The sequence below is a fragment of the Streptomyces sp. NBC_00829 genome (assembly GCF_045161795.1).
Lineage (GTDB): Bacteria > Actinomycetota > Actinomycetes > Streptomycetales > Streptomycetaceae > Streptomyces.
In genome coordinates, this window is record NZ_CP108867.1 from 5,038,407 (window position 1) to 5,961,152 (window position 922,746).

Below are 922,746 nucleotides of genomic sequence, written 5' to 3' on the forward strand. Positions count from 1 at the left end.
CGAACATGAAGCACAGTTCGTCGGCCGCCTGCTCGAAGGAGTTCGCGGTGTGGAGCGCGGCCGGGTCCCCACGGTGGAGATACGCCCAGCGGGCCCGGGACATGCCGCCCGTATTGGGGGTGGTGGCGGTCGCGGCGTACGCGGCGAAGAGCGTCCAGTCCGGGGCACCGAGGCGTACGCACAGCAGCAGCGCGAGCGAGCCGAGCGCCGCGAGCGCGGTGGCGGGCACCGCGACCCGGGCCTGTCCGTGCCGGTCCACGAGCCGCGCGGTCCACGGCGCGACCAGAGCGGTGGCGGCGAGGCCGGTCGCGGTGACGGCTCCGGCGAGGGCGTAGGAACCACGGGCCCCGGCGATCATGATGACGGCGCTCACGCTGAACATGCCCATGGGGAGGCGCGCGAGGAGGTTGCCCGCGGTGAAGGCGCGCGCGCCGGGGGTCGCGAAGAGCCGCCGGTACGGGGAGAGGCTCAGGCCCTTCCTCCGCCCCGGCCCCGGGTCCTCGAACGCGGGACAGGCCGGGTGCGCCTGTGAAGCGGTCGTCGGACAGGAGTCGGGGGAGTGCGGCATGGGTCAAGCCTCCGGGCGGCGGCCGGGCAGCGTCCAACACCTGATCAGGGGAGATTGACGCACCAGCGTTGTAGATTCGGCGGGTGCCCCGAGATCTGGACCCCCGGCTGCTCCGCGCCTTCGTTGCCGTCGCCGACGAGCTGCACTTCACCCGCGCCGCCACCCGCCTGTTCGTCGCGCAGCAGGCCCTGAGCCGTGACGTCCGGCGGCTGGAGCGGGAGTTGGGCGCCGAGCTGTTCGTACGGACCACCCGGCAGGTGACGCTCACCGGCGACGGCGAACGTCTGCTGCCCTACGCGCGGCGCGTGCTGCAGGCGCAGGACGAACTTCTCTCGGCCGCCTCGGGATCCTCGCGGCCACTGCTCGTCGATCTCAACAGCGAGGGCATGGCATCGGGTCGGGTGCTGGCGCGGGCGCGCGAAATTGCCCCGGAATGTGAGCTGATGGCCCGGTTCGAGAGCGGGCTGACCGGTGCCGCCGCCGAGATCGTCGCCGGGCGGCTCGACGTCTCCTTCGGGCGCTTCGCCGGCCTCGACCCCGCCGTGCGGGCCCTGCTGTCCCACCAGCTCGTGCGGTACGAGCAGATGGCCGTCCTGCTGCCGCACGACCATCCGCTCGCGGAACGCGCGAACATCCCGTTGAACATGCTCGCCGGTGAGCACGTATATGCCGGTGCGGGCAATCCGCGGACGTTGGAGTGGACGGATCTGGCGCGGCGGCTCTTCGCGGGGCGAGGGATCGCCGTCGCGCCTCCCGCGCCCGTCGCAATCGGCTTCGAGGAGTTCCGGCGCGTCATGGCCAAGACGCGCAACCCGGTCCTGGCGGTAGTGGACTTTCCGGCCATGCCCGACACGGTTCTGCGCCCCATCGTCGACCCGGTGCCACTGTCGCCTCTCTCGCTGGTGTGGCGCAAAGGGACCCGTCACCTGGGAGTGGACGCCCTGAGGTCGGCGGCGGCCGAATTGGCCGCGCAAGAGGGGTGGCTGGAACGTGACCCCAATGCATGGTTGCCGGAAGGTGATATGCCGCTGATGCGTGACAACAACTGACACAAGGGCACGAGAGGTCACCGGCGTGCGCTACATTCTTGGTCAGGGTGAGTGTGGTAGAGGGCGCGCAGGTTTGGGTGGGGACCCACTCCGGCAACTGCCGGGGAGACGTGCGCGCACCAAATCCAGCCAGTGGGGGAAGTGCGTACAACCGTGGACAATTGGCAAGAAGATGCTCTTATCGGGCATACGCACGAGCCGAACGAGATCACTGTTCAGCTCGACGGCCTTGGCCGAAAACTATGGGATCTGCCTGCCGCTCCGGCCGTCCAAGAGGTCTCCGACGGGCCGGTTTTCGTCGATGAGAGCGGTCGGCGGAGCAAGAAGTTCCGTCGCCTCGGCTGGGTGGTGGTCATCGCCTGCGCCTGCTACGCCGTCACGCTCGCCGTCGCCCTCATCGGCGGCAACTCCACGGCGCCGCTGCTGCCCGGCTTCGGCCAGAGCGAGAAGGAGCAGACCGACAAGGTCGAGATACAGCCTGCTCCCAGCAGCAGCGCGTCCGCGACGACCTCCCCGGGCGCCATACCCGGCTCGCCGAACCCCACTGACTCCACAGGCGCCGTGGTGCAGCCGTCCGGCGGCCCGTCGAGCGCCACCACCGGCACCGGCGGCCCCACCGCCCCCGGCGTCTCCAGCTCCTTCGCGCCCAGGCCTTCCGGTGGCATCGTGCCCGCACCGGGCGGCGGCCCCTCGGTCACCTCCTCGCCCGGTGGCGGCGGAAGCGATCCCGGCCCCGGTCCGGACCCCAGCCCCTCGGGGCCGGCGCCGTCCGATCCCGGCCCCTCCGCCCCCACCGATCCACCTGTGCAAGAAGGCGCGCTCTAGATGACACTCTCCGACAGCAGGGCCCAGCGGAAGCGGCACCGGGCCCGGCCCGTCGCGCGCCGCAAGATGCCCATGCGCTACGCGCTGCCCGCCTTCATCCTGGTCGCCCTGTTCGCCATGCTGATGCTGCGCGGCTATGTGCACAGCGAGATCCTCGCGGACCATCGCATCCGGCCGCCGGCCCCCACCGGCCAGGTCCCGGACAAGATCCTCGAGGGCGGACCGGTCATCGACGCCCGTGACAAGGCCGATCCCAAGGCGCTCACCGTTCCGGACCACCGGCTGGTGCTGACCTTCGACGACGGCCCGGACCCCGTCTGGACGCCGAAGGTCCTGGACGAACTCAAGAAGTACAACGCGCACGCCGTCTTCTTCGTCACCGGCACCATGACGTCGCGCCACCCGGAGCTGGTGGAGCGGATGGTCCGCGAGGGCCACGAGGTCGGACTGCACACCTTCAACCACCCCGACCTCTCCTTCCAGTCCACCGGGCGCATCGACTGGGAGCTCTCGCAGAACCAGCTGGCGCTCGCGGGCGCGGCCGGCATCCGCACCTCGCTGTTCCGCCCGCCGTACTCCTCCTTCTCCGACGCCCTGGACGACAAGTCCTGGCCGGTCACCCAGTACATCGGCAGCCGCGGCTACATCACGGCCTTCAACAACACCGACTCCGAGGACTGGAAGCGCCCCGGCGTCGACGCGATCATCAAGCAGGCGACCCCCAAGGGCACCCGCGGTTCGATCGTGCTGATGCACGATTCCGGCGGTGACCGCTCGCAGACCGTCGCGGCCCTCGGCCGGTTCCTGCCGGATATGAAGAACCGGGGCTACCGCTTCACCAACCTCACCGAGGCGCTCGGCGCGCCCAGCGCGCACACCGAGGTCACCGGCCCCGAGCTGTGGAAGGGGAGGGCCTTCGTCTCCGCCGTGGCCTTCTCCGAGGCCACCACCGAGGTTCTCGTCGTCGGCCTCGCTGTGATCGGCGTGCTGGTCTTCGCCCGCTTCGGCCTGATGCTGATCCTCTCCTTCGCGCACGCCCGCAAGGTGCGCCGCAAGGGCTTCAGCTGGGGCCGTCCGGTCACCGAACGGGTCTCCGTGCTGGTCCCGGCGTACAACGAACGCGAGTGCATAGCCAATACGGTCCGCTCCCTGATGTCGAGCGACCACTCGATCGAGGTCATCGTCATCGACGACGGCTCCTCCGACGGCACGGCCGACATCGTCGAGGCGCTGGGCCTGGCCAGTGTCCGTGTCGTGCGCCAGCAGAACGCCGGCAAGCCCGCCGCGCTCAACAACGGCATCAGGCACGCCCGCTACGACATCGTCGTGATGATGGACGGCGACACCGTCTTCGAGCCCTCCACCGTGGGCGAGCTGGTCCAGCCCTTCGGCGACCCGCGCGTCGGCGCGGTCGCCGGAAACGCCAAGGTCGGCAACCGCGACAGCCTGATCGGCGCCTGGCAGCACATCGAGTACGTGATGGGCTTCAACCTCGACCGCCGGATGTACGACCTGCTGGGCTGCATGCCCACCATCCCCGGCGCGGTCGGCGCGTTCCGCCGCGAGGCGCTGGAGCGGGTCGGCGGAATGAGCGAGGACACCCTCGCCGAGGACACCGACATCACCATGGCCATGCACCGCGACGGCTGGCGCGTCGTCTACGCCGAGAAGGCCCGCGCCTGGACCGAGGCCCCCGAGAGCGTGCAGCAGCTGTGGTCGCAGCGCTACCGCTGGTCGTACGGCACCATGCAGGCCATCTGGAAGCACCGCGGCGCGCTGGTCGAGCGAGGGCCCTCGGGCCGCTTCGGCCGGGTCGGCCTGCCGCTGGTATCGCTCTTCATGGTGCTTGCTCCGCTGCTGGCCCCGCTGATCGACGTGTTCCTGCTCTACGGACTGGTCTTCGGCCCCACCGAGAAGACGATCGCCGCCTGGCTGGGCGTGCTTGCGATCCAGCTGGTCTGCGCCGCGTACGCGTTCCGGCTGGACCGTGAGCGCCTGACCCATCTGGTCTCGCTGCCGCTCCAGCAACTCCTCTACCGGCAGTTGATGTACGTCGTGCTGCTCCAGTCCTGGATCACCGCCCTCACCGGTGGCCGGCTGCGCTGGCAGAAGCTGCGGCGTACCGGAGCGGTGGAGGCGCCGGGCGTCATCCCGAGCCCGCGCCGTGGCGCCGACGACCGGAGGCCCGTCGCATGAGCCACGCAGCCACCGCCGCCTCCGCCCCCGGCACGGCGCCCGCGGCCCCGGCCGCGCGCCGCCCCGGCCGCGACCGCTATCTCGACCTGCTGCGTTTCATCGCCCTGATCCGCGTGGTCGTCTACCACATCTTCGGCTGGGCCTGGCTGACGATCCTCTTCCCGTCCATGGGCGTGATGTTCGCGCTGGCCGGCTCGCTGATGGCGCGCTCGCTCTCGCGGCCCGCGGTCGGCGTGATCCGGGGCCGGATCCGCAGGCTGCTGCCCCCGCTGTGGGCGTTCTCGGCGTTCCTCGTGCCGCTGATGTTCATCGGCGGCTGGAAGCCCGCCAAGGGGGACGGCGCCCTGTGGTGGTGGGCCGACCTCCTCAACTACCTCTTCCCCGTCGGCGCCCCGCCGTTCCCCTGGCACCTCGGCTCCGATGCGGGCCTCGTGGAGGACACCTGGGCGGTGCAGGCGGGTGAGCCGCTCTGGTATCTGCGCACCTACCTCTGGTTCGTGATCGCCTCACCGCTGCTGCTGTGGGCCTTCCGCAGGGTGCCGTGGGCGACGCTGGCCGCGCCGCTGGCCCTGTGCGCCGTCGTCGGCACCAACCTGGTGACGATCCCCGGCGAGACGGGCTACGCGATCGTCGACTTCGCCACGTACGGCGCCTGCTGGGTGCTGGGCTTCGCCCACCACGAGGGCGTGCTCAAGAAGATCCCGCGTCATCTCGCGATCTCCGGCTCCATCCTGGTGATGGCCTTCGGCCTGTGGTGGGCCTCGGGCCACCAGACCCAGGACGGCTGGGACCTGAACGACATCCCGCTGGGCCAGGCCACCTGGTCCTTCGGCTTCGTGGTGATCCTGTTGCTGTCCTCACCGTCCTGGCAGGAACTTCCCGGGAAGCTGGCCCGCTTCGACAAGTGGGTCACGCTGTTCAACAACCGGGCCGTGACGATCTACCTCTGGCACAACGCCTTGATCATGATGACGGTCCCGCTGCTCGATCTGCTGTGGGAGATCCCTTGGGTGGATGTGCATCTGGACAGCTTCCTGGAGACGTTCTTCGACGTCCTGATGTTCGCGCTGGTCTGGCCGCTGATCGGGCTGATGATCGTGGCCGTGGGCTGGATCGAGGACCTGGCGGCGAAGCGGAGCCCGAGGCTGTGGCCGAACGGCGCCAAAAAGGCGGCGCGGAAACGGAGGGCGGAGCCCGAACCGCGGTAAAGGTCTCACACCGGCACCCGCCGCCGGGTGAGAGCAAGGTTTCTCACCGGTCACCTCACGCCACCGGGGCTGAAACGCCCTCTCCATAGCGTCCCTACCACGACCCGAGGACCGTGGAGGCGCGTGATGGCTGGCCGGTGGATTGAGCAGTGGGACCCCGAGGACGAGACCTTCTGGCAGGACAAGGGGGAGAGGATCGCCCGGCGCAACCTGGCGTTCTCGATCCTCTCCGAACACATTGGCTTCTCGATCTGGACCCTGTGGTCCGTCCTGGTCCTGTTCATGGGACCGGAGTACGGCATCGACCCGGCCGGGAAGTTCTTCCTGGTGGCCATGGCCACACTGGTGGGCGCCTTCATCCGGGTTCCGTACACCTTCGCCGTCGCCCGCTTCGGCGGACGCAACTGGACGATCGTCGCCGCGTCCATGCTGCTCCTGCCCACGATCGCGGCCTTCGTGGTGATGGAGCCCGGGACCTCGTACACCACGTTCATGCTGGTCGCGATGCTCACCGGCGTGGGCGGCGGAAACTTCGCCTCCTCCATGACCAACATCAACTCCTTCTTCCCCCTGCGGAAGAAGGGCTGGGCGCTCGGACTGAACGCGGGCGGCGGCAACATCGGGGTGCCTGTCGTGCAGCTGGCAGGGCTCGCGGTCATCGGGGCGTCCGGCGGTCCGCGGATGCTGCTCGGGATCTATCTGCCGCTCATCGCCGTCTCCGCTATCTGCGCCGCGCTCTACATGGACAACCTTGCCCCGGTCAAGAACGACACCGGGGCGGCGAAGGAGACCGCGCGTGATCCGCACACCTGGATCATGGCCTTCCTCTACATCGGCACCTTCGGGTCCTTCATCGGCTACAGCTTCGCCTTCGGTCTGGTCCTCCAGACCCAGTTCGGGCGCACTCCGCTCCAGGCCGCGTCCATCACCTTCATCGGCCCGCTGCTGGGCTCGCTGATCCGGCCGGTGGGCGGCCGGCTCGCCGACCGCTTCGGCGGCGCGCGCATCACCCTGTGGAACTTCCTCGGGATGGGAGCGGCCACGGCGGTCGTCGTGCTCGCCTCCGTACGGGAGTCGCTGGCGCTGTTCACCACCGCGTTCATCGTGCTCTTCGTGCTCACCGGCATCGGCAACGGCTCGACGTACAAGATGATCCCCGGCATCTTCCACGCGAAGGCGCTCTCGAAGGGCATGTCCGGCGAGGCGGCGGCCACGTACGGGCGGCGGCTGTCCGGAGCCTCCATGGGGCTGATCGGCGCGGTGGGCGCGCTCGGCGGGCTCGGCATCAACCTCGCCTTCCGCCAGTCCTTCCTCACCGAGGGCACCGGAACCTCCGCCTTCGTCGCCTTCCTGGTCTTCTACGCGGCCTGTTTCACCGTGACCTGGGCGGTATACCTTCGCCGGCCCGCGGTCGCCGCGCAGCCGGTCGCGGAGGCGAAGCCGCAGCTCAGCTACGCCGAGGTGTAACACCGGGGAAATCCTGGCGAACCGAGCCTGTCACGCTCCATTGGCAGGCTCGGTCTGCCACATCCGTACAGGGTGGGACAGAGTGGGGACGATCACATGCACGACCAACAGCACGGGCCACTGGCCGGATTCACCGTCGGTGTGACCGCGGCCCGGCGCGCCGACGAGCTCGGTGCACTGCTCCGCCGCCGAGGTGCCACCGTCCTGCACGCCCCCGCCCTGCGCATCGTCCCGCTCGCCGACGACGCCGAACTCCTTGCCGCCACCAAGGAACTCATCGACCACGCGCCCGACGTCGTCGTCGCCACCACCGCGATCGGATTCCGCGGCTGGGTGGAGGCCGCCGACGGCTGGGGGTACGGCGAGGAGCTGTTGGACCGGCTTCGGGGGGTGGAGCTGCTGGCCCGCGGGCCGAAGGTGAAGGGTTCCATCCGCGCCGCCGGGCTGACCGAGGAGTGGTCCCCGGCCTCCGAGTCCATGGCCGAGGTGCTCGACCGTCTGCTCGCCGAGGGTGTCGCGGGCCGCCGGGTGGCGCTCCAGCTGCACGGCGAGCCGCTGCCCGGCTTCGTGGAGTCGCTGCGGGCCGGCGGAGCCGAGGTCGTCGTCGTCCCCGTCTACCGCTGGATGGCGCCGGAGGATCTCGCCCCCCTCGACCGGCTTCTGGACGCGACCGTCACGCGCGCCCTCGACGCGCTGAGCTTCACGAGCGCCCCGGCCGCCGCATCGCTGCTGACCCGCGCCGAGGCCCGCGGCCTGCTCCCCGAGCTGCTGCACGCCCTCGACCACGACGTGCTGGTCGCCTGCGTGGGCCCGGTCACCGCGCTGCCGCTGCAGGCCCGGGGCGTCACCACCGTGCAGCCGGAACGCTTCCGGCTCGGGCCGCTGGTGCAGCTGCTCGGCCAGGAGCTGCCCGCACGGGCCCGTACGCTTCCGGTCGCCGGACGGCGTATGGAGATCCGCGGCCATGCCGTCCTCGTCGACGAAGAGCTGCGGCCCGTGCCGCCCGCCGGGATGGCACTGCTGCGGGCCCTGTCCCGGCACCCGGGCTGGGTGGTCTCGCGCTCCGAGCTGCTGGGTACGCTGCCAGGCGCCGGCCGGGACGAGCATGCCGTCGAGACGGCCATGGCCCGGCTGCGTACGGCGCTCGGCGCGCCCAAGCTCATCCAGACCGTGGTGAAGCGGGGTTACCGGCTGGCGCTGGACCCGGCCGCCGACACGAAGTACGCGGACGCCTGACGCACGACGGACGTGGCCCGCCACAGGCACACCAGGGAGGCCGTGCCCAGTACCAGGCGCACCGCGTTCCAGGTGACCCACGGGTCCTCGAACCTCTCGCGCACGGCGGCGGGATCGGCGATGCGCGCGGGATTCCCTGCGGCGGCCAGCTGGTCGTTGAGGGGGACGTTCACCGCCGAGGTGACCAGGAGGACGGCGGCGTACAGCACCAGCCCCGCCCGTGCCCACCAGCGGGCCGGGGATCTGCGCTGCTGCCGGCAGGCGACGGCGCTTACCACCAGCGCGCCGAAGAAGCCCGCGAAGAATACGGGGTTCTGGATCACGTCGTTGATGTTCTGCATGACCTCGATGAAGGTCCGGTCGTCGCTGCGTGCCAGCGCCGGCATCACCGAGGTCGTGTACGCGTACCAGACGCCGGCCACGAGACCGTTCGTCACCACCGCCGCCCCGAGGACGATCCGCGCGCTCCGGCTCTCCGCCTGGGTCTCTGCCCTGTTCTGTGTCATGTGACCAGTCAAGTGGCGGCCGTTGGCGGCGACCATGGCCGAGCGTCGCAGGAGCATGTGCGGGCGTCTACGGTACGCGGGATGAGCCATGCCCCCTCCCTCCGCGTTGCTGCACGGCACGGCCTCCCAACGGGTTTTCGCCCTCTGCGGTTTTGAGCCGATCGGTGTGGCCCCGCGCCATCCGCGCATCGAAGGCGAGTGGCGTGATCACGGGCTCTACCAGCGCATTCTCCATGACGACCCGCCGACGCCCCGACACTCAGGGGCAGTTGCCGGCCGTGGCGTGCAACCTGACGGGGCGTCCAGCGCGTATAGACGTTGCCGACGCCCGCATCCGCGGCGGCGGCTCGTTTCTGAATGGGGAGAAGAACCAGATGGTCTCAGGCATGGTGGGCAGGGGCACGGCGCTGGGCGCGGTCCTGCTGTCGCTTCTGGCGGTCCCCGCGCAGGCCGCATCCGCGGTCACGGCGGACGGCAGCCCCAGGACTGACTCGGCGGCGACCGGCAAGCGGATGCCGGCGCCCGATCTGGAGGGGCTCCAGGCGGTGCTGCGCGAGGCGCTGACCAAGGGCGCGCCCGGCGCGATGGCGAGAATCGACGACCACGGCACGGTCCACCGGGCGACGGAGGGCGTCGCCGACAAGGCCACCGGCCGGGCGATCAGCACACAGGACCGTTTCCGCATCGGCAGCGTCAGCAAGAGCTTCTCCTCGGTGGTCCTGCTCCAACTCGTCGACGAGGGCAGGCTCGACCTCGACACCTCGGTCAACACCTATCTGCCGGGGCTGCTGCCCGACGACCGGATCACCGTGCGGCACCTGATGAGCCACCGCAGCGGGCTCTACGACTACACCAACGACATGTTCGAGAAGACCGTTCCGGGCTTCGAGACCGTACGGAACAAGGTCTTCACGTACCAGGAGTTGGTGAACCTGTCGCTGGCGAAGCCGCTCACGGGGCAGCCGGGGGCCGCGTACCAGTACTCCAACACCAACTTCGTCGTCGTCGGCATGCTCATCGAGAAGCTCACCGGTCGCCCGGTCCACACGGAGTACCGCAAGCGGATCTTCGAGCCGCTGAAGCTGCGCGACACCTTCTACGTCCACCCCGACACCGCCCTGCCGGGCCGGCACACCAAGGGCTACCTCACGCCCGACGAGGCCGGCGCGCCGCTCGTCGACTCCACCAACCAGACCGTCTCCTGGGCCCAGAGCGCGGGCGCGGTGATCTCCAGCGCCAAGGACCTCGACACGTTCTTCTCGTCGCTGGTGCGCGGCAAGCTGCTCTCCGCCGAGCGGCTGGCGCAGATGGAACAGTGGACGCCGGTCAACAGCACCCAGGGGTACGGCCTCGGGCTGCGCCGCCGTGATCTGTCCTGCGGAGTCTCCGTGTACGGGCATACGGGCACCGTCCAGGGCTACTACACGTACTCCTTCACCTCGAAGGACGGGAAGCGCAGCATCACCGCCCTCGCCAACACCTCCAACAACGGCACCGTGCTCGGCGTGATGGCCAAGACCCTGGACTCCGCCTTCTGCGGCAAGCCGGCCACACCCGCCGCCGCCCGCAGCGCCGCGCCCGTGAAGCGGAGCGCCGCGCCCGCGAAGCAGTACGAGGACATCGCGCCGGGCGTCGCCCGCGACTGATCCGGACAGTGCGGCCGGACCTCATGGTGGAGGGGTTCCGGCCGCACGCCCGGACGGGCACTCTGGAGGGGAGACCCGGCGGTGACCCCGAGGCGGTGACAGGCGCATGACGGCAGGCGCGACGGGTGCAGCCTCCTGGGAGTGGAGGTTCGACTCCGGGCGGATCTGCCTGGACCTGGTGGCGACCGCGGAGGGGATCTCCGGCGAACGTGAGCCGCTGGGCGGACCCGGGCGGCTCGGCCGCTGGCTGGTGGGAGCGGGACTGGTACCCGCCGGGACGCCGCTCGCCGCCGTCGACGGCCCGTGGGTGGCGCGCTTCGCCGAATTGCGGGACTGTGTGGGTCAGTTGGTACGGGCCCAGATCGACGGCCGGCCCGACGAGTGCGCGCTGGAGCGGGTGAACGCACTCGCCGAAGGCCCGCCGCCCGGCATCAGGGCCGTACGCGACGCGGAGGGCTCGCTGGTGCGCGCGCTGAGCGCGGCGCCCGAGTGCGGGGCGCTGATCGCCGCCGTGGCACGCGACGCCGTGGACCTTCTGACCGACCCCGCGGCCAGGGCCCGGCTGCGGCAGTGCGAGGGCGACTCCTGCCACCGCGTGTACCTGGACACATCCCGCGGACGGCGGCGCCGCTGGTGCTCCAGCGAGGTGTGCGGAAACCGGGAGAGGGTCGCCAGGCACCGGCGCAGAGCGGCCGTGGCAAGGGCCTGAGACCCGCCCCGGACACCGGGCGGCGGCCCCCGTAAAAGATCTTGAAAGTTTTTCGGCACGGCATTGAGTGATGCGGCTGCGCTCCCCGTAGTGAAGGGGGACAAGCAGCCAGCCGAAAAACAGGGTCTCGACCGGGAGGTTCAGGTGCGCAAGGATGCCGCCGTGGCCGATGACCGTCCGCAGAGGGCACGCCATCGCAGCGAGAAGGCACGCAACGACTCCTCAGCACCTGATGAGGAGCTGATGCGTGCGCTGTATCGCGAACACGCGGGACCTCTGCTCGCCTATGTACTCCGTCTCGTCGCCGGCGATCGCCAGCGCGCCGAGGACGTGGTGCAGGAGACGCTCATCCGTGCCTGGAAGAACGCCGGCCAGCTCAACCGAGCGACCGGCTCTGTCCGACCCTGGCTGGTGACGGTTGCACGCCGCATCGTCATCGACGGTCACCGCAGCCGGCAGGCCCGGCCGCAGGAGGTCGATCCGTCGCCGCTGGAGGTCATGCCCGCGGAGGACGAGATCGACAAGGCGTTGTGGCTGATGACGCTCTCAGATGCACTCGATGATTTGACGCCCGCCCACAGGGAAGTTCTTGTCGAGACGTATTTCAAGGGACGCACGGTCAATGAGGCGGCCGAGACACTCGGCATACCCAGTGGAACGGTGCGATCCCGGGTGTTCTACGCACTCCGTTCCATGAAGCTCGCTCTGGAGGAGAGGGGGGTCACGGCATGACCATGTACGAACAGGAATCCGTACACGACGCGGTCGGCGCGTATGTGCTCGGCATTCTCGACGACGCGGACGCCTCCGCCTTCGAGATGCACCTGGCGGGCTGCGACATCTGCGCCGCCCACCTCGAGGAGTTCTCCGGGATGGAGCCGATGCTGGCGATGCTGGCCGAGGCCCCGGCGCCGCCGCGGCAGCAGTCGAACGTCTTTCCCATGCCCGGCGCGAGGTCCGAGCCCAGCTGGCTGGACTACCCGCCGCAGCAGGCGAGGCCCGTATCCGTACCCGTGGTGCCCACCGCCCCCAGCCCGCAACTGCTCGGCGGACTGCTCGACGAGGTCGCGGCCAAGCGCGCGGCCAAGCGCAGACGCGGGATGTATCTGGTCGCCGCCGCCGCAGCCCTGATCATCGGCGGCCCGGCCGCCGCGGTCGTGGCCACGTCGAACGACGGCGGGACCACCAACCAGGCGACGAGCGATCCGCACCCCACCAGTCCCGCCGAGGACGCCTTCTTCAACCACATGCAGGAGAAGGTGCAGGCCACGGACGTGGCGACGAAGGTCAGCGCGACCGTCGGCCTGGAGAAGAAGGCCTGGGGCACCCACACCGTTCTGGAACTGAAGAACGTCAAAGGCCCTCTCAAGTGCAGCCTGATCGCCGTATCCAAGAAGGGCGAGGAGGAGGTCGTGACCTCCTGGGCCGTCCCGAAGTGGGGCTACGGCATCCCCGACAGCACGGTCGAGGCCGGCAAGAAGCCGCTCTATGTCCACGGCGGGGCCGCGATGGACCGCAACGACATCGACCACTTCGAGGTCCGTACCTTCGAGGGCAAGAGGTTGGTGGAAGTCGGCGCCTGACAGAATCGCCCCCTTCGCGTACGGTTGACGGCTGCCCAGTGCACGTCAGAAGGGGGCCTCGGTGGCCGCGCAGGATGCCGCTGTTGATTCCATGGTCGGATCCGCCGTCGATACGGCGCGAGACCGCGAAATCGGCGTCGAACAGGACCATCTGGACCAGGTGTACCTCCGCCTCGGAGAGAAGATCCACGAGGCGGAGTTCCTGATGCACGACGCCGCCAAGCGCGGCCAGGTCGGTACGCCGGGCGCGCTCGCCGAGCGCGACGCGCAGGTGTTCCGCGCCGGAATCCACCTCAACCGGCTGAACAACGAATTCGAGGACTTCCTCTTCGGCCGTATCGACCTGCTCCGCGGCAAGGACGGCAAGAAGGGCCCGGACGGCGCGTACACCTCCGTCGAGCCCGCCGACGACGCCGTACGGGCGGACAACACGGCCGAGATCGGGGAGACCCTCCACATCGGCCGGATCGGCGTCCTGGACTCCGAATACGCGCCGCTGGTCATCGACTGGCGCGCCCCGGCCGCCGCCCCGTTCTACAGGTCCACCCCGGTCGATCCCGGCCGGGTGGTACGCCGCCGGGTCATCCGCTCCAAGGGCCGCAGGGTCCTCGGGGTCGAGGACGACCTGATGCGCCCGGAGCTGACCGCGACGCTGGACGGAGCCGAGCTCCCGGTCATCGGGGACGGCGCGCTGATGGCGGCGCTGGGGCAGGCCCGCAGCCACACCATGCGGGACATCGTCGCCTCCATCCAGGCCGAGCAGGACCTGGTGATCCGGGCGCCCGCCGCCTCCGTCACGTACGTCGAGGGCGGGCCCGGCACCGGCAAGACGGCCGTCGCGCTGCACCGGGCCGCGTATCTGCTCTACCAGGACCGCAGACGGTACGCGGGCGGCATCCTCATCGTCTCGCCGACGCCGCTGCTGGTGGCGTACACCGAGGGCGTGCTGCCCTCGCTCGGCGAGGAGGGGCAGGTCGCGATCCGCGCGGTCGGCAGCCTGGTCGACGGCGCGGAGGCCACGGCGTACGACGACCCCGCGGTGGCCCGCGTCAAGGGCTCCTCGCGGATGCTGAAGGTGCTGAGGCAGGCCGCGCGCGGCGCCCTGGAGACACCGTCCCCCGCGTCCGCCGGCCGATCCGCCTCCAGGGGACGGCCCGCGTCCACCGGCCAGCTCGCCTTCGGGGACGATCCGGCCGAGTCCCCGCAGGCACCCGCGGGGACGCCCACACGGCTGCGTGTCGTCGCCTTCGGGCGCCGGCTGGAGCTGGAGGCCGAGGACCTCACGCGCATCCGTCACAACGTCCTGGGCGGCACCGCGCCCGTGAACCTGATGCGCCCGCGCGCCCGCAGGCTGCTGCTCGACGCCCTGTACGCGAAGTCCGGCGCCGGGACCCGGCACACCGACCCGGAGCTCGCCGCCGAGCTGCGCTCCTCCTTCGACGAGGATGTCGCCTCCGAGGACGCCTTCGTCGCCTTCCTGGACGCCTGGTGGCCGGAGCTCACCCCGCGCGGGGTACTCGCGGCGATGGCCGACGAGAGGCGTCTGGGCCGCTGGGCGCGCCGGACCCTCAACCCGGGGGAGGTGCGCCGCCTCGCCCGCTCCCTGCGCCGTGACGCGCTGTCGGTGCACGACGTGGCGCTGCTGGACGAGCTCCAGAGCCTGCTCGGCACGCCGGCACGCCCCAGGCGCAGACGCGAGCTCGACCCGCTGGACCACCTCACCGGTCTGGAGGAGCTGATGCCCCAGCGCGAGGAGACGCAGCGCGAGCGGGCCGAGCGGCTGGCGCAGGAGCGCACGGAGTACGCGCACGTCATCATCGACGAGGCCCAGGACCTGACCCCGATGCAGTGGCGCATGGTCGGCCGCCGCGGCAGGCACGCCACCTGGACGGTCGTCGGAGACCCCGCGCAGTCCTCCTGGTCGTCCCCGGACGAGGCCGCCGAGGCCCGTGACGAGGCGCTCGGCAGCCGCCCGCGCCGCCGCTTCGAGCTCACGGTCAACTACCGCAACCCGGCGGAGATCGCCGAGCTCGCGGCGAAGGTGCTGGCGCTCGCGATGCCCGGCATGAAGTCCCCGTCCGCGGTCCGTTCCACCGGCGTACGTCCGCGTTTCGCGGTCGCGGGGGACAGGGACCTGGCCGCTTCCGTACGGGCGGAGGCGCAACGCCTGCTGGAGCGGGTCGACGGCACGGTCGGCGTCGTGGTCGCGATGAACCGGCGCGAGCAGGCGGCGCGTTGGCTGGCCGGGCTCGGCGACCGGGTGGTGGCGCTCGGCTCCCTGGAGGCGAAGGGCCTGGAGTACGACGCGACGGTCGTCGTCTCCCCGGCGGAGATCGCGGACGAGTCGCCGGCCGGGCTGCGGGTGCTCTATGTGGCCCTGACCCGGGCGACCCAGCAGCTGACCGTGGTCTCGGACCGGCGTGACGACCCGGACGGAGACGGTGTCCCGGACCTGCTGAGGGACTGACGGAGGGTCAACCCGCGATGCTGGAATCACTTCCCTGAGCGGTTTGTTAGCCTGGGTACGGCACCGGCTCGATCCAAGCCCCCGGGCCCAACCTTCGTCGCTACGAGCGACCACTTGCCGCGAGGCGAGCATGGCGGGTCGGTGCCATCTGATCGAAGACGAGGCCCGCGTCACCGTCCGGTGGCGCGGGCCTCGTCTGTTTCCTCTGCTGTTTCCCCTGCATCTCTCGTGTGATGGAAAGGATTTTCCGAAAACTAAATGACCAGTATTACCTGCTACTCGCAGGTAGGTGCGACCATCGTCAAGCGTCGCCGGGCAACAGTCACGGCCGCATGGCAATGCAGCTAGGGAAAGCAGAGGAACCCGGTCATGGCAACGGCGCCCAGCGTCTCGTACTCGATGACGGTCCGGCTGGAGGTCCCCGCGAGCGGTACCGCGGTCTCCCAGCTCACCACGGCCGTCGAGTCCTCCGGGGGCTCCGTCACCGGCTTGGACGTGACCGCCTCCGGCCACGAGAAGCTGCAGATCGACGTCACGATCGCGGCCACCTCGACCGCGCACGCCGACGAGATCGTCGAGGAACTGCGCGGGATCGAGGGCGTCGTCCTCGGCAAGGTCTCCGACCGGACGTTCCTGATGCACCTCGGCGGCAAGATCGAGATGCAGTCCAAGCATCCCATCCGCAACCGTGACGATCTCTCGATGATCTACACGCCGGGTGTGGCGCGCGTCTGCATGGCCATCGCCGAGAACCCCGAGGACGCCCGCCGCCTCACCATCAAGCGAAACTCCGTCGCCGTGGTCACCGACGGCTCCGCCGTCCTCGGCCTCGGCAACATCGGCCCCAAGGCCGCGCTCCCGGTGATGGAGGGCAAGGCGGCCCTCTTCAAGCGCTTCGCCGGCATCGACGCCTGGCCGCTGTGTCTGGACACCCAGGACACCGACGAAATCGTCGCGATCGTCAAGGCGATCGCCCCCGGCTTCGCGGGCATCAACCTCGAGGACATCTCCGCGCCTCGCTGCTTCGAGATCGAGGCGCGGCTGCGCGAGGCTCTGGACATCCCCGTCTTCCACGACGACCAGCACGGCACGGCGATCGTCGTCCTCGCCGCTCTGACCAACGCCCTGCGCGTGGTCGGCAAGGCCGTCGGGGACGTACGGGTCGTCATGTCCGGTGCGGGCGCAGCCGGTACGGCCATCCTGAAACTGCTGCTCGCGGCGGGAGTCAAGCACGCCGTCGTCGCCGACATCCACGGCGTGGTGCATGCGGGACGCGAGGACCTGGTGGACGCGGCCCCCGAGTCGGCGCTGCGCTGGATCGCCGACAACACCAACCCCGAAGGCGTCACCGGCACGCTCAGGCAGGCGGTCGTCGGCGCGGACGTCTTCATCGGTGTCTCCGCCCCCAACGTCCTCGGCGCGGCGGACGTCGGCGCGATGGCCGACGGCGGAATCGTGTTCGCGCTCGCGAACCCGGACCCCGAGGTCGACCCCGCAATCGCCCGCCAGACCGCGGCAGTTGTCGCGACCGGCCGCTCCGACTTCCCGAACCAGATCAACAACGTGCTGGTCTTCCCGGGCGTCTTCCGCGGCCTGCTGGACGCCCAGTCCCGCACCGTCAACACGGAAATGATGCTCGCGGCGGCCGCGGCGCTCGCGGACGTCGTCACCGAGGACGAACTCAACCCGAACTACATCATCCCGTCCGTCTTCAACGACAAGGTCGCCGGAGCGGTCGCGGGAGCCGTCCGCAACGCCGCCAAGGCGGCGAGCGCGGCTGTGACGGGCCCCACGTCCGCCTGACACACGGCGCGTCGCGAGTCGCGGGGCCGCGAAAGCCGCCTTAGGGTGGCGGACCATGAGCCCCGAGGCTCCGCGGAGTCTCCACACGGAGTCTCCACCGAGTGGACGGAACGTCACCACGACGAGGCAGTGGCGCTTTTCGTGTGACTCCGGAGGGTGCCGGATTGGCTTTCCCGCCGCTGGTGGGGGCAGGATGCGTAATCGGGCGCGAGGGTCTGACAGCAGACCCGGGTCCGGGGACTGTCCGAGGGCCCTGGCAGCATCGGCTTCGATCTCACGCCTCACAGGCAAGAAGAACACGGGAGTAACAACATGAACCGCAGTGAGCTGGTGGCCGCGCTGGCCGACCGCGCCGAGGTGACCCGCAAGGACGCCGACGCCGTGCTGGCCGCTCTCGCCGAGACCGTCGGCGAAGTTGTCGCCAAGGGCGACGAGAAGGTCACCATCCCCGGCTTCCTGACCTTCGAGCGCACCCACCGTGCCGCTCGCACCGCTCGTAACCCGCAGACCGGCGACCCGATCCAGATCCCGGCCGGCTACAGCGTGAAGGTCTCCGCGGGCTCCAAGCTCAAGGAAGCCGCCAAGGGCAAGTAAGCCGTCGGCAGCACGAAGGGCGGCCACCCTGCCGGGTGGCCGCCCTTTTGCGTGCCTACGGGCCGTACAGGCCGTTCTGGGGCCGTGCCTGGAGGCTGCGGGACATCCCGGACCCCGTACGCCCCCACAAGGGGAGGAGCGGGGTCCGGAGCCGAGCAGCGGTCAGACGAGCTTTCCGCCCGGGAGTTCGACCTTCGCCCCGAGCTTCTCGAGCTTCTCCATGAAGTTCTCGTAGCCCCGGTTGATCAGGTCGATGCCGTGCACACGGGACGTCCCCTGCGCGGCCAGCGCCGCGATCAGGTACGAGAAACCGCCGCGCAGGTCCGGGATGACCAGGTCCGCGCCCTGGAGCTTCGTCGGGCCCGACACGACCGCCGAGTGCAGGAAGTTGCGCTGGCCGAAGCGGCAGTCGGAGCCGCCCAGGCACTCGCGGTAGAGCTGAATGTGCGCACCCATCTGGTTGAGCGCGGAGGTGAAGCCGAGCCGCGACTCGTACACGGTCTCGTGGACGATGGACAGCCCCGCCGCCTGGGTCAGGGCCACGACCAGCGGCTGCTGCCAGTCGGTCTGGAAACCGGGGTGCACGTCGGTCTCCAGGGCGATCGCGTTGAGCGAGCCGCCCGGGTGCCAGAAGCGGATGCCCTCGTCGTCGATCTCGAACGCGCCACCCACCTTCCGGTAGGTGTTGAGGAACGTCATCATCGAGCGCTGCTGCGCGCCGCGCACATAGATGTTGCCCTCGGTGGCCAGCGCCGCCGACGCCCAGGAGGCCGCCTCCAGGCGGTCCGGGAGCGCGCGGTGGGTGTAGCCGCCGAGCTTGTCGACACCGGTGATCCGGATCGTCCGGTCCGTGTCCATGGAGATGATCGCGCCCATCTTCTGCAGTACGCAGATGAGGTCCTCGATCTCCGGCTCCACGGCCGCGTTGGACAGTTCGGTGACGCCCTCGGCCAGCACGGCCGTCAGCAGCACCTGCTCGGTCGAGCCGACCGACGGATACGGCAGCCGGATCTTGCAGCCGCGCAGCCGCTGCGGGGCCTCCAGATACTGGCCGTCCGCCCGCTTCTCGATCGTCGCGCCGAACTGGCGCAGCACCTCGAAGTGGAAGTCGATGGGCCGGCCGCCGATGTCGCAGCCGCCCAGGCCCGGGATGAAGGCGTGGCCGAGCCGGTGCAGCAGCGGACCGCAGAAGAGGATCGGGATGCGCGACGAGCCCGCGTGGGCATCGATGTCGGCGACGTTCGCGCTCTCGACGTGCGACGGGTCGAGCACCAGCTCTCCCGGCTCGTCACCCGGGCGGACCGTCACACCGTGCAGCTGGAGCAGCCCGCGCACGACACGCACGTCACGGATGTCGGGCACATTGCGCAGCCGGCTGGGCTCGCTGCCCAGAAGGGCCGCGACCATCGCCTTGGGCACGAGGTTCTTCGCGCCGCGGACGCGGATCTCGCCCTCCAGCGGGGTGCCGCCGTGGACAAGCAGTACATCGTCGGTGCCGGTCATGAATCTCGCGTTCCGATGGGGGTCCCCCCAGCGGAGCGAGGGGAGGCCGGACAGGGGACAAGTGAAAAGGGTAAGGGGCGTACACCCCTGTCCCGTAAGGCCGAGGGTGCTCCGGAAGCGTAATGAATTCGGAACAACACGTTCAGTGCCGGAACTATCGCGGAGCGTCACCGCGCGGCGCTCGGGCGTCGGGAGCCCGGGCCGGGGTCTGAACTGGGGTCACTCACACTCCGCCGCCCGCCACCCGCGGAGGGCGAAGATGCGGGATCATGTCTCGCATGACCGAGGTGTCCTCGCTCACAGGGCGGCTGCTCGTCGCCACTCCCGCCCTGGCCGATCCGAACTTCGACCGGGCGGTCGTTCTGCTGCTCGACCATGACGACGAGGGCTCGTTGGGGGTGGTTCTCAACCGGCCGACCCCCGTTGTCGTCGGGGACATCCTGGAGTCCTGGGCCGCTCTCGCGGGTGAGCCGGGCGTGGTCTTCCAGGGCGGTCCGGTCTCGCTCGACTCGGCGCTCGGGGTGGCCGTGATCCCCGGTGACGAGGGTCCGCTCGGCTGGCGGCGGGTGTACGGCGCGATCGGACTGGTCGACCTGGAGGCGCCGCCCGAGCTGCTCGGCGGGGCCCTCGGATCCCTGCGGATCTTCGCGGGTTACGCCGGATGGGGCCCGGGTCAGCTGGAGGGCGAACTGAACGACGGGGCCTGGTACGTGGTCGAGTCGGAGCCCGGAGACGTGTCCTCGCCCAGGCCGGAGAGCCTGTGGCGGGCGGTGCTGCGCAGGCAGCGCAGCGAGCTCGCGATGTTCGCCACCTATCCGGACGACCCGTCGCTGAACTGAGCGGCCCGGCGTTCAGTACTCTTGGCAGTTATGAGCACTCTTGAGCCCGAGCGCGGGACAGGCACGGGGACCCTCGTAGAGCCGACACCCCAGGTGTCGCACGGCGACGGCGACCACGAGCGCTTCGCCCATTACGTCCAGAAGGACAAGATCATGGCGAGTGCCGTCGACGGCACTCCCGTGGTGGCACTGTGCGGAAAGGTCTGGGTTCCGGGGCGCGACCCCAAGAAGTACCCGGTCTGCCCGATGTGCAAGGAGATCTACGAGTCCATGGGCCCCGGTGGCGACAAGGACAAGGGCGGCAAGGACAAGAAGTAACGCAGGTCCTTCCTGCCGGGGACGGTCCCCGGGGTGCGCCGATGGCGCGTCCCGGGGACCGTTCTGCTTTTCGTCCGTGTGGTGCGCCGTGCACCTCGCCGAGCGACCCGCCGCGTTGCACGGGATGCGTCCGCCGGTCACAGAGTGGTTGAGACCTCTTGTCCAGCTGTTGGCGCGCCCTTAGCCTCCTGCGTGTTGTGCAGTACGAAACGTGCGTTGCACATGCTGCAACGCCTACGCGTAGGGGTTCACGGATGAAGCTCATCGCCCGAATTGCCGCCCCGGCCGCGGCACTTGCGCTGGCGGGTCTCACCGCCACCGCCTGCGCCCCCCAGACCTCCGACAACAGTGCCTCGAAGGACGACAAGAGCGGCACCCTGCGGGTCTGGCTCTTCCAGGAGGTCAACAACAAGCCCAAGGAGCAGGTCGTCGACGGGGCCGTCGCCGCGTTCCGCGCCCGCCGCAAGGATGCGAAGGTCGAGGTCGAGTACATCCCCGTCGAGACGCGCGCCCAGCGCATCAAGGCCGCGTTCAACGACCCGAAGAGCGCGCCGGATCTGATCGAGTACGGCAACACCGACACGGCCGGATATGTGAAGGACGGCGGACTCGCCGACATCAGCGCGGAGTTCGCCGCGTGGGACGAGGCGAAGGACACCGACCCGACCGCACGGACCTCGGTCACGGTCGGCGGCAAGATCTACGGGGCGCCGTTCTTCGTCGGCGTGCGCGCCCTGTACTACCGCACCGACGTCTTCAGGGAACTGGGGATCGCCGCCCCCAAGACGCAGGACGAGCTGATCGCCACCGCGAAGAAGATCCACAAGGCGAAGCCGGACCTGTACGGGCTCGCCGTCGGCGGCGCGTACACCTACGGCGCGATGCCCTTCATCTGGGCGCGGGGCGGCGAACTGGCCGAGGAGAAGGGCGGTTCGTACAAGGCGGCGATCAACAGCGCGGCTGCGCGGAAGGGCATCGCGGCCTACACCTCCCTCTTCGGCGACGACAACTGCCCGGCCGCCAAGTGCGCCTCGATGGGCGGCAACGCGACCGTGACCGCCTTCGCCTCGGGGAAGGCGGCCATGGCGATCGGCGGCGACTTCAGCCACCAGGCGGTGGAGGCGGGCTCGGTCAAGGGCAAGTACGCGGTGGTGCCGCTGCCGGGCGTGAAGGCGGGCGAGACGGCTCCGGCCTTCGCGGGCGGCAACAACATCGGTGTGCTGAGAAGCAGTTCGCACCGCACGCTGGCGGTCGACCTGATGAAGCAGTTCGCGGGCAAGGAGACGCAGCGCAAGCTGTTCGGTGCGATGGGCTTCCTGCCGACCTACACGGATGTGCGGTCGGAGGCGGCGAAGAAGGAGCCGTTCGTCGGCCCGTTCGTCACGACCCTGGGTTCGGGGACGAAGTTCGTGCCCGCGTCGCCGGGCTGGGGCCGGATCGACGCCTCGCTGGTGCTGCCGACGATGTTCCAGGAGATCGTGAGCGGCAAGAAGGACGTGGCGGCGGCCTCGGACGACGCGGCGGAGAAGATGGACGCGGCGTTCGCGGCCGCGGGCTGACGCCGATGACCAACGGTTCGAAGGGTATGAGCGGTTCGAGAGGTGCGGGCGGCACGAGCGGTTCGCAGGGTGCGGGCGGTTCGAGAGGTGCGGGCGGTTCGCAGAGTGCGGGCGGTTCGAGAGGTGCGGGCTGTTCGCAGGGTACGGACCCGGGGCTGCCGCAAGCCTCCGACGCCCTGACCAGCGCGTCGGCGGTTCCGCCTCCGAGGGCGGGCAAGTCCGCCGGGCCGGCCGGGGCCGCTGCGAGGGGCGCCGGTGCGGGTGGCTCCCTCGGTCCGGCCGCCCGCGCCGGAAGCACGGCCGCTGTCATGGCCACGAACACGGACATCGCGGACGGCTCCGGCGCGGCCGTCCCCCCGCGCGGGCCCACCCGGCCGCCGCACGGCAGGCGCGGGAGCGCTGCCCGCAAGCGGAGTGGAGGTTCGGGCGGCAGTCGCGTAGGGCCGGCCCGGCGCGGCGGCTGGACCCCCTGGTTCTATCTCGCGCCCGCGCTCGTCGTACTCGGCGCCCTCCTCGTCTACCCCATCTACCAGCTCGGCCTGATCTCCTTCCTGGAGTACACCCAGGCCCAGGTCAGCGGTGGCGAGCCGACCACCTTCCAAGGGCTCGGCAACTACCGCGCCCTCTTCGCCGACAGCCAGTTCCGGCAGGTCCTTCTCGCCACACTCGTCTTCGCCGCCTCCTGCGTCCTCGCCACGCTCGCCGTGGGCTGCTCGCTGGCGGTCCTGCTCACGCGCGTGCGGGCCCTGCCCCGCCTCGCGCTGATGCTGGCCGCGCTCGGCGCCTGGGCGACCCCCGCCGTCACCGGCTCCACCGTCTGGGTCTTTCTCTTCGACCCCGACTACGGGCCGGTCGACCGGCTCCTCGGCCTCGGTGACTTCTCCTGGACGTACGGCCGCTACAGCGCCTTCGCGCTCGTGCTCCTCGAAGTCGTCTGGTGCTCGTTCCCGTTCGTGATGGTGACGGTCTACGCGGGCATCAGGGCGATCCCCTCCGAAGTCCTGGAGGCCGCCTCTCTCGACGGCGCCTCGCAGTGGCGGATCTGGCGCTCCGTCACGGCCCCGATGCTGCGGCCCATTCTCGTCGTCGTCACCATCCAGTCGATCATCTGGGACTTCAAGGTCTTCACGCAGATATATGTGATGACCAACGGCGGAGGCATCGCCGGACAGAATCTCGTGCTCAATGTGTACGCCTATCAGAAAGCCTTCGCCTCGTCCCAGTACAGCCTGGGCGCGGCCATCGGCGTCGTCATGCTGCTGATTCTGCTCGCGGTCACGCTCGTCTATCTGCGACTGCTGCGACGCCAGGGAGAAGAGCTGTGAGCCTGCCCCGTATCCACCGCCCGTGGCGTCTCGCCGCCGAGGCGTCCGCGCTCGTCATCGCGGTCGTCGTGGCCTTCCCGCTGTACTGGATGGCCCTCTCGGCGTTCAAACCGGCCGGCGAGGTCCAGTCGGCCGAGGCCCGCCCCTGGACGCTTTCCCCGTCCCTCGACTCCTTCCGCCGCGTCTTCGAACAGCAGGAATTCGGCCGGTATTTCCTCAACAGTCTCTTCGTGGCGGGCACGGTCGTCCTCGCCTCCGCGCTGATCGCCTTCTTGGCGGCAACCGCGGTCACGCGATTCCGTTTCCGGTTCCGCACGACTCTGCTGATCATGTTCCTGGTCGCGCAGATGGTGCCGGTCGAGGCGTTGACGATCCCGCTCTTCTTCCTGATGCGGGACTTCGGCCAGCTGAACACCCTCGGCTCACTGGTCCTGCCGCACATCGCCTTTTCGTTGCCGTTCGCGATCTGGATGCTGCGGGGGTTCGTCAAGGCCGTCCCCGAGGCGCTGGAGGAGGCGGCGTACATCGACGGTGCGAGCAGGACCCGGTTCCTGTGGCAGATCCTGTTCCCGCTGGTCTTCCCGGGGCTCGTGGCCACGAGCGTGTTCTCGTTCATCTCGACGTGGAACGACTTCCTGTTCGCCAAGTCCTTCATCATCAGCGACACCTCGCAGTCGACCCTCCCGATGGCGCTCCTGGTGTTCTTCAAGCCCGACGAGAACGACTGGGGCGGAATCATGGCGGCGTCTACCGTGATGACCGTGCCCGTGCTCGTCTTCTTCGTACTCGTGCAGCGACGCCTGGTCTCCGGCCTGGGCGGCGCGGTCAAGGACTGAACCGATGGATCTGATCCCGGCCCCCTCGGCCGTCGAGGGCTCGCACAGCGGCTGCTTCGTCATGGACGGGCGGACGTCGATGGCCGCCGCCCCCGGCACGGAGCGCACGGAACGCTGGCTGCGCACCGTGCTCGGCGCGGCTTTCGGGCTGACCCTGCCACCCGCGCGCGAGGGCGCACGGAACACGCTCACGCTGCGCGTCGACAACGCCCTGCGCCCCGAGGCGTACCGCCTCACGGTCGCCTCGGACCGGGGCGTGGAGATCGTCGGCGGCGACTCGGCCGGCGTCTTCTGGGGCGCCCAGACGCTGCGTCAGCTGCTCGGCCCCCGGGCCTTCCGCAGCGCACCCGTCGGTACCGGGGCCGCCGCCCTGCCGGACCAGGTCGTCGAGGACGCCCCCCGCTTCGGCTGGCGCGGCCTCATGCTCGACGTGTCACGGCACTTTCTGCCCAAGGACGACGTCCTGCGCCACCTCGATCTCCTCGCCGCCCACAAGCTGAACGTCTTCCACTTCCACCTCACCGACGACCAGGGCTGGCGCATCGAGATCAAGCGCCACCCCCGGCTCACCGAGGTCGGCGCCTGGCGATCCCGCACCAAATACGGCCATCGCGCCTCCGAACTCTGGGACGAGAAGCCGCACGGCGGTTACTACACGCAGGACGACATCCGCGAAATCGTGGCATACGCCGCCGAGCGGCATATCGGCGTCGTCCCCGAGATCGACATCCCGGGCCACTCGCAGGCCGCCATCGCCGCGTACCCGGAACTGGGCAACACCGACGTCATCGACACCACCACCCTCTCCGTCTGGGACACCTGGGGCGTCAGTCCGAACGTACTCGCCCCCACTGACACCACCCTTCGCTTCTACGAGGGCGTCTTCGAGGAGATCCTCGAACTCTTTCCGGCGGCCGTCTCCCCGTTCGTCCACATCGGCGGTGACGAGTGCCTCAAGGACCAGTGGAAGGCGTCCCCGGCCGCCCAGGCCCGGATCAAGGAGCTCGGTCTCGCCGACGAGGACGGACTCCAGTCCTGGTTCGTCCGGCACTTCGACAGCTGGCTCGCCGGGCGCGGCCGTCGTCTCATCGGCTGGGACGAGATCCTGGAGGGCGGCCTCGCGCCCGGCGCCGCCGTCTCCTCCTGGCGTGGATACGCCGGAGGCATCGCCGCCGCCGAGGCCGGCCACGATGTCGTCATGTGCCCGGAGCAGCACGTGTACTTGGACCACCGCCAGCACGGCGGCCCCGACGAGCCGATGCCCATCGGATACGTACGCACCCTTGAGGACGTCTACCGCTTCGAGCCGGTACCGCCGGCCCTCGCGCCCGAGGCGGCCGAGCACATCCTCGGCACCCAGGCCAACGTCTGGACCGAGGTGATGGACGACCGCTCCCGCGTCGACTACCAGGTCTTCCCGCGGCTCTCGGCCTTCGCCGAGGTGGCCTGGTCCGCGCTCCCCGCCCCGCCCGAACGCGACTTCGCGGACTTCGAACGGCGAATGGAAGTCCACTACCAGCGCCTTGACGCCCTCGGCGTCCACTACCGTCCGCCCGGCGGCCCCTTGCCGTGGCAGAAGCGACCCGGTGTACTCGGACGCCCGATCGAGGGTGCGCCCCCAAACGTGTGAGCCCGGCTGGAAGTCGCATCCTCCGTGCCCGGGTCCCTGGGACCGTGAACGGCCGTAAGGCATAAGTCGTACATCGCTCGCCGAAGAGTGGCAATCCGCGTGTGGCGCCGACGGTGTTCCAAATCGGACCATCGTTACAAGCGGATGCATCCGGTACGGATGTGTCCTTCGCGGACCCTCTCGTCGGTCGGCTCGGAAGATGTGCCAGAGTTGCCACGTCCGGGCTGTGAGCACGTACGGTACGGCAACACAGGCGGGACAGCCGGGACACCGGGAAGGGGCAGCTGGGTGACCACGCACGCACCGCAGACGGCGCAGTCGGTGACGCTGCCGGCTTCGCTCGACGAGGCCGTGGCGGCGCTCACAGCCATGCCCGCCGCCGTGCCCGTCGCAGGCGGCACGGACCTGATGGCCGCCGTCAACAAGGGACAGCTCCGCCCGGCCGGACTGGTCGGCCTCGGCCGCATCAGCGAGATCCGCGGCTGGCGCTACCAGGACGGACACGCGCTGCTCGGCGCCGGACTCACCCACGCCCGGATGGGACGCCCCGACTTCGCGGCTCTCATTCCCGCGCTGGCCGCCTCCGCGCGCGCGGCGGGACCGCCCCAGATCCGTAACGCCGGCACCCTCGGCGGCAACATCGCCACGGCCGCCCAGACCGGCGACACCCTGCCCGTCCTGGCCGCCCTGGAGGCGGACCTGGTGATCGCGGGACCCGGCGGGGCGCGCCGCGAGATTCCCGTGTCCCACCTGCTGGCGGGCCGCGAGATGCTCGCCCCCGCGGAACTGATCGGCTTCGTACGCGTACCCCTGCTGCACGCCCCGCAGGTCTTCGTGAAGGCCACCGGCCGGACCGGACCGGGCCGCGCCACCGCCTCCGTCGCGGTCGTCCTCGACCCGGCTCGGCGCGGGGTGCGCTGCGCCGTCGGCGCGATCGCACCGATGCCGCTGCGGCCCCTGGAAGCGGAGCGGTGGATCGCCTCGCTGGTCGACTGGGACGGCGAGCGCGGCCTCGCGAGCGAGGCACTGGCGGCCTTCGGCGAGTACGTCGCGGCGGCGTGCATCCCGGATCCGGCCCCGGCGTCCGAGAGCGAGGAGCGGCCCGTGGTGCCGCCTGCCGTACTGCACCTGCGGCGCACCGTCGCCGCGCTGGCCCGACGTGCACTGGGGAGGGCGCTGTCGTGAGCAATGAGGAGAACCCGCACGAGCTCCCGCCGGAGCACCGTGGCTGGCAGCCGGTTCCGCACGGCGGCGAGTACGACGCGGAGGCCACGGCCTTCGTGCAACTGCCGCCCGAGGGCATGCTCGACGCCGCGCCCCTCGAAGCGCCGGGGCACGGCTACGTACCGCCGACGATCAATCCGCTGCCCTCGGCCGCCAACAGTCCGGGCACGACGGGCGGCTGGGCGGGGAACCGGGGCGAGCCCGGGGCCGTGCGGTGGCCGGAGCCCGAGTCCTCGCGCGCCGAGCACGTCGACCCGCACGCCACCGGCCAGTGGACCTTCACGGAGGCCGAGCACGCCCCGGCCGCGGCGGCCGAGCTGACCGGCCAGTGGACGATTCCGGTGGCGGGCGGCGACCTGCCCGAGGAGTCCGGCGAGTTCACGACGTCGGCGCTGCGCTCCGAGTGGGCTGCCGCAGGCCCGTCGTCGACCCTGCCGGGCGGGGCGCCCGCCCCGTGGGCCCCCTCGCTCGACGCACCCACCACACTGCCGGGCGGCGCGACCGCGCCCTGGGCGCCGGCGCCGGAGCCCGCCGCCGCGGACGAGGAGCGCGTGGCCGAGGACGCGCCGCTGCGCGAGCAGGCCCCTCAGGAGCCCGTGAAGGGCCCCCCGGCAGCCGACGCGGCCACTGAGGAGCCGCCGGCCGTCGAAGGCGCTCTGCCCGTCGAAGGTGCCCGGCTCGGCGACGGCGCCGTGCCTGTCGAAGGTGCCCGGCTCGGCGACGGCGCCCTGCCCGTCGAGGGGCCCGTCGAGCACGAGGGCCCCGCTCACACCTCGTCCACCGACAGCGACGAACACCCGCCCACCTCCTACGTCCTGCGGGTGAACGGCACCGACCGCCCCGTCGCCGACGCCTGGATCGGCGAATCCCTGCTCTACGTGCTGCGCGAGCGCCTCGGCCTCGCCGGCGCCAAGGACGGCTGCTCCCAGGGTGAGTGCGGCGCGTGCAACGTCCAGGTCGACGGCCGTCTCGTGGCCTCCTGCCTGGTTCCCGCCGCGACCGCCGCCGGCTCCGAGGTCCGCACCGTCGAGGGCCTCGCCGTCGACGGCGAACCCTCCGACGTCCAGCGCGCCCTGGCGGGCTGTGGCGCGGTCCAGTGCGGCTTCTGCATCCCCGGCATGGCCATGACCGTCCACGACCTCCTGGAGGGCAACCACGCCCCCACCGAGCTCGAGACCCGTCAGGCCCTGTGCGGCAACCTCTGCCGCTGCTCCGGCTACCGGGGCGTCCTCGACGCCGTGCGCGAGGTGGCCGCCGAGCGCGCGGCGAGCGCCGCCGCCGCCGCGGGCGAGGCGAGCGAGGAAGCCCGGATCCCGCACCAGGCGCCCCCCGGCGCAGGTAGTGTGCAGCCCCACCCGCACGACGGAGGCATGGCGTGAGCAACGACGCGGCCACCACTGCGACGCCCCGGACGGTTGACGCCGGTCAGCCCGAACCGCCCGCCCACGGCATCGGCGCGTCGCTCCCGCAGGCCAATGCCCGCGCCAAGACGGAGGGCACGTTTCCGTACGCGTCGGACCTGTGGGCCGAGGGCCTGCTGTGGGCGGCGATCCTGCGCTCCCCGCACCCGCACGCGCGAATCGTCTCGGTCGACACCTCGGCGGCGCTGGAGATGCCGGGCGTGCGAGGCGTCGTGACGCATGAGGACATTCCGGGCGACAAGGCGTATGGCAGGCGTATCGCGGACCGTCCCGTCTTCGCCTCCGACCTCGTACGCCACCACGGCGAGGCGATCGCCGCCGTCGCCGCCGACCACCCGGACACGGCCCGCCTGGCCGCCGCGGCGATCACCGTCGAGTACGAGGTGCTCGACCCGGTCACCGACCCCGAGAAGGCCTTCGCCGCCGAGCACCTGCACCCCGACGGCAACCTCATCCGCCACATCCCGCTGCGCTACGGCGACCCGGATGTGACGGGCGAGGTGATCGTCGAGGGCCTGTACCGCATCGGCCGCCAGGACCCGGCCCCCGTCGGCGCCGAGGCCGGCCTGGCCGTCCCGCGCCCCGACGGCGGTGTCGAGCTGTACGCCGCGTCCACGGACCCCCACACCGACCGCGACCTCGCCGCCTCGTGCTTCGGCCTGGAGCCGGACCGGGTGAAGGTCGTCGTCACCGGCGTCCCCGGCGCCATGGGCGACCGCGAGGACCCCGGCTTCCAACTCGCGCTGGGCCTGCTGGCGCTGAAGACCGGCTGCCCGGTCAAGCTGGCGGCGACCCGCGAGGAGTCCTTCCTCGGCCACGCCCACCGCCACCCCACACTGCTCCGCTACCGCCACCACGCCGACGCCGAGGGCCACCTGGTCAAGGTCGAGGCGCAGCTGCTGCTCGACGCGGGAGCCTACGCCGACGCCTCCTCGGAGTCCCTCGCGGCCGCGGTCGCCTTCGCCTGCGGCCCGTACGTCGTGCCGCACGCCTTCATCGAGGGCTGGGCCGTCCGTACGAACAACCCCCCGTCCGGCCATGTGCGCGGCGAGGGAGCGATGCAGGTGTGCGCCGCGTACGAGGCGCAGATGGACAAACTGGCCGGGAAACTCGGCCTCGACCCGGTGGACCTGCGGCTGCGCAACGCGCTGGCGACCGGCGACCTCCTCCCCACGGGCCAGACGGTCACCTGCCCGGCGCCGGTGGCCGAACTCCTCCAGGCCGTACGCGACTTCCCCCTCCCCGCCCTCCCCAAGGACTCCCCGGAGAACGACTGGCTCCTCCCCGGTGGCCCGGAGGGCGCGGGCGAACCGGGCGCGGTCCGGCGCGGCGTCGGCTACGCCCTGGGCATGGTCCACATGCTGGGTGCGGAAGGCACCGACGAGGTCTCCACGGCGACGGTGAAGGTCCACGACGGCATCGCGACGGTCATCTGTGCGGCGGTCGAGACCGGCCAGGGCTTCTCCACCCTCGCGCGCCAGATCGTCCAGGAGACGCTGGGCCTCGATGAGGTCCACGTCGCCTCGGTCGACACGGACCAGCCCCCCGCCGGCCCGGCGGCGCACGGCCGCCACACATGGGTCTCGGGCGGCGCGGTCGAGCGCGCGGCGAAGATGGTCCGTACGCAGCTGCTCCAGCCCCTGGCGCACAAGTTCGGCATGTCCACGGAGCTGCTCCAGATCACCGACGGCAAGATCACGTCGTACGACGGCGTCCTGTCGACGACGGTCACGGAAGCGATGGACGGCAAGGAACTGTGGGCGACGGCCCAGTGCCGCCCCCACCCCACGGAGCCCCTCGACGACTCGGGCCAGGGTGACGCTTTCGTGGGCATGGCCTTCTGCGCGATCCGCTCGGTGGTCGACGTCGACATCGAACTGGGCTCGGTCCGCGTGGTGGAGATGGCGGTGGCCCAGGACGTCGGCCGTGTGCTGAACCCGGCGCAGCTGGCAACCCGCATCGAAGCGGGCGTCACCCAGGGAGTCGGCGCGGCCCTCACGGAGAACCTCCGCACGGCCCGCGGCCTGATCCGCCGCCCGGACCTGACGGGCTACGCACTCCCGACATCCTTGGACGCCCCGGACATTCGCATCGTGAAACTTGTGGAAGAGCGCGACGTGGTGGCCCCCTTCGGCGCAAAGCCCGCGAGTGCGGCCCCGGTGGTCACTTCCCCGGCGGCGGTGGCTTCAGCGGTCCGCGCAGCCACGGGCCGCCCGATCAACAGGCTCCCGATCAGGCCTCAGGCGGCGGTGGCTGTTCCCAACTCGTAGCGGTGTGACGCGCATTGCATCTGCAATTCGAGGATGCGTGCTGTCACTGATGGTCGGTACAGTGATCCCTGTAGACGTGCGTAAACGGGGAGGCGTTCGTGGCTGAGGACGATGGGACGGGGCGGCCGGTGTACGGGCCGCCGGTACCGAAACCGCCGAGCGCGATGGAGGCGCTGTGGAACGTCAATCCGCAGCAGGCCATGCTCGTCGAGGCCGAGACGCTGGAGAACTTTCGCAAGGATGCGGATGACATCCTCACCAAGCTGCTCGGGTCACAGGCTTCGCCGCACCAACTGGCCGACGAGAAGATGGTGCGCGCCGAACTCGGCGGAGGCCAGAGCGCGTTCATCGAGGCGCAGGAGCTCTTCAGCGCCTACCAGACTGTCGTGGCGCAGCTCAAACAGCTCTCCAAGATGCTCTCGGACTCCGTTGAGGGGCTGAGCATCGCGATCCAGGCGTCGCAGGCGGGCTACGAGTCCATGGACGACGACGTCAAGCGGCGCATGCGGGCCCTGAACCGGAACACCACCGAATGGGCCAGGGACCACGCGAAGGACCAGCCGGTCGACCAGGGCGCAAGTACGTGATGATGCGGGGCGTAGTTCAACGGGGGAGAGGGGTGACGGCACATGGGTAGCGGTGCCAATGGCGGCGGTGGTGTGAAGACCGAGTTCGACAAGATGTCCCATGACGATCTCTGGGCGTGGTTGAGGCCTTCGAGCAGTGGGACGGTCCAGGGTGTTTCCGACCGCCTGTCGGAGGCGTCGACGGCCCTCGAAAAGCTTGCCACGGACCTTACCAAGCACATGGAGAAGGTGGGTTGGCAAGGCGAGGCCGGAGACAGTTTCCGTGACTGGGGTGCGGACACTGCCCTTTCCACCAAGTACCTGGCTGAGTACAGTCGGCAGTCCTCGAAGTGGCTCGCGCTCGCCTCGCAGGCGATTGCGGCGGCCCACACCGCCATGCCGGACAGTCTGGGAACCGCCCAGGCCAGTGCTGACGCGGCGCGGAAGTTTCACAACGACCCCGATTCGGGGCCGATCGGGGCGAGCGCCCGGTCAACGATCACCCAGTTCCAGCCGCCGCCGGACGAGAAGGGAAAGGTCTCGCCCGAGGCTATGGCGCTGGCTGCCACGGCCAGGGAGAACGCCCGGCAAGAGGCCATCCAGAACATGAGGAATCTGGCCGGGTCGTACTCGACGAGTGCCGAGGCGATGAACGGGCTGCAGGTGCCGACGTTCCCGGCGCCGCCGGACCGGTTCGTTCCGGAAGCACCCAAGAGCAGGACCGGCGACCAGCAGTCGTCGGTTGGGACCAGTGACCGGAGCAGCCGGACCACTGCGGTTGGCGACGGTGTGCATACAACATCGACCGATCCCTCCCAGAATCAGGCTGTGGGACACGTGGAGCAGACGGACAAGCCTGGGCGGGTCCCGCCTGAGCGCCCCACGAACCTTGGGATCGACAGCGTCAACACCCTCCCGCCGAAGACTGAACTCCCTCCGACCACCAGCATCGTTCCTCCGATGGCCAAGCCCGAAGGCCCGGGCACGGTCCCGCCCGGCGTGATACCGCCTGCCTTCGGGGGCAACCCCCCTGTGCCCGCCACGAGCGCGCCAGGGAAGGCAATCGCCGGTGGCCGCGGTGTGCTGCCGCCGAGCCAGGGCGGGATCGCGTCACGGATGCCGCGTGAGAACGGCATCTCCGGTGGTCGACCCGTCGCGCCGAACACGGGCCGCCCTGCGGGCGGAATTCCCCGTGGCACGGTGATCGGCAACGAAGGGACCACGGGCACTCGGGGGCCGATGGGGCGCGGGATGGGCGGCATGCACGGCGGCGGTCCCATGGGGGGCGCAGGCCAGAGCGGTATCTCTGGTGGGCGCCGCTTGGCGTCCGAGATGGGCGGAGTGGTCGGAGGCCGACCGCAGCAGCCCGGACAGACGGGTGGCCGCCCCTTCACGCCCGGCGGCTCGGGCCTCGTGCGAGGCCAGAACGCGGGCGGCGGCGGTGCCCACCCTGGACAGGCCGGCCGCTCCGGAGCGATGTCCGCTGGGACACACGGCGCCAACTCCCGCCGCGACGACCGGAACGGCGAGCGCCCGGACTACCTGTCCGAGGACGAAGCGACGTGGCAGCAGGGCACCCGACCCGTCGTTCCACCGGTCATCGACTGAACACCCCCACATAGAGGAAGCAGATGTCTACCAGCGGTATTCGATCGCGCCGTCGCAGTTGTGTTGTTGCGGCGTCGCTGGGCCTACTGCTGGTGGGCTCCGCTGCCCCACCGGCCCTGGCGGAGTCAATCCGTTCCAAGCAATGGCATTTGGACGCCATGCATGCTGAGGAAATGTGGAAGGTCAGCACCGGGAAGGGCGTGACGGTGGCGCTCCTCGACAGTGGCGTCGATGTCACACATCCCGACCTCCAGGGCCAGATCCTCCCAGGTAAGGACTTCACTCCTGCAGAGCCGGGCAATGAGCGAACGGACACTGAGGGGCACGGCACAGGCATGGCGGGTGTCATCGCCGGTACCGGCAAGTTGAACGGTGGAAACGGCTCATTCGGCCTGGCCCCGGGAGCCAAGATCCTTCCCGTCCGCTTGGCCGACACTGACCTTTCGGGGAGTCGTCAGGACCAGGCCGACGAATATCAAAAGCCAGTGAGTGAAGCGATCCGCTACGCGGCCGATCAGGGCGCCAAGGTCATCAACATCTCGCAGGGCGTGATCCACGGGTCGCCGCAGCTGACGAGTGCGGTGAAGTACGCCCTCGACAAGGGGTCGCTGATCTTTGCTGCCGTAGGAAACGAGGGCGACACCGACATCGAATATCCGGCTGCCACCCCTGGCGTGGTGAGTGTCGGTGCCATTGGCAGGGACGGCAAGAAGACGGAGGAGTCCCAGTACGGGCCTCTCGTTGACTTTGTCGCGCCCGGCTGGGACATCGTCGCGGCTTGCACTAAGGAGACCCGACTGTGCAAGACGAGCGGAACGAGTGACGCGACCGCTCTCGCCTCCGCGTCCGCCGCACTCATCTGGTCCAAGCACCCGGAGTGGACCAACAATCAGGTCCTGCGCGTCCTACTCAACACCGTCGGCAGCCCGCGGAGCGGAGAAAAGCGCACCGACTTCCTCGGCTACGGAACCGTTCGCCCCCGTATCGCACTGACGGCCCCCGGCGACCCCGGCCCGGCCGACGAGTACCCGCTCCCCGACCTCGCCGCCGCCCCCAAGTCGCCCTCCTCGCAGCCCTCCAAGGCCGCCGGAGGCGCCGAGCCCGACAAGAAGCAGCCTGCCGCGGCCTCCGCGTCCAGCGATGACGGGAACACCGGCCTCTGGATCGGAATCGGCGTCGCCGCGGCCGTCATCCTCGGGGCTGCTGTCGCCGTTCCCGTCATCCGTTCCCGTCGAAGCGCCTGACCTTCGGCCTCCGTACAGCGCCCGGGTGCCGCCGTGACTTCGCACAGCGGCACTCTTTGCGTTGAAGGCACATATTCTGCACGTTCGCATTCGGGGAAGTGCGGGACCAACGGCGGTCGCGATGCCCCACTCATGGCGATGTGACACCCATTGCGTATGCAATCCCCGGGTGTGTGTGTCGACGGCTGCTCGATACAGTGGCCTTTGAAGTCAAGGCAGTTGGGGAAGAGTGCGGCCCACTGTGGGAGACCGGGTCACGCAGACCTCGGGCCCGCCAGGGACCAGCATCGCCAATGACCAGTCCCGGTGTCGGCCGGGGTCAGCAACGGGGGAGATTGATGTCGTTCGACGAGGAATGGGCCAGCGCACGCACCGGTGCGACCAGCATGCGACTCAACCAGGCGCCTGCCGAGGGCGGCGGGGGAGGTGGTGGCGGAGCATCGGACTACAAGGTCACGTCCAAGGACCTCCAGGCCGTCGGCAACGAGGCTCAGGAGCTCTACCACGGCCTCGAAACCGCCGCCTTCTTCGCGGGAGCTCACCACGACACCGCTTCCACCAGCCTCGACAAGGACGGGTTCGCGATCGGCTCGGGCATGTGGGCCGCATGGGACAAGTGGCGTACACAGTCCGAGACGCTGCTGAGCGCCTGCGCCCACATCCACAATCACCTCGAAGACACGGTCATCAGTCACACCAATCACGAAGAAGTGCTCGTCACCAACTTCACCATGTCCAAGATTTCCGAGCACTTCAGCTGAGGGGCGCCACGATGCCGACATTCGACCAGGTACTCCATGTCCGGCTCGGAAGCCTCAACGAGGCTGTCTCGGACTGGGGAAGCACGTACGACAAGCTGACCACGCTGCAGGAGAAGGCGGAGAACGGCCTCCAGGCGAAGGCGGACAAGGCCGACTGGCAGGGAGAGAACGCCGGTGTGACGCGTCCCTTCGTGAAGAAGACCGCCAAGGAGTTCTCTGACGCCGCCAAGGTGGCGGACAGCATACGAAACATCCTCAAGGACGCGATGGCCGAGTTCAAAGCGGCCAAGGAATCCCTTGAGAAGCTGGTCCAGGAAGCGCCCGCCAAGGGAATGCGGATCGATACCAACGGCGCCGTCAGCTATCTGATCCACCCCGACCGCAGAAGCAAGGACTACGACGGCCCCAAGCCGCAGGAGAAGGACTTCGACGAAATGAGGGCGGCCATCAAGGCCGCCCTCGACAGGGCGAACGACGCCGACGATGTGGCGTCCCGCGCGCTGCGTTCGGTCGTCGGCACGGATGAGAACAACTTCTCCGGTACGGAGTACACCGGCCTCAAGCAAGCCTCGAAGGCCCAGGACGCCGAGGACGCCAAGGCGGCGGCGAAGCTCGCCGAGAAGGGCGACGACGCCACACCGGAGGAGATCGACAAGCTCAACAAGTACTTCAAGGACAACAGGGACGACCCGTACTTCGCCGAGCGCTTCGCCGTCGAGGTGGGGGCGAAGGGCAACCTCGAGTACTGGGCGGACATGGGCGACCCGAGCGACGGTTCGCGCCTCGGCATCGACCACAAGGACAAGCTCGCCGAGCTCCAGAAGAACTGGAGCATGACCCTCGCCACCGCCACGCACTCCACCAGCCCCGACATGGAGCAGTGGAAGACGGACATGATCAAGTCCGGCAGTGAGCCGATCCAGTCGCGGGGCACGCATCCGTACGGCTTCCAGGTCATGAGCAACCTGATGCGCGTCGGTGACTACGACGACAAGTTCCTGCGCACCTACGGCAACGCGCTCGTCGTCGCCGAGGACAAGATCACCCACGGCGGCTCGCACCCGCCCGGCCGGGCCTGGTTCCAGACGCCCGCGAACCACCTCAACTGGCAGGGCGGCGACCAGGGGCAGGACCCGATGATCGGGTTCATGGAGGGACTCGGCCACAACCCGAAGGCGTCCACCGAGTTCTTCAACAGCGACATCGACCTGACGCCGGAGAACGACAAGGACAACAAGAAGCTCAACGCGTTCGACTACTTTTCCAAGGACCGCGACTGGCCCGAGGAGCTCAACGACAAGGGCAACCACACCAAGGAGCCCGGCTACAACGCCTTGGGCCACGCCCTGGAGTCCGCAACGACGGGTCATCCGTACGATGCGCCGACCGAGGGTCTCAAGGACGTCCGCACGGTCGAGAACGCCGAGGTCATGCAGAAGGTCGTGGAGCGGTACGGCGACGACCCGAAGTACATGCACACGCAGCCCGGCATCGACGACAGCCTCGGCAAGATGGGCGCGGCGTACATCGACGAGTTCAACCGGTCGATGGAGCAGGAAAGCCTCTCTTCCACCCAGGAGACGGAGAATTCTCCGTTCGGCGCCAACACCGGGAACGGCAAGTCCCGCTTCGGCGACAAGTTCGACACCGAGCTGTTGTTCAGCCGGGGCGACACGATCGGCTTCATGGGCACAGTCGCTCAGAGCGAGACCGGTCACGGCCAGCTGTCCGCCGCGCAGACGCTGTACACGACGAGTGTCATGGACCAGGTCGGCCCCCCGCCCGGCTCCGGGCCGGCAAAGGACCTGGACCTCACCGATGCCAAGACCGCGCTGCGGATCGGCGCCGAGACCCACGGCATCCTCGACGATTCGCGCATGGCGCAGATCGATCAGGACTACCAAAAGGACTCCGAGGAGCACAAGAAGGCCGTCGGCAGGACCACGGAGTGGGTCAAGTTCGGCGTGGGCGCCGCCGCCGCGGGCGGTGTCGCGGCGCTCACCGGCGGCGCGGGCGGCGCGCTCGTACCCCTTGCATCGGAGACGATCGGCGGCGCCGTGGTGACGTACCTCGGAATGGAGGCCGACGACATCGCGGAGAAGTACGAGGAGGACGAGATCCTCAAGAAGAAGTCGGACGACCTGAAGGACGAGGCGCTGGAGACGGGCAAGCAGAACGCCCTGATGCCCGCTCAGGCGTATGCCGGTGCCCCCGGATGGAGCAAGGACGACAGCAACTACATTCAGGAAGAGCTGACCAAGTACGTCAAGGACAGCCGCCTGCATGCCAAGGACGACTCACTGCCCGACCCGTACAAGCCGAAGAAGTGACATGCGATCCACGCTGAGAATGTTCATGGTGCCAGGTGCCCTCCTCGCCCTGGCTGCGGCAGCAGGCTGCTCCTCCGGCGGTGATGGAGACGGCGGCGGCCCGGATGGCGCGAAGGGGAAGGCTGTCGCCGCGGTCTGCGGTGGTTTCGCGAAGGAAGGGGCGGCCTTTGATGCCCTCAAGGCGATTGCCGGGGACGGCGATCTCACGGACGACCGCTCTCAGCCGGACGAGACGCTCAGCGCGTTGCGGGACGCCGACGGCAAGCTGACGACGCAGGAGATGGCGAGCGGCAGCCCGTTCTGCAGGCTGCGGACGGCCAAGGACGGTGAGCCGACGGTCAACATCTCGTTCCGCGAGGCTCTGGTGGTCACCCCGCACAAGCCCGGGGACACAGGATTCGCTCCGTTCACGACCGGAGAGTCCGCGATCTCATCGAATCGCTTCGCGAGCATCTCCTTCAAGTGCCGTATGAAGGAGCCCGCGAAGGAGATCATCGTCGCCGCCGAGCTCGAACGGCCTGGCAAGGGCGCCGCCGAGACGAAGGATCTCCCGGCGTCTCAGATCACCGTGCTCAACGCCGCCGCGCGCAAGGTCGCCACCGACCTCGGCTGCCAGAACGACACCAAGCTGGTCGAAGGGGTGCCCAAGCCCGCTGCCTGATGACTCGATGCCTGTGAGCTGCGGGCGGCCTGTGGTACGCGTGTGACCTGGCCGCCCGCCGCCCGCCGCCAGCCGCCCGCGGAACCGGAACCGCACCCCGAACGCGAACCCCGGAACCCGATCATCGGCGGAGTTGGGGAAGCCCTCCGTGCCGTGCACCGACCCGAGCTGACGGTGCTTCGCGCCGATGTCCCTCCACCGTGGACGACGGCGCGAAGCCGTCACAGAACCGGCAGGGCCGTCAGCGAATGCTCGTTCAGAGTCGAGCCGTTCTTCGTGTCGACGGCCACGATGTCGCCGCCCGGGACACAGCAGAGGAGACGGCCCTGCGCGACAACTCCCCGCGTGCCCAGTCCGGCGAGGAGATCGACCGGGCTCCTTACCGTCCAGCGGACGGTGGCGTCCGAGCGGCCGATGGGGCGTAGTCGGCCGTCCGTCGTCACCACGTAGAGCGAACTCTCGTCGGAGGCGAGGAAGTATCGGGCCTGTGCGGGAGCCGTCCACTTGCGCTCGCCCGTGGAGGCGACGAACGTGACCACCTTGCCTCCGGTGCCCACGGCGGCGACCAGTTGGTCGGAGAGCGAGAGGTATCCCCCGGTGGCCACGACTCCGGGGCCGTCCAGCGCGAACACCCCCACAGGAATGGGGTGCAGGGGAAGGCGCCGCGAGGCCGTGGGCGTACGGGGCCCGGAGAGGGGCGGTTCGGCCGCCGGCGCACCTCCGGTCGTCCGAAAAGCCTCGGCGGAGGCTGGCTGCTCCCATTTCTGCGCGCCACGACCGAACAGTGCGAACCGAAGGGCGGGTTGTTCGATCCCATTGCGGGAAAGAATCGATTCTTCCTTTCGATGAACCGATCTTCGGCTTTCTCGGCGCACCCTCGCGCGGCTCGGTTACGTTGAGGATCCGAGCGAGCCAGATCACAAAGCGTTGTTGATCTGCTACGTTGGGTAGACATTGCTTGGTGCTTCAGGGGGGCGTCATGGGGAAGATCCTCGCCGCGGGCATGCTGAGCGTGTTCGACCCCTCGGGGCGGGTGTTGACGGCGCGGCCCGATTGTCAGCCGACATACGGTCGGACTTTCGGCGGGGGCGTCGATGCCCTGATCGAGGCACTCTCCGCGGTGGAATCCAAAAAACGAGGCGTCACGATAGCCGCAGCAGTGAACGCGCCGCTCTCCAGGCTGAGGATGGCCGCGGTGACCGCCAGCTTTCTCTGTGCGGTGTCGACTCTTGTGCTCTGTATCATCGCCATCGCCAGCGACACCGCATGGCCGCTGATCGCCGTCAGTGCCATCTCGGCAGGTGCGACGATCGCCATCGTCCTCTTCTTCGGGGTCCTTCGGTGGACCTTGAACAGGCAGGCGCTCGAACTGCAGACCAGGCACCGTATGCGCGCCGTACTGCGTGAAATGGCGGAAGCCAAGGTGTCCGCGATGGAGGCCGGTCGGCTCCTGCGCCTGAGTCAGCACAACCCGAAGCTGGCAAACGCCATTCTTGTCGAGATCATGACCGAGTACACGGATGCGGAACATTCTCCCGATCAGCTTCCGGGCCAGATCGACGGCGGAGGCATTTCTGTAGATCGCCTGATGCAAACGGCCAGCGCCAATCACGTTGTTGTTCGCACACTCAGGCGTTTGGCTTCCGACGTGAGCGAGGCTCGTTCGTCCGACGTGAGCGAGGCTCTTTAGATGTCCCAAGTCGCAGAAACCGGCGACGGAAAAATCGATGTCGACCGTTTGGTCGAACTGGCAAAGCATCTCCAGGGCGTAAATCGCAAAGATTTGAAGCTCGCGTTCAAAGCCATCAACTACCCTGCCAGGACCGCACGCTGGAACGTGGTGATGGGTAACGCTGTCGCAGCCCTCGGAGTTGTCGTTTCCGGCTTCCTGGTCCTCTCCTTCATCTGGCTGGGGTATCAGCTCGCCCAGAAGGGGCATCCGGGATGGTGTGTGACCCTGTGCGGGATTCCGCTCACCTCCATCAGCTCCATCTTCGTCCTCAGGAAGACCATCGCGTCTCAGGTGCTCAGCGGGTTCTCCACGAGGAGCACCGGGGTGATGCAGACGGAGGCTCAAGGGCAGGTACCGCCGCAGGCATCACCCGCGCAGGGCCCGGCCACCGCCGCGCCGAGCAATCAGAGCGGCAGCGGCGCGCCGGCCCCCTGACCGGCCGGGGCGGGAACCTCAGACGAAAGCAGTAAAGGGCGGTCCCGATCGGGACCGCCCTTTGCGATGGGCAGCTCAGCGCCATCGGCTGCCGGAGGCCGTGACCGGAATCGAACCGGCGTAACTCGCTTTGCAGGCGAGTCCCTCAACCACTCGGGCACACGGCCGTGTGTCTGCGTTGCCTCGACCGTAGGCGGGGTGCCCGCAGCGCTCAAGGACATGGCGCGGGCTGCAATGCGACTGCCATACGGCGTTCACGGTCGTACGACCAAGGGGCCAGCCCGGTCCGGTCCCGCGACAGGTCCCATTCTGGATCATGGACCTTACTCTGAGCCCATGTCCGCCCTCGAACCCCGTGACACCGACGTCTCTCCGCCGGCCGCCGGCCGCCGACCTGTTCGATGGGCCCGAGGAGCAGGGCGGGGGCGGGCTTCTCGGCGGGGCTCACCGTGCGCCCAGTGGCGGGATCGTCTCCGCGGCTGGGGCTGGTCGTCGCTTCGACGAGTGTGCTGCTGGGCGCGCACCCCGGAAGCGGCGCGCGGAGGTGGGGCCGGGACGTGGAGCGTGATGTGGCCCCGCGGGCCGACCTGTGAGGCGGGTCTCACCCGGCCCGCTCCGACGGGTTCGCCGCGGGTCTCGGCGATCGCACCGGTAGGGTGGCCCGGTTGTCATACCTGGACGAGCGTCGAACCGGAGACCGTGACTACTACCGCCTCCCACCACCTCTCACCCGCCTTCCCCGGGCGTGCCCCTTGGGGTACCGCCAACAAGCTGCGTGCCTGGCAGCAGGGCGCCATGGAGCGGTATCTCCAGGAGCAGCCGCGGGACTTCCTCGCCGTCGCCACCCCCGGCGCCGGCAAGACCACCTTCGCCCTCACCCTCGCGTCCTGGCTGCTGCACCACCACGTCGTGCAGCAGATCACCGTCGTCGCCCCCACCGAGCACCTCAAGAAGCAGTGGGCTGCCGCCGCCGCGCGGATAGGCATCAAGCTCGATCCTGAGTACAGCGCCGGGCCGCTCAGCAAGGAGTACCAGGGCGTCGCCGTCACCTACGCGGGCGTCGGCGTGCGGCCCATGCTGCACCGCAACCGCTGTGAGCAGCGCAAGACCCTGGTGATTCTGGACGAGATCCACCACGCCGGTGACTCGAAGTCCTGGGGCGAGGCGTGCCTCGAAGCCTTCGACCCTGCCACCCGGCGGCTCGCGCTCACCGGTACGCCCTTCCGGTCGGACACCAACCCGATCCCCTTCGTCGCGTACGAGGAGGGCAACGACGGGATCCGCCGCTCGGCCGCCGACTACACGTACGGATACGGCAACGCCCTCGGCGACGGAGTCGTGCGCCCCGTCATCTTTCTCTCCTACAGCGGCAATATGCGCTGGCGCACCAAGGCCGGTGACGAGATCGCCGCACGCCTCGGCGAGCCGATGACCAAGGACGCCATCTCGCAGGCCTGGCGCACCGCGCTCGACCCCCGCGGCGACTGGATGCCGAACGTCCTGCGCGCCGCCGACAAGCGGCTCACCGAGGTCAGGAAGGGCATCCCGGACGCCGGCGGACTGGTCATCGCCTCCGACCAGGACTCCGCACGCGCGTACGCCAAGCTGATCCGCGAGATCACCGGCACCAAGGCCACCATCGTCCTCTCCGACGAGGCCGCGGCCTCCCGGCGCATCGAGGAGTTCAGCGAGAACGAGGACCGCTGGATGGTCGCCGTCCGGATGGTGTCCGAGGGCGTCGACGTCCCGCGGCTCGCGGTGGGGGTGTACGCGACCACCATCTCGACCCCGCTCTTCTTCGCGCAGGCCGTCGGACGCTTCGTACGCTCCCGCCGCCGTGGCGAGACCGCGTCCGTCTTTCTGCCGACCATCCCCAACCTCCTGGGCTTCGCCAACGAGATGGAGGTCGAGCGCGACCATGTGCTCGACAAGCCGAAGAAGGACGGGGACGAGGACCCGTACGCCGAGGAGGACAAGCTCCTCGCCGAGGCCGAGAAGCAGCAGGACGAGGACACGGGCGAGCAGGACATGCTCCCCTTCGAGGCCCTGGAGTCCGACGCGGTCTTCGACCGGGTGCTGTACGACGGCGCCGAGTTCGGTATGCAGGCGCACCCGGGGAGCGAGGAGGAGCAGGACTACCTCGGTATCCCGGGGCTCCTCGAACCCGACCAGGTGCAGCTGCTCCTCCAGAAGCGGCAGGCGCGGCAGATCGCGCACAGCCGCAAGAAGCCCGACGACGAGGCCGATCTGCTGGAGCTGCCGGCCGAGCGGCGTCCCGTGGTCTCCCACAAAGAGCTTCTCGAGCTGCGCAAGCAGCTGAACACGATGGTCGGCGCGTACGTCCACCAGAGCGGCAAGCCGCACGGCGTCATCCACACGGAGCTTCGGCGGGTGTGCGGCGGGCCGCCGAGCGCGGAGGCGACGGCCGGGCAGATCCGGGAGCGGATCAAGAAGGTCCAGGAGTGGGCGACGCGGATGCGATGAGCCGCGGTCGCGGTGACACGCCGTCGCGGAGCGACGCGGTCACGGCGTCATGCGGATGCGGAGTCATGCGGTCGCAGTGACACGCGGTCCGGTCCGCGCGTCGGTGTTCGGCGTTCGGTGTTCTGTCAGCGGTTACCGGTGTACGGATACGGGACACGCCCGTGCGGGCCGGGATGCCGGACGGGGCCGTCTTCCCGCCTCAGCGCTGGGATTTCCCCCGGGACGTACATCCTGAACGGGGAGCAACCGGCTTCGCGCTCCGCGTAAACGCCCGGATTCTGGACGAGGTCTTCCGCTGAGCGAACCTGCTCGCTACTGTCCCCGCAATGCAAACGCCCCGTGGCAGCGCCGCCGCGGAGCGCAGCCGGTGTGCCATGGCCTGCCGGCGGCCTCTGAGGTGCGTCGCCGATGGGACCGGTGTCGCTGCTTCCGTCGGGGGACCGCCGTCACTCACTCCGAAGGAGGGCGTCGTGACCGCGGAGACCTCCCAGACGCTCGACCGGGGACTACGTGTCCTCAAGCTTCTCGCCGACACTGACCACGGGCTGACCGTCACCGAGTTGTCCAACAAACTCGGCGTCAACCGAACCGTCGTCTACCGTCTGCTCGCCACCCTCGAGCAGCATGCCCTTGTCCGCCGCGACCTGGGCGGGCGCGCCCGGGTGGGCCTCGGCGTGCTGCGCCTGGGCCGCCAGGTGCATCCGCTGGTGCGCGAGGCGGCGATGCCCGCGCTGCGCTCGCTCGCGGAGGACATAGGTGCCACGGCTCATCTCACCCTCGTCGACGGCGCGGAGGCCCTCGCGGTCGCCGTCGTCGAGCCGACCTGGACGGACTATCACGTCGCCTACCGCGCCGGGTTCCGTCACCCGTTGGATCGAGGTGCGGCGGGCAAGGCGATTCTGGCGGCCCGCCAGAGCAAGTCGAAGGAACCCGGATACACCCTCACCCACGGCGAGCTGGAGGCGGGCGCGAGCGGCGCGGCGGCGGCGCTGGTGGGAGTGACGGGTATAGAGGGCAGCGTGGGTGTGGTGATGCTCGCGGACTCGGTGCCGGAGAGGGTGGGGCCGCGGGTGATGGACGCGGCGCGCGAGGTCGCGGACGCGTTGCGCTGACGCGGGCGCGGGGCGCGGGTGCCGGCTCCACGGCCGGGTACGGTCGTCGGCGGTGCGGGCCTCGCCCCGGTCCACGGCGCGGGTCTGCTGCCGGGCGCGGTCGTCCGTGGTGCGGCGGTGTCCTCAACCGCCGGACGGGCTGAAGGCGGCGCCAACCACCGGACGGGCTGAAGGGTGCCAACCACCGGACGGGCTGAAGGCGGCGCCGGTACGGCAAAGGCGCCGTGGCCGAGCCAGGCCGCCCCCACCCTGAGCCGGGCCACCGCGTGCAAGCAGGGACGATGAGCCTGAGCCGGGGCCCGTGCTCGCCTGGTGTCGCGCGCCTCCCGCTAGATTGACAGCGTGCTCTCCCGTCTCACGCGCCCCCGCGCCCTCGCCCTTTGCGCCCTCCCCATCGCCGCGCTCTTCGCCGTCGTCGGGTTCGCGCCGTTGCCGTACGTCGTGGCGCAGCCCGGCACCACCGCCGACGTGCTGGGCAAGGACAAGGGCGCCCCGGTCATCACCATCTCCGGTGCCCCCACCCGCACACCCGGGGGCGAGCTGCGGATGACGACCATCATCGCGACCGGGCCCTCCGCCGATGTCGATCTCGGCGATGTGGTCGACGGGTGGTTCCGGACCGACCGTGCCGTGCTGCCCCGCGACGCCGTCTATCCGCCCGGGAAGTCCGACGAGGAGGTCACCGAGCACAACCTCGAGGACATGGAGACGTCGCAGGACTCCGCCACCACCGCCGCGCTCTCCTATCTCAAGAAGGACCCGGCGAAAGTGAAGGTGACCCTCCACCTCGCCGATGTCGGCGGGCCCAGCGCCGGGCTGCTCTTCTCGCTCGGCATCGTCGACAAGCTCGTCGGCGACGGCGCGGGTGGCGATCTCACCGGAGGGCGGACCGTCGCCGGTACGGGGACGATCAGCGCCGACGGGAAGGTCGGCGCGGTCGGGGGTGTCTCGCTGAAGACGCAGGCCGCCAAGCGGGACGGCGCGAGCGTCTTCCTCGTGCCCAAGGACGAGTGCCCGGATGCCCAGGCGGAGTTGCCGAAGGGCCTGCGGCTGATCCCGGTCACGACTCTGAAGGGCGCTGTGGAGTCGCTTCGGGCTCTGGAGAAGGGCGGGAAGGTTCCGAGCTGCTGAGTGCGGCGGGGGTGATCTGGGCGGCGCCCTGGGTCCCCGGGCTCGGGGAGCTCGCGCGGTCCCGAGCCAGGTGCTGACCGCGCGGCCCTCGGCCCCTCCGCGCGGGCTATCCCTCCTTGATGAAGCCCTCCTGGATCAGCCAGTCCTTCGCCACCTCGTGCGGGTCCTCCCCGTCCACGTCCACCTTCGCGTTGAGTTCCTGCGCGATCGACGTCGTCAGCCGCGCGCTCAGCGGATTCAGCAGCTCCGCGATGGCCGGCCACTTCTCGATCGACTTGCTGTGGATCTCGGGCGCCGCGTTGTAGTTGGGGAAGAAGCGCCTGTCGTCCGCGAGTGTGTCCAGGTTCAGCGACGTGATCCGGCCGTCCGTCGTGTACGCCTCGCCGAGCAGGCACGAGTCGGACTTCGACACCTGGGTGTAGATGATCCCCGCGTCCATCTTTCCGATGTTCCCGGCCGGGATCTTCATCCCGTACGCCTTCTCCATGCCCAGCAGCCCGTCCGCGCGCGCCGCGAACTCGTTCTCCACACAGACCGTCACCGCCGACGGGTCCTTCCTCGACAGCTCGGCGACGTCCGACAGCGTCTTCAGGTGGTACCTCGCGTTGTTCTTCTTGCTGATCGCGAGTGCGTAGGTGTTGTTGAGCGAGGCCTGCGGCAGCCAGGTGACGCCTTTCCCCAGCTCCTCGTCGTGCACTGCCTGCCACTGCGCCTGTGGACTGATGATGGGCTTCTCGTGGCCGAGATAGGTGATCCAGGCGGTGCCCGTGTACTCGTACATCGCGTCGGCGTCACCGTTCACGATGGCCTCGCGCGCGCTGATCGACCCGGGCAGATTCGTCCGGTCGAGCACTTCCGCGCCCGCCGCCCTGAAGATCAGGCCGATCATCTGGCCGAGGATGATGTTCTCGCTGAAGTTCTTGGAGGCGACCGTCAGCGAGGCGCCGTGCAGCGGCCTGCCGCTGCCGCGCGGGCCCGGGACCACGTCGTCGACCATCGGTGAGCCGCTCTTGAGCCCGCAGCCGGCGAGGGCCGGTGCCAGGGCCAGGAACAGGGTCAGTGCCAGGGGCATGGCCCTGACCGGAGACGTCCGCGGACACCGCATCACGCCTCCAGTCCCTGTGGCGTCAGCAGCAGCTCGGCCAGTGAGGCCAGCCAGTCCACCACCAGCGCCAGCGCCACGGTCAGCACCGAGCCGACGATCAGGACGGGCATCCGCTGGGTCTGGATGCCGGAGGTGATCAGGTCGCCGAGACCGCCGCCGCCGACGAAGGTCGCGAGCGTCGCCGTGCCCACGTTGAGGACCAGGGCCGTGCGCACGCCCGCGAGGATCAGAGGCACGGCCAGCGGCAGTTCGACCCGGCCCAGTGTCCCGTGCGCCGACATGCCGATGCCGCGCGAGGCCTCCACCAGCTGGGGGTCGATGGCCTTCAGGCCCGCCACCGTGTTGGAGAGCACCGGCAGCACCGCGTAGATCACCATGCCGATGATCGCCGTGGACCGGCCGATGCCCAGCCAGATCACCAGGAGCGCCAGCAGGCCGATCGCCGGGGTCGCCTGCCCGATGTTGGCGAGGGCGGTGACACCGGGGGCTGCCTTGTTCAGCCTGCGCCGGGTGATCGCGATGCCCAGCGGGATCGCGATGATCAGCACCCAGAAGGTGGAGATCGCGGTGAGCTGGATGTGCTGCCACAGCCGCAGCTGCACATTGCCGCCCGACAGGGAGTTCTCGGCGATCGCGTCGAGGTGGATGCCGGAGATCCACAGATAGGTGGCGAGGAGGACGACCGCGACGACGGACGGCAGGACCACCAGCTTCTGCCAGGTGATCCGCCGCTCGGGGGTGTGAGGAGGGGGAGGGGCTTCCTCGTGCCGGTGGGTGTCGGCGCCTTCCCCGCCCGGCGGGCGCTGTTGAGCCGTACTCATTCGCCCGCACCGCCCTCCAGCTCCGTCTCGGTCCTGTGGTGACGCAGTTCCTCCAGGTCGTGCTGGTGCTCCAGGGCGGTGAGCCGGTCGGCTTCGAGCATCTCGTGCACGGAGTTCATCAGCGTCTCCATGTCCACGACGCCGATGAACTCCCCGCGCCGGCCGGTCACCGCTACACGTCCGCCCACGTCGGTGAGCACCGCTTCCAGGGCGTCGCGCAGCGTCGCGTCCCGGGCGACGGTGCCGCGCACCAGTTGCCCGGCCCTGGCCGGCGAGCCGCGGGCGCGCTGCAGATCACCGCGCCGCAGCCACTTGTAGGGGCGGTTCCTGCGGTCCAGCATCAGCAGTTCGTCGTGGGGGCTCGCCCGTAGCCTGTCGAGGACCGACTGGATCGGATCGTCCACCGTGACCGTCGGGAAGCAGGCGATCTCGACCTCGCGCACGCGCGTGAGGTTGAGCCGTTTCAGGGCGGCGCCCGCGCCGACGAACCCGGAGACGAAGTCGTCCGTCGGATTGGTGAGGATCGCCTCCGGAGTGTCGAACTGCGCGATGTGCGAACGCTCCCGCAGCACCGCGATCCGGTCCCCGAGCTTGATGGCCTCGTCGAAGTCGTGGGTGACGAAGACGATCGTCTTGTGCAACTCGCGCTGGAGCCTGATCAGCTCGTCCTGGAGATGGTCGCGGGTGATCGGGTCGACGGCCCCGAAGGGCTCGTCCATCAGCAGGACAGGAGGGTCCGCGGCCAGTGCGCGGGCGACACCGACGCGCTGCTGCTGGCCGCCCGAGAGCTGGCGGGGATAGCGGCCGTGGAACTCTCTTGGGTCGAGGCCCACCAGGTCGAGCATCTCCTCGACCCGGTTCTTCACGCGCGAGGACGACCAGCCCACCATCTTCGGTACGAGGGAGATGTTCTCCGCGACCGTCATGTGCGGGAAGAGCCCGGACGACTGGATCGCGTAGCCGATCTTCCGGCGCAGTTTCACCGGGTCGATGTCCGTGACGTCCTCGTCGTCGATCCTGATCCGGCCGGATGTCGGCTCGATCAGCCGGTTGATCATCTTCAGTGTGGTCGACTTCCCACAGCCCGATGGGCCCACGAGGATCACTGTCTCGCCCGGCCTGATCTCCAGTGACACGTTGTCCACCGCCGGGCCGGGATGGCCGGGGTAGCGCTTGGTGAGGTTCTCCAGCCGGATGCCCGCACCGGAGCCGGGGGAGGTTTTGGACGCGGCGGCCGGGGCTTCGGATACGGCCGTGGAGGCAACGGAGGCGTAGGCGGTGGAGGCGGGGGCGTCGTTCTCAGCCACGGATCCCCCTGGAGATGGTCAGCCGCCCGAGCAGGACGTACGCGGCGTCGAAGAGCAGCGCGAGGACGACGATGCCGATCGTGCCGGCGAGGACCTGGTGGAGCGCGTTGGCGCTGCCCAGAGAGGCGATCCCGCGGAAGATCTCATTGCCGAGTCCGGGCCCGGAGGCGTAGGCGGCGACGGCGGCGATGCCCATCAGCATCTGGGTGGAGACCCGGATACCGGTGAGGATCGGCGGCCAGGCGAGCGGCAGCTCGACCCGGACCGTCCGGGCGGCCCGCGACATACCGATGCCCGTGGCCGCATCCCCGAGAGAGGGATCCACACCCCGCAGTCCCACGATGCAGTTGCGGACGATCGGCAGCAGGCCGTACAGCGTCAGGGAGATCACCGCGGGCGCCACGCCCAGGCCCACGATCGGGATCAGCAGACCGATCAGGGCGAGGGAGGGGACGGTGAGGATCGTTGCCGTGGAGAGGATCGCCAGGTTTCCGGCCCAGGCGCTGCGGTAGGTGCACACGCCGATGGCCACGCCGATCACGGTGGCGAGGACCATGCACTGGAAGACGAGACTGGCCTGCTGGAAGGTGTCCGTGAGCAGCTGCTCGCGTCGGGTGACCAGATACTCCCAGAAGCTCACGAGCGCTCCCTCACACCGGTTCGTCCTCCGCAGCCTGCTCCACCAGCGGGATGATCCGCAAGGGCACCGGATTCTCCATGACGATCGCCGTGGAGGCCCGGACAATGCCATCAAAACCGACAACCCGGTCGATCACCCGCTGCAGATCGGCATTGGACCGGGCCACAAGACGGCACAGCATGTCGCCGTGGCCGGTGGTGGTGTGCAGTTCCAGGACCTCCGGCACGCCTGCCAAATGGGCGCGTACGTCCGCGCCTTGTCCCTGTTTGATCTCCAGGGTCGCGAACGCGGTGACGGGATAGCCGAGGGCCGCCGGGTCGACGTCGGGTCCGAGTCCCCGGATGACTCCATTGGACTGAAGGCGGTCGAGACGCGCCTGTACGGTGCCGCGCGCCACGCCCAGTCGCCGGGACGCCTCCAGCACTCCGATGCGCGGCTCGCGCGCGAGCAGGATGATGAGCCGGCCGTCCAGACGATCGATCGCCATCGCGTCTCCCTCATGGTCATCATGTACAGATATCCCCCATATATTCCTCCCCTGCTATGCAGATTGCCCAGTGGAATCGGGAACTATTGCGCACCTTGTGGATCGGGGGGAGTCTGCCGTTATGGCAGAGAACTCGATGATCACCGATCCCGCCCTGAACACCGCGCGTGAGGCCGACCCCTTCCCGGTGAAGGGAATGGACGCGGTCGTCTTCGCCGTCGGCAACGCCAAGCAGTCCGCGCACTTCTACTCCACCGCCTTCGGCATGAAGCTCGTCGCGTACTCCGGACCGGAGAACGGCTGCCGCGAGACGGCCAGTTATGTGCTGGAGAACGGCGGCGCGCGCTTCGTCCTCACCTCCGTCATCAAGCAGTCCACCGACTGGGGCCGCTTCCTCGCCGACCATGTCGCCGAGCACGGCGACGGAGTCGTCGACCTGGCCATCGAGGTGCCGGACGCGCGCGCCGCGTACGCCTATGCCACCGAGCACGGTGCCCGCGGCCTCACCGAGCCGTACGAGATCAAGGACGAGCACGGCACGGTGGTGCTGGCCGCGATCGCGACGTACGGCAAGACCCGGCACACCCTGGTCGACCGCTCGGGCTACGACGGCCCGTACCTGCCCGGCTTCGTCGCCGCCGACCCGATCGTCGAGCCGCCGGCCAAGCGCACCTTCCAGGCCATCGACCACTGCGTCGGCAATGTCGAACTCGGCAAGATGAACGAGTGGGTCGCCTTTTACAACAAGGTCATGGGCTTCACCAATATGAAGGAGTTCGTGGGCGACGACATCGCCACCGAGTACTCCGCCCTCATGTCGAAGGTCGTCGCCGACGGCACGCTGAAGGTGAAGTTCCCGATCAACGAACCGGCGATCGCGAAGAAGAAGTCGCAGATCGACGAGTACCTGGAGTTCTACGGCGGGGCCGGTGTGCAGCACATCGCTCTCGCCACGAACGACATCGTCGCCACCGTACGGGCCATGCGGGCGGCGGGAGTCCGGTTCCTGGACACCCCCGACTCGTACTACGACACGCTCGGCGAGTGGGCGGGCGAGACCCGTGTGCCCGTCGAGACGCTGCGCGAGCTGAAGATCCTCGTCGACCGCGACGAGGACGGCTATCTGCTGCAGATCTTCACCAAGCCTGTGCAGGACCGGCCGACGGTCTTCTTCGAGATGATCGAGCGACACGGTTCGATGGGCTTCGGAAAGGGCAACTTCAAGGCGCTCTTCGAAGCGATCGAGCGTGAGCAGGAGAAGCGCGGAAACCTGTAACAGCTGCCCCGTCCTTCACTGCGGCCCCACGGAACTGACCCGTGGGGCCGCAGGACTGCTTACGATCGGCGGCGTGTGCGCAAACGTCATGGTCGCCGAGGACGACGAGAAGCAGGCCGAGCTGGTCCGCCGTTACCTGGAACGGGAGGGCCATGCCGTCACGGTCGTACGGGACGGCAGAACGGCCATCGAGTGCGTCCGGCACAGGGAACCCGACCTGCTCGTCCTCGATGTGATGATGCCGCGCGCCGACGGCCTGGACGTACTGCGCGTGCTGCGGGCCGAGGCCCGCGAGCTGCCGGTGCTGATGCTGACGGCCCGCAGCACCGAGGACGATCTCCTGCTCGGCCTGGACCTCGGCGCCGACGACTACATGGCCAAGCCCTACAGCCCGCGGGAGTTGATGGCCCGGGTCCGCACCCTGCTGCGCCGCACCCGGGGCTCGGGTACGGCGGCCGAGGCCGCCGCCACGCTCTCGGTGGGCTCGCTGCTCATCGACCCCGACCGGCACGAAGTGACCATCGACGGCGGCCCGGTGGAGTGCACTCCGGGTGAGTTCCGCATCCTGGCGGCGATGGCGGCCGAGCCCGACCGGGTCTTCACCCGGGAGCGGCTGCTCGAGGAACTCCACGGCTTCGACCGGTACATCGGCAACCGCACGGTCGACGTGCACATCATGAATCTGCGCAAGAAGATCGAGCCAGCCCCGCGGCGGCCCGCCCGCCTGCTCACCGTCTTCGGCGTCGGCTACAAACTGACCGACCCGGCGAAGAGTGCCGCTCGTGCCTCCTCGTAGCACCACGCCGGGAGAGCGCAGACTCCCGCTGAGGAAGAGCCTGCTGGGGCGACTGCTCGCCGTGTCCGCGCTGGTGGCCGCCTGCTCGGTGGCCGCGACCGCCTGGCTGGCCGTGCAGACCACCTCCGGCGCCATCAAGCAGGAGCAGGGGCAGAACCTCACCGACGACGCCCGGATCTACAACACCCTGCTCGGCTACGCGGCGACCCACCCCCGTTGGGACGGGGTGGACGGGACCGTCGCCGACCTCGCCGGGCAGACCGGTCGCCGGATCGCGCTGACCACCGCGCAGCGAGTGCCCCTCGCCGACTCGGCGACCCAGGACAAGCCGCCCGCGCTCCCGCCGCAGACGTCGGCCGTCGTCGACCCGCTCTCCACGGACAGCACACTCGCGGGCGGCGGCAGACAGAGCACCGCGGACCGTATCGACCTGCGCGCCGTCGGACCGTTCCGGCTCCCGGCGGCCGAGCGCGACCGGCTGCGGGCGACCGCGGAGCGGACCGTTTCCTGCCTGCGCGAATACGGCGTCACCTCGGACATCATCGAGACACCCAGCGGCCGGCCGCGCATCCAGGTCGTCGGCAACGACCTCGACCGTATCCGGGGAACCCGGTGCGCGATCGACGCGCTGGAGGAGCCCACCGCCACCGAGGCCAAGGCGCTCGCCGCGCTCAACCAGCTCGCGAACGCCTGCCTCAAGCGCCAGGACCGGCACGCCGTGCGGCTGAACCTGAACCTCTCCTGGAAGGACCGTCCCGGGCCGGCCGAGTGGCCGGACGCGGGCGCGCTGCGTCTGCACCCCGAGCCGACCGAACGGCCCGAGCCGATCGGGCCGGCCGAGCGGCCCGAGCTGTTCGACATTCCGTCCGTCGCGCCCACCCCCGACGACGACGACCGGGCCGTCGCCTCCTGCGTCGGCACCGCCCGCCGGGAACAGCTCAGCTCCCATGTCGCCTCGCCCGCCCTGCTGTTCATCGGAGACCCCGACGGCGGGACCGTCCCCGGCTTCGACCTCTCCCCGGCCAACACCGCCCGGATCGCGGGTGCGGCCGCCCTTGTTCTGGCCCTCACGGTCGGCGCTTCCCTGCTCGCCGCCACCCGGCTCGTACGGCCGCTGCGTGCGCTCACCGGCGCGGCCCAGCGGATGAGGGACGGCGGATACGCCGGCCCCGTCCCGGTGCCGGTCTCCGCGGACAACGAGATCGGGAGGCTGGCCTTGGCCTTCAACGACATGTCCGTGCACCGCGCCCGCCTGGAGGAACAGCGCAAGGCGATGGTCAGCGACGTCGCCCACGAACTGCGCACCCCGCTCAGCAACATCCGCGGCTGGCTGGAGGCCGCACAGGACGGCCTCGCCGACCCCGACCCCGCCTTCGTCTCCTCGCTGCTGGAGGAGGCCATGCAGCTCCAGCACATCATCGGCGACCTCCAGGACCTGGCCCAGGCGGACGCGGGCGCGCTGCGCCTGCACCCCGAGCCGGTCCGGATCGACGAACTCCTCGGCCAGGTCGCCGCCGCCCACCTGGCCCAGGCGGAGACGGCGGGCGTCACGCTGAAGGTGTCCCTGCCGGACGACGTCCCCGCCCTGAGCGCCGACCCGGTCCGGCTGCGGCAGGCGGTCGGGAACCTGGTGTCCAACGCCGTACGCCACACCCCGCCCGGTGGCGCCGTCACGCTGAGCGCGCACGGCCGCGCGTCCGGGACCGTCACCGTCGAGGTCGCCGACACCGGCAGCGGCATACCGGCCGCGGACCTCCCGTGCGTCTTCGACCGCTTCTGGCGCGCGGAGAAGTCCCGCAGCCGGCGTACCGGCGGCAGCGGTCTGGGGCTGGCGATCGTCCGCAAACTCGCGGAGGCGCACGGCGGTTCGGCGGACGCGGCGAGCACCGAGGGCAAGGGCTCGGTCTTCACGCTGAAACTCCCGCCCGCCGGCCCTGATCGGATGACCACAGCGGTCTGACAGCTTCTTCACACCTTCAGGCCAGCCTGTCGCCAAACGCCGAAACGGCCGAGCTGGAATGGAGCCACCCCTATGTCCCACCGTCTGTCCCTGCGTGCTCTCGTCGTCGCCACCGCCGTGGCCGGAGCGGTGATCGTCCCGTCCACGGCCGCCCTCGCCGACGCCACGCCCTCGGCGCGGCCGACCGAGGCGGTGTCTCCGCCGGGGAGCGCCCGGCCGCCTCCGCAGGCGGCACCCCGACCACCGCACTCGCCGGGTCGGCCGCGGCGCTCGCCCTGGTCGCGGGCGCGGGAACGATCGCGGTGCGCCGCCGGTCGGCCGCCCACCGCAACGGCTGATCCCTCGTCCAGGGACGGCGCCGCCGACCGGCGGCGCCGTCCCCGCTCTGGAGACCCCATGTTCCGTACGCACCCAAGCGCCCGGCCGCCCGGCGCGCCGTCCGCGCTCGCCCGCCTCGCGCTGGCCGCCTGCGCATCCGCCGCCCTCGCCGGATGCTCGGCCGACGCCGTACCGATTCCGCCGCCGCGAGCCGCGCAGGATGTGCGGACACCGTCGATCGCCCCGCGCCGCACCGCCCCGGAGAAGCCCGTGGATCCCGTGGATCCCGTGGATCCCGCGGACCCCGCGGACCCCGCGGATCCCGCGGATCCCGCGCAGATCGACATCCCCTCCATCGGCGTGACCAGCACGCTCATGCGGCTCGGCCTCAACGGCGACGGCACGGTCGAAGTCCCGCCCGCAGACCGGGGCATGACCGCGGGCTGGTACACCGGCGGAGCAGTGCCGGGCGCGCGCGGGGCCGCCGTGATCATCGGCCACAACGACACCCGCTTCGGCCGGGCCGTCTTCCACGATCTGAAGAAGATCGCCAAGGGCGCGGACATCGCCGTACGGACGAGGCGGGGGAGGACGCTCCACTTCACCGTCACCGGCACCGAGACGGTCGGCAAGAAGGCATTTCCCACCCGGAAGGTCTACGGCCCGACGAGCGGGCGGGCCCTGCGCCTGATCACCTGCGACGGAGCCTTCGACCCGCAGGGGCACCCGGTGGACAACCTGATCGTTTACGCCGTGGGGCGCTGAGTCCTACTGTGAGGGCATGGCCAGGATCAACGACGTCGGCGGGATGCAGGGCTTCGGGCCCATCGACACCACCGACGACACCGAGCCCTTCCACGCCGACTGGGAAGCCCGGGTGTTCGCCCTCAACCGGGCGCTGCTCGCCGGGAAGGTCTTCAACCTCGACGAGTTCCGCGACGCCGTCGAGTCGATGGAGCCCGCCGAATACCTGGCGGCCTCGTACTACGAGCGCTGGGTCCATGCCATCGTCACCCTGCTGGAGCGCAAGGGCGTCATCGAGGCGGGCGAGCTCGATGACTGACGCCGCTCCTGACGGCACCCGCACCGGAAATGGCACCGGCACCGGCACAGGCACAGGCACCGGCGCGGGGGCAGGCACGGGCACGGGCACAGGCACCGGCACCGCCGACCGCTTCGCGCCGGGCGCGCGGGTGCGGACCGTCGACCACGACCCACCGCACCACACCCGGCTGCCGCGGTACGCACGCGGCAAGACCGGCACCGTCGTGGAGCCCGAGGGCCGCTCCCCGCTCGCCGACATCCGTTCCCAGGGACGCGAGGACGCCCCCGTCGAGCAGGTCTACGCCGTACGGTTCGAGGCCCGCGACCTGTGGGGCGAAGGCGACCACCACGTCGTGCTCGACCTGTCCGAGAGCTATCTGGAGGACGACCAGCCGTGACCGGAACCCACTCCGACGCCCTCGTCTCCCGCCGCGTACGGCGGCTGGAAACCCTCCTGGAGGAGCGCGGCATCGTTGCAGGCGCCGCGCTCGACGAGGTCATCGACGCCTTCCTGAGCGGCGCCTCCCCGGCCAACGGAGCGCGGGTGGTGGCCCATGCCTGGACCGACCCGGGCTTCAGGGCCCGGCTGCTCGCCGACGGCACCGCGGCCGTCGCCGAACTGGGCCTCGCCGCCGGGGGAGTCCAGCCCCAGCGGCTGCGTGTCGTCGAGAACACCTCGCACACCCACAACGTCATCGTCTGCACCCTCTGCTCCTGCTACCCGATCCGGCTGCTCGGCCCCTCCCCGAGCTGGTACAAGAGCGAGGCCTACCGCTCGCGCGTGGTGCGCGAACCGCGCGCGGTGCTGGAGGAGTTCGGGCTGCGGCTGCCGGCCGACACGGAGATCACGGTGTGGGACTCCACCTCGGAGACCCGCTACATGGTCCTGCCCCGCCGCCCGGAGGACACCGAGTCGCTGACCGAGCAGGACCTGGCGGCACTGGTGTCCCGCAACGCGCTGATCGGCACGGCAGCCCTCTGAGCGGTCCGCGCGCTCAGGTCCGTCCGGTGCCCGACGACGGCGACGGGAGGTTCGGCGTCCCGGAGAACCGCCCCTCCCTCGCGAGGCCCGACGAGGCCGACGGGGCCGACGAGGAGGGCGAGGAGGGCGAGGCGGACTCCGACGGCGAGAACGGCGAGAACGTCGAGAACGGCGAGGAGGAAGAAGGCGGCGACGGCTTCTGCGCGGACGAGGACGGCGACGGCCTCTCCGCGGACGGGGACGCCGACGACTCACCCTCCGCCGCCTTCTGCGAACCGTCCCGCTCCAGGCCCGTCACCTTCTTCGGCCCGCCCGGCGGCAGATCCCCGAGCGCGGTCAGGGTGTCCCGGGCGACGCGAGCCAGCAGCGGCGAGAAGTACGGGTTGATCTGGAGCGCCTCCGCGAGATGCCGCCGCGCCGGACCCGCGAGCTTCAGAACGCGCTCGATCTCACCGCGGTGAAAGGTGAACAGCGGGCTCCGCAGCCCCTGCTCCGTCGCCCTCTTGGCGAACGGCAATGCCTCGTTAGGCCGTCCCGCCCGGAACATCGCCCAGCCCAGCGCGTCCGCCGTGTGCACATTGCGGTGGCCGCGGTCCCACTCGTCCTGCAACCGGCGCACCGCCGCCTCCGGGTCGCCGTGGTCCGCCTCGAACAGGCCGAGCACGAACGCCTCGTCCACCCCGTCCCTCCCCGCCCGCGCCGCCCTTTCCCGCAGCTGCGCGTACTGGGTGGCGGCATCCCCGTCCAGCCCCAGCGACTGGTACAACTCGCCGGCCTCCAAGGCGTACTCGGGCAGATCGGCGAGACCCAGAGCCGACTCGTAGTCGCGGAACGCCTCGTTCGTGCGCCCCAGCGCGGCCAGCGTCCGCGCCCGTGACGCCAGCGACGGATGATGGTCCGGCGCCAGCTTCAGCGCCTTGTCGTACTCCACGAGCGCTTCGGCGGGCTCACCCCGCTCCCACGCCAGGTCGCCCAGCCGGTGCCGCGCGGTGGCCTTCTCCTCGGGCGTCCCGGCACTGCCCACCGCGTCGTACGCCAGCGCCGCCGCGTCCTCGCGCCAGCCGCGGTCCCGGTAGACCTCGGCCGCCCGGCCCAGCGTCTGTGCGCCCGGATGCAACGAGGTGAGCCGGTCCATGGCCGTGCCCGCCGACTTGTAGTCGCCGAGCCCGCTGTAGGCGTCGATCAGCACCGGATACGCCGTCCAATGCTTCGGCTGCTGCTTCGCCGCGCTCTCACCCAGATCGCGGGCCCTGACGAAGTCGTGCCGGGCGTTGGCCAGCGCCGCGAGCCCCAGCAGCGCGTTCACATTGCCCTTCTCGCCGGGCAGCACGTCCAGCGAGTGCCGCAGCGCGCCCTCCGCCTTCGGGTAGTAGGCCGGATCCGCCAGCCGGGTCCCCCGCTCCACATAGGCCGAGCCCAGCACCGCCCACGACTGCCCGTCCCGGGGGTGCGCCTTCACCCACTGCTCCCGGTCGGCGATGAGCGCGGTCAGATCGACGAGGGCGGCCGGCGCGCCAGCGCCCGCCGCGGCCAGCGCCCGTTCGGCCGCACCCGGCTCCCTCCGCCCACCCTCCTCGCCCCACCCGGGCGCGAGCGTGATCACCCCGATGACCAGCGTCGCGCCGACCAGCGTGCTGATCGCGGCGTTCTTCACGTGTTCGCTCTTCATGGGGCTCACTGTGCGTCAGCGCGCAGTCAATACGAAGAACGCATCCGGCCCTGCGATGCGGAAGGCACACGGGTTCACACCGATGGCCCCCGGTGCGAGGCTGGGACCATGGACGATCTTCTCGACCGGCTGCGTACCGGTCTGCCCGCCGAGGCCGTCATCACCGACCCGGACGTCACGGCCTCCTACGCGAACGACATGGCGAGCTTCTGCGCGGCGGGCACCCCCGCCGTCGTCGTCCTGCCCCGCACCGTCGAGCAGGTCCAGCACGTCATGCGCACCGCGAGCGCGCTGCGCGTCCCCGTCGTCCCGCAGGGCGCACGCACCGGCCTGTCCGGGGCCGCCAATGCCTCCGACGGCTGCATCGTGCTCTCCCTGACGAAAATGGACCGGATCCTGGAGATCAGTCCGGTCGACCGGATCGCCGTCGTCGAACCGGGCGTCGTCAACGCCGTGCTGTCCCGGGCCGTGAACGAACACGGCCTGTACTACCCGCCCGACCCGTCCAGCTGGGAGATGTGCACCATCGGCGGCAACATCGGCACGGCGTCGGGCGGCCTGTGCTGTGTGAAGTACGGAGTGACCGCGGAGTACGTACTCGGTCTGGACGTCGTCCTCGCCGACGGACGGCTGCTCACGACGGGCCGCCGTACCGCCAAGGGCGTCGCCGGATACGACCTGACCAGGCTTTTCGTCGGATCCGAAGGCAGTCTCGGCATCGTTGTCAAAGCCGTGCTCGCGCTGCGCCCCCAGCCGCCCGCGCAGTTGGTGCTCGCCGCCGAGTTCGACTCCGCCGGTGCCGCGTGCGAAGCGGTCTGCGCGATCATGGAGCGTGGTCACACGCCCTCACTGCTCGAACTGATGGACCGTACGACCGTCCGGGCCGTCAACGCCATGGCGAACATGGGCCTGCCGGACTCCACCGAAGCCCTGCTCCTCGCCGCCTTCGACACCCCGGACCCCGCCGCCGACCTGGCGGCGGTCGGCGCCCTGTGCGAGGCGGCCGGCGCCACCCAGGTCGTCCCGGCCGACACCGTCGCCGAGTCCGAACTGCTCCTCCAGGCGAGGCGGATGTCGCTCACGGCCCTGGAGACCGTCAAGTCGGCCACGATGATCGACGACGTCTGTGTCCCGCGCTCGAAACTCGGCGCGATGATCGACGGCACGGCCGCCGTCGCGGACAAGTACGGCCTCACGATCGGCGTCTGCGCGCACGCGGGCGACGGCAACACCCATCCCGTCGTCTGCTTCGACCACGCCGACCCCGACGAGTCCCGGCGCGCCCGCGAGTCCTTCGACGAGATCATGGCGCTCGGCCTGGAGCTGGGCGGCACGATCACCGGCGAACACGGCGTCGGCGTACTGAAGAAGGAGTGGCTGGCGCGCGAACTGGGCCCGGTGGGCGTGGAGATGCAGCGCGGCATCAAGCAGACCTTCGACCCGCTCGGCATCCTCAATCCGGGCAAGATCTTCTGAGGCTTTGGACGTACGGCCAAAGCCCGATGGATCGGACACGGCCGTCCGCATAGCGTGAAGAGACCGATGAAGGAGGAGCCGTGCCAGCACGCCTTGACCACACCATCGTCCACAGCCGCGACCGCTTCGCCGGCGCCCGTTTTCTCGCCGAGCTCATCGGCGAGCCCGAGCCCAGGCCCTTCGGACCGTTCGCAAGCCTGCCGCTGGCGGGCGGTGTCACCCTCGACTACCTCGACGCGCCGGGCACGATCGTTCCCCAGCACCTCGCCTTTCTGGTCTCGGAGGAGGAGTTCGACGAGATCTTCGCCCGGATAGCCGAGCGCGAACTCCCCTACTGGGCCGATCCCGTGCACGACCGGCCCCAGAAGATCAACCACCACTTCGGGGGCCGCGGGGTCTACATAGACGACCCGGACGGTCACTCCCTTGAGTTCATCACTCACACCTACGTCACCGATTAGGCATCGCCGTCCTGGGACTCGTCCGCGGGCCGCTGCTCACGCGGCCGCAGGTCGTCGGCCGGGGTGGGCGCGAGCAGCTCGGCGAGGCCGTCGTCGATACCGAGCTGCTCGGGCTCAGAGCCGGGGGGGACCACCCTCAGGGTCCGCTCCAGCCAGGCGGAGACCACCGTGGCGGACACCTCGAGCAGCGCTTTCCCCTCGGGGGAGCTGAGCCCCATCAGTACGACGCTGCGTCCCTCGGCCTTCTCCGGCCAGACCCGCACATCGCCCTGGCCGCAGGCCCTGAACACCCCCTCGACGAGCAGTTCCCGGGCGAAGGTCCAGGTGACGGGGTTGTCGGAGCCGATGTGAAAGGTGATGCGTACGGCATACGGGTCGTCCGTGCGATAGGTCAGCCGAGCCGGGACGGGGATGCTGCGCTCCGGCGACAGCACGAGATTGAGTTCCACTTCGCGTTCCACCACGGTGTGCATGAGAGTGCTCTTCCTTCCTGTGCGGGCCTCGTGTGCGGGTCTCGTGAACGGGCCTGCCAGGAGAGAGCACGAAGCCGCGCGGCTATGACGCGACTTCGGGGAAGAAATTTTCCGGGACCGGCTCTCTGTACTGCGGACGTGACCGGAAAGTGGTCGTTACGGCCGGACCGGCACGGGCGTGCGCGAGCGTCTGATAGATGTGGACCCTTGAATTGAGGCTCTCGAGGAGATACGGGACCACGGTGATGAGCGCCCCAACCCCGGCCACCGGCGACGGCAGCCCCACGCCCGGCTACTACCCGGACCCATCCATTCCTGGATACGTCCGGTACTGGAACGGAGCTGCCTGGGTTCCCGGTACGAGCCGGCCCTCGCCGGATACGGGCGAGGCGATGCCCACGGGCCCCGGCCCGGCCGACGCCGGACTCGCGGGTCCGCAGGCCCAGCCCCAGGCTCCGGCGGCGACTCGGCTGGAGGAGACCGGTCCGGTCTTCTTCGACGAGGAACCGTCCGACGAGCCGTCCCGCCCCGAACCGGCGACGGCCTGGCAGGCCGACACGGCACGCCAGACCGGCTTCGGCGGAGAGCGCGACCATCGCGTCTCGTGGGGCGGTCCGCACCATCCCCAGGACCCGCGCGCCACGGACGGGCCAGGTGCGCCCGCCGATCCGCGCAGCTCCGCAGCGCCTCAGCCGCACGGTGACCCGACGGGCGGCGCGCTGCCCGGCGTACGTTTGCTCGGCCCCTCCGCGTCGGGAGAGCAGCCGCCGGCCGACGGCACCGTCTTCATCCGTCCGCTCAGACCCGGCAGGCAAGCGCCCGGCGCGGCGAATCCTGCCGCGGAACCGACCGCGGGTGAGCCGTCGGCGCACCACCGGCAGCAGCCGCCCGCCGAGGGCACGGTCTCCATCCGCGCGCTGCGTCAGGGCGCACAGGGTGCGCAGGCCGCCCAGAGCGGACAGAGCGCACAGAGCGGGCAGGGCCCGCAGAGCGTGCAGCCCGAAGGGCTGACGGTCCGGTCCATGACCCCGGGCGCGGCTGCGCCCGGCGGGCCTCAGCCGCAGACACCCTCCCAGCGGCGGCCTCAGCCGCCCACCCAGCCGCAGACGCCGCAGCCGGGGACCCAGCAGTCCCCGCCGCAGGTGCCCGTGCAGGGCCAGCCCCCTGTCACCAACGGCCCCGGCGGAGGCTCGGCCTCCTGGGCGCAGCAGGTCCACCGGCTCGCGCAGCCGAACACCGGTCGCGGCCAGGCCGACCCCCCGGTCGTGCCGTGGAAGCCACCGGTCAGAGATCCGTTCCTGCAAGCCGTCCTGGTCCAGGCAGCGGCCCGTCCCGCCTCGCTCGGCAGGCGGTTCGCCGCGCGGCTGATCGACACCCTGCTGCTCGGCGCGATCGTCGGCGCCGCCGCTGTGCCGGTCGTCGCCCAGGCGCGTACGCACATCGACGAGAAGATCGAGGCGGCGAAGCAGTCGGGCCAGACGGTCACCGTCTGGCTGGTCGACGGGACGACCGCCGGGCAGCTCGGCATCGTCCTGGGCGCCCTGCTGGTGGTCGGCGTGCTGTACGAGGCGCTCCCGACCGCGAAGTGGGGCAGCACCCTCGGCAAGAAGCTCTGCGGCATCAGGGTCTGGGACATCGAGTCCCATGAGCCGCCGTCCTTCGGGGCGGCGCTGCGCCGCTGGCTGGTCTACGGAGTGCTCGGCGTGCTCGCCGTCGGGGTGCTCAATGTGCTCTGGTGCCTGTTCGACCGTCCCTGGCGGCAGTGCTGGCACGACAAGACGGCCCACACGTTCGTGACCGGTTGACAGTTTTCGGGGAGTACCGGACTTTCCCCCGAACGGCGCGCGAGCCGTTGCGGGGGCACCCGGGGCGCGGTGCACTGCCCCCATGAGCAACGACCAGCCGCCGCCCGGCCAGCCGCCCGAGGACGACCCCTTCCGCAAGAGGCCGCCGGACTCCCAGCCTCCGCCGTCCGGCGGTCCTCAGGAGCCCCCGCCCCCACAGGGACCGCCCTCAGGTTCTCCGTACGGTCCCGGTCCCGGCTCCGGACCGGGCTACGGCTCCGGCGGATCGGGTCCGTACGACGGAGGCGGCGGTCAGCCCCCTCCGCCCGGCTCCGGCTACGGCGGTGCGTACGGTGGGGCAGACCCGCTCGCCGGGATGCCGCCGCTCGCGGACTTCGGCAAACGTTTCGTCGCCCGCGTCATCGACGCGCTCATCGTCTTCGTGCCGCTGGCGGTGATCTCGCTGATCTTCGGCGGCTGGGACTACAACTCGAACAACGACAGCTGGGACGAGTTCACCGATCAGGTGAACAGCGGCCGGCAGTGGCTCTGGTCGCTCATCTCCGTCGTGGCATATGTCGCCTACGACGCGGTGATGGTCACGAGGAACGGTCAGACCGTCGGCATGCGTCTGATGAAGATCCGCGTGGCGATGCTCAACGACGGCAGCGTGCCGGACACGTCGTCGTCGCTGCTGCGCGCGCTGGTGCTCTGGGTGCCCGCGCTCGTCTGCTGCTTCTGCCTCTGGTGGATCATCATCATTCTGACGATTCTGAGCGACAAGCCGTATAAACAGGGTCTGCACGACAAGGCGGGCAAGACGGTCGTGGTGTCAGCGCCGCAGTGAGTGCTCGCCGACCCTGGCCTCCGCTCCCGCGCGAGCGCGGGCCGCGGGGACCCGGGTGGTGAGACCGTCGGCGGCGGCGGCCGATGCGGAAGGGCTGGTGGCGGCGCCATGGTTCGTACGAGCCGTGTGCGCCGTCTTCGCCGTCCTCGCTCCTGACCTGCCGAAGGGCAGGGCGACCGCGACCAGCAGACCGAGCCCCATCGAGGCGACGCCGATGGCGGCGACCCCCATGGCATGGCTCGCGCGGGTGAGCAGCAGCAGGGCGAGGGTCGAGAAGACGACGGTGGCGGAACCGTAGGCGAGCTGTGCGGCAGTCGGACGCGGCATGACAGTTTCCGTCCTCGGGACAGGGCAGGGGGGTGTCTCTCAACGCGGTCGCACTGTCAAGTGACTCTACGACGGTGGATGCCCGGGAGGAACCGGCGGTAAGCGTGACCTAACCCACGGTGCCGGTGCACGGGGGGCGCACTGAGTCATCGATCGGGCAACTGTTCAATCCGATGCGCCTGTTGTCTCACATGTCGGACGTTCGGATAACGGTACGTGATCGCATAGTGCACTTGGTGTGTGCAAGTCAAGGTCTGTCTTTTCTCCGGCAACTCCGGTCGAATGTCGTCACTTGTGACGCGTCACCGCGCGCGGACGACCCCACATCAGGTCCGCCGCAGCGACGGGACGCGGGGGAGGACAACATCAAGTGACCATCAATCGAGGGACGATCAGAGCGTCCGCGGTGCTCGTGGCCCTGGCCGCGACCACCGCGTCGGCCTCGGCGTTCAGCAGCGCCCAGGCCGACAACCAGGGGACATCGGGCCCAGCCGCAATCGAGCGCCATGACCCGGCGCCCAAGGGGCAGGTCGAGCACGACCTCGACGGCCCGTTCAGCAAGCAGCAGGACGAGCAGCGCGAAGCCGCGCTGGAACAGGTCATATCCGGCGACGCGACCGTGCAGCAGCGCGGCGGGTCCAAGGTCGTGAAGCTCGGCGACAAGAAGTACGTGGAGCTCGCCCGGGAGAAGACGGACAAGATCTTCACGATCCTCGTGGAGTTCGGCGACAAGGTCGACGACACCACGATGTTCGACCCGGACGGGCCGGACGGCCCCGAGGTGCCGGTCAAGAAGTACGGCGGAACCCCGGGCCCGCAGCACAACAAGATCGCCAAGCCGGACCGCAAGGTCGACAACTCCACGGCCTGGCAGGCGGACTACAACCGGCAGCACTTCCAGGACATCTACTTCGGCAAGGGCAAGGACAAGCGGGGCCGCCAGAAGGAGTCCCTGAAGACCTACTACGAGAAGACCTCCTCCGGCCGTTACTCGGTCGACGGCGAGGTCTCCGACTGGGTCAAGGTCGACTACAACGAGGCCCGTTACGGCTCGAACTACTGCGGCGACACCAACTGCGCCAACGTCTGGGACACGGTCAAGGACGGCGTCACCGCCTGGGCCGCGGACCAGAAGGCGAAGGGCCGTACCGAAGCGCAGATCAAGACGGACCTCGCGAAGTACGACCTGTGGGACCGTTACGACTTCGACAACGACGGCAACTTCAACGAGCCCGACGGCTACATCGACCACTTCCAGATCGTCCACGCGGGCGAGGACGAGTCGGCGGGCGGAGGCGCCGAGGGCACCAACGCCCTGTGGGCGCACCGCTGGTACGCCTACGGCCAGGACGCCGGCAAGACCGGCCCGGCGAACAACAAGGCCGGCGGCACCCAGATCGGCACCACCGGCATCTGGGTCGGCGACTACACCATGCAGCCCGAGAACGGCGGCCTCGGTGTCTTCGCCCACGAGTACGGCCACGACCTCGGTCTGCCCGACCACTACGACACCTCGGGCAAGGGCGAGAACTCGACCGGCTTCTGGACCCTGATGTCGGCCGGTTCCTGGCTCGGCACCGGCAAGGACTCCATCGGCGACCTGCCGGGCGACATGAGCGCCTGGGACAAGCTGCAGCTGGGCTGGCTCAACTACACCAAGGGCAAGGCGGCGAAGAAGTCGACGCACACCCTCGGTGTGTTGGCGTACAACACCAAGAAGCCGCAGGCGCTTGTCGTCGAGCTGCCGAAGAAGGCCGTCACCACGACTGTCGTGAAGCCCGCCGAGGGCTCCAAGCAGTGGTGGAGCGACATGGGTGACAACCTCAAGAACACCCTGACCCGCTCGGTCGACCTGACCGGCAAGTCCAAGGCGTCCCTGGAGCTTTCGGGCTGGTGGGACATCGAGGCCAACTACGACTACCTCTACACCGAGGTGTCGACGGACGGCGGCGCAGGCTGGACGCCGGTGGACGGAACGGCCGACGGCAAGGCGATCACCCGCGACGCGGGCGACAAGCCGGCGCTGACCGGTGTCTCGGGCGCGTACAAGAAGCTCGTCTACTCGCTCGACGCCTACGCGGGCAAGAACGTCGACGTCCGCTTCCGCTACCAGACGGACGGCGGTGCGGGAGGCAAGGGCTTCGCCGCGGACACGATCACGGTCAACGCGGACGGCAAGGCGCTGTTCTCGGACAACGCCGAGGGTGACGACGCGGGGTGGACATCCAAGGGCTTCTCCCGCATCGGCCAGTCCTTCACCAAGGAGTACGAGCAGTACTACCTGGCGGAGAACCGGCAGTACGTCTCGTACGACAAGACCCTCCAGGTCGGCCCGTACAACTTCGGCTTCAAGGCTCCGAAGGACGCCTGGGTCGAGCACTACCCGTACCAGAACGGCCTCGTCATCTGGCTGTGGGACACCTCGCAGAAGGACAACAACACCAGCGCCCACCCGGGCCAGGGTCTGGTCCTTCCCGTGGACGCGCACCCGAAGGCCATGAAGTGGGCCGACGGCACGCTGATGCGGAACAAGATCCAGTCGTTCGACTCGGCCTTCGGCCTCCGGCCGACCGACGCCTTCACGCTCCACAAGGCGGATGTCGCGTTCCGGATCAAGGCGCAGAAGGGCAACCCGGTCTTCGACGACCGCAAGGGTGTCTACTGGTTTGCCGAGAACCCGACGGCGGGTGTCAAGGTAACTGACACCAACACCAAGATCACGGTCGTCAGTGAGCCGCGCAGCGGCCAGACGATCACGGTCAAGGTTGGTCCGTCGACCAAGTAATTCGTATCACCGCAGGTCATAGCATGATCGGCCGTCGCCCTCTAGCGGGCGGCGGCCGATCGTGTTTAGGTGCGTCTACCAGGTCCTTATTGACACGCCATCTCACGGGGGAGTGGTTCCGCATGCCCGGCGGAGGTTTCTGCAAGTTGCCGAACGGCAGCGTGGTGGTCGCGCTCAGCCTGCCCAGTCCGGTCGGCGACGGCACCACCGTGCGCTTTCTCGTCCATGCGGCCAACCGGGCGAGGGCGCTGACGCGACTGCGGAACCTGGGGTTTCGGGCGGTGTATCTGCGGGGGAACGCGGAGCCGCCGACGCCCGACGAGATCACGGCGGTGCTGCACCATCCGGACGGCCTGCTGTGGCGCGCGACCCCGGAGAACCGCGAGGAGCTCTGGCATCCGATACGCGCGCTCCTGAGAACCCCGCCGGAGCTCCGTGGCGGACCCCGCTCCTCCCTCGCCTGAGGGGCCCTGCCTGCCGGCCCCCGCCGTTCACACCACCGGCTTGCCGGACAGCTCGACGCCCGCGCCCCGCATCTGTTCCAGCGCCCGCTCCGTCGTCTCCTTCGCGACCCCGGCCGTCAGGTCCAGCAGCACATGCGTGGCGAAGCCCTCCCGGGCCGCGTCCAGCGCCGTGGCGCGGACGCAGTGGTCCGTGGCGATGCCGACCAGGTCGACCTCGGTGACCTCGTGCGCCCGCAGCCACTGCGCCAGCGTCGTGCCGTTCTCGTCCGTGCCATCGAAGCCGCTGTAGGCCGCCGTGTAGGCGCCCTTGTCGAAGACCGCGTCGATCGCGCCGGACGCGACCACCGGAGCGAAGTTCGGGTGGAACCCCGCGCCCTCCGTGCCCGCCACACAGTGCGGCGGCCAGCTGTCCACGTAGTCCGGGCGGTCGGAGAAGTGCCCGCCCGGCTCGATGTGGTGGTCGCGGGTGGCGACGACATGGCGGTAGCCCGGCTGGCTCTGTCCGATCAGATCGGTGATCGCGGCGGCGACATCGGCACCCCCCGCCACCGCGAGGCTGCCGCCCTCGCAGAAGTCGTTCTGAACGTCCAAGACGATCAAGGCGCGGTGCATGGCGGGTGTCCTTCGATGGGGTGAAAAAGCGAATGGGCGGGGACCGCAGGTGCTCGGACGCGATCGAAGGTGCGGGAAGGCCGGGAAGGCCCGGAAGGTACTGAGCCTAGAGACTCGGGCCGCCCCGCGGGAGAGGGCTCACGACTCGGGCCGCCCCGCGGGAGAGGGCTCACGACTCGGGCCGCCCCGCGGGAGAGGGCTCACGCGGGGTTCATACGTACTCCGTGGGCAGTACCGGCTCCCCCTTGGACAGCTGCGTCGCCGACATGGGCAGCCCCGCCCGCGCCTCGATGTGCCGCTCGCGTGCCGCGTCCAGCGGTTCGCGTGCGACTGTCTCGCCGCCCTTGACCAGCTCGACGAGCAGTTGCCGGTCCTTGAGCTCGGGCGGCACCTCGCCGACGCCGATCACCTCCGCCTCGGCCACCCCGTCCGCGTCGAGCCGGCGAGCGGCCCACTTGCGGCCTCCGACCGAGGACTTCGCGCCCATGGACTTCTTCGCCACCGCCATCAGCGGAGCCCTGGGGTCGGCCGAACGCGCGCGGGCCACCAGCTTGTAGACCATCGAGCAGGTGGGGTGCCCGCTTCCGATGACCAGCTGTGTCCCCACTCCGTACGCGTCCACGGGGGCCGCCGCCAGCGAGGCGATGGCGTACTCGTCCAGATCCGAGGTGACGACGATCTTGGTGTTCCGCGCCCCCAGCTCGTCCAGCTGCTGCCGCACCCGGTGCGCGACCAGCAGCAGGTCACCGGAGTCGATGCGGACGGCGCCCAGCTCGGCGCCCGCGATCGCCACCGCGGTACGGACGGCCTCGGCGACGTCGTACGTGTCGACCAGCAGCGTCGTGCCCCGGCCGAGCGAGTCGACCTGTGCCTGGAAGGCCTCGCGCTCGCTGTCGTGCAGCAGCGTGAACGCGTGGGCGCTGGTGCCGACCGTCGGAATGGCGTAACGGAAGCCCGCCGCCAGATCGGAGGTGGAGTTGAAGCCGCCGACGTACGCCGCGCGGGCGGAGGCGACCGCGGCCAGCTCGTGCGTGCGCCGCGCACCCATCTCGATCAGCCTGCGCCCGCCGGCCGCGATCGCAATCCGTGAGGCCGCCGCGGCGATCGCGGAGTCGTGGTTGAGGATCGAAAGGAGCACGGTCTCCAGCAGCACGCACTCGGCGAAAGAGCCCTCGACCCGCAGGATCGGCGAGCCCGGGAAGTACACCTCGCCCTCCGGGTAGCCCCAGATGTCGCCGCGGAAGCGGTACGAGGCCAGCCATCGCAGCGTGGGTTCGTCGACGATGTCGCGCTCACGCAGAAAGCCCAGCACGTCCGCGTCGAACCGGAAGTTCTCGACGGCGTCCAGGACCCGGCCGGTACCCGCCACGACGCCGTACCTCCGCCCTTCGGGCAGGCGGCGCGTGAAGACCTCGAAGACGGAGCGCCGGTCGGCGGTGCCGGCGCGCAGCGCCGCCTGGAGCATCGTGAGCTCGTACTGGTCGGTGAAGAGGGCTGTCGACGGGACATCCACCGGCAGTCCAAGGTCCGCAGCGTTCATGGCAACGATGCTAGCGCACATCTCGTCAGAGTGACGAGATGTGCGGGTCGTTTGTGCGATGAGCCCTTGCGGGTGGCAGCATGGACCAGGTGAGTGTTGCTCCCACAGAGATCGAACGTCCCGAATCGGCGGAGGAGACCTTTGCCGTTCCCGAGCCCGACGTGCCGTGGGTGACGCTCGTCCACAACGACCCCGTCAATCTGATGAGCTATGTCACCTATGTCTTCCAGGCCTATTTCGGCTACTCCAAGGACAAGGCGCACAAGCTGATGCTCGACGTTCATCACAAGGGACGCGCCGTCGTCTCCAGCGGCAGCCGCGAGGAGATGGAGCGCGACGTGCAGGCCATGCACGGTTACGGCCTGTGGGCGACCCTCTCCCAGGACCGCACCTGATGGCCGGGCACTTCGAGGCGATCCCCGGCGGCGGCGCCGCCGTCGCACTCGACGAGGTCGAGATCTCCATCCTGCGCTCGCTGGCCGTCCAGCTCCTGGAGCTGATCGGGCCCGGCGACGAACCGGTCGAGGGCGAGGATCCGCTGGCCGCGCTCTTCGCGGAGGGGCCGAGCGAGCCCCCCGCCGACCCGGCGCTGGCCCGCCTCTTCCCCGAGGCGTACGGGGGACCCGACGACGACGAGGCGGACGAGGAACTGCGCGCCGCCTCCGCCGAGTTCAGGCGCTTCACCGAGAAGGACCTGCGCTCCCGCAAGCGCGACGACGCCCTGGCCATTGTGCGCACCCTTGACTCGCTGACCGCCACCGGCGAGGGCGGCGCCGTACTGAAGCTGACGGCCGACGACTGTCTGCACTGGCTCGGAGCGCTGAACGACCTGCGGCTGACCATCGGCACCCGGCTGGAGGTCGGCGACGAGGACGAGAGCGGCGAGCTGTACCGACTGCCGGACTCCGACCCGCGCAAGCCCATGGTGATGGCCTACCTCTGGCTGGGCGCGCTCCAGGAGACGCTCGTCGAAACGCTGCTGCCCTGAGCATGCTCCCGGGGTCGCCCGAGCGCGCTCCGGGGGGTGCGCCCGGGGGTGCCCCGGGACGTCATGTGGAGGCCATGAGGACGTCCTGAGGACGTCATGGGAAGCTCGGCGGCCGTTCGCTCAACGGACACTCAAATCCGGATAACGATCATGTCACCGCATCGGAAACTTTTGCTGCGGTGGCCGACTTTTGTCCGCTTTTTCCTGTGGCCTGGGCCACATTGCCGGTGGTCGATCGCTGCTGCAACCGTGATAAATCTTCACGACCACCCGCGGGACGCGACCCATGTCCCCGGGGGCGCTTGGGCCGGCAGACCGGCGGTAGCACTCCATTCACATCCGGGGAGATCAGGACCTGGTCCGCAGTCGCTCGGCATCTGCCGCGCGCGCGGATCGGCATGGAGAAAGGGCGCAACACCATGACCTCACTGCAGGTCGACAAGCACGACGGCAATGAGGCGGCGGCGGGGTCCGCGGCAGGCGAGGACGAGGGCTACCAGCGGGGACTGGGTGCTCGTCAGATCCAGATGATCGCGATCGGCGGCGCCATCGGCACCGGCCTGTTCCTCGGCGCGGGCAAGGCCATTTCCAAGGCCGGACCCAGCCTCATCCTGGCCTACGCCATCGCGGGTCTGGTCATCTTCTTCATCATGCGGGCGCTCGGCGAACTGCTCATGTACCGGCCGGTCTCGGGCTCGTTCTCGGACTACGCCCGCGAGTTCCTCGGCCCCTTCTGGGGATTCGTCACCGGCTGGACGTACTGGCTCTTCTGGGTCGTCACCGGCATCACCGAGGTCACCGCGGCCGCCCAGTACATGTCCTTCTGGACCCATGACAGCTTCCCGCAATGGGCGTACGCGCTGATCTTCACGGTCATCCTGTACGGCGCGAACCTGATCTCCGTGAAGCTCTTCGGTGAGCTGGAATTCTGGTTCTCGATGGTCAAGGTCACCGCGATCGTCGGCATGATCCTCATCTGTGCCGGCATTCTCACCATCGGCTTCTCCGACGCCGCCGACACCGCGACCGTGGCCAACCTCTGGAACGACCAGGGCTTCTTCCCCAAGGGCATCGGCGGCACGCTGATGACCCTCCAGATCGTGATGTTCGCCTTCCTCGCGGTCGAGCTGGTCGGCGTCACCGCCGGCGAGTCCAAGGACCCGGAGACGACCCTCCCCAAGGCCATCAACACCGTGCCGTGGCGTATCGCCGTCTTCTACATCGGCGCGCTGATCATGATCCTTTCGGTCGTCCCGTGGAGCGAGTTCCAGCCGGGCGTCAGCCCGTTCGTCGCGGCCTTCGAGAAGATGGGCCTCGGCGTCGGCGCCGCGATCGTGAACTTCGTCGTCCTCACCGCGGCTCTCTCGTCCTGCAACTCCGGCATGTACTCCACCGGCCGCATGCTGCGCGACCTCGCGCGCAACGGCCAGGGGCCGAAGCTCTTCACCAGGCTGACCAGGAGCGGCACCCCGCTGGTCGGTACCACCGTCTCCGCCGCGCTGATGCTCGTCGGCGTCTGGATCAACTACAAGGCACCGGGCAAGGCCTTCGACTACGTCGTCTCCTTCGCCACCATCTCCGGCATGTGGGCCTGGATCATGATCCTGGTCTGCCAGATCCGCTACCGCGCCAAGGCGGACCGCGGCGAGCTGCCCCAGTCCACCTTCAAGGCGCCGGGCGCGCCGTGGACCAGCTGGTTCGCGCTGCTTTTCATCGGCATGGTCATCGTGATGATGGGCGTCGACAAGGACGCGCGCGTCGCGCTGTGGCCGGGTGCGCCGCTGTGGGCGCTGATCCTCGGAGTCGGCTACCTCGTGCTGATGAAGCGGAGCGACAAGAACAAGAAGGACCGGGTCGAGACGGCTTCGGCCGCTTCGCACTGACGAGCGTCCTCGTGAAACCGGGCGGGCCCAAGGGCCCGCCCGGTTCTGCGTGGTGTGCGGTGTCCGGCCCTGCGTGGCGGACCGTGTCCGGGGCGTGCGCGGAAGGATCAGGCCACGCGGACGTCGTCTGTGCGGGCGTGCAACGTCACGCCCGCGTCGGTGGCCCGGACATCGGCGGGGACCAGAGTGGCCGGGAGGTCCGGCACCGTCCGTTCCCGTCCGGCGAAGGCCGCGGCGACGCGGGGCCCGGACAGGTGACGCGGGGCCCGGTCGGGTCGAGCGGACGCCCCGCCGGCGACGCGGCGACCGGCACCACCGTCATCGTCTCTCCCTTGAGCCGCACCGGGCTCGCGGGCCCCCGGTGCCGCACCTCGCCGCGTTGTCGTCGGCCGGCTCTCGCCCCCTCTCGGCGCCTCATGGGCGGTCTCACCGGCTGGTCCCCGGATCTCGGATCCGGGAACGCTCCGCCTATTCTCGTCCCCATGCTGACCCTCACCCAGGCCCTGTACGACCAGATCGTCGCGCACGCCCGCGCCGACCATCCCGACGAGGCCTGCGGCATGGTCGCGGGCCCCGAGGGCACCGGCCGGCCCGAGCGCTTCATCCCGATGCTGAACGCGGCACGCTCGCCCACGTTCTACGAGTTCGACTCGGCGGACCTGCTGAAGCTCTACCGGGAGCTGGACGACCGCGACGAAGAGCCGGTGATCATCTACCACTCGCACACCGCGACCGAGGCGTACCCGTCCCGTACGGACATCAGCTACGCCAACGAGCCGGGTGCCCACTACGTCCTGGTCTCCACCGCCGACACCGACGACGCCGGTCCCTTCCAGTTCCGTTCCTTCCGCATCGTGGACGGCGAGGTCACCGAGGAGGAGGTCGAGGTCGTCGCGTCGTAGGCGGCTTCCCGGCCGACGCCGTACCGCATGCTGAGCGTGGTACGTCCACTATGCGAGATCACATTCCGGAACCCGGAAGGGGAATCGATACGATGACCGCATGGTTCCCCATGACGTGAGCGACAAGACGCCGAGCAGCCTGCTGCTCGTGGCGCGGCTGCACGTCGACCTGTGCCGCCTCGCCAGCGCGATCTGTACGGCCCCCGCTGCTCTCTGAGCGCATCGACGACCGCACCACCCCCTGCGCGGGGGGGCAGAGCCGCGCGCCCCTTACGCCACCCCGCCACTCCCGACAGGAGCCCATGTCATGGCCATCGAGGTCCGCATCCCGACCATCCTCCGCACCTACACCGACGGCGAGAAGGCCGTCCAGGGCAGCGGTGACACCCTCGCCGACCTCTTCGCAGACCTCGAGTCCCGCCACAACGGCATCCAGGAGCGCATCGTCGACGCCGGCCAGCTGCGCCGCTTCGTCAACGTCTACCTCAACGACGAGGACGTCCGTTTCCTGGACGGCATCTCCACCAAGCTCGCCGACGGCGACAGCGTCACGATCCTCCCGGCAGTCGCGGGTGGCATGCGCTGATGCGTTACGACTCCCCGCTGGCGGCGGTCGGCAACACTCCGCTGGTCCGCCTGCCGCGGCTGTCCCCCTCGGAGGAGGTCCGCATCTGGGCCAAGCTCGAGGACCGCAACCCGACCGGCTCGATCAAGGACCGCCCGGCCCTCCACATGATCGAGCAGGCGGAGAAGGACGGCCGCCTGACGCCGGGCTGCACGATCCTGGAGCCGACGTCCGGGAACACCGGGATCTCGCTGGCGATGGCGGCGAAACTCAAGGGCTACCGCATCGTGTGCGTGATGCCCGAGAACACCTCCCAGGAGCGCCGGGACCTGCTCGGTATGTGGGGAGCCGAGATCGTCCCGTCCCCCGCCGCGGGCGGTTCCAACACAGCGGTACGGGTGGCCAAGGAGCTGTCGGCCGAGAACCCCTCGTGGGTGATGCTGTACCAGTACGGAAACCCGGACAACGCGGGCGCTCACTACGCCACGACGGGCCCGGAGATCCTCGCGGACCTGCCGTCGGTCACCCACTTCGTGGCGGGCCTGGGCACGACGGGCACGCTGATGGGCGTCGGCCGCTTCCTGCGGGAGCACAAGCCGGACATCAAGATCGTCGCGGCCGAGCCGCGGTACGACGACCTCGTCTACGGTCTGCGCAACCTGGACGAGGGCTTCGTCCCCGAGCTGTACGACGCGTCGGTCCTCACCACCCGCTTCTCGGTGGGCTCCGCGGACGCGGTCACCCGCACCCGCGAACTGCTCCAGCAGGAGGGCATCTTCGCGGGCGTCTCCACGGGCGCGGCGCTGCACGCGGCGATCGGCGTGGGCAGGAAGGCGGTGGCGGCCGGGGAGCCGGCGGACATCGTGTTCGTGGTCGCGGACGGCGGCTGGAAGTACCTCTCGACGGGCGTCTACACGGCTCCGACGACAGAGGCGGCGATCGAAACGCTCCAGGGCCAGCTCTGGGCGTAGCGGGTTTCCACGGGCCGTCACCGGGCCCCGGGCCCGGTGACGGCCCGTCGACCGTCCCGGCCCGCTCGTCCCCGTTGCGGGGCCACTCGCCGCACGGGCGGCGTGTTCTTCCGCGCCGCGAAGCCGCCGCACCCAAGCACAGCGGGCGACCCTCACCGTCCCATCGGGGTGGCTCGCCCCGCCCCGCCGCACTCGTCACACGGCCAAATGGCGGACCTGGTCCCATACCGTCGGATCCACCACCCCCACCCTCCGCCGGAACCCCCACACCCCCACATCCCGCAGCTCGTCCGTCTCCAGAAAGCTCGGCCGCCCCTGCGCATCCCCCACCGTGCCCGGCGGCAGCGGGATCACCCCCGGGCGTTCGTCGTGGTACCTGCTCGTGATCTTGGCGACCTGTGCCGCGTCGCCCCGCACCGAGAGCACCAGGCACGGCCTGTCCTTCGAGCCCGGCCGGTCCTCGTACGGGACCTCCGCCCACCAGATCTCACCCGGCTGCGGGCGGTGTTCCGGCGCGCGCCGGGGTCCGGCCGGCCGGCCGGGCGGCCGGACCCGCCCTCCGGGGCGGCGGCGCCCGTCGCTCCTCCCGCGCCCGTCCATCACCGCGGCCACCAGCGCGATCACCACCACGGCGAGCACCGCGAGCCACCATGACGTGTCCATACCCCAGACGGTACCGGCGCGCCGCCGCACGCGCGCGCTCCGTCCGAACCGGTGACAGACCAGGTGAGTTCTCCCACAACGGCCCGCCACCGGGGAGCGACCAGCCCTTTCGCGCCTTACGCTCAACAAACCGCACGACCCTTCCCCAGCCCTCCCCGTCAACGGAGGTTCAAGCTCCATGAAGCTCACCGTCGTCGGCTGCTCGGGGTCGTTCCCGTCCGCGGAATCGGCCTGCTCGAGCTACCTCGTAGAGGCCGACGGCTTCCGGCTGCTCCTCGACATGGGCAACGGTGCCCTCGGCGAGTTGCAGCGCCACATCGGTCTCTACGACCTCGATGCCGTCTTTCTCAGTCACCTCCACGCGGACCACTGCATCGACATGTGCGGGTACTTCGTCGCCCGCTACTACCGCCACGAGGGCGGTCGCTGCGGCCCCCTCCCGGTCTACGGCCCGGAGGGCACCGAGCAGCGTCTGACCACCGCGTACGCGGACGTCCCTTCCGCCCACGCCATGAGCGAGGTTTTCGACTTCCGCACGCTGAAGGCCGGCAGCTTCGACATAGGCCCGTTCTCCGTCCGTACGGAGAAGGTGGCGCACCCCGTCGAGGCGTACGGCATCCGCCTGGAGCACGCCGGCAGGACGCTGACGTACTCCGGCGACACCGGCGTCTGCGAGCCGCTGCACGAACTTGCCGACGGCGCCGATTTCTTCCTGTGCGAGGCGTCCTTCACGCATGGCAAGGAGGACATCCCGGAACTCCACCTCAACGGCCGCGAGGCCGGTGCCCAGGCCCGGCGGGCGAATGTGGGTCGGCTCGTGCTCACCCACATCCCGCCGTGGACGGACGGGCGGCAGAACCTGGAGGACGCCCGCGCGGTCTACGGCGGCCCCGTGGAACTGGCGCTCCCGGGCGCGGTCTACGAGGTCTGACCCCCTGTCTCCCCGTCGGCTCTCGGCCCTGCGGCCGGCGCACCGACGACGAAGCCCCCGCCCGTGAAAACGGGCGGGGGCTTCGTCGCCGGACCAGCCGGACCAGCGGACCAGAGGCTTACGCCTTCGTGAGGTCCTCGATCTCCTCCTCGGGCTCGCGGCCCGGGGTGGTGAGGTTGAACCGGACGATCGCGAAGCGGAAGAGCACATAGTAGATCGCCGCGAAGACCAGGCCGATCGGAATGATCATCCATGGCTGGGTCGCCTTGCTCCAGCCGAGGCCGAGGTCGATCAGACCCGCGGAGAAGGTGAAGCCCGCATGGACTCCCAGCGCCCAGGTGACCGCCATCGAGATCGCGGTCAGCAGGGCGTGGATCACGTACAGCAGCGGCGCGATGAACATGAAGGAGAACTCGATGGGCTCCGTCACGCCGGTGACGAACGAGGTCAGCGCGAGCGAGACCATCATGCCCATCACGGCCTTGCGGCGCTCCGGGCGCGCGGTGTGCGCCATCGCCAGGGCGGCTGCCGGGAGACCGAACATCATGATCGGGAAGAAGCCCGACATGAACAGACCGGCGTTCGGGTCACCGGCGAAGAAACGGTTCAGGTCGCCGTGGACGACCTCGCCGGCGGCGTTGGTGAAGTCACCGATCTGGAACCAGGCGACGGTGTTCACGAACTGGTGCATGCCGATCGGGATCAGCGCACGGTTGATGGCACCGAAGATGCCCGCACCGCCGGCGCCCAGTCCGGTCATCCACTCGCCGAAGTGGGAGATGACCTCACCGATCGGCTCCCAGACCAGACCGAAGAAGACACCGGCGATCACACCGACGAACGCCATGATGATCGGCACGAGCCGGCGGCCGTTGAAGAACCCGAGCCAGTCCACCAGCCTGGTGCGGTGGTAGCGCTGCCACAGGACCGCGGCCAGCAGGCCCATGACGATGCCGCCGAGGACACCCGGGTTGTTGTACGTCGCCGCGACGTCCACACCCTTGTTCGCGGTGGTGTTGACCACGGCGTCGGTGACCGGGAAGGCCGTGAGAACGTTCTTGTAGACCAGGAAGCCGACAAGCGCGGCGAGGGCGGTGGAACCGTCCGACTTCTTGGCGAAGCCGATGGCGACGCCGATACAGAAGAGCAGGGGCAGGTTGGCGAAGACGGCGTCACCTGCGGTGGCGAACACCGAGGCGACCTTGTCCCAGCCGAGGCCGTCCTTGCCGAAGACGTCCGCCTGTCCGAAGCGCAGCAGGATTCCCGCCGCAGGCAGAACGGCGATGGGCAGCTGTAGACTGCGGCCCACCTTCTGCAGGCCTTGGAACAGGACTGAGCGCCAGTTCTTGGCGGGCGGCGCCGTAGCGGCGGTAGCCGTACTCATAACTTCCTCCAGTGGACAAGGCGCCGCCAGGGAACGGAACACGGGAGAAGGCGGCGTCTCGAAAAGGAACGCGGCCGACGCCGCGTGGTCTACACCACTCAGTGGTGTAGACCTGTTGTAGCACGGTGAAGGCGAGATAAGGAACCTTCGTTTTCTGCGGCCTGGGTCATAGCGCTAAAAACGCGACATAAGACCCTCGGGTCGGCTCCCGAGGGCCTTACAGGGCATTACGGATGGTGTGCGAGGGGTAATCGCGGCGCTTGAGCCGGCCCAAGTGTGCGAAGGGCGCGACGCCCGGGGGCGAGGGACTGCCGCGGCATGTGCGGGACTACTTGGTGATGTCCCCCTTCACTTCGGCCTCGACTTCCTCCGCCTCGCGCCCCGGCGTCGGGATATTGAACTTGGTGATCGCGAATCTGAAGATCGCGTAGTAGACCGCCGCGAAACAGAGTCCGATCGGAATGATCAGCCATGGTTTCGTCGCGAGTCCCCAGTTGATGACGTAGTCGATCAGTCCCGCCGAGAAGCTGAAGCCGTCATGGACGCCGAGCGCCCAGCTCACGGTCATCGACACACCGGTCAGCAGCGCGTGCACCGCGAACAGCAGCGGAGCCACGAAGAGGAATGAGTACTCGATCGGCTCGGTGATGCCGGTGACGAACGACGTCAGCGCGACCGAGAGCATCAGGCCGCCGACCTCCTTGCGGCGGTGCGGCTTGGCGCAGTGGGTGATGGCCAGTGCGGCGGCCGGGAGCGCGAACATCATGATCGGGAAGAAGCCCGTGGTGAACTGGCCCGCGTTCGGGTCGCCCGCCAGGAACATGGTGATGTCGCCGTGCACGACCGTGCCGTCCGGCTTGGTGTAGCTGCCGAACTGGAACCAGATGGGCACGTTCAGGAACTGGTGCAGGCCGATCACCAGCAGCGCCCGGTTCGCGAGGCCGAAGCTGCCCGAACCCCACGAGCCGAGGCCCACCAGCCAGTCGCTGAAGTTCTCCAGCCCGTCACCGATCGGCGGCCAGGCCCACAGGCACAGCACCGCGAAGGCGATGGCCACGAAGGACATGATGATCGGCACGAGCCGGCGGCCGTTGAAGAACCCGAGCCAGTCGACGAGCTTGGTGCGGTGGTAGCGCTGCCAGAACCAGGCGGTGAGCAGGCCGATCACGATGCCGCCGAAGACTCCCGGGTTCTGGTACGTGAACGCCGTGACCGTCTGGCCCGCCCCCAGGCAGCCGGTGGCGACCACCGTCGCCCCCACCTCGCAGTCCTCGGGGAACTGGCGCAGCACATTGAGATAGACCAGGAAGCCCACCACGGCGGCGAGGGCGGTGGACCCGTCCGCCTTCTTGGCCATGCCGATGGCGACCCCGACGCAGAACAGCATCGGGAGGCCGAGCTGCCCGTCCAGCAGCGCGCCGCCCGCGCCGTTCATCACCTTGGCCAGATTGTCCCAGCCGAGGCCGTCCGCGCCGAAGACATCGGGCTGGCCGAGCCGGTTGAGGATGCCCGGCCGCGGGGAGGACGGCGATGGGCAGCTGCAGGCTGCGGCCCATCTTCTGCAGTCCCTGGAAAGCGCCGCTCCACCACTTCTGATGCGGTGCGGCAGCGCTGTCGGTGCTCATCCGCGTCCTCCCGGAGGGTGCCTGGCTTGGCAGCTGCCGCAGACTGGTGTAGACCAGTCGCGGTACGGCTCCGGCGCCCGGTCTCGGGACAGGGCACCGGTGATCGTCATCATTGGGTACGAGACGGTTACTCGCCCGTGAGGGTGGGCCAACCGTGCGTTACCGTGACAAACGGGTCGATGGTGGACCGAGGCAGCGCTGAGCACCCTGCGGGGGGCGCTCTGGATACGCAAGGAGAAAGACATGGCCAGCAAGGCTGAGAAGATCGTCGCCGGGCTCGGCGGTATCGACAACATCGAGGAGATCGAGGGCTGCATCACCCGACTCCGTACCGAAGTCATCGACCCGAGCAAGGTCGACGAAGCCGCGCTGAAGGCCGCCGGCGCCCACGGCGTCGTCAAGATGGGCACCGCGATCCAGGTCGTCATCGGCACCGACGCCGACCCCATCGCCGCCGACATCGAAGACATGATGTGAACCGCTGAACTCGGCGGTGAGGGGCCCGTTCTCCGCCGGAGCAGGCCCGGCGAAGGGCCTGCTCCAAACCGGAGCGGGCCCCTCGCGCATCTGCCGCTAGGCTCGACGCCATGTCTCGAATCGACGGCCGCACCCCCGAACAGCTCCGCCCGGTCACCATCGAACGCGGATGGAGCAAGCACGCCGAGGGCTCCGTCCTCATCTCCTTCGGCGACACCAAGGTCTTCTGCACCGCCTCCGTGACCGAAGGCGTCCCGCGCTGGCGCAAGGGCAGCGGCGAAGGCTGGGTCACCGCCGAGTACTCCATGCTGCCGCGCTCGACCAACACCCGTGGCGACCGCGAATCCGTACGCGGCAAGATCGGCGGCCGTACGCACGAGATCAGCCGCCTCATCGGCCGCTCGCTGCGCGCCGTCATCGACTACAAGGCGCTCGGCGAGAACACCATCGTCCTGGACTGCGACGTCCTCCAGGCCGACGGCGGCACCCGGACCGCCGCGATCACCGGCGCGTATGTCGCCCTCGCCGACGCCGTTGCCTGGGCCCAGGGCAAGAAGCTCGTCAAGGCCGGCCGTAAGCCGCTCACCGGAACCGTCGCCGCCGTCAGCGTCGGCATCGTCGACGGCGCGCCGCTGCTCGACCTCTGCTACGAGGAGGATGTGCGCGCCGAGACCGACATGAACGTCGTCTGCACCGGCGACGGCCGCTTCGTCGAGGTCCAGGGCACCGCCGAGGCCGAGCCCTTCGACCGCAAGGAGCTCAACGCGCTCCTGGACCTGGCGACCGGCGGCTGTGCCGACCTCGCCGCCCTTCAGCGCGATGCGCTGGAGCGCAGTCTCGAAGGGTAAAGAAGCAACCAAGCGCGCCCCGCCGGGCGTCCTTGGACATACGGGCGCACGGGCCGAACCGTGCGCCCGTCCATCTCGGGGAGGAACCGCTCCATGCGCCGAATCGCACTTGCCGTCGCCACCGCCGTCGTGCTGACCGGAGCCGTCGGCTGCGGCGCGCTCGACAAGGCGCTCGACTGTGTTCAGACCGCCGACGCGATCGCCACCAGCGTCAACAAACTCGAGCAGGCCGTCTCCAACGCGTCGAACGACGCCACCCAGCTGAACGAGGCGCTGGACGACATCAGCACCGAGCTCGGCAACCTCAAGGACGAGACCGACAACGCCGATCTGTCCAAGGCCGTCGACAACCTCGGCAAGGGCGTCGACAGCGTCCGTACGGCCGTCAAGAACGGGGACACCAGCCCCGACATCAAGCCGATCACCGACGCCGCCGCGGAAATCGGCAAGGTCTGCACCCCCTGATGACCATGATCCGGCCGGGCGGACAGCCGTGGGCCGCCTGCCCGGACAGCCGGCACCCGCCCGCCCGGACGGGGAAGGCCGCCCGCCCGGATAATCGGGGCCATGACCCGTCTGATCCTCGCCACCCGCAACGCCGGGAAGCTCACCGAACTCAAGGCCATCCTCGCCGACGCGGGCCTCACCCATGACCTCGTCGGCGCGGACGCCTACCCCGACATCCCCGACGTCAAGGAAACCGGCGTCACTTTCGCCGAGAACGCCCTGCTCAAGGCGCACGCCCTCGCGCAGGCGACCGGTCTCCCGGCCGTCGCCGACGACTCCGGACTCTGCGTCGACGTCCTCGGTGGCGCGCCCGGTATCTTCTCCGCCCGCTGGGCCGGCCGGCACGGCGACGACACCGCCAATCTGAACCTGCTCCTCGCCCAGCTCTGCGACATCGACGAGTCCCACCGCGGCGCGCATTTCGCCTGCGCCGCCGCTCTGGCACTGCCGGACGGCACCGAGCGCGTCGTCGAGGGGCGGCTCCTGGGCACCCTGCGCCACGCCCCGACGGGCACGGGCGGCTTCGGCTACGACCCGGTCCTGCAGCCGGAGGGGGACACCCGCACCTGCGCCGAGCTCACCCCGGCGGAGAAGAACGCGATCAGCCACCGGGGCAAGGCGTTCCGTGCGCTGGTCCCGGTGGTGCGTGAACTCCTGGGCTGACGCCCGGAGTCGATGTGTGCGGCCGGAGGGACTCGAACCCTCACGGGAGTTACCCCACTGGGACCTAAACCCAGCGTGACTGCCAGTTCCACCACGGCCGCGAGCCGTCCGGCCATGTTACTGGCCGGGCGGCGGGCGTCAGATGCCGAGGTCCTTGATGATCTTGGCGACATGCCCGGTCGCCTTCACGTTGTACAGCGCCCGCTCGACCTTGCCCTCCTCGTCGACGACGACCGTCGAACGGATGACACCGGTCACCGTCTTGCCGTACAGCTTCTTCTCGCCGAAGGCGCCGTACGCCTCCAGCGTCTCCTTGGACGGGTCGCCGACCAGCGTGACCTTCAGGGACTCCTTCTCGCGGAACTTCGCCAGCTTCTCCGGCTTGTCCGGGGACACTCCGATGACGTCGTACCCGGCGCCCGCCAGCAGCTCCAGGTTGTCCGTGAAGTCGCAGGCCTGCTTGGTGCAGCCGGGCGTCAGGGCCGCCGGGTAGAAGTAGACGATGACCTTCCGGCCCTTGTGGTCCGCGAGCGAGACCTCGTTGCCGTCCGCGTCGGGCAGGGTGAAGGCAGGGGCGGTGTCGCCGGGCTGGAGTCGCTCGCTCATGGTTCTCCTCGAAGAGGTGCGCGGGGGGACGTGCTGGTGTACGCCGTCGAGCGTAATAGGGGTGCCGTGGGGTGCGGGCGCGGGCGAGCTGACAGACTGTCGATGAAGGACTACCGGACACGACCACGGAGGCAGCGCGGTGTCGGATGCCAGGACCCCTGCGCAGATCGAGGCGGACATCGTCCGCAGGCGCGACCAGCTTGCCGAGACGCTGGACGAGATCGGGGTGCGCGTCCATCCGAAGACGATCATCGGTGACGCCAAGGCCAAGGTCGCCTCGACCGTGGACCAGACCGTGGGCCGGGCAGTCGTCGCGATGAACCGCACGGTCTCGGACGTCAAGGCCCAGTTCGTCTCGGAGGACGGCGCTCCACGGCTGGAGCGTGTCGTTCCGGTGGCGCTGGTGGCCGTGGGGCTCGTGGGGCTGCTCGCCGTCTCGATCAAAAGGCGACGGGCCTGACCCTCGGGCGTACGGAACGGCCCCGGGCAGGTAGGTTCGACGAGTGAGCGCCAACAGCCAGCAACACAGCACCACGCACGACAAGCTGCCCATCCGCATGCTGCACGACCGCGTGCTGGTGCGGACGGACATCCCGGAGGGTGAGCGGCGGTCCAGCGGGGGGATCGTCATCCCGGCGACAGCCGCGGTCGGCCGGCGTCTGGCCTGGGCCGAGGTCGTCGCCGTCGGCCAGAACGTACGCACGGTGGAGCCGGGAGACCGGGTGCTGTACGACCCCGAGGACCGCGCCGAGGTCGAGGTGCGGGGTGTGGCCTACGTCCTCATGCGGGAGCGCGATCTGCACGCCGTCGCCGCCGACCGTTTCCAGGGGTCCGAGGACTCCACGGGGCTGTATCTGTAGGCGGGAGCCCGGGGCCCCGAGCGGGGCCGGTCGCAGGGGGCTGGTGGCAGACGCCACCAGCCCTTTTCCATGCCGTTTGCCCGGACAGGGGTTAGGGTGGACAGTCCCGACGAGACGCGTCGTACCGGGTCAGGCAAAGACGACGCACCGCTGAAGTCCGCGTCTCGGAGGTGCCGTCATGGCCTGGGTTCTGCTGGTTGTCGCCGGTCTACTCGAAGTCGGCTGGTCGATCGGAATGAAGTTCACCGAGGGGTTCACCCGGCTGTGGCCGAGCGTGTTCACCGGCCTGGGGATTGTCGCGAGCATGCTGCTGCTGTCGCACGCCGCCAGGAGTCTGCCGATCGGGACGGCCTACGGCGTCTGGGTCGGGATCGGCGCGGCCGGTGCGGCGGTGGTCGGCATGGTCGCGCTGAACGAGCCCATGACAGCCGCCCGGATCTTCTTCGTCTGTCTGCTGCTGGTCGCGGTAGTGGGTCTCAAGGCGACCGCGGGTCACTGACCCGTCCCGGCCGCCACCGGCTCGCCGGCTCACGGGTGCCAGCCGGGGCGGCGGGCCGATGGCCTGCTGCCCGCGCCCCCGTTGGCCGTCCCGCCGCCCGGAACCCCTCCGGTCGTCGCGCCACCGTCGGTCGTCCCCCCTGGCACGCCGCCCTCGGTGGCGCCGCCGTTGTCCGTGCCGCCGCTGCCGGTGCCGCCGTCGGTCTGCCCTTGGTTCTGGCCCTGTGTCTGCCCTTGGTTCTGGCCCTGGGTCTGTCCCTGGTCCTGCCCTTGTGTCTGACCCTCGTTCTGGCCCTGCGTCTGTCCCTCGTCCTGCCCCTGCGACTGCCCCTGGCTCGGGCTCTGCGTGGGCGGCTGCTGCGAGGACTCCGCCGGCGGCTCCGGCTCCACCGGCGGCGGCGGCGGTTCCTCCGCGCCCTCCTGCAGTTCCAGGTCGAACTCCTCGACGGAGGATCCCTCCAGCGCGTCCCCCGTGTACTGCCCCCAGATCTCCGCGGGCGTCCCGCCGCCGTTGATCCGGGGCAGTCCCAGCGCCCCGTACAGCGACTTGTGCGCGCCGGTCTCCGGGTCCTGGCCCATCACGGAGACCACCGTCGCCAGATCCGGGGTGTAGCCCGCGAACCAGGCGGCCTGGTCCTCCTCCGCCGTACCCGTCTTGCCCGCGGCCGGCCGGCCCGCCGACTGCGCCGCGGTGCCCGTGCCTCCCTCGACCACGCTCTGCAGGATCGAGGTGGTCGTGTCGGCGGCCTCCCTGCTGACGGCCTGCTCGCTCTCCTGCTCGGGCAGCCGGACGGTCTCGCCGTCCCTCTCGACCTTCTCGACCAGGGTGTACGTGCCGTGTCTGCCGTGGTTGGCGAGCGTCGCGTACGCCTCCGCCATGTCGAGCACACTCGCGGTCGCCGGGCCGAGCGCGATGGAGGGCGAGGCGGTCAGGTCCGGGGTGCTCGCGGGGATCCCGAGGTCGATCGCGGTCTGCTTGACCCTGGCCGGGCCGACATCCACCGCCATCTGGGCGTAGACGGCGTTGACCGACTCGTCGGTGGCGGTACGGACGGTGATCGGGCCGTACGAGATGTCGTCCTCGTTGGCGGGGGCGTACGGCTTCCCGATCCAGCCCCTGACCCTGCGCCGGTTGGTGCCGTCGTAGACGGTGTTGGGGGTGATGGGCCGGCCGTCCTGGGTCTCGGAGCCGTTCTCGACGGCGGAGGTGAAGACGAACGGTTTGAAGGTGGAGCCGACTTGGTAGTCGCGGCGGGTGGCGTTGTTGACGTACTGCCTGATGTAGTCGACGCCCCCGTACATGGCGAGAACCTTTCCGGTGGCCGGGGCGATGGAGGCGCCGCCGACCCGGACGACACGGTCGGCCTTGCGGTCCTCGTCGAGCTGGGACATCACCTGGTCGTCCACGGCCTGTCGGAAGGCGTCCTGCTTGTCCCGCTCCAGCGTGGTGGTGATCCGGAAACCGCCGGTGGCCAGGGTGTTCTCGTCAATGATCCGGTTGTTGGTGAGGTAGTCCTCGACCGCCTGCACGATGTAGCCGCGCTGGCCCGAGAGCCCGTTCGCCGGCTTCGCCCGCTGCGGCACGGGGAACGTCATGGCCGCGCGTTCGGCCGGGCCGAGCCAGTTCTTCGTCACCATGCCGTCGAGCGTGTAGTTCCATCGGCCGAACACGGCCGCCCGGTTCTCCGGGTGGGTGGCGATGTCGTACGCGCTCGGGGCGTTGAGCAGCGAGGCCAGATAGGCGCCCTTCGCCGTGTCGATGTCCCCGATGTCCTTGCCGTAGTACGCCTGGGCCGCCGCCTGGATGCCGTAGGCGTTGCGCCCGAAGTAGCTGGTGTTGAGATAGCCCTCGAGGATCTCGCTCTTGCTCTCCTCACGACCGAGCTTGATCGCGATGAAGAACTCCTTCCACTTCCGCGAGATGGTCTGCTCCTGGCCCAGGTAGTAGTTCTTGACGTACTGCTGGGTGATCGTGGAGCCGGACTGCTTGCCCTTGCCCGTCAGGGTGTTCCACGCGGCCCGGACCATCGCCTTGGGGTCGACGGCGCGCTCGGAGTAGAAGTCGCGGTCCTCCGCGGCCAGTACGGCCCGCTGCACCGTGAGGGGGACCTGGGCGAGGCCGACGTTCTCGCGGTTGACCTCACCGTCACGGGCGATCTGGCTGCCGTCCCGGTAGAGGTAGACATTGGACTGCGCGGTGGCCGCGGCGTTGGCGGGCGGGATGTCGACGAGCATGTACCCGGCCAGGAATCCGCCGATCAGCAGCAGGGCGACGAGCAGGAACGCGCCGAGCACCATCCGCCAGGTGGGGACGGCACGACGCCAGCCGGTGCGCCCGCGACGGGGATTGCCGCCGTTCGCTCCCGGCGCGGGCCGCGGCTCCGGTCCGGCGACGGTCGCGTCCCGGGGTGTCCAGCCCTGCTGTGGCTCGTCACTCATACGCCCATACTGCCCTTTTGGGTGGGATATCCCCCGGAGCCGGCAGCCCGTCGGCTCTTTCCGGGGGACCTTTCCCCGGGGGCCCGGGGCCGGGAAAAGCCGTCGCGGCCAAAGACGACGGTGGGGTAGCGTCGGGCGCTTTGGTGCCTTCGGGCGGAGGGGAGTCGACGTGCGGCTGTACGCGGCCGTCGCGGCGGGCAGCTTCCGGCGTCATGCGACGTACCGGATGGCCACGGCCGCGGGGGTCTTCACCAACACCGTCTTCGGCTTCATCCTGGCGTACACCTACATGGCCCTGTGGGACCAGCGGCCCGCGCTCGGCGGGTACGACATGTCCGAGGCCCTCACCTACGTGTGGATCGGCCAGGCGCTGCTGGCCACCGCCGGGCTGATGGGCGGCGGCTTCGAGGAAGAGCTGATCGAGCGGATCAAGACGGGCGACATCGCCATCGACCTCTACCGCCCGGTCGACCTCCAGCTGTGGTGGTTCTCCGCCAACACGGGGCGGGCCGCCTTCCATCTGCTCGGGCGGGGCGTGGCGCCGATGGCGATCGGCTCGCTCGCCTTCGACCTCGCGCTGCCGGCGAAACCGCTCACCTGGCCCGCCTTCCTGCTGTCGGTGGCGCTGGGCGTGAGCGTCAGTTTCGCGGTCTGGTACCTGGTGGCACTGAGCGCGTTCTGGCTGATGGACGGGGCGGGTGCGGTCCAGGTCGTCTGGCTCGCGGGACTGTTCTTCTCCGGGATGCTGCTGCCACTGACGGTCTTCCCGGGCGCGCTGGGCGAGATCGCCCAGGTGCTGCCCTGGGCCTCGATGCTCCAGGTCCCGGCGGATGTCTTCCTGGAGAAGCGCACGGGCTGGGGACTCGCGCAGGCGTACGCGTTCCAGGCCGGATGGGCGGTCGTCCTGCTGGCCGCGGGACGGTTCGTGCAGTCCCTGGCCACACGGAGGGTGGTGGTGCAGGGTGGGTGAGTCCTGGCGTACGTACCGGATGATCGCGGCGATGTGGATCCGGTCGACGATGACGTACCGCCTCTCCTTCGTGATGAGCACCTTCACCAACTTCGCCGCGACGATCTTCGACTTCGTCGTCATCGTGCTGATGTTCAGTCAGGTGCGGGGCCTGGGCGGCTTCTCCTTCGCCGAGGTGGCCTTCCTCTACGGCACCACCAGCACGTCCTTCGGACTCGCCGACCTGGCGATGGGCCAGGTCAACCGGCTGGGGAGGCGGGTGCGGGACGGGACGCTCGACACGCTCCTCGTACGGCCGGTGCCGGTGCTGGCACAGGTGGCCGCCGACCGCTTCGCGCTGCGCAGACTCGGACGGATCAGCCAGGGCCTGCTCGTACTCATCTGGTCACTGGTGATCGTCGATGTGCAGTGGACGCCCCTGAAAGCGGCCCTCGTCCCGCTGATGGCCGTCTGCGGCGCGCTGATCTTCTGTGCGGTGATGGTCGTGGGAGCCTCGTTCCAGTTCTGGGCCCAGGACGCGTCCGAGGTGACCAACTCCTTCACGTACGGCGGCAATACGCTGCTCCAGTACCCGCCCACGATCTTCGCGCAGGACCTGGTGCGCGGGGTCGTCTTCGTCGTACCGCTGGCCTTCGTCAACTGGCTGCCCGCGCTGTACGTCCTGGGGCGCGAAGCCCCCGCAGGCCTGCCCGCCTGGCCGGCGTTCCTGCCGCCGGCCGTCGCCGGACTGTGCTGCGCCCTCGCCGCCCTGGCCTGGCGGACCGCACTGCGTTCATACCGGAGCACGGGGAGCTGACATGGATTTCATCGAGCTCGAAGACGTCGAGAAGGTCTTCGACGTACGGCGCCGCAAGGGACGGCTGCGCCGGGAGAAGCACCAGGTGCGCGCCGTCGACGGCATCAGCTTCCGGGTGCCCCGCGGCCAGATGGTCGGCTACATCGGCCCGAACGGCGCCGGGAAGTCCACCACCATCAAGATGCTGACAGGCATCCTCACCCCGAGCGGCGGGCGGCTGCGGGTCGCGGGCATCGACCCGTCCCGCGAGCGCACCCGGCTCGCCCAGCGCATCGGAGTGGTCTTCGGGCAGCGGACCACCCTGTGGTGGGACCTGCCGCTCAAGGACTCCTACCGCCTGGTGCACCGCATGTACAAGATCCCCGACCGGCGCTTCCGCGAGAACCTCGAACGCTGCGTCGAACTCCTCGACCTGGCGGAGCTGCTGGACGTCCCCGTACGGCAGCTCTCGCTCGGCCAGCGCATGCGCGGGGACATCGCCGCGGCGCTGCTCCACGACCCCGAAGTGCTGTACCTGGACGAGCCGACCATCGGCCTCGATGTGATCTCCAAGGCGAAGGTCAGGGACTTCCTGCGCGACCTGAACGCCGAGCGGGGCACCACGGTGCTGCTCACCACCCACGACCTCACCGACATCGAGCAGCTGTGCAAGCGCGTGATGGTCATCGACCACGGACGTCTGATGTACGACGGGGCGCTCGCCGGACTCCACGAAGTGGGCGCGAGTGAACGGACGCTGGTGGTGGACCTGGAGCGTGAGATGCCGCCCATCGTGCTCGACCTGGCCCGCACGGTCAGGACCGAGGGGCCCCGGCAGTGGCTGGCATTCCCGGCGTCCCAGTCGGCAGCACCGCTGGTGGCCGCCGTCGCGGACAAGTATCCGCTGGTGGATCTGTCGGTGCGCGAGCCGGACATCGAAGCGGTGATCGCGAAAATGTACGCGGAGCGATCAGGCTTGTAGCCCCGGCGCTGGGAGCCGGGCGCGACGATCGATATTCTGCCCGCATGACGAGCGAACTCCCGGAGATGCGCGCCTCCGACGCCGAGCGCGAGCGCGTTGCCGAGCGGCTGCGAGAGGCGGTGGCGGAGGGCAGGCTCGACATGGAGGAGTTCGAGCAACGCCTCGACGCCACCTTCAAGGCGCGCACCCACGGCGAGTTGGTGCCCCTGGTCAGCGACCTCCCCGCGCCGGGTACCGCGTCGGTGTCCCCGGCCGTCCCCGCCACCGGGTCCGGCGACTGGGCCGGCCGCGTCGGCGGACCGCCCACCTCCAAGGGGGCGTTCGCCTTCTGGGGCGGCTTCGGACGCAAGGGCACCTGGACGGTGGCGAAGAAGTACACCACCTTCACGATGATGGGCGGCGGCGAACTCGACCTGCGTGACGCCCGGTTCGAGGACCAGGTGACCGTGATCCGCTGCTTCGCCATCATGGGCGGAGTCGGAATCGTCGTGCCCCCCGACCTGAACGTCGAGGTCAACGGCATCGGATTCATGGGCGGCTTCGGCGAGGAGGGCGAGGGGAACCCCGACCCGGCGGCCCCGCGGGTCATCATCACCGGCTTCGCGCTGATGGGTGGCGTGGGCGTCGAACGCAAGCGCACCCGGGCCGAGAAGCTGCGCCTCAAGGCGGAGCGCGAAGAGGAGAAGCGGCACCGGCTGGAGAAGGGCGACCGCAAGGAGCTCGGCTGAGCCCGGTAGTCTCCCGTCGCTCGTGAACAGGCATCCGGAACGACGCTACGACGGGGGATCGATGGTGCCGCGGTGGGTCAAGGCCGGCGTGATCGCCGCGGTCGTGCCGGCGGTCGTCGGGTACTGCGCCACGCCCTCGAAGGACGGCTGCGATACGGAGGCCGCCAACTTCGAGGCGAGCGGGGGCGACGAGGCAGGCAAGGCCGGGATCAAGGGGCCCCGGCTGCAGGCCCTGCTCACCGTCTTCGCGCAGGACCAGATGAGGCGGCACGGGGGCTGCGGCGGCCTCGCCCTGCCGGGCCGCGAACGGCCGGTGCCGAAACAGCGGTAGCCGCTCCCGGGCGCTCCTGCGCACCGAGGGCCGGGGCGCGTGCGCCCGCCCGGTCGCGGCTCTCCTCGTACGTCCCGGCGGGCCGGGTGAACCGGCGCCGGTCGGGACTGCCGTACCAGGTGCGCTGCACATCGACGATGTAGCCGGCGAGCAGCCGGGCCACATGGGGACTCAGGCCGGCGGGCAGCGGCTCGCTGTCCCCGGAGAGCGCCGAGGCGGCGGCGTACGCCACACGCGCCTGCGCTTGCGAGTGCGTGGCGCCCGCGCCGCCGGTGGACGCGTTCAGGAGGACCTTTCCGAGGACCGCGCCCTGGCCGGGCCAGCTGTGCAGAGGCTCCGCGCTCAGGAGCTCGGTCATGACCGTGTAGCGGGAGAGACCGTCACCGGGGCGAGCGTCTTGGTGGCAGCTGCCGGGTCGTCGGGGAGGGCCGCGGTCGCCGCCGGGACCTTCCAGCAGGGTTTCGCGTCGTCCCCCGTGCTCAGGCCACCGCCGTCGCGCCCGCCGCGGCGATCACGACCGGCAGCACGAAGACGATCGTCCGCCGCCCGCCCCTCTTCAACCACTGGCGCATCCGAGGAGGTTAGCGAGCGGCCTCGGCCGTGGTCCGCGCCGGGTGCGGGGCTCTGCGGTGGCGTGCCACCGATGCGTTACGACCTGCGGTCCCGGGGCATGGGCACAACGTGGGACATCTCGTGGGAACTCGACGTGCGTCCCGGGAGTACCTGAGGTAGGGACATTGCGTACGGGACGCGCGCGGACGGGTGGAGCGGATGGAACGTACAGAATCGGAACGGCCGGGCCCGGCCGGGGCCCGGGCGGGTGGCCGCACGGGGCTGCCTTCTTTCGTGTACACCGAAGCGGACGCCGTGAAGCAGCGCGGCGTACGCCGTATGAAACTGACCGCGACCAGCCTGCTCCTGCTCGTCGCACTGATCTTCGTTCTCGCCACCTGGGCGAAGAACTCCGGCGCGGGCCCCTGGGCCGGATACGTCGCCGCGGCGGCGGAGGCGGGCATGGTCGGTGCCCTGGCCGACTGGTTCGCCGTCACCGCGCTGTTCAGGCACCCCCTGGGCCTGCCCATCCCGCACACCGCGATCATCCCGAACAAGAAAGACCAGCTGGGGGCCTCGCTCGGCTCCTTCGTCGGAGAGAACTTCCTCTCCGAGGGCGTCGTACGCGCCCGGCTGAGCGTCCTCGGCATCGGCGGACGCCTCGGCACCTGGCTGGCCGAGCCCGCCCACGCCGACCGGGTCACCGCCGAACTGTCCACGGCCTTGCGCGGCGCGCTCACCGTGCTGCGCGACGCCGATGTGCAGGCCGTCGTCGGCGAGGCGATCACCCGGCGCGCCGACAGCGCGGAGATCGCTCCCGGCATCGGCAAGACCCTGGAGAAAGTGGTCGCCGACGGCGCTCACCACCGCGCGGTCGACCTCATATGCGCCCGCGCCCACGACTGGCTCGTCCTCCACTCGGACTCGGTGTTGGACGCCGTCGAGGGCGGCGCACCCGGATGGACCCCGCGCTTCGTGGACCGCAAGGTCGGAGACCGGGTCTACCGGGAGCTGCTGCGCTTCGTCACCGAGATGCGCGACATGCCCGGCCACCCCGCCCGCGGCGCGATCGACCGCTTCCTCGCCGACTTCGCGGCGGATCTCCAGTCCGACACGGACACCCGGGCGCGCGTGGAGCGGATGAAGTCGGACCTGCTCTCGCGCACGGAGGTGCAGGACGTGATCGCGTCGGCCTGGTCCTCCGTACGATCCATGATCATCTCGGCGGCCGAGGACGACCGGAGCGAGCTGCGCCTGCGTGCCCGTGCGTCGCTGCTGTCGCTGGGTGCGCGGCTCGCGACGGACGACCGGCTCCAGGCGAAGGTGGAGGGCTGGGTGGCGGACGCGGCGGTGTACGTCGTCACCACCTATCGCGCCGAGATCACCTCGCTGATCTCGGACACCGTCGCGAGCTGGGACGCGGAGCACACCACGCGCAAGATCGAGGCGCACATCGGTCGCGACCTGCAGTTCATCCGGATCAACGGCACGGTGGTCGGCGCGCTGGCCGGCCTGCTGATCTACACGGTGGCCCATGCACTGGGCGCGTGACCGGTCCCTGCCGTACAGTCACGCGCCCAGCAACCTTGGGAGGCGCCGGTGAGTACGTACGGCGGGGGCGAAGCATTCAGCGCCCCCGCGCGGCCGACGCGCCGCGGCCGACGGGTGGCCCGGGTGTGGGCCGGGTGTGGGCTGGGCGTCGGCCGACGCCGTGACTACGCGTCGGAACCGCGGGTGACGGCCCAGGAGGCCAGGGCCACCCCGCCCGCCACGGCGAAGACCGCCGGCCACGCGCCGACCTTCTTGGCGAGCGGGTGCGAACCGGCGAAGGCGGCGACATAGGCGACGCTCAGGCCCGCGGCGGCCTTTGGTCCCGCCGCCCGGTGCCACTGCCGCGCGGCGACCGCCCCGGCGGTCGCCAGAGCGATACCGCCGAGCGGACGCTTCTTCGTCCACCGCGCGACCGAGTACCCCCCGACGAGCCCGCTCGCCGCCACCGCCGCTGCCGGAATCTTCGCCATCGCTGCCGCCTTCCTGTCATCTGTCCACTGGCCGTCCGCCACCGGACATTCGTGCATCCGTGCATCCGTGCATCCGTGCATCTGTGCATCTGCCCACAGGACATCTGTGCGTCTGTACCTCTGCACATCTGCCATCGGCTCGGATGTCCCCCTGTGACATCCGAGCCTACGCAGTGACGGCGGCGGAGCAGGGAAAGGGCCCCCGGTCAGTGGAAGAGCTGCCCGCGGAGCGCACCGTCGGGGAACTCGGAGGTGTGGATGTTGGAGTAGTAGTTGTGCGGGGTGGCGCGAACGCGCTCGACCACGTCGGCGTTCTGGCCCTCGAACTTCCCGGAGACCGCGAAGATCCCGTCCGGCACGGGCCGGTTGAAGAAGGTGAAGACGATATCGCCGTTCTTGCCGAACCTCCCCTTGTGGATATGGCCGTTGGTGGGGGCCTTGATGTTGATCCAGGCGAGGGAGTAGCCGACGGACGTGCCCTTGGGCTGGAGGAAGGTGACCGCGTGCCCGTCCGGGTCGCCCACCTTGGACGCGTCGTTCTTCGGAACTTCCTGGTCGCCGTTGGAGAGCGCCCGCAGCTTGCCGCCCTTGATGATGTCGAGCGGGTTGATGTTCTTGTGGAGCGGCGTGAGCTGCCCTCGTACGGCTCCGCCCGGGAACTCGGCGCTGTGCAGGTTCACATAGAAGCCGGAAGGGTTCTTGCGGATACTGTCGGCCAGTTTGGCGTCGGTGAGAGCCACCTGCCCGGCCGCCGATGTCACGGAGTCGGGCATCGCGGTACCGAAGAGCGGGACCTTGACCGCGCCGTTCTTGCCGCTCGCGCCCTCGTGGATGTGCCCGAGGCTCGGCGTGAACCCCTTCCACTGGAGCGCGAAGGTGACGCGGTCGCCCTTCACCTTGACGAGGGCCAGCGCCTTGCCGTCGGGGTCGTTGACGGCGGGGCCGCCCGCGACGGGCACCTCGTTGGCACCGGAGAGGTGCGCGGCGAAGGTGAGAGCCCGCCCGCCGGACGGCTTGGTGAAGGTAGCGGCGTCGGCCGTCGAGCCGCTCGCCCCGTGCGCGTCATGGCCGGCCTGTCCACTGTGACTGTCGTGACCGGCAGGGCTGTTGTGAACCTCGTGACTCGCGTGCGCGACCGCCGGAGTAACACCGGCAACACCAAGCACAATTGCGGCCGCGGTAACAGCGAGATAACGCTCCTGCATTGTTTCTGTCCTCCCGTTGGAACCGGCCTTCTTCATGGGCCGGTCGTGATGAGGTACGCGTCCTGGGCGCGGCTCGTTCAAAGACAGATTTCTTTTAATTCGATTGAACCGGCGGTCATTTGACGCCGTACAACCAGGTGCGGGAACGACCATTCGCGCGACCCGCACCCACACACAAAACCGGGGGAACGACCATGCCCAGGACCCGCACGAAAACTCTGCTCGCCGCCCCGCTGCTGACGGCGGCGCTGCTCACCCTGGCCGCCTGCGGCGGCTCGGCCGACGCCGCGAAGGACGACGACGCCAGGCCCGCGGCGAAGCCCGCTCAGGCCGTCTCGGCCAAGACGGCCGACTCGGAGCTCGGCAAGATCCTCGTCGACGATTCGGGCCGTACGCTGTACGGATTCACCAAGGACAAGCCCGGGGCGAGCGCCTGTGACGCCGACTGCGTCGCGGTCTGGCCGGCGCTCACATCGGCGAAGGACGTCAAGGCGGGCTCGGGCGCCAACGCCGGCCTGCTGACGGAGACAAGGCTCGGCGAGGGCGCGGAGCAGGCGACGTACTGGGACTGGCCGCTGTACTACTACGCCGGGGACGCGACGCCCGGGGATGTGAACGGGCAGGGTCTGGACGGCGAGTGGTTCGTCATCGCGGCGGACGGCAAGCTCGTCAAGCAGGCGGTCTGACGGATCGCACGGAGGGGAAAATTAATCCGCCTTTCATAAAGCCGGATTCCGCTTCCGCTTCTCGTTCCGCGTCCCCTCCGCTCATTGGCTCGAATTGCACATCCGAATTCACGGCGGCACGGCCCGGGAAAGAGTCGCAATGCCCCGGCGTGCGAGGTCCGCGCCGCCTCTGACGGCCGTGCGCCTCCGCCACCTCCGGCGTCCGGCGCCGGGCGGCCCCGCGCTCACCTCACTCGCTCAGTGGCGCCCGCGCTGCCTACTCGCAGCCGACGCCGTCCCCGTCCAAGTCGAGGTGCGGCCCGTAGCCCGGGTCCCCGGCGTGAATGGGAACGGCCCCCGCGGCCTGTACGGCATCGCAGTTCGCATACGCGACCTCCGTCTGCGCGGAAGCCTTGGGAGTGGATGAAGGCACGGCCACGGTGATCCGCACGACGGCGGTCTCGGACAGGGGCCGGCCCGCGGTCACGTTCACGCGATACCTGAACTCGTCCTCACCGGCGTACCCCGCGGCCGGCCTGTAGACGACGGTGTTCCCGTCGACGGTCGCGGTCCCGTGCGCGGGCGGGGCGCCGACGGAGACGCTGAAGTCCGTGTCGTCGAGCACCATCTGCACATTGCCGCCGGTTCCGTCCCCGAGAGTGACGGTGTCGTTGCTGAGCACCTTCACGACGATCTCTTTCCCGGTCTCGGCGCTCTGCTGGTCGTCGGCGAGCTCGAGTACGCCCTGGGCGGTCGGCGTGGGCGTGGCGGACGCGCCGGCCGTATTCCCGGCGGCGGCGGATTTGGCGTCTCCGGCGGTCTCGGCCCCACAGGCGGTGAGCCCGACGACAGCCATCACCGCACCGGCTGCTGCCACGGCGATGCGTCCATGCGTACGTATCCGGGTCGTACGTATCCGGGTCATGTGTCCCCCAAGGCCTGCGGATCCGAGCTGAGAGGGCTGAGCATGACATTCCGGTTACCCGGTGTTGCTCTGACTGCGACCTTTTGTGGCCGAGTTGTGATGATCGTGTGCGAATACTGACGCTGAGTGATCGGTGTTGGGTGGGCGCTTCTATGGAGAAGGCGAGTTCGCGCAAGTGTGGGTAGGGCAAGCCGGGCCGAGGGCACGTCTCGCGTATGCGCACCGTGACGAGCAGGATGATCAAGGCCCAGGACCGCCTGGCCACCACCCGCCAACTGACCGAACTGGGATGCCCCACGTCGACCATCACCAACCGCTGCGGACCCGGTGGTCCATGGCAACGCGTGCTGCCCCGCGTGATCCTGCTCCAGACGGGCGTGCCGAGCCCACGCCAACGCTTACGCGCGGCCCTGCTGTACGCCGGCGAGGGAGCCCAGCTCACGGGAGCCGCGGCACTGACGTTGTACGGAGTCCGCGCCGCGGGCCCGCAGTCCCGGGTGGGCCCGGTGGACGTGCTGGTTCCGGGCGGCCGTAACCCACGGAGCCGCGCGTACGTACGCGTCCACCGCAGCCACCGCCCTGCCCCCGCCTGCCGGTGGAGGGCCTGCCCTGCGCCCGCCTGACACGTGCCGTCACGGATGCGATCCCCTCCCTCACCAGCGACGACGATGTGACGGCCCTCCTGGCCGAAGTCATCCAGCGCGGCCGTTGCACCCTCGCCGACCTGACGACGACCCTGCGCGCCTCCCACCGCGCGAGCGACCCGCGGGTCGCCGCCGCGCTCGACGGCCTGACGGCAGGCATCCGCTCCACGGCCGAATCCACCGCCCGCCACGTCCTGCGGTCCGCGTCGCTCCCGCCCCCGCTCTGGAACCGCAACCTCTACCTCCTGGACGGCACCTTCCTGGCCCGCCCGGACGCGTACTGGCCGGACGAGGGCGTGGTACTCGAAATCGACTCCCGGGAGTGGCACCTGAGCCCGGCCCTCTGGGAAGGCACGATGTCCCGCCGTAACCGCATGACGGCCGCGGGCTTGATTGTCCTGTCGGCGTCCCCGTCCCAACTCCGCTCCGGTGCGGTGGAAGTAGTGACGGCCCTACGCGCCGCCCTGCTCTCGCCCCGTTCCGGATCCCGCCCGGCGGTACGGGTGGAAGAGGAGGCGCACTGACGGGGCGCGGGCGGCGGCTGGCCGCGAGGAAGCCGCCCGGCCGCGGGCTGCCCGGGTGCGGGTGCGGCGGCCTGCCCGGGGCGGACGCACAAGTCTCCAGCGCCGTGGCCTGCCTCCGGTTTCCGGGCGATCGAGGGCTTCGTATACCGAGGTGCCCGCCAAACGGGACTCCCGGTACGGGACCCGGGGGCGAGCCCGTGAATCGCCTGGCCGTCACCCGATGGCGAGCCGCTCCGTTCGCAGGAGAGCGTGGTTGGCGAAGAGGGCGTCGAGACCGACCTCGCGGTTCAGGTCGGCGGTCCACCGAGCGCCGGGCAGATCGCGGTGGCTGGGGGCCCGGGCGATGCGGGCCCGGCCTGGTGGCGGCCATGGCTGGACCTCATGGTCGAGACGGTGACCCGCGGTGTTGCGGTGCGGCGAGCGCGCATCGTGTCAGAGCCAGTGAGTGAGTACATCCGCTACGAGCACTCGGGCGCGTTCACCAACGTGGCGGCCGGGGAGCAGGTGCGCTGGAATCACTTCTCCGGCGACGGCTCGTCCATGGGCGGGAGGTCAGTGAGGACTCGGCCGCCGTGAAGTTGTGCGCTGATGCGTTCGAGGCGGTGTGGTCGCAAGCCATCCCGCACGACCGATACGAAACCCGCTGGCGGCGGCTGCGTCCCACTCAGCGCCCGGTTATCTGACGCACGAGCTCGCCCCACGCGCTGGCAGCGAACTGTACAACGGGTCCGTCCAGCACCTTCGAGTCGCGCACTGCCACGGTGCCGACAAGGTTGGTCGCTACTTCGACGCACTCACCGTTGCCGCTGCTGTAGCTGGACTTAACGAATTCGAAGGCAGGCATGGTCACAACTCCTTGCGGATGCTCTCGATGAGGGCGCGTGAATCATGCTGCGCCAGCGAGAGCCGGGCGATGCGGTCAAACAGAGTCCCATGGTGAGCCGCATCCTTCTCGCTCTCCAGCCACAGCGTAGATGACGTCGTGTCCATGTAGACCACGTCCATCGCGCCGGAATCCGCGAACGAAACGATGTTGAACGCGCTGGTCATCCCGGGATGGGCGCCGGCCAAGCACGGCATTACCTGCAGCTTCACGTGAGGTAGCTGTGCGGTACGGATGAGGTGGTCGAGTTGGGCTCGCATGACATCGCGCCCGCCTACGAGTTGGCGCAGCGCTCCCTCGGCGACGATGGCCCAGATGCGTAGCGGCGACTCGCCAGTGAGGCGCGATTGTCGGGCGACCTTGGCTTCCACGAACCGCTCGATCTCGTCCGGGTCCTCCCATGTGGCGCTGCCGATAGCCAGTGATCGCGCGTAGTCGGGCGTCTGGAAGAGGCCTGGTACGAAGGCCAGTTGCCACGTTCTGACGGACGTTGCGACGTCCTCCAGGGCGACGTATTCGACCAGGGAGCGGAGCTCCGGGTACTGGTTCCACCATCCGAGTGCTTTACGTCGATCCCGGTCCGTTGCCGCCAAGTTCAGCAGGTGCTGCATTGCTTGCGGATCCTCGGCGCCGTACAGCTCGCACAGGGCGCGGATGTCAGGGTCCCGCATAGGAACCCATCCGCTCTCCATCTTGGCGACTTTTCCTGTGGAGGCGCTCAGCGCCTTGGCGGCCTGAGTCTGTGTCAACCCCGCTGCCGCACGGAGTGTGTACAGCTCGCCGCCGAGGCGGCGTCCGAGCACTGTGGAAGCGCGGTTGCCCTGCGGTGCCTGCTCTTGCCTCACGCCATGCCCTCCTTGGATGCACGCACAGTTTGTGTCTGGTCGCAGAGCGCTCGCAACCACGATGGGTGTAATTTTCCCCGAGCGAATTGCACTCACAGTGGTCGTGGTCCTACGGTCTGTGGTGAGCGGCGTGCTGTGTGGCGCCAGTTCGGGCCGTGTAGCTCTGGACTGGGAGGCAATCCGAAATGATCTACGCGAGTGACCGGGTACGACGTAAGCCTTGGAGCTTGGCCTTCGAGGCGGAGCCTCGCGAGGTTGCGGGCCTGCGCAGGGTGTTGCGGCTGCACCTGACGTTGTGGGGCCTTCCAGACCTGGTCGAGTCGGCGCAGATGTGCGCCACAGAGCTGACCTCAAACGTGATCAAACACGTCGGGGTGGGCACGCCAGTCAAGCTCGCGGTTTCCATGAACGGCACCCGGCTACGTATCGAACTGCACGACCCGGACACGCGGGCTTTGCCCACGCTGCTCGGCGCGGATGGCGAGGCGGAGTCGGGGCGCGGAATGACGCTCGTTGACGCGCTTACTGACCGCTGGGGCGTGATCCTTCGGGAGGACTCCAAGGTGGTGTGGTGCGAGTTGCTCACGGACCTCACCGGTCCGGGCGGTCACAACGGTGGCCCGCGGGGGACGAATACCGAGGTGTCTCACCCGGTCTACGGTGCGGCTTGCCACCCGCGGTCGTTCGGGTCGGGCCGCCTGAGCGCGGCCCTCGCGGAGGAGGCGGCGATCAACCTGATTGCCGACCTTCTTCACTGGCTTCGGGCTCACGGGTGTGATCCGGACGAGGCGCTGGATCGTGCGCAGACACACTTCGAGGGGGAACTCGATGAGGCTGGCTCCGCCAAGTGAACTTGGAGTGATGTTCGTTTCGTCCTAGCCGATTGGGCTCCAATGGGCTTTCTCCGTCGACTGGCGCGACGCATCCACGTGCAGCCGGAACTGAGCCGTGTCGGAGTGCCGGAAGCCTGACCGATTCTGGTCGTAAAGCGATCATGGGCGGGTCGAGGGTGTCTAGTGTTTGCTCATGGACATACGTGACCTGCTCCTCCAAGTGGCCAGTACGTACGACCGGACGGCCGGGACGACGCGGGGCGTAGGTGCGCAGGATCTGCTTCGAAGCGTGGGGCAGCGCAGCCTGGCCCTGCCTCCTGGCTACGTTGCGAGCGGGTATGGCGGTCAAGGGAGTGCCAGTAGCACTCCCTGGATTGGCGTCTTCGATCCTGATGTGTCTCGCGACCCCAAGCAGGGCCTCTACCTGGCCTACATCTTTAGCGCTGAACTGACCGCTGTGACCCTCACGCTCCAGCAGGGTATGACTCTGCTGGAGAAGAGGTTCCAGGCTAGAAGAGACCTCAACGCGCACTTGGAGCAGCGAGCGGCGCTGCTCCATAGGGTCCTTCCAGAGAGGTTGGCGAAGGACTGGCGCTGCCGTCCTTCGTTCCGTGGAACGGGTTGGCGACCTGCGGCATATGAAGCTGGCAGCATCGCGGCGCGGCGCTATGACATCGCGAACATGCCTGAAGAGGTGGCGCTCCGCGAGGATTTGAGCCAGGCGGCCAGCCTCCTGCAACGTGCCGCAACCGCCGAAAGGCTCTGGTGGTTCGAGGATCAGAGCAAGCTGGAAGTGGAGTATCCAGACGGCGGCCATGGTACGAAAGACCCGCTAGACGGCTTTCGGCCGAAGAGTAGCGACGACTACATCGCGAACATTGCTGCTAGGCAGCAGGTCAAGAAGCGCTCGCACGAGGCGTTGATCGCTACCTTCGGGCGGTACATCGTCGACCGGGGGTATGTGCCAACAACGGTCGGCATGCACCCCAAGGACCTTGTCCTGCGACGCGAGGGTGCAGGGGGCGAGCGGGGCGACGAATGGTTGGTTGAAGCCAAGGTGGTGTCCAAAGGCAACCCCACCTCAGCCGTTCGAGGGGCCGTAGGCCAGCTATTGGAGTACAGCCATTTTCTGTATCGCGAGCGCGGCCTTTCGCGCCCGCACCTGCTTGGCCTGTTTACCGAGGACATCGGGGTTTACGCCCCATATTTGGAAGACCACGGCATAGCAGCAGTATGGCAATCCGAGATCGGTTGGGCGGGATCGGCCTCTGCGCTAACAGCGGGGCTGGTCAGCTAAGAGGAGCGGTTAAGCCGCTAACTGGGCGGATGCCGAGGGCATCCGCCCAGTTAGCGGCCTCAGATCTCGTCCGTGCCGTGGCAATCCCGGTACACCCGCCCCGACCCGCACCAGCACCCCGCCCCCCTCGACGGCGGCCACGCCATCGCCCTGCCCCTCGCCGCCAGGGTCGTCGCGTACTGCGGCAGCAGGTCCGCGTTCGACGGCGACGACTGTTCCGAGGCCGCGAACGCCTCGTACGACGGGACCGTGCCCGTCACGATGCCCAGGTTCTCGGTGCCCGTGGCCGCCAGGTCGCGGAGGGAGGCTTCCAGGTCCGTCAGGTGGGCCTCGTGGGTCGGGTATTCACGTTCCAACTCGGGGTAGGCCGCGAGCAGTTCGTCCAGCTCCGGCTCCGGCCAGTGCAGGACCGCCACCGGGAACGGGCGGGAGAGCGCCGAGCGGTAGGAGCCCAACTCGGAGCGGAGGCGGGCGATTTCGGCCTGGAGTTCCGCGGGGTTGTCGGAGCCGAGGGCCCACAGGCGCTTCGGGTCGTGGAGTTCGTCCAGGGAGATGTCGCCCGGGTGAACCCGGTCCGCGAGGCCGTCCCACTCGTCGTGGGGGAGGCCCAGCAGGCGGCGGACGCGGTGGCGGCCGGCCAGGAGGGACTTGGTCGGGTACGGGACGTCGTCGTCGCCCGCGGGGAGGAGCAGCGTGAGGGCGGTGCTGAAGCAGTCGTGGGAGGCTTCCAACTCGTCGTGGGACTCCAGAGTCTCCGCGATGATCTCCCACGGGGCCGCGTCCGTCGGGGCCGCCGTGCGGATGCCGTTGATCAGGGCGCGTGCCTCGGCCTCATGGCCGTACTCCCAGAGGTTGGCCGCCTGCAGCGCCTTGATCAGCAGGGCGTGCTCGGGGTCGGACGCGAGGAGGCGGTCGTAGAGGGACGAGGCCTGTTCGCGGTCGCCCGCCAGTTCCAGGTGGGCCGCGGCTTGGAGGAGCAGTGACTCGTGATCCTCGGGGTACTGAGCCGCGGTACGCAGCAGGCGCTCGGCTTCGGCGATGTGATCGGCAGGCGTGTCGGGGCGCATGGTGGACACCGTACTGCTGTACGGCGGTTCGGCGGGATGAAGCCGAGATGAGGGCTGGTAGGACTGCCGGCACCGAGCCGGTGGGAGAGCGGATGCGCTCGCCGGTGCGAGCGGCGGCGTACGGCTCTGGAGACTTCGGCGGACAGCCCCTATCGTGCGCGCGTGCGGGAGCGAATGGCGGTCGTGGCGCAGGGGCCCAGCGCGCGAAGGCGGGCCAGGTTCGCCCGAGCGCTGTGGGCGGGCGCCGAGGCCACCGTCACCGTCGGGGTCGTCGTGCTGCTGCTCGTCGTCCATCAGCTGTGGTGGACCAACCGGCAGGCCCGCGAAGGCGCCCAGCACAAGGTCCGGGCCCTGGAACGGGAGTGGGCCGAACCACGCGGGGGAGATCACCCCGAGCAGGGCGGGGCGAGTGACGAGGCTGCGGGTGAGGTCCCCGCCGGTGGGAGCGGGACCGGGGGGCCGCGTCGAGATCAAGGCGCCCGGCCGAGAACCACCCCCCGCTGGGACCAGGCGTACGCCGTCCTCCGCATCCCCCGTCTCGGCGTCGTCGCGCCCGTCGCCCAGGGGGTCGGGAAGAAGGGCGTCCTCGACAAGGGATACGTGGGGCACTACCCGGGGACCGCCCAGCCCGGCGAGGCCGGGAACTTCGCCGTCGCCGGGCACCGCAATACGCACGGTGAGCCCTTCCGCCACATCAACCGGCTACGGGCCGGGGACGAGGTGCGGGTCGAGACGCGCGAGGCGATCTACCTCTACGTAGTGGACAAAGGCGTGGCGCAGACCTCGCCCCGGGACACCGGCGTGATCGCCACCGTCCCCCGCTCCACCGTGCAGCCGTCCGCCGGGTACAGCGAGCCCGGCTACTACCTCACCCTCACCACCTGCACGCCCGAGTTCACCTCCACCCACCGGCTCGTCGTGTGGGCGAAGCTGACGTCGATGCGGCCCCGGACGGGGTGAGGAGGCAGGGAAGCCGGTCAGGGAGTGGGAGACAAGAGGGAGTGGGAGACAAGAGGGAGTGGGAGACAAGAGGGAGTGGGAGACAAGGGTGTACTTGGGGGCGATTCCGGGCGCCGGAACCATCGTGTATAACGGCTGAAGAGTTCCCGCAGTGTGAAAAACCGAGCTGAGAGGAGTGGGCATGGGCAAGCGTCGACCGCTGCGGTCGTTCCGCCCCGCCGCGCTTCTCCTGCTCCTCCTCGTCGAAGTCCTGCTCATCGACGGCGGCAGCCTCACCGCCGCGGTCGCGCTCGCCGCGACCGCCACCGCGGCCGCCGGCTCCGCTCTCGTCGTCTGCGCAGTGATCAGCGCGCGCTGCGCTCCCGCGGTGCCGCGCACGCGGGTACGCACCGCGATCCGCGACCGGGAGCAGCGCACCGCGTTCCTGCCACAGCGTGATCCTGACGCGAAGGGGCGTACCAGGCCCCGAGCCCCCGGCCGTGCCCTCCTGACGGCCGCGTAGGGGCACACCTCTTCTCACCCACCCCCTCGCGGGTCGTCATGCCGACATCTCTCATTCCGGCACGACGAGACCCTCGGAGGGCTCACCCATGTCCGTTTTCGCCAGCCTGGTCGCATACCTTGCCGACCTGCTCCAGCCGCTCTTCCACGCCTCGGCCACCGCCGCCGCGATCGTCGTCTTCACCGCGCTCGTACGGCTCGCCGTCCACCCCCTCTCGCGGGCCGCCGCCCGCGGTCAGAAGGCCAAGGCCCGGCTGTCGCCGCAGATCGCCGAGCTGCGAAAGAAGCACGGCAAGAACCCCGAGCGCCTGCAGAAGGCCATGATGGAGCTGCATGCCAAGGAGAAGGTTTCGCCCCTTTCCGGATGCCTGCCGAGCCTGCTCCAGTTGCCCGCGTTCTTCCTGATGTACCACCTCTTCTCCAGCGGGAAGATCGGCGGCGAGCGGAACGGCCTGCTCGCGCACACCCTCTTCGACGCACCGCTCGGCGGGCGCTGGACCGACGCGCTCACGCACGGCGGGGTCCTCGGCGGGGCGGGGCTCGTCTACCTGGCGCTGTTCGGGATCGTCGTCGCCGTCGCGACGTACAACTTCCGCCGTACGAAGCGGCAGATGGCCACCTCGCCGCTCCCCGGGCCAACCGCTCCGGGGATGGGCGCGATGACGAAGATCATGCCGCTGCTCTCCTTCTTCACCCTTTTCACCGTCGCCGTCGTGCCGCTCGCAGCCGCGCTCTATGTCGTCACCAGCTTCACCTGGACCGCGGTGGAGCGGTCGTTCCTCTACCGGGACATGCCGGTCGCGGGGGCGCTTGCTACCGCCGTGTAACGGTCCAGGTTGTGAACGGGTATTGCGGATTGATCCGATGTCTTGGAGGATCAGCCAAGCCTACGATCCTCCCGATGGCCGCTACCCATCGGCCGGGCTCACACTCGACCAGGGGAGATTGACCATGAAGCTGCTGCGCGTCGGCCCGGCGGGCGCCGAGCGACCGGCCCTGCTCGACCAGGACGGGAACACCGTCCGGGACCTGTCCGGCCTTGTCGCGGACATCGACGGGGACCTGCTCGCGGACGCCTCGGCCCTTGCCCGGATACGGGCCGCGGCGGACGCGGGTGACCTGCCTGCCCTAGAGGCCGACGGCCTGCGCATCGGGGCGCCGGTCGCCCGGATCGGCAAGGTCGTGTGCATCGGACTGAACTACCACGACCATGCGGCCGAGACCGGCGCGGACACCCCCGCCGAGCCGGTCGTCTTCTTCAAGGCCGCCGACACGGTCGTCGGGCCGAACGACACCGTGCTGGTGCCGCGCCGCAGCCGCAAGACCGACTGGGAGGTCGAGCTCGCGGTGGTGATCGGACGTACGGCCCGCTATGTGGACGACGACGAGGACCCGCTGGCTTATGTCGCCGGGTACGCGGTCGCCCACGACGTCTCGGAGCGCGAGTTCCAGATCGAGCGCGGCGGCACGTGGGACAAGGGCAAGAACTGCGAGACGTTCAACCCACTGGGCCCGTGGCTCGTCACGGCGGACGAGGTGCCGGAGCCGCAGGCGCTGGGTCTGAAGCTGTGGGTCAACGGTGAGCAGAAGCAGAACGGCACGACCGCGGACCAGATCTTCCCGGTGGCGGAGGTGGTGCGGTACGTGAGCCAGTTCATGACGCTGTACCCCGGTGACGTCATCAATACGGGAACGCCGGCGGGGGTGGCGCTCGGGCGGCCCGAACCGAAGCCGTATCTGCGGGCGGGGGACGTGGTGGAGCTGGAGATCGAGGGGCTGGGGCGGCAGCGGCAGGAGTTCAAGGACGCGTAGGCGCGTTTCGGCTGGGGCTGGGGCTGGGGCTGGGGCTGGGGGTGGGGGTTGGATCGGGGGCGGCGGTGCGTCGGCGCGTTCTCAGCCTGTCCGGCGCTTGAGGACGGACCCGCGCCAGGACGCCCCGAGGCCACCAACCGGCCGCCGCCCCGCCCCGCCGCCCCGTCGAACCACCCGCAGGCCAGGACGCTGCCCGGTCGGCGGGCCCGTTACGTGGCGATGAAGCGGTCCAGGGCCTCCACCACCATCGCGTGGTCCTCCGCCTGCGGCAGGCCCGAGACCGTGACCGTGCCGACCACGCCCACGCCCTCGACCCGGATCGGGAACGAGCCGCCGTGGGCCGCGTACTCGTCCGGGTCCAGGCGTGAGGAGTCCTCGAACGTCGTGCCCTTCGCGCGGAAGCGGGCCCCGACGAGGTACGAGCTCTCGCTGTAGCGTTCGACGACCCGGCGCTTGCGGTCGATCCACGCGTCGTTGTCCGCGCTCGATCCCGACAGCGACGCGTGGAAGAGCTGCTGCGTCCCGCGGCGGATGTCGATCGCGACCGGCGCGTGCCGCAGATGCCCCATCTCGACCAGCATGCTGCCGAGGGCCCAGGCGTCCTCGTTGCTGAAGCGGCGCAGCGTCAGCCGGTGCTCCTGCTCGACGATCTCGTCGACCGTGAGCGGTGCCGCGGGCGCGGCCGGTTGGGAAGGGGCCGGGGTGGGAGTGGGAGAGGCGTTCATACGGCGACCTCCACGGTGATGCCTTCGTGGGCGGAGCGGCGCGCGGCCTCCAGGACGTCCAGTGCCGCGGCTGCCTCGTCGGCGGTGACCGGCGGGGGCGTACCGTCGCGCAGGGCTTCGGCGATCGCCGCGTAGTAGGCCGGGTAGTCGCCCGGCACCGTCTCGACCGGGAGGCCGCCGCCGGTCAACGGGGACTCGCCCGCGCCGCGTCGGCCCCAGAGCTCCTCGGGTTCGACGCCCCAGGCGCCGCTCCCGGTGCCGCCCGGACGCCGGCCCTCCCGGAGGTCCGCCTCCTGCGGGTCCAGTCCGTACTTCACATACCCCGCAGTCGAGCCGAGCACGCGGAAACGGGGGCCGAGCTGGGCGGCGGTGGCGCTGACGTACAGATGGGAGCGGACGCCGTTCGTGTGCGTGAGCGCGATGAAGGTGTCGTCGTCGGTCTCGGCGCCCGGGCGGCGCACATCCGCCTCGGCGTACACGCGCGCGACAGGGCCGAACAGGGTCAGCGCCTGGTCGACGAGATGGCTCCCGAGGTCGTACAGCAGCCCGCCGATCTCCTGCGGGTCGCCCGACTCGCGCCAGCCGCCCTTGAGCAGGGGCCGCCAGCGCTCGAAGCGGGACTCGAAGCGCTGGACGTCACCGAGCCCGCCGTCCGCTATCAGCTTCTGGAGGGTGAGGAAGTCGTTGTCCCAGCGGCGGTTCTGGAAGACGGAGAGCAGCAGGCCGCGCTCCTCGGCGAGGGCGGCTAGGTCGCGTGCCTCGGTGGCCGTCCCGGCGAGGGGCTTGTCCACGACGACGGGGAGTCCGGCCTTCAGCGCCGCCGTGGCGATCGGGACGTGGGTCTTGTTGGGGGAGGCGATGACGACGAGGTCGAGCTCGTCCGCCCGCTCCCACAGCTCGTCCGGCGAGGCCGCGAAGCGCACATCGGGGAACTCCGCGCGGGCCTGCTTCTGCCGCTCCGGGTTCGAGGTGACGACCGTGTCCAGGGCCAGGCCCTCGGTGGCGGTGATGAGGGGGGCGTGGAAGACGGAACCCGCCAGGCCGTAGCCGACGAGTCCGACGCGAAGGGGGGAGCGGGTGCCGGAACCAGTCATGCTTCCACTTAAGCAACGGTGTTGCCAAAGTGCAAGCGCAGGGGACAATGGGTGGGTGAACAGGAGGGTCCGTGAACAGGGGTATCAGGGATATCAGAGGCATCGGGAGCATCAAGGGCGTTACGGGAGTGAATCTGCCTGCCCTGCGCAGCCATAACGCGGCGCTGGTACTGGATCTGCTGCGCACGGCGGGCGAGGGCGGCATCAGCCGGATCGAGCTGGCCGACGGCACCGGGCTCACCCCGCAGGCGGTCAGCAAGATCACCGCGCGGCTCCGGGACGAGGGTCTGGTGGCGGAAGCGGGCCGCCGCGCCTCCACCGGTGGCAGGCCCGGCACGGCGCTGTGCCTGGTCCCCTCGGCCGGCCACGCGGTCGGGCTGCACCTGGACCGCGACGAAGTGACGGCGGTCCTGCTGGATCTGGCGGGCACCCCGGTGGCCGTCGGCGCCGGACCTCTCGACCTCGGCGCGGGGTCGGAGGCGGTCGTCGAGAAGGTGGCCGCGGAGGTGGAGGCGCTGACCGGGGGAGGCGCTCGCGTACTCGGCGTCGGAGTCGCCATGCCCGGGCCGCTCGATCACGGCACCGGCGTCGCCCACCGGGTCACCGGGTTCCCCGCGTGGGACGGATTTCCGCTGCGGGACGCTCTCGCCGCGAGGCTCGGGCTGGGCGTCGTCCTCGACAAGGACACTAATGCCGCCGCCCTCGGGCTCGCGCTCCGCGGGGCCGGGGAGTCCTTCGCTTATCTGCACCTCGGCACGGGCCTCGGCGCGGGGCTCGTGCTCGCCGGGGCCCTCTACCGCGGGGCCAGGACCGGCGCGGGGGAGTTCGGGCATCAGGTCATTCAGCTCGACGGGCCGCCGTGCGGCTGCGGCAGGCGGGGGTGCATCGAGGCGCTCTGTCTCGGAGCCGTCGGGGCCGGGGATCTCGACCGTGCCGCACGCGTCCTCGGCGTCGGTGCCGCGAACCTCGTCGAACTGCTCGACATCGACCGGGTACTGCTCGGCGGGCGGATCGTGGCCGCGGACCCGGAGCCCTTCGTACGCGGCGTCGGCGAACGGGTCCGCATCCCCGTGGCCCTCGCCGAAGGAGCCGCGCAGGTCGTCGCGGAAGGGGCCGCGCAACTGGTCCTCGCCCCGGTCTTCGGGCGGGCCGAGGCGGCCTCGGCCGCACCGAAAATAGGCTGATAGGGCTGATTCGTAGGGCTGATCGGGCGTATGGCCCGCCGACAGGCGGGCCGAGCCACGCGCGCGGGGCAGGTACGTGGTGCACGACCGGGCGATCCCCCCGGCGGGTTCGTACGCAGCCGAGCAGCAAAGGTCCCTCATGCGACTGCGCAATGCCCTCACCGTCGGCGTCACCGCAGCCACGCTTGCCCCGGCGGCGCTCACCGGGACGGCGGCGGCTGCCCCGGACTCGGCCCCCGCCGGAACGGCCTCCTTCGCCCACGCCCCGGCGGCTCCGCCCTCCTCCGCCCACGCCCCCGCCGATGCCCAGGTCGATGCCCAGGTCGATGCCCAGGTCGATGCCGGTGCCCAGGCCGATGTACACGCCCCCGCCGGTGCCCAGGCCGATGCCCACGCCCCTGCCCACGCCGATGCCCCGGCCGCGGCGCCCGCCTCCGAGCCCGCGGCCTCCGCCGCCCTCGGTGCGATCGCGCGACCGGCCGTCGCCCCGATCCCCGTGCGCCCCGGGGGCCAGCAGCCCACCTGCGGCAAGGTGTCCGACCCCGACTTCCCGATCGGCTCCCGCATCCACGGCGGCCCGACCGTCCACCACCCGGGCGGAGGCTTCGAGGAGTGGTCCGTGGAGCTCGCCAACACCACGGGCGAGAGCTGCCGCAACATCCATCCCGTGATCGTCTTCACCGGCCGCGACCCAGGTCTCACCCCGGCCCGGCTCATCCTGGAGTTCTACGACGGCGACGCCGGCGCGTGGCGTCCCGTCGCCCTGGAGACGACCGCCGAGGACGAGGTCGTCGGCGCGTTCGACGACGGCTTCCCCGGCTATGTCCTCCCCGCGGGCAAGTCCCTCACCGTCAGAGTCCGGCTCGCCCTCGCCGACGACACCCCGCCCAACCAGGTCACGGTCAACGCCGCCGTCGTCCAGCGCAAGGGCGACGACGGCGACTGGGTCGGCGAGTCCGACGACTACCGCTTCGCCGTGCTCGACGACGACGGAGCCGCGGCCACCGTCACGATCCACGAACTCGCCTCGACCGGCACGGGGTCCCTGCTCCGCCTCGGCGCCGCGGTCGGCGTCGTGCTGCTGGGCGGCGGAGTCCTGGTCCTGGCCCAGCGCCGGATGCGTCCAGGCCGACGCTGACCGTTCACATACGTGTGCGAGCATCACTCGGTGGACTATCCGAACGACCAGGCGCCCGGCGCCCCCGTCCGCTCCGGCATCCCGGAGCACGGCCGCATCCCCAAGTACTACGCCGTCAAGGCCCATCTCTCCGTGCTGATCGAGGAGTTGGGTGAAGGGGGACTGCTGCCCACCGAGCGCGATCTCGCCGTACGGTTCGAGGTCTCGCGCGAGACAGTGCGTCAGGCGCTGCGCGAACTCCTGCTGGAGGGGCGGCTGCGCCGTCAGGGCCGCGGAACGGTCGTCGCCGGCCCGAAGCTGGAGCAGCCGCTCTCGCTCGCCAGCTACACCGAGGGTGTACGCCGCCAGGGGCGCAGGCCTGGCCGTGCGCTGATCAGCCTCGACCGCTTCCCCTGCTCCGACGCGCTGGCGGCCGACATCGGCGCCGAACGCGGTGAGCCCGTATGGCACATGGAGCGCGTGCTGCTCGCGGACGACGAACGCGTCGGCCTGGAGAGCACGTACGTCACGGTGGCCCGCGTGCCGCACCTGGACGCCGACTTCGATCCCGACTCGTCCTTCTACGCCTATCTGCGCGAGCGGCTCGGGATCTCCTTCGGGGACGCGGACGAGCGGATCGAGACGGTGCTCGCGACGCCGCGCGAGGCCCTGCTCGTCGGTACGCCCCCCGCCCTGCCGATGCTGCTGCTCCACCGGCTCTCGCGGGACACCTCGGGCCGGCCCCTGGAGCGGGTCCGCACGCTCTACCGCGGCGACCGCTTCAGCTTCACGACGCATCTCGGGAACGGCGGCTGAGCTCCGCCGGCGCCCGCTGACTCCGGCTCGTGCCCGCTGACTCCGGCTCGTGCCGGCTGGGCTCCGCGAGCGCCCGCTGACTCCGCCACGTGTCGGCTGGGCTCCGCCAGCGGCGGACGGCACTCGCAGCGGCGGGCCGACTCCTTCGACCGCCGGGCCGGTTCCCAGGAACGGCAAGCCGGGTCCCGGGAACCAGCCCGGTGGACGCCATGCGCAGGGCCCTCTGGACACCCCCCTTCGATCACGAGAAGGTAACGGGTCTGGGCCAAGTGTGATGGCCCGTTCACCGTCCCGTTGCCGACCGGCCCCGAGCGGGACACCAACTCCCAGGAGCGTTGCCGTCGTGAGAGTCATCGTCGTAGGAGCAGGCGTGGTGGGAACCATGCACGCCTGGCACGCAGTGGAACGCGGCCACGAGGTCGTTCAGATCGAGCGCGAGAGCGAGGCGCGGGGCGCGAGTCTGCGCAATTTCGGCCAGATATGGGTCAGTGGACGTGCGAGCGGCGCTGAGCTCGAAACCGCCCTGCGCGCACGTGAGTTGTGGGAGGCCATCGGCGCACGCGTGCCCGGGCTCGGCTTCCGGGCCATCGGCTCGCTCACTCCCGTACGCAACGAGCTGGAGCTCGCCGTGGCCGAGGCCGCCGTCGCGCGTCCCGACGCGGCCGCCCGTGGCTACAAGCTGGTGACCGCCTCCGAGGCGCGGGTCATCAACCCCGCGCTCCGCGGCACGTTCACCGCAGCGCTGTGGTGCGAGCGCGACGCCGCCGTCGAACCGCGGCCCGCGCAGCTGGCCCTGAAGGAGGCCCTGCTCGCCTCCGGCCGGTACACCTACCTCGGTGGGCGCGAGGTCCGCGAGGTGCTGGGCCGGGGTGCCGTCCGCGACGACCACGGCGATACGCACATCGGTGACGCCGTCGTCCTCTGCCCGGGCGCGGCGCTGTCCGGTCTCGTCCGCGAGCTCGCCCCCGACCTGCCCGTGCGCCGCGTCCGGCTGCAGATGATGCAGACCGACCCGCTCGGTGAAGCGCTCACCACGTCGGTCGCCGACGCCGACAGCTTCCGCTACTACCCGGCGTATGCGAGTGAGGCCCTGGACACCCTCAACGCCGGGCAGGCCCAGGCGCCGACCGCCGCCGCGCACAAGATGCAGCTGCTGATGGTGCAGCGCCACGACGGCGGACTGACGATCGGCGACACCCACGAGTACGAGCACCCCTTCGCCTTCGACACGCTCGAGGACCCGTACGAGCACCTCACGGAGGTCGTCGAGTCCTTCATCGGAAGGCCGCTGCCGCGGATCCGCCGCCGCTGGGCCGGGGTTTACGCACAGTGCGCCGACACCAGCCGCGTCGTGCACCGGGAGCAGGTGCGCGACGGCGTGTGGCTGGTGACCGGGCCGGGCGGGCGCGGGATGACGTGCTCGCCCGCCATTGCCGAGACGACCGCGAACGAACTGGGCTGGTGAGAGGGATGACCGAGCAGATGACCCATCGGGCGAGCGAGCAGACGACCCATCGCACGGGCGAGCAGACGACCTCCGGCGAGCGGAGCACCGGTCACACGGCCGGACAGAAGCTCGTCGTGCTGGACATGGCGGGTACCACCGTCGCCGACGGAGGCCTGGTCGAGCAGGCCTTCACCGCCGCGGCCGAGCGGCTCGGCGAGGACCCCACGACGATGATCGACTACGTTTGCGCCACGATGGGGGAGTCGAAGATCTCCGTCTTCCGCCATCTCTTCGGAGGTGACGAAGCGCGTGCCCGGCAGGCGAACGCCGCCTTCGAGGCGGCGTACGGAGAGCTGGTCGACAGCGGGCGGATCGCCGCCCTCCCCGGCGCGGAGGAGGCCATCGGGGAGCTGGTCTCCCAGGGCCGTACGGTCGTGCTGACCACCGGCTTCGCCCGCGTCACCCAGGACGCGATCCTTGCCGCGCTGGGCTGGCAGGACCTGGTCTCCCTCACGCTCTGCCCGGCCGACGCCGGAGGCCGGGGCCGTCCCTGCCCGGACATGGTCCTTGCCGCCTTCCTGCGCACCGGGGCGGTGGACGACGTACGGCACATCGCGGTCGCGGGCGACACCTCGTACGACATGCTCAGCGGGGTGCGCTCGGGTGCCGGCGTCGTGGCGGGCGTCCTGACCGGCGCGCATGACAAGCATCAGCTGGAGACGCACGGAGCGACCCATGTGCTGGGCTCCGTCGTGGAGTTGCCGGGCCTTCTCGCGGCGGGGCACCGATGACGAGCGGCATCCGCTTCGAGGGGGTGTCGGTCGCGTACGGGAAGAACGTGGTGCTCGACTCGCTCGACCTCACCGTCGAACCCGGCGAGGTCATGGCGCTGCTCGGCCCGTCCGGCTCCGGCAAGACGACCGCGCTGCGGGCGGTTGCGGGCTTTGTGCGGCCGGTGTCCGGGCGGGTGTTCATCGGCGGCAGCGATGTCACCGGGCTGCCGCCGTACCGGCGGGGCATCGGGATGGTGGTCCAGCAGTACGCGCTCTTCCCGCACATGAAGGTCTCCGAGAACGTGGCCTTCGGGCTCAGGGCGCAGAAGGCACCGAAGCGCGACATACCCGCGCGGGTCGCCGAGGCGCTGGAGATGACGGGGATGGCGGCGTACGCGGACCGGCATCCGCGTGAGCTGTCCGGCGGGCAGCAGCAGCGCGTCGCCATCGCGCGGGCGCTGGCCATCCGGCCCAACGTGCTGCTGCTCGACGAGCCGCTGTCCGCGCTCGACGCGCAGCTCCGGTCCGGGATGCTCACCGAACTCGCCAGGCTCCACCGCGAGTTGCCCGAGGTTTCCATCCTGTACGTCACCCACGACCAGGTCGAGGCGCTGACGCTCGCGGACCGTATCGCCGTGATGGACCGGGCGCGGCTGCGGGATTGCGGAACGCCGCAGGAGCTGTACCGCCGGCCGCGTACGCAGTTCACGGCGTCGTTCGTCGGCAACGCGAATCTGCTGCCGGTGACGGTGGGAGCAGGGACGGTCTGCCTCGACGGGGCCGAACTCCGGGTCCCCACCGCGGAGGTGGCACCGGGGGCCACGGCGACGCTGTGCGTCCGCCCGCACCTGGTCGGCCTCGGGGACGGCCCGAACGCCCTGCGCGGCACGATCGCGGAGGTCCAGTGGCGCGGCTCGACACACCGGCTCTCTGTGGACATCGGCGGCCACCGGGTGAAGGCCGACGTCCGCGAACTGCGGGAGACCCCGGCCCTGGGCGCGGAGGTCACGGTGCACTTCGCACCGGAGGACGCGGTGCTGCTGGAGGCGGGGGTGACACCGGATGTCTGACCCGAAGCCGCCCTCCGCCGCGGCTGCCCTTCCCGGGACCGGCGGGCGTGCGACCCCGGGCGCACCGCTGCGTCCGGCGCGCGGCCAAGGCCCGCCCCGAACCTGGTCCGGGGCCGCGCCCGGTCCACAGAGGCCAGGCCCGCACCACCCGCACGGCTCCGCGGCCGACGGGCCCACAAGTCAGTACCCGCACCTCGCGCCCCAGCCGTCCCAGGGAGACAGACTTCCCGCGCCCCGGCCCCGGCTGTCCCGAGCCGACGGGCATCCCCCGCCCCCACCGCACACCGCCCCGCCCGACGCGCCCGCGAGGCCCCGACGGGCCGTGCCTGCGTGGGTCTGGATCCTTCCCCCCGTGGCCGTCCTCGCCCTCGTCTTCCTCTATCCCCTCGCCCTCGTGGTCCAGGAGTCCCTCGCCCCCGGCGCCTACTCCTCCGTCTTCGCCTCCGGGTCCTTCCGCGACGCCCTCACCACCACCGTCTGGCTGGCCCTCGGCTCCACCGCCGGGTGCCTCGTCCTCGGGTTCACCCTCGCCCTGGTCATCGCCTTCGTCCCCTTCCCCGGCGCCAAGGCCGTCGCCAAGTTCATCGACGTCTTCCTCTCCTTTCCCTCCTTCCTCATCACGCTCGCGCTGCTCTTCGTCTACGGCACGGTCGGGATGGCCAACGGCGTGTGGACGGACGTCACCGGGGCCGCCGAAGGGCCGTTCCACTTCCTCACCACGCCCTGGGGCGTCCTGCTCGCCGAGGTCACCTACTTCACGCCCTTTGTGATGCGCCCGCTGCTCGCCGCCTTCTCACAGCTCGACACCGCTCAGCTGGAGGTCGCTTCCTCGCTCGGCGCGCGGCCCGGGCGGATCGTGCGGAGGGTGATCCTGCCCGAGGCGCTGCCCGCGCTCGCCGCCGGCGGGAGTCTCGTGCTCGTCATGTGCCTCAACGAGTTCGGCATCGTGCTGTTCACCGGGGCCAAGGGCGTCACCACCCTCCCCATGCTCGTCTACGGCAAGGCGATCCTTGAGTCCGACTACCCGGCCGCCTGCGTCGTGGCCGTCGTCAATATCGCCATCTCCGTGGGCCTTTACAGCCTCTACCGAATGGTCAGCCGCCGTGTTGGTGCATAGCCGCAAGGGAAAATGGGCGCTCTGGGCGCTCTTCCTCGTCCTCTTCCTGCCGCTGTTCGCGCTGCCGCTGCTCGTCATCGTCACCGCGTCGTTCTCGACGCACTGGTCCGGCGCCTTCCCCTCCGGACCGACGACCGGTCACTACAGCGCTGCCGTACGCGGCGAGTCCCTCCAGGCGCTCACCACCAGCCTGGTCACCGCCGTGACGGCCAGCCTGCTGGCCCTCGCCGTCGGCAGTTGGGCCGCCCTGTCGGCCGCAGCGCTCAACAAGCGCGGGCGGCGCGCGCTCGACGCGCTGTTCATGCTGCCCGTCGCCGTCCCTTCCGTCGTCGTCGGCCTGGCGATCCTCGTCGCCTTCTCCAAGCCGCCGATGCTGCTCAACGGAACACGCTGGATCGTGATCCTGGCGCACACCGTCCTTGTCACGGCGTTCGCCTTCCAGTCGGTCGCGGCGGCCATCGTGCGTCTCGACCCGATGTACGAGCAGGCGGCGGCCAGCCTCGGCGCCCGCCCCTCGTACGTCCTGTTCCGGGTGAGGATCCTGCTGCTGCTGCCGTCCCTGAACGCGGCCGCGGGGCTCTGCTTCGCCCTGTCCATGGGCGAGTTGAGCGCCACGATGATGCTCTATCCGCCCGACTGGATGCCGCTCCCGGTGCAGATCTTCACCGCCACCGACCGCGGCTCACTGTTCACAGGATCGGCCGTCGCGGTCGTCCTGATGGGCACGACGCTGCTCGTGCTGCTCGCCGTATCCCGTATCCGCACCAATGCCTCGTACCGCTAGGAGAGCACAACGCCATGCACAGAATCCTCAAGCCGATCGCCGTCGTCGTCGGAAGCCTCGCCCTCGCCGCCTCCCTCACCGCCTGCGGCGGGGACGCTGCCGCCGATGAGAAGGTCGTCACCGTCTACAGCGCCGACGGCCTCAAGGGCGAGAAGGGCGACGGCTGGTACGACCGGGTCTTCAAGGACTTCGAGAAGGAGACCGGCATCAAGGTCAAGTACGTGGAGGGCGGCTCCGGCGAGATGGTGCAGCGCGCCGTCCGCGAGAAGGCCAACACCCAGGCCGATGTCCTTGTCACCCTCCCGCCCTTCATCCAGCAGGCCGACTCCAAGGGACTGCTCCAGTCGTACGTCCCCAAGGGCGCCGAGCAGGTCGACGGCGGCGACAAGTCGTCCGACGGCAAGTGGATCTCGGTCGTCAACAACTACTTCGGGTTCATCTACAACAAGCAGGAGCTGAAGAGCGCGCCCACCACCTGGGAGCAGCTCCTGGAGGGGAAGTACAAGGACAAGCTCCAGTACTCCACGCCCGGCGTCGCGGGCGACGGTACCGCGGTCGTCATCAAGGCGATGCACGACTTCGGCGGCAAGGAGCCGGCGATGGAGTATCTGAAGAAGCTCCAGTCCAACAACGTCGGCCCGTCCTCCTCCACCTCCAAGCTCGCGCCCAAGGTCGACAAGGGTGAGATCCTCGTCGCCAACGGCGATGTGCAGATGAACTTCGCCCAGTCCAAGTCGATGCCGAACCTCGGCATCTGGTTCCCCGCCAAGGCCGGCGGCAGGCCCACCAGCTTCGCGCTGCCGTACGCCGCGGGTCTCCTCGCCAAGGGCCCCCACACCGAGAACGGCAAGAAGCTGCTCGACTTCATGCTCGGTGAGAAGGCGCAGAAGCAGGTCAGTGAGATCGGCGGCGGCTTCTCGGCGCGCGGCGACGTCAAGGCCACCGACGCCAACGCCATCGCCCTTGTGAAGATCATGGACGGCGTCGAGCTGTTCGAGCCGGACTGGAAGGACGTCGACAAGAACCTTCCGTCGTACGTCGACGCGTGGAAGTCCGCGACCGGCAGCTGACCCCGACTGCCTTCCGTCCCCCGCCGTGGCATCACGGAACCATAACGGGTACGGACCGACATCCATCCGGAGAATCGGGAGATCCCCTGTGCACCGCCCGCCTCCGGCATCCGGCGGTGGGGGATCTGCGGGGTCGAGGTCACCGCGCCCTTAGGCTGGGGGCGCCGCCACAGTGTTGTGGCGGCGTCCCCAGTACAGCGTGTTTCTTGTACGGCAGGAGTCCGCCCGCATGGCAGAGCGCAAGCCGATCGAATCCTGGCTCACCGACATGGACGGTGTCCTGATCCACGAAGGTGTGCCGATCCCGGGTGCGGACGCCTTCATCAAGAAGCTCAAGGAGACCGGGAAGCCTTTCCTGGTCCTCACCAACAACTCCATCTACACCGCGCGCGACCTGCACGCCCGGCTCGCCCGCATGGGCCTGGACGTGCCGGTCGAGAGCCTCTGGACCTCGGCCCTGGCGACCGCGAAGTTCTTGGACAACCAGCACCCCGGCGGCACCGCCTACGTCATCGGCGAGGCGGGTCTGACCACCGCGCTGCACGACATCGGCTACGTCCTCACCGACCACGACCCTGATTTTGTGATCCTCGGCGAAACGCGGACGTACTCATTCGAGGCGATGACCAAGGCCGTCCGCCTGATCAACAACGGGGCCCGCTTCATCGCCACCAACCCCGACGAGACCGGACCGTCCGCCGAGGGGGCGTTGCCCGCCACGGGGGCGGTCGCCGCGCTGATCACCAAGGCCACCGGCAAGGCCCCTTACTTCGTTGGCAAGCCGAACCCTCTGATGATGCGCACTGGACTGAACGCCATCGGAGCGCACTCGGAGACCTCCGCCATGATCGGTGACCGCATGGATACCGATGTCCTGGCAGGGCTTGAGGCTGGTATGGAAACGTTCCTGGTGCTCACAGGGTTGACGAGCAAGGCGGACATAGAGCGCTATCCGTTCCGCCCGACCAACGTCGTCGACTCGATCGCGGATCTCGTCGAGCGGATATGACCCACGGTCCCGCCCATTTGGTGTAACGCATTCGGGCAGGTCAGAGGCTCCCACGAGCCTCTGGCCCGCTCCAGCGGATGCGAAAACGCGCCAGACGCGTGAATCTTTCCGTATCAGGAGGTTCACGATGTGTTCAGGATTGATTGCTCTCCGTGCCGCAGGGGCCGCCGCCGTCCTGGTCCTGGCGCCCGCCACCGCCGCGTACGCGGGTGGCACGGCAAAAGCCGATGACACGGTGAAAGTCACGGTCTCCCCCTCCGGGGCGCTCCCGGGCAGCGCCGTCGAGCTCCATGTCTCGGGCTGCAAGGGCGCGACCGCGGCGGCCACGTCCCTGGTCTTCGCCACGGACATCGAGCTGACCGGCAGCAGCGGCGCGAAGGGCCTGACCGGTAGGACGAGGCTGAAAGCCTCCGTGCGCGCCGGGGCGTACGCCATCACCGTCACCTGTGACGGCCGAGACCACCCGGGATCGGGGCGGATCAAGATCGTCGAGGAGCTCTCGGCCCCGCCGACCTCGCACCCGCAGAAGACGCCGTCGCAGGAGTCGAGCCCGGTCGCACCGGTGCGCGCGGGCGGCGGCGGCACCGCGGTCCTCGCCGCGGGCACGGCGGACCGGGTCCAGGCGACGGGCCCCGGCACTCCGCACGCTGTGATCGGCCTCGTCCTCGCGGGCGTGGCGGCGGTCGCCGTGGCCTTCCGCAGCTCACGGCGGAGCCGCACGGACGCGGACTGACGTGTCCGCCGCCGAACGCTCGGCGGGGACCGGCCGGCTACTCGGCTCGCTCACCTGGGTGGTGCTTCTGCTCGGGCTGTGGCTCTGGGGCCGGGGCATGACCGACGGCGCCTCGGCGCCGGCCTCCGGGGACGTGGCCGCGGTCGGACCGCAGGGCACGCCCCTGCCACCCCCGCACGACCCGCTGGCGCCGGTCAGACCCGACCGGGTGGAGATACCCGCGATAGGCGTCAGGGCCCCCGTGGTCCCGCGCGGACTCGACGCGAGCGGCGCGGTCGACCCCCCTCCGTACGCCATGCCGGACACGGTCGGCTGGTACGACCGCGGTACGCAGCCGGGCGCGCCCGGGGCGGCGCTGCTCGTGGGCCACGTCGACACCGCCACGGAACCGGCCGTCTTCTACAGCCTCAGCACCGCCCGCCCGGGCCAGAAGATCCGGGTGACCCGGGCCGACGGCTCGGTAGCGGAGTTCACCATCGACGACATTCAGGTCTTCGGCCGGGACGGCTTCGATCCGCACAAGGTCTACGGGCCGCGCGAGGACGGGCGGGCGGAGTTGCGGCTGATCACCTGCGGCGGCACCTTCGACCGCGCGACGGGCACGTACGACGCGAACGTGGTGGTGTCGGCCTACCTCACCGCGGCGAGCCCATGAACGGCCAGGCCCGGCCGACGACACGCTCCCCCCGGAGCCGCCGGCCGGGCTGGTCCTCGACCGTGGGCGCACGGGCTGCGGGAGAAGCCCGGCACCGGCACGGGAGGGCTCTGGTGGTGCGGTGGCGCTCACCCGGGCCCGGGTCGTTGCCGACACTCTAGAGCCGGGAAGTGGTTTGGCCTAGGGAAACATGACGCCATGTCGCGAAGCGGTCGCCGTGCGTTCGCATCGCACGGGGCCCTGCGCATCCTTCGCGGATCGTGAGGGGATGCCTCGTGGTGGTCCTCGGCGGTGTGCCAGGATGGATTCGACCGGTCTTGTCCGGGAGAAGCCGGGGGGCGGATGCCGGCAAGTGCACCAAGGGGGAGTGGATGTACGGGAGTTCCACCGGGCGTGCCCGTCTGGGCGTGGCCGCGGCGGGTACGGCGGTACTGCTGCTCGCCGGTTGTTCCTCCGACGCCGACGGCGAGGACAAGAAGCCCGCGGTGAGCCAGCAGCCCAAGGCGAAAGACCCGTACTGGGTCAATCCCGAAGGAAAGGCCGCCCGGCAGGTCGCCGCCTACGAGAAGGACGGCGACGACAAGAACGCCGAGCTGATCAAGAGGATCGCCGAGCAGCCGGTCGGTGAGTGGATCGGCCCGGACAATCCGGAGGCCGAGGCCAAGGGATTCACCGAGGCGGCGGCCAAGGCCGACCGGGACGCCCTGCTGGTGCTCTACAACATCCCGCACCGTGACTGCGGACAGTTCTCCAAGGGCGGCGCCGCCGACGGCGATTCCTACCGGTCCTGGGTCGACAAGGTCGCCAAGGGCATCGGGGGCCGCCGGGCGACGGTGATCCTGGAGCCGGACGCGGTGCTGCACCTGGTGGACACCTGTACGCCCGAGGAGTTCCACGAGGAGCGCTTCGACCTGCTGAAGGGTGCGGTCGAGCGGCTGAAGAAGCAGCCGAAGACCAAGGTCTACCTGGACGCGGGCAACGCGGGCTGGTCCGAGCCCGACGCGCTCTTCGACCCGCTGCGCAGGGCCGGCCTCGCGGCGGCGGACGGCTTCTCCGTCAATGTCTCCAACTTCTTTCCGACGGCCGTGAGCAAGGACTTCGGCAAGAAGCTCTCCGCGAAGGTCGGCGGCAAGCACTTCGTCATCGACACCAGCCGCAACGGCAACGGCCCCTACACCGGCGGCGATCCCGCGGAGAACTGGTGCAATCCGCCGGGCCGCGCGCTGGGCGAGCCGCCGACCGCGACGACGGGCGACCCGCTCGTGGACGCCTATCTGTGGGTCAAGCGGCCGGGGGAGTCGGACGGCGAGTGCAAGGGCGGCCCCAAGGCGGGCGAGTGGTGGCCGGAGTACGCGCTCGGCCTGGCCCGCGCCGCGAAGTAACGGCCCGCGCCGCGAAGTAACGGCCCGCGCCGCGAAGTAACGGCACGGGGCGCGAAGTAATAGCGGGGGCGCGCAGTGCGTACGGTCCTACGGGACCTCGACCCAGACGCCCTTGGACGGCGTCCCCTTGCCGTCCGTCACGAAGAGCATGTACCAACCGGACGGCACCAGCGCCCGGTTCTTCGGCACGGTGACCTCGATCCCGTCTGCGGTCTTCTTCATGTCCAGCGCGATCGAGCGCTGATCGGTGTCCGTGACATGCGTGACCGCGCTCGGCCGTATCAGCTTCGCCGTCTTCACCGGACCGCCCTCGGACGTCACCTTGAACGTCCCCGTGCCACCGCGCTCGATGGACTTCGGGCCGCCGCTCACCACCGGCTTGGCGTCCCGGTAGACATACGGCGGGGTGTAGATCTCGATGCGCTGCTCGAAGACGCCCGGCTTGGTGTTGTCCTTGTCGGCGAAGAGCGAGTCCGAGCCGAAGATCATGACACGGCCGTCGGGCAGCAGGACCGAGCCGGAGTGGTAGTTGCGCCCCACCGCGGGGTCGGCGAGCCGCTTGTACGTGCCGGTCTTCGGGTCGTACCTGCGCGCCTGGAGGACGTTGGAGCCGCCGCGCCCGCGGTAGTCCGAGGAGCCGCCGGTGACCAGGACGGAGTCGTCCGGCATCAGCGAGGCGCTCGGGTAGCGGGTGCCCTTCTCCAGTGAGGCGCTGTCCTTGAAGCGGGGGCTGGCGGCCTTGAGGTCGACCAGGCGGGACTTCTCACTGGCCTTCTTGGACTCGCCGACGCCGCCGCCGCCGATGACCATGAACTTCTGGTCCTGCGCGGGCGGCAGCATGACCGTCGCCGAGGTCTCCATCCGGTCCGGGTCGCTCAGCCCGGGGATCACATCGAACTTGTTGGTCTTCAGATCCCAGACGCCCGGCTTACGGCCGACGTCGGCGGGGCCGTACCCGGCGTTGGAGCCGGAGTAGAAAAGTTTGCCGTTGTCCATCAGGAAGATCGCCGGGTAGGTGGGGAACTTCCTGATGATCCCGGTGTACTTCCACGTCTTGGTCTTCGGGTCGTAGATCTCGTCCTTGCCGGGGACGATCTGCCCGATCTCGTCGAGGCCGGAGAGCGAGAGGACCTTGCCGTCCTTGAGGGTGGTCAGCGTGGGGTACCAGCGGGCCTCGTTCATCGGGTCGACGGTGATGTACTTCTCCGCGACCGGGTCGAACTCGTAGGCCTCCTTGATGCCCTGGAAGTCCTTCTTGTCGAGGGCGAGCTTCTGCGCTATCCCGTAGACGTTGCGGGCGTCGGAGCCGGACAGGCCCTGTACGCGGTAGTTGTCCTCGGTGCCGGTCTCGTGGTCCGTACCGGACTTCTCGGCCTCGACATAGATCCGGCCGAGCCCGGCCTCCGTCCGCAGGAACTTGCCGGTGGCCGGGTCGAAGATCTTCTTTGCCTTCTCGACCAGGACCGGGTCCTTGGAGACGAACGTCTTGCCGTTCTTCTTGCCGGTGAACTTGGTTCCCGCGGGCAGGGTCTTGGGCTCGTCCGGGTCCTCGTTGTGCACGACCATCAGTCCGCCGGCCTTGGTGGCGTCGCCCTTGAGCTTCTCGTACCGCTTGGTGCCGCCCGCGATCAGCAGCTTTCCGTCGGGCAGCTGGGTGTGCCCGGCACAGAACATGTCCTTGGGCGTCGGGATCTTCTTGAAGTCGCCGGTCTTCGGGTCCCACAGCACCGACTCGAACTTCTTCGCGTCGAAGTTCTTCTGGTTGTTGCCCGATCCGGCGATCAGCAGCACCTTGCCGGTGTGCAGCAGCGCGGCGTGAATCGAGTTGATCCTGTACTCGGCCGGGACGTCGAGGAAGTCCCAGTGGCCGTTGGCCGCCTTGTACTCCGGCTTGTTGATCTTGTAGTCGTGGTACTGCTCGGAGCCGAACCGCCACATCGCGGGTCCGTTGAACCCGGCCACCGCGACGATGACCGCGGCACCGATCGCTATCCGGCGGGCCCTGTTCTTGCGGTGGTTCGGCCGGACGGGCAGCGTGCTCATTTCTTACGTCCCCCAAGGGCGATCTGCATGGTCTGGTCTGCGGCGGTTCCGGGCCGCTGCTGCGGCACCTTCCCCGGCTGCCGGGCCGGCGGCTGCCCGCCGCCGCGCCGCCTTCGGCGCTTCTTCTTCTCGGCCCGGACGCCGTGCTGCCAGGCGAAGATGGGCGCCGCCGTGATCAGCAGGGCCAGCGTGGCCCAGGTGATCATCGCCGGATGGCTGTGCCCGTTGAAGAACGAGGCACCGAGCGATCCGCCGAAGACGAGGATGAAGAAGAGGTGGATCCGGAACGTGCCGAAGAGGGTGTCCGGGCTGGAGGAGTCGCCCTTGGGGGTCACGACGAACTTGCTCTTGCGGCGCAGTACGGCGTCCATCAGCGAGCGTGCGTAGATCGGCGCGGAGAGCGCGGACATCACCATGCCCGCGAGCCCGCCGGAGCCCTCGGGCTCGTGCGGCGAGACGTTGTGGCGGCGGTTCCAGATGTAGAGGCCGATCTGGAGGGCCGAGGCGTTGCCGTACAGCATCATCCAGATCGCGGGGTCGATCTGTACACCCGAGGCGCCCATGCCCAGGAACAGCGCACAGCTCAGTGCCGCCAGGATCCAGTTGAGGGCGGACATCGGGTAGAAGATGATCATCATGGTGTAGTTGAAGAGCTTGCCCGCGGGCAGCGAGTAGAAGCCCTTCCAGTACTGCTTGAGGATCGTCTCGTACGTGCCGCGGGACCAGCGCAGCTGCTGGGTGAAGAAGTCGGTCCATGCCGAGGGGCCCTCACCGACGGCCAGCACGTCCGGGGTGTAGACCGAGCGCCACTTGTTGCCCGAGTCGGGGTTCTTGGCGCGGTGCATCTCGAAGCCGGTGGCCATGTCCTCGGTGATCGAGTCGTACAGGCCGCCGATCTGCTTGATCGCCTTGATGCGTACGGCGTTGGAGGTGCCGACGAACATCGGCGCACCGTAGCGGTTGCCCGCGCGCTGGATCAGGGCGTGGAACAGGAACTGCTGGGACTCGGCGGCCTTGGTGACGAAGCTGTCGTAGTTGCCGTACACCTGCGGGCCGATGACGAAGCCGACGTCCGGGTCCCGGAAGTAACCGAGCATCCGCTCCAGATAGTTGGGCAGCGGGATGTGGTCGGTGTCGACCGAGGCGAAGAAGTCGTAGTTGTCGCCGTGCGCCTGGAGCCAGGCGTTGTAGTTGCCGTGCTTGGTCTTGGCCCGGTGCGCGCCCGTGGCCTGGTTCCAGTGCGGGACGCCCTTGCGGGAGAAGTGGTGCACGCCGAGCCGGGCGCACACCTCCTTGACGGCAGGGTCGTCGCCCTCGTCGAGCAGCCAGACGTGCATCAGCCCCCGGTGGCGGATTCTGACGGCCGCCTCCAGGGTCTTCGTCACCATCTCCAGGGGCTCCTTGCCCGGTACGAAGGAGGTGAGGAAGGCAACCTTGGTGCCGCTCTCGGGCACCACGGGGACCGGATCGCGTGCCACCAGCGTCGCGTGCGCGTTGGACAGGACGTTCATCGTGCGGAAGAGCTCGATCAGACCGATCGAGACCAGCATGACGATGTCGAGGATGAGCAGTGTGTCGTTCTTGAGGTTGGGGTCGCGCTCGGTCCAGTGCTGGGGCTGCATCAGCCAGGCGAACAGGCCCAGCGAGACCAGCGGCGCGGCTCCGAGCAGCAGGGCCGCCCGTATGCGGTGCGGCTCCTGTGAGAGCAGCGAGCGGTACTGCACTGTGTACGGCTTGGTGGGGTCGGGCTGGGTGAGGGGGCCGGCGAGTCGGCTGTAGTGCTCGTAGTCGTATCGGGGCAGCGCCTTTTTCGACCGCGGCCGGTGGCCGCCCGTGCGCAGATTGGCCGGTACCCGGAGCTGGGTCGTTCGGGAAGGGTCGTTGTGCTGCTCGGCGCCGCTCGGCGTCGACGTCATGAGTCATCCCCCCGCACGCATGCTGGCTGCGTGTGATGTGGTTTCGGTTCCTGCGTCCTGACCCCGGTCCCCCTCGACCAGTTGTCCTGGACAGATTCAGTGACCGGTCACTGTTCGCACAGACACGGAACAGTCACCGGTCGGTTGCATCATGCCCGTCGCATGTTCGGTTCGCGTACGGGGCCCCACCCCCGGCGACCGGCAACGGAACAATGCGTCTGTACTACCCCCAACTACGCGAAACGGATGCCCCATTGGAGGCAATGACTCCAGATAGGTTCTACGACCCTGGTCATGATCGCAAGGGTGAATCAAGATGGTATGCGGATAAATGTGCGATTTGAGGGACCCTTGCGAAGATCTGTGCGAGAGATCGAGGGGGGCTGAAAAGGACTGCAGGAACGACCGAGGCCCCCTCGCTGAACGTGAGGGGGCCTCGGTAATGCGTGCGCCGCCAGGGACTCGAACCCCGGACCCGCTGATTAAGAGTCAGCTGCTCTAACCAACTGAGCTAGCGGCGCCTGCTGACCTGGAGAACTCTACCGGACGGTGAGAGGTGCTCCTGACCATTATCTGATCGTTCCGGCCTGTCGAATCGTCTTTTATTACCGGCATTCCGTCAAAATGCGATCAAACGTGACGGTTGGATCAGTGACAGGGGCCACGTATGACCGTGCCGGTTTTCGAGGAGTTCGAGCCAGCAGCCGACTGCGCCTGTGCCGGGTGTGCCCAGCGGCGCCGGGCGCTGGCCGCGGGGCAGCACCCGGCGGCTCACGGCTGCCGCCGCGCACTCGCCCTGTTCACCGCGGCGGGTGTGGTGCTCGGCGGCGGGGCGGGCGCGGCGGCGGCGGACACGGCCGGCCTTGTCGTGGCCGGGTCCCTCGGGTCCCCGGCGGCGTCCGGTGGTGCCGTCGCCACGGCGGCCGTCGGCGTGTCCGGTGGCGCGGTCGCGTTTCCGGCCGCCGCCGACGCCGACGCCGACGCCGACGCCGACTACGACTACGACTACGACTACGACTACGACGATCACGACCCCCAGCCCACGACCGAGCAGGGCGGCATCGGCCCGCTGCACGGCAGGCCGCTGCCGGGGCCCCCGGGCAAGCCCGCGACGACCCCGGCGCCGCTGCGCCCGGTCACCCGCGCCGAGATCATCAACCGTGCCAAGCAGTGGGTGGCCGCCGAGGTCCCGTACAGCATGGAGGCGTACTGGTCCGACGGTTACCGTCAGGACTGCTCGGGCTATGTGTCGATGGCCTGGAACCTGGCGGGCAACGAATGGACCGGGAGCCTCTCGAAGTTCGCCACCAGGATCAAGCGCGAGGAGCTGGAGCCCGGCGACATCCTGCTCTTCCACAACCCGGACAATCCGACCAGGGGCTCGCACGTCACGATCTTCGGCGGCTGGGCGGACTACACGCACACCTACTACACGGCGTACGAGCAGACGAAGCCGAACACCCGCAAACAGGTCACGCCCATGGGGTACTGGACCAACGCCGACCGCTATGTGCCCTACCGCTACAACGGCCTTGTCCAGACGGCCACGGCCGGTGGCTCCACCTCCTTTGACGCCTATCCCGGCATGAGCTCCTTCGGTCCCGGCGCCAACAACGAGTACGTCACCAGGCTCGGCGACATGCTCATCGCCCGCGGCGGCAAGCGCTTCTACCCCAAGGGCTCCGGACCGGTCTGGGGCGCGGCCGACCGGCGGGCCACCCAGGCGTTCCAGATCGCCCAGGGCTGGACCGGCACGGACGCGGACGGGCTGCCGGGCGCCGAGACCTGGCGGCTGCTGGTGGCCAGGCAGGGCAAGAACATCCCGGCGGCCCGCGCGAACGGCCCCGGCGGTACGAGCGCGGCCAAGCCCCCGGACTACCCGGGGAGCGGGTTCTTCCGCCCCGGCCGGTCCGGCGCGCACGTCACCCAGCTCGGCCGGCAACTGGTCAAGCGCGGTTACGGCGCGCACTACACAGCGGGTCCGGGGGCACGCTGGGGCGAGTCGGACCGGCGCAATGTCGAGGCGTTCCAGCGTGCCCAGGGCTGGAGCGGAGTGGCGGCGGACGGATAGCCCGGGCCCGAGACCTGGCGCCGGGTCTTCGCCTGAGGCGGAGCCGGCCTGGCGAGGCGGGTCCGGACCGCGAGGGCGACTCTGCCCGGCGAGGCACGACCGGCCCGGCCGGGCCCGACGGCTTCGCCCGGCACCCGAACTCCGCCCGGCGCGCGGGCCTCCCCCCGAACTACGCAGCACGGAACACATCAGCAGAGGTGGCAGTCATGAACACCATGAGCTCGGAGCCCGACGGCGGCATTCCGGCCGACGGCCCGCGGCGCACCCCGGTCATCGCCCAGGAGGCGACCACCGAGATCCCGGTGCATCTTCTCTTCCGTGACGACGACTCCCAGCCGGTCGCCCTGCGCTCCGCCGTCGTCGGACGCCGACAGGGCACGGGCGAGCAGCCGAAGGTCGCACGCAGACCGGCGCCGCCGCATCCGGCCGCCGTGACGCGTCCCGCGCCGCCCGTCGATCCCGACCTGGCCGAGCGGCCCGCGTCCGTGCTGCCCGGCTGGACCGGACTGGTCGCCGGGGCGCTGGCGCTCGGTGGGATCGGCGCACTGCTGTGGGGGGCCGGGGCGGTGCCGGCCTCGGTGACGAAGCCGTTCGGGCTGACCCCGTACCCGTACCACGGCATCGGGATCGGCCTGTGGTGCCTGCTCGCCTTCGGAGTGCTCCTGGTGCTCTTCGCCTTCGGCGGGCTCGGCCGTGGACGGGTCGGATATGCCTGGGTGCTTTCCCTCTTCGGCGACTATCAGGGCACTGTGCGGCGTACGGGACTGGTGTGGGTGAGCCCGTTGGTGCTGCGCCGCCGCGTCGACGTACGGCTGCGCCACTGGCGCAGCGAGCCGATGCCCGCGGTCGACGCGGACGGGACCGCGCTGCGGGTCGTCGTTCTCGTGGTGTGGCGGGTGGCCGACACCGCGCGTGCCGTGCTCGCCGTAGAGGACCACGAGGAGTATCTGAGCGAGCAGGTCGAGTCGTCGATGGCGCGGGTGCTCTCCCAACTGCCCGCGGACGCCTTCCACGAGGACGCACCCACGCTGCGCGACGCGGAGGCGGTCGGGGACGCGCTGACCCGGATGCTGTCGGCGGAGTGCGCTCCGGTGGGGGTCGAGGTCTTCTCGGCGCAGCCGACGGGGATCGAGTACGCGCCGGAGGTGGCGGCCGCGATGCAGCGCAGACGGATCGCGGCGATCGACGCGAAGCACCGGGACAGTGTGCTGACATCCGTGGTGGACGCGGTGCACGACACGGTGGGCCGGCTGACCGCGCGGGGTCTCGTCGAGCTCGACGACTACGAGCGCAAGGCTCTGGTGAAGGACCTCACGGTCGCCTTCTACACCGCCCGTTCGGGGGCGGTGGAAGGTACGTGATTGGTCTGGACATGTTCAAGTTCCGTTAATACCCTGAGACTTGGTCTAGACCGGAACCCGTACCACCCCGCACGCGTGCAGCACGGCCCACAGAACTCCCCCACGTTCTCCTGGAGCGAAGCATGCGCAAGAAGTTGGGTGCGGCCGTGGTCGGCCTCGTCGTGGCGGGCACCACCCTGCTCGCCACCGGCAGCGCCAGCAGCCACGGCTACACCGAGTCCCCCATCAGCCGCCAGAAGCTCTGTGCCAACGGAACAGTCACCAACTGCGGCCCCATTCAGTGGGAACCGCAGAGCGTCGAGGGCCCCAAGGGCTTCCCGGCCGCCGGTCCCGCCGACGGAAGGATCTGTGCGGGCGGCCTCGGCCAGTTCGCGCAGCTCGACGACCCGCGCGGCGGTGCATGGCCAACGACCAAGGTCTCCTCGGGTCAGAACCACACCTTCCGGTGGCGGTTCACGGCCCGGCACCGGACGACCGACTTCAAGTACTTCATCACCAAGAGCGGCTGGAACCCCAACCAGCCGCTGACCAGGGCGGCGCTTGAGTCGCAGCCGTTCCTGACCGTCCCCTACGGCGGCAACCAGCCGCCGGAGACCCTGTCCCACTCCGGCAGTCTCCCGCAGCGCTCCGGCCGCCATCTGATCCTGGCGGTGTGGACCGTGCACGACACGGGGAAAGCCTTCTACGCCTGCTCGGATGTTCAGTTCTGACAGGTAGTCAGTTACCGTGCGGCGCCATGAGGAACGCGGATGCGGACACCGTTGCGGAGCTTGTGCGGCGTCAGTGGGGCGACCGGCGGGTGGGGCTGAGAAGCGAGACCCTCGCCCTCAGCCACCACCAGGTCGCCGCGGGCGCCGCCGCACGGGCCGCGCTCCTCGTGGACCTCGTGCCGCGCGGAGCGGAGCCGCACATCGGGGTACTGCTCGACAACACCCCGGAGTTTCCCCTGTGGCTCAGCGCGGCGGCCCTGGCCGGAGCCGCCGTCGCAGGGATCAACCCGACCCGTCGCGGAGCCGAACTGGCCCGCGACATCGTGCACACCGACTGCCGGGTGCTGGTCACCGAAGGCTCCCGCCTTCCCCTCCTCGACGGGCTCCACCTGCCGGGGACACGGGTGCTGGTGACCGACTCCGACGCCTTCGCCGAGCTGCTCGCCCCGTACGCCGCCGCCGAACCAGGCGAGGCCACGCTCGGGCCGGTCGGGCCCGGCAGCCGGTTGCTGCTCTACTTCACCTCAGGATCGACGGGCGCGCCCAAGGCCGCGATCTGCTCCCAGGGGCGGCTCGCGGCGGCGGGCGCGTCGCTGGTGCGGCACTTCGGTGTGCGCGAGAGCGACGTCCACTACATCTGCATGCCGATGTTCCACGGCAACGCCGTGATCGCCGACTGGGCGCCGGCGCTCGCGGGCGGTGCGGGCATCGCGCTGCGCCGCCGCTTCTCGGCCTCCGGGTTCCTCGACGACGTACGGGCCCATGGCGCCACCTACTTCACCTACGTCGGACGGGCCGTGCAGTATCTGCTGGCCACGCCCGAACGGGACGACGACCGCGAGCACGCGCTGCGGCTCGGCTTCGGCACCGAGGCGGGAGCGGTCGACGCGGCCCGATTCGAGGCGCGCTTCGGAGTGCGCCTGGTCGAGGGGTACGGCTCCTCCGAGGGCGGCGCGGCGATCCAGCGGACCCCCGACACCCCCGCCGGGGCGACAGGGCGGGCCGCCCCGGGCGACGACCTCGCGGTGGTCGACCCCGACACCGGCAAGGAACGGGCCACGGCCGTGGTGGACGAGCACGGACGGCTGCTGAACGGGTCAGAAGCGATAGGGGAGTTGGTCAACCGGGGCCCGAACCCCTTCGAGGGCTACTGGCGCCACCCCGAGGCGGACGCGGCCAGGACGCGGGGCGGCTGGTACTGGACCGGCGACCTGTTCTTCCGCGACGCCGACGGATTCCTCTGGTTCGCGGGCCGTACGGACGACCGGCTCCGGGTCGACAGCGAAAACCTCGCCGCCGCGATGATCGAGAACATCCTCTCCCGCTGGGAGCACGCGGCGGCCGTCGCCGTCTACGCCGTCCCGGACCCGGTGGCGGGCGACCAGGTGATGGCTGCGATGGCACTGCGCAAGGGGACGTCGTTCGACCCGGTGTCCTTCGCCGGCTTCCTCGCGGAGCAGGAGGACTTGGGGACCAAGATGGCGCCGCGCTTTGTCCGCGTGATGCGCTCCCTCCCGGTGACGGCGACGAACAAGGTCCACCGGGTGGGCCTGCGAAGGGCGGGGTTCGACGAGGGCGAGGTGTGGTGGAGCGGGCGGCATTCAGGCGGGGGCGGCTACCGGCGGCTGACGGAGGGGGATCGGGAGGGGCTGCGGGAGGAGTACGGGGAGCACGGGCGGGAGGGATTGCTCGGGCGCTGAGACGGGCCGACGCCACCGGCCGGGGAGACCCACCGCGGAGGCCGCCCGCTTCGGTCCGTCCGAGGGGCTCCCGCCGAGCGGGGTCCGGCCGAGCGCGGCACACGAAAAGGCCCCTCGCTGCTCGCGAGGGGCCTCTTCCGTCTGTGCGCCGCCAGGGACTCGAACCCCGGACCCGCTGATTAAGAGTCAGCTGCTCTAACCAACTGAGCTAGCGGCGCCTGCCGACTCGTTAATACTACCTGGTCCGGACGGCTGCCCGTGACATCCGCCGGCCCTCTCTAGATCGCCAGCGACAGCACCACCGGCGCGGCCCTGCGGTTCAGCGTGTCCGCCGCGGCGCGCAGTCGGTGGGCGTGTTCGATCGGCATCGAGAGCGCCAGGCAGCCCACGGCCGAGCCCGCCGTCAGCGGGACGGCCGCGCAGACCGTGCCCACGGCGTACTCCTGGAGGTCCAGGACCGGGACGGTCGCCGGCTGGGCGTCCAGCTTGGAGAAGAGCAGCTTCTCGCTGGTGATCGTCCGCGAGGTCAGCCGGGCGATCTTGTGGCGCGAGAGGTGGTCACGGCGGCCGTTCAGATCCAGCTGGGTCAGCAGGCACTTGCCGACCGCGCTCGCGTGGGCGGCGGAGCGGAAGTCCACCCATTCGTTCACCTTCGGGGCGCGTGGCCCGTCGGCGTACTGCGTGATCTTCACCTCGCCGTCGATGTACCGGCTGATGTAGACGGCAGCGCCGACGGAGTCGCGCAGTTCGGTGAGCGTCTCCTGGAGTTTCGCCTCCAGTGCCTGCTGCCGGGTGACTCCAGAGCCGAGGAGTATCAGTGAGTCACCGATCACATAGGCGCCGTCCGCGACCTGTTCCACATAGCCCTCGCGGCGCAGCATCGTCAGCATGGGAGCCAGATGGCCGGTCGGCAGACCGGTCTCGCGTGCGACCTGGACATCGGTGACACCGCCACCGTGCTTCGAGATCGTCTCCAGGACACGCAAGACGTATTGCACCGAGTGGAACGGCGCGGTCGGCTCGGGCTTCAGCGCCACGGTTCCCCCTAGCAGGTTGTGACCGCAAGCTTCCGTACCACGATAGCGGCCAAGAGCCGTTTCAGGGGCGGCTGTTGGCGAGAATGTGGGGCGCCCCAGCCCCTTCATCTGGGGCGCAATCACCTGGCATATGTCAGAGTCACACTTCGCACTCTGAGGGAGTGGTCAGAGCACCGCGCCGAGAAACTCGCGAGTACGTTCGTGCTCCGGATCCGAGAAGATTTTCTCCGGAGAGCCGGACTCGATCACCTTCCCCGCGTCGAACATCAGCACCTCGTCGGAGATGTCCCGGGCGAAGTTCATCTCGTGCGTGACACAGAGCATCGTGATGTCCGTCGAGCGGGCGATGTCCCGCAGCACGTCCAGGACGCCGGCCACCAGCTCGGGGTCGAGTGCCGAGGTCACCTCGTCGAGGAGCAGCACCTGCGGGCGCATCGCCAGGGCGCGGGCGATCGCCACCCGTTGCTGCTGGCCGCCCGAGAGCTGCGTCGGCTTCGCGTCCCAGCGGTCGCCGAGGCCGACCAGCTCCAGCAGTTCCCTGGCACGGACCTCCGCCTCGTCCTTGGACATGCCGAGCACCCGCACCGGGGCCTCGGTGATGTTCCGCAGAGCGGTCATGTTCGGGAAGAGGTTGAACTGCTGGAAGACCATGCCGATCTGCTTGCGCGCCGCACGGCGTTCCTTCTCGGCGGCCGGAAACAGCCGGCTGCCGTTCACCTGGATCGTGCCCTCGTCGGGTGTCTCCAGAGTCATCAGCAGCCGCAGGATCGTCGTCTTGCCGGAGCCGGACGGGCCGATGAGAGTGACGTGCTTGCCGGGCTTCACCGAGAAGCACAGGTCGTCCAGCACGGTGTTGTCGCCGAAGCGCTTCGTCACTCTCTCGAAGCGGATCAGTTCGTCGGACTTCGTGGTGGTGCCGGTGGTCGGGGTGTCAGCGGACAAGGCGGCGCTCCAGGGCTCGTACGAGAAGGGAAGCCGGATAGGCGATGAGGATGAAGGCGATGCCGATCACGGTCAGCGGCTCCGTGTACTGGAACGTCGACGCGCTCTCCAGGCGCGACTGCTGGAGCATCTCCAGCACACCGATCGCGGCGACCAGTGGCGTGTCCTTCAGCATCGCGATGACGTAGTTGCCGAGCGCCGGTGTGATGCGCCGGACCGCCTGCGGCAGGATCACCGCGAACCAGGTGCGGTGGGCGGGCAGGCTCAGGGCCGTCGCCGCCTCCCACTGTCCGGCCGGCACGGCTTCGATGCCGGCCCGGTAGACCTGTGCGGTGTACGTGGAGTAGTGCAGCCCGATCGCGATCGTGCCGGTGGTCAGCGCCGAGAACTGCACGCCCCACTCGGGCAGCACGAAGTAGAGGAAGAAGAGCTGCACCAGCAGGGGTGTGGTGCGGATGAACTCCGTGATCACGTTCACCGGCCACCGTACGAAACGCGTGGGCGCGCGGAATCCGATCGCCCAGACCAGGCCGAGCGTGAAGGAGATCAGCGATCCGAGCACCAGGATCTGGAGCGTGATCAGCACGCCGTCCCAGAAGCGCGGCATGAAGTCCGCGACCGCGGACCAGTCCCAGTTCACTTCGCGCCACCTCCGATGACCGCGACGCCGATGTTGCGTTTGGTCCTCTTCTCCAGCGCCTTCATCGAGCGGGTGATGACGAACGCGATCACGAAGTAGATGACCAGGCTGATGGTGTAGATCTGGGCGCTCTCCTGGGTCGCGAGGCGCACCAGGTAGGCCGCGAAGGACACGTCACCCACGCCGAGCAGCGACACCAGCGCGGTGCCCTTGAGCAGTTCGACCAGCAGATTGCAGAACGGCGGGATCATCTCGGGCACCGCCTGGGGCAGCAGGATCAGCCGCATCCGCTGCCACGGCGAGAAGCTGAGGGCGATCCCCGCCTCACGCTGGGCGGGAGCGACGGAGTTCAGGGAGCCGCGGACGATCTCGGCGCCGTACGCGCCGTAGGAGAGGCCGAGAGCGAGCACCGCGGCCCACACCGGGACCAGCTGCCAGCCCAGCAGCGGCGGCAGCACGAAGAACAGCCAGAACATCAGGATCAGCGCGGACGTGCCGCGGAAGATCTCGGTGTAGAGGCCCGCCAGGAAGCGGACGAAGCGTGAGCGGTGGGTGCGGGCGATACCGACGGCGAAGGCGACGAGTCCGGCCAGCGCCGCGCTGTACACCAGCAGTTGGATCGTCGTCCATATGCCGGGGAGCACCCAGTTCTGCCAGAGTCCGGCTGTCATCGGCACAGCTCCTCGGCGGTGAGCGTCGTCATCTCGTTCCTGGTGAAGCCGAACGGCCGCAATATGCGGAAGAGTTCGCCGCTCTCCTTCATCTTGTGTATCTCGACGTTGAACGCGTCCCGCAGTTCGGTGTCGGTGGGACGGAAGGCGAAGCCGCCGCCGTCGATCTTCTTCTTGCCGTCGACGACGGCGGCGAAGGGCTCGGTCGCCTCGGCCTTGCTGCTCTTCCTGGCCACCTCGCGGGTGGTCAGCGCCGTGCCCGCGAAGACGTCGACCCGGCCCGACTCGACGGCGTTCAGCCCGGCCACCTGGTCCTGGAGAATGACGATGTCCTTCTCGGGGAAGCCGGCGGCGACCGCGTAACCGATCTCCGCGTAGCCGGTGCCGGTGGCGAAACTCGCCTTCGCCTTCACCACGTCCTCGTACCTGTGCAGGTTCTTGGGATTGCCCTTGCGTACGATGAAGGAGTCGAGCATCTGGTACTCGGGGTCGGCGAACACGACCTGCTCGCAGCGCTCCTTGTTGATGTACATCCCGGCCGAGACGACGTCGAACTGCTGGGAGTTCAGGCCGGGGATCAGCGAGGCGAAGTCCGTCGCGACCGGCTGGACATGATCGATCCCCAGCCGTTTGAAGATCACCCGGGCCAGCTCCGGAGCCTCGCCGGTGAACTCGCCCTGGTCGTCGACATAGCCGTAGGGCACCTCACCCGCAATCCCCAGGCGCACCGTGCGCTGGGACTTCAGCCGGGCCAGGGCATCGCCCGACGGGACCCGGCTGCAGCCTGCCGCGCCCGCGGCGCCGAGGGTGCCGACGGCGGTGGCGCCGAGCAGCACTGTGCGTCTGCGAATCGTTCGTGTCAGTCGTGTACGAGCCATGGGCGCGCGGCTACCCGGCTCCTGCCCGGGTATGCCTACGGGATGTCCGACCGATACGTGACCGTAGCCCTCGACAAGCGCGGTGTCCGCTGCACCGCGAAGCTCCTCGACGACAAGGCCCCGCTGACGTGCGCGGCGGTCTGGGACGCGCTGCCCCTCGCGGGGGACGTGTACCACGCGAAGTACGCACGCAATGAGATCTATGCCCTGTTTCCGGCTTTCGCGGAGCGGGAACCGCCGCTGGAGAACCCGACAGTCACCCCCATTCCCGGTGATCTGTGTTATTTCACCTTCTCCGACGTGGAGTTGGGCACGTCGTCGTACGGCTACGGCGACGGGGCGGCCCTGCACGGCCGCCGGACGGTCGTGGATCTCGCGCTGTTCTACGAGCGCAACAATCTGCTGCTCAACGGCGATGTGGGGTGGGTGCCGGGGATCGTGTGGGGGACGGTGGTGGAGGGGCTCGACGAGATGGCCGAGGCGTGCCAGGGGCTGTGGCGCGGAGGTGCGTTGGGCGAAACACTCTCCTTCCGGCGAGCCGACTGACCGGCCAGGGCTCGGCCCCGGCCCCTTCGGGGGGACCGGGTTCGGGTCGGAGGACCGGGTCGGAGGAACGGGTTCGGGACGGAGCCCCGCGCCTACAACGCCGGCGGCCCCGGGATCGTCGCCGCGCCCGACTCGTACAGCGCGTGCGCCGCCCGCAGGACAAGACCGTCCGCATGTCGCGCCCCGATGAGCTGCACCCCCACCGGCATCCCCGACTCGTCCACCCCGCACGGCACGGTCGCCGCCGGCTGCTGCGTCAGGTTGAAGGGGTAGGTGAACGGCGTCCACCCCGTCCAGCGCCGGTGCCCCGAGTGTGCCGGCACCTCCGCCCCCGCCTCGAACGCGGTGATCGGCAGCGTCGGGGTGACCAGCAGGTCGTACGACGTGTGGAAGCGGCCCAGCCGCCGGCCCAGTTCCATCCGGGTGTCCACGGCCGCCAGATACTGCAGGGCGCTGTACCGCGACCCGATGCCGGCGATCTCCCGCAGCCCCGGGTCCAGCGACTCCCGCTGATGCGCGCCGAGCGGCTGGAGCAGCCGGGCCGCGCCGCTGAACCACAGGGTGTGAAAGGCCTCCACCGGATCGGAGATGTCGGGGTCGGACTCCTCGATGTACGCGCCGAGACCCGCCAGCGCCCCCACCGCCCGCCGCACCGCTGAAGCGACTGCCGGGCGCACCGCCACCTGGCCGCCGAAGGACGGCGAGTAGGCGATCCGCAGCCCCTTCACACCCTGCGAGAGTGCGCCGCGCACCCCGTCGGCCGGGCCCAGGTGCGACCAGTCGCGCCAGTCCTCGCCGCTGATCACATCGAGCATCAGCGCCGCGTCCGCGGCGTCGCGCGTCATCGTGCCCACATGGGAGAGCGTGCCGAAGGGGCTGGACGGATACAGCGGCACCCGCCCGTACGTCGGCTTCAGACCGAAGATCCCGCAGAAGGAGGCGGGTATGCGGACCGAACCGCCCCCGTCCGTGCCGAGCGAGAGCGCGCCCGCGCCGAGTGCCACGGCCGCCGCGCTGCCGCCGCTGGATCCGCCCGCCGTCCGTGCCGGATCGTACGGATTACCGGTCACCCCGTGCCGCGCGGAGTCCGTGACGCCCTTCCAGCCGAACTCGGGGCTCGTCGTCTTGCCCAGGAAGACCGCGCCGTGCGCGCGCAGCCGACCGACGGACGGCGCGTCCTCGTCCCAACCGCCCTCGGAGCGAACGGTGGTGGAGCCGCGCAGGGTCGGTCCGCCGCGTTGCAGCAGCAGGTCCTTGACCGTCACCGGGACTCCGTCGAGCAGTCCCTGCGGCTCCCCCTTGCGCCAGCGCTCGGCGGATGCGCGTGCCCGGGCCAGCGCCTGGTCGGCGTCGACCCGGACGAAGGCGTTCACCAGCGGCTGCGCCACCTCGATCCTCTCCAGTGCCGCGAGGGTCGCGTCGACGGGCGTGAAGTCGTCGTGCTCGTAGCCGGCCAGCAGTTGGTGAGCGGTGAGGTCAGTCAGCGGAGACGTCATGCATGGGGACGTACCCACGTTTCTTGTCGACCACGTTCGGGAACGGCTTTCCGGCCTCCCACAGCTCGTACAGTTCCACGAACTGCTCGCCGAGACGGTCGCGCCAGCCGACCGTGTCGCCGCTCATGTGCGGCGAGACGATCAGCCCGGGAACGTCCCAGAGCGAACTGGCGGGCGCGAGCGGCTCGGAGACGAAGACGTCGAGCGCCGCGCCCGCGATCCAGCGTTTGTTCAGCGCGGCGACGAGGTCGTCCTCGACGACCAGGGGGCCGCGTCCCACGTTGATGAACCGTGCCGACGGCTGCATCAGTCCGAAGCGCCGCGCGTCGAACATCCCGCGCGTCGCCTCGGTGAGCGGCGCGGCGCAGACCACCCAGTCGGCGCGGGCGAGCAGCGGATCGAGTTCCCGTGTGCCGTGGATGCCGGTGCGCTCGGTACGGCCGACGACGGCGACGGTGACCCCGAGGGACTCCAGCGTGCGGGCCACCGCACGGCCGATCGGGCCCGCGCCGACGACCGTCGCCCGGGTGCCCGCGACGCGCAGGCCCTCGCGGTGGCGCCAGCGCCGCTGCCGCTGCAGTTCCAGGGTGCCCGGGAGGTCCTTCGCCATCGCCAGCACCAGTCCGGCGACGTATTCGGCGATGGGCTCCTCGAAGACCCCCCGGGCGTTGGTGACCACGGTGTCGGAAGCGATCAGTTCCGGACACAGCAGGCGGTCCACGCCCGCGCTCGGGGTGTGCACCCAGCGGGGTCGCGGGCCTGTGCCGGGCCAGGCGGCGCGTACCGCGTCGGAGGTGAAGTCCCAGACCAACAGCACGTCGGCGTCAGGGAGTTGACGGGCCAGTGTCTGCTCGTCCGCGTACTGGACCTTAACCCGTCCGGTCAGTCGCCCGAGGCGGGGCGGAGGGTCGGCCGCGAGCACCAGAAGAGTGGGTTCGGACATCAAGCGGAAACCGTTTCGATGGGGGCGGCTCCCGTACCCGCAGGGCATACGGGGGAGTCTGACATGTACCGATTGACCACGCTCGCACCCGAACCTAACGTCGTCAACAACACGCTTGAGGGGGCCTGCGATGGATGTCTCCTTTCTCGGCGGACCACACCCCCAGCGGGGTGTCGGAGTGGTCGCCCCGTTCGACTTCGCCCTGGACCGCGAGCTGTGGCGCTGGGTCCCCGACGATGTCTCGCTGCGGCTGACCCGCACGCCCTATGTGCCTGTCGAGGTCTCCCTCGACCTGGCGCGGCTGGTGAGCGAGCACGAGACACTGGCCGACGCGGTCCGGGCACTCGGCGCGTCCGAGCCCGAGATCGTCGCCTACGCGTGCACATCGGGAAGTTTCGTCGGCGGGCTCGCCGGCGAGCGGGCCATGTGCGAAGCGATGACCTCGGCGGGGGAAGTGCCCTCCCTGACCACGTCCGGCGCCCTGCTCGAAGCACTGGGCGAGCTGGGCGCCGCTCGTATCGCCCTGGTCACGCCCTATACGGAGTCGGTCACCCAGGCGCTGGAGGAGTATCTGGCCGAAGCCGGGGCAACCGTCACAGGCCGCGCTTTTCTCGGGCTGACCCGGCACATCTGGAAGGTGCCGTACCGGTCGGTGGTGGACATGGCGCGGCAGGCGGTGGTGGGCGCGGCGGACGCGCTCTTCATCAGCTGCACCAATCTGCCGACGTACGACGCGATCCCGCAGCTGGAGGCCGAACTGAGAATGCCGGTGCTGTCCGCGAACCAGGTGACGATGTGGGCGGCCCTGCGCAGGATCGGGGTGCACGCGGTAGGCCCTTATCAGGCACTGCTGCTGGACCCGGCGGCGACGGTGGCGACGACCGAGCCGACGACCGAGCCGGAAGAACAGGAAGGCTGGACATGACCACGGTGGGACTTCTGTACCCGGGGCACTCCGCCGAGGACGACTATCCCCGCTTCGAGGTGCTGCTCGACAGCGACATCAGACTGCCCGTCTTCCACACCGACATCGGCGAGGACGCCCATCGTGTCGACGCGCTCCTGCGGATGGGCGAGGCCGGCCGACTCGCCGAGGGCGTGGAGGAACTCCGCCTGGCGGGCGCGGAGTCGGTGGTCTGGGCGTGCACCAGCGCAAGCTTCGTGTACGGCTGGGAGGGCGCCCACGAGCAGATCCGCACCCTGGCCAGGGCGGCGGGACTGCCCGCGTCGAGCACGTCGTTCGCCTTCACCCACGCCGTCGCGGCGCTGGGCGCCGCGCGGGTCGCGGTCGCCGCGACCTATCCGCAGGATGTGACCGACCTGTTCACCGCCTTTCTCAAGGCGTCGGGGGCCGAGGTGGTCGCCGACCGGGCGAGCGGGATCGTCACGGCGGCGGAGGTCGGCACCTGGGGCCGGGGCGAGGTGCTGGAGCTGGCGCGCGCGGGTGACCACCCGGACGCCGAGGCGGTCCTGCTGCCGGACACGGCCCTGCACACGGCGGCGTACCTCCCCGAGCTGGAGGAGCTGCTGGGCAAGCCGGTCCTCACGGCGAACCAGGTGACGGTGTGGGAGGGGCTGCGGCTGGCGGACCGCAGGGCCTGGGCGCCGAAGCTCGGCACCCTCTTCGCCAGGCGCGAGTGACCCCCGGTCGGGAATAAACGGAGAGACCCTCCTGTTCGGCTGTGCTGTATGCGACTTCATGCGTGGGAGGGCTCACCGGTGGACGACATTCGAGGCACGGCGATCGGATCCGCACCCGTACCGCTGTCGGTACTGGACCTGGTCACGGTCGGAGCCGGCCGCACCGCGAGCGACGCTCTGCGTACCAGCGTGGAGATATCCGGGCTCGCCGAGCGCCGGGGCTTCCACCGCCACTGGGTCGCCGAGCACCACTCCATGCCGGGCGTCGCCTCCTCGTCCCCGGCCGTGATCCTCGCCCACCTCGCCGCCCACACCGAGCGCATCCGTCTCGGCTCGGGCGGCGTGATGCTCCCCAACCACGCGCCACTGGTCATCGCCGAACAGTTCGGCACGCTGGAGGCACTCGCCCCGGGCCGCGTCGACCTGGGGCTGGGCCGCGCGCCCGGCACGGACGGCGCGACGGCCGCGGCCCTGCGGCGCACGGACCGGCTGAACGAGGGCGCGGACGACTTCCCGCAGCAGCTCGCCGAGCTCACCCGCTTCCTGGACGACGACTTCCCGGACGGCCATCCCTACGCCCGTATCCATGCGGTTCCGGGCCCGGTCCAGGGTCCCTCGTCCCGTCCGCCGATCTGGCTCCTCGGCTCCTCGGGTTTCAGTGCCCGGCTGGCCGGAGTGCTCGGGCTGCCGTTCGCGTTCGCCCACCACTTCTCGGCGCAGAACACCGTCCCGGCCCTCGACCTCTACCGCGAGTCCTTCCGTCCGTCCGCCGCGCTGGCGGCTCCGTACGCCCTGATCGGCGTCTCCGCGCTGGCGACGGACGACGAGGCGGAGGCCCGTCGGCAGGTGCTGACCGGCGCGCTGGCCATGCTGCGGCTGCGCACCGGCAGGCCCGGTCTCATCCCGACGCCCGAAGAGGCGGCGGCCTATGAATTCAGCCCCGTCGAGCGGGAGTTCGTGGACAGCTGGCTGCTGAACGTCATTCACGGCACGCCGGATGCGGTACGTGCCGGTCTGGACGACCTCCAGAAGCGCACCGGCGCCGACGAGTTGATGATCACGGCCAATGCGCACGGCGGTGACGTACGGCTGCGCTCGTACGAACTGATCGCCGATGCCTACGATGTGCCGGCCGAAGTGGTTCCTTCCTGAACCGCCTGGCCGCCCGGCCTTAAGGGAGTCCTAAAACCGCTCGTCACCGATGGTGGCGGGCGGTTTCGCATACCGGGGATGGGCGTCTGACAAGCGGTTTCGTCAAGAAAATGGTCTAGTCCTCATTTGGTTCAGACCATTGACTCGGGGGTGGCCGGATCGCTATCTCTTCTTCCACTCCTGTTCCGCACACCCCCCTCGGAGGAAGCCTGTGCGCTCCCGCAGACCCCTGATCGCCGCGCTCACGAGTGTGGCGCTCGCCGCCGGCGCCCTGGCCGCATCCGTCGGCCTGGGCTCGGCCCAGGCGGCCGACGCCGCCGTGTCCACCGGCGGGGTGAAGATCGCGTACTACGACCAGTGGAGCGTGTACGGCAACGCCTTCTACCCCAAGCACCTCGACACCCGCGGCATCGCGGGCAAGCTCGATGTCATCAACTACTCCTTCGGCAACATCCACCCCACCGACCTGACCTGTTTCGAGGCCAACAAGGCCGCCGGCGACGACGCCAACCCCAACGCCGGTGACGGCGCGGGCGATTCGTACGCCGACTACCAGCGGTCCTTCGCCGCGGCGGACAGCGTCGACGGAGTGGCCGACACCTGGAACCAGCCGATCGTCGGAGTCTTCAACCAGTTCAAGGAGCTGAAGGCGAAGTACCCCAAGCTGAAGATCAATATCTCGCTCGGCGGCTGGACCTACTCCAAGTACTTCCACGACGCGGCCAAGACGGACGCGAGCCGCAAGAAGCTCGTGGCCTCCTGCGTCAAGCAGTACATCGCAGGCGACCTGCCCGTCGAGGGCGGCTACGGCGGCGCGGGCACGGCGGCCGGGATCTTCGACGGCATCGACATCGACTGGGAGTACCCGGGCTCGGCGAGCGGCCACCTCGGCAACCACTACGGCCCCGAGGACAAGGCCAACTTCACGCTGCTGCTCGCGGAGTTCCGCAAGCAACTGGACGAGTACGGCACGGCGCACGGCGGAAAGAAGTACCTGCTGACGGCGGCGCTTCCGGCCGGCCAGGACAAGATCAAGAACATCGAGACGGACAAGATCGGCGCGTACCTCGACTACGCGAACATCATGACGTACGACATGCACGGCGCCTGGGACGCGGACGGGCCGACGTACCACCAGTCGCCGCTGCACTCCCCGGCGTCCGACCCGACGGACCCGATCGCGCCGGGCACCCAGAAGTACTCGGTCGACAACGCGATCGACGCGTGGCTGGACGGGAACGCGGCGTACGGAATCGCGGGCGGCTTCCCGGCGAACAAGCTGACGCTGGGGTACGAGTTCTACTACCGCGGCTGGAAGGGCGTCCCGGCCGGCGCCAGGAACGGCCTTGCCCAGTCCGCGACCGGCGCGTCGACCGCGCGGCCGGTGAGCCGGCAGCCGGGCATCGCGCACTACAAGGAACTCGGCGGGATCGTCGACAACGCGGCGACGACCTTCTGGGACGACGAGGCGAAGGCGGCCTACTTCTACAAGGACGGGGAGTTCTTCACCGGCCTCGACAAGCGGGCGATCCAGGCGCGGGCGGACTACGCCCACAACCGGGGCCTGGCGGGGGCGATGATGTACTCCCTGCTCGGCCTGGACGAGGGCACGACGCTCCTGAACGACATCGTGACCGCGGTCGGCGGCTCCCCGACGACCCCGGACCCGACGCCGTCCCCCTCGAACCCGACACCGTCCCCCTCTCCGTCGAACCCGACCCCCAGCCCGACCCCGAGCACCCCGCAGACGGGCTGCACGGCGGCGGCCTGGTCGAGCACCGCGGTGTACACGGGCGGCGGCCTGGTCTCCCACAAGGGCCACACCTGGAAGGCCCAGTGGTGGACGCAGGGCGAGGAGCCGGGCACGACGGGGGAGTGGGGAGTCTGGCGCGACCAGGGCGCCTGCTGATCCGAGGCGGGGCTCCGGGGAGGAAGACCGGAGCCCCGCCCTCCAGGTCCGACCCGGTCCCGTGACCCCCGGTCCCGGCCCGGACCCCGAGCGCCGGCGAGGCTTCATCAGCAGCCCCGTGTCCCCCCACAGGCGACCGCCCCCCCGCCGGAACGTCCCTCCGGCCGGGGGCGGTTCGGTGTCCGTACGCGGCCGAGCGCTGCGCGCAGGGACGTCAGGCAGGCAGCGACGTGACCCCGATCAGCTCGGCGATCTGCTCCGCCGCCACCGCCCGGGAATACAGCCAGCCCTGCCCCGTGTCACAGCCGATCCGGCGCAGGCGCGAAGCCTGGCCCGCCGTCTCCACGCACTCCGCCGTGACCGTCAGACCCAGCCGGTGCGCCAGTTGGACCAGCGCCTCGACGATCGTCTCGTCCGCGGGGTTCGGATGCGCCTCGTCCTGGAAGCCGCGGACAAACGATCCGTCGAGCTTCAGTACGGATACCGGCAGCCTGCTCAGATACGCCAGGTTCGAGTACCCCGTACCGAAGTCGTCGATCGCGATCCGCACGCCCATGTCGCTCAGCGCCTGAAGTGCCTGGAGCGGGCGGCCCGCCGAACCCATCACCGCGGACTCCGTCAGCTCCAGCTGCAGCAGATGCGGCGCGAGGCCCGTCTCCGCCAGGATGTCCGCCACGTCCGCCACCAGGTCCGAGTCCCAGACCTGGCGTACGGCGACATTGACGCTCACGAACAGCGGCGGTGTCCGAGGGTGGTCCTTCTGCCACTGGCGGGCCTGGCGGCAGGCCGTCCGCAGGACCCAGCGGCCGAGCTGGACGATCGAACCGTCTTCCTCGGCAATTCCGATGAACCGATTCGGCGCTAGTGTGCCGAACTGTGGATGATTCCATCGGACCAGTGCCTCGACGCCCCGCGTGACTCCGTCGGCCATCCCCACCAGCGGCTGGTACTCCAGCGCGAACTCCCCGCGCTCCACGGCCGGCCGCAGCGTCGAGGAGAGCGCCTGACGGGTCATCCGGTGCGCGTTGCGCTCGGGGTCGAAGAGGGTCCAGCGGGCCTTGCCGTCGGCTTTCGCCCAGTACAGCGTGGTGTCCGCGGCCTGCATCAGACCCGTCGCCGTCGTCCCCGACACCGTCCGCTCCACGACGCCGATCGACGCCGAGACCGACAGCCGCTGCCCGGCCAGGTCGAACGGCAGCTGGAGCGCGGCCAGTACGGACCGCGCGAGGTCCGCGAGCTGTTCCGTCCCGGTCGAGTCCTCGACCAGGATCGCGAACTCGTCACCGCCGAGCCGCGCCACCAGATGGCCGCCGCCGCGGCTGTGGCCGTCGCCGTCCGCGCACTCGGTCAGCCGAGCCGCGACCGCCGCGAGGAGCCGGTCGCCGACGCGGTGCCCGAGCGTGTCGTTGACCGCCTTGAAGCCGTCCAGGTCGAGATAGCAGACGCCGATCCGCCCGGTCGATCCGTGGTCGTACGCCGATGACTCGAGCGCCGTCGACAGCCGCTCGAAGAACAGCGTCCGGTTGGGCAGCCGGGTCACCGCGTCGTGCATCTGCAGATGGCGCAGCCGCGCGTGCAGTTCGCGCCGGTCGCTGATGTCCGCGATGGAGAGCAGCACATTGCGGCTGTCGGGCACGGGAGCGACGGTCACCTCGGCCCACAGGGTGCGTCCGTCGGGGTGTTTGAGGCGGCGCGTACAGCGGAATCGGGAGCGTCGGCCGCGCAGCACTTCGCGGTACGCGTGCCAGGTGCGGCGGTCCGACCCCAGGTCGACGAGATCCGCCGCGAACTGTTCCTGGAGGGTCGCCTGCTCGATGCCGAGCAGCGCCGCGAACGCCGCGTTGGCGGTGGCGACCAGGCCCTCGTGGTCGACGACCGCCATCGCGAGATGGGCGGCGTTGAACGCTGCCCGGTAGTCCCGCAGTTCGGCTGCGGTCCGGCCGACATTGTGACGCTCTGTGACCGACGGTCGGAAGGTACTCCCGGGGACTGCGACTCCCGCGGGCCCTTTTCCTTCGGAGGTTCCGCTCACCGCTTGCTCCCGCAGTGCAGTTGTGGCGTACAGGGTCGTACAGATGTGGTCGGGAAGTCGGGAAAGTGTGCCGATCATAGAGGCTGGTCCCTGGGCCGTTCCAGCGATGAGGCCTCCCGGGAGTCGTTCCCAGTCCTCCGGTCGATCGTTTCTGCACAGGTCTTGGCCTTGCTCGATTCCCCACTGACCGAATGTGACGTTCTGTGAGCCATCGGAGTGTCGGCGGGTCTCGGGTCGGTGTCGGGCCGGTGTCGGGTCGGTCACCCGAGTGGGGCAGCGGAACAGGGCGTACCGGTGCAAATCAGCAGAAGGTGGGTGAGGTGTCCAGCATTCCGTAGCCGGAGGTCCACGTGGAGGGTCAGCAACCGTCCGAGGGAACACCCGGGGGAGTGGAACGCGTGCGCCTGCGCAGCGCCGCTGCCGCCCTCACCTCCCTCATGGCGCTCGCCGCCACGTCCTTGGTCGCCGGACCCGCGGTGGCCGCCACCGCGGAGGGGCCGTGCGCCCTGTCCCGCACGGCCGCGCACCATTCCCTGGGCCTCGACACCTGGAACGCCGCGTATCCGCGACCCGCCGAGCGTCTCGACGCGGTCATGATCTTCCTGTCTTTCCCGGACCACCTGCCCGAGAACGCGCCGGGCGATCTCGCACGCGACCACTTCCCGGCCACCAGCACCTTCTTCTCGCGCGCCTCGTACGGAAAGTTCGCCCTGCGCGCCGACCCGCAGCACCAGTGGGTCCAGATGCCGCAGGCCTCGACGGAGTACGGGATAAGGCGGGACTGGCAGTCGAAGCGGCGGAGCGCGTATCTGCGCGACGCCGTCGAGGCAGCCGACGCCACCGTGGACTTCTCCCGCTACGACATCGTCTATCTGGTCGCCGACCCGGACGCCCCCGGCGTGGACTCCGACGCCACGAAGGTCGTGAACTTCGACCGGCCGCTGCACGCCGACGGCACCGACATCAAGCGGATCGTCACCGTCTTCGAGCGTCATCCGCCGGACCGCAATGTGCTGGCCCACGAGACCGGGCACGTCTTCGACCTGCCCGACCTCTACCACCGGCCGACCGACGGCAAGGGGGACTGGGACACATATGTCGGGGACTGGGACGTGATGGGCAGCCAGTTCGGGCTGTCCCCGGAGCTCTTCGGCTGGCACAAGTGGAAGCTCGGCTGGCTGGACCGGCGGTCCGTGAAGTGCGTGAGCCGTACGGACGTGCTCACGCTGGAGCCGATCGGGGCCGCGCCCGTCCGGGGCGGAACCCTCGGCACCCGGCTCGCGGTCGTGAGGACCGGCGAGGACACGGTGGTCGCGATCGAGGCGCGCAGCTCGACGGGCAACGACGGGACGACCTGCACGGAGGGCGTGCTGATCTACCGCGTCCGGGCCGAGACGGCCTCGGGCGGCGGCCCGGTCGAGGTCGTGGACACACACCCGGGGACCGAGGCGTGCTGGGACCGGTCGGTGTTCCCGCCGCTGGCGGATGCGCCACTGGGGGTCGGCGAGACGTTCACGGTGCCGGGCGCGCCGGGAGAGCGGGTCCGCGTCGAAGTGGCGGACCGGACGCGTACGGGGGCGTGGACGGTCAAGATCACTCCGGTGTAGTCCGCGCGGGGCGGGGGCCGCGGTGCGGTGTCACGGGCCTGGACGCGTGTCCGGGCGCACGAAAAAGCCCCTCGCTGTACGCGAGGGGCTTTTCCCGTCTGTGCGCCGCCAGGGACTCGAACCCCGGACCCGCTGATTAAGAGTCAGCTGCTCTAACCAACTGAGCTAGCGGCGCCTGCTGACGTCGTAGACCTTAGCATCCTGATCGGCGCGAGGAAAAATCGATAGAGCGACGCTCGGGGACGAGGCCGCGCGGGCGGCTCGCACACAGGCCCAGAGGACCACCTCAGGCCCCGGAAGCCAGGGGTGTCGGGTGTCGGGAGCCACCAGCCAGCGCGGTTCCCGGCCGGCGCGGCCCTCGGTCAGCGGCGGAATGGTCACCGCGTCGCCGATGCCGTGGCAGAGCATCGGCGGCACCGCCTCGCCCCACTCCTCCCAGTCCAGCAGGGACGGCAGCCGCTGGGCGGTGCCGGGGGCGGCGAAGAGCAGCATCCGGCCGCGGTGCATGGCGACGGGCCCGGAGCCCGGACCCTCGTCCCAGAGCCGGTCGAGCATGCGGCGCCCGAAGATCGTCGGCACGTTCACGATGTCGAAGACCGTGCCGCAGGGCAGGACGGCCGGGGTGGTGGGCCGGGTCCCCCACAGGGCGAGGGTGGACCGCGGATAGGTGTCGGCGGAGGCGAGCCAGTGCGCGCCGGGCGGGGTGACCTGCGCGACGTGATGGCCGCCCTCCTCCCGCAGCAGGGCGAAGATGTCCGTCCGGCGCTCCTCGTGACTGGCACCGGGGGTGACCAGGGAGCCGTCTCGCAGCCATGCGCTCATGCCACAAGATGTACCCGGAGTGACAGGCTCGTTTCTGAGAGTTGGCGGAAACGGGGACAGCGGAGGGTGGGTGGGCGTATCTTGTGGGCCCGCATATGCCAGACGCGCCGTGCCCTCGGTACGGGTTTTACTGCTGGGATCCGCCTCGCCCCAGCTCGCGGCCGAATTCGATCATCTTTTTGGCATAGTCCTCGGTCCACTCCGCCCGCTGGGCGATCTCCGCGGGGGTCAGCCGGTCGAACCGGCGGGGGTCGGCGAGCTGGGCCGCCGCGAGGGCCTGGAACTCCACCGCCCGGTCGGTGGCCGCCCGGAAGGCGAGCGTCAGCTCGGTCGACCGCGCCAGCAGCTCCCGGGGGTCCTCGATGGACTCCAGGTCGAAGAAGTGCTCGGGGTCGGCGGCAGCCTCCGACGGCTCGAAGAGCAGCGGGGCCGGCCGTAGCTTTCGCTCGCTCCGCTCGGGTTGCGCCATGTGGTTCTCCTCCTCGCACGGGTCGGCCCCTGTCCCGGCCGCCCCCCTCTGACCTTGTTCCCTGATCCTGTTCCCCGGCCGCTCTCCGCCCGTGGCCGCCTTCCATTGTCCCGGCAACCGCAAGGGGACCGGGGGCGTGTCCGCAAAGTAACCGGTGTCCGCCCCGGGGGCGGGCTTCGGGGCGAGAGTGCGTGCAGGGCGTCGCGGACCTGGCAGGACCGTACGGACACGGCCTAAGGACTCCAGCTCACCCGGTGTTCCGAGAGATGCGCCAGGACGGCGTGGCTCGCCTCCCAGCCGTCCGGAAACTTCACCGTGACGCCCAGCTGGACCGGCTCCGTCGAGGGGTGCTCGTCCAGCAGGTCGCCCACACCCGCGCGGCACACCACGATGCAGGCGTGCCGGTGCCGGGAGACCAGCACGCACAGGCGTCCCGTCTCCAGATGGAACGCCGTCGCGTCCGGGCGGCCCGACAGCGGGTGCAGCACGACCGTGACATCGAACTCCCGGCCCTGGAGGCGGTTCGCCGTGTCCACGGTGACATCCGCCACGCCCACCTCGGCGAGGGCCGCGCGCACCGCCGCCGCCTGGTCGCGGTGTGCCGTGCCCACCGCGATCCGGTCGGCGGTCACCGGGACCGGATCGGGTGAGCGCTCCGAGACGGCCGCGCCGCCCCGGTCGAGCAGCCGGCGGACGACCTGTGCCACCGCCCGTACCGCCTCGGGGTCCGTGCGGGGTGTGTGCCGGGCGGGCAGCTCCAGCAGGCCCCACCCCGAATCCGAGGCCTCGTCCAGTACCCGGTCGGGCCCCGAGCCGTCCGACGCCACGCCGAAGGCGAGCCGTCGCTCGCCCGCGCCGGTGCCGCTGCGGAAGGGCGTGTACGGATAGAAGGCGTCCGAGACGAGCGGCGCCGCGGACGCCGGCAGCCGCCAGGAGACGGGGAGCCGGTGCTGCGGCAGGTGAGGGTTGTGGGCCAGCAGCGTGGAGACCGCGCTCGCGGACGGGTCGTAGGAGAGGCCGGCCCACTGCTCCGCGCCGACGATCGAGAACGGATCCAGCTGCCCCGGGTCGCCGACGAACAGCGCCCGCTCGAAGAGCCCCGCGACGGCGAGCAGCGCGTCCGAACGCATCTGGTACGCCTCGTCCACGATCGCGTGCCGCCAGGGCTCGACGCCCTGCACATGCGCCCACTTCGCGGCGGTGGAGATGACCACGTCCAGGCCCGCGAGGTCGCCCGCCTTCGCGGACTTGCGGACGTTGTCCAGTTCGTCGAGCGCCTTGTCGTACGGGTCGGGGTCATTGCTGTGCAGCCTCCCGACCGGCAGTCCGGGCTCCTTCTCGGCGAGCCGTACCACCAGGTCGTCCACCTGGGCGTTGGTCTGCGCGATGACCATCAACGGGCGCCCTGCGGCAGCCAGTTCACATGCCGCGTTCACCACGAGCGTGGACTTGCCCGCCCCCGGCGGGGAGTCCACGACAACGCCGCGGTGGGTGCCGTGCAGGGTGTCGTCGAGGATCGCGGCCGTGGCCCGCGAGGCCTCGGCGGCCGGATCGAAGGCCTGCCCGCTCACAGAATGTCCTCCGGGGTCACTGGATCGGGCCCTTCCGCCGCGGTGCCCGGTGGGCCGCCATGGGTCCACGGGGTCTCCTCCGGGTCCGGGAGCTTCGGCCCGCCCCGCTGGTCGTGTTCGAACAGGGTCCAGGCGACGCGGTCGCCCTTGTCCGGTACGGAGCCCTGCGCCGGGTCCTTGGAGCGGCCCATCCGGTCGGTGAGCCGCAGCACGAGCGTCCCGTCCGGTTCGTACCGTACGAACTCGGCCGTCTGCTGCCTGCCCTCCAGCGAGCGGTACACCTTCGCCCGCTCGGCCAGCTGCGGCCGGTCGTCCGTGCGGACCGTGAGCAGCGGGCGGGGGCTCGGCCTCTTCGACTCGGACCAGGCCATCACCACCTCCCTCACCTCGCCGAGGAACGCCTCGCCCGCGAGTCTGCGCCCCGCCAGCACCAGCGGGTCGTCCAGCGCCTCCTGCGCCTCCAGCTGGGCCTGGGCGCTCTCGCGGGAGGCGAGCTTCCGCGCGGCCGTCACCGCGTCGTCGCGGCGGGGCTGTGGTGGCTCGCCCGCCCGGACGCGATCGCGGTGCGCGGTGAACGACCAGCGGTCGCGCGTCCAGCGCTCGGCCGCCCGGGACCCCTCCGGCAGCGCCCGTACGAGCTCCAGGCTGCGCCACACCGCGTGCCAGGTCGGCGTCAGCTGGGTCAGCAGCAGTCGGCGGATCTCCCGCTCGGCGACGGTCAGTTCGCCGAGCCGGTCATCCGCCTCGGCTCCGTCCTGGGCCGCGCCCAGCGCCTGGCGGGCGCGGTCGTACCGTTCCACGGCAGGGGCCAGCAGCCGGTTGTCGAAGGCCGGGTCGGTGGCCGGACCGGCCGGTGGGCAGAGCAACTGCCCGTCCCGGTCCCGCGCCAGCTCCGCCCGCCGCGCCGCCCCGGCGCCCGACTCGCCCTCAGGGGGGTCGATCCAGGCGAGCAGCGCTCCCAGGTGCTGGTCCTCCAGCGTCGACTGGCCGGTCGCCCAGTGGCGGCCGAGCAGATCGGTCGCCGCGAGCAGCAGCGAGGAGCCGGGCACCCTGGCCCGCTCGCCGTAGTGCGTCAGCCACCGGCCGAGGAGCGGGACGCGCGGCGGCGCGGGGTAGGGCGCGTCGGGGTCCTGCTCCGCCGTGCGGCGGAACCGCATCGACCGCCCCAGCAGCCGGACGAAGTCGATGCCCGCCCGCCCGGGAACGATCAACTGCGGTGCGTCCGCGCACAGTTCGACCTCGACCTTGACCCGTTTGCCGGTCTCCGGGTCGGTCTCGCCGCGCTCGGCGGGCTCGATGTCGTCGGCGTACGCGTCGAGATGGGGGAGCACCGCGTCGGCGAACTCGGCGAGAAAGGCGAAGCGCAGATCGCGGTCGCGCGGCTGCGCCACGGCCAGCAGGCGCGGCTCGTCCTCGTCGGTGCCGACCAGGGCGCCCAGCGGAGCCCCCGCCTCACCGGCCGTGGTGAGCGGCACCAGGACCAGGGGCCGCTCGGACAGATGCCGGTGCCGTACGGTCGCGAGCGGTGTGGCGCGGCCCGACTCCGCGGCCTCCAGCCGCGCGAGGGCGGAGATCAGCGACATCCGGCGGACTCCAGGGGCTCGGCGTTCTCCAGGATTCCGGAGCTCTCCTCGGCCGCGGCCGCTCCCGGGGACCGGGCCGTCTGCAGGGCCTCGGCCCGTAGCGCCGCCGCCCGGCGCAGCGACGCGACCGCCGGATCGTCGGGATCGCCCGCCTCGCACCGGGCCGCCGCCAGGACGTCGCCGATGGTCGTCAGACCGCCGAGTTCACCGCGCAGGCCGCGCCCCAGCGCCTCCACCACACCCGACTCCCTGGCCCGCTCCCGGCAGTGGAAGGCCAGCTCGCAGGCTGCCAGACAATCGGGGGCGTAGGCCGCGGAGACCGACTCGACGGCGGCCGTCAGCTCCTTCGTCCCTCGCTCGACGTCGAAGGTCGTGCCCTCGGGGAGGGTCGCGGCGATGTCCTCGATCCGGGTCAGCCGGGCCAGCTGCCGACGGGTGACCGACAGCTGTTTGCGTACGTCGACGGCGGACGCGGTCGGCAGATTGGAGAAGTCCCTGGGGCAGACCAGCAGTACCGAATGGGCCACCCGTGCGCCGGCGGTCAGCGCGGCGACCCGCTCCAGGGCCAGTACGTACACGGCGGCCTGGCGGGCGGCAGCGCCCACCTTCGCCGCATCCGCCGACGCGTCGATCATCGGGAAGGACTTGATCTCGACGACCGTCCACTGCCCGTCGGGGTGAACCACCACCGCGTCCGGCTCCAGATAGGCGGGGGAGCCCGCGACCTCCAGCGCCAGCATCGGATGGTCGAGCAGAGTCCACGTCCGCGCGGACGTCGCGTCCCGCAGCGCCAGCGCCGTGCGCGCCGCGCGTCCTTCGGGCCCGGCCGCCGACAGATCCGGGACCGTGACATCCGCCGGGGAGTCCACACCCAGCAGCCGTGTCAGCTCCTTGCCGCCGTCGGCCTTGACCTTCGCCTCGAAGGCATGGCCGCGCATGAACGCGAACTGCGACTGCCCGAACGCCGCCGGCGATCCCAGCGCGGAGGCGAGCGCAGCCTTGTCCACCCCGGCGCCGTCGAGCAGCGCGCGCCGCTTGCAGCCGGGGTTGGCGGCGAGGGCGGCCAGCGCGCGGGCGTCGAGCGGCTGTGGCTGGGCGGCGGGGCCGCGCAGCTCAGCAAGCCGCTGCCGGAGTGCTGTCGTCGGCGCCTGCGGAGGTGGTCCGCTGTCCAGGGATTCGCTCACCCGCGGAAGTCTCGCATCCGGCACTGACAATCGGGGACTTCACGGCGGATGCGGCGGGCAGGAAGCGGGTGCGCATCCGGTCGGCGAGGCGTAGCGCGGGCCGTGTCAGCAGGGCGCCGATGCCCATCACGGCAGCACCGGCGACCGCGTCGAGGAAGTAGTGGTTCGCCGTGCCCATCACCACGAGGGTGGTCAGCAGCGGGTAGGCGACGCCGAGTGTCCTCATCAGCGGCGTACGCCCGTGCCGCCAGAGCATCACGCCGCACCACAGGGCCCAGCCGACATGCAGACTCGGCATCGCGGCGTACTGGTTGGTCATCGCGCCCATGCCGCGCGGCGCGCTCGCCTCGCCGCCCCACCAGCCGTACGAGCTGTACTGGGCCATGGTGTCGACGAAGCCGTGGCCCGCGTCGAGGAGCCGCGGCGGGCAGGTCGGCAGGAGCGTGAAGCCGGCGAGGCCGAGGAAGGTGGAGAGCAACAGCCAGGTGCGGGCGGCCCGGTAGCGGACGGGGTGGCGGCGGAAGAGCCAGACCAGGATCGCCGGGGTGACCAGATAGTGCAGCGAGGCGTACGCGAAGTCGGCCGGTATGCCAAGGGCGGGGGTCTTGGTGAAGAGACGGTTGAGCGGGTGCTCGGCGTTGAGGAGGAGTGCCTTCTCGGCCCGGAGTATCGCTGTGCCGTGCTCGACCGCGGTGGACACGTTCCCGCGTGCGAGCAGTCGGCCGGCGGAGTACGCGGCGTAGACCACGGCGATCAGCATCAGCTCGGTCCACCAGCGGGGCCGGTGGCGGGTCGCGGTGTACGGCATCCGAACGTGTCTCCAGTGTGTCCAGGCAGCCCATCGGCCGCCGCCCAACCGTACGGTGTACGACAACGTGTTCAGGCATCGGGTCCAGCCTGTAGGGGACGCCGGGATCGCCCGGCAGGTTGCCCTGCGTTCAGGTGCGAGATGATGGAGCGACACCGCAGGTGAACCTCAGGAGAGCTCTCATGGCACCGCGCATCCTGCTCGCACGGCACGGCCAGACCGAATGGTCGCTGCTCGGCAGGCACACCGGCAGGACGGACATCCCTCTCCTCGAAGAGGGCAGGCGCGGGGCGAAACTCCTGGGTGAGCGGCTGCACCGGGACCCGTGGTCGGGGCTCAAGGGTGTCGAGGTCCGCACCAGTCCGCTGTCACGGGCGAGCGAGACGTGCGCGCTGGCCGGGTTCGGGGACAGGGCGTCTGCCTCGGACGCGCTGATGGAGTGGGACTACGGCGCGTACGAGGGTCTGACGCCGCCGGAGATCCGGGCGCTCGCCGGTGACGACTGGTTCATCTGGCGGGACGGGGTCCGGGACGGCGAGGCGCTGCCCGAACTGGGCGCCCGCGCGGACGAGGTGGTGGAGTGGGCGCGCTCGGCCGACCGTGACGTACTGGTCTTCGCGCACGGCCACATCCTGCGGGTGCTGGGAGCGCGCTGGCTGGGGCTCGACCCGTCGTTCGCGGCGAGGATCAAGCTGGATCCGACCTCGCTGTCGGTGCTGGGATGGGCGTACGGAGAACCGGCGGTCGACCGCTGGAACGACACGGGCCACATGGAGGCCTGACCCGGGAGCCGGGAGCCGGGGGCCGGGACCGACCGGGGGCCGGGGCCGACCGGGGTCCGGGGCCGGGCCGACCGGGAATGGTGGCCTGCTCCGGACCGGAACCGGGTCGGGAACCGCGTCCGGAACCCGGTCCGGAACCGGGTCCGTTCCGGACACGGCCTATGGCAGCCGCAGCGCCTCCCCGAACCGGTCCAGGAACGCGCCCACGCCGCCTGTGCCCGCTTGCGGGGCCAGCACGCGTGCCGTCTCCGCGAGCATCGACTGGATGCGCGACGACTGGACCCCCTCCAGGAGGTCGAGCACCTGCTGACCGGCCTCCGCCGACTCCTCGGGGGCGCCGGCGTGGGCCAGGTCGGACGCCAGTTCCGCCCGGTACAGCGCCAGGTTGCGGGTGAAGCGGCGGTCCTGGAGCGAGGCCGCGCGGCGCGCATGGCGGGCCGCGCGGGGCCATTCGCCGAGCGCCGACCAGCACTGGGCCTGGAGCGCCTCCAGCTCCGGCTCGCCGAAGAAGGACATCCACTCCGGGTCCGCCCCGCCGCCCGCTCCCCGGTCGAAGTACGTGTGCGCGCGGGCCAGGGACTTCTCGCAGGCCGTACGGTCCCCGAGCCCGGCCCAGCCCCCCGCCTCCCGCAGGGAGAGCAGCGACAGCAGCCGCGGCGACCCCAGCTGCCGCGCCGCCTGCTGGCCCGCCTGCGCGGAGCGGACCGCCTCCCGGTGCCGGCCCGCGTCACGCGCCAGGAAGGACGTGTTGCAGAAGGCATGCGCTTCGAGCGCGAGGTCACCCGCCACCCGTGCCGTCGCCAGGGCCTCCCCGTAGTGGGAGCGTGCGTCGTCGAAACGGCCCGAGTCGTGCGCCAGCCAGCCCACCGAGATGGCGAGTTCGCCCGCCCCCGCGTGCAGCCGGTCCGCGGTCGAGCGGCGCGCCGCCGTCCCCGCGTCGAGCAGCGCGTACGCCGCCCGTAACGGCTGCGCCGCCCGCCGGTAGAGCCCGTCCGCTCCGTGCCGGTCGTCGAGCAGCCGGATCCGGCGCACCGCCTCCTCGACGGCGTCGACCTCCGCTTCGCCGACCCGGCGCTGTGCGGGCACGAAACCGAGTCCGAGCCCGAGGGACGCGGCTGCCACCGTGGTGGGGCCGCTCGTCATGAACACGCGACGCAGCACGTCGCTCTCCTCGTCGATGTCACTGATCTTGCTGTTGTCGCCCGGCGGCCCGTCGAGCGGACAGAGGGGGTGGACCCGTCCGCCCCCTCGGCGCCCGCCGCGTACCTGCTCCCGCGCCGTGAACCCCAGATCCGCCAGCGTGAGACCGGGGAACATGTGCAGGAACACCCGCTCGTACGCGTAGTTGGGGCAGCGGATCTCGCCGGCCTCGACGCGCCCGATGTAGCGGGCGTCGCACGAGACCTGTTCGCCGATCTCCCGGGCTGCCTTGCGTACGGCCGCCGCGAACTCCCCGGGCGAGCGCTGTCCGCGCAACCGGCGGAAGGCGGTATTGGGGGCCGCCCGTGATGCCTGCCGAGCCTGCCGTGCTGCCTGTGACGACGACGCCATGGCCGAGCCTCTCTTGGTGCACCGTGTTCCGGCGGAGCAAGAACGTACCTGCTGTGATGGGCCGCACACACACGGTTTGCCTACAAAAGGGATATCTCCCCCTTGATCTGCCATGAAATGCCATCCTTTGCGGCGACGCGCCGCCGTAGCCCTTTGACACGTACGGGCGTTGAACCCCCTGGAGGCGCGGTGAGCGTCACCACTCGAGCGAGGAGGGGATCTTCTTGTTGGAGGTCGGCATGGAGACCAGCGCCCTTGGCGGCTCACGCGCGACTGCGACGACCGCTCGCCACACACCAACCCCGGACAGCAGTGCGCCACCGCGCCCCGCACCGCACGGCGACAGCGCCGAGCCCTGCGATCTGGTGACCGTCCCGGCCCGGCAGGGCCTGGAAGCGGTCGACATCCTGCGGCGCGGCGCCGGCCCCGCCGTCGGCCCCGTCCTGCACGACGGAAGCTGCGACACTCTCGGCTTCCTGGTGCCGCCCGGCACCGCGGACGGGTGGGACATGCCGGGCAGCGCCTGTACGCAGACGTCGGGCCGCGGACTGCGCGTCCCCGCCGAGCCGCCGGTCACCGGCTCCGGCTGGCTGCTGCCGCCGGACGACGCGGACGCGGTCACCGACCCGGTGGTGCTGCGCGAGGCGCTCGGCGAGGCGGCCCGGCTGATCGAGGCCGCGGACAACTGCCGCTGAGCCCACCGTCGCGGTTGCGCCGATAATGGGCTGATGGCACGGAAGCGGCGCAGTGGTACGGGCGGGGCAGGCGGCCCCGAACCCGTCGTCGAGCAGGTCGACGGCGGGCTGGCCGAGCTCATACCCGACCGCGAGCGTCCGCGCGGCTGGACACTGCTCCTGGACGGCGCCCCGCAGTCCCATGTCGACCTCGACGACCCGGTGCATCTCTCCTTCGAGTACCAGCGCCGCCTCGGGCATGTCATCGATCTCGTCGCCCCGCCGGGTCGCGCCGTGAAAGCCGTGCATCTCGGCGGCGGAGCCTTCACCCTCGCCCGCTACACAGCGGCGACCCGGCCCCGGTCCACCCAGCAGATCGTGGAGTTGGACGCGCTGCTGGTCCAACTGGTCCGCAGACAGCTCCCGTTGGATCCCGGCGCCCGGATACGCGTGCGGTCCACCGACGCCCGCGACGGACTCGGCAAGATCCCGGACGGCTGGGCCGACCTCGTGATCGCCGATGTCTTCAGCGGGGCCCGGACGCCCGCGCATCTGACCAGTACGGAATTCCTCGCCGAGGTGCGCAGGGTCCTCGCCCCGGACGGGCACTACGCCGCGAACCTCGCCGACGGGCCGCCGCTCGCCCATCTGCGTGCGCAGATCGCGACCGCCGCCACCGTCTTCCCCGAACTCGCGTTGGCCGCCGACCCGACCGTGCTGCGTGGCCGCCGCTTCGGCAACGCCGTGCTGCTCGCCTCCGAGGTTCCGCTGCCCGTGGCCGAACTGACCCGCCGTGTCGCGAGCGACCCGCACCCGGGCAGGGTCGAACACGGAAAGGCGCTGGCCGACTTCACGGGCGGCGCGCACGTGGTGACCGACGCGAGCGCCAAGCCGTCACCGGTGCCGCCGCCTGCGGTGTTCCGGGACCGGTGACCGCGAAACGGACGGCCGCGCACGTCGCCGGTGCACAACACCCTGGGTCCCGGGCCGTGCCTCAGGGCTGTTCCGCGATCCCCACCGGGCGCCCGACGCCGGCTACGGCACAGCCTTCAGCGGTCGTCGAACTCGACCATCGGCGGATGACCGTTCCATGTGCAGAACACCGAGACCTCACGGCCGTTGCGCGTGAACGTCACCCGGATCCACTCCGGCTGCTTCCAGACCTGCATCTGCCAGCCGGCGTCCGGTGTCGCCGTCACCAGCTCCGCCGACGCGGTTCCGATGTCGAAAACGACCCGGCCGCCGTCGACCGTGTAGCCCTTCACGTTCCCGGACGCGGGGGGCGGGTAAGCGGGCCTCAACGACGGCGACTTGCCGGTGCGCTTTTTCCCGCCGGGTGTGGAGGCGGGCGGCTTGCGGTTCCCGTCCCGTTCCGCCGGCTTCGACGCCGGAGGTGGCTGCGGCCGGTTCGTGGAGGAGACCTGCGGCCCCGCGCCCTGGATGATCGCGGCGTCGGCGTTGATGGGAAGCGCGCGCGGCCGGTCGTAAGCGGTCCCGGACATGACGGTGTGAACGCCCCACCAGGACAGCGTGACCGCGGCTCCGGTGGACAGTGACCACGCCAACGCATGTACGAGTCCTCGATGCATCTCAGCCATACTGCACCACGAGCCCCACCTCTGTCCTCACACCGCCTCCACAACATCTCGCCTGGCCCGCTGCGCCGTTCGGGCGGACAGTGAGACATTGCGGACACTCCCTCGGGAGGACCCGGCTCCTCCGGATGGCGTACGGTGCCGCCCATGGCAAGTGTGCTCGTGGTCGAGGACGACCAGTTCGTGCGCTCCGCTCTCATCCGGCACTTGACCGAGGCTTCCCACACCGTACGGAGCGTCGGCACGGCCCTTGAGGCGCTGCGTGAGGTCGCCCATATCCGGTTCGACGTGGTCATCCTCGACCTCGGCCTGCCCGATCTGGACGGGGCCGAGGCGCTGAAGATGCTGCGCGGCATCACCGACGTCCCCGTGATCATCGCGACCGCGCGGGACGACGAGACCGAGATCGTCAGACTGCTCAACGACGGCGCCGACGACTACCTCACCAAGCCCTTCTCGGTGGAGCACCTCTCGGCCCGGATGTCGGCCGTACTGCGCCGCGCGCGGGCCGCGGCGGACGAGGCGCAGCCCAGCAGGGTCATCCAGGTCGGCGGTCTGTGCATCGACCCGCTACGCCGTCAGGCCGAGCTGGACGGCACGGCCCTGGACCTCACCCGCCGCGAGTTCGACCTGCTGGCCTTCCTCGCCGGACGGCCCGGTGTCGTCGTACCGCGCAAGGAACTGCTCGCCGAGGTCTGGCAGCAGAGCTACGGCGACGACCAGACCATCGACGTCCATCTGAGCTGGCTGCGGCGCAAGCTGGGCGAGACCGCGGCCAGTCCCCGCTATCTCCACACTCTCCGCGGCGTCGGCGTGAAGCTGGAGCCGCCGAACGAAGACATGTCATGAGGTGGGCGCTGGTCAAGGTCTCCCTCGCCGTCACCGTGATGGTCGTGGTCGCCTTTGCGATACCCCTCGGTCTCGTCATCAAGGAGATGGCCAGGGACCGGGCCTTCTCCAACGCCGAGCGGCAGGCCGCCGCGATCGGCCCCACGCTCTCCATCACCGCCGAATATGACCCGCTGGAGCGAGCCGTTCTCTCCACCCAGGCCGGAGCTGCGGGGCGGATGGCCGTGCACCTACCGGCCTCCGACGAGGAGGGCAGCCTGCCGGTGAACATCGGCACCCGCCGGGCGGCGCAGAAGGACCTGGCGACCACGCAGCGGCTCGGCCGCGCCTCCATCACCGAGGTCCCGGGCGGTTCCGCGCTGCTCCAGCCCACCGCCATCAGCACCGGCCAGATCGCCGTCGTCGAGGTCTTCGTGCCGGAGAACGAGGTCTCCAACGGAGTGGACACCGCCTGGCTGGTGCTCGCGGGCGTGGGTGTCGCGCTGATCGTCGGCTCGGTCGCGGTCGCCGACCGGCTCGGGATCCGGATGGTGCAGCCCGCCCAGCGGCTCGCGGGCGCGGCGCACGACCTCGGCGAGGGCAAGCTCGGGGCGCGCGTCCCCGAGGAGGGCCCGACCGAACTGCGCTCGGCCGCGGTCGCCTTCAACTCCATGGCCGACCAGGTCGTCCAGCTTCTCGCCAACGAACGCGAACTGGCCGCCGACCTCTCGCACCGCCTCCGTACCCCGCTCACCGTGCTGCGCCTCAACGCGGCCTCGCTCGGCGAGGGGCCCGCCGCCGACCAGACCAGGGCCGCCGTCGAGCAGTTGGAGCGCGAGGTCGACACGATCATCCGCACGGCGCGCGACGCCAAGCCGCAGACCATGGCGGCCGGCCCCGGCGCGGGCTGCGACGCCGCCGAAGTCGTACGGGAACGGATGGACTTCTGGTCGGCGCTCGCGGAGGACGAGGGCCGCAAGGTGCGGGTCGCGGGTGTCGACCGACCCGTGCGCATCCCGGTCGCCCGCCCCGAACTGGCCGCCGCCCTCGACGCCCTGCTCGGCAATGTCTTCCGGCACACCCCCGAGGGCACGGCCTTCTCCGTCGACGTCCACAACGGCGACGACGCGGTCATCGTCCTGGTCTCGGACGCGGGTCCTGGCATCTCCGACCCGGAGGCGGCGATGACCCGCGGCAACAGCGGGGCCAGGGACGGCTCGACCGGGCTCGGCCTGGACATCGTGCGCCGGGTGGCGGAGTCGACGGGCGGCGACGTACGGATCGGAAGCTCGGTGCTGGGCGGCACGGAGGTACGGATCTGGATCGGGCTGGACCCGCGCGAGGCCCTGGGCGGGGAGCGCCGCCGCGGCCACCGCGGAACGGTCAGGCGGCGCAAGCGGACGAAGGCGACTGGTCTCTACCTTTAATCGCTTCCCATCTCTTCCTTAAGGCCGCCCTAAGAAGCTCGGCCCCCGAACCGAACCGACCGTTTGTCCGTTTCCCTGCCGCTAGCGTGCTGCGCACCACCCCCTCATCTCCCGTATCGCAGAGGCAGGCACGCAATGGGCAGCAGTACGCACCGGCGCAGGGCGAGCGTCAAGACCAAGGCGGTCGGCGCCTTTGTCGCCGCCGCGGTGATCGGGGGCGCGGCTCTCGCACTCACGGGCACCGCGCAGGCCGCGTCCGTCGGCGCCGCGTACACCAAGACCAGTTCCTGGACCGGCGGTTACACCGGCCAGTACGTCATCACCAATGACACCGACAAGGCACAGTCGGACTGGACACTCGAATTCGATCTGCCCGCGGGCACCACCGTCAGCTCTCTGTGGAACGGCGAGCACAGCGTCAAGGGCCAGCACGTCACCGTGAAGCCCGCGAGCTGGAGCAGGCAGCTCGCGCCCGGCGCCTCGGTCACCGTCGGCTTCGTCACCGCCGCGAGCGGCAGCGCTGCCGCCGCCGACCCGACGTCATGTGTCATCAACAAGATCAAGTGTTCCGCCGGCGGGGGATCGACCCCCGAGCCGAGCGGCCGTCCGACCAAGCAGCCCAAGCCGACCCCCACCCCGACGGCGAGCACCACCCCCAGCAAGCCGCCGACACCGGCCCCCACACCCACCCCGAAGCCGACGCCGACCGGGAAGCCCGGCGCCCGCTTCGCCCCGTACGTCGACACCTCGCTCTACCCCGCGTACGACCTGGTGGACACGGCGACCAAGACCGGGGTCAAGCAGTTCAACCTCGCCTTCATCACGTCCGGCGGCGGCTGCGCACCCTTGTGGGGCGGCGTCACCGACCTCGGCAGCGACAAGGTCGCCTCCCAGATAGGTGCGCTGCGCGCCAAGGGCGGCGACGTGCGGGTCTCCTTCGGCGGCGCGGCGGGCTCGGAGCTCGGGCTGAGGTGCTCGTCCGCCGGCGAACTCGCGAAGGCGTACGGCAAGGTCATCGACGCCTACAAGCTCACCAAGGTCGACTTCGACATCGAGGGGGCCGCCCTTCCGGACAAGGCCGCCAACTCCCGCCGCTCGCAGGCGATCGCCCAGCTCCAGAAGTCCCACCCGGGCCTGGATGTCTCCTTCACGCTGCCGGTCATGCCGGAGGGTCTCACCCAGCCCGGTGTGGACCTGGTCGCCGACGCCAAGAAGAACGGCGTGAAGGTCTCCGCGGTCAACATCATGGCGATGGACTACGGACCGGCCTACAGCGGTGACATGGGCCAGTACGCGATCTCGGCGGCGACCGCCACCCAGGCACAGATCAAGGGTGTGCTCGGCCTCTCGGACGCGGCTGCGTGGAAGGCCGTCGCCGTCACTCCGATGATCGGTGTCAACGACGTGGCCACCGAGATCTTCAAGGTCGACGACGCCAAGCAGCTCGTCGGCTTCGCCAAGTCGAAGGGGATTGGCTGGCTGGGGATGTGGTCCTCGACGCGTGACAAGGAGTGCGCGGGCGGTGCGAAGCCCTCCGCGGACGCGACCTGCTCCTCGATCGTCCAGAAGCCGCTCGCCTTCACGAAGGCGTTCGGCGCCCTGAAGTAGTGGCACGGCCATCGGTGCCCGTGAAGCGACCGCACGGCCACCGGTGCCCGTGAAGCAACATCCGTGACCAGCTGTCACCCCCAGCCCACGCGTCCCGGCCGGACTTCCCCCACCCCGGCCGGGACGCGTGTTTCACATCGACCGTTCACCACCACGATCGTCCGGATGCGCCGACGGGGACTTCCCGCTGTCCGGTCGGTCCGGGGTGGGGAAAACCCCCGCGCGGTTGAGTGATGCGGGGCCGCACATCGTATTGATGGGTATGAAGGACACGGTTGCCCCGATCACTTCCATCACGGCCAAAACACGCCAAGTCCCGCGCAGGGCCGCCTTCTTCGACGTCGGCGGCACGCTGGTGCGGCAGGCCCTGTGGAACGAACCCGGTCTCGCCGCGTACATGCGCCATGCGCTGGCGGGCGATCTGATGGTGCTGGTCTCCAGCTCCCCGCTGCCCGTGGTTGCCCCGCTGGCCGCCCGCCTGGGCGCGGACGAGACGTTCACGTGTATGCGAGGGCAGGGCAAGGGATACGCCGCACGCACGCTGATGCGGGAGTACGGCTTCGACCCGGCGGACTGCCACGCGTACGCGGACGAGGCCGCCGACCTCGCCCTGCTGGCCGAGGTCGGCAACCCGGTGGTGGTGGGCGACGATCCGGTACTGCTGCGGCACGCCCGGCGCTGTACGTGGAAGGTGCTCAGCGGGGACTGAGGCGGTTCGATTTGATGGCGTCGAGGAGGGCGGCGAGCGCGGTGGACGTGGTGATGGCACTCTGCTCCGGCCGGTCGCTCTCGCGGAGGTGGACCAGCCCGGCGGCGTCGGCGGCCACCTCGACGCATTCGCCCTGGCCGCCGGTGCTGTACGAGGACTTCTGCCATGTGAGTTGGGACATCCGACTCCCCCTACAGTGCGTACATGATGTGCTGGATGAGGCTGATGGAGTCCCGGTTGTCGTGAGCCTCCGGCGCGGCCTGCGGGTCGACGGGATCGAATGCCAGTCCGGACAGCCGCTCGAACATCTTGCCGTATTCGTCGATGTGCTCTCCATCCCCCAGGAAAACCGTGTTCAGGGGGTGCTCCAGATAGACCGTGTCGAGCTCGGGAGTAGGCCCGGCGAAGAGGACGAACGGGCGGCTGAAGGCCGCGTAGGCTCCCCGCTCGAACGGGAAGATCTGCAGCGTCACATGGGGCAGCCGCGCCAGCTCGATCAGGCGCAGAAGCTGCCTGCGCATGGTGTGTGTGCCGCCGGTGTGGACGCGCAGCGCGGCCTCGTGGACGACCGCGTGGTACGGGACCGGGTCCGGGCCGGTCAGGGTGTGCTGCCGGGCCAGCCGGAACTCGACGTACCGGTCGGTCGGGTCACCGTTGCCGCCGGTCGCGCGCACCACGGCCTCGGCGTACTCCTGGGTCTGGAGCATGCCCGGGATGAACAGCGGCTCGTGGATACGGATGCCCGAGCAGCGGGACTCCAGCGCCGCCAGGTCCAGGGCGCTGCGGCTCATCACGTCGCGATGGCCGTCCCACCAGCCCGTGCCCGGGTCGGCGGCCATCTCCAGGAGGCACTCGAAGTAGGCGCCGGGCGGGCAGCCGTACTCCCGCAGCAGCATGCGCAGACGGCTGTGGCCGAGGTCGATCCGGCCCGCCTCGATATTGCTGATCCGTGTGCGGTCCGCGTCGAGCAGCGCCCCGGCCCGGTCGCCGGAGAGTCCGGCGCTGTTTCTGAGCTTGCGCAGCTCCAGGCCGAGCCGGCGCTGGCGCTCGCTGGGATTGCTCCTCGGTGGCATGTGTGCGACCTCCTGCGACGCAGTCTCGCGGAGATGAACTTCCATAATCCACAAGGTCGTTCGCGACTCACCCACATCGGTGACACGCCGCGGAAACGGTTGCAACCAACATGAACGGCTGTCTACGGTCACAGGCACCGCACCCCCCACCTGGAGGCACCCGTATGGAGGACGCCCCCGGCGGAGACGTCTCCCTCGTCTTCCCGCCCGACCCCTTGTGGGTCCGCGCCGCGCGCGAGACCGTCCGAACGCTCCTCGCCGCGACCCGGCGGACGGAGCGGGCCGACACCGCGGTCCTCCTCACCTCCGAGGCGGTGACGAACGCGATCAACGCCTGTGTCCTCAAGGGCTGCACCGCCCCCGTCACCCTCTTCGCCGGATGGACGGACGATCACCGGCTGCGCATCCTCGTGCACGACGAGGCGCCCGGTGTCCCGGCTCCGCGGACCGCCGCCGACGAGGACGAGAGCGGTCGCGGCATGCAGCTGATCTCGTACGGCGCGGATGCCTGGGGGGTGTGCACCCAGGGCCCGGGCCCGGGCAAGGCGACCTGGTTCGAACTGATTCACTGAACTCCGGGGGGTGATCATCCACCGGAAGGACAGTGCGTTGCACCCACGTCGTTCGTTGCCCCGTGCGATAGCCATCGCCCTCTGCGCCCTGACCCTCGCAGCCGGTCCCGCGCCGGCGCCGCCCCCGCCCCGGGTACCGAAGCCCACGGCCGAGGAGCGCTACTGGACGGCCGACAGGATGGCCGACGCGCTGCCGGCCGACTCCGCACGCGGCCCCGCCCCCTCCGATGTGCGGGCGGACCCGCCCCGCGGCACCAGGAAGGGCCAGTACGTCGACGGCCTGCCGATGGTGGGCACCTTCTTCTACGACGGCAGACCGCTGGGCGGCAGAGCCACCTCCTGCACCGGCAGCATCGTCCACAGCGCCACCAGAGATCTCGCCCTCACCGCCGGTCACTGCGGCAACGGTCTCAAGCGGGCGACCCACCGCATCTTCGTGCCGCGGTACCGCCACGGTGCCACCGCCGAGGCCCAGCCGAGCGGCGTCTTCGAGGTCGCGCGGGTCTTCGTCGACCCGCGGTACCGGCAGAACAGCAAGAAGGCCGTCTCCGATCTGGACTTCGCCTTCGCGCGCCTCGTCCCGAACAGCGGCGGCGAGGCCGAGGACGTCACCGGGGCACTCACCTTCACCCGGCCCTCCGGCTACCGCCACAGCGCCACCGTGATCGGCTACCCCAGCAGCGAGTCCGTCAACAAGCAGCACCGGGCCCTGCGCTGCGACGTCACCACGTCCCGGCTGACAGGCTTCCGGCAGATGCGGATGACCTGCGCCGGCTTCTACGGCGGGGTCTCCGGCGGCCCCTGGATCACGGGCTACAACGCCACCACCCGCACCGGCAGAATCATCGGCAACATCGGCGGCTACAACGGCGGCGGCAACGACCAGAACGTCGACTGGATCAGCTACTCACCGCTGTACGGCGTGGACGCCCAGGCCCTGTACGACGACGCCGTGGCCGGTACGGCCGATGCGGACATCAAGCGCCGGCCGTACCGGCGCTGACCGATCTGCCGCGTTCCACCCGCTCCACCCGCGCCGCCCCGCCGGAGCCGGACTACCGGGGCGGGTCGGGCAGCACTCCGGTCCGCGCGGCGAATTCGAGGGGCCCTTGAGCGATCAGGGTGAGTAACGGGACTCCCCCTATCCGCAACACGGAAATGACAACGCCCCCACCCGAAGGTGAGGGCGCCGCCGACCACTCCGATCCGCCTGGGGAGGACGCGGAGGGCCGGTCTGGAATGGCCGGCACCTGCCTTTCGCGTGAGGGCGGCCCGTCCGTCGCGACGAGGCTGAGTCTTTGAGGGAGAGCCCCGGCCTGTCCGCGACGGGGGACGCAGACAGACCGGGGCGGCCGAGGGCACAGGCGTCACTCGATGGTGAGGCGGCCCGTGCGCAGGCTGGTGTGGTTGGCGAAGAGGGCGTCGAGGTGGAACTCGCGGGTCAGGTCACCGGTCCACTTCGCATCGGGCAGATCACGGTAGACGGGTGCGTTGACGGTGCGGGCCCTGTTGCACTGGGTGAGGATCCACCGGGCCTGCGTCTGGCTGGTGGGCGGGTTGGTGTACATGCTCGCGGCCAGCCGCCACAGGTGGTCACCCGTCGCGACGTCCGGGTCGATGACACCGACGATGGCGACATCCCCGAGGCCGCGGGAGTCACTCGACTGCGTGGTGTACGCGACGGTCAGGCACTCCAGCGGGAAGACCGTCATGCGGCTGCAAGCGGAGAGAAGGCCAACCACAGCGGCTCCGTTCTGTGAGTGGCGCGCGGCCGCCTCCTCGACGGCCGCGCGGGGATCGGGCTAGCAGCAGGGGCCGTCGCCGCAGCAGGTCGGTTCGTTGCAGTCCGCTTTCGTGCCCCACAGGGACTCGTCGACCACGTAGCCGAAGGCGCGCATCTTCGCGACGGCGTCGACCATCGCCGCTTGGTCGCGGTACCGGGAGTTCGGGGCGTGGTGGATGTACCGGCCGTACCGTTCCTGGCACCAGGCTGTGTACTCCGGGCTGTGCAGCAGGAACGTGTGCCACGCCGGGTCGACGAGCTTGCTCGGCGAGAGGCTCTCGCCGGTGCGGCCCATGACGTCGAGGAACGCGAGGCCCTGATCCATCACGCGTTCGGCGACAGATCGTTCGAGGCCGTACTCGCCGGCGCAGAAGTCGGTGAGACGGTCGAATAACTCGGCGTTGACGAGCGTGCGGCCGTTGACCTGTTCCGTTGCAAGAGCGGTCATGCGATGCTCCTTGGTGTGTGCTCGGCGCGGGGCCTTCCCCCATGCCGTCGTGCACGTGCTGGGCCCTTGGGCCCATCTCCGCCTCGGCCGATGCATCCGGCCAGGAAACGCGGCCGAAGCGGAGGCCCGCGCGCCACCTGTCGGCTGGCAGCGGGCGGGAGTTCAAGAGCAGGCCCACACCTCGACGTCGAGGACGTGCACGCCGAGCTGGCCGCGAGCCTTGCCGCAGGGCACGGCGACGGTGGTGAGTGGCGTGTCGCAGGCGTAGCAGGCTCGGCCTGCGTACGCCTCCCAGCCGAGAGTGCTGGCGTGCGGGACTGGCGTCTGCCGGCAGGGGAGCCGAGGGGGCCGGGCCGGGGTGTCGATGGTCGGCGCGGTCACTGTGGCTCCGGTCCGCGGTGTGGCCACGACTTGCGGGCGTACGCGTGCCAGTGGTCACCCTTGGCGTGCGGAGCGAGGGTGCAGCGCAGCTCGGTGCCCGGCTTCCGGATCCAGCAGTAGCAGGGAATCACGACGCGGCCCGGGGTGGTGTACGGGAGTGCGGTCACCGCGCCGCCCCCATGGCCAGCGGCGTGAGCCCGCGTTGCTCACGGCACGGCGCGCACGCGTACAGCGTGACCGGCGGGCCTGAGGAGCGCTCAGCACACTGCACCGGCAGGGCCGTCCCAGAAGTGCTCCTGTGGAAGTGACACCAAGTGGTCGGCAGTTGGGCCTGCTCAGGCCCTGTCTCCGTGTCCATACGACCGACCGTAGAAGCGTATGACCCGTGTCATGGGTACACGCGATACCCCCTTGATCCCGGTACAGAATGTACCTACACAGTTACCCCGAGTCCTCGGGCAAGGGCTCGCGCGCTCGGCCGGATCGCCGCCGGTCCCGACTCCACCAGATCCGCGACCGTGCTGCGGGCGAACAGGTTGTAGCGGACGGTCTCCGGTGAGGTCTCCTGTGCCTGCCTCAAAAAGTGGACGACCGCCACGTCCTCCCCCGCCAGGCTGTGCGCGCGGGCCTGCTCGACTGCATGGAAGCTGCGTCGCGTCGCCGACGGCATCGACTCCAGGTCAAGGTCTCCTGCCGCCTGCACAGCGGATGTGGTCTGGGCCATGTCCACCTGCATCGTCAGCTGGTAGGCGTCGACCATGCCCCGCCCGAAGATGAGGTACGGGTGGCTGTACGCGTCGCCGAGAGTGCGCGCCGCAGCATCCGCCTTCGCCCAGTGATACTCGGCGGAACCCGTCCGGCCGATCTTCGCGTACGACAGGGCCACCGCGAGGTGCAGTAGACCGTGCCGGGCCGTGTCCTCTTGGCCCCTGCCCGGGCGGAGCAGCTCTGCTGCTTTCATCGCCAGCTCGACGCGCGCCTCGTGTGCTTCTCCAGCGTCCCGGTAGACGTGGTTCATGTACCAGGCTGCTCCGGCGATGGCGTGCGGGTCATCAGCGTCCTGTGCTGCGGCCATGGCCCGATCGCCGGTGAGCATGACCAGCTCGGGAGCGGGCTGGAAACTGAGGTACAGCTGGGTGAGGTGGTAGGTCTCGGCCAACGCGGCAAGCGCCCTGCGGCGATCGGTGCCGTCGAGCGCGCGGCTGGCGTACTGCGCATCCGCGAGCAGGCCGGGGAGGACGTCGGCCACGTTCGTGCGGTGGTCGCCGATGCCGTGCCAGAGCAGCCACGCTTGCCGGACCCGCGTCGTCAGGTCCGTGACGCGGGCTGGCTCGTCGGTGGTCTGGAAGCGGTATGTGGTGAGGGCGCCTCGGACCCGCTGCAACGCAGGGTGTGCGGCATTGCTGTACGTGGCCGCGGTGACGCGGTCGTCGCCGGTGAGGGCGGACAGGGAGTGGACGTCGAGGACGTCGGCCATTCGCATCAGCATGGGCAGGCGGGGCATGCGGAGGCGGCCGGACTCGATGGCCTTCCACCACTCGTATGACTTGCCGACGCGGGCGGCTGCGGCGGCGCGTGTGACTCCCTTGCGCTCCCGTGCGCGGCGGACGCGTTGGCCGAAGGTGCTGACGTCTACTGCCGGTGTGTCGGTGGGATCGGGCATACTGGGCTCCGTTCTGACCTAGACACTCGGAACGCTACTCCCCTTCTCTGGAGGGGAAAAAGCGAAAGCGCCCCCTCCAGAGAAGGGGAGAGCGGGCGTCACGTTTCAGCGGAGCATCGCGATGATTCCGGTCGCCGCGCCAGCCGCACCAGCGAGGACACCAATCGTCGGCAGCGGCCAGCGCCCACGCTCCAGAGCACGGATGCGGACCTCGCGGCGGTAGTCGTCGCGGGTCCGCTCCTCGATGCCGGTCAACCGGGAGACGTACCGCTCGGCGTACGCCAAAAACGGGATGTCGCCCGGTACGGCCGGCTCCTCGACCAATCCCTGCCCGTGCGCCCAGCCGCGCGGCCACTGCCCACCGTGCGCCTCCACGAGGGCCTAGAACTGGTCGGCTGCCTCGGGCTCACCGAACCGCTCGCTCTGCCACTCGCCGTCCTTCCGGGGCCGTTCCACGATGCTCGCCATGGCCCGACGGTAGGGCTGACACAGGCAGTTGTGTTCCCGTTGTGTTCCCAGGTTCTGGGCATGACTAAGGGCTGACCCGTTTTCACAGGTCAGCCCTTGATCATTCAGGGTGAGTAACGGGACTCGAACCAGTTTCGTTACCCATATTTGACCTGCGGTGATGCTGAAAACCGTGCCAAATGGGTGCAGTTCGATGCCGTTCAATGCCACTCGACACCTCGAAAAACCAGGCGGGACCCCCGTGGGGGCGCGCCCTTTGGAGATCGCACAGCGGGCTGCCGGGTGAGTAGAAAACGCCCTATCCGCAATTGGGGAAATGGCAACGCCCCCACCCGAAGGCGGGGGCGCCGCCGACCACTCCGATCCGCCTGGGGGAGGACGCGGAGGGCCGGTCTGGAATGGAGCCCCGGTCTGCCCGCGACGGGGACGCGGACAGACCGGGGCCGTTCATGGGTTACGCGGGCGGCGCGCCATTGGCGAGGCGGCCCATCGGGGTCGATCCTCCGCAGCCCTCGCACGACACGAGGACCATGCCCTCATAGATCAGCGGGACTGTCTGCCGGCCCTTGCACTCCCGGCAAGGAGTGCCGCGGAATCTCTGGATGCTCCGGTGCGCTGCGGCGACCTGGTCCGAGTTCATGGCCGGTCAGGGGGCCACGATTGCGGCGGCCTCTTCCATCTCCTGATCGGTGGCCATCAGGTCGTCGAATTCGCCCGACTTCACACCCTCGAAGAACTTGGTGATCTCGGCGCGGCTGAAGTAGAGGACGGGGCTGTCCGTGTCTTTGTCGTCCGAGACTGCGACCATGCGCGTCCCGTCCGGGATGCTGAAGTGCGGGTGCCCCTTCGCGTCCGGCGCTTCGGCGAGGATGACGCACTCCTTCAGGATCGGGTCGAGGTCGGTCCGGCTGGCCTTGCGCCAGTCCAGCCCGGGGGCATGCGAGTTCTCGAACGGCTTGCTGGTGCGTCCATTGCTGATAGTGCCCATTGGTGGTGTCCTCTCAGTGGGATGTGTTCTGTCCTTGCAACCCGCTCCGACCGGGGGTTTCCTGGCGGGAGTCATCCGGCCGGGGCGGGGATCAGGGGCGGTCGTAGCCCGGCCTGCCCGCGACGGGGGCACGGGCAGACCGGGCACGGCACCCGCCGGCGGCCGATCGGCGACGGCCACGGGCGGGGCGGGGTCCTGCCGCACTAACAGGGACGGGGTGCAGAGTGCGGGCAGGGGTCTAGGTGCGGCTGGTGCGGCGGCAGTCCGGGTCGCCCGCAGGGTGCCGGAGGCTGTCCGGACGGGCGCCGCTCGCCGAGAACTGCTCGACCCGCTCGGCCTTTCCGAGGATGGGCCTGTCGCACAGGCAGCAGAAGCGGATACCGCTCATGCCTGTCATGACGGCTCCCGATGAAGCGGGTTGCCGGGGGCGGGGACGGTGCAGAAGAAGGCCGTTGTCGTCGCCCGGAACGAGCGGTGATCCGTGTTCCTGCCCGTGTGTGCCAGCGCCCACAGCTCCGGGTCCGCCTTGCTGTCGCTGGCCTGCGAACCTTCAGTGCACGTCGTGCACGTCAGCTCGAAGATCGGGCCGGACGCGCCGGGCGTGCGGTCGATGCCGAGGATCCAGTCGGCGAGCTTGATGACTGAGCGCATCACAGCACCCCGGATACGCGGGCAGAGCCGACCTGGGCCACCTTGTCCTGGCGGAGCAAGTACGACAGGTGCGCGTACAGGTGCTCAGCCTCGACGCGGGACAGCACGAGGTCGGCGTTCCCCTGCGAGCGGTCGAGGGACCAGAGTTCCAGCGGGATTGTGCCCACGGTGGTGTGTCCTGCTGCCGTCACAGCAGTTCTCCGGTTGATCGAGCGTTCGCCTGCGTCACGCCGAACATCAGCCGCTCGCTGGGCGTGGCCGGGCGAAGGCCTTCCGCATCGGACTCCCACTCGCGTCCGCCCTCCGCCGAGCGGAGCTGCCAGTGCACGCCGACGTGGTCCATAACCCGACCCACCCGCCGGGCGATCACGTCCCAGACCAGATCATCAATGGCGGGCTCGTACCCGTCCGTTCGGGCGGTACCTTGTCGCATGTCGACTCCTTCACAGTCGGCCACGCCCCCGGACCGTCGCGAGCGGTCGCGGGGGTCTGGCGTCTGGGCTTCCACCCCAGCCAAACGCGTGCCGCGCACCACCGCCCCCGGCGGATGCAACAGACGCTGCGCGTATGCAGACCCTGCATACGCATACGTCCGGACCGCTACCGTGGGTACCTTCTTGACGCCCCTTAGCCACCGCACACCAGGACCGGACATGGCGCAGTCAGCACACCATCGCGGCGCCGGCACTGCCATTGCAGCCGCTCGCCGCGAACGTGGTTGGACCCAACAGCAGCTCGCTGACATGTGCGGGTACAGCCAGAGCACCATCAGTAGGCTGGAGCGCGGCCGACAGTCCGCGGGAGATGTGGACGTGCTCGCGCTGGTGGCCGACCGGCTTGGGATCTCGCCCTCAGATGTCGGTCTGGCCGGAGACGCCAAGGACAATACGGCCGTGAATCGTCGTCACTTCCTGGGCGCTGCGGCAGTCCTCGGCCTAAACGCAACCCCCTCAGCCGCTGCACCCCGCCGCCCTGTTAACCCTGCCGTTGTCGGACACCTGCGCCGTCTGCGCGGAACCCTGGTCCAGTCCGACAGCCTTTACGGTCCGCAATGCGTCATAGGCGCAGTTCAAGACCACTTAGCCGTCATCGAGCAGCAGCTTCTCCCCGCTGCCACGGGAAGGCTGCGCTTCGATGTCCTCGAAGTGGCCTCGGAGTGGGCCGAGTTCGCGGGCTGGCTCTATGAGGATCTTGGCCAGGGAGATCTCGGGTTGTGGTGGTCCGATCGGGCCATGGAATGGGCGCAAGAGGCGGATGATCCCGTGCGTCAGGCGTTCATCCTGATGCGCAAGGCTCAGCAGTCCGTTGGACTCATGCAGCAGCAGCGAGCCGTCGGCCTGGCGGAGGCCGCGCTGCGCGTCCGCGGCGATGTTCCCGTACGCATCCGCGCGTCGGCCCACCTCCAAGCGGCGCACGGCCACGCGCTCATCGGCGAGGGCACGGCAGCGGACCGCGCGCTGGACACCGCCCGCGAACTCGTCGACGGAGATCACACCCCGAGCGATCAACTGGGCGGATACTGCGTCCCCTCCTACGTCGACGCCCAACGCGCCGCTTGTCACTTGCGTCTGGGTAGACCGGCCGACGCCGTGGCCACCTACCGGCAGGCCCTGGGCGACTGGCCCCCCGTCTATCAGCGTGAGCGCGGGCTGCACCTGGCCAGGTTGGCGAATGCTCACGCCGCCGACCGGACTCCGGACGCCGCCTGCCTGACCGCGATGGAAGCGCTGGAGATCACCCGCGAGACGGAGTCGCGCCGCACCAAGACAGAACTTCGCCGGGTCGTAACCGGCCTTGCCCCGTGGCGGCGGACCGCGATGGTGCAGGACTTAGCCGAGGCGGTCGCCGAGGTGTGACTAGATTGCCGGTACCACCATCTGCCTGGAGGAGAGCGATGCACATCAGCGAGCTGGTCGGCACTGACGAGTGGCACACCGTCGAGGGGCGGCCGTACGTCGTGTACAAGTACGCGGCCACGCTGGACGGACGCATCGCAGCGGTGGACAGCACAAGCCAGTGGATCACCAGTGTGGAATCCCGTGCCGAGGTGCATTCTTTGCGGGCGGCCTGTCAGGCGACCGTCGTCGGCTCTGGAACGCAGCGGGCTGATGACCCGCATCTCGCCGTGCGTTCGAGGAAGGACGACCCAAACCTTCAGGTGGCCGTGCCCGTCGACGAGCAGCCGTGGCGCGTCATCATCGATACCAACGCCGGCACTCCGTCCGGCGCCCGCGTCCTCGACGCCGCTGCACCCACGATGATCGCCGTTGCCGAAGACGCCGACGCCTCCCACCTGGAAGGTGCTGCCACTGTTGTACGGCTGCCGCGAGCAAAACAGGGTCTGGATATTGAGGCGTTGCTGCGCGAGCTACACCATCGCGGCGTGCGCGGCATGTTCCTGGAAGGCGGACCCACGCTCGCCGCGTCCTTCGTGTCGGCCGGGCTGGTAGACCGCATCATCGCCTACATCGCGCCTGCGCTCCTCGGCCGCGGCAAGAGCGCGCTCCAGGGCGGCACCATCGAGACGATGGATGACATCCTCCGGTACGAGCTGATCGACGTGGCTCGGTCCGGCCCGGACGTGCGACTGGTTGCCCGCCCACGAAGCTGAGGCTGCACGCACGAAAGTGCCCCCTGCCCTCCCCCGAAGGGAGAACAGGGGGCAGGCTTCAGCGGAGCATCGCGATAATTCCGGTCGCCGCGCCAGCCACACCAGCGAGGACACCAATCGTCGGCAGCGGCCAGCGCCCACGCTCCAGAGCACGGATGCGGGTCTCGTGGTCGCTTAGGTCGTCCTTCACTTCCTTGTAGTCGCCGAGGAGCCCGTCCAGCTTGGTCTCCACCCGGGATACGGCGTCGTGCAGGGATCTCATCTCCTGGTACATCTGTGCCGGGCTGATGTACACGCCCGGGTCTTGCGGCACGCTCACCGCACGTCGAAGCGCGGCGAGTGCTTCGCGCGGTAGCCGCTGACGAACGCGATCGCCGCAGGAACGACGGCGAGGACGAACGGCGTGAGGCCGTCGGGCATCCACTCCAGCAACCTCGCGTTGTCGTGGACCACGGCGAGGGCCCCGAGGAGCCCAGTCGACGCGAGGTACGTGGCGACCGAGGCGGCGGTGACCTTCTTCTCAACAGGTGCAGCCATGACGGTTCCGTTTCTGTGAGGGTTACTGGGCAAGGCGGGCGGCGAGTTTCGCGGCGGTGAGTTCCGCGATGCGTTCGGCGAGGGTCGGTGAGGTGGAGACCTGCGCGACGAGCGCCTCCAGCTGCGCAGGAGTCAGCTCCGGAGCGCTCGGAAGCGCGTCGACCTTGGCGGCCAGAGTCACCAGCCCGGCAAGGGCCTTGCTGGCGTTCTGGTCGGTGGTGACGAGGAAGTTGAAGGCGTCCCGGTCGGGGAAGCGAGTGCCCTTGTACGTCCACGGGGCGACCGCGCGCTGCTCGTACAGGGCCTTCAGCTGGGCGGCCTGCTCAGGGGTCATGTCGTCCTCCTCGGACGGTGCGGGGGTGTCGGTGGGGCGGGGCGCGCCGCGCTGCACCCACGCGTAGAGGGGTCCGCCGGGGCAGGCTGTGGCGTAGCCGTCGCGGTGGCCCTTGACCTCGGGCCCGGCTCCGTTGGCGCGTAGCAGGTCGATGCCGTCGCGGATCGAGCCGAGCATGGCGTCTGTCGGATCGGTGAGCCCGGACGAACCGACGAGGCCGACGATCGCGTAATGCGCCTGGTTCAGCGTCTGGTTGCCGTTCGCCCCGGTGCGCTTCCGCAGGCCGCGGCCTTCGAGCAGGAACCCGTGCGGGCAGGCCGCATAGTTGTAGGCGACGTCCGAGTAGTTCTCGACCGTGTTCGCCAGGTGCGAGGCACGAATGTTCTTCCATTCGGCGATGCACGCGGCGTGGTCCGTCAGCAGAGTTCGGCTGACGGGCGCCCCCTCGTAGTGGACCTTGACTCCCATCGTCGTGGTCTGCGTCGGTGCGGCCGAGGCGGGCCAGCCCAACTGGGCGCGCGTCACAAGCTTCATCCGTCCCCCTCAGGGCTGCTTGACGATGCGGTCGGTCTTGCCGTCCTCGATGTCGAGGAAATTGGCGGGCACCGAGTGGTAGCCGATCGCGTACCGGCCGGCGCGCGGCGCCCACGCGCGGTACGCCTGCACCGCGGAGCGGACCATGCCGTTGATCGTGGCGGCCTTGTCGGCGGGCAGCGCGTACAGCTCGGAGCCGGCAGGGGTCTGCCCGGACCGGACCAGCCACCGACGGTCCACGATCCGCCGTGCCGCGTCGCTCGTCACGGCCAGGTTGTGCAGGGCCTGCCCGATCGCCGAATGGTTCGGGTCGGTGTCGCCCCACCAGGTCGTGTAGTGCCCGGCGTCCGGGTACTGCTCGGCGAAGTGCAGGATCAGTTCCTCGGCCAGCGGGACGCTGATGTTCGCCGGGCGGGTGAGCGCGCTTCCGTCGGCGAGCGGCACCGACCAGTCCATGTGAACCTCGGTCACGCCGAGCAGCGCGCATGCGTCGACCAGTTCGGCATCCCGCGCCGCCGCGAACGCGGCCTGGCTCAGGTACGGGATCTGCTCCCGGTCCGGGTAGTGGTCGTGCGCCGGCCACCAGCCGTTGTCTGTCTCGCCGTTGAGGGCGGCCCGGATCGTCGACGTGCTGCCGTCCGTCACGGAGACGACGTGCACCTCCCGGCCGACCAGCGCATGGTGGGCTATGACCGTGCCCATCCACAGCGTCTCGTCGTCCTGGTGCGGCGCGTAGAAGATGATCGGCCGACCAGCAGGCTGCACGGGTACGGGGTCTGTCTCGGTGATCAACGGCCCCCCTCAGGGCATGAAAAATGCCGCCTCGACGGGCGGCGATGGGAGCGGCACGAGCAGCGGTCAGGCGACCAGGGCGACCCACCCGCAGGCGATCGATGCCCACGTTGCCGTGGCGCCGGATGTGCCGGACTGGAAGAACGGGGTGAACTGCGTCGTCGACACGCTGGTCCCGCGCGCGTTCCAGCGGGACGTAGAACCCGCTGTCGACGGGATCGTGACCAGCACGACGGGGGCCACCGAGAACGGGGCGCCCGAGAACGTGACGGCCGACGCGGTGTATTGGTCGAGGCTGGTGAAGCTGATCGACAGGGTGCCGGTTTTTAGCTCGCGCCCGATCAGGATGTTGAACTGGTCGCGGATCTCGGCGTTGAGCATCGTCGCCGACACGGTCTCGCCGACCACCCAGGTCCGCGGCGTCGCCAAGTTGGCCATCGACTACCCCCCAAGGATCAGTTCGGCAGCCGATGGCTGCGGACGTTCAGGGTTGGCCGGGTCGTCGTCGTGCCACCAATTCCGGGCCGGCGGCGCGAGACTCAACAGCTCGTCCTCGACCGCGTCGACGTCGTCAGGGAACACGAGCTTGATCCAGCCGTAGCCGCACTCCGGGCAGGCGTACCGCGGATCGTCCGGGGAGACGACAAGCGCCGATCCGCACAGGCAGTCCGCGATCCACCGGCCATGGTTGATCCGGGCGTAGTACTGCTCACCGAGCACGACTCCTTCGGGCCGGACGATGCGGCGCTGCTGCATCAGCTCCAGCCACGCGAACGCCCGCTCGGCGACGGGCATCGTGTCCCAGGCGTCGGCCTTCAGGGACCGGGGCGGGAGGTAGAACTGTTCGCCCCGCACGATAGGGATCACCTTGGACATGCACGCGTCCTCTCAGTAGGCGAGCCGGGTCGTGGACGCGAGCACGCTGTAGACGGGATCGCCGAGGACCCACACCGAGTCGGTGTCCGACCGGGAGGTGTGGAACTGGATGCGGTGCGACCGGTACTTGATCGTCTCGGAGTAGCCCTCGATCGTGACCCGCAGTGTCGACGCGAGGGACTGCGCGGGCATGCTCGTCACGGAGAACAACTCGCTGATGTCGCCGTCGAGGATTTCCGCATACGCCGCGAGGGAGTACGCCTCGATCGGTACCTCGCGCAGCTCCGGCGGCGGGTCGGCGAACCGGGACACCATCCAGTTCGCCGCGTCCAGCACCGAACCATCCGAGGTCTTCAACAGGTTCAGGTCTTGCTGATACACGCCGTACGCCGAGCGGCTCGCCGTGTTGATGACGCGCTGCGTCGCCCCGGCCGGGCGGGAAGCCACGACCGTATTGACCAGCTTCTGATCGTCGTCCCGGATCTCCAGCTCGTCGGACTCGGTATCGGCGTAGGCGATCGTGAACACTTCACTCGCAGGGTCCGGGTTGTACCGCACGTCACGGGACTGGTAGGTCAGCCCGAAGTAGTCGCGCTCCGCGAACAGATGGCCCGACTCGGTCCGCTCGACTTCTTTCATGCGGGCCAGCGCCGTGGATCCGCCCGGACCCTGCCCGGCCATCGGGTCATGCGTGACGCCGACGACGCTGACCGTGCCGATGCCCGCGTACCCGGCGAGTCGCTGGATCCGGACGTCTGCATCCTCGCCCTCGAATGCGGTGGCGCCAGCTGCGTAGTGGGCGGCGAGCGTCGGCCCGAGGTTCCCGGACGGGATCGTGTAGAGAGCGAGGTGCGAGATGCTGCCGGAGAAGAGGCGCGTGTTGGCGTAGCCGCCGACGCGCAGGGTCCGCAGCCGGAACATCGTCGGAACCGCGCCCGTGGCCACGCTGACCCCGTCCACGTGGACCGTATTGGCGTTCTCGTCGTAGACGACGTGGTGCATCACGTCGTCGGCGAGATTCCCGGACGTGACCGATGCGGTCGTCAGCGCCGACCCGTCGTTCGTTGACTCGATCTGCAGAGCACCGCCCGCCGACAGGGCGAACACAATGACGTACTGCCCGTCGGTGGAACTGACGGCGAACAGTACGCGCGAGACGGTCGAGGTCTGGAACCAGCATTCGAAGTTGTTCCAGCCCGAATCCGACCGGGCCTGATACTGCGCACCCAGATCCGCCGAGAAGTACTTGCCCTGACTCGTACCCACCGGGGTGAGCAGCAGCACCGACTCCCCGGTCGCTGCCGGCCCCGTCCCGGAGCCGAACGCGGCGGTCCCGCCCGTGCTGACCTGGACGATGCCGAGCGACCCCGCGGTGATACCGGACAGGTCCCCCGCCGTGACCGACTCGGCCGGCTCGGTCAGCGGGTAGTACGCGATCGGCCCCGTCCGCAGCACCTCCTCTTCGAGGCACGAGCGCAGCGCAGGCTGACGGCCGAGGGCAAGCAGCAGATCGCTGCACGTGATGACCGCCGTCGAATAGAAGCCCTTCCACTTGGTCGGCCACTCGTTGACCCCACCCCAGAACCGGTCATGGGTCCGCGGCTCCGTGCCGCTGTACGTGGTGGCGCTGCTGCCTTCCTCGATCTGGCACGCGTCGACCCACGTCTGATGGCCAACGGTCGGCGTACCGATCGCGGCGACCCGTACCTGATGCGAGGTGGCCGTCGCAGTCCACGAGACGGTGAGCCGCTGAAAGGCTCCGGTGACCGTGGACTGCGCGCCGGTCGTGACCCCTGCGACGGTGAGCTGTACCGGGGTGTGCCCGGCCGGGACCCACACGTACGCGCTGAACGTGTACCGGCTGCCGACCTCCAGCCCCTGCACCACGGGGGATGTCATCGTCTGCGAGGCGACTCCGCCCCACGTGATGAGCATCGCCGACGCGCCGTCCTGAACATGCGTCGCCGACGCTGCGCGGGTCGGCGTGCCGCTGCTCGTCCACGCCGTGACCCCCGACTCGAAGGACGGGTTCGGCATCAGGTTCTTCGCGGTGGTGATGACCCGCACCCGCAGTGGCGTCCCCTTGCGGACGTTCGGGTAGTACGGGCTCGACGCCAGCCCAGCCGAGAACCGCCCGTCGCTGTTGTCGAGGCGGAGCGTGCACGTGCCGACCTGGATATCGGAGCGCTCATCCGACGCGCCCCGACTAATCGAAACCCCCTGATCGTGGACATCGACGTACTGCGTGATCTCAGTCCACGTGATCGAGCCGGGGGCGGTGAACACAGTCGACCCGAACCCGCACTCCACCACCAGCCGCGTCACTACCCCACCCCCAGCGCGATGTTCACACCCTGCGTCCGCTTCAGATTCAGCAGCATGCGCTGGATCTCCCGCGCCGTCGCGACAGGATCAATCGCCCCATGCACGTCGACCTGGATGCTCACCTGCGAAGCGGCAGTCCCCGCCGCAGCAGCAGCGGGCCGGCCGAGGACCGGGCGGGCCGCAGCGACCCGACCGGTGACCGCGCCGAGCGCCCGGTCGAGGAACGGGATCCCCTCGATCAGGCCGACACCGAGACCCTGCGTCGCATACCGGCCCTCGACCGCCATGACCCGCGACGGCGACCGGATACCGAGGGCCTTACGGATCGCGGACTGCATGCCCTTCGCGATCGACAGCATCAGGTTCTGGATGTCCTTCTGCTGGGCTGCGAGCCCAGTGAGGAACCCGCGGCCCGCCTGCCGCCCCGCGTCGTACATGGCGTCGGCCCCGGTCAGGGCCATGCCGGACGCAGCCTTGTCGATCTGGCCTTGTGCGGTGTTGATCTGCGAGAAAGTGAACCGGTCTGCTGAGGCAAGGGCGTTGGCGTATTCGAACCCGGCCTCGGGGCCCATGTCGAGGATCTGCCGCAGAAGTCCCTTGTGCAGGCCGCGCCGCCCCAGTTCGGCGATCTTCTTGGCGAACTGCTGCAGCCTCGCGAGCTTCCCGATCAGCCCGACCCGGATGCCCTCGCCGCTGACGTCCTCGCCGAGACCGAGCTGCTGCAGACCAGCACTCGACCGCGCATTGTCGGCGAGCGTGTTGGCGTACGCCTTCGCATCGGCGATGCGCTTTGCGAGGGCGGTCCGCTGATCGGCGAGCTTCATCAGCCTGGCGGTGTCCCGGTTGACCATCGCCACCAGACGGGAATCCTTGGTCGACTTGCTGCCCGACCAGGCTGCCCAGATGTCCTTGACCAGGTCGGCGGCGACCGCCTTAATCTTGCTCTTCTCCCCGGTCAGACCGACGATCATCCCCTTCGCGGTGTCAACCGCGAGAGCCTTCATCCTCTTCGACGGCGAGGCGATCTGCAGCTCCGCCCGCACCCCGGCCACCACGGCGGACGCCATGATCCGGGCCGATCCCTCCACCCCGGACACCGAACCGACCAGACCCGCGGACAGACCACGGCCCGCGTCCATCCCGGCACCAGCCATACGCATGGACGTGCGGTGGTCATAGACCTGCTCACCGCCCCGGAACCGGACGAGCTCCGGCCCTTCCTCACCGACCAGCGCCCACCCCGCCTCAGGCCTGCCGCCCTTGGCGAATTTGGGGAACCCGCCCTGCCCGGAATGCCCGGCCGGGTGACCGGTCACCCTGTAGTTCGTGGTGATCGTGACGCTCTTGTCCCGCACGGACCCGAGGTCGGCTTTGGCCTGCCGGATCGCAGCTTCGAGCTGGTCGATCCGGGCGCGGATCGCAGCCCTCCGCGAGTCCGGCACCCGCGCGAGCTGGTTCCTCGCATGGGCCAGCTTGGCTTGCAAGTCCTCCATGTTGCCGCGCAGCCGGGCAGTCTTGTCCGGCGTACGGAGGATCTGCGCCGCCAGCGCAGCAGCCTGCGCCCTCGTCAGGCCCATCGCCTGCGCCGACGACATCAGCTGGGCGCGGCCACGGGCATAGATCCCGTTGACCGTCGACCACGACGCGCCCGACTCCCGCGCCGACGAGGCCGCCTCATCGGTCCTGGCGGCGAGGTCGGTGAGCGCGGTCGCCGCCGTGCGGGCCTTCTCCGAGTTGAGGTTCAGCTGCCCGCCGGTCATCGTCAGTGCGCCGGCGTTCTTCTTCGCCGCCTCGGCCGCCGCATCGATCGCGGCCTCGAACCCGATCATGCCGCCGAGGCCCTGACGGTTCACGTCGTTCAGCGCCTGCAGCGACTGGCGCAGCCCGTCCGCCGAACGCTTCTGCCCATCCAACTTCGTCTGCACTGCCTGCGCCTGCGCACCGAACAAGCCCATGCTCGCGGCAGCGAGCTGCTCCTCGAAACGCTTGTTCTCCAGCGCCGCCCGATAGTCGCCGAGCTGCTTACGCAACTCGGCCGTGGTCATGCCCTGACTCTTCGCCCGAGCCGCGAGCGCGTCGAAACTCTTCGCCGCCATGTCCGCGTTGCCGCTGGTGACCATGTTCGCTAGCGACTTGTCGAGGTCGTCGAGAACACCCTTCCACCGCTTGACCGGCGTCGAATCCATGCCAAAGAAACTGGTGATCGACTGCTGTACCTGATCCAGTCCGGACGGGCGTGCCATACCGCGCAGCGCCTCATCGAACTCACGGAAATCCTCGCCGACCACGCGGGCTGCTTCGCCCGTCATGTGACCAGTCCGGCCGAACTTCCCGAGGCTGGTGGTCATCCGGTCGAGATCCGCGGGCGACCGCTTCCCCATCTCCATCAGGGAGCCCATCAGCACCAACAGCAGACCGACACCTGTACCGGCGACCGCAACCTTCACGCCGCGGGACATCGCGCCGAACGCCGCGGTGAACGACGCCATGCCGCCGGCTGCGCCGCCGGCTGCCGCGCGCATCGCGACGAGCTGCCCGCCGAACGCAGCAACCGCAGCACGAGCCCCAACGAATCCGAGCGCGGCCAGCTTCGCGACCCGCATCGCTACCGCAAGCTGCAGCAGCACCGTGATCACACCCGGCGGCACAGCGGACGCGAGCCGGGCGAGGACATCGACCGCCTGCAGCATGCCGACACCGACGTCGCCGCCGGCCTTGAGGAGATTCACCAGGGCCTCGCCGATGTGCTGCAGCACACTGCCGAGGAGCGGCCCGTTCGCCCGCGCGTACTCCATGAACTCCGACAGGCCGCCGCCGACCTTGCCCGAGTCCAGGCTCCGCAGGAAGCTGATCACACCGTCGTTGACCGAGCGCAGCGTGCCCGTCGCGAACCCTGAGAACTTGCCGACCAGCCGGTCGAACCCGGGCGACGCCATACCGCCGCCGACGATCGTCATCATCCGGTCGAGCTCGGTCGACGTACCCTTCACCAGCGGGGACAGCTTCGGCAGCAGCGCCCCGGCGATCGCCAGACCCTTCGTGAACGGGCCCATCGTGTCGCCAGCCAAACTGTTGGACCAGTCCTTGTAGTCGTCCTTCAGGATCGACAAAGCGACCGCGGCCTCGCGAGTGGCGGGCGGCAGCTTCGCCACCGACCGCACGTACTCCTCCTGCGCCTGGACCGCTTCCTTCGACCGGGCACCCGACTTCTCGACCGCGTCGTCGAACTTCTTCTGAGCCTGCGACGCCTCGCCGATCGCGACGATCTGCGGGCCGAGCGCCACCGCATACGCGCCAGCCGCGACACCCGCAGCCGCGGTGTGCGCGACGAGCGGCGCCAGTGCCGCAGCCGCAGGGATCACGGCCGGGGCGAGAGAGATCGCCGACTTCTTGATCTGATCCAGTGCGTCGCTGGATCCCTTGCTCGCCCCCTCCATCCGGCGGTGCAGACGGACCGCGCCGTCGCCGACGTCGTTGAGGACGTCCGACACCCGGTCGACACCATCGAGGATGAACCGCATCACCGTCATCGCTCACTCACCGCCTTCGGACTGCTGCGCGACGTGGGCATCCATCCACGCGATGAGCGAGAAGAAGTCGACGACGGTCAGGGCGTCGACCCCTCCGGGAGGGATGTGGAGGAGGTGTGCGAAGAGTCCGAGGTACTGGGCTCGGCAGTCGTCGATGTCGTCGGGGAGATCAGGGACGACGACTCGCTGTCCGGCTCCACTGCTGCCGCGTCCTCGGGCGCCGGGTCCTCGTCTTTTCCCATCGCCTCGGTCAGCTCTTTGACGACCGCCTCGGCGTGCGCCGGGTCGATCGCCGCAGACGGCAGATTGCGCAGCGCGAAGGCCATGTGCTCGCCCGTCACGCTCGGGTCGTTCGTCGCGACGGCGATCGACTCCTCGACGTACGTGACGACCTCGGTCTTGTCGAAGTAGCTCCTCAGGTCGTCGACCCCGGGGTCGAAGTCGGCGAACCTGAGGTTCGGCTCGTGGCGCTTCTTCAGGATCCATGCCACGCCGCGCAGCGCTTCGAGGTCGTCGTCGGCCAGACCCGCCCTGATCTGCGCCCACTTCATGTCGATGGTGCGCTGCACGATCGACGCCTCGGACGAGAGCAGAGTCTTCGCGTCGAAGTGCTCCGGCTCCCCACCGCCGGGCGGCGTGTAGACGATGATCAATGTGGTCTCCCTATTCGATCCAGCCGCGCACGTCCTCAAGGACATGCGCGATCTCGCGAGTCATGCGGGGGGTGTGGGCACGCACCGTCCGGTCCCACCACAACGGGGTAGTGGTCTGCTGCACCCAGCGGCGTTTGTTGCCGAATACGGGGTGCCGGTTGCGGCCCTTGCTGTTGAGGGCCTCGGCCACACCGGGCAGGCCCGGCGGCAGACCGCCCTTGTCCAGCCACACCCGCGCGCCCGGGTTGCCCGACGTCCGCACCGCGATGCGGACCTGCTCGGCGATCGTGGCGCGCAGCGGGCGCGAGATTGGAGACGGCCCGCCCCTGTTGCCCGACTTACGGGGATCCGACTTGATCGGCAGGATGCGGATCGTCTGCCGCATGTCATCCCGCAGCGGCTCGGCCGCCCGCCGGACACGGCGGCCGAAGTTCGCTTTCAGCCGGGCCCCGCCCGCGGCCTTCAGTTTCCGGCTGAGCTCCAGCAGTTGCCCGGTGCCGAGGATCTGTACGGACTGCTGCCCCATGGCGGCACCTCCGCTACAGCGTGACGTCCGCTGACATGTACTCGATCGCCGGAAGGTTCGTCCCGTCATAGAGACCGGTGAACCCGAACTTTGGCTTGACGACGTCCGGGCCGTCGACGGTCGGCGGCGCGTCGTCGATCTTGACGACGGGCAATTTGATGCGGAACGTCTCGGCGTAGGTGCTCGCGATGATCGGGCCGATGAACTCCCAGACGAGGGACGTGCCGCCGTCCGAGGTGTGCAGGTCGTCGACTGCGGTCGCGACGTAGTCCATCTCCAAGCTGCCTGTGATCTTCGTCAGCTCGTTGCTGATGGGCTCCTTCTTCAGCCCTGCCTGCCCGGCATAGAACCGGTCGGTGGCCTGCGGGCGTTCGATCTTGACGCTGACCTTGCGGACACCGTCGAGCGCCGTCTCGGTGCCGAAGCTGCCCGTCTTGATCGCCATCTGACCGAAGTGGAACGGTGCCATCTGCGGGTACGACGCGACCGCCAACGTCTGTGTCTCGTCGCAGTCCTTGCTGTCGAACTCGATGCTGACGGTCAGCATGCCGCCGACCTCGCACGAGAACTCTGCCGACTGGACCTTGCAGCCGACGAACGTCTTGTCCGTCACCGTGCCCGTCGTCAGCGGCACACCCTTCTGGATCGTCAGCGACTTGCCCGCCACGTCCGCCAGAGTGTGCGTCTGCAGGTACGCCGTCGTCACGCCCTGCTGCACCGGAGTGACCGTCGTACCCATCAGAGCCTGCAAGAACAGGCCCATCAGCTTGTTGGTCACCTCCATCTCAAGCGAGCCGGCCGCCTCCCGCTGAGTCACCACCCGCCGCGACGACAGCGCCAGCTGCCGACCGGCCGCGATGCCGCTGCTCTGCGCCGTAGTCTTCTTCAGCGCGAGCGACTCCTTCGTGAACTCGGGGAAACGCGTGGGCGCCACGAACGTGCCGTACGACGACTCGGCCGCGACACCGACCTGTGCCCCGAGCCCGGATCCGATACCCATGATCAGCCCTCCTTCGAGGTGGCGGCCTTCGCCGCGGCGGTGGTCTTCTTCGCTGCTGTCGCCTTCGGCTCAGGCTCCGCGACGGCCTCGGACTCGCTCTCGCTCTCAGCGTCCTCGCCCATGGGCCACACCCAGTCACGGGGCTCCTCAACGGGCTCCCACACGGTGGTCTGGCAGACGTATCCGCCGAACCGTTCGTCAGGCACTTGGATCAGTTCGTCCGGCTGAATCAGGCGGTTCCCGAGCTCCGGCACGGTGACCGGCTCGGCGCCGAGAAAGCGCACACGCGCCATGGCTACTCCCTGGGGTGATTGATGTTCAGACGTGCAGTGAAGGTCAGATACGGGCGCGGCAGGCGATCGAGAACGCGAGCCCGGCCAGAGCGCCCGTGGCCGCGACGTAGGTGAGATCACCCGTCGTCAGGTGCGCCCACAGCACCGTGCCGTTCAGCGTCGGCGCCTCAGGCGCGGCGTCCGTGGCACGCAGCGCGGACTCGACCGCGGCCACCAGCTCGAACACCCGCGTCCGCTGCAGAGCAATGTCCTTGTCGCCCGAGCGACTCTCGGCGTAGCAGGCGATGGTGAAGTCCTCGTCACGGCTGCGGGCGCCCGCATTGGCGAAGTCCTGCTGCAGCGTGACCGCAGGTTCCTCGGACGACTGCCACCCGATGTAGATCCGCTGCCGCTCGGTGAGGTTCACCATCGGCGGGCCGTCCACGATGCGTACGCCCTCCAGTGCTGGCGCCGCCCGCAGGATCGCGAGCAGCGCGTCAACGGCGGCCGGGACGCGGGACGTCATCATGCGATACCCCCCGGCAGCCGGTCGCCCTGCAGCAGCTGCAGCGCGCGGTTGGGAATGCTGTAGCCCAGACCCGGAATCGGCTCGGTCACGCTGAAGTCGTCGCCGCCGCCGACCATGCCGCGGGCCGCGCCGTACTGCGTACGCCACAGGTGCTGAAGGATCATCTTCCCCGCGAGAGCGATATTCGGCCGGACCGCGGTCCGGCCGGCCACGTACTCGACGTGGTACTCGCACTGCGTGAACACCAGGCCGTCAGTGCGGCGGAGCACACCCGACTCTGCGTCGGCCACATTCAGCACGTCCACCGGCACCGACTCCTGCCACGTGCCGAGCGCCGTCATCGACGTCACGGCCAGGACTGGGGTCGTGTCCAGCACCACTCGGTCGCTGCCACCGCGTACGGGCTGCGTGACGCTGCGGCGGACGACCGCGCCGACAAAGAACTCGACCGCCTGCGTCGTCGCCGCGATGTACTCGCGCAGCTCTTCGTCGTACTCCGTCGTCGTGATGTCGAGCTGCGCTTTCGCCGAGGCCAGTGAGAACAGCAGCGGCGGCGTCGCCTCGCGTACGTCGAACACGTCCGTGTACGCGCCCGCGTTGATGCCCGTCGCCACCCACCGCACCGAGTGCCGTCCGGGCTGCACCGTCGGATAGTCGTAGGCGTAGACACCCGTCGACGACGGGAGTACTGAGGAGACGGTCACCGTCGACGCATCCGGCAGGGTGATCGTCAGCGCCATGCCGCCAGCGTTGGCGAGCGCCCCTGCCCCGTCCTTCACGGTCGTGCCGAGCGGCACCTGCGCGCCGAGGTCGTACGGCATGTCAGCCTCCGCTCATGGTCGGCCCGGTGCGGGCGTACGGTCCGGGCCCGGCCAGCAGCCGCACCGAGGCTGCGACGATCCCGGCTCGGCTGATGTTGACGTCGTCGATCTCGGCAAAGTCCATGACGCCCGTGTCGCGGTGCGCCTCGAACAGCAGCGACAGATCAGTGTCGGCAGCCCATGCCGGGGACGGCGCGGTGCGGCGCACCGTCCACGCCCGGCCGTCCGGGGACGTCTCCCAGTACAGGGATCCGTCGTCCTCCCGCAGCCGCAGCCACGCATGCGCCACGGGGTCGTACAGCGGGAACAGGGCGCTGCCGTCGGCGTACCCCTCGCGGAGATACAGGCCCATCGCACTCTGCGCCCCGTCGATCAGGAACCCGGCATCCGTGCCCGGCGTCGACGACAGCACCAGCAGCGAGCAGGCAGCTGTCGACGCCCCGCCCGCTGCCGGCGGAATCACACGAGCAGATACCTGCGACCACGCGAGCGAGTAGCCCGACGCTGAGCGCAGGGCCGCGTAGCCCGCCGTGCACGGCACGCGGCCCCGCCCGCCCGCGACCACCGGATCCCCGTACGACTGCGGCCACAGACCCGGATCGACCGCGCCATCGTCGAACTGGTCCTGCAGCAGACCGAACCCGGCCACCGCCGTCCGCCTCCCGGCCCCGGCCTACTTGCTGCCACGAGACGAGGCAGTACGGCGCGGCTTGGACTCGACCGCCGTCTCATGCGGCGCCGACTGCTCACGCCCCTCGACAGCGGCGTCCCCCTCCGGCGCGGCGTCGCCGTCCTCTTCGAGCTTCTTCAGCTGCTCGTCGACCTGCGCTGCCCGCTCCGGCAGGCCGCGAGTCTCGTAGCCCGCCCGTTCCCGCTCCAGTGCCGCACGGTGCGCGGCGCGCTGCTCGGCCGCGACTTCCGCCTCGGTCTTCTCCCGCTCCGGATCAATCCTCACCGGCTGAGTCCTTTCGAAGAAGGGGGCCCCGGACCGTGGTGGTCCGGGGCACGAGGGGGTGACTAGAAGACGGGTGCGATCATGCCGGTGCCGGCGATGACCGAGATGGACTTCGGGTAGCGCTCGGAGTGCAGCGCCGCGTAGTTGTAGAAGCGGAGCAGCACCGAGAGCTGATCGGCCTTCGTCTCGCGGAACGTCTCGCTGCGCGGGGTGCCCTCGAAGAGGATGACGTCGGACGAGCGGGCGACGATGATCCGGTCCTCGTTCGTTCCGGCGCCGAGGTTGGTCGGGATGTTCGGGTCGACGTAGACCGGCAGGCCCTGCAGCGTGCCGACGAATCCTTCGGACACCACGTCGGACATTGCGGCGAGGACGTTCTGCGGCAGGTTCGCCGACGGCACGACCAGCGGCCGGCCCGCGGTGTCGAGGGACACCGTGTACCAGGCCCACCGCCGCGGGTGCATAAAGATCTTGTCCGGCGGGAGCAGGCGCCCGGTGTGGATCTGCTGGATACCGTCACCGACCTTGCTGTACGCCTCGCCTACCGTCGGCGACGCATCGGTGTACGTGATCGCGTTGAGGCCGGTCACGTTGAGCAGACCGCGCTTGCTTGCCGCGTTGTTGTTGATCACGAACGTGTCGAGCTTCACCGCGTAGTCCGCCGCGAGGTCGGCGAGCAGGATGCCGTCCATGTTGATCGGCGACTGCTCAAGCAGCTGCTGCGGGATGACCTGCTGACCCGCGATCGTCGCCACGGCAGCCGACACGCTCGTGCTCGTCGCGTCGGTGTTCTGCACCGCTGTGTTCTGTGACGTCTGCTCGGCGGTCGCCGTACCGGTCGCGACCTTGGGCAGGCTGATCGTGTCGGTACCGGCGGGCAGCGGCTGCGGCGCCACCTGGTCGGCGACCACACGGCCGGCGCGGGCGAGTGCCACATAATCGTTGATCATCCACAGCGGCGGCACGAACTCGCCCGCGCTGCCGTCCGTGGTGGTGAGCGCACGCTTCTGCAGCTCGTCGCCGACCTCACGGTCGTTGCGGCGCAGCCGGTCCATGGCGTCCGTGTCACCGCGCTGCTGCGCCCGGAACAGGTCGCGGAAGTACGACGTCTGACCGCCCTTGCGGTACGTCTCCGGCTCCGAGGTGACCGTCACCCGCTCGCGGCGCTCGCCGGCCTGCCGGTGCTCGGCGAGAACCTCGGCGGCCCGCTGCTCACGCGCCTCGTCCTCCTCCAGATCCTTGATCTTCGCGGAGAGTTCCTCGATCTCCGCATCCTTGGCCTTGACCGCGTCGCGCCGCTCGTTGAACTTGGCGACCTCGTCGTCGTTCAGTCCACGGTTCTCAGCCGTAGGCGCGGTGAGGACGGAGTCCATCTCGGTCTTCAGCGCGGCCCGGGCTTCGAGCGCGGCCGTCATCTGCTTACGCAGGTAGGCGAGCATGGCTCGCTCCCTTCATGGTGGTGGGTTGGGTCGCGCCTGCGGATCCGTCCGGGTGGTGGTCCAGGTGGTGGCGCCGTCACGGCATGCGTGAGAGCGCTCCGGCGTGGACTCCGGCGCGTCAGGTAATGCAGGCGAAATACGGCTACAGGGCCAGTGCTTCGGCCTGTGCCTGGTACAGAGACAGCGGGTGCTGCACCGCCACAGGGGCGGGCTCAAGCCGGCGCTGCAGTCGCTCGTACAGCGCCCGTGCGTCCGCCTCGTCGAGGCGGTCGAAGTCGGCGCCACGCATGGCGGGCGTCACGGTCGTTGCAGGGTTCGCGCCGAAGTTGACCACACTCACGTCGCCGCGGTGCAGGTCCACTTCGAGGATGTCGCGCTGATCGTAATCCGGTGACCACTGCTGACGGGTCACGCGGAACGCGAACGACATCTCGTCGACGCTGCCTTCTTCGAGAGCGAGCAGCATGTCATTGACGTCGCTGCGCTTGGTGTTGACGTCGGCTTCCATGTGCAGCCCCGTGGTGTCCTCCGACAGGCGCAGCGTCCCGGCCTGCGTGTACGCCATGGCCAGACCGCCGTGATTCAGCAGCAGCTGCACTTGCGGGTTCTCGGAGAGGGTCTTCGCGAACGCCCCCGCACGTACGACCTCGGAGTACGGGCCGAGCCAGTCCCACATCTCGAACGGGCTCTCGGTCACCGAGGCATAGCCCTCGATCGTCGTCGGACCGTTGTCTTTCTTCGCCCGGACCTCAAGCTGCACAGGGAACGCGCGCCGCACGATCCCAGACGACTTGGCCCGGTCGCTCTTGACGCTCATCGCGCCCCCTTCACTTGTCGGCCTCTTCCGGCCCCGGCGGGCCGATCTCGTTGGGTACGTCGCCCCAGTCGACGGGCTGCATGTCCTCGTCGCCGCGAACCTCGTTGACGACCTTGAACCGGTTGCGCAGAGCGATTGAGTGCGCCCGGTAGCGGGTCAGCAGATCCGTACGGGCCAGCGCACCGCGGTTGAGCTTCACGTACTGCCCCGGCGGAAGGAGACCCGTGAACATCGCCTCGGCTCGCACGAGCCACCGGTCCAGCGCGTACGTCAGCAGATCAAGCGAGCGCTGCTCAACGTTGGCGTAGGTCATCGACCCGCCCGTTTCGTAGCCCAGAATCTCCGGCATGCCCGGACCGTAGATCCGGGCGCACTCCGCCGCGGTGTACCGCTGCGTCTCCAGAAACTGCGACTCGTTCGCCGCCACTTGGATCGCCTGATACTTCCAGCCCTGCCCCAGCACCAGCGGTTCCCGCGTCCCGCGCAGCGCAGCCATGAACCGGTCTTTCGCGGTGCGGGCCTGCTTCTGGTCGAGGGCCGCATCGTTGGTCAGCATCCCCGAGGGGTGCGCCCCGTCCTCGAACCACTGCTGACCGAACCGGGCTGCCGCGAGGCCGAGCCCGATCGTCATCGCGTGATGCTGCACCGGCGACAGGCCGAGCAGCCTGCCCGCGACCGAGTAGGCGCGCTGGTGCCACATGTCCGGCAGTTCGTCCGCTGTCAGTTCCCTGCCGCCCACCCGCCAGCGCGGCATGCCGTCCCGCTCGTCGCGCCAGCCCTGCACCTCGTCGGGGTGGTACAGCACGATCTGTGTCGGGTTCCCGAGCCGGTCCCTGTCGGCCACCCGCCCGTACGTGTTGCCGCGCAGCAGCACCGACATCTGGTACTGATACAGCCAGTCGATCACGCCGTAGCCGTCGCCCGCCGGATCGACCAGAACCCTCGGCCTGTCCACCTCCCGCTGCGCCTTCCCCTCGCCCTCGTACACATCGATCGGCAGCGTCGACACCAGACTGCACACCAGGTCCACCGCCGACCACACGGCCACCTTCTGCAGGCTCGCCTCGCTCCGCGACAAATTGATCCGCGCGAACGACGAGGACACCGCAGACGGGCGCGGGATCTCCGGCTCGGCGAACGGCGCCCGCGACTCGCGCCGGGGAAAGAACAGGCTCATCGAGTCCGCCAATCCGCAGCCAGACAGAACGCCCCAGCCAGCGCCAACCCGGCCGGGGCGTACACCATCCAGCCCGCCGCTGAAATGAGTACCGCCCCGGCCGCGCCCGGCAGCCGCGCCGCCGCCCAGCCGGCTGCCGCAGCGAGGGCGCCCACAACCTTCGCCCTGTCCATGAGCGCCCCTCTCAATAGATGTTGTCCATCGGATCGACGTCTTCCTCGACCTCGGCGCCGAGCCCCCACTTCGCGAGCGTCACCGCCATCAGCGGACTGATGTCGACGCCGACGCTGCGCCGCGCCCATGCCCACGCGTCACCGAGCGGCCGCTTCTGCGCGCCCGCCAGAGCCGTCGCCATGGGCGCCTGATCGATGTGTGACAGCGACTGGTCGGTGACCGCGTCGTAGAACTGCCCGCAGGCTGTCGCGGTGTCCCGCGCTTTCGGCTGCACGACCTCGATGCCGAGCCGCTCCTCAAGATCTTTGATGATCGACGCGGCCGGGCTGGCAGGGTCGATCACCCAGCACCGCGGCTTGTGCTTCGCGTGCAGCGCCTTCGCCCGCTCGATCAGCCACCCGGTGCCGGGCCGGTGGTCGACGACCTCGGCATGCGTGCCGCCCCGCCACGAGCCAGCCGTTCCGATCGCCGCGTGCGACCGCTCAGGCGTCATGTCGATGGCGAACGCGACCTGCCCCTCGGCCGACGACTGCGCGTTCGCCAGCGCCCGCCACACCTCTTCGCCGATGACTTGCCACGAGTCGGCCACGATCGACGGGTAGTTGCCCACCCCGAGCCGCTCACGGGCGTAGCCTGCCGCGCCGAGGGTCGACCGCTCGTTGCGTGACTTCTCCAGCGTCAGCCGGTAGCCGACCCCGGGGTTCGACTTGAGGATTGCCTCGTCACTGTCGGCGTCGTCGTGGTCCGTGCAGCTCTGCGGGCACTCGTCGACGTGCGGGTCGATTGACCACTCGAAGTAGGCGAGCGACGGATCCGGCACACCGGTCTCGATGGCTGCCAGGGCGCGGTGCCGCAGCCGTGCGAGCTGCACCGACGGAGAGCCGATGCCCGCCGAACCCAGGTACCAGATCTGCGGGTTGGCGATCGCGGCCATGGTCGGCAGCAGTGCTTCCATAGCGTCATCGCCGAGGATCATGTCCTCGTCCATGATGTTGCAGTCGCCGGTGAAGCCTCGGCCCGAGCCGCGCGAGCGGGCGATGAACCGCAGCTCCTGCCCAGACCAGAGCTCGATGCCTTCCTCGCCCACGGTCTTGCGGTACTGCTTGACCCGTTTGTGCAGGTCAGGGGTTCGCCGGATGAGTCGCTCGATCCGCTTGAACGCAGCCTTCGCGGTCTTGAACTCGTGGGCGCTGTGGAGGATCAACTCCTCGCCGCCGATGAACAGACCCCACAACTCGCGGGCCTCGATCACCCCGCCCTTGCCGTTCTGCCGCGGGATGTTCACCGCGACCTCGAACGCAGCCCAGTCGCCGTACGAGTCCTCGCTCATGCCCTGGTCGAGAATGAACTGCTGCCACGGGTCGAGCTCCAGACCCGCCTTCTTGGCAAGGTCGATAGCTTCCTGCCCGGCGCTCGACAGCCGGGTCGGGGGGACGGTCAAGATCCGGGGCCGCTGGTGGCCGTAGACGACCTCAGTCTTCGGCCTCCGCCGCGAGGCGGGCAGCCTCGGCGCGGCGCGCCTCGCGATCGCGGGCGATGTCATCGACGGCATCCCCTTCCCCATCGACGGGCGCCAGCCGGCGCAGGTCGGCCATGACGGCGCGTAGCTCTCGGGCGGCCTGTGCGATCGAGGTCGCGGCCTCGGTTCCGTCGATCGACGCGGCGAGTGCGAGCGCGACCGCGGCGAGTCCGGGCGCGATGGCAGTCACATTGAGCTGGTCAATCTCGTCGCGGATCTGCTTGACAACGTCGGTGGTTGTCATGTCGCTTCACCCCACCTGACGGATCGTCAGTCACTGAGTGTGACGCCAATGGATCATCACGTAGGGTGACGTAGATCATTTTCATCGGATCGAAGAACCGGTGAAAATGATCTTTCATTCGGGCCGCGCAAAAAATCGGGCGGGAAGGGCTTTTGGGTCGCCCGTCCCTGAGCTCAAAGAATGCCTGGATCGGGCCGATCGGCCATGATCGGATCACGCTCGCGCACCCTTGTGGATCACTCGACGGGTCACTCTCACCCTCCGCTACGGGAGTCGGGTTGCGCTGCGTTACCAGTCCCGTGACGCCTGCGGCATGGCCCCTGACGTCTGCCGGTTGCGGTGGGCCCGGTACCACTTGGTCGCAACGGCTCGCATGGCCGGCTGCCTCATGGTCTCGATGCGTTGCATCACGACGTCACGACCGGGGTCGATGATCACGATGCGGGCGCCTAGCCGCTTGTAGTCGGCCCTGGCCTTCGCGCTCGGCAGGGTGTTGATCAGGTAGACGTCGGTCTTGTCGAGGTGTTGCTCGGCTTCTCGGATGGCAGCGAAGCGGGCGCGGTGTACGACCTTGAGCAGTACGTCGCTGTGTGCGTGGTGGTCGGCGCCGGGGCCTGACATGGCGAGGGCTATGAGGTCGAGGTCGATGACGATGTCGGTGGGCCGGGCGTGGCTGCGGATCCATGACGACTTGCCTGCGCCGGGCGGGCCGGTCACGACGATGAGCACGGCTACCCGCTCGACAGGTCGACGGCGTACCGGACGGCGTCTCCCTCGCTCACCGTGCCGAGCTGCAGCGTGATGCCGTCGATCTCGATGTGCTCGCTGCTGTACGGGCTGAGGGATACGCCGGTCTGTGCGGTGGTCTCGGTCATCCGGTCCAGTGCGTCAGCAAGGCGGCGCAGCGTGGCGGCATCGGCCAGGTTGGACACGGGTCACCACCTCCGGGACGTCTTGAGCGGCTGCGGCCCGACTCGGTTCCCCTTGGCGCTGTTGCACCGTCGGTGCATGCTGCGGGCGTTGGCGGGGTCGAGCAGGTCGCCGCCCTTCGACAGGGGCACGACGTGGTCGAGGGTGAACGACATTGGGTGCCGGGCGTCGAGGCCGGGGTCGATGTTGTGGCCGCAGCGGGCGCACGGGTCACCGAGGGCTTTCACGGCGGCGACGAGACGGCGGTAGGGGCGCCCGTTGCGCGGGTTGCCGGCCACGGGCGCTCACCTCCTCACGCCTTGGGCACGCTCCACTCAGGCTGTACGGGCACGGCTTCGCTGGTGTAGATCACTCGCTCGGGCCGCTGCTTGGCGGGGACGGCGAACACGGTCTTGCCGCGGACGCAGTCGCCGACCTTGACCTGAGCCTCGTATGGGTACTCGGGCTTGGGGAAGTCCCCGTATGTGGCGCTGCTCGGCCGGATGCGGGTGCCGTCGGAGTATGCGAGTTCCCATGGGTTGCGGGTCATGCCCACGGTGCCCTTCGTGCTGCAGACCTTGAGGTCGACGGTGGCCCACACGTAGCCGGTGGTGCCGAACTCCTCGTCGGCGGACGCGTGAGTCTTGACCTTGCCTTGCTCATAGCCGAGGACGGTGACGTTGGCCGCTGTCCCGGCTTCTCGGTCATCGGCGTTGGTCGGCTGGCCGAAGGTGAGGGGCGCGGCCGGGGTGGGCGTGGCGCTGTCGCTCGGGGTTGGGGAGGCTGATGTCCCGGGCTTGTCGGCCTTGGGGTCGTCGCTGGTGTTGCTGCTGCAGCCGGTGAGGGTGAGCAGGGCGACGGACGTGGCCGTGAGCAGGGTTCTGGTGCGCATGGTCCCCCATGACGTTGCGTGATGAGAGTGGACATCATCGGGCACGCCGGGCGTCGCAGGGAGGGGAATAGCGAAGGCTCCGACCGTAAGAGTGATCGGAGCCTTCGTGGGTGTCTGTGTGGCCGTTCTGGGACATGCGTAAGGCCCGCGCTGTGGCGGGCCTTTCCTGTGTCCGGGCATGCTTATCGGCCCCCAGGATGCGACACGTGATCGACGGAAGTCAACTCGGGGCGGCGTGTGAGAGAGATCGTTTTGCGCTCGCTCGGTACTACGTTCAGACACTCTCTTTCCTCAGCCACCGTTCTTTTATTGGAGTGGAGTGGAGCAGGCGCGCGCGAGGGGACCGGGGAGTCCCCTGGGGACGCATCGCGGTGACGTGCAGTGATCGGTTTGATTAGCCGTTAGACGCAGCGTGCAATCGGCGTCGTTTCGCGCTCGATTCGTCTTCGATTCGCTGTCGATTCGAGTCCCGAAACGGGGGATGACGGCCCGTCGGCGGGCATGACGGAGCCCCTGCCGACGGGGGGACGAACGGCAGGGGCTCCGGTCTCACGCTACGCCGCGGAACCGACAACGGGGATCAGATGTGGCGCAACTCCAGTTCGGCGAACTCGGCTCGCGCCGTGGCCGCGTCCCTCCTGCCCTTGGCGATGTCGTAGATCAGTCCGACGGCGTGGTACTCGTTGCCGTCGGTGGCGTCACGGAGGGCGCTGGCGATCTCGGCGATGGCCTCGAAGTCCTCGGAGTCGCTCATGCGCCCATCATCCCTGCTTCGGCTTGCCCGGTACGGGCTTCTGTGGGGCCGGGTAGTGCCCGCCGCGGGACGGCTGGTACACGGTCTCGTGACCGGTCCTGCGCGGGTCGCCCTCGGGGAGCTTCGGCTGTCGGAGTGGCATGCTGACGGTCCTGTCTCGTGATCGGGATGGGACCGGGGCGGTCGGGATGCCTGGCAGCGAACGGCCGCCCCGGGGTTCTCAGGCGCGCGGCACGTGGTGCCGGCGGTGCTTCTCCGTGGGGTCGGTGATCGTCACACCCCACTCGTTGCGGTCCACCTGCGGGCTGTTGTTGGTGTTGGCGTCGTGACCAGCGCCAACAACACCAACAGGGGCCGGGGGAGGGGCAGGGGAGGGGAGCGGCGGCACGTCGTCGCGGTGGACTCCGGTGGAGTTGCCGACCCCTCGCACGCGTACGCCGTCGCGCATGGGCACGCCCGCGTCAGCGAGCAGGGAGCGCACGTCGGCGGGCGTCCACGGGCGACGAGTCTCGGCCTCCAGCTCGGTGCGCACGGTGGCGAGGTGGACGCCGTTGCGCTCGCCGATCAGCTCCCACAGCAGCTCGATCACGTCGTCGGGGTGCCACGCTTCGGGCTGCTCGTCCTCGTCGTCCTCAGGATGCTCGTCGTCCGGTTCGTCGAGCTCTTCGGCGTCAGCGGTGCGGCCGGCCTGGTGCGCCGCCAGGAGGCCGACGGCGACGGCGAACCACATGAGCCAGCGGTGCAGGGACAGGGCAGTCATAGCGATCGAGCCGGCCAGGCCGAGCAGGAACCAGCGGGCGAGTGCTTCGAGCCACTCCCCCGGCCACAGCGCGGGCCCGATGTGCCGTGCGATGCGGGCGCTCCCCCGGGCGATGTTCTCGATGGGCTGAGAGGCGTTCACTGGACCATCCCCGCGTACCAGCCGCCCGCGACGTTGACGAGCGAAGCGAGCGGCACAGCGGCGATGCCTGCGATGCCGCGGGACAGGCCCAGGAGGATCCCCGCAAGGACGCCGAGCAGCGTCTGCTTCTTCGGCAGCTTCTTCGACCACAGGTGCTGGCCGATCATGAGCGCGGTGAGGATCGCGAACATGGCGTAGCCGCCGTCAGTGAGGACCACTTGGTTGGCCCGGGTGACGTTGGGGCTGTTGCCGCCGATGCCGTAGACGAGATAGATGGTGCCGATGCCGTCGCCGGACCAGAGGCTGAAACGGGTGATCAGGCCGAGCGCTGAGGCGGGGCCGGCGGCGAGGACAGCGAGGATGCCGAAGCAGAGTGCGAGGACGAACGGGAGCAGGGTCTTCCAGTCGCGGGAGCCGCCTCCGTCGTCGCCTTTGCCGCGTCCACCGCTGCCTTTCTTCCACCAGCGTTGGACGGTCATCGCGAGGATGATCGTTCCGAGGGTGATGCCGCCGAGGCTGACGGCGGGGTTGCCGAGGTTCACGTGTGGCTCCAGATTGCGGCGATGTAGACCGTGGCGGCGGTGATGAGGGCGACGGTGCGCACCGCGGGCATGAAGTACGGGCCGGGGCCGCGGCGGGGCGCGATGGCGACGAGGGCGCAGGCGCCGAGGATGGCGAGCATCGGGAATGCGATCAGGGCGAGGAGCATCACGCCCCCTTCCGGAGCGCCCGGATGTACCGCTGGACCGTCTCCGGCTTCACGTTGGCGTCAGCGACCTTGCGGACGTAGCGGAGGACCGCGTCCGGATCGTGGATGCCGCAGTCCGCGGCGGTCCGGACGGCATCCGCAATGGTCATCGGCCCTTTGCGGGCGGGCTCGGCGTCCTCGTCTGGATCGTCCGTGGCCTGTGCGGATGCGTCCGGATCGGCGTCCGGATTCGTCCGGAGAGCGAGCCGCTCCGCGTCGACGAGGGCCTCGTGGCGGGTGAGTTCGCGGGTGATCGTGACCATGGCGAGTCGGCCGCCGACCTCGGCGCGCTGCTTCTCTACCCACTGCTGGGTGAGCGCGTCGAGGGGCTTGGCGTGGTGGCGCATGACGACGGTCCAGCCGCCCTTAGCGATGCCGGACACGGCCGCGCCGACGACGCCGATCACCTCTTGCCCGGCGAGCCAGCCGTGCGCGGCGACGGCCACCATGGCGACCGCGAGCGAGGCGTGCCCGGCGAGGCGCGGCAGGCGGGCGCGCGGGGGGTCGTAGCGGGCGAGCCATTCCAGCGCCATGCACATGATCCATAGGAGGTCGAAGACGATCGCTGCGCCGTACGCAGCTGCGGCGATGACGACGAGGGCCAGGAGGTCACCGATGCTCGCGGTCGACCAGATGACCGAGGCTGTGACGAGGAGGCCGGCGCACGCGGTGACGGCCGCGAGGACGATGCGGTCCCAGTCGCGTGGTGGGACGGGGGCGTCGATGGTGTAGCGGTCGAGGACCATCTCGGTCTTGCCGTTGATGGTGTGGGGTACGAGGCGGGTCCGCTCGATGCTGCGGGTCTTCACGGTGTTCCTCCGGAGCGCGAGGGTGGCCGTGCCCGCGTGGGGGTGGACGCGGGCACGGCCGGTCGGGGTGGTCAGCGGCGGGGCGGTGGCGCGAAGAGGACGTAGATCGTGCCCAGCACGAGGGCCGCAAGGGCGATCACGGACAGGACCGCGAGGACGGCGCTCATCGGCGTGCTCGGGCGTCGCGGTTGATGCTGTCGGCGCGGGTGGTTGCCCCTGCCCTGTAGTCGGTGGCGGCGCGCTGGTGGAGCTGCGCGGCGTCGGCGTGCTGGTCGGCGATGACGGGGGTGGTGCGTTGCTGTGCGATGGGTACGCTCATGGCGGACCTGCTCCTTCGTCGTGGTTGTGGGTGGGTCCGCCCCCTGGTCCGGCGCTCCAACGCCTTATGGATCAGGGGGCTTTCCCGTTACCGAGTACGACCGTAGCGACTTCCTTGCCATATGGCAATGAGGTCAGGGAGAATGGTGGCCATGGCCGACGACGAAGGAGGGCCGGACATGATCAGCTTCCGGGAGTTGGCCCGACGGCTGGTGAGCGAGGGCGTCGTCGAGCGGATCACGCATCAGCGGATCTCGCAGATCCGGCGCGATGATCCCGAGGGCTTCCCGCCCGTCGTGCAGATCGGTCGGTCGCTGGCGGTGGACTACCGCAAGGCGCGCCCGTACTTCGCTGGCCGGAAGTCGAGGCAGGGGCAGCGCACGGACCTGAAGCGGGCTGAGGAGTGAGTGACGTGAGTGATCTGGTGGCGTTCCTGCGGGCGCGCCTCGACGAGGATCAGCAGCTCGCCGACGCCGCGCCCCCCGGCCCGTGGGACGCGCGACCCAGCGACGCCGCCGACCTGTGGACTGTCCTTGGTCCCTACGGTGCCTACTCTCGCTTCAACGCTGACGAGGACGTCCGAACGGTCACGGCGTACCGCCTGGAAGTAGCCGGGTCGGACATTGGGGCGGGTGGCGTTCGTAGCCGTGAGGCGGCCGAACACATGGCTCGCCATGATCCGGCCCGCGTCCTGCGCGAGGTCGAGGCCAAGCGGCGGATCGTGGAAGAGGCGAACCTGTACCTGTGCGACAGCGGCCCGCTCTGCGGCTACCGCTCGAAGCACGGACATAACGTGCTGCGCCTGCTCGCCCTGCCGTACGTCGATCACCCGGACTACCGCGAGGAGTGGCGCCCGTAGCCGCGCGTGCGTGAGCCCCCGGCCGATGGGCCGGGGGCTCTCTGTTGCCCTGTCGGATCTAGAATCGAATGTATGTCCGAAAATGTGCCACGTCTGGAGCTCCTCCGGTTCCTCCGCCGCGTCCAGGAGCAGCAGCTCCAGCAGACTGACCGGTGGATCGCGCAGCAAGAGCAGCGGGAAGCCTCCGAGGCTCGTGCGGCGCTCGCTCGGCCGCCCGTAGATCCGGGCTGGTGCGTGTCGTACGGCATCGGCGCTGACCGCCGACCCATCGAGGTGCACATCGGCGACTGCGGCATGGCTAAGCACCGCAAGGTGGTCAGCCAGGAGGATGCGCGGCGGGCGATCGGCGAGGGCGTCGAGGCGTGCCAGTTCTGCCGGCCGGATACGGCGCTGGGGCTGCTGTGACGGGAGATCTGACGCAGGCTGGAGGCATGGCCGGACCGCTACCTGTGATCGTCTATCCGCCGTCGCCGACGGGCGGCCGGCGGGTGCGTGTCGACGGGGAGATCCTCGGACTCGCGACCGGCCTCGCGGACGTAGTCGAGTTCCTTCGCCGAGCCGGTCTCGAAGGACTCGACGAGGACGACGTCGCACGCTCCGAGATCATCGAGTGGCGGGGCGGCGGCCCGCACGTGTGGTCCGTGCCGCCGCCCTGACGCCTACACCGCGGCGCGCTCCCGAGCTGCCTCACGCTGCCGACGCCGCGCCTCGGCCCGCTTCGCCCTCTGCTCCTCCGCCGACAGCTTCCGCTCGGCCGCGTCGATCGCCCTCTGCAACGCCGCGAGCTGCTCGACCGTCGACCACACCCGCGCCCGCCGGTCGACGTCGAACGCGACGGGCGCCGCGCAGTCGATCAGTCCGGTCGCGCACGTCACGCTCATGACCGTGTCCGCCTCGGTGTGGATGGCGAGCTCGCCGCGACACCACGGGCACAGCTTGCCGGGCAGGGTCGCCGAGGTCCGGCCGGTGCCGAGGATCCGGTCGAGGCGGGCGGCTGCCTCGCGGGCGTACTCGGTGATCCGGGCCCGGTCGGTGTCGTGCGTTGGGCAGCACGGGGCGGCGTCGAGGCGGGTGAGCAGCCACGCGGCGGCCGTCGGGACGGTGCGCAGTGCACGGTCGGCGTGGTGCCAGTCGGCTGGATCGATGGCGTCGCGGGATGCGATCTGGTCGGCGAGTCCGCAGAGGGCGATCTCGATGGCGCGGCAGGCGTCGACGACGTGGAGCCGTACGGGGGTGGGGCGTTCGCCGAGCTGTGCCGGGTCGCGGTCCTCGCGCATCGGGTGCGTCCCGCCTTCGCCGGTGTAGTCGCAGTGGGCGCACTCGTACGACAGCCGGCCGTCGGGGCGGCGGCGGGTGATGAGCCGCTGCGGGTGCCACAGGGCGTGGGCGAGGGCGTGGGCGAGTGTGACCTCGGCGGCGTCGTGCTGGTCGAGGGCGCGGAGGTATTCGGTGCCGGGGCGTTGCGGGGGCCAGGTGCCGCCGGGGCCGTCGGTGTCGAGGAGGGCGCGGAGGTGGTGCCAGTGGTCGGCGATGTGCTGCAGGTTGTCGGCGGCGGTGCGGGCGGGTGCGGTGTGGTTCATGGCGGGCGTCTCCGTGTGTGCGTAGGGTGATCACACCGCGTGGGGCGTCCTGGTCTGGGGAGACGGAGGGGACGCCCCGTCGTGCATGCTCAGTCGTCGGCGATGATCAGCGAGGCGAGGCCGAGCCAGGTCAGGACCATCGCGACGACACCGACGATCGCGGCGAGTTGGCCGTCAGTGGTGAGGCCGTAGGTGATGCCTCCGGAGATGCCGCCGAGCAGCAGGCCGAGGATGAAGAGCGGCATGGTCATTTCCCTTGGTTGCTGCGGACGGCTGCGCCGATGAGGGCGAGGACGATGCTGGTGATGCAGATGGTGAGGACGGACGCGTAGCTCACGTGGTGGGCTCCTTCGGGGTGTTGCCGGGGCAGTTGAAGACGACGTCGAGCCGCATGAACTTGTGACCGGGGTGCGTCAGCGTGCCGCCGCAGTGCCCGGCAGTGTCGCTGGGCTCGTCGAGGGCGGCGCGGATGTCGTCGGCGGCCGTGGGCATGGAGATGTGGCCGGGGAGTACCCACCGGTCGGTGAGGGCGCGTACGCGTTCGATGGCGGCCTCGGCCTGCTCGACGCGCTGCTTCTCCTCCCGCCACTGCCGGTTGCGAAGCCTGATCTGCGCCCACAGGTTCTGAATCTGCGTGGGATCGGCACCGTTCGCACGGAGGCCAGAGCGGAGGATCCGCAGCTCGGTCTCAGCGACGTCGGCGCGGCGACGCTGCTTGTCGGCCGCCCGCTCAGCCCGCTCGGAACGCTTCCCGACGAGGGTGGTGAGGCGTGTGGCGGCGGCGACCGAGTCGTCGGCGTCCTGCTCGGCCTTGGCTACGCGCTCGTACAGGACGTCGAGTTGGTCGCTGTTGATCGTGTCGACGGTGAGGCGGTCGGTCATGCTGCGCTGCTCCTTCGGCATTCGCGGGGGTTGTGGGCCATGCCTGCGCTGTGGACCCAGTAGTCGCAGCAGGGCGCCCATGTGGGCGTGTGAGGCCCGGGCGGTCGTGCGGTGGCTTCCGTGGCCTCCAAGGAGGCTCTGGCGGCACGTGCGGCGGTGCGTTCACGGTGGCCGAATTCGTAGAACATGGCGCCGACGAAGACGCACAGCGCGGCGGGGATCCACATGGCGCCCTGGGCAGCGATGATCGCGCTGCCAGAGGACAGGGCGCCGACGATGTACGCCGCGTACGCCGTCGCACGGTGGCTCATGAGTCGCTCCAGACCGGCGGGAGCGCTCGGGCTGCGAGGGCTGCTGCGCGGCGTTCAGCGAGGGGCATGTGTCGGGGCTCCTGGGTGCGTGGTGGGTGGTGAGGTTGGGGTGCCCGGGGCGGGATTCGAACCCGCAGGGGAGCCGCTTTTAAGGCGGCGGCGTCTACCGTTGCGCCACCCGGGCTGGTGGGTCAGCCCTCGGCGAGGCTGAAGCCCAGCGACTCGGGTGTGATCCAGCCCTCGGCGAGCAGGGCGAGGTCGGACAAGGCCCGCTTGGAGTGCGACCCGGGTGGCTCGATCCGTGCCAGCTCCTCGCACTTGCCTTCGACGATGCGGAGGATGAGCGCGATGGTTTCGGGGCTGCGGTCGGGCTCCGGGGTGCGCGGCAGGGTGGGGTCGCTGGCGCGGCGGGAGTGCGGGAGCGGTGCGTTCATGGCGTGTCGGGTGCGCCGCTGAATGCGCTCCAGGACTTTGACGATGCGGGGGATTTCGACGTGGGTCTCGCCGCTGGCCGTACCGGCGTGAAGATCTTCCAGGAGGAAGATCAGTGCGACGGCGAGGTGTTGGCGGGCTGCGTCGACGCGGTAGGACTCGTCACCGAGTTTGTTGGCGAACTGCTGAGTGGCGTCGCAGTGGGGGCAGTCGGGCATGTGGGTCTCTCCTCGGGTATGCGCGCGGGTCTGTGGAACCGGATGGGCGAAGTGGTGGGCGAGGGCGCGTCGCTGGCGTCGGGTCATGCGGCGTGTTCGTTTCGGATGGCGCGGAGGTGTCGGGGAGCGGTGTCGTTCGTCCAGCCTTCGAGGGCTACTTCGAGGGCGCGGCGGTGGTCGAGTTGTTCTTGGGCTGTCCAGGGGCGGGTGTGGGGTTGTGGGCGGCTGGTGTGCGGTGGGGCGTCGCCGAAGGTGCCTGTGGGGATCTGCTCGGCGAGGAGGCGCTCGTACGGAGTCATGAGGTGGCCTTCCGGGCTTGCGCTGCGTGGGCCTTGGCGACGGCGGGCGTCAAGGTGGAGGCGAGGAATGCCTCGTCGTATCCGCGGCGGCACTCGGGGCCGATGCCGAGGGTCTTGGACTTGGTGTCGGTGAGTGCGCGTCCGCAGTCGCAGCAGCGGACTGTGAAGGCGGCGAAGGTGGCTCGGCCGGTCTGAGGGTCGGCCGCGATCGTGTCGGTCACTCGCTGGAGCCACGCGCGGTACTGGTCGCTCCAGGCCCGCATCCACGTGACCTTGCTGTCGCGGTCGGCCGGGGCGTCGCGCTTGAGGAGCCGGGCGGGGCCGTACCAGGCTTTGGCGGGCCAGCGCTCGACGTGTCCGGTGCGGGCTCGCCAGTAGGTCATGGTGTCGGCGTTGTCGGGGTCGGGCGTGGCGTAGTAGCCGTCTGGGATGCCGGTCATGACGCGGTCCTTTCGGGTGCGGGTGGGCAGTGGGTGTGTCGGTCGCGGCCGGGTCTGGGGACCATGCGTTCGTGGCAGGCGGCGCAGCGGGTGAAGTCACGCGGCGGCTCGGCGGCTGCGGTGTCGTGGTCCTGTTCTTGGGCGGAGTCGATCTTTTGGAGATCGGGAGCGCCCACCACCTGAGGCTTGAAGACCACCCCGGCCCCGTCATGGGAAACCTCATGGGTAATACCTGGGTTGTTCGGGTCGCGGTCCCCCGAACCATTCGGGTCGCGGTCCCCCGAACCCATACGGGTCGCGGTCCCCCGAACTTCTTCCGCCTCAGGCGCCTCAAGTTCGGGTCGCGGTCCCCCGAACTGGTTCGGGTCGCGGTCCCCCGAACTTTCGGAGGGCTTCTGCCACGGTGCGGACGCCTTCCCGGGCGGCCTGCGACTGCTCTTGAGGGACTGCTCGGCGGCCCCCCAGTCCGGATCCGGGTCCACCATGAGGACGTACAGGGTGGGCTTCCCCCGCCGCTGCTCGCCCTTCACCGCGATCACCCCGGCTGCGATTCCGGCGTTCATGTAGCGGCGGGCGTCTTTCTCGGCGGCGCCCGCGGCCTTGGCGATGTCCTGGATGCGGATCGGTTTGTCGGGGAAGCGGAGTTCACCGGACGAGTTGGCCATGGCGCGGAGGGCGTAGAGCAGGGTGAGGAAGCCTCGCCGCAGGGCGGTGGGCATCTCTCGTGACCAGCGCCAGGCGAGGGCGTTCCCGTATGCGTTGGGGACGCTCCCGGCGGCGCGGGTGGCCTGCTCGTCTGTGCTCAACTCGGATTCTCCGTAGGGCTTGTGGTGGTGCGGGTGTCTCGTCCGGGGCGGGGCGCGGGGGCCGGCCGCCCCGGACGGTGCAGCGGGGCAGACGTCAGCGGACGTACTCGTCGCGGCGCTGCTGCTCGCGGGCCCGCTGGTGGGCCTGGTATTCGGCCTCGGACGGGTAGCTGCCGAAGGCGTCGCCGAGCACCTGCTCGGGGTCACGGGGGCCGGGGCCGACCTCGTCGAGCGTGCCGTCCATGCGGCGGGCCCTCCACATGGCGCGCTTGGCCTCCAGCAGGGTGGCGGCTTCGGCGTCGGAGCGGGCGGCCTCGCAGCCCGTGACGCGGACCTTCACCTGGGGCTCTTTCTCCTCGCCTTCGGCGTGGCCGGTGTACGACTTGGAGGTGAGTTCGACGATGGCGACGACGACGGTGCCGGGATTCTCAAAGAGGCCGCGGCGCTGTTCGGTGGTGAGGGACGCTTCGACGGCCGCGGCGGCCGAGTCGAGCTTGACCTCGGGGGCCTGGGTGGGTGCGAGCTTGGGCATGGGGCTCCTTCCGGGTGGGGATGTGGCCCGGGGCGCGGTGGCCCCGGGCAGGGCGGGCTACTTGGGCTCGGGGTACGTCTCCGGCTTCGCCCCGCCCGCCTTGAACGCGAGCGTCTGGATCTCCTCACCGGCTCGGTAGAAGTTCCACGCCTTGATCACGAGAGCGGTGATGAGTGCCTCGTCGGGGCGTCCGGTTGCCTTCGCGAGGTTTTCGATGACGCGGCGCAGGGCGTAGATCGGGTCGCCGGGCACCAGGCCGGCGTGGTCGGTGAGGCGGGCGAAGAAGAACGCGCAGTCGCTGGCGTCGACCCGGTTGAACAGCCAGTGGCAGAGGGCACCGGTGCTGGCGGACAGCCGGACGGAGTTCCTGACGCGCGAGGCCATCTCTGCGGAGCGCCGGAGCTCGGGGTGCTCGTCGAGCACGCGGAGCAGCTGGCGGTGCGTGGGCCGGGAGCGACCGGCTGTCTTCAGGTTCTTGCGGGCGCCCTGCTTCCACACGTAGACGCGCAGGAGAGCTGCCGCCAGGGTGACGTAGTGGTCTTCGCCGCGGAGCTTGAGGACGTCGCCGAGGGACCGCTTGGCGCCGGTGTCCATGGTGTCCTGAGTCGTGTCGGGCAAGTTGGACACGACGAGCATGCGGACGGTGACGTCGGCCGTGACGATGGCGCTCAGGCGGTGCTGCCCGTCGAGGAGCGCGCCGCCGCGGATGGGCGGGCTGTCCAGCAGGAGGACGTCACCCTTCGCGAACTTGATGCTCTGCCCGTCCTCGACCCAGTTCCCGTCGCGCATGTCCGTGGCGTAGCCGTTGACGACACGCTCGCGGAGGTTGCGATTGTGGGTGTTCTGCCTCAGCCACTTCTCGGCGAGTTGGGGGGTGATGTAGAGGACGTTGTACTGCGGCTCGTCGGGGTCGGGCATGGCTACAGTGGTCTTACGCACTTCCGTTCTCCTTCTGGATGGAGTCGGCGACGTCGCGCAGGGCGTCGCAGGTGTTGTGGAGGCTCGTCGCCCACCAGCGGCGGGCCTCTTCGCTTGCCTCGGTGGCCGGGAGGTTCATGGCCTGGAGGAGGCGGGTGGTGTGTTCCAGCGCGCTGAGGAGTTCGGGGAGCTGGTTGTGGGTGGTGTCCCGGTTCTTGGGGAACCGGTCGTCTTCGGTGAGGCGGGCGAGGCGTTCCGCGGCGCGGGTGAGGTCGCGGCTGGCGTCGGCGAACGCCTCAGGCAGCGGGCGCCGCTTCGGCTTCGGCTGCTGAACAGGGGCGGGCTCGTCGACGCCGAACTCGTCGACGAGCCCCGGCTCCTCGCCGGGCTGGACCCAGTCGTCACCGGCCAGCAGGTCCGTATCCGTCGCGATGGCGGGCTGCTGCGGCTCCACTGCGGCTTCTTTGCGGAGCGCGGCGACCGCCTGGCCGACGCCGTAGTAGGTGATGCCGATGGCTTGTAGATGCTCGGCCGCGGCGTCCAGCAGCTCCGGTGTGACCGAGGCGGTGTCCTGCGGGGCTTCAGCTCCGTCGAGGCGGTTGGCGATCCATTCGCGGTCGTATCCGGCGCGGTGGAGGAGGAGCGCGGCGAGCTGGCGGACGGCGTGCGTCTCGCGCACGGCGGCGGCGGTCGGTTTCCCCTCGGTGCGCTCGATCGTGGCGGCCCAAACTCCGGCGCGCTCCGGCTCGGGTACGCGGGAGAGTTCTCGGGCCTGGCCCTCGTTCTCCGGAACCGGGAGTTCAGTGGGCGCAATTGCGCCCACCACCTCAGCGGACGCGATCAGCTCGTTTGCCCGGCGACGGCCGAACTTCCACCGAGCTCGGCAGTAGTCCTCGAACGATCCGTGCTCCGCGCGGTAGAGCCGCCGCTCCCGGATCTCCGCGAGCGCGTTGCCGACTTCGACGAACGTGGCGATCCCGCGCTCGATGACAGCCTCATGACCGACGAGCGCCTGGTGCTCGGAACTGGTCAGGATCTCAGTCACGTGATCGTGTCCTTCCTGTAGGCGTCGGCGGCTTCGGCCGCCTGGATGGCGAGGGCTTCCTCAGCGCAGACCTTGTGTGCGGGGCTGCGGTGGGAGTCGCGGAGATGGGTCGGGTGGCCGCAGTACCGGCACGGCTTCTCCGTCCACGACCAGTGGGATTGGTCGCGCCAGTCGAGGAGTCCGCCGGGCGGTAGCTGGGGGCGGGTCACGGGAGTCCGCCCTGTCGTAGGCGTCGCAGGCGCCCGTCGAGGAGGTGCTCACCCGTCACGCACCCCAGAAGGCCGCACGCGGCTCGGACGGTGCCCTCAGCAGGGCGGCCGTAGTGGACGTAGAAAGCGAGCCGCATCGGCGTGTACGCGACGCCGCGGACCGCCACCGACGTACTGCGCGTGGTCCACACGGTGTGGCCGAACGTGCCCGGTCGCGTGTGCCGGGCGAGGGCCTTCTGGAGCGCGGATTCGAGCGTCGCTTCCACCGCGGCCTGGGCCAGTTGCTCCGCGTCGTCGAGCTGCACCTTCCGGCGGTGGATGCGGCGGCGTTCGGCTTCGTCGAGGCCGCCCCAGATCCCGGACTCGACGCGGTGGGTGAGTGCCCAGGTGGCGCACGTCTCCATGGCGGGGCAGACGTTGCAGATCTTCTTGGCTGCTGTGGCTGCGGCCCGGTCTGTGGTGTGGGGGAACCAGAGGTCTCTCTGGTCCTTGTACTGGGGCTTGCCGCAGAGCCCATCGCTGCGCCAGGTGTCGGCGGGTTCGAGGGTGTCGGGGGCGCGGGTCGTCATGACGCCACCGCCTCGGACAGTCGCCACACGCGGATCACGCAGCCCGGCCCGGACGCCAGCACGTCCTCGCACGGGTCACCGACGTAGTGCTTCGCAAGCCGGCGGTACTCGACGACACGCGCGTCGTCCTTCCACACCCCGGCGTCGGTGAGGGCGTCCTCGGTGGCGCGCAGCAGCTTGGACAGGTCGGGCATCGAACCCGGCCGCCACATCAGCGTCTTAGACCAGCGGACACCGGGCGTCCACCACGAGGGCTTGCTGCTCGGCTTGTGCCGGACTGCGAACGTCATGCTCGCGACGAGTGGCCCGTCGAGGGGCTGCCAGTCCTCGATCTCGGACATAGCCATGAGTGCGGATGCTTTGACGTCCTGCCGCCACGGCTTGACCTTCTTCGATGACTCGACCATGCGGCCGTTGCCGACGTGGCGCTTCGAGCCCTGCGGGCCGGGCGTTCCGTGGACGACGATGGTGATGTCGGCCCCGGCCGCGGCCGGGCGGGGGGTCGGCCCGGCCGCGGGGGTCTGGTGGTCGAACAGGGTCGGGATCGTCACGCGGCGCCTCCGAAGTCAAGGACGCCTTGCGCGAATCGCTGCTTGGCGAGGTCGTGGTAGCCCGCGTTGAGGTCGATGCCGACGTACTTCCGGCCGAGCTGTCGAGCTGCGGCGCCGGTCGTCCCGGACCCCGAGAACGGGTCGAGGACGGTCCCGCCGGCCTTGCAGCCGGCCTTGATGCAGCGGATCGGCAGGTCGATCGGGAACACCGCGAAGTGCGCGGCCGGGTATGGCTTGGTGGTGATGTCCCAGACGTCGCCTGGGTTGCGGCCGAGCGGGTTCATCGCTGAGCAGTGCAGAGTGCTCGCGCGCTCGCCATGGCTGGCGCCCGGTGTGCCGTACTCGGTGTCGTACCGTCCGCCGTACCTTGCATGATGCCGGGCACTTTGCGGTTTCCACGGCTGCCTGATGGCGTCCAGGTCGAAGTGATAGCGGGCGTTCTTGGTGAGCAGGAACAGGTGCTCGTGCCGGTTGCTGAGCCGGTCGCGCACGGATTCGGGCATCGCGTTCGGCTTGTGCCAGATGATCTCGTTGCGGAGGATCCAGCCGTCGTCCTGGAGCGCGAACGCCGTGCGCCAGGGAATCCCGAGCAGGTTCTTCTGTGCGAGATCGCCGCCCTTCGTGCGGGAACCCTGCACCTGCACCTCGCGAATACGGCGTCCCCCGCCGAGCGTGGTTGCAGCACCGGGCTTACCTGATGCGGTGGTGGCGTAGCTGTCGCCGAGGTTGAGCCACAGCGTGCCGTCGTCGGCGAGGACGCGGCGAGCCTCGGCGAACAGAGCACGCATCGTCTCGACGTACTCGACGGGCGTGGCTTCGAGCCCGTACTGACCTTCGGTGCCGTAGTCGCGCAGCCCGTAGTACGGCGGGCTGGTGACGACGCAGTCGACCGCACCGTCCGGCAGGGTGCGGAGCTGCTCCAGGGCGTCACCGAGAAGGAGGGTCACCTGCTCGTCGCGGTAGTACTCCGTCACGGCGCCACCTGCTTCGGCTTGTCCGTGCGCCGCTCCTGCCACATGGCCCCGTCTCGTACCCCCTGCTGGTTCAGGCCGAGGAGGTCGTCAAGGCGTGCTTCCAGGGCGCGGATCCGCTGGTCGCGCTTGCGGATGGTGGCGCGGTATCCGGCGCAGGCCCGGAGGACGCGGTCGAGGCGCTTCTCTACAGCGCGGGTGCGCTCGTCGGCGGACACGAACCGCTCGGCGATCTTTGCGGCGTTGGTGATTGCGGAGCGTTGCGCCTTCCATGCGCCGCGGGCGTTCTCGGCGTACATGTCTGCGATGGCTTGCAGGTGGTTCAGGCGGCGGGTGGTGATCCAGGGCATCAGTGCTCGCCTCCCTGGTGCGGGATGAGCGGCCAGGCGCCCTCGACGACCGCGGCCGGGTCCTTCTTCCGGAAGTACTCCTGGAGCGAAGCGGCCTGCGCGGCGGCCCAACCGACCTGTGACTTGTGCAGGTTGTCCAGCGACAGCGAGGCGAGCTCGCGGTACCGCTGGCCCTGCCGCCACGCGACACGGCACGCGGCGATGGCGTCGGCGTCCGCGGAGTGCGCGTCGCCGATCGGCACTGCGTAGTGCTCGCACAGGGCGGTGAGCTTCCGTGATCCCTTGCGGTACTTGTCGAACCGCTTGTCGAGGACGAACGGGTCGACGACGGGGAAGCCTTCGGGCAGCGGGTCGATGCCGAAGCGGCGGGCCTCCCGGTCCAACACGGTGATGTCGTAGCGGGCATTCATTGCCACGACCGGGATCCCGGAGGCGATCACCTGCGTGCGCGCGGCGACGATCTCGACGACAGCCTCGGCAAGCGGCGCGCCCTCAGTGCGGGCGCGGTCGGTGGTGATGCCGTGGATGGCTGCGGCCTCGTCGGGGATCTCGTTGCCGTCGACGTCGGTGAGCCACACGGCCGAGTCGGTGGGCTGCTTACCGCCGCACTGGACGACGCAGGCGGTGACGATGCGGGCGGTTTCGGGGTTGGGGCCGGTGGTTTCCAGGTCGAAGCCGCACATGCGGCCGAGGTGCCAGCTCATGCGCCACCACCCGCGGCGCGCTCCTTGTAGATCCGCTGCCCGAGGGCGTCGAGGGTCTCCAACTCGTTGGTCTCGTTCGGGACCTTCGTGTTGAGCATCCGCAGGTTGGCCAGCTCGTAGCCGATCTGCTGCAACCGGCCCTGCGACGTCTTCTTGTCGAGGATCTCGTCGCGGTACGACTCGGCGGACCGGGCCGGAGCCTCGACGCCGCGCTCGATGCGGTCGGCGTCCGGGTCCGTGTCGTGCGTCGGCGTCAGACCGAAGCCCAGCAGCAGCGTTCGAAGCGCCACGGACTGTGCCTTGGTCGTGCTCTTGTCCGCGGTGTCGAGGGCCTCGCCCATGGTCTGGAGGGTGAAGGTGTCCCCCATCGGCCCCAGGATCGTCCAGGTGACGAGGACGGAGCACTCCCGCATCGTGCCGCCGGACTTGGTGTTCTTCGTGCCGTACGTGGCTTCGACCTTGGAGGACATGACGTGCACGCCGTGCTTGAGCGTGACGGGCCCGAATACGTTGACCACGGTGTCGACGCCGCGGAAGTTGAAGCGGGTGCCGGACTGGTTGTACAGCTCGCCCTTGCCGATGGCGCGGATGTCGCGGCGGACGCGGAGCCACGCGAGGTGCACGGGCACCATGTCGGGGTCGTTGTCGCCGGGCTCGTAGTCGGCCATCGGGTCAGGCAGCGGTGCCGTGTCTTCAGCGTCGGCCGGGCTGTGGTGCTGCTCGTCGTCGAGCGTGCGGCCGGCGGCTGCGGCTGCGTTCTCGCGCAGTCCCATCAGGAGTCCCCCTTGAGTCGGTAGGTCTTGGAGATGTCGAGCCGCTCGCCCGGCTTCGAGGTGACGACCGCCTCGTAGGCGTCCGGCCAGCGTTCGGCGAGGAGTTCGAGGTCGATCGCGGGGCGGCCGTTCGTCGGCGTCATGGCGTAGGCGGTCTCTCCGCCGATGAGGGCCGTCTGCGCGTCGTCGAGGGCGGCGAGCATGCGGGCCTTCGCGGCGTTCTTCCGCTTCTCCGCGGCCTTCTCGTCGAGGCGGGCCCGCTCGTAGTCGCAGAGCGCGTCATAGGCGTCCTCGTGCCGGTCGATGTCGACTGCGCCGGACCGGGTGGGGTGCATGCGGCGGAACACGCCGACGATGTCCTCCCCGTCGCCGTCGAGGGGCGGCGGCACGGCGGCACGGACGTGGTCAAACCAGAACCGGTCGACGGCGGCCTCGATGTCCGCGGTGATGTCCGTGTACTGGTCGGCCCGTACGGTGCCCTGGTGGTACTCGTTGCCGCCGATCAGTACGGCGTAGTGCATGTGCTCGTATCCGCAGACGCTGATCTGGTGGAGCATCTGCGCGAGGACGTCGTCAGGCGGTCCGGCGTGCCACTGCGCGGACTTGAAGGCGCTGCGGGTCTTGACCTCCAGCGCGCAGGCGGTGCGCTCGTCTTCGGACAGCGGGCATTCGGTGACGCGCCGGTCCAGAGTGGTCATGCGGTGCGGGTGGTCCTGGTGGGCGACGAGCCCGACGCGGCGGATCACGGACCGGTTGCGCATGGCCCAATGGCGGGCTACGGGCTCCTCGTGGACGGTGCCCCAGAACGCGGCTTCGCCTGCGTCGTCGGGGAGTTCGCCGCGCTTGTCGTAGTAGACGTGGGTGGGGGTGCGGGGCTTGGCGACGCCGAGGATTGCGGGCACGTCTGACGAGCCGATGCCGTAGGTGCGGGCGTGGAGCCAGTCGGCGCGGTCGGCGTCGGCGGGGAGGATGAGGCGGCCGGTGGGGGTGACCCTGCGGCCGGCGGCCGGGGCGGTGCTCGCCCCGGCCTGCGCGGTTGTCGTCATCGGGCATCGCCGCCCTCGGTGATTTCGGACCATGCGGCGGGCCAGTCGTCCGCAGGTTCCGCGTACGGCACCCATGTGGTTGCCTCGCCCTTCCTGATCCATCCGAATGCGAAGGGCTCGCCCGTGGCCGGGTGGACAGTGGTGCTCGCCACGCGGAAGACGGTGAGCAACTCTGGGGCGGTGAAGCCGCTGGCTTCGTAGGCGTAGCTGTGGCCGGGCTGGAAGAAGTCGGGAGTGGACGCTCCCTCGCGGGTGTCCTTCTGCCCTGCCCTGGGGGCGTCGATCAGGACGTCCACGCCGCACACGTCGTCGGGGTCGGCCGGGTCGCCGTGGGTGCAGATCCCGCCGTCCGGCAGGTCGTCGGAGGTGAGCGGGGTCAGCCACGCCCAGCCGTCTCCGTGCTCGCGGCACAGCAGCACGCCCGGCCGGTGGGTGTTGCGGTAGGCGACGATGCGCTCCTCGGCGGGCTGGGGAGTGGACGTCGCGGCGGGGGCCGTGTCCTTCTCGCCGGAGTCGCCGTACTTGAGCAGATCCCCGATCTCGGCCAGTCGCTCCGACGTCAGCTCCTCGCGGGCACCGCCCTTGTGGGCTCCGTCGAAGAAGGCGGCGAGGCGGGTGGCGGATCGCCGGGCCTGAGTGGACTCGCCCTCGCGGGTGTTGTCCTTCTCCTGAGCCTCGGCGGCCGGACGCTGCACCCGGATCTCAGTGACCGTGCCGCCAGTCAAGTGCAGCGGCCGGTCGTCGTCCTCGTGCGTCCAGAACTGCACGTACACGCCGTGCTCATTCCGCGACCAGTCCCAGCACTGCCCGTTCGCCACGGCCTGAGCAATGTCGTCGCACATGGCGCGGGCGTCGTCCGGGTTGAGGAACACCTCGGACTCGACGCTGTCGTACTCGGCGAGGAACAGTGGCGTCTCGTTAAGCACGTCGGCGACCAAGTCGGCGACGAGCTGCCTGGCTGTGCCGGGGCGTACCTCGGGCGAGGCTTCGAGTGCGGCGATCAGCCGCTCAAGGGTGCTCATCGGGCATCGCCGCCCTCAGCGTGGGAGCGGCACACGGCGCACACGTGGAAGGCGTCGGTGGACTCGTGGCACCGGTCGACGCAGCTGCGGCAGTACGGCGTGTTGCCGGACCGGGCGCGGCCGTCGAATCGGGTGTCGGTCGGGTCGAACGGCTTGCGGCAGTTACGGCAAGTCTTCGCGGGCTGGGGAGTGGACGCTCCCTCGCGGGTGTCCGTCTCGCCCTGTTCGGCGGCGTCGGCCATGCGGCGCAGCACATCGGCGACGGCCCGAACGGTGTGCGACTCGGTGCGCGCGTCCGCCTCGGCTGCGGCCTCGCGCAGCACCTCGGCGCGGAGCAGCGGACCAGCCGCGGCCAACACCGCATCGGCCAGCGACTCATACGGAGCCATGAACGTGGTGGACGGGTGATCCTTGACGGCCTGGATCGCCGCCTCGCGGGCGCTCATGCCGCACCTGCCTCACGCTGCGACGGCAGCGGGTTGGCCTTGAAGTGCTCGACCGTGGGCCGGAACAGCGGGTGCCGCATCGGCCGCCAAGCGCGCGGGTCGCGGTACCCGTCCTCGCCCATGGCCTGGTCACGGAGCTCGGCCGCGGTCTCTTCCGGGTCGATGTCGAAGTCTTCAGCGGACATTGGTGGTGCCTCCGAGGATCAGGAGCAGCGCGGCCACGGTCAGCGCCAGCCGGTGGTAGACGGCGCGGGCATGGTGGAGGGGGTTGAGGTCGTCGGCCTCGCACAGCCGGACCAGGAGCACAGAGCCCAGGGCATGCGCGGTGAACGCGGTGGCGAAGATCTGGAGTCCCGTCATCGCGCACCCCCCGACTCGGCCAGCGCACGATCCCGGCGACGAGCCCGGTAAGCAGTCACGCCAGCGGTGTTCGCCGTCGTGCACGGCTCGCAGCGGCAGTGATAGTTCCGGTACGTGGACCTCTTGCCGTGCCCCGCACGGTCGGCCGCCGACGGATCGGCAGCCCACACGGCCCGACGGGCGGCCATGTGCACGCGATGCGCCTCACGGCAGGCGTCGCAGCGGCAGCCCTTGATGTAGGTGCGGTAGTCGCCGTGCCCGCGGTCCACGGGCCGACGCCCGCGCCGCTTCGGCGCGGCCGGGGCGAGTCCGCCGAGGAGCCCGAGCATGTCGAGCAGCAGGCGGCACTCGTCGGCGTCGACGGCTCGGTCAGCCACGACGAGCGCGGCTTTGCGGATATCAGTCACGACGACTCACCCGCCTCGAACGCGGCCAGCTCGGCAGGGAACTTGGCGAAGTCCCGGCGGTACGCCTTCGCGACCATGCGGCGAGCCCAGGCCAGCCGTTCGGCGACACCGTCCTCGTCGCCGTTGTCGTTGGCCTCGCCGATCCGGTCCGACGCGGAGAGCGTTGACTCGGTGCCCTCGCGCACCAGCTGGGTGGCGATGGCCTGCCGGATGTCGGCCACCGTGAAGTGCTCTTCAGCGTCGACGTCCTCGTACGAGGCGAAGAGAACAAGGACGAGCTCGTCGAGGGACATGCGGTGCTCGACGCGGAGCTTGACGAGGACGCCGCGGCCGCGGCTCATGTAGGCGCTCACGACGCACCATCCAGCTCGGCGCCGATGACCGCGCGGATCTGCTGGAGAAGCGACGTACGGCCAGCGAGCTGGCGGGCTGCGAGGCTGTTCGGGTCGCCGGGCTTGAGGCCGAGGGCGACGTCCAGCGTTGTACCGAACAGGCGCGCAATCGCCGCCGCCTCGTCCAGTCGGAGCGGGCGGTCACCCCGCTCGATCTTCGCCACGGTCGTCTGGGAGAACGCGTAGCCTTCAGCCTGAAGGGCGTCGGCGACCTTCTGCTGGGACAGGCCCGCTTCCTTGCGCGTCGTTCGGAACCAGTTCCTGAACGTGTCGTTGTCCGTCACGACTGCACCTCCGGCGAGGGCAGGTCGTGCGGCGTCGCGTAGTCGCGGTGCAGCGGCGACACGTAACCCGTGTCCTCTCGCGGCCCGGCGAGCAGGCCGCGGAGCTCCGTCACCGAACGGCGACGCAACATGCGCTCCTTGATCTGCTCCTGCGTCGGCCGCTCGAAGGCGTGCCCGCCGCCGTCGCCGTATTGGATCCCGTGCCGCCGTTCCGCGATGCCGCAACGGCCGCAGCCGTTCGGGCCATCGACAGGCGCGGCCGGGATCTCGATGACCGCACCCGACGACGCGTGCAACGCCTCCGGGCGGACAACGTCCGTAGCGGGCCAGCCGAAGTGACCACCCGCGCCGTCGGCCATGGCGTGGTCGCCGTCGTGCTCTGAGGGCTGGTCGCAACGGCGGCCGTACGGGCTCACGTTGCGGCAGAAACCCGGGAGCGCAGCGGCCTCCTCGGTCAGCGCGAACACGATCGGGTCCTCGTCGACCGTCCGCGTCGACCCGTCACCCGACGCAGCCTCCAGCTCGGCGACCCGGGCCCGCAACACACGCCGACCACGCTGAGCCGACTTCACCGCCAGACGCAGCCGCGCGGAGACCTGCTCCTCCTCGAAGAGGGACAGACTCACGCCAGCCAGTTCGTCCTCGACACACCGAGGCGTACCGACCGGCATCGGCAGGGCATCAGCCATCCCCCGCAACCCGATCTCCGCCAACTCCCGCAGAGACGCCAGCACATACTCCGGACAGCACGCCGGAGCACCCTCCAGCGCATACAACCCGCGCCCCTCCCGCGTCACCGCGCGGCGCACCCAGCAGGATCCGTCCCGTGTGTTCACCACCAGCGGGTCACGCGACACCGGGGCGCTCACGCCGCACCGTCCACGGCGTCCAGAGACGCCAGCAGGCCCCGCAGTTCCCTGCCGAGCACCACGGCCGCCTTGATCATCGAGGTGTGGTCGTGGATACTCGCGCCCTCGTGCTCGGCCAGCGCCTGCCGCGCCGCCTCCCGGGCGGAGTCCAGCGGCGGCACGTACACGGACGCACGGTGGATGTAGTCGCTCAGCAGGTCTTGCACGGGCACGGATACGGCGGTCGTCTGCTGGCCGTCCTCGGCGGGGAGGTTGGTCGGTAGGGTGATGCTCACGGTGTCCTCGATTCGTTGGGTTGAGGTGCCGAGGGGTCGCGTACGGACCAGGCCCGGTCCGGGCGGCCCCGCTTGCGTTTGATCAGCTGCTACGGACAGCAGCACCGCGGGGCGGCAGCGGCCGAAGGTGACGCAGCGGATGCGCGCCCTCGGCGGGCGTGGTGACGACGGCGAGAGGGCCGGTCGTCGGGTCGTGGTGAAACATCGCGTCGATGCGTTCCAGGTCCGCGTCCGAGAAGGTGACGACGCGGCCCTTCTTGGAGCGCGGCAGGCGGCCGATGTTCCGGCGCAACCACCGTTCCTCGACGCGCAGTTCGGCCGCGGCCTCGGCGTACGTGTAGCGGCGGCTCATGCCGGCACCGCCGTTGTCTTGTTCTCGGTGTCGTCAGCCGGGACGGCGCGCCCCGTGGGCGCCCACAGAATCAGCAGGTCAACACCGATGACTTGGCAGATTCCCTCTGCGACTTCGACGCGGGTGGTCTTCGTGATGCCGTTGAGCAGGTTGTTGATCAGGCCGCGAGAGACGCCCACCCGGGCCGCGAGTTCGCGGCTGGAGATGGCGGAGCCGGAGCCTGTCCGTTCCATGAGCATCCGCAGGCGGTCTGGGCTGACCAGCCGGTATCGCTGGGCAAGGTGCATAGGTGCAACCCCAAAGACGGGTGGCCAAAAACTTGGACACCCCAAGATTGCCAGAAAGTTGGTCGCTCTGTCCAGATTCTTAGCCACCTCGGTTGTGCGGATATTGAGTCAACGTCGCCCGGTGGGGTGGCAAGGGTCGGCTAAGAACCTGGACACTGTGACCACGAAGTAAGTCGCGCCGATGCTGTGAGCTGGATCTATCCGGCTTGCGTATCAGTGGTCACATGGACATCGGGCAGCCCATAGCGACCTGGAGACGGGAAAAGTGCTGATGACCGACGAGGCGACACCCCACGCCGACTCGTCCGAGGAGAGAGCCGACCTCTCTCACCTCGTGCGGGAGCGCATGGCCGAGAACAGGATCAGCCTCCGCGCCCTCGCGGCTGCTTGCATTGATCCAGAGGACCGGGATACAGGCCCCCTCTGGACACGAGGCACGCTGGGTAATCTCTTGGCGGGCGAGCGAGTCAAGCCGCCGCGACTCCCTGAACTGCGGGCACTTGCCGCCGGTCTTAGGGTGCCCTTGCGTGTGATCCAGGATGCTGCCGCCGCGCAATTCTTCGGCATGGATTCGGTGTACTCCGAGGATGCCCAAGTGCGAGCGATGGTGCACGGTTTCGAGGATCTGAGTCCCGAGGATCGGCGCAAGGTGCTCGCGATCATCGAAACCTTCCGCCAGTCCTAGCCCTCACAAGTAGCTCCGTCGCTTCCGTTTCCCATCTAGTGAAACCCCGCAGGCGGGTGGATGATAGTCATCCGCCCGGGGGTGGAAGATGGGGTTCCAGCCCTGCTTCGAACGGACATGCGTCGGTCGGGGTTGCCGGACCAGAGGGGTTGGAGAGTATGCGCGAGGCGATCCAAGCCTGCTTCCGGTTCGCGACGGACGACGACGAAATCCCGGAGGGGCGCGTCGTCGCCCTCAAGGATGCCGACGGTCCGGTCGTCAGCGTCGTCATCATGCCGGGCGAGGCCACCGAGCGGCTCCTCGCCACTTTCAACGAGCAGCACCGCGTCGCTTTCGAGACCGGGCTGTGGGATCGACTCGACCCCACCCCCGAAAATCTGGCCCACCCCTTGCGAGCCCTGGAAAGCGTCGTACAACTGCGGCCAGGCAGCGAACTCCCCGACGGCGTCCTGTGTATGCCTATGTGGCGGCCCCCGAAACACACGTTCGTCATCCGCGAAGGCGAGGCCACCGAGCGGCTTGCCGCCGAAATGACCGAGCTTCTCACTGCGATGGTGCAGAGCGCGGTCTGGATCCAGCGCGCGGCCGGCGAAGACACCGACCCCGCCGACCCCGCCGACCCCGCCGACTCCTAGACCACCTGCCGCAGTCCCGTGCGCGGCGCAGGTACGCCCATCGCGGCCTCGACGGCGGACGCAATGTCGTCGTCGAGGCCCTGCTCCAGGTGCCCGTACCGGTCCACCGTGGTCTGGATGCTCTCGTGCCCGAGGCGAATCTGGATCGCTGGCAGCGGGATGCGTGACGCGATCAGCCACGAGACGTGCGTGTGCCTCAAGTCGTGGATCCTGGGCCGCTTCGGCAGGCCCTTCTTCACGGCTGCTTCGACGGCCGGCTTCCATTTCCGGTTGTAGAAGTTCGCATGCCGCCACGCCCCGCCCATCGCGGCTCGGAACACGTAGTCATCCGGGCCGAGGCCTGTCACCAGGCGCCGCGCCAAGTCGACCTGCACCGGGGACAGCCGCAGGAGTCGGCGCGCTTTCTTCGTCTTGGGCGGGCCGAGGTAGAACGCGCCGCCCGGGGCACCCTTCTTCGCCTTCTTCCATGCCCGCTGGACGTTCACTGAGGGCCGGTCGGCGATGAGGTTGAGGTCGCTCACCTTCAAGGCCGTTGCCTCGCCCCAGCGCATCCCTGTACCGACGAGCCAGTCTGCGAGGTCCCGCGCGTCCGGGTCGGTGATCTCCGCGGCGATCCGCTGGTACTCGTCGCGCTCAAGGAACGTCATCTCCTCGACCGTATGATCGTCTACGCGCGGGAGCTTCGTGGCCTTGCAGCAGTTCGCCGTTCGCAGCTGCGGGTCGGCGTCGATGGCCGACTGGACGATGCAGTACAGCAGCCCGTGCCGGTTCGCGATGCTCTTCGGATCAGCCGGCCTGCGCGTCCACTTCTCCGGGTCCGCCGGGTCCTGCTCACCTTTCTCCTCGGCGCGTACCCAGTCGGTCACGTCGTCCTGAGTGAGGGTGCAGATCGTCGCCGGGTGCTCCTGGCCGTAGGCGTCGGTGTGCCGGAGAACGGAGAAGTGGAGGCGCACCTCGCGGTGGTAGTCCTCGCGGGTGCGGTCCTCGATGCCTGTCAGCCGGTCTACGTAGCGGTTCGCGTAGTCGGCGATCGGCACATCGCCGGGGTGAGTCTCCGGCTCGACAAAACCTCGGCCGCTGACCCAGCCGTGAGGCCAGTGCTGACCGTGGGCATTGACGAGGTCCCTGAACTGCTCTGCGGAGCCTCGGTCCCCGAACCGCTCGGACTGCTTCTCGCCCGTGCGTCCGCCGCCCTCGATCCATCGGACCTGGTATGTGACGGCCCCGTTCTTGTGGGGGCGCTCTTGGATGTACGCCATGGCGGTGACCATAAGGGGGTTTCCGCGATAGCGGACCCCCACGGGACCCCCGTGATTGGGGCATGAAGAAGGCCCGACCTGTTTTCACAGGTCGGGCCTTGATCATTCAGGGTGAGTAACGGGACTCGAACCCGCGACATCCTGGACCACAACCAGGTGCTCTACCAGCTGAGCTATACCCACCACGACCGGTCTTCTTCCCGACCGGCCGAGAAAAAGTGTACAGGGTCCCAGAGGGTGCTCGCGCCCGGGTTTACGGCCCTCTGGCGCGGGTCCTACTCCGCGGGCAGTACGTGCTTGGCCGCGATCTGCTTCGCGGTGTCCGAGTCGGGCCCGGGCTGCGGCACGAAGACCGCCTCCCGGTAGTAGCGCAGCTCCGCGATGGATTCACGGATGTCCGCCAGCGCCCGGTGGTTGCCGTTCTTCTCCGGACTGTTGAAGTACGCCCTCGGGTACCAGCGGCGAGCCAGTTCCTTGACCGAGGAGACATCGACGATCCGGTAGTGGAGGTAGTCCTCCAGGGTCGGCATGTCGCGCAGCAGGAAGCCGCGGTCGGTGCCGACCGAGTTCCCGCAGAGCGGAGCCTTGCCTGGGTCCTTGACGTGTTCACGTACGTACGCCAGAACCTGGGCCTCGGCGCTGGCGAGCGTGGTGCCGCCCGCAAGCTCGTCGAGGAGGCCCGAGGAGGTGTGCATCTGCCGCACCACCTCGGGCATGGTTTCCAGCGCCGCGTCCGGCGGGCGGATCACGATGTCCACCCCGTCGCCGAGCACGTTCAGTTCCGAGTCGGTGACCAGTGCGGCCACCTCGATGAGTGCGTCGTCCGTCAACGAGAGCCCGGTCATCTCGCAGTCGATCCACACCATGCGATCGTTCATGCGTCCTACCTTAGGGCCTGTCTTTTGGATCGGGCCGGGCTCGCGTGCCCGGCACCGGCCTGATCCAAAAGACGGACCCCGGGCCGACCGGAGTGCGGTCCGTCTAGGGCGCGCTCCGCTGGCCCGGCAGGCTCGGACGGCCGTGGCCTGACGCGTACGCGTCGGACGGAGGCTTGCCGAGCTCCGGAGGAGCGGCCGACGTGGCCGAGTGACCTGGCGCCCCGGCCGCCGCGGCGGCCCGCCTGGCCTGCACCGGCACGACCGCTTCCACCACTGCGGTCGGTGCGGACTCGCTCTGCGGACGACGGACCCGGTAGGCGGCCCGGTACGCGGCCGGGGACGAGCCCAGCTGACGCCGGAAGTGGCCGCGCAGAGCCACCGGCGAGCGGAAGCCGCAGCGGCCCGCGACCTCGTCCACGGAGTAGTCGGAGGTCTCCAGGAGCCGCTGGGCCTGGAGCACCCGCTGGGTGATCAGCCACTGGAGCGGCGCGCTGCCGGTCAGTGAACGGAATCGCCGGTCGAAGGTCCGTCGGCTCATGTACGCCCGTGCGGCCAGCGTCTCCACGTCGAACTGTTCATGGAGATGCTCCAGCGCCCACGAGACGACCTCGGCCAGCGGGTCCGACCCGATTTCCTCTGGTAAAGACCTGTCCAGATAGCGCTCCTGCCCGCCACTGCGGCGCGGCGGCACGACCAGCCTGCGGGCCAGAGCCCCGGCGGCCTCGGTGCCGTGGTCGGTGCGCACGATGTGGAGGCAGAGATCGATTCCGGCCGCCGTTCCGGCCGAAGTGAGCACATCGCCGTCATCGACGAACAGCTCACGCGGATCGACGTGGACAGAGGGATACCTCTTGGCCAGCGTCGGTGCGTACATCCAGTGTGTGGTGGCCGGGCGGCCGTCCAGCAGACCGGCCGCGGCCAGCACGAACGCACCCGTGCACAGTCCGACGATCCGGGCCCCCTCCTCGTGAGCGCGGCGCAGCGCGTCGAGCGCTTCCGGCGGTGGCGGTGAGGTGATCGACCGCCAGGCCGGTACGACGACAGTGCCTGCTCTGCCGATGGCCTCCAGGCCGTACGGCGCGGTCAGTTCCAGCCCGCCGGTGGTCCGCAGCGGGCCCTCCTCGCCACCGCATACGAGCAGTCGATAGCGGGGAACTCCGGCGTCCTGACGGTCAATTCCGAACACCGAGAGTGGGATGGAACTTTCAAAAATGGGGCCGCCGCTGAACAGCAGCACCGCGACAACCTCCCGGCGCCGGCGGCCGGAAAGTTTCCGTGCTGCCTCCGGTGCGGCGGAGTCCTGACTCATGACGCTAAGCCCCCCTCGGTGTTCGCGTCTCCCCGTTCGTTTCGGGCCTTTCGCTCCTGCACGTTTCCCCTCGGTTTTGCACGAGTCCCGAGACTTCGATACTCATGATCGAATCTACTGTGTCCCGTGGCGCCGACGTGACAAGTTCGTCATGCCCCGCTATGTCGACTTGGCAACTTGGCGCGAAGCATTCGATCACGAAGCGTTCCACTCGGGGGCCGCACAGGGAAGTGCGCCTGCCGCGCATGGCCCATCCACGTAGGGTGCACGAGCCGCGAATGGTCCTTTCTTCCCTGGTGGCAAGGGGGTTGGCAGGCCATTTCGCCACGGGAGGGCCACTGACGCGAAGTTGGCTGAAAATATACGGGTGTGAGTGTGTGAACCCGTCAGTCGCCGGGCGCACGCCCCGCTCCATGGCGACCGCCCCGTCGCGCCCCCGGACCCGTCCGCGCACGCCTGCCGCGGGCCGGTGCCGAGTCCGCCCCGCGGGCCTGCGCGGCGGCGCGTTCGGACTGGCGCAGCAGTACCCGGCAGGCGGCGGTCACGGCGGCCAGACCGAGGGCCGCGGCGGCGGCGCCCCCGACGGACGTCCCGTACACGACAAGGACGACCGGCACGAGCACGCAGCTGAAGGCGGCCCATCGCACGACCTCGCCGGCGGACTCGGACGAGGGGTGCGGCGCGCGCTCGCCGGGGCCGGCGCCCGCTTCCGTCGTCCGGCGCGACGCCCGGCGACGCCCGCGCGGCGGGGCCGGGGAACGGGCGGGCAGAGGGGCGGGCGGCGGTGCGGGCACGGATGCTCCCTGAGGGCTGCGGGGTGACCGAGGTGCCAACGAGGAGCGGAGCGTTCCGGTCACTGGGTGCGACCATACAGACGGCTGTAGGCACCAAGCGGCATTGCCATACGGGGCGGGCTCGGGCATGCTCCCTGGAACGCCGCGCATGGCGAGGCGGGCTCTGGGCACGGGAGGAGTGTCGCCGTACCCTTGGGGGTAGGGGCCAGGGAAGATGATTCCCGGACACAGCTCCGTCGCCATGCCAACCGACGCACCCTGCCTGAGACGACCCCTCCCCAGAGGACCTTCTTCGCCGAGACACCGATGGCCGGTCACGAAATCCCCGAACCCGCGGACCGCAAGCAGGTAGCCGACCCTTCGTCGGACCTGCAAGCGGCAGAAGAAACACGTCATCCCTGCGACCCTGCCTTCCGGCACGGAGTCGTCGTCGGCTTCGACGGGTCGACATCCAGCGAGCGGGCGCTCGCGTACGCCATCGGCATGGCGAGAAGGTCGGGCTCCGGGCTGATCATCGTCCATGTGGCCAACCGCCTGCCGACCACCGTCTGGGCCGGCTGCGAGCCCCCCGTCTTCGTGGACGTCCCCGATCACCGCACCGAGGTCCTCGGCCTGGAGCTGGCCTGCGCGGACTATCTGACCGAGGTTCCCTGGATCCTCGTCGAGCGCGGCGGTGACATCTGCCACGAGCTGGAGGAGGTCGGCCGGGAGTATTCGGCCGACGCGATCGTCGTCGGCTCGACGCACGGCATCGTGGGGCGCATTTTCGGCTCCGTGGCGGGACGGCTCGCGCGGCGCGCGCAGCGACCCGTCGTCGTGATCCCCTAGCTTCCGAAGCTGTCCGGAGCCCCCGCGCTTCCGCGGCCGTTCCGCGGACCCTGGCGTTCCGCGGTGTTCCGTCATCCCGCGCACATCGGCTCGTGCCCGTCCCGCAATCACGCCGTCGCCCCAGGTCGTCCGGGGTCAACTCCCTTTGTGTGCACGGAAAACTACTGGCCCGTAGAGGTGGATTGTGCGCTTGTGAAGGGTACATGACGGTCGCTGGGTTGCAGCACGACTTCACAGAACACGAAGGGAGCCCGCCGTGGACAACGACGTCTCTGCGGGAAGCGCTACTTCTTCGACTCTCGGCCATCTCGCGCTCGGACTGACCCTGCTGGCGTTCGGCGTCGGCAACACCGGAGTGATCGACAACGTGACGGCCGCGGACGCGACCGGACTTGCGACCTGGGTCGGCGGCGTCGCGCTGTTCATCGCCGGACTGCTCGAGTTCCGTGCGGGCAACGCCGGTACGGGAACGGCGTTTTCGGGTCTCGGCGCTTTCTGGTTCACCTGGGGCACGGGCGCGGGAAATGAAGTGTCGGCCGAGGCGGCAGGCCTCTTCCTGCTGCTGTGGGCGCTGCTCGCTCTCACCCTGACCGCTGCGTCCGCCGGCAGCGGACTGCTCGGACAGGGCGTGTACGGGCTGCTGTTCGTGTCGCTGCTGCTGCTCGGCATCGCTTCGTTCGCCGAGATGGACGGACTGGCCAAGGCGGGCGGCTGGGCCGGCGCGGTCGCGGGCCTCGCGGCCTGGTACGGCGCGACGGCCGAGCTCGCCAAGTGGCCGACCTTCTCGGGACGCGCTGCCGGCCGGGGAGTGACGGCCACCGGCTGAGGCAGCCGCAAGCCGGCACCGGGCGGCGCCGGCTTGCCCCAAAAAGGCGGTCCCCCCGCACGCACCGGTTGCTGCGTGCGGGGGGACCGCCTGTTCACATGTGTCCGGTCGGGCCGGTCGGCTACTCGACCGTGACCGACTTCGCCAGGTTGCGCGGCTTGTCGATGTCGCGGCCCATCGCCAGCGCCGTGTGGTACGCGAAGAGCTGGAGCGGGATGCCCATCAGGATCGGGTCCAGCTCGTTCTCGTTCTTCGGCACGACGATCGTGTGGTCGGCCTTCTCCTGCTCGCGGTGCGCGACGGCGAGGATACGGCCGCTGCGGGCCTTGATCTCCTCCAGCGCCGCGCGGTTCTTCTCCAGCAGGTCGTCGTCCGGGACGATCGCGACCGTCGGCAGCGCGGGCTCGATGAGCGCCAGCGGGCCGTGCTTGAGCTCGGAGGCCGGGTAGGCCTCGGCGTGGATGTAGGAGATCTCCTTGAGCTTCAGGGAGGCCTCCAGCGCCACCGGGTAGCCGCGCACCCGGCCGATGAACATCATCGACTTGGCGCCCGCGTACTCCTCGGCGAGCTTCTTGATCTCGGCCTCGCCCTCCAGGATCTCGGTGATCTGCGCGGGCAGCTTGCGCAGGCCCTCGATGATCCGCTTGCCGTCGGAGACCGAGAGGTCGCGGATGCGGCCCAGGTGCAGGGCGAGCAGCGCGAAGGCGACCACGGTGTTGGTGAAGCACTTGGTGGAGACGACACAGACCTCGGGGCCGGCGTGCACGTACACGCCGCCGTCGGCCTCGCGGGCGATCGCGGAGCCCACCACGTTGACCACGCCGAGGACGCGGGCGCCCTTGCGCTTGAGCTCCTGCACCGCGGCGAGCACGTCGTACGTCTCACCGGACTGGGAGACGGCGATGTAGAGGGTGTCGGGGTCCACGACCGGGTTGCGGTAGCGGAACTCGGAGGCCGGCTCGGCGTCCGCGGGGATACGGGCCAGGCCCTCGATCAGCGAGGCGCCGATCATGCCCGCGTGGTACGAGGTGCCGCAGCCGAGGATCTTCACACGACGGATGCCGCGGGCCTCGCGGGCGTCCAGGTTCAGGCCGCCCAGGTGCACGGTGGAGAACTTCTCGTCGATGCGGCCGCGCAGGACGCGGTCCACCGCGTCGGGCTGCTCCGAGACCTCCTTGTGCATGTACGTGTCGTGGCCGCCCATGTCGTAGGAGGCGGCCTCCCACTCGACGGTCTCGGGAGTGGCGGTGGTGCGGGTGCCCGAGGTCGTGTACGTGCGGAAGTCGTCGGCCTTCAGCGTGGCCATCTCGCCGTCGTCGAGGGTGACGATCTGGCGGGTGTGGGAGATCAGCGCGGCGACGTCGGAGGCGACGAACATCTCCTTCTCACCGATGCCGAGAACGACCGGGGAGCCGTTGCGGGCCACCACGATGCGGTCGTTGAAGTCGGCGTGCATGACGGCGATGCCGTAGGTGCCCTCGACGACCTTGAGTGCCTCGCGGACCTTCTCCTCGAGCGTCTCGGCCTGGGAGCGGGCGATGAGGTGGGTGAGCACCTCGGTGTCGGTCTCGGAGGCGAAGACCACGCCGTCCGCTTCCAGCTTCGCGCGCAGCTCGGCGGCGTTGTCGACGATGCCGTTGTGGACGACCGCGACCTTGTTCTCGGGGTCGAGGTGCGGGTGCGAGTTGATGTCGCTCGGGGCTCCGTGCGTGGCCCAGCGGGTGTGGGCGATGCCGGTGGTGCCGGCGAAGCGCTTGGGGACGCGGGCTTCCAGGTCACGGACCCGGCCCTTGGCCTTGACCATCTTCAGGCCGGTGGCCTTGGGGCTCGTGATCACGATGCCCGCGGAGTCGTACCCCCGGTACTCCAGCCGCTGCAGGCCTTCCAGCAGCAGTGGTGCCACGTCACGCTTGCCGATGTAGCCGACAATTCCGCACATAGAGTTATGCCCCTCCGGTAGATCAGTTCTGTGCCCGGCCGGTCAGCCGTAGACCATGCGGCGCAGCTGGCGGAGCGAGAGCTCCGGCGGCGCCACGGCGCGGTGCGGCAGCTCGGCCGCGATCCGCTCGAAGATCTCCGCGTTCGCCAGGCCACCCGATTGCAGCTCACGGTGGCGGCGGCGGACGAATTCCTCGGTCTTCTCGTCGAAGTACGCCAGCACGTCGAGCACCACCCGGGCCGCTTCACCGCGCTGGAGCGCGGTGCTGCGCACCAGGTGATCGATGAGGTCGTCGTGGGACGGACGCCCCGGATGGCGATGTTCGAGCACCCGTAGATATTGGAGGGTCGCCTACCGTGATTGCAAGAATCCTGCCCGATTCCGGGCAAGTGATGCTTACAGTCGCTTCAAAACGGCCTGTTTTGCGGTAGTGAACTCCTCGTCCGTCAGTATCCCCGACTGATGCAGCTCGCCCAGTTCCCGCAGTCGCCGCAGCAGCACGTCATGATCGTCACCGGCGGTCACGGCGGCCTGGACGTGCGGGGCCGGCGGCAGGGCGTCCTGCGGCGCGTACGGATGCGGCAGGCGCGCCGCGACGGCCGCTCCGACCAGGGCCATGAGCGGGTCCTTGCGGAAGCCCCACAGCTCCACGGCGTACGGGTCGTACTTCGCCGGGGGCGGGGAGCCGGCCCTGGTCACCCGGAAGCGGAGGTAGCCGTTCTCCAGGCCGGCCGACGGCAGCCATTCCACCGACTCCACGTCCACCAGGGCGAGGGCGCGGGGGCCGCCGGAGGACTTGGACTCCTCGGTCTTCCAGTTCCACTCCAGACGGATCAGCTCGCCGTCGAACCCGGCGGTGCCGTCGCCCGCGCTCACGGTGATCGGCAGGGAGGGACCGGGAAGGAGATAGCCGTCCACCGGGCCCGGTGGGATCTGTTCCAGCAGGAGGGCGTTGCGCACCTCGTCGACGAAGTACTCGGCGACGCCGGTGCGGTCGCTCTCCACGCTCAGCCGGTAGGGGTCGGAGCCGTCCTCCAGCTTGCCGCCCGTGATCTGCAGGAGCGGGTCGGCGCCGTCGCGCAGGCGGAGCCGCAGCCGTCCTGACTTCTTGCCGGGCTCGTACGAGATCCCGGCCAACGCCCGCAGGGGCACGGCGACTTCACCGAGGGACTTGCGCAGTGGGCTCACGCTCTTGTCGCTGCCCGGCACGATGCGCACGGTGTCCCCGTCGAAGGCCCAGCTGCCGCCCTTCTGGATGATTTCCGCCATGCCGGGATTCTTTCATCCGGCAGGCGGGCAAGTGGTCTACACCTTGACCGGAGTTGGGGCGCGCGGTACGCATGGTGACTGCCGTTGAGGTTGCCAGCACCACAGTCGCTACGCCCGTCGAAGGGACCCAGCCTGTGAGAAAGCCCAGAACCTTACCCCGTCTGTTCGGCTCGCTGCTGCTCGTCGCCGCGGCCGGGGTCGCCGGCATCGGTGCCGGGCCCGCTCCCTCGCCCGCCACCCCCTCCGTCCGCCCGCTCGGGCAGATCGTCCCCGCGCCCGCGTCCGCGCGCCCGGGCGGGGCTCCGTACACCCTCACCCCCCGGACCCGGATCCTGGTCGACAGCGGCTCCCGAGAGGCCCGGCGGATCGGCGGCTACCTCGCCGGGCTGCTGCGCCCCTCCACCGGATACGCCCTGCCCGTCACCGACGGCCACGGCCCCGGCGGCATCCGGCTCAGGCTGCGCTCCGGCGAGCGGGCACTCGGGGACGAGGGCTACCGCCTGGAGTCCTCGCGCGGCGGGCTGACCCTGACCGCCCGCCGGCCCGCCGGACTCTTCCACGCCGTGCAGACGCTGCGTCAGCTGCTGCCCGCCTCCGTCGAGAAGGACAGCCGTCAGCGCGGCCCGTGGCAGGTCGCGGGCGGCACCGTCAGCGACACCCCGCGCTACGCCTACCGGGGCGCGATGCTCGACGTCTCCCGGCACTTCTTCACCGTCGAGCAGGTCAAGCGCTATATCGACCAGCTCGCGCTCTACAAGATCAACAAGCTGCATCTGCATCTCGCCGACGACCAGGGCTGGCGCATCGCCGTCGACTCCTGGCCGCGGCTGGCCACGTACGGCGGCTCGACCCAGGTCGGCGGCGGACGCGGCGGCTACTACACCAAGGCGCAGTACAGGGACATCGTCGGCTACGCGGCCTCGCGCTATCTGGAGGTCGTCCCCGAGATCGACATGCCAGGCCACACCAACGCCGCGCTCGCCTCGTACGCCCAGCTGAACTGCTCAGGCGTCGCCCCGCCGCTCTACACCGGCACGGACGTCGGCTTCAGCTCGCTGTGCGTGCCGAAGGCCGTGACGTACGACTTCATCGACGACGTCGTCCGCGAACTCGCCGCGCTCACCCCCGGCCGGTACCTCCACATCGGCGGCGACGAAGCGCACTCCACCAGCCACGCCGACTACGTGGCCTTCATGGACAAGGTCCAGCCGATCGTCGCCAAGTACGGGAAGAAGGTCGTCGGCTGGCACCAGCTGACCGGCGCCACCCCCGCCGAGGGGGCACTCGCCCAGTACTGGGGGCTGGACGGCACCAGCGACGCGGAGAAGGCACAGGTCGCCAGGGCCGCGCAGAACGGCACCGGGCTGATCCTGTCGCCCGCCGACCGGATCTACCTCGACATGAAGTACGACAAGGACACCCCGCTGGGCCTCGCCTGGGCCGGTTTCGTCGAGGTGCGCAGGGCCTACGACTGGGACCCGGCGGCCTATCTGCCGGGCGTGCCCGCCTCGTCGGTGGCGGGCGTGGAGGCTCCGCTCTGGTCGGAGACGATCTCGACGAGCGATCACATCGACTTCATGGCGTTCCCGCGGGTCGTGGGAGTGGCGGAGATCGGGTGGGCTCCGGCGTCCGCGCACGGCTGGGACGCGTACAAGCTGCGGCTGGCCGCCCAGGGGCCGCGGATGGCGGCACTGGGGATCGCCTACTACCGCTCGCCGCAGGTTCCCTGGCCCGCGGGCTGACGTCCGGACGCGAGCGCCGGAAGGGAGACCGGGGCCGGGCGCGCGTGAGGGACCGTATTCACGCGCGCCCGGCCGTTCAGTGGGAGAACCGCGCGAGCGGGTTCTCCAGGGAGCCGATCAGCTGGAGTGCCCCGGCCGGGTCGGCGAGATCCACCATCTCCTTGTTGTTGCGCAACTGGAGCCGGTTGAGACAGGAGAGCGCGAACGTGTCGGCGAACATGTCGTACTCGGCGAACTTTTCGGCGAGATGCGGCACCGACTCCTGATATCCCCGCACACATGCGGCGACCGTCCGCCAGAACGTCTCCTCGTCCAGCCGCTCCTCGGTGACCAGCGCGGCCGCCAGGAAGCGGAGGAAGCAGTCGAAGACGTCCGTGAAGATGGAGAGCAGCTTCATGTCGTCGGGAACGTCCGCCCGGATCCGCTCGACGGCCAGCGGCAGCACCGCGTCCGGGTCCATCACCGCGATCTCCTCGGCGATGTCCTTGAAGATCGCCCGGCGGACCGTGCCGTCCTCGCCGATGACGAGGATGACGTTCTCGCCGTGCGGCATGAAGACCAGGTCGTAGGCGTAGAAGCTGTGGAGCACGGGTGTGAGGTAGGCGTCCAGATAGCGGCGCAGCCACTGAGCCGGGGGCAGTCCCGACTCGTCGATCAGCGCGCCCGCGAACGTCGCTCCCTCGTGGTCCACATGGAGGAGCGACGCCATGGTGGCGAGCCGCTCGCCCTCGTCGAGGGTGGGCACCGGGCTCTCGCGCCACAGCGCGGCGAGCATCTTGCGGTACGGCGAGTAGCGGTCGGTAGCCCGCTCGTACTGGCGGTGGTGGTAGCCGATCGCCGCCCGCTCCCTGATGATCGAGAAGCGGGCCGCCCTGAAGACGTCGTCGTTGTCGATCAGACCCGCGAGCCAGTCGTTGATCGCCGGGGTCGCCTCCATGTACGCGGCTGAAAGACCGCGCATAAAGCCCATGTTGAGGACGGACAGGGCGGTTTTGACGTAGTGCTTCGCGGGGGCGCTCGTGTTGAAGAACGTACGGATCGACTGCTGCGCCAGATAGTCGTCGTCCCCCGCGCCCAGGCACACCAGACGCTGTTGGGCGACCTCGGCGGCGAAGGTGACGGAGAGCTTGTTCCACCACTGCCAGGGGTGGACGGGCAGCAAAAAGTAGTCGGCGAGGTCCAGGCCGAGGTCGTTCAACTGCGCGCCGAAGCGGGCGAGGGCTCCTTCGCCGAGCTCCTCGCGGACCAGGGAGGCGTAGTCGAGTCCCGCGCCGCAGGTGAACGTGGCGACATCGCGACGGGCGGCGAGCCAGATGAGCCGGACCGCGCCGGCCGTCTCGGGGGCGTACGAGCGGTACTCGTGCACCCCGAAGCCGAGCCGGCCGTTGTTGGCCACGAAGCAGGGGTGGCCCTCGGTCATGCCCGTCTCGATGGCCTGGAAGCCTGCCCGGGCCAGTGCGGCGGAGGTGACGGGCTTCTTGGTCAGCTTGTAGGCCGTGCCGGAGAGGGTGGAGGAGATCTCCTCCAGATAGACCGGCAGGATCTCCTCGCTCAGGCCGAGCGAGGAGCGCAGCCCGATGAAGAACTCCAGTGCGTCGACCGGCTGCGGTTCACCGTCGCGGTGGCACGTGAGGGAGTCGGCGAAGACCTGCCAGTGGTCGAGGGCGAAGCGGCGCGCGGTGAAGCGGTACTCGCTCGCCGAGTCGTCGCTGAGGACCCGGTAGCTGTCCTGGCCGAGCGGCTCGGGGGTCAGCAGCCGCTCGTGCGAGAACTCCGCAAGCGCCTTGCGGACGAGCAGCCGGTTGGCCTGCTCCCACAGCGCGGGCGTCAGATGGGCCACGGCGTCGGACACGGTCATGCCGCCACTCCTTGTGCTGCCATGAACTGGGCGCGGGTGCAGAAGCTCAGCAGGGCGTCCTTCTCCGGCTTCTTGATCTCGCACTCGGGGACGAAGCCGACGGCTTCGTTGAGCGCGTGCACGGCCTTGTTGCTCACATCCGGCTCGACGACCACGCGCACGGTGGCCGGGTCGGCGAACAGCGTCTCCATCACCGCGGTGATCACGGCCCGGGTGAAGCCGTCCACCGGGGTGTCGGTCGGGGCGACGAGGAAGTGCATGCCGACATCGCCCGGCTCGGGGTCGTACAGACCCGGGAGTTCCACGTATCGCGGGTCGTAGCGCTCCATCAGGAAGACGGGCTCGCCGTCGTGCAGCCCGATGAAGGCGTCGTGGTGCTCGTGCGCGGTGATCGCCGTGTACTCGCGCTCGACGTCCTCCAGTTTCGCGTCCTGCATCATCCAGAAGGCGGCTTTGGGGTGGGTCACCCATCCATGGATCAGCTCCGCGTCGGCGAAGGGATCGAGAGGGCGGACACTGAACGTCATACGGAGAACTCCTGGAACGCGATGGACTTTTCGACGGGGTAGTACTCGGAGCCCAGCATCTCTTTGATGATGTAGGCGTTGCGGTACGGGCCCATGCCCAGGTCGGGCGAGGTGATGGAGTGCGTGTGCACCCCCGCGTTCTGAAGGAAGATCTCGCCGCCCGCGGTGTCGACGGAGTAGTTGCGGGCGACGTCGAAGCGGCCCTGCCCGTCCCGGCGGATCCGGTCGTGCAGCGGCTGAAGGAAGCGCGGGGCGACGTACTTGTAGCCGGTGGCCAGGATCAGGCCCTCGGTCCGGAGCTCGAAGTCCTTGCCCTGCTCCTCCTGGCGCAGCCCGAGGGTGTAGGTGTCACCCTCGTGGCGTGCGCTGTGGAGCGCGGAGTTGGTGATCAGTCTGGTCGGGACCGGGCCCGGCAGGCTCTTCTGGTAGAGCAGGTCGAAGATCGCGTCGATGAGGTCCCCGTCGATGCCCTTGAACAGGCCCTTCTGCTCCGACTCCAGCCGGTAGCGGGTGGCCTCCGGCAGCGCGTGGAAGTAGTCGATGTACTCGGGGGAGGTCATCTCCAGCGTCAGCTTGGTGTACTCCAGCGGGAAGAACCGCGGGGAGCGCGTGACCCAGTTGAGCTGGTAGCCGTGCACATCGATCTCGGAGAGCAGGTCGTAGTAGATCTCCGCGGCGCTCTGGCCGCTGCCCACGAGGGTGATCGACTTCTTCTGCTGGAGCGCGGCCTTGTGGTCGAGGTAGCGCGAGTTGTGCAGGAAGTCGCCGCCGAGGTCGCGGCAGGACTCGGGGATGTACGGCGGGGTGCCGGTGCCCAGGACGAGACGGCGGGTGAGGTACCGCTCGCCGCCCTCGGTGTGCACGACGTACAGCTCGTCCTCGTACTCGACGCGGGTCACCGTGGTGCGGTAGCGGACGCTGCTCAGCTTGCCGGCGGCCCAGCGGCAGTAGTCGTTGTACTCGGTCCGCAGCGGATAGAAGTTCTCGCGGATGTAGAAGGAGTACAGCCGTCCCGATTCCTTCAGATAGTTCAGGAAGGAGTAGGGGGACGTGGGGTCGGCGAGGGTGACGAGGTCCGACATGAACGGGGTCTGCAGATGGGCGCCCTCCAGGAACATGCCGGAGTGCCATTCGAAGCCGGGCTTGGACTCCAGGAAGAGACCGTTCAGCTCGTCGATCGGCTCGGTCAGGCAGGCCAGGCCGAGGTTGAAGGGCCCGAGCCCGATACCGATGAAATCCAGGGGCTCACGAGGCGTGGACAAGGTTCTCTCCCAGGTACTGCTCGGCGTGGTCGGCGATCAGATCGAGTACGGCGGCGATGTCTTGGGTCGTCGTCTCGGGGTTGAGCAGGGTGAACTTCAGGTACTGGCGACCGCCGACCTTCGTCCCGGCCACCACGGCCTCGCCGGACGCGAACAGCGCCTTGCGGGCGTAGAGGTTGGCCCGGTCGATCTCGGTGGGGCTGGTGACGGCCGGGGGGATGTAGCGGTAGACCAGCGTCGAGAGCTGCGGCTGCACGACGATGTCGAAGCGCGGGTCGGCGGCGAGCATTTCCCAGCCCGCCACGGCCAGGTCGCAGACCTCGTCGAAGAGTTGCCCGACGCCGTCCGCGCCCATCACGCGCAGTGTCATCCACAGCTTGAGCGCGTCGAAGCGGCGCGTGGTCTGCAGTGACTTGTCGACCTGGTTGGGTATGCGCTCCTCGACGGTGCGCCGCGGGTTGAGGTAGTCCGCGTGGTACGTGGCGTGGCCGAGCGTGGCACCGTCCCGGACCAGCACGGCGGAGGAACTCACCGGCTGGAAGAAGGACTTGTGGTAGTCCACGGTGACCGAGTCGGCGCGCTCGATGCCGTCGAGGAGGTGGCGGCGGGTGGGCGACGCCAGCAGCCCGCAGCCGTACGCGGCGTCGACATGCATCCAGGTGGCGTACTGCTCGGCCAGTTCGGCGATCTCGGGCAGCGGGTCGATGGAGCCGAAGTCGGTGGTGCCGGCGGTCGCGACGACGGCCATGGGGATCAGGCCCTCGCGGGAGCAGCGCTCCAGCTCGGCGGCGAGGGCGAGCGCCTGCATCCGCTTGTTGCGGTCGACGGGTACGCAGACGACGGCCTCGGGGCCGAGGCCGAGCAGCGTTGCCGACTTCTGCACGCTGAAGTGGCTGCACTCGGAGGCGAAGATGCGCAGTTTCGCGAGGTCCCTCGACTTGGCCTCCTGGCGCGCGAGCAGCAGCCCCTGGAGGTTGGACTGGGTGCCGCCACTGGTGAAGACGCCGTCGGCGGCCGGTCCGAGGCCGATGCGCTGCGCGGTCCAGTCGATGAGGCGGCGCTCGATGAGCGTGCCGCCGGCGCTCTGGTCCCAGGTGTCGAGGGAGGAGTTGACCGCGGAGAGCACGGCCTCGCCGACCACGGCGGGGATGACGACCGGGCAGTTGAGGTGGCCGAGGTAACGGGGGTGGTGGAAGTAGACGGCGTCCCGCAGATACACCGTCTCCAGCTCGTCGAGGGCGGCGGACGCGTCGCCCAGCGGCCGGTCGAGGTCGACCGCGGATATCAGCGGAGCGAGCTCGTCGGCGGTCACACCGGTGAACGGCCGTTGGGTCGTGGCGAGTCGGTGCGCCACCCGCTCGACTCCTTCGGTCACGGAGCGCCGGTAGCTCTCCGCCGTTCGGTCATTGAGCAGGTGCGAGCGCATGGAAATGTCCTCCCGGACAAGGCGAAGGGGGCGAGGGCCTCGGGATGTGAAAGTAAGGTTAGCCTAACCTCACTTCTAACATCAACTGGCCCTCGCCCCCTCGGGACGCACGTGCTGTGCCGTTGTTCACATGTCGGCGGCCTCGTCCGTCGCGGGCTCCTCGCGCAGGCCGTCCTCGCTCAGTCCGCGCTTCCAGTAGCCCACGAACGTGACCCGGCGCCGGTCGAGTTCGCGCTCGCGCACCAGATGACGGCGGAGCGCCTTCACGCTGCCCGACTCGCCCGCGATCCAGGCGTACCCGGCGCCTTCGGGCAACTCGGCGGCGCTGACCGCCTCCAGGGCCGAGGGCGCGCCCTCGGCCCGCACGAGCCAGGTGATCCGGGCGTCCGCCCCGGTCCTGAGGTCCAGGCGGTCCTCGGTGTGCGGCACCTCGATCCAGACCTGGGCCTTCGTGCCGCTCGGCAGCCATTCCAGAATCGCCGCCGCCGCCGGAAGTGCCGTCTCGTCGGCCCAGATCAGCACCCAGTCGGTGTCCGCGGGAGGACGGAAGCGCACGGCGGTGTTGTCGGCGACCGCGGGGCCGAGCACCGTCACGCGGTGGCCGGGCGCGGCCTGAAGGGCCCAACGGCAGGCGGGACCGCCGTCGTCGTGGACCGCGAAGTCGACGTCCATCTCGCCTTCCCCGCCCGGGACCCGGCGCTGCTCCCGCACGGTGTACGAGCGCATCACCGCCCGTACGTCCTCGGGCATCGCGCGCCACGCGCCCAGCGTCGCGTACAGATCGCCGTCATCGGCGACCGGCACGAGGGGCGTGTCCTGGCCCGGGTGCGGAAGGAACAGCGAGAGGGACTGGTCGCGGCCACCGGCGGCGAAGTCCCGCAGCGCTTCGCCGCCGAAGGTGACGCGGACCATGGACGGGCCGAGCCGCCGGGTCCGTACCACCTGCAGATCGAAGAAACGGAACGGGGCGAGCTCGGCCGTCGTCGTCATCGTCAGGCGACCTTCTTCGCCGTCTCGATGGCCTTGGCCAGGTCGTCGAGGATCGGCGCGCACTTGGCGTAGGAGTAGATCGGCTCGGTGACGCGCGGGACGACCTGGCCGGCCTTGACGGCGGGCAGCTGGGTCCAAGTCGGCTTGGCCTTGAGGGCGTCGGGCTGGAGCGTCCCGGTGCGGTTGTCCAGGATGATGACATCGGCGCCGTACTTGCCGGCGTTCTCCCAGCTGAGGGGCTCGAAGAAGCCCTGGGCGTCCGGCTTCGGCTCGACGAACTTCACACCGAGCTCCTGGAAGTACAGGGTGTCGGCGGACATCTTCGGGACGGAGACGTAGAAGAGCTCCGCGCTGCCCGAGCCGATCAGGACCTTCATGTTCGGCTTGGCCTTGGCGGCGGCGCGCAGCCGGGCCGCGGCCTTCTCGAAGCGGGCCTTGGCGTCGGTGGCCTCCTTGCCCTTCACATCTCCGCCGAGGGACTCGGCGAGTTCGGCGTGACGGGCCAGCGCCTTCTGCATGGTGGTCTCGGCCGCCCACAGCAGGACACTGGGAGCCACCTTCATGATCTTGGCCTTGGACTGCGGCGGGACGTACCACGGGTCGCCCTTGGCCCACATGTTGGTGACCAGGAGGTCCGGGGCGAGCGAGGCGTACATCTCGACATTGAACTCGCCGTAGGCGTTGCCGATGATCTTCACCTTGTTGACGTCCAGGTCGCCCGCCTGCACATCGGGCTTGCCGTCCTTGGTCGTGGTCGGGCCGAACACGCCCTTGACCTCGACGCCGTAGTCATGGAGAGCCGCGGCGGTGCCGGTGAAGGCGACGATGTTCTTCGGGACGGACTTGGTCTCGACCTTCGTGCCCCGGTCGTCCGTGAAGGACCAGGGGCCGGACTTCGCGGCGGCCTTGTCCGCGCCGCCCTTGGTGTCGTTGCTCCCGCAGGCGGCCAGCGCCGCGCCGAGCCCGAGGGCGCTGCCCGCGGCGAGCAGACCGCGACGGGTGAGGTGGGAAGGGCGGGCGTTGGGCATGATGGGGTCCGCTTTCGTACGTGCCGGTTCGGCCACTGGCCAGTTCGAAGGTAGGTTAGCCTAACCTCAGTGACTGTCCAGAGGGGGGCCTCCCCGGCCGTACGTCGCAGCCTCCGGCGCGCGAGGGCAGCGCTCGCGGGTGTCAGCCGGAAAGGCCCAACTCCCGCGCGATCAGCATCCGCTGCACCTCGCTCGTGCCCTCGCCGATCTCCAGAATCTTGGAGTCGCGCCACATCCGGGCCACCGGGTACTCGTTCATGAACCCGTAGCCGCCGTGGACCTGGGTCGCCTCGCGGGCGTTGTCCACCGCGATCGTGGAGGAGTACAGCTTCGCCAGCGCGGCCTCCTTCTTGAACGGCTCGCCCTGCACCAGCCGTGACGCGGCGTCACGCCAGCCGACCCGGGCCATGTGCGCCCGCATCTCCATGTCGGCGATCTTGAACTGGATGGACTGGTTGGCACCGATCGGCCGCCCGAACGCGTGGCGCTCCTTGGCGTACTTCACGGACTCGTCCACACAGCCCTGCGCAAGTCCCGTCGCGAGCGCGGCGATCGCGATCCGGCCCTCGTCGAGGATGCGCAGGAACTGGGCGTACCCGCGGCCTTCCTCGCCCAGCAGATTCGCGAACGGCACACGGACGCCGTCGAAGGACAGCTCACGGGTGTCCGAGGCGTTCCACCCGACCTTGGAGTAGGGGGCGGCGACCGTGAAGCCGGGCGTGCCGGAGGGGACGATGATCGAGGAGATCAGCGGCTTGCCCTCGGGTGTGCGGCCGGTGACGGCGGTGACGGTGACCAGGCCGGTGATGTCCGTGCCGGAGTTGGTGATGAAGCACTTCGAGCCGTTGATCACCCACTCGCCGGTGTCCTCGTCCCGCACGGCGGTGGTCCTGGTGCCGCCCGCGTCCGAACCGGCGCCCGGCTCGGTCAGGCCGAACGCGCCGAGCAGCTCGCCCGAGCAGAGCCGGGGCAGCCACTCCCGCTTCTGTTCCTCGGTGCCGAAGCGGTAGACGGGCATCGCGCCGAGGGAGACGCCCGCCTCAAGGGTGATCGCCACCGAGGAGTCGACGCGGGCGAGCTCCTCCAGGGCGATGCCGAGGGCGAGATAGTCGCCGCCCATGCCGCCGTACTCCTCCGGGAAGGGGAGCCCGAACAGGCCCATGCGGCCCATCTCGCGGACGATTTCGTACGGGAACTCATGCCGCTCGTAGAAGTCACCGATCTTGGGGGCTATCACGTCGTGCGCGAACTGCTCGACGGTGCGGCGGAGTTCCTCGTGCTCGGGGGTGAGCCGGTGGTCCAGGGACATAAGGGAGTCACTCCTTGTGGGAGAGGGCACGTACGGTGCGGGAGGGGCTGGGTCGGCCCAGCTGTTCGGCCATCCACACGCTGGTGGCGGTGAGCCGGTCGAGGTCGACCCCGGTTTCGATACCGAGGCCGTGGAGCATCCACACGAGGTCTTCGGTGGCGAGGTTTCCGGTCGCGCTCCTGGCGTACGGGCAGCCGCCGAGGCCGCCCGCCGAGGCGTCCACGGTGCTCACTCCGTGTTCGAGCGCGGCAAAGGTGTTGGCCAGTGCCTGGCCGTAGGTGTCGTGGAAGTGCACGCCGATGGCGCTGGTGGGCACACCCTCCTCGTTGAGCTGCGCGAGCAGGGCCAGCACATGGCCGGGCGTGGCCACGCCGATGGTGTCTCCGAGGCTCAGCTCGTCGCAGCCGAGGTCCATGAGCCGCTTCGCGACCCGCACGACCTGGTGGACCGGGACGGGCCCCTCCCACGGATCGCCGAAGCACATCGAGAGATAGCCGCGGACATGGATCCTGTCGTCCTTGGCGCGGGCGACGACCGGCTCGAACATCGCCAGCGACTCGTCGACGGTGCGGTTGAGGTTGCGCCGCGCGAAGGTCTCGGTGGCGGACCCGAACACCGCGATCCGGCGCGCCCCGAGGGCCGCGGCCCGCTCAAGGCCGCGTTCGTTCGGTACGAGGACGGGCAGGGCGACGCCGTCCAGGTCGCCGAGGAGCGGGAACAGCTGCTCGGCGTCGGCGAGTTGGGGCACCCACTTGGGGTGTACGAAGCTGGTGGCCTCGACGGTGCCCAGACCGGCGTCGGCGAGCCGGTGGATGAACTCGGCCTTGACCTCGGTGGGGACGACCGACTTCTCGTTCTGGAGGCCGTCGCGCGCTCCGACCTCGTGGATCCTGACGCGGGGCGGCAGATCCTGAGCGGGAACGGCCATGGGGAGCCCGTCGGTCATGCTTCCTCCCTCGGGGTGACGACCGCCAGGATCTGGTCCATGGCGACGGTCGAGCCGGGTGTGACGTCGAGTTCGGTGACGGTGCCGGCGTGCGGGGCGGAGATGACGTGCTCCATCTTCATCGCCTCGACGACCAGCAGACTCTGGCCCGCCTCGACCTCGTCGCCGACGGCGACCTTGACGACCGTGACGGTGCCGGGCATCGGCGCGGCGAGGGTGTCGGCGCCCGCGTGCGCGGCACCGGTCAGGGAGGCCTCGACCGGGTCGTGGTCCAGGACGTGCCAGCTGTCGCCGTCCCGGCCGAGCCAGGTTCCGTCCGCGGAGTCGGCGTGGTGGAAGCGGTGGGTGACCCCGTCCAGCTCGACGGTGGCCCAGCCGCCGCCGCGGTGGACGAGCCGGGCCGACCGGACGCCGTCCTGCGCGCTCTCGCCGCCCGCCGCGGTCTCGATGAGGATCTCCCGGCTCCGTCCGCCCGCGGCCGGGCGGACGCGCACGGTGAGCGGGTCCTGGCCGGGCACGCGGAAGTCGCGGACGGTCCAGGCCGCTTCGCCGCCCATGCGCCAGCCGCTGGTCACCCCGAAGGGGTCCGTCCAGCCTGCGGCGGAGCGGGGGGACCCGGTCTCAGCGAGCAGCGCCGCTGCCGCGTACACCTCGTCGGGGACCCCTTCCGGGACCAGTCCGTCCGCGTCCCGCTCCACCAGACCCGTGTCCAGGTCGCCCGCGGCCACCGCCTCATGGCCCAGCAGCCGGCGCAGGAAGCCGGCGTTCGTCGGGACGCCGAGGGTCACCGTCTCCGCCAGGGCGGCACGCAGGGTGCGCAGCGCGCTCGCCCGGTCGGGCCCGTACGCGATGACCTTCGACAGCATCGGGTCGTACAGGCTCCCGACCTCCGTGCCCTCGGTGAGGCCGGAGTCGGTGCGCACGCAGTCGCCCTGCGGTTCGTGCAGGGCGAGGACCGTGCCGCCCGAGGGCAGGAAGCCGCGGGAGGGGTCCTCCGCGCAGATACGCGCCTCTATCGAGTGCCCGGTGAGGCTGACGTCCCGCTGGCCGTACGGCAGCCGCTCACCGGCGGCGATCCGCAGCTGCCACTCCACCAGGTCGAGGCCCGTGACGAGCTCCGTCACCGGGTGCTCGACCTGGAGGCGGGTGTTCATCTCCATGAAGTAGTACGAGGACGGGTCGTTGCCGGGGACGATGAACTCCACCGTGCCCGCGCCGCGGTAGCCGCACGAGCGTGCCGCCTGGACCGCGGCCTCACCCATCGCCGCGCGCGTCGTGTCGTCGAGGAGCACCGAGGGCGCCTCTTCGATGATCTTCTGATGGCGGCGCTGGAGCGAGCACTCGCGCTCGCCGAGGTGGATCACGTTCCCGTGGCCGTCCGCGAGCACCTGGATCTCGATGTGCCGGGGCCGGTCGATCCACCGCTCCACGAGGAGGGTGTCGTCGCCGAAGGAGGCGCGCGCCTCGCGCCGGGCCGCCGCGATCTCCTCCAGGAGCGCGGACTCGACACGGGTGAGCCGCATGCCCTTGCCGCCGCCCCCTGCCGAGGGCTTCAGCAGCACCGGCATGCCGATCTCCCGTGCGGCATCGGCCAGTTGGCCGTCGCTCAGACCGGAGCCCGACGAGCCGGGCACCACGGGGACGCCCGCCGCCTGCACGGTCTCCTTGGCGCGGATCTTGTCGCCCATCAGGGAGATGGCGGAGGCGGGCGGTCCGATGAAGACCAGACCGGCCTCGGCGCAGGCCCGCGCGAAGCCGGCGTTCTCGGCGAGGAAGCCGTAGCCGGGGTGGACGGCCTCGGCGCCTGTGCGGGCAGCGGCCTCCAGCAGGCGTTCCACCGAGAGATAGCTCTCGGCAGCGGGCGCGGGCCCGATACGGACCGCGGTGTCCGCCTCCCGCACATGGCGGGCATCCGCGTCCGCGTCGCTGAACACGGCGACCGAGCGGACGCCCATCGCGCGCAGCGTGCGGATGACGCGCACCGCGATCTCGCCCCGGTTGGCGACAAGGACTGTACTGAACATCGTCATGGTCCGTCTCACATCCGGAAGACGCCGAAGGCGGGGTCGGTCAGCGGGGCGTTGGCGCAGGCGGTGAGCGCGAGACCGAGGACCTGGCGGGTCTCCATCGGGTCGATCACGCCGTCGTCCCAGAGCCGGGCCGTCGCGTAGTAGGCGCTGCCCTGGGATTCGTACTGGGCGCGGATCGGGGCCTTGAAGGCCTCCTCCGCCTCGGCGGGCCAGTCCTCGCCGCGGCCCTCCAACTGGTCGCGCTTCACCGTCGCCAGCACGGAGGCCGCCTGCTCGCCGCCCATCACCGAGATCTTGGCGTTGGGCCACATCCACAGGAAGCGCGGTGAATACGCTCTGCCGCACATCGAGTAGTTCCCCGCTCCGTACGAACCGCCGATGACGACCGTCAGCTTCGGTACGCGCGTGCAGGCCACGGCCGTGACCATCTTGGCGCCGTGCTTGGCGATGCCTCCCGCCTCGTAGTCCTTGCCGACCATGAAGCCGGAGATGTTCTGCAGGAAGAGGAGGGGGATGCCGCGCTGGTCGCACAGCTCGATGAAGTGCGCGCCCTTCTGGGCGGATTCGGAGAACAGGATGCCGTTGTTGGCGACGATGCCGACCGGGTGGCCGTGGATGCGGGCGAAGCCGGTGATCAGCGTCTGTCCGAACTCGGCCTTGAACTCGGCGAACCGGGAGCCGTCGGTGATCCGGGCGATCACTTCGCGTACGTCGTAGGGGGTGCGCGAGTCCACCGGCACCGCGCCGTACAGCCCGGCGGGGTCGGCCTTGGGCTCCTCGGCCGGCTCGACCGACCAGGGGAGCGGGCCGCGCCCGGGGAGCGTCGCCACGATGTTGCGGACGATCCGCAGGGCGTGCGCGTCGTCCTCGGCGAGATGGTCGGTCACACCCGAGGTGCGGGAGTGGACCTCGCCGCCGCCGAGTTCCTCGGCCGTGACGACCTCGCCGGTCGCGGCCTTCACCAGCGGCGGGCCGCCGAGGAAGATCGTGCCCTGGTTGCGCACGATGACGGCCTCGTCGCTCATCGCCGGGACATACGCCCCGCCCGCCGTGCACGAGCCGAGCACGGCGGCGATCTGGGGGATGCCCGCGCCGGACATCCGGGCCTGGTTGAAGAAGATCCGGCCGAAGTGCTCACGGTCCGGGAAGACCTCGTCCTGCATGGGCAGGAAGGCGCCGCCGGAGTCGACGAGATAGACGCAGGGCAGGCGGTTCTCCAGGGCCACCTCCTGGGCCCGGAGGTGCTTCTTGACCGTCATCGGGTAGTACGTGCCGCCCTTGACGGTGGCGTCATTGGCGACGACGACCACCTCGCGGCCACTGACCCGTCCGATTCCGGCGATCACGCCGGCGGCCGGGGCCTGCCCGTCGTACATCCCCTCGGCGGCGAGGGGGGCGAGCTCCAGGAAGGGGGAGCCGGGGTCGAGGAGGGTGTCCACGCGGTCGCGCGGCAGCAGCTTTCCTCGCGCGGTGTGGCGGGCGCGGGCCTTCTCACCGCCGCCGAGCCGGGCCGCCGCGAGCTTGGCTCGCAGGGCGTCGGCCAGCTCTTGGTGCGCGGCCTCATTGGCCTGCCAGGCCGGGGACGCGGGGTCTGCCGCGCTCGCCAGCACGGGTGCCTGCTGCATTGCTCCAGCTCCCTTGCTCGGTTAATGAGCGTTAACGTGTTTCATCTAGGTTAACGACCGCTAACGCCGCTGTCTAGAATGAATTCTCATGAGCACCAGGACCGCAGCCCCGACGCGCCGCGAGCAGATCCTCAAGGAAGCCGCGCGTCTCTTCGCCGAGCGCGGCTTCCACGGCGTCGGCGTCGACGAGATAGGGGCTGCCGTCGGCATCAGCGGCCCTGGCCTGTACCGCCACTTCCCGGGCAAGGACGCGATGCTCGCCGAACTGCTGGTGGGCATCAGCGAGCGCCTGCTGGACGGCGGCCGGCTGCGGGTCGAGGAGGCGGCGGCCGACCCCGAGGTGCTGCTCGCCGCGCTGATCGACGGGCACATCGACTTCGCGCTGGACGACCGCCCTCTGATCACCCTCCACGACCGCGAGCTGGACCGCCTGCCCGACAGTGAACGCAAACGGGTGCGGCAGCTCCAGCGGCAGTACGCCGAGCTGTGGGTCACCGCGGTGCGGGCCCTGCACCCGGACGTCGCCGAGTCGGAGGCGCGCGCGGCGGTCCACGCGGTGTTCGGGCTGCTGAACTCGACGCCGCACCTCGGCTCGTACGGCAGCGGACAGCCCGGACGGGAGGCTACGGAGACCCTGCTGCGGCGGCTGGCGCACGGCGCGTTCGCCTCGCTCGCGACCGGCGAAGGGCCGGCGGGAGCGCCGCTGACGGGCCGCTGACAGCTCGCCCGGCACGTGGCACCCGGCCTGCGTGCGGGCCGGGCTTCGCCAAGTCCAGGGTCCGGGACGCTGGGTGCGCCCCCGGTCGCTGACGGCACAATGGGCTCATGCCGATACCCAGCCGCGCCGCCCTTGTCGACCACCTCGTCCGCTCACGTATCGCAGGAGACGTCGCCACACCCCGCGACAACAACCTCTCCCACTACCGCAAGCTCGCCAACGGCGACCGCCACTACTGGCTGGGCCTGGAGCTCGGGGACCGCTGGAGCGACGAGCAGGACGTGCTGGCCGTGATGTCCGAGCGGTGCGGTGTCAGTGACGACCCCGGGCACCGCAGCGGGCAGGACACCATCGACCCGGAGCTGACCGTCGACGCCCTGGAGCGGCTCGCGGCCAGGCTGCGCAAGGCCGCCGCCGCGCGGGAGCGGGTGCTCTTCGCCACCGGTCACCCGGGCGGGCTCCTGGACGTGCACCGGCAGACCGCCGACGCGCTGCGCGCCGCGGGCTGCGAGATCGTACGGATTCCGGGTGGGCTCACGGCGGACGAGGGCATGGTCTTCCAGTTCGCCGACGTCGCGATGCTGGAGCGCGGCGCGACCCTGTGGCACACGCACTCCCCGGCGCCCATGGCCGCGATCCTGGACGGTCTGGAGCGCGAGGGCAGGCCGCAGCCCGACCTCGTGGTGGCCGACCACGGCTGGGCCGGCTGCGCGGGACAGCGCGGACTGGACTCCGTCGGATACGCGGACTGCAACGACCCCGCGCTCTTCATCGGGGAGGCGGAAGGCACCCTCCAGGTGACCGTCCCGCTGGACGACCATGTCACCGACCCGCGCTTCTACGACCCGATGACGGCCTATCTGCTGGAGGCGGCAGGGCTCACGGCGCGCGGCTGACCCGCCGTGCGGGCCGGCGGCCCTGGCCCGCACGTGCCCTTGGCCCCTTGGGGCGGACGCCGATGGACTGCGGACACTCCGTTGGGCCGGACTGGTGACGCGCCCTGCGCTTCGCCGCCCGGAACGGGTATCAGCGGCTGCGTACGCCCGTCAGTCGCGGGGTACGCGGACCACGCCTTCCTGGATCACCGAGACCGCCAGCCGGCCGTCCTGGGTGTAGATGCGCGCCTGTCCCAGACCGCGCCCGCCGGACGCCGACGGCGACTGCTGGTCGTACAGCAGCCACTGGTCCGCCCTGAAGGGCCGGTGGAACCACATCGCATGGTCGAGCGACGCGCCCACCACATCGCCGACCGCCCAGCCGCCGCGGCCGTGCGCGAGGAGCACCGAGTCGAGCAGGGTCATGTCGGAGACATAGGTGGCGAGGCAGACGTGCAGCAGCGGGTCGTCGGCGAGCTTGCCGTTGGCCCGGAACCACACCTGTGAGCGGGGCTCGCGCTCCTGCCCGACCGTGGCGAAGGGCGGCTCGTCCACGTAGCGCAGATCGACCGCGGCGCGTGCCTCCAGCAGCCGGTCCACGGTGGAGGGGTCGATGAAGTCCCCGGCGTAGCGCGGCAGCATCTCGGCCGCGGTCGGCAGGGATTCGGGGGCCGGCGCGGGCGGCATCTCCGCCTGGTGCTCCAGGCCCTCCTCGTCCGTCTGGAACGACGCCGAGAGATGGAAGATCGGGTGTCCGTGCTGGACGGCCACGACCCGGCGTGTGGTGAAGGAGCGGCCGTCCCTGATGCGGTCGACCGTGTAGACGATCGGCGCGCCCGGGTCGCCCATGCGCAGGAAGTACGCGTGCAGGGAGTGCGCCGTGCGGTCCTCGGGGACGGTGCGGCCCGCGGCGACGAGCGCCTGGGCCGCGACCTGTCCGCCGAAGACGCGCGGTACGACGGCCGAGCGGGACCGCCCCCGGAAGATGTCCTGCTCGATCTGCTCGACATCGAGCAGATCGAGCAGGTCGTCAAGTGCTTCGCTCATGGGAGGAAGGTAACCGCCTTGCCGTGGCGGCCCTACAGGCCCATGTTCTTGGCGATGATCGACTTCATGACCTCGCTGGTGCCGCCGTAGATGCGGTTGACGCGGTTGTCGGCGTACAGGCGGGCGATCGGGTACTCGTTCATGTAGCCGTAGCCGCCGTGCAGCTGGAGGCACCGGTCGATGACGCGGTGCGCGACCTCGGTGCAGAAGAGCTTCGCGGAGGCGGCCTCGGCAGGGGTCAGCTCGCCCGCGTCGAGGGCTTCCAGGGCGCGGTCGGCGACGGCCTCGGCGGCGTCCACCTCGGCCTGGCAGGCGGCCAGTTCGAACTTGGTGTTCTGGAAGTGCGCGACGGGCTTGCCGAAGACCGTGCGCTCCTGCACGTACTGCTGGGCGAACCGGACGGCGGCCTTGGCCTGCGCGTACGCGCCGAACGCGATGCCCCAGCGCTCGGAGGGCAGGTTCTGACCGAGGTAGTGGAAGCCCTTGTTCTCCTCGCCGAGCAGGTCATCGACGGGGACCTTGACATCGACGAAGGCCAGCTCGGCGGTGTCGGAGGTGCGCAGGCCCAGCTTGTCGAGCTTGCGGCCGATGGAGTAGCCCTCGGACTTGGTGTCCACCGCGAACAGGGAGATGCCGAAGCGGCGGTCGTCCTCGCGCGGGGCGGACGTACGGGCGCACACGATCACGCGGTCGGCGTGCACACCGCCGGTGATGAAGGTCTTGGCGCCGTTGAGGACGTAGTGCGTGCCGTCCTCCGAGAGCTTGGCGGTGGTCTTCATGCCCGCGACGTCGGAGCCGGTGCCCGGCTCGGTCATCGCCAGCGCCCACATCTCCTCGCCGGTGACGAACTTCGTCAGGTAGCGCTTCTTCTGCTCGTCGTCGGCCAGCAGTTTGATGTAGGGCAGGGCGAGCAGCACGTGCACGCCGGAGCCGCCGAAGTTGACGCCCGCGCGCGAGGTCTCCTCGTAGAGCACGGCCTCGAACTTGTGCGTGTCCAGGCCCGCGCCGCCGAACTCCTCGGGGACGTTGATGCCGAAGACGCCCAGCTCGCCGAGCTTGTAGTAGAAGTCCCGGGGTGCCTGGCCGGCGGCGTACCACTCGTCGTAGACGGGGACGACCTCGGCCTCGATGAAGGCACGGATGGTCTCGCGGAACGCCTCGTGGTCCTCGTTGTACACGGTACGGCGCACGGGACGCCCTCCTTCGTGGATCTGCTGAGCCAGCTTTTCTAAGCGCTTGCTCAGTCAAGTTACCGGGGGGTCACCGGGGCTGTCCAGGGTGAGGCTCGGCACACTGCCGAGCGGGAGGGGGCGTGGAGGGGGCGGTGGGTCTGGGCGGCGGGCGGGGCGGGTGGGGCGGACGCTTAGCCTCCGCTCACCGGCGGGTGGCCCGTCCCAGGGTCCTCGCCGTCGTACGCCGCTAACGCGCTCTGCCGGCACCCCAGCAGCTCGCGCAGGTCCTCGGGCGTCAGGCGCTCCTGCGCCAGCTTCACGCCGGCCCTGCCCTCCAGGTCGGCCCAGGCCCCCCGGGCGCGCTTGTTGGCGATGCGCCGGGCGTCGCTCCGCAGGAAGCCCGCCCCGGCCGTGAAACCGGCGGAGGCCAGGGCGAGCAGCGCGGCGGGGACGCGTGCCTCCGCCGTGGCCAGTCCCGCGGCTCCGGCCACGGCGGCGAGCAGCGCCGCGGGGAAGCCCAGCACGATGTGGGCCGTGTTCCAGAAGTCGGCTCTTCGATGGGCCAGTGCCCGCTGTGCGGTCGCTTCGTCGCGCAGTCGCTCGATCTCGGCGCGCAGGCGGCGCGAGGGCTCTTCCGGAGCGAGTCGCATGGATCCGTCGGCAGGAGTGGCCATGATGAGATTCCAACACGCCTGAGTCTCAAGGGACTTGGCCCGAAGCGACAGGCTTGTGGCACGCGAATGGTGGGCTCCCGCCAGAAACCGTCCCCCCGTACGGCGCGTTCACTTCGTGCGGGTCGCGGCGGTGGCGGGCGATCGCGCCTCTCAGCCGTGCCGCAGCGCGAACCACAGCTCCATGCGTACGTCCGGGTCGTCCAGATCCTCGCCCAGCAGCGCCGCGCAGCGGCCGACGCGCTGGCGGACCGTGTTGCGGTGGACGTCCATGGCCGTGGCGGTCCGGTCCCAGCTGCCGTGCAGCGAGAGCCAGGTGCGCAGGGTCTCCACGAGGGCGGGGGAGCCGGCAAGGGGCGCGAGGCGGCGGCGGGCCTCGTCGAGGCCGACCGGGGTGGTGTCGCGGTGGCGGACCAGGTCTTTGCGGGTGGCGGTGGCGTGGCGCAGCGCGCGGGCCGCCTGGACGTCCGCCGCCGCCAGATCCCCCGGGCCCGTGGGGGCGCTCGCCCCGAGCGTCCAGCCCGGCTGGGGGGCGACCTCCCCGGAGGCCGGGAGGAGAACGCGTACGTCCCCGTCGGCATCCCGGTCCACGAGCGTGCTGCCGAGCGCCGCCCCGAGCGCCGACGCGGCGAAGGGGCTGTTGTCGCCGCCCCGCCCACGGACCACCGTCCAGGGCTCAGGTCCCAGCTGGGAGGCCGTCTCTGCGGGGCCCGCGCCGAGCAGCAGACGTACGAGGGCGGAGCTGCGGCCGGCGGCGTCGGCACCCTGGTGCGGGGCGGTGAGCAGGGAGAGCAGTACGACGGCGACCCCGGCGACGGTGTGGTCTCCCGCCTCGCGGGCGGGTGCGGCGAGCCCGAGGACGAGGCCCTGGCTGCCGCCGAGGGCGTATGCGGAGAGGTGCGAGACGGCGGGCGCGGCCGGTGCCGGGCTGCTGGGCCGGGTGGATGCGGCGGGCGAGGGGTTCCAGGGTCCGGTGGTTGCGGCCGGTGCCGGGTTCCGGGTGCCGGTCGATGCGGCGGGCGAGGGGTTCCGGGGTCCGGTGGTTGCGGCCGGTGCCGGGCTGCCGGGCTGAGCGGATGCGGCCCCCGCGGGCTCCGCGGACGCGGACACCGGCGGGGGCGACACCGTGTCCGTCGCGGACGCCGGGGCCGGACGGGCCGTGCCCCCGGACGAGGTGTCCGGGTGGACCACACGTGCCAGCCGCGTCAGCCCCGCCATGACCTCGGCGGACGGCGTACGGCCCGACGAGGCCACAGTGGTGCCGTCCGGGCCCAGCAGGACCGCCAGGCCGCCCAGGCGGGCCGCCAGCTGGTGGAGGACGGCGGGGACCGGGTCCGGGCGGGCCGCCGCCGCGGCCAGGCCCTGCTGTGCCTGGGTCACCCGGCGCAGCTCCCGGTGGCGGGCCTCCGCCATCAGCCGCCACACCGCCCGTGCCACCGCCGTGAACGTCGTCTGCGGGGGGACCTCGATCAGCGGCAGACCGTGCCGGTCGCATGCCTCGATCAGCTCGGCGGGGACGGTGTCGTGGACCGGCGCGAGCCCGAAGCCCAGTGCCGTGGCCCCCGCCTCCACGATGCGCGAGACGTACATGTCGGGGTCCTTCAGCAGCACTCCCGCGCTCAGCAGCATCTCTCCGCCGAGCAGATACGGATAGGGATCCGCCATCTCGGAGGTGTGCACCATGTGCACCGCCGCGCCTGCCTCCACCGGACCGGCGATCTGGCGCAGACCGAGGTCCTCGCGGGCCAGCAGCGCGGCAAGAGGAATCGGTGGGGTCGGTGGTGCTGCTGTGGTCTCGGGCATGGACAGTCCATCCATTGGAGGCCTCGACAATGGATGAAACGTACACTTCAGCGTTGCTTTCCGGCCACCTACCGTCGTCTCACCACGACCTGAGGACCCGGGGGACGGGACGGAAGGAAAGCCGATGGCTGTCGACTACGCAGTGATCGTTGTCTATCTGGCCGGCATGCTCGGCATGGGCTGGTGGGGCATGCGCCGCGCCAAGTCCAAGAGTGAGTTCCTGGTCGCGGGCCGCCGCCTCGGCCCCGCGATGTACTCCGGCACCATGGCCGCGATCGTCCTCGGCGGCGCCTCCACCATCGGCGGTGTGGGCCTCGGCTACAAGTACGGCCTGTCGGGCGCCTGGATGGTCTTCACCATCGGCCTCGGCCTCCTCGCCCTCTCCGTCTTCTTCTCCGCGCGTATCGCCCGGCTGAAGGTCTACACCGTCTCCGACATGCTCGACCTGCGCTACGGCGGCAGAGCCGGAGTCATCTCGGGCGTGGTGATGTGGGCGTACACGCTGATGCTGGCGGTCACCTCGACCATCGCCTACGCCACGATCTTCGACGTCCTCTTCGACATGCACCGGACCGTAGCGATCATCCTCGGCGGCTCGATCGTCGTCGCGTACTCCACGCTCGGCGGCATGTGGTCGATCACCCTCACCGACATGGTCCAGTTCGTCGTGAAGACCGTCGGTGTCCTCCTGCTCCTGCTGCCCATCGCGGTCGTCAAGGCCGGCGGCTTCAGCGAGATGAAGGCGAAGCTGCCCACCGAGTACTTCGACCCGCTGGGCATCGGCGGCGAGACGATCTTCACCTACGTGCTGATCTACACCTTCGGCATGCTGATCGGCCAGGACATCTGGCAGCGGGTGTTCACCGCCCGCAGTGACAGGGTCGCCCGCCACGGAGGCACCGTCGCCGGCACCTACTGCCTGGTCTACGCCCTCGCCGGCGCCGTCATCGGCACCGCCGCCAAGGTCCTCTACCCCAAGCTCCCCAACGCCGACGACGCCTTCGCGACCATCGTCAAGGAGGAACTGCCCATGGGCGTGCGCGGCCTGGTGCTCGCCGCCGCGCTCGCCGCCGTGATGTCCACCTCCTCCGGGGCGCTCATCGCCTGCGCCACCGTCGCCAACAACGACATCTGGTCGCGGCTGCGCGGTGTCACCACCCGCGGCGACGACCACGACGAGGTCAGAGGAAACCGCGCCTTCATCCTGATCATGGGCGTCGGCGTCATCGGTACGGCCATCGCGCTCAACAACGTCGTCGAGGCGCTGACCGTCGCGTACAACCTGCTCGTCGGCGGCCTGCTGGTGCCCATCCTCGGCGGTCTGCTGTGGAAGCGCGGCACGGTCCACGGCGCGCTGGCCTCGGTCGTCGTCGGCGGCCTCGCCGTCATCGGCCTGATGGCCACCTACGGAATCCTCGCCAACGAGCCCGTCTACTACGGCCTGCTCCTGTCGCTCGCGGCCTATGCGATCGTCTCGCTGGCCACCGAGCCGACGGACGCGGCGGTGCTGGCGAACTGGCGCGAGCGTCTCGCGGGCCGGGGCGCCGAAGAAGAGACGGCCGTGGCCGAACCCGCCCCTGTAGCCAGCTAGAGTCAAATAGCGACGAAGCGTATGAAAGAAGGCAAAACGCATGAGCAGCAACGAACAGCCGCGCGGCCCTGTCGACTCGTCCCGTATCCCGCGGTACGCCGGACCCGCCACGTTCGCCCGGCTGCCGCAGCTCGACGAGGTTGGCACCACCGATGTCGCCGTGGTCGGTGTTCCCTTCGACGCCGGGGTCTCCTACCGTCCCGGCGCGCGCTTCGGCGGCAACGCGATCCGTGAGGCGTCGAGGCTCCTGCGGCCGTACAACCCGGCCCAGGACGCCTCGCCCTTCGCCCTCGCGCAGGTCGCGGACGCGGGCGACATCGCCGCGAACCCGTTCAACATCAACGAGGCCGTCGACACCATCGAGGCCGCGGCCGACGATCTGCTCGGCACCGGCGCGCGCCTGATGACGCTCGGCGGCGACCACACCATCGCGCTGCCTCTGCTGCGCTCGGTCGCCAAGAAGCACGGCCCGGTGGCGTTGCTGCACTTCGACGCGCACCTGGACACCTGGGACACGTACTTCGGTGCGGAGTACACCCACGGCACCCCGTTCCGCCGTGCCGTCGAGGAAGGCATCCTCGACACCGAGGCGCTCTCCCACGTCGGCATACGCGGCCCGCTGTACGGCAAGCAGGACCTCACGGACGACGAGAAGCTCGGCTTCGGCATCGTCACCTCCGCCGACGTCTACCGGCGCGGCGCCGACGAGGTCGCCGACCAGCTCCGCCAGCGCATCGGCGACCGTCCGCTCTACATCTCCGTCGACATCGACTGCCTCGACCCGGCGCACGCCCCGGGCACCGGCACCCCCGAGGCCGGCGGCATGACCTCCCGCGAACTGCTGGAGATCCTGCGCGGCCTGGCCTCCTGCAACCTCGTCTCGGCGGACGTCGTCGAGGTCGCTCCGGCGTACGACCACGCCGAGATCACCTCCGTCGCCGCCTCCCACACGGCGTACGAGCTGACCACGATCATGTCCCGTCAGATCGCAGCGGGGCGTGAGAAGTGACGGACGACCACGATCTGGTGCTGCGTCCCACCGAGCAGCAGGTGACGGCCGCGCTCAACCCCCCGGCCGGGCGCAACGGCGGCGACCTCGTCGTCGAGACCCTGGCCGGACTGGGCGCGACCACCGTCTTCGGACTGCCCGGCCAGCACGCCCTCGGCATGTTCGACGCGCTGCGCCGCTCCTCGCTCCACTACGTCGGACTGCGCGTCGAGAACAACGCGGGCTTCGCCGCCGACGCCTACGGCCGGATCACCGGCGAGGTCGCCCCGCTGCTGCTCTCCACCGGCCCCGGCGCGCTGATGTCGCTGGCCGCGCTCCAGGAGTCGGCAGCCGCGTCCGCCCCGGTGCTCGCCATCGGCAGCCAGGTGCCCACGCCCGGTCTCGGCGGCGGCCGTCACGGCTTCCTCCACGAACTGCGCGACCAGCAGGCCTCGTTCCGGGACATCGTGAAGTCCGTCCACACGGCGCGTACCCAGTCGCAGATCCCGTCCGCCATCGCCGCGGCCTGGGAGTCGGCACTGACGGCTCCGCACGGCCCGGTCTGGGTGGAAATCCCGCAGGATGTGCTGCTCGCCCCGACCGCCCTGCCCGTGGTGACGGCGATGGACGCGACCGCGCACGATGTCGTGCCGCGCCCCGAACTGACCGCGGTCGCCGCCGACCTGCTCTCCAATGCATCCCGCCCGGTGATCATCGCGGGTGGCGGAGTCGTACGCTCCGACGCGTCCGGCAAGCTCCTCGCGCTCGCCGAGAAGATCAACGCGCCGGTCGTCACCACCTTCGGCGGCAAGGGCGCCTTCCCCTGGGAGCACCGGCTCTCGCTCCGGTCCTGGCTGGAGGACCGCCACACCACCAACTACCTGGAGTCCGCGGACGTGCTGCTCGTCGTCGGCTCGGGGCTCGGTGAACTCTCCTCGAACTACCACACGTTCGCGCCCCGCGGCCGGGTCGTCCAGATCGAGGCGGACGCGGGCAAGCTGGAGTCCAACCACGCGGGCCTGGGCATCCACGCGGACGCGCGGCTCGCGCTCACCGCACTGCTGGAGACGGTCGAGGAGCGCCCGGACGACACGGCGGCCGAGACCGTGCGCACCGTACTCGGCAAGGTCCGAGAACGTATCGCGTCCCAGGACCTCACCCTGGAGCAACAGGTGCTGGCCTCCGTACGCGAGGCTCTGCCCGACGACGCGCCCAGTTTCTGGGACATGACGATCCTCGCCTACTGGGCCTGGTCCGCCTTCGACGCCCGCCGCCCGAACACCATGCACTCGGCGCAGGGCGCGGGCGGCCTCGGCTACGGATTCCCGGCGGCTCTGGGAGCGGCCGTGGCCGACACCAGCAGGCCCGTGCTCGCGGTCTCCGGCGACGGGGGCGCGATGTACTCCATCGCCGAACTGGCGACGGCGCGCCAGTACGACCTCCCGGTCACCTGGCTGATCGTGGACGACGGCGGCTACGGCATCCTGCGCGAGTACATGCAGGACACTTTCGGCGAGGCGACGGCGACGGAACTGTCCCGCCCGGACTTCGTGGCTCTGGCGGAGTCCTTCGGCGTCCCGGCGGTCCGCGCGACGCCGGAATCCCTCACCGAGGACCTGGCCAAGTCCCTGACGGAGCCCGGCCCTTCGGTGGTCGTGCTCCCGGCGGTTCTGCGGATGTTCGCCCCGACGCACCTCTGACGGCATCCTGCCTCCCCAGTCCCTGGGCCCCGCCGCCATCCCACGAGCGGGGCCCAGGTCTGCGCGGGCTGTGGACTGGGCTGAATGAGCACGACGGATCCGGTGTCGTCAGCGTTGTTCGCGACGGCAGCCGGGCTCAGCCGACGGCAGCCGGTTCCATGGGCTGCGAGGGGCTTCCCGGGCGTCGTTCGAAGGAGACCAGCTGCGCGACGACGCTCGCGTAGAACCGGTCCACGGACTCGTCGACGCTGCGGATGAATCCGGATTCGGCGCTGCCGCGGGTGGCGCCCATGCCTTTGAACAACGACAGCCGGAATCCGGTCATCTGGGTGCTGTCCTTGGGCAGCATGTCGGCCGGTTCGGGCCGTAGCCGTTCCAGGGTGCCGCGTGGACCGTTGCCGCCCTCGACAAGTGTCTCGACATGGAGGTCGGCGGGCGCCTCGGCCAGCAGCCTGATCAGACGCTTGGCCGAGGTGAGGGGGTAACTTCCCCCTGGGGCCTGGATTTCGATGGACGTGCGGAGTCTGGCGGTCCGCAGGCCGCCGATCACTTGCTCTCGCGTCTCGATGAGTTCGCACTCGGCGCGATCGAAGCGCTAGACGACGACGGGACCGCACGCCGGATGCTTCCTGGCCGAGGGCTTCCCGGGTAGAGCGCGATGAAGCCCCGTAGCCCCTGGGAGTTTCCTGGGGCGCTATGGGGCTTCTGTGCGTTCCGGGCGACTCCGACACGAGCGGGGCCCACCGCCCGTACGCTTGCCGTATGGCTGAGCACTTGGGCGACCGGGTAGCGCGTCTGCGCCGACTGGCGGACCTCACGCAAGAGGGGTTGGCGGAGCGCTCCGGCGTGTCCGTGGATGTGGTCCGCAAGCTGGAGCAGCGACGGAAGCACAGCGCGCGCCTGCCCACCCTTCACGCGCTGTCCCGTGGGCTAGGGGTTGAGCTGACGGCGCTACTGGGAGACCCGCCCGGCGTACCATCCAACGGCGAAGCTGACCCGCCTCAGTTGGTCGCTGTGCGCCGCGCAATCATGCCCCCGCTGTTCGCCCCGCCCCCTGAGCCGAACGGCGCTGAGCGGCTGTCCCTGGCGCTCCTGCGGCGCGAGATCGCCGACGGCTGGACCCTGTACCACGACGCTGAGTTCGGCCGCCTTATGGACGCGCTGCCGGGCATCATCACGGACGCTCGCCTTGCCGCTGCTGTCGGTACTGCGGATGAGCGGGCAGCCGGGCAGGCGGCATTGGGTAAGGCGCTGCAATTGGGCGGACACCTTGCGATCCGTTTAGGCAAGACTGATCTTGCGCTGTCGGCTCTTGAGCGTGCGATGAATGCGGCTTCTGATTCCTCTGATCCGCTGCTAGCCCCGATGATCAGCAACAGCGTGGCTTGGAACTACCAGCGGCAGAACCGATTGGACGATGCCGAACACCTTGCCGTCTACGCCGCTGATGGTGTCGAGAAGGACCACGGAAGTACCGCTGAGGGGCTACGGGTCTGGGGTGGACTCATCATGTCCGCTGCTACGTCTGCCGCCCGTTCCGGCGACTACGACACTGCCAACGACATGATGACGACAGCGGAGAATGCGACCCGCCGACTTGCCACGTTGCCGCCCCCGGCTGACGGGAAGATGGTGTCTGTCTTCAGCCGCTCATCCGTTCGCATTGAGCGCGTCCGCCTTGCTGTCCAGCACGCACGGCCGGAAGAGGCACTGAGCCTCGCAAAGGGAATGCGCCTCAGTGCCGATACGCCGCCTTCCTGGCGCACGTGGCTGTTGCTGGACGTGGCACGGGCCCATACGGACCTAGGGAACGCTGAGGGGGCCGTGAAAGCCCTCACGCGCCTACGGGAGATTGCGCCCGGGTGGATGCGGCATCACACGCTTGCTGTGGCCATAGTCAGTGACCTTTGGGCGGGACCATCGCGCCCGGCTGGTCTGCGCCAGCTCGCTGAGTTTCTGGGAGTCGCCGCCTAAGGCCGTGAAACTAGGCCGTTGCGTCCCTGTAGACGTGCGCTGTCCATCGCGACCATCGGGGCATGACGACGCAAACGCGCAGCGAGACGGACGCAAGTCAGCGGGAGTACACGACGTACGCGCCGAAAGGCGAGACGTGCCCAGCGTGCATGAAGCCCATCGAAAGTCTTGAGCTCTGCCATCGGGGGACGCTGGAAAGGCAGTCCGGTCCGCCAGTCGTCGTCTACCGGCATGCTGGGAGGTGCCCGGCATGACGCGCACGCTGTTCCGGTTCGTAGAGCACACCATCCGCCATGAGGCGGAAGGCGGAGTCACGTACGAAGCGTTCTGCACTGCCCCCGGGTGCGCCGCTGAGTCCGGCTCTCAGGGTGAGCAAGAGGGGGCTCAGGATTGGTGCCTTCGGCATACCGGCCAGACCGGTCATGACCTCTTCCGGCGGGTGTTCACCGATCACGCGAAGGTGACCCGCGCCGATGGTGTCGTTCGTGATCGGGGACGTCTCGCAGGACGCGAGCGTGGTGGAGTTCCTCCCCGACCGGGCGGGCAGGCAGGCCCTGTTGCAGGAGTCCACCGGCGCACTGGGCCCGTGGACGGGCCTCGGCGTCCTCGGCCTGTGGGTCGCGGCGGCGCTGTGGGCGGGCTGGGAGTCGCTGCGGCGCCGGGACGCCTGAAGGCAACGGCACCGGCCGCGGCTCCTCCTCGCCTGCGACGACAACCGGAACGTGACCCGGATCACCCGCCTCCACCGGCTCGCCGCGCGGCTGCCGCATCACTGATGCGCAACTGTTCAGCCCTCGGGCGAAAGCGCGTACAACTTTTCACCCGGTCGTGAGTCATGTGTGTCGGGTGCGCCGGAAAGGCGCTCCCCACCAGGCATAAAGGGGACGGGGAAAGCCTTCATGACTCACCACCGAATAGGCGGCCGCATGTCCGGCCGCGCCCGCACGGCCGCCGCGGTGCTCGCCGCGGCCACGCTCGTGCCGCTCGCCGCGGGCGCCACGCCCGCCTCGGCCGCCACGCCGACGGTCAGCTGCACCTCCGGCACGTCGGGACTGGCCGCCAAGCTCTCCCAGGACATCGCCACCGCGGTCGGCGGCAGAGCCTCGACGACCGCCGTCGCCGTGCGCGACAACACCACGAACACCACCTGCGGGCTGCGCAGCGGCGACCGTTACGACTCCGCGAGCGTCGTCAAGGTCACCGTGCTGGCGACGCTGATGTGGGACGCCCAGAAGACCGGCCGCCAGCTGACCTCTCGCGAGCAGCAGCTGGCCACCGACATGATCACCAAGTCGGACAACGCCGCCACCAGCGCACTGTGGAAGCAGCTGGGCGTCACCAAGGTCCAGAACTTCCTCACGGTCGCCAAGATGTCCCGCACCATCCCGGGCGGCGGCGGCTACTGGGGCCTCACCCAGATCAGCGCCGGCGACCAGATGCTGCTGATGAACCTGCTGGCCCTGAAGAACAGCGTCCTCACCGACGCCTCGCGCGGCTACATCCTCGGCCTGATGTACAAGGTCGTGCCCTCGCAGCGCTGGGGCACCTCGGCCGGCGCCCCGAGCACCGCCCGGGTCCAGATCAAGAACGGCTGGCTCTCGCGGGCCACGCACGGCTGGCGCGTCCACAGCGTGGGCGCCTTCACCAGCGGCGGCCACAGCTACACGATCTCCGTCCTGACCCAGGACAATGGCACCATGCAGTACGGCGTCGACAGCATCCAGAAGGTCGCGCGCGCGGTCCACAAGGACCTCGCCCCGGCAGCCACCGCGACGGCCGAGGTCTTCGCGCCGCCCGTCGTCCCGCACGAGGCCCTCCCGGCCACGCCGGAAACGGCCGCGAAGGAAGCGGTTCCGGCCACCCGCTGATGAGCCCGATTCTTGCGGCGGGATGAAATCCGGCGTTGCCCGCGTTGGTGCCTTCCGGTAGATCAGAACTGGATCAGGAAGACCGGGAGGCACCACGTGGCGGCGTCGGACCAAGGCTGGGCACGGAGGCTGTCCGGTTACGCCTGGCGTTACCGGCGTAATGTGCTGCTCGCGCTCGGCTCGTCGCTGGCCGGCATGGCCGTCATGGCGCTCGTCCCGCTGATCACCAAGGTCGTCATCGACGACGTGATCGGCGACCGGTCGCGGTCCGTGACCGTCTGGACCGGGCTTCTGATAGCCGCGGCCGTCGTCGTGTACGTCTTCACGTACATCCGCCGCTACTACGGCGGTCGTCTCGCCCTCGACGTCCAGCACGATCTGCGGACCGAGATGTACGACACGATCACCCGCCTGGACGGACGACGTCAGGACGAGCTCTCCACCGGCCAGGTAGTGGGCCGCGCCACCAGCGACCTCCAGCTCATCCAGGGCCTGCTCTTCATGCTCCCGATGACCATCGGGAACATCCTGCTCTTCCTCATCTCCCTGGTGATCATGGCGTGGCTGTCCCTGCCGCTCACCCTGATCGCCGTCGCCGTCGCGCCCGCCCTCTGGTACATCGCCAGGCACAGCCGGACCCGCCTGCACCCCGCCACCTGGTATGCCCAGAGTCAGGCCGCCGCCGTCGCGGGCGTCGTCGACGGCGCCGTCTCCGGCGTCCGGGTCGTCAAGGGCTTCGGCCAGGAGGACCAGGAGACCGGAAAGCTGCGCGAGGTGGGCAGAAAGCTGTTCGCGGGGCGGATGCGCACCATCCGGCTGAACGCGAAGTACACCCCCGCCCTGCAGGCCGTGCCCGCGCTCGGGCAGGTCGCGATGCTGGCGCTTGGCGGCTGGCTGGCCACCCGCGGCCAGATCACCCTCGGCACCTTCGTCGCCTTCTCCGCCTATCTCGCCCAACTCGTCGGCCCGGTCCGGATGCTCGCCGTGGTCCTGACCGTGGGCCAGCAGGCGAGGGCAGGAGTGGAGCGCGTACTGGAGCTCATCGACACCGAGCCGACGATGCGGGACGGCACCGAGGAGCTCCCGGCGAACGCGCCCGCCACCGTCGAGTTCGACGACGTGACCTTCGGATACGACGCGGAGCGCCCGGTCCTCGACGGCTTCTCGCTGGAGATCCGGCCGGGCGAGACCGTCGCCGTCGTCGGCTCCTCCGGCAGCGGCAAGTCCACCGTCTCGCTGCTGCTGCCCCGCTTCTACGACGTGACGCACGGCGCGGTCCTGGTCGGCGGCCACGATGTGCGCGAGCTGACCCTGGAATCACTGCGCGCGGCCATCGGCCTCGTGCCGGAGGACAGCTTCCTCTTCTCCGACACCGTGCGCGCGAACATCGCGTACGGAAAGCCGGACGCCACCCAGGAGGAGATCGAGACCGCGGCCCGCGCGGCCCAGGCCGACCGCTTCGTCGCCGAACTGCCGAACGGCTACGACACCAAGGTCGGCGAGCACGGCCTCACCCTCTCCGGCGGCCAGCGCCAGCGCATCGCGCTCGCCCGCGCGATCCTCACCGACCCCCGGCTGCTCCTCCTGGACGACGCCACCTCCGCCGTCGACGCCCGTGTCGAGCACGAGATCCACGAGGCCCTGCGCTCGGTCATGGCCGGACGCACCACCCTGCTGATCGCCCACCGGCGCTCCACCCTCGGTCTCGCCGACCGGATCGCGGTCCTGGACGGCGGCCGGCTCGCCGACATCGGCACGCACGAGGAGCTGACCCGGCGCTCCGCCCTGTACCGAAGGCTGCTGACCGACCCGGACGAGCTCGGCGGCGTGTCGCCCGGGCATCTGCCGCCGGCTACCGCGGAACCGGAGGAGGACCGGACCGTACGGGCCGAGCTGGACGCCGAGTTCGACGCCGAGCGCGGCATCACACCGGGCCTGTGGGAGCGCGAGGAGGCCATCGTGGAGTCCGCGGTCCCGGGCGCGACTCCCGAACTGCTCGCCCAGGTCGAGGCGCTGCCCCCGGCCACCGACACCCCCGAGGTCGACGAGGACCGGGCCGTGCGCGCCGAGCACGCCTACGGGCTGAGCCGACTGCTGCGCGGCTTCGGCCTTCCCCTGCTGGTCAGCCTGCTGCTGGTGGCGCTCGACGCGGGCATGGGCCTGCTGCTTCCCATCCTGATCCGGCACGGCATCGACGAGGGCGTCGAGCAGTTGGCGCTCGGCGCGGTGTGGGCCGCCTCCGGGCTCGCGCTCGGGACCGTGATCGTGCAGTGGGCCGCGCAGATCGGTGAGACCCGGATGACGGGCCGCACCGGCGAGCGCGTGCTCTACTCCCTGCGACTGAAGATCTTCGCCCAGCTCCAGCGCCTCGGACTCGACTACTACGAGCGCGAGCTGACCGGCCGGATCATGACCCGGATGACGACGGACGTGGACGCCCTGTCGACGTTCCTGCAGACGGGTCTGGTCACCGCGTTCGTCTCGGTGGTCACCTTCTTCGGGATCATGGCCGCGCTGCTCGTCATCGACCTCCAGCTGGCGCTGGTGGTCTTCGCGACGCTGCCGGTGCTGGCCATCGGCACGTACTTCTTCCGCAGCAAGAGCGTGAAGGCGTACGAGCTGGCCCGTGAGCGCATCAGCGTCGTCAACGCCGACCTTCAGGAGTCCGTGTCCGGGTTGCGCATCGTCCAGGCGTTCCGCCGCGAGCGCGACGGGGCCAAGCGGTTCGCCGACCGCAGCGACCACTACCGCCAGGCCCGCGTCCGCGGCCAGTGGCTGATCTCGGTCTACTTCCCGTTCGTCCAGCTGCTGTCCTCGGTGGCCGCGGCTGCCGTGCTGATCGTCGGCGCCGGCCGGATCGAGGCGGGCACGCTCACCACCGGCGCACTGGTCGCCTACCTCCTCTACATCGATCTGTTCTTCGCGCCCGTCCAGCAGCTGTCCCAGGTCTTCGACGGCTACCAGCAGGCGACGGTGTCGCTCGGACGGATCCAGGAGCTGCTCCAGGAACCGACCTCCACCGCGCCGGCCGAGCAGCCCCGCGGTGTCCCCTCCCTGCGCGGCGACATCGCCTTCGAGAACGTGTCCTTCGCCTACGGCGACGAGGAGGAGGCCCTGCGCGGTGTCGATCTGCGCATCCCGGCCGGGCAGACCGTCGCGTTCGTCGGCGAGACCGGCGCGGGCAAGTCGACGCTGGTCAAGCTGGTCGCGCGGTTCTACGACCCGACGAGCGGCGCGGTCACCGCCGACGGCACGGACCTGCGCGCGCTGGATCTGACGGCATACCGGCACCGGCTCGGAGTCGTCCCCCAGGAGGCGTACCTCTTCGCCGGCACCGTCCGGGACGCCATCGCGTACGGCCGCCCCGGCGCGAGCGACGCCGAGGTGGAGGCCGCGGCACGCGCCGTCGGCGCCCACGACATGATCGCCACCCTGGACGGCGGCTATCTGCACGAGGTCTCCGAGCGAGGCCGCAATCTCTCGGCCGGTCAGCGCCAGCTGATCGCGCTGGCCAGGGCCGAGCTCGTCGACCCCGATGTCCTGCTGCTCGACGAGGCGACCGCGGCCCTCGACCTCGCCACCGAGGCCCAGGTCAACCAGGCCACGGACCGTCTGACGGGCCGCCGCACCACGCTGGTCGTGGCCCACCGTCTGACCACGGCCGCCCGCGCGGACCGGGTGGTCGTCATGGACGCGGGCCAGGTCGTCGAGGACGGCACTCACGATGAGCTTTTGGCGCTGGACGGGCGGTACGCCCTGCTGTGGCGCACCTTCATCGGCGAGGACGAGCCCGCCGTCGTGTGACCGGTCGCCGGGCGTCGCAACCATTCGGGCAGCGGCTGCGTCGTACGCATGTACGGGGTGGTGGCGATGAGGAGCAAGCGTGTTCGGTGAGGCGGAGAGCGGACGACTCGGGCGGCGTCTGCTGTCGTGCGGCCTCGCCGTGTTCATGATGGTCGGCGCGCTCGTGATGGCCGGGCCCGGCGTCCAGCGCGCCGAGGCCGTCGCCTCCGCGTGCAGCGGCCGGCCGCTGAAGACCGTCACGTTCGCCACGGGCGAGTTGCGCGTCTACAAGAACCGGCAGTACGCCTGTGCCGTCACGATCGCCAGAAAGCCCGGCTCCCGCCGCGTCATGTCCGTCACGCTCCAGGCACGCGGCGGCCTTGCCGCACGCGAGACGGGCACCTTCAGGCGGCAGGCGGGACCCGTCACGGTCCACGCGCTCAACCGCTGCGTACGGGCCACCGGTTCCGTCGGTTCCATCGCCCGCTCGACCGGTTGGATCCTCTGCTGACCTGCGGCCCTAAAACAGGAGTGCAACTGGGGCTGGCGGGACGGGTGTTGCCCCCACTAGGTTCACCGCGACCACAGGTGGACCAAGGGGAGGGCCAATGCGCAAGGCATTCAGATGGCTGCTATCGCTCGTGGTGCTCATAGGCACCGTGAGCGCGGCCGGTGCGGCTACCGCCGCCGAGCCGACGGCCGGCACGGACATCAAGGACCGGATCCTGGCGATTCCGGGCATGAGTCTCATCGAGGAGAAGCCGTACCCGGGTTACCGGTACTTCGTCCTCACCTACACACAGCCGGTCGACCACCGGCACCCGGGCAAGGGCAGCTTCAAGCAGCGGATCACGCTGCTGCACAAGGACACCAACCGCCCCACCGTGATGTTCACCTCCGGCTACAACGTGAGCACCACCCCCCGCCGCAGTGAGCCGACGGCGATCATCGACGGCAACCAGGTCTCCGTGGAGTACCGGTTCTTCACTCCGTCCCGGCCCGACCCGGCCAACTGGTCCAAGCTCGACATCTGGCAGGCCGCGAGCGACCAGCACCGCATCTTCACCGCGCTGAAGGCGGTGTACGCCAAGAACTGGCTCACCACCGGCGGTTCCAAGGGCGGCATGACGGCCACGTACTACGAGCGCTTCTACCCGCGTGACATGGACGGCGTCGTCGCCTACGTCGCGCCGAACGACGTGGTCGACAAGGAGGACTCGGCGTACGACCGTTTCCTGGCCAACGTCGGCACCAAGGAGTGCCGCGACAAGCTGAACGGTGTGCAGCGCGAGGCCCTGGTGCGCCGCAAGCCGCTGGAGGCCCTGTACACCACGTACGCGGCGGACCACAAATACACCTTCAACACGGTCGGCTCGCTGGACAAGGCGTTCGAGGCGGTCGTCCTCGACTACACCTGGGCGTTCTGGCAGTACAGCCTGCTGGCCGACTGCGAGTCGATCCCGGTCGCCAGGACCGCGACCGACCAGCAGATCTGGGACAGCATCGACGCGATCTCCGGCTTCTCCTTCTACACCGACCAGGGCCTGGAGCCGTACACGCCGTACTACTACCAGGCAGGCACCGAACTCGGCTCGCCCGACATCAAGCAGCCGCACCTCAAGGGCCTGAGCCGGTACGGGTACCAGCCGCCGCGGAACTTCGTGCCGCGGGACATCCCGATGCGCTTCAAGCCGTTCGTGATGAACGACGTCGACCGCTGGGTGCGTCACAACGCCCGGCACATGATGTTCGTGTACGGCCAGAACGACCCGTGGGGCGCGGAGCAGTTCCGGCTCGGCAGGGGCGCGCGTGACAGCTATGTCTACGTCCAGCCCGGCGGCAACCACGGATCCAACGTGGCCGGTCTCGTGCCCGACCAGAACGCAGCCGCGACCGCGTCCATCCTGAAGTGGGCGGGCGTCGCCCCGGCCGCCGTCCAGCAGGACGAGGCGAAGGCGAAGCCGCTGACGAGGTTCGACGCGAAGCTCGACAAGCGCGACATCGAGCGGGAGCCCGCGCTGCGGCCGTGACCGGACGAGCGAGGGTGTGACCGCGCGAGCCTGTGGTGCGACCGCCGCGCCGCGTGACCGCGTGACCCGTGGGCCGCGCCCGCCGCCGAGTGATCCTCACACGCGGCGGGCGCAGCCCACCGGCTCGTTCCCGTCGAGACGCACATACAGGGCCGTGGACGGCGGGCACTGCGCCCTGCCCTCCACCGCGGACGCCACCCTGAACTCCGGTGCCCGCGCCCCCGATCCGTCGCAGGCCGTCTCCTTCACCTGGCCCTTGCTCGCGCCGTAGACGCAGTCGCCGACGACGGTGTGCGGGCCGCCGCCCCCGCCCGGGTCGCCCGGATGCGGAGGCTCCAGATTGCGCATACAGGCGTATCCCTGGCCGACCTCTCCGTCGCCGTCCTCGTCGGCCGAGCGACGGCTGTCGGAGATGTGCAGCACGAAGTCGGTGTCGGCCGGGCAGGCGGGACCGGCCGTTGACCGGCCCCCGTACCGCGCGGTCACCCGGGCCACCGACTTCTCGCTGGTGCAGGACACCTCGTGGACATCCCGGCCGCGCGAGGCGCAGTCGCCGCGCCCGAGGAAGACCAGGCCGTATCCCGCAGACGTGGGGGAGGGGCTCGCGATGCTGCCGGCCGCGGCCCCGGTGCGTCCGCTCGCCTGCTGGCACCCGGCGGTGAGGGTCCCCACCAGGGCGAGTACCAGGACGAAGGTGCTCCCCGCCCCTGCCGGCTTCCGCTGCGCGCCCATCCGTACCCCCGAGCCCCGACACTCCGGCCGGTGGGTCCAGCGTGACCCGTCGGGACGGGCCACGCCAGATGTGTGGGGCAATTCCTCATATGTGGGGGGAGTGCGCCGGTGGCGGGCTGCCGGTGCGCCTACGTCAGTCGTACGAGAGGCCGTGGCCGACGGGATACAGCACCTGAAGCGGATCGTCCGCACGCTGCACCGGCACCGGAAGCCGCCCTTCCGGGTCGACGCGGCCCGCGATCACCCGCGCCGCGGCGCGCAGTTCGACATCGGTCCAGCAGTACGCGGCCAGCGCCGCCCGCACGCCGGCGAGCTGCGCGATGTCGTACGGATTGCGGATCGACAGCGCCACCAGCGGCACTCCGGTCGCGGCGAGCCGGGTCACCAGGGTGCGCTGGGGGCTGGTGGCCGTGACGTTGTAGGTGGCGACGATCACCGCGTCCCTGCCGCCGGCCGCCGCCACCGCCTGGTCGATCGTGGCCGCGGTCGGCGTGATGCCGGTCGGCAGCGCGGTCGCGGTGAACCCCAGGTCGGTCAGCGCCTTGGCAAGGACGGCGGTCGGCGGTCCGGTCGTCCCGGTGGGTGAGGCGGGATCCGCGCCGACCACCAGCAGCCGGGGCTGGCGGCGCCGGTTCAGTGGCAGCAGCCCGCCCTCGTTGACCAGCAGGGTCGTCGTGCCCTCGGCGATCCTGTCGGCGGCGGCGAGATGCGCGCGGGTGCCGACGGTGTGCTCCACCTTCCGGTCCGAGACGAACGGGTCGCGGAACAGACCCAGCTTCTCCTTGAGGCACAGGATGCGCAGGATCGATTCGTCGAGGCGGGCCACCGTCAGCTCGCCGCTTCTGACCGCGCCGAGGACACCGTTCCAGGCGACGGCCAGGTCCGGCGGGTTGAGTAACTGGTCCACCCCAGCCTTGAGGGCGAGCACCGGCACCCGGTGGTCGCCGTACTTGTCCCGCACGCCCTGCATGTTGAGCGCGTCGGTGACCACCACCCCGTCGTAGCCCAGCTCCTCGCGCAGGATGCCGGTGAGGATGGGACGCGACAGCGTCGCCGGGTCGTTGCTCGGGTCCAGCGCCGGGAACTGGATGTGCGCCGTCATGATCGAGTCGATCCCGTCGGCGATCGCCGCGCGGAACGGCGGGGCGTCGGTCTCCTCCCACTGCTCACGGGTGTGGGTGATGACCGGGATGCCCGTGTGACTGTCGACGGTGGTGTCGCCGTGCCCCGGGAAATGCTTCGAGGTCGCGGCGATGCCCGCGCTCTGATAGCCCCTCACCTGCGCGGCGACGAGCGCGGCCACCGCGTCCGGGTCGGCGCCGAAGGAGCGCACGCCGATCACGGGGTTGGCGGGATTGACGTTGACGTCGGCGACGGGGGCGTAGTTCTGGCGGATGCCCATCGCGGCGAGCTCGGCCCCGGCGATCCGGGCGGCGGCCCGGGCATCCGACCGCGACCCGCCCGCGCCGAGCGCCATCGCTCCGGGCAGCAGGGTCGCGGGGCGGCCGACACGGGCCACGATGCCGTGCTCCTGGTCGGTGGAGATCAGCAGTGGCAGGGGCGTGGGCTGGGCCAGTCCGGCCCGCTGGATGCCGTTGGACAGACCGGCGATCTGGTGCGGATCGCGGGTGTTGTGCGCCCAGGTGAAGTAGATGATCCCGCCGACGTGGTACTTGGCGACAAGCTCGGCGGCCGTGCGGACGCCCATCTCCTTGAGGTTCAGGTCGATGTCGGCCTGGTCGGGGGTAGTGGCGGAGTGCCCGTACACCCGCATCACGAAGAGCTGGCCGACCTTCTCTTCCAGGCTCATCCGGGAGATGAGCCGCCTGAGCCGGTCGTGGTGCGCCGTGGCGCCGACGGCGGGCGCCGAGGCGGCGCCGACCACTACGGCGGTCGCGGCGGTCGCGGTGAAAAGTGTGCGTCTGGTGAGGCTCCGGTCGTGCATCTGGCTCCTTCCGGCCTTGCTTGCGGCCTTGCCTGACAAGGGAGTTGAAGGAAACTTCCAAAGACACACGGATAGCCCGAAAATTACTGCCAGGTCAAGGGTGTGGCAACAGAAAAGCGACACGCCACGCGGAAGGTCACTTGGACGGGGGTCCGCCACCGGTGCTGTCGCAGGGGGCGCGCCGGTGGCGGTGTGCTGCCGGCCGCAGGCGGCTGGAGAGGGGTGGTCGGCGATCGCAGCCGGCAGCGAGGCCGACACCGCACTGCGGAGACTCACCGGGCAGTACGGCCCGTTGGACGCAGCGGCGGTGGGGTGGGTTCCCCGGGGCGCGGGGCGTCCGGGAATTGGTACGGGAGGCGCCACGGGGGGTGCTCTTGGCCTCAGGGGTTCGGGCGGGGCGTCCTTCCGCGCCCCGGGCCGCGACGCTTCGGCCCCGTCCGCCGGACGGTCCGTGGGTTCCCGTCCGCCGGACGGTCCGTGGGTTCCTGTTCCCGGACGGTCCGCGGGTTCCCGTCCGCCGGACGGTCCGTGGGTTCCCGTTCCCGAAGGGTCCGTGGGTTCCCGTCCGCCGGACGGTCCGTGGGTTCCCGTTCCCGAAGGGTCCGTGGGTTCCCGTCCGCCGGACGGTCCGTGGGTTCCCGTTCCCGAAGGGTCCGCGGGTTCCGGGTGGGCCCGCGGGGTCCGTTCCCGGTCGGCCCGCGGTTTCCCGGACCGTCGCGGTTTCCCGGTCGCCGCCGGATCAGAGCAGGCCGAGCAGATGCTCCCGCCCCGGCACCAGCAGTCCCGGCAGATCCGCCGACCCCGGGTACCAGCGCTTCTCGTACTCCCAGCACAGCCACGTCTCCTCGGTGAGCGTGGCCAGGGACTCGGCGATCGGCAGCACCCCGGCCCCCAGCGGCAGCGGGGACAGATCCTCCGCCGAGGCGACGTCCTTGACCTGCACATAACCCAGGAAGGGCGCGAGCGCCGCGTGCGCCGCCGCGGGGGTCTCGCCGTCGAGCCAGGGGCCCACGACGTCCCAGATCGCGCCCGCGTTCTTGTGGCCGACGGGCCCCAGGATGCGGGACACGGCCGCGCCGCTGCGGTGCGAGTCGTGGGTCTCCAGCAGGATCCGTACGCCGAGCCCGGCCGCCGTCTCGGCCGCGGCCCCCAGACGGCGGGCGGCGGTGGCCTCGGCGACGGCCGGATCCTGGTCGCCGCCGCCGGGGAAGACCCGTACGTTCGACGCGCCCACGTCCCGTGCCAGCCGCAGGAGGCCGTCGATCTCCGCGTACACGGGAGCGTCGTCACCGGCCGCCCCGACGCCCACGTACCCGCAGACGGTCAGGATCTCGATGCCGGCCCGGTCGAACTCCCCGACCACGGCGGCCCGTTCCTGCGCTCCGATTCCCGGGTGGACCGGCTCCTCGGGATCGGCGCGCAGTTCGACGCCCTGGTATCCGGTGTCGGCGGCGAGAGCGACCACGTCGGGGACCGGCATGCCCGGTACGCCAAGGGTGGAGAACGCGAACTTCACTTGATCGTTCCTTCCTGCAGGGGCAGCCGCCAGTCCTGGCCGACCAGATCCGCTCCGTAGGAGCGGTGCGGTTTCTCGGTGACGAGGGTGAACCCGGCCCGCTGGTAGATCCGGCGGGCGCCGGTCAGTACGTCGTTGGTCCACAGCACCAGTTCCCGGTACCCCACATCGCGCGCGAAATCCACGACGGCGCGCACAAGCCGGTCGCCGAGCCCGTGTCCGCGGGCCTCGGGTTCCACCAGAAGGAGCCTCAGCCGCGCGGTCGCGGGGGCGTCGTCCCGTACACACATGACCGATCCCACGGGCCGGCCGTCCAGCTCCGCGATCCACACCCGTTCCAGGTGCGGGTCGTGGTCCTCGGCGAAGTCCGCGACGATCCGGGCGACGAGCCCCTCGAAGCCCGCGTTCCAGCCGTACTCGGCGGCGTAGAGCGCTCCGTGCCGCTGCACGATCCACCCCAGGTCGCCGGGTCCGGGCTCGCGCAGGACGGGGCCTTCGCGGTGAGCTGGCCTGCCGCGGCCGAGGATCTCGCGCACGGCCCGCATCGCTTCGAGCAGCCGCAGCCGCTCTGCCTCGGTCACATCGGCGAGCAGCGACCCGACGGCCTCGCGCGACCGCTGGTCGAGCAGGGCGGCGGCCTCGCGCCCACGAGGGGTGAGGGTGATCCGCTGCCGCCGGGGGTCCGCCTCGGAGGGCGCCCGCCCGACCAGACCGTCCCGCTCGAACCTGGCGAGCAGCCTGCTCAGATACCCGGCGTCGAGGGACAGTTCCCCGCGCAGGTCGGCGGCATCGGTCCGGGGGCTGTGGGCGAGCTCGTACAGGACGCGGGCCTCGGTGAGGGTGTACGGCGTGTAGAGGTGCTTGCTGTAGTCGAGTGCGCCGATGAGATTGGTGTAGAAGCGGTTGAAGGCGCGGATTTCCTGGATCGGCATCAGCTGCTCCGGGCTGGTTACTCCGGATCTGTCCTTGACTCAGTCAACGGTAAGGGGCGGATGCGGCGCGCACAAGAACCGGGTGGGGACATGGACTCCGCACGGCGATCCGGCCGTTGGGCGGCTTCCTCCGGGACGCGCTGAACCGGTCGCCGTCGGCTGATCGGCCGTCGGGTCGGGACCACGGACCGGGGGTGGTGTGCCTCGCCGCGGCGGCCATACGGATCGCCGCGCCCGGTCAGGCCGTTGTCCGGAAGCGCCCCCTCACCCCTTCCGCGGCGGAGCCGTCGAATTCCGCGCCATCAGTTCCGCCGGAATGGTCGCGATGCCGCCCGGCGGCGGGGCCTCGTTGCCCATCGCCAGCCGGCCAGCACGCGCCCCCGCCTCGTACAGCGGCAGCCGGACCGTCGTCAGCGCCGGTACCGCGTCCACCGAGAACGGGAGGTCGTCGAAGCCTGCCACCGAGATGTCCTCGGGGATGCGAAGCCCCTGGTCGCGCAGGGCCGCGCAGGCGCCCAGTGCCACTGTGTCGTTCGCGGCGACGATCGCCGTCAGGCCGGGCTCGCGGCGCAGCAGTTCGAGCGTCGCTTCGTAGCCGGAGCGCCGGGCGTACGGGCCGTGCACGGTGAGCCGGTCCTGGTCCTCGTCGACGCCCGCCGCGGCCAGCGCCGCCCGGTGGCCCTCCAGCCGGTGCCGGGTCGTCGTGCGCTCCGTCGGCCCCGCCACATAGCCGATCCGCCGGTGCCCGAGTGTGACCAGGTGCTCCGTGAGCCGCCGTCCGCCGCCCCGGTTGTCGAAGGCGAGCGCGGCGGCGACCGACTCGCTGCCGGGCAGCGGCGGCCTCCCGCAGAGCACGATGCGGGTGCCCGCGTCCGCGAGCTTCGCCAGTTTCGCGGCCATCGCCGCGATGTGGCCGGGGTCCTCCAGCGCGCCGCCCGTCAGCACGACCGCCGCGGCCCGCTGCCGCTGGAGCAGGGTGAGGTAGGTCAGTTCGCGCTCCGGCGAGCCGTTGGTGTTGCAGACGACGGCCAGTTTCTCGCCGCCCGCGCGCCCCGTGCCCTCCTGGCCGCCGATCTCGGTCTGGGCGGCCCCGGCCATGATCCCGAAGAAGGGGTCGGCGATGTCGTTGACAAGGATGCCCACCAGGTCCGACGTGGCCGCGGCGAGCGAACTCGCGGGCCCGTTCAGTACGTAGTCCAACTCGTCGACCGCTCGCAGCACCCGCTCCCGCGTCGACGCCGCGACCGGGTAGTTGCCGTTGAGCACACGGGAGACGGTGGCCGGGGACACCCGGGCGCGCGCCGCGACATCCGCCAGGGTGACTGTCATCGCTTTCCTCCGCGGGAGATGGAACCGGGCCCTTGTCCAGGCCGCTGTCGGCAGGCTAGCGTCATACCGTGCAGAAAGCGCTTGCTACAGCCGTATCGCGGGAACACGGCCGTAACGAGGGATCGCCGAGCACCGTGGGACGTGGAGGCAGCTTCGTGACACACAGGACAGTGCGGATCGCCATGAACGGCGTCACGGGTCGGATGGGATACCGCCAGCACCTGGTGCGCTCCCTCCTCGCCATCCGCGAACAGGGCGGACTCGACCTGGGCGACGGCGACGTCCTGTGGCCCGAGCCCGTCCTCGTGGGCCGTCGCGAGCACGCGCTGCGGGAGATCGCCGAGCGCCACGGCCTCGACCATGTCTCCACCGACCTGGACGCCGTCCTCGCGGACGAGAGCATCGACATCTACTTCGACGCGCAGGTCACCTCAGCCCGCGTCGCCGCGATCAAGCAGGCCGTGGCGGCGCGCAAGCACATCTACACCGAGAAGCCGACCGCCACCGACGTCGCCGGCGCGCTGGCCCTGGCCCGGCTCGCCGACGCCGCCGGCGTCAAGCACGGCGTCGTCCAGGACAAGATCTTCCTGCCGGGTCTGCTGAAGCTGAAGCGCCTCGTCGACGGCGGCTTCTTCGGCCGGATCCTCTCCGTGCGCGGGGAGTTCGGCTACTGGGTCTTCGAGGGCGACTGGCAGGAGGCGCAGCGCCCGAGCTGGAACTACCGCGCCGAGGACGGCGGCGGCATCACCGTCGACATGTTCCCGCACTGGGAGTATGTGCTCCACGAGCTGTTCGGCCGGGTGACGAGCGTGAGCGCGCAGGTCGCCACGCACATCCCGCAGCGCTGGGACGAGCGCGGCAGGCCGTACGACGCGACCGCGGACGACTCCGCGTACGGCATCTTCCAGCTGGAGGGCGGTGCCGTCGCCCAGATCAACTCCTCCTGGACGGTACGGGTGATGCGCGACGAGCTGGTGGAGTTCCAGGTCGACGGCACCGACGGCTCCGCCGTCGCCGGACTGCGCCGCTGCCGCGTCCAGCACCGCTCCGCCACCCCCAGGCCGGTCTGGAACCCGGACCTGCCCGCCACGGAGCCCTTCCGGGACCAGTGGCAGGAAGTGCCGGACAACGGCGAGTTCGAGAACGGCTTCAAGACGCAGTGGGAGCTGTTCCTGCGCCATGTCGCGCTCGACGAGCCGTACCGCTGGGACCTGCTGGCGGGCGCGCGCGGGGTGCAGCTCGCCGAGCTCGGGCTGAAGTCGTCGGCCGAGGGCCGTCGCTTCGACGTGCCGGAGCTGTCGCTGTGACGATCCGCCTCCCGCACGGGACGTACGAACCACGCACCGACCCGGCCGTGTTCACTCCCGGGGCTCCTCCGGTGTCCCGTACGGTCTTCTCGGCGGCGCATGTCGTGGCCGACCCGTACGCAGACAACGCCTGGGACGCGCCCGCCGCCGTCGACTGGGACGCCACGCTCGCCTTCCGCCGCCATCTGTGGGCGCACGGCCTCGGCGTCGCGGAGGCGATGGACACCGCCCAGCGCGGAATGGGACTGGACTGGGCGGGCGCGGCCGAACTGGTCCGGCGCTCGGCCGCGGAGGCGAGGACGGTGGGCGGCCGTATCGCCTGCGGAGCGGGCACCGATCAGCTCGGGCCCGCGGGCGGCACCCTCGCCGAGGTACGTGCCGCGTACGAGGAGCAGCTGGCGCTCGTCGAGGAGACCGGCTCGCAGGCGATCCTGATGGCGTCACGGGCTCTCGCCTCCGCCGCGCGCACCCCCGACGACTACTCATCCCTGTACGGCCACCTGCTGCGGCAGGCGTCGGAGCCCGTGATCCTGCACTGGCTCGGTCCCGTGTTTGACCCGGCCTTGGAGGGCTACTGGGGTTCGACCGACCTCGACGCGGCGACCGAGACGTTTCTGGAGGTCGTCGCCGGGCACCCGGGCAAGGTCGACGGCATCAAGCTCTCGCTGCTGGACGCCGAGTGCGAGACCGAGCTCCGCCGCCGGCTGCCCCAGGGCGTGCGGTGCTACACGGGGGACGACTTCCACTACCCGGAGCTGATCGCGGGCGACGAACGCCACTTCAGCCACGCCCTGCTGGGGATCTTCGACCCGCTTGGTCCGCTGGCCGCACACGCGGTAAGGGTCCTGGACGCCGGCGACGTGTCGGGCTTCCGGGAACTCCTCGACCCCACGGTCGAACTGTCCCGCCACCTCTTCCGGGCACCGACCCGCTACTACAAGACGGGCGTGGTCTTCCTGGCCTGGCTGGGAGGCCATCAGGACCACTTCACGATGGTCGGGGGCCTCCAGTCGGCCCGGTCGCTCCCGCATCTGGCGAAGGCGTACGAACTGGCCGACGGGCTCGGTCTGTTCCCGGACCCGCAGCTCGCCGAGTCGCGTATGAAGTCCCTGCTCGCGGTGTACGGAGTGGACCGATGACCCTTGACCGCCTCAGCATCAACCAGATGACCGTCAGGCAGCTGAGCCTGCCCGAACTGGCCGGGGCCTGCCGACGCCTGGGCATCGGGTCCGTGGGCCTGTGGCGCGAACCGGTCCAGGCGTACGGCGTCGAGGCGACGGCGAAGCTCGTGCGGGACGCCGGGCTGACGGTGACCAGCCTCTGCCGCGGCGGCTTCCTCACCGCGACCGACCCGCGGCGGCGGGCGCGCGCCCTGGCCGACAACCGCGCGGCGATCGACGAGGCGGCGACCCTGGGTACGGACACCCTGGTCCTCGTGGCGGGCGGACTTCCGCCGGACAGCCGCGATCTGGCGGCGGCCAGGGAGCGCGTCGCGGACGCGCTGGAGGTGCTCGCGCCCCGCGCGGGGGAGCGGGGGGTACGGCTGGCCATCGAGCCGCTGCACCCGATGTACGCAGCGGACCGGTGCGTGGTCTCCACGCTGACGCAGGCGCTCGGTCTCGCGGAACGGTTCCCGGCGTCGCAGGTGGGCGTGGTGGTGGACACGTACCACATCTGGTGGGACGACTCGGCTCCCGCGGCGGTGGCACGGGCGGGTGAGCGGGGCCGAATCCATGCCTTCCAACTGGCCGACTGGACGACGCCGTTGCCCGAGGGTGTCCTGAACGGCCGGGGGCAGCTGGGGGACGGGGCGGTCGACCTGCGGGGGTGGCGGAGCCGGGTGGACGCGGCCGGGTTCACGGGTGCGATCGAGGTCGAGCTGTTCAACGAGGGCTTGTGGGCGCGGGACGGGCGCGAGGTGCTGGAGGAGACGGCGGGGCGGTATGTGGAGCACGTGCTCTGACGGGGCGGCTTACGTCGCGTGTGGCCGGTCGACGACCAGCACGTTCGGCTCATCCTTCTCCAGAGATCCACTCATGAGCCAAACGCTCCGACTGCCCTGTTTTGTCAGCATCGGAGATTCCGGAAAAACAACTGCCCGCAGTCGTGCAACCCTTTCCGGGTGACGCGTGTCGTACTGGTCATCAGGGCTCCAGGGAGGGGATCTGGGGGACCAGGGAGCTCTTGACGGAGGGGGAATGGAGGGGCCCGGCCGCGACGGCCGGGCCTCCTCGACCGTTCGGGGACGGGAGTTGTCCACAGGGCGGCCGGAATCGTTGTCCACAGGCCGCCCGCGGTGTCGGACCCCGGCGGTAGCGTCGGATCATGTCCAATTCGACGGTGTCCAACCTGGCAGTCCTCGAGGGGGTCCTGGAGCGGATCACCTACGCGAACGAGGAGAACGGCTACACGGTCGCCCGCGTCGACACCGGCCGCGGCGGCGGCGATCTCCTCACCGTGGTCGGCTCGCTGCTCGGCGCGCAGCCGGGCGAGTCCCTGCGCATGGAGGGCCGCTGGGGCTCCCACCCGCAGTACGGCAAGCAGTTCACCGTGGAGAACTACACCACGGTCCTGCCGGCCACGATCCAGGGCATCCGCCGCTATCTCGGCTCGGGCCTGATCAAGGGCATCGGCCCCAGAATCGCCGAGCGGATCGTCGAGCACTTCGGCGTCGACACCCTCGACATCATCGAGCAGCAGCCGAAGAAGCTCATCGAGGTCCCCGGACTCGGGCCGAAGCGGACACAGTTGATCGGCGTCGCCTGGGAGGAGCAGAAGGCCATCAAGGAGGTCATGGTCTTCCTCCAGGGCGTCGGCGTCTCGACCTCCATCGCGGTGCGCATCTACAAGAAGTACGAGGACGCCTCGATCTCGGTCGTGAAGAACCAGCCGTACCGCCTCGCGGCCGACGTGTGGGGCATCGGCTTCCTCACCGCCGACAGGATCGCGCAGTCGGTCGGCATTCCGCACGACAGCCCGGAGCGCGTCAAGGCCGGCCTGCAGTACGCCCTGTCGCAGTCCACCGACCAGGGCCACTGCTTCCTGCCCGAGGAGCAGCTGATCGCGGACGCGGTCAAGCTGCTCCAGGTGGACACCGGCCTTGTCATCGAGTGCCTCGCCGAGCTGGCCGGCGAGGAGGAAGGGGTGGTGCGGGAGACGGTGCCCGCCCCCGACGGCGGCGAGCCGTTGACGGCGGTCTATCTGGTGCCCTTCCACCGCGCCGAGATCTCCCTCGCGGCCCAGCTGGGCCGGCTGCTGCGGGCCGCCGACGACCGCATGTCCGCCTTCCAAGACGTCGCCTGGGACAAGGCCCTGACCTGGCTGGCGGAGCGCACGGGCGCGGAGCTCGCGCCCGAGCAGGAGCAGGCGGTCCGTCTCGCCCTCACCAGCAAGGTGGCCGTCCTCACCGGCGGCCCCGGCTGCGGCAAGTCGTTCACCGTCCGCTCCATCGTGGAGCTGGCCCGCGCCAAGAAGGCGAAGGTGGTGCTCGCGGCTCCGACCGGGCGCGCGGCCAAGCGGCTGTCCGAGCTCACCGGGGCCGAAGCCTCCACCGTGCACCGGCTGCTGGAGCTCAGACCCGGCGGGGACGCCGCATACGACCGTGACCGGCCGCTGGAGGCGGATCTGGTCGTGGTCGACGAGGCGTCCATGCTCGATCTGCTGCTGGCCAACAAGCTGGTCAAGGCGGTAGCTCCCGGCGCGCATCTGCTGCTGGTGGGGGATGTGGACCAGTTGCCGAGCGTCGGTGCGGGCGAGGTGCTGCGCGATCTGCTCGCGGACGGCGGCCCGGTGCCCCGCGTCCGGCTGACGCGCATCTTCCGCCAGGCCCAGCAGTCCGGCGTCGTCACCAACGCCCACCGCATCAACTCCGGCTCGCACCCGATCACTTCGGGGCTCTCCGATTTCTTCCTCTTCGTGGAGGAGGAGACGGAGGACGCGGGGAAGCTCACCGTGGACGTGGCGGCACGCCGGATCCCCGCGAAGTTCGGGCTCGACCCGCGGCGCGATGTGCAGGTGCTCGCCCCGATGCACCGCGGCCCGGCCGGCGCCGGCACACTCAACGGCCTGCTCCAGCAGGCGATCACGCCCGCGCGGCCGGACCTCCCCGAGAAGCGCTTCGGCGGCCGGGTGTTCCGCGTCGGCGACAAGGTCACCCAGATTCGCAACAATTACGATAAAGGCAAGAACGGCGTCTTCAACGGCACGGTCGGCGTGGTCACCTCGCTCCAGCTGGACGACCAGCGGCTGACGGTGCTGACGGACGAGGACGAGGAGGTTCCGTACGACTTCGACGAACTGGACGAGCTGGCACACGCCTACGCCGTGACCATCCATCGCTCGCAGGGCAGCGAATACCCCGCGGTGGTGATCCCGGTCACCACCGGAGCGTGGATGATGCTCCAGCGGAACCTCCTCTACACGGCGGTCACCCGGGCCCGGAAACTTGTGGTGCTGGTCGGCTCGCGCAAGGCGATAGGACAGGCGGTGCGCACCGTTTCCGCAGGCAGACGCTTCACGGCGCTCGACCACCGGCTGGCCGGAGGCTGAGGGGGAGAGGCTGCGCCGGCCGGGGGAAGCGCTCGGGCCCCGCACGGGGCGGAAGTGACCACCCGGCTTCCGGAAGCAGGGCGAAGGGGGCAAGATGAGCAGGTTGGCGGCACTGAGTGCCGCCAATAGGCCCAATGGTCGACCCCGAGTGCACTCTCCTGAGCCAAATGGGGGATGGTAGAGACAGTCAGGGCACCTCGAAGAAGAGGCACTACGTCGGTGAGGGATGACGTGAGCGACAACTCTGTAGTACTGCGGTACGCGGACGGTGAATACACCTACCCGGTGGTCGACAGCACCGTCGGTGACAAGGGCTTCGACATCGGGAAGCTCCGAGCCAATACCGGTCTGGTGACCCTGGACAGTGGATACGGCAATACCGCCGCCTATAAATCCGCGGTCACCTACCTCGACGGCGAGAAGGGCATCCTGCGCTACCGCGGTTACCCCATCGAGCAGCTGGCCGAGCGCTCCACCTTCCTCGAGGTGGCGTACCTGCTGATCAACGGCGAACTCCCGACGGTCGACGAGCTGTCGGCCTTCAGGGGCGAGATCACCCAGCACACGCTGCTGCACGAGGACGTCAAGCGGTTCTACGGCGGATTCCCGCGCGACGCCCACCCGATGGCGATGCTGTCGTCCGTGGTCAGCGCGCTGTCGACGTTCTACCAGGACAGCCATAACCCGTTCGACGAGAAGCAGCGTCATCTCTCCACGGTCCGGCTGCTGGCCAAGCTGCCCACGATCGCGGCGTACGCGTACAAGAAGTCGATCGGCCACCCCTTCGTCTACCCGCGTAACGACCTCGGGTATGTGGAGAACTTCCTGCGGATGACCTTCTCGGTCCCCGCCCAGGAGTACGAGCTCGACCCGGTCGTCGTCTCGGCGCTCGAAAAGCTGCTGATCCTTCACGCGGACCACGAGCAGAACTGCTCGACCTCCACCGTGCGTCTGGTCGGTTCCTCCCAGGCGAACATGTTCGCCTCGATCTCCGCCGGTATCAGCGCCCTGTGGGGCCCGCTGCACGGTGGCGCCAACCAGTCGGTGCTGGAGATGCTTGAGGGCATCCAGGCCAACGGCGGCGACGTGGACTCCTTCATCCGCAAGGTGAAGAACAAGGAGGACGGCGTTCGCCTGATGGGCTTCGGCCACCGCGTCTACAAGAGCTTCGACCCGCGCGCGAAGATCATCAAGGCGGCGGCGCACGATGTCCTCTCGGCGCTCGGCAAGTCCGACGAGCTGCTCGACATCGCACTCAAGCTGGAGGAGCACGCGCTCTCCGACGACTACTTCGTCTCGCGCAACCTCTACCCGAACGTGGACTTCTACACGGGCCTGATCTACCGCGCCATGGGCTTCCCCACCGAGATGTTCACCGTGCTCTTCGCGCTCGGCCGTCTCCCGGGCTGGATCGCCCAGTGGCACGAGATGATCAAGGAGCCGGGTTCCCGCATCGGCCGCCCGCGCCAGATCTACACCGGCGAGGTCCTGCGCGACTTCGTCCCGGTCGAGGCCCGCTGACCCCTCCTCGCGCCCCGCGGTCCTCAAGGGGCCGCGGAGGGCCGAGGCCCTGTGTGAACAGCGGAAAGCGCCCCGCTGCCGATCCCCCCACGGGTCGGCGGGCGGGGCGCTTCCCATATCCCCGGAGCGGATTCCCCCCACGGGATCCGGCCGGGCGTCTGCTGGCTGCAGAAGCTCCTCACGCGGTCTGCCGGGGTACGTACGCACGGGAGGGCCGCTCAAAGCTCCCCGGGCACGTGCCCCGGCCAACGCTTGCCTGGGACGTCCCCCAAGACATCCCATGAACGTCCCCCAAGACGTTCTCGGCATCGCCAATCTAGACCCGCGAGGAGCCTGAATGGTTACCCCTAAATATCTGTGATCTAGGTCTCCTTGTGAAGGTCTTGTGACCTATCTGTAGTCACGAGGAGGAGCGCAAGCGGAGGCTGTTGATCACCACAAACATGGACGAAAAGGCCATGGCAAATCCGGCGATCATGGTGCTGAGCAGGCCAGATGCCGCCGGCGTCAGGGCGGCGACGTCATAGCCGAACGCCCAGTAAAGATTCCCTTTGATGATGCCCGGAGTCCGGCGGGCGAGACGGATCTCGTCGGCGGCCACCCGCAGATCCCCCCGTACGAGCGTCAGGTCACCGGCCTCGATTGCGACGTCCGTGCACCCGCGGGGTGTCCGCGGGAGCGAGGGCGGGCGCGGGAGCGAGGATGGGCGCCGGAGCGAGGACGGGCGCGCCCCGAGTTCAGGCCTGGACGGCCAGTTCGTATCCGGCCTCGTCGACGGCCTCGCGCACGGCCTTCTCGTCGAGAGGGGTGTCGGAGACGACTGTCACCTGGCCGGTCGCGGCGACCGCAGTCACCGAGGTGACGCCCGGGATTTCGGAGATCTCGCCGGTGACGGCGCCCTCGCAGTGACCGCAGGTCATACCGGTGACCTGGTAGACCGTGGTGACGCCGCCGAGCCGCACGTCTGCCGCGCCGTCGTGACAGGAACCGGTCGAGGAGCAGCAGGAGCCGGTCGCCTGTGCGGTCTCGGTCTTCGTCTCGGCGGTCATGGCGTTCTCCTCTTCGAGGGTGCAACACGTACGTGGTCATGGTGTGCCGGGGGCCAGGGAATGCCGAGGCTCCCTGACGCCAGACTATACCCCCAGGGGGTATTAGTGCGAATATGCCTCCGGCTCCGCGTTTTGCTGCCCTCCGGCCCGTCGCTCCGTCGGGCAGACCCCGACGATGGGAGCCAGGTAGCGGAACATGACCTTCTTGATCTCGTCGATGTACGCCTGTCGCTCGTCGCCCTCGTGGGCGAGGACCAGGTCGAGACCGGCCTTGAAAATGGTGAAGATCATGGTCGCGATGCGGGCGAGCTCCGCGGGCGGGGCGTCGGGCAGGAAGTTCGCGACGATCTGCTCGATCCGGGTGAGCAGCACGGCGTGCAGGGCGTTGAACTCCTGGGTGATCTGGCCCGGTACGTCGGGGCCATGCATGAGGACGGTGAAGGCCGGGTTCTCGTGGTTGAACGCGAAGAGCGGGTCGAGGACCGCGTCCAGTAGCTGGTCGAGCGGGAGGTTCAGGTTGGCGGCCGTCAGGGCGGTGCCGTGGGACTCGCGCCAGCGGTCCAGGAGACGGCCGCCGAGCTCGACGGCGATGGCCTCCTTGTTCGGGAAGAACTGGTAGAGCGTGCCGGGGGAGACGCCGGCCTCGCGTGCGATGGCGTTGGTGCTGGCCGCTGTGTAGCCGCTGCTGCAGAAGACACTGGCGGCGGCGTCGAGGAGCTGGGCGATACGGCGCTCTCCGCGTGCCTGTCGCCTGCGCGGCCTGGCCGCGGGTGCGTTCGGTTCGGGTGCGTTCGGCTCGGAGGCTGTCGGTCCCGACGTGTCGGGGGCGGCCGAGTCGGGGGCGGCCGAGTCGGGGGCGGCCGAGCTGGCGGGGGTGGTCGTCCCCGGCCGTCCGGTCCGCTCGGCCGGTACGGGCGTCACCGGCCCGGGTGTCGTCGTCCCGGCCGTCTTCGGTGTGGCGGGCTCCGCTGTCTCGGAGGTGGCGGGCTCCGCTGTCCTGGGCTCCGGCACGTGAAATCCCCAGCTTCCTGGCGGTGGTTGACAAACGCGAGTGATCGCTCGCATTCTTGGCTAATGCGAGCGCTGGCTCGTGTTTGCCAGTCTATGGCAATGGTCGACTCATGCTGCCTGTCAGGAAGCCGGCGGATGGGCCAGGTGAAGGGGACGCCGCACCATGTCGGAGAAAAGCCCAGGGCCGGTCGGGGGATGGACCCGATTCGTCACGGCGCGACCCCGCCTCTCCCTCCTCGCCGCCCTGGTCATCACCGCACTCGCGGTGTTCGCCGGAAGCGGGGTCGCCGAGCGCATGGGCAGCGGCGGCTGGCAGGACCCAGCCGCCGAGTCGAGCTATGCGACGGCCGCCCTGGAGCGGGAGTTCCCCGCCTCCCAGCCGAATGTGCTCCTGCTGGTGGACAGCGGCCGGGCGGGCGTGGACGATCCGGCGGTCGCCGCCGAGGGCCTGCGGCTGACGGAGCGGCTGGCCGCCGAGAAGGACGTCACCGGCGTCGGTTCGTACTGGCAGACGCGCTCGCCCGCCCTGCGCGCCGCAGACGGGCACCAGGCCCTCATCGCGGCCCGGATCCAGGGCGACGAGAAGGCTGCGGCCGAGGTTCTTGTGCGCTTTGCGCCGCACTTCCGAGGCGAGCACGGCCCGGTGAAGGTGTCGATCGGCGGTCCCGTCGGCCTGCAGCACGAGATGACGACGATCGTTCAGGAAGACCTGTTGCGGGCCGAGATGATCGCCCTGCCCGTGACCCTGGTGCTGCTGGTGATGGTCTTCGGCAGCGCCGTCGCGGCACTGCTCCCGCTCGGTGTCGGCATTGTCGCCATCCTGGGGACGAACGCGGTCCTGCGCGGCATCACCGAGTTCACCGACGTCTCGGTCTTCGCCCAGAACCTCACCACGGCTCTCGGTCTCGGGCTCGCCATCGACTACGCCCTGTTCATCGTGCGCAGATTCCGCGAGGAACTCGCCACCGGCGCTCAGGTGCGCGAAGCGATGGGCACCACCCTGCGCACCGCCGGCCGCACGGTTCTGTTCTCCGCGCTGACCGTGGCCGTGTCACTGGCAGCGATGCTCGTTTTCCCGCAGTACTTCCTCAGGTCCTTCGCCTATGCCGGTATCGCTGTGGTGTTGCTGGCGGCGGGCGCCGCGCTGATCCTGCTGCCTGCCGCGCTGATGCTGCTGGGGCATCGGGTCAACGCACTGGACCTGCGCCGCCTCTTCCGCCGCGGCCGGAAGGCCGGGGCCGAAAAGGACCAGGTCGAAGGCGAGCGGGAGAGCGGCACCGGATGGGCGCGCCTCGCGGCCCTCGTGATGCGTCGGGCCCCGCTCTTCGCCTTCGCCACCGTTGCCGGTCTGATGCTGCTCGGGCTGCCCTTCCTCGGCGTGAAGTTCGGCACCCCGGACGACCGTCAGTTGCCGTCGACCGCCGAAACACATGTGGTTCAGCAGCAGATCCGCGACGGCTTCCCCGGCAGCCCCGCCGGAGGACTCGAGGTGTTCGCGGAAGACAAGGGAGCGCCCACGACCCCTGCCGCGTACGCCGCGTACCGCACCCGTGTCGCCGCACTCCCCGGGGTTCTGCGCGTCGACGGGCCCGTCGCATCGGGCGGCTCCGCGTACTTCTCGGTCCAGCCCAAGGGCGAGGCGGTGGGTGAGGTGGCCCAGCGGCTCGTTCATGACCTGCGTGCCGTCCCGGCGCCGTTCGAGACCTCGGTGACGGGCAGGGCCGCGGTGCTGGAAGACTCCAAGGCCGCCATCGCGGACCGGCTTCCGATGGCGCTGGGGATCATCGCCGTGGTGACTCTGCTGCTGGTCTTCCTGCTCAGCGGCAGTGTGCTGATCCCGCTCCAGGCGGTCGTGCTCAACGCCCTGAGCCTGACGGCGATGTTCGGTGCGGTGGTCTGGGTCTTCCAGGACGGCAACCTCTCCGGACTGCTCTCCTTCACCTCCACCGGTGACATAGAGACGACGCTGCCCGTGCTGATGTTCTGCATCGCCTTCGGGCTCTCGATGGACTACGGCGTCTTTCTGCTCTCCCGCATCAAGGAGGAGTACGACCGTACGCACGATCACGAGCACGCGGTGCGATTCGGCCTTCAGCGCACGGGCGGACTGATCACCGCGGCGGCCGTGATCCTCGCGGTCGTGATGGTGGGCATCGGCACTTCCCGGGTGACGAACACCAAGATGCTCGGGCTCGGTATCGCGCTGGCCGTGCTCATGGATGCCATGGTGGTGCGCAGTCTGCTGGTCCCGTCGGTGATGAAGCTGATGGGCGCCTCGACCTGGTGGGCGCCCGGGCCGCTGCGACGCTTCCATGAGCGGTTCGGGCTCAGTGAGGGAGAGATACCCCGGCCCGTTGCGGATTCGGACACGGACGCGGAAGCGGACCCTGCGGAGGCGGACTCTGCGGAGGCGGACGGGTCCGACGGCGCGGGGGCGGCACGGGACAAGGTCAAGGCCTGACGGCGCAAGGTCAAGGCCTGACGGGGCAAGGCAGCCGAAGGGGCATGCCGCGGCCCCGCACCCGTCGGGTGCGGGGCCGGGCCGTCCCAGGTGTTCGTCCGGTGTCCGGTGGGTATTCGACGACTCCGGCGTCCGACGGCGCTCAATGGGTGCGGCCCCTGTTCCTGGGGCGATTGGCGACCCAGACACGAATGGTGTCCGCGTACCAATAGGGCTTGCCCGCCTCCACATGGTCGGGCGAGGGAAGGAGACCGTGCTTGCGGTACGAACGGACCGTGTCCGGCTGCACCTTGATGTGCGCGGCGATCTCCTTGTAGGACCAGAGTCTTCTGTCCGTCATATGCGGGGCACCTCCCTGCGTGCACAGCAGCGGCGGCCGGGGGGCCGTCGGGCGAGCTGCGTCGCGAACGCTGGCGATCACTGAGCCTTTGCCTGTTGAACGACCGCGAGTGACGGGAGGGGCCCGGCTGTTGACCGCTTGTGACGGAACACCCGCGTAACGGAGACATACGTGATGGGCTGGCGACAACCGTGACAGAAGTGACGCACGCGGGTCAGGCGCCGCAAGAGCGCAGGAACCCGCGGGTACGCCGGGCGATGGGGAAGGGCTTGTCGGGCGGGCAGGGGTACATGTCCTGCTCGACGATGGCGAAGAGGTCGACGTCCAGCGCCTGCGCCGCCGCCAGCACGGGCTCCAGCGCGGGCACTCCGGCCGGGGGTTCGCACATCACGCCACGGCCGACGGCCGGACCGAACGGCACTTCGTCCGCCACCACTTCGGCGAGGATCTTCGGGTCCACCTGCTTGAGGTGGAGGTAGCCGATCCGCTCGCCGTAGGTCTCGATGAGCTTGACGCTGTCACCGCCGCAGTAGGCGTAGTGCCCGGTATCCAGGCAGAGCGAGACCAGATCGGCGTCGGTGGCGTCGAGGAAACGGCTGACGTTCTCCTCGCTGTCGATATGGGTGTCCGCGTGCGGATGGACGACGATCTTGAGTCCGTACCGCTCGCGCACCTCGTGCCCCAGCCGCTCGGTCTGGGCGGCGAGATCGCGCCATTGCGCCGGTGTGAGGGTGCTGTCCTCCAGTACCTGGCCGGTCTTGTCGTCGCGCCAGAACGACGGGATGACGACGAGGTGCGCGGCGCCCATGGCCTGGGTGAGCGCCGCGATGTCCGAGACATGCGACCAGGTCTTCTCCCAGACGGCGGGCCCGTGGTGCAGGCCGGTGAAGACCGTTCCGGCGGAGACCTTGAGCCCCCGGCGGGCGGTCTCCTCCTTGAGGAGGTCGGGGTCGCTGGGGAGATAGCCGTAGGGGCCGAGCTCGATCCATTCGTACCCGGCCTCGGCGACCTCGTCGAGGAAGCGCTGCCAGGGGACCTGCTGGGGATCGTCGGGGAACCATACGCCCCAGGAGTCGGGGGCCGAGCCGACCCGGATGCGGTTCAGGGAGGGGACGGATGAGGTCATGGCGGTCAGCTTTCCCGCCGCTGGAGAAGGGTGTCAAGAGTTCGTCCGAATGTAAGGACAAAATGTTGACAGGGCTCAGGAGGGACCACTACACCTAAGTGCAGCCGGCCTCGAACCGAAGGGACGCGCATGCCTCAGCCGTACGATGTGATCACGATGGGCCGGATCGGAGTGGACCTGTATCCGCTGCGAACCGGCGTTCCGTTGGCACAGGTCGACACGTTCGGGAAGTTCCTCGGTGGCTCGGCGACCAATGTCGCGGTGGGCGCGGCCAGGCTCGGCCGGCGCACCGCGGTGATCACCCGCACCGGCCAGGACGCCTTCGGGGACTATCTCCACCAGGCGCTGGGAGAATTCGGCGTGGACGACCGCTGGGTGACGCCCGTGGCCGCCTACCCGACCCCCGTCACGTTCTGCGAGATCTTCCCGCCCGACGACTTCCCGCTCTACTTCTACCGGCAGCCCAAGGCTCCCGACCTCGAAATCCACGAGCATGAGCTGGACCTGGCGGCCGTACGCGAGGCGCATGTGTTCTGGATGACGGGCACGGGCCTGTGCGCCGAGCCGAGCCGCGGCGCGACCCTGGCCGCGCTCGCCCACCGGGACCGCTCCGGGGCCACCGTCTTCGACCTCGACTGGCGGCCGATGTTCTGGAAGGACCCGGACGAGGCCAGGCCGTACTACGCCGAGGCGCTCGGGCACGCCACCGTTGCCGTCGGAAATCTGGACGAGTGCGAGATCGCCACCGGTGAGCGCGAGCCGTATGCCGCGGCCCGCGCGCTCCTGGCCGCCGGGGTCGAACTCGCCGTCGTCAAACAGGGGCCCAAGGGAGTCCTCGCCGTCCACCGGGACGGCACGCAGGCCGAGGTCCCGCCCGTGCCCGTCGAGGTGGTCAACGGCCTCGGCGCGGGTGACGCGTTCGGCGGGGCGCTCTGCCACGGGCTCCTCGCCGGCTGGGAGCTGGAGCGCATCATGCGTTTCGCCAACGCGGCCGGGGCCATCGTCGCGGCCCGCCTCGCCTGCTCCGCCGCGATGCCGTACGCCGCCGAAGTCGACCAGGTACTCTCCGGCGGCCCCGTCCCGCCCAGCCCGACCCCGCCACCCCCGCCCGGCCCCGTCGCCGTGCACGGGACACCCTCACCCGGAGCCGCATCGTGAGCCCCGTCGACATCTCCGAGCTCATCGGGATCCGCACCCGCCACCCCGAGGCCGTCGCCGAGGCCGCGGCCCGGCGGCGCAGGCGGCCCCGGCTCATAGGCGACAGCGGACGCCTGATGATCATCGCCGCCGACCATCCCGCCCGCGGCGCGCTCGCCGTGGGAGAGCGCCGCTTCGCCATGGCCAACCGTCGCGACCTGCTCGAACGGCTCTCCCTGGCCCTCTCGCGCCCCGGCGTCGACGGAGTCCTCGCCACCGCCGACATCCTCGACGACCTGCTGCTCCTCGGTGTCCTCGACGACAAGGTCGTCATGGGCTCGATGAACCGCGGGGGCCTCGCCGGAGCCTCCTTCGAGCTCGACGACCGGTTCACCGGCCATCGGGCCCAGGATCTCGCCCGCCTCGGGTTCGACGCGGGCAAGCTGCTGCTCCGTATCGACTACCAGGACCCGGGCTCGCTCGACACCCTGCACGCCACGGCCCGCGCCGTCGACGAGATGGCCGAGCGTCAGCTTCCCGTCTTCGTCGAGCCGTTCATCTGTCACCGGATCGACGGACAGCTCAGCAACGATCTCAGCGCCGAAGCGGTCACCCGGTCGATCGCGATCGCCTCCGGGCTCGCCGGCACCTCCGCGTACACCTGGCTCAAGGTCCCCGTCACGGACGACCCCGAGGACATGGCGGCCGTCATGGAGACCTCCACCCTCCCCGCGGTCCTCCTCGGGGGCGAGATCGGCGACGACCAGGACGGCGCGTACGAGAAATGGCGTGGTGCGCTGCAACTGCCCACCGTCCAGGGACTGGTGGTGGGACGCTCGCTGCTCTATCCGGTCGACGGAGACGTCGCCGGGGCGGTCGACACGGCCGTCGGACTGCTGTAGGGGTACGGAGAATTCATGAGCGACCACGACAACCAGAAGCGGCATCTGACGGCGGGCAGCGCGGCCGACGGCCCGTACGCCCTGCGGATCGATCCCGAGCAGGCCGGCTGGGGGTACTCCGGCCTGCGCGTGCTGGAGTTGGAGCCGGGTGAATCACACTCCCTCGTCGCCGGGGACAGCGAGTGGATCGTCCTGCCGCTCAGCGGCAGTTGCACAGTCCGTACGCAAGGCGAGATCTTTGAACTGCAGGGCAGGGAAAGCGTGTTCAGCGGAGTGTCGGACTTCGCCTACGTCCCGCGCGATGCCCATGCACAGATCGCCTCCGGCGCGGGAGGCCGCTTCGCCCTGGCAGGAGCGAAGTGCGAGCGACGACTCCCCGCTCGCTACGGCCCCGCGCCGGAGGTTCCGGTCGAGCTGCGCGGCTCCGGCAACTGCTCGCGGCAGGTCAACAACTTCGCCGCGGCGGACACCTTCGACTGCGACCGGCTGATCGCGGTCGAAGTGCTGACGCCCGGCGGCAACTGGTCCTCCTACCCGCCGCACAAACACGACGAGCACCGCCCCGGCGTCGAGTCCGAGCTGGAGGAGATCTACTACTTCGAGATCGACCGCGAGGGCCTCGGCTATCACCGGGTCTCGCCCTCCAGGCCCGGCGGCACGGACGTCCTCGCCGAGGTCCGCACCGGTGACGCCGTGCTGATCCCCGACGGCTGGCACGGCCCGTCCATCGCCGCACCCGGCCGCGACATGTACTACCTGAACGTGATGGCGGGCCCTGGCGCCCGGGAGTGGCTGATCTGCGACCACCCCGACCACGGCTGGATCCGCGACACCTGGCCGACGCAGCCCGTCGACCCCCGACTGCCCCTGTACGAGGCCGGAACCGAAGAAGGTGTCCGATGAGCAGTACGCGCCGACTCACCGTCGCCCAGGCGCTCGTAGCCTTCCTCGCCCGCCAGTACACCGAGCGCGACGGAAGCCGCCACCGCCTGATCAACGCCACCTGGGGCATCTTCGGCCACGGCAATGTGGCCGGCCTCGGCCAGGCACTTCTGGAGTCCGGCACGGACATGCCGTACGTCCAGGGCCGCAACGAACAGGCGATGGTGCACGCCGCCGTCGGGTACGCCCGCCAGTCCCGCCGCCTGTCCGCCCACGCCGTCACCACCTCCGTCGGCCCCGGCGCCACCAACCTCGTCACCGGCGCCGCGCTCGCCACCATCAACCGGCTGCCCGTGCTCCTGCTGCCCGGCGACGTGTTCGCGACCCGGCCCGCGGACCCGGTCCTCCAGCAGCTCGAACTTCCGTACGCGGGTGATGTGTCGGTCAACGACACCCTGCGCCCGGTTTCCCGCTACTTCGACCGCGTCACCCGCCCCGAGGCACTGATCCCGGCCGCGCTCCAGGCGATGCGCGTACTCGCCGACCCCGCGGAGACAGGGGCGGTCACGCTCGCCCTGCCGCAGGACGTGCAGGCCGAGGCGTACGACTGGCCGGAGGAGTTCTTCGCCGAGCGCGTGTGGAGGGTGACCCGACCCCGGCCCGACCAGGAGGCGCTCGCAGCGGCCCGCGACGCTCTGGCATCGGCCCGCCGCCCCCTGATCGTCGCGGGCGGCGGCATCCACCACAGCGAGGCCGAGGATGCCCTGTACGCCTTCGCCGACGCCACCGGTGTCCCGGTCGCCTCCACCCAGGCCGGCAAGGGCTCGCTGCCCCACGACCACCCCTGCGACGTCGGCGCCGTCGGACACACCGGCACCGCCACGGCCGACGAGCTGGCTCGCACCGCCGATCTGGTGATCGGCGTCGGTACCCGCTGGTCCGACTTCACGACCGCCTCCGCGACCCTTTTCCAGAACCCGGCCGTCCGCTTCCTGAACATCAACATCACCTCCTTCGACGCCCACAAGATGGCCGGGCTCTCCCTGGTCGCGGACGCGCGCACCGCCCTCGACGAGCTCGCCACGGCGCTCGGCCCCGGCTTCCGAGTCGCGCCCGCGTACGTCACGGAGTACGGCGAGGACAAGGAGCGCTGGGAGCACCGCGTCGACGCCGCCTACCAAGCGGGGGACCCGGACACCCGCCCCACCCAGCCCCAGGTGCTCGGCGCACTCGACACCCTGGTCACCGGCGACGACATCCTCATCAACGCCGCGGGTTCCCTCCCCGCGGACCTGCACAAGCTCTGGCGCGCCCGCAGCGCGGACCAGTACCACGTCGAATACGGCTACTCCTGCATGGGCTACGAGATCCCGGCGGCCATCGGCGTCGCCATGGCCGCACCTGGCCGCCCGGTGTGGGCACTCGTCGGCGACGGTACATATCTGATGAACCCCACAGAAATCGTCACCGCGGTCCAGGAGAACATCCCGATCAAGGTGATCATCATCCAGAACCACGGGTACGCCTCGATCGGAGGCCTCTCCGAGTCCGTGGGCGCCGAGCGCTTCGGTACCGCCTATCGCTACCGGGCCGGCGACGGGACGTACACCGGCAGCCCGCTCCCCGTCGACCTCGCCGCCAACGCCGCCTCCCTGGGGCTGCGCGTGATCCGCGCCAAGACGGTGCGTGACCTGCGCGAAGCGCTCGCCGAGGCGCGCGAGGCGGACGTCCCCACAGGTGTCTACGTCGAGACCGAAACGACAGACACTGTGTCGGGCGCGCCCCCGGCGCAGGCATGGTGGGATGTTCCGGTGGCCGAGACCGCGACCCGCCCGTCGGCGGTCAAGGCCCGGGAGGAGTACGACCGGCAAGTCGCAGCCCGACGCCGCCATCTCTGAAGGAGCACGAAATGAAGACCGTCAACCACTGGATCGGTGGCAAGACCGTCGAGGGTGCGTCCGGCAACTGGGGTCCGGTCACCGACCCCGCGACCGGCGCCGTCACCACCCAGGTCGCCCTCGCCTCCGCCGAGGAGGTCGACTCGGCCGTCGCCACCGCGAAGGAGGCGTACGCAACCTGGGGTACGTCCTCGCTCGCGCAGCGCACCTCGATCCTCTTCCGCTACCGCGCCCTGCTCGACGCGCACCGCGACGACATCGCCGCGCTGATCACCGCCGAGCACGGCAAGGTCCACTCCGACGCCCTCGGCGAGGTCGCCCGCGGCCTGGAGATCGTGGAGCTCGCCTGCGGTATCACCACCCAGCTCAAGGGCGAACTGTCCACCCAGGTGTCCAGCCGCGTCGATGTCTCCTCCATCCGCCAGTCGCTCGGCGTCGTCGCCGGCATCACGCCGTTCAACTTCCCGGCGATGGTCCCGATGTGGATGTTCCCGCTGGCCATCGCCTGCGGAAACACCTTCGTACTGAAGCCCAGCGAGAAGGACCCTTCGGCCGCGAACCTTCTCGCGGAGCTGGCCTCCGAGGCGGGACTGCCCGACGGTGTGCTCAACGTCGTGCACGGCGACAAGGTCGCCGTCGACGCACTGCTCGCGCACCCCGACATCGCCGCGGTCTCCTTCGTCGGCTCCACCCCGATCGCCCGCTACATCCACACCACCGCCTCCGCCAACGGCAAGCGCGTCCAGGCGCTCGGCGGCGCCAAGAACCACATGCTGGTCCTCCCGGACGCGGACCTGGACGCGGCCGCTGACGCGGCGGTCTCGGCGGCGTACGGCTCCGCGGGCGAGCGCTGCATGGCGATCTCCGCGGTCGTCGCGGTCAGCACCATCGCCGACGAACTGGTCGACAAGATTCGTGAGCGCGCGGAGAAGATCAAGATCGGCCCCGGCAACGACCCGGCGTCCGAGATGGGCCCGCTGATCACCAAGGCCCACCGCGACAAGGTGGCCACCTATGTCACGGGCGCGGCGGCCCAGGGCGCGGATGTCGTGCTCGACGGCACTGGTTACACCGTCGACGGCTTCGAGGACGGTCACTGGCTCGGCCTGTCTCTGCTCGACAAGGTCTCCACCGACTCCGACGCCTACCGCGACGAGATCTTCGGCCCGGTGCTGTGTGTGCTGCGCGCCGAGACGTACGAGGAGGGCGTGGCCCTCATCAATTCCTCCCCGTTCGGCAACGGCACCGCCATCTTCACCCGCGATGGCGGAGCGGCCCGCCGCTTCCAGCTGGAGATCGAGGCGGGCATGGTGGGAGTGAACGTCCCGATTCCGGTCCCCGTGGGCTACCACTCCTTCGGCGGCTGGAAGGACTCGCTCTTCGGCGACCACCACATCTACGGCAACGACGGTGTGCACTTCTACACCCGGGGCAAGGTCGTCACCACCCGCTGGCCCGACCCGTCCGAGGGGCACATCGGCGTGGACCTGGGCTTCCCCCGCAACCACTGACCGCGGGCCCGCCCGTACCCGGCACCTGTCTTTCGGTGGTCCGGCCGGCCCCCGGCCGGACCGCCCTGGTGTCCATGCAGGAACCGCGGCGCCGGTCCGCGCGCTCCACACCGAGTCCACGGTGACCGTCCCCCCCCGGGCGCGGACCCCGCCCATCAGTCGTCCGCGTCCTTGATCCGACGATGAGAGACCTGTTCCCGTACCGTGCGCCAACGCGACCGTGTCTGCTCGACCACGCTGTCCCACTGCTGGCGGACCTCATGGTCCGAAGGGCGCTGGCCCTGACGGATCCGGCGGAGTTCGTCTCGTACTTCTCGTCCTAGTGCAGCCGACGCGACGAGCACGAGCATGGCCGCGAAGAGGGCCGAGATCATCGCGAAGACGGCACCGACCACCCCGTAACGTGAGACGGAGGCGTTGAAGAGACGCGGCAGGTAGAGGGTTGCGCCCACGGAATAGACCGCTGTCAGAGTTGCCGCGGCGACGCCGAAGGGGATCAGATCGGGCCAGGTGATCCGCTTCGCCGACAGGATCCAGCCGCTCCAGACAAGGAACACGGCGGTTACCGATGCCTCGCCGGCCGCGGTCACCAGACCCAGCCCTCTCCCGCCAAGGACTGCGGAAAGCCACCCGGTGACCACTGCGTAGCCACCAAGGGTGAGGATCCACCACAGGCCGTTTCGTGTGTTGCGCACGCTGAGGGGCTTGAGTTCCCATGTCTGTTCGAAGAGCCGCTGCGAGGCTCGTGCGAAGCTCAGCACCGAGATCGTCAGGAAAACCACCCCGAAGATGCCCACGCTCGCGTCTGTGCTCTCGGTAGGGGAGAGGAGGGAGTCGACTGCCTCGGCGCCGGCTCCGGTGAGGCTGTAGCGCTTGGTGATCCGCTCCGCGGAGTCGTAGGGGACCAAGTCGCCCAGGATGGCGCTGCCGAGGATTGCGAGCGGAACCAGTGCGGTGAGAGCGCTGGACGCCAGGGCCATCGAGCGGTCGAAACCAACGATCTTCTGAAACCGGTTGATGACTCGCAACGCGAAGGCGGGACGCAGCCAGAACGTCAGCGTTCGGACGAGACGCTCGCGATTGATCCTCGCCGTCCTGCCCTCCGTGAAGATTCGGAACCTGTGTGGCGGCGCGAGCTTAACGGACGGTCACGGGGCGATGACGGGCGACACGGATGTTTCGCTCAAAGGGCTGTGAGCGAGGCCTGACGTGGATCAAGCCCTCGTTCCGATGTGAGTGGACCGTCTCGATCACCGACGTGACCCCGCTGGCGCACCGGATCCACGCCCTGGTGCGGAGCGGCGAACTGGAGGCAGCAGCCGGTACGACGACCGGCCGGAACGGCTGAGCGGTTGCCCTCCCGGACCGGCCGGGTCCGGCTAGAACAGCGAGTGCAGCGAGTACAGCGAGTACAGCGACCTGTTCGGGGACCCGGTGCGCGGGTCCACGACCCTGCCGCTCGTCGCGCCGTTCACCAGCGCGTCCCGGACCCGTGACCCAGTCGATGCCCGCGCCTGCCTTTCTTTGAACGTTCACGGACCGGTTCGGCGCGTGCGTGGTGCCAGACCGTGCATATGCGCTGACCAGGGTCTCGTGACGTGACGTACGACACAAGATGCCGTCACCATGGACACCATGACGGACCGCCGGATCGTGAACACCCATCAGTCCGAGGCATGGAACGGCTACGAGGGCAGGCACTGGGCCGACCACCAGTCCCGCTACGACGCCCTCAACGACCCTGCCAACGCACCGCTGCTGAGCGCCGCCCACATCACCGGCACGGACCACGTGCTCGACATCGGCTGCGGCAATGGACACCTGACCCGCCTCGCCGCCCGCCGTGGCGCACACGCCCTCGGCATCGACCTGTCCGCGCCGATGCTGGAACGCGCGGCGGAGAGCGCCGCGTCCGAGGGCATCGCCAACATCGCCTGGGAGCGGGCCGACGCCCAGGTGCACCTCTTCGACGAGGCATCGTTCGACGTTGCGGTCAGCCGCTTCGGGATCATGTTCTTCGCCGATCCCGTAGCCGCCTTCGCGAACATCGGACGCGCCCTGCGGCCCGGCGGACGGCTCGCGTTCGTCTGCCCCCAGGCCTTCAGCCGGATGGAACAGTCCGTCGTGTTCGCGGCGATCGCAGAGCACGTGCCGCTGCCCGATCTGAACCAGCCTGCCGAGACCGGTCCCGCCGCCTTCGCCGACCCCCGGCACACCAGCCGGGTTCTGCGCGACGCCGGGTTCGACGCCGTTGCGGAGGAGGCCATTGAGGTGTCGCAGAACTGGGGGAAGGACGCGGAGGACGCGGCCGGATTCCTCTTCGGATGGGGGCCGTTGCGGCACTGGCTGCGAGACGCCGGGCCACAGGCCGTGGCACGGGCCCGTGCGGCGGCGGCCGACGCCTTCCGGGCGTACGAGACACCGGACGAGGGCGTCCGGCTCACGTCCCGACTGTGGCTGGTCACCGCCGTCCGGCCGTGACCCGGCATCGCCGTCCGGTCGTGACCCTGTACCTCTGTGGCCCGCATCGGCACCCCGTACGGCCTACGGCGCCGGGAACTCCCAGGTGAGCATCGCGAACACCCCGTCGTCCTTCGCGCCCGCCGAACGGTACGTCGCCAGCGCCGGGTCGTTGTCCGTGTCCACGCCCACCCACATGTCGTAACAGCCGCGCTCGCGCGCCACCACGATCAGCGCCTCGACCAGGGCACGTCCGATGCCACGTCTGCGGTGCGCCTCGTGAACCGACAGCTCGTACAGGCACATCTCCGTGCCCTTGTCGGGGTGGTGCATCTCGATGCCCGAGATCATCCCCACGGGCCGCCCGTCGGCGTACGCGATCAGCATTAGATGCCCCGCAGCCGTGAGGAAACGCTCGGCCCACTCGTGCTGGGCCGGCCCGTCGTAGAGGTGCTCGGCCGCGACCAGCTCGGCCACGGTCGTCGCGCGCCGGATGTCCACAGCAATCCCTTCGCCACGGCGGTGCATACCGCGTCTGGTGTACGGCGACCGTACTCAGTACTCCGTGCGGAGGCTCACCAATTCCGCCTGGCGGCAGCCGAGACCCCACAGGGGTCCGCTTAGGGTTTCCACCATGCAGATCCGACTTCCCCGGCCCCGCGGGCGATGGCTCGCAGGCGTCGCCGCCTTCGCAGTCCTCGCGGGCGCGGGCACCTGGACGGCGGTCGGCGACGACAGCGCACCGACCGTGCACCGCGATGACCTGGTGCGGGAGATGCCCGGGGCGAAGATCGACACCTCCTACTTCACGACGGGCGGCGCCGAGCGCCGTCCCGCCGTCCTCCTCGGCCACGGCTTCGGTGGCAGCAAGGACGATGTCCGCGAGCAGGCGGAGAAGCTGGCACGCGACGGATACGCCGTGCTGACCTGGTCCGCCCGCGGTTTCGGCAGCTCCACCGGGCAGATCGGGCTCAACGACCCGGCCTACGAGGTCAAAGACGTCTCACGGCTGATCGACTGGCTGGCGAAGCGCCCTGACGTACAGCTCGACGCGAACGGCGACCCGCGCGTCGGCGTCACCGGCTCCTCCTACGGAGGGGCGATCTCGCTGCTCGCCGCCGGGTATGACAAGCGCGTCGACGCGATCGCCCCCCAGATCACCTACTGGAACCTGGCCGACGCACTCTTCCCGGACGGCGTCTTCAAGAAGCTCTGGGCCGGGATCTTCTTCTCGACGGGATCCGCCGCACCGGCGGGCGAGCGGGACGACGCCGATCAGCCCGAAGCACCGGCAGAGGACACCCGGCCCGCCGGCTCGGACGGCGACCCGGCAGGCCGGCCCGCCGACGCGTCCGCGGGCAACAGTGCCCCCGGGCCGCCGCCTCGCGGCCCGCCACCCCGAGCGGCTGCGGGTCGTTCCAACCCGCACTCTGCGCGATGTACGAGCGCGTCGCCGTCGCCGGAAAGCCCGACGCCGCAGCTCGCCGGCTTCTCGAAAGCCGGGGCCCCTCCGCCGTCGGCGACCGCATCAAGGTGCCCGCCCTCATCGTCCAGGGCCAGTCCGACTCGCTCTTCCCGCTCGCGCACGCCGACGCCATGGCCCAGCGGATCAGCGCCAACGGCGCGCCCGTCTCCGTCGACTGGATCGCCGGCGGCCACGACGGCGGAGACCGGGAGAGCAGCCGAATCGAGAACCGCATCAGCTCCTGGTTCGACCGGTACCTCAAGCACGACACGTCCGCGGACACCGGACCCGCCTTCCGCGTCAGCAGGACCGGAGGTGTCAACTCCACCGATGGCGAGGCCCTGCTGCGCGGAGCGACCGGCGACCGCTACCCCGGACTCTTCGGCACCACCCGTACCGTCCGACTCACCGGCCGCGCAGCGCGCTTCGTCAATCCGGCCGGCGCCACCCCGCCCGCCATCTCCGCAGTCCCCGGCCTCGGCGGCGGCATCAGCGCGCTCTCCTCCCTCGGTCTCGGTCTCTCCCTCGACTTCCCCGGGCAGTACGCCCGCTTCGACTCCGCGCCCCTGGACCGGTCGCTGCGGATCACGGGTTCGCCGACCGCCCGCGTCAAGGTCGCCTCCAGCACCGGCGACGCGGTGCTGTTCGGCAAGGTGTACGACGTCGGGCCCGACGGCCGCAGCCAGGTACTGCCCTCCCAGCTGGTCGCCCCGGTCCGTGTTGACGACGCCCAGCAGGGCAGGGACGTCAAGCTGACCCTGCCGGCCGTCGACCATGAGGTCGACGCCGGACACCGGCTGCGGCTGGTCCTGTCCGCGACCGACCTCGGCTATGCCTCTCCGGTCGCCCCCGCCACGTACACGGTCTCCCTCCTCGGCTCGGGCACGCTCGCGGTGCCCACCGCGCCGACCGTGGAGACCCAGGCCGCCGGACTGCCCTGGTGGACGTGGGCGCTGCCGGCCGCGGGCGCGGTCGTGGCAGCAGGCCTGCTGATCACCGCCCGCCGCCGGGCGGTCGCCCCGGCACCCGACCCCGAGCTCGCCGACGTGCCCCTGGAGATCATGGGGCTGACCAAGCGGTACGCCAGGTCCTCTGACCGGTATGCCGTGCGGGAGCTGTCCTTCCGCGTCGAGAAGGGCCAGGTCCTCGGACTACTCGGCCCCAACGGCGCCGGCAAGACCACCACCCTGCGTATGCTCATGGGCCTGATCCGGCCCGACGACGGTGAGATCCGCGTCTTCGGCCATGCCATCCGCCCCGGCGCGCCTGTACTCTCCCGGGTCGGCGCCTTCGTCGAGGGCGCGGGCTTCCTGCCCCACCTCTCCGGCCGCGAGAACCTGGAGCTGTACTGGCAGGCCACCGGCCGTCCGGCGAGCGACGCGCATATCGAGGAAGCCCTGGAGATCGCTGGCCTCGGCGACGCGCTCGCACGCGCCGTCCGTACGTACTCGCAGGGCATGCGGCAGCGTCTCGCCATCGCCCAGGCCATGCTCGGCATGCCGGATCTGCTGATTCTGGACGAGCCGACGAATGGACTCGACCCGCCGCAGATCCGCGAAATGCGGGACGTGATGATCCGGTACGCGGCCGGAGGCCGGACCGTCATCGTCTCCAGTCACCTCCTCTCCGAGGTCGAACAGTCCTGCACCCATCTTGTGGTCATGGACCGCGGCCGGCTGGTGCAAGCAGGACCGGTCGCGGAGATCACCGGCGAGAGCGACACACTGCTCGTCACCACAGCCGGGGAGGTGCCGGAGCCGATGGTCGAGAAGATCGCCGCGCTGCCGGGGATCGGCTCGGCGTCCTGTACGGCGGAGGGCTTGCTGGTGCGTCTCGACGGAGCCACCGCCACCGGCATGATCACCGAACTCGTACGTCTGGACGTCCCGTTGACGGGCGTCGGGCCGCACCGACGCCTGGAGGACGCGTTCCTCACCCTGATCGGAGGAACCCCATGAGCACGCTGGTCGAGTCGGCGCCTGGCTACCGGGCAGGGCACACTCTGCCGCTGCGTGTGGAGGCGGTACGGCAGCTCAAGCGCAGGCGGACGCTGGTCATGGCCGGGGTGCTGGCCGCGCTGCCTCTCATCCTGATCGCTGCCTTCGCTATCGGGGGAACCCCGGACGGCCGGGACGGCGGCCGGGTGACCCTGATGGACACGGCCACCGCGTCCGGCGCCAACTTCGCCGCCACCTGCCTCTTTGTCTCGGCGGGCTTCTTGTTGGTGGTCCCGGTGGCGCTGTTCTGCGGCGACACCGTGGCGTCGGAGGCCAGTTGGTCGTCCCTGCGCTATCTCCTGGCCGCTCCCGTCCCGCGCGCCCGGCTGCTCTGGTCCAAGCTGGCGGTGGCGCTCGGCTTCAGCGCGGCGGCAATGGTGCTGCTCCCGCTGGTGGCCCTGATGGCGGGCACCCTGGCTTACGGCTGGGGGCCGCTGAAGCTGCCCACCGGCGGCTCCCTGGACACCGGCGACACGCTGCCGCGCATCGGACTGGTGGTGGCGTTCATCTTTGTCTCCCAACTGGTCACCGCGGGGCTGGCGTTCTGGCTGTCCACCAAGACCGACGCCCCGCTGGGCGCGGTGGGCGGGGCGGTCGGGCTGACGATCATCGGCAATGTGCTGGACGCCGTCACGGCGCTCGGGGGGTGGCGTGACGTGCTTCCCGCACACTGGCAATTCGCCTGGATCAACGCGCTCCAGCCACAACTGGAGTGGAACGGCATGGTGAAGGGCGCCGCGGTCTCGGTGACATACGCCCTGGTGATGTTCGCGCTCGCCTTCCGGAACTTCTCCCGCAAGGACATCGTGTCCTAGCTGCCTCGCGCTGCGACCGGTACGGCACAGACAGGCACGGCACAGACAGGTACGGCACAGACCGGTACCGCACAGGCCAGTACCACCCGGCCCGGCACTGGTTGTTCCAGTACCGCCTGGGCCGAGCACCGTTTCGGACCTCACAGCCAGCCCCGACGAGCCGCTTCCGCTCCCGCCCGGAAGCGGCTCGTCGTGCCGAGGGCGGTCAGCAGTTGCCCGACGCGGCGGCTGTACGTACGCCCTGACATGCCCAGACGGGTCGCGGCCGCCTCGTCCGTGAACCCGGCGAGCATGGAGTGGAGCACGGGCAGAAGGTGAGCGGGCACGGCAGTGGCCACCGTATGCGGGGTGAGATCTTCGCCGGTGTCCCACCAGGCATGGTGCGTGCGGACCAGGGCCTGGACGACGACAGGATCGCGGATCAACAGGAGGCCGTTGTAATGCAGTTCCAGATCAAGAGGTACGACGGCGACCGTGCGGTCCGCGACGACCATCTTGAACGGAATGCAGTCGGTCACCCGCGCCGCGCCGGGCCAGAGCCACGACTCGCGTAAGTGCGTCAGCCCCTGCCGAGGCGCGATACGGCGGACCGTCGGGGTCTGCTCGCCGGACGTACGCACGCAGTAGCCCGCGAATTCCAGGAACGGCTCGGGAATGCCTTGGTCCAGCGCGCCGGCGGGATCGTCGAAGCTGAGGAGTTCACGGCGCGCGGAACGGATCAGCGCACTCAGAGTCGCCCGCACCTGTGCCGCCCCCTGGACCGGCTGCCCGGGCGCGTCCCGAAGGACGGACCGCGAAGCTTCTCGACCGAGCACGGAGCCCGGAGCCACCCCCACTGCCATCGCAGATCATCCCCCGCCTTTCCTCCAGCCATACGGGCCGTCCCCTTCGAAACCCGCATGCAACTCAATGTACGCACACGGCTGCGTATGGTGACAAGCGCCTGTTCAGAGAGTGGCGAGTGTTTGCCAGTCGCTTCGATTCGCGGGGGCGGTGGGGCATTCTGGAGGTGGATGAGGTGATGGCGAGCACCGGTGAACCCCGGAGCCGCTGAGGGAGTTGCCCACCCGGTCGGGGCAACTCCCACTCGCCGTTGTCGCATTGAGATTCATCCGCAACACCTTCGTCTGCTCTCCGGAGCCGTCTCGGACGTCACATTCACAAGTGCTGACGATCCAGGGAGCCCAGATGAAGCTCGGCGTACGGACGTACAGGGGAGTGGCGGCTGCCGTGCTGGCAGCAGGCATGCTGCTGACCGCGGGCTGCGCGGGAGGTGGCCAGGCCGACCGGAGCTCTCAAGGCGGCAGGCAACGGGCGAACGACGGCGTGCAGCCCGCGCCGATAGCCCCGGACGGGGGAGGGGGCCCGCCCGCGCGGGGAGTTGACGGCGGAGCCGAAGGACAGCGCAAGACAGGGGACGCCTCCGAGGACGCCAGGCCCGCGCCCGACTATCTGTCCACCTTCGCGCTGGACGTCGACACCGCCTCGTACGGATACGCCCGCCGTACCCTCGCGGACGGACAGAGGCCGCAGCCGGGGGACATCAGGCCCGAGGAGTTCATCAACAGCTTCTGGCAGGACTATCCGCGGCCCAAGGGCGACGGCTTCTCGGTGACCGTCGACGGCGCGCGACCCCACAGCGCCGAGGGCGAGATCAGGACGGAGGCGCAGAGCGAGGCCGGAGGCGGCGAGGGCTGGTCGCTGATTCGGGTCGGGCTCTCCACCCGTCCCTCCGACAGGAAGGGCGACCGGCCGCCGGCCGCGCTCACCTTCGTCATCGACATTTCGGGTTCGATGGCCGAGCCGGGCCGCCTCGACCTCGTCAAGGAGTCGCTGGGAATCCTCACCGGCGAACTGCGCGGCGACGACTCGATCGCCCTCGTCACCTTCAGCGACGAGGCCGAGACGCGGTTGCCCATGACGCGGCTGGCCGGCCGCCGGGACCGTATCCGCTCAGTGATCGAGAGCCTGGAGCCCACCGATTCCACCAATGTCGAGGCGGGTGTGCGGACCGGCTACGACACGGCGGTCGAGGGGCGGCGCCGAGGCGCCACCAATCGCGTCGTGCTCCTCTCCGACGCCCTCGCCAACACCGGCGAGACCGACGCCGACGCGATCCTCGCCCGGATCGACGACGCCCGTCGCGAGTACGGCATCACGCTGTTCGGCGTGGGCGTCGGCAGCGAGTACGGCGACGAGCTGATGGAGCGGCTCGCCGACAAGGGAGACGGCCACACCACCTATGTGTCCACCAGCGAGCAGGCCCGGAAGGTCTTCGTCGACCAACTGCCCGCCCACATCGAGCTGCGCGCGCGGGACGCCAAGGCGCAAGTGGCCTTCGACCCGAAGACGGTCAAGCAGTTCCGTCTCATCGGCTACGAGAACCGCGCGGTCGCGGACGAGGACTTTCGCAACGACCGGGTGGACGGCGGTGAGGTCGGCCCAGGCCACACGGTGACCGCGCTGTATGCCGTACGGCTGCGCGAGGGGGCGAGCGGCCATGTCGCGACCGCGACCGTCCGCTGGCTCGACCCGCGCACGCGTGCACCGCACGAGCAGACGGGCTCCGTCGAGACGGATGCGGTGGATGGCGGGCTGTGGGAAGCAGCGCCCAGGCGGTTCCAGGTCGCGGCGCTCGCGGCGTACTTCGCCGAGTCGCTGCGGGGCGGATCGATGCCGGGGGCACCCGGGCTCGGGGAGCTGGCCGAGAGGGCGAGGAAGCTGGCGGACTCGACGGAGGACGGCGCGGTGTGGCAGCTGGCCGACGCGATCACGCAGGCGCAGCGACTGCGGGACTGAAGCCGAATGCACTGACACGCCAGATGCACCGCAGGCCGATGGGCCAGTGATCTGTGAGTCAACGGCCGGTGAACCGAGGGCCGGTGAACCGAGGGACGTGAACCGACGGCCGGTGGGCCAACGGCCCGCGGACTGACGGGCTGTCGAATTTCGAGGCGGGGCGACCCGGATTCCGGCAGTCCGTCAGAGTGGGCGGTCGGGCCGTGATCGCGTGTCCCGTCAGGACCGCTGCGCCACCCGCCTCACCGGGCCATGATGTGCGCCATGGCCTCCGTTCTCCTCGCTCTCGCGATCATTTCCAACGGTCTGTACGCGGGCTTCATGCTGACGTTCCGGACCGCAGTCATGCCCGCGCTCGCCCGGCTGTCCGACGATCAGTTCCTTCCCGCCATGCGCCATATCAACGAGGTGGTGCCGCGCCCCCTGTTCCTGCTGAACTTCTTCGCGATCATCGTCTTCCCGGCCGTGTCCCTGGCGGTCCCCGTCGACGACCGCACCGACACCCAGCGGTGGCTGCTCATCGCCGGCCTGGTCTGCGCGGTGATCAATCACCTCATCACCGCTGGCGGCAACATCCCGCTGAACAACGCCCTCGCCAAGGCGGAGAACGACCCCTCGGCCGGCTCCGACGGCGAGGTCCGCAAGGCCTTCGAACCCCGGTGGAATCAGCTCCATCTGGTCCGCACCCTGTTCACGATCGCCGCCTTCGCGCTGATGGTCGGCGCCGCGCTGTAGTGACCGTGAACAGCCTCACGGTCTCCTGTCGGCCGACGATCTCGTCGACCCCGGACGTCGCCGTCCACTCCTTGGCGCCACTCATGCCGGCTCGACGGACGGACACGCCATCACCCAGGGCAACCCCGGCTGTAGGAGGCGAAGGGGTGAAGGGGCGAGGGCGTGCACGTGGAGGTAGGAGATCTCCGTCAGCTCGCGCTCCCGACCGGCCGCGCTCCCGGGGCTCCCAAGCGGGTCGGCGTCGGTCCCGCCGGGCGCCGCCGGGTATGCGCGCTGCTGCTCGATGCGTCGCCGAGTGCGGGCCTTTCGGCGCGTCGACTTGTTTCCGCCATCGACGTATCGGCCGGAAGTCGAATTCAGGACACCGGGACGTCGCGAGCGGGGGGCAGGTTCCCGGGAAGCCCCTCCCGCCCCACCGCGACCGCGCAGCGGGACGCGCCCGACGATGAAGGACGGCAGAGAGCGTGGCCATGCCCGAGCCCCTGACCGTGTCTGAGCCCCTGCCTGTGTCCGAGCCCTTCACACCGCCCCTGCCTCAGTCCGCGCACGAGCCCCTGTCCGCGCCGAACCCCTTCACCCCGCCCGAGACCGCCACCCCGTCCCGGCGGCCCGCGGACCGCCTGCGCCGTATCCCCCTTCGCGAGATCCTCTGCCTGCTCCCTTTTGCCCTGGTCACCGCCTGGGCGGTCGGCAACTGGTCCCTGGTCGCCTCCGGTGTCGGCCGTCTGGGTGGCGCTCACATCGGCTGGCTCGTCGCGGGAGGTGTCGTCACCGGTCTGTGCTGGGTGGCCGCGTCCTGCGTACGTCAGGGAACGGTGGTCGAGGGACTGCCCGTAGGACGGCTGCTGGCCTCGCAGTTCGCCGCCGGAGCCGCCAACCACCTCCTCCCGGCGGGACTGGGCGCACATGTCGTCACCCTGCGTTTCCTGCGCGGCTGCGGCATTCCGTTGGACCGGTCGACTGCCTCGCTCGCCCTCTACTCGCTGGTCGAGGCGGTGGCCAGGGTCGGGCTTCTGGTGGCGCTGGTGCTGGCTTTCCCGGGTGCCCTGCGCCTGAACGAACTTGTGCCGCCCGGGCGGGCGGTGCTGAGTGTCGCCCTCGCCGCCGCGGCTGTGCTCGCGACGGTGGCGATCGTGCTCCGTGCCGTGCCGAGGGTGCGCCGGATCGTCCTCGACTTCCTGCGTACGGCCCTGACCGACGCACGCGCCCTGCACAAGAAGCCCTCACGGGCGCTGGCCCTGTGGGGCGGCGCGGTGGCCTTCCCGCTGCTGCAGGCAGGAGTGCTGGTCTGCGTGGCGTTTGCCCTCGGGGTGCCGGTTCCCTGGCACTACATCGTCGTCGCCTACCTGGCGGCGAGCATCGCGGCCGGGATGATCCCCGCGCCGGGCGGCATCGGTTCGGTGGAGCCCGCGCTGGCGGTCGCGCTGGTCACCGTGGGCGCGCCGCTCGTGGTCGCCACCGCGACGGTCCTGGGCTTCCGCTTCCTCACGGTGTGGCTGCCCCTGCTGCCGGGGGTGGCGATGCTGGCGGCGCTGGTTCGATGGCGGGTGCTCTGAGGGCCAGGTCCGGGCGGCACCGGGCTTTCCGTGCACGCGGCAGGGCGTCCACCCTCCGGATCAACCCCGGCCTGGCGGTCTCGCGATCACCCGCGTCGCCGCCGACACCGCCGGCCGCGTCCTCGAAGCCGCGCTTCTGGTGTTCCCGGGGGATCACGTCGAGGCGGTCTTCACCACTCACCACGTGCTCGACGAGAGGCAGACGACGCGAGCCCGGCCACAACCTTTTCGTCCCGAACTCTCGGCTGAGAGGCTATCGGGGTCCAGCGGGCTGGGCAGTCGGCCGTTGACGGCTCTTGGTGGTCGGCGGCTGTCATGGTGGTCGCTGTACTTCGCTGCTGTACCGCAACGGCTCCGGAGCGATTGCGCCGTTCGCGCCTTGCACCCCCACTGACCTGCTAGGAAGTCAGGTCGTCGTGCTACGGGGTCGCGCAGTACGTCGGAGCGGACGCACGAGCCCGGGAGCGATGGAGACACTCATCGAAATCGAGAGTTTCGAAAACTTGCTTTTCGATTGGCTGGATGGCTACAGTTCTGGTGTCAGCTAAGAACGGATCAGGAGCAGCCATGGCCGAGGCACCCTCAGCATCGCGGCGCCGCAAGCTCACCCCGGAACGGGAGCGTGAGCTGCTGGCGGTGACGGCGGAGCTGGTCGGCGAGGTCGGCTACGAGCAGGTGACCATGGCCGCGGTCGCGCAGCGGGCCAAGTGCAGCACGGCCACGCTCTACCGGCAGTGGGAGAGCAAGCCGCGGCTGGTGATCTCGGCGTGGAAGGCCCTCACCGCTGAACACAAGCACGACCTGTCGCACGTCGATACGGGCACTCTGCGTGGTGACTTGATGGGCGCGGTCGAGTACCTGGTGGCGGACGACCCGGCCAATGGCACGTTCGCCTCGGTGCCAGCCGCGATCGTCCAGGACGAGAGCCTCATGGAGATCGTCCGGGAGATTCTGATCCACCCCATCCTCCGTGACCTCGCCCAGCTCCTCGACCGTGCCGTGTCCAGAGGAGAGATTGCATCCGGCAATCCGGTCATCGGCGTCGCGGACCAGGTTCTGTTGGGTCCCTGGCTCGCCCAGACCATCCTCTTCGGGACTCCTGCCACACAAGAGCTCATGGAGTCCGTCGTCGACCTGGTTCTCCTGCCGGCCCTGACCACGCAACACGCCACCGTGTGACCTGACGTCCGCTCCCTCCCCGGCCGCGCCGCTCCGGCTCCGCCGACAGTCCTCCACGCCCTGACCACGGCCTGAGCGCCGCCCGTCTGCTTTCGCATGCCCTGTAGCGCCCCGCGCCCATGTCGCCGGGTTCAGGGCACCGCGCGCCCAAAAACACCTTCGATTCGGAGCACCTCCTCATGGCAACCTTCCTGCACAGGATCGGCAGGGCCGCATTCACGCGGCGCTGGCTGGTCGTCCTCCTGTGGGCGCTCGTCCTGGGCGCCGTAGGCGCCAGTGCCGCCAACAGCTCAGGCCCCGCCAGCTCGAGCGTCACCCTGCCCGGAACGGAGGCCCAGAGGGCCCTCGACCTCCTGGGGGAGAAGTTCCCGGCCGCCAACGCCAACGGAGCCACCGCCCGCGTGGTGCTGCGTGCTCCCGCCGGTGAAAAGATCAGCAGCGCCGACAACAAGGCCGCACTCAAAACGATCCTCGCCGGCGTGAAGGACTCCTCCTCCCGTATCGCCCAGGTCAGCGACCCCTTCGCCTCCAAGACCGTCAGCGCGGACGGCACCACCGCCTACGCCCAGGTCAGCTACACCGCCAAGGACGCCGACCTGACCGACGGCGACCACAACAACCTGGACAAAGCCCTGGAATCGGGCCGTGACCAAGGGCTGACGGTGGAGGCCTCCGGCAACGCCCTGGCCCCGCCCGCGGAGAGCCACACGGCAGAGGCCATCGGCTTCGCCCTCGCCGCGGTCATCCTCCTCATCACCTTCGGCTCCCTCGTCGCCGCCGGCCTGCCCCTGCTCACCGCGCTGGCCGGTGTGGGCGTGAGCATGGCCGCGATCACCGCGCTCAGCGGCCCGTTCAACCTCAACAGCAACGCCTCGGCCCTCGCCACGATGCTGGGTATTGCCGTCGGTATCGACTACGCGCTGTTCATCATTTCGCGCTACCGCTCCGAGCGAGCGGACGGATACGACGCCCGGGAGGCGGCCGCCCGTGCCAACGGCACCGCCGGAACCGCCGTCGTCTTCGCCGGGATCACCGTGGTCATCGCCCTGGCAGGTCTGGCCGTGGTGAACTTGCCCATCCTGACCGCGATGGGGCTCGCCGCCGCCGGTGCCGTCATCGTCGCCGTCCTCGTCGCCACCACTCTGGTTCCCGCCCTGCTGGGCTTCGCCGGTGAACGCGTCCGGGGCAGGACACGCAAGAACGCTCCCGGCACTGGCAAGAGCAGGCCGGGACGGACCGGTCTGGCACAGCGCTGGATCTCCTACGTCCTGCGCAAGCCGGCGAGGATGCTGATCCTGGCCGTGGTCGCACTCGGCGTCGTGGCACTGCCCGCAGCGAAGCTCGAACTCGGGCTGCCGGACGACGGCTCCAAGGCCGTCTCGTCCACCCAGCGCAAGGCCTACGACATGCTGTCGCAATCCTTCGGCCCCGGCTTCAACGGCCCTCTCACCGTGACCGTCGACGACCACGACCCGGCCATCGCCCGCACCGGCGCCCAGGACATGGGCAAGTCCCTCACCAGCCTGCCGGACGTGGCAGCCGTGACCCCGGCCGTCTTCAACGAGGCCGGCGACACCGCGATCATCACCGTCATCCCCAAGAGCTCACCCGGCAGCGAGGCCACCAAGAACCTCGTCCACGACATCCGCACCCTGGCCGGTGACCTGCACAAGGACACCAGGGCCCGTTCCCTGGTGACCGGCACCACGGCCCTCAACATCGACATCTCCGACAAGTTCAGCGCCGCGATCGTGCCCTACCTGGCGCTCGTCGTCGGCCTGGCCATCCTCGTACTGATCCTGGTCTTCCGCTCCATCCTGGTTCCCGTCAAGGCTGCCCTCGGCTTCTTGCTCTCCGTGCTGGCCTCCCTGGGCGCCCTCGTTGCGGTATTCCAGTGGGGCTGGCTGAAGGACCTCATCGGCCTGGAGCAGACCGGCCCCATCATGAGCCTGATGCCCGTCCTCATGGTCGGCATCGTCTTCGGCCTGGCCATGGACTACCAGGTATTCCTGGTGACCCGCATGCGCGAGGCCTACGTCCACGGCGCCGCCGCCCGCTCCGCGATCAAGGCAGGCTTCCACCACAGCGCCACCGTCGTCACCGCCGCGGCCCTCATCATGATCAGCGTTTTCGCCGGCTTCGTCGGTTCCCAAGACGCCATGATCAAGTCACTGGGCTTCGGCCTCGCCATCGCCGTCGCCTTCGACGCGTTCATCGTCCGCATGACGATCGTTCCCGCCGTCCTCGCACTCCTCGGCAAACGCGCCTGGTCACTGCCCGCCTGGATCGACCGCATCCTCCCCAACGTCGACATCGAAGGCGAAAAGCTCACCCACCACACCCCGGCTGTCACCCCCGCGGACCACCAGCCCAGCTTCGTCAGCGCCACGGACCACAACCGCTGACACCACCCACCCCCACGGGCCCGCGGCCATCACAGCGCCGCGGGCCTGCCCCTGTTCGAAGGACGCCGATGCCCCGGGTACTCCTCGCCGGCGGACCCACCCTCGTTCGTGACGCCTATGCACACGTCATCGCCGCAAGCCCAGCCTTCAGCCTCCAAGCCCACACGGCAACCATCGCCGAGGCCCTCACCATCCTCTCCACCACAGCCTGTGACATCGTCCTGATCGAAGCCCGCGAACTGGCCGGAGCCACACCAACTGCGACCTGGACCTCACTCAACCAGGCACACACATCAACCGGATCATGCACAAAGTCGCGCTGTCCAGCAGAGCGCACCTCGTGGCCCTCGCCTACGAAAGCCGACTGATCACGCCTTCCCCAGGTACTGCTCTGGAGTAGCCGCACCAGCTGACCAGGCTGGTTGGTCAGCGTCTTACGCGTCAGGGGCTTCTGATCCGTAGCTCTGCATAGACCGGTCAGGGACGGTTATTTAGGCCGCGCTTCGGGTCTACAAGGACGCCGCGGGACGGGACCGGTTGCTGTACTTCGCTGCTGTACCGCAGCTCTACACCTGAGCCCGCACAGCGCGGGGGCGACCGACGTGACCGTCTGCCCCGCGCCGCGCCTGAGGGTCAAATGGCGCCAAGGTGGGCGAAGTCCGCCCACTCTTTTCGCCTTCGTTCGAGCAGGTCGACGTATAGGCGGGACGGAACCCGGCGGGGATGGCGGCGGCCGTCGAACACGTGGAAGCGAAGGCGGCGTGGCCACCGGAGAAGCTGTCGAGGTCGACTCCATCGTCGGCCGGCGCGGTGCTGGCGCCGCCCAGCAGGATGCCAGCAGCCAGGACAGATGCGGTCAGGACAGATGCGGTCAGGGCAGATGCGGTCAGGGCAGAGCGCATACGCATGCTTCTCGCCCGCGAAAACCCGGTGACAGCCGGACAGCCCCGGACCTTCCCCTTGATCATCAGGGAGGCGTTCGGGGCTTCGCCGTATCGAGTGAGGCATGTCCTGACCAGCAAAAAGCCCTCCCCAAAGGGAGGGCGGAGACTGGCGCCCCCGGCAGGACTCGAACCTGCGGCCAAGCGCTTAGAAGGCGCCTGCTCTATCCACTGAGCTACGGGGGCCGAATGGTGGCCTCGGTGGCCTGGAGCCCCTCGTCGGGTGGTCCCTGACCTTGCCGGGGACAAGGATAGGGCTCCGATCGCCTTGACCCCGTTGCTTCACCTGCGTGGCACGATGTGGAGGTTCGGTGAAGCGAACCGATAATCGCAGGCAGGTGCGATTCACGCACCGCTTTTAGCGCCTCACGTCTCGGGTGTTGTGCACTCGTTATGCCTGCGCCCCACTCATCCCGTCTGTCCCGTCTGTCCGACCGGCGCGCAGGGAGGGCTATACGCTTCAAAAAGCCGATAAAGTTGGGCATTCTTCGCATGTGGTGACCTTGGATGCACGGCCTCAGCTGATCGACGCACTCTCCGCCCTCCGCGACCGTGTCGCCGCCGTGCGTCTCCCTCTTCCCCTTCCCGGTGCTGAGCGCGCACGGCAGACGCGCCAGGAGCTGCTGGCGCAGCTCGACGACTATCTCGTGCCCCGGCTCAAAGAGCCCGAAGCGCCCCTGCTCGCGGTCGTCGGCGGGTCCACCGGGGCCGGGAAGTCGACTCTGGTCAACTCCCTGGTCGGGCGGCGGGTGAGCGAGGCCGGGGTGCTGCGGCCCACCACGCGTACGCCGGTGCTCGTCTGTCATCCGGACGATCACCACTGGTTCGCCGGGATGCGCGTGCTGCCGCACCTCACCCGGGTCTGGCTGCCGCAGCAGGACGAGACCGAAGGCGAGCGGGACCGAGGGCGCGGGGGCGACGAGGAGCGTTCCCTGCGGGTCGAGACCGCCCCCAGCCTCCCTCGCGGGCTCGCCCTCCTCGACGCGCCCGACATCGACTCGCTCGTCGTCGAGAACCGGTTGCTGGCCGCCGAGTTGATCTGCGCCGCCGACGTGTGGGTGATGGTGACGACGGCTTCGCGGTACGCCGACGCAGTGCCGTGGCATCTGCTGCGTACGGCCAAGGAGTACAAGGCCACCCTCGTGAGCGTGCTGGACCGGGTGCCGCACCAGGTTGTCGCCGAGGTCTCGCGGCAGTACGCGGCGTTGCTGACCAAGGCCGGTCTCGGCGAGGTGCCCCGGTTCACCATCCCCGAGCTGCCCGAGTCCGCGGGCGGCGGGAGCGGACTGCTGCCCACCACCGCGGTGGCACCCCTCCTCGCCTGGCTGGCCCACAGGGTGCAGGACCCTGCAGCCCGCCAGCAGGCCTTGGGGCATACCGCCGCGGGCGTGATCGACTCGCTGAAGGCGCGGATTCCGGAGCTCGCGTCGGCGGTGGCGGGGCAGCACGCGGCTGCCGTACGGCTCACAGGCGCGGTCGAGGACGCGTACGACAAGGAACGCGAGCGGGTCCGCCAGCAGCTCAGGAGCGGCGCGGTGCTCGCCGGGGACGCGCGGACGCGCTGGCGGGGCTTTCCACGCGACAGCTCCGCCTCCGAGCTGCTGGACGCCCTCGTCGGCAGCCTCTGCGCGCTCCTCCAGTGCGCCGTGGCCGCCGCCGAAGAACGCGTCCAGGAGGCATGGCGGCACGAACCGGCCGCGGGCGCCGTCGTCGTACGCGGTCGGCGGGACCTGGAGTCGTCGGAACGGATCGGCATCGCCGTACGCCGCTGGCGGCGCGAGCTGGAGGAGCTCGCCGAGGAAGCGGTCCGCCGGCCCGAGCTGAACCTCGCGCCCGACCCCGAAACGGTCGCCGCTCTGGTCGCCGCCGCGCTGCTCGGCGGGCGGCGGGCCCGGGGAGCCGGGGAGCGGCTCGCCGAGCGGATCGGCGCCAAGGGCGCGGTGCGGCTCCGCGACAAGGGCGGCGAGCTCATGGCGACCCATATCGACGGCGTACTCCACGGGGAACGCGACCGCCGTCTCGCACCCCTCGACGCACTCGAAGTGACCCCTGAGCCGCAGGCCGAGCTGATCGCCGCGCTGTCCGTACTGCAGAAGGAGAGGTGACGGCGGTGACCGCCATCACTGATGACGAGAACGAGGCCGGGGACCGCTGGGACGACGGGCTGATCGCCCGTCGTGCCGGGAGCCGGGAAGCACCGGTGGAGGCGGAGCCGGAGTCCGAGGAGGTCGGCGAGGAGCATGTGCCGATCGGCGGGGCGTACGTCGGGCCCCTGCGGGTACGCCTCGACGCCCTGCGCGAACTCATCGGCCTGTCGCGGACCCGGCTGGACGGCGGCGCCCTCGCGGAGGCGGGCCGCGTTCTCGACGAGGCCGCGGCCCGGCAGCGGCTCTCCTCGCGCCACACCGTCGTCGCCATCGCGGGAGCGACCGGCAGCGGGAAGTCGACCCTCTTCAATGCCCTTGCCGAGGTGCCGATCTCGGAGACCGGGCTGCGCAGGCCCACCACCACGGGACCGATCGCGTGCACTTGGTCGGAGGGCGCGGCCGGACTGCTGGACCGGCTGGCGATCCCGCCGCGGCTGCGGCGCCGGCCGCTGGCGGGCGGCAACGAGGAACTGTCCGGGCTGGTGCTGGTCGATCTGCCCGACCATGACTCGGCCCTGGTCAGACACCGGGAGCAGGTGGACCGGGTGCTGGCACTGGTGGACGCGGTGATCTGGGTCGTGGACCCGGAGAAGTATGCGGACGCGGCGCTGCACGAACGGTATCTACGGCCCCTCGCCGGGCATGCGGAGATCACCTTCGTCGTGCTCAACCAGGTCGACCGGCTGCCCGGCGAGGCCGCCGACCAGGTGCTCGACGACCTGCGCCGGCTCCTCGACGAGGACGGCATGGCGCTCGGCGAACACGGCGAGCCCGGAGCGGCCGTCCTTGCCCTCTCGGCGCTCACCGGGGACGGCGTCGACGAGCTGCGGGACATGCTCGGGAAGTTCGTGCAGGAGCGCAGTGCCCCGGCGCGGCGCCTCTCCGCGGACATCGACGCGGCGGCGATGAAGCTGCGCGGGGTGTACCTGGCCGACGGCCGGACCGGCCTCGACGAGCGCTCCCGGGACGACTTCGCGGCGCGGCTGGCCGAGGCGATCGGGGCGAAAGCGGCCGGTGAGACGGCGGAGCGCGAGTGGCGCAGGAACGCCAGCCGGGCGTGCGGGACGCCGTGGCTGCGGCTGTGGCGCTGGTACGAGAGCTCGCGCACGCCGGGCAGCGCGGCACCGGAGGCTCCGGCGCCGGTGGAGGACGAGCAGACGGCACGGCAACGGGTCGAGCAGGCGGTGCGTACGGTCGCGGACGAGGCCGCGGCGGGGTTGCCCGTGCCCTGGGCCCAGGCGGTGCGCGAGGCGGCCGTGCGCGGGGCCGACGGGCTGCCCGAGGCGCTGGACGAGCTGGCGGCACGCGAGGCCACGGAGACGAGCGGGCGCCCGCTGAGGCCCGCCTGGTGGCCGGCGGCGGTGCTGGCGCAGGCGGCGATGACACTGCTGCAGATCTACGGCGGGCTGTGGCTGGTGGGCCAGATCATCGGCGTACTGGAGCCGGGTCTGCTGGTGCCCGCGTTGCTGATGCTCGCGGGGATCGTGGGCGGCCCGCTGGTCGAGTGGGCGTGCGCGGCGGCTGTCCGGGGGCCGGCGCGGAGGTACGGCCAGGATGCGGAGCGGCGGCTGCGGGAGGCGGCGGCCGGGTGTGGCCGGGCGAAGGTGCTTGACCCGGTCGCGGGGGAGCTCATGCGGTACCGGGAGGTGCGGGAGCAGTACGCCACGGTGTCGGGGAAGGCGGGGGCGGGCCGTCCGGTCGCCGGGTCGAACGGGACGGTGCGGCTGCTGGGGTGACGGAGCGTCGTACCGGTGGCGCTGTGTACGGGCGGCGCGTTCGCCCTCCTGGTCGCGGCCTGCCCGCCACCCGGAGGGTGACGTGTTTTTCCACAGTGGGGCGGTGGTCCACAGGCTTCGGCGGGCTCAGCCTGTCCGGTCCAGCATGGAGACCGGTCACCAGAGATCGACAGAGATCGGCAGGGATCGACAGAGATCGGCAGGGATCGACAGGGGCAGAGCGGGACCGGCACGGACAGCGGGACCGGCCAGGGCAACCGAACGGGGAGGTGGCTGTCGTGAACGACACGATGGTGACGGTGGTGGGCAATGTCGCAACGAACGTGGAGTACCGGGAATCGGTGGCCGGAGGTATGGCGCGATTCCGGTTCGCGGTGACGCCGAGGCGGTGGGACAGGCAGAGCGGAAGCTGGACGGATGGGCACACCAGCTTTTACACGGTCTGTGCCTGGCGGTCCCTCGCCGTGAATCTGGCGGGATCGGTCTCCGTCGGTGAACCGCTCCTCGTCCACGGACGATTGAAGGTGCGTGAGGAAGAACGGGACGGGCAGCGCCGGATGTCCGTGGAGATCGACGCCGTATCGGTCGGACACGATCTGGCGCGTGGGACCTCCGCGTTCCGGCGCGTGGTGAAGGCCGACCCGAATCTGACGGCGGCTCGTCCCGCGGGGAGTTCCACCGGACGCGAGCGCCTCACCGAGCGCGCCGCGGATCGCTTCGAGAAAAACGCGGCAGGAGAACGCGTCACGAGGGATTCGTGGGATCGCGGCGTGAGCGGCTCGGGGGATCGCGTCGCGAACGGAGCCGTCGAGAGATCCGAGCAGGTGAGAGCGCATCCAGTAACCACGCCCTGACCAGGAGTTGTGGAGATTTGTCGATTCAGAAAGGGGGATTCGGCGATGGCGGAAGTGGCCGCGATAACGATTCCGAGTCGGAATGGTTGTCGGACGGTATGACGGGGGACTGGGATGCGCCGCGTCCTTAGGATTTCGGCGTACTCACGGGGCACTTGAGTCTGCAGGCGAGGCACTCCCCCCACGCGTCACACGCGAATAGGCCTCGTCCGGAGGGGAATTCTGTGTTTGCTGTGTTCTCTGCGTCGGCCGTACGCAGGCGGGGCGCCGTTCGTCGCCTCACTGCCGCGGCTGTGATGTCCGGCCTCATCGCGACGGGCTCGCTGGCCGCCGCCGGTGCGGCCACAGCCGACGACGGTGGTCAGCACCAGGGCGGGGCGGTCGCCACGCTCGACGGGCTGAAGACCTTCGACCGGGCCGTGCTCCGTACGAAGGGCAAGAACCACGAAATACCGGCCGGGGTCTTCGAGATGACCGTCGACGGCGGCGGTCGCCTGAAGACGTACTGCATCGACATCCACAACCCCACCCAGGACCAGGCGAAGTATCTGGAGACCCCCTGGAACCAGACCTCTCTGGGCGCCAACAAGGACGCGGGCAAGATCCGCTGGATTCTGCAGCACTCCTACCCCCAGGTCGACGATCTGGCGGTGCTTGCCAAGGAGGCGGGCAGCGGGCCGCTCTCCGAGAGGACGGCCGCGGCCGGCACCCAGGTGGCCATCTGGCGCTATTCCGACAAGGCGGACGTCGACGCGCTCGACCCGGCGGCCGAGAAGCTCGCGGACTGGCTGGAGGGCAAGGCGCAGAACGTGGCGGAGCCTAAGGCGTCGCTCAGCCTGGAGCCGAACGCCGTCTCCGGCAAGGCGGGCGGGCGGCTCGGTCCGGTGACGGTACGCACCGACGCCGGGCAGGTCGCGATCGCCCCGCCGGCCGACGCGGCCGCCAGCGGCATCAAGGTCACGGACTCGAAGGGCAAGCCGCTCACTTCCGTGGTCAACGGCGCCCAGCTGTACTTCGACGTACCGGCTGGCGCCGCCGACGGATCGGCGACGCTGACCGCGCAGGCCACCACGTCCGTGCCGGTGGGCCGCGCGTTCGCCGGGGCGACCAAGAGCCAGACGCAGATCCTGGCCGGTTCCAGCGAGTCCACGGTCTCCGCGAGCGCGACGGCGACCTGGGCGAAGGCGGGCGCGATCCCCGCGCTCTCGGCGAAGAAGAACTGCGCCAAGGGCGGAGTGGACATCACCGCCGCCAACAAGGGCGACGCGCCGTTTAGCTTCGAGCTGATGGGCGTCAAGCACACGATCCCGGCCGGGACGTCCAGGACGGTCACGATTCCGGTCGCCGAGGACCAGGCGTACGACTTCACCATCACCGGCCCCGGCGGCTTCAAGAAGAACTTCAAGGGCGTCCTGGACTGCAGGACCACCGGAACCCCGGGCCCGGACAATCCCCCGTCCCAGCCCAGCCCGGCCTCGGCCGGCGGCACATCGGGCGGGCCTGAGGGCGACCTCGCCGCGACGGGCAGCTCCAGTTCCACCCCGATGATCGCGGGCATAGCCGTCGCGCTCGTCGTGATCGGCGGTGGAGCGGTCTTCTTCCTCCGCAAGAAGAAGACACCGCCCGCCGGGGAGTGAGCACGGGTGGGCGCACCGTGACAGTGCGCCCACGACGGCCCCGGAGCGCCCGCTTGAGTTCTAGTGGTCCTCGCAACACCCCAGCTCAGGGGATGCGATGGATTTCAAGATCCGGAGCCGTCGCCGCCCCGGCGGTCCGCCGTCACCGGCTGCGGTACTCCTGCGTCGTCCGGGTGGTCTCGCCGTCACCGGCTGCGGCACTCCGGATCGAGGGCCTGGCACCTACCCGTTTTCGCCCAGGGGTGGCGGTACGGCAAGATGGGGTGTATCTCTGCCCACCCACTTCTTGCCGGACGGTTTCTCTTGGCTGAGTACATCTACACGATGCGCAAGACGCGCAAGGCGCACGGCGACAAGGTCATCCTCGATGACGTGACGCTGAGCTTCCTGCCCGGTGCGAAGATCGGTGTGGTCGGCCCCAACGGCGCCGGTAAGTCCACCGTGCTGAAGATCATGGCCGGTCTTGAGCAGCCCTCCAACGGAGACGCTTTCCTCTCCCCGGGCTACACCGTCGGCATCCTGCTCCAGGAGCCGCCGCTGGACGAGTCCAAGACCGTCCTGGAGAACGTCGAGGACGGCGTCCGCGAGGTCAAGGGCAAGCTCGACCGGTTCAACGAGATCGCCGAGCAGATGGCGACCGAGTACACCGACGCGCTGATGGAGGAGATGGGCAAGCTCCAGGAGGAGCTCGACCACGCCAACGCCTGGGATCTCGACGCCCAGCTGGAGCAGGCCATGGACGCGCTGGGCTGCCCGCCCGGCGACTGGCCCGTCACCAACCTCTCCGGTGGGGAGAAGCGCCGCGTAGCCCTGTGCAAGCTGCTGCTCGAAGCCCCCGACCTGCTGCTCCTCGACGAGCCCACCAACCACCTGGACGCCGAGTCGGTCCAGTGGCTGGAGGCGCACCTCGCCAAGTACCCCGGCACAGTCGTCGCCATCACCCACGACCGGTACTTCCTCGACAACGTCGCCCAGTGGATCCTTGAGCTCGACCGCGGTCGTGCCCACCCCTACGAGGGCAACTACTCCACCTACCTGGAGAACAAGGCATCCCGCCTCAAGGTCGAGGGCCAGAAGGACGCCAAGCGCCAGAAGCGTCTGAAGGAAGAGCTCGAGTGGGTCCGCTCCAACGCGAAGGGGCGGCAGGCCAAGTCCAAGGCCCGACTGGCCCGTTACGAGGAGATGGCGGCCGAGGCCGACAAGATGCGCAAGCTGGACTTCGAGGAGATCCAGATCCCGCCGGGCCCGCGTCTGGGCTCCGTCGTCGTCGAGGTCAACAACCTCTCCAAGGCTTTCGGCGACAAGGTCCTGATCGACGACCTGAGCTTCACGCTGCCGCGCAACGGCATCGTCGGTGTCATCGGCCCGAACGGCGCCGGCAAGACCACGCTGTTCAAGATGATCCAGGGTTTCGAGACCCCGGACTCCGGTGAGATCAAGGTCGGCGAGACCGTCAAGATCTCCTACGTCGACCAGAGCCGCGCCAACATCGACCCCAAGAAGTCCCTGTGGGCGGTCGTCTCCGACGAGCTTGACTACATCAATGTCGGCCAGGTCGAGATGCCGTCCCGCGCATACGTCTCGGCGTTCGGCTTCAAGGGCCCGGACCAGCAGAAGCCGGCCGGTGTCCTGTCCGGCGGTGAGCGCAACCGGCTCAACCTGGCGCTGACGCTGAAGCAGGGCGGCAACCTGCTGCTGCTCGACGAGCCCACCAACGACCTCGACGTCGAGACGCTCTCCTCCCTGGAGAACGCCCTGCTCGAGTTCCCCGGTGCGGCCGTGGTCGTCTCCCACGACCGCTGGTTCCTGGACCGCGTCGCCACGCACATCCTGGCGTACGAGGGCGAGTCCAAGTGGTTCTGGTTCGAGGGCAACTTCGAGTCGTACGAGAAGAACAAGGTCGAGCGGCTCGGCGCGGACGCGGCCCGTCCGCACCGCGCCACCTACAAGAAGCTCACCCGGGGCTGAGTCACCCATGACCCGGCACATCTACCGCTGCCCCCTTCGCTGGTCGGACATGGACGCCTTCGGGCACGTCAACAACGTCGTCTTCCTGCGGTATCTGGAAGAGGCACGGATCGACTTCATGTTCCGGCTGGCGCCGGGGGACGGTTCGCCGTCGTTCTCCGGCGGGTCCGTCGTGGCCCGCCACGAGATCGAGTACAAGCGTCCGCTGGTCCACCGGCACGAGCCGGTGGTCATCGAGTCGTGGGTGACGAAGATCAGCGCCGCGTCGCTGACCATCGCGTACGAGGTCAAGGATGCGGAGGGCCCCTCGCAGATCTATGTCAAGGCCTCGTCCGTCGTCGTGCCCTACGACCTCGCCGCCGAGCGTCCGCGCCGCATCAGTGCCGAGGAGAAGTCCTTCCTCCTGAAGTACCTGGACGACGCCGACGAGGGCGCGCTCGCGGCATGAGCGTCCCCGTGCGGAGTCTGCACTTCGCCGACGCGAGGGAGGCGGAGGATCTCGCCGCCTTCCTCGCCCGGCTGATCCACTACGACCGCGCCGCCGCCGTCCGCCTTCAGGCCGGCGGTGGCGCGCTCGCCGTATTCGGGCGTCCGCCCTCCTTCGAGGTGCTCGCGATCCGTACGGCACGGCTCGGGGATCCCGCCGACCTTGACGTCACCGTCTCCGCTGGCGAGCTGCTCGAGGCCCTGGGCGAGGCGGAGTTCACCGTGCCTGCCGCTGTCACCGGGCCCCCGTGGGCCGGAGTGCTGCCGCCCCGCGGCGGCTGGCGGGAGCTCGCCGGACTGCCCGAAGTGACGGCGATGCGCGGCGCGGTGGCCGCGGCTGTCGCCGAATTCCGTATCCGCGACGAGCAGTTGCCCGCCGATCGCCGCACCCGCGCCGAGCGGGACAGGATCGGCCGGGACATCTGGTCGCGCACGGTCGGAGGCACGCCCCTGCCCCTGCGGGCCGTCCACGCCGCCCAGTCCCTCGGTTTTCTGCGCCCGGGAGTTCCGGTGGCGCTGCTGTCCGCCGGCTCATGGCTCAGGCTGCGCACGCCCTTCGGTTCGATCGCCGTACGCACGAACGGTCTCGGCGGTCTGAGCGTGCTCCCCACCCGTCACGGCTGAGTGGGATCCTCATCCGTCACGGCTGAGCGTGGTCCTCGCCCGTCGCGGCTGACATTCGTCCCGCCGCCCCCGCCCCTCGCCCCAGCCCGTCACGGGCACCGGGCCGATCAGTCGGCGGTGTTCACCATCGAGGCGGCGGCGTAGGTGAGGTAGTCCCACAGGGTCCGCTCGTGATCTTCGGACAGGCCGAGCTCCTCGACGGCCGTACGCATGTGCTTCAGCCAGGCGTCGTGCGCGGCCCGGTCGACGGTGAACGGAGCGTGCCGCATCCGCAGCCGGGGATGGCCGCGGTTGTCGCTGTAGGTGCGGGGGCCGCCCCAGTACTGCATCAGGAACAGCCTCAGCCGCTCCTCGGCAGGGCCGAGATCCTCCTCCGGGTACATCGGCCGCAGCAGCGGGTCCTCGGCAACGCCCTGGTAGAAGCGGTGGACCAGGCGCCGGAAGGTCTCCTCGCCACCGACCTGCTCGAAGAAGGTCTGCTCCTGAAGGGTGCCGCGCGGAATGTCATTCACCCCACCATCGTCTCAGACGCCCCGGCCGGGGACCGAGGCCCTATGCACCGCCCGCCAGGAGGACGGCTCGCCAAGTGCTCGCCTCCGCGCCGTCCGGGCAGGACAGTGGAGGCATGGGTACGGAGCTTGAGCGGTTCACAGGGCCCGCGGCCGAGGCGCGGCAGGCGCTGGTACGGACGATTGTGGCCGACGGCGGGCTGAGCGATCCAGCCTGGCTGGCGGCCTTCGAGGAGGTGCCGCGGCATCTGTTCGTGCCGTACTACTTCGTGGGCCGGGGGCATGTCCCGGGTGGTGACGCGAGCGAGGGCGCGTACGAGCGGCTGTGGTGCGAGGACCCCGATCCGGTGCGGCGGGCCCGATGGCTGCGCGGGGCCTATACGGACGGGCCGCTCGCCACCCGGGTGCGCGACGGGCAGCTGATCTCGTCCAGCAGTCAGCCGTCGTTGATGGCCCGGATGCTCCACGAGCTGGATGTTCGGGACGGGCACGCCGTCCTGGAGATCGGCGCGGGCAGCGGCTACAACGCGGCGCTGCTCGCCCACCGCCTCGGCGACGACCTGGTGACGACCGTCGACGTGGACCCCGAGATCACCGAATCGGCGCGCTCGCATCTGGCGAACGCGGGCTACCGCCCCACGGTCGTCACCGGTGACGGCGCACGCGGCTGCCCCGAGCGCGTCCCCTTCGACCGGATCATCGCGACCTGCACGCTGCCGTCCGTGCCCTTCGCCTGGCTGCCGCAGTGCCGGCCGGGTGCCCGGATCCTGGCCCCGCTCTCCACCGGGCTGATCACGCTCCAGGTGCGCGACAACAGTCGTGGCCGCATCGCGGAGGGGCGCTTTCTGCGGACGTCCGCGTACTTCGTGCCGCTGCGCGGCGCCGAGCGCATGCGCGAGGGGCACATCGGCGGGCTGCCTCGGCGCGCGATTGAGAACGAGCTGTTCCGTTTCCTGCTGACGCTCACCGCGGGCAGCCTCGACCCCCACGAGGCCCTGTCGCTGTGGGAGCGTGAGCGCCGCCCTCAGAGGGACCGTTTCGGGTTGACGGTCGCCGAGCGGCACCAGTGGGCCTGGCTGGACGACCCCGAAGGGCCGTACGTGTGGCCGCTGGGGCGACCCCGGGGCCAGTCCGGCTGACCACCACCGCCACGGGCCCCGGACCAGTCCGGGGCCTGTGGCATCCCCGGAAGGCGCTAGCCCCGGCGGATCGTGATGGTCGTCCAGGCCCCGACATGGACCCGGTCGCCGTCGTTGAGCGGGATCGGGACATAGGGCTGGATCGGGTCCTCGGCGCCGTTGAGCGTGGTGCCGTTGGTGGAGTTCTGGTCGACGACGGCCCAGGAGCCGTCCGGCTGCTGCACCAACACCGCGTGCTGGTGCGAGACGCCCGGGTCCTCCGGTGGTACGGACAGATCGATGTCGGGGGACTCACCGGTGGAGTGCCGTCGGCGGCCGATGGTGATCTGGTTGCCGTTGAGCGGGAGGTGCTGCTCGGGGGAGTACGCGGGCAGGTTGAGACCGCCGGCGTCAGGGCCACTGCGCTGCATCATCGCCATGAAGTACTCACGGTCGGGCGCGATCACAGCGGCCCAGCCGGCCGGGGCCGACTGCTGGTACGGAGGCTGCTGCTCCTGCGGCGGCGCCTGGGGGCCCTGCTGCTGGTACTGCGGCGGCATCGACTGCTGCTGGAACGGCTGCTGCTGGAACGGCTGCGGCTGCGGCGGCTGGGGAGCCTGCGTCTGCGAGGGCGGGGAGAGCATCCAGTCGTCCCCGCCGCCCGTGTTCTGGGGTGCCGGCGGCGCGGACTGCTGGAAGGACGGCGGGGCAGGCGGTCCCGGGTTCCCCTGGGGCTGGGGGAACGGATTCTGCTGTTGGAAGGACGGCGGGGGCGGCGGGCCCTGCTGCTGGTACGGAGGCGGCGGCTGCTGACCCTGTGACGGCTGATGCTGGGCCGACGGCTCGTTCATCAGCGGCTCGGCCGGCCGGTTCATCTGCGAGGGCCGCGAGCTCTGGTACTCGTACGGATCGTGCTGCTGCGGCGCATGAGGCGGCGGCGGACCCTGGGCCGGCGGGGACTGGAAGCCCGGCGGCAGGTTCAGACCGCCGACCGGCTGCGGAGGCGGTGCGAGGGGGGTGTACGACGTCGCCGTATGCGTGAGGAAGTTGTACCGGCACTCCTCGCAGAACGGCGCCATGGCCTCGCGCGGGGTGCGGCACTGGGGGCAGAGCTCGGCCTGGGCGGTGGCGTTCGGGTCGCCGGGGCCGGGGTAGCCGTAGGCCGGCGGAGGTTGCTCGGCCTGGGCGGTGGCGTTCGGGTCGCCGGGGCCGGGGTAGCCGTAGGCCGGCGGAGGCGGGGGAGGCAGCGGCGGAACGGCACCCGCAGGAGCGCCGGGACCGGCCATGCGGTGGCCGCAGACCTCGCACCAGTCGTCGGAACCCGACTGGTGTCCGTTCGGGCAGGTCGGCATGTCGGCGCTTCCCCCTCTCCTCGTCCGGCCCGGGGGCCGTCTCACATCGGTGTTGTTCGCTGGCTACTTCTTCACGCGAACCGTCTTGGTGGAGCGCGTTTCGAGGGTCATCTCGTCGGCTTCCGCGACCTTCGCCTTCAGTCGCACAGTACCTGTCGCGGCATCGACGACGTCCACCACCTTCGAAAGGAGTTTCGCAGTGTCCTCGTTGCCCGAGTCGGCCGCGAGTTGCACCGCGCGCCCCAGTTTCGCCGTCGCACCGTCGATGTCGCCCGACTTGCGGGCATCCAGCCCCTGCTGGATGACTTGTGCCAGTTCGGCCTGACCTGTGTAGTGCGCGACCTGCGGATTGATCGAGGTGGACGCGACCATGTCGTCCGTCCACACCGCCCGTACGAGCCCCTGTGACAGCACCTGCGGGGCGCCGCCGTCCGCCGCCGGAATGATCAGTGAGACCCGGGCCGCCAGCATTTCCTGGCCGATTCCGGCCTGGGGCACCTGTACACATACGTGGTAGTCACGGGACTCGTCACCCCACGAACCGGTGGGATAGTCCCCGGCCCGCGGCCCCGCTTCCGTACGCCGGCCGGTCAATTCCTCGACCGTCGGCGCCACTTGCTTGATGAACTTGATCTCCACACCGACGGGCGTCCACAGCCGCAGCGCCACGTCCGCGACCTCCTTGCCCATCGCGTTCTCCATCATGCTCGTGAAGTCCGCCGACAACTCGGCAGGGTTCGCCACGATGTCGGCCGTGCCGAGCAGTGCGGAGGCGATCCCCGTCACCTCCTTGACCTCCCAGTCCGTGCCGACCCCGCGCGCGTCGCAGGTGAAACGGCCCGCGACGGCGTCGAGGGCGGCCCGCAGGTCTTCCGGCGCCTCGTGTTCGTTACGGCCGTCGGTGAGCAGGATCCCGTGCCGGATGGCGACGTCGGAAGAGGCCAGCAGCCGGTCGGCCAACCGCAGCCAGGTGCCGATCGCCGTGCCGCCGCCCGCGGTGAGCCTGCGCAGGGACTCCTTCGCCTGGGCGCGGGTCGAGAAGTCGGCGATCGCCAGCTTGCCGTCCCCGGGGAAGATCTCGCCGGCCACATGCGTGCCCGAGACCACCGCGAAGGCGACCCCGTCGCGCAGGGTGTCGATGGCGGCGGCCGTGGCATCACGGGCGTTGCGCATCTTGGTCGGCGGATAGTCCATCGAGCCGGAGCAGTCGACCATGATCACTACGGCTGCGGACGGAGTCTGCCCCGGTATCGAGGCAGGAGAGGCCGAGGCACCGGTCAGTGGAACTCCACCCGTGGTGCCGCCGCCTGTGGAGGTGACGGTGACGATCCCGTTGACCTCGCGACCGCCCTCGGGCAGATATTCGTTCTGATAGACCTCGACGGAGAACTGCGGCACCTGTGACTTGGAGAATACGGCCATCTCAATCGGCTCCTTGAGGCTCCACTCGGCAGAGTCGGTTCGGGCGGAGCGGGGCAGTGGTGAACGTCAGGACACGAATCGTCCGCGAGCGCGGGCTCGGCGGGCAAACGAACGGCAGCGATCGGTCAAGTGGTCCATCGGTCAAACTGACAAGCGGACAAAGGGGGCTCAAGCCTTGTTGTAGGCCGATCCTGCCCCTTGCTGCGGCACGGTGAACGGCAGGACGGCCACTGTTACGTTGTCGTGGCCCCCACCGTCGAGCGCGTGGCCGACCAGGACCTGCGCACTGTGCAGCGGCCTGCCCGCGGCATCGGCCGGGATGGCCCGTGCCATGTCGTCGGCACCTTCCGCGTAGTTCCACAGGCCGTCCGTGCAGACCACGACCACACCGGAACGGTCGGGCTTGAAGGACGCGGTGTGCGGCTCCAGTTCGTACGCGTCGGCGCCGAGCCAGCCGGTGATGGCGTGAGCACGCTCGTCGGCGTACGCCTCGGCCTCGCTCATCAGGCCGGCCGCCACCATCTGGGCGGCCCAGGAGTCATCCTCGGTGAGCCGCGCGGGCGGGCCGCTGCGATCGTCCGGCACCCAGTACGCACGGCTGTCGCCGACCCAGCCGACGACCAGCAGGCCCCCGGCCGCGACGGCGCCGACGATGGTGCACGCCGGAGCGTTCTGGTGGCGGTGCGGGTCGTGTTCCATCGCCTCGCGCTGACCGCGGTCGGCGGCAAGGCCGTTGACGGCGTCCGCCGCGGCGACGATCGCCTCGTGCATGGCCTGCTGGGGATGCGTGCCGCGGGGCAGCGTCTCCAGCAGCACCTCGTTGGCGGTGCTCGCCGCTGCCGCGGAGGCCTCGTCGGGGCGGGTCGCCGACGACACTCCGTCGCAGACGATCGCGACGACGGCGGGTGAGCCGTCGGGCAGGGCCGTCGAGGAGACGGCGAAGGAGTCCTCGTTGCGATGGTGGCGCAGCCCCCGGTCGCTGACCGCGGCGACCGAGCCGAGCTCCTGCTCCATGTGGTCGCGCTCGCGGGGCTGGGCATGGCCGCAGTTCTCGCAGTACCCGTCGGTGTCGACCCGGCCAGCGCGGCAGGCCACGCAGAGCTTGCCGCCGGGCTGGGCCATGCCGGGGGCCAGTTCTGCGCGCGGGTCGGCGGCGACGACGCTGCCCGGGTCGGGCGCGGCCAGCTCGAAGTCGCCTCCGGCGGAGGCGTTCGCGGGTCCGCTGCCCGAGCCGCCCGCCGGGGCATGCGGCGGGACGTGTGTCCCGGTGGCGTAGGCGGTCGGTCCGATTGCGGACGCCTCGGGCGAGGCAGCGTGACCGACGGGGCCGTCGTACCGCAGGGCGGGCTCCGAGAGCGGGCCGCCGCCGGAGTCGGTGCCCGGCAGATCGCCGGGCACCGACACCGGCACCGGAGTGCCCGAGGTGTCCGTCCCCGTGGCCCGGGGCCATTCGACCGGAGTGCCGATGGCGACCGTGGGGCGGTCCGCAGGCCGGGCGGGTGCGGCCGCGAGGTCGAACCCGCAGCCGCCGCAGAAGAGGTCACCGCGCTCCAGCGGTTCCGCGCAGTTCGGGCAGGACGACGCGGCGGCCGGCTCGTGCATCTGAGACGCCATCAATCACACCCACGTCCGGGGGCGGAAGCGGTTCGCCCGCTCCACCAGTTCCATCCGCTCCTCGCCGCGCTGGGCGAGCCGGGCGAGCACCCGGTAGGAGCGTTCCAGCCCGAAGCGCAGGCCGCGCTCGTCCAGTTCGCTGCCGAGCAGCACGGTCGGCGCGGTCTGCGCGACGGGCGCGCTCGGCGACGGTGCTGCCGGTGTGTGCGGTGCGCTCTGTACGGACGGCGGGACTCCGGGACTACCGGAGAGTACCCAGTCCAGGGCCGTGCCGAGTACTTCTGTGGACAACTGCTCGCGCCGCACCGCGTCCAGACCGAAGTCCTTCAGGGCGTCCACCTGCGCGGCTGCCGCCGTCAGGTCGTCGATCAGTGGGTCGTGTGCGGCGCGTCGCCGCAGCCTCGCCCGTACGGCGGCGACCCGCGCGGCCGTGTAGTGGATCGATGCCTCGGGCACCGACTCCAGGGTCCGTACGGCCCCGGTCCGGTCGCCTGCCGCGAGCTGGACCCGTGCGAGGCCGAAGGCGGCGCTGACATAGCTCGGGTCGGTCGTCCACACCAGGCGGTAGTACTCGGCGGCATTGTCGAGCTGGCCGAGCACCTCGGCGCAGACGCCCAGCGCCAGCTTGGGCGCGGGCTCACCCGGGAAGGCGTCGTAGATCGCGTCGAAGGAGAGTGCCGCCACCTCGTTGTCGCCTGTCACCAGCGAGGTGAGGCCGCGGCACCAGACGATCCGCCAGTCGTCGGGGTGCTCACTCTCCAGTGTGGCCAGCGCCCGTCCCGCGGAGTCCAGTTCGCCCATCTCCAGGCGGGCGCGCAGCTCCCGCAACCGCGTCTCGGGGGAGGCCGCGGACGCGGAGTGCAGCGCGGCGATGAGCTCGGCGGGTGCGGAGGCCATCAGTGCCGCCAGGAATCCGGCGTTCGGGTCGTTCGGATCGACGCGGGGCACTGGCAGGGCGAGCGAGGTCGCCCGTGCGTCGAGCACCGCGAGATGCGGAGCGAGCGGGGGCGCGGCAGGGGGCGCGGCCGGGGGCGTGCCGAGTTCGGGGGAGCGGGGTGCGGGGACCGGGGCGATGGCTCCGATGCCGGGGCCCGCCGTCACGCTGGCTGCCGGAGCGGCCACCGAACCGAGAGCCACCGCGGCCGAGCCATTCGCCGAAGACCCTCCGGCGCTGCCCCGCGCCGGGAGCTGTCTGGCCCCCAGCACCGAGACATCATCGGTGAGCTCCGCGAACAACTGCGTGTCCGTGACTCGCAGTTCGGGCCCGAACAGCGTCGACAGCGACGGCCGCGGTCGGCCCGTCTGGATCGCGACGACCTCCCTGAGCACACCCGTCAGCTGCTCCGCCATCTCCTGGGCCGAGGCGAACCGCCGCGCCGGGTCGGGGTCCGTCGCCCGCACCAGCAGCCGGTAGAACGATTCGTACGTCTGGAAGACCTTGATGTTCTCCGGGTCCGGCAGGGAGTCCACGAACACATTGGTGTAGCCCTGGAAGTCGAAGGTCAGCACGGCCAGTGTGCGGGCCACCGTGTACAGGTCGGAGGCGACCGACGGACCGACCTCGGCGACCTCGGGGGCCTGATAGCCGACTGTGCCGTAGATGGCGGACTCGTCGTCGTCCATCCTGCGGACCGCGCCCATGTCGATGAGCTTGAGCTGGTTCTGCTGCTGAATGGCGTTGTCGACCTTGAAGTCGCAGTACAGCAGGTTCCTGCTGTGCAGATGGCCGAGCGCCTCCAGCGCCTCGATGCCGTACGCGCACGCCTGCTCCACCGGCAGCGGATCGCGCTTGCCCGCCGTGTCACGCCGCTCGTTGGCGATCTCCTTCAGCGACTTTCCGCCGACGTACTCCATGACGATGTAGCCGTCGAGGGAGCCGGTGCGCTGGTCGAGATGCTCCACGAAGTTGTAGATGCGGACGATGTTGGAGTGCTCGATCTCGGCGAGGAAGCGGCGCTCGGAGATCGCCGCGGCCATGGCGTCCTGGTCGCCCGTGTCCAGCAGGCCCTTGAGGACCACCCAGCGGTCCGAGACCGCGCGGTCCACCGCCAGATAGACCCAGCCCAGGCCGCCGTGGGCGAGACAGCCCGCCACCTCGTACTGACCGTGGACGATGTCGCCCTCGGCGAGCTTCGGGACGAACGAATACGGGTGGCCGCACTTGGTGCAGAAACCTTCCGTGCGCCCCAGGCGCTCCCCGCGTGAACGTCCCACCGGGGCCCCGCAGTCGGAGCGGGAGCAGAACCGCTTGCGCTCGGGGACCTCCGGGTTCGTCATCACCGCGGAACGCGGATCGGGGCGCGGCACCTCCGGCACGGACACCAGGCCCGCGCCCAGCCGGTTGCGGGCCGACGCGCTCGCGGAGGCGCCGGAGCTGCGCACCGAGACGGACCGGGAGGAGGCGCCGCTGCCGGTCAGGGAGCGCGACAGACGCCCCGACACCGAACGGCGCGAGGTCGAGGACCGCGACGAGGCCCGTGAGGAGCGCGAACTGCTGCGCGCGGAGCCGGAACCCCGGCCGTGGCCGGTGATGCCGGTGGCCTGCGACGAGACCATGCCGCTCGACGCCACGACGGGCGCGAGCCCGCATGTGTCGCAGTACATCTCACCGCCGCCCATGTCTTCGTAGCTGCCCTCGCAGCCGGGGCGCTGGCAGTTCTTGGTCTCGCTCACGATTGCCCCCTGCGGTCCTCGGGCCCGGACGGTCCCGACTGCCGCGGGACCAGTACTTCGGCGGCGGCCTGCTGATAGCGCAGCACCGCCTGCTCGGCGACGCGCAGATCGCACGGCGCACTCCACAGCATCCGGCGGGCCGCGTCGTACCGCTCGATCAGCAAACGGTCCTCGGCCATACCGTGCCGGGCGACCTTCGCCTTGTACGCGTCCAGTCGGCCGCGCAGCTCGGCGCGGACCGCGAGCGGAGCCGTGACGGCCGTCAGCGACTCGCGTGCCCGCAGCAGTTCGTCCTCGGCCTCGCGCTCCAGCGACTCCAGCAGCGGTGAGAGCCGGTGCCACTGGGAGTGCCTGCGGTACTCGGCGGCGGTGGCGAGCCGTTCCTGCAGAGCTGTCGGCGGGCCGCTGACAGCGGGGACCTCGGTGGCGGCGATCTTCGCCAGCACCTCGCCTCGCGCGGACCGCGCCTCGGTCAGCGTGCGGTCGGCACGCGAGAGCACATCCCGCAGCCGCAGGAGCCGCTCCTCGGAGTCCTGCCGGACCCCGAGCACCGCCTCGATCTCCCGGCGGATGTCCTCCAGGGCGCGGGCCGCCCGGTCGTATCGATCGGTGTCGGGACGGCCGCCGCCGGGGGCCGAACTGCCCGGCGCGGGACGCCAGAAGGCGAGCGGGTCGGAGATCACCTGGGCGCGCAGCGTGGACAGCTCGTGGGTGATCGACTCCAGCTCGTCGCCGGAGGGGTGCTCCCCGGGCCGTACGCCGACGGAGTGTGCCAGCGAGCGGGTGCGCTGGAGCTCGGCGGAGAGCAGATCTATCCGGGCGGGCAGGGCCGACCAGACCGAGTCGGCGGTCACGACCATGTCGAGCGAGCTCGCGTACAGGTCGTTCATCCGGGCGACCAGCTCTTCGAGGGTGAACGACTCGGAGAGCTTGGCGGGCCCGGTGATCGAAGGCGTGGTGGGGGCGGCGGAGCCGGCGACGGTGACGCTGCGGCCCCGCAGCCGCTCGGTCAGCTCCACCAGATCCTCGCGGTTCGGCCAGCGCCTGCGGGCACGCAGCTCACGCGTGTCGTTCAGGGCGGCCGTGTACGCGTCGAAGTACCCCCACAGCAGGGTGATCGCCTGCTCGGTGGAGGCCCAGCGGTCCTTGGTGACGCCCGTCAGCTCGGCGCCTTCGAGGAGCCTGCGGCCCGCATGGTCCTGCAGCGCGAGGAGCGATGTCTCGATCGCCTCGTGCTCCGCGTCGAGCCGCGCCAGCGCACGGTCCACCTCGTCCCGGTCCATCACCGGCCCGGTGGATCCCGCGACGCCCATCGATCACCTCTCCGCTCTTCCTTGCAGGACTGGTCGTTCCGTACCTAGCCGGCACGGTACTTGGGGGCGGGCGGCCCGGATATCCCGGGCAGATCCGCCGCCAGCCATTTGTTGTACGCCTCCGTCCAGGGGCCCTTGCGGTAGTCGTCGAGGACCTTGTTCACCCGGCGCACCAGATCGTCCTTGCCCAGTTTGGCGGCCACGCCGTAGTACTCGGTGGTGAAGGGCTTGCCGCCCTTCAGCTCGACCGCCGGGTCCTGAGCGGCCTGGCCTGCCGCAAGGGCGTTGTCCGTCACCACCGCGTCGACGAGGCCCAGCTGGAGACGGACCAGACAGTCCAGCTGATTGGAGACGGTGAACACATCCTCGTCACCCGGCTGCCCGTCGTGCTCGTCCTTGAACGTTGCCCCGAAAGAGTTCTTCTCCAGCGCCTCGTACGCCGTCGAACCCTCCGCCGAACAGACCCTCTTCCCCGCCAGCGACGCGTTGTACCCGGTGATGGACGAGCCCTTGGGCGCGAGCACCTGCTGGCCGGACTGGAAGTACGCGGTGGAGAACGCGACCTGCTTGATCCGGGAACAGTTGATCGTCATCGTACGGACGATGATGTCCACGGTGCCGTTGTTCAGGGCGGGGATGCGCTGGTTGGTGGGGATGGCCCGGAAGATGATCGCGTCGGGCCGGCCGAGGATGTCCTTGGCGATGGCACGCGCGAGATCGATGTCGAAGCCTTCGAGGCCGCCCGTCGTGGGATTGCGGTAGCCCCAGCGGTAGCTGTTCTGGTCGACGCCGACGACCAGCTTGCCGCGCTCGACGATCGCGTCGATGTTCGGTCCGCCAGCCGCCGACGACGGCAGGGAGCGCTCCGGTTCGGTGCAGTCCTCCTCGGCGGACGCGGCCTCGGCCACGCTCTGCCCGGCCCGCCCCGCACCATGGTCGTCCGCGGCGCGGTGGGACAGCGGCAGCAGTGTGACGGCGGCGGTCAGCGCGCAGGCGGCGGCCATCCCCGCGACGCCGCCCCAGCCGCGGAACCTGGTCCTCGCGTCCGCCATCCCTCCCCCTCTCACCGGTACTCCGAAAGCCTGCGGTTGATGCCGAGCACGGCTCCCGCCGCTCCCAGCGCCGCCAGTACCGCGGCGCCGATCGGCAGCCCGGTGAGCGCCCCGCGCCCGTCCTCGGCGGCCTGGGTGAACTCGCGCTGCTCGTGCCCGAGGGCCTTCGCCAGCGCCTGGTCCACCTGGTCGAAGGACTGGCCCGTGGAGACCTTGGGACCGATGACCTTCTCCAGTGCGCCGTCGTAGTCTCCGGCCTTGTCGGTCGCGCTGGCGCTGCCGTGCCGGGACTTCCACTCGGACACGCTCGCGACGGCCGCGGTGACGGGCGCGCGCCCTTCGCCGTCATCGGCGAGCTTCTGCGCCTCGCTCAGCTGTTCGCCGAGCTTCGCCATGCCCGAGGTGTAGTCCGTTTCGTACTTGTCGCTCTTGCCGTCGGCGGTGAGCACCGCGCCCCGGGCGACCAGCGTGAGGTTCTCATTGGCGCGCGCCTTCAAGGAGTTGATCCGCGCGTCGTTGAGGATCTTCAGGGACTTCTGGCCGTGCACCTTGGCGTCGTTCAGCTCGGCGCGTGCGACCGTCTGCCCGACGGCCAGCCACAGCAGCACGACGGTGGAGGCGGCGGTGGCGGCGAGCAGGCCGTGGTTGAACACCCTGTTCGTGCGCCGGTAGTTGCGCCGCTGTGCCCAGAACAGGGCGCCCAGCGCCACAACGCCCAGGGCCGGCGCGAAGACCGGCCAGAAGCGGGCGTCCTCGTCGTCCGACTCCAGCCGGGCGGTCTCCGCGTCGTACAGCTTCTGGGCGGCGGGCAGCAGGTCCTCGGTCATCTGCTCGTTCGCATAGCGCAGATAGGCGCCGCCGAGGGGCAGGCCCTGCCGGTTGTAGGAGCGGGCCGTCTCGATCACGCCGGTGTAGCGGGGCAGCTGCTCGTTGAGGGTCGCTATCTGCCGGCCCGACTCGCTCGAACTGTCGGTGTTCGTGGCGGCCTTGATCAGCAGCCGGGAGGCGAGCGCGATGTCCTTGCGGTACCGCTCGTCCATGGCCGGGGACTTCGTGGCACCGGCGAGGAAGCCGCTGGAGGCGGCGGTGTCCGCGTCGGCGAGCGAGCGGTAGATGGAGGCCGCGTCCGCGCTCAGCGGCTGGCTGCGGCTCACCACGTCGTCGGCCGCGGACGCCCGGTCGGCGACCTCGACGGCGGTCACCGCGCCGAACGCCACCACCAGCACCGCCAGCACGGCCCCGATGATCTGCAGCCGCCCCGGCTCGGTGGTCGCTGCCGCGCGCAGCCGCTCCTTGCCCACGGACCAGGCACCCCGCTGGGCGGGCGGTTGGACCGGCGGCTGTGCGGGCGCATGCGGCGGCGGAGCCGACTGAGGTGCGCTGCGCACATTCGGCGGGTGTGTCACGTGACCTCCCCCTCGGTCCACGACGTCGGCCCGCACCCCGGCGGGTCGGGGAGATGGCTCCCGGCCAGTCAGTATGGACTCAGTGACCGACAATCACAGCAGGATTGACTGGATCTTGTTCCTATCGCAGCAATCCAGCATCCGGCCCGGCCGGTCTCCCCACCATGAATACGCTTCACGGCCTTGATCGGTTCCCCGTTTCACCCCTCCGACGAGGCCGGATACAGCGGAGGCTGGGCCATGAACCGCGGGCGCGTGCCGTGGTGCGGCTGCGCCGCGTGCACCAGGAACGGATGGCAGAGATAGACGTCGCCCGGCCGCCCCGTCGCGTACACCACCTCGCGGTGCGCCGACGCGGCGTCGATGGCGGGACCCAAGTCCATGATTGCGGCGCCCTTCTCCCCGTACGGAGCGAGCAGCGTGGGCATGTCGTGGTGCGAGCCCACGCGGATCCTGGTCGGTGCGTCCGCCTCGCCCACCTCGGTGAACAGGAAGAGCATCAGCAACGCCCGGTCGCGGGAGCGATGGTTGGCGTAGTACGTGCTCGCGCCGTCCGGCAGATAGCTGCCCTCGATGTGCCAGCCCGCGTCGTCGGGCTCCTCCTTGTGCGGAAAGCGCAGCGGGAACGACCCCAGAGAGAGGCGGGGCTGCCACTGCCCACGGCCCACCAGCCGGTCGAACGCGTCATGCAGGACCGGGGTGTTCACGGCACGGGCGAACGGCTCCTGGGCCATGCCCCACACCCAGTGCACCGGCCTGGTCCAGGTCGCCGGATCGTCGGGATCGCACCCCGTCTCGGCCCACAGCAGCGCGGCGCACTCCTGCGCCACCGACGCCGGAAAGGCCCCTTCGAGCTTCACGAACCCGTCCGCCTCGAACCGTTCACGCAATGCGTCGCCCATGTCTCCGATCCTGAGGCCGGGTACAGAGGCGACGCATCTCAATATCGACGGCAGCGGTCCGCCACGCGCGCCCAGAGCGCCGGGGCAGGGGCGTGCGGGCGGCCCGGGGCTGCCGTGCGGACTTCCCTACGCGTAGTGAGCCCGCAGCCTTGTGCCGATCTCGGGCGCCGCACCGATGTGGTCGAGCCCCAGCAGCCCCGCGCCCAGCACCGGCGGTGCCGTCACCACCTCGATGACCGCCTTGGGCGCCTTGGCCGCCAGCAGTTTGACGATCTGCTCGTCCAGTTCCGGGTGTCCGGCCGCGAGAACACTTCCCCCGAGCAGCACCGGTACTTCCTCGTCGAGCAGATCGAGCCGGGCGAGCGCCACCGTGGACAGCGCGACGACCTCCTCCGCCAGCCGGTGCACCAGGGACCGTGCGACCGGATCCCCCGCGGCGCCCGTGGCGAACAGGACCGGTGTCAGCTCGTGCCTGCGCCCCGACGGAATGTGGTCCAGGTGCAGCGCCTCGATCAGGGCGTACATGGAGCCGAGCCCGAAGTGCGCGGGCAGGGTACGGGCCAGTGCCGTCGGCTCGCCCCGGCCGTCCTCCGCACGGGCGGCGAACCACAGGGCCTCCTCCGCCAGGCCCCCACCGCCGCCCCAGTCTCCGGAGATCTTCCCCAGGGCGGGGAAGCGCGCCGTACGGCCGTCCGGCAGCATGCCGACGCAGTTGATCCCCGCGCCGCACACCACCGCGACCCCCCGCGGCTCGTCGACCCCCGCACGCAGGATCGCGAACGTGTCGTTGCGTACCTCGGTCGTACGGCCCCAGCCGCGCGCCTGCACGGCCGCCGCCAGCTCCCGTTCCTCGACGGGCAGGTCGGCGTTGGCCAGACAGGCGGAGACATGCCCGACAACGGGCGCGGGCCACCGGGCGGGATCGGACGACGACGCGAGCCGGGCCGCGATCACCGCGGCGGTCACCGTACGGCCCAGGGAGTCGACGGCCGCCTCGATGCCGACCGCGGGTGGCTGGAATCCGCCGCCACGGGCCGTGCCCAGTACGGTCCCGTCGGCGGCGACCACCGCGACGTCGGTCTTGCTGTTGCCGGCGTCGATGGCCAGGAGGCCCGTGGCCTTCACGCCCACGAAAGGTGCTCCCGGTTGTGCGCGATCAGCTTGTCGGTGAGCGCCTCGGTGTACTCGTACTGACCGATCAGGGGGTGGGCGAGCAGCGCCTTGAACACGCGGTCGCGGCCGCCGCGCAGGGCGGCCTCCAGCGCGAGGTCCTCGTACGCCGTGGCATGGGAGATCAGCCCCGCGTACAGCGGGTCGAGCGCGGGCAGGGCAAGCGGCGCCGGGCCGTGGGAGCCGACCGCGGCCTGTACCTCGATCACGGCGTCGTCGGGGAGGAAGGGCAGCGTGCCGTTGTTGACGGTGTTCACCACCTGGTACGGGCTGCCGCCCGCGCCGAGCAGCGAGGCCGCGAGATCCACGGCCGCCTCCGAGTAGAAGGCGCCGCCGCGCTTGGCGAGCAGCTCGGGCTTCTCGTCGAGCGCCGGGTCGCCGTACATCTCCAGGAGCTGCTTCTCCATCTCCGCGACCTCCGCGGCCCGCGACGGCTTGGTCTTCAGCTCCCGTACGACCTCGTCGTGCGCGTAGAAGTACCGCAGGTAGTACGAGGGGACCACGCCGAGCCGGTCGAGCACCGCGCGGGGCAGACGCAGGTCCTCCGCGATGGTGTCGGTGTGCTCGGCCAGCAGCTTCGGCAGCAGGTCCTCACCCTCGGGACCCCCGAGGCGCACACCGGTCTCCCAGGTCAGGTGGTTGAGGCCCACATGGTTCAGATGGATGTCGGCCGGTGTGACGTCGAGAAGGCGCGCGAACCTGCGCTGGAAACCGATGGCGACATTGCACAGCCCGACGGCCTTGTGCCCGGCCTGCAGCAGGGCCCGGGTCACGATGCCCACGGGGTTGGTGAAGTCGATGATCCAGGCGTCGGGGTTGGTGCGCCGCACCCGCTCGGCGATGTCGAGGACGACCGGGACCGTGCGCAGCGCCTTGGCGAGACCGCCCGCGCCCGTGGTCTCCTGGCCGACGCAGCCGCACTCCAGCGGCCAGGTCTCGTCCTGGTTGCGGGCCGCCTGCCCGCCCACGCGCAGCTGGAGCAGGACGGCATCGGCGTCCGCGACGCCCGCGTCCATGTCGGAGGTGGTGACGATCTTCCCGTTGTGGCCCTGCTTGGCGAAGATCCGCCGTGCCAGGCCGCCGACCAGCTCCAGGCGGTCGGCCGCGGGGTCGATGAGGACCAGTTCACTGATCGGCAGGGTGTCCCTCAGCCGGGCGAAGCCGTCGATCAACTCAGGGGTGTAGGTGGACCCGCCACCCACGACTGCGAGCTTCATGTGTTCTAGCCCTTCACTCCGGTCAGTGTGACGCCCTCGACGAATGCCTTCTGGGCAAAGAAGAAGACGAGGATCACGGGGGCCATGACCAGGACGGTCGCGGCCATGGTCAGATTCCAGTCGGTGTGGTGCGCGCCCTTGAACGACTCAAGGCCGTAGCTCAGCGTCCAGGCCGCCGGGTTCTCCGAGGCGTAGATCTGGGGGCCGAAGTAGTCGTTCCAGGCGTAGAAGAACTGGAAGAGCGCCACGGCGGCGATGCCCGGCCTGGCCATCGGCACCACCACCGTCATCAGCGTGCGGAACTCGCTGCAGCCGTCGACCTTCGCCGAGTCCAGATACTCGTTGGGGATGGTGAGCAGGAACTGGCGGAGCAGGAAGATCGAGAACGCGTCGCCGAACGCCATCGGGATGATCAGCGGCCACAGCGTTCCGGAGAAGTCGAACTGCTTCGCCCAGAACAGGTACATCGGGATGATCGTCACCTGCTGCGGCAGCATCATCATCGAGATGACCAGCATCAGCGACAGATTGCGGCCCCGGAAGCGGAACTTGGCCAGCGCGTACGCCACCGGAACGGACGAGACGACCGTGAGGACCGTGCCCAGCCCCGCGTAGAGCAGGGTGTTCTTCCACCAGGTCAAAAAGCCCGGCGTGTTCCAGACGTCCGCGTAATTGCTCCACTGCCAGTTCTGCGGCCACAGATCGCGGGTCAGCGCCTGCTGGTCACTCATCACCGAGGTGAGGAACAGGAAGACGAACGGCAGCACGAAGAACAGCGCTGCCGCGAGGCCCAGGGAGTGCACGGCGATCCAGTGGAGCATCGCCCTGCGGCGCGCGGTGCGGGCGGCCGGGCGGCCCGAGGCCGTGCCCGGTGCCTCGGGGGTTCTGGGGGCAGTCAGGACTTGGGTCATGACGGTCAGTCACCTGCCTGGATCAGGCCACCACGGCGGCGCATCAGCAGCGCGGTGAAGGCCATGGCGAGAGCGAAGAGCACAAGCGCGATCACACAGGCGGAGCCGTAGTCGAAGCGCTGGAAGCCGAGGTCGTAGACGAGCTGGGGAAGGGTCAGCGTGGACTTGTCGGGGTAACCGGGCTCGAACTGCTGCCCCGAACCGCCGATGATCCCGGAGGCCACCTTCCCCGCGACGAGCGGCTGCGTGTAGTACTGCATGGTCTGGATCACGCCGGTGACCACGGCGAACATCACGATGGGCCTGATGTTCGGCAGCGTCACGAAACGGAACCGCGCCCAGGGACCCGCACCGTCCAGCTCCGCCGCCTCGTACTGCTCCTTCGGTACGTCGAGCAGCGCGGCCATGAAGATGACCATCAGGTCGCCGATGCCCCAGAGCGCGAGCGCCGTCAGGGCGAGCTTGGACCAGGCGGGGTCGGTGAACCAGCCGGGGGTCGGCAGCCCGATCGAGTCGAGTACGGAGTTGACCGGTCCCGTACCCGGGTTGAGGAGGAAGACGAAGGCGAGCGTGGCGGCCACCGGCGGGGCCAGATACGGCAGATAGAACAGTGTCCGGAAGACCCCGGCCCCGGTCTTGATCTTGGTGATCAGCAGTCCGACACCGAGTCCGAAGACCACCCGGCAGGTGACCATGACCAGCACCAGCCAGAGCGTGTTCTGCATGGCCGGCCAGAACAGCCGGTAGTCGCCGAACACATACGACCAGTTGTCCAGGCCATTGAAGGCGGGCGGCCGGATGCCGTCGTACTTCGTGAAGGAGAAGTAGACGGTGGAGATCAGCGGGTAGGCGAAGAAGACGCTGAAGCCGATCAGCCAGGGCGACATGAAGGCCGCCGTCCGAAGCGCCGACCGGCGGCGCTTCGCACGCAGGGTGTGCGTCGTGCTGGTGCTCGCGCTCATGCTGGTGGTCATCTCGGGGCTACTTCGCCTTCGCGATGTCCGTGTCGATCTGCTGGGCGGTCTTCTCCAGACCGGCCTTGAGATCCTTCACCGAGCCCTTCTCGTACTGGTAGCCGAAGTCCTGGAACGTCACCTGGTACGCGCCGCCGTCCGCCTGCGCGGGCGTGGTGTTCGACTTCGGGTGCTGCGCGATCTCGATGAACGTCCTGAAGCCGGGCTCGACCTTCAGCTTCGGCGACTTGAGCGCCTCCAGCGTGGAGGGCACGTTGTGGATCGCGTTGGAGAAGGCCACGACCGCGTCCGTGTCCGTCGTCATGTACTTCAGCAGCTCCCACGCGGCGTTCTGCTTCTGACTGGTGGCCGCGATGCCCATGATCGTGCCGGACAGGTAGCCCTTGCCGTAGTCGGCGGCCTGGTCGTCGGCGACGGGCATCGGCGCGGTTCCGATCTCGAACTTCGCACCGGCCTCCTGGGCCATGCCGAGCCGCCACTCGCCGTCGAGCTGCATGGCGACCTGACCGGTGTGGAAGGGGTGCTTGGCGCCCCACTCGTCGCCGAAGGTGTTGCGGTACTTCTCCAGCTTCTGGAAGCCGCCGAGCTTGTCGATCAGACCCTTCTGGAAGGTGAGCATCTTCGAGAAGGCCGGGTCCTTGGCGATGCTGGACCTGCCCTCGGCGTCGAAGTAGGCGGGACCCCACTGGGAGGCGTAGTGCATCGGGGTCGTCTCGTAGCCGTGGTACGTCGGCATGAAGCCGAGCTGCGCGTAGCCGTCGCCCTTGGGCTTGGTCAGCTTCTCGGCGACCTTCTCGAACTCGCTCCAGGTCTTCGGCGGGGCGGTGATCCCGGCGGCCTTGAACGCGTCCTTGTTGTAGTAGAGCCCGTACGCGTCGTTCAGCAGCGGCAGTGTGCACTGGTTGCCCGCGAACTGCGTGTATTCGAGCAGCGACTTCGGGAAGACCTTCGCCGGGTCGATCTTCGACTTCTCCAGGAACGGCTTGAGGTCGACGAAGGACCCGGACGTGCAGAACTTGCCGACGCTGTCGGTCGTGAACGACGACACGACGTCGGGCGCCTTGGAACCACCGGCCCGCAGCGCCTGCTGGATCTTGGCGTCGGTGATGTTGGCGGTCACCTTCACCTTGATGTTCGGGTGGGCCTTCTCGAAGCGGGCGACGTTGTCCTGGATCGCCTTCACCTCGCCCGGGGCGCTCCAGCCGTGCCAGAAGTTGATCGTGACGTCCTTGTTCGGATCGTCGTTCGCCGCGCTCTGGTTCGACCCCGTACACGCGGAGGCGAGGAGGGATATCACGGCGGCCGCGGCGAGCGCGGCGGCCGCCTTCCGGGTGCGTGCGGGCATGGCGGTGTCTCCCTGTGACGGATCGAGGGGCGAGGGCGAAGATGTGGGGTCTGTTCAGGCGTACGCGCGTGGGAGGCCGGGGCGGGCCTGGCCAGGGGGTGTGGCCGGTGTTCAGCGGGAGGTGTCGAAGACTTCGTCCCGCGTGGTGGCCAGGGCGCTCTCCAGCGCCCCGCGCAGGACCGGGTGTTCTCGTATGGAACCGAGCACGAGACGGGGCCGGGGGGCGGCCAGTTCGGTGAGCTCCGCCTGCACGCGCTGACGCAGCGGCTCCCCGCCGGCGGCGATCACTTCGCCGGAGAGGACGACCAGCTCGGGGTCGAGTACGGCGACCATGGAGGCCAGACCGGTGGCGAGCCCGGTGGCGTACGCGTCGAGGAGGCGGCGGTAGGGACCCTCGTCCGAGGCCGCGGCGCGGGCGACGAGCTCGGTGGCGACCTCGGCGTGCGGGCCGTGCCCGATGCCGTCGATCCCGAACTCGCGCGCCAGCCGGGGGATCGCCTGGGCGCCGGCGAGTTCCTGAAAACCACCGCTGTTGGCCTTGGCCACCTGGCGCACCAGCGGGGTGCCGGGCACCGGCAGGAAGCCGACCTCGCCCGCGCCGCCGGTGAAGCCGCGGTGCAGCCGCCCGCCGATGACGAGGGAGGCGCCGAGGCCCTCCTCGTTCCACAGGAGCACGAAGTTCTCATGCCCGTGCGCGGCGCCGAGGTGCTGTTCGGCGACGGCGACGAGGTTGACGTCGTTCTCGTACTCGACGGGCATGGGCAGCACCGCGGCCAGCTCGTCGAGGAGGGCGGGGGAGTGCCAGCCGGGCAGGTGCGAGGCGTACCGCAGCCGCCCGGTGGACGGGTCGAAGGCACCGGGCGTCCCGATGACGATCCGGTGCACATCGGCGCGGGTGACCCCCGCGGCCTTCACGGCCCCGTCGAGCGCCTCGGTGACCTGCCGCACGACGCTGTCCGCCCGTCGGCCCGGGGTCGGCAGCTCGAACTCCCCGACGGTGGCGCCGGTGATGTCGGCGACGGCGGCGTGGATGCGCTGCGGGGTGACATCGAGCCCGGCGGCGAAGGCGGCGCGGGCATTGACGGCATAGAGCTGGGCGTTGGGCCCGGGCCGTCCTTCGGTGGTCCCGGTGGCGACGACGAGCCCGGCGGACTCCAGCCGCGCGAGGAGCTGCGAGGCGGTGGGCTTGGAGAGACCGGTCAGCTTCCCTATCTTGGTACGGGACAGCGGCCCGTGCTCCAGCAGCAGATCGAGCGCGGCCCGGTCGTTCATGGCGCGCAGTACGCGCGGTGTACCGGGGGTGGTTCCGGCCACGACGGATGCACCTGCCCTTCGGCTGCGGCTGAGCCCGGCTGGACTGTTAGGAAAGTTTCCTAATCGATAGAGGGCAACGTAAGCCCAGGGCCGGGCAGCGTCAAGAGGCCGTCGGTGGGCGCTGTCGACTTATTACCTCGCCGGACGTCCGCGCCACCCCTGCCGGGTCCGGCGTGACACCTGGTCGCGGCGATCAAATGCCTTGACGTGTCGTGCTCAATCCATACAGGATGTCGCCCCAAATCACGTATTTCCAGGGGGGATTGAGTGAGCACTCTGAGGCAGAGCGCCGTTGTTCTCGGGTCGGCGCTGCTGGTGGTGTGCGCCGCGACGCAGGCGCAGGCGGCCACCTATCCGTATTACAAGGATTCAGTGGACAACGGTCCTTGCGGAGCCGGCCGCCACATCGGCATCCCGAAGGGCACCGCCGGTCATGAGCACATGAAGTATTACGCGGTCTACGACTTCGACCCGGACTGGGCGATCTCGTCGTGCCGCGTGTGGATCGACAAGTGGAAGACCTCCCAGTCGAACTGGGCGAGCGTGGAGGGCCGGAACGTCTACGGCATCGAGGGCAAGCAGTACGCGGAGAGCGCCTGGGTGTACGACGGGCCCGGGTACAAGGACCGCGTATGCGTGACGCGCGACGTGAAGGGCGCCGGGGGAGTTTCCACGAAGTGCACGTCCTGGTACTAGAAGTGCACGTCCTGGTATTAGGCGGGTGAATGGTTGAGAGGGGGCGCCGGGAATTCCGGCGCCCTTTCGTTCTGGGAAATCGGCGGGATGGGGCGGGAGTGTTCGCGCGTGACCATCGGGTAGCGGTGGGCACCCCTTTTCCATCCGATTTTATTGACTTATGTCGTAATTCGATTGCTGGGTGCGAGTGGCTGTGCCATGCTCCCCTCGCTGATCTTGACCTGATCGGCTTGACAAAGGGCCTTGGGAGGCCCTTGGAGGGGGGATTCAGTCATGCCTGGACATCGACGGAGAGGCGCTCGCGCCTGGAGCGCAATGACAGGGGCGGCGCTGACGGCGGGGATGTTGACGGCGGGGGTACTGTCGACGCCGGCGTTCGGGGCGGAGGGGGACGATCCGGTGCCGCGTGCGCCGAGGGTCGCCAGCGATGGCACGTACAAGGAGTGCGCCGGCGGGCCGTGCCCGGAGTCGGGTGAGCCGGGGTTGCCGGGTTCGTTCACGTTCCGGCCGAACGAGGCGGACATCGATCCCGCGACGGGGAAGACCGACGTCACGGCTTACCTGGTGAGACTCCAGGGCGAGGAGGGTGCCACGCTGGTCAGTGGAGCGGAGGCCTCACACATCGTGATCCCCCCGAGCGATGGCATGCAGACCTTGGAAGTGCAGGCCAGGGACCGGGGTGAACGGTGGGGTCCCCGTGCCTATTTCAAGTTCAACGTGAAGCCCGCACCGGGCGCGGTCTCGCACTGGCGGTTCGCCGACCGCCCCACGGATCCGTCGGTGACCACCACGAAGGACACCGCCACCGAGGGCACCGAGCGCCATGACGCGACGCTCATGGACGGCGCGGGCTGGTCGGAGCGGGGCAGACGCGGCGCAGACGACTTCTCCCTCGATTTGAACAGCACCGCTCCGGCCAAGCAGAAGGCGTACGCGTCCACGAGCGGACCGGTGGTCGACACCAAGGATTCGTTCACCGTCTCTGCCTGGGCGTATCTCGACGGCACGAAGTCGGACCAGGTGCTGCTCTCGGCGCCGGGAAAGCAGGACTCGGCATTCGCCCTGTACTACTCGGCCAGGCAGAAGAAGTGGGCCTTCGGCCGCGGCGCGAAGGACGTGAAGGGCACGGTGGACGCCGTCTCGTACGGCGAGGCCGCAGGTCCCCCGGCCCGTGTGTGGACGCATCTGGCCGGGGTGTTCGACACCAAGCGTGACGCGGACCGTACGAACGACACCGTCCAGCTGTTCGTCAACGGCCGGCCTCAGGGGCAGCCGGTGAGACTCTCGGCCGCAGCCCCGGCGTACGAACCATGGACGTCCTCGGAGGGGCTTCAGATCGGGCGGTCCAAGCGCTCCGGCTCCTACCAGCAGTACTTCCACGGCTACGTCGACGAGGTACGGATCTGGCAGCGAGCCCTCCGCCCGATGGATGTTGTGCAGGTTTCGACGCTCTCGATCGAGGGGAGTCCGGCGACCGAGCTCGTGGCCGACTGGAACGCCGACCACGCGACGGGCAGGCAGATCGCGGACCTGAGCGGATACGGCCGTCCCGCTCTTGCGCTGTCGCCTCAGGGGGCACAGCTGCGAGCGGACAGCGCTGGGCGGCGGGAGGTGGCGCTCGACGGGGCGAAAGGCTATGCCGCAGCGAGCGGGCCGGTGATCGATGAGACGGGCTCGTTCACGGTCTCGGCGCGGGTGCGCGTGGACAGTGCCCTGTGGGCCGCGAAACCGAACGGCTACCGGGCGACGGTGGCCGGTCAGAAGCTGGCGAACGAGTCGTCGTGGGCACTGGTTCTGACCAAGATCGTTGGCGAGGAGGCGTCTTGGTACGTATGGAGCTTCGAGCGGACCGCAGTGGACGCGAGGGGCAAGGTGACCGAACGGGTCAAGCTTCAGTCGAACACGGCGATGGAGCCGGAGCAGTTCGATGTTCCTCTTGATGTCACCGGTGTCTTCAACGCGGCCGGGACGAGTCCGGGGGCCGCGCAGAACGGTCCCGGCGAACTCGGGCTGTACATCGGCACCACTGCAGTGGGCGGAAGCGCTTATGCAGAGCTGACATCCCAGGGTACGGGCGAACTGGCGGCGGGGCGTGGCGCCTCCGACGGCACCACGGGCCACTACTTCCCCGGTGGCCTGGAGCGACTGCGCCTCTGGAGCGGTTCCATGACCGCGAACGGGCTCAGGCAGGTACTGGAAGAGGGCGCGGCGGGCTGACGCGGGGATGTGTGACGCGGGGCCCGTGCCGGATGGCCGGGCCCTTGCCGCCTTGAAGCTGAGCGGATGACGAGTTGGTCTCGCTGCGGACGTGGATGGACGGCGTCCCCAAGTGCCGCTTGCAGGCGACATCTTGACTGTTCGTCAATCAGACATGCATCGAGAATCCCACTTGTCTCGAACAAGTGACCGTGTCAAGCTTTCGTTGCTGATCTTCACCACATCAGCTTCTAAGTGAAGGACCTGGGGAGGTCCTCGGGGGGGAATCACTCATGCCTGCATGGAGACGAAGTGTGGCTCGCGCCGTGGGGGCGCTGTTGGGGGCAGCGCTTGTCGCGGGTGTAGCGCCCGCGTCGGCGCTCGGCGCGGCCTCGCCCGTGAAAGTGCCCGGCTCGGCTCCGAGGGCCAAGCAGTCCGCCGATCAGTCCGCGTCCGCACGCGCGGCGGCGACGGGGGAACCGGTCGAGGTGGTCGAGGAGCGCACCGAGTACGCGACCACGACGGCGAATCCGGACGGCACGTTCACGCTGACGCAGTCGACCCGGCCTCAGCGGGCCCGGGCCAAGGACGGTTCGTGGCGCGGCATCGACGTCACGCTGGAACGGCGGGCAGACGGCACGGTCGGCCCCAAGTCCGCAGTGGTCGCCCTCGCCTTCTCCGGCGGCGGCAGCGGCAAGCCGATGATCAGCCTCGGAGGCAAGCGGGGTTCGATGTCCCTGGGCTGGCCGGGGCCCCTGCCGCAGCCCCAGCTCTCGGGGGCAACCGCCACGTATCCAGAGGTCTTCAAGGGCGTCGACCTGAAGCTGACGGCGACCCCCGAGGGCTACCGCGAAGTGCTGGTGGTCAAGTCCGCCGACGCGGCTGCCAGCCCCCAGCTTGAGCAGATCAGGCTCTCCGTGAAGGGCGACGGCCTGGACATTGCTCCGGGCCAGGGCGGTGGCATCCGCGCGATCGACGCGGACGGCAACGCGATCTTCGCCGGGCCCGCCGGCGTGATGTGGGACTCCGCCGGAGACGCGGGCATGGCGCCGCAGCTGATGCGTACGGCCGTGACGCCCGGCGAGACAAAGCCGCAGGAGCCGAAGTCGCAGGACCCCAACCGACCGGGCGCGGGCGACGCAAGCGCCGAACTGCCCGTCCAGGTGGACGACACCGCGGTCGCGGTCAAGCCGGACCTGGGCCTGCTGCGGGGCGGGAAGACCGTCTACCCGGTCTTCATCGACCCGCCCATGGGCCTGGCGCTGCAGGAACGCACGGTCCTCTCGTCGGACGGCGACCGTTTCTGGGACTTCGACGGCGAATACGGAGTGGGACGCTGCTACCGCGTGGGCCCCTGGTACTGCGATGCGGACCACACCAACCGGATGTACTTCGAGTTCGCCCCGACCAACCTGGCCGGGAAGCACGTGGTGGACGCGGTCTTCCGCGCACATGAGACCTGGTCCTTCTCCTGCGCTCCGCACGAGGTGGACCTGTGGCGGACCAACAATATCTCGGAGGGCACCCGGTGGCCGGGTCCCGCGCAGGTGGACAAGATGGGCGACCGCAATGTTTCCGCGGGTCGCGGGAAGAACTGCACGCCTGAACAGCCGGACAGCTGGATCGAGTTCCAGGACAGCCCATCGGAGGGCGACGAAAATCTGACCTCCACTGTTCGGGACTTCGCCAACGGCAAGTTCTCGAGGCTGACGCTGATGCTGCGGGCGCAGGACGAGGGCGATCCGGACGCCTGGAAGCGGTTCGACGACAACGCCGCGCTGCAGATCAACTACGTGCCCAAGCCAGGCCTTCCGACTCCTTACGGAGTGATCCCCGGGTTCGGAGCCTCCAGGCACTGCAACCCCGCGAACGACCCCTTGGTTGTCACCCGCCCCGATCCCATGATCGAAGCCGGTGCGCAGGCGCTGGTGCAGCCCGCGTCGAACGGCTTCAAGGGTTCCCTGCGTGTCTATTCCTACGCTGAGCGGTACGACCCGGTGGCGAAGAAGTACGTCCACACCTGGGACGCCACCACGCCCAGCACCGGCTACGACCCGGACGGCACGCTGGAATCAGTGCGGATGACGCACAGAGCGGACGGCATTCTCTATCGGGTCAAGATGCTTACCCAGTCGTACTGGACCACCGGCGGCACGACGTCACGCATGTCCTCGGCGTACACGCCGTGGTGCTACTTCAAGACGGATTTTCTGGCGCCCAAAGCACCTCGAGTGATTTCGCTGGGCCCCTACTCCGGCTGCACCAGTTGCGTGGGCGAAGGGGGTCCGGGGGAGCCCGGCACATTCCAGTTCAAGCCGAACACGTCCGATGCCGATGTCACGGGCTACCGCTTCTGGCAGGTGTCCATGACAGAAGCCAAGACGGTGACCGCTGCCGAGGCGGAAAAGATCACTGTCACCCCGACAGCGGCCGGAGAAGCCCGGCTGTTCGTGCAGGCCAAGGACGTTCGTGAACGCTGGGGCGACACGGCGGAGTTTTCGTTCAAGGTGAAGCCGGGACTGGGTGAGGTCGGCCGCTGGCGGTTCGCCGAGCCGCCGGAGGGCCGGGGTAACGGCTTGAGCGCAGACAGTGGGACCGAAGGTACACGCCACCATGCAGCGTTGACCGGTGGCGCCGAGTGGTCAGATCTCGCCAGAAGGGGGCGGAACGACTTCTCCCTCGGACTGGCGAGTACGGACCCGGCCAAGCAGCAGGCCTACGCGTCCACAGGGACCGCCCCCGTGGTGGACACCCGGGACTCGTTCACTGTCTCGGCCTGGGCCTACCTGACAGATGCGAAGTCCAATCGCGTCGTGCTCTCTGCGCCTGGTGACCAGGACTCGGCGTTCACTCTCTACTACTCGTCCCAGGACAAGAAGTGGGCGTTCAACCGGGGAGTGAAGGACGTGACCGGCGCAGCACACGTTGTCGCATACGGTGACGCGGCCAACGCGCCGGTGGGGGTCTGGACACACCTGGCCGGCGTGTTCAACACGCAAGGCAACGCGGACAGGGCGGACGACACCATTCAGCTCTTCGTCAACGGTCGCCCCCAGGAAAGCCCGGTGCGACTTTCCGGAGCTGTAGCAGCCTATGAGCCGTGGGCGACGACCACGGGTCTGCAGTTCGGCCGTACCAAGGCCAACGGAACGTACCAGCAGCACTTCCGAGGCCATCTGGACGAGGTCGCCGTGTGGCAGCGTGCTCTCATTCCGGTGGAGATACGGCAGGAGTCGGAGCTGGCCCAGGAGGGCGTTCCAGCCGTCGCTCTCGTGGCTGACTGGAACGCCGGTCGGGCCACTGGGGGCGAGATCCAGGATCGGAGCCAGTACGGACGGCCCGGATTGAAGCTGTCTCCCGAGGGTGCCCAGTTGAAGGCGAGTGAAGGGGGCGACGACACTCTGGTCCTCGATGGAGGCAAGGGATACGCCGCCGCGACGGGCCCGGTGGTGGACGAGACCGGCTCGTTCACGGTTTCCGCCCGCGTCCGGGTAGACCGTGCACAGTGGCAGGCCAAGCCGATCGGTTACCACGGGATGGTCGCCGGCCAGAAGAACGCCGGCGAGTCGTCGTGGGCACTGTGGCTCGACAAGACCGACCTGGACGAGGACGGGGTCGCTTCCTACATGTGGCGGTTCGAGCGCACAGCGGTGGACGGCACGGGCAAAGTGACGGCGAGGGTGCCACTCCCGGCCGACGATGTCCTTGGCGATGCCGGCTTCGACACGCCCGTCGACGTGACCGCGGTGTTCGACGCTGCGCAGACAGATCCCGCCGCCCCTGACGGCCAGTCGGGCAAGCTGCTGCTCTACATCGGCACCACACCACAGCTGTTGAAGCCGGACGCCGGCCTGACCGCAGCAGCGCAGGGGACGGGTGAGCTGGCGGCGGGCCGAGGGGCAAGCGGCGGCTCCACCGGGCATTACTTCGCAGGCAGCCTGGACCAACTGCGCATCTGGAGCGGCGCGATGACGGCGGACGGGGTCGCCACCGCCGTCGGTGGAACCACGTAGCGACGCTCGAAGGGCCTGGCGGTGACTCGATCGCCGCCTGGCCCGACCGCCTGGCCACGCCAGCGGCCTCTTCGGACATTCACAGATGACGACCCCGTCGGAAGCGGGGCGGAGCGCGGCCGGAACCGCGCCAATGGGAGCGGAAATGAACCAGCAGAGGACGCCACGTCGCGCCGGTCGCGCGAGACCGGGCAGCAGTCGTTGGATGCAGCGCATCGCAACGCTCACCGGGTTGAGCCTGATACCAGGCCTCTTGACACCGGCGACCTTCGTCGCTGAGGCGAAGCCGCTGGAGATTTCCAAGCCTCCCTCTCCCCGCGAAGACCACGTCCGACCGCTTGCACCGAAGGCCGACACCACTGCAGCAGCGGCATTGCGGCGGTCGGCTGAAGCGCGCCGCCGGGATGCCCAGCGAGCCCGGACGGACCAGGAACGCGAAGTCACCTGGCCATCGGCGGGCACAGCCGAAATGACGCTCCCCGCCAAGGGCGCTGCTACCGCCACTCCTGGTTCACTTCCCCTCACTCTCACTCAGCCGGCCGCCTCCAAGGGGGCCAGGTCCAAGCCGACCTCTGCTCGGTCGGTAAAGGTCCGCGTCCTCGACCAGAAGGCGGTGGCCAAGCTCGGAGTGAAAGGCGTCGTGCTCAGCGCTGCGGGACCGACCGAAGGCGGGAGTGTTCAGCTCGGCGTCAACTACGCCAAGTTCGCTTCGGCCTATGGCGGTGACTGGGCCGGGCGTTTGCAGGTCCTGAAGCTGCCGGCCTGCGCGTTGACCACTCCTGACCAGGCAAAGTGCCGCAAGCGCTCTCCACTGGGTTTCACCAACGAGCGTGCCGACCAGCGGCTCACCACCCAGCTTGCCTTCAGCCCCTCGGCGGCGAGCGGTGAGTCGATGGTGCTGGCTCTCGCGGCCGGCACCAAGTCCGGCTCCGGCGACTACAAGGCCACGCCACTCGCAGCCTCCTCGACATGGGAGGCGGGTGGCTCGTCGGGCTCGTTCACGTGGTCGTATCCGCTTCGCACGCCGCCTGCTGCGGCGGGCCCGGCTCCCGATCTCAAGATCTCGTACGACTCAGGCAGCGTCGACGGCCGCACGGCTTCCACCAACAATCAGGGCACCGCCATCGGCGAGGGCTTCGACGTGACTTCGTCGTACATCGAGCGCAAGTACGGCTCCTGTGACGACGACGAGCAGACCGACAAGTTCGACCTGTGCTGGAAGTACGAGAATGCCTCTCTGGTTCTGAACGGCAAAGCCACCGAGCTGGTCAAGGACGACACCAGTGGCCAGTGGCGGCTGAAGGACGACGACGCGTCCACGGTCATTCACCACGCTGACGCCGACGGGGCCGACAACGGCGACGACAACAAGGAGTACTGGACGGTCACCACCGGCCAGGGCACCAAGTACCACTTCGGTCTGAACAAGTTGCCGGGTTCCACCACGCAGGCCACCCAGTCGGTGTGGACGGTTCCGGTCTTCGGCGACGACGAGGGTGAGCCTGGCTACAGCCAGAGCAGCAACTTCGCGGGGCGGGCCGAGAAGCAGGCCTGGCGTTGGAATCTCGACTATGTCGAGGACACTCACGGCAACGCTTCTTCCTATTGGTACGCGGCCGAGTCGAACCACTACGACATGCTCGGTGACGACACGACGGGCACGGAGTACGTACGCGGCGGAATCCTCAAGGAGATCCGCTACGGGCAGCGCAAGGGCACCTTGTTCGCCTCTCCGGCGGGCTCGAACCGGGTGCTGTTCGACTACGCAGAGCGCTGCGTCGCGTCGGGCACGGGTTGTGACTCGCTGACCGAGGACACGCGGGACAACTGGCCGGACGTGCCCTTCGACGCCGAATGCAAGGCCGACGTCAAGTGCACCGGAAACGTCGGCCCCAGCTTCTACACCCGTAAGCGCATGACCGGCATCACGACGCAGGCCTGGGACGCGGCGGCGGCGACCCCCGCCTACGCGCCCGTGGACACCTGGGAGCTGAAGCAGACCTACCTCGACCCCGGCGACACCGGAGATTCGACCGACCAGTCGCTGTGGCTGTCGGAGATTCGCCATACGGGACAGCGGGGTACTCCGATCACCCTTCCGCCCGTGACGTTCGGACACGAGTACCGTCCGAACCGTGTCGACGGCGCGACAGACAACATCCTGCCGCTCAACAAGCCGCGCCTGTACACGATCACGTCTGAGACGGGTGCCCAGACGATCGTCAACTACATGCAGGCCGACTGCCTGGCCGGCCAGGCAAAGCCCAAGGTCGACGAGAACACCCGCCGCTGCTACCCGGTCTACTGGTCACCCAACGGAGCCAAGGACCAGACGCTGGACTGGTTCCACAAGTACCCGGTCGCGTCGGTTCGCACCACGGCCCCGAAGAGCGGTTCGGAAGCCGTCCAGCACACCTACACCTATGCGGGTGGCGGTGCATGGCACTACAACGACGACCCCATGACCCCCACCAAGCACCGCACCTGGTCGGGCTGGCGCGGCTTCGAGAAGGTCACCCACCTCACGGGGCTGCCGGGCAGGACTCAGTCCAAGACCGTCACCGTCTTCCTGAGGGGCATGAACGCCGACCGCGTCCTGGGCGCGGACGGCAAGAGTCCTGACGCCGACCGACGGAAGGCCGTCACGGTGACAGGTGTCAAAGCCCCTGAGCTCACGGACACTGAGCAGTACGCGGGCTTCACCCGTGAATCCGTGACCTACAACGGTGCCCAGGAAGTCTCCGGAACCGTCAACGATCCGTGGTCCAAGCGGACCGCCACACAGCACAAGTCGTATGCCGATACCGAGGCACATTTCGTTCGCACGGGTGCCACCCATGCCCGTACCAACGTGACGAGTACTGGCACACCGAAGGACCGGATACGCACCACGGAGACGCTGTACGACGCGTACGGGATGCCCTATCAGGTCGACGACAAGGGCCAGGACGACATTGACCACGACGAGAAGTGCACGCTCACTTGGTATGCACGCAACGACGCGGTCGGCATCAACTCTCTGGTATCCCGAACGCGCACCACGGCGGCAGCATGTGTCGCCAACCCCCTGTTGAAGTTGCCGGCCAAGTCCACAAGCCCTGGCCCCGTCATCTCCGACACTGCCATCGCCTACGACTCAACAACGTGGTCGGCCTCGCAGGAACCGAACGTGGGCGAGGTGCGCTGGACAGGGCGAGTCAGTGGTTACGCCCTCGGACAGCCTATTTGGCAGAAGACAAGCACCATCACCTACGACGTCCTCGGCCGTCCGCTGAACGTTAAGGACACCAACGACAAAACCATCACTACCAGCACCTACCTGCCGACGGCTGCCGGACCCCTGACCTCCACCACGGCTACCAACGTCAAGGACCACACCACCGCCACGCTCGTCGACTTCGCGACCGGTGCCGCCAAGAAGATCACAGACCCTAACGGCAAGGTCACCGAGTCCAAGTACGACGCTCTTGGTCGAGTCACTGACGTGTGGCTGCCGAATTCTTCCCGAGCGGCCGGGAAGAAGGCCAACTACGTCTACACGTACAGCCTCACGAATTCGGCTCTGCCCTGGGTGTCCACGGACACCATCAAGGGCGACGGCTCGGGCTACAACACCACCTACGAGATCTACGACCCCTTGCTCCGCCCGCGACAGGTTCAGACGGCCTCTCCTGCCGGCGGCATGACGGTTGCCCAGACCGTCTACGACGAACGCGGCCTTGCAACCATGTCCCAGACAGACATCTGGGACAGCGACACCGAGCCCTCGGGGACGCTGGTCGAGATCGACGGCGGGCAGCCGCCTCTGCAGACCACCACCACCTACGACGGCGTCGGCCGCGCCGTCACGGCGGTCACCAAGGTCCGGAGCACTGACCGCTGGACGATCAACACCACGTACGCGGGCGACACGGTCACGACCAGCGCACCGGCAGGAGGCCAGGCCACCGCGGTCGTCACCAACGCCTTGGGTCAGACCACGGAACGCCGGGAGTACGGCGGTCCTGAGCCGACCGGAACCCCCACCAAGACCTTCTTCACCTACACCCCCGCCGGTCAGCAGGACACGATAACCGGCCCTGACCAGGCAAAGTGGACCTACACGTACGACCTGTTCGGCCGTCAGACGAGTGCCGCCGACCCCGACAAGGGGATGAGCACTACCAGTTACAACGAACTCGACCAGGCGGTCAGCGCCACCGATTCCCGTGCCAAGACCCTGCTCACCGAATACGACGTTCTCGGACGCAAGACCGGTCTATGGGACGGCAAGAAGACCGACTCCACGAAGTTGGCGGCTTGGACCTTCGACACTCTGGCCAAGGGGAAGCCTGACACTTCCGTCAGGTACGTAGGCGGCGCAGGCGCAACCGGCAAGGCCTACACGAGCAAGGTCACCGCCTACGACCCGATGTACCAGGCTACGGGGAGTCAGCTGATCCTCCCGGACCGCACGAAGGAGCCATTGGTCGAAGCCGGCGTTCCGCAGACCCTGTCCTTCTCGGGGAGCTACAACCTCGACGGCACGCCCAAGCACACCGCCTACCCCGCCGTCGCGGGACTCCCCGCTGAATCTGTTGCGCCGGGCTACGACTTCAAGGGCGTGGGGCTCCAGCACACCTTGACGGGTACGAGCGGCTACCAACTCGGTGCCTCCTACTCGGCACTGGGCGACACGTACCGGCTGGCGATAGGCACGGACACCTCCAAGGCCATCAACCTTGACTATGAGTACGAGGACGGCACCCGCCGACTCAAGCACTCCTGGGTCAACGACCCTCAGCGTGTCTACCGGTTGCAGGATCTTTACTTTGCCCAGGACGACGCGGGGAACGTCACCTCGATCTTCGACAAGACGGATCTGGGTGGCACGGGCAAGACGGACTTTCAGTGCTTCGCCTACGACGGCCACCGCCGTCTGACCGAGGCTTGGACTCCGAAGACGGCAGAATGTGCGGCGAGCGGCCGCACGACGGCGAACCTGGGCGGCGCGGCGCCGTACTGGTCCAGCTACACATTCAACGACGCGGGACAGCGGAAGTCGGAGACCCGGCACGCGGCGTCCGGCGATGTCACGACCGCGTACACCTACGGGACGGCTCGAAAGCAGCCCCATCCACTGGCCAAGACGGTTGCCGGTACCAAGACCAATGACTATGTGTACGACGAGACGGGCAACACCACGAGCCGCCCGGGTACTCAGGCTCGGCAGACTCTGATCTGGAACACCGAAGGCGAGCTTGTCGGCACGACCGAACCTGCCGTCGGCACCAAGCGCGCGACCGGCACGAGTTATCTCTATGACGCCGGCGGCGAACTACTGATCCGTCGAAACACCACCGGCGACGGCGACACGGTGCTGTACCTCGGCGGCAATGAAGTCCGCCTCACCACACAGGGGGCCACGAAAAGTCTGTCCGGCACTCGCTATTACTCAGCGGCAGGCCAGACCATTGCAGTGCGGACCGCCACCGCAGGCACCACCGGCAGCAAGCTCAATTTCCTGGCGGGTGACCACCATGGCACCTCCAGCCTGGCCATTGACGCCACGACGCTTGCCGTCACCAAGCGCTACACCACTCCCTTTGGCGCCCCTCGCGGCACTAAGCCGACGGCATGGCCCGATGACAAGGCATTTCTGGGCAAGCCAGCCGACGCCACCACAGGTCTCACCCACATCGGCGCCCGCGAATATGACCCAGGCGTCGGCCAATTCATCAGCGCCGACCCGCTTCTTGAAGTAGACGAGCCGCAAACCCTCAACGGATACGGCTACGCCGCACAAAACCCCGTAACGCTCACCGATCCCACCGGCCTCGGCATCGACGACGGCACCGGCCACACCGAGCGTCCAGGCAAACAGTCGGGTGAAGGGACCGGGAAGTCGCGCGGCGGTACCCACTCAGGCAGCAGCGGGACTGGTGGAACAGGATCGACCAGCAGTGGTGACGGCGGCAGCAAGGCACCGGTTTCGAACAATCCGTCGGGCCTGCGAGCAATCAACGACCCTAAGAACCTACCCAAGCTCCCCAACGCTGAACTGCGTGACCTGCGCACGGGCTACCAATTCGAGACGGCTCTTTCAGTGCTCAACAAGGAATACGAAAAGAGCGGCTGGTCGTACGGCCAATTCAATGCAATCATCTCCGTTGCCGGAGTGACAGGCGACGACGGAGTCACCGTGAACCGGGTCGTTGTCCTGATGAGCAAGGGAAAGCTATCTCCCAGCGTACTTCAAACACTCGGACAGACCGGAATCCCTGTCCTGCAGGTTCAGGCAAATGCAGGACTTACGGGTAAAGGTCATTCTGAGGGTGCGGGAGCGGCTCTTCGAAAGAGCCCCGCACTTCAGAAGGAGTTTCTCGGAGGGAGGCTCGGGACGGTTCACACCGCACTATCGCCCAATAACGTCTGCTCAACAACATGTGGCAGAGACATATCGGAATATGCCAGGGTCCCCATCCCGGAAGGGACAAACGGCCTGATCGAAGGGAAGATATATGACAAGGCTATGAAGGACAGGCTCGGCAACATGCTCGGCACTCGCAGAGTGTTCCAGCAGGTACTAAGAAGCGGAACGCTCTTCGGAATGTTCAGGATCACACCAGGTAGTCGTCAAAAATAGATATCATCGCGCCTACAGCGTGAATCTCCTGGGGCCCTTCCCTTTCGGTCGGGCCCCAGGCCACAGAAGTCACGAACGCCGTCCAACAGGCCGACGAAGCCGCTCCCGAAAGTCCAGCCATCCGGTGGACACGGAAACGCTGCGGCCTGAACCCACCGTTGGTCATCCACCCGGCCGTGCACGGTCGGACCCTTCGATGTCAATGCGCAGGTTCGCTGTCGAGGATGCTGTGGACAGTCAGCCTGCCCGCCATGGCCTCGACCAGCCACTCCGCCAAGTTGATCCCCTGTGGCCAGATTTCGCCCTCGTGGTTGCACCACATCGGCCCGACGGGATCGCGGAAGTCCACCAAGGACCAGATGGTGCATCCCCAGTCGTACACCGGCACCAGACCGGCGGGGATCAGGCCGGAAGGATCCGGTCCCTCTTGGTAGAGCTCTGCGAGGTCATTCCAGTCGGCCTGGGGAGCACCACCACGCACGCCCAGGATGCCCTGGGGCGGGCCGAAGCCTCCGTTCGCCACCTCCAGGTAGAGGCGTCGGAGCAGGGGCGTGAGCGGGAAGCCGATCGTCCGCTCCGCCTCCATGACCGCCGCCAATGTCGCTGGGGCGGGCAGGTCGCCTGCTGCAGCACGATTGCGGACTGCCTCGACTGCCTCATCATCCATCATGGAGAGCACCTTTCAGACTCTGACCTTAAACATCACCAACAACCCCAGGGCTGGCGTCCCCGAGCACTCAAGCTGGCAATAGCACCGCCGTTCACGCCCGGGCCCTGTCACGAGGCATCCAGCCTAGCCCTGGCCCAAGGCACCGTGTCGCTCGGGTCAAGATGTCCCCCTCGTCGTCGGCGTGGCCAAGTTGGGCAGTTCGCCAGTTTCAGCCTTGCCCGCAGAACTCCAGGACGTCGTCGACGACCCGCTCGCCCCGTCGTTCCGCAAATGGCGCGAGGAGTGCCCGGGCCTGTTGACCTGCCTCGCGACGGTGAGGATCCCCGTGATCCACGGGGCCGGCTTCATCCCCTGGTCGGCGTGCTCGCCATCTGCGCCGCTGCGGTCCTGACCGGTGCGACCTCTCTGCTGGCGATCAACGAGTGGGCGGCTGACGCCTGATAGCCGGTACTGGCCCGGCTCGGCGCCCGCCGCGACCTCTTCACCGGCTGCCACCAGGCCCCTGCTGAGGCCACGATCCGCCGGGTGCTCGCCCAGGTCGACGGTGACGTACTCGACCGCGCCGTCAGCATTGGCTTGCAGTTCGATGCCCGCGGGTCAACGGGCGGTTGCTGCGGGCGATCGCGGTCGACGGCAAATCTCTGCGCGGCGAGATCTCCGCCCAAGAGGTGGAGGAAGCCTTTCGGCTCCTGCAGTTCGTGCCCATTCCTGAGGCCCGTCAGCTGCGGGACAAGTTCGCTGCCGTTCTTCGGCCGGTGTGTTACTGGGCGTCGTCGCGCACCGCGCGGTACTCCAACTACCCGGTCTGGGGCCCATGCGGGGCGTTCGTCGGGGCACCGAACGAGCGCTGCGTCGAGCACCAATGCCCGCTGCCCGCTGACGTCCCGGATCCCTTCCCGGACCGGTGCATCGTGGCTTTGGACGAGGAACTTGAGGACTCCCGCTGGGTGCGCTACTCCGGCGGGCTGCGCTGACCTGTCGACCGTCGGGCGGGAAGCGACCGGTGTGCACATCACGATCCGCGCGACAACGAACTGTGCGGCTACCCCGTGGACTAGCGCTCGCCCTATTTCTTCATGTTTCTCCGGGAGGGTTGAGATGGCCTCCGTACCGCCTAGGTCACACTGCCGTGTGAGACAGCAAACTTGAAGCCCCGCCGAAAGAGGGTCCGGCGGGGCTTCAAGGGCGTTTGACGGCAACGGTGACGGCAACGTCAGCGGACGGCTGCTGTGGCGGGTGGATCGTCCGGGTAGTTGGTGGTGCTGCCGAGTGCGTCGGTGAGAGTGTCAACGGCTTGGCGTTGGAGGCGGAGCCGGACGTGGGCGTAGACGCCAGCCGTGACGCCGATGTGGGCATGGCCGAGTAGTTCTTTGATGACGACGAGGTCGACGCCTTGCTCCAAGAGCAGGGTGGCCGTCGAGTGGCGCAGGTCATGGAAGCGGATGCGACGCAGTCCTGCACGGCTGAGGAATGCCGCGAAGCGGACGGGTCATGTTGGCTGGGTCCAACGGGCCACCTGTCGGCGTGGTGAAGACGAGACCGCTGTCCCCCCAACCCACCCGGCCGCCTTGCGCTCTTCTTCCTGTCGATCCTGGTGGTCACGCAGTGAGTGAACGCACTGGGTCGGCAGCGCGATCCGGCGTTTGGATGCTCGGGTCTTGGTGGGAAGGACAGGCAGGCCGTTGGTTCGGGTCCGCTGGAGTGAGCGGCTGATGCTGGCGGTGCGTGCGCCGAGGTCGAGGTCTTCCCAGTGGAGGCCGAGGAGTTCGCCTTTGCGGAGTCCAGTGCGGAGGGCGAGTTCGTACAGGGCGTGCAGCCCGTCCTTCCGGGCCGCTTCAAGGAGCTGGCGGGCCTCGGCCGCTGTGAGGGGCTGGAAGCGTCTCGGCCGGGGTGCGGTGGTCTTGACGTTCCGGGCGACGTTGCGTGGCAGTTCGTCCTCGCGGACGGCGTGTTCCAGGGCGGACTTGAGGACCGCGTGGACGTACGTCACGGTCAGTGGCGACAGCCGCTTCTCGCAGCACCGGCCGATGGCGCAGCAGCGCCGCCGGTTCGTGTCCGTTCCTGGTTGCAGCACTGGCAGGTGGTGCGGAGCCCGTCGAGGAAGGTGCGGACGTCGCGGGTGGTTAGCCGGGCGAGCTTCTTGGCACCGAGGCCGGGTTGAGGTGCAGGCGGATGGAGGCGGCGTAGCGGGTGTGGGTGTTCTCCCGCAGGTGGTGAACGGCGACGCCGTCCAGCCAGTACGCGAGGTAGGCGTTCACGGTGCTGTCGGCTGCGGCGATGGGGAGGCCGCGGTTGCTGGCGGCGATCTTCTCGGTGAGCTTGGTCATCGCGTCTTTACGGGTAGCGCCGTAGACCCGGACGCGCTTACGCGTGTTGCCGGGGGCCAGCACGTATCCGGCAGCTTCCCATCGTCCGTCCTTGCGCTGGTAGACGGTCCCGTCTCCGTTCGCTCGGGTGCGGGAGCGGCGGGACGAAGCGGGGTGGGCTGTGGTCATCAGGCGGCTTCCTGTTCCAGGCGAGTGCGGATGAAGTCGGCCAGCGCGTGGGCAGGGATGCGTCGGGCGCGGCCGAGGGTGATCGAGGCGAGTTGGCCGGAGCGGAGCAGGTCGTAGACGGCGGAGCGGCCGAGCTGAAGGCGGGCCATCACCTGGGGCACAGTGAGCAGATCCAGCACCGGTGCCGCCTCCAGGTGGAGGGCGGCGAGCGGGGGTGAGGTCATCAGCAGCCCCCTTCGGCCGTGAACTGCCGCTCCAGTTCTCTGCGGTGCCAGACGTGGGCGGCGAGGAGGGCCGCGTCAGGGCTGTAGCCCGAGCCGAGGTAGTCCCAGTGGCCGACGACGAGGGTGGTCGTCGGGTCGAGGTCGGGCAGGCCGGCGTGGCGCGGGACTGTTCGGTGCGCCAGGCGCGGCGGGCGGCGCGCAGCGCGCCGAGGGTGGTGGAGTAGCGGCGGGACTTGGTGGAGAAGTGGCCGCGGAAGCCGAGCATGTGCGCCCACTTCCAGAGCTTGAGTTCGGTGAACTCCGGCAGCTTGCCCAGCTCCCAGCAGGTGCGGATCATCTGTCGCACGTGGCGTGCCACCGCGAGGCGGGGCAGCGGCCGGGCATGCCCGGTGCCGCCGCAGGCGGTGCACGGGAGCGGGGTCCCGTGGGGTAGGAGGGTCGCGCCGCGTCCCTGGCAGGGGCGGCAGAACAGGGCATGGTCGAGGATGCCGGAGGCGTCGGCGGACTTGGTGGCGTACTTGGCCACGTAGGCGGCCACGGCCTGGTCGGTGAATTCGGCATCAGTGCCGAAGGCCGTGATCTCGCGTACGTCGAGCTGTTCGCCCCAGCCGAGTTCACGTTCCCCGACCGCATCCGACTCGACCGTGACGTGGACCCGTACGGCGTCGGCGAGCACGGCGACGGTGGCGTACGGCGGCGGGGGCTGGCTGTTGCCGTCTGGCCCGTCGAGCCGGATGACGGCGTGGAAGCGGACCAGGCCGCGCTGTTGGTACTCGGCGACCTTGGCGAAGGAGATCCGCAGGACCGCGTGGGCGGCCTTCTGGGTCATGTCGAGCCGGGCGGCGATCTCACGGCGCAGGTAGGTCGTCCGGGGCGTGGCGGACGCCGCAGCGGCCCGGGTATGGCGGCTCGGGAAGCCCCGCCCCAGCCAGTCCGGGCGAGCTTTGGCTCCTCCGGGACGAGCAGCGGCAGGATCCGTGAGCAAGCGAAGTGTCACAGCTTGTCACCTAGACTCGATACGACACCCGTCCGCGAGGAGTCTCCATGGACGCCCAGACCTACCAGCGTCTGCGCTCCATCGCCGACGAACTGCCCATAGAGCCCCCGGTCTGGGCCATCGAGATCGATGACGCCGGCATCACGTTGATGAGCAGCCCGGTCAAGCGGCACGAGCTCATCACCCTGCGACTGCGTCGGCAGCTCGATGCCCAGTTGCTCGCCACACATCCCGGGGTCGTAGCCCACAGCGGGCCGGAGATCGAGTCGCCCGCCATACAGCGCATGCGGCGGCCCGACCTGCTCGTGCTCCCCGAGTCCGCCCTGGACGAGGACGATGCCTACGTCGATCCGGGCGACGTGCTGCTCGTGGCTGAGATCGTCTCGCGCTCGAATCCCGAGAACGACTACGAGGACAAGGCGCGGGACTACCCGGCCATGGGGATCCCCATCTACGTGATCATCGATCCCCGAAAAGGTACGGCCGCGGTCCTCACCGCCCCCGGGCCCGGGGCGGAAGGCACCCGGTACCGGTCGCGCCACGACTACGTCTTCGGCGACACCATGGCAGTCGGGGCCTGGAGCGTCGACACCGGGCAGTTCCCGACCTACGAGAGCCCGTAGGGGCTGGCCGCTCCCGCAAACAACGAGGGCCCCTCCCGAAGGCGAATTCGGGGGGCCCTCCTTGTTTGTTGACGCTACTTCGCCAAATTCCCCTGCGGCGCCAGCGGCGTCGCCGCCACCGACTGCGGGCTTGTCGCCGACGCGAACGCCGACGGTGCCGACATGCCCGCCGTCGGGTCCGCCGCCGGGGCGTCCACCGCCACCGGCGGGAGGCCGCCCACGATGCGGATGCCCGCCTTGTCGAACGCCTGCTTGATGCGCCAGCGCAGCTCGCGCTCCACGCCCAGCGCCTTGCCCGGCATCGTCTTCACCGCGATCCGGACCGTCATCGAGTCCAGCAGGACCTCGTTCAGGCCCAGCACCTCCACCGGGCCCCACAGCATCTCGTTCCACGGCTCGGCCTTCGCCAGGTCCTCGCCGACCTCGGCGATCACCGCGCGGACCTTGTCCAGGTCCTCCGAGGAGCGGACCATCACATCCACCGTCGACGTCGCCCAGCCCTGGCTCAGGTTGCCGATGCGCTTGATCTCGCCGTTGCGGACGTACCAGATCTCACCGTTGTCGCCGCGCAGCTTGGTCACGCGTAGGCCCACCTCGATCACCTCGCCCGAGGCGACGCCCGCGTCCACGCTGTCCCCGACGCCGTACTGGTCCTCCATGATCATGAAGACGCCCGAGAGGAAGTCCGTCACCAGGTTCCGCGCGCCGAAGCCGATCGCGACACCGGCCACACCCGCCGAGGCGAGCAGTGGGGCCAGGTCGATCTTGAAAGCGCCCAGGATCATCAGGCCGGCTGTGCCCAGGATCACAAAGGAGGAGACCGAGCGCAGTACGGATCCGATGGCTTCCGAGCGCTGCCGACGGCGCTCCGCGTTCACCAGCAGGCCCCCGAGGGCCGTTCCCTCCACCACCTGGGCGGAGCGGTTCATCCGTTCTATGAGCTTGGTCAGCGACCGGCGCAGCACCATGCGCACCACCAGCGCGATCACCAGGATCAGCGCGATACGCAGGCTGGTGTTCAGCCAGGTGGACCAGTTCTCCTCCACGTAGCCCGCGGCGTCTCCTGCCTGCTTGGCGGCCTCGTCGAGCGAGACCGGCTCGGTAGACGGATCGGCGGCCAGTAGGGCGGATAGGGACACGGTGGGAACCTCCAGGCATTACGACGGCAGCAACCACCCTAACGGGGCATTGGGTGTGCTCCGTTGCGGTCTTCGCGGGAGAGACGAGGCTCACCCGCGGACGAAACTGGGCGCAGTCATGCGGTCGCAGTCCTGTGGTTGAAAACACCTCGAGCCCGTTACCTGTACGTGGTGGCGCTCGGACCTGGCATGAGGAGACACTGAGAGCAGATCGTCCCGGCGCGAGCCACGCGCCGCCGGCGTACAAGGAGGCATCCACCGTGCCGCACGTTCTGGTCCTCAATGCGTCGTACGAGCCCCTCGGCGTCGTACCGCTTCGCCGCGCGCTCATCCTCGTCCTGGAGAACAAGGCACTCTGCCTCGAGGAATCCGGCGCCTTCATGCACAGCGCGACCCGTGTCATCGCCGCACCCAGCGTCGTACGGCTGAAGCGGTTCGTCCGGGTCCCCTACAGGGGGCCCGTTCCTCTCACCCGCAAAGCACTCTTCGCCCGCGACGGCGGGCGCTGTATGTACTGCGGTGGCGTCGCAACCAGCGTCGACCATGTCATTCCGCGCAGTCGCGGGGGTCAGCACGCCTGGGACAACGTGGTGGCGGCCTGCCGCCGCTGCAATCACGTCAAGGCGGACCGTCATCTGCGGGAGCTGGGGTGGCGTCTGCACCAGCATCCGGCCCCGCCGAGCGGGCTCGCCTGGCGGATCATCGGGACAGGGCATAGGGACCCGCGCTGGCTGCCATACCTGCAGCCGTACGGCGCGGACGACGCGATGGCCCGGATCGACGGCATCTCCGCCTGAGAACCGGTGCCATCTTTTTATTGGCTCGGTTTCAGTGGCTTGGTTTCAGTCGCTCGGTTCGCCTCGGGGCCGAGCCCCAGGCCCGCGCGCGGCGCGGGTCGCTCACTGCGCCACCGCGTACGCCTCCACCGACCACAGAGAGTAGCCGTACTGTGTCGCCCTGCTCTCGCCCTGCACCCTGATGAAGCGCGTGTCCCGGTTGTCCATCCGCACCGCCTCGCGGCCCCCCGCGCCGTCGTCGACGCTCGCCGCCGTGCGCCAGGTGCGGCCGTCGGGCGAGACCTGGATGCGGTACTTCCTCGCGTACGCGTCCTGCCAGTGCAGCACCACCTGGCCGAGTCGCACCGGGCGGGCCAGTTCCAGCTGCCACCAGGCGCCGTCCTCGACGGGTGAGGACCAGCGGGTCTTCGCGTCGTCGTCGATCGCCGAGGACGCCGGGAAGTCGGGCGTCTCGTCGCCGGACGAGGAGGCGACCGAGCCCGCGGATCGTGCCAGGTCGGGACCTGCCGTGCGCGGATAGGCGCGGACCGTGAGCGTGCGTTCCTCGCCCGCGAAGGAGAGCGGTACCCGGTACTCCCCTGCCGGGGTGCCCGCGGGGACCGTGACCTCGACCGGCACCGTGGTCCGCACCCCCCGCGGGAGCGTCGTCCGCTTCGGGACCGTGACCTTGATGCCCGCCGGGGCCTGGGCCGTGAGCTCGCCCCGCACCTCGACCGGGCGGCGTGCGGTCAGCCGGACCCCGGTGCGCTGTGGGCGGCCACCGATCTCCGCGTCGGTCTTGCCGCGTACGAGATCGAGACCGGCCATCGGTTCGTCCGCGAACCAGGGCACCAGGGACCGTACGGCCACGGGCCGCTCGCCCGTCCGGGAGATCCGCACGGCGTCCACCCGCAGGCCCTTGGTGTCCGCCTGGGCCCAGCCGCTCGGCGACAGTCGGCCCAGCGCCCGCCAGCCCTCACCCGGGACGTGTGCCTCCAGGACTCCGGAGCCCGCGGCGGACGGCTCGGTCATCGCGGTCACCGCCGTGACCGGACGCGGCCGGTCCAGCCACACCGTGTCGTCGCCTGCCGTCTTCGCGAAGCGGTCCGCGCCCGTCCAGGCCGCCGACTCCTTCGCGGCCCGTTCCAGGAACGGGTCGAGGACTCCCTTGCCGACCGTGGCCGGGCTCGCGCCGAGCGATCTGCGCAGCGGCTCCAGGTCCAGCGACGCCCGCCAGGCCGACGCGCCGTCGCCGCGGGCCTGCGCCTGGAGCATGTCGACGGTGAGCTCACCCGCCCGGCCGTACCGGGCCAACTGGTCCAGCCAGGGTGCCACTTCGTCTTCGAGCCGACCGCCCGCCGACCGCTCCAGCCGCTTCGGACTCTCGCGCATCACGGTGAAGGCCGCCCGCAGCGAGGCGGCGGCGCGGTCCCTGGCCGCCGTGTCCGTCGTGGTGCGCGAGCGCCAGAACTCCTTCAGGAGCGGCTGGAGATAGCCGGACTCGGCGGGGTTGAGCATCGAGGAGGAGTGGTTGCCCGCCAGCGCCACCAGGGCGTCGCGGGTCTTCGGGTCACCGCCCGCGAGGTCGGATATCGCGGCCTGCCAGGACTGCCCGGGGCGGTAGCCCTTCGGGTTCCAGGCGTAGTCGGCCGCCGTGAACAGGGGGATGCGGGAGGCGGACGCCTGCTCCATGGCGTTGGCGAGCAGCGCGACCGAGCCGGTGGCGACGGCGGGCTCGCGGCCCGTGTACGGGCCGAGGAACATCCGGTCCTGCGCGTAGTCGTTGACCGGGTAGTTGTCCATGGTGACCAGGGGGTGCCCGAACACCTCGCGGGCACCGGCCAGTTCGCTTCCGGTGATGGTGCGCGGCACCACGCCCACACCCGTCCACGCCACCTGGACCCGGGAGTCGAGGGCGCTCGCGAGGGCCTGCCGGTAGTCGGTGGCGCCCTCCTGGTAGAACTCCGTCGGCATCAGGGACAGCGGCTGGGCGCCCGGGTGCCGATTCGCCAGATGCCGGGCCACCGCGCCCGCGACCCGAGCCTGTGCCCGGGCCGCCGCTTCCGCGCCCGAGCCGAACGCGTCGGTGTCCCGCCCGCAGTGCCACTCGCTGTAGCTGACGTCCTGGAACTGCAGCTGGAAGGCGCGCACACCCAGCGCCCACATCGCGTCGATCTTGCGGTTCAGTGCCTTGGTGTCGGCGCCCTCGGCCAGACACATCTCCTGAGCGGGCGCCACGGCCCAGGCGAGCGTGATGTGGTTGCGCCGGGCGCGCTCGGCGAGTTCGCGGAACTGGGCGCGCTGGGCCGCGGGGTACGGGTCGCGCCAGCGGGCCTGCCGGAAGGGGTCGTCGCCGGGCGCGTACAGATAGCGGTTCTGCTTGGTGCGCCCCATGAAGTCCAGCTGCGCCAGCCGCTCCTCATGGCTCCACGGCTGACCGTAGAAGCCCTCCGTCATGCCGCGTACGGCCGTGCCCGGCCAGTCGCGTACGACAACTCCGGCGACGGTCGTACGGGCGGTGCCCGCGGCCGTCTTCCCGCCGGTCCCGTTCGTGCCGCCCGCCGCGGTCCTCCGCTCGATCAGCTGGCGCAGCGTCTGGGCGCCGTGGAAGAGGCCGTCGTCGCCGACGCCGTCGAGGGCCACCGTGTCGCGGCCCTGGACCTGGCCCACGGCGATCCGGTACCCGCCGGCGGGGAGATCGGCGCGTTCGCGGGCGCGCAGCGTGCGCAGCGCGTCCTGCGCGCCGCTCCCGCCGACGCGCACGACCGGTCCCCGCCCGGGCAGGTCGGTGTAGAGCGTGTTGACGCCGGATTCGCGCAGCGTCTGGTGGATCAGTTCCACGGCGTACGGGTCGGCACCGCGGTCCGCCACGACCGTCGCCTCGTCGCCGAGCACGACCGCCGGACCGGACGCGCGCATCGTCTGCGGACGCGGCCAGACCGTGGGCAGCGCACCCGCGCCCTCGGGGTCCTTCGCGGTACCCGCGGGTGAGCCGGGGTCGTCGGGAGCCGCCATGGCGCCGTGGGCGCCGCCGAGCAGGCTGCCGATGACGGCGACCGCGACGGCTGTCGCGGTTCGCCTCCTGCGCGCGAGCCGCACGCCCGTCTCCCCTCGTCTCCCCTGTCGTACCGGTCGGTTCGAGCCCACCACCACCGCACGGAGGGTGTCAATCCGGGTGGCCGTTGTGCCCCTTTTGCGGGACGCAATGGGGGGTTTGATCCAACTGCCGTACGGGAAACCGATGGTGATGCGGAACACGTCGACTGATCGTGGACGTCTGCGGTCGCGCCCACTGGGTAGGGCTGCTGTATCCCGCTACCGTCCGCTTGGAGTGACCGCCATGGCCGCATCCGCACACCTTCTGCTCTCTGCCCTGTCCAAACAGGTCCCGGGCCCCGGCCCGCTGACCAGCGAACCCCCGCTCGCCGACGCCGCACCGCTGACCAGTGAGCCGCCGCTCGCCGAGGCCGCCCCCCTCACCAGCGAGCCGACAGCTCCTGCCACAGCGGGCGGCACGGAGTCCCCAGGAGTCTGAATGGGCCTTGCCCGGCTCGCCGCGCTGCACGGAGTCGCCACCACATACGCGCCCTCCGCGGGTGTGACCGTTCCCGTCCCCGAGGCCACGGTCGTGGCCGTGCTGGCCGCGCTGGGCGTCGACGCCTCGACCCCCTCGGCGTTACGGGACGCGCTGGACCGCGCCGAATCCGCCGCCGCGGACCGGCTGCTGCCGCCGACCGTGGTGCTGTGGCGGGGCGGCGGAAAGGTTCCGTCCGCGTTGTCGGAGCTGCCGGCGGGCACGGTTGTGCGGGTGGAGCCGGAGGACGGCACCGAGCCGCCGCGCCGGGTGGAGCCGGAGGGCGGCACCGAGCCGCCGCGCCGGGCGGGGCCGGAGGGCGGCACCGAGCCGCCGCGCCGGGCGGAGCCGCCCCTGGACGCGCCCGCGCGCGACTGGGATGAACTTCCCCTGGGCGTTCACCGATTGCTCGCCGAGGCTCCCGACGGGCGGGCCGCCCGCTCCACCCTGATCGTCGCGCCCGCCGGCGCGCCCCGGCCCGCAGGCCGCTCGCACGGCTTTCTCGTGCAGCTCTACTCCCTGCTCTCCGCCCGCTCCTGGGGTATGGGCGACCTCGGCGACCTGGCCGAGCTCGCGACCTGGTCCGGGCGGTCGCTCGGCGCCGGTTTCGTCCAGGTCAACCCGCTGCACGCGGCCGTCCCCGGCGCACCCACGGACCCCTCGCCGTACCGCCCCTCCTCGCGCCGCTTCCCCGACCCCGTCCATCTGCGGATCGAGGACATCCCCGAGTACGCCCACGCCGGCGCCCCGGACCGGCAGCGCCTCGACGAACTGCGCGAGAAGGGGGCCGAGCTGCGCGCATCGGTGCTGGACAAGGGTGCGCTGGTCGACCGGGACGCCGTATGGGCGCTCAAGCGCGAGGCCCTGGAGATCGTGCACGGTGTCCCGCTCGGACCCGGACGCCGCGCCGCCTACTGCGACTTCCTCGCCGAACAGGGCCGGGCCCTGGAGGACCACGCCACCTGGTGCGCCCTCGCCGAGGTGCACGGCTCCGCCTGGCGCGACTGGCCGGCCGGACTGCGTGACCCGCGCTCACCGGAGACCGCCCGTGCCCGGTACGAACTGATGGACCGCGTCGACTTCCACTCCCGGCTGGCCTGGCTGACCGACCGGCAGCTGGCCGCGGCCGGGCGCGCGGCGCGCGAGGCGGGCATGGGCGTCGGCATCGTCCACGACCTGGCCGTCGGCGTGCATCCGGACGGCGCGGACGCCTGGGCGCAGCGAGAGGCCTTCGCCGCCGGGATGTCCGTCGGCGCGCCCCCGGACGCCTTCAATGCCCGCGGCCAGGACTGGGGCCTGCCCCCGTGGCGGCCCGATGTACTGGCCGCCTGCGGGTACGCCCCGTACCGCGGACTGCTGCGCGGCCTCCTGCGCCACGCGGGCGCGCTGCGCATCGACCATGTCATGGGCCTGTTCCGCCTGTGGTGGGTCCCGGAAGGCAGCCCGCCCACCGACGGCACCTATGTCCGTTACGACGCCGAGGCGATGCTCGCGGTCCTGGTTCTGGAGGCCCACCGCGCGGGGGCCGTGGTCATAGGGGAGGACCTCGGCACGGTCGAGCCGGGCGTGCGTGAGGCGCTGACCCGGCGGGGCGTGCTCGGTACGTCGGTGCTCTGGTTCGAGCGCGACTGGAGCGGCACCGGCCGCCCGCTGCCGCCCGAGCGGTGGCGGGAGGGCTGTGTGGCCACGGCGACCACCCATGATCTGCCGTCCACGGCGGCCCGGCTGACCGGCGAACATGTCGCGCTGCGCCACCGCCTCGGCCTGCTCACCCGCCCCCTGGACCAGGAGCGCACCGAGGACGCGGCGGACGTCGCCGAATGGCTGGGCCTGCTCGGCGGCCTCGGTCTGCTGCCCGAGGGCACCGGCGACGAGGAGGGTCAGATCCGCGCGGCCTACCGCTTTCTGCTGCTCACACCCGCCCGTATGGTCGGCGTGTGGCTGCCGGACGCGGTGGGCGACCGACGCCCGCAGAACCTCCCCGGCACCTGGGACCAGTATCCGAACTGGCGGCTGCCCCTCGCGGACGCCGAAGGGCGGCCCGTCACGCTGGAGGGGCTGGCGGCCTCGCCCCGGCTGCACGCGCTGATGGAGGTCTTCCGTTCCCGTACGGCACCCCCGGGCGCGCGGCCCTGACCGCCGTTCGCTAGTTTGGCACCGTGGACAAGAAGAACGCTTTGCGCGCCGGCACCATCACGGCCGGTACGACGCTGATGATGCTGCTCCTGTCGTCGCCCGCGCTCGCCCTGACCCGCGATGACGGCGACGACCCGGGTCCCGGCCTGAGCGTGGCCCAGACGGTGGGTCTGTTCGTGGCGACGCCGGTGGGGCTCTTCCTGCTGATCGTGGGCCTGGTCATGGTTCTCGACAAGTCCAAGAAGCAGAGCTGACCCTCTCCTCGCGGCGGAGCTGACGGTCTTTCGCTCCGCCCTTGTGCGGTTCCGGCCCTTCCGGGCTCCGCCGACTACCGGCTCCACCGATTTTTCAGGGCGCTCCGGGGTGTGCACGCACCTCCGGGGCGCCCTTGTCATGCCCGCTCGACGGAAAGCCGCTTGCGAAACCACTACGGGTGAAGCACTATGGATGTCGTGGTTGAGGGGTCCGTACGGGACCGCCTCGGCCGACGTTCCGGCGGCAGCCGTCGACTGGGACGAATGACGACCGGCTACCGAAGAGGATCAGCTTGCGCAAGCTCGCGTACTACATCGCCACCTCCATCGACGGCTTCATCGCCGCCCCCGACGGGGACGGCACCGTCTACCCGATCAGTGAGGGGTTCACCCGCTTCACCGCGGCGGAGTACCCGGAGACGCTGCCGACGCACGTCCGCGCGCTCCTCGGCATCGAGAACGCGGAGAACGTACGCTTCGACACCGTCGTGATGGGACGCCGCACCTACGACCCGGCGCTCCAGATCGACATCACCAGCCCGTACGCGCATCTGCGTCAGTACGTCTTCTCCCGCAGCCTCACGGAGTCCCCCGACCCGGCGGTGGAGATCGTGTCGGGCGACGCGGTCGCCAAGGTCCGTGAGCTCAAGGCGGAGGACGGCGGCCTCGACATCTACCTCTGCGGAGGTGCGGATCTCGCCGGGCAGCTGCGCGACGAGATCGACGAACTGCTCGTCAAGACCTATCCGGTGGTGCTCGGCGAGGGAATCCCGATGTTCTCGCCCGAGTTCGGTGCGCTCGGCTTCGAGATGACCGGCCACCGTGCCTTCGACGACGGTCTGATCTTCGCGACGTACACCCGCAAGCGGTAGGCGCGCCCGGAGCCGCCGGGGATCGTCAACCGCTCATGGTGTGGGGCCCGTTGAACGGGCCCCACGGCCGCCTGGAACGATCGGTCCATGGCTCAGAACGATCCGGTGCCCGATATCGCGACGCGCGGGTGAAGACCTCGTCGCCGCGCTCGCGAGGGACGCGCAGACCGCCTGTCGGCACACCGACTTCTTCGTGCTGCGCAGACAGGTCGACGAGGGAATGCCGTACTGGGAACGGGCGGTGGCCGCCGGGGACGCGTTCTCGGCGTACACCCTGGCCCGGTACCGGAAGATCCGCGGCGACCGGGCCGGCGCGGAGGCGGCACTGGCGGCGGAGCGGGAGGCGGGGCAGCGCTGACGGAAGGTCTCGTCGAGGGCGCGGAGCGGGCCCCTGCAAGGCCTGCTCACGGCTCCGACGCGCTCAGGACGCCTCCGTGGTCACGGCGAGCGACTGCAGATACCGCATCAGCGCCATCAGCACGTCACGGCTCGACCCACGCATCCTCGCGTCGCACTCCACGACCGGTACCGAGTCGGGCAGATCGAGTGCCCCGCGCACCTCGTCGAGCGGGTAGGGCGGCGCGTCCGGGAAGGAGTTGACGGCCACGACGAACGGCACCCCCCGCTCCTCAAGACGGCCGATGACGTCGAAGCTGACCTCCAGGCGGCGGGTGTCGACCAGGACCACCGCGCCCAGAGCGCCCTCGAACAGACCCCGCCACAGGAACCAGAAGCGCTCCTGGCCCGGCGTGCCGAACAGGTACAGCACCAGCTCCTCGTTGATGCTGATGCGGCCGAAGTCCATGGCGACGGTCGTCGACGTCTTGCGCTCCACGCCCTGGGTGTCGTCCACACCGACCCCGGCCTGGGTCATGGTCTCCTCGGTCGTCAGCGGGCGGATCTCGCTCACCGAGCCGACCAGCGTCGTCTTGCCGACTCCGAAGCCGCCCACGATGACCACCTTGACGGCGGCCGTCGCCGTCTGTGGCAGCACGTCCTCGCTGCGCGGCCCCACGGCCTGCTCAGAGCTTCTGAAGTCCATCGATCACTGCCTCAATCAAAGCGCGGTCGGGGAGTTGGGCCGGCTGGACCGGTGCGCGGGCCAGGACCCGGTCCTCGGCCAGCAGATCGCTGAGCAGCACGGTGATGACGCTCACCGGAAGGCCCAGATAGGCGGAGATCTCGGCCACCGAGAGTGGTGCCCGGCAGAGCCGGATGATCGCGGCCTGCTCGGGCTGCATACCGGGCCGGGGCCCCGACTTGGCCACGATCAGCGTGACCAGGTCGAGTGCGACGGGTGTGGAGGAGCCGCTGCGGCCGCCTGTGATGACGTAGAGCCGCTCGGGACTGCTTTCTTCCCAGTTCCCGCCCGGGTCGCTCACGCGGTGTGCCCCTCGTGCCGGGGCGGCGTGCTCATGTGCTCTCCGATCCGGAGCACGAGATCCCGCATCCGCTGGCCCATGAGCCCCGCGTCGACGCCTTCGTCGGCCAGCACGGCGAGGAACGCTCCCGGTCCCGCAGCCATCAGATAGAAGAAGCCGCCGTTCATCTCGATCACGACGAGATGCATCCGGCCGTCGCTGTGCGGTAGTTCGGAGGCCACGGCCCCCGCCAGGCTCTGGAGTCCGGCGCAGGCGGCGGCCAGTCGGTCGGCGGTGTCGGTGTCGGCGCCGTACTGGGCCATGCGCAGCCCGTCCGCCGAGAGGACGACGACGTTTCTGGTCTGGGGTACGCCCTCCGCCAGGTCCTTGAGCATCCAGTCCATGTTGGTCTGGTTGGACTGCTGCTGAATCATGGCTGCTTGTTCCCCTTGTTCGTCTGGGTGGTCTCACCGGCGAGGCCGTTCTGGAACGCGGTCAGCCACATGCCGGGCTGCACCGCGGGTGCTGCCTCCGGCTCGGGCGTGAGCTCCGCGGCCTGCGCGGTGACGGGGGTCTTGCGGCGGCGCTGCGGCAGACCGGTGGGGGTGCGCTCGGTCACGACGGGAGCCTCTTCTTCCGGCGTCGCAGGGCCGGTCGCCAGCCTGGGCGCGGGCGCCCCGGCGACGGTTCCGGTGGCGCGGGGTCCGGAGGAGGTGCCGATGCCGTGCGCGAGGCCGGTCGCCGACGACACGGTGGTGATCAGTGCCTGCGGGACGACGAGGACGGCGCGGACACCGCCGTACGCGGACGAGCGCAGGGAGACCTGGAAGCCGTACACCTGCGCCAGCCGGCCCACCACGGCGAGGCCGAGGCGCGGCGTCTCGCCCAGGTCGTTGACGTCGATGCCCTGCTGGGCCTGGCGGAGCATGCGCTCGGCGCGCCGACGGGCCTCCTCGCTCATGCTCACACCGCCGTCCTCGATCTCGATGGCGATGCCGGTCTGCACATCGACAGCGGTCAGATGGACCTGGGCCTGCGGCGGCGAGTAGCGGGTGGCGTTGTCGAGCAGCTCGGCGAGCGCATGGATCAGCGGCTCGACGGCGGTGCCGACGACGGCGACCTCGGAGACCGAGTGCAGTTCGACCCGCTGGTAGTCGATGATCCGCGACATGGCGCCGCGCATCACGCTGTACAGGGGGACGGCCTTGCTCCACTGGCGGCCGGGCCGTGCGCCGCCGAGTACGGCGATGGAGTCGGCGAGCCGGCCGATCAGCGCGGTGCCGTGGTCGATCCGGAGCAGATCGCCGAAGACCTCGGGAGCCTTGCCGTGCCGGTCCTCCATCTCCCGCAGTTCCTGGGCCTGTTGGTGGACGATGGCCTGGACGCGGCGGGCGATGTTCACAAAGGCGCGCTGCGCGGACTCGCGCAGGTCCTCCTCGGCGACGACGGCGTCGAGGACCGACTGGAGCACGGCCTGGTGTTCGGCCGGGGCGTCGAGCGATTCGAGTACTTCCTCGGGGAACTCGCCCTTGCGCAGCCGCTCCACGACCTGGGGCAGCAGTTCGCCGGCCAGCCGTGAGGTCTCGGCCTGCTGCCGCGCGAGCACCGCCTCCCGCTCCGCGAGCCGGGTGTTCAGCTCGGTGAGCCGACGGCCGCGCCGCGCCACTTCGGCGCAGGCGACGCCGACGGTCGCGACCGCCGTGACACCGATCCAGATCACGGGGGTACGCGCCGAGGAGGACACCAGAACCACCGCTGCCACCGCGACCGCCGCAGTCACGAGGACGGGCAGGAGCCACACGGAAGAGGCCGCGTTCCGCGGACTTCCGGTCGACGTTTCCTGTCGAACCATCAGCACCCTCAAACCATCGAACCGGAAAGATCATATGACGTCGATCGGGAGCATATCCCTGTCTGGTTACGGGAGATGACGGGGGGTCATGCACATTGGCGGGAAGTTGCGGGAAGTTTATGTGTGCCGGAAAACGGAAGGGCGCCCCGTGCCGGCCGGCACGGGGCGCCCTTCCATTCCGGTTACGCTGCCGCCGCGTCCGCGGCCTGCGCGTTCAGTGCCCGCTCGATGCCCGAGCGCGATTCCGAGATCAGCCGCCGCAGCGCCGCGTTCGGCTCGGCCGATTCCAGCCAGGCGTCCGTCGCCTCCAGCGTGGTCTGCGAGACCTGGAGCGCGGGATAGAGACCGACCGCGATCTGCTGGGCGATCTCATGGCTGCGGGACTCCCACACGCCCTTGATCGCGGCGAAGAACTTCTCGGTGTACGGGGCGAGAAGCTCACGCTGGTCGCTCTGGACGAAGCCCGCGATGACCGCCTCCTGAACGGCGTTCGGCAGCTTGTCGGACTCGACGACCGACGCCCAGGCCTCGGCCTTCGCCTCCTCCGTCGGCCGTGCGGCACGCGCCGTGGTGGCATGGCGCTCGCCCGCCGCCGTCTTGTCCCGCTCGTACTCCGCCGCGATCTCGTCCTCGTCCAGGACGCCGACCGCCGCGAGACGCTCCACGAAGGCCCACCGCAGCTCGGTGTCGACCGCCAGGCCCTCGATCGTCTCCGCGCCGTCCAGCAGGGCCCCTAGCAGGTCCAGCTGCTGCGGCGTGCGCGCGGTCGCCGCGAAGGCGCGCGCCCAGGCCAGCTGATGGTCACTGCCCGGCTCGGCGGCGCGCAGATGCGCCAGGGTCGCGTCCGTCCACTGCGTCAGACCCGCGTCGCGCCAGTCCGGCGCCGCGTACAGGTCGATCGCCAGCTTCGCCTGGCGGTGCAGCGACTGCACGACGCCGATGTCCGTCTCCTTGCCGATGCCGGAGAGGACCAGGGCGAGGTAGTCCCGCGTGGCCAGTTCGCCGTCGCGCGCCATGTCCCAGGCGGAGGCCCAGCACAGCGCGCGCGGCAGCGACTCGGTGAAGTCGCCGAGGTGCTCGGTGACGACCCGCAGCGACTCCTCGTCGAGGCGGACCTTGGCGTACGACAGATCGTCGTCGTTGAGCAGGATCACCGCGGGACGGCGGGTGTTCGGCGGGAACGGCACCTCGGTGAGCGCGCCGTCGACATCGAGCTCGATCCGGCTCGTACGGACCAGTTTGCCGTTGTCGTCGAGGTCGTAGCAGCCGATCGCGATCCGGTGCGGGCGAAGCGTCGGCTCGCCCTTCGCGCCCGCAGGCAGGGCCGGGGCCTCCTGGCGTACGGAGAAGGACGTGACATAGCCGTCCTCGGAGACCTCGAGCTCAGGGCGCAGGATGTTGATACCGGCCGTCTGGAGCCACTTGCGCGACCAGGTCTTCAGATCGCGGCCGGAGGTCTGCTCCAGCGCGCCGAGCAGGTCGGACAGCCGCGTGTTGCCGAAGGCGTGCGCCTTGAAGTACGCCTGCACGCCGCTGAAGAACTCGTCCTGGCCGACATACGCCACCAGTTGCTTGAGCACCGAGGCGCCCTTGGCGTAGGTGATGCCGTCGAAGTTGACGAGCACGTCGTCCAGGTCACGGATTTCGGCCATGATCGGATGTGTGGAGGGCAGCTGGTCCTGCCGGTACGCCCAGGTCTTCATGGAGTTCGCGAACGTCGTCCAGGCGTGTGGCCACCGGGAGCCCGGGGCCGCCGACAGGCAGGCGATCGAGGTGTAGGTGGCGAACGACTCGTTCAGCCAGAGGTCGTTCCACCACTCCATGGTGACCAGGTCGCCGAACCACATGTGGGCCAGCTCGTGCAGGATCGTCTCCGCGCGCACCTCGTACGCCGCGTCCGTCACCTTGGAACGGAAGACGTACTGGTCACGGAAGGTCACCGCGCCCGCGTTCTCCATCGCGCCCGCGTTGAACTCCGGCACGAAGAGCTGGTCGTACTTGGCGAAGGGGTAGTCGTAGTCGAACTTCTCCTGGAACCAGTCGAAGCCCTGGCGGGTGACCTCGAAGATCGCGTCGGAGTCCAGGAACTCGGCGAGCGAGGGCCGGCAGTAGACACCGAGCGGGACCGACTGGCCGTCCTTCTCGTAGCTGCTGTGCACCGAGTGGTACGGGCCGACGATCAGGGCCGTGATGTAGGTGGAGATCCGCGGCGTCGGCTCGAAGACCCAGACGTCGTCCTTCGGCTCCGGCGTCGGGGAGTTCGAGATCACGGTCCAGCCTGAGGGGGCCTTCACCGTGAACTGGAACGTCGCCTTGAGGTCCGGCTGCTCGAAGGAGGCGTAGACCCGGCGCGCGTCCGGCACCTCGAACTGGGTGTACAGATAGGCCTGCTGGTCCACCGGGTCGACGAAGCGGTGCAGGCCCTCACCGGTGTTGGTGTACGAGCAGTCGGCGACGACCTTCAGCTCGTTCTGGCCCTCGTGCAGATGCGCCAGCGCGATCCGCGAGTCCCGGAAGACGGCGGCGACGTCCAGCGCGTTGCCGTTCAGCACGACCTCGTGCACGGCGGGGGCGACCAGGTCGATGAAGGTCTCCGCGCCGTCCTCGGTGGAGTCGAAGCGCACCGTGGTCACCGACCGGTAGGTGCCACCCTCCTGCGCGCCGCTCAGGTCGAGATCGATCTCGTACGAGTCGACCGTCAGCAGGCTCGCCCGCTGCTGCGCCTCTTCGCGCGTCAGATTCGTGCCAGGCACGCTGTCATCTCCTCGGTTCGTGACGTTTGCGGCCATCCTTCCATGGGGCATGGGTCCGCCGCCGCCCTATATGGGGGCCTCATGGGGGCCTCCGGAATCAGATGTTCCGCAGTGGGGGCGCAGCTGAACGTCATGTCCGTTTTCCGCCGGACGTCTGGCGGCGCGCGCGCCACGCTGGAGCCATGACCGACACACTCCGCACCGCACGTCCCATCGATCCCGCGGTGCTCGGGCGGCTCCGCGACACCGACGACGCGGGCCACGCCTGCGCGCCCTTCACCGACGCCGAGGGCGGGGCGCCGCTGCGCTGCTGTCTGCGCCGGAGCGGGACCGGCGAGCGCATTGCGCTGGTCTCGTACGCGCCGCTGCGCCGCTGGGCCGCGGAGACCTGGGCCAGGCCCGGCGCGTACGACGAGCAGGGGCCCGTCTTCATCCATGCCGAGGAGTGCGAGGGGCCGGGCGGGGAGGAGGGCTACCCCTTCGCCTCCCCGGGGGCGCTGCGGACGCTGCGCCGCTACACCGCCGACGGACGCATCGAGGGAGGCCGCCTCCTGGAGATCCCCGAGGCGGCCACGGAGGCGTTCGACGCGGCGTTCGCGGAGGCGTTCGCGAACCCGGAGGTGGTGCTGGTCCATGTCAGGGCGGTGGAGTACGGCTGCTTCCTCTTCGAGGTGCGGCGGGCATAGAACAGGGGCTCTGCTCTCACCCGCCGCGGCGGGTGAGAGCAGAGCCCCTGTTCCGAGGCCGGTCAGCCCTTGAGCTCGTCCGCCACCAGCTCCGCGATCTGGACCGCGTTCAGCGCGGCACCCTTGCGGAGGTTGTCGTTCGACAGGAACAGCGCAAGGCCGTTCTCGACGGTCTCGTCCACCCGGATGCGGCCCACGTACGACACGTCCTTGCCCGCCGCCTGGAGCGGGGTCGGGATCTCGGAGAGTTCGACGCCCGGCGCGTCCCGCAGCAGCTCGTACGCGCGCTCGATGCTGATCGGGCGCTCGAAGCGGGCGTTGACCTGGAGCGAGTGACCGGAGAAGACCGGGACGCGGACACAGGTGCCGGAGACCTTGAGCTCCGGGATCTCCAGGATCTTGCGGGACTCGTTGCGGAGCTTCTGCTCCTCGTCCGTCTCGAAGGAGCCGTCGTCGACGAGGTTGCCGGCCAGCGGCAGCACGTTGAAGGCGATGGGGCGCTTGTAGACACCGGGCTCGGGGAAGTCCACCGCGTCACCGTCGAAGGTGAGCTGGTCGGCGGCCTCGGAGACCTGGCGGGCCTGCGTGTGCAGCTCGGCCACACCGGCCAGTCCGGATCCGGACACGGCCTGGTAGGTGGTGGCGACCAGCGCGGAGAGGCCGGCCTCCTTGTGCAGCGGGCGCAGCACCGGCATCGCGGCCATCGTGGTGCAGTTCGGGTTGGCGATGATGCCCTTGGGGCGGTCCTTGATCGCGTGCGGGTTGACCTCGGAGACGACCAGCGGTACCTCGGGGTCACGGCGCCAGGCGGAGGAGTTGTCGATCACTACGGCGCCCTGGGAGGCGACCTTCTCGGCGAGCGCCTTGGAGGTGGTGCCGCCGGCCGAGAAGAGCACGATGTCCAGGCCGGAGTAGTCGGCGGTGGACGCGTCCTCGATGGTGATCTCCCGGCCCTGCCAGTCGAGGGTGTTCCCGGCGGAGCGGGCGGAGGCGAACAGACGGAGCTCGTCGACGGGGAACTTCCGCTCGGCGAGGATCTTGCGCATGACTCCGCCGACCTGACCGGTGGCTCCGACGATTCCGACCCTCACGGTGACTCCTTCAGTCTGTGCCTGTACCTGTGCGTGTGACGCGGGCAGCCTGCCCATCATGCGTATGACCCGGGTGTTCTTGTCCAATCCATTGTCCGGCATACGAAAGGGGCGGGCGTCCGGCCTGGACGCCCGCCCCCTTCACCTCACCTCGGAACGCTACGGAGTGACCTTCTCGATCACCACGCTGCCGGCGCCGGCAGCGGTGCCGCGGCCGTTCACCAGCCGCACCTCACCGAAGAACTGCCGTCCCTCGGGAGCCGGGCCACCCACCAGGACCTCGGCGCTGACCTGCGCCGATGCCCCGTTGGCGAGCTGGACGGGTTTGGCCGAGTCGACCTTGACCGAGCCGAGCGAGGCCGCGAAGAACACATCGCGGTAGTTGTACTCGGTGGTCCCGGCCGGGACGGAGTAACCGTCGACCACGACGGTGTACGTGCCGGCGGCCGGCTTGAGCAGGCTCACAGCCTCCTCGGAGTCGCCGTCCGCGGACTGGCCGACCCGGACGCCGTTCAGGAAGACCGACAGGTCCAGGTCGGCGGCGGTGTCGGAGACCCCGCCGATGGCGACGTCGAGACGCTCGACGCCCTCACCGATGGTGACCGTCGACTCCTGCGACTCGCCGTTCTTGATGGACGGACGCGTGACCTTCGCCGAGCCCAGCGAACCTCCCGTGAGCTTGCCGTCGATCGCGGCGAAGCCGTTGGCGACCTTCCACTCGACGGGGGCCGGCGTGCCGACCTTCGCCTCGGGGAGCGTCTTGACGGCCGGGTCGAACGCGGCACCCAGCAGGGTCACATCCAGCTTGTACGGGTTGTCGAGCAGCGGAGAGGTACGCCGCGACTCGACCTCGATCTCCCAGACGCCCGGGGTCGGCGCGGAGTACGAGCGCAAGTCCGGACGGCAGGTGTTCGCCGGATTGTTGTAGTTCGGGTAGCAGAAGATCGTCGAGCTGTCCTCGACCGCCACACCGTAGGGGTGGATGCCGATGAAGCGGGTCTGGCTGTCCTTGGCCAGACCGCCGAGGGCGACCTCCAGGTTCTTCGCGCCCTCCGGCACCGTGATGAAGTACGACGTGTGGCTGTTGCGCTGCACCGAGCCGGACGCCGAGAAGGTGTAGCCGGGCGTGGCCAGCGGCTTGGAGACGACCACGGTCGCGAGGATCTGCTTGTCCACGCCCTCCGTGCGCACATCGTCCACCTCGAGGATGGCGCTGTGCACCCCGTCCGTCTTGGCACGGGCGTCGACCTTGACCGTGACCGGCTTGTTCAGCGGCAGCGTCACCGCGCCGGAGCCGGGGAGGTCGAAGGTGCCGTCGTTGTACTTCCAGTCCAGCTCGTGCCGCACAGGGCGGTCCGGGCCGGTCGTACGGGTGATGACGATGTCGTACGACTTCTTCTGGCCGGTCTTCAGACCGCCTTCGCGGTCGTAGAGGCCGGTGCCGAAGCCCGGGGTCTTGAGCGCGAAGTCGATCGCGGTGTCGACCGGGGCCTTGACGCCGTACTCGTGGGCGGTGGCGCCGTCCTTGATGGCCTGCCAGGCGTCCACGATGTTGATCAGGCCGGAGCCCTGCTCGTGTGCCTGCACGCCGGGGATGCGGTGCGCGGTGCTGGTCAGCGCCGTGCGCAGCGTCGCCGGGGTCAGCTCGACCTTCTGCTGCTTGGCGGCGGACAGGAGCAGCGCGCTCGCGCCCGCGGCCTGCGGCGAGGACATCGAGGTGCCCTGCAGCATGGAGTAGCCCGCCGGGAGCTGGTAGCCCGCCTCCGCGACCGGGCTGCCGGGCAGCCAGGTCTGGGTGGTGTTGATGGAGGCGCCGGGGGCCGTGATGGTCGGCGTGAAGCCGCCGTCCTCGCGCGGGCCGCGGGAGGAGAAGGGCAGCATGGCGTACTTCTTGGTCACCTCGGAGCCGTAGTTGGCCGCCCAGGTCTCCCGGGAGATGGCCGCGCCGACGGAGATGACCTTGTCCGCCAGACCGGGGTCACCGATGGTGTTGGTGCCCGGACCCTCGTTGCCGGCCGAGATGACCAGCTGGACGCCGTAGGTGTCGATGAGCCGGGTGTACAGCTCGGCACGGGCGTTGTTGCCGTCGTTCAGCGCGGGCAGACCGCCGATGGACATGTTGACGATGTCCACACCACGGTTGATGACCAGGTCGGCCATGCCCTCGGTGAGCGCGATGTTGGTGCAGCCGCCGCTCCAGGTGCAGGCGCGCGAGGAGACGAGCTTGGCGCCGGGCGCCTCGCCGTTCATCTTCCCGCCGAAGAGGCTGTTGGCGGCGGTGATGCCGGCGACGTGGGTGCCGTGCTCGGACTCGATGACGCCGATGTTGACGTAGTCGGCCTTGGCGCCGGCGTCGTTGTAGACGACGTCCTTGCGGACCTCGATCACGAACGGGATGCGCTCGACGACGTCGGTGGCCGGGTTGTCCTTGCCGAAGTAGCCGATCTGGAAGCCGTTCTTGTACGGCTTCATCACGGTGTCGTTGGCGAAGTTCCCGTCGTTGTCGAGGTCGACGGTGGCGGTCCGGGTGCCCGGGTCGTACAGCACGCCCCAGACGTCGGTGGTGTCGCCGTCCCGGTTGAGGTCACCGGCCATGTCGCCGCCCTTGGTGGCGGCCTCGGCGAAGAGGTTGAACTTGTACGCGCCCGCCGGGGCGGAGTACGTACGGCCGTTGACCGCGAAGGTCGGGCCGCTGACGTCGAGAGCCATCCGGCGCCAGGTGCCGTCGCCGTCCGCCACCGGGTCGGTCGCCGTGACCCAGTCGACGATCTTGCGCTCGCCGGTGGTGGTCTTCTGCAGCGCCGGGTGACCGAGGTCGATGCCGGAGTCGAGAATTCCGATGGTCACGCCGCGGCCGTCGGCCTTGGGGTGCTGCTTGACGAAGTCCACCGCGCCCGTCTCGAAGGACGGGTTGTACGGGTTCTTCGCCGGGGTGTTCTTGCCCGGCGCGGGATACTTCGCCTCCGCGCGGGCGGTGCCCGCGGACGTGGCCCGGTCCCCGGCCGGCGTCGGGTCGTCCAGCTTGACCTCGTGTTTGAGGTCGATGCCGTGGACGCTGGAGAGCTTGGCGGCGGCCTTGAGCGCGGCCTCGGCCTTCCCGGTGGGAAGAGTGGCCCGCACATAGCCGAGCCGGTCGTACGTCTTGCCGACCACGGCGCCCTGGACGGCGTCGAGCTGCCCGGCGACCTGCTCGGTCGCACCGGGGGCGGTGGCGACCATGACGGTGACGGTCTTCTCGCCCTTGGCCTCGGCCTGGGTGAGGAGTTCCTGGTCGGCCGCGCCGAGCTTGTCGGCGGGCGGGGCAGCCTTGACGCCGGCAGTGGTGCCCGGATCGTCCACGGGCGCGGCGGCGAGGGCCGGTACGGCGCCTGCGGCCACCAGCGCGGTCACCATGGAGGCAGCGGCCGCGATACGGGCCGCGCGTCTGTGACCTGGTACGGAGCGCCCTGGTATGGAGCTCTGTGATTCGGGGGTCATCAGCATCCCTGTTTGTGAAAGACGGGGTCCGGAATACGGTGCCGGATGACCGCTCAGCCTTTCGCAAGTAACAGGGGTTTGTGCAGGGTTGGCAGGTGCGGGAAGTTGTCATGGCGTAAACCCGCCATCGCGAGCCGTGTGCCATACGGGAACGAACCGGGTGCTTCAGCCCTCGCGGCTGCGCGCGTAGTGCCGGGACGCCTTCGCCCGGTTCCCGCAGAGCGCCATGGAGCACCAGCGGCGGGTTCCGTTGCGGGAGGTGTCGAAGAAGTGGAGCACGCACGCTTCGTGCGCGCAGACCCGAATGCGGTCCGGGGCGGTGCGCAGCAGATCGAGATGGCCGCGGGCCGCCGTCCATCCCGGACCCCAGGCCGGGTCGGCGAACTCCGCCTCCTCGCCCGGCCCCCCGGCGTCGAGGGTGGCGCGGATGCGGCCGTGGTCGAGCACCTCGTCGACGCGTCGCAGGGCATCCTTGTCGCCGGGGCTCGCGACGAGCGCGGCGAGCGCGTCCCGGGCGGCCAGCGTCCGCTCCAGGGTGGCGTCGTCGGCGCTGAAGCGGGTGTCGAGACCGTTGGCCTTCAGCCAGATCTGCAGCCCGTCGGTGCCGGTGAGCAGGTCCTGGCGTGTGCCGTCCCGGGTCCAGCGCGTGTTGAGCAGGTCGAGGGAGACCGGTTCGCCGGTGAGTGGCCGTGGGTCGGACATGGCGGGCATTCTGACTCCTCCCATAGCTAACCTGCAAAGTTATATTAAGAGGTTAGCACGCCGGGGTGTCGCGGTCGTGCCTCTACCCTCACCGCATGAACAAGCAGGTGCGGAACAGGGAACTGAGGGTTGCGGCCTACGCCGTGTGCATACGGGACGAACGGATCCTGCTCGCCCGCTGGGTCGCCCGTGACGGCGCCAAGAAGTGGACACTGCCCGGCGGCGGCATGGACCACGGCGAGGATCCGCTCGACACGGTCGTCCGCGAGGTCGAGGAGGAGACCGGATACACCTCCGAGATGACCACGCTGCTCGGTCTCGACTCCGTCCGCCGCCAGTACCCCCGCAGACTCGGCGCGTTCGCCGACTTCCAGGGGCTGCGCATCGTCTACGAGGGCCGGATCACCGGCGGTGAACTGCGCCACGAGACGGACGGGTCGACGGACCTGGCCGCCTGGCACCCGCTGGCCAGGGTCAACGGCCTGGAGCGGGTCGAACTCGTCGACACGGGACTGGAGTTGTGGCGCTCCAGGCCCCCCGTCGGCCGGGTCGCCGGGAAAGGCCGGTAACCGCCCAACTCTTCCTTTCCGGGCAACGCTCCACGGCCAGGCCGAGTCCTGTCAGCCGACCTCGGCCGATCTCGGCTGCCGAGCACTCGGAGACTGGAGACCCGCATGTCCCTACGTACGATCCGCACGGCGTTGACGGGAGCGGTGGTGCTCGCGGCGGCGGCCACCGGCGCTCTGGTGACCCCCGCAGCGGCGGACGGCGCCACGGTTGCGGCCCACCGTCCGGCCCATCGCGCCACCCAGCAGGCGATCGAGGCCGCCGTGCGCGCCGGAGTCCCCGGAGTCGTCGTCCAGGCGCGCGACGGCGAAGGCGCCTGGAGGGGCTCGGCCGGTGTGGCGAACCTGCGCACCGGACGCGAACGCCTGCCGCAGGACCGCTACCGCGTCGGATCCATCACCAAGACCTTCATCTCCACCGTCCTGCTCCAGCTGGAGGCCGAAGGCGCACTGCGCCTGGACGACACCGTGGAGCGGTGGCTGCCCGGCGTGGTGCGCGGCAACGGCCACGACGGGTCACGGATCACCGTGAGGCAACTGCTCAACCACACCAGCGGCATCTACAGCTACACCGAGGACCCTGGCTTCCAGGCCGATGTCTTCGGGGACGGCTTCTTCCGGCACCGCTACGACACCTGGACACCGCGCCAACTGGCCGCTCTTGCCATGGCCCACCGGCCCACGTTCGAGCCCGGCGCAGGCTGGAGGTACTCCAACACCAACTACATCCTGGCCGGGATGGTCGTCGAGAAGGCGACGGGACGCCCGTACGGCTCCGAGATCGAGCGCCGTATCCTGCGCCCGCTCGGTCTGCGCGCCACCTCCCTGCCCGGGACCGATGCCCGGATGCCGCGCCCCGGCGGCCGGGCGTACTCGAAGCTGTCCGAGGACCCGAACGCGAAGATCCATGATGTGACCGAGCTCAACCCGTCGCTCGCCGGGCCGGCCGGCGAGATGATCTCCGACTCCGCCGATCTCCAGCGTTTCTACCGGGCGCTGATGAAGGGCGAGTTGCTGCCGCGCAAGCAGTTGCGGGAGATGACCACGACCGTCCAGGCCGATCCCGGACACCCGGACTACGGCTACGGCCTCGGCCTGATGCGGATCAGGACGAGCTGCGGCACCGAGATCTGGGGCCACGGGGGCGGCATCCACGGGTCCCAGTCGCAGGCGTTCAGTACACGGGACGCCGGCCACTCGGTGGCGCTGAACTTCAACGGGGACTGGGCGGGGGACACCATGGCGGTCGTGGACGCGGAGTTCTGCGGCTGAGAGCGGTGCTGCCGCCCGCTCAGCGAGGGAGCACCACGACATAGGCGGCGGGGTCGCGTTCCGCCGCGGCCATCAGCGCGGTGCGCACCACGGCCGCCTGCTGCTCCGGCGACTCCCGCAGCCTGCGGGGCGCGATGTGGACGACAGTGATGCCGAGCCGCTCCAGATGCTCGCGCTTACGGGCGTACTCCGGCCGGAGCGCGTCCTCCTCGTGGCGGGGCGCGCGGGTGTCCAGTTCGATGGCGACAGCCTGCTCGGGCCAGTAGGCGTCGACGCCACCGAGGTGAGGGCCCCCGGGAAGGCGCAGGTCGACGTTCCAGGCGGGTTCCGGGAGCGCGTGCGCCCGTACCAGCGCGTACAGCCGGTCCTCGGCCAGCGCACGGCCCTCGGCGAGCAGTGAGTCGACCGCGTCCATGACATGGGGGCGGTGCAGCAGCCGTGCGCGGTTCAACTCCGCGACGACGGCGGGGGGTTCGCAGTGACCGCCGCGGACGGCCTCGGTGAGCAGCCCGCGTACGGCATGGGCGTCGCCGAGCTGCTCCACGGCGTCCGCGAGGGCGCGGGGCACGGGCGCGACGGGCACGCCGGTGATCTCCACAGGTCGCGGCAGCGTGTGCGCCCGTACGAGCCGGGCGTATCCGGTGGACCGGAGCCGACGGGTCCGGGGTACCAGAACGTCGATCCGGTCGAGGGAGAGGAGGGGCGGGGCGGACGAGAACTGATGCAGGGCGAGCGCGGCGAGCCCGGTGACCACGGACTCCCCGCAGGGCGAGGCGTTCGGCGCCTCGCCCTGCGCGGGAATGACGGGCCGCCCGGCGTACAGCAGTGCGCCGCGCAGCCGCTCCTCACCGGTGGGCTGCCCCGGGTGCAGCAGGAACACCCCCGGCAGCAGCACCTGCCAGGGGCCACCGGGCCGGCACTGCGCGGTGGCCCGCGCCGGGGACACACCAAGCGCCCGTAACTGCGCGGCGGACAGCACGCGCCGCCGGACGTCGGACAGGTGGGAGAGGGGCAGGGGGGAGGGCGGGGTGTCGTGGTTCATGCGTCGGGAATGCCCGCGGAGGGCCGGGGCGATAACCGCTGTTACAGGCTCGTCGACATTTCGGGACAAGGGCGTCCTAAAGTACGGGTGTTCGGCTGCCGAGTGGGGCTACGCCCCGTCCCCGGATCTGGGGCCCGCCCCCGGTTACGGGAACGGGCGTACCAGGGGAACCTCAGGCCGCACCACCCGCCGCCGCGTCACACCTCTGCCCCCGCAACGCCCTCGCCAGATCGTCACGCGACTCCAGCACCAGCCGCCTCAGCGCCGGCGCCGCCCCCGCATGCCCCTCCAGCCACGCGTCCGTCGCGGCCAGAGTCGCCTCGTCGTCCTGGAGGCCCGGGAACAGGCCCCTCACCACATCCATGGCGATCTGGATCGAGCGCTCCTCCCACACCCGCTCGATCGCGTCGAAGTACCTGGACGCGTACGGCGCCAGCAACTCCCGCTGCCCCGGCTGCACGAAGCCCGAAATCGTCGCCTCCACGAGTGCGTTGGAGAGCGAGTCCGACTCCACGACCGCCGCCCACGCCTGGTCCTTCACCGCGGCCGACGGCCGTGCCGCCAGACAGCGGACCTGGTGGCGCTTGCCGGAGGCGGTGTCGTCGCGGGACAGTTCCGCCGCGATGAACGCCTCGTCCGCCACCCCGTGCGAGGCAAGCGGTTCCACGAACGCCCACCGCAGCTCCTGGTCCACGTCCAGGCCGTCGATCTTCGCCGTGCCGTCCAGCAGCCCGGCCAGCAGTTGCAGATCCGCCGCCGATGTCGCGCTCGCCGCGAAGAACCGCGCCCAGGTCAGCTGGTGCTGGCTCCCCGGCTCGGCCAGCCGCAGTTCCCGCAGCGCGCCCTCCGCCAGCAGTCCGCCGCCCTCCTCGCGCCAGTCGGGCGCGGCATGGTGCACGAGCGCGGACCGGGCCCATGCCTGCAGCATCTGGAGCACGCCGATGTCCGACTCGCGCCCCGCGAACCGCAGCACCAGGTCGATGAAGTCCCGCGCCGGCATCAGGGCGTCCCGCGTCAGATTCCACAGCGCCGACCAGCACAGAGCCCGCGCAAGCGGGTCCGTGACCTCGCCCAGATGCGCACGCAGCGTCTCCAGCGAGCCCCCGTCGAAGCGGATCTTGCAGTACGTCAGGTCCTCGTCGTTGACCAGGACCAGATCCGGGCGCTCCGCTCCGGTCAGACCCTCCACGACCGTCCGCGGCCCGGCGACATCCAGCTCGGCGCGCGCGTACCGCACGAGCGCGCCGGCCTCGTTGCGGTACAGGCCGACGGCCACCCGGTGCGGTCGCAGCTCGTCGCCGTCCTGGAGCACGGCCAGCTCCGTGATCCGGTCGCCGGCGTCGTACGTGACCACGGGCGTCAGGGAGTTGACGCCCGCCGTCTCCAGCCAGGAGCGCGACCAGGACGCCATGTCCCGCCCCGAGACCTCCTCCAGGACGGACAGCAGATCGGCCAGCCGCGTGTTCCCGTAGGCGTGCCGCTTGAAGTAGCGCCGCGCGCCCTCCAGGAACGCGTCCCGGCCGACGTACGCGACCAGTTGCTTGAGCACGGAAGCGCCCTTGGCGTACGTGATCCCGTCGAAGTTCAGCTTGGCGTCCTCCAGGTCGCGGATGTCCGCCGTGACCGGATGGGTGGAGGGCAGCTGATCCGCGCGGTACGCCCACGACTTGCGGTTGTTGGCGAAGGTGATCCAGCCGTTGGTGAAGCGCGTCGCCTCCACCATCGAGAACGTGCCCATGAAGTCCGCGAAGGACTCCTTCAGCCACAGGTCGTCCCACCACACCATGGTGACCAGGTCGCCGAACCACATGTGCGCCATCTCGTGCAGGATGACGTTCGCCCGGCGCTCGTACGCCGCCTGCGTCACCCTGCCGCGGAAGACGAACTCCTCGCGGAAGGTCACGCACCCCGGGTTCTCCATCGCCCCGATGTTGTACTCGGGTACGAACGCCTGGTCGTACTTCCCGAAGGGGTACGGGTAGTCGAAGTGGTCGTGGAAGAAGTCCAGACCCTGCTTGGTCACCAGGAAGATGTCGTCCGCGTCGAAGTGCTTGGCGAGCCCCTTGCGGCACATCGCGCCCAGCGGGATCTCCAGCGTCGTGCCGTCGTCCAGCGTCCGCGTGTAGAGATCGGTCTCGCAGTGGTACGGGCCCGCCACGACCGCCGTGATGTACGTCGAGACCGGCTTCGTCTCCGCGAACCGCCACACTCCGTCGTCGCCGGGCGCGCCCGCGCCGTTGCTCCAGACGGTCCAGCCCTCCGGGGCGGTCACCTCGAAACGGAACGGAGCCTTCAGGTCGGGCTGCTCGAAGTTGGCGAAGACGCGTCGGGCGTCGGCCGGCTCGTACTGCGTGTAGAGATAGACCTCGCCGTCCTCCGGGTCGACGAAGCGGTGCAGTCCCTCACCCGTACGGCTGTAGGCGCACTGCGCGTCCACGACCAGGACGTTCTCCGCGGCGAGGCCCTCCAGTGCGATCCGAGCGCCGTCGAAGACCGCGGCCGGGTCCAGCGGCGCGCCGTTCAGTGTCACGGCGGTCACGGAGGGGGCCACCAGGTCGGCGAACGTGGAGACGCCCGGCTCGCCGCAGCGGAAGCGGATCGTCGTCACCGAACGGAAGGTGCGCGGTCCCGGGCCGCCGGTGGCCTCCCCGACCGCTGAACGCAGGTCGAGCGACACCTCGTACCCGTCGACGGAGACCAGCTCGGCCCGTCGTCGGGCCTCGTCGCGGGACAGATTCTCACCGGGCACGGGCACTCCTTCGTGTCTCGTTCGAACAGCGTCGATCCTCCCATGTGCAGGTGGCACGCGGTATCGGGGAATCGGCCGGTCCCGTACGGCGTTGCCCGGTTGAGGCGCACATGGCGTCCCGATGAGGAGAGACATGTCAGAGAACGGCAAGCCGGCCAGGACCCCCGTCGATTTCTGGTTCGACCCCCTGTGCCCCTGGGCGTGGATGACCTCGCGCTGGATGCTTGAGGTGGAGAAGGTCCGGGACGTCGAGGTGCGCTGGCATGTGATGAGTCTGGCCGTCCTGAACGAGCCCAAGCTCGACGAGCTGCCGGAGAAGTACCGCGAGGGCATGAAGCAGGCGTGGGGCCCGGTCCGGGTGGTCATCGCCGCGCAGCACAAGCACGGCGAGGAGGTGCTCGGCGCGCTCTACACCGCGCTCGGCACCCGTTTCCACAACCGCGGCGAGGGCGCCACCCGTGAGGCGATGGCGGGCGCGCTGGAAGAGGTCGGACTCCCCGCGGAGCTGATCGACTACGCCGACTCCGACGTGTACGACGCCGAGTTGCGCGCCTCGCACAAGGAGGGCATCGACAAGGTCGGACAGGACGTCGGCACCCCGGTCATCGCGGTGCCGAACTCGGACGGCGAGCAGATCGCCTTCTTCGGTCCGGTCGTCACGCCGGCCCCGAAGGGCGAGGAGGCGGCGAAGCTCTGGGACGGCACGCTGATGGTCGCGTCGATCCCGGGCTTCTACGAGATCAAGCGCACGCGTACGCAGGGCCCTGTGTTCGACTGACCCCTTCGACTGACCCCTTCGAACGACCGCTTCGATCGACGTCACCCCCTTCGCGCGGCTCCACGAGACGGGCCTGGCACGGGAGTTCACGGTCGTGGGGGAGTGCGGTGGCCTGAGCGTGGAAGAACCCCCGCGAGTCACGTCCTCGCGGGGGTTCTTCGTTACTCCGCCCGCACGTGAAGGTTGAGAAGACGATCACGAGCAGGACGCTTCAGGCACCCTCTTGCCCGGGGCCCGCGGCGGGGCGCTCCAGTGCGGCGGGGCTCCGGTTCACGGGGTGATGAGGGGCGTGCGGTCCTTGGCCTCGGCGTAGCGATCGGCCACGTCCTGCCAGTTGACGACCTGCCACATCGCCTCGATGAAGTCCACCTTCTGGTTCTTGTACTGAAGATAGAACGCGTGCTCCCAGGCGTCGAAGACCAGGATCGGGACGGAGCCCTGGCCGACATTGCCCTGGTGGTCGTAGACCTGCTCGACGATCAGACGGCGACTGACCGGCTCGTACGCGAGAACGCCCCAGCCGGAGCCCTGGGTCGTCGCCGACGCCTTGGTCAGCTGCGTCCTGAACTTCGCGAAGGAGCCGAAGGACTCGGTGATCGCGTCCGCGAGTTCGCCGACGCCGTCCGCGGCCAGCGGCTCACCGCCGCCGCCGTCCTTCGGGCTGTTCATGTTGTGCCAGTAGATCGAATGCAGGATATGGCCGGAGAGATGGAACGCGAGGTTCTTCTCCAGGCCGTTGATCGCATCCCAGGCTTCCTTGTCACGGGCCTCCGCCAGCCGATCGAGGGTGTCGTTGGCGCCCTTGACGTAAGCGGCGTGGTGCTTGTCGTGGTGGAGCTCGATGATCTGCGGGTTGATCACCGGTTCGAGCGCCGCGTAGTCATAGGGAAGTTCTGGAAGCGTGTACATGGCCATGTCCGGTCCCTCCGGCTGCTTATTGCACATCTTATGCACTTGCACGCTAGCAGCAGGAGGGGTGGGCCGTGCTCAGGCGTCGGTCCCCGGCCGCTGCCGCGAGGTCCGGGACGTCCCGACGACCGCGTCCATGCCCGATGGCCGCACCGGGACCGGACAGTGTCCGGGTCAGGTCCTGCGCGCGCGGACCCGGGACGCGGCGAGCCGGTCCAGATGCTCCTCGTACGCCTGCGTGTAGAAGGCGGAGCGCGCCGGATCCGGCGCGACGACCTCGGTCGGGGCCGTCCAGAGGGCGGTGTCCAGCTCGACGCCGTGCCGCGCCGCCGACGCCAGCACCGCGCCGCGCGCGCCCACCTCCCCCTCGACGATCCGCAGCGGACGGCCCAGTACATCCGCGAACAGCCGCGTCCAGGCCGGGGAGCGGGTGCCGCCGCCGCAGATCGCCAGGGTGCCGGTCAGCCCCGCGGCCTCAAGGCAGTGGCGGGCCGCGAAGCCGATGCCCTCGCAGGTGGCCCTCACGAGATCGCCTTTGGCCGTCTCCAGCGAGATACCGCTGAGCTCGGCCCGCAGCCGTGGCTCGACGAAGGGGGCGCGCTCGCCGGACGGGGCGAAGTAGGGCAGGACCCGTGCTCCGTGCGCGCCGGGCGGTGTGGCCTCCAGCAGCCCGTCGACGTCCGCGTGCGGCACGCCGGTCGTGGCCAGCACCCAGTCGAGGGCGGCGGTGCCCACCATCGCGGGCATCGCCCGCAGCCAGTGCCCCGGACGGTCGGTGGAGATGTGCAGCCCGGCCGGCTCGCCGTCCAGATCGAGGTCGCTCGTGGCGACGAGGGAGGCCAGAGCGGTGCCGACGATCAGCAGACCGTCGCCGGGGGCGGTCACACCCGCGCCGAGCGCGCAGGCGGCCAGGTCGTAGGGGCCGTTCGCGATCGGTGTCCCCGATTCGAGCGCGCCGACGGCCATCGGATCGCTGATCCGCGGCAGCAGGCGGCTGCGGTGCGCGAGCCCCAGCGCCTGGACCACGTCCGGACTGTACGTACGGGTGCGCGGGTCCAGGAACGGCATGGACGCGTCGGAGACATCCGTCGCCCGGACGCCCGTCAGCCGTTGGAAGACCATGTCCTTGCAGTACACAGCGGCGGCTGCCGCGTCCAGCGCCTCCGGCTCGTGCCGGTCCAGCCACGCCAGTACCGGGCCGGGGCAGCCGGGGAACATCGCGCTGCCGCTGCGCCGGAACACCGCGTCCACGACGCCGGACGCCTGCCATGCGCCGATCAGTTCATGGGCGCGGCCGTCCATCCACGAGATCGCCGGACGCACCGGCCGGCCCTCGGCGTCGACCAGCCAGACGCCGTCGCCCTGCCCGGTGAGACCGATCAGCGCGATGGGCCCGGGGGCCGCGGCCCGCGCCGCCGCGAGGACGTCGACGGCCGCGCCGTACACCTCGTCCATGTCCTGCTCGACTCGCCCGCCATGGATGTCCAGGCCGATGTGCCGGGACTCCACGGCGAGCGTGCGCCCTCGCTCGTCGAAGGCCGCCGCCTTCACCGCCGACGTGCCGACATCGATCCCGATGTACGTCGCCATGCAGGAGTCCTCCCGTGTCGGGCAGCCGTCAGGTCAGCGCGTGCGCGAGGGGCTCGTCCCGGACATGGCGGGCCACCTCGGCCGCCGCGATGGCCGCCGCCTTGCGGGCCACGGCACGGCTCGCACCGCCCAGATGCGGTGTGAGCACCAGATTCGGTGTGCTGAACAGCCGGGAGTCCGCAGGCAGCGGTTCCTGTTCGTACGTGTCGAGTGCCGCGGCCGACAGCCGGCCGCTGTCCAGCGCGTCGCACAGCGCGCCGGTGTCGAGGAGCCCGCCGCGGGCCGCGTTCACCAGGACCGCGCCCTCGGGGAGCAGCGCCAGTTCGCGGGCGCCGATCAGCTCCTGGGTCTCCGGGGTGAGCCGGGCGTGCAGGGTCAGCACGCGCGAGCGGGAAAGCAGCGCGTCCAGCGAGGACGCGCGCATCCCGTGCACATCGCCACGCACATACGGGTCGTACACCTCCACCTCGGCGCCGAACGCGCACAGCACCCTGGCCACCCGGCTGCCGACCGCGCCGTAGCCGATCAGGCCCACCGGGGTGTCCTCCAGCTCCAGGCCGCTGTTCTCGTACGTGTAGTACGAGCCGTCCCAGCCCCGGTCGTCGGCGAGGGAACGGTGGGCGGCGGGGATACGGCGCATCGCGGCCAGCATCAGGCCGATCGTGAACTCCGCGGTGGACGCGGCATTGCGCCCCGGCGCGAAGCAGACGCGTACGCCACGCGCCTCGGCGGCCTGGAGGTTAACGTTGACGGGCCCTCCGCGGCAGACCGCGATCATCCGCAGCGCGGGCGCGGCGGCCAGCACCCGTTCGGTGAAGGGGGCCATCTGGGTGACGCACACCTCCACTCCGTCGAGGGCCTCGATCAGCGCGTCCTCGGCGTCGCTCGCCTCGTCGACCTCGGACACCTTGCCGAAAGGCTCCAGTGGCCAGGGCAGGGTGAGTTCGGTGAGCTCGAAGGGTGAGCCGGCGAGGTCATGACGCAGGGCGTCGGCGATCAGGGCGTTGCGGACGAAATGGTCACCAGCGGCCAGGATTCGCATCAGTCGAGACTGAAACACTGGGCGGGGACCGTCAATCCCCCGGACGTGCGGGAGTGGGCATGTGGATGGGAATCGACCTCGGCACGCAGAGCGTCCGCGCGGTGCTCGCCGCCGACGACGGCGAGGTCCTCGGCAGTGGCTCGGCCCCGCTGACCGGGCGGCGCGCCGGCGTACGCCACGAACAGCTTCCCGGCGACTGGTGGCAGGCCGTGTGCGCGGCCTCCCAGCGGGCGCTGAAAGGCGGTCGGCGACCGCGCGCCCTCGCCGTCTGCTCCACCTCCGGCACCGTCCTTCTCGCCGACCCGGCCGGGCGGCCGCTGAGCCCCGCCCTGATGTACGACGACGGGCGCGCCGCGTCCCGCGGGCCGGGGAAGGCGCAGTGGCTGCTGGGCGAGTACGGCGCCGGGCGCGAGGTGCGCGTCACGCACCAGGCCGACCTGATCGTGACCCGGCTCGCGGGCCGGCCGTTGCCCACGGACTCCAGCCACGCACTGAAGACCGGCTACGACCCGGAGCTCGGCTCCTTCGGCGGGGTGGGCCTGCCGGACGAGGTGCTGCCGGAGGTCGTACGCCCCGGCACGCGGCTGGGCGAAGTGGGCCGGGAGGCCGCCCAGGAGACCGGGATCCCGGCGGGTACGCGGATCGTCGCCGGAATGACCGACGGCTGCGCGGCCCAGATCGCCGCCGGCGCGCTGACCCTCGGCTCCTGGAACTCCGTGCTGGGCACCACCCTCGTCCTCAAAGGGGTCACGGCCGAGCCCCTGCGCGACCCCGCCGGGGTCGTCTACAACCACCTCTCGCCGGACGGGAGCTGGCTGCCCGGCGGGGCGTCCGGTGTCGGCGGAGGGGCACTGCGTGCGGCCTTCCCGGACACCGATCCGGCCGCACTCGACGCGCTCGCCCGCGACCTGGAACCGGCCGGCGCTCTCGCCTACCCGCTGGGCTCACGCGGCGAGCGCTTCCCCTTTCTCGCCCCGGACGCGACGGCGTTCGTGCTCGGCGAACCGGCCTCCGACGCGGATCTGTGGGCGGCCCTCCTCCAGGGCGTCGCCCTGACGGAACGGCTGTGCCTCGACTATCTGGACTTCCTGGGCGCACCGTCGGCCGGGACGCTCACCTTCACCGGCGGCGCGGTGCGCAGCGCGTACTGGACCGGGCTGCGGGCCGCCATCCTGGGGCGGACGGTCCAGGTACCCGCGTCCAGCGAACCGGCCTTCGGCATGGCGGTCCTCGCCGCGTACGGCGCGGGCGCCGCGCCCACCCTCGCCGCCACCGCCGCGCGGATGGTCCGGCCCGGCCAGGTGATCCGGCCGCGCGGCGGCGGGCGCTTCACCGAGCCGTATCTGACGATGGTGGGCGAACTGGAGAGGCGCGGCTGGCTGCCGGAACCCGTTGCCGCGCACGCCAGGGCCCGGACGGAGAGGACGACGTGAGCGCGACTCTGCTGCTGTCCCGGCATGGACAGACCGTCTGGCACGCGGAGAACCGCTATGCCGGGGTGAGCGACGTCGGCCTCACCGACGTGGGCCGCCGTCAGGCCCACCGGCTCGGGCTGTGGGCGGCCCGCAATCCGGTCGACGCGGTCTGGACCTCGACCGTCTCCCGCGCGATCGAGACCGCGGAGCCCGCGTGCCGGGCGCTCGGCCTCGTACCGCGCCGCGAACACGCGCTGCGCGAATGCGACTTCGGCGTGGTCGAGGGCCGCACCCTGGCCGAGTTCGCCGCGGAGTCCCCCGAGGCGGCGGACGCTTTCCGCGCGGACCCGGCCTCCCACCCTTTCCCCGCCGCGGAGGACCCCCGAGCGGCGGCGGCCCGGGGCACGGACGCGCTACGGCGCATCGCGTCCGAACACGAGGGGGAGAGGGTGCTGGTGGTGGCGCACAACACGCTGCTGAGGCTGGTTCTGTGCGAGCTGCTGTCGATTCCGCTGGGGGAGTACCGGAGGGTGTTTCCGGGGTTGCGGAACGGTGCGGTGAGTGCGGTGCGGGTGGATGGCGGGACATGCGGGTTGCTGTCGCTGAACGTTCCCTGCGACTGACTGCCTTCCCACGGGTCGGCCCCGGCTCCCCGCGCACCTGTACGCCCTTCGGGCGGGTCCGCAATCGTCGGCGGGCTCACATCGAGCCCGTCGGCGATGAGGCGCGGGTCGGCCGGGGCCGCAGCCGGATCAGACGGTCGCGTCCGCCTCGCGCGACGCCCGAACCTGCCGCACATACCCCACCGCGGCCAGCGCCAGCGTCAGCCCGCCCGTGTAGTACAGCTGCGTCCGCGTGTCCGCCTCCCTCGCCATCAGGACGAACACTCCCGCCATCCCCGCCAGCGCGACCCACGTCAGCGCCGGGTAGAGCCACATCCTGACCACGAGCTTCGACGGGTCCTCGCGCTCCGTCCGCCGGCGCAGAAGCAGCTGCGAGACCGCGATGAAGATCCAGACGACGAGGATGATCGCGCCGATCATGTTGAGCAGCCACATGAAGACATCGGCCGGCCGCCAGTAGCTCAGCAGCACGCACCCGAAGCCGAAGACGGACGAGACCAGCACGGCCGTCCGCGGCACCCCGCTGAACGTGCGGCCGAGTGCCTTCGGGCCCTGGCCGCGGGCGACCAGGGAGCAGGCCATCCGGGAGGCGCCGTAGATGTTGGCGTTCATCGCCGAGAGCAGGGCGACGAGCACGACGACGTTCATGATCTGGCCCGCCGCGGGGATGTCCAGATGGTCGAGGGCCGCCACGTACGGGCCCTTCTCGACGACCTTCGGGTCGCCCCACGGGACCAGCGTGACGATGACCGCCATCGAGCCGATGTAGAAGACCGCGATACGCCACATCGCCGTACGCACGGCCTTGGCGACACCCTGGACCGGGTGCTCGGACTCGGCCGCCGCGATGGTGACCGTCTCCAGACCGCCGTACGCGAAGACGGAGGCGAGCAGACCGACGACCAGGCCCTCGGTGCCGTTCGGCATGAAGCCGCCCTCGCCCGTGAGGTTGGCGGTGCCGGGCGCGTCGGTGCCCGGCAGGACGCCGAGGATCGCCAGCACACCGATGCCCAGGAACAGGGTGATCGCACCGACCTTGAGCGCCGCGAACCAGAATTCGAACTCGCCGAAGTTCTTCACCGCGGCCAGGTTGGTGACGCAGAAGACCAGCATGAAGAGGGCGACCCACGCCCACTCCGGGGTTCCGGGCATCCAGCCCGTCATGATCTTCGCCGCGCCGATGCCTTCGAGGCCGACGGCCACGCAGAGCAGGAACCAGAACGCCCAGCCCGCCGTGAACCCGGCCCAGGGGCCGATCGCCCGCTCGGCGTGCACGGAGAAGGAGCCGGACGCCGGATTCGCGGCCGACATCTCGCCGAGCATGCGCATCACCAGCATGACGAGCAGGCCGGACACGGCGTAGGCGATGACGATGGACGGCCCGGCGGCGGCGATGCCGGCACCGGATCCGACGAAGAGCCCCGCTCCGATGACACCGCCGAGGGCGATCATCGAGAGGTGGCGTTGCTTGAGTCCGTGCGAGAGCGGAGCGTCGACCGGCTGGTCGGTGCTCGCCGGCGCGGAGGTCCGAGACATGGTCATGGCCTGTTCAGTAGCTGAGACGGGAGGGGGCCACAGTCTGGGCGCGTGTACCGATCACACGGAACGGATGTCCGCTATACGGGCACGATGCTCACACCTGGTGAACACACCCTCACCCGCGTCCAGTTCAGGACTCCCGCGCCCCCGGTGGAACGGTTTGGTGGGACCCCACAGTGTTGCCCGTCCCTGCCTCATCCGCCAAAACGGGCCGAACCCCGTCCGACCTCAGTGACAAGTGTCACGCCAACGCGTGTGTGATGGGCGCCCTTTGTGCGATCCCCATCAAGTCAGCGCCTCAGCCTTTGTCGGCGGCGGACGGTGATCAGACGATTCGCCTCGGCTAACGTCGCGGTGTCCTGCCTGCCCTCACCTCAGCGGAGTCCCGATGAGTACTGCTTCCGTCAACTCCCGCCCCGGAGTGGTCCTCCGCCCCGGAGTGGTCCTCGCCGACCTGCTGCCCGCGTCCCGTACGAAGGACATCGCGCTCGTCCTCGGCGGCGCCGCGCTCACCGGCCTCGCCGCCCAGATATCCGTCCCGGTGCCCGGCACCCCGGTCCCCGTCTCCGGACAGACCTTCGCGGCCCTCCTCGTCGGCACGGCGCTCGGCGCCCGCCGCGGCTTCCTCTCCCTCGCGCTCTACGCGTTGGCGGGCATGGCCGGTATGCCGTGGTTCGCCGAGGGCGCGTCCGGCTACGCGATGCCGTCCTTCGGCTACGTCCTCGGGATGCTGCTCGCGGCCACGGTCGTCGGAGCCCTCGCGGCACGCGGCGCGGACCGTTCGGTGCTGCGCACCGCGGGCGCGATGGCCGTCGGCTCCGCGATCATCTACGCGGTCGGCGTCCCGTACCTGGCGCTCGCGACCGGAATGACGCTGCCGCAGGCCGTCGCCGCCGGTCTGACCCCGTTCCTGATCGGCGACGCCCTCAAGGCCGCGCTGGCGATGGGTGTGCTGCCCGCCGCCTGGAGGGTCATCGGCCGTCGCGGCTGACGATGCCGTGGTTCCGTTCGGCAGGGCCCGCGGCCACTGACGGCCGCGGGCCCTGCTGCCTACCTTTCGCTCCGGGTCGTCCACCAGATACCGGCGCCGCCCATCACGAGCAGCGCGAACGCCGCCAGCCCGAGCGGCAGTACGTCGTCGGGCGCACCGGTGCGCGGCAGATCACCGGCGGCCGGTGGTGTGTCCGGGCCGAAGGGCACGTTGTCGGTGCCCAGCAGCAGGGGGGTGTCGGGGGCGTTGGGCGTCGGTGACGAGGTGCCGAAGGGGACAGGGCCCTGTTGCCAGATCAGTTTCTCGCTGGCGCCCACCGTGACCGGCAGACAGATCTTGCCGGTCCTGTGCAGATCGAAGGTCGCCGCGACCTTGTACGCCCTGTCCTTGCCGGCCATCAGATTGTCGATGACGCAGGCGAATCCGCTGTTGGAGCCCTGAGGCAGCCGTGCCTTCGGGATGGCCACACATCCCTCGACGGCGGTGACCCGCAGCCCGTCGAACCCGACGACGGACAGGGCGATGGGCCCGCTGTCCTTGGTCCCCCCGTTCCTGACCCGCGCGGTGAGGTCGGTCCTCTCGCTCCTGTTGTCGACCGTGATCTTCCCCGGCAGTTCGGTCGTGATCTTCGCTTCGGCCGGCGCCGCGGGGCCGGGGGAGCCGCCCTGACTGCTCCCCGGTACCGGTTCGTCGGCCGCGAACGCGCTGAACGGAACCATCAGTAAGGCCGCGGCAATTGCCGCGACGATTGCTCCCGAGCGATTTCCGTGCGATGTCATGTCGTGCATTTCCCAGCCCCCTTGAAGCGCTGCGGGCAGTGCATACGAGAAGGGTTCCACAAGATTGCGCGGAACTATGCTGTCATGAGGGGAAGTTCATGCTTCTGTCCTGGTCACAGTGGGTTCTGGCGGGGAGGAAGGGAATGCCTGGTACTCCAGGGATATTGGTGGCGGGACGTTACCGGCTGGACCAAAGCATTGGGCAGGGGGGAATGGGCCGGGTGTGGCGTGCGGTCGATGAAATGCTCGACCGGCCGGTCGCCGTCAAGGAGATGCACATCACGGAAACGGATGCGGAGGACAATCGCATCCGCCGCGAACGCGTTCTGCGCGAGGCACGGGCGACGGCGCGCATCGACCACCCCCATGTGGTCCGGGTCTACGACGTGGTCGAGGAGGGCGACCGGCTCTGGATCGTGATGGAGCTCGTCGAGTCCCGCTCCCTGGAAGCGCTTCTCGTCGAGGACGGCCCTGTGCCCCCGGGCGAGGCGGCCCGCATCGGCCTGGGTCTGGTGGCGGCGCTGCGCGAGGTCCACGCGGTGGGCGTCCTGCACCGCGACATCAAACCCGGCAACGTCCTTCTGGGCCGGGCGGGCCGGGTGGTCCTGACGGACTTCGGCATCGCGGCGATCCAGGACGCGAAGGCGCTGACGGTGGTGGGGATGCTGGTGGGCTCGCCCGACTACATGGCCCCGGAACGCATCGGCGGCCGGGCCCAGGGACCGGCGTCGGACCTGTGGTCCCTGGGCGCGACCCTCTGCGCGGCGGCGGCGGGCCACTCGCCTTTCGCCCGCCCGACGACGCTGTCGACGCTCCACGCGGTCCTGTACGAGGAGCCGGAACTCCCCTCGGCCGTGGGGCCGTTGCGCCCGGTGCTGTCCGCACTGCTGGTGAAGACCCCTGAGGAACGCCCGGACTTGGACGCGCTTGAGCGGATGTTGCGGGAGATCGTCTCTCCGCGGTATGTCCCTACGGTCCTGGTCGCGCCCCCACCGCCTCTGGCGCCGGAGCCGGAGCCGGAGCGGGAGCAGGAGCAGGAACCGGAGCCGGAGTCGGAGTCGGAGCAGCAGCGGGAGCCGGGGCCCCTGCCTGCGCAGGAGCCCGCGCCGGTGCCCCCCGTTTCACCGGCCCGGCCGCAGTCCGACCCGGGGCCCGGGGCCGCGACCGTCGATTCCCCGGCCCTGGCGAAAGCGGGGCTCTTGCCCGTACCCGTACCCGCGCCCGTACCCGTACCCGTGGACCCTCGGCCGGAGGCCGGGCCGGAGCCAGGGCACGTGCCTGTGCCCGTGCCTGTGCCGGTGCCTGTTGCTTCTCGACCTCGGCCGGAGGCGGAGCAGGTCGCGCTGCCGCAAGGAGCCGCCCCCGCGCCGTCTCGCCCCGAGACCGTTCGGGAGCGCGCCCCGGGGGCAGGGACCCTGTCCCTCGTTTCCCGGCCCGGGCCGTCGGCCGGGCGGCGGCCCGGGTACATGCCCCCGGTGCCCGGAAGGGGCGGGGCGGCGGAACAGCCCACTCCCCACCGCACCCGCACCCTCCTCCTCGCGGCCCTCGCCGCCGCCACCCTCGCCACCCTCACCGTCGTCGTGCTCAACTCCCGCAGCGACACCCCGACCACCGGAGCCACCCACACCCCGCCCGCGCAAGCCGGCCCCACCGTCGCCGGCACCTCCCGCCCGCCGACGGCGGCAACCGGCACCCCCACCAACGGCATCCGCAGCGAGACCGGCTTCGCCTGGGCTCCCCCCGGGAACTGGACCCGCAGTGCGAAAAGCCCCTCGAACGTCCACTACCACGCGCCCGACGGGCAGACAGAAATCGCCGCCTCGTACGCACTCGCACGAGGCGGCGATCTCCTCACCCAATGGCAGAAGTTCGAACGCGACAGCCACGACGCCCCCGGCTACCGCAAGATCCGCCTGGAGCGCACCACCTTCCGTGGCCACCCGGGGATCGTCTGGGAGTACGTCTTCGCTCAGGACGGCACCCCCTGGCGCGCCCGCCAGGTCGGCTTCACGGCCGGCGGCAAGTCGTACCAGCTCAACCTCTGGTACGCCGCCGCCGGCCAGGAGGCCGCCCTCGCCACCTACGAAGAGGTGACCGAGTCCTTCACACCGCTCTGAGCGCCGTCGGCGACGCCGTCAGCGGCGCCCTCGCCGACACCGGCGGCACCGAGCCCGGCCTCGGGCTCGCCGCCCTTGCCCAGCTTCTGCCGCACCAGCGCGATCGCGATCACCACCGCGGCCACCAGCACCGAAAGCAGCACCTGCTTCCGCGCGTCACCGCCGTCGTAGACCATGTAGCCGAGGACGAAAAGGATCATCGCGATGGTCAGCCACGTCAGATACGGGAAGAGCCACATCCGCACCACGAGCCGGTCCGGCGACTCGCGCAGGATGATCCCGCGCATCCGCAGCTGCGTGACACAGATGACCAGCCAGACGAACAGGGCCACCGCACCGGACGCGTTCAGCAGGAACGCGAAGACCGTGTCGGGCCACTTGTAGTTGAAGAACACGGCGAGGAAGCCGAAGACGACCGAGCCGAGGATGGCCGCCCGCGGCACACCGCGGGAGTTCGTCCGGGCGAACGCCTTCGGCGCGTCACCGCGGCGGCCGAGCGAGAACGCCATGCGGGACGCCGTGTAGAGGCCGGAGTTCAGGCAGGACAGGACCGCCGTCAGCACGATCACGTTCATGATCTGGCCGGCGTGGGCGATGCCGATCGAGTCGAGCGCCGCGACGTACGAACCCTTGTCGACGATCGACTTGTCGTTCCAGGGGAGAAGCGTCAGGACCACGAAGATCGACCCGAGGTAGAACACGGCGATCCGCCAGATCACGCTGTTCGTGGCCTTCGTCACGGCGCGCCGCGGGTCCTCGGACTCGCCCGCCGCCAGCGTCACGATCTCGCTGCCCATGAAGGAGAAGACGACCATCAGCACACCGGTGAGAATCGCGCCCGCGCCGTTGGGCATGAACCCGCCCGCGTCCGAGAGGTGCGCGAATCCCGCCCCGGGGTTGTCGGAGCCCGGCAGCACGCCGAAGACGGCCAGCATGCCGATGGCCACGAACGCGCCGATCGCGACGACCTTGATGCCCGCGAACCAGAATTCGAACTCGCCGTACGACGACACCGACGCGAGGTTCGTCGCCGTCAGCACGACCATCACGATCAGCGCCCAGGCCCACTGCGGTACCGCCGGTACCCAGCTCTCCAGGATCTTCGCGCCCGCCGTCGCCTCGACCGCGAGCACCACGACCCAGAAGAACCAGTAGAGCCATCCGATGGAGAAGCCGGCCCATCGGCCGAGCGCCCGGTCCGCGTAGGCGGAGAAGGAGCCGGAGGTCGGGTTGGCCGCCGCCATCTCGCCCAGCATCCGCATCACGAAGACGACCAGCAGGCCGACCAGTGCGTACGACAGGAGGATGGCCGGTCCTGCCGCGGCTATGCCGGAACCGGAGCCGACGAACAGTCCGGCGCCGATCACACCGCCGATGGCGATCATGGACAGATGCCGGTTCTTCAGACCGGCTTGGAGACCATGGGAGGACTGCGGGTTCCCGGGTGTTTCGGGCCTTCCGCCTTCCTTCATGAGGGTCTGCTGCGAGGTCATGGACGATTCCTTAGGTTTGAGAGCGCTCGGGTCACGAGCCCCCGCATTCAAACGCGCGACACCCCATGTGTGAAGACCCGTCTCCGGATCGTTAGCTCCAGGGGGTTGCGCGTTTCAAACGGAAGCTCGTGGTCCGGGTGGTGCCTGACCCCGCTGACGGCTACCCGGCCCTTCGCGTGCCACACTCGGACCATGCGCGTGTACCTCGGCTCCGACCATGCCGGCTTCGAACTCAAGAACCACCTCGTCGAGTGGCTCACGGCCCACGGCCACGAGCCCGTCGACTGCGGTCCCCACGTCTATGACGCCCAGGACGACTACCCGCCGTTCTGCCTGCGTGCGGCCGAGAAGACGGCCGCGGACCCGGACAGCCTCGGCATCGTGATCGGCGGCTCCGGCAACGGCGAGCAGATCGCCGCCAACAAGGTCGAGGGAGTGCGCGCCGCACTCGCCTGGAGCGAGCAGACCGCCGCCCTCGGCCGGGAGCACAACAACGCCAACGTCGTCTCCATCGGCGGCCGGATGCACACCCGGGAAGAGGCGACGAAGTTCGTCGAGATCTTCCTCTCCACCCCGTATTCGGGTGAGGAGCGTCACACCCGCCGTATCGAGATGCTCTCGGCGTACGAGGAGACCGGCGAGCTTCCCGCGATCCCGGCGCACCACCCGCAGCAGGGCTGAGCGTGCCCGAGGGTCACACGATCCACCGACTGGCCGCCGACCACTTCGAGAGGTTCGGCGGCCGGCCTGTGCGGGCGAGAAGCCCGCAGGGAAAGTTCTCCGACAGCGCGGCGCTGCTCGACGGCCAGGTGCTGGAGAGCACGGAGGCGCACGGCAAGCACCTCTTCCTCGGCTTCGCCCCGCTCGGCTGGGTCCATATCCACCTCGGCCTCTTCGGCAAGGTGACCTTCGGTGACGCGCCCGCGCCCCCGCCGACCGACACGGTCCGGCTGCGGCTCGCTAACCCCACGGCGTACGTCGATCTGCGCGGCCCCACAACCTGCTCCCTGATCACCGACGGCGAGAAGCAGGCGATACACGAGCGCCTCGGTCCCGATCCGCTGCGTTCGGGCGACGACCCGGCCACGGCGTGGGCCCGCGTCTCCAGGAGCCGTACCACGATCGCCGCGCTGCTCATGGACCAGAAGATCATCGCGGGCGTCGGCAACGTCTACCGGGCCGAAGTCCTCTTCCGGCACGGTATCGACCCCTACCGCGCGGGCAGGGACCTCACCCACGACGAGTGGACGGCGATCTGGTCGGACCTCGTGGAGCTGATGCGCGAGGGCGTACGCAACAACCGCATCGACACGGTCCGCCCCGAGCACATGCCGGAAGCGATGGGCCGCCCGCCGCGCGTCGACGACCACGGCGGCGAGGTCTACGTCTACCGCCGGGCCAGCCTGCCCTGCCACATCTGCGACGGCGAGATCCGCACCGCCGGCCTCGCGGCCCGCAACCTCTTCTGGTGCCCGGCCTGCCAGCGGCGCTGACCGCCTGCCCTCAGAAGCCGTGGGGCAGCCACGGCGCGAGGTCGGAGCCGAACGCGACCGACGCCTCGGCCAGCGCCCTGGGCCTCAGCTCGCGCACCCGCCCCGCACCCGCCAGCGCCGACAGCGTCACCCCGCCCAGATAGGCCGCGCCCAATTCCCGCGCCGACAGCGCCAGATCCGGGTCGTCCTCGGTCCGCTTGCAGGATGCCCCCTTCGGATCGCCGGTCAGCCGCCAGCGTCCGGCGTTCCAGGGGCAGAAGGCGTCGTCGACGTCGAGGACCACATCCACCGGCGTCCGGTACGTACGCGCCTCAAGGGCCGCGCCCAGGTCGACGAGCCGGACGAAGAGTCCGTCCCGCACCCGCAGCTCGCACCGCCGTACGTCATTGACGAGATGCAGCAGCGGATCGTCCATGGGCCGATTGCGCGTCACCACCTGAACGGTCAGGTCGATGCCGAAGAGGAAGTTCCACAGCACGGCGTACGCCACCGGGTCGAGCGCCTCGATCTGCCGCAGCGTGATGACGCCCTGGGGGCCGCGCGCCTCCCATCCCGGCTTGTTGTGGAAGCGGGCGAATCCGACGATCTCGCCGTCCCGCTCGGCGACCACGCACTGCATCGGCGACGCGCCCTCCCGCCCGCCGGGCGGGTCGAGCAGCGGCAGCCGCTCCCAGCCCGGCCTGCGGGCGAGCATGCCTGGCCGGGTACCGATGCTCCGGACGTAGACCGCCTCACACTCCTGCGCGACGTCCTCGACCTTCGCAAAGCGCAGCCGGACCGCGTCGGATCCTTGCGGGAGGCTGATCCGCCCCTGGACGGTGTCGATCGTCGCGGACAGCTGCTGGGTGGCGACGCCGTACCCGAATCGTCCGTAGATCTCCGGCTCGGAGGCGGTCAGCACGGCGAGCGGCTCGCCCCAGCCGCGTACGTCATCGAGCTGGCGGCGCATCATCGAGGTGAGCACCCCGCGCCGGCGGTGCGTCGCAGCCACGCTGACCATCGTGACGCCCGCTGCGGGCACCATCGCGCCGCCCGGCACCGAGACTCCGAACGAGAACGCCCCGGCCGTCCCGACGCAATCGCCCCCGTCCCAGGCGCCGATGGACCGCTCGGTCTCGGTCAGCGAGTCCCACAGTTCGCGCTCCTCCGGGGCATCCGCGACCCCTCCGAACGCGAGCTCCAACTTGCCGTACCAGTCGTCCCATTCGGCTTGACGCAAGGCTCGCAACTCGATCGTCATATGCCATGCCTACCAGGGCCACGGCGTCGGGGCGACCCGATTTCGAACGCATTGTCATAGGGGTCCCCCTGCACGGAGGGCGACTGGGTGGATAGGGTCGCCGACAATGGCCCGCGGCTCTGCAGCAGACTCGTCCACGGCCCGGTTGCGGCAGGCATGGCACCGGGCCCGCATCGCGCTGCGCAAATCCGGCGTCGACTACTTCCGTGGTGACGGCTCCGACTGGATCGCGCTGGCCGGTCTGCTGCTGACGATTCCGGCCTTCACCTGGGGCACGGTCGTGATGCCCGTCTGGGTCTCCCCGGCGGCGCTCGTCCTGCCCATCGTGGCCGGCGGTCTGCTGCTGCGCCCGGCGAGCCTGCTGAGCCTGTACGCGGCGGCAGCGGCGGCCCTGATCGTCGAATCGGTCGTGCTCGGCCCGTACACCGAGGGCCCGGCGAGAGTCACCCCCGGCACCGTGCTCACGGTCGCCGCCTGCGGTTTCTTCGGTCTGCTGATCGCGCAGTTCAGAGCCAGGGTGGGGGTGCCCTGGCGGCGCGGCGGCACGATGCTCTTCGACCTGCGCGAACGCATCCGGGTGCAGAGCGCCCTGCCCCGGCTGCCCAAGGGCTGGCACCACGAGATGGCGCTGCGCCCGGCGGGCGGCCAGTCCTTCTCCGGCGACTTCGTGGTCGCGGCCCGTACGAACGGCGGGCGCACCCTGGAGGTCGTCCTCACCGACGTCTCGGGCAAGGGCATGGACGCGGCCTCCCGCGCGCTGCTGCTGTCCGGAGCGTTCGGCGGCCTCCTCGGTTCGCTCCCGCCGCACGGCTTCCTGCCCGCGGCCAACGGCTATCTGCTCCGCCAGGACTGGGACGAGGGCTTCGCCACCTCCATCCATCTCGTCCTGGACCTGGACTCCGGCGACTACGAACTCCTCTCGGCCGGCCACCTGCCCGCGCTCCAGCTCCACGCGGGCAGCGGGCGCTGGGAGGAGAAGGGCGCCGAGGGGCCGCTCCTCGGTGTCTACGACAAGGGGCAGTTCGACCCGGTCAAGGGAACGCTGCGCCCCGGCGACGTGCTGATGCTCTTCACGGACGGCCTGGTCGAGGCGTCGGGACGCGACATCAGCGAGGGCATGGACCGCCTCACCGGCGAGGCCGACCGCTATGTCACCGCGGGCTTCGAGGGCGCGGCCTGGCATCTGATCGAGGCGGTCGCGAAGGACGTCAACGACGACCGGGCGCTCCTTCTTCTCTGCCGCGAGGGGTAGCCGTCCCGTCGGCTGTCCTCAGGACACGGCCGCGGTCCACACCGCCTTCCCTGACCGTTATGTCTGAGATGCTCGGACATCACGGCAGGGTTCTCAGGCGTCGCGAGGAGTTCTGATGGCGGCAGACAGCGCGGTCTGGCGGGAGCACGGCACCCCATTGGTGGCCGGGTCCGACAGCGGACCGCTCCACGGCGTACGGCTCGCGGTCAAGGACGTCCACGCCGTCGAGGGCCACCGGCTGGGCGCGGGCAATCCCGAATGGCTCGCCGAGGCCCAGCCACAGAAGGCGCACTCCTGGGCCGTACGTGCCCTGCTGGACGCCGGCGCCGACGTGACCGGCATCGCGCGGTCCGACGAGTTCGCCTACAGCCTCGACGGCACCAACGCCCACTACGGCACCCCGCCCAACCCGGCCGCCCCCGGTCGCGTCCCCGGCGGCTCCTCCAGCGGTCCGGCCTCCGCGGTCGCCCTCGGCGAGGCCGACGCCGGTCTCGGCAGCGACACCGCCGGGTCGATCCGAGTCCCCTCCTCGTACTGCGGTCTGTACGGCCTGCGGCCCACCCACGGACTGGTTCCCGTCACGGGCATGCTGCCGCTGGCCCCCTCCTTCGACACCGTCGCCTGGCTCGCCCGGGACGCGGTGACGCTGGCGCGCGTCGGCGAGGTTCTGCTGCCCGCGGCCCCTGCCGAACAGCAGCGCCCCTTCCATACGGCCCTGGTCGCGGCCGACCTCGTCGCGCTCGCCGAGCCGGAGGTACGCGACGCGTTCGGACAGGCCGCGGCGGGTCTCGCGGAACGGCTGGACCTGCGGATCGAGGAGGTCCCGACCCTGGGCGGCGACCCGGCAGCCAGGGCGGAGGCCTTCGCGTCGGCTCAGGGCGCGGAGGTCTGGGAGTGCGACGGGGACTGGGTGAGCGCCCACCCCGGCACCCTCGGGCCCGGCGTCGAGCGCCGCTTCGCCCGCGCGGCCTCCGTCACCCAGGAGGAGCGGGCCGCCGCGGAGGACGTGGTCCACCGGACCGCCCGCGATCTGCGCGCGGCCCTTCCCGAGGACACCGTCCTGTTGCTGCCCGCGACCTGCGGCCCGGCGCCCCTGACCGACGAGGGCCCCGAGCACAAGGACGCCGGCCGCCAGGCCACCTTCCGCCTCACCTGCCTGGCGAGCGGCGCGGGCCTGCCGTGTCTGGTGCTGCCGCGGATGGTGGTGGACGGGCTGCCGGTGGGCCTGGCCGTGATCGCCGGTCCCGGCACCGATCACGCGCTGCTCGAACTCGCCGTGCTCAGCGGCGCATAGGACGCGCCCCCCTGCGCACCGTGTTCCGGTGCACCGGGGGCATCGCGTCAGCGGCGGAAACCGCCCTGTGCGGCGGCCGATACGAACGCGGCGAAGGCCGCGGCGGGGACGGCGAGGTGGGGGCCGTCGGGGTTCTTGGAGTCGCGGACGGCGACCCGTGCGGTGAGCTCGGCGGCCTCGACGCAGTCGCCCCCGCTGTCACCGCTGTAGCTGGACTTGTGCCAGGCGGCGGGGGCGAGGGGGGCGCACTCGACGCACTCGCCGCCGGTGTCGCTGCTGTAACTCGACTTACGCCATGCCGAGCCTGTCAGCCTGTGGTTGGTCTCCATAACGCTCCTCCACTACGCGGGCGATCAGCGCCGCCGAGTCCTCCACGGAGAGCGACGCGGCCTGCAAATGATCGTATCGGAGCGAACCCTCCCTGAGAGCTTGAGGATTGGCCGTCATATGGCCCTGGATGAAGTCCTCGGTGTAGACGAGGTCGGGGTCGCCCTCGAACCGCAGGACAGTGAATGTCCCGGGAAGTCCCGCGTGTGCCCCGGTGGCGAAGGGCAAGATCTGCACCCTCACCCACTCCCGCCGCCGCAGGTCCAACAGGCTTGCGAGTTGGTCGCGCATGACGTCCCGCCCACCGATCTCCTGGTGCAGTACGGCCTCGCTCAGCACCACCCACATCGGTGGCGGATTCTCCCGTTCCAGAATCCGCTGGCGCTCCATGCGCGCAGCCACTCGGGCGTCGAGGTTCTCCCCGGTCCGTACGCCAAGTACAGCCCGCGCGTATGCCTCTGTCTGCAAGAGGCCGTAGACCAACTGCGCCTGATACGTGGAGATGTACGTCGCCCGCGCCTCCAGCTCCGCGTACGGCTGAAACCACGACGGCAGTTGGCTCCGCAGCACCAGCCCCACCAGCCGTGACAGCGCCCCCTCCGTCCCCAGCGCCGCGTCCACGCGTTCCGAGAACTCCCTGGTCGGAACCTTTCTCGCGGTCTCGATCTGGCCGACCAGCGAGCCTGTGCAGTAGATGATCGAGCCCAGCTGCTTCTGGTTGAGGGCGGCGGCTTCGCGTAACCGCCGCAGTTCCGCGCCGTAGTAGTCCAGCGGCGAAGCGCTCGGATCGAGGTCCCGGATGTGTGTCACGGCATCCCCCAACGGTGCTCGGCGTTGCTCCAGGGTCGTAGCCGAGCGTAACCGCGCGCACGCAGGCTTGGTGCCATAACGGACCAACCCACCCTGCCCCACCGGGAGTTATCATGCACCAGATCGATACCGCGCCACCCACGACGTACCGCATGAGTTTCACCGTGGGTGAGCACTCGGCGCGTCATCTCCGCCGGATCGTCCGCGCGTACCTCCATGTGTGGCGGCTCGCGGAGCTCTGTGACGCGGCCGAGCTGGCGGTCACCGAGCTGCAGGCGAACGTCGTACGGCACGTCCCGGACCGGCGGTGCGCGCTGCTCGTCGTGCGGCAGGCCGCCGTCGTACGGATCGAAGTCACCGACGCGGCCCCCGGGCTGCCCGCCCGGGGCGAGCCGGGGGACGGGCTCGCCGAGGGCGGGCGGGGGCTGCTGCTCGTCGACGCGGTGGCCGACCGGTGGGGGGTGGTCAGGCACGCGGGAGGCGGCAAGACGGTCTGGTTCGAGTGCGAGGCGAAGCCGCCCTCGCTCGACCGTTGAGAGTTCTCTGAACCCTCGCGGTGGGGTTGTCCCCACCCCTGGTCCGCCAGCAGCCGCCATGGCCCGGCCGGGCCTGGAATCCGTAGCGTCGAGGGCCCGTAGAGTCGGGCACATGGCGCAGCAGAACCTGACTCTGGCCGAGGTCGAGGCCATCGCACGCGAGGCCCACGCGGCCCAGCGGGACAAGGCGGGACGCCCCTACACCGAGCATCTTGCCGCGGTCGCCGAGGGGGTGCGGGCCCGCGGAGGAAGCGACGAGCAGATCGCCGCGGGATGGCTCCACGACGCCGTCGAGGACGACGCGCTCTCCCGTGACTGGCTGGACACGGCGGCGCTGCCGCAGCCGGTCAAGGACATGGTCCTCGCCCTCACGAAGCGCAAGGGCGAGGACCTGGAGGAGTACACCCGTCGCGTTCTGGCCACACCGGGGGCCAAGCTGGTCAAGGAGGCCGATCTCGCGCACAACGCCGACCCGGCGCGGCTCGCGGTCCTCGACGAGGCGACGCGGACGCGCCTGACGGCGAAGTACGCGAAGGTCCGCGGCCTCCTGGGCATCCCGGACCGGGCGCCGTAGGCCGTGTCCCTCGCGCGCACGCGCACGGGCCCCGGCACCCGGTCACCGGGCGGTTCAGGCTGCCTTGTCGCCCTGGTGCCGCGGCCTCAGTTCCGTCGCGTCCCGGCGCCGCGGCCCCAGTTCCGTCGCGTCCCGGCGGAACGCCCACTTCATCTCCGGCTCGGTGACAAAGCGCAGCGCCCTGCGTACCGGCGGCGTGCACAGCAGCGTCACCGCGGTCGCCGCCACCAGTGTGACCACGATCTCGCCGCCCGGGGTGCTCAGCCAGGTCGTCTCGAAGACATTCCCGTAGTCCGCGGCCTTGATCAGCAGCCCGTGTCCCAGATAGCCGCAGATCGTGCCCGCGCCGAGCACCGTGAACCAGGTGCGCCGTCGCGGCACCCAGGCCAGGAACCCGGCCGCGAGCAGCAGCGCGCATCCGAAGAACGCCGCCGTCATCACGACACCCGCCCACCACGGCACTCCGAGGTCCTGGCTGCTGCTGGAGCGGTAGAGCCAGCCCAGATCCATCCGGGGAGCGGCCCAGTACGCGAACACGCCCGCGCCCGCGAAGAGCGGCAGGGTGAGCAGCCGTACCTCCCGGCGCCGCACCATCTGGAAGTGCTCCGGCTTCAGCAGAAGACCCAGCACGAAGAACGGCAGGAACTGCAGCACCCGCTGGAGGTTCAGGTCGGGGCCGATGTCCGGCGTGATCGCGGCGAGTGAGGCCAGCGTCAGCGCGACCGGCAGCGGCCACCGGATCAGCCGCCACAGGGGGGTCGTCAGCCGCCAGATGAACAGCGCCGCGAGGAACCAGGTCAGATAGAACGGGTCGAGCAGGCTGATGGGCTGCTCGGGGGCGTGCTGGGCCCACTGCCTGAAGAGGGAGTACACCACCTCGAAGACGACATACGGCAAGGCGATGCCGGTCAGCAGCCGTCTGAGCTGGTCGGGGCGGCCGGTGTAACTCCGGGAGAAGTAACCGGAGATCATGATGAAAGCCGGCATGTGGAAGGTGTACACGAGCAGGTAGAGGGCCCTGGAGGCGCGGCTGCCCTCCATCACCGGCTCCCACGCGTGCGCGATCGCGACGAGCACGATGGCCAGGTATTTCGCGTTGTCGAAGTAGGCGTCTCGCCTGGTGGACTTCGCGGCAGGCGTCGGGGTGGGCTTCTCGGCCACCGTGCCAGCGGCGGGGACGGCCCTCTTGCCCGTCGTAGAGACCGGCTCCGTCTCCCGGGCCATGGGGAGCGGGGCTCTTTTATTTCCATCCGGAGCGTGGAACATCCGAGGCACCATAGCCTCGCCGATTCGATTGAGTAAAACCCCGTCCGCATGTCGCGCATTCGCATCTGACACCGCCACCAAACGCCCACTATGCCCTTATTAATCCCTCTTAAATAGGGCATAACATCAAGCTTTTGTGGCCGTGTGAATTACCCCACGTGTCCGCTGCGGAATTCCGGTGACCGCATCGTGTGGGCATGGAAACGATCAGGTCGAAATATTTCCGCATGAAATTCCCCCGGCAGGGCAGACTCCTCCCGGATGCAGGCGCACGCGGGCGCGCGTGTGGCGTGATCCCGTCGTCGATGATTCGTCAGCGGGGGGCATGTTCGGGGCTGTTGGTGGCACGATGGTCAATGGCGGGGGTGTGCTGGGCCGTACGCTCCCGAGCGGGTAAGTGGGACCGACCGAGGGTGTGATCAGTTGTGGCCATTTCACTGTCTGTGGTGCTTCTGTTGGCGATCATCCTCGTGGTGCTGATTCGCGGCGGCTCCATCAAGGCGGGACCCGCGATCGTCGCGGTGCTGTTCGGCTTCTTCCTCGCCTCGACGGGCATGGCGCCGTCGATCAACAGGTTCCTGAACTCGATAGCCGACACGATCAACCAGATCAACTTCTGAACTGCGAAAGTCTCAGGCCCGGCCGGGCGACGAATCCCCGGGCCGGGCCTGAGGCGTGAAGAGCGCGAGGCGGGGGCGCTCACCGGCCCCGGCGCATCAGGACGGGCCGCGGTCCGGAAAACGATCAGGGCCAGGTGGAGGAAACATCCTCTGACCTGGCCCTGAGCCGTACAGAGCGGGCGACGGGAATCGAACCCGCGTAGCTAGTTTGGAAGACTAGTGCTCTACCATTGAGCTACGCCCGCAAGCGACGCGCCGCAGGTCACGAAGGCCGCGGCACGAACAGCATCGTAGCGGGTCCGGGGGCGGTGACGCACACTCCGTTCCGTCCCCCGACGCCTCCCCCGAAATGCGGCAGTCGCACGGCCTGCGGGCATGTACCCTACGTGTCGCACCGACGGGGTGTGGCGCAGCTTGGTAGCGCGTCCGCTTTGGGAGCGGAAGGTCGTCGGTTCGAATCCGGCCACCCCGACCATCACCACCGAGCGCTCTTTAAGATCGCGTTGTGGGGCTCATCCTGCTTGCGGCTACTATGCAAGCTGCGTGCCCGTGTGTCTGGCGAGTCCCGCCGAAGTGCCGGCGAGTCTGACGAGAGGCCGGGCCGAATCCGCTGAGCCGCCTCCAGTGCGGCGGACGCAGCAGAACCCCAGAATCAGCCACCAAGGAGACCGAACCGTGAAGAGCGCCGTGGAGACCCTGAACCCGACCCGGGTTCGGCTCACTGTCGAGGTGCCCTTCGAGGAGCTCAAGGACAGCCTCGACGCGGCGTACAAGAAGATCAACCAGCAGGTCACGGTCAAGGGCTTCCGCAAGGGCAAGATCCCGGCCCGAGTGATCGACCAGCGGTTCGGCCGTGGTGCGGTGCTGGAGGAGGCCGTCAACGACGCCCTCCCGAAGTTCTACACCGAGGCGGTCAACGAGGCCGAGATCAACCCGCTCGGCCAGCCCGAGGTCGACATCACGGAGCTGAAGGACGGCGACACGCTGAACTTCACCGCCGAGGTCGACATCCGCCCGGCCATCGAGATCCCGGACTACTCCGGCATCGAGGTCACCGTGGATGCCGTCGAGGTCTCCGACGAGGACGTCGACAAGGCCGTCGAGGAGCTGCGTGGGCGCTTCGCCTCCACCAACCCGGTCGAGCGCGCCGCCGCCGAGGGCGACGTCGTGACGATCGACCTCGAGGCCAAGGTCGACGGCGAGGTCCTGGAGGACGGTGTCGCCAGCGGCGTGCAGTACACCATCGGCTCCGGCGAGCTCCTCGACGGCATCGACGAGGCCGTCACCGGCCTGGAGGCCGACGGCGAGGCCACCTTCACCTCCGAGCTCAAGGGCGGCAGCGCCGAGGGCAAGGAGGCCGAGGTCACCGTCAAGGTCACCGCCGTCGCCGCCCGCGAGCTCCCCGAGCTCGACGACGACTTCGCGCAGATGGCGAGCGAGTTCGACACCCTTGAGGAGCTCACGGCGGACAGCCGCAAGCGCCTTGAGAACATGAAGCAGTACGACCAGGCCACCCAGGCCCAGGAGCGCGTCCTCGACGAGCTGCTGAAGCTGGCCGAGGTGCCGATCCCCGAGAAGCTCCTCGAGGACGAGGTCAAGACGCGCAAGCACAACCTTGAGCACCACCAGCTCGGCCAGATGGGCATCGACCTCGCGAAGTACCTGGAGATCCAGGGCAAGACCGAGGAGGAGTTCGACGCCGAGACCAAGGAGCAGGCGGTCAAGGGCATCAAGACCCAGTTCATCCTGGACGAGCTCGTCAACAAGGAGAAGCTGAACGTCAACCAGGAGGAGCTCACCGAGCACCTCATGCGGCGTGCGGCGTCCTCCGGCATGAGCCCCGACCAGTTCGCCCAGGCGGTCGTCGAAGGCGGCCAGGTGCCGATGCTCGTGGGCGAGGTCGCCCGCGGCAAGGCGCTCGCCGTGGTCGTCGAGGCCGCCAAGGTCGTCGACACCAACGGTGAGGTCGTCGAGCTCGACGACGAGGACGAGACCGAGACCGCCGCCGAGACGGTCGAGGCGGCCGTCGACTCCGACGCGGACGCCGAGGCGCCCGCGGCCGAGGCCGACGAGAAGAACGAGGCCTGAGCCTCGCTCTGAACCCCGTGCGACGGGCCCCGGACGCGTCTGCGCCCGGGGCCCGATCCGTACTGCTGTACCCCTGTGCACCTTGCGCTCCGAGCGAACAGTTCGGGAACCGGGATGGCGTTGTCCTACCTGCGCGTTAGGGTCCATGAATACGAGGGCAGGGGAGTCCCAGCCCCCAGTACGAAAGACGCTGAGACGGCCGCAGCCGTCAGAGACGAGCAGGTGGACACGTGACGAATCTGATGCCTTACGCCGCCGGTGAGCCGTCCTTCGGTGGTGGCCTCGGCGACCAGGTCTACAGCCGGCTGCTCGGCGAGCGCATCATCTTCCTCGGCCAGCAGGTCGACGACGACATCGCCAACAAGATCACGGCGCAGATGCTGCTCCTTGCCGCCGACCCCGACAAGGACATCTACCTCTACATCAACAGCCCCGGCGGCTCGGTGACGGCAGGCATGGCGGTCTACGACACCATGCAGTACATCCCGAACGACGTGGTGACCATCGGTATGGGCATGGCCGCCTCCATGGGTCAGTTCCTGCTGACCGGCGGCGCGGCCGGCAAGCGCTTCGCGCTCCCCAACACCGACATCCTCATGCACCAGGGTTCGGCCGGCCTCGGCGGCACCGCCTCGGACATCAAGATCCAGGCCGAGTACCTGCTCCGCACGAAGAAGCGCATGGCGGAGATCACCGCGGCGCACTCCGGCCAGACCGTCGAGGCGATCATCCGCGACGGTGACCGCGACCGCTGGTTCACCGCCGAGGAGGCCAAGGACTACGGCCTCATCGACGAGATCATCTCCGCCGCATCGGGCGTGCCGGGCGGCGGCGGCACCGGCGCCTGAGCCGCACTGCCCCCAGCCCCCGCCCGCAGAACGCCACCAGGATGGTGAACACCCACATGACCAACTTCTCCGCGAGCGGCCTCTACACCGGCCCGCAGGTGGACAACCGCTACGTCGTCCCGCGCTTCGTCGAGCGCACGTCGCAGGGCGTGCGCGAGTACGACCCGTACGCCAAGCTCTTCGAGGAGCGCGTGATCTTCCTCGGCGTGCAGATCGACGACGCCTCCGCCAACGACGTCATGGCGCAGCTGCTGTGCCTGGAGTCGATGGACCCGGACCGCGACATCTCGATCTACATCAACAGCCCCGGCGGCTCGTTCACCGCGCTCACCGCGATCTACGACACGATGCAGTTCGTGAAGCCGGACATCCAGACGGTCTGCATGGGCCAGGCGGCCTCCGCCGCGGCCGTGCTGCTCGCCGCCGGCACCCCCGGCAAGCGGATGGCCCTGCCGAACGCCCGCGTGCTGATCCACCAGCCGTCCTCGCAGACGGGCCGTGAGCAGCTCTCCGACCTGGAGATCGCGGCCAACGAGATCCTGCGGATGCGCACGCAGTTGGAGGAGATGCTGGCCAAGCACTCCACGACGCCGATCGAGAAGATCCGCGACGACATCGAGCGCGACAAGATCCTGACCGCCGAGGACGCGCTCGCGTACGGCCTCGTCGACCAGATCGTCTCCACCCGCAAGACCACGGCCGCAGCGGCCGCCTGACCGGTCCGGTGTCCTTGGCGCGGTCCACGACCATGTGAACCGCGCCAAGGGGGGCCCGAACGAGGGTCCCGGCAAGGTACCGTCGGATATGAGGCACCAGGAGCCGGCTGAACCAAGCTGCTCCCAGGCGAAGGGGAAGCACCTCGTGGCACGCATCGGTGATGGCGGCGATCTGCTCAAGTGCTCGTTCTGCGGAAAGAGCCAGAAGCAGGTGAAGAAGCTCATCGCAGGCCCCGGTGTGTACATCTGCGACGAGTGCATCGACCTCTGCAACGAGATTATCGAGGAGGAGCTCGCCGAGACCTCCGAAGTGCGGTGGGAGGAGCTTCCCAAGCCGCGCGAGATCTATGAGTTCCTCGAGGGGTACGTCGTCGGGCAGGAGCCCGCGAAGAAGGCACTCTCGGTAGCGGTGTACAACCACTACAAGCGCGTCCAGGCCGGCGAGAACGGCGGCGGCGCGGGCCGGGACGACGCGATCGAACTGGCGAAGTCCAACATCCTTCTGCTGGGCCCCACGGGCTCCGGCAAGACACTGCTCGCCCAGACCCTCGCGCGCATGCTGAACGTTCCGTTCGCCATCGCCGACGCGACGGCGCTCACCGAGGCGGGCTATGTCGGCGAGGACGTCGAGAACATCCTGCTGAAGCTGATCCAGGCGGCGGACTACGACGTCAAGAAGGCCGAGACCGGGATCATCTACATCGACGAGATCGACAAGGTCGCCCGTAAGAGCGAAAACCCGTCGATCACCCGGGACGTCTCCGGCGAGGGCGTCCAGCAGGCGCTGCTGAAGATCCTCGAAGGCACGACGGCATCGGTCCCGCCGCAGGGCGGTCGCAAGCACCCGCACCAGGAGTTCATCCAGATCGACACGACGAACGTGCTGTTCATCGTGGGCGGTGCGTTCGCGGGCCTGGAGAAGATCATCGAGTCGCGGGCGGGCGCGAAGGGCATCGGCTTCGGCGCGACGATCCGCTCGAAGCGCGAGATCGAGGCGAGCGACCAGTTCCAGGAGGTCATGCCGGAGGACCTGGTGAAGTTCGGGATGATCCCGGAGTTCATCGGCCGCCTCCCGGTCATCACCTCGGTCCACAACCTGGACCGCGAGGCACTCCTGAAGATCCTGGTGGAGCCGCGCAACGCCCTGGTGAAGCAGTACCAGCGACTGTTCGAACTGGACGGCGTGGAGCTGGACTTCGACCTCCCGGCGCTGGAGGCGATCGCGGACCAGGCGATCCTGCGGGGCACGGGCGCGCGTGGCCTGCGGGCCATCATGGAAGAGGTCCTGATGTCGGTGATGTACGAGGTCCCGTCGCGCAAGGACGTGGCCCGCGTGGTCATCACGGCGGACGTGGTGCACAACAACGTGAACCCGACGCTGGTGCCGCGGGAGCCGAGGATCGTGAAGAACGACGGGCGGCACGAGAAGTCGGCGTAGCGGTTGAGCGGTTACGCCAAAGGGGCGCCCGGCCAGGTGAACTGGCCGGGCGCCCCTTTCTGATCTCAATCCCCAAGGCGGATGGGTGCGATCCATGTCGCACGGCTTGCGTCTCAGCCGCGACTCGATCTCGCCCGCGCTGATCGGCAGCCACCGCCCGGTGGGGGTGGTGAGCCGTCTGCGAACGTCCGACCAGTCTTGACCCGCTCCAGCTGAGCGAACTGCTCCTCGCTCCATCGCGGCAACGACGCCGGACCGCTGGAGCGAAGTGCCCGCGGATCGCCTTCCACCCACGCATGTCGCCACCGCTGCACCGACCGGACGCTGACCCGCAGATCCCTGGCGATCACCGCGCTCGGCCGCCTGAAGCCGTAACTGATCGCGGGCCTGTTGCCGTTCGGCGGTCAGCCCGCCACCCTGTGGAAACCGCATGCCCCGGTGATACCGCAGGACCCAGGAGCCGCCAGCCCCTACGACACCACGAGTTCAACTCAGTAGCTGCAGCGACGTCACGTACTTTTGAGCCAGTCATGGCTTCTGGGTTGGTTAAGACTTCTGCGCGAGAGTGCGGGGCAGGGCGCCTGATCTGAACCGCCTCGACTGTTCCAGTGGAGAGATTCAAGCCAGTCCCGACGTTTCCTCTGGCTTCCTTCCTGTCCCCCATGATTGCCTTGCTGTGCAGGATCGACCAGAGCGAAACGGGAGTGACGAGATCATGAATGATGAAGCGGATCCTGGTGGCAACCTGTGTGGCTGTGGCAGCGGGCTCCATCCCTATGGTGACAGCTGCACCAGCGCAGGCATCTCCGGCTTCATGTGAGGGCTACTTGAGAAACACGGGACGCTATGTGATCGGTCCCAGGATAAAGGATGGGTGTAGCTACTCCAGGTTTGGTACCACAGTCCTCTGCCAGAACAAGCTCATCGTCATCGGCGTGAGGGCCGACGACGCGTTCGCGGCGTGTTGATGGGGATCTGCCTTAGCAGGTTCGTGAAGTTGTGCCACATGTTCGGAAGTCGCGGCCTCGCAACCTGAATCATGGGCGAACGGACAGGGCGCCGGGTCAACTGGCCGGGCGCCCCTTTGTGTTGATGATCAGACCTTGGTGCGGGAGTTCTTGTAGAGCTTGGCAGCCAGATCGGCGACCTTGTCCTGCGGCATGCCCTTGCCGCCAGTGAGGACCAACGACATGTCGAATGCCTGCACCATGCCGATGGTGCTGTAGTCGGCCCAGACGCACACGGGGATCTCGGCCTCCGTGGGCCCCTTCGACGCCCCAGGCTTCTTGCTCGAATCCGTGAGCTTCGCCGTCTGGCACTTCATCAGAGCGCCCTTGAAACCGGAGGGCTTCACGGACTCGGCGCTGCCGAGGAGTTCGATCTTTAGTTCACCGCCACTCTCGTCCCCCTCCTTAATACCCCGGAAGTACCCGTCGATGGCCTTCTCGGGGTCGGAGATCTCCCCCCACATGCCGGTTAGCTGCAGCATCTTCCCCTTCAGCGGGTCGTTCGCTGAACCGGACCTGTACGCTGCGCCCACCTCCGTCGGGTTCTTGATGCCGAGGCCATCAGCCTGCTTCTTGTCCTTTTCGGACAGGGCTCCCGACTTGTCGGAACCTGACTTCTTGTACTCGTCGACCGCCGCCGCCGGGGTCAGCTTGTACCCCTTCGTGTCGGCCGAGACGTCGCCGTTGCTGCTGCCTCCGCCCAGCAGCAGGTACGCCCCACCACCGATCACCGCGAGCGCCACCACCGAGGCCACCACGATCAGGCCCGTCTTCTTCTTGGGGGCGCCCGGCGGGGGCGGAACCTGGCCGCCGCCGTAGGGCTGCTGGCCGTACGGGCCGGGCTGCTGGGGCTGGCCCCACTGGCCCTGCTGCGGCGGGACGCCCTGAGGGGCCTGCTGCGGGTAGCCGTAGCCCGGCTGAGGCTGAGGGGCCTGCTGCGGATACCCATAGCCGGGCTGCGGGGCCTGCGGCTGCTGGCCGTAGGGACCCGGCTGACCGTACGGTCCGGGCTGCTGAGGCTGGCCGCCGTACGGGCCCGGCTGGTTGTAGCTCATTACTGCGTTCCCCTCCAGATACTTATGCGTTCGGAACATCCTGGCTCAAGCTCCAACGTCCTGGGGCGGCAGGGGTCACACCGTTACCGAACATTCCCGTTTCAGTACGGCGCTGTGACACCTCTAAACTGGGCCCGTGACCGAGAACACTCAGCAGCAGCCAGCCAGCAACCCCGAACTGCCGACCCAGTACGCGCCGGCCGAAGTAGAGGGGAAGCTGTACGAGCGCTGGGTAGAGCGCGGTTACTTCGAGGCCGACGCGAAGAGCGAGAAGCCTCCGTACACGATCGTCATCCCGCCGCCGAACGTCACGGGCAGCCTGCACTTGGGGCATGCCTTCGAGCACACGCTGATCGACGCCCTGACCCGCCGCAAGCGAATGCAGGGATACGAGACGCTGTGGCAGCCCGGCATGGACCACGCGGGCATCGCCACCCAGAACGTCGTCGAGCGCGAGCTCGCCAAGGAGGGCAAGTCCCGCCACGACCTGGGCCGTGAGGCGTTCGTCGAGCGCGTCTGGCAGTGGAAGGCGGAGTCCGGCGGCCAGATCTCCGGGCAGATGAAGCGTCTGGGCGACGGTGTCGCATGGTCGCGCGAGCGCTTCACCATGGACGAGGGTCTTTCCCAGGCCGTCCAGACCATTTTCAAGCGGCTCTACGACGACGAGCTGATCTACCGCGCCGAGCGCATCATCAACTGGTGCCCGCGCTGTCTCACCGCCATCTCCGACATCGAGGTGGAGTACCAGGACGACGAAGGCGAGCTCGTCTCGATCAAGTACGGCTCCGGGGACGCCGAGATCGTCGTCGCCACCACCCGCGCCGAGACGATGCTGGGTGACACCGCCGTCGCCGTTCACCCCGGGGACGAGCGCTACAAGCACCTTGTCGGCACCGAGATCGAGCTGCCGCTCACCGGCCGCCGTATCCCGGTCGTCGCGGACGAGCACGTCGACCCCGAGTTCGGCACCGGCGCTGTCAAGGTGACGCCCGCCCACGACCCGAACGACTTCGAGATCGGCCAGCGCCACAACCTGCCGAATCTCGCCGTCATGGACGAGCACGCCATCATCACCGTGCACGGCCCCTTCCAGGGCCTGGACCGGCTGGAGGCGCGCAGCGCCATCGTCGCCGCCCTGCGCGCCGACGGACGGATCGTCGCCGAGAAGCGCCCGTACACCCACTCCGTGGGCCACTGCTCGCGCTGCAAGACCACCATCGAGCCGCGGCTGTCCATGCAGTGGTGGGTCAAGGTCGGTCCGCTCGCCAAGGCCGCCGGCGACGCGGTCCGCGACGGCCGCGTCAAGATCCACCCGCAGGAGATGGAGAAGCGGTACTTCGACTGGGTCGACAACCTCCACGACTGGTGCATCTCGCGCCAGCTCTGGTGGGGGCACCGCATCCCCGTCTGGTACGGCCCGAACGGCGAGATCGTCTGCGTCGGCCCCGACGAGCAGCCGCCGGCGGGTGAGGGCTGGACGCAGGACACCGATGTCCTCGACACGTGGTTCTCCTCGGGCCTGTGGCCGTTCTCCACGCTCGGCTGGCCCGAACAGACCGAGAGCCTGGCGAAGTTCTACCCGAACTCCGTTCTTGTCACCGGCTACGACATCCTCTTCTTCTGGGTCGCCCGGATGATGATGTTCGGCCTGTACGCCATGGACGGCACCCCGCCGTTCCACACCATCGCCCTGCACGGCATGGTCCGCGACCAGTTCGGCAAGAAGATGTCGAAGTCCTTCGGCAACGCGGTCAACCCGCTGGACTGGATGGACACATACGGCTCCGACGCCGTCCGCTTCACGCTGGCACGCGGCGCCAACCCGGGCGTCGACGTCCCGATCGGCGAGGACTGGGTCCAGGCGTCCCGCAACTTCGCCAACAAGATCTGGAACGCCACCCGCTTCGCCCTGATGAACGGGGCGACGGTCGAGGGCGAACTTCCGCCCGCCGAACAGCTGTCGGCGACCGACCGCTGGATCCTGTCGCGGCTCAACAAGACCGTGGCCGAGGTCGACGCGTTCTACGAGGACTACCAGTTCTCGAAGCTGTCGGACTCGCTCTACCACTTCGCGTGGGACGAGGTCTTCGACTGGTACGTCGAGCTGTCCAAGACCACCTTCTTCGCGGGCGGCGAGGCCGCCAAGGCGTCCGGCAGGGTCCTCGGCGAAGTCCTGGACGTCATGCTCCGACTGCTGCACCCGGTCGTCCCGTTCGTCACCGAGACCCTGTGGACCACGCTGACCGGCCGCGAGTCGGTCGTGATCGCCCAGTGGCCGGCCGACAGCGGTTTCCGCGACGAGGCCGCTGAGCGCGAGATCGACAACCTCCAGCGCGTCGTCACCGAAGTCCGCCGCTTCCGCAGCGACCAGGGCCTCCAGCCCGGCCAGAAGGTCCCCGCCCGCCTCACCCTCGACGGCACCGCGCTCGCGCCGCACGAGGCCGCCATCCGGCAGCTGCTGCGGCTCCAGCCGGAGGGCGACGCCTTCAGCGTCACGGCGACCCTTCCGGTCGCCGGCGCCACGGTCGCGCTCGACCTGTCCGGCACGATCGACGTCGGCGCCGAGCGCAAGCGGCTCGCGAAGGACCTGGCCGCGGCCGAGAAGGAGAAGGCGCAGGCGGTCGGCAAGCTCGGCAACGAGGCGTTCCTGGCCAAGGCGCCGGACAACGTGGTCGACAAGATCCGTACGCGCCTGGCCAAGGCCGAGGAGGACATCGCGCGGATCACCGCACAGCTGGACCGCCTGCCGCAGGCGTAGCGGCACGCGACGACGGGCCCCGAGAACTCGCCCGCCAGCTCCTCCGGGGCCTTTCGCGTCTCCGGGCTCGGACCGTGCGGCCCCGTGCCCGCCCCCGCGCACGAGTTCCCGCCATGGACCGGCGCCCGAAGAGCCGGGACGGGGCGTGCCGGACGTCCCGCCGCCCCGCCTCCGTAGACTGGCCCTGTGAGTGAGCAGCCCACCCCCGACGAGTTCGACGAGATTGTCGAAGCCGAGACCGACCGTGACCCCGACCTGGCGGTGATCGAGGCCGGCAGCCGTACCCTGCGCGCGCAGGCCGGATCGCTCCAGGGTGACCCCGTGCCCGCCCGGCCCGCAGACCCGGAGGTGGACAAGGCGCTGCGCGAGGTCGAGGCGGAGCTCGCGACGCGCTGGGGCGAGACCAAGCTGGAGCCCTCCGTCTCGCGCATCTCCGCTCTGATGGACGTACTGGGCGAGCCGCAGCGGGCGTACCCCTCGATCCACATCACGGGGACGAACGGCAAGACGTCCACGGCCCGCATGATCGAGGCCCTGCTCGGCGCCTTCGACCTGCGCACCGGCCGGTACACCTCGCCGCACGTCCAGTCGGTGACCGAGCGGATCAGCCTGGACGGCTCCGCGATCGAGGCCGGGCGCTTCATCGAGACGTACAACGACATCAAGCCGTACATCGAGATGGTCGATTCCCAGCAGGACTACCGGCTGTCCTTCTTCGAGGTGCTGACGGGCATGGCGTACGCCGCCTTCGCCGACGCGCCCGTGGACGTGGCGGTCGTCGAGGTCGGCATGGGCGGCAGCTGGGACGCGACGAACGTCATCGACGGCTCCGTCGCCGTCGTCACCCCCATCGACCTGGACCACACCGACCGGCTGGGCTCCACGCCCGCCGAGATCGCCGTGGAGAAGGCCGGGATCATCAAGCAGGGCGCGACCGTCATCCTGGCGCAGCAGCCCGTGGACGCCGCGCAGGTGATGCTGAAGAAGGCCGTCGAGGTCGACGCCACCGTCGCCCGCGAGGGGATGGAGTTCGGCGTGGTCTCCCGCGAAGTCGCGGTGGGCGGCCAGCAGGTGACGCTGCGCGGACTCGGCGGGGAGTACGAGGAGATCTTCCTCCCCTTGTACGGCGCGCACCAGGCGCACAACGCCGCGGTGGCGCTCGCCGCCGTCGAGGCCTTCTTCGGCGTCGGCTCCGAGCACGCCCGCACGCTCGACATGGACACCATCCGCAAGGCCTTCGCCGCGGTGGCGTCCCCCGGCCGCCTGGAGGTCGTGCGCCGCAGCCCGACGGTCGTCCTGGACGCCGCGCACAATCCGGCCGGCGCACGGGCGAGCGCCGACGGGATCACCGAGTCGTTCGGCTTCTCCCGGCTCATCGGGGTGGTCGGAGCGAGCGGCGACAAGGACGTCAAGGGCTTCCTGGAGGCCTTCGAGCCGATCTTCGCCGAGGTCGTCGTCACCCAGAACTCCAGCCATCGGGCGATGGACGCGGACGAGTTGGCGGCCGTCGCCGTCGAGGTCTTCGGCGACGACCGGGTGGTCGTCGAGCCGCGTCTCGACGACGCGCTGGAGACGGCGATCACGCTCGCCGAGGAGGAGTCCGAGTTCGCGGGCGCGGGTGTCCTGGTGACCGGCTCGGTGATCACGGTCGGCGAGGCCCGGCTGCTGCTGGGAAGGGGCTGACACCGATGCGTACGCTCTGTGCGTCCACTCTGATCGGCGAGTTCTTCGTGATCGGCTTCGCCGGTCTGGTCGCGATGAAGTCCGACGACCTCTCGATGGCGACGGTCTGGACGGTATGCGGCATCGGGATGCTGCTCTCCGTCCTGCTCTGCGGGATGCTCGGCCGCCCCGGCGGCGTGCAGCTCGGCTGGGCGCTCCAGATCGCACTGATCGCGAGCGGTTTCGTGGTGCCGACGATGTTCTTCCTCGGCGCGGTCTTCGCCGGCCTGTGGTGGGCGTCGGTCCACTACGGCCGCAGGATCGACGAGGCGAAGGCGAAGTGGGCGGCCCAGGCCGGGTGACCGGACCCGCCTGCCGTCCGGGCTCCCGGTCCGGGGGCGGGGTCCGGGGCGGAGACCGGCAACACGCCCGGTAGCCTCGGACTTCCGCACACAGCTACAAAGGAGTCCCTCCCGTGAGCCAGCGCACGCTCGTCCTGCTCAAGCCCGACGCCGTACGCCGCGGCCTGATCGGCGAGATCATCGGCCGTATCGAAGCGAAGGCCGGCTGGACCATCAGCGCGCTGGAGCTGCGCACCCTCGACCAGGAGACCCTGGATCAGCACTACGGCGAGCACAAGGGCAAGCCCTTCTACGAGCCGCTGGTCCAGTTCATGGCCTCCGGTCCCGTCGTCGCCCTGGTCGTCGACGGAGACCGGGTCATCGAGGGCGTACGCCAGCTCGCGGGCCCGACCGACCCGATTGCCGCGGCTCCCGGCTCCATCCGGGGGGACTTCGGGACCATCGTCCGGGAGAACCTCATCCACGCCTCGGACTCCGAGGAGTCCGCCATTCGGGAACTCAAGATTTTCTTTCCCGGTCTTTCCTGATTGGCCGTCATCCATACAGCGCTCATGAGCTGGGGCGACCGATGGAATTTCGGTCGCCCTTCGGCATAGGAGTGCGCTTTACGGGAACTCATCGATCCGACACCTCGTCACGTAATACAGAGGTGGACCACCGCGCGGTGTCGGTACGAGCGGCACTACGATGGAAGCCTCCACGCCACATCGCACCCACCTCGCCATCCTGAAAAGCCATCAACGCTTGGGAAGGCCAGACGCATCCTCATGGGGAACAACATGTCGTTCATCGGCCGTGACATGGCTGTCGACCTCGGGACCGCCAACACGCTGGTGTACGTCAGGGGCCGGGGGATCGTCCTCAACGAGCCGTCCGTCGTCGCCATCAACACCAACACGGGCGGCATTCTCGCGGTCGGCGCCGAGGCGAAGAAGATGATCGGCCGGACACCGGGCAACATCGTTGCCGTCCGGCCGTTGAAGGACGGCGTCATCGCCGACTTCGAGATCACCGAGCGGATGCTCCGCTACTTCATTCTGAAGATCCACAAGCGCCGGTACCTCGCCCGGCCGCGCGTTGTCGTCTGTGTGCCCTCCGGCATCACGGGCGTCGAGCGCCGCGCGGTCATCGAGGCATCGACGCAGGCGGGCGCCCGACAGGTGCACATCATCGAGGAGCCGATGGCCGCGGCCATCGGCTCCGGACTCCCGGTTCATGAAGCCACCGGCAACATGGTCGTCGACATCGGTGGCGGGACCACCGAAGTCGCCGTCATCTCACTCGGCGGAATCGTCACAGCACAGTCCATCCGCGTCGCCGGCGACGAGCTGGACAACGCGATCATTCAGCACATCAAGAAGGAGTACTCGCTCCTGCTCGGCGAACGGACCGCCGAGAACATCAAGATCACCATCGGCTCCGCCTACGACATGGACAAGGACGAGCACACCGAGATCCGCGGTCGTGACCTTGTCTCCGGTCTGCCCAAGACCGTCGTCATCTCGGCCGCCGAGGTCCGCAAGGCGATCGAGGAACCGGTCAACGCGATCGTCGACGCCGTGAAGACCACGCTCGACAAGTGCCCGCCGGAGCTGTCCGGCGACGTCATGGACCGCGGCATCGTCCTCACCGGCGGTGGCGCCCTGCTGCGCGGGCTCGACGAGAGGCTGCGCCGCGAGACCGGAATGCCCATCCACATCGCCGAGGATCCGCTGGACTCCGTGGCGCTCGGATCGGGCAAGTGCGTCGAGGAGTTCGAGGCGCTCCAGCAGGTTCTGGACGCCCAGCCCCGCCGCTAGCGGAATCGGCGTGGCTACTGAGATCCGCCGTATGGGGGCCTGCCAACCCGTACGGCGGATCGTTGATATACAGACATCACCATTCCTACGAGGAAGGCACGGCCGCCGCACGTGAGGGACACACGAGAGAGCCGGCTGCTCCTGGTGCTGCTGATCGCCATCGCGTTCGCTTTGATCACGGTGGATATCCGCGGCGGCGAGGATTCACCGGTTGACGGCGCCCGGCAGGCCGCCGCCTCGGTCTTCGGACCGGTAGAGAACGGGGTCGCCGCAGCGGTCGACCCGATCGGCAACGCCATAGGGGCCGTACGCGACTCCGGTGAGCGCCATGACCGCATCAGCCGACTGGAGCAGGAGAACGCCGCGCTGAAGCAGCGGCTCGGCAGCGACGACCGCAACCGCAGCCGCGTGAACGAACTCGACAAGATGCTCAAGAAAGCCGGCGCGGGGCAGTACGGCATCAAGGGCGCCGAGGTCATCGCCATAGGAGCGGCCCAGGGCTTCTCCTGGACGGTGACCATCGACGTCGGCGCCGACGACGGCATCAAGCGCGACATGACCGTCCTCAACGGCGACGGACTCGTCGGCCGGGTCACCACCGTCGGCCCCAGCACCTCGACCGTGCTCCTCGCCAACGACCCGGACTTCACCGTCGGCACCCGGATGGAGAAGACCGACGAACTGGGCTTCGCCACCGGCCAGGGCGACCGGCCGCTGCTGGTCCAACTGCTCAACGGCAAGTCCAAGGTGAAGAAGGGCGACCGGCTCGTCACCTTCGGCTCGCAGGCCGACAAGCCCTTCGTGCCCGGCGTCCCGGTCGGCGAAGTCGTCCGCGTCGACCCGTCCGGCGGCGACCTCACCCGCAACATCTATGTCCGCCCGTACGTCGGCTTCACCAAGCTCGACATCGTCGGCGTCGTCGTCGAGGCGCCCCGGACCGACCCGCGCGACACCGTCCTGCCACCCCGGCCCGCGGCCCCCAAGCCCACCCCGACGGTCACCGTGACGGTCACCCCCTCGGCGAACGGCCAGGTGGAGGGCGCGAGCGAGAACCAGGCCCAGGGCAACGCCGACGGCCAGGTCCCGGCCACCGGTGTCCCACCGTCCGCCAGCAGTCCACCACCTGGCACCGGCGACGCCACCGGCCCGACCGACGACGAGTAGCAGGAGCTGATCCGTCATGCACTTCAACCGGATGCTGCTCTCCACGACACTCGTCGTGGTCGCCCTCGTCATCCAGGTCTCCGTCCTCGCCCGCCTCCAGCTCCCCGGCGCCGTCCCCGACCTGCTGCTGCTCGTCGTCCTCGGACTCGCCTTCGTGTACGGGCACATGGCCGGCGCCTTCATCGGCTTCGGCGCGGGCCTGCTCGCCGACCTCGCCCCGCCCGCCGACCACGCGGCCGGCCGGTACGCGCTCGTGCTCTGTGTGATCGGCTATCTCGCCGGCCTGGTGCGTCCCGACAACGGCCAGCTCAAGTCGGCCACCGCCCCGATGATCGTCGTCATCGCCGCCGCGATCGGCTCCACCCTGCTGTACGCGGGTGTGGGCGCCCTCGTCGGCGACAGCGCGGCCCGCCATGTGGGACTGGGCAGCCTGCTGTTCACGGCCGCCGTGTACGACCTGCTGCTCGCGCCCTTCACCGTCCCGCTGATCATGGGCCTCGCCAGACGGGCCGAGAACGATCCGCTCTCCGACAGCCAGAACAGCGGCGGCGGCGACATCGCATCCGGCTGGCTGGCCAACGGCACCGGCCTGCGCATCGGAACCCAGCGCGGCGGCCTCAGGGTCAAGGCGGCCAGGTCCCGGGCGGCCCGGGCCGGCCGCATCAAGGGAGTCAAGCGACTGTGACCGAGGGGGCAGCAGCGTGAGCAACATTCCGGAGACCGGGCGGACCCCCCGGGTCCAGATCCGGCTCGTGGTCATCCAGGTACTTGTCTTCTCCCTCCTCCTCACCCTCGGCGGACGCCTCTGGTACCTCCAGATCCGCAACGGCCAGGAGTACACCGACGAGGCGAAGAACAACCACGTCCAACAGGTCGTCCAGCCCGCCGTCCGCGGCTCGATCCTCGACGCCCGCGGCGTCGCGCTCGCCGACAACGAGACCCGCCTCGTGGTCTCCGCGTCCCGCACCGAGCTGATGAAGATGAAGGACGACGGCAAGCGCGTCCTCACCCGCCTCGCGGGTGTCCTCGGCATGAAGCCGAAGGACGTCATGGACAAGGTCAGGCTCTGCGACGCCAAGACCCCCCAGCCCTGCTGGAACGGTTCGCCCTACCAGCCGATCCCGGTCACCGACGAGGCCACCACACAGCAGGCCCTGCAGATCCGCGAGCGTGCCGAGGACTTCCCCGGCATCACCGCCGAGCCCACCGCCGTACGCCGTTACACCGCGCCGGGCAAGACCAACACCGCGCAGGTCCTCGGCTACCTCTCGCCGGTCACCGACGAGGAGATCACCAAGGCCCACGACACCGACTCGCCGTTCCTCCGCTCCGACCAGGTCGGACGCTCGGGCCTTGAGCGGACGTACGACAAGGAACTGCGGGGCAAGGCCGGAGTCACCCGCTACGAGGTCGACAACCTCGGCCGTGTCATCGGACAGGCAGAGAAGGACGACGCCCAGCCCGGCGCCAACCTCGTCACCTCGATAGACGCACGGGTCCAGGCGGTCGCGGAGTACGAGCTCAACCACGCGATGGTGGAAGCCCGCAAGGGCTTCGACAAGAACACCGACGAGAACTACAAGGCCGACGCCGGCGCCGTCGTGGTGATGGAGAACAAGACCGGCCGGATCATCTCGATGGCGTCCCAGCCGACGTACGACCCGAACGCCTGGGTCGGCGGCATCTCCGGCAAGGACTACGCCAAGCTGACCGGCAAGGACTCCAACTACCCGCTGCTGAACCGGGCGATCCAGGGCCAGGCGGCACCCGGCTCGATCTTCAAGGTCATCTCCTCGACGGCCTCGGTCAACGCCGGGTACCCGTTCGACGGCGACTACCCCTGCCCGAGCTCGTACTCGGTCGGCGGCCAGGTCTTCAAGAACTTCGAGTCCAAGGGGTACGGCAACATCACGCTCGGCCGGGCCCTGGAGGTCTCCTGCGACACCGTCTTCTACGGCATCGCCCACCGGGAGTGGCAGAAGGACGGCGGCACCCAGCCCAAGAAGCACACCAACGACTGGTTCTACAAGACCGCCCACCAGTTCGGCCTGGGCAAGGAGACCGGCATCGACCTCCCCAACGAGGTCAAGGGCCGTGTCCCCGACCGCCAGTGGAAGCAGAGCTTCTGGGAGGCCAACAAGGCCGGCTGGTGCAAGCAGGGCAAGAAGAACGGCGACTACGTCGAGAAGATCGCGTACGAGAACTGCCTCGAAGGCAACCGGATGCGCGCCGGCGACTCGGTCAACTACTCCATCGGCCAGGGCGACACGCTGGTCACCCCGATCCAGATGGCGACGATCTACTCGGCCATCGCCAACGGCGGCACGCTCTACAACCCCACCATCGGCAAGGCCGTGATCAGCGCCGACGGCAAGTCCGTCCAGGAGATCAAGCCGAAGCCGCACGGCAAGCTGCCGATGAACGCCAGGACCCGCGACCAGATAGACGAAGCCCTCGCGGGAGTCACCACCCGCGGTTCGGCCGCCTGGCGATTCGGCGGCTGGCCGCAGGACAAGATCCCGATGCACGCCAAGACGGGTACCGCCGAGGTCTACGGCAAGCAGACGACCTCGTGGTTCGTCTCGTACACCCCCGACTACACGATCATCATGACGATCGCCCAGGGTGGTACGGGCTCCGGCGCCTCGGGTCCCGCCGTGCGCAAGATCTACGAGTCGATGTACGGACTCGACGAGAAGGGCGGCCAGGACCTGAAGCGCGCCCTGCTCCCGAAGCCCCAGGCGTCACTGCCGAAGATCCAGCCGGACGGTTCCATCTACGCCCCGGACATCAAGCCGTACGAGCCGAAGAAACCCGAGCCCGACGACACGCAGCAGCTCGCGGGCCCGCCCGCGCGGAGGGACTGAGCCATGGCCGGCACGAATGGCTTCTCCGTCTCCGGGTACGGGCCCCGGCGCGGCGGCCTGTGGTCCCAGATCTCCGCCCGCGACTCCGTGGTGCGCAGGCTCGACTGGCCGCTGCTGTTCTCGGCGATCGCGCTCTCCTTCGTGGGCGCGCTCCTTGTGTGGTCGGCCACGCGCGGCAGGACCGAGCTCAATCAGGGCGACCCGTACTACTTCCTGTTCCGGCACGCCCTGAACACCGGAATCGGCTTCACTCTGATGGTCGGCACCATCTGGCTCGGACACCGCACCCTGCGCGGCGCGGTCCCCGTGCTGTACGGGCTGTCCGTGGTGCTCGTCCTGCTGGTGCTCACGCCGCTCGGCGCGACCATCAACGGCGCGCACGCGTGGATCGTGATCGGCGGCGGATTCTCCCTCCAGCCCTCGGAGTTCGTGAAGATCACGATCATCCTGGGGATGGCGATGATGCTGGCCGCGCGCGTGGACGCGGGCGACCAACTGCACCCCGACCACCGGACCGTCGCCAAGTCCCTGGGTCTCGCGGTCCTGCCGATGGCCATCGTCATGCTCATGCCGGACCTTGGCTCGGTGATGGTGATGGCGGTGATCGTGCTCGGCGTACTGCTCGCCTCCGGCGCCTCCAACCGCTGGATCCTCGGCCTCATCGGCGCGGGCGTCATCGGCGCCGTGGCCGTCACCGCGCTGGGACTGCTGGACGAGTACCAGATCAACCGCTTCGCGGCCTTCGCCAACCCGGAGCTCGATCCGGCCGGCGTCGGCTACAACACCAACCAGGCCCGGATCGCGATCGGATCGGGCGGGCTGACCGGCACGGGCCTGTTCAAAGGCTCGCAGACGACCGGCCAGTTCGTGCCCGAGCAGCAGACCGACTTCGTCTTCACGGTCGCCGGCGAGGAACTCGGCTTCCTCGGAGCCGGTCTCATCCTGCTGCTGCTCGGCGTCGTGCTCTGGCGCGCCTGCCGGATCGCGCGCGAGACGACCGAGCTCTACGGCACGGTTGTCGCCGCCGGGATCATCGCCTGGTTCGCCTTCCAGTCCTTCGAGAACATCGGGATGACACTCGGCATCATGCCGGTGGCGGGGCTGCCGCTGCCGTTCGTGTCCTACGGAGGAACCTCGATGTTCGCGGTCTGGATCGCGATCGGGCTGCTCCAGTCGATCCGGGTCCAGCGACCGATAACGGCCTAGGTGAACATCAGGGGCTCCCATGAGGACGTCCAGGCAACTAGATTCGGTTCATGGCGGATGCGAAGCGCGAGATCGAGCGGAAGTACGAAGCCACCCCTGAAACCCGGCTCCCCGACCTGACCCGCGTGCCCGGAGTGTCGGCCGTCGTCGACAAGGGCGTCCACGAACTGGACGCGGTCTACTACGACACGGCCGACCTGCGGCTCGCCGCAGCCTCCATCACCCTGCGGCGCAGGACGGGCGGGAGCGACGCGGGCTGGCACCTCAAACTGCCCGTCGCGCCGGGCGTACGCGACGAAATCGGCGTACCCCTGTCCGACACGCTCCCCCGCGGCCTCACGAGCCTTGTACGGGCCCGCACCCGGGACACCGAACTCCTCCCCGTGGTCCGCCTGCGCTCCCTGCGCCAGATCCACCACCTGGTCGACGGCGAGGGCGCACTGCTCGCCGAGCTCAGCCGGGACGCCGTCCGCGCGGAACGCCTCACCGAGGGCGGCGGCCCCTCGGCGGCCTGGGACGAGATCGAGGTCGAGCTCGCGGACGACGGCGACCCGTCCTTCCTGGACACCGTCGAGAAAAAGCTCCGCAAGGCCGGAGTGAATCCGGCCGCCTCACCCTCCAAACTCGCCCGGGCACTGGCGGAGACCGCACCCGAAGGCGCCGCGGTCCCCAAGACGACCGCCCCGCCCGCCCCAGAACACCTGCGGACGGCCGGTGACCATGTCCTGGCCTATCTGCGCGAACAGGCCGACGCGCTGCTCGCCTACGACCCGGCCGTACGCCGTGACCTGCCCGATGCCGTCCACCAGATGCGGGTGGCCACCCGGCGGATGCGGAGCGCGTTCAAGACGTTCAGGAAGGTCATCGACCGGAGCGTCACCGACCCCGTCGGCGAGGAGCTCAAGTGGCTCGCCGCCGAGCTGGGAGTCGCCCGCGACCAGGAGGTCCTCGCCGAGCGCCTCAGGTCCAGGATCGACGCCCTGCCCAGGCCCCGGCTGCTCGGTCCGGTGCGCGGGCGGCTGCGCCTGTGGGGCGTCGCCCACCGCTCGGACGCCCGGCGCCGGGCCGTCGCCGTCCTCGACAGCAAGCGCTACCTCGCGCTGCTGGAGACGCTTGACGCGTTGCTCGGCGACCCTCCGCTGCTCAAGGCGGCGGGCGGCGCGGCGGCCCGGGTACTGCCCAAGGCCGTCCTCAAGGACTACGACCGGCTGGCCACCCGGGTCCACCACGCGCTGGAACTCCCGGCCGGCGAAGCCCGTGACCTGGCCATGCACGAAGCCCGCAAGGCCGCCAAGCGCGCCCGGTACGCCGGCGAGGCGACGACGCCCGCGCTCGGCAAGGCCGCCAGGAAGTTCGCCAAGAGGATGAAGGCCGTCCAGACGGTCCTCGGCGATCATCAGGACAGCGTCGTCGCCCGCGATGCCCTGCGCAATCTCGCGATCCAGGCCCATGCGGCGGGCGAGTCCGCGTTCACCTGGGGACTTCTGTACGGCCAGGAGGAGGCCGCCGCGTCGCAGCGGGAGGCCGAGCTGCCGCAGGTGTGGGCGAAGGCGTCCGCCCCGAGACTTCGGGCGGATCTGAGCGGCTGAGCGTCGGGGTACGCTTGATGGTCATCCCGCCCCCTGCCTCGGGCGGGGGACCCCCAGCCCGCCTCCATGAGAGACACCACGATGCCTGTCGAGTCGGTCTTCCCACGCCTGGAAGCGCTTCTCCCGCACGTCCAGAAGCCGATCCAGTACGTCGGAGGAGAGCTCAACTCCACCGTCAAGGACTGGGACGCCTGTGATGTCCGCTGGGCGCTCATGTACCCCGACGCGTACGAGGTCGGCCTGCCGAACCAGGGCGTCATGATCCTTTACGAGGTGCTGAACGAACGCGAGGGTGTGCTCGCCGAGCGCACGTACAGCGTCTGGCCGGACCTCGAAGAGCTGATGCGAGAGCACCAGGTCCCTCAGTTCACCGTCGACTCCCACCGTCCGGTGAAGGCCTTCGACGTCTTCGGGCTCTCCTTCTCCACCGAGCTCGGCTACACCAACATGCTCACCGCCCTTGACCTCGCGGGCATCCCGCTGGAGGCCAAGGACCGGACCGTCGACGACCCGATCGTCCTCGCGGGCGGCCACGCGGCCTTCAACCCCGAGCCGATCGCGGAATTCATCGACTGCGCGGTCATCGGCGACGGCGAGCAGGCGGTCCTGGACATGACCGGGATCATCCGCGCCTGGAAGGCCGAGGGCCGTCCCGGCGGGCGCGAGGAGGTCCTCTTCCGCCTCGCGAGGACCGGCAATGTCTACGTCCCGCGCTTCTACGACGTCGAGTACCTCCCCGACGGCCGCATCGGCCGCACCGTCCCGAACAGGTCGGGCGTTCCGTGGCGGGTGTCCAAGCACACCGTCATGGACCTCGATGAGTGGCCGTACCCCAAGCAGCCCCTCGTGCCGCTCGCCGAGACCGTCCACGAGCGGATGTCGGTGGAGATCTTCCGCGGCTGCACCCGCGGCTGCCGCTTCTGCCAGGCCGGCATGATCACCCGCCCCGTGCGGGAGCGAAGCATCACCGGTATCGGCGACATGGTCGAGAAGGGCCTGAAGGCGACCGGCTTCGAGGAGGTCGGCCTGCTCTCGCTGTCCTCCGCCGACCACAGCGAGATCGGCGACATCGCCAAGGGCCTCGCCGACCGGTACGAAGAGGACAAGATCGGCCTGTCCCTCCCCTCGACCCGCGTCGACGCCTTCAATGTCGACCTCGCCAACGAGCTGACCAGGAACGGCCGTCGGTCGGGTCTGACGTTCGCCCCCGAGGGCGGCTCCGAGCGCATGCGCAAGGTCATCAACAAGATGGTCTCGGAGGAGGACCTGATCCGTACGGTCTCCACCGCGTACGGCAACGGCTGGCGTCAGGTGAAGCTGTACTTCATGTGCGGCCTGCCCACCGAGACCGACGAGGACGTCCTCCAGATCGGTGACATGGCGGTCAAGGTCATCGCCGAGGGCCGCAAGGTCTCCGGCCAGAACGACATCCGCTGCACGGTCTCCATCGGCGGCTTCGTGCCCAAGCCGCACACGCCCTTCCAGTGGGCCCCGCAGCTGTCGGCGGAGGAGACGGACGCCCGTCTCGAAAAGCTCCGCGACAAGATCCGCGGCGACAAGAAGTACGGCCGCTCGATCGGCTTCCGCTACCACGACGGCAAGCCCGGCATCGTGGAGGGACTGCTCTCCCGCGGTGACCGCCGCATCGGCTCGGTCATCCGCGCCGTGTACGAGGACGGCGGACGCTTCGACGGCTGGCGCGAGCACTTCTCGTACGACCGCTGGATGGCCTGCGCCGCCAAGACGCTGCCCGAGTACGGCGTGGACGTCGACTGGTACACGACGCGTGAGCGGACGTACGAAGAGGTCCTGCCCTGGGACCACCTGGACTCCGGTCTCGACAAGGACTGGCTCTGGGAGGACTGGCAGGACGCGCTCGACGAGACCGAGGTCGAGGACTGCCGCTGGACGCCGTGCTTCGATTGCGGTGTCTGTCCTCAGATGGACACGCGTATTCAAATCGGCCCGACGGGCAAGAAGCTGCTGCCGCTGACGGTCGTCACGTAAGAGCTCGGGCGAAGGCCCGGCCGGGTGGGGCGGAATGCTCCCTGGCCGGGCCTTCGTGCGTCCCGGCAGAAGCTCCACCCTCGGCACTGGGGAGGCCGAGCGAGGGAAGGCACAGGTGACGCATCCGGGGCCGTCTGCTGGGTCTACCGCCGAAGAAGGCCGCCGTCGAGGCGGGCCGGGCCGCCCGCGCCGCACTCGATTCCGCCCGCGAGACCGTGCGCCGGGCCAGGCGAGACGCCTGGCGCGCCCTGGTCGGCGGCCCGGCCGCACCGAAGCACGGGGAACCGGTGCTGCGCCAGGCGCGTAGGCTGGGTCATACGCAACAACCACAGACTGTTCCCGGCGCGGCGGCCGAACCCGAGATCTCCCTGCACAAGCAGGGGTGAGCCGGGCAGGCCCCCAGGGAACACCCCCGCACGTCCGAGGGCAGCGCGCCCCCCGCGCCCGCCCCGCACCGAGGAGAAGAACCACTGGGCAAGCGACAGCCCGAAGGCCCGCCGCCCGCACCGGCGGTGCAGCGCATCCGTCTGCGCTACACCAAGCGCGGCCGCCTCCGGTTCACCAGCCACCGTGACTTCCAGCGTGCCTTCGAGCGGGCGCTGCGCCGAGCCGAGGTGCCCATGGCGTACTCGGCCGGCTTCACCCCGCACCCGAAGGTCTCGTACGCCAATGCCGCACCCACCGGCACGGGCAGTGAGGCGGAGTATCTGGAGATCGCCCTCACGGAGCACCGCGACCCCGACAAGCTGCGTGAGCTGCTCGACGAGTCGCTGCCGGGCGGCCTCGACATCACTGACGCCGTCGAGGCCCGCACGTCCGGGCTCGCCGACCGGCTGACCGCATCCGTGTGGGAGCTGCGTCTCGACGGAGTCGGCGTGGACGACGCTTCGGCGGCCGTGTCGACGTTTCTCGCCGCCGAGACCGTCGAGGTCGAGCGCAGAACGAAGAACGGCATGAGGACCTTCGACGCACGAGGCGCCGTGGCCCAGCTGCAGGCGCTTCCTCCCCAGGCTGATAGGCCGGGGGTCGAGCCCTGTGCGATACTGCGGCTGGTTGTTCGGCACGTAACACCTGCCGTGCGACCCGACGACGTCCTGTCCGGTCTCCGAGCTGTGGCCGACCTGGCGCCGCCGGTCCCCGCAGCGGTGACCAGGCTGGCGCAGGGGCTCTTCGACGAGGAGTCCGGCACGGTGACCGACCCGCTCGCGCCCGACCGCGAGGCAGTTCTGGCCGCTCCACCCACGGCCGCCGGAACCGCCGCCGCGACGGCGCTCGAAGGTCCCGCCGCGTAAGGACAGTCGTTGTAGCGCAGCCCTGGTACTCGGGAGCCACCTGGGTCGGGCAGCGCACTGACAGGAGACTTTCGCCAGGCCGTGCGTATATCGCGTACGGAACCGGCGAGCCATACATCAGCTCCCGTGCGGCGCCCGCGCCCCGGACGGCGGCACCGCGGACATCACGCGGGCCGCGGCCGGACCGGAATCAGGCGTGGCGCCCGGGAGCGCGACGGGAGAACCGCCCGCATGCATGAGCCGAACGAATCCGGCACTGCCGGAGAGACCGAGAACAATTCACCCAGCGACACGCTGCCGCCGCGCCGCAGGCGCCGCGCCGCGTCGCGTCCCGCGGGGCCGCCGACCGGTGACGCCGCCGTGGAGACGACGGACGTCACCGAGGCGGCCGCACCCGAGGCCGCCCCGGCCGCCGAGCCGGAGGCCGAGGCTCCTGCGCCGCGTGCCCGTCGTCGTGCCACCCGCAAGGCGACCGCGCCGGCCGGTGCGCCTCAGGCGGCCGAGGTCGCCGAGGCCGTGGCGAGCGCCGAGGCCGCCGCTTCCAAGGAAGCCACGGAAGCCACCGAGGCCGCCGAGCCGGAGGCTGAGGCTCCTGCGCCGCGTGCCCGTCGTCGTGCCACCCGCAAGGCGACCGCGCCGGCCGGTGCGCCTCAGGCGGCTGAGGCCGTCGAGGCCGTGGCGAGCGCCGAGGCCGCCGAGCCGGAGGCCGAGGCTCCCGCGCCGCGTACCCGCCGTCGTGCCACCCGCCAGGTGAGCGCCCCCGAGCCGGTCGCCGAGAGCACCGCCGCCGAGACCGGGGCCGTCGAGGACGAGACCCCGGCCGAGGCCCCCGGGCCGCGTGGCCGCGCCCGTCGCCGGGCGTCCGCGCCTGCCGGCGCGCCTCAGGCGGCTGAGGTCGCCGAGGCCGTGGAGAGCGCTGAGGCCGAGGCCCCCGCCGAGGAGGCCCCCGCGGGCCGCGCCCGCCGCCGCGCCACCCGCAAGGTCACGGCGCCCGCCGCCGCCCCGCAGGCCGTCGAGGCCGACGAGGACGAGGCCGTCGCCGAGGCGGGCGAGAGCCTGCCCACCGGAGCCGTCGCGCAGATCACCTCCGACGAGGCCGAGGTCGCCGCCGCCGAGAAGGCCGCCACCCGTGGCCGTACTCGCCGTCGTGCCACCGCGCCCGAATTCGCGCAGCCGGCGAAGGCCCCGGGCCAGGAGCCCGCGGGCGAGAAGGCAGAGGCGCCCGCGCGTGGCCGCCGCGCCGCCCGCCCCGCCGTCGCCGTCTTCCAGGCCCCTGTCTTCACCGAGCCGATGTTCCAGACCCCGGAGACGGCCGCAGCTGCCGCCGCCGCGGCCGTGGACACCGAGCCGGAGGAGGACGAGGAGGCCGTCGAGCCGGTTGCCGAGACCGTCGCCCCCGAGCCCGCCGGCCGTCGCCGTCGCCGCCGTCGCGGTGAGAGCGCCGAGCCGGCCGAGGCCCCCGCGCCCGCCGCCCGGCAGGCCGAGCCGGAGCCCGAGTCGGAGACCGAGTCCGAGCAGAGCGCCGAAGGTGCCGAGGGCGAGGACTCGGACGACTACGGGGACCGTCCCTCGCGCCGTCGCCGTCGCGGTGGCCGACGCCGTCGCCGGGGTGAGCCCGCCGACACCGACGAGACCTCGGAGGAGCAGTCCGAGGAGGCCGTCGCCGAGGACGCCCAGGACGAGGACGAAGGCGAGGAGGACGAGGAGCACGACGAGAGCGGGACCCCGTCGGCCGCCGGCACCTCCAGCAGCCGTCGTCGTCGCCGTCGTCGCCGTCGCAGCGGTGACTCCGCCGCCGACGACGAGACGGGTTCGAACGACCCCGAGCGCACGGTCGTGAAGGTCCGCGAGCCGCGTCCCGCGCGCGCCAAGAGCGACGAGCCGTCCGACGAGGTCCAGTCCATCAAGGGCTCGACGCGTCTGGAGGCCAAGAAGCAGCGCCGCCGTGAGGGCCGCGAGCAGGGCCGCCGCCGCGTCCCGATCATCACCGAGGCCGAGTTCCTCGCCCGCCGCGAGGCCGTCGAGCGCGTGATGGTCGTCCGCCAGAGCGGCGAGCGCACCCAGATCGGCGTCCTTGAGGACAACGTGCTCGTCGAGCACTACGTCAACAAGGAGCAGGCGACCAGCTACGTCGGCAACGTCTACCTGGGCAAGGTGCAGAACGTACTGCCGTCCATGGAGGCCGCGTTCGTCGACATCGGCAAGGGCCGCAACGCCGTCCTGTACGCCGGCGAGGTCAACTTCGAGGCGCTGGGCATGGCCAACGGCCCCCGCCGTATCGAGGCCGCGCTCAAGTCCGGCCAGTCGGTCCTCGTCCAGGTGACCAAGGACCCGATCGGCCACAAGGGTGCCCGCCTGACCAGCCAGGTCTCGCTGCCCGGCCGCTACCTGGTGTACGTGCCCGAGGGCTCGATGACCGGCATCAGCCGCAAGCTGCCCGACACCGAGCGCGCGCGTCTGAAGACCATCCTCAAGAAGATCGTCCCCGAGGACGCGGGCGTCATCGTCCGCACTGCGGCGGAAGGTGCCAGTGAGGACGAGCTCCGCCGTGACGTGGAGCGCCTCCAGGGCCAGTGGGAGGACATCCGCAAGAAGGCCAAGAGCGGCGGCAGCTCGAACGCGCCCACGCTGCTCTACGGCGAGCCGGACATGACCGTCCGGGTCGTCCGGGACATCTTCAACGAGGACTTCTCCAAGGTCATCGTCAGCGGTGACGAGGCGTGGGAGACGATCCACGGATACGTCAGCCATGTCGCCCCGGACCTGACGGACCGGCTGTCGAAGTGGACCTCCGAGGTCGACGTCTTCGCGACGTACCGCATCGACGAGCAGCTGATGAAGGCGCTGGACCGCAAGGTCTGGCTCCCCAGCGGCGGTTCGCTGGTGATCGACAAGACCGAGGCGATGATCGTCGTCGACGTCAACACCGGCAAGTTCACCGGTCAGGGCGGCAACCTCGAGGAGACCGTCACCAGGAACAACCTGGAGGCGGCCGAGGAGATCGTGCGCCAGCTGCGGCTGCGCGACCTGGGCGGCATCGTCGTCGTCGACTTCATCGACATGGTTCTGGAGTCCAACCGCGATCTGGTCATGCGGCGGCTGCTCGAATGCCTGGGCCGCGACCGTACGAAGCACCAGGTCGCCGAGGTCACCTCGCTGGGCCTGGTCCAGATGACCCGCAAGCGGGTGGGCCAGGGTCTGCTGGAGTCCTTCTCCGAGACCTGCGTCCACTGCAACGGCCGTGGCGTGATCGTGCACATGGAGCAGCCGACCTCCGTCGGTGGTGGCGGCAAGCGTTCGAAGAAGCGCGGTCGCGGCGGTGCCGAGCACGTCCACGAGCACGAGCACGAGGGTGCCGAGGCCGCCGAGACCGAGTCCGAGGCGGAGCTCGCGGCGGAGGTCGCCGCGCCGGTGGCGCTCGCCGAGCCCGAGTTCGTTCCGGACGAGGAGCTGTACAGCAGTGCCGCGGAGGCCGAGGCGGCAGCGACGCGTGGCCGTGGCCGCCGTCGGGCGACCCGTAAGGCGACGGCCCCGGCCGGTGCGCCGAAGGCCGCGGAGGCGAAGGCCGCCGAGGCCGAGGTGGTCATCGAGTCGAAGCCCGGGACGCCGGTGGCCGAGGCCCCGGTCGAGGCTGTGGCCGCCGAGGCGCAGGCTCCGGCGCAGGAGGCCGCCCCCGTGGGCCGCACCCGCCGCCGGGCCACGCGTAAGGCGACCGCGCCCGCGGGTGCGCCGAAGGCCGCGGAGACGACCGCCGCCGAGGCGGAGGTGGTCATCGAGGCCAAGGCGCAGACCCCGGCCGCCGAGCCCGAGGCTCCCGTGCAGGAGGCCGCCGCGGCCCCCGTCGCCGAGGAGGCCCCGGTCGCGGCTCCGCCGCGTGCGCGCCGCAGGGTGACCCGTAAGGTCACCGCTCCCGCGGGTTCGCCTTCGGGCGCCGAGGAAGCGGCGGTCGTCGTGGTGAGCAGCGCCCCGGCAGCCGAGACCGCCTCCGAACCGGAGTCGGAGGCGGTGGAGTCGGAGTCGGCTCCCGCCAAGAAGGCGGCTCGTAAGACCGCCAAGAAGGCCACCGCGAAGAAGGCCGCCACCAAGAAGACGGCGGCCAAGAAGACCGCGGCGAAGAAGACGACTGCGAAGAAGGCCGGTGCGAAGAAGACCGCGGCGGCCGAGCAGCAGGCGGTGCCGTCGGTGACGGCGTCGACCGAGAGCTGAACAGTCGATGAGCCCTCAGTGAACCGACCGTGTCCCATCTCGCAGTCGCGGGGTGGGACACGGTTTTTGTCTCCGAATCGATGCAGTGGTGCGTTAACGACCCTGAAATTGCCTAGGAAATCCCTGATAATGTGACGGCGGTCGCTGCCGGGTGCGGGCCCCGTTCCAGACACTACGGTGGGTGACCGGCCCGGTTCGGGACAAGACCGGTCCCAGATCCTCGGTAGGGCGTTGGCTTTGCGCCGGAGGGGTATGCGCGGCCTCGCGAGACGTCCGCTCCGCCCCTGACCTCTGCCATAAAGAGCTCTTGCGGTGTTCAAGGAGGACGTCCATGACGAGCAGCAACCAGCAGCCCATTCCCGCTGCCCGCCCGGTCATCGGTGAGGAAGAGATCGAGGCCGCCGTACGCGTACTGCGCAGCGGCCGAGTCGTGCAGGGCCCGGAGGTCGCGGCCTTCGAGGAGGGTTTCTCGGAGCTCGTGGAGGGGCGCCACTGTGTGGCCGTCAACTCGGGTACCTCTGCGCTGCACCTCCTTCTGCTGGCTTTGGGTATCGGTCCGGGTGACGAAGTAATCGTTCCTTCGTTCTCGTTCGCCGCTTCGGCGAACGCGGTCCGCCTCGTCGGCGCCGATGTCGTCTTCGCGGACATCGAGCCCGGCAGCTTCGGTCTGGACCCGGCCGCCGTCGAGGCCGCCATCACCCCGCGCACCGCCGCGATCATGCCCGTGCACCTGTACGGCCACCCGGCCGCGATGGACAAGATCATGCCCATCGCCGCGAAGCACAAACTGGCTGTCGTCGAGGACGCCTGCCAGGCGCACGCGGCGGCGCTGAACGGCACCCCCGTCGGCGCCTTCGGTTCCGGCGGCACCTTCAGCTTCTACCCGACGAAGAACATGCACTCCCTTGAGGGCGGCATGATCTCCACCGGTGACGCCGAGGTCGCCCGCACCCTGCGCCTGCTGCGGAACCAGGGCATGGAGCAGCGGTACGCCAACGAGATCGTCGGCGCCAACATGCGCATGACGGACGTCGCCGCCGCCGTCGGCCGTGTCCAGCTCTCGAAGCTGGGCGGCTGGACCGAGCAGCGCATCGCCAACGCCGCGTACCTCACCGAGCACATCACCGCGCCGAACCTGCAGACGCCGACCGTCGCCGAGGGCGCGCGCCACATCTACCACCAGTACACGATCCGCGTCAGCGGGGACCGCGACGCCGCGATGGCGAAGCTCACCGAGGCGGGTGTCGGCAACGCCGTCTACTACCCGACCCCGATCCACCGTCTGAAGCCCTACTGGGAGCCGGATCAGAAGGCCGGCCGCAACTGGGACCTGCCGGAGACCGAGCGCGCCGCCGCCGAGGTCGTCTCCCTCCCCGTGCACCCCTCCCTGTCCGCGGAGGACCTGGAGCGGATCGTCACCGCCGTGAACGAGCTTGGAGAGAATCTGTGACCACCCCCCAGGGACTGCGGGCCGGCCTGATCGGCATCGGTTCGATGGGCCGTCATCACGCCCGCGTACTGGCCGGCCTGGAGGGCGTCGAACTCGTCGCCGTCGTCGACCCGATGGGTGACAAGAACGGCTGGGCGCAGGGCGTCCCCGTGCTCTCGACCGTCGAGGAGCTCATCGCGCTCGGCATCGACTACGCCGTCGTGGCGTGCCCGACCGCCCTGCACGAGGAGGTCGGCCTCAAGCTCGCCGCGGCCGGAGTCTGCGCGCTGGTCGAGAAGCCGGTCGCGGACACCGTCGACGGCGCCCGCCGTCTCGTCGAGGCCTTCGAGTCGCGCGGCCTGGTCGCCGGCGTCGGCCACATCGAGCGCTGCAACCCGGCGCTGCGCTCCCTGCGCCAGCGCCTGGAGGCCGGCGAACTCGGTGACGTCTACCAGGTCGTCACCCGCCGCCAGGGCCCCTTCCCGCACCGCATCGCCGATGTCGGCGTCGTCAAGGACCTCGCCACCCACGACATCGACCTCACCGGCTGGGTGACCGGCCAGACGTACACCTCGATCTCCGCGCGCACGGTCTCCAAGTCGGGCCGTCCGCATGAGGACATGGTCTCAGCGGTCGGTCAGCTCTCCGACGGCACCATGGTCAACCACCTGGTCAACTGGCTGAGCCCGCTCAAGGAGCGCTTCACGTCGGTCACCGGCGAGAAGGGCTGCTTCATCGCGGACACCCTCACCGCCGACCTGACCTTCTACTCCAACGCCGCCCAGGCCACCGAGTGGGAGGCCCTCCAGGCGTTCCGCGGTGTCGCCGAGGGCGACATGATCCGGTACGCCATCCCGAAGCGTGAGCCGCTGCTGGTCGAGCACGAGCTCTTCCGCGATGCGGTCCTCGGCAAGTCGCACGACATCTGTACGCTGCGCCAGGGTCTTCGGACGGTCGAGGTCGCAGCGGCCGTTCTGGAGTCCGCAGCCAGCGGCACCACCGTCGATCTCTCCGCGCACACCGCGGCCCAGTAGGGCGAGGAGCCTTGACCAGTCCTGATGTCACCGTCGTCGTCGCCGTGTACAACACGATGCCGTATCTGACGGATTGCCTTAACTCCCTTGTCGGGCAGAGCATTGGCCTGGACAGGCTCGAGATCGTGGCCGTCGACGACGGCTCCACGGACGAGAGCGGAGCGGAGCTCGACCGGTTCGCGAAGAAGTACCCGGACACCGTCAAGGTGATGCACCAGGCGAACTCCGGTGGCCCGGCCGCGCCCAGCAACAGAGCGCTGGACGTGGCCACCGGACGGTACGTCTACTTCATCGGCTCCGACGACTACCTCGGCAAAGAGGCGTTGAAGCGGATGGTCGCCTGCGCCGACAAGCACGACTCGGACATCGTGATCGGCAAGATGGCCGGCACCAACGGCCGCTATGTCCACCAGGCGCTCTTCAAGAAGAGCGACCCGGACATCAGCATGTTCGACTCGGCGCTGCCGTTCACGCTGGCGAACACCAAGCTGTTCCGCCGTGAGCTGGTGGAGAAGCACAAGCTGCGGTTCCCCGAGGACCTGCCGGTCGGCAGCGACATGCCGTTCACCATCGAGGCCTGTTTCAAGGCCCGCAAGATCTCCGTCCTCGCCGACTACGTGTACTACTACGCGGTGCGGCGCAAGGACGCGAGCAACATCACGTACAAGTCCAGCCATCTGTCGCGGCTGGACTGCACAGCGAAGATCATGCACCACGCGGCCGGTCTCATGGGACCCGGACACCAGCGGGACATGCTCCTTGAGCGCCACTTCACCTGGGAGCTGTTCAAGCTCGTCAAGGAGGATTACCCGGCCCTCGACGAGGAGACCCGGCGTGCGGTGGCCGCGGGCATCGCCGAGCTGGCCGACATGTACCTCACGGACTCGCTGCGCGACGCGCTGCCGCTCGTGCGGCGGGTACGGGCGGTGCTGGCGCAGCACGGCGCGGTGGACGAGCTCGTCGAGGCGATCAGGATCGACGAGCAGGGCGCCCCGCCGTTCCTGCTGGAGGGCGACCGGGCCTTCGCCCGCTACCCCGGCTTCCGGGACCCCGCGCTGAACATCCCCGACCGGGCCTTCGAGGTGACGCAGGAGTCGGTGGCCGCGGCGCTGGCCGCGAACACGGAGCTGGTCTCGGCCGAGTGGGAGCAGGACGGCGACGACCTGTCGCTGGCCGCCGAGGTGCGCCTCGGATTGACCGGTGACACCGGGTCGGCCGTCCTGCGGCTCGTCCAGGGCGCGATGCCCAAGAGCGCCGACAGGGCCGGCGGCCGACGGCTGCCCGCCGGTCAGGAACTTCCGGGCCCTGTGGGGGAGTTCACCCAGGAAGCGACGGCCGACGGCACGGGCACGATCCTGCGCGGACGGATTCCGATCGAGGCCCGTCAGGCCTCGCTCGGGGTACGTGTCCATGTGCAGGTCGCCGGCTGGACGTACGAAGTCGCCGTGCGCGCCGAGGACAAGCCGATGCCGCTCGCCCGGCGCTGGCGCAGCGGCACCCCCTATCGCGTGGGAGCGCGGGTGAACAGCAAGGGCCGCATGGTCATACTGACCGGCCTGCTGTTCCCGCCAGAGAATAAGTTGTGGCCGCGAGTGCGACCCCTGCTGGTCCGTGTGAAGAGGAAAGTAACCCGATGAATATCTGTGTAGTTGCGCTCGGCAAGATCGGGCTTCCGCTTGCCGTGCAGTTCGCGGCCAAGGGCCACAAGGTCATCGGCGCCGACGTGAACGAGAAGGTCGTCGAGCTGGTCAACGCCGGCACCGAGCCCTTCCCCGGAGAGCACGACCTCGACCGTCTGCTCAAGGAGACCGTCGGCGCCGGGCTGCTGTCCGCCACCACGGACACCGCCGCCGCCGTCGCCCAGTCCGAGGCCGTCGTCGTCGTGGTCCCGCTGTTCGTGGACGCCGAGGGCGTGCCGGACTTCGGCTGGATGGACTCCGCGACGAAGGCGATCGCCGCCGGCCTCAAGCCCGGCACCCTCGTCTCGTACGAGACCACCCTGCCGGTCGGCACCACCCGCACCCGCTGGGCCCCGATGCTGGAGCAGGGCTCCGGCCTCACCGCCGGCAAGGACTTCCACCTGGTCTTCTCGCCGGAGCGCGTCCTCACCGGCCGTGTCTTCGCCGACCTGCGCCGCTACCCCAAGCTCGTCGGAGGCATCGACGAGGCCTCGGCGCGGCACGGCGTGGAGTTCTACGAGCAGGTGCTCGACTTCGACGAGCGCGAGGACCTGGCGCAGCCGAACGGCGTCTGGGACCTGGGCACCGCCGAGGCGTCCGAGCTGGCGAAGCTCGCCGAGACCACCTACCGCGACGTCAACATCGGCCTGGCGAACCAGTTCGCCCGTTTCGCCGACAAGAACGACATCGACGTCAAGAAGGTCATCGAGGCCTGCAACTCGCAGCCCTACAGCCACATCCACCAGCCCGGTATCGCGGTCGGCGGCCACTGCATCCCGATCTACCCGCGGATGTACCTGTGGAACGACCCGGAGGCCACCGTCGTGCGCTCGGCGCGCGAGGCGAACGCCGCCATGCCGGAGTACGCCGTGGACCTGCTGGCCGCCGCCTACGGCGACCTGGACGGCGTGGGCGTGCTGGTGCTCGGCGCCGCCTACCGCGGCGGCGTGAAGGAGACGGCCTTCTCCGGCGTCTTCCCGACCGTCGAGGCGCTCAAGGCGCGCGGGGCCGTGGCCTTCGTCTCGGACCCGATGTACACCGCCGAGGAGCTCGCCGCGCACGGTCTGACCCCGCACGAGGGCCAGGTCGTCACCGCCGCGATCCTCCAGGCCGACCACGCCGAGTACCGGGAGCTGGCCGCCACCGACCTGCCGGACGTCCGCGTCCTGGTCGACGGCCGGCGCACCACGGACCCGGCGCGCTGGGAAGGCGTCCGCCGCGTCGTCATCGGCGGCTGAAAGCCTTACGGCACAAAGGCCTGAAAAGGCCGTGGTGCCGTCGTAGTAAAAGGCCCCGGTCACCTCGCAGGAGGCGGCCGGGGCCCTTGTCATACGCGTGAACCACGCGCTTGGCGCACGCTCAGCGCTTGTGCTGCTCCAGGAATTCGACCACGCGGTGGGCGGCGCGGCCGTCGCCGTACGGGGTGCCGCGTTCGGTCGCCGGGGCGGGACGGGTGGCGATCTTGGCCCAGTCGGCGGAGTCCAGCTCGTGCGGGTTGGGGACCAGCTGGTTCCAGCCACCCTCCAGCGTCTCGACCCACTCAGTCTCGGGCCGGATCGTGGTGCCGACACGGTCCAGCAGGAACGCCTCCTTCTGCAGACCACCCGAGTCCGTGACCACACCGGTGGAGCCGAGGACGGCGGACACCAGGCCCGCGTAGGGCAGCGGACGGCCCGAGAACAGCGATCCCTGGTTCAGCTTGATGCCGTGCTGCTCGGCGCGCACGACCAGACGGGGGTGCGCCAGCAGCGCCACCGGCACCGGCAGGGCCGCCAGCGACTCGATGATCGCCGCGAGCCGCGCGGGGTCGTCGGTGTTGTCCGGGCGGTGCAGCGTCGCGAGCAGGTACGGAGCCTCCGGGTCGATGCCCTCGGGCAGCACCGGCTTGGGGTGCTCCCCGGCCAGTACCGCGTCGCGGATGCGCAGGCAGACGTCGACCATGACGTCACCGGCGAGCACGGAACGCTCCGTGAGTCCCTCGGCCGCCAGGTGGCGCATGGCCTCCTCGGTGGGGGCGAGCAGCAGGTCCGCGGCGTGGTCGGTGAGGATGCGGTTGTGCTCCTCGGGCATACGGCGGTTGAAGGAGCGCAGCCCGGCCTCCAGGTGCGCGACCGGGAAGTGCATCTTCACCGCGGACAGGGCACCGGCCAGCGTGGAGTTCGTGTCGCCGTACACCAGCACCCAGTCGGGCTTCTCGGCGTCCAGGACGGGGTCCATCGCGGTCAGCACGCCGCCGGTCTGCACACCGTGGCTGCCCGAACCGATGCCGAGGTGTACATCGGGGTCCGGAATGCCGAGGCCCGAGAAGAAGACGTCCGAGAGGTCGGCGTCATAGTGCTGCCCTGTATGAACAATCACATGTTGGTGATCGGTTTCCGCGAACGCAGCGGCGATCGGTGCGAGCTTGACCAATTGGGGACGCGCCCCGACGACGCTGATGACCTTCACGGTGAACTGCTCCTCGATACTTTGGTTACGGGCCGTCGGCCGGGGCCGAAGACCGAATTCCGTCCGATGATAAAGTGACGCCTCGACGTGTGCTCCGGGGAGGAAGTCGGTAATGAATCAGGCAGCATCCAGGGATGCGGCCGTAGTCACGCCGTGGTATCCCACACGTGAGCTGCCTTTCCGAGGGTCTTTCGTCCAGGCGATGGTCGGTGCGACGGCCCCGGGCTGCGACAGCTTCGTGGTCTATCACTGTGACCCCTGGGTCGCCCCGATGGACGCCACCACCACCCAAGCGGTGGAAGCGGCCAATGGCAAACTCGTGACGCGGGCCACGCACCGGGTTCCCACCGCCGGCGGTGCCGAGCTGGTGCACTTCCCGGTCACCACCCCGCGTGGTCAGGACTACGGCGCCCAGTCGCGCAACCACGAACGGCAGCTGCGGGCGGTCTTGGGCGGCAGGCCCATCGACGCGCCGGTCGTCCACGCCCACGTGGGCCTCCCCAGCGGCTGGGCCGCCCTGCAGAACGCCCGGCCGGACGCGAGGGTCTTCGTCACCGAGCACGCCTCGTTCCTGGAGCGCGTCTTCCAGGACCCCGACGCCGTGGAGCTCTACGACGAGCTGCTGGCCCGTGTCACCGGCTTCTTCGCCGTCGGCGACAAGGTCACCGAGGTACTGAGCAGGCAGTTCCCGCACCACGCGGACAAGATCCTGCGCATCCCCAACCCGATCTCCTTCGACGAGAGTCGGCCCGCCCCGGTCACGGAGCTGCGCAAGTGGCTCTACCTGGGCAGCATGGTCGAGCTCAAGGGCGTCAACTGGCTGGTCGAGGCGTTCGCCCAGGCCCACGCCCAGGACCCGACGCTGACGCTGACGATGGTCGGCGAGGGTCCGTTGCGCAAGACGCTGACCGAGCGGGTGGCCGAGCTCGGTCTTGCCGACGCCGTCGACCTTCCCGGCTCGATCCCGCACGAGCAGGCGCTCGACCTGATGCGGGAGCACGATCTGCTGGTCCACCCCAGCCGCTACGAGACCTTCGGAATGACCATCGTGGAGGGCATCGCCGCCGGTATGCCGGTGCTGGTGACCCGCTGCGGTGGACCCGAGAAGACGCTGGCCGGCATAGAGGATGCGGCCGGTGAGCTCATTGATGTGGAAGAGAACGCCGAGTCGATCAGTGAGGGCTACTGGCGCCTGCGCAGCCGCTTCGACAGCAGCGGTCTGGACCTGAAGCGCGCCCGGGAACAGCTGGCCGCGCAGTACGGCTTCGAGGCCGTCGCCCAGGCGCACTACCGTCTCTGGTTCCCCGACTCCCCGTGATGGAGTGACATGCAGGTCCTGTTCCTGGCTCTCGGTGCCTCGCGCAAGCGGGCTGTGGTCGAAGAGTCGGCGGAAATTGTGGCGCGCGGCGGCCGTGCCGTCGTCCTGGTCGGCGCCCACAAGACGTGGCTCGACCAGGGCTTCGAGCCCGGCGTGGAGCTGGTGACGGCCGACGAGCTCCAGGCCCGCCATCTGCCGCTGCGGCTGGAGCGGCTGGTGCTCTACCGTGTGCCCCGGCTCGTCGTACGCGTCACCGGCCGCGGCCCGCTGGCCGCCAAGGCCAAGCGCGCCCTCAAGGCGTACGAGCGCCGGGTGGCGGCGCGTGTCCACCGCAGGGTCTTCATGCCGCTGCACCGCCGTGTCTGGCCCAAGTTCGCCGACCGGATGGTCTGGAGCCACTTCGCCCCGCGCAAGGGCCCGGACCTCCTGGTGGTCGCCGATGCGCTGTCGGTGCCCCGCGCAGTACAACTGACGGAGGCGTGGGAGTCCGAAGGCCTGGCAGTCCCCAGAGTCTGTTACGGCATCGACTCCGACGTGTCCCCGCAGACCTCAGCCGCTCGCTGACATCGACAACGAGGAAGATTCATGAAGAACCGCAGCGGCCGACGCCCTCGCGTGCTCTACCTGGCGTTCTACTTCCCGCCGTCCCGCGCGAGCGGTGTCTACCGCGCCCGGGCGACGGCCAACCACCTGGTGGAGAAGGGCTGGGACGTCACCGTCTGCGCGTCTCCGCTGGACTTCCTCTACAAGAGGATCGGCTCGGTCGACGAGGGGCTCTCCGAGACCGTCGACCCGCGCATCAAGGTCGAGCGGCCGTCCCTCAACCAGTACACCTGGCAGCAGGACCTGCGGGAGTTCAGCTGGCTGCGGCGCAGCTTCCCGCTGATGGCCAAGCGCGTCTACCAGTTCAGCCAGACGAAGCTGTTCCCCGAGCGCTACTCCTCCTGGGCCTGGGCCTCGGTGGTGCGGGCGCTGAAGCTGCACTCCAAGAAGCGCTTCGACATCGTCGTCGCCACCGGCAACCCGTTCGCGTCCTTCGGCGCCGCGTGGCTGTTCAACCGGCTCACGGGTGTTCCGTACGTGATGGACTACCGCGACTCCTGGACGCTGGACCTCTTCCACGACGAGCCCGCCTTCCCCAAGGGCCACATCGCCTGGGGCTGGGAGAAGCGGATGCTGGGCAAGGCGTCCGCCTCGGTGTTCGTCAACGAGGCGCTGCGCGGCTGGCACGCCGAGCGGTACCCCGAGGTCGCGGACCGCATGATGGTGGTCCCCAACGGCTGGGACGCCGACGTGATTCCGGAGGCGCCCGCGCCCTCCGAGGGCGAAGACCCCGCGACGAGTGTGACCTCTCCCGACGGTACGTCGCGTCCGCTGAGGTTCGCCTACCTCGGCACGCTGACCGTCAAGCAGCCGGTGGGGGAGATGGCCGAGGCGTTCAAGATCGCCCGCCGTCATCCCGACCTTGCGGACGCCGAGCTCCAGATCCACGGCCACCTCGGCTTCTTCAAGAACAGCCCGGCCACGCTGAAGGCGAAGCTCGGCCTGGACGAGGAGGGCCCGGCGAACGGCGTCGAGGACACCGGTCTGCGCTACTGCGGCCCGGTCTCCAAGACCGAGGTCGGCAAGGTCTACGAGGACGCGGACGTCCTGGTCTTCCTGGCCGGCGGCGGCAAGTACGTCACCTCCGGCAAGATCTTCGAGTACATGGCCTTCGGGCACCCGATCGTCTCGGTGCACGCGCCGGGCATCGCCGCCCAGGACGTGCTGGAGGGCTATCCGCTCTGGTTCAACGCGGACAGCCTGGATGTGGACGCCCTCGCGGCGTCGATGGTGGCGGCGGGCAAGGCCGCCCGTGATCTGACGCCGGAGCAGCGCGAGACCGCCCGGCGGCACGCGGACAAGTACCAGCGTGACGCGGTGCTGAGGCCGTTCGAGGAGCAGCTGCGGACCATCATCGGCCGCGAGCCCGCCGCTCCCTCGGAGAGCTGAGGCGAAGCCGTTACGACGAAGCCCCCGACCGGAACTCCGGTCGGGGCCTTCGCCGTAACGGCGGGGGCTACTCGTCCTTCGGGGCGTAGATCTCCCGGTCCATGTGCATGGTGACGACGAGGTGCGGGTGGGCCTTGGCCCACTTCCAGCCCGTCACCGTGGAGTTGATGTCGCTCACGAACACATGGTCGGCGAGGTCGAGACGGAGCTCCGGCAGGGCCACCCGCTTGGAGATACGGGAGAGCAGGTGCGGCCGGATCTCGCGGTAGCCGCGGTTGAAGATCTTCTTGTGGAAGGCGTTGGCGGCCTTCGTGTGGGCCCGCTGCATGGTCGCCACCGCGAGCTCGGGGCCGATCACCTTGCGGTTGCGCGCGGCCATCCTGCGGGCCTTGCGCAGCACCGCGCGGGGGGCGCGGTAGACGAGGAAGCGCTCACCGCGCGGGATGCGCAGCTTCTTCTCCGCGTCCTCGATGCTGATCACGGGGACGCGGGGGTCCAAGTGCGCGTGCTGCCAGAAGTTGTCGGCTCGGCCCGCGACGAGGGTGACCTCGACGCCCACCTCCACAAGGAAGTTGGCGAAGTCGACGATGCGCCGGGGCTTGCCGGGGGGCGTCAGCGCGAGGATGACCGCGCGTCCGACCGGCTCCGCGGGCTGCGTCGACTTCGCGGGCTTCGTCAGGTCGGCGGAGCCGGCGGCAGCCTCGCCCGCGGCCGTCGCGGGGACCTCCGCCGCCTTCTCGGCGGGCACGGGCGCCGGTGCGGCGGGCAGCGGGGTGCCCTCGTAGACCGAGATGAGCTGCTTGGCGACCGCCTCGGTGCCGTAGCGGCTCTCCAGGACCTCACGGGCGGCGGGCAGGTCGATCCCCGCCACGTCGTCCCTCAGCTGCCAGTAGGCGTCGGCGATGACCTTGGGGTCCTCGCTGATGTCCATCAGCGCCCCGGCCTTGGACTCGATGCCCGCGAGGCTCTCCTGCGGGCCGCCGCTGCGGGTCGCGAGCACGGGCAGTCCCGAGGCGACCGCCTCGACGACCGTCATGCCGAAGGTCTCGCCCTTGCTCGCGTGCACCAGCAGATCGTGGCGGTGCATCAGCGCGTTGACGTCCTCGGGGGACACGGGCGGCAGGATGCTCACCCGGTCGGCGAGGCCGAGCTCGGCGGCGCGGGCTTCGAGGTCCTCCTCGCGGGCGCCGTGGCCGACCATGGTGAGTGTCGCGCGCGGCTCCTTCTTCGCCACCAGGGCGAAGGCTTCGAGGAGTTCGTCCACGCCCTTGGGCTTGACCAGCCGGCCGACGTACAGCCAGCTGAGCAGCTCCGACGAGCGCGCGGCGCCGGGGGTGAAACGACCGAAGTCGATCATGTTCGGTACGACGCTGAGCTTGTCCGCGTACGCCGGGAACTCCTCGGCGATCTGGTCACGCAGCCTGGAGCTGACGCACAGGAACGCGTCCGCGCGCTCCAGCACCTCGCCGTACAGTGCGCGGGCGGCGGGCTGGGAGAAGACCTTGTCGAGGAACGAGGAGTGCTCGGTGACGACGACGCGCGCGTCGGGCCTGGCCAGGCGCAGGGCCAGCACACCGCCGTAGATGCCGGTGTGGGCGTGCACGAGGGGGGCCTCGATCGTTCCCTTGGGCAGCGCGGGCAGCAGCGCCTTCTCCTGGGCGGTGGCCCAGGGGCTGTAGTTCTTGCGGTTCAGCAGGGGCACGGGAGCGCGGACGACGGTGCCCTCCGGGGCCTTCACCACGGGGATGAGGTCGCGGCGGTCCCGCAGGCGCTCGGATGTGACCTTGATCGCGTCGTTGAGCGCGGGGTACGCCCGGCCGGCCCAGTCCTCGGTGTGCAGGACGGTGACCCGGTCGAACTGGTCGGCCACGGCCGCCGTCATCGCCTGGGCGAACGAGCCCGCGTACGGGTTGTTCGGCGACGGGTACCAGGGGGTGATCACGGCGAGGTCGCAGGGCTCGGCGGTGTGAGCGCCCGTGCCCGGCTCCAGCTCCAGCGTGAGCTCCGGCCGGCGCCGAATGGCGGCCCAGGCGGTCGGCAGCGCCTGGGCGTCACCGGCGATCAGCCGCCCGGCCGTGGCGAAGGGCCCCGACTTGTCGGCGACCAGCTTCTTCGCCGCGGACCATGCGGAGCCGTGCTTGTCGAGGGAGAGCCGTACGACCTCCACGCCGTCCAGGAGCGAGAGTTCGGCGACGGTCTCCGTCCACTCCTCGCCCTCTGCGACGACCAGCACGACCTGCGACCCGGACGACGCAAGTTCCTTGACATGCTCGCGTGCTGCCCGTACCCGGTACGTTCCGAGCGCGAGATAGAGCACGTGGCTTTTCATCTGGTTCCCTTCGCACAACATGACGCAGGGCCCCAGGGTATCGAAGCCTGGGGCGCGCTCTGCTGCCGGAGCGAGTCGTGCCGTCAGCCTTGCTCGGCGAGAACGCCGTCCTTCTCGACGTAGACGGCGCCGCTCTGCGGGCACTCCCAGACGCCGGCCTCGTCCGCGCGCTCGACCAGCCGGACACCGGCCTTGCCGACCCAGCCGATCTGCCGCGCGGGCACACCGACGACAAGCGCGAAGTCCGGCACGTCCTTGGTGACGACGGCACCCGCGGCGACCATGGACCAGCGTCCGATCCGTACCGGCGCGACACACACGGACCGCGCGCCGAGCGAGGCGCCCTCGGCGACCTTGACGCCCACGGCCTCCCAGTCGCCGCCGCGCTTCTGCTTGCCCTCGGGGTCGACGGAGCGCGGGTTGTGGTCGTTGGTCAGCACTACGGCGGGGCCGACGAAGACGCCGTCGCCGAGCTCGGCGGGCTCGTACACCAGGGCGTAGTTCTGCAGCTTGACGTTGTTGCCGATCTTGACGTCGGTGCCGACATACGCGCCACGGCCGACGACACAGCCCTCACCGAGCTTCGCGCCCTCGCGGATCTGGGCGAGCTCCCAGACGCTGCTCCCGTCGCCGATCTCGGCGGTCTCGTGGACCTGGGCGGTGGGCTGGACCCTGTAGTTCACTCTTCTGCCTTCCGGTGCGCGGCTTCGCCCGGCGAGCATACGTGGGTGCGGGGACCTGTCGCGGGTCAGGGCGACTGTGGCCAGACAAGCATCAGGTAACTGCCGTACGCGCTCGACACCAGTGTGGCCGAGGCCAGGACTGTGTAGGTCACCGTGGGACGTGTCGCCGCGATCACCCGTGCGAGCGGCAGGAGCAGAGGGAAGGCGGGCAGGATGAAGCGCGCCTTCGAGTGGAAGTATCCGGCGCCGCCTATCGTGATGAGCAGGAGTACGGCGGAGTAGATGAGAAGAACGGCGGGCTGGCGCTGCTGGACCGCGATCACGAAGATCATCACTGCGACGGTGATGGTGCTGGCGGCCACCACTGTGTTCAACGTCATCGGCAGCTTGGAGAACAGCTCGGACATGTGGTGAAGCGTGAAGGTGCCGCCGTCGAAGGTGCTGCCCCACTTTTCCTGGACCACGAAGTAGCCGTCCCAGCGGTCCGCGCGGTAACCCACCCACAGGAACCACGCGAACCAGCCAAGGGGCGCGATGACGATGCAGGCGACGGCCGACAGCGTCTGTGAGGGGCCCGCCCCCGCCGCCCGCGGCTGTCGGACTGCGCAGATCAGGGCCCACACCGCACAGATGACCACCGCCGCCACGACTGCGGCACCCGACGGACGGGTGAGCCCGGCGAGCACGGCCAGGAAACGCGGCGGCGCCCCACCGCCGAGTGAGGACGGCGTAGAGCGCCCATGCGGCGATGGCGGTGAAGACGGGCTCGGTGTAAGCCATCGACTCCACCATGGCGTGCGGAGCGATCCCCCAGAGGACCACCGTCACCAGGGCGGCCTTGCGTCCGAGGAGCAGTTCGGCGATGGCGAAGATGCCCCAGGCGGCGAGGAGGGCGGAGGTGATGGAGATGCCCCAGGCGACATAGCCCACGGGCAGTGGGATGACGGCGGAGACCCCCCGGATCAGGGATGGGTACAGCGGGAAGAACGCGTACTTACAGAGCTCGCCCTGGGCCTTGCAGAGGCCGGTCATCGGGGCGGCGTAGCCGTAGTCGGCTATGTGCACGTAGTACTGCGTGTCGAACTTGGCTGCCAGGAGCTGGCCGAGGCTGGGGCCGTCGTCCGGGATCCGGAGTGCGACGAAGGCCACACCTATGGATCTGACCACGGGTACGCGACGAGTGCGGGCAGTGCGCGAATGAATGCGCTGTGTATTCGTACGATCGGGAGTCGCCGACCCGGCTGTGCCGTCCGCGGGGTGCGGCAGGCCTGGAAGCGGCCGGGGCCGGTGTCGTCTGCAGTCCCGACATCATCGCTCTCTCTGCTCTTGTTGTGCCCTGAGATGTTGTGCGCATCCTTCACAGGCGTCGCACACTCACCACAGAAATAGCACAGAGGGCTGATGGTGTGTGAGGTTGGCCTGATCACACGGCCTCAGGCGCGCGAAAACAGGCCCCTGAGGCGGGCGTTGACACCCCAGGCCGTGACCCTCCACAGTGCTTCGGCGGCGATCGCGCGGCTCATCTTGCTGTCGCCGCGCTCCCGTTCGACGAAGGTGATCGGCACCTCGGTGACCTTGAAGCCCGCCTTCACCGCACGCCAGGCCAGATCGACCTGGAAGCAGTAGCCCTGGGGGGTGACGTTCTCCATGCCGAGCCCTTCGAGAGTCTCCCGTCTGAAGGCCCGGAACCCGCCGGTCGCATCTCGGATCGGCACGCCCAGCAGGAGCCGTGAGTAGAGGCTGCCGCCGCGGGGCAGGAGCTCGCGAGACTTCGGCCAGTTCACGACACTTCCCCCCGCAACCCAGCGCGACCCGAGGACGAGATCCGCGTCCGGCAGGGCCGCCCAAGAGCTGGGGAAGCTGTTCAGGCTGGTGGGAGCCATCGGTGTCCATCTCGACCAGCACTCCGTAGCCGTGATCGATGCCCCAGCGGAAGCCCGCGAGGTAGGCGGCGCCGAGGCCCTCCTTGCCCTGGCGGTGAAGGGCGTGCACATGGGCATCGCCGTCGGCGATCTGATCGACGATCTTGCCGGTGCCGTCGGGGCTGTTGTCATCGGCGACGAGGATGTGCGCTTCGGGTACGGAGGCACGAACCCGCGAGACGATCCACTCGATGTTGTCGGCCTCGTCGTACGTCGGGATGATCACCAACACCGTGCCCAGGGAGCCGAACGTCCGCTGACCGACCTCTACCACTTCTTCACCCCATGCTTCGGCCGGCGCATCGAGGGGCCGCGCGGCTGGATCAAGAGAGCATACGGACTCACTGAAGTGCGGTCGAAGTGACGGAAGTTGGTCGGCTATGGGTCCAAGTACGGCTTTGTGTGCGGTTGTTGTGATCATGTTGTGATCGATCAGAGGTGATGATGTCGGAAATGTGATTTGATTGGTTCGTAACGCCCCGTCAGAGTTGTCCCTGGTTATGACCAAAACCATGGGTGGGGAACTTAATGTCGGGCGTAGGGAAAGGCTGGCGGCGCTGCGCCGTCGGTGTCGCCGCAGCAGCATTGCTGTCGATCGGTCTGGGGGCGGCGTCCCCGCAACCCGCGTCGGCCGCCGCCGCGTGTGCAGGTGGAGTCGACAACGACTTCAACGGTGACGGGATCCGGGACGTAGCCATCGCCGATCCCATGGCCACGGTCTCCGGCGTGGAGCGAGCGGGTCAGATTCACGTCGTCCTCGGCGGCGGCAAGGGAACCGTCCAGGTCTCCCAGGACATGCCCAACGTCTCCGACTCGGCTGAATCGGGTGACCAGTTCGGGTTCTCTCTGGCTGTGTACGACGCGGACCTGGACGGCTGCAGCGATCTGGCCGTCGGTATTCCCTACGAGGACGTCGGTACGACGCCGGACGCCGGGCTCGTCCATCTCATCTACGGCTCGACCGCGGGCATCGGACAGGGCACCCCTGACAAAGGCTTCAGGCAGGGTCCGGACGGCCGACTCGGCGAGAGCCTCGAAGCCGAGGACTGGGTCGGGTATTCCGTCGCGACGACCAAGTCGACGACGAACAACGTGTTCCTGATCATCGGCATACCGGGTGAAGACGGCACCGGGAAGCCGGACATGGGCATGGTCAGCTGTGTCTTCGGCGCGGACCAGAAAGTCGCCTCGGTCACTCAGGACAGCCCCGGTGTCTGGGAAGACGCCGAAGCATACGACCAGTTCGGTGCGTCGGTCGTGGCGACGGGACAGGTCTTCGTCGTGGGGGTACCGGGTGAATCCATCGACACCGACCTCGCCGCCGGCGCGGTGATGGCTTTCCAGCCTTCGATCACCACCGACGGGATTCCGAAGCCGTCCTGGGGCATGGGACAGACGCGGGCGGGGGGCACCGAACAGTCGGCCGAATCCGGGGACCGGTTCGGCACCGCCATGGCCATCGCTCCCTACCGTCCGGCGGGTGCCTCCGCGGCCACTGATGTCCTGCTGGCTGTCGGCGCTCCGGGCGAGGACCTGGCAGGCGCGGTGGACACCGGAGCCGTGCAGATCTACCACGCCACGGCGGCAGGCTCGGTGACTCAACTGCAGTGGCTGGACCAGAACTCGCCGGACGTGGAAGGCGAGGCCGAAGCAGGAGACTTCTTCGGACAGCGCCTCGCCGCGGTGAACACCACACCAGGTGCCGTGAGCACGTCCGCCACCATGCGTCTCGCGGTCGGCGTGCCAGGCGAAGAATCGTCCGAAGAGAACCGGGACAAGGGCGGCGTGCAGGTCTTCCCCATGGTGGGTGCCCCGGGTGCTTCCGACAGTTGGCTCGAACCGGGCAACGGCATTCCTTCGCCGCCGGCCACACAGCTCCTGGCTGGGCTGAGCGTCGCTAGCAGCCCGTCCCTTCTGTACGTCGGCATTCCCTACGGCCCCGCCGAGGGACGGGCGGTGTACGGATTCCCGTGGAACGTGGTCTCCGGGGGCGCTCCGACGCAGACCTGGAAACCGGGTGAAGGCGGCATTCCGGCCGGTGCCGTTTCCTTCGGCGCCGTTGTCCGCTGACCGCATCGTCCGAACCCGGAGAAATTGACGTGAGAAATATGGGGAGGGGAATCGTGTCCACGCGCAAACGGCGCAGTGTTCTGCTGCGCGGAGCGGTGGTGGCCGCGGCGACCGGGGCGGTCCTGACGGGCGGCCTGACAGGCGTTCAGAGGCCGGCCGAGGTGCCAGTGGCGGCGGAGGCGTCCACGCCCGGTCCCGCCCAGACAGAAGACCAGGCTCGCGCGGTCGCCAAGAAGAGCGGCGAGCGAGTCGAGGTCCTGGCGCTGCGCACAGCGCGCCGAGAGATCTTCGCGGAGCCGAACGGCAGCTTCACCGCCCGCGAGTACACGCAGCCGGTGCGCACCATGCGGGGAGGCAAGTGGGTCGGCATCGACCCCACTCTGGTGAGGCGCGCGGACGGATCGCTGGTGCCTCGGGCGAGCGCTGTCGATGTGTCGTTCTCGTCGGGCGAGGCGGGCAAGCCGTTCGCGTCCCTGCGGCGCGCGGGCCGTGAGCTCGCGTTGACCTGGCCGTACGGCAAGCTGCCGGCTCCCGTTCTCAAGGGGAACACGGCGACGTACACCGACGCTCTGCCCGGCGTCGATCTGACCGTGCGGGCCGAGGCCGACGGATTCGGCCATCTGCTGGTCGTCAAGACGCCTGAGGCGGCGACCGATCCCCGACTGGCCAAGGTCGACCTCGGGCTGACGGCCGACGGCCTGAAGGTCCACGAGGACGCGTCCGGTGCGCTCAGGGCCGAAGACGCCGCGGTCGGGGGCACCGTCTTCGAGGCGGGCAAGCCCACTATGTGGGACTCGGCAGCCGTCAAGGAGGCCGCGGAGGCAAAGCCTCGGAGCGTCAAGGCCGTCAGCAGAGCATCGTTCGTAGGGAGCCGCGCCGCCGCCCCTGCCCGTGCCGAGGCGCCCGCCCCGGCTCTCGAAGGGCCTGGCGGGGGTGGTCGAACCGCACCCCTGAACGTGGAGATCGGCAAGGGCAAACTGACGCTCGTACCCGACCGCAAGCTGCTCACCTCGGCCGACACGGTCTTTCCAGTCGTGATCGACCCGATCCAGCGGACCACCGCGAACTCCGCGTGGACCGGTGTCATGTCCGGGATGCCGACCGAGCAGGACTGGAAGTATTCCGACAGCGCCGGCGTGGGCAAGTGCCCGACCGACTTCAACCCGGTGTCCTGTAAGGGTGTCGACGTCCGGCGACTGCTCTTTACGCTGCCCATGTCGTTCTACAAGCGCAAGCAGATCCTCGGCGCGACGTTCTCGGCCCGGGTGGCGCACATCTACAGCGCGACGCCGACCGCCGAACCCATTCAGCTTTACCGGATCGGCGGCGCGAACTACTCGATCACATCGTCCAGCAACTGGTCCAACACCAAGGACGACTGGTCCGACTATCTCCAGACGGTCGACAAGGCGATCTCGCCGACCGGCTGCTCCAACCAGGCCAACCTGCACTTCGAGAGCGGCGCCACCGGGGAACTGACCAGCGAGGTCAAGGCGGCTGCGGCCGGGGGCTGGTCTTCGATGACCCTCGGTCTGAGGGCCGCAGACGAATCCCGATTCGCGGAGTGGAAGCGCATCTGCGGCAACGCGTACCTCTCTGTCAGCTACAACACGCTGCCTTCGCCGATCACGGCAGGCATGATGTCCAGCAACCCTGGTGGCGGCTGCAAGACGGGTACCGCACGCCCCTACAGCGAGGTGCCGCCGGTGATCTCCACCGAGGCGCGCGACCCCGACCATGGAAATGGCCGAACGGACAAGGTTCAGGTCCAGTTCAAGGTCGAGTGGACCGACAGCGCCGGAGCGCCCCAGTCGTACACCGCCAACACGGGCTATCTCTCGCCCATCGCGGGAACGAAGTTCACCCATCAGGTGAGGTCCACCATTCCCCAGAACAAGGTGATCTCCTGGAGCGCCCGAGCCTTTGACGGCGACGGGTGGAGTCCGTTGCCCGTGACCAAGTGCGAGTTCATCTACGACGCCACCCTGCCCGGCAAGCCGAATGTTCTGTCCAAGGAATACCCGTCCGACACCGTCTACCACGACGGCGTGGGCACGTACGGCACTTTCACCTTCACTCCCAACCCGAACGACTCGGTCCCGGACACCGATGTCGTGAAGTACCGCTATGCGTTCGACGCGACGGCATCTCCCGTCACCACCGTTCCCGCCAAGACGGCCGGTGGTCCCGCGTCGGTCACCTGGATGCCCTCTCGGGACGGCATGCACTGGCTTGAGGTCATCGCTGTCGACAAGGCGGAGAACCCGAGCACCATTCAGCGGTACGAGTTCAGGGTGAGTGAGGGCAAGCCGGTCGTCGGCCAGTGGAACCTCGCGGACGAACCCGGCAGCACAGAGGCGCATGACCAGGAGGGGAAGTTCTCGGCGACCGCCGGCAGCGGCGTGGCCTTCGGTATCGACGGCCCCGGCGGCAAGTCCGACTCCGCCGCGCACTTCGACGGCACGTCCGGCGCCTACCTCGACACCGCCGAGACCGTCATCGATTCCGCCAAGGGCTTCAGTGTCAGCGCCTGGGTGCGACCGACCGCGCTCGACCGTGACATGGCGATCGTCAGCCAGGACGGCACAGGGGAGCCCGGCTTCACTCTCGGCTACAACTCCATCGCCAAGACCTGGTCCTTCTCGATTCCCGTCGCGGACGTGGACACCATCGGCGAGTGGAAAGCCGTCTCCACTGGCCTGACCGTGGTCAAGGACCAGTGGGTCCTGCTGACCGGTGTGTACGACGCGCAGAAGTCTCAACTGCAGCTGTATGTCAACCAGACGCTGAAGGGCGTCGCACAACGCCCCGCCGTGTGGAAGTCCTACGGCTCGCTGCAGATCGGGCGCTCCACCGCCAAGACCGGCTACCGGAACTTCTTCGCCGGCGACCTCGCGGAGGTTCGGGTCTTCGACCGGGTCCTGCCTGCGGCGCAGGTGGCGGAACTCATGACAGTGAAGGCGGAGCGCAAGGACTACTGGATGCTCGACACCGCGTCCAGCGGTGTGTCGCCGGAGGCGGGCACGCCGAACGGTTCGTCGCTGAACCTGACCGGAAACGCCTCGATCTACCGCCCGGACCCGGACCCGCTCTCGGGAGACGTGCCGGCCATGGTCGGCGGCGGGCACATGATCCTGGACGGCGACGGTGACTACGCGTCGACGTCATCAGCTCCCGTCACAGGTGGGTCGAGCTTCACGCTGGCAGCCCGGGCGCAGCTCACGTCCGTGGATCCGGAGAAGTCGCAGACCGTCCTCTCGCTGCCGGGCACGGCCGCCAATCGTGTCGCGGTCCGCTACCACGCGGATCCTCAGGGCGGTAAGTGGGAGCTGGTCGTGTCCAAGACCGACGCTGCCGGTGCCGAGGTCAAGGTCTTCAACGATGACCAGACACTGCCCGACACGGATGGTGCGGGCCAGCACCTGGCAGTCGTCTATGACGCGGTAGCGAATCAGATCCGGCTGTACGTCGACGGTCAATTGGCCAGCACGGCATTCGGAACCGAAACCACACTCTGGGCCGCCGGTGGCGGTCTGCAAGTGGGTCGCTCCGCCGTCGGAGCCGGTGAGTACTTCGCCGGCGCCATCGACGAAGTCCGTGCCTACACCGGTGCGGCCGACCCGACCAGGGTGAAGCAGATGGCGGCACAGATCTCACAGCCCGACCTGTAAATCGGGCGCGGGTGTCCCGGCTCGACCCGGGCCCGGGACACCCGCCACTTCTACCGTTCGTTCGTTCCGACTTCCTGTCTCGATCTGTGGAGTTCTCTGATGCCTCTGCGTGGCCGCTTGGTAAGCCGCCGCATACCCAGACGTACCCTCGCCGCCACCGTGCTGGGGCTCTCCCTCGCGCTGTCCGCTTCCTCGGTCCAGGCTGTGGCTTTCGCCGACGAGGAGGGCCGGGGCCGGCCTGGTGTACAGGACTTCGGTGACCCCGTCGAGGGCACCAACGGCAAGGTCAAACAGCGTCCCGCGGACGCCGCGCGAAAGGCCGCCGTTCAGCGGCTCGACAAAGCCACCTGGCCGAAGCAGGGCAGCGCACAGGTGCCCGTTTCGGCGGCGGCGTCCAAGTCGCCCGCCGAGGTGAAGGCCGGCGGACTCCCCGTCTCGGTGACGGCGACGAAGTCCGTCTCCAAGGCCAAGGCTGCTCCCAAAGACGCGGTCCCGGCGCCGGACAAGGTCAAGGTCGATGTCCTGGCACCTGAGCGAGCGGCCAAGCTGGGCGCGGGCGCGCTTCTTCGCGTGCGGCGAGCCGATGACGCGGACAAGGCTGCCAAGGTTCGCCTGAACGTGGACTATTCGACCATCGCCGAGGGCTTCGGCGGCAATTACGGAGCCCGGCTCCGCCTGGTCCAGCTGCCCGCGTGTGCGGCAGTCGCCGAGCCGGGGAGCAAGGCGTGCCCCGAGAGCCCGAAGCCGCTGGCGACGGTGAACAACGTCAAGGACGGAACGCTCTCGGCCGACGTGATGGCCGCGCCGGCGCAGTCCGGTATATCCACCATGGACGTCCAGGGTGAGTCCCTGGTGGCACTTGAAGCCGGTCCGTCCTCGGCCCAGGGCACGTACAAGGCAACGGCCCTGTCTCCGTCGGCGAGCTGGAACGTCGCTCCTTCGTCGGGCGGCTTCAGCTGGAACTACCCGCTGCGCACTGTGCCCACACCGGGTGGCCAGACGCCCACCATCGGCCTCGGCTACTCATCCCAGTCGGCCGACGGCCGGACGTCCGCCACCAACAACCAGGGCTCCTGGATCGGTGAGGGATTCTCCTACGACCCGGGTTATATCGAGCGCCGCTACAAGCCCTGTTCGGACGACGGCCACTCCGGCTCGGGCGAGCAGTGCTGGGCGTTCGACAACGCGACCATTCTGCTGAACGGCAGCGCAACCGAGCTCGTCAAGGATGACGAGACCGGTCAGTGGCGCCTTGCGTCGGACGACGGCGCCAAGGTCGACAAGCTCACCAACGCGACCAACGGCGACAACGACGGCGAGCACTGGCGAGTCACCACCACCGACGGTACGGAGTACTACTTCGGCCTGAACCGCCTGCCGGGCTGGGGGACCGGCGACGAAGAAACCGGATCGGCTTGGACGGCTCCCGTGTTCGGCGACGACCCCGGAGAGCCCTGCTACAACGCCACGTTCACCAGCGCCCACTGCAAGCAGGCCTGGCGCTGGAACCTCGACTACGTCAAGGACACCCACGGCAACGTGATGTCCTACTTCTACGCGCCGGAGACCAACCACTACGCGCTGAACGGCAAGACGGACGTCAACGGCACGGCGTACCACCGCGGCGGATATCTGAAGCGGGTCGACTACGGTCAGCGTGACGGCCAGGTCTACGCGGCCAAGGCCCCGGCCCGTGTCTCGTTCACCACCGCCGAGCGGTGCCTGCCCTCGGCCAACTTTGACTGCGCGGAGAGCAAGCGCACAAAGGCAAACGCCGCCTACTGGCCTGACGTCCCCGTCGACCAGGAGTGCAAGGCCGACACCAAGTGCAAGGTGGGGCAGACGTTCTGGACCACGAAGCGGCTGACCGGTGTCACCACGCAGATGCGCAAGGACGCCACCACCTACCAGGACGTCGACGCATGGACGTTCACGCACCTGTTCACCGACAACGGCGATGACTCGAAAACGCTGTGGCTGTCGAAGATCGACCACGAGGGCAGGGCCGGCTCGGCGGTCCGTCTGCCGTCTCTTGAGCTCTACGGTCAGCAGCTCGTCAACCGTGTCGACGCGATCGGCGACAATCTGGCGCCGTTCCACCGGTTCCGGCTGGCGTCAGTATTGAGCGAGACGGGCGCCCAGCTGGACGTCAACTACGCGCCGACCAACTGCACCAAGGGCACGCTGCCCAAGCCCGGTGAATCGACGAAGCGCTGCTACCCGGTCAAGTGGGCCCCGCCCGGACACATCGAGCCGATCACGGACTGGTTCCACAAGTACGTCGTCGCGGAGATCATCGAGACCGACCGGACCGGCGGTGGTGAGAGCCTGGTCACGCGATACGACTACCAGGGCAATGCCGCATGGCGTAAGGCCGAGCCGGACGGCATCACGGAGGACAAGTACCTCACGTGGGGCGGATGGCAGGGATACGGCAAGGTCAAGGTCACCAGCGGGAGCGCCGACCAGCAGATCACCCGCATCGACTACACGTACATGCAAGGCATGGACGGGGACAAGGACCCCGACGGCGGGATGCGTTCGGTCAAGGCCCAGGATTCCACGGGCACCGAGTACACCGACTCCAAGGAGTTCACCGGCTTCGAGCTGGAGGCAGCGACCTACGACGGTGCCGAACTCCTCTCGAAGGTGATCAGCACGCCGTGGAAATACAACACCTCCACGCAGACGAAGAGCTGGGGCACCAAGCACGCGACGATCGTGAAGCCGGAGACCACCCGGGGCTTCACACCTCTCGCGGCCGGTGGCTGGCGTGAGACGAAGTCGACGACTAAGTACGAGACGGCGAACCACACCGGGCGGGTCTACGAGGCCGAGGATCTGGGCGACGTATCGACCCCCTCGGACGACACCTGCACGCGTACTTGGTACGCCGACAGAGCGGACAAGAACATCCTCTCGCTGCCGTCCCGCAGCGAGTCCGTCGCCGTCAAGTGCGCCGCAACGCCCAATCGCAAGACCCAGGTGATCGCGGACGAGCGGACCTCCTACGACGGAGGCGCCTTCGGCTCTGCCCCGAGCACGGGCAACGCGACGAAGACCGAACGCCTTACCTCTCACGATGGCACCACCGGTACGTATCAGGTCACCGGTACCACGGTGTACGACGCCTTCGGCCGTCCGACCTTGCAGAAGGACGGGGCCCAGGTCGAGACCAAGACGGCATACACCGATGTGAACGGTCTGATCTCCAAGACCACGCTCACCAATGCCCTCGGCCACGTGACGACCACCGACTACGCCCCCGCCTGGGGCCAGTCGGCGGGTCAGACGGACCCGAACGGCAAGCGCACCGACCTGGCGTACGACGGCCTCGGCCGACTGACGTCCGTCTGGCTTCCGGACCGCGCCAAGACGCAGACCCCGAGCATCAAGTACTCGTACAACGTCCGTCGGGACAAGGTCGTCGCGATCAAGACCGAGAAGATCGAGATCGACGGCTCGTACGGGTCCGAGTACCAGCTGTACGACGGTCTGCTGCGCCCCCGCCAGATCCAGACCGAGGGTCTGGGCGGGACCAGGATGGTCGCCGATTCGTTCTACGACGGCACCGGCAAGGTGAAGAAGACCAACGCGACCTACAACGCGGCCGGTGTTCCCTCCGACGAACTGCTGATCGTGCCCAACGGCGAGGTCCTGGGCCAGAACCTCTTCAAGTACGACGGCCTCGGCCGCAAGACCGCGGACATCTTCGCGGTCTCGGGGGTCGAGCAGTGGCGCTCGACCACGACGTACAACGGCGAGCGCGTCGAGGTGGACCCGCCGATTGGCGGCGTGCCCACGACGACCGTCAGCGACGCCGGCGGCCACATCACGGAAATGTGGCACCACCACGGGACGTCGCCGAGCCCGAGCGCCGGTCACGACACGACCAAGTACACCTACACGCCGTCGGGGAAGCTCGAGACGGTCACCGACGCCAAGAACAACGTATGGCGATACGAGTACGACCAGTTGGGCCGCAAGACGAAGACGATCGACCCCGACGCCGGCCCGTCGACCACGACGTACGACGCTCTCGACCGTCCGGTCAAGGCGACGGACAGCCGGAACAAGACGGTGTCGACCGTATATGACGAGCTCGGCCGCCCGGTGACGACCTGGGAGGGCGATCCGACCACCGGGACCAAGCTCACGGAGACCCGCTACGACAAGGCGGGCTGGCTCGGCCAGGCATGGGCATCCCTGCGCTACATCTCCGGCACCGAGTACTTCGCGTCGGTCACCCAGTCCCTGGACAACTTCTACCGACCGCTCAAGACGGCCTACACCGTTCCCGCCTCACAGGGCGCCGCGCTCGCGGGCACATACGTCTTCAGTACTGCGTACAACCGTGACGGCACCGTGCAGTCCGCCGGCCTCCCCGCAGCGGGCGGCCTGCCGGCCGAGGTACTCGTCCCGACCTATGACGAGCTGCAGCGGCCGACGAAGCTCACCGGCACGACGCCGTACGTCACCAACACGGTCTACTCGAACACCAGCCACCTCCAGCAGCTCGAACTGTCCACCGGGACCGGCAAAAAGGTCTGGCAGACCTTCGCCTACGAGACCGGCACAGACCGGCTCACCCGGTCGGTCCTCGACATCGCCGGCGGAGCCGCTCCGGTGAAGGAGTCGAACTACTCCTACGACCAGGTGGGCAATGTCATGTCCATCTCGGACACGGCGAACGCGGGCGCCCCTGATGTGCAGTGCTTCGCATACGACTACGCGCAGCGGCTCGCCGAGGCATGGACCCCTGCGTCCACCGCGACGGACGCGGCGGGCTCCGGCACGGTGGGGACAACCGCTCCCGTGGAGGGGACAAAGCCCAAGGCGTGCGCGGAGGCTCCCGGGGCGAACCCGTTGGGCGGGCCCGCTCCGTACTGGAAGTCGTACGTCACCGACGCGATCGGCAACCGGACGTCCGAGACAGTGCACGACGTCGGTCTCAACTCTTCGAAGAACGTCGTACGCACCTTCACTTATGGTGGTGCCGGGACGGCGGGCAAGGGCCCGCACCAGCTGACGAAGCTCGTCGAGAACATGCCGACCGGAGACCGTCAGACGACGTACACCTACGACGCTACGGGCAACAGGACCACGCGGACCATCGCCGGCGACACCCAGTCCCTGGAATGGGACACGACAGGCAAGCTGAAGAAGGCCACGGAAGCCGACGGCAAGGAGTCGAGCTACCTGTACGCCGCCGACGGAAGTCGCGTGCAGCGCAAGGACTCCACCGGCACCACGATCTACCTGCCCGGCATGGAACTCCGGCTCCCGGTCGGCGGCTCCACGGCCGAAGGTACGCGCTACTACTCGCACGCGGGGCAGACGGTGGCAGTCCGCACCAAGGACGGAAAGCTCTCCTTCATCGCGGCGGATCATCACGGCACCGGTGAGCTGGCGATCGATTCGGTGACGGGAGGGGTTTCGCAGCGCCGGTTCGACCCGTACGGAGTGGAGCGCGGCGAGGCGACGGGCAAGTGGCCGGGAGAGAAGGGCTTCGTCGGGGGCACGACCGACGCCTCGACAAGGCTGACACATCTGGGTGCGCGTGAATACGACTCGGCCATCGGCAAGTTCATCTCTGTTGATCCGGTCATCGACTACACAGCGCCCGAGCAGATGAACGCGTACTCGTACGCGCACAACTCGCCCGTGACGCTGTCGGATCCGGACGGACTGGACCCGTGCGGCGGCCTGAAGTGCGGACACCCCGGCGACAACTGCGCTGACATCCACATCTACTGCCTGAATCCACTGCCTGACGCCGCCACCGACACTGCGACGAAGGAAGTCGCGAAGGCCAAGGAGCAGCAGTCCCAGGCCGGCCAGGTGATCAAACAGGCGGCCAAGGCCCTCGTCAAGATCGCCCGGGACCTCCTCGGAATCGACGCAGCGCTGGACTGCTTCTCCAGCGGCGACCTCGGCTCCTGTGGTGAAACGGCTCTGAACATCGCAGGCAGCTTTGCCGGCGGCCTGGCAGGCAAGATCCTCGCCAAGTACGGGGCGCCGTGGAAGTGGGTCGAGGGCGCGAGGCTCGCCAAGCGAGTGGCCAACCTTGTCGGTGACCTCATCGGCGGCGTGATGGACATGATCAAGACGTCCGGGGCGGTCAAGAAAGCCGAGAAGGCTTTGGCGGCTGCCCGCGCCAAGGCGCAGGCTGCCCTGGCCAAGGGCAAGGCGTTGCTGAAGAAGGATCCGCAATGCCACAGCTTCCTACCCGGAACTGCGGTGCTCCTCAGCGATGGCACCACCAAACCGATCGAAGAAGTGGCACTTGGCGACAAGGTCACTGTCACCGACCCGGAGACGGGTGAGGCCGTCACCCGCGAAGTCGTCGGCACGATCGTCACTGAGGACGACAAACACTTCGTCGATCTGACCATTGCCGATGAGGGCGGCGAGGCCGCACTCATAGCGACCACAACGCACCCCTTCTGGGTGGAGAACGAGCACAGGTTCGTCAAGGCGGGCGACCTGAAGCCCGGCATGCTGCTGCGCACGCCTGAGGGCAAGACGTCCCCGATCGAGAGCCTGCGCTTCTTCGATAAGCGTCAACGCACCCACGACCTCACGATCAACGGTATCCACACGTACTATGTGCTGGCGGGGGCCACGCCGGTCCTCGTTCACAACTGCAACCTGGGTGACTATGCCGACAGTGTTCGCAACGAACCTGGGGTGAAGTTTGCCTCCGAGTACACATCTCCTTCAGGCGCGAAGTACTACGGCCGCAATAAGCACGGCCAGCAGGCAGAAGGGCCGTTGGCGGATGCACTCGAACGGACAGGTCACCATGGAGGGTGCGCGGAGGTGCACTGTCTAATTCAGGCGCAGGCGGCGGAGGGGCCCGAGGCCATCAGGGGTGGAACCATGCAAACGGTAAGGACACGGAATAACTCCATGCCGACATCGAATACGGATGGGCATGGTGAACCGGCTCACCCCTGCGGCCGTTGTGGCAGGCTGCTGGAAGACCTGGAGATCAACTGATGTCCCTGATTCGCTTCGACTCGCTCAGCGAGGATCTGCTTGGGGCGCTTGTTGCGTCCGGATGGAGCGCAGGCAGGAAGGTTGACACAGGTCAATGGGTGGAGCCGCTGGAGGGTGAAGGGTACCGGTCCCACCCATTGGCAGAGGAAATCCTCGCGGCGCTGGGAGGGCTCTCAATCGAGCCGGTCAATCGAGTCGGTCCGAACTTCAGTAATGACGAGCCTTACAATTTCGATCCCATCGCCGCTGGATCAGGGCAGCGTGATCTAGCAATAGAGGTGGAGAGTGTTCTCGGTGGGGACTATTTCCCCATCGGTGAATGGCTCAGTTATTCAAGCGTGTTCGTCGAAGCTGGGGGGAGGGTGGTTGCTGCTGGCATGGGCTGGATTTGGGAGCTTGGTTCCACCTTTGAAGACTCCCTAGAGTTGGCAGTCTGCGCGAATCGCCCACTGATCTGCCTGTACTCCGATCCGGGACTCGATTCTTGGCCGGGACCTGATTCTCGTTAGTGAATCTCGGCCGCGTAGAGCTTCGTCTAACGGAGCTTCTGGCCTGGTTGACGGCAGTAGTTGACGGCAACGGCGGCGGACACCTGGGTGTCCGCCGCCGTTGCCGTACGTATGTCAGGGGTGGTCGAGGGCGCGGCCGAGGGAGTCGATGGCGTCTCGCTGGAGGCGGAGTCGGACGTGGGCGTAGACGGTGGCGGTGACGCCGATGTGGGCGTGGCCGAGGAGTTCCTTGATCACGACGAGTTCGATGCCCTGCTCCAGGAGCAGGGTGGCGGTGGAGTGCCGGAGGTCGTGGAAGCGGATGCGGCGGAGGCCGGCCTTGCGGAGGAGCGTGGTGAAGGTGCGGGTGAGGTTGGTCGGGTCGATCGGTCTGCCCTGCACTGTGGTGAACACGTGCGCGTCGTGCTGCCACGTGGTGCCCGCGGCCTCACGCTCGCGCTCCTGCTGCTCGTGGTGGAGCTTCAGCGACTGGATGCAGCGGGTGGGAAGGGCGATGCGGCGCTCGGAGGCGCGCGTTTTGGTGGGCAGCGTGGTGAGCCCGCCGGTGCTGGTGCGCTGGAGTGTGCGGCGGATGGCGGCGGTGCCCGCGTCAAGGTCGAGGTCCTCCCAGCCCAGGCCGACGAGTTCTCCTTTGCGGAGTCCGGTGTGGAGGGCGAGTTCGAACAGCGCGTGCAATCGGTGTCCGCGTGTGACCACGAGGAACTGGCGGGCTTCGTCGGCGGTGAGGGGTTCGAAGCGCCGGGGCCGTGGGGTGCCGGTGCGGACGTTGCGGGCAACGTTGCGCGGGATCTCCTCCTCGCGGACGGCGTGTTCCAGGGCGGACTTGAGGACGGAGTGGATGTAGGCGAGCGTCAGCGGGGAGAGCAGCTTGTGGCAGCACTGGCCGGCGGCGCAGCAGAGGGGCTGGTCGCGCCGGGCGTCGATGCCGTGCGTGCAGCACTGGCATGTGGTGCGGAGCTGGTTGAGCCAGGTGCGGATGTCCTTGGCGGTGAGCTTGGTGAGCTTTTTCTTGCCGAGTCCGGGGATGAGGTACCGGTTGACGCAGGTGGCGTAGCGGGTGTGGGTGTTCTCGCGGAGATGGTGGACGGCGACGTTCTGAAGCCAGTACGTCAGGTACGCGGCCAGGCTGCCCTGTGCGGAAGGGGCGGGGATGCCGCGGTTGCTGGTGGCGATCTTCTCGGTGAGCTTGGTCATCGCGTCTTTGCGGGTGGTGCCGTAGACGCGGACGCGCTTGCGGGTGTTGCCGGGGGCGAGGACGTATCCGGCGGCTTCCCAGCGGCTGTCCTTGCGCTGGTAGACGGTTCCGTCGCCGTTGGCGCGCACGCGGCGGGAGGCGGGGTTGTCGCGGGGTGTGGTCATCAGGCGGCGGCTTCCTGTTCGAGGCGGGTACGGATGAAGTCGTTCAGAGCGTGGGTGGGGATGCGGCGGGCGCGGCCGAGGGTGATCGAGGCGAGCTGGCCGGTGCGGAGCAGGTCGTAGACGGCGGAGCGGCCGAGCTGGAGGCGGGCCATCACCTGGGGCACCGTGAGCAGATCCGGTGCCGGTACCGCCTCCGCGTGGAGGACGGCGATCGGGGGTGAGGCCATCAGCAGCCCCCTTCGGCCGCGAACCGCCGTTCCAGTTCCTTGCGGTGCCAGACGTCGGCCGCGAGGAGGGCAGCGCCGGGGCTGTAGCCCGATCCGAGGTAGCCCCAGTGACCGACGACGAGGGTGGTCGTGGGGTCAGACTCGGGCAGGACGGTATGGGTGTGGGCCTGTTCGGTGCGCCAGGCACGGCGGGCATCTCGCAGCGCGCCGAGGGTGGTGGAGTAGCTGCGGGACTTGGTGGAGAAGTGGCCGCGGAAGCCGAGCATGTGAGCCCACTTCCAGAGCTTGAGGTGGGCGAACTCCGGCAGCTTTCCCAGCTCCCAGCAGGTGCGGATCATCCGTCGCACATGCTGGGCGACGGCGAGCCGGGACAGCGGCAGAGCCTGCCCGGTGCCGCCGCACGCGGTGCACGGGAGCGGCGTCCCGTGGGGCAGCACGGTGGCGCCGCGTCCCTGGCAGGGGCGGCAGAACAGGGCGCGGTCGAGGGCGCCGGAGGCGTCGGCGGACTTGGTGGCGTACTTCGCCACATAGGCGGCCACGGCCTGGTCGGTGAATTCGGCGTCAGTGCCGAAGGAAGCGATCTCGCGCACGTCGAACTGCTCGCCCCAGCCGAGTTCGCGTTCCCCGACCCCATCCGACTCGACCGTGACCCGGACCCGTGCGGCGGCGGCACGGGCGGCCTTGGTGAGTACGGCGACGGTGGCGCACGGCGGCGGGGACGTGGTGTTGCCGTCCGGGCCGTCGAGCCGGATGACGGCGTGGAAGTGGACCAGGCCACGCTGCTGGTACTCGGCGACCTTCGCGAAAGAGACCCGCAGGACCTCATGGGCAGCCTTCTGGGTCATGCCGAGCCCGGCGGCGATCTCGCGGCGCAGGTAGGTGGTGAAGCGGGCCCACAGGGCGGAGGCATGGGCGTTGAACAGGACCGCGCCCTCGTAGTCGTACGTCGCCGGGTTCAGCGGCGTCCCGAGCAGGGCGTCGTCAGGTTCGTGGAGCTTGCGGCAGCGGCAGGGCCGGACATCGCCGCTGGGGGTGGTGGGGCGGTTGTGGACGGGGCCGAACGACGGCGGGGTGAGGGTGGCGAAGACGCGGGGGTGGGTGCGGACGGTGTCGGGCACGGTCTTGCCGCCGGAAAGGCCGGCGCGGATGAGGTGGTAGGTGTTGGCGGCATACAGGCGGGAGCAGGCCGGCAGCGGGAGGCGCGGCGGTTGCCGCACGCCGTGAGCAGACTGCCCGTGGGCTCCTCGGACGAGGTGTAGGAGCGCAGCACCTCACCCGTCGCCGTGTCGACGGTGGTGGTGTGGCCGGTCAGGCGGACGGGTTCGGTGCAGCCGCCGAGGCGCTCGATCTGCTGCTGTGCGCGGTCGAAGTCGGGGTGGTTGACGAGGTGGAGCAGATCCCGCACGGCGGGGCTTGCCACGTGGTGCAGGTCCAGGGTGACCATTCGGGGCGTGTCCCTTCTGTTCGGGTGGTGTCCCGAGCAGCAACCAGCCGGGTCTGTGGGCGTGTTAGTGCTGCTCGGGGCATGACGAACCAGGCCCAGAGGCGGGCGTTGGGTTCAGCGAGGGGGGTTCGGCCGATGTGGGCCGGGATTCAGAGCTGAGCGAGCGCGGCGGTGGCCACCGGCAGGGCGATGCCCATGCGCGTTCCCAGGTGGGCGGCGGTGATTGGTGTTCCGTGCTCGGTGCGGTGGGTGTCCGCGATGCGCCGGGCCGCGTCCAGCAGGGCGGCTGGCAGGACCGGGCCGGAGGCGGGCCGGGTCGTCTTGGTGACGGCGACGGGCAACGCGGCCGCCGGAGCCGGAGGGGGCTCGGGCGCGGGTGCTTCGTCGGGCACCGGTTCAGAGATCGGGGCGGCTGCCTCCAGGTGCGGGGTGGGGTGGGTGAGGGTGTGGAACTGGGCGAGGAAGGCGGGGCCGACGTGGCCCCAGCCGAGCAGCAGGAGCGGGGCGACGGTGTCCAGGCAGGCCCGTCCGTAGCGCCCGGCCAGCAGCGGTTCGGCGGTGTTCAGGGCGAGGTACACGCCCGAAGAGCAGGCCGCTGGCGTCCAGCGCCTGCACGACCGGCTGAACGAAGGCAGACGCCGACGCTGAACCGGCCACACCCGGCGAAGCAGCAGGAGGCGCGGCATGGGGCAACTCGGGGTGAGCTGTTCAGAGTTTCTTTAGCTTGAAATTAAAGGTTTCCCCTCGGTTCTTCGGGTCGAGGGGTGTCCTTTTTGTGCTGGTGTTTGCCGACGGGGTGTCGGGGGGCGGGGCTGGTGGTGGTGCCCCGTGGGCGGCCTGGGCCGGGGTGGGTGGCTTTCGGCGGTTTCGCGGGAGTGCCCAGGATCTTGCGGATGCGGGGATAGCCGCGGCGGATCCGGCCGGGAGTGAGCTGATCCGATGTGAGTGGCTTCTCCCAGGGCCGGCGCAGATCGCCGGTGAGGGTGCGGGCGAGTCGGAGCTGGGTGTAGGCGGCGAGGATCAGCCAGACCCAGCGGTCGGCCTGAGCGGGGTGACGCAGGCGGGGGCGGGTCATGCCCAGGGCCTGCTTCCAGAACCGGAATGTGTGTTCGATGTCGAATCTTCTCAGGAAGATCCGCCACAGGCGGTCGACGTCGTGAGTGTCGGCGTCGGGGGCCGAGTGCCATAGCCATAGCGGCTTGGGATCGCGGTTGCCGGGCAGGCGCTCGACCGCGAGGTGTACCAGCGTTCCCTCCACGTTGGGCAGGTCACCCGGGTGATCGGCCCAACCGCCCTGGCGGCGTTCGAGTTTGGGGTGCAGGCGTCCCCAGCAGCGGGCGGTCACGGCACCGAACCGGTCATGACGGGTGGTGGACTCCTGGACGGGTGCGGGGTGGGTGGCCGGGTCGGCCAGCCGGAAGGGTGCGCCATGACGCGGTTGGCGGCCTTTGGTGGGTCCCCTGCGGCGCCCTGGCGGGTGGTGCATGACGCGGTCGGCGCGGATCCGCCCGAGCAGCCGGACCGGCTCGTTGCGCAGCAACCACGTCAGCCGCACGATGTCGTAGCCGGCGTCCAGCACGAACAGCACCTCGGGGTCGCCCTCGCGACACTGACCAGCCTCGCGCAGGCGCGTGAGCAGGTTCCGGACCTGGGCGGCGGTGACCTCGGTCAGGTCATCGTCCGGGCCGAGGCGGACCGCGTCCAGCGGCCCGGTCCACGAGGTCCGTCCGCCGCCCAGCGCGGCGGCGACCTGGTAGGGCCAGCCCGGAATCGTCTGCCGCACCCCGTCGCAGCGGCACGGGCGGTGGCAGTGCAGCCGGTCCGGCGAGCACTCCGCGTCCGGGCGCGGCCACGGTGTCACGTCCAGCGCGATCGAGATCTGCCGGTCCGTCCCGCGCGGAAGCTCCAGCCCGGCCAGCGCCAACCGCAGCCGCGACACATCCAGGCGGCCTCGGGCGAGCGCGTCGTACATCGCCCCGTGCCCACGCCGGTGAACTGTCTCAAGCGACAACTCCGGCAGCGACACCACCGGGCCGCCCGCGCACAGCACCGCGTCCGTCAACTCGAACAACGCATCGGCACGGCGGGGCATTGCCGCGTACAACTCCATTCGAAAGGAGGACAGTTCGGCAAGTGCCTGCCGATGAGCGGCTCCAGGGGCGACACTCGACACTGACGACCTCCCGGCCCGTTGTGCGACTCGACATCACACAGCGTGAAAGGGAGGTCGTCGCCATGTCCGGCAGATCCCCATGTGAGTGAACGATCCGAACCTCAAACGATCACTGAAGGTTAAATTTCAAGTTTAGAGACCGCGCAGATAGGCGGCGCGAGGCAGCCGCGACAGTAAGGCAGGCACAGGTCTAGGTGATCATGGAGTTGCGACGCTCTGTGATCACTGGGGAGACCTGTGCCTGTCCTGCCATCATGGCTGACCGACCCGCTCTGGGGCCAATTCGAGGCGCTGCTGCCCGAGCGCCCGACGGTCGATCCGACCCATCCGCTGGGCTGCCACCGCCGGCGCATCAGCGACCGGCTTGTCTTCGACAAGCTGCTGCAGCTGCTCCGGTTCGGCTGCTCCTACCAGGCGATCGCCGACACGACCTGCTCGGCGACCACCATCCGCAACCGCCGCGACGAGTGGATCCGGCTCGGCGTCTTCGCCCGCCTCAAGCAGATCGCGCTCGAGTCATACGACCGCATCGTCGGGTTGGTGCTCGACCAGATCGCCATCGACGGCTCCATCACCAAGGCTCCCGGCGGCGGGGAGGTCGCCGGACGCTCACCGGTCGATCGCGGCAAACAGGGCCTGAAGCGCTCGGGCATGACGGATGGATACGGAATACCGCTCGGCAGGGTCCTGGCCGGAGCGAACCGCCACGACTCCCCGCTGCTCGCCCCGACCCTGGACCGCCTGGAGGACCTGGGGCCGCTGCCCGACGACATCACCGTGCACCTGGACGCCGGCTACGACTTGGACAAGACCCGCACCGAACTCGCCGCGCGCAGTCTGCATGGCCGCATCGCGCACAAAGGCGAGAAGGCCCCGATCCAGGCCAGCCAGCGGTGGCATGTCGAGCGAACCTAGTGTGCCACGAGGCGCTCTGTTTGTATCCCCGGCTCAGCCGGGAGGAACTCGGAAGGAGGTTTCTGGGCCGGATGACTTACCTGGATCCGAAAGGTGAAGGGGACAACAGCATGTCAGAAAACCAGTGACCGGGCTCAGTTGTCAGAGACGGTGTGCTGGGCGGCCCGCGCGATATGGCGAAGACTGGATTGTTTGAAGCCCAATCTCCAGGAGATGCAAGTTCCCATCCGTCGGAAAGACGACTGAAACCGGCGCCGTGCTCTGCCCTGGATTCGAAGGTTGTCCGGTGCACTTCCGGAGCTCGGAGCGATGTCCAGCGAGGACATTCAAGGAGATGAGTGGGACGCCTGTGTCGCGCTAGAACGTACAGACAGGGACGAACGTGGGATCGCCTACGGGATGCGAGTCCTATGGCGACGGAGGCCCCGTAGTAGTCGCCGGAGTAACGACCGGTCAGGGAGGACGGGAAAGCCGTCCACATCGGGCGAAGGGGGCCAGGTGATTTGGACACCACAGAGTCGGGAGGTATGCGTAATGCAGAGCGCCAAAACGGTGCTGGGTGTCCTGCGTGAACGCGGCAGGCGTGGCCTGCCGTGCAATGAACTGTTTCGGCAGCTGTTCAATCCGCAGTTGTATCTGCTGGCCTACGGGCGGATCTACGCCAACCATGGTGCGATGACACCCGGGGTCACGTCGGAAACCGTGGACGGCATGTCGCAGCGGAAGATATACCGGATCATCGAGGCGATACGCCACGAGCGCTACCGCTTCAAGCCGGTCCGGCGCATCCATATCCCGAAGAAGAACGGGAAGATGCGTCCGTTGGGGCTGCCGACCTGGTCGGACAAACTCGTCGGTGAAGTGATCCGCCTGTTATTAGAGGCGTACTACGAGCCAACGTTCTCCGACCGATCTCATGGGTTTCGTCCCCGCCGTGGCTGCCATACCGCTTTGCGGGAGGTGGACCACACCTGGACCGGGACGTCCTGGTTCATCGAAGGGGACATTGCCGACTGCTTCGGCAGCCTGGACCATCAGGTGCTGCTGTCGATCCTCGGCGAGAAGATCCATGACCAGCGGTTTCTGCGGCTGGTGCGCAACATGCTCAAGGCCGGATACCTGGAGGACTGGAGATGGGGTGCCACGCTCTCCGGAGCGCCGCAAGGCGGAGTGGCCTCCCCGATCTTGTCCAACATCTACCTGCACAAGCTGGATGAGTTTATCGAGACAGTTCTGATTCCGGATTACACCCGAGGGAAGCGCCGGGCCCGAAACCCGGCCTACCTGGAGTTGCAGAATCTGCTGGCGAAAGCCCGCCGGCGCGGCGACCGGGTCCAGGCCCGCAAGCTGCGTCAGCGGATGGTCAGCCTGCCGAGCGCGGATCCCGACGATCCGGCATACCGCAGACTGCGCTACATACGCTACGCGGACGATCACCTCCTCGGTTTCACCGGACCGAAAGCCGAGGCCGAGCAGATCAAGCAACGCCTGGACCAGTTCCTGCGCGACGAACTCAAGCTGGAGCTGTCCCAGGAAAAGACGCTGATCACTCATGCCCGCACCGGGGCAGCGAGGTTTCTCGGCTACGAGATCACGACCCAGCACAACGACACGAAGAAGACCGGCCGTTACCGTCGGATCAACGGCCAGATCGCTCTCCGCGTCCCTCAGGACGTGATCAAGTCCAAGTGCGCCCCCTATCTCGCCCGCGGAGAACCCGCGAAGAAGACAGCCCTGATCAACAGCAGCGATCATGCGATCGTGGCGACCTTCGGGACCGTTTACCGGGGCGTTGTCCAGTACTACCTGCTCGCCGGAGATGTCTTCCGGCTGCACCGGCTGCAATGGGTCATGGAAACGTCCATGCTCAAGACCCTTGCCGCCAAGCACCGTTCGTCAGTGTCGAAGATGGCCGCCAAGCACAAGGCCAGAATTGACACGCCCAACGGGCCCCGGGTGTGCTTCGAGGCCCGCATCGAGCGGAAGAACAGGAAACCACTGGTGGCACGGTTCGGTGGGATTCCCCTCCAACGGCAGCGAGCGGCAGAACTCGCCGACCGCGAGCCGGTGCGGGTGGACTATCCGCAGAAGGAACTCATCGCGAGACTCCTGGCGGACACCTGCGAGATCTGCGGAAGCAAGGGCAATGTGCAAGTGCACCACGTCCGTGCTCTCGCCGACCTCGCACATGCCGGATGGCAGCCTTCCGACTGGGCACGCGTCATGCTTCACCGACGACGCAAAACGGTCGTGGCCTGCGACGTCTGCCACGACCGTATCCATTCAGAACGGCCAGCCCGATCACTCACGCCGTAGTCACTGGAGAGCCGGATGACCGGGAAACCGTCATGTCCGGTTCGGCGGGAGGCCGCGCGGAACAGGACTCGCCCCACGGCGAGCACCTCACCGCGCGGCCGACCCAACCGCCTGGCAGAACGCCTTCTACCGGCTCGCCCGCTGCTACGAACGCCGCGCAACGGTCATCGACGCCTTCTTCGACCTCGCGGACACGATCATCACCGTCCGTAGCCTGATCCGCCAGGCATGGACGACCCACCGCTGGGACGACCGCCCGAACCGCCGCCCATGAGCACACGCCTATCTGCGCGAACTCTTACTTGATCAAGGGCGTCCCGCTGACGCGGGCCGCCGCGCGTCGGCGGTCGGTGACCGCCGCCCGCTCCTGTCTGCCGCCCCGCTGGCGACGGCCGCCGACCACTCGGCGCGCAGGGCCCAGAGGCATAGGCCGGACTGTCAATCGGAAGCCCCGCTGTCCGAACGCTCAGCAGCAGACCGGCTGGGTTCCCGAGAGGCCGTCCGGCGAGCTCGTACCGTGCGGCGTCGACACCCCGGCGGAGCTGTCGTCCGGAACGCGGCCGTTGTGCCTGGCTGGGACCGTGACGATGGAGATAACTGGGCTGATGCCGGTGCGGGGTTGAGCGAGACACACGTGACGGGTGATCGGTCGGCGCGCCCGCCGTCGTGGCTGACTTTCTACGGCTGAGGCCAGAACCTCATGGCCATGGGCACGGCACGCACGTGAAGGCCCGTCCCTGCCGGGGCTGACGAGTGCGGGGGGAGCCTCGATCGGCCGTGCCCGGCAGGGGCGGGAGTCGGGTGGGTCAGCGCGGTGCGGCGCCTGGGCGAGCGAGGCGGGTCACGTCTGGCGCCAGGTCCGCCAGGGGCGGGTGATGATCTCCCGGTAGGTGTGGTGGGACGGGTTTCTGGCCGCAGTGCCGCAGGACCCAGTCCTGCGGTTCGGTGAAGTCCTCGCTTGTCGGCGAGGTCTCTCCGTCCACGGCGCACTGCATCGCGTAGAGGACCGGCTCCGCGTCCGGCTCGCGGTCGGGCTGGAGCGTCCAGGTCTCGTAGCGCAGAACCGAGCGAGAAGTCACCGTCCCCACCTCCGGTTGGCCACGGCCACCTTCGCGCTCAACTCCTCCGCCGGAGTCGGCGAACGTAGGTCCTCGGGCGGCACGTCCCACTCCCGACCACCGCGCGGCGGCCGAAGCTGCACGGACGTCCCCACATGCCCCATCACCACGCCCACCTTGCCGCTCCGCCGGTCGACCACCAGGGCGCCGGCATCGGGCGGTGTGCCCGTCGGCATCAGGGGTGGGGGCCGTCATCGTGACCACCCTGGCGAGGCGGCGCGCGACCGGGCGTCCAGTCGCAGGGCGGGAACACATGGGGTGGCGCTCATTCGCACGGTGACGCTCCTCGGCGGCGTTGATGCGTGCCCCTGGGCCTGTTGGTGCCGCAGGGTCGGCACCGATCCTCACGCCGGTCACCGGGACGAAGGAACCTCCACCAAACCCCACTTCGGGACGTCCTGCACCATGTAGAACGTCCCTAGTGCCGTCCTGAGACGAAGGGGGAGACTCGTGCCGAACGAGAGACTACGAGCCGTCATGGCGGCGGGAGGCTGGACGTACGCCGCACTCGCTCAGCAGGTCGAGGTCGACCCCAAGTCGGTCGAGCGCTGGGTGAACCTCGGGCGTATCCCACGTCGTGCCACCGCCCTCCAGGCGGCCAAGGCCCTGGGAGAAGACGTGCACGCACTCTGGCCGGCGCTCCGCCAGGCCCGCCCCGCCCGCGCCATCAGCCCCGAACTGGTCACGCTCTACGAACAGCGGGCAGACATCCCCGTCTCGACGTTCACCGACCTGATGGCCCAGGCCCGGGAACGGATCGACATCCTCGTCTACGCGGCAGTCTTCCTCCACGAGGCGTACCCGCGGCTGAACGAACTCCTCACCGAACGCGCCGCCGAAGGCTGCACCGCCCGCATCGCGATCGGGGACCCTGACAGCGACAACGTCCAAGCCCGCGGCCAGGAAGAGCGGTTCGGCCACGGCATCGAATCCCGCTGCCGCCTCGCCCTCATGCACTACAAGCCGCTCGCCGACACCCCAGGCATCGAAGTCCGCACCCACGGCACCACGCTCTACAACTCCCTCTACCGCGCCGACGACCAGCAACTCGTCAACGCACACGTCTGGGGCGTCAACGCCTACGCCGCCCCCGTGTGGCACCTTCGCCGACACCAGGAGAGCGGCATGTTCGACACCTACGCCGACAGCTTCAACGCCGTGTGGGCGACCGCAACCCCCGTACGAGAGGAAGACTGACCATGGCCCGCACCGAGTACTACGACGACCCCAACGCGCCCAAGCCGAACACCGTGGTCGTCGCCGCCTCCGCCGTCGTCACCGACGACCACGGCCGCATCCTCCTCCAGCGCCGCCGCGACAACGACCTGTGGGCACTGCCCGGCGGCGGCATGGACCTCACCGACTCCCTGCCCGGCACAGCCGTCCGCGAAGTCAAAGAGGAGACCGGCCTCGACATCGAGATCACCGGCCTGGTCGGCACCTACACCGACCCGAAACACATCATCGCCTACACCGACGGCGAAGTCCGCCGCCAGTTCAACGTCTGCTTCACCGCCCGCATCACCGGCGGCCAACTGGCAATCTCCGACGAGTCCACTGAACTCCGGTTCGTGTCGCCGGAAGAGATCGAGCAGTTGCCGATGCACCACACCCAACGGCTCAGGCTCCAGCACTTCCTGGAACAGCGCGAAAAGCCGTACCTGGGCTGAACCGCCTAACGGCAGTAGCGACGGCAACAACCCCGCACAACCACGGACATCCACGCACCTCACCGGACCAGCAAACCGTACTTGACCTGCGAAAAAGCAGGTCGAAGGCTTCGCGTAGCACACGTACTATGTGCTGGCGGGGGTCACGCCGGTCCTTGTGCACAATTGCGAAGGCGCACCCACTCATGTCACAGGTAAGGGTGATGACCCGCTAGTTCCGGAACTCATCAACGATATAAATGCTCGCTATCCTGGGCATGTGCGAGCTGAAGGCGTCACGATAAATGGGCCGAGCGGTGAATCGCTCACAGACTTTGACATCGTGACCCGGAATGTAGTGGTGCAGGTGAAGAGTGGTTCAGGAAAGGGTGCTCGCAAGCAGGCGCTAAACACGCAAAGTCTGACGGACTATCCTGTCATTGTCTACCTTCCACAGGGGCGTGGCAGTGTGATCAAGAGTCTGGAGCAGGCTGGCATTATGGTCACGCGGGACAAGAATCTGCTACTTGATGTCCTGGCGCCATAGCCTCCGAATGATTGCAAATATTCGATACGAAGGGAGCCGCAGTGCGTCCTACTGTCGTCCTTCTGAGCCCTACTGGTGATCATCAGGAGCTGGTGAACCGCTTGCGTGGAGCTGGCTCCTATCGTGAAGACGAGTTTTTTGATCACTTGCATCGAGGCGAATGTCGATTCGGTGTGGATGTTTCCGGGGACGTCATCGATGAGTTTGATGAGGAAGAGCTTGCCGAGATTTCTGAGAAGATCGGAGAGTTGGGGGCGGTCCTCATCGAATACCCCAGCGTGGCATGCATCCGTGAGCTTCTGATGGACGTACTTTCTGGAATCAGTGGAATCCTTGACACGAACCACGGTGAGCTTCTGGATTACCAGAGTGCCTTGCTGATATTCCAGCGAGATCCGTCCTGGGACTGGCGTTCCGGCGGCGACGAAATCATCTCAGTCGCCAACTCCTGAGGTATTTGCATCAGCGTAAGACTTGGGACCCCCCGAAAGGATTTCGGAGGGTCCCAAGAGGCTTTTGACGGCAACGGTGACGGCAACGTCAGCGGCCGGCTGCTGGGGTGGGTGGGGCGTCTGGGGCGTCGGTGACCGTGCGGAGTGTGCCGATGGCTTGGCGTTGGAGGCGGGGGCTCGCGTGGGCGTAGACGTCGGCGGAGACGACGTTGGGGGCGTGCCCGAGGAGCTCCTTGATGACGACGAGGTCGACGCCCTGTTTCAAGAGCAGCTTGCCCAGCTCCTAACAGGCGCGGATCATCTGCCGCACGTGACGGGCGACGGCGTGACGGGGCAGGGGCGGGGCCGGACGGTGCCGCCGCACGTGGTGCACGGCAGCGCGGTCCCTTGAGGCAACAGCGTGGCGCCGCGGCCCTGACAGGGGCGGCAGAACAGCGCCCGCGAAGATGAGGCAGAAATCATGACCGTGTCAGAGCGTCATCCGCTGCGCTATTCCGGGGAGGTCACCCTCGGTGACGTTGAGGGCATCAAACGCTTTCTGACTGCACGAACAGCGCGACTTGCCAGCGCGGAGCGTGGAACTGACGAGCGGCAAGTGGCGCGCGGTATGCGAACTGCGCTCTTGCAGCTCGTCAGTACGCTCCAGCACGCCCTGTCGCTTTCTGAAGCGGATCGTGAGTCGAATCAACTGCAGCTGGGTTTGCAGATCGGGATGGCATGGAATGCCTTGTGGGCGTTGGTGTCCCCATGGCAATGGCATGACGAGTACGATCATGAGCGGTGGCGACATGTCAAGTATTGGGACGCGGGCCAGGAGGCTGGTTATGAAAGCCTACTGACTGACATAGTCTCCGATGGGCGGCAGTCTTACGGCGACCCCGGGGGCGATGGCAGGTAAATCCTGAACGCGCTGGCCGCTGAATTATGCCAGCGGTGCGTCAAGATTTCGAAGTGGTGCCCTATTGTGGCTTCAGATGATGAATCGTAAGAGCTCCGCCAGTAGTGTCTGGCGGGGCTCTTGGGGTGTTTGACGGCAAAGTCAGTGGATGGCGGGTGGGGCTTCGGGGTTGTCGGCGATAGAGCTGAGGGCACTGCGCAGGCGGTCGACGGCACGCCGCCCAACGCCTCAGCGCCGCTGCCCCCACGCCTTCCGCAGCTGAAGTGCCAGGAACAGCGACCATCCCGTCGGGATCACCGTCCGGTACCAGCTCACGCCCGGCGACCACCACGCGTACGCCATCAGCGGGACGAAGAACAGCAGGCCCGCGACGCGCAACAGCCACCAGCGTCTCGACCGGGGGGCCGGGAGCGTGGGGGTGCCCAGGTCCTTCGACATCGTGTCGCGGATGCCCTTGAACACCCCGCGGCGGGCGAGGATCTGGGCACCGGGGGCATCCGCCAGGATCTCGTCGCGTTCGCCGAAGCCGTCAGGCAGCGGGGGCAGCCCGAGGGCCGTCACCAGCTCCGACTGGCGGCTCGCCGGGTCGTTCGTGCCGCGGAGCAGAGTGACCAGCGGGCGCTCGTCGGGCACCGGGAAGAGTTCGGCGAGGGCCGCGGCCGTGGCGGTGGCCTCGGCGTGGTCGGTGACCGGGGCCGCCGGGTCCCACAGGTGGGAGGCGCGCGGTTTGCCCTTGTGGAAGAGGGTGAAGCCGCAGCGGTCGGCGGTGCGGCGCAGCACAAGCGCCGGCCACTTCTCGCCGGTGGTGAAGTTGTCGGCGGCCGACGTCAGCATCTCCTCGCCGGCCACGAGCGTCGCGCGCCTGCCGGGGGAGGGGTCGGCGACGAGTTCGACGTAACTCAGGCCCGTGGGAGCGCCGGGACCGCCAGGACCGCCGGGTCGTCCCGGGGGAGCGGGCGCGGGGGCGATACGGAGCGAGACACCGCACATCAGGGCCGCGTCGGCGACCTCGTGCGGCGGGGCCGCGGCTATCGCGAGCGAGCGCGGCGCGGGGACGGCCGGGACCGGTGCCGCCGGGTTCTCGGGCCGGGGCGGTCTGCCGAAGAACGGGGTCTTGGAGGCGATCTGCATCCGTACGCCGAGCCGGAACTCCAGGAACTCCTTGCGGCTGTCGCCCAGATAGGTCCACGGGAACTCAGCGGCGTGCACACCGATCGCCCGGAACACCTCCAGAGCCTCGCTCCAGCGCTCGGCGAGGATCAGCATCAGCGCCAGGTGGTTGCGGAAGCCCGCGGCCTCGGGGTCGCCGGGTTCGTACCAGCCGGAGAGCTCCAGGGCGCGGTCCACGGCGGCCCGGACCCGGGCGGGGTCGATCGGGCCGTTCTCGGTGGAGTCCTCGGAGACCACCTCGTACTCGATCGCGGCCAGCAGGGGCAGGGCGTGCAGCTTCGAGCCGGGCAGCGCCCCCTCGGCGGCCTTCTCGGCGAAGCCGAACATCTCCTCGTGCGAGCCGTACCACTTGTCGCAGAGGTACTGGAGGGCGGTCGCATGACAGCCGTAGTGGTGCGGGGCACGGGCGACGGCCTCCTTCCAGTACGCGTCGAAGACATGGCGCGGAGCCTGGATGCCGCGTGCGTGGGTGAGCGCGATCTCCCACGGCACCGGGTCGGTGGGGTTCCGCTCGGCAGCCGCCGCGATCACCGGAACCGCGTCCTCGAGAAGCGTGAAGAAGGCCCGGAACTGGTCCTCGGACACATGGCGGGCACGGTGGCTGCTCCGTATCTCCCACGCCTGCTGAATACAGAGGTCCGCCTTCACCAGCAGCGCGTCGGGGTCCTCGGGCGACCGGGACAGCCAGCTCTCCAGCCAGCCCGGGTTGTGCAGCGCGCTCTCGGCGAGCTCGGAGACGTAGCCGCTGCGCCGCTCCCACTGTGCGTCGAGCCGGGTCCCGGCGAGCAGCTCACGGGCAAGGCCGGCATCCCCGGCGGAGCACGCGGCGAGCGCGGCCCGCAGGGCCGGATCGGCGACCGTGCCGACGGTGACGGCTTCGTCCGGAGGGAGATCCGCGCCCACGGCCGAGCCGTGGCGGAGCATACGAGGCATGGTGATCAGGGAGCGCAAGGACACGTGCGCATTCTTGCCGAACGGGTCGTGAGCTGTCCCCAGGGATTCACCGGGCGTACCCGGTTTGACCCTCCGGAGCGGGCCCCGTAACCTTGACCCTCGGCGTGTTTCCCTGCGCCCACCCCTGAGCAACTCCCTCCCGATGGATCTTCCGGTCGGGAGAGGCCGCTCATCCTTCCGGATCGTCGCGGGCTTCGGCCTGTGCGAGCGGCTGGCATCAGGGGGTCCGTTCCGAGCGAAAGAGAGACCCGCGTGTACGCCATCGTGCGCAGCGGTGGTCGCCAGCACAAGGTTGCTGTCGGCGACATCGTTGAGGTTGACAAGATTTCCACTGCCAAGGTTGGCGACACGGTCGAGCTCTCGACCCTGCTCGTTGTCGACGGCGACGCCGTGACCAGCGACCCGTGGGTGCTGGCCGGTATCAAGGTCACGGCCGAGGTCGTGGACCACCACAAGGGCGCGAAGATCGACATCCTTCGCTACAAGAACAAGACCGGCTACCGCCGTCGCCAGGGTCACCGTCAGCAGTACACGGCGATCAAGGTCACCGGTATCCCCGCGGCTGCGAAGTAAGGGACTGAGGAGACATGGCACACAAGAAGGGCGCATCGTCCACTCGGAACGGGCGCGACTCCAATGCTCAGCGGCTCGGCGTGAAGCGCTTCGGCGGTCAGGTCGTCAACGCCGGTGAGATCCTGGTCCGCCAGCGCGGCACCCACTTCCACCCGGGCAACGGCGTCGGCCGTGGCAAGGACGACACGCTGTTCGCGCTGGACGCCGGCGCGGTGGAGTTCGGTACCCGTCGTGGCCGCAAGGTCGTGAACATCGTTCCGGTCGCCTGACCCAGGCACCCGTAGAGCGGTTTTCTTTGCGAGGGCGGACCTCGCTTCCCGTTGACCGGGAAGCGGGTCCGCCTTTCGCTTGTTACACCTAAGACATTCCGTACATATCTGGAGGCACACCCATGACCACCTTCGTGGACCGCGTTGAGCTGCATGCCGCCGCGGGTAACGGAGGCCACGGCTGCGCCTCCGTTCACCGGGAGAAGTTCAAGCCGCTCGGCGGCCCCGACGGCGGCAACGGCGGCCGTGGCGGCGATGTCATCCTGGTCGTCGACCAGTCCGTGACGACGCTGCTCGACTACCACCACAGCCCGCATCGCAAGGCCACCAACGGACAGCCCGGCGCCGGCGACAACCGCTCCGGCAAGGACGGCCAGGATCTCGTCCTGCCCGTGCCCGACGGTACCGTGGTCCTCGACAAGCAGGGCAATGTCCTCGCCGACCTCGTCGGCCAGGGCACCACCTTCATCGCGGGCCAGGGCGGCCGCGGCGGCCTGGGCAACGCCGCGCTGGCCTCCGCCCGCCGCAAGGCCCCCGGTTTCGCGCTGCTCGGCGAGCCGGGCGAGTCGCGCGACGTGGTCATGGAGCTCAAGACCGTCGCCGACGTGGCGCTGGTCGGCTACCCGAGCGCGGGCAAGTCCTCGCTGATCTCCGTGCTCAGCGCCGCCAAGCCCAAGATCGCGGACTACCCCTTCACCACGCTCGTGCCGAACCTCGGTGTGGTCACCGCGGGGTCGACCGTCTACACCATCGCCGACGTGCCGGGCCTGATTCCCGGCGCCAGCCAGGGCCGCGGCCTGGGCCTTGAGTTCCTGCGCCACGTCGAGCGCTGTTCCGTGCTCGTGCACGTCCTGGACACGGCGACGCTGGAGTCCGACCGCGACCCTGTCTCCGACCTCGACGTCATCGAGGAGGAGCTGCGGCAGTACGGCGGTCTCGACGACCGTCCGCGCATCGTCGTCCTCAACAAGATCGACATCCCGGACGGCCAGGATCTCGCCGACATGATCCGCCCCGACCTGGAGGCGCGCGGCTACCGCGTCTTCGAGGCGTCCGCGGTGGCGCGCACCGGCCTGAAGGAACTCTCCTTCGCCCTGGCCGAGATCGTCGCCGGGGCGCGCGCCGCCAAGCCGGTCGAGGAGGCGACCCGGATCGTCATCCGCCCGAAGGCGGTCGACGACGCGGGCTTCACGGTCGTGCAGGAGGAGGACGGTCACTTCCGCGTGCGTGGCGAGAAGCCGGAGCGCTGGGTCCGCCAGACCGACTTCAACAACGACGAGGCCGTCGGCTATCTCGCAGACCGCCTCAACCGCGTCGGTGTCGAGGAGGCGCTGATGAAGGCCGGGGCCCGCGCGGGCGACGGCGTGGCCATCGGCCCCGAGGACAACGCGGTCGTCTTCGACTGGGAGCCGACGATGATGGCGGGCGCGGAGATGCTCGGCCGCCGCGGCGAGGACCACCGCCTGGAGGCCCCGCGCCCCGCGGCCCAGCGCCGCCGCGACCGGGAAGCGGAGCGCGACGATGCGCAGCGCGAGTTCGACGAGTTCGACCCTTTCTAGGCACACCGGCAGGCCTGCCGCCCCGGAACGCCGGACTCCGTCCCGGAGCTCGGCGTTCCGGTCGACCGGCAAACGCTTGGTCAAGGTGGGGTGTGTTCATCCCCCTCTGTCTCCCCTGATCAGGCTAAATCGTGGGATGAGGGGCAACCTCGGCGAGACGGCAACCGTCTGACGGGGCGTGTGGCGATCTATGGAACATCCGATTGCCTCCCGATCCCCAGTTGAACGGAGCAGCAAGGGCCGATGAAGATCTCCTTCCTCATCCATACCGTTTACGGTATTGGCGGGACGATCCGCACCACTCTCAACCTCGCCGAAGAGCTGGTGAGCCGGCACGAGGTGGAGATCGTCTCGGTCTTCAGGCACCGGGACGTACCTCTGTTCACCATCGACCCCCGGATCTCCGTCGTTCCCCTCGTCGACACCCGGGTGAACTCCCCGACGAACGAGAAGGAACACCCCTTCCAGCTCCAGCCCGCCGCCTTCTTCCCGCAGAACGAGGCGCGTTACAAGGAGTACAGCCGGCTCACCGACGACCGCGTCCGCGAGCACTACGCCACTTCGGACGCGGACGTCGTGGTCGGCACCCGCCCCGGGCTCGTCGCGTACGTCGCACAGTTCGCCCCGCGGGGCGCGGTCCGCATCGGCCAGGAACACATGTCGCACAACCATCACAAGGCAGCGCTGCGCGCCGAGATGTACGAGCATCTCGCGGCGATGGACGCCTTCGTGACGGTCTCCGAGGGCGACGCCGCCATCTGGCGGGAGAGGATGCCGCTGCCCGGCACCCGTGTGCTGGCCATCCCGAACAGCGTCCCCGAGCCCCAGGTCGCCCCCTCCGACGGGACGGGCACCACCGTCGTCGCCGCCGGACGGCTCGCCCCCGAGAAGCAGTACGACGTCCTCGTCGACGCCTTCGCCAAGGTCACCGCCCAGCGCCCGGAGTGGGTGCTGCGCATCTACGGCGGCGGCGACCAGCGCCCCAGGCTCCGCGACAAGATCCTCACCATGGGCCTCTACAACAAGGTCCATCTGATGGGTCCGCACTCGCCCATCGAACCCGAGTGGGCCAAGGGTGCGATCGCGGTGTCGACCTCACGCCATGAGTCGTTCGGCATGACGCTCGTCGAGGCCATGCGCTGCGGCCTGCCGGTGATCTCCACCGACTGCGACTACGGACCGCGGGAGATCATCAAGGACGGGGTGGACGGTGTCCTCGTCCCGGTCGGCGACCGCAAGGCGATCGCCGACGCGCTGCTGAGGCTGATCGACGATGGGGAGCTGCGCCGCCGTCTGGGCACCGCCGCGCGCGAGAATTCCTGCCGCTTCGACCCCTCGCAGGTCGTCAAGGAGTACGAGAACCTCTTCGAGGAGCTCAGCGCCGCTCTCTCGCAGCGCGGTGGCGCGCCGGACTTCGAGCCGGTCGCCGACTGCGTGGTGGGCTCGCGGGGCGAGCTGGTCATCACGCTGGTCACGCCCCGCCCGGCGGCCGACGAGGCAGGGCTGCGGCTGCTGTGCGTACGGACCACGGGCAGCACCGAGGTGCACACCTTTCCCTTCGGGCCGGACGGATCCGTGACCGTCCCCGCCGGTGAGGAGCTCGGCGAGGGCATCTGGGAGCTCTTCGCCGAGTCGGCGGCGACCGGTGCGCGGGCCCGCCTCGGCAGCCGCAACGTCGATCAGCGCGGCGCCATGCACGCCGCTGAGCGGCTCGTACCCGAAAAGCCCGTCTGCAATCTCGTGCCGTACGCCGACAGGACACGGGGCACGCTCGTGCTGCGGTCCTGGGTCAGGGCGGTCCACGCGGAGGCCGCGGACGTCCGGGTCGCCGGGCGGAAGATGACCCTGTCGGGCAGTCTGATCGGCGCGAGCCCGGCCGGGAACCCCGTCCTTGTGTTGCGCCGCCGTCAGAAGCCCGCGAAGGAACTGACCGTCCCGGGGCGGTGGGACGCCGCGGGTGTGTTCCACTTCACCATCGCCGGTACCGCTCCGGCCGCGGAGCAGATCACCGCACACGATGTGTGGGACACCTTCCTCCGATATGCCCCGGATGCCCAGCCGGTGAAGATCGGCCGCGTACTGGACGACGTGGTCATGAAGAAGGACGTCTACAACTATCCGTTGGCCGTTCTGCCGAAGAAGAGGAAGGGGAGTCTCGCGCGTGCGCTCGCCAAGAAAATCCTCAGAAGGCCCGCTCAGCGCGTCCGCGTCCGCCTCTTCTACACCGCCTCGAACGATCTCGCTCTCAACGTGGTCGATATGTAGGGATTTCCTGCATACGTAATCCGGGGTCGACTACAGGAGGCGTTTTGGCGGCAAGAGCGATTCGAGCCAAGCACTCATGTGGTCTCGGTCACCCGGTCAATCGTCTGGTGTGCCCGGATTAGCCTGATGGCAAGGCGAACGGCGGGTTGCGCAGAGGTGTGGCGTGAATGGCCTACGCCTTGCGAGACGGTAACGCAGAGTGCAACTATCGGAATGTTCCCCAGTCCCCGCAAGGTAGGTCGTCGTCTGTGTCTGTGCAGCCCATAGCCAAGCCCCGCACCACAGCTGTTGTGCTCGCCGGTGGTACCGGCCAGCGTGTGGGTCTGTCGATCCCCAAGCAGCTGCTGAAGATCGCCGGCAAGGCTGTCATCGAGCACACGCTGACGATCTTCGAGCAGGCGGAGTCCATCGACGATGTGATTGTGCTGATGGCGCCGGGTTTTGTGCCCGACGTGGAGAAGATCATCGCAAGGGCCGGACTGACCAAGGTCGCCGGGGTCATCGAAGGCGGCTCGACGCGGAACGAGACCACCGAGCGTGCGATCGCCGCGCTGGGAGAGGGACTTGCCGAGGGCGAGGACCGCAACGTCCTGTTCCATGACGCTGTCCGTCCGCTTCTGTCACAGCGGGTGATCCAGGACTGTGTCGACGCACTTGACCGGTATCAGGCGGTCGATGTCGCCATCCCGTCCGCGGACACGATCATCGTGACCCGCACCCACGGCGAGGACGGCGAGTTCATCACCGACGTCCCGGACCGCTCGCGGCTGCGCCGCGGCCAGACCCCGCAGGCGTTCAAGCTCTCCACGATCCGCAAGGCGTACGAGATCGCGGCGGGCGATCCCAACTTCCAGGCCACCGACGACTGTTCGGTGGTCCTGAAGTACCTGCCGGACGTCCCGATCCATGTCGTCGCGGGCGACGAGTACAACATGAAGGTGACCCAGCCGGTCGACGTCTTCATCGCCGACAAACTCTTCCAACTGGCCACAACCGCCGCTCCCCGTCAGGCCGACGAGGCCGCCTACCGCGAACTGCTCGCCGGCCGCACCCTGGTCGTCTTCGGCGGCTCGTACGGCATCGGCGCGGACATCGCCGAGCTGGCGAAGCGGTACGGCGCGCAGGTGTACGCGCTGGGCCGCTCCACCACCGGCACCCATGTCGAGAACCCCGAGCATGTCGACGACGCGCTCTCCAGGGCGTACTCCGAGACCGGCCGGGTCGACTACGTCATCAACACAGCCGGTGTCCTGCGCATCGGCAAGCTCGCCGAGACGGACAACACGACCATTCAGGAGGCGCTGAACGTCAATTACCTGGCACCGGTCCAGATTGCCCGCGCCTCGTACAAGTACCTGGCGGAGACCAAGGGCCAGTTGCTGCTCTACACCTCCTCCAGCTACACCCGCGGACGCGCTGAGTACAGCCTGTATTCGTCGACCAAGGCGGCCATGGTGAACCTCACCCAGGCCCTCTCCGACGAATGGGCGAGCGACGGAATTCGCGTGAACTGTGTGAATCCCGAACGCACCGCGACGCCGATGCGGACCAAGGCCTTCGGTGTGGAGCCGAGCGGTTCGCTGCTCTCCTCCGAGGCTGTGGCCAGGTCTTCCCTGGATGTTCTGCTCTCCGAACTGACCGGTCACGTCATTGACGTACGGCAGCAGGATCCGACCCGCGAGGCGAGTGAAGCTTCCGGATTCGAAGCGGCGCTGGCAGCCGTTCTGGACCGCCAGGAAGATGTGTGATGATTGCCGACAGCTGAAATTGACGGACCTCTGTGTTCGCCCAGCAAGCGAACACAGAGGCCCGAATTCGTGAAGTCTTTTCCTTTGTGATTGCATCTTTGTTGTGGTAAACCGGCACCCCCCTGGAGCAGGTTCTTCGTGATTTCGACCGCCATTCGCCGGGCCCGAGTGGGCAGCGGAGCCGAATTGGTTGCCGCAGTCCTTCTGGGACTGGGCTTTCCCTGTATGCTGATCACCGCTCTGATTCCCAGTTTCTGGGGATTTGTCGCGGCTGCCTCGGTGACGTATGTCGCCGACTGGTTTCTGCACCAGCGCGGCAGCTACCTCGTCAACCGGCTGAACAAGATCAAGTTCGGCCTGCCGATGCACTTCCTGGTGCGTCAGCTGCTTCTGGTGCTGCTGCTGTCCCGGCTGGACCTCGCCGAGCAGACCCTGTTCTACGTCGCGGTCGGCGGTTTCCTGCTCATCTTCGGTCTCCAGGCCCCGCACGGCGCCCTCGCCACGCTGATCCGTCTGCGCCGCACCATGCCGGTGGTGACACGCAACGTCGATCTGCACGGCCTGCGGATCCCCAACGCGCCTTCGAAGGCACTGCTGAACCGATCCTCCGAGAAGATGCTCCACCTGGACATCCCCGCGGTCGCGGGCGTGCTGGCCGCCACCCGGATGGACACCAACGTCCTCGCGTACGCCGGTATGGCGATCACCCTCGGCCTCGCCCTGCTCTACACCGCCGCTCTCTGCCTCTACATGCGCCCGAGCCGGCTCGTACCGAACGCCTCGAAGGTCCTCAAGGGCATCGACACCTGGCTGCGCGAGTACCGCCCGACCGTCGTCCTCTACTTCTCCGGCTCCAAGGAGTCGGCGTACCAGGTGAAGATGTGGGTCGAGACGATGGAGCAGCTGGACGCCCGTCCGCTGATCATCCTGCGTGAGCGCTACATCGTGCCCCAGCTCGGCGAGACCTCTGTGCCGGTCATCTGCGTCCCCGGCGGAGTGCACCTGATGAACATGGACCTGTCCACGGTCCGTGTCGCGCTGTACCCCGCCAACGTCGGCAAGAACATCCACATCCTGCGCGTGCCGACCATGAAGCATGTCTTCATCGGCCACGGCGACAGCGACAAGATCGCCAGCGTCAACCCCTTCAGCAAGGTCTACGACGAGGTGTGGACGGCAGGCCGTGCCGGACGCGACCGCTACGCGCTCGCCGACGTCGGTGTACGCGACGACGAGATCGTCGAGGTGGGCCGCCCCCAGCTGGCCCCCATCACGTCCTGGACCGGGACCCCGAAGAACCCGATCCCGACCGTCCTGTACGCCCCCACCTGGGAGGGCTGGGACGACAACCCGGGCAACACCTCGCTGCTGCTGGCCGGCGAGAACATCGTCAAGGGTCTGCTGAACGCCGAGCGCCCGGTCCGCGTGATCTACAAGCCGCACCCCTTCACCGGCACGCGCAGCGCCAAGGCGAAGGCGGTCCACACCCGTATCACCGCTTTGGTCGCCACGGCCGCGGCCGAGCGCGCCTCCGACCCGCGCTGGGCCCAGGAGGCCGCCGCCGCACAGGCCGGCCAGGAAACGGCGCGGGCGACGCTCGCCCGTGTCGACGCACGCCTGGCCGAGCTGTCCGAGCCCGGCAGGGCGGGCGGCGATGAGGCCGAAGTGTCACGGATCTCGCTCGCCGATCCCCAGCGGCTCGCGGAGATCAAGCGACTGCGGGCCGAGTGGAACGACGCCTACTGGCGCTCCTTCGGCTGGTGGGAGCACAAGACGGTGACCGGCCCCCGGCCGGGCCTGTACGACTGCTTCAACGAGGCGGACGGCATGGTGTCCGACATCTCCAGCGTGGTCTCGGACTTCATCGCGAGCGGCAAGCCGTACGCCGCCGCCGACGCGGCTGCCATGGGCGCCGAGGAGTTCAAGCGGCAGAACACCGCCGTGCGAGCCGCGGTCGTCCTCTCCAACAGCGCGGGGGAACTGGGCGAGCTGCTGGACGCCGTCGCCGATCCGGCGGCGGACAGACTGGCGGGCGCACGGCGCGAGCTGAAGCGGTATCTGCTCGGGCCCGACGAGTCCACCTCCATCGACCAGTTCAACGCCGCGATCGCCGCTGTGACCGCCCGAGCCGAGGCGCGCAACGCCGGCCCCGGCCAGCATGAGATCGAGGTCTCGGCGGAGGATGCGGCCGAGGACGCGGCGGCAGCCGAGGCCGAGTCCGCCGGCCTGGACTCCGCCGCCGCCCGCTGAGGCCCGGTGCCCGCCGACGACGACGGCCCGTGCCCCCTTCCGTGCTTCCGTACGGATGAGGGGCGCGGGCCGCTCCGTACCCCCGCGCCGGGTCGAGACGGCGCGGAGAGAGGATGCTGCCATGAACGCGAACGAGCCCGATGTCAGCGTGATCATCGGTGCCTATGACGCCATGCCCTATGTGGAGCGCTGCCTGGAGTCCGTCGAGGCACAGACCATCGGCGCCGCCCGGATGGAGATCGTCGCCGTCGACGACGGGTCGACCGACGGCACGGGGGAGTATCTGGAGAAGTTCGCGGCCAGGAGCAGGACCGGGACGCGCGTGGTGCGGCAGGCGAACTCCGGCGGGCCCGGCGGCCCGCGCAATCTCGGGCTCTCCCTCGCCCGGGGCCGCTATGTCTTCTTCCTCGACGCCGACGACCACCTGGGCGACGAGGCGCTGGAGCGGATGGTCGCGGTGGCCGACCGGGCGGGCACGGATGTGGTGCTCGGCAGAATGGAAGGCGTCAACCGGGGTGCTCCGCGGTCGATGTTCCGGGCGAACGCCGAGCGTACGGATGTCTTCTCCTCGGCCATCAAGTTCACGCTGAGCGCCCAGAAACTCTTCCGGCGCGAGCTGCTCGTCCGCCACGACCTGCGCTTCGACCAGGGCATGCGGCTCGGCGAGGACGCGCTGTTCACGATGGAGGCCTATCTGCGGGCCGACGGTGTCTCCGTGGTCGCCGACTACACCTGCTACTACCTCGTCGGCCGCGACGACGGAAAGCACGTCACCAAGGGCGTCGAACACGCGGCCATCATCGACGCGGCGCACGAGCTGATGAAGCTGATCGCCGACCATGTGCCGCCCGGCGACCGGCGTGACCTGCTGATGGTCAGGCCCTTTGTCACCTCGCTCCTTCCCCAGCTGGGCCCCATCGTGCTGAAGCAGCCGCAGGAGCGGGGGTGGGACAAACTGGCGCGGGTGGCCCCTCTGATGGACGCGTACTGGACCGAGGGCGTATCGCGCCGGCTCAGGGTCGGCGAGCGGCTGCGGCTCACCAGCGCCGCCGCGGGGCGCTTCGACCTGCTGACGGAGGTGCTGGCCTTCGAGCGGGCGGGACGGGTTCCCGAGGTGGTGGAGCGGGACGGCCGGAGGTATCTCGCTTATCCGCGCTTCGGGGAGGGAGAGGAAGGTTTCCCCGACGCGGTCTACGAGGTGAGAGCCGCCGAGGAGGTCGGCGGGGAGCAGATCGGACCGCTGCGTGCGCGCCGCGCTCCCGGTTCTCGCGGGCGCGCCTCCTTCGTGCGGCGCGCGCTGCGTCGCCTGAGGCTCAGGGGCTGACGGACAGGCACGGCCGGTGCCGGGCGCCGACGCAACCCCGACCTGGGGTCTTTCGTTTGGATCCAGCCCGGCAAGAGCCAAACGAGAAGCCTGGTTCATATCCCGGTCAACTCGTCACTTCTCGGGCGCTGTTGTGGTGGGACGACAGCAGGAGCGGCGCGGCGGGCCGGCTGTCCAGCGAGTGATATGCCCGCGCGGCCACGGCGGGCACTGACATAGATTCGGGTCTGTGACAGTGGCAAGACAGCAGGTAACGCAAGCCCGCAGGATCGTCGTCAAGGTCGGCTCGTCCTCGTTGACCACCGCATCCGGCGGGCTCGACGCCGACCGCGTCGACGCCCTCGTCGATGTGCTCGCCAAAGTCCGCAGCGGCGGTGAGAAGGAGATAGTGCTGGTCTCCTCCGGGGCCATCGCCGCGGGACTCGCCCCGCTGGGCCTGGCCCGCCGCCCCAAGGACCTGGCCCGCCAGCAGGCTGCCGCCAGCGTCGGCCAGGGCCTGCTGGTCGCCCGCTACACCGCCTCCTTCGCGCGCTACGGCGTGCGGGTCGGCCAGGTGCTCCTCACCACCGACGACACCAGCCGCCGCGCCCACTACCGCAACGCCTACCGGACCTTGGACCAGCTGCTCGCCATGGGCGCGGTCCCGGTCGTCAACGAGAACGACACCGTGGCGACGGACGAGATCCGCTTCGGTGACAACGACCGTCTCGCCGCCCTCGTCGCCCATCTCGTACGGGCCGACCTGCTGGTCCTCCTCTCCGACGTCGACGGCCTGTACGACGGGGACCCGGCGAGGCCCGGCAGCTCGCGGATCGACGAGGTGCGCGGCCCGGCCGATATCGCACATGTGCAGATCGGCAGCGCGGGCAAGGCGGGAGTCGGCACCGGCGGCATGGTCACCAAGGTCGAGGCCGCCAGGATCGCGGCGGCCGCGGGCGTTCCTGTCGTCCTCACCTCCGCCGTCCGCGCCGCCGACGCCCTCGCGGGCCGCGCCACCGGCACGTACTTCCACAGCACCGGACGCCGCTCCGCGGACCGGCTTCTGTGGCTCGCCCACGCCTCGACACCGCAGGGTGCGCTCGTCCTGGACGACGGCGCGGTCAACGCCGTCGTGCAGGGCAGGAAGTCGCTTCTGCCCGCCGGTATCGCCGCGGTCGAGGGCGACTTCAGCGCGGGCGACCCGGTCGAGCTGCGCGATGCCCAGGGCCGCGCCGTGGCCCGTGGGCTCGTCAACTTCGACGCCAAGGAGATCCCTCAGCTGCTCGGCCGCTCCACCCACGAGCTGGCGGCGGAACTCGGCCCGGCCTACGAGCGTGAGGTCGTACACAGGGACGATCTGGTCGTCCTCACGCCCTGAATCGGCTGAAACACAGGTCTTCTGGCAGAGACCTTCAGCAAAAGCGCCCCACGTCCCGTCCCGGACTGGTCAACTTTGTTGCGGGGGAATGGCGGGGTACAGCCACACGACACATGCAACAGGAGGCCGCCGGTGAGACGAGCGCGCCCCGGGGATGTGCCCCGAGGGTCGGGGGGCATCCCCCACGCCCGGAGGGCTGTGGGCGAGGAAAGAGCCCTGACCAGTGTCGGAGCGGGTGCCGACTACCAGGACCGCGCGGCGGGCCAGGAATCGGGATCGGAGACGGACACCCACGCCGAGGAGCGTGTGCAGTCGAAGCTGTGGCACATCACGCTGAGCGTCTCCGGCGCCGAAGCCCCGCTGAAGGAGGTCCGGCGCGGCCTCGAACAGCTCGCGCACGACCATCCCTTCCTGCTGACCAGCCGGTACGCCAACGACCATGCGGAGATCCGCTACTGGGAGGAGGCGCGCGACCTGCACGACGCCGCCGCCGTCGCGCTGCGCCTGTGGGGCGAGCACCGCTCCAGCGCCAGGCTTCCTCCGTGGGAGATCGTGGGCCTGGAGGTCATCGACCGCCAGACGTACCACCAGCGCATCGCGGAGGGGTACGGCCCGCCGCCGGCCGCGCCGGTGGGTGTGCACCCCTTCTGAGGCTTCCGTCTCGCAATGCGGAATATGCGGAATACGTGATGGACGCCCGCGGGGACCGGCGCAGTACCCTGCGGGCATGACGACGTCCTCGCCGCTTTCGCCGTACGACAACCTCTCCCCGGTCGCCCGCGCCGCCTACCGTGCCCGTGGCGCAGCCGCCGACCTGGCACCGCTGCCGCGCTCGGAGAAGGACGACGCGCTGCTGGCGATCGCGGACGCCCTGGAGGTCCGTACGAGCGAGATCGTCTCGGCCAACGCCGAGGACATCGCGCGCGCCCGGGAGGCCGGCACCAGCGAGTCGGTCGTCGACCGGCTGACCCTCACCCCGGAGCGGGTGCGGGCCATCGCCGCCGACGTCCGGCATGTGGCGGCCCTGCCCGACCCGGTGGGCGAGGTGGTGCGCGGCTCGACCCTGCCGAACGGCATCGACCTGCGCCAGGTGCGCGTCCCCCTCGGCGTCGTCGGCATCATCTACGAGGCCCGCCCGAACGTCACCGTGGACGCCGCCGCCCTCTGCCTGAAGTCCGGCAACGCGGTACTGCTGCGCGGCTCCTCCTCCGCGTACGCCTCCAACAGCGCGCTCGTGAAGGTGCTGCGGGACGCGGTCGGCGGCTCCGGACTGCCGGCCGACGCGATTCAGCTGGTGCCCGGCGAGAACCGCGACTCCGTACGGGAGCTGATGCGCGCCCGCGGCCTGGTGGACGTCCTCATCCCGCGCGGCGGCGCCTCCCTGATCCGTACGGTCGTCGAGGAGTCCACGGTCCCCGTCATCGAGACCGGCACCGGCAACTGCCATGTCTACGTGGACGCGAACACCGACATCGACATGGCCGTCGACATCCTCATCAACTCCAAGGCACAGCGGCCGAGCGTCTGCAATGCAGCGGAGACGCTCCTGGTCCACCAGGACATCGCGGCCGACTTCCTGCCGCGCGCCCTGGACGCCCTGGCCGAGGCCGGAGTGAGGGTGCACGGCGACGAGCGGGTGCAGGAGTACGCCGACGTCACCAAGGCCACGGTCGTCCCCGCCACGGCCGAGGACTGGGAGACCGAGTACCTGTCGTACGACATCGCCGCCGCCGTGGTCGACTCGCTGGACGCGGCCGTCGGCCACATCCGGCTCTGGTCCTCAGGGCACACCGAGGCGATCGTCACCACCTCGCAGGCAGCCGCCCGCCGGTTCACCCAACTGGTGGACTCCACGACGGTCGCCGTGAACGCGTCCACCCGCTTCACGGACGGTGGCCAGTTCGGATTCGGCGCCGAGATCGGCATCTCCACACAGAAGCTCCACGCCCGAGGCCCGATGGGCCTCCCGGAGCTGACCTCGACGAAGTACATCGTGACAGGAGATGGTCACACTCGGTGAGTGTCTGTCGCGTCACCCGGGTGGGGAGACTTCGGACTCTCTCTGCCCAAACCCATCGCCCAGGTCTACTCTGAAAGCGTGCCGGACGACGTGGGGGGCAGGCCGTTTCCGGACGGCTGGGAGCCCGACGACGACCGCGGGGGCGCGGACGAGGACTTCGCCTCCGTGGTATTCGACGAGGACTTCGTACGGGCCGCCGAGATTCATGAGCCGAGCGCCGTCGAGCGGCTTCTGGCTGCCGCCCAGGCCCGCGCCGAGGCCGAGGCCGCTCGTGCGGGATCCCGCGGCGGAGCTCCCGACGAGGAGCTCTACGACGACGGCTACGGCGGGGAGTACGCCCGGGGACGGGCATACGGCGACGACGACGGTCCCGACTTCGACGACGAGTACACCGGTCCGTACGGGCGGCACGGCGGCGTCCTGCGCCCCTACCGCGGCAGCGCCCGCTGGCACCGGCCCGTGGCCTGGATCCTCGCCCTGGTGATGGGCATCGGGATGGTCGCCCTCGCTTTCACCGCCGTCTACCGCGGGGCCGCGGGCAACCGCCAGGACCAGGTGCCGCCTCCCGCCACGACCGGCGTCGACGCCACCCCCACCGGCGGCCCTGCCGTCGACCGGGTGGGCGGGCCCTCCGCCTCCGCGGAGTACTCCGCGCCTCCGGTTTCGGCTGATCCGCGCACGCCGTGATCCCCGGACGGCAAGCCCCTGATCAGGGCCTGTGCGAGCTCTTGAAAGACTCCGTGAGAACTCGTCAGACATTGTCGCGCACCAGCGCGTTTATCGGGGGCTTGACGGACCTACCCTGAAGGTATGGCTGGGCGCGGAGACCCGCCTGAGGGGACACCCGAGGGACTCCCCGGCGGTGGTGAGGACGAGTACCGATCCGTCGTCTTCGACGAATCGTTTGTACGGGCTGCGCGGCTGCAGGAATTCTCCGCGCAGGAACGGATGGGCGAGCACGCGCGCGCTGTGCGCAGCCTCCCCGCCTGGAGCCACCGAACCGGATCGAAGCAGATCCTCGTGCTTGTCCTGCTGGTCGCGATGGCCTTCGGAACCGCGATCTATCTCGGCGTCCGCCATCCCTACACGGCGCCGGTGCTCACGTCGGCCGAGCAGCTGCGGATCACCCTCATTCCCCTCGCACCCCAGGGCCCCGTCCCCGGCGGCACTCCCGCCGACCTCTATGCGCACAGCCCCGCCGCGAACTTCCGTATCGGAGCCTCGGGCATCAATCTGCCCGGCGCCCGGCGCACCAAGAACTTCTCGGAGAGCCAGGTCATGACGGCCCTGACCACGGCGAAGGACTACCTCGTCAGGTCTTCCCTCGACCCCGTCGTCCTCACCGGCGGCTCGGTGCGCCCCGTGCGGGTGCTGCTCGATCCCGATCAGCTGGAGCAGTTCGACCGGAGCATGTCGGTCCCGGCAGCCGACGGCCGCCATGCCGCCACCGGGTGGCTGGTCCGCTTCGACCCGGCGAAGGTGGCGCTGGCCGATCCCGGCGTAAGGGTCCAGGGCACGCTGCGCTTCGCCGAGGTGGGGCCCGACGCCCTGGAGGTGACGTCGGACCACACCTTCGCCTATGCGCTGCGCCCGGTGGGAGTGAGCGGCCCCGGAGCCGAGGCCTCACTGTTCACCGTCCGCCGTGAGCTGCACTTCCGCTTCGACCGCGAAGATCTCCACCAGCACCGCGCGGAACTCCGGGCCAGCTACGTCCAGGCCGGACCGCAGGCCTGCTCGGCGGACGCGACCGGCGCCCTGCGCCCCCTGCTCGCCGGCGAGCGGGCGAGTGCGGGCTTCCCGGCAGGCACCGACCCGTACGCGACGGGCCAGGCCACCGCCGCCCTCTGCGGCGCGCTCGCGCCGTCCGCTCAGCCCTCGCCCTGAGCGCTCCCGGATCCGCCCTCTGCGGCCGGCCCGCTGCCGTTGCCGTTCGTCCCGCCCGAGCCCGCGCCGCCGCCCGGTCCCGCGCCGGTGAACTTGTCCCGCAGCTTGCCGCCGAGGTCGCCCGCGCCGCCGGCTATGTCGCCTACCAGCTTCATCAACGGGTCCTTGCTGGTGCGCACCGTCTCGGCGTAGTGCGAGGCGGACTCGCGGAAGGAGTCGGACACCGAGGCGTCCTTGTCCTCCGCGCGCCGTGGGTAGTGACCGTCCATGATCCGCTGGTAGTCGCGGCTCGCGGCCCACTTCTTCAGCTCGGCCGCACGGACCGCGGTGAACGGGTGCGAGCGGGGAAGCACATTGAGGATCTTCAGCACCGAGTCGCGCAGGTCGCCGCCCGCCTCGTACTCCTCGGCCTGCTCCAGGAACGCGTCGACGTTCATCTCGTGCAGATGGTTGCCACCGGCAATCTTCATCAGCCCACGCATCGAGGCATGCAGGTCCTGGCCGACCAGCAGTCCGGCGCGGTCCGCCGAGAGCTCCGACTTGCGGAACCACTCACGCAGTGCCGTGACGATCGCCATGATCGCGACATTGCCGAGCGGGATCCACGCGACCTTCACAGCGAGGTTGGTGAGGAAGAGCAGGATCGTGCGGTAGACGGAGTGGCCGGAGAGCGCGTGGCCCACCTCGTGGCCGACGACCGCACGCATCTCCTCCTCGTCGAGCAGTTCCACCAGACCGGTGGTGACCACGATGATCGGCTCGTCGAGACCGATGCACATCGCATTGGGCCGCGGGTCCTGCGTGACATACATCGCGGGGACCTTCTCCAGGTCCAGGATGTAGCAGGCGTCCCTCAGCATGGTGTTGAGGTGGGCGAACTGAGCGTCGCTCACACGCACGGAGTCGGAGAGGAAGAGTAGTCGCAGACTGCGCTCCGGCAGCAGTCCGCTCAACGCCTTGAAGACAGTGTCGAAGCCGCTGAGCTTGCGCAGAGCGACCAGCGCCGAGCGGTCCGCGGGATGTTCGTACGCCCGAGAGGAGATACCGGCGAAGCGCTTGCGCTGCCTGCTCGGCACGTTCTCGTGACTGCTTTCGGTCATTCAAGCCCCCTGTTGCCCCTGAGTGGTGCGAATTCCGGCTCGTCCCCCTGACGGACCCCAGCGTAGGTGCTGGGGCTACGGTGTGACGGGGGCTGTGGATAACTGAGGAGTACACCCGACATGCCGGACACCGCCGCACTGCTCGCCGCCGCATCCGAGCAGCAGGGACCGGGCAGCACGCTGCGCATCCTGCTGATCACATCGATCGTCGGAGCGGCGCTGCTCGCCTGGTTTTTGCTGCGCGGCTACCGGGGGAACGGCGCCGACGACGGTGACAACGACTGAGTCGGCGTGAGCGTGCCCGGGCGGCCCGCATACGATGTGCGCGAAGTCTCTCCGCTCCGTCCGATTCCCGAGCTCCGACTCCCGATCGATAGGTCCTGCTGAAGATGAGCCTCGCCAGCACCGCCGCCAACCTGGTCACTCTCGCCGAGGGCGCTGAGCACGGTGGCAACCACGAAAGCCTCAGCCCGTACCTCACTGGTGGCGGTGCCTTCGCCGCGCTGCTCCTGCTGCTGTGGATCACCACGCGCTTCAACCGCGACCGCTGAGTTCGCGACCGCCGACAGGCGCCGTTCCGGCGTGCCAGTAGGCTCTGCACGCATGGGAGAGCAGGAAGTGCCTACAGGTTCCGGTTCCGGCAAGCGCCGAATCGGTGTGATGGGTGGGACGTTCGACCCGATCCACCACGGACACCTGGTGGCCGCCAGTGAGGTGGCCGCCCTGTTCCACCTCGACGAGGTGGTGTTCGTGCCGACCGGGCAGCCGTGGCAGAAGTCCCACAAGACGGTGTCCGCTGCCGAGGACCGCTACCTCATGACGGTCATCGCCACGGCGTCGAACCCGCAGTTCTCGGTGAGCCGTATCGACCTCGACCGCAGCGGGCCGACGTACACGATCGACACGCTGCGGGACTTGCGTTCCATCCATACGAACGCGGATCTTTTCTTCATCACCGGAGCCGACGCACTGTCGCAGATCCTCAGCTGGCGCAACGCCGAAGAGCTTTTCTCGCTTGCCCACTTCATCGGTGTGACCCGGCCGGGGCACGATCTGACCGACGACGGGCTGCCCGAGGGCGGTGTCTCCCTGGTGGAGATTCCCGCGCTGGCGATCTCGTCGACCGACTGCCGGGCCAGGGTCGCGTCGGGCGATCCGGTCTGGTACCTGGTTCCGGACGGTGTGGTGCGCTACATCGACAAGCGCCAGCTGTACCGCGGCGAGTGAGCCACGGAGAGGGGCACCGGTGAACGACCAGCAGAACCCGTACGACCCGTACTACCAGCAGCCGCAGATCATCGGCTACGACGAGTACGGGCAGCCGGTCTATCAGCAGCCCCAGCAGTACGATCCCTACGCGCAGCACCAGTCGCAGCACCCTCAGCAACAGCAACAGCAACAGCAGGAGCCCGGCCAGGGACAGGGATACGGCTACGACCCGTACGCCCAGCAGCAGACGCAGTACGACCAGGCCCAGCAGTACGACCAGGCCCATCGGTACGACGGGTCGCAGCAGCAGTACGACCCTTACGGCCAGAGCCAGTCCCAGCACAGTCAGGGCTACGGCTACGAGGGCTACGGCTACGACACCGGTCAGCAGTCCGCCGCCGTCGGCACCACCGGCCAGTGGACCATTCCGCAGCAGCACCCGGCCCCGAACGAGCCGCCCGCGCGGACGCCCGAGCCCGAGCAGGGGCCGGGCGCCGACCAGGCCGCCGTGCCGGGGCAGCGCCGCCCCGCCGCCGATCGTGACGACCGCGCCGAGCAGTTCTCGTTCATCGAAGAGCCGGACGAGGACTCCGAAGACGTCATCGACTGGCTGAACTTCACCGAGTCCCGCTCGGAACGGCGCGAGGAGGCCAAGCGCCGCAGCCGCAACCGCGTCGTCGCGCTCGTCATGGTGCTCGCTCTCGCCGTCGTCGGCGGAGTCGGCTACCTCTGGTACGCGGGCAAGGTCCCCGGCCTCTCGGACACCGACAAGAAGAACACCACGGCCGCCGGACCGCAGAAGCGGGACGTGATCGTGGTACATCTGCACAACACCAAGAAGAAGGGCACTTCCACCGCCCTCCTCGTCGACAACTCCACCACCCGGCAGGGCACCACCGTTCTGCTGCCCAACTCGCTCTCCGTCGCCAACGACGACGGCACCGCGACCACCCTCGGCAAGTCCGTCGAGGACGACGGCTCGACGGGCACTCGGGAGGCGATCGGCACCCTGCTCGGCGCCAAGATCACCGGCACCTGGCGGCTCGACACCCCGTACCTGGAGAACCTGGTCGAACTGGTCGGCACCATCGACCTGACCACCGACACCGAGGTGCCCGGCGCCAAGAAGGGCGAGGCGCCGCTGGTGAAGAAGGGCGAGAACCAGACGCTGAACGGGCGCTCGGCCGTCGCGTACGCCACCTACCTCGGGCCCGCAGAGGCCGAGGCGAAGCAGCTCCAGCGCTTCGGTCAGGTCATGCAGGCCGTCCTCAAGAAGTTCCCGGACGACCCCAAGTCGGCGACCGTCACCGTGGAGACCCTTGCGCAGATCCTCGACCCGTCGCTGCGCGAGAGCGACCTGGGAGCCTCCCTCGCCAAGCTCGCCGAGCACGCGAAGGGCGGCGACTACAAGACGGCACTGCTTCCGGTCCAGCAGGACGGCACGCTCACCGAGCAGGCCGCCGACAGCGTCGTCAAGGACATCCTGGGCGGCTCGGTCACCCCGCCCGACAAGGACGCGGCCGTCCGCGTGGGGATCAAGAACGGCACCGGGAACGCAGGCGCCACGGAGAAGGCCAGGATCGATCTGGTCAACGGCGGCTACGCGGTGCTCGACGGCGGCAAGGCGGACACCCGGTCCACCTCGCAGGTCACCTACGGCAACGAGGCGCAGAGGGCCAAGGCGGTGGAGGTCGCCAAGACCCTGGGGCTGCCGGTAAGCGTGGTGAAGAAGGGCGTGGCCGCTGCCAACGCCGATGTCTCGGTCGTCCTCGGCAAGGACTACAAGGTCAAGGACGGCGGCGCGTGACGGCGACCGGCGGCGGCCTGCGGACGGCGCGGATGATCAAGCTTCGTTAATCGCGGCGAGGGCTGTCGGCGGTCCGTGAGACCCTTGAGGGGTACCTGACCGCCGACGAAAGCCTGCTTGTGACCGCCACGGATCGCTCCATCGAGCTCGTCAGCACCGCCGCACAGGCGGCTGCCGACCGGCTCGCGCACGACATCATCGCCTACGACGTCAGCGACGTGCTGTCGATCACCGACGCCTTCCTGCTCGCCTCCGCGCCCAACGACCGCCAGGTCAAGTCGATCGTCGACGAGATCGAGGAGCGGCTGAACAAGGAGCTCGGCGCCAAGCCCGTGCGCCGCGAGGGCGACCGGGACGCCCGTTGGATCCTGCTCGACTACGTCGACATCGTCGTGCACGTCCAGCACAGCGAAGAGCGTGTCTTCTACGCCCTTGAGCGGCTCTGGAAGGACTGCCCCGAGCTGCCCCTCCCCGAGGACGCGCTGAAGACCCGCGGCAAGGCCGAGGAGCACGCCCGGCTCACCGGTGACCCGGACGGTGAGCTGAGCTGAGCGGGACGGACACGAGAACGCACGGCGCGGCGGACGCGGGCAGGCGCAGGACGGGCCGCCGCGTCGTCCTGTGGCGGCACGGCCAGACCGCGTGGAACCTGGAGCGGCGCTTCCAGGGGTCCACGGACATCGCCCTGACAGAGGACGGCGTCGCCCAAGCGCGCCGGGCCGCGCGGCTCCTCGCCTCCCTGCGGCCGGATGTGATCGTCGCCTCCGACCTCAAGAGGGCGGCGGCCACGGCGGCCGAGCTGGCCCAGATCACCGGGCTCGACGTCTCGCACGACTCCGCCCTGCGCGAGACCTACGCGGGTGCCTGGCAGGGGCTGACCCACGAGGAGATCGTCGAGCGGCACGGAGAGCAGTACTCAGCCTGGAAGCGCGGCGAGCCCGTGCGCCGGGGCGGCGGTGAACTGGAGACAGAGGTCGCCGACCGGGCCGCTCCCGTGGTGCTGCACCATGCCGAGAAGCTTCCCGAGGAAGGCACTCTCGTCGTCGTCAGCCACGGCGGCACCATCCGTACCACCATCGGCCGGCTGCTCGGTCTGGAGTCCCACCACTGGGAGAGCCTCGGCGGCCTCTCCAACTGCTGCTGGTCGGTGCTCGGCGAGGGCGCGCGTGGCTGGCGGCTCCTTGAGCACAACGCCGGCACACTGCCGGAACCGGTTCTCGGCGACGACGACTGATCCGGCCCGGGCCCGTATCCGGGCCCGTACCTCCGGATTTCACTTTCCGGCAGGTCGCAGGCTAAAGTTCTTCTTGTTCGCAGCGCGGAGCGCGAAGAACACACGGGGCTATAGCTCAGTTGGTAGAGCGCCTGCATGGCATGCAGGAGGTCAGGAGTTCAATTCTCCTTAGCTCCACAATCCGGATCCCGTCCTCGTCAGAGGGCGGGATTTCGCGTTCCCCCGTGCCCGGCTACGCGCACTGTCGCGCAGTTCACATCCTCCATCGTGCTGGACCTCGGCCCTGCAACTCCGCGCCGGGCTCGTCGAGTTCGGTACGGGTCCGGCCTCGCCGCCGCCGCTGTGCGGCCCCTCGCCGGGTCGCCGGCGCCGGGTGGGGGCCAGGTGCGACCCGCCTTCTCCTGGGCCCGTCCGGGGGCCTCCACGGCGTTCTCCGGTGTCTTTCACGCGGCCTCCCGCCGAATTTCTCCCGAGTCGGGCCTGCCTGGTGACAAGGAGAGGCGCTGTGAGTGTGCGCCCGGTCACCCGCAGCCGCTTCGATCTTGGGTGCGGAGGCCGGGCTGGTGCGCAATCGTCGCTGACGCCCTTGCGTGGCCATGGCAGAATCGGACGGCCGGAGGGGACACCGGCCAGGACGGGAGGGAGAGCACGATGTCCGCCAGCAGGAGCGAGGAGGCCGATGAGGACCTGCTTGCCGCGGCGGAGGCGCGAGCTCTTCTCAACTGCCCTTCCTGCGGATCGGCGTATGTGGCCCAAGTCCTCGGCGACAATGGCGGAGTGTCCTACGTGTGCACGGCCTGCGGCCATAGCTGGAGCTGAATGATGGGTGCACACAGGCGTAAATGCGACTGGTGCGGCAGTGGTACGCCCATCGTCCGGGACATGGACCCGGTCAATCCCGAGTACCAGTACTGGTGTGAGGAGTGCGCGCGGGCGCTGATCATAAAAGGCGACCCCATCGAGACGTACAGAGAGCTGGAAGGGGAGCCGATCTATGGCCGGCTTCTCGATGAGCACTGCACTCTGAAGCGGTTCTACTCCTTCGCCACTGCTTGATCGTCGACGGCGCAATGCCCCGTCTTGTCCGTCATGTCAGAGCGGGCCGGAAACGATTTGGTGGTGCACCGGGGGGAGCGTGTAATGTTGTCGACGTCGCCGAGCGGGGGAAGCTTCACGCCGAACGGCACATCGCACGGGGCTATAGCTCAGTTGGTAGAGCGCCTGCATGGCATGCAGGAGGTCAGGAGTTCAATTCTCCTTAGCTCCACAGAAGCAGTACAGAGCGGTAAGCATGAAGAAGCGGGTCACCCGGATCGGGTGGCCCGCTTCTTCATGTCCGTCAACCCCGGCCGCTGCCAAGGGCCTTGCGGTTGCTGCTGGGCAGCTCCCGACGGCCCGATGGTGCCGGGCCGCCCCGCTCGGACGGCATCTGCTCGATACGCATCGCCAGTGCGGGACAGCGGCGCACCGCGCGCTGTGCGGCTCCCTGCAGGTGCATTGGGACGACCGCGTCGGCCACCGACGGGAAGCCGTCGGGGTTCAGCCTGATCAACTCCGGGATGATGTCGGCGCAGAGCCCGTGGCCCTGGCAGAGCGTCCAGTCGATGAAGACCTTCTCACCGCTGGGAATCGACTCTTCGGCCTCCTCGTAACCGGGCAGCGGGAGCGGCAGCACGCCGGTCGTCTCGCGTCCGCAACCGCCGTGGAGCACATGGGCGGCGAGGTCGTCCGTGAAGGCGGACAGGGTCGAGGCGAAGAAGCGCGCCGAGCCGTCGGGGTGCTTGCACGCGCCACGGCCCTTGACGGCCTGTGTGACCTCCCTCAGGGCCTCCAGGGCGGCAGGGCCACCGCCGTTCATCACGTCCGACAGACCGCCCGCAGCGGCCGGCAGACCCAGCTTGCAGGGGCCGCACTGACCCGCGGTCTCCGCGGCGAGCCAGTTGGCCACCCGCAGCGCCTCGCCCAGGGGGCAGGTCTCGGGGCCGATCGGGAGGATTGCTCCCGCGCCCAGTGCGCCGCCCACGGCCGCCAGGGACGCTTTGGACACCACGGACTCGTGGACGGCGGCGGAGTCGATCCAGTTGCCGTGGTAGCCGCCGGTGAGCACGCCCTGGGGAAGCGGCGGGGCGCCCGCGAGCTGCAGTACGTACCGCAGCGGCACCCCCGTGGGGACCTCGACCACCATGGGGCGCGCCACGGCTCCGGAGATGGTCAGCATGACCGTGCCCGGCTCGCTGTCCAGGCCGGTGTGGTTGTAGCGGCGGGAGCCGATGCGGGCGCCGACGGCGAGCTGCGCGAACGTCTCCGCGTTGGACAGCAGGGTCGGGGCTCCGCCGACACCCGTTTCGGAGGCGCGCTCACGGCGGCCGGGGGGCAGGGCGGGGCCGCCGTTGACGGCGCGGATGACGGAGGAGGCCTCCCCGGAGACCATGCGCTCCGGGGTGCGCACCACCCGCGCGCGCAGCTGCTGCCCGCGCCGGTCGGACAGTCCGCGCTCGGCCAGTGCGGCGCGCATGGAGACCTCGGTGGAGTTGCGCGTGACCGCGACGACCAGAGTGCGCGCGCCGAGCGCTTCGGCGGCCAGCAGGGCGCCGTCGAGGATCAGATGGGGAGCGCGGTTGAGCAGAACGGTGTCCTTGCGGCAGGCGGGCTCGCCCTCACTGCCGTTGACGACGACGACGGGCCGCACCCCGCGCCGGATGGCTGACTTCGCGACAGCGCGGAGCTTCTTCCCGAAGGGGAATCCCGCGCCGCCGCGGCCCGTCAGGGATATCTCTTCGGCGAGCTGGGCGAGCCGCTCGCCGGTCACGGGTTCAAGAGGGCCGTGCACCTTGAGATGCATGGGGAGATCGAGTCGCTCGACAAGGTCGAACCCCTGCGTCAGCTGAGGAAGGCCGACGACTCGTACCTCGGGGACATCAGGAAGGGGGGCGTTCACGGTCGGTCTCCTGCGGGCGCATTCCAGGGCTCCCCTGCCGGGGGCGGAAAGAGTCCGGGCATCTGCGCTGTTTCGTCGTACGCCTCGGGGGTGCCGGGGGCGTACGGGGAGGGATTTGCTTCGTACGGGGGAGCGGGGTCGTAAGCGGACGGGGCGGCGTACGAGGAGGAAGTCCCGTAAGGGGAGAGGGAGTCGTACGAGGACATGGGGTTGTAGGTGGACGTGGGCTCGTACGGGGGGGCGTCGTACGAGGGGGCGGGCTCGTACGCGGGGGCGTCGTACGAGGGGGCGGGCTCATACGCGGGGGCGCCGTACGAGGGGGCGGGCTCGTACGCGGGGGCGCCGTACGAGGGAGCAGGCTCGTACGCGGGGGCGTCGTACGAGGGAGCAGGCGCAGCGTATGCCGCAGGAGGCTCGAAGGCCGGGGGGGCGGGGAGCTCGGTCGGCTCGGGCCGGATGGCCTGCGCGGGCGGCGGGGGCGACGGCGTGGGCCACTGGCGCGGCGGCGGACCCGATTCCGAAACGACGGGTATCTCTTCGGTCATCGGAATGCGTTCGGCCAGCGGGGCCGCCGGGTCGGCGCCGAGAGAGACGGCGCGGTACGCGGCGGAGATGCCCGTGCCGGTGCTGGGACCGGTGCCCGCGCTGCTGCCGGTGAGCGGCTCGCGCTCCGGGGGCGGCGGGGCCTCGTAGAGCTGGGGCGAGGGGGCCGCGAGCCTCGGGGTCTGCGCGCGCGCCTGGCGGAGGGGGGACTCGCGCTGGAACTCCGCCTCGTACTGGCGCTGGGAGGGGATGCCGTTCATGCCGTTGAGTCCGGCCGGAGCCGTCACACCGCTCGTGCCGGGGAGGGGGGAGGCGTTCAGGTCGCGCCGTGCGTTGTCCGGCGCCGTAGACCTGTCGGCAGCCGACCCGATCACCGAGATGACCTTGTTGGCGATGCGCCGTTGCATCGTGCGCGGCAGCATCCGCAGTGCTACGGCTCCTGCGACGCCGGCGAGTGCCACGCAGTACATCGCGACCACCCAAGTCGCCGCGGGCCGACCGGTGTACAGGCCGTGGACCAGGGCGAAGCACCAGGCCGGGTAGGCCAGCATGTGCAGCGGACGCCAGCGGCCCGCCACGCGGACGTTGGCCGCGAGAGCGCTGCGCAGGGCACCGGTCGTGCCGGCGACCACCATGAGGAAGCCGGCCAGCGAGCCGAATCCGATCAGGGCGGATGTACCCGTGATGCCGAGCCCGAACGGGACAAGGGCGCCGATCAGTTCCACGTGCCCCAGTGACACCTTCACAGTGGCGTGCAGCAGCAGGAAGCCGAGTGAGGCGACCGCGGTGGTCCGGTGGATGGCCTGTGCGAGCAGGCGGTGGCGGGTGGAGAGCAGTAGCCGGTCCGTGGCGAGCAGACCCCATGCCACGGAAGCGGTCAAGGACAACAGGGACAAAACCCCGGTGGTGAAGTCGAGTGCGGCGCGAAAGCTGTCGCTGCCGGTGACGGCGAGCAGGGGTATGAGCACCAACGCCGCCGCGGTCAGGCCGCCTTGGACGGGGCGGCTGAGCCCGGGGCTCGGCGCTGGCGATGAACGGCTCTTGCGAGAAGGCTTCATGGGGCGACTCCGAATGGTGCGGGAAATGCGGTCCCGTTGACGCATGCTAAGTCGACCCATACTGAGTGGTTCGAGATTTGAGCGTTTAGAGAGCGGAACCACAGTGAACTGACTCTGAGGTTGCCCCGTATAGGGGTGATACGCGGAGTAACTTGCTCCCCTTGAGTCCTGTCCGCGGTCCCGTCGGGCGCTCCTTCGGGCGGTGCGCCGGGGATCGGCGCGGGGCGCGCGCCGGGAGCGTGTGAGGGGGGTGCGCGGTGCGCCAGGTGATTCGGGCGTGGGTTCGGCGCGAGTTCGGCGTAGGTTCGGTAGGACTTCGGTGTGGGAAGTGTGGATGCGTGGGCCGCCTTCCCTATGGATCTTGACTCTCGGGTAGTGCCGCCCCTCCAGGGCTCCTCGAGGCCGATGCCATGCGGCGGGTTCGCTCCCTGCGGTACCCTGGCGCCATGCGTGCCGTACGCCTTCTGCTTAGCGAGCCGCGCTGATCAGTCCCGACGGATGAAAGATCCGGTCGGAATCGGCGCGGCGTCCCCTCCTGTGCGAGGGGTTTTTTCGTTTTGGAATCCGCTGGCAGAGACGAATCGATGGAGCTTCAAAGATCATGAGCGAGACGAATTCCTCCCCCGCAGCCTTCAGCGCGGGAGGTGCGCCCATCGATATGGGCGCGGCGCACCGCTACACGGCTGCCATGGCCGCCGAGATCGAGGCACGCTGGCAGGACGTCTGGGAGGCGGAGGGCACGTATGAGGCGCCCAACCCGACCGGCGACCTGGCGGGGAACCCGGCCCTCGCTGCCAAGCCCAAGAAGTTCGTCATGGACATGTTCCCGTACCCCTCGGGCGCGGGTCTGCACGTCGGCCACCCGCTGGGCTACATCGCCACCGACGTCTTCGCCCGTCACCAGCGCATGACCGGGCACAACGTCCTGCACACCCTGGGCTTCGACGCCTTCGGCCTGCCCGCCGAGCAGCACGCGGTCGCCACCGGCACGCACCCCCGGGTGTCGACCGAAGCCGCCATGGAGAACATGAAGCGGCAGCTGCGCCGGCTGGGCCTGGGCCACGACCAGCGCCGGTCGGTCGCGACGATCGACCCCGAGTACTACAAGTGGACCCAGTGGATCTTCCTGCAGATCTTCAACTCCTGGTACGACGAGGACGCGCAGAAGGCCCGCCCGATCGACGAGCTGGTGGCGCGGTTCGAGAGCGGTGAGCGCGCCGTGCCCGGCTCCACGCGCGCGTGGAGCGAGCTGAGCGCCAAGGAGCGTGCCGACGTGCTGGGCGGCTACCGGCTGGCATACGCCTCCGACGCGCCCGTCAACTGGTGCCCGGGACTGGGCACCGTGCTGGCGAACGAGGAAGTCACCGCCGACGGGCGCTCCGAGCGAGGCAACTTCCCCGTCTTCAAGTCCAAGCTGCGCCAGTGGAACATGCGCATCACGGCCTACGCCGACCGTCTGCTGGACGACCTGGACGGGCTGGACTGGCCCGAGGCGATCAAGCTGCAGCAGCGCAACTGGATCGGCCGCAGCGAGGGCGCGCGCGTCCTCTTCTCCGTCGACGGCCGCGACGACGCGCAGATCACCGTCTTCACCACGCGCCCCGACACCCTGTTCGGCGCCACATACATGGTCCTGGCGCCCGAGCACGGCCTGATCGACTCCATCGTCCCGGCCGAGTGGCCCGAGGACGTCAAGGAGGCATGGACGGGCGGCGCGGCCACTCCCGCCGAGGCGGTCGCCGCCTACCGCAAGCATGCCCAGACCAAGAGCGATGTCGAGCGGCAGACCGAGCACAAGGACAAGACCGGCGTCTTCACCGGCGCCTACGCCCTGAACCCGGTCACCGGGGGACGCATCCCGGTCTTCGTCGCCGACTATGTGCTGATGGGCTACGGCACCGGCGCGATCATGGCCGTCCCCGGCCAGGACGAGCGTGACTGGGAGTTCGCCGAGGCCTTCGAGCTGCCCATCATCCGTACCGTCCGGCCGCCGGACGGCTGGGAGGGCGAGGCGTTCACCGGCCAGGGACCCGCGATCAACTCCGCCAACGACGACATCTCCCTGAACGGGCTGGATGTCGCCGAGGCCAAGGCGAGGATCACCGAGTGGCTGACCGCACGCGGAATCGGTGAGGGCACGGTCAACTTCCGTCTGCGTGACTGGCTGTTCAGCCGGCAGCGCTACTGGGGCGAGCCCTTCCCGATCGTCTACGACGAGGACGGCATCGCGCACGCGCTGCCCCCGTCGATGCTGCCGCTGGAGCTGCCTGAGGTCGACGACTACTCCCCCCGCACGTTCGATCCCAACGACGCGGACACCACGCCCGAGACGCCCCTGTCGCGAAACGAGGAATGGGTCGACGTCGAGCTGGACCTGGGTGACGGCGTCAAGCGCTACCGCCGCGAGACCAACACCATGCCCAACTGGGCCGGTTCGTGCTGGTACGAGCTGCGCTACCTGGACCCGCACAACAGCGAGAAGCTGGTCGACCCGGCCATCGAGCAGTACTGGATGGGTCCGCGCGAGGGCCTGCCGCACGGCGGTGTCGACCTGTACGTCGGCGGCGCGGAGCACGCCGTGCTGCACCTGCTGTACGCGCGGTTCTGGTCCAAGGTGCTGTTCGACCTGGGGCATGTTTCGTCGGTCGAGCCGTTCCACAAGCTGTACAACCAGGGCATGATCCAGGCCTACGTCTACCGGGACGAGCGGGGCTTCCCGGTGGCGGCGGCCGAGGTCGAGGAGCGCGAGGGGAAGTTCTCCTTCGAGGGCGAACCCGTCAAGCGTGAGCTGGGCAAGATGGGCAAGTCCCTGAAGAACGCCGTCACTCCGGACGAGATCTGTGCCGAGTACGGCGCGGACACGCTGCGTCTGTACGAGATGGCCATGGGTCCTCTGGATGTCTCGCGGCCGTGGGACACCCGGGCCGTCGTCGGCCAGTACCGCCTGCTGCAGCGGCTGTGGCGCAACGTGGTGGACGAGGCGACCGGCGAGGTCACCGTCGTCGACTCCGAGGCCGACGAGGCGACGCTGCGTGCGCTGCACAAGGCGATCGACGGAGCAGGCCAGGACATGGCGGCGCTGCGTTTCAACACCGCCATCGCCAAGATCACCGAGCTGAACAACCATCTGACCAAGGTGGGCGGCCCGCTGTCGCGGAGCGTGGCGGAGCGGCTGGTGCTGCTGATCGCCCCGCTGGCCCCGCACATCGCCGAGGAGCTGTGGCACAAGCTGGGGCACGGCGACTCGGTCGTGCACCAGGACTTCCCGGTCGCCGACCCCGCCTATGTCGTGGACGAGTCCGTGACCTGCGTGGTGCAGGTCAAGGGCAAGGTGAAGGCACGGCTGGAGGTCTCCCCGTCCATCTCGGACGAGGAGCTGGAGGCGCTGGCACTGAGTGACGCTGCGGTCGTCGCTGCGCTGGGCGGTGCGGGCATCCGCAAGGTCATCGTGCGCGCGCCCAAGCTGGTCAACATCGTCCCGGCGTAGGGCGGCCTTTCTTTTCGATTGGATCAGGCCGGATCGGCGGAGGAGGGAGGCATGGCGGAACCATGCCTCCCTCCTCCGACAGCGCGGCACCGGTGCATGCGAGCCCGCAAGATCCGAAGGGCAGGCACACAGGTGCTCCAGGCGCGGCGATTGTCCCGCTCACAGGGGGCGATACCCGTGTGACGGCACCCTGTGACGGCCGGAAACGGCTCCCCAGGGGTTTCCCCTACGGGCAGGTTGGGGGTTCCGACGGAACCCTCCGCCTGCCCGTTCCGTTTACGGTGGAGGGACAACATCCGACGCCGGAGGGGCGCTCATGGAAGCCGCGATTCTGATACTGGCGCTGCTTTTCGTCGCCTTTGTGGCGTTGGGGGTGTATGTCAGCGTGAAGGTCATCGGCGCCGCCAAGCGAGGTGTGGAGCGCACGGTCACACAGGCCCGCCGCACGGTTGAGGAGACCACCCTGCGGGCGAAGAGCTACGGGCAGGGCGGTGTGGTCGGAGAGCTGGCGCAGCTGCGGCTTTCACTGCGTACGTCGATGCGGGCGACGCAGGACGCGCTGCACGCGGGCGCGGCGGAGGACGCCTCCCTCTCGGAGTCGCTCGGCCTCTTCCAGCGGCTGAGTGTGCACGGCCATGAACTCGACGACGAGCTGAAGCGCCTGGAGCGCGAGCCGGACCGTGCCACGGTCGCGTCGCTGCTTCCCGGGCTGCGTGAGCGTATGGAACGGATCACACGCTCCGCAGAGTCCCTGCGGTGGGCGGCGCGGGACCGTGCCCAGAAGTTCGCCGACGACGATCTTGACGCGCTGAGCGCGCAGATCGACGTGGAGGCTGGGGCATTGCGGCACTGGGCGGAGCCGGATTCGGCGGACGGTCGTCCGGCGGACGGGGAGACCGGGGCGACTGCCACGTCCTGGCCCGAGGCGGGGCGCGCTGCCGGAGCGGCGGAGCGGACCCGGCCGGAGTCCTCGCACACGCCGGATGCGCGCGGTGCCGGCACCGGCCCCGGGCACACGGTCGCCGAGCAGCCGTCGGCGATCACGGCGCGCGATCACCGACAGCACACGACCCACCCCTGGCAGAAGACCGCCCGCCCGGAGACCACGAACTGATCCGCCGGGTACGGCGACGCGATCGTCGGCGAGGGCCCGGGCTGCCGGACGGCCGCGCCTGCGGGTAACCTCCCGCTCATGTCCCGCCATGTCGCGATCGTCACCGATTCAACGGCCTACCTGCCGCCGCCGGCGATGGAGCGCCACGGCATCATCGCGGTGCCGCTCACCGTCGTACTTGGCGATCAGGCACTTGAGGAGGGCACCGAGATCTCGGCCCGCTCGCTGGCACTGGCATTGCAGAAGCGACGCCCGGTGACCACGTCCCGGCCGAGCCCCGAGGTGTTCGCCGAGGCGTACCGCGCCAGGGCCGAGGCCGGAGCGACCGCGATCGTCTCCCTGCATCTGTCAGGCGAATTCTCCGGAACCTACGACGCCGCGGTGCTCGCCGCCAAGGACGCGCCGGTGCCGGTGCGGGTGGTGGATACCGGGATGGTCGCCATGGCCCTCGGATTCTGCGCTCTTGCCGCCGCCGAGACGGCAGAAGGGGGCGGCACGCTCGACGAGGCGGTCGCCGCCGCGGAGAAGCGGGCGGCCGGCACGTCCGCGTACTTCTACGTCGACACCCTGGACTATCTGCGCCGCGGCGGCCGGATCGGGGCCGCGCAGGCACTGCTGGGCTCGGCGCTCGCGGTGAAGCCGATTCTGCAACTGGACGGCGGCCGGATCGAGCCGCTGGAGAAAGTGCGTACGGCGTCGAAGGCGATCGCCCGGCTCGAAGAGATCGTCGTCGACCGGGCGGGGACGAGCAGCGTGGATATCGCCGTGCACCACCTGGCCGCGCCGGAACGGGCTGCGGCGCTCGCTGAGCGCCTGCGGGAACGCGTCCCTGGCCTGGTCGATCTGCATGTCAGCGAAGTAGGCGCCGTGATCGGTGCGCACACGGGTCCGGGGCTTCTGGCCGCCGTGGTCTCGCCGCGCTGACGTACCGCCGTCGCCCGTGCGGGTGACCGAGATATCCACAACGGGGCGGTTGTCCACGGAAATTGGCCCTGCTCAGCGGGTTCGGGTGGATGTGCCTACCGTCCTGTGTCATGGCTCTGAGAACAGGTTCCGCAACGAGTGGGCCGGGGCGCGCCCCGGCTTCGGACAGTCGTGCCCGAGACGGGCGCGCTCACACCAGACGCGCCGCCGGCGGCGCAGGTTCAGGCCTCGGCGGCGGCCCTGGTCGGGGATTACGCCGGACTGTTCACGGCCGCGGAAGGCGCGTGGGTACGCCGTCGAGCGTGGCACTGCGACGTCGGGCGGACGCCTTGTTCGCAGGGCCGCGCGGTCCTGCACACGAAGACACCGGACTGCGGGGCGCCGGCACCAGCCTCCCACCGAGCCTTGTTCCACGTCTTGCCCCGGGTGCGGGTGCGGGTGCGGGTCCTGGTGCCGGTCCTGGCGCGGCAGTTGGGCGCTTGCCCGCCGATGCGGTCGGTGTTGCGGCCGCGGATGTCGACATCGGCCCGGGCGCCCGGCAGCGAGTGGTCCTTGCGGTGCGCGAGCGGTTGCCGCTGTGGATGCAGCTCCGATGCGGGCTCGAACCCAGACCCCTCGCCGCGATGGCTGTCGTGCTCGTGGCGGCCGTCGTCTTTGCCGCCCAGCACTACTGGTCGGGGCGGCCGGAGACAGTACGCGCGCCTGAGCTGCTCCAACAGGGCGCGGCCACGCCAGGGCCCCGGCCACCGTCGTCGGCCGATCCGGTCTCCGGCAGGCGGGTCGTCGTCGATGTGAGCGGCAAGGTGCGGCGGCCGGGGGTTCTTCGGCTGCCGGCCGGTTCCCGGGTCGCCGACGCGCTACGGGCGGCGGGAGGAGCCACGCCCGGCGCGGACATGACCGGGCTCAACCGGGCGCGGGTGCTCATGGACGGGGAGCAGGTGGTGGTGGGTGTTCCCGCGACGCCGATGACCGGCAGCGGCCAGGCCGGGGCACAGCCCACAGGACCGCTGAGTCTCAACGCGGCGACGGCGGAGCAACTCGACTCCCTGCCCGGGGTTGGTCCCGTCCTGGCGCAGCACATCGTCGACTACCGCACCCAGCACGGGGGTTTCCGGTCGGTCGACGAACTCCACGAGGTCGACGGAATCGGCGACCGCCGGTTCGCGGACCTCCAGACCCTCGTACGCCCATGACTCGCGGGCGTACGGACATGACTCAGGCTGGTTCGGGTACCACTCGGGCTCGCACGGACGTGTCTCGGGCTCCCGGGAACGCGACGTCAGCCCGCGCGGACGCATCTCCGGCCGCTCATACGGACACGGGGCGAGCGCGTACGGCTGTGACGCGCCCCGCGGTGCACGCCGAGTCGGGCCATCGGCTGGGGGCGGCGGACCCGTGGCAGGAGGCCCCGGCCGATCTACGGCTGGTGCCGCCGGCCCTGGCCGCCTGGATCGCGGCAGCGCTCGCGGTGGGCGCGCGGGGGTGGTGCACGGCGGTGGGAGTGACGGCCTGCGCCGTCGTGGCGGGGCTGTTGTCGGCTCCCGCCCTGGCGAGGGCTGCTCCTGCTCTCGCCAGGGCGATCCGTGCACGCATGGTCGCTGGAGCTGGAGCTGGAGCTGGAGCTGGAGCTGGCGCAGGCAGAGGCGCAGGCACAGACGCCGTTCCGGGCGCTGAGGAAGCGCAGCCCGGTCGGCGCGGACGGCGGCTCAACACCACCGCTCTGGCTGCGGTGTTGCTGTGCGCTGCCGCGGGCGCTGCCTCGGCCGGACTGCACGGCGCGGATCTGCGGCGTGGTCCGCTGCCGGAGCTGGCGAGCCAGTACCGCTACGCCACTGTCGAGTTGACCGTCTCCTCCGATCCACGGCTCACTCGGCCGCGGGTCAGCGGCGATCACATGGCGGGCCGGTTCGTGGTGGTGGATGCGGAGGCGACGCGCGTGACGACGCCCGTCGGCGCCGTGACCGTGACGCGGACACCCGTCCTGCTGATCGTGCCGGCGGCGCGCGCGTCGGCCGGGCCGGGAGGATCCGCCGAACAGTGGCGCAGACTCCTGCCCTCCACCCGCCTGAGAGTCGCCGGACGTCTCGCGCCACCGCAGGCCGACGACCGGGTGGCAGCCGTCCTGCGGCCCGGCGGGGGCCGTCCCCCGGAGATCATCGGCCCGCCGACCGCTCTCCAGAAAACGGCGGGAGGGCTCAGGGCGGGACTGCGCCGGGCGACGGATGGGCTCTCCCCGGACGCCAGGGCTCTGCTCCCGGGACTGGTCGTTGGGGACACCTCACAGATCACCCCTGATCTTCAGGAGGCTTTCGAGGCAACGGATCTCACGCATTTGCTCGCCGTATCAGGCAGCAATCTGAGCGTCGTTCTCATGCTGCTGATCGGACCGCCAGGCACCGCCCTGCTGGCCGAACGGCGTGGGCTGGCACCTCGGCTGGGCATCACACTGCGCGGAGCCGCGCTGCTCGGCGGTGCGCTCACACTCACGTTCGTGATCGTGTGCCGACCGGAGCCGAGCGTGCTGCGTGCGGCGGCCTGCGGGACGGTGACGCTGCTGGCCATCGGCACCGGGCGCCGCAGGTCCCTGATCCCTGCTCTGGCAGCAGCGGTGCTGCTGCTCGTCCTGTACGACCCATGGCTCGCGCGCAGTTACGGCTTTCTGCTCTCCGTGCTGGCCACGGGCTCCCTGCTCACCATCGCCCCCCGCTGGAGCGCGGCACTCCGGCGCGGAGGCGTGCCGCCCCGGCTCGCCGAGGCGCTGGGCGCGGCAGCGGCGGCTCAGGCCGTGTGTGCTCCCGTGGTGGCGGTCTTCGCAGCCAGGGTCAGCCTGGTGGCGATCCCCTGCAATCTGGTTGCCGAACTCGCGGTCGCGCCGGCCACGGTTCTCGGGTTCGCGGCCCTCGCCGCAGCGACGGTCGCGATGCCGGTCGCCGAGACGGCGGCCTGGTGCGCTGGGTTTCCCGCCGGGTGGCTCGCCTCCGTCGCGCGCACGGGGGCGGCGCTCCCGGGGGCTCAGGCCGACTGGCCGGGCGGCTGGACCGGCGGGCTTCTGCTGGCCGCCGTCACTGTCATAGGCGCCCTTGTTGCGCGAAGGCTTCCACGGCACCCCTGGGCCGTCGGCGCCTGCGCACTGCTGCTTGTCTGCGCCGTACTGCGCCCAGCGCCGCTCACCAGGAGCATCAGCGGCTGGCCGCCACCGGACTGGTCGTTTGCGATATGCGATGTCGGCCAGGGTGATGCCACGGTCCTCGCCGCGGGCGAGGGCGAGGGCGAGGGCGCGGCCGTGGTCGTGGACGCGGGACCCGACCCGGAGCTCGCCGACAGGTGCCTGCGCGATCTGGGCGTCACTCGCATCCCGCTGGTGCTGCTGACACACTTCCACGCGGATCATGTCCGGGGGCTGCCCGGGGTGTTGCGTGGCAGATCCGTCGGTGCTGTCCAGACGACGACATTCGACGAGCCGCGCGAGCAGAGCGAGTTCGTCCGGAGGGCGAGCGCCGCCGCAGGGGTACCGGTGGTCCGCGCGGGGGCCGGGGAGCGGCGCAGGGCAGGGCGGCTGGCCTGGCAGGTGCTGTGGCCGCCCGCGGGTTCCGGTCCCGGCCTGGTCGGACCCGGCGAGCCGTTCGGACCCGGCCTTGTCGAAGCACCGGACGGCCCGAACGACGCGAGCGTCACGCTGCTCGTACGGATCGAGGACGGTCCCACCCTGCTGCTTCTCGGTGACCTGGAGCCACCGGCCCAGCGAGGACTGTTGCGGGCATTTCCGGTCCTGCCGCCCGTCGATGTCCTCAAGGTCGCCCACCACGGCTCCGCACATCAGCATCCCGGCCTGCTGCACGGCGTTCGGCCGAGGCTGGCGCTGATCTCGGTGGGTCGCGACAACACCTACGGCCACCCCTCCCCTCGTACGGTCGGCGCGCTGCGCGCCGGGGGAGCCGTGGTGCTGCGCACGGACACGGACGGGGCGATCGCTGTGACGGGAGGCGGCAAGGATCTGCGGGCGGTCCCCCGGGGCCCGGATCCGCCTTAGGCGTATTGACCCGTGAGGTGTGCACCCAGCCGTGCCCGCGCCGGTCCTGCCCCGGCGCCGAGCTCTCCCGGGTTCGGCCGGCGCCGGTCCCGCCCGGCAAAGCGCTCCCGAGCCCCGTCTCTCGGAAACCGCGCCACGGCCGGTGGTCCCGTGCGCCTCGGGCGAAAGGCCTTGGGACCAGCGCTCCATGGCGGGCGGGCGTCCCACGCGTCAGACTCTCCCTCATGGACGCCTACCTGCGCCGTATCGGGGCGAGCCGCCCGGAGCGCGCCGACGCCGAAGCGCTGCGGGACCTGCAGATCCGCCACTTGCTGACCGTGCCTTTCGAGAACCTCGCCATCCATCTCGGCGACGGCATCGACCTGGAGGAGAAGGCTCTGCTCGCGAAGATCGTGGAGGCACGGCGCGGCGGGCTCTGCTACGAACTGAACGGCGCGTTCGCGATGTTGCTGCGCGACCTCGGCTTCACCGTCAGCCTGCTGCAGGGCCGCGTCTTCGGCGAGGGCGGGCGGCTCGGCATCGCGTACGACCATCTCGCACTGCTGGTCAAGACGACGGACGCGACAGGACCGTGGCTCGCAGACGTCGGCTTCGGCGACCACGCACACCACCCGCTGGTGTTCGACGAGCGGGGTGATCAGGAGGACCCGGGCGGTACGTTCCGGATCGTCGATGTCCCGGAGAACGGGGACGTCGATGTCCACCGGGACGGGAAGCCGCAGTTCCGTCTGGAGCGGCGGCCCCGGGACCTCGACGACTTCACGGCCGGGGCCTGGTGGCACTCCACCTCGCCCGACTCGCACTTCACCAGGTCCCCGGTCTGCTCCCGGCTCACTGCCGAAGGACGGATCACACTCAGCGGCGACAAGCTGATCACCACGGTGCGCGGCGAGCGCCACGAGGAGCCGCTGGCCGACGACGCGGCGGTACTGGACGCCTATCGCGAGCACTTCGGGATCCGGCTCGACCGCCTGCCGTCGGCTCCGGGCCGGGCAGCCTGAACAATGTCCCTGTGAGTGCTGTGAGACATGTGCTGGTCCTGCCCGACCGTGATGCCGCGGAGGAGGCGGCCGAGGCCCTTCGCGACCGTTTCGGAGTCGCCGAGGAGCCCCTGCTCGTACGGGATGCCCTGGCGGGCGAGGACGACGCAGAGGACGCGCAGTGGCTGGTGGTCGTCGAGGACCCCGAGGAGCGGTTCGACCCGGCGAAGCTGGACGAGTTCGCGCAGGAGTGGGACGGCTGGCGCGAGGAGCCCTGACGGCGGAGGGCGGTGTCAGTGGTGCGTGGGATGCTGGACCGCGATGGCCACCAGGAAGAATTCGACCGACGATCCCCTCGCTCCCGTCACGCTCGCCGTGGGCCAGGAGGATCTGCTCCTCGACCGTGCCGTGCAGCAGGTGGTGGCGGCGGCCCGTGCCGCCGACGCCGATACGGACGTGCGCGACCTCACCTCCGACCAGCTCCAGCCGGGCACTCTCGCAGAGTTGACCAGCCCCTCGCTCTTCGCCGAGCGCAAGGTCGTCGTCGTGCGGAACGCACAGGATCTGTCCGCGGACACGATCAAGGATGTCAAGGCGTATCTCGACGCGCCCGCGGAGGAGATCACGCTCGTTCTGCTGCACCCCGGTGGGGCGAAGGGCAAGGGACTGCTGGACGCGGCACGTAAGGCGGGGGCGCGCGAGGTGGCGTGCCCCAAGACCACGAAGCCTGCCGAACGGCTCACATTCGTCCGGTCGGAGTTCCGGGCGCTTGGCAGGTCGGCGACGCCGGAGGCGTGCCAGGCGCTGGTCGACTCCATCGGCAGCGACCTGAGGGAGCTGGCGAGCGCGGCCTCCCAGCTGGCGGCCGATGTTGAGGGCACGATCGACGAGTCGGTCGTCGGGCGCTACTACACGGGCCGGGCCGAGGCCTCAAGCTTCACGGTCGCCGACCGTGCCGTGGAGGGGCGGGCAGCGGAGGCCCTGGAGGCGCTGCGCTGGTCGCTCTCGACCGGGGTCGCACCGGTCCTGATCACCAGCGCGCTGGCACAGGGTGTCCGGGCGATCGGCAAGCTCTCGTCGGCCCGGGGCGGACGGCCCGCGGATCTCGCGCGCGAGCTGGGCATGCCGCCGTGGAAGATCGACCGGGTGCGGCAGCAGATGCGGGGCTGGACGCCGGACGGGGTGGCGACAGCGCTGCGGGCCGTTGCGGAGGCGGACGCGGGGGTCAAGGGTGGCGGGGACGACCCGGAGTATGCGCTGGAGAAGGCGGTCGTGGCGGTAGCCCGCGCGGCGAGGGCACGGCGGTAGCCCCTGCGGGACGGTCACCCCACCCCACCCCCGTCCCTTGCCGAATCGAGGCCAGGCCCGAACCCCTGCGGGGGAGCGACGTGGGAGCACGGCGTACGCCCCCACCCTCCGACCCGCCCCGAGCGCCCCCGACCCGCCCCGAGCGCTGGCTTCGCCGCGCAAGCCGGGGCCTGGGCGCCGCTTTGCCCGACGCCTCGCGCCAACCGCCACCCCGCGCTCGCGCCCCCCCACGCCGCGATGCCCACGCCGCGCCCCCCACGCCGCGATGCCGTCCCCATCCCCACCCCGCGCCCCCAAACCCCGCCCCAAGAACGCCGAAAGCCCCGGGTGCCGTCCTGGGGAAGGACGGCGCCCGGGGCCACGGTTCAAGCTGGTGCGCCGCACCCGCGTGGCGAACGCAGGCCGCGTGCGGCGCGAAGGATGCCGGATCAGGAGCGGAAGAGAGGGCCCGCTGAGTCCCTACCGGCGACAATCAAGAGGTTCAGCCCTGAAGGGAGCCAACCTTGCCAGCCAGCGCCGACTTCTTGTTGGCGGCGGCGTTCTTGTGGATGACACCCTTGGAGACAGCCTTGTCCAGCTTCTGCGACGCTTCACGGACGGCCACAGTGGCCTTCTCGACGTCACCGGTTGCGACAGCCTCACGGGCCTTACGGATCGCGGTCTTGAGCGACGACTTTACGGCCTTGTTGCGCAGGCGCGCCTTCTCGTTGGTCTTGTTCCGCTTGATCTGGGACTTGATGTTCGCCACGAAAGAGCCTTTTCAGGTTCGATGATCTTTGATCTCTGAGGTTGCGTCCCGTACTGAGAGGGCACGAGACACAGCTGCCCAGGCTACCAGTCGTCCGCCGGACGGCCCAAACCGGGCGCAGCCCCGCAGCCATGGGAGCATGGAGGCTACGTATCGATCCGACATCGCCCGAGACGAGACGCCCGGCGTCTCAAGAATCAGGACCCTGCGTGCCCGCGATTCCTACCAACGTGCCCGAGCCGAGCCGTACCGACCCGGCGCTGATCCGCAATTTCTGCATCATCGCGCACATCGACCACGGCAAGTCGACCCTCGCCGACCGGATGCTCCAGCTGACCGGTGTGGTCGACCAGCGGCAGATGCGTGCTCAGTACCTCGACCGGATGGACATCGAGCGCGAGCGCGGCATCACGATCAAGTCCCAGGCGGTCCGTCTGCCCTGGGCTCCGACCGAGGAGCCCGGCCAGCGCAGGACCCACATCCTGAACATGATCGACACCCCCGGGCACGTGGACTTCACGTACGAGGTGTCGCGGTCGCTCGCCGCCTGCGAGGGCACGGTCCTGCTGGTCGACGCCGCCCAGGGCATCGAGGCGCAGACGCTCGCCAACCTCTATCTGGCGATGGAGAACGACCTCACGATCGTCCCGGTCCTGAACAAGATCGACCTGCCGGCCGCCCAGCCGGAGAAGTTCTCCGAGGAACTCGCCAACCTCATCGGCTGTCAGCCGGAGGACGTCCTCAAGGTCTCGGCCAAGACCGGCATCGGCGTGGAGGCGCTGCTGGACCGGGTGGTCCGTGACGTCCCGGCCCCGGTCGGCGTCGCCGACGCGCCCGCCCGCGCGATGATCTTCGACTCGGTCTACGACTCCTACCGTGGCGTGGTGACCTATGTGCGAGTGGTCGACGGTCAGCTCAACAAGCGCGAGCGCATCAGGATGATGTCCACCGGCGCCACCCATGAGCTGCTGGAGATCGGTGTCTCCTCCCCGGAGATGACTCCGGCCGACGGTCTCGGCGTCGGCGAGGTGGGCTACATCATCACCGGTGTGAAGGACGTCCGGCAGTCCAAGGTCGGTGACACGATCACCTCCCTGAGCAAGGGCGCCACAGAGGCGCTCGGTGGCTACAAGGACCCCAAGCCGATGGTGTTCTCGGGCCTGTATCCCCTGGACGGCTCGGACTACCCCGAACTGCGCGACGCCCTCGACAAGCTGCAGCTCAATGACGCCGCGCTCGTGTACGAGCCCGAGACGTCCGCCGCGCTCGGCTTCGGCTTCCGCGTCGGCTTCCTCGGGCTGCTGCACCTCGACGTCATCCGGGAGCGCCTGGAGCGCGAGTTCGGGCTCGACCTGATCGCCACCGCCCCGAACGTGGTCTACCGCGTGGTCATGGAGGACGGCTCCGAGCACACGGTCACCAACCCGAGCGAGTTCCCCGAGGGCAAGATCGCCGAGGTCCACGAGCCGGTCGTGCGGGCCACGATCCTCGCGCCCAGCGAGTTCATCGGCTCGATCATGGAGCTCTGCCAGACCCGGCGCGGCACTCTGCTCGGCATGGACTATCTCTCCGAGGACCGGGTCGAGATCCGCTACACGCTCCCCCTCGCCGAGATCGTCTTCGACTTCTTCGACCAGCTGAAGTCCAAGACGCGCGGTTACGCCTCCCTCGACTACGAGCCCACCGGAGAGCAGGCGTCCAGCCTGGTCAAGGTCGACATCCTGCTGCACGGCGACAAGGTCGACGCCTTCTCGGCCATCACGCACAAGGACGCGGCGTACGCGTATGGCGTGCGGCTCGTCGCCAAGTTGCGCGAGCTCATCCCGCGGCAGGCCTTCGAGGTGCCCATCCAGGCCGCCATCGGGTCCAGGGTCATCGCCCGCGAGACCATTCGCGCCATCCGCAAGGACGTCCTCGCCAAGTGCTACGGCGGTGACATCTCCCGTAAGCGGAAGCTGCTGGAGAAGCAGAAGGAAGGCAAGAAGCGGATGAAGATGGTCGGCAGCGTGGAGGTCCCGCAGGAGGCCTTCATCGCGGTGCTGTCCAGCGACGAAGGCGGCAAGGCGAAGAAGTAGCCGGTACGACCGGAACGGACAGTAGTCGTCCCGTATGACATGCGAAAGCGCCCGCCGGAGGTCCGGACGGGCGCTTTTCGCGTGTCCGCGGTTGCGTCGCCCAATACGTGAGGGATACACCGACCGAGGCTTCCGGTCAGTGATCAGGGGGCCCCTTCGTTATGAAGCGGCAGCCTGCATCCTCTTACGCACCGGCTTTGGGCGCTCTACTCTGATCACGGCTCGATGGTTACTCGCCAGTTAAACAACCAGCCAGTCGTGCAGTACTGCCGCAGGCCCGGAGGACGCCGTGAGCGACACAAAGACCCTGATCGAGAACCGACCGCCCTCGGTGGCGACCCTCTTCACCGAGCGCGTGGCGGCCACGCCGGACGCGGAGGCCTACCGGTATCCGGTGGCCCCTGCCGCCGGTAACGGGCCCGACGAGTGGAAGTCGCTGAGCTGGGGCCAGGCCGCCGAGCGGGTCTATGCCATCGCGGCCGGTCTGATCGAACTCGGCGTGCAGTCCGAGGAGCGGGTCGCTCTCGCCTCCTCGACGCGGGTCGAGTGGATCCTCGCCGACCTCGGTGTGATGTGCGCGGGCGGCGCGACCACGACGATCTACCCGTCGACCAACGCCGAGGAGTCGGCGTTCATCCTCTCCGACTCCACCAGCCGTGTGCTCATCGCGGAGGACGCCTCGCAGCTCGCCAAGGCGCGTGAGAAGCGGGCCGATCTGCCCGGGCTGACACATGTCGTCGTCCTCGACGCGTCGGGCGTCGAGCCGGACGAGAGCGACCCCGAGGGCTGGGTGCTCTCGCTCGCCGACCTGGAGGCGCGTGGCGCGCAGTACCTCGCCAAGCACCCCGGCGCCGTCAAGGAGCGGATCGCGGCGATCACCTCCGACCAGCTCGCGACACTCATCTACACGTCGGGCACCACGGGGCGCCCCAAGGGCGTACGGCTGCCGCACGACAACTGGGCCTACATGGCCAAGGCCATGGCCGCGACCGGGCTGATCGGCAAGGACGACGTCCAGTACCTGTGGCTGCCGCTGGCCCACGTCTTCGGCAAGGTGCTGACCTCCGGCCAGATCGAGGTCGGGCACGTCACTGCCGTCGACGGCAGGGTCGACAAGATCATCGAGAACCTTCCCGTGGTGCAGCCGACCTACATGGCGGCCGTCCCGCGGATCTTCGAGAAGGTCTACAACGGAGTCGCGGCCAAGGCCCGGGCCGGCGGTGGCGCCAAGTACAAGATCTTCCAGTGGGCCGCCGAGGTGGCCCGCGAGTATGCCAAGGCCACGCAGGACAACTTCCGCCGCACCGGCTCGGCCACCGCGCCGTTCGGTCTGAGCGCCAAGCACAGGATCGCCGACGCGCTGGTCTACTCCAAGCTGCGCGACGCGTTCGGCGGCCGGCTGCGCGCCGCAGTCTCCGGCTCGGCCGCGCTCGCCCCCGACATCGGCTACTTCTTCTCCGGTGCCGGAATCCACATCCTGGAGGGCTACGGCCTCACGGAGTCCAGCGCCGCCTCCTTCGTCAACCCGGGCGAGGCCTACCGCACCGGCACCGTCGGCAAGCCGGTGCCCGGCTGCGAGGTGCGGATCGCGGACGACGGCGAGATCCTGCTGCGCGGGCCCGGCATCATGGAGGGCTACCACCGGCTGCCCGAGAAGACGGCGGAGGTGCTGGAGTCCGACGGCTGGTTCCACACCGGGGACATCGGCGAGCTGTCCCCGGACGGCTACCTGACGATCACGGACCGCAAGAAGGACCTCATCAAGACGTCCGGCGGAAAGTACATCGCGCCGGCGGAGGTCGAGGGGCAGTTCAAGGCGGTGTGCCCGTTCGTGTCGAACATCCTGGTGCACGGCGCGGACCGCAACTTCTGCACCGCGCTGATCGCGCTCGACGAGCCGACGATCCTCGGCTGGGCCAAGGAGAACGGCCTGGACGGCAAGTCGTACGCCGAGGTGGTGGCGACGCCGGAGGCCGAGCAGCTCATCGAGGGCTATGTGAAGCGGCTCAACGAGGGGCTCCAGCGGTGGCAGACGATCAAGAAGTTCCGGCTGCTTCCGCGGGACCTGGACATTGAGCACGGCGAGCTGACGCCGAGCCTGAAGCTGAAGAGGCCGGTTGTGGAACGGGAGTACAAGGCGCTGATCGAGGACATGTACGCGGGGTCGCGGGAGGCGTAAGGGATTGATGCGGGTGCGGGTGCGGCGCGCCTGTGGCGGGCCCGCTCCCCGCCCGCCTTCTCCCGAGCTCTTGCGCAGAGCCGCGCCCCGCTACTGGACCCGGACGCTGCGCAGGTCGTGCTGCTCGGGGTCGTCGACGAGGTGGCGTACCAGAGCCAGACCTTCGATCCGGAGCACGGCGACATGTTGCTCCGCGACACGGACGGGGTGACGGAGCGGCGCTCGGGCTCGCGGATGTTCGACGACGGGACGGGCTCGCCCGGGTCCTCGCCGGATGCGCGGGCCTCACGCGCAGGGGATCGCCGAGCGGATCAAGCAGGCGGTGCACGCATTCTCCCGGACTCCGCCCGAGGACGATCTCGCACTGCTCGTGCGGCAGGCGAAGCAGCCCTTCCGAGTGACGGACAATGGGGGGCATGCCTTCCGTACTGCCCGATGGTGAGCCCATGCCCGAGGACGGGGCGCTGCCCGCATCCGCCCTCGAAGGGGCCGGCGACCGGCCGCTCGCCTTCTACCTGCACGTGCCGTACTGCGCGACGCGCTGCGGCTACTGCGACTTCAACACCTACACCGCGACCGAGCTGCGCGGCTCGGGCGGGGTCCTCGCCTCCCGCGACAACTACGCCGACACGGTCGCCGAGGAGATCCGCCTCGCCCGCAAGGTGCTGGGCGACGACCCGCGGCAGGTCCGCACGGTCTTCGTCGGGGGTGGTACGCCGACGCTGCTCGCGGCCTCCGACCTGGTGCGGATGCTGGCCGCGGTACGGGAGGAGTTCGGGCTCGCCGACGACGCGGAGATCACCACCGAGGCGAATCCGGAGTCGGTCGATCCGGCGTACCTGGCCGAACTGCGCGAGGGCGGCTTCAACCGGGTGTCCTTCGGGATGCAGAGTGCCCGGCAGCATGTGCTGAAGGTGCTGGACCGCACGCACACGCCGGGGCGGCCCGAGGCGTGCGTCGCGGAGGCACGGGCGGCGGGCTTCGACCATGTGAATCTGGACCTGATCTACGGCACGCCGGGGGAGAGCGACGACGACTGGCGCGCGTCCCTTCGGGCGGCGGTGGGCGCGGGGCCCGACCACATCTCGGCATACGCCCTGATCGTGGAGGAGGGCACCGGGCTGGCACGCCGGATCCGCCGCGGCGAGGTGCCGATGACCGACGACGACGTCCACGCCGACCGCTATCTGATCGCCGACTCCCTGCTCGCCGAGGCGGGCTTCGACTGGTACGAGGTTTCGAACTGGGCCACTTCACCGGCCGGCCGGTGCCTGCACAACGAGCTGTACTGGCGCGGAGCCGACTGGTGGGGAGCGGGCCCGGGCGCGCACAGCCATGTGGGCGGGGTGCGGTGGTGGAACGTGAAGCACCCCGGCGCGTACGCCGCGGCACTCGCGGAGAACCGGTCGCCGGGTGCGGGCCGTGAGGTGCTCCCGGCGGAGGACCGCCGCGTGGAGAGGATCCTGCTCGAACTGCGGCTGCGGGAGGGCTGCGAACTGTCGCTCCTGCGCACGGCCGGCCTTGCGGCGGCGGGGCGGGCGCTCGAGGACGGCCTGCTGGAGCCGGGGGCGTACGAACAGGGGCGGGCCGTGCTGACGCTGTGGGGGCGCCTGCTGGCGGACGCGGTGGTGCGGGACCTGGTGGACTGACGGTCGGGCCCAGCAGCCCTGCCCCGCAAGACCCGGGGGGCTGCGTCTCGGGTGGTCGCCCGGCCCCGGTGCCTCGCGGTGCTCGCCCGCTGCCTCGGTGCCTCGCGGTCGTCGCCCGGCCTCGGTGCCTCGCGGTGCTCGCCCGCTGCCCCGGTGCCTCGCGGTGGTCGCCCGGCCTCGGTGCCTCGCGGTGCTCGCCCGCTGCCTCGGTGCCTCGCCGTGGTCGCCCGGCTCCCGTGCCTCGCGGTGTCGCACGGCTCCCGAGTCCCGTGGGGGCCGTGCCCGGGACCGCGCCTCAGTCGCGGTCGGTACCCGGCGGCGCCGTCACGAAGTCGATCAGCTCCTCCACCCTGCCCAGCAGTGCCGGCTCCACGTCCTTGTACGAGCGGACCGCGGCCAGAATCCGCTGCCACGCGGCCCCCGTGTTCCGCGGCCAGCCCAGCGCCGCGCACACCCCGGTCTTCCAGTCCTGCCCCCGAGGAACCGAAGGCCACGCGGTGATGCCGACCGAGGACGGCTTCACCGCCTCCCAGACGTCGATGTACGGGTGGCCCACCACCAGCGCGTGAGCGGAGGAGACCTCCGCGGCGATCCGGGACTCCTTCGAACCCGGCACCAGATGGTCCACCAGCACGCCCAGGCGCGCGTCCGGGCCCGGCGAGAAGTCGCGAACGATCGCGGGCAGGTCGTCGATGCCCTCCAGGTACTCCACGACCACGCCCTCGATCCGCAGGTCGTCGCCCCACACCCGCTCCACCAGCTCAGCGTCGTGCCGGCCCTCGACGTAGATGCGTCCCGCCCGCGCCACCCGGGCCCGCGCGCCCGGAACGGCGACGGAGCCCGAAGCCGTACGGGCCGGGCGCACCGGACCCGCCGCCGAGGGGCGTACGAGCGTGACGACGCGGCCCTCCAGCAGGAAGCCCCGCGGGACCATCGGGAACACCCGGTGCTTGCCGAAGCGGTCCTCCAGCGTCACCGTCGGGCCCTGCGCCGTCTTCTCGCATCGGATCACCGCACCGCAGAACCCGGTGCCGACCTCCTCCACGACCAGATCGGGCTCGGCCGGCACCTCGGGTGCGGGCTGCGACTTCTTCCAGGGTGGGGTCAGATCCGGGCTGTAGCTGCGCATTCGCCAGACGCTACGACACCCCGAACCGCGCCGCCAGCACGTCGCGTTGGGCGCGTACGAACGCCGCGTCGACGACCGCGCCGTGGCCCGGTACGTACACCGCGTCCTCACCGCCGAGCGACAGCAGCCGGTCCAGCGCGGCAGGCCAGCGCGACGGGATCGCGTCCGGGCCCGCCTGGGGCTCGCCGGACTCCTCCACCAGGTCTCCGCAGAACACCACCTCCGGGCCGCCCGGCACCAGGACCGCCAGATCGTGACCCGAGTGCCCGGGGCCCACGTTCGCCAGCAGCACCTGCCGGCCGCCCAGGTCGAGTGTCCACTCGCCGCAGACCGGGTGGTGCGGGGCCACGAGCACGTCGACCGCCTCCGCCGCCTCGGCCGGGTCGACCCCGTGCCCCACCGCCGAATCGCGGATCCCGTCCCGCTCCCGCCTCATCAGGTCGGCGAGACCGACCGCGCCGTACACCTCCGTGCCCGAGAACGCCGCCGTCCCCAGCACATGGTCGAAGTGGGGATGGCTCAGTGCGATATGCGTCACGCGGCGGCCCCCCAGCAGGGCCTGCGCCTGGGCACGCAGCTCCGCGCCCTCGCGGAGCGTCGCACCCGTGTCGTACAGCAGGGCACCGTCCTCCCCGGCGATCAAACCGGAGGTCGCGTCCCAGACCGGCAACCGCCTGCGCCCCACCCCGTCGGCCAGCCGCTCCCAGCCGAAGTCTTCCCAACGGACGTCCATACAGCGACGCTATCCGCAACGACCAGCGGCGTCTCGCGGTAGCCTGGTCGGCCGCCCCGGTCGGCCGCCCTTGCTAGAGGTACACCCCGCGGCCGTACACTGGCACGGGACAATGCTGGCACTCGTACGCGGCGAGTGCCAAGCAGTCGCCGAGGAATCACAGCTGGAGGTGTGCGCGATGCTCAGCGAACGCAGACTCGAGGTGCTGCGCGCCATCGTCCAGGACTATGTCGGCACCGAGGAGCCCGTCGGCTCCAAGGCGCTCACCGAGCGTCACAAGCTCGGGGTCTCCCCGGCCACGGTCCGCAACGACATGGCGGTGCTCGAAGAGGAGGGCTTCATCGCCCAGCCTCATACGAGTGCCGGGCGCATTCCCACGGACAAGGGCTACCGCCTCTTCGTCGACAAGCTGGCCGGCGTCAAGCCGCTGTCGTCGCCCGAGCGCCGTGCCATCCAGAACTTCCTGGACGGAGCCGTCGACCTCGACGACGTCGTCGGCCGTACGGTCCGGCTCCTTGCGCAGCTGACCCGGCAGGTCGCGGTCGTCCAGTACCCCTCGCTGACCCGGTCCACCGTCCGGCACGTGGAGCTCCTGTCCCTGGCGCCCGCCCGGCTGATGCTCGTGCTGATCACGGACACGGGACGGGTCGAGCAGCGCATGATCGACTGCCCCGCGCCGTTCGCCGAGACCTCGCTCGCCGATCTGCGGGCCCGGCTCAACAGCAGGGTCGTCGGGCGGCGGTTCGCGGACGTGCCGCAGCTGGTGCAGGACCTTCCCGAATCCTTCGATGCGGAGGACAGGGGCACCGTCTCCACGGTGCTCTCGACCCTGCTCGAAACCCTGGTCGAGGAGACCGAGGAGCGGCTGGTGATCGGCGGCACCGCCAATCTGACCCGCTTCGGGCACGACTTCCCGCTGACGATCCGGCCCGTGCTCGAAGCGCTGGAGGAGCATGTCGTGCTCCTCAAGCTCCTCGGTGAGGCCAAGGAATCGGGCGGTATGGGCATGACTGTACGGATCGGTCATGAGAACGCCCATGAGGGCCTCAACTCCACGTCCGTCGTCGCCGTCGGCTACGGTTCGGGCGACGAGGCAGTTGCCAAACTCGGCGTGGTCGGACCGACCCGCATGGACTACCCCGGAACGATGGGAGCGGTACGCGCAGTGGCACGTTACGTCGGACAGATCCTGGCGGAGTCGTAAGTGGCCACGGACTACTACGCCGTACTCGGCGTACGCCGCGACGCATCGCAGGACGAGATCAAGAAGGCCTTCCGCCGGCTTGCGCGTGAACTCCACCCGGATGTGAATCCGGACCCGAAGACGCAGGAGCGCTTCAAGGAGATCAACGCCGCCTACGAGGTGCTCTCCGATCCGCAGAAGAAGCAGGTCTACGACCTCGGCGGGGATCCCCTGTCGCAGGCCGGCGGCGGTGGCGCGGGCGGCTTCGGAGCCGGTGGCTTCGGGAACTTCTCGGACATCATGGACGCGTTCTTCGGGACGGCGTCGCAGCGGGGACCCAGGTCGCGTACGCGCCGGGGCCAGGACGCGATGATCCGCCTGGAGATCGATCTCAACGAGGCCGCCTTCGGCACGACGAAGGACATCCAGGTCGACACGGCCGTCGTGTGCACGACCTGCTCGGGCGAGGGCGCCGCTCCCGGCACCTCCGCGCAGACCTGTGACATGTGCCGTGGCCGCGGTGAGGTCTCGCAGGTGACCCGGTCCTTCCTGGGCCAGGTCATGACATCGCGCCCGTGCCCCCAGTGCCAGGGCTTCGGCACCGTGGTGCCGACGCCGTGCCCCGAGTGCGCGGGCGACGGACGTATCCGTTCGCGCCGCACGCTGACGGTGAAGATCCCGGCGGGCGTCGACAACGGCACGCGCATCCAGCTCGCGGGCGAGGGCGAGGTCGGCCCCGGGGGCGGTCCCGCGGGCGATCTGTACGTCGAGATCCACGAGCTGCCGCACGCGGTCTTCCAGCGGCGCGGCGACGATCTGCACTGCACGGTGACGATCCCGATGACGGCGGCGGCCCTGGGCACGAAGTGCCCGCTGGAGACGCTGGACGGCATGGAAGAGGTCGACATCCGCCCGGGCACGCAGTCGGGGCAGTCGATCCCGCTGCACGGGCGCGGCATCACGCACCTGCGGGGCGGGGGCCGGGGCGACCTGATCGTGCATGTCGAGGTCATGACCCCGTCGAAGCTGGACGCGGAGCAGGAGAGGCTGCTGCGGGACCTGGCGAAGCTGCGCGGGGAGGAGCGGCCGACAGGTCAGTTCCAGCCCGGACAGCAGGGGCTGTTCTCCCGCCTGAAGGACGCGTTCAACGGCCGCTGACCGGTCTGGGCGGGGGCCCGGGGGCGCTGCCCCTCGGACCCCCGCGCCTCCATCGCCGGCGGGGCTGGTCGGTGCGGCGGAGGCCAGGTGGGGGCCGGTACATCAAGCCCCTCCGGCGATCGAGGACACGCGCGCGGGTTCCGCAAGCCCGCCCCCGGTCGGGCCCGCGCACAGGCGTGGAACGCCCGATTCGGTGGCGCGACGCCAGCATGGCACCATGCCTCCATGTCCTCCGCACTGGCCGATCTCTGCCGTTTCCCGATCGTGCAGGCCCCCATGGCAGGCGGCGCATCCTGCCCGCAGCTGGCCGCCGCCGTGTCCGAAGCCGGCGGGCTCGGGTTCCTGGCCGCCGGGTACAAGACCGCGGACGGCATGTACCAGGAGGTCAAACGGATCCGGGGGCTCACCGCCCAGCCCTTCGGCGTGAATCTGTTCATGCCGCAGCCCAACACCGCCGACTCCGCCGCCGTCGAGGTCTACCGTCATCAGCTCGCCGGTGAGGCCGCCTGGTACGAGACCCCGATCGGCGATCCCGACTCCGGGCGCGATGACGGCTACGAGGCCAAGCTGGCCATCCTCCTCGACGACCCGGTGCCCGTCGTCTCCTTCACCTTCGGCTGCCCGACGCGGGACGTGCTCGACTCGTTCTCCAAGGCCGGTACGTTCACCGTCGTCACCGTGACCACGCCGGAAGAGGCGCAGGCGGCCCAGTGGGCGGGCGCCGACGCCGTGTGTGTGCAGGGCATCGAGGCAGGCGGCCACCAGGGCACCCACCGTGACGACCCCGCGGCCGACGGCGCCGGTGTCGGGCTGCTGACGCTCGTCGCGCTGGTCCATGAGTCCGTGCAGCTGCCGGTCATCGCCGCGGGCGGCCTGATGCGCGGCGGTCAGATCGCGGGCACGCTCGCGGCCGGCGCGGCAGCGGCGCAGCTCGGGACGGCGTTCCTGGTCTGCCCCGAGTCGGGCGCGAACGCGCTGCACAAGCAGGCCATGACCAACCCCCTCTTCGTCCGTACCGAAATCACCCGGGCCTTCTCCGGGCGGCCCGCCCGCGGCCTCGTCAACCGTTTCATGCGCGAGCACGGTCCGTACGCCCCCGCCGCCTATCCCCAGGTGCACCACATGACGAGCAGCCTGCGCAAGGCCGCGGCCAAGGCGGGCGACGCCCAGGGCATGGCGCTGTGGGCCGGTCAGGGCCACCGGCTGGCGCGTGAGCTGCCCGCCGGACACCTGGTCGACGTGCTGGTCGCCGAGACGGACTCCGCGCGCGCAGCGCTGGCGCCGGGCGGTTCCCGATGACCGCACCCGTGTTCGTCGTGGACTCCCTGGAGGGCGTGGGTGCCGGGGCGATCGTCACCCTGGACGGGCCCGAGGGACGGCACGCCGTCTCCGTACGCAGGCTGCAGTCCGGCGAGGACATCGTGCTCACGGACGGCAGGGGGCGCGGGGCCGCCGGTGTGGTCCTGCGGACCGAGGGCAAGGACCGGCTGATCGTCGAGCCGTTCGAGTTCCCCACCGAGCCGGAGCCCACTCCCCGGATCACCGTCGTCCAGGCCCTGCCGAAGGGCGACCGTGGCGAGCTCGCCGTCGAGACCATGACGGAGACGGGGGTGGACGCGGTCGTGCCATGGGCCGCCGCACGCTGCATCACGCAGTGGAAGGGGGAGCGGGGCGCCAAGTCCCTCGCCAAGTGGCGGGCCACCGCCCGTGAGGCGGGCAAGCAGTCCCGTCGGCTCCGCTTCCCGGACGTCGCGGACGCGGCAACGACCAAGCAGGTCGCGTCCCTTCTGGCCGAAGCCGATTTCGCCGCCGTGCTGCACGAGGAGGGCGCCGAGCCGCTGGCCACGGCCGACCTGCCGGCCGAGGGGTCGATCGTGCTGGTGGTGGGGCCCGAAGGGGGCGTCTCGCCGGAGGAGTTGGCGGCGTTCGCCGCCGCGGGCGCGAAGCCGTACCGGCTGGGACGCAGTGTGCTGCGCACCTCCACGGCGGGTACGGCCGCGACGGCCCTGCTGCTCGGCCGCACGGGCCGCTGGTCCTAGGGCCCGCTCCGGGCGCCGTACGGCCCCGCCCTTCGGCTCCGCCGCTCGGCCACCTGCCTGCCTCGCCCGCCCCGCCCCGCCCTCACGCGCGCGGCGGGATCGCGCCGTTTCTCTCCGCCATGTCGACGACCGTACGGGGCCAGGACTGTCCGCAACCACCCTTTTCCTGCCGGGCATCAGCTGTCACCCTGCCCTCTATGCGGGGCATGAGAGGAACGCGCTACGGGCGCACCCTGGTCGCAATCTGCGCTGCCGGAACCGCGGTTGCGGGCGTCGCCGCCTGTGATCCGATCGCCGACGGCCTGAGTTCCGCCGCCGTCGCGGTCACCACCGACAAGACCGGGACGAGCACGCTGGAGCGCCTCGGCTTCGCTGTGCGCTGGCTCAGCTGCACGGCGAAGGTGGACAACGGCAAGGCGGGCGGCGGCGCATCCGCAACGCCGAGCAGACCGAGCACGGCCACCGTCGACTGCCGCGGCGAGACCGAATCCGGCCAGGAGATCACGCTCAAGGGCAAGGTGACCGACGAGCGTTCGGGGACGTGCGTACGCGGCAGACTCGTCGCCAGGGTCGGCGGCAAGGTCGTCTTCGAGGCCAGCGTGCTCGGCAACTGCGACGCCGCGCCGAGCAGCACCCCGTCCACTCACCGTCCGGACGGGCAGCCGCGCCCGACCGTCACGGTGACGGTGACCGTGACGGCAGCTCCGGGCAAGTGACCGGGCGCGCGGCACCGCGGCACGCGGCGCCGTGGCAAGTGATCCGGCACGCGGGACACGACCCGCGGTGGTCCGGCCAAGTGATCCCAAAGCCGTGACCCGGCAGCGGTCGCCTGCCTAGGGTGACCGTGTGACTCAGCCTGCCTACCTCCGGTTCCCGCATGTCCACGGCGAGTTGATCGCCTTCACCGCAGAGGACGACGTCTGGGTCGCCCCGATCGACGGCGGCCGGGCGTGGCGCGTGAGCGCCGACAACGTTCCGGTGAACCACCCCAGGATCTCGCCCGACGGCGCGCACATCGCCTGGTCCTCGCTGCGGGCCGGTGCGCCCGAGGTGCATCTCGCGCCCGTCGACGGCGGACCCGCGGACCGGCTGACGTACTGGGGCAGCGCGAAGACGTCCGTACGCGGCTGGACCCCGGACGGTGAGGTCCTCGCGATCAGCACCCACGGCCAGGCCTCGCTGCGCCGCACCTGGGCGCGGGCGGTGCCGCTCGACGGCGGGCCCGCGGCCGTGCTGCCGTACGGACCCGTGGGCGGTGTGGCGTACGGCCCGCGGACGTTGCTGCTCTCCGCCACCATGGGGCGCGAGGCCGCCGCCTGGAAGCGCTACCGGGGCGGCACGGCGGGCAAGCTGTGGATCGACCCGTCGGGCGAGGGGGAGTTCGTACGCCTCCACGAGGATCTCGACGGGAACATGGAGTACCCGCTGTGGGTGGGGGACAGGATCGCGTTCCTCTCCGACCACGAGGGCGTGGGAGCGCTGTACTCCTCCCTCCCGGACGGATCCGGACTGCGGCGGCACACCCCGGTCGACGGCTTCTACGCCCGCCACGCAGCCACCGACGGCACCCGTGTCGTCTACTCCCGCGCCGGTGAGCTGTGGATCGTCGACGACCTCCGCACCGCCGAACCCCGCCGCCTGGACATCCGGCTCGGCGGCCAGCGCACCGATCTGCGCCCGCGTCCGGTCAGGTCCGAGCGCCACCTCGGGACCGCCACGCCGGACCACACGGGCCGCGGCAGCGCCGTCGAGATCCGGGGAGGCATCCACTGGGTCACCCACCGCGAGGGGCCCGCGCGGGCACTGGCCGCGGAGCCCGGCGTCCGCGCCAGGCTGCCCCGCACCTTCCGGGTCGACGGCGAGGAGCAGGTCGTCTGGGTCACCGACGCCGAGGGCGACGACGCCCTCGAATTCGCGCCGGCCACCGGCCCGGCGCCCGGCGCGACGCCCCGCAGGCTCGGGGCCGGCCGGCTCGGCCGCGTGCTGAGCCTCTCCGTGGCACCCGACGGCAGCCGCGCGGCCGTCGCCTCGCACGACGGCCGCGTCCTGCTCGTCGACCGCGAGTCGGGCGAGGTCCGCGAGGTCGACCGCAGCGAGCACGGCGAAGCGACCGGTCTCGCCTTCTCGCCCGACTCCGGATGGCTCGCCTGGTCGCACGCCGGGCCCGACCCGCTGCGCCAGCTCAAGCTCGCCGGCACCACCGAACTGTCCGTCTCCGAGGCGACCCCGCTGCGCTTCTGCGATTTCCAGCCCGCCTTCACGCTCGACGGGAAACACCTTGCGTTCCTCTCCGAGCGCGCCTTCGACCCGGTCTACGACACGCACGTCTTCGACCTCGCCTTCGTCGGCGGCTGCCGCCCGCACCTGATCACGCTGGCGTCCACGACGCCCTCGCCGTTCGGGCCGCAGCGCCACGGACGGGCCTTCGAGACGGACAAGGACAAGGAGAAGGACCAGCGCAGGCAGGACGGAGAGGAGGGCGGCGTCCCCGTCACCCGTATCGACCTCGAAGGGCTCGCCGACCGGATAGTTCCCTTCCCCGTCGAGGCCGCCCGTTACTCCACGCTGCGTGCCGCCAAGGACGGCCTCCTGTGGCTGCGCCACCCGCTGCGCGGTGTCCTCGGGGCGACCCGGGCCACCCCCGACGACCCGGGTCCCAGGACCGCGCTGGAGCGCTACGACCTGGCGCAGCAGCGGATCGAGGAGCTCTCCGGGGACGCCACGAGCTTCTCGGTCAGCGGCGACGGCAAGCGGGTGCTGCTGTACACCGAGGGCAAGCTCAAGGTGGTGCCGAGCGACCGCCGCGCCTCACGGGACGAGGACAGCGACACCAACATCACCGTCGATCTCTCACGGGTCCGCGCGCGAGTCGACCCGGCCGCCGAGTGGCGCCAGATGTACGACGAGGCCGGTCGGCTGATGCGGGACAACTTCTGGCGCGCGGACCTGGGCGGCGTCGACTGGGACGGCGTACTGGACAGGTACCGCCCGGCGCTCGGCAGGGTGGCCACCCACGACGATCTGATGGATGTGCTCTGGGAGGTGTTCGGCGAGCTCGACACCTCGCACGCGTATGTCACACCGCGGGGCGGGTACGGATCGGCGTCGACCCGCCAGGGGCTGCTGGGCGCGGACATCTCCCGCGCCGCGGACGGCGCCTGGCGCATCGACCGCATCCTGCCGTCCGAGACGTCCGACCCCAACGCCCACTCACCGCTCGCGGCTCCCGGCGTCGCCGTGCGCCCCGGCGACGCGATCCTCGCCGTGGACGGCAGGCCGGTGGACCCCGTCGCCGGGCCGGGACCGTTGCTGGTGGGCGCGGCGGGCAAGCCCGTCGAGCTGACCGTCTCCCCGGCGGACGGCGGAGATCCGCGGCACGCCGTCGTCGTGCCGCTCGCCGACGAGGAACCGCTGCGTTACCACGCCTGGGTCGCCGGGCGACGGGCCTACGTCCACGAGAAGTCGGGAGGCCGCCTCGGCTATCTGCACGTCCCCGACATGCAGGCACCCGGCTGGGCCCAGATCCACCGCGATCTGCGCGTCGAGGTCGCCCGTGAGGGCCTGGTCGTGGACGTGCGCGAGAACCGCGGCGGGCACACCTCCCAGCTCGTCGTGGAGAAGCTGGCTCGCCGGATCGTGGGCTGGGACGTGCCGCGCGGCATGCGGCCGTTCAGCTATCCGCAGGACGCCCCGCGCGGTCCGGTGGTGGCGGTCGCGAACGAGTTCTCGGGCTCGGACGGCGACATCGTCAACGCGGCGATCAAGGCTCTGGGGATCGGCCCGGTGGTCGGTACCCGGACCTGGGGCGGGGTCGTCGGCATCGACAGCCGCTATCTGCTGGTGGACGGGACGCTGGTCACCCAGCCCAAGTACGCGTTCTGGCTGGAGGGGTACGGCTGGGGCGTGGAGAACCACGGCGTGGACCCGGACGTGGAAGTGGTGATGGCCCCGCAGGACCACGCGGCGGGGCGCGATCCGCAGCTCGACGAGGCGGTACGGATGGCGCTGGCGGTGCTGTCTCAGAACCCGGCGAAGTCTCCTCCGGAGCTTCCCGGGCTTCCGTAGACGCCCCGGAGGCCCGGACTGTCCGGACGTCGTCGGACCCGCGGAAGCCAAAGCTTCCGCGGCGCGGGGCGGCACTGCCCGGCGCACCGCGCACGGCACGGACGGAGGTGGCCGATACCATTTCCGTCGTAGTGGACTCATACGAGGAGGACCCTGGCATGGCGGGAGAACCGCAGGCCGACTGCCTGTTCTGCAAGATCGTCGCGGGGGAGGTGCCTGCCACCTTCGTGCGGGAGACCGAACACATCGTCGCCTTCCGCGACATCAACCCCCAGGCCCCGACGCATGTCCTGGTCATCCCCAAGGCGCACTACCCCGACGCCGCGTCGCTCGCCGCCGCCGAGCCCCAGCTCGTCGCCGATGTGCTGCGTGAGGCCGGTGAGGTCGCCGCCGAGGAGAAGATCGACGGCACCGGATACCGGATCGTCTTCAACACCGGCGCCGGCGCGGGCCAGACGGTGTTCCACGCCCATGCCCATCTGCTCGGTGGCCGAGGCCTCGCCTGGCCGCCGGGATAACGGAAGCCGGCTCACCTTGTCCGTACGAGAACTGGTCGTGCTCGGCACCGCCAGCCAGGTTCCGACCCGGCACCGCAACCACAACGGCTACCTCCTTCGCTGGGACGGCGAGGGCATCCTCTTCGACCCCGGCGAGGGCACCCAGCGGCAGATGCTCCGGGCCGGCGTGGCGGCGCACGACATCAACCGCATCTGTGTCACGCACTTCCACGGCGACCACTCCCTCGGACTCGCCGGGGTGATCCAGCGGATCAACCTCGACCGGGTTCCGCACGACGTGCGGGCGCACTATCCGGCGAGCGGGCAGCGGTTCTTCGAGCGGCTGCGGTACGCCACGGCGTACCGCGAGACGGTGGTGCTGAGCGAGGAGCCGGTGAGTGGGGAGGGCGCCTCGCTGGCCGAGACCGAGGCGTACAGCCTGGAGGCCCGTAGGCTCTCGCACCCCGTCGAGTCGTACGGCTACCGCGTCGTCGAGCCCGACGGCCGCCGGATGCTGCCCGAGAAGCTGGCCGAGCACGGCATCCAGGGTCCCGACGTGGGACGGCTCCAGCGCGAGGGCCGGGTGAACGGCGTCACCGTGGAGGAGGTCAGCGAGCCGCGCAGGGGGCAGCGCTTCGCCTTCGTCATGGACACCCGGCTGTGCGAAGGCGTGTACGCCCTCGCGGACGGCTGCGACATGCTCGTCATCGAGTCCACCTTCCTCGACGAGGACGATCAACTCGCCAAGGACCATGGCCACTTGACCGCCGGGCAGGCGGCCCGCGTCGGGCACGAAGCCGGCGTGCGCCATCTGGTGCTCACGCACTTCTCGCAGCGCTACAACGATCACGAGGAATTCGAGCGGCAGGCCCGCGCGGCCGGGTTCGAGGGCGAACTGACCATCGCCCAGGACCTGATCCGCGTTCCCCTTCCCAAGCGGTAGAGGGTCACCATGTTCCTCCCCAAGGCCGAACTGCGTCTCCCCCATCGAGGGCACCCTCGAACCCGAGCCGGCCTTCGTACTCGCCGCGCGCAACGGCGTTCCTCGATCGCCGGACGGGCGGGAGTTGTCGCCGTCCGGACAGCCGGTGCCGGTAGCAGCGCCCGGATGCCGATGCCATGGATGGGCTTGTTCGCGTATCCAACCTTCATTCCCATACATGTACGTCATCTGCGGATGAAGACAGCATGGGGCAGGCCTCGGACGGTGCGCTCGCCGGACCCGGCCCGGACGACCTCGCGGAACTCGAAGCGCTGCCGGCGGACGGACTCGACCTCGTAGGAGCCACGGCATGACCCAGGACCTGACGATCACCGACGTGCGGCTCACCCCGATCCTGGTGGCCGACCCGCCGCTGCTCAACACCCAGGGGGTGCACCAGCCGTACACCCCCCGCCTGATCGTCGAGGTGGTGACGGCGGGCGGCGTCACCGGTGTCGGCGAGACCTACGGCGACACCAGGTATCTCGATCTGGCGGCCCCGCTGGCGGATGCGCTGCCCGGCTGCCAGGTCGCGGATGTGAACGGCCTCCACAGGCTCGCCGACCTGGTGTGCGGCGACTCGCCCGAGGCCACCGGCGCCGTCGACGCCGGCGGTCTGCGCGGCGTGCAGACCGCCGGCAAACTGCGGCTCTCCGTCGTCTCCGGATTCGAGGTCGCCTGCTTCGACGCGCTGGGCAAGGCCCTCGGACTGCCCGTGCACGCGCTGCTCGGCGGCAAGGTGCGCGACACCGTGGAGTACAGCGCGTACCTCTTCTACCGCTGGGCCGAACACCCCGGCGGGGCGGGCGAGCGGGACGACTGGGGCGCGGCGCTCGACCCGGCAAGCGTTCTCGCCCAGGCCCGGCGCCTCTCGCGCGAGTACGGCTTCGGCTCCTTCAAGCTCAAGGGCGGCGTCTTCCCTCCCGAGCAGGAGATGGCAGCCGTAAGGGCGCTGGCCCAGGCCCTCCCCGGGCATCCGCTGCGGCTCGACCCCAACGGCGCCTGGTCGGTCGAGACCTCGCTGAAGGTCGCGGAGGAACTGGGCGATCTCCTGGAGTACCTGGAGGACCCTGCCACCGGTACGGACCGGATGGCCCAGGTCGCGGCGGCGACAGAGGTCCCGCTCGCCACCAACATGTGCGTGACGACGTTCGCCGAGATCCCGGAGGCGTTCGCGCGCGGCGCCGTGCAGATCGTGCTCGGTGACCACCACTACTGGGGCGGGCTGCGCAACACCCGTGAACTGGCCGCGATCTGCCGGACGTTCGGCGTGGGCATGTCCATGCACTCCAACACCCACCTCGGCATCAGCCTCGCCGCGATGACCCAGGTCGCGGCGGTCGTCCCCCATCTCGACCACGCCTGCGACAGCCACTACCCCTGGCAGAACGAAGACGTCCTCACCGAACGCATCGCGTTCAAGGACGGGCGTGTCGCCGTCAGTGATCTGCCGGGCCTGGGCATCGAGCTCGACCGGGTGGAGCTGGCACGCCTGCACCGGCGCTGGCTGGACGACGACGGCACGATGCGTGATCGCGACGACGCGGCGGCGATGCGGGTGGCGGACCCGGGCTGGACGGCACAGCGCTGGTAGACGGCGCCGAACCGGGTCGCGGTCGCCGCGCCGAGGGGACAGCTCCGTGCCGGCGGACAGCGCCGCGGCGGGGGGCGCCACCGCACGTATGGCCGCCGCCGACGCCGCGATCAGGCAGACTGGCCTGATCTGCACCACGTACCAGGAGCGGCACGGTGACCACGCGACACGGAGAGCAACTGGACCGCGCTGCAGCCTGCCTGGACCCGCTCGCCGCGCTGCGCACTCCCGGCGATCCGAACTGTGACGTCTACCTGACCGGCAACGTCTTCCTCGACATCATCTTCACCGGCCTGGACTCGGCGCCCGTCCGCGGCACCGAGTCCTGGGCCCGCGGCATGGGGTCGAGCCCGGGCGGCGTCGCCAACATGGCCACCGCCCTCGCCCGGCTCGGCCTGCGGACCTCGCTCGCCGCCGCCTTCGGGGACGACCACTACGGCGAGTACTGCTGGGACGCCCTGGAACAGGGCGAGGGCATCGACCTCTCCCTGTCGCGCACCGTGCCCGGCTGGCACTCCCCCGTCACCGTCTCCATGGCGTACGAGGGCGAGCGCACGATGGTCTCCCACGGCCACGAGGCCCCGCCGCCCGAGCCCGCGCCCGACTGTCCGCCTCCCGCCAGGGCCGCCGTCGCCTCCCTGTCGCCCGCCCGGGACGAGTGGATCGGCCAGGCGGCCGGCAAAGGGACCCGGATCTTCGCCGATGTCGGCTGGGACGACTCGGGCCGCTGGGACCCCGCCGACCTCGCCGACCTGGAGCACTGCGAGGCGTTCCTGCCCAATGCCGAGGAGGCGATGCGCTACACCCGCACCGAATGCCCCCGCGCCGCCGCCCGCGCCCTCACCGACCGGGTTCCGCTTGCCGTCGTCACACTCGGTGCCGAGGGCGCGTACGCGGTGGACGGCGCGACCGGCGAGACCGCCCAGGTACCGGCCATCGGGGTGGAAGCGCTCGACCCGACGGGCGCCGGGGACGTGTTCGTCGCCGGATTTGTCACGGGGACGCTGGCCGGCTGGCCGCTCGCCGACCGGCTCGCCTTCGCCGGGCTGACCGCCGCCCTGTCGGTACAGGAATTCGGCGGATCGCTCTCCGCGCCCGGCTGGTCGGAGATCGCCGCCTGGTGGCAGCAGGTCCAGGGCGTCGCGGACCAGGAACCGGCGGCCCTTCGGCGCTATGCCTTCCTCGACGCCCTGCTGCCCGCCGAGGACCGTCCCTGGCCCCTGCGCAGAGCCGTCCCCACCATCGGCTTCGGCCGCTCCGCGTAGGCCCTGCGCGGCCCCCGCGGAAAAGCCCTCGGCCTTGTCAGTGCCAGGTCGTACGCTGGTGTTCCAGAGGTTGTCGAGCAGCGAGAACCCTGCAACGGGAGGTATGTGCAGGCCACAGAGCCGGCCCATGACTCAGACACCCACAGCCCAGACCCCAGCGCCGGGGCAGGCGCGAGCCCACTTCACCGTCCCCGCCAAGCATCCGATGGTGACGGTCCTGGGCTCGGGTGACGCCCTGCTGCGCGTGATCGAGAAGGCCTTCCCGGCGGCCGATATCCATGTCCGGGGCAATCAGGTGAGCGCGATCGGGGACGCGGCGGAAGTCGCCCTGATCCAGCGCCTGTTCGACGAGATGATGCTCGTGCTCCGCACCGGGCAGCCGATGACGGAGGACGCAGTGGAACGCTCGATCGCCATGCTCAGGGCAGGTGAGAACGGCCAGGGCGAGGCCGCGGGCGAGACCCCGGCAGAGGTCCTCACCCAGAACATCCTCTCCAGCCGTGGCAGGACCATCCGCCCCAAGACCCTCAATCAGAAGCGGTACGTCGACGCGATCGACAAGCACACGATCGTGTTCGGCATCGGCCCCGCCGGCACCGGCAAGACCTACCTCGCCATGGCCAAGGCGGTGCAGGCCCTGCAGTCCAAGCAGGTCAACCGCATCATCCTCACCCGTCCCGCGGTGGAGGCCGGCGAGCGGCTCGGCTTCCTGCCCGGCACGCTCTACGAGAAGATCGACCCGTATCTCCGCCCGCTGTACGACGCGCTGCACGACATGCTCGACCCCGACTCGATCCCGCGCCTGATGGCCGCGGGCACGATCGAGGTCGCGCCCCTGGCGTACATGCGCGGCAGGACGCTCAACGACGCGTTCATCATTCTCGACGAGGCGCAGAACACCAGCGCCGAGCAGATGAAGATGTTCCTGACCCGGCTCGGCTTCGACTCGAAGATAGTCATCACCGGTGACGTCACCCAGGTCGACCTTCCGAACGGCACCAAGAGCGGCCTCCGTCAGGTCCAGGACATCCTTGACGGCGTCGAGGACGTCCACTTCTCCCGCCTCACGAGTCAGGATGTCGTACGGCACAAGCTCGTCGGCCGTATCGTCGACGCGTACGAGAAGTACGACGGACAAAACGGGAAGTAGTAACAGCGCGCCATGTCGATCGACGTCAACAACGAGTCCGGAACCGAGGTCGACGAGCAGGCGATCCTCGATGTCGCCCGCTACGCCCTGGCGCGGATGCGTATCCACCCGCTCTCCGAGCTCTCGGTGATCGTGGTGGATGCCGAAGCCATGGAGCAGCTGCACATCCAGTGGATGGACCTGCCGGGTCCCACCGATGTCATGTCCTTCCCGATGGACGAGCTGCGCCCACCGGTCAAGGACGACGAGGAGCCCCCGCAGGGGCTCCTCGGTGACATCGTGCTCTGCCCCGAAGTGGCCCTCAAGCAGGGCGAAGAGGCTCCGACACAGCACTCCATGGACGAGGAGCTCCAGCTTCTGACCGTCCATGGAGTGCTGCATCTCCTCGGGTACGACCACGAGGAGCCCGACGAGAAGGCCGAGATGTTCGGCCTCCAGGCTGCGATCATCGACGGCTGGCGGGCGGAGAAGGGCCATTCCGGTCCGTCCCCGGCGCCGACCGTCTCATGACCGGCCAACTGATCTTCGGCGCGGTTCTGCTGGTCGTCGTCGCCTGGCTGGCGGCCTGCGCGGAAGCGGGCATCGCCCGCATGTCCAGCTTCCGTGCCGCCGAGGCCGTGCGCTCCGGCCGGCGCGGAGCGGACAAGCTGGAGCAGGTCGCCTCCGACCCGACCCGCTATCTCAATGTGGCCCTCCTGGTGCGGGTGTCGTGCGAGATGGCCGCCGGGGTACTGGTCACCTATGCCTGTCTGCAGGAGTTCAGCGAGACCTGGGAGGCACTGGTCGTCGCCATCGGTGTGATGGTGCTGGTCTCCTATGTCGCGGTGGGCGTCTCGCCGCGCACCATCGGCCGCCAGCACCCGCTGAACACCGCGACGGCCGCGGCGTACGTCCTGCTGCCGCTCGCCAGGATCATGGGCCCGGTCCCTCAGCTGCTGATCCTGCTCGGTAATGCGCTCACCCCCGGAAAGGGCTTCCGCAAGGGACCGTTCGCGAGTGAGGCGGAGCTGCGGGCGATGGTCGACCTCGCCGAACAGGAGTCGCTGATCGAGGACGACGAGCGCCGCATGGTGCACTCCGTCTTCGAACTCGGCGACACGCTCGTGCGGGAGGTGATGGTCCCGCGCACCGACCTGGTCTGTATAGAGCGCTACAAGACGATCCGGCAGGCGCTGACCCTGGCGCTGCGCTCCGGCTTCTCCCGCATCCCGGTGACCGGGGAGAACGAGGACGACATCGTCGGGATCGTGTATCTGAAGGACCTGGTCCGCAAGACGCACATCAACCGGGACTCCGAGGCGGACCTGGTCTCGACGGCGATGCGGGCCGCCGTGTTCGTCCCCGACACCAAGAACGCCGGCGATCTGCTGCGCGAGATGCAGCAGGAGCGCAATCACGTCGCCGTCGTCATCGACGAGTACGGAGGGACGGCCGGGATCGTCACCATCGAGGACATCCTGGAAGAGATCGTCGGCGAGATCACGGACGAGTACGACCGTGAACTGCCGCCGGTCGAGGACCTCGGCGACGGGCGCTTCCGGGTGACCGCGCGGCTCGACATCGGGGACCTGGGCGAGCTCTACGGCCTCGACGAACTGGACGACGAGGACGTCGAGACGGTCGGCGGCCTCCTCGCGAAGGCCCTCGGCAGGGTCCCGATCGCCGGCGCGACCGCGGTGGTCGACCTGCCCGACGGCCGTGCCCTGCGGCTGACGGCGGAGTCCCCGGCCGGTCGCCGGAACAAGATCGTCACGGTACTGGCGGAGCCGCTGCCGAAGCGGCCGGAAGGGGGAGCGGCGGCATGAAGGCGCAGGAACTGAGGGCGTTCTGCCTCGCGTTCAACGCGGCGGTCGAGGAGTTCCCGTTCGGCCCCGAGACATCGGTGTTCAAGGTCCACGGCAAGCTGTTCGCGCTGAGCGCGCTGGACGGGGAGCCGCTGAAGGTGAACCTCAAGTGCGAGCCGGAGATCGCGGTGCGGCTGAGGGCGGATCATGCGGGGATTGTGCCGGGCTATCACATGAACAAGCGGCACTGGAACACGGTGACCGTGGGGGAGGTGCCGGATCGGCTGGTCCGCGAGCTGATCGAGGACTCCTACGACCTGGTGGTCGCCGGCCTCCCCCGAGCCCTCCGCCTCCGCCTCGACCGGCCCTGAGCCAGGGCCTCTCGTCGGATCCTGCCGGGCTCGCGTGCCCTGGCGCCTGATCCGGCCTGACCCAAACGAAAGACCCTGGGGCGTCCCTCGCCGACGGGATCGGCGGTCTGTCCGGGGCTCCGCCCCGGACTCCGCTCCCCGACCTACGCGCCATGGTCAGCACGTTCGGGCCGCCCGAACAGCCGTGGGGAGCGGGAACTTATCCTGTTGGCTGCGCCACCAGGCATACGGACAGGGGGAGTACGTGGCCACGACGACCGAGCGGGATGCGATGAAGGCTCACCGCCTCGGTGAGCTGCGCGAGTTCCTGATGAGCCGGCGCGCCCGGATCAGCCCGGTCGAGGCCGGCCTGCCGGACGGCGGAGCCCGCCGCCGTACGCCCGGACTGCGGCGGGAGGAGGTGGGCGTCCTCGCGGGCGTCGGCGTCTCCTGGTACCAGTGGCTGGAGCAGGGGCGGGACATCACCGTCTCACCGCAGGTGCTCGACTCGGTGGGCCGGGTGCTGCGGCTGAGCAGTGTCGAGCGCCGCCATCTGTACGTCCTGGCCGGGCTGAACCCGCCCGCTCCGGAGGTGGATCCGGGCGACGCCGACATGTGCGCCGGGCTGCGGCGGCTCATCGACGCCTGGATGCCGTACCCCGCCCACATCATGGACGCCTACTGGAACACGATCATGTACAACGACGCGGCCGGAACGACCCTCGGGATGCGTCCCGGTCTCGTCCAGAACTGTCTGATCGCCTTCTTCACGGATCCCGTCTACCGCGCCCGTGCCAGGAGCTGGGAACGGAACGCCCCTTATGTCGTGGCGCAGTTCCGGGCGGCCTGCTCGGAGCGCCCGGACGACGAGGGCTTCCGGACGGTGGTCGAGGAGGCGAAGGCGGCCAGCGCGGAGTTCACCGAGCTGTGGGAGCGCCGGGACATCGCGCCGGGTGGGCAGGTCCGCAAGGAGCTCGAACATCCGCTGGTCGGGACGTTGTTCGTGGAGTCGACTCAGCTTCGGGTCCCGGCCCGGCCGGATCTCGCGATCGTGATGCACACCCCGCTTCCGGAGGCGGACACGGCTCGGAAACTGGAATGGCTGGCGAGCCCCAAGGGGCGCCGTGGCTCGATGTATCCGGTGGCGGGCTGACCTCTGCTCAGGGATATCCTCGGCCCGTTACCGGGGAGGGGGGAAGCTCCCCATGAGCTTGTCGGGCCGAACTCGGCTCGGATCCAGGGGAGTTGTCACTTCATGCGTACCCGAATACGTCACGGCGTTGCCGCCGTTGCCGCCGTCTCCGCGCTCTGCTTCACGGCGGCGGCGTGTGACGGGTCCGACGGCAAGAAGCCGTCCGACGGCAAGGAGCGGGCGGAGGAGGATGGAGGCAAGGCCGCAGGGGCGTCGGGCACGCCGCTGACCGCTGCCCAGATGGCGGCGGGGACCCTTGTGGCCAAGGACCTCCCGGCCGGCTACAAGGCCAGCAAGCCGGACGAGGCCGCGGACGAGAAGTACACGACGGACAAGCAGGACTGCGCTCCGATCGCGGCTTTTCTCAACGAGAAGGTCGCGGGCGCCACGACGGGCGGGATGGTGGACTTCGCGGGCGAGGGCGGGGACGCCATGCTGACCCAGCGCGTGTTCACCTTTCCCGGCAGGGGGGCCGAGGACCATGTGAAGGCGGTCGGCGCAGCGCTGGAGGTCTGCACCTCGTTCGCGGTCGCACAGGGCGGTGAGAAGCTCCAGATCACGGTCAAGAAGATCACGGGTCCGAAGGCCGGCGAGGAGTCCCACACCTTCCGGATGAAGACATCCATTCCGTCTCTGTCGTTGAACTTCGAGTCCGATCTGATGGTGGCCCGCCAGGGCTCGGGCGTCACCCGGGTGGCCTTCATCCCGGCCGACGCGTCGGGCCACAAGGCCTTCGGCGACCTGGCCAGGCGTGCGGGGGACAAGTTCGCCAAGGGCGTCCAGAGCTGACCCGGACGTTCGCAAAGGGCCTCTGGGGCTGACCCGGACGTTCGCAAAGGGCCTCTGGGGCCGACCCGGACGTTCGCCAAGGGCGTCTGGGGCCGACCCCGGCAGGGCGGCGAGCGGCCAGGGTCCCGGCTCCGGGACCCTGGCCCTTTCGACCTATGCTCGGGTCATGACGCAGAGCACGGACCCGCAGAGCACCGACCTCGGCCCCGAGGACCGCAAGATCATCACGCTGGCGCGCAGCGCCCGGGCCCGTAACGGTGTGCCCGAGGGCGCCGCCGTACGGGACGAGACAGGCCGTACCTATGTCGCCGGGACCGTGGCCCTCGAATCGCTCAAGCTCAGCGCGCTGCAGACCGCCGTCGCCATGGCCGTCGCCAGCGGCGCGACCTCCCTGGAGGCCGCGGCCGTCGTCTCCGTCGCGGACGCCGCCTCCGACGCGGACCGTGCCGCGGTACGGGACCTGGGCGGGCCGCAGACGCCGGTGCTGCTCGCGGGACCCGACGGTGAGCTGAAGGCGGCCGTCACCGCGGGCTGACGGAGACCGGCCACCCGAGGCGCAACAGCACTTCTGTGACAGGGATCGGCGTCACCGTTCCGGTGGCGCCGATTCCCTTTCGGCCTGCGGAAACGGGGATCTTGACAGTATCTGATGGGTCATCAGACGATGCATTTCGATTCCATTGACTTCTTTCCGCCATGACACGTCAATAGCCCCCGGCATCCTCAGAAGGGGGCAATCATGGCAACAGCCACCCGAAGATCAGCAACCCGAACAGGAAGAACCACCGGCCGAAGGCGGCGCTGGACCGCCGCGCTGGGAGCGGTCGCACTGCTCGCGGGCACGGCGGCACTCGCCGGACCCGCGCACGCGATGGCCGCCGCCTCGGCGCCGGTGGACTTCGCGACCCACTGCGTACCGCCGCCCATCGCCGGCATCCCGCCCATCGACGGCACCACCACCGCCCAGATCACCGTCGACAACGCCGCACCGAAGGTCGGCGACACCGTCACGGTGACCTACACCGTCACCAAGCCGGCCGCCAGCAACCCGGTCGACCTCGCGCTCCCGGCCGACATCATGACGCCCACCGGCAAGGTCGCCCTCGGCGGCGCCCAGACCGGCAGTGTCACGGTCACCGGCCCCAAGAAGAACCCGCCGGTCCCCGGCAAGGGGTCGTTCCCGCCGTTCTCGATGACCGGCACGTTCAAGGTCACCGCGCCCGGTTCGATCACCCTCGCGCCCGGCGACTACAACATCCACACCAGCTACATCATGGAGCTGGACACCCCCTGTACGGTCATCACTCCACCCGCACCCGTCTCCGAGACGGTCGTCGCGACGGACGTGCCCGGAGCCAATGAGCGCTCCATCCAGCTGACCACGGCCTCCGGCAAGCCCGGCGACCCGGTCACCGTCACCGGCGCCAAGTTCGCTCCGCTCGCCGACATCACCGTCGCCGGACGTGCCGGAGCGGCCCAGACCGCCGACAGGACAACCGTCAAGGCCGACGCGGCAGGCGGCTTCAGCGCGCAGCTCACGGTCAACGACAAGGCGACCACCGGCATCGTCGCGTACGAGGGCGCCGCCTGGTCGGCCGAGAAGGGCGCGGGGCCGGCGGCGTACACCGTCATCGACGACACGCCCGCGCCCCCGAACAGCCAGAAGCTCAACTCCTCCGTCAAGGCGGGCACGTTGTCCATGTCCCAGGCCGGTGACACCGTCGCGCTCTCGGCGGTCGACTTCGGCGCGGGCGGGGCATCCACCGGCGACCTGAACACGGTGACGGTCAAGGACTTCCGCGGCGGCCCCGCGGGCTGGTCCCTGACCGGCAAGGTCACCGACTTCACCGGGCCCGGCGGAAAGATCGACGCCGGCAGGCTCGGCTGGACACCGGCGTGCACCACCAAGGCGGGCAGCCCCAGCACCTGCGTGGCCGGCTCGGCCGGAGTCGTCGGCAGCGCGGGCGCCACCCTGGCCTCCACCCCGAACGGGGCGGTCACCGGAGGCGAGTTCACCGTGGGCGCGAAGGTCACGCTGAACGTCCCGGCGTACACGGCTCCCGGTGCGTACTCCGGCGTGCTGACTCTCACGCTCACCTGACCACCGAGCATCACGGCCAACCCGCAACGGCGGGTGAGCCGAAGGCGCGCACGCCGAAGCGCTCCGGAGGCGAACCGAGCCACACACAACACAGCGGGCCGGGCGCGCACCCGGTCGGCCCGCTTCGTCCTCAGGGGGCTGTGCACCATGCGCAAGCTGTATGTCGTCCTGCTGGGTCTCCTCATCGTGCTGTGCCCCGTCCCGGCCGCCCACGCCGCCGACAACGGCAACTGGTCCGTCTACCCCGCCTCCTCCGAGCTGGGCGGGCGGCCGTACTTCTATCTCTCGGCCGATCCCGGCACCACCCTCACCGACCGGGTGACGGTCTCCAACAAGACCGGGGCCCCGCTGACCTTCCGGCTCTATGCGGCCGACGCGTACAACACCGAACGGGACGGCGGCTTCGCCGTACGCGCCCGCACCGAGAAGCAGCGCGGCGTCGGCGCCTGGGCCAGGCCCGGCCGCGACCGGGTCACCGTCCCGGCGAACAGCTCCGTGACCGTGCCCTACACCCTCACCGTTCCGGAGAGCGCCGAGCCCGGCGACCATCCGGGAGCCCTTGTCGCCCTCGACGAACGCATAGCGGCCTCCTCGGCCTCCGTCGCCGTCGGCATCCAGCAGGCCGTCGGCGCCCGTGTGTATCTGCGGGTCAACGGCCCCACCGTGCCCGCGCTCTCCGTCGAGGACGTCACGCTCGCCCACGACCAGCCCCTGGTACCGGGCACCGGCGAGAGCACCGCGCTGATCTCGTACACGCTCTACAACCGCGGCAATGTGACCCTGAACCCCAAGGTCGCCCTCACGGCCGAGGGCCTCTTCGGACGTGATCTGCTGCACCGCGACCTGAAGCGGATCCCCTCCGAGCTGCTGCCCCGCCAGAAGATCCGCCTCACCGAACGCTGGTCGGGCGCACCCCAGCTCGAATGGGGTGAGGTGAGGCTCACCGCGTCCTCGCGCGGGGTGCGCGAGTCCGCCGGGGTGTCCTTCTTCGCGCTGCCGTGGCTGATCGCAGTGGTGCTCGTGGCGGCCCTGGCAGGGGCCGCGGTGTGGCTCCGGGTGCACCGGGGCAGGGCGCGCGTACCCCGGGCCGCCTGAGATCAGGGACAATGGCCCCCATGAGCGCTCGTACTGATGAGAACAACGCCCCGCACCGGGCCGGCTTCGCCTGCTTCGTCGGCCGCCCCAACGCGGGCAAGTCCACCCTCACGAACGCTCTGGTCGGCCAGAAGGTGGCGATCACCTCCAACCGGCCGCAGACGACCCGGCACACCGTGCGCGGCATCGTGCACCGCCCCGAAGCGCAGCTGATCCTGGTGGACACCCCGGGCCTGCACAAGCCGCGCACGCTGCTCGGCGAACGGCTGAACGACGTGGTGCGCACCACCTGGGCCGAGGTCGACGTGATCGGCTTCTGCCTGCCCGCCGACCAGAAGCTCGGCCCCGGCGACCGCTTCATCGCCAAGGAGCTCGCGGGGATCAGGAAGACCCCGAAGGTCGCGATCGTCACCAAGACCGACCTGGTCGACTCCAAGACCCTCGCCGAGCAGCTGATCGCCATCGACCGGCTCGGCAAGGAGCTGGGCATGGAGTGGGCGGAGATCGTCCCGGTCTCGGCGGTCGGCGACAAGCAGGTCAAGCTGGTGGCCGATCTGCTGATCCCGCTGCTGCCGGAGGGCCCGACCCTCTATCCGGAGGGCGACCTCACGGACGAGCCCGAGCAGGTCATGGTCGCCGAGCTGATCCGCGAGGCGGCGCTCGAGGGCGTACGGGACGAGCTGCCGCACTCCATCGCGGTCGTCGTCGAGGAGATGCTGCCGCGCGAGGACCGCCCGGCGGACAAGCCGCTGCTGGACATCCACGCCAACGTCTACATCGAGCGCCCCAGCCAGAAGGGCATCATCATCGGCCCGAAGGGCAAGCGTCTGAAGGAGGTCGGGATGAAGTCCCGCCACCAGATCGAGGCGCTCCTGGGCACACCGGTCTTCCTCGACCTTCATGTGAAGGTCGCCAAGGACTGGCAGCGCGACCCCAAGCAACTGCGCAAGCTGGGCTTCTGACGCCGGGGCTCCGGCCCGCCTCCCGCTGCCGCGCGCATCGCCGTCACGGCGGGCGACCGGCCGGACCGGCCGCGGACCCGGTCGCCGCCGGTCCCGCGACCGGTCCGGTCACGCCCCTTCCTTGAGCACCCGCGAGATCAGTTCCCGCTGGGGCTCCGACAGCCGCGGATCGGAGCAGTGGACGGTCCGCCCGTCGACCGTGATCTCGTAGCTGAAGCCGTCCGGCACCCCCGACGACGGTGTGCCCCGGCCGTCGGCCAACGCCTGCTCGGCCAGGGCATGCCACTCGCCCGCATCGGTCCGCCCGGTGGTGTCCACCTCGGCGAACCGCTCGATTCCGGCGAACCCTCCGGTGCGCCTTACCTGGATACGCATGGGTCCTGTCTAGTACGAGAACGCCTCAGTTGGTAGGCACCCCGACCTGGGACCACGCCTTCAGCAGCGCTTCCTGCTCCCCGCCCTCGCCATAGCGCGCACGGGCCGCCGTCACAGTGAGGGCCGCGAAGTCGGAGAACTGCGCGGTGGAGGAGAGCTCCCCGCCGGTCAGCACGTCGTACCAGATCTGGCCCGCCCGCTCCCACGCATTGCCGCCCAGTGCGGTGGCGGCCAGGTAGAAGGCGCGGTTCGGGATACCCGAGTTGATGTGGACGCCGCCGTTGTCGCGGCCTGTCCTGACGTAGTCCTCCATGGTCGCCGGCTGCGGGTCCTTGCCGAGGACGTCGTCGTCGTACGCCGTGCCCGGCTCCTTCATCGATCGCAGCGCGACACCCGTCACATTGGGGCCCAGCAGGCCCGCGCCGATCAGCCAGTCGGCCTGGTCGGCGCTCTGCCCCAGGGAGTACTGCTTGATCAGCGAGCCGAAGACGTCCGACATGGACTCGTTCAGCGCCCCCGACTGACTGAAGTACTCCAGATTCGCGGTGTACTGCGTGACACCGTGGGTGAGCTCGTGACCGATCACGTCCACGGGCAGGGTGAAGTCCAGGAAGAGGTCGTTGTCGCCGTCTCCGAAGACCATCCGCTCGCCGTCCCAGAAGGCGTTGTCGTAGTTCTCGCCGTAGTGGACGGTCGCGTTCAGCGGCAGACCGGAGTCGTCGATCGATCGGCGTCCGTACGCCTTCAGATAGAGCTCGAACGTCGCGCCCAGGCCCGCGTGCGCACGGTTGACCGAGGCGTCCTGCGAAGGGTCGTCCCCTTCGGAGTGCACCTTCGTCCCCGGCACGGTCTCGGTGTGCCCGGCGTCGTAGATCGTGCGCTTCGGCTTGTCCGACACCGCGGCGCCGGCGACAGGCGCCAGGCCACGGACCGTGGTGATGCGGCGGCGGGTGCGCTGGAGGGCGTCGTGTTCAAGGGTGCGGGCGGCGGGATCGGCGATCGCGGGGTCCTCGGCGCGGGCCAGCTTGTCGAGGAGATGGGGCGGCACGATGGTGCAGAAGACCGGGTTGACCCGGCGGGCGTTTGCGTCCATGCGGGCGACTGTGGCACTGAGTCACCGTGCTGTCACTAGTTGCCACCATGATTAATGAAATGGAGTGATGGATCACTGTTTAGCGGACAGTCAGGCTCTGTCCCGCATACTGATACGGGACCGCCGTCCTCACGCCGCTCGGCTAGGCTGCCTCCATCATGCGTTTCGGGCTGCTTCTTCTTAGCTGCCGCGGCGAGGGCCTGTAGTCGTAGGCCGACCCCCTCCCCGCGGGATCTGGTGCTGCTTCGACTCAGTCGGCCGTCCTTTCGATGGACCCCGAGGAGCCCTACGCAAATGTCTGACAACTCTGTCGGCCGCCCCACGCCGGTCACCAATGCGACCCACACCCAGAAGCCGTCCGGGATGCCGATCCACAAGTACGGCTCGTACGAGGCCGTGGACATCCCCGACCGCACCTGGCCGGACAACCGGATCACCAAGGCCCCGCGCTGGCTGTCGACCGATCTGCGCGACGGCAACCAGGCCCTGATCGACCCCATGTCGCCGGCGCGCAAGCGCGAGATGTTCGATCTGCTGGTACGCATGGGCTACAAGGAGATCGAGGTCGGATTCCCGTCCTCCGGCGAGACCGACTTCGCGTTCGTACGCTCCATCATCGAAGAGGGCGCGATCCCCGAGGACGTGACGATCTCCGTCCTGACCCAGGCGCGCGAGGACCTGATCGAGCGCACCATCGAGTCCGTCGTCGGCGCCCACCGCGCCACCGTGCATATGTACAACGCCACCGCGCCCACGTTCCGCCGGGTCGTCTTCCGCGGCTCGAAGGACGACATCAAGCAGATCGCCGTGGACGGCACCCGGCTGGTGATGGAGTACGCCGAGAAGCTGCTGGGCCCGGAGACCACCTTCGGCTACCAGTACAGCCCCGAGATCTTCACCGACACCGAGCTGGACTTCGCCCTGGAGGTCTGCGAGGCCGTCTGTGACGTCTGGCAGCCGGAGCAGGGGCGCGAGATCATCCTCAACCTGCCGGCCACGGTGGAGCGTTCGACCCCGTCCACGCATGCCGACCGGTTCGAGTGGATGTCGCGCCATCTGACCCGCCGTGAGCATGTCTGTCTGTCCGTGCACCCCCACAACGACCGTGGCACCGCCGTGGCCGCCGCCGAGCTGGCCATCATGGCCGGAGCCGACCGCATCGAGGGCTGTCTGTTCGGGCAGGGCGAGCGCACCGGCAACGTCGACCTGGTGACGCTGGGCATGAACCTGTTCTCGCAGGGCGTCGACCCGCAGATCGACTTCTCGCAGATCGACGAGATCCGTCGCACCAGCGAGTACTGCAACCAGATGGAGATCCACCCGCGCCACCCGTACGCGGGCGATCTGGTCTACACCGCCTTCTCCGGCTCCCATCAGGACGCCATCAAGAAGGGCTTCGACGCGCTGGAGGCCGACGCGGCGGCGCAGGGCAAGACCGTCGACGACATCGAGTGGGCCGTTCCGTATCTGCCCATCGACCCCAAGGACGTCGGCCGTTCCTACGAGGCGGTCATCCGGGTCAACTCCCAGTCGGGCAAGGGCGGCATCGCGTACGTCCTGAAGAACGAGCACAAGCTGGACCTGCCGCGCCGGATGCAGATCGAGTTCTCGAAGATCATCCAGGCCAAGACCGACTCCGAGGGCGGCGAGGTCACGCCCCAGGCGATCTGGTCGGTCTTCCAGGACGAGTACCTGCCCAACCCGCAGAACGGCGCGGCCCGATGGGGACGGATCCAGCTGCGTTCCGGCCAGTCCACCACCGACAAGGACGGCATCGACACCCTGACCGTCGAGGCCGTCGTGGACGGTACCGAGACGGTGCTGACCGGCTCCGGAAATGGCCCGATCTCGGCGTTCTTCGAGGCGCTGAGCGCGGTGGGTGTCGACGCGCGGCTGCTGGACTACCAGGAGCACACGATGAGCGAGGGCGCGTCCGCGCAGGCCGCGTCGTACATCGAGTGCGCGATCGACGGCCAGGTCCTGTGGGGCATCGGCATCGACGCGAACACCACGCGGGCATCGCTGAAGGCGGTCGTCTCGGCGGTCAACCGGGCGGCCCGCTAAGGGCTTGCCGGGAAGCGACCCCTTGATTCCCAGCAAGCCCTGAGGGAGGGCCCGCCCCGGCTCCGGCCGGGGCGGCGGTCCTTCGTCGCCGGACGGGCGCGATTCAGCCCGTCCGGCGATTGCTGTCGGGGCCAGGAAATGTCAGGGTGTGGAATCGGCCATGTCCTGGCGTTCCCCCGTCGGGGTGCTGACGGCGCATCATCGGTGTGGCTAACATCACGTCAACGCGGCAACGTTGCCGGAGCGTTACGGAGGTGCGACGTGCAGCCAGACCGGGGACCGTTCAGCCGAAAAATGCTGGTCTGCGGCGTTCATACCTCTTGGAACACAGTGGGGGACGGCGAGTTCTTCTGCTCCGAGTGCGGAGGCGACCGGAACTACCGCCGTCGCACGGGCCGCCGCCGCTTCACTCTTCTCGGTGTTCCGCTGCTGCCGCGCGGTCTCGCAGGCCCGGTCGTCGAATGCGCCGCCTGTCACGGCCATTTCGGGACGGAAGCCCTCGATCACCCCACCACCGCTCGTTTCTCCGCGATGCTCCGCGACGCAGTCCACACCGTCGTCCTCGCTGTCCTCGCCTCCGGCGGCACCTCCTCCCGCCCGGTCCGTGAGACCGCCGTCGCCACCGTCCGCGCGGCGGGGCTCGACGACTGCACCGAGGACCAGCTCACGGGCCTGATCGAGGCGCTCGCCGCGGACACCGGCCGCTACGTCACCGACAGCGGGCCCTATGGCGCGGCCCTCGCCATCGAACTGCACGAGGCGCTGGAGCCACTCGCCCCCCATCTGGCACCCGCCGGGCGGGAGTCGATCCTGTTGCAAGGCGCGAGAATCGCCCTCGCCGACGGTCCGTACAGCCCGGCGGAGCGCGAGGTGCTGACCACGGTCGGCGCGGCGCTCCAGCTTTGCGCGGACGACACGGCCCGGCTGCTGGCCACGGCGCGCACCCCCTTCTGACCGCTCCGGAGCGGCCCTCCCGGGATCCGGTGTGCTCCCTGCATCCTCCGGGTCCTGAGCACGGGAGTGGGGGCTGGCCCGGGGCTCCGGGCCCGGACCCCCCTCACCGATCCGGCCTGATCCAAAAGAGGGGCCTAAGCGCCGCTCGCCCGGAGCATCCCCTCGCGAGAGACGATCTTGACCCGCTCGCGCCCCTCCGCCTCGCCCAGCGCCCGCTCCGCCTCGTCCAGGCGGTGCCAGCCCTCCCATGTCGTGTAGGAGACGCCCTTGCCCTCCAGGAAGGCGACGATCGCCTCCTCGTCGGGCGCGGCCGGCGCGTGGAGGCGCCCGTTGCCGTGGTCGTCGAGCAGGTTCGCGACCGTCTCGTTCGCGTCGCCCTTGGTGTGGCCGATGAGCCCGACCGGGCCGCGCTTGATCCAGCCGGTCACATAGGTCGACCGGAGGTGCTCGCCGCCCTCGATGACCCGGCCGCCCTCGTGCGGGACGGTGCCGGAGACGAAGTCGAAGGGGAGCTTGGGCAGTTCGTCGGAGAGATAGCCGACCGCCCGGTACACGGACTGCACGTCCCAGGTGCGGAACTCGCCCGTGCCCGTGACATTGCCCGTGCCGTCGAGCCGGGTCCGCTCCGTACGCAGCCCGGTCACACGGCCGTCCTCGCCGACGACCTCGGTCGGCGATTCGAAGAAGTGCAGGAACAGCTTGTGCGGACGGTTGCCGACATCGCGGATCGCCCAGTTCTCCAGCGTCTTCGCGACCATGTCCGCCTGCTTGTTGGCGCGGCGGGTGGCGATCGAGCCCTCGTCGTAGTCGATGTCCTCGGGGTCGACGATGACCTCGATGGTGGGGGAGTGGTCGAGCTCCCTCAGCTCCATGGGGCTGAACTTCGCCTGCGCGGGGCCACGGCGTCCGAAGACATGGACTTCGAGGGCCTTGTTGGCGGCGAGACCGTCGTACACGTTCGGCGGGATCTCGGTCGGCAGCAGCTCGTCCGCGGTCTTCGCGAGGATACGGGCAACGTCCAGGGCGACATTGCCGACGCCGAGCACGGCCACCTTCTCGGCCTCCAGCGGCCAGGTGCGGGGGACGTCCGGGTGGCCGTCGTACCAGGACACGAAGTCGGCGGCTCCGTAGGAGCCGTCGAGGCCGATGCCCGGGATGTCCAGCGCCCGGTCCGCGTCCGCGCCCGTGGAGAAGATCACCGCGTCGTAGAACTCACGCAGATCGTCGAGGCCGATGTCGCTCGGGTAGTCGACATTTCCGAAGAGGCGTATCTGCGGCTTGTCGAGCACCTGGTGGAGGGCGGTGATGATGCCCTTGATGCGGGGGTGGTCGGGCGCCACGCCGTAGCGGATCAGGCCGAACGGCGCGGGCATCCGCTCGAAGAGGTCGATGGAGACGCCGGGCTCGGCGGCGGCCTCGGACTTCAGCAGGGCGTCGGCGGCGTAGATCCCGGCAGGGCCGGCACCGACAATCGCGATCCGCAGAGAGCGGGGCATGAATGGTTCCCTTCGAACGAGGTCCACGGGGCGTGACCCGGTAGCTGAGGCGGCCCGGCGTGTGCGGAGGGAGCCGACTCCCGTCCGCCACCCTGGCAACGAAGCTCGCGCCGCGGTACCCGCCCTGTGCCTATGAGCCCATAAGCCTGATCTATGACCCGCACCTGGGAAGGAGCGGGGTAAGGACACCCTAACCGGCCGCGTTTCCGGGTCCACGGGCGCCCCGTTCCTCTTAGCGAGGAGACTCGGCGTATGCATCTGAGCAAGACGAATCCGTACTCCGCCGCATGCTCCAGCCGGTCGTTGATCGATCTCATCGGCGCCAAGTGGACGATTCTCGTCATCGGCTGCCTGACCCGGGGGGTGCGGAGGTTCGGCGAGCTGGCCGCCGAACTGGACGGGGTCACGCCGAAGGCGCTCACCCAGACCCTGCGCCAACTCGAACGCAACGGTCTGATCCGTCGCACCGTGCACCCGGTGATCCCGCCGCATGTCGAGTACGAGCTGACTCCGCTCGGCCACACGCTGCGCGCCCCGCTGGAGGCGCTGCTCGGCTGGACCGACGAGAACATCGAGGTGTGTCTCGCGGCACAGCGCGGCTATGACGCCGACGTCTGAGCTGCACCGTTTCCTCGCGGATAGCCACTATCAAGAAAGTGCAATCTTCAACCACAAGGCGTGAATCCCTAGCGTGACCGCAGTGCCGACACGACAACGGCACCCGGCCACCAGGGAGTACGTCATGTGTGAAGAAGAGCAGCAGCCGCAGCCGCCGTCCCGCCGGGGCGTCCTGCGCTGGGGCGCCGCAGCCGCCGCCGTACCGGCAGCCGCGAGCCTGGCCGTCGCGGTCTGGCCGTCGCAGAGCGCGGCCGGCGCCGCAGCCGGAACCGCGGGCGGCGGTGGCGCGTTCTACCGGACCGCCCGCGGGGACACCTTGCGCAGCATCTCCGCCCGCTTCCTCGGAACCGAGCAGCGCTGGACGGAGCTCTACCGACTGAACCGGCAGGAGCTGGGCCGCAGCGGCGAGCCGCGGGCAGGGCAGCAGCTGGTGCTCCCGGAGTCGCCCGACGGCGCCGCCACCCGCGGCTTCGCCCCGCTCCCCGCCACCGCGAAGCCGCTGCCCGTACCCCCCGAGGGTTACCGGCTCGACCGCATCGGCGACAACTTCTACGCCGTGACCGCCGGAGGCACCCAGGCCGCGTTCCTCGTCACCACCGCCGGAGTCGTCGTCATCGACGCCCCGCCCTCGCTGGCCGAGGCGCTCCCGGCCGCGATCCGCCGCGTCACCGGCAAGAAGGTGACCCACCTCGTCTACAGCCACGACCATGCCGACCACACCGCGAACGCCTCGGCGTTCGGCGACGTCGTCCGTATCGCGCACACCGCGACGGCGGAACGCATCAAAGCCAACCAGGACCCCGGCCGCCCGATGCCCACCGTCACCTTCACCGACCGCTACCGGCTCGACCTGGGAGGTGAGCGACTGCTGCTCAGCTACCCCGGCGCCAACCACGAGACGGGCAACATCCTCATCCACGCCCCGCGTCAGCGTGCCGCGATGATGGTCGACGTCGTGATGCCCGGCTGGGCACCCTTCCGCGCCTGGGGCACCGCCGACAGCGTCCCCGGCGTCCTGCGCGCCCACGACCAGCTCGCCCGTATGGACATCGACACCTACATCGGCGGCCATGTCCACCGGCTCGGCACCAAGGAGGACATCAAGGTCTCCCGCGAGTTCGTGCGCGACCTCTGGAAGGAGACGAGCGGCGCGATCGCCGCGACCGACATGGGCCCGTTCTTCGGCAAGGTCGAGGCGGGCAACAACTGGGCCGGCTTCGACCTCTACCTCCAGGCCGTAGCCGACAAGGTGGAGCCGGTCATCCACCGCAAGTGGCTGGGCCGCCTCGGCGCGGTGGATGTCTTCACCCGTGAGAACGCGCTCACCGTCGCGCTCTCGCAGATCGTCGACGCGCCCCGCGACCTCTGATCCGGCCCTGGCGCCGGTCCGGCCGGTCCGAACGCGCTGCCGGTCCCGCATAGCGGGGGCGGGCGTCACGGGGCACGCTGGAGGCAGGGGAAACCGCGAACTGATCGCCGGGCCCAGAAAGGCCCCCCATGAACACAGGCGCAGTCACAGCACCCGGCGGCCGTCTCGACAGCCTCCTCGACAGTCCGCTCATCGGGATGTCCCCCTGGATCCTCTTCTCGGTTCTGGTCGGACCGGGCCGCTTCGAAGTCTCGGTCGTGCTCGCACTCGCGGCGGCCGTGGTGATCTTCGTTGCGGGACGGGTCATCCACCGCGGGAGCGCGATCAAGATCCTCGAAGTGTCCGACGTGATCTTCTTCGCCGCCCTGGCCGCGATCGGAGCCGCCGCGTCCCCTGGCACCCACCGGTGGCTGGAGACGTACGCGGGCGAGGTATCCAACATCGCGCTGGCGGTCATCGCCTTCGGCTCCATGGCGATCGGGGTGCCGTTCACGATCCAGTACGCGCGGGAGCGGGTCGACCGCGAGTACTGGGACTCGCCCGACTTCCTCCGCGCCAACTACGTGATCACGGCCGTCTGGGGGCTGGCCTTCCTTGTGGCGGCCATGGCGGGCGGGTTCGGCGATCTCGTCCTCCACAACCCGAACAACCTCTGGACCGCGTGGATAATCCAGATCGCCGCGATCGTCGCCGCCTTGCGCTTCACCCAGTGGTACCCGCAGGTTGTCCGCAGCCGCCGCACCGGCCGGCCGGCGCCGCCGGTGCGCGGTCTGCTGACCCCGCTGGTCGGTCTGCTCATCCCGGTGGGCATCGTCGTCCTGATCTTCGACGCGGCCGCCTCGTGGTTCGGTGTCGCGCTGATCCTCACCGGGGTGGTGCTGGCCCGTGCCATCAACAAGGACATCGAGATGACGCGCACCCATGGAAACCGGCGGACCCACGGAAGCCGACGGGCCCATTGAATTCATGCTCCAGTTGCATTCACCTGAAGGCGATGAGTTCCGGGGGCCCGCGCAGTCCTACCGCTATGGACAGACAATTCACCGCAACGCTGCGGAAGAGCCCGGAAAAGGGCGGCTGGACGTATCTGGTGTGGCCGGAGTCCGTCGAATACTTCGGCACTCGGGGCCTGGTCAAGGTGAGGGGCACGATCGACGGGCACCCGTTCCGGAGCTCGTTCATGGCGCTCGGGGACGGGACGCACAAACTGCCGGTGAAGGCGGATGTGCGCAAGGCGATCGGCAAGGAGGCGGGGGAGGCGGTGACGGTGCGCCTGGAGGAGCGCGTGGAGGATTGACCCCCGATCCGATGGCGGTCGGCGGCGGCCGGTACGGGACAATGGCCGCATGAGCCTGTTCCGTGACGACGGCGTCGTGCTGCGCACCCAGAAGCTGGGCGAGGCCGACCGCATCATCACGTTGCTCACGCGCGGGCACGGCCGCGTGCGGGCCGTTGCCCGCGGGGTGCGGCGGACCAAGTCCAAGTTCGGGGCGCGGCTGGAGCCCTTCTCACACGTCGATGTGCAGTTCTTCGCCCGCGGCAGCGAACTCGTCGGCCGGGGGCTCCCCCTCTGCACCCAGAGCGAGACCATCGCCGCGTACGGCGGCGGCATCGTCACCGACTACGCCCGCTACACCGCCGGCACCGCCATGCTGGAGACCGCCGAGCGGTTCACCGACCACGAGGGCGAACCGGCCGTCCAGCAGTATCTGCTCCTTGTCGGCGCCCTGCGTACTCTCGCCCGTGGCGAACATGCGCCACATCTCATCCTCGATGCCTTCCTTCTGCGCTCCCTCGCAGTCAACGGCTACGCCCCCAGCTTCGATGATTGCGCCAAATGCGGCCTTCCCGGGCCGAACCGCTTCTTCTCCGTCGCCGCGGGCGGGGTCATATGCGGCGACTGCCGGGTGCCCGGCAGCGTCGTACCCTCAGCGGAGGCCATCGGTCTGCTCAGCGCGCTGCTGACCGGTGACTGGCCCATGGCGGACGCGTGCGAAGCGCGCCACGTCAGAGAGGGGAGCGGGCTGGTGTCGGCCTATCTGCACTGGCACTTGGAGCGCGGGCTGCGCTCGCTGAGATACGTAGAGAAATAGGAGATGTGAGCCGCATGGCACGACGCGGAATCCTGGGCCGGTCCCGCCGCGAGTACAAGATCCCCGAGCCGCACCCCTCCGGCGCCCGCCCCCCGAAGATCCCGGGCGAGCTCGTGCCGAACCATGTGGCGTGCGTCATGGACGGCAACGGCCGCTGGGCCAAGGAGCGCGGGCTCCCCCGCACCGAGGGGCACAAGGTGGGCGAGGGCGTCGTCCTCGACGTGCTCAAGGGCTGCTTGGAGATGGGCGTCAAGAACCTTTCCCTGTACGCCTTCTCGACCGAGAACTGGAAGCGCTCGCCGGAGGAGGTGCGCTTTCTGATGAACTTCAACCGGGACGTCATCCGCCGCCGCCGCGACGAGATGAACGACCTGGGCATTCGTATCCGCTGGGTGGGCCGGATGCCGAAGATGTGGAAATCCGTCGTCCAGGAACTCCAGATCGCGCAGGAGCAGACCGTCGACAATGACGCGATGACGCTGTATTTCTGCGTGAATTACGGCGGGCGTGCCGAGGTCGCGGACGCGGCGCAGGCGATTGCGCGGGATGTCGCGGTGGGGAAGCTGGACCCGTCGAAGGTGAATGAGAAGACCTTCGCGAAGTACCTGTACTACCCGGACATGCCGGACGTGGACCTGTTCCTGCGCCCGAGCGGCGAGCAGCGTACGTCCAACTACCTGATCTGGCAGAGCAGTTACGCGGAGATGGTGTTCCAGGACGTGCTGTGGCCGGACTTCGACAGGCGGGACCTGTGGCGGGCCTGCCTGGAGTACGCGCAGCGGGACCGGCGGTTCGGGGGAGCGATCCCGAACGAGGAGCTGGAGGCGATGCGGGGAAGGCCGGAGGGGGCGTGAGCGCTCCGGGGTGGGTGGGCTTGCCCCCCACCCCGCCTCTCCCCGCGGTGCCGGGTACCCGCTCACGCCCGTACGGCGACTGAGGACGGGCCCGCACCGCGGACCGGGGGCGCGGGGCGGGGCCCGCACCCCGCCGCCTCCGTGGTCACCCGGGCCGAGGGGCCCGGGGCCGAGCCCCGAAAAGCACTACTCGGGCCGGGCCGCGCACTCCGCGCACGTGCCGAAGATCTCCACCGTGTGCGCCACATTCACATACCCGTGCTGCGCCGCCACCGTCTCCGCCCACTGCTCCACCGCCGGCCCCTCGACCTCCACCGCCTTGCCGCACATCCGGCACACCAGGTGGTGGTGATGGTCGTCCGTCGAGCAGCGGCGGTAGACCGACTCGCCGTCGGACGTCCGCAGCACATCCACCTCGCCCGCGTCCGCGAGCGACTGCAGCGTGCGGTAGACCGTGGTCAGCCCCACCGAGTCGCCGCGGTGCTTGAGCATGTCGTGGAGCTCCTGGGCACTGCGGAACTCGTCCACCTCGTCGAGCGCCGCCGCTACCGCGGCACGCTGCCGGGTCGACCGGCCTCGCACTGGGGCGGGATTCCCGCCCGTTGGCGCCGTCACCACAGGTGCCTCCTCGCCTCGCCCGCACATCCGTCGGGCCATTCTGCCAGGCTCGCCGTCAGACCTTCACGTCGTCGCCCGGCTGACGGCTGCCGGGCATGTCCGCCATGTCCGCCGGGCACTGCGCCGCGTTCGTTTCCGTCGCCCGCGCGCGTAGCCTCGCCAGGGGAGCCGCGAGCGCGGTCAGCGTCACGAAGACCGCGATGGCCATCAGTACGATCGTCGCTCCTGGAGGCACGTCCTGGTAGTAGGAGGTCGTGGTTCCGGCCAGCGTCACGGCCACGCCGATCCCCACGGCCAGCGTGAACGTAGCCTTGAAGGAGCGGGACAGCTGCTGGGCCGCGGCCACCGGCACCACCATCAGGGCGCTGACCAGCAGCAGCCCGACGACGCGCATGGCCACGCTCACCGTGACCGCCGCCGTGACGGCGATCAGCAGGTTGAGCGCCCGCACCGGAAGCCCGGTCACCCGCGCGAACTCCTCGTCCTGGCTGACGGCGAACAGCTGCCGCCTCAACCCCACCGAGACCAGCACGACGAACGCGGCGAGCAGCGCGATCGCGGTGAGGTCCGCGTCGGAGACCGTCGAGAGCGAGCCGAACAGGAACGAGCTCAGGTTCGCCGTGGACCCGCTGTCGGAGATGTTGATGAGCAGGACACCGCCCGCCATGCCCCCGTAGAAGAGCATCGCGAGCGCGATGTCCCCCCGGGTGCGTCCGTACGCCCGGATCAGCTCCATGGTGACCGCGCCCGCGACCGAGACGATCGTCGCCATCCAGATCGGGTTGGCCGACAGCAGGAAGCCGAGGCCGACGCCGGTCATGGCGACATGGCCGATGCCGTCGCCCATCAGCGCCTGCCGGCGCTGCACCAGGTAGATACCGATGGCCGGCGCGGTGATGCCGACCAGCAGGGCTGCGATCAGCGCCCGCTGCATGAAGGCGGTCTCGAGGATTTCCATGATCAGGTCAGCAGTCCCGTGCGGAGCGGCTCGTCGGCCGCGTGCGGATGTACGTGGTCGTGGCCGGGCAGTGCGTGCTGGCCCACGGCCTCCGGCGGCGGCCCGTCATGGACCACGCAGCCGTCGCGCAGCACGACCGCGCGGTCGATCAGCGGCTCCAGTGGTCCCAGCTCGTGCAGGACCAGCAGGACCGTGGTCCCGGCGGCGACCTGCTCGCGCAGTGTCCCGGCGAGGATCTCCTGGCTGGCGAGGTCCACGCCCGCCATGGGCTCGTCCATGATCAGCAGTTCGGGGTCGGAGGCGAGCGCGCGGGCGATCAGCACCCGCTGGTGCTGGCCGCCGGACAGGGCACTCACCGAGTCCTTGGCGCGGTCGGCGAGCCCGACGAGCTCGATGGCCCGTCGTACGGCCGCCCGGTCGTTCTTGGAGAGCCGGCCCAGCCGCGTCCGGGACAGGCGGCCCGAGGACACGACCTCGTGCACGGTGGCGGGCACACCGCTCGCGGCGGTCGTGCGCTGCGGTACGTAACCGATCCGCGACCATGCGCGAAAGCGTCGCTGCTCGGTGCCGAAGAGGGTGATCTCGCCGCTCGTGAGCGGCACTTGGCCGATCATGGAGCGCACGGCGGTCGACTTGCCCGAGCCGTTCGCGCCGAGCAGCGCTACGACCTCGCCACGGTGGACCGTGAGATCGATACCGCGCAGTACGGGCCGCGAGCCGAGCGTGGCCTGGGCCCCGCGGAGGGTTATGACGGGTTCCAGGGCCATGTCTCGTGCCTCCGATGCCTGGTGGGCCGCTTCCTGGTGTGTCACTTCGCGCCGAGAGCTTTCTGCAGAGCCGCGAGGTTGGACTTCATGACTTCGAGGTAGGTGCGGCCCTTGGACTTGTCGGTGATTCCTTCGAGCGGGTCGAGCACGTCCGTCTTCAGGCCGGTGTCCTCGGCGAGCGTCCTGGCGGTCTTGTCGCTGGCGAGGGTCTCGAAGAAGACCGTCGTGACCTTGTCCTGGGCCGCGACGGCCTGGAGCTCCTTGATACGGGCCGGGCTGGGCTCGGACTCGGGGTCGATGCCCGAGATGCCCTCCTGGTCCAGGCCGTACCGTTCGGCGAGGTAGCCGAAGGCGGAGTGGGTGGTGATGAACGTCTTGGTGGTGGTGTCCTTCAGACCCCGCCGGTAGTCGGCATCCAGTCCGTCCAGCTTCGTGACCAGCGCGTCCGTGTTCCTCTTGTAGTCCGCGGCGTGGTCCGGGTCAGCCTTTTCCAGAGACTTTCCGACGCCCCTGGCGACTTCGGCGTACTTCACGGGGTCGAGCCAGATGTGCGGGTCGGCGCCCGACTCGCCCTCGTCGTCGTGCTTGTCGTCGTGCTTGTCGTGGCCGGGCTCGTCGGTGCCATGGCTGTGGCCGCCCTCGGTGCCGTGGTGCTCCAGCGTGGTGAGGGTGGCGGCGTCGATCCTGTGCTTCGCCTCGGACTGGGCGATGGCCTTGTCGACGGCGGGCTGGACGCCCTTGAGGTAGAGGATGAAGCCCGCCTCGTTCAGCTTGGCGGTCTGGCGGGGGCCGAGCTCCAGATCGTGCGGCTCGATGCCCGGCTTGGTGAGACTGGAGACGGAGACATGGTCGCCGCCGATCTCCTGCGCGAGATACTGCATGGGGTAGAAGGACGCCACCACTGACAGCCTGCCGTCACCGTCCCTGCCGTCGGTGGTGGGCGCGGAGCAGGCGGAGACGGCCACGAGGCCGAGGGCCACGGCCCCGGCGGTGGCCGTGGCGGGTATGAGGCGGCGTACGTTCATGACACTCATTTTCAACAAAACTGGAAACGATTGTCAACAACGCTTCCGGGCTGCCCCTCTCCCCTAACCGATTTGATCCGGGGGGTGCGGCCGCCGGTAACCTGAAGCATTCGCCCGCCCGTCTCCCGACCACCACCCCTCACCGAGGCGCTCCGCGCCGCACCTGTTTATTCCCGTCGTCGTCGTAATGAAGAGAGCACCGTGGCCGCCGACAAGATCGACACCATCGTCAACCTGAGCAAGCGCCGTGGCTTCGTCTACCCGTGCAGTGAGATCTACGGCGGTCAGCGTGCCGCCTGGGACTACGGGCCGCTGGGTGTCGAGCTGAAGGAGAACCTCAAGCGTCAGTGGTGGCGCTACATGGTCACCTCGCGCGAGGACGTCGTCGGTATCGACTCGTCGGTGATCCTGGCCAGCGAGGTGTGGGAGGCCTCCGGCCACGTCGCCACCTTCACCGACCCGCTCACCGAGTGCACCTCCTGTCACAAGCGCTTCCGCGCCGACCACCTGGAGGAGGCGTACGAGGAGAAGCACGGCAAGGCCCCCGCGAACGGCCTCGCGGACCTGAACTGCCCCAACTGCGGCAACAAGGGCACCTTCACCGAGCCCAAGCAGTTCTCCGGCCTGCTGGCCACGCACCTCGGCCCCACCCAGGACTCCGGCTCCGTCGCCTATCTGCGCCCCGAGACCGCCCAGGGCATTTTCACCAACTTCGGCCAGGTCCAGCAGACCTCCCGCAAGAAGCCGCCGTTCGGCATCGCCCAGATGGGCAAGTCGTTCCGGAACGAGATCACGCCGGGCAACTTCATCTTCCGCACCCGCGAGTTCGAGCAGATGGAGATGGAGTTCTTCGTCAAGCCCGGCGAGGACGAGCAGTGGCAGGAATACTGGATGGAGCAGCGCTGGAACTGGTACCGCGACCTTGGTCTCCGTGAGGAGAACATGCGCTGGTACGAGCACCCGGCCGAGAAGCTCTCCCACTACTCCAAGCGCACCGCCGACATCGAGTACCGCTTCCAGTTCGGCGGCAGCGAGTGGGGCGAGCTCGAGGGCGTCGCCAATCGCACCGACTACGACCTCTCCGCGCACTCCAAGGCGTCCGGCCACGACCTGTCGTACTTCGACCAGGAAGCCGGCGAGCGCTGGACCCCGTACGTCATCGAGCCCGCCGCCGGTGTCGGCCGCGCCATGCTCGCCTTCCTTCTCGACGCCTACAACGAGGACGAGGCCCCGAACGCCAAGGGCGTCATGGAGAAGCGCACCGTCATGCGCCTCGACCCGCGCCTCGCGCCCGTCAAGGTCGCCGTGCTGCCGCTGTCCCGCAACCCGCAGCTCTCGCCGAAGGCCAAGGGCCTCGCCGCCGATCTGCGCAAGAACTGGAACATCGAGTTCGACGACGCGGGCGCGATCGGCCGCCGCTACCGCCGCCAGGACGAGATCGGCACGCCGTTCTGCGTCACCGTCGACTTCGACACCCTCGACGACAACGCCGTGACCGTGCGCGAGCGCGACACGATGAAGCAGGAGCGCGTCTCGCTGGACCAGATCCAGCAGTACCTGGGCAGCCGTCTGCTCGGCTGCTGACGCTTGTCGCTTCGCCTCTCACGAGGACAGAGGCCGGCCGGGCCCGCAGCCCGGCCGGCCTCTGCGCGTTCCTGTGTCCCCGTGTTCGCGGGCAACGGCCCGCGGGCGCGGGGGAGTTCACCGACACGCCGCGCCGGGCCGCCGCAGGTCGCGGTGGTGCCACGCTTCCCGGAAGGTGGAGCCTGAGCGCCCCGAGGGCGACGGATGGGGCAACAGCGCAACAAGGGTGTGCTGTTGATGTTGGAACTGCTGCACACTGGGCGCACTCGTCACCAGGAGGAACGATGCCGTCCATGACCACGAGCAAGGTCAGCAGATGGGATCAGCACGGCCGTGAACACGTCGTGCACGTCACGAAATCGGGCATGCAGCGCACGCTGACCTGTGACACCTGCGGCTGGCGCAAGGGGGCGCAGTTCCTGCCGTGGCTCAAGGCCGAGGAGCATCTCACGGAGGCACACCAGGCGACGGTCGACCCGAGCGCCTGAGCCGCACGAGGCGGGCGCAGGGCGGGGAGGGAGAGGGGGGTGGGGCGTCGGGCTGACCGGCGGCCCCGCACCGGGCACCCGCGCGCCCGGGCACCCGGGCACCCGGGCACCCGCGGTCACGCACATGCCCGCGGCCCCGCACCTGTGGGTCACGTGCCGGGAGGTCGTTCTCCGCGTGGCGCCCGGTCGTGCGAGGCGTCAGCCCCTCAGGCCGCGCAGTTCGTTGATCAGCAGTTCGTTGATCAGCAGTTCGTTGTGCCCCATCATGTGCCGTCGCCGTCCGCAGACCGTCACCTCATGCCACATCTCACCCGAAAAGCTGGTGCCCGCCGCGCCCCCGGCGCGGTACCGTTCGGTCCATGTATGCGCATCTCCCGATCTACGAGTGAGAGGGCGGCGGTCGACACCGCCCCCCGTCGGACGAATTCCCAGTCACTCCTCACCCTCAATGGGAGACCCTCATGGCCAAGAGCCGGAACAACCTCCTCGGCGTGGGCGGACAGCGCAAGAAGCTGTCCCGCGCCGACCAGCAGGGCAACGGCCCCGCACGCAACGCCGACCGCAAGACGGCCGCCGACCAGAAGCAGGAGCTGCTGCGCAAGATGCGCGAGCGCGCCCAGGGCGGTGGCGAGCAGGAGCCGCCGCAGGAGGAGCAGGCCTGATCAGAGCCGTGGGCCCGGACCGTACGAAGCGGTCCGGGCCCACGGTCGTGTCCGGCCCCCTCAGCTCACCGTGCGGGGCGGACGCAGGCTCAGCAGCACCGTCAGCGCGACCATCGCCACCTGCACGAGCAGCGAGACCGTCAGCGCGTCGCGCATCCCCGCCGAAGCGGTCGGTGACAGGAACAGCGAGCCAAGAGCGGCCACGCCCGGCGCCGGCGCGGACTGCTCCAGGCGCTGGCGCTCGCCGCGGTCCGACGCCCGCCCGACGCCCGCCCGGGGTCCGCCCGGGGTCCGGTTACGGACCGGGAACACGCACTCCGGCGATCGAAGCACGGCACCGGCACGGCGCGGCACCGCCCTGGCACGGCAGCGGGCCCGGACCACGTGAGGTGATCCGGGCCCGCTCTGCCTTCCTGTGGCGGTATTCAGCCTTTGCGGCCGGTGAACCGGGTCACCGTGGGTACGAGATCGCCCTGCTTGGCGATCCCCACGGTCCACAGGTCGGCACTGTGCGGGACCGTGCTGAAGCCCCGCACCACCACACGGGGATCAGCGGTCTTCTCCCAGCAGTGCCGCCGGCTGTCCCAGCGCAGGGCGACGGAGACGGCGCCCTTGCCGCCCACCGCCCACAGCGTGCCGTCCCCTGACCGCCCGACGGCACGGAGCCGGCCGTCGGCGATGTCCGGTGTGGTGGCTTCGGTCCACTTCGTGCCGTCCCAGTGCGCTGCGTAGGGGCGCTCCACGCCCCCCGAAGTGGCGCCGCCCACCGCCCAGATGTCGTGGGAGGCCAGCGCGGTGATCCCGCCGGCCCAGCGGTCCTCGCCGCTCTTGCCCGCGGGGGCGGCCACGCGCTTCCAGGACGTGCCGTCCCAGTGCAGCAGCAGAGCGGTCTGATCGGTGGTGCCGGTGCCGAAGGAAGTGCCGGCCGCCCAGATGTCGTCGGGCGCGAGCGCGGCGAGGCCGGTGAGTTCCCCCTTGCCGACCTTGGGCAGGGCCTGCCGGCGCCAGGCCGATCCGTCCCAGGTCTGGATGGCGGGTACGGCGTTCTTGGCGGACTCTTGCACCGCGCGGCCGGCCGTCCAGACCTTGCCGTCGGACGTCGTGGCCACCGCGTCGGGCAGAACGGGGCCGGCCGGGTCGCGGTCCAGGTTGCGTGTCGTCCAGGACCTGCCGTCCCAGTGTGCCGCCGTCGCGCCGACGGCCCAGATGTCGCGGGGCGACCTGACGGCGAGGGCCTGCGGGAAGGTGTCGCGCGGGAGCGTCGACTCCCGCGCCCAGGCAGTGCCGTTCCAGCGCAGGGCCAGCGCCTCCGGCTCGGTCGCGCTCTTGAGGCGGTACCCCACGGCCCACGCCTGTGTGCCGCTGAGCGCGGCCACGGCCGTCAGGTCGCCCTTCGCCACGGGGACGGGCGTCTGCTGCCACCGCCCGGCGGCCCGGGAGGTGGCAGCAGAGATGTCGGAACCGGCGGGCGCGGCCGGGGAACCGTACACGCGCGTATCGGTGAGGGCCAGGCCGCCGGCCGCGATGACGCCTGCGACGAGGCAGGCGATGAGGGGTGTCCGGCCGATGTTCGGGCGCCGGGACGACGTGCTCTTGTGCATCACGAGAATCCTTGGGTGCTCGGGGTGATCGGCGGTCGGTCTACTGGACCGTGGTCTTGATGACGAAGTCGAAGGCGCCGGTGTAGGCACCGCCGGTCGGACCCGCGAGGGCGATGGTGCACGCGCGGTTGAGGATCCCGTCGGAGGCGTTGAGCGCCGCGAAGTCCCTTCCGTACGCCCGGGTGTCGTCCGGGAAGTACAGCTGGGTGACCAGGACGGGTCCGCGGGGAGCCTGGACCTGAGTGTGGATGTGGGGTGCACGGCGGCCCCAACGGCCCCAGTAGTCACGGGGGATGATCGTGCGAAGCCGGAACGCGCCCCGGCTGTTGGTGTACTGATGGCCGCGGAGCGAGAAGCCGGACATGTCGTAGTCGCCGTTCTGGTCGCACTGCCAGAACTCGATGAGCGCACCGGGAAGCGGCGTGCAGGCGGTGTCGTAGACGACGCCGGTGAGGTCCAGCCGCACCCCGCTGACCGCCGGAGTGATCAAGTCACCCCGCTCGGGCGACTGCGGCTTGAAGAGCGGACCCTCCATCGCCGCGGGGGTCTCATGACCGTCGCAGGCGGGTGTGACGGCGACGGGACGTCCCGCCAGGCGGGCCGCCGTGACAGCGGTCTCGGGGGCGGCGGCCGGCGAAGTCGGGGCTGCACCTGTCGCCGCGAGGGCGGCGGCGGTGACACCCGCCGAACTCGTTCTGATGAACGCCCGCCTGGAGCTGGTGTGCCCGCCGTCCGCGTCCTGGTCGTCGTGCCGCATCGCGTCTCCTTGCCGGATTCGTCTCGCTCGGCAGGGCATTCCGTGGGGGGAAGAAACCCGGATCCACGTCGACGGGTCCTTGGAATGACCTGTTCCGGCCCAGCTTGGCCGGTGCGGCGCGCGTACGGATCGATCGGATGACCGGCAGGCTCAGCGCGTTACGAAACCCCGCCCCGGCGCGCGTCGGGGTGTCGAGGGTCGTGGCCGGGCGGAGGAGCGGGCGGGGAGGTGTCCGGGGAAGCGGGCGCGTCGCCGGGGCGGATGCGGGCCACCCACAGGGCTATCTGCGTACGGGAGCGCATACCGAGCTTGTCCCGGACCTTGTCGAGATGGGTGGCGACGGTGCGCGGCGACAGGCCGAGCCGGGCGGCTATCTCACGGTTGGTCAGCCCCTCGGTCACCAGACGGGCCACCGCCGACTCGCGCCCCGTCAGCAGCGGTCCCACGCCCCCCGCTCCCACGACCCCCGTTCCCACGACCCGCGCCGGGCCGTCGTCGCCCCCGTGCAGCGCGTACGCGCACATCTCTTCCCAGGACAGCCGCCGCCCGCGCGCCACCGCCGCCTCTCTCGCCGTCGGCGTCAGTGCCGCATCCGCTCGCGCCACCGTTTCCTCGACCTGCCGGCGCCACTCGCTCTCCGGCTCGGTGTCCGTCCGCCTGCGCGCCTGCGCACAGGCGGCGAACAGCCGCAATGACCGTTTCAACTCGCCGCGTCCGGCCGCCACCATGGCGAACCCCTCCAGCGGGTACAGCGCGTGGAAGCTTTCGCCGGGAACCGTGCGCAGCCCCTCGGCGAACAGATCCTCGGCCGCGCCGAGATCGCCCAGGACGAGCCGGATCGCACCCGCGGTGTGCAGCGCTGCCGCCGACTGGCTCCACGGCGAACGGCCCCTGAGCTCGGGCAGGCACAAGGCCATCAGCGCATCCGCCTCGGCGGCTCTGCCCGCGTGCAGCCCAGGCCAGGTGGTGCCGGCACCAGGCGGTCTCGTGAGGGCTGCCGAGCGTGGTGACGATGTCCAGACAGGCGGCCAAGTCGGCGAGGCCGCGGCTTTGGTGTGCTCCCCGGCGCACACCAAAGCCGCGGCCCGCGCGTCCAGGGCGTTGGCGAGTCCGGCGGGGTTGTCGCCCTGCCGTTCGACGGTCACCGCCCGCTCCGCGAGATGCAGCGCCGCCTCGCGGTCGGCCTGCTGGCAGGCGGCACGTGCGGCGAGCGCCAGGGCTGTGCCGCCGCTGTGCCGGACACCGCCGTGCCCCAGTACGCCGGCCAGCAGCGCGCGGGTGACCGTCGGTTGCTCCTGCCGGAAGGCCACCCGTGCCAGCGCGATCGCCAGCCCGGTGTGCGCCGCTTCGTCCCGGCCGGCGGTGTGGGCGACGGCCGCCGCGAGGTTCTCCCGCTCCTCGGCCGGCGGCTCGGCCAGCTGGTCGGCGTAGACCATGCCCTCGGAGGCCGCTGTCAGGCCGGTCAGCCGGTCGACGGCCCGCTGCCAGGTGTCGTGCAGCTCCCCTGCGGCGGTGAGGCGGTCCAGGGCGTAGGCGCGGATGGAGTTCAACTGCCTAAAGCGCGCCGGTTCTTCGGCCTCCCGGCCCGGCAGACGTACCATCAGCGACTTGGCCTCCAGCGCGCACAGGACACGCAGGACGTCCCCCGGCCGTGTCCCGGCGTCGGCGCAGACGGCCTCGGCCCCAGCGGCGTCGAAGCCGCCGACGAGGACGGCCAGCCTGCGGAAGAGCCTCTGTTCCTCCAGGCTGAGCAATCGATGGCTCCAGTCGATCGCGGCGGCCAGCTCGCGATGACGGCCGGGCCCGGTTCTGCTGCCGTCGGTCAGGAGAGCGAGCCGGTCGTCCAGCCCGGCCAGGATGTCGCCCAGAGGGAGGGCACCCGTGCGGCGGGCCGCCAGCTCGACGGCCAGGGGCAGGCCGTCCAGGCGGCGGCAGATCTCCGCCACCGTACGGGCGTTGCCGGCATGAAGGGTGAATCCGGGGGCGCGGCTTGCGGCGCGCTCCACGAAGAGGCGTACCGCGTCGGCCTGAACGACCGCTGCCGGATCGTCCTCGCCGACTGCCGGTGAAAGGGACAGTTCGCCGAGGCGGAACACGACCTCGCCGGGCACGCGCAGCACTTCGCGGCTGGTGGCGAGGATGCTCAGCCGGGGGCACCGGCTCAGCAGTTCGGCCGCCAGCCGCGCGCACGGCTCCGCCAGATGCTCGCAGTTGTCCAGGATCAGCAGCACCCCGCGGTTGCCCAGCGCATGGGCCAGTGCCTCGGCACCCGTGCGTCCGGCACGCTCGCCGACGCCCAGCGAGGCCGCAACCGCCTGCGGCAGCCGGGCTCCGTCGTGGACCGAGTCCAGCTCGACCAGCCGGGCGGCGCGGCCGTCCCCGGCGCGCGGGCCCGCGGCGAACTCCAGGGCCAGCCGCGTCTTGCCCACTCCGCCGGGCCCGGTGAGGGTCAGCAGCCGCGAGCCCTTGAACAGGGTGCGAAGCCGGGACAGTTCGCTCTGGCGGCCGACGAAGGAGTCCAGCGCCCGGGGCAGTTCGCTGCCCGGGACGGGCACGTCGTGAGGAGCCCCGGGGGCGGCTGAGCCCCTCGGCTTGGTGGAGCTCCGGCCGTGCCGGGCCGCGCGGCGGCGGAAGGCTCGCTGTCTGCAGGCGGCGGAGCAGTAGCGGGCGGGCCGGCCGCCCCGTGCAGGCCGGTCGCCCTCCGCGGGCCCGCTCCCCGGTCGCCGGCCATGCCCGGCAAGCTCGGTCCCGCATGTCTCGCACGTTCGCGTCGGGCTCATCCGACGCATCCTCGCCCACCGGCGGCCGATGGGACCACCGACTGCGGTGAAGGTGAGCCACGCCCCATGGAGGCTGTGGACCGGCTGTGGACGGGATGAGCAGGCTCATGCAGCAGTGGACGGGCTGAGCAGGCTCATACAGCAGCTGTCCGGCACGAGCGGCCGCCGTCGGTGTGTGAGCTCGGGCATACGTGGATAGTGCGGCTAACTAACGACTGCCGTCGTGCGCGACAATGGGCGAATGACCACGCTCGCCCCGCCCTCCTCGACGCTCACCACGCCTGCCCCGGCCCCGACGCCCTCGACGCTGAAGATCGGCCCGCACAGCGTGCAGCCCCCCGTGGTGCTCGCGCCCATGGCCGGCATCACCAATGCGCCGTTCCGCACGCTGTGCCGGGAGTTCTCCGGCGGCAAGGGACTGTTCGTCAGCGAGATGATCACGACGCGGGCGCTGGTCGAGCGCAATGAGAAGACCATGCAGCTCATCCACTTCGACGCGACCGAGACCCCGCGCTCCATCCAGCTGTACGGAGTGGATCCGGTGACCGTCGGCAAGGCGGTCCGCATGATCGTGGACGAGAACCTCGCCGACCACATCGACCTGAACTTCGGCTGCCCGGTCCCGAAGGTGACCCGCAAGGGCGGCGGCTCGGCCCTTCCGTACAAGCGGCCGCTGCTGCGCGCGATCCTGCACGAGGCGGTGTCGAACGCGGGCGATCTGCCCGTGACGATGAAGATGCGCAAGGGCATCGACGACGACCACATCACCTACCTCGACGCGGGCAGGATCGCGGTCGAGGAAGGTGTCACGGCCATCGCGCTGCACGGCCGCACCGCGGCGCAGCACTACGGAGGCACGGCCGACTGGGACGCGATCGCCCGGCTCAAGGAGCACGTCCCGGAGATCCCGGTGCTCGGCAACGGCGACATCTGGTCCGCGGACGACGCGCTGCGGATGGTGCGCGAGACGGGCTGTGACGGAGTGGTCGTGGGGCGCGGCTGCCTGGGGCGGCCGTGGCTGTTCGGCGACCTGGTGGCGGCGTTCGAGGGTACGGGCATGTACGCGACGCCGACGCTGAAGGAGGTCGCGGCCGTCATGCGGCGGCACGCCGAGCTGCTGGGGGAGTGGATCGGCGACGAGGCGCGCGGGGTGATCGACTTCCGCAAGCACGTGGCCTGGTATCTGAAGGGCTTCGCGGTGGGCTCCGAGATGCGCAAGAAGCTGGCGGTCACGTCGTCGCTGGCGGAGATGGACGCGCATCTGCAGGAGCTGGACCTGGAGCAGGCGTGGCCGGTGGGGGCGGACGGGCCGCGCGGGCGTACGTCGGGGAACAACCGGGTTGTCCTGCCGGACGGGTGGCTGAAGGATCCGTACGACTGCGCGGGGGTCGGCGCGGAGGCGGAGCTGGACACCTCGGGGGGCTGACGCGGGAGACGCGGCTCGGGCCGTCCGCCCAGGACGCGGGGGCTCCGGCCCGGACTTTCGTTCCTCAGCCGCCGGAGGGGCTTGACGTGCCCGGGTTCGACAGGTCCCCCGCATGCCGCGAGAGCGGCGCCGTGTCCGTCGAGTTGCTCACACTGAACGTCACGCTTCCCGCCACATAGCGGTCGTCCGTCCACTCGATGGGGCGGCCCGTCGCCGTGCACGTCAGATGGCGTTGGCGCAGCAGGGGGCTCCCCCTGCGGACCCGCAGCATGCGGGCGTCCACGCTGCCCGCCGCGACAGCGTCGATCAGGTGCTCGCCGTAGTGGGCCACGATGCGGTGGCGCTCGGCGATGCTGTTCATGATCGATACACAGTCCGCGGGCAGTTCCTCCACCGCCGGTGCCGCCCACTCCGCGTACGCCGTGCGCTCCAGCATCGCCGGTTCGCCGTCCAGCAGCCGTACGCGGACGACATACAGCACGGTCGACCCGGCGGGGACGGAGAGCCGTGCGGCCTCCGCCGGAGTCGCCGGGCGGCGGGTGCGGTTCAGGATGCGGCTGGAGACCTCGTAGCCCATGCCCTGTGCCCACTGGGCGAAGCTGTTCAACTCCGCGAAGCTGTGCCGCCGTTCGTGCCGCAGCACGATTCTGCGCGCACCCTGGCGGGAGCCGATCAAACCCTCGGACGCCAGGACGGCGACGGCCTGGCGCACCGTTCCCCGTGACGCGGACCAGTGTTCGGCAAGGTCGCTTTCCGAGGGGAGCTGCGCCCCGACCGGGTACTCACCGCCGAGGATGGACCGCCGCAGCGCCTCCGCGATCTCCAGATAACGCGCCGTACCCACGCGAACGCCCTCCGTGCCCCGAACTGTGCGCAGTCGGTTGCGCTGTGTTCCGCTTCCTCGCCCACCCTAACCACGCCCGAGCGCGGCTGTCTCCCGTCCCCAAGAGCCCGTGTTGACCCGCGGGGAGGCGGATCTCTCTCTTCCGGCAGCCGATCTGCCACGGCCATGCGCCGTTCATGGTCCGGACAGCTCGTCCGGGCGAACTGAATCCAGCTTGTTCAGACAAGTGCCTGACAACTGCCCTTCGCTTCGTCTCTGGGAGACACCGTGTTCAGACGCTCCGGCCTCGGCGCTGCCGCACTGCTCGGCGCCACCGCGCTCACCACCCTCACCGCCTGTGGCGCCGCACCCGAGGACGCTGCCGCGGGCAGCAAGGTGGGGGCCGGCGCCAGCGCTTCGGCCGCCGAACTCGGCGGGATGAAGGCCCTTGTCGCCGCTGCCGAGAAGGAGGGCAAACTCAACGTCATCGCCCTCCCCGCCGACTGGGCGAACTACGGAGAGCTGATCAAGGCCTTCCAGGCCAAGTACAAGATCAAGGTCAACAGCGAGAACCCGGACGCCTCCAGCGCCGACGAGATCGCCGCCGTCAAGGCCCGCAAGGGCCAGAAGCGTGCGCCCGACGTCCTGGACCTGGGCATCGCCTTCGCCCGCAGCGGAGCGGCGGAGAACCTGTTCGCCCCGTACAAGGTCGAGGCCTTCGACAAGATCCCCGCCGAGCAGAAGGACCCCCAGGCCCGCTGGTACAACGACTACGGCGGCTACGTCTCCATCGGCTGCGACGCCAAGCGGATCAAGAACTGCCCCCAGACCTTCGCCGACCTGCTCAGGCCCGAGTACAAGGGCAAGGTCGCGCTGAACGGCAACCCGACCAAGTCCGGGTCCGCCTTCGGAGGCGTCTACGCGGCGGCCCTCGCCAACAAGGGCTCCTTCGCCGACATCCAGCCCGGCATCGACTTCTTCGCGAAGCTGCGCAAGAGCGGCAACTTCATCCCCGTCGAGTCCACCCCGGCCACGGTCGAGAAGGGCGAGACCCCGATCAGCATCGACTGGGACTACCTCAACGCCGGTTACGCCGACCAGTTCCGAGGCAAGGGCGTCGACTGGAAGGTCGCCGTCCCGAGCGACGGCGTCTACGCGCAGTACTACTCGCAGGCCATCAACAAGCAGGCCCCCAACCCGGCCGCCGCCCGGCTGTGGATGGAATTCCTCTACAGCGCCGAGGGCCAGAACCTCTGGCTCAAGGGGTACGCCCGTCCCGTGCTGCTGCCCGGCATGACCGCGGACGGCAGCGCCGACAAGGGCTCCGTCGCCAAGCTCCCCAAGGTCGAGGGCACCCCGAAGTTCCCCGCCTCCGCCGAGCTCGACAAGGCCAAGGCCACCCTCGCCGAGAACTGGGACAAGGCTCTCTCCTGATGCCCGTACCCTCGACGTCCCCCAGCGGGCCCGCCGGCGGAATCCGCCGCCGGCGGCGCGGGCCGCGCACCTGGCTCGCTACGCTCCCGCTGCTCCTCTTCACGGGCGTGTGCTTCGGCCTGCCCGTCGCCGCCCTGCTCAGTGGCGCGGTCACCCGCACCGACCCGGCGACCGGCCGGACCGCGCTCACGGGGGAGCACCTCCAGCGCTCGCTCCAGGGCCCCTATCTGGGCTCGCTCGTCGGCAGCGTCCAGCTCTCGGCGCTCACCGCGGTGATCGGATCGCTCGCCGGCGTGTTCATCGCGCAGGCCGTCGTCACCTCCCGCAGGCAGTGGCTGCGCGGCGCCACCCTCACGGCCTCCGGGGTGCTCGCCAACTTCGGTGGTGTGCCCCTGGCGTTCGCGTTCATCGCGACCGCGGGCATCTCCGGAGTGGTCACGCAGCTCGCGGACCTGGAGAGCCTCGGCTGGAACCTCTACTCCTTCACGGGTCTCGCCGTCGTCTATCTCTACTTCCTCACCCCGCTGATGGTGCTCGTGATCGTCCCGGCACTGGACGGACTGCGTCCCCAGTGGCGGGAGGCCGCACAGAACACCGGGGCGAGCGGATGGCAGTTCTGGCGGTTGGTGGGCCTACCGGTCCTCGCGCCCTCGCTGCTCGGCGGTTTCGTGCTGCTCTTCGGCAGCGCGTTCGCCGCGCACGCCACCGCCGCGGCCCTCGTCGGCGGCTCCGTGCCGCTGGTGACGCTGAAGATCGCGGATGCGCTCTCCGGCAATGTGCTGGTCGGCCAGGAGAACGTGGCGCTCGCCCTCAGCCTCGACATGATCGTGATCGCCGGCCTGGTCATGGCGGTCTATCTGCCCCTCCAGCGACGGAGCGCCCGATGGCTGCGATGACTCCCACCGTGCATGACGCCCCGGCGGCGCCCGAGAAGAGTGCCGCGGCCCTCCGCGGACAGGGCCGCCGCCCGCGTGTGTGGCGGGGACTCGTCCTCGGCCTCGCCGGGTGCTACTTCCTGGTGCCACTGGCCGCCTCGTTCGTCTTTACCGTGCACACCCCCGGCCAGGGCTTCTCCCTTGCCGCGTACACCGGGATCCTCGGCGCCGAGGGCTTCACCGACAGCCTGCTGCTCTCGCTCTCCCTCGCCGCCGCCACCATCGCGCTGGTGCTGATGCTCGCCGTGCCCGCGCTGGTCGCGGTGCGGCTCGGAGCACCGAAGCTGCGGCCGGTCGTCGAGGTGGTGTGCATGCTGCCGCTGGTCGTGCCGCCGATCGCGCTGGTCACCGGCATCAGCACGGTGCTGCGCTGGGGTCCCGAGCACCTGTCCCGCACCCCGCTCTACCAGACCTTCATCGCGGTACAGAACGAGAACTTCCCGCTCGTCCTCGTCTTCGCCTACACCGTGCTGGCGCTGCCGTTCGTGTACCGCTCGCTGGACGCGGGGCTGCGCGCGATCGATGTGCCGACGCTGGTCGAGGCCGCCCGCAGCTGCGGGGCGGGCTGGCTCCAGGTCATCGGCCGGGTCCTTCTGCCGAATCTGCGCACCTCGCTCGCCGGAGCCGCGTTTCTCACGCTGGCCCTGGTACTCGGCGAGTTCACGGTCGCCGCACTGCTGGGCTTCCAGCCCTTCGCGGTGTGGATCGTCACCGTCTCGGGGTCGCAGGCCCGTATGTCGGTGGCCGTCTCCATCCTCAGTCTTCTGATCACCTGGGCGCTGCTGCTGCTCCTGTCCCGTGCGGGGAACGGCACCCGGACCGCGAACACCGTGACCGCAGCCCCCTCCTCCACCAAGGACTAGTCATGCCGGCAACAAAGACAGTGACCGCCGTCGCGGACCGGGACGGGCGGGACGGCGCACCGGCCACCACCGGCGCCCGCGTCGAATTCCGCGGTCTGCGCCGGGCCTTCGGCCCGACCGTCGCCCTCGACGGGCTCGACCTGACGGTGGAGCCCGGCGAGCTGATCGCCCTGCTGGGCCCCTCGGGCTGCGGAAAGACGACCGCCCTTCGGGTCGTCGCCGGCTTCGAGCAGCCCGACGCGGGCGAGGTGCTGGTCGACGGCGAGGACATCACCCGGGTGCCGGCCAACCGCCGCGACGCCGGCATGGTCTTCCAGTCGTACAGCCTGTTCCCCAATCTCAGCGCCCGCGACAACGTCGCCTTCGGCCTGCGTGTACGGGGCGTCTCCGCCGCCGAGCGCAAGGCTCGCGCCGCCGAACTCCTCGCCCTCGTCGGCCTGCCCGAGCACGGGGACCGCTATCCCCACCAGATGTCCGGCGGCCAGCAGCAGCGCGTCGCCCTCGCCCGCGCCCTGGCGCTCCGGCCGCGTGTGCTGCTGCTCGACGAGCCGCTGTCCGCGCTCGACGCCAAGGTACGGCTCAGCCTGCGTGAGGAGATCCGGCGGCTCCAGCTCTCCCTCGGCATCACCACGATCTTTGTGACGCACGACCAGGAGGAGGCCCTGTCCATGGCGGACCGGGTCGCCGTCCTGAACGCCGGGAAGCTGGAGCAGTGCGCGGCTCCCGCGGAGCTGTACGAACGGCCGGCGACGGCCTTCGTCGCCGAGTTCGTGGGCACCATGAACCGGCTGCCCGGCCGGATGACGGACGGCGGACTCGTCGAGGCCGCGGGCGGCCGGCTGCCGGTGGACGGCGAGGTCCCCCAGGGCGCGGACGGTGTCGAGGTGCTGGTGCGCCCCGAGAACGTCACCGTCACCGCGGACCCGCAGGGCGAGGCCACGGTCGTCTCGGCTTCCTTCCTCGGCTCGGTCACCCGGGTGCTGCTCGATCTGCCGGACGGCAGTCCGGTCAAGGCGGATCTGCCGTCGCGGGACGCCGGCGCGCTGGTCCCGGGCGTGCGCGCATCGGTGGGTCTCGCGCAGCGTCCCGTCCTCGTCGTCCCGGTGGCGCGGTGAATCCGCCCGCAGCCGTCCTCTTCGACATGGACGGCACACTCGTCGACACCGAGGTGCTGTGGTGGGAGGCGACCGCGGAGGTCGCCGCCTCGCTCGGCCACCGGCTCGGTGACGCGGACGCCCCGGAGGTGGTCGGCCGGGCCGTCGAGGACACCGCCGCTCATTTGATACGAGTCAGCCCTCCCGGAGCCGCGATGTCTCTCCGTGCCACCTCGGTGGCCGCGGCGCTGACCTCCTTGTTTCACGAGCGAGTGGAGGCGGGGGCCCCGCTGCGGCCGGGCGTACGGCGCCTGCTGGACGAGCTGGAACGGCATCGGGTGCCGTTCGCGCTGGTGAGCGCCTCACCGCGGATCGTCGTCGACTCGGTGGTCTCCGGCGTGCTGGCCGAGGTGCCGTTCTCGTTCACGCTCTCCGCCGACGACACCGTACGGACGAAGCCGCATCCGGATCCGTACCGCGCTGCGGCGGAGCGGTTCGGGGCGGCCCCTGGGGCCTGTGTGGCGGTGGAGGATTCGCCGGACGGAAGTGCATCGGCGCAGGCAGCGGGGTGTCCGGTGCTGGTGGTGCCCTCGTTGCTGCCGGTTCCCGCGTCGGCGGGACGGGTCTTCGCCGACAGCCTGGAGGATGTGGATCTCGCCATGCTCAGCCGCTGTGTTTCCGACGCACGACGCGGGTCCGGATGATGGGATCCGGAGTTCTTCCACCGCGTGATTCTCGCCACCCTTGATAGGGGTGGCGCTCATATGAGCGAATTGAACACGACTGCACCTCTCGGAGGGGTGGCACTAAGTGCCACCCCTCTTGGGTTCACCTGGTCGGGCGATTCGTCGCCTCCCGTAGTCGCCTGAGCGATGATCGATCACTTTCGGTGCTGGTGTGTTCAAGTCCTGAACTCATGGCGATCAACTGGCTACCCGTCAGTTACTTTCGATCTGGTGGCGGACGAGTGGTTACAGCCGTATGACCGCCAAGTGGACGTACCCAGAAGCCTTTGATCTGGGTATGTTCCTCGCCGTCAGGGCAGCCACCGAGTCCTCGAGGAGTCGAGACCCGTGTCGGAAAACAAAGATCAGAAGTTCGTCTACGACTTCACCGAGGGCAACAGGGACCTCAAGGACCTGCTCGGCGGCAAGGGCGCGAACCTCGCCGAGATGACCAATCTCGGGTTGCCGGTCCCTCCGGGCTTCACGATCACCACCGAGGCGTGCAAGGTCTACCTCGACAGCGGCCAGGAGCCGGCCGAGCTCCGCGACGAGGTGAGTGCACACCTCGACGCCCTTGAGCGGACGATGGGCAAGAAGCTCGGCCAGGCCGACAACCCCCTGCTGGTATCCGTACGTTCGGGTGCGAAGTTCTCCATGCCCGGCATGATGGACACCGTCCTCAACATCGGCCTCTCCGACGCGTCGGTGACCGGGCTCGTGCAGCAGTCCGGCGACGAGCGCTTCGCCTGGGACTCCTACCGCCGCCTCATCCAGATGTTCGGCAAGACCGTCCTCGGCGTCGAAGGCGAGCTGTTCGAGGACGCCCTCGACGAGGCCAAGGCCGCCAAGAAGGTCACCGTCGACACCGACCTGGATGCCGCCGACCTCAAGAAGCTGGTCAAGCAGTTCAAGAAGATCGTCACCCGCGAGGCCGGCCGGGACTTCCCGCAGGACCCGCGCGAGCAGATGGATCTGGCGATCCGCTCCGTCTTCGAGTCCTGGAACACCGACCGCGCCAAGCTCTACCGCCGCCAGGAGCGCATCCCCGGTGACCTCGGCACGGCCGTCAACATCTGCTCCATGGTCTTCGGCAACCTCGGCCCCGACTCCGGCACCGGCGTCGCCTTCACCCGCGACCCGGCCAGCGGCCACCAGGGCGTCTACGGCGACTACCTCCAGAACGCCCAGGGCGAGGACGTCGTCGCCGGCATCCGCAACACCGTGCCGCTCGCCGAGCTGGAGACGATCGACAAGGCGTCGTACGACCAGCTGATGCAGATCATGGAGACCCTCGAAACGCACTACAAGGACCTGTGCGACATCGAGTTCACCATCGAGCGCGGCCAGCTCTGGATGCTCCAGACCCGAGTCGGCAAGCGCACCGCCGGCGCGGCCTTCCGTATCGCCACCCAGCTCGTGGACCAGGGGCTGATCGACGAGGCCGAGGCGCTCCAGCGCGTCAACGGCGCCCAGCTCGCCCAGCTGATGTTCCCGCGCTTCGACGAGAGCGCCAAGGCCGACCTGCTCGGCCGCGGTATCGCGGCCTCCCCGGGCGCGGCCGTCGGCAAGGCCGTCTTCGACTCGTACACCGCGGTCAAGTGGTCGCGCTCCGGCGAGAAGGTCATCCTGATCCGCCGTGAGACCAACCCCGACGACCTCGACGGAATGATCGCCGCCGAGGGCATCCTGACCAGCCGCGGCGGCAAGACCTCGCACGCCGCCGTCGTCGCCCGCGGCATGGGCAAGACCTGTGTCTGCGGCGCCGAGGATCTCGAGGTCGACACCAAGCGCCGCCGGATGACGGTGAACGGCACCCTCGTCGAGGAGGGCGACATCGTCTCCATCGACGGCTCCACCGGCAAGGTCTACCTCGGTGAGGTCCCGGTCGTCCCGTCCCCGGTCGTCGAGTACTTCGAGGGCCGGATGCACGCGGGCGCCGACGACGCCGACGAGCTGGTCGCCGCGGTGCACCGCGTCATGGCCTACGCGGACCGGGTACGCCGCCTGCGCGTACGGGCCAACGCCGACAACGCCGAGGACGCGCTGCGCGCACGGCGGTTCGGCGCGCAGGGCATCGGCCTGTGCCGTACCGAGCACATGTTCCTCGGTGAGCGCCGCGAGATGGTCGAGCGGCTCATCCTCGCCGACACGGACGACGAGCGCGAGGAGGCGCTGGGCGCCCTCCTGCCGCTCCAGAAGAAGGACTTCGTCGAGCTCCTTGAGGCGATGGACGGGCTGCCCGTCACCGTCCGCCTGCTGGACCCGCCGCTGCACGAGTTCCTGCCGGACATCACCGAGCTCTCGGTGCGCGTCGCCCTCGCCGAGTCCCGCAAGGATGCCAACGAGAACGATCTGCGGCTCCTCCAGGCCGTGCACAAGCTCCACGAGCAGAACCCGATGCTGGGTCTGCGCGGTGTCCGCCTCGGACTGGTCATCCCCGGTCTGTTCGCGATGCAGGTACGCGCGATCGCCGAGGCCGCGGCCGCCCGCAAGAACGCCAAGGGCGACCCGCGCGCGGAGATCATGATTCCGCTCGTGGGCACCGTCCAGGAGCTGGAGATCGTCCGCGAGGAGGCCGACCAGGTCATCGCGGAGGTGGAGGCCGCGACCGGCACCAACCTCAAGCTGACCATCGGCACCATGATCGAGCTGCCGCGTGCCGCCCTGACCGCCGGTCAGATCGCCGAGGCCGCGCAGTTCTTCTCCTTCGGTACGAACGACCTCACCCAGACCGTGTGGGGCTTCTCCCGCGACGACGTCGAGGCGAGCTTCTTCACGGCGTACCTGGAGAAGGGCATCTTCGGGGTCTCGCCGTTCGAGACGATCGACAAGGACGGCGTCGGCTCGCTCGTCCGCAGCGCCGTCGAGGCCGGCCGGGCCACCCGCCCGGACCTCAAGCTGGGCGTGTGCGGCGAGCACGGCGGCGACCCGGAGTCGGTGCACTTCTTCCACGAGGTGGGTCTGGACTACGTGTCCTGCTCGCCGTTCCGTATCCCGGTGGCGCGTCTGGAGGCCGGCCGCGCTGCGGCCGAGTCGAAGGGCAGCGACTCCCGATAGGGCGCCGGAGCCGTCACCGGCCTTCCGGGGTGCGTCCCCGGGGGATCGGTACACCTACCCTCACCGACCCGGTGGCGGCTGCGGAACACCGAAGGGGGAAGGGGCGGGGCGCCTTGTGCGGGGCGCCCCGCCCCTTCCCTTTTTCACGTCGCTCGGAAAGTCCCTGTTGAATTACGGACCGTTGCTGCGAAACGAATTCCTGCCGTTCGCTGCGCAAACAACGGGCGGAGCGCGGCCCGTGGATCCCCATCCGCGGGCCGCGCCCCATTACCCGTGCCGGACAGGGAGCCGCAACCCTCTGTCGCCCGCCGCCGGACGCGCAAAGCCCCCCACGGCCTTCGCTACGTCCATCGGTGACAGAAGATTTCCTGTCCGACGTCGTACAGCCTTTCGGTTGGCACCCGACCCTCGCGAGGCGTTTCAACTGTGGCCGAAACACCGTGGTAACGTCCTGTGATTGCATGCATACTCAGTGGTGGGGGCGATTGCGGATGCAACAGGTGGGGGTTCGGTGCTACGTATCCATTTCACAGGGGATGACCTAGCAAAGGTTCGGATGGCGGCCAGGCCGGACGTTCTGTGGGAAACCATTCTCAGTTTTCATCGATTGCGGGAGCGTCGGCGTGCCCAGACGTTCGGTGAATGGCGCTCCGAAACCAGGGTCCGGTTGAATGGTGAAACACGCCTGCTCGCCGCGCTTGTTCCGCCCCGGGGCTATTTCCCGGACTTTCTGACGCCTCCGGAGGGCGGCTGCGGGCTCGACGCGGGCCTGGAGGCCCTGCGGGCCACCCCGCCCGCCCGGATGCACTCCGAACTCGCCCTGGCCGCCGCGGGACGGGCCGCGATGCCCGTGCTGCCCGGCCGGCTCTCCGCTCTCGCCGAGGGCAGGCCCGAGGCGCTCGCCCGCCTCGTGGGTGCGCTGCGCAGTTACCACCGGGCGGCCATAGAGCCGTACTGGCCGCACATCCAGGCCACGGTCGAGGCGGACCGCGTCGTGCGCGGGCGCGCCCTGCTCGACGGAGGCGCGGGCGAACTCCTCGACTCGCTGCCGCCGGTGCTGCGCTGGCGGCCTCCCGTCCTGGAGGCCGACTACCCCGTCGAGCGCGAACTGCGGCTGGACGGACGCGGGTTGCTGCTCCAGCCCTCGTTCTTCTGCCGCGGAAACCCCGTGGTCTACCGCGACGCCGCGCTGCCGCCGGTCCTCGTCTACCCGGCCGCCCACAGCAGCGCTCCGGTCTTCGGCGACACGGGGGACCCGTCGCTCGGCCGGCTCGTCGGTCACACCCGCTCGGCCGTCCTGCAGGCCATACGCTACGGATGCACGACCAGCGAACTGGCCCGCAGAGCGGGGGTGTCGCTCGCCTCCGCCAGCCAGCACGCCGCGGTCCTGCGCGAGGCGGGCCTGGTGGTGACGCTCCGCCACGGCAACGCCGTCCTGCACACCGTCACTCCGCTGGGCGCCGCCCTGCTCAGGGGCGGCGCCACGGTGGAGGCAGGCTAGGGCTGTCCCGTCCTGCCCGGCGGGTCGGCGCACGGCGTCAGGCCAAGATCCAAACGGTGGCCCCAGGTGTACTGCCCGGTGAGGTTGGGGACCTGGTGGGGTCTCAGGCGCGGAACGGCCCGGTCACCTCGTATGTGATGCCGCCCGACGAGGAGCCGCTCGTACCGCGCTGGCTGGAGAAGTACAGCCGCCTGCCGTCGGGGGAGAACGCCGGTCCGGTGATCTCGGACGAGGACTGCCCGGTGATCCGCAGGAACACCGCCACGACGTCGTCGGGCGTGATGACGCAGATCTCCATGTTGCCGCCGTCCTCGGCGACGAAGAGGTCGCCCGAGGACGAGCCGGTGACGTTGTCCACGCCGGTCAGCGGGGCGCCGCCGCCGACCACCAGCGAGTCGTCGTAGGCAAGTTCGTAGGTACCGGCCGCGATGTTGAGCTGCCAGACGCGGTTGTCGCCCTTGGTGGTGAACCAGACGGTGTCGTTGGCGTAGTGGCAGCCCTCGCCGCCGTTGAAGTGCTTGGCGCCGGAGACCTGGCTGCGGGTCGCGGTCGGCGAGCCGTCCGGGTCGGGCACGTTCTGCCAGCTGAAGGAGCCGGAGGTGCCGGAGCCGGCGACGAGGACCTGGAGGGTGCCGGAGGCGAGGTTGCCCCAGGTGGTGGGGATGAACCGGTAGAGACAGCCGTTGGTCTCGTCCTCGGTCAGATAGATGACCTGGCGCACGGGGTCGGCGGCTGCGGCCTCGTGCTTGAACCTGCCCATCGCGCTCCGTCGTACGGCGGCGTTCACACCGTACGGGTCGGTCTCGTAGACGTAGCCGAGGCTGACCTCCTCGCAGGAGAGCCAGGTGTTCCACGGCGTCCTGCCGCCCGCGCAGTTCTGCCGGGTGCCGGAGAGGATCCGGTAGGCGCCGGTGATCGCGCCGGTCGAGGAGAATCTCACCGCGCTCGCGCCGCCGGACGGGTTGATCTCCGAGTTGGAGACATAGATCCAGCCCGAGCCGTCGGCGAAGCAGGCGCCGCCGTCGGGGGCGCTGTGCCAGGTGTACGAGGTGGAGCCGACCTTCTGGCCGGACCGGGCGACCACCCGGCTGCTGAACCCGTTCGGCAGCTGGATGCCGTTGGCGTCGGCCGCGCCGAGCGCCCCATAGGGCCCGGGGCCCGGCTGCGCTGGGGCGGCGAAGGCCGCGCCGCGCATCAGGGTGCCGCCGAAGGCTGCCGCGGACGTGCCGATGACCGCTCCGCGCAGGAAGTTGCGACGTTCCACTGTCACTCCAGATGAGGGTGGTGACCGCCTCAGGACGCCGGTCGGCGCCCCGAGGTCGCGCGGTACCGGAACTTAGGAGTCCCGCATGGACGGAACGTCAACGAGTAATGACGTGCGGTGGGCGAGTGCGCTGTCGCCGGACGTCGAGCGCTGCGCGCCGGTGGTCGTGCGCCGGTAGTTGTGCGCCGCGCGCCGGGCGCCGGACCGTGGGTGTCCGGGGCCCGGCGCTTGGCGCACACACGGCATGCGAGGGAGAGGGGTCAGGGCGTGAGGCTCTCGTACCGCACTCGGGTGAGCTGTTCGGACGCGGCCCACAACTGCTCGCCCTTCACGTCGTCGAAGGTCCATGCGGACCTCTTCGACGGAGCGGGCGCACCCCGCCAGCCCATGAACTTCGGCCCGGTGAAGGAGTCCGGCCGCACGTCCGGCGCGGTGGCGGCGTACAGCGTCGGCAGCGCTCCCGACCGGGCGGGCTGCGCGAAGAGCCGGCCGCCGGCCGCCATGAACCGCTCGGTCGCCTTCTTGCCCTCGATCCGCGCGCCCGCCGTCTGCAGGTTGGTGTCGGCATAGCCCGGATGCGCGGCGGCGGCGACGACCTGGGAGCCCGCCGCGCCCAGCCGCCTGGCCAGCTCGTGCACAAAGAGAAGATTCGCCGTCTTGGAACGGGCGTAGGCGGTCCAGCGGTTGTAGCGGTGCTCGCTGTTCAGGTCGCCCATGTCGATGTCGGCCATGCCGTGCATGAAGCTGGACAGGCTCACCACCCGTGCGCCGGGGGTGTTCAGCAGCTTCGGCAGCAGCAGTCCGGTCAGCGCGAAGTGTCCGAGGTGGTTGACGCCGAACTGTGTCTCGAAGCCGTCGGCGGTCTTCCCGTACGGAAGGGCCATCACGCCGGCGTTGTTGATGAGGAGATCCAGACCGGAGTACGGATACCGGTCTGCGAACCGGCGTACGGAGGAGAGATCGGCCAGGTCCAGTCGGCCGAACTCCACCTGCGCGCCCGGCACCTGGGCCGTGATGCGGGCCGCGGCCTCCGTGCCGCGGGCCTCGCTGCGGCACGCGAGGACGACCCGCGCGCCGCGTCGCGCCAGCTCCTGCGCCGTGATGAGCCCGATCCCGCTGTTGGCACCGGTGACCACGGCGGTGCGCCCGCTCTGGTCCGGTATGTGGTTCGCGTTCCAGCCCGGCATGGCTGAACTCCTCGGTAGGGAACTGGTCGGGTTCACCCTAGGAACGATCAGGCCGAGGAGCCACTGTCGACGACGAGATCCCTGCCGACGGCCGATCCGGTGTCAGCGGATGTCAGGAACAGCACCGCCGCGGCGATCTCCTCGGCCGCCGCGCCGCGTCACCCCAGCCGCACCTCGTACGCGGTCACCGACATCGACTCGTCGTCCAGACAGCGCCCTGTCCGCAGGTCGAAGCGCTGCTTGAGCAGCGGCGACGCGACGAACGAGCCGCCCGGCCAGGAGCCGACCAGGCCCCGCGAGAGGACCTGTGCGCCCGCGAACGGATCCCGGTTGTCGATCGCGTACGGAGTGCCCTCGCGGTCCACGAAGAGGGCGGCCTGGCTGCCGTCGGGCAGCAGGGCCGCGACGCCGCGGCCCGGGGTGAGCTCGGACAGCGCGCACAGCGCGAACCACTCCCGGCCCAGGCGGACCTGGATCTGGGTCTGTGTGCTCCGGGGCTTTTCGGGGGCGATCGTCATCGGGCAGCGGTACCTTCCAGGACTTCTTCCAGCGAACGGATGGACAGCAGCGGCAGATCGGGCTTGACCTGGTCCCGCTCGGGCACGAACTTCACCGTCGGGTCGGGGACGTCTGGCGCGTTCACGAAGGAGACGAACCGGCGCAGCCGCTCCGGGTCGCCGAGCGTCTCGGCCCACTCGTCGCGGTAGTTGGCGACATGGTCCGCCATCAGGGACTCCAGCTCCGCGCAGATTCCCAGGGCGTCGTGGACCACCACGTCCCGTATGTGGTCGAGGCCGCCCTCGATCCGCTCCAGCCAGGTCGAGGTGCGCTCAAGCCGGTCGGCGGTGCGGATGTAGAACATCAGGAACCGGTCGATGAGAGAGACGAGTTCGGCGTCGGAGAGGTCCTGCGCGAGCAGGTCGGCGTGGCGCGGGGTCGCGCCGCCGTTGCCGCCCACGTACAGATTCCAGCCGTTGGCCGTGGCGATGACCCCGAAGTCCTTGCTCTGCGCCTCCGCGCACTCGCGCTGGCAGCCCGAGACCGCGGACTTCAGCTTGTGCGGGGAGCGCAGGCCCCGGTAGCGCAGCTCCAGATCGATGGCCATCCTCACCGAGTCCTGCACGCCGTAGCGGCACCAGGTCTGCCCCACACACGACTTCACGGTGCGCAGTGCCTTGCCGTACGCGTGCCCGGACTCGAAGCCGGCGTCGACCAGCCGCCCCCAGATCTGCGGGAGCTGATCGACACGCGCCCCGAACAGGTCGATCCGCTGACCACCCGTGATCTTGGTGTAGAGGCCGAAGTCCCGGGCCACCTCACCGATCACGATCAGCTTCTCGGGGGTGATCTCACCGCCCGGGACGCGCGGCACGATCGAGTACGAGCCGTTCTTCTGCAGATTGGCCAGGAAGTGGTCGTTGGTGTCCTGGAGCGCAGCCTGCTCGCCGTGCAGCACATAGCCGTCCGCGCCGATCGTCGGCGCCAGCGAGGCGATGATCGAGCCGACCGCCGGCTTGCAGATCTCGCAGCCGTTGCCGCCGCGGGCGCTCTCGCGGCCGTGCGCGTCCAGGAGCCGCTGGTAGGAGGTGATGCGCAGCGCCCGCACGATCTCGTACAGCTCCTGGCGGGTCTGCCCGAAGCAGCCGCACAGGCCCTTGTCGACCTCGACGCCGGACGCCTCCAGCTCGGCGTTGACCAGCTGGCCCAGCACCTTGACGCAACTGCCGCAGCCCGTGCCGGCCTTGGTGCACTTCTTCACCTCGGGCACCGTCGTGCAGGAGTGCTCGGTGACCGCGCCGCGGATGGTGGCCTTGGTGACGTTGTGGCAGGAGCAGATCACCGCGTCGTCGGGCAGCGAGGAGGGGCCGAGCGCGAGGGGCGCTCCGGCCCCCGCGGGCAGCACCAGCTGCTCGGGCGAGACGGGCGGCACGGAGCCGGTGAGCGGGCGCAGCATGCCGTACGCGTCGGCGTCACCGACCAGGACGCCGCCGAGCAGTTCGCCCCCGCTGCCGACGACCAGCTTCTTGTAGACCCCGGAACGGGAGTCGGAGTACACGACGTCGAGACAGCCCTCGGCCGCGCCGTGCGCATCGCCGAAGGAGGCCACGTCCACGCCGAGCAGCTTGAGCTTGGTGGACATGTCCGCGCCGGTGAACGCCCGGGCCTCGCCCTCAAGCGCGGCCGCCGCCGTCTCGGCCATCTCGTACCCCGGCGCGACCAGGCCGTACACCCGGCCGTCCGAGGCGAGCGCGCACTCGCCGATCGCGAACACCGACGGATCCGAGGTGCGGCACTGCTCGTCGACGACGATGCCGCCGCGCTCGCCGATCGCCAGGCCCGCGTCCCGGGCGAGCTGGTCCCGGGGCCGTACACCCGCCGAGAAGACGACCAGATCGGTGGCGAGGACCGAACCGTCCGACAGGGCCATGCCGTTGACGGCCCCCGTGCCGTCCACGGTGATCTCCTGGGTGCCGGTGCCCGTGTGCACCGTCAGCCCCATGCCTTCGATGGTGCGCAGCAGCGCGGCGCCGCCGCCGTCGTCGACCTGCACCGGCATCAAGCGCGGCGCGAACTCCACGATGTGGGTCCTCAGACCGAGCCCCTTGAGCGCGCCCGCGGCCTCCAGACCGAGCAGCCCACCGCCGACGACCGCGCCGGTGGCGGCCGTCTTGGCGTACTCCTCGATCGCCAGCAGATCCTCGATCGTGCGGTAGACGAAGCAGCCCCTGGCGTCCTTGTTCGGCACCGGCGGCACGAAGGGGTACGAGCCGGTGGCGAGGACGAGCGTGTCGTACGTGAACGTCCGCCCGGCGCGCGAGACAACCGTGCGCGCCTCCCGGTCGATCGTCTCGGCCGGGTCGTCGAGATACAGCTCGATGCCGTGGCGCTCGATGAAGTCGCCCTCGACGAGGGAGAGTTCGTCGGGGGTGCGCCCGGAGAAGTACGAGGTGAGCCGGACTCGGTCGTAGGCGGCGCGGGGCTCCTCGCACAGGACGACGACTCTCGCCCGCCCGGTCACACCGCGCTCGGCCAGGGCCTGGAGAAAACGCTGGCCGACCATGCCATGGCCGACGACCACGATCGTGGGAGTCGCGGGGGTGGACACAGCAGCCATGTCAGAGGCCTCCATCATTGGTGAGCAGGTGGAGCAGTGGAACGGTCTCCGGCAGGGCCTCGTCGCCCTCCCAGGCCCGGGCGAGCGCGCCGACCGCGGCGAGATCCCCGAGCAGCACGCCGCCGACGAGCCGGTCGCCGCGGACGACGACCTTGCGGTACGCGCCACGGGTGGCGTCGGCGAGCTGGACGACGTCGTCCCCCGGCTGCGGGGTCGGATCGCCGAACGCGGCGAGGTCGAGGGCTCCCGCTCCGCTGAGCGTCAGCCGGGTCAGGGCCCTGGTGCCCGTGTAGCGGGCGGCCTTCCCGCTGAGGCGGGCGGCGAGGACGTCGGCCTGCTCCAGCGCCGGACCCGCCAGTCCGTACACCCGCCCCTCGTGCTCGGCGCAGTCGCCGACGGCGTGGATGTACGGGTCGGAGGTGCGCAGTTCGTCGTCGACGACGATGCCGGTCCGCACGTCGAGTCCGGCGTCCTGGGCGAGCCCCACCCGGGGGCGCACCCCGCACGCGAGAACGACGAGCTCCGCGTCGAGCACGTATCCGTCGGCGAGCTCGACGTCCGTGCCGCGCAGGCCGCGTACCCGGCACTCCGTGTGGATCTCCACGCCCATCCCTTCCAGATGGGTGCGGAGCAACTCCGACGCCGAGACGTCCAGCTGGCGCTCCATGAGGTGCTCGCCCTGCTGGGCCAGCACCACCTTGGCGCCGCGCTCGGCGAGCGCCCGGGCCGCGGAGACGCCGAGCAGCCCACCGCCGACGACGACCGCGCGGATGCCGGGACGTACGGCCGCGGACAGGGCGGCGCAGTCGTCGAGGGTACGGAAGGGATGCACCCCTTCAGGGAACTCCCGGCCGATCCCGCGCAGCGGCGGGAGCACCGGGTTCGAGCCCGTCGCCAGCACCAGCCGGTCGTACGGCACCGATGTTCCGTCCGCGCAGTGCACGAGCCGGCGCTCACGGTCGACGGCGGTCGCCCGCACACCGCGCCGCACCGGCACCGTGGGCAGGGCGATCACTTCGGGGCCGTACCGCCCGGCGAGCACTTCGGCGAGCAGCAGACGGTTGTACGGCGCGTGCGGCTCCTCACCGAGAACGGTGACGGGCATGCCACCGGTGACGAGCTGTCGCGCGAGTCGCGTGCCTGCCGTCCCGCCGCCGATCACCACTGTCCCATGAGCCATGTCCAGCAGCCTGCGGTGCCGGTGTTACCCGTCGGGTGCGCCGCTGTTTCCCTCGCGGAACACTGAGCTCAGCGCGTCGGCAACCCGGGTGTGAGGGGCCATGCGTGTGCCCAGCTCCTGTAGGGTTTGGGCTCTCCACATCAGTGGACCGGCCAAGGAGGTGAGACCCATTACCGCTGTAGCAGGTCGGGTGCTCTCCTCCCACGGTCCTTCGGTTCGTCCGGCATAGGCGACCGCGAGAGCGCCCTTCGGTATCCCGAAAGGCTCTCCATGTCGGTTTCTCCGTCATCGCTTTCCCTGTCCGCCATCGTCACCAGGCTCCGCGCCGCCGGCTGTGTCTTCGCCGAGGACGAGGCGGAACTCCTCCTGGCCACAGCTCGCACCCCGGCCGAACTGGCCGCCATGGTCGACCGCCGCGTCGGTGGCCTGCCCCTTGAACACGTCCTCGGCTGGGCCGAGTTCTGCGGTCTGCGGGTGGCCGTGGACCCCGAGGTCTTCGTCCCGCGCCGCCGCACCGAATTCCTCGTCCGCCGGGCCGTGGCCCTCACGGGGCCGGGAACCGGACCGCAGACGGGCCCGGAGACCGTGGTCGTGGACCTGTGCTGCGGCTCCGGCGCGGTCGGTGTCGCCCTGGCGCGGGCGCTGGGGCGGGTCGAGCTGCACGCGGCCGATATCGATCCGGCCGCGGTGCGCTGCGCCCGGCGCAACATCGGCGCCGCGGGCGGCCAGGTCCACGAGGGCGACCTCTTCGCCCCGCTGCCGGCCGCGCTGCGCGGCCGTATCGACGTACTGGCCGCCAACGTCCCCTACGTGCCGACCGCCGAGGTCGGACTGCTGCCGTCGGAGGCCCGCGACCACGAGCCGCTGGTCGCACTCGACGGCGGCCCGGACGGGCTCGACGTCCTGCGCAGGGTCGCCGCCGAGGCACCGCGATGGCTGGCGCCCGGCGGCTTGCTGCTGGTCGAGACCAGCGAACGCCAGGCGCCGCTCGCTGTCGACGCCTTCACCCGCAGCGGGCTGGTGCCGACGGTGGCCGTCTCCGAGGAGCTGTACGCCACCGTGGTGATCGGCACGAGGCTCGCCGCGCCCGTCACCGAAAGCGCACCCGCCACCGGAACCTCAGAGGTCGCTCAACTCCCCGGAGATTGATGGACGGCACACCCATCTGCTCCATAGGGTCGCGGGCATGCCCGACATATCGCTGACCACGCTCGTCTTCCTCTGTCTGGCCGCCGCCGCGGCCGGCTGGATCGACGCGGTGGTGGGCGGCGGCGGGCTGCTCCTTCTTCCGGCGCTGCTGCTCGGGCTGCCGAACGTCCAGGCCGCGCAGATCCTCGGCACCAACAAGGCCGTCGCCATCGTCGGCACATCGGGCGCGGCCGTCACCTATGTGCGCAAGGCGCCGGTGCAGGTGAAGGCGGCGGTACGGATCGGGCTCGCCGCCCTGGCGGGATCGATGGGCGGGGCGTTCTTCGCCGCGGGGATCAGCAGCGACGTGCTCCGGCCGGTGATCATGGTGGTGCTGCTCGGAGTCGCCGCCTTCGTGATGCTGCGCCCGGCCTTCGGCACCGCGACCGACGAGGAGCGGCGGACCGTGAGCCGCACCCGCCGGGTCGCGGCGATCGTGCTCGTCGGCGGCGGGATCGGCTTCTACGACGGACTGTTCGGCCCCGGCACGGGCACCTTCCTGGTACTCGCGCTGACCGCCGTGCTCCATCTCGACCTGGTGACGGCCTCCGCCACCGCCAAGATCGTCAATGTCTGCACCAACGGCGGGGCGCTGGCCATGTTCGCCTATCAGGGCACGGTCATGTGGCAGCTGGCCGCCCTGATGGCCGTGTTCAACCTGGCGGGCGGCATGTTCGGCGCCCGGATGGCGCTGCGCAAGGGGAGCGAGTTCGTCCGCGGGGTGCTGCTCGTCGTGGTCCTCTCGCTGGTCGCGAAGCTCGCCTTCGACCAGTGGACGGGATAGGGCCCGCCTTCCGGGTCTTGCCGGCCCGCCCGCCTGGTCCGGCAGGGCTCCTAGCGCACCCCGATCAGGTGCGCGAAGGCCACCACATTGCCCCTGTAGCCGCTCTTCCTGGAGAATCCGCCTCCACAGGTGATCACCCGCAGCTCCGCGCGGTCCCTGGACCCGTACACCTTCTCGTCCGGGAACGAGCCGGCTTCGTACACCTCGATCGCGTCGATGGTGAACACCGCCGTGCGGCCGTCCTGGCGGGTCACCTCGATGCGGTGGCCCTTCTTGAGCGCGCCCAGGCTGTAGAAGACGGCCGGGCCGCGGGCGTTGTCGACATGGCCGGCGACGATCGCCGTGCCCCTCGCGCCGGGGGTCGTGCCGTCCGCGTACCAGCCGGCGAGGTTGCGGTCGCCGGACGGCGGCACTTCCAGGCTGCCGTCCTTGGCGAGGCCCAGGCGCATGACCGGGGCGTCGATCCGTATCTCGGGTATGCGCAGCCGCACGGGGGCGGACGGCGGCAGCGGGTCGGCTGCCGCGTCCGTGTGGTGTCCGGGACCGGCGGCGAACGCCTCGGCGGCGGACGGGACGGGCGGAGTCACATCGGCGGAGCCGTTGTGCACCAGCCACAGACCGGCGCAGACGGCCGCGGCTATGCCCCAGCCTTTCCCCTTCCCCTGGCTTTTCCCCCGGCCGTTCGCTTCCGCTCGGCCCGTGCCCGTGCCTTTCCCCTGGGCGCCCATGGGTCCTCCGGATGAGTCTCGCCCGTTCCCGTCAGGCCCGAAGGACCTGACGGGAACGGGGACACGGCGGTACGAGGGACGGTGGGAACCGCCCCGTCAGCTGTCCTGCGCGCCGCTCGCCCGGCGGCGCAGGAGCAGGGTCCCGCCGACGGCGGCCGCGGCCAGTACGGCCACGCCCGCCGCGATCTGGGTGGTGTCGGGGCCGACGCTGCCGCCGACGCCGGTGTCCACATGGCCGCTCGGCCTGCCGTGGTGCCGAACGACCACCTCGCCGGTGGCCTGCCGGCCGTTCTTGCAGCGCACTCCGATGACGTACGTGCCCGGCTGGGTGTTCGCCGGGACGGTGAACTGACCGATCGCGACCCCGTTGTGCGTCCCGGGCAGCAGCTGGAACTCGCCCGCGCCGAGCGACCGTGCGTCACCGATGCCCAAGCCCTGGTGGCCGCAGACGGTGATGCTCACGGTGATGAACGTGCCCGCGACGGCGGTCGACGGAAAGACCTCCAGCGACGCATAGTCCTCGGCCGTCGCCAGGGGGGCGCCGATGCCTATGGTGGCGGCCGCCAGCACGGTACTGGCCAGCAGGCGGGCGGTGGTGCGCATGGTGATCCTCCGAGGAAGCACGGTCGAGCGACGGGGTCGTCCTCTCTCCGAGGTAAGGCGCAGCGGGTCGCCGACGCCTGCTGATGGGCTATCAGAATCCTCGGCTTCGCTCGGCGTGTCGCGCTGGACAGAGGACGTTGCCGCAGGTCATCGGCGGTGACGGGGAATCAGATGACCCGCGCGCTGAACGGGTGACGCGGCCACCCGCGCGGCCCCGGGCCGTGCCCCAATGGCCCGCGCGCCCCGCCGCCCCGGCCGTGCCCCTGCGGCCCGCGCGCCCCGCGGCCCCGGGCGGTGCCCCATGCCCCGTCCGAGCCGGCCGCCGTGTCCAGCGGCGCGTGCCGGGTGTACGCGCGAACCCGCGCGACGTCCAGGCCCTCCCCGAAGAGCTCACGGGTGCCGCGTCGAGGCGGCCCAGGTGGAGTACGAGGCCGCGCACCCGGCCGTTCCTCCGCCGGGGCGATCACCCCGGCGGCATCGTGACGACGGCTGTCGCTCCCTCCGTCGTCCCCGAACCGAGGCCACGGCTGTGTAATGGACTCAGGTTCCGCCCTTGTGACCTGTGACGCGACCGACGACCGGCCCCGCCGGAGTGAACGACGAACCGAAGGAGAATGTCCGTGGCCCAGGCACTGACCGTACTCACCGTCCTGACCACGACCGACAGCGCGGAGAAGGCGCAGGAGCTGGCGCGGGGCGCGGTGGAGGCGCGGCTTGCCGCATGCGCTCAAGTCTCCTCACCCGTGACCTCGGTCTTCCACTGGAAGAACGCGATCGAGACGGCCGAGGAGTGGCAGGTTCTCTTCAAGACGACCGAGGCCTGCTACCCGGCGCTGGAGGCACATCTGGCCTCCGCGCACGACTACGAGACCCCGGAGATCATCGCGACGCCGGTGGCCGGCGGCGGCCCGGCGTATCTGGCGTGGATCGACGCGGAGACCGTGGCGCCGTGAGCCGGGCGGACTTCGGGGAGGGCTTCGGGGAGGGCTCCGGGGCGAGAATCGGGGAGGGCTGCGGGGAGGTTCATGGGGGCTGCGGGGAGGAGCTTCCGTTCTTCGTGTACGGCACGCTGCGCCCTGGGGAGTGCAACCACGATCTGTTCCTGCACGGCCGGACGGCGGCCGAGGAACCGGCTGTGCTCGCCGGTGCGGTGCTGTACGAGGGGCCGGGCTACCCGTACGCCCTGCTCGACCCGGGCGCGGGCGGCACGGTCGCCGGTGAGGTGGTGACGGCCTCGTCCGGGGAGTACGGGGAACTGCTCTCCGTACTCGACCGGCTGGAGGAGTACGTCGCACCCGGCCATCCGCGCAATCTGTACGAACGAGTGGTCTGTGAGGTGCTCCGGTCCGACGGCACGCGCGTGCGGGCGTGGGTGTACGTCGCCGCGCCCGGCGTCGAGCGCGAACTACGCGCCAAGGGCGCACCGATCCCCGGCGGCGACTGGACCGGCCGGCTGCCCGGCTGAGCGCCACCGAGGTCGGGATATCTCCGCAGTTCGGCGATGCCGAGCTGGTCACACTCGCCGTGCTGCGGCCCTCCTTGGCTTTCCCGGCGAGCCCGCCGGCTGCGGGAGACCGTCCAGCAGAGTCGGCGACGGTCTGGCCGGAAGCAAACGCTAGAGAGCCCGTTCCACCCGGACCGCGCACACCTTGAACTCGGGCATCCGCGAGGTCGGGTCGAGCGCCGGATTGGTCACCGAGTTGACCCGTCCCTCGCCCGGCCAGTGGAAGGGCATGAAGACGGTGTCGGACCGTATCGCCGTGGTGATCCGTGCGGGGCCCACGGCACGCCCGCGCCGTGAGACCACGGCGAGCGGCTCGTCCTCGACGGCTCCGATCCGCTCGGCCAGCAGCGGATGCAGCTCGACGAAGGGCCCGGGGGCGGCGGCATTGAGCTCGTCGACCCGTCGGGTCTGCGCACCGGACTGGTACTGGGAGACGACCCGCCCGGTCGTGAGGAGGACCGGATAGTCCTCGTCGGTCTCCTCGGCGGCTGCCCGGTGCGCGACGGCGACGAAGCGGGCGCGCCCGTCGGGAGTGGCGAACCGGTCGAGAAAGAGCCGCGGGGTTCCGGGGTGGACTGAGGGGCTGCTGTTGCGCAGGCGGGGTGTGGGGCTGGTGTCGCCGCTGGGGTGGGGTGCGTCCCCGCCGCCGGGGTGGGGTGCGGAGCCGCCGTCGCCGGCTGGGAGGTCGGCGGGCAGGGCTCCGGCTGCGGCTTCTCGCTCTCCCGCGGCCGTCCCGGCGTCGGGACCCTCGGCAGGGCAGGGCCAGAAGATCCCGTTCTCCTGGGCGATCCGTTCGTACGTGATGCCGGAATAGTCCGCCGGTCCGCCCGCCGACGCGCGGCGCAGCTCCTCGAAAACCTTCTCCGGGTCCGAGGGGAAGCCCTTCTCGTGGCCCAGCAGAGACGCCAGGCCACCCAGGACCTCCAGGTCGCTCCGTACGCCCGGCGGTGGCGACACCGCCTGACGGCGCAGCAGCACCCGGCCCTCCAGATTGGTCGTCGTGCCCGACTCCTCCGCCCACTGGGTGACCGGAAGCACCACGTCCGCCAACGCGGCCGTCTCCGACAGCACCACGTCGGCGACCGCCAGGAAGTCCAGTGAGCGCAGGCGCTCCTCGACATGCGCGGCCCGGGGCGCGGACACCACGGGGTTCGAGCCCATCAGCAGCAGGGAGCGGATGTCGCCGCCGAGCGCGTCGAGGAGTTCGTAGGCGCTGCGGCCCGGACCGGGCAGGGTCTCCGGCTCCACCCCCCACACCCGGGCGACATGAGCCCGTGCCGCGGGGTCGTCCAGCTTGCGGTAGCCCGGGAGCTGGTCCGCCTTCTGGCCGTGCTCGCGACCGCCCTGGCCGTTGCCCTGGCCGGTCAGACAGCCGTAGCCGGACAGCGGCCGTCCCGCCCGGCCGGTCGCCAGGCAGAGGTTGATCCAGGCGCTGACCGTGTCCGTGCCCTTGGACTGCTGCTCGGGCCCGCGCGCCGTCAGCACCATCGCCGACTCCGCGTCGCAGAACATCCGAACCGCTTCGCGCAGACGGGGTACGCCCACACCCGTGATCCGCTCGACCAGCTCGGGCCAATGGGCCATGGCCGCGGCCCTGGCCTCCTCCCAGCCGCTCGTACGGTCCCGGATGAACTCCTCGTCCGTACGCCCCTCGGCGACCGCCACATGCAACAGCCCCAGGGCCAGCGCCAGGTCCGTCCCGGGCCGGGGCGCGAGATGCAGATCGGCATGCTCCGCGGTACGGGTGCGCCGCGGATCGATGACGATCAACGTGCCGCCGTTCTCCCTCAGTTCGGTGAGATAGCGCAGCGCGGGCGGCATCGTCTCGGCGAGGTTCGACCCGACGAGGATCACGCAACCGGTGCGCGCAATGTCCTCCAGCGGGAACGGCAGCCCGCGGTCGAGTCCGAACGCGCGCTGGTGCGCCGCCGCCGCCGACGACATGCAGAAACGCCCGTTGTAGTCGATCTGCGAGGTGCCCAGGACCACCCGCGCGAACTTCCCGAGCGTGTACGCCTTCTCATTGGTCAGACCCCCGCCCCCGAAGACGCCGACCGCGTCCGGGCCGTGCACCGTCCTCGTGCGCCGAAGTCCCGCAGCGACCGCGCCAAGGGCCTCCTCCCAGGTGGCTGGTTCGAGCCTGCCTGTGGCGTGGCGACGGACCAGGGGCTCGGTCAGGCGCACCCGGGAGGAGAGCAGAGCGGGCGCGGTACGGCCCTTGCCGCACAGTGCGCCCCTGTTCACGGGGAAGTCCGGACGTTCCAGGATCTCGACCGCGGTCCCGGCCCCGCCGCGCAGCTTCATACCGCACTGCAGCGCGCAGTAGGGGCAGTGCGTGGCCGTGGTGGCGGGGGCGAGGGCTGTGGGGGTGGGGGCTGCGGTGTCCGCGGTCGGGACGGTGGCGTCGGACATACGCCCAGGTTGGGTCGCCCGTGTTACGCGGGCGGGCGTGCCGCATTACGGTCGGGGTACGCCCCGCTCCGCCCGAGCACCACCGTCCCGTGAGGCCCGGAACCTTCAGGCTCGGATCCCTCAGGCCGCTATCCCTCAGGCCGCAATCCCTCGGGCCGCACTCCCCCATGCCGGGAGGGAGTCTCGGCCGGGAGTCCTCAGGCGCGGCGGCCGAGCAGCGCCAGCAGCCGCGTCTGGTGGCTGTCACCCGGCGGCGGCTCGATCGGAGGGGCGAACAGCCCGGACTTCGCCAGTTCGGCGGCGTACGGAGTGACCTCGTCGAGCGCGAAGCTCACCAGCACCTCCGGCAGCCGCTCGGGCGCGCCGATCGCCCGCGACAGGTCCCAGGAGTGAACGACCGCGTCCGCGACCATCTGGGCGCAGTACGCCACGGCCGGGGTCTCTCCGTACGACAGCCGCACGGTCTGCTCCAGTGCGCCCGGCTCCGCGAACGCCCTGCGTGCGGCGCGTGAGGCGGCGTCCCAGCCGGCCCGGGGACGGCTGCCGAGCACATCGCCGTCGTAGGCGTCCCCGACCTCGCCGATGTCCGCCCCGTCGGTCACCAGATCGGGCACCCACAGCTGTTCCGCGGTGAGATGGTTCACGAGATCCCGGACGGACCACTCGGTGCACGGCGTCGGGTCGTCCCACTGGTCGGTGCGTACGGCGTGCACCCGGTCGGTGAAGAGCGCGAGCGCCTCGGCATGGCGGCTGAGCAGAGTTGCTACGTCCTTTTCCATACGGGTCACTGTCGCGCGCCGCGCAGGCCGATGCGAGTCCCCGGCCGCGAGTCCACGCGCGCGTGTCACCTGCCCGCCGCGGCCAGCGCTTCGCTGACTCCCGGCTCCCGCGCGCCCAGAAACGTCGGATCCGGTGTGAACGCCGCGTCCAGCGCCGCCTTGCCCGCCGCGAACATCTCGCGCGTCCCGCCGTAGAGCCAGGTCGCATCGTGCGGTTCGGCGACCCCGACCCCGTACGACTCGATTCCGGCCGCCCGGCAGAGTGCGACGGCCCGCCGGATGTGGAAGCCCTGCGTCACCAGCACCGCGCGCTCGACCCCGAAGATCTTCTTGGCGCGTACACAGGAGTCCCAGGTGTCGAACCCGGCGTAGTCGCTGACGATCCGCTTGTCCGGGACGCCGCGGGCGGTGAGATAGGTGCGCATGGCGTCCGGCTCGTCGTACTCGACGCGGCTGTTGTCCCCGGTGACCAGCACGACCTTGACCTTGCCCGCCCGGTACAGCTCGGCGGCGGCATCGAGTCGGTGCGCGAGATAGGGCGTGGGGCGGCCCTTCCACAGCCCGGCTCCGAAGACGACGGCGACATCTTCCGACGGCACCTGCGCGACGGTACGGACCCTGCTGTCGGCGACGGCGTGCATCCAGGTCGCGGGGGCGAGCGCGAGCACGCATGCGAGCATGCCCGTCTGCACGATCCGCCGCCGCGCGCGACGGGTGCGCGGCAGCCGCAGCAGCCCGCGCAGCCCCGCCGGTCCCGATCGCGGGCGGAGGGGCAGGCGCGGTCTCACTCGTGATTCCTTCACGCCTGGTCAGACGCTGTCCGGGACTGATCGGTTCGTTCTGTCCGGTCGGTCCGTTCCGTCCTGGCCGGTCACCGACCAGGCGCGAGCAGCACTGACCGTGACGCGGCCGAGAAGGAGACGGCCGCTGCCGGCCAGGCCGCGGCGCAGGCGTCCGGGTCGGCGGGCAGCAGCCTGCCCAGCACATCGTGGCGGCGGTCCGCGGCCGTCCCGGCAAGCAGCCGCAGATTCCCGGCGTACGGCGGGACCGGTCTGACAGTGCTTCCGGCGAACGGGTGAGCCCATGGAAAACACCCGTCACCGCCGCGCAACGGCCCCGCAATCTCGGCCCGGCAGGATCGGTCCATGACGGAGTCGGCACAGCCCCGTGAGTCCCTGACCCTCGACGCCACGCTCCGGGACACCGCGCTCCTGGACGCCACGCCCCTCGACACGACCGCACAGCTGCTGTCGCGCATCACCGACCAGCTGGGCACACAACTCAGCCGTGTCGCACTCAACGGAAGCCGCAGGCGAATGCCCCCGACCGAACGGCCCACCCTCGTCGCCGTCGCCCACGGCAGCCGCGACCCCCGCGCCCTGCGCACCGCCACCGCGCTCCTCGACCGGGTCCGCGAGCTGCGCCCCGGACTCGACGTCCGCCTCGGCCATATCGAGCTGAACGAGCCGCTGCTGCCCGACACGCTCGGCGCTCTCCGGGCCGGGCGGAGTGCCGCGCAGACCCGAGCGGTCCTCGTCCCCCTGCTGCTCGGCCGCGGATACCACGTCAAGCACGATCTGCCGGGCGCCGCCGCGGCCGTCCCGGGCGCCGACATACGCATCGCCGCCCCTCTTGGACCGCACCCCTTGCTCGTGGAGGCCCTCTGCTCCCGGCTCGCTGAGGCGGGCTGGCGGCCCGAGGACGGCACCAGCCGCAGCGCCGGAGTCGTCCTGGCGGCGGCCGGCTCGCGCGACCCGGACTCCGCGACCGACGTCCGGCGTACCGCCGAACTGCTGAGCGAGCGCCTCGACGGAGTTCCGGTCCTGCCCGCCTACGCGTCGGCCGCCACACCGACCGTGCGGGCGGCCGTACGCTCGCTCACCGCCCGGGGCCGCCACCGCGTCGCCGTCGCCTCCTACTTCGCCTTCCCCGGCCGGTTCGCCGCCGGCTGCGCCGCCGCCGCGCCCTGGATCGCCGCCGCCCCCCTCGGCGCGCACCCGGCCGTGGCCCGGCTGCTGCTCCAGCGGTACGACGAGGCCCTGAACCCCTCGTACGCCGCTTCCCACCCGCGCGAACTCGCCACCGCATAGCCCGCTCGACCACCCGGCTGTCACTCGCTCCGGTTACCTTCGGTGCATGGCAGGCACCACCAGCACCACCTCATCAGGACCCGACGGCGCCGACTCGTCCGACGGCGCGTACGACGAGGCGGCAACCGCGCGCTGGGCCCCCGAGCCCGACAAACGGCCGGGACGCACCGCGTTCCAGCGCGACCGCGCGCGCGTACTGCACTCCTCCGCTCTGCGCCGGCTCGCCGGCAAGACGCAGGTGGTCACCCCCGGCACCCGCAACCAGGCGTGGGACGCCAGCCCCCGCACCCGCCTCACCCACTCCCTGGAGTGCGCCCAGGTCGGACGCGAGCTCGGTGCGGCCCTCGGCTGCGATCCCGATCTCGTCGAGGCCTCCTGCCTCGCCCACGACATGGGCCATCCGCCCTTCGGGCACAACGGCGAGCAGGCTCTCAACGACTTCGCCAAGGACTGCGGCGGCTTCGAGGGCAACGCCCAGTCGCTGCGCCTGCTGACCCGTATCGAGCCCAAGCGGTTCGTCCACAGCGAGCAATCGGGCGAGCTGGTCAGCGTCGGCCTCAACCTCACCCGGGCCGCCCTGGACGCCGCCACCAAATACCCGTGGCCGCGCGGCGGGCACCCCAGCGACCCGGACTCGGTGAAGTTCGGGGTCTACGAGGACGACCTGCCGGTCTTCGCCTGGGCCCGCGAGGGAGCCCCGGCGTACGGCACGTGTTTCGAGGCCCAGGTCATGGACTGGGCCGACGACGTGGCCTATTCGGTGCACGACTTCGAGGACGGGCTGCACGCCGGTCACCTCGACCCCAACCTCCTGCTCGCCGAGCCGGAGCGCGGCGACATCTGGCAGGTCGCGATCGGACGGTACGTACCGAGGGACACGGATCCGCAGGAGCTCGCCGAAGCCCTCGACCGGCTCATCGACCAGGACTGGTGGCCGCACCACTACGACGGCTCCGCGGTCGCGCAGGCCCGCCTCAAGGACGCCACCAGCCAGCTCATCGGCCGGTTCTGTCTCGCCGCCGAGGGGGCGACCCGCGAGGCGTACGGATCGGGAAGGCTCACCCGGTACGCCGCGGAATTGGTCGTTCCGCGCGCCACGCGCAACGAATGCGCCGTGCTCAAGGCCGTAGCCGACCGCTATGTGATGCAGCGCGCGGAGCAGGAGGCCCTCCGTGCCGATCAGCGCATCGTCCTGGCCGAGCTGGCCGAGGCCCTCACCGCCCGCGCGCCGGAGAGCCTCGACCCGCAATTCAGAGCCCTGTTCGAGGCCGCACCCGACGACCGTGCGCGCAAGCGGGTGATCGTCGACCAGCTGGCCTCCCTCACGGACGCCTCGGCCCGCACCCTGCACACCCATCTCACCACCCGTCGCTGACAGTCGGGAGCGCCTCACGGGCACGTACGGAATGACACGCCCAGAGGCACTCCCTCTTCCGCCATATCGCTGCGTGCGGGACGCTCGCTGAAGGCTGCGCAGCGTAGAAGCAAAGAGGAGGCATCAAGTGGTCGACGCACATCGGACATTCGTCATCGTCGGCGGCGGGCTCGCCGGAGCCAAGGCCGCCGAGACCCTCCGCGCCGAAGGGTTCACCGGGCGAGTGATCCTCATCGGCGACGAACGCGACCACCCCTACGAACGGCCGCCGCTCTCCAAGGGCTATCTGTCGGGCAAGGAGGAACGCGACAGCGTCTTCGTCCACGAACCCGCCTGGTACGCCCGCGCCGACGTCGAACTCCACCTCGGCCAGACCGTCGTCGCCATCGACCGTGACGCCAAGTCCGTACGCCTCGGGGACGGCACCGTCGTCCACTACGACAAGCTGCTGCTGGCCACCGGCGCCGAGCCGCGCCGCCTGGACATCCCCGGCACCGAGCTGGCCGGTGTCCACCATCTGCGCCGCCTCGCCCACGCCGACCGGCTGCGCCGCGTGCTCGCCGCCCTCGGCCGCGACAACGGCCATCTGGTCATCGCGGGCGCCGGCTGGATCGGCCTGGAGGTCGCCGCCGCCGCCCGCGGCTACGGCGCCGAGGTCACCGTCGTCGAACCGGAGGCAACCCCGCTGCACCAGGTCATCGGCCCCGAACTCGGCCAGGTCTTCACCGAACTCCACCGGGAGCACGGCGTCCGCTTCCACTTCGGCGCCCGCCTCACCGAGATCAGCGGGCAGGACGGCGTGGTGCTCGCCGCCCGCACTGACGACGGCGAGGAGCACCCGGCCCACGACGTCCTCGCGGCCATCGGCGCCGCGCCGCGCACCGCCCTCGCCGAGTCCGCCGGCCTCGCGATGGCCGACCGGGCCCACGGCGGCGGCATCGCCGTCGACGCGAGCCTGCGCACCTCCGACCCCGACATCTACGCGGCGGGCGACGTGGCCGCGGCCCACCACCCCCTCCTGGGGTCCCGGCTGCGCGTCGAGCACTGGGCGAACGCGCTCAACGGCGGCCCGGCGGCCGCACGCGCGATGCTCGGCCAGGAGGTCTCCTACGACCGCATCCCCTACTTCTTCTCCGACCAGTACGACCTGGGACTGGAGTACTCCGGCTGGGCCCCGCCCGGCGCGTACGACCAGGTGGTACTGCGCGGCGACGCCCAGAAGCGGCAGTTCATCGCGTTCTGGCTGAAGGGCCGACGGGTGCTCGCCGGGATGAACGTCAACGTCTGGGACGTCACCGACCCCATCCAGCAGCTGATCCGCTCCGGAGCCCCCGTGGACCCGGAGGCCCTGGCCGACCCGTCCGTACCGCTCACTTCCCTCAGCGGCTGACGGGAGTGTCACCGCGCCACCGTAGACTTCACGCGTGGCAGGCAGGATCAACGATGACGACGTGAAGGCGGTCCGGGACGCGGTCCCGATCGATGCCGTCGTGTCCGAATACCTCCAGCTGCGCAACGCCGGCGGCGGCAACCTCAAAGGGCTCTGCCCCTTCCACGACGAGAAGTCTCCCTCCTTCCAGGTCAGCCCGAGCAAGGGTCTCTTCCACTGCTTCGGCTGCCAGGAAGGCGGCGACACCATCGCCTTCGTGATGAAGATCGACCATCTCACCTTCTCCGAGACGGTCGAGCGCCTCGCCGCGACCGCGGGCATCACGCTGCGCTACGAGGAGGGCGGGTACAACCCCACCCACCAGCGCGGAGAGCGCATCCGCCTGGTCGAAGCCCACAAGATCGCCGCACAGTTCTACATCGAGCAGCTGGAAAGCGGCCCCGAGGCCGAGACCGGCCGGAAGTTCCTCGCCGAGCGCGGCTTCGACCAGGGCGCCGCCCAGCACTTCAGCGTGGGATACAGCCCCCAGGGCTGGGACCACCTCACCCGTTTTCTGCGTGGCAAGGGCTTCAGCGACAAGGAGCTGACCCTCTCCGGACTCTCCCAGGACGGCCGTCGCGGTCCCATCGACCGCTTCCGCGGCCGGCTGATGTGGCCGATCCGCGACATCTCCGGCGACGTCGTGGGTTTCGGCGCCCGCAAGCTCTACGAGAGCGACAACGGCCCCAAGTACCTGAACACCCCCGAGACGGGCATCTACAAGAAGTCCCAGATGCTGTACGGCATCGACCTCGCGAAGAAAGAGATCGCCAGGACCAGCCGGGCCGTGGTCGTCGAGGGCTACACCGATGTCATGGCCTGCCATCTGGCCGGAGTCACCACCGCCATCGCCACCTGTGGCACGGCCTTCGGCGGCGACCACATCAAGATCCTCCGCAGGCTCCTGATGGACAACGCCACGGCCGAGGTGATCTTCACCTTCGACGGTGACGCGGCAGGCCAGAAGGCGGCGCTGCGGGCCTTCGAGGACGACCAGAAGTTCGCCGCCGAGACCTCGATCGCGATCACCCCGGGGGGCATGGACCCCTGCGAACTGCGCCTCGCCGAGGGCGACGACGCGGTCCAGAAGCTGGTCGAGACCCGTACACCGCTGTTCGAGTTCGCGATCCGCCACAGCGTGCTGCGCCACAATCTGGAGACGCCCGCCGGCCGGGCCGCCGCGCTCGACGAGGCCGCCCCGATCGTCGCCGGCATCAAGAACATCGCCATCCAGCACGAGTCCGCGGTCCAGCTCGCCGGGATCCTCGGCATCCTCGACACCCAGTTCGTGGTCAAGCGCGTCGCCCAGCTCGCCCGCTGGGCACGAGACCGGGGCGGTCGCGGCCCGGCGCCGGCCCCGTCCCGCAACGCGGGATCCCAACAGGCCCAGGCCCAGGCCGTCCCGTCCGGCCCCGCGCTCAACCTCCGCAGCCCCGCCCACCGCACCGAACGCGAACTCCTCAAACTCGCTCTGCAGCACCCGGAGCTGGTCTCCCCGGCCTTCGACGCGTACGGCGTCGACGAGTTCACCGCCCCGCCCTATGCGGCGGTCCGGCAGACCATCGCCGAGGCGGGCGGCGCCGAGCAGGGCACCCGGGACACCCCCGAGTACCTCGCCCAGGTCCGTGAGGCGGCGCCGAACGACACGGTGCGCGCCCTGGTCACCGAGCTTGCCGTCGAAGCGGTCCACGCCCGGACCGTCGACGAGACCTACGCCGGGTTCCAGCTCGTCCAGGTCCGCCTGCGCGCGGTCGACCGGCGCATCAGCGAGGTCCAGGGCACTCTCGCCCGCCTCGGACAGCACGCCGACCCCGAGCAGCACACCGCCGTGGCGAACGAACTGTGGGTGCTCCAGCAGTACGCCCGGTCCCTGCGCAACCAGGGCGCGGACGCCCTCTAGACCGTCCGGACCCCCGCGGATCCTGCTTCGGTAACCGACCGGTCACGCACGGGACTCAGAAAGTCGCCGCACGCCCCTCGTGGACGCCGTGTGTCGTACCCCACACTGGGGTGCGGTGCCTGAGTCCTCGGAGCGCGGCCGGTCCACCCACCGTGGGCCTCTCACCCCCGCGGATCCGCTCATCGTGTACGGGACGGAAAGCGGCCCGGCCGCCCCCGTCCCGCTGCCGCACACCCCCGAACCGGCAGCGATCACCCTGGAGGTCGCCCCCGTGCAGACCCAGACCCAGACCCAGACCCTGACCGAGACCGACGCCGTCCCGGCCGTCTCCGCGCAGGTCCCCGCGCAGAGCCGGGTCGTACACCACCCCGAGGCCGTCGAGACGGTCACCGAGACCGTCGTCGAGGACCCCGTGGAGGTACCCGATCCTCCGGAACGCCGGGCCGGCAGCCGCGTCGACAGCGGCGGGCCCTCCTCCGACCTGTTCCGGCAGTACCTGCGCGAGATCGGCAGGATTCCCCTGCTCACGGCCGTCGAGGAGGTGGAGCTGGCGCGCCGGGTCGAAGCCGGACTGTTCGCCGAGGAACGGCTCGCCAACACCCCCGACATCGACGACTCCCAGCTCGCCGTCGACCTCGACAAGCTCGTCGTGATGGGCCGGATGGCCAAGCGGCGGCTGATCGAGGCCAACCTCCGCCTCGTCGTCTCCGTCGCCAAGCGCTACATCGGCCGCGGGCTGACCATGCTCGATCTCGTCCAAGAGGGAAACCTGGGCCTGATCAGGGCCGTCGAGAAGTTCGACTACGCCCGCGGCTACAAGTTCTCGACGTACGCGACCTGGTGGATCCGCCAGGCCATGTCCCGGGCGCTGGCGGACCAGGCGCGCACCATCCGCGTCCCGGTCCATGTCGTCGAGCTGATCAACCGGGTCGTGCGGGTGCAGCGCCGGATGCTTCAGGAGCGCGGCTACGAACCCACCCCCGAAGAGGTCGCCGTCCAGCTGGACCTGGCGCCCGAGCGGGTCGGCGAGGTGCTGCGCCTCGCCCAGGAGCCTGTCTCCCTGCACGCTCCGGTGGGGGAGGAGGACGACGTGGCCCTCGGCGACCTCATCGAGGACGGCGACGCGGCGTCCCCCGTCGAGTCCGCCGCCTTCCTGCTGCTGCGCGAGCACCTGGAGGCGGTCCTCTCCACCCTCGGCGAGCGCGAACGCAAGGTCGTCCAACTGCGCTACGGACTGGTCGACGGCAGGCCGCGCACCCTGGAGGAGATCGGCCGGATCTTCGGCGTGACGCGTGAACGCATCCGCCAGATCGAGTCCAAGACCCTCAACAAGCTGCGTGACCACGCGTTCGCCGACCAGCTGCGCGGATACCTCGACTGAGGGAACCCCCTGCGCCCAACTGGGCACAGGGGGCGAGTCCACCCTGCCGGACGGGCTTGCGAAAGCGCCCCGGCGCCTACTCCACCTCGACGACCGCCTGCGCGAACTGCGCGGCGTACAGCCGCGCATAGGCTCCCTCCGCGGCCAGCAGTTCGTCGTGCGTGCCCTGTTCGACGATCGCGCCGCTCTCCATCACCAGAATCACATCCGCGTCCCGGATGGTGGAGAGCCGGTGCGCGATGACAAAGCTCGTACGGCCGGCCGCGAGCCGCGCCATCGCCTTCTGGATGAGCACCTCGGTACGGGTGTCCACCGAGCTGGTCGCCTCGTCGAGCACCAGGATCACCGGGTCGGACAGGAACGCCCGCGCGATGGTGATCAGCTGCTTCTCGCCCGTGCTGACGCCCGAGCCCTCGTCGTCGATGACCGTGTCGTAGCCGTCGGGGAGCGTACGGATGAAACGGTCGGCGTGGGCCGCGCGCGCCGCCTCCTCGAGCTCGGCCCGGGTGACCGTACGGGAGGCCCCGTACGCGATGTTGTCCGCGATCGTGCCACCGAACAGCCAGGTGTCCTGGAGCACCATCCCAATCTGGGACCGCAGCTCCTCACGGGACATCTTCGCGATGTCCACGCCGTCGAGGCTGATCCGGCCGCCCGTGACCTCGTAGAACCGCATCAGCAGATTCACCAGCGTCGTCTTGCCCGCACCCGTCGGACCCACGATCGCGACCGTGTGACCCGGCTCCACGCTCAGCGACAGGTCCTCGATGAGGGGCCTCTCCGGCTCGTAGCGGAAGGCGACCTTCTCCAGAGAGACCTGTCCGACGCGGCGCTCCGGCCGCTCGGCGGACGGCTCGTCCGCCTCCTGCTCCTCCGCGTCGAGGAGCTCGAAGATCCGCTCGGCCGACGCGACGCCCGACTGCACCAGGTTGGCCATCGAGGCGACCTGCGTCAGAGGCATCGAGAACTGCCGGGAGTACTGGATGAACGCCTGCACATCGCCGATCGACAGCGTGCCGGAGGCGACCCGCAACCCGCCGACCACGGCCACCAGCACATAGTTGAGGTTCGAGATGAAGAACATCAGCGGCTGCATGACCCCGCTGTTGAACTGGGCCTTGAAACTCGCCTCGTACAGCGCGTCGTTCTGCTCGGCGAAGTCCGCGGCCGACTCGTCCTGCCGCCCGAACACCTTCACCAGCGCATGGCCGGTGTACATCTCCTCGATATGGGCGTTCAGCTTGCCCGTGGACTTCCACTGCTGCACGAAATGCGGCTGCGAACGCTTGCCGATCTTCGTCGCCACGACGACGGAGACCGGCACCGTCACCAGCGCGACCAGGGCGAGCAGCGGTGAGATCCAGAACATCATCGCCAGCACTCCCACGATGGTCAGCAGCGAGTTGATCAGCTGTCCCATCGTCTGCTGCAGGGTCTGCGAGATGTTGTCGACGTCGTTCGTCGCCCGGCTGAGCACCTCGCCGCGCTTGGCCCGGTCGAAGTACGACAGCGGCAGCCGCGACAGCTTCGCCTGCATGTCCTCGCGCATCCGGTACACAGTCCGGTTGATCACCCGGATCGACAGCCGGGTCGCCACCAGCATCAGCAGGCCCGCGACCACGTAGATCGCCAGCGCGACCAGCAGTACCTGCCCCACGGCGCCGAAGTCGATGCCCTCGCCGGGCGTGAAGTCCACGCCGGAGAGCATGTCGGCGAGCGAGCCCTGGCCCTTGTCCCGCAGGCCGTCGATGGCCTGCGCCTTGGTGGTCCCCTCCGGCATTCCGCGTCCGACGACCCCGGCGAAGACCAGGTCCGTCGCCTGCCCCAGCACCTTCGGCCCGACCACCGCGAAGGCGACGCTGAGCACGGCCGCGGCGAGCATCACCCACAGCGCGGCACGTTCCGGCGCGAGCTGCCGCAGCAGCCGTTTGCCCGACCCCTTGAAGTCCATGGACCGCTCGACGGGGCCCATCACCATCCGTCCGCCCGGCCCGCTCATGCGGCCTCAGCCTCCGTCAGCTGCGAGAGCACGATCTCTCGGTAGGTCTCATTGCTCTCCATCAGCTCGTGATGGCTTCCGCTGCCCACGACCTGCCCTTCGTCCAGGACCACGATGCGGTCGGCGTCCCGGATGGTCGACACCCGCTGGGCGACGATCACGACCGTCGACTCGGCGGTCTCACGGGCCAGCGCCCCGCGCAGCGCCGCGTCCGTCGCGTAGTCGAGCGCCGAGAAGGAGTCGTCGAAGAGATAGATCTCCGGGCGCTGCACCAGCGTCCTCGCGATGGCGAGCCGCTGCCGCTGGCCGCCGGAGACATTGGTGCCGCCCTGCGCGATCGGCGCGTTCAGCCCGCCCTCCAGGTCCCGGACGAAGTCGGCGGCCTGGGCCACCTCCAGCGCCTGCCAGAGTTCCTCGTCGCTCGCGTCGGGCCGGCCGTACCGCAGATTGGTGGCCACGGTGCCGGAGAAGAGATAGGGCTTCTGGGGCACGAGCCCCACCGTCTTCGCCATCAGCGCGGGATCGAGCTCGCGCACGTCCACGCCGTCGACGAGCACCTCACCGCCCGTGGCGTCGAACAGCCGGGGCACGAGACCGAGCAGTGTCGACTTGCCGCTGCCCGTCGACCCGATGATCGCGGTCGTCTCGCCGGGCCGCGCCACCAGCCCCACGCTTCTGAGCACCGACTCCTCCGCCCCCGGATAGCGGAACTCCACGTCCCGCACCTCCAGATGTCCGCGCCGGCGCAGCTGCCGCACGGGCTCGGCGGGCGGAACCACACTCGAATCGGTGCCCAGCACCTCTTCGATCCGCTCGGCACAGACCTCCGCGCGCGGCACCATCATGAACATGAAGGTGGCCATCATCACAGCCATCACGATCTGCATCAGATACGCGAGGAACGCGGTCAGCGCGCCGATCTGTATGGCACCGCTGTCGACCCGTTGGGCGCCGAACCAGACGACGGCCACGGACGACACGTTCACGACCGTCATCACGGTCGGGAACATCAGCGCCATCAGCCGACCGGTGGACAGGGACACGTCGGTCAGGCGGGTGTTGGCTGCGCGGAAGCGCTCCTTCTCGTACGGGTCGCGTACGAAGGCGCGGATGACGCGGTTGCCGGTGATCTGCTCCCGCAGTACCCGGTTCACCGTGTCCAGGCGCTCCTGCATGGTCCGGAACAGGGGCCGCATCTTCTTGACGATCAGCGAGACGGCGATGCCCAGCACCGGCACCACGGCGAGCAGCACCGCCGACAGCGGCACGTCCTGGCCGAGCGCCATGACGATGCCGCCGACGCACATGATCGGCGCCGACACCATCAGCGTGAACGCCATCAGCACCAGCATCTGCACCTGCTGGACGTCATTGGTCGTACGGGTGATCAGCGAGGGTGCGCCGAAGTGGCCGACTTCCCGCGCGGAGAAGCTCTGTACGCGGTCGAAGACGGCCGCTCGGACGTCACGCCCGAGCGAGGCCGCGGTCCGCGCGCCGAAGTAGACGGCTCCGATGTTGCACACCACCTGGAGGATGCTCACAGCGATCATGAGCGCCCCGACCTGGAGGATGTAGCCCGCGTCCCCCTTCACGACACCGTTGTCGATGATGTCCGCGTTCAGGGTGGGCAGATAGAGGGTGGCGCTGGTCTGGAACAGCTGGAGCGCCACCAGCAGGGCGATGGGTTGTCGGTACGGACTCAAATACGTCCGCAGGAGTCGTATCAGCACGCGCTGTCTCTCGGAGTCGGCAGATCTGGGGGTCCTCCCAATCTTCCGACACTCCGCCCCCCGAACCCCAAGGGATTAATTCAAGGCAGGGTCAAGATGCCGGGTTGAACGCCCCCGGATGGATCTGCTCCCGCGTCGCGCCGTACTGCTGGCGCACCGCCTGACCCACCGCCAGCTCGTCGCCGGGCCCGAAAACCTGCGCCGAGGCCCCCTGCCAGGCCGGCGGGACGGCAGGGGACAGCGTTCCCTGCGAGACCCCGAGGGCCCAGGCGGCCTGGCGGGCCGCGCCGAGCGCCGCGTAGTCGGCGGGCTGCGGCACCACGACCTGCGCCCCGAAGATCGCGGGCGCCGCCGCCTGCACCGCGGGCAGCTCGGCTGCGGCGCCCAGCAGAAAGACCCTGCGCACCTCGACCCCGCGCCCGCGCAGCACGTCCATCGCGTCCGCCAGCGAGCAGAGCATGCCTTCGAAAGCGGCGCGCGCCAGATGCTCGGGCTTCATCGACTCACGGCGCAGGCCGCTCAGTGTTCCGGCGGTGTGGGGAAGTCGCGGAGTGCGCTCGCCCTCCAGATACGGGAGCAGGACAAGTCCGGATGAACCGGGCGTCGACTTCATGGCCAGCGCGGAGAGCTCGCTGAGCTCATCGAGACCCAGCATCTCGGCCGCCCCGCGCAGCGCCCGTACGGCATTGAGCGTGTGTACCACCGGCAGGTGCATTCCGGTCGCATCGGCGAAGGACGTAATCATCCCGCTCGGATCGGCCAGCGCCTCCTGGTGTACGGCCATGACGGAACCCGACGCGCCCAGCGACACCACAGCGTCGCCGACACCCACGCCCAGACCGAAGGCCGCCGCCATCGTCTCGCCGGTCCCGGCGGAGATCAGCAGCCCCTCGGGAGTGGTGCCGGCCGCCTCGGCCGGGCCGAGCACCTCGGGCAGCGTGACCTGGTGCCCCAGCGCCAGCTCGACCAGATCGGTCCGGTACGAGCCGGTGCCCGCCGACCAGTAGCCGGTGCCGGACGCGCCCCCACGGTCCGTGGTCCTGCGGGCGGGCCGGCCGAGCAACTGCCACACCAGCCAGTCGTGCGGCTGCATGACGCCCGCGACGCGCTGCGCCGCATCGGGCTCGGAGCGCGCCATCCAGCGAAGTTTCGCCACCGGCTGCGCCGACTGGGGTACGGAGCCGACGGCCTCGGCCCAGGCCTGCCGCCCGCCGAGCGCTTCGATCAGATCGGCCGCCGCGACCTGGGCCCGCTTGTCGTTGCCGAGCAGGGCGGGACGTACGAGGCCGCCCTGGGCGTCCAGGGTCACCAGGCCGTGCTGCTGGGCGGAGACGCCGATGGCCTGCACGCCTTCGAGCAGCCCGCCGGCCGCCGCGTCGCCGAGCGAGAGCAGCCAGGCCTGCGGATCGATCTCGGTGGCCTTGGCCTCCATAGGGTGCGGTGCATACCCCTGGCGCAGCACGGCGCCCGTGTCCGTGTCGCAGACAACGATGCGCGTGAACGCAGACGAACTGTCCAAGCCGGCAACTATCCCCATGACTGAAGATTCTGCCGCACCCGCGGAGGTATGCACGTCACGTGTTGGTTGTTCCCCAGTCGTCCTCGCCGCTCGCGCTCCGCTCCCTGAGGGACCGCACACGCTCGGCGACCGAGTCGGGCATCTTGTCCCCGACCTTGTCGCTCACCGCGTGGAAGGCCTTACCGGTCACCTGGCGGCCGTTGTGCGCGGCGGACTCGACGGCATTGCGCACCGCGGGGTTCTGGGAGAACTGGCGTACGGACTTCTTCAGCTGCTCGTAGCGCTCGCGCCCGGCCCGCGTGCCGATCACGTAGCCGAGGGCCAGTCCGGCGACGAACGTGAGCTTGTACCGCATGGCTGCCACCCTTCCCTTGCATCGGGGTTCCGCGTTCCGCGCCTACCCGTCGTGGCCCGTGATCACCCGAGCCCATACCGATTGGCGGAGCACCCCCCTGCTTGCGCTAATGTATGTGTCGCAGCGAGCGCACGCCCCCCGGGACGCCCGGGGTAGGTACGTTCGGTGCACACGCAGCAATCCCCTGTAGCTCAATTGGCAGAGCAGCCGGCTGTTAACCGGCAGGTTACTGGTTCGAGTCCAGTCGGGGGAGCGCGATCCCCTGTAGCTCAATTGGCAGAGCATTCGGCTGTTAACCGGAGGGTTGCTGGTTCGAGTCCAGCCGGGGGAGCAGACATCGGAAGAGGGCCCTTCGGGGCCCTCTTTCATGTGTAGTGACGATCTTCCGACCGGCTTCTGGAACCGGGCAAGGGGCAGCGCAGTCCTCATGGTTGTGCGAAGCCGACCATCCGAGGCAGGAGATCGTATGAGCGGCTATGCTGCGGCAGACGGCGCGCACATTTGTGCGCGACGCGCCGTTAGGGGCGGTAGCTCAGCCGGTTAGAGCAGCGGACTCATAATCCGTCGGCCGTGGGTTCGAGTCCCACCCGCCCCACTGCGCGCTACGCGTGAAGAAACCTTCTGACCAGTGTCTTCGCTGGTCAGACGGATCTTGCTGGTGATCGTGACGGCCCTGTTGGATCACGAAAACGTGGTCCAGGGGACGTACAGGGGACGCAGGGGCAGGCCGCCTGGGACTTTCCCTCGTCTGGCTCGTCTCCAGGGGACCCCGTGGCCCTGGCGTGCGTCGTCGTCTTGCAGCGACAGAGTGGCCGAGCCGTGGCGAAGGTCGTGCAGGCGTATCGAGGGAAGGTCGAGGACTTCTGCGATTCGTTTGAAGCGCCGACTGATCCAGTCGGGGTGGTACGCGTCGCCGTTCTCCTGGGTGAAGACGCGTCCGGACTCGACCCGGGCCTCGTGCATCTGCCTCGTCTTGCGCTCCTCCCTGTCCTGCTCTTCCTGCCATTCACGCAGGACGGACACAGACTCCGTGCTGGCGGCAATGGTGCGAACGCTGTCAGCCTTCGGGTCTTCGCCGTACGTCTTGTAGGCCACCTCCACGGTTTGAGCCGAGATCCGCACCCAGCCGCCGTTGAGATTCACCGCTGACCACGGCAGGGCGCACGACTCTCCACGTCGGAAGCCGAAGAAGACGAAGCTGTGCCAGAGGGGGTACAGCCGGTCGGCCAGCATCTCGTCGAGGAACTTGCCGGTCTGCTCGGGTGTCCACACCATGACAGGCGAGGGTCGCTCGCCGGTCCTGCGCCATTCCTCGACGCGTTCGTCAGTCCACACCAGGGGCTTGGGCCGTTTGGCGGGCGGCAGTTCGGCCAGATTGGCCCAGTTCTTGGCGATCAGCTCCTTATCGACAGCGTCGCTCAGGGCGGAGCTCAGTGTGTCGTTGATGCGATGCTGCGTGGCCGGCCCCGTGATCTTGCGGAGTCCTTTGCGGCCTTCCCGCAGGACGGCGTTCGCGTCGAGAGAGGCGGGCCTGCCCGCACTGAGAGTGGCGATAACGAGTGCCGGGGAACATCCCCGCGGGTGCGGGGCCGACACTTTGTGACCTGGGATGTTAGTCGTGTGAGTCCCTGTTCTCGATGAGTTGGAACCTGCCGCCATGGTGTTGACGTCGTGGTAGGCCCAGGTGATCCAGCCGGTGAAGGCGAAACCGGTGGGTGCCTTGAGGGTGAAGGTGACGTCGCCGGGGTTCACCGGGTCCGGGACGGTGCTGAGGATGGCGATGGTGAGGTGGGCCGGGACTCCTCCTGCGGCATCTTCGACGATGCCCTGTTGGGTGATCCACAGCTTCTTCTCGGATCCTGACTGAATAGCGCCTCTGTGTGTCAAGCGGCTGCGGCAAGTTGGGTTCGCTGATCGCGTTTCATGATCCGGTAGACGACGTTGGACAAGCGGCGCTTGAGCGCCCGACGGGCCTCGGCCGGGGTCTTGCCTTCGGCGATCTTGCGGAGGTAGTACTCCTGGCCGCGCCCGCCGTCGCGGATCTGGCAGATGGCGATGATGTGGAGTGCGCTGTTCAGAGCTCTGTTGCCTCCGGTGTTGAGGCGATGGCGGACGTTCCTGCCGCTGGAGGCGTCCAGGGGCGCGCTGCCGACGTAGCTGGCGAAGTGGTGCTCGGTCGGGAAGCGGCTGATGTCTCCGATGTGGCCGAGGACCTTCGCAGCCAGCACCGTGCCCAGTCCGGGCAACGACGTCAGGCTGGTGCGTGCGGCGGCGAGAGCGTCACGCATCTGGGCCTCGTTGTCCTTGACCTGGCGGTCGAGCCTGCGTAGGTCGGCCAGCAGATCGCGCGCGATATCGCGCCGACAGTTGTCCGTCGCGGTGGTCGGCCGGATGCCCTTCATCAAGATGGCGGCCTTCTCAGACGACAGACGGGTGGGGGCTCCGCCGGGCAGCAGGTCACGCAGGACTGCGTGGAGGCGGTTGATTATGCGGGTGCGCTCGTTGACCAGGTCGTTGTGTCGCTCGGTCAGCAGCCGCAGGATCGTGGACTGGTCCTCTGCGGTGACCTTACGCAGGTCGGTGCGGAACAGAGCGACTTGGGCGACGTGGAGGGCGTCGGCGGGGTCGGTCTTTCGGTCCCCGCCGGTGGCCAGGAGGCGGGCCCTGGCTGACAAGGTCGAGGGCACGTCGACGACGTCCTCGCCTGCGGCTGCGAGCTGCTGGGCGAGAGTCCGTCCGAGGCCGCCGGCGCCTTCCACCGCGAACCGGCGCTCGGGCCATTGGTCGCTCCAGCGCATCAGCTGTCCGAAGGTGCCGGCGTTGACGACGAAGCGCCGCTGGCCGATCTTGTGGCCAGCGGAGTCGATAGCGACGGCGGTATGTGAGGACTTGTGGGGGTCGATCCCGATCGTGATCACGCGCGTCCTGACCTGGTGCTCGATGGGGCAGAAGTGTGCGGTGGGCACCCTGACTTGAAGTAGCGGTCACACACATTCATGCCTCTGTCGAGCCACACCGCGCGGGTGCCGGCCGGCGGCGGCACGCTAATCATGAGCCAGCCCGCAGGGCGGCAAGGAGCTATGCGAGCCCGTGCCGACCGGCACCCTGGACGCTACGGCTGCAGACCGGGCGTCTGGGGTCGATTCAACAAGTCAGGAGCCTTGGTCTGGGTGGCCATGTTTTCCTTTCCGTGGTGTCCCTCGTGGCGGAGCCACATGGGCGCTGTTGGGGGTTAGTGGGCAAGGCTCAGTCGTCGGGGTTGATGACTTCGGCTTTGAACTTGCCGGGGGGTGCGGTGCCGACTTGGGCGACGCCGTCGGTGTGGCGGCCGGGCTGGGCGCCGTGGGTGGCTTCGATGCCGCAGATGTAGACCAGTGCGCCGGTGTCGTCGGCGTTGGTGTTGAGGTGCACGGGGTAGGCGAAGGTCAGTGTGCGTCCGTCGTCGCTCACCGTGGCCTGTACCGGAGGCAGGTTTCCGCTGGTGGTCTGGTCCTTGTGCTTGTACTGGGCGCTTACGGTGCCGTTCCAGCGGAAGCCGGTCGGTGCGGTGAAGACGTGCGGCAGTTCGCCTTCGTCGGCCTGCTCCGTCCAGTTCGGTGTGCGCACGCAGACGTTGATCGTGGTTCCGAGACCGTCGGGGGCGTCTTCCACGCCGCCTTCCTGCCACACCACCAACGGCGTCGGCGGTGTCTTGCGGGCGGTGACGTCGGTGCTCGCCTCACCGTGCTGTTGGGCGGAGGTGTTCGCCTGGGTCGGCGAGGTGATCGTGGCGGGGATCGTCAAGGTCCCGGTGAACTGGGGTCGATCGTCCCGGACAGGGTCACCGTGGCGGTGCCGCCCTTGAGCAGGCTCAGCTCCTTGCGCACAGTCCCGCCAGCCACCTTGCCCTCGCCCTGGACGATTCCGCCGTCCCCACTGGCGAGCCGCAACTGCACGCCGCTCCCGCCCTGCGGCATGGCTGGCCGGTCTGGCTGTTTCGCGTGTTCCGTGGTCATCATCCCGCCAAGATCTGCTGCACAGCAGACAGTTCCGGTCCCGCCTCGCCCGGCCCGGGGGCGTCGCGCGGGTACCGGGGCAGGGCGATCGACCGATCGGGCCGGTCAGTTCACTTCTGGGCGAATGCCGGCCCGCGGATCTCACCGCAGTCGTGCTTTATTCTTCTCGATCAGTCGACTAGGTGATATTTTCTCTTAGAGACTTCTGCGATCGTGGAGAATTCTTGGATCTTGTCCACCGTCTCCATGACTTCAGCAACGCTGAGATCCCCATCGCCGCGTACGGCTTCTCGGTAGTCGTCAAGACCCGCCTGCAAAGCGGTCTGAGGCTAGTTGAACTTCTCCTGAGCCAGGTCGAGCTTGGTCGACATGTGCACCACCTCTTCGATTTCCGCGCACGAGAGATTGCTTGGGTTCTGGTGCTTGTTTCCCGAATCACCCGGAGTGCTGCCGACTAGCGTTACCCGCTGCGTGGATCTCCGGGATGGGCCCTGGGCGGTCGGCGCGCAAGGTGCTCGCACCCCACCGGGCATCAGACCTTCAAGCCTGGCTCAACCTCAAGCGGCGCGCAGCTCGGCAGGTCGAGGTTTCACGCCGATGGCGATAGGGCACCTCGCTTTCGGGAAATAACATTTGGCCGAGCGCCTGCATGGGACGCGTAAAGCCCGGGTACGACTCAGGCTGCACGGGGAGAACGTAACGTCCATGTCCGCCCCCTTTCCGGGAGTGCGGTAGAGGCTCCGCCTCGTGCATGACCCGACAGGATATCGCCCTCGGGGTCGGACATTCATCCAGCGCAATGCTCGCAACGCCTGTCGGCGAAGACCGTTCGAGGCAACGCGAATGCGTCCTTGCGCGTGTATTCGAGGAGCGGACATGGCAACTGCTGCGGCAACGAAGGTAGACATCGTCAACGGCGTGCGGAGATCGCGGCGTCGGATAGCAAGAAGCGGTGGAGTCGGCGCGGCTCATGACGCAGACGGTGACGTCGTCCGGGCATTCGGCGAAGTTGTCGTACATGCGCTGCCCGAGCAGCACCGTCTCGCCGAAGATGGTGCCCGGGCTGATGATCGCTGCGGTGAGGGCACGGCCGTCGGCGGAGACCCGGAAGATGCGAACGCGTCCCTTCTTGAGGACGAACAGCAACTCGGAGGGCTGGGAGCTCGAGTACAGCAGTTCGCCTGCGCTGTGGGTCTTCATCGGGGCCGCAGCGGCGATGGCGTCCATCTCTGCGTCGTTCAGGTCGCGCCTTCTCGGCGCCCCGGTTCCGCGGCCCGGCCGGTGCGCTTGCCCGAAGGTGGTGCCGGCGATCGCGTCGTCCCGGCGCCCACAGCGTGGAGCGAGTGATCCCGCTGGCGTGGGAGGGGCCTAGATCGGAGACGAGCTGATGGTCCGTCGGCCCCGCCGCCACCGACGCCGCTCTGGACCGGCCCGGGACGAGGGACTTCGACTTCACAGGCCGTCCGATACGCGGGTGGTCGTCGTCGCGTCCTCCGCACTGTCCCTCCCAGGACGAGCTCTCGACGCTTGGATCGAGGCGGGACACGCCCTCGCGGCAAGCCTGCCACCCAAATGAGCCGGAGGAGGCAGTCGTGGCAGCGGTCGCACTGGCCGTCGGCCCGCTCTAACGTGGAAGGAGGGTGTCGGTTTCGCTGCGTTGAGAGGAGTGGTCGCCATGGCGGGACGGAGCCGGAGCGAGGTCGAGGCGGACATCAAGGAGACGCTGGGTCTGGTGCCCCATTTCTTCTCACGGATCCCCGATGACCTGCTGGACTACGAGTGGGAGATCTTCAAGAAGATCGAGCTCGGTCAGACGCTCATCCCGAACAAGTACAAAGAGCTGATCGGGATCGCGTTGCACTCGGAGACGAAGTGCCGTTACTGCACGCTCTTCCACACCGAGGCCGCGAAGCTGTTCGGGGCCACCGACGAGGAGATTCAGGAAGCCGTCCACTACGCGAAGAACAGCCTCGGCTGGAGCGCGTACCTCAACGGTATCCGTGAGGATTACGACGACTTCGAGCAGGAACTCGGGCAGATCAAGGACTACCTGGCATCGAAGGGATAACCATGCAGCTCGAGTGGGCCCGGCCGGGCGTCCTGCGCGCGACCGCTCACGCCTTCGAGTTCGCTGCCCTGGTGGCTGCCGCCCGATTCGTGGCCGAGTCCGCTCCCTCCGACATTCCCGAGGAGGCGCTGGAACAGCTTCGACAGGTCCTCCAGGATTACGACGCCCAGGCACTGCGTCTGCGCGAGGCCGCGCCCCGCACCGGGGGCGCTTGAGCGGAGACTGGGCGACCTCGGCGGCGGCTTGGGCTTCGTCGGGAAGGTTCACAGGGCGCACTCGCACACCAACGCGTCGAAGGTTCCGTCCGGGTAGGGGAGTCGTTCGGCGTCCCCGGTGGTGAGGCTGGTATTGCCGGCGAGTCCTGCGGCCTGGGCAGCGCCCTGGGCGAGACCGTTGAGATCACCGGCCTCAACGACCCCAGCGCCCACAACCACGGCAAACTCAGCGGCGAACTCGCAGCCAGCCACTGACTGGCCTCGTACCCCGCGCAGCAGGCCCCTGGGGTATCGACACGTAGAAACTCGGCCCATAGGTGTGCCCTCGGAGCGAATGCGTGCTTCGACCTCCTCCCAGACGGGCGCGTGGGCGAGCGCCCCGAGCTGGTGCTGCTCCACCTCGGCAGCGACGCCGGAGATGGCCATTTCGACCGGCTCGATGACGATGGATCCGCGTCGGTCGAGTTCCAGCTACGGAGACCGCGCAGCACGGCGTTGGCCGCACCCGCCAGGATGTCGCACTCGACCGCGTCACCGTCTGGGTTGTGCGCCAACTCGGGAAGGGCCACCAGGTTGAAGACATAGCGGTCGTCGGTCAGGAGCCCGACCGCCCGACAGCTGAGATCAGGACGCACACCAGTCGGAGGTGGATCATCTGCATGCAACCTCCATCACTCGGCCGGCGGCCGCACCGGGGCACGCGGTGCCCGGGCACGCCCGGCCGCCCCAGCCAGCAACGTACGCGGGGCAAGGCGGTCAGCAAGCCGAGAGGTACGGCTCCAGTCAGTGGGCCACGGTCACTTCAGGCGCCCGCCAGGGCCCCGGCTGCGGCGGCCTTGAGACCCGTCGACGTTGCGCCGCAAGGGTGCCGGCCACTGCGGAGTGTTGTGGTCGACGGCCGTGGGCGACCGGTCGTCGACCGCTTCGATGTGACAAGGACGAGCAGGTTGTCGGACAGTGGATGCAGGGGGCTTCTTCCGAGACTTCGGAGCAGCCATGGACCGCTACCCTCCCATCGCCGACCACGGCCTGGTGGGCGACCTGCAGACCGCCGCGCTCGTCTCGTCACAAGGCGTCGTCGACTGGTTCGCGGCTCCCAGGTTCGATTCGCCCAGCGTCTTCGCCGCGCTGCTCGACCACGACGGCGGCGGGTACATGCGGCTGGCCCCCGAGCACCCTGACGGGACCTGCAAGCAGCTCTACTACCCCGACACGGCCATCCTCGTCACCCGGTTCCTGTCGCCGGACGGCGTGGGCGAGGTGGTCGACTTCATGCCCCCGGGCCGGACCCGCACCGCCACCGACCGGCACACCCTGATTCGCCTGATCCGTGCCGTGCGGGGGACGGTCGACTTCACCCTCGAGTGCCGGCCGCGCTTCGACTACGGCCGGGCCGAGCACGAACTCGAGCTCGGCGAGGGGGGCGCTCTGTTCCGGGCACCGGGGATCGACGCGCACCTGCAGTCCACCTTCCCGCTGGAGCGGGACGGCCGGGATGTGCGCGGAAGGGTGACGCTGAACTCCGGCGAGTCCGGGGGCGCCGTGTTCACCGTCTGCGCGTCCGGCGGTGAGGCGCCCGCACCCCCCACGGTCGACGGGCTCACCGCACAGATGGAGGAAGTCGCCCGGTTCTGGCAGCAATGGCTGCGCCAGTCCCGCTACCGGGGACGGTGGCCCGAGCTGGTGCACCGCTCGGCCATCACCCTCAAGCTCCTCACCTACGCCCCCACCGGCGCGCTGATCGCGGCGGCCACCACGGGTCTGCCCGAGCAGGTCGGCGGCGAGCGGAACTGGGACTACCGATTCACCTGGGTACGCGACGGCTCGCTGTCCGTGCGGGCCATGCTGGATCTCGGCTTCGTCGAGGAGGCCACCGCCTTCGTCCACTGGCTGGTGGACCGGCTGCGTGAGTGCGAGGGGAAGGAGGGCGAGCCGCTCCAGACGATGTACCGGATCGACGGCAGTCCCGACCTGCCGGAGGAGACACTCGATCACTTCGAGGGCTACCGCGGCTCATTCCCCGTTCGCATCGGCAACGGCGCCGCCGACCAGCTCCAGCTGGACATCTACGGCGAGGCCCTCTACGCGGTGTCCCAGGGGGCCGAGATCGCGCCGCAGGCCAGCTTCGAGGGGTGGCAGGCGATTGCCAGGACGCTTGACTGGTTCGCCGAAAACTGGGACCGGCCGGACGAGGGCATCTGGGAGACCCGCGGCGGCCGCCAGGACTTCACCTACAGCCGGGTGATGTCGTGGCTCGCCTTCGACCACGGAATGCGGCTTGCCGATTCCTTCCGCAGGCCCGCCGACCTGGAGCGGTGGCGCGAGGCGAGGGACGCCGTATTCGATCAGGTCATGGAGCGCGGCTGGAGCGAGAAGGAGCGCGCTTTCGTCCAGCACTACGACGGCGATGTCCTGGACGCCTCGCTGCTGCTCATGCCCAGGGTCGGGTTCGTCGCTCCCCGGGCCGCGCCGTGGCTCTCCACGCTTGACGCGATGTACCGCAAGCTCGTCTCCGACAGTCTCGTCTACCGCTACGACCCGTCGGCATCACCGGACGGGCTGCGCGGCTCGGAGGGCACGTTCAGCCTGTGCACCTTCCTCTACGTCGACGCGCTGGCCCGGGCGGGGCGGCTGACCCAGGCCCGTTACACCTTCGAGAAGATGCAGACCTACGCCAACCACGTCGGGTTGTTCGCCGAGGAGATCGGTCCCAGCGGGGAGCAACTGGGTAACTTCCCCCAGGCCTTCACTCACCTGTCCCTGATCATGGCCGCCCTCACCCTCGACAAGGAACTCGACGTGGAGGACGGGCGCTGAGCGATGGTCACGCGTGCGAGTCCGGCAGGACCGCCGCCGCTGACCGCGGCCGAGTTCGCCGTGCTGTAGCGGCACCTGCTCCCGCGCGCCGCCTGGGCCAACGGCGAGCGGGGAGCTTTGGATCGCTCACCCCCGCCCGTGTGCTGGCCGCCACCCGTGAGTCATCGACACCGGCTGACTGGGACTGGACGACCCGCAGTCGCGGCAGGCGCGGGAGCAGCACAACTGTGACATCCGTGAAGGTGTAGGGGATGACGACGGCCGCGAACCGCGCCAAGATGGCTGCCGGCCGTCCACTCGACGACGAGGATCGCCGACCGTGGCTGATGTCCCTCGCCGACTGGATCCGGGAGGCGACCGGCTCCGGTCGCGGCGGGGTGATGGCGTGCCCGGCTCTCCGCACGAATACCGGGACTTGTTCCGCGGCGCGGACGCAGGCGTGTGGTTCCTGCACCTGGCGCTCGAACGGGCGACCGCCCACCAACGGGTCGCCGGACGCGTGGGCCATTTCATGCCGGGCCGGCTGGTGGACTCCCAGTACACCGCCCTCGAACTGCTGCGACCGGACGGCCCGGGCTGACCGTCGACGCGGCCACCGACCCGCAGAGCATCGTCGACGAGGCGTCGAGTGCCGTGCGGGCGATCGGTTGAATGGGCAACCCGTTCAACACCGGCCCGGTCGCCGCCCTCAAGGGTTACCGATAGCCTGAAAACAGGTACTAAACATCCCGATCATACGTATATGCGTCCGACGTAGCACGTCACGGGCCCCTCCGGGCCGGCGCTATGCCAGGGCAGCAACGACTCCTGGAACGGGACCTTCGCATGGCTGACGATCAGCACTTCGACGTCATCATCATTGGAACCGGAGCGGGCGGCGGTACGCTCGCCCACCGGCTGGCACCCACGGGCAAGCGGATCCTGATCCTGGAGCGGGGCGACTACCTGCCGCGGGAGCGGGACAATTGGGATTCCACCGCGGTCTTCGTCAAGGGCAAGTACCGTGCTCCCGAGTTCTGGTACGACAAGCACGGCAATGAGTTCCCGCCGGAGGTGAACTACTACGTCGGGGGCAACACCAAGTTCTACGGCGCCGCGCTCTTCCGTCTTCGGCCCGAGGACTTCGGCGTTCTGCGCCACCACGACGGCCTCTCACCGGCCTGGCCGATCCGCTACGAGGACCTGGAGCCGTACTACACCCAGGCGGAGCGCCTCTATCTGGTGCACGGCCGGCACGGCGAGGACCCCACGGGAGGGCCGACCAGCGCGCAGTATGCCTACCCGCCCGTCGCGCACGAGCCACGGATCCAGCAGCTCAGCGACGACCTGGAGAAGGCCGGTCTGCGCCCGTTCCATCTGCCCATCGGCGTGAATCTCACCCAGGACGAGAACGGCGGGGCCACCCATTCCAGCGTCTGCATCCGCTGCGACCGGGTCGACGGCTTCCCCTGCCTGTTGGGCGCCAAGTCCGATGCGCAGGTGATCTGCGTCGACCCTGCGCTGAAGCACGACAACGTCACGATGGTGACGAACGCCCATGTACGGCGCCTGGAGACCGACCCGACCGGACGCACCGTCACCAAGGTCGTCGCCGAGCTCAGCAACGGAACGACCGAGGAATTCGGCGCCGACATCGTGGTGGTCGCCGCCGGCGCGGTCAACTCCGCCGTGCTGCTGCTGCGTTCTGCGAACGACAAGCACCCCGGCGGCCTGGCCAACAGTTCGGACGTGGTGGGACGCCACTACATGCGTCACAACAACCTGGCGCTGATGGCGGTGTCGAAGGAACCGAACCCCACCAGGTTCCAGAAGACCCTGGCGCTGAACGACTGGTACCTGGGCGCGGACGACTGGGACTACCCGCTCGGCGGCATCCAGATGCTGGGCAAGTCGGACACCGATCAGATCCACGGCGAGGCACCTCGCTGGGCCGGCGCGGTCTCGCCCGACATGCCGTTCGAGGTACTGGCACACCACGCCGTCGACTTCTGGTTGTGCGGGGAGGACCTCCCGCTGCCGGAGAGCCGTGTCACCCTCGACAAGGACGACGCCATCCACCTGGCTCTCGACGAGAAGAACAACGTCGCAGGGCTCAAGCGCCTCCAGCACAAGCTCCAGGGGATGCTCGGTCATCTGGGCATGCACGAGCACCACCTGCTGCCGCACAGCATCTACCTGCACAAGGGCATGCCGATCGGGGCCACCGCGCACCAGGCCGGCACCGTGCGGTTCGGCGAGGACCCGAAGAGTTCGGCCCTCGATAGCAATTGCAAGGCCCACGACCTGGACAACCTGTACGTCGTGGACACGAGCTTCTTCCCCAGCATCGGCGCGGTGAACCCGTCACTTACCGCCATCGCCAACGCCCTTCGGGTCGGCGACCACATCGCTGCCCGACTGCGCTGACGGGGTGTCGCACGCAGCGACGACGGAGCCCGCGGCGGGTGGCACGTCCACCCGCCGCCGGCTTCGTCCGCGTGAACCGGCGCAGCGCCGCTACCGGTTGTCCCCGGGTGTTCTGGCGGCCCCGGTGTCGGCGTCGGCGAGCGGCTCCAACTCACCCAGGGTGTCGAGCCGGTAGAGCAGCACCAGCGCCGGGCCGACCAGCACGATCGCGATGGCCGTGACGATCACCAGCCAGTTCAGGGTGTGTGCAGCGCCGGCCGCCTCGGCCACCGTCAGTGTGGTGGGCAGCAGGTAGGGCCGCTGCGCGAAGCCCCAGGCGCCGACCGTGAGGGCGACGCTCGCCACCGAGGTGTATCGGGTCCAGCCGTGGGACCGGCGCCATAGCAGCAGCGCCGTGGCCAGACCGCAGACTGCCGCCAGGATGATCAGAAGCAGGCCCCAGCCCCCGGTGAGGCCGTCCCAGACGTACCGGGCGTCGTCGTGGGTGACGGGCAGGGCGATGAGTGCGAGGACGACGACGGCGGCGAAGGCGAGCAGCGCCCGCACCCGGAAATAGTCGACGAGGTCGTCCGCGTCGAAGCGTCGCGCGTCGGAGCAGAGGAAGACCGCTCCGAGGAACGCGGTGGCGGCGATGGCCAGCAGACCCGTGAGGACGGAGGTTCCGTTGGCCCAGGCGTCCGCGGAGGCGGTCGTGCCGACCTTGACGTGACCGGAAGCGATGCCGCCGAGCACCGCCCCGAGGAAAAAGGGCGTGAGCAGCGATGAGACGGCGAACATCGCGCCGTAGACCCGTCGCTGGGCCAGTCTGTGGGACGGCTTGCGCAGGGCGAATCCGGCGCCGCGGAGCACCAGCCCGACGGCCGCGAGCGCGAGCGGCAGCCACATTGCCTCGAAGACGGCCTGGAACATGGTCGGGAAGCCGGTCCACATGACGACGAAGACGAAGATCAACCAGACGTTGTTGGTCTCCCAGACCGGTGCCATGGCGTGGTCGATCAGCCAGCGGGGCCGCTTGCCGCGCTCCGCCCCTCCGGCCATGAGGTCCCAGAAGCCGGCGCCGTAGTCGGTACCCCCCGCACAGGCGTAGGCGGCGATCGCGACCACCAGGACCCATGCGATGAATTCGGCCATTACGACGCACCGCCGGAGGCGTTGTCGGACCCACCACCGGGCGCGGCCCCGGCGGCCGCGGGCTCGGGCTCGCTTCTGGGCCCGTAGGGGGTGTCGGTCTCAGGGGGCGGTTCGGCGCGCGCGGCGGCCGCGCCCTCGTCGGCGATGCGCCAGCGCGTGCGCATCTTCAGGACGACCGCGAGGAACGAGCCGAAGACGGCCACGTACACGACGATCACGATGCCGAGCATCGCCCACAGCGATCCGGCGTGGGTGGTGGTGACGGCCTCCGAGACCCTCATGTGGTTGTAGACGATCCAGGGCTGGCGGCCGACCTCTGTGGTGATCCAGCCGCACTCCACGGTGAGAAGGCACGCGGCTCCCGCGATCGCGGCGCAGCGGTAGAACCAGCGGCTGCCAGGGTTGTCCCGGTGCCGCCACCAGGACCAGGCGTACCAGAGCGCGAGCAGGATCAGCAGGCTGCCGATGGTGACCATGATGTCGAAGGCCCAGTGGGCGATGGTGGCCTGGACGGCGGTGGGGCGGTCGGCGGCAGGCACCGACGTCAGGCCGGTCACCTTTGTGCTGGGCTTGAAGCCGGCGAGGATGGAGTCCAGCTGCGGGATCTTGAGCCCCCCGGAGATCGTGCCGTCGCTGTTCAGCCGTCCGAACATGTACTCGGGCACGTGGGTGTCGGTCTTCCAGACGATCTCCATGGCGGCGAACTTGACCGGCTGCTTGTGGAAGACGGCGCGGGCGGCGGAGTCGCCGAGCATGAACTGGACCGGGGTGAGGATCGTGGCCACGGTGAACGGCAGGGTGAAGCCGAGCCGGTGATAGCGGTCGCGGCGCCCGCGCAGCCAGCCGACCGCGTACACGCCGGCGACCACGTAGCCGGCGGTCAGGAACATCGCGACCACGAAGTGCCAGTACTCCGGGCCGAAGATCGGTGTGAAGATCGCCTGTCGCACATTGACGTGGACGGGATTGCCCTGGGCGTCGAGTTTGAACCCCTGCGGGGTGTTCATCCAGGAGTTGGCCGCGATGATGCCGAACGCCCCCATCAGGGCGGCCAGCGGCAGCGGTACGGCCAGCCAGAAGTGCGTCCACGGCTTGAGCCGGCGCCAGCCGTAGAGGTAGATCGCGATCAGGACGGCCTCCAGGAAGAACGCCCAGGCCTCGACGCCGAACCCGAGGCCGAAGACGTCGCCCCAGCGGCCCAGCATGCCGGGCCACAGCAGGCCGAGTTCGAAGGACAGCACGGTGCCGGTGACGACGCCGATGGCGAACTGGACAGCCATGACCGCCGACCAGCGCCGTGCGAGTTTGAGCGCAACGGGGTCGTTGCGGCGAAGCGCCCGGTGATGCATCAGCAGCGTGATGAACGGCAGCGCCACTCCGAACGGGACCAGCAGAATGTGCGAGGCCAGCGTGAAGGCCATCAGCTCACGAGCCGGCAGGAGTTGGGGCGGGGTGTTCGCCAGAATGGCGGCGGTGCTGAGCATGTGCGCCTCGATGGTCTGCCCCGCGGGGGTGGCGGGGCTGGGGAGGGACAGGATGCGGAGGGGGCGGCCGGGGCTTTCGTCAGGGAGGCGGCCCAGACGCCCTGCCGGTAGACGCCTCGCTGTCGGGCAAGGTGAAGGCGCGCTCGCGTCGCGAGCTGGTGGCGAAGGAGACGGACCAGCTGAGCACCGCTCCCAGCCTGCTGCGGAATCCGGTGAGGAAGGCCAGGTGGATGAAGAGCCAGGCGAGCCAGCCGGTGAAACCCGAAAGATGGAGCGGACCGGCCTTGACGACGGCCCGGCCGCGGGCGATGTAGGCGGCGCTGCCGAGGTCCCGGTACTTGAAGGGCTTCGGCTGCTTCGTCCTGCCTTCCACGGCGTGGCGCACGACCCGGCCCGCGTAAGCGCCCGACTGCATGGCGACCTCGGCCAGGCCCGGCAGCCGGTTCAGGCTCATCACGTCGCCCGTGACGCGGATCTCCGGATGGCCGGGAAGGGTGAGGTCGGGTTGCACGGCGATGCGTCCGGCCCGGTCCTGCGTGGCACCGGTTGCCCGGGCCAGCGCGGCGGCAATCGGCGGCGCCTCGACCCCGGCCGTCCACAGCACGGTGCGTGCCTCGAACCGCGTCGCTCCGCCGTCACGGCTCTTCACCGTCAAGCCGTGCGCATCGATGTCGGTGACCATCGTGCCCAAGTGGAGCTCCACGCCGAGGCTCTGCAGGGTCCGGGCCGCGCGACGTGCCAGTACAGGGCCGAATGCCCCCAGCACCTCGTCGGAGCCCTCGAAGAGCAGCACACGGGCCTGGGCGGAGTCGATCGTCTGGAACTCCCGGTCGAGCGTATGGCCGGCGATCTCCCTGATCTGGCCTGCGAGTTCGACACCGGTCGGCCCGCCGCCGACGAGCGCGAACGTGAGCCACTGCTGCCGCTCCCGGTCGTCTGCGGCCATTTCGGCCATCTCGAACGCCTCATAGAGCCGCCGGCGGATGCCCAGCGCGTCGTTCAGGGTCTTCATGCCGGGGGCGTGCGCGGCGAACTCGTCGTGCCCGAAGTAGGACTGGCGCATCCCGACCGCGACGATCAGATCGTCGTAGGGCAGCTCGACAACTCCGCCGTCGGGCCGCCGGGCGTGGACCAGCCGGGCCTCGGCATCCACGTCGGTGGCCTCGGCGAGCAGACAGCTCACGTTGTGGTGGCGTCGCAGTACCCCGCGGAGCGGCTGAGCGATCTGCCCCTCGGACAGGATCCCGGAGGCGCACTGGTACAGCAGCGGCTGGAAGAGATGATGGGCGCGGCGGTCGACCACGGTCACGGCGACCGGTGACCGCCGAAGCGCGCGAGCGGCGAACAACCCCGCGAACCCCCCGCCGAGGATGACCACCCGGCGGGGCGTCACATGGTCTTGCACAGGGGATCAGCCTCCGGTGGCGAAGCCGGGGAAGAGCGTCATCCCACCGTCGACGTAGAGCGTGGTGCCCACGACGTAGTCGAGCAGATCGGACGCCATGGCGACGACGGCGTTGGCGATGTCGTCCGGATCGCCCACCCGGTGGTACGGGATGAGGCGCAGCAGGTCGGCCTCGGCCTCGGGAGTGGACCAGGCGTCGCGGTTGATCGGGGTGCGGATCGCGCCGGGTGCGACCGCGTTCACCCTGATGCGCTGGGGGGCCAGCTCCTGGGCGAGGGTCTGCATCAGCATCCCCACACCACCCTTGGAGGAGGCGTAGTTCACGTGCCCCGACCACGGGACGATCTGGTGGACCGAGCTCATACAGATGATCTTCCCGGCCGACCGGGACACCTCCCCCACCACACCGCGGCGAACGAACTCCTTGGCGGCCTCGCGCGCGCAGAGGAACTGGCCGGTCAGGTTGACGTCGATGACCTTCTGCCACTGGGCGAGGGTCATGTCCGTCAGGGCCGCGTCCCGCTGAAGGCCCGCGTTGGCCACCATGATGTCGATGGTGCCGAACTCCTCGACCATCCGCGCGACCATGCCGACCACTTGGTCCTCGTCGGACACGTCGGCCTCGTGGGCGTAGGCGCGAACCCCGAAGTCCTTGATCTGCGCAACGACCTTCTCGGCCTCGTCCTTACCGACGACGTAATTCACCACCACGTCAGCTCCGGCCCGGCCCAGAGCAACGGCAGTCGCCAGGCCGATTCCCGAGTTGGCACCTGTCACCAGCGCCTTCTGGCCCCTGAGCAGCTGCGCGGACGTCGCCCCATGGTGTACGTCGCCATTTCCTGCCACCACGTTTTCTCCTTCAGCGTTTGGGAGGGCACGCACGCCGGAAATTGGCGACGCGCATGGAGGGCTGAGAGCCGGTCGGCCCGCCAGGGCGCGTGGGAGCCGTCGCATGCCCGGCGCCCCGACCCAAGCACCCAGCGCCGCGAGCAGGGCAGACCGGCGCGCCGCGCAGCCGTATTTCGGCCAGGCATGTCACACGGTCGGGTTACGAGCTGCTCCGTGCCCTCTCCCGACCCCTCCTCCGGGGGCGCCTGGTGTGCCTGCGCCCCCCGAGCGACACCCAGTGGGATGAGCCCACTCCTGGTTCAGCCACGTCCGCGGCCGCCGCCATGAGCGCCCATGTCCTCCACGACGGCAATCCGTACCCGCCCCGCGCCCGGTACGTCATCGACCGTGGCGGCACCGTCCACTGGGCATTCGTCAACACCGCCTCCACGACCTGCGGCGCCGTGCCGCCCATCGCACTCACCGCTCACCTGTCCTTCGGGTCCCGTTGCCGCAGGCCGGCGCGGACGGCGCTGACCACCATCCGGACCGCCACTCCGACGAGCAGGATTCCGCCGGCCATCAGGATCATCGTCATGACGCGTGCGGTGTCAGTGCGGGCGGTGATGTCGCCGAAGCCGACGGTGCTGAACACGGTGAGCGCGAAGTACAGGGTGTCGGTACGGGTCAGGGGCTCGGTGAAGCTGCCGGGTGCGGACCGCTCCAACAGAAAATACGAGGAGGCGAAGACCAGCACGAGCAGCGTCACGACGGCGGCGAGCGACTCCGCGGCCCGCAGTTGCGGGTGCGGGGAGCGGACGATCGCACGAAGCGTCCAGACGAACAGGGCCGTCACGGCGATCAGACCGAGGACAAGACCGGCTACCGTGCCGCCGTCGAATGATGCGTCCACGGGCAGCAGGTAGTAGGCGACGACCAGTCCGGACTCCATACCGATCGACCGCGCCACCGCCAGCAGGGTCGCGCGGCGGCCGGGTCCTGTGTGGTCGTCCGCCATGTCCCGCTGCCCTCCGGATCGTCGTCAGGGCCGGCCGCGGCACCCGGCGCCAGTCCATGGACGCCGCCCATGTACCGGCAGGCCGCCGAACAGATCCAGGCGTCCCCGCCCACCGCTGGAAGGTGCCCCAGGCCCGCCACTTCCGGCCGTCTGCGACCGGTGTTTCGGTCCGCCGCCCGGTCGGGAACTGCTCCCGCTGCGACGTCCGGTTAGGCACGGGTTCACCCGGCCCGGGTGATGCGCACGCGAGCTGGGCATCCCTCCTTCATCAGCTCGGCCGCCGGGTTCGGCACCGCGTGCAAGAAGGTGGGTGCCCGGGCACCCGCTCCGAAGCCATGATCCACCTCGCCATGGCCGACCTCATGGCCCGCCGCTTCACCGGCGAAACCACCATCTCCTGGCGCGACCCGACACAACAGATCAAACAATAGATTCCGCTATAGACACTGGGAGAAGACGACCTCTTAAGCGGCAAGGCCTGCGAGCAACAGGCCGACTGTGAGGGGCCGTTTGCGAGTTGCTCGCTCTTGTCGTGTGTTTTCTGCAGGTGAGGTGCCGGAGGGCGCTGCCCCCGGCCCCCCGCCAGCGCCTGGATGCGCTGGACCATCCCTGGAGGGGCCGCTTTGGCGACGCCCCCTCGGGCTTCCGCACTTCTAGCCGATCTCATTCACCCGGTGGAAGGCCCAGTTCTTCTCAACGGCCCCGTTCGCTGCACCTGCTCGGCAAGCCTCATCCCGGTTCCTGCCGGCGGTGAGGACGTCGAGCGCGCTCAGGAACTGGGTGCGCGCCAGGACGGGCGAGCGGTTCCGGGCGGCGGATGCTAGAAGCCTTTCCATTTCCAGGGCGCGGCGTAGATCTCCTGCAGCAGGGCGGGGAAGGCAATGTGGTCCACAAGGATGCCGCTGTAGTCCGGGGGGATCCGCTTGCCGTTGATGTCAGCGGTCGGTGTACCCGGGCCCCTGGGGTCCTTCGCACCCCCAGCCCGTTCGTACGCCTGCTCGGAGGCAGCAACGAAGACACGGTACTTCATAGACTTCACGGCCAGGTCGAAGTCCGGGCCGCGCAGGCCCTTGACCTGCTCGGCCAGCTTGAGCAGGTGGGCGTCGGTGTAGCCGTCGACGGACTCGTCAGGCTGGTTCGCGTACAGCACCTCGTGGTACTGGGCGAACTTCCCCTTCTCCAGCGCTGCGCGCAGTGCGTTGACCGCCTTCTTCGAGCCGCTTCCGCCGACCCGGTCATCCAGGAAGGAGGCCAGGGTGTACGTGGACTTCACCTCCCGCCGAACCGTTGCCTCCCGTAGACCCAGAGCGCCGCCAGCAGTCTCGAACTCTTTGCAAGTCGGGCAGCGCGGATCCTCATACAGGTGCACCGTCACCGCCGCCTCAGGGTCCCCCACCGTGATCGTGGTGCCGTCGGCGTCGAGACTCTCCGGCAACTGCTCCACACCCGCGTACGGTTCCTTCGGCTCGGGTGGAAGATGCCGCTGCCCGCATCCCGCCAAAACCAGTACCGCGGCCGCGCACACCACGGCCCACCGCCCCCCACGCACCATGCGCCATCCTCCCCTTGATCAGCGCGACCCTAGAACAAACTCGCGAATAACGCACAAGCATTGATCACGCAGGTGATGGACGGGAGGCTCGGCAACTCGTCGCCACTGGACGACGCCGACGGCGCCGTGTTCGTCTACCACGGCAACGGGACAGCTCGACCTGGAGGCGACCGCCGAACTGGCCTCGCAGGACGGGCCGGACGAGGACGACGAGGAGCCCGCAGGCTTCCTGACAACCTGTTTCCGAACCCGGGCTTGGGGTGAGAGGCAGAAACAGAGCCTGAAGCGTCAGCGATTCCACCAGCGTCTGGTTGATCCGGACGCTGCGAGGCGCGTCAATGCGCGCCGTAGCTTGGTCAGCCGCCGCCGACGCGGGGAAGCGCTGGGCGGTTCTGTGAACTCTGGGAGTGCGGCGACGACGAAGGTCTCGCCGACGACGGTCAGCAGCATGCGATGCGGGGGCCGTTGGGGCTGGGGTGCGAAGTGTCCTGGCATGGGTTCAGCGTTGTCGGGGCTCCTCGAAGGGTCCAACACCTGTCCGGTCGGCATCCACGCAATTGTGTTGTGAATCCCGGCTGGTGGGTGAGAATGGTGTGTGCGTGACGACACGAATCCACGGTTGCTGCGGGGCCTTCGTGGCTGTCGCGGAGGAACTGAGGAATGCCTTCAGGTCCTCGGGCGTTCCCTTCAATGCCCGCTTGGTCGCCTCGCGGACGGCAGGGCCCCCGATGTTGAAGATGCGGCTGGCGTCGACGTAGGCCGGGAGCACTGCTGTTCTTCTACTTCGACGGGCAGTTGGACGATGGTGAAGCTCTCGTTCTGGCTGAGGATCGGGAGAGCTGGGCGGGCGCTCGTGTGCTGTATGTGGCGGCCGAGGAGAAGGTCGCGGAGCGTGGAACGCCTGCCGGATCCAGGCCCTTCCGGGCGCGCTCCTCAGCCCGTGCCCTGGCGACCGCCGCAGCGTGCGTAGCCTCCGTCACGGTTCGCGAAGTGGAAAACGGTGTACGACCGGCACTGCCGGTGGTCGGCGGACGGAACCTGGGACAGCGTGGTCATCGCCTCCAAGCTCGTCAACGACGGCGGCGACGAGGTCAAGGCCGCCGCCAAGGCAGCCCTGGCCGGCACCCCGGACAAGCTGCACGAGTTCGTCACCGTCGGCCAGCACATGGCCGCCCGCAAGGACGGACTCACCGCCCACCACCGCGCCCAGGTCGAACGGCTCCTGGCCGAAGGCGAGCTCATCGTCGCCAAGGCCCAGGCCAACCGCTGGCGCGCCGCTGAAGCAGCCGCCAAGGCCAACCAGGCATCCGCCGAAGCGGCCACCGCCGCCGCCGAGGCCAAGAAATCCGCCGAAGCAGCCAAGGGCTACGCGGCCGACGCCAAGAAATCCGCCGACGCCGCCGAAGCCAGCTCCGCCCGGGCAAACCAGTCCGCGGCCACCGCACGCAACGCCGCAGCCAATGCCGACCGCGACGCCGACGCCGCCGAAACCTCCGCCGCACAGGCCGAGTTCTCCGCCAACTACGCCCGTGAATCCGCCTGGGAGGCGGACAACGCCGCTGCGCAGGCACGCACCTCAGCGACCGCGGCCGGCAAGAGCAAGGACGAGGCCGAAGCAGCCGCGAGCCAGGCCTGGACCGACGTCAAAAGCAAGCGCGAGGCAGAGATCGCGCAAGCCAAACACCAAGCCGAGGAACAGCGCAAGCAGCAGGCTTCGGCGGCAAAGAACAAGAAGAAGCGCTGCATCGTCCCCTACAACCGGGACACCGTGCCACCGTGCATGATGGCCCAGGACGAGTACGAGATCGTCTTTGCCAAGCCCGACGCCGAACTCGCCAAGCTCTCGGCAAGGCCGTCTGGGAAATCTCCGGCGGCGCCGACATCGAACGGTGCATCAAGGAACCCACCTGGGGCGACTGCACCATGGCCGTCGTCGGCGTACTCCCCGTCGGCAAGCTCAAGCTCCTCAAGAAAGCCGCCGACGGCGTCGAAGACATAGTCAAGGGAACACGGTTCGGTAAGAAGCTGCCCCCATGCATCAAGCCAGGCAAGAACAGCTTCCCGGCTGGCACTCCTGTCCTGATGGGCGACCGCACCACCCGCCCCATCGAACAGATCAAGACCGGCGACCACGTCCTGGCAACCAACCCCGAAACCGGGGACACCGGCCCGCGCCGCGTCGACGCCACCATCTACACCCCCGACGACCTCAATTTCACCGACATCACCCTCGACCAGACCAACGGCGGCGGCTCCCTCACCACGGGGGACCACCACCCCTTCTGGACCGAGAACGACAAGAAGTGGAAAAACGCGGCCGACCTCACCCCACAGGACGCCCTCCGCACCCCCCACGGTGATACTGCCCAAGTCAGCAAGGTCCATCACTGGAAGAACCTTCAGCCCGCACACGACCTCACCGTCAACGACCTCCACACGTACTATGTGCTGGCGGGCGCGACACCAGTCCTGGTTCACAATTCCAACTGCCCGCTGACCGGCGGCTTCAAGGTGGGTGTGACCCCTGACGAGATCACCGATATCAACCGTGGTTTCGGTGGTGAAACTCTGCTCAACGGTACACCGGCAAACACCATGGCTAACGCCAGCCGCTACAACAGCTTCTGGGACAAGTCGGCCGTCGTAATTCGTGATATTGCCGGTAGCCACATGTTCAACAATGGAAACAAGCGCACTGCCCAAGCTGTCGTGGAAGAGCTGATGCGTCGGAACCGCGTCACCAGTGGCCCAACTTCTGCCGACCTTCGAAGTGTCATCGACAGGGTTGGCAAAGGTCAGCTGCACGACGTCAGCGACATCTCGGCAGCCTTGAGGGGCTACTGATGGGAGTACAAGGGATGGATATTGAGCAGCTCATGGAAAGATTGGGCAGCTCAGGCGTCACCGTGATCCTCAAGGTGGACGACGAGAGGATGGCGGAAGGTGGTGAGCCCTGGACTTTGGTGATGTCGGGTCCAGGGCTGGGCGAGCAAGGTTTTATTCGCGCTGAATCTTCCAGCCTGAGTGACTGCATCGAACAGGGATTCATCCGGTTGCGTTCCCGGCCCGGCGACTGGGAATGGTTGGCGGAATTCTCGTAGCCATTGAAACGAGGCTCCCTCCCGAACCTCTCGGGAGGGCCTCGCGCCGTTTGACGGCAACGTCAGCGGACGACGGCTGCGGCAGGTGTGGCGACCGGGGCCCCGCCCTCGGGCCGCCGGGCCAGGTCGCCTTGGCCAGCGCCCGCCCACCTACGCGCCCGACCTGAACCCGCAAGAAGGCATCTGGTCGCTGGTCAAGCGCAACATCGGCAACGTCGCCGCCGCTGACCTCAGCCAGATCACCCGCGCTGTGAAGCGCAAGCTCAAGATGCTGCAGTACCGACCGGAGGTCATCGACGGCTGCCTTGCCGGCACCGGCCTGGTCCTCGACGCGTGAACACACTGGCTGGCCGGTCGGCGATAGGCCAGCACAGTCAAAGCCGAAAGTCGCTAGTCAGATACGGTGACGGAATGATCGAAAGCCTGCCTGCAGACGTAGCCGAGGTGCTTGCGGCGGTCCTGAACGCGGACAATCCGGTTCATGTCGCGCTCCGAAGGCAGGTTCCGCACCTCAGCATGCGAGCGCGCTGCACATGCGGGTGCGGTACCACCTACTTCGAACTCGACACCAGCGAGGTGGAGCCCGCGCCCACCGGACCCAGCACTGTCGTGGCGGCCGAAGCGCAGCTCGTCACCGAAGCCGGCGAGTGCCCCGGTGAGGTCCTGGTCTTCACGCAGGGCGGCTACCTGTCATGGCTGGAAGTCTGTTCATGGAGCGACGACATCGAAGTGACACTGGCTGCCGTGCGTCACTGGCTGCAGACACGCTCTTGATCTCGAACGGCCAGCGTCCAGCGGTCTCCGCGACACCACCGACATCACGAGTTCAAGTTCAGTAGCAAGCTCAAGACTCCCGAGCAGGTAGCGAAAATGAGGGGGATCGGCATGACCCGCGACGACGCCCAGTACTGACGGAACTTCTACTAGGATATTCACAATAAGTCAGCGGCGAGGTTCCCCAATAATCCGGAAAAGGTCAAGCCCAGTGCCGGATCAAGGGCGGATTTGTTCCAGTACTATATGGATAGCCTTGGAGGATGAAAGTGCGATTCGTTATCCGCGCGGACCGGTGCATCATGGTGGCTTTCGAGCCGACAGCAGCCGAGTGCACACTGGAGCCAGGCAGGCCCATCGTCGTGGAATGGTTCGGGGGAGGCGATGGCGGCATGGTATCCGTGGAATCCGAGACCTTCGTTGTGGCTGCCCCGAGTGGTGGGTATAGCAGGGCGTGGGATGCTGACGGCATGGAGATCTACATTGGTCCTGAATCGGGAGCGGACGCGCACTGATCCCGGCAGCGCAGCCGGAGGGGTTCCATGTGCGCGCGGAGCCACTTTCGTTGCCAGCGGTGACGACGACTGGCGAGTTCGGGCTACGGCCTGCACTAATATCAAGATAGACGGCGTCGTTTTAGCTCAATCGATTTAGGTGGATCGCTCTATTTGACTCGCCAATTGTGGCTAGCTAGTGCCGCTGGCTCGTAGGCATTAAAAAACCTGCGAATTGGTCATATGGGTCATGACAGAAGGGCCTCGCCGAACTTCTCGGCGAGGCCTTTCTGGGCTCTTGACGGCAGTAGTTGACGGCAATGTCAGCGGACGGGTGCCGCACTAAGGGCGGACCGTCGCTGTCGTCGGGGTCGGTGGTGGTCTCGAAGGGCTTGCCGAGGGTACGGCCGAGGAGGTCGATGGCGTCGCGCTGGAGGCAGAGGCGGACATGGGCGGAGACGGTGGCGGTGACGCCGATGTGGACATGGCCGAGGAGTTCCCTCTTGGCGACGAATTCGACGCCCTGTTCCAGGAGGAGGGTCGCGGTCGAGTGCCGGAGGTCGTGGAAGCGGATCATCCGGAGTGCTGCGCTGTGGGGTAGGCGGCGGAAGCGGCGGGTGATATCACCGGCCCGAAGCCCTTAAACAGCATCAGCACCCAGCTCGGGCTCTGGGCCCGGCGCGGCCTCCTCGACCGCATCGCACCAGACTCGTACTCCCGACCAACTGGACACCCGCTCCAGGCGCTTTACTGCGTGGCATTGGATGATCACCTGCTACCGATCACGCCCACGACCGGCACGAGCACCCCAGCCCTCGCCCATGCCAGCCCCATGACCAGCGAATTCAGGTTGAACAACGCTCTTGAGGCCGCGTTGGGGCTGCAAGAACAGGAACAGACTGACAAGGGCTCGGTGGCATCGGCACGGATCACCTCGTCTGACCTGCGAAAACGTCACGAATAGGCCTTGATCGACAAGGGCCGCCAAGATCCCCAAAGGACTCATAATCCGTCGGCCGTGGGTTCGAGTCCCACCCGCCCCACTGTGCAGACCTCTGACCTGCAGAAACGTCTCATCGCGGGTGTGGATTCAGGACTTTGGCCCAACGGACTGAATCCGCTGCCCATGAGTTCGACAGCGTTGCCGTTGGCGGTAGTTCGAACTGGCCTGACCTGCGCGGATGTGTTGGCCCCACAGTCCGGGAAGTCACCGCATCTGGCCAATGTGAGCGGCTGGACGGCGAATTCGGGACGCTGGCAGGACGCAGGGAATCGGAAGCGACTGCCTCGGCGCCATGTTGCCCGACACCGCTCCGGACGTGGGTGGCGTAGTCCGCGCGATGTGGCGGCACGCGGCCGGGGTGTTGCGCAGCCTTTGGACCGGAGGGCTGTCGCCCGACCGAGGCGCGGGAGAAACGGCCCGTACTGGTTTACGGGGCTCGGCTGTACGAGCGCCCGCGGGGAGCTGGGTCCGGGGAGTCAGGCTCTCCAGGGCTGGTGATCTACGAGCGTTCCCCGGCGGAGACATGGATGCCCGCGAGTCTGCGAAGCAGGCTTCGGGCCCAGATGCGCGGATGCCTAGGATGTTGTTTGGTCCCACGGGGTCGGGTCGCGCCAGGTTGGGGTGGCATCGCCGGTGAGGCGGCGAGGCAGGACGACGAACCCCGTGGCTTCATCGGTGCGTTTGACGATCGTGAGCGCGAGGCGGAGCCGGTTGCGGGCCCCAGTCGACGAGTCGGCGTATCCGCCGTCGCCCACACCAGGGTGATCCTTCGGTGGAGTTCACGCAGTCGCTGCAGCAGCGGCATCCCGGTCCTGGACGCTCGCGGCGGTGACCAGCACCGCCAGCAGCAAACCCAGGCAGTCCACGACCTGCCCTTTGCGGCCCGCCACCTTCTTCCCGCCGTCCCGGCCGACACCGTCGGCGTGCGGCTGCAAGCGTACACTTCTGGGCAAATCGCAGTTTTAACTATTTTAACCTTGCAATTCTGGCAGGAGCGTAGCCAGAACCGTCGGATCGGCGTCCGATCTGCCCGGGAGGTCCGCAGCGAGTGGCCGTCGGCAGCCTTGGGAGGGCGCGGGCGGATCACATAGGCGCCAGGAGGAAGATCTCTTGATGACCCGGCCCGATGACCCGCGCACCGCGGCGGCCCGGATGTTCGCCGAGGCCGGCGCGTTCGGCGAGCTTCTGGCCGGGATCGAGTGGGCGGCGACGCCGCTCGGGCCCCCCGAGTCCTGGCCGGGGCCCCTGGTGGACACCCTGCGCCTCATGCTCACCTCTGAGCACGGGATGGCTCTGTACTGGGGCGCCGAATTCGCCACGCTGTACAACCTGGGCTCCTCACCCATTGTCGGCGCCAAACACCCCTGGGCGCTCGGCAGGCCCTATAAGGATGTGTTCCCCGAGGTCTGGGTCCACCCCGTGAGCTCCCACTTCCACTATGTGACCGACACCCGCAAGCCCCTGCTGATCCCCGATGAGCCGCTCATCATGGAGCGCCACGGCTTTCCGGAACAGTGCTACTTCGACTCCGCCTTCCAGCCCGTGCTGCTGGACGACGGCTCCGCCGGCGGCGTGCTGCAGATCATCACCGAGACCACCGGCCGGGTACTGGGCGAGCGCCGGCTGCGCCTGCTGAGCGAGACAGCCGCCCGCACCGCCGGGCTGCCCACCCCGGGCGAGGTCGCCCGCGTCGTCGCGGAGGTGCTGGGCTCCTATCCCGAGGAGATCCCGTTCCTGGGCCTGTACCTGGCCTCCGAGCCGGGGATGCTGCGGCCGGTGGCCTCCGCCGGGCTCCGGCCGGCGCCCGAGGCCGTCTCGCTGGATGCGGCCGACGGGTCGGAGGTCGCGGCCCGGCTGGTGCAGGTGGTCGCCGACGGTGCCCCTGCCACGCTGCCAGCCGCCGCGCTCACCGGCGGCAACACGGCAGGGCAGCACGCCGCGGCCCCCCGGCTCCCAGTCGAGCAGGCGCTGGCCATGCCGCTGGACTGCGCGGGCCAGGTGGCGGGCGTCCTGGTGGTGGGCGTCAACCCCTGCTTCCCGCCAGCCGGGGCCTACCGGGACTTTTTGGAGGTGCTCGCCGCCGCCGTGGCCGGGGCGCTGACGGCCGCGCTCGCCCACGACGAGCAGCGCCGGCGGGCGGAGGCGCTGGCCGAGCTGGACCGGGCCAAGACCACCTTCTTCGCCAACGTCAGCCACGAGTTCCGCACCCCGCTCACCCTGCTCCTGGGCCCGCTCCAGCAGGCCCTGGCCGACGAGGACCGGCCCGAGCGGCGCGAGCAGCTGGAGCTGGCCGAGCGCGGCGCCCTGCGCCTGCTGAAGCAGGTCAACACCCTCCTGGACGTCGCCAGGGCCGAGGCCGGGCAGATGCGCCCGGCCCTCGAGCCGGTCGACCTCGCCGGTGCCACGGCCGAGCTGGCCGGGGTGTTCCGCTCCGCCTTCGAGGCGGCCGGGCTGACGCTGGAGGTGGACTGCCCGCCGCTGCCCAAGCCGGTGTCCCTGGACCGGGAGATGTGGGAGAAGATCATCCTCAACCTGCTCAGCAACGCCCTGAAGTTCACCTTCACCGGCGGCGCCCGGGTGCAGGTGGCCGCGGCCGGCGACCGGGCCCGGCTGACCGTGACCGACACCGGCACCGGCATCCCCGCGGACGAGCTGCCGCGCCTGTTCGAGCGCTTCCACCGGGTCCGCGGCGCCCGCTCCCGCTCCCACGAGGGCAGCGGCCTCGGCCTGGTGCTGGTGAAGGACCTGGTGGAAGCGCACGGCGGCACCATCGGCGTAGAGAGCCGGGTCGGCCAGGGCACCACCGTCACCATGGACCTCCCCTTCGCCGCCGCCCACCGGCCCCGCCCGGACCCGCCCGCGGCCGGCGCCGGATCCCTCGGGGAAACCCCCAGGGAAGGCGGAGGCGGCCGGCCCGGCCGCGCCGCGGCCTACGTGGACGAGGCTCTGGGCTGGCTGGCGGCCGACCCCGTCCCCGCCGCGGCCACCCCCGCGGCACGCACCCCGCACGCCCCCGCGACCCACGATGCCCCCCACGGCCCCGGCCAGCACGAAACCGACCGCCCCCACCGGGCCCGCCTGCTGGTCGTCGACGACAACGCCGACATGCGCGCCTACCTCACCCAGCTCCTGCAGCCCGACTACGACGTGCTGCTGGCCGCCGACGGCCGGGCCGCCCTGGAGATGGCCCTGGCGCAGCCGGTCGAGCTGGTGCTCAGCGACGTGATGATGCCCCGCATGGACGGCTTCGAGCTGGTCCGGGCGCTGCGTGCCGACCCGCGCACCGCCCGCCTGCCCATCGTCTTGCTCACCGCCCGCGCCGGCGAGGAGGAATCCGTGCAGGGCCGGCACGCCGGCGCCGACGACTACCTGGCCAAACCCTTCTCCGCGCGCCAGCTGCTGGCGCGCGTCCGCACTGGGTTGGAACTGTCCCGGCTGCGCGAACAGGTACTCACCGAGACCCGCAACCAGCTGGCCGTGCTGGCCTCCCTGGCCGACGCGGGCCTGCGGCTGTCCGCCACCCTCGACCCGGACCAGGTACTGCAGACTGCCGGCCAGATCCTGCTGCCCGACTTCGCCGACCAGATCAGCATCCACCTCACCGCCGCGGCACCCGCCCCGGCGCAGTCGCCCCCGGCATACATCGCCGGCCCCCCTCTTCTTGCCCGCGAGGCCCTGGCCACCGCCGCCACCCACGCGATCAACGGCACCGCCCCAGCCCCAGCCGGCCCGCACCCGCCGCCCGCCGCCGTGCTGGCCCTGCCGCTGCACGCCCACGACCAGACACTGGGGGCCCTGGTACTGGTCCGGCACACCGACTACTCCGCGGTCGAACACAAGTATCTGGAGAACCTCGCCCACCGCCTGGCCCTGGCCTACGACAACTCCACCCGGTACCACAACGAGCGCCGCCTCGCCCTGACCCTGCAGCGCGCCCTGCTGCCCCACCGCCTGCCCCAGGTGCCCGGGGTGCGCCTGGCCACCCACTACCGGGCCAGCAACCGCGGCGCCGAGGTCGGCGGCGACTGGTACGACGTGCTCGCACTGCCCGACGGTGCCGTGGGGCTGGCCATCGGCGACGTCATGGGCCACGACGTGGAAGCCGCCACCGTGATGGGCCAACTCCGCTCCGCCCTGCACAGCCTCGCGATGGAGGGCGCCGGCCCGGCCCAGGTGCTGGCCAGGCTGGACACCTACCTGCAGTCGCTCGCCACCGAACGCTTCGCCACCTGCCTGTACGCGGTCTACAACCCACACCGCCACCGCCTGCGCTACGCCGCCAGCGGGCACCTGCCGCCCCTGCTGGTAGCCGCCGACACCGCCTACCTGGAGCTGCCCCCGGCGCTGCCGCTGGGACTGGGCAGCACCCCAGTCGACCGCGAGGTGGCGTTCCCGCCCGGCACCAGTCTGCTGCTATACACCGACGGCCTGGTGGAAAACCGGGCGCTGTCCCTGGACGACTGCCTGGCGGCCCTGCGCCAGACCTGCGGCGCGCTGCCCGCCACCGCCCGCACCGACCCCCAGCAGATCACCGAACTGGCTCTGGAGCTGCTGAACACCCCCGACCGGGTCGACGACGACACCGCCCTGCTCGCCGCCACCGCGGAACCATCGTGACGAACCGCGACCCGCAGGCTGGCGAAAGTTGCCATACAACCGACCGCTACTGCTCGTAGTCATTGCTAAGGAAGCTGCGGATTTGCTAATCCAGGGCTAACGAACTGTCTTCATTGCTAATGGAGTCGCGGATCCTAGAGGAAGGGAAATCCGCTGCGCGGAGGTTCGAGTCCCTTTTCCGAGCTGGTGCGATCGCTCTTTTGCTCTTCGATTCTGTCCAACTGGGACGCATTCGGGAGGCCGCGTGCTCCTTTCGCGCGGTCCAGCCCATTCGGGGGCATGACATCGGACGGTGATGCGAACACGTGAATCAGGCTGGGCACACCGGGTCGGCTGGTTAGTCCGGTAGGTAGACCGACCGTTCCTGTTTGGTGAGGTCTCGGTGGAGGGCATGGCAGATCTTGCTGATCGTTCCAGCTGGCTCGGGCAGGAGCGCGTCCCACAGGTGAACTGTCTTGTCGTGGCTGCCGGTGGCGAGGGTCCGGCCATCGGGGCTGTAGGCCAGGGACATCACGCTGCCGTTGTGGCCGGTGAGGGTGGCCTGGGATTTGCGGCGCACGATTCCGCCGGCGGCAAGCAGCTCCTGGAGCATGTTGCCGCCGCGCATCCCAGCGTGGTCAAGATCTGGGCCGACGGCGGCTACCAGACCACCGTCATCAACCACGGAGCCCGCTTGGGCATCGACGTCGAAGTCGTGAAACTGCCCAACCGCTCAGGATTCCAGCCTCTTCCGAAGGGATGGGTGATCCAGCGGACATTCGGCTGGTTGATGCAGCACCGCCGCCTGGCACGCGACTACGAAGCCTTACCCCCAGCGTTCCCGAGCAATGATCCACTGGGCCATGGCTAACAAAATGAGCCGCGAGCTCACGGGAGATCCACGCCAACCTGGCGAATCGACCCGGGTGAATCGGTCAACACAGCCTGAACGCTGATCAGATGCCCTCTTAGCTTGAAATTTAACCTTCAGTGATCGTTTGAGGTTCGGATCGTTCACTCACATGGGGATCTGCCGGACATGGCGACGACCTCCCTTTCACGCTGTGTGATGTCGAGTCGCACAACGGGCCGGGAGGTCGTCAGTGTCGAGTGTCGTCCCTGGAGCCGCTCATCGGCAGGCACTTGCCGAACTGTCCTCCTTTCGAATGGAGTTGTACGCGGCAATGCCCCGCCGTGCCGATGCGTTGTTCGAGTTGACGGACGCGGTGCTGTGCGCGGGCGGCCCGGTGGTGTCGCTGCCGGAGTTGTCGCTTGAGACAGTTCACCGGCGTGGGCACGGGGCGATGTACGACGCGCTCGCCCGAGGCCGCCTGGATGTGTCGCGGCTGCGGTTGGCGCTGGCCGGGCTGGAGCTTCCGCGCGGGACGGACCGGCAGATCTCGATCGCGCTGGACGTGACACCGTGGCCGCGCCCGGACGCGGAGTGCTCGCCGGACCGGCTGCACTGCCACCGCCCGTGCCGCTGCGACGGGGTGCGGCAGACGATTCCGGGCTGGCCCTACCAGGTCGCCGCCGCGCTGGGCGGCGGACGGACCTCGTGGACCGGGCCGCTGGACGCGGTCCGCCTCGGCCCGGACGATGACCTGACCGAGGTCACCGCCGCCCAGGTCCGGAACCTGCTCACGCGCCTGCGCGAGGCTGGTCAGTGTCGCGAGGGCGACCCCGAGGTGCTGTTCGTGCTGGACGCCGGCTACGACATCGTGCGGCTGACGTGGTTGCTGCGCAACGAGCCGGTCCGGCTGCTCGGGCGGATCCGCGCCGACCGCGTCATGCACCACCCGCCAGGGCGCCGCAGGGGACCCACCAAAGGCCGCCAACCGCGTCATGGCGCACCCTTCCGGCTGGCCGACCCGGCCACCCACCCCGCACCCGTCCAGGAGTCCACCACCCGTCATGACCGGTTCGGTGCCGTGACCGCCCGCTGCTGGGGACGCCTGCACCCCAAACTCGAACGCCGCCAGGGCGGTTGGGCCGATCACCCGGGTGACCTGCCCAACGTGGAGGGAACGCTGGTACACCTCGCGGTCGAGCGCCTGCCCGGCAACCGCGATCCCAAGCCGCTATGGCTATGGCACTCGGCCCCCGACGCCGACACTCACGACGTCGACCGCCTGTGGCGGATCTTCCTGAGAAGATTCGACATCGAACACACATTCCGGTTCTGGAAGCAGGCCCTGGGCATGACCCGCCCCCGCCTGCGTCACCCCGCTCAGGCCGACCGCTGGGTCTGGCTGATCCTCGCCGCCTACACCCAGCTCCGACTCGCCCGCACCCTCACCGGCGATCTGCGCCGGCCCTGGGAGAAGCCACTCACATCGGATCAGCTCACTCCCGGCCGGATCCGCCGCGGCTATCCCCGCATCCGCAAGATCCTGGGCACTCCCGCGAAACCGCCGAAAGCCACCCACCCCGGCCCAGGCCGCCCACGGGGCACCACCACCAGCCCCGCCCCCCGACACCCCGTCGGCAAACACCAGCACAAAAAGGACACCCCTCGACCCGAAGAACCGAGGGGAAACCTTTAATTTCAAGCTTAGAGGGCGTTTATGTAGCTCTGTTCCTGTAAGTCACTTTCGCGCCTGTTCTATCTTGAGTTGGTATGCCGAATAGGTGGCTATCGTCCCCGTCGAGGTAGCGAACTCGGCCGTCCGTCGCGTCCGGCTCTGAAGCCTGAAGTCCGTCTGGTTTGACAAAGACCCAGAAACGCCAGAGGGGCAGCGGAACGGAGTTCTCCGATACGTCCATGATCACGCTGTGCCGTGAGTCAGCGGAAGCCGTATCCAAGCGACCTGTCCGACGCCCGATGGGCCTCGATCGAGCCGACTCTGACGGCATGGAGAAAGGCCCGGCTTGACCGCAGACCCACCGGAAAACCGGCGTCGGTCGAACTGCGCGACGTCTTCGACGCGCTCCTCTACGTCAACCGCACAGGAATCCCCTGGAAATACCTCCCGCATGACTTTCCCAACCATGGCACCGTGTACGCCTACTACGCGGCTTTGCGCGACGAGGGAATACTCGCCCAGCTCAACTACGACCTGGCCGGCCTGGCCCGCGTGAAGGAGGGGCGCAAGCCCGAACCGACAGCGTCCGTGATCGACACCCAGAGCGTGAAGACCTCCACGAACGTGCCCTTGACCAGTCAGGGAACCGATGCGGCGAAGAAGATCGTAGGACGGAAGCGGGGCATCCTCACCGACACGATCGGGCTGATCCTCGCCGTGACCGTCACCGCCGCGAGTCTGTCGGAAAACGCCGTGGGAATACAACTCCTCGACCAGGCCAAGAAGACCTACCCGACCATCTCCAGTATGGCTGCTCTCCCCGCACGGTCTCAGCTCCGTCTATGGCGACGAGGCATCTTTCGGCTGGTGATGTACCCGGCTTCAAGAGAGCCATAAGCTGAGTCCCCCCACGTCTGGGACCGGCGGCGCAACTGCCGCCGCGCCAGGACGTAGTCGGATCAACCCTTCACGTCATTGCGGCAGCCATGGCCGGTGTACTGATATCGGAGGACGCGAACGCCTGGCCGGGCGCGCTGCTCCAAGGGGTGATCGCCGGACTCCTGGTCGGCGTCGTCTTGACCGTCGTGATCGCCTCGTCAGACACGTGGCGTGCCCGGCGTACGGCCTCACGTCATGGTCTGACGCTGGCCGCCGAGGCAGCGGCTGGGTCCTGCACCGCCGAGTTCCGAACACCAGTGCCCGCCGGCGCCACCGCCTACCAGCTCACCGACAGCGTGCTGCACGCCCTCAGAGAGGTGCCGTTCCCCCGGATCGACGAAGTCAAGGAGTTCACGCACGGCAAGCTCACTTTCCCGCTGGGACGTACACGAGATCGATGCCGTTGCCACCGCCCTGAACTCCAGGCCCCGAAAGACACTCGGCTGGAAGACACCCGCAGAGGCCCTCAACGAACAGCTACTGTTGATCCAACAAGGCGGTGTTGCGACGACCGATTGAGCCTGGGCTCCGAGCCGCGGTCCGAATGAAAGATCACGCCGTCCACCATGCCGCCGCGCGTCGCGGCGGCCATCTGTAGCGACGCGCTGACCAGGGACGCATCATGCCTGGGGCCCCTCGCGTAGCCCAGGACCCGGCGTGAGAACGCGTCGTGGACGGACGCGAGGTAGAGCTTGCCCTCACCGGTTTCGATCTCGGTCATACCGCCCCACCACAGCACGTCGGGCGCGATCGCGTCGAAGCGACGCAGGACCAGGTCACGGGCGGCTTTCCGCTTGCCCTGCCGGGTCAGGCTCTTGCGCCGGCGCGGGGGCTTGCGGCCCTGCAGGCCGAGCTCAGCCATGATCTCAGCGACGGTGTTCTGCGACACCTGCCAGCCCTCGGCCCACAGATCCAGCGTGACCCTCGGCGAACCGTACGTCCGCCCCGACGCGTTGAAGAAGTGGGTAATCTGCTCGGCCAGTGCGGCCTGTCTGACCTCGCGTTTCGTCGGCTGCTCCGGGCGGCGGCGCCACTTGTAAAACCAGGACTCGGACACCTCCAGCGCCCGGCAGGAGACGGCGTGCGGGACGTGATGCTCGGTCCGCTGGTCGGCGATGAAGCCCGCCCGTCACTTCGTCGCCTCCTTCACCCAGAGGACCACGGAACGCTTGAGGACATCGCGCTCCATCCCGATCTCGCTGTTCTCCTTGCGCAGATGCTTGATCTCCTAGCGCAGCCTACGCAGTTGCTCGCGTTCCGACTCGTCCAGCCCGCCGGCAGCCTCCGCGGCCGCGCGGGCCTTGGCCCGGTGAACCCAGGTCTGCAGTGTGCCCTCGTGCACACCCAGGTCCCGCGCGACCTCCGCCGCAGACTTCCCGGTCTCCAGCACGATCCGTACCGCGCCTTCACGGAACGGCGCGTCATACGACCGTCGCTGATGGTGACCGTCGCCGGCGCACTGGACATCGAGCACATGGTGCCGCTTGCCGAGGCCTGGGATTCCGGGGCGAGTGCGTGGTCGGCGGCGAGGCGGGAGGCCTACGCGAACGACCAGGGCCAGGCGTCCTCCCTCGTCGCGGTGACCGCACGGTCCAACCGAAGCAAGGCCGACCAGGACCCCGCCGAATGGCTTCCGCCCCCGGCGAATGCTCTGTGCCGCTACGCGGCCGAATGGACCGCGACCAAGCTGCGCTGGAATCTCGCCGTCGACGAACTGGAGCAGGACCGGCTGCTGTTCATCGCGGCCGGTTGCGGCGGTGAGAGCGTCACCTACACCCCAGCGCCGTAACAGCCTGCTCGACCCCACGTCATCACGCCCTTACCAGGGCCGCCAACCGATGCCGGGTTGACGGCCCTGGCGGCCTGCGACAGCAGCGTCACCTTCCGGATCTGCGCCGGAAAGGGGTGCCGGGCGAGCAGGCCCGATGCGCGCGTGTTTCCGGCGACACCCGTCACCGTGGGGTCAGCGGGTGACGAGGGTTTGTTCGGTGCCGAGGTGGTCGGCTGGTGAGTCCTTGTACATGGTGGTTTCGCCGTCGGACCATCGTATGAGGAGGTCGTCGGTGAGGTCGTTGGGGGTGTAGTTGCCGGTGGAGATGACGTTGGCGTTGTCTGCCCAGAGGTGGTTCTTGTCGAGGATGCGGTGCTCGGTGCCGAGGGCGGTGGTGGTGGTGCCGACGTAGGTGTCGACTTCGCCGTCGACCCAGCGGATCATGAGGTCCCATTTGTGATGGCCGGAGAACTGTCCGCTGGTGAGCAGGGTGGCATCTTTCCAGACGGGGTCGGGGTTTCGGAGTTTGTGTTCCTGGCCGAAGGTGCCGGAGCTGACGTTGGTGTAGAGGGTGAGTTCGCCGTCCGTCCAGCGCACCATGAGGTCGGTGACGTAGGTGTCGGCGTTGTAGCGGCCGGCCGAGATCTGGGTGGCGTCTTTCCAGGTGGAGTTCTTGGCCATCTGGGTGCCGTCGTGTTTGAGGCCGTTGCTGCTCACGTCGGGGTAGAGGGTGACTTCTCCGTCGTTCCATCGCACCATGAGGTCGAATTGGTTGGATCCGGTGAAGTCGCCGCCGGTGATGGACCCGGTGTTCTTCCAGAGGTCGTTCTTCGGCAGCAGCTGCCGCTCGGGCTTGAAGCCGCCCTGGGCGTCGCCGGGGTAGAGGGTGGTCTCGCCGTCGGTCCAGATGACGAGCAGGTCACTGTGGCCGGTCTGGGAGAAGTCGCCGGAGGCCAGGAGCCTGGCGTGCTTCCACAGCTCGCCGCCACCGGGCAGGTGAGGGTCCGTCGAGGCCTGGTACGGCGGCCGCGCGCCCGGCTGCCGGCCGGCGACGGCATCGTCATAGAGGTCCTGGGCATCCTTGCCGTAAACAGGCGCATAGGTGATCCAGTCGACCTCCGAGTCAGTGCCGCCCCCGTTGTAACCGCCCGTGTTGCCGATCACCTTCCCTTACGACTCCCGGCGTCGTAGTCCGTGATCCACGGCCCGCCGGACACCCCGCCGTAGAAGCCACCGCACTCCATCCGCATCTGACGGAAACCCGGCAGCCGCCTTGTCGAGGTCTCGCAGCGAAACGCCTTGTGATCCTTGTTGTGTTCCTGGCTGGACGGGTAGCCGACCACGGTGACCTGGTGGCTGTAGCCGGCCGTAGGCGTGAAGGTCAGCGCCCCGGTGGCATCCTCGGCCGCCTTCCCTTTGCTGTTGGCGCCGACGCGTACGAACGCCACATCGAGGTCCGAGACGGGCAGCTTTGTGTTTTTCTTGTAACGCGGGTCTATGAACACGTCGCCGTCGTCGTGGACGGGGAAGACGCCGCTGGGCTGTTTGTCCGCGCCGTCGCCGTGACGGTACTGCGGCACAAAGATCCGGTTGTTGGCAACCTTCAGGCTCACAGCGCAGTGCCCGGCGGTCAGGACCAGGTCACGGGTGCGGCTGTGGACAACGCTGCCCGTGCAGTACGTCAATTTGCCTCCCAGTTCCCGGCCTTTGTAGAAGAAGGTGCCCACCATCGGCAGCCCGCCGAAATACTCTCCCTGTTTGACACCTGACGAGGACGCAGCGCGCTTGGACCGGCCGGAGGCCCTCACGAGCGGCCCTTCGCCCCGTTGAGCGTCGACCGGCACCGCCTCGGCCATCCTTTCGGCCGTCCAGTACTTCTCCTCCTCGCTCAGGGACGAACTCGCTGCGGTATCGGGTTCAGGGTTCAGTGGAGCTGGCGCAGCCAACGTGGGGGAGGGTGCGCCAGGGGGCGGTGACGATGCCGCCGCGGTGGACGGCGGCGGCGTGGGGGTGGGGGAATCGGGGGCTGGTGGCGAAGGTGATGCTGCGGACGTGGCTGGCGTGGGGGCGGGGGTCGCTGCGGCGGCGGGATCGGTGCCCAGTGCACCGGCGCACAGGACGAGCGCGAGCGCAGGCAACCAACAGGAGCGCAATGAACTGTCCTCTAGTAACGGGGGACCCGCCCCTCCAACTGGACAATAATCACACACCAGTTCGATGATAGAGCGGATGTAGAGGGCCATCATGGGAATTTCGCGTGCAGTCGTCGCCACCGTGCTCTCCCTCGGGTGCACAGTGGGCACGGCCGGTCCGGCGTCCGCAGACGGGACGCTTCCCTACGCTCCAGGGAAAGTCCTCTCAGTCCGCCCCGGCGACGTCCTCACCGCGACCGCCCCCGCCTTTCAAAACGACCTGGGGAGTGGTGACGTACTGACCTCGACGGCCTTCCTCAACGATGGCGTCCTTCGGATGCACACCCCACGCCTGACCGCGACCGTCGCCATCAAGTGCGACGCGACACCCGGCATCCACACGGTGAAGACCCCGCCCTTCCCCTCCTGGGCGCGGCACGGCACTTTCACCCAGGTGCGGGTGGAGAAAGCCGACGCGGCGGCCGCGAGTGCCTGTCGCAGCAAGCTGAAGAACCTGCCGCCCGACTCGAAGGAAGAACAGTGGCCCAAGGAGACCGATTGGCCCGCGACCGACTGGGACGTAAGGGTCTTCCCGGCCGGCAGCAAGGTCGAGGCCCACAGCACCCTCCATTCCTTCGACGGGCCCCTCGTCTCTCCGGCCTTTGCCGACCGGCCCGTCATGCATGAGAGCAAATCCGAGGAGTGGGCAACCGTGACCATCAAATGCGACGCCAAACCCGGCCTCTACCCCGTCTACGAGCAGGACGAGGACGCGCCTGACGTAAAGCAGAAAGTCTGGGCGCGCTACCGCGTTGCCCCCGCCGACGAATCGACCCGCCGCTCCTGCACGGCCGGAAAACCGGCGCTCGCGGGCGCGAACTCCAGTACGAAGCTGGTGACATGGACCGCAGCCAGCGGCGCGACCCTCGCCGCAGTCGCCGGCGCGCTGCTCATCATCCGGCGCAGGCGATCCCGGGCGTGATTCGCTGAGCCCAGCCGCTGACGCTGCCAGTATTGCCCCCTGTGACAGATTTATGATCTCCAGCCAGATCTGGTTCTGGGCAGTGTCGTGGAGCGGCAGGTGGCGTCGCGCCGGTGGCGGTGCCGCAGCTCCAGCTGGGCGATGGGGACGCGGGTGGTGTTGGTGGCGAAGCAGGTGAGTCACAGGCCGTCAGCATCGGTGAATCGCAACTGGGCGCCGGGATGCGGACGTTCCCTTGCGGACGATCAGTCGCATTCCCGCAGGCCAGCCCTTGAGGACGTCTCCGTCGTTTTCGGCGACCCAGGCGCCGTCGCGGATCTCGCCGCCGGGCTCGACGGCCGCCGTCCAGGCCGGGGCGGGAACCTTCAGGACGGCCTGGTGGATGGTGTCGGTGATGGTCATCCCGACCGAGTACGACAGCCACCTGCTACGGCTGCACTAGGCTGTTCGGTGTTGCGCGCGAGCTTCCCGGCCACCATGCCGAGGATCTTGTTCTGGTGCTGATCTGCGCGTGGCGCGCAAACGCATGGGGCTCGGACTCCCGCCAGCGTGACAGGAGCCCCGGACTGCTCAGTCCGGGGCTCCTGCTGTGCACTCACAGGTCTGCTCAACGAGCCTGGCCTGCCCCGGTTACCTAGACGAGAGTGTGCGGGATCCCCTGAGGTTCCCCCGCACACCGTGGCCGTGGGACAGCCCCGGGCAATGTGCGTTGGCAGGTGAGCGCGATTGCGATGGGGCCGATGCCGTCGATTGCCGTGCCGGCAAGGTGGCCCCCACAAGGCGTTGCCTCTCTCGTTCGGCCTGGCTTTCGCGTGCCGTCCGGTCTCGCGTTCATCGCGGAAGATGTCGCGACGTGAGGGGCCGGGAGTTCCGGCCCCTCACGCTCGTTTCATGCCGGGCAACGAGTGGCTCCCGCCATGGTGGAACCCGCTCGGAGCACCTTCCGTGCCGGCGTGCGGGTCAGAGGAGGACGACTGACACGACGCCTCCTGCCGCGGCCATCGTGAAGGCGAGCCCCCGGTGCCATCCGGTGGCGTTGTTCATCTGGCCCCGGGTTGCCAGCACCATGACGGAGTTGGCAGCAAACGCAGGGATCAGGATGCCGAAAGAGGGCGAACGTCCCACCGCCGACAGCCCCTTGAGCTGGGGTGTTGCGACGACCACTAGAACGGAAATTGCGGGGCCGTACCTACCTGCCGGGCTAAGGGAGTTGCTTCTTCTCGGCGTAGTAGGCGTAGGCGTAACCCCCGCCCTGGGAGCCAGTGACGGCGGCTGAGAAGCCGAGAGGACCGGGCTTGGACATGTCGATGCTCCGCTGGAAGATGGAGCCGTCACACACCTGGGTTCCAGCGGCCGACGGCACGTCCTTGTCTCCGACGGCGATCTTCAGCGCCACCTTGGCGCCACCCGTGCAGGTGAACGCGAACGTCACGCTCAGCACGTCGTCAGGCGCGGAGGGATGCGTGTTGCCGAACGGCCCCCCCTCCAGCCCGCCGGACCCGGCCCCTAGGGACTCCCTGGTGACGAAGGCTCTCTCCAGCACGGACTTCGCGGCGGCGCCGGCCGTGTCCGGAGTCGTCGTCGAGGCTGACCCTGTCACGGTCGGGCTCTTCGAAGGCGACCCGGACTGCTCGCCCGGGCTGCACGCCCCCGCACCGAGCAGCGCGGTGACGGAGAGGCCGACGGAGAGGCGCCGGACGGCCCTCCGGTCCATTCCCCTGGTCCGACTCATGAATTCTGCCGTCCAATCGACATGTCGCCCTTCCGCGGAGCCAGGACGACGATGGTCTTCTTTTTGGCGTCACAGGGGGGAGCGATCCACGTCTTCACGCCGGTGAGCTTCCAGCCGACTTGCCCGAGCACCGCCCGGTAGCCCTTTGAGGTGCTGTTCGTGTCCGTGACGGTCTGCGTCCCGGTCCACGTCCAGGCGTTGCTGATTTTGGTGTCGACACTGACCTTGGCCTTGGCCAGGATCGCTCCCGCCTCCGCCTCGACGCTGGCGCCGATGTCCCAGGTGAAGGTGTGACTGCCGGTCACGGTCCACGACACGGTCTGACGGGGCAGCAGCCACGTCGACTGCGGCTTCTTTTTATCGGCGATGAAGTACGGCGACCCCTTGACGGTGTACTTCGGCCGGTCGTTCACCTCAGGGCAGGCCATCGTGCTCATGTCCCCCTTCCCCGCCTTGGGCAGGGCCGTGGGCTCCTCCCCCTCGAACGTGAAGGTGACCGTGTCGTCGACGCCGACGACACGTCCGTCGTCCAGAACGATCTCCGCGCCCTCGGCCGGAGTCGGCTCGTCCACCGGAGCGGCGGCACTCGCGGCGGCTCCTGCCAGCAGCACGGCCCCGGCGGTTATGAGAGGCAGTGCGGTGCGCATTGCGATGCGGCTCATGTGTCCCCGTTTCATAAGCGGGTTGAGACGGCTCCTGGTCAGGGAGCCCAAACCCGTCACCCCGAGCGATGCCAGGAAGAAAGCTCTGGGTGATCTGCGTGCGCCGTTCCTACCGTGCTGCGATCACGAGGCGCAATGGCTAAGTGACTCGGATCACGCGCAGACGCCGAATCGCGCTACCCCAGCGGGCAGGCAGCTCAGACGAACCTCAAAACGGGGAAAGCGCGAAGGCTCCCCGCGCCTCGGGGGCGCAGAGCATGGTGGCCCGCAGCACCGGCAACCTGACCTCCACGTTCGCCTATGCCAAGCGCGGCGCGGCCGCCGCCCCCAGCGGCCTGCTCCGCGCCCAGGTCCACGCCTGGGCGCTGCTGCCCACCCTCGCCCAGCAGGGGCCGCGACCGGGATGCGGCTGCCGCCCTCGACGTGGCGCTGACGGAACTCGAAGCCGATCCGGTCGGCCAGGCTCCGGTCCGTTTCGGCTTCGACGAGCCCGAACTCGCCCTGCACCAAGCCGAGGCGCACCTCACGCTTGGCCGAACCGACCAGGCCCGCGCCCGCGCCGAGGCCTCCGCGGCCGCCTGCCCACCCGGCACCCCCGGATGGGCTGCCGCCACCCTCGTCCTTGCCCAGGCCGAGGCCTCCGAGACGCCGTCCGACGCCGCTCAACGCGCCCTGGGACGTCCTCGACCGGGTACCGCCGAGCCGCCTGCGCGCCACCGCCCGCACCCGGCGCGGCCGCCTGGACGGTCTGCTCGCCGCCCGGCCCGCCGAGAGCGTCGCCGACCTGCGCGAACGCCTGCACACCCTGCCGCCTCCCGTTGACGCGTCCGGCGCCGCATCGGCGTGTCGCGCCGGGCATCCGGCAGACAGGACCTGGACGTCGTGATCCTGAAGGCATGCCGGATGGGTGAACGGCCAAAACTTGGGAGCTTCTGGTCACCCCTGGCATGAAACGGATTGCGAAGATCCAGAGCATGGCTACCGACGCCGATGAGAAGGTGCAGTTCTCTGCCGCTCTGGCGCAGGTGATTCCTGTGGCAATCCTCGCTGAGGCGCGGAGCGGTCATGAGGGAACGGCGGCGGCTCCGTGTCCACTTCGCACGTTCGCGGGACCGTCACCACAGCACGAGGTGTCTGTAGGTTCCGCGGATTCGTGAGCGCTCACGGGCTCCCGACCTGTGGTGTCGGCAGCGGTGAGCACTGCTGATGACGGAGCCCGTCGCCGGATCATGAGCAATCCGGCGTGATGGGCACGGTCTTCGCGGTCGAGTGTCGTGTAGAAACCGCAGGTCACGAGATCCCCTGCTCACCGAACCGCGGAATTGCTCGGACAGTGCTCATGATCACGCGGAATTGCTAACGAATCCGCGGACCTTACAGTGTCGCAGGGATAATTGCGCTCACTCGGCCGGGCGTTGACGTACAGTGGTCTTACCGACGCGGGGTGGAGCAGCTCGGTAGCTCGCTGGGCTCATAACCCAGAGGTCGCATGGTTCAAATCCTGCCCCCGCTACCAACTCTGGCCCCTACGACGCCACGGCGTCGTAGGGGCCAGAAGCATTTACAGCCATCCCGGCGGCGTAGTCGAACGGTGGTCGGGTGGCCCGAGGGAGGCTCACCCCCGGGCTCCCACAGAACGGAGCGTGACAGTCTCCCGTCACTCCGCTCTTGTCACTCTGATCACCAGAAACACGGTGTCCATGCCCAGTGGGCGAAGAGCCTGGGGTGCCGGCTGGTGATGCGCTGCCAGCACTTGTGGGCTGCCTTGAACGACCGAAATCGTCTGTACTTCTTGCGGATCCAGCGCATCAGGTAGGCACTGATACGCCGCAGGAGGGGCAGCAGTTCGGAGCGGTAGAACGCTCCGTAGTACTGCATCCAGCCGCGCACGATCGGGTTGATCCTGCGGGCCAGTTCGGCGAAGGTGAGGCCGATCCGCAGGTGAAACCGCCAGGAGCGGACCTCCCCACTGACCTTCTTCAGGGCTTCCTTGCTGATCGCGGGCAGGAAGTTGGCGAAGTTCTTCCCCTTCCTGTTCCGCGCCCTGCGGGCCTGGAACGTGAACCCGAGGAACGTGAACGACGTGTGCTCGTAAGCACCGCGCCGGTTCCCGTCCTTGCAATACACGATCTTGGTCTTGTCGGGATGCAACCGCAGCCCGACCTCCTCCATCCTGTTCCCGAGCGCTGTCAGAGGGCGTTTGATGTAGGCGAATTGCCGCTTATGCCCTAGTAGGTCCCTCGCCAGGTTGGCGTGGTCTCGTCCGTTATGCGCTTGGCGAGGTTGTCGATCGAGGCGATGTGGATCATGGCCTCGGAGCTGGCGGGCAGGGTCTCGTAGTCGCGGGCGAGGCGGCGATGCATCATGATCCATCCGATGCTCCGTTCCGCTACCCAGCGCCTTTTGACGTCATGAAAGCCACGGATTTCAGGGTTTCTGTTGACGACTTCGACGTTGATTCCAAGCTTCGCTCCGTGCTCGACGACGGCGTTCTTGAAGCCGGTATCGCCCCAGCTCTTGGAGATGGTCGGGTAGGTCTTCTTGGCCTGGTCGAGGAGTTGTATTCCCACGGCGTTTTCCGACAGACTCGCGGCGGTGACGGTCACGGCGAGGATCAGCCCGATCGTGTCGGTGAGGATGCCCCGCTTCCGTCCTACGATCTTCTTCGCCGCATCGGTTCCCTGACTGGTCAAGGGCACGTTCGTGGAGGTCTTCACGCTCTGGGTGTCGATCACGGACGCTGTCGGTTCGGGCTTGCGCCCCTCCTTCACGCGGGCCAGGCCGGCCAGGTCGTAGTTGAGCTGGGCGATATTCCCTCGTCGCGCCAAGCCGCGTAGTAGGCGTACACGGTGCCATGGTTGGGAAAGTCATGCGGGAGGTATTTCCAGGGGATTCCTGTGCGGTTGACGTAGAGGAGCGCGTCGAAGACGTCGCGCAGTTCGACCGACGCCGGTTTTCCGGTGGGTCTGCGGTCAAGCCGGGCCTTTCTCCATGCCGTCAGAGTCGGCTCGATCGAGGCCCATCGGGCGTCGGACAGGTCGCTTGGATACGGCTTCCGCTGACTCACGGCACAGCGTGATCATGGACGTATCGGAGAACTCCGTTCCGCTGCCCCTCTGGCGTTTCTGGGTCTTTTACAAACCAGACGGACTTCAGGCTTCAGAGCCGGACGAGACGGACGGCCGAGTTCGCTACCTCGACGGGGACGATAGCCACCTATTCGGCATACCAACTCAAGATAGAACAGGCGCGAAAGTGACTTACAGGAACAGAGCTACATAAACGCCCTCCTAGGCCCAGCAGCCTTCGCTCGCGCGTGCACGCGCGAGGCCGCCTGATTCCCGACGGCCGCTTCGCGCCGTTCAGGGCTGCTGGGCTGTCTCGCCGCGGGTGCGCTCGTATTCGGCCTGGTCCAGGATCTGCCAGGCGGCCTGGCCGATGGCGAGGACGCCGCGGGCCGGCAGGGGCACGTCACCGATCCGCGGATTCTCCTGCAGTTGAACGGGGCGTCCGAGGTCTGCGCCATCAAGCGTGGCTCGTGAGGCGTCGACGAAGTACATCTGCTGTGGCATCAGCGTTCCGGGGTGGCCGCTCGGCATCACGCCGGTCATCTCCAGGCGGCCCAGCCCCAGCGCCCGTGCCAATCGCTCCCGCGCCCCCACCAGAGCTCGGGGACGCCATGTCGCCAGCGGCAGCGCCACACTGACGTGGTTCAGCAACCCGAGAAGTCGGGTCACGGAGGCGGTCAGAGTCCAGTTCAGCGAGGGTGAATCCATCGTCACCCTCAGGGAGGCCGGGGCCGTCCACGTGAGACCGATCCGGGCGTAGCCCGTGTGATCGCAGGCCGCGCCGTAATACCTCGGGCATGCCGTGTCGAGTCGCTCCCCGTCGACGTAGATCGACCACCTGCCGCTCGGGTCGCGATGCCACACCGTGCGATAAGGACCGAAGGAGCTCTCCGGAAACACCCGCAGCGCGAGCACGTGACCGGAGTCGAAAGGCAGCCCGAACACGCCCCAACCCTTCACGTACTCGTGGTTCGGCCAGGGGGCCCGTCCCCGTCCCGCCGGGATCCCCGACAACTTGGACGACAAGTCGAGCATCTGCACCACCTCGTTCCGCACAGCTCTGGGCCTGCACCCAGAATGCCAGCAACCGACCCACCGGACACTGGGGGACGACCAGGGCCACCCGTGAACGGCGGCACCACCAGCCGGTCTGCGCGCGGTTGGTTTTGTTCACGGATCACGACGGCGATTGTTCATCACTCTGGGAGGCGCCCGCCCGGGGCCGAGTCGATGTTCACGAGAACGGACAGCACCCGTCGACTGACTCCCCGTCCCGGACAGGGGGTGGCCTTCCTGGGCCTCGGTACCCGCGACTGCTGCAGTTCCCGGCGGACAGGCAAGGCAGACCGGCCCGGTCCTCGGTCCCTGGGTATCGGTGGACCTTTCGCCTCGCTTGCGGCGCACGGCCGTGGTGCGATGAACAGGGGATCGGGAAGGAGAGAGCGATGATCCCGCCGGCAGGGGAGCGCAAGAGTGGCACGGGCCCTGTGTCGGTCCGCCCGCTGGGTGAGGCGGACCTGGATCGGGCCGACGAGGTCTTCAGGGTCGCCTTCGGGACGTTCCTCGGGGTTCCCGAGCCGAAGACATTCTTCGGGACCGCCGACTACGTCCGCACTCGCTGGGCGGCCGATCCACAGGCGGCCTTCGCAGCGACGGTCGAGGGCGAAGCCGTTGCATCGAACTTCGCCGTCAACTGGGGCAGCGTCGGGTACTTCGGCCCGCTGACCGTACGTCCGGACCTGTGGGACCAGGGCGTCGGCAGGCGCCTCATGGAGCCGGTCATGGACTGCTTCGAGACCTGGGAGAACCGACACCTGGGCCTGTTCACCTTCTCGCACAGTCCCAAGCACCTTGAGCTCTACCGCCGGTACGGTTTCTGGCCCCGATTCCTCACAGCCATCATGAAGAAGCAGGTCGCAGGCAGTGCCGCGGTCCCCGGCCGAGTGCTGTACGGCGAGCTTCCCGCCGCCGAGCGGCTCGACGCCCTGAGCCTCTGTCGCACACTGACCGGGGCTGTGTTCGAGGGCCTGAGCGTGGAACGCGAGATCGTGGCCACGCACGCGCAGGGACTCGGTGACACCATCCTGCTCCAGGGGGCCGGCTCAGAGCTCGATGGCCTGGCAGTCTGCCACTGCGGAGCCGGGTCGGAGGCCGGAGAAGACGTGTGCTTCGTCAAATTCGGCGCCGTGCGTCCTGGCCCGGAGGCGGCCGACCGGTTCGAACGACTGCTCACCGCGTGCGAGCGGCTCGCCGCCGAGCGCGGCCTGGGGCAACTGGACGCCGGAATGAACCTGGCCCGCCAGGATACCTACCGGCGAATGGTCGACCGCGGTTTCCGCACCTGGTTGCAGGGCGTGGCCATGCACAGGCCCAACGAACCCGGCTACAGCCACCCCGACGCCTACGTGATCGACGACTGGCGCTGAGACCTCGCCACGCTCGGCCCGCGAGGAGGGCCCGGCGCTGCCCGAACCCGTGAACATTCCGCGTCGGCGCCGACGGCCAGACACCTCCCGGACCACTGTCGAAGTGCTGTCCCTTCTCATGGACAGAGCCACGCGGTCGCCGATCTTCAACAAACGATGGTTTTTGAGGATTGCGGGCAGTCGCGACAGGCTGCTTCGCCCAGCACCGGGGGACGGAGCATCTGCGCGTTGGAAGGGGAATCCGCTGCGCGGAGGTTCGGGTTGCCTTGCCGGGCTGGCGCGATCACCCTCGTGTCCTTCGATCCTGTCCAACCGGGACGCGGCCGGGACACAAGGACAGCAACAGACTGACAAAGACAAACCAGTACCGACACGGCTCGCTCCATCTGACCTGCGAAAACGTCGTGGATCGGCGTAGATCGACAAGGGCCGCCAAGATCCCAAAGGACTCATAATCCGTCGGCCGTGGGTTCGAGTCCCACCCGTCCCACCCCGAGCATCCCCAGGCAGAATCGTTCTGACCTGGGGAACGCGTTTTCCGAGGGCGTTTTGGGTGTGGCGGACGCCTCGCGGAGGTGTGGCGAACGTGAGTCTTCGCGCATCCAGGACGGGCCGTGACCGGCTTTGACCTGGGCTTTCGCTTTCCCGCGCCCATGGGAGGGTTAACAACGGTCCCACGGCCGTCGAGGAAGACGCCGCACTCCACTCAACCCCCCCGCCGCATCGCCGCACCGCGGTGACGCGACGTCGCCCCCCGCGCGTGGCTTGTGGTGGCTCGGCGGCCGGCTCCCTCACGTCGGTGATTGCGGTCGGACCGACGCCGGCCGAGGGCGGCGGCGGTCGCCCATCGACACCTCACCCGTGCGTCCGGTGGGGACGGCACCCTGCACGACAAGGACTGAGACGGGCGCTTACGCGAAGGAGCCCGGTTCCGCATAGTATGCGGAACCGGGCTCAAAGCGTCGGTCAGACCGGATCCGGACCGTTGGTCTCGGCGATTTCCATCCGGAGAGCCTTCTGCTTCTTCTTGGAAAGAGAGTCACCGTTCACGCTGTGTATGCCCCAGGGGATGGGGCACGGCCCTTCGTGCGAGGAGTCCGGGCACAGCACTTCCACCAGCCGGTCCATCAGTTCCTCATGCTGGGCGGCTGTCGCCAGCAAGGCGATGTTCACCTGCCACAGCCTGGGCTCCGCTGTCGTACCAACGACCTCTGCGTCGGCGTCGCTCATGATGTGGTCCTCGTTCCGAAGTGGGCTAGCGAGCAGGGGGCCAGTGTGCCGCGCTCCGCGGACCTGACCTCCGCCCGGGGTGGCACCCCGGGCGGAGGTCGGAACACGGTTCCCGCACCATGGTCGGGGATCAGGGGCTGCAGCCGCAGAAGCTGCCGTAGGTACCCCTCCACACCTCGCTGTGGAACAGGATTCCCCAGGAGTTGTGGTTGGCGCGCCTCATCCAGTTCGGCGCATTGTGCCGGTGCATGGTACGTGGGTCGTAGTTGCCGTCCCACCACTGCCTGACCCGGTTCTTGGTGCAGTCGTACGCCCGGCAGTGACGGGCATAGCAGCCACGGGGCGCCTGCTGGGTGGCGTCCCGCTTCGCGTCCTTCACCGCGCCGTCCTTCGTCTTCCCGGAGCCGGCGCCCCAGAGGTGGCCGGTGCAGTGCGACCCCTTGCCCTCGATGTTGCACTTGGCCTTGCACTTCCACGCACGACCGTCGAGGTCGTTCTGGTTGACCGGGTCACCGGGATAGCCGTAGCGGTTGGCTCCACCGCCGTGGACCGGGTCGACGGACAGGAACCGGCCGGCGGTGGAGTTGTAGAGCCGTACACCCATGAGGGTGTGCCCGGTGACGGTCTCGGCGGAGCGCTGCTTGGTGCCCAGCCAGCCGTATCGGGTGGCGGCCTGCCCTGCCCTGGGGGTGCCGTACTCGTCCGTGTCCAGCGCCACGGGGGCCTGGGCCGCGTCCAGGGGAAGCTGCAGGGCGATATCCCCGTGGATCGTGGACAGTTGGAGAACCGTGGAGCCGGTGGCACTGGTCGTCGCGGCGAGTCCTCCCGCGAGCGATGTCAGATTGCGGGTCACCGCGCCCGTCGAGGCGTCTTCGACGACCCAACGCGGGTTGTCGGAGTCGCAGTCGTAGTGATTGGTCTTCGTGCCGACGCTCGCCCAGGTGCCCGATGTCTTGGCCTCGACGGTCCACGAGCGCAGCCGCAGGGCCGCGTCCATCGCCCAGGTCTGGCGTCCGGTGCTCGTCGTCTCCTGACGGGCCATGTCGTTGGCGTAGTAGCCGACGGTCACACCGCCCGGCAACGCAGTGGTGCGGCCGAAGGCGTCGTACGTGTAGCCGGTGGCGTTGAGCCGGTCGGCCGAGTCGTAGGTCGTGGTCGTCGAGGTCCAGCCGCTGGTCGGGCAGTCCGCGCCCGCCGCCGCCGTTTCCGTCGTGACCGAGGTGCGGTTGGTGCGGGCGTCGAAGCCGTAGGCCCGGCGGGTGCAGACCGTGTCGGACGTGTCCTGGACGGTCACCAGACGCCCGGCGGCGTCATAGCGGTAGGTCTGGTCGGACCGGCCCGCGTGGCTGGTGGTCTGGTTGTGGACGGACGCGGTCGTGCTGTCGGAGTAGACGACCGCCGAGTCGCTGTCCCGGGTGTACGTACGGTCGATCGCCGTTCCGGTGGAGTCGTTGCGGACGTTCATGGTGTAGCCCCCCGGCAGCTTCTCCGTGAGGAGGCTGCCTTCGGGGTCGTACGTTGCGCTGAATACCCCGGCGACGGAGTCGGTGAGCTTGGTCGCGAGGCCGCGGGGTTCCACGGTGTGGTCGTAGGTGAAGGTGAGAACGGACGGGACGGTGTCGCTGACCCTGGCGGGGCGGTCGAGGAGTTCGTACTCCGTCGTGGTTTTGCCGCCGTCCGCGTCGGTGTAGGAGATCAGGCGGCCGAGGGTGTCGTACGCCTTGGTGACCGTCCCGGCTGTCGGGGAACTGACGGTGAGAACCCGGCCCGTCACGCTGTCGTAGCCGGTGGTGGCGGTCGGGACGCTCTCACCCACTCCGCCGGTCACCGCGACCGTGGTGGCGCGGCCCGCGCTGTCGTACGTCGTGACGGTGGTGCGGGTGACGCCATTGGCGCTGTTGCTGATCGATGTGGTGTTGCCCCAGGAGTCGTACTCATAGGTGCTGGTGGCGAGCTGGCTGGGGTTACTGCCGCCGCCGGTGATGGCCCCGCCGGGACCGGTGGAGCACAGCAGGTCGGCCCACTCGGGACGTCCCTCGCAGGCGGCGGTGCCAGTGGCGGACCAGTACTTCGTCACGCGGGTGGCCGCGTCGGTCCCGGTGGCTCCGGGTGCCAGTTCTTTGATCACCTGGCCCTTCGCGTCGTACTCGAAGGTGGTGGTGATGGCCAGGCCACCCGGGTCCTGGATCTTCTTGACCGGCAGGCCCCGGGTCCAGTCGTAGACGGTCTGGGTGGCCCTGGTCTCGCCCTGGACTCCGGGGTGCTCACGGACCTGCGCTCCGACGGTCACCTTGGTGATCTGGTCCTTGACGCCGGCGGTGCCGTCGGTGGGACGGCCCGAGTCGTACTCGTTGACCGTCCAGCCGCGAGCGGTCACGGACATGCCCGAGGGAACCAGTGTGGTGGTGCCGGACTTCAGGTCCGCGGTGAGGTCGACCCTGCGCAGCGGGGACAGTTCCTCCAGTTCCCGGGTGCCGTCGGCGTTGTACACGGAATTGGTCGACAGGAGTCTGGCGCGCTCGGCGGAGGTGAGCTGAGCGATGCCGAGGTCGGCCTGAGCGGCTCTGTCCGCGGCCGTGATCCCCAGGGCGACAGCACGGTTGACCGGCGTGAGATCCCGGACGGTGTTGCCGAACCTGTCGGACTCCGAGGCCGAGATATGGCCGCCGGGTGTCGCGGAGTTCACCGTGCGCCCCGAGACACCGAGGTAGCTGATGTTCGCGCGAGCGTAGGAGGCGGCGGTGAGCCCGGCGCCGGTATGGGACGACGGCACGGCATCCGCGGGGAAGATGGCGGTGGCATCGGTCGGGGCGTCGGTCTGACCCCAAACCTTCACGTCCGCCGCGCCCATTTTGTACGGAGCGCTAGTCCCGGTCAGCGGGACGTCGTAGACGAGGGTCGTGGCCGCGGTGCCGTCAAGGGTGCTGGTCGTGCCCTGCTTCAGCGCCGGGCGCGACGCCTTGAGCAGCATGCCTTCCCCCGCGGTCGATCCGGTGCCCACCTTGCCGTACGTAAAGGTCCACGGCTGGTCCGTCGTGGACTGGTACGTGATGACGCGGCCCGTGCTGTCGTAGGCGTACTGCGTCTGCGTGGACTGGGCCAGGCGCGGGTTCCACTCCTGGCGCAGGCGTCCGGCGTCGTCGTACTGGTAGGTGGCCACCGCGCGGGCGGTCGCCGAGGTGGCGGACTTCCCGGAGGCGTACAGCTGAACCTCCTTGACCTGACCCTGGTAGTCGCCGAAGGCGGTGGCGGTCGCCGTGGTGGCGGGGGCGTAGACGAACTCCAGCACTCGGCAGCCCTTGGCAGTGGGCGTGGCGAGGCAGATGGCGTTGGTGTTCGCCGAGGTCGGGGCCACGATCCGCTTGGGGCGGGCAAGGGTCTTGCCGCCCGTCAGCACGGTCTCGGTCGACACGGTCGTCGTGGAGACGTCCAGCCCTTCGAGGCGTGTCGAGACCACCTGCCAGGTGACGACAGCCGGATCAGGCTTGGCGAACTCGGTCACCACGGCTTCGGAGTCCGACAGCGTGAAGGAGCCGCTGATGCTGCCTGTCAGGTTCAGGTCCTGTGAGCCCGGCTCCGGAATCCACCCGGTTCTGCCGGAATTCGCGGTGAAGTGGACCTCGGTGTCGTCGGCCTTGACCACGGCGACGGCGGTGTCGGAGATCCTGCGGATGTGTGCGTAGTCGGATTCGGTCAGTTCGGCTGTCGTGCCGGAGACCCACTGGGGGCCGAAGATCGCGGCCTGGCCCTGCTGTTCCGCCCCGGCCCGCGGGGTACGGGAGGACGCCGTCCGGGTCACCGAAAGCCCGTAGTACGAGACGTCCGAGGCGGACAGCGTGTAGTCGCCGGTGAGGAGATTCACCGAGCCGGGCCCGATCTCCTCGGCCGCGGCCTCGTCGGCGTCGCGGTCGACGACAACGGTGAGCGGGTTGCTGCTGCCGGTCACGGAGGTCGAGCCGGTGAAGTCGGCCTTGATCTGCACCGTGCCGTCAGGGTCGACTGTGGTGGCGGCAGTCCAGACCAGCGGGGCGTTCCTGCCGTTCGACAGCGGGACGGGCCAGGCCGTGAGTGGCACGCCGCCGGCGGTGACGTCCGCCACCGGGATCGCGATCCAGGCATCCGCCTCGGAGCGTCGCCACGAGAACGACACGGCGTTGTACTTGGCCGCGTCCGCCTCGGCGACGAGCGGCAGGCGCCGTGCAGTGCGCTCGCTGTCGGAGGGCTGGAGAAACCCGCCGGGACCGGCGTTGAAGGTGTACTCGATGGCCTCGGACTTGTTGTCAGCCTGGTCCACGCTGCGGACGTACAGGGTATGAGTACCGTCACGCGGCGGGGTGACGGAGATGGCCTTGGCCGCCGTCGAGCCGCCGGTGGAGACCTTGGTCCAGGTCACTTCGTCCAGTGACCACTCCAGCCACTGGTGGTCGGCGGCGGGCGGGGTGACCGTGAAGACGCCGGCCTGGCCCGCTCCCTTGACCCACGAGCCCGACGGGTAGTCCGTCGAGACGACCCGTGCCGGGGCGGACGGAGCCGAGGCGTCGACGGTGAAGGTCTTCCGTGCCGACCAGCCGAGGTTGTAGTGGAGACCGTCGTACGGTGAGGTGCGGAAGGTGTACGTCTTGCCGTTGGCCAGCACACCGGCCGGGACCTTCACGGAGGCGGTCTGCCCCGAAGGGACGTACGGCGACACCAGGACCTCGCCGACCTGGGTGTCGCTGGTGCCGTCGAAGATCTGGAAGGTGCCGTTCACCTTGTCGCCGTTGGAATCGACGAAGGTGTCGCGCAGCGTCGGGGTCGCGGTGTTGACGGTGTACGCGCCGGTGTAGGAGAAGTACGGCGGCCCGGCCTCCTGCTTGGTGCCGGTGCGGGGCCGGTAGTTGTAGGTGACGACCAGCTTGGGCGGATTGGCCGTGGCGTTGGCGGAGTTGACCCGCTTCCACTGCTGGATGACCGATTCGCTGGTGGCACGCAGGCCCATGTGTCCGCGCGTGGTTTTGGCCGAGGCCCATTCCTGGGCCAGCGTGGTCACGTCGGCGTTGATCCACCCGTCAGGGGCGGCGGTGCAGCCGACGTTGCCGCGCGTCTCGGTCGAGGTGGCACTCTTCGCCGTCATGACGGGCCGGTTCGTCCAGCGGCTGGCGGTGGTCGCGGCGGGAGACGACCAGACCTCCCACGGATATGCCTTGCAGTCCGGGTTGCCGGAATGGAAGTTCCACAGCGACAGTTTGGCGTTGGAGACCAGCGCGTCGGAAATGGGCGCGGTATTCCAGGAGATGAAGGACTGCGCAGTACGCGGGGTGCCGTCGGCGTTGGTGGTTCCGGGGTTGCCGATATCGAGTTCGGTGTCGGCGGACCAGTCGACCGTCTCGCCCTGCTGGACGTAGGTGTCGAATACGTTGCCCAGCGAGGAGGTCGAGGGGTCGACCGTGACCGGGTACTTCGTGGCCGGGTCGGCCAGGAACTTCGCGTCCGGGGTGATGACCAGATCGACCGTGGAGCCCTTGGTCACGGCCTTCATGACGACCGGCACCCGCCGGGTGTGCTCGCCGGAGACCTCGTCGACGGTGGCGTCCCACATCACCGGAGCCGGCATCACGGCCCGCTTCGTATTCTTGGCGTCGGTGAAGAGGACGCTGCCGTCCTTCTGCTGCTTGGCCCGGAGGCCCTTGGCGCGCAGCGGCAGCGTGTAGGTGTAGCCGGCGGCGGGGCGCTGCTTGATCTCGACGTACTGCTCGAAGCCGGTACGTGTCGCCTGAACCACCACGTCGGCGCCGGGCACGGCGTTGACGTACTCCGCCCGGGTGCCCTGCAGCTTCGGGGCGGGTAACCCGCCCTTCCACTGGAGCGTGATCTGCTGATCACCCTCGCCCAGTGTGACCAGATCCGTGCCCGTGGCTGCCTGGGCCGCCTTCAGCGAGGCCGCCGGAGTGCCGGTCCGGCCGGCGAGCCGCAGGCCGCGCGGGTGTGCCTTCGGCTCGACCCATCCGTCCGGGCCGGCCGCAAGGGCCAGATCGACGTTCCGCCAGTCCTGGGTGTTCTTGTCCTGGAAGCGGACCGGTCCCGCGGTCAGCTCGGTGGTGAGCGAACCGTCCTTGTTCACCCATGTCGTTGACGTCTCCGAGCGCTCCGAGAGCGCCTCCACGCGCTTGCCCGACAGCTCGGCCGCGACCCGCGCGGACGGGATATCGGCGGCCTCGGTCGCCACCGCCTCATTCGGGGCGACCAGGGGCTGCACGCCGCGGTCGGCGGCCACCGCTGTCTCGCCGACGGTGAGCAGGGTGACGGAACAGCCAGGGAGAGACTCCCCGACATCAGGACGAGGGCGCTTCGCGACCACGGATATCTCCGTCTACCCGATATGGGCACTTTGGGCGACATTGTTCCTCAGCCTCTTCATAGGACTTGTGATGACACGGTGAAGCTATCGAGGAGTGAAAGATCGCAAAGAGGTGAGACTCTGAAAAATCGACCATGCGCGGCATCTGTGGCCCGAGTGACAAAAGTCATTGCTGGTACGGGACTTGAGTAGTTTGTTCGCCGACATGCCCGGTATGCGAGGGCCGTCCGGTCCGACGAGTGCGGCCCGGTGTGGACCCTCCCCCTACGCCTGAGTACCGCAACGGCGCTCAAGGCGATGCGGCTTCGGCTTTGGGTTGTGGCCTCGTTGTTTGTAGTGGCTGGTCCGGGCTTGGTGTTCGCGTCGGCGGCGCCATCGGGACCAGTGCAGGATGTGGTCGGTGGTGTGGTGGACGGGCAGGGTGAGACGTCGGCCGACAGATCTCGGGGAGGGGCGGCGGGGTCAGGTCTGGCGTTCGTGTCGGGCGGCCCCCTTTTCCCGCTGCTGGGCCCGCGTGACCGTGAGGTAGGCGTGGGCGGCCATGGCGCGGTCTCACCGGAGCTCCCGACGGCAACGAGGTGCGGTTTGCCGCCATCGCGATCGAAGGCTGAAGGACGTCGTGGCACGAACCGTGCGCCCTGCCCGTGCCCCGGCCCAGCCGCGCTCGGCGGAGGAGCCCGCCGAGAGGATCTTCGTCGACGACGTAGCGGCCGACTGCGCACCGTATTGTTGACGACGGCGGACTTCATCAACCCAAGGTCTCCGTCCTGCGCGGCCTGACGGGCCTGCGACGCCTTGGAGGCATCCAGTCCGATTCCCTCAGGCGGGGCGGGAATAGGGGCCGTCGCAGGGTGGGGCTTTCCCCGGCACGACTGCGTCGGTTGATACCCGGCAGCGGCGTGTACAGGGAACTGCCCTGACCTCACCCCACCACCTCCGGCGGGCGGCCCTAAGCGGTGGCCCGCCCCAATGTTGGTGATGTACCTTGGAGGCATACATCATGGATGCTGGAGGTGCTCGATGTCCGTCACACAGATTGATCTCGATGACGAGGCACTCGCCGAGGCCATGCGGCTGATGGGTGTCACGACAAAGAAGGAGACGGTCAACGCGGCCCTGCGGGACTACGTGGCCCGGATCAAGCGGCTCGATGCCGCCGAGAAGCTGGCCGCGCGCGGTGCGCGTGGCGAGTTCGAGCAGGCCGCGGCTGCGCATGACGCAGGCAAGCGTGCCCGACGCGAGGCCTTCGAGTGATCACATACCTGCTTGACGCCTCCGCCCTGTGGCACCTGTTCCGCAGCCCCGGGGCATTGCCGCCCTGGGAGGGGCACATCGCCGCCGGGGTGTTCCACCTTTGCGAGCCGACACGCGCCGAATTTCTCTACTCGGCAACCAGCCCGTCCCACCGGGACGAGCTCGCGGAGGAGTTGGACGCACTCTGCCACCTCTCTCCCGTTCCGAAGAATGCCTGGCGTTGGGTCGACACCGCCCAGTACAAACTGACCCAGCGGGGTCAGCATCGCGCGGCAGGAGCGATCGACCTGTTGGTGTGTGCGACCGCGGTCCACCACGGGCACACCGTCCTCCATGTGGACAACGACTTCGCGACGGTGGCCGGAGTGCTCAAGGAAGTTCAGCAGCGAGACGTTCGGGCCTGATCTCGGGACCGGTCCACGTTGTCGGCCTGATGGCCTCTCGTTGATTGATGCCCAAGTCACTGTCCTAGGACTGTGAACCTGGTCGGTCCCCTGAGCGCAGCCGTCGCACCGTCCAGATCCGCGAGACGTGCGGCCAGGGTGGCCTCCGCGAGCCGGGTTGGCAGTGCGGCGCTGAACTTGAGGCCGTTCAGCGCACGCGCGTCCACTGTGGGAAGGCACAGTTGATCGGCGGCCTCTGAGGTGACCTTCCTCCATTCCGCGGGTGTCACGTCCTCGCGAAGTCGGATGCAGGTGTCTGTCGGCCTCTGGAGTGGATCGGCGATCGTGGTGAGTGTGGCGGCCAGGGTGGCGTTGGCCCGGTAGCCGGCCCAGGTCCACCAGCGCACGTTGGTGTCGCGCCCACCCCTTACGACCACTGTCCCGTCAGCGTGTACCAGTTCCGAACTGCCCTCGCGTGCCTGGGTGAGCGCGGTCTTGGCGCGTCCGGTGAGGGTGACCGGCGGGTCGGTGCCGAGGAGTACTTCCCGTGCCGCCTGAGTCAGTTCGTACGAGGCGGCCCGGCCGGAACCTGCTCCTCCCCAGCGTGCCTTGCCGCCGCTGTCGACCGGTTCGACGAAGCATCGCCGCCTGGACCAGTCGATGTACGTCACCTGCCAGCTCTGTCCGGCGAGGAGCAGGCGCCGAGGACCCGCCACCTCTTCGGTCAGCAGCGCGGGATTGGTCGTGCCGATCTCGGTACGGCCCGAGAGCACCGTGAATTCCGGAGCCGCGGTGAACACCGCAGTCAGGTCCATGAAGTGCCGGTAGCCGAAGCGGCGTTCCGCCTCGGGGCCGATGAACAGCATCCCTCCGTCCCGGTCCAGGAACCCCTCCTCGATCAAGTGGCGCACGATGGGCTCGGCTGAAGTTCCGAAGGATCGAAGTCCTCCCCACCATTCCTGCCACAGTCGGTCGCCGACCCGGTGCTCCTGGAGGCAGAGGGCCAGTACTTGTTGGGCGACGATGTGCCGGGGCTCCGGTGGTGCCACCACTGGCTCAACCCAGCCGCGCGACCAAAGAAGCAGCAGGGCTGCCGCACCGATCAGTCCGTCCTCGTGGACGGTGAGGAACAGGCAGTTACGGGTGGAACCTGGCCGCCGGCCGGTACGCCCAAGACGCTGGAGAAAGGAAGCCACGGTGGCGGGCGCATCGATCTGGATGACGCGGTCCAAGTCACCGACGTCGATGCCGAGTTCCAGGGTGCTCGTCGAGACGATCACGCAGTCGCGTGCTTCGGCGAAGGCCTCCTCCGCTCGCCGCCGTTCATCCACTGACAGGGATGCGTGGGACAGGAAGGTAGTCACGCCCTTGGCCCGCAGGCCTTCTCCGAGCTTCTCGACCTGTCGGCGCGATTCGCAGAACACCAGCCGTTTCTCGCCGCGGTGCAGGGCGGCGATCACAGTGGCCGCGTTCTCCAGGGAGCCCACATAGTCGACCTGGATGTCGCCGGGTGGTGGCAGCGGGGGGGCTTTCTCGCGCAGGTGTGGGGCGACGACCCGAGCCGGGCGGTGCCCGCTCCCTGAGCCCTGCAGCCAGGTGAGCAGCTGATCCGGGTTGCCCACCGTCGCGGAAAGCCCGATGCGTTGTACCGGTCGTTCAACGACCCGCTGCAGTCGCTCGAGTACGGCCAGCAGGTGCCATCCTCGGTCATCCCCTGCAAAGGCGTGTACCTCGTCGACGACGATGGCCTGCAGTCCGGAGAAGAATGCCCTGTGATCGACATTGGTGCTCACCAGCATCGCCTCCAGCGATTCCGGTGTGGTCAGCAGTACGTCCGGCCTGTCCCGCAGGATCTTCTTGCGGCGCGCTTGTGGCACGTCTCCGTGCCAAAGGGCGGAGGTTCGCCCCAGCCAGGAGGTGTACGTCTCCAGGCGCGGCAGAAGGTTGTTCAACAGCGCCTTCAGCGGACAGACATACAGCACCGAGGTGCCGGTCCAGCTCTCCTGTGCCATTTTCGAAAGGAGTGGGAAGGACGCGGCCTCGGTCTTCCCGCCGGCGGTCGGGGCCAGAAGAACAGCATCCGAGCCGTCAAGCAGCGGCTCGACCGCCTCCTCCTGCAGAGGACGGAGCCCGGGCCATCCCAGGGTGTTGACGATGTGATGGACCAGTCCCGGATGCAACCGGTCGAGTGGCTCGGGGGCACCTGTCATGGCAGCTTCAGTTCGATCTCGTCGGCGCTGTCTGCTGCCGCATTGCGCTCGACCTCGCTCAGCTCGGTGGCGTTCACTGTCAGCGCGTAGTGCTGGCGCGGGTCGAAGTCGTCGAATTCGTCGACCCGGTCCATGACGTCCGCGACGAGCTTGCGAAGGAACAGCCGCGGGGCGATCCCGGCCCGTCCGCCGAGTTTGCCTGTCATGGCGGTGGCCAGCTCGGCGACGTACGCGTCGTCGACCTGTGCGGCGATACGCTCGGGGTTCTTGGCTGCGCCCGCGTACAAGTTCCTTACGGAACGACCAAGCTCGCCGAGGCGTACGAGGTCGAAGCCGGTCAGACGCAGTTGGACCGCCCGCGGTGAATCGAAGCGTGGATCGGTCGAGAAGTCGGTCGCCAGCCGCTGCGCGAGCGGCGGGAGCCGCTGTACGCCCTGCTGTCCGTCATAGAAAGCGGGGGTGCCGGTGATTACCAGGAAGAGTCCGGGAAAGCGGCCCGCGTCCATCTCGTCGAGAAGCTGACGCAATGCGTTCAGCCCCTTCTCCCGTACATCTCCTCTGACCCGTTGCAAGGTCTCGATCTCGTCCAGGACCACTAGGAGCCCGGGATGCCCACAGTCCTTCAGTACGGTGAGCAAACCCTGGAGGAAGCCGAGCGCCGCGAAGTGGTCCAGGTCTCCGCGTACCCCAGCGGTCCGTCGTGCGGAGGCGGCCACCGACTTCTGGCCGCCGAGCCAGGCGATCACAGCCTCGGCGGTCGCCGAGTCCCCGGCAAGGGTGGCCTGGCGGTAGCCGCGCAGAGCCGCTGAGAACGCCGGCGTGGTCTGGGCGACCGCGCGCAGTCGTTCCTCCATCAGATCCTCGACCGCCGCCTCCATTGCCTCCTTGTCCTCCGCGAGTTCGGGATGCGCCTCGTCCACCTCTTCCTCAAGGGTGTAGAACCATCCGTCGACCACCGAGCGCAGCGCGCTGGCCGGCTCGGTCGCGGTGGTCAGTCGTTCTGTGAGCCGACGGTAGACGGTCTCCAGCTTGTGCAGCGGGGTCTCCGTCTCAGAGATCTGGATCTCGGCAGTGGCGAGCCCGGACCGCTTGGCCCGTTCGGCGAGCCAGCGCGCGAAGAAGGTCTTGCCGGACCCGTACTCTCCGCGGATCGCGTGGAAGGACGCGCCGCCCGATGCGATCGTGGAGATTCGCTCGTCCAGCGCGGGTGTGAAACGGTCCAGACCGACCGCGAACAGGTCGAGTCCCGACTGTGGCACGGTCCCACGCCGCAGCGCGTCGATGACCTCGCGGCGCCGGGCCGCGCTGACGGATGCGGCGCTCACACGCTCTCCTCGGACAGCTCGAACTGCTCGCGCAGCGTCTCACGGTTGAGCCGGACCCTGGTCCGGGAGTCGATCAGGCTGATGACCTCGTAGCCCTCGATGTTCAGCAACCGGGTCAGCACGGTCACAAGGCCCTCGGGTCGGGTGTTCGTACGGCCACCCGAGCCGATGGCGGCCGCGGCGACCGCCGCGAGCGAGAGTGTGCCGCCCGCGTGGTCGAGCGCGTCGATGACAGCGGCCACCACCTTGTGCTCCGGCGGTTTGCGGACGAACTTGCGCTGATGCTTGTAGACCGTGGTGTCGAGGATCCGCTGGCCGAGCGTGAGCACGGCCGGTTCCGTCGGTGAGGCGGCGGGCACCTCGACCGCGTCGTCGGCGAAGAGCTCACCTTCCTGCGGTCGTGGCTTCGGCTTGACCTTTGCTGCCCTCTTTGCCGGTTTGACGGGGATGGCCAAGGACGCGGATGTGGCCTCCGCCTCCCACCATGACGGTTGTACGGACTCGCGTGGCAACTCGCCCCACTCTGCGGGCGCCAGCTCTGCCGACGGTGCCAGGACCAGCACCGGTACCGTCATCTCGGCGAGCGCAGCACCGCCGTGGTACCCGGCCTTGCGCGGGGTATAGCGGATCTCCTCCGACCAGGGCACGGTGACCCGGCCGCCGTTCTCCAGTACCCGGGGCCCGGAAAGCGCGACCTCGCCTTCACCGGCCTCTGTCCCCGTACGCCAGCGGGCCGACCCCACACCCTCGGCGGCCAGCGACCCGGCCTCGACTTCTGTCCGGTCCATCACATGCCCGTGGTCGGACACCAGTACCGCCGGACGCCCTTGCCCACGAGCGGAGTTGAGGAGCTCGGCGAGGTACTGCACCCGGCTCACCGACCAGTCGGTGAGTGCTCTCCGCTGCCCGTGATCGAGACTCTCGCCGATCGTGTTCAGTACGACACCGACTACGTCGTCCGAGGCGATCGCCGCGACCAGCCGCGGATCGAGCAGCTGCCCGGCCGGTCCGGGGATCTCGCTCTTGTGGAAGAGGACCGCCGTGTGCCGGTGCTGTTTCCAGAAGGCGGCGAACCCCTCCTTCTCCACGCTCTGACCGCCCGGCACCGGCCGTCCGCACAGCAAGGTCGCCCGGCTGATCACCGTCACCGAAGGGATCATCGCGACTGCGGCGGCCCGCCGCCCGTCGCTGGACAGTTCGCTCCACCGCCCCGCGCCGGTCAGCTCCTCGCCGAGCTGGGCCGCTACCGCGCTGCTCATCCCGTCCAGGATGATCACCAGCGGCGGCCGTACCTTCGCCAACGGCAGTGCGACCGTCAGCAGGACGTCCTCGATGGGCAGCGCCCCACCAGGCTGTGCGGCGGTGGCGTACTGGACCCACGGACCGAGCTGAGCCGCGAAAGCCTCGTCGAGCAGCGCCCGCCGCCGTTGCGCCGCGTCGTGCACCCTGCGGTACGCCCGTGCCAGAGCGGGCTCGGCCTCTCCGTCCCCCACCCACAGCTGCGCCAGCGCCCGGTCCACCCACCCCCAGTCGGCGACATGCGCAGACACAGCCTGGCCGACCGAGGAAACGGCCGGTTCCGGTGCGTCCAGCCAGCGAAGCAGCCGTACCGCCATGCGCGCGAGTTCGACCTGCTTTGGGTAGAGGACGGTGGCGAGTTGATGCTCCGCCACATGGTCCCAGGCGGCTTGAGCGGCCTGCGTCCCTCTTGAAAGGGCGTCGGCCAGCCCGTGCAGCCGCGCCTGGAAGCCGGATGGAAGGAAGGGGTTGCCGGCCAGCGCGGCGGTCAGATGGGCGTTGTCCGCCAGCCGGTCGGCCTGGTGCAGCACGTCGACAACCCGCTGCCGGGCCTCCTCGCTCTGTGGCCCCCGCCCCGAGGCCTCTCCGATCCAGCGGGTCAGGGTGCCTTCCACCGCCCGCGCGTAGGCGCGCAGTTCGGAGGGCCGGGATCCCAAGCCGAACACCGAGCCCAGTGCCACAGCCGCGTCGGCCGACGCCGTGTCCCCTGTCATAACGGACGCCAGCACACCCAGCGCGGTGGCTTCGGCCCCCCGTCCCTGGAGCGCAAGCCGCAGCAGCACAGGCGCAGCCTCTCCCGCACTCTGCGTCAGCCATTCGGTGATGCCCCGACGTTCGGCCTCTGACAGCACGGCGAGGCGCTCGGGACCGCCCGGCGCACGGGACCAAGCCAGCAGCGCGTCGACGTCCACCGACGCCCCGCCATCGAAGAGGCCCTCAAGCCCGAGCCGCACTCCAACCAACGCGCGCATTGCCGCGTCCAGGGTGAGCACGGCGCCGTGCTGCGGCCAGCCGCCCTGTGTCGCATCGGGCTCGGCGTCGATCAGCGCGGCCGGCAGCCACAGCCACGGATCTCGCCGCATCCGCGGGTCGAGGTCGGCGGCGCCGAAGAGCTGCTTGACGATATCGGCCTCGTCGACGGCGATGATCTGCGAGCGCACCATCTCGCCCAAGAGATCAAGACTGATCCGTTCTCCCGGCACATCCGTGGTGACCACCAGCAAGTCCGCGCCCTCGGTGGCCAGATGGGCCTGCCAGGCGTCGGTCAGTCCGAGCACGGAGGTGGTATGGGTGACCCAGACCTTGCGCCGTGTCCCGTCGCCGACCGGCACGCTGAACTCTTCGGGGCCACCCGCCGCGTACTTCCCGTGTACCAGCAGCAGTCGCCGCCCTTTGGTGCGGGCCAGCCGGGTGGTGAGCAGTCCAGTGATGACCCGCTGGTCGAGTTCGGGCGCGAGGGCTCCCATCAGAGATCACCGCCCGGCAGGCTCGCGCCGTCACCCTGACCGGCCTGCAGCACCTGCCAGTTGATCTCGATCTCGACGTCCGGATGTGCGGCGGCGTAGTCGCGAATCTCCTCCTGTACGTCGGCGAGAGCCCGGCTGAGTGCGTTTTCCAGCACGCTCCCGCCCTCCGCCGCCTTCACCCGCCGCGAGCGACGAGAGGCTGCCGCGGCAGTGGTGGGCGGGGAGGGCAGTGGTGGCTGGTCGTCCGTGGTCGGGCTGACACCGCTGTGACCGGTTCGGGCACCGGTACCGGGGGTGTTCACCTCGGACGCGACGGATGGCGGGGGAGGGGGCGACACCGGCGCGACAGTGCTCAGCCGCGCCGCCTCGTTGATCAGAGCCACCGCCTGACCGCGCGCCGCGTTGAGGACCGGCTTCAGGCTGGTGTCGGGCTCGTTCCTCGACGCGGCATCCGCGATCTCTGCGAGCAGCCGTTCGGACCGGTCGGCGAGGCCGTCCCCGCGGCCGGTGTACTTCCGTACGCTGTCGATCAGATCCCAGTCGGTGCCCTCCAGCGCATCCAGCACCTCCTGGGCGGAGGAGATCACCTTGCCCAGTTCGAAGTAGGTGCTCACATACGTTGCCGCCGCCAGGTCCCGGGCGAGCGGTGTCGCCTCCGGAGTCTGCTTGATCCGCGCGAGGAGGTCGGCCGCGTCTCGCACCGACTGCTCGCGTGCGGTCGGCGCCTCGCCGGTGATGCCGAGGGCAGAGCGGTAGCGGACCAGAGCCCGTCGCAGCCCGTTGACGGCATCCTCGCGCGCCTCCGCCTTGGTGCGGACGTCCGCTGCGAGCGCATTGACGTTACGGGTGAACAGCACCGTCGGCACGCTCGTGCCGAACAGCGCCGCGGCCCGCTCGTGCGCCCTGGTGTACTCCTCCTCGCTCGGCCGCTCCTGCGCCCGCAGCGCCCAGCCCGGGCCGATCTGGTCCAGCGCAGGCGCCTTGTCCGCCTTGCCGTTGTAGACCCAGGAACGGTCCGCGAGCAGGGCGTAAGTGGCGATCACCAGGTTGGAGACCAGCCTGTCCAGCCCTGTCCACCCCAGCTCGGCGATCCAGGTGCGGATGTCCTCGACCCCGAAGTCGCCCTTCGCGCCGTGCTTACCCGCCTGCTGGTCGATGTGCCGGCGCCAGTCCGTGAACACGTTCAGCGGCCCGTCGTGCACCTCGCCCAGCTCCAGCGGATGCACGATCCGCGCCACATCGCCCAGGTCTCGGCTGTCGACGACGACCCGGCGTGAACTGTCGTCCATGGCTTTGACGATCCAGCCGTACGCCATCTTGAACTTCGCGGCGGTGACCGGCTTGCGGCTCTCCTGACGGTCGAAGTTCGGGTGCTTGGGATACATCGCGTCCAGCAGCCCGTCGGCGAGCTTCAGCAGGTTGTACTCGAAGGACCCGCCGCCCTGGAGTTGCGGGCTGTGCCCGGCGTACAGCGCATGGACGTGCCTGCCCTCGGTGACCTGGGCGCCCAGGTCACTTTCGTTGGCCCTGGCAATCCCGTACGCCTGATGCAGCACCTGCCCCAGCTGCGCGACGAGCGTTTCGCGCTGAGCCTCCAGCTGATGCCGCACCCGTACCTGGTCGTCGGAGCCGAGGTGAGTCGCGAAGTCCTTCAAACGGTCGCGATCGAGCAGATAGTCGATCTTGAGTAGGCGGCCCAGCTGGGTACCCCGTTGGCCGGAGACAAAGGACGGCAGCCAGACGATCGTCGCCGCGTCCGGCCTCTCCCGCTGCAGGCGGTAGACCCGGTTCTCGCCCGCGCTCGGTGCGACCTTGTCGTCCTCGTCGAAGGGGTAGTCGATGACCAAACGGATCCGGTCAGGGGTGGACGGCTCGAACTGCGCGTCGGGCAGGATCTGCGGATCCCGTACGTTCTCGAAGACGAACTCCGCGGTCCGGCGCGTGCCGTGCCAGACAATCTCACGGTCGGCGACGAGCGTGCCGTTGTCGGCGATCTTCAACTCCCGCCACAGCCACTCCTGTACCCACCGCTTGCGTGCCCCGAGGGTGTCCTTCTCGCCGACACTGTCCAGGATCGGCTCCACATCCAGATCGGACAGATGCAGCGTGAACACCGGGTCCAGCTCATGGCCGTCGCTGCGCAGCTCGCCCGGGAACTCCGCCTGAAGCTCCTGCATCCGCCTGACAACGATCCGGTCCTCCTGACCGGTGCGCGAGCGGATCGACCCGTGGTTCAGCGCGTTCAACCGCGGCCCGGTCAGCCGGGCCAGAGCCGGCACCTCGGGTGCGAGATAAGCGAGGAGCATCGTCTTGACGAAGCGTTCGTCAGCCTTGTACTTGGAGTCCTCGGCAGACCCGTACTTCTGTAACAGGTGGTCCTTCACCTTGCCGTGGAAGCGCGTCGCAGCCTCGGCCTCGCTTCGCAGCCGGTCGGTGAACGCCTCGCCCATCCCCTCGGCCAGTACGTCCCACAGGTCACCCAGCGGGATCAGCTCGCCGACCTTCATATCCTCGCGCCGCTGGTAGAGCATCTGCTGGAGCAGTTTGAGACCGGTGCGCTCCCGCTGGAGCGCACCGGAGAGGGCCACCAGGACGTTGAGGAGGACGGGCGAGACGGGATAGAGCGCCTTGAAGTCCTTCCAGTCGGCGTGGGTGACGCCATTGGCGTCGAGAAGTACGTCACGTACCGACTGGTTCGAGGTCTCGATCCGGGCGAAGGCCGCTTCGAGGGCGGCCTTCGCGCCGTCGTCCTTGGGCTTGAGGACGCGCTCCTTGATGATCTCGGGGAGGTTGCGGTCCTCCAGGCTGATCGGGTCGATGCGCCCTGCCAGGTACTTGACCTGCTGCTCCAGGTTCTTGGCCTCGGCGCCGACCGCGTCCGAACCGATCAGCTCGGACAGGTCGCGCTGGCGGGAGATGAAGGAGACGACCGGCAGCGCCCGGCCGCCCGTGCCCGACTCGATCAGCTTGACCAGCTTGTTGACCTCGTCATTGACGAAGGTCCGCTCGCGCAGGTGAGCCTGGAGCCAGAGGATCAGCTCGTCGAGAAAGAGGATGAGACCGTCGTAGCCGAGGGACTTGGCGTGCCGGCTGATGATGTCCAGGCCGTTCTCCAGCGGCAGGAAAGCGTTCTTCGCACCGAGAGCACCACGGGAGTACGAGGAGTACGGACCGGACAGCAGCGCGGACGCCAGCCACTCCCGGACCTTCGTATCGGGGGAGATGGCGAGGGCCCGGTCGAGGAAGGGCGGGGTCCAGATCTCCGGGGCCTCCTTGACGTCGAGGTCGACCAGATCGTCCTCGTCGTCGGCTGCCGCGGTCTGCTGGTCGGGTGCCTTCCCCTCCTTCGGCAGCACGGGGTTGCCGAGCCAGCGGATGAACTGCTCGTCGTCGGCGAAGAACTCCCGCTGGCGGCGGGCGTCGTCGAACATCGCATCAGCCCGGTAGACCGGCGGCACCGGCGCGTCAGGGTGGAGCTGCCGGACCGTGCGGACGTAGCCGCCGAGGATCGCCGAGTCGAGATCAGTCGCGCCGACCAAGTGGAACGGCACCATCAGGAACTTCCGGTCCCGCAGCCAGGCGTCATGGTCCGCGATGACCGGCTGGAGCGTCGGTTTGGCGCGAGCGGCCGGGTCGTTCGAGAGGATCGCGTGCAGCACGGTCATGAAGTGGCTCTTGCCGGAGCCGAAGGAGCCGTGCAGATAGGCGGCGTCGGACGACCCCGCCCGGACGGACGCCTCGACGATCTTCAGCGCACGGCGCAGCGCCTGTTCCAGTTGAGGGGTGACCACGTACTCGCTGACGCGCTTGGCGGTCTCGTCGAAGCCGCCGGACAGCTCGATCTTGAACGACCCGGCACGGACCACCTCGGACAGGTCCAGTACGTCGCGGAGGTAGAGCTCGCCGCCGCTGCTACTCATCGTCTTCCACCGTCTCCATCGTGACCGTTGTCGTCTTCGTCTTTGCCGTGGCTGTCGCCTTGCGTGCCGGGGTCTTCTTCACCGGACGCCAGTCGCTGAGTGTGGCCGGGGTGAGCTGTGCGCTCGCCAACTCCCCGTCCAGGAAGCTCTGGAACTCCTCGGCAGCCGATTCCTCGCCCCACTCCTCGTCGACCTCGCCGAACCATTGCCGCAGCCACGGCATGAGCTCCGCGATTCCGGAGAGGAGCGGTACGAGCCGCTCGGTCCGCCAGTCCTGCCGCTTGCGACGCTCGCTCACGATGTTCAGCAGGGCGGTCGCCTGGTCGCGCTGGTCCCAGCCCGCCCAGCCGAGGAGGAGGGTCGGGTCGGAGTCCGGGTTCGCGTCGGGGTAGGACACGAAACGCTCCTTGGGCACGTCGAGCTTTCCGCGGTTCGACCAGTAGGACTGCTTGGTGAAGTCCGCGGAGGTGTACTTCGGCGGTACGGGTATGTCGAGCCGCTCCCCGGTACGGTCCTCCTCGCGCTGCTGCTCCCAGACGCCCTCCCATTGGGCGCGCTTGCGCAGGCCGGTGTCCTTGTAGCGGTACGCGGCTAGGTAGGGGACATGCTCGGCGTCGACCACGTCTGCCAGGACCTGGGTGAGGGAGAGGTTCGGCTTGCCGAGGTGGGTCGTGTAGAGGTGGGCGGTGTTGAGGATCGCTTTCGCATCGGGCAGCTTCTCCAACTCGTCGGCGAGCTGGCCGACGGTGAGGGTGCGGGGCTGCACGAAGTCGTTGAGGACGTGGAACCAGAGGGACTTGTCCTCGCAGCGATCGAGTAACCAGGTGCGGAGCGCGGCCTTTTCGCGTTTCTCCCAGGGGTCGGTGGCCCAGCGCCGCTTGCACTCGGGGCGTTCGATGAGCGCGAGGTCACGGCGGGCGGAGATGGTGTCCATACGTGCCTGCACGATGGCCTGGTACCAGTCCGGCCAGTGGGTTGGGATCTCGGTGACGGGGGTGGAGTTGTGCCGGTCGAACCAGGCGGTCTCCACTTCGCCTGCGGCCTGCTTGCGCGCGAGCACGATCTCGAACGCGCGCTCCCCGAGCTTGACGTAGGGGATGGTGGTGGGTGCGGGGGAAGGGGCGGTGAGGCGAGCCTTCTCGGCGCCGGTGAGGAGGCCGTAGGAGTGGTAGACCTCCCAGTCGAGCTCCTCCTGAAGCGCGATCATCCGCTGGCGGGTGCGGGTCCAGGCGTCGTGGGCGGCGTCGAGACGGGCGCGGGTGGGCGGCTCGTCGGCGGCGCAGATGGCGGAGGGCTCGTGGGTGGCGCGCTCTTGGGCGAGGGTGTCGAGGGAGCGGCTGAGGGGGAGGGGGAACTGGGAGGGGAGGGGTAAATCTTGGAGCTTGGTGCCGGTGAACTCGAACCGATGCTCCCAGAGCTCGTCAGAGATGCCCCCACCGATGCCGCCGTTGCCCTTGGACTGGCTAACCTGTTTGAGCCAGAAGCATGCCGTCGACGAGTTGAGCACGCCGAGCAAGGCCAAGTGCTCGTCCTCACTTGCGTCCTTCGGTAGCTTGATCACTGGCGCGGTACGGGTGGCGGCTTCGCCGAGTCGGCCCATCACGAAATGCGTGTGGGTGGAAACGAAGGCGAACGATATGGCCCACTTGTGAGCCTCGGCGTCTCTGGGAAGCTGATGCCAAGCCCACCAAGGGCGTCCATTGCTCAAGTATGTGCCGCCGCCAAATGTGGTCCTGCGCCAGAGCTCAGAACGGAGCGGCCAATAGTGGCGGACGAAGAACTCCCCTAGTTCGTCCTCAGGAAGTAGGCGTTTCTTTTCGCTGTAGGGGAGGGCAAGAATGTCGTGAGCGGAGAAGGCCCAATCGCGCGTCTGGTCCCCTTTGTGGCTTACTTTGGCGTGGAGGTCTTTGGCGCGCTGCCTTAATGGACCAGTAGTCGGCAGTGTGAAGGCATCGTCAGCGTGAGTGTCACCAAAGAATCCGATACGCATGACGCGTCCTCGGAGCAGCTTTCGGCTGTGTTCGAGAGTGGTGGCCAATTCGGCCGCGCCGCCACCGGATAGCGCCCACGGAAAATCGGCCAAACGTGCGCGATCGGCATCTAGGGCGGCAGCCCACTCGGACTCGCTTCCCGGGTTCCCCACTTGGCTGATAATGGCCTGCCAAACGACCCCTTGCGCGGCATCTTGCGGCTGTGAAGGCTCCCCTCGAATTCCAAGCACCGCCCGAATCGGATCCCCTTGGAAGGCGACACGGTTACGACCGGCCAGAATGACCGTAGGGGTCCCATGCCCCGGGATGTACGCTCCAGAGGTGTCGATGACCTGCGTAAGATCGATCTTCTGATGGAACCAATCGATCAGCTTCCTGCCGAACTCCCGCTTCATGAAGGAGTTGGCCGTAATCTGCCCGGTGAATCCTGCCGCGCGCTCCGACCCGATCGCGCGCACCGCCAGTTCAAAGATGCGCTGTGCGAACGGAACCGACAATGCGTATGTCCCCGCGCAAGTGTCGTAAGCTTCCCGATAGTTTTGGTTTTCCCTCTTGTCCTTGACCGTGATGTACGGCGGGTTTCCGACCACCACGTGGTAAGAACCCCGGCCCAGGAGATCGCATCGCTTAACGAAGGTGTCGATGTCCTCGGACCGATACAGGAATGGATCACTGTCGGCTTGCTCGTCTTCTGGAAGCGTATCGTTTTCCCGCCCTGCGTCCCGACCGTGAAGCAGTGAATCCCCGACCGCGATATTGATTGGGAATTCTCCCAGCGCATCCAGCCGCCGCCTCTCCGGCGCTTCCTCCGCCGCCTTCAGCACCGCCACCAGCAGTCGGAACCGGGCCACCGCCACCGCGAACGGATTCCTGTCGCAGCCGTGCACCGAAGCCAGCGCACGCTGGATCAGCGTCCAGTCGTCCGCTGCCTTGTCCACGGTCCGCCACTTCGCCAGCAGCCGCTCGAATAACCCCAGCAGAAAGTGCCCCGACCCGCATGCCGGGTCGATAGTCCGTAACCCCGCCGGGAGTTCGCGTACACCGCCGTGCCCGTCGCGGATTTCGACAATCGGCTCCAGCCCGAACTCCGCCACCGCCGGTTCCAGTGTCAGATCGAGGATGAACTCCTCCACGAACACCGGGGTCTGGAGCAGTGCGTACGTCTTACGGGCGTGTTCGCTCAGGTCCTGGTACAGGTCACCCAGGAAGCGCGTGTCCAGGGTCGGGTCCACGAAGGAGTGCATGATCTCGCCGTCGGCGCCCACCCGCCGCCAGAACTTCAACAGCCCCGTCGCTGCCTCGTACGAGGGCTCGATCTCCCACAGGGGGTTGTGCGCGCGGTCGAAGAGGCCCGCGACCGTCGGGTTGGTCCCGGCCAGGTGGTCGAATGCCGCGATGATCCAGTCGCGGTCGTTCCTCTCCGGGTGTGCCTCGAAGAACGCCGCGTCGTGGTCCTCCGCGTCCTTGAGGCGTTCGCCGATGCCCGCTAACCATGGCCGGGCGATGAGGCCGTTGTCCTCGCAGAAGCGTACGAAGACGCAGCCGAGCACCCACGCCGCCGCGACCTGCGTGACCCGCTCGTCCCGCCACGCCTCGTACGTGGCTGCTGTACGCCCAGCCTCGTAGGCTCTCCCGTACTCGGCACTCAGTCGCTCCCGGTACACCTCCACCGAGTCGCTGCGTGCCCGTAAGTCGTCCTCCAGGACCGAGACCTGCTTGCGGAGGTCCTTCAGCAGACCGTCCTTGCCGCTGCCGCGCGCGCTCACTGTGCTGATCCCTCTCGAAGTGCAGCCAAGTTCTTGAGGAAGTCCTCGGTCAGCACCACGCGTTCCGCGTCGCCGCCGGTCACCTCCACTGTGCGTCCGTCCAGCTCCGGTGCGCCGTGTGCGTTGTGCGAGGGGGTGAGCAGCCACAGCCCGTGCGGTCGGCCGCCCGGTTTGCGGGCCTCCCGCTGGAGCCCCACCAGCAGCTCGTGCCCGCCCGCTTCGGCGTAATGGGCGAGCAGCCCAGCGGCGTGAACGAACAGCACCGTCCTCGGCTCCCGCCCGGCCGCCTCCTTCAGCCGCTCCGCGACCCGGGGCCATACCCGGACCACGAACGACCGTAGCCCGCCCGGCAGTTCACCGCTCCTCGTGTACCTGGTGTCCGCGCCCAGCACTTTGGACCAGTCCGTGCCGTGCTCAGTGGCCAGCGCCCGGAATTCCTTGAGGAAGACCCGCGCCAGATTCACCGACACCACCGGGAACGCACTCGCGACCGCCTCCGTCACCGATGCGCTCTCGCTCCGCATCCGCTTGACCGGCACGTTCAGCGCGAGAAAGCCGCCTTCCCGTACCGCAGAGTTGAGCTTCGAGGTGAGCAGAGCCACCGGATTCCGCCCGGCCCCCGCCCTCGCCGCCTGCGCGCGGGAGGCCGCCGTCACAGTTCCCGTGGAGGACGAGTACAGCCAGCTGCTGCCGCCGCCCACCGGCGCGACGGGCACCGGCGGCTTGAAACGCTGCTCGGCCGTCTCGTACGTCAGCGGGAAGCCGGCTTTCTGCAGCGCATCCTCGACCTCGACATACGTGGGCTTGCCGAGCGCCATCTCGGGGAAGCGCGAACGCAGCCGGGCCAGCAGCCCATCCAGGCTGATGCCGACCTCGCGGCGCACACCCGCCGCGGCCTGCGAGATCTGCAGAGCCCGCCACAGCTCCAGCGTCTTGGGGTACACCTCAAGACGAGGTGAAGCGGCCGCCCCCGCCGAGGCCGCGGCAGCGAGTGTGACCAGCCGGGCGTCGGGCAGCGGGTCCATGCCCTCGGGTGTGCCCACGACCCGCAGGTCGCGCAGCGCCGCACTCCGGTCGGGAAGGGGATCGGTGCCGGCGATCTTCTCGGCCGCGTCGCCCAACGCTATGGCGTACGCGGCGAGTTCGTCCGAGGTCGGGTCGTCGGAGCCGTCCAGCGACTCCAGGGCCACGATCAGCCGCCCCCGGCGCCGGAATTGTGCGAGTCGGGGTTCGCGCTCCTCGTCGCGGCCGGTGAGCAGTGTCTCGGCGGTGACCGTCGCCCGTACGACGGCGAGCGCGGCGGCCTCCGTACCCTCGCTTGTCTCGCTCTCCGAGCCATGACTGGCGGCGAGTACTCGTGCCAGTTCGCGGGCGGTCATCACGCGGCCGGCGTCCCGAACCGCGTCGACCAGTTCACCGCACAGGATGTCCATCCAGCCTGCCTCGGCCCAGTCGCCGATGGCCGAGCCGAGGTGCTTGGATACCGTGTACTCAGAGGCATTGACCGCCTCCGCGACCTGTCGGTTGGTCGGCCAGGTACCGATTTCCGAGTTGCCGTCGAGCCCGAGCCAGGCCGCGACCACTTGCGGCCGCTTGTTGTCCTTGCGGCCCGTCGGCTCCGGGTTGAGGAGGGCCGCGAGCCGCTCCACGTTCTGCCGGGCCTCGTGCTGCGCGCTGAGCCTGTCGTCCGTGACCGGCCCGACAGCCTCAACCGGCTTTACCGGCACGGCAGTCGTGGCCTTGGACTTCTTCGGGCGGAGCGCCGCTGTCCACTGCCGATGGCGCCGGTTGAGCTCCTTCTTCACGACCGCGCCGATCCCGCGCTTGTTGCGGAAGCGGGGCAGCGGTACGTCGAGCAGCTCGCCGACCGTCACCGCACCGAGTTCCTCGGCCACCGCCGCCGCCCGCTCGGTCAGCCCCGCGTCCCTGAGCGTGGTGGAGGGCTTCGCCTTGTCCGCGTACACATCCCGGATGTCGTCCTCGGACAACCCCTCGGGCAGCCCGCCGACCCCCAGGAGCGACACGGTGTCCGTGGTCGGAGGCGGCTGGGTGCGGTCGGCGGCGGTGAAGATCGCCCGCCAGGCGTCCCGCATCTGCCGCAGTGTTTCGAAGCGGCGGTTGACGTCCCGGTGCAGAGCCCGCTCGAAGAACGTCTCAAGCCCCGCACGCAGTACGGCTACGAAGGTGTCGGAGGCGAGGAGCGGCGTTTCGTCCTTCATGGCGGTCAGCGGGTCGTCGGTTCCATTGCCCCAGATGGGCCGCTCGGCGGCGGCCATCTCGTGCAGGACGACGGCGGCTGCGTACCGCTCCGCGTAGTCGTCGTACACGGGCCGCCGTGCGTCACCCAGGAACGGGTCGAGGTAGCCGCGGGTGCCCGCCTTGATGTCCCGGTCGGAGACGGCAGCCAGAGAGAAGTCGAACAGCATGAGCTGCTGCTCGCCGTCCTCTCTGACCTTTATGCCTAGATTGTCTGGTTTGAGGTCGCGGTGGCGTATGCCTCTGGCCGCCAAGTCGTCCAGCGCCGTGAAGAGATCCTCGCCGCAGGACGCCAACTCCTCGTAGCCCAGGGGCCCGTGGCTGCTCAGCCGCCGTCCCAGCGTCTCGGGGCCCGCGTACTCCAGGGCCAGTACGGTCCGGCCGGCGAGGGTGCGCGGGCCCTCGTACAGTTTGACGATGCGGCCGCTGCTGACCTGTTGCAGGGCTGATGCCTCGGAGGTCAGACGCTCGTTCTTCTCCGCGTCCAGAGCGACCTTGAGGACCCGTTCCTCCTCCACCCTCCGCCCACGTTCGTCCTCGCTGACGCGGGTCACGTACAGGGCGCGCGCGGTGGCGCCCGTACCGAGCACTCGCTCCACCGTCCAGTCGCCGTCGACGGCCTGTCCGGGGGTGGCGTCGAGAGGGTCGGCCTCCACGGCGATGGCCTGGGCGGCACGGGCCTGCTCGGCTTCGTCGAGCCGGGCGAGGAAGGCGTCGGCGGAGTCGATGCGCTCGTCGACCGAGGCCCGGGTGGCGGTGTACACCAGCTCGTCGAGGCCGGAGTCGACGGCGTCGCTGACGGCGTACATGTGCAGTCCGCCGTCGGCTTGGAGTCGCTCCTTGAGCGCGGTACGGGTTTCGGCGGGCGGCATCCCCGTCAGGATGTGGTGGGCGACCGCTCCGAGGCCGAAGACGTCCAGGTCCACCGGGTCGGGGAAGTCGGCATCGGTCTCGGGCGCGAGGTAGCACTGGGCTGCGTCCTCGATGTGTTCCCCGGTGAAGGAGGACTCGCCGAGCGAGCGCAGCGACGTGGTGTCGAAGTCGCGTGCGGACGCCTGCCAGTCGATGATCCGCAGCACCGGGTTGCTGCCGTTCTCCCGCGCGCTGACGTACACCGAGCGGGCAGCCAGCGCGCGGTGGTAGAGCGAGCGGCGGTGGGCGTAGCGAACGGCCTCGGCGAGTTGGCGGACCATGTCGCGGCGTATCGCGTCGGTCAGCTTCGCGCCGTACACAGCAAGGTAGTTGTCCAGGCGCAGATCGCTCTCACGGTGGCGGAACAGGATCGCCGGACCGCCCTGGTGCTGGCGGAGGGTGACGGCCTGGGCGATGCCGCGGTGGGTGATGCCCTGGAGTACCTGGTACTCGCGCTCCGCGGCCCGGGTGGCGGAGCGGCGCTTCTCCTCGCTCGCTAACTGCTCGACGAGGTAGACCCGGACCCTGCCCTCCTCGTGGATCATCTCCTTGCGCTCCGCGAGCCGGTCCTCCCAGGTGGGGCCCGCGTCCAAGGGGCGGGAGGAAAGCTTCCAGCCATCGCCGAAGTCGAGGTGGGCGGTGGAGGCCCGCACCCCGATCTTCTTCATCAACGCGGGCAGTTGCCGGGCGAAGTTCTCGGTGATCCGCCAGTTCTCGCGCTCCGGCGGGAGGCTCAGGAAGTCGTCCCAGATGCCGGGCAGACCGGTCGTGGAGCCGTCACGCCCGTACACATGAGTGCGCTGCACCGTGTCCAACTCACTGTCGAGCAGGGGGTCGGAGAGGAAGACGGCCGGGTTGATGCGCGGTATCCGTTCTCCCGGACAGATCTCGCGGGCGGCTTCCTGGAGGCGGGACTTGAGTTCTTTGGACTTCAGGTCGGTGAGGTGCAGCGGATTGCGGATCGTGCGGATTCGGCCGTCGGGTGCGTGGAAGCTCCAGGTGTCGCCGCTGTTGACCGCCCGGCCCGGGTGCCCCTTCAGCTCGACCAGGTACAGGCCGCGGGGTACCGCGATGAAGAGATCACACTCATTGATACGGCCGCTCATGGCGGTGAAGGAGAAGGTCGCCCAGGCGTAGTGCGGGGCGGTGACCGGCATCCGCTGCTTGATGTGATCGAGGGCCGCCTGCTCCCAGGGGAACGGTGACGGCCGCGTCTGATACCAGCGTTTCACCTGAGGTGGACCGGGCTTGGGGGTCGTCTGGTCGGCTGCTGCCGCCACCACCGTTCACCGCACCTTTCATCTGTCCGATCCACCCGCCTACCGACGTGATCCGTGGGGAGCGTGACGGGATGTAGTGAATCGCGACATGTTCATATCGCCAGACAAGTGAATGGGACATCTTGCCAGGTGAAAGGAGGTGCCGCAGGACGCAGGTGCCTGGCTGGGACGGTTGCGAGGCGAACGAGGTGCAGGTTGTCGTGATCAGGCCATTCTGTGGCCGGTATGTCATGTGCCACGGCACGTCTGCCTACGATCATGTGGCACTCAATGAGCCGCAGGCGGGGGAGACGGATATGGCCGGGACGGTACGCAAGCGAACCGTGTTCTTCTTCGAGATCGTCGAAGCCAAAGGCGGCCAGCCCCGCATGGAGCCCCAACCCTGGAGAGACTTCCTTGACCGTGTCGCGGTTTCGGAGCCGCACGAGCGGATCGTGCGCAGCGCGGACGATCAGCTGGTCGGGATCGTGGATACGGCCACCGCGGCCGACCATCTGCAACTCGCCAAGATCACCGGCGAGGTGCCGCACCAGCTCGACCACAGCAATGGCACCATTGAAGCTCTGCAGCTCGCGGCCGGCACGGATGTCGTCCATGTCACCACGCTCTGCTTCCTGCCGTACGGAAACATCATCGGCGCCTTGCACGGCGGCTTCTCCGCGCCGCGCGTCAGCGCCATCACCAAGTGGCTGAACGGGATCGGACTCCCGTGCGGTGAGGTCGTACTCAAGCCGGTGATTCACGCGCGAGCCCGTGAGAAACTCAGCCGCATCGAGGCGGTGTCGGAGTTCACCGTGCAGCTCGAGGGTGCCCCGGCGGACTCGGTCAGTGCCTTGAGAGCGCGAGGCGAGCTCGCGGACTCGCTGCGGAGTTTCGGGCAGCGTCACCCCGACACCTCCATCACGCTCTCCCTGAAGGTTCCCAGGCGCGGGGGACGGTTGAGCAGGCTCCGGAGGAACCGTGCCGCGACCCAACTGCGGAGCGATGTACTGCAGTTCATTCCCGACCTCGATGAGTGGATGGACGAGTCGGGTGTGGTGCGCTCGGTCAGCGGCCAGGTCGCCATACGGGACCCGCACCGACAGTCCCTGGAGTACGAGCCGCTCGACTTCCTGGCACACCGCATCACAGCGCAGTGCGATGTGCCGGTCGCGTTCACTGACGGCCGATCGGTCGATCTGCGCTACGCCGTCGACGCGATTTTCGCTGCGGCCCGTACGCATGAAAGTGCGCTCCAGGAAGCCTGTCAGTACGGACCGTTAACCTGAGCAGCAGTTCAGGGCTGGGGGTGACATGCTGGATTGGCTGTGGCGACGATGGGTTGGGCGGCCGGCGGTGGACTGGGTCCTCGCGCTGACGGTCACCGGCGTGCATGTGGCGGTTGTGCAGGTCGCAGACGGCGGGGATGTGCTGGCCTGGCCCGACAGGGAACAGCGGATCGCTGCCTACACTGCGACGGCGACCGTCGCCGCCGTCGTCGGCAGCTTCATCACCGCGGCCGTCACCCTGTACGCCGCATCCACCGGGCAGCGTATGCGCACGCTGCGCACACATCCCGTACAGGGGCCACAGTTCCGCCGGAACTGGATGAGCATCCTCAGTGCGACGCTGGTGATCTCAGGCCTGTGTCTCCTGGCCATCATTCTCGACACGACGCAGCGGGACCCCGGCGGGGCACACTGGTTGGCCGAGGTGGCCATTGCCCTGGGGGTTGCGCGGGCGACGCGGCTGGTGTGGCTGTTCGGCAAAGTCGTCGCGGGGGGCGACATCGATCTCGCGGATGTCGCACTCACTCCATCGGGGCCGGCCTCGCCGCCGGCGCCGGTGCGGAGGCCGGGAGTGTGAGGGGCGCCGGCGCCGGAGCCTCTGCGCGTTAAAAGGTCAGTCCGCTGCGGGAGTTCGGGACCCTTTTCCGAGCTGGCGAGATCGTCCCTTGCTGAGCTGCGGATGTGCCAGGGCGTCGCGAGCCGGCTCGTAGCCGACCACCAGCCAAGAGCCCTGCGAGCCGTCGGGCATCCGGACCCGGTGGACCGGCGCCCGGGCGCGCAACTGCGCACAGCGTTCGTGCGCCGCTGCCTCGAATTTCGGGTGTGCCGACGAGGACCGGGTCCGGACCGGGCGGAGTGGCCATCTACGTGGTGTATCCCCCTCAGTGCGCCGGGCCGTGGTACGGCGTGGTGACGTCGTCGTAGGCCAGGTGCATGATCATCCCGCTCTCGGCGTGTTCGAAGTTGTGGCAGTGGTCCATCCACACACCGGGGTTGTCGGCGGTGAAGTCGAGCTCGTAGCTCTCGCCCGGAGCGACGTTCAGCGTGTCGGTCCACCATGCGCTGCCCGAGACCGCCTCGCCGTTGCGCGAGAGCACCCGTACCCGGTGCCCGTGCAGATGCATGGGGTGGTCGATGATCCCGCGGGCGGTGATGCGAATCCGTACCCGGTCGCCCTCGTGGACCATCAGGGTCGGCACGGCCGGTGAGAGGCGGCCGTTGATGGTGTCGGTGTAGGTGAACGAGCCGCCGGTGAAGCCGAAGCCGTTGTCCAGCACCAGGTTGAACGTGCGCTGGTACGGGCCGCCTTCGGGCTTCGGGCCGGTCCGACTGCCGTACGACAGGCGGTCGAAGAGTCTGCCCGGCTGCAGTTCGGCGGGGGCGGCGCGCCCGTCGGGGCTGAAGGCGAGGCCTGCCTTGTTGGGGATCTCGGAGGTGTCCAGCCGCAGCGTCACCGCGCCGTCCGGCATGGTGAAGGCCACGTCGTAACGGCCGCCCGCGGCGAGGAACAGGTCTGTACCGGGCTTGAGTTCTCCCGGTTCGCCGATCGGGTTGCCGTCGTGGGCGGTGACCCGGAACGGGGTGCCCCCGAGCAGGATGCGGTGCGGCTCCTTGGAGCTGTTGATCAGTCGCAGCACCACCGGGCTGCCGGCCGGGATCGCGCGGCGTTCGGCAGTGTCCGCTGTGCCGAAGGCCCCGATCTGGTCCTTGCCGCCCCCCGGCCACAGATGCGTGAACACGTTTCGCTGCACGCCCTGCTGGCCGTCCTCGACGATCAGCGCGCCGAACAGGCCGCGCTCCACGGTGCGTTCGGAATCCCGGTGCGTGTGGTACCAGTACGTGCCGGTGCGGTCGGGTATGAAGCGGTAGACGTGCCGCTCTCCCGGGCGGACCGGGTTCTGGGTGATGCCCGGCACCCCGTCCTCCGCGTTGGGCACGTCCACGCCGTGCCAGTGCAGGGTGACGCCCTCGGCCACGTCCTTGTTGACCAGGGTGACCTCCACCAGCTGCCCTTGCTTGACCCGCAGTTCGGGGCCGGGGCTCGTGCCGTTGAAGGTGAGCGCGTCGATCTTCCTGCCCGAGGACAGCCGTACGGTGCTGTGCGCGGCGGTCAGGGTGAAGCGGGCGTCGGGGGTGCCCTCGCGCGGGCCGGTCAGCTCGTCCACGGAGCGCATGGCAGGGGCCTCGGCGCCGTGCCGATGGCCCATGGCGTGCACGGAGTGCCCGGTGCGCTCCGGGCCGCCGCCCCAGTCCATGGACTCCGACTCGCTGACCAGGAACAGGCTGCCCAGCGCCGCCGCGGTGACCACCGAGGCGACCAGGGAGAGCCAGGGCAGCCGGGCGAGCCGGCCGCCGCGGGAGCGCCGGTCGCCGAGCAGGAGGGAGATCCCGATCGTCGTGGCCAGGACGATCGCCGACGCCCCCACTGCGATCGGCAGATCCTGCGGACCGGGCGGGACGTACAGGAAGTAGAAGGACAGCCAGGCACCTATCGCCGTGGTGTGCGCGGCGACGGCGGTGCGACGTACCAGCGCCCATACCAGCGGCAGCACCACGACGGGCAGGCCGAGCAGGAAGCGGTGGCCGACCAGCTGCCACCCGCTGGTCGCCAGCAGAAGCACCGCGACCGCCAGCCGGGCGGCGACGACCCCGGCGGTGACGTACAGGACGAGCGGTCGTTGCCGCTCCTCGCGCTGCGCTGATCCGGGTTGTGCCTGGCTGCGGCCGGCCCGGCGCCCCAGCAGGCCGCCGGTGACCGCCAGCACGAAGGCCAGCACCAGATCGGTGAGGAAGAGTGGCTCGGCCACTACTCCGCCGCTTTCTTCAAAGCGTCGAGCCAGGCGCAGATCGACTGGTCCAGCGCGGCGGCGAGGTGCTCCCGGTCGGCCTCGACCGGGGCGCCCGCCCAGGACTCCCGGGTGCGCACCACGACGCCGTCGCCGTCCGCGGTGAAGGTCCACTCGTGCACGCCGGTGATGCCGTGCGCGGGACCGCCCCACAGGATGCGGTGCGGGGCGTCGACGGCGTAGATGGTGGAGTCGATGGACAGGCCCGCGGTGGACCAGTGGAAGGTGGTGCCGGGGGCGATGGGGCAGTCGAGCCGGGCCTCGGTGATGTCGAGCTGCCAGAGAGGCCAGGAGCCGATCTCGGTGTGCAGGTGCCAGACCCGCTCGACGGGAGCGGCGATCCGGATGGAGTGGTCGACGACGACGGGGGCGTTCTCGTCGATGGTCGTGGGGTAGGTCATGGGAGTTCCTCGGGTTTCGGGGCCCGGGCCGCCGCGGCGAGGCAGCGGCGGCCCGGGCAGGGGGAAGGGTCAGGCGGACGGGTCGGAGTCGGGGATCCAGTGGCCGTGGATGCCGGAGGGCACCCTGCGGGGGAGTTCGACAGCGGCCACCGTGCTGAGGTCGCCCGCGTCCAGGACGAGCAGCTCCGAGGCGTCGGCCTTGAGGTCGCTGACGATGGTGAGCAGGTAGCCGTCGTCCTCGCAGGTCCCGCCCTCGGCGGCGGCGAAGACGGCCTCTCCGGGCATCCGGTCCTCGCCGTGCGCGTGCAGCGTCTGCTCGCCGCTCTGCGTGTCGAACTTGACGGTGTGGTAGCCGGATATGCCCGCGCCGGGGAATGCGATGGCGTAGCTGTAGCGGTTCACCGAGCCGGTGTGGGCGTCGTTGATCGACGGGAACTCGGTGACCAGGTCGTCGAGGGACTCGGTGGTGGCCTTGCCGGTGGCCGGGTCCATGATCCACCGGTGGAAGGTCGAGCCCGCGTCGGGGCTGGTGCCGAACCCGGGAGCGCCGACCCACCACTTCCACGAACTCTCCCAGGCGGACCTGTCGAAGCGCGGTGCTTCGAGGACGATCCGGCCCTGCGCGTCGGTGTAGGCGTTCGCGACGTGCAGCAGCGCCGCCTGATCGTCCACCTCGTACCAGGTGGTCTTGCCGCCGGTGCGCGGCATCACTCCGATGCGGAGCGGGACATCGTCGTGCCAGCGGTAGGGGATGCCGGAGTGCTCGGCGTGGTCGAAGACCACGGGCGAGTTGATGAAGACGGCGTGGTCACGGGTGATGGCGAAGTCGTGCATGAGGGACGGGCCGGACCCGTCGACGACTTCCGACCGAATGATCTCGCCGGCCGCGTTGGCCACGTAGTAGGTCAGGTAGGGCGGGAAGGGGCTGTAGCCGAAGAAGTGCAGCTCGCCGGTGACCGGGTCCTCCTTGGGGTGAGCGGTCATCGCGCTGGTGAGCTTGCCGCCGAAGTCGTAGACGCCGATCGTGTCGAGGTTGGCGCTGACCTCCCAGGGCAGGTTGGCCTCCTGCAGGGCGAGGTAGCGGCCCCCGTGGAAGATGATGTTGGTGGCCGCGGCGCTGACCTCGAGCTCGGTCCCGGTGAACGGCACACCGTCCAGGAACGGGGTCTTCACCCAGCGGTTGCGGTACCACTCGGCCCGGCCGCCCTTGAGGCGGACGCCGTGAATCATGCCCTCGCCGCGGAACCAGTGGCTGGGGGTGATGCCCGGCTTGGGGTTGTGGCCGTTGCGGAAGTAGCGGCCGTTCAGCTCGGGCGGCAGGGTCCCGCGTACGGTCAGTTCTCGTGCGGTGATCTCGTCGGTGACGGGGGTGAAGTGGCCGTTGATGTACGGCTTGGCCAGGGTCATGACTCATGCCTTTCGAAGGGAGAGAACCGAGATGAGCAGGGTGATGGCGGCGCAGGCCAGGAACGCCCCGCCATAGGACGGGAACAGGACCAGGAAGGACAGGCCGATGGCTCCGCCGATCTGCCGGGTGGCGTTGACCAGCCCGCCGGCCAGCCCGCTGTCGGCGGCCGGAACGCCCTCGGCGGACATCGCCGTGAGCCGGACGAAGGCCACCCCCAGCCCGATGCCGATGAGGAGCGTCGGGCCGAGCAGGTCGAGCAGGAAGCTGCCGTCCGCCGGGGTCCGGGACAGCCACGCCAGCCCGGCCGCGAGGATCAGCAGGCCCGCGGGGAGCACGGAACGGCCGGAGATTCTGCCGGTGACCCACGAGGCGAGGGTGATCATGAGGGCGAGGGGAAGCTGGGTCAGCCCGGCCTCCAGGGGCGTGTAGCCGAGGGTGCGCTGCTGGTAGAGGGGCAGGAAGTAGAACAGGCCGAGCCAGACCGCACCCAGCAGTGCCATCAGCACATTGGGCACCGCCACCACGGTCATGCGCCCCGGCAGCAGCGGGTCGGCGGCGCGGCGCTGGAGCACCACGAACAGGCCGAGCAGTGCCAGGCCGATCACCGCGAGCGGCCAGAAGCCGGACAGGCCGTAGGTGAGAGCGACCAGTCCCACCGTGACCGTCACCGCGCCCGGCGCGTCCAGGCTTCCGCCGCGTGGCCGGTCGGCCCCGACCAGCAGCCAGGTGGCCACCAGGACGGCCAGGGCCAGAGGCACCATCACGACGAACACCGCCCGCCAGCCGTACAGGCTGGTGAGCACGCCGCTCAGCAGCACGCCCGCCGCCCCGCCGGCACCGGAGACCGCGCCCCACACTCCGAGCGCCGTGCCACGTCGTTTCCCGGCGGGGTAGAGGGTCAGCACCAGCGCCAGGGCCGTGGGCGCCAGCAGCGCGGCGCCGATTCCCTGCAGCGCCCTGCAGATGATCAGCACGATCGCGTTGGGAGCCAGTGCCGCGCCCAGGGAGGAGAGGGCGAACAGGCTGATGCCCAGCAGAAAGACGCGGCGAAGGCCGTACATGTCGCCGGCGCGTCCGCCCGGCAGCAACAGCGCGCCGAAGACCAGCACGTAGGCGTTGACCGTCCACGCCTGGCCCGTGTCCGAGAGATCGAGCCCGGCTCGGATCTGGGGGAGGGCGACGTTCACGATCGAGGTGCTCAGTACGACCAGGAACTGGGCCATGGCCAGAACCGCCAGCGGTGTCCAGCCGGTGGTGGTCCGTTGCAGCGCGGTGCGATTCATGACTCGACGGTCGCAGCGGGCGCCCGGCGCTCGCGTCGGTAGTCATCGCCTATACGACCCAATCGGCGACTGGGGTCGTTCCCGGAGTCCGTTCGGCGACACGATTGCCTAAGCTCCCAAGCATGGTCGAGACAAACACGGATGTGCTGATCGGTCGCCAGGTGGAGGTACTGCAGCTCGACGCCCTGCTGCAGGCCGCTCGGAAGGGACGGGGCGGCGCCCTGGTCCTGCGCGGTGAGCCGGGCATCGGCAAGAGCGCACTGCTGCGGCATCTGGACGAGGCCGCGTCCGGGTTCCTCGTCATGCAGGCGTCCGGAGCGGAGTTCGAGATGGAGCTCCCGTTCGCCGTGCTGCACCAGTTGCTCGCGCCTGTGACGGGTCAGCTGACGGCGTTGCCTCCGCCGCACCGCAAGGCGTTGGAGATCGCTTTCGGCCTCGACACCGGCATACCCGATCCGTTCCTGGTCGGCGTGGCCTCGCTGGGCCTCCTGGCGGAGACGGTGCGGGAGCGCCCGCTCCTGTGTGTCGTCGACGACGCACAGTGGCTGGACCAGGCTTCGGCCAAGGCGCTGGCCTTCCTGGCCCGGCGGGTCTCGGCCGAACCGATCGCGGTGGTCTTCGCGGTACGCGAGCCGAGCCGTCTGCCCGAGCTCGACGAGTTGCCCGGCCTCACCCTTCATGGTCTTGGCGAAGCGGATGCCCGGGCGCTGCTGGCCGCGGTGATCCGCGCCCCCTTGGACGAGCGGGTGCGCGACCGCATCCTGGCCGAGGCGCGCGGAAACCCCCTCGCGCTGGTTGAGCTGCCCAGGACCGCCGGACTGGCAGGGATGTCGGGCGGCTTCGACCAGCCCGCCTCCCTGCCCGCCGTGATCGAGCAGAGCTTCGGCTCCCGGCTGGAGCTGCTGCCGCCCCCGGCCCGGCTGCTGGTGACCGTCGCCGCCGCCGACCCGATCGGCGACGCCGGCCTGCTGTGGCGTGCGGCCGAACTGCTGGGCATCGACCCGGCTGCCGCTGCGGACTCCGTCCCGCTGGTCGAGTTCGGCACCCGGATCCGCTTCAGCCATCCACTCGCGCGCTCGGCCGCCTACCGCGCCGCGGCGCCGGAGGAGCGGCGGAGGGCGCATGAGGCGCTGGCCGCCGTGACCGACCCGGTCGCCGACCCCGACCGGCGAGCCTGGCATCGCGCCCAGGCCAGCTCCGGACCGGACGAGCAAGTGGCCGCCGAGCTCGAAGCCTCCGCCACCCGTGCCAGGGAACGCGGCGGTGTCGCGGCGGCGGCGGCCTTCCTCGAACGCTCGGCCGCGCTCACGATCAGCCCGGACCTCCGTGTCGAACGGGCGCTCGCCGCGGTCCAGGCCAAGCTCTCGGTGGGCGCATTCGACGGGGCGGCCGATCTGCTCAGCACCGTCCCGACCGACGATCCGCGCCAGGCCGCCAGGGCCGACCTGCTCCGCGGCCGGCTGTCCTTCGTCCGCCGCCGAGGCGACGAAGGCCCCACGGAGTACCTCCTGCGTGCTGCCGCCCGGCTGGCGGCCACCGATCCTCCCTGGTCACGGGAGCGCTATCTCGACGCCATCGAGATGGGCCTCCTCATCGGCGGCCTCGACCAGGTGGTGGAGGCCGCCAGGGAAGCCCCGTCGTCGGGCGAGCCGGCCTCCAGCGCGGACGCGGTCCTGACCGGCCTGATCAGCCTGGTCAACGACGGGCATGCGGCGGCGGGGGCAATCCTCCGGCCGGTCCTCGGCGACGTCGACGACGAGGTGTGGACCAGGCGGCCGTCACTGGGCTTCATGGTGGCTGTCGAGCTGTGGAACTTCCACGCCCTGCAAGGCATCGCCACCCGCGCCGTCGCGGCGGGCCGCGAGTCGGGCTCGTTCCACGCGCTGCCCATCGGGCTGGCCATGCAGGCCACCGCCACCATTCACGCGGGCGACTTCGGTGCCGCGATGGAGCTGATCTCCGAGGAGGAGGCGATCGCCGAGGCCACCCGCGCGGCACCGCTGGTCTACCCGCGCCTCCACCTGGCCGCGATGCGTGGGCGGCGCCAGGAGGCCGTCGAACTGTTCGCGTCGGTGGATCACCGGATGAGCCTCAGCGCGCAGTGGGCGACGGCCGTCCTCAACAACGGCCTGGCCGACTACCCGGCCGCGCTGGAAGCGGCGAAGCACGCGGTCGAGTACGGCGCCGTCGGCACGGCAGGCCTTGCCCTGCCCGAGCTGGTCGAGGCGGCCGTACGGTGCGGCGAGGCCGAACTCGCCGCCACGGCTCTCGCGTCCCTCCGGGAGCGCGCCCAGGCGGGCCGGCAGGCGTGGGGGCTGGGCGTCGAGGCCTACGCGCGGGCTCTGGTGACCGAGGACGAGGCCGCCTATCAGGAGGCGATCGACCTTCTCGGCGACAGCGCACTGGTGGTCTACCGAGCCCGAGCGCATCTGCTGTACGGAGAGTGGCTGCGCCGCCAGGGCCGGCGGCGCGACGCCCGCTCGGAGCTGCGGCTGGCGCACGAGTCGCTGTCCGACCTCGGTATGGAGGCGTTCGCCGAGCGCGCCGCAGGCGAGTTGCGCGCCACGGGCGAGCACGCCCGCAGCCGCTCGTCGCAGGCCTCGGACCAGCTGACGATGCAGGAGGTGCACATCGCGCGCCTGGTCGCCGACGGCGCCACCTCCAAGGAGGTGGCGGCCAAGCTGTTCCTCAGCCCCCGGACGGTCGACGCGCACCTGCGCAACATCTTCCGCAAACTCGGGCTCACCTCACGCAGGCAACTGCGCGACCTCCCTGACATTCGTTAGCCGCATGGTGGTGGCCGCGGCCTCGTGCCCGTTCATCGACTCCACGGGGCCGGGCCAGTGCAATCCGTACTTGGCCCGGTAGGCACCGGAGACGCACTGGAGGAGCTCGGGATCGTCCACCGGCTGGAGGGTGACGGACAGGCGGACCCCGGCCACCTCCACCTCCGTGTCCGCGTGCTGCAGGACCCGGCGGTACCAGGCGCTGCGCTGCCCGAAAGCCGAGCGGACATACGCCTTCCCGCCGAGCACCACCACCCAGACCGGCCGTGCCGACCACCGGCCGTCCGCACGCCGTACCCACATCACGATCTCCGCGCGATTCTCGAAAGTGTTCATGAACCAACGCTCTCTTCTCCGGCACTGCGTACGCGTCGGTGACGTCCACCTAGATAGGCGCCGTTGGCCGCGATAGGCACCGATCGCCGACGCGAGACCGGTGTCGGCACGACGAAGCTGAGCGTCATGACGAACACCGAGATGAACCCCGCAACCGTCACCGTCACCGACACCGCAACCGCAACCGCAACCGCAACCGACACCGACACCGTCACCGACACCCGTGAGGCCCCTGCCGCCGACGCGCCTCACCCGAAGAGCAAGAAGAAGAACAAGGCCAAGCGGCGCGCGGCCAAGGCTCTGGCGTGGTTCGCCCTGGTCTTCACCGCGCTCCTGGTCCTGGCCGAGCCGTGGCTGCTGTTCCCGGTCGCCGCCCTGATGCTGGCGGTCTCCCTCTGGGACTGAGGTGGCCGAGCCTCTCTTCGCCGCCGGGCCCCTTCACGCTCGCCGCACGGAACGACCTCGCCCGATGGCGGGGCGAGCTGCCTGGTCTGCATGCCCATGGTTCATCGTGTTCCGCTTCCTCTCGTCCGACGCGAACGCCCGGGTGTTCATGAGCCCGGGCCTTCCCAGCCACGGCGTGTCCCCGGCGAACGGTCGCTGACGGAGCGGGACCGGTAGACGACGTACGGCCGGAACAGGTAGCCGATCGGCGCGGTAAAGGCGTGCACCAGCCGGGTGAACGGCCAGATGGCGAACAGCAGCATGCCGATGAGCGTGTGCAGTTGGAAGGACAGAGGCGCTGCCGACATGGCGTCGATGTCCGGCTGCAGCGTGAACACGGAGCGGAACCAGGGCGAGACGGTCTCCCGGTAGTGGTGCACCTCGCCGACGGCGCCCGCGCCCAGCAGGGTGGTGATGATTCCGGCGACGATGGCCGCGACGAGCACGACGTACATCGTCTTGTCGTTGCGCGTGGTCGCCATGAACACCGGACCGGTGGTGCGCCGGCGGTGGATGAGGATCGCCGCTCCGGCGAGTGTGGCGAAACCGGCGACGCCGCCGAGGACGAGCGCCTGCACGTGGTACGCCGTCTCGGACACGCCCATGGCCGATGTCCAGCTCTGCGGAACGACCAGCCCGATCACATGGCCGATGACGACGACGAGGATGCCGAAGTGGAAGAGCGGACTGCCGATGCGCAACAGCCGGGACTCGTACAGCTCGGAAGAGCGGGTGGTCCAGCCGAACTGGTCGTACCGGTACCTCCATACGGTGCCGCCGACGAGGATCACGATGGTGACGTACGGCAGTACACCCCACAGCAGGACATCGAGAGCCTTCACCGTCGGGCACCTCCCGACGGCGCCGGGCCGAAGGGCTCCAGGCCGACGGTCTCCTGGGGCGGGCCGGTCCGGGCCAGGCGCTGAGCGGCGGCGCGGTCCTGCGGGGACGGGCCGGGCAGGAGCGCACACACGGCCTCGACCACGGCGGTGTAGGGGGAGTTCGCGTCGCGCAGCGCCAGCCGCAGCAGCTCGACCCCGGCGCGGTGCTCCTGGAGGAGTGCGAGCCCGTCGGCCAGGTCGCCGGTCGCCGTGTACTCGAGTACGACCGGCAGGTAGTCCGGGAGCTCCTTGCCGCCGAGTTCGAGGCCGTGGCGGCGGTACCGGTCTTTGAGGGTGGCCAGGGCCTGGCCGCGGCGGCGGGTCTCGCCGTCGGTCCACCAGGTCAGGTAGAGGCAGCAGCGGCGGCGCCGGTCGAAGGTGGCGACGTAGGCCTCGGCGAGGTCGCGTGGCGGTGTGGCGGCGAGGTGGCCGAGGAAACGGGTCAGCGCCGAGTGCGCCGTGCCGGGAGGCAGTGTGGCCAGGGCCTCGTTGACCAGGGGAATCCGGTGCCGGACGGCATCGTCGGGATACTGGAGCAGAATCGCGGCCGCCTGGCAGACCACCGCGGCGTCGCGCTCGGCGATCACGAATCCTCCTCCGGCTGCGGGTGCCCGGGCGGGAAAAGCCCTTCCGGGCGGCCCTTGCCGTCCCAGTTGAGCAGGTTGATCCGGGCGCCCCGCTGCTCCGGGTCGGCGATGCCACCGGTGGTCTGGCGCTCCTTCAGGGCGTGGAACGTCTCGACGGACACGGGTACGGGGCGGCCGGACGCTTCGCCGAAGGGGCCGCTCCCGTACATTCCGGGACCCCCCTCGTAGTCGAGGCTGCAGGCCGTCTCTTCGAGCCTGCGGCCTTCGGTTTCGTAGGCGGTGGGGATCACGTAGCGGTCCTGGTACTTGGCGATGGCAAGCAGCCGGTAGAGCGAGGTGACCTCCTGTCCGGTCATCCCGGCAGCCGTGGCGATCCGTTCATCGGGTGGGTCGCCGAGGTTGACAGCTCGCATGTAGGACCGCATGGCCGAGAGCCGTTGCAGGACGCGGCGCACGGGCTCGGGGTCGCCCGCGGTGAACAGTTCGGCGAGGTACTCGATCGGGATCCGCAGGGTGTCGATGGCGCCGAAGAGGTTGTCGATGTCCTCGCCGTCGTGGCCGGTGTCGGTCAGCGCGTCGACGACCGGCGACAGCGGTGGCACGTACCAGACCATCGGCATCGTGCGGAATTCCGGATGCAGAGGGAGCGCCACCCGGTAGTCCTTGGCCAGGGCATGGACGGGGGAGCGGCGGGCGGCCTCCAGCCAGTCTTCGGGAATGCCGTCCCGGCGCGCCGCCGCGATCACCTGCGGGTCGGACGGGTCGAGCATGAGGCCGAGTTGGGCCTCGTACAGATCCTTCTCGTCGGCGACGGATGCGGCGGCTCCGACGCGGTCGGCGTCGTAGAGGACGAGGCCGATGTAGCGCAGCCGCCCCACGCAGGTCTCGGAGCACACGGTGGGCAGGCCCACCTCGACCCGCGGATAGCAGAAGGTGCACTTCTCGGCCTTGCCGGTGCGGTGGTTGAAGTAGACCTTCTTGTACGGGCAGCCGGTCACGCACATCCGCCAGCCCCGGCAGCGGTCCTGGTCGACGAGGACGATGCCGTCCTCGGACCGCTTGTACAGCGCCCCCGAGGGGCAGGAGGCGACGCACGAGGGGTTCAGACAGTGCTCACAGATGCGCGGCAGGTAGAACATGTACGCCTGCTCGTACCGGAAGCGCACCTTTTCCTCGGCCTCGCGGCGGATGCGTTCGATGACGGGGTCGTGGTCGGCGATCTCGGCGCCGCCTCCGAGGCTGTCGTCCCAGTTGGCGCTCCACTCCACACGCATCGGCTCGCCGGAGATCAGCGACTTCGGCCGGGCTACGGGGAAGTCGTCGCCCAGCGGGGCGGTGGTGAGGTTCTCGTAGTCGTAGGTCCAGGGCTCGTAGTAGTCGCGGATGTTGGGGAGCACCGGGTTGGCGAAGATGGTGAGCAGCTTGCGCAGCCGCCCGCCCGCTGTGAGCCTGAGGCGGCCGCCGCGGGTGCGGACCCAGCCGCCCCGCCACCTCTCCTGGTCCTCATAGCGCCGTGGGTAGCCCTGGCCGGGCCTGGTTTCGACGTTGTTGAACCAGACGTACTCGACGCCGCTGCGATTGGTCCATGCCTGTTTGCAGGTGACCGAGCAGGTGTGGCAGCCGATGCACTTGTCGAGGTTCATCACCATGGCCAGCTGCGCCATGCAGCGTCCGATCGGCTCACGCGCGGGCATCAGTACGTCACCTCCTGGGAGCGTCGGCGGACCACGGTGACCTCGTCGCGCTGGTTGCCCGTCGGGCCGAGGTAGTTGAAGGCGAACGACAGCTGGGCGTATCCGCCGATGAGGTGGGTGGGTTTGATCAGGATGCGCGTCAGGGAGTTGTGGATGCCGCCGCGCCGCCCGCTGGCCTCGGCGATGGGTACGTCGACGACCCGTTCCTGCGCGTGGTGGACGTACACGGTGCCGGTCGGCATGCGGTGCGAGACGATCGCGCGCAGCACCATCACACCGTTGCGGTTGACGGCTTCGACCCAGTCGTTGTCGCGCACGTCGATGACCGCGGCGTCGGCGGGGCTCATCCAGACGGTCGGGCCTCCGCGGGAGAGCGAGAGCATGAACAGGTTGTCCTGGTACTCGGAGTGGATGGACCACTTGGAGTGCGGGGTGAGGTAGCGGACGGTGACCTGTCGCTCCCCGTTCGGGCCGATCTCGGGCTCCCCGAAGAGCCGGTGCATGTCGAGCGGCGGGCGGTAGACCGGTAGCGTCTCGCCGAACTCGTGCATCCAGTCGTGGTCGAGGAGGAAGTGCATCCGGCCGGTGAGGGTGTGCCAGGGCTTGAGCTCCTCGACATTGGTGGTGAAGGCCGCATAGCGCCGGCCGCCGGTCTCGCTGCCCGACCACTCGGGGCTGGTGATGACGGGGACGGGCTGGGCCTGGGTGTCGGCGAAGGTGATCCGCCGCTCCTCGCTGCCCTCGGCGAGGTGGGCGAGTGGCCGTCCGACGCGCCGCTCCGTGGTGCGGAAGCCCTGCACGGCGAGCCGGCCGTTGGTGGTCCCTGACAGCGCCAGGATGGCCTCGGCCATCTTGGCGTCGGTGTCCAGGGCGGGACGGCCGTCGCCCGCGCCGCCGAGCATCACCCCGTTGGCGTGGGCCAGACGCTCCACCTCGTCGTCGGGGCGAAGCGTCAGCCCTTTGACGGTCAGCCCCAGTTGTTCCGTGAGCGGGCCCAGCGTGGTGAGCTTGTCGGCGACCGCCCCGTAGTCCCGTGTCACCAGGGTCAGGGCCGGCATCGTGCGGCCGGGGACCGCGGTGACCTCGCCGCCGCGCCAGTCGCGGACGGTGCCGAGGGCTTGCGCGGTCTCGCCCGGGGTGTCGTGCTGCAGCGCGGTGGCGACGACGTCATGCCGTACGCCGAGGTGCTCGCGTGCCATCTCACTGAAACGCCGGGCGATGGCGGTGAACGCGTCGAAGTCGGAGCGGGTCTCCCAGGGCGGGTCGATCGCCGGGGTGAAGGCGTGGACGAAGGGATGCATGTCCGTCGAGGACAGATCGTGCTTCTCGTACCAGGTCGCGGCCGGCAGGACGACATCGGCGAGCAGCGTCGAGCTCGTCATCCGGAAGTCCATCGCCAACAGCAGGTCCAGTTTTCCCTCGGGCGCCTCCTCCCGCCAGACGACGTCGCGGGGACGGCCCTGCGGCGGCGTCTGGCTCGCGCGCAGACTGGAGTGAGTGCCGAGCAGGTGCTTGAGGAAGTACTCGTTCCCCTTGCCGGACGAGCCGAACAGGTTGGCCCGCCACAGGGTCAGGCAACGGGGCCAGTTCCCCTCGGCGTCCGGATCCTCGCAGGCCCAGCCCAGCTCGCCCGAGGCCAGCTTGCGGAGTGCGTACTCCGTGGGAGCCTCGCCCGCCGCGGCTGCCTCGTCGGCCAGGTCGAGCGGGTTGCGGTCGAACTGCGGGTAGGAGGGCATCCAGCCCAGCCGCGCGGACAGCGCGAGCGTGTCCGCGGTGTGCATGCCGGCCAGATCGCCGCGGGCCAGCGGTGAGGCGAGGGCGTCGGCGCGGTATCCGTCGTAGCGCCACTGGTCGGTGTGGGTGTACCAGTACGCCGTGCCGATCATCTGCCGGGGCGGGCGCTGCCAGTCGGTTGCCATGGCCAGAGTTGACCAGCCAGTGAAGGGACGGCACTTCTCCTGGCCGACATAGTGCGCCCAGCCGCCACCGTTGCGCCCCATCGCTCCGGTGAGCATCAGCAGCGCCAGGATCGCCCGGTAGGTCGTATCCCCGTGGAACCACTGGCAGATCCCCGCCCCCATGATGATCATCGTGCGGCCCTCGGACTGCTCGGAGTTGCGTGCCATCTCGCGGGCCACCCGGATGACGGTCGCAGCCGGCACGGAGGTGTGCTCCTCCTGCCAGGCGGGAGTACAGGGCTGGCCGGAGTCGTCGTAGCCCGTCGGCCAGTCGCCGGGCAGGCCCTCGCGCCGGACGCCGTACTGCGCCAGCATCAGGTCGAAGACCGTCGTCACCAGCCGCCCTCCGATGCGCCGCGCCGGAACGCCGCGGCGCAGTACGGTGCCGGTCGCCTCGGTCGCCTCGGTCGCCTCGGTCGTGTCGAAGCGCGGCAGAAGCAACTCGACGGGCTCCGCCTGTTCTCCCAGGAGTGTCAACTGCGGGCTGATGTCGCCGAGGTCGAGATTCCAGCGCCCCACGCCGGATGCCGTCCACCGCTCGCCCAGCGTGCCGCCCGGCTGGGCCGGCTCACCCGTGCGGCCGTCGACCACCACGGTCTTCCACTCGCTTCCCTCGGACGTCTCCCCGAGGTCGGACGCGCGCAGGAACTTCCCCGGTACGAAGGAGCCGTCGCGCTCCTCCAGCGTCACCAGGAACGGCAGGTCCGTGTAGCGCCGCACATAGTCGACGAAGAACGGCACCCGGCGCTCGACGAAGAACTCCTTCAGGATCACGTGCCCCATCGCCATGGCCATCGCCCCGTCGGTGCCGGGCTGGGCAGGTAGCCACTGGTCGGCGAACTTCGTGTTGTCGGCGTAGTCCGGCGACACCACGACCACCTTCTGGCCGCGGTAGCGGGCCTCGGCCATCCAGTGCGCGTCGGGGGTCCGGGTGACGGGGACGTTGGAGCCCCACATGATCAGGTACGTGGCGTTCCACCAGTCGCCGGACTCCGGCACATCGGTCTGGTCCCCGAACACCTGCGGTGAGGCGACGGGCAGATCGGCGTACCAGTCGTAGAAGGACGTCATGCACCCGCCGATCAGCTCGATGAACCGCGAGCCGATCGCATGCGAGACCATCGACATCGCCGGGATCGGTGAGAAGCCGGCGATCCGGTCCGGACCCCACCGCTTGATCGTGTGCACATGTGCGGCCGCCACCATCTCGACCGCCTCGTCCCACGACACCCGCACATGACCGCCCTTGCCGCGGGCCCGCTGGTACCGGCGCCGCCGCTCCGGGTCGCCCACCACGTCGGCCCACGCGAGCACCGGGTCACCCAGGCGTTCCCTGGCCTCGCGGTACATCTCGACGAGGACTCCGCGCGCGTAGGGGAAACGCACCCTGGTGGGCGAGTAGGTGTACCAGGAGAACGCCGCCCCCCGTGGGCAGCCGCGCGGCTCGTACTCCGGGGAGTCCGGGCCGACCGACGGATAGTCGGTCTGCTGGCTCTCCCAGGTGATGATCCCGTCCTTGACGTAGACCTTCCACGAGCACGAGCCGGTGCAGTTCACGCCGTGCGTCGATCGCACGACCTTGTCGTGACTCCACCGGTCCCGGTAGAAGACGTCTCCCTCCCGCCCTCCCTTGTGGAAGACCGCCCGGCGATCGGGCGTGACCTCACGCCGGGTGAAGAAGCGCCCGGCGCGCAGCAAGGCGTCCGCAGCCGGGTCGTCGTACGCGTGCTCGTCATCCCCGGCGGGCACGCGAGGGGTACCGCTGTCCGCCACGATCGTCACCTCTCACTTCGCATGCGGCCATGGGACACCTGACCGGCTGCCTCGCTCACACCTGGCATCTCCGCACCGTTCCGGACCGACGGAGAGGCCGCGGCTGCCCCGAGTGCGTCGTCCAAGTCCAGTCGTGCCGAGGCTTCCCGGCCAGGGGGCGAACGTCCCGCCGCTTGACCCGCATGGCCCTCCTGCCGCCATGGCTCACTCGGCAGCATCACCCGCGGCGGCGGGCGCGTCGTACGGATGACCGGACGGGCAGGCGCCAGCATCGTGAGCGAGTCGATGAGCGGGGCACCCCGTCTCTGGCAAGGAGGAACTCCCTTGAGCCGCACTTCTTCGCCGCGGACAGGTGGGGCGGCGGCATCCACGCAGCCGACGCGGATGCTCGTCCTGGCAACGGCCGGATTCATGATCTGCTTCTGGGCGTGGGCCTTGCTGGCCCCGCTCGGCCCGACCCTCCGGGACGACCTGGACCTGACCTCCTTTCAGCAGTCCCTCGTCGTGGCGGTACCGGTGATCGTCGGCTCGCTCGGCCGGATCCCCGTGGGCGCACTCACCGACCGCGTCGGCGCGCGCCGGATTTTCCCCCTCGTCGCCGCGCTCACCGTCCTGCCCGTGCTCTACCTCGGCCATCTGGCCGACTCCCTGCCCGAAGTGCTGGCGGGCGGTTTCCTCCTCGGCCTGGGCGGAACGACGTTCGCGATCGGGGTGCCCTTCGTCAACGCCTGGTACCCGCCCGAGCGGCGCGGACTGGCACTGGGCATCTTCGGTGTCGGCACGGGCGGCACCGCTCTCTCGTCCTTCACCACCGTGCAGCTGGCCGACGCCGTCGGGTATGCGTTCCCTTTCGACCTGGTCGCCGGCCTCCTGGCCGTATACGCCGTAGCGGCACGCCTCCTCCTGCGCGACAAGCCCGGCCGGACCGTTCCGGCCGGCTCCCTGCTCGCGCGCACCACGGCGACCCTTCGGATGCCCGCCACCGTGCAGCTGGCCGTCCTCTACGCCGTAGCCTTCGGCGGGTTCGTCGCGTTCAGCGTCTACCTGCCCACCTACCTCACCAGCGCCTACGGCCTCGGACGGTCCGACGCTGCCCTGCGCACCGCGGGCTTCGTCGTCCTCGCCGTCGCCATGCGCCCGGTCGGCGGGTGGCTGTCCGACCGGCTGCACCCCGTGCCCGTACTCATCGCCGCTTACACCGCCGTGACTGTTTTCGCCCTCCTCGCTTCCTTCGAGCTGCCGCTCGTCCCGGTCGGAACGCTCGCCTTTCTGTGCATGGCGGCTGCCCTGGGCGCGGGATCAGGCGCTGTGTTCGCGCTCGTCGCCCGGCTCGTGCCACCGGAGCGGGTCGGCTCGGTCACTGGTGTCGTGGGCGCCGCCGGAGGCTTGGGCGGCTTCTTCCCGCCCCTGGTCATGGGCGCCATCTATGGAGCGGCAGACGACTACACATGGGGATACGTGCTCCTGGCGGCCACCGCGGGCGCTACCGCGGTGTTCACCGCCACCACGGTGCGCCGCCGGGCCCGGGAGGCGCCGCGACCGGGGTAGGCCGGCGACACGGCCTGCTCGGGCGCTCAACCGCGGACGTCATCCGGGGGACTGTGGTGACGAGCTTCCCGACCTCGCGCCCGTCACGCGTACCGGAAGTCCCATCTCGTCGTAGTCCGCGTACGCATCCCGCCCGTCCCGGCGCACGATACGGGCTGGCTCGACGTCAGGCGTGCGGTACGACGGCCACGGGGCAGGGGGCATGGTGGATCACCGCGTGCGTGACCGACCCGATGTGGGCGCCGGACGCGGACCTGCGGCGGCCGACGACCACGAGTCGCGCATCGGCCGCCGCTTCGACAAGGTGTCCCCATCACTCCACCGGGACCCGGGGCAGGGGCCCGGTGAACGGAGTGGCTTCGGCGGGAGACCAGGGTCTTTCGTTTGGATCGTGCCGGATCGGTGAGCGGAATCTGGTGCCGTGGACCGCAAGGCGGAGGAGGGAGGCCTGGCGGAGCCATGCCGACCGACCACAACGCGGCGTGACGCGGCACCGGGGCACGCGAGCCCGGCACGATCCAACGAGCGGCGTTAGCGGGCGAGCGACCCGTTCTGGGCGTCGGACACGGACTGCCACGCCTCCATGCCGGCTCGGGACGCCTCCTTCGCCTGCCGCCACTTCATGGCCGCTTGCTGGGCCGGGGGCACGTCCATGTCGCGGATCATGCGCCGACCTGCTTTGACCACGGCGAAGGCCACGGTGGCCATGCCGACGCACGCCACCGCGGCACCGGCCGCGGTGAGCACGGCACCTGTCGTGACGAGGCGGGTGTCGATCTCGATGGTCCGCTGGGACTGGTGGTGGTGATGGTTCATGTCTCCACCATCCAATGGGGAGAACCACATCGCATCCCGACCAACGGCTCAGGCGGCCGGACAACCCGGTTGGTGGTACGGAAGGCCGGGCACCAGGTCCGAGCCAGGGGCGGTCGTCGTCCGCTCGGCCGTCAGCACCGCTGCCGTGACCGTCTGGAGGGGGCGGTCGTCTCCTGTACGGGAACCACTCTGAGTGTGCTCACCGTGCCCGCGAGGCCGGCCTCCACCATGGGAGGGCGCAAACACGTGCCGGCCGCTGCGGTCAGCGACCGGTCGCGCGGGGAGTCGACGCGGGGGCGTCGGACTCTGACGTCAGCTCACGCTGATGGTGCCCTTCATAGTCGGGTGGATGGTGCAGATGTAGGGATAGCTGCCGGATGCCGACGGAGCGATGAAGGTGGCCGTTTCGCCGGCATCGATGCTGCCGGTGTCGAATGCCTTGTCCCCGGTGGCGGTCACGGTGTGCGGGACGGAGTCCAGGTTCTCGACGATGACCTTCGTGCCGGGGCGCACCTGAAGGTTCGCCGGGCTGAAGGTGAAGTTCTTGATCGAGATGTGTGCCGCGCCGACGTTGGAGGTGGGCTTGGACGATGCGCTGGTGGTGGTGGTCGTGGTGGCCGGGGTGGGTGTGGTGTCATCGCCGTTGTCGCTGTTCGAGCAGCCGGTCAGGGCGAGCAGGACGCAGGCTCCGCCCACTCCGAGGGCGGTGCGGACCCGGTGCGGATAGGTGAGTGACATTCCGGGCGGACCTTTCCGACGAGGGACGCCGTGGTCAGGGAGCGGCCGGCGATCGGCCGCCGCACTCAGATTCACCCTCCTCGGTCGCGCTCGCCAGAGCGGTACCGCCAGCCGCGATGCCGTTCACCTGAATGCCGACGTGAGCCCTGTTCATGCCGGGCTCGGAGGCCCCTGAGGCGCGTGGCGCGCCGTCAGTTCCCGATGGCGGCGGTCGGCGGCACACCCGTGGCGCTCGGCGCGGGACGGGCCGTGGGCGAGGGCGAGGTGCTGACACTGCCGGAAGGACTCGCGGGCGGTGTCGTCGGTGAGGCCGAGGCGCTGGGGCGGGCACTTGAGGGCCGGGGAGGTGCCGGACTGGCCTCCACGGGCGGGCTGGTGGGGGCCGCGGGGCTGTGGGAAGCCGGTGATTCCCGGTGAGTGGCCGTCGCGCGAGGGCGCAGGCTCGCGCCACCTCTGCGGTCCCGGGCGCCTCCTCGGGCCGGGTGCGTGACCGGACGTTCCACCGGGGGCGACGCTTTCGGTGGTGTGGTGACGTGGGCGGGGGGCTCGTCGGGGTACGCCAGTTCCGGGCTCGGCGCTGCTCGGGGTAGACCGCCGGAGTTCTCGGGCAGCAGGGATGCGGCGGCCAGACCGGCGACCATGGCGACGGCCGCCGCGGCAAGCGTCCGGCCGCCGTACCTCTTCGATCGCGGCGGACGGTGGTGCCGGGCTGTGGGCCCATCGGCCGAGGGGGCGGCGGGGGGCCGGGGAGGACCGGGGGGCTCCACGAAGCCCGGTCCCTCGCTGAAGCGGGTCTGCGGCATAACGGTGCCGACTGCGGGCGCACCGCCGCTCAGATCGCTCGGCGGTGCCATGTCGGAGTCGTATGCCCCGCACTCCGGGCACGTCACGGCACCGCTCAGGACACGGCGGCAGGGGAAGCAGTAGTCCATGGCTCGACCGCTCAGCCCGTGAGTTCCTGGAAGGAACCGGAACCGGAACCGGAACCGGAACCGGAACCGGCCGACCGGGCTGGGCAGCTGGTGCCGGGAGTGCGTCGCTCGATGTCTTCCTGACGGATCCCTGGCATGTGTGAACCTCACTCACTCGCCGGTCTGCGGGCGGGTCACCGGTTACCGAGGTCAACGGGCAGGAGCGAGTCGGCGTTCAAAGAGTGGCCGAAACGTGGCCACACTGCCACACAACCCCTTGGGAAATTACGGCTGGTCAAAGACAGCCACCCCACTTCGGCCCATGAGCCGCAGGCCACGGCCCTCTCCCGGTCACCTGCCTGCGCCTGATGGGGCTGACGCCCTTCTCGACGCGGCGACTCCCTTCGCCTCCGCGATGTGCTCGGCTCCTGCGCGTCACCACGGGGGGCTCGGCCGCTCTCCGTACGCGGCAGCGGCGGGCCAGGAGCGATCGGTCGTCCGCGCTGTTCCGGCGCCGGTCCTCGCTGTGGCCGGCCGCGCTCACGCCGGCCGGCCGGGTGCTGGTGCTGCTGCCGCCGCGGCCGGAGCCGGCGTCCATCAACCAAGGGAACGCCCCTTTTCGGCCCTGTTGTACCTCGCGTGTGTTCCCGGGACCGCGGACGGCCGGGAGGGGCGCGCGTGGGGCTTTCTCCATGCGGTCTGGCATTTGCTACGGAGAGCGGCTCAACGGCTTGTAAATGCCATCGGAAACGACCTACGGTGTCGCATATGCGCGATCGCGCTCGCCGATGCTCATCACGCATTCAAGATCGCGCATTCAAGCGGCGTCGCCCCTCACCGGCGCGGCTCGTCACCGTCCCGCCCCGGTCGGCCCCGGCCGCCCGTGTCACCAAGGAGTTCCACCCCATGACGTCCGCTTTCACCCGCCGCCGCGCAGCCGCGGCCGTGCTGACCGCCGCCCTCCTGGTCCCGCTCTCCGCCTGCGGCAACGACGGCGACACCAGGACGGACAGCAGCACGAAGGGCACCGCCTCCGCCGCAGGCGCCCCCAAGGCCGACCTGACCGTGCTGGCCGCCTCCTCGCTCACCAATGTCTTCAAGACCGCGGGGGCCGCCTACGAGAAGGCCCACCCGGGCACGAAGATCACCTTCTCCTTCGCCGGATCGCAGGAACTCGCCGCCCAGGTGAAGCAGGGCGCGCCCGCCGACGCGCTGGTCACCGCCGACACCAAGACCATGGACGGTCTCAAGTCGGACACCGGCACGCCCACCGTCATCGCCAGGAACCGCCTGGTCATCGCCACGGTCGAGGGCAACCCCAAGAAGGTCGATGAGCTCAAGGACCTCGCGGACACCAAGCTGAAGGTCGTCCTCGCCGCTCCCGAGGTCCCCGTCGGCCGCTACAGCAAGAAGATCCTCGACGCACAGAAGATCGTCGTGAAGCCGGTCTCCCAGGAGCCCAACGTCCGCGCGGTCCTCAGCAAGGTCGAACTGGGCGAGGCCGACGCCGGGCTCGTCTACAAGACCGACGCCGCCACCGCCACCGGCAAGGTCGACGCCGTGGAGATCCCCGACGCGCAGAACGCGATCGCCGCATACCCGGCGGCGACCCTGAAGACCTCCAAGAGCAGCGAGGCCGCCGCCGCCTTCGTCGCCTGGCTCTCCACCCCCGAGGCGCAGAAGATCCTCCAGGACGCCGGTTTCCAGAAGCCGTAGTGCGGGTGTGCGGGTGCCCGGTCCGGGGGCGGCCGGGCACCCGTGGACGTTTCCCCGTCGCGGCCGGCGTGGAGTCTCCCCGCCTCGGGCGGGGCACCCGTGGACGTCTCCCCGTCGCGGGCCGGCCGTGGAGTCTCCCCGCCGTGGGCCGGGCACTCGTGGACGTCTCTCCGCCGGGAGGCGATGGTCCGCCTTTGAGCCTTTGAGCTCGGCCTGTTTGCTGTGCCCGTTGTACGAGAATTCGGCGTATGTGCCGAGGGTCGGCGTGATCGTCGCCGACCGCGCGTCCGAACCGGTCCCGGCCCGCGCTCCGTTGGAGGTCGCGCGGGATGCGGGGCGCGCGTGAGGCGCTCGACGACCTGCCGCGCGCCTATCTCGGATAGGCGCTTACTGCGCAGAAAACGCCCAACTCTGAACAAGAGTCGAGGGCCTTTCTTCTTTTCCCGCCAGGACCGGGAATGGTCGCTGTCCGGAACTCTTGTTCCATGCCTGGGGGTTGTGTAAGGGTGAGCTTCCTCACGCCCGAACATGGCGAATTTGTTCACTCGTTCGAATTGGCTGCGGTGTAGACCAAGTGCGCGCACTCTTTCAAGCGACAGAAATGGCACCGGCCAGTAATCACGGGCCGACGAACCGGCACGGCTCAACCCCCCACCGCAATGCCCTGGATGGAAAGACGTCTATGCAGAATCCCCGTACTCCGGGTTCCGTCCCTCCCTCTCGCACCGGCCTCAGCTCCGGGGACTCCGACGAAGGTCTCGCGGCGACACTGAGGACCAGCGGGGGGAACGACGAGGCCCGTCCCGTGGCCGTGCTGCTGGCGAGGCACTGGCAACCCGTCTTCGACTACACGTCGATCTGCGCCCCCTCGGCCGGGGCGGCTGCCATGCTCGCCACCGCGGCCTGCGGCACGGTGCTGGAAAGCCTCCGGCACGCCCGGGCGGGAACGGCGCTTCGGCCGCTCTTTTTGGTGACGGCCCGTCAAATCGGCAAGACATGGGCGGCCGACGAGCGGATCACCGCACTGCCCGAACTCCAGAACCCGGACACAGGCCGGGCAGTTCCGGTCGACATGTTCACCATCGCGGAGAATCGAAGGCTTGTCCGGCTGGCATTCCAGGCAATGACCGCGCCCGCCCAAACCCTGCTCTGGCACGCCGAGGTCGAGGCGGAGGGAATATCTGTACCGGCCGGTTTGCTGGCCGTTGATCCCCGCAGCGCGGCGGCCCAGCTCGACCAGGCCCGTGAAGTCTTTCGGGCGGGCTGTCTGCGGGGCCATCTCGAACTCGCCCCCGACAAGGAATGCCGCCACTTCAACCGGCTGCTCGACGTATCCCTGCGCCGCGGTGGCACGCTGATACCGGACATCAAGGCGCATCTGGCGAAGTGCCGGCACTGCCGCTTCGCGGCGGAACAGCTCAACCACGTCGGCGGCCGGCTGCCCCTGCTGCTGGCGGAGGGCCTCCTCGGCCGGGCCGCCCAGCCCTACCTCGACTCGCGGCCCGCCCGTAACAACGATCGCTCCCAGACCCGGGGCGCTGCCGCACGCGGCGCGGACGGTGTGCGGGAGGCGGTGCGCAGCGCCGGCCGGCACTCGCGCGGCGGACGCCCACGCAGCCTGCCGCGCATCTCCCTCTCGCAGCGCAGCCGCGGCGCGGTCATCACCGGACTCGGGATCGCGACCGGGCTGCTCGTCGTGGCGACGGCGGTCACCGAACTCTGGCCCGGAGACGCCAGCCACGCCGGACCGGCCGTCCCCAGCGGTTCCCTCTCCGCGGTCCCCGCCCCCGGGCCCCGGGTGCCGTCGGCTCCTCGGCCGTCGGCCTCCTCGGCGGGGCTTCCGACGACCCCGCTGAACACGCGGTTGCGCAGTGTGGGAGCGCGTCTCTGCCTCGACATCCGGGACAGCAGGGTGCAGGACGGTGCGGACGTGACGCTCGCAGCCTGCTCGCGGTCGGTGACCCAGCAGTGGGTGTACGAGAGCGACGGACTGCTGCGCAGCGCGGCGGCCCTCGACCTGTGCCTCGACTCCCATGAGCTCGACGGTGTGGCCGAACTCGGCGTCTGCGCGGAGGCGTCGGCGGACAACGCCGCGGACGTGCGCTACGACCTGACCCTCCAGGGCGATGTGATCCCCCGCTGGAATGAGGGTCTGGCCCTCGTCCCCGCCTCGCCGGAGGCCGGGACCCCGGTGGTCGTCAAGATACGTGACGGTTCCCCCGAGCAGCGATGGGCCACTGACAACGTTGCCTCCGCCGGGCCCAGGATCCGTCCGAGCGCGGACACGGGCGGGCCTTCCACCAAGGAAGTCAACGTCACGCCGTCGGTGGACGGCACACCGGCCGAGGGAACGCCCGTGGATAAGCCCGGTGCGGCCACCGTGGGTGCGGGGCAGGAGGCGTCCGGCCCTAACCGGCGGCCCGGGCCCAGCGCCCGTCGTGCCGGCGAGCGCGGGTCCGGGGACGGGGACGGGGACGGGTCCGGGGACAGGGCGTACGCAGACCGCCCGGCGGAGAATGTGCTCAGGCTGCGCCAGGCCGATGCCACGGAGCTTCTCGCGGCGACCGGGTGGGACCTGCGCGATTCGGAACTGCTCACGGCGACCGCGCGGGTCGTGCGCGGCACACCGCTGCTCGCGGTGACCTGGTGGGACCTGCGCGACACGATGCTGCTCCAGGCGGCCGTCCGAGGCCTGAACGGGACGGAACCGCCGCGCCTGCGGGGGAGCGCGGTTCGCCTCGACGGCTGATGCCCGTCCGCCGACGGTCCATACGCATCTGCGTGCAGCTCGCGCCCGCCGGGCACGAGCTGCACGCCTGCGCCGCGGAGGCGGGGGACTCGGTGTAGCCCGTCCGGGCCCGCATGGTGTGGTCGTGCGGGTCCGCATCCACGTCGGCGCGCGCTCCGCATCCACGTCGACGTGCGGGTCCGCGTTCATGTCGGCATACGGGGCGGGAAACCCGACAGATCAAGCCACGGCACGCTGTGTCGCTCGCCGCGGTCAAGCCGACACGCCCGAGCTCCGGCCCCCGGCCGCGCTCGTGCTTCCGCCTGTGTGGTGTCGTCTGTCCGGATATCTACGCTGTCGACGCCTAAACCATGATGAATGTCTCGCGCCCCTCTGCCCGGCGGGCCGGCCGCTCGACTCCCCTGTTCGCGGACCCGGCAAGGGACGGCGTGTCGCGTTCAAGCCAGCCACCGTCCACGCCGCCACCAGGGAGGCATTCCGGAGGAAGGCTGACTGCGAGGCCTCGGCATGGCCGAACTTCCGTCGGTGAAAACGACGTTCGCACTGGTGCGGGAGCTGTAGGTGGGGCGGACCTTGGCTTGAAAGCTCTATTGGAACGGTTGTGACTCGTGAGTACTATGCGTCGTAGTTGATCAGTTGAGGGGTGCGATTCGCGCCGCCGACCCGACCGTTTCTCGATGCGCAGAAAGGTGATGACGTGGGGCCGGAGCTGACCGTTCCACCGATCTTCTCCCCTATACCGCCTGCGATACATCCCAGCCATGCGGCCATCGACGCCCAGACCACCGCCTGGGCGCAGGCGATCGGCATCGGATCCGACGAGTTGCGCGGCCGGCTCGTCCAGCACGACATCGGTTCGTTCGCGGCCCGGGTGCTGCCCGACGGCCGCGAGTCCGTCGTCGGCATCCTCTCGGACTTCGTCCTCTGGCTGTTCGGGGTGGACGACGGCTACTGCGAGGAAGGTGAACTGGGCTCCCGTCCTGGTGAGTTGAACGCGGCGCTCCAACGGCTGCTGCGTGTCGCACAGAATCCGGACGTCCCCATGCTGCTGGACGACCCGCTCGCGGGCGGGCTGCGTGATCTGCGGCGCAGGATGTCCGAGCACGGCACCGACGGACAGGCCGCCCTCTGGGTCAACGCCCTGCGCGAGTACTTCTCCAGCGTCGTGTGGGAGGCGGAGCACCGCAGGTCGGGCACGGTGCCGGGCTTGAACGACTACACGCTGATGCGTCTCTACGACGGCGCCACCACGGTCGTCCTGCCCCTGCTGGAGATGGGGCACGGCTATGTCCTCGACCAGGACGAGCGGGCCGGCGATCTCGTACGGGCCGCGGCGGAGACGGCCTCCTTCGTCATCACCTGGGACAACGACCTGTTCTCGCACCACAAGGAAAGCCGCGGGACGGGCTTCTATCTGAACGTCGTGCGGGTTCTGGAGCACGAGTACGGGCTCAGCCCCGCCCAGGCCCTCGATCTGGCGATCTCCCAGCGGGACCGGGTGATGAACCTCTTCCTGAGGCTTCGGAAGCATCTGATGCCCGCGGCCGGACCGCACTTGCGTCAGTACCTCCACAATCTGGGCACGTACATACGCGGCGCCCAGGACTGGGGCATCAGCTCCGTGCGCTACACCACACCCGACGATCCGGCCGGCCTTCCGACCGCGTTTCGTGATTCGCCCGTCGACGACAGCGACAAGCCGCTCGACATCCCCGTCATCTCCTGGTGGTGGGACCTTCTCCCGGCGCGGACCGCGCCGGTCGACGGCCTGCCGGCCGACGTGGCTTCCGCGGGCGCGCGTCGCGGCACGCGGCCAGGGAGAAAGGATTCTTCGGTCGTCGGCTGACCGCCGGGTGGAGGAAGGCCTCAGGTGAAGGCGGGCATCTCGCCCTTGGTGTTCCGCAGATCGATGACGGAGAACGCGGCGCCCTGCTGGTCGGTGACCTGTGCGGAGCGCCCGAAAGGACTGTCCGCCGGGCCGAGGCGCACCTGCCCGCCGAGCCCGGTGACCGTGGCGACGGCCGCGTCGCAGTCCGGGACGGCGAAGTACACGTTGATGTACGGCTGGGCCTCGGCAGGGAAGAAGTCGTTCATGTTCATCCGGCCCGCGACCGGCTCTCCCTGGATGCTCCAGAGGCGGAAGTCGATCTCCTCGTGGGACATCTTCTTGACCTCGAAGGGAAAGACGGCGGGGTAGAAGGCGTCGGCCTTCTCGGCGTCGCGCGTGGTGACCTCGGCCCAGGCGTACGAACCGGGCTCGCCCGTCTTCTCGAAGCCCTCGTGGGTGTCGGCCTGCCAGGCGCTGAAGTGAAGGCCGCCGGGGTCCCGGGCCGTCACCATCGTCCCGAACTCACCGACCTTCATCGGCTCCGACGTCAGCGTTCCGCCCTTGTCCCTGATCTTCGCGGCGGCGGCAGCGGCGTCCGGCACGGAGAAGTAGAGGTTCCAGGCGGGCGGGCCCACCATGCCCGGGATCTGTGGAGAGACGGCGGCGACGGCCTTGCTGTCCGAGTAGGCCTGCGTGTAGTCGCCGTATTCCGGCGCGCTCTCGCCGAACGTCCAGCCGAGCAGTTCGCCGTAGAAGCTCTTGGCGGCCTCCATGTCGGGGAACATCGCGTCGACCCAGCACGGGGTGCCTTCGGGTGGTGCGGCCATGGGTTCCAGCCTCCCGGGAGAGAAATATCCTCACGAGCACGCTATGTGCCACCGACGGACGTCGCTCGCCGAAGGCTCTGGCGCAGCATCCGGGGTGTAAGGGGTCCTCCTGAAGCCGGTCATATACTGCCCCGCATGTCGACCAGCACCCGCCCCCGGATACTCGCCGACCTCACCCCTCTGCGGACCTCCGTGCACTTCCGGCGGCTCTGGTTCGGCAACACCATCTCCTGGATCGGGCAGGGCATGACAGCCCTCGCGATCTCACTCCAGGTCTACGACATCACCCGCTCCACCTTCGCCGTCGGCCTGGTGGGACTCTGCTCCCTCGTGCCGCTCGTGATCTTCGGGCTGTACGGAGGCGCGATCGCCGACACCGTCGACCGGCGCAGGCTCGGGCTGATCAGTGCCGGCGGGTCCGCCGCTCTCTCCGCCGCCCTCGCCGTCGGCGCGTTCGCCGGATTCGCGCATGTCTGGTTCCTGTACGCCGTCGTCGCCCTCCAGGCGGTCTGTGCCGCCGTCAACTCCCCGGCCCGCAGCGCGATGATCCCCCGCCTCCTGCCGCCCGAACAGTTGCCCGCCGCCAACGCCCTCTCCTCGATGACCATGACGTCCGGCATGCTGCTCGGCCCCATGATCGGCGGACTTCTCGTCGGATTCGCGGGCTATCAGACGGCGTACTCCATCGACGCCGTCGCGTTCGGCGCGTCGCTGTACGCGATGTGGCGGCTGCCCTCCATGCGTCCGGACCGGGCGGCGGGCGCGAAGAAGGCGTCGGTACTCGACGGTCTGCGGTTTCTCGCGACCCGGCCCAACCTCCGGATGACGTTCTTCTCCGACTTCTGCGCGATGATCCTGGCCCATCCGCGCGCACTCTTCCCCGCCGTCGCCGTCGCCTGGTACGGCGGTGACGCCCGCACCACCGGACTGCTGGCCGCGGCTCCCGCGCTCGGCGCACTGCTCGGCGGGGTGTTCTCCGGATGGCAGGGGCGCATCCGCCGCCACGGGCTGGCGATTCTGCTCGCCGTGGGCGCGTGGGGGGCCGCCATCGCCGTCTTCGGACTCACCCGCAATCTCTGGCTCGGGCTGTTCTTCCTCGCTCTCGCGGGCTGCGCCGACACGGTGTCGATGGTCTTCCGCAACACGATGATGCAGACCGCCGCCCCCGACGAGATGCGCGGCCGTCTCCAGGGGGTCTTCATCGTGGTCGTCGCGGGCGGGCCGCGGCTGGGCGACTTCCTGGCGGGCAGCGTCGCCGACATGACGTCGCCGACGATCACGGTGACCGGCGGCGGAATCGCGTGCGTGCTGGTGCTGGCGCTGTTGTCCCTGCGCTGGCGGGGCTTCGCGCGTTACGACGCTCGCTCACCGGCGCCCTGACCGTCCGATTCCTGGCGGTCCGCGAGCCGACGCCGCCGACGCGAGGGGGCCGGGTAGAACTTCAGCTGTACCGGGCCCTCTTCGTCGGGCCCGACGGCTGACGGCTCACGGGAGTGGCAGCGCCACCTCGACCGCGTACACCGCCACCAGGCCGTATCCGATGCGGAACGTCCAGGCGCGGGCGGCTTCCGGGAGCCGTGCGCCCGCGAAGCCGCTGAGCGCGACCAGCAGTTGCTGCCACGCGAACGACGCCAGGAACACCCCGCCGACGAACACCGCCCCGGCCGCGCCCGTGCTCAGCGTCGCGCCCTGGGCCGTGGTCAGGGCGGCGAAGTACAGCGCTGTGGTGGGGTTGATCAGGGTGAGCGCGGCGAACCGTGTGAACGTCCGGACCGGGCCCGCCGCCGCGCCCGCACCCTCGCTGTCCGGCGCGGGCCCGGTGTGCCGCGAGGCGAGCAGTCCGCGCACGGCGATCACCGCCAGCACCGCGGCCGACACCAGCCGTACCCACGCCTCGACATCCGAGAGAGCGGAGGCGACGAGGGGGCCGAGCGCCGTCGCCGCGGCGGCGTACGCGAGGTCGACGACGGCGACGGCCGCCGCGCCGGCCACGGCAGCGCGGCGGTCGCGCATCCCCTCCTGGACGAGCAGCACGCCCATCGCCCCCACGGGCATCGCCACTCCCAGGCCCGCCGCCGCGCCCGCCATCGCCGTCGTCCACATCGTCATGCCGACACCATCGGGCAGCCGCTTCCGCTCACGCGGCCGGATTACCGTCCGTACTGCGACAATCGCGGTATGGACCGTCTGGACAGTGAAATCCTCGGTGTGCTGCGGGAGGATGCGCGGATCTCGTACCGCGATCTCGGTGTTCGGGTCGGCCTCAGCTCCAATGCCGCCGCCGAGCGGGTGCGCCGGATGCTCCGTGACGGGGTGATCCGCGGCTTCACCACCCTCGTCGACCCGGCCGCCGACACCCGTGCCGGTCTCGTCGTCTTCATCGACGTCACGCTGCGGCTCGACACGACGAACGAGGACTTCGAGCGGGTCGTGCTGAAGCTGCCCGGCATCACCGAGGTCGTCCATGTGACGGGCGCGTACGACTATCTCGTACGGGCCAGAGCCGCCGACCCCGCCGAACTGGACACGCTGCTGCGCACCCTCAAACGCGAGGCGGGCGTCGCCCAGTCCAGCACCAGGATCGCGCTGCGGGCTGCTACCGGCGGGCCGGCCAGGTGACCGTCGCCCGTCGCCCGCCGTCGCCCGCCGTCCCGTCGTCCGTGACCGTCAGCCGCACGCCCGCCCCGTCCGTCGGGCAGGCTCGCCGTCGCGTCCACGTCCACCGTGATCGCCGATCCACGGCCCGCGCGAGCAACTCGTCGCCCTCCCCGGCGGCGGCCCCGCGCCGGGGAGGCTCCAGCGTCAACTCCGTCGCGAACAGCCTCGGTACGACGAGATCGTGCAGACCGGTCCTGGTCCTGATTCCGAGCCGTTGTCAGTCGGCGCCGGCGAGGGCACTGAGAACGAGCGGCTGGATCTTGCCCTCCAGCATCGAACCGAGGCCCAGGATCGCGCAGATGTCGGGGCGTTCGGAGATGTGCACGGGCATCCCTGTCGCATCGCGCAGCATCTGGTCCAGGCCCGGCAGCAGCGCGCTCCCGCCGACCATCATGATTCCGCGGTCGGCGAGATCGGCGACCAGGTCCGGCGGGCAGTCCCGCAGCACCTTGCCGATCCCGTCGAGCACGGACGTGAGCGGGGTGTGGATCGCGTCCCGTACGGCGGCGGTGTCGACGCGCACCGAGCGGGCGAGGCCGGTGGCCACGTCCCGGCCGTGGATCTCGGTCGACGCTGGCCCCTGGGGCGTCAGACCGTTGCCGTGCAGGGCGAGTTGGAGGGGTCGTACCGACTGGCTGGGCAGCATCAGTTCATGCTGGTGGCGCAGGTGCTGGATCACCGCGTGATCGATGGCGTTGCCGCCGACCGGAATCCGCTCGGCGGTGACGATCGCGCCGAGCGAGAGAACGGCGACCTGGGTGGTCGCAGCCCCGCACACCATGATCATCGTTGCTGTCGGCTGCTCCACGGGCAGTCCGCAGCCCACGGCCGCGGCGATCAGTGTGTCGACGAGCTCGACCCGGCGGGCACCGAGGCCGACCAGCGTCTCGACGGCGGCGCGCTGGGCCAGCGGGTCGGCGTCGTGCGGGGTGCAGGCGGCGGCGCGCAGCCGCGGCTTGCGGCGCAACTGGCGGCGGAGCTTCTCGCCGAGGAGGTGACGGAGCATCCGCTGGGCCATCTCGATGTCGACGACGGTTCCGCCGGAGACGGGGCGGGCGACGCGGATGTAGTCGGGCGTACGGCCCGTCATCTTCTCGGCGAGCGCGCCGACTGCGATCAGCGCGCCGGTACGGGTGTTCACAGCGGCGACGCTTGGCTCGTCGACGACGAGTCCGGCTCCCTTCACGAAGACCCTGGTCCTCGCGGCCCCCAGGTCGACGGCGACATGGCAACGGCGCAACTGCTCAAGGCTGACGGTCACGGCAGATCCTCCCGAGTGCGGTACTTGTTCGCATCGTGCGATCGCCGGGCGAGGTGCGCGCGCTGGGTGAGCCGGTCGGGGGTACGGAGCTGACGCACCGCCAGATCTGTTCCGCCGTTCGGGGGCGCGGCGTCTTCCGTGCCCTTCGCCCAGTTCCGGCCGTCCGGCGCGGGTGGTCCCTCCGGAGGCCGAGGCCCGCCACCTCGCGGGCCGTTCTCGATCGCGACAGGGCCGCCGGTGCCCGTCCGCGCTCAGCGCGCGCGTCGGAGAGGCACCACGCCGTCCACGCTCAGCGCAATCGTTGGAGCAGGCCCCAGGTGAACTCCGCCACGCGACTCTCACCGGTCGGAAGCGTCAGCCGCAGCTGCCAGCGCGTGGGCGCCGAGCCTTCCATCGGGGTCGCCGGAGGGAAGGCCCGCGCCGCCTCGTCCACCGTGCACGACCACGGCTTCAGGTCGTCCTCCGCGCGCAGCAACGGGCCCGCCTCTTCGGGGGCGCGCACCAGCCACTCGTTCCACACCGCCCCTTTGCCGCTCGCCAGCACCTCGAAGCGCAGCGTGGGCCAGAGCGGCAGGGGCCACAGCAGCGCGTCGCACTCCAGGTCGCCGATCTTCCGGCTCTCGACACGTTCGGGCTCACCGAGCACCGAGCGGTACCGGGCGAGTGCGCCACGGCCCCGGGGCGAGCGGACCATCGCCTGCCAGCGACGATTGGCCTCCCGCAGCTCGGCGAGCGAGGCTCCCAGCTCATGTCGGGCGTCCTCGACGAGGTCGGGCTGATGGTCGGCCATCCGGCGCAGCAGCACCAGCTGGAATTCGCGGGGACCGAAAGGAGCGGCAGGGGTCATGCCCGACATCCTGCCCGTCGGTCGAATCGAACGTGGCGTCAACCGGCACGAGATGGATTGCTTCGGAATTGAAGATTCCACACAGAATCCTCACAGAGCCATCCGCATCCGGCCCCCTCGCGGCGCATAGCCTGCGGGCGCCATGGATTACTGCCACCAGTGTCGACGGCACCTCAACGGCGCCCTGGCCTGCGCAGGCTGCGGTACGCCGGTCGAGGAGCTCCGGCATCTCAGCCCCGGTGCGCCCGCGGCGGACCACGTCGTCGAACGGGACGAGGTGTCCGACCCCGTGGGGCATCGGCGTTCCCGCCGTCAGCCCGCTCCCCGGCGCAAACCGCCGTCCGGACGCCGGGCCCGCAAACGGCGCGGCCGCAAGATGCTGCTCGGTACCTTCGGCCTGGTGCTCGCCGCGGGTGCGCTGAGCCTCGCCGAGCTCGCGTACGAGAACGCGGGCGACGACGGCGCCGCGACCTCCGTCAAGGAAGAGGAGAGCGCCGAGACGGAGGCCGCTCCGGAATCCACCGACGATGTGACTCCCGAAGGCCCCGACGAGGTGAACGAGCCCGCGGTCGCCAGCTCCGGTGCCGCACGGCCCGCGCGCACCGGGTCCGGCCCGGCCACGGGTATCGCCCGTACGGGTACCCGGCGGCCGTCCGCGACCGTCGCGGCCATCGGTACGCCGTCCGCCTCCCCGTCCCCGGCCGATGCCTCCGGCAGTGCCGAGTCGTCGGCCTCGGGCGACCCGTCCGCCTCGGGCGACCCGTCCGCCTCGGCGCCGGGACGCGGCTCCGCACCGCCGTCCGCGAATCCCCAGTCGAAGCCCAGCCCGCCCAAGACCTGCGACCGCTTCTTCTGGTGGTGCATCTAGAGCTTTCTTCGGATCAGGCCGGATCGCGAACCCGGCAAGATCCAAAAGAAAGGCCCCTGAGGGCGCAGCGGCCGGCGGTCAACGGAGCCCGGCGGTCGACGGAGCCGGGCCGGTCCATGGCGCATCCAGGACCGGCCGTACCGGCGCCAGTGTCCGGCCGGGCGGACCCGGTGCCGGACAGACCCGGGTGGGGCGGACCTGGATCCGACAGCCCTGGGTGTCGAACAGCCCTGGGTGTCGAACAGTCCTGGGTGCCGGGCCCCGGTCTACGGGACGGCAGGCGCGCCCGCGCCCAGCATCCGCCGGAGCAGGTCCCGCAGCCCCCTTCGCTCCTCGTCCGTCAGCTGTGCCAACGGCTCGCGCGCGAAGTCCAGCGACTCCCGCAGCCGTCGTGCCGTGCCCATGCCCTCCTCCGTGGCCGCGGCGATCTTCACCCGGCGGTCGTACGGATCGGGCCGCCGCTCCACCAGGCCGCGGGCCTCCAACCGGTCCACGATCCCGGTGATGTTCGAGGGCTCGCACCGCAGCTTCTGCGCGATGCGGCGCATGGGTGTGGGCTCCGTCGCGAGCAGCCCCAGCACCCGGGCCTGGACCCCGGTGAGGGAGTGCTTGGCCGCGGCCTGCTCGTACTCCGTGTAGTAGCGGGCCACGACATCGCCGATGAGCTCGACGACTTCGACGGTCAGGGGATCGGTTCGTTCAGTGGCCATGGGCACCAGGATACCCAGATACTTGACAATATGAAATATCGAGGAGCATGGTTGTTTCAGATAGTGAAGCTTTTCTAGGAGGAACGCAGCATGTCCGCACTTCCCGCATCCGGCCGTGAATGGCACCTGATCGCCCGTCCGCACGGCTGGCCCAAGGCCGAGGACTTCGCGCTGCGCGAGGCCCCGGTGAGCGCGCCCGCCGAAGGCCGCGTGCTCGTGCGCAATCTGCACTTCTCGGTCGACCCGTACATGCGCGGCCGGATGAACGACGTGAAGTCCTACACCCCGCCGTTCAAGCTCGACCACCCCATGGAGGGCGGCGCGGTCGGCGAGGTCATCGCATCGAACGCCGAGGGCTTCGCCGTCGGCGACCACGTCCTGCACGGTCTCGGATGGCGCGAGTACGCCGATGTGCCCGCCAAGCACGCCGTGAAGGTCGACGCCTCCCTCGCCCCCCTCTCCGCCTACCTCGGCGTGCTCGGCATGACCGGCCTCACCGCCTACGCCGGCCTCTTCGACGTCGCCTCCTTCAAGGAGGGCGACGCGGTCTTCGTCTCCGGCGCGGCCGGTGCGGTGGGCAGCCAGGTCGGCCAGATGGCCAGGCTCAAGGGCGCCTCCCGCGTCATCGGCTCCGCCGGCTCGGACGAGAAGGTCAAACTCCTCGTCGAGGAGTACGGCTTCGACGCGGCCTTCAACTACAAGAACGGCCCCGTCGCCAAGCAACTGAAGGAGGCCGCCCCCGACGGCATCGACGTCTACTTCGACAACGTGGGCGGGGACCACCTGGAGGCCGCCATCTCCTCGCTCAAGCTCCATGGCCGCGCGACCATCTGCGGCATGATCGCCCAGTACAACAACACCGAGCCGACCCCCGGACCGCGCAATCTCGCCCTGGTCATCGGCAAGCGGCTGCGCCTGCAGGGCATGCTCGTCGGCGACCACGCCGACCTCCAGCCGCAGTTCGTCCAGGAGGTCGCGGGCTGGATCGCCTCCGGCGAGCTCAAGTACGACGAGACCGTCGTTGAGGGCATCGAGAACGGCTACGACGCCTTCATGGGTCTGCTCCGCGGTGAGAACACCGGAAAAATGATCGTTTCGCTCACCCGCTAGGTTTTCGTTCGGATCGGGCAGGATCGGTGAGCGGTGCCAGGGAGCCCGGCAAGATCCAAACGAAAGACCCTGGTCTCCGCCTCGGCCACCGCGGTCGTGGGCGCGAGCCGCGGTGAATCAGCGGGCCGCCCTCTGACCCGTACCGCACAACACGAGGGCCGCACCCGAAAGGCCGAAAGGGTGCGGTCCTCGCTGCGTTGCCCGGCAGGGCCCGGGGTCAGCGGGTGATCAGCGCCCGGCCGACCTGCGCGAACACGCCCTTGGGGTGATCACGGAACAGTGGCTCGGTGCCGAAGAGCACGACATGCGCCCCCTTCGCCGACCTGCCGCTGACGACCGACGCCTTCCCCGCCGCGTCCTTCGGCCCGCCGGTGCCGTCCTCGGCCGCTCGCCAGTGGCCCGCCACCAGCGGGTTCCCGGTGGCGTACGACTGCTCCACCCGCACACCCGCCCCCAGGCCGGTGAACCAGAGCGGGGAGTACACGAAGGTGTGCGCGAGCGCGCCGCCGGTGACCGGGCTGCCGGCCGCGTTGACCACCCGGACGACACCGTTCGCATCGCCGTTGCCCGCCACCGGCTTCGCCGCGAGCAGCCCGGCAGCCGAATTGAGCGCCGCACCCTCCGGGCCGAGGCCCACCAGGCGCCCGCCGCCCGCGAGGAACGCGTCCAGCGCACCGCGTGCGGCCGGGTTCAGCTTCCCGTACTCCAGACCGCTCGACACATAGAGCACATCCGCCTTCGACCAGTCGTAGCCCGCGTTCAGCGTGGCCGTCGACACCGGCTGGACCTCGAAACCCATCTCGCGCAGCCCGAACAGTTCGCCCGGCGTCACCGCCGCGGCCACCCTGGTCCGCTTCAGCAGGGCCGTGCCCCGCTGCTTCGTCGCGGAGAACACCACGCCGAGACGGTCCGCGAGCACACCCGCCGCACCGCGGGCCGAGCCCGGCACCACCGCCGAACCGTCCACGGCGCGCCGCACCCGCACCCCCTGGGCGAGCAGGGAGTTGAGCGACGCCAGCTCCTTCGGGTCGTCGAGCCGCAGTCGCAGATCACCGTGGGGGGCCACATATCCGGTCGGCGCCGCGGCATGGACCGGGCGTCCCACCACGGAGAGCCCGCCCCGGGTGACCTTGTCCACGGTCGCGCCCCACAGCAGCCCGAGGCTCCAGCCCGAGATGTCGTACATCATGGACGCGTCCGCGCTGATGTCCCGGCCCTCGGCCAGGATCACATTGGCGATACCGCGCTTGGGCTGATGCATGTCGACGACGTACGAACCCGCCGGATAGGCGCGCCCCGCCAGCCGGAACGGCGCAACCGCCCGCTCGACGCGCACGTCATTGGCGACCAGATGGTCCACCAGCCGGGCCGCCGCGGTCGCCGAGCGCTGGCCGCGGCCCGCCGGAATGACATAGGCACGGGGGAAGACCGTGGTGTAGACGTCCTCGGGACCGATCCCGGGCACGCCCGGCACGGTCTTCTCCGACACCGGCCGCTGCGCCTCGCCCGCCGCGCCCCGCCGGAAGGTCTCGATCTGGTCGGCGATCACCGAGGTGCGGTGTGTGCGTGTGTAGTCGAGCGTCGCGCGCATCGCCGCGCCCGCGATCGCCGTGTTGATCGCCGCCGAGCGGCGCAGCTCGGCGACCGGCAGTGTGTCGTACGCATCGTTGTTGACCGTCAACGGGAACTCGATCGTGTGCGAGGCGATCGCCCCCTGGAACGGCATGTACTGCGGGGTGAAGATCGGCGGCCAGTCGTCCCAGCCCTCCTTCTGGTCCCGGAAGGGGATGACCGCGGGCTCGACGCCGTCCTTCGCGGGGGTGTAGCCGAGCCCGTTGACCGCCTTCTCCATGCCCAGCGCGTTGGCGTAGGCGTTCTTCAGGAAGAGGTCGTACTCGTAGTTCTCGCCGTGCGGAGGAGTCGTCGGCTCGATCAGCGTGCCGTTGACGTACCCGTGCAGATCGAGCATGACCGCCGGCTGCTTGTCGATGGCGATCTGCCGGATCGCGCGGGCCTCGGGCTGGGAACCGGTGATGAAGTCACGGTTCAGGTCGAATCCGTTGGCATTGGTGCGCGTTCCCGCGATACGGCCGTCCGGGTTGGCGGTCACATTCAGATAGATGCGGTTCCCGGCCAGCAGCTCGGCGGTTTTGCCGTCCTTCGCCTTCGCGAGCCGCTCGATGAGCTTCAGGGCCGCGTCCGTGCCCTCCCACTCGTTGCCGTGGATGTTGTTGTTGATGAAGACCGGCGCCTTGTACGCGGACCTGATGTGTCCGTCCTTGGCGGCCAGGGCAGGGGAGTTCTCGATGATCTCCCGCATCCGCTCCTGCTCACGGGCCTGCCGGGCGCTCTCCGGTGCGGTCACCGTGACCAGATACAGCTCGTGCCCGCCCGCGGAGTGCCCGGCCACCTCGACGCTGACCCGGTCACCCAGCTTCTGGAGGGCGTTCAGCCGCGGGGCGAGCGAATGGTACGGCGCCAGCCCCAGCTTGATCGACTTGTCGGCCGGGTTCACGGGCGGAGCGTCGAGGACGGTACGCCGGGGATAGCCGCCTCCCCGGCCACGGGTAGCCCCGGTACCGGCCCGCAGGGCGTTTGCGGTGGCCGAGAGGGGCGCCTTCGCGACCGAGGTGTCGCGCCCGCCGCCCTCGCGTACGGGATGCGGCCGAGGGCCGTCACGGCCGGGAGCCCCGGGGACGGCGGTAGCGCTGACGGGCGCGAGGAGCACCGCCCCGGCGAGGGCGGCGGTGGCGATCAGGACGGGACGAGGCAGACCCATGCGTACATACCTCCGGAGAACCGGAATCGAACTGCGCAACGAACAGTAGGCAGGGGTCTACCGGTTCAACTCACGAATGACAAGAGGCACTTCGGCGTGGCGGCAGGTTGCCCCGTACGGCCCAGGCGGTGCGTGGGCGGCACACCGATAGGCTGGGAGCTTGCGTGATCTCGGGGTTGGCTTCGGCTACTTGGTGAAGGGCCAGCGCTGGGTCGGCGGACACGGCAGATGGTTCGGTTTCGGCCTGCTTCCGGGGCTCGTGACCCTGGTGCTGTACGCGGGCGCGCTGGTCGGGCTCGCCTACGGCGCCGACGATCTGACCGCCTGGGCGACGCCCTTCGCGGACGACTGGGACTCGCCCTGGCGAGGCCTGTTCCGGGACTCGCTGACCGCGCTGGTCTTCGTCTTCGGACTGTTCCTCGCCGTGATCACCTTCACCGCGGTCACCCTGCTCGTCGGCCAGCCCTTCTACGAGTCGCTGTCCGAGGCGGTCGACCGCTCCGAGGGCGGCGAGGTCCCCGAGTCCGGGCTGCCGCTCTGGCGCGAGCTGTGGATCTCCGCGCGCGACTCGCTGCGGGTCCTGGCCCGGGTGGTGCTGTACGGCCTGCTGCTCTTCGCCTTCGGCTTCGTCCCGGTCGTCGGCCAGACCGTGGTTCCGGCGATCGGCTTCTGCGTCTCGGGCTTCTTCCTGGCGGAGGAGCTCAGCGCGGTCGCGCTCCAGCGCCGCGGCGTCGAGCTGAGGCAACGGCTCGGGATGCTGCGGGGCCGCCGGCTGCTCACCCTCGGCTTCGGCCTGCCGCTGACGCTCGCCTTCCTCGTACCGTTCGTCGCGGTGTTCCTGATGCCGGGGGCGGTGGCGGGGGCGACGCTGATGGTGCGGGACCTGGTGGACGACCCGCAGGAGCCGGAGCCGGTGGATCCCGCGACTCGGGCCCCCGCGCCCTACGGCTTCAACAAGGACTAAGTGTTCTGTCCTGGGAGGCTGTGGACGGTTGAGGGAGATCTCGGTTGAGGGAACTTGGCCGAAGGGCATGCGGCTGATCGTCGAGGTGACCGGCTCCACACCCTCCCTCGAACGATTGTGTCAGGGGGGCCTTGGCGATTCGGGGTGGCTACCGAAGCATTGTGGCGGCCCGGAAAAGTTGGGTTGTCGCACTGATCTTGCTCTGCTGAGGTTGAACAGTTCCGCAGCGCCGAGAGAGCCGGCGCAGCCTCAAGAACAGGACGCCACCATGAATTCTCATAGCCAGCAGTCCTCCTTCACCCCCACCCCGCGCTCCGCCCAGCGCTCATCCCGCCTGCGGCTCATGCTGGCCGGCGGGGCCCTCGCATTCCTCGGCGGCGGCGGCGTCGCCCTTGCCACCGGCCAAACCACGACTCACGACCCCGGGACGGCCGCCAGCCCGCTGGCACAGCGCCCGCAGGAGGAAGCCGGCAACGGCGCGGCTGACGTCAAGACGCTCGCAATCGCGGGGTATGGGCTTCGTTACTGACCTCGGGCGCTGAACGCAAGACGCTGCTGCGGTAGCGCGTCGGCTGTGGCTGCGGGGGCGCACATCCGTCATGTCCTCGGGCAGCCCAGTGAGGTAGCTGGGTGCCCGGGCGGCAAGACCTCTCCGCCCCACCGCACCTGGGCTTGACGTAGCAGATCAACACCCCTTCCCGGCAGCTCCAATGCCGACAGTGTTCGAATCCCCGTGGAAGCGCGCAACGGCGCCACTCGCAGCACTGAAAGGCTGCGAGAGGCGCGTTGTCCGCTGAGGGGGCGCGTCCTGGCCGAGGGGGTCGGGTTGACCACGCGTCCGGGATGCCGACCGTCGACAGACGCCGGGCCCGGACGACGTGCCCGAGAGATCAGCCGGGCGGCTCCGCCGCCGTGATGTTGCGGTACGCGATCTTCGCCAGTTGCTCCTGGCCGTTCCTGCTCGGGTGGAACCAGTCCCAGTGGCTCAACTGCTCCCCGCTGAACCGGTAGTCGAACACCGCCCCGCCGTCGTACCGGCAGCGCCGGTCCTTCCCGCAGACGTCCCTGAGCACGCCGTTGTAGGCCACGACCCGCTCGTGCACCGTAGCCCGCCGCTGCTGCGCCTGCGTGCTCTCGTCGTCGGCGTCGCCCAGCATCGAGGCGCAGATCCCCAGTTTCCAGATCTGCCGGCCGAGCGGATTGCCGCGGCCGGCCGACCACAGGCGCCGCAGGTCCGGCACGCTCGACACGTACACCTGGGACTTCGGAGCCGTACGCCGTAATTCCTTCATCGCGACCTCGAAGGACCGGCGGAAGGCGTCGACCTCCGTCATCCTCTCCGGCGAGTCGGCGCAGGCGTCATTGGAGCCGACCATCACGGTCACCAGCTCGGGCTTCCTCGCCGCGGCCTGGGCCATCTGCTCGGGCAGGTCCGCGACGTCCGCGCCCGACCGGGCGTAGTTCCAGCTCCGCTCGGTCAGCGCCGGCGCGCCGATGAGCCGAAGCGCCAGGCTGCGCACCTCCGCGTCGGTGCCGGTCGCCCAGGACACCTCGGGGCAGTCGGAGAGCACCACGCAGGCGTCGAATCCGCGGGTGATGGAGTCACCGACGGCGGCGAGCGAGTCGGGGCTGCGGTCCCAGACGGGGACGGAGGGGCGCCGTTTGGCGGGTGAACCGTGCGTCCGCGTGTCCGACGAGGAGTCACATCCCGCCAGCGCGCCGGTCACCAGGAGTAATCCGGCCGCCAGAGTGGCCGCCGCGGTGCGCGAGCGGCGCGTCCGGCGTGTCTTGCGCATCCCCTGTTCCCCTTCGTGTCACCCGGGTGAGAGGCCCTGCCGGGTGAAAGCTTGGTGCGTACGGCACTCGGACCGACGGTACGTCACCCTTCGGCCGCCTGCTCACGGTAGCTTTTCCCCGTCGACCCCAGAGGCATCGCGCCCATCGGCTCCGGTAAATTACATCACGTCACATGCTGTCCCTTTTGCGGAGATTCGCTCCCGATGCTGTTTACTGAGGCCCCTGGGAAGACGATCCTCGTCCCACCATGGAGGTCCCGGTGACGACACGTGGCGTTCTGTACGTTCACTCCGCACCGCGCGCGCTGTGCCCGCACGTCGAATGGGCGGTCGCGGGTGTTCTTGGCGTGCGGGTCCAGCTCGACTGGATCCGGCAGCCCGCATCGCCCGGCACCTGGAGAGCCGAGTTCTCCTGGAAGGCCGAGGCGGGCACGGCCTCCCAGCTCGCCTCCGCGCTGCGCGGCTGGCAGATGCTGCGTTTCGAGGTGACCGCCGAGCCCTGCCCCACCGCCGAGGGCGAGCGCTACAGCGCCACGCCCGAGCTCGGCATCTTTCACGCCGTCACTGGAATGCACGGCGACATCCTGATCCCCGAGGACCGGCTGCGCGCCGCGCTGGCACGGTCGGCGCAGGGCGAGACGGACCTGGAGGCGGAGATCGCCAAGCTGCTGGGCAAGCCGTGGGACGACGAGCTGGAGCCGTTCAGGTACGCGGGTGAAGGCGCCCCGGTCCGCTGGCTGCACCAGGTCGTCTGAGACTTCGGGTGGCTCCGGGCGGTCTCCGGGCGGTCCCCGGGTCGCCCCAGCGCGCCAGGACGTCTGCCGGACCGCCGTGTCGACATGGCTGAGGCCCGCCACCCCGTCGGGGGAAGCGGGCCTCAGCCGCCGGTGCGTCAGACCGTCCGGAAGGCAAGGACCACGTTGTGGCCGCCGAAGCCGAACGAGTTGTTGATCGCCGCGATCGTTCCGGCGGGCAACTTACGGGGCTCGCCGCGCACGATGTCCGCGTCGACCGCCTCGTCGAGGTCGTCGACGTTGATGGTCGGCGGTGCGGTGCGGTGGTGCAGCGCGAGCACCGTGGCCACGGTCTCGATGCCGCCGGCGCCGCCGAGCAGGTGTCCCGTCATCGACTTCGTGGCGGAGACCGCGACATGGTCGAGGTCGTCGCCCAGAACCTTGCGCAGCGCCTTGATCTCGGCGATGTCGCCCTGCGGGGTCGAGGTGGCGTGCGCGTTGAGGTGCACGACCTCGGACGGCTTGAGGTCCGTGGAGTCGAGCAGGTTCTGCATCGCGGTCGCGATGCCGCGGCCGCTCGGCTCGGGCTGGGCAATGTGGTGGCTGTCCGCGGACAGACCCTGGCCCAGCACCTCGCAGTAGACCTTCGCGCCGCGCTTGGCGGCGTGTTCGGCCGATTCCAGGACGACGACGCCCGCGCCCTCGCCGAGGACGAAGCCGTCACGGGCCGTGTCGTACGGCCGAGAGGCCTTCTCGGGCTCGTCGTTGTTCTTGGACATCGCCATCATGTTGGCGAACGCCGCGATGGGCAGCGGGTGGATGGCCGCCTCCGTGCCGCCCGCGACGACGACATCGGCGCGCCCGGTGCGGATCATCTCGACGGCGTAGCCGATCGCCTCGGCGCCCGACGCACACGCGGAGACCGGGGTGTGCACGCCCGCCCGGGCGTTCACCTCCAGGCCGACGTTGGCGGAGGGGCCGTTGGGCATCAGCATGGGGACGGTGTGCGGGGAGACGCGGCGTACGCCCTTCTCCTTGAGCACGTCGTACTGGTCGAGCAGAGTCGTTACGCCACCGATGCCGGAGGCGATGACGGTGCCCAGACGCTCGGGCTGGACGGGCGTGTCCTCACCGGCGGGAGCGGTGTAGCCGGCGTCGGACCAGGCCTCGCGGGCCGCGATCAGCGCGAACTGCGCGGAGCGGTCCAGCTTGCGGGCCAGCGGGCGCGGCAGAACCTCGCCCGGGTCGACCGCCGCCGGCGCGGCGATGCGGACCGGGAGTTCGGCGAAGCGCTCGCCCACGAGGGGCTTCACTCCGGAGCGCCCGGCGAGCAGCCCCTCCCAGGTCGATGCGCTGTCGCCACCCAACGGTGTGGTTGCGCCGATACCGGTGACGACCACGGTGCGATTGGTCGAGCTCACAGGAATTCTTTCTCCACGTATAGAGGGTGCTGAACTGTCACGGCGCCACCGTCAGGTGGCGACAAGCGCGTTTCAGGCTCAGGCCTGGTGCTTGGCGATGTAGTCCGCGGCGTCGCCGACGGTCTTCAGGTTCTTGACGTCGTCGTCCGGGATCTTCACGTCGAAGCGCTCTTCGGCGGCGACGACGACCTCGACCATGGACAGCGAGTCGACGTCCAGGTCGTCGGTGAAGGACTTGTCCAGCTGGACGTCCTCGACCGGGATGCCGGCGATCTCGTTGACGATCTCCGCGAGACCGGAAACGATCTCTTCCTGAGTGGCGGCCATGTGGCGCTCCTTCGGTTTGTGTCAGAGGGTGGTGCGTCCGGAAGATCCGGCTGCCTAGGGGAGGGTAACGACCGTCGCGGCGTACACGAGACCCGCCCCGAAGCCGATGACGAGCGCGGTGTCACCGCTCTTCGCCTGTCCGGTCGCCAGGAGCCGCTCCATAGCGAGCGGGATCGAGGCGGCCGAGGTGTTGCCGGTGGTCTCCACATCACGGGCGACCGTGACGTGCTCCGGCAGTTTCAGAGTCTTCACCATCGAATCGATGATCCGCATATTGGCCTGGTGCGGGATGAAGACGTCCAGGTCGTCCGCGCTGATTCCGGCCGCGTCCAGCGCCTGCTGGGCGACCTTCGCCATCTCGAACACGGCCCAGCGGAAGACCGCCTGGCCTTCCTGCGTGATCGAGGGGAACTTGATCTCGCCCTTCGAGTCGAGCGGCAGTTGCGCCACGTCGCCGATGCGGAAGCGGTCCCACGGCACGGTCTGCTTGATCGTCCCGGCCTTGTCGCCCTCGGAGCCCCACACGGTGGGGCCGATCCTCGGCTCCTTGGAGGGACCCACGACGACCGCACCCGCGCCGTCGCCGAACAGGAAGGCCGTCGCGCGGTCCTCCAGGTCGGTGAGGTCGCTGAGCCGCTCGACGCCGATCACCAGGACATACTCGGCGGAACCCTCCACCACCATGCCCTTGGCGAGGGTGAGGCCGTAGCCGAAGCCGGCGCAGCCCGCCGAGATGTCGAAGGCCGCGGCCTTGTTCGTGCCGAGCTTGTCGGCGATCTCGGTGGCGATGGCGGGAGTCTGGCTGAAGTGCGAGACGGTCGAGACGACCACGGCCCCGATCTGCTCGGCGGTGATCCCGGAGTCGGCGATCGCCTTGCCGGACGCCTCGATCGACATCGCGGCCACGGTTTCCTCGTCGTTCGCCCAGTGGCGCGTCGCGATGCCCGAGCGGGAGCGGATCCACTCGTCGGAGGAGTCGATCGTCTCCAGGATCACCTCGTTCGGCACGATCCGGGTCGGCCGGTAGCCGCCGACACCCATGATGCGTGCGTACGGGGCGCCCCGGCTGGGCTTGATCTTGGGCATCCTCTACGGCTCCTTGTCAGGATGTGTGCTCGGCGAGCAGCGTGCGGGCCGCGTCGAGGTCGTCAGGGGTCTTGAGCGCGAGCGTCTGCACACCCGGCAGGGCGCGCTTGGCGAGACCGGTGAGCGTACCTCCGGGGCACACCTCGACCAGCGCGGTGACACCCTGCTCCTTGAACGTCTCCATGCACAGGTCCCAGCGGACCGGGTTGGCGACCTGGCCGACGAGCCGGGCGATGACCTCGTCGCCGGTCGCGACGGTGTGGCCGTCCTTGTTCGAGACGTACGGGACGGACGGGTCGGCGACCGTCAGCTTCGCGGCGGCCTCCTGGAGCGTCGCCACCGCTGGTGCCATGTGGTGCGTGTGGAACGCGCCCGCGACCTTGAGGGCGATGACCCGCGCCTTCTCCGGCTTGTTCTCGGCCAGCGCGGCGAGCTGCCCGACCGTGCCCGCGGCGACGATCTGGCCCGCGCCGTTCACATTCGCGGCAGTCAGGCCGAGGCCTTCGAGGTGGGCCACGACCTGCTCGGGGTCGCCGCCGAGGACGGCCGACATGCCGGTCTCGGTGACCGCGGCGGCCTCGGCCATCGCCAGGCCGCGGGTGCGCACGAAGCCCAGCGCGGCGGCGTCGTCGAGGACACCCGCGAACGCGGCCGCGGTGATCTCGCCGACGCTGTGGCCCGCGACGGCGCCGGGACGCAGATCACCCAGGGCGGCGGCCGAGAGCAGACCGGCGGCCACCAGGAGCGGCTGTGCCACGGCGGTGTCGCGGATCTCGTCCGCGTCCGCCTTCGTGCCGTAGTGGGCGAGGTCGAGCTCGATGGCGTCGGACCACGCCGCGATGCGGTCGGTGGCACCGGGGAGTTCGAGCCAGGGAGTCAGGAAGCCGGGCGTCTGAGCGCCTTGGCCGGGAGCGACGAGTACGAGCACCCTCACACTCTCTCTTGTGGATGGCTCCGTCCGCCCGTGGGGACAGGGACCAAGAACCGTCAGGGGAATTGTTGGTGTCCGACAAAAGTCTAGGACTGCGAATCTCCGTCGGCCAGACGCCCCAGGATGAGGGCGATTCGGAGAGTGAACGCGGAGCGAACATCGGAGGGTGACCATCCGGTGACGTCGGTCACACGTCGCAGCCGGTAGCGCACGGTGTTGGGGTGTACGAAGAGCATCCTCGCGGCACCCTCCAGACTGGACGCCTGTTCGAGATAGACGCTGAGCGTTTCCAGTAGCGCCGACCCAGCCTCCTCCAGCGGTCTGTAGATCTCCTCCACCAACTGCTCGCGTGCGGCGGGGTCCGACGCGATGGCGCGCTCCGGTAGGAGATCGTCCGCCAGAACGGGCCGTGGGGCGTCCTGCCACGCCGAGCACGCCTTGAGCCCGGCCGCCGCCGCCTGCGCGGACCTGGTGGCCGCGAGCAGGTCGGGGACGACGGGTCCGGCTACCACCGGTCCGGCCGCGTACGGCCCGATCAGGCCCTTGGCGACATGCAGCGGGTTGTCGCTGCCGCCCGCGATCACGACGAGCCGGTCGCCGAGGACGCCGGTCAGGACCTGGAGTTTGGCGTGCCGGGCGGCCCGGCGGATCGCCTCGACGGTCAGTTCGCTGTCGCCGTCGGGAGCGGTGCCGAGGATGACGCACACATGCTCGGGGGAGTTCCAGCCGAGCGCGGCCGCGCGGGAGACGGCGCCCTCGTCGGCCTCGCCGGAGAGCACCGCGTTGACCACGAGGGACTCCAGCCGGGCGTCCCAGGCGCCGCGGGCCTCGGCGGCCTGCGCGTAGACCTGGGCGGTGGCGAAGGCGATCTCGCGCGCGTAGACGAGCAGCGCCTCACGCAGGACGGACTCGTCGCCGGGGGCGGCGACCTCCTCGATCGCGGCCTCCATCACCTCGATCGTGGTCCGCACCATCTCGACGGTCTGGCGCAGTGTGATCGCCCGCGTCAGTTCGCGCGGAGCCGTCCCGAAGACGTCGGTCGAGATCGCCTGCGGGGTCTCGGGATGCCGGAACCACTCGGTGAACGCGGCGATACCGGCCTGGGCGACCAGACCGATCCACGACCGGTTCTCCGGTGGCATCGCCCGGTACCACGGCAGCGCCTCGTCCATGCGTGCGATGGCGTTCGCGGCGAGCCGGCCGGACGACTGCTCCAGTCGGCGCAGGGTCGCGGAGTGCGGGTGGGCGGAGTTCGCTGCAGGTTCGGGCACGGGACAAGACTGCCTTATCGGGGCGGCTGCGCGGAGTGGCGGGGCCTCGGTCCGCCTCGCCGGGCCGCCCTCACGGGATCACGGCGCCTTGGTCGAGGTCCCACCGGCTCGCCGTCGCGGGACTACGGTGGACCCGTGATTGACGTACGGCGCTCCGCCGACCGCTACCGCGGCGGCGATCCGGCCTCGGGCATCGAGTCCCTGCACGCCTTCTCCTTCGGGCGGCACTACGACCCCGACAACCTCCGCTTCTGCGCGATCCTCGCCTGCAACGAGGAGCGGCTCGAACCCGGCGCCGGCTTCGACGAGCACCCGCACAGCCACACCGAGATCGTCACCTGGGTCGTCGAGGGGGAGCTGACCCACCGCGACTCGGCCGGACACGCGACCACGGTCCGGCCCGGGGACGTCCAGCGACTCAGCTCGGCGGACGGCGTACGGCACGTGGAGCGCAACGACGCCGACGTGCCGCTGACCTTCGTCCAGATGTGGCTCGCCCCGCTGTCGCCGGGCGGTGATCCCTCGTACGAGATCGTGCGCGGCATCGCGGACTCGACGCCGTACGCGCTCCCCGAGGCGGGCGCGATGCTGCACGTCCGTCGTCTCGCACCCGGCGAGCGCACGGCGGTGCCGGACGCACCCGCGGTGTACATCCATGTGGTGCGCGGCGAAGTCCGGCTCGGGGAGAGGGAGTTGGGGGCGGGAGACGCGGCACGCGTCGCCGATGCCGAGGAGCTGGAGCTGACCGCGGGAGGCGGGGCCGCTGAACTACTGCTCTGGGAGCTGTCGGGCCCGTCCGGCACCTGAAGGACCCTGGCTCCTCCCCGTCAGCGCAGCTCCGCCAGCACCGCGTCGGTGAACGGCGGCCACGCCTCGACCGCCCACGGCCCGAAGGCCCGGTCGGTCAGCGCCACGCAGGCCGCCCGCGCGTCCGGGTCGATCCACAGGAACGTGCCCGACTGCCCGAAGTGGCCGAAGGTACGCGGCGAGGACGAACTGCCCGTCCAGTGCGGGGACTTGGAGTCGCGGATCTCGAAGCCGAGGCCCCAGTCGTTCGGCTTCTGATGGCCGTAGCCGGGCAGGATGCCGGAGAGGCCGGGATGGACGACCGTCATCGCGGCAAGGACCGTACGGGCGTCGAGCAGCCGGGGCGCCTGCACCTCCGCCGCGAAGCGCACCAGGTCCCCGACGGTGGAGACACCGTCCCGTGCGGGGGAGCCGTCCAGCGTCGTCGCCGTCATGCCCAGCGGCTCCAGGACCGCCTGGTGCAGATACTCCGCGAACGGGATCTCCGTCGCCTTGGCGATGTGGTCGCCGAGCGCCTCGAAGCCCGCGTTGGAGTAGAGCCTGCGGGTCCCGGGCGGCGCGGTCACGCGGTTCTCGTCGAAGGCCAGGCCCGAGGTGTGGGCGAGCAGATGACGGACCGTGGAGCCCTCGGGACCGGCCGGTTCGTCGAGCTCGATCGCCCCCTCCTCGTACGCCACGAGCGCCGCGTAGGCCGCGAGCGGCTTGGTGACGGAGGCGAGCGGGAAGCGGTGCGAGGCCGGCCCGTGGGTACCCGCGAGGGTGCCGTCCGCCCGTACGACGGCCGCCGCCGCGGTCGGTACCGGCCAGTTCTCGATCATCGCCAGGCTCTGCATGCGTACGAGCCTAAACGGTCCTGCGGGGTCGGCCGCATGGCCGGGTCGGGGGTCGCTCGGCGTGCGAGGCTCATGTGCCGGAGGCTGATCGCGGTTGCGCGCGGATTTCCCTTCGTTTCTCCTTGCTTCGAGTGCACTCCAAGGTTCTAGCGTTGAGGGCATGACGCTGATCGAGACCAAGCCGGACAGGACGGATCTCTGCACGGACCCACCCCGCGGGCATCCGCGCCCCGAAGGGCAGGACCGCTACACGATCAGCGAGGTCGCCGCGTTCACCGGCCTCACCGCTCACACACTGCGCTGGTACGAGCGGATCGGGCTGATGCCGCACGTCGACCGGTCCCACACCGGACAGCGGCGCTTCACCAACCGCGACCTGGACTGGCTCGCCTTCGTCGGCAAGCTGCGGCTGACCGGAATGTCGGTGGCGGACATGGTCCGCTACGCCGAGCTGGTGCGGGAGGGCGAGCACACCTTCGAGGCACGGCAGGAGCTGCTCCAGCAGACGCGTCGCGATGTGCGCACACGCATCGCGGAGCTCCAGGACACGCTCGCCGTGCTGAACCACAAGATCGAGTTCTATGCGGACGCCCGGCGGGCGTCGGAGAGGCTCTGAGACCTGATGAGCAACGGCAGGATCGCACAGGTACGGCTCGGGACCGGCGGACCGCTGGTCGGCGTGCAGGGCCTGGGCTGCATGGGCATGAGCGAGTTCTACGGGGACACCGACCAGGAGGGCGCCCGGGACACCCTGGAGGCGGCGCTGGAGGCCGGTGTCACCCTCTTCGACACGGCCGACGCCTATGGGCGCGGAGCCAACGAGGAGTTCCTCGCGCCCTTCTTCGGGGCCCACCGCGACGAGATCACCCTCGCCACGAAGTTCGCCATAGAGCGGACCGACGACCCGCAGTACCGGGCCCTGCGCAACGACCCGGCGTACATCCGCCAGGCCGTCGAGGACAGCCTGCGACGGCTGAGGACCGAGGTCATCGACCTCTACTACATGCACCGCCGTGACCCGGCCGTGCCGCTCGCCGAATCCGTCGGAGCGATGGCCGAACTGGTCGAGCAGGGCAAGGTCAAGCACCTGGGGCTGAGCGAGGTCACCGGTGCGGAACTGCGCGAGGCGCACGCCGTGCACCCGATCGCCGCCCTCCAGTCGGAGTGGTCGCTGTTCAGCCGGGACGTGGAGCGCAGCGCCGTGGGCGCCGCCGCCGAGCTGGGCGTCGCTTTCGTGCCGTACTCGCCGCTCGGCCGTGGCTTCCTCACCGGGGCGTTCGCCGACGCCGGCAGGGATCTGTCCGAGGGCGACTTCCGCCGGTACCAGCCGCGCTTCACCGGCGACAACGCCAGGGCCAACGCCGCTCTGCTGGAACCGGTCCACAAGATCGCTTCGGCGCACGGGGTGACGGCCGGGCAGGTGGCCCTCGCGTGGGTGCAGCAGCGCGCCGAGGTGCACTCGCTCGCCGTCGTCCCGATCCCCGGCACCCGCAACGCCGGCCGCCTCCTGGAGAACGTCGGGGCGACCCGGCTGACGCTGACCGAGGACGAGCTGGCGCGGCTGGAGCCGATCGCCGCTCTGGTGGCGGGCGACCGCTACCCGGACATGTCCTCGACGTCGGTGGCCCGCGAGGGCTGACCGCCGGGCGGGGACGGCCGCCCCCGCATGCCCGGTCACGGGGGATGCGGGGGCGGCCGTCCGGTGCGGTGTGCGGGGTCCGTCCGGGTGCGGGTCCCCCGGTACCGGCCTCCCGCGGCTGGTCGGCTGGTCGGCCGGCTGGCTAGCCGGCGACGTCGGCCTGGGCGACGACCGTGTCGATATGGACGCGGACCAGCAGTTCGCCGGGGACGCCGTTGCGCGCGCCGTACTGCTCCGCCAGCTCCGGGCCCATGTAGCGCTCACCGATCCGGGTCGCCCAGTCGAGCAGGGCCTCGGGGTCCTCGTCGATCTCCACGTGCCCGCGCAGGGTGACGAAGGAGAACGGCGGCCTGTCGTCGTCGACACACACGGCGACCCGGCCGTCCCGGAGCAGATTGCGTCCCTTCACGGTGGACGCGCCCGTGGTGAGGATCAGGTCGTCACCGTCGAGGAGGAACCACACGGGCGCGATGTGCGGGCTCCCGTCGGCTCGTACCGTGGCCAGCTTGCCGGTGCGGGTTCCCTCCGAGACGAAAGCCTGCCACTGCTCTTCCGACATCTCGTGAGCCATGCGTTTCTCCTTGTCAGAGCCCAGGCCCTCAGTCTGTCCGAGCCCGGCCACCGACGCCCCTGCGCCCGCCCGGGCGCGAACAGCCGCCCTGAGCGCCCCGCACCCGGAACAGCACCCGTCCGGACTCCTCGGGCTACAGCTCCGCGAGCAGTTCCGCCTTCTTCGTGCTGAACTCCTCGTCCGTCACCAGCCCCGCCTCGTGCAGCTCCCCGAGGTGCCGGATCCGCTCCGCGATGTCCGCAGGGTCACGGCGCCCCGCTCGCAGCGCCGCCACCGGCGCGGATCCGCTGTTGCGCACGGACGCGAGGACCGCCGCCGCGAACGGCAGCGACTCGTGCACCGGCCCGTACCGCAGTCCGAAGAGCACGGCCGCCGGGTCCTTGTCCGCCTGCGGGTTCCGGGCCGCGCCGTCGCCCGGGTCCTCGCCGCGGCGCAGCAGCCGCAGATACCCGTCGAAGGCCTCGGGTGAGCGCCACTCGACGCCGCTCAGCTCCGCCACCGGGAAACTCTGGTCGCCCGCCTTCCACTTGGCGGACGACGCGCCCGTCCAGGACCAGCGGAAGGAGACGTTGGAGCCGTCGAAGGAGGCTTTTCCGTCGTACGCCTTGAAGTGCATCGGGCCCTCGGGCGCGGCCACGGCGTACCGTTCGGCGGGTGCGCCGGCGTTGTCCGGGAGCAGTGCGCGGAGTTCGTCGGCGTAGTACTCGGCGAGCGTCTCGCGCTCGGCCGGCAGCACCAGCCGGTACGGGTCACAGCCTTCCTTCAACTGCCCGGCCGCGGCCTCCATCAGCGGATCGGCTCCTGGTCTGGGCGCCGCGTGCAGCACGACCGTGCCGCGCTTGCCCGGCGAGAGGGTCACCGACGCCAACGCCTCGTGCGGGATACGGCGTTCGCGAAGCGTCTGGAACAGCTTCGGCGTACGGAGTCCCCGTTCGAAGCGGATGAGCACGGAGTCGGTCTCGAACTCCCAAGTGGCTTGAATTCCGGCCAGCACATCACCCATACGCCTCATCGTAGGCGGCGTGCGCCCGCGCGTCGCCCCTCGGTACTCAGCACGGCCCACGACGTTCTACGCGCGTCAGGCCGCCTCGCCGCCGTCGATACCCCTGCGGCATGTGTCATCCTCGCCCGCACAGCTCACACCATCGTACGAACCCACGCCTATCTCGGCGAAGTTGCTGAGGCTGTCCGTACCGGGCTCGAAATAGCCGGCGTGGCCGATAGCGCCCGCTGCCGACATGACGCGCGCGCCGAAGGCCGGTGTCACCGGATCCTCGCCGTGCCCGAGGCCGCCGACCGCCAGATGCGGCACGCCCTGGATCCAGTCGTCGCTGTCCCGCATCGCCCAGACCCGCGCGCTGGTGTGCAGTCCGGCCACGTTCGCCGCCCGCATGCCGGGGCTTCCGGCCACGGCGATGTCACCGACGCGGCCGGGGAGGCGGCGGGCCGCGACGCCGCACACCACGGAGCCGTAGCTGTGGCAGACCAGCGAGACCTTGGAGTCGCCGGGGAGGGAGGCGGTCAGCGCGTTCAGCCGTACCGCGCCGGCCTCGGCGAGGCGGCCTATGGCGGAGTCCATGCCGATGCCCGCGGGCGAGGTGTAGTCGGCCCAGGCGATGACGGCGGTCCGGGTGCCCGGGGACGCGGACCGCTGGGCGGCGTACAGCGACTCGGCCATGCCGACGGGCGCGCTGTACTTGCGGGACGTCTTCTGGAACGTGAGCAGATTGGTGTCGACACCGGGGACGATCACCGAGACCCGCTCGGCGCGGTCGAGGTCGCCGAGAACCTCGGCGACCTTGCCGGCCCCGGACGGGTCGAAGGCGAGGATCTGCCGGTTGGCGCTCATGAGCGCCTCGAAGCGGTTCATCCGGCGGACCGCCTCATGGTGGCCGTCCGCCGTGAGGTCGGGGTTGTTCACCCGCTTGCGCTCCTGCCTGAGCGCGTCCGCGAGGGCCTCACGGTTGGCGCGGTAGCGCAGGGTGACGGGGGCACCGTTGAGGTTGCCGACGACGAGCGGGTACTGCCCCGCGAGTCGGGCCCGCTGGGCGCTGCCGACGGAGGAGAAGAAGGCGGCGACCCGCTGCGGCGCGGAGTCCGGAGCGGGCAGTATCCGCGTCCCGATCCGGGCCTTGGCCCAGCCGGAGAGCTCTGCCTCAAGAGCGTTGCGCGGACCGCCGTTGTGCCGTACGGCCGTCCAGCCGGTCGTCGCCAGCATGATGAAAACGACCGCAAGGGCCAGCAGGGCGCGCCAGGCGGTGATCGTGGGGGAGGAGTCGAAGGAAGTCACTGCGGAACACCCTAGGAGACGGGTGAGGGCGGTCGCGAAGACCGTGAGGCAGATCACGTGTCCGGAGGGGGAATTGGGGGAAGTTCGGTCACCATGCGTGCGTGGAGGGCGTACGCTCCGCCGCGACGAGTCGCACGGTGGCGGCGCTGTCCGGGGTTTCCGGTCGGGGAAGAGGCCCACCACATGCGTACCGAGCACGTACCCGCACGCGAACCGTACTCGCAGGCGTAACGAGCACGGCACCCGCAGGCGAACCGCACTCGCAGGCGAACCGCATCCGCGCCTCCAAGCGAAAGGCCCGCGGGACAGCCCTTAACCCCCGTCGCCCGCCCCCCAGTTCTCCGTCAGGGCCCGTCCCAAGTGATCCAGGTACTCCTCTGTCAGGTCCCTGATCGCATCCGTGCTCATGTCCTCGCCCTGGCCCCACAAGCGGCCCGTGACCCGCATCACCCCGCTGAACGCCGCCACCGCCACCCGTGGTCTGGGGTCCGTGTCCACGTCGAGGCCCTCGCGGTCCGCGATCAGGCGGGCGATCTGCTCCTCCACCTCGGCGGACCGGCGCAGATGCACGGCGAGCAGCGCCGGAGTCGACTCGATCATCCGGTAGCCGCGCATATAGAGATCGAGGGGGACGATCGCCTCGATCGCCTCGCCGATCGTGTCCCAGGAGCCCAGCACCGCGTTGCGCATCGCCTCGAACGGGCCCTCCTGCGGCGGCCGTTCCCGCAGCGCCTCGATGAAGTGGGACTCCGCGAGCTCCTGGACGGCGAAGGCCGCCTCCTCCTTGTTGGCGAAGTACCGGAAAAACGTTCGCTGGGAGACCTCGACGGCGTCCGCGATCTCATCGACCGTCGTCCGCTCGTATCCCTTGGTCGTGAAGAGTTCGAGCGCGGCCAGCAGCAGCGCGTCCCGCGTCGCCTGCTTCTTGCGTTCGCGCAGCCCGGCGCGCTGTCCCGCGCCCCGCCCCTCGGGCTGTCCCGGCAGCTTGGGCCCGGCACCCTGCCCCTCGGGCGGGTCGGTACGCGATCTTGTCGGCTCTGCCGTCACTTCAGCGTCCTCTTTCCGGCACTTCGACCAGCTCAGCCTACCTGTGACTTACGTGACAGTTACTGGCTTGTGAATTGATTTGTCAACTGTCAGTAGCTGTCACTAGCCTCGGGACATGACTAGTCAGACCACCGTCGAAAAGGTGCCGCAGGATCCCCAGGACTCCGCCCCGGCTCCGGCCAAGGGGCTGCGCGGCACCCTTGGCTGACGCTCTTCGCCGTCGACAAGAGTCGCTAGGAGGGTAAGTCTCCGTCGGGGGTCGCCGCACGGTCGCCGTTCTCCGGGCGACTCGGCATGGCGTGGTTCTCGTCGACCACGTGCAGTACGTCGTCGAGGCGGTCTGCCATCGACAGGCAGACGATCAACCGCATCGAGCAGGGGACGCCGCACCAAGGGTTGACTCCCTCATCCGGATCGCCCACGCCCTCAACGTCACACTCTCCGAGCTCGTACGCATATAGACCCCGGTCTGTCCGCGACGGGGGGCGCAGACAGACCGGGGCGGCGGAGGGCACAGGCGTCACTCGATGGTGAGGCGGCCCGTGCGCAGGCTGGTGTGGTTGGCGAAGAGGGCGTCGAGGTGGAACTCGCGGGTCAGGTCACCGGTCCACTTCGCATCGGGCAGATCACGGTAGGCGGGTGCGTTGACGGTGCGGGCCCTGTTGCACTGGGTGAGGATCCACCGGGCCTGCGTCTGGCTGGTGGGCGGGTTGGTGTACATGGTCGCGGCCAGCCGCCACAGGTGGTCACCCGTCGCGACGTCCGGGTCGATGACACCGACGATGGCGACATCCCCGAGGCCGCGGGAGTCACTCGACTGCGTGGTGTACGCGACGGTCAGGCACTCCAGCGGGAAGACCGTCATGCGGCTGCAAGCGGAGAGAAGGCCAACCACAGCGGCTCCGTTCTGTGAGTGGCGCGCGGCCGCCTCCTCGACGGCCGCGCGGGGATCGGGCTAGCAGCAGGGGCCGTCGCCGCAGCAGGTCGGTTCGTTGCAGTCCGCTTTCGTGCCCCACAGGGACTCGTCGACCACGTAGCCGAAGGCGCGCATCTTCGCGACGGCGTCGACCATCGCCGCTTGGTCGCGGTACCGGGAGTTCGGGGCGTGGTGGATGTACCGGCCGTACCGTTCCTGGCACCAGGCTGTGTACTCCGGGCTGTGCAGCAGGAACGTGTGCCACGCCGGGTCGACGAGCTTGCTCGGCGAGAGGCTCTCGCCGGTGCGGCCCATGACGTCGAGGAACGCGAGGCCCTCGTCCATCACGCGTTCGGCGACAGATCGTTCGAGGCCGTACTCCTTGGCGCAGAAGTTGGTGAGGCGGTCGAATAACTCGGCGGTGACGAGCTGGCGCCCGGTGACATGTTCTGTTGCGAGAGCGGTCATGCGATGCTCCTTGGTGTGTGCTCGGCGCGAGGCCTCTCCTCGTGCCGCGGTGCGCGCGCTGGGCCCGTAGCAGGGGCCCGTCACCGCCTCGGCCGGGGTTCCTGGCCGGATTCATCGGCCGAGGCGGGGCTTAGCGGGGTGTGCAGAGCCGACCGCGTGTTCTCTCGGCAGGCGTGTCGCTCTCGCCCTCGACCGTCTCGCAATGCCCGCCCGCCTGCCCGACGCGGTGCCGCATGACCGAGCTGAGCGAGCCGTCCCGCGCGATGCGGTCCCAGTCGTCGACGAGGCAGACGACCGGCCCGGGGGTGCGGTCCATGGCCACGACCAGGGCGTTGAACTGCGGCCGGCAGTCGCTGAGCGCGTGGTCGCCGAGGTCGAGCCAGATGCCTGCGACGTCCCAGCCTCGGGACTCGGCGTAGGCGCGGCAGCGGTCGAGGCGGATGTCGAGGATCGTGGTCGTCGTGGTGGCGTGCCGGTCGTAGATGAACGCGCGCACGCGCTCCTCGGCCGCGGTCAACGCGTCGACCTGCACCGGGCGCAGGTGCACGGCGGGTACCGGAGGGGCTCCGACTCAAGCGTCGCCTTACAGCCTTCACCCGGGACCATGACCGTCGCGCCAACGGGTTTCCTGGTCTGGTCCCCTGGGGTTAGCCGGTACACCTTCATCGTCATCATGGGCTGTTCTCCGCGTCGTCGTCGGCTTCGTCGCCCCATTAGCGTCAGCCGTGGGACGCAACCGCGGGATGACCAGCGGGTGTTACCGAGGCGGTAATACACTCGTTGGCGCTCCAGTAAGGCGCACCCGTGTGCATAAGATCGCTCCGGAAGTCGGCCCATATGGATGCCATCACCCCCGGCCCTCTCGCCCCCGAAGTCCTCGACAGAGACGACATCCGGCGGGCGCTCGCTGAGCACGACTTCGCCGCCGTCTTCACCCTGGTCAAGAAATGGGGCGGGCTCTCCCAGAACCGCATCGCGGTCGCCTGCGAACTCACCCCCGGCAAAGTCAGCACGATCATCAGCGGCAGCCAGCGCGTCACCTCGTTCGAGGTGGTCTGTCAGGATTGCCGACGGACTCCGTGTCCCCGGGCACCTGCTCGGCCTCGCCCCCCGCCCCTGGGAGACCCGGCAACAGACAGAGCAGCACCCGCCAGAGTCGCCAGGTGAACGGCCAGCAGCAGACGAGGTTCCATGGCGGCCTGACGCCACCGTGGACCTGGCCGCACACCTGACGAGGAGCGATCTTGTGATGGACCGACGCGCGGTGACGCGTGCCCTAGCCGGAGTTGCGGTGACTGGTGCCGCCCTCCTCGACTCCCTTGAGGGATGGCTCCTCCCAGCCACCCCCGTCTCCGGACAGCGGCGGCGCGGGCGCCTTGGCCTGCGGGAGATAGACGAGCTGGAGACGACCGCGAAGGCGTTCCGGCAGTGGGACCATCGCTACGGAGGGGGCCTCCGCCGTAAAGCCGTCCTCGGGCAACTCAGCGAGGTGGCCGGCGCTCTCGACGAGCACCAGTCACCGGACGTCGAAGCCCGCCTGTACCGGATCATGGCCCAGCTCGCAGGGACCGCCGCCACGATGTCCTGGGACACCGGTCTGCACCGGCGGGCACAGGACTACTACCGGCTGGCGCTCCGGGCTGCGCACGCCGGAGGCGACGCCGTTTTCGGCGCCAACGTCTTGGCAGGGATGGCCCGGCAGATGCTCTACCGCGACCGGCCCGACGATGCGCTGCAGCTCATCAACCTTGCGCAAGAGGGCGCGCGAGACGTTATTGGCCCGCGTGTCCGAGCCATGCTCCACACTCGCGAGGCGTGGGCGTACGCGGCGCAGGGGCGTACTGCTGGGTTCCACAGAGCAACCGCGCGGGCAGCGGAGGCGCTCGCCCACGCCGACGACGGCGGGGAAGAGCCGTACTGGATCGCGTACTTCGACGAGGCCGAACTCGCCGGGGTCACTGGCGGCCGGTTCCTCGATCTGGCCAGGAAGGACCCGTGCCAGCACGGCGACCGCGCCGCAGCTGAGATCCGCAGCGCGCTCTCTGCCCGCAGCACCGAGGCCGGCCGCTCGCACGCCTTGGACCGCATTGGCCTGGCCGAGTGCCATTTCCTCGTTGGGGACGTAGCAGGCGCAGCAGAGGAGACTCACCGAGCGGTCGAAGCCGCACGGCTAACGCAGTCCGGCCGGGTACGTATGCAGCTCGGCGAGCTCTACCCGTACACCGTGGGCCACAGCGCGTCGCGGTCCGTTCGGGAAGCGCGCAATAGTATCCGCGACCTGCTGTCGAGCTGAGGAGGTGCCGCATGGTGACGCTAGCCGTGACCGGGCACATGGACCTGACCGAGGAAAGCGTCCCGCTGGTGAAGGCTGCTCTGCGCGAGCTACTCCAGCCGCGCATAGAGGGCCTCGTGGGGATGTCGTGCATCGCGGCTGGCAGCGACTCTCTGTTCGCCGAGGCGGTCGTCGAGGCGGGCGGCCAGCTGGTGGTGGTGATCGCGTCCGAGGACTATCGGGTGGCGAAGGTGAAGCCAGACCACGCGGCCATGTTCGATCGCCTCGTCGAATCCGCTGCTGAGGTTCTCGTCATGCCGCATGCGACCGCGAATCGCCAGGCGTACGAGGCCGCGAACAAGGTGCTGTTGGACCGGGCGGACCGCCTGGTCGCGGTGTGGAACGGTAAGCCGCCGTCAGGCAAGGGTGGGGGTACAGCTGACGTGGTGACCAAGGCCCGTGAGGCTGGGATCCCCGTGGATGTGGTGTGGCCGGACGGAGCCGAACGCCGAGCCTGACCCCGGACGCACGAATGCGCCCCTCCCACCCGAAGGTGAGAGGGGCGCAGTGCCTCACGGGTGATGGAATACGGAAGCGCTCCCGGCAGCGTCGGCTAGCCGGTACCTTGACGCCCACAATCCGAGGCCGTGGGGGGTCGCCGTGAAGGCTTTCTGGACCATCCTCGCCATCCTGCTCGGTGCCCTAGCCATCGGCGGCTCAACGGCCGTCAGCAAACGGGGTGACGCTGGCGACCTCGTCATCACGGTGCTGCTCGCTGGCGGCGCTTTCTTCTCCTGGAGACGCTCCCGAACATGACAGAGCGCGCCGTTCACGGGTACTGCCTGCGGTACGGATCCAGCCCCAGCGACAGCAGACCGCCGCCCTTACTCGGCTGCGGTGCCCCGTCACGGCGGCACACAGCGCATCCGGGTCATCCTTCGGCGGCTGCCAGGAGTAGCCGGCCGGGCAGCTCTGGCCGTCCTCACCGGGCGGGCCCTGCTCGCCCTGCGGACCAGCCGGCCCTGACTCACCAGCAGGCCCCGGCGGGCCCGCCACCCCATCAGCGCCGGCCTCCCCGGGCGCTCCCATCTGGCTGACGCCTGTCTGGCCGTCCGTCCCCGGCGGTCCGGTCGGTCCTATGGGGCCTATGGGTCCTATAGGTCCAGGCTCGCCGCGACTGCCGGGCGGGCCCGTGACGGGCCTCTCGCCCAGGCGCTCCACCTGCTGCGCCAGGGCGTCCCGGGCGCGGTTCGCGTCCCGCAGATCGGCCGCCAGGGACCCCGCCCGCCATCGCCGAGAAGATCGTCGGCGTCGCGCACGACACCTTCATCTCGGGCATGGGTCTGGCCTGCCTGGTCGCCGCGGGAGTGGCCGGGGCCGCGGTCCTCGTCGCGCTGCTCACCAAGCGCGGTGCGAACGCCGATGCAGGCGCGGGCGCGGCCCACATCTGACGCACGGTCCCGAGCCGAGGCGCCGGTCCGCACCCGCGACCCGCGACCCGCGACCCGCGACCCGCGACCAGGGGCCCTGGACCGCGACCGGGGTTCCGGCCCGAGCCGCCCGGCCGGTCCCGGATCGATGGCCGGCAATCTCCCGGCGGCTTCGTACGACCGCCCGTCAACAACGCGCCCACGACAGCCCCGCCGACCCTCTCGGCGGGACTGTCGCCTATCCGGGTGATCTCCACCGGCTCCCCTTCCCCGCCGCCCCCACGCCGGGTCAAGGTGCGGTCAAGTGATCATGACGACACGGGGGTTGACCGAAATGTTCAAGACTGTCAGGAACGGATTCGCGAACGGACCCATGGCCGGCGTCCTCGGCGGGGTCCTCGCCGCGACAGCGCTGGCGCCGCAGCCGGCCGTCGCCGCTCCGCCCCGCCTCGGCGAGTGCGCGGCGGGCCAGCTATGCCTCTGGGAGAAGGCGGACTTCAAAGGACCCCGCCGGACCCACGAGCTGGCCGGCACCGACATCGAGAGCTGTGTGCCCCTGCCCGCCGGCACCACCGCGCAGGCGCTCGCCAACCGCACCGGACGGCCCGTCACCACGTACCAGTCGGCAAAGTGCGAGGAGACGGGCGAGTTCGAGACCTACCCGGGCGGCGGCACCTGGGTGCCCCAATCCCCCTACCAGGTCAGGGCGTTCAAGGTCTGGGAACGCTGATCGGCTCTCTGGGACGCTGATGGCTGTCCGGGACGCTGATCTTGGCGGGAGCCACGGCTCCCGGCGGCGGGATGTGGTGAGCGTCAGCCGCTGACCACGGGCTCGTCGGGCGGACCGACCGGGGCGGGCACTGTGCCCGCCCCGGTTTCCGTGAGCGCCGCCACCTCCGCGCGCAGCTGGGTCACCTCGCGCATCAGCGCCTCCAGCAGCTGTGTCTGCCGGCGCTCCTCCGCGTCGTCCCGCTCGAAGCGGGAGATGAACCACGCGGCGATATTGGCGGTGACCACACCGAGCAGGGCGATTCCCGAGAGCATCAGGCCGACGGCGAGCACCCGCCCGAGCCCCGTCGTCGGCGCGTGATCGCCGTAGCCCACCGTGGTCATCGTTGTGAACGACCACCACACGGCGTCGCCCAGCGTCTTGATGTTCCCGTTGGGCGCGTCCCGCTCCACATGAAGGACGGCGAGCGAGCCGAACATCATCAGCCCCACCACCGCACCGCCGACATACGTGGTCAGGGTTATCTGCGGCGCCATCCTGGCGCGCCGGCCGACCAGCAGCAGTGTGGAGACGACCCGCAGCAGCCGCAGTGGCTGCACCAGCGGAAGCAGCACGGCGAGCAGGTCCACCGGATGGCTGCGTACGAACAGCCACGTGCCCGGCGCCAGGATCAGCCGCACGACGTAGTCGACGGCGAACGATCCCCACACGATCCATTCCGTGACCGTGCAGACGGTGTGCACCCAGGGCGTCGCGTCGGGCGCCACGATCGGCACGGCGTACGCGAGCGCGAACGCCAGGGCCAGCACGAGCAGGGGTGTCTGCATGCGCTCTTCCCACCGGACCTGCGCTGTTCGCTGCTTCATGCCCCGCATCGTAGGCAAGCGGAAGGGCGGTGGAACCCTCGTGGGTCCCACCGCCCTTCACCTGGCCGTGTGCATACGGGGCCGGGTGCCTACGCGTCGCCGCCCGCGGCGCCCGGGTCGGCGGCCGCCACGTCCAGCAACTGGTAGCGGTCCACCGCCTGCTTGAGCACGGAACGGTCGACCTTGCCCTCACGTGCGAGCTCGGTCAGCACCGCGAGCACGATCGACTGCGCGTCGATGTGGAAGTACCGACGGGCCGCGCCCCGTGTGTCCGCGAAGCCGAAACCGTCCGCGCCCAGCGACTGGTAGGTGCCGGGCACCCAGCGCGAGATCTGGTCCGGGACCGAGCGCATCCAGTCGGAGACGGCCACGAACGGCCCCTCGGAGCCGGACAGCTTCCGGGTGACATACGGAACGCGCTGCTCCTCCTCGGGGTGCAGGAGATTGTGCTGCTCGACCTCGACGGCCTCGCGGCGCAGCTCGTTCCAGGACGTCGCCGACCACACGTCCGCGCGGACGTTCCACTCCTCGGCGAGGATCCTCTGCGCCTCGATCGCCCACGGGACGGCCACGCCGGACGCCATGATCTGCGCGGGGATCGCCCCGGCCTCGCCCGCCCTGTAACGGTGGATGCCCTTGAGGATGCCCTCGGCGTCCACGTTCTCCGGCTCGGCCGGGTGCTGGATGGGCTCGTTGTAGAGGGTGAGGTAGTAGAAGACGTCCTCGCCGTGCGGGTGCTCCTCGGACGAGCCGTACATCCGCCGCAGGCCGTCCTGGACGATGTACGCGATCTCGAAGCCGAAGGCCGGGTCGTACGCGACACAGCCCGGGTTGGTCGAGGCGAGCAGCTGCGAGTGTCCGTCGGCGTGCTGCAGACCCTCACCGGTCAGGGTCGTGCGTCCCGCGGTCGCACCCAGTACGAAACCGCGCGCCAGCTGGTCGGCCATCTGCCAGAACTGGTCGCCGGTGCGCTGGAAACCGAACATCGAGTAGAAGACGTACACCGGGATGAGCGGCTCGCCGTGCGTGGCGTACGCGGAGCCGGCGGCGATCAGCGAGGCCGTGCAGCCCGCCTCCGAGATGCCGTCGTGCAGCATCTGCCCGGTCGGCGACTCCTTGTACGCGAGCAGCAGCTCACGGTCCACGGCCTCGTACTGCTGGCCCAGCGGGTTGTAGATCTTTGCGCTCGGGAAGAACGAGTCCATTCCGAAAGTGCGGTACTCGTCGGGCGCGATCAGCACGAAGCGCTTGCCGATCTCCTTGTCCCGCATCAGGTCCTTCAGCAGCCGCACGAACGCCATGGTGGTGGCGATCGACTGCTGGCCGGAGCCCTTCTTGACCGCGGCGTACGTCTTGTCCTCGGGCAGCGCCAGCGGCTTGGACCGCACGACGCGGGTCGGGACGTACCCGCCCAGCGACTTGCGGCGGTCGTGCATGTACTGGATTTCCTCGGAGTCGCGGCCGGGGTGGTAGTACGGCGGCGCGCCGTTCTCCAGCTGCTCGTCCGTGATCGGGATGTGCAGACGGTCCCGGAAGCCCTTGAGGTCGTCGACCGTCAGCTTCTTCATCTGGTGGGTCGCGTTGCGGCCCTCGAAGTTCGGGCCGAGCGTCCAGCCCTTGACGGTCTGGGCGAGGACCACGGTCGGCTGGCCCTTGTGCGTCTTGGCCGCCGCGAAGGCCGCGTAGACCTTCTTGTGGTCGTGACCGCCACGGCCCAGGTGCAGGACCTGGTCGTCGGTCATCGACTCGACCATGGCGCGCAGCCGGTGGTCGTCACCGAAGAAGTGCTCACGGATGTACGCGCCGGTCTCGGTGGCGTACGTCTGGAACTGGCCGTCGGGCGTGGTGTTGAGCTTGTTGACCAGCACCCCGTCGCGGTCCTGTGCGAGCAGCGGGTCCCAGGAGCGGTCCCAGACCAGCTTGATGACGTTCCAGCCCGCGCCGCGGAACTGCGACTCCAGCTCCTGGATGATCTTGCCGTTGCCGCGTACCGGGCCGTCGAGGCGCTGAAGGTTGCAGTTGACCACGAAGGTGAGGTTGTCGAGCCCCTCGCGGGCGGCGATGGAGAGCTGGCCGAGCGACTCGGGCTCATCCATCTCGCCGTCGCCGAGGAAGGCCCAGACGTGCGAGCCGGAGGTCTCCGCGATGCCGCGCGCCTCCATGTAGCGGTTCATCCGCGCCTGGTAGATCGCGCTGAGCGGGCCAAGACCCATGGAGACGGTCGGGAACTCCCAGAAGTCCGGCATCAGCCGCGGGTGCGGGTAGCTGGACAGACCGTGGGGAGCCTTGGACTTCTCCTGGCGGAAGGCGTCGAGCTGGTCCTCGGAGAGCCGGTCGAGCAGGAAGGCGCGGGCGTAGATTCCGGGGGAGGCGTGCCCCTGGAAGAAGATCTGGTCGCCGCCCTTGCCATCGTCCTTGCCACGGAAGAAGTGGTTGAAGCCGACGTCGTACAGGGAGGCGGAGGAGGCGAAGGTGGCGATGTGGCCGCCGACGCCGATGCCCGGGCGCTGGGCGCGGGAGACCATCACCGCGGCGTTCCAGCGGGTCGCGTTGAGGACCTTGCGCTCGATCTCCTCGTTGCCGGGGAAGAAGGGCTCATCCTTGGTCGCGATGGTGTTGATGTAGTCCGTGCTGCGCATCTCGGGCACGGCCACACGCTTCTCGCGGGCCCGCTCGATCAGTCGGAGCATCAGGTAGCGGGCGCGCTCCCGGCCCCGCTCGTCGACGGCGGCGTCGAGGGAGGCCAGCCACTCCTCGGTCTCTTCGGGATCGAAGTCCGGGACCTGACTGGGAAGGCCGCCAATGATGATCGGGTTGCGATCTGATCCGGAAGCCACGCTATTCCTTCGCTGTTCGATGGGTTCTGCCTAGGGATGCCTGCGCTGTGTCGCACCGCCTCCATCGTGTACCGCGGGGCGGAAAACGTCATCTCTACTCAGGGGTAACCACCGTTCCCCCTGACATCCTGATCGAGCCCGGGTCCCGGGTCCGGTCGAATCGCAACCTTACGCGCAAGCCGCTCATGTGTTTCGTTTAGGTGTTCGGTTTCGATTGGCTCATCGAAGGGGCAGAATGCCGCAAAGGTGGCCGAATAGTGTGACAGTGAGGACGAGGCGGCGTCGAGCATGCCTGGAGTTGCGTCGAGACGGCCCTAAACGTCACCGTTTCGGCGGTCTGAACGGCCGGGTACTTGCGCGATCCGTCCCGCCCGTGTGGACTACGGCCAACGCCGCGCGTACGCGCGCGGCTGCAGAGTTTTCCAAACATGATCAGGAGGCAAGCCGTGAGCGCGACCGCGGACCACGCGGAGGAGCGGACCAACCCGGCCGTCAGGCTGGGGTTCGAGCCCGGACAGGTGGTCCAGGAGATCGGCTACGACGACGACGTCGAGCAGGAGCTCCGTGAGGGCATCGAGGCTGTTATCGGCCAGGAACTCGTCGACGAGGACTACGAGGACGTCGCCGACGTCGTCGTGCTCTGGTTCCGCGACGAGGACGGCGACCTCACGGACGCCCTGGTGGACGCCATCGGCCTGCTGGACGAGGGCGGCGACATCTGGTTGCTGACTCCGAAGACCGGCAGGGACGGTTACATCGAGCCGAGCGACATCAACGAAGCCGCGCAGACCTCCGGTCTCTCCCAGACCAAGAGCATCAACGCGGGCAAGGACTGGTCGGGCACCCGGCTGAGCGCACCCAAGTCCAAGCGCTGAGCCTCCCACGCCCTGAGGGCCCCCGTCGGCATCCGCCGGCGGGGGTCTTCTGCGTAGGGTGGTCCCACCACCCGAACGGACCAGCCCGGCTCAACCCGGCGAAGGGATGCATGTCATGGCGATCGAGGTCGGCACCAAGGCCCCGGAATTCGAGCTGAAGGACAACCACGGGCGCACCGTGAGCCTTTCCGGCTTCCGTGGCGAGAAGAACGTGGTGCTCCTCTTCTATCCCTTCGCCTTCACCGGCGTGTGCACGGGCGAGCTCTGTGCGCTCCGTGACGAGCTGCCGGCGTTCGTCAACGACGACACCCAGCTGCTCGCCGTCTCCAACGACTCCATCCACACGCTGCGCGTCTACGCCGAGCAGGAGGGCCTGGAGTACCCGCTGCTCTCGGACTTCTGGCCGCACGGCGAGACCTCACGCGCGTACGGCGTCTTCGACGAGGAGAAGGGCTGCGCCGTGCGCGGGACCTTCATCATCGACAAGGAGGGCGTGGTCCGCTGGACCGTTGTCAACGGCCTGCCGGACGCACGCGATCTGAACGAGTACGTCAAGGCGCTCGGCGCCCTCTGACACGCCTCTGGTCCGCGCCCTTCGGCCGACGCCCGCCGAACGGCCCGATTCATCGGCCGACCCCCGACCCAAAGGGTGTATTGCGCGGGAACCGGTCACTAGGATCCATTCGTTGATCCGACACACCACCGCACGACGGGGGCGCTGCCCCTGACAACCAATGGAGGGACTCGTGGGAGTCAGCCTCAGCAAGGGCGGCAACGTCTCGCTGACCAAGGCCGCGCCCAACCTGACCGCGGTCACCGTGGGCCTGGGCTGGGACGCTCGTACCACCACCGGTGGGGACTTCGACCTCGACGCCAGCGCCCTGCTGACCAACGCCGAGGGCAAGGTCACCAACGACTCGAACTTCGTGTTCTTCAACAACCTCAAGAGCCCCGACGGCTCCGTCGAGCACACCGGCGACAACCTCACCGGTGAGGGCGAGGGCGACGACGAGCAGATCAAGGTCAACCTCGCCGGGGTCCCGGCCGATGTCGAGAAGATCGTCTTCCCGGTCTCGATCTACGAGGCGGAGAGCCGTCAGCAGTCGTTCGGCCAGGTGCGGAATGCCTTCATCCGCGTCGTGAACCAGGCCGACAACAACGAACTCGCGCGCTACGACCTGAGCGAGGACGCCTCGACCGAGACGGCCATGGTCTTCGGTGAGCTGTACCGCAACGGCGCGGAGTGGAAGTTCCGTGCCATCGGCCAGGGTTACGCCTCGGGGCTGCGCGGCATCGCGCAGGACTTCGGCGTGAACGTCTGAGCGAACAGTCGTTTCCTGTCCGGCGCCGCACTCCTGTGTGCGGCGCCGGACGCGCCTGTACCACTTTCTTGACTGATCACCTCGGGGAGGACCACGAACATGGGCGTCACGCTCGCCAAGGGAGGCAATGTCTCCCTCTCCAAGGCCGCACCCAACCTCACACAGGTGTTGGTCGGGCTCGGCTGGGACGCACGCTCCACCACCGGAGCGCCCTTCGACCTCGATGCCAGCGCACTGCTCTGCCAGTCCGGCCGGGTGCTGGGCGACGAGTGGTTCGTCTTCTACAACAACCTCAAGAGCCCCGACGGCTCCGTCGAGCACACCGGTGACAACCTCACGGGTGAGGGCGAGGGGGATGACGAGTCGCTGCTGGTGGACCTCCCCAAGGTCCCCGCCCATGTGGACAAGATCGTCTTTCCGGTCTCGATCCATGACGCCGACAACCGGGGGCAGACGTTCGGCCAGGTCAGCAATGCCTTCATCCGGGTCGTCAACCAATCGGACGGCCAGGAGCTCGCGCGCTACGACCTCAGCGAGGACGCTTCCACCGAAACCGCAATGATCTTCGGCGAGCTCTACCGCTACGGCGGCGAGTGGAAGTTCCGTGCGGTGGGGCAGGGGTACGCGTCGGGGTTGCGAGGCATCGCTCTAGACTTCGGGGTCAATGTTTCGTAAAGCCGCGCGCGGCGCGGGGGAGACCCTCCCCCAGGCTTCGCCCGGGGGGTCCCCACATACAACGATTGGGTAGCCAGTGGTTCTGAAAACCTTCGGCTGGTCGTTCGCAGTGACTGCGCTCGGCCTGGTCGCGGCGGTGCTCTATGGGGGATGGGCGGCCTTCGGGCTCGTCGCCATTCTCTCGATTCTCGAGATCTCGCTGTCCTTCGACAACGCGGTGGTCAACGCCGGTGTGCTGAAGAAGATGAGCGAGTTCTGGCAGAAGATCTTCCTCACCATTGGCGTTCTGATCGCCGTATTCGGCATGCGGCTCATCTTCCCGGTCGTGATCGTCGCGATCACGGCCAAGATCGGACCCATCGAGGCGGTCGACCTCGCGCTGAACAACCACGACAAGTACGAGCAACTGGTCACCGACGCCCACCCGGCGATCGCCTCCTTCGGCGGCATCTTCCTGTTGATGATCTTCCTTGACTTCATCTTCGAGGAGCGGGACATCAAGTGGCTGGGCTGGATCGAGCGTCCGCTCGCCAAGCTCGGCAAGGTCGACATGCTCGCGGCCTGTATCGCGCTGATCGTGCTGCTGATCACGGCCGCGACCTTCGCCGTCCATGCCCACCAGTACGGCGGGCAGCACGCCGACAAGTCGGGGACGGTCCTCACCGCGGGCATCGCCGGACTCATCACGTACATGATCGTCGGCGGTCTCTCCGGGTACTTCGAGAACAAGCTGGAGGAGGACGAGGAGCGCGAGCACGAGGCAGAGGAGGAGGCCAGGAAGGCCGGCAAGGAGGTCTCGGCCGCCAAGCTCGTCGGCAGAGCCGCCTTCTTCATGTTCCTGTACCTCGAGGTCCTCGACGCGTCGTTCTCCTTCGACGGAGTGATCGGCGCCTTCGCGGTCAGCAACGACCCGGTCGTCATCGCGCTCGGCCTCGGCATCGGCGCCATGTACGTCCGGTCGCTCACGGTCTACCTGGTCCGCCAGGGCACCCTCGACGACTACGTCTACCTGGAGCACGGCGCGCACTACGCGATCGGCGCCCTCGCCGTGATCCTGCTCGTCACCATCCAGTACGAGATCAACGAGGTCATCACCGGGCTCGTCGGTGTGGTGCTGATCGCCTGGTCCTTCTGGTCCTCGGTGCGCCGTAACAAGGCGATCGAGGCCGGAGGCGGGAACAACTCCGACGAGAAGCAGGAAGTCGCCTCCGGGGTGTGACCCGGCGGCGATTGAGGAACGCTCTGAGCGGGGCGGCATCGAGGCACCGGCCTCGGCGCCGCCCCGCCGCGGGGTTCACCGATGCATCAGGGGGTGGCACATGGCTTTCTTGGACGGCCTGTGGCGTGGCAGGTCCATTCAGTTCGACTCCGGCAGCGCCGCGACCAACTCCATCGAGCTGACCAAGCGGCACCCGGTCGTCTCGCTCACCAAGCAGGGTGCGGCCACCGGCAATCTGCGGGTGAACCTCTCCTGGCGCATGCGCACGTCCGACATCGAGGGCCGGTCGGAACAGAGCGGAAGGCTGCTGAGGCACCCTTTCAAGCTCTTCCAGCCCGATGTGGTCCAGGCCCACACCCAGGGCGTGGTCAATGTGGACCTCGACCTCGGCTGCCTCTATGAGCTGGTCGACGGCAGCAAGGGGGTGGTCCAGCCGCTGGGCAGCTTCTTCGGCTCTCTGAACGGGCCGCCCTATGTGAAGCTCAGCGGGGACGACCGGTTCGGATCCCCCTCGGGTGAGACGATCTACGTCAATCTCGACCACCGAGAGTCCATCAAGCGGCTGCTGTTCTTCGCGTACATCTACGACCAGACGCCGGCCTTCGACCGTACACACGCGCATGTGACGCTCTACCCGAGCAACGGCCCGCGGGTGGAGATAGAGCTCGACGAGCGCGCGCCACAGGCCCGCTCCTGCGCCATCTTCTCCATGGAGAACGTGAAAGGGGAGCTGGTCGTGCGCCGCGAGGTGAAGTTCGTGTACGGCTTTCAGGCCGAACTCGACCGGTTGTACGGCTGGGGACTGCAGTGGGGCCGCGGCTACAAGAGCCGGGTCTGAGCGGGCCGCTCCGGCCGCCCGCTCAGGGGCGTACGAACTGGGGGCCCATCGGCGGCAGCCGGAAGTTCGGGTCGGGCGCGAAAGCGGCGGCGGCGGCCGGCTGCGGGTATCCGTAGCCGGGCTGGGCCGGGCTCGCGACCGGCTGGGTCGTCGGCTGGGGGAATCCGTACGCCGGCTGCGGGTATCCGTACGCGGGCTGTGCGGGCTGCGACGGCGGCTGGTGCTGCCCCGACGGCTCCGCGGCCGCCTCGGCCTCGTCCACCGAGATCCCGAAGGCCGTGGCCAGGCCGACCAGGCCCGTCGGATAGCCCTGTGCCACCGCGCGGAACTTCCAGCCGTCCCCGCGCCGGTAGAGCTCGCCGCAGATGATCGCCGTCTCCTCGCCCGTTTCGGGCTTCACATCGAAGACGGCCAGCGGGTCACTGTCGGCGACAGCGGCGTCGTAGAGGAGTATCCGCAGGTCCCGTACGTGCTCGAACGTGGCGCCGTCCGAGGACGCGGCGAGCACCACCTGGTCGACCGTCGGGTCCAGAGAGGAGAGGTCCGCCTCCACGGTGTCCGTCAGATGGTCGGCGAGGCGCTTCTTCGACAGCCGGCGCACCAGCCCCGAGGGGTGGCGCGGCTGGTTGTAGAAGACGAAGTCCTCGTCGGAGCGCACGCGCCCGTCAGGGCCGAGCAGCAGGGCCGAGGCGTCCACATCGGGTACCCCGGCGCCCGGGGTCCACCGCAGCACGGCCCGGACGGCCGTGGCGTCGAGGGGAACGTTCGAGCCCTTCAGCATGGCGTGCGTCATGCCTGTCATCCTGCCTTCCCGGCGGCCGCCCGGACAACGCGGGGCCCCCTTGTTCTGGGGCCAGGACATGGGCATGGTGCAAGCGGGTTACCTGGAATTCATGGACTTGGGGAACTCTTGACACACATTCGTACGTACTATTACCGGCCACCTCTTTTGGGCCGCCAAGTCAGTACGGGGGATATATATGCGTCATTTCGGGCATCTTTCGCCTGCTGTCCGTGACGGTCTGTTCCATCAGCAGCCGTGTGAGTTCACCGGCGCCTCCTCCGCCCGTACCCTCGCGGCCGCACTGGGAGCGACGCTCTACAGCCCCGCCACCCGGCCGAAGCTCGCCGACGACGTACTCAAGCAGGTCGGCCGCGGAGTGGTCTCCATGGTCCTCTGCCTGGAGGATTCCATCGGCGACGCGGATGTGGCGGAGGCCGAGGCGAATCTGGTCCGGCAGTTCGCCGACCTCGACGCGCGGGAGGCGGAGCTGCCGCTGCTCTTCCTTCGGGTCCGTGAACCGGGACAGATCCCGGATCTGGTCGACCGGCTCGGGCCGTCCGTGAAGAGACTGTCCGGATTCGTACTTCCGAAATTCACGGAAGAGCGTGGCGTGCCGTTCCTGGAGGCGCTCTCCGCCGCGGAATCCGCGAGCGGACACCGGCTCTTTGCCATGCCCGTACTCGAATCTCCCGAACTGCTCCACCTCGAAACGCGCACCGAAACCCTCACCGGGATCTCCCGCACGGTCCTCAAGTACCGCGAGCGGGTCCTCGCGCTGCGCCTCGGCGTCACCGACTTCTGCTCGGCGTACGGACTGCGCCGGTCGCCCGACATGACCGCCTACGACGTCCACATCGTCGCCTCGGTCATCGCGGACGTGGTCAACGTCCTGGGGCGGGCGGACGGCACCGGCTTCACCGTCACCGGCCCCGTCTGGGAGTACTTCCGCCTCCAGGAGCGCATGTTCAAGCCCCAGCTGCGCCGGAGCCCCTTCATGGAGGGCCGCGCCGAAGAGCTGCGCACCACGCTGATCGAGCACGACCTGGACGGGCTGCTCCGCGAGATCGAGCTGGACCGCGCCAACGGCCTCCAGGGCAAGACCTGCATCCACCCCTCCCACGTACTGCCCGTGCACGCACTGTCGGTCGTCAGCCACGAGGAGTACAGCGACGCGCAGGACATCCTGCGCCCGGAGCGCGGCGGCGGAGGCGTGATGCGTTCCGCGTACACGAACAAGATGAATGAAGTGAAGCCCCACCGGGCATGGGCCGAGCGCACCCTGCTGCGCGCCGAGGTCTTCGGAGTGGCCAGGGAAGAGGTCGGCTTCGTGGAGCTGCTCACGGCCGGACTCTCCGGCTGAGATGACCGCGGACACGACCTTGCACACGACCGCGGACACCGCCGCGGGCAGGACTCGGGAAACGACGAAGGAAGAGACTGTAGGCGTGGAGTGGTCGGGAACATGGGTCGCCGAGCGGCTGGGCGTCGGTCTCGTCGGAGACGAGACGCTGAGCGGCCTGGTGGGACTCGCGCTGCGCCGGAACCCCAAGCGGGCGCATCTGCTCGTGTCGAACGTCCTGGGCAAGCATGTGCCCCAGCGACCGCTGGTAGTGTGGCGGACCGGCTTCGACCTCGGCCTGCGGGTGCGTGAGCTGCTCGGCTCGGCCGAGAGCCGGCGCTCGGTCGTCCTCGGGTACGCGGAGACCGCCACCGGCCTCGGGCACTCGGTGGCGGACGGCGTGGGCCTCGCGCCCTATCTGCACTCCACGCGCCGCCCCGTCGAGGGCGTCGCCCGCGCCGGCGGATTCGAGGAGTCGCACTCGCACGCGACCTCCCACCTGCTGCTTCCGCAGAATCCGGCCCTGCTGGCGGGCGACGGACCGCTGATCCTCGTCGACGACGAGTTCTCCACGGGCAACACCGTGCTCAACACGATCCGCGACCTGCACGGACGCCATCCGCGACGCCGGTACGTGATCGTGGCGCTGGTCGACATGCGCTCCGAGCAGGACCGGGAGCGGCTCACCGCCTTCGCCGGGGAGATCGGCGCCCGGATCGACCTTGTGTCGCTCGCCTCGGGGACGGTCGTGCTCCCGGAGGGCGTCCTGGAGAAGGGCCAGGCGCTCGTCGCGCAGCAGGAGGCGGCGGCAGCAGCCTCCCCGGCCGCTTCCTCCCCGGCGACTCCCTCCCCGGCCGCTCCCGCGCACACGCCGGCACGTGACGCCGTGCGGGTGGAGCTGGCCTGGCCCGAAGGGGTGCCGGACGGCGGACGCCACGGCTTCACCCCCGCCCACCGCGCCCGCCTCGAGGCGGCGCTGCCCGCCATGGCGGAGCGAATAGCCGGCGCCGTCGGCGGGGCACGCCGCGTCCTCGTCCTCGGCTTCGAGGAGCTGATGTACGCGCCTCTGCGGCTGGCCGTCTCCCTGGAGAAGCACGGCGACGCGGACGTGTACTACTCCACCACCACGCGCTCGCCTGTCCTCCCCGTCGACGACCCGGGCTATGCGATACGTACCCGGCTGGTCTTCCCCTCCCACGACAACCCGGCCGACGGCCCCGGCGAGCGGTACGCCTACAACGTCGCGGGCGCCGGCTTCGACGCCGTCGTCGCCGTGGTCGACTCGGCCGCCGACACCCCCGAACTGCACGCCCCTGAAGGCCTGCTGGCCCAGCTCGCCGCGCACACTCCGCACGTCGTCCTGGCCGTCGTGCCGAGCTATGTACCCGACGTACCCGAAAGGGCCCCCATGCTGCCCGAGCCCCTCCGCGGCCCCGCCTTCTCCTCGTACGCGCCGGACGAGGTCGGCTGGCTGCTCCAGGACCTGTCGGAGGCCGAGCTGGAGGCCCCGACCGAGGAGCGCGAAGAGGCGATCCAGAGCGGCGGCGCGCACTACGCGGAGTCGCTGCCCGTGGAGTACCAGCCGAGCGACCGGTACCAGGAGCTGTTCAAGGCCGCGCTGGAGACTTCCGCGGCCCGGATCGCCCGCGCCGTCGGCGCCGTCACGGAGACCGTCATCGCCGAGCGGTCGCCCCGGCCGGTCCTCGTGTCGCTGGCCCGCGCGGGCACGCCCGTGGGTGTGCTGATGCGGCGCTGGGCCCAGCGGCGGCACGGCCTGGACCTTCCGCACTACGCCGTGTCCATCGTCCGTGGACGCGGCATCGACGCCAACGCCCTGCGCTGGCTTCAGCAGCACCACGACCCGGCCGACGTCGTCTTCGTCGACGGCTGGACGGGCAAGGGCGCGATCACCCGCGAACTGGCCGACGCGCTCAAGGAGTTCGGCGGCTTCGACCCGGAGATCGCGGTCCTCGCCGACCCCGGCGGCTGTGTGCGCACCTACGGCACGCGCGAGGACTTCCTCATCCCCTCCGCCTGTCTCAACTCCACGGTCTCCGGCCTCATTTCGCGTACGGTCCTGCGCGCCGACCTCGTCGGCCCGCACGACTTCCACGGCGCGAAGTTCTACCGCGAGCTGGCCGGCTCAGACGTCTCGGAGCACTTCCTGGACACGGTCGCCGCCCGCTTCGACGAGGTCGCGGCGGCCGTCGACGCCGACGTCAAGGAGCTGCTGTCCGCGGACCGCGCACCCACATGGGAGGGCTGGGCGGCCGTCGAGCGGATCAGCGAGGAGTACGGCATCCACGACGTGAACCTCGTCAAGCCGGGCGTCGGCGAGACGACTCGCGTCCTGCTGCGCCGCGTCCCCTGGAAGATCCTCGCCAAGCGAGGCGCGGGTGCCGACCTCGACCATGTGCGGCTGCTCGCCGAACAGCGCGGCGTACCGGTCGAGGAGGTCGACGGACTCCCGTACACCTGCGTCGGGCTGATCCACCCGAAGTACACCCGCGGTGCGACGGGCGCTGACGGCAAGGCGGTGGCGGGCCAGTGACCCTCCTCGTCGCCAGCGACCTCGACCGCACCCTCATCTACTCCACCGCGGCCCTCCAGCTCGCGATGGCCGACGCGGACGCGCCACGGCTGCTCTGCGTAGAGGTGTACAAGAGCAAGCCGCTGTCCTACGTCACCGAGACCGCCGCGGGGCTCCTCGACGAGCTGGCCCGCTCCACCGTCTTCGTACCGACCACGACGCGCACCCGCGAGCAGTACGGGCGTATCCGGCTTCCCGGACCCTCGCCCGAGTTCGCGATCTGCGCCAACGGCGGACACCTGCTCGTCGACGGCGTGACCGACCCCGACTGGACGCGTCAGGTCGCCGCCCGCCTCGCCGACGAATGCGCCCCGCTCGCCGAGGTCCGCGAGCACCTGACCGCCACGGCCAACCCCACCTGGCTGCGCAAGCAGCGCGTCGCCGAGGACCTCTTCGCGTATCTGGTCGTCGAGCGGACGCTGCTGCCGGACGGCTGGGTCAAGGAGCTCGCGGAGTGGGCCGGGCCCCGCGGCTGGACCGTGTCGCTCCAGGGCCGCAAGATCTACGCCGTGCCGAAGCCGCTCACCAAGAGTGCGGCGGTGCGCGAAGTCGCGCGCCGCACGGGTGCGCAGCACATCCTGGCGGCCGGGGACTCCCTCCTCGACGCCGATCTGCTGCTCGCCGCGAACCGCGGCTGGCGGCCCGGCCACGGCGAACTGGCCGACAGCGGCTGGAGCGCACCCCATGTGGATGTCCTGCCCGAGCAGGGTGTCGCGGCGGGCGAGGAGATCCTGCGGCGCTTCCGCAGCTTCAGCGACGACTTCCGCCGCACGGCGGCCGGCGCGATACCGCACCAGGTCTGAGCGGCCGTACGCCCACCGGGAGCACCCGGCGTGTGACCCGCCCGCCACGGGCGGGTCACACGTGGGCGCGGGTCAGCCGCCCACACGCGGGTCAGCCGCAGCAGCCGCCACCGCAGCAGCCGCCTCCGCCGCCCCCTCCGCTGGGCGCGGGGGCGGACTTCGTACCGCCGACGGCGACGGCCGACAGCAGCTTGACGGTGTCCTCGTGCCCGGCCGGGCAACTCGCCGGGTCCGAGGACTGGGCCATCGGCCGGTTCACTTCGAAGGAGTCGCCGCAGCTGCGGCAGCGGTATTCATATCGGGGCATGGCCACAGGCTAGCCCCTGCCCCTACTTCAGCTCGCGCTGACCGGCGCGGGCGGACTGCTCGCGGGCCGCCATTTCCGGGTGGCGGGCCTTCCAGTACGGATTGTCGTGCGGCAGCGTCGAGCTGACTCTCCCGTACATCCCGAAGAACATCAGCAGCACACCGACGACAAAGCTGAACAGGACGTTCTGGATCTCGAAGGCGAGAGGGTTGAAGGTGGTGTCGATCAGCGCCAGGTTGAAGAAGCCGCTGAGGATGAAGGCGATGCCGAGGACCATGTTCACGGTCGAGGCGAAGTTCCCCCCGATGACCATACCGACGAAGAGCAGCACCCCGACACAGATGGAGAGCACGCTCAGCGCGCCGTTGGTGCTGAGGCCGGCGACCTCGTCGCCGCCCGTGCTGAAGAAGCCGATCTTGTCGATGAGCCCGAGAATCCCGAAGGCGAGCAGCACCAGGCCCATCAGCCCGGCACCGACGCGGTAGACCTGGCTGAGCCGATGGTCGACGGGAAGATGCTCGTCGAGCCTGGCGCGGTTTGTTTTGGGCACAGGTATGTGTGTGGCCATGTCAGGCCTCCCTTTGTACGTACTCCCCAGGATCGCCCCGGGGGCCGCGACGTTCAATCGCTGGGGAGATCACGGCCTGCGGCCCGCCCGACGGGTGCCCTGCGGGGCCGGGCTGTCCGGCCGGAGGGGGACGGTGCGCATCCCGCGCACGAGCCCGGGGCAGCCCCTGCCCGGGTCAGCCTTGCCCGGGGCGGACCGCGCACGGGGGCAGCTCGCGCCCCGCCCGGTTCAGCCCGTGCCGCGTACGGGTCAGCCCGTGCCCGCGCCGGGACCGGACCGCGCCCCGGCCAGCCCCTCCCAGATCGCCTCGCGCCTGCGGCTCAGCTCGCTCGCGCCCCGCCCGGTTCAGCCCGCGCCCGAGCCGCGGTCCTCGCGGATCTGCTCGACCACGCGCGCGGCAGCTCTGCGTACCGCCTCGGTCTCGGTCAGGAAGTGCCAGTAGTCGGGGTGACGCCCCTCCAGCCCGGCGACGGCCCGCTCCAGCCGCGCCACCGCGTCGTCCAGCGGTCGTGCGTGCCGCGGATCGGGGGTGTTGCGCCCGGCCATGGCGAGGCGCTGGGCGTCGCGGAGGGCGAAGCGGGTCCGTTCGATCTCCTGCTGCGGGTCCTTGGCCACGGCGTTGAGCCGCTGCAGGCGGTCGCCCGCCGCGGAGACCGCTTCGTCGGTGGAGTTCAGCAACGCCCTTACGGTGCTGAGCAGGGACGTCGCGTCCGCCCACCGCTGCTCGTCGCGCGCCTTGGCCGCCTCCCGGAGCTTCTCCTCGGCCTGGCGGACACTGATCGCCGCCTGCTCGGGAACGGGCTGGAGATCCTGCCAGCAGGCCGCGGCGAACCGCCGCCGCAGCTCGCTCAGGACGGGCTCGACGGATCCGGCACGGTTGGTGAGGGCCTGCGCGCGGGTACGGAGCGAGACCAGACGCTTGTCGGTCTCGGCGGCGCGCTCGGGCAGCCGCTCGGACTCGGCACGCACGGCCTCGGCGTCACGCAGGACGCGGTCCGCGCGCTGAAGCGTTTCGGCTACACCATGGCGGCCCGCACCTTGGTTCAGCAGGGTCAGCTCGGGAGCGAGAGCAGCGAGACGGGCCGCGAGATCATCCGCGCGCAGACCGGAGCCCCGCACCGCATCGAGAGCATTGCTCGCGGAAAGGAGCGCCGCTCTCGCCCGCTCGACGGCGGGCGCGAGCCGGGCGAGCTGGGTCTCCGCCTTGTCGAGCAGCGGCCCGAGCCCCTGCGTGAACCGGTCCAGGTCCCCCTTGACCCGTACGAGCTCGTCCTTGGCGCGGTCCAGCTCCCCGCGGGCCCGCGCGGCCACCGAGGCCTCAAGATCGTGCCGGTCGAGATCGTGGGCGTCGACGGCGCTGATGTACTGATGACTCACCTCGTCGATCCGCCGCCCCAACGCGGCGAAGTCGTCGACGGCCCGGCGGGCCCCCGGCGAACGGTCGACGGCCGTGATCGTCTCGATCGAGATCCGCAGATCGCGCTGGGCGGTGTCCAGCTCGTAGAAGGCGGCGGCGGCAGCGTCCTTGGCGGCCTGCGCGTCGGCCCGCTCACTCTCCCCGCGCCCGCCGCCGAACCAGCGTCGCGTACCCCCGCCGGCGACCGATGCGGGAAGCGCAGCGACGATCAGCGGCAGAGGCAACAGCATCAGCGCGAGGACGTCCCTGACGGCACTCGCTCGCGCCTGCGCTCTGTCGTGCGGCCGCGCGTGTGTCGCCGTCACATCCCTCTCCCGTGCTGTTTCGCCCTGCCCGGTTCATTCTCCCACCAGGTAAGGACGAACACACGGGTCCGTTAGTTCGCGCTTCGCACCGTGACTTTGCCGTTGTCGCTGCGTGCCTTCACGACGTGTGAGCTGCTCTTGTCGGTCGCCACGTCGACATCCACGTCGCCGTTGGCGCTGGTGGCCGTCACGGCGTAGGGAGCCCCGGAACGCGGCAGCTCGATCGCGACCGACCCGTTGTCGCTGGTGGTCTCGACCCGCTCCGGCACGGCGACGAGCCCGAGCCGCACGGCTCCGTTCTCGGAGGTGGCCCGCACGGTCCTGGCGCTGATGCCCTCGGTGACGACCTCCCCGTTGTCGCTGTCGATCTGCAGCGGCCCGCTGGAGTCCCGTACGGTCACCTCCCCGTTGTCGGACCGGATCGTCAGCGCGGCGTCGAACCCGGCGGCGGTCACGCCCCCGTTGTCGTCCTCCACGGTCACGGCGAGGCCCCGGGGCACCTTGATGGTGTGCCGCGCCTCGCAGTCGGCGGCGACGGCATCGCACTTCACCCGCAGCGTGAGGGTCCCGTCCTTCATCCTCCAGGTGGGCTCGGGCCCGTCCCCGAGGAACACCCACCCGTCGACCTGGCGGGTGACCTGCACATCCTTGATGTCGGCCGGCACAAGCTCGATGGCGGAGTTGTCGCTGTCGATGGTGAGCGTCTTCCCGCTGAAGGCGAAGTCCCGCCGCTCCACGGGCGCGTCCCCGGCATCGGCACTCCCGCACCCGCTGAGCCCGAGCACGAGAACCGCGCCACCGCCGAGGGCGACGAGCGCGCGGGTGGCGGCACGGGCGTGGGCGTGAGCGCGGCTGCGGGTGGTGAACGCGGTCATGGTGATCTTTCCCCCAGGTCTGGTTCTGCGACTGCCCTCAACGTAGGACGCGGGGTGCCGGGGAACGATCCGGATGGCCACCGGGCGGGGGTGGGGGTAGCCCCCGTATGGCGGAGCCGGCCGGCAGGGCGGGGGACAGGTGGCCGTTGCCCGGCGGGAACGGGTTTGCGGGGCGGCCCCGTGAGCCATGTACGCTGTTCCCTCATCCACGGGTGCGTAGCTCAGGGGTAGAGCGCTGCTCTTACAAAGCAGATGTCGGCGGTTCGAAACCGTCCGCGCCCACCAGTACGAAGGCCCCCAGCCGATCTTGGCTGGGGGCCTTTGACATCCAGTTCTGACATCAACGCGGGTGGTCACTCACGGCCGGGCCGCCGCTTGAGCATCCGGTCCAGCGGCTGACAGCCTCGCGCTGCGTGTCCTGCACGACGTGCGCGTAGATGTTCATCGTCACGGCAATCCGGCTGTGGCCAAGGATCTCCATGACGACGCGCGGAGCGACGCCCGCGGCTGTCAGGAGAGTCGCGCAGCCGTGCCGGGCATCGTGCAGCCGGATCACCCGTAGCCCGGCGCTCTCGGCGACGCGGGTGAACGAGCGGCGAGGGCGCGGCTTCTTCTTCCCCATGCTCGCCATGATGGACATCCTTCCGGGGCGGAACCCCTGACATCGGATGTCCGTCAAAGCGGATCAAGCCCACCGTTCCCTGGCAGGGAGCTGAGGGAGTACACGCGCGACCGGTTCACCCACCTGAAGAGCGAGCAGGCGAGGCTGCTGGGGCGCCGACGCGGGCGCCCAAACCGTCGACGCTGAAGCGGAGCAGGCGGAGCCGTGCCACATCAGGCGGTCGATCACGGTCAACGGCAGTTCGCCGCAGCCGCGTTGGCGCCGCGAGACCGGCGAACGCGGGGCCTGGGCCGCTGCCGCGACCGGACACTAACGAGGCGCTACCGGCAGGCCTCGCCGCTGGTCGGCCGGCCCCAGGTGGGTCAACACGCCACCTGCGTCTACGTGTCGTCCCTCGGGATGAGCATCACCCTGACGCCGCCCGCGGTCGACGACCACGTCACTCCACGCTCCACGGCCTCACGCCCCGCGTCGAGCATCCTGGTCTGCATGTCGGACGCGGACGTCCGCAGCGCCTGCCAGGACTCCAACGAGTCGAAGGCGCGCCGCGAATTCTCCACACTGCCCATCAGGGCATGCGTGGCCGCCACCACGTCGTCCACTCGTTGGCTCGCCGTGCCGACGTCCTCGAGCGACCACGACATCCACAAGCCCACACCTCACTGTCCCGCTCCTTGCCCGTGTGTGCCAATGCGAAGCTCACCCGTGAGACGGGCGCGACCAGGCCGCCCCAACAAGCGGTGGTCACAAGCCACCACCCATGGCCGCTTCCGGCGCGCACGCGGACCGGCCGGACCTTCTTGATCCGCTGTCCGACCTCCGTCCGACGGGAGAGGCCCTAGCGGGGTGTCGAGCGGGACTGCGTCGTCGGGATCCGCTGGGTGAAGAACAGTGCGACGAGCGCGGCCAACGCGAGGATGCCGAGCGCTGCGCGCAGACCGTCCAACCTCGCTTCGGCGTTCGCGTCGAGCGCCGCCTGCGTCACCTCCGAGTTCGCGCCCGCCTTGTCGAGGGAGTCGCTCAGCTGCGCGTCCGAGACGAACGGCACGCCGGCCGCCAGTTCGACGCTCGCCCGGCTCTTGACCTCTTCCGGGATCGCCGGGCTCTGCTCGATATTGGACACGAACGACGCCGTCAGTACGCCGATCATGACCGAACCGGCAAGGGCGGTGCCGATCGAGGCGCCGAGATTGTTGACGGCGTTCTGGACGCCGCCGACCTCGGCGCTCTGCTCGTCCGGAACGGCGGACACGGTGACCGCCCCGAGCTGGGACGCGAGCGCTCCCATGCCGAGCCCGATCAGCAGGAGAGGGATGGTGACGATTTCCGCTCCCGCATCGGTGTCCAGCGCGACCAGCAGGACGATCGCGCCGACGAACATCGACACGATGCCGATACGCACCACGCGCCGCGGCGAGACGTCCGGGAAGAGACGCGGGATCAGGACCGCGGCCGCGAGCAGCGTGAGCGAGAGCGGCAGCAGGCGCGCGCCCGTCTTGAGCGCCGACAGACCCAGCGCGACGGACAGATAGAGCGGTACGACGAAGAACACGCCCATCTGCACGAGGTACTGGAAGAAGAACATCGTCAGACCGCCGGTGAGCTGCTGGTTCCGCAACAACTCAGGCTCCAGGAGCGGCTCCTTGTGGTGCGCCACGAGACGGGCTTCCCAGCGGAGGAAGAGCCAGACCAGGAGCAGCCCGACCAGTATCAGCCACCCCGTCGGCGAGAGCCCGGCCCAGGACGGTGCGTCGGGCTTGGGGAGGAACCAGCCCCATTCGTCCGAGCGGAGCACACCGTAGACGAACAGGCCGAGCCCGAGAGCGGAGAGGGCGGCGCCGACGAGGTCGACGGGCCGGCGTTCGCCGATGGGTGTGTCGGCGACGCGACGTGCGAGAACCACGATGGCCAGCACCACGACGACTTCACCGGCGAACACCCAGCGCCAGGAGAAGAACGTGGTGGCGACGCCTCCGATGAGCGGGCCGATCGCGATCGCCACAGCCCCCGCGGCCGCGACGAGGCCGTAGGCGGCCGGACGGCGTTCCGTCACGAAGTTACTGGCCACCAGGGCCACGATCGCGGGCATGATCAGCGCGGCCCCGACCCCTTCGAGGAAGGACCAGCCGACCAGAAGCACGGTCAGATTCGGGGCGAGTGCTGTCGTCAGGGACCCGGAGCCGTAGACGAGGCAGCCGATCATGAACGCCCGCTTGCGGCCGATGAGCGCGCCGACCTTGCCGCCGGGGATCATGAGCATCGCCATCACGAGCGTATAGGCCGTGATGGCGCCCTGGATCCCGGTCACCGTCGTGTCCAGGTCCTTCGCCACGGTTGCGATCGAGACGTTCATGACAGAGCTGTCGAGCGCCATCAGGAACTGCCCGGATGCCAGCGTCAGGAGCACGAGATTCGCCGGTGCGTCCTTCGCGGGAGTGGCCGCGCGCGCTGTCATGGGCGCATGCTCCCAGGGGGCCGGGTGCACCGTTCACCGACCCGCCCGGTGATCAGCCGGTTGGCGGCCTGTCTCGGGACGTATCAGCCCGTCCTGAGCCGACCGGAGTGGTTCCCACGGCCGATTCGGGCGGAGTGGTTCCCATGGCCGATCCGGGTGGTCCGCGGCGCCGGGGCCCCTGCCTTCCGGCCGTGGCCAAGCATCGGGCCGCGGCGCTTGGAATGCGGCCCCGGGCGCTGATGTTGTGGTGACTGATGAGTGATTCGTACGATGACGGCGCTTTCACCCAGCTCGGGCGTGAGTCGGTCCGTGATCGGCTGTCGTCCGAGCGTGCGGACACGCTTGCGCAGATAGCGGCGTTGAGCCGTGAATTCGACGCGATCGTCGAGGCGAATGCGCTGGTGGCGATCGACGACGAGCACGATCCGGAAGGGTCGAGCACCGCCTTCGAACGGGCCCATGTCGCGGCCCTGCTGGCACAGGCGCGCGCCCATCTGGCCGATCTTGACGAGGCGTTCGAGCGGCTGGAGCGAGGCGACTACGGGCGCTGCGAGGGGTGCGGCGAGCCGATCCCGGTGGAACGTCTGGAGGTTCGGCCGGTGGCGAGTACCTGCGTGCGCTGTGCCGGGACTCGCCCCCGCTGAAAGGGCGGCCGGGCGTGGGGCGCACTCGATGTCGCCGGTTCGAAACCGCCTTGCTCCGGTGCGGTACCCGGGCGAACGGACTGTGCCGGACCTTCCGGGAGCTCTGGTGCCAGGTCCCCCTGCCTCCCCCCCCCCCGCACTCATCCGATGCGCAGGCGTCTCACGCATGGCACGCGTGAGATCGGGGCACACCGTCGCCGCGGCGATCACCGGACGGACATCGGTCCGGGAGATCGGCGCAGTACGAGGCGAACCCGCAGGTCAGCCAGTATGCAAGCAGGTCTCGCCGCACCCGGCGGCGCTCGGCACGGTGAGGCCGTTCGTGCTGCGTACACCGGGAACACCCGGGCGGGGAGGACACTGAAGGCATGGCCCTACCCAAAACGCATTACTGCTCGGCCTGCTCGGACGCTTCCGCTCCCGAGGAGGTCCTTCACGAGGACCTCGTGGTCGGGGCACCACTGTCCATGGAGGACCTCACCGAGGCGCAGCGCCTCGACCGGTTCGCCCTCAAGTACGCGCACGACGGTTGCCGGGTGAGGGAGGTCCGGCGGGTTCCGCACCACGGCCTGAGCGGCTACGCATGGTCCGTCCGATTCGTGGAGAATTCCTGACGAGGCGCTGTCGGGTGGCTCAGGGACGCTCGGCCGTACCGGCACGGCACGCGTGCTCCCACTCCGCCTCGGTCGGAAGCCGGCCCCCGGACGGTGACCTGTGCGTACTGGGATTGAGTGACCGCGAAGGCTCCCAACCGGTACGGCGCAAGCTCGGCCGACCAGCTCCGCTGCGTTCGCCGGCCTCGTGGTGCGGTGTCGGTCTACCGGAGGCGGTTCCTGGCGTTTCCGCCGTTCCTGCCGTTCCCGGGGAAGTCCGTGTCCGCTTTCGCCGGTGGCAGCGGGTGGTGGCCCTCCGAGTGGTCGTTGACCCAGCCACACACCCCACAGGCGTACCGGCCGTCCAGGCCGGCGACGCCGGTGCCGCAATGGCGGCACTCCGACTCCGTGATCTCCGGGGCGATGACGATCTCGGGATCGGGCAGGGGGGCCAGGTTCCGTGGCCAGTTGTTCATGGCCGGACGGTACCGCCAAATGGATGATTTATGGCCACCGGCATGGCCTTTTCCGCTGACCTTGGAGGATCGGCCTGCCGAGCTGAGAGACGGCTCGACTCCGGGGTCGCGCTGGGCGGGCCCGCCGCCCGCGTGACCGTCCGTCCCAGCCGGGCTCACCGTGGGGGAGCGACCGCCTCAGTCAGTGGGTCTTCTGCGGCTTCCTGGCGCGGGTCGAGCCGGGCTTCCCGGAAGGGATTTGAGGCGTCCTGTTGTCTGCGACGGTTGGTTCCCTGTCAGTCAGATGATCGGTGGCCGGCCAAGGCGGGTCATGCGCCAAACCGTGCGCCACTTCATCGGCCGACGCGGGGCGCAATCAACTCGCATTCCCTCGACGAACCCGGCTGCCCAGGCCTTGAGCCCGGAAGCGGAGCGGATGCGCACCAAGTTGAGCAGAGCCCACGTTCCCAGGTATGCGGGGATCAAAGGGAAGGGCAGTCGGCGCCGTGCCAGCCAGACTCGATTCCGGGCGGTGTATCGGTAGTACACGGCATGCCGGGCCGGAGAGGTCCTGGGGTGCTGGAGGACAAGCTCGGGTTCGTAGAGGATCTTCCAGCCGGCGTCCAGAGCGCGCCACGCGAGATCCGTCTCCTCGTGTCCGAAGAAGAACTGAGCGGGCCAGTCGCCGATCTCTTTGAGCATGGGCATGGAGAAGGCGTGGCCGCCACCGAGAAAGGCGGTCACCGGCCCGCGGTGCATCGGATCGTCGGCACGCAGCCGGGGCACCCAGCGCCGCTCCGTGTGTCCGTGCTCGTCAGCGACCCGGAATCCGACGATCCCGAGTCCGGGGTCCGTCGCGAACAGCTGCTGCACCCTGTGGAACACGTCGTCGGCGATGAGCAGCCCGTCGTCGTCCAGTTCGATGACCACATCGACCTCGCCCGACTCGCGCAGGACCTTCAGGCCGGCATTGCGGCCTCCGGGGCAGCCCAGGTTCTCCTCAAGCGGGATCTTGGTCGCTTCGGACGGCACATCGGTGAGCGGGGTCGCGTTGCCCACCAGTACCACTCGCGCCGCGGTCACATCCTGCTTCTCGACCGAGTCGAGCAGAGCCTTCAGTTCCCGCGGGCGCGTGCCCATCGTCACGATGACAACGCCGATGCGTGGCAACGCCATAGCGGCACACTCCAGTGGTCGATGTGATGCAGAGCCGAACATCGGCCCTTGCTACGTGGCCGCTCGTGGCAGCGGTTCCCGCAGGACTCCGGCGATGACCGTGGTCACGACCTCGTGGACGGATCCAGCCTCCGGCGGGGTGCTCCTCCGGTCGGCGAACAGCAGGTGCCCCGCCCCGATCAGGGTGGGAGCGAGGGTGTCGACGGCGGCATCCGCCGCGACGCGGCCCAGTTCGCGCTCCGCGGCGAGGTAGGAGGCGATCATGGCCGTGGCTTCCGTGAGGAGCGGGACGCCGGTCGGTCTGGCCTGGCGCAGCCGGGCGCGCAGTTCGTCCCGGGAGGTGACGAGGCCCACGATGGCCACGGCAACCGACTCGAACAAGTCCGTCAGTGCGCCGGTCAGGTTGTCGGCGACCGTACCGGTCCCGGCGGCGTTGCGCAGGGAGGCGGCCTGGTCGTCGATCCGGGTGATGCGGTCCAGCACGAGCTCGGCGAGGAAGGCGTCGAAGTCGGCGAAGTGCCGGTGCAGGACACCCTTGGCGCAGCCCGCTTCCGTGGTGACCGCCCGGCTGCTCAGTGCGCTCGGCCCGTCCCGGAGCAGGACCCGCTCGGCGGCGTCGAACAGCTGCTTGCGCGCGTCACGCATGGCTACGCCCGTCGGCATCGTGCTCCTTCTCCTGCCTTCGCTATGCCCGGCCCGATTGACGAGTGGGCGAACGCCCATTCATAGTGGGCGTATGCCCACTATACCTCCGGGGCGAGTGCGTCCTCCCGAGCGCGAGGCCCCATCAAGCCCGAGAGCCGGCAGAGTCGTTCGGCTCGGATCCCGCACGCTACGACCGGGCCCGCCCTCGCTATCCCGACGCCATGGTGGACCGGATCGCCGCCGCCGCCCCAGGGCCCTGTGTTGTCGACGTCGGCATCGGTACCGGCATCGCGGCCCGGCAGTTCCAGGCGGCCGGCTGCAAGGTGCTCGGGGTCGAGGTCGACGCGCGGATGGCCGACTGGGCGCGACAGCGCGGGCTCCAGGTCGAGGTGGCGGAGTTCGAAGCCTGGGACCCCGCCGGCCGAACATTCGATGCGGTCGTCTCCGGGCAGAGCTGGCACTGGGTGGACCCGGTCGCGGGAGCGGCAAAGGCGGCCGAGGCGCTGCGGCCCGGTGGCCGGCTGGCCGCGTTCTGGAACGTCGACCGGCCGCCGCCCGAAGTGGCGGATGCCTTCTCCGCCGTCTACCGCCGGCTGATGCCCGACTCTCTCGCCGCCCGCCGGTGGGCGACCGGCTCGGACGGGTACGCGGCGCTGTGCACCAGGGCGGCCGACGGGATACGGGAGGCGGGCACGTTCGGTGATCCGGAGCAGTGGTGCTTCGACTGGGAGCGGCCCTACACCCGGGACGAGTGGCTGGACCAACTGCCCACGACCGGCGCCCACACCCGGCTCCCGCCGGCGAGGGCGGCCGAGCTGCTGGCGGGCATCGGGGCCGCCGTCGACGCGTTGGGGGGCGGTTTCACCATGCGCTACACCGCGGTGGTGGTCACCGCGGCACGAGCCTGCGCCGCCTGACCGGGCGACGGGAGCCGTTGGCCCCGGCCGGGTCACCCTTCCCGCTCGGCGCTCTGACGGACATCGACACCGAGCGTCTGGGGCGCATCGCCGAGCGGTACGACGCGACACCCGCACAGATCAAACTCGCCTGGCTGCTGACGGTGTCGCCGACGGTGCCGGCGATACCCGGCGGGACGATCGCGGGGGCGCGCTGTCGGACCCACGAGGCACACTGAAGACATGTGCCGCAGTATCAAGACTCTCCGCCCGCCCGTCCTCCCCGAAGAGGCCACCGAGGACGACATCCGAGCCGCCGCCCTGCAGTACGTACGCAAGGTGTCCGGCTTCCGTGCTCCGGCCGCGCACAATCGCGAAGTCTTCGAGCAGGCCGTCGACGAGATAGCGGAGGCGACCCGCGCGCTGCTCGAAGGGATCGAGGTGCGCGGGTCCGGAGGTGCTAAGCGGCCGGTTCGGGAGCCGGCGTCTGTATCGGGCGCCGCATGACGTAGGCAGCGAGCGCGCCGCCGAGGAAGAGCGCGAACACGGACACGGCGGCGGCGACCCAGCTCGCCCCCAGCCACTGGCCGCCGAAGTAGCCGAGCCCCACGCTGTAGCCCGCCCATGCGACCCCTGCCAGGGCTGACCAGGGAAGGAACTCCTTCACCTTGCGGTGGGCGGCGCCCGCGCCGAGGGAGACGGCCGAGCGGCCCGCCGGGGCGAAGCGCGCGATGACGACCAGGGCTCCGCCGCCGCGGCTCAGTGCGGTGCCAAGACGTTCCTGCGCGCCGGTCAGCCTGCGGGAGCGGGCGATCGCGCGGTCGAAGCGGTCACCGCCGCGCCAGGCCAGCCGGTAGGCGACGAGGTCGCCGAGTACGGAAGCGGTGGCCGCGCACAGGACCAGAACCAGCAGCGACGGCACCTCGTGGGGGACCTGTCCGGGCGCGGTCTCGACGGAGCCGGTGGCCGTCGCCGTGGTCGATCCCGCTGCGGCCGCGGTTGCGGCCGTGATCACCAGGACGCCGCTCGGCAGCACTGGCAGGAAGACGTCGAGGAGTACGGAAAGGGCCACCACGGCGTAGATCCATGGGCTGCCGGTCAGCGACCCCACGCTCTCAAACACCTGAACTCCCCGGTTTGTGACAACGCCGCGACGTCGCAGGGGAGCGGCAGGGGCGGCAGTACAGCTGTACAGCGTACGCCTGGGGTTTACCTTGAGATCGCCAGGGGGACCGATGTTGTGATCGTCGTGTCCCGGGCAAATCGGAAGGCCCGGATCCGTGCGGAAGGGGATCCGGGCGCTCCGGGTGGCCGCCGGGTCGGGGCTCCGGTGGTCGTGAGCCGGGTCCTGGGCGGTGTCGTGAGCCGGACGTGAGTCGGGCGGTCAACAGCCTCCCGGGACGGGGGTCGTGACCGGGGTAGCGGCCCCCGCCCGACCGCGGCTCAGGCGGTGACCGGTGAGGTCTGCTCCCTGTGCTCCTCGTTGGTCGCCCGGTTCCGGGCGCCGAACAGCCGGTCCAGCGCCAGCGCGCCCGGGCCGGTGAAGACCAGCAGCAGGAAGGCCCAGCAGAACATCGCGGCGCCTTCGCCGCTGTTCTGCAGGGGGAAGAGTCCGGTGGGCTGGTGGACATCGAAGTAGGCGTACGCCATCGAGCCGGAGGCTATGAACGACGCGCTGCGGGTGCCGAGTCCGACGAGCACCAGGGTGCCGCCGACCAGCTCGATCACCGCCGCGTACCAGCCGGGCCAGGTGCCGGCGGGGATGGTGCCGCCGTCGCCCGTGCCGCCGAGTACGCCGAAGAGCGAAGCGGCGCCGTGGCAGGCGAAGAGGAGGCCGACGACGATGCGGAACAGGCTGAGCGCGTACGGCTGCGCATGGTTCAGGCGGGTGGTGAGCGAGGGGTTGGCCATGGGGGGCTCCTTCGGTCTGGGGACGTGAACCGACGAGGGGGGCCCAGGCTAGGCGGACCTAATCAATACTTGCAAGTTCAACATTCAGTCGTCGGCTGATTTCCGCCCTGGATTCCGTTTCCGTGTCCGGTCTCCTCGCCCACGGGCCTCTCAGGGTACGTAGGGCCGCCCGGGCCACCGCGTCCGCGTCCGCGAGCGTCACCGAGTCGACGCCCGGCCTGGCCCCGGCGGCGGTAACCCAGTGCACACCCTCGGTGGGCACGCCGATGGCGAAACGACGGGGGTGCGCCCGGCCTTGACGGTTGATCAGACGGTAGGGGCGCTGGGTTACGTCCAGCCCTCCGGTTTCGTAACCGTCGATCGTGTGCGGCCGGCACTGGCCCGTCTTCAGCAGCCGCCCCAGTAACTCGTCGCAGGTCCGCCGGAGGTCGGGCTCCGGCAGCCGCGCCTCGATGAGCGTCGTCGCCGTGACGAGGGATCCGGGGACGACGGGCGACTCGGCGGTGAAGGCCCCGTCCGCGGCCCCCATTCTGGTGCGCGGTCCGACCACGTCCAGGACGCCAGCCTCGATCAGCGCCGTCATCTCCTCGATCCTGCGGCGCGGCGGGCCGATGGACAGGAAGGCGTTCAACGGGGTGTACCAGCGGTCGAGATGGTCACGGCGCGAGGTGCCGGACAATCCGGCATGGTCGACGATCAGACGCAGTTCGTTGCGCAGATCGCGCAGGACGTCCAGCGCGGCCTTCAGCGGCCCGGCGACATTGCCGAGTGCGGCCTGTGCCGCGTCGCGGCGCAGGTGCGCGAGGAGCCAGGCGCGGTGCTCGCCGGGGGAGCCGAAGCTCTCGCCGTCGTACGGGCGCGAAATGCGCGCCCAGGACCAGCGGTCCGCCGGGGCGATCCCGAAGTCGTCGAGGACCGTGGCCTCGTCGGGGCTCCCGTGCGGGGCGTCGAGATAGCGGGTCCGTAAGCCCGGGGGCGCGCTGCCGCCGGGGCCCGCGAGCAACGTCTCGTAGTGGACCGTCTCCACCTCTTTGGCGAGCAGCGGCCATATCTCGGTCAGGAACTCCGGTGGATCGCCCTCGTCCGCCCGCTTGCGGAAGACGCCGATCACCTCCGGGGTGAGCAGAATGGGGTCGTGCCGTCCGGACGCGCCCTTGGCGTTGTCGCCGCGCGCCTGGTATGGGACGCCGCGCCGTGAGCCGGCGTACAGACGCGGCTCCCGCCCGGAGGGGCGGTAGGTGAGCGTGCCCTCCTCGTCGTGGACGAACGCTCCGCCGCGGCCCGTCGTCAACAGGGCCATGTGGTCGAAGAAGTTGAGGCCGAGGCCGCGCAGCAGGACCGGCTCCCCCGGGGTGACGCCGGAGAGGTCGACGTCGGCGGGGTTGGCGGGCGGGTAGTGGCGCAGGTGGGGACGGCGGGACGCGTACTCGGCGAGATGTGCCGTGGTCTGGCGGCAGACGGCGGGCAGATGGCCCTGTGCGAGGACCACCGCGCACAGGCCGGTGAGCGTGGTGCCGTCGTCCAAGGTGAGAGTCTGCGTCGGTACGGTCACCGGCGTGCCCGCCCCGGCGTCGGGCGCGGCCGTGGCGGCAGTGGCTCCGGCGGCGGGCACTCCGGCGGCGGCCTCCAAGGCCCCCTCGCGGCGGTGGAAGTCCCGGTCGTCGTCGAGCCGCACCGCCCGCGCCCGGTGGACCCGTACGGTCACCGTGTCCGGCGCGCCGCCCACCGCCCGCAGGAACGCCCACTCCAGATAGCGCCCGTAACACGCCCTCGTCGGATAGTCGTCGGGGCCGAGCCGCTCGTCGGTGTGCGAGGCGGCCCACTCGTACAGGCTCGGGCCCGGACGTATCGGGCCCTCGCAGGCGACGCTGTCATCCGTGAACACGGTGACCTGCGAGGCCACCGTGTTCATCAGCAGCTCGCGGGGCTGGTCCGTACGCCAGACGCGCCCCGGCCCCGGCGGCGACGGGTCGACGAGATGGAACGTCACCGGTGTTCCCGGGGCGAGCTCGGGTACCGACGCGCAGAGCCTTTCGAGTACGGAGGTGCCGCGTGGGCCCGCGCCGACGACCGCGATGGCGCGGGAGCGGGGGACTTGTGCTGATCGCACATCACGGACGTCGGACAAAGCAGGAACTCCCGGGGCATGCGGGGTGCTTGGAAGTGGAGTGTCCGGCTCATCATGCCGGGGGGAGAGGGCCTGAGCCGAACCCTGGGGTGAGGATCACCGTCCGTTGTGGTGCCGCCAGTCGTCGGCGGTCAGCCGTCAGCCGTCGGCCGTCAGTCGTCGGCCGTCAGCTCCCGCTCGTCCGCGGTCACCAGCACCGCGGCCTTTCCCGCGGGTCCCACCGCCCGCGCCTGGTCGAGCCGGAGCGCGGACGAGCGCCCGCGCAGCGTCAGGGTCATCAGATGGTTGCCGAACCAGGGACCGCCCGTGCGCCGCCAGTCCACCGGCGGCCTCCCCGTCCGGCCGTGCCGCGCGAAGGCATGGCCGAGCCGTCTGCCCGTCCGGCTCCAGCCGAAGCGGAAACCGAACTGTATCGAGCGGGGGATGGAGTTGTGCATGGGCGAGCAGGTCAGTTGCAGCACCTGGGCGTCCGGCGCCGCGTCCGGCCACTCGGGCTCGGCGAGGTACGCGTGGTGCACATCCCCGGACAGCACGCAGACCGTAGCCGGGGCGCCTGGCCCGCTGCCGGCCTCCGCGATCAGCCGGGTCAGCTTCTCGAAGGAGTCGGGGAAGGCGGCCCAGTGCTCCAGGTCCGCCCGTCTGCGCAGATTCTCGCCGAACCGGGCCCATCGCTCGCCGCGCTCGCCCCTGCACAGCGCCGCGTTCCAGCTCTCCGCGTCATGGATCAGCGGCGGGAGCAGCCAGGGCAGGGACGTGCCGATCAGGAGATGGTCGTACGTCCCCCGCCCGTCCAGCGCCTGCTCGCGCAGCCAGCGGGCCTCGTCCGCGTCCAGCATCGAACGGTTCTGCTCGTCCAGGACCCGGGCCGCGCGGGTGTCCACCATCAGCAGCCGGGTCCGGCCGAAGTCGCGGCGGTAGCTCCAGCGCACACAGGCCGGATCCGCGTCGGCCTCCGCGGCGAAGCTCCTGAGCCGGTCGGTCCCGTCGGGGGCGGCGCGCACCGCCGCGTACAGCTCGTCCGACTCCAGCTCGGCGGGCGAGAGATTGCCCAGGTGCTGGTAGACCCAGTACGACATCAGGCCGCTGAGGATCCGCTCCTGCCACCACGCCGTCGCGCGCATCCCCGCCAGCCAGGAGGCGCTGGTGTTCCAGTCGTCGATCACATCGTGATCGTCGAAGATCATGCAGCTCGGGACCGTGGAGAGCAGCCAGCGCACCTCTGGGTCGCTCCACGACTCGTCGTAGAGCCGGGTGTACTCCTCGTAGTCCGCGACCTCGGCGCCGGGCGGCTCGGAGATGTCGCGCCGGGCCGCGAGCCAGGCCCTGGTCTCCTTGGACGTCGCGTCCGCGTACACCTGGTCGCCCAGCAGGAGCAGCACATCGGGGCGTGCGGCGGAGGGCTCGGCCGCCAGGCGGAGGGCGAGGGTGTCGAGCGCGTCCGGCCCCACGGGGTCGTGCCCGTCGGCGGGCGCGGCCGACCAGCGGCAGGAGCCGAAGGAGACGGTGACGCCGTCGGAGGGGACATCGGGCGTGCTGATCGTGCTCGGCGGGAAGGGGGAGTTCTCGGGCGGCCAGACCCGGCGGTCGTCGAGCAGCACCTCGTACGCCGTCGCCGTGCCCGGCGTCAGGCCGGTGACCGGCACCAGGGCGTAGTGGTGGCCGGCGATCTGGAAGGTGCGCGAGGTGCCCTGCGCTCCGTCCTCGCATCGCACCTCGGCGGTGCATGGCCGGTCGGCCTCGACCCAGATCGTCGCGCTCCCGCCGCCGTCCCAGTCGACGTACCGCAGCAGTGGTCCAAGGCGCAGTCCCGCCATGTGTGCCCTCCTCCGTCGCCCCGTACGGTACGGGGCGACGGAGGAGGGCGGCCAGCGTCGGTACCGGATCGCGTCCGGAACGCAATCGCCTGGTCAGCAGCCGTTCAGGATGCCCTGGAGCGCGCTCTTCTCGGCGGAGTCCACCTTCAGGTTGTAGTAGTACTTCACGTTCACCCACATACGGGCGTACATGCAGCGGTACGAGGTGCGCGACGGCAGCCACTCCGCGGGGTCCTTGTCGCCCTTGGCCTGGTTGACGTTGTCGGTGACGGCGATCAGCTGCGGACGGGTGAGGTCGTTGGCGAAGGCCTGCCGCCGGGCGGTGGTCCAGCCGCTCGCGCCGGACTTCCACGCCTCGGAGAGCGGCACCATGTGGTCGATGTCCACGTCGGCGGCGGCCGTCCAGGTGGCGCCTTCGTACTCGGAGAACCAACTGCCGCTGACGGCCGCACAGCTGGAGTCCTGGACGACGTTCGTGCCGTCACGCTTGAGGACGACCTCACGGGTGTTGCAGGTGCCCGACTGGGTGATCCAGTGCGGGAACTTGTCGCGGCTGTAACCGGTGGAGGACCCCTCGGCCGCCACGGTCAACTGGCCGAGATACGTACGGGCGGTGGCGGCGCTGACCGGGGTGGGCGGGGAGGCCTGTGCGGCGGGTGCGGTGGCGAGCAGTCCGGTCGTGGCGAGAGCGGAGGTTGCGGCGAGTACGGCTATTCGGCGGAAACGACGCGCGTAGACACCAGGCATGCGAACTCCTTTGACGTGGGGGGAGCTTGGCCGTTCGGGCGTGGCCATGCTTGCGGCGCAAGGTTTCCTCGTGGGGTGCGCCAGGTAACAGCGTGGCGACATGAGCACGTCAGATCAAGGGTTCTGACGCTCCGGCACATGGCCTGTTCCGGCATAGGGTTGGCGGGTGCTGCTGACGGTCAATGTCACGTTCGGGGTCGTACTGGCCGTACTCCTGGCCGTGGCGGCGACGGTGGCCGCCGTCGCCCACCTGGGCCGGGCGCGCGAAATCGCCGTCGCGGGCGTGCGCGCGGCCGTTCAACTTGCCGCCGTTTCCCTGGTGATCCGCTGGGTCGTCCACTCCCTGCCGCTGCTGCTCGCCTTTCTGCTGCTGATGTACGCGGTCGCCGTGCGGACCGCGGGGCGGCGCATCACCGCGAACGGCACCTGGTGGTGGGCCTGGCTGCCGATCGCCGCGGGCGTCCTGCCCGTTGTCTCGGCCCTGCTGCTCACCGGACTCGTGCCGCTCAAGGGCATCGCGCTGATCCCGGTCACCGGGATCCTCATCGGCGGCGCGCTCACCGCGACCGTGCTGGGCGGGCGGCGCGCCCTGGACGAGCTGGGTCTGCGGCACGGAGAGGTCGAAGCCGGGATGGCGCTCGGGCTGCTCGACCGCGACGCACGTCTCGAGGTGGCGCGCGACGCGGCGTCCGACGCACTGCTGCCGGGGCTCGACCAGACCAGGACCGTGGGGCTCGTCACACTTCCTGGCGCGTTCGTCGGCATGCTGCTCGGCGGGGCGTCACCGCTGCTCGCGGGGGCCGTTCAGCTGTTTGTGCTGGTCGCGCTGATGGCGGTGCAGGCCGTGGCGGTGTCGCTCGTGCTGGAGCTGGTGGCCCGGGGGCGGCTGTACCGGGATCCGGCCTGAGCGGGCCGGTGCCGTACCCTGAACGGAGCAGAAGGGGAGTAGCTCTTCGCCGGAACGTCGACATACTGCCGGGCCTCGTGCCCGGCCGGCGCCCGGAGGCGGCCTCGGTGAGGCCCGTCAGCGAGACCTTCGGCCGCAGTGTTCATGTGTATTCATGGCGCTGCCGTGCCGAAGCGACCCCTGAAACGCTCAGGACTCTCGGCAGGGCCGCGCCCGACCGATTGAGGAACCACCCGTGATCAGCTTCACCGTCATGGCGGTCACCTTCGGCGTCGTCTTCCTCGCCGAACTGCCCGACAAGACCGCGCTCGCCGGTCTGATGCTCGGCACCCGCTATCGCGCCTCGTATGTCTTCGTGGGCGTCGCCGCCGCCTTCGCCGTGCATGTCGCGCTCGCCATCGCGGCGGGCAGCGTACTGACCCTGCTGCCGCACCGGCTGGTGCAGGCGGTGGTCGGCCTGCTCTTCCTGGCGGGCGCGCTGATGCTGCTGCTGAAGAAGGACGACGGCGACGAGGAGCACATCAAGGCACCGGCGGACCAGTCCTTCTGGAAGGTCTCCGGGGCGGGATTCATGCTGATCCTGGTGGCGGAGTTCGGTGATCTGACCCAGATCATGACCGCGAACCTCGCGGCGCGGTACGACAACCCGGTGTCGGTCGGCGTCGGCGCGGTGCTGGCGCTGTGGGCGGTGGCGGCCATCGGGATCCTGGGCGGGCGGACGCTGATGAAGTACGTGCCGCTGCGGCTGATCACACGGGTGGCGGCATGCCTGATGCTGGGGCTCGCGGGGTTCAGCCTGTTGGAGGCGCTGGCGGGGTGACGGGTCCCGTCCGGGGGCGTGGGGGACCTTCGACAGGCCCGATGTCCGGCCGACGATTCAGGTGTGGCCCCGGGCGCGGTCAGGTCTCTCCGGCGGCTGGGGCGCTGGTCGGGCCGGAGCCCCGAGCCCCGGGTCGGGGCCTCACCCCCAAGCCTCGTCGGCGTCCGAGGAGCGGTCCCGGCTAGGCGCGGGACCAGAGGCGGATCGTGCCGTCCGGCAGCGTCTCCACCCCGAGCGCCGTCAGGTCCTGGACGTGAACGTCCGGCGACAGGGAGAGTGCGCGCGGCCCGACGCCCACCACCCGCATCCCCGCAGCCCGCGCCGCCTCGATGCCCGCCTGCGAGTCCTCGAAGACCACGCAGTCCTCGGCGGCGAAGCCCAGTTCCGCCGCGCCCTTGAGGAAGCCCTCCGGGTCAGGCTTGCTCGCGCCGACGCATTCGGCGGTGACCCGGATCTCCGGCATCGGGAGCCGGGCCGCGGTCATCCGGGCCTGGGCGAGGGCCTCGTCCGCCGAGGTGACCAGGGCGTGCGGGAACGCGGCGATCGCGGACAGGAAGGCCGGGGCACCGGCGATGGGGACCACGCCCTCGGTGTCCGCCGTCTCCCGGGCGAGCATCACGCGGTTGTCGGCGTGATTCTGCTCCATCGGCCGGTCCGGCAGCAGGGCCGCCATCGTGGCGTACCCCTGACGGCCGTGGACGACCTTGAGTGCTTCGTCCGGGTCCAGGCCGTGTTCGCCTGCCCAGTGGCGCCAGCAGCGCTCCACCACCGCGTCCGAGTTGACGAGGGTGCCGTCCATGTCGAGCAGGAGGGCGCGGGCGGTCAGGTCGGTTGCCGGCATCGGCGTGCTCCAGGGCGGGGGAGAAGAGAACAAGCGGCTCCGCCCGCCGGTCAGGGAATACGGGCGGAACCACTTTGTTCCTTGAATATACAAAATGGGGAGCCCGCCGTCCACCCGACGTCGTCCGGACGGGAGGAATCAGCGGGGAGGGCTAGCGCCGGGCCAGGGTTCTTTCATGTCTCCCCGCCCGCTCTCCACGTCCGCTCTCCCCGTCCGCCGCCGTCGCGAATGCCGTGGCCCAGCGGGAGAACTCAGCGCTTGTCCGTCTCGGACTCCAGTGCCCGTCGCGTCATGGGGCCGTACACGCCCTCCGCGTCGCCCTCGACATCCCGGTCCCACTGATAGAGGCGTACCGCGTCCTCGACGCCCTGGCCGTACTGTCCGTCGGCCGGGCCGGAGTACACCAGCGCCTGGCCCAGACGTTTCTGCAGCTCCACCACCTGGGGCCCGCTGTCTCCGCGCCGCAGGGTGGCGGGGGCCGAGGGGGGCGGCGGAGGCTCGGACACCGTGCCCGTGGCCCGGGTCGTGGAGGGCGGGGGTGTCGACGGTTGCGCCGACGGTTTCCCCGACGGGCCTGGACCTGCCGCGCCGGAGTGTGACGGGGACGGCGTGCGGGACGCGGGCGCGGACGCGGACGCCGAGACGGGAAGGGACGCGGCCCTGGTCGCGGAGGAGGACGACGGGGCGGCCGGACCGGTGTTCACGGTCGATACGGCCGACGTGCCCGACTCCGGATCGGGCAGCGTCCGGTCAACCTCGTCGCCCCCGGAGAACAGTCCGCCGGCGAACACCGCGGTCGCGGCCACCGCCGCCCCCACCGTCAGTCCGGCCGACAGCCGCCGTCGGCGCGACTGGGGCGGTTCGGCGGGTCCGGCGAGTTCGGCCGGTTCGTGCCGCGTCGGTGGCCGGGCCGTTCCCTCGGGTCCCGGCCGGGGAGATCCGGTGGCCGGAGGCGGAGCGGGTCCTGCCCGTAAGCCGGCAAGGTCCGCCGTGTCCGGCTCGTCCCCGCCGTCGTCGATCCCCCGCAAGGTCACGTACGGCCGAATGCGCAGCGGATCGAAATCCTCCGCCGCTGCGATCTGCGCGTCCCGCTCCGTCCGTACCGCCTCGGCTGCCCGCTCCGCACAGTCGCAGCCGTGCCCGGCCGTGCCGCCTGTGCCCCGCGGCGTACCGCAGCCGGGACACCTCATTCCGGTCATCACCGGTTCCCCTCCCCTTGAGCCCCTCGGGCTGCCGGTGATTATCCAGCGGCCCGAGGGGATGCCCAACGGGTCCGGCCGGGCGCGTCGCACGTTCCGCAGGCCAGAACAGGCCACACCCACCACGATGGGGAGGACAGCGGTGAGGTGAACGGCCGGAGGGGCGAAGAGGAGATTCGGCATGGCTCAGCAAGTGAGCACCGAGGCCGTGAGCCCGGTCCCCGGCGAAGGCCAGAGCCGGCGGGGGGTCATGGCCGCCATCGGCGCACTCCTGCTCGGACTGCTGCTCGCCGCCCTCGACCAGACGATCGTCTCGACCGCGCTGCCCACCATCGTCAGCGAACTCGGCGGCATGGACCACCTGTCGTGGGTGGTCACCGCGTACATGCTGGCCTCGACCGCGGCCACCCCCCTGTGGGGCAAGCTCGGCGACCAGTACGGCCGCAAGAAGCTCTTCCAGGCCGCCATCGTCATCTTCCTCATCGGCTCCGCGCTGTGCGGTGTCGCCCAGAACATGCCGCAGCTCATCGGCTTCCGCGCGCTCCAGGGCCTGGGCGGCGGCGGCCTGATGGTGCTGTCCATGGCGATCGTCGGCGACATCGTCGCTCCGCGCGAACGCGGGAAGTACCAGGGCCTGTTCGGCGGAGTCTTCGGCGCGACCAGTGTGCTCGGCCCGCTGCTCGGCGGCTTCTTCACCCAACACCTCAGCTGGCGCTGGGTCTTCTACGTCAACCTCCCCGTCGGCGTTGTCGCCCTCCTCGTCATCGCCGCCGTGCTGCACATCCCGGTCCGCAGGGCCCGGCCCACCATCGACTACCTCGGCACCCTGCTCATCGCCTCCGTCGCGACCTGTCTGGTGCTTGTCGCCTCGCTCGGCGGCACCACCTGGGCCTGGGGCTCACCGCAGATCATCTCCATCGCCGTCCTCGGGGCCGTCCTCGTGGCCGTGTTCGTACGGGTCGAGGGGCGCGCGGCCGAACCGGTGCTGCCGCTGGCGCTCTTCCGGATCCGCACCTTCTCGCTCGTCGCGGTCATCAGCTTCATCGTCGGGTTCGCGATGTTCGGCGTGATGACCTATCTGCCGACCTTCCTCCAGGTGGTCCACGGCGTCACACCGACCATGTCCGGTGTGCACATGCTGCCGATGGTGCTCGGCCTGCTGACCACCTCCAACCTGTCGGGGCAGATCGTCAGCCGCACCGGGCGCTGGAAGGTCTTCCCCATCGTGGGCAGCGCCATCACGGTCTTCGGCCTGCTGCTGCTCCACCAGCTCGACGCGTCCAGCTCCACCTGGGAGATGAGCGCCTGCTTCTTCGTCTTCGGCTCCGGTCTGGGCCTGGTCATGCAAGTGCTGGTGCTGGTCGTCCAGAACGCCGTCCGTTACGAGGATCTGGGCGTCGCCACCTCGGGCGCGACCTTCTTCCGCTCCATCGGGGCGTCCTTCGGTGTGGCGATCTTCGGCACGATCTTCACCAACCGGCTGGAGAACAATCTGGCCGACGCGCTCTCCACACAGACGGTGCCCTCCGGGGTCGGCCCCGCCCAGCTGGCCGCCGACCCGCGCGCGATCGCCGAACTGCCGGCCTCGCTGCGCCCGACGGTGCTCCAGGCGTACGCCTCCTCCATCACGGACGTTTTCCTCTACGCCGTGCCCGTGGTGCTCGTCGCCTTCGTCGTCTCGTGGTTCCTCAGGGAGGACAAACTGCGCGGCTCGGTCACCGCGCCCGACCCCACCGAGACCCTCGCCTCCAACCCGGTGCTGCGCTCCTCCCACGAGGAGGTGGCACGTGCGCTGTCGGTACTGGGCTCGCGCGAGGGCCGGCGCCGGATCTACGAGAAGATCACCGCGAAGGCGGGGTACGACCTGCTGCCCGCGGCCGGCTGGCTGGTGCTGCGCATCCGCCGCCACGGCACGGTGGAGCCCGCCCTGCTCGCCGACACCACGCCCGTGCCGCTGCGGGCCATCACCGAGGCGGCACGCCAGGTGGAGGAGCGGGGGCTGGCCCGCCGCGAGGGTCTGCAGCTGATCCTGACCGACGCGGGTGTGGAGACGGCCGTACGGCTGGCGAAGGCCCGTGAGGAGTCACTCTCGGAGCTGCTCGGCGACTGGTGGGGCCCGGACCGGCCGACCGATCTCGTGCAGCTGGTCGAGGAGCTGAACGCGGAGCTGTGCGGGTCCGACGCGGAGCGGCCGTACAGCCCGGATCCACCGGGGGACCATCGCGCGCCCTGAACCGCCCGGCACTGCGGTTCCTACAGGTCCTTGCCGTACCAGACCTCCATGTACGGGCCCGTGCAGTACGCCGGGATCGCGGCGTAGCCGTGCCGGACGTACAGAGTGCGTGCCTCGATGAGGTCGAGCCGGGTGTTGAGCACCATCCGCCGGGCGCCGAGCGCGCGGGCCTCGTCCTCCAGGGCCGCCGGCAACAGCGAGGCCCCTTCCTGCCGCGGAACGCGGGCCGCAGATAGACCCGCGTCAGCTCGGCGCGCCCGGAGTCGAGCAGGAGCACTCCACCGCAGGCCGCGGCCTTGCCGCCGTACCGTCCGACGACGAACTGGCCGGTGGGCGAGGCGAGTTGTTCGGCGCCGTCACCGGTGAGGCCCTGATCGATCTCCTCGGAGTTCGCGGGCCGCTTCCAGGAGCGGCTCGCGAACTCGTCGACTCGGACGGCCGGTCCGTGCTGGACTTCGGCTCGTACGCCGTCGCCTGAGCGCGCCACCACCTGACAGGAGGCGCGGTCAGCCGGTCAGCAGTGCCTGCGCGCCGTCGAGCGAGCGCTCGACGGTGAAGGTGAAGAACGCCAGATCCTCCGCGGCGAGGTCGGCCGGGTCGTCGCTTCTGCCGGCGGCCTGAGCGCCCGCCGCCGCGAGTCCCGGGCGTGTGGTGTCCGCGGCGAACGCGGCCATCGCACGCCCCATTTCCGCGCGTGCCGCCGGGAAGTAGCTGTCCCGGTCGTCCTCCACGGCCACCAGCATGAACGCGCTGTTGAGCAGATAGCGGTAGATCTGTGTGGAGCGCTCGCCGAATCCGGCGCGCTGGAGGACCCTGATTCCCTGGTCGATGGTGGGCAGCGCGGCCGGCACGTTCGGGCCGACCAGGACGAGCCTGCGCGCCACGCCCGGGAACTGCCGCAGGACGGCCCGGCCTTCCAGCATCAGCGCGCTGAACCAGTCGCGCCACGACGCGTCCGGGTCGGGCACCGGAATCCGGGCGATCACCCGGTCGGTGACGGCCATGACGACGGCCTCCCGGTCCCCGACGTGATGGGCCACCACGCCCGGCCAGACATCCAGCTTGGTGGAGATCTGCCGGATCGACCAGCCGTCGAGTCCGCGCTGCGCGGTCAGTTCGACCGCGGCATCGATGATCTTGTCCGCCGTGATGGGCGGCAGGCCCGCCGAGGCTCGTGAACGGCGGCGTGGCGCTGACCCAGACATGACTAAAAACCTAACGCTGAGGGGGTGTGACCGAAGCGACTTGACGCCCGGCGACCCGCAGGGCATAGAGTCAGCCTAACCTATTAGCCACTGTCTAAGAGGTGCCCGTACAGACCGCTCCTCATTGGTGCCGACCCACGCGGCACCGGTCGTCGCGCAGCCGTGAACAGCCCGGGCCGTCGGTCGTCCGGCCCGGTCGGCAGTCGCTTTTGTCCTTTTCCGTCTCGCATTCTGAGAGGCTCCGCGTTATGCGCAAATGGATGCCGCTGCTGGCGGTTTGCCTTGGCACCTTCATGCTCCTGATCGACGTGACCATCGTCAGCGTCGCCCTGCCCCAGATGACCGACTCCCTCGACGCGTCGTTCTCCGCCCTCCAGTGGGTGGTCGACGTCTATGTGCTGGTCCTCGCCGCACTGCTGATGGCGATCGGCTCGCTCTCCGACCTCAAGGGCGCCCGCCGGGTCTACCTCGCGGGCCTCACGATCTTCGCGCTCGCCTCGCTCGCCTGCGGCCTGGCGGGCTCCAGCGGCCAGCTCATCGCGGCCCGCGGTGTGCAGGGCCTCGGGGCGGCGGCGATGTTCGCCACCAACACCGCCCTGCTGGCCGCCAACTACCGTGGCCGTGACCGCGGTATCGCCTTCGGACTGTGGGGCGCGGTCAACGGCGCCGCCGCGGCGGCCGGGCCGATCCTGGGCGGGCTGCTCACCGAGCACCTCAACTGGCGGTGGATCTTCCTGGTCAACCTGCCGGTCGCGGCGCTCGCCCTGTACGTCGGCGCGAAGTACCTGGCCGGCTCGGCCATCAGGACCGACCGCCGTGTCGACCTCCCGGGCACCATCAGCTTCACCCTGGTGTCGACCCTGCTGATCTTCGCCCTGATCCGTGCGGGCGACGACGGCTGGGGCGCCACGAGCACCCTTTTGCTCTTCGGCGGTTCGGCGCTGGCGCTGGTGGTCTTCGTCCTGGTGGAGCGCGGCAGGCGGGACCCGATGCTGGACCTCGCCCTGCTGCGTACGCCGTCGTTCGGCGGTCTGATGGCCGGGGCCGTGGTGTTCAGCGCCGCCGCCTTCGCCAACCTGGTCTTCGTCTCGGTGTGGGCGCAGTCGGTGCTCGACCTCAGCCCCGTCAAGGCGGGTCTGATCCTCACTCCGCTCAGCGGAATGTCTTTCCTCGCCGCGGGTCTGGCAGGCCGGTTCCTGGCCAATGCCGCTCCGCAGTGGCCGATCGGCATCGGGCTGCTGCTGATCGGGGCGGGCACCCTGCTGGAGATGCTGCTCACCGGCGACTCGGGCTGGACGGCGCTGCTTCCCGGAATGATCGTGACCGGTGTCGGCGTCGGCATCGCCTCGCCGACCCTCGCGTCGGCCGCGCTGGCGGCGGCGCCGGCGAGCCGGGCGGGCATGGCGGGCGGAGCGGCGAACACCTTCCGCCAGCTCGGGTTCGCGGTGGGCATTCCCGTGGTGGGCGCCATTCTGGCGGGCGCGATCGGCAGGAGCCTGGACGACAGCGGGACATTCGCCGGGACCGAATCGGCGGCCGAACTCGTCACGGGCGGCCAGGCCCAGAACCTGATCGCGGGCGTTCCCGAGCAGGCGCGGGCAGCCGCGACCAGTGCGGTCGAGGACGCCTATGCCGCGGGTCTCGACCAGGTGTTCCTGATCAGCGGTCTGGCTGCGATCGCGGCGGCCGTGCTCGTCATGCTCGTGGTGCGCCGGTCTCCCGAACAGCCGGAGGCCGGGATGCCGGAGGGTCGCGGCTTCGAGGAGCCGACGGCCGAAAGCGCGGTCCGTACCGCTTAGCGCGTTTTTCCTGGGCCGGGCCGGATCGGTGAGCGGGGTCCGGTGCCGCGCAGGCCCTGGTTCGCGCGTGCCCGCCGGCCGCCCGGTCGGCGGGCACGCGCGAATGTGGTTGATTATTCGACCAGGTTGGCGAGGTGTCGCCGGGAATGTGGTTGATGGTTCGACCGGTGCTCGGTTCGCGGCAACTCTTTGTCGGCAGCCTGCGTATGTCGATGCGCCTGCCCTGCCGATTATCCAATTTGGAATGAGACGAAGTGGCCCGAAGGGCCGAGATCAGTGTAAGAACCGTCCGTCATATTGAGTGTGACCAGGTGAAGAATCCACGGCACGAGACCCTGGCCCGTATGGCCGAGGTCGTCGGGTACGAGGGTGCCGTCGTCCCGGAGCCCGAGTCCGCTGCCGTGGCGAAGTCCGAGCAGACCGGATTCCCTTACGAGATACGCGTGCTGGGGCCGCTGACCGTGCTGTTCACGGGGACGCCCGTGGCCATGCCGCTGAAGCAGCGTGCCCTGCTCGCGCTGCGTGCCGTGCAGCCGGACCAGACCGTCAGCCACGAAGAAATAGCCGATGCGCTCTGGAGCGGTTTTAAGCGCCGCCCGCCTACCAGAAACTGGTGCACACGAGTCGGACCGTCTGCTGATCATCGCCGACGCGGATCTGTCCAAGCCGGGCGCCGCCCGGCGGCCCGAGCCGGCGAGCGCGAGCATGATCCGCGCCTGCAGTGTGCGAGGTCGGCGAATTCGATGGCGACATCGATGTGCCGCTCAGGGCGAGGGCCAGCTTGATGATGCCTGCCGCGCCGGCCGCCGCCTTGGTGCGCCCGAACCGAGGAGAACAGCACCACATGGCGCAGGGACTCGGCGGGGAGCGTGGCGGTCACCGCGCGCAGCCCGGCGCCCTCGAAGGCTGGGCGTCGAGCCGAGCGAGGAGATCTGGCAGGCGCGCAACAGCATCCTGACGCACGACGGCCCCGAAGCTTCTTCGGCGGCAGGTACGGCATGGTCCCCCTCGGTCTCTCGTACCGCAGCAGATCGTGCAGCAGGCGCCCAAGTCGTCTCCTCTTGCTGGCCGGTGACCTCGACCTGCCTCCGTCTCCTCCTTTCTGAGCGGTGGCATCCCCGACAGGGACGATGGAAGTCCCTTGCAGGTAAAGGGGGTTGAGGGTGGCAGTCGGACATGTGCGCGTGTGGCTGTTTCAACCTTAAGAGACCCTTTCGGCTAAGTCACAGCTGCATGAGGGTCTTGATCTGGGCGCATCAATCGGTCAGGGTTTCGAGTCAGCCCCCGGAGTTCTTCCGTCCGTGGGGCGCAATCCCCCCACACCTGTTGACGAGGAGCTCCCTCTTCATGGCAACTCACAAGCGCGCGAGCAGAATCAAGCTGACCGCGGCGATAGCCGCTGTGGCAGCAGCCGCCGGAGTGACACTCACTACGTCGTTCGCCGGAGCGGCAACTCCGGCCGAGGGCACGGTGTACGGCATGAGCGCCGAAGGTGCCATCGACGGCAGCTTCATCGTGATGCTCGACCAGAAGGCCGATAAGAAGGACCTGGCTTCGGAGTACGGCGGCAAGCTCCAGCGCAATTACAACTCCGCCGTCAACGGCTTTTCCGCCAGCGGTCTTTCGGAGACCGAGGCCAAGCGCCTGGCTGCCGACCCGGCCGTCGCCAAGGTTGTCCAGAACAAGACGTTCTCCATCAGCGAGACCCAGGACGACCCGCCGTCGTGGGGTCTGGACCGCGTCGACCAGGCCGACACCGCGGGCGACAAGAAGTACACGTACCCCGACAGTGGCGGCGAGGGCGTGACGGCGTACGTGATCGACACCGGGGTCCGTATCTCCCACAAGGAGTTCGGCGGCCGTGCCTCGTACGGCTACGACGCCATCGACAACGACGACACCCCCGACGACGGCACGGGTCACGGCACCCATGTCGCCGGCACCATCGCCGGCAGCACGTACGGAGTCGCCAAGAAGGCGAAAATCGTCGCCGTCCGCGTCTTCGACGACAGCGGCCACGGCACCACCGAGCAGACCATCGCGGGCGTCGACTGGGTCACCAAGAACCACCAGGGCCCCTCCGTCGCCAACATGAGCCTCGAGGGCCCCGCCGACGAAGCGCTCGACGAGGCCATCCGCAAGGCGATCGCCTCCGGCGTCACCTTCGCGGTCGCGGCGGGCAACAAGTCCATCGACGCCAGCCAGCGCTCCCCGTCGCGCGTCAAGGAGGCCATCACCGTGGCGTCCTCCACCAAGGAGGACCAGCAGTCGGGCTTCTCCAACTTCGGCGCGTCCGTGGACATCTACGCGCCAGGGTCCAAGATCACCTCGGCGTCGAAGGACAGCGACGAGGGCACCAAGACCTACTCCGGTACCTCCATGGCGTCGCCGCATGTGGCCGGCGCCGCGGCGGTCTACCTCGGCGCCCACAAGGACGCCACCCCGGAAGAGGTTGCCAAGGCGCTGTGCGACGGCGCCACGCGCGACAAGATCACCAACCCCGGCGCGGGCACGCCCAACAAGCTGCTGAAGGTCGTCGAGTAACCGACCGGCACCATCGCTGAGCGGGCGGTCGCCGTGCCCTCCCCCACAGGGTGCGGCGACTTCCTTAAGGGACCCTTTCGGCTAAGTCACGGCTGCATGAGGGTCTTGATCTGGGTGCATCAAAGCGGTCAGGGTTTCGAGCCAGTCCCCGGAGTTCTTCCGTCCGGGCCCAATCCCCCCACACATGTTGACGAGGAGCTCCCTCTTCATGGCAACTCACAAGCGTGCGAGCAGAATCAAGCTGACCGCGGCGATAGCCGCTGTGGCAGCAGCCGCCGGAGTGACACTCACCACGTCGTTCGCCGGAGCGGCGACTCCGGCCGAGGGCACGGTGTACGGCATGAGCGCCGAAGGCGCCATCGACGGCAGCTTCATCGTGATGCTCGACCAGAAGGCCGACAAGAAGGACCTGGCCTCGGAGTACGGCGGCAAGCTCCAGCGCAACTACAACTCCGCCGTCAACGGCTTCTCCGCCAGCGGCCTTTCGGAGACCGAGGCCAAGCGCCTCGCCGCCGACCCGGCCGTCGCCAAGGTCGTCCAGAACCAGACGTTCTCCATCAACGAGACCCAGGACAACCCCGCCGACCCGGCCGTCGCCAAGGCCGTCCAGAACCAGAAGGTCCCCATCAACGCGACCCAGGACAACCCGCCGTCGTGGGGCCTGGACCGCATCGACCAGGCCGACACCGCGGGCGACAAGAAGTACACGTACCCCGACAGTGGCGGAAAGGGCGTGACGGCGTACGTGATCGACGGCGGGGTCCGTATCTCCCACAAGGAGTTTGGCGGCCGTGCCTCGTACGGCTGGGACTTCGTCGACAACGACAACTCCGCCGACGACAACCATGGTCACGGCACCCATGTCGCCGGCACCATCGCCGGCAGCACGTACGGTGTCGCCAAGAAGGCGAAGATCGTCGCCCTCCGCGTCATCGACGACAACAAAGTAGGCACCACCGAGCGGTTCGTCGCGGCCATCGACTGGGTCACCAAGAACCACCGGGGCCCCTCGGTCGCCAACATGAGCATTGGCAGCCCCCACGACGAGGCGATCGACGAGGCCGTCTGCAAGGCGATCGCCTCCGGCGTCACCTTCGCGGTCGCGGCGGGCAACGCGGCCGAGGACGCAAGCCAGTACTCCCCGGCCCGCGTCAAGGAGGCCATCACCGTGGCGTCCTCCACCAAGGAGGACCAGCAGTCGCCCTTCTCCAACTTCGGCGCGTCCGTGGACATCTACGCGCCAGGGACCGCGATCAAATCGGCGTCGAAGGACAGCGACGAGGGCACCGCGACCATGTCCGGCACCTCCATGGCGTCGCCGCACGTGGCCGGCGCCGCGGCGGTCTACCTCGGCGCCCACAAGAACGCCACCCCGAAAGAGGTTGCCAAGGCGCTGACCGACGGCGCCACGCGCGACAAGATCACCAACCCCGGTGCGGGCACGCCCAACAAGCTGCTGAAGGTCGTCGAGTAACCGACCGGCACCATCGCTGAGCCGGAGGTCGCCGTGCCTTACCCCACAGGGTGCGGCGACTTCCTTAAGGGACCCTTTCGGCTAAGTCACGGCTGCATGAGGGTCTTGATCTGGGTGCATCAAAGCGGTCAGGGTTTCGAGTCAGCCCCCGGAGTTCTTCCGTCCGTGGGGCGCAATCCCCCCACACATGTTGACGAGGAGCTCCCTCTTCATGGCAACTCACAAGCGCGCGAGCAGAATCAAGCTGACCGCGGCGATAGCCGCTGTGGCAGCAGCCGCCGGAGTGACACTCACTACGTCGTTCGCCGGAGCGGCAACTCCGGCCGAGGGCACGGTGTACGGCATGAGCGCCGAAGGCGCCATCGACGGCAGCTTCATCGTGATGCTCGACCAGAAGGCCGATAAGAAGGACCTGGCTTCGGAGTACGGCGGCAAGCTCCAGCGCAATTACAACTCCGCCGTCAACGGCTTCTCCGCCAGTGGTCTTTCGGAGACCGAGGCCAAGCGCCTGGCTGCCGACCCGGCCGTCGCCAAGGTCGTCCAGAACAAGACGTTCTCCAACGAAGCGACCCAGGACAATCCGCCGTCGTGGGGTCTGGACCGTATCGACCAGGCCGACACCGCGGGCGACAGGAAGTACACGTATCCGGACAGCGGCGGTGAGGGTGTGACGGTGTATGTGATTGACGGCGGGGTCCGTATCTCCCACAAGGAGTTTGGCGGCCGTGCCTCGTACGGCTGGGACTTCGTCGACAACGACGCCACCGCCGACGACGGCCTTGGTCACGGCACCCATGTCGCGGGCACCGTCGCCGGCAGCACGTATGGTGTCGCCAAGAAGGCGAAGATCGTCGCCGTCCGCGTCACCGGCAACAACGCCCACGGCACCACCGAGGGGGTCATCGCGGGCATCGACTGGGTCACCAAGAACCACCGGGGCCCCTCGGTCGCCAACATGAGCGTCGGCGACGGCGCCGACGAGGCGATGGACGAGGCCGTCCGCAAGGCGATCGCCTCCGGCGTCACCTTCGTGACCTCGGCGGGCAACAATTCCGTCGACGCGAGCGCGGAATCCCCGGGGCGCGTCAAGGAGGCCATCACCGTGGCGAACGCCACCAAGGAGGACCAGCAGTCGGACGACTCCAACTTCGGCGCGTCCGTGGACATCTACGCGCCAGGGACCGACATCACCTCGGCGTCGAAGGACAGCGACGAGGGCACCGCGACCCTGTCCGGTACCTCCATGGCGTCGCCGCACGTGGCCGGCGCCGCGGCGGTCTACCTCGGCGCCCACAAGGACGCCACCCCGGAAGAGGTTGCCAAGGCGCTCATCGACGGCGCCACGGCCGACAAGATCACCAACGCCAGCGCGGGCACGCCCAACAAGCTGCTGAAGGTCGTCGACTAACCGACCGGCCCCATCGCTGAGCCGGAGGTCGCCGTGCCCTCCCCACAGGGCGCGGCGACCGCCCTATCGCGCGCCCATGACCACGAGGTATGCGGCACTCCTGCGCGGGATCAATGCGGGCGGGCACGAGAAGCTGCCGATGGCCGAACTCCGCTACCTGCTCACCGACCTGGGGCACGCCGACGTCGGCTCGAACGGCCCTCCGGCCGGTCGCGATACCGGACGGTCGACTCGGCCTCCTGGGCGAGCCGGCGCAGTGCCAACAGCGCCGGTTCCAGGAGGAAGGTCAGCAGCACGGCACGCTCGGCTTTTTCGAGTGGATCGTCGGGGTCCTGGAGCTGATCGAGGTCCAGGGCCGCGGTCCGCTCGGCAAGCTGTGCGTAGGGGATGAGCGACCGCCAGTCGTACTCCATCCCGAGGGAGTTGAGGGTGCTCAGGGTCTGGGTGATGACCTGCCGGGCGGGGTTGTGCTCCGTGACCGTCCAGCCCATCTCGGCCAGCAGGGCACTCACTTCGGTGGAATCCGCCGCGGCCTGGCTCGCGGGGGCGGTCTCCTTGGCGGGTCCTGAGGCCGGCCAGACGCCGAAGACGAGACCGAGCAGTTCGTGCGTGTCGGTCTCGCCCTCGGAGATGGCGTCCAGCACGTCCTTGGCGGCGCTGACCGTCAGGCCCCGCACCCCTATCAGGGCGCGGATCAGCCGGAGGCGCCGCACATGCGACTCGCCGTACTCGGCCTGGGTCGCGGCGGTGGGGCGTCCGGGTGGCAGCAGCCCCTCGCGCAGGTAGTACTTGATCGTCGCAGTGGCGACTCCGCTGCGTCGGCTGAGCTCTGAGATTCGCACCTGGTCCCGCTTCCCACTGGCAATTGGGCAGCTCCACTGTCTAATATGGATACTGCCACTCACCAACTGTGGATGTGAGGATACCGTGCCGACTCTTCCCTGGGCGAAGCCGAATCCGGCCCGGCCCAACACCCGCGCATTCGTGATGGCCTCGCGTCTCGACGTGAAGTCCGCCAAGGACGTGCCGCGCTTCTTCCTGAAGTCGCTCTCGGCCTGGAAGCAGGTGCGTTCCGCACCGGGAGCTCTCGGGGCGTCACTGGAGGCCCAGCTGCTGAAGGGGGTCTTCTCCACCCTCTCCGCCTGGGAGGACAGGGACGCGCTCTACCGGTACGCGAGGACAGAGCCCCACAAGAGCATCATGACGGGCCTGCGGTCGACGATGAGCTCCTCGACCTTCACCTTCTGGGAGGTTCCGGTCGAGGAGCTGCCGATTTCCTGGAAGGACGCCAAGCGGCGCATCGAGGAGCAGGCGCGCGTGGACGCGCAGAGCGGCTCATGATCTCCCGGCCCGGGGCCGCCCCCGTCCCCGGGCCGGGGCCGCACCACCGCTCTCACCCGCCGCCGCACCACTCGGGCACGGCTCAGGCGACCACGCGCGCCAGCAAGAAGCCGTCGTGGCCTTTCGTGCCCACCGTCTGCACCGCCGTCGCGTCCAGGCGCGGCTCCCGCGCCACCAGCTCGTACATCTCGCGCGTGCCGACGATCGCCGGGTCCGTGGTCTGCGCGTCGGCCACCGCGCCGCCCCGGACCGCGTTGTCGACGACGATCACGCTGCCCGGCCGGGTGAGCTTGAGCGCCCACTCCACGTAGCGCGGGTTGTTCTCCTTGTCCGCGTCGATGAACACGAGGTCGAACGGGCCCGCGCCCGGCTCCGCCACCAGCTTCGGCAACGTCGTGAGCGCGGCTCCCGTACGGACCTCGGCGATCTTGTCGAGGCCGGCGCGGGCCAGATTCGCGCGCGCCACGTCGGCATGCGCAGGGCTGTACTCCAGCGAGATCAGCCTGCCGTCCTCGGGCAGAGCCCTCGCCAGCCAGATGGTGCTGTAGCCGCCCAGCGTGCCGATCTCCAGGACGGAGCGCGCACCCTGAATCCTGGCCAGCAGATGCAGCAGCTTGCCCTGGTTCGGGGCGACGGCGATCGAGGGGAGACCGGCCGCGTCGCTCGCCGCGAGCGCGGCGGTCAGTGCTTCGTCGGCGGGCACGAGGAGGTCGGTGACATAGCGGTCGACTGCGTTCCACAGCTCCTGGGTCATACCGCTCAATCTATTTCAGCCCAGTGGCGGCGGCGCGTGAACAGCGGGAGGCGGCAGAACAGGCCTTCTGTGCCGGGCCGCCCCCCGCCACAGCAGCAGCGCCACCAGTGCGACGAGCCCTCCGCCGACCGTCAGCAGCCACACGGGCACGGTGCCGACGGTGAGCAGCGAGTCGCGGTACACCACCTGCCGGAAGGGGGTGTCCGCCGTGGCCGCCCGCAGCTCGTGGTCGCCGTCGATCCGTCCCGGCTCGGGAAACCGCTGGTCGAGTGCCGTCAGAAAGGTCTCGCCGGCGCTCGTGTACCCGGCGAGAATCCCGTCCGCCGTCACCCGTCCGGCGTATGTCACCTCCGGTACGTCTCCGCCGATCGAGCTCACCGGCTCCATCCGGTGCGGCGCCAGCACGAACAGCCCGAGCGACTGCGCGGTCTTCGCGCGCCGCGACAGCCGCATCGGGTAGACGAGCGTGTCGCTCGCGAAACGCAGCCGCAGCGGGTCGAGGGTGCCCCGCAGCACCTTGCCCTGCGCCTCGGGGGCCAGCCGCACGGCCACGTACTCCCATTTCCCGGCCACATACGGCCGCAGGTCGTCCGCCAGCCCCGCAGGCAGCTCGAAGCCGTTCTTCTCCAGCCAGCCCCTGAGCGCTCCCGGATCCGTCGCCGTCAGCCGCGCGACGTCGAAGCCGCCGAGGCGTTCGCGCCCCACGACGCCCACCGCCGCGCTCCCGCCCGGGGCCGGAGCGCCCGCGCTGTCGGAGTCGCTTCCCGAGAACGGCCAGTCCTTGGCGCGCGGCCAGAAGTAGTGCCTCGTGCGGTGCTCCGGCGCGATCACCGCCTCCGGCTTGTCGAAGAGGGCCGCGTCGCCGAGTTCGACCGTCGCCCGGCCGGGCACGGGCATGATCCAGGCGGCCTTCGGGGCGTCCCCGTCAACCGTGAAGCGCATGACGATCTGCTCCGTACGGCCGTCCCAGCCGACCACCGAGGTCTCCCGGTCGACGGCCATGCGCGTTCCGCGTTCGGGGACCATCGCTCCGCAGCCGCAGGCATATGCCGGACTGATCAGCGATCCGAGCTGGAGCGCGATCAGCGCTAGCATGACCAGAAGGACATTCTGCCGCTTACGGCCCGGTATGTGTCCGCGTCCCAGGTCTTGTATGTTCCCCCGCATGCCCCGTGTGACGTCGGCGCGGACCACACGGTTCCGGGGCCGTCGAGCGAGATATTCGGTCAAAACGGGGTGACAGCCAGGCGAAGAGGGGGTTGCCTGAGTCTCCTTCATGGAGCAGTGCGACGCTCTATGGACCAGCCGTCAGGAACGAGACAAGGCAGGGGAGGCGCGGCGCGACGTGGCGAACGCGGAGCACGGCATGCGCGGGAGTGGGACGACGGACACGAGGATGGGCGCGGCGAGGGCCGCCCTGTGGCTCGTGGCCGCCGTCCTCGCGATACGGCAGGCGGCGGCGGTGCTCCGGCAGCCCCCCGGTGAACGCCTGACCGACCTGGAGACCTGGATCGGCGCGGGGGGCGTCCTGCATGTGAAGGGCTCCCTCTACGACGCCGACAAGTTCACCGGTACACCTTTCGCCGGACTGGTACTCAAACCGCTCACACGCTCCGCCGAACAGAGCCTGGGCGTGGCCTGGACCTTCGGAACGCTCCTGCTGGTCGTCGGCATCGGCCTGCTCGTCGCACGCGCCCTGCCCGGACCCGTCTCGCGCCGCAGCGGCCTGCTCGCCGCGCCCATCGCCATCTGCCTGCTCATGCTGTCGCTGCCCGTGCGCAACAGCTTCTACCTCGGACAGACCAGCATCATCCCGGTCCTGCTGGTCCTCCTCGGCGCTTTCGCGGCCCGCGGGGAGAGATCCTGCGGTGTGCTGATCGGTATCGGCGCCGCCCTCCAGCCCACCGTCCTGCTCTTCGCGCCCCTGTTCTGGTTCACCGGGCGCAGACGCGCCGCCGTCACCTCGGCCGGCACCTTCGCCGCCCTCTCGGTGCTCGCCTGGGCCGCGCTGCCCGGCGACTCCTGGACGTACTGGGTCCACCATGTCGCGGGCGCCGGGCTCGGCGCCCGCCCCGACAGCCTCGCCAATCAGTCCCTGCACGGCGCGCTGCTCCGCTCCGGACTGCAAGGCCCGCTGGAGATCGCGCTGTTCCTCGCGCTCGCCGCCGCCGTCTGCTTCTTCGGACTGCGCCGCGCCGTCCGCCACGCCCAGGACGGCCAGCTCCTTCTCGCCGTCGCCCTGACCGGCTGTGTGGCCGTCGCCGTCTCGCCCACCGCCTGGCAGCACCAGCTTCTGTGGGTGCTGCTCGCGGTCGTCGGCCGCGTCGGCAAGCGCGCTTCCGACCGGATGCTCTGGCCGGTCCTGATCGTCCTGGCGATGACCCTGCCGGGGAAGATGCTGCTGCCCAACATGGCGGTGCTCTATCCCGTACGCGACAACGTCCTGCTGATCGCCGCGGTCGCCGCGGCCTGCGCGGTGCCCTTCCTGCCGCGCACCTCGCCGTACTTCCGCAGCCCGGTTCCCACCCAGTACGCGCTCCCCGTCCCGGCGCGCTGGCGCCAGGTGCCGCTGCTGCCGTTCTGGCGGCGCGTGATCAGCCGCCCCAATCTGCTGCTCGAACTGCTGGTCATCCGGGTCGGCTACAGCGTCTACTCACACATCCGCGCCGCCGCGACCGGCGGCGTCACCGCGGCCGAGGAGCATGGCCGCCAGATCGTCGCCGCGGAGCAGGCGCTCGGCATCGACATCGAGCACTGGATCAACCACGCGGTGGTGAAGGTGAAGTGGGCGGAGGCCTTCTTCAACTTCTACTACACGTCCTTCCACTTCGTGGTCCCGCTGTCCATCCTCGGAGTCCTGTACGTCCGCCGCCCCGCCGACTACCGCTGGGCGCGCGCCTCCCTCGCCTTCGCCACGCTCCTCGCGCTCCTCGGTTTCTGGCTCTACCCGCTGGCTCCGCCGCGCCTGATGCCCGGCATGGAGTTCATCGACACGGTCCACGGCCCGCAGGACCTCGCCAACCCGGACTACGGCGCGATGACGGCCGTCACCAACCAGTACGCGGCGATGCCCTCGCTGCACTTCGGCTGGTCGCTGTGGTGCGGGCTCATCGTCCTGGTCCTCGCGCCGAAGCTGTGGATGAAGGCGCTGGGTCTGCTCCACCCGCTGTTCACGGTCTGCGCGATCGTCGCGACCGCGAACCACTGGGTGCTGGACGCGGCAGGCGGAGCGGCCGTCGTGGGCGCGGGCTTCGGCCTCGCCTATGTGCTGGCGGGCCGGCGGCAGCTGAGGCTGCCCGGCAGCGGGCTGCCGCACGCACGGGAGGACGTCGCCGGGCAGGCGGAAACAACAGTTCCGGCCACGCCGAAGTAACGCTCGCGGCCCCAGGGGGTACGGGAATCCCGCACCCCCTGGGGTGGATCGTCGCGTTCTTGTCAGGATCCGCCCGGCGCGCCGGTTCCGCCACTCGGGCGCCTGCGGGGGCCGGACGTTCCTGCGGGAGGCAGGGGAGGGGCGTGGGATGGATCCCCCGCCTCCCGCGGCTGGTGGTGGTGCGTGCCGACTCCAGGTCAGCCGAGGCTGACCTGGAGTTCCTTGATGCCGTTCAGCCACGCCGAGCGCAGTCGGCGGGGGTCGCCCACGAGTCGCAGACCGGGCAGGACGTCGGCTATGGCGTTGAAGATCAGGTTGATCTCCATCACGGCAAGGGACTTGCCGAGGCAGAAGTGCGGGCCTCCGCCGCCGAAGCCGAGGTGCGGGTTCGGGTCGCGGGTGATGTCGAACCGTTCGGGCGCGTCGAAGACGTCGGGGTCGTTGTTGGCGGAGGAGTAGAAGATGCCGACCCGGTCGCCCTTCCTGATCTGTGCGCCGCCCAGTTCGAGGTCCTGTGTGGCGGTGCGCTGGAAGGAGACGACGGGCGTCGCCCATCGCACGATCTCCTCGGCGGTGGTCGTGGGGCGTTCGCGCTTGTAGAGCTCCCACTGCTCGGGGTGGGTCAAGAACGCGTGCATACCGTGGCTGATGGCGTTGCGCGTCGTCTCGTTGCCGGCCACCGCCAGCAGGATCACGAAGAAGCCGAACTCGTCGTTGGAGAGATTGCCCTGGTTCTCCGCGGCCACCAGCTGACTGACGATGTCCTTGGCGGGACACTCCTTGCGGGCGGCGGCCAGGTTCATCGCGTACGAGACGATCTCCATCGCCGCCTCGGCGCCGATCTCCGCGGTGATCGCGTACTCGGGGTCGTCGTACGCCGCCATCTTGTTGGACCAGTCGAAGATCTTGGCGCGGTCCTCCTGCGGTACACCGATGAGCTCGGCGATCGCCTGGAGCGGGAGTTCGACCGCGACGCTGGTGACGAAGTCGAAGCTGCCGTCGCCCTTCGCGCCCGACAGGGCGGCCCCGGCGATCGCACGGGCACGTGAGCGCAGGGCGGCCTCCAGGGAGCGGACCGCCCGCGGGGTGAAGCCGCGCTGGACGATCTGGCGTACGCGCGTGTGCTCCGGCGGGTCCATGTTGAGCATGATCAGCTTCTGGACCTCGATCTGGTCGCGGCTGATCGACTCGTTGAAGCGGATGACCGCCGTGTTGGTGTGGGAGGAGAAGAGTTCGGGGTGCGTGGAGACGTGTTTGACGTCGGCGTGCCGGGTGACGGCCCAGTAGCCCTCGTCCTGGAAGCCGGAGATGCCGGCCGGCTGCGCACACCACCAGACCGGAGCCGTCGTGCGCATCTCGGCGAACTCGGGGTGCGGAATGCGGGTTTGGAGCAGATCGGGATCGGTGAAGTCGAACCCTGCGGGCAGATGGGGGCAGTCCTTCGGCAGCTTCAAGGTCAACTCCAGGTCTGGCGGCGGTGTCGGTGACTCGAAATTTGTCTGACGACCCATCAGAAGTTGACCGAAAGGTAGTAACGAGTTCTACAAGTGGCAAGGGTCGTGGGCGGATCTGTTGCGGCACGGGGGTGCAGCAGGGGCGTGCAAGACCCTTGCGTACCCGGGGTAGCACTCATGAGACTGTTCCGAGAACTAGAACGCGTACTACTTCGGGGGTCCGGGGTCGTACCCGGAAGGACACAGTCGCCCGTGGAGCGCCGGGACGCCCCACGGCTGTGCGAGGAGAGGACGAGCTCATGGCCGCGGAACCCGTCATCGTCGAAGCCGTACGCACACCCATCGGCAAGCGCTCAGGCGCGCTCGCCAACCTTCATCCCGCCTATCTGCTGGGCGAGACCTACCGTGAACTCCTCGGCCGCACCGGCATTCACGCCGACTGCGTCGAGCAGGTGGTGGGCGGCACGGTCACCCACGCCGGCGAGCAGTCCATGAACCCCACGCGCAACGCCTGGCTCGCGATGGGGCTTCCGTACGAGACCGCCGCGACGACCGTGGACTGCCAGTGCGGATCCTCGCAGCAGGCGAGCCACATGGTCGCCAACATGATCGCGGCGGGCGTCATCGACATCGGCATCAGCTGCGGGGTCGAGGCCATGTCGCGGGTGCCGCTGGGCAGCGGATCCAAGCACGGGCCCGGCAAGCCCTTCCCCGACGAGTGGAACGTCGACCTGCCCAATCAGTTCGAGGCCGCCGAGCGCATCGCGCGCCACCGCGGGCTGACCCGCGAACGGGTCGACTCGCTGGGGCTGCTGTCGCAGGAGCGTGCGGCCGTCGCCTGGGCCGAGGAGCGGTTCAAGCGGGAGACCTTCGCGGTGCAGGTGCCGACCACCGAGGAGGAGCAGGCCGCGGGACAGGGCATGTGGCGGCTCGTCGACCGCGACGAGGGGCTGCGTGACACCAGCATGGAGGCGCTGGCCACGCTGAAGCCCGTCATGCCGACCGCCGTGCACACCGCGGGCAACTCCTCGCAGATCTCGGACGGCGCGGCGGCCCTCATGTGGGCGTCGAAGCGTATGGCGCGCGCCCTGAAGCTGCGGCCGAGGGCCCGGATCGTCGCCCAGGCTCTCGTCGGCTCGGACCCGCACTACCACCTCGATGGTCCGATCGACGCGACCCGGGCGGTGCTGGGCAAGGCCGGGATGTCACTCAAGGACATCGACCTCGTGGAGATCAACGAGGCCTTCGCCTCGGTGGTACTGAGCTGGGCGCAGGTCTTCGAGCAGGACCTGGAGAAGGTCAACGTCAACGGCGGCGCCATCGCCATCGGGCATCCGGTGGGTGCGACCGGGGCGCGGCTGATCACCACGGCACTGCATGAGCTGGAGCGCAGGGACAAGGAGTTCGCGCTGGTCACGATGTGCGCGGGCGGGGCGCTCGCGACCGGAACGATCATTCAGCGCCTGTAGGGGCGCCTTGCCGAGGGCAGCGGGGCCTCACCGGGTGCGCCCGCGGTCCGGCCGTGTTCCGCACGAAGGCCCCGGTGCCCGGCCGTGGGAGGCCGGGCACCGGGGCCTTCGGGGGTGCTGTGCCGGTCGGGGCCGGTCAGTACCAGCCCTGGGACTGCCATGTGGACCAGGCGCCGCACGGGCTGCCGTAGCGGTCCTTCATGTAGTCCAGGCCCCACTTGATCTGGGTGGCGGGGTTGGTCTTCCAGTCGGAGCCGGCGGAGGCCATCTTGCCGCCGGGCAGGGCCTGCACCAGGCCGTACGCGCCGCTCGACGGGTTGGACGCCTTCGGGTTCCAGCCGCTCTCGTGCGACACGATCTTGCTGAAGCACTGGAACTGGGCGTCGTCCTTGATCATCTGGTGGGCGATCGTCCTGGCCGAGCCCGCCTGCGAGGGGGCGGCGGAGGCCGTGGCCGGGTTGGCGCCCAGCACCATCGCGGCGGAGCTCACCACGAGAGCGGAGCCGACCAGGGCGGTCTTCGGGCGGTTGGCGATGCGGCGGATGATCGAGCGGGACACAGAGGGGCCTAACGTCGGGGACAGGGCGGTCGCACGGGCATGCCGGAATCTCGTACGTACGAGGGGATCCGGCCGCCCGGAAGGCGCGATGCGGCTCCGCGACGAGCCCGGGCCGCGCCTTGCGACCCGGTCAGTTGTAGCGAGCCGCCCAGCGCCTCGCAACGACGCCGGCTACTAGTGCGGCTCGCACGCGGACCGAAGGGCAGCGGGGGCTGTACGGATGCTGTTTGCGCAGGTCGTATCGGTAAAAGGTGGTTTGTCTGAAATGTTGAGGGGCTCCTATGCCGCTTCGTACAGGACCAAAGGCCTGTGGGGCGTCTCACCCCGCAGGGGCCCTCACCGGGGGTCGAATGTGACCTGCGCCTCGAAGTTGGCGCGCCGTGTGGCACGGCGCAGCGCCTTGAGGACGGTGGAGCCGATGGTGAGGGTCAATACGACGGTGAGGGCCGCCCGGCCGAGGTCCCAGCCGAAGGAGGTCGCCGCGCAGTACGCGAGGAAGCGGACCAGGTTCTCCCGCACCGGATCGCCGGCGTGGAAGGAGATGCCCGAGGAGAGGCCGCCGATGTACGTCCAGCCCTGGAGATTCATGGCCGTGCCGTAGGCGAACGCGGCGACCGCGCCGTACCCGGCGAGCACCCACAGCTCCGCGCGGCCCCGCAGCCGGTCCGGCCCCGGCAGCAGCCCGGCGCCCATCGCGAACCAGCCCATCGCCAGCATCTGGAACGGCATCCAGGGGCCCACGCCACCCGTGAGCAGGGCGGACGCGAACATCGTGACCGAGCCGAGCACAAAGCCGAAGCCCGGTCCCAGCACCCGGCCGCTCAGCACCATCAGGAAGAACATGGGCTCCAGACCGGCGGTGCCCGCGCCGAGAGGGCGCAGCGCGGCACCGACCGCCGCGAGCACACCGAGCATGGCCACCGCCTTGGCGTCCATGCCGGTGTCGGCGATCGTCGCCACGACGACCGCGACGAGGAGCGGAAGCAGGGCGGCGAAGAGCCAGGGGGCGTCCGCGGAGTGGGCGAGCCCGGAATCGGCGTCCGCGAGCAGCGGCCAGCCGAAGGCGATCACGCCGATCGCGCTGGTCAGGGCCAGGGCGACGACGGAACGGGGACCAAGGCGCAGGGTACGGGCCTGCCGGGTATGAGGAGAACGGGTCACAGCGCGTCCCTGACCTGGGAGACGGTCAGCCACTGCTGAGGGGCGAGGATCTTGGCGACCTGCGGTGCGAACGCGGGCGACGAGACCACGACCTCGGCCGTCGGCCCGTCCGCGACGACCTCGCCGTCGGCCAGGATCACCACCCGGTGCGCGAGCTCGGCGGCCAGCTCCACGTCATGGGTGGCCAGCACGATGGCGTGCCCCTCGGCGGCCAGCTCCTTCAGGACGCCGACGAGCCGGGCCTTCGCCGCGTAGTCCAGACCGCGCGTCGGCTCGTCGAGCAGCAGCAGCGGGGGCCGGCCGGTCAGCACGACGGCCAGCGCGAGGGCCAGGCGCTGCCCCTCCGACAGGTCCCGGGGGTGAGCCCCGTCGGCGACGCCGGGCAGCAGCTCGCCGACCAGGGCTCGGCAGGCGCCGGGCTCCGCGCCCGCGTCCGTGTCGGCCGCGGCGCACTCGTCCGCCACCGTGTCCGCGTACAGCAGATCCCGCGGCTCCTGCGGTACGAGCCCGACCTGGCGGACCATCTCGCGGGGGTGGGTGCGGTGGGGGGTGTGCCCGCCGACCAGTACGGAGCCGGAGGAGGGCTCGACCATGCCGACGAGAGCGGCGAGGAGGGTGGACTTCCCGGCGCCGTTGCGGCCCATCAGGGCGATGGTCTCGCCCGGGGCCACGGTGAGGCTCACGTCGTGCAGCGCTTCGACCCGGCCGCGGCGGACGGTGAGGCGCCTGGTGGTGGCCGTGGTGCCGGGGCGCTGTCCCGGACTGGGCGCCTCCACCGCCTGCGGGGCCGCTGCCGACGGGGTGGGGGAGGACCCGGCCAGCCGGTCCCGCAGCGCACCCGCCCTGCGCCTCGCGTCCCGTACCGACAGCGGCAGCGGATCCCACTTCGCCAGCCGGCCCAGCTCCACGACCGGCGGACACACGGGCGAGACCGCCATGATCTCCGCCGGCGTGCCGGTCACCGGAGGCATGCCGGGCCCGGGGAGCAGGACGACCTGGTCCGCGTACTGCACGACCCGCTCCAGCCGGTGCTCGGCCATCAGCACCGTCGTGCCGAGGTCGTGGACCAGCCGCTGGAGCACCGCGAGCACCTCTTCCGCCGCAGCCGGGTCGAGCGCGGACGTCGGCTCGTCGAGCACGAGGACCTTGGGGTGCGGGGTCAGCACCGAGCCGATCGCGACGCGCTGCCGCTGACCGCCGGAGAGGGTGGCGATGGGCCGGTCGCGCAGCTCGGCGAGGCCGAGGAGGTCCAGCGTCTCCTCGACACGGCGGCGCATCACCTCGGGGGCGACACCGAGCGATTCCATGCCGTACGCCAGCTCGTCCTCGACCGTGTCGGTGACGAAGTGCGCGAGCGGGTCCTGGCCCACCGTGCCGACGAGATCGGCGAGTTCGCGGGGCTTGTGGGTGCGAGTGTCGCGGCCGTCCACGGTGACCCGGCCGCGGAGGGTGCCCCCGGTGAAGTGCGGGACCAGCCCGGACACCGCACCCAGCAGAGTCGACTTGCCGACACCGGACGGACCGACGAGCAGCACCAACTCGCCCTCGGGGACGGTCAGGTCGACACCCTGGATCGCCGGCCGGGCGGCGCCGTGATAGATGACCGACGCGTCTTCGAAACGGATCACGGGTTCTCCTGCGCGGCGGGGGCTGGGGCGGGGGCGACGAAGGCCGGGAGCAGGCCGGGCAGAATCGACGCGGCCGGCCAGAGCGGAAGCGTGGGCGCGGTCAGCGGCACGACGCCGGGGTGCAGGGCCTGCGGGTCGTAGGCGTTCGCCCAGATCATCAGGGCCGCGACCGCCGCGCCCGAGCCCGCGACCAGCCAGGCCCGGGGGCCCCAGCGGTCGGGGCGGTAGCGGGTACGGACGGAACGGCGGCCACCGAGACGCAGGCCCGCGAGTGCGGCGACGAGCCCTGCGGCCAGCAGGGGCAGACCGTACGAGGCGCCCTCGGCGGCGAGCAGTCCGTACGAACCGGCGCAGACTCCGAGCAGCCCCCCGAGGGTGAGCGCGGTGGTGGTGTGCCGGACGGCGGGCGGGACGTGGGCGCTGCGGCCGTAGCCGCGGGCGTCCATGGAGGCGGCGACGGCGACGGACCGTTCGAGCGCGCCCTCCAGGACGGGCATTCCGACCTGGACGACTGCCCTGATGCCGCCGGTGGGGCGACCGCGGAGCCTGCGGGCGGTCCGCAGGCGTACGACGTCGGCGACCATGTTCGGCGCGAAGGTCATCGCGACGACGACGGCGACACCGACCTCGTACAGCGCGCCGGGGAGGGACTTGAGGAGGCGGGCGGGATTGGCGAGGGAGTTGGCAGCGCCGACGCAGATGAGGAGGGTCGCGAGCTTCGCCCCGTCGTACAGCGCGAAGACCAGCTGCTCGGCGGAGACCCGGCCGCCGATCCGGATGCCCTTCGCCCAGTCGGGGAGCGGGACTTCGGGGAGGGTGAGCAGGGTGTGCATGCCGGGGACGGGCGAGCCGAGGACGACGGAGAACAGGACGCGGATGCCGATGACGACGAGCCCGAGCTTGACGAAGGCACCGTAGGAACGGGCCCAGGGGGCGTCGGTGCGGCGTGCGGCGACGACGTATCCGGCGACGCCGACGATGAGGCCGAGGAGGAGGGGGTTGGTGGTCCGGGACGCGGCGACCCCGAGCCCGAGGGCCCACAGCCACCAGGCACCGGCGTGCAGGGCGTTGCTGCGGTTGGCCTCGGGGGGCCGGAGGCGGGGGAACCGGGGTGGCGGGGAGCCGTCGCCGCGGTGGCTGTCGCGCTGGGGCGGGGGCTCTTGTGGTGCGGGTCGGGGTACGCGGCCCGGCCGTGTGGTGCGGGTTGCCGGTTCCCTCCGGATCGGCTCTCCGCCGTCCGCGGCGGTGAGGCCTTGCGGACCGGTCGCCCGGTGCGGGCCGCCGATCGCCTGCGGGGACGACCCGGTACGGACTCTCCCGGCGGGAAGCGACCATGCGCGACCCTGGCCCACCGTGGACACGTTCACCGCCGACCGGGGTACCCGCGGCGGCGGGAGCGCCACAGTGCCGCGCCGCCGAGTGCGACAACCGCCGCGATGCCCGCGATGACGCCGACCGAAGGGCCGCCGTCGTCCCCGGTGTCGCCCTTCGGCGGCGTCGACGACTTCGGCTCCGTCGCCGAGACCTGCTCGCCGCAGCCCGACTTCGGGTAACCCGTGATCGCGCACAGGAGCGCCTGGCTGTTGTAGCGCAGCGGCTTCGCCACCGACGCCAGCGCCTCCGCGGTCGTCGCGTCCTTCGGCACCTGGGCGCACACCGCCCGCAGGGCGGGCGGCCTCTCGCCCGCGGGGGCGTCCTCCTGGGTGCCCGGGTCGATGACCAGGGCGATCCGCTTGTGGTCCGGCCTGGCGGGCGTCGTGCCGCAGATCGCCGTGAAGTCCGGGGCCCTGCGCGGCTGCGCCGAGTCCCCGCTGTCCGCGCTCACCGAGAAGCGGAAGCCGTTGACCGCGCCGTCTGTGGGCCGTGCCGTGGCGGGGCCCTCGGTCGCGTACGTCCACCTGCCCCCACTGCTCTCCCAGAACGACCAGTAGCGGTAACCGGCCGCCTGCGCCGGCCCCGCGCCCAGTACCGACAGCGCGGCGCCGAGCGCGAGGGCCAGGGAGAGAAGTCGCCGGCGCATCACTGCTGCCGGTTCTTGCGGCGGCCGCTGATCAGGATGCCCGCGCCGACGCTCGCGAAGAAGAGCGCGCCGGCGACCCACCAGACACCGGAGCCCGAGTCTGAGCCGGAGTCCGACTCGGCTTCGGCCTTCTTGGGCTCCGCGGACGACTCGGGCGCGGGGCCCGTCGCGTTCAGCGCCGCCACCAGGTCCGTGCCGCCGAAGCCCTTCGGGTCCGCTCCGCCCGCGCGGGCGGCGAAGATCAGCTGGGCGTACGCCGCCGGGCCGGACTCCTTGGCCCAGGCCGCGGAGTTCTGCTCCAGCCACGCCAGCGGCTTCTTCGCCTGCTCGCCGAGGCCCTGCGCGCTCAGCGCGACAACCGCATCGGCCGTGTTCCCGAAGTCGGGCTTCTCCGCCGGGTCCGACGCGCCAGGCATCGGGGGAGTGTTGAGGTGCCCGGTCTTGGCGAGTGCGGTGGCGAGGTAGGCCGCGCCGTTGTGTGCGGCGCCCTCGATCGCCGTGGTCTTCTCACAGGCCGTCCCCTTGGCGTCCTTCGCGCCCGCGGTGGCGGCCAGGCCCTGGCCGTGTGCGCCGACCACGGCTGCCGCGGTGGAGTCCGCGACGATACCCGGCTGCTTCGGCTGGTAGACGAACGCGCCGCCGTTCTTCGGGCCGCATGGCTGCGCGAAGGTCAGCAGCGCGTCGTAGGGGGTCTTGCCGCCCTTGGACTTCACGCCCTCCGGCTTCTCGCCCGCTGCCGCGAGGGCGCCGATCACGATCGAGGTGGAGTTGGCGTCGCTCGCCCCGCCGGGGTTGTAGCCCCAGCCGCCGTCCGCGTTCTGTACGGACTTCAGCCAGCCGGCCGACTTCTTCACGGCGGCGTCCTGCCCGCCGAGCGCGGCGAGGCCCTGCACCGCGGCGGCGGTGGCGTTGGAGTCCAGCGGCAGCTTGGTGTCGCACGGCTTGGCCGCGTCCGCCCGGTACGAGGCGAACGCCCCGCTCGCGCACTGCTGCCCGGTGAGCCAGGCCACGGCCTTCGCCGCGGGCTTGACGCCGGCGGTGTCCTGGGCGAGCAGGGCGAGCGACTGACGCCACACGCCGTCATAGGTCGGGTCGCCCTTTCCGTACAGGCCGGGCGGCAGCGCGGCTGACGGTATCGGCGACGGCGCGGCGATCGCGGCCGGGGCGGCGGCCGAGGTGATGGCCATGCCGAGTACGGCGGAAGCGGCGAGCGCGGCGGCGCTGCGGCGGGCGGTGGTCATGGCGGGGTGTGCCTCTCCTGCGGGAGCCGGGCACGGGCACGCTGAGGCACCAGGGCTCCGGCCCCGTATCCCTCGACGGTGCCGGCCACCGGCGGCTGCCGGTGGCGCGAGCCGGTCACGACCGTACGAGGCATTCCGGCTCACCGCCTGCGAGGGCGGCTCACGGTTGCGGGTCAGCGCCGGATTCGCACCGGCTTCCCCCCGTACGAGTGTGATGACGACTCGCACACTCTACCGGCCGGTCACCTGTGCACGACCGGGCGCATCCCGCCCCGGGCGGCGGGCGCACGGACCGGCCGGGCCGAGGCGGTGGGCGGCCGTCGAGCCGACGGCGGAAGCGGCGGCGGGGGGTGGCGGCGGGGCGGACGTGGCCATGAACCCGACGGGCGCATGCGCCGGGCGGGGCGGATCAGGCGGCGACGAAGGTGGTGGGGGTACCGGTCAGCGCCTCCGCCTGTCCCAGCTTCACCAGCCTGCGCAGATGCGCCTCGGCCTCCGAGACCGCGATGTTCCTCGACCCGTACGGAATCTGCTCCCAGGGCCGGTTCCACTCCATCCGTTCGGCGACCTGCCACGGGGTGAGCGGCTCGGCCAGCAGGGCGAGCAGACCCGTGAGGCGGTCCTCGTGGTGGGTGAGCAGTTCCCGGACGCGGGCCGCGGCGTCGGTGAAGGCGTACTGATGCGCCGGGAGCACCTCCGCGGGGGCCAGCCTGCCGATCCGCTCCAGTGAGTCGAGGTAGTCGCCGAGCGGGTCGGTGACGGTCGCGTCGTCCGGGTCCTCGTACAGGCCGATGTGCGGGGTGATCCCCGGCAGCAGATGGTCCCCGGAGAACAACCGGCCGTTGCCGGGCCGCATCGCCGGGTGGGCTTCCTCCAGATGGAGGCAGACATGGCCGGGTGTGTGCCCCGGGGTCCAGACGGCCCGCAGCCGCCGCCCGGCCAGGTCGAGCAGCTCGCCGGGGACGATCTCCCGGTCGGGCAGGGCGGCGCGCAGTCCCGGCAGCGTACGCATCCGCCCCGAGGCGCGGGCTTCGCGCAGCGGGGCGGTGTGTGCGTCGGGCGCGCCCGCTCTGCTGAGCTTGTCGGCCAAGTAGCCGAGCCAGAGCTCCGGTTCGGCATCACGGGTGCGCCGCACCACGGCACTGTCGGCGGCATGCATCGCGATCCATGCCCCGGACTCCTGCCGGACGCGTCCCGACAGACCGTGATGGTCGGGGTGGTGGTGGGTGATGACCACACCGTGCAGGCCGGCGACCTGGACGCCGAGTGATCCGAGCCCGGCGGCGAGGGCGTCGAAGGAGGCCGGGTCGTCCCAGCCCGTGTCGATGAGGACGGGGCCGCGGTCGGTGTCGAGGAGATGGACGAGGGTGTGCCCGAGGGGATTGTCCGGGATGGGCACCTCGATGGCCCAGACGCCTCCGCCGTGGTCGGTCACCTGCGTCATGAGGTTCTCATCTCTCTCGGCGGCACGGCATGCCCACTATAACTAGAACTGGTTCCAATAGTCGCCCGAGTCGACCGGTTCTCCGGGGGAGTTGACTGATGGGGTTCGTGGATGGATTCGCGAGAAGCGGTGGCATCGGCGAGCGAGAAGCCGCGGATGGAGGTGGAGGCCGTCGAGGACGCGCCGGCCGTCGCGTCTCGGCCGCTCGATCCCGGCGGCCGTCCGGGCTCGATGCCCCGCGATTCCCTGCCCGCCGGCACGGGTGAGGCGTCGGAACGCTCTCCGGTTCCCGCCGTGGACTACTTGAACGAGAACTGGTATCAGTTCTGAATCAGTGTCAGAAAGTGCGCCGGGCAGCGGGAGGCAGCAGCCATGACCGAGCTTGTGGAACACCGAAAGCTGTTCATCGGCGGGGAGTTGACCGACCCCCTCGGCGCCGATGTCATCGAGGTCGTCTCGCCCCATACCGAGCAGGTCCTCGGACGCGTCCCGCACGCCTCCCGCGCGGATGTCGACCGCGCGGTGGCCGCCGCGCGCAAGGCGTTCGACGAGGGGCCCTGGCCCCGGGCCACCCTGGAGGAGCGGATCGCCGTCGTCGGGCGGATCAAGGACGCGATCGCCGTCCGGCACGAGGAGATCGCCCGGTCCATCAGCTCGCAGAACGGGTCGCCGTACTCCTGGAGCGTGCTCGCCCAGGCGCTCGGCGCGATGATGGTCTGGGACGCGGCGATCACCGTTGCGCGCGCGTATACGCACGAGGAGCGGCGGGACGGAGTGCTCGGGCCGATCCTTGTGCGGCGGGAACCCGTCGGGGTCGTCGCAGCCGTCGTGCCGTGGAACGTGCCGCAGTTCACCGCCGCCGCCAAGCTCGGGCCCGCGCTGCTGGCCGGCTGCGCCGTCGTGCTCAAGCCCTCGCCCGAGTCGCCCCTCGACTCGTACATCCTCGGTGAGATCGCCAAGGAGGCCGGGCTGCCGGAGGGCGTCCTGTCCATCCTGCCCGCGGACCGCGAGGTGAGCGAGTATCTGGTGGGCCACCCCGGGATCGACAAGGTGTCCTTCACCGGGTCCGTCGCCGCAGGCAAGCGGGTGATGGAGGTCGCCTCGCGCAACCTCACCCGCGTCACCCTGGAGCTGGGCGGCAAGTCCGCGGCCGTGATCCTGCCCGACGCGGACCTCGCCCCGGCCGTCGCGGGAATCGTGCCCGCGGCCTGGATGAACAACGGGCAGGCGTGCGTGGCCCAGACCCGTATCCTCGCCCCGCGCAGCCGTTACGACGAGTTCGCCGAAGCCTTCGCCGCCGCGGCCTCCGCGCTCGTCGTCGGAGACCCGCTCGACGCGGCGACCCAGGTCGGTCCCCTCGTCGCCCGCCGTCAGCAGCAGCGCTCCCTCGACTACATCAGGATCGGCCAGGAGGAGGGCGCCAAGCTCCTCACCGGCGGCGGCCGTCCCGCCGGACGTGAACAGGGCTGGTACGTCGAGCCCACGCTCTTCGGAGGTGTCGACAACTCCATGCGCATCGCCCGCGAGGAGATCTTCGGCCCGGTCGTCTGCCTGCTGCCCTACGGCGACGAGACCGAGGCGGCGAAGATCGCGAACGACTCCGACTACGGGCTCAGCGGCAGTGTCTGGACGGCCGACGTGGAGCGGGGCATCGACTTCGCGCGACGGGTCAGGACGGGGACGTACAACGTCAATACGTTCAGTCTCGACATGCTCGGACCCTTCGGCGGCTACAAGAACTCCGGACTGGGGCGGGAGTTCGGGCCCGAGGGGTACGGCGAGTACCTGGAGCACAAGATGATCCATCTGCCCGCCGGGTACGGGGAGAAGTGATGGGGGACCGCTGGCACGTCGAGGTCGACCGGAGCGTGTGCATCGGATCCGGCATGTGCGTGGGACACGCCCCCGACGGCTTCGCGCTGGACTCCGCCCGGCAGTCGCATCCGCGGGCCGCCGACGCCGACGCCAACGAGCAGATCCTCGCCGCCGCGGAGAACTGCCCGGTCGAGGCGATCTCGATCGCCCTCCTGGAGAGCGGGGAGCCGGTCTTTCCACCCGAGGACTGAGGGCTGGCCGTTCCCCTGATCCCCGGCGGGTCGGCGCACGGCCTCGGATACGGACGCCGTTGCCCGACGTATCAGTCGGTGCAACTCTGACCGCCATTGACGTCAGCCCGTGTTCGTCAGGTCTGCCGGAATGTCCGCACGCGGCTCATGATGACTTCGCGCTGCTGCGCTCGTGCCGTCCCGGGACAAGCGTGCCCACCCCAGGCACCTCCGCCCATGGCATGAGTGCCCAAGCCCCGCCCCTTCGGGGAGTCCGTCACCTCAAGAGGCCAGCCGTGCTCGCGGGCGCCCCACGCGTAGACGCGCGCGACGGCGTCAACCTGCGCCGTGGTGAGGGGTTTACCGGCAAAGCCCGAAGTCTCTATCGACACCCACTCGGCATTGCCCGCTCTCTGCGTCCAGGCGCGGTCGTGGACCGATACATACTGCTCGATCTCGCCCGCTTGCGACGCCCAGAAATGGGCCGAACTCCGCGTCGAGGGTTCGGAGGACCACTCGAACAGCGACCCCTCACCCTCCTGTACGTGCAGTATCAGACCCCGTTGCCCCTCCCTCCCGCCCCGGCTGAAGTTCGCGCCAATCGGCTTCTGGGCGACGCCTGGCATCCATCCGGGGGGCGGGGAGCCCGGGAAGGCGGACGGGACACCGCCCTGCTGGGCGGCGGGTGCCCCCGGAGCGGCCGGGGTCTGCGTCGCGGACTGCCCCTCCCAGAGGAGGACGGCCGCTGACACCGGAGCGAGGAGAAGCCCTCCCCCGAGGATGAACACGCTGCGCCGGGTCAGTCGCCGACGCGGCGTGTTCACAGGTGCCTCCACGTCGGCGCGCCGGAGGCCGTACGGCCGTTGCAGGAAGTGGGCATGCCGCACAATGTGGCCCGCTCATGTGATCACGACCACATGGGAATGTGATGAGACGGTAACAGCGGGGCGTGTTCGAACGGCGGGGCACAGAGGTTGACTTGTGCGTTTCGCACAGTGATCTCATGACACGCGTGACTGTGCGGCCCCAGGACAGCCGTGGAAATCTCGATGCCACGTCGCCGACAGGGGGAGCACCATGGACAAGCGGTACGAGGTCTTCTGTCCCTCGGACAGGCAGTTCTACGAGACCCCGGACCGCTTGTCCTCCACCCGCCGGCCCTCCCCCGCGGGGGAGAGCGTCCATCTCCTCGAGGCGGCGCAGCGCCCGGTCCCCGAAGGGTGGCGGCGATACCTCTTTGGGGACTGGCTCCACATCAGCCCGATCGGCACCGCCCGCCCCACCCAGGGCTGGAAGATCCATGTCTCGGCATGTCCCGACAACGCGGAGAAGACCGCGGCCAGCGTCTGGGACCACTGCGTCCCGCGCGCCGTGCCCTTCACGTTCGTCCCCGGCCGGCAGCCGCTTCTCCCGCGCAACTCCAAGTACGCGGGCCGCGGATTCCAGTGGGAAGTTCGCCACCCTCTATCCGGCCGACGAGAAGCGAACTCCGGCTGATCCTGGAGGAGCCGGGCGAGGAACTGGCGGGAGAACCGGGACCGTACATGTCGGTGCTGGGGGCGCACAGATCGGACCCGGTGCGGTGCCTGTGCCGGGGGCGCACGCGTCAGACCCAGCCCTCGCCCTGGGAGATCCTTATGGCGTCGACTCGATTGCGGGCCCCGGTCTTACGCGTGATGGCCGCCATGTAGTTGCGTACCGTCCCGTTGGACAGATGGAGACTGCTCGCGATGTCGGAGATCGAGGCGCCCTCGGCGGCGAGTGACAGCACGCTCAACTCCCGTCGGGTCAGCGGCATTTCGGCTGCTCTGAGAAAGCCGAAGCCGAGGGAGTAGTCGACGAACCGCTCTCCCCGTGCCACCTGCCGGATAGCGGTGATCAGCCGTTCGGGCGTGCCTTCCTTGTCGACATAGCCGGTGGCCTGCGCCTCGACCGCGCGCCGGAGCGGACCTGGCCGATTTACGCTGGCGAGCACCAGTAACCGGCCGTCTACGGCTCCTTTTCGGCGCCCCGGCAGCTCGCCGAGGGGGGCGATGCCGTACGACTCGGCGCACTCCAGGTCCACGGCGCAGACGTCCGGTGCGAGGGACTGCGCGAGCGCCGGCGCGGTACGCCACGGCGCGTGGAAGACCTCCAGGTCCGGTTCACCCGCAAGTCTCTCCGCCAGCGCAGAACGCAGCAGACACGCATCGTGCACGAGAAGTACCCGGATCACGTCGCCCCCTCAGCTGCCGCCCACCGGTTCGCTCCGTGCAGCACGCGAATATTGTCATCGGCGAATCCGCACCACGGGCACGGAGATCCGGCCAACGGGTGGCAAGAGGGGCGCACAGGAAAAGAGTGAACGCCCGGCGTGCACGACCGCGTGCGCTGGTCCGCGCAGCCCAGGGGAGTGCCACTTTCCGCGGCGCGGGGGCTCCGTCCCGCCCGTCAGGCCGCTATCGGCGGTCCGGATCCCGCGGCGCCGGTGTCGTCAGATCGATCAGCCGGCAGACCGTCTCGATGTCGATCTTCACCTGTGCGATCGACGCACGCCCCGACAGCCAGGTGATCAGCGCCGAGTGCCAGGTGTGCTCGATCACCCGGACCGCGGAGAGCTGCTCGGGCGTGGGGCTCTCCAGCCCCATCGCGTCCAGGATGATCGCGGTGGTCTGGCGGGAGACCATGTCGACCTCGGGGCTCACGCTGCGGTCCGCGAACGTCAGCGCCCGCACCATGGCGTCCGCGAGGTGCGGCTCCCGCTGGAGCGCCCGGAAGGCCCGCATCAGCGTCTCGGAGACCCGCTCGGCCGCACCGTCCCCCGCAGGGGGGCGTTTGCGGAGCGTGGTGTGCATGTGCTGGAGCTGGTCCTGCATGGTGGCGACCAGCAGATGGATCTTGGAAGGGAAGTAGCGGTAGAGCGTGCCGAGCGCGACGCCCGCGGCGTCGGCGACCTCCCGCATCTGCACCGCGTCGAAACCGCCCCGGCTGGCCAGCTGCGCACTGGCGTGCAGGATGCGACGCCGGCGCGCCTCCTGTCGTTCTGTCAGCGGCGGCGACGCCGGCCCTGCCGACTTGGCTTCGGCTGTCATATGTCCCGTTCCATGCGCGAGTCCGGACCGCACAGCATGGCAGCGTGCCCGTCGTGGCGCGAATCACCTGATCCGGCCGTTACAGCAGCGCTACCTGCCGGTAGATTCGAAGCTCCTTGAACGATCAAGTCTGAAACTTGTTCTAGATTAGCGCGACCGGTTACGCTCCGGCGAAAACGCAGTGAGAAGGGGGCCGTGGGTGACCGCTGAGGCCATAGAGGCCGGCCCTCGCACGGGCCGGTCCGGCGGTGTCGAACCGCTGCGCATCGCGCTCCTCACGTACAAGGGCAACCCGTTCTGCGGCGGCCAGGGTGTGTACGTACGCCACCTCTCACGCGAACTCGCCCGCCTCGGACACAGCGTCGAGGTCATAGGCGCCCAGCCCTACCCCGTCCTCGACGAGGGCGTGCCGCTCACCGAGCTGGGCAGCCTCGACCTCTACCGCAGCCCCGACCCCTTCCGCACCCCGGGGCGTGGCGAGTACCGGGACTGGATCGACGCCCTTGAGGTCGCCACCATGTGGACCGGCGGCTTCCCGGAGCCGCTGACGTTCTCGCTGCGCGCCCGCCGTCATCTGGCGGCCAGGCGCGGCGAGTTCGACGTCGTCCACGACAACCAGACCCTCGGCTACGGGCTGCTCGCCGACCTCGGCGCGCCCCTGGTCACCACCATCCACCACCCGATCACCGTCGACCGGCAGCTGGAGCTGGACGCCGCCGAGGGCTGGAGGCGGCGGGCCTCCGTACGGCGTTGGTACGGCTTCACCCGGATGCAGAAGCGCGTGGCGCGACGGCTGCCGTCCGTGCTCACCGTCTCCGGCACCTCGCGGCAGGAGATCGTCGACCACCTCGGTGTGCGGCAGGACCGCATCCGGGTCGTCCACATCGGGGCCGACACCGACCTTTTCTCGCCGAATGCGGCCGTCGCCGAGATACCCGGGCGCATCGTCACCACCTCCAGCGCCGACGTCCCGCTCAAGGGCCTGGTGCACCTCGTCGAGGCGCTGGCGAAGCTGCGCACCGAGAACCCGGCCGCCCACCTGGTCGTCGTCGGCAAGCGCGCCGAGGACGGCCCGGTCGCGCAGCTCATCGAACGCTTCGGTCTCGGCGACGCGGTCGAGTTCGTCAAGGGCATCACGGACGCGGAGCTGGTGGACCTGGTGCGCAGCGCGCAGATCGCCTGCGTCCCTTCGCTGTACGAGGGGTTCTCGCTGCCCGCCGCCGAGGCGATGGCGACGGGAACACCGCTCGTCGCCACGACCGGCGGCGCGATCCCCGAGGTTGCCGGCACGGACGGGAAGACCTGCCTGGCCGTGCCCCCGGGCGACGCGGACGCACTGGCAGCGGCGCTCGGACGCCTGCTGAACGACCAGGGGCTCAGGTCCCGGCTGGGCGCGGCGGGACGCGACCGCGTGCTGGCGCGCTTCACCTGGGCGAAGGCGGCCCAGGGCACGGCGGAGCTGTACCGCGAGGCCATCGCGGCCCGCGGCCGGGCGGCTCGGGGGGCCGCGAGGTGAGCTGTCCCCCGCCGGCGCTCACCCGTGGCCGCGCGGCCACCGGTGCGTGCCGCGCCACCGCGACCGCGGACCGCGCACCGCAATCACGTACTCGAACCCCCGACCGCGAAAGCAGGTCTACGTGCTGACCGTCGACTTCTCCCGCTTCCCGCTCGCCGCGGGCGACCGTGTGCTCGATCTGGGCTGCGGCGCGGGCCGGCACGCGTTCGAGTGCTACCGGCGCGGCGCTCAGGTCGTGGCCCTCGACCAGAACGGCGAGGAGATCCGCGAGGTCGCCCAGTGGTTCGCCGCGATGAAGGAGGCCGGGGAGGCCCCCGAGGGTGCGACCGCCACCGCCATGGAGGGCGACGCGCTCCATCTCCCCTTCCCCGACGAGTCCTTCGACGTCGTGATCATCTCCGAGGTCATGGAGCACATCCCCGACGACAAGGGCGTGCTCGCCGAGATGGTCCGGGTGCTGAAGCCCGGCGGCCGGATCGCCGTCACCGTGCCGCGCTACGGCCCCGAGAAGATCTGCTGGGCGCTCAGCGACGCCTACCACGAGGTCGAGGGCGGCCACATCCGCATCTACCGGGCGGACGAGCTGCTCGGCAGGATGAGGGAAGCGGGCCTGCGGCCGTACGGAACGCATCACGCGCACGCCCTGCACTCGCCGTACTGGTGGCTCAAGTGCGCGTTCGGCGTCGACAACGACAAGGCCCTGCCGGTCCGCGCGTACCACAAGCTGCTGGTCTGGGACATCATGAAGAAGCCCCTGGCCACCCGGCTCGCGGAGCGGGCGCTCAACCCGGTCGTCGGCAAGAGCTTCGTGGCGTATGCGACCAAGCCCCACCTGCCCGTGGACGCCGCCAAGTGACTTCTCCCGGGCGCACCGAACACCTTGTCCTGCCCGGGGTGCTCACCGCCGAGCAGGCCGCCGAGACGGTCGCGGGCATTCTCGCGGTCCAGCGCGAGGACGGCGCCATACCGTGGTTCCGCGGGCACCACCTCGACCCGTGGGACCACACCGAGGCGGCCATGGCGCTGGACGCGGCCGGTGAACACGAGGCCGCGGCCCGTGCCTACGCGTGGCTGGCGCGGCACCAGAACCCGGACGGATCCTGGTACGCGGCGTACCACGACGGCGAGGCAGACCGGCCCACCGACCTGGGCTGCGAGAGCAACTTCTGCGCGTACGTCGCCGTCGGCGTCTGGCACCACTTCCTGGCCACCGGCGACGAGGTGTTCCTGGAGCGGATGTGGCCGGTCGTGTTCGCCGCGGTGGAGTTCGTACTGGCGCTCAAGCAGCCGGGCGGCCAGATCGGCTGGAAGCGCGAGGCGGACGGGACGCCCGTCGACGACGCGCTGCTGACCGGCAGTTCGTCGGTCCACCAGGCACTGCGCTGCGCGCTCGCGATCGCCGAGGAGCGCGAGGAGCCGCAGCCCGACTGGGAGCTGGCGACGGGTGCGCTGGCGCACGCGATCCGCAGGCACCCCGAACGCTTCCTCGACAAGAGCCAGTACTCGATGGACTGGTACTACCCGGTCCTCGGCGGCGCGCTGACCGGCGCGGAGGCCAAGTCCCGTATCGAGGAGGCCTGGGACGACTTCGTCGTGCCGGGACTCGGTGTGCGGTGTGTGCTGCCCAACCCGTGGGTCACGGGCGGCGAAAGCTGTGAACTCGCCCTGGCCCTGTGGGTGATGGGCGAGTCCGACCGGGCGCTGGAGATCCTCCAGTCCGTCCGGCACCTGCGCGCCGACGGCGGCATGTACTGGACGGGGTACGTCTTCGAGGGACATCGGGCGCTCTGGCCCGAGGAGCTCACCACCTGGACGGCGGGTTCGCTGCTGCTTGCGGTGGCCGCGCTCGGCGGGGACGAGGCGACCACCGCGGTCTTCGGCGGGGAGCGGCTGCCGAGTGGGCTGCCGCCCGGCTGCTGCTGATCCGTCAGTACCTGCGCATGCGCCCTGCCACGGCATGCCCGACGAAGAGGTAGACCACCGCGGCGAGCCCGTAGCCCGCGACGACGCGCGCCCATGCCTCGTCGAACGTGAACAGGTCGTAGGACCAGCCGGCCAGCCAGTGGGCGGCGTCCTGGATGAAGCTCACCAGGTCGTTCGCCTGGTTGGCGTCGAGCAGGTACATCAGGATCCAGAGGCCGAGGATGACGGCCATGACATCAGCAACGATCATGATGACCGCTGCGGCCTGATTCGTTCCGTTGCGATGACTCATGGCTACCGGGTTGCCGCTTGTGAGCGCGTGAAACCCGTTCGGGCTCCCCCGAGTCCTGAAGCCGTACCGCGAGCCGAGGTCACCGACAAGGTTCCGAGCACGTACCCGCCGGGCGGCCTGAGCGGGAGGGAGGAGCCCGGCCGGCCGAACCCCGGCCTGGTCCAAGGGAAAGCCCCTAGGAGTTGAGCTCCGCCAGCACCCGCAGCGTGTACGGGTCCGGGGCGGTCACCAGCAGATCCGTGACCGGGCCCGCGCGCCACAGCTCCAGTCGCTCGGCGATCCGCTCCCGCGGACCCACCAGAGAGATCTCGTCCGCGAAGGCGTCGGGCACCGCCAGCACCGCCTCCTCGCGGTGGCCCTCGGCGAAGAGCCCCTGGATCTGCCGGGCCTGGGCCTCGTACCCCATCCGCGCCATCAGATCGGCGTGGAAGTTGCGGGCCGCGTGGCCCATGCCGCCGATGTAGAAGCCGAGCATCGCCTTGACCGGCAGCAGCCCTTCGGCGATGTCGTCGCAGACCGTGGCCCGGGCCATCGGAGCGATGACGAAGTCCTTGGGGGCGTCGGTGAGCGAGGACTCGTACACGTCCGTACGCAGCGGCGACCAGTACAGCGGCAGCCAGCCGTCGGCGATACGGGTCGTCTGCGCGATGTTCTTCGGCCCTTCCGCGCCCAGCAGGAGCGGCAGCGACGCACGCAGGGGATGGGTGATCGGCCGCAGCGGCTTGCCGAGGCCGGTGGCCTCCTCGCCGCGGTACGGATGGGAGTGGAAGCGGCCGGCCAGCTCGACGGGGGCCTCGCGCCGCAGGACCTGGCGGATGACGTCGACGTACTCCCGGGTCGCCGTGAGCGGGCTCTTGGGGAACGGGCGGCCGTACCAGCCCTCGACCACCTGTGGTCCCGACAGCCCCAGTCCGAGCATCATCCGGCCGCCGGAGAGATGGTCGAGGGTCAGGGCGTGCATCGCGGTCGCGGTGGGCGTGCGGGCGGCCATCTGCGCCACCGCCGTGCCGAGGCGGATCCGGGAGGTGTGGGCCGCGATCCAGGTGAGCGGGGTGAAGGCGTCGGAGCCCCAGGCCTCCGCGGTCCACACGGAGTCGTAGCCGAGTCGTTCGGCCTCGCGGGCGAGCTCCAGATGGGCGGGGTCGGGGCCGCGGCCCCAGTAGCCGAGTGCGAGGCCGAGTCGCATTCCGATCCCTTCTGACGCAGCGTCAGTTCTGGGCGACTGTACGACAACGGCCTCCCGCCCGGAAGGGCGAGAGGCCGTCGCGTGAGCGAAGTGCGCGCAGCGAACCGCGTGCGTCAGCCGCGCTGGATACCGCTGGTGTCCTGGAGGACACCGCGACGGCCGTCCTGCGTCTGGGCCACCAGGCCCGGACCGCGCTGCTCGACCGCGAGGTACCAGGTGCCCGGCGCGAGCTCCGCGATCGGGGACGGCGAACCGTCCTCACCGAACAGCGGACGGGCCACCGGCACCGCGAACCAGAACGGAGTGAAGTCGGCGGGGCCGCCGGCCTGCTGCGCGGCGGCCGGGGCCGGCTGCTGCTGCCCCTGCTGCTGGGCGCCGTACGGCTGGGTCTGCCCCGGCTGGACGCCGTAGGGCTGCTGCTGGGCGCCCGGGTAGCCGTAGCCGCCGGCGACGCCGGGCTGCGCGCCGTACGGGGTCGCCGGCGGCTTCGGGGCGCCGACGAGCGGGGCCTTGAAGGCGGGGACGATCAGGGAGCAGACCGCGCCGGCCGCGAGGACGAGCACGGCGATGAAGCCGAGGATGAGGCCGACGCCCGCGTCGATGCCGCTGCCGCCGATGTCCAGGGAGCCCGCGGGGTCGAAGATCGCGCCGAGTGCGCTCCACGCGGTGAACACGGTGAAGGCGACGCCGACCTGGCCGAGGTCGAGGCCGATGACCTTGGGAGGCTGCGGCAGCGCGCGGGAGGTGACGATCAGCGCCGCGCCGATGATGCCCGCCAAGTAGACACCCATGAGCAGGGACCCGTTGTCCCAGGCGTTCGGCACGTCGTCGCAGTTGCTGCCGGAGCAGTCGAACGTGTCGAGGAACGAGGCGATGAACAGCAACACCGCTGCTCCGATCACCACGCCGTCGCCTCGAATGAGGGAGCGGATGTTCACGTAAAAGTCCTTCGTCGGTCGTCTCATCGGGGCGGTCGTCGCTGCTGCCGGTGGGGCGGTCGCACGGCGCGGAGCTCGGGGGTGACCCCCCATCGTAGAGATGAATCTATCGTCTGCCCGATCCGGTCGTCTCGCGGGTTCGCACTCAGTCCCGCAGGTAGCCGGCGATACCGTCCGCCATTCCCTGCGCCGCCTGTTGGCGCCACGCCGAGTTTTTCAGCAGAGCGGCATCCTGTGGGTCACGCATATTGCCGCATTCGATGAACACTTTGGGCACGGTGGAGAGATTGAGTCCCCCGAGATCCTTGCGCACGTCCAAACCGGTGCTGTCTCCCACGTAGTTGGAGGGCGCACTTCCGGTCGCGCGGACGAACCGTCCCGCGATGCGTTCCCCCAGTTCGCGCGAGGGTCCGACAATCTTCGAGGTGTCCGCGGCACCTGCTTTGACCAGGGCGGGGAGGATGACATGGAAGCCGCGGTTGCCGACGGAGGAGCCGTCGGCGTGGATGGAGATGACGGCGTCCGCCCCGGCTTTGTTGCCGATCCGTGCCCGTTCGTCCACGCACGGACCGAAAGCCCGGTCGTTGTCATGGGTGAATTGGACCGTTGCGCCCTGCTTTTCGAGCAGTGTGCGAAGACGTTGTGAAACATCGCGGGTGAATTCGGCCTCGGTGTAGCCGTCCTTGGTGGCCGTGCCCGTCGTGTCGCATTCCTTGCGGTTGGTTCCGATGTCCACGAGCTTGTTGATCTCGCTCGTGTGCCGGAAATTGCCGGGATTGTGTCCCGGGTCCACCATCACGATCTTGCCGGCCAGCGGTCCCGCCTCGCTGCCGTTCCCCTTCGAGGGCGGAGCCGAGGGTGACACGGTGCCTGACGGGCTGGGAGGCGGCGGCTCGCTCGCCGTGCCCGGCCGGTCCGCTGTGGTGTGCCGGCTCGGCAGTGGCAGCACCTTCGGCGGCTCGTTCTCCCCTGGTCCGCTCATCGTCCGCCAGACGAGCCACCCCGCCAGGGCGGTGGGCACCAGCGCGGCGAGCGCGATGGTGAGATTGCCGCGGCCGACGCGGCGCGGGCGGGCGGGGGACTCGTTCTCGTCGTACGACACCCTCGCGATGCTAGCCGGGTCGCTCAGATCCCCGGTCCGGTACGCCGCAGGACACGAAGCGAGTCGGTTGCCGAGACCTCGGTGAACGCGCCGGACGCGAGTGCCCGCAGATACACGCGGTACGGGGCCTGGCCGGTGAACTCGTCCTCCGGGTCCGGGAAGACGTCGTGGATCACCAGCAGGCCGCCGTCGGCGACATGCGGCGCCCAGCCCTCGTAGTCTCCGCCGGCGTGCTCGTCGGTATGGCCGCCGTCGATGAAGACCAGGCCGAGCGGGGTGCCCCAGACGCCCGCGACCTGCGGGGAACGGCCGACGACCGCGATGACGTGGTCCTCCAGGCCGGCCTTGAACAGGGTGCGGCGGAACGTGGGCAGGGTGTCCATCACGGCGACGTCCGGGTCGACGACGTCCGGGTCGTGGTACTCCCAGCCCGGCTGCTGCTCCTCGCTGCCGCGGTGGTGGTCGACCGTGACGGCGACGGTCCCGGCCTCCCGGGCGGCGTCGGCGAGCAGGATCGTCGAGCGCCCGCAGTAGGTGCCGACCTCCAGCAGCGGAAGGCCGAGCGCGCCCGCCTCCGTCGCCGCGGCGTACAGGGCGAGGCCCTCCCGTACGGGCATGAAGCCCATGGCGGCCTCGAAGGCGGCGAGGGTCTCCGGCTTGGGGGTGGCGCCGGCCATGGGTGGGTCCTCCTGGGGCTATGTGTGCGAGGCCGCCCATCGTGCCCTAAGGGCTGTCCCGTCATCCCCGGCGGGTCACGCAGGGCGTCAGATGCGGTGCATCGCAAGGCGGAGGGTCGTCCTCATACGGGCGTGTTCGGATGAGGACGACAACGCGGCGAGGTGCCGTAGCCGGTGTCGGGCGCCCGGTGGGGATGACGGGACAGCCCTTCAGCGCGCGCTGCCGTGGGTGGCGGGGCCTGCCCGCGATCGTGTGCGTCTCCGTACGGAAGGGCAGCCGGTCTCGGGCCGGTTTCCCAGGCATGCGGAATCAACTGGCCCATTTGTTTGGCCTTTGTGAGCGCGAGTGGGGTGGGGTCGCATTCGGGAGCGACCGGAATCCCTTCCCCCTGGAGGGCTATGGCGTAGATCACGCGATCTCGGTGGGCCTTGCTGGAGCCGGCCGAAAAGCGACTGCATAGGTGGCGCGATACCGCCGTTCGCCACTCATTCCCGCCGTAAAAGCATTGCGCCAGCGTCATCGATGCGTAAGATCCTCGGTGCCGTCGCCAAAATACCTTTGTTTCTGAGGGAGTTGGGCGGCGTCGCGCATGCACCTGTCCTTTGGAGGGGAAATGAAGCTTCGTCAGATGGTCCGCGGTGCGGGTATCGCGGTGGCGGCCATGACCGCTGTAGCGGCGGCCACCGCTCCCGCGAGCGCCGCGACGGTCAACTGGAAGGAAATCAGCCCGAACTCGAACTGGCGTTGTGAGAAAACGATCGAACACGCCACCTATCCGGGTGTGAAGTTCCAGGGGTGCATCGTTGCCAACCAGAACGGCGATGCTCAGGTCGTCCTGGTGGTCAACAACCAGGGCCCCAAGGGCGTCAACATCGGCGGCTGGACCTCGGCCCAGTTCGGCGGCAATGTCACCTGTGCCGACTCGGTCCTCAATCCGGGATTTCAGCGCGGATGCTTCGGCAGCACGGTTCATGTCCCCTGCAACGTCGCTTACGACAGTTCTGTGCACCTCACGGTGAACGGGTCGACCAAGATAGCCCCCGCGCCGCAGATCGCGAGGATCTGCGGCTGATTTCCGGCAGACTCTGATCCGGTGGTGGCCGGTGCCGAAGGCCACCGCCGGACTTTCCGTTTCCGTGTCGGTGCCTCACTGTTTTGGGAAAGGCCGAGACGGTCCTTTGATGAGACCGGGCGAGTCGGGTCATCGGGCGCCGCAATGTGCCCGGTGAAGGCGTTCCCGGCAAAGAAAGGCACCATTGCCGACGCATTGCGTTCGGTCGCGTCGATGGCTCCCGCACCCGCACTCGCTGTCGTCCGGCACGGGCACCGGCACCGGCCGCGACCCGCGCCTGCGGTCGCTCACGGCCGCCGCCGACGGTCCTGGAAGTATCCGGATCCCACAGGGCGCCTGACCTACCGTCAGATTGAAACGTGTTCTAGTCTGCCGCCCATGGGTATCCCCATCACGCACGAACAGCGGGAGTTGGCCGAGGCCGTGCGCGGCTGGCTGGCGCGTGCCGTGCCGCCCGAGGAAGTACGCAAGCTCCTCGACGTGCCCTCGGCCGGGACCGGGCGCCCCGGCCACTGGGACGGCCTGGCCGGACAGGGCCTCCTCGGCGTGCATATCGCCGAGGAGCTCGGCGGCGGGGGCGGCACGCTCGTGGACCTGGCCGTCGTCCTGGAGGAGACGGGACGTGCCGCCCTGCCCGGCCCGTATCTCGTGAGCTCCCTCGCCGCCGAGCTGCTGCTGCGCGCGGGACAGCCGGAGCTGGTCGCGGCGCTCGCGGACGGGCGGCGCGTCGGAGCCGTCGCCCTCGGGACCGGAACACTCACCGCCGTCGCCGCCGAGGGCGGCCTGCTGCTCGACGGGACGGCCCCGCCCGTCCTCGCCGGGGCGCAGGCCGACCTGTACCTGCTCGCGGCCCGGGCCGCGCACGGCACGCTCTGGGCGGCCGTGGACGCCGACGCCCTCGCCGTGCGCGCCCACGAGAGCGCCGACCCCACCCGGCCGACCGCCGAGGTGACGGCACACGCCGTCCATGTCCCCCAGGCGCGCGTCCTCGCCCTCGACACCGCCCTGGTACGGGACCTGGCCCGAGTCCTGCACGCGGCGGAGGCGTGCGGTGTCGCGGCCTGGGCGCTGGAGTGCGCCGCCGAGTACGCCAAGGTCCGTGAACAGTTCGGCAGGCCCATCGGACAGTTCCAGGCGATCAAGCACCTCTGTGCCGACATGCTGGTCCGCGTCGAGCAGTCACGGGCGCTTGCCTGGGACGCGGCGCGCGCGGCGGACGAGCCCGCACCCGTGCGCGGGCTGGCGGCCTCACTCGCCGCCGGGACCGCGCTGGACGCCGCGTACACCTGCGCCAAGGACTGCATCCAGATCCTCGGCGGCATCGGCTTCACCTGGGAGCACGACGCGCATCTGTATCTGCGCCGGGCCCTGGTCGCCCGCCAGCTCCTCGGGCCGGGCGACGGCCACCGGCTGCTGGCCGTGCGGCTCGCGGCCGGCGGGGCACGGCGCGAACTGCGGCTGGAACTCCCGGCGGAGGCGGAGACCTACCGGGCGCCGGCCAGGGCGGCGGCGAGGAGCGTACGGGGGATGGACCCCGCGGCCGCCCGCCGCGCCCTCGCCGCCACCGGCCATGCCGCCCCGCACCTGCCCGAGCCGTACGGCCTGGGTGCCGGAGCCGTCCAGCAGCTCGTCGTCCAGGAAGAGCTGCGCGCCGCCGGGGTCAGCGTCGCCGACCTCGGGACAGCGACCTGGGTGATCCCCTCGCTCATCGCGTACGGGACACCGGCGCAGCAGGAACGCTTCCTGGCCCCGACCCTGCGCGGCGAGCTGCGGTGGTGCCAGCTGTTCTCCGAACCAGGCGCCGGATCGGATCTGGCCGCCCTGCGCACCAGGGCCGAGAGGACGGACGAGGGCTGGCGCATCACCGGGCAGAAGGTGTGGACGAGCTCCGCACGCTCCGCCGACCACGGGATCCTGCTCGCCCGCACCGACCCGCGCGCGCCCAAGCACAAGGGGCTGACCTACTTCCTCGTGGACATGAGGAACACCGAGGGCATCGACATCCGACCGCTGAAGGAGATCACCGGGGACGCGCTCTTCAACGAGGTGTACTTCGACGGCGCGCTGCTCCCGCACGACGCCGTGGTCGGAAAGGTCGACGACGGCTGGAAGGTCGCCCGCAACACCCTCGGCAACGAACGCGTCCACATGGCCGACCAGTTGACCTTCGACACCGGTCTGGCGGCGCTGATCGCCCGTAGCGGTCTGTTCGACGGATCGGTCCGGGCCCGCATCGGAGCCCTCGCCGCCGAGGCGCACGCGCTGGCCTGCATAGGGCTGCGGGCCACGCTGCGGCAGGTGTCCGGTCTGGAGCCCGGCGCGGGCGCGAGCGTACGCAAACTCATCCAGACCGTCCACCAGCAGAAGACCGCCGAGCTCGCCCTCGAACTGCTCGGACCCCAGGGCGCGTTGCGCGAGGGGGTGGGGGAGCGGGCGGTGCACGGGCTGCTCATGTCCCGCTGTCTGACCATCGCCGGAGGCACCACACAGGTCCAGCTCAATGTCGTCGCCGAGCGCATCCTCGGCCTCCCCCGGGACTGAAGGAGTACGCAGTGAAGAGCTACATCGTCGGCGTCGGGATGACGAAGTTCGAGAAGCCCGAGTCCAGGGACTGGCAGTACTGGGACATGGCGAAGGAGGCCGGGGAGCGGGCACTCGCGGACGCCGGGATCGACTACGGCCTGGTGGAGCAGGTGCCCGTGGGGTACTGCTTCCAGGCGTCGACGGCCGGGCAGCGCGCGGCGTACGAGCTCGGACTGACCGGCGTTCCCGTCTACAACGTCAACAACAACTGTGCGACGGGATCGACGGCGCTGATGATGGCCCGGCAGTTCGTCGAGGGCGGCATCAGCGACTGTGTGCTCGCCCTCGGCTTCGAGAAGATGACACGCGGCCCGCTCGGCGGCGGCTCGGACGGCGGTGACTTCAAGGCGTCCCCGGTGGCCCGCCACTACGGCGTCATGGCGGCCGGACACGGCTTCGAGGCGAGTCCGCCCACGGCGCAGATCTTCGGCAACGCCGCCCGGGAGCACATGGAGCGCTACGGCACCACCGAGGCGCAGCTCGCCGCCGTCGGCGCCAAGAACCACCGGCACTCGGCCGACAACCCCGACGCACAGTTCCAGGACGTCTACTCGGTCGACGAGATCCTCGCGGCCAAGACGATCCACCGGCCGCTGACCAGGCTCCAGTGCTCGCCGACCTCCGACGGATCGGCCGCGGCCCTCGTCGTCTCCGAACGCTTCCTCGTCCGGCACGCTCTCCACGGCAAGGCCGTCGAGATCGCCGCGCAGTCCATGACCACCGACACCGAGGAGTCCTTCGCCTCCGGATCGTGCATCGACGCCGTGGGCAAGCCGATGTCCCGTGCCGCCGGGCGGCAGGTCTTCGAGAGCTCCGGGCTCGGCATCGAGGACGTCGACGTGATCGAGCTGCACGACTGCTTCTCCATCAACGAACTGCTCACCTACGAGGCGCTCGGCATGTGCGCGGACGGCGAGTCGGGGAAGCTGGTGGAGAGCGGGGCGACGACATACGGCGGCCGGTGGGTGGTCAACCCCTCCGGCGGTCTGATCTCCAAGGGACATCCGCTCGGCGCGACGGGACTCGCCCAGACGGCCGAACTGGTGCGGCAGTTGAGGGGGGAGGCGGGGCCCCGCCAGGTGGCGGACGCGCGCGTCGGACTCGCCCACAACATCGGGCTCGGCGGAGCCGCCGTGGTCACACTCCTGCGCAGGTCATAGGGCCTTGTCCGCGATCTCCCGGGACGGCCCCTGGACACCCGGCGCGGTGATCCTCGCCCCGGCACGGACGGACGCGTGGCCGACGCATGCCCGGCGAGGGGCCGACGCGGCCCTCAGAGCCAGCCCTGCCGACGGGCCGCCCGGACCGCCTCCATACGGTTGCGGGTACCCGTCTTGCCGATCGCCGAGGACAGATAGTTCCGCACGGTCGACTCGGACAGGTGCAGCGACCCCGCGATGTCGGAGACCGTCGCCCCGTCCACCGCGGCGTTCAGCACATCGCGCTCGCGCGCGGTGAGGGGGCTCGGACCCGCGCTCAGGGCCGCCGCGGCCAGCGCCGGGTCGATCACCGTCTCGCCGGTCAGCACCCGCCGGATCGCCTCGGCCAGTTCCTCGACGGGACCGTCCTTGACCAGGAAGCCCGCCGCCCCCGCCTCCATCGCCCTGCGCAGATATCCGGGTCTGCCGAAGGTGGTGAGGATCAGCACCCGGCAGTCGGGGACCTCGTCCCTCAGCAGGGCCGCCGCGTCCAGGCCGCTGCAGCCGGGCAGTTCGATGTCGAGCAGTGCCACATCGGGACGTGAGGTGAGCGCCGCGTCGACGATGGCATCACCCCGGCCGACCTGGGCGACGACCTCGATGTCCGCCTCCAGACCGAGCAGCAGCGCGAGCGCGCCCCGCATCATGCCCTGGTCCTCGGCGAGGAGGACTCTTACACACCTTACCGGGCGGTGGTTTTGCGGCATCTCGGTCACAGAGAACAGGGTATGGCCGGTGGCTTGTTGAGGCAGCGCGGCGACGGCTCCGGACATGCAGAAAACCCGCCCGGCACTTGGCCGAACGGGGCGTTTTGCTGCCTGGGGGCGCTCGTCTAGCTCGTGCCGATCACGTCATCCGGGGTCGGTCCCGCCTCGCGGGCCTTCTACGACCGCAAGCGGGGCGAAGGCAAACGACACCACCAGGCCCTGATCGCTCTGGCCCGGCGCAAGATCAACGTCCTCTACGCCATCCTGCGCGACCGGCACCCCTACGAAGCCCGGCCGCCCCTGCGTCTCGTGGCTTGACAACAGCATTAGGCAGCCACCCCCTGACGGGTAGAGCGGACAGCCTTGATGTTGATGGTGGGGAAGTCGTAGTCAACGCCGATTTCGGCGAACGCCGTAGCCCACCAGCGTTCCCGCTGTTCCGGGGTGAGTGCTCGCGTCTCCTCGGCGTGGAAGATCGCATGGGCTTGCGCCGAGGACGGTCCGGACCACGGGCGACGCGTGGCGCGAGGGATCGGCAGGGGCTCGGTGGTGACCACCGGGGGTTCAGCAGTGAAGGCACGGCGCTTTCCACGGGCAGGCAGTAAGAGGCTCAGCACCCACAGCAGGGCACGGGCGGCGACTGCATCCAGGTCGCCACAAACCTCGTCGCCTCGCGCGGCGTGGTCCCCGTCCGTGACTCCAAGAACCCGAGCGGTCCGGTTCTCGGCTTCCCCGCCGGCTCGTTCGCAACTTTCGTGGCGGGCGTCAAGGCTGGAGAGTTCGGCACTGTCTGACCCTTGGCCACCCCGCGCCAGCTCACAGCGGCCCCACTGTGCTAAGGCATGGTGGGGCTTCCCTCTGCCCCCAGTAGACCAACGGCGAAAGCCCCGCCGCACCCCCGGTTGGGAAGCGTGGCGGGGCTGGTGGTCACGCTGTCCGGAGTTGGGGCGTGCGACGCACAGGGGGCACGAACCACAGACTCTCGGGCGGGTCCTGGTCGGGGGTGCGGTCAGTGAGCCTTTTCAGTGTGGCCACTGATCGAGTGATGGTGGCTGGGCCCGCAACGAACGAGGCTCCCGAGCGGGCCCCCACAGGGTGTGGCCCCGGGCGTCCTCGTGTCCGGCGCAGCGTGGCTGGATGTCGTGATCCCGCAGGTCCTTTGACCGAACCATCCCGCCTCCTCAAGCTGACCGCTCGTCAAAGTCGACAAATTCAGTCCGGGGGCCAAGTGCTTCGATACCCGCCACATACACGCCGTGACCTGCATTTTTCCCCTACTGCGCACCGAAGCCGGACACGTGCGCCGCCAACTTTTCCGGATGTTGGCGCAAAAATCCCGTCGGAAGCTGAGTGGCTGGAAAAGGCTGTACGTACATCAGGGTGACCAGTGGATCTCCGGGCCGAGCGCGGGGGGCGGCGAGCAAGGGTGCTCGCGGTTTGCTCAGCAAGCTCGGCAAGGTTGAGACCAATGTCGAATATGGAGGGGGCGACGGTGGGGAAGTTCGGGGGTTCGACCCGAAAAAGCGTGTCCTGCACGCTTCCAGGGAACACAATCGCCTCTCTGTATTCACGATGATCGAGAAAGGGTCAGAAATGTCCCGTAAAAGGACCGCCACTCGTAAGAAGAAGCTGGTCTGGCTGGTTGTCAGCGCCAGCCTGGCCACCGGGGGCTTTGTCGCGGCGACCGGGGCCGGCTTCGCGGCAGGCGCCCCCCGGATCGCAGCTTTCCGCCTCAGTAACTTCTCGGGAACCATTGCGAATGTCTGCGTCCGCACGGATGTTGCCAAAAAATGCTCAGGCAACTTCGCGGGAGGAAAGAGTGAGGTCTTTCAAGTAAAATTCAAAAAGCCGACCGGCTGGTCTTGCACTTCGACCTCAAAAGGCCTGACCGGTACGGCCTCGACCGTAAGCTTCAGTCGCGCCGACGTCAAGGAATGCGCGGTGGTCGGCACCATTTTCGGAACCAATATTACCCTCAAGTGACCACCGCAACCACGTGCTTCAACGCCGCGCAGGACCTACGGGCCGACTACCACCGGAGCCAGGGCCCCCGCGGGGCGCGATCATCGATGCGCGTGGAACACGGAGTGTCGGATCAGCAATGATGCGTCGGCAGGCACGGTCTTCCACTCGGATCACGGGGCGTAGAGAACTCCATGATCTTGGAAGCCGTGCCTGTCACGTTCCCGCGCTCCGTCTCGACTACCAATCCGGTCCGAGATAGCTCCCGCTCTGCCTGCCACAGGCGAGCGGCAGAGCACTTGAACGTTGCCGTCCGTGTCCTCGCCCCCGAGTGCGATCGGCTGCACGTGGTCTACGTCCACCACGTCCGCGAGGACGGGGGACCCGCACCGGGCACAGCGGGCACCCCCACGGGCACCGACCAGGGCACGGAGCCGAGCGGCCCCCGAGAACACCTGAACCAGCACGGCACGACGGGCACGTACCGAAGCCCGCTGTTCGTAGTCCTGGTGGTGACCCTCGCAGCGGCCCCGGTGAGTGGCGGGCTCGGTGCAGTCGATACAGCGCACGATGCCCCCTGTCAGTGTTCCGCCCTACATTGGGTGGATGACTACACCTGATGGCACCCCCGAGCCCACACCGGGCTACCGCCGCTTCGCTGGTCACTGCGGACTCTGCGGTCTCGGTCTCCAGTGGGAGGCATACAGCCTTACCCGACTAGTGGACAGCGAGGGGCTTACGTACTGCGAGCCCGCACAAGGTCCTCACGTCGTGAACTAGTGCCGACCCCATCCGTTGGGTCAGTCGCGCGGTGTGTTTGTCCTCTCCAGCTCGGCCTATCCGGACACAGTGGGGAGACCACACGGGCTTACAACCCCGTTCGGCGACTCGCGGACGAGCCGGTTACTGATGGGCGGTGCAGTCTCCCCGCGCTCTGCCTCACGACCCCTGCGGCCACCCCGAACGGGTGCGTGGTGCACGGGCAGAACTGGTGTGAGAGTCGGGCACTCAGACCGCCGATTCCGGACTGGTGGGGTGCGCGGTAACCCGCTCTCACTGTGTTGTGGGGACCACGAGATTCCCGAGCGCTGAGCATGACGGGATGACGGTTCGGATGCCGTTTTGGTTTTCTCTATATTTTTCTATGTGCATTCAAAAAAGTAGGTCTATCCGTCATACCGTCATGGGGCCGTCCGCTGGTCGCTCTGCCGCTCGTCGAGCCCCCGAGCGCCCATGTGTGGGCACAAGGAAGCCCCGGCGGTCACGTGGACTGCCGGGGCTGGTGCGGACCGGTCGTACCGCATCCCAGTGCAAGCCTGTAAGGCACCGGGCCTGCTCCGCACGCTCCAAGTTGGTGCGGGCTACGCGAGAGGCTATCCCGCCCAAGCGGGGACCCGTAGACGGACAGCAGAGAGCCCCGGTTGGTCCGGAGACCTACCGGGGCTCTCTCGCCTTCCTACGCGGCTCGCTCGTACTCCGTACGCTCGGCGTTCTTGGACCAAGCGATCGTCAGACGTGAGTCACCGTCAAACTTCGCCCCTCGCCGGGGGGCTCTGCGCACCGTGATGCGGTCGATAGCAAGGCGGAGTAGATCACGCTTCAAGTAGCGGTCCGCGTCGTTCCATGCTGCCGTCAGATCCTCCACAGACAGGGAGAGGAACGGGAGTTGGATCCTGCCCGCCGAGCCATGCTTAGCCGCTTCCTCCTTGGCCGCTTCCACGGCTTCCGTGGCTTCGGCAAGTTGCTGGAAGTAATAGCGCTCGGCTGCCCCGGTGTACTGCTTGCGCGTCCGTACGAGCCCCGCCAAGTCGGCTTCCGCAGCGTCCAGCACGGCACGGGCCGGGTGTTCCTCGGCGGTCTCTTCGGGCTTCATGCGAGCGGCCCACCGTTCGGAGACGGCAACCATGATCGGGTCGTCATCGTCGGCATTCGTCAGCCGGGCCAACCACGCCTCAAAGACGTAGCTCTCAATGGCTGTCGTCCTCGCGGACGCCTTGACGTGGCACCCGGTACCTCCGGTGGCTGCCTGGCACAGAATACGAGCGCCCGCCCATGGACATGGACCGCTTGCATCCGGGGCACTGCAACAGCCCGGTAAGAAGATGCTTCGCGCGGGTGTCCCTGGCTCGCTTCGGGACGGGGATCACGTTGTTGCCCGCAAGGTTGTTTTGCACCGTGCGCTGGAGGTCCCGCGTGATCAGTGCCGTGCCGGGAGCGTCACCAACTCGCCCTTGGCGTTGCGGTACGGCTCGGGGTGTCCGGGGCGAATCTGAATCACTTGCGTACCGTAGTAGGCGGGGTTCCGGGTCATGCGGTGGACGTACGCGAAGCCCCATGACTTGCCGCCGGGCGAGGGAACACCCATCCCGTTGAGCCAACGGCACACCCCACGCGTGGACTCTCCGTCCCCGGCCATCATGCGGAACATCTCGCGCACCAGGGCGGCGCGGGTCCATTCCTTGTGGGTCGCTACGTGGCAGATGAACGGCTCTTCATCCGGTGACAGCACGCGGTCCCGAGAGACGGTGTACCCGTAGGGAGCCCGGCCGGCGACCCACCTTCCCGCGTCGCGCTGTTCTTCCTTGGTGTCACAGACTCGCTTGGAAAGTCCCTCGCTGTACTCGCGGGCTTCCTCGGCACGGTTGATGATCCAGCGGCGGTCACGCGGCTCGTTGGAGTCCAACCCGTCCATGTCGAAGATGACGCGCGCCTTACCGATGACCTTCAACAGATCCTCGGCACCCTTGCGGCTGAACAGGTCGATCGCGTACGCCCACAGCGCCGGAACGTCCTCGTCGGCGAAGGCTGCCAAAGCACGATCGAAGTCGGAGCGCTTCACGGCCTTGAACGCGCTCGCAATGTCCTTCCACACCTTCCTCGGCGAGGAGGACACGGATGGACTTGGCGGGCCGGTGATCCTGCGGCATCTCTTCCACCACGTAAGGGTATGGCGGACCGCTGAGCTGGGACATCAGTCGCAGTGTGCGGGTTCCGCTTTCTGTGTCGCGTCCACGGGGAGTTCCGCCCGCACGCGGAATCCGCCCTTCGGTGACGGTCCCGCTTCCAGGGAGCCGCCCGCGGCCGAGAGGCGCTCTGTGAGGCCCTTCAGGCCGGTGCCGCCCAGGGACGGCAGGGCATCGTCGGCGGGACTCCCGCCCAGGCCGTCGTCGGTGACGGTGAGCCGGACCCGCTCCTGAGTGGCCTCCAGGGTGATCTCGCAGTGGGCGGCCTCGCTGTGGCGTACGGCATTGGTCACGGCCTCGCGGACCACCCACCCCAGCAGCGCCGCCGTCTGGGGTTCGAGCGGCGGGCCCGAGCGGCGGATCACCGGCTCGATGCCGACGGCGGTCAGCGCGGAGCGGGCCCGGTCGAGTTCGGCCGCGAGGCTTCCCTCGCGATAGCCGGTCACCGCTTCGCGGATCTCCGTCAGGGCCTGGCGGCCCACCGACTCGATGTCCGTGATCTGCGCCAGCGCGGCGTCCATGTCGCGCGGGGCGAGTCGGCGCGCGGCCTCGGACTTCACCACGATCACGGAGAGGGTGTGGCCGAGCAGATCGTGCAGATCGCGGGAGAAACGCAGCCGCTCCTTCTCGACCGCCGTGCGGGCCAGTTCCTCGCGGGCCGCACGCAGTTCGCGGACGGCCTCGGACAGGGACAGGATCGCGGCGGTCACCATGGTGGACAGGAACGTGCCGTACGCGACGTTCACCGCGCCCCAGCCGTCCCTGAAGCCCGCGATCACCCCGGCGAGAGCGCTCAGGCCGAGGCCGGTCGGGCCGAGCCGGTGGCCCCGGACGACCGAGCCCACGGCCAGTCCGAGCAGCGGGAAGAAAAGCAGCCAGCTGCCGCCGTACCCGATGGCGAGCGCGCAGGTCACCGCGAGCATCGCGATCAGGAGCCGGCGGGTGGAGCGGGCCTCGCGCTTCTCCTTGACGAATGCCCTGAACACCACCGATATGTAGAGAGAGTTGAAGGTCAGCAGACCGATGCCGCCGATCCACGGGTTCGCTGTCTTTCCCTGTACGAGGTTGGAGAACGCCCCCATGCCCATGAGCAGCCAGGGCAGCATGGCGAAGCCGTTGGGCGGGCCCACCTCCTCGGGAGCGCATCGCCAGATCCCCCTGCGCGAGCGCCGACCGCGCTTCTGCTCGTCCCGGCCGGCCCTCCAGGTGTCCATCGCCCCGACGTCCTCGCGGCTCTGCCGCGTCCGCTTCTTCTGGGGCATCGTCGCTCCTGTCATGCCGTCCTCGCCGACCGACGGTACGAGAGAACCGCGTGGAAACCGAAGAGCAGGCCCCAGACGGCGAGCACCGCGACCGCGGTGAACGCGGGTGCGCTGCTCTCGGTCACCGCCTGCCCCAGCGCGGCGAAGCCATGGGTCGGGCTGTAGCCGGTCAGGGCACGCAGCCAGCCGGGGAAGAGGTCCACGGGGAACCACAGACCGCCGACGATGGAGAGCCCGAGGTTGCAGGCGACGTTCACGACACCCGTGGTCTGGGCGGAGAGGAGGTAGCCGTTGCCGATGCCGAGCAGGGTGAAGGGGAGCGCGCCGAGCCAGAGCACGACGGTGACGGCGCCCCACTGCCAGAGGTCCATCCGGACGCCGTTGAGGATCCCGCCCGCCGCCAGTACGGCGGCGATGGCGGGCAGGACGATCACCGAGCCGGTGAGCGCCCGGCCGATGACCACCTGGCGCGGGGTCATCGGAGTGATCCGCAGCTGCCGCAGCCAGCCGCTCCCCTTGTCCTCCGCGACGCCGGTCCCGGTGGACAGGGCCGCGCCGAGTGCGCCGTACGCCGCCATGCCGACCATGGAGGCCGTCTTCCACTCGGAGGCGTTCTCGCCGATGTTGGTGAAGAGCAGATACATCATCACCGGCATCCCGATGCCGAAGATCACGAAACCGGTGTCGCGCAGTGTGCGGCGGACTTCGAGCTTCACGTAGTCGAGCATCATCGGACGGTCTCCGGATCAGGGGCGGCGGTCAGGGTGAGGAAGACGTCTTCGAGCGGGACGGGGGCGACTTCGAGGCCGCGGATCGCGTTCAGTGCGGCGAGGGCGACAACCGTCGCGTCGGAGTCGTCCGTCCGCAGCCGGGCACGGTCGCCGCGCACCTCCACGGAGGTGACGCCGGGCAGCAGGGTGAGGCCGTCGGTGCCCTGGCCCGCCAGGTCGAAGGAGACGAGGCTGCCGCCCGCCGAGTTCCGCAGTGCCTCGCCGCTGCCGTCGGCGACGAGCCGGCCGTGGTCGAGGACGACGATCCGGTCGGCGTTGTCGTCGGCCTCCTCCAGATAGTGGGTCGAGAACAGCACGGTGTTGCCGCGCTCGGCGTAGCCCCGCATGGACGTCCAGAAGGCCTGGCGGGCCTCGACGTCGAGGGCGGCGGTCGGCTCGTCGAGGATGATCAGCTCGGGGTTCCCCGCCAGCGCGACGGCGAAGCGGACGCGCTGGAGCTGGCCGCCGGAGATCCGGTCGGCGCGGCGGTCCGCGTGCTCGGTGAGCCCGGCCAGCTCCAGCGACTCGGCGACCGGCAGAGGCCGGGGGTAGGTGCCGGCCACGAAGGTGACCAGTTCGCGCACGGTCACCCGGGGTATCGGACGGCCGTCCTGGAGCATCGCCCCGACCCGGCCCGCGGCGACCGCGTGCTCGGGGGCGCGGCCAAAGACCTCGACGCGTCCGGCGTCGGGCTCGTTCAGGCCGAGCATCAGGCTGATCGCGGTGGACTTGCCCGCGCCGTTGCGGCCGAGCAGGGCGACCGTCGCGCCGCGCCCGATGCCGAGGTCGATGGAGTCGAGTGCCCGTACCCGGCCGAATGCCTTGGCCACACCGGCGAAGCTCACCGCCGCCGCACCGTCTGCTCTCTGCGTCTGCTTCATGTGGATCACGCTACGGAGCGGACAGGGGCCCCGGCAGATGCGCATGTACGCACTCGGCCGTGACAAATGTCCCGGGCCCCACCGGGCGTCCGCGCGGGCGGATCGCGGCCCGTCGGGGCATGGCCCACACCATTTCTGACAAGACGTCAGCAGTCTTCACAAGTGATGGGGGCTGCGTTATACATAGGGTCCACCGACCTAGAACGCGTTCTAGAAGGGGCGTGGGGCCGGTCCCGTACGACCTCGGTGCGGCCGACGGTGCGGACGGCCGCGCCGAGGTCTTCCACCCATCAAGGAGCAGCATTCCCATGCCCATTGATGCCGACAGGGCCGTCGCCGCCGAACCCAGGAGCACCGAGATCAGGTGGGACAGCAAGGACGTCCAGCTCTACCACCTCGGCCTCGGCGCGGGCGTCCCCGCCACCGACCCGGACGAGCTGCGCTACACCCTTGAATCCAGGCTGCATGTGCTGCCGAGCTTCGCCACCGTCGCGGGCGCGGGCAGGGGGGCCGTCGGCGGTCTGAACGGCCCCGGCCTCGACATCGACCTCGCATCCGTCCTGCACGGTGGACAGAGCGTCCGCGTCCACCGGCCGATCCCGGTTGCCGGCAGCGCGGTATCCACATCGAGGATTGCCGCCGTCCATGACAAGGGCAAGGCCGCGGTTCTCGTCCTGCGCACCGAGGTGGCCGACGACGAAGGACCGCTGTGGACCAGCGACTCCCAGATCTTCGTCCGCGGAGAGGGCGGTTTCGGCGGCGAACGCGGGCCCTCGGCCCGCACCGAACTCCCCTCCCGGGACGCGGACAAGACCGTGGAGAAAGCCGTCCGCGAGGACCAGGCGCTGCTCTACCGGCTCTGCGGCGACCTCAACCCGCTCCACGCCGACCCCGAGTTCGCCGCCCGCGCGGGCTTCGACCGGCCCATCCTGCACGGGCTCTGCTCGTACGGAATGACGCTCAAGGCGGTCGTCGACACCCTCCTCGGCGGGGACGTCGGCCGCGTCCGCTCGTACACCACCCGCTTCGCCGGAGTCGTCTTCCCCGGCGAGAGCCTGCGCATCCGGATGTGGGCCGACTCCCCCGAGCCCGGCCGCGTCCAGGTGTCGGTCACGGCCGTCGAGAGGGACGACGCGCCGGTCCTCGCCGACACCATCGTCGAGCACGTCTAACACTGGTACGAGAGGAGCCGCACCGTGCGCGCAGCCGTACTGCAGGAGACAGGCCAGGACAAACTCGAAGTCCTCGACGACGTCGAGGCGGTGGGATTCGGCCCGGGCAAGGTCAAGGTCCGGGTCCGGGCCACCGGCCTGTGCCACTCCGACATCTCCGCGATGAACGGCGTGCTGCCCCAGCCCGCGCCCTTCGTCCCCGGCCACGAGGGCGCCGGCGAGATCGTCGATGTCGGCGACGGCGTGAGCGGCCTCGCCGCGGGCGACCGGGTGATGATGTGCTGGCTGCCCGCGTGCGGTGCCTGTCCCGCCTGCAAACGCGGCCAGACCCAGCTGTGCCTCGCCGGGTTCATGAACGCGGGCACGCCCAACTTCAAGCGCCCCGGCGGCGATGTCTTCGGCTTCGCGGGCACCGGCACCTTCGCCGAGGAGGTCGTCGTCGACGCCGGGTGCGCCGTCAAGATCCCCGAGGACGTGCCCTTCGACATCGCCGCGCTGATCGGCTGCGGAGTCACCACCGGGCTCGGCGCGGCCATCAACACCGCGGACGTCAAGGCCGGTTCGTCCGTCGCGGTCATCGGCTGCGGCGGCGTCGGAATCTCCGCGATCCAGGGCGCGCGGCTCAAGGGCGCGGCCCAGATCGTCGCCGTCGACCCGGTCGCGACCCGGCGCGAGGCCGCGCTCAGGTTCGGCGCGACGGAAGCCGTCTCGCCCGACGAACTCGCCGACGCCAGGCAGCGCATCACCGCGGGCGAGGGTTTCGACTACGTCTTCGAGGTCGTCGGCAGGTCCGCCACGGCGCGGACGGCGTACGAGACGACCCGGCGCGGAGGCACCCTGTGCATCGTCGGCGCCGGAGCCATGGACGACTTCCTCCAGCTCAACATGTTCGAGCTGTTCTTCGACGAGAAGCGGATCCTGCCCTCCATGTACGGCGGCGGCGATGTGCTCACCTCGTACGAACGGGCCATCGCCCTGTGGCGCGCGGACCGTATCGACCTCCAGGGCCTCATCACCCACCGGGTGCAGCTCGCCGAGATCAACGACGCCTTGGCCCAGATGCGCACGGGCGAGGCGCTGCGCACCTGCATCGAGATCTGAACCTGAGCCGAGATCTGAAAGGGATCGGATGTCACTGCCACTCGACGGACTGTCCGCGATCGTCACCGGAGCGGGCCGCGGCCTCGGGCGCGCCGAAGCGCTCGAACTCGCCGGCCTCGGGGCGTGCGTCGTCGTCAACGACTACGGGCGGCCGGGCCGGGACGGCTCTGGCGAGGCGTCCGCGACCCCGGCCGAGGAGGTCGCCGAGGAGATCCGCGCGGCGGGCGGCTCGGCCGTGGCCCACCACGGCGACGTCTCCGACTTCGCCCAGGCCCGCGACCTCGTCGAACTCGCCGTCACGACCTTCGGAAAGCTGGACATCCTGGTCAACAACGCGGGCATCCTGCGCGACCGGATGGTCTTCTCGATGAACGAGAGCGAGTGGGACTCGGTGATCCGCGTCCACCTCAAAGGCCACTTCAACACCACCCACTTCGCCTCGGTGCACTGGCGCGAGCGCTCCAAGGCGTCGGGGGCGCCGGTCTACGGGCGGATCGTCAACACCTCGTCCGAGGCGTTCCTCGCGGGCTCGGCGGGGCAGCCGAACTACGCGGCGGCCAAGGGCGGCATCGTCGGCCTCACCACCTCCACGGCACTCGCGCTGGCCAAGTACGGAGTCAGGGCCAATGTGATCTGCCCGCGCGCCAGGACCCGGATGACCGAAGACGTGTTCGCGGGCTTCCAGGAGCCGGTGGACGGCGGGCTCGACCCGCTCGCCCCCGGGCATGTCGCCCCGCTCGTGGGCTATCTGGCCTCACCCGCCGCGGCGCGCGTGAACGGCCAACTGCTCGTGGTGCACGGCGGAATGGTCGCGATCGTGGAACGTCCCAGGGTGGCGGCGAAGTTCGACACCGCCAAGGAAGCGTTCAGCTACGACGAACTGGACGCGCTGCTCACCCCGCACTACGCGGACCGCCCGCCGAACGAGACATTCGCGGCGGCGGAGGTGCTCGGCCTCAAGAAGGGCTAGCGTCTCTCGTTTGAACGAAAGACCCTGGGCCTCTCGTTCGGATCGTGCCGCGCTCGCGCACGCCCGGGGCACACACGTGCGGGAGGGAGCCGGACATCCGGCTCCCTCCCGCACTGTCAGGCGCTCCTACTTCGACACCTTCCGGTGCTTGCCGTGTGCCGGCACCGCCGAATTCTCCGTCGTGGCCGCACCGCCCCGATGCTTCCCGGCACCGCCGGCTTCGGCCTGGGCGGCGGCTGCTCCCTGCGGCCGCTCCTGGGTCGTGTCGGTTCGTGCTTCAGACATGTGGGAAGTCCCCCGTCGTGATTGCTGAGTTACGTCGTGCAAGGCCGAAAGTTTAACCAGGGGTGATGCGCCCGGTGAGGGGCGCCTCCTGCAGAGGAACCGGCCTGTGCACAGCAGGAGTCCCGGCGCCCCCGGACGGTTCCCCACCTGCGCGTTCCGTATGTGCCGGTTGTGTGATCGTGTCGTCTGCCTCGATCCGCGCGACCCCGCATGGCACCGCCTCGGTCGCATACGGAAGGAGCAGCGAACCCTCCCGGCTCCACAGCCCGGACCCCGCCAGCCAGCCGCCGGGAACGGACCGCTGAAGCAGCCGCCGCTCCGAAGGGCGCCAGAGCCCCAGCCAGCTCCCCGCGGCGCCGTCGATGCGCAGCGCCACCCCACAGCTCTCGGGCATCAGCACCTGACCGGGCTGCACCGCGAACGGCGTCACCGCGTAGTCCGCGAGCCGCAGGCACTCCGGAAAGCGCACCGGCAGCAGGCTCCCGAGGACGCCCCAGCCGAGCCGGTCGTGACCCGGGGCGTTCGAGCGGAGCAGCAGCAGGCCGCTGTCGGCGTCGGCCAGCAGCAGCCGGTCGTCGCTGTCGTCGGTGATCTGGAGCAGCGGCGTCGCTTCCCCGCCCCGCTCCAGGTCGACCGCCACCGCCTTCACCGGGCCGCCGTCCAACTGCTGGTCCAGGGCGAGCATCCGGCCCGTACGGTCCAGCCACACGCCCCCGGAGCAGCGCCCCGGGACCTCGGCGACGTGCTCCGGTCCGAACGTACCTCCCGCCACCAGCCAGACCGCGGTCGACAGTGTCCCCGGTGCCAGAGCGTAGGCGCGTACCCCGTCCGGCGAGGGCGGAAGCAGCGTCAGCTCCGGCGACTCGATCCCGCCGAGCGGCAGTTCACCTGTGCCGGGACCGGTGGGGTAGAGCAGGGAGAAGGCGTGCCGCCCCTCCACTCGCCGCCGGATCAGCACCCGCCCGTCGGCCAGCGGCTGCACCTCGGCGTCCCGTTCCTCGGGCTGGCCCAGCGGCAGCGGCACCGCATAGGGCTCGGGGCCGTCGAGGGTCCACCGCTCCGGAAACAACGCGTCGCCGCTCCCCGCGAGCCGGGCCGCGTAGGTCCCGTCGGCGCTGATCGTGAACTGCGTACTCCCCGCGGCTCCGTCCTCCGCGGCCCTCTCGAAGGCAACGGCTGTCATCGGACCCTCCTCGCGCGCAGCACGGCCGGGTGGCTCTGCTCTCCCGCACGGAACGCATCCATCAAGGTCACCTCGCTCGACGACGGCTCGGTCCGGTCGCACGGTGCCCCCGCAGAGGCACGGCCCCGGGTCGCGCCAAGGGCCGAAGTGTGTGACCGGCTCGTCACCTCCGGTGACTGAAGCTAGGTATCGCACTTCCTGCCGAACAACAGGTGGCAGCCCACTTCACACATAAGGGTGGCCGTGCGGGGATTCGCCTGAGGGGGAGGGGGTGATTGTGCTCAGCGGGAAACCGGTGCTTAAGGTTAGGCATCCCTAAGTACTGCATCAGGAGCACGTCATGTCTCTACTCCGCCGTGGCACCGCCGCCGCGCTCGCCCTTGCCGCCGCGCTCTCCCTCGCCGCCTGCGGCGGTGGGGACGGGGGCAAGGACTCCTCTGGCAAGGCCGACGACGGTGGCAAGAAGGCCGTCGCCCAGGGCGGGAAGGGTTTCGGCGACGCCGCGACGAAGACCGCGGCGATGGGGACGGACGCGGCGCCCGGTCAGTTTCCGCGCACCGTCACCCACGCGCTCGGCACCACCGAGCTGAAGACCGCGCCCAAGCGGGTCGTGGTCCTGGACGTCGGCGAGCTGGACAACGTTGCTTCGCTGGGCGTCAAGCCGATCGGCTACGCCCCCACCGAGGGCGACGAGGGCATCCCGGGCTATCTGAGGAAGGAAGCCGGCAGCCCCAAGAGCGTCGGCACCATCAACAACCTCAACCTTGAGGCGATCGCGGCCCTCAAGCCCGACCTCATCCTGGGCAGCCAGCTGCGCGCGGCCGACAAGTACAAGGAGCTGTCCAGGATCGCTCCGACCGTCTTCTCCATCCGCCCCGGCTTCACCTGGAAGGAGAACTACCTCCTCAACGCCGCGGCCCTGGATCGGACCGCCGAGGCGAAGGCGAAGCTCGGCGCGTACGAGAAGAAGGCGAAGCAGCTCGGCACGGACATCGGGGCCACCAAGCCGACCGTCTCGATGGTCCGCTACATGCCCGGCAAGATCCGCCTGTATGCCCAGGCGTCCTTCATCGGCACCATCCTCAAGGACTCGGGCCTGCCGCGGCCGGCGAACCAGCAGGTCGAGGACCTCGCCGTGGAGATCAGCCCCGAGAAGATCGATTCCGCGGACGCCGACTGGATCTTCACCGGCGTGTACGGCGACCCCGGGACCACCAAGCGGGACACCGCGCAGTCCAACCCGCTGTGGAAGAGCATGAAGGCGGTCAAGGCGGGGCAGGCCAAGGACGTTCCGGACGAGACCTGGTACCTCGGGCTCGGCGTCACCGCGGCGGACAAGGTCCTCGACGACCTCCGGGGCTTCCTCGTCAAGAAGTAGCCGGCCGTGGGCCGGTCCGCGGCCGCGGACCGGCCCGGTGCACGGGCTGTCTCCGGCCAGGGGCCTGCCCGTGCGCCGGCCTGGTTCCGGTCGCGGACCGGCCCGCGCACCGGCCGGAAGGGCCCCTGCCACCGCGGCGGGAAGGATCCGGCAGGAGCCCAGGCCACAGGTCCACCAAGGACAGGTAGCCTTTCCCCCGTGCCCCGTCTGTCTGAAGTCATCGCCGCGCTCGACGCCCTCTGGCCCCCCGAACGGGCGGAACAGTGGGACGCGGTCGGTACGGTCTGCGGCGACCCGGACGCGGAGATCACCCGTGTGCTCTTCGCGGTCGACCCGGTGCGGGAGATCGCCGACGAGGCGATCGCCCTCGGCGCCCAGCTGATCGTCACGCACCACCCGCTCTATCTGCGCGGTACGACAACGGTCGCGGCGGCCACGTTCAAGGGCCGCGTCGTGCACACGCTGATCAAGAGCGACATCGCGCTCCATGTCGCGCACACCAACGCCGACACCGCCGATCCCGGGGTCTCCGACGCTCTCGCGGGCGCACTCGACCTCCGCATCGTCGGACCCCTCGTGGCCGAGAGCGGCCTCGGCCGGATCTGCGAGCTCGACCATCCCGAGACGCTCGCCGAGTTCGCCGCCCGTGCCGCCAAGCGGCTGCCCGCCACCACACAGGGCATCCGGCTCGCGGGCGACCCGGAGATGACCGTGCGTACGGTCGCGGTCAGCGGCGGCTCCGGGGACAGCCTCTTCGATGCCGTAAGGGCCGCGGGCGTGGACGCCTTCCTCACCGCCGACCTGCGCCACCACCCCGCCTCCGAGGCCACCCAGCACTCACCTCTCGGGCTGGTCGACGCCGCGCACTGGGCCACCGAGTGGCCCTGGTGCGAGCAGGCCGCCGCCCAGCTCGACGCGATTTCCGACCGGCACGGCTGGGGCCTTCGGGTCCACGTCTCGCACACGGTCACCGACCCCTGGTCCGCCCACCACTCTTCTCCTGGAGCCCCCAACTGAACGCCGCGCCCGCCGACCAGATCCGACTCCTCGACGTCCAGGCACTCGACGTACGACTGTCGCAGCTCGCCCACAAGCGCAAGTCTCTGCCCGAGCACGCCGAGATCGAGTCGCTGAACAAGGACCTCACGCAGCTGCGCGACCTGCTCGTCGCCGCGCAGACCGAGGAGAGCGACACCGCCCGCGAGCAGACCAAGGCGGAGCAGGACGTCGACCAGGTGCGCCAGCGCGCCGTACGCGATCAGCAGCGCCTCGACTCGGGCTCGGTCAGCTCGCCCAAGGACCTGGAGAACCTCCAGCGCGAGATCGTTTCGCTCGCCAAGCGCCAGGGAGACCTGGAGGACGTCGTCCTGGAGGTCATGGAGCGCCGTGAGTCAGCCCAGGAACGTGTCACCGAGCTGACCGGGCGGGTCTCCTCCGTCCAGGCCAAGGTCGACGACGCGACCGCGCGCCGGGACGCCGCGCAGGAGATGATCGACGGCGAGGCCGCCACGGTCACCAGGGAGCGCGAGGTCGTGTCGGGGTCCCTTCCCGCGGATCTGCTGAAGCTGTACGAGAAGCTGCGCGTCCAGCAGGGCGGGGTGGGCGCGGCCCGCCTCTACCAGCGCCGTTGCGAGGGCTGCCAGTTGGAGCTGAACATCACCGAGGTGAACGAGGTCAAGGCGGCCTCCCCGGACACGGTGCTCCGCTGCGAGAACTGCCGCCGGATCCTGGTCCGCACGTCCGAGTCGGGTCTGTAATGCGGGAGTTCGTCGTCGAGGCGGACGGCGGCTCCCGGGGGAATCCGGGTCCGGCGGGGTACGGCGCGGCGGTGATCGACCCCAGGACGGGGGAGACGCTGGCGGAGGCGGCGGAGTACATCGGCGTGGCGACCAACAACGTCGCCGAGTACAAGGGCCTGATCGCCGGGCTGAAGGCCGCGAAGGCGCTGGATCCGACGGCCTCGGTCCGGGTCCGCATGGACTCCAAGCTCGTCGTCGAGCAGATGTCGGGCCGCTGGAAGATCAAGCACCCGGACATGAAGCCGCTGGCGGCCGAGGCCGCCCGTATCCTCCCGTCCTCCCAGGTGATCTACGAGTGGATCCCGCGCGAGAAGAACAAGCACGCGGACCGGCTGGCCAACGAGGCGATGGACGCGGGCAAGAAGGGCAAGCAGTGGGAGCCGTCGCGCTCCACGGCCGCTCTTGACGCGCGCGACGCCGAGGCGGCGCGGGTCGTCGGCGACGCGACGGCCGGCGCTGCGAAGGCCAGGGCCGCGCTCACGGGGCGCGGCACCACCGGGGACTCGTCCCCCTCGTCCCCCTCGTCCGCGGAGATCTCCGCGGACGGGCCCGGCGCCGCGACCGAAGAGGCCGGCCCGTCGGTCGGCTGGGGCCCGGCGGACCTCGGCGCACCCGCGACCTTCGTGCTCCTGCGCCACGGCGAGACACCCCTCACCCCCGAGAAGCGCTTCTCGGGCAGCGGGGGCACCGACCCGTCGCTGTCCCCGGTGGGTCTGCGCCAGGCCGAGGCGGTCGCCTCAGCCCTCGCGGCGCGCGGCACGATCCAGGACATCGTCAGCTCCCCGCTCAAGCGCTGCCGGGAGACGGCCGAGGCCGTCGCGACCCGTCTGAACCTCGACGTCCGCATCGACGAGGGCCTGCGCGAGACGGACTTCGGCGCGTGGGAGGGCCTGACCTTCGCGGAGGTCCAGGAGCGGTACGGCGACGACCTCAAGGCCTGGCTCGCCTCCGCGAAGGTGGCGCCCACGGGCGGCGGCGAGAGCTTCGCCACGGTCTCCCGCCGGATCGCCGCGGCCCGCGACCGGCTGACCACCCGCTACATGGGCCGCACGGTCCTGCTGGTCACCCATGTCACGCCGATCAAGACGCTGGTCCGCCTGGCGCTGGGGGCTCCGCCGGAGTCCCTGTTCCGGATGGAGCTGTCGGCGGCGTCGGTGTCGGCGGTGGCGTACTACTCGGACGGCAACGCGTCGCTGCGGCTGCTGAACGACACGTCCCACCTGCGCTGAGCCTCATGACCGGGGCGCGCCCCGGGCCCCGGCCGGACGGGCTTGAAGACCAAGCTCCGCCCGCGATCGGAGGCGCGGGGTCCCGGCGGTGCCCGGTCACAGGAAGGACCTCGGCCCATGACCTGGCATCTGACCCACGACGTCGGCACGTTCCGCCGCGCCGCCCACCCCTGCCTCACGCGTGACCCCGCCCGCTGCACGGTCCTGCTCACCGTTTCCGAGACCCTGCGGCGGCACGGGCCGCGGGCCTTCGGCGGCTCGCAGGACGCACGGTTCGGGTGGTACGAGGAAGCCGGCGGCGCCGAGGGGGCGTTCGTACAGACGCCGCCCCTGCCGCCGTCCCTCGGGCCCATGGGCCACACACTCGCGCGGTCGCTCGCCCTCGCCCTGCGGGACGCCGGTGTCGAGCTGGGCGGGGTCCGCGGCGAGCAGGGCGACGTCCAGGCCTTCGCCGAGGCGTGGGCCCCGCACGGCTGGACCGTCGGCGCGCGGCACCGGCTCTTCCGGCTCGGTGCCCTGACACCCCAGCGGCCCGCCCCGCCCGGCCGCGCCCGTCGTGCCGGCCCTGCCGATGTGCCCCTCGTCGCAGCATGGATGCGGGGCTTCGCCGCGGACATCGGCAGCGACGCCGGGGTCGACCACACCGAGAACATCACCCGGCGCGTCGCCGACGGATGCCTGTTCCTGTGGGAGGCGGACGGGCAGCCGGTGTCGATGGCCGCCCGTTCCCCGCTGCTCGCCGGGCAGTCCCGGATCTCGGCCGTCTACACCCCGGCCGCGCTGCGCGGACGGGGATACGCCGGCGCGGTCACCGCCGCCGTCAGCGGGGACGCGCTGGAGGCGGGCGCGGAGCAGGTGCTGCTCTTCACGGATCTGGCCAACCCCACCAGCAACGCCCTTTACCGGCGCCTGGGTTACCGCCCGCTGGCGGATCACCTGGCCCTGGATTTCGACTGAGCGCGTCGTTCCTGGAGTTCAGCTGAGCGCGTCGCCCTTGAAGTTCACCTGGCGGCGGTGGCTTGCCACCCTGGAGTCCGCCCGAGCGCAGCCGCTTGTGCGGCGAGCGTCTCGACCCGGGCCCAGTCCTTCGCGGCGATCGCGTCGGCGGGGAGCATCCACGTACCGCCGACGCAGCCCACGTTGTCCAGCGCCAGGTAGGAGGGCGCGGAGGCGAGCGAGATCCCGCCCGTCGGACAGAAGCGGGCCTGAGGCAGCGGGCCGCCGAGGGATGCGAGGTACGGGGTGCCGCCCGCGGCCTGAGCCGGGAAGAACTTCATCTCGCTCACGCCCCGTTCCAGCAGCGCTACCACTTCGGACGCCGTGGAGACCCCCGGCAGGAACGGCACGCCCGACGCCTTCATCGCCTCCAGTACCCGCTTCGTCCACCCGGGGCTCACCAGGAACCGTGCCCCGGCCGACACCGCCGCGTCGACGCCGGCCGCCGAGATCACCGTGCCCGCGCCGACCACCGCGTCGGGCACCTCGTCCGCGATCGCCCGGATCGCCTCCAGCGCGACGGGTGTCCGCAGCGTGACCTCGATCGCGGGCAGACCACCGGCGACGAGGGCCCGTGCGAGGGGTACGGCATCGGCCGGGTCCTCGACGACGACGACGGGAACGACGGGCGCGAGGTCCAGGACGGAGGTCATGTCCTCATCCTGCCCAGGCACCTGCATTCCACGCAACGAGCGTTGCGGAGGGTGCAATCAGTGGATCTGGCTGACCACCACATCGAGGGCCCAGGGCCGCCCCGCCCGCGCGGGCGCCTCCGCCTCCACCACGTATCCCAGATCCCGCAGGGTCTCCACCAGCTCCGCAGGACCCGACGGCCTGGCGCCCGCGGTCAGCAGGTCCCGTACCAGCCGTCCCTTGGTCGCCTTGTTGAAGTGGCTGACCACCGACCGTTTCTCGACCCCGTCGACCCGGTGCGCGTGCAGCACCCGAACCGTCGCCGTACGGCCCGCCACCTCACCCTTGGGCTTCCACGCCGCCGCATAGGCGGAGGAGCGCAGATCGAGGACGAGCCCGTCACCGGCCACCTCCGGCAGGACGGACGCCATAGGCCCCCGCCAGTACGCCCCGAGCGCGCCCAGCCCCGGCAGCTTCACACCCATCGAGCAGCGGTACGGCGGAATGCGGTCGGTGATCCGCACCGCGCCCCACAGCCCCGAGAAGATCAGCAGCGACTGCCGTGCCCGGCGCCGCGCGTCCGGCTCCAGGGTCGCGAGGCTGAGCGCGTCGTACAGCACACCCGTGTAGATCTCCCCGGCCGTCCGGGCCCCGGCGGTCCGCAGCTCCACGTTCTTCGCGATCTCACCGCGCAGACCCTCGCTCAGCCCGAGGACCACCCGCGCCTTGTCCTCATCCGCGGCACACAGCTCGACCAGTTCGTCCAGCACCGCGGCGCGCGCCCCGGCCAGACCCGGCAGCGACAGCGACTCCGGCTTCAGCGGAGCACCGCGCCCGGAAGAGGCCTTGCCTTCCGACGGCGGCAACAGCACGAGCACGGCACAACTCCTTCGTACGTACGGGGACGGGGGGCGCGGCCCCCGCGCCAGCGTACGGGGTGCCGAGCGCCCCACCCCGCCATACGCTCGGTCCATGCCACGCCGTCCGATGCACATGACCGGCGCACCCGAGGCTCCGCTGCGGGTCGCCCTGGGCGAGCTGCGTACGAGGCTCGACGTGCCGCAGGACTTCCCGCCCGCGGTCCTCGCGGCGGCTGCCTCGGCCGCGAAGGCCCCCTGCCTGCCCGACCACGACGCCACCGACATCCCGTTCTTCACCATCGACCCGCCGCACTCGGTCGATCTCGACCAGGCGCTGCACCTCTCGCGCCGTGGTACCGGCTATCGCGTGCGGTACGCCATCGCCGACGTCGCGGCCTTCGTCGTCCCGGGCGGTGCGCTCGACGCGGAGGCCCACCGCCGCGTCCAGACCCTCTACTTCCCCGACGGGAAGGTTCCGCTGCATCCGCCCGTGCTCTCCGACGGCGCGGCCAGCCTGCTGCCCGACCAGACCGCGCCCGCGCTGCTCTGGCAGATCGACCTCGACGCCGAGGGCCGGACGGTGGCGGCCGAGGTCCGGCGTGCGCTCGTGAGGAGCAGGGCCAAACTCCACTACGAGGGCGTGCAGCGGCAGATCGACACGGGCACGGCCGAGGAGCCACTGGCACTGCTCAAGGTCATCGGCCTGCTGCGCGAGGGTCTGGAGCGCGAACGCGGCGGGATCTCCCTGAACGTCCCCGAGCAGGAGATCGTCGAGCGCGACGGCTCGTACGCCCTCGAATACCGCGCCCCGCTCGCCGCCGACGCCTGGAACGCCCAGATCTCCCTGCTCACCGGCATGGCCGCCGCCGACGTCATGATCGCCTCGGAGGCCGGCATCCTGCGCACCCTGCCCACCGCCCCGGGCGGCGCGGTGGCCCGGCTGCGCCGCTCGGCGAAGGCCCTGCGCATCGACTGGCCGCACCATGTCTCGTACGCCGACGTGGTCCGCTCCCTCGACCCGTCCGACGCCCGTCACGCCGCCTTCCTCCAGGAGTGCACCAGCCTGCTGCGCGGCGCGGGATACAGCTCCTTCACCCATGGCGAGCTCCCCTCGCCCGCCGTCCACGCGGCTGTGGCGGACGAGTACACGCACTGCACCGCTCCCCTGCGACGGCTCGTCGACCGGTACGCGGGCGAACTGTGCGTCGCCGCCGTGGCGGGCCATGAGCCTCCCCAGTGGGTCTCGGCCGCGCTGGACGCGCTGCCGAAGGAGATGGCTGACGGCTCCCGGCGCGCCAACACGGTGGAGCGCGAATGCGTCGACCTCGTCGAGGCCGCGGTACTGAAGGAGCGGGTCGGCGAGGTCTTCGAGGCGTATGTGGTGGATGTGACGGAGGACGAGCCGGAGGTCGGGACGGTTCACCTGGAGGACCCGGCGGTGGTGGCGCGGATCGTGAGCGGCGAGGGGAGGCTGCCGCTGGGTGAGCGGTTGCGGGTCCGGCTCACACAGGCGGACCCGGGGACGGCGAAGGCGCAGTTCGCGCCCGCGTAGACACGGTCGCGCGCCTCACCTCCGCGACGAGTGCGGGAGGGATCGTCGACGCGGAAGAGGACCGTGTGGCGGATCCCCGTGTGCCGAGCGGGTGTAGGTGACTGGCCGCCGCCGGAAGCCCTGACGCCGCGTCAGGGCCAGGAAGATCCGGACGCTGCGCTCACGGCGGCCCGGGGGACCGCTCCGCGGGCTTCGTGCCTGCCCGTGGCAGGTAGCATGGTCGCCACGGCAGACGAGCCGGGCGGACGGCCGCGTGAAGATCCCAGGATCTTCCCGAGGAACGTCCGGGCTCCACAGGGCAAGGTGGTGGCTAACGGCCACCCGGGGTGACCCGCGGGACAGTGCCACAGAAAACAGACCGCCGGGGACTTCGGTCCGCGGTAAGGGTGAAACGGTGGTGTAAGAGACCACCAGCGCTTGAGGTGACTCAGGCGGCTAGGTAAACCCCACCTGGAGCAAGGTCAAGAGGGGGCGCTGTAACAGGCGGCCCTGCGCGGACGTTCGAGGGCTGCCCGCCCGAGTCCGCGGGTGGACCGCACGAGGCCGGCGGCAACGCCGGCCCTAGATGGATGGCCGTCTCCTCGGCCGCCGCGAGGCGACCGAGTGACAGAACCCGGCGTACAGCCCGACTCGTCTCTCGCCCTCGCCCCGCAAGGGGCGAGGGGCCGTACATAGGGACCCTGACCAGTTAATTCTCCTGACCAGGGGTCCTTTTCTCGTAGATCAGGCTGCTTGACCAGACCCCGCTTCACACCGGTTCAAACCGGACCGCGCGGCTACGTACGTAGCCATGAGAGTAGCCATGAAAATTGGGGCCGGAGATGGGCGGATCTGAAGTTGGAGCAGGCGTAAGCACCCTCTGTCCTGGAGCATTCGGGTCACCACGCCGCGATACCTGAGTCTGAAGCGATGCCTCTCCCGGCGTGTACCCCTCCGATAGCTCTGGTGAGCCGAGATAGCGGAAGCGGGGCTGAGGCCAAGGCTTCGGCGTAGTCGTATGGCGTCCGATTTGTGGTTAAGCGAGGTCGACTCGGCAAGATCGAAAACCTTCGCATCGCGCCATGCCGCGGGAGGGGGCGGCGGCATCCCGCCATGGTGCGAAACCGCCGCCCGCCCTCCGGCCCAGGCCTTGCTTCGCCTATCGAGATTCGATAGATTCCCATCGTAGTTCGATGGGAGGATGGGTCATGGGAAAGCTGACAGTGCGCGCGCTGCGCGCCGTGCTCGTGGTGGTGCTCACCGGCACCGTGTTCGTACAGGCATTGATGGTGTGGGCGTTGGTCAGCGGGAGTGACCCGGAGGACGGGTCGCTCCCGCTGACCCCGCTGCGCGTGATCACGATCCTGGGCATCGGGACGGCCCAGGTCGCCCTGGTCTGTGTATGGCGACTGGTAACGATGGTGCGACGCGGAACCGTGTTCTCCCACGCCGCCTTCCGCTACGTGGACGTCATCATCGGCGCGATCGTTGCGGCTGCTCTCGTGTGGTTCGCAGTCACGGCCCTGAATGCGCCCGGCCAGCGGGACGACCCGGGCGTCACCCTCATCATGGGCGGGATTGGCGTGGCCATCCTGGGAGTCGCGCTCATCGTGCTCGTGCTGCGGATGCTGCTCGCCCAGGCCGTCGCGCGCGACGTCGAAGCGGCGCAGATGCAGGCCGAGTTGGATGAGGTGATCTGATGGCGATCGCCGTCGACATCGACGTGATGCTGGCCAGGCGGAAGATGTCCGTGGGCGAGCTCGCGGACCGCGTAGGGATCACGCCCGCCAACCTGGCGGTACTCAAGAACGGCCGCGCCAAGGCGGTGCGCTTTGCGACGCTCGCCGCGCTCTGCGAGGTGCTCAAGTGCCAGCCGGGCGACCTGCTTCGCTGGGAGGCCGAGGACACCGCGGGCGAATGAACCGTGCCTGCCGACGCGTCATCGCCGATCTCTAGCCGCCGGTATCGGGTCAGCGTTGGTGGGGGAGCGGGGGCCGTTCGGCGTCGGTGTCCGCGGAGCGGTCGAAGGCGCCGGGGCGGGAGAGGTCTTCGAGGAGTTCGTCGATGAGTTCCTGGGTGACGTGGGGCATGACGTAGACGTGGCTGTAGTCGTGGCGGTGGCCGCCGAGGTTCAGGGGGACGCAGGCCAGGGAGTACTTCTGCGTGATCTCGGCCTTGGGCTGCTGGAACCAGACGCTGAGCGCGTGGTCGCCGTGGCCGACCTCGATGCCGTCCTCGGCCCAGGGCTCGCCGCGTTCCTGCAACTGCGCGCTGAGGCTCCTGAGGCGTTCCGCCGTGTACTCGGCGATCCGCAGGACCTCGGCGGCCTGCCGTACCTGCTGCTCCTCGCTGAACTGCGCGAGGTGATTCCACATGGCCAGGGAGGCGAATCCGCTGCGGGAGCCGGCGAAGGTGCTGTCGGGGGAGGAGACGACCGCCGGGTCGGACGGCGGGCGCAGCTTGGAGCCCGCGCGGGACATGTAGATCCCGGTAGGGACCGGCGCGCCGGGGTACTTGTGACCGCTGGTGACGATCGAGGACACCTCCGGGATCCGGAAGTCGAAGACCGGGGGCGCGCTGTCGATGAGCCCGGCGTTGCGGGCCTTCTCCAGGTAGGGGGCGTAGGCCCCGCCGAGGGCTCCGTCGACGTGGATCCAGTAGCCGTTGCGGATACTGACCCGAGAGGGGTCGTCAGGATCGAAGCGCACGGTCCGGTCGACGAGGCCGTGCCTCTCGAAGATGGGACGCAGGCGCTCGCAGGCGTACTGGACGTCGTCGTAGGCGCCCTTGAAGACGCTGCCGATGTTGAAGCTGACCAGGACGGGGTGGCCCTTGGCGGCGAAGAAGTCCACAAGGGCGGCCAGCGCGTCGACATCGACGGTGCCGGGTCCCTCGTCACCGCCGGTGGTCGGGACGCCGCCGAGCGGCCAGCCGTTGTACGTCTGCATCCCGGTGCCGGCCAGGTCGATCGGGCACTCGCCTGGGTAGAGGCTTCCGCCCAGGTCGTAGAAGGTCGGGATGTCCAGCACCCGCATGGCCTTGATGTGGGAGTAGTGGGTCTCCTGCGAGAAGAACGCCACCGGGGAGTAGGCGTTGGGGTTGTCGTCGGGGTGCTTGGCCCGCAGGTAGCTGGTACGGCAGCTGGCGTCGCCGGAGACCTCGTCGCGCACCAGGGCATTGCCGTCGAGGTAGTCGCGCGCGTTCCACATGGCGTACAGGTTGCCCTCGGTGCTGCCCATGGACAGCACGTACCCCCATCCGTCCTCATCGCGCGGGCTGGCTGGGTCCTCGGGCAGCGGGGCGTGCCACAGGCGGGCGTAGTGCTCCAGGACCGCCCGCTCCAGCCACCGCGAGTGCAGGCTGTAGTTGCTGTCGACGAACGGGTCCCCGATGTTGTTGATGTGGTAGCCCAGGAAACGTCCCAGCGTGGCGTGGCCGTCGAGCGACAGGTTGACCTGATAGCCCAGCAGACGCCCGCGCTGCTCGCCGAGATACCCCTCCAGCTTTGCGAGAACCGCCGTCCGCTGCTCATCGGTGTAGGCGTCGGTACCCAGCCGGTAGTCGTCGTTGGTGGGCAGTGCCGCCAGGCTGGTGTCAGGGTGTTCGGCAATCATTTCACGTCCGATTCTGAGCGACTCCCGAAACCGCAGCCAGGCGCAGATCACGACCAGGCGACATCGGCCTCGGAAAACGCTCGGATCCAAAGAGGCAAAGGTGGGCGAGCTACCGCCTGCCTGGCAGCCGGCAGGCCGGAGGCCGGAGCGGACGGTCGCTATCTGCTGAGCTGCTGAAACCATCCCCGCCGGGGTGGACGGTTATTTCTTTCAGGAGCCTCGCGGCACACAGGATATGCGCAATGCGCAGCCTTGATTACCGCCCTGTCTACGCTTATGTCTCGTTAGTCATTTCGGGTGAACCGGGTTTGTGTTGAGTTTCTCAAGGCTGCCTTCAGGAGTGACGTTCCGGCAAATTTCCAAAACGGCGATTTTGCGCCAGTCCACCGTGCGGTCAACCAAATCCGGTCTCTCCCGAAGCCGTGCCAGACGGGCCGTGGCTGGCCCCTCGGGTGGGTACGGGCAACCCCGGCAGCCCGTCGACAGAATGGAGAGGCAGACGTGGAACAAGTTGAGCCGACGTGGTGCACGTCTTGGGGAGATGGACAGGTGCTGCGGGGCCAGACCGTCCGCTTCGGCTCCGTGCGGTATTCGACCCCGCCCGTTCCGGCAAGGCGGCGCCGCCTTGCCGGAAGGCCGCCTGCTTCCGCTCTGGTCAGCGGCGCGTCGCCGTACCGCGTTCCGGGACCGCACAGCATAAGACTTCGGTACGCCGCGAAGGGGCTCCTGATTTTCTCCTCGATGGCGGCTCGGGGGACACCGACGTGACCCCCGCTCCCGAACGAGCGGACGGCGCGGGGCCGACGCCCAAGCCCGCGCCGGTGCCACGGCGGATCTGGCTGCTGGGGCCGCCCGGCGCGGGCAAGACCACGCTGGGCCGGCAACTGGCGGAGCGGCTCGGCCGCCCACACCACGAGCTGGATGCGTTCTTCTGGCATCGCGGGTGGACCCGGGCCGACGGCGACCGGTTCTGTGCCGCGGTGGCCGAGATGGCCGCCGGGGAGGCGTGGATCGCCGACGGCCAGTATCACGAAGCACACTCCGTGCTCGCCTCGCGCGCTGACGCGGTGGTGTGGCTGGACGTCCCGCTCCGAGTGGCCCTGACGCGGGTGGCACGCCGTACCCTGCGCCGCCTGGTCACCCGGACGGGGCTGTGGAACGGCAATCGGGAGACCCCGGGCAGTGCCTGGAGCCTGCTGGTTTGGACTGTCCGCAGTCACCGGGACGTCGCCGCCGTCAACCGACCGCTGCTGGCCCGCCTCGCGGCACAGGGGGTGCACACGGTCCGCACCGGCTCCGCGGAGGTCGCCCTCGCTCAGCTCCTCGGCGCGCCTCCGGCCACCCCCGCACCGGTGGGGACTGCCGAAGCAGCTCCAGCGGCGCCCTGCTCCGATCCATCGGCTCCGGACGGAGCGAGACCCCTCGCACACGAGAGGATGCCGTGATGTCCCTGCACACCACCACATTGGCGTTGCTCGGTGGTACACCCACGACGGACAGGCTGACCGAGCCGGGACCGCAGCCAACGGCCGAGGAGGACCTCGCCCTTGTCACGGCGATGCTCCGCCGGGGCGAGGTCGCCTACGTCGGTGACGAGGGCCAGGTGCACGAGCTGGAGAAGGAGTTCCGGCTGCTGGTCGGGGTGCGCCATGCGCTTGCCGTCAATTCCGGTACGTCCGCGCTGTATTCGGCGTTCTTCGGGATCGGTCTGGAGCCGGGCGACGAGGTGCTCGCGCCCACCTATACCTTCCTCGCCACCGTGATGCCGCTGTTCGCCGTGAACGCCGTGCCCGTACTCGTCGACGTCGACGAGCGGACCGGGAACCTCGACCCGGCCGACCTGGAGCGGCATCTGACCCCCCGGACCAGAGCCGTCGTTGTCACCCACCTCAACGGCGTGCCCGCCGACATGCCAGCAGTGACCGCGTTCGCGCGGCAGCATGGGCTCGCTGTTGTCGAGGACTGCTCGCAGGCGCACGGCGCGGTGTGCGCCGGGGCACACGTGGGGTCCTTCGGCGACGCAGCCGCGTTCAGTCTGCAGGCCAAGAAAACGGTGAGCGCGGGGACCGGTGGCATCCTGCTCACCGGTAACCAGAGGGTCTATGAACGAGCCGTGATGTTGGGGCACTTCCTGGACCGTGCCGAACAGGCTGTGGTCAGCGCCGAGTACGCGCGCTTCGCCGCCACCGGGTTCGGTCTCAACCTGCGCATGCACCCGGTCGGCGCGGTCCTGGCCCGCGGCCCCCTGCGGGCTCTCCCGGAGACGCTGCGTGTCCGGCAGGCGAACTACGACCTGCTGGACCCAGCTGTTGGTCGGCATCCCCGGGATCCGGCCGCCCGTACGCCGTCCCTACATGGACCAGCTCGGCTACTACAGCTACCAGCCCCTCTACGTACCGGAGGAACTGGGCGGTCTGTCCGCCGAGTTGTTCGTGCGGGCGGCGGTCGCAGAGGGCGTGCCGCTGTCGCGGCCACGGTCGGCGCCACTGCACTGCCAGCCGGTCTTCAGGGACCCCGGCTGGCACTCCGGGACCTTTGGCCCACCCGTCGGAAAAGGCGCCGGCTACCGGCACTACCGGGCAGACGAATTCCCCGGCTCGCTGCGTTACGTGGAGCGTGCACTGCGTCTGCCGGTGCACTCGACCGACATCCGCGGCCACGTGGAACACTGGGCGAAGGGGCTGGCCAAGGTGGCCGCGCAGGCAGACACGCTCCGCCCCCACGATTCCGGTTGAGCCCTCGGCCTGGCAGCGGCGCTCTGACCTTCCGGCCTGGAAGGAGGAACACAACACCTCGCACCGCAAGGTCCGCGCCCGCGTCGAGCACGCCTTCGCCCGGATGAAGAGCTGCAGGATTCTGCGTGACTGTCGCCTGAAAGGCGACGGCGTCCACCACGCGATGCTCGGCATCGCATGACGAGAAACGTTATGCCAATGAGAGCCGAGACCGCCTACCACGGTGACATGGGCAAGCACTTCGCCGCTGTAGCCACAGGGCACGCCTATAACGCTCATACCGATCGACCAGCCATGCTGGCGTTGGCCGGCGACGTGACCGGACAGCGGGTTCTGGACCTTGGGTGTGGGGCCGGCCACTATGCCGCCGAGCTACTGAGGATGGGGGCTGAGCAGGTCGTCGGTGTCGAAGGGAGCGAGACCCTTCTGCGCGCCGCGCACGAGCGTCTTGGAGACCGTGCGATCCTGCACCACCACGATCTGGAAGAGCCTTTGGTGTTCTTGAAAGACCAGTCGTTCGACCTCGCCGTGATGGCGCTCGTCTATCACCACATAGACGCACGCGGACAACTGCTCGCCGAGCTCAGGCGTGTGCTGCGGGCAGACGGCACGCTGATCGTCTCCACCACCCACCCCACCAGCGAATGGACCTTCTTCGGCGGTTCCTACTTCGCCCACGAACGGGTTGAGCTCCCCATCGGGGAGGGCTTCGCCATCAACTACTGGCGCATGACGCTGGAGCAGTTTCTGAGCGAGCTTCTCGCGGCCGGCTTCGTGCTGGAACGGCTGGTGGAGCCGCGGGCTACAGAGGCAGCTCGGTTGGTCGACCCTCGTCGCTTTGACAAGACTCACAGCCAGCCGTCTTTCCTGGCAGTAAAGCTGCGTTGCCCGTAATGAGACAGCGAGTCATCCAGACCTGCTCGTTGCCTGCACCCGGCAGCCGGCAGCCACAGCAGCGCCAACAGCCGGTCGGCGCCGGAATTCGGCAGCGACAGACAGAGAGCGCCCAGACGCTTGGCCAGGCCGTCAGTCGGAACCTTGGACACGCACATATCCCCAGAGATGCGCCAGGACTGCGAGTTGTGTGCGGTTGGCCGCCCCGGTCTTGGCGCGCAGGCGCCGTAGGTGGGTGTCGACGGTGTGCGTGCTGATCCCCAGTCGCCGGGCGATGGCGTCGTAGGTGAGGCCTTCGGCGAGGAGGGAAAGAACCTCCTTCTCGCGTAGGGTGAGTAGGGGAAGTGTCGTATTGGCCGAGCCCACAGTGACTCCCTGGTTCGTTAGCATAGAGCGATCTCCAGTCGGAAGGTCTGGGGTCGCGGCGTATTAATTGGCCCCAGGACGTGTCGTCACCCCAGGCGTCCGCGCGGTAGCCGCATCCGGCAGCCGATGGCGACGCCGAGCTGGAAGCGGTTGTCGACACCGAGTCTGTTCATCAGGACTCGCAAGGTATTGGTTACGGTGCGGGGACTTATCCCGAGTCGTTGGGCAGCGCTGGAATCGGTGTGGCCGGCCACGAGCAGCGAGATGAGCTTGCGTTGCCGCTCGTCGAGCAGAAGTGGTTCTTCTCCCGTCTCAACCGCCGGCAGGCGCGGATGCTTTTCGGGCCTCAGGTTCACCTGAATTCCTCCGTGAATACGTGTTGGTGCGGGTATGGTGGCCCGTCAGGATCCGGTGCCGTTCCAACGCGTTTGGGGCGTGCCGTCGGTCTGAACCGCGACGGTGGCCTGATTCCTGACGTCGTGTGATCCGCCACCAGCCAGTGGCCCCACGGTCGCGACGGACGCCAGCGCGATGGCCGCCAGCGCGATGGCCGCGACGCGCCGCATGAGGGAATTCGTGTAGGTCTGCTGATTGTTCATGGTCGGGTCTCCATTCTGCTTATTCGGACCTGCCGTGCAAGGACAGTGACAGGGGACAGTGACCAGGCAGTCACCGTGCGATCTATCGGAGATATACGGGGAATCAACGCCGCGGAACAGTCGTAGAGGCGGGCCTCTGCGGCCTTCCCGGCCTGAGCCGAGACCGTGCCGGCCACCAGCCCCGAACCCGCTGGGGCAGCGGTGTGCTTGTCGCGCCCGCCAGGACCGATGGTCTGTGGACGGCTGCGACGCGGACCGGGGTGGTGTGCACCGGGCATCTCGGCCACGTGACACGGAGATCTTGGGCATCTGAGGACGGACACCTTAGTGATCATGAAGCACTACCCGCCGGAGTGCACACCGGACGCGGTCCCGGCGTGCAGGTCGTGTCTCGTCGTGCTTGGTCAGGCCGACGTGGGGCACTGACGGACCGGCTGCCGGCTGCCGTGGGGGAGAGGAGCTGGTGCGGGCCGCGGACATCATCGGATCCATGCCGCCGGGGCCGACGTGGTCCCCGATGCGGGTTCGCGCAAATGGTCTGTAATGCATTGACGTGACGTTCGGGACGAGAAAGTATTTTACGCATCGTCAATCCGAAGGACGGAGCCCAATGGAACTCAGGCCTCCGTCGCCCGGCGAGACGATTTTGGCATGTCGAGGGTTGAATCGCAGGTAGGCACCCGGTCGTGCGCCTGGCAGGATCTCGCCCATGAGGGTCGGACAAACTATTCCTCAGGAGGAAGGAAAAGCTTATGCACACACCGGAATTGCGTCGTTGGGTGGGTGACGTCGAGGAATTCATGTCCACATACTGGCGGCGAGAACCCGTAGTATTCGACACAGCGCCGCCAACACCGATGGACGTTGATGACATCGATGCCGCCCTGGCCGGGGGAACGCTCAGATCACCCTATGTCGAGATGGTTCGGGCGGACAGAGACATTGCGCTCAAGGAATACACGGAAGCGCGTGAGGTGCTCTCGACGGCAACCTCTGGTTTCGCTGACAGTAACGCGATACTGACCCTCCTGGAGGAGGGGGCAACCCTTCTCTTGCGGAACACCGAGCAGTGGCACCGTCCCACGGCCGAATTGGTGGCGCGTCTCGCGGATGAGACGGACCGACGAGTGGAAGCCTTCTTTTTCATCACACCGCCAGGCGGTCAGGGACTTCCAGTTCACCGAGATGATGCGGACGTATTCCTCCTGCAGGTGGCGGGCAGCAAGCTGTGGACCGTCAGAAGCGGTCCTCCCGATCACAACTGGCGTGCCGGGCCGGTCTCGGGAGAAGCCGGTCCCGTTTTGTTGAATGCCAAGGTGGCCAGGGGCCAGGTGCTCTACATCCCGCGTGGTTACGCCCATTCTGCGGTGGGAGACCAGGGCTTGTCGGTTCATCTTTCCCTGACTGTCAGGGAGATAGGCGGATCCCACTTGGCGCGAGCCGTGCCGCGGCTGCTCCTTGAAGGGATGGGGTTGCCGGCGCGTCCCCTCGATGAGTCCGGACTACTGGATTCCGCAGCCGCGCTGCTGGAGGTCGCGCGCACGCGATTGGCGACGCTGCGACCCCATGACCTGGTTCAGTACGCGCGCGAGATGCAGCGCGATCAGAAGATCAATAACACGGAAACCGCGTCCGTGGCTCGGGTTGCCGCCCAACTGACCGAATAGATCTCTTCTGTGGCTGAGGCCCACGCCGGGACAGGTCAGCTGGCCAAGGACGGGGGCGCGACCGTTCGCGCTCGGTCGTAAAGGTCACGTGCGGTCGCGTTCTTCAGGTGGGGTCGCAGGAGGCCGAACATGGTTCTGATCCGGTCGTCGGCGCGGCCGGACTGCACCATGGGGTAGTCGTCGAGCGCCTGGTGCCAGGTAGCGCAGGCCGCTTCCAGGTGACCGATCTCCAGTTGGCGCTCAGCCAGGGTGGCGCGATGCCGTACGCGGGCGCGGCGGTAGACGCTGTAGCGCACCTTGTCCGACTCCTGCATGGCTTCGATGGCGCCGGAAACGTCGCCGAGTTCGTAACGGACCTGGCTGATGTGGTAGTTGAGCGCCGCAGGATCATACGAACCGAACGCCTTGCCGCGCGACTCGGCGCGGTCCATGGCTCCCTCAGCCTCGCGGATGTACCGCAGTGCGCCCGTACGGTCGCCTGTCTGCGCGGCGGCGTGTGCTTGCTGACCGGCGAGGAAGGCCCGCATGCGGGGCCCGGCTTTCGGGGAGGCGTCGGCAGCGACGTCGGCCAGTTGAATGGCTTTCGCCCCATGGCGGAGATCGACTGCCTGAACGCTCATGCCGCGCAGGGTGGTGCAGTAGGTCAGGTGATCCTCGGCCGCACCCGCCAGTTCGAGGGCCCTGACGTAGTAGCGCTGCGCCAGGCCGTGCAGTCCTTCGTCCACGGCCATGTAGCCGGTCAAGTACAGCAGGTCCGAGGCCGCCGACAGCATCGCCTTGCGTACACCCTCGGGGGCGTCGGCGCGGAGGTAGGAGGCCACGGTGTTGACCATGAACGAGGCAGCCATGGGCCGTGCGTGGCGACCGCCGAACTGGTCGTCCAGTTCCGAGACGCGCTCGGTCATGGCGATGACCATGTCCACTTCGTCCATGCCGATGCGGCTGGTGCGGCCAGACTGGACGGCTTCGGCCCGCCCGATCACATCCGGCCAGCCGGGGATGGTGAGGGCCACGGAGAACAGACTGGCTCCCAGGACGCTGCGGCGGGACGGGTCCATGTCGTGCCTCCCCAGGTCGATGAGACCTTCCACGGTATCCGCGGCAGTGGGGGAGTGATCGCGGGGGACGGGTAGGCCGGCCTCAGCGTGGGTGACGGGGCGGCCGAGGCCGCGGGAGAGGGCTTCGAGGATGCACGCTCGCACGGCGCTGCGGGGGACCGTGCCGCTGAGCCAGTGGCTCACCGCCGACTCGTCGTAGCGCAGGGGCGTGCCGGTTTCGGTGCCGACGCGGTTCACCGCTCGCGCGAACTGGCGGTGAGTCCAGCGGCTTTCGGCGAGCAGGCGCCCGAGCGCCACGTTCGGTTCACGCTTGGCCATGCCCTCAACTTCCCGTGCTCTTGCGAACTTTCAAGGCTTTCAAGTCCTGGCGCTGCTGCAACGGTACCGCTGTGCGTGGTCGTGCGGTTGCGTAGAGGTAGCAGGGACGGCGAGACCTCGCCGCAGCCGTCGTCTGAGGGACTGATGGATGAGAAGCGAAGCGCGGGCCCGCCTGGCCCGGATGACCGAGGAGCTGGGCACCGACGGGGTGTTGAGGATCGACACCTACGAGGGCGCGGACCTACCGCCGGGTTCGAATCGGTTCTCACCGTGCCGCTGCCCGCAGCACCGCCGTACCACGCCCGAGGACAAGGCGGCGAGGCTGAGCACCGCAGTACGCGAGGCCAACGAGCGCAGCCGCGGTGAGCGACTGTGAACCGCTTAACCGCACTCGTCGGCCGCTACGCCGGACCGCTCCTGATCGTCACCATCTCCGCATCGGTCGGCTTCGTCCTAGGCGTGGCCGCCGCATCCACACCCACCTGACTCCTCCCCCGTCACGCGTCCAGGCTCCCCGCCTGTGACGAGGGAGGGCCCGCCGACTGTAAGCGGTGGGCACGCCGCCCGGCTGCCTTCTTCGCAAGGGTCCGGCAGCCGGACGGGTCCAACTCAGCGACACCAGCCGCGGAGTCCACTGAAAACCGTAAGGGAGAAAGCGATGAACCTGGACGAGTTGTTCACCGGCGATCTGATCACCGGCGTCCCGGCCCTCGAGGCCGCGCTGCTCGACAAGATGCCTGGCGGTGGCGACAACAACGGCGACCACTGCAGCAAGTGATCCAGGGCTGACGCCAGGCGGGGCGGGGCCGTTCGCGGCCCCGCCCCGCCGCACGACAACGGAAAGGGACGACATGCTGTCGATGCGTCTGCGCCTGTCCGATCTCCAGGAGCCGCGGTGGAGATCAGAAGGCGGCTGTTGGAGCAACGGCGCGAGTTGGATCGAGCCCGCGAACGTGTCCACGTTGGTCATGGAGGTCAATGACGACCAGGCGCCGCGCGTGCGGGTCCGCGTGAAGGAGTGCCATCGGGACGAGGCGGATTTCGTCGCACTCAACATGGAGCCCGGAGAAGTCAGGCTGGCGGCAGGCGTCTTCGGCACGGGCCCGCTCTACCTGACAGAGAAAGACGGCGAGCTGCATGCCTCATGGGACCTGACACTGCTGCGACCGCATCTGCGAGCTGACCGTCTGGTGCCGCGAGTCGTCGCCCGAGCGCTGACGCGGCAGCACCGCTACACGTCCGAGACGCTGTTCGAAGGCGTCTACCGCCTCACCGAGCGGGCAGCGGCCACGTTCACCACCTCGGGACTCAGCATCCACTACCCCGAGCCTGCCGAACACGTACTTGAGCCGCGTACGCTGCGGCCCGGAGTTGATCCGCTCGCCGCTCTGGACGAGTTGCTGACCGACGTGATCTGTCAGGCGCCGACGGCATCCGGGTGCGTAGGCGTCGAACTGTCCGGCGGGGCAGACTCCGGGAACGTCGCCTTGGCCGTGAAGGCCGCCCGCTTCCCCGAGACGTACAGTTTCGGCTTGCTCGTGGGAGGAAGTACCGGCAAACAGCAGCGTGAGCGACGCCGGGCCTTCGTGGAGCACTGCGGCTTCCGGGACACTGCCACCCCCGCCATGCAGCACCCACCCTTCTACCCCGGAGGCGTGCGCGCTCTGCGCAAGCCGCACGATCCGGCGGGAGCCTTCTACCAGGAGGCATTCGACGTCGTACGCGAGCAGGCAGCCGCCCGGCGATGCGAGGTCATGTTCACGGGCAGCGGCGGGGACGAGATCAATGCCCACCACTCCAGGACGCAGGCCGAACTGCCGACGCAGGAACCCGTGCCGTGGCTCGGCAACAAGGCAGTCCGAGCGCTCTCCGAGGTGAACGAGCACCTGGCCCCCATCCCGGTGCTGCCCGTACCGACCCTGATGGCATTCGGGATGCACAACCCCGGATTCCTCCGGGCCGGGATCTGGCCTGTGAGCCCGTTGGTGCACCCGCGGATCGTGCGGTTCATGGAGCAGCTACCGCGTGAGCACAAGCGCGGCAAGGCGTTGTTCCGCGAGCGGATCAGGCGGGCGGGCCTGCCCGAGTGGGTGGCCGCGCCCGGCGAGCCGGAGAACTTCCTGGCCGTCTTGGAGAACGGGCTGCGTTCCTATGGCCTGCCCGTGCTGGACGACATGCTGAAGGAATCAGTCCTGGTGGACCTCGGCTACGTTGACAGGAAGGCTCTCGCCCAGGCGCGCAAGGATGCCGACGCCGCCTTGGTCGTCCCTGACCTGCTGTGCGATGTGCTCGCCCTGGAGGTCGGACTGCGAAGTCTCATGTGACCAGCCCCGACACGGAAGCCGAGCACGTGGAAGCCACAAACCTCCTGTACCGCGATCCGGCACTTTACGACGTGGTCCAGTCCGACAGCACAAGCGCCGATCTGTGCCAGACCCTGATCGAGCAGCACCGGCCGGACGCCCGGACGCTGGTCGACTTCGGATGCGGTACCGGGCGGGATTTGGAAATTCTGGCCGAGCGTTTCGAGTGCATCGGCGTGGATCTTCAGCCCGGCATGGTCGACCACGCTCACCAGGTCCGGCCGGGACTGGACATCCGCACCGGCGACATGCGCACCGTACGACTCGGCAAGCGCATGGACGTGGTGACCTGTATGGGCAACAGCCTGGCCTACGTACACGACTACGAGGAGATCAGCCATGTCTTCGCCACCTTCGCGGCCCACGCCCGGCCGGACGCGCTGCTCGTGCTGTGCTCCCCTGTCGCCCCGATCACCCGGACCGAGTCGACCACCGCCACGGTTGACACCCCGAGGGGACCCGCCACGGTCACCATCCGACATGAGTGGGACCTGCGGACCCAGATCAACACCATGCACCGCCACTGGGTGCTCCCCTGGGGCGACGAGGCCCAGGACGAAATCCGCAGGCGTGTCCTGTTCCCCCGCGAGCTGGAGCGCTACGCGGAGGGCGCCGGCTTCGAGGTCCTGGACATGACCGACGGCACAGGCGCAGGGCCTACCGGCCAAACCGCCTACACGGTGGCCCGGTACACCCGTGACTGAACGGCTGGGCGGAACCAGTGCCCGCCCCCGATCTCCTGGCAGCAGTAGCGACGGCAACACCCCCACGATTCCCACGCACAACCAGCTTCTTCTTGCCGAGGCCGGGGACGAGGTACCGGTGGACGCAGGCGGTGTAGCGGGTGTGGGGACTGCTGAAGGTCTCGTTGTGGGGTTGTCCGGCCGTGGGCTCTTCTTGTGTTCAGTCCCTGCCGGTAGCGGGCGCGGGCGCGGTCAAAGACAGCGCGAGAGCGCCGTCGTACACCTTTGTGCCGATGATGCCGCGGCGAGTCAGGACGGTCGACGACACCTTGAGCATGTGCACCATCCGGCGCTGGTGGTCCTCATGCTTCAGAATCCGTACGGCTAGCGCGCGGTGCATCAGCTCCGCCACAGCCGGGACATCGACCGACGACAGTTCCAGCATCTCCAGGATCCGCTCAGCGTTGCTGCGTGCGGTCACGTGCGACAGGTCATATCTGCCCTTCCTGCCACAGGGTGGGAAGACGATCGTCACGCGGTGCTGGAGGCCCCTTCTGCGGATCAACTCGATCTCCCACGCGAGGGACGGCCGCATCTCCCGTCCCGGCGCGAGCAGCAGGACGATGTGGGCGGCCTTCCCCGCCAACGCGGCAATATGGTCCTGCCAGCCCTCGTCCGGTGAACGCAGGTACACCGGCCCAGGCGGCGAGTGCCGCACAGCGGCGTCCACCAGCGTGTAGGTCCGAATGCCGTGGTGCGACAGGGCCCGCGCCGTCACCTGCTCCAAGGTCAGGGCAGGAGACCACAGTCCGATCCGGGGATGCGTGGGGAGCAGGACCTGTCCGTCGCCGCCGAACGTTCGCAGCAGCAGGCAGTACGAGGTGTCCGACGCGAGTATCGAGTCGATGGCGCCCGCGCAGTCCAGGGTCTCGCGGGGCCGTTTGTACCGTAACCACCACCGCACGCCGCTCCCCAAGGAGAGGGCGAGGGCCGGTAGTACGGCAACACCCGAGATCCCGGCGCCCGATGCGATCAGCGCCTGAAACCCGGCCTGGGGGTCGAGAAGGACGTACGAGAGAAGCGGGACGATCAGCAGGACGGCCAACAGCAGACCGACCTCCCGGACGAACCTGAGTAAGCGCCATCTCACCGCGGACACGCAGCCTTCGGTTTCACCGTGGGTGACGCACCATCGCGACGGCCCCGGTAGCGCGTCGAACGCCCGATGCCGGGAATCCTGCGGCGTGCGCTCGTAGCCCTTGGTGGCCAGGAGTGTCGCCTCGCTGGGAGGGGTGCTGGGAGGGGTGGTACATGAAGGTTGCCCGCCGTTCCTTCCTGGCCACCCGGCCTTGCGATGACTGCACGGTCCCTCCGATCGGCGTCCTGCCTGCCTGGCTCATGCCGTGGAGCTTGCAAAGAACGCAGTGAGCAGCCTTTCCGAGAAGTACGTCCAGTGGCAAGTGGTGCAGGATGCGCGCAGGCGGCGCACAGGGCGCGAAAGCCGGCCTCTGTACGCGGATGCGTAGGGACTGTCCGTGTGCGGCCGACTCAGGGCAAAGTCCTGCAGCCCGACGCGTCGCCGCCGTACGCCCGGGTCTCAGAACCCCTGGACGTAGTACGGCTCCAGAGTCATCCAGCCGTTCCCGCGGGCGCCGTTGCGGCGGCCGTTGTCGTTCCTGGCCAGGGTGTACCAGGAGTCCACGTAGTCCGGGTCGTCGGTCCACCAGTCGTCGGGGACCGCGTCGAGGACCGCGTTCACCAGTGGGATGTAGGCGCCCTGGTCGGCGATGGTGAGCAGGACCGTGGCGATGGCCTTGGCGAGGTCGCGGTAGTTGGTGCTGCCGTCCTCCTCCATCATCACGACGTCGGCGAGGTTGTACTTGTAGGTCGACCAGTTCACCAGGATCTGGTTGGGGTGGTAGACGGTGCCGTCGTTGTCCAGATAGGGCATGTCGACCGGGTCGACGCGGACCTTGCCGTCGAGGCCGAAGCCCGTGACGAGCGAGTAGATCTCCGCGTCGCCCTTGATCCACGGCTCCTCGTCGTCGGAGAGCTCGACGGCGGTGATGCGCGTGGTCCAGAAGCCCGCGGCGGCCGTCGTGCGGGGCGCGGACAGGCCGCGCGCGGTGAACTCCCGGCGCAGGACGCTCATGCCCGCCGCCAGGGCCTTGGACTCGTCGACGTCGAGCACATAGACGGGCTGGTCGGGCGTTCTGCGGGCATCCAGCGTGCGGGGTGTGCCGTGGCTGTCGTACGCGGTGACGGTGCCGGCGTCCTCGTCGGGGGACGCGGCTGCCACGAGGGGCTCTGCCCCGGCCTTCAGGTCCGCCCGCATCGAGTCGGAGCCCAGGCGCAGCCGCAGCAGGGAGCCGGTGTCGGTGCCGAGTCCCTTGGCGGCGGCGATGTCCCGGTCGGCGGCCGCCACCGAGGAGGCGAGGCGGGTGCCGGTCCGGCCGGCGAGGGCGTGCAGGTCCACCTCGTCGCCGGTCAGGGCCGCGGTGCGGACCGTCGAGCGCCAGCGGGCGTCGGTGAGCGACACGGCCAGGGCGCGTGCGGTGCGGTCCTCGATCCGGCCGACCTCGGAGGCGGTCCGGGCGGGAGAGGAGGCGTACGTGGCGGCGGGAGAGGAGGCGTTCACGGCGGCGGCCGGGGATGGGTGTGCCGGGGCGCCGGCGGCGGGGGACGCGGCGCCCTGGACGGCGGCGACCAGGGTGATGGAAGTGATGGCGCCGGCGAGCAGGTTGCGGGGGGTGTGTCTGCTCCTCAAGAGATCCTCCTGTGGTGAACGGGGCATTCCGGGGCGCGTTCGGATGGAGCCGTCGAACCGTGGGGCAGGGTGATCTATGCGGGTAGATGCTCGCCAGTAAAGAATGTCGGTGACATGTCATTCGCGCAAGGGCCGGTCAGCGGACTTCCGGTGAAGTCCCCGTCCGCGCAAGCTTATCGAGCCCTCCTCAAGAGCGTGCGCACCGTCAGCCGGCCGGGGGTTCCGTGCTCTTTGGCGCGGCCCGGAGCGAACGCTCCGCCACCTTGCGCAGATGCGCTCCGAAGACTCCCGCCGCGTCCGGCGTCAGTGTCCGCAGCGACACCATCGCCGTGATGATCACGTCGCACAGCTCGGACTCGACGTCACTCCAGCTGTGGGTCCGGCCCTTCCGCGGGTTCTGGCCGGTCGCGCCGATGACGGCCTGCGCGACCTCGCCCACCTCCTCCGCGAGCTTCAACATCCGCAGCAGCGTCTCCTGTTGGGGCGGCCGGTCGCACTCCCCGTCGAGCCAGTCGTGCAGATCGCCGATGGTGGCCCAGATGGGGTCCCGGGTGTGGTTCATGGGGGGCACCCTCCCATGGGTAGGGTGCGCGGATGACCATCGCAGCGGACACATTCATAGGTGCTGTCACGGAGTTCGAGGTCTCGGTGCGGGCCCGGGACGGTGAGCGTTCGGAGCGTGCTTTCGCTCTGATGCAGCAGATGTTCGGGAGCGCGGGCGATGACGAGTTCCGACAGGCGGCCCCGCGGCTCGCGGCCGTACTCGGCGAGGTGCCCGCGGGCCCCCGGTCCGTTGCCGCCGTGATCGTCGGCGCCTGCGTCGAGCGGGGCGCCGATCCGCTGCCGTGCGCGCCCGCGGTGTTCGCGGTCGTACGCGACGCCTTCGAGTCCGCCGCCGTGTTCTGCGACCGCTGGGTCCTGGACGGCGACGGCGAGCTCCCGGACCCCGGACAGAACGAGCTCACCGACGAGATCATCGACCTGTCCGGGTTCGACGCGGCCATCGCCTGGTGGACGCTCCAGCAGTTCCAGATGGCCGCCCTCGCCCTGCTCAACAGCAGGGAGGTACGTCAACAGATCGACGGCAAGGGCGACTTGCTGGCGCTTGTCGAGCGGGCCGACGATGCCACGGAGGGCGCGTTCAAGGGGCTCTCGTACGCCCTTCGGGTGCTCGACGACGAGCCGCTGATCGTGCTGCACCGGGAGACCCGTACGGGATACGCCCTGAGAATCACCGGAATCGGCGACAACTTCCAGTTGCACACACTCCTCGCGGGCGCGCTCATCGACGGGCTGTACGTGCCGGGCGAGGGGCCGTCCGCCGAAGCCGTCGCAGTCTGCCGGGGTGCGGAGGGGCAGGCTCCCACGACCGGGTCGTTCAATCTGGTCGCGCCCGACGGCGGCTGGGTCTGGAACGAGGGCACCCCCTCCGACATCCCCCTGGTCGACGGCGTACGGCTGCTGGTGCTCGACCCTCCGCCGTACGAGCGCGGCTGGCCGGCCGGACGGTACTTCCCGAACATGCCGGGCGACCTGGTCCTGGAGCGGGTGCTGGGGGCGCAGGAGAGCGCCGGGTGGTTCGCGCGGGTGGCGGACGCCAAGGGGTGAGGCGCGGCGCGGCGGTGCAGGCGGGGAGGCGGCGATGCCCGGCCACCACCCGAAGGGGACTGTGATGACCCAAGGCTGAGGGCGGGAAGGTCGCGCGCTTCGAGACGGGCCAGGCCTGACGCCGGTCGACTCCCCACGGAGGGCACCCGCCCACGTCCGTCGGCCGGAGCGGCCCACCGGGATCGACGCGGCTCTCTCGCGCGAGAAGGATTGACGGACCGTCAGATATGTGGGTTCCTCGAATGAATGTACGGCGCGCGGAACCCGGCGGCTGGCGACCGGCTCGCCCGTCGCTACATCGCTACACCGCTACATCGCTACACCGCTACACCGCTACACCGCTACACCGAGATCCGCGCCCAGTCGGGTCGGCGAAGGCCTCGCCGACTGGGCCGACGCCGCCGGGTCCGTACTGCCCCACCCGCCCGAGAGGACCGGGGGCCCGGTGCTCGGGGTGCTCCTCGGCTGCGCCATGCAGTACCGGCTCGAACCGGGCGCCATGCCCGAGCAGTTGGTCATCGACGGGCTGAGCGGGCTGCTCGGCCTCACCGGGAGAGGAGAACGGCCGTGATCGACCTGCTCGAAGACACCTGGGCGCGGGAGGTCCCGCACGACCAGTTCGCGCTGCTGCGCCGTACTGACCCCGTCCACTGGCACGAGGTCCCCGGCGACCAGGGATTCTTCGCCCTCACCCGCCACGAGGACATCGTCGCCGCGAGCCGCGATCCTGAGCTGTGGTCGGTGCAGCTCGGCTCCTTCTTCATCCGCGACCAGACGCCCGAGGCGCTGGAGAGCCTGGGACTCACGCTGGTGGGCATGGACCCGCCCAGGCACACGCGCTACCGGCGGCTGGTGAGCACCGCCTTCTCGCCCAGGATGATCCACAAACTCACGGCGGACATCGAACGGCGGGCGGCGGCGCTCGCCGACTGTGCCGCGCGCAAGGGGCGCGAGGTCGAATTCGTCGAGGAGATAGCGGCGCGGCTCCCGCTCCAGATCATCTGCGAGATGATCGGCGTCCCCGAGGCGGACGAGAACCGGGTCTTCGGCTGGAGCAACCGTATGGTCGGCTTTCAGGACCCGGACTTCCGTACCTCGCCCGAGGACGGGCAGAACGCCGCGGCGGAGATCTACGCGTACTGCGACGCACTCGCGGCCGAGCGGCGGGAGTCTCCGCGGGACGACATCCTGAGCGCGCTGGTCCACGGGGAGGTGGACGGGGAGCGGCTGAGCGCGCATGAGATCGACATGTTCTTCGTGACCCTGTGCGTCGCGGGCAACGAGACGACCCGGAACCTGCTCGCCGGCGCGATGCTCACCCTGATCGAGCATCCCGCCGCGCGGGCGGAGCTTTCGGCCGGGATCGACGACGACGCGCTCTGGTCGGGCGCGACGGAGGAGTTCCTGCGCTGGAACGGTTCCATCCACAACTTCCGCCGCACGGCGACGCGGGACACGCAGGTGCGGGGCGTCCCGGTCAGGGCGGGCCAGAAGGCGGTGCTGTACTACACCTCCGCCAACCGGGACGAGTCGGTCTTCCCCGATGCGGACCGCTTCGACATCCGGCGGACGCCGAACGAGCATCTGACGTTCGGGGGAGGGGGGCCGCACTTCTGTCTGGGGGCGGGGTTGGCGCGGGCGCAGATCAAGGGGCTGATGAGGGAGTTGCTGCGCAGGTGCGAGGGGGTGGCGCTGGCGGGCGAGCCGAGGCGGATGCGGTCGGACTTCATCAACGGGGTCAAGTACTTGCCGGTGCGGTTCGAGTAGGGCGGGGGAGGGGCAACGGGGGCTGAGGCCCCACGCCCCCGGAGTGCCGGCTTCGCGGCGCGGAGCGGGCGGGCCGCCGAGGCCCCGGCGGGCCCTCGCAGTGACCCGTCACCCCCGCCCGATGAACGGCATCCCCGTCGCCATCACCGTCGCGAACTGCACATTCGCCTCCAGCGGCAGTTCCGCCATATGCAGCACCGTCCGCGCCACATCCCCCACGTCCATCACCGGTTCCACCATCACCTCGCCGTTCGCCTGGGGAATCCCCGTCCGCATCCGCCGCGTCATCTCCGTCGCCGCGTTGCCGATGTCGATCTGGCCGCATGCGATGGAGTGCGCCCTCCCATCCAGCGACAGCGACTTCGTCAGGCCCGTCATCGCGTGCTTCGTCGCCGTGTACGGCGCCGAGTCCGGGCGTGGCACCTGCGCCGAGATCGAGCCGTTGTTGATGATCCGGCCGCCCTGCGGGGACTGGCCCTTCATCACCCGGAAGGCCGCCTGCGCACACAGGAACGCGCCCGTGAGATTGACGTCGACCGCCGAGCGCCAGTCCTCGTAGGAGATGTCCTCGAAGGCGACATGGGGGCCGGACGTGCCTGCGTTGTTGAACAGCAGGTCAACTCTGCCGTGGTGTTCGCGCGTCGCGCCGAACAGCGTGGTGACATCGGTCGGTGACGTCACATCAGTGGGGAGGCACAGCACATCCCCGCCCGCCAGAGACGCCGTTTCCTCCAGGGCCTTTGCCCGCCGACCCGCCAAGACCACCGACCAGCCCGCGCCCGCCAGCGTCATCGCCACGCTCCGGCCGATGCCCGAACCCGCACCCGTCACCACGGCAATCTTCGCAACTGCGTTCATGGGCGCGCAGCGTAGCCGCGTATCCGTCCGGGGAACTCATCCAGCCGACACGCGGATGTTGTGTACTCGACAACGCCGGGTCGTCGGCCCCTACTCACATGCGGAAGGACAACAGCCATCAGGGGAGGGGCACATGAGACCCGCATCGCACGCACCCGTACCCACATCCGCGCCCGCGTCACACGCGCCCGAGCTCCGAGCCGCCGCCCACCACATCGCCCGCCGCCGGTTCCTCACCGTCACCGGCGCCGCCGCCGCGCTCGCCTTCGCCGTCAATCTGCCCGGCTCCGCGCACGCCGCCGAGCTCGACGCCAGGAAGATCGCCGAGGATCCCTTCACGCTGGGCGTCGCCTCCGGAGACCCGAAGCCCGGCTCCGTTCTGCTGTGGACGCGCCTCGCGACCCGCCCGTACGAGCCGGACAGCGGGCTGCCCCGCGCGCGGGTGACGGTCCACTGGGAGCTCGCCCACGACGACCGCTTCACCCGAATCGCCCGCCGCGGGTCCGTCACCGCCCACCCGGAACTCCACCACAGCGTCCATGCGGATGTCGCCGGTCTCGGCAACGGCCGTCCCTACTACTACCGCTTCCGCGCCGGGAAGTGGTTCAGCCCGGTCGGCCGCACCCGCACCGCCCCTGCCCGGTCCGCGCGGATCAGTGAGCTGAAGCTCGCCGCCGTCTCCTGCCAGGCGTACCACGACGGCTACTTCACCGCTTACAGGCACCTCGCCGAGGAGGAGCTCGACGTGGTGTTCCATCTCGGCGACTACCTCTACGAATACGGCGTCGACGCCGTGGGAGGCGCGCGGATGTACACCGACCGCCGCCTCCCCGCCCACTACAACCGCGAGACCATCACCCTGGAGGACTACCGGCTGCGCTACGGCCTCTACAAGTCGGACCCCGACCTCAGGGCCGCCCACGCCGCGCACCCGTTCGTCGTCACCTGGGACGACCACGAGACCGAGAACAACTACGCCGACGACATCCCCGAGAACGACGTCCCGCTGGAGGAGTTCCTGCTGCGCAGGGCCGCCGCCTACCGCGCGTACTGGGAGAACCAGCCGCTGCGCAGGCCCCAGCAGCCCGCGGGCCCGGACATGCAGCTGTACCGCCGTCTGCACTTCGGGCGGCTCGCGCAGTTCGACATCCTCGACACCCGGCAGTACCGCTCCGACCAGGCCTACGGAGACGGCTGGCAGGTCCCCGGGCCGGAGTCCGAGGACCCGGCGCGCACCCTCACCGGCGCCGAGCAGGAGCGGTGGCTGATCGACGGCTGGAAGGCGTCCCAGGCGCTGTGGAACGTGGTGCCTCAGCAGGTCACCTTCGCCCAGCGGCGTGACCGCCCGACCGGAACGTTCAAGCTGAGCATGGACTCCTGGGACGGCTACCCGGCGTCCCGCGACCGAGTGCTTGCGGGTGCCCGGACGGCCGGGATCGAGAACCTGATGGTGCTCACCGGCGATGTTCATGTCGGGTACGGACTCGACCTGAAGGAGGACTTCGACGACCCCGCCTCCCGCACGGTCGGCACCGAGATCGTCGCCACCTCCGTCAGCAGCGGAAAGGACGGCGTCGAGAAGCCCGCCAACTGGGAGAGGTTCACCCAGGCCAACCCGCACATGAAGTTCTACGACGGCCGGCGCGGCTATGTGAAGGTGACCCTCGGCGAGCAACGGGCGCGCGCCGACTTCCGGACGGTCGCCGCCGTCACCACCCCGGGCGCTCCCGTCGTCACCGCGGCGTCCTTCGTGACGGAGGCCGGGGACCCCGGGCTCAAGCCGGCGTAGATCCGCGCAGAGGATCGCCGGGTCCGATGGAAGGCCCCCCGGGAGGTCACCGGAAGCCCACCACGAACGTCACTCGGACGTTCGCCCGGACAGCGGACGCTCGATGCGGTCCCGGACCGCATCGAGCGTCCGCGTCACGGCGAGCATGCTGCCCGCGTCACGGTGAGGCTGACGTCCTGCGGAAGGGACTGGCACCGGGCGGTGGCTCCCTCCACCGGCCCGCGGACAGCGCCCCACCTCGGCCCTCTCATGCCCGAGCCCGTCGCGCGGCCCGTCGGCGGTGAACTCCAGCGGCTCCCGGCCCCGCGCTGTGAACGCAGCGGCAGTGTCAACCGGTCGCCACCACGCCCCACCGCACGAGCGCTTCCACGCGGACCCCGCCCCCGGACGCCCTCGAAAAAGTGCTCGACCACCGTGGCTGAGCTGAGAGCATGGGTCGGGAATTCAACGACATGGAGACGCGATGCCGAAGCCGGACAGCGGCCGGAGAAGTACAGAAGGACACATACCGACCGCCGACCCGGCCCTCGCGCACGTCGGCCCGGCCCCCGTCCCCGCGCCGGTCGACCCGGAGCTCGTACCCGGGGACCAACCACCGGCCGCCGCACCCGCCCGCGTCGACCGGCCACCGGTCCTCGCCCAGCAGGTCGGCGAAGCACCCGCACCCGCCTCCGTCGCCGCCGCCCGCCGCGTCGGCTTCATGGTCACCCTCGTCCTCGGCGCCCTCACCGCGCTGCCGCCGCTCTCCATGGACATGTATCTGCCGACGCTCCCGGCGGTCACCCGGTCCCTCGGCTCACCCGCCGCGACCGTCCAGCTCACGCTGACCGCGTGCCTGGCCGGCATGGCGCTCGGTCAGCTCGTCGTCGGCCCGATGAGCGACCGGTGGGGCCGCCGACGTCCGCTGCTCATCGGCATGATCGTGTACGTCGCCGCCACGGCGATCTGCGCCCTGGCACCCACCGTCGGGCTCCTGATCGGCTTCCGCCTGCTCCAGGGCCTCGCGGGCGCCGCCGGCATCGTCATCGCGCGAGCCGTGGTCCGTGATCTGTACGACGGCGTGGAGATGGCCCGGTTCTTCTCCACGCTGATGCTGATCTCCGGCGTCGCCCCGATCATCGCGCCGCTGATCGGCGGCCAGGTGCTGCGGCTCACCGACTGGCGCGGCATCTTCGTCGTCCTGACCGCCGTCGGTATCGCGCTCACGCTGGTGGCCGTGAAGTGGCTGCACGAGACCCTGCCGCCCGGGAAACGGCACAGCGGCGGCGTCGGCGAGGCGCTGCGCACCATGCGCGGACTGCTCGCGGACCGGGTGTTCACCGGCTACACGCTCACCGGCGGGCTCGCCTTCGCCGCGCTGTTCGCGTACATCTCCGCCTCGCCGTTCGTGGTGCAGGAGATCTACGGCGCGTCCCCGCAGACCTTCAGCCTGCTCTTCGGCGTCAACTCCGTCGGCCTGATCGTGCTCGGCCAGATCAACGGCAAGGTCCTGGTGGGCCGGGTCAGCCTCGACAAGGCACTCGGACTGGGGCTGGGCGTGATCACGCTGGCCGCGACCGCGCTTCTGCTGATGACGTCGGGAGTCCTCGGCAAGGTCGGCCTGCTGCCCGTCGCGGCGGGCCTGTTCGTCCTGATGTCCGCCATGGGCCTGGTGATGCCCAACACCAACGCCCTCGCCCTGCTGCGTACCCCGCATGCCGCGGGCTCCGCGTCCGCGCTGATCGGCACGTCCTCGTACCTCATCGGGGCGGTCGCGTCCCCGCTCGTGGGGATCGCCGGTGAGGCCACGGCCGTCCCGATGGCGCTGGTGCAACTGATCTGCGCGCTGGGGGCGCTGGGCTGCTTCCTCGGACTGTGCCGCCCGTGGCAGCGGCGCCCCGAGGCCATCTGACGCGGCCGCGGCCCGCGCGGTCGTGTCCCCGATCCGACAGGGCGGTACACCTACGGCTGGCGCGGCGCCGTGCCGGACCGGCCGCAGGCCCGGCCTGCCGGGCTTTCACCTGCCTCTTCGGGCTCGCCGCCGACGCACGTCGAGAGCGGGAGCAGCAGGGCCGGCACGGTCACCCGGCCACCAGGTGCGCGGCCCTCTGTCGCATGGTTCCCCTCGACGGCATGCGGGGGCGCGGGTGCGGGGTGTCTAGACTTTTCCGGTGAACGCCACTCTCCCCACCGCGGACGTCCTGCGCAGCGCCCTCGCCGCCCTTCTGGACGGTCTGCCGCCCACGCAGGCGGCGCAGGCCGTCGACCGGCTGATCGCCAACTACCGGGGGACCACCCCGACCGACGCCCCGGTGCTGCGGGACCGTTCCGATGTGGCCGCCTACGCCGCGTACCGGATGCCGGCGACGTTCGAGGCAGTGCGCTCCGCGCTCGTCGCCCTGCGGGCCGCGGCCCCCGAGTGGACCCCCTCGACGCACACCGACATCGGCGGTGGCACGGGCGCGGCGAGCTGGGCGGTCGCCGAGGCGTGGGAGGAGGACGCCCCGCGCACCACCGTCCTGGACTGGGCCGAGCCGGCGCTGGCGCTGGGCCGTGAACTGGCTGTCGCCTCCGGCGTTCCCGCGCTGCGCGCCGTCGCGTGGCAGCGCTCCCGGATCAGTGCGGCGCTCCGTATCGAGAGCACCGATCTCGTGACCGTCTCGTACGTCCTGAAGGAGCTCACCGACAAGGACCGGGCCGCCGTCGTCACCGAGGCGGCCCGCGCGGCGCAGGCCGTGGTGATCGTCGAACCCGGCACCCCCGACGGCTACGCCCGGGTGATCGAGGCCCGCGACCGGCTGATCGAGGCGGGTCTGACGGTGGCCGCGCCCTGCCCGCACAGTGCGGCCTGCCCGATCGAGCCGGGTACGGACTGGTGCCATTTCGCGGCCCGGGTCAGCCGTTCCTCGCTGCACCGCCAGGTCAAGGGCGGCTCGCTGCCGTACGAGGACGAGAAGTTCAGCTATGTCGCCGCCGTCCGCTTCCCGGCCGTACCGGCGCCGGCGCGGGTCACCCGCAAGCCACAGATCCGTAAGGGTCTGGTGCTGCTCGACCTGTGCACGGACGCGGAGGAGCTGCGCCGCGAGACGGTCACCAAGCGGCACGGCGGGCTGTACAAGGCGGCGAGGGATGTGGCGTGGGGCGACGACTGGCCGCCCCACGACCAGTGACGCTGCCGCGGCAGTGCCCAGGGCGCCCGACTCGACCCCCACGCGTACGCCGACGCGATCATCGAGTACGCACTCCACGGCCTCGCCCGCGGCCCGAGAGGTGCAGGAATATGCCGACAGGCCCCCCGGTTGGGGAGCGTGGCCACCCGGGGAGCAGGATGGTGGGACGATGGCAGGGTCCGCCAGGGGCGAGCGTGAGGTCTGAGGAGATAGATGGGCGACGGTAAAGACCGCTACCGCGGCACGGAGAACAGGCCGTCCCGGCAGAGCCGGCTGAATCAGTGGCTGCGCCGACGCCCCAAGGACACCGAAGCCGACGACTCCCGCCGTGTGCCCCTGCTGCTGGCCGCCGCCGCCGCGGGACTGCCGCTCGCGCCCGCCGCGTACCCCGTCTCCTACCGATGTTCCTGTGAGCGGATCGGCTGTCCGACGCCGGGCCGCCACCCCGTCTCGTTCGCCTGGCAGACGCAGTCCACCACCGACCGCGCCCAGATCGAGCGCTGGGCCAAGGGCCAGCCGGAGGCGAACTTCATCACCGCGACCGGCATGGTCCACGATGTCCTCGACGTTCCGCTGGAGGCCGGCCGCAGCGCACTCGGGCGCCTGCTCGACCAGAACATCGAGGTCGGCCCGGTCGCCGAGGACGGCGGTGACCGGATGCTGTTCTTCACCGCCACCCGCGGCACCCCCGAGGACGAGGACGAGTGGTGGCCCTGCGAACTGGACTGCCACCCCGAGACGATGGACGAGCACCCCGGGCTGCGCTGGCACTGCCGCGGCAGCTATGTGCTCGTACCGCCCGCGCGGCTGCCCGGTGATCTTGAGGTGCGCTGGGTACGCGGGCTTGAGCATCCGCTGCCCGACCCGCTGACGCTGCTGGAGACGCTGACGGACGCCTGCGCGAAGTGGGCGGGCGAGACGGAGGGCGCGGACCGGCACCAGGTGGCCTGGCCGCTCGGCCGCTGAGCGGTCGCCCCACAGGGCCCTGAGCCTCTTGGCCCCCGGTCCATGCGCTCTGAGCTCGTCGGCCGGGAGGACCGCTCAGCCCCTCGGCCCGGCAGGGCTGGGCCCACGCCGGTGATCGGTGAACGGGCCTGGGGCTCCGGGGCGCGGCGCCGCGGCTACGACCCCTTCGCCGCCGTCAGGCCCGTCAGCCGGCCCAGCACATCGACCTTGCCGCTCTCCGGGCCGCCCGCGGGCACCGTCACCACCTGGCTGGAAATCCGCTCCTTGGTGACCGTCGACGTCACATTGCCCGTCAGCAGTGCCTTCACATCCGGGTGGATCTTCAGCCGTACGCCCTTCGCGGCGGTCTGCCGCTCATAGTTGCGTACGGTGAAGAAGACCAGCGCGTCTCCGTCCTCCATGACGAACCCGAGCGGCCCGAAGTTGTCGGAGTCCAGCGGCTGGTCGATGTACTGCGTCGTCATCCCCGGCAGATTCGCCTCCTGCGTGCGCGAGGTGCGCCAAGCCGAGGTGTGCGGTCCGTCCTTGAAGTGCTCGGGCCTTCCGCTCTGCATGTACGAGGAGTACTCCTCGCTCAGACTGCGGGGAGCCACCGCCAGCGCCGCGCTCTCCGGCGCGACCGGCACGGCCCAGCCGTCCTCGTCGGTCTTCAGGGCGGGGATCCGCGAGGGGTTCATGATCGCCAGGTACGCGGCCCGCCACAGCTCGTCCACGCCGTTGCGCACGAAGACCAGCACCCAGCGGTTGTCCAGAGCGCCCTCGTCCTGGTCGCGGTTGGAGTCGACGTCGGCGAGGAAGAAGCGCGGCCAGCCGGCCTTCTTCGGGATGGTGAACTTCGCGTCGGTCAGCTCCAGCGGCACGTGCTGAGGGTTGCCGCCCGGGTAGTTGACGCTGCGGGCTCTGAGACCGGCCTGGTTGATCGCGCCGAGCGCCCCGGTGACGTACGCGGCGTCCAACGCGGGGTCATAGGCCTTGTCGGCCTTGTTGTACGCGTCGGTGAAGTCCTTGAGCGCCCGAGCGGCCTCAGCCTGCGTCGCCGCCGGTATGATCTCCCGCTCCCCGTGCACCGTCACGCAGCCGCTCGCCGTCAGCGACACCGACGTCAACACTCCGAGCCCCGCCACTGCCCGGTGCATCCGTCCCGCCCGACTCAGACTTCTCATCGGTTGCCTTCTGCTCCTTTACCCCCACTGACCGTCCGAACCCTACCGGGGCAAGGAAGATCGCGAGCGTCGGGATCAGATACAGCGCCCACACCGTGACTTGGACCACGGTCGGATCGGGCTGGAAGTTGAAGACACCCTTCAGCAGCGTGCCGTACCAGCTGTCCGGCGGGACGGTCTCGCTGATGTCGAAGGCCTTGTTCGCGAGGCCGCCCAGGAAGCGGGCCTCCTGCAGGTCGTGGACGCCGTACGCGAGCACGCCGGCCGCCACGACCACCAGCATTCCGCCGGTCCAGGTGAAGAACTTGGCCAGGTTGATGCGGAGCGCGCCGCGGTAGAAGAGCCAGCCCAGCACCATCGCGGTGGCGATGCCCAGCAGCACACCCACCAACGGGCTCTGGGCGCCGCCCTCGTCGGTGGCCGCGCGGACCGACGCCCACACGAACAGCGCGGTCTCCAGACCCTCCCGGCCCACGGCCAGGAACGCCGTGGCGACCAGGGCGCCCGTGCCCATCTGCAGAGCCGCGTCCAGCTTGCCGTGCAACTCGCTCTTCAGATGCCGCGCGGTGCGCCGCATCCAGAAGACCATCCAGGTCACCAGGCCCACCGCGACGATCGACAGCGAGCCGCCGAGCAGCTCCTGAGCCTCGAACGTCAGCTCCTGCGAGCCGAATTCGAGCGCGAAGCCGAAGCCGAAGGAGATCGCGACCGCGACTCCGATGCCGATCCAGATCGGGCGGAGCGCGTCTCGGCGCCCGGTCTTCACCAGATAGGCGATCAGGATGCAGACGACGAGGCTGGCCTCCAGGCCCTCCCGCAGACCGATCAGATAGTTGCCGAACACGGCGGGTCCCTTCGGATCAGGAGAACAGCGCCCGGCCCCACCAGTCGCCCTTGTCGCGGACGCCCGGCGGGACGGCGAACAGCGCCGAACCCACGTGCTGGATGTACTCGTTGAGGGCGTCGTGCGCCGCCAGCGAGCGCTGGACGGGGATGAAGCCCTGGCGGACGTCGCGCTGGTACGCGAGGAAGAACAGCCCCGCGTCCAGGCGGCCCAGACCGTCCGTGCCGTCCGTGAACGAGTAGCCGCGGCGCAGGAGCCTCGCGCCGCCGTTGGTGTCCGGGTGTGCGAGCCGCACATGCGCGTCCGGCAGCATCGCCTTCAGGAACGGCTCGTCGCGCTCCTTGGCCTTGCCGACCGGAGCGCCCTCGCCCTTGTCGCGGCCGAAGATGTCCTCCTGCTCGCTGAGCGGAGTGCGGTCCCAGGTCTCGATGTTCATCCGGATCCGGCGCGCCACCAGGTACGAGCCGCCGGCCAGCCAGCCCGCGCCGTCCTTCTCGGTGACCCAGACGTGCTTGTCGAGCGCGGCCGTGTCCGTGCCGGCGATGTTCCGGGTGCCGTCCTTGAAGCCCATCATGTTGCGCGGGGTCTGTGCCTCGGGCGTCGTCGACGAGGTCTTGCCGAAGCCCAGCTGCGACCAGCGCACCGCGACCTTGCCGAAGCCGATCCGGGCGAGGTTGCGGATGGCGTGCACCGCGACCTGCGGGTCGTCGGCGCAGGCCTGCACGCACAGGTCGCCGTCGCTGCGCGCCGGGTCCAGGTTGTCGCCGGGGAACGTCGGAAGCTCGGCCAGGGCCGCCGGGCGCCGGCCCTCCAGACCGAAGCGGCCCTTGGCGAACAGGGAGGGGCCGAAGCCGATGGTGAGCGTAAGCCGGGAGGGCTTGAGACCGAGCGCCTCGCCGGTGTCGTCCGGCGGCGCCTCGGCGAGACCGCCGAACGCGCCCTCGCCGACCGCCTGTCCCGCCGCCATCCGCTCCGCGGCCCGCGTCCAGTCCTTCAGCAGCTGTATCAGCTCGGCGCGGTCCTTCGTCTTCACATCGAAGGTCGCGAAGTGCAGCCGGTCCTGCACGGCCGTGGCGATGCCCGCCTGGTGCGCGCCGTGGAACGGCACCGCGGCGCCGCTCTCGGCGGCGGGCACGGCCGTGTCCCCGCCCGTCAGTACGGCCGCCGCACCGCCGGCCGCGGCGGCGCCGAGCGCGAGGCCCGCACCGCCCCAGCCGAGCAGCGAACGACGGGACGGAGCCTGAACGCCGCTCTCCTCGGACATCTTGTTCCCCTCCTGGCTCACGACTACTTCACAACCGCGGCGGCGAGCTTGGACAGCGGCTCCGCGAGGGCGTTGACCGCATCGCTGAGCTCCTTGCGCTCCGCCTTGCCGACCTTGTCGTACGAGGTGAACTCGTACGAGGTGGTGTTCGGGCGGTACTTGTCGAGGAGCTTGTTCAGCGCCGCGAACTGCTTGTCCAGCTCGACGGTGAGCGCCAGGTCGTTCTTCTTCGCGTGCGCCTTCAGCAGCTGGTACGACATCTCCGCACCCTCGACGTTCGCCTTGAAGTCGATGAGGTCGGTGTGGCTGTAGCGCTCCTCCTCACCGGTGACCTTGCCGGTGGCGACCTCGTCCAGGAGTTCCTTGGCGCCGTTGGCCATGGAGGTCGGGGTGATCTCGGCCGTGCCGACCTTCTTCTGCCAGACGGTGAGGTCCGCGACGAGCGTGTCCGCGAGGGCCTTCTCCTCGGGGCCGAGCTTCTTGTCCTGCCACAGCGCCTTCTCCAGGCGGTGCCAGCCGGTCCACTTCTGGCCCTTCTCCAGGCCGTCCTCGCGGACGTCGACCTTCGGGTCGATGTCACCGAACGACTCGGCGACCGGCTCGGTGCGCTCCCAGCCGATGCGGGAGTCGGCGTACGCCTTCTTGGCGGCCTCGATGTCGCCGGCCTTCACGGCGGCGGTGAAGACCCTGACCTTCGGCATGGTCTGCTCGGCCTGAAGCAGTACGTACTTGCGGTACGCGGCGACCGCGACATCCAGCTCCGGGCTGCGCTTGGCCGCCGTGCCGCCGGTGACCTCGACCTTCTGGCGGATTCCGTCGCCCTTCATACCGGGCTTGCAGGCGATCTCGTACGAACCGGCCTTCACCTCGGCGGTGAGCTTCTGCTTCGTCCCCGGACCGATGTTCTCGCGCTCGGAGACGATGCGGTCGTCGGGGAAGAGGATGTAGACCTCGGTGACCTTCGAGCCCTTGTTCTCGATGGCCAGCTCGACGTGACCGGCCGGGAACTCCTTCTTGGAGACCTCGCAGGCGTCGTCCTTCGCGGTGACGGTGATCGCGCCGTCGCCGCCCTTGGCTTCGCTCTTCTCGGAGCAGCCCGTGACGGCGGTCAGGGCCGCCACGGTGGCGGCGGCGGTGACGACGGAGAGACGGACGGCTCGCATACGGGCTCCACTGAGGACGTGTACCGGGTTCTGGCGGTGAGGCGGACCTAACTTAACCGAGGCTTACCTCAGCAATACCCACCCGCCCAGTGATGTAGCTCTCAAATCCCGGCCCGAGACACGGCACTGTCACGGCGAGGTCAAGTGAGGGTCAAGTGTTCCGTTTCGGCACGACCAGCGGTGCCCCGCTCGACGGGTGAGGGAACACCTCGACCGGCTGGCGGTAGACACGGCTCAGCAACTCGTCCTCGAAGACCGTGGCGGGCGGGCCGTCGGCCGCGATCCGTCCGGCGTGCAGCACGGCGACCCGGTCCGCGTACGCGGCGGCGAGTCCGAGGTCGTGCAGGACGACTACCACGGCGTCCCCGGCCGTGGCGCGCTCCCGGCAGATCCGGAGCACCAGCTCCTGGTGGCGCAGGCCGAGCGCGGCCGTCGGCTCGTCGAGCAGCAGCGGTGGGGCGCGCTGGGCGAGCACCCGGGCGAGGGCGACCCGGGCACGTTCGCCGCCGGACAGCGCGGAGAAGGAGCGGGCCGCGAACGCCTGCACCTCCGTGGCGGCCATCGCCGTGGCCACCGCCGAGTCTTCCTCCTCCTCGCGCGCGGTGCCGGCCCACGGGGCGCGGTCCATCCGTACGACCTCCTCCACCGGAAAGGGAAGGAGAGGCCGGCCGACTGGGGCAGCACGGCCCGGCGCAGGGCCAGTTCGGGCGCGGACAGCTCCGCCGCCGGGCGGCCCATGATCCGTATCCGGCCCTCCGCGGCGGGCAGATCGCAGGCCAGGGCGGCGAGCAGCGTCGACTTCCCGGCGCCGTTGGGTCCGACGAGCGCGAGCACCTCACCGGCACGGGCGTCGAGGTCGATACCGCCGAGCACCTCCCTTTGCCCGAGGCGCACATGCAGTCCGCGCGCCTCGGCGAGACAGCTGCCGTGCGCGGGGGCGGCGGGCAGCTCACGCCCGCGCGCCGCGAAGAGGCTCTTCAGGGCGTTCACGCCCAACCACCTTGCTTGCGACGGGTCCTGCGCAGCAGCCAGAAGAAGAACGGGCTGCCGAACAGCGCGGTCAGCACACCGAGGGCAACTCGGCGGGCTCGGCGACGGTCCGGGCCGCGAGGTCGCCCGCGACCAGCATCAGCGCGCCGCCGAGCGCGCTGCCCGGGACGAGATACCGGTGACCGGGCCCGTGCGCCATCCGCAGCAGATGCGGAACGAGCAGCCCGACGAACGTGATGATCCCCGCCACGGCGACGGCGGCCGCGGTGAGCAGCGCCACGACCAGAACGAGGGCGATACGCAGCCGCTCCACGTCGACGCCGAGATGGCGGGCGGGGCGTTCGCCGAGGGCGAGCAGGGTCCAGTTTCCGGGAGTGGAAGGGGGCGACGGCCGGCCCGGCGAGCGCGCACGGCAGGACGGCGAGCACCCGCGGCCAGGTCGCCTGGGAGAGCGAACCGAGCTGCCAGAAGGTGATCTGGGTGATCTGGGCGTTGTCCGCGAAGAAGATGAACAGGCCGATGAGGGCGCCCGCGAAGGCGTTGACGGCGATGCCGGTGAGGATGAGCGTGACGACCTCGGTCCGGCCGCCCGAGCGGGACAGGGCGTACACGACGAGGACGGTGACCAGCCCCGCGACGAACGCACAGGCGGTCACGGTCCAGTTGCCGAGGAAGCTCAGCCCGAGGGCGAGGGCGCCGACCGCGCCGACGGCCGCCCCGGAGGCGATCCCGATGATGCCGGGCTCGGCGAGGGGATTGCCGAAGACGCCCTGCTCGCCAGGGGGGGTATGACCTGGCCGACAGCGGGTCAGGGGCGCCTGGTGCTTGAATGCCGGAGTGAACGAACTCGACGTACTGAGCGTCTTCTGCGGGCACGACGGAAGCCACGGCAACAAGCTGGGAGTCGTGCGCGACGGCCGTAGGTTTCCCGACCAGGACTCCCGGCAGGCCCTGGCCGCCGAACTCGGCTTCAGTGAGACCGTCTTCGTCGACGACCCCGAGCGCGGTCGCCTCGACATCTACACCCCGGGGCTGCGGCTGCCCTTCGCCGGGCACCCGCTCGTCGGCACCGCCTGGCTGCTCGACATCGAGGTCCTGGAGCTGGAGGTCGGCGAGATCTTCTCCAGACAGGACGGGGAGTTCACCTGGATCACGGCCCGCCCCGAATGGGCCCCGCCGCGCATTCTGCGGCAGTACGCCTCCGTCGAGGAGGTCGACGCGCTGCCCGCTCCGCCGCCCGGCGAGGGCTGGCTGTACGCCTGGGCCTGGCAGGACGAGGCCGCGGGGCGGGTCAGGGCCCGCGCCTTCCCGCGCCGGGGCGACGGGATCGTCGAGGACGAGGCGACCGGCGCGGCTGCCCTGCTGCTCACCGCGGAGCTGGGCCGCGCCCTCAACATCACGCAGGGGCGCGGCTCGCAGCTGCTGACGGCACCGGCGCCGGACGGCACGATCGAGATCGGCGGCCGGGTCGCGTTCACGCGCTGAGCGGGAACAGCGCTCCCAGCTCCCGGAACACCGCGCCGTTGTGCTCGAAGGCCCGCCTGCACTCGTCGACGATCCGCTGCTTCTCCAGGTCGTCGGCGTTCACCGCGTCCAGCAGTTCGCGGTAACGGCGCTTGAACGCCGCCGGGTTCGGGATCTGCTCGAAGACGTAGAACCGCACTCCGTCGCCCTTGCGCGCGAAGCCCCAGGCCCGCTCGGCCTTGTCGCGGATGATCTGGCCGCCGGAGAGGTCGCCGAGGTAGCGGGTGTAGTGGTGTGCGACATAGCCCGCGGGCCAGCCGCGCGCGCATTCCATGACCCGGGCGGCATAGGCGGCGGTCGCCGGCAGGGGTGCGAGACCGGATTGCCAGTCCGCGCCGCGCAGATGTCCGAGATCGCGCTCCAGCTCCGCCGTGCGCATCAGCGCGGGCTGGATGAACGGCCCCGCGACCGGGTCGTCCCTCAGTGACTCGGCGCCCACCTCCAGCGCCCGGTAGACGAACCACAGCTGCTCGGTGTAACGCGCGTACGCGTCCAGGCCGAGCCGTCCGCCCAGCAGGTCGCTCATAAAGGTCGAGGTCTCGGCCTCGGTGTGCTGGGCGTGCGAGGCGACACGGATGACCGTCGAGAAGGGCGTACCGGTGGGGGCGGTGGCGTCCAAGGCGGACCTCCAGGGGCCGGTGGGACGGGAAACGAAGGGGTGACGGCGAGGGCGGTTGCCCTCGCCGAGCTTCCTGCTTAGGCTTACCTAAGTCAATGTGTTCCCGACGTCCTGTCGGTAAAAACCCTACGCGCCCCGCGGATCACGGCAAGGTGAGAATCTCCGTGCCCGTCTCCGTCACGACCAGGGTGTGCTCGAACTGCGCGGTCCGCTTCCGGTCCTTGGTCACCACGGTCCAGCCGTCCTCCCACATGTCGTACTCGTGCGTGCCGAGCGTGAGCATCGGCTCGATGGTGAACGTCATGCCGGGCTGGAAGACGGTCGTGGCGTGCGCCGCGTCGTAGTGCGGAATGATCAGCCCGGAGTGGAACGACGAATTGATCCCGTGCCCGGTGAAGTCCCGCACGACCCCGTAGCCGAAGCGCTTGGCGTACGACTCGATGACCCGCCCGATGACATTGACCTGGCGGCCGGGCTTGACGGCCTTGATGGCGCGGTTCAGCGACTCCCGCGTCCGCTCGACGAGCAGCCGCGACTCCTCGTCGACGTCGCCGCAGAGATAAGTGGCGTTGTTGTCGCCGTGCACGCCGTTGATGTACGCGGTGACGTCCAGGTTCACGATGTCACCGTCGCGCAGGACGGTCGAGTCGGGGATCCCGTGGCAGATGACCTCGTTGACCGACGAACAGAGCGACTTGGGGAACCCGCGGTAGCCGAGCGTGGAGGGATAGGCGCCGTGGTCGCACATGAATTCGTGCGCGACCCGGTCCAGTTCGTCCGTGGTCACGCCGGGTGAGATGTGCTTGGCGGCCTCCTCCATCGCCTGCGCGGCGATGCGACCGGCGATGCGCATGCGCTCGACGGTGTCGGAGTCCTGGACCTCCGGCCCGGTGTACGGCGTCGGCGCGGGCTTCCCGACGTACTCGGGGCGCCGGATGTTTCCGGGGACGGAGCGGGTGGGAGAGAGCTCCCCTGGTACGAGCAGCGACTGGCCAGACATGCCAGCGAGTCTAACCAGGGGCGATGGGGCAGCATGGCTCCAGAGGAAGGAGCCGACGATGGCCCTGTTCAAGAAGCGTACGGCCGGGAAACCGGGCGAGTGGTACTACTGCCTGCAGCACCAGAAGGTCGAGGAAGGCCCGGAGTGCCCGGCGAAGGACCGCTTCGGCCCGTACGCCACGCGTGAGGAGGCGGAGCACGCGATGGAGACGGCGCGGGAACGGAACCTGGAGTGGGAGACGGACCCGAAGTGGCACGAGAAGTCGGCGGGGTCCGACGAGGGCGCATAGGGCTGCGTCCCCGTGCCGTTCGGGCGCTGTCCTCGATCGCCGGTCCGGCCTGGGTCCGGGCCCGTCGGCGATTCGAGGGCCCGGCCGGAAACCGAACCCCGTCGGTGACCGAGGCGTGGTCCGCGGGGGAGCGGGATGATCCTCGTCGGCGAACCCGCGCCCGCGTCCGGCGCCCGCGCCCGCGTCCGGCGCCCGCGCCCGCGTCCGGCGCCCGCGCCCGCGTCCGGCGCCCGCGCCCGCGTCCGGCGCCCGCGCCCGCGTCCGGCGCCCGCGCCCGCGTCCGGCGCCCGCGTCCGGTCGACGGCGGTCCACCGGCGGGTCGGTGGCGGTCCACCAGCCGGACGACGGAGATCTACCAGCGCGGCGGTGGCGGTGACGTCAGCTGGTCCGCGAGCCGCGAGAGCCGGTCCCTCAGCCGCCGCCGGCCGCGCGGCGCCGGGACCACGTTCTCCCCGGCCGCCGCGCTGACCAGATGCTGCACCGTGTCGATGTCGACCTCGTCGCCCCGCTCACCCACCGTCAGCGTCTCGTGCGCCAGACCGTGCACCTCCGGGTCGCCGCCGTCCAGGGCCAGCACCGTCGCCCCGGCCCGCCGTGCGTCGTGCACCCGTTCCAGGAGCCCGGAGTCCGGCCGCGCCGGCGCCACCACGAGCAGCGTCTCGCCGCGCCGTGCCGCCTCCAGCCTGCCGAGACCCACCGCCAGCTGCGCCGGGTCGCCGGGCCGCACCCGGTGCCGCACCAGCGTCGGCGTCAGCTCCGGCTGCCCCGACCAGGCCGCCTCGTCCACGAGATGCGCCGCCAGATGCCACGGCTCGTACTCCTCGGTGCCCACCAGCAGCAGCCCGCCGCCGTACGGCACCACCGACGACCGCAGCACCCCGGCGAAGCGCCGGGTCGCCGCCGGCCACTGGGTCCCGGCCAGGACTTCACGCAGCAGCGCGACGCGTACGGCATCCATGGGCCCGCATCCTCCACCACAGCCGTGCCGGACGGGCCCGGTTGCGGCCGCCTCACTCGATCGGGGGGCGCATACCAGGAAGTAAGGTCGGCCCATGACTTCTACTGACAGTGCAGGCACCGCGCCGAAGGCCCCGGCCAAGGACCCCTGGGACCTTCCTGACGTTTCCGGCCTGGTCGTGGGTGTTCTCGGCGGCACCGGTGACCAGGGCCGCGGGCTCGCGTACCGGCTGGCCAGGGCCGGGCAGCAGGTGATCATCGGGTCCCGGGCCGCCGAGCGCGCCGGGACCGCGGCCGCCGAGCTGGGCCTCGGCATCGAGGGCGCCGACAACGCCGAGTGCGCCCGGCGCAGCGACGTGGTGATCGTGGCCGTGCCGTGGGACGGGCACGCCAAGACCCTGGAGACGCTGCAGAAGGAGCTCGCCGGCAAGCTCGTCGTCGACTGCGTGAACCCGCTCGGTTTCGACAAGCAGGGCGCGTACGCCCTCAAGCCGGAGGAGGGCAGCGCCGCCGAGCAGGCCGCCGCCCTGCTGCCGGACTCGCGGGTCACCGCGGCCTTCCACCATCTGTCCGCCGTGCTGCTGCAGGACACGTCGATCGAGGAGATCGACACCGATGTGATGGTGCTGGGCGAGGCGCGCGCGGACACCGATCTCGTGCAGGCGCTGGCGGGCCGTATCCCCGGCATGCGCGGGGTCTTCGCAGGACGGCTGCGCAATGCCCATCAGGTGGAGTCGCTGGTCGCCAATCTGATCTCGGTGAACCGCCGCTACAAGGCGCACGCGGGTCTGCGCGTCACCGACGTTTAGGCGCGGGCGGGGTATGGGGGACACTGGACGGGCCGTACACCACCCCGACAGGAGCCGTGCCCCATGCCCCGCCTCGCTCTGTACTCCCTGGCCGTCTGCGCGCTCGCCGTCGCCGCGGCGGTCGTGTCCTTCGTCCAGGGAATGTGGTTCGGGATCGTCTGGGTGCTCCTGGCCGGGCTCTCCTCGAACATGGCCTGGTTCTACCTGCGCCGGGCGAAGGCCGAGCGCGAGGCCGCCGGCCCGGCTAGCGGTTGAGGACCGACTCGCAGAGGTCGCTGGTCTGCCAGAAGCGGTAGAAGTCCTGGCCGCAGTACGTCTCGGAGCCGCTGACGCCCAGACCCCGCAGGATCGCGTCGATCATGTCGAAGAACGCGTGGTTCACCTCGGGGACGAACAGCAGGCCGAAGACGGCGAGCAGCCCGAAGGGCGCGAACGGCTCGACCTGACGGCGCACACCGTGGGAGAGCCAGGGCTCGATCACGCCGTACCCGTCCAGGCCGGGGACCGGCAGGAAGTTCAGGATCGCGGCCGTGACCTGGAGCAGCGCCAGGAACGCCAGCGCGAACCGGAACACCACCGGCACGCCGTCCAGCGCATCCAGCCAGAAGGGCGCGGTGCACACCACGGCGAACAGCGCATTGGTCAGCGGCCCGGCCGCCGAGATCACGCTGTGCTTCCAGCGCCCCTGGATGCGGCCCCGCTCGATGAAGACCGCGCCACCGGGCAGACCGATACCGCCCATGATCACGAACACCACCGGCAGCACGATGCTCAGCAGCGCATGGGTGTACTTCAGGGGGTTGAGCGTCAGATAGCCCTTCGCGCCGATGGAGATGTCGCCGCCGTGGAGCGCGGTGCGCGCGTGTGCGTACTCGTGCAGACACAGCGAGACGATCCACGCCGAGGTGACGAAGAGGAACACGGCGACGCCGGGGACGGCCGCGAAGTCCGTCCACACCGCCCAACCGGTCACCGCCATCACGGCGACGATCCCGAGGAAGACCGGACTGATCCTCCGGTCGCTGTGGCGGGAGGTGTGGGTGGTCATGGGCGCGGCTCCAGGGAAGGGACGGGACGTGCGGATCGACCGTACCGGTGACGTGGGGAGAACGTCCCACGGCGGTGCAGGGGTTCCTGCTGCGCGAACCCGGTCCGTCACCGGGGACAATGGGCGGGTGCGCTATCGGGTTCTCGGCACCACACAGGCTCTTCACGACGACGGCACGCCCGTCGCGCTCGGCGGTGCGCGGCTGCGCGCGCTCCTTGGCGTGCTGGCCCTGCGGGCCGGACGCGGCGTCCCGGTCGGCATCCTGGTCGACGAGGTGTGGGACGGTGATCCGCCGGCCGACGCGGTGCGCGCGGTGCAGGCGCTCGTCGGGCGGTTGCGGCGGGCGCTGGGGCACGCGGCGGTCGCCTCCGTGGACGGCGGCGGGTACCGGCTGTGCGCCGAGGGCGACGACGTGGACCTGCACCGCTTCGACCGGCTCGCGGGCGAGGGCGCGCGGGCGCTGGAGGAGGGCGACGCGGTGAAGGCCGCCGCCCTGCTCGACGACGCGCTGGTGCTGTGGCAGGGGCCGGTCCTGGCCGACCTGCCCGGGCGCGGGTCCCTCGCCGCGCGCTGGGAGGCACGTCGCCTGGATGCCCGCCGTGCCCGCCTCGCGGCGGCGCTGACACTGGGCCGCGCCGAGGAGGCGCTGCCCGAACTCGTCGCGCTGTGCGAGGAGAAACCGCTGGACGAACGTGTTCAGGCGCTGCGGCTGCGGGCTCTGCGCGACTCCGGGCGGGCGGCGGAGGCGCTGGCGGCGTACGACGAGATCCGCCGGGTGCTCGCGGACCGGCTGGGGACCGACCCGGGGCCTGAACTCACCTTCCTGCACGGCGAGTTGCTGCGTCCCCAATGGACCACCGAGACGGGCGCTGGACCGTCCACCGGTCCCTCCCTGCCCGGAACCGGCACACCTCGGGCGCACACGCCCGCAGTCACCGCAGTGCCGTCGGGCGGCGAGCCGACGCCGCTGGGGGCCGCCCCGGATACGGCCCGGCACGGGACGGCGGGGAGGCGGGCCGGAAATCTGCGGGCCCGGCTCACCTCCTTCGTCGGGCGCGACGCCGACATCGAAGCCATCCGCGGCGACCTCGCCCATGCTCGCCTTGTCACCCTCCTGGGACCCGGCGGCGCCGGGAAGACCCGGCTGTCGCAGGAGGCCGCCGAACGGGCCGTCACCGCTGCGGAGAACCCCTGGCCCGATGGGGTCTGGCTCGCCGAACTCGCGCCCGTGGACGACCCCGAGACCGTCCCGGAGGCCGTACTCACCGCGCTCGGCGCACGCGAGACGGTGCTGCGCGGCGCCGGCGCCGAGGAGCTGCGGGCCGCCGAGGGGTACAGCGACGACGCCTTCGTACGGCTGGCCGAGCACTGCGCACGCCGCCGCATGCTGCTCCTCCTCGACAACTGCGAGCATGTCGTCGACGCCGCCGCCGCCCTCGCCGAACGGCTGCTGGAGAGCTGCCCCGGTGTGACCGTGCTGGCCACCAGCCGGGAACCGCTGGGCGTGCCGGGTGAGTTGGTGCGGCCGGTGGACCCGCTGCCGGACCCGATGGCGCTGCGGCTGTTCGCGGAGCGCGGGGCCGCGGCGCGGCCGGGCTTCCGGACCGAGGACGACCCGGAGGCGTCCGCGGAGATCTGTCACCGGCTCGACGGGCTGCCGCTGGCCATCGAACTGGCCGCCGCCCGGCTGCGGATGCTCACGCCCCGGCAGATCGCCGACCGCCTCGACGACCGGTTCCGCCTGCTGACCAGCGGAAGCCGCACCGTACTCCCGCGCCAGCAGACCCTGCGTGCCGTCGTCGACTGGTCCTGGGACCTCCTCGACGACGCCGAACGCGCCGTCCTGCGAAGGCTGTCGGTCTTCGCGGGCGGCTGCGACCTTTCCGCGGCCGAGGCCGTCTGCGCCGACCCGGCCCAGCTCCCGAACCCGGCCCAGCTCCCGAACCCGGCCCAGCTCCCGAACCCGGCCCAGCTCCCGAACCCGGCCCAGGCCCCGAACCCGGCCCAGGCCCCGAACCCGGCCCAGGCCCTGACGGTGGACCGGAGCCCGGCCCCGGGCAGCGGCGCGCAAGCTCTCGACGTCGCCGACGTGCTCGGCCTTCTCATCGACAAGTCCCTCGTCGTCGCCGCCCCCACCCCCGACGGCGAGATGCGCTACCGCCTCCTCGAAACCGTCGGGGAGTACGCCGCCGAACGGCTCGACGAGGCAGCCGAACGCGCCGCCGTCGAGCGTCAGCACCTCGTCCACTACCGGGAGGTGGCCCGCGCCACCGACCCCCTCCTGCGCGGCGCCGGCCAGCGCGCGGCCATCGACCTGTTCCAGCGCGAGTACGAGAACCTGCGCACCGCGCTGCGCCGCGCCGTGACCGCCCACGACGAACAGGAAGCCCTCTGCCTCGTGCTCTGTCTGTCCTGGTACTGGCAGATGCGCGATCTGCGGACCGAGGCCCGCCACTGGGCCACAGCCGCCGGCGAGCTCGGCCCCGACCCCTTCGCGCCGCCGGTGGCCCCGGCCCCCGCCGTCTCCGAACGGTTCACGGACCGGCCGCCGCCGATGTCGCCCGAACTGCTCCAGGAGGCCCGGCGCGGTGCCGCGCTGATCCGGATGGTCTTCATGGACTACGACGTGGACGAGTGGACAACCCCGGGGCAGCTGGAGCGGCTGCGCGGGATCACCCAGGCCTACCGGCCCGGGCTCCCGCAGACCTGCCGCCCACCGGGCTCGCTCTGGTTCTTCGCCGTGGTGATGACCGGAGACACCGACCGCCTCCGGAGTCTGCTCGACGGGACCGTCCGGGCCTGCCGCGACTTCGGATACGAGTGGGAGCTCGCCTCGTCCCTCCAAGCACGGGCCAATGTCCTTGCCAACCGGAGCGAGTGGTCGGGCGACGCGTCCGTCGACGCGGACGAGGCACTGGGGATCTTCGTCCGCCTCGGCGATGCCTGGGGCGCCGCCGAGGCCCTGTCCGCGCGCGGCGAGGCCCACGAACGCAGCGGCCGGTACCAGGAGGCCGCCGAGGACTTCACGGCCGCCGTCGCCTACGCCGAGCAGATCGGCGCCCAGGCGCAGACGGCGGTCCTGCGCTCCCGCCTCGGCGGCATCCTCCTGGAGATGGGGGAGGAGGAGCGTGGAGAGGCGCTCATCCGTGACGTGCTGGCCGACCATCTGGGCGTGGGCGGGGAGCCGACGGCCTTCGCCCGGCTCTACCTGGCCCTGTGGCTGGGCCGCACCGGCCGCACGCGGGAGGCGCGCGCGGAAGTCGAGCTGCTGCTGGCGCAGTTCCAGTCCAACACCATGGCGATCTTCGAAGGCATGGTGACCGGGCTGCTCGCCCGGCTCGACCTCATCGACGGCGACCACGGACAGTCGCTGCGAAGGGCGGGCCATGCGCTGGACAAGGCGCGCGATCCGCTGACCCTCATGGTCGCTCCGCACATGCCGTCGCTGCATCTGGTCACCGGGGCAGGCGCGCTGGCGCTCGGACACCCGGAGCGCGCGCGGGACGCCGCCCGGCTGCTGGGGACTTCCGACGCCCTGCTGCCGGACGGCCACTTCTCCGCCGCGTACGAGCGGGAGAGCCGCGCCGAGGCGGAGACGGCCGTACGTGCCGTGCTGGGCGACGCGGACTACACGGCCGCGTACGCCGAGGGCGGCCGCCTCACGCTCGACGAGGCAGCCGCCCTGCTGTGACGCCCTGGGGCGATCAGGTCTTCTTGCGGAACCTTGCGACCGCGAGCGGCGCCGTGACCAGCGTGATGCCGACCGACCAGGCGAGGGTCATCCACACGGAGTGGGCGACCGGGCCCCCGTTGATCAGGCTCCGAGCCGCGTCCGCGAGGTTGGACAGCGGGTTGTAGTCGGTGAAGTTCTGCAGCCAGCCGGGCATCGTGGTCGGCGGGGCGAAGATCGACGAGCCGAACTGGAGGGGCATCAGGACGAGCATGGCCACTCCCTGGACGGCCTGGGCCGTCTTCATGGTGAGACCGAGCAGGATGAAGATCCACATCAGCGAGGCGCCGAAGACCATGGACAGCGCGACCGCGGCGAGCAGTTCGAGAACCGAGGTGTGGATCTGGAGACCGAGCATGAAGCCCATGGCGAGCAGGACGGCCGTGGCGACCGTCATCCTGCCGACCTCGACCACGATCTTGGCGATGAGTACGGACGAGCGGGCGATCGGCATGGACCGGAAGCGGTCCATCACGCCCTTCTTGAAGTCGTCGTTGACGCCGGTGCCGACGGCCATGGCGATGTTCATGCCCATCATCGCCATCATGCCGGGGACCACGTAGTTGACGTACTGCTGCTGATTGCCCTTGCCGGAGATCGCGCCGCCGAAGACGTACACGAACAGCAGCGTGAAGATGATGGGCATCAGCAGGGCGTCGAACATCGACTCCGGGTCCTGCTTGATCTGGAGGGCGTTGCGGCGCACGAGCGCGCCGATGTGCCGCAGATTTCCCCGCAGTCCGATCCGTCCCTCGCCGGGCGGCGGGCCCTTCACGGGGGCGGGCGCCGGTGCGGACGGACGGGCGGTGGTGGCAGTTGCCGTACTCATGCGGCGACCTCCTCGTCGATCGTGTCGGACACGTGCGCCTTTTCGCCGGTGATGGCCAGGAACACCTCGTCCAGGCTGGGCAGATGGGTGCCGATGTGGGAGATGCCGAAGCCCCGTGCTCCCAGCAGGCCGACGACGGCGGTCAGTTGCTCGTCGCTCAGGATCGGCACGTACAGCAGTCCCTCGTCGTGCACGGGGGTCGCACCGGCGATCCCGTCCAGGCCGGACTCGCCGAGCGCGCGGGCCATCTCGGTCAGCTGCGCGGGGTCGCTGGGGCGGACCTGGAGGGTTCGGCCGCCGATCCTGGCCTTCAGCTCGTCGACGCGGCCGTTGGCGATGACCTGCCCGCGGTCGATGACCGTGAGCTCGCTCGCGAGCTGCTCGGCCTCCTCCATGTACTGGGTGGTGAGCAGCACGGTCGCCCCCTCCGCGACCATGCGCTGCACCTCGTCCCACACCTCGTTGCGGGTACGGGGGTCGAGGCCGGTCGTCGGCTCGTCCAGGTAGAGGACGGCCGGGCTGCCGATCATCGAGGCGGCCAGGTCGAGCCGGCGCCGCATACCTCCCGAGTACTGCATCGCGGGCCGCTTGGCCGAGTCGGTGAGCGAGAAGCGCTCCAGCATCTCGTCGGCCCGGCGGCGGGCGTCCTTGCGGGGCAGGTCGAGCAGCCGCCCGATCATGTACAGGTTCTCCCAGCCGGACAGCTTCTCGTCGACCGAGGCGTACTGCCCGGTCAGGCCGATCGTGCGGCGCAGCTGCCGCGGCTGCTTCACCACGTCGTATCCGGCGACGACCGCATGGCCGGCGTCCGGGGTGATGAGCGTGGAGAGGCAGCGTACGAGCGTGGTCTTGCCGGCACCGTTCGGGCCGAGGACACCGAGGACGGTGCCCTCGCGGACGTCGAGGTCCACCCCGTCCAGCGCCTTCGTCTCGCCGTAATGCTTCACGAGGCCTCGTACCTCGACGGCGTTCTTGTCGATTCGCGTCATGGCCCCTACAGTGCCTGGCCCCGCCTACAAGCTGCCTACAGGCCGCCGACAGCCTGCCGACAGAAGGTGAACGCTTCATCGGTAGCTGAGAAGCCGCAGGTCAGGGGAGGGGCGAAGGAGGACCGACGGGCGGCGGTTCACCGGTCGATGACCGCCGCAGGGCCGCCGCAGGGCCGCGGCCGGGCACGCGCAAGCCGACGGCCCGCCGATGGGGGATGTCGGCGGGCCGTCGGTCGTGCCGGAAGTGGCTAGTGGAAGGTGTGCTCCTCCTGCGGGAACGCCCCGCCGACGACGTCGGAGGCGAAGGCCTTCGCCGCGTCGCCGAGCGTCTCGCGGAGGTTGGCGTACTGCTTGGTGAAGCGCGGCACCCTGCCGCCCGTCAGCCCGGCCATGTCGGTCCAGACGAGGACCTGGGCGTCCGTGTCGGCGCCGGCGCCGATGCCGATGGTCGGGATGTGCAGACTGCGGGTGACCTCGGCGGCCAGCTCCGCCGGTACCAGCTCCAGGACGACGGCGAACGCGCCCGCGTCCTGCGCGGCCTTGGCGTCGCGGACCAGCCGGTGGGCCGCCTCGTTGTCACGGCCCTGGACCCGGTAGCCCATGGTGTTGACGGACTGCGGCGTCAGCCCGAGATGCGACATGACGGGGATGCCGGCCTGCACCAGCATCTCGGTCTGGCCCAGGGAGCGCTCGCCGCCCTCCAGCTTGACCGCGCCGACGCCCGCGTCCTTGATCAGCCGGGTGGCGTTGCGCAGGGCCTGGACCGGACCCTCCTGGTACGAGCCGAAGGGGAGGTCGGCGACGACGAGGGCACGCCGGGTGCCTCGGACGACGGCCGCGGAGAGCACGGCCATCTCGTCCATGGTGACCGGCACGGTGGTCTCGTAGCCGAGGTGGCAGTTGCCCATGGAGTCGCCCACGAGGATGACCGGGATTCCGGCCTCGTCGAAGACGGACGCGGTCATCGCGTCGTATGCGGTGAGCATCGGCCACTTCTCGCCGCGCTCCTTGGCGGCGGTGATGTCGTGGACCGTGATGCGGCGAGTGCCCTTGCCGCCGTACAGCGCCTTGCTGCTGTCGGTGGGCTTCTGGGCAGCCTGAAGCGTCATGGCTAACGGCTCCTTCGTCATCTCGAGGCGCCCTGACGGCGTCCCCGGATCTCCTCCATGGTGGCACCTCGTGCCACCCGGACGGAAGAGGACCCGGTTGTTCGGTAAAGTGTTCCTATACGAGACGGTCTCGTATCGAAATGAGGCTAGGGTGGCGCTCATGTCGATTCCGTCCGGCGCACCTGCCGTACCCCGCATACCCGAAGCCGTCCACCGCCGCCGCTGGGCGATCCTCACCGTCCTGATGTTCAGCCTGCTCATCGTGGTGCTGGACAACTCGATCCTGAACGTCGCGGTCAAGACGATCGCCAGCCCCGAGCCCGTCGGCATCGGCGCCACCCAGAGCGAGCTGGAGTGGGCGATCAACTCCTACACGCTCGTCTTCGCCGGACTCCTCTTCACCGCGGGTCTCTTCGGCGACCGCATCGGCCGCAAGAAGGTCCTCCTCTTCGGCATCCTCGTCTTCGGCGCGGGGTCCGCGCTGGCCGCGTTCTCCGGCTCGCCCGGCGAGCTCATCGCCTACCGCGCCCTGATGGGCTTCGGCGCGGCCTTCGTGATGCCCGCGACGCTCGCCGTGCTGATGAACGTCTTCGAGCGCGACGAGCAGCCCAAGGCCATCGGCATCTGGGCCGGCAGCGTCGGCTTCGCCATCGCCGTCGGCCCGATCACCGGCGGACTGCTCCTGGAGCACTTCTGGTGGGGCTCGATCTTCCTGGTCAACGTCCCGGTCGTGATCGTCGCGCTGATCGCCATGGCGATCCTGGTGCCCGACTCCAAGGACCCGAACCCTGGACGCATCGACCCGATCGGCGTGGCACTCTCCGTGATCGGCCTCGTCCTGCTGGTGTACGGCATCATCCGCGGCGGCGAGCTCGCCGACTTCACCATCCCCTCGGTGCTCCTCCCGATCCTCGGCGGCCTGGCCGTGCTCGTCGGCTTCGTTCTGCACGAGAAGCGCAGCGACCACCCGGCCATCGACATCGACTACTTCAAGAAACCCGCCTTCTCGGCCGCGGTCGCCGCCATCGCGCTGGTCTTCTTCGCGCTGATGGGCGTGACCTTCTTCTCCGCCTTCTACCTCCAGAGCGTGCGCGGCTACAGCGCGCTCGACTCCGGGCTGCTGATCCTGCCGCTGGCCATCGCCCAGATGGTCTTCGCGCCACGTGCCCGGCTCGTCGTCGACCGCTTCGGCGCGCGGGCGGTCTGCACGGCGGGCATGCTCCTGGTCGCGGTGGGCCTCGCCGCCTTCGCCTTCTTCGACGCGTCCACCCCGCTGTGGGTGCTCGAAGTGGTCTTCTTCGTGCAGGGCGCGGGGATGGCGCACATCATGACGCCGGCGACGGTGTCGGTGATGCAGGCTCTGCCCCGGGAGAAGGCCGGATCCGGTTCGGCGATCAACAACACCTTCCGCCAGGTCGGCGGGGCCCTGGGTGTCGCGGTTCTCGGCTCACTGCTGTCCACCCAGTACCGGGGCCAGATCGAGGGACATCTCGACGCGGTTCCGAGCGGGGCGCGGGATGCTGCGGGTGAGTCGATCGAGGCGACGCTCGGGGTCGCGGAGAAGCTCGGCCCCGCGGGCAAGGCGCTCGTCGCGCCCGCGCACGACGCGTTCCTGAGCGCGATGCATCTGACGGCGTTCGCCTCGGCGGGCGTGGCACTGGTCGGCGCGCTCGTGGTGCTGCTCTTCCTGCCGGGTGTACGGAAGCCGGCACCCGCGGCGGATTCCGAGCCGGAACGGGAGAGCGCCGGTCGCTGACGCACGGCCCGTGGTCCGTCAGCGAGAATTGGCGGCGATGACGACGGCGGAAGGCGGAGGAGCAGACGTGCCCGTGAGGGAGCCCCAGGAAGAGCGTGAACGCCAGGGAACGGCCCCGGGCGCGGGGGAGACACCGCCTGCGGGCCCGCCACGGGCCCCGGTGCGGGCCGGCGCGGTCTCGTCGGGGACCGGCCCGGCGGGGGCCTCCGCGGGGACCGGCCCGGCCGGAGGGCCCGCGCCGGCCGCCCGCGCCCGGGGGGCCGGCGGCGGCGACGCGGTGAGGACCGCGGGCGGCACGGAACCCTCCGCCGCATCGCGCGGCTCGCGGGTCCAGGACCGCAAAGCGCGGCCCGGGCGCCCGCGGAGCGAGGCCGTCGAGCGGTCCATCATCGACGCCGTCGTCCATCTCCTCGAAGAGGGCCTGCCCCTGTCCGAGCTCTCCATCGAGCGCATCGCCCGCACCGCAGGCGTCGGCAAGGCCACCATCTACCGCCGCTGGGACGGCAAGGAGGCCCTCTTCGTCGATGTCGTGCGCTCCATGGAGCCGGTCGACCCGCCGCTGCCCGGCACCTCCGTACGCGACGACCTCGTCGCGATGGTCGAGATGCTGCGACGGCGCGGTCTCGCCAAACGCTCCTCCGCCCTGCTCCACAACGTCTTCGCGCAGATGCAGAGCTATCCCCAGCTGTGGCACATGTACCACCACACCTCCGTCGTCCCCCGGCGCCGACGCATGGACGAAGTCCTCCGGCGCGGCATCGCGAACGGGGAGATCCGTTCCGACCTCGACTTCGATCTGCTCGGCGACCTCTTCGTCGGCCCGATGCTGGTACGGACCGTACTGAGGCCCGAAGGCACGCCGGGGGAGGGCAGCTCGGAGCGGATCGTCGACGCGGTTCTCGAGGGCGTGCGCCCGCCGCGCTGATCGCCGTCGATCGTTCGCCGCGCCGCATTGCCGCGGACCGGACCGCCACACTGGTTCGTCACGTCGATCTGTCACGCCGGACCGCCACGTCGATCCTCGATCCGGCACCTCGATCCGCCACCTCGATCCGCCACGCCGGACCGCCACACTGATTCGCCGGGGAGCCTCATCCGCCCTCGTCAGGCGCCCGGCCGAAGTATGCGTGTTCTGTCACAGCGCTCCCACCTGGCTGCTATCAGGAACCCCGTCCCCCGCTTATCTCGTCCTTGTGGCAGAACGGCCGTCCGGCGACGGCGGCGACCCGCCCGTCATCGCCTAATGTCGACGGCGAAGCCGGTGGGACCGCAAGGCAGTGAGGACAGCTCCATGGTGCAGGCGTACAAGACGGAGACAGGTAACGGCAGCCCGCAGAGCGGGCACACCGGGGCCCGGTTCCGGAGCCTGCTCGGCGGTTGGCGCGGTGACCCAGGCATCTGGCGGCGCGGCGTCCTCCTCGCCGTCCTCGCCGTTCTCATCGCCCTGTTGATGATCCTGCACGCCCGGATCCCCAACCGGATCGGCAACCTGGGCAGTCTCGGTGAGACCTTCCTGCCGTGGTTCGCGGTGTTCCTCCCGGTGATCCTCGTCATCGGTGTCGTGCGGCGGTCGGCCACCGCGCTGATCGCGCTGCTGCTGCCGACCGTGGTCTGGCTCGATCTCTTCGGCGGTCTGGTCAGCGACAAGTCGGGCGGCGGCGGCGAACTGACCGTCGCCACCCACAACGTCAACGCCGACAACCCCGACCCCGCCGGCACGGTCCGGCAGGTCGCCGCCTCCGGCGCCGACGTGCTCGCGCTCCAGGAGCTGCCGACGGGTCAGGTCGCCGCGTACGAACAGGCGCTGGCCGGGACGTACAAGTACCACTCCGTGCAGGGCACGGTCGGGCTGTGGAGCAAGTACCCCATGACGGACACCTCGCCGGTGGACATCGGCATGGGCTGGACCCGCGCCATGCGCTCCACCGTCCGGACGCCGCAGGGCACGGTTGCTGTCTACGTCGCCCATATGCCCTCCGTGCGCGTCAAGCTCAACGCCGGGTTCACGGCCAACCAGCGCGACGGCAGCGCGGTCGCGCTCGGTGCGGCCATCGACCGGGACGAGGTCGGCAAGGTCGTGCTCCTCGGCGACCTCAACGGCACGATGAACGACCGCTCGCTGAACTCCGTCACTTCGCAGATGCGCTCCACGCAGGGTGCGGCGGGCGACGGCTTCGGCTTCACCTGGCCCGCGGCGTTCCCGATGGCACGCATCGACCAGATCATGGTGAAGGACGTGGAGCCGGTCTCCTCCTGGACTCTGGGCCGCACCGACAGCGACCACCTTCCGATCGCCGCCCGCATCAAACTCTGAGCGGCCCCCTGGAGGCGGGCCCAGGACGGCGTCCCGTGCGGCCCAGGAAGGCCGGGAAGCCGGCCTCCGGGGCGAAACCAGGAGTTCACCGGGCGGAACGATTCTCGTGCGAGAATTTGTTTCGGAAGAGAACTAACCCGGGAAAGGCACTCCATGCCCCTCGCGCTGCTCGCGCTGGCCGTCTGCGCCTTCGGCATCGGCACGACCGAGTTCGTGATGATGGGCCTGCTGCCCAATGTCGCGGGCGACCTGCACACCTCCGTCCCCACCGCGGGCCACCTGGTCTCCGCGTACGCGATCGGCGTCGTCATCGGCGCCCCGCTGCTGACCGCCATCGGCTCCCGGATCCCCCGCAAGCGGATGCTTCTGCTGCTGATGGCGCTGTTCGTCGTCGGCAATCTCGCCTCCGCGCTCGCCCCCGGCTTCGGCTGGCTGGTCGCGGGCCGCGTCCTCGCCGGGCTGCCGCACGGCGCGTTCTTCGGTGTCGGCGCGGTCGTCGCGGCACGACTGGTGGCGGACGGCAGGCAGGCGCGCGCGGTGGCCACGATGTTCCTCGGCCTCACGGTCGCCAACATCGTCGGCGTACCGGCCGCGACCCTGCTCGGCCAGCACCTCGGCTGGCGCGCCACGTTCCTGGTCGTCACGGTGATCGGCCTGGTCGCGATGGCAGCGCTCGCGAGGCTCGTTCCGTACGTACCCCTCGACGCGCACCAGAGCGTGGGCCGGGAACTGCGCGCGCTGGGCAGCCGCCAGGTGCTCCTCGGCCTGCTCACCGCGGTCTTCGGCTTCGCCGGTGTCTTCGCGGTGTACTCCTACCTCGCGTCCATGACGACGGAGGTGATGGGCTTCGGTGAGTCCTCCGTGACCCTGGTCCTCGCCCTCTTCGGCATCGGCATGACGCTCGGTGCGCTCGCCGCGGGCCCGCTGACCGACCGCGCGTTGCGGCCCACGCTGTACGGCTCGCTCACGGCCCTCGCGCTGGTACTGGTGGCCTTCCGGTTCACCGTGCACAACCAGTGGGCCGCGCTGGTCACCGTGGTCGTGCTGGGCGCCGTCGGCTTCATGACCACCACACCGCTGCAGATGCTGGTGATGAAGAAGGCGCAGGATGCCCCGACGCTGGCCTCCGCCTCCAACCACTCCGCCTTCAACCTCGCGAACGCGGGCGGCGCCTGGCTCGGCGGCGCGGCCGTCGCCGCGGGCTGGGGCTGGACCTCACCGGCCCTCGTCGGCGCGGTCCTGACCGTCGCCGGGCTGGCCATCGCCGTGACGGCGGGACTGCTCGACCGCGGCGGGCGCGGTACGGGTACGGGGGCCTCCCGCATCATCGCCGCGGGAAGCCCCCGTACCGAAGCATCCGGTTCCGCGGTGCCCGTTTCCGAGGTGTCCGGCACCTGAGAGGCGCCCCGCAGCCCGGTAGCCTCCCGCCCCGCAGCCCGGTAGCCTCCCGCCCCGCAGCCCGGTAGCCTCCCGCCCCGCGGAACGGCCTCCGGTCCCGGTCAGCTCAGCCGCTCGTCGTCTCGCGCCAGCGGTTCGTGATCGGCAGCCGCCGGTCCTTGCCGAAGCCCTTCGCCGAGATCTTGGTGCCCGGCGGGTACTGGCGCCGCTTGTACTCCGCCGTGTCCACCATCCGCAGCGTCCTCGCCACCAGTTCCTCGTCGAAGCCGGCCGCGACGATCGCGTCCTTGCCCTGGTCCCGGTCGACGTACAGCTCCAGGAGCCGGTCCAGTACGTCGTAGTCCGGCAGCGAGTCGGTGTCGACCTGGCCGGGCCGTAGCTCGGCGCTCGGCGGCTTGGTGATCGACGCCTCGGGGATGGGCGAGACCTGCCCGCGTTCCCCCGCCGCCCGGTTACGCCACTTCGCGAGCCGGAAGACGGTCGTCTTGTAGACGTCCTTGATCGGCCCGTACGCGCCGACGGAGTCGCCGTAGAGCGTCGAATAGCCCACCGCCAGCTCGGACTTGTTGCCCGGCGCGAGCACGATGTGGCCCTCCTGGTTGGAGAGGGCCATCAGCAGGGTGCCGCGCAGTCGCGACTGGAGGTTCTCCTCGGCCAGACCCGTCAGGGAGAGCGCGCCCATATAGGCGTCGAACATCGGCTCGATCGACACGGTCCGGAAGTTCAGACCGGTACGGCGGGCCAGTTCGGCCGCGTCGCTCTTGGAGTGGTCCGACGAGTACTTCGACGGCATGGAGATGCCGTACACGTTCTGCGCGCCGAGTGCGTCGCAGGCGATCGCCGCGACCAGCGCCGAGTCGATGCCCCCGGACAGACCGATCAGTACCGAGCGGAAGCCGTTCTTGGCGGCGTACGCGCGCAGGCCCACGACCAGTGCCGAGTACACCTCCTCGTCGTCGTCGAGACGGTCGGCGTAACCGCCGGCAAGCACCGGCTCGTACGCCGCAAGCGGTTCCTCGCCGAGGACGACACGCTCGATGCGCAGCCCGTCGTCGACCACGCCGGTCGGGGGTTCGGCGGAGGCGGCGGGCAGGTCCAGGTCGAGCACGACACTGTCCTCGGCGAACTGCGGCGCACGCGCCACGACTTCGCCCGCCGCGTCGACCACGATCGAGTCGCCGTCGAAGACCAGCTCGTCCTGCCCGCCGATCATGGCCACATACGCGGTGGTGCAGCCGGCCTCCTGCGCGCGCTTGCGCACCAGATCGAGGCGGGTGTCGTCCTTCTCCCGCTCGTACGGCGAGGCGTTGATGGAGACCAGCAGGCCCGCGCCGGCGGACCGCGTGGCCGGCACACGGCCGCCGTCCTGCCAGAGGTCCTCGCAGATCGCCAGCGCCACGTCGACGCCGTGCACACGGATCACCGGCATGGTGTCGCCCGGCACGAAGTAGCGGAACTCGTCGAAGACGCCGTAGTTCGGCAGGTGGTGCTTGGCGAAGGTCAGCACCACCTCGCCGCGGTGCAGCACGGCGGCTGCGTTCTGCGGAGCGCCCGCCGGCTGGCCGTAGCGGGGCTGGGCACGCTCGGAGCGGTCGAGATAGCCGACGATCACCGGCAGCTCGCCGAAGCCCTCGGCGTCCAGGCGCCCGGCGAGCGACCGCAGGGCGGCCCGGGACGCTTCCACGAAGGAGGACCGCAGGGCCAGATCCTCGACGGGATAGCCGGTCAGCACCATCTCGGGGAAGGCGACGAGATGCGCCCCCTGTTCGGCGGCGTGCCGGGTCCAGTGCACGATCGCCTCGGCGTTGCCGGCGAGATCGCCGACGGTCGAGTCGATCTGATTCAGAGCGAGGCGTAGTTGAGGCACGCCGCCCAGTGTAATCGTCTTTCTGACGCGATGTCCCGGCGGGGAGATGTGGGGCACCCCACTCCGGGGCGCCCCGCCCGCTACTTCTGGTAGCCCAGGATCGTCATCATCCCGGACTCCGAGTGATAGACGTTGTGGCAGTGGATCATCCACAGGCCCGGGTTGTCGGCGTCGAAGTCCGCCATCAGCGTGCCGCCCGGCAGGAGGATGGCGGTGTCCTTGCGGGGGCCGCCCGCGATGTTCGCCATGGCGAAGGTGTGGCCGTGGAGATGGACCGGGTGCCACATGCTCGTGTTGTTGGCGAAGACCAGCCGGACCCGCTCGCCCGCCCGGACCGGATGACGCTGGTCAGGGGTGTAGGGCGTGCGGTCGAAGGCCCAGTTGTACTGCGACATGTTGCCCGTCAGCCGCAGGTGGACCGTGCGGTCCGGGTCGCGCGCGGGAAGCGCGACGGACTCGTGGGCGCGCAGCCTGTCCGCGGTGACCAACTGCCCGTCGAGCTCTTTGGGCCGCACGGACGCTGCCGGGAGCTCCCCGCTGCCCGTCCGGAGCACGGCCATCGTGGCGGCGCTCTTCCCCTCGGCCAGTGCCGTCAGCGGGAAGACACCGTCGCCCGCGGTGACCAGCGCGTCGTACCGCTCGCCCATACCCAGCAGGAGGGCGTCGCTCTTGGCCTCCACCACGCGGAAGCCGTCCGTGTGCGTCACCGTCAGCGTGTGTCCGCCGAGTGCGATCCGAAAAGCCGTGTCCCCGCCCGCGTTGATGATGCGCAGCCGGATACGGTCGCCCGGCTTGGCGACGAAGACCGTGGGGTCGTCCGCGGTCCGGCCGTTGACCAGGTAGTACGGATACGCCACGTCGCCGGCATCGCCGCCGAGCAGCGGGCTGGTCGCTCCCGTCGTCGTCCGTGACGGGCCCTGCGGACTCCCGGTCGGGGAAGGCATGTCCATGCCCGGGTGCCCGGCCATGCCGTGGCGGAGCTCCGCCAGCACGTCGTCGGGGGTCGAGCCGTCGACGCCGTCGACCCAGTCGTCCAGGACGACGACCCACTCCTTGTCGTACGCCAGCGGCTCCTTCGGGTCCTCCACGATCAGCGGGGCATAGAGACCGCGGTCCTGTTGCACACCCATGTGCGGATGGAAGTAGTGCGTCCCGGGGTCCGCGACCGTGAAGCGGTAGTCGAACGACGCGCCGGCCTTGACCGCGGGCTGGGTGACACCGGGGACGCCGTCCATGTCGTTGCGCAGGGCCAGGCCGTGCCAGTGCATGGACGTGGACTGCGGGAGGTTGTTGGCGAGGGTGAGTGCCAGGGTGTCGCCCGCGGTGACGCGGACCTCCTGGCCCGGCAGCCGGTCGCCGTACGCCCAGGACGTGACCGTGCGGCCGGCGCCGAGCTCCAGCGGTGTCGCCGTGGCGGTCAGCTTCACGGTCCGGACAGGGCCCGAGCCCCGCTTGGCCTCCCGCTCGACGACCTCCGGGCCGTCGGGCGAGACATAGCCGTCCGGGGTGGCCCTCGCGGCCCCGCCGTGATTCATCGAGTCGTGGCCCGTGTCCTTCGGCCCGGAGCAGGCCGACAGAACTCCCGTGCCGGCGGCGGCGATCGCGGCGCCGAGCACGGCGCGCCGGGTGGGGTGAGTGCGCATGACGGAGAGCACCTCGTGGTGTGTGTGGTGATACGTGCGAGTGGGCGCGTCCGCCGTCTCTGGCACACCGCTCGGAGCGCGGAGGTTCCAGGACAGCCGGGCCCACTTCTAGATCCGCAGCACCGACAGACTGGCGAGGAGGGACCTGCGGGGACGTGGGTCGGTCCGCAGCGCGCGGAGTATCCGGGCGTGGAAGGCCGCGAGCAGAGCGACGGGGTCGGTCCGCAGCAGCCCGACGGCCAGCAGCACCAAGGTGAAGGTGTCCACCACGGCGAGGCACACGGTCATCGGGTCCATGCTCATGCCCGGCAACTCCGGTCCGGCGTACGCCGGGTCGCCGGGGCCGGAGGCGCCCGGAAGCCCGGCGGACGTGACAGCCATGGACGTGACAGCCATGGACGTGACAGGCATGGACGAGGTCGCCCTCAGGTCCGTGGCTGATGCCCCCGGGCCCGTGGCCGACGGGCTCAGGTCCGTGGCGGTCGAGGCGCGGTCCGTGGATGCGATCCGGTCCGAGGGCGAACTCGCGTCCGCGACGGTACGGGGCATGGACAAGCTCGCGTGCGCGGCGGAACTCACCGCGGAGGACGCGGCCATGTGCTCCTGCGTTCCGCCGCCGTGCCCGGGCGCCGGGTGCCCCATCGTGTGCATCGTGGCGATCCCGAGCAGCAGCGCCGTGAACAGCAGCAGCTGCCCGAACCGCTCGCGCCCACCGATCGCCATGGCTCGCAGCTTACCCCCACCCGGTATGCATCGACGTGCGAGCCGCACCGGCCCGGCAGATCATGACGGCGTGCCCCGGACTGCCCCGGCAGCCGGACCCGGGGCCGGGCGACGGCTCCACGCACCGGTCGTGACAGGCTGGCCGACGGTGCCCGCGCCCGTCCTCGGCGCGGGAACGCGGGAGGGAAGGGACAACGGGCAGTGACGTTCGTACGCGTGGGAGACGTGCCGCACCATGTGGCCGTCGACGGCAGTGGTCCGGTCTGTGTGCTCAGCGCCGGTCTCGCGATGAGCTGGTTCGACTGGGACCCCGTCGTCCCCCTGCTCGCCGAGCACCGCACCGTCGTCCGCTTCGACAGGCCAGGGCACGGGCTCAGCGCCCCCGCCGCCGTCGTGCCGTCCGCGGCGGGGGAGGCCCACCGCATCAAGGGCGTACTGGACGCGCTCGGCCTGCGCGGCCCCGCAACCGTCGTCGGGCACTCGATCGCCGGGTTCCACGTCGAGGCCTTCGCCCGGCTGCACCCCGCCCGTACCGCGGCCGTCGTGCTCGTCGACTCCAGCATCGAGGAGCACGCGCGCGTGCCTGCCGCGCCCGCCGTGCGCACCGCCGCCGCCCGTGCGCTCGGAACCGTCCTGTCGGCCGCCGGAGTGCCCGCCGCCCTCGGCCCGCTCACCCGCCGTGCCGCGGTCCGTATCTCCCGCACCGGCGGCGGCGATCCGGCCCCCGCCGGGCTCGTCCGGCGCTGTTACGCCACCTCGCGGGTTCTCCAGGGCGCGCTCCTGGAGAACACCCACTACCGCGCGGTCGCCGCCGAACTCCTCGCCCTGCGCGAGCGGAACGCGCTTCCCGCCGCCCCCGTCACCGTGCTCGCCGCGACCGCCGCCGGAGAGCGCTGGCTTGCACGGCAGCGCTCGTTCGCCCATGAACTCGGCGCCCGCTTCGAAGCGGTGGAGCGGTCCGGGCATCTGATGATGCTGGACCGCCCGGACGCGGTCGCGCGGGCCGTCCTGGAGGGGACGGGCCGCACGGGAGGCGGACCGGCCGTACGAAGCGTGCGGCATCAGCCGTTCGCGTAGACGTGCTCCACCCAGGCGGCGATCTGCCCGTCCGAGAGGTGCTGGGCCAGATCCGCCTCGCTGATCATTCCCACCAGCCGCTTGTTCTCGATCACGGGCAGGCGGCGGATCCGGTGGCCCTGCATCTCGTTCAGCACCTCGCCCACGTCCGAGCCGGCGTCGATCCAGCGCGGAGTGCCTTTGGCCAGGTCACCAGCGGTGACCTTCGCGGGGTCGTGTCCCATCGCCACACATCCGACGACGATGTCGCGGTCGGTGAGGATGCCGCAGAGCCGTTCGTTGGAGTCGGCGATGGGCAGCGCCCCCACATCGAGCCGGCGCATCAGCCGCGCCGCCCGGTCGAGGGTCTCGTGGGCGGGGATCCACTCCGCCCCCGGATGCATGATGTCTCTGGCGGTGGTCATGGCTTCGTACCTCCTGGCGTGTCCGACGCCCCGAGCCCCCCCATTGTCGTTGGGCCGTTCGGAGTACGCGACCGCAGCAGGCCCGAGCGTGCGGAGGGAGGGCATGGTGGCGCCGCTGACCCCGCGGATCACCCGGCGGGAGCCTCCGGGCACATGTGCGTCCGCCCCGGGTCACCTGGAGGTTCACCGGGGCGGACGGCCGAGGCGGTATCCGGGGACGGCCGGGTCCCCTCGGGCGTACCGCCTCAGCCTGTAGGCGTACGCCCGAGGCGCCGCTGTCAGGAGGCGCGGACCTCGGCGCCCCGCTTGTGGAGCAGGGCCACCATCAGCTCGACCTCCGAGCGCTGGGCGTCCACCATGCCCTGCGCGAGGCTCCGCTCCGTATCGACGGTGCAGAGCTTCACACATCCCTCGGCCATCGAGATCCCGCCGTTGTGGTGGATGAGCATCAGCTGGAGATACTCGATCTCGGCCTGCTTGCCGCTTGCCTTGCCGAGGCGCCCGAGATCGGTGCGTGTCGCCATGCCCTGCATCAGCGAACCGTCCTTGGCCTCGTGCGTGCCATGCCCCGGGTGGCCGGTGTGCGAGCCGTGCCCGCCCTCCTGCGCCATCCAGGCCATCGGCTCACTGTCCGCGGCAAGCTTGGGCAGCCCCCAAAGATCCAGCCAGCCCAGCATCATCCCGCGCTGATTGGCCTGGGTGTTGGCGATGTCGTACGCGAGGCGGCGCACCTCGTCGTCCCGCGTACGGTCCCGCACGATGAAGGACATCTCCACCGCCTGCTGGTGGTGAACCGACATATCGCGCGCGAAGCCCGCGTCCGCCGAGTCCGCCGAAGGAGTACGGGATTCGGTGCCCCCGCCGCCCGCCGAGGCCACGGCCGCGGCCCCGGCGAAGAGCAGCGCGAGCGCGACCGCCGCGATCGCCGCCCAGTGCGTACGCGTCGCACGGATCATTTCGCGCCCAGTCCGTTGGTGCACGCGGCGCCGGGCTCAGGAGTCTGCGCGCCCTGCACGTACTTGGTGAAGAACTGGCTGACCCGCGGGTCTTCGGCGCTGTCCACCGTGACCTGCTTGCCCCAGGCGCTCAGCATGATCGCCCCGGCCTGGTCCTTGAACGGGCTCATCAGGGTGTACGGGGTCTTCTTGACCTTCTCGCCGAGCTTGGTCACATCGGCGGCCGGAGCCTTGTCGTTGTACGTCACCCAGACCGCGCCGTGCTCCAGGGAGTGCACCGCGTTCATGTCCGGGATCGGCTCCTTGTAGACGTCGCCGTTGCAGTTCATCCACACCTGGTTGTGGTCGCCGCCCACCGGCGGCTTCATCGGGTAGGTGACGGCCTTGGTGACATGGTTGCGGCCGAGCTTCTTCGCGTCCCAGGACTTCTCGCCGGTCACCGGAGCCTTGGCCTCCGCGACCTTCTGCTCCTTCTTGTCCGACTCCTTGTTCAGCACAAAGACGCCGAAGCCGACCAGACCGGCCACCACGACCGCGCTGACGGCGATGGTGATGATGCGGCCGCGGCGCTCGCGCGACTGCTCGGCGCGGCGCATCTCTTCTATTCGGGCCCGGCGGTCGTTGGTCTGTGAAGCCATGATGTCTCGTCCTTCGTCAAAGAAAAGCTGTCGGGGGCTGCGGTGGGTGCGGGGCCTCTAGGTCCGCAGCACCTGAAGGACGTGCAGGCCAGGAGCGCGCGGCTGCGCCTGCGAGCGGGGTGGTGCACCGGCGCTGTCCGTCTGGCCGGGGCGCGCCGGCTGCTCGGCCGCGTCGAGCGGGGAGTCCAGCGGCGGCGCGGTCAGCACGGCGGGGCTGACCGTCGGCAGCAGGCCGCAGCCACCGTCGTCGTACGGGCAGCTGTATACGGTCACCGTGTCGCCGTCGGCGGCGGACGCGGGGGCGTGGTGCCCGGAAGGCAGGCTCACACAGATGAAGAGCGCGCTGAGGAGCGTCGCCACGGCACTCAGCAGCGCCATGGGACGCGCGGTGCGCGCGATGCCGTTCACCCGGGGACCCCCCATGGGCGCAGATCGTAGTGTGCGCGGGCGTCCGGCACCTCTACGGGGCACTAAACAACCGCTTCCGCGAGAGAGAGACCGGGTCTCGGGCTCGTCCCGGAGGAGGCCCTGACCCACAATGGGCACAGCCGGTACAGGGGCAGTGGACGCGCCGCGCAACGCGCCTGAAACTCTTGGATGGCATGCTCGTGCGGAGCAGGCGGCTTGACCAGCAAGGATGGGTGGAAATGGATAAGCAGCAGGAGTTTGTGCTCCGTACGCTCGAGGAGCGCGACATCCGCTTCGTGCGCCTGTGGTTCACCGATGTTCTCGGCTTCCTGAAGTCGGTCGCGGTGGCTCCGGCCGAGCTGGAGCAGGCGTTCGACGAGGGCATCGGCTTCGACGGCTCCGCGATCGAGGGCTTCGCGCGGGTCTACGAATCGGACATGATCGCCAAGCCGGATCCGAGTACCTTCCAGATCCTGCCGTGGCGCGCCGAGGCCCCCGGCACGGCGCGGATGTTCTGCGACATCCTGATGCCGGACGGTTCGCCGTCCTTCGCGGACCCGCGGTACGTCCTGAAGCGGATCCTCGCCAGGACCTCCGACCTGGGCTTCACCTTCTACACCCACCCGGAGATCGAGTTCTTCCTGCTGAAGGACAAGCCGCTGGACGGCACCCGGCCGGTGCCCGCGGACAACTCCGGCTACTTCGACCACACCCCGCAGAACGTGGGCATGGACTTCCGCCGCCAGGCGATCACCATGCTCGAATCCATGGGCATCTCGGTCGAGTTCAGCCACCACGAGGGCGCGCCCGGCCAGCAGGAGATCGACCTGCGGTACGCGGACGCGCTGTCCACGGCGGACAACATCATGACGTTCCGCCTGGTCATGAAGCAGGTCGCGCTGGAGCAGGGCGTCCAGGCGACGTTCATGCCGAAGCCGTTCAGCGAGTACCCCGGCTCCGGAATGCACACGCATCTCTCCCTCTTCGAGGGCGACCGCAATGCCTTCTACGAGTCGGGCTCGGAGTACCAGCTCTCCAAGGTCGGCCGGTCCTTCATCGCGGGCCTGCTCAAGCACGCGGCGGAGATCTCGGCCGTGACGAACCAGTGGGTGAACTCCTACAAGCGCATCTGGGGCGGCTCGGCCCGCAGCGCGGGGGCGGGCGGCGAGGCGCCCTCGTACATCTGCTGGGGCCACAACAACCGCTCGGCACTGATTCGGGTCCCGATGTACAAGCCGGGCAAGACGGGCTCGTCCCGCGTCGAGGTCCGCTCGATCGACTCGGGCGCCAACCCGTATCTGACGTACGCGGTGCTGCTGGCGGCGGGTCTCAAGGGCATCGAGGAGGGCTACGAACTCCCGGCCGGCGCGGACGACGACGTGTGGGCACTGTCGGACGCCGAGCGCAGGGCGATGGGGATCGAGCCGCTGCCGCAGAACCTGGGCGAGGCGATCACGCTGATGGAGCGGAGCGAGCTGGTCGCCGAGACGCTGGGTGAGCATGTCTTCGACTTCTTCCTGCGCAACAAGAAGCAGGAGTGGGAGGAGTACCGCTCGGAGGTCACGGCGTTCGAGCTGCGGAAGAACCTGCCCGTGCTGTAGGCGCAGGGCAGAGCCACTTCCTCAGTGCTCGACGAACAGGGCCTGCGGTCGACGACCGCAGGCCCTGTTCGTGTCTCACCCGCCCTGGGCCGTCTGTGGGCCGTCAGGCGCAGAATCGGCACCCTCGTACATGCTGTCCACGGCCTTCCGCGCACGCCCCACACTGCTCGGCAGCAGGTGCGTGTACACCCGGAGGGTGAAACCGGGGTCTCCGTGCCCCAGGTACGTGCTCAGCGCCTTGACGTTCTCCCCGGAGTCCAGGAGTACCGAGGCGTAGAAGTGCCGTAGCGCGTGCATACCGTGCTCACGGGCGGCCTGGTGGCGCTCGCGCGGCTTGGGCTCGGGAATGACCCCGGCAGCGACGAGCGCGGGCTTCCAATAGCGCGTGTTGAAGTCTGTACGGCGCACGGCCCCCTCACCGTCTGGGCGCACGAACAACAGGCTTGGTGATCGGCTCTCCGTCGGGCCTCGGCCACGGCAGTGTGACCTCAACGGGCGGATGCGCGTCCATGTGTGCCTTGAGCACGTCGGCAACGCGATCGGGGAGGGGTACATCCCGCTCCTTGTTGCGCTTGGGCGGAGCGAACACAAGCTTCCCGCCAGGCGCGCTCCACCTGGACGCCATGAACCACGCCCGCTCCATGGTGTGTGGGTCGACGGCGTACGGGATGGGCGCCGGGATAGTGGTGGGTCGAGAAAGGCGTGCGGAGCGTCCTTTTCACGGCACCCCGCACACCTACGGCGCTAGGCCAGCCTCTTTGTTCACACGGTCAGGGGTACCGGGTGGATCTCGTCGACAAGGCGACCAGTACGTTCGTGGATGCGCTGGACCGCTTCAGCCGAGGGAGCCTCAGAGAGGCAGTAGACCGTGCCGGACTCCGGGTCCGCCCAGGCTTTCTCGAAGTGGACGTGTTCTTCCTCCTCGATGGCCCGATTGGCGCTGTGGGCCTCCATCAGCTGGTCGGCCGTGATGCCCTTCATACCGTGGTGGACATCCATGAACTGGGGCATGGCGTCGCACCTCCTTCCCGCTGTTGCGTCCCGGCGCACTGACGCATTGCCGCCAGGTCCGTCATGTCCATCTTCTGCCTATATAGCCGTGATGGCGACCGACGACACCGGTAAGTGGTGGGGCTACGCCAAGCTGACATGCAGGGGCCGCCGTCATGCCCCTTGCGTGCCCGATCGAGCGGGGAACGGCGGGGAACACGAGTCACTGACGGGCACGCCCAAAGAAGCAGCTCATGATGGCCCCCGGAGCACCGGCCGTCAGGCGCGGGACATGGGTTCCGGCAGGTCGCTGTGAGCTTGGTTCGAACTTACAAGTCAGTGGTCAGCGATCAAAGTTTCACCAGTACCCAGCGTGGGGCCCGAGTTGGGCCGTGTGTGGGCCGTCGGAGGGCGGCCCACAGTGACCAACAACGACCGTGGACGGCCGCTCGATCGCAGGTCACCGGTACCTCGGCGTGAGTCGTTCGAGGGTCGCCCCACGCTGCACAAGTTCCTGCGCAACAAGAATCAGGAGTGGGAGGAGTACCGCTCGGAGGTCAGGGCGTTCGAGCTGCGGAAGAATCTGCCGGTGTTGTAGGCGCAGGTCAGAGCGACCTTCTCATTGATCGACGAACAGGGCCCGGGGTCGTCGACCTCAGGCCCTGTTCGTGCGCACGAACACCAGGCTCTTGGTGATCAGCTCTCTGTCGGGCCTTGGCGACGGCAGCGTGACCTCACTGGGCGGATGCCCTTCCATGTGGCCCTTGAGCGCGTGAGCCACGCGACGTCTTCGCCGCCGGCGCAACGACACTGGAACCGCACCTACGCGGAGCAGCCCGTCGGGCGCTCGGTTAGCGTTGGCAGGGCGAAGGCGGACTGATCCCGGAAGGGCGGCTCGGTCGTGAACCTGGTGAAGATCCTCCCGATGGCGTTCGTGATGATCGCCGGTCCACAGATCCTCAGTGCCATCTTCCTCGCGACGAGCGAACACTGGCGCCGCAATTCGGCGGCCTACGTCGTCGGCGCGGCCCTGTCCATCACCCTGTTCGTCACGGTCGCGTACTTCGTGGGCTCGGGCGCCTCCAAAGCCGGGGCGTCGGACGACACGCTCGACATCGTGGTCCTGGTCCTTCTTGTCGCTGCGGCGCTCCACACGTTCCTCAAGCGGAAGGAGTCGAAGCCGCCGAAATGGATGGGCAGGCTGGAGACGGCGAGCCCGAGGTTCTCGTTCAAGCTCGGCTTCCTGCTGCTGGGCGTGTTCCCGACCGACATCCTCACCTCGTGGGCCGTCGGCACCTTTCTGTCCAACCACGGCGATCCATGGTGGCACTTGCTTCCTTTCGTGCTGCTCACCCTGCTGCTGCTGGCGCTGCCCGCGCTCCTGCTTCTGCTGTTCGGTCAGCGGGGGCAGGAATTCCTGCCGAAGGCCCGCGACTGGATGAACACGCACTCGTGGGTCGTCGGTGAGATCGTCATCGTGTTCTTCATCGCCATCGCGGCCAGCAGTCTCGCGGGGTAGCGGACACGCCTGGCGCCGGATGAGACAGAAAACGTCCTGATCGAGCCGGTTCGTCGGAGTCCTTGGGATGCGGAGCGCGGAGTGTGCGGTGACCCTTGAGGTGAGGAAGTCCATTCGGCGAGGAGGATGACCGAATGTCCATGATGGACAAGATCAAGCACATGCTCAAGGGCCACGAGGACCAGGCCGGCAAAGGCGTCGACAAGGCCGGTGACCTCGTCGACGACAAGACTCAGGGCAAGCACAGCAGCCAGGTCGACGCGGCGCAGGACAAGATGAAGGACCAGTTCGGCGCGAGCCGCCGGGAGGAGCCGCCCCAGCAGTGACCGCGCTGCGGTCTCCGATCACCTCACGCGACGGCGGGGGCACGGGCATATCCGCGCCCCCGCCGTCGCGTGTGCTGCGGGAAGGCTCGCAGCTCCGCCGCGAGATGTTCGGGAAAGACACATTCAGGAAAGGTGGGACGCCGAACGGCGCCACCCACGCTCCAGCGATCCGCTCAGCGCTCCGACAGCGGTGCCGGAGCCTGCTGGATCACCCAGCCGTTGCCGTCAGGGTCCTGGAAGAACATGAAGGAGTTCCAGGTGTCACCCGGGCCAGGCTCCCAGCCCGCTTTGCCCACGTGCTGGATTTCGCTGACCACCACCGACCGCTCGACCAGGGCATCGCGGGCCGCCGCGATGTCCGTGACACAGAGTTGGAGGCCCCGGAGCGTGCCGGGGGCCATCGGCTGCTGGTCCGGGTTGCCCGGGAGGCCGCTGCCCATCGCGATGGAGCAGCGGGAGCCGGGCGGGGTCAGCTGGATGATGCGGATGCCGGGTGCCACTTCCTGGTCGAGGTCGACCTTGAAGCCGCAGCCCTCCTCGTAGAACTTCTTCGACCGGTCGAGGTCCGACACCGGGACCATGATCACTTCGAGGGTCATGTCCATCGATGGTGCTCCCTTCGTGAAGCTGTCCGAGCTCGTGAGGCTGTCCGAGCTCATGGAGTGGTCAGAGCTCACTGGGTGAACTGCCAGCGGGTCTGGCCGAACGGGTCGCCCTTCGCGAAGCCGAATGCCGTGCGCGGTGACACCCGGAACACGAGGACGGGGCCGCCTGTGCTCCTGAAGCCGCCGTCGCCGACCTCGAACTGCCAGTCCGGGCCGTACTTGTCCACGTACACCGCCGCGATCGCCCGCAGCCGCGCCTCGTCGGTGACGCGTACCGCCTCGCCCTCGATCACCAGGTCGTAGCCTTCGTTCAGCGCATTGTCACCGGTCGTGAGGACCACCTCCTGATTGTCGCGGAGGTTCTTCGCCTTGCGCTCCTCGACGCCGGTGCAGAAATGCAGCCCGCCTTCGTGCCAGACGGCGATCAGCGGGGTGACGTGCGGGCGCCCCTCGGGGCGCACGGTCGACAGCCAGTAGACCTCCGCCGACTTCAGGCGCTCGACGGCCTTGGACCAGTCGTCGGGGGTGGCCTTGTCGTCGCTGTAGCGCGGGTCGAGCGTGGTGCCGGGTTCGATTTCGGGCATGGCGCGGTCCTCTCCGTACGGGGTCACCGCATGGGTAGACCGCGCCCGGGGCCGTTAATCATCGGTCGGCGATCCTCGGTCGGCGATCCTCGGTCGGCTCCGAGCGTTTTCGACGGGGTCCGGTACAGGCGGATGATCGGTGTGATCGCCGACCGATCGGCCGAGAGGACGGAAAGAGCGAGCACGCGGTTCATCAAGGCCGAAAGGCGAACAAGCCGAAAGGCGAACAACATGGTGAATGTCATGCCATCGCCCGCCGGGCGGCGGGGGAACCGGCCGCATGGCCGGGATCACACCGGGTCCTCTTCGCTCCCCTGCGGCTAGGCTCGATTCCGGACCTTGATCGGACGTCGGTCAGGGTATGGGTCAGGGCCTGGATCAGTCCGTGGACCGGTTGGTGGATCTGTTCGCAGACCTGTGCCTGGACCGGTATGCGGACCAGGGACCCGGCCGGGGCGTGAGCGGGCAGGACGGAGACGGCGGTATGACAGTGCCGGGGCGCAGGAGCAGTACCTTCACGCGACTGCTGCGGCACGGCTTCATCGACCCCTCCGCCGCCGAACGCCTCCTGGACCTCCCCGACATGGCATCCGTACGGTCCGATCCGGTGCTCCTGGACGCGCTCGGCGCCGTGGCCGACCCCGACCTGGCGCTCCGCGGTCTCGCACGGCTGGTCGAGGCCCAGGAGGCGTCCGGCCGGCAGGGTCTCCTCGACACGCTGATCGCCGCGAAGCCCCTGCGGGACAGGCTGCTCGGCGTCCTCGGCGCGTCCGAGGCGCTCGGCGACCACCTGGCCCGCCATCCGCACGACTGGCAGACGCTCATCACCTACGAGGCCACCGATCTGCACCCGGGCGTCGCCGAGTTCGAGCGCGGCCTCGCGGACGCCAATGACCCCGTCTCGCTGCGGATCGGTTACCGGCGGTGCCTGCTGTCCATAGCGGCCCGTGACGTGTGCGGTACGACCGATGTCGCCGAGGCGGCGGCCGAGCTGGCCGACCTGGCGACGGCCACCCTGCGGGCCGCCCTCGCCATCGCCAGGACCGCGACCCCCGCCGACGCGGCCCAGTGCCGGCTCTCCGTCGTCGCGATGGGCAAGTGCGGCGGCCACGAGCTCAACTACGTCTCCGACGTGGACGTCATCTTCGTCGGCGAGCCCGTCGAAGGCGCCGACGAGAGCAAGGCCATGCAGGCCGCCACCAGGCTGGCCTCGCATCTGATGCGGATCTGTTCCGAGACGACGATCGAGGGCACGATCTGGCCCGTCGACGCCAATCTGCGGCCCGAGGGACGCAACGGCCCTCTCGTGCGCACCCTCTCCAGCCATGTCGCCTACTACCAGCGCTGGGCCAAGACCTGGGAGTTCCAGGCATTGCTGAAGGCCCGCCCGGTCGCCGGGGACCCGGCGCTCGGCGAGGAGTACATCGAGGCCGTGTCGCCGATGGTGTGGCAGGCCGCCGAGCGCGAGAACTTCGTCCCGGACGTGCAGAAGATGCGCCGCCGTGTCGTGGACAACATCCCGGCCGCCGAGATCGAGCGCGAGCTCAAACTCGGTCCCGGCGGACTGCGGGACGTCGAGTTCGCCGTACAGCTGCTCCAGCTCGTGCACGGCCGCAGCGACGCGACGCTGCACAGCGGCACCACGCTGGAAGCCCTGCGGGCACTGGCGGCCGGGGGCTATGTCGGGCGCGCCGACGCGGCCCAGCTCGATGCCGCGTACCGCTTTCTGCGCGCGATGGAGCACCGCATCCAGCTGTTCCGGCTGCGGCGGACGCATCTGGTGCCCGAGGACGAGGCGGATCTGCGCCGTCTCGGGCGCTCGCTCGGGCTGCGCACGGACCCGGTCGCCGAGCTCAACAAGGAGTGGAAGCGGCACGCCTCGGTGGTGCGCAGGCTGCACGAGAAGATCTTCTACCGGCCGCTGCTGGACGCCGTCGCGCAGCTCACACCGGGTGAGACGCGGCTCAGCCCGAAGGCCGCGGGACAGCGTCTGGAGGCGCTGGGCTACGCCGATCCCGCGGCGGCCCTGCGGCATCTGGAGGCCCTGTCCTCGGGTGTGAGCCGCAAGGCCGCGATCCAGCGGACCCTGCTGCCCGTGCTGCTCGGCTGGTTCGCCGACTCGGCCGATCCGGACGCCGGACTGCTGGGGTTTCGCAAGGTGTCGGACGCGCTCGGCAAGACGCCCTGGTATCTGCGGCTGCTGCGGGACGAGGGCGCCGCCGCGGAAAACCTGGCGCGGGTGCTCTCCGCCGGGCGGCTCGCCCCGGATCTGCTGCTGCGGGCTCCCGAGGCGGTGGCACTGCTCGGCGATCCGGAGGGCCTGGCGCCGCGCGGCCGTGACCATCTGGAGCAGGAGATCCTTGCGGCGGTCGGGCGTGCGGACACGCCGGAGGGCGCGGTCGCGGTGGCTCGTGGGGTGCGCCGCCGGGAGCTGTTCCGTACCGCGGCCGCCGATCTGATCGGCTCGTACGGCACCGAGGAGAGTCCCGCCGAGGCCGACCCGGGCGCGCTGGTGGACCGTGTGGGAAGCGCTGTCACCGAACTGAACGCCGCCACGCTCTCCGGTGCGCTGCGGGCGGCGGTGCGGCAACAGTGGGGGGACTCGCTGCCGACGCGGTTCGCGGTCATCGGTATGGGGCGCTTCGGCGGGCACGAGCAGAGCTATGGCTCGGACGCGGACGTGCTCTTCGTCCACGAGCCGCGCGAGGGCGCGGACGAGCAGGAGGCTGCCCGCGCGGCGAGCACCGTGGTCACTGAGATGCGCCGGCTCCTCCAGCTGCCCACCTCCGACCCGCCCTTGGTGATCGACGCGGATCTGCGCCCGGAGGGCAAGAGCGGGCCGGTGGCGCGCACGCTCGCCTCCTACGAGGCGTACTACCGGCGGTGGTCGCTGGTCTGGGAGAGCCAGGCGCTGCTGCGCGCGGAGCCCATGGCGGGGGACCCGGACCTCGGCCGCCGCTTCGTGGAGCTGGTCGATCCGCTGCGGTACCCAGCCGAGGGGCTGGGCGAGGACGCGGTACGGGAGATCCGTCGGCTGAAGGCCCGTATGGAGTCCGAACGCCTGCCGCGTGGTGCCGATCCCACCCTCCACGCGAAGCTGGGCCGGGGCGGGCTGAGCGATGTCGAGTGGACGGTGCAGCTGATCCAGATGCGCCACGGATGGGCCGAGCCGGGCCTGCGCACGACCCGTACGCGGCGCGCCCTGGCCGCCGCGCACGCGGCGGGTCTGATCGGTACCGAGGACGCGCAGATCCTCGACGAGGCATGGGTGCTGGCGACGCGGGTGAGGAACGGCGTGATGCTGGTCCGCGGCCGGGCGGGGGACACGTTCCCGTCGGACGGCCGCGAACTGGCCGCGGTGGGCCGGTACTTGGGATACGAGCCGGGGCATGTCGGAGACATGCTCGACGACTACCGGCGGATCACGCGCAGGGCGCGCGCGGTGGTGGAGGTGCTGTTCTACGGTGCGTAGGTCACCGGTCTACGGTGCGTAGGTCACCGGTCTACGGTGCGTAGGTCACCGGTCTACGGTGCGTAGGTCACCGGTCTACGGTGCGTAGGTCACCGGCCCTCGCCCTGCACCCGGGCCCTCGCCCGCGCCCGGTCCCCTCACCCGGCACTCGTCCCTCACCCGGTCCGTGGGGCGACGGCGGGGGCGCTCACACACCGAAACACCGAAACATCGAAAACACCGACTGAGCCCCTGCGCACACGCCTCAGCGGCGGGAGAGGCTCACCGGGCGGGCGAGCCGGGGGCGGTTCGCGTCGTCCGCCGTCGCGGGCACCGTCCGCGGCAGCCGGTGCGGCAGCGCCTGGTACCAGGCGTAGGAAAGGGCGAAGCCGAAGGCCAGGCAGAGCATCCCGCCCACCGCGTCCAGCCAGAAGTGGTTCGCCGTCGCGACGATGACCACGAGCGTCGCGGCGGGGTAGAGGAGCCCGAGGATCCTCGCCCAGGGCGCGGAGGCCAGCACGAAGATGATGAGTCCGCACCAGAGCGACCAGCCGATGTGCATCGACGGCATCGCCGCGTACTGGTTCGACATGTTCTTCAGGTTGCCCGAGGCCATCGAACCCCAGGTGTGGTGGACCAGAACGGTGTCGATGAAGGCCTGCCCGTTCATCAGCCGGGGAGGGGCAAGCGGATACAGATAGTAACCGGCCAGAGCGACACCGGTAGTCGCAAAAAGAACAAGGCGGGCAGATGCATAGCGGCCTGGATGACTGCGGTAGAGCCAGGCCAGCACGCCGATGGTCACGACGAAGTGCAGCGTGGCGTAGTAGTAGTTCATCGACACGATCAGCCATGTCACCGAGTTCACGGCGTGGTTGACCGACTGCTCCACCGCGAGGCCGAGCGAGTGCTCGGCGCCCCAGATCCAGTCGGCGTTGCGCAGCGCCTGCGTCTTCTGCTCGGGAACGGCATTGCGGATCAGCGAATACGTCCAGTAACTCACCGCGATCAGCAGGATTTCGAACCAGATCCGCGGATGGCGCGGGGAACGGAGTTTCTGCAGCCGCGTACGCGGCACCGCCCCCGCCTCCTCGTCCACCATGGGTGACGGGGTGGCTGTCCGGCCTTCCATAGTCTTCACGGTCGTTTCACCCATGGGACGAGAGTCTGCCAGATCCATGCCACTCCCCTGATCATCCCTCGGTCGGGTTCAGGGCGCACCCCGTCCGCCTCAGGTACGAGTCAGGAGTGCCCGTGAGGTACGAGTCAGGAGCGCCCGTTCGCTCCGGGGCCGGACGCCGTTGAACCGCGAACCACCAGCTCAGGCATGAAGACGAACTCGCTGTGCGGGGCAGGGGTGCCTCCGATCTCCTCCAGCAGGGTCCGCACGGCCGCCTGTCCCATGGCCTGCACGGGCTGCCGGATCGTGGTCAGCGGCGGATCGGTGAAGGCTATGAGCGGGGAGTCGTCGAAACCCACGACAGAGACATCGCGCGGCACCTCCAGGCCCAGTCCGCGAGCTGCCCGGATCGCCCCGAGCGCCATCATGTCGCTCGCGCACACCAGGGCGGAGCACCCCACCCCGATCAGGGCGCCGGCCGCGGCCTGACCGCCTTCGAGGCTGTAGAGGGAGTGCTGGATGAGCTCTTCCGACTCCTCGGGGGCCAGCCCGAGTTGCGCCTCCATGGCCTGCTGGAAGCCCTCGATCTTCCGCAGCACGGGAACGAAGCGCTTCGGGCCGACCGCCAGGCCGATCCGGGTGTGGCCGAGCGAGGCGAGATGGGTCACGGCGAGATGCATCGCGGCCCGGTCGTCGGGCGAGACGAAGGGGGCCTTCACCTTGGACGAGAAGCCGCCGAGCAGTACATAGGGGACACCCTGTCCGCGCAGCTGGTCGTAGCGCTGCATGTCGGCGGTGGTGTCCGCGTGCAGACCCGAGACGAAGATGATGCCGGAGACCCCGCGGTCCACCAGCATTTCGGTCAGCTCGTCCTCGGTGGAGCCGCCCGGGGTCTGGGTGGCCAGGACCGGGGTATAGCCCTGCCGGGTCAGGGCCTGGCCGATGACCTGGGCGAGTGCCGGGAAGATGGGGTTGTCGAGCTCGGGAGTTATCAGGCCGACCAGGCCCGCGCTCCGCTGCCTCAGGCGCACCGGGCGCTCGTATCCGAGCACGTCCAGCGCGGCGAGTACGGATTCGCGGGTGGCCGCGGCCACGCCGGGCTTGCCGTTGAGCACGCGGCTGACTGTGGCTTCGCTGACCCCCGCCTGGGCTGCGATGTCGGCGAGCCGTGCGGTCACAGGATTGGACTGTACCGGGCGCACGTCAGATTGCCCACCACGCACAGGAATCAGCCGGAATACGGGCTGTGTCGACCGGCTGGTCCATGGCCTCGGAGGAAAGCAGCAGCCGCCCCGGCGGGGGGAGTTCGATCACCGCTCCGGTGGTGTTGAGGGTGCAGGCCAGGCCCTGGCGGGCCAGTGCGAGCAGCCCGTCGGGACCCGGCAGCCACCGCATCGGGCCGCTCGGCAGCTCCCGGCGCAGCCGGAGGGCCGAGCGGTAGAGCTCCAGTGTCGACCGGGCCTCTCCCCTCTGGACCGCCACCGACAGCTCGCCCCAGCCGTCCGGCTGTGGAAGCCAGCTGCCGCCCGTGCCGAACCCGTACGAGGAACCGTCGGCGGTCCAGGGGATCGGCACCCGGCAGCCGTCGCGGAAGCCGTCCTGCCCCGCCGCGCGGAAGAAGGCCGGGTCCTGGCGCACCTCGCTCGGCAGATCGGTGACCTCGGGCAGTCCGAGCTCCTCGCCCTGGTAGATGTATGTCGATCCGGGCAGTGCCAGCATCAGGAGGGCGGCGGCGCGTGCGCGGCGCAGCCCCTGCGCGCCGCCGCCGTAGCGGGTGGGGTGACGGACCACGTCGTGGTTGGAGAGCACCCAGGTGGTGGGCGCCCCCACCGACGCGGTGGCGGCCAGCGACTCGTCGATCACGGTGCGCATCGCCCCGGGGTCCCAGGGGCACCGCAGGAACTGGAAGTTGAAGGCCTGGTGCAGCTCGTCGGGGCGTACGTACAGGGCGAGCCGGTCCGGACTGGGCGCCCAGGCCTCGGCGACGCCGATCCGCTGGCCGGGGTAGGAGTCGAGAAGCCTGCGCCAGACGCGGTGGATCTCGTGAACCCCGTCCTGGTCGAAGAAGGGCAGTGTCTGGGAACCGATCAGCCTGGCCTGTTCCTTGTGGCCGATGTCCGGAAGTCCGGCGGCCTTGACCATGCCGTGCGCGACATCGATACGGAATCCGTCCACACCCAGGTCCAGCCAGAAGCGCAGGACGGAGTCGAACTCCTCGTGCACCTCCTCGTTCTCCCAGTTCAGGTCGGGCTGCTCGGGCGCGAAGAGGTGGAGGTACCAGGCGCCGTCCGGCGTGCGGGTCCACGCCGGGCCGCCGAAGACCGACTCCCAGTCGTTGGGCGGCGACTCGCCGTCCGTGCCCTTGCCGGGCAGGAAGTGGTAGCGCGCGCGGGCCGCCCCCCTGCCGTGGTCCGCGAGCGCGGCCCGGAACCACGGGTGCTGGTCCGACGTGTGGTTCGGGACGATGTCCACGATCACCTTCAGGCCCAGCTCGTGAGCCGTGCGGACCAGGTCGTCGGCATCGGCGAGGTCCCCGAAGAGCGGGTCCACGGCCCGGTAGTCCGCCACGTCGTAGCCGCCGTCGGCCTGTGGGGAGGCGTAGAAGGGGGTGAGCCACACCGCGTCGATGCCCAGCTCCGCCAGGTACGGCAGGCGCTCGGTGGCCCCGCGCAGATCACCGATGCCGTCGCCGTCGCTGTCGGCGAAGGAGCGGACGTACACCTGGTAGATGACGGCATCGCGCCACCAGTCGCGATCCCTGCTGGAAGAGCTTGCAGGGCCCGGTCCCACGGCTGCCGTGGGGGAGGGGAGGCCGACGGCGGAAGCGAGCTCATGGGTCATGGGGAATCCCTCTCGTACGGTCCATAGGCGGGGGGACGTACAACTAACGAGGTCAACGTGGGTGCGGACGCATGGTGACGGTGCTCACCAACCAAAATATCAGCCCTGCAAGATCTTGCGAAAGTGATTGCGGAAGTGGCGATGAGTGGTCCGGAACGACAGAACCGGCCCCCGTCAAGCGATGTAATGGCAACTCTCCGGACACGCGGATGTAACGATCCTCCGGTCTTGCAGAAAATTGCCGCAAGGTCTTTCCGCTCTCTTTCATCCTTGTTACGTTCCTGCCGAACCCGGCGCCGCGAGGGAGCGGTCGGCAGGGGGCCTGGACGCCCCCGCCATCTCGGGCATCTCTGAAGGAGTTCACATGCGGCGTGGCATAGCGGCCACCGCGCTGGTAGCGGCACTCGCACTGGCAGCGACGGCGTGCGGCGGGGACGACGGCGGCGACACGGCCGGCGGCTCCGGCCCGGTCACCCTGACGTGGTGGGACACGTCCAACGCGACGAATGAGGCCCCGACGTACAAGGCGATGATCGCCGAGTTCGAAAAGGCGAACAAGGACATCAAGGTCAACTACGTCAACGTCCCGTTCGACCAGGCGCAGAACAAGTTCCAGACCGCGGCCGGCAGCAAGGGCGCGCCGGACATCATCCGCGCCGAGGTCGGCTGGACGGCCTCCTGGGCCAAGTCGCAGTTCCTCGCCCCGCTCGACGGCACGGACGCGCTCAAGAACACCGAGGACATCACCCCCTCGCTCCTCAAGCAGGCCCAGTACCAGGGCAAGACGTACGGTGCCCCCTTCGTCACCGACTCCCTCGGCCTCATGTGGAACAAGGCGATCCTGAAGAAGGCCGGCTTCGACAAGGCGCCGGCCACCTGGGACGAGGTGAAGGCCGTCTCCAAGGCGGTCAAGCAGAAGGCCGGTGTCGACGGCTTCACGCTCCGCGCCGACGCCTACTTCGAGCTGCCGTTCCTCTTCGGCGAGGGCACCGACATGGTCGACGCCGCCGGGAAGAAGATCACGGTCAACTCGCCCGAGGCCGTCAAGGCCGTCGACACGAGCAAGGCTCTGCTCGCCGCGCCGGGCGTCTCCAAGCTCGATGTGACCGCCGACTCCTACGCCCACATGATGGACGCCTTCAACACCGGCAAGGTCGCGATGATCGTCCAGGGCCCGTGGGAGCTGACGAACGTCTTCAAGGGCGCTGCCTTCAAGGACAAGGCCAACCTGGGCATCTCCAACGTCCCGGCCACCGCCTCCGGCAAGGCCGGCGCCCCGACCGGCGGCCACAACCTCTCCGTGTACGCGGGCTCCGACAAGGCGCACCAGGCCGCGGCCCAGAAGTTCGTCGGCTTCATGACCTCGGGTGAGACCCAGGCCAAGATCGCGCTGAAGAACGGCACCCTGCCGACCCGCACCTCCGCCTACACCGCCGAGGTCAAGGCCACCCCGGGCATCACCGAGTTCCAGGCGATCCTCGCCGAGTCCGCCCGGCCGCGTCCCGAGCTGCCCGAGTACAGCTCGCTCTTCGCCGACCTCGGCACCAACCTCACCGCGATCCTCCAGGGCAAGGTGAGCACGCAGAAGGGCCTCGACACCACCGCCGAGTCCTACAAGAAGCTGCTCAAGGACTTCTCCTAGGCGCCCGTCGGCCGTCCGGACCGCTCCCGTACAGGGACGGAACGGACGGCCGCCCGTGGTGGTACGGCCCGCACCCGCGAGGCCGTACCACCACACCCGTACACCCTGCTGAGAATCTGTCGTAAAGGTGTCGAAGATGACCGTCGCCGTCGAGGGCGGAAGCGATAAGACCCGGCGTGCCGCTGGGCAGCGGCCCGGGCCGATGAGCCGTATCAGGCAGTCGTACAACCGCAATTGGTACGCCTGGGCGATGGTGGCCCCCGTGGTCGCGGTCATCGGTGTCCTGGTGATCTACCCGCTGTTCCGCGGCATCTATCTGTCGCTGACCGACGCCAACAGCCAGAACGTCGGCCGGACCATCGGCGTCAACAAGATCCCCGACAGCTTCTCGTGGGTGGGTCTCGACAACTACACGGAGATCCTCTCCGGCGGTGACCACCAGTTCTGGCCCCACTTCACGTGGACCATCATCTGGACCGTCGTCTGTGTGGCCCTGCACTACGGGATCGGCATGGGGCTCGCCCTGTTGCTGAACCGCAAGCTCCGCGGTCGCACCTTCTACCGGATGGTCCTGATCCTGCCGTGGGCCGTGCCCACCTTCGTCACCGTCTTCGCCTGGCGGCTGATCCTCGCCGACGACGGCGGTGTCCTCAACATGGCCCTGGAGTGGGCCCACCTGCCCACGCCGGCCTGGCTCAGCGAGCCGTTCTGGCAGAAGACCGCCGCCATCATGGTCAACACCTGGGTCGGTGTCCCCTTCATGATGGTCTCGCTCCTCGGCGGACTGCAGTCGATCCCGCCCGAGCTCTACGAGGCCGCCGAGGTCGACGGCGCCACCCCCTGGCAGCGCTTCCGCTATGTGACGCTTCCCGGCCTGCGCTCGGTCAGCAGCACGGTCGTCCTGCTCGGCGTCATCTGGACCTTCAACCAGTTCGTGGTCATCTTCCTGCTGTTCGGCAACAACTCGGGCACCGAGGCCCAGATCCTCGTCACCTGGGCGTACCGCCTCGGCTTCGGACAGGACCCGCGCGACTACGCCGGTTCCGCCGCGTACGGCGTCATCATCCTGTCGATGCTCATCGTCTTCGCCTCCTTCTACCGGCGCTGGCTGGCCCGCAACGAGAAGGCCGCCTGATGAGCGGCCCGCGGCCCCCGAGGAAGCAGCACCAGCCATGACGAACGAGAGGGCAGCCAACCCCATGAGCACCACAGCAGATCTCCCGGTCGCGGGACCGGCCACCGAACCGTCCGTCGTCGTCCCGCCCCGCAAGCCGGCCGCGGGCAAGCGGCAGCTGAAGCGCGGAGAGCGCCCCCGCTCCACGTCCCTGCTGATCCACGGCGCGCTGATCATCGCCAGCTTCATCGCCGCCTTCCCGATCGGCTGGATCGCCTGGATCTCGCTCGGCCCGGACAAGACCGACTTCCTCCACCCCGGCGACATCGCCGGCAAGATCAGCTTCGAGAACTACACGACGGTCCTCAACGACACGTCGTTCCTCCAGTGGTTCGTCAACTCGATGATCGTCGCGCTCGGTACGTGCCTGCTGGGTGTCTTCATCGCCGCCAGCTCCGGCTACGCCGTCTCGCGGATGCGCTTTCCCGGACACCGGCAGCTGATGTGGACCTTCCTGGTCACCCAGATGTTCCCGGTCGCCATCCTGATGGTGCCGCTCTACAACATCCTGGCCGACCTGGGTCTGCTCGACACCTACTGGGCCCTGATCCTGGTCTACTGCACCACCGCCATCCCGTACTGCGCCTGGCTGCTCAAGGGGTACTTCGACACGATCCCCGCGGAGATCGACGAAGCCGGCCGGATCGACGGCCTCACCCCCTTCGGCACCTTCTACCGGCTGATCCTGCCGCTCGCCCGGCCGGGCCTGGCGGTGGCCGCGTTCTACACCTTCCTCACCGCCTGGGCCGAGGTCGCCTACGCGTCGGTGTTCATGCTGAGCGACGACAAGTACACCCTCGCCATCGGCCTGACCACCTTCATCAGCGAGCACGACACCCAGTGGGACCTGATGGCCGCGACCTCCGTGCTCATCGCCATCCCCGCGTCGCTGTTCTTCTACCTGGTCCAGCGCCACTTGGTCACCGGTCTCACCGCCGGCGCCGCCAAGTCCTGACCCCACGAACCGGGGCGCCCGGCTGCCTGACCGGCCGGGTGCCCCTGTCTTGCCCCGAATCGCTGTACCGAGCCTCAGAGGGATCGAGAATGACCCAGTACCTGGCTGACGCCCATCACGCCGCCGACCTGACCGCGCCCTCCGCGGACTGGTGGAGAGACGCCGTCATCTACCAGGTGTACCCCCGCAGCTTCGCCGACGGGAACGGCGACGGCATGGGGGACCTTCCGGGCATCCGCAGCCGGCTCCCGTACCTCAGGGATCTGGGCGTCGACGCCGTGTGGCTGAGCCCCTTCTACGCCTCCCCGCAGGCCGACGCCGGCTACGACGTCGCCGACTACCGGGCCATCGACCCGATGTTCGGCACGCTCCTCGACGCGGACGGGCTGATCAGGGACGCGCACGAACTCGGTCTTCGCATCATCGTCGACCTGGTGCCCAACCACTCCTCGGACGCCCACGAGTGGTTCAAGCGCGCGCTGCAGGAGGGCCCCGGATCCGCCCTGCGCGACCGCTACCACTTCCGTCCCGGCAAGGGCTCGGACGGTGAACTCCCGCCCAACGACTGGGAGTCCATCTTCGGCGGCTCCGCCTGGACCCGTACCGAGAACCCCGACGGGACCCCCGGCGACTGGTATCTGCACCTCTTCGCCCCCGAGCAGCCCGACTTCAACTGGGAGCACCCGGCCGTCGCGGACGAGTTCCGCTCGATCCTGCGCTTCTGGCTCGACATGGGCGTCGACGGCTTCCGTGTCGATGTCGCCCACGGCCTGGTCAAGGCGGAGGGCCTGCCCGACCTCGGCGGCGGCGATCAGCTCAAGCTGCTGGGCAACGATGTCATGCCGTTCTTCGACCAGGACGGCGTCCACGAGATCTACCGCGCCTGGCGCAAGATCCTCGACGAGTACCCCGGCGACCGTATCGCCGTGGCCGAGGCATGGACCCCCACCGTCGAGCGCACCGCCAACTACGTGCGCCCCGATGAACTACACCAGGCCTTCAACTTCCAGTACCTGGGCACCCATTGGGTCGCCGAGGAGCTGCGCGGAGTGATCGACCAGTCGCTGGACGCCATGCGCCTCGTCGGCGCCCCGGCCACCTGGGTGCTCTCCAACCACGATGTGACCCGGCACGCCACCCGCTTCGCGGGCCCGCCCGCCGGCACGCAGATCCGGGAGGCCGGCGACCGTGAACTGGGGCTGCGACGGGCCCGCGCAGCCACCCTGCTGATGCTGGCGCTGCCCGGCTCCGCCTACCTCTACCAGGGCGAGGAGCTCGGCCTCCCCGACGTCACCGACCTGCCCGACGAGGTCCGGCAGGACCCGGCGTTCGGCCGCACCGAGGGCCAGGACGGCTTCCGCGACGGCTGCCGGGTGCCGATCCCGTGGAGCGCCGAGGGCCCGTCGTACGGCTTCGGCGCGGGCGGCAGCTGGCTGCCCCAGCCCGGCACCTGGGCCGCGCTCAGCGTCGAGGCGCAGACCGGCGACCCCGACTCGACGCTGGAGCTGTACCGCAGTGCCCTGACGGCGCGGCGCGAGCACCCGGCGCTCGGCGCCGGGGACGCGGTCGAGTGGCTGGACGCGCCCGAGGGCCTTCTCGCCTTCCGCCGGGAGGGCGGCTTCGTCTGCACCGTCAACACGACGGGCACGGCCGTACGGATCCCGGCACCCGGCCGCGTTCTGCTGGCCAGCAGCGCCGTCTCGGTGTCCGACGGCGAGGTCGAGCTGCCCGCGGACACGACCGTCTGGTGGGCGGTGTGACGATTCATCCGTTGCGGGGCGGCGCCGTCCAGACCGGCGTCGCCGCCCCGCGGCTCGCGGACATCGCGGCTCAGGCTTCGGTCAGCGAGGCGACCGCGAGCCGGGTGATGAACGGCAAGCCCGGCGTGGCGAGCGGCACCCGCCAGCGGGTCCTCGCGGCGCTCGACGTGCTCGGATACGAGAGGCCCGTACGGCTGCGGCAGCGCAGCGCGGGCCTCGTCGGCCTGCTCACCCCCGAGCTCACCAACCCGATCTTCCCCGCCTTCGCCCAGGCCCTGGAGCAGATGCTGGCCGGGCATGGCTACACCCCGGTGCTCTGCACCCAACTGCCGGGCGGAGCCACCGAGGACGAGCTCGTCGAGCAGCTCCAGGAGAGCGGTGTCAACGGCATCGTGTTCCTGTCCGGGCAGCACTCCGACACCTCGGCCGATCATTCGCGCTACACCGAACTCGTGGACCGCGGAGTTCCGTTCGTCCTCATCAACGGCTACAGCGAGCGCATCAGCGCGCCGTGCGTCTCCTGCGACGACCGGACGGCGATGCGGATGGCCGTGAAGCATCTGGCCGAGCTGGGGCACGAGCGGATCGGTCTCGCGATCGGCCCCGGGCGCTATGTGCCGGCGCAGCGCAAGACGGAAGGCTTCCTGGACGGGCTCGCATCGATCCTCGGCTACACCGGGACCGCTGCCGAACAGCTGGTCCAGCGCTCTCTGTTCAGTGTCGAGGGCGGTCATGCGGCGGCCGGCGCGCTGCTGGAGAAGGAGTGCACCGCCATCGTCTGCGGCAGCGACATGATGGCCCTCGGTGTGGTCCGGGCGGCCCGGGAGCGCGGACTCGACGTGCCGTACGACCTCTCGGTGGTCGGGTTCGACGACTCGCAGCTGGTGGCGTTCACGGATCCGCCGCTGACGACGGTCCGTCAGCCTGTGAAAGCGATGGCAACCGCGGCGGTGGGCGCGCTGCTGGAGGAGCTGCAGGGAAGTCCGGTGCAGAGCACGGAGTATGTGTTCCAGCCCGAACTGGTGGTGCGGGGCAGCACCGCGCAGGCGCGCCGGTAGGCACGTGACCGGACCGGTCGGCCGGGCGCGTGGGGCCCGGACCTGCCGGGCCCCCGGCCGACCGGCCCGGAGTCATGGCTGAAAACTAACACCACTGCAAGTCTTGCGAAAGGTCTTGCAGTTGGGAAACAGCAAGATTTCTGGCGTGCGACGCCAGTGTGTCCAAGGGGTTGACCCCGGACCGGCAGACTCGTACGGTCGCGACCGCAATAACTTTCTGCTTCCTTGCAGCAAGAACCATCAAAGGCCTTACGGGCACGGCGCGTTGCCGGACAAGGCTGCACCGTCACCCGCACCTCCCCCCATGCAGGAGGAAAAATGGCCGGCAGACCTCTGGCCGCTGCGCTCGCCCTTGTGGCGGGCGCAGCGGTGAGTGTGGTCGCACCGGCGGGCGCCGCGCAGGCGGCACCGCCGGGGGACAAGGACGTCACGGCTGTCCTTTTCGAGTGGAAGTTCTCATCGGTCGCCACGGCGTGCACCAGCACCCTGGGCCCGGCCGGTTACGGCTATGTCCAGGTGTCCCCGCCCCAGGAACACGTCCAGGGCAGCCAGTGGTGGACCTCGTACCAGCCCGTCAGCTACAAGATCGCCGGACGGCTCGGCGACCGCGCCGCGTTCAGCGGCATGGTGAACGCCTGCCACGCGGCGGGCGTCAAGGTCGTCGTCGACAGCGTGATCAACCACATGGCGTCCGCGGACGGGACCGGCACCGGCGGCTCTTCGTATACGAAGTACGCCTACCCGGGGATCTACTCCGGCGCCGACATGGACGACTGCCGTGCCAACATCTCCACCTACCAGGACCGGGCGAACGTCCAGAACTGCGAACTGGTCGGGCTCGCCGACCTGGACACCGGCGAGGACCACGTCCGCGGACGCATCGCGGCGTATCTGAACGACCTGCTCACGCTCGGCGTCGACGGCTTCCGTATCGACGCCGCCAAGCACATGCCGGCCGCGGACCTCGCCGCCATCAAGTCCCGGCTCGGCAACCCGGGTGTGTACTGGAAGCAGGAAGCGATCCACGGCGCGGGCGAGGCCGTCTCGCCGAGCGAGTACCTCGGCAACGGCGATGTCCAGGAGTTCCGTTACGCGCGTGACCTCAAGCGCGTCTTCAACAACGAGAACCTCGCGTATCTGAAGAACTACGGCGAGGGCTGGGGCTACATGGCGTCGGGGAAGTCGGCGGTCTTCGTCGACAACCACGACACCGAGCGCGGCGGCGACACCCTCAACTACAAGGATGGCGCCAACTACACGCTCGCAGGCGTCTTCATGCTGGCCTGGCCCTACGGCTCCCCGGACGTCCACTCCGGTTACGAGTGGTCCGACAAGGACGCGGGCCCGCCGAACGGCGGCACGGTGAACGCGTGCTGGCAGGACGGCTGGAAGTGCCAGCACGCCTGGCCGGAGATCAAGGCGATGGTCGCGTTCCGCAACACGGCACGCGGTCAGGCCGTCGTGAACTGGTGGGACAACGGGGGCGACCAGATCGCCTTCGGCCGCGGCTCGAAGGCGTACGTGGCGATCAACCACGAGGGCTGGTCGCTCACCCGTACCTTCCAGACGTCGCTTCCGGCGGGTGACTACTGCGATGTGCAGTCGGGCCGCGGGGTGACGGTGAACGGCTCGGGCCAGTTCACGGCGACGCTCGGAGCGAATACGGCGGTGGCGCTGCACGCGAACGCCCGCGGCTGCACTGTCTGACCCGGGGACTCCGCCCCCGGGGCCCCTGCGCCTCAATCGCCCGGCGGGGCTTGATTCTGAGCATTCGAGCTCGTCCGGCGATCGAGGACACCGCCCGAAGAGCGGTCCGGGGCCGGGGTGGAGCCTGCCCCCGGCAGCGCACCCGCGCCAGCGCACCCGCGCACCCGCGCCGCACCCCCTGAGAAAGAACCCTCCCCACCGAAGGAGACCCACCCGGTGACCACCACCACCCCGCGCGGCACCGCCCTCGCCGTCGCGGTCGCCCTGTTCGCGGCGCTCATACCCGGCGGGTCCGCCGCGGTCGCCGCCGGCCGCCCCGCACCCCCGCCCCCCTCGGACAGAACACTCGCCCGTGAGCAACCGCGCCACGATCTGACCCGCGAGCAGTTCTACTTCGTCCTGCCCGACCGGTTCGCCAACGGCGACAGAGCCAACGACCGCGGCGGACTCACCGGTTCACGCCTGGACACGGGCTTCGACCCCGCCGACAAGGGCTTCTACCAGGGCGGCGACCTGAAGGGCCTCACCCGGAAGCTCGACTACATCAAGGGCCTCGGCACCACCGCGATCTGGCTCGCGCCGATCTTCAAGAACCGGCCCGTCCAGGGCACGGGCAAGGACGCGTCGGCCGCGTACCACGGGTACTGGATCACCGACTTCACCCAGGTCGACCCCCACTTCGGCACCAACGCCGACCTGGAGAAGCTGATCGACAAGGCCCACGGCAAGGGCATGAAGGTCTTCTTCGACGTCATCACCAACCACACCGCCGACACCGTCGACTACGCGGAGAAGAAGTACGGCTACCGCCCCAAGGGCGCCTATCCCTACCTCGACAAGGACGGCCGCCCCTTCGACGACCGTACGGCCGTCCCCCGCGTCGACGCGGACTCGTTCCCGTACACCCCTGCCAACACCGGCACCAAAGTGCCCTCCTGGCTCAACGACCGCACGATGTACCACAACCGCGGCGACTCCACCTTCGCCGGAGAGAGCTCGGAGTACGGAGACTTCTCCGGCCTCGACGATCTGTGGACCGAGCGACCCGAAGTCGTGAAGGGCATGGAGCGGATCTACGAGAAGTGGGTCCGCGACTTCGACATCGACGGCTTCCGTATCGACACCGTCAAACACGTCGACATGGACTTCTGGACCCAGTGGGCCACCGCACTCGACGCCTACGCGGCGAAGCGCGGCCGGGACGACTTCTTCATGTTCGGCGAGGTCTTCGCCGCGGACACGGCCATCACCTCGCCGTACGTCACCCGAGGCCGCCTCGACGCCACCCTCGACTTCCCCTTCCAGGACGCGGCCCGCTCCTACGCCTCGCAGAGCGCGCCCGCCGACCGGCTCGCCAAGGTCTTCGCCGACGACTACCGCTACACCACCGACAAGGCCAATGCCTACGAGCAGGTGACCTTCCTCGGCAACCACGACATGGGCCGGATCGGCACCTTCCTCAAGCAGGACAACCCGAAGGCCGACGACGCCGAGCTGCTGAAGCGGGCCCGGCTCGCCAACGAGCTGATGTTCTTCTCGCGCGGCAACCCGGTGATCTACTACGGAGACGAGCAGGGCTTCACCGGCGCGGGCGGCGACAAGGACGCCCGCCAGAGCCTGTTCGCCTCCAGGACCGCCGACTACCTGGACGACGACCAGCTCGGCACCGACCGCACGCACGCCGTGGACGCGTACGACCCCCAGCACCCCCTCTACCGGTCCATCGCCGCCCTGTCGCAGCTCACCCGGCAGCATCCGGCGCTGCGCGACGGCGTCCAGACACAGCGGTACGCGGCCGACAACGTGTACGCCTTCTCCCGTACGGACGCCAGGACCCGCACCGAGTACGTCGTCGCCGCGAACAACGCGGCCACCGCGAAGACCGTCACCCTGCCGGCCGACGCGGCCCGCTTCCGCGCGATCTACGGCGGTTCGCAGACGGTGAGCGCCGTCGCCGGAGAGATCACCGTCACCGTGCCTGCCCTCTCCTCCCTGGTACTGCGGGCGACCGCGCCGCCGGCCAGGCCCGCCACCGCGCCCACGCTCACCCTGAAGGCCCCGGCCGCGGGGGCCACCGGCACCGTCGAGATCTCCGCCGGCGTGGACGGCGGACAGCTCAACCGGGTCGTCTTCGCCGCCCAGAGCGGCAACGGCCCCTGGCGCACCCTCGGCACCGCCGACCACGCCCCGTACAAGGTCACCCAGTACATCGACGCGAAGGTGGCGGCCGGAACACCCCTGCGCTACAAGGCAGTCGTGGTGGACAGCACGGGCCGCACCGCGAGCGCGCTCGCCTCGACGACCGCCGGGCAGGCCCCGCCGCCCGAGAAGCCGGTGGCCGTCGAGCGCACCTACGCGGTCGTCCACTACCAGCGCCCCGACGGCGACTACGACGGCTGGCAGCTGAAGGCCGGCGAGGGACAGACCGCCTTCAGCGGTCGGGACGCGTACGGCGCGTTCGCCTGGGTCAAGCTCGCCGAAGGCGCCGCCTCCCTCCCCTACACCGTCGAGAAGAACGGCACCACGGACGGCCCGCAGCGCGTCGTCGACCTCGCCCGCACCGGCGAGGTGTGGATGGCGCAGGGCAAGGACGGACAGTCCACCACCGCGCCCGACGGCGCCTACCCGCCGCAGGACAAGGCCAAGGCCGTCCTGCACTACCAGCGGCCCGACGGCGACTACGAGGGCTGGGGTCTGCACACCTGGACCGGTGCGAAGGACCCCACCGACTGGTCGAGGCCGCTGCAGCCGGTGAAGAAGGACGCGTACGGAGTGACCTTCGAGGTGCCGCTCGCCGCCGGCGCGACCTCGCTGAGCTACATCCTGCACAAGGGCGACCAGAAGGATCTGCCCAACGACCAGTCCCTGGACCTCGCCACGTACACGAACGAGGTCTGGATGCTGGGCGGGCAGCCGAAGTACCTGCTGCCGCAGACCGGGGGAGCACCCTCGCTCGACCTCACCAAGGCCGAGGCCCAGTGGATCGACCGCGACACCGTCGTCTGGAAGGTGAGGGCCACCGGAGCGACCAGCCAGCAGCTGGTGTACGCACAGAACGGCGGGATCTCCGTCGTCGAGGGCGCACTGAGCGACGAGGGACGCTGGCTGCGGCTCAGCCCCGGCTCGCTCACCGACGCGCAGAAGGCGAAGTACCCGCACCTGAAGGACTACCCGGCCTTCACCGTCGACGCGCGCGACCGGGACAGGGTGCGCGCCTCGCTGCGCGGCCAGCTGATCGCCACCCAGCGCGCGGCCAACGGCGCGCTGCTCGCCGCGACCGGCGTCCAGATCCCGGGCGTCCTCGACGCTCTCTACGCAGCGACCGCGGCCAGGCTGGGGCCGGTCTTCTCCCACGGCCGCCCCACCCTCTCCCTGTGGGCCCCCACGGCCCGCTCCGTCTCCCTCGAACTCGACGGGCGGACGGTCGCGATGCGCCGCGACGACGCGAACGGCGTCTGGTCGGTGTCCGGGCCCAAGAGCTGGGCGGGCAAGCCGTACCGCTATCTCGTGACGGTCTGGGCGCCGAGCGTCCAGAAGGTCGTCACCAACAAGGTCACCGACCCGTACTCCACGGCGCTGACCACCGACTCCGCGCGCAGTCTGGTCGTCGACCTCGCCGATCCGGAGCTCGCCCCCAGGGGGTGGGCGTCCCTGAAGAAGCCGGCGGCCGTCCCGCTGCGCGACGCACAGATCCAGGAACTGCACATCCGTGACTTCTCGGTCGCGGACCGCACGTCCAGGCACCCGGGCCAGTACCTCGCCTTCACCGACCGCGAGTCGGCCGGGATGCGGCATCTGCGCGCGCTCGCCGCCTCCGGCACCTCCTACGTCCATCTCCTGCCCGCCTTCGACATCGGCACCATCCCCGAGAAGAAGTCCGGACAGTCCAAGCCCGCCTGCGACCTTCTGATCTACGCGCCCGACTCCGACGAGCAGCAGGCATGCATCGCCAGGACCGCGGCGAAGGACGCGTACAACTGGGGCTACGACCCGCTGCACTACACCGTGCCCGAGGGCTCCTATGCCTCCGACCCGGAAGGTACGCGGCGCACGGTCGAGTTCCGGCAGATGGTCCAGTCCCTGAACGCCGGCGGACTGCGCACGGTCATGGACGTCGTCTACAACCACACCGTGGCCAGCGGCCAGGCCGACAGGTCCGTACTCGACAAGATCGTGCCCGGCTACTACCAGCGGCTCCTCGCCGACGGCACCGTGGCCACCTCCACGTGCTGTGCGAACACCGCGCCCGAGAACGCCATGATGGGCAAGCTGGTCGTCGACTCGATCGTCACCTGGGCGAAGGAGTACAAGGTCGACGGCTTCCGCTTCGACCTGATGGGCCACCACCCGAAGGCCAACATCCTCGCGGTGCGGGCGGCCCTCGACCGGCTGACCCCCGCCCGTGACGGCGTGGACGGCAAGAAGATCATTCTCTATGGCGAGGGCTGGAACTTCGGCGAGATAGCGGACGACGCGCGCTTCGTGCAGGCCACGCAGAAGAACATGGCCGGGACGGGGATCGCCACCTTCTCCGACCGGTCCCGTGACGCGGTCCGCGGCGGCGGCCCCTTCGACGAGGACCCTGGCGTCCAGGGCTTCGCCTCGGGGCTGTACACCGATCCCAACTCCTCCACGGCGAACGGCACTCCCGCCGAGCAGAAGGCGCGCCTTCTGCACTACCAGGACCTGATCAAGGTCGGTCTCACCGGCAATCTCGCCGCCTACACCTTCACCGACAGCGCGGGCCGCACCGTCAAGGGCTCCGAGGTCGACTACAACGGTGCCCCGGCCGGATACGCCGCCGCCCCCGGCGACGCCCTCGCCTACACCGACGCCCACGACAACGAGTCGCTGTACGACGCGCTCGCCTTCAAGCTCCCGAGAGCCACGTCACCGGCCGACCGGGCGCGCATGCAGGTGCTCGCGACGGCGACCGCCGCGCTCTCCCAGGGGCCCGCGCTCTCCCAGGCCGGGACGGACCTGCTCCGCTCCAAGTCCCTCGACCGCAACTCCTACGACAGCGGCGACTGGTTCAACGCGATCCACTGGGACTGCCGGGACGGCAACGGCTTCGGCCGGGGGCTTCCGCCCGAGCCCGACAACAAGGCCAAGTGGTCCTTCGCGAAGCCATTGCTGACCAGCGAGACGCTCACCGTCGGCTGCCCGCAGATCGACGGAGCGTCGGCCGCCTACCGGGACCTGCTGAGGATCCGCACCACCGAGAAGGCCTTCGGTCTGTCGTCCGCCGACGCGGTCCAGGACCGGCTGTCCTTCCCGCTCTCCGGGCGGAACGAGACACCCGGGGTGATCACCATGTCCCTCGGTGACCTGGTCGTCGTCTTCAACGCGACACCGCAGACGCAGACCCAGCGTGTCCCGGCGTTCGCGGACCGGTCCTACGCCCTGCACCCCGTCCAGGCGGCGGGGGCGGACTCCACTGTCAAGAAGGCCGCGTACGAAGGGAGTTCGGGAACCTTCACTGTTCCGGGGCGCACTGTCGCCGTCTTCGAACGGAAGTGAACCGCGTGGCGTTTCGGTGACCGGATGGTCGTCCACCACCACTGTGCTGGTGGTGGACGACACCGACGCCGACCGTTACGTCATGGGCGCGGTCCTGCGCACGGTCCCGATCGAGCCCGCATGCTTCACACCCGGGAGGGCGAGGGGGCCCTGCTCGCCTTTTCAGTTGACGGGCTTCTCCAGCAGGACCACGCCGTAGCGGCTGCCGTCAGCGGCCACCTTGCCCGGCTCCTCACCGACCACGCGGTACCCGGCGGCCTCGTAGTACGTCCGCAGCGCCGGATTGCTCGACAGGCAGTCGAGCCGTACGAACTCCCGCCCGGTGCCGGCGACGCGCTGCTCGGCGTGGCCGAGCAGCAGCCGTCCGAAGCCCTCCGGCGCCGTGTTCCGGTCGATCATCAGGCGATGCACATATCCTGCCACCGGCGGCTGGATCCCCCAGGCGGCCTGGTCCTCCCACCACAGCTCGTACGCGCCTATCGCCTCGTCGTGAGAGGTCTCCGCGATCCAGACCTCGCCCTCCTTGATCCAGCGCAGGAAATGGTCGGCGTCCTTGTCGCCGGGCTTCCACTGGGCGATGCCGTTGAGCTGCATCCAGCGGGCGGCCCCGTCGAAGAGAGCGACCAGAGCGTCCGCGTCGGAGGGGGCCGCGAGCCGGCAAGTGATCTTCATACGCGCATTATTGACGGACACACGGAGATCCACGTAAGCGTGGGTCAGACCGCCGACGGCATCGCGCCCGTCCTCTGAGCCGAGGTCCGCGACCTGGAGGCGTCCTACCGCAGGCGCTGAGCGGGCACCTGGGAGAGCGAGGGCACAAGGGAGATGAGCCGGCCGACGAGTTCGCCGAACGGTCCGTCGGCCTGCTCGCCCGCCAGGATGTGCAGCAGGACGCCCGCCATCTCCTCGTCGTACGCGGCGCTCACCGCGCACAGCGCAGCGAAGTCGTGCACCAGCTGCAACTCCAGCTCGGCACGCGGGATACGCCGGCCGTCCAGCCAGATCAGCGCCGTCGACTCAGCGAGCGACACCCAGGAGCGGACGACCAGCGCCAGCCGCGCGGGCGGATCGTCGATCCCCAGATGGGCCAGGATCTGCTCGTACGCGGCCTGCCGGACCTCGTCGATCACCGCGTTCGCGTTCGAGGAGCCGACCGCGGGACCGCCCCGCATCAGCGCGGAGAAGCCCAGCCCGTGCACGTCCACGAAATCGAAGAAACGGCCCATGACGCGCAGCAGGCGTGCCCCGAGCGGCCCCTCGCGCGGCTCCTGGAACCGGCCGGCCAACTCGTCGGCCGCCCGCCGCAGCGCCGCTTCGTACAGACTCTGTTTGCCGGGGAAGTAGTGGTAGACGAGCGGCCGTGAAATGCCGGCCGCCGCGGCTATCTCGTCGATCGAGACGTCGTCGGGGGAGCGGTGGCTGAACAGCTCCAGCGCCACACCGATCAGCTGCTGTCTGCGCTCCTCGACGCCCATCCTGCGGCGTACCCCGGTCGTCATGCGAACACCCTACCGAGTCGATGGCGCTCACATGTTCTATAGGTCCAGGACGAGCCGCCCTCCCCGGCAGCGCGCCTCCGCCCCGCGCACGCCAGCACGATCCGTGCGCGCAAAGCCAGCGCCTGCGCCGTTGTCGCCCGGCGCGTCCACCGCCCCAACGCCACCCGCTCATCAGCAGTCAGCGGCAACGGCTCCAGCTTCGGGCCACGACGAGGTAGTGACGCACCAGCGGTAGAAGTCACGCAACAACCAACGATCAACTACTGGCGCTGGGAGACTAGTGCAGCGCCCCGACCCGACTGCCGTCCGCCAGAAGGCCGTTGAGCTCGGCCCGTGCGCCCTCCTTCGCCGGGACCGCCAGCAGATGGCCCCGCGCACTGCCGTCGACACCGCCCGATGTGGACAGCGAGGTGAACTGGCCGCTGCCCGCCGCCAGGACGTACCACCGGCCCGCCTGCGACTTCCACAACACACCGGCCAGCACCTTCGGGTCACGCACCCCACAGGAGGGCGAGTCCTCCGCCCGCGCCGCGACGGCACCCGGGGCGCCCGGCTGCCCGCCCGGCGCGTGGAACTGCGCCATCACCCGGCTTCCGGTGCCCCGCCAGGTCTCCGCGCGGGTGCACAGCCAGGCCGCTGTGCCGTTCGACTCGGGCAGGCTCTGCTGCGCGTACTGCCATGCGTTGACACTGCGCACACCGTGTGCCCGCACTGAGGGGAGCAGACAGGCCGTCCGTGCCCAGGCGGCGCGCGACGCCTCGCCGGTGACGTCCCGGGGAACGGACGGCGGGCCCGAGGTGAGCCTGGCCGGGGTCAGTTCCCCGAGGTCGGTCAGCAGGCGCTCCGCCGTGCCGTCCCGCAGCTCCAGCGCGTCCGATGCCGTGCAGTCACGAGCCTGGGCGGGACTCCGCAGCGGGCCGGTGACGCCGTCCGCGCCGCGGGTCAGCCCTCGTGCCCCGCCCGCGGGTGCGAGCAGGTCCCGCACGGCGGTCCGCCGCACCCAGGGCGCGGTCAGATAGCGGACATTGCCGTCGGTGCGGCCCGCCACCAGCGCGGCCGACGAGGCGGCATCGGCCGCGTCCGTCCGCGCGAAGTCGAGCGCCACCCCGCCGGTGCCGTCCTTCGGCTCGGCATAGCGGACCACCCGCAGACCGTCGTGGAACAGCACCACACGCGCCTGGTCGACCTCGCCCGCGTACAGCAGCTGCGGCGGCCCCATCGGAGGTCCCGGCGGGGTCCCCGGGGTCGCGGAGACCTGGACGTCGCCGCCCGGCCTCGCCCAGACGGCG

808 protein-coding genes, 17 tRNA genes, 1 other RNA gene, 38 pseudogenes and 2 riboswitches (2 of these 866 running past the window's edge) are annotated in these 922,746 nt (G+C 69.8%); of the genes and pseudogenes, 444 read left to right on the top strand and 420 right to left on the bottom strand.

The genetic code is table 11. The features are described from left to right. Positions 1–568, bottom strand: partial view of an MFS transporter gene (locus OG293_RS22160; protein WP_406000524.1) — the beginning only. Its footprint begins 698 nt before the window's first position; 568 of the gene's 1,266 nt are visible here — the first part of the coding sequence; it begins with the start codon at positions 566–568; its stop codon lies beyond the left edge, outside the window. Between the two features lie 83 nt (positions 569–651). Here OG293_RS22160 and OG293_RS22165 point away from each other — a divergent pair, with 83 nt between their 5' ends. The 6 genes from OG293_RS22165 (at position 652) to OG293_RS22190 (ending at position 8,549) form a co-directional block, all read left to right on the top strand. Continuing rightward, positions 652–1,617, top strand: a complete 966-nt coding sequence (locus OG293_RS22165) for a LysR family transcriptional regulator (RefSeq protein ID WP_406000525.1) — start codon at positions 652–654, stop codon at positions 1,615–1,617. A gap of 153 nt (positions 1,618–1,770) precedes the next feature. Then, the gene (locus OG293_RS22170; protein ID WP_406000526.1) at positions 1,771–2,442 is read left to right on the top strand and encodes a hypothetical protein; all 672 of its coding nucleotides are present in this window, start codon (positions 1,771–1,773) and stop codon (positions 2,440–2,442) included. A 72-nt stretch (positions 2,443–2,514) separates the two neighbouring features. Beyond that, on the top strand, positions 2,515–4,638 hold the full coding sequence (locus OG293_RS22175; protein ID WP_406003676.1) for a bifunctional polysaccharide deacetylase/glycosyltransferase family 2 protein: 2,124 nt from the start codon (positions 2,515–2,517) through the stop codon (positions 4,636–4,638). Next, positions 4,635–5,846, top strand: a complete 1,212-nt coding sequence (locus tag OG293_RS22180; RefSeq protein WP_406000527.1) for an acyltransferase — start codon at positions 4,635–4,637, stop codon at positions 5,844–5,846. The genes OG293_RS22175 and OG293_RS22180 overlap by 4 nt, the downstream gene beginning before the upstream one ends. 126 nt (positions 5,847–5,972) lie before the next feature. Then, complete coding sequence (locus OG293_RS22185; protein WP_406000528.1) at positions 5,973–7,313, top strand: nitrate/nitrite transporter; 1,341 nt, start codon at positions 5,973–5,975, stop codon at positions 7,311–7,313. 96 nt (positions 7,314–7,409) lie between these two features. Further along, a complete protein-coding gene (locus tag OG293_RS22190; protein ID WP_406000529.1) occupies positions 7,410–8,549 on the top strand; it encodes a uroporphyrinogen-III synthase in 1,140 nt (379 codons plus the stop codon). On the opposite strand, the gene OG293_RS22195 is transcribed toward OG293_RS22190, so the two are convergent. After that, a complete protein-coding gene (locus OG293_RS22195; protein WP_406000530.1) occupies positions 8,498–9,055 on the bottom strand; it encodes a DUF1772 domain-containing protein in 558 nt (185 codons plus the stop codon). The two genes, OG293_RS22190 and OG293_RS22195, sit on opposite strands and share 52 nt — an antisense overlap. Before the next feature lie 109 nt (positions 9,056–9,164). Between OG293_RS22195 and OG293_RS22200 the strand changes: the two are divergent. The 8 genes and pseudogenes from OG293_RS22200 to OG293_RS22235 form a co-directional block, all read left to right on the top strand. Continuing rightward, a pseudogene (locus OG293_RS22200) lies at positions 9,165–9,305 on the top strand (GNAT family N-acetyltransferase); the annotation flags it as partial. A gap of 124 nt (positions 9,306–9,429) precedes the next feature. Continuing rightward, entirely contained in the window at positions 9,430–10,701 is a 1,272-nt protein-coding gene (locus OG293_RS22205; RefSeq protein ID WP_406000531.1) for a serine hydrolase domain-containing protein, read from the top strand. Between the two features lie 106 nt (positions 10,702–10,807). Next, positions 10,808–11,410, top strand: coding sequence for a CGNR zinc finger domain-containing protein (locus tag OG293_RS22210; protein WP_406000532.1), 603 nt, complete (start codon positions 10,808–10,810; stop codon positions 11,408–11,410). 144 nt (positions 11,411–11,554) lie between these two features. After that, positions 11,555–12,142 (top strand): sigma-70 family RNA polymerase sigma factor, encoded by a 588-nt coding sequence (locus OG293_RS22215; protein WP_406003677.1) that lies wholly within the window; start codon positions 11,555–11,557, stop codon positions 12,140–12,142. Then, positions 12,139–12,993: an anti-sigma factor family protein gene (locus tag OG293_RS22220; RefSeq protein WP_406000533.1), complete on the top strand. Its 855-nt coding sequence runs from the start codon at positions 12,139–12,141 to the stop codon at positions 12,991–12,993. Before OG293_RS22215 ends, OG293_RS22220 begins: the two co-directional genes overlap by 4 nt. Before the next feature lie 91 nt (positions 12,994–13,084). Continuing rightward, positions 13,085–15,460, top strand: a complete 2,376-nt coding sequence (locus OG293_RS22225) for a HelD family protein (RefSeq protein ID WP_406003678.1) — start codon at positions 13,085–13,087, stop codon at positions 15,458–15,460. Positions 15,461–15,829: 369 nt separating this feature from the next. Further along, positions 15,830–17,263 (top strand): NAD-dependent malic enzyme, encoded by a 1,434-nt coding sequence (locus OG293_RS22230; RefSeq protein WP_406000534.1) that lies wholly within the window; start codon positions 15,830–15,832, stop codon positions 17,261–17,263. A 312-nt stretch (positions 17,264–17,575) separates the two neighbouring features. After that, positions 17,576–17,857: an HU family DNA-binding protein gene (locus tag OG293_RS22235; RefSeq protein ID WP_004571953.1), complete on the top strand. Its 282-nt coding sequence runs from the start codon at positions 17,576–17,578 to the stop codon at positions 17,855–17,857. 162 nt (positions 17,858–18,019) lie between these two features. On the opposite strand, the gene murA is transcribed toward OG293_RS22235, so the two are convergent. After that, a complete protein-coding gene (gene murA, locus OG293_RS22240; RefSeq protein WP_406000535.1) occupies positions 18,020–19,360 on the bottom strand; it encodes a UDP-N-acetylglucosamine 1-carboxyvinyltransferase in 1,341 nt (446 codons plus the stop codon). A 278-nt stretch (positions 19,361–19,638) separates the two neighbouring features. Between murA and OG293_RS22245 the strand changes: the two genes are divergently transcribed. From OG293_RS22245 to OG293_RS22290, 10 genes are all read left to right on the top strand, one after another. Further along, positions 19,639–20,199, top strand: a complete 561-nt coding sequence (locus OG293_RS22245) for a YqgE/AlgH family protein (RefSeq protein WP_406000536.1) — start codon at positions 19,639–19,641, stop codon at positions 20,197–20,199. Between the two features lie 30 nt (positions 20,200–20,229). Further along, positions 20,230–20,517 carry a DUF3039 domain-containing protein gene (locus tag OG293_RS22250; protein WP_355833207.1) on the top strand — a complete coding sequence of 96 codons (288 nt, stop codon included), beginning with the start codon at positions 20,230–20,232 and terminating at the stop codon, positions 20,515–20,517. A 254-nt stretch (positions 20,518–20,771) separates the two neighbouring features. After that, on the top strand, positions 20,772–22,076 hold the full coding sequence (locus OG293_RS22255) for an extracellular solute-binding protein (RefSeq protein WP_406000537.1): 1,305 nt from the start codon (positions 20,772–20,774) through the stop codon (positions 22,074–22,076). Positions 22,077–22,384: 308 nt separating this feature from the next. After that, entirely contained in the window at positions 22,385–23,401 is a 1,017-nt protein-coding gene (locus OG293_RS22260) for a carbohydrate ABC transporter permease (RefSeq protein WP_406000538.1), read from the top strand. Continuing rightward, the gene (locus OG293_RS22265) at positions 23,398–24,237 is read left to right on the top strand and encodes a carbohydrate ABC transporter permease (RefSeq protein WP_406000539.1); all 840 of its coding nucleotides are present in this window, start codon (positions 23,398–23,400) and stop codon (positions 24,235–24,237) included. Before OG293_RS22260 ends, OG293_RS22265 begins: the two co-directional genes overlap by 4 nt. A 4-nt stretch (positions 24,238–24,241) precedes the next feature. Further along, positions 24,242–25,867, top strand: coding sequence for a beta-N-acetylhexosaminidase (locus OG293_RS22270; RefSeq protein WP_406000540.1), 1,626 nt, complete (start codon positions 24,242–24,244; stop codon positions 25,865–25,867). 288 nt (positions 25,868–26,155) lie between these two features. Then, a complete protein-coding gene (locus OG293_RS22275) occupies positions 26,156–27,052 on the top strand; it encodes an FAD binding domain-containing protein (RefSeq protein ID WP_406000541.1) in 897 nt (298 codons plus the stop codon). Further along, entirely contained in the window at positions 27,049–28,470 is a 1,422-nt protein-coding gene (locus OG293_RS22280) for a 2Fe-2S iron-sulfur cluster-binding protein (protein WP_406000542.1), read from the top strand. Before OG293_RS22275 ends, OG293_RS22280 begins: the two co-directional genes overlap by 4 nt. Beyond that, entirely contained in the window at positions 28,467–30,782 is a 2,316-nt protein-coding gene (locus OG293_RS22285; protein WP_406000543.1) for a xanthine dehydrogenase family protein molybdopterin-binding subunit, read from the top strand. Before OG293_RS22280 ends, OG293_RS22285 begins: the two co-directional genes overlap by 4 nt. Before the next feature lie 98 nt (positions 30,783–30,880). Beyond that, positions 30,881–31,369, top strand: coding sequence for a hypothetical protein (locus OG293_RS22290; protein WP_406000544.1), 489 nt, complete (start codon positions 30,881–30,883; stop codon positions 31,367–31,369). Positions 31,370–31,797: 428 nt separating this feature from the next. On the opposite strand, the gene OG293_RS22295 is transcribed toward OG293_RS22290, so the two are convergent. Next, complete coding sequence (locus OG293_RS22295) at positions 31,798–32,061, bottom strand: hypothetical protein (protein ID WP_406000545.1); 264 nt, start codon at positions 32,059–32,061, stop codon at positions 31,798–31,800. 247 nt (positions 32,062–32,308) lie between these two features. Here OG293_RS22295 and OG293_RS22300 point away from each other — a divergent pair, with 247 nt between their 5' ends. From OG293_RS22300 to OG293_RS22320, 5 genes are all read left to right on the top strand, one after another. Next, positions 32,309–32,956, top strand: a complete 648-nt coding sequence (locus tag OG293_RS22300) for a hypothetical protein (RefSeq protein WP_406000546.1) — start codon at positions 32,309–32,311, stop codon at positions 32,954–32,956. A 23-nt stretch (positions 32,957–32,979) separates the two neighbouring features. Beyond that, positions 32,980–34,200, top strand: coding sequence for a type VII secretion-associated serine protease mycosin (mycP, locus tag OG293_RS22305; RefSeq protein WP_406000547.1), 1,221 nt, complete (start codon positions 32,980–32,982; stop codon positions 34,198–34,200). Positions 34,201–34,538: 338 nt separating this feature from the next. Next, positions 34,539–34,961, top strand: coding sequence for a hypothetical protein (locus OG293_RS22310; RefSeq protein WP_406000548.1), 423 nt, complete (start codon positions 34,539–34,541; stop codon positions 34,959–34,961). 11 nt (positions 34,962–34,972) lie between these two features. Beyond that, on the top strand, positions 34,973–37,291 hold the full coding sequence (locus OG293_RS22315; protein ID WP_406000549.1) for a hypothetical protein: 2,319 nt from the start codon (positions 34,973–34,975) through the stop codon (positions 37,289–37,291). Between the two features lies 1 nt (position 37,292). Then, positions 37,293–37,952: a hypothetical protein gene (locus tag OG293_RS22320; protein WP_406000550.1), complete on the top strand. Its 660-nt coding sequence runs from the start codon at positions 37,293–37,295 to the stop codon at positions 37,950–37,952. A 221-nt stretch (positions 37,953–38,173) separates the two neighbouring features. On the opposite strand, the gene OG293_RS22325 is transcribed toward OG293_RS22320, so the two are convergent. Then, a complete protein-coding gene (locus tag OG293_RS22325) occupies positions 38,174–38,590 on the bottom strand; it encodes a PQQ-binding-like beta-propeller repeat protein (protein ID WP_406000551.1) in 417 nt (138 codons plus the stop codon). Between the two features lie 341 nt (positions 38,591–38,931). Between OG293_RS22325 and OG293_RS22330 the strand changes: the two genes are divergently transcribed. Both OG293_RS22330 and OG293_RS22335 read left to right on the top strand, forming a co-directional pair. Next, entirely contained in the window at positions 38,932–39,642 is a 711-nt protein-coding gene (locus OG293_RS22330; protein WP_406000552.1) for a hypothetical protein, read from the top strand. Continuing rightward, complete coding sequence (locus OG293_RS22335; RefSeq protein ID WP_406000553.1) at positions 39,643–40,119, top strand: hypothetical protein; 477 nt, start codon at positions 39,643–39,645, stop codon at positions 40,117–40,119. It abuts the gene before it with no gap. Positions 40,120–40,214: 95 nt separating this feature from the next. On the opposite strand, the gene OG293_RS22340 is transcribed toward OG293_RS22335, so the two are convergent. Then, positions 40,215–40,286: transfer RNA gene (locus tag OG293_RS22340), tRNA-Cys, on the bottom strand. Between the two features lie 532 nt (positions 40,287–40,818). Here OG293_RS22340 and OG293_RS22345 point away from each other — a divergent pair. From OG293_RS22345 to OG293_RS22355, 3 genes are all read left to right on the top strand, one after another. Further along, positions 40,819–42,603, top strand: coding sequence for a DEAD/DEAH box helicase (locus OG293_RS22345; RefSeq protein ID WP_406000554.1), 1,785 nt, complete (start codon positions 40,819–40,821; stop codon positions 42,601–42,603). Positions 42,604–43,073: 470 nt separating this feature from the next. After that, positions 43,074–43,715, top strand: a complete 642-nt coding sequence (locus tag OG293_RS22350) for an IclR family transcriptional regulator (RefSeq protein ID WP_406000555.1) — start codon at positions 43,074–43,076, stop codon at positions 43,713–43,715. 342 nt (positions 43,716–44,057) lie between these two features. Beyond that, positions 44,058–44,846, top strand: a complete 789-nt coding sequence (locus OG293_RS22355; protein ID WP_406000556.1) for a PDZ domain-containing protein — start codon at positions 44,058–44,060, stop codon at positions 44,844–44,846. A gap of 106 nt (positions 44,847–44,952) precedes the next feature. Here OG293_RS22355 and OG293_RS22360 read toward each other — a convergent pair whose 3' ends face one another. The 5 genes from OG293_RS22360 to OG293_RS22380 form a co-directional block, all read right to left on the bottom strand. Continuing rightward, positions 44,953–45,918: a glycine betaine ABC transporter substrate-binding protein gene (locus OG293_RS22360; protein ID WP_406000557.1), complete on the bottom strand. Its 966-nt coding sequence runs from the start codon at positions 45,916–45,918 to the stop codon at positions 44,953–44,955. Between the two features lie 32 nt (positions 45,919–45,950). After that, positions 45,951–46,772: an ABC transporter permease gene (locus tag OG293_RS22365; RefSeq protein WP_406000558.1), complete on the bottom strand. Its 822-nt coding sequence runs from the start codon at positions 46,770–46,772 to the stop codon at positions 45,951–45,953. Then, positions 46,769–47,968: an ABC transporter ATP-binding protein gene (locus OG293_RS22370; RefSeq protein WP_406003679.1), complete on the bottom strand. Its 1,200-nt coding sequence runs from the start codon at positions 47,966–47,968 to the stop codon at positions 46,769–46,771. The genes OG293_RS22365 and OG293_RS22370 overlap by 4 nt, the downstream gene beginning before the upstream one ends. Positions 47,969–48,071: 103 nt before the next feature. Continuing rightward, on the bottom strand, positions 48,072–48,719 hold the full coding sequence (locus OG293_RS22375) for an ABC transporter permease (protein ID WP_406000559.1): 648 nt from the start codon (positions 48,717–48,719) through the stop codon (positions 48,072–48,074). Positions 48,720–48,729: 10 nt separating this feature from the next. Continuing rightward, entirely contained in the window at positions 48,730–49,206 is a 477-nt protein-coding gene (locus tag OG293_RS22380; RefSeq protein WP_406000560.1) for an Lrp/AsnC family transcriptional regulator, read from the bottom strand. Between the two features lie 136 nt (positions 49,207–49,342). Between OG293_RS22380 and hppD the strand changes: the two genes are divergently transcribed. From hppD to nthA, 7 genes are all read left to right on the top strand, one after another. Continuing rightward, positions 49,343–50,482, top strand: a complete 1,140-nt coding sequence (hppD, locus tag OG293_RS22385) for a 4-hydroxyphenylpyruvate dioxygenase (protein ID WP_406003680.1) — start codon at positions 49,343–49,345, stop codon at positions 50,480–50,482. Between the two features lie 73 nt (positions 50,483–50,555). Next, the gene (locus tag OG293_RS22390; protein WP_406000561.1) at positions 50,556–51,278 is read left to right on the top strand and encodes a response regulator transcription factor; all 723 of its coding nucleotides are present in this window, start codon (positions 50,556–50,558) and stop codon (positions 51,276–51,278) included. Beyond that, on the top strand, positions 51,265–53,238 hold the full coding sequence (locus OG293_RS22395) for a sensor histidine kinase (protein ID WP_406000562.1): 1,974 nt from the start codon (positions 51,265–51,267) through the stop codon (positions 53,236–53,238). Before OG293_RS22390 ends, OG293_RS22395 begins: the two co-directional genes overlap by 14 nt. 396 nt (positions 53,239–53,634) lie before the next feature. Next, positions 53,635–54,321, top strand: coding sequence for a class F sortase (locus OG293_RS22400; protein WP_406003681.1), 687 nt, complete (start codon positions 53,635–53,637; stop codon positions 54,319–54,321). 16 nt (positions 54,322–54,337) lie between these two features. Further along, complete coding sequence (locus OG293_RS22405; RefSeq protein ID WP_406000563.1) at positions 54,338–54,619, top strand: hypothetical protein; 282 nt, start codon at positions 54,338–54,340, stop codon at positions 54,617–54,619. Continuing rightward, positions 54,612–54,998: an SH3-like domain-containing protein gene (locus OG293_RS22410; protein WP_406000564.1), complete on the top strand. Its 387-nt coding sequence runs from the start codon at positions 54,612–54,614 to the stop codon at positions 54,996–54,998. The genes OG293_RS22405 and OG293_RS22410 overlap by 8 nt, the downstream gene beginning before the upstream one ends. Further along, on the top strand, positions 54,995–55,582 hold the full coding sequence (gene nthA / locus OG293_RS22415) for a nitrile hydratase subunit alpha (RefSeq protein ID WP_406000565.1): 588 nt from the start codon (positions 54,995–54,997) through the stop codon (positions 55,580–55,582). The genes OG293_RS22410 and nthA overlap by 4 nt, the downstream gene beginning before the upstream one ends. Positions 55,583–55,595: 13 nt before the next feature. Here nthA and OG293_RS22420 read toward each other — a convergent pair whose 3' ends face one another. Then, positions 55,596–57,251, bottom strand: coding sequence for a tetratricopeptide repeat protein (locus OG293_RS22420; protein WP_406000566.1), 1,656 nt, complete (start codon positions 57,249–57,251; stop codon positions 55,596–55,598). 108 nt (positions 57,252–57,359) lie between these two features. Here OG293_RS22420 and OG293_RS22425 point away from each other — a divergent pair, with 108 nt between their 5' ends. Together OG293_RS22425 and OG293_RS22430 are read left to right on the top strand one after the other, a co-directional pair. After that, a complete protein-coding gene (locus tag OG293_RS22425) occupies positions 57,360–58,727 on the top strand; it encodes an FAD-binding oxidoreductase (RefSeq protein ID WP_406000567.1) in 1,368 nt (455 codons plus the stop codon). A gap of 80 nt (positions 58,728–58,807) precedes the next feature. Continuing rightward, a complete protein-coding gene (locus tag OG293_RS22430; RefSeq protein ID WP_406000568.1) occupies positions 58,808–59,188 on the top strand; it encodes a VOC family protein in 381 nt (126 codons plus the stop codon). On the opposite strand, the gene OG293_RS22435 is transcribed toward OG293_RS22430, so the two are convergent. After that, complete coding sequence (locus OG293_RS22435; protein ID WP_406000569.1) at positions 59,185–59,661, bottom strand: SsgA family sporulation/cell division regulator; 477 nt, start codon at positions 59,659–59,661, stop codon at positions 59,185–59,187. The genes OG293_RS22430 and OG293_RS22435 overlap by 4 nt on opposite strands. A gap of 245 nt (positions 59,662–59,906) precedes the next feature. On the opposite strand from OG293_RS22435, the gene OG293_RS22440 reads away from it, so the two are divergent. Next, entirely contained in the window at positions 59,907–61,466 is a 1,560-nt protein-coding gene (locus tag OG293_RS22440) for an RDD family protein (protein WP_406000570.1), read from the top strand. Positions 61,467–61,548: 82 nt separating this feature from the next. Continuing rightward, entirely contained in the window at positions 61,549–62,292 is a 744-nt protein-coding gene (locus OG293_RS22445; RefSeq protein WP_406000571.1) for an RDD family protein, read from the top strand. Here OG293_RS22445 and OG293_RS22450 read toward each other — a convergent pair. Then, positions 62,278–62,619, bottom strand: a complete 342-nt coding sequence (locus OG293_RS22450) for a hypothetical protein (RefSeq protein ID WP_406000572.1) — start codon at positions 62,617–62,619, stop codon at positions 62,278–62,280. The genes OG293_RS22445 and OG293_RS22450 overlap by 15 nt on opposite strands. Before the next feature lie 370 nt (positions 62,620–62,989). Between OG293_RS22450 and OG293_RS22455 the strand changes: the two genes are divergently transcribed. After that, complete coding sequence (locus OG293_RS22455) at positions 62,990–65,404, top strand: immune inhibitor A domain-containing protein (protein ID WP_406000573.1); 2,415 nt, start codon at positions 62,990–62,992, stop codon at positions 65,402–65,404. A gap of 122 nt (positions 65,405–65,526) precedes the next feature. After that, positions 65,527–65,868, top strand: a complete 342-nt coding sequence (locus OG293_RS22460; protein WP_406000574.1) for a hypothetical protein — start codon at positions 65,527–65,529, stop codon at positions 65,866–65,868. Between the two features lie 27 nt (positions 65,869–65,895). Here the strand turns inward: OG293_RS22460 and OG293_RS22465 are convergent, their stop codons facing one another. Together OG293_RS22465 and OG293_RS22470 are read right to left on the bottom strand one after the other, a co-directional pair. Continuing rightward, the gene (locus tag OG293_RS22465) at positions 65,896–66,480 is read right to left on the bottom strand and encodes an isochorismatase family protein (RefSeq protein WP_406000575.1); all 585 of its coding nucleotides are present in this window, start codon (positions 66,478–66,480) and stop codon (positions 65,896–65,898) included. A gap of 211 nt (positions 66,481–66,691) precedes the next feature. Continuing rightward, positions 66,692–68,020: a nicotinate phosphoribosyltransferase gene (locus OG293_RS22470; protein WP_406000576.1), complete on the bottom strand. Its 1,329-nt coding sequence runs from the start codon at positions 68,018–68,020 to the stop codon at positions 66,692–66,694. Between the two features lie 80 nt (positions 68,021–68,100). Here OG293_RS22470 and clpS point away from each other — a divergent pair, with 80 nt between their 5' ends. From clpS to OG293_RS22505, 7 genes are all read left to right on the top strand, one after another. Next, positions 68,101–68,415, top strand: coding sequence for an ATP-dependent Clp protease adapter ClpS (clpS, locus tag OG293_RS22475; RefSeq protein ID WP_406000577.1), 315 nt, complete (start codon positions 68,101–68,103; stop codon positions 68,413–68,415). Continuing rightward, the gene (locus tag OG293_RS22480) at positions 68,415–69,008 is read left to right on the top strand and encodes a DUF2017 domain-containing protein (RefSeq protein WP_406000578.1); all 594 of its coding nucleotides are present in this window, start codon (positions 68,415–68,417) and stop codon (positions 69,006–69,008) included. Before clpS ends, OG293_RS22480 begins: the two co-directional genes overlap by 1 nt. A 419-nt stretch (positions 69,009–69,427) precedes the next feature. Next, the gene (locus OG293_RS22485) at positions 69,428–70,891 is read left to right on the top strand and encodes an amino acid permease (protein WP_406000579.1); all 1,464 of its coding nucleotides are present in this window, start codon (positions 69,428–69,430) and stop codon (positions 70,889–70,891) included. Positions 70,892–71,373: 482 nt separating this feature from the next. After that, the gene (locus OG293_RS22490; protein WP_406000580.1) at positions 71,374–71,793 is read left to right on the top strand and encodes a Mov34/MPN/PAD-1 family protein; all 420 of its coding nucleotides are present in this window, start codon (positions 71,374–71,376) and stop codon (positions 71,791–71,793) included. Between the two features lie 100 nt (positions 71,794–71,893). Continuing rightward, a complete protein-coding gene (locus OG293_RS22495) occupies positions 71,894–72,010 on the top strand; it encodes a putative leader peptide (RefSeq protein WP_406000581.1) in 117 nt (38 codons plus the stop codon). Between the two features lie 90 nt (positions 72,011–72,100). Next, positions 72,101–72,379: a MoaD/ThiS family protein gene (locus OG293_RS22500; protein WP_406000582.1), complete on the top strand. Its 279-nt coding sequence runs from the start codon at positions 72,101–72,103 to the stop codon at positions 72,377–72,379. Further along, positions 72,379–73,329, top strand: coding sequence for a PLP-dependent cysteine synthase family protein (locus tag OG293_RS22505; protein ID WP_406000583.1), 951 nt, complete (start codon positions 72,379–72,381; stop codon positions 73,327–73,329). Before OG293_RS22500 ends, OG293_RS22505 begins: the two co-directional genes overlap by 1 nt. A gap of 195 nt (positions 73,330–73,524) precedes the next feature. On the opposite strand, the gene OG293_RS22510 is transcribed toward OG293_RS22505, so the two are convergent. Next, on the bottom strand, positions 73,525–73,992 hold the full coding sequence (locus OG293_RS22510) for a type II toxin-antitoxin system PemK/MazF family toxin (RefSeq protein ID WP_406000584.1): 468 nt from the start codon (positions 73,990–73,992) through the stop codon (positions 73,525–73,527). A 178-nt stretch (positions 73,993–74,170) separates the two neighbouring features. Here OG293_RS22510 and OG293_RS22515 point away from each other — a divergent pair, with 178 nt between their 5' ends. Further along, positions 74,171–74,923 carry an MBL fold metallo-hydrolase gene (locus tag OG293_RS22515; protein WP_406000585.1) on the top strand — a complete coding sequence of 251 codons (753 nt, stop codon included), beginning with the start codon at positions 74,171–74,173 and terminating at the stop codon, positions 74,921–74,923. 118 nt (positions 74,924–75,041) lie between these two features. Here the strand turns inward: OG293_RS22515 and OG293_RS22520 are convergent, their stop codons facing one another. Next, on the bottom strand, positions 75,042–76,307 hold the full coding sequence (locus OG293_RS22520) for a PTS transporter subunit EIIC (RefSeq protein WP_406000586.1): 1,266 nt from the start codon (positions 76,305–76,307) through the stop codon (positions 75,042–75,044). A 328-nt stretch (positions 76,308–76,635) separates the two neighbouring features. After that, a pseudogene (locus OG293_RS22525) lies at positions 76,636–77,932 on the bottom strand (PTS transporter subunit EIIC). A gap of 243 nt (positions 77,933–78,175) precedes the next feature. Here OG293_RS22525 and OG293_RS22530 point away from each other — a divergent pair. The 4 genes from OG293_RS22530 (at position 78,176) to rdgB (ending at position 80,427) form a co-directional block, all read left to right on the top strand. Further along, entirely contained in the window at positions 78,176–78,409 is a 234-nt protein-coding gene (locus OG293_RS22530; protein WP_037692518.1) for a glucose PTS transporter subunit EIIB, read from the top strand. Between the two features lie 110 nt (positions 78,410–78,519). Then, complete coding sequence (gene rph / locus OG293_RS22535; RefSeq protein WP_406000587.1) at positions 78,520–79,257, top strand: ribonuclease PH; 738 nt, start codon at positions 78,520–78,522, stop codon at positions 79,255–79,257. Between the two features lie 93 nt (positions 79,258–79,350). Next, positions 79,351–79,722 carry a hypothetical protein gene (locus tag OG293_RS22540; RefSeq protein ID WP_406000588.1) on the top strand — a complete coding sequence of 124 codons (372 nt, stop codon included), beginning with the start codon at positions 79,351–79,353 and terminating at the stop codon, positions 79,720–79,722. Between the two features lie 102 nt (positions 79,723–79,824). Continuing rightward, the gene (rdgB, locus tag OG293_RS22545; protein WP_406000589.1) at positions 79,825–80,427 is read left to right on the top strand and encodes an RdgB/HAM1 family non-canonical purine NTP pyrophosphatase; all 603 of its coding nucleotides are present in this window, start codon (positions 79,825–79,827) and stop codon (positions 80,425–80,427) included. A gap of 17 nt (positions 80,428–80,444) precedes the next feature. Here rdgB and OG293_RS22550 read toward each other — a convergent pair. Then, positions 80,445–80,528 (bottom strand) — tRNA-Leu (locus tag OG293_RS22550). Between the two features lie 37 nt (positions 80,529–80,565). Continuing rightward, positions 80,566–81,033 (bottom strand): thioredoxin-dependent thiol peroxidase, encoded by a 468-nt coding sequence (gene bcp, locus OG293_RS22555; RefSeq protein WP_360872740.1) that lies wholly within the window; start codon positions 81,031–81,033, stop codon positions 80,566–80,568. 139 nt (positions 81,034–81,172) lie between these two features. Here bcp and OG293_RS22560 point away from each other — a divergent pair, with 139 nt between their 5' ends. The 3 genes from OG293_RS22560 (at position 81,173) to OG293_RS22570 (ending at position 82,392) form a co-directional block, all read left to right on the top strand. Continuing rightward, entirely contained in the window at positions 81,173–81,493 is a 321-nt protein-coding gene (locus OG293_RS22560; RefSeq protein ID WP_406000590.1) for a DUF3618 domain-containing protein, read from the top strand. A 43-nt stretch (positions 81,494–81,536) separates the two neighbouring features. Beyond that, positions 81,537–81,893 carry a GroES family chaperonin gene (locus tag OG293_RS22565; RefSeq protein WP_406000591.1) on the top strand — a complete coding sequence of 119 codons (357 nt, stop codon included), beginning with the start codon at positions 81,537–81,539 and terminating at the stop codon, positions 81,891–81,893. A gap of 73 nt (positions 81,894–81,966) precedes the next feature. Continuing rightward, positions 81,967–82,042, top strand: a riboswitch (guanidine-III (ykkC-III) riboswitch). Positions 82,043–82,071: 29 nt separating this feature from the next. Further along, positions 82,072–82,392, top strand: a complete 321-nt coding sequence (locus tag OG293_RS22570) for a DMT family transporter (protein ID WP_406000592.1) — start codon at positions 82,072–82,074, stop codon at positions 82,390–82,392. Between the two features lie 29 nt (positions 82,393–82,421). Here the strand turns inward: OG293_RS22570 and OG293_RS22575 are convergent, their stop codons facing one another. After that, positions 82,422–84,830 carry a transglycosylase domain-containing protein gene (locus tag OG293_RS22575; protein ID WP_406000593.1) on the bottom strand — a complete coding sequence of 803 codons (2,409 nt, stop codon included), beginning with the start codon at positions 84,828–84,830 and terminating at the stop codon, positions 82,422–82,424. Positions 84,831–84,999: 169 nt separating this feature from the next. On the opposite strand from OG293_RS22575, the gene OG293_RS22580 reads away from it, so the two are divergent. Genes OG293_RS22580 through OG293_RS22595 form a run of 4 tightly spaced genes read left to right on the top strand, consistent with a single transcriptional unit; the run spans position 85,000 to position 88,285 of the window. Beyond that, positions 85,000–85,800: an ABC transporter permease gene (locus OG293_RS22580; RefSeq protein WP_406000594.1), complete on the top strand. Its 801-nt coding sequence runs from the start codon at positions 85,000–85,002 to the stop codon at positions 85,798–85,800. A 19-nt stretch (positions 85,801–85,819) separates the two neighbouring features. After that, entirely contained in the window at positions 85,820–86,596 is a 777-nt protein-coding gene (locus OG293_RS22585; protein WP_406003682.1) for an ABC transporter permease, read from the top strand. A gap of 1 nt (position 86,597) precedes the next feature. Beyond that, a complete protein-coding gene (locus OG293_RS22590; protein ID WP_406000595.1) occupies positions 86,598–87,557 on the top strand; it encodes an ATP-binding cassette domain-containing protein in 960 nt (319 codons plus the stop codon). A gap of 44 nt (positions 87,558–87,601) precedes the next feature. Then, positions 87,602–88,285 carry a DUF1707 domain-containing protein gene (locus OG293_RS22595; protein ID WP_406000596.1) on the top strand — a complete coding sequence of 228 codons (684 nt, stop codon included), beginning with the start codon at positions 87,602–87,604 and terminating at the stop codon, positions 88,283–88,285. 236 nt (positions 88,286–88,521) lie between these two features. On the opposite strand, the gene OG293_RS22600 is transcribed toward OG293_RS22595, so the two are convergent. After that, positions 88,522–88,974 (bottom strand): hypothetical protein, encoded by a 453-nt coding sequence (locus OG293_RS22600; protein ID WP_406000597.1) that lies wholly within the window; start codon positions 88,972–88,974, stop codon positions 88,522–88,524. A gap of 413 nt (positions 88,975–89,387) precedes the next feature. On the opposite strand from OG293_RS22600, the gene OG293_RS22605 reads away from it, so the two are divergent. Beyond that, entirely contained in the window at positions 89,388–90,719 is a 1,332-nt protein-coding gene (locus tag OG293_RS22605; RefSeq protein ID WP_406000598.1) for a DUF445 domain-containing protein, read from the top strand. A gap of 164 nt (positions 90,720–90,883) precedes the next feature. Here the strand turns inward: OG293_RS22605 and OG293_RS22610 are convergent, their stop codons facing one another. Then, a complete protein-coding gene (locus tag OG293_RS22610) occupies positions 90,884–91,189 on the bottom strand; it encodes a hypothetical protein (protein WP_406000599.1) in 306 nt (101 codons plus the stop codon). A 206-nt stretch (positions 91,190–91,395) separates the two neighbouring features. Next, entirely contained in the window at positions 91,396–92,394 is a 999-nt protein-coding gene (locus OG293_RS22615) for a CHRD domain-containing protein (RefSeq protein WP_406000600.1), read from the bottom strand. Between the two features lie 194 nt (positions 92,395–92,588). On the opposite strand from OG293_RS22615, the gene OG293_RS22620 reads away from it, so the two are divergent. After that, positions 92,589–93,080: a hypothetical protein gene (locus OG293_RS22620; RefSeq protein ID WP_406000601.1), complete on the top strand. Its 492-nt coding sequence runs from the start codon at positions 92,589–92,591 to the stop codon at positions 93,078–93,080. Between the two features lie 256 nt (positions 93,081–93,336). Here OG293_RS22620 and OG293_RS22625 read toward each other — a convergent pair whose 3' ends face one another. Continuing rightward, positions 93,337–93,984 (bottom strand): excalibur calcium-binding domain-containing protein, encoded by a 648-nt coding sequence (locus OG293_RS22625; RefSeq protein ID WP_406000602.1) that lies wholly within the window; start codon positions 93,982–93,984, stop codon positions 93,337–93,339. Between the two features lie 215 nt (positions 93,985–94,199). Between OG293_RS22625 and OG293_RS22630 the strand changes: the two genes are divergently transcribed. The 3 genes and pseudogenes from OG293_RS22630 to OG293_RS22640 form a co-directional block, all read left to right on the top strand. Next, a complete protein-coding gene (locus OG293_RS22630) occupies positions 94,200–94,607 on the top strand; it encodes a hypothetical protein (protein ID WP_406000603.1) in 408 nt (135 codons plus the stop codon). Then, positions 94,580–95,152, top strand: coding sequence for a hypothetical protein (locus OG293_RS22635; RefSeq protein ID WP_406000604.1), 573 nt, complete (start codon positions 94,580–94,582; stop codon positions 95,150–95,152). Before OG293_RS22630 ends, OG293_RS22635 begins: the two co-directional genes overlap by 28 nt. Positions 95,153–95,506: 354 nt before the next feature. Then, positions 95,507–95,835: pseudogene (locus OG293_RS22640) on the top strand (DUF6879 family protein); the annotation flags it as partial. Here OG293_RS22640 and OG293_RS22645 read toward each other — a convergent pair. After that, the gene (locus tag OG293_RS22645; protein ID WP_406000605.1) at positions 95,817–95,996 is read right to left on the bottom strand and encodes a DUF397 domain-containing protein; all 180 of its coding nucleotides are present in this window, start codon (positions 95,994–95,996) and stop codon (positions 95,817–95,819) included. The pseudogene OG293_RS22640 and the gene OG293_RS22645 overlap by 19 nt on opposite strands. 2 nt (positions 95,997–95,998) lie before the next feature. Then, the gene (locus tag OG293_RS22650) at positions 95,999–96,880 is read right to left on the bottom strand and encodes a helix-turn-helix domain-containing protein (RefSeq protein ID WP_406000606.1); all 882 of its coding nucleotides are present in this window, start codon (positions 96,878–96,880) and stop codon (positions 95,999–96,001) included. A 185-nt stretch (positions 96,881–97,065) separates the two neighbouring features. Here OG293_RS22650 and OG293_RS22655 point away from each other — a divergent pair, with 185 nt between their 5' ends. Beyond that, positions 97,066–97,731 carry an ATP-binding protein gene (locus tag OG293_RS22655; protein WP_406000607.1) on the top strand — a complete coding sequence of 222 codons (666 nt, stop codon included), beginning with the start codon at positions 97,066–97,068 and terminating at the stop codon, positions 97,729–97,731. A 175-nt stretch (positions 97,732–97,906) separates the two neighbouring features. Then, complete coding sequence (locus OG293_RS22660) at positions 97,907–99,010, top strand: MrcB family domain-containing protein (protein WP_406000608.1); 1,104 nt, start codon at positions 97,907–97,909, stop codon at positions 99,008–99,010. Between the two features lie 59 nt (positions 99,011–99,069). Here the strand turns inward: OG293_RS22660 and OG293_RS22665 are convergent, their stop codons facing one another. After that, the gene (locus OG293_RS22665) at positions 99,070–100,077 is read right to left on the bottom strand and encodes an SEC-C metal-binding domain-containing protein (RefSeq protein WP_406000609.1); all 1,008 of its coding nucleotides are present in this window, start codon (positions 100,075–100,077) and stop codon (positions 99,070–99,072) included. A gap of 174 nt (positions 100,078–100,251) precedes the next feature. On the opposite strand from OG293_RS22665, the gene OG293_RS22670 reads away from it, so the two are divergent. The 4 genes from OG293_RS22670 to OG293_RS22685 all read left to right on the top strand — a co-directional run bounded on the left by OG293_RS22670 (position 100,252) and on the right by OG293_RS22685 (position 103,350). Beyond that, positions 100,252–101,037, top strand: a complete 786-nt coding sequence (locus OG293_RS22670) for a class E sortase (RefSeq protein ID WP_406003683.1) — start codon at positions 100,252–100,254, stop codon at positions 101,035–101,037. 181 nt (positions 101,038–101,218) lie between these two features. Beyond that, positions 101,219–101,539 (top strand): DUF6412 domain-containing protein, encoded by a 321-nt coding sequence (locus tag OG293_RS22675; protein WP_406000610.1) that lies wholly within the window; start codon positions 101,219–101,221, stop codon positions 101,537–101,539. 88 nt (positions 101,540–101,627) lie between these two features. Further along, a complete protein-coding gene (locus OG293_RS22680; RefSeq protein ID WP_406000611.1) occupies positions 101,628–102,365 on the top strand; it encodes a YidC/Oxa1 family membrane protein insertase in 738 nt (245 codons plus the stop codon). A gap of 124 nt (positions 102,366–102,489) precedes the next feature. Next, complete coding sequence (locus OG293_RS22685; RefSeq protein WP_406000612.1) at positions 102,490–103,350, top strand: fumarylacetoacetate hydrolase family protein; 861 nt, start codon at positions 102,490–102,492, stop codon at positions 103,348–103,350. Between the two features lie 209 nt (positions 103,351–103,559). Here the strand turns inward: OG293_RS22685 and OG293_RS22690 are convergent, their stop codons facing one another. Together OG293_RS22690 and OG293_RS22695 are read right to left on the bottom strand one after the other, a co-directional pair. Continuing rightward, positions 103,560–104,075, bottom strand: a complete 516-nt coding sequence (locus OG293_RS22690; protein ID WP_406000613.1) for a heme-degrading domain-containing protein — start codon at positions 104,073–104,075, stop codon at positions 103,560–103,562. Then, positions 104,072–105,169, bottom strand: coding sequence for a Gfo/Idh/MocA family oxidoreductase (locus OG293_RS22695; RefSeq protein ID WP_406000614.1), 1,098 nt, complete (start codon positions 105,167–105,169; stop codon positions 104,072–104,074). The genes OG293_RS22690 and OG293_RS22695 overlap by 4 nt, the downstream gene beginning before the upstream one ends. A 71-nt stretch (positions 105,170–105,240) precedes the next feature. Between OG293_RS22695 and OG293_RS22700 the strand changes: the two genes are divergently transcribed. The 13 genes from OG293_RS22700 to OG293_RS22760 all read left to right on the top strand — a co-directional run bounded on the left by OG293_RS22700 (position 105,241) and on the right by OG293_RS22760 (position 118,326). Further along, positions 105,241–106,353 (top strand): ROK family protein, encoded by a 1,113-nt coding sequence (locus OG293_RS22700; protein WP_406000615.1) that lies wholly within the window; start codon positions 105,241–105,243, stop codon positions 106,351–106,353. Positions 106,354–106,492: 139 nt separating this feature from the next. Beyond that, positions 106,493–107,491 (top strand): hypothetical protein, encoded by a 999-nt coding sequence (locus OG293_RS22705; protein WP_406000616.1) that lies wholly within the window; start codon positions 106,493–106,495, stop codon positions 107,489–107,491. Positions 107,492–107,521: 30 nt separating this feature from the next. Further along, positions 107,522–108,286 carry a GntR family transcriptional regulator gene (locus OG293_RS22710; protein WP_406003684.1) on the top strand — a complete coding sequence of 255 codons (765 nt, stop codon included), beginning with the start codon at positions 107,522–107,524 and terminating at the stop codon, positions 108,284–108,286. Between the two features lie 343 nt (positions 108,287–108,629). Further along, positions 108,630–109,751 carry a TIGR03364 family FAD-dependent oxidoreductase gene (locus OG293_RS22715; protein ID WP_406000617.1) on the top strand — a complete coding sequence of 374 codons (1,122 nt, stop codon included), beginning with the start codon at positions 108,630–108,632 and terminating at the stop codon, positions 109,749–109,751. 5 nt (positions 109,752–109,756) lie between these two features. Continuing rightward, on the top strand, positions 109,757–110,524 hold the full coding sequence (locus OG293_RS22720; protein WP_406000618.1) for a phosphonatase-like hydrolase: 768 nt from the start codon (positions 109,757–109,759) through the stop codon (positions 110,522–110,524). Further along, positions 110,521–111,576 carry an ABC transporter ATP-binding protein gene (locus OG293_RS22725; RefSeq protein WP_406000619.1) on the top strand — a complete coding sequence of 352 codons (1,056 nt, stop codon included), beginning with the start codon at positions 110,521–110,523 and terminating at the stop codon, positions 111,574–111,576. Before OG293_RS22720 ends, OG293_RS22725 begins: the two co-directional genes overlap by 4 nt. A 244-nt stretch (positions 111,577–111,820) precedes the next feature. Next, positions 111,821–112,693: a 2-aminoethylphosphonate ABC transporter permease subunit gene (locus OG293_RS22730; protein ID WP_406003685.1), complete on the top strand. Its 873-nt coding sequence runs from the start codon at positions 111,821–111,823 to the stop codon at positions 112,691–112,693. Further along, on the top strand, positions 112,680–113,477 hold the full coding sequence (locus OG293_RS22735; RefSeq protein ID WP_406000620.1) for an ABC transporter permease: 798 nt from the start codon (positions 112,680–112,682) through the stop codon (positions 113,475–113,477). Before OG293_RS22730 ends, OG293_RS22735 begins: the two co-directional genes overlap by 14 nt. 14 nt (positions 113,478–113,491) lie before the next feature. Beyond that, positions 113,492–114,547 (top strand): 2-aminoethylphosphonate ABC transporter substrate-binding protein, encoded by a 1,056-nt coding sequence (locus OG293_RS22740; protein WP_406000621.1) that lies wholly within the window; start codon positions 113,492–113,494, stop codon positions 114,545–114,547. Positions 114,548–114,776: 229 nt separating this feature from the next. Next, positions 114,777–115,556, top strand: coding sequence for an HAD-IIA family hydrolase (locus OG293_RS22745; RefSeq protein ID WP_406000622.1), 780 nt, complete (start codon positions 114,777–114,779; stop codon positions 115,554–115,556). Positions 115,557–115,683: 127 nt separating this feature from the next. Next, entirely contained in the window at positions 115,684–116,289 is a 606-nt protein-coding gene (locus OG293_RS22750) for a hypothetical protein (RefSeq protein ID WP_406000623.1), read from the top strand. Position 116,290: 1 nt separating this feature from the next. Continuing rightward, the gene (locus OG293_RS22755; RefSeq protein ID WP_406000624.1) at positions 116,291–116,944 is read left to right on the top strand and encodes a class F sortase; all 654 of its coding nucleotides are present in this window, start codon (positions 116,291–116,293) and stop codon (positions 116,942–116,944) included. Between the two features lie 371 nt (positions 116,945–117,315). Next, positions 117,316–118,326 (top strand): glycoside hydrolase family 6 protein, encoded by a 1,011-nt coding sequence (locus OG293_RS22760; protein WP_406000625.1) that lies wholly within the window; start codon positions 117,316–117,318, stop codon positions 118,324–118,326. 87 nt (positions 118,327–118,413) lie between these two features. Here the strand turns inward: OG293_RS22760 and OG293_RS22765 are convergent, their stop codons facing one another. From OG293_RS22765 to OG293_RS22775, 3 genes are all read right to left on the bottom strand, one after another. Further along, positions 118,414–120,369, bottom strand: coding sequence for a galactose oxidase-like domain-containing protein (locus OG293_RS22765; protein WP_406000626.1), 1,956 nt, complete (start codon positions 120,367–120,369; stop codon positions 118,414–118,416). Further along, a complete protein-coding gene (locus OG293_RS22770; RefSeq protein WP_406000627.1) occupies positions 120,366–122,285 on the bottom strand; it encodes a glycosyltransferase family 2 protein in 1,920 nt (639 codons plus the stop codon). The genes OG293_RS22765 and OG293_RS22770 overlap by 4 nt, the downstream gene beginning before the upstream one ends. Positions 122,286–122,732: 447 nt before the next feature. Continuing rightward, positions 122,733–122,806, bottom strand: a tRNA-Lys gene (locus tag OG293_RS22775). Between the two features lie 146 nt (positions 122,807–122,952). On the opposite strand from OG293_RS22775, the gene OG293_RS22780 reads away from it, so the two are divergent. The 4 genes from OG293_RS22780 (at position 122,953) to OG293_RS22795 (ending at position 128,127) form a co-directional block, all read left to right on the top strand. Further along, positions 122,953–124,356, top strand: a complete 1,404-nt coding sequence (locus OG293_RS22780; RefSeq protein ID WP_406000628.1) for a peptidoglycan-binding protein — start codon at positions 122,953–122,955, stop codon at positions 124,354–124,356. Positions 124,357–124,562: 206 nt separating this feature from the next. Further along, a complete protein-coding gene (locus tag OG293_RS22785; RefSeq protein WP_406000629.1) occupies positions 124,563–125,717 on the top strand; it encodes an SPFH domain-containing protein in 1,155 nt (384 codons plus the stop codon). Between the two features lie 122 nt (positions 125,718–125,839). Further along, a complete protein-coding gene (locus OG293_RS22790) occupies positions 125,840–126,427 on the top strand; it encodes a lytic polysaccharide monooxygenase (protein WP_406000630.1) in 588 nt (195 codons plus the stop codon). A gap of 26 nt (positions 126,428–126,453) precedes the next feature. Next, positions 126,454–128,127, top strand: coding sequence for an AMP-binding protein (locus OG293_RS22795; protein ID WP_406000631.1), 1,674 nt, complete (start codon positions 126,454–126,456; stop codon positions 128,125–128,127). A gap of 144 nt (positions 128,128–128,271) precedes the next feature. On the opposite strand, the gene OG293_RS22800 is transcribed toward OG293_RS22795, so the two are convergent. The 6 genes from OG293_RS22800 to ehuB form a co-directional block, all read right to left on the bottom strand. Next, a tRNA-Lys gene (locus OG293_RS22800) sits at positions 128,272–128,345 on the bottom strand. A gap of 60 nt (positions 128,346–128,405) precedes the next feature. Then, positions 128,406–129,164 carry an IclR family transcriptional regulator gene (locus OG293_RS22805; protein WP_406000632.1) on the bottom strand — a complete coding sequence of 253 codons (759 nt, stop codon included), beginning with the start codon at positions 129,162–129,164 and terminating at the stop codon, positions 128,406–128,408. A 165-nt stretch (positions 129,165–129,329) separates the two neighbouring features. Next, entirely contained in the window at positions 129,330–130,106 is a 777-nt protein-coding gene (gene ehuA / locus OG293_RS22810) for an ectoine/hydroxyectoine ABC transporter ATP-binding protein EhuA (protein ID WP_406000633.1), read from the bottom strand. Beyond that, positions 130,096–130,746, bottom strand: a complete 651-nt coding sequence (gene ehuD / locus OG293_RS22815; protein WP_406000634.1) for an ectoine/hydroxyectoine ABC transporter permease subunit EhuD — start codon at positions 130,744–130,746, stop codon at positions 130,096–130,098. Before ehuD ends, ehuA begins: the two co-directional genes overlap by 11 nt. Further along, complete coding sequence (ehuC, locus tag OG293_RS22820) at positions 130,743–131,417, bottom strand: ectoine/hydroxyectoine ABC transporter permease subunit EhuC (RefSeq protein ID WP_406000635.1); 675 nt, start codon at positions 131,415–131,417, stop codon at positions 130,743–130,745. Before ehuC ends, ehuD begins: the two co-directional genes overlap by 4 nt. Next, a complete protein-coding gene (ehuB, locus tag OG293_RS22825) occupies positions 131,414–132,295 on the bottom strand; it encodes an ectoine/hydroxyectoine ABC transporter substrate-binding protein EhuB (protein WP_406000636.1) in 882 nt (293 codons plus the stop codon). The genes ehuC and ehuB overlap by 4 nt, the downstream gene beginning before the upstream one ends. A 42-nt stretch (positions 132,296–132,337) precedes the next feature. On the opposite strand from ehuB, the gene OG293_RS22830 reads away from it, so the two are divergent. Continuing rightward, positions 132,338–132,841 carry a DUF3830 family protein gene (locus tag OG293_RS22830; protein ID WP_406000637.1) on the top strand — a complete coding sequence of 168 codons (504 nt, stop codon included), beginning with the start codon at positions 132,338–132,340 and terminating at the stop codon, positions 132,839–132,841. Between the two features lie 92 nt (positions 132,842–132,933). Here the strand turns inward: OG293_RS22830 and OG293_RS22835 are convergent, their stop codons facing one another. Together OG293_RS22835 and OG293_RS22840 are read right to left on the bottom strand one after the other, a co-directional pair. Continuing rightward, positions 132,934–134,337 carry an amidase gene (locus tag OG293_RS22835; protein WP_406000638.1) on the bottom strand — a complete coding sequence of 468 codons (1,404 nt, stop codon included), beginning with the start codon at positions 134,335–134,337 and terminating at the stop codon, positions 132,934–132,936. Then, on the bottom strand, positions 134,318–135,280 hold the full coding sequence (locus OG293_RS22840; protein WP_406000639.1) for a D-2-hydroxyacid dehydrogenase: 963 nt from the start codon (positions 135,278–135,280) through the stop codon (positions 134,318–134,320). Before OG293_RS22840 ends, OG293_RS22835 begins: the two co-directional genes overlap by 20 nt. 130 nt (positions 135,281–135,410) lie before the next feature. Between OG293_RS22840 and OG293_RS22845 the strand changes: the two genes are divergently transcribed. The 4 genes from OG293_RS22845 to OG293_RS22860 all read left to right on the top strand — a co-directional run bounded on the left by OG293_RS22845 (position 135,411) and on the right by OG293_RS22860 (position 139,982). Beyond that, the gene (locus OG293_RS22845; protein ID WP_406000640.1) at positions 135,411–136,205 is read left to right on the top strand and encodes a decarboxylase; all 795 of its coding nucleotides are present in this window, start codon (positions 135,411–135,413) and stop codon (positions 136,203–136,205) included. Further along, positions 136,202–136,921: a decarboxylase gene (locus OG293_RS22850; RefSeq protein WP_406000641.1), complete on the top strand. Its 720-nt coding sequence runs from the start codon at positions 136,202–136,204 to the stop codon at positions 136,919–136,921. The genes OG293_RS22845 and OG293_RS22850 overlap by 4 nt, the downstream gene beginning before the upstream one ends. Before the next feature lie 78 nt (positions 136,922–136,999). After that, positions 137,000–138,073 carry an LLM class flavin-dependent oxidoreductase gene (locus OG293_RS22855; protein ID WP_406000642.1) on the top strand — a complete coding sequence of 358 codons (1,074 nt, stop codon included), beginning with the start codon at positions 137,000–137,002 and terminating at the stop codon, positions 138,071–138,073. Between the two features lie 211 nt (positions 138,074–138,284). Next, positions 138,285–139,982, top strand: coding sequence for a glycosyl hydrolase family 18 protein (locus OG293_RS22860; protein ID WP_406000643.1), 1,698 nt, complete (start codon positions 138,285–138,287; stop codon positions 139,980–139,982). Between the two features lie 214 nt (positions 139,983–140,196). On the opposite strand, the gene OG293_RS22865 is transcribed toward OG293_RS22860, so the two are convergent. Continuing rightward, positions 140,197–142,014: a putative bifunctional diguanylate cyclase/phosphodiesterase gene (locus tag OG293_RS22865; protein ID WP_406003686.1), complete on the bottom strand. Its 1,818-nt coding sequence runs from the start codon at positions 142,012–142,014 to the stop codon at positions 140,197–140,199. Positions 142,015–142,412: 398 nt separating this feature from the next. On the opposite strand from OG293_RS22865, the gene OG293_RS22870 reads away from it, so the two are divergent. Further along, a complete protein-coding gene (locus OG293_RS22870) occupies positions 142,413–143,621 on the top strand; it encodes a M6 family metalloprotease domain-containing protein (RefSeq protein ID WP_406000644.1) in 1,209 nt (402 codons plus the stop codon). Positions 143,622–143,722: 101 nt separating this feature from the next. Here OG293_RS22870 and OG293_RS22875 read toward each other — a convergent pair. The 7 genes from OG293_RS22875 to OG293_RS22905 all read right to left on the bottom strand — a co-directional run bounded on the left by OG293_RS22875 (position 143,723) and on the right by OG293_RS22905 (position 150,058). Next, a tRNA-Lys gene (locus OG293_RS22875) sits at positions 143,723–143,796 on the bottom strand. Then, a complete protein-coding gene (locus OG293_RS22880; protein ID WP_406000645.1) occupies positions 143,787–144,443 on the bottom strand; it encodes a bifunctional DNA primase/polymerase in 657 nt (218 codons plus the stop codon). The genes OG293_RS22875 and OG293_RS22880 overlap by 10 nt, the downstream gene beginning before the upstream one ends. Positions 144,444–144,570: 127 nt before the next feature. Beyond that, entirely contained in the window at positions 144,571–144,912 is a 342-nt protein-coding gene (locus tag OG293_RS22885; RefSeq protein ID WP_406000646.1) for a hypothetical protein, read from the bottom strand. Positions 144,913–145,145: 233 nt separating this feature from the next. Next, on the bottom strand, positions 145,146–146,483 hold the full coding sequence (locus tag OG293_RS22890) for an AAA domain-containing protein (protein WP_406000647.1): 1,338 nt from the start codon (positions 146,481–146,483) through the stop codon (positions 145,146–145,148). After that, complete coding sequence (locus OG293_RS22895) at positions 146,480–148,066, bottom strand: hypothetical protein (RefSeq protein WP_406000648.1); 1,587 nt, start codon at positions 148,064–148,066, stop codon at positions 146,480–146,482. Before OG293_RS22895 ends, OG293_RS22890 begins: the two co-directional genes overlap by 4 nt. Next, entirely contained in the window at positions 148,057–149,250 is a 1,194-nt protein-coding gene (locus OG293_RS22900) for a hypothetical protein (protein WP_406000649.1), read from the bottom strand. The genes OG293_RS22895 and OG293_RS22900 overlap by 10 nt, the downstream gene beginning before the upstream one ends. Continuing rightward, positions 149,180–150,058 carry a phosphatase PAP2 family protein gene (locus OG293_RS22905; RefSeq protein ID WP_406000650.1) on the bottom strand — a complete coding sequence of 293 codons (879 nt, stop codon included), beginning with the start codon at positions 150,056–150,058 and terminating at the stop codon, positions 149,180–149,182. The genes OG293_RS22900 and OG293_RS22905 overlap by 71 nt, the downstream gene beginning before the upstream one ends. A gap of 182 nt (positions 150,059–150,240) precedes the next feature. Between OG293_RS22905 and OG293_RS22910 the strand changes: the two genes are divergently transcribed. Continuing rightward, positions 150,241–150,840, top strand: coding sequence for a histidine phosphatase family protein (locus OG293_RS22910; protein ID WP_406000651.1), 600 nt, complete (start codon positions 150,241–150,243; stop codon positions 150,838–150,840). A gap of 159 nt (positions 150,841–150,999) precedes the next feature. Here the strand turns inward: OG293_RS22910 and OG293_RS22915 are convergent, their stop codons facing one another. Continuing rightward, the gene (locus OG293_RS22915) at positions 151,000–152,391 is read right to left on the bottom strand and encodes a tetratricopeptide repeat protein (RefSeq protein ID WP_406000652.1); all 1,392 of its coding nucleotides are present in this window, start codon (positions 152,389–152,391) and stop codon (positions 151,000–151,002) included. A 239-nt stretch (positions 152,392–152,630) separates the two neighbouring features. Between OG293_RS22915 and OG293_RS22920 the strand changes: the two genes are divergently transcribed. Next, positions 152,631–153,086, top strand: a complete 456-nt coding sequence (locus OG293_RS22920) for a hypothetical protein (protein WP_406000653.1) — start codon at positions 152,631–152,633, stop codon at positions 153,084–153,086. 33 nt (positions 153,087–153,119) lie between these two features. Further along, complete coding sequence (locus OG293_RS22925) at positions 153,120–153,998, top strand: spermidine synthase (RefSeq protein WP_406000654.1); 879 nt, start codon at positions 153,120–153,122, stop codon at positions 153,996–153,998. Between the two features lie 116 nt (positions 153,999–154,114). Here the strand turns inward: OG293_RS22925 and OG293_RS22930 are convergent, their stop codons facing one another. Continuing rightward, positions 154,115–154,663: a hypothetical protein gene (locus tag OG293_RS22930; protein WP_406000655.1), complete on the bottom strand. Its 549-nt coding sequence runs from the start codon at positions 154,661–154,663 to the stop codon at positions 154,115–154,117. 144 nt (positions 154,664–154,807) lie between these two features. On the opposite strand from OG293_RS22930, the gene OG293_RS22935 reads away from it, so the two are divergent. The 4 genes from OG293_RS22935 (at position 154,808) to OG293_RS22950 (ending at position 159,232) form a co-directional block, all read left to right on the top strand. Then, complete coding sequence (locus tag OG293_RS22935; RefSeq protein WP_406000656.1) at positions 154,808–155,509, top strand: response regulator transcription factor; 702 nt, start codon at positions 154,808–154,810, stop codon at positions 155,507–155,509. Further along, entirely contained in the window at positions 155,506–156,915 is a 1,410-nt protein-coding gene (locus OG293_RS22940) for a sensor histidine kinase (RefSeq protein ID WP_406000657.1), read from the top strand. The genes OG293_RS22935 and OG293_RS22940 overlap by 4 nt, the downstream gene beginning before the upstream one ends. A 135-nt stretch (positions 156,916–157,050) precedes the next feature. Further along, positions 157,051–158,523, top strand: a complete 1,473-nt coding sequence (locus tag OG293_RS22945; RefSeq protein ID WP_406000658.1) for a cellulose binding domain-containing protein — start codon at positions 157,051–157,053, stop codon at positions 158,521–158,523. A 262-nt stretch (positions 158,524–158,785) separates the two neighbouring features. Next, positions 158,786–159,232 (top strand): HAD family hydrolase, encoded by a 447-nt coding sequence (locus OG293_RS22950; protein ID WP_406000659.1) that lies wholly within the window; start codon positions 158,786–158,788, stop codon positions 159,230–159,232. On the opposite strand, the gene OG293_RS22955 is transcribed toward OG293_RS22950, so the two are convergent. Together OG293_RS22955 and OG293_RS22960 are read right to left on the bottom strand one after the other, a co-directional pair. Further along, the gene (locus OG293_RS22955) at positions 159,219–159,413 is read right to left on the bottom strand and encodes a DUF397 domain-containing protein (RefSeq protein ID WP_406000660.1); all 195 of its coding nucleotides are present in this window, start codon (positions 159,411–159,413) and stop codon (positions 159,219–159,221) included. The two genes, OG293_RS22950 and OG293_RS22955, sit on opposite strands and share 14 nt — an antisense overlap. 10 nt (positions 159,414–159,423) lie before the next feature. Further along, positions 159,424–160,305, bottom strand: a complete 882-nt coding sequence (locus OG293_RS22960) for a helix-turn-helix domain-containing protein (RefSeq protein ID WP_406000661.1) — start codon at positions 160,303–160,305, stop codon at positions 159,424–159,426. A 164-nt stretch (positions 160,306–160,469) separates the two neighbouring features. Between OG293_RS22960 and OG293_RS22965 the strand changes: the two genes are divergently transcribed. Next, positions 160,470–160,877 carry an ATP-binding protein gene (locus OG293_RS22965; RefSeq protein WP_406000662.1) on the top strand — a complete coding sequence of 136 codons (408 nt, stop codon included), beginning with the start codon at positions 160,470–160,472 and terminating at the stop codon, positions 160,875–160,877. Positions 160,878–160,914: 37 nt separating this feature from the next. Then, positions 160,915–161,880, top strand: a complete 966-nt coding sequence (locus OG293_RS22970; protein ID WP_406000663.1) for a trypsin-like serine peptidase — start codon at positions 160,915–160,917, stop codon at positions 161,878–161,880. A 364-nt stretch (positions 161,881–162,244) separates the two neighbouring features. On the opposite strand, the gene OG293_RS22975 is transcribed toward OG293_RS22970, so the two are convergent. The 11 genes from OG293_RS22975 to OG293_RS23025 form a co-directional block, all read right to left on the bottom strand. Further along, positions 162,245–162,589 (bottom strand): hypothetical protein, encoded by a 345-nt coding sequence (locus tag OG293_RS22975; protein ID WP_406000664.1) that lies wholly within the window; start codon positions 162,587–162,589, stop codon positions 162,245–162,247. 90 nt (positions 162,590–162,679) lie between these two features. Beyond that, the gene (locus OG293_RS22980; RefSeq protein WP_406000665.1) at positions 162,680–163,108 is read right to left on the bottom strand and encodes a glycine-rich domain-containing protein; all 429 of its coding nucleotides are present in this window, start codon (positions 163,106–163,108) and stop codon (positions 162,680–162,682) included. Between the two features lie 162 nt (positions 163,109–163,270). Beyond that, positions 163,271–163,489: a hypothetical protein gene (locus OG293_RS22985; protein ID WP_406000666.1), complete on the bottom strand. Its 219-nt coding sequence runs from the start codon at positions 163,487–163,489 to the stop codon at positions 163,271–163,273. Continuing rightward, a complete protein-coding gene (locus tag OG293_RS22990) occupies positions 163,486–163,656 on the bottom strand; it encodes a hypothetical protein (RefSeq protein ID WP_406000667.1) in 171 nt (56 codons plus the stop codon). The genes OG293_RS22985 and OG293_RS22990 overlap by 4 nt, the downstream gene beginning before the upstream one ends. 266 nt (positions 163,657–163,922) lie before the next feature. Further along, positions 163,923–165,152: a helix-turn-helix domain-containing protein gene (locus OG293_RS22995; RefSeq protein WP_406000668.1), complete on the bottom strand. Its 1,230-nt coding sequence runs from the start codon at positions 165,150–165,152 to the stop codon at positions 163,923–163,925. Between the two features lie 105 nt (positions 165,153–165,257). Further along, entirely contained in the window at positions 165,258–165,527 is a 270-nt protein-coding gene (locus tag OG293_RS23000; protein WP_406000669.1) for a hypothetical protein, read from the bottom strand. A 739-nt stretch (positions 165,528–166,266) separates the two neighbouring features. Next, the gene (locus OG293_RS23005) at positions 166,267–166,608 is read right to left on the bottom strand and encodes a DUF397 domain-containing protein (protein ID WP_406000670.1); all 342 of its coding nucleotides are present in this window, start codon (positions 166,606–166,608) and stop codon (positions 166,267–166,269) included. Positions 166,609–166,846: 238 nt separating this feature from the next. Beyond that, entirely contained in the window at positions 166,847–167,005 is a 159-nt protein-coding gene (locus OG293_RS23010; protein WP_406000671.1) for a hypothetical protein, read from the bottom strand. Further along, entirely contained in the window at positions 167,002–167,259 is a 258-nt protein-coding gene (locus OG293_RS23015) for a hypothetical protein (protein ID WP_406000672.1), read from the bottom strand. Before OG293_RS23015 ends, OG293_RS23010 begins: the two co-directional genes overlap by 4 nt. Beyond that, on the bottom strand, positions 167,259–167,426 hold the full coding sequence (locus OG293_RS23020; protein WP_406000673.1) for a hypothetical protein: 168 nt from the start codon (positions 167,424–167,426) through the stop codon (positions 167,259–167,261). Before OG293_RS23020 ends, OG293_RS23015 begins: the two co-directional genes overlap by 1 nt. Positions 167,427–167,446: 20 nt before the next feature. Continuing rightward, positions 167,447–167,692 (bottom strand): hypothetical protein, encoded by a 246-nt coding sequence (locus OG293_RS23025; RefSeq protein ID WP_406000674.1) that lies wholly within the window; start codon positions 167,690–167,692, stop codon positions 167,447–167,449. Positions 167,693–167,912: 220 nt separating this feature from the next. Here OG293_RS23025 and OG293_RS23030 point away from each other — a divergent pair, with 220 nt between their 5' ends. Together OG293_RS23030 and OG293_RS23035 are read left to right on the top strand one after the other, a co-directional pair. After that, positions 167,913–169,115, top strand: a complete 1,203-nt coding sequence (locus tag OG293_RS23030; RefSeq protein ID WP_406000675.1) for a helix-turn-helix domain-containing protein — start codon at positions 167,913–167,915, stop codon at positions 169,113–169,115. A gap of 38 nt (positions 169,116–169,153) precedes the next feature. After that, positions 169,154–169,870: a RibD family protein gene (locus tag OG293_RS23035; RefSeq protein ID WP_406000676.1), complete on the top strand. Its 717-nt coding sequence runs from the start codon at positions 169,154–169,156 to the stop codon at positions 169,868–169,870. 58 nt (positions 169,871–169,928) lie between these two features. Here the strand turns inward: OG293_RS23035 and OG293_RS23040 are convergent, their stop codons facing one another. The 32 genes from OG293_RS23040 to OG293_RS23195 form a co-directional block, all read right to left on the bottom strand. Further along, positions 169,929–170,165 (bottom strand): hypothetical protein, encoded by a 237-nt coding sequence (locus tag OG293_RS23040; RefSeq protein WP_406000677.1) that lies wholly within the window; start codon positions 170,163–170,165, stop codon positions 169,929–169,931. Between the two features lie 20 nt (positions 170,166–170,185). Beyond that, positions 170,186–170,407, bottom strand: coding sequence for a holin (locus tag OG293_RS23045; protein WP_406000678.1), 222 nt, complete (start codon positions 170,405–170,407; stop codon positions 170,186–170,188). A 22-nt stretch (positions 170,408–170,429) separates the two neighbouring features. Next, positions 170,430–171,275 carry a peptidoglycan recognition family protein gene (locus OG293_RS23050; RefSeq protein ID WP_406000679.1) on the bottom strand — a complete coding sequence of 282 codons (846 nt, stop codon included), beginning with the start codon at positions 171,273–171,275 and terminating at the stop codon, positions 170,430–170,432. A 9-nt stretch (positions 171,276–171,284) separates the two neighbouring features. Then, positions 171,285–172,067, bottom strand: a complete 783-nt coding sequence (locus tag OG293_RS23055) for a PIG-L deacetylase family protein (RefSeq protein ID WP_406000680.1) — start codon at positions 172,065–172,067, stop codon at positions 171,285–171,287. 66 nt (positions 172,068–172,133) lie between these two features. Further along, the gene (locus OG293_RS23060) at positions 172,134–172,505 is read right to left on the bottom strand and encodes a hypothetical protein (RefSeq protein ID WP_406000681.1); all 372 of its coding nucleotides are present in this window, start codon (positions 172,503–172,505) and stop codon (positions 172,134–172,136) included. Positions 172,506–172,508: 3 nt separating this feature from the next. Then, complete coding sequence (locus OG293_RS23065; protein WP_406000682.1) at positions 172,509–172,943, bottom strand: hypothetical protein; 435 nt, start codon at positions 172,941–172,943, stop codon at positions 172,509–172,511. A gap of 12 nt (positions 172,944–172,955) precedes the next feature. Beyond that, on the bottom strand, positions 172,956–175,268 hold the full coding sequence (locus tag OG293_RS23070) for a carbohydrate binding domain-containing protein (protein ID WP_406000683.1): 2,313 nt from the start codon (positions 175,266–175,268) through the stop codon (positions 172,956–172,958). Beyond that, positions 175,268–178,552 carry a hypothetical protein gene (locus OG293_RS23075; RefSeq protein WP_406000684.1) on the bottom strand — a complete coding sequence of 1,095 codons (3,285 nt, stop codon included), beginning with the start codon at positions 178,550–178,552 and terminating at the stop codon, positions 175,268–175,270. The genes OG293_RS23070 and OG293_RS23075 overlap by 1 nt, the downstream gene beginning before the upstream one ends. 323 nt (positions 178,553–178,875) lie before the next feature. Then, a complete protein-coding gene (locus OG293_RS23080) occupies positions 178,876–179,451 on the bottom strand; it encodes a hypothetical protein (RefSeq protein ID WP_406000685.1) in 576 nt (191 codons plus the stop codon). A 10-nt stretch (positions 179,452–179,461) separates the two neighbouring features. Continuing rightward, positions 179,462–179,977 (bottom strand): hypothetical protein, encoded by a 516-nt coding sequence (locus tag OG293_RS23085; protein ID WP_406000686.1) that lies wholly within the window; start codon positions 179,975–179,977, stop codon positions 179,462–179,464. 13 nt (positions 179,978–179,990) lie between these two features. Then, complete coding sequence (locus OG293_RS23090; protein WP_406000687.1) at positions 179,991–180,977, bottom strand: phage tail tube protein; 987 nt, start codon at positions 180,975–180,977, stop codon at positions 179,991–179,993. A 2-nt stretch (positions 180,978–180,979) separates the two neighbouring features. Continuing rightward, a complete protein-coding gene (locus OG293_RS23095; protein ID WP_406000688.1) occupies positions 180,980–181,270 on the bottom strand; it encodes a hypothetical protein in 291 nt (96 codons plus the stop codon). Between the two features lie 43 nt (positions 181,271–181,313). Further along, complete coding sequence (locus OG293_RS23100; RefSeq protein WP_406000689.1) at positions 181,314–181,778, bottom strand: hypothetical protein; 465 nt, start codon at positions 181,776–181,778, stop codon at positions 181,314–181,316. After that, positions 181,775–182,599 carry a hypothetical protein gene (locus OG293_RS23105; protein ID WP_406000690.1) on the bottom strand — a complete coding sequence of 275 codons (825 nt, stop codon included), beginning with the start codon at positions 182,597–182,599 and terminating at the stop codon, positions 181,775–181,777. Before OG293_RS23105 ends, OG293_RS23100 begins: the two co-directional genes overlap by 4 nt. A 1-nt stretch (position 182,600) precedes the next feature. After that, complete coding sequence (locus tag OG293_RS23110; protein ID WP_406000691.1) at positions 182,601–183,248, bottom strand: hypothetical protein; 648 nt, start codon at positions 183,246–183,248, stop codon at positions 182,601–182,603. Positions 183,249–183,272: 24 nt separating this feature from the next. After that, complete coding sequence (locus OG293_RS23115; protein ID WP_406000692.1) at positions 183,273–183,554, bottom strand: hypothetical protein; 282 nt, start codon at positions 183,552–183,554, stop codon at positions 183,273–183,275. A 62-nt stretch (positions 183,555–183,616) separates the two neighbouring features. Then, positions 183,617–184,993, bottom strand: a complete 1,377-nt coding sequence (locus OG293_RS23120) for a phage major capsid protein (RefSeq protein WP_406000693.1) — start codon at positions 184,991–184,993, stop codon at positions 183,617–183,619. A 142-nt stretch (positions 184,994–185,135) separates the two neighbouring features. Further along, positions 185,136–185,810, bottom strand: a complete 675-nt coding sequence (locus OG293_RS23125) for an HK97 family phage prohead protease (protein ID WP_406000694.1) — start codon at positions 185,808–185,810, stop codon at positions 185,136–185,138. A gap of 10 nt (positions 185,811–185,820) precedes the next feature. Then, a complete protein-coding gene (locus OG293_RS23130; protein WP_406000695.1) occupies positions 185,821–186,987 on the bottom strand; it encodes a phage portal protein in 1,167 nt (388 codons plus the stop codon). Between the two features lie 184 nt (positions 186,988–187,171). Next, complete coding sequence (locus tag OG293_RS23135) at positions 187,172–188,602, bottom strand: terminase (RefSeq protein WP_406000696.1); 1,431 nt, start codon at positions 188,600–188,602, stop codon at positions 187,172–187,174. A gap of 31 nt (positions 188,603–188,633) precedes the next feature. After that, positions 188,634–188,924, bottom strand: a complete 291-nt coding sequence (locus OG293_RS23140; RefSeq protein ID WP_406000697.1) for a hypothetical protein — start codon at positions 188,922–188,924, stop codon at positions 188,634–188,636. A 288-nt stretch (positions 188,925–189,212) separates the two neighbouring features. Continuing rightward, positions 189,213–189,653 carry an AAA family ATPase gene (locus OG293_RS23145; protein ID WP_406000698.1) on the bottom strand — a complete coding sequence of 147 codons (441 nt, stop codon included), beginning with the start codon at positions 189,651–189,653 and terminating at the stop codon, positions 189,213–189,215. Between the two features lie 2 nt (positions 189,654–189,655). Then, positions 189,656–189,856 (bottom strand): hypothetical protein, encoded by a 201-nt coding sequence (locus OG293_RS23150; RefSeq protein WP_406000699.1) that lies wholly within the window; start codon positions 189,854–189,856, stop codon positions 189,656–189,658. A 3-nt stretch (positions 189,857–189,859) separates the two neighbouring features. Further along, entirely contained in the window at positions 189,860–190,132 is a 273-nt protein-coding gene (locus OG293_RS23155; RefSeq protein WP_406000700.1) for an HNH endonuclease signature motif containing protein, read from the bottom strand. Positions 190,133–190,146: 14 nt separating this feature from the next. Further along, positions 190,147–190,725, bottom strand: coding sequence for a hypothetical protein (locus OG293_RS23160; RefSeq protein ID WP_406000701.1), 579 nt, complete (start codon positions 190,723–190,725; stop codon positions 190,147–190,149). A 580-nt stretch (positions 190,726–191,305) separates the two neighbouring features. Then, positions 191,306–191,479, bottom strand: coding sequence for a hypothetical protein (locus OG293_RS23165; RefSeq protein ID WP_406000702.1), 174 nt, complete (start codon positions 191,477–191,479; stop codon positions 191,306–191,308). Between the two features lie 7 nt (positions 191,480–191,486). Next, positions 191,487–191,621, bottom strand: coding sequence for a hypothetical protein (locus OG293_RS23170; protein ID WP_406000703.1), 135 nt, complete (start codon positions 191,619–191,621; stop codon positions 191,487–191,489). A gap of 78 nt (positions 191,622–191,699) precedes the next feature. Further along, positions 191,700–192,380, bottom strand: a complete 681-nt coding sequence (locus OG293_RS23175; RefSeq protein WP_406000704.1) for a hypothetical protein — start codon at positions 192,378–192,380, stop codon at positions 191,700–191,702. Further along, the gene (locus tag OG293_RS23180; protein ID WP_406000705.1) at positions 192,377–192,922 is read right to left on the bottom strand and encodes a hypothetical protein; all 546 of its coding nucleotides are present in this window, start codon (positions 192,920–192,922) and stop codon (positions 192,377–192,379) included. Before OG293_RS23180 ends, OG293_RS23175 begins: the two co-directional genes overlap by 4 nt. Then, positions 192,919–193,089, bottom strand: a complete 171-nt coding sequence (locus OG293_RS23185; protein WP_406000706.1) for a hypothetical protein — start codon at positions 193,087–193,089, stop codon at positions 192,919–192,921. Before OG293_RS23185 ends, OG293_RS23180 begins: the two co-directional genes overlap by 4 nt. Next, positions 193,089–193,937, bottom strand: a complete 849-nt coding sequence (locus OG293_RS23190; RefSeq protein WP_406000707.1) for a protein transporter Sec31 — start codon at positions 193,935–193,937, stop codon at positions 193,089–193,091. Before OG293_RS23190 ends, OG293_RS23185 begins: the two co-directional genes overlap by 1 nt. 163 nt (positions 193,938–194,100) lie before the next feature. Next, complete coding sequence (locus OG293_RS23195; RefSeq protein ID WP_406000708.1) at positions 194,101–194,256, bottom strand: hypothetical protein; 156 nt, start codon at positions 194,254–194,256, stop codon at positions 194,101–194,103. Positions 194,257–194,407: 151 nt separating this feature from the next. On the opposite strand from OG293_RS23195, the gene OG293_RS23200 reads away from it, so the two are divergent. The 4 genes from OG293_RS23200 (at position 194,408) to OG293_RS23215 (ending at position 195,770) form a co-directional block, all read left to right on the top strand. Further along, on the top strand, positions 194,408–194,662 hold the full coding sequence (locus tag OG293_RS23200) for a hypothetical protein (RefSeq protein WP_406000709.1): 255 nt from the start codon (positions 194,408–194,410) through the stop codon (positions 194,660–194,662). A gap of 5 nt (positions 194,663–194,667) precedes the next feature. Next, the gene (locus tag OG293_RS23205) at positions 194,668–195,114 is read left to right on the top strand and encodes a DUF6221 family protein (RefSeq protein ID WP_406000710.1); all 447 of its coding nucleotides are present in this window, start codon (positions 194,668–194,670) and stop codon (positions 195,112–195,114) included. Between the two features lie 72 nt (positions 195,115–195,186). Next, on the top strand, positions 195,187–195,519 hold the full coding sequence (locus OG293_RS23210; RefSeq protein WP_406000711.1) for a DUF6233 domain-containing protein: 333 nt from the start codon (positions 195,187–195,189) through the stop codon (positions 195,517–195,519). A 26-nt stretch (positions 195,520–195,545) separates the two neighbouring features. Continuing rightward, complete coding sequence (locus OG293_RS23215) at positions 195,546–195,770, top strand: hypothetical protein (RefSeq protein WP_406000712.1); 225 nt, start codon at positions 195,546–195,548, stop codon at positions 195,768–195,770. A gap of 3 nt (positions 195,771–195,773) precedes the next feature. Here the strand turns inward: OG293_RS23215 and OG293_RS23220 are convergent, their stop codons facing one another. From OG293_RS23220 to OG293_RS23370, 31 genes are all read right to left on the bottom strand, one after another. Further along, on the bottom strand, positions 195,774–196,694 hold the full coding sequence (locus tag OG293_RS23220; protein WP_406000713.1) for a hypothetical protein: 921 nt from the start codon (positions 196,692–196,694) through the stop codon (positions 195,774–195,776). Positions 196,695–196,783: 89 nt separating this feature from the next. Beyond that, positions 196,784–196,939 (bottom strand): hypothetical protein, encoded by a 156-nt coding sequence (locus OG293_RS23225; RefSeq protein WP_406000714.1) that lies wholly within the window; start codon positions 196,937–196,939, stop codon positions 196,784–196,786. An 88-nt stretch (positions 196,940–197,027) separates the two neighbouring features. After that, the gene (locus OG293_RS23230) at positions 197,028–197,576 is read right to left on the bottom strand and encodes a hypothetical protein (RefSeq protein ID WP_406000715.1); all 549 of its coding nucleotides are present in this window, start codon (positions 197,574–197,576) and stop codon (positions 197,028–197,030) included. Continuing rightward, positions 197,573–197,887, bottom strand: a complete 315-nt coding sequence (locus tag OG293_RS23235) for a hypothetical protein (RefSeq protein ID WP_406000716.1) — start codon at positions 197,885–197,887, stop codon at positions 197,573–197,575. Before OG293_RS23235 ends, OG293_RS23230 begins: the two co-directional genes overlap by 4 nt. A 110-nt stretch (positions 197,888–197,997) precedes the next feature. Beyond that, a tRNA-Leu gene (locus OG293_RS23240) sits at positions 197,998–198,071 on the bottom strand. A 7-nt stretch (positions 198,072–198,078) separates the two neighbouring features. Then, positions 198,079–198,537 carry a hypothetical protein gene (locus OG293_RS23245; RefSeq protein WP_406000717.1) on the bottom strand — a complete coding sequence of 153 codons (459 nt, stop codon included), beginning with the start codon at positions 198,535–198,537 and terminating at the stop codon, positions 198,079–198,081. An 83-nt stretch (positions 198,538–198,620) separates the two neighbouring features. Next, complete coding sequence (locus tag OG293_RS23250; protein WP_406000718.1) at positions 198,621–198,836, bottom strand: hypothetical protein; 216 nt, start codon at positions 198,834–198,836, stop codon at positions 198,621–198,623. Next, positions 198,833–199,276, bottom strand: a complete 444-nt coding sequence (locus OG293_RS23255) for a DUF6011 domain-containing protein (RefSeq protein ID WP_406000719.1) — start codon at positions 199,274–199,276, stop codon at positions 198,833–198,835. Before OG293_RS23255 ends, OG293_RS23250 begins: the two co-directional genes overlap by 4 nt. Further along, the gene (locus OG293_RS23260) at positions 199,273–200,082 is read right to left on the bottom strand and encodes a hypothetical protein (protein WP_406000720.1); all 810 of its coding nucleotides are present in this window, start codon (positions 200,080–200,082) and stop codon (positions 199,273–199,275) included. The genes OG293_RS23255 and OG293_RS23260 overlap by 4 nt, the downstream gene beginning before the upstream one ends. Positions 200,083–200,176: 94 nt before the next feature. After that, positions 200,177–200,614 carry a hypothetical protein gene (locus tag OG293_RS23265; protein ID WP_406000721.1) on the bottom strand — a complete coding sequence of 146 codons (438 nt, stop codon included), beginning with the start codon at positions 200,612–200,614 and terminating at the stop codon, positions 200,177–200,179. 57 nt (positions 200,615–200,671) lie between these two features. After that, on the bottom strand, positions 200,672–201,553 hold the full coding sequence (locus OG293_RS23270) for a hypothetical protein (RefSeq protein ID WP_406000722.1): 882 nt from the start codon (positions 201,551–201,553) through the stop codon (positions 200,672–200,674). Further along, entirely contained in the window at positions 201,546–202,577 is a 1,032-nt protein-coding gene (locus OG293_RS23275) for a hypothetical protein (RefSeq protein ID WP_406000723.1), read from the bottom strand. The genes OG293_RS23270 and OG293_RS23275 overlap by 8 nt, the downstream gene beginning before the upstream one ends. Then, complete coding sequence (locus OG293_RS23280; RefSeq protein ID WP_406000724.1) at positions 202,574–202,786, bottom strand: hypothetical protein; 213 nt, start codon at positions 202,784–202,786, stop codon at positions 202,574–202,576. The genes OG293_RS23275 and OG293_RS23280 overlap by 4 nt, the downstream gene beginning before the upstream one ends. After that, the gene (locus OG293_RS23285; protein WP_406000725.1) at positions 202,783–203,355 is read right to left on the bottom strand and encodes a WhiB family transcriptional regulator; all 573 of its coding nucleotides are present in this window, start codon (positions 203,353–203,355) and stop codon (positions 202,783–202,785) included. Before OG293_RS23285 ends, OG293_RS23280 begins: the two co-directional genes overlap by 4 nt. After that, positions 203,352–203,906: a RusA family crossover junction endodeoxyribonuclease gene (locus tag OG293_RS23290; protein WP_406000726.1), complete on the bottom strand. Its 555-nt coding sequence runs from the start codon at positions 203,904–203,906 to the stop codon at positions 203,352–203,354. Before OG293_RS23290 ends, OG293_RS23285 begins: the two co-directional genes overlap by 4 nt. After that, positions 203,903–204,880: a DNA-methyltransferase gene (locus tag OG293_RS23295; RefSeq protein ID WP_406000727.1), complete on the bottom strand. Its 978-nt coding sequence runs from the start codon at positions 204,878–204,880 to the stop codon at positions 203,903–203,905. The genes OG293_RS23290 and OG293_RS23295 overlap by 4 nt, the downstream gene beginning before the upstream one ends. Beyond that, entirely contained in the window at positions 204,877–205,227 is a 351-nt protein-coding gene (locus OG293_RS23300) for a hypothetical protein (RefSeq protein WP_406000728.1), read from the bottom strand. Before OG293_RS23300 ends, OG293_RS23295 begins: the two co-directional genes overlap by 4 nt. Beyond that, positions 205,227–205,931: a 3'-5' exonuclease gene (locus OG293_RS23305; RefSeq protein WP_406000729.1), complete on the bottom strand. Its 705-nt coding sequence runs from the start codon at positions 205,929–205,931 to the stop codon at positions 205,227–205,229. The genes OG293_RS23300 and OG293_RS23305 overlap by 1 nt, the downstream gene beginning before the upstream one ends. Next, the gene (locus OG293_RS23310; RefSeq protein WP_406000730.1) at positions 205,928–206,704 is read right to left on the bottom strand and encodes an ERF family protein; all 777 of its coding nucleotides are present in this window, start codon (positions 206,702–206,704) and stop codon (positions 205,928–205,930) included. The genes OG293_RS23305 and OG293_RS23310 overlap by 4 nt, the downstream gene beginning before the upstream one ends. Further along, the gene (locus OG293_RS23315; RefSeq protein ID WP_406000731.1) at positions 206,704–207,750 is read right to left on the bottom strand and encodes a YqaJ viral recombinase family protein; all 1,047 of its coding nucleotides are present in this window, start codon (positions 207,748–207,750) and stop codon (positions 206,704–206,706) included. The genes OG293_RS23310 and OG293_RS23315 overlap by 1 nt, the downstream gene beginning before the upstream one ends. Further along, on the bottom strand, positions 207,747–208,772 hold the full coding sequence (locus OG293_RS23320) for a hypothetical protein (RefSeq protein ID WP_406000732.1): 1,026 nt from the start codon (positions 208,770–208,772) through the stop codon (positions 207,747–207,749). The genes OG293_RS23315 and OG293_RS23320 overlap by 4 nt, the downstream gene beginning before the upstream one ends. Then, positions 208,769–209,218, bottom strand: coding sequence for a hypothetical protein (locus OG293_RS23325; RefSeq protein ID WP_406000733.1), 450 nt, complete (start codon positions 209,216–209,218; stop codon positions 208,769–208,771). Before OG293_RS23325 ends, OG293_RS23320 begins: the two co-directional genes overlap by 4 nt. Further along, positions 209,215–209,403 (bottom strand): hypothetical protein, encoded by a 189-nt coding sequence (locus OG293_RS23330; RefSeq protein WP_406000734.1) that lies wholly within the window; start codon positions 209,401–209,403, stop codon positions 209,215–209,217. Before OG293_RS23330 ends, OG293_RS23325 begins: the two co-directional genes overlap by 4 nt. Then, positions 209,393–209,578 carry a hypothetical protein gene (locus tag OG293_RS23335; RefSeq protein ID WP_406000735.1) on the bottom strand — a complete coding sequence of 62 codons (186 nt, stop codon included), beginning with the start codon at positions 209,576–209,578 and terminating at the stop codon, positions 209,393–209,395. Before OG293_RS23335 ends, OG293_RS23330 begins: the two co-directional genes overlap by 11 nt. Further along, positions 209,575–209,985: a hypothetical protein gene (locus OG293_RS23340; protein WP_406000736.1), complete on the bottom strand. Its 411-nt coding sequence runs from the start codon at positions 209,983–209,985 to the stop codon at positions 209,575–209,577. Before OG293_RS23340 ends, OG293_RS23335 begins: the two co-directional genes overlap by 4 nt. Next, positions 209,982–210,338, bottom strand: a complete 357-nt coding sequence (locus tag OG293_RS23345) for a hypothetical protein (protein WP_406000737.1) — start codon at positions 210,336–210,338, stop codon at positions 209,982–209,984. Before OG293_RS23345 ends, OG293_RS23340 begins: the two co-directional genes overlap by 4 nt. Further along, complete coding sequence (locus OG293_RS23350; protein WP_406000738.1) at positions 210,335–210,661, bottom strand: helix-turn-helix transcriptional regulator; 327 nt, start codon at positions 210,659–210,661, stop codon at positions 210,335–210,337. Before OG293_RS23350 ends, OG293_RS23345 begins: the two co-directional genes overlap by 4 nt. Further along, positions 210,658–211,530 (bottom strand): hypothetical protein, encoded by an 873-nt coding sequence (locus OG293_RS23355; protein ID WP_406000739.1) that lies wholly within the window; start codon positions 211,528–211,530, stop codon positions 210,658–210,660. Before OG293_RS23355 ends, OG293_RS23350 begins: the two co-directional genes overlap by 4 nt. Continuing rightward, positions 211,527–211,805, bottom strand: a complete 279-nt coding sequence (locus tag OG293_RS23360; RefSeq protein WP_406000740.1) for a hypothetical protein — start codon at positions 211,803–211,805, stop codon at positions 211,527–211,529. The genes OG293_RS23355 and OG293_RS23360 overlap by 4 nt, the downstream gene beginning before the upstream one ends. A gap of 82 nt (positions 211,806–211,887) precedes the next feature. Next, positions 211,888–212,157: a DNA-binding protein gene (locus tag OG293_RS23365; protein WP_406000741.1), complete on the bottom strand. Its 270-nt coding sequence runs from the start codon at positions 212,155–212,157 to the stop codon at positions 211,888–211,890. Next, the gene (locus OG293_RS23370; protein ID WP_406000742.1) at positions 212,154–212,444 is read right to left on the bottom strand and encodes a helix-turn-helix domain-containing protein; all 291 of its coding nucleotides are present in this window, start codon (positions 212,442–212,444) and stop codon (positions 212,154–212,156) included. The genes OG293_RS23365 and OG293_RS23370 overlap by 4 nt, the downstream gene beginning before the upstream one ends. Before the next feature lie 271 nt (positions 212,445–212,715). Here OG293_RS23370 and OG293_RS23375 point away from each other — a divergent pair, with 271 nt between their 5' ends. After that, positions 212,716–213,129 carry an XRE family transcriptional regulator gene (locus OG293_RS23375; RefSeq protein ID WP_406000743.1) on the top strand — a complete coding sequence of 138 codons (414 nt, stop codon included), beginning with the start codon at positions 212,716–212,718 and terminating at the stop codon, positions 213,127–213,129. A 158-nt stretch (positions 213,130–213,287) separates the two neighbouring features. Then, positions 213,288–213,764 carry a hypothetical protein gene (locus OG293_RS23380; protein WP_406000744.1) on the top strand — a complete coding sequence of 159 codons (477 nt, stop codon included), beginning with the start codon at positions 213,288–213,290 and terminating at the stop codon, positions 213,762–213,764. Here the strand turns inward: OG293_RS23380 and OG293_RS23385 are convergent. The 5 genes from OG293_RS23385 to OG293_RS23405 all read right to left on the bottom strand — a co-directional run bounded on the left by OG293_RS23385 (position 213,761) and on the right by OG293_RS23405 (position 218,004). Continuing rightward, entirely contained in the window at positions 213,761–215,023 is a 1,263-nt protein-coding gene (locus OG293_RS23385; protein ID WP_406000745.1) for a tyrosine-type recombinase/integrase, read from the bottom strand. The genes OG293_RS23380 and OG293_RS23385 overlap by 4 nt on opposite strands. 110 nt (positions 215,024–215,133) lie before the next feature. After that, a tRNA-His gene (locus tag OG293_RS23390) sits at positions 215,134–215,206 on the bottom strand. A 92-nt stretch (positions 215,207–215,298) separates the two neighbouring features. Beyond that, entirely contained in the window at positions 215,299–215,901 is a 603-nt protein-coding gene (gene orn / locus OG293_RS23395) for an oligoribonuclease (RefSeq protein WP_406000746.1), read from the bottom strand. A 103-nt stretch (positions 215,902–216,004) separates the two neighbouring features. Further along, a complete protein-coding gene (locus tag OG293_RS23400; protein ID WP_406000747.1) occupies positions 216,005–217,210 on the bottom strand; it encodes a GlxA family transcriptional regulator in 1,206 nt (401 codons plus the stop codon). 386 nt (positions 217,211–217,596) lie between these two features. Then, positions 217,597–218,004 (bottom strand): hypothetical protein, encoded by a 408-nt coding sequence (locus OG293_RS23405; RefSeq protein WP_406000748.1) that lies wholly within the window; start codon positions 218,002–218,004, stop codon positions 217,597–217,599. A gap of 306 nt (positions 218,005–218,310) precedes the next feature. Here OG293_RS23405 and OG293_RS23410 point away from each other — a divergent pair, with 306 nt between their 5' ends. Together OG293_RS23410 and OG293_RS23415 are read left to right on the top strand one after the other, a co-directional pair. Next, positions 218,311–218,832, top strand: a complete 522-nt coding sequence (locus OG293_RS23410) for a universal stress protein (RefSeq protein ID WP_406000749.1) — start codon at positions 218,311–218,313, stop codon at positions 218,830–218,832. 256 nt (positions 218,833–219,088) lie between these two features. Then, positions 219,089–219,658, top strand: coding sequence for an acetate uptake transporter (locus OG293_RS23415; protein WP_406000750.1), 570 nt, complete (start codon positions 219,089–219,091; stop codon positions 219,656–219,658). A gap of 121 nt (positions 219,659–219,779) precedes the next feature. Here the strand turns inward: OG293_RS23415 and glmS are convergent, their stop codons facing one another. The 3 genes from glmS to OG293_RS23430 form a co-directional block, all read right to left on the bottom strand. Continuing rightward, complete coding sequence (glmS, locus tag OG293_RS23420; RefSeq protein ID WP_406000751.1) at positions 219,780–221,597, bottom strand: glutamine--fructose-6-phosphate transaminase (isomerizing); 1,818 nt, start codon at positions 221,595–221,597, stop codon at positions 219,780–219,782. 42 nt (positions 221,598–221,639) lie between these two features. Further along, positions 221,640–221,927 (bottom strand): hypothetical protein, encoded by a 288-nt coding sequence (locus tag OG293_RS23425; protein ID WP_406000752.1) that lies wholly within the window; start codon positions 221,925–221,927, stop codon positions 221,640–221,642. A 66-nt stretch (positions 221,928–221,993) separates the two neighbouring features. After that, a complete protein-coding gene (locus tag OG293_RS23430) occupies positions 221,994–222,866 on the bottom strand; it encodes a DUF4429 domain-containing protein (protein ID WP_406000753.1) in 873 nt (290 codons plus the stop codon). Between the two features lie 134 nt (positions 222,867–223,000). Between OG293_RS23430 and OG293_RS23435 the strand changes: the two genes are divergently transcribed. After that, positions 223,001–224,608 (top strand): beta-N-acetylhexosaminidase, encoded by a 1,608-nt coding sequence (locus OG293_RS23435; protein WP_406000754.1) that lies wholly within the window; start codon positions 223,001–223,003, stop codon positions 224,606–224,608. A 76-nt stretch (positions 224,609–224,684) separates the two neighbouring features. Here OG293_RS23435 and OG293_RS23440 read toward each other — a convergent pair whose 3' ends face one another. The 10 genes from OG293_RS23440 to OG293_RS23485 form a co-directional block, all read right to left on the bottom strand. After that, entirely contained in the window at positions 224,685–226,466 is a 1,782-nt protein-coding gene (locus tag OG293_RS23440) for an IucA/IucC family protein (RefSeq protein ID WP_406000755.1), read from the bottom strand. Further along, positions 226,463–226,993, bottom strand: coding sequence for a GNAT family N-acetyltransferase (locus OG293_RS23445; protein WP_406000756.1), 531 nt, complete (start codon positions 226,991–226,993; stop codon positions 226,463–226,465). The genes OG293_RS23440 and OG293_RS23445 overlap by 4 nt, the downstream gene beginning before the upstream one ends. After that, entirely contained in the window at positions 226,990–228,255 is a 1,266-nt protein-coding gene (locus tag OG293_RS23450; protein WP_406000757.1) for a lysine N(6)-hydroxylase/L-ornithine N(5)-oxygenase family protein, read from the bottom strand. The genes OG293_RS23445 and OG293_RS23450 overlap by 4 nt, the downstream gene beginning before the upstream one ends. Further along, on the bottom strand, positions 228,239–229,681 hold the full coding sequence (locus OG293_RS23455; RefSeq protein ID WP_406000758.1) for a pyridoxal phosphate-dependent decarboxylase family protein: 1,443 nt from the start codon (positions 229,679–229,681) through the stop codon (positions 228,239–228,241). The genes OG293_RS23450 and OG293_RS23455 overlap by 17 nt, the downstream gene beginning before the upstream one ends. A gap of 126 nt (positions 229,682–229,807) precedes the next feature. Continuing rightward, positions 229,808–230,671 carry a siderophore-interacting protein gene (locus OG293_RS23460; protein ID WP_406000759.1) on the bottom strand — a complete coding sequence of 288 codons (864 nt, stop codon included), beginning with the start codon at positions 230,669–230,671 and terminating at the stop codon, positions 229,808–229,810. Positions 230,672–230,673: 2 nt separating this feature from the next. Continuing rightward, on the bottom strand, positions 230,674–231,699 hold the full coding sequence (locus OG293_RS23465) for an ABC transporter substrate-binding protein (RefSeq protein ID WP_406000760.1): 1,026 nt from the start codon (positions 231,697–231,699) through the stop codon (positions 230,674–230,676). A gap of 142 nt (positions 231,700–231,841) precedes the next feature. Then, positions 231,842–233,008, bottom strand: coding sequence for an acyl-CoA dehydrogenase family protein (locus tag OG293_RS23470; protein ID WP_406000761.1), 1,167 nt, complete (start codon positions 233,006–233,008; stop codon positions 231,842–231,844). Positions 233,009–233,015: 7 nt separating this feature from the next. Next, complete coding sequence (locus OG293_RS23475) at positions 233,016–233,954, bottom strand: hydroxymethylglutaryl-CoA lyase (protein WP_406000762.1); 939 nt, start codon at positions 233,952–233,954, stop codon at positions 233,016–233,018. Further along, entirely contained in the window at positions 233,951–235,978 is a 2,028-nt protein-coding gene (locus tag OG293_RS23480) for an acetyl/propionyl/methylcrotonyl-CoA carboxylase subunit alpha (RefSeq protein WP_406000763.1), read from the bottom strand. The genes OG293_RS23475 and OG293_RS23480 overlap by 4 nt, the downstream gene beginning before the upstream one ends. Before the next feature lie 14 nt (positions 235,979–235,992). Then, positions 235,993–237,609 carry a carboxyl transferase domain-containing protein gene (locus tag OG293_RS23485; RefSeq protein WP_406000764.1) on the bottom strand — a complete coding sequence of 539 codons (1,617 nt, stop codon included), beginning with the start codon at positions 237,607–237,609 and terminating at the stop codon, positions 235,993–235,995. A gap of 88 nt (positions 237,610–237,697) precedes the next feature. Here OG293_RS23485 and OG293_RS23490 point away from each other — a divergent pair, with 88 nt between their 5' ends. Both OG293_RS23490 and OG293_RS23495 read left to right on the top strand, forming a co-directional pair. Beyond that, positions 237,698–238,327: a TetR/AcrR family transcriptional regulator gene (locus OG293_RS23490; RefSeq protein ID WP_406000765.1), complete on the top strand. Its 630-nt coding sequence runs from the start codon at positions 237,698–237,700 to the stop codon at positions 238,325–238,327. A gap of 107 nt (positions 238,328–238,434) precedes the next feature. Then, positions 238,435–239,223: a phosphatase gene (locus OG293_RS23495; RefSeq protein ID WP_406000766.1), complete on the top strand. Its 789-nt coding sequence runs from the start codon at positions 238,435–238,437 to the stop codon at positions 239,221–239,223. A gap of 150 nt (positions 239,224–239,373) precedes the next feature. Here the strand turns inward: OG293_RS23495 and tesB are convergent, their stop codons facing one another. The 4 genes from tesB to OG293_RS23515 all read right to left on the bottom strand — a co-directional run bounded on the left by tesB (position 239,374) and on the right by OG293_RS23515 (position 243,895). Next, positions 239,374–240,249, bottom strand: a complete 876-nt coding sequence (gene tesB, locus OG293_RS23500) for an acyl-CoA thioesterase II (RefSeq protein WP_406000767.1) — start codon at positions 240,247–240,249, stop codon at positions 239,374–239,376. A 32-nt stretch (positions 240,250–240,281) separates the two neighbouring features. Beyond that, complete coding sequence (locus tag OG293_RS23505; RefSeq protein WP_406000768.1) at positions 240,282–241,439, bottom strand: acyl-CoA dehydrogenase family protein; 1,158 nt, start codon at positions 241,437–241,439, stop codon at positions 240,282–240,284. A gap of 173 nt (positions 241,440–241,612) precedes the next feature. Then, complete coding sequence (locus OG293_RS23510; RefSeq protein ID WP_406000769.1) at positions 241,613–242,095, bottom strand: hypothetical protein; 483 nt, start codon at positions 242,093–242,095, stop codon at positions 241,613–241,615. 150 nt (positions 242,096–242,245) lie between these two features. Continuing rightward, positions 242,246–243,895, bottom strand: coding sequence for a PucR family transcriptional regulator ligand-binding domain-containing protein (locus tag OG293_RS23515; RefSeq protein WP_406000770.1), 1,650 nt, complete (start codon positions 243,893–243,895; stop codon positions 242,246–242,248). A gap of 124 nt (positions 243,896–244,019) precedes the next feature. Here OG293_RS23515 and OG293_RS23520 point away from each other — a divergent pair, with 124 nt between their 5' ends. The 3 genes from OG293_RS23520 to OG293_RS23530 are packed head-to-tail and all read left to right on the top strand — an operon-like array spanning position 244,020 to position 248,174. After that, positions 244,020–245,486 carry a sodium:solute symporter gene (locus OG293_RS23520; RefSeq protein WP_406000771.1) on the top strand — a complete coding sequence of 489 codons (1,467 nt, stop codon included), beginning with the start codon at positions 244,020–244,022 and terminating at the stop codon, positions 245,484–245,486. A gap of 40 nt (positions 245,487–245,526) precedes the next feature. Next, positions 245,527–246,495, top strand: a complete 969-nt coding sequence (gene speB, locus OG293_RS23525; protein WP_406000772.1) for an agmatinase — start codon at positions 245,527–245,529, stop codon at positions 246,493–246,495. Then, positions 246,492–248,174 carry a thiamine pyrophosphate-binding protein gene (locus OG293_RS23530; protein WP_406000773.1) on the top strand — a complete coding sequence of 561 codons (1,683 nt, stop codon included), beginning with the start codon at positions 246,492–246,494 and terminating at the stop codon, positions 248,172–248,174. Before speB ends, OG293_RS23530 begins: the two co-directional genes overlap by 4 nt. Before the next feature lie 136 nt (positions 248,175–248,310). On the opposite strand, the pseudogene OG293_RS23535 reads toward OG293_RS23530, so the two are convergent. Continuing rightward, positions 248,311–248,724, bottom strand: a pseudogene (locus OG293_RS23535) (hypothetical protein); the annotation flags it as partial. Between the two features lie 212 nt (positions 248,725–248,936). Between OG293_RS23535 and OG293_RS23540 the strand changes: the two are divergent. The 6 genes from OG293_RS23540 (at position 248,937) to OG293_RS23565 (ending at position 257,829) form a co-directional block, all read left to right on the top strand. Beyond that, entirely contained in the window at positions 248,937–250,148 is a 1,212-nt protein-coding gene (locus OG293_RS23540) for a helix-turn-helix domain-containing protein (protein WP_406000774.1), read from the top strand. A 473-nt stretch (positions 250,149–250,621) separates the two neighbouring features. Continuing rightward, the gene (locus OG293_RS23545; protein ID WP_406000775.1) at positions 250,622–250,819 is read left to right on the top strand and encodes a hypothetical protein; all 198 of its coding nucleotides are present in this window, start codon (positions 250,622–250,624) and stop codon (positions 250,817–250,819) included. A 228-nt stretch (positions 250,820–251,047) separates the two neighbouring features. After that, entirely contained in the window at positions 251,048–252,016 is a 969-nt protein-coding gene (locus OG293_RS23550; protein WP_406000776.1) for a serine hydrolase, read from the top strand. A gap of 96 nt (positions 252,017–252,112) precedes the next feature. After that, positions 252,113–255,820 carry an ABC transporter ATP-binding protein gene (locus OG293_RS23555; protein ID WP_406000777.1) on the top strand — a complete coding sequence of 1,236 codons (3,708 nt, stop codon included), beginning with the start codon at positions 252,113–252,115 and terminating at the stop codon, positions 255,818–255,820. Between the two features lie 145 nt (positions 255,821–255,965). Beyond that, positions 255,966–256,310 carry a hypothetical protein gene (locus tag OG293_RS23560; protein WP_406003687.1) on the top strand — a complete coding sequence of 115 codons (345 nt, stop codon included), beginning with the start codon at positions 255,966–255,968 and terminating at the stop codon, positions 256,308–256,310. 97 nt (positions 256,311–256,407) lie between these two features. Then, a complete protein-coding gene (locus OG293_RS23565; RefSeq protein WP_406000778.1) occupies positions 256,408–257,829 on the top strand; it encodes an aminopeptidase in 1,422 nt (473 codons plus the stop codon). 96 nt (positions 257,830–257,925) lie between these two features. Here OG293_RS23565 and OG293_RS23570 read toward each other — a convergent pair whose 3' ends face one another. The 5 genes from OG293_RS23570 to OG293_RS23590 all read right to left on the bottom strand — a co-directional run bounded on the left by OG293_RS23570 (position 257,926) and on the right by OG293_RS23590 (position 264,283). Further along, positions 257,926–258,561 (bottom strand): hypothetical protein, encoded by a 636-nt coding sequence (locus OG293_RS23570; protein ID WP_406000779.1) that lies wholly within the window; start codon positions 258,559–258,561, stop codon positions 257,926–257,928. Positions 258,562–258,694: 133 nt separating this feature from the next. Then, positions 258,695–260,506: a glycoside hydrolase family 3 protein gene (locus tag OG293_RS23575; protein WP_406000780.1), complete on the bottom strand. Its 1,812-nt coding sequence runs from the start codon at positions 260,504–260,506 to the stop codon at positions 258,695–258,697. Positions 260,507–261,245: 739 nt separating this feature from the next. Then, on the bottom strand, positions 261,246–262,022 hold the full coding sequence (locus OG293_RS23580; RefSeq protein WP_406000781.1) for a sugar phosphate isomerase/epimerase family protein: 777 nt from the start codon (positions 262,020–262,022) through the stop codon (positions 261,246–261,248). Beyond that, positions 262,019–262,954, bottom strand: a complete 936-nt coding sequence (locus OG293_RS23585; protein ID WP_406000782.1) for a GNAT family N-acetyltransferase — start codon at positions 262,952–262,954, stop codon at positions 262,019–262,021. The genes OG293_RS23580 and OG293_RS23585 overlap by 4 nt, the downstream gene beginning before the upstream one ends. Before the next feature lie 264 nt (positions 262,955–263,218). Further along, positions 263,219–264,283: a LacI family DNA-binding transcriptional regulator gene (locus OG293_RS23590; RefSeq protein WP_406000783.1), complete on the bottom strand. Its 1,065-nt coding sequence runs from the start codon at positions 264,281–264,283 to the stop codon at positions 263,219–263,221. Positions 264,284–264,438: 155 nt separating this feature from the next. Between OG293_RS23590 and OG293_RS23595 the strand changes: the two genes are divergently transcribed. The 5 genes from OG293_RS23595 (at position 264,439) to OG293_RS23615 (ending at position 271,659) form a co-directional block, all read left to right on the top strand. Next, entirely contained in the window at positions 264,439–265,590 is a 1,152-nt protein-coding gene (locus tag OG293_RS23595) for a Gfo/Idh/MocA family protein (RefSeq protein ID WP_406000784.1), read from the top strand. Next, positions 265,587–266,729, top strand: coding sequence for a dihydrodipicolinate synthase family protein (locus tag OG293_RS23600; RefSeq protein WP_406000785.1), 1,143 nt, complete (start codon positions 265,587–265,589; stop codon positions 266,727–266,729). The genes OG293_RS23595 and OG293_RS23600 overlap by 4 nt, the downstream gene beginning before the upstream one ends. Beyond that, the gene (locus OG293_RS23605; RefSeq protein WP_406000786.1) at positions 266,726–267,553 is read left to right on the top strand and encodes a sugar phosphate isomerase/epimerase family protein; all 828 of its coding nucleotides are present in this window, start codon (positions 266,726–266,728) and stop codon (positions 267,551–267,553) included. The genes OG293_RS23600 and OG293_RS23605 overlap by 4 nt, the downstream gene beginning before the upstream one ends. Before the next feature lie 362 nt (positions 267,554–267,915). Further along, positions 267,916–270,138 (top strand): ATP-dependent RecD-like DNA helicase, encoded by a 2,223-nt coding sequence (locus OG293_RS23610; protein WP_406000787.1) that lies wholly within the window; start codon positions 267,916–267,918, stop codon positions 270,136–270,138. A 231-nt stretch (positions 270,139–270,369) separates the two neighbouring features. Then, positions 270,370–271,659 carry a citrate synthase gene (locus tag OG293_RS23615; RefSeq protein WP_406000788.1) on the top strand — a complete coding sequence of 430 codons (1,290 nt, stop codon included), beginning with the start codon at positions 270,370–270,372 and terminating at the stop codon, positions 271,657–271,659. 400 nt (positions 271,660–272,059) lie between these two features. Here OG293_RS23615 and OG293_RS23620 read toward each other — a convergent pair. From OG293_RS23620 to OG293_RS23630, 3 genes and pseudogenes are all read right to left on the bottom strand, one after another. Beyond that, positions 272,060–272,314 (bottom strand): annotated as a pseudogene (locus OG293_RS23620) (heavy metal translocating P-type ATPase); the annotation flags it as partial. A gap of 82 nt (positions 272,315–272,396) precedes the next feature. Continuing rightward, on the bottom strand, positions 272,397–272,708 hold the full coding sequence (locus tag OG293_RS23625) for a heavy-metal-associated domain-containing protein (protein WP_406000789.1): 312 nt from the start codon (positions 272,706–272,708) through the stop codon (positions 272,397–272,399). 102 nt (positions 272,709–272,810) lie between these two features. After that, positions 272,811–273,719, bottom strand: coding sequence for a TetR/AcrR family transcriptional regulator (locus tag OG293_RS23630; protein WP_406000790.1), 909 nt, complete (start codon positions 273,717–273,719; stop codon positions 272,811–272,813). Between the two features lie 163 nt (positions 273,720–273,882). Between OG293_RS23630 and OG293_RS23635 the strand changes: the two genes are divergently transcribed. Beyond that, a complete protein-coding gene (locus tag OG293_RS23635; RefSeq protein ID WP_406000791.1) occupies positions 273,883–276,180 on the top strand; it encodes an MMPL family transporter in 2,298 nt (765 codons plus the stop codon). Between the two features lie 142 nt (positions 276,181–276,322). Here the strand turns inward: OG293_RS23635 and OG293_RS23640 are convergent, their stop codons facing one another. Both OG293_RS23640 and OG293_RS23645 read right to left on the bottom strand, forming a co-directional pair. Then, a complete protein-coding gene (locus OG293_RS23640) occupies positions 276,323–276,520 on the bottom strand; it encodes a helix-turn-helix transcriptional regulator (protein WP_406000792.1) in 198 nt (65 codons plus the stop codon). Positions 276,521–276,734: 214 nt separating this feature from the next. Beyond that, entirely contained in the window at positions 276,735–277,646 is a 912-nt protein-coding gene (locus tag OG293_RS23645) for a sugar phosphate isomerase/epimerase family protein (protein WP_406000793.1), read from the bottom strand. Between the two features lie 129 nt (positions 277,647–277,775). Between OG293_RS23645 and iolC the strand changes: the two genes are divergently transcribed. The 5 genes from iolC to OG293_RS23670 are packed head-to-tail and all read left to right on the top strand — an operon-like array spanning position 277,776 to position 283,976. Then, positions 277,776–278,804, top strand: coding sequence for a 5-dehydro-2-deoxygluconokinase (iolC, locus tag OG293_RS23650; RefSeq protein ID WP_406000794.1), 1,029 nt, complete (start codon positions 277,776–277,778; stop codon positions 278,802–278,804). Beyond that, positions 278,801–279,685 carry a deoxyribose-phosphate aldolase gene (locus OG293_RS23655; protein ID WP_406000795.1) on the top strand — a complete coding sequence of 295 codons (885 nt, stop codon included), beginning with the start codon at positions 278,801–278,803 and terminating at the stop codon, positions 279,683–279,685. Before iolC ends, OG293_RS23655 begins: the two co-directional genes overlap by 4 nt. A gap of 15 nt (positions 279,686–279,700) precedes the next feature. Continuing rightward, positions 279,701–280,588 (top strand): 5-deoxy-glucuronate isomerase, encoded by an 888-nt coding sequence (gene iolB / locus OG293_RS23660; RefSeq protein WP_406000796.1) that lies wholly within the window; start codon positions 279,701–279,703, stop codon positions 280,586–280,588. Then, positions 280,585–282,465, top strand: coding sequence for a 3D-(3,5/4)-trihydroxycyclohexane-1,2-dione acylhydrolase (decyclizing) (gene iolD / locus OG293_RS23665; protein WP_406000797.1), 1,881 nt, complete (start codon positions 280,585–280,587; stop codon positions 282,463–282,465). The genes iolB and iolD overlap by 4 nt, the downstream gene beginning before the upstream one ends. Positions 282,466–282,476: 11 nt before the next feature. Then, complete coding sequence (locus tag OG293_RS23670) at positions 282,477–283,976, top strand: CoA-acylating methylmalonate-semialdehyde dehydrogenase (protein WP_406000798.1); 1,500 nt, start codon at positions 282,477–282,479, stop codon at positions 283,974–283,976. Positions 283,977–284,131: 155 nt separating this feature from the next. Here the strand turns inward: OG293_RS23670 and OG293_RS23675 are convergent, their stop codons facing one another. Further along, positions 284,132–285,004: a hypothetical protein gene (locus OG293_RS23675; protein ID WP_406000799.1), complete on the bottom strand. Its 873-nt coding sequence runs from the start codon at positions 285,002–285,004 to the stop codon at positions 284,132–284,134. 146 nt (positions 285,005–285,150) lie between these two features. Here OG293_RS23675 and OG293_RS23680 point away from each other — a divergent pair, with 146 nt between their 5' ends. Both OG293_RS23680 and OG293_RS23685 read left to right on the top strand, forming a co-directional pair. Beyond that, a complete protein-coding gene (locus OG293_RS23680) occupies positions 285,151–285,324 on the top strand; it encodes a hypothetical protein (RefSeq protein WP_406003860.1) in 174 nt (57 codons plus the stop codon). Positions 285,325–285,602: 278 nt separating this feature from the next. Next, the gene (locus tag OG293_RS23685; protein ID WP_406000800.1) at positions 285,603–286,457 is read left to right on the top strand and encodes a class I SAM-dependent methyltransferase; all 855 of its coding nucleotides are present in this window, start codon (positions 285,603–285,605) and stop codon (positions 286,455–286,457) included. A 63-nt stretch (positions 286,458–286,520) separates the two neighbouring features. Here OG293_RS23685 and OG293_RS23690 read toward each other — a convergent pair whose 3' ends face one another. Beyond that, entirely contained in the window at positions 286,521–286,937 is a 417-nt protein-coding gene (locus tag OG293_RS23690; RefSeq protein WP_406000801.1) for a GNAT family N-acetyltransferase, read from the bottom strand. A gap of 133 nt (positions 286,938–287,070) precedes the next feature. On the opposite strand from OG293_RS23690, the pseudogene OG293_RS23695 reads away from it, so the two are divergent. The 3 genes and pseudogenes from OG293_RS23695 to OG293_RS23705 all read left to right on the top strand — a co-directional run. Then, positions 287,071–287,676, top strand: a pseudogene (locus OG293_RS23695) (alpha/beta hydrolase); the annotation flags it as partial. Between the two features lie 197 nt (positions 287,677–287,873). Beyond that, positions 287,874–289,859, top strand: coding sequence for an ATP-binding cassette domain-containing protein (locus tag OG293_RS23700; RefSeq protein ID WP_406000802.1), 1,986 nt, complete (start codon positions 287,874–287,876; stop codon positions 289,857–289,859). After that, on the top strand, positions 289,856–290,713 hold the full coding sequence (locus OG293_RS23705; RefSeq protein ID WP_406000803.1) for an ABC transporter permease: 858 nt from the start codon (positions 289,856–289,858) through the stop codon (positions 290,711–290,713). The genes OG293_RS23700 and OG293_RS23705 overlap by 4 nt, the downstream gene beginning before the upstream one ends. Before the next feature lie 140 nt (positions 290,714–290,853). Here the strand turns inward: OG293_RS23705 and OG293_RS23710 are convergent, their stop codons facing one another. Next, positions 290,854–291,456: a DNA-binding response regulator gene (locus tag OG293_RS23710; protein ID WP_406000804.1), complete on the bottom strand. Its 603-nt coding sequence runs from the start codon at positions 291,454–291,456 to the stop codon at positions 290,854–290,856. Between the two features lie 445 nt (positions 291,457–291,901). Here OG293_RS23710 and OG293_RS23715 point away from each other — a divergent pair, with 445 nt between their 5' ends. The 6 genes and pseudogenes from OG293_RS23715 to OG293_RS23740 all read left to right on the top strand — a co-directional run bounded on the left by OG293_RS23715 (position 291,902) and on the right by OG293_RS23740 (position 299,387). After that, complete coding sequence (locus OG293_RS23715) at positions 291,902–293,512, top strand: von Willebrand factor type A domain-containing protein (protein WP_406003688.1); 1,611 nt, start codon at positions 291,902–291,904, stop codon at positions 293,510–293,512. A 264-nt stretch (positions 293,513–293,776) separates the two neighbouring features. Next, positions 293,777–294,247: a DUF1772 domain-containing protein gene (locus tag OG293_RS23720; protein ID WP_406000805.1), complete on the top strand. Its 471-nt coding sequence runs from the start codon at positions 293,777–293,779 to the stop codon at positions 294,245–294,247. Between the two features lie 470 nt (positions 294,248–294,717). Then, on the top strand, positions 294,718–295,803 hold the full coding sequence (locus OG293_RS23725; RefSeq protein ID WP_406000806.1) for a YbhN family protein: 1,086 nt from the start codon (positions 294,718–294,720) through the stop codon (positions 295,801–295,803). A 44-nt stretch (positions 295,804–295,847) separates the two neighbouring features. Beyond that, a pseudogene (locus OG293_RS23730) lies at positions 295,848–296,008 on the top strand (GntR family transcriptional regulator); the annotation flags it as partial. A gap of 362 nt (positions 296,009–296,370) precedes the next feature. Further along, positions 296,371–296,982, top strand: a complete 612-nt coding sequence (locus OG293_RS23735) for a TetR/AcrR family transcriptional regulator (RefSeq protein ID WP_406000807.1) — start codon at positions 296,371–296,373, stop codon at positions 296,980–296,982. A 179-nt stretch (positions 296,983–297,161) separates the two neighbouring features. After that, positions 297,162–299,387 carry an MMPL family transporter gene (locus OG293_RS23740; RefSeq protein WP_406000808.1) on the top strand — a complete coding sequence of 742 codons (2,226 nt, stop codon included), beginning with the start codon at positions 297,162–297,164 and terminating at the stop codon, positions 299,385–299,387. A gap of 1,051 nt (positions 299,388–300,438) precedes the next feature. Here the strand turns inward: OG293_RS23740 and OG293_RS23745 are convergent. Beyond that, positions 300,439–300,514, bottom strand: a tRNA-Arg gene (locus OG293_RS23745). Between the two features lie 317 nt (positions 300,515–300,831). Between OG293_RS23745 and OG293_RS23750 the strand changes: the two genes are divergently transcribed. The 7 genes from OG293_RS23750 (at position 300,832) to OG293_RS23780 (ending at position 309,780) form a co-directional block, all read left to right on the top strand. Beyond that, positions 300,832–302,433, top strand: a complete 1,602-nt coding sequence (locus tag OG293_RS23750) for a dynamin family protein (protein WP_406003689.1) — start codon at positions 300,832–300,834, stop codon at positions 302,431–302,433. Positions 302,434–302,438: 5 nt separating this feature from the next. Then, positions 302,439–304,211: a GTPase gene (locus OG293_RS23755; RefSeq protein WP_406000809.1), complete on the top strand. Its 1,773-nt coding sequence runs from the start codon at positions 302,439–302,441 to the stop codon at positions 304,209–304,211. A 278-nt stretch (positions 304,212–304,489) separates the two neighbouring features. Further along, positions 304,490–305,065 (top strand): single-stranded DNA-binding protein, encoded by a 576-nt coding sequence (locus OG293_RS23760; RefSeq protein WP_406000810.1) that lies wholly within the window; start codon positions 304,490–304,492, stop codon positions 305,063–305,065. Positions 305,066–305,361: 296 nt separating this feature from the next. Next, positions 305,362–306,702, top strand: coding sequence for an LAETG motif-containing sortase-dependent surface protein (locus tag OG293_RS23765; protein ID WP_406000811.1), 1,341 nt, complete (start codon positions 305,362–305,364; stop codon positions 306,700–306,702). A 303-nt stretch (positions 306,703–307,005) separates the two neighbouring features. Then, positions 307,006–308,670: an energy-dependent translational throttle protein EttA gene (ettA, locus tag OG293_RS23770; protein ID WP_406000812.1), complete on the top strand. Its 1,665-nt coding sequence runs from the start codon at positions 307,006–307,008 to the stop codon at positions 308,668–308,670. 7 nt (positions 308,671–308,677) lie between these two features. Next, positions 308,678–309,118 carry an acyl-CoA thioesterase gene (locus tag OG293_RS23775; RefSeq protein ID WP_406000813.1) on the top strand — a complete coding sequence of 147 codons (441 nt, stop codon included), beginning with the start codon at positions 308,678–308,680 and terminating at the stop codon, positions 309,116–309,118. After that, entirely contained in the window at positions 309,115–309,780 is a 666-nt protein-coding gene (locus OG293_RS23780) for a hypothetical protein (RefSeq protein ID WP_406000814.1), read from the top strand. The genes OG293_RS23775 and OG293_RS23780 overlap by 4 nt, the downstream gene beginning before the upstream one ends. A gap of 107 nt (positions 309,781–309,887) precedes the next feature. Here the strand turns inward: OG293_RS23780 and OG293_RS23785 are convergent, their stop codons facing one another. After that, positions 309,888–310,292 (bottom strand): globin, encoded by a 405-nt coding sequence (locus OG293_RS23785; RefSeq protein ID WP_406000815.1) that lies wholly within the window; start codon positions 310,290–310,292, stop codon positions 309,888–309,890. A gap of 113 nt (positions 310,293–310,405) precedes the next feature. On the opposite strand from OG293_RS23785, the gene OG293_RS23790 reads away from it, so the two are divergent. Further along, a complete protein-coding gene (locus tag OG293_RS23790; protein WP_406000816.1) occupies positions 310,406–311,428 on the top strand; it encodes a methyltransferase domain-containing protein in 1,023 nt (340 codons plus the stop codon). 56 nt (positions 311,429–311,484) lie between these two features. Here the strand turns inward: OG293_RS23790 and OG293_RS23795 are convergent, their stop codons facing one another. The 14 genes from OG293_RS23795 to OG293_RS23860 all read right to left on the bottom strand — a co-directional run bounded on the left by OG293_RS23795 (position 311,485) and on the right by OG293_RS23860 (position 330,072). Next, entirely contained in the window at positions 311,485–312,759 is a 1,275-nt protein-coding gene (locus OG293_RS23795) for an FHA domain-containing protein (RefSeq protein WP_406000817.1), read from the bottom strand. Positions 312,760–312,822: 63 nt separating this feature from the next. Further along, positions 312,823–314,181, bottom strand: coding sequence for a vWA domain-containing protein (locus OG293_RS23800; protein WP_406000818.1), 1,359 nt, complete (start codon positions 314,179–314,181; stop codon positions 312,823–312,825). Positions 314,182–314,349: 168 nt separating this feature from the next. Then, the gene (locus tag OG293_RS23805) at positions 314,350–315,795 is read right to left on the bottom strand and encodes a PP2C family protein-serine/threonine phosphatase (RefSeq protein WP_406000819.1); all 1,446 of its coding nucleotides are present in this window, start codon (positions 315,793–315,795) and stop codon (positions 314,350–314,352) included. Between the two features lie 3 nt (positions 315,796–315,798). Beyond that, entirely contained in the window at positions 315,799–318,414 is a 2,616-nt protein-coding gene (locus tag OG293_RS23810; protein ID WP_406003690.1) for a tetratricopeptide repeat protein, read from the bottom strand. Positions 318,415–318,464: 50 nt separating this feature from the next. Further along, positions 318,465–319,781, bottom strand: coding sequence for a hypothetical protein (locus tag OG293_RS23815; RefSeq protein ID WP_406000820.1), 1,317 nt, complete (start codon positions 319,779–319,781; stop codon positions 318,465–318,467). 44 nt (positions 319,782–319,825) lie between these two features. Then, on the bottom strand, positions 319,826–320,833 hold the full coding sequence (locus OG293_RS23820) for a glutamate ABC transporter substrate-binding protein (RefSeq protein WP_406000821.1): 1,008 nt from the start codon (positions 320,831–320,833) through the stop codon (positions 319,826–319,828). Positions 320,834–320,844: 11 nt separating this feature from the next. Then, positions 320,845–322,239, bottom strand: coding sequence for a hypothetical protein (locus OG293_RS23825; RefSeq protein ID WP_406000822.1), 1,395 nt, complete (start codon positions 322,237–322,239; stop codon positions 320,845–320,847). Positions 322,240–322,439: 200 nt separating this feature from the next. Next, a complete protein-coding gene (locus OG293_RS23830) occupies positions 322,440–323,141 on the bottom strand; it encodes a phytanoyl-CoA dioxygenase family protein (protein WP_406000823.1) in 702 nt (233 codons plus the stop codon). 126 nt (positions 323,142–323,267) lie between these two features. Then, entirely contained in the window at positions 323,268–324,272 is a 1,005-nt protein-coding gene (locus tag OG293_RS23835) for an N-acetylglucosamine kinase (protein ID WP_406000824.1), read from the bottom strand. Next, positions 324,263–325,528 (bottom strand): 6-phospho-beta-glucosidase, encoded by a 1,266-nt coding sequence (locus tag OG293_RS23840; protein WP_406000825.1) that lies wholly within the window; start codon positions 325,526–325,528, stop codon positions 324,263–324,265. The genes OG293_RS23835 and OG293_RS23840 overlap by 10 nt, the downstream gene beginning before the upstream one ends. Positions 325,529–325,533: 5 nt before the next feature. After that, positions 325,534–326,439: a carbohydrate ABC transporter permease gene (locus OG293_RS23845; RefSeq protein WP_406000826.1), complete on the bottom strand. Its 906-nt coding sequence runs from the start codon at positions 326,437–326,439 to the stop codon at positions 325,534–325,536. Positions 326,440–326,444: 5 nt separating this feature from the next. Beyond that, a complete protein-coding gene (locus OG293_RS23850) occupies positions 326,445–327,413 on the bottom strand; it encodes a carbohydrate ABC transporter permease (RefSeq protein ID WP_406000827.1) in 969 nt (322 codons plus the stop codon). 7 nt (positions 327,414–327,420) lie between these two features. Then, positions 327,421–328,758: an ABC transporter substrate-binding protein gene (locus OG293_RS23855; RefSeq protein WP_406000828.1), complete on the bottom strand. Its 1,338-nt coding sequence runs from the start codon at positions 328,756–328,758 to the stop codon at positions 327,421–327,423. 111 nt (positions 328,759–328,869) lie between these two features. Beyond that, the gene (locus OG293_RS23860; protein WP_406000829.1) at positions 328,870–330,072 is read right to left on the bottom strand and encodes an ROK family protein; all 1,203 of its coding nucleotides are present in this window, start codon (positions 330,070–330,072) and stop codon (positions 328,870–328,872) included. Between the two features lie 267 nt (positions 330,073–330,339). Between OG293_RS23860 and OG293_RS23865 the strand changes: the two genes are divergently transcribed. The 4 genes from OG293_RS23865 to OG293_RS23880 all read left to right on the top strand — a co-directional run bounded on the left by OG293_RS23865 (position 330,340) and on the right by OG293_RS23880 (position 343,602). Continuing rightward, positions 330,340–330,768, top strand: coding sequence for a hypothetical protein (locus OG293_RS23865; RefSeq protein ID WP_406000830.1), 429 nt, complete (start codon positions 330,340–330,342; stop codon positions 330,766–330,768). Between the two features lie 399 nt (positions 330,769–331,167). After that, entirely contained in the window at positions 331,168–332,985 is a 1,818-nt protein-coding gene (locus tag OG293_RS23870) for a LamG domain-containing protein (RefSeq protein ID WP_406000831.1), read from the top strand. A 293-nt stretch (positions 332,986–333,278) separates the two neighbouring features. Beyond that, positions 333,279–336,977, top strand: coding sequence for a LamG domain-containing protein (locus tag OG293_RS23875; protein ID WP_406000832.1), 3,699 nt, complete (start codon positions 333,279–333,281; stop codon positions 336,975–336,977). Between the two features lie 145 nt (positions 336,978–337,122). Further along, on the top strand, positions 337,123–343,602 hold the full coding sequence (locus OG293_RS23880) for an RHS repeat domain-containing protein (protein ID WP_406000833.1): 6,480 nt from the start codon (positions 337,123–337,125) through the stop codon (positions 343,600–343,602). Positions 343,603–343,801: 199 nt separating this feature from the next. On the opposite strand, the gene OG293_RS23885 is transcribed toward OG293_RS23880, so the two are convergent. Then, on the bottom strand, positions 343,802–344,272 hold the full coding sequence (locus OG293_RS23885; protein ID WP_406000834.1) for an SMI1/KNR4 family protein: 471 nt from the start codon (positions 344,270–344,272) through the stop codon (positions 343,802–343,804). Positions 344,273–344,486: 214 nt separating this feature from the next. On the opposite strand from OG293_RS23885, the gene OG293_RS23890 reads away from it, so the two are divergent. The 3 genes from OG293_RS23890 to OG293_RS23900 all read left to right on the top strand — a co-directional run bounded on the left by OG293_RS23890 (position 344,487) and on the right by OG293_RS23900 (position 345,246). Beyond that, complete coding sequence (locus OG293_RS23890) at positions 344,487–344,663, top strand: hypothetical protein (protein ID WP_406003861.1); 177 nt, start codon at positions 344,487–344,489, stop codon at positions 344,661–344,663. After that, complete coding sequence (locus tag OG293_RS23895; RefSeq protein WP_406003691.1) at positions 344,633–344,713, top strand: hypothetical protein; 81 nt, start codon at positions 344,633–344,635, stop codon at positions 344,711–344,713. The genes OG293_RS23890 and OG293_RS23895 overlap by 31 nt, the downstream gene beginning before the upstream one ends. A 167-nt stretch (positions 344,714–344,880) precedes the next feature. Next, positions 344,881–345,246: a hypothetical protein gene (locus OG293_RS23900; protein ID WP_406000835.1), complete on the top strand. Its 366-nt coding sequence runs from the start codon at positions 344,881–344,883 to the stop codon at positions 345,244–345,246. 239 nt (positions 345,247–345,485) lie between these two features. Here OG293_RS23900 and OG293_RS23905 read toward each other — a convergent pair. The 4 genes and pseudogenes from OG293_RS23905 to OG293_RS23920 form a co-directional block, all read right to left on the bottom strand. Next, positions 345,486–346,346: pseudogene (locus OG293_RS23905) on the bottom strand (site-specific integrase). Between the two features lie 49 nt (positions 346,347–346,395). Beyond that, the gene (locus OG293_RS23910) at positions 346,396–346,767 is read right to left on the bottom strand and encodes a hypothetical protein (RefSeq protein WP_406000836.1); all 372 of its coding nucleotides are present in this window, start codon (positions 346,765–346,767) and stop codon (positions 346,396–346,398) included. Continuing rightward, the gene (locus OG293_RS23915; protein ID WP_406000837.1) at positions 346,767–346,991 is read right to left on the bottom strand and encodes a helix-turn-helix domain-containing protein; all 225 of its coding nucleotides are present in this window, start codon (positions 346,989–346,991) and stop codon (positions 346,767–346,769) included. The genes OG293_RS23910 and OG293_RS23915 overlap by 1 nt, the downstream gene beginning before the upstream one ends. Beyond that, a pseudogene (locus tag OG293_RS23920) lies at positions 346,991–347,859 on the bottom strand (replication initiator); the annotation flags it as partial. The gene OG293_RS23915 and the pseudogene OG293_RS23920, both read right to left, overlap by 1 nt. Before the next feature lie 176 nt (positions 347,860–348,035). Here OG293_RS23920 and OG293_RS23925 point away from each other — a divergent pair. Beyond that, positions 348,036–348,611: a Uma2 family endonuclease gene (locus tag OG293_RS23925; RefSeq protein ID WP_406000838.1), complete on the top strand. Its 576-nt coding sequence runs from the start codon at positions 348,036–348,038 to the stop codon at positions 348,609–348,611. A 74-nt stretch (positions 348,612–348,685) separates the two neighbouring features. Here OG293_RS23925 and OG293_RS23930 read toward each other — a convergent pair whose 3' ends face one another. Further along, a complete protein-coding gene (locus OG293_RS23930) occupies positions 348,686–349,750 on the bottom strand; it encodes a mechanosensitive ion channel family protein (RefSeq protein WP_406000839.1) in 1,065 nt (354 codons plus the stop codon). A 260-nt stretch (positions 349,751–350,010) separates the two neighbouring features. Between OG293_RS23930 and OG293_RS23935 the strand changes: the two genes are divergently transcribed. After that, complete coding sequence (locus OG293_RS23935) at positions 350,011–350,547, top strand: HNH endonuclease (protein ID WP_142217192.1); 537 nt, start codon at positions 350,011–350,013, stop codon at positions 350,545–350,547. A gap of 102 nt (positions 350,548–350,649) precedes the next feature. On the opposite strand, the gene OG293_RS23940 is transcribed toward OG293_RS23935, so the two are convergent. After that, entirely contained in the window at positions 350,650–353,625 is a 2,976-nt protein-coding gene (locus OG293_RS23940) for a beta-N-acetylglucosaminidase domain-containing protein (RefSeq protein WP_406000840.1), read from the bottom strand. Positions 353,626–353,866: 241 nt separating this feature from the next. On the opposite strand from OG293_RS23940, the gene OG293_RS23945 reads away from it, so the two are divergent. The 5 genes from OG293_RS23945 to OG293_RS23965 all read left to right on the top strand — a co-directional run bounded on the left by OG293_RS23945 (position 353,867) and on the right by OG293_RS23965 (position 357,720). Next, entirely contained in the window at positions 353,867–354,061 is a 195-nt protein-coding gene (locus OG293_RS23945) for a hypothetical protein (protein ID WP_406000841.1), read from the top strand. Beyond that, a complete protein-coding gene (gene malQ, locus OG293_RS23950) occupies positions 354,062–356,236 on the top strand; it encodes a 4-alpha-glucanotransferase (RefSeq protein ID WP_406000842.1) in 2,175 nt (724 codons plus the stop codon). Between the two features lie 23 nt (positions 356,237–356,259). Further along, on the top strand, positions 356,260–356,490 hold the full coding sequence (locus OG293_RS23955) for a hypothetical protein (protein ID WP_406000843.1): 231 nt from the start codon (positions 356,260–356,262) through the stop codon (positions 356,488–356,490). Between the two features lie 293 nt (positions 356,491–356,783). Then, positions 356,784–357,362 (top strand): dihydrofolate reductase family protein, encoded by a 579-nt coding sequence (locus OG293_RS23960; protein WP_406000844.1) that lies wholly within the window; start codon positions 356,784–356,786, stop codon positions 357,360–357,362. Positions 357,363–357,555: 193 nt separating this feature from the next. Further along, complete coding sequence (locus tag OG293_RS23965; RefSeq protein ID WP_406000845.1) at positions 357,556–357,720, top strand: hypothetical protein; 165 nt, start codon at positions 357,556–357,558, stop codon at positions 357,718–357,720. A 63-nt stretch (positions 357,721–357,783) separates the two neighbouring features. On the opposite strand, the gene OG293_RS23970 is transcribed toward OG293_RS23965, so the two are convergent. From OG293_RS23970 to pepN (OG293_RS23990), 5 genes are all read right to left on the bottom strand, one after another. Then, entirely contained in the window at positions 357,784–358,404 is a 621-nt protein-coding gene (locus OG293_RS23970) for a GTP-binding protein (RefSeq protein WP_406000846.1), read from the bottom strand. Next, on the bottom strand, positions 358,385–358,744 hold the full coding sequence (locus OG293_RS23975) for a DUF742 domain-containing protein (protein ID WP_406000847.1): 360 nt from the start codon (positions 358,742–358,744) through the stop codon (positions 358,385–358,387). Before OG293_RS23975 ends, OG293_RS23970 begins: the two co-directional genes overlap by 20 nt. Further along, entirely contained in the window at positions 358,741–359,157 is a 417-nt protein-coding gene (locus tag OG293_RS23980) for a roadblock/LC7 domain-containing protein (protein WP_406000848.1), read from the bottom strand. Before OG293_RS23980 ends, OG293_RS23975 begins: the two co-directional genes overlap by 4 nt. Then, entirely contained in the window at positions 359,154–360,575 is a 1,422-nt protein-coding gene (locus OG293_RS23985) for a sensor histidine kinase (RefSeq protein ID WP_406003692.1), read from the bottom strand. The genes OG293_RS23980 and OG293_RS23985 overlap by 4 nt, the downstream gene beginning before the upstream one ends. A 182-nt stretch (positions 360,576–360,757) precedes the next feature. Continuing rightward, positions 360,758–363,328 carry an aminopeptidase N gene (pepN, locus tag OG293_RS23990; RefSeq protein WP_406000849.1) on the bottom strand — a complete coding sequence of 857 codons (2,571 nt, stop codon included), beginning with the start codon at positions 363,326–363,328 and terminating at the stop codon, positions 360,758–360,760. A 182-nt stretch (positions 363,329–363,510) separates the two neighbouring features. Between pepN (OG293_RS23990) and OG293_RS23995 the strand changes: the two genes are divergently transcribed. Next, positions 363,511–364,014, top strand: coding sequence for a DUF1203 domain-containing protein (locus OG293_RS23995; protein WP_406000850.1), 504 nt, complete (start codon positions 363,511–363,513; stop codon positions 364,012–364,014). Between the two features lie 62 nt (positions 364,015–364,076). Here the strand turns inward: OG293_RS23995 and OG293_RS24000 are convergent, their stop codons facing one another. The 3 genes from OG293_RS24000 to OG293_RS24010 all read right to left on the bottom strand — a co-directional run bounded on the left by OG293_RS24000 (position 364,077) and on the right by OG293_RS24010 (position 369,293). Further along, positions 364,077–365,105, bottom strand: coding sequence for an aspartate-semialdehyde dehydrogenase (locus tag OG293_RS24000; RefSeq protein ID WP_406000851.1), 1,029 nt, complete (start codon positions 365,103–365,105; stop codon positions 364,077–364,079). 159 nt (positions 365,106–365,264) lie between these two features. Continuing rightward, on the bottom strand, positions 365,265–368,588 hold the full coding sequence (locus OG293_RS24005; protein WP_406000852.1) for a S8 family serine peptidase: 3,324 nt from the start codon (positions 368,586–368,588) through the stop codon (positions 365,265–365,267). A gap of 159 nt (positions 368,589–368,747) precedes the next feature. Beyond that, positions 368,748–369,293, bottom strand: coding sequence for a CGNR zinc finger domain-containing protein (locus OG293_RS24010; RefSeq protein WP_406000853.1), 546 nt, complete (start codon positions 369,291–369,293; stop codon positions 368,748–368,750). An 86-nt stretch (positions 369,294–369,379) separates the two neighbouring features. Here OG293_RS24010 and OG293_RS24015 point away from each other — a divergent pair, with 86 nt between their 5' ends. Next, positions 369,380–369,853 (top strand): NUDIX hydrolase, encoded by a 474-nt coding sequence (locus tag OG293_RS24015; protein WP_406000854.1) that lies wholly within the window; start codon positions 369,380–369,382, stop codon positions 369,851–369,853. Between the two features lie 105 nt (positions 369,854–369,958). Beyond that, positions 369,959–371,122, top strand: a complete 1,164-nt coding sequence (locus OG293_RS24020) for a serine hydrolase domain-containing protein (protein ID WP_406000855.1) — start codon at positions 369,959–369,961, stop codon at positions 371,120–371,122. Positions 371,123–371,141: 19 nt separating this feature from the next. On the opposite strand, the gene OG293_RS24025 is transcribed toward OG293_RS24020, so the two are convergent. Both OG293_RS24025 and pepN (OG293_RS24030) read right to left on the bottom strand, forming a co-directional pair. Further along, complete coding sequence (locus OG293_RS24025) at positions 371,142–372,164, bottom strand: hypothetical protein (protein WP_406000856.1); 1,023 nt, start codon at positions 372,162–372,164, stop codon at positions 371,142–371,144. A 172-nt stretch (positions 372,165–372,336) separates the two neighbouring features. Next, the gene (gene pepN, locus OG293_RS24030; protein ID WP_406000857.1) at positions 372,337–374,913 is read right to left on the bottom strand and encodes an aminopeptidase N; all 2,577 of its coding nucleotides are present in this window, start codon (positions 374,911–374,913) and stop codon (positions 372,337–372,339) included. 133 nt (positions 374,914–375,046) lie between these two features. On the opposite strand from pepN (OG293_RS24030), the gene OG293_RS24035 reads away from it, so the two are divergent. Next, a complete protein-coding gene (locus OG293_RS24035) occupies positions 375,047–375,691 on the top strand; it encodes a DsbA family protein (RefSeq protein ID WP_406000858.1) in 645 nt (214 codons plus the stop codon). Between the two features lie 270 nt (positions 375,692–375,961). Here the strand turns inward: OG293_RS24035 and OG293_RS24040 are convergent, their stop codons facing one another. The 3 genes from OG293_RS24040 to OG293_RS24050 form a co-directional block, all read right to left on the bottom strand. Continuing rightward, the gene (locus OG293_RS24040) at positions 375,962–376,606 is read right to left on the bottom strand and encodes a superoxide dismutase (protein ID WP_406000859.1); all 645 of its coding nucleotides are present in this window, start codon (positions 376,604–376,606) and stop codon (positions 375,962–375,964) included. Positions 376,607–376,774: 168 nt separating this feature from the next. Further along, a complete protein-coding gene (locus OG293_RS24045) occupies positions 376,775–378,190 on the bottom strand; it encodes an FGGY family carbohydrate kinase (RefSeq protein WP_406000860.1) in 1,416 nt (471 codons plus the stop codon). Positions 378,191–378,218: 28 nt separating this feature from the next. Continuing rightward, positions 378,219–379,232 (bottom strand): 2-hydroxyacid dehydrogenase, encoded by a 1,014-nt coding sequence (locus tag OG293_RS24050; RefSeq protein WP_406000861.1) that lies wholly within the window; start codon positions 379,230–379,232, stop codon positions 378,219–378,221. A 59-nt stretch (positions 379,233–379,291) separates the two neighbouring features. Here OG293_RS24050 and OG293_RS24055 point away from each other — a divergent pair, with 59 nt between their 5' ends. Next, a complete protein-coding gene (locus tag OG293_RS24055) occupies positions 379,292–380,665 on the top strand; it encodes an FGGY-family carbohydrate kinase (RefSeq protein WP_406000862.1) in 1,374 nt (457 codons plus the stop codon). Further along, positions 380,662–381,270 (top strand): histidine phosphatase family protein, encoded by a 609-nt coding sequence (locus tag OG293_RS24060; RefSeq protein WP_406000863.1) that lies wholly within the window; start codon positions 380,662–380,664, stop codon positions 381,268–381,270. The genes OG293_RS24055 and OG293_RS24060 overlap by 4 nt, the downstream gene beginning before the upstream one ends. A gap of 129 nt (positions 381,271–381,399) precedes the next feature. Here the strand turns inward: OG293_RS24060 and OG293_RS24065 are convergent, their stop codons facing one another. After that, the gene (locus tag OG293_RS24065) at positions 381,400–382,806 is read right to left on the bottom strand and encodes an amino acid permease (protein ID WP_406003693.1); all 1,407 of its coding nucleotides are present in this window, start codon (positions 382,804–382,806) and stop codon (positions 381,400–381,402) included. A 391-nt stretch (positions 382,807–383,197) separates the two neighbouring features. Here OG293_RS24065 and OG293_RS24070 point away from each other — a divergent pair, with 391 nt between their 5' ends. After that, positions 383,198–383,800 carry a biotin transporter BioY gene (locus OG293_RS24070; RefSeq protein ID WP_406000864.1) on the top strand — a complete coding sequence of 201 codons (603 nt, stop codon included), beginning with the start codon at positions 383,198–383,200 and terminating at the stop codon, positions 383,798–383,800. A gap of 59 nt (positions 383,801–383,859) precedes the next feature. Here the strand turns inward: OG293_RS24070 and OG293_RS24075 are convergent, their stop codons facing one another. Then, entirely contained in the window at positions 383,860–384,588 is a 729-nt protein-coding gene (locus OG293_RS24075; RefSeq protein WP_406000865.1) for a hypothetical protein, read from the bottom strand. A 203-nt stretch (positions 384,589–384,791) separates the two neighbouring features. Between OG293_RS24075 and OG293_RS24080 the strand changes: the two genes are divergently transcribed. Further along, positions 384,792–386,696, top strand: a complete 1,905-nt coding sequence (locus OG293_RS24080; RefSeq protein WP_406003694.1) for a protein kinase domain-containing protein — start codon at positions 384,792–384,794, stop codon at positions 386,694–386,696. Here OG293_RS24080 and OG293_RS24085 read toward each other — a convergent pair. After that, a complete protein-coding gene (locus tag OG293_RS24085; protein WP_406000866.1) occupies positions 386,660–388,189 on the bottom strand; it encodes an amino acid permease in 1,530 nt (509 codons plus the stop codon). The two genes, OG293_RS24080 and OG293_RS24085, sit on opposite strands and share 37 nt — an antisense overlap. 192 nt (positions 388,190–388,381) lie before the next feature. Here OG293_RS24085 and OG293_RS24090 point away from each other — a divergent pair, with 192 nt between their 5' ends. Together OG293_RS24090 and OG293_RS24095 are read left to right on the top strand one after the other, a co-directional pair. Further along, positions 388,382–388,870 (top strand): ribose-5-phosphate isomerase, encoded by a 489-nt coding sequence (locus OG293_RS24090; RefSeq protein ID WP_406000867.1) that lies wholly within the window; start codon positions 388,382–388,384, stop codon positions 388,868–388,870. 2 nt (positions 388,871–388,872) lie between these two features. Beyond that, the gene (locus OG293_RS24095; protein ID WP_406000868.1) at positions 388,873–389,682 is read left to right on the top strand and encodes an Fpg/Nei family DNA glycosylase; all 810 of its coding nucleotides are present in this window, start codon (positions 388,873–388,875) and stop codon (positions 389,680–389,682) included. Positions 389,683–389,692: 10 nt separating this feature from the next. Here the strand turns inward: OG293_RS24095 and OG293_RS24100 are convergent, their stop codons facing one another. After that, a complete protein-coding gene (locus OG293_RS24100; RefSeq protein WP_406000869.1) occupies positions 389,693–390,922 on the bottom strand; it encodes a GNAT family N-acetyltransferase in 1,230 nt (409 codons plus the stop codon). A gap of 106 nt (positions 390,923–391,028) precedes the next feature. Between OG293_RS24100 and OG293_RS24105 the strand changes: the two genes are divergently transcribed. Then, positions 391,029–392,174 (top strand): PP2C family protein-serine/threonine phosphatase, encoded by a 1,146-nt coding sequence (locus OG293_RS24105; RefSeq protein ID WP_406000870.1) that lies wholly within the window; start codon positions 391,029–391,031, stop codon positions 392,172–392,174. Positions 392,175–392,289: 115 nt separating this feature from the next. Continuing rightward, positions 392,290–393,468 carry an amidase gene (locus OG293_RS24110; RefSeq protein WP_406000871.1) on the top strand — a complete coding sequence of 393 codons (1,179 nt, stop codon included), beginning with the start codon at positions 392,290–392,292 and terminating at the stop codon, positions 393,466–393,468. A 47-nt stretch (positions 393,469–393,515) separates the two neighbouring features. Here the strand turns inward: OG293_RS24110 and OG293_RS24115 are convergent, their stop codons facing one another. Further along, complete coding sequence (locus tag OG293_RS24115) at positions 393,516–393,797, bottom strand: DUF397 domain-containing protein (protein WP_406000872.1); 282 nt, start codon at positions 393,795–393,797, stop codon at positions 393,516–393,518. Next, positions 393,757–394,605 carry a helix-turn-helix domain-containing protein gene (locus OG293_RS24120; RefSeq protein ID WP_406000873.1) on the bottom strand — a complete coding sequence of 283 codons (849 nt, stop codon included), beginning with the start codon at positions 394,603–394,605 and terminating at the stop codon, positions 393,757–393,759. The genes OG293_RS24115 and OG293_RS24120 overlap by 41 nt, the downstream gene beginning before the upstream one ends. 113 nt (positions 394,606–394,718) lie before the next feature. On the opposite strand from OG293_RS24120, the gene OG293_RS24125 reads away from it, so the two are divergent. Further along, entirely contained in the window at positions 394,719–395,141 is a 423-nt protein-coding gene (locus tag OG293_RS24125) for an ATP-binding protein (protein ID WP_406000874.1), read from the top strand. Positions 395,142–395,253: 112 nt separating this feature from the next. Continuing rightward, positions 395,254–395,715 (top strand): HD domain-containing protein, encoded by a 462-nt coding sequence (locus OG293_RS24130; protein ID WP_406000875.1) that lies wholly within the window; start codon positions 395,254–395,256, stop codon positions 395,713–395,715. A gap of 54 nt (positions 395,716–395,769) precedes the next feature. On the opposite strand, the gene OG293_RS24135 is transcribed toward OG293_RS24130, so the two are convergent. Then, positions 395,770–396,981 (bottom strand): acyltransferase family protein, encoded by a 1,212-nt coding sequence (locus OG293_RS24135; RefSeq protein ID WP_406000876.1) that lies wholly within the window; start codon positions 396,979–396,981, stop codon positions 395,770–395,772. Positions 396,982–397,406: 425 nt separating this feature from the next. Between OG293_RS24135 and OG293_RS24140 the strand changes: the two genes are divergently transcribed. Further along, complete coding sequence (locus tag OG293_RS24140; protein WP_313946321.1) at positions 397,407–397,601, top strand: hypothetical protein; 195 nt, start codon at positions 397,407–397,409, stop codon at positions 397,599–397,601. Between the two features lie 174 nt (positions 397,602–397,775). On the opposite strand, the gene OG293_RS24145 is transcribed toward OG293_RS24140, so the two are convergent. Further along, positions 397,776–397,846: transfer RNA gene (locus tag OG293_RS24145), tRNA-Gly, on the bottom strand. A 153-nt stretch (positions 397,847–397,999) separates the two neighbouring features. Between OG293_RS24145 and OG293_RS24150 the strand changes: the two genes are divergently transcribed. The 5 genes from OG293_RS24150 to clpX all read left to right on the top strand — a co-directional run bounded on the left by OG293_RS24150 (position 398,000) and on the right by clpX (position 402,691). After that, positions 398,000–398,076 (top strand) — tRNA-Pro (locus OG293_RS24150). Between the two features lie 200 nt (positions 398,077–398,276). Next, the gene (gene tig, locus OG293_RS24155) at positions 398,277–399,689 is read left to right on the top strand and encodes a trigger factor (protein ID WP_406000877.1); all 1,413 of its coding nucleotides are present in this window, start codon (positions 398,277–398,279) and stop codon (positions 399,687–399,689) included. Positions 399,690–399,931: 242 nt separating this feature from the next. After that, entirely contained in the window at positions 399,932–400,537 is a 606-nt protein-coding gene (locus OG293_RS24160) for an ATP-dependent Clp protease proteolytic subunit (protein WP_406003695.1), read from the top strand. A gap of 41 nt (positions 400,538–400,578) precedes the next feature. Beyond that, a complete protein-coding gene (locus OG293_RS24165; protein WP_406000878.1) occupies positions 400,579–401,253 on the top strand; it encodes an ATP-dependent Clp protease proteolytic subunit in 675 nt (224 codons plus the stop codon). A 145-nt stretch (positions 401,254–401,398) separates the two neighbouring features. Next, positions 401,399–402,691: an ATP-dependent Clp protease ATP-binding subunit ClpX gene (clpX, locus tag OG293_RS24170; protein ID WP_142217159.1), complete on the top strand. Its 1,293-nt coding sequence runs from the start codon at positions 401,399–401,401 to the stop codon at positions 402,689–402,691. A 113-nt stretch (positions 402,692–402,804) separates the two neighbouring features. Here the strand turns inward: clpX and OG293_RS24175 are convergent, their stop codons facing one another. After that, positions 402,805–403,041 carry a helix-turn-helix domain-containing protein gene (locus OG293_RS24175; protein ID WP_406000879.1) on the bottom strand — a complete coding sequence of 79 codons (237 nt, stop codon included), beginning with the start codon at positions 403,039–403,041 and terminating at the stop codon, positions 402,805–402,807. 746 nt (positions 403,042–403,787) lie between these two features. After that, positions 403,788–404,753, bottom strand: coding sequence for a hypothetical protein (locus OG293_RS24180; RefSeq protein ID WP_406000880.1), 966 nt, complete (start codon positions 404,751–404,753; stop codon positions 403,788–403,790). A 136-nt stretch (positions 404,754–404,889) separates the two neighbouring features. Between OG293_RS24180 and OG293_RS24185 the strand changes: the two genes are divergently transcribed. The 11 genes from OG293_RS24185 (at position 404,890) to OG293_RS24235 (ending at position 420,167) form a co-directional block, all read left to right on the top strand. Next, positions 404,890–407,511, top strand: coding sequence for a valine--tRNA ligase (locus OG293_RS24185; protein WP_406000881.1), 2,622 nt, complete (start codon positions 404,890–404,892; stop codon positions 407,509–407,511). A gap of 186 nt (positions 407,512–407,697) precedes the next feature. Continuing rightward, positions 407,698–409,194, top strand: a complete 1,497-nt coding sequence (locus tag OG293_RS24190; protein WP_406000882.1) for a bifunctional folylpolyglutamate synthase/dihydrofolate synthase — start codon at positions 407,698–407,700, stop codon at positions 409,192–409,194. Between the two features lie 5 nt (positions 409,195–409,199). Beyond that, positions 409,200–409,535, top strand: coding sequence for a DUF4233 domain-containing protein (locus OG293_RS24195; protein WP_406000883.1), 336 nt, complete (start codon positions 409,200–409,202; stop codon positions 409,533–409,535). 113 nt (positions 409,536–409,648) lie between these two features. After that, positions 409,649–410,062 carry a nucleoside-diphosphate kinase gene (ndk, locus tag OG293_RS24200; RefSeq protein ID WP_406000884.1) on the top strand — a complete coding sequence of 138 codons (414 nt, stop codon included), beginning with the start codon at positions 409,649–409,651 and terminating at the stop codon, positions 410,060–410,062. Positions 410,063–410,314: 252 nt separating this feature from the next. After that, positions 410,315–411,334, top strand: a complete 1,020-nt coding sequence (locus OG293_RS24205; RefSeq protein WP_142218247.1) for a rod shape-determining protein — start codon at positions 410,315–410,317, stop codon at positions 411,332–411,334. A 111-nt stretch (positions 411,335–411,445) separates the two neighbouring features. After that, positions 411,446–412,498: a rod shape-determining protein MreC gene (gene mreC, locus OG293_RS24210; protein ID WP_406000885.1), complete on the top strand. Its 1,053-nt coding sequence runs from the start codon at positions 411,446–411,448 to the stop codon at positions 412,496–412,498. Between the two features lie 16 nt (positions 412,499–412,514). Continuing rightward, the gene (gene mreD / locus OG293_RS24215) at positions 412,515–413,183 is read left to right on the top strand and encodes a rod shape-determining protein MreD (protein WP_406000886.1); all 669 of its coding nucleotides are present in this window, start codon (positions 412,515–412,517) and stop codon (positions 413,181–413,183) included. Between the two features lie 16 nt (positions 413,184–413,199). Then, positions 413,200–415,365: a penicillin-binding protein 2 gene (mrdA, locus tag OG293_RS24220; RefSeq protein WP_406000887.1), complete on the top strand. Its 2,166-nt coding sequence runs from the start codon at positions 413,200–413,202 to the stop codon at positions 415,363–415,365. A gap of 3 nt (positions 415,366–415,368) precedes the next feature. Beyond that, on the top strand, positions 415,369–416,571 hold the full coding sequence (gene rodA / locus OG293_RS24225) for a rod shape-determining protein RodA (protein WP_406000888.1): 1,203 nt from the start codon (positions 415,369–415,371) through the stop codon (positions 416,569–416,571). A 50-nt stretch (positions 416,572–416,621) separates the two neighbouring features. Then, complete coding sequence (locus OG293_RS24230; protein ID WP_406000889.1) at positions 416,622–418,160, top strand: CHAD domain-containing protein; 1,539 nt, start codon at positions 416,622–416,624, stop codon at positions 418,158–418,160. Between the two features lie 81 nt (positions 418,161–418,241). After that, positions 418,242–420,167, top strand: coding sequence for a TIGR03960 family B12-binding radical SAM protein (locus OG293_RS24235; protein WP_406003696.1), 1,926 nt, complete (start codon positions 418,242–418,244; stop codon positions 420,165–420,167). A 143-nt stretch (positions 420,168–420,310) separates the two neighbouring features. On the opposite strand, the gene OG293_RS24240 is transcribed toward OG293_RS24235, so the two are convergent. Continuing rightward, positions 420,311–420,484 carry a hypothetical protein gene (locus tag OG293_RS24240; protein ID WP_406000890.1) on the bottom strand — a complete coding sequence of 58 codons (174 nt, stop codon included), beginning with the start codon at positions 420,482–420,484 and terminating at the stop codon, positions 420,311–420,313. A gap of 195 nt (positions 420,485–420,679) precedes the next feature. On the opposite strand from OG293_RS24240, the gene OG293_RS24245 reads away from it, so the two are divergent. The 6 genes from OG293_RS24245 to OG293_RS24270 all read left to right on the top strand — a co-directional run bounded on the left by OG293_RS24245 (position 420,680) and on the right by OG293_RS24270 (position 431,045). Next, positions 420,680–421,459, top strand: coding sequence for a TIGR03936 family radical SAM-associated protein (locus tag OG293_RS24245; RefSeq protein ID WP_406000891.1), 780 nt, complete (start codon positions 420,680–420,682; stop codon positions 421,457–421,459). Positions 421,460–421,690: 231 nt separating this feature from the next. Beyond that, positions 421,691–425,665: a ribonuclease E/G gene (locus tag OG293_RS24250; protein WP_406000892.1), complete on the top strand. Its 3,975-nt coding sequence runs from the start codon at positions 421,691–421,693 to the stop codon at positions 425,663–425,665. 331 nt (positions 425,666–425,996) lie between these two features. Next, positions 425,997–427,115, top strand: a complete 1,119-nt coding sequence (locus OG293_RS24255) for a DegT/DnrJ/EryC1/StrS family aminotransferase (RefSeq protein WP_406000893.1) — start codon at positions 425,997–425,999, stop codon at positions 427,113–427,115. Beyond that, positions 427,112–428,128: a Gfo/Idh/MocA family protein gene (locus OG293_RS24260; RefSeq protein ID WP_406000894.1), complete on the top strand. Its 1,017-nt coding sequence runs from the start codon at positions 427,112–427,114 to the stop codon at positions 428,126–428,128. The genes OG293_RS24255 and OG293_RS24260 overlap by 4 nt, the downstream gene beginning before the upstream one ends. 11 nt (positions 428,129–428,139) lie before the next feature. Then, the gene (locus OG293_RS24265; RefSeq protein WP_406000895.1) at positions 428,140–429,765 is read left to right on the top strand and encodes a glycosyltransferase family 2 protein; all 1,626 of its coding nucleotides are present in this window, start codon (positions 428,140–428,142) and stop codon (positions 429,763–429,765) included. After that, positions 429,762–431,045, top strand: coding sequence for a nucleotide sugar dehydrogenase (locus tag OG293_RS24270; RefSeq protein ID WP_406000896.1), 1,284 nt, complete (start codon positions 429,762–429,764; stop codon positions 431,043–431,045). Before OG293_RS24265 ends, OG293_RS24270 begins: the two co-directional genes overlap by 4 nt. A gap of 121 nt (positions 431,046–431,166) precedes the next feature. Here the strand turns inward: OG293_RS24270 and wecB are convergent, their stop codons facing one another. Continuing rightward, complete coding sequence (gene wecB, locus OG293_RS24275; RefSeq protein WP_406000897.1) at positions 431,167–432,255, bottom strand: non-hydrolyzing UDP-N-acetylglucosamine 2-epimerase; 1,089 nt, start codon at positions 432,253–432,255, stop codon at positions 431,167–431,169. A 202-nt stretch (positions 432,256–432,457) separates the two neighbouring features. Here wecB and OG293_RS24280 point away from each other — a divergent pair, with 202 nt between their 5' ends. From OG293_RS24280 to OG293_RS24290, 3 genes are read left to right on the top strand one after another with little or no spacing between them, the layout of a single operon-like run. Then, positions 432,458–433,573, top strand: coding sequence for a glycosyltransferase family 4 protein (locus OG293_RS24280; RefSeq protein ID WP_406000898.1), 1,116 nt, complete (start codon positions 432,458–432,460; stop codon positions 433,571–433,573). A 9-nt stretch (positions 433,574–433,582) separates the two neighbouring features. Then, positions 433,583–434,137 carry a hypothetical protein gene (locus OG293_RS24285; protein WP_406000899.1) on the top strand — a complete coding sequence of 185 codons (555 nt, stop codon included), beginning with the start codon at positions 433,583–433,585 and terminating at the stop codon, positions 434,135–434,137. Positions 434,138–434,158: 21 nt separating this feature from the next. Further along, complete coding sequence (locus OG293_RS24290; protein ID WP_406000900.1) at positions 434,159–435,565, top strand: glycosyltransferase; 1,407 nt, start codon at positions 434,159–434,161, stop codon at positions 435,563–435,565. A 67-nt stretch (positions 435,566–435,632) separates the two neighbouring features. Here OG293_RS24290 and OG293_RS24295 read toward each other — a convergent pair whose 3' ends face one another. The 4 genes and pseudogenes from OG293_RS24295 to OG293_RS24310 form a co-directional block, all read right to left on the bottom strand. Next, positions 435,633–437,894: a glycosyltransferase gene (locus tag OG293_RS24295; RefSeq protein ID WP_406000901.1), complete on the bottom strand. Its 2,262-nt coding sequence runs from the start codon at positions 437,892–437,894 to the stop codon at positions 435,633–435,635. Positions 437,895–437,977: 83 nt separating this feature from the next. After that, entirely contained in the window at positions 437,978–438,577 is a 600-nt protein-coding gene (locus OG293_RS24300; protein WP_406000902.1) for an acyltransferase, read from the bottom strand. A 65-nt stretch (positions 438,578–438,642) separates the two neighbouring features. Further along, the gene (locus OG293_RS24305; protein WP_406000903.1) at positions 438,643–439,263 is read right to left on the bottom strand and encodes a hypothetical protein; all 621 of its coding nucleotides are present in this window, start codon (positions 439,261–439,263) and stop codon (positions 438,643–438,645) included. 747 nt (positions 439,264–440,010) lie between these two features. Beyond that, a pseudogene (locus OG293_RS24310) lies at positions 440,011–440,773 on the bottom strand (polyprenol monophosphomannose synthase). A 254-nt stretch (positions 440,774–441,027) separates the two neighbouring features. Between OG293_RS24310 and OG293_RS24315 the strand changes: the two are divergent. From OG293_RS24315 to OG293_RS24330, 4 genes are all read left to right on the top strand, one after another. Further along, positions 441,028–442,569 (top strand): FG-GAP repeat domain-containing protein, encoded by a 1,542-nt coding sequence (locus OG293_RS24315; protein ID WP_406000904.1) that lies wholly within the window; start codon positions 441,028–441,030, stop codon positions 442,567–442,569. Between the two features lie 53 nt (positions 442,570–442,622). Continuing rightward, entirely contained in the window at positions 442,623–446,240 is a 3,618-nt protein-coding gene (locus tag OG293_RS24320) for a LamG domain-containing protein (protein WP_406000905.1), read from the top strand. Between the two features lie 99 nt (positions 446,241–446,339). Beyond that, positions 446,340–453,242: a polymorphic toxin-type HINT domain-containing protein gene (locus tag OG293_RS24325; RefSeq protein WP_406000906.1), complete on the top strand. Its 6,903-nt coding sequence runs from the start codon at positions 446,340–446,342 to the stop codon at positions 453,240–453,242. Further along, entirely contained in the window at positions 453,242–453,751 is a 510-nt protein-coding gene (locus OG293_RS24330; RefSeq protein WP_406000907.1) for an SUKH-3 domain-containing protein, read from the top strand. Before OG293_RS24325 ends, OG293_RS24330 begins: the two co-directional genes overlap by 1 nt. A gap of 114 nt (positions 453,752–453,865) precedes the next feature. Here the strand turns inward: OG293_RS24330 and OG293_RS24335 are convergent, their stop codons facing one another. The 5 genes and pseudogenes from OG293_RS24335 to OG293_RS24355 all read right to left on the bottom strand — a co-directional run bounded on the left by OG293_RS24335 (position 453,866) and on the right by OG293_RS24355 (position 458,954). Then, positions 453,866–455,110, bottom strand: a complete 1,245-nt coding sequence (locus OG293_RS24335) for a tyrosine-type recombinase/integrase (protein WP_406000908.1) — start codon at positions 455,108–455,110, stop codon at positions 453,866–453,868. After that, positions 455,110–455,337, bottom strand: coding sequence for a helix-turn-helix domain-containing protein (locus OG293_RS24340; RefSeq protein WP_406000909.1), 228 nt, complete (start codon positions 455,335–455,337; stop codon positions 455,110–455,112). The genes OG293_RS24335 and OG293_RS24340 overlap by 1 nt, the downstream gene beginning before the upstream one ends. Continuing rightward, a pseudogene (locus tag OG293_RS24345) lies at positions 455,337–456,781 on the bottom strand (replication initiator). The gene OG293_RS24340 and the pseudogene OG293_RS24345 overlap by 1 nt, the downstream one beginning before the upstream one ends. 149 nt (positions 456,782–456,930) lie before the next feature. Further along, positions 456,931–457,359: a hypothetical protein gene (locus tag OG293_RS24350; RefSeq protein WP_406000910.1), complete on the bottom strand. Its 429-nt coding sequence runs from the start codon at positions 457,357–457,359 to the stop codon at positions 456,931–456,933. Between the two features lie 152 nt (positions 457,360–457,511). Then, a complete protein-coding gene (locus OG293_RS24355; protein WP_406000911.1) occupies positions 457,512–458,954 on the bottom strand; it encodes an NF041680 family putative transposase in 1,443 nt (480 codons plus the stop codon). Between the two features lie 237 nt (positions 458,955–459,191). On the opposite strand from OG293_RS24355, the pseudogene OG293_RS24360 reads away from it, so the two are divergent. The 3 genes and pseudogenes from OG293_RS24360 to OG293_RS24370 all read left to right on the top strand — a co-directional run. Then, a pseudogene (locus OG293_RS24360) lies at positions 459,192–459,866 on the top strand (IS5 family transposase); the annotation flags it as partial. 537 nt (positions 459,867–460,403) lie between these two features. Further along, a complete protein-coding gene (locus tag OG293_RS24365; RefSeq protein WP_406000912.1) occupies positions 460,404–462,185 on the top strand; it encodes a reverse transcriptase domain-containing protein in 1,782 nt (593 codons plus the stop codon). 109 nt (positions 462,186–462,294) lie between these two features. Next, positions 462,295–462,459, top strand: a pseudogene (locus OG293_RS24370) (IS5/IS1182 family transposase); the annotation flags it as partial. Between the two features lie 567 nt (positions 462,460–463,026). On the opposite strand, the pseudogene OG293_RS24375 reads toward OG293_RS24370, so the two are convergent. Together OG293_RS24375 and OG293_RS24380 are read right to left on the bottom strand one after the other, a co-directional pair. Beyond that, positions 463,027–463,273: pseudogene (locus tag OG293_RS24375) on the bottom strand (hypothetical protein). Then, positions 463,261–463,507, bottom strand: a pseudogene (locus OG293_RS24380) (hypothetical protein). Before OG293_RS24380 ends, OG293_RS24375 begins: the two co-directional pseudogenes overlap by 13 nt. Before the next feature lie 273 nt (positions 463,508–463,780). Here OG293_RS24380 and OG293_RS24385 point away from each other — a divergent pair. The 3 genes from OG293_RS24385 (at position 463,781) to OG293_RS24395 (ending at position 465,951) form a co-directional block, all read left to right on the top strand. Next, positions 463,781–464,500 (top strand): XRE family transcriptional regulator, encoded by a 720-nt coding sequence (locus OG293_RS24385; RefSeq protein WP_406003697.1) that lies wholly within the window; start codon positions 463,781–463,783, stop codon positions 464,498–464,500. 2 nt (positions 464,501–464,502) lie between these two features. Further along, a complete protein-coding gene (locus OG293_RS24390) occupies positions 464,503–464,973 on the top strand; it encodes an NUDIX domain-containing protein (protein WP_406000913.1) in 471 nt (156 codons plus the stop codon). 618 nt (positions 464,974–465,591) lie between these two features. After that, a complete protein-coding gene (locus tag OG293_RS24395; protein WP_406000914.1) occupies positions 465,592–465,951 on the top strand; it encodes a hypothetical protein in 360 nt (119 codons plus the stop codon). Between the two features lie 88 nt (positions 465,952–466,039). Here the strand turns inward: OG293_RS24395 and OG293_RS24400 are convergent, their stop codons facing one another. The 3 genes from OG293_RS24400 to OG293_RS24410 form a co-directional block, all read right to left on the bottom strand. Then, on the bottom strand, positions 466,040–466,216 hold the full coding sequence (locus OG293_RS24400) for a hypothetical protein (RefSeq protein ID WP_406000915.1): 177 nt from the start codon (positions 466,214–466,216) through the stop codon (positions 466,040–466,042). Between the two features lie 204 nt (positions 466,217–466,420). Beyond that, entirely contained in the window at positions 466,421–466,726 is a 306-nt protein-coding gene (locus OG293_RS24405) for a hypothetical protein (protein WP_406000916.1), read from the bottom strand. A 351-nt stretch (positions 466,727–467,077) separates the two neighbouring features. After that, the gene (locus tag OG293_RS24410) at positions 467,078–468,976 is read right to left on the bottom strand and encodes a hypothetical protein (RefSeq protein ID WP_406000917.1); all 1,899 of its coding nucleotides are present in this window, start codon (positions 468,974–468,976) and stop codon (positions 467,078–467,080) included. Between the two features lie 249 nt (positions 468,977–469,225). Here OG293_RS24410 and rplU point away from each other — a divergent pair, with 249 nt between their 5' ends. The 12 genes from rplU to OG293_RS24470 all read left to right on the top strand — a co-directional run bounded on the left by rplU (position 469,226) and on the right by OG293_RS24470 (position 484,222). Beyond that, positions 469,226–469,546 (top strand): 50S ribosomal protein L21, encoded by a 321-nt coding sequence (rplU, locus tag OG293_RS24415; RefSeq protein ID WP_015033583.1) that lies wholly within the window; start codon positions 469,226–469,228, stop codon positions 469,544–469,546. A gap of 14 nt (positions 469,547–469,560) precedes the next feature. Continuing rightward, complete coding sequence (gene rpmA, locus OG293_RS24420; RefSeq protein WP_142217134.1) at positions 469,561–469,815, top strand: 50S ribosomal protein L27; 255 nt, start codon at positions 469,561–469,563, stop codon at positions 469,813–469,815. 122 nt (positions 469,816–469,937) lie between these two features. Further along, positions 469,938–471,374 (top strand): GTPase ObgE, encoded by a 1,437-nt coding sequence (gene obgE / locus OG293_RS24425; RefSeq protein WP_406000918.1) that lies wholly within the window; start codon positions 469,938–469,940, stop codon positions 471,372–471,374. A 243-nt stretch (positions 471,375–471,617) separates the two neighbouring features. Next, positions 471,618–473,639 carry a glycosyltransferase family 4 protein gene (locus OG293_RS24430; protein ID WP_406000919.1) on the top strand — a complete coding sequence of 674 codons (2,022 nt, stop codon included), beginning with the start codon at positions 471,618–471,620 and terminating at the stop codon, positions 473,637–473,639. 248 nt (positions 473,640–473,887) lie between these two features. Then, positions 473,888–475,387: an SDR family NAD(P)-dependent oxidoreductase gene (locus OG293_RS24435; protein WP_406000920.1), complete on the top strand. Its 1,500-nt coding sequence runs from the start codon at positions 473,888–473,890 to the stop codon at positions 475,385–475,387. Between the two features lie 138 nt (positions 475,388–475,525). After that, positions 475,526–477,637 (top strand): hypothetical protein, encoded by a 2,112-nt coding sequence (locus tag OG293_RS24440; protein WP_406000921.1) that lies wholly within the window; start codon positions 475,526–475,528, stop codon positions 477,635–477,637. Positions 477,638–477,758: 121 nt separating this feature from the next. After that, the gene (locus tag OG293_RS24445) at positions 477,759–478,961 is read left to right on the top strand and encodes a glycosyltransferase family 2 protein (protein WP_406000922.1); all 1,203 of its coding nucleotides are present in this window, start codon (positions 477,759–477,761) and stop codon (positions 478,959–478,961) included. A 229-nt stretch (positions 478,962–479,190) separates the two neighbouring features. After that, the gene (gene proB / locus OG293_RS24450) at positions 479,191–480,318 is read left to right on the top strand and encodes a glutamate 5-kinase (protein ID WP_406000923.1); all 1,128 of its coding nucleotides are present in this window, start codon (positions 479,191–479,193) and stop codon (positions 480,316–480,318) included. Positions 480,319–480,450: 132 nt separating this feature from the next. Then, the gene (locus tag OG293_RS24455) at positions 480,451–480,969 is read left to right on the top strand and encodes a hypothetical protein (RefSeq protein WP_406000924.1); all 519 of its coding nucleotides are present in this window, start codon (positions 480,451–480,453) and stop codon (positions 480,967–480,969) included. Between the two features lie 76 nt (positions 480,970–481,045). Beyond that, entirely contained in the window at positions 481,046–482,338 is a 1,293-nt protein-coding gene (locus OG293_RS24460) for a glutamate-5-semialdehyde dehydrogenase (RefSeq protein WP_406000925.1), read from the top strand. A gap of 78 nt (positions 482,339–482,416) precedes the next feature. Then, a complete protein-coding gene (locus tag OG293_RS24465; RefSeq protein WP_406000926.1) occupies positions 482,417–483,025 on the top strand; it encodes a hypothetical protein in 609 nt (202 codons plus the stop codon). A gap of 123 nt (positions 483,026–483,148) precedes the next feature. After that, the gene (locus tag OG293_RS24470) at positions 483,149–484,222 is read left to right on the top strand and encodes a hypothetical protein (RefSeq protein ID WP_406000927.1); all 1,074 of its coding nucleotides are present in this window, start codon (positions 483,149–483,151) and stop codon (positions 484,220–484,222) included. Here OG293_RS24470 and OG293_RS24475 read toward each other — a convergent pair. Continuing rightward, positions 484,207–485,322 carry a M48 family metallopeptidase gene (locus OG293_RS24475; protein ID WP_406000928.1) on the bottom strand — a complete coding sequence of 372 codons (1,116 nt, stop codon included), beginning with the start codon at positions 485,320–485,322 and terminating at the stop codon, positions 484,207–484,209. The genes OG293_RS24470 and OG293_RS24475 overlap by 16 nt on opposite strands. Positions 485,323–485,442: 120 nt before the next feature. On the opposite strand from OG293_RS24475, the gene OG293_RS24480 reads away from it, so the two are divergent. From OG293_RS24480 to OG293_RS24525, 10 genes are all read left to right on the top strand, one after another. Continuing rightward, positions 485,443–485,607 (top strand): hypothetical protein, encoded by a 165-nt coding sequence (locus OG293_RS24480; protein WP_406000929.1) that lies wholly within the window; start codon positions 485,443–485,445, stop codon positions 485,605–485,607. Between the two features lie 104 nt (positions 485,608–485,711). Beyond that, positions 485,712–485,873 (top strand): hypothetical protein, encoded by a 162-nt coding sequence (locus OG293_RS24485; protein ID WP_406000930.1) that lies wholly within the window; start codon positions 485,712–485,714, stop codon positions 485,871–485,873. A gap of 52 nt (positions 485,874–485,925) precedes the next feature. After that, on the top strand, positions 485,926–486,549 hold the full coding sequence (gene nadD, locus OG293_RS24490; protein ID WP_406000931.1) for a nicotinate-nucleotide adenylyltransferase: 624 nt from the start codon (positions 485,926–485,928) through the stop codon (positions 486,547–486,549). A gap of 19 nt (positions 486,550–486,568) precedes the next feature. Then, the gene (locus tag OG293_RS24495; RefSeq protein WP_406000932.1) at positions 486,569–488,338 is read left to right on the top strand and encodes an LCP family protein; all 1,770 of its coding nucleotides are present in this window, start codon (positions 486,569–486,571) and stop codon (positions 488,336–488,338) included. A gap of 119 nt (positions 488,339–488,457) precedes the next feature. Further along, positions 488,458–488,889, top strand: a complete 432-nt coding sequence (gene rsfS / locus OG293_RS24500) for a ribosome silencing factor (RefSeq protein ID WP_406000933.1) — start codon at positions 488,458–488,460, stop codon at positions 488,887–488,889. Continuing rightward, entirely contained in the window at positions 488,886–489,572 is a 687-nt protein-coding gene (locus tag OG293_RS24505) for a histidine phosphatase family protein (protein ID WP_406003698.1), read from the top strand. The genes rsfS and OG293_RS24505 overlap by 4 nt, the downstream gene beginning before the upstream one ends. A gap of 104 nt (positions 489,573–489,676) precedes the next feature. Beyond that, positions 489,677–489,749: transfer RNA gene (locus tag OG293_RS24510), tRNA-Ala, on the top strand. 474 nt (positions 489,750–490,223) lie between these two features. Beyond that, the gene (locus OG293_RS24515) at positions 490,224–490,391 is read left to right on the top strand and encodes a hypothetical protein (RefSeq protein ID WP_406000934.1); all 168 of its coding nucleotides are present in this window, start codon (positions 490,224–490,226) and stop codon (positions 490,389–490,391) included. 3 nt (positions 490,392–490,394) lie between these two features. Then, entirely contained in the window at positions 490,395–490,628 is a 234-nt protein-coding gene (locus OG293_RS24520; RefSeq protein WP_026277450.1) for a hypothetical protein, read from the top strand. Between the two features lie 138 nt (positions 490,629–490,766). Further along, positions 490,767–490,839, top strand: a tRNA-Ala gene (locus tag OG293_RS24525). A 72-nt stretch (positions 490,840–490,911) separates the two neighbouring features. On the opposite strand, the gene OG293_RS24530 is transcribed toward OG293_RS24525, so the two are convergent. Next, a complete protein-coding gene (locus OG293_RS24530) occupies positions 490,912–492,510 on the bottom strand; it encodes a ferredoxin (RefSeq protein WP_406000935.1) in 1,599 nt (532 codons plus the stop codon). Further along, positions 492,507–494,021, bottom strand: a complete 1,515-nt coding sequence (locus OG293_RS24535) for a hypothetical protein (RefSeq protein ID WP_406003699.1) — start codon at positions 494,019–494,021, stop codon at positions 492,507–492,509. The genes OG293_RS24530 and OG293_RS24535 overlap by 4 nt, the downstream gene beginning before the upstream one ends. Positions 494,022–494,712: 691 nt before the next feature. Between OG293_RS24535 and leuS the strand changes: the two genes are divergently transcribed. From leuS to holA, 8 genes are all read left to right on the top strand, one after another. After that, positions 494,713–497,598 (top strand): leucine--tRNA ligase, encoded by a 2,886-nt coding sequence (gene leuS, locus OG293_RS24540; RefSeq protein WP_406000936.1) that lies wholly within the window; start codon positions 494,713–494,715, stop codon positions 497,596–497,598. 316 nt (positions 497,599–497,914) lie between these two features. After that, complete coding sequence (locus OG293_RS24545) at positions 497,915–498,712, top strand: hypothetical protein (protein WP_406000937.1); 798 nt, start codon at positions 497,915–497,917, stop codon at positions 498,710–498,712. A 78-nt stretch (positions 498,713–498,790) separates the two neighbouring features. Further along, the gene (locus tag OG293_RS24550) at positions 498,791–499,636 is read left to right on the top strand and encodes a DegV family protein (protein ID WP_406000938.1); all 846 of its coding nucleotides are present in this window, start codon (positions 498,791–498,793) and stop codon (positions 499,634–499,636) included. Positions 499,637–500,115: 479 nt separating this feature from the next. Next, entirely contained in the window at positions 500,116–500,829 is a 714-nt protein-coding gene (locus tag OG293_RS24555) for a helix-hairpin-helix domain-containing protein (protein ID WP_406000939.1), read from the top strand. 146 nt (positions 500,830–500,975) lie between these two features. Next, positions 500,976–503,666, top strand: coding sequence for a ComEC/Rec2 family competence protein (locus tag OG293_RS24560; RefSeq protein WP_406000940.1), 2,691 nt, complete (start codon positions 500,976–500,978; stop codon positions 503,664–503,666). A 224-nt stretch (positions 503,667–503,890) separates the two neighbouring features. Further along, entirely contained in the window at positions 503,891–504,667 is a 777-nt protein-coding gene (locus tag OG293_RS24565) for an arylamine N-acetyltransferase (protein WP_406000941.1), read from the top strand. Between the two features lie 11 nt (positions 504,668–504,678). Further along, entirely contained in the window at positions 504,679–504,924 is a 246-nt protein-coding gene (locus tag OG293_RS24570) for a hypothetical protein (RefSeq protein ID WP_406000942.1), read from the top strand. Positions 504,925–504,967: 43 nt separating this feature from the next. Continuing rightward, the gene (gene holA / locus OG293_RS24575; protein WP_406000943.1) at positions 504,968–505,954 is read left to right on the top strand and encodes a DNA polymerase III subunit delta; all 987 of its coding nucleotides are present in this window, start codon (positions 504,968–504,970) and stop codon (positions 505,952–505,954) included. 481 nt (positions 505,955–506,435) lie between these two features. Here holA and rpsT read toward each other — a convergent pair whose 3' ends face one another. Further along, complete coding sequence (gene rpsT, locus OG293_RS24580) at positions 506,436–506,702, bottom strand: 30S ribosomal protein S20 (protein ID WP_406000944.1); 267 nt, start codon at positions 506,700–506,702, stop codon at positions 506,436–506,438. 209 nt (positions 506,703–506,911) lie between these two features. Here rpsT and lepA point away from each other — a divergent pair, with 209 nt between their 5' ends. The 4 genes and pseudogenes from lepA (at position 506,912) to hemW (ending at position 512,605) form a co-directional block, all read left to right on the top strand. Further along, a complete protein-coding gene (lepA, locus tag OG293_RS24585) occupies positions 506,912–508,777 on the top strand; it encodes a translation elongation factor 4 (protein ID WP_406000945.1) in 1,866 nt (621 codons plus the stop codon). A gap of 289 nt (positions 508,778–509,066) precedes the next feature. After that, a complete protein-coding gene (locus OG293_RS24590) occupies positions 509,067–510,956 on the top strand; it encodes an AMP-dependent synthetase/ligase (RefSeq protein WP_406000946.1) in 1,890 nt (629 codons plus the stop codon). A 3-nt stretch (positions 510,957–510,959) separates the two neighbouring features. Further along, positions 510,960–511,398: pseudogene (locus OG293_RS24595) on the top strand (SpoIIE family protein phosphatase). Further along, entirely contained in the window at positions 511,373–512,605 is a 1,233-nt protein-coding gene (gene hemW, locus OG293_RS24600; protein WP_406000947.1) for a radical SAM family heme chaperone HemW, read from the top strand. Before OG293_RS24595 ends, hemW begins: the two are co-directional and overlap by 26 nt. A 295-nt stretch (positions 512,606–512,900) precedes the next feature. Here hemW and OG293_RS24605 read toward each other — a convergent pair whose 3' ends face one another. Both OG293_RS24605 and OG293_RS24610 read right to left on the bottom strand, forming a co-directional pair. Continuing rightward, positions 512,901–513,734 carry a DUF3097 domain-containing protein gene (locus OG293_RS24605; RefSeq protein WP_406000948.1) on the bottom strand — a complete coding sequence of 278 codons (834 nt, stop codon included), beginning with the start codon at positions 513,732–513,734 and terminating at the stop codon, positions 512,901–512,903. 10 nt (positions 513,735–513,744) lie between these two features. Then, positions 513,745–514,467, bottom strand: a complete 723-nt coding sequence (locus tag OG293_RS24610; RefSeq protein ID WP_406000949.1) for an MBL fold metallo-hydrolase — start codon at positions 514,465–514,467, stop codon at positions 513,745–513,747. Positions 514,468–514,645: 178 nt separating this feature from the next. On the opposite strand from OG293_RS24610, the gene hrcA reads away from it, so the two are divergent. The 20 genes from hrcA to era all read left to right on the top strand — a co-directional run bounded on the left by hrcA (position 514,646) and on the right by era (position 536,673). Continuing rightward, positions 514,646–515,671, top strand: a complete 1,026-nt coding sequence (hrcA, locus tag OG293_RS24615; protein WP_406003700.1) for a heat-inducible transcriptional repressor HrcA — start codon at positions 514,646–514,648, stop codon at positions 515,669–515,671. Then, the gene (gene dnaJ, locus OG293_RS24620) at positions 515,672–516,808 is read left to right on the top strand and encodes a molecular chaperone DnaJ (protein WP_406000950.1); all 1,137 of its coding nucleotides are present in this window, start codon (positions 515,672–515,674) and stop codon (positions 516,806–516,808) included. 225 nt (positions 516,809–517,033) lie between these two features. Beyond that, the gene (locus tag OG293_RS24625) at positions 517,034–518,107 is read left to right on the top strand and encodes a nitronate monooxygenase (RefSeq protein ID WP_406000951.1); all 1,074 of its coding nucleotides are present in this window, start codon (positions 517,034–517,036) and stop codon (positions 518,105–518,107) included. Next, positions 518,104–518,847, top strand: a complete 744-nt coding sequence (locus tag OG293_RS24630; protein WP_406000952.1) for a 16S rRNA (uracil(1498)-N(3))-methyltransferase — start codon at positions 518,104–518,106, stop codon at positions 518,845–518,847. Before OG293_RS24625 ends, OG293_RS24630 begins: the two co-directional genes overlap by 4 nt. A gap of 197 nt (positions 518,848–519,044) precedes the next feature. Continuing rightward, positions 519,045–519,563 (top strand): hypothetical protein, encoded by a 519-nt coding sequence (locus OG293_RS24635; RefSeq protein WP_406000953.1) that lies wholly within the window; start codon positions 519,045–519,047, stop codon positions 519,561–519,563. A 130-nt stretch (positions 519,564–519,693) separates the two neighbouring features. After that, positions 519,694–522,912: a S41 family peptidase gene (locus tag OG293_RS24640; RefSeq protein WP_406000954.1), complete on the top strand. Its 3,219-nt coding sequence runs from the start codon at positions 519,694–519,696 to the stop codon at positions 522,910–522,912. 158 nt (positions 522,913–523,070) lie between these two features. Further along, positions 523,071–523,430, top strand: a complete 360-nt coding sequence (locus OG293_RS24645) for a histidine triad nucleotide-binding protein (protein WP_406000955.1) — start codon at positions 523,071–523,073, stop codon at positions 523,428–523,430. Between the two features lie 16 nt (positions 523,431–523,446). After that, positions 523,447–524,352 (top strand): ribonuclease Z, encoded by a 906-nt coding sequence (locus tag OG293_RS24650; protein ID WP_406000956.1) that lies wholly within the window; start codon positions 523,447–523,449, stop codon positions 524,350–524,352. A gap of 349 nt (positions 524,353–524,701) precedes the next feature. After that, a complete protein-coding gene (locus tag OG293_RS24655; protein WP_406000957.1) occupies positions 524,702–525,985 on the top strand; it encodes a glucarate dehydratase family protein in 1,284 nt (427 codons plus the stop codon). Positions 525,986–526,140: 155 nt separating this feature from the next. After that, entirely contained in the window at positions 526,141–527,250 is a 1,110-nt protein-coding gene (locus tag OG293_RS24660; protein ID WP_406000958.1) for a carbohydrate kinase family protein, read from the top strand. A gap of 127 nt (positions 527,251–527,377) precedes the next feature. Continuing rightward, entirely contained in the window at positions 527,378–528,400 is a 1,023-nt protein-coding gene (locus OG293_RS24665; protein WP_406000959.1) for a PhoH family protein, read from the top strand. A gap of 12 nt (positions 528,401–528,412) precedes the next feature. Next, positions 528,413–528,910 carry an rRNA maturation RNase YbeY gene (gene ybeY / locus OG293_RS24670; RefSeq protein WP_406000960.1) on the top strand — a complete coding sequence of 166 codons (498 nt, stop codon included), beginning with the start codon at positions 528,413–528,415 and terminating at the stop codon, positions 528,908–528,910. Further along, positions 528,907–530,205 (top strand): hemolysin family protein, encoded by a 1,299-nt coding sequence (locus OG293_RS24675; RefSeq protein WP_406000961.1) that lies wholly within the window; start codon positions 528,907–528,909, stop codon positions 530,203–530,205. The genes ybeY and OG293_RS24675 overlap by 4 nt, the downstream gene beginning before the upstream one ends. After that, positions 530,202–530,555 (top strand): MmcQ/YjbR family DNA-binding protein, encoded by a 354-nt coding sequence (locus OG293_RS24680; protein ID WP_406000962.1) that lies wholly within the window; start codon positions 530,202–530,204, stop codon positions 530,553–530,555. Before OG293_RS24675 ends, OG293_RS24680 begins: the two co-directional genes overlap by 4 nt. Before the next feature lie 271 nt (positions 530,556–530,826). Continuing rightward, positions 530,827–531,687, top strand: a complete 861-nt coding sequence (locus OG293_RS24685) for a helix-turn-helix transcriptional regulator (RefSeq protein WP_406003701.1) — start codon at positions 530,827–530,829, stop codon at positions 531,685–531,687. Positions 531,688–531,789: 102 nt separating this feature from the next. After that, complete coding sequence (locus OG293_RS24690; protein ID WP_406000963.1) at positions 531,790–532,515, top strand: hypothetical protein; 726 nt, start codon at positions 531,790–531,792, stop codon at positions 532,513–532,515. 166 nt (positions 532,516–532,681) lie between these two features. Continuing rightward, positions 532,682–533,050: a cytidine deaminase gene (locus tag OG293_RS24695; protein ID WP_406000964.1), complete on the top strand. Its 369-nt coding sequence runs from the start codon at positions 532,682–532,684 to the stop codon at positions 533,048–533,050. Positions 533,051–533,254: 204 nt separating this feature from the next. Continuing rightward, complete coding sequence (locus tag OG293_RS24700) at positions 533,255–534,616, top strand: beta-xylosidase (protein ID WP_406000965.1); 1,362 nt, start codon at positions 533,255–533,257, stop codon at positions 534,614–534,616. A gap of 147 nt (positions 534,617–534,763) precedes the next feature. After that, entirely contained in the window at positions 534,764–535,711 is a 948-nt protein-coding gene (locus tag OG293_RS24705; protein WP_406000966.1) for a WxL protein peptidoglycan domain-containing protein, read from the top strand. Positions 535,712–535,731: 20 nt separating this feature from the next. Further along, positions 535,732–536,673, top strand: coding sequence for a GTPase Era (gene era, locus OG293_RS24710; RefSeq protein ID WP_406000967.1), 942 nt, complete (start codon positions 535,732–535,734; stop codon positions 536,671–536,673). Positions 536,674–536,781: 108 nt separating this feature from the next. On the opposite strand, the gene OG293_RS24715 is transcribed toward era, so the two are convergent. Then, positions 536,782–537,048, bottom strand: a complete 267-nt coding sequence (locus OG293_RS24715) for a protealysin inhibitor emfourin (RefSeq protein ID WP_406000968.1) — start codon at positions 537,046–537,048, stop codon at positions 536,782–536,784. A 25-nt stretch (positions 537,049–537,073) separates the two neighbouring features. Beyond that, positions 537,074–538,141 carry a M4 family metallopeptidase gene (locus OG293_RS24720; RefSeq protein ID WP_406000969.1) on the bottom strand — a complete coding sequence of 356 codons (1,068 nt, stop codon included), beginning with the start codon at positions 538,139–538,141 and terminating at the stop codon, positions 537,074–537,076. A gap of 294 nt (positions 538,142–538,435) precedes the next feature. On the opposite strand from OG293_RS24720, the gene leuA reads away from it, so the two are divergent. Both leuA and OG293_RS24730 read left to right on the top strand, forming a co-directional pair. After that, positions 538,436–540,205, top strand: coding sequence for a 2-isopropylmalate synthase (gene leuA / locus OG293_RS24725; RefSeq protein WP_406000970.1), 1,770 nt, complete (start codon positions 538,436–538,438; stop codon positions 540,203–540,205). A gap of 261 nt (positions 540,206–540,466) precedes the next feature. Beyond that, positions 540,467–541,159 (top strand): TerB family tellurite resistance protein, encoded by a 693-nt coding sequence (locus tag OG293_RS24730; RefSeq protein WP_406000971.1) that lies wholly within the window; start codon positions 540,467–540,469, stop codon positions 541,157–541,159. A 134-nt stretch (positions 541,160–541,293) separates the two neighbouring features. Here the strand turns inward: OG293_RS24730 and OG293_RS24735 are convergent, their stop codons facing one another. Then, entirely contained in the window at positions 541,294–542,655 is a 1,362-nt protein-coding gene (locus tag OG293_RS24735) for an FAD-dependent oxidoreductase (protein WP_406000972.1), read from the bottom strand. A 252-nt stretch (positions 542,656–542,907) separates the two neighbouring features. Between OG293_RS24735 and OG293_RS24740 the strand changes: the two genes are divergently transcribed. The 6 genes from OG293_RS24740 (at position 542,908) to OG293_RS24765 (ending at position 547,589) form a co-directional block, all read left to right on the top strand. After that, the gene (locus tag OG293_RS24740; protein WP_406000973.1) at positions 542,908–543,273 is read left to right on the top strand and encodes a winged helix-turn-helix transcriptional regulator; all 366 of its coding nucleotides are present in this window, start codon (positions 542,908–542,910) and stop codon (positions 543,271–543,273) included. Positions 543,274–543,397: 124 nt separating this feature from the next. Then, positions 543,398–544,642, top strand: a complete 1,245-nt coding sequence (locus OG293_RS24745; RefSeq protein WP_406000974.1) for an MBL fold metallo-hydrolase — start codon at positions 543,398–543,400, stop codon at positions 544,640–544,642. A gap of 128 nt (positions 544,643–544,770) precedes the next feature. Further along, positions 544,771–545,604: a hypothetical protein gene (locus OG293_RS24750; protein WP_406000975.1), complete on the top strand. Its 834-nt coding sequence runs from the start codon at positions 544,771–544,773 to the stop codon at positions 545,602–545,604. Positions 545,605–545,669: 65 nt separating this feature from the next. After that, positions 545,670–545,939 (top strand): DUF1905 domain-containing protein, encoded by a 270-nt coding sequence (locus OG293_RS24755; RefSeq protein WP_406000976.1) that lies wholly within the window; start codon positions 545,670–545,672, stop codon positions 545,937–545,939. Positions 545,940–545,988: 49 nt separating this feature from the next. Beyond that, on the top strand, positions 545,989–546,735 hold the full coding sequence (gene recO, locus OG293_RS24760) for a DNA repair protein RecO (protein ID WP_406000977.1): 747 nt from the start codon (positions 545,989–545,991) through the stop codon (positions 546,733–546,735). A gap of 14 nt (positions 546,736–546,749) precedes the next feature. Then, positions 546,750–547,589 (top strand): isoprenyl transferase, encoded by an 840-nt coding sequence (locus OG293_RS24765; protein ID WP_406000978.1) that lies wholly within the window; start codon positions 546,750–546,752, stop codon positions 547,587–547,589. Positions 547,590–547,775: 186 nt separating this feature from the next. Here the strand turns inward: OG293_RS24765 and OG293_RS24770 are convergent, their stop codons facing one another. The 4 genes from OG293_RS24770 to OG293_RS24785 are packed head-to-tail and all read right to left on the bottom strand — an operon-like array spanning position 547,776 to position 550,957. Then, positions 547,776–548,207: a Fur family transcriptional regulator gene (locus OG293_RS24770; protein ID WP_406000979.1), complete on the bottom strand. Its 432-nt coding sequence runs from the start codon at positions 548,205–548,207 to the stop codon at positions 547,776–547,778. A gap of 55 nt (positions 548,208–548,262) precedes the next feature. Then, positions 548,263–549,165: a metal ABC transporter permease gene (locus tag OG293_RS24775; protein ID WP_406000980.1), complete on the bottom strand. Its 903-nt coding sequence runs from the start codon at positions 549,163–549,165 to the stop codon at positions 548,263–548,265. Positions 549,166–549,167: 2 nt separating this feature from the next. Beyond that, positions 549,168–549,932, bottom strand: a complete 765-nt coding sequence (locus OG293_RS24780; protein WP_406000981.1) for a metal ABC transporter ATP-binding protein — start codon at positions 549,930–549,932, stop codon at positions 549,168–549,170. 41 nt (positions 549,933–549,973) lie between these two features. After that, the gene (locus OG293_RS24785; RefSeq protein WP_406000982.1) at positions 549,974–550,957 is read right to left on the bottom strand and encodes a metal ABC transporter substrate-binding protein; all 984 of its coding nucleotides are present in this window, start codon (positions 550,955–550,957) and stop codon (positions 549,974–549,976) included. 201 nt (positions 550,958–551,158) lie between these two features. Between OG293_RS24785 and OG293_RS24790 the strand changes: the two genes are divergently transcribed. The 3 genes from OG293_RS24790 to OG293_RS24800 all read left to right on the top strand — a co-directional run bounded on the left by OG293_RS24790 (position 551,159) and on the right by OG293_RS24800 (position 553,691). Further along, a complete protein-coding gene (locus OG293_RS24790) occupies positions 551,159–552,541 on the top strand; it encodes a glycine--tRNA ligase (protein WP_406000983.1) in 1,383 nt (460 codons plus the stop codon). 284 nt (positions 552,542–552,825) lie between these two features. After that, a complete protein-coding gene (locus OG293_RS24795) occupies positions 552,826–553,029 on the top strand; it encodes a hypothetical protein (RefSeq protein ID WP_406000984.1) in 204 nt (67 codons plus the stop codon). A 461-nt stretch (positions 553,030–553,490) separates the two neighbouring features. After that, a complete protein-coding gene (locus tag OG293_RS24800; RefSeq protein WP_406000985.1) occupies positions 553,491–553,691 on the top strand; it encodes a DUF6243 family protein in 201 nt (66 codons plus the stop codon). 60 nt (positions 553,692–553,751) lie between these two features. Here the strand turns inward: OG293_RS24800 and OG293_RS24805 are convergent, their stop codons facing one another. From OG293_RS24805 to OG293_RS24820, 4 genes are all read right to left on the bottom strand, one after another. Then, complete coding sequence (locus OG293_RS24805; RefSeq protein ID WP_406000986.1) at positions 553,752–554,003, bottom strand: hypothetical protein; 252 nt, start codon at positions 554,001–554,003, stop codon at positions 553,752–553,754. A gap of 113 nt (positions 554,004–554,116) precedes the next feature. After that, complete coding sequence (locus OG293_RS24810) at positions 554,117–555,292, bottom strand: hypothetical protein (RefSeq protein ID WP_406000987.1); 1,176 nt, start codon at positions 555,290–555,292, stop codon at positions 554,117–554,119. 40 nt (positions 555,293–555,332) lie between these two features. Continuing rightward, positions 555,333–556,049, bottom strand: coding sequence for a dioxygenase (locus OG293_RS24815; RefSeq protein ID WP_406000988.1), 717 nt, complete (start codon positions 556,047–556,049; stop codon positions 555,333–555,335). 158 nt (positions 556,050–556,207) lie between these two features. Next, complete coding sequence (locus OG293_RS24820) at positions 556,208–558,604, bottom strand: ATP-binding protein (protein ID WP_406000989.1); 2,397 nt, start codon at positions 558,602–558,604, stop codon at positions 556,208–556,210. A 466-nt stretch (positions 558,605–559,070) separates the two neighbouring features. On the opposite strand from OG293_RS24820, the gene dusB reads away from it, so the two are divergent. Further along, positions 559,071–560,255, top strand: coding sequence for a tRNA dihydrouridine synthase DusB (dusB, locus tag OG293_RS24825; RefSeq protein WP_406000990.1), 1,185 nt, complete (start codon positions 559,071–559,073; stop codon positions 560,253–560,255). 64 nt (positions 560,256–560,319) lie between these two features. Here the strand turns inward: dusB and OG293_RS24830 are convergent, their stop codons facing one another. After that, complete coding sequence (locus OG293_RS24830; RefSeq protein ID WP_406000991.1) at positions 560,320–561,099, bottom strand: GntR family transcriptional regulator; 780 nt, start codon at positions 561,097–561,099, stop codon at positions 560,320–560,322. 267 nt (positions 561,100–561,366) lie between these two features. Between OG293_RS24830 and OG293_RS24835 the strand changes: the two genes are divergently transcribed. From OG293_RS24835 to OG293_RS24865, 7 genes are all read left to right on the top strand, one after another. Next, positions 561,367–562,512, top strand: a complete 1,146-nt coding sequence (locus OG293_RS24835) for an ABC transporter substrate-binding protein (RefSeq protein ID WP_406000992.1) — start codon at positions 561,367–561,369, stop codon at positions 562,510–562,512. Then, positions 562,512–563,408, top strand: a complete 897-nt coding sequence (locus OG293_RS24840) for an ABC transporter permease (protein WP_406000993.1) — start codon at positions 562,512–562,514, stop codon at positions 563,406–563,408. Before OG293_RS24835 ends, OG293_RS24840 begins: the two co-directional genes overlap by 1 nt. Next, entirely contained in the window at positions 563,396–564,310 is a 915-nt protein-coding gene (locus tag OG293_RS24845; protein WP_406000994.1) for an ABC transporter permease, read from the top strand. Before OG293_RS24840 ends, OG293_RS24845 begins: the two co-directional genes overlap by 13 nt. A 2-nt stretch (positions 564,311–564,312) precedes the next feature. Further along, positions 564,313–565,425, top strand: a complete 1,113-nt coding sequence (locus tag OG293_RS24850) for an ABC transporter ATP-binding protein (protein ID WP_406000995.1) — start codon at positions 564,313–564,315, stop codon at positions 565,423–565,425. Then, positions 565,422–566,108 (top strand): HAD family hydrolase, encoded by a 687-nt coding sequence (locus tag OG293_RS24855; protein ID WP_406000996.1) that lies wholly within the window; start codon positions 565,422–565,424, stop codon positions 566,106–566,108. The genes OG293_RS24850 and OG293_RS24855 overlap by 4 nt, the downstream gene beginning before the upstream one ends. 369 nt (positions 566,109–566,477) lie before the next feature. Then, complete coding sequence (ppdK, locus tag OG293_RS24860) at positions 566,478–569,186, top strand: pyruvate, phosphate dikinase (protein WP_406000997.1); 2,709 nt, start codon at positions 566,478–566,480, stop codon at positions 569,184–569,186. Positions 569,187–569,697: 511 nt separating this feature from the next. Further along, positions 569,698–570,687, top strand: coding sequence for an ArsR/SmtB family transcription factor (locus tag OG293_RS24865; protein ID WP_406000998.1), 990 nt, complete (start codon positions 569,698–569,700; stop codon positions 570,685–570,687). A gap of 103 nt (positions 570,688–570,790) precedes the next feature. On the opposite strand, the gene OG293_RS24870 is transcribed toward OG293_RS24865, so the two are convergent. From OG293_RS24870 to OG293_RS24895, 6 genes and pseudogenes are all read right to left on the bottom strand, one after another. Beyond that, the gene (locus tag OG293_RS24870) at positions 570,791–571,951 is read right to left on the bottom strand and encodes an alkaline phosphatase PhoX (RefSeq protein ID WP_406003702.1); all 1,161 of its coding nucleotides are present in this window, start codon (positions 571,949–571,951) and stop codon (positions 570,791–570,793) included. Between the two features lie 260 nt (positions 571,952–572,211). After that, positions 572,212–573,138, bottom strand: coding sequence for an oxidoreductase (locus tag OG293_RS24875; RefSeq protein ID WP_406000999.1), 927 nt, complete (start codon positions 573,136–573,138; stop codon positions 572,212–572,214). 47 nt (positions 573,139–573,185) lie between these two features. Beyond that, positions 573,186–573,296, bottom strand: a pseudogene (locus OG293_RS24880) (short-chain dehydrogenase); the annotation flags it as partial. Next, positions 573,297–573,656 carry a nitrite reductase small subunit NirD gene (gene nirD / locus OG293_RS24885; protein ID WP_406001000.1) on the bottom strand — a complete coding sequence of 120 codons (360 nt, stop codon included), beginning with the start codon at positions 573,654–573,656 and terminating at the stop codon, positions 573,297–573,299. It lies immediately after the preceding pseudogene. Next, positions 573,653–576,253, bottom strand: a complete 2,601-nt coding sequence (gene nirB, locus OG293_RS24890; protein WP_406001001.1) for a nitrite reductase large subunit NirB — start codon at positions 576,251–576,253, stop codon at positions 573,653–573,655. Before nirB ends, nirD begins: the two co-directional genes overlap by 4 nt. Position 576,254: 1 nt before the next feature. Continuing rightward, the gene (locus OG293_RS24895; RefSeq protein WP_406001002.1) at positions 576,255–577,433 is read right to left on the bottom strand and encodes an NAD(P)/FAD-dependent oxidoreductase; all 1,179 of its coding nucleotides are present in this window, start codon (positions 577,431–577,433) and stop codon (positions 576,255–576,257) included. A gap of 270 nt (positions 577,434–577,703) precedes the next feature. On the opposite strand from OG293_RS24895, the gene OG293_RS24900 reads away from it, so the two are divergent. Next, a complete protein-coding gene (locus tag OG293_RS24900; RefSeq protein WP_406001003.1) occupies positions 577,704–578,582 on the top strand; it encodes a putative protein N(5)-glutamine methyltransferase in 879 nt (292 codons plus the stop codon). Positions 578,583–578,619: 37 nt separating this feature from the next. After that, positions 578,620–579,405, top strand: coding sequence for a sulfite exporter TauE/SafE family protein (locus OG293_RS24905; protein ID WP_406001004.1), 786 nt, complete (start codon positions 578,620–578,622; stop codon positions 579,403–579,405). A gap of 50 nt (positions 579,406–579,455) precedes the next feature. Here the strand turns inward: OG293_RS24905 and OG293_RS24910 are convergent, their stop codons facing one another. Together OG293_RS24910 and OG293_RS24915 are read right to left on the bottom strand one after the other, a co-directional pair. Then, a complete protein-coding gene (locus OG293_RS24910) occupies positions 579,456–580,133 on the bottom strand; it encodes a class F sortase (RefSeq protein WP_406001005.1) in 678 nt (225 codons plus the stop codon). A 96-nt stretch (positions 580,134–580,229) separates the two neighbouring features. After that, positions 580,230–580,736, bottom strand: coding sequence for a hypothetical protein (locus OG293_RS24915; protein WP_406001006.1), 507 nt, complete (start codon positions 580,734–580,736; stop codon positions 580,230–580,232). A 620-nt stretch (positions 580,737–581,356) separates the two neighbouring features. Here OG293_RS24915 and cutA point away from each other — a divergent pair. Next, positions 581,357–581,689 (top strand): divalent-cation tolerance protein CutA, encoded by a 333-nt coding sequence (gene cutA / locus OG293_RS24920; protein ID WP_406001007.1) that lies wholly within the window; start codon positions 581,357–581,359, stop codon positions 581,687–581,689. Between the two features lie 47 nt (positions 581,690–581,736). Next, positions 581,737–582,201 (top strand): gamma-glutamylcyclotransferase family protein, encoded by a 465-nt coding sequence (locus OG293_RS24925; RefSeq protein WP_406003703.1) that lies wholly within the window; start codon positions 581,737–581,739, stop codon positions 582,199–582,201. 150 nt (positions 582,202–582,351) lie between these two features. Here the strand turns inward: OG293_RS24925 and OG293_RS24930 are convergent, their stop codons facing one another. The 3 genes from OG293_RS24930 to OG293_RS24940 all read right to left on the bottom strand — a co-directional run bounded on the left by OG293_RS24930 (position 582,352) and on the right by OG293_RS24940 (position 586,219). Beyond that, positions 582,352–584,652 carry a molybdopterin oxidoreductase family protein gene (locus OG293_RS24930; RefSeq protein ID WP_406001008.1) on the bottom strand — a complete coding sequence of 767 codons (2,301 nt, stop codon included), beginning with the start codon at positions 584,650–584,652 and terminating at the stop codon, positions 582,352–582,354. 197 nt (positions 584,653–584,849) lie between these two features. After that, positions 584,850–585,431 carry a TIGR03086 family metal-binding protein gene (locus OG293_RS24935; protein ID WP_406001009.1) on the bottom strand — a complete coding sequence of 194 codons (582 nt, stop codon included), beginning with the start codon at positions 585,429–585,431 and terminating at the stop codon, positions 584,850–584,852. 65 nt (positions 585,432–585,496) lie between these two features. Then, positions 585,497–586,219: a vancomycin high temperature exclusion protein gene (locus tag OG293_RS24940; RefSeq protein ID WP_406001010.1), complete on the bottom strand. Its 723-nt coding sequence runs from the start codon at positions 586,217–586,219 to the stop codon at positions 585,497–585,499. Positions 586,220–586,576: 357 nt separating this feature from the next. Here OG293_RS24940 and OG293_RS24945 point away from each other — a divergent pair, with 357 nt between their 5' ends. The 5 genes from OG293_RS24945 (at position 586,577) to OG293_RS24965 (ending at position 593,606) form a co-directional block, all read left to right on the top strand. Next, positions 586,577–587,521, top strand: a complete 945-nt coding sequence (locus OG293_RS24945; RefSeq protein ID WP_406001011.1) for a sirohydrochlorin chelatase — start codon at positions 586,577–586,579, stop codon at positions 587,519–587,521. Between the two features lie 46 nt (positions 587,522–587,567). Then, a complete protein-coding gene (locus OG293_RS24950) occupies positions 587,568–588,896 on the top strand; it encodes a deoxyguanosinetriphosphate triphosphohydrolase (RefSeq protein WP_406001012.1) in 1,329 nt (442 codons plus the stop codon). A gap of 127 nt (positions 588,897–589,023) precedes the next feature. Then, the gene (locus OG293_RS24955; protein WP_406001013.1) at positions 589,024–590,286 is read left to right on the top strand and encodes an NAD(P)/FAD-dependent oxidoreductase; all 1,263 of its coding nucleotides are present in this window, start codon (positions 589,024–589,026) and stop codon (positions 590,284–590,286) included. A 34-nt stretch (positions 590,287–590,320) separates the two neighbouring features. Then, positions 590,321–592,225 (top strand): DNA primase, encoded by a 1,905-nt coding sequence (gene dnaG, locus OG293_RS24960; RefSeq protein ID WP_406001014.1) that lies wholly within the window; start codon positions 590,321–590,323, stop codon positions 592,223–592,225. A gap of 115 nt (positions 592,226–592,340) precedes the next feature. Beyond that, entirely contained in the window at positions 592,341–593,606 is a 1,266-nt protein-coding gene (locus tag OG293_RS24965; RefSeq protein WP_406001015.1) for an RNA polymerase sigma factor, read from the top strand. A 76-nt stretch (positions 593,607–593,682) separates the two neighbouring features. Here the strand turns inward: OG293_RS24965 and OG293_RS24970 are convergent, their stop codons facing one another. From OG293_RS24970 to OG293_RS24985, 4 genes are all read right to left on the bottom strand, one after another. Next, positions 593,683–595,605: an ABC transporter ATP-binding protein gene (locus tag OG293_RS24970; protein ID WP_406001016.1), complete on the bottom strand. Its 1,923-nt coding sequence runs from the start codon at positions 595,603–595,605 to the stop codon at positions 593,683–593,685. Further along, positions 595,602–597,335 (bottom strand): ABC transporter ATP-binding protein, encoded by a 1,734-nt coding sequence (locus OG293_RS24975; protein WP_406001017.1) that lies wholly within the window; start codon positions 597,333–597,335, stop codon positions 595,602–595,604. The genes OG293_RS24970 and OG293_RS24975 overlap by 4 nt, the downstream gene beginning before the upstream one ends. A gap of 91 nt (positions 597,336–597,426) precedes the next feature. Continuing rightward, positions 597,427–598,872 carry an FGGY family carbohydrate kinase gene (locus OG293_RS24980; RefSeq protein WP_406001018.1) on the bottom strand — a complete coding sequence of 482 codons (1,446 nt, stop codon included), beginning with the start codon at positions 598,870–598,872 and terminating at the stop codon, positions 597,427–597,429. A 37-nt stretch (positions 598,873–598,909) separates the two neighbouring features. Further along, positions 598,910–599,209 (bottom strand): YtxH domain-containing protein, encoded by a 300-nt coding sequence (locus OG293_RS24985; RefSeq protein ID WP_406001019.1) that lies wholly within the window; start codon positions 599,207–599,209, stop codon positions 598,910–598,912. Positions 599,210–599,389: 180 nt separating this feature from the next. On the opposite strand from OG293_RS24985, the gene OG293_RS24990 reads away from it, so the two are divergent. From OG293_RS24990 to OG293_RS25000, 3 genes are all read left to right on the top strand, one after another. Continuing rightward, a tRNA-Asn gene (locus OG293_RS24990) sits at positions 599,390–599,462 on the top strand. 5 nt (positions 599,463–599,467) lie between these two features. Further along, positions 599,468–599,540 (top strand) — tRNA-Asn (locus OG293_RS24995). Positions 599,541–599,730: 190 nt separating this feature from the next. Next, a tRNA-Ile gene (locus tag OG293_RS25000) sits at positions 599,731–599,804 on the top strand. Positions 599,805–599,890: 86 nt separating this feature from the next. Here the strand turns inward: OG293_RS25000 and OG293_RS25005 are convergent. The 5 genes from OG293_RS25005 to OG293_RS25025 all read right to left on the bottom strand — a co-directional run bounded on the left by OG293_RS25005 (position 599,891) and on the right by OG293_RS25025 (position 604,431). Further along, positions 599,891–601,096 (bottom strand): tyrosine-type recombinase/integrase, encoded by a 1,206-nt coding sequence (locus OG293_RS25005; RefSeq protein WP_406001020.1) that lies wholly within the window; start codon positions 601,094–601,096, stop codon positions 599,891–599,893. Continuing rightward, entirely contained in the window at positions 601,093–602,127 is a 1,035-nt protein-coding gene (locus OG293_RS25010) for an IS110 family transposase (protein ID WP_406001021.1), read from the bottom strand. The genes OG293_RS25005 and OG293_RS25010 overlap by 4 nt, the downstream gene beginning before the upstream one ends. Positions 602,128–602,455: 328 nt before the next feature. Beyond that, a complete protein-coding gene (locus tag OG293_RS25015) occupies positions 602,456–602,992 on the bottom strand; it encodes a hypothetical protein (RefSeq protein ID WP_406001022.1) in 537 nt (178 codons plus the stop codon). Beyond that, on the bottom strand, positions 602,989–603,207 hold the full coding sequence (locus OG293_RS25020) for a hypothetical protein (protein WP_406001023.1): 219 nt from the start codon (positions 603,205–603,207) through the stop codon (positions 602,989–602,991). Before OG293_RS25020 ends, OG293_RS25015 begins: the two co-directional genes overlap by 4 nt. A gap of 537 nt (positions 603,208–603,744) precedes the next feature. After that, complete coding sequence (locus OG293_RS25025) at positions 603,745–604,431, bottom strand: Crp/Fnr family transcriptional regulator (protein ID WP_406001024.1); 687 nt, start codon at positions 604,429–604,431, stop codon at positions 603,745–603,747. Positions 604,432–604,879: 448 nt separating this feature from the next. Between OG293_RS25025 and OG293_RS25030 the strand changes: the two genes are divergently transcribed. Both OG293_RS25030 and OG293_RS25035 read left to right on the top strand, forming a co-directional pair. Beyond that, positions 604,880–605,272 (top strand): carboxymuconolactone decarboxylase family protein, encoded by a 393-nt coding sequence (locus OG293_RS25030; RefSeq protein ID WP_406001025.1) that lies wholly within the window; start codon positions 604,880–604,882, stop codon positions 605,270–605,272. A 2-nt stretch (positions 605,273–605,274) separates the two neighbouring features. Continuing rightward, positions 605,275–605,487: a hypothetical protein gene (locus tag OG293_RS25035; RefSeq protein WP_406001026.1), complete on the top strand. Its 213-nt coding sequence runs from the start codon at positions 605,275–605,277 to the stop codon at positions 605,485–605,487. Positions 605,488–605,535: 48 nt separating this feature from the next. Here OG293_RS25035 and OG293_RS25040 read toward each other — a convergent pair whose 3' ends face one another. After that, positions 605,536–605,913 (bottom strand): hypothetical protein, encoded by a 378-nt coding sequence (locus tag OG293_RS25040; RefSeq protein ID WP_406001027.1) that lies wholly within the window; start codon positions 605,911–605,913, stop codon positions 605,536–605,538. Between the two features lie 570 nt (positions 605,914–606,483). Between OG293_RS25040 and OG293_RS25045 the strand changes: the two genes are divergently transcribed. The 3 genes from OG293_RS25045 to OG293_RS25055 all read left to right on the top strand — a co-directional run bounded on the left by OG293_RS25045 (position 606,484) and on the right by OG293_RS25055 (position 610,710). Beyond that, positions 606,484–608,304 carry a glycoside hydrolase family 15 protein gene (locus OG293_RS25045; protein ID WP_406001028.1) on the top strand — a complete coding sequence of 607 codons (1,821 nt, stop codon included), beginning with the start codon at positions 606,484–606,486 and terminating at the stop codon, positions 608,302–608,304. Positions 608,305–608,689: 385 nt separating this feature from the next. Beyond that, entirely contained in the window at positions 608,690–608,884 is a 195-nt protein-coding gene (locus tag OG293_RS25050; RefSeq protein WP_406001029.1) for a hypothetical protein, read from the top strand. Between the two features lie 245 nt (positions 608,885–609,129). Then, positions 609,130–610,710, top strand: a complete 1,581-nt coding sequence (locus OG293_RS25055; RefSeq protein ID WP_406001030.1) for a GMC oxidoreductase — start codon at positions 609,130–609,132, stop codon at positions 610,708–610,710. A gap of 90 nt (positions 610,711–610,800) precedes the next feature. Here OG293_RS25055 and OG293_RS25060 read toward each other — a convergent pair whose 3' ends face one another. The 7 genes from OG293_RS25060 to OG293_RS25090 form a co-directional block, all read right to left on the bottom strand. Next, positions 610,801–611,841, bottom strand: a complete 1,041-nt coding sequence (locus OG293_RS25060; protein WP_406001031.1) for a cytochrome d ubiquinol oxidase subunit II — start codon at positions 611,839–611,841, stop codon at positions 610,801–610,803. Next, positions 611,841–613,325: a cytochrome ubiquinol oxidase subunit I gene (locus OG293_RS25065; RefSeq protein WP_406001032.1), complete on the bottom strand. Its 1,485-nt coding sequence runs from the start codon at positions 613,323–613,325 to the stop codon at positions 611,841–611,843. Before OG293_RS25065 ends, OG293_RS25060 begins: the two co-directional genes overlap by 1 nt. A gap of 79 nt (positions 613,326–613,404) precedes the next feature. Continuing rightward, on the bottom strand, positions 613,405–614,730 hold the full coding sequence (locus tag OG293_RS25070) for an NAD(P)/FAD-dependent oxidoreductase (RefSeq protein ID WP_406001033.1): 1,326 nt from the start codon (positions 614,728–614,730) through the stop codon (positions 613,405–613,407). Positions 614,731–614,736: 6 nt separating this feature from the next. Beyond that, complete coding sequence (locus tag OG293_RS25075) at positions 614,737–615,531, bottom strand: SDR family oxidoreductase (RefSeq protein WP_406003704.1); 795 nt, start codon at positions 615,529–615,531, stop codon at positions 614,737–614,739. Between the two features lie 514 nt (positions 615,532–616,045). Further along, positions 616,046–616,576 (bottom strand): potassium channel family protein, encoded by a 531-nt coding sequence (locus tag OG293_RS25080; protein WP_406001034.1) that lies wholly within the window; start codon positions 616,574–616,576, stop codon positions 616,046–616,048. Between the two features lie 820 nt (positions 616,577–617,396). Beyond that, positions 617,397–618,128, bottom strand: a complete 732-nt coding sequence (locus OG293_RS25085) for a thioredoxin domain-containing protein (RefSeq protein ID WP_406001035.1) — start codon at positions 618,126–618,128, stop codon at positions 617,397–617,399. Positions 618,129–618,627: 499 nt separating this feature from the next. Beyond that, entirely contained in the window at positions 618,628–618,897 is a 270-nt protein-coding gene (locus OG293_RS25090; RefSeq protein WP_406001036.1) for an ALF repeat-containing protein, read from the bottom strand. 231 nt (positions 618,898–619,128) lie between these two features. Here OG293_RS25090 and OG293_RS25095 point away from each other — a divergent pair, with 231 nt between their 5' ends. The 5 genes from OG293_RS25095 (at position 619,129) to OG293_RS25115 (ending at position 622,003) form a co-directional block, all read left to right on the top strand. Then, positions 619,129–620,127: a hypothetical protein gene (locus OG293_RS25095; protein WP_406001037.1), complete on the top strand. Its 999-nt coding sequence runs from the start codon at positions 619,129–619,131 to the stop codon at positions 620,125–620,127. After that, on the top strand, positions 620,052–620,972 hold the full coding sequence (locus OG293_RS25100) for a polymorphic toxin-type HINT domain-containing protein (RefSeq protein WP_406001038.1): 921 nt from the start codon (positions 620,052–620,054) through the stop codon (positions 620,970–620,972). The genes OG293_RS25095 and OG293_RS25100 overlap by 76 nt, the downstream gene beginning before the upstream one ends. A 14-nt stretch (positions 620,973–620,986) precedes the next feature. Continuing rightward, complete coding sequence (locus OG293_RS25105; RefSeq protein WP_406001039.1) at positions 620,987–621,229, top strand: hypothetical protein; 243 nt, start codon at positions 620,987–620,989, stop codon at positions 621,227–621,229. 85 nt (positions 621,230–621,314) lie between these two features. After that, entirely contained in the window at positions 621,315–621,566 is a 252-nt protein-coding gene (locus OG293_RS25110) for a transposase (RefSeq protein ID WP_406001040.1), read from the top strand. A 74-nt stretch (positions 621,567–621,640) separates the two neighbouring features. Next, complete coding sequence (locus OG293_RS25115) at positions 621,641–622,003, top strand: hypothetical protein (protein WP_406001041.1); 363 nt, start codon at positions 621,641–621,643, stop codon at positions 622,001–622,003. A 690-nt stretch (positions 622,004–622,693) separates the two neighbouring features. Here the strand turns inward: OG293_RS25115 and OG293_RS25120 are convergent. Both OG293_RS25120 and OG293_RS25125 read right to left on the bottom strand, forming a co-directional pair. After that, on the bottom strand, positions 622,694–623,074 hold the full coding sequence (locus OG293_RS25120) for a hypothetical protein (RefSeq protein WP_406001042.1): 381 nt from the start codon (positions 623,072–623,074) through the stop codon (positions 622,694–622,696). A 1,208-nt stretch (positions 623,075–624,282) separates the two neighbouring features. Further along, positions 624,283–624,411, bottom strand: a pseudogene (locus OG293_RS25125) (IS5/IS1182 family transposase); the annotation flags it as partial. Positions 624,412–624,613: 202 nt separating this feature from the next. On the opposite strand from OG293_RS25125, the gene OG293_RS25130 reads away from it, so the two are divergent. Beyond that, on the top strand, positions 624,614–628,117 hold the full coding sequence (locus tag OG293_RS25130) for a SpoIIE family protein phosphatase (RefSeq protein WP_406001043.1): 3,504 nt from the start codon (positions 624,614–624,616) through the stop codon (positions 628,115–628,117). 337 nt (positions 628,118–628,454) lie between these two features. On the opposite strand, the gene OG293_RS25135 is transcribed toward OG293_RS25130, so the two are convergent. After that, entirely contained in the window at positions 628,455–628,724 is a 270-nt protein-coding gene (locus OG293_RS25135; protein ID WP_406001044.1) for a WD40 repeat domain-containing protein, read from the bottom strand. A 6-nt stretch (positions 628,725–628,730) separates the two neighbouring features. Between OG293_RS25135 and OG293_RS25140 the strand changes: the two genes are divergently transcribed. From OG293_RS25140 to OG293_RS25155, 4 genes and pseudogenes are all read left to right on the top strand, one after another. Then, positions 628,731–628,967 carry a hypothetical protein gene (locus tag OG293_RS25140; RefSeq protein WP_406001045.1) on the top strand — a complete coding sequence of 79 codons (237 nt, stop codon included), beginning with the start codon at positions 628,731–628,733 and terminating at the stop codon, positions 628,965–628,967. Positions 628,968–629,199: 232 nt separating this feature from the next. Further along, on the top strand, positions 629,200–630,642 hold the full coding sequence (locus OG293_RS25145; protein WP_406001046.1) for an NF041680 family putative transposase: 1,443 nt from the start codon (positions 629,200–629,202) through the stop codon (positions 630,640–630,642). Positions 630,643–630,876: 234 nt separating this feature from the next. Continuing rightward, positions 630,877–631,422: pseudogene (locus tag OG293_RS25150) on the top strand (IS5 family transposase); the annotation flags it as partial. Between the two features lie 501 nt (positions 631,423–631,923). Next, a pseudogene (locus OG293_RS25155) lies at positions 631,924–632,079 on the top strand (IS30 family transposase); the annotation flags it as partial. On the opposite strand, the gene OG293_RS25160 reads toward OG293_RS25155, so the two are convergent. Both OG293_RS25160 and OG293_RS25165 read right to left on the bottom strand, forming a co-directional pair. After that, complete coding sequence (locus OG293_RS25160) at positions 632,027–632,617, bottom strand: IS3 family transposase (protein ID WP_406001047.1); 591 nt, start codon at positions 632,615–632,617, stop codon at positions 632,027–632,029. The pseudogene OG293_RS25155 and the gene OG293_RS25160 overlap by 53 nt on opposite strands. Before the next feature lie 171 nt (positions 632,618–632,788). Further along, positions 632,789–633,034: a transposase gene (locus OG293_RS25165; protein ID WP_406001048.1), complete on the bottom strand. Its 246-nt coding sequence runs from the start codon at positions 633,032–633,034 to the stop codon at positions 632,789–632,791. Between OG293_RS25165 and OG293_RS25170 the strand changes: the two are divergent. Then, a pseudogene (locus OG293_RS25170) lies at positions 633,002–633,349 on the top strand (HNH endonuclease family protein); the annotation flags it as partial. The gene OG293_RS25165 and the pseudogene OG293_RS25170 sit on opposite strands and share 33 nt — an antisense overlap. 174 nt (positions 633,350–633,523) lie before the next feature. On the opposite strand, the gene OG293_RS25175 reads toward OG293_RS25170, so the two are convergent. Next, positions 633,524–634,495 carry a hypothetical protein gene (locus tag OG293_RS25175; RefSeq protein ID WP_406001049.1) on the bottom strand — a complete coding sequence of 324 codons (972 nt, stop codon included), beginning with the start codon at positions 634,493–634,495 and terminating at the stop codon, positions 633,524–633,526. Next, positions 634,492–635,187 (bottom strand): trypsin-like serine peptidase, encoded by a 696-nt coding sequence (locus OG293_RS25180; RefSeq protein ID WP_406001050.1) that lies wholly within the window; start codon positions 635,185–635,187, stop codon positions 634,492–634,494. The genes OG293_RS25175 and OG293_RS25180 overlap by 4 nt, the downstream gene beginning before the upstream one ends. Before the next feature lie 388 nt (positions 635,188–635,575). Between OG293_RS25180 and OG293_RS25185 the strand changes: the two genes are divergently transcribed. Further along, positions 635,576–636,445, top strand: coding sequence for a hypothetical protein (locus tag OG293_RS25185; protein WP_406001051.1), 870 nt, complete (start codon positions 635,576–635,578; stop codon positions 636,443–636,445). Between the two features lie 42 nt (positions 636,446–636,487). On the opposite strand, the pseudogene OG293_RS25190 reads toward OG293_RS25185, so the two are convergent. The 3 genes and pseudogenes from OG293_RS25190 to OG293_RS25200 all read right to left on the bottom strand — a co-directional run. Then, positions 636,488–636,877: pseudogene (locus tag OG293_RS25190) on the bottom strand (IS1380 family transposase); the annotation flags it as partial. A 769-nt stretch (positions 636,878–637,646) separates the two neighbouring features. After that, positions 637,647–638,177 carry a hypothetical protein gene (locus OG293_RS25195; RefSeq protein ID WP_406001052.1) on the bottom strand — a complete coding sequence of 177 codons (531 nt, stop codon included), beginning with the start codon at positions 638,175–638,177 and terminating at the stop codon, positions 637,647–637,649. After that, on the bottom strand, positions 638,174–638,839 hold the full coding sequence (locus OG293_RS25200; RefSeq protein ID WP_406001053.1) for a hypothetical protein: 666 nt from the start codon (positions 638,837–638,839) through the stop codon (positions 638,174–638,176). Before OG293_RS25200 ends, OG293_RS25195 begins: the two co-directional genes overlap by 4 nt. Positions 638,840–639,461: 622 nt before the next feature. Between OG293_RS25200 and OG293_RS25205 the strand changes: the two genes are divergently transcribed. Both OG293_RS25205 and OG293_RS25210 read left to right on the top strand, forming a co-directional pair. Next, positions 639,462–639,725, top strand: coding sequence for a hypothetical protein (locus tag OG293_RS25205; protein WP_406001054.1), 264 nt, complete (start codon positions 639,462–639,464; stop codon positions 639,723–639,725). A 552-nt stretch (positions 639,726–640,277) separates the two neighbouring features. After that, positions 640,278–640,355: transfer RNA gene (locus OG293_RS25210), tRNA-Met, on the top strand. A 164-nt stretch (positions 640,356–640,519) separates the two neighbouring features. Here the strand turns inward: OG293_RS25210 and OG293_RS25215 are convergent. From OG293_RS25215 to OG293_RS25225, 3 genes and pseudogenes are all read right to left on the bottom strand, one after another. Then, positions 640,520–641,011: a group II intron maturase-specific domain-containing protein gene (locus OG293_RS25215; protein WP_406001055.1), complete on the bottom strand. Its 492-nt coding sequence runs from the start codon at positions 641,009–641,011 to the stop codon at positions 640,520–640,522. A 56-nt stretch (positions 641,012–641,067) separates the two neighbouring features. Then, positions 641,068–641,906 (bottom strand): annotated as a pseudogene (locus tag OG293_RS25220) (IS5 family transposase). A 295-nt stretch (positions 641,907–642,201) separates the two neighbouring features. Continuing rightward, positions 642,202–642,942 (bottom strand): hypothetical protein, encoded by a 741-nt coding sequence (locus OG293_RS25225; RefSeq protein ID WP_406001056.1) that lies wholly within the window; start codon positions 642,940–642,942, stop codon positions 642,202–642,204. A 410-nt stretch (positions 642,943–643,352) separates the two neighbouring features. Here OG293_RS25225 and OG293_RS25230 point away from each other — a divergent pair, with 410 nt between their 5' ends. Further along, on the top strand, positions 643,353–644,333 hold the full coding sequence (locus OG293_RS25230) for a GNAT family N-acetyltransferase (protein ID WP_406001057.1): 981 nt from the start codon (positions 643,353–643,355) through the stop codon (positions 644,331–644,333). A gap of 966 nt (positions 644,334–645,299) precedes the next feature. Here the strand turns inward: OG293_RS25230 and OG293_RS25235 are convergent. Continuing rightward, positions 645,300–645,563 (bottom strand): hypothetical protein, encoded by a 264-nt coding sequence (locus OG293_RS25235; protein WP_406001058.1) that lies wholly within the window; start codon positions 645,561–645,563, stop codon positions 645,300–645,302. 130 nt (positions 645,564–645,693) lie between these two features. Further along, complete coding sequence (locus tag OG293_RS25240) at positions 645,694–651,900, bottom strand: RHS repeat-associated core domain-containing protein (protein WP_406001059.1); 6,207 nt, start codon at positions 651,898–651,900, stop codon at positions 645,694–645,696. Positions 651,901–652,920: 1,020 nt separating this feature from the next. On the opposite strand from OG293_RS25240, the gene OG293_RS25245 reads away from it, so the two are divergent. Further along, a complete protein-coding gene (locus tag OG293_RS25245) occupies positions 652,921–653,154 on the top strand; it encodes a type II toxin-antitoxin system VapB family antitoxin (protein ID WP_030606313.1) in 234 nt (77 codons plus the stop codon). After that, positions 653,151–653,558 carry a PIN domain nuclease gene (locus tag OG293_RS25250; RefSeq protein ID WP_406001060.1) on the top strand — a complete coding sequence of 136 codons (408 nt, stop codon included), beginning with the start codon at positions 653,151–653,153 and terminating at the stop codon, positions 653,556–653,558. Before OG293_RS25245 ends, OG293_RS25250 begins: the two co-directional genes overlap by 4 nt. A 56-nt stretch (positions 653,559–653,614) precedes the next feature. Here the strand turns inward: OG293_RS25250 and OG293_RS25255 are convergent, their stop codons facing one another. Genes OG293_RS25255 through pglW form a run of 6 tightly spaced genes read right to left on the bottom strand, consistent with a single transcriptional unit; the run spans position 653,615 to position 671,965 of the window. Next, positions 653,615–655,747, bottom strand: coding sequence for a DEAD/DEAH box helicase (locus OG293_RS25255; RefSeq protein ID WP_406001061.1), 2,133 nt, complete (start codon positions 655,745–655,747; stop codon positions 653,615–653,617). Beyond that, a complete protein-coding gene (gene brxD / locus OG293_RS25260) occupies positions 655,744–657,072 on the bottom strand; it encodes a BREX system ATP-binding protein BrxD (RefSeq protein WP_406001062.1) in 1,329 nt (442 codons plus the stop codon). The genes OG293_RS25255 and brxD overlap by 4 nt, the downstream gene beginning before the upstream one ends. Then, positions 657,069–659,837, bottom strand: a complete 2,769-nt coding sequence (pglZ, locus tag OG293_RS25265) for a BREX-2 system phosphatase PglZ (RefSeq protein WP_406001063.1) — start codon at positions 659,835–659,837, stop codon at positions 657,069–657,071. The genes brxD and pglZ overlap by 4 nt, the downstream gene beginning before the upstream one ends. Further along, positions 659,837–663,757: a PglY protein gene (locus OG293_RS25270; RefSeq protein WP_406001064.1), complete on the bottom strand. Its 3,921-nt coding sequence runs from the start codon at positions 663,755–663,757 to the stop codon at positions 659,837–659,839. Before OG293_RS25270 ends, pglZ begins: the two co-directional genes overlap by 1 nt. Beyond that, positions 663,750–667,514 carry a BREX-2 system adenine-specific DNA-methyltransferase PglX gene (gene pglX, locus OG293_RS25275; protein WP_406001065.1) on the bottom strand — a complete coding sequence of 1,255 codons (3,765 nt, stop codon included), beginning with the start codon at positions 667,512–667,514 and terminating at the stop codon, positions 663,750–663,752. The genes OG293_RS25270 and pglX overlap by 8 nt, the downstream gene beginning before the upstream one ends. Then, a complete protein-coding gene (gene pglW, locus OG293_RS25280) occupies positions 667,511–671,965 on the bottom strand; it encodes a BREX system serine/threonine kinase PglW (RefSeq protein WP_406001066.1) in 4,455 nt (1,484 codons plus the stop codon). Before pglW ends, pglX begins: the two co-directional genes overlap by 4 nt. 293 nt (positions 671,966–672,258) lie before the next feature. On the opposite strand from pglW, the gene OG293_RS25285 reads away from it, so the two are divergent. Both OG293_RS25285 and OG293_RS25290 read left to right on the top strand, forming a co-directional pair. After that, positions 672,259–673,230: a hypothetical protein gene (locus OG293_RS25285; RefSeq protein ID WP_406001067.1), complete on the top strand. Its 972-nt coding sequence runs from the start codon at positions 672,259–672,261 to the stop codon at positions 673,228–673,230. A gap of 25 nt (positions 673,231–673,255) precedes the next feature. Continuing rightward, positions 673,256–673,807: a hypothetical protein gene (locus OG293_RS25290; protein WP_406001068.1), complete on the top strand. Its 552-nt coding sequence runs from the start codon at positions 673,256–673,258 to the stop codon at positions 673,805–673,807. Positions 673,808–674,111: 304 nt separating this feature from the next. Here the strand turns inward: OG293_RS25290 and OG293_RS25295 are convergent, their stop codons facing one another. The 4 genes from OG293_RS25295 to OG293_RS25310 form a co-directional block, all read right to left on the bottom strand. After that, complete coding sequence (locus tag OG293_RS25295) at positions 674,112–676,037, bottom strand: multicopper oxidase family protein (RefSeq protein ID WP_406001069.1); 1,926 nt, start codon at positions 676,035–676,037, stop codon at positions 674,112–674,114. Next, on the bottom strand, positions 676,037–676,477 hold the full coding sequence (locus tag OG293_RS25300; protein WP_406001070.1) for an SRPBCC family protein: 441 nt from the start codon (positions 676,475–676,477) through the stop codon (positions 676,037–676,039). Before OG293_RS25300 ends, OG293_RS25295 begins: the two co-directional genes overlap by 1 nt. Positions 676,478–676,546: 69 nt before the next feature. After that, positions 676,547–677,884, bottom strand: coding sequence for a carotenoid oxygenase family protein (locus OG293_RS25305; protein WP_406001071.1), 1,338 nt, complete (start codon positions 677,882–677,884; stop codon positions 676,547–676,549). Between the two features lie 3 nt (positions 677,885–677,887). Next, complete coding sequence (locus OG293_RS25310; RefSeq protein ID WP_406001072.1) at positions 677,888–679,168, bottom strand: MFS transporter; 1,281 nt, start codon at positions 679,166–679,168, stop codon at positions 677,888–677,890. A 122-nt stretch (positions 679,169–679,290) separates the two neighbouring features. Here OG293_RS25310 and OG293_RS25315 point away from each other — a divergent pair, with 122 nt between their 5' ends. After that, positions 679,291–681,954, top strand: coding sequence for an ATP-binding protein (locus OG293_RS25315; protein ID WP_406001073.1), 2,664 nt, complete (start codon positions 679,291–679,293; stop codon positions 681,952–681,954). Here the strand turns inward: OG293_RS25315 and OG293_RS25320 are convergent. Further along, positions 681,916–682,290: a DUF2255 family protein gene (locus OG293_RS25320; RefSeq protein ID WP_406001074.1), complete on the bottom strand. Its 375-nt coding sequence runs from the start codon at positions 682,288–682,290 to the stop codon at positions 681,916–681,918. The genes OG293_RS25315 and OG293_RS25320 overlap by 39 nt on opposite strands. Before the next feature lie 126 nt (positions 682,291–682,416). On the opposite strand from OG293_RS25320, the gene OG293_RS25325 reads away from it, so the two are divergent. After that, positions 682,417–682,695 (top strand): hypothetical protein, encoded by a 279-nt coding sequence (locus OG293_RS25325; protein ID WP_406001075.1) that lies wholly within the window; start codon positions 682,417–682,419, stop codon positions 682,693–682,695. Positions 682,696–682,841: 146 nt separating this feature from the next. Here the strand turns inward: OG293_RS25325 and narI are convergent, their stop codons facing one another. The 4 genes from narI to OG293_RS25345 are packed head-to-tail and all read right to left on the bottom strand — an operon-like array spanning position 682,842 to position 689,603. Continuing rightward, positions 682,842–683,576, bottom strand: a complete 735-nt coding sequence (narI, locus tag OG293_RS25330) for a respiratory nitrate reductase subunit gamma (RefSeq protein WP_406001076.1) — start codon at positions 683,574–683,576, stop codon at positions 682,842–682,844. Beyond that, a complete protein-coding gene (gene narJ / locus OG293_RS25335) occupies positions 683,573–684,202 on the bottom strand; it encodes a nitrate reductase molybdenum cofactor assembly chaperone (protein WP_406001077.1) in 630 nt (209 codons plus the stop codon). Before narJ ends, narI begins: the two co-directional genes overlap by 4 nt. Continuing rightward, positions 684,199–685,896, bottom strand: coding sequence for a nitrate reductase subunit beta (gene narH / locus OG293_RS25340; RefSeq protein WP_406001078.1), 1,698 nt, complete (start codon positions 685,894–685,896; stop codon positions 684,199–684,201). Before narH ends, narJ begins: the two co-directional genes overlap by 4 nt. After that, the gene (locus OG293_RS25345) at positions 685,896–689,603 is read right to left on the bottom strand and encodes a nitrate reductase subunit alpha (RefSeq protein ID WP_406003705.1); all 3,708 of its coding nucleotides are present in this window, start codon (positions 689,601–689,603) and stop codon (positions 685,896–685,898) included. Before OG293_RS25345 ends, narH begins: the two co-directional genes overlap by 1 nt. Positions 689,604–690,011: 408 nt before the next feature. Between OG293_RS25345 and OG293_RS25350 the strand changes: the two genes are divergently transcribed. Then, positions 690,012–691,175, top strand: coding sequence for an MFS transporter (locus OG293_RS25350; protein WP_406003706.1), 1,164 nt, complete (start codon positions 690,012–690,014; stop codon positions 691,173–691,175). Between the two features lie 166 nt (positions 691,176–691,341). Here OG293_RS25350 and OG293_RS25355 read toward each other — a convergent pair. The 3 genes and pseudogenes from OG293_RS25355 to OG293_RS25365 form a co-directional block, all read right to left on the bottom strand. Next, positions 691,342–691,482: pseudogene (locus OG293_RS25355) on the bottom strand (universal stress protein); the annotation flags it as partial. 224 nt (positions 691,483–691,706) lie between these two features. Further along, the gene (locus OG293_RS25360; RefSeq protein ID WP_406001079.1) at positions 691,707–691,991 is read right to left on the bottom strand and encodes a hypothetical protein; all 285 of its coding nucleotides are present in this window, start codon (positions 691,989–691,991) and stop codon (positions 691,707–691,709) included. A gap of 312 nt (positions 691,992–692,303) precedes the next feature. Beyond that, the gene (locus tag OG293_RS25365; protein ID WP_406001080.1) at positions 692,304–692,729 is read right to left on the bottom strand and encodes a cupredoxin domain-containing protein; all 426 of its coding nucleotides are present in this window, start codon (positions 692,727–692,729) and stop codon (positions 692,304–692,306) included. 180 nt (positions 692,730–692,909) lie between these two features. On the opposite strand from OG293_RS25365, the gene OG293_RS25370 reads away from it, so the two are divergent. From OG293_RS25370 to OG293_RS25385, 4 genes are all read left to right on the top strand, one after another. Next, positions 692,910–693,146: a hypothetical protein gene (locus OG293_RS25370; protein ID WP_406001081.1), complete on the top strand. Its 237-nt coding sequence runs from the start codon at positions 692,910–692,912 to the stop codon at positions 693,144–693,146. 1,400 nt (positions 693,147–694,546) lie between these two features. After that, on the top strand, positions 694,547–695,356 hold the full coding sequence (modA, locus tag OG293_RS25375; protein WP_406001082.1) for a molybdate ABC transporter substrate-binding protein: 810 nt from the start codon (positions 694,547–694,549) through the stop codon (positions 695,354–695,356). Positions 695,357–696,038: 682 nt separating this feature from the next. Next, on the top strand, positions 696,039–698,105 hold the full coding sequence (locus tag OG293_RS25380; RefSeq protein WP_406001083.1) for a ricin-type beta-trefoil lectin domain protein: 2,067 nt from the start codon (positions 696,039–696,041) through the stop codon (positions 698,103–698,105). A 697-nt stretch (positions 698,106–698,802) separates the two neighbouring features. Then, positions 698,803–699,951 (top strand): selina-4(15),7(11)-diene synthase, encoded by a 1,149-nt coding sequence (locus OG293_RS25385; RefSeq protein WP_406001084.1) that lies wholly within the window; start codon positions 698,803–698,805, stop codon positions 699,949–699,951. 20 nt (positions 699,952–699,971) lie between these two features. On the opposite strand, the gene OG293_RS25390 is transcribed toward OG293_RS25385, so the two are convergent. Then, on the bottom strand, positions 699,972–700,760 hold the full coding sequence (locus OG293_RS25390; protein ID WP_406001085.1) for a VOC family protein: 789 nt from the start codon (positions 700,758–700,760) through the stop codon (positions 699,972–699,974). A 135-nt stretch (positions 700,761–700,895) separates the two neighbouring features. Between OG293_RS25390 and OG293_RS25395 the strand changes: the two genes are divergently transcribed. Then, complete coding sequence (locus OG293_RS25395; protein ID WP_406001086.1) at positions 700,896–702,140, top strand: MFS transporter; 1,245 nt, start codon at positions 700,896–700,898, stop codon at positions 702,138–702,140. Positions 702,141–702,245: 105 nt separating this feature from the next. Here the strand turns inward: OG293_RS25395 and OG293_RS25400 are convergent, their stop codons facing one another. Beyond that, entirely contained in the window at positions 702,246–702,869 is a 624-nt protein-coding gene (locus OG293_RS25400) for a LysE family transporter (RefSeq protein ID WP_406001087.1), read from the bottom strand. 69 nt (positions 702,870–702,938) lie between these two features. On the opposite strand from OG293_RS25400, the gene OG293_RS25405 reads away from it, so the two are divergent. After that, positions 702,939–703,379 carry an Lrp/AsnC family transcriptional regulator gene (locus tag OG293_RS25405; RefSeq protein ID WP_406001088.1) on the top strand — a complete coding sequence of 147 codons (441 nt, stop codon included), beginning with the start codon at positions 702,939–702,941 and terminating at the stop codon, positions 703,377–703,379. 256 nt (positions 703,380–703,635) lie between these two features. Here OG293_RS25405 and OG293_RS25410 read toward each other — a convergent pair whose 3' ends face one another. Next, entirely contained in the window at positions 703,636–704,679 is a 1,044-nt protein-coding gene (locus tag OG293_RS25410) for a rod shape-determining protein (protein ID WP_406001089.1), read from the bottom strand. Positions 704,680–704,968: 289 nt separating this feature from the next. After that, on the bottom strand, positions 704,969–705,535 hold the full coding sequence (locus OG293_RS25415) for a hypothetical protein (protein WP_406001090.1): 567 nt from the start codon (positions 705,533–705,535) through the stop codon (positions 704,969–704,971). Between the two features lie 133 nt (positions 705,536–705,668). On the opposite strand from OG293_RS25415, the gene OG293_RS25420 reads away from it, so the two are divergent. Beyond that, positions 705,669–706,394, top strand: coding sequence for a hypothetical protein (locus OG293_RS25420; protein ID WP_406001091.1), 726 nt, complete (start codon positions 705,669–705,671; stop codon positions 706,392–706,394). 266 nt (positions 706,395–706,660) lie between these two features. Here OG293_RS25420 and OG293_RS25425 read toward each other — a convergent pair whose 3' ends face one another. Continuing rightward, positions 706,661–707,104 (bottom strand): MarR family winged helix-turn-helix transcriptional regulator, encoded by a 444-nt coding sequence (locus OG293_RS25425; protein WP_406001092.1) that lies wholly within the window; start codon positions 707,102–707,104, stop codon positions 706,661–706,663. 90 nt (positions 707,105–707,194) lie between these two features. Between OG293_RS25425 and OG293_RS25430 the strand changes: the two genes are divergently transcribed. Further along, complete coding sequence (locus OG293_RS25430) at positions 707,195–708,214, top strand: NADP-dependent oxidoreductase (protein WP_406001093.1); 1,020 nt, start codon at positions 707,195–707,197, stop codon at positions 708,212–708,214. A 217-nt stretch (positions 708,215–708,431) separates the two neighbouring features. Here the strand turns inward: OG293_RS25430 and OG293_RS25435 are convergent, their stop codons facing one another. Further along, on the bottom strand, positions 708,432–710,993 hold the full coding sequence (locus OG293_RS25435; protein WP_406001094.1) for a M14 family zinc carboxypeptidase: 2,562 nt from the start codon (positions 710,991–710,993) through the stop codon (positions 708,432–708,434). A 160-nt stretch (positions 710,994–711,153) separates the two neighbouring features. Here OG293_RS25435 and OG293_RS25440 point away from each other — a divergent pair, with 160 nt between their 5' ends. After that, positions 711,154–711,957 carry an EI24 domain-containing protein gene (locus OG293_RS25440; RefSeq protein WP_406001095.1) on the top strand — a complete coding sequence of 268 codons (804 nt, stop codon included), beginning with the start codon at positions 711,154–711,156 and terminating at the stop codon, positions 711,955–711,957. Between the two features lie 268 nt (positions 711,958–712,225). Then, positions 712,226–712,486, top strand: coding sequence for a hypothetical protein (locus OG293_RS25445; RefSeq protein WP_406001096.1), 261 nt, complete (start codon positions 712,226–712,228; stop codon positions 712,484–712,486). Positions 712,487–712,847: 361 nt separating this feature from the next. On the opposite strand, the gene OG293_RS25450 is transcribed toward OG293_RS25445, so the two are convergent. Beyond that, positions 712,848–713,753 carry an SGNH/GDSL hydrolase family protein gene (locus OG293_RS25450; RefSeq protein WP_406001097.1) on the bottom strand — a complete coding sequence of 302 codons (906 nt, stop codon included), beginning with the start codon at positions 713,751–713,753 and terminating at the stop codon, positions 712,848–712,850. A 260-nt stretch (positions 713,754–714,013) separates the two neighbouring features. On the opposite strand from OG293_RS25450, the gene OG293_RS25455 reads away from it, so the two are divergent. Next, a complete protein-coding gene (locus OG293_RS25455) occupies positions 714,014–714,508 on the top strand; it encodes a DUF3145 domain-containing protein (protein ID WP_406001098.1) in 495 nt (164 codons plus the stop codon). Positions 714,509–714,645: 137 nt separating this feature from the next. Here OG293_RS25455 and fabF read toward each other — a convergent pair whose 3' ends face one another. From fabF to OG293_RS25480, 5 genes are all read right to left on the bottom strand, one after another. Next, entirely contained in the window at positions 714,646–715,908 is a 1,263-nt protein-coding gene (gene fabF, locus OG293_RS25460; protein WP_406001099.1) for a beta-ketoacyl-ACP synthase II, read from the bottom strand. A 78-nt stretch (positions 715,909–715,986) separates the two neighbouring features. Beyond that, positions 715,987–716,235 (bottom strand): acyl carrier protein, encoded by a 249-nt coding sequence (locus OG293_RS25465; protein WP_023542032.1) that lies wholly within the window; start codon positions 716,233–716,235, stop codon positions 715,987–715,989. 54 nt (positions 716,236–716,289) lie between these two features. Continuing rightward, positions 716,290–717,321, bottom strand: coding sequence for a ketoacyl-ACP synthase III (locus OG293_RS25470; RefSeq protein WP_406001100.1), 1,032 nt, complete (start codon positions 717,319–717,321; stop codon positions 716,290–716,292). 16 nt (positions 717,322–717,337) lie between these two features. Further along, positions 717,338–718,249 carry an ACP S-malonyltransferase gene (locus OG293_RS25475; RefSeq protein ID WP_406001101.1) on the bottom strand — a complete coding sequence of 304 codons (912 nt, stop codon included), beginning with the start codon at positions 718,247–718,249 and terminating at the stop codon, positions 717,338–717,340. A gap of 89 nt (positions 718,250–718,338) precedes the next feature. Continuing rightward, entirely contained in the window at positions 718,339–719,523 is a 1,185-nt protein-coding gene (locus tag OG293_RS25480; RefSeq protein ID WP_406001102.1) for a PucR family transcriptional regulator, read from the bottom strand. 135 nt (positions 719,524–719,658) lie between these two features. Between OG293_RS25480 and OG293_RS25485 the strand changes: the two genes are divergently transcribed. Continuing rightward, a complete protein-coding gene (locus tag OG293_RS25485) occupies positions 719,659–720,330 on the top strand; it encodes a pirin family protein (RefSeq protein ID WP_406001103.1) in 672 nt (223 codons plus the stop codon). Positions 720,331–720,350: 20 nt separating this feature from the next. On the opposite strand, the gene OG293_RS25490 is transcribed toward OG293_RS25485, so the two are convergent. After that, complete coding sequence (locus OG293_RS25490) at positions 720,351–721,163, bottom strand: serine hydrolase domain-containing protein (protein ID WP_406001104.1); 813 nt, start codon at positions 721,161–721,163, stop codon at positions 720,351–720,353. 160 nt (positions 721,164–721,323) lie between these two features. Here OG293_RS25490 and OG293_RS25495 point away from each other — a divergent pair, with 160 nt between their 5' ends. Together OG293_RS25495 and OG293_RS25500 are read left to right on the top strand one after the other, a co-directional pair. Next, complete coding sequence (locus OG293_RS25495) at positions 721,324–721,779, top strand: MerR family transcriptional regulator (RefSeq protein WP_406001105.1); 456 nt, start codon at positions 721,324–721,326, stop codon at positions 721,777–721,779. Positions 721,780–721,785: 6 nt separating this feature from the next. Beyond that, positions 721,786–722,802 carry an aldo/keto reductase gene (locus OG293_RS25500; protein WP_406001106.1) on the top strand — a complete coding sequence of 339 codons (1,017 nt, stop codon included), beginning with the start codon at positions 721,786–721,788 and terminating at the stop codon, positions 722,800–722,802. 142 nt (positions 722,803–722,944) lie between these two features. On the opposite strand, the gene OG293_RS25505 is transcribed toward OG293_RS25500, so the two are convergent. The 8 genes from OG293_RS25505 to OG293_RS25540 form a co-directional block, all read right to left on the bottom strand. After that, on the bottom strand, positions 722,945–723,373 hold the full coding sequence (locus OG293_RS25505; RefSeq protein ID WP_406001107.1) for a PPOX class F420-dependent oxidoreductase: 429 nt from the start codon (positions 723,371–723,373) through the stop codon (positions 722,945–722,947). A 133-nt stretch (positions 723,374–723,506) separates the two neighbouring features. Next, positions 723,507–724,376: a DUF4429 domain-containing protein gene (locus OG293_RS25510; protein ID WP_406001108.1), complete on the bottom strand. Its 870-nt coding sequence runs from the start codon at positions 724,374–724,376 to the stop codon at positions 723,507–723,509. 75 nt (positions 724,377–724,451) lie between these two features. Next, positions 724,452–725,663: an alpha/beta hydrolase gene (locus OG293_RS25515; RefSeq protein ID WP_406001109.1), complete on the bottom strand. Its 1,212-nt coding sequence runs from the start codon at positions 725,661–725,663 to the stop codon at positions 724,452–724,454. Positions 725,664–725,975: 312 nt separating this feature from the next. Further along, on the bottom strand, positions 725,976–726,647 hold the full coding sequence (locus OG293_RS25520) for a TetR/AcrR family transcriptional regulator (RefSeq protein ID WP_406003707.1): 672 nt from the start codon (positions 726,645–726,647) through the stop codon (positions 725,976–725,978). A gap of 296 nt (positions 726,648–726,943) precedes the next feature. Then, positions 726,944–727,132, bottom strand: coding sequence for a hypothetical protein (locus tag OG293_RS25525; protein WP_406001110.1), 189 nt, complete (start codon positions 727,130–727,132; stop codon positions 726,944–726,946). A gap of 98 nt (positions 727,133–727,230) precedes the next feature. Beyond that, positions 727,231–727,575, bottom strand: coding sequence for a hypothetical protein (locus OG293_RS25530; protein ID WP_406001111.1), 345 nt, complete (start codon positions 727,573–727,575; stop codon positions 727,231–727,233). A gap of 90 nt (positions 727,576–727,665) precedes the next feature. Continuing rightward, on the bottom strand, positions 727,666–728,094 hold the full coding sequence (locus OG293_RS25535) for a glycine-rich domain-containing protein (protein ID WP_406001112.1): 429 nt from the start codon (positions 728,092–728,094) through the stop codon (positions 727,666–727,668). A gap of 130 nt (positions 728,095–728,224) precedes the next feature. Then, a complete protein-coding gene (locus OG293_RS25540; protein WP_406001113.1) occupies positions 728,225–728,641 on the bottom strand; it encodes a recombinase family protein in 417 nt (138 codons plus the stop codon). Between the two features lie 702 nt (positions 728,642–729,343). Here OG293_RS25540 and OG293_RS25545 point away from each other — a divergent pair. The 4 genes and pseudogenes from OG293_RS25545 (at position 729,344) to OG293_RS25560 (ending at position 732,526) form a co-directional block, all read left to right on the top strand. Then, positions 729,344–730,387 carry a hypothetical protein gene (locus OG293_RS25545; protein ID WP_406001114.1) on the top strand — a complete coding sequence of 348 codons (1,044 nt, stop codon included), beginning with the start codon at positions 729,344–729,346 and terminating at the stop codon, positions 730,385–730,387. Between the two features lie 11 nt (positions 730,388–730,398). Further along, entirely contained in the window at positions 730,399–730,884 is a 486-nt protein-coding gene (locus tag OG293_RS25550; protein ID WP_406001115.1) for a hypothetical protein, read from the top strand. Between the two features lie 750 nt (positions 730,885–731,634). Further along, a pseudogene (locus tag OG293_RS25555) lies at positions 731,635–731,817 on the top strand (MFS transporter); the annotation flags it as partial. Between the two features lie 352 nt (positions 731,818–732,169). After that, positions 732,170–732,526, top strand: a complete 357-nt coding sequence (locus OG293_RS25560) for a peptidase inhibitor family I36 protein (protein ID WP_406003708.1) — start codon at positions 732,170–732,172, stop codon at positions 732,524–732,526. An 83-nt stretch (positions 732,527–732,609) separates the two neighbouring features. Here OG293_RS25560 and OG293_RS25565 read toward each other — a convergent pair whose 3' ends face one another. Continuing rightward, positions 732,610–733,401: a potassium channel family protein gene (locus tag OG293_RS25565; protein WP_406001116.1), complete on the bottom strand. Its 792-nt coding sequence runs from the start codon at positions 733,399–733,401 to the stop codon at positions 732,610–732,612. A gap of 80 nt (positions 733,402–733,481) precedes the next feature. After that, entirely contained in the window at positions 733,482–736,229 is a 2,748-nt protein-coding gene (aceE, locus tag OG293_RS25570; protein ID WP_406001117.1) for a pyruvate dehydrogenase (acetyl-transferring), homodimeric type, read from the bottom strand. A gap of 446 nt (positions 736,230–736,675) precedes the next feature. Here aceE and OG293_RS25575 point away from each other — a divergent pair, with 446 nt between their 5' ends. From OG293_RS25575 to OG293_RS25600, 6 genes are all read left to right on the top strand, one after another. Continuing rightward, on the top strand, positions 736,676–737,104 hold the full coding sequence (locus tag OG293_RS25575; protein ID WP_266476695.1) for a DUF3052 domain-containing protein: 429 nt from the start codon (positions 736,676–736,678) through the stop codon (positions 737,102–737,104). 115 nt (positions 737,105–737,219) lie between these two features. After that, positions 737,220–737,678: a peroxiredoxin gene (locus tag OG293_RS25580; protein ID WP_406001118.1), complete on the top strand. Its 459-nt coding sequence runs from the start codon at positions 737,220–737,222 to the stop codon at positions 737,676–737,678. A gap of 172 nt (positions 737,679–737,850) precedes the next feature. Next, on the top strand, positions 737,851–738,426 hold the full coding sequence (locus OG293_RS25585; protein WP_406001119.1) for a TerD family protein: 576 nt from the start codon (positions 737,851–737,853) through the stop codon (positions 738,424–738,426). 99 nt (positions 738,427–738,525) lie between these two features. Next, a complete protein-coding gene (locus OG293_RS25590; RefSeq protein WP_406001120.1) occupies positions 738,526–739,101 on the top strand; it encodes a TerD family protein in 576 nt (191 codons plus the stop codon). A 76-nt stretch (positions 739,102–739,177) separates the two neighbouring features. Further along, positions 739,178–740,320, top strand: coding sequence for a DUF475 domain-containing protein (locus tag OG293_RS25595; RefSeq protein WP_406001121.1), 1,143 nt, complete (start codon positions 739,178–739,180; stop codon positions 740,318–740,320). Positions 740,321–740,420: 100 nt separating this feature from the next. After that, positions 740,421–741,158, top strand: a complete 738-nt coding sequence (locus OG293_RS25600; RefSeq protein WP_406001122.1) for a Tellurium resistance — start codon at positions 740,421–740,423, stop codon at positions 741,156–741,158. Between the two features lie 22 nt (positions 741,159–741,180). Here OG293_RS25600 and OG293_RS25605 read toward each other — a convergent pair whose 3' ends face one another. Continuing rightward, positions 741,181–741,960, bottom strand: coding sequence for a TerD family protein (locus tag OG293_RS25605; protein WP_406001123.1), 780 nt, complete (start codon positions 741,958–741,960; stop codon positions 741,181–741,183). Positions 741,961–742,138: 178 nt separating this feature from the next. On the opposite strand from OG293_RS25605, the gene OG293_RS25610 reads away from it, so the two are divergent. Genes OG293_RS25610 through OG293_RS25620 form a run of 3 tightly spaced genes read left to right on the top strand, consistent with a single transcriptional unit; the run spans position 742,139 to position 746,674 of the window. Further along, positions 742,139–743,302, top strand: a complete 1,164-nt coding sequence (locus tag OG293_RS25610) for an HpcH/HpaI aldolase/citrate lyase family protein (RefSeq protein ID WP_406001124.1) — start codon at positions 742,139–742,141, stop codon at positions 743,300–743,302. Between the two features lies 1 nt (position 743,303). Then, positions 743,304–745,832 (top strand): phosphoribosyltransferase, encoded by a 2,529-nt coding sequence (locus OG293_RS25615; protein WP_406001125.1) that lies wholly within the window; start codon positions 743,304–743,306, stop codon positions 745,830–745,832. Next, entirely contained in the window at positions 745,829–746,674 is an 846-nt protein-coding gene (locus OG293_RS25620; protein ID WP_406001126.1) for an HAD family hydrolase, read from the top strand. The genes OG293_RS25615 and OG293_RS25620 overlap by 4 nt, the downstream gene beginning before the upstream one ends. Positions 746,675–746,765: 91 nt before the next feature. Here the strand turns inward: OG293_RS25620 and OG293_RS25625 are convergent, their stop codons facing one another. The 4 genes from OG293_RS25625 to OG293_RS25640 form a co-directional block, all read right to left on the bottom strand. Further along, a complete protein-coding gene (locus OG293_RS25625) occupies positions 746,766–746,981 on the bottom strand; it encodes a zinc ribbon domain-containing protein (protein ID WP_381197223.1) in 216 nt (71 codons plus the stop codon). 22 nt (positions 746,982–747,003) lie between these two features. After that, on the bottom strand, positions 747,004–747,549 hold the full coding sequence (locus tag OG293_RS25630) for a DUF4383 domain-containing protein (RefSeq protein WP_406001127.1): 546 nt from the start codon (positions 747,547–747,549) through the stop codon (positions 747,004–747,006). Positions 747,550–747,894: 345 nt separating this feature from the next. Next, the gene (locus tag OG293_RS25635; protein ID WP_406001128.1) at positions 747,895–749,271 is read right to left on the bottom strand and encodes a hypothetical protein; all 1,377 of its coding nucleotides are present in this window, start codon (positions 749,269–749,271) and stop codon (positions 747,895–747,897) included. Between the two features lie 71 nt (positions 749,272–749,342). Then, complete coding sequence (locus tag OG293_RS25640) at positions 749,343–750,146, bottom strand: DUF4097 family beta strand repeat-containing protein (RefSeq protein ID WP_406001129.1); 804 nt, start codon at positions 750,144–750,146, stop codon at positions 749,343–749,345. 210 nt (positions 750,147–750,356) lie between these two features. Here OG293_RS25640 and OG293_RS25645 point away from each other — a divergent pair. Beyond that, positions 750,357–750,431 (top strand) — tRNA-Val (locus OG293_RS25645). Positions 750,432–750,499: 68 nt separating this feature from the next. Here the strand turns inward: OG293_RS25645 and OG293_RS25650 are convergent. The 3 genes and pseudogenes from OG293_RS25650 to OG293_RS25660 all read right to left on the bottom strand — a co-directional run. After that, positions 750,500–750,741 (bottom strand): annotated as a pseudogene (locus tag OG293_RS25650) (tyrosine-type recombinase/integrase); the annotation flags it as partial. 407 nt (positions 750,742–751,148) lie between these two features. Next, positions 751,149–751,412: a hypothetical protein gene (locus OG293_RS25655; RefSeq protein ID WP_406001130.1), complete on the bottom strand. Its 264-nt coding sequence runs from the start codon at positions 751,410–751,412 to the stop codon at positions 751,149–751,151. Between the two features lie 194 nt (positions 751,413–751,606). Continuing rightward, positions 751,607–753,223, bottom strand: coding sequence for an MFS transporter (locus tag OG293_RS25660; RefSeq protein WP_406001131.1), 1,617 nt, complete (start codon positions 753,221–753,223; stop codon positions 751,607–751,609). A gap of 254 nt (positions 753,224–753,477) precedes the next feature. On the opposite strand from OG293_RS25660, the gene OG293_RS25665 reads away from it, so the two are divergent. Together OG293_RS25665 and OG293_RS25670 are read left to right on the top strand one after the other, a co-directional pair. Further along, positions 753,478–753,867 carry a TraR/DksA family transcriptional regulator gene (locus OG293_RS25665; protein ID WP_406001132.1) on the top strand — a complete coding sequence of 130 codons (390 nt, stop codon included), beginning with the start codon at positions 753,478–753,480 and terminating at the stop codon, positions 753,865–753,867. Between the two features lie 368 nt (positions 753,868–754,235). Further along, a complete protein-coding gene (locus tag OG293_RS25670) occupies positions 754,236–754,481 on the top strand; it encodes a hypothetical protein (protein WP_406001133.1) in 246 nt (81 codons plus the stop codon). 34 nt (positions 754,482–754,515) lie between these two features. Here OG293_RS25670 and OG293_RS25675 read toward each other — a convergent pair. From OG293_RS25675 to OG293_RS25690, 4 genes and pseudogenes are all read right to left on the bottom strand, one after another. Then, a pseudogene (locus tag OG293_RS25675) lies at positions 754,516–754,663 on the bottom strand (SUMF1/EgtB/PvdO family nonheme iron enzyme); the annotation flags it as partial. Positions 754,664–754,684: 21 nt separating this feature from the next. Beyond that, positions 754,685–754,936 carry a hypothetical protein gene (locus OG293_RS25680; protein ID WP_406001134.1) on the bottom strand — a complete coding sequence of 84 codons (252 nt, stop codon included), beginning with the start codon at positions 754,934–754,936 and terminating at the stop codon, positions 754,685–754,687. 279 nt (positions 754,937–755,215) lie between these two features. After that, the gene (locus OG293_RS25685; protein ID WP_406001135.1) at positions 755,216–756,091 is read right to left on the bottom strand and encodes a glycosyltransferase family 2 protein; all 876 of its coding nucleotides are present in this window, start codon (positions 756,089–756,091) and stop codon (positions 755,216–755,218) included. A 51-nt stretch (positions 756,092–756,142) separates the two neighbouring features. Beyond that, positions 756,143–756,754, bottom strand: coding sequence for a TetR/AcrR family transcriptional regulator (locus OG293_RS25690; protein ID WP_406001136.1), 612 nt, complete (start codon positions 756,752–756,754; stop codon positions 756,143–756,145). Positions 756,755–756,957: 203 nt separating this feature from the next. On the opposite strand from OG293_RS25690, the gene OG293_RS25695 reads away from it, so the two are divergent. From OG293_RS25695 to OG293_RS25705, 3 genes are read left to right on the top strand one after another with little or no spacing between them, the layout of a single operon-like run. Continuing rightward, positions 756,958–757,653 carry a class I SAM-dependent methyltransferase gene (locus tag OG293_RS25695; RefSeq protein ID WP_406001137.1) on the top strand — a complete coding sequence of 232 codons (696 nt, stop codon included), beginning with the start codon at positions 756,958–756,960 and terminating at the stop codon, positions 757,651–757,653. Between the two features lie 17 nt (positions 757,654–757,670). Beyond that, positions 757,671–757,871, top strand: a complete 201-nt coding sequence (locus tag OG293_RS25700) for a hypothetical protein (protein WP_406001138.1) — start codon at positions 757,671–757,673, stop codon at positions 757,869–757,871. Positions 757,872–757,875: 4 nt separating this feature from the next. Continuing rightward, on the top strand, positions 757,876–758,139 hold the full coding sequence (locus OG293_RS25705; protein WP_406001139.1) for a DUF2277 domain-containing protein: 264 nt from the start codon (positions 757,876–757,878) through the stop codon (positions 758,137–758,139). Here the strand turns inward: OG293_RS25705 and OG293_RS25710 are convergent. The 5 genes from OG293_RS25710 to OG293_RS25730 all read right to left on the bottom strand — a co-directional run bounded on the left by OG293_RS25710 (position 758,093) and on the right by OG293_RS25730 (position 764,232). After that, the gene (locus OG293_RS25710) at positions 758,093–758,755 is read right to left on the bottom strand and encodes a DedA family protein (protein WP_406001140.1); all 663 of its coding nucleotides are present in this window, start codon (positions 758,753–758,755) and stop codon (positions 758,093–758,095) included. The two genes, OG293_RS25705 and OG293_RS25710, sit on opposite strands and share 47 nt — an antisense overlap. A 320-nt stretch (positions 758,756–759,075) precedes the next feature. Further along, positions 759,076–759,543 carry a DoxX family protein gene (locus tag OG293_RS25715; protein WP_406001141.1) on the bottom strand — a complete coding sequence of 156 codons (468 nt, stop codon included), beginning with the start codon at positions 759,541–759,543 and terminating at the stop codon, positions 759,076–759,078. A 58-nt stretch (positions 759,544–759,601) separates the two neighbouring features. Continuing rightward, positions 759,602–761,671 carry an FAD/NAD(P)-binding protein gene (locus tag OG293_RS25720; RefSeq protein WP_406001142.1) on the bottom strand — a complete coding sequence of 690 codons (2,070 nt, stop codon included), beginning with the start codon at positions 761,669–761,671 and terminating at the stop codon, positions 759,602–759,604. Between the two features lie 152 nt (positions 761,672–761,823). Further along, a complete protein-coding gene (locus OG293_RS25725) occupies positions 761,824–763,485 on the bottom strand; it encodes an alkaline phosphatase D family protein (protein ID WP_406001143.1) in 1,662 nt (553 codons plus the stop codon). Between the two features lie 93 nt (positions 763,486–763,578). Beyond that, positions 763,579–764,232, bottom strand: coding sequence for an HNH endonuclease family protein (locus tag OG293_RS25730; protein WP_406001144.1), 654 nt, complete (start codon positions 764,230–764,232; stop codon positions 763,579–763,581). A 166-nt stretch (positions 764,233–764,398) separates the two neighbouring features. Here OG293_RS25730 and OG293_RS25735 point away from each other — a divergent pair, with 166 nt between their 5' ends. Then, on the top strand, positions 764,399–765,139 hold the full coding sequence (locus OG293_RS25735) for an ABC transporter permease (protein WP_406001145.1): 741 nt from the start codon (positions 764,399–764,401) through the stop codon (positions 765,137–765,139). A 235-nt stretch (positions 765,140–765,374) separates the two neighbouring features. Then, complete coding sequence (locus tag OG293_RS25740) at positions 765,375–765,959, top strand: TMEM165/GDT1 family protein (protein ID WP_406001146.1); 585 nt, start codon at positions 765,375–765,377, stop codon at positions 765,957–765,959. 181 nt (positions 765,960–766,140) lie between these two features. Here the strand turns inward: OG293_RS25740 and OG293_RS25745 are convergent, their stop codons facing one another. Continuing rightward, positions 766,141–766,800 (bottom strand): HAD-IA family hydrolase, encoded by a 660-nt coding sequence (locus OG293_RS25745; RefSeq protein ID WP_406001147.1) that lies wholly within the window; start codon positions 766,798–766,800, stop codon positions 766,141–766,143. 251 nt (positions 766,801–767,051) lie between these two features. After that, the gene (locus tag OG293_RS25750; RefSeq protein WP_406001148.1) at positions 767,052–767,999 is read right to left on the bottom strand and encodes a peptidoglycan-binding protein; all 948 of its coding nucleotides are present in this window, start codon (positions 767,997–767,999) and stop codon (positions 767,052–767,054) included. A gap of 181 nt (positions 768,000–768,180) precedes the next feature. Between OG293_RS25750 and OG293_RS25755 the strand changes: the two genes are divergently transcribed. Further along, positions 768,181–770,232, top strand: coding sequence for a DHA2 family efflux MFS transporter permease subunit (locus OG293_RS25755; RefSeq protein WP_406001149.1), 2,052 nt, complete (start codon positions 768,181–768,183; stop codon positions 770,230–770,232). 20 nt (positions 770,233–770,252) lie between these two features. Here the strand turns inward: OG293_RS25755 and OG293_RS25760 are convergent. Together OG293_RS25760 and OG293_RS25765 are read right to left on the bottom strand one after the other, a co-directional pair. After that, positions 770,253–770,719, bottom strand: a pseudogene (locus OG293_RS25760) (GNAT family N-acetyltransferase). A gap of 19 nt (positions 770,720–770,738) precedes the next feature. Next, positions 770,739–771,437 carry a TetR/AcrR family transcriptional regulator gene (locus tag OG293_RS25765; RefSeq protein ID WP_406001150.1) on the bottom strand — a complete coding sequence of 233 codons (699 nt, stop codon included), beginning with the start codon at positions 771,435–771,437 and terminating at the stop codon, positions 770,739–770,741. 248 nt (positions 771,438–771,685) lie between these two features. Here OG293_RS25765 and OG293_RS25770 point away from each other — a divergent pair, with 248 nt between their 5' ends. Beyond that, positions 771,686–773,236, top strand: coding sequence for an MFS transporter (locus OG293_RS25770; RefSeq protein WP_406001151.1), 1,551 nt, complete (start codon positions 771,686–771,688; stop codon positions 773,234–773,236). 230 nt (positions 773,237–773,466) lie between these two features. Here the strand turns inward: OG293_RS25770 and OG293_RS25775 are convergent, their stop codons facing one another. Then, a complete protein-coding gene (locus OG293_RS25775) occupies positions 773,467–773,790 on the bottom strand; it encodes a hypothetical protein (RefSeq protein ID WP_406001152.1) in 324 nt (107 codons plus the stop codon). 793 nt (positions 773,791–774,583) lie between these two features. Between OG293_RS25775 and OG293_RS25780 the strand changes: the two genes are divergently transcribed. The 4 genes and pseudogenes from OG293_RS25780 to OG293_RS25795 form a co-directional block, all read left to right on the top strand. Then, positions 774,584–775,780: a S8 family peptidase gene (locus OG293_RS25780; RefSeq protein ID WP_406001153.1), complete on the top strand. Its 1,197-nt coding sequence runs from the start codon at positions 774,584–774,586 to the stop codon at positions 775,778–775,780. 208 nt (positions 775,781–775,988) lie between these two features. After that, complete coding sequence (locus OG293_RS25785; RefSeq protein ID WP_406001154.1) at positions 775,989–777,254, top strand: S8 family peptidase; 1,266 nt, start codon at positions 775,989–775,991, stop codon at positions 777,252–777,254. Positions 777,255–777,465: 211 nt separating this feature from the next. Further along, entirely contained in the window at positions 777,466–778,662 is a 1,197-nt protein-coding gene (locus OG293_RS25790) for a S8 family peptidase (RefSeq protein WP_406001155.1), read from the top strand. Positions 778,663–778,738: 76 nt separating this feature from the next. Further along, positions 778,739–778,846, top strand: a pseudogene (locus OG293_RS25795) (DUF1697 domain-containing protein); the annotation flags it as partial. Here OG293_RS25795 and OG293_RS25800 read toward each other — a convergent pair. Beyond that, positions 778,824–779,504 carry a MerR family transcriptional regulator gene (locus OG293_RS25800; RefSeq protein WP_406001156.1) on the bottom strand — a complete coding sequence of 227 codons (681 nt, stop codon included), beginning with the start codon at positions 779,502–779,504 and terminating at the stop codon, positions 778,824–778,826. The pseudogene OG293_RS25795 and the gene OG293_RS25800 overlap by 23 nt on opposite strands. A gap of 85 nt (positions 779,505–779,589) precedes the next feature. Between OG293_RS25800 and OG293_RS25805 the strand changes: the two genes are divergently transcribed. Then, positions 779,590–780,003 (top strand): DUF3291 domain-containing protein, encoded by a 414-nt coding sequence (locus tag OG293_RS25805; RefSeq protein ID WP_406001157.1) that lies wholly within the window; start codon positions 779,590–779,592, stop codon positions 780,001–780,003. Positions 780,004–780,085: 82 nt separating this feature from the next. On the opposite strand, the gene OG293_RS25810 is transcribed toward OG293_RS25805, so the two are convergent. After that, the gene (locus OG293_RS25810; RefSeq protein WP_406001158.1) at positions 780,086–780,757 is read right to left on the bottom strand and encodes an O-methyltransferase; all 672 of its coding nucleotides are present in this window, start codon (positions 780,755–780,757) and stop codon (positions 780,086–780,088) included. A gap of 15 nt (positions 780,758–780,772) precedes the next feature. After that, complete coding sequence (locus tag OG293_RS25815) at positions 780,773–781,852, bottom strand: DUF2330 domain-containing protein (RefSeq protein ID WP_406001159.1); 1,080 nt, start codon at positions 781,850–781,852, stop codon at positions 780,773–780,775. A 271-nt stretch (positions 781,853–782,123) separates the two neighbouring features. Between OG293_RS25815 and OG293_RS25820 the strand changes: the two genes are divergently transcribed. Then, positions 782,124–784,130 carry a bifunctional glycosyltransferase 87/phosphatase PAP2 family protein gene (locus OG293_RS25820; protein WP_406003709.1) on the top strand — a complete coding sequence of 669 codons (2,007 nt, stop codon included), beginning with the start codon at positions 782,124–782,126 and terminating at the stop codon, positions 784,128–784,130. A 197-nt stretch (positions 784,131–784,327) separates the two neighbouring features. Here OG293_RS25820 and OG293_RS25825 read toward each other — a convergent pair whose 3' ends face one another. Beyond that, positions 784,328–785,584, bottom strand: coding sequence for a cytochrome P450 (locus tag OG293_RS25825; protein ID WP_406001160.1), 1,257 nt, complete (start codon positions 785,582–785,584; stop codon positions 784,328–784,330). A 299-nt stretch (positions 785,585–785,883) separates the two neighbouring features. Here OG293_RS25825 and OG293_RS25830 point away from each other — a divergent pair, with 299 nt between their 5' ends. Next, entirely contained in the window at positions 785,884–787,053 is a 1,170-nt protein-coding gene (locus OG293_RS25830) for a steroid 3-ketoacyl-CoA thiolase (RefSeq protein WP_406001161.1), read from the top strand. Positions 787,054–787,189: 136 nt separating this feature from the next. Here OG293_RS25830 and OG293_RS25835 read toward each other — a convergent pair whose 3' ends face one another. The 7 genes from OG293_RS25835 to OG293_RS25865 form a co-directional block, all read right to left on the bottom strand. Continuing rightward, on the bottom strand, positions 787,190–787,612 hold the full coding sequence (locus OG293_RS25835) for a transglycosylase SLT domain-containing protein (protein ID WP_406001162.1): 423 nt from the start codon (positions 787,610–787,612) through the stop codon (positions 787,190–787,192). A 336-nt stretch (positions 787,613–787,948) separates the two neighbouring features. Then, a complete protein-coding gene (locus tag OG293_RS25840; protein ID WP_406001163.1) occupies positions 787,949–788,773 on the bottom strand; it encodes an ECF transporter S component in 825 nt (274 codons plus the stop codon). Continuing rightward, entirely contained in the window at positions 788,770–790,401 is a 1,632-nt protein-coding gene (locus tag OG293_RS25845; protein WP_406001164.1) for an ABC transporter ATP-binding protein, read from the bottom strand. The genes OG293_RS25840 and OG293_RS25845 overlap by 4 nt, the downstream gene beginning before the upstream one ends. Next, entirely contained in the window at positions 790,398–791,465 is a 1,068-nt protein-coding gene (locus OG293_RS25850) for an energy-coupling factor transporter transmembrane component T (RefSeq protein ID WP_406003710.1), read from the bottom strand. Before OG293_RS25850 ends, OG293_RS25845 begins: the two co-directional genes overlap by 4 nt. 299 nt (positions 791,466–791,764) lie before the next feature. Beyond that, entirely contained in the window at positions 791,765–792,421 is a 657-nt protein-coding gene (locus OG293_RS25855) for an SCO2322 family protein (protein WP_406001165.1), read from the bottom strand. After that, positions 792,421–793,662, bottom strand: a complete 1,242-nt coding sequence (locus OG293_RS25860; RefSeq protein WP_406001166.1) for a prenyltransferase/squalene oxidase repeat-containing protein — start codon at positions 793,660–793,662, stop codon at positions 792,421–792,423. Before OG293_RS25860 ends, OG293_RS25855 begins: the two co-directional genes overlap by 1 nt. A gap of 108 nt (positions 793,663–793,770) precedes the next feature. After that, positions 793,771–793,905, bottom strand: a riboswitch (cobalamin riboswitch). A 166-nt stretch (positions 793,906–794,071) separates the two neighbouring features. Further along, the gene (locus OG293_RS25865; protein ID WP_406001167.1) at positions 794,072–795,106 is read right to left on the bottom strand and encodes an MBL fold metallo-hydrolase; all 1,035 of its coding nucleotides are present in this window, start codon (positions 795,104–795,106) and stop codon (positions 794,072–794,074) included. A gap of 111 nt (positions 795,107–795,217) precedes the next feature. Between OG293_RS25865 and OG293_RS25870 the strand changes: the two genes are divergently transcribed. The 3 genes from OG293_RS25870 to OG293_RS25880 are packed head-to-tail and all read left to right on the top strand — an operon-like array spanning position 795,218 to position 797,172. After that, positions 795,218–795,436, top strand: a complete 219-nt coding sequence (locus OG293_RS25870) for a hypothetical protein (protein ID WP_406001168.1) — start codon at positions 795,218–795,220, stop codon at positions 795,434–795,436. A gap of 42 nt (positions 795,437–795,478) precedes the next feature. After that, positions 795,479–796,939 carry an aldehyde dehydrogenase gene (locus OG293_RS25875; RefSeq protein ID WP_406001169.1) on the top strand — a complete coding sequence of 487 codons (1,461 nt, stop codon included), beginning with the start codon at positions 795,479–795,481 and terminating at the stop codon, positions 796,937–796,939. Further along, the gene (locus tag OG293_RS25880; RefSeq protein ID WP_406001170.1) at positions 796,939–797,172 is read left to right on the top strand and encodes a ferredoxin; all 234 of its coding nucleotides are present in this window, start codon (positions 796,939–796,941) and stop codon (positions 797,170–797,172) included. Before OG293_RS25875 ends, OG293_RS25880 begins: the two co-directional genes overlap by 1 nt. Positions 797,173–797,288: 116 nt before the next feature. Here OG293_RS25880 and OG293_RS25885 read toward each other — a convergent pair whose 3' ends face one another. After that, complete coding sequence (locus OG293_RS25885) at positions 797,289–797,777, bottom strand: N-acetylmuramoyl-L-alanine amidase (protein WP_406003711.1); 489 nt, start codon at positions 797,775–797,777, stop codon at positions 797,289–797,291. Positions 797,778–798,228: 451 nt separating this feature from the next. On the opposite strand from OG293_RS25885, the gene OG293_RS25890 reads away from it, so the two are divergent. Then, positions 798,229–798,648, top strand: coding sequence for a hypothetical protein (locus OG293_RS25890; RefSeq protein ID WP_406001171.1), 420 nt, complete (start codon positions 798,229–798,231; stop codon positions 798,646–798,648). A gap of 109 nt (positions 798,649–798,757) precedes the next feature. Here the strand turns inward: OG293_RS25890 and OG293_RS25895 are convergent, their stop codons facing one another. Together OG293_RS25895 and OG293_RS25900 are read right to left on the bottom strand one after the other, a co-directional pair. Next, positions 798,758–799,366 carry a LuxR C-terminal-related transcriptional regulator gene (locus tag OG293_RS25895; RefSeq protein WP_406001172.1) on the bottom strand — a complete coding sequence of 203 codons (609 nt, stop codon included), beginning with the start codon at positions 799,364–799,366 and terminating at the stop codon, positions 798,758–798,760. Positions 799,367–799,589: 223 nt separating this feature from the next. Continuing rightward, complete coding sequence (locus tag OG293_RS25900) at positions 799,590–800,222, bottom strand: TetR family transcriptional regulator (protein WP_406001173.1); 633 nt, start codon at positions 800,220–800,222, stop codon at positions 799,590–799,592. 199 nt (positions 800,223–800,421) lie between these two features. Here OG293_RS25900 and OG293_RS25905 point away from each other — a divergent pair, with 199 nt between their 5' ends. The 3 genes from OG293_RS25905 (at position 800,422) to OG293_RS25915 (ending at position 803,661) form a co-directional block, all read left to right on the top strand. Then, positions 800,422–801,738, top strand: coding sequence for a glycosyltransferase family 4 protein (locus tag OG293_RS25905; protein WP_406001174.1), 1,317 nt, complete (start codon positions 800,422–800,424; stop codon positions 801,736–801,738). A gap of 121 nt (positions 801,739–801,859) precedes the next feature. After that, on the top strand, positions 801,860–802,594 hold the full coding sequence (locus OG293_RS25910) for a methyltransferase domain-containing protein (protein ID WP_406001175.1): 735 nt from the start codon (positions 801,860–801,862) through the stop codon (positions 802,592–802,594). Then, on the top strand, positions 802,591–803,661 hold the full coding sequence (locus OG293_RS25915; protein WP_406001176.1) for a prenyltransferase: 1,071 nt from the start codon (positions 802,591–802,593) through the stop codon (positions 803,659–803,661). Before OG293_RS25910 ends, OG293_RS25915 begins: the two co-directional genes overlap by 4 nt. Positions 803,662–803,665: 4 nt before the next feature. Here the strand turns inward: OG293_RS25915 and OG293_RS25920 are convergent, their stop codons facing one another. The 5 genes from OG293_RS25920 to OG293_RS25940 form a co-directional block, all read right to left on the bottom strand. After that, complete coding sequence (locus OG293_RS25920) at positions 803,666–803,953, bottom strand: hypothetical protein (protein WP_406001177.1); 288 nt, start codon at positions 803,951–803,953, stop codon at positions 803,666–803,668. Between the two features lie 175 nt (positions 803,954–804,128). Further along, complete coding sequence (locus tag OG293_RS25925) at positions 804,129–805,139, bottom strand: LLM class F420-dependent oxidoreductase (RefSeq protein WP_406001178.1); 1,011 nt, start codon at positions 805,137–805,139, stop codon at positions 804,129–804,131. 113 nt (positions 805,140–805,252) lie between these two features. Continuing rightward, the gene (locus tag OG293_RS25930; protein WP_406001179.1) at positions 805,253–806,077 is read right to left on the bottom strand and encodes a hypothetical protein; all 825 of its coding nucleotides are present in this window, start codon (positions 806,075–806,077) and stop codon (positions 805,253–805,255) included. Positions 806,078–806,222: 145 nt separating this feature from the next. Beyond that, complete coding sequence (locus OG293_RS25935; RefSeq protein WP_406001180.1) at positions 806,223–807,179, bottom strand: N-acetylmuramoyl-L-alanine amidase; 957 nt, start codon at positions 807,177–807,179, stop codon at positions 806,223–806,225. A gap of 23 nt (positions 807,180–807,202) precedes the next feature. Continuing rightward, complete coding sequence (locus OG293_RS25940; RefSeq protein WP_406001181.1) at positions 807,203–807,856, bottom strand: class I SAM-dependent methyltransferase; 654 nt, start codon at positions 807,854–807,856, stop codon at positions 807,203–807,205. Positions 807,857–808,446: 590 nt separating this feature from the next. Here OG293_RS25940 and OG293_RS25945 point away from each other — a divergent pair. The 3 genes from OG293_RS25945 (at position 808,447) to OG293_RS25955 (ending at position 812,672) form a co-directional block, all read left to right on the top strand. After that, on the top strand, positions 808,447–808,929 hold the full coding sequence (locus tag OG293_RS25945) for a hypothetical protein (protein ID WP_406001182.1): 483 nt from the start codon (positions 808,447–808,449) through the stop codon (positions 808,927–808,929). A gap of 378 nt (positions 808,930–809,307) precedes the next feature. Beyond that, positions 809,308–811,470 (top strand): acyl-CoA dehydrogenase, encoded by a 2,163-nt coding sequence (locus OG293_RS25950; protein ID WP_406001183.1) that lies wholly within the window; start codon positions 809,308–809,310, stop codon positions 811,468–811,470. Positions 811,471–811,481: 11 nt separating this feature from the next. After that, positions 811,482–812,672 carry a lipid-transfer protein gene (locus tag OG293_RS25955; RefSeq protein WP_406001184.1) on the top strand — a complete coding sequence of 397 codons (1,191 nt, stop codon included), beginning with the start codon at positions 811,482–811,484 and terminating at the stop codon, positions 812,670–812,672. Positions 812,673–812,785: 113 nt separating this feature from the next. Here OG293_RS25955 and OG293_RS25960 read toward each other — a convergent pair whose 3' ends face one another. After that, on the bottom strand, positions 812,786–813,418 hold the full coding sequence (locus tag OG293_RS25960; protein WP_406003712.1) for a response regulator: 633 nt from the start codon (positions 813,416–813,418) through the stop codon (positions 812,786–812,788). Between the two features lie 159 nt (positions 813,419–813,577). Between OG293_RS25960 and OG293_RS25965 the strand changes: the two are divergent. Beyond that, positions 813,578–813,736 (top strand): annotated as a pseudogene (locus OG293_RS25965) (IS110 family transposase); the annotation flags it as partial. An 8-nt stretch (positions 813,737–813,744) separates the two neighbouring features. Here OG293_RS25965 and OG293_RS25970 read toward each other — a convergent pair. Continuing rightward, positions 813,745–813,975 (bottom strand): hypothetical protein, encoded by a 231-nt coding sequence (locus OG293_RS25970; protein WP_406001185.1) that lies wholly within the window; start codon positions 813,973–813,975, stop codon positions 813,745–813,747. 75 nt (positions 813,976–814,050) lie between these two features. On the opposite strand from OG293_RS25970, the pseudogene OG293_RS25975 reads away from it, so the two are divergent. Both OG293_RS25975 and OG293_RS25980 read left to right on the top strand, forming a co-directional pair. After that, a pseudogene (locus tag OG293_RS25975) lies at positions 814,051–814,212 on the top strand (DUF397 domain-containing protein); the annotation flags it as partial. 643 nt (positions 814,213–814,855) lie between these two features. Next, a complete protein-coding gene (locus OG293_RS25980) occupies positions 814,856–815,401 on the top strand; it encodes a hypothetical protein (RefSeq protein WP_406001186.1) in 546 nt (181 codons plus the stop codon). A 152-nt stretch (positions 815,402–815,553) separates the two neighbouring features. On the opposite strand, the gene OG293_RS25985 is transcribed toward OG293_RS25980, so the two are convergent. The 6 genes from OG293_RS25985 to OG293_RS26010 form a co-directional block, all read right to left on the bottom strand. Beyond that, the gene (locus tag OG293_RS25985; RefSeq protein ID WP_406001187.1) at positions 815,554–815,949 is read right to left on the bottom strand and encodes an HNH endonuclease; all 396 of its coding nucleotides are present in this window, start codon (positions 815,947–815,949) and stop codon (positions 815,554–815,556) included. An 887-nt stretch (positions 815,950–816,836) separates the two neighbouring features. Then, entirely contained in the window at positions 816,837–817,253 is a 417-nt protein-coding gene (locus OG293_RS25990; RefSeq protein WP_406001188.1) for a hypothetical protein, read from the bottom strand. Between the two features lie 324 nt (positions 817,254–817,577). Continuing rightward, on the bottom strand, positions 817,578–818,252 hold the full coding sequence (locus OG293_RS25995) for a recombinase family protein (protein ID WP_406001189.1): 675 nt from the start codon (positions 818,250–818,252) through the stop codon (positions 817,578–817,580). A gap of 99 nt (positions 818,253–818,351) precedes the next feature. Then, a complete protein-coding gene (locus tag OG293_RS26000) occupies positions 818,352–819,605 on the bottom strand; it encodes a sensor histidine kinase (protein ID WP_406001190.1) in 1,254 nt (417 codons plus the stop codon). Between the two features lie 11 nt (positions 819,606–819,616). Next, positions 819,617–820,333, bottom strand: a complete 717-nt coding sequence (locus tag OG293_RS26005) for an ABC transporter permease (RefSeq protein ID WP_406003713.1) — start codon at positions 820,331–820,333, stop codon at positions 819,617–819,619. Next, entirely contained in the window at positions 820,333–821,256 is a 924-nt protein-coding gene (locus tag OG293_RS26010; RefSeq protein WP_406001191.1) for an ATP-binding cassette domain-containing protein, read from the bottom strand. The genes OG293_RS26005 and OG293_RS26010 overlap by 1 nt, the downstream gene beginning before the upstream one ends. 308 nt (positions 821,257–821,564) lie before the next feature. Between OG293_RS26010 and OG293_RS26015 the strand changes: the two genes are divergently transcribed. The 3 genes from OG293_RS26015 to OG293_RS26025 are packed head-to-tail and all read left to right on the top strand — an operon-like array spanning position 821,565 to position 824,499. After that, positions 821,565–822,428: a MaoC/PaaZ C-terminal domain-containing protein gene (locus tag OG293_RS26015; protein WP_406001192.1), complete on the top strand. Its 864-nt coding sequence runs from the start codon at positions 821,565–821,567 to the stop codon at positions 822,426–822,428. 24 nt (positions 822,429–822,452) lie between these two features. Then, positions 822,453–823,529 (top strand): Zn-dependent alcohol dehydrogenase, encoded by a 1,077-nt coding sequence (locus tag OG293_RS26020; protein ID WP_406001193.1) that lies wholly within the window; start codon positions 822,453–822,455, stop codon positions 823,527–823,529. Between the two features lie 28 nt (positions 823,530–823,557). After that, complete coding sequence (locus OG293_RS26025) at positions 823,558–824,499, top strand: 3-oxoacyl-ACP reductase (protein ID WP_406001194.1); 942 nt, start codon at positions 823,558–823,560, stop codon at positions 824,497–824,499. Positions 824,500–824,625: 126 nt separating this feature from the next. Here OG293_RS26025 and OG293_RS26030 read toward each other — a convergent pair whose 3' ends face one another. Together OG293_RS26030 and OG293_RS26035 are read right to left on the bottom strand one after the other, a co-directional pair. Beyond that, positions 824,626–824,784, bottom strand: a complete 159-nt coding sequence (locus OG293_RS26030; RefSeq protein ID WP_406001195.1) for a hypothetical protein — start codon at positions 824,782–824,784, stop codon at positions 824,626–824,628. A gap of 52 nt (positions 824,785–824,836) precedes the next feature. Further along, on the bottom strand, positions 824,837–825,967 hold the full coding sequence (locus OG293_RS26035; protein WP_406001196.1) for a hypothetical protein: 1,131 nt from the start codon (positions 825,965–825,967) through the stop codon (positions 824,837–824,839). A gap of 340 nt (positions 825,968–826,307) precedes the next feature. Between OG293_RS26035 and OG293_RS26040 the strand changes: the two genes are divergently transcribed. The 5 genes from OG293_RS26040 (at position 826,308) to OG293_RS26060 (ending at position 831,330) form a co-directional block, all read left to right on the top strand. Then, on the top strand, positions 826,308–827,345 hold the full coding sequence (locus tag OG293_RS26040) for an ABC transporter substrate-binding protein (protein ID WP_406001197.1): 1,038 nt from the start codon (positions 826,308–826,310) through the stop codon (positions 827,343–827,345). A gap of 198 nt (positions 827,346–827,543) precedes the next feature. Beyond that, positions 827,544–828,362 (top strand): Nif3-like dinuclear metal center hexameric protein, encoded by an 819-nt coding sequence (locus OG293_RS26045; RefSeq protein WP_406001198.1) that lies wholly within the window; start codon positions 827,544–827,546, stop codon positions 828,360–828,362. Continuing rightward, the gene (locus OG293_RS26050) at positions 828,359–829,102 is read left to right on the top strand and encodes a zinc ribbon domain-containing protein (protein WP_406003714.1); all 744 of its coding nucleotides are present in this window, start codon (positions 828,359–828,361) and stop codon (positions 829,100–829,102) included. Before OG293_RS26045 ends, OG293_RS26050 begins: the two co-directional genes overlap by 4 nt. Then, entirely contained in the window at positions 829,102–830,373 is a 1,272-nt protein-coding gene (locus OG293_RS26055) for a bifunctional RNase H/acid phosphatase (RefSeq protein ID WP_406001199.1), read from the top strand. Before OG293_RS26050 ends, OG293_RS26055 begins: the two co-directional genes overlap by 1 nt. 117 nt (positions 830,374–830,490) lie before the next feature. Beyond that, positions 830,491–831,330: a GNAT family N-acetyltransferase gene (locus OG293_RS26060; protein ID WP_406001200.1), complete on the top strand. Its 840-nt coding sequence runs from the start codon at positions 830,491–830,493 to the stop codon at positions 831,328–831,330. Positions 831,331–831,374: 44 nt separating this feature from the next. On the opposite strand, the gene eda is transcribed toward OG293_RS26060, so the two are convergent. Together eda and yaaA are read right to left on the bottom strand one after the other, a co-directional pair. Beyond that, complete coding sequence (gene eda, locus OG293_RS26065; protein WP_406001201.1) at positions 831,375–832,022, bottom strand: bifunctional 4-hydroxy-2-oxoglutarate aldolase/2-dehydro-3-deoxy-phosphogluconate aldolase; 648 nt, start codon at positions 832,020–832,022, stop codon at positions 831,375–831,377. A gap of 57 nt (positions 832,023–832,079) precedes the next feature. Continuing rightward, positions 832,080–832,880 carry a peroxide stress protein YaaA gene (yaaA, locus tag OG293_RS26070; RefSeq protein WP_406001202.1) on the bottom strand — a complete coding sequence of 267 codons (801 nt, stop codon included), beginning with the start codon at positions 832,878–832,880 and terminating at the stop codon, positions 832,080–832,082. Positions 832,881–832,974: 94 nt separating this feature from the next. Here yaaA and OG293_RS26075 point away from each other — a divergent pair, with 94 nt between their 5' ends. The 4 genes from OG293_RS26075 (at position 832,975) to OG293_RS26090 (ending at position 836,314) form a co-directional block, all read left to right on the top strand. After that, entirely contained in the window at positions 832,975–834,414 is a 1,440-nt protein-coding gene (locus OG293_RS26075; RefSeq protein WP_406001203.1) for an RNB domain-containing ribonuclease, read from the top strand. A gap of 233 nt (positions 834,415–834,647) precedes the next feature. Next, positions 834,648–835,051, top strand: an RNA gene (gene rnpB / locus OG293_RS26080) — RNase P RNA component class A. Positions 835,052–835,601: 550 nt separating this feature from the next. Then, on the top strand, positions 835,602–836,093 hold the full coding sequence (locus OG293_RS26085; protein ID WP_406001204.1) for a DUF2975 domain-containing protein: 492 nt from the start codon (positions 835,602–835,604) through the stop codon (positions 836,091–836,093). Then, on the top strand, positions 836,093–836,314 hold the full coding sequence (locus OG293_RS26090; RefSeq protein ID WP_406001205.1) for a helix-turn-helix domain-containing protein: 222 nt from the start codon (positions 836,093–836,095) through the stop codon (positions 836,312–836,314). Before OG293_RS26085 ends, OG293_RS26090 begins: the two co-directional genes overlap by 1 nt. Before the next feature lie 49 nt (positions 836,315–836,363). Here OG293_RS26090 and OG293_RS26095 read toward each other — a convergent pair whose 3' ends face one another. Then, the gene (locus OG293_RS26095) at positions 836,364–838,007 is read right to left on the bottom strand and encodes a histidine decarboxylase (protein WP_406001206.1); all 1,644 of its coding nucleotides are present in this window, start codon (positions 838,005–838,007) and stop codon (positions 836,364–836,366) included. A gap of 764 nt (positions 838,008–838,771) precedes the next feature. Between OG293_RS26095 and OG293_RS26100 the strand changes: the two genes are divergently transcribed. The 5 genes and pseudogenes from OG293_RS26100 to OG293_RS26120 all read left to right on the top strand — a co-directional run bounded on the left by OG293_RS26100 (position 838,772) and on the right by OG293_RS26120 (position 841,636). After that, positions 838,772–839,452, top strand: coding sequence for a shikimate kinase (locus OG293_RS26100; RefSeq protein ID WP_406001207.1), 681 nt, complete (start codon positions 838,772–838,774; stop codon positions 839,450–839,452). Positions 839,453–839,565: 113 nt separating this feature from the next. Further along, a pseudogene (locus OG293_RS26105) lies at positions 839,566–840,261 on the top strand (DegT/DnrJ/EryC1/StrS family aminotransferase); the annotation flags it as partial. A gap of 16 nt (positions 840,262–840,277) precedes the next feature. Then, a complete protein-coding gene (locus tag OG293_RS26110) occupies positions 840,278–840,742 on the top strand; it encodes a hypothetical protein (RefSeq protein WP_406003862.1) in 465 nt (154 codons plus the stop codon). A 19-nt stretch (positions 840,743–840,761) separates the two neighbouring features. Further along, positions 840,762–840,923, top strand: a pseudogene (locus OG293_RS26115) (transposase); the annotation flags it as partial. Between the two features lie 47 nt (positions 840,924–840,970). Further along, entirely contained in the window at positions 840,971–841,636 is a 666-nt protein-coding gene (locus OG293_RS26120) for a class I SAM-dependent methyltransferase (RefSeq protein WP_406001208.1), read from the top strand. A gap of 132 nt (positions 841,637–841,768) precedes the next feature. Here the strand turns inward: OG293_RS26120 and OG293_RS26125 are convergent, their stop codons facing one another. The 3 genes from OG293_RS26125 to OG293_RS26135 form a co-directional block, all read right to left on the bottom strand. Then, positions 841,769–842,026 (bottom strand): response regulator transcription factor, encoded by a 258-nt coding sequence (locus OG293_RS26125; RefSeq protein WP_406001209.1) that lies wholly within the window; start codon positions 842,024–842,026, stop codon positions 841,769–841,771. Positions 842,027–842,088: 62 nt separating this feature from the next. After that, a complete protein-coding gene (locus OG293_RS26130) occupies positions 842,089–842,358 on the bottom strand; it encodes a helix-turn-helix transcriptional regulator (protein ID WP_406001210.1) in 270 nt (89 codons plus the stop codon). 45 nt (positions 842,359–842,403) lie between these two features. Then, complete coding sequence (locus OG293_RS26135) at positions 842,404–842,601, bottom strand: hypothetical protein (protein WP_406001211.1); 198 nt, start codon at positions 842,599–842,601, stop codon at positions 842,404–842,406. Between the two features lie 752 nt (positions 842,602–843,353). On the opposite strand from OG293_RS26135, the gene OG293_RS26140 reads away from it, so the two are divergent. Further along, positions 843,354–844,268 carry a JmjC domain-containing protein gene (locus tag OG293_RS26140; protein WP_406001212.1) on the top strand — a complete coding sequence of 305 codons (915 nt, stop codon included), beginning with the start codon at positions 843,354–843,356 and terminating at the stop codon, positions 844,266–844,268. 35 nt (positions 844,269–844,303) lie between these two features. Here the strand turns inward: OG293_RS26140 and OG293_RS26145 are convergent, their stop codons facing one another. Then, positions 844,304–845,644, bottom strand: coding sequence for a tetratricopeptide repeat protein (locus OG293_RS26145; RefSeq protein ID WP_406001213.1), 1,341 nt, complete (start codon positions 845,642–845,644; stop codon positions 844,304–844,306). 148 nt (positions 845,645–845,792) lie between these two features. Between OG293_RS26145 and OG293_RS26150 the strand changes: the two genes are divergently transcribed. The 3 genes from OG293_RS26150 to OG293_RS26160 all read left to right on the top strand — a co-directional run bounded on the left by OG293_RS26150 (position 845,793) and on the right by OG293_RS26160 (position 848,711). Beyond that, positions 845,793–846,020 (top strand): hypothetical protein, encoded by a 228-nt coding sequence (locus tag OG293_RS26150; protein ID WP_406001214.1) that lies wholly within the window; start codon positions 845,793–845,795, stop codon positions 846,018–846,020. Between the two features lie 577 nt (positions 846,021–846,597). Further along, positions 846,598–847,968, top strand: coding sequence for an asparagine synthase-related protein (locus tag OG293_RS26155; protein WP_406001215.1), 1,371 nt, complete (start codon positions 846,598–846,600; stop codon positions 847,966–847,968). A 26-nt stretch (positions 847,969–847,994) separates the two neighbouring features. After that, positions 847,995–848,711, top strand: a complete 717-nt coding sequence (locus OG293_RS26160; protein WP_406001216.1) for a class I SAM-dependent methyltransferase — start codon at positions 847,995–847,997, stop codon at positions 848,709–848,711. Positions 848,712–848,910: 199 nt separating this feature from the next. Here the strand turns inward: OG293_RS26160 and OG293_RS26165 are convergent, their stop codons facing one another. The 3 genes from OG293_RS26165 to OG293_RS26175 all read right to left on the bottom strand — a co-directional run bounded on the left by OG293_RS26165 (position 848,911) and on the right by OG293_RS26175 (position 852,019). Beyond that, complete coding sequence (locus OG293_RS26165) at positions 848,911–849,849, bottom strand: hypothetical protein (RefSeq protein ID WP_406001217.1); 939 nt, start codon at positions 849,847–849,849, stop codon at positions 848,911–848,913. A gap of 438 nt (positions 849,850–850,287) precedes the next feature. Beyond that, positions 850,288–851,457 carry a DUF3103 family protein gene (locus OG293_RS26170; protein WP_406001218.1) on the bottom strand — a complete coding sequence of 390 codons (1,170 nt, stop codon included), beginning with the start codon at positions 851,455–851,457 and terminating at the stop codon, positions 850,288–850,290. Positions 851,458–851,662: 205 nt separating this feature from the next. Continuing rightward, positions 851,663–852,019, bottom strand: coding sequence for a MazG-like family protein (locus OG293_RS26175; RefSeq protein WP_406001219.1), 357 nt, complete (start codon positions 852,017–852,019; stop codon positions 851,663–851,665). A 32-nt stretch (positions 852,020–852,051) separates the two neighbouring features. On the opposite strand from OG293_RS26175, the gene OG293_RS26180 reads away from it, so the two are divergent. From OG293_RS26180 to OG293_RS26190, 3 genes are all read left to right on the top strand, one after another. Continuing rightward, entirely contained in the window at positions 852,052–853,065 is a 1,014-nt protein-coding gene (locus OG293_RS26180; RefSeq protein ID WP_406001220.1) for a hypothetical protein, read from the top strand. Positions 853,066–853,510: 445 nt separating this feature from the next. Next, the gene (locus OG293_RS26185; protein WP_406001221.1) at positions 853,511–853,636 is read left to right on the top strand and encodes a hypothetical protein; all 126 of its coding nucleotides are present in this window, start codon (positions 853,511–853,513) and stop codon (positions 853,634–853,636) included. Beyond that, positions 853,633–854,832: a cytochrome P450 gene (locus OG293_RS26190; protein ID WP_406001222.1), complete on the top strand. Its 1,200-nt coding sequence runs from the start codon at positions 853,633–853,635 to the stop codon at positions 854,830–854,832. Before OG293_RS26185 ends, OG293_RS26190 begins: the two co-directional genes overlap by 4 nt. A 108-nt stretch (positions 854,833–854,940) precedes the next feature. Here the strand turns inward: OG293_RS26190 and OG293_RS26195 are convergent, their stop codons facing one another. Then, positions 854,941–855,690, bottom strand: coding sequence for an SDR family oxidoreductase (locus OG293_RS26195; RefSeq protein WP_406001223.1), 750 nt, complete (start codon positions 855,688–855,690; stop codon positions 854,941–854,943). A 133-nt stretch (positions 855,691–855,823) separates the two neighbouring features. Here OG293_RS26195 and OG293_RS26200 point away from each other — a divergent pair, with 133 nt between their 5' ends. From OG293_RS26200 to OG293_RS26215, 4 genes are all read left to right on the top strand, one after another. Then, positions 855,824–857,479: an alkaline phosphatase D family protein gene (locus OG293_RS26200; protein WP_406001224.1), complete on the top strand. Its 1,656-nt coding sequence runs from the start codon at positions 855,824–855,826 to the stop codon at positions 857,477–857,479. Positions 857,480–857,942: 463 nt separating this feature from the next. Further along, the gene (locus OG293_RS26205; RefSeq protein WP_406001225.1) at positions 857,943–859,370 is read left to right on the top strand and encodes a multidrug effflux MFS transporter; all 1,428 of its coding nucleotides are present in this window, start codon (positions 857,943–857,945) and stop codon (positions 859,368–859,370) included. Positions 859,371–859,629: 259 nt separating this feature from the next. Beyond that, a complete protein-coding gene (locus OG293_RS26210; RefSeq protein ID WP_406001226.1) occupies positions 859,630–860,628 on the top strand; it encodes a small ribosomal subunit Rsm22 family protein in 999 nt (332 codons plus the stop codon). 213 nt (positions 860,629–860,841) lie between these two features. Then, positions 860,842–861,594, top strand: a complete 753-nt coding sequence (locus OG293_RS26215) for a bifunctional DNA primase/polymerase (protein WP_406001227.1) — start codon at positions 860,842–860,844, stop codon at positions 861,592–861,594. Positions 861,595–861,749: 155 nt separating this feature from the next. Here the strand turns inward: OG293_RS26215 and OG293_RS26220 are convergent, their stop codons facing one another. The 6 genes and pseudogenes from OG293_RS26220 to OG293_RS26245 all read right to left on the bottom strand — a co-directional run. Next, positions 861,750–862,730: a hypothetical protein gene (locus OG293_RS26220; protein ID WP_406001228.1), complete on the bottom strand. Its 981-nt coding sequence runs from the start codon at positions 862,728–862,730 to the stop codon at positions 861,750–861,752. Continuing rightward, the gene (gene efeU / locus OG293_RS26225) at positions 862,618–863,601 is read right to left on the bottom strand and encodes an iron uptake transporter permease EfeU (RefSeq protein ID WP_406001229.1); all 984 of its coding nucleotides are present in this window, start codon (positions 863,599–863,601) and stop codon (positions 862,618–862,620) included. Before efeU ends, OG293_RS26220 begins: the two co-directional genes overlap by 113 nt. Positions 863,602–863,617: 16 nt before the next feature. Then, positions 863,618–864,865: an iron uptake transporter deferrochelatase/peroxidase subunit gene (efeB, locus tag OG293_RS26230; protein ID WP_406001230.1), complete on the bottom strand. Its 1,248-nt coding sequence runs from the start codon at positions 864,863–864,865 to the stop codon at positions 863,618–863,620. A gap of 23 nt (positions 864,866–864,888) precedes the next feature. Then, positions 864,889–866,028: an iron uptake system protein EfeO gene (gene efeO / locus OG293_RS26235; RefSeq protein WP_406001231.1), complete on the bottom strand. Its 1,140-nt coding sequence runs from the start codon at positions 866,026–866,028 to the stop codon at positions 864,889–864,891. Between the two features lie 151 nt (positions 866,029–866,179). After that, positions 866,180–867,018, bottom strand: a pseudogene (locus OG293_RS26240) (heme ABC transporter ATP-binding protein). Then, positions 867,015–867,791, bottom strand: a pseudogene (locus OG293_RS26245) (FecCD family ABC transporter permease); the annotation flags it as partial. The pseudogenes OG293_RS26245 and OG293_RS26240, both read right to left, overlap by 4 nt. A 64-nt stretch (positions 867,792–867,855) precedes the next feature. On the opposite strand from OG293_RS26245, the gene OG293_RS26250 reads away from it, so the two are divergent. Beyond that, entirely contained in the window at positions 867,856–868,503 is a 648-nt protein-coding gene (locus OG293_RS26250; RefSeq protein WP_406001232.1) for a PhzF family phenazine biosynthesis protein, read from the top strand. On the opposite strand, the gene OG293_RS26255 is transcribed toward OG293_RS26250, so the two are convergent. Both OG293_RS26255 and map read right to left on the bottom strand, forming a co-directional pair. Continuing rightward, positions 868,493–869,161, bottom strand: a complete 669-nt coding sequence (locus OG293_RS26255; RefSeq protein WP_406001233.1) for a heme oxygenase (biliverdin-producing) — start codon at positions 869,159–869,161, stop codon at positions 868,493–868,495. The genes OG293_RS26250 and OG293_RS26255 overlap by 11 nt on opposite strands. 142 nt (positions 869,162–869,303) lie before the next feature. Beyond that, entirely contained in the window at positions 869,304–870,161 is an 858-nt protein-coding gene (map, locus tag OG293_RS26260) for a type I methionyl aminopeptidase (RefSeq protein ID WP_406001234.1), read from the bottom strand. Between the two features lie 58 nt (positions 870,162–870,219). Between map and OG293_RS26265 the strand changes: the two genes are divergently transcribed. Further along, complete coding sequence (locus OG293_RS26265) at positions 870,220–870,450, top strand: hypothetical protein (protein WP_406001235.1); 231 nt, start codon at positions 870,220–870,222, stop codon at positions 870,448–870,450. A 352-nt stretch (positions 870,451–870,802) separates the two neighbouring features. Here OG293_RS26265 and OG293_RS26270 read toward each other — a convergent pair whose 3' ends face one another. Continuing rightward, positions 870,803–871,408: a hypothetical protein gene (locus OG293_RS26270; RefSeq protein WP_406001236.1), complete on the bottom strand. Its 606-nt coding sequence runs from the start codon at positions 871,406–871,408 to the stop codon at positions 870,803–870,805. A gap of 94 nt (positions 871,409–871,502) precedes the next feature. On the opposite strand from OG293_RS26270, the gene npdG reads away from it, so the two are divergent. Together npdG and OG293_RS26280 are read left to right on the top strand one after the other, a co-directional pair. Then, the gene (gene npdG, locus OG293_RS26275; RefSeq protein WP_406001237.1) at positions 871,503–872,216 is read left to right on the top strand and encodes an NADPH-dependent F420 reductase; all 714 of its coding nucleotides are present in this window, start codon (positions 871,503–871,505) and stop codon (positions 872,214–872,216) included. Positions 872,217–872,279: 63 nt separating this feature from the next. After that, a complete protein-coding gene (locus OG293_RS26280) occupies positions 872,280–872,471 on the top strand; it encodes a hypothetical protein (protein WP_406001238.1) in 192 nt (63 codons plus the stop codon). Here OG293_RS26280 and OG293_RS26285 read toward each other — a convergent pair. Further along, positions 872,461–873,264, bottom strand: coding sequence for a site-2 protease family protein (locus OG293_RS26285; RefSeq protein ID WP_406001239.1), 804 nt, complete (start codon positions 873,262–873,264; stop codon positions 872,461–872,463). The genes OG293_RS26280 and OG293_RS26285 overlap by 11 nt on opposite strands. Before the next feature lie 127 nt (positions 873,265–873,391). On the opposite strand from OG293_RS26285, the gene OG293_RS26290 reads away from it, so the two are divergent. Further along, the gene (locus OG293_RS26290; protein WP_406001240.1) at positions 873,392–876,955 is read left to right on the top strand and encodes a BTAD domain-containing putative transcriptional regulator; all 3,564 of its coding nucleotides are present in this window, start codon (positions 873,392–873,394) and stop codon (positions 876,953–876,955) included. A 13-nt stretch (positions 876,956–876,968) separates the two neighbouring features. Here the strand turns inward: OG293_RS26290 and OG293_RS26295 are convergent, their stop codons facing one another. The 3 genes from OG293_RS26295 to panB form a co-directional block, all read right to left on the bottom strand. Further along, a complete protein-coding gene (locus OG293_RS26295) occupies positions 876,969–877,823 on the bottom strand; it encodes an ABC transporter permease (protein WP_406001241.1) in 855 nt (284 codons plus the stop codon). Continuing rightward, positions 877,820–878,812 (bottom strand): ATP-binding cassette domain-containing protein, encoded by a 993-nt coding sequence (locus OG293_RS26300; protein WP_406001242.1) that lies wholly within the window; start codon positions 878,810–878,812, stop codon positions 877,820–877,822. The genes OG293_RS26295 and OG293_RS26300 overlap by 4 nt, the downstream gene beginning before the upstream one ends. Positions 878,813–879,060: 248 nt before the next feature. Next, positions 879,061–879,921, bottom strand: coding sequence for a 3-methyl-2-oxobutanoate hydroxymethyltransferase (gene panB, locus OG293_RS26305; protein WP_406001243.1), 861 nt, complete (start codon positions 879,919–879,921; stop codon positions 879,061–879,063). Positions 879,922–880,081: 160 nt separating this feature from the next. On the opposite strand from panB, the gene OG293_RS26310 reads away from it, so the two are divergent. The 4 genes from OG293_RS26310 to OG293_RS26325 all read left to right on the top strand — a co-directional run bounded on the left by OG293_RS26310 (position 880,082) and on the right by OG293_RS26325 (position 885,389). Beyond that, positions 880,082–881,677 carry an MFS transporter gene (locus OG293_RS26310; protein ID WP_406001244.1) on the top strand — a complete coding sequence of 532 codons (1,596 nt, stop codon included), beginning with the start codon at positions 880,082–880,084 and terminating at the stop codon, positions 881,675–881,677. A 277-nt stretch (positions 881,678–881,954) separates the two neighbouring features. Beyond that, on the top strand, positions 881,955–882,602 hold the full coding sequence (locus tag OG293_RS26315) for a TetR/AcrR family transcriptional regulator (RefSeq protein ID WP_406003715.1): 648 nt from the start codon (positions 881,955–881,957) through the stop codon (positions 882,600–882,602). A 366-nt stretch (positions 882,603–882,968) separates the two neighbouring features. Next, positions 882,969–883,991: an endonuclease/exonuclease/phosphatase family protein gene (locus tag OG293_RS26320; protein ID WP_406001245.1), complete on the top strand. Its 1,023-nt coding sequence runs from the start codon at positions 882,969–882,971 to the stop codon at positions 883,989–883,991. A gap of 153 nt (positions 883,992–884,144) precedes the next feature. Beyond that, the gene (locus tag OG293_RS26325) at positions 884,145–885,389 is read left to right on the top strand and encodes an MFS transporter (protein WP_406001246.1); all 1,245 of its coding nucleotides are present in this window, start codon (positions 884,145–884,147) and stop codon (positions 885,387–885,389) included. A 106-nt stretch (positions 885,390–885,495) separates the two neighbouring features. On the opposite strand, the gene OG293_RS26330 is transcribed toward OG293_RS26325, so the two are convergent. From OG293_RS26330 to OG293_RS26340, 3 genes are all read right to left on the bottom strand, one after another. Further along, positions 885,496–887,256, bottom strand: coding sequence for an NAD+ synthase (locus tag OG293_RS26330; protein ID WP_406001247.1), 1,761 nt, complete (start codon positions 887,254–887,256; stop codon positions 885,496–885,498). An 80-nt stretch (positions 887,257–887,336) separates the two neighbouring features. Continuing rightward, a complete protein-coding gene (locus OG293_RS26335; protein WP_406001248.1) occupies positions 887,337–888,899 on the bottom strand; it encodes a multicopper oxidase family protein in 1,563 nt (520 codons plus the stop codon). Between the two features lie 108 nt (positions 888,900–889,007). Continuing rightward, complete coding sequence (locus tag OG293_RS26340; RefSeq protein ID WP_406001249.1) at positions 889,008–889,622, bottom strand: hypothetical protein; 615 nt, start codon at positions 889,620–889,622, stop codon at positions 889,008–889,010. Positions 889,623–889,823: 201 nt separating this feature from the next. On the opposite strand from OG293_RS26340, the gene OG293_RS26345 reads away from it, so the two are divergent. After that, positions 889,824–890,699, top strand: a complete 876-nt coding sequence (locus tag OG293_RS26345) for an alpha/beta fold hydrolase (protein WP_406001250.1) — start codon at positions 889,824–889,826, stop codon at positions 890,697–890,699. On the opposite strand, the gene OG293_RS26350 is transcribed toward OG293_RS26345, so the two are convergent. The 4 genes from OG293_RS26350 to OG293_RS26365 form a co-directional block, all read right to left on the bottom strand. After that, entirely contained in the window at positions 890,684–891,103 is a 420-nt protein-coding gene (locus tag OG293_RS26350) for a CBS domain-containing protein (protein ID WP_406001251.1), read from the bottom strand. The genes OG293_RS26345 and OG293_RS26350 overlap by 16 nt on opposite strands. Before the next feature lie 278 nt (positions 891,104–891,381). After that, positions 891,382–892,059 (bottom strand): DUF305 domain-containing protein, encoded by a 678-nt coding sequence (locus OG293_RS26355; protein ID WP_406001252.1) that lies wholly within the window; start codon positions 892,057–892,059, stop codon positions 891,382–891,384. Beyond that, positions 892,056–892,697 carry a DUF3105 domain-containing protein gene (locus tag OG293_RS26360; protein WP_406001253.1) on the bottom strand — a complete coding sequence of 214 codons (642 nt, stop codon included), beginning with the start codon at positions 892,695–892,697 and terminating at the stop codon, positions 892,056–892,058. Before OG293_RS26360 ends, OG293_RS26355 begins: the two co-directional genes overlap by 4 nt. 57 nt (positions 892,698–892,754) lie before the next feature. Continuing rightward, positions 892,755–893,120, bottom strand: a complete 366-nt coding sequence (locus OG293_RS26365) for a hypothetical protein (RefSeq protein ID WP_406001254.1) — start codon at positions 893,118–893,120, stop codon at positions 892,755–892,757. A gap of 224 nt (positions 893,121–893,344) precedes the next feature. On the opposite strand from OG293_RS26365, the gene glnA reads away from it, so the two are divergent. Continuing rightward, entirely contained in the window at positions 893,345–894,706 is a 1,362-nt protein-coding gene (gene glnA / locus OG293_RS26370) for a type I glutamate--ammonia ligase (protein ID WP_406001255.1), read from the top strand. 75 nt (positions 894,707–894,781) lie between these two features. Here the strand turns inward: glnA and OG293_RS26375 are convergent. Together OG293_RS26375 and OG293_RS26380 are read right to left on the bottom strand one after the other, a co-directional pair. Further along, positions 894,782–895,304: pseudogene (locus OG293_RS26375) on the bottom strand (tyrosine-type recombinase/integrase); the annotation flags it as partial. A gap of 164 nt (positions 895,305–895,468) precedes the next feature. Beyond that, positions 895,469–895,717 (bottom strand): SCO4226 family nickel-binding protein, encoded by a 249-nt coding sequence (locus tag OG293_RS26380; RefSeq protein WP_406001256.1) that lies wholly within the window; start codon positions 895,715–895,717, stop codon positions 895,469–895,471. Between the two features lie 487 nt (positions 895,718–896,204). On the opposite strand from OG293_RS26380, the pseudogene OG293_RS26385 reads away from it, so the two are divergent. From OG293_RS26385 to OG293_RS26395, 3 genes and pseudogenes are all read left to right on the top strand, one after another. After that, positions 896,205–896,294, top strand: a pseudogene (locus OG293_RS26385) (glutamine synthetase); the annotation flags it as partial. Between the two features lie 303 nt (positions 896,295–896,597). Beyond that, positions 896,598–897,215: a GAP family protein gene (locus OG293_RS26390; RefSeq protein WP_406001257.1), complete on the top strand. Its 618-nt coding sequence runs from the start codon at positions 896,598–896,600 to the stop codon at positions 897,213–897,215. A 134-nt stretch (positions 897,216–897,349) separates the two neighbouring features. After that, positions 897,350–897,541 (top strand): antitoxin, encoded by a 192-nt coding sequence (locus OG293_RS26395; RefSeq protein ID WP_406001258.1) that lies wholly within the window; start codon positions 897,350–897,352, stop codon positions 897,539–897,541. A 173-nt stretch (positions 897,542–897,714) separates the two neighbouring features. Here OG293_RS26395 and OG293_RS26400 read toward each other — a convergent pair whose 3' ends face one another. Beyond that, a complete protein-coding gene (locus tag OG293_RS26400) occupies positions 897,715–898,146 on the bottom strand; it encodes a VOC family protein (protein ID WP_406001259.1) in 432 nt (143 codons plus the stop codon). A gap of 68 nt (positions 898,147–898,214) precedes the next feature. Beyond that, on the bottom strand, positions 898,215–898,730 hold the full coding sequence (locus OG293_RS26405; protein WP_406001260.1) for a pyridoxamine 5'-phosphate oxidase family protein: 516 nt from the start codon (positions 898,728–898,730) through the stop codon (positions 898,215–898,217). A 484-nt stretch (positions 898,731–899,214) separates the two neighbouring features. Here OG293_RS26405 and OG293_RS26410 point away from each other — a divergent pair, with 484 nt between their 5' ends. Further along, the gene (locus OG293_RS26410) at positions 899,215–902,202 is read left to right on the top strand and encodes a bifunctional [glutamine synthetase] adenylyltransferase/[glutamine synthetase]-adenylyl-L-tyrosine phosphorylase (RefSeq protein ID WP_406003716.1); all 2,988 of its coding nucleotides are present in this window, start codon (positions 899,215–899,217) and stop codon (positions 902,200–902,202) included. 244 nt (positions 902,203–902,446) lie between these two features. On the opposite strand, the gene OG293_RS26415 is transcribed toward OG293_RS26410, so the two are convergent. From OG293_RS26415 to OG293_RS26425, 3 genes are all read right to left on the bottom strand, one after another. Beyond that, on the bottom strand, positions 902,447–903,337 hold the full coding sequence (locus tag OG293_RS26415; protein ID WP_406001261.1) for a phosphatase PAP2 family protein: 891 nt from the start codon (positions 903,335–903,337) through the stop codon (positions 902,447–902,449). A 110-nt stretch (positions 903,338–903,447) separates the two neighbouring features. Further along, the gene (locus tag OG293_RS26420; protein ID WP_406001262.1) at positions 903,448–904,479 is read right to left on the bottom strand and encodes a LacI family DNA-binding transcriptional regulator; all 1,032 of its coding nucleotides are present in this window, start codon (positions 904,477–904,479) and stop codon (positions 903,448–903,450) included. Between the two features lie 25 nt (positions 904,480–904,504). Continuing rightward, complete coding sequence (locus OG293_RS26425; RefSeq protein WP_406001263.1) at positions 904,505–906,142, bottom strand: glycoside hydrolase family 13 protein; 1,638 nt, start codon at positions 906,140–906,142, stop codon at positions 904,505–904,507. A gap of 364 nt (positions 906,143–906,506) precedes the next feature. Here OG293_RS26425 and OG293_RS26430 point away from each other — a divergent pair, with 364 nt between their 5' ends. The 7 genes and pseudogenes from OG293_RS26430 to pulA all read left to right on the top strand — a co-directional run bounded on the left by OG293_RS26430 (position 906,507) and on the right by pulA (position 919,958). Continuing rightward, positions 906,507–907,784 carry an extracellular solute-binding protein gene (locus tag OG293_RS26430; protein ID WP_406001264.1) on the top strand — a complete coding sequence of 426 codons (1,278 nt, stop codon included), beginning with the start codon at positions 906,507–906,509 and terminating at the stop codon, positions 907,782–907,784. Positions 907,785–907,920: 136 nt separating this feature from the next. After that, positions 907,921–908,919, top strand: a complete 999-nt coding sequence (locus tag OG293_RS26435) for a carbohydrate ABC transporter permease (RefSeq protein WP_406001265.1) — start codon at positions 907,921–907,923, stop codon at positions 908,917–908,919. A 64-nt stretch (positions 908,920–908,983) separates the two neighbouring features. Beyond that, the gene (locus OG293_RS26440; protein ID WP_406001266.1) at positions 908,984–909,913 is read left to right on the top strand and encodes a sugar ABC transporter permease; all 930 of its coding nucleotides are present in this window, start codon (positions 908,984–908,986) and stop codon (positions 909,911–909,913) included. 89 nt (positions 909,914–910,002) lie between these two features. Beyond that, positions 910,003–911,673, top strand: coding sequence for a glycoside hydrolase family 13 protein (locus OG293_RS26445; protein WP_406001267.1), 1,671 nt, complete (start codon positions 910,003–910,005; stop codon positions 911,671–911,673). After that, the gene (locus OG293_RS26450; protein WP_406003717.1) at positions 911,658–912,731 is read left to right on the top strand and encodes a LacI family DNA-binding transcriptional regulator; all 1,074 of its coding nucleotides are present in this window, start codon (positions 911,658–911,660) and stop codon (positions 912,729–912,731) included. Before OG293_RS26445 ends, OG293_RS26450 begins: the two co-directional genes overlap by 16 nt. 318 nt (positions 912,732–913,049) lie before the next feature. Beyond that, positions 913,050–914,430: pseudogene (locus OG293_RS26455) on the top strand (alpha-amylase family protein); the annotation flags it as partial. 224 nt (positions 914,431–914,654) lie between these two features. After that, on the top strand, positions 914,655–919,958 hold the full coding sequence (pulA, locus tag OG293_RS26460) for a pullulanase-type alpha-1,6-glucosidase (protein ID WP_406001268.1): 5,304 nt from the start codon (positions 914,655–914,657) through the stop codon (positions 919,956–919,958). Between the two features lie 162 nt (positions 919,959–920,120). Here the strand turns inward: pulA and OG293_RS26465 are convergent, their stop codons facing one another. From OG293_RS26465 to OG293_RS26475, 3 genes are all read right to left on the bottom strand, one after another. Beyond that, positions 920,121–920,630 carry a GNAT family N-acetyltransferase gene (locus tag OG293_RS26465; RefSeq protein WP_406001269.1) on the bottom strand — a complete coding sequence of 170 codons (510 nt, stop codon included), beginning with the start codon at positions 920,628–920,630 and terminating at the stop codon, positions 920,121–920,123. Positions 920,631–920,734: 104 nt separating this feature from the next. Next, positions 920,735–921,457 (bottom strand): TetR/AcrR family transcriptional regulator, encoded by a 723-nt coding sequence (locus OG293_RS26470; protein WP_406001270.1) that lies wholly within the window; start codon positions 921,455–921,457, stop codon positions 920,735–920,737. Positions 921,458–921,734: 277 nt separating this feature from the next. Then, positions 921,735–922,746, bottom strand: the 3' portion of a protein-coding gene (locus OG293_RS26475) for a hypothetical protein (RefSeq protein ID WP_406001271.1). Its footprint extends 959 nt past the window's final position; only the last 1,012 of its 1,971 coding nucleotides appear in the window; its start codon lies off the right edge, out of view — the gene reads right to left on this strand; the stop codon is at positions 921,735–921,737.

Coding starts and splice junctions, on each gene's coding strand:
- OG293_RS25380 (WP_406001083.1), top strand. CDS start 696,039: ATGCAGAATCCCCGTACTCCGGGTTCCGTCCCTCCCTCTCGCACCGGC.
- OG293_RS22510 (WP_406000584.1), bottom strand. CDS start 73,992: ATGGACACGTCATGGTGGCTCGCGGTGCTCGCCGTGGTGGTGATCGCG.
- OG293_RS24705 (WP_406000966.1), top strand. CDS start 534,764: ATGCGCAAGCTGTATGTCGTCCTGCTGGGTCTCCTCATCGTGCTGTGC.
- OG293_RS22300 (WP_406000546.1), top strand. CDS start 32,309: ATGGCCAAGCCCGAAGGCCCGGGCACGGTCCCGCCCGGCGTGATACCG.
- OG293_RS22610 (WP_406000599.1), bottom strand. CDS start 91,189: ATGGCGAAGATTCCGGCAGCGGCGGTGGCGGCGAGCGGGCTCGTCGGG.
- OG293_RS24365 (WP_406000912.1), top strand. CDS start 460,404: ATGCAGAGCGCCAAAACGGTGCTGGGTGTCCTGCGTGAACGCGGCAGG.
- OG293_RS25725 (WP_406001143.1), bottom strand. CDS start 763,485: ATGGCGGGACTGCGCCTTGGACCACTGCTGCGGTACGTCGACTGGGAC.
- OG293_RS24740 (WP_406000973.1), top strand. CDS start 542,908: ATGCATCTGAGCAAGACGAATCCGTACTCCGCCGCATGCTCCAGCCGG.
- OG293_RS24105 (WP_406000870.1), top strand. CDS start 391,029: ATGGCCCGCGGCTCTGCAGCAGACTCGTCCACGGCCCGGTTGCGGCAG.
- OG293_RS26195 (WP_406001223.1), bottom strand. CDS start 855,690: ATGAACGCAGTTGCGAAGATTGCCGTGGTGACGGGTGCGGGTTCGGGC.
- OG293_RS23520 (WP_406000771.1), top strand. CDS start 244,020: ATGGCTGTCGACTACGCAGTGATCGTTGTCTATCTGGCCGGCATGCTC.
- OG293_RS22705 (WP_406000616.1), top strand. CDS start 106,493: ATGCGACTGCGCAATGCCCTCACCGTCGGCGTCACCGCAGCCACGCTT.
- OG293_RS23680 (WP_406003860.1), top strand. CDS start 285,151: ATGTTTCGCTCAAAGGGCTGTGAGCGAGGCCTGACGTGGATCAAGCCC.
- OG293_RS24945 (WP_406001011.1), top strand. CDS start 586,577: ATGACGGAGTCGGCACAGCCCCGTGAGTCCCTGACCCTCGACGCCACG.
- OG293_RS25435 (WP_406001094.1), bottom strand. CDS start 710,993: ATGGGTCTGCCTCGTCCCGTCCTGATCGCCACCGCCGCCCTCGCCGGG.
- OG293_RS23215 (WP_406000712.1), top strand. CDS start 195,546: ATGGCCGGACCGCTACCTGTGATCGTCTATCCGCCGTCGCCGACGGGC.
- OG293_RS25415 (WP_406001090.1), bottom strand. CDS start 705,535: ATGTCGGGCATGACCCCTGCCGCTCCTTTCGGTCCCCGCGAATTCCAG.
- OG293_RS24325 (WP_406000906.1), top strand. CDS start 446,340: ATGCCTCTGCGTGGCCGCTTGGTAAGCCGCCGCATACCCAGACGTACC.
- OG293_RS23790 (WP_406000816.1), top strand. CDS start 310,406: ATGGGTACGGAGCTTGAGCGGTTCACAGGGCCCGCGGCCGAGGCGCGG.
- OG293_RS26030 (WP_406001195.1), bottom strand. CDS start 824,784: ATGTCTGAAGCACGAACCGACACGACCCAGGAGCGGCCGCAGGGAGCA.
- OG293_RS24040 (WP_406000859.1), bottom strand. CDS start 376,606: ATGGCCATGTACACGCTTCCAGAACTTCCCTATGACTACGCGGCGCTC.
- OG293_RS23235 (WP_406000716.1), bottom strand. CDS start 197,887: ATGAGCCACCGTGCGACGGCGTACGCGGCGTACATCGTCGGCGCCCTG.
- OG293_RS24950 (WP_406001012.1), top strand. CDS start 587,568: ATGGCAGGCACCACCAGCACCACCTCATCAGGACCCGACGGCGCCGAC.
- OG293_RS24795 (WP_406000984.1), top strand. CDS start 552,826: ATGCCGTCCATGACCACGAGCAAGGTCAGCAGATGGGATCAGCACGGC.
- OG293_RS25925 (WP_406001178.1), bottom strand. CDS start 805,139: ATGCGACTCGGCCTCGCACTCGGCTACTGGGGCCGCGGCCCCGACCCC.
- OG293_RS24035 (WP_406000858.1), top strand. CDS start 375,047: ATGTCAGAGAACGGCAAGCCGGCCAGGACCCCCGTCGATTTCTGGTTC.
- OG293_RS25040 (WP_406001027.1), bottom strand. CDS start 605,913: ATGGCCATCTCCGGCGTCGCTGCCGAGGTGGAGCAGCACCAGCTCGGG.
- OG293_RS25045 (WP_406001028.1), top strand. CDS start 606,484: ATGGACCGCTACCCTCCCATCGCCGACCACGGCCTGGTGGGCGACCTG.
- OG293_RS22245 (WP_406000536.1), top strand. CDS start 19,639: ATGACCGAGGTGTCCTCGCTCACAGGGCGGCTGCTCGTCGCCACTCCC.
- OG293_RS26285 (WP_406001239.1), bottom strand. CDS start 873,264: ATGACCACCCACACCTCCCGCCACAGCGACCGGAGGATCAGTCCGGTC.
- OG293_RS22465 (WP_406000575.1), bottom strand. CDS start 66,480: ATGCACCGCGCCTTGATCGTCTTGGACGTTCAGAACGACTTCTGCGAG.
- OG293_RS25870 (WP_406001168.1), top strand. CDS start 795,218: ATGGATTCGCGAGAAGCGGTGGCATCGGCGAGCGAGAAGCCGCGGATG.
- glnA (WP_406001255.1), top strand. CDS start 893,345: ATGGATAAGCAGCAGGAGTTTGTGCTCCGTACGCTCGAGGAGCGCGAC.
- OG293_RS22485 (WP_406000579.1), top strand. CDS start 69,428: ATGACCTCACTGCAGGTCGACAAGCACGACGGCAATGAGGCGGCGGCG.
- OG293_RS23220 (WP_406000713.1), bottom strand. CDS start 196,694: ATGAACCACACCGCACCCGCCCGCACCGCCGCCGACAACCTGCAGCAC.
- OG293_RS22400 (WP_406003681.1), top strand. CDS start 53,635: ATGTTCCGTACGCACCCAAGCGCCCGGCCGCCCGGCGCGCCGTCCGCG.
- malQ (WP_406000842.1), top strand. CDS start 354,062: ATGGGCCTTGCCCGGCTCGCCGCGCTGCACGGAGTCGCCACCACATAC.
- OG293_RS25130 (WP_406001043.1), top strand. CDS start 624,614: ATGACCCGGCCCGATGACCCGCGCACCGCGGCGGCCCGGATGTTCGCC.
- OG293_RS23805 (WP_406000819.1), bottom strand. CDS start 315,795: ATGGCGTCTCAGATGCACGAGCCGGCCGCCGCGTCGTCCTGCCCGAAC.
- OG293_RS26055 (WP_406001199.1), top strand. CDS start 829,102: ATGCGGGAGTTCGTCGTCGAGGCGGACGGCGGCTCCCGGGGGAATCCG.
- OG293_RS22915 (WP_406000652.1), bottom strand. CDS start 152,391: ATGGCGTCGTCGTCACAGGCAGCACGGCAGGCTCGGCAGGCATCACGG.
- OG293_RS23035 (WP_406000676.1), top strand. CDS start 169,154: ATGCACATCAGCGAGCTGGTCGGCACTGACGAGTGGCACACCGTCGAG.
- pglZ (WP_406001063.1), bottom strand. CDS start 659,837: ATGGGAGCCCTCGCGCCCGAACTCGACCAGCGGGTCATCACTGGACTG.
- OG293_RS25100 (WP_406001038.1), top strand. CDS start 620,052: ATGGCCGTCGTCGGCGTACTCCCCGTCGGCAAGCTCAAGCTCCTCAAG.
- OG293_RS23050 (WP_406000679.1), bottom strand. CDS start 171,275: ATGAAGCTTGTGACGCGCGCCCAGTTGGGCTGGCCCGCCTCGGCCGCA.
- OG293_RS22205 (WP_406000531.1), top strand. CDS start 9,430: ATGGTCTCAGGCATGGTGGGCAGGGGCACGGCGCTGGGCGCGGTCCTG.
- OG293_RS23720 (WP_406000805.1), top strand. CDS start 293,777: ATGGCCTCCGTTCTCCTCGCTCTCGCGATCATTTCCAACGGTCTGTAC.
- OG293_RS26135 (WP_406001211.1), bottom strand. CDS start 842,601: ATGAACAATCAGCAGACCTACACGAATTCCCTCATGCGGCGCGTCGCG.
- OG293_RS25790 (WP_406001155.1), top strand. CDS start 777,466: ATGGCAACTCACAAGCGCGCGAGCAGAATCAAGCTGACCGCGGCGATA.
- OG293_RS22470 (WP_406000576.1), bottom strand. CDS start 68,020: ATGAACGCTGCGGACCTTGGACTGCCGGTGGATGTCCCGTCGACAGCC.
- OG293_RS23210 (WP_406000711.1), top strand. CDS start 195,187: ATGTCCGAAAATGTGCCACGTCTGGAGCTCCTCCGGTTCCTCCGCCGC.
- OG293_RS23795 (WP_406000817.1), bottom strand. CDS start 312,759: ATGCCGACCTGCCCGAACGGACACCAGTCGGGTTCCGACGACTGGTGC.
- OG293_RS25680 (WP_406001134.1), bottom strand. CDS start 754,936: ATGAACAACTGGCCACGGAACCTGGCCCCCCTGCCCGATCCCGAGATC.
- OG293_RS24630 (WP_406000952.1), top strand. CDS start 518,104: ATGACCGCACCCGTGTTCGTCGTGGACTCCCTGGAGGGCGTGGGTGCC.
- OG293_RS25810 (WP_406001158.1), bottom strand. CDS start 780,757: ATGACCCAGGAGCTGTGGAACGCAGTCGACCGCTATGTCACCGACCTC.
- OG293_RS22500 (WP_406000582.1), top strand. CDS start 72,101: ATGGCCATCGAGGTCCGCATCCCGACCATCCTCCGCACCTACACCGAC.
- OG293_RS24335 (WP_406000908.1), bottom strand. CDS start 455,110: ATGACCACACCCCGCGACAACCCCGCCTCCCGCCGCGTGCGCGCCAAC.
- dusB (WP_406000990.1), top strand. CDS start 559,071: ATGACCACGCTCGCCCCGCCCTCCTCGACGCTCACCACGCCTGCCCCG.
- OG293_RS23465 (WP_406000760.1), bottom strand. CDS start 231,699: ATGCCCAACGCCCGCCCTTCCCACCTCACCCGTCGCGGTCTGCTCGCC.
- OG293_RS22740 (WP_406000621.1), top strand. CDS start 113,492: ATGCACAGAATCCTCAAGCCGATCGCCGTCGTCGTCGGAAGCCTCGCC.
- OG293_RS25560 (WP_406003708.1), top strand. CDS start 732,170: ATGGCCGGCGTCCTCGGCGGGGTCCTCGCCGCGACAGCGCTGGCGCCG.
- OG293_RS25020 (WP_406001023.1), bottom strand. CDS start 603,207: ATGATGACCACGGAACACGCGAAACAGCCAGACCGGCCAGCCATGCCG.
- OG293_RS22940 (WP_406000657.1), top strand. CDS start 155,506: ATGAGGTGGGCGCTGGTCAAGGTCTCCCTCGCCGTCACCGTGATGGTC.
- OG293_RS23380 (WP_406000744.1), top strand. CDS start 213,288: ATGCGCGAGGCGATCCAAGCCTGCTTCCGGTTCGCGACGGACGACGAC.
- OG293_RS24295 (WP_406000901.1), bottom strand. CDS start 437,894: ATGAAAAGCCACGTGCTCTATCTCGCGCTCGGAACGTACCGGGTACGG.
- OG293_RS22195 (WP_406000530.1), bottom strand. CDS start 9,055: ATGACACAGAACAGGGCAGAGACCCAGGCGGAGAGCCGGAGCGCGCGG.
- OG293_RS22360 (WP_406000557.1), bottom strand. CDS start 45,918: ATGCCCCTGGCACTGACCCTGTTCCTGGCCCTGGCACCGGCCCTCGCC.
- OG293_RS25305 (WP_406001071.1), bottom strand. CDS start 677,884: ATGACCCTGGCCAAGCCGTACATCAACGGCCACTTCACCCCCGTCACC.
- OG293_RS25180 (WP_406001050.1), bottom strand. CDS start 635,187: ATGGCCGAGGCGGTGCCGGTCGACGCTCAACGGGGCGAAGGGCCGCTC.
- OG293_RS23085 (WP_406000686.1), bottom strand. CDS start 179,977: ATGGGGCAGCAGTCCGTACAGATCCTCGGCACCGGGCAACTGCTGGAG.
- OG293_RS22460 (WP_406000574.1), top strand. CDS start 65,527: ATGCCCGGCGGAGGTTTCTGCAAGTTGCCGAACGGCAGCGTGGTGGTC.
- OG293_RS23265 (WP_406000721.1), bottom strand. CDS start 200,614: ATGCCCAAGCTCGCACCCACCCAGGCCCCCGAGGTCAAGCTCGACTCG.
- OG293_RS23540 (WP_406000774.1), top strand. CDS start 248,937: ATGGCTGAGCACTTGGGCGACCGGGTAGCGCGTCTGCGCCGACTGGCG.
- OG293_RS23780 (WP_406000814.1), top strand. CDS start 309,115: ATGAGCGTCCCCGTGCGGAGTCTGCACTTCGCCGACGCGAGGGAGGCG.
- OG293_RS23515 (WP_406000770.1), bottom strand. CDS start 243,895: ATGCCCGAGACCACAGCAGCACCACCGACCCCACCGATTCCTCTTGCC.
- OG293_RS22975 (WP_406000664.1), bottom strand. CDS start 162,589: ATGACGGTCTTCCCGCTGGAGTGCCTGACCGTCGCGTACACCACGCAG.
- OG293_RS25495 (WP_406001105.1), top strand. CDS start 721,324: ATGACGCTGATCGAGACCAAGCCGGACAGGACGGATCTCTGCACGGAC.
- OG293_RS23820 (WP_406000821.1), bottom strand. CDS start 320,833: ATGGCGGACGCGAGGACCAGGTTCCGCGGCTGGGGCGGCGTCGCGGGG.
- OG293_RS23025 (WP_406000674.1), bottom strand. CDS start 167,692: ATGCGACAAGGTACCGCCCGAACGGACGGGTACGAGCCCGCCATTGAT.
- OG293_RS23640 (WP_406000792.1), bottom strand. CDS start 276,520: ATGACGGACAGAAGACTCTGGTCCTACAAGGAGATCGCCGCGCACATC.
- OG293_RS26430 (WP_406001264.1), top strand. CDS start 906,507: ATGCGGCGTGGCATAGCGGCCACCGCGCTGGTAGCGGCACTCGCACTG.
- holA (WP_406000943.1), top strand. CDS start 504,968: ATGGCCACCAGGAAGAATTCGACCGACGATCCCCTCGCTCCCGTCACG.
- OG293_RS24550 (WP_406000938.1), top strand. CDS start 498,791: ATGTCCCGCCATGTCGCGATCGTCACCGATTCAACGGCCTACCTGCCG.
- OG293_RS26340 (WP_406001249.1), bottom strand. CDS start 889,622: ATGGCGATCGGTGGGCGCGAGCGGTTCGGGCAGCTGCTGCTGTTCACG.
- OG293_RS23610 (WP_406000787.1), top strand. CDS start 267,916: ATGTCCAATTCGACGGTGTCCAACCTGGCAGTCCTCGAGGGGGTCCTG.
- OG293_RS24610 (WP_406000949.1), bottom strand. CDS start 514,467: ATGGACGTCCGTTGGGAAGACTTCGGCTGGGAGCGGCTGGCCGACGGG.
- OG293_RS22930 (WP_406000655.1), bottom strand. CDS start 154,663: ATGGCTGAGATGCATCGAGGACTCGTACATGCGTTGGCGTGGTCACTG.
- OG293_RS25600 (WP_406001122.1), top strand. CDS start 740,421: ATGGCTTTCTTGGACGGCCTGTGGCGTGGCAGGTCCATTCAGTTCGAC.
- OG293_RS23445 (WP_406000756.1), bottom strand. CDS start 226,993: ATGACGTTCAGTGTCCGCCCTCTCGATCCCTTCGCCGACGCGGAGCTG.
- OG293_RS24330 (WP_406000907.1), top strand. CDS start 453,242: ATGTCCCTGATTCGCTTCGACTCGCTCAGCGAGGATCTGCTTGGGGCG.
- OG293_RS26440 (WP_406001266.1), top strand. CDS start 908,984: ATGAGCACCACAGCAGATCTCCCGGTCGCGGGACCGGCCACCGAACCG.
- OG293_RS23060 (WP_406000681.1), bottom strand. CDS start 172,505: ATGGCCAACTTGGCGACGCCGCGGACCTGGGTGGTCGGCGAGACCGTG.
- OG293_RS22425 (WP_406000567.1), top strand. CDS start 57,360: ATGGACGATCTTCTCGACCGGCTGCGTACCGGTCTGCCCGCCGAGGCC.
- OG293_RS22905 (WP_406000650.1), bottom strand. CDS start 150,058: ATGCCGTACACCGCGACCCGCCACCGGCCCCGCTGGTGGACCGAGCTG.
- OG293_RS23670 (WP_406000798.1), top strand. CDS start 282,477: ATGAAGACCGTCAACCACTGGATCGGTGGCAAGACCGTCGAGGGTGCG.
- OG293_RS25065 (WP_406001032.1), bottom strand. CDS start 613,325: ATGCTCAGCACCGCCGCCATTCTGGCGAACACCCCGCCCCAACTCCTG.
- OG293_RS22260 (WP_406000538.1), top strand. CDS start 22,385: ATGGCCACGAACACGGACATCGCGGACGGCTCCGGCGCGGCCGTCCCC.
- OG293_RS22695 (WP_406000614.1), bottom strand. CDS start 105,169: ATGACTGGTTCCGGCACCCGCTCCCCCCTTCGCGTCGGACTCGTCGGC.
- OG293_RS22410 (WP_406000564.1), top strand. CDS start 54,612: ATGACTGACGCCGCTCCTGACGGCACCCGCACCGGAAATGGCACCGGC.
- OG293_RS23440 (WP_406000755.1), bottom strand. CDS start 226,466: ATGACCGTGTCCGACGCCGTGGCCCATCTGACGCCCGCGCTGTGGGAG.
- OG293_RS22925 (WP_406000654.1), top strand. CDS start 153,120: ATGGCACGGAAGCGGCGCAGTGGTACGGGCGGGGCAGGCGGCCCCGAA.
- OG293_RS23455 (WP_406000758.1), bottom strand. CDS start 229,681: ATGCGCTCGCACCTGCTCAATGACCGAACGGCGGAGAGCTACCGGCGC.
- OG293_RS26220 (WP_406001228.1), bottom strand. CDS start 862,730: ATGCACCGGGCAGTGGCGGGGCTCGGAGTGTTGACGTCGGTGTCGCTG.
- OG293_RS25080 (WP_406001034.1), bottom strand. CDS start 616,576: ATGGCGGACGACCACACAGGACCCGGCCGCCGCGCGACCCTGCTGGCG.
- OG293_RS24075 (WP_406000865.1), bottom strand. CDS start 384,588: ATGCACGACATGACATCGCACGGAAATCGCTCGGGAGCAATCGTCGCG.
- OG293_RS26075 (WP_406001203.1), top strand. CDS start 832,975: ATGCCACGCCGTCCGATGCACATGACCGGCGCACCCGAGGCTCCGCTG.
- OG293_RS22835 (WP_406000638.1), bottom strand. CDS start 134,337: ATGACGTCTCCGCTGACTGACCTCACCGCTCACCAACTGCTGGCCGGC.
- hrcA (WP_406003700.1), top strand. CDS start 514,646: ATGCTCAGCGAACGCAGACTCGAGGTGCTGCGCGCCATCGTCCAGGAC.
- OG293_RS25665 (WP_406001132.1), top strand. CDS start 753,478: ATGAGTGATTCGTACGATGACGGCGCTTTCACCCAGCTCGGGCGTGAG.
- OG293_RS24520 (WP_026277450.1), top strand. CDS start 490,395: ATGGGTGCACACAGGCGTAAATGCGACTGGTGCGGCAGTGGTACGCCC.
- OG293_RS23045 (WP_406000678.1), bottom strand. CDS start 170,407: ATGGCTGCACCTGTTGAGAAGAAGGTCACCGCCGCCTCGGTCGCCACG.
- OG293_RS23945 (WP_406000841.1), top strand. CDS start 353,867: ATGGCCGCATCCGCACACCTTCTGCTCTCTGCCCTGTCCAAACAGGTC.
- OG293_RS26120 (WP_406001208.1), top strand. CDS start 840,971: ATGGGCAAGCACTTCGCCGCTGTAGCCACAGGGCACGCCTATAACGCT.
- rph (WP_406000587.1), top strand. CDS start 78,520: ATGTCTCGAATCGACGGCCGCACCCCCGAACAGCTCCGCCCGGTCACC.
- OG293_RS24180 (WP_406000880.1), bottom strand. CDS start 404,753: ATGAGCTACAACCAGCCGGGCCCGTACGGCGGCCAGCCTCAGCAGCCC.
- OG293_RS22685 (WP_406000612.1), top strand. CDS start 102,490: ATGAAGCTGCTGCGCGTCGGCCCGGCGGGCGCCGAGCGACCGGCCCTG.
- OG293_RS23815 (WP_406000820.1), bottom strand. CDS start 319,781: ATGGGCGTCGCGGGATCCACCGGGCCGGTGATGGACCGGGACGAGGTG.
- OG293_RS25780 (WP_406001153.1), top strand. CDS start 774,584: ATGGCAACTCACAAGCGCGCGAGCAGAATCAAGCTGACCGCGGCGATA.
- OG293_RS22175 (WP_406003676.1), top strand. CDS start 2,515: ATGCGCTACGCGCTGCCCGCCTTCATCCTGGTCGCCCTGTTCGCCATG.
- OG293_RS23475 (WP_406000762.1), bottom strand. CDS start 233,954: ATGACCGACGGGCTCCCCATGGCCGTTCCCGCTCAGGATCTGCCGCCC.
- OG293_RS22885 (WP_406000646.1), bottom strand. CDS start 144,912: ATGGCGCAACCCGAGCGGAGCGAGCGAAAGCTACGGCCGGCCCCGCTG.
- OG293_RS26325 (WP_406001246.1), top strand. CDS start 884,145: ATGCCCCTCGCGCTGCTCGCGCTGGCCGTCTGCGCCTTCGGCATCGGC.
- eda (WP_406001201.1), bottom strand. CDS start 832,022: ATGACCTCCGTCCTGGACCTCGCGCCCGTCGTTCCCGTCGTCGTCGTC.
- speB (WP_406000772.1), top strand. CDS start 245,527: ATGAGCAGCAACGAACAGCCGCGCGGCCCTGTCGACTCGTCCCGTATC.
- OG293_RS23065 (WP_406000682.1), bottom strand. CDS start 172,943: ATGTCCAAGGTGATCCCTATCGTGCGGGGCGAACAGTTCTACCTCCCG.
- clpS (WP_406000577.1), top strand. CDS start 68,101: ATGGACCAGGTGAGTGTTGCTCCCACAGAGATCGAACGTCCCGAATCG.
- murA (WP_406000535.1), bottom strand. CDS start 19,360: ATGACCGGCACCGACGATGTACTGCTTGTCCACGGCGGCACCCCGCTG.
- OG293_RS22675 (WP_406000610.1), top strand. CDS start 101,219: ATGGGCAAGCGTCGACCGCTGCGGTCGTTCCGCCCCGCCGCGCTTCTC.
- OG293_RS23840 (WP_406000825.1), bottom strand. CDS start 325,528: ATGAAGCTCGCAGTCGTGGGTGGCGGGTCCACCTACACCCCTGAGTTG.
- OG293_RS25185 (WP_406001051.1), top strand. CDS start 635,576: ATGGGAATTTCGCGTGCAGTCGTCGCCACCGTGCTCTCCCTCGGGTGC.
- OG293_RS26445 (WP_406001267.1), top strand. CDS start 910,003: ATGACCCAGTACCTGGCTGACGCCCATCACGCCGCCGACCTGACCGCG.
- OG293_RS26090 (WP_406001205.1), top strand. CDS start 836,093: ATGGCGATCGCCGTCGACATCGACGTGATGCTGGCCAGGCGGAAGATG.
- OG293_RS24765 (WP_406000978.1), top strand. CDS start 546,750: ATGGCACGACGCGGAATCCTGGGCCGGTCCCGCCGCGAGTACAAGATC.
- OG293_RS22405 (WP_406000563.1), top strand. CDS start 54,338: ATGGCCAGGATCAACGACGTCGGCGGGATGCAGGGCTTCGGGCCCATC.
- ybeY (WP_406000960.1), top strand. CDS start 528,413: ATGTCGATCGACGTCAACAACGAGTCCGGAACCGAGGTCGACGAGCAG.
- OG293_RS26320 (WP_406001245.1), top strand. CDS start 882,969: ATGGTGCAGGCGTACAAGACGGAGACAGGTAACGGCAGCCCGCAGAGC.
- OG293_RS25565 (WP_406001116.1), bottom strand. CDS start 733,401: ATGCGGGGCATGAAGCAGCGAACAGCGCAGGTCCGGTGGGAAGAGCGC.
- OG293_RS25450 (WP_406001097.1), bottom strand. CDS start 713,753: ATGCGCAAGACACGCCGGACGCGCCGCTCGCGCACCGCGGCGGCCACT.
- OG293_RS25685 (WP_406001135.1), bottom strand. CDS start 756,091: ATGGCGTTGCCACGCATCGGCGTTGTCATCGTGACGATGGGCACGCGC.
- OG293_RS23030 (WP_406000675.1), top strand. CDS start 167,913: ATGGCGCAGTCAGCACACCATCGCGGCGCCGGCACTGCCATTGCAGCC.
- OG293_RS22380 (WP_406000560.1), bottom strand. CDS start 49,206: ATGGCGATCGATCGTCTGGACGGCCGGCTCATCATCCTGCTCGCGCGC.
- OG293_RS26010 (WP_406001191.1), bottom strand. CDS start 821,256: ATGAAGCAGACGCAGAGAGCAGACGGTGCGGCGGCGGTGAGCTTCGCC.
- nirB (WP_406001001.1), bottom strand. CDS start 576,253: ATGGCTGCTGTGTCCACCCCCGCGACTCCCACGATCGTGGTCGTCGGC.
- OG293_RS22490 (WP_406000580.1), top strand. CDS start 71,374: ATGCTGACCCTCACCCAGGCCCTGTACGACCAGATCGTCGCGCACGCC.
- OG293_RS25060 (WP_406001031.1), bottom strand. CDS start 611,841: ATGGCCGAATTCATCGCATGGGTCCTGGTGGTCGCGATCGCCGCCTAC.
- OG293_RS26265 (WP_406001235.1), top strand. CDS start 870,220: ATGGCCCTGTTCAAGAAGCGTACGGCCGGGAAACCGGGCGAGTGGTAC.
- OG293_RS25705 (WP_406001139.1), top strand. CDS start 757,876: ATGTGCCGCAGTATCAAGACTCTCCGCCCGCCCGTCCTCCCCGAAGAG.
- OG293_RS24065 (WP_406003693.1), bottom strand. CDS start 382,806: ATGTCTCGGACCTCCGCGCCGGCGAGCACCGACCAGCCGGTCGACGCT.
- OG293_RS23320 (WP_406000732.1), bottom strand. CDS start 208,772: ATGAGCACCCTTGAGCGGCTGATCGCCGCACTCGAAGCCTCGCCCGAG.
- OG293_RS22895 (WP_406000648.1), bottom strand. CDS start 148,066: ATGTCGCTGATCTCCGCCCTCGCGCGGCTGGAGGCCGCGGAGTCGGGC.
- OG293_RS24430 (WP_406000919.1), top strand. CDS start 471,618: ATGAAGATCTCCTTCCTCATCCATACCGTTTACGGTATTGGCGGGACG.
- OG293_RS25890 (WP_406001171.1), top strand. CDS start 798,229: ATGGACAAGCGGTACGAGGTCTTCTGTCCCTCGGACAGGCAGTTCTAC.
- OG293_RS25270 (WP_406001064.1), bottom strand. CDS start 663,757: ATGAGTAGCAGCGGCGGCGAGCTCTACCTCCGCGACGTACTGGACCTG.
- map (WP_406001234.1), bottom strand. CDS start 870,161: ATGTCTGGCCAGTCGCTGCTCGTACCAGGGGAGCTCTCTCCCACCCGC.
- OG293_RS23330 (WP_406000734.1), bottom strand. CDS start 209,403: ATGTCCGCTGAAGACTTCGACATCGACCCGGAAGAGACCGCGGCCGAG.
- OG293_RS24780 (WP_406000981.1), bottom strand. CDS start 549,932: ATGGCCCTGGAACCCGTCATAACCCTCCGCGGGGCCCAGGCCACGCTC.
- OG293_RS23845 (WP_406000826.1), bottom strand. CDS start 326,439: ATGACCCAAGTCCTGACTGCCCCCAGAACCCCCGAGGCACCGGGCACG.
- OG293_RS22495 (WP_406000581.1), top strand. CDS start 71,894: ATGGTTCCCCATGACGTGAGCGACAAGACGCCGAGCAGCCTGCTGCTC.
- OG293_RS26140 (WP_406001212.1), top strand. CDS start 843,354: ATGCACACACCGGAATTGCGTCGTTGGGTGGGTGACGTCGAGGAATTC.
- OG293_RS23585 (WP_406000782.1), bottom strand. CDS start 262,954: ATGCCGATCCAGGAAATCCGCGCCTTCAACCGCTTCTACACCAATCTC.
- OG293_RS25950 (WP_406001183.1), top strand. CDS start 809,308: ATGGGTATCCCCATCACGCACGAACAGCGGGAGTTGGCCGAGGCCGTG.
- OG293_RS22220 (WP_406000533.1), top strand. CDS start 12,139: ATGACCATGTACGAACAGGAATCCGTACACGACGCGGTCGGCGCGTAT.
- OG293_RS22795 (WP_406000631.1), top strand. CDS start 126,454: ATGAGGAACGCGGATGCGGACACCGTTGCGGAGCTTGTGCGGCGTCAG.
- OG293_RS23370 (WP_406000742.1), bottom strand. CDS start 212,444: ATGCACCTTGCCCAGCGATACCGGCTGGTCAGCCCAGACCGCCTGCGG.
- OG293_RS22850 (WP_406000641.1), top strand. CDS start 136,202: ATGACCACGGTGGGACTTCTGTACCCGGGGCACTCCGCCGAGGACGAC.
- ehuC (WP_406000635.1), bottom strand. CDS start 131,417: ATGACAGCCGGACTCTGGCAGAACTGGGTGCTCCCCGGCATATGGACG.
- OG293_RS22225 (WP_406003678.1), top strand. CDS start 13,085: ATGGTCGGATCCGCCGTCGATACGGCGCGAGACCGCGAAATCGGCGTC.
- modA (WP_406001082.1), top strand. CDS start 694,547: ATGACGTCCGCTTTCACCCGCCGCCGCGCAGCCGCGGCCGTGCTGACC.
- OG293_RS24900 (WP_406001003.1), top strand. CDS start 577,704: ATGTCGGTTTCTCCGTCATCGCTTTCCCTGTCCGCCATCGTCACCAGG.
- OG293_RS23570 (WP_406000779.1), bottom strand. CDS start 258,561: ATGGGCGCGCAGCGGAAGCCGGCAGGGGCGGGGAGCACCTTCGTCCTG.
- OG293_RS24735 (WP_406000972.1), bottom strand. CDS start 542,655: ATGCCCCGCTCTCTGCGGATCGCGATTGTCGGTGCCGGCCCTGCCGGG.
- OG293_RS26125 (WP_406001209.1), bottom strand. CDS start 842,026: ATGCTAACGAACCAGGGAGTCACTGTGGGCTCGGCCAATACGACACTT.
- OG293_RS23765 (WP_406000811.1), top strand. CDS start 305,362: ATGTCCGGCCTCATCGCGACGGGCTCGCTGGCCGCCGCCGGTGCGGCC.
- OG293_RS24050 (WP_406000861.1), bottom strand. CDS start 379,232: ATGCGAATCCTGGCCGCTGGTGACCATTTCGTCCGCAACGCCCTGATC.
- OG293_RS23590 (WP_406000783.1), bottom strand. CDS start 264,283: ATGACAGTCACCCTGGCGGATGTCGCGGCGCGCGCCCGGGTGTCCCCG.
- OG293_RS23185 (WP_406000706.1), bottom strand. CDS start 193,089: ATGCTCCTCGCCCTGATCGCATTCCCGATGCTCGCCATCCTCGGCGCC.
- OG293_RS23230 (WP_406000715.1), bottom strand. CDS start 197,576: ATGACCGACCGCCTCACCGTCGACACGATCAACAGCGACCAACTCGAC.
- OG293_RS23310 (WP_406000730.1), bottom strand. CDS start 206,704: ATGGGACTGCGCGAGAACGCAGCCGCAGCCGCCGGCCGCACGCTCGAC.
- OG293_RS26270 (WP_406001236.1), bottom strand. CDS start 871,408: ATGGATGCCGTACGCGTCGCGCTGCTGCGTGAAGTCCTGGCCGGGACC.
- efeO (WP_406001231.1), bottom strand. CDS start 866,028: ATGCGAGCCGTCCGTCTCTCCGTCGTCACCGCCGCCGCCACCGTGGCG.
- OG293_RS25695 (WP_406001137.1), top strand. CDS start 756,958: ATGGTGGACCGGATCGCCGCCGCCGCCCCAGGGCCCTGTGTTGTCGAC.
- OG293_RS22210 (WP_406000532.1), top strand. CDS start 10,808: ATGACGGCAGGCGCGACGGGTGCAGCCTCCTGGGAGTGGAGGTTCGAC.
- OG293_RS24485 (WP_406000930.1), top strand. CDS start 485,712: ATGAGCCTCGCCAGCACCGCCGCCAACCTGGTCACTCTCGCCGAGGGC.
- OG293_RS22765 (WP_406000626.1), bottom strand. CDS start 120,369: ATGAGCACGCTGCCCGTCCGGCCGAACCACCGCAAGAACAGGGCCCGC.
- OG293_RS25655 (WP_406001130.1), bottom strand. CDS start 751,412: ATGTCGTGGTCGCTCGAGGACGTCGGCACGGCGAGCCAACGAGTGGAC.
- orn (WP_406000746.1), bottom strand. CDS start 215,901: ATGAACGATCGCATGGTGTGGATCGACTGCGAGATGACCGGGCTCTCG.
- OG293_RS25465 (WP_023542032.1), bottom strand. CDS start 716,235: ATGGCCGCCACTCAGGAAGAGATCGTTTCCGGTCTCGCGGAGATCGTC.
- OG293_RS24910 (WP_406001005.1), bottom strand. CDS start 580,133: ATGGGCGCCCAGGGGAAAGGCACGGGCACGGGCCGAGCGGAAGCGAAC.
- OG293_RS25900 (WP_406001173.1), bottom strand. CDS start 800,222: ATGACAGCCGAAGCCAAGTCGGCAGGGCCGGCGTCGCCGCCGCTGACA.
- OG293_RS22880 (WP_406000645.1), bottom strand. CDS start 144,443: ATGAGCGCATGGCTGCGAGACGGCTCCCTGGTCACCCCCGGTGCCAGT.
- OG293_RS26025 (WP_406001194.1), top strand. CDS start 823,558: ATGTCACTGCCACTCGACGGACTGTCCGCGATCGTCACCGGAGCGGGC.
- OG293_RS24070 (WP_406000864.1), top strand. CDS start 383,198: ATGAGTACTGCTTCCGTCAACTCCCGCCCCGGAGTGGTCCTCCGCCCC.
- OG293_RS25285 (WP_406001067.1), top strand. CDS start 672,259: ATGGCCGGGACGGTACGCAAGCGAACCGTGTTCTTCTTCGAGATCGTC.
- OG293_RS24800 (WP_406000985.1), top strand. CDS start 553,491: ATGGCCAAGAGCCGGAACAACCTCCTCGGCGTGGGCGGACAGCGCAAG.
- OG293_RS25055 (WP_406001030.1), top strand. CDS start 609,130: ATGGCTGACGATCAGCACTTCGACGTCATCATCATTGGAACCGGAGCG.
- OG293_RS26335 (WP_406001248.1), bottom strand. CDS start 888,899: ATGCGCACTCACCCCACCCGGCGCGCCGTGCTCGGCGCCGCGATCGCC.
- OG293_RS22645 (WP_406000605.1), bottom strand. CDS start 95,996: ATGCCTGCCTTCGAATTCGTTAAGTCCAGCTACAGCAGCGGCAACGGT.
- OG293_RS24055 (WP_406000862.1), top strand. CDS start 379,292: ATGTGGATGGGAATCGACCTCGGCACGCAGAGCGTCCGCGCGGTGCTC.
- OG293_RS25755 (WP_406001149.1), top strand. CDS start 768,181: ATGGCTCAGCAAGTGAGCACCGAGGCCGTGAGCCCGGTCCCCGGCGAA.
- OG293_RS24080 (WP_406003694.1), top strand. CDS start 384,792: ATGGGCCGGGTGTGGCGTGCGGTCGATGAAATGCTCGACCGGCCGGTC.
- OG293_RS22190 (WP_406000529.1), top strand. CDS start 7,410: ATGCACGACCAACAGCACGGGCCACTGGCCGGATTCACCGTCGGTGTG.
- OG293_RS23130 (WP_406000695.1), bottom strand. CDS start 186,987: ATGAGCCTGTTCTTTCCCCGGCGCGAGTCGCGGGCGCCGTTCGCCGAG.
- OG293_RS25400 (WP_406001087.1), bottom strand. CDS start 702,869: ATGACGATGTGGACGACGGCGATGGCGGGCGCGGCGGCGGGCCTGGGA.
- OG293_RS23485 (WP_406000764.1), bottom strand. CDS start 237,609: ATGCAGCAGGCACCCGTGCTGGCGAGCGCGGCAGACCCCGCGTCCCCG.
- OG293_RS25350 (WP_406003706.1), top strand. CDS start 690,012: ATGCTCGTCCTGGCAACGGCCGGATTCATGATCTGCTTCTGGGCGTGG.
- OG293_RS26360 (WP_406001253.1), bottom strand. CDS start 892,697: ATGGCTTCACAGACCAACGACCGCCGGGCCCGAATAGAAGAGATGCGC.
- OG293_RS23915 (WP_406000837.1), bottom strand. CDS start 346,991: ATGACCTCACCCCCGCTCGCCGCCCTCCACCTGGAGGCGGCACCGGTG.
- OG293_RS25430 (WP_406001093.1), top strand. CDS start 707,195: ATGTCCGCACTTCCCGCATCCGGCCGTGAATGGCACCTGATCGCCCGT.
- OG293_RS25255 (WP_406001061.1), bottom strand. CDS start 655,747: ATGACAGGTGCCCCCGAGCCACTCGACCGGTTGCATCCGGGACTGGTC.
- OG293_RS24475 (WP_406000928.1), bottom strand. CDS start 485,322: ATGACCGAAAGCAGTCACGAGAACGTGCCGAGCAGGCAGCGCAAGCGC.
- OG293_RS23910 (WP_406000836.1), bottom strand. CDS start 346,767: ATGACCACAGCCCACCCCGCTTCGTCCCGCCGCTCCCGCACCCGAGCG.
- OG293_RS25545 (WP_406001114.1), top strand. CDS start 729,344: ATGGACCGACGCGCGGTGACGCGTGCCCTAGCCGGAGTTGCGGTGACT.
- OG293_RS23850 (WP_406000827.1), bottom strand. CDS start 327,413: ATGACCACCAGCATGAGCGCGAGCACCAGCACGACGCACACCCTGCGT.
- OG293_RS24935 (WP_406001009.1), bottom strand. CDS start 585,431: ATGGAAAAGGACGTAGCAACTCTGCTCAGCCGCCATGCCGAGGCGCTC.
- OG293_RS25785 (WP_406001154.1), top strand. CDS start 775,989: ATGGCAACTCACAAGCGTGCGAGCAGAATCAAGCTGACCGCGGCGATA.
- OG293_RS23105 (WP_406000690.1), bottom strand. CDS start 182,599: ATGCCGTACGACCTCGGCGCGCAGGTGCCGCTCGGCACGACCGTGAAG.
- OG293_RS26395 (WP_406001258.1), top strand. CDS start 897,350: ATGTCCATGATGGACAAGATCAAGCACATGCTCAAGGGCCACGAGGAC.
- iolB (WP_406000796.1), top strand. CDS start 279,701: ATGAGCGACCACGACAACCAGAAGCGGCATCTGACGGCGGGCAGCGCG.
- OG293_RS25510 (WP_406001108.1), bottom strand. CDS start 724,376: ATGGGTGATGTGCTGGCCGGAATTCAAGCCACTTGGGAGTTCGAGACC.
- OG293_RS25550 (WP_406001115.1), top strand. CDS start 730,399: ATGGTGACGCTAGCCGTGACCGGGCACATGGACCTGACCGAGGAAAGC.
- OG293_RS23635 (WP_406000791.1), top strand. CDS start 273,883: ATGTCGGAGAAAAGCCCAGGGCCGGTCGGGGGATGGACCCGATTCGTC.
- OG293_RS23460 (WP_406000759.1), bottom strand. CDS start 230,671: ATGACGACGACGGCCGAGCTCGCCCCGTTCCGTTTCTTCGATCTGCAG.
- OG293_RS23480 (WP_406000763.1), bottom strand. CDS start 235,978: ATGTTCAGTACAGTCCTTGTCGCCAACCGGGGCGAGATCGCGGTGCGC.
- efeB (WP_406001230.1), bottom strand. CDS start 864,865: ATGTCCGAGGAGAGCGGCGTTCAGGCTCCGTCCCGTCGTTCGCTGCTC.
- ehuB (WP_406000636.1), bottom strand. CDS start 132,295: ATGGCTCGTACACGACTGACACGAACGATTCGCAGACGCACAGTGCTG.
- OG293_RS22250 (WP_355833207.1), top strand. CDS start 20,230: ATGAGCACTCTTGAGCCCGAGCGCGGGACAGGCACGGGGACCCTCGTA.
- OG293_RS23490 (WP_406000765.1), top strand. CDS start 237,698: ATGAGCACCAGGACCGCAGCCCCGACGCGCCGCGAGCAGATCCTCAAG.
- OG293_RS24315 (WP_406000904.1), top strand. CDS start 441,028: ATGTCGGGCGTAGGGAAAGGCTGGCGGCGCTGCGCCGTCGGTGTCGCC.
- OG293_RS24125 (WP_406000874.1), top strand. CDS start 394,719: ATGCACCAGATCGATACCGCGCCACCCACGACGTACCGCATGAGTTTC.
- OG293_RS24850 (WP_406000995.1), top strand. CDS start 564,313: ATGCCGGCAACAAAGACAGTGACCGCCGTCGCGGACCGGGACGGGCGG.
- OG293_RS24045 (WP_406000860.1), bottom strand. CDS start 378,190: ATGGCGACGTACATCGGGATCGATGTCGGCACGTCGGCGGTGAAGGCG.
- OG293_RS25875 (WP_406001169.1), top strand. CDS start 795,479: ATGACCGAGCTTGTGGAACACCGAAAGCTGTTCATCGGCGGGGAGTTG.
- OG293_RS26200 (WP_406001224.1), top strand. CDS start 855,824: ATGAGACCCGCATCGCACGCACCCGTACCCACATCCGCGCCCGCGTCA.
- OG293_RS22270 (WP_406000540.1), top strand. CDS start 24,242: ATGGATCTGATCCCGGCCCCCTCGGCCGTCGAGGGCTCGCACAGCGGC.
- OG293_RS23170 (WP_406000703.1), bottom strand. CDS start 191,621: ATGCCACTCCGACAGCCGAAGCTCCCCGAGGGCGACCCGCGCAGGACC.
- OG293_RS24085 (WP_406000866.1), bottom strand. CDS start 388,189: ATGACCTCGCAGCAGACCCTCATGAAGGAAGGCGGAAGGCCCGAAACA.
- OG293_RS23470 (WP_406000761.1), bottom strand. CDS start 233,008: ATGTCCCTGGACCACCGGCTCACCCCCGAGCACGAGGAACTCCGCCGC.
- iolD (WP_406000797.1), top strand. CDS start 280,585: ATGAGCAGTACGCGCCGACTCACCGTCGCCCAGGCGCTCGTAGCCTTC.
- OG293_RS24480 (WP_406000929.1), top strand. CDS start 485,443: ATGCCGGACACCGCCGCACTGCTCGCCGCCGCATCCGAGCAGCAGGGA.
- OG293_RS24565 (WP_406000941.1), top strand. CDS start 503,891: ATGGACGCCTACCTGCGCCGTATCGGGGCGAGCCGCCCGGAGCGCGCC.
- OG293_RS26060 (WP_406001200.1), top strand. CDS start 830,491: ATGACCTGGCATCTGACCCACGACGTCGGCACGTTCCGCCGCGCCGCC.
- OG293_RS25830 (WP_406001161.1), top strand. CDS start 785,884: ATGGCCGCGGAACCCGTCATCGTCGAAGCCGTACGCACACCCATCGGC.
- OG293_RS23250 (WP_406000718.1), bottom strand. CDS start 198,836: ATGACTCCGTACGAGCGCCTCCTCGCCGAGCAGATCCCCACAGGCACC.
- OG293_RS22540 (WP_406000588.1), top strand. CDS start 79,351: ATGCGCCGAATCGCACTTGCCGTCGCCACCGCCGTCGTGCTGACCGGA.
- OG293_RS22315 (WP_406000549.1), top strand. CDS start 34,973: ATGCCGACATTCGACCAGGTACTCCATGTCCGGCTCGGAAGCCTCAAC.
- OG293_RS25195 (WP_406001052.1), bottom strand. CDS start 638,177: ATGAGTCGGACCAGGGGAATGGACCGGAGGGCCGTCCGGCGCCTCTCC.
- OG293_RS23995 (WP_406000850.1), top strand. CDS start 363,511: ATGACCGACACACTCCGCACCGCACGTCCCATCGATCCCGCGGTGCTC.
- OG293_RS24635 (WP_406000953.1), top strand. CDS start 519,045: ATGCGGGGCATGAGAGGAACGCGCTACGGGCGCACCCTGGTCGCAATC.
- OG293_RS22670 (WP_406003683.1), top strand. CDS start 100,252: ATGGCGGTCGTGGCGCAGGGGCCCAGCGCGCGAAGGCGGGCCAGGTTC.
- OG293_RS25730 (WP_406001144.1), bottom strand. CDS start 764,232: ATGCCTGGTGTCTACGCGCGTCGTTTCCGCCGAATAGCCGTACTCGCC.
- OG293_RS25215 (WP_406001055.1), bottom strand. CDS start 641,011: ATGGAGGAGGTCGGGCTGCGGTTGCATCCCGACAAGACCAAGATCGTG.
- OG293_RS22725 (WP_406000619.1), top strand. CDS start 110,521: ATGACGAGCGGCATCCGCTTCGAGGGGGTGTCGGTCGCGTACGGGAAG.
- OG293_RS23925 (WP_406000838.1), top strand. CDS start 348,036: ATGGACGCCCAGACCTACCAGCGTCTGCGCTCCATCGCCGACGAACTG.
- OG293_RS26175 (WP_406001219.1), bottom strand. CDS start 852,019: ATGAACCACACCCGGGACCCCATCTGGGCCACCATCGGCGATCTGCAC.
- OG293_RS22310 (WP_406000548.1), top strand. CDS start 34,539: ATGTCGTTCGACGAGGAATGGGCCAGCGCACGCACCGGTGCGACCAGC.
- OG293_RS25390 (WP_406001085.1), bottom strand. CDS start 700,760: ATGGCCGCACCACCCGAAGGCACCCCGTGCTGGGTCGACGCGATGTTC.
- OG293_RS23560 (WP_406003687.1), top strand. CDS start 255,966: ATGATGGTCGGCGCGCTCGTGATGGCCGGGCCCGGCGTCCAGCGCGCC.
- narH (WP_406001078.1), bottom strand. CDS start 685,896: ATGCCCGCGCGTGAGCCGATCGGACGCTGCATGGCGCAGCTGGCCATG.
- OG293_RS24115 (WP_406000872.1), bottom strand. CDS start 393,797: ATGGAGACCAACCACAGGCTGACAGGCTCGGCATGGCGTAAGTCGAGT.
- OG293_RS22945 (WP_406000658.1), top strand. CDS start 157,051: ATGGGCAGCAGTACGCACCGGCGCAGGGCGAGCGTCAAGACCAAGGCG.
- OG293_RS23735 (WP_406000807.1), top strand. CDS start 296,371: ATGGCCGAGGCACCCTCAGCATCGCGGCGCCGCAAGCTCACCCCGGAA.
- OG293_RS25505 (WP_406001107.1), bottom strand. CDS start 723,373: ATGGCTCACGAGATGTCGGAAGAGCAGTGGCAGGCTTTCGTCTCGGAG.
- OG293_RS23325 (WP_406000733.1), bottom strand. CDS start 209,218: ATGAGCGCCCGCGAGGCGGCGATCCAGGCCGTCAAGGATCACCCGTCC.
- OG293_RS24340 (WP_406000909.1), bottom strand. CDS start 455,337: ATGGCCTCACCCCCGATCGCCGTCCTCCACGCGGAGGCGGTACCGGCA.
- OG293_RS23245 (WP_406000717.1), bottom strand. CDS start 198,537: ATGCCCGACTGCCCCCACTGCGACGCCACTCAGCAGTTCGCCAACAAA.
- OG293_RS22630 (WP_406000603.1), top strand. CDS start 94,200: ATGCGCACCGTGACGAGCAGGATGATCAAGGCCCAGGACCGCCTGGCC.
- era (WP_406000967.1), top strand. CDS start 535,732: ATGAGCGCTCGTACTGATGAGAACAACGCCCCGCACCGGGCCGGCTTC.
- OG293_RS26215 (WP_406001227.1), top strand. CDS start 860,842: ATGGGCGACGGTAAAGACCGCTACCGCGGCACGGAGAACAGGCCGTCC.
- OG293_RS24715 (WP_406000968.1), bottom strand. CDS start 537,048: ATGCGTATCCAGGTAAGGCGCACCGGAGGGTTCGCCGGAATCGAGCGG.
- OG293_RS25115 (WP_406001041.1), top strand. CDS start 621,641: ATGATCGAAAGCCTGCCTGCAGACGTAGCCGAGGTGCTTGCGGCGGTC.
- OG293_RS26465 (WP_406001269.1), bottom strand. CDS start 920,630: ATGAAGATCACTTGCCGGCTCGCGGCCCCCTCCGACGCGGACGCTCTG.
- OG293_RS22845 (WP_406000640.1), top strand. CDS start 135,411: ATGGATGTCTCCTTTCTCGGCGGACCACACCCCCAGCGGGGTGTCGGA.
- OG293_RS23855 (WP_406000828.1), bottom strand. CDS start 328,758: ATGCCCGCACGCACCCGGAAGGCGGCCGCCGCGCTCGCCGCGGCCGCC.
- OG293_RS23315 (WP_406000731.1), bottom strand. CDS start 207,750: ATGACGACAACCGCGCAGGCCGGGGCGAGCACCGCCCCGGCCGCCGGC.
- OG293_RS23775 (WP_406000813.1), top strand. CDS start 308,678: ATGACCCGGCACATCTACCGCTGCCCCCTTCGCTGGTCGGACATGGAC.
- OG293_RS22590 (WP_406000595.1), top strand. CDS start 86,598: ATGGATTTCATCGAGCTCGAAGACGTCGAGAAGGTCTTCGACGTACGG.
- OG293_RS24470 (WP_406000927.1), top strand. CDS start 483,149: ATGGCTGGGCGCGGAGACCCGCCTGAGGGGACACCCGAGGGACTCCCC.
- OG293_RS24515 (WP_406000934.1), top strand. CDS start 490,224: ATGTCCGCCAGCAGGAGCGAGGAGGCCGATGAGGACCTGCTTGCCGCG.
- OG293_RS23430 (WP_406000753.1), bottom strand. CDS start 222,866: ATGGCGGAAATCATCCAGAAGGGCGGCAGCTGGGCCTTCGACGGGGAC.
- OG293_RS25360 (WP_406001079.1), bottom strand. CDS start 691,991: ATGAACCATCACCACCACCAGTCCCAGCGGACCATCGAGATCGACACC.
- leuA (WP_406000970.1), top strand. CDS start 538,436: ATGTCTGACAACTCTGTCGGCCGCCCCACGCCGGTCACCAATGCGACC.
- OG293_RS24385 (WP_406003697.1), top strand. CDS start 463,781: ATGGCGGCGGGAGGCTGGACGTACGCCGCACTCGCTCAGCAGGTCGAG.
- OG293_RS25425 (WP_406001092.1), bottom strand. CDS start 707,104: ATGGCCACTGAACGAACCGATCCCCTGACCGTCGAAGTCGTCGAGCTC.
- OG293_RS23740 (WP_406000808.1), top strand. CDS start 297,162: ATGGCAACCTTCCTGCACAGGATCGGCAGGGCCGCATTCACGCGGCGC.
- OG293_RS23165 (WP_406000702.1), bottom strand. CDS start 191,479: ATGAGCGACTCCGAGGACTTCGAGGCCATCGCCGAGATCGCCAGCGCC.
- OG293_RS23565 (WP_406000778.1), top strand. CDS start 256,408: ATGCGCAAGGCATTCAGATGGCTGCTATCGCTCGTGGTGCTCATAGGC.
- OG293_RS22445 (WP_406000571.1), top strand. CDS start 61,549: ATGAGCAACGACCAGCCGCCGCCCGGCCAGCCGCCCGAGGACGACCCC.
- OG293_RS25405 (WP_406001088.1), top strand. CDS start 702,939: ATGGACCGTCTGGACAGTGAAATCCTCGGTGTGCTGCGGGAGGATGCG.
- OG293_RS24915 (WP_406001006.1), bottom strand. CDS start 580,736: ATGCGCACCACCGCCCGCCTGCTGGCCAGTACCGTGCTGGCGGCCGCC.
- OG293_RS22830 (WP_406000637.1), top strand. CDS start 132,338: ATGTCCGACCGATACGTGACCGTAGCCCTCGACAAGCGCGGTGTCCGC.
- OG293_RS22180 (WP_406000527.1), top strand. CDS start 4,635: ATGAGCCACGCAGCCACCGCCGCCTCCGCCCCCGGCACGGCGCCCGCG.
- OG293_RS25715 (WP_406001141.1), bottom strand. CDS start 759,543: ATGGCCAACCCCTCGCTCACCACCCGCCTGAACCATGCGCAGCCGTAC.
- OG293_RS23400 (WP_406000747.1), bottom strand. CDS start 217,210: ATGAGTCAGGACTCCGCCGCACCGGAGGCAGCACGGAAACTTTCCGGC.
- OG293_RS25500 (WP_406001106.1), top strand. CDS start 721,786: ATGAGCAACGGCAGGATCGCACAGGTACGGCTCGGGACCGGCGGACCG.
- OG293_RS25960 (WP_406003712.1), bottom strand. CDS start 813,418: ATGCCGCAAAACCACCGCCCGGTAAGGTGTGTAAGAGTCCTCCTCGCC.
- OG293_RS23700 (WP_406000802.1), top strand. CDS start 287,874: ATGTACGAGCGCGTCGCCGTCGCCGGAAAGCCCGACGCCGCAGCTCGC.
- OG293_RS25300 (WP_406001070.1), bottom strand. CDS start 676,477: ATGACCTACCCCACGACCATCGACGAGAACGCCCCCGTCGTCGTCGAC.
- OG293_RS24545 (WP_406000937.1), top strand. CDS start 497,915: ATGGAAGCCGCGATTCTGATACTGGCGCTGCTTTTCGTCGCCTTTGTG.
- hppD (WP_406003680.1), top strand. CDS start 49,343: ATGATCACCGATCCCGCCCTGAACACCGCGCGTGAGGCCGACCCCTTC.
- OG293_RS25320 (WP_406001074.1), bottom strand. CDS start 682,290: ATGAACACTTTCGAGAATCGCGCGGAGATCGTGATGTGGGTACGGCGT.
- OG293_RS25610 (WP_406001124.1), top strand. CDS start 742,139: ATGCGTCATTTCGGGCATCTTTCGCCTGCTGTCCGTGACGGTCTGTTC.
- OG293_RS23885 (WP_406000834.1), bottom strand. CDS start 344,272: ATGATGGATGATGAGGCAGTCGAGGCAGTCCGCAATCGTGCTGCAGCA.
- OG293_RS22235 (WP_004571953.1), top strand. CDS start 17,576: ATGAACCGCAGTGAGCTGGTGGCCGCGCTGGCCGACCGCGCCGAGGTG.
- OG293_RS22660 (WP_406000608.1), top strand. CDS start 97,907: ATGGACATACGTGACCTGCTCCTCCAAGTGGCCAGTACGTACGACCGG.
- OG293_RS24010 (WP_406000853.1), bottom strand. CDS start 369,293: ATGCCCGCCATGTCCGACCCACGGCCACTCACCGGCGAACCGGTCTCC.
- OG293_RS25445 (WP_406001096.1), top strand. CDS start 712,226: ATGAATTCTCATAGCCAGCAGTCCTCCTTCACCCCCACCCCGCGCTCC.
- OG293_RS26015 (WP_406001192.1), top strand. CDS start 821,565: ATGCCCATTGATGCCGACAGGGCCGTCGCCGCCGAACCCAGGAGCACC.
- OG293_RS26300 (WP_406001242.1), bottom strand. CDS start 878,812: ATGACGCGAATCGACAAGAACGCCGTCGAGGTACGAGGCCTCGTGAAG.
- OG293_RS25625 (WP_381197223.1), bottom strand. CDS start 746,981: ATGCCCCGATATGAATACCGCTGCCGCAGCTGCGGCGACTCCTTCGAA.
- rdgB (WP_406000589.1), top strand. CDS start 79,825: ATGACCCGTCTGATCCTCGCCACCCGCAACGCCGGGAAGCTCACCGAA.
- OG293_RS23575 (WP_406000780.1), bottom strand. CDS start 260,506: ATGCACGACCGGAGCCTCACCAGACGCACACTTTTCACCGCGACCGCC.
- OG293_RS26005 (WP_406003713.1), bottom strand. CDS start 820,333: ATGCTCGACTACGTGAAGCTCGAAGTCCGCCGCACACTGCGCGACACC.
- OG293_RS24985 (WP_406001019.1), bottom strand. CDS start 599,209: ATGCGGTACAAGCTCACGTTCGTCGCCGGACTGGCCCTCGGCTACGTG.
- OG293_RS24675 (WP_406000961.1), top strand. CDS start 528,907: ATGACCGGCCAACTGATCTTCGGCGCGGTTCTGCTGGTCGTCGTCGCC.
- OG293_RS25880 (WP_406001170.1), top strand. CDS start 796,939: ATGGGGGACCGCTGGCACGTCGAGGTCGACCGGAGCGTGTGCATCGGA.
- OG293_RS24690 (WP_406000963.1), top strand. CDS start 531,790: ATGCGTACCCGAATACGTCACGGCGTTGCCGCCGTTGCCGCCGTCTCC.
- OG293_RS26145 (WP_406001213.1), bottom strand. CDS start 845,644: ATGGCCAAGCGTGAACCGAACGTGGCGCTCGGGCGCCTGCTCGCCGAA.
- OG293_RS25990 (WP_406001188.1), bottom strand. CDS start 817,253: ATGAAGCCCGAAGAGACCGCCGAGGAACACCCGGCCCGTGCCGTGCTG.
- OG293_RS22600 (WP_406000597.1), bottom strand. CDS start 88,974: ATGACCGAGCTCCTGAGCGCGGAGCCTCTGCACAGCTGGCCCGGCCAG.
- OG293_RS22480 (WP_406000578.1), top strand. CDS start 68,415: ATGGCCGGGCACTTCGAGGCGATCCCCGGCGGCGGCGCCGCCGTCGCA.
- OG293_RS23095 (WP_406000688.1), bottom strand. CDS start 181,270: ATGGCGCGTGTGCGCTTTCTCGGCGCCGAGCCGGTCACCGTGCCGGAG.
- OG293_RS25105 (WP_406001039.1), top strand. CDS start 620,987: ATGGATATTGAGCAGCTCATGGAAAGATTGGGCAGCTCAGGCGTCACC.
- OG293_RS22665 (WP_406000609.1), bottom strand. CDS start 100,077: ATGCGCCCCGACACGCCTGCCGATCACATCGCCGAAGCCGAGCGCCTG.
- OG293_RS23880 (WP_406000833.1), top strand. CDS start 337,123: ATGAACCAGCAGAGGACGCCACGTCGCGCCGGTCGCGCGAGACCGGGC.
- OG293_RS25030 (WP_406001025.1), top strand. CDS start 604,880: ATGGCGGGACGGAGCCGGAGCGAGGTCGAGGCGGACATCAAGGAGACG.
- OG293_RS24165 (WP_406000878.1), top strand. CDS start 400,579: ATGGTGAACACCCACATGACCAACTTCTCCGCGAGCGGCCTCTACACC.
- OG293_RS25670 (WP_406001133.1), top strand. CDS start 754,236: ATGGCCCTACCCAAAACGCATTACTGCTCGGCCTGCTCGGACGCTTCC.
- OG293_RS25530 (WP_406001111.1), bottom strand. CDS start 727,575: ATGACGGTCTTCCCGCTGGAGTGCCTGACCGTCGCGTACACCACGCAG.
- OG293_RS22955 (WP_406000660.1), bottom strand. CDS start 159,413: ATGTCCCAACTCACATGGCAGAAGTCCTCGTACAGCACCGGCGGCCAG.
- OG293_RS25660 (WP_406001131.1), bottom strand. CDS start 753,223: ATGACAGCGCGCGCGGCCACTCCCGCGAAGGACGCACCGGCGAATCTC.
- OG293_RS24230 (WP_406000889.1), top strand. CDS start 416,622: ATGGCGGATGCGAAGCGCGAGATCGAGCGGAAGTACGAAGCCACCCCT.
- OG293_RS22450 (WP_406000572.1), bottom strand. CDS start 62,619: ATGCCGCGTCCGACTGCCGCACAGCTCGCCTACGGTTCCGCCACCGTC.
- npdG (WP_406001237.1), top strand. CDS start 871,503: ATGACTTCTACTGACAGTGCAGGCACCGCGCCGAAGGCCCCGGCCAAG.
- OG293_RS25420 (WP_406001091.1), top strand. CDS start 705,669: ATGGATTACTGCCACCAGTGTCGACGGCACCTCAACGGCGCCCTGGCC.
- OG293_RS24110 (WP_406000871.1), top strand. CDS start 392,290: ATGGCGGCAGACAGCGCGGTCTGGCGGGAGCACGGCACCCCATTGGTG.
- OG293_RS22435 (WP_406000569.1), bottom strand. CDS start 59,661: ATGCACACCGTGGTGGAACGCGAAGTGGAACTCAATCTCGTGCTGTCG.
- OG293_RS22615 (WP_406000600.1), bottom strand. CDS start 92,394: ATGCAGGAGCGTTATCTCGCTGTTACCGCGGCCGCAATTGTGCTTGGT.
- OG293_RS24290 (WP_406000900.1), top strand. CDS start 434,159: ATGAAGAACCGCAGCGGCCGACGCCCTCGCGTGCTCTACCTGGCGTTC.
- OG293_RS22605 (WP_406000598.1), top strand. CDS start 89,388: ATGGAACGTACAGAATCGGAACGGCCGGGCCCGGCCGGGGCCCGGGCG.
- OG293_RS23725 (WP_406000806.1), top strand. CDS start 294,718: ATGCCCGAGCCCCTGACCGTGTCTGAGCCCCTGCCTGTGTCCGAGCCC.
- OG293_RS25885 (WP_406003711.1), bottom strand. CDS start 797,777: ATGCCAGGCGTCGCCCAGAAGCCGATTGGCGCGAACTTCAGCCGGGGC.
- OG293_RS25815 (WP_406001159.1), bottom strand. CDS start 781,852: ATGCTAGCGCTGATCGCGCTCCAGCTCGGATCGCTGATCAGTCCGGCA.
- OG293_RS22960 (WP_406000661.1), bottom strand. CDS start 160,305: ATGCCACCGAGGAGCAATCCCAGCGAGCGCCAGCGCCGGCTCGGCCTG.
- OG293_RS24840 (WP_406000993.1), top strand. CDS start 562,512: ATGCCCGTACCCTCGACGTCCCCCAGCGGGCCCGCCGGCGGAATCCGC.
- OG293_RS26095 (WP_406001206.1), bottom strand. CDS start 838,007: ATGATTGCCGAACACCCTGACACCAGCCTGGCGGCACTGCCCACCAAC.
- hemW (WP_406000947.1), top strand. CDS start 511,373: ATGCCTTCCGTACTGCCCGATGGTGAGCCCATGCCCGAGGACGGGGCG.
- OG293_RS24135 (WP_406000876.1), bottom strand. CDS start 396,981: ATGTTCCACGCTCCGGATGGAAATAAAAGAGCCCCGCTCCCCATGGCC.
- OG293_RS23300 (WP_406000728.1), bottom strand. CDS start 205,227: ATGCCCTGGATCACCACCCGCCGCCTGAACCACCTGCAAGCCATCGCA.
- OG293_RS25315 (WP_406001073.1), top strand. CDS start 679,291: ATGGTCGAGACAAACACGGATGTGCTGATCGGTCGCCAGGTGGAGGTA.
- OG293_RS22505 (WP_406000583.1), top strand. CDS start 72,379: ATGCGTTACGACTCCCCGCTGGCGGCGGTCGGCAACACTCCGCTGGTC.
- OG293_RS24235 (WP_406003696.1), top strand. CDS start 418,242: ATGCCTGTCGAGTCGGTCTTCCCACGCCTGGAAGCGCTTCTCCCGCAC.
- OG293_RS26205 (WP_406001225.1), top strand. CDS start 857,943: ATGCCGAAGCCGGACAGCGGCCGGAGAAGTACAGAAGGACACATACCG.
- OG293_RS22570 (WP_406000592.1), top strand. CDS start 82,072: ATGGCCTGGGTTCTGCTGGTTGTCGCCGGTCTACTCGAAGTCGGCTGG.
- tesB (WP_406000767.1), bottom strand. CDS start 240,249: ATGAGCGAAGCACTTGACGACCTGCTCGATCTGCTCGATGTCGAGCAG.
- OG293_RS25605 (WP_406001123.1), bottom strand. CDS start 741,960: ATGACAGGCATGACGCACGCCATGCTGAAGGGCTCGAACGTTCCCCTC.
- OG293_RS26035 (WP_406001196.1), bottom strand. CDS start 825,967: ATGACAGCCGTTGCCTTCGAGAGGGCCGCGGAGGACGGAGCCGCGGGG.
- OG293_RS24605 (WP_406000948.1), bottom strand. CDS start 513,734: ATGCGCAGCTACAGCCCGGATCTGACCCCACCCTGGAAGAAGTCGCAG.
- OG293_RS25085 (WP_406001035.1), bottom strand. CDS start 618,128: ATGGTGCGTGGGGGGCGGTGGGCCGTGGTGTGCGCGGCCGCGGTACTG.
- OG293_RS24980 (WP_406001018.1), bottom strand. CDS start 598,872: ATGGGGATAGTTGCCGGCTTGGACAGTTCGTCTGCGTTCACGCGCATC.
- OG293_RS22585 (WP_406003682.1), top strand. CDS start 85,820: ATGATCGCGGCGATGTGGATCCGGTCGACGATGACGTACCGCCTCTCC.
- OG293_RS23375 (WP_406000743.1), top strand. CDS start 212,716: ATGACCGACGAGGCGACACCCCACGCCGACTCGTCCGAGGAGAGAGCC.
- OG293_RS25535 (WP_406001112.1), bottom strand. CDS start 728,094: ATGACCGCTCTCGCAACAGAACATGTCACCGGGCGCCAGCTCGTCACC.
- OG293_RS25135 (WP_406001044.1), bottom strand. CDS start 628,724: ATGCGCGGCGGCAACATGCTCCAGGAGCTGCTTGCCGCCGGCGGAATC.
- OG293_RS26295 (WP_406001241.1), bottom strand. CDS start 877,823: ATGAGTACGGCAACTGCCACCACCGCCCGTCCGTCCGCACCGGCGCCC.
- OG293_RS24745 (WP_406000974.1), top strand. CDS start 543,398: ATGTGTGAAGAAGAGCAGCAGCCGCAGCCGCCGTCCCGCCGGGGCGTC.
- mreD (WP_406000886.1), top strand. CDS start 412,515: ATGCACTTCAACCGGATGCTGCTCTCCACGACACTCGTCGTGGTCGCC.
- OG293_RS26350 (WP_406001251.1), bottom strand. CDS start 891,103: ATGACCACCGCCAGAGACATCATGCATCCGGGGGCGGAGTGGATCCCC.
- OG293_RS24130 (WP_406000875.1), top strand. CDS start 395,254: ATGGCGCAGCAGAACCTGACTCTGGCCGAGGTCGAGGCCATCGCACGC.
- OG293_RS23285 (WP_406000725.1), bottom strand. CDS start 203,355: ATGACGACCCGCGCCCCCGACACCCTCGAACCCGCCGACACCTGGCGC.
- OG293_RS23100 (WP_406000689.1), bottom strand. CDS start 181,778: ATGATGACGTCCCGCGTCCCGGCCGCCGTTGACGCGCTGCTCGCGATC.
- OG293_RS23015 (WP_406000672.1), bottom strand. CDS start 167,259: ATGCGCTCAGTCATCAAGCTCGCCGACTGGATCCTCGGCATCGACCGC.
- OG293_RS22530 (WP_037692518.1), top strand. CDS start 78,176: ATGGCCAGCAAGGCTGAGAAGATCGTCGCCGGGCTCGGCGGTATCGAC.
- OG293_RS23550 (WP_406000776.1), top strand. CDS start 251,048: ATGACTCACCACCGAATAGGCGGCCGCATGTCCGGCCGCGCCCGCACG.
- OG293_RS22750 (WP_406000623.1), top strand. CDS start 115,684: ATGTGTTCAGGATTGATTGCTCTCCGTGCCGCAGGGGCCGCCGCCGTC.
- OG293_RS23365 (WP_406000741.1), bottom strand. CDS start 212,157: ATGAGCCGCCGCTACACGTACGCCGAGGCCGCGGCCGAACTGCGCGTC.
- OG293_RS24645 (WP_406000955.1), top strand. CDS start 523,071: ATGGCGGGAGAACCGCAGGCCGACTGCCTGTTCTGCAAGATCGTCGCG.
- OG293_RS23510 (WP_406000769.1), bottom strand. CDS start 242,095: ATGGCCACTCCTGCCGACGGATCCATGCGACTCGCTCCGGAAGAGCCC.
- OG293_RS22790 (WP_406000630.1), top strand. CDS start 125,840: ATGCGCAAGAAGTTGGGTGCGGCCGTGGTCGGCCTCGTCGTGGCGGGC.
- OG293_RS23495 (WP_406000766.1), top strand. CDS start 238,435: ATGCCGATACCCAGCCGCGCCGCCCTTGTCGACCACCTCGTCCGCTCA.
- OG293_RS22185 (WP_406000528.1), top strand. CDS start 5,973: ATGGCTGGCCGGTGGATTGAGCAGTGGGACCCCGAGGACGAGACCTTC.
- OG293_RS25855 (WP_406001165.1), bottom strand. CDS start 792,421: ATGCGCCGGCGACTTCTCTCCCTGGCCCTCGCGCTCGGCGCCGCGCTG.
- OG293_RS23385 (WP_406000745.1), bottom strand. CDS start 215,023: ATGGCGTACATCCAAGAGCGCCCCCACAAGAACGGGGCCGTCACATAC.
- OG293_RS24655 (WP_406000957.1), top strand. CDS start 524,702: ATGACCCAGGACCTGACGATCACCGACGTGCGGCTCACCCCGATCCTG.
- OG293_RS24205 (WP_142218247.1), top strand. CDS start 410,315: ATGTCGTTCATCGGCCGTGACATGGCTGTCGACCTCGGGACCGCCAAC.
- OG293_RS25200 (WP_406001053.1), bottom strand. CDS start 638,839: ATGAGCCGCATCGCAATGCGCACCGCACTGCCTCTCATAACCGCCGGG.
- OG293_RS22840 (WP_406000639.1), bottom strand. CDS start 135,280: ATGTCCGAACCCACTCTTCTGGTGCTCGCGGCCGACCCTCCGCCCCGC.
- OG293_RS22950 (WP_406000659.1), top strand. CDS start 158,786: ATGAAGGACACGGTTGCCCCGATCACTTCCATCACGGCCAAAACACGC.
- OG293_RS25860 (WP_406001166.1), bottom strand. CDS start 793,662: ATGACCACCGCCCGCCGCAGCGCCGCCGCGCTCGCCGCTTCCGCCGTA.
- panB (WP_406001243.1), bottom strand. CDS start 879,921: ATGACGCTTCAGGCTGCCCAGAAGCCCACCGACAGCAGCAAGGCGCTG.
- OG293_RS24280 (WP_406000898.1), top strand. CDS start 432,458: ATGGTCGGTGCGACGGCCCCGGGCTGCGACAGCTTCGTGGTCTATCAC.
- OG293_RS22440 (WP_406000570.1), top strand. CDS start 59,907: ATGAGCGCCCCAACCCCGGCCACCGGCGACGGCAGCCCCACGCCCGGC.
- OG293_RS23545 (WP_406000775.1), top strand. CDS start 250,622: ATGGTGTCGTTCGTGATCGGGGACGTCTCGCAGGACGCGAGCGTGGTG.
- OG293_RS25230 (WP_406001057.1), top strand. CDS start 643,353: ATGATCCCGCCGGCAGGGGAGCGCAAGAGTGGCACGGGCCCTGTGTCG.
- OG293_RS26310 (WP_406001244.1), top strand. CDS start 880,082: ATGTCGATTCCGTCCGGCGCACCTGCCGTACCCCGCATACCCGAAGCC.
- OG293_RS23225 (WP_406000714.1), bottom strand. CDS start 196,939: ATGCCGCTCTTCATCCTCGGCCTGCTGCTCGGCGGCATCTCCGGAGGC.
- OG293_RS24015 (WP_406000854.1), top strand. CDS start 369,380: ATGAACAAGCAGGTGCGGAACAGGGAACTGAGGGTTGCGGCCTACGCC.
- OG293_RS25035 (WP_406001026.1), top strand. CDS start 605,275: ATGCAGCTCGAGTGGGCCCGGCCGGGCGTCCTGCGCGCGACCGCTCAC.
- OG293_RS23705 (WP_406000803.1), top strand. CDS start 289,856: ATGAGCACGCTGGTCGAGTCGGCGCCTGGCTACCGGGCAGGGCACACT.
- OG293_RS25920 (WP_406001177.1), bottom strand. CDS start 803,953: ATGAGTCATCGCAACGGAACGAATCAGGCCGCAGCGGTCATCATGATC.
- OG293_RS26085 (WP_406001204.1), top strand. CDS start 835,602: ATGGGAAAGCTGACAGTGCGCGCGCTGCGCGCCGTGCTCGTGGTGGTG.
- OG293_RS26415 (WP_406001261.1), bottom strand. CDS start 903,337: ATGGGTGAAACGACCGTGAAGACTATGGAAGGCCGGACAGCCACCCCG.
- OG293_RS24250 (WP_406000892.1), top strand. CDS start 421,691: ATGCATGAGCCGAACGAATCCGGCACTGCCGGAGAGACCGAGAACAAT.
- OG293_RS25590 (WP_406001120.1), top strand. CDS start 738,526: ATGGGCGTCACGCTCGCCAAGGGAGGCAATGTCTCCCTCTCCAAGGCC.
- OG293_RS22690 (WP_406000613.1), bottom strand. CDS start 104,075: ATGAACGCCTCTCCCACTCCCACCCCGGCCCCTTCCCAACCGGCCGCG.
- OG293_RS25770 (WP_406001151.1), top strand. CDS start 771,686: ATGCGCAAATGGATGCCGCTGCTGGCGGTTTGCCTTGGCACCTTCATG.
- OG293_RS24100 (WP_406000869.1), bottom strand. CDS start 390,922: ATGACGATCGAGTTGCGAGCCTTGCGTCAAGCCGAATGGGACGACTGG.
- OG293_RS22745 (WP_406000622.1), top strand. CDS start 114,777: ATGGCAGAGCGCAAGCCGATCGAATCCTGGCTCACCGACATGGACGGT.
- OG293_RS25310 (WP_406001072.1), bottom strand. CDS start 679,168: ATGAATCGCACCGCGCTGCAACGGACCACCACCGGCTGGACACCGCTG.
- OG293_RS24160 (WP_406003695.1), top strand. CDS start 399,932: ATGCCTTACGCCGCCGGTGAGCCGTCCTTCGGTGGTGGCCTCGGCGAC.
- OG293_RS24875 (WP_406000999.1), bottom strand. CDS start 573,138: ATGCCGGGCTGGAACGCGAACCACATACCGGACCAGAGCGGGCGCACC.
- OG293_RS25865 (WP_406001167.1), bottom strand. CDS start 795,106: ATGACGCAGGTGACCGACCACGGCGGAGGCGTCTGGGCCATCGAGGTG.
- OG293_RS22910 (WP_406000651.1), top strand. CDS start 150,241: ATGGCACCGCGCATCCTGCTCGCACGGCACGGCCAGACCGAATGGTCG.
- OG293_RS24695 (WP_406000964.1), top strand. CDS start 532,682: ATGACGCAGAGCACGGACCCGCAGAGCACCGACCTCGGCCCCGAGGAC.
- OG293_RS26000 (WP_406001190.1), bottom strand. CDS start 819,605: ATGCCCCAGAAGAAGCGGACGCGGCAGAGCCGCGAGGACGTCGGGGCG.
- OG293_RS26380 (WP_406001256.1), bottom strand. CDS start 895,717: ATGCCCCAGTTCATGGATGTCCACCACGGTATGAAGGGCATCACGGCC.
- OG293_RS25325 (WP_406001075.1), top strand. CDS start 682,417: ATGACGAACACCGAGATGAACCCCGCAACCGTCACCGTCACCGACACC.
- OG293_RS26405 (WP_406001260.1), bottom strand. CDS start 898,730: ATGCCCGAAATCGAACCCGGCACCACGCTCGACCCGCGCTACAGCGAC.
- OG293_RS25640 (WP_406001129.1), bottom strand. CDS start 750,146: ATGACCGCGTTCACCACCCGCAGCCGCGCTCACGCCCACGCCCGTGCC.
- OG293_RS24895 (WP_406001002.1), bottom strand. CDS start 577,433: ATGGCTCATGGGACAGTGGTGATCGGCGGCGGGACGGCAGGCACGCGA.
- OG293_RS23195 (WP_406000708.1), bottom strand. CDS start 194,256: ATGAGCGTACCCATCGCACAGCAACGCACCACCCCCGTCATCGCCGAC.
- OG293_RS26150 (WP_406001214.1), top strand. CDS start 845,793: ATGAGAAGCGAAGCGCGGGCCCGCCTGGCCCGGATGACCGAGGAGCTG.
- OG293_RS24700 (WP_406000965.1), top strand. CDS start 533,255: ATGGCAACAGCCACCCGAAGATCAGCAACCCGAACAGGAAGAACCACC.
- OG293_RS26355 (WP_406001252.1), bottom strand. CDS start 892,059: ATGATCCGTGCGACGCGTACGCACTGGGCGGCGATCGCGGCGGTCGCG.
- OG293_RS22595 (WP_406000596.1), top strand. CDS start 87,602: ATGACGAGCGAACTCCCGGAGATGCGCGCCTCCGACGCCGAGCGCGAG.
- OG293_RS22330 (WP_406000552.1), top strand. CDS start 38,932: ATGGGGAAGATCCTCGCCGCGGGCATGCTGAGCGTGTTCGACCCCTCG.
- OG293_RS25630 (WP_406001127.1), bottom strand. CDS start 747,549: ATGGCCACACACATACCTGTGCCCAAAACAAACCGCGCCAGGCTCGAC.
- OG293_RS25765 (WP_406001150.1), bottom strand. CDS start 771,437: ATGTCTGGGTCAGCGCCACGCCGCCGTTCACGAGCCTCGGCGGGCCTG.
- OG293_RS25940 (WP_406001181.1), bottom strand. CDS start 807,856: ATGGCCGGCGCCACCCCCAAGCCGGAGACCCTCGCCGCCTTCGAGGCC.
- OG293_RS23970 (WP_406000846.1), bottom strand. CDS start 358,404: ATGGACTTCAGAAGCTCTGAGCAGGCCGTGGGGCCGCGCAGCGAGGAC.
- OG293_RS22420 (WP_406000566.1), bottom strand. CDS start 57,251: ATGAAGAGCGAACACGTGAAGAACGCCGCGATCAGCACGCTGGTCGGC.
- OG293_RS22780 (WP_406000628.1), top strand. CDS start 122,953: ATGACCGTGCCGGTTTTCGAGGAGTTCGAGCCAGCAGCCGACTGCGCC.
- OG293_RS24845 (WP_406000994.1), top strand. CDS start 563,396: ATGGCTGCGATGACTCCCACCGTGCATGACGCCCCGGCGGCGCCCGAG.
- OG293_RS23715 (WP_406003688.1), top strand. CDS start 291,902: ATGAAGCTCGGCGTACGGACGTACAGGGGAGTGGCGGCTGCCGTGCTG.
- OG293_RS22760 (WP_406000625.1), top strand. CDS start 117,316: ATGTACGGGAGTTCCACCGGGCGTGCCCGTCTGGGCGTGGCCGCGGCG.
- OG293_RS24240 (WP_406000890.1), bottom strand. CDS start 420,484: ATGACCCAGCCTACGCGCCTGGCGCAGCACCGGTTCCCCGTGCTTCGG.
- OG293_RS25395 (WP_406001086.1), top strand. CDS start 700,896: ATGTCGACCAGCACCCGCCCCCGGATACTCGCCGACCTCACCCCTCTG.
- OG293_RS25615 (WP_406001125.1), top strand. CDS start 743,304: ATGACCGCGGACACGACCTTGCACACGACCGCGGACACCGCCGCGGGC.
- OG293_RS24755 (WP_406000976.1), top strand. CDS start 545,670: ATGGACAGACAATTCACCGCAACGCTGCGGAAGAGCCCGGAAAAGGGC.
- OG293_RS24815 (WP_406000988.1), bottom strand. CDS start 556,049: ATGCGGCACGACGACCAGGACGCGGACGGCGGGCACACCAGCTCCAGG.
- OG293_RS24680 (WP_406000962.1), top strand. CDS start 530,202: ATGAAGGCGCAGGAACTGAGGGCGTTCTGCCTCGCGTTCAACGCGGCG.
- rpmA (WP_142217134.1), top strand. CDS start 469,561: ATGGCACACAAGAAGGGCGCATCGTCCACTCGGAACGGGCGCGACTCC.
- obgE (WP_406000918.1), top strand. CDS start 469,938: ATGACCACCTTCGTGGACCGCGTTGAGCTGCATGCCGCCGCGGGTAAC.
- OG293_RS23160 (WP_406000701.1), bottom strand. CDS start 190,725: ATGCGCACCAGAACCCTGCTCACGGCCACGTCCGTCGCCCTGCTCACC.
- iolC (WP_406000794.1), top strand. CDS start 277,776: ATGCCTCAGCCGTACGATGTGATCACGATGGGCCGGATCGGAGTGGAC.
- OG293_RS23980 (WP_406000848.1), bottom strand. CDS start 359,157: ATGATTCAGCAGCAGTCCAACCAGACCAACATGGACTGGATGCTCAAG.
- OG293_RS24090 (WP_406000867.1), top strand. CDS start 388,382: ATGCGCGTGTACCTCGGCTCCGACCATGCCGGCTTCGAACTCAAGAAC.
- OG293_RS24195 (WP_406000883.1), top strand. CDS start 409,200: ATGCGTACGCTCTGTGCGTCCACTCTGATCGGCGAGTTCTTCGTGATC.
- OG293_RS23685 (WP_406000800.1), top strand. CDS start 285,603: ATGGACACCATGACGGACCGCCGGATCGTGAACACCCATCAGTCCGAG.
- OG293_RS24025 (WP_406000856.1), bottom strand. CDS start 372,164: ATGAACCACGACACCCCGCCCTCCCCCCTGCCCCTCTCCCACCTGTCC.
- OG293_RS26410 (WP_406003716.1), top strand. CDS start 899,215: ATGACAGTGCCGGGGCGCAGGAGCAGTACCTTCACGCGACTGCTGCGG.
- OG293_RS23605 (WP_406000786.1), top strand. CDS start 266,726: ATGACCCTTGACCGCCTCAGCATCAACCAGATGACCGTCAGGCAGCTG.
- OG293_RS24665 (WP_406000959.1), top strand. CDS start 527,378: ATGACTCAGACACCCACAGCCCAGACCCCAGCGCCGGGGCAGGCGCGA.
- OG293_RS26470 (WP_406001270.1), bottom strand. CDS start 921,457: ATGACGACCGGGGTACGCCGCAGGATGGGCGTCGAGGAGCGCAGACAG.
- OG293_RS25290 (WP_406001068.1), top strand. CDS start 673,256: ATGCTGGATTGGCTGTGGCGACGATGGGTTGGGCGGCCGGCGGTGGAC.
- OG293_RS22625 (WP_406000602.1), bottom strand. CDS start 93,984: ATGACCCGGATACGTACGACCCGGATACGTACGCATGGACGCATCGCC.
- OG293_RS23800 (WP_406000818.1), bottom strand. CDS start 314,181: ATGGCCGTATTCTCCAAGTCACAGGTGCCGCAGTTCTCCGTCGAGGTC.
- OG293_RS24685 (WP_406003701.1), top strand. CDS start 530,827: ATGAAGGCTCACCGCCTCGGTGAGCTGCGCGAGTTCCTGATGAGCCGG.
- OG293_RS22920 (WP_406000653.1), top strand. CDS start 152,631: ATGGAGACCAGCGCCCTTGGCGGCTCACGCGCGACTGCGACGACCGCT.
- OG293_RS25235 (WP_406001058.1), bottom strand. CDS start 645,563: ATGAGCGACGCCGACGCAGAGGTCGTTGGTACGACAGCGGAGCCCAGG.
- nirD (WP_406001000.1), bottom strand. CDS start 573,656: ATGACGATCGCCCCCGAAAAGCCCCGGAGCACACAGACCCAGATCCAG.
- OG293_RS24775 (WP_406000980.1), bottom strand. CDS start 549,165: ATGGAAATCCTCGAGACCGCCTTCATGCAGCGGGCGCTGATCGCAGCC.
- OG293_RS23810 (WP_406003690.1), bottom strand. CDS start 318,414: ATGGGCGGCGGTGAGATGTACTGCGACACATGCGGGCTCGCGCCCGTC.
- OG293_RS23120 (WP_406000693.1), bottom strand. CDS start 184,993: ATGCTCGCCTACCTGCGTAAGCAGATGACGGCCGCGCTCGAAGCCCGG.
- OG293_RS24020 (WP_406000855.1), top strand. CDS start 369,959: ATGTCCCTACGTACGATCCGCACGGCGTTGACGGGAGCGGTGGTGCTC.
- glmS (WP_406000751.1), bottom strand. CDS start 221,597: ATGTGCGGAATTGTCGGCTACATCGGCAAGCGTGACGTGGCACCACTG.
- OG293_RS24005 (WP_406000852.1), bottom strand. CDS start 368,588: ATGCTGATGACCCCCGAATCACAGAGCTCCATACCAGGGCGCTCCGTA.
- OG293_RS25750 (WP_406001148.1), bottom strand. CDS start 767,999: ATGACCGGAATGAGGTGTCCCGGCTGCGGTACGCCGCGGGGCACAGGC.
- OG293_RS24255 (WP_406000893.1), top strand. CDS start 425,997: ATGACGAGCAGCAACCAGCAGCCCATTCCCGCTGCCCGCCCGGTCATC.
- OG293_RS23985 (WP_406003692.1), bottom strand. CDS start 360,575: ATGGTTCGACAGGAAACGTCGACCGGAAGTCCGCGGAACGCGGCCTCT.
- OG293_RS24445 (WP_406000922.1), top strand. CDS start 477,759: ATGAACGCGAACGAGCCCGATGTCAGCGTGATCATCGGTGCCTATGAC.
- OG293_RS25490 (WP_406001104.1), bottom strand. CDS start 721,163: ATGCAGAGCCTGGCGATGATCGAGAACTGGCCGGTACCGACCGCGGCG.
- OG293_RS24720 (WP_406000969.1), bottom strand. CDS start 538,141: ATGGACGCAAACGCCCGCCGGGTCAACCCGGTCTTCTGCACCATCGTG.
- OG293_RS22935 (WP_406000656.1), top strand. CDS start 154,808: ATGGCAAGTGTGCTCGTGGTCGAGGACGACCAGTTCGTGCGCTCCGCT.
- OG293_RS22980 (WP_406000665.1), bottom strand. CDS start 163,108: ATGACCGCTCTTGCAACGGAACAGGTCAACGGCCGCACGCTCGTCAAC.
- OG293_RS25025 (WP_406001024.1), bottom strand. CDS start 604,431: ATGGACGCCATCGCCGCTGCGGCCCCGATGAAGACCCACAGCGCAGGC.
- OG293_RS26180 (WP_406001220.1), top strand. CDS start 852,052: ATGACCATCGCAGCGGACACATTCATAGGTGCTGTCACGGAGTTCGAG.
- OG293_RS22620 (WP_406000601.1), top strand. CDS start 92,589: ATGCCCAGGACCCGCACGAAAACTCTGCTCGCCGCCCCGCTGCTGACG.
- OG293_RS23090 (WP_406000687.1), bottom strand. CDS start 180,977: ATGGGTATCGGATCCGGGCTCGGGGCACAGGTCGGTGTCGCGGCCGAG.
- OG293_RS23830 (WP_406000823.1), bottom strand. CDS start 323,141: ATGGGCGACGCATTGCGTGAACGGTTCGAGGCGGACGGGTTCGTGAAG.
- rodA (WP_406000888.1), top strand. CDS start 415,369: ATGGCCGGCACGAATGGCTTCTCCGTCTCCGGGTACGGGCCCCGGCGC.
- OG293_RS26365 (WP_406001254.1), bottom strand. CDS start 893,120: ATGGGGGGTCCCCGGGTGAACGGCATCGCGCGCACCGCGCGTCCCATG.
- OG293_RS24285 (WP_406000899.1), top strand. CDS start 433,583: ATGCAGGTCCTGTTCCTGGCTCTCGGTGCCTCGCGCAAGCGGGCTGTG.
- OG293_RS25245 (WP_030606313.1), top strand. CDS start 652,921: ATGTCCGTCACACAGATTGATCTCGATGACGAGGCACTCGCCGAGGCC.
- OG293_RS25120 (WP_406001042.1), bottom strand. CDS start 623,074: ATGATCCGCTTCCACGACCTCCGGCACTCGACCGCGACCCTCCTCCTG.
- leuS (WP_406000936.1), top strand. CDS start 494,713: ATGAGCGAGACGAATTCCTCCCCCGCAGCCTTCAGCGCGGGAGGTGCG.
- OG293_RS26040 (WP_406001197.1), top strand. CDS start 826,308: ATGTCTCTACTCCGCCGTGGCACCGCCGCCGCGCTCGCCCTTGCCGCC.
- OG293_RS24750 (WP_406000975.1), top strand. CDS start 544,771: ATGAACACAGGCGCAGTCACAGCACCCGGCGGCCGTCTCGACAGCCTC.
- OG293_RS22720 (WP_406000618.1), top strand. CDS start 109,757: ATGACCGAGCAGATGACCCATCGGGCGAGCGAGCAGACGACCCATCGC.
- OG293_RS26280 (WP_406001238.1), top strand. CDS start 872,280: ATGCCCCGCCTCGCTCTGTACTCCCTGGCCGTCTGCGCGCTCGCCGTC.
- OG293_RS23645 (WP_406000793.1), bottom strand. CDS start 277,646: ATGACCTCATCCGTCCCCTCCCTGAACCGCATCCGGGTCGGCTCGGCC.
- OG293_RS22680 (WP_406000611.1), top strand. CDS start 101,628: ATGTCCGTTTTCGCCAGCCTGGTCGCATACCTTGCCGACCTGCTCCAG.
- OG293_RS24810 (WP_406000987.1), bottom strand. CDS start 555,292: ATGCACAAGAGCACGTCGTCCCGGCGCCCGAACATCGGCCGGACACCC.
- OG293_RS25365 (WP_406001080.1), bottom strand. CDS start 692,729: ATGTCACTCACCTATCCGCACCGGGTCCGCACCGCCCTCGGAGTGGGC.
- OG293_RS23010 (WP_406000671.1), bottom strand. CDS start 167,005: ATGACAGGCATGAGCGGTATCCGCTTCTGCTGCCTGTGCGACAGGCCC.
- OG293_RS22520 (WP_406000586.1), bottom strand. CDS start 76,307: ATGAGTACGGCTACCGCCGCTACGGCGCCGCCCGCCAAGAACTGGCGC.
- OG293_RS22515 (WP_406000585.1), top strand. CDS start 74,171: ATGAAGCTCACCGTCGTCGGCTGCTCGGGGTCGTTCCCGTCCGCGGAA.
- OG293_RS24625 (WP_406000951.1), top strand. CDS start 517,034: ATGTCCTCCGCACTGGCCGATCTCTGCCGTTTCCCGATCGTGCAGGCC.
- OG293_RS22770 (WP_406000627.1), bottom strand. CDS start 122,285: ATGACGTCGACGCCGAGCGGCGCCGAGCAGCACAACGACCCTTCCCGA.
- OG293_RS25945 (WP_406001182.1), top strand. CDS start 808,447: ATGCACCTGTCCTTTGGAGGGGAAATGAAGCTTCGTCAGATGGTCCGC.
- OG293_RS25225 (WP_406001056.1), bottom strand. CDS start 642,942: ATGCTCGACTTGTCGTCCAAGTTGTCGGGGATCCCGGCGGGACGGGGA.
- OG293_RS25690 (WP_406001136.1), bottom strand. CDS start 756,754: ATGCCGACGGGCGTAGCCATGCGTGACGCGCGCAAGCAGCTGTTCGAC.
- bcp (WP_360872740.1), bottom strand. CDS start 81,033: ATGAGCGAGCGACTCCAGCCCGGCGACACCGCCCCTGCCTTCACCCTG.
- OG293_RS22255 (WP_406000537.1), top strand. CDS start 20,772: ATGAAGCTCATCGCCCGAATTGCCGCCCCGGCCGCGGCACTTGCGCTG.
- OG293_RS23200 (WP_406000709.1), top strand. CDS start 194,408: ATGGCCGACGACGAAGGAGGGCCGGACATGATCAGCTTCCGGGAGTTG.
- OG293_RS23305 (WP_406000729.1), bottom strand. CDS start 205,931: ATGAGCTGGCACCTCGGCCGCATGTGCGGCTTCGACCTGGAAACCACC.
- OG293_RS24270 (WP_406000896.1), top strand. CDS start 429,762: ATGAATATCTGTGTAGTTGCGCTCGGCAAGATCGGGCTTCCGCTTGCC.
- OG293_RS22995 (WP_406000668.1), bottom strand. CDS start 165,152: ATGCCCGATCCCACCGACACACCGGCAGTAGACGTCAGCACCTTCGGC.
- OG293_RS22335 (WP_406000553.1), top strand. CDS start 39,643: ATGTCCCAAGTCGCAGAAACCGGCGACGGAAAAATCGATGTCGACCGT.
- OG293_RS24905 (WP_406001004.1), top strand. CDS start 578,620: ATGCCCGACATATCGCTGACCACGCTCGTCTTCCTCTGTCTGGCCGCC.
- OG293_RS25470 (WP_406001100.1), bottom strand. CDS start 717,321: ATGCCCAAGATCAAGCCCAGCCGGGGCGCCCCGTACGCACGCATCATG.
- OG293_RS22365 (WP_406000558.1), bottom strand. CDS start 46,772: ATGAGTACGGCTCAACAGCGCCCGCCGGGCGGGGAAGGCGCCGACACC.
- OG293_RS23125 (WP_406000694.1), bottom strand. CDS start 185,810: ATGAGCGTCAAGAGCGACCGGGCCAAGTCGTCTGGGATCGTGCGGCGC.
- OG293_RS23255 (WP_406000719.1), bottom strand. CDS start 199,276: ATGACCGGCATCCCAGACGGCTACTACGCCACGCCCGACCCCGACAAC.
- OG293_RS24785 (WP_406000982.1), bottom strand. CDS start 550,957: ATGAACGTACGCCGCCTCATACCCGCCACGGCCACCGCCGGGGCCGTG.
- OG293_RS25580 (WP_406001118.1), top strand. CDS start 737,220: ATGGCGATCGAGGTCGGCACCAAGGCCCCGGAATTCGAGCTGAAGGAC.
- OG293_RS22965 (WP_406000662.1), top strand. CDS start 160,470: ATGGAGGACGCCCCCGGCGGAGACGTCTCCCTCGTCTTCCCGCCCGAC.
- OG293_RS23625 (WP_406000789.1), bottom strand. CDS start 272,708: ATGACCGCCGAGACGAAGACCGAGACCGCACAGGCGACCGGCTCCTGC.
- OG293_RS22655 (WP_406000607.1), top strand. CDS start 97,066: ATGATCTACGCGAGTGACCGGGTACGACGTAAGCCTTGGAGCTTGGCC.
- nadD (WP_406000931.1), top strand. CDS start 485,926: ATGGGAGAGCAGGAAGTGCCTACAGGTTCCGGTTCCGGCAAGCGCCGA.
- OG293_RS22575 (WP_406000593.1), bottom strand. CDS start 84,830: ATGAGTGACGAGCCACAGCAGGGCTGGACACCCCGGGACGCGACCGTC.
- OG293_RS24970 (WP_406001016.1), bottom strand. CDS start 595,605: ATGAGCGGGCCGGGCGGACGGATGGTGATGGGCCCCGTCGAGCGGTCC.
- recO (WP_406000977.1), top strand. CDS start 545,989: ATGAGCCTGTTCCGTGACGACGGCGTCGTGCTGCGCACCCAGAAGCTG.
- OG293_RS24390 (WP_406000913.1), top strand. CDS start 464,503: ATGGCCCGCACCGAGTACTACGACGACCCCAACGCGCCCAAGCCGAAC.
- OG293_RS25745 (WP_406001147.1), bottom strand. CDS start 766,800: ATGCCGGCAACCGACCTGACCGCCCGCGCCCTCCTGCTCGACATGGAC.
- OG293_RS24930 (WP_406001008.1), bottom strand. CDS start 584,652: ATGTCCGACGCCACCGTCCCGACCGCGGACACCGCAGCCCCCACCCCC.
- OG293_RS23140 (WP_406000697.1), bottom strand. CDS start 188,924: ATGACAACCACCGACGTTGTCAAGCAGATCCGCGACGAGATTGACCAG.
- OG293_RS24405 (WP_406000916.1), bottom strand. CDS start 466,726: ATGATCGTACTCGTCATGCCATTGCCATGGGGACACCAACGCCCACAA.
- OG293_RS22785 (WP_406000629.1), top strand. CDS start 124,563: ATGAACACCATGAGCTCGGAGCCCGACGGCGGCATTCCGGCCGACGGC.
- OG293_RS22230 (WP_406000534.1), top strand. CDS start 15,830: ATGGCAACGGCGCCCAGCGTCTCGTACTCGATGACGGTCCGGCTGGAG.
- OG293_RS26435 (WP_406001265.1), top strand. CDS start 907,921: ATGACCGTCGCCGTCGAGGGCGGAAGCGATAAGACCCGGCGTGCCGCT.
- OG293_RS23410 (WP_406000749.1), top strand. CDS start 218,311: ATGGCCGGTCACGAAATCCCCGAACCCGCGGACCGCAAGCAGGTAGCC.
- OG293_RS26400 (WP_406001259.1), bottom strand. CDS start 898,146: ATGGACATGACCCTCGAAGTGATCATGGTCCCGGTGTCGGACCTCGAC.
- OG293_RS25820 (WP_406003709.1), top strand. CDS start 782,124: ATGCGCGGGAGTGGGACGACGGACACGAGGATGGGCGCGGCGAGGGCC.
- OG293_RS23005 (WP_406000670.1), bottom strand. CDS start 166,608: ATGGGCACTATCAGCAATGGACGCACCAGCAAGCCGTTCGAGAACTCG.
- OG293_RS26425 (WP_406001263.1), bottom strand. CDS start 906,142: ATGACCCATGAGCTCGCTTCCGCCGTCGGCCTCCCCTCCCCCACGGCA.
- OG293_RS24460 (WP_406000925.1), top strand. CDS start 481,046: ATGACGACGTCCTCGCCGCTTTCGCCGTACGACAACCTCTCCCCGGTC.
- mycP (WP_406000547.1), top strand. CDS start 32,980: ATGTCTACCAGCGGTATTCGATCGCGCCGTCGCAGTTGTGTTGTTGCG.
- OG293_RS23335 (WP_406000735.1), bottom strand. CDS start 209,578: ATGACGGGACTCCAGATCTTCGCCACCGCGTTCACCGCGCATGCCCTG.
- OG293_RS22320 (WP_406000550.1), top strand. CDS start 37,293: ATGCGATCCACGCTGAGAATGTTCATGGTGCCAGGTGCCCTCCTCGCC.